At 44.9% G+C, this 922,746-nt stretch carries 784 protein-coding genes, 25 tRNA genes, 15 rRNA genes, 2 other RNA genes, 66 pseudogenes and 4 riboswitches (1 of these 896 cut by a window edge); of the genes and pseudogenes, 566 read left to right on the top strand and 326 right to left on the bottom strand.

All coding sequences use genetic code 11. The annotated features are described in order from the left end of the window. The 11 genes from Vt282_RS00270 to pdxY form a co-directional block, all read left to right on the top strand. Positions 1-1,021: ribosomal RNA gene (locus tag Vt282_RS00270) — 16S ribosomal RNA — on the top strand; it begins 516 nt to the left of the window's first position. A gap of 151 nt (positions 1,022-1,172) precedes the next feature. Then, a tRNA-Lys gene (locus Vt282_RS00275) sits at positions 1,173-1,245 on the top strand. Positions 1,246-1,354: 109 nt separating this feature from the next. Then, positions 1,355-4,162, top strand: a 23S ribosomal RNA gene (locus Vt282_RS00280). Between the two features lie 88 nt (positions 4,163-4,250). Continuing rightward, positions 4,251-4,366, top strand: a 5S ribosomal RNA gene (rrf, locus tag Vt282_RS00285). 310 nt (positions 4,367-4,676) lie between these two features. After that, positions 4,677-6,215, top strand: a 16S ribosomal RNA gene (locus Vt282_RS00290). A gap of 145 nt (positions 6,216-6,360) precedes the next feature. After that, positions 6,361-6,428, top strand: a tRNA-OTHER gene (locus Vt282_RS00295). A gap of 22 nt (positions 6,429-6,450) precedes the next feature. Next, positions 6,451-6,524 (top strand) — tRNA-Val (locus Vt282_RS00300). 291 nt (positions 6,525-6,815) lie between these two features. Further along, positions 6,816-9,618: ribosomal RNA gene (locus Vt282_RS00305) — 23S ribosomal RNA — on the top strand. Between the two features lie 85 nt (positions 9,619-9,703). Further along, positions 9,704-9,812 (top strand): 5S ribosomal RNA (gene rrf / locus Vt282_RS00310). The 16S, 23S and 5S rRNA genes sit together here with 4 tRNA genes alongside, the layout of an rRNA operon. Before the next feature lie 85 nt (positions 9,813-9,897). Next, a tRNA-Ser gene (locus tag Vt282_RS00315) sits at positions 9,898-9,988 on the top strand. A gap of 251 nt (positions 9,989-10,239) precedes the next feature. Beyond that, entirely contained in the window at positions 10,240-11,094 is an 855-nt protein-coding gene (gene pdxY / locus Vt282_RS00320) for a pyridoxal kinase PdxY (protein WP_162047457.1), read from the top strand. A 93-nt stretch (positions 11,095-11,187) separates the two neighbouring features. Here the strand turns inward: pdxY and add are convergent, their stop codons facing one another. The 5 genes from add to glnA all read right to left on the bottom strand — a co-directional run bounded on the left by add (position 11,188) and on the right by glnA (position 17,032). Beyond that, positions 11,188-12,189 (bottom strand): adenosine deaminase, encoded by a 1,002-nt coding sequence (gene add, locus Vt282_RS00325; protein WP_162062270.1) that lies wholly within the window; start codon positions 12,187-12,189, stop codon positions 11,188-11,190. A gap of 150 nt (positions 12,190-12,339) precedes the next feature. Further along, a complete protein-coding gene (gene glnG / locus Vt282_RS00330; protein WP_162062271.1) occupies positions 12,340-13,743 on the bottom strand; it encodes a nitrogen regulation protein NR(I) in 1,404 nt (467 codons plus the stop codon). Between the two features lie 27 nt (positions 13,744-13,770). Then, on the bottom strand, positions 13,771-14,820 hold the full coding sequence (glnL, locus tag Vt282_RS00335; protein WP_162047454.1) for a nitrogen regulation protein NR(II): 1,050 nt from the start codon (positions 14,818-14,820) through the stop codon (positions 13,771-13,773). A 122-nt stretch (positions 14,821-14,942) separates the two neighbouring features. Then, positions 14,943-15,518, bottom strand: coding sequence for a DUF4124 domain-containing protein (locus Vt282_RS00340; protein WP_162062272.1), 576 nt, complete (start codon positions 15,516-15,518; stop codon positions 14,943-14,945). A 104-nt stretch (positions 15,519-15,622) separates the two neighbouring features. Continuing rightward, a complete protein-coding gene (glnA, locus tag Vt282_RS00345) occupies positions 15,623-17,032 on the bottom strand; it encodes a glutamate--ammonia ligase (RefSeq protein ID WP_162047452.1) in 1,410 nt (469 codons plus the stop codon). A 575-nt stretch (positions 17,033-17,607) separates the two neighbouring features. Here glnA and typA point away from each other — a divergent pair. Together typA and Vt282_RS00355 are read left to right on the top strand one after the other, a co-directional pair. Then, positions 17,608-19,440, top strand: a complete 1,833-nt coding sequence (typA, locus tag Vt282_RS00350) for a translational GTPase TypA (RefSeq protein WP_162047451.1) — start codon at positions 17,608-17,610, stop codon at positions 19,438-19,440. 88 nt (positions 19,441-19,528) lie between these two features. Next, positions 19,529-20,065 (top strand): AAA family ATPase, encoded by a 537-nt coding sequence (locus tag Vt282_RS00355; RefSeq protein ID WP_162062273.1) that lies wholly within the window; start codon positions 19,529-19,531, stop codon positions 20,063-20,065. On the opposite strand, the gene Vt282_RS00360 is transcribed toward Vt282_RS00355, so the two are convergent. Beyond that, positions 20,066-20,707 (bottom strand): DUF2959 domain-containing protein, encoded by a 642-nt coding sequence (locus tag Vt282_RS00360; RefSeq protein ID WP_162062274.1) that lies wholly within the window; start codon positions 20,705-20,707, stop codon positions 20,066-20,068. A 38-nt stretch (positions 20,708-20,745) separates the two neighbouring features. Between Vt282_RS00360 and Vt282_RS00365 the strand changes: the two genes are divergently transcribed. From Vt282_RS00365 to Vt282_RS00375, 3 genes and pseudogenes are all read left to right on the top strand, one after another. Continuing rightward, positions 20,746-21,690, top strand: a complete 945-nt coding sequence (locus tag Vt282_RS00365) for a virulence factor BrkB family protein (RefSeq protein ID WP_162047448.1) — start codon at positions 20,746-20,748, stop codon at positions 21,688-21,690. Continuing rightward, positions 21,662-22,096, top strand: coding sequence for a D-aminoacyl-tRNA deacylase (gene dtd / locus Vt282_RS00370; protein WP_162047447.1), 435 nt, complete (start codon positions 21,662-21,664; stop codon positions 22,094-22,096). Before Vt282_RS00365 ends, dtd begins: the two co-directional genes overlap by 29 nt. 91 nt (positions 22,097-22,187) lie before the next feature. Beyond that, positions 22,188-23,116: pseudogene (locus Vt282_RS00375) on the top strand (bifunctional GNAT family N-acetyltransferase/hotdog fold thioesterase). Here the strand turns inward: Vt282_RS00375 and Vt282_RS00380 are convergent. The 4 genes from Vt282_RS00380 to hslR all read right to left on the bottom strand — a co-directional run bounded on the left by Vt282_RS00380 (position 23,086) and on the right by hslR (position 28,433). Next, positions 23,086-25,056 carry an AsmA family protein gene (locus Vt282_RS00380; protein ID WP_162062275.1) on the bottom strand — a complete coding sequence of 657 codons (1,971 nt, stop codon included), beginning with the start codon at positions 25,054-25,056 and terminating at the stop codon, positions 23,086-23,088. The pseudogene Vt282_RS00375 and the gene Vt282_RS00380 overlap by 31 nt on opposite strands. 111 nt (positions 25,057-25,167) lie before the next feature. Beyond that, entirely contained in the window at positions 25,168-26,796 is a 1,629-nt protein-coding gene (gene pckA / locus Vt282_RS00385; protein WP_162047444.1) for a phosphoenolpyruvate carboxykinase (ATP), read from the bottom strand. A gap of 344 nt (positions 26,797-27,140) precedes the next feature. Then, positions 27,141-28,016: an Hsp33 family molecular chaperone HslO gene (hslO, locus tag Vt282_RS00390; RefSeq protein WP_162063648.1), complete on the bottom strand. Its 876-nt coding sequence runs from the start codon at positions 28,014-28,016 to the stop codon at positions 27,141-27,143. A gap of 30 nt (positions 28,017-28,046) precedes the next feature. After that, complete coding sequence (gene hslR / locus Vt282_RS00395; protein WP_162047443.1) at positions 28,047-28,433, bottom strand: ribosome-associated heat shock protein Hsp15; 387 nt, start codon at positions 28,431-28,433, stop codon at positions 28,047-28,049. A gap of 231 nt (positions 28,434-28,664) precedes the next feature. On the opposite strand from hslR, the gene gspC reads away from it, so the two are divergent. From gspC to Vt282_RS00455, 12 genes are read left to right on the top strand one after another with little or no spacing between them, the layout of a single operon-like run. After that, a complete protein-coding gene (gspC, locus tag Vt282_RS00400; RefSeq protein ID WP_232055072.1) occupies positions 28,665-29,528 on the top strand; it encodes a type II secretion system protein GspC in 864 nt (287 codons plus the stop codon). 37 nt (positions 29,529-29,565) lie between these two features. Then, positions 29,566-31,584 (top strand): type II secretion system secretin GspD, encoded by a 2,019-nt coding sequence (gspD, locus tag Vt282_RS00405; RefSeq protein ID WP_162062276.1) that lies wholly within the window; start codon positions 29,566-29,568, stop codon positions 31,582-31,584. Positions 31,585-31,586: 2 nt separating this feature from the next. Beyond that, positions 31,587-33,071: a type II secretion system ATPase GspE gene (gspE, locus tag Vt282_RS00410; RefSeq protein ID WP_162062277.1), complete on the top strand. Its 1,485-nt coding sequence runs from the start codon at positions 31,587-31,589 to the stop codon at positions 33,069-33,071. Beyond that, positions 33,071-34,294, top strand: a complete 1,224-nt coding sequence (gene gspF / locus Vt282_RS00415; RefSeq protein WP_162062278.1) for a type II secretion system inner membrane protein GspF — start codon at positions 33,071-33,073, stop codon at positions 34,292-34,294. Before gspE ends, gspF begins: the two co-directional genes overlap by 1 nt. A gap of 35 nt (positions 34,295-34,329) precedes the next feature. Beyond that, the gene (gspG, locus tag Vt282_RS00420) at positions 34,330-34,776 is read left to right on the top strand and encodes a type II secretion system major pseudopilin GspG (RefSeq protein ID WP_162062279.1); all 447 of its coding nucleotides are present in this window, start codon (positions 34,330-34,332) and stop codon (positions 34,774-34,776) included. Between the two features lie 57 nt (positions 34,777-34,833). Beyond that, positions 34,834-35,418, top strand: coding sequence for a type II secretion system minor pseudopilin GspH (gene gspH / locus Vt282_RS00425; protein ID WP_162062280.1), 585 nt, complete (start codon positions 34,834-34,836; stop codon positions 35,416-35,418). Further along, positions 35,405-35,761 carry a type II secretion system minor pseudopilin GspI gene (gene gspI, locus Vt282_RS00430; RefSeq protein WP_162062281.1) on the top strand — a complete coding sequence of 119 codons (357 nt, stop codon included), beginning with the start codon at positions 35,405-35,407 and terminating at the stop codon, positions 35,759-35,761. Before gspH ends, gspI begins: the two co-directional genes overlap by 14 nt. Beyond that, complete coding sequence (gene gspJ, locus Vt282_RS00435) at positions 35,748-36,416, top strand: type II secretion system minor pseudopilin GspJ (protein WP_232055073.1); 669 nt, start codon at positions 35,748-35,750, stop codon at positions 36,414-36,416. The genes gspI and gspJ overlap by 14 nt, the downstream gene beginning before the upstream one ends. Continuing rightward, positions 36,406-37,416 carry a type II secretion system minor pseudopilin GspK gene (gene gspK, locus Vt282_RS00440; RefSeq protein ID WP_162062282.1) on the top strand — a complete coding sequence of 337 codons (1,011 nt, stop codon included), beginning with the start codon at positions 36,406-36,408 and terminating at the stop codon, positions 37,414-37,416. The genes gspJ and gspK overlap by 11 nt, the downstream gene beginning before the upstream one ends. Then, positions 37,385-38,593, top strand: coding sequence for a type II secretion system protein GspL (gene gspL / locus Vt282_RS00445; protein ID WP_162062283.1), 1,209 nt, complete (start codon positions 37,385-37,387; stop codon positions 38,591-38,593). Before gspK ends, gspL begins: the two co-directional genes overlap by 32 nt. Positions 38,594-38,603: 10 nt before the next feature. Further along, on the top strand, positions 38,604-39,095 hold the full coding sequence (locus Vt282_RS00450) for a type II secretion system protein M (protein WP_162062284.1): 492 nt from the start codon (positions 38,604-38,606) through the stop codon (positions 39,093-39,095). A 6-nt stretch (positions 39,096-39,101) separates the two neighbouring features. Beyond that, positions 39,102-39,860 (top strand): type II secretion system protein N, encoded by a 759-nt coding sequence (locus Vt282_RS00455; protein WP_162062285.1) that lies wholly within the window; start codon positions 39,102-39,104, stop codon positions 39,858-39,860. A 69-nt stretch (positions 39,861-39,929) separates the two neighbouring features. Here Vt282_RS00455 and envZ read toward each other — a convergent pair whose 3' ends face one another. Further along, entirely contained in the window at positions 39,930-41,252 is a 1,323-nt protein-coding gene (gene envZ / locus Vt282_RS00460; protein ID WP_162062286.1) for a two-component system sensor histidine kinase EnvZ, read from the bottom strand. A gap of 92 nt (positions 41,253-41,344) precedes the next feature. Continuing rightward, positions 41,345-42,064, bottom strand: a complete 720-nt coding sequence (gene ompR, locus Vt282_RS00465) for an osmolarity response regulator transcription factor OmpR (protein ID WP_162047431.1) — start codon at positions 42,062-42,064, stop codon at positions 41,345-41,347. A 320-nt stretch (positions 42,065-42,384) separates the two neighbouring features. On the opposite strand from ompR, the gene greB reads away from it, so the two are divergent. After that, the gene (greB, locus tag Vt282_RS00470; protein WP_162047430.1) at positions 42,385-42,861 is read left to right on the top strand and encodes a transcription elongation factor GreB; all 477 of its coding nucleotides are present in this window, start codon (positions 42,385-42,387) and stop codon (positions 42,859-42,861) included. A gap of 81 nt (positions 42,862-42,942) precedes the next feature. Then, positions 42,943-45,264 carry a Tex family protein gene (locus Vt282_RS00475; protein ID WP_162062287.1) on the top strand — a complete coding sequence of 774 codons (2,322 nt, stop codon included), beginning with the start codon at positions 42,943-42,945 and terminating at the stop codon, positions 45,262-45,264. A gap of 76 nt (positions 45,265-45,340) precedes the next feature. Here the strand turns inward: Vt282_RS00475 and Vt282_RS00480 are convergent, their stop codons facing one another. Together Vt282_RS00480 and bioH are read right to left on the bottom strand one after the other, a co-directional pair. Beyond that, positions 45,341-45,811: an ATP-dependent Lon protease gene (locus Vt282_RS00480; protein WP_162062288.1), complete on the bottom strand. Its 471-nt coding sequence runs from the start codon at positions 45,809-45,811 to the stop codon at positions 45,341-45,343. 131 nt (positions 45,812-45,942) lie between these two features. Further along, entirely contained in the window at positions 45,943-46,737 is a 795-nt protein-coding gene (bioH, locus tag Vt282_RS00485) for a pimeloyl-ACP methyl ester esterase BioH (protein ID WP_162062289.1), read from the bottom strand. Positions 46,738-46,803: 66 nt separating this feature from the next. On the opposite strand from bioH, the gene Vt282_RS00490 reads away from it, so the two are divergent. From Vt282_RS00490 to Vt282_RS00510, 5 genes are all read left to right on the top strand, one after another. After that, positions 46,804-47,520, top strand: a complete 717-nt coding sequence (locus Vt282_RS00490) for a ComF family protein (RefSeq protein WP_167515594.1) — start codon at positions 46,804-46,806, stop codon at positions 47,518-47,520. Positions 47,521-47,611: 91 nt separating this feature from the next. Beyond that, the gene (gene nfuA / locus Vt282_RS00495; protein WP_075652064.1) at positions 47,612-48,199 is read left to right on the top strand and encodes a Fe-S biogenesis protein NfuA; all 588 of its coding nucleotides are present in this window, start codon (positions 47,612-47,614) and stop codon (positions 48,197-48,199) included. A gap of 142 nt (positions 48,200-48,341) precedes the next feature. Beyond that, positions 48,342-48,893 (top strand): ADP compounds hydrolase NudE, encoded by a 552-nt coding sequence (gene nudE, locus Vt282_RS00500; RefSeq protein ID WP_162047425.1) that lies wholly within the window; start codon positions 48,342-48,344, stop codon positions 48,891-48,893. 20 nt (positions 48,894-48,913) lie between these two features. Then, positions 48,914-49,741: a 3'(2'),5'-bisphosphate nucleotidase CysQ gene (gene cysQ / locus Vt282_RS00505; RefSeq protein WP_162062290.1), complete on the top strand. Its 828-nt coding sequence runs from the start codon at positions 48,914-48,916 to the stop codon at positions 49,739-49,741. 504 nt (positions 49,742-50,245) lie between these two features. Beyond that, positions 50,246-52,891: a beta-N-acetylhexosaminidase gene (locus tag Vt282_RS00510; RefSeq protein WP_162062291.1), complete on the top strand. Its 2,646-nt coding sequence runs from the start codon at positions 50,246-50,248 to the stop codon at positions 52,889-52,891. Between the two features lie 85 nt (positions 52,892-52,976). Here the strand turns inward: Vt282_RS00510 and recG are convergent. From recG to gmk, 5 genes and pseudogenes are all read right to left on the bottom strand, one after another. Beyond that, positions 52,977-55,054 (bottom strand): annotated as a pseudogene (gene recG, locus Vt282_RS00515) (ATP-dependent DNA helicase RecG). A 71-nt stretch (positions 55,055-55,125) separates the two neighbouring features. Further along, entirely contained in the window at positions 55,126-55,809 is a 684-nt protein-coding gene (gene trmH, locus Vt282_RS00520; RefSeq protein ID WP_162062292.1) for a tRNA (guanosine(18)-2'-O)-methyltransferase TrmH, read from the bottom strand. 61 nt (positions 55,810-55,870) lie between these two features. After that, positions 55,871-57,991 (bottom strand): bifunctional GTP diphosphokinase/guanosine-3',5'-bis pyrophosphate 3'-pyrophosphohydrolase, encoded by a 2,121-nt coding sequence (gene spoT / locus Vt282_RS00525; protein WP_162062293.1) that lies wholly within the window; start codon positions 57,989-57,991, stop codon positions 55,871-55,873. A 37-nt stretch (positions 57,992-58,028) separates the two neighbouring features. After that, positions 58,029-58,301, bottom strand: a complete 273-nt coding sequence (gene rpoZ / locus Vt282_RS00530; RefSeq protein WP_075652078.1) for a DNA-directed RNA polymerase subunit omega — start codon at positions 58,299-58,301, stop codon at positions 58,029-58,031. Positions 58,302-58,413: 112 nt separating this feature from the next. After that, a complete protein-coding gene (gmk, locus tag Vt282_RS00535) occupies positions 58,414-59,037 on the bottom strand; it encodes a guanylate kinase (RefSeq protein ID WP_162062294.1) in 624 nt (207 codons plus the stop codon). Between the two features lie 349 nt (positions 59,038-59,386). Continuing rightward, positions 59,387-59,486: riboswitch (purine riboswitch) on the top strand. A gap of 87 nt (positions 59,487-59,573) precedes the next feature. Here gmk and Vt282_RS00540 point away from each other — a divergent pair. Together Vt282_RS00540 and Vt282_RS00545 are read left to right on the top strand one after the other, a co-directional pair. Continuing rightward, positions 59,574-60,944, top strand: a complete 1,371-nt coding sequence (locus Vt282_RS00540) for an NCS2 family permease (protein WP_162062295.1) — start codon at positions 59,574-59,576, stop codon at positions 60,942-60,944. Positions 60,945-61,046: 102 nt separating this feature from the next. Next, positions 61,047-61,472, top strand: a complete 426-nt coding sequence (locus Vt282_RS00545) for a phosphate-starvation-inducible protein PsiE (RefSeq protein WP_162047417.1) — start codon at positions 61,047-61,049, stop codon at positions 61,470-61,472. 60 nt (positions 61,473-61,532) lie between these two features. Here Vt282_RS00545 and Vt282_RS00550 read toward each other — a convergent pair whose 3' ends face one another. Beyond that, positions 61,533-62,399: a YicC/YloC family endoribonuclease gene (locus Vt282_RS00550; RefSeq protein ID WP_162047416.1), complete on the bottom strand. Its 867-nt coding sequence runs from the start codon at positions 62,397-62,399 to the stop codon at positions 61,533-61,535. A 185-nt stretch (positions 62,400-62,584) separates the two neighbouring features. On the opposite strand from Vt282_RS00550, the gene rph reads away from it, so the two are divergent. Together rph and pyrE are read left to right on the top strand one after the other, a co-directional pair. Next, positions 62,585-63,301 carry a ribonuclease PH gene (gene rph / locus Vt282_RS00555; RefSeq protein ID WP_162047415.1) on the top strand — a complete coding sequence of 239 codons (717 nt, stop codon included), beginning with the start codon at positions 62,585-62,587 and terminating at the stop codon, positions 63,299-63,301. A gap of 227 nt (positions 63,302-63,528) precedes the next feature. After that, entirely contained in the window at positions 63,529-64,170 is a 642-nt protein-coding gene (gene pyrE, locus Vt282_RS00560) for an orotate phosphoribosyltransferase (protein ID WP_162062296.1), read from the top strand. Between the two features lie 66 nt (positions 64,171-64,236). Here the strand turns inward: pyrE and lpxL are convergent, their stop codons facing one another. The 3 genes from lpxL to coaBC form a co-directional block, all read right to left on the bottom strand. Beyond that, positions 64,237-65,187, bottom strand: a complete 951-nt coding sequence (gene lpxL, locus Vt282_RS00565; RefSeq protein WP_162062297.1) for an LpxL/LpxP family Kdo(2)-lipid IV(A) lauroyl/palmitoleoyl acyltransferase — start codon at positions 65,185-65,187, stop codon at positions 64,237-64,239. Positions 65,188-65,222: 35 nt separating this feature from the next. Further along, complete coding sequence (slmA, locus tag Vt282_RS00570; RefSeq protein ID WP_162047412.1) at positions 65,223-65,813, bottom strand: nucleoid occlusion factor SlmA; 591 nt, start codon at positions 65,811-65,813, stop codon at positions 65,223-65,225. Positions 65,814-65,908: 95 nt separating this feature from the next. Further along, on the bottom strand, positions 65,909-67,108 hold the full coding sequence (gene coaBC / locus Vt282_RS00575; protein ID WP_162062298.1) for a bifunctional phosphopantothenoylcysteine decarboxylase/phosphopantothenate--cysteine ligase CoaBC: 1,200 nt from the start codon (positions 67,106-67,108) through the stop codon (positions 65,909-65,911). Between the two features lie 306 nt (positions 67,109-67,414). Here coaBC and radC point away from each other — a divergent pair, with 306 nt between their 5' ends. The 7 genes from radC (at position 67,415) to Vt282_RS00610 (ending at position 72,944) form a co-directional block, all read left to right on the top strand. Next, positions 67,415-68,089 carry a RadC family protein gene (radC, locus tag Vt282_RS00580; protein ID WP_162062299.1) on the top strand — a complete coding sequence of 225 codons (675 nt, stop codon included), beginning with the start codon at positions 67,415-67,417 and terminating at the stop codon, positions 68,087-68,089. Positions 68,090-68,370: 281 nt separating this feature from the next. Continuing rightward, on the top strand, positions 68,371-68,607 hold the full coding sequence (gene rpmB / locus Vt282_RS00585; protein ID WP_162047409.1) for a 50S ribosomal protein L28: 237 nt from the start codon (positions 68,371-68,373) through the stop codon (positions 68,605-68,607). 13 nt (positions 68,608-68,620) lie between these two features. Then, positions 68,621-68,791: a 50S ribosomal protein L33 gene (gene rpmG, locus Vt282_RS00590; RefSeq protein ID WP_075652128.1), complete on the top strand. Its 171-nt coding sequence runs from the start codon at positions 68,621-68,623 to the stop codon at positions 68,789-68,791. A gap of 261 nt (positions 68,792-69,052) precedes the next feature. Continuing rightward, complete coding sequence (locus Vt282_RS00595; protein ID WP_232055074.1) at positions 69,053-70,459, top strand: phosphoethanolamine transferase; 1,407 nt, start codon at positions 69,053-69,055, stop codon at positions 70,457-70,459. 79 nt (positions 70,460-70,538) lie between these two features. After that, a complete protein-coding gene (locus Vt282_RS00600) occupies positions 70,539-71,030 on the top strand; it encodes a hypothetical protein (protein ID WP_162062301.1) in 492 nt (163 codons plus the stop codon). Positions 71,031-71,043: 13 nt separating this feature from the next. After that, on the top strand, positions 71,044-71,850 hold the full coding sequence (gene mutM / locus Vt282_RS00605; RefSeq protein ID WP_162062302.1) for a bifunctional DNA-formamidopyrimidine glycosylase/DNA-(apurinic or apyrimidinic site) lyase: 807 nt from the start codon (positions 71,044-71,046) through the stop codon (positions 71,848-71,850). 89 nt (positions 71,851-71,939) lie between these two features. After that, positions 71,940-72,944, top strand: a complete 1,005-nt coding sequence (locus Vt282_RS00610) for an NAD-dependent epimerase (protein WP_162062303.1) — start codon at positions 71,940-71,942, stop codon at positions 72,942-72,944. A gap of 38 nt (positions 72,945-72,982) precedes the next feature. Here the strand turns inward: Vt282_RS00610 and coaD are convergent, their stop codons facing one another. Together coaD and Vt282_RS00620 are read right to left on the bottom strand one after the other, a co-directional pair. Beyond that, entirely contained in the window at positions 72,983-73,465 is a 483-nt protein-coding gene (coaD, locus tag Vt282_RS00615; RefSeq protein ID WP_162062304.1) for a pantetheine-phosphate adenylyltransferase, read from the bottom strand. A gap of 1 nt (position 73,466) precedes the next feature. Then, positions 73,467-74,513 carry a glycosyltransferase family 9 protein gene (locus tag Vt282_RS00620; RefSeq protein WP_162062305.1) on the bottom strand — a complete coding sequence of 349 codons (1,047 nt, stop codon included), beginning with the start codon at positions 74,511-74,513 and terminating at the stop codon, positions 73,467-73,469. A gap of 98 nt (positions 74,514-74,611) precedes the next feature. Between Vt282_RS00620 and Vt282_RS00625 the strand changes: the two genes are divergently transcribed. Continuing rightward, the gene (locus tag Vt282_RS00625; RefSeq protein ID WP_162062306.1) at positions 74,612-75,325 is read left to right on the top strand and encodes a 3-deoxy-D-manno-octulosonic acid kinase; all 714 of its coding nucleotides are present in this window, start codon (positions 74,612-74,614) and stop codon (positions 75,323-75,325) included. On the opposite strand, the gene waaA is transcribed toward Vt282_RS00625, so the two are convergent. Further along, a complete protein-coding gene (gene waaA / locus Vt282_RS00630; protein WP_162062307.1) occupies positions 75,322-76,584 on the bottom strand; it encodes a lipid IV(A) 3-deoxy-D-manno-octulosonic acid transferase in 1,263 nt (420 codons plus the stop codon). The two genes, Vt282_RS00625 and waaA, sit on opposite strands and share 4 nt — an antisense overlap. Before the next feature lie 107 nt (positions 76,585-76,691). On the opposite strand from waaA, the gene Vt282_RS00635 reads away from it, so the two are divergent. The 3 genes from Vt282_RS00635 (at position 76,692) to Vt282_RS00645 (ending at position 79,294) form a co-directional block, all read left to right on the top strand. After that, complete coding sequence (locus Vt282_RS00635; RefSeq protein ID WP_232055075.1) at positions 76,692-77,765, top strand: CDP-glycerol glycerophosphotransferase family protein; 1,074 nt, start codon at positions 76,692-76,694, stop codon at positions 77,763-77,765. A 16-nt stretch (positions 77,766-77,781) separates the two neighbouring features. Further along, the gene (locus Vt282_RS00640; protein ID WP_162062308.1) at positions 77,782-78,549 is read left to right on the top strand and encodes a glycosyltransferase family 2 protein; all 768 of its coding nucleotides are present in this window, start codon (positions 77,782-77,784) and stop codon (positions 78,547-78,549) included. Positions 78,550-79,099: 550 nt separating this feature from the next. Further along, on the top strand, positions 79,100-79,294 hold the full coding sequence (locus Vt282_RS00645) for a hypothetical protein (protein WP_162062309.1): 195 nt from the start codon (positions 79,100-79,102) through the stop codon (positions 79,292-79,294). Positions 79,295-79,682: 388 nt separating this feature from the next. Here the strand turns inward: Vt282_RS00645 and Vt282_RS20280 are convergent, their stop codons facing one another. The 4 genes and pseudogenes from Vt282_RS20280 to rfaD form a co-directional block, all read right to left on the bottom strand. Next, positions 79,683-80,072, bottom strand: coding sequence for a glycosyltransferase family 4 protein (locus tag Vt282_RS20280; RefSeq protein ID WP_232055076.1), 390 nt, complete (start codon positions 80,070-80,072; stop codon positions 79,683-79,685). A 667-nt stretch (positions 80,073-80,739) separates the two neighbouring features. Then, positions 80,740-81,696, bottom strand: a complete 957-nt coding sequence (lpxM, locus tag Vt282_RS00655; protein WP_162062310.1) for a lauroyl-Kdo(2)-lipid IV(A) myristoyltransferase — start codon at positions 81,694-81,696, stop codon at positions 80,740-80,742. Between the two features lie 90 nt (positions 81,697-81,786). Continuing rightward, positions 81,787-82,951, bottom strand: a pseudogene (locus Vt282_RS00660) (nucleotide sugar dehydrogenase). Positions 82,952-82,984: 33 nt separating this feature from the next. After that, entirely contained in the window at positions 82,985-83,932 is a 948-nt protein-coding gene (rfaD, locus tag Vt282_RS00665; RefSeq protein ID WP_162062311.1) for an ADP-glyceromanno-heptose 6-epimerase, read from the bottom strand. A 240-nt stretch (positions 83,933-84,172) separates the two neighbouring features. Here rfaD and Vt282_RS00670 point away from each other — a divergent pair. The 39 genes and pseudogenes from Vt282_RS00670 to Vt282_RS21605 all read left to right on the top strand — a co-directional run bounded on the left by Vt282_RS00670 (position 84,173) and on the right by Vt282_RS21605 (position 108,885). Beyond that, positions 84,173-85,345: pseudogene (locus Vt282_RS00670) on the top strand (UDP-N-acetylglucosamine 4,6-dehydratase). 330 nt (positions 85,346-85,675) lie between these two features. Next, a pseudogene (locus Vt282_RS20285) lies at positions 85,676-86,142 on the top strand (DegT/DnrJ/EryC1/StrS family aminotransferase). Next, a complete protein-coding gene (locus Vt282_RS20290; RefSeq protein WP_232055077.1) occupies positions 86,130-86,291 on the top strand; it encodes a hypothetical protein in 162 nt (53 codons plus the stop codon). Before Vt282_RS20285 ends, Vt282_RS20290 begins: the two are co-directional and overlap by 13 nt. 201 nt (positions 86,292-86,492) lie before the next feature. After that, positions 86,493-87,635: pseudogene (neuC, locus tag Vt282_RS21155) on the top strand (UDP-N-acetylglucosamine 2-epimerase). 5 nt (positions 87,636-87,640) lie between these two features. After that, positions 87,641-88,008, top strand: a pseudogene (locus Vt282_RS21405) (N-acetylneuraminate synthase family protein). Positions 88,009-88,019: 11 nt separating this feature from the next. Then, positions 88,020-88,369, top strand: a pseudogene (locus tag Vt282_RS21410) (N-acetylneuraminate synthase family protein). A 28-nt stretch (positions 88,370-88,397) separates the two neighbouring features. Continuing rightward, positions 88,398-88,595 carry an N-acetylneuraminate synthase family protein gene (locus Vt282_RS21415; RefSeq protein WP_332057940.1) on the top strand — a complete coding sequence of 66 codons (198 nt, stop codon included), beginning with the start codon at positions 88,398-88,400 and terminating at the stop codon, positions 88,593-88,595. A 101-nt stretch (positions 88,596-88,696) separates the two neighbouring features. Next, positions 88,697-89,047 (top strand): formyl transferase, encoded by a 351-nt coding sequence (locus tag Vt282_RS20075; RefSeq protein WP_197739572.1) that lies wholly within the window; start codon positions 88,697-88,699, stop codon positions 89,045-89,047. Beyond that, entirely contained in the window at positions 88,990-89,301 is a 312-nt protein-coding gene (locus Vt282_RS21550; RefSeq protein ID WP_197740079.1) for a formyltransferase family protein, read from the top strand. The genes Vt282_RS20075 and Vt282_RS21550 overlap by 58 nt, the downstream gene beginning before the upstream one ends. A gap of 316 nt (positions 89,302-89,617) precedes the next feature. Next, positions 89,618-90,672, top strand: a pseudogene (locus Vt282_RS00695) (nucleotidyltransferase family protein). A gap of 275 nt (positions 90,673-90,947) precedes the next feature. Further along, positions 90,948-91,172 carry a Gfo/Idh/MocA family oxidoreductase gene (locus Vt282_RS20305; protein ID WP_232055139.1) on the top strand — a complete coding sequence of 75 codons (225 nt, stop codon included), beginning with the start codon at positions 90,948-90,950 and terminating at the stop codon, positions 91,170-91,172. A 47-nt stretch (positions 91,173-91,219) separates the two neighbouring features. After that, entirely contained in the window at positions 91,220-91,297 is a 78-nt protein-coding gene (locus Vt282_RS20310; RefSeq protein ID WP_232055140.1) for a hypothetical protein, read from the top strand. 450 nt (positions 91,298-91,747) lie between these two features. Continuing rightward, complete coding sequence (locus Vt282_RS21420; RefSeq protein ID WP_332057951.1) at positions 91,748-91,810, top strand: hypothetical protein; 63 nt, start codon at positions 91,748-91,750, stop codon at positions 91,808-91,810. Between the two features lie 362 nt (positions 91,811-92,172). Further along, positions 92,173-92,343, top strand: coding sequence for a hypothetical protein (locus tag Vt282_RS21425; RefSeq protein WP_332057941.1), 171 nt, complete (start codon positions 92,173-92,175; stop codon positions 92,341-92,343). Then, positions 92,340-93,106, top strand: a pseudogene (locus Vt282_RS00710) (oxidoreductase). The gene Vt282_RS21425 and the pseudogene Vt282_RS00710 overlap by 4 nt, the downstream one beginning before the upstream one ends. Before the next feature lie 722 nt (positions 93,107-93,828). Next, positions 93,829-94,086, top strand: coding sequence for a hypothetical protein (locus Vt282_RS00715; RefSeq protein WP_162062312.1), 258 nt, complete (start codon positions 93,829-93,831; stop codon positions 94,084-94,086). A 43-nt stretch (positions 94,087-94,129) separates the two neighbouring features. Next, the gene (locus tag Vt282_RS20085; RefSeq protein WP_197740080.1) at positions 94,130-94,282 is read left to right on the top strand and encodes a Rossmann-fold NAD(P)-binding domain-containing protein; all 153 of its coding nucleotides are present in this window, start codon (positions 94,130-94,132) and stop codon (positions 94,280-94,282) included. 228 nt (positions 94,283-94,510) lie between these two features. Further along, positions 94,511-94,699, top strand: a complete 189-nt coding sequence (locus Vt282_RS20090) for a hypothetical protein (RefSeq protein WP_197740081.1) — start codon at positions 94,511-94,513, stop codon at positions 94,697-94,699. 164 nt (positions 94,700-94,863) lie between these two features. Then, entirely contained in the window at positions 94,864-95,271 is a 408-nt protein-coding gene (locus Vt282_RS20315; RefSeq protein WP_232055078.1) for a hypothetical protein, read from the top strand. Positions 95,272-95,288: 17 nt separating this feature from the next. Further along, positions 95,289-95,660, top strand: coding sequence for an FAD-binding oxidoreductase (locus Vt282_RS20320; protein WP_232055079.1), 372 nt, complete (start codon positions 95,289-95,291; stop codon positions 95,658-95,660). Positions 95,661-96,054: 394 nt separating this feature from the next. Further along, positions 96,055-96,827: pseudogene (gene rfbF / locus Vt282_RS00730) on the top strand (glucose-1-phosphate cytidylyltransferase). Between the two features lie 167 nt (positions 96,828-96,994). Next, positions 96,995-97,318: a GDP-mannose 4,6-dehydratase gene (locus Vt282_RS21555; protein ID WP_415663424.1), complete on the top strand. Its 324-nt coding sequence runs from the start codon at positions 96,995-96,997 to the stop codon at positions 97,316-97,318. Beyond that, a complete protein-coding gene (locus tag Vt282_RS21560; protein WP_415663425.1) occupies positions 97,319-97,678 on the top strand; it encodes a Rossmann-fold NAD(P)-binding domain-containing protein in 360 nt (119 codons plus the stop codon). It begins immediately after the preceding gene. 284 nt (positions 97,679-97,962) lie between these two features. Next, positions 97,963-98,139: a hypothetical protein gene (locus tag Vt282_RS21565; protein ID WP_415663426.1), complete on the top strand. Its 177-nt coding sequence runs from the start codon at positions 97,963-97,965 to the stop codon at positions 98,137-98,139. Beyond that, positions 98,133-98,267 (top strand): hypothetical protein, encoded by a 135-nt coding sequence (locus Vt282_RS21570; RefSeq protein WP_415663427.1) that lies wholly within the window; start codon positions 98,133-98,135, stop codon positions 98,265-98,267. The genes Vt282_RS21565 and Vt282_RS21570 overlap by 7 nt, the downstream gene beginning before the upstream one ends. A gap of 29 nt (positions 98,268-98,296) precedes the next feature. Continuing rightward, positions 98,297-98,673, top strand: a pseudogene (locus Vt282_RS21575) (DegT/DnrJ/EryC1/StrS family aminotransferase). 69 nt (positions 98,674-98,742) lie between these two features. Then, a pseudogene (locus Vt282_RS21580) lies at positions 98,743-99,077 on the top strand (DegT/DnrJ/EryC1/StrS family aminotransferase). 124 nt (positions 99,078-99,201) lie between these two features. After that, a complete protein-coding gene (locus tag Vt282_RS21430; protein WP_162062313.1) occupies positions 99,202-99,435 on the top strand; it encodes a dTDP-4-dehydrorhamnose 3,5-epimerase family protein in 234 nt (77 codons plus the stop codon). Then, the gene (rfbC, locus tag Vt282_RS21435) at positions 99,425-99,772 is read left to right on the top strand and encodes a dTDP-4-dehydrorhamnose 3,5-epimerase (RefSeq protein WP_332057952.1); all 348 of its coding nucleotides are present in this window, start codon (positions 99,425-99,427) and stop codon (positions 99,770-99,772) included. Before Vt282_RS21430 ends, rfbC begins: the two co-directional genes overlap by 11 nt. Next, complete coding sequence (locus tag Vt282_RS00755) at positions 99,765-100,316, top strand: NAD-dependent epimerase/dehydratase family protein (protein WP_162062314.1); 552 nt, start codon at positions 99,765-99,767, stop codon at positions 100,314-100,316. The genes rfbC and Vt282_RS00755 overlap by 8 nt, the downstream gene beginning before the upstream one ends. 322 nt (positions 100,317-100,638) lie before the next feature. Beyond that, entirely contained in the window at positions 100,639-100,761 is a 123-nt protein-coding gene (locus tag Vt282_RS00760; RefSeq protein ID WP_162062315.1) for an NAD(P)-binding protein, read from the top strand. Beyond that, positions 100,751-101,221, top strand: a complete 471-nt coding sequence (locus Vt282_RS00765) for a hypothetical protein (protein ID WP_162062316.1) — start codon at positions 100,751-100,753, stop codon at positions 101,219-101,221. The genes Vt282_RS00760 and Vt282_RS00765 overlap by 11 nt, the downstream gene beginning before the upstream one ends. Positions 101,222-105,811: 4,590 nt before the next feature. Further along, positions 105,812-106,084: an EpsG family protein gene (locus Vt282_RS21590; RefSeq protein ID WP_162062318.1), complete on the top strand. Its 273-nt coding sequence runs from the start codon at positions 105,812-105,814 to the stop codon at positions 106,082-106,084. Between the two features lie 46 nt (positions 106,085-106,130). Then, complete coding sequence (locus tag Vt282_RS00780; protein ID WP_232055080.1) at positions 106,131-106,613, top strand: hypothetical protein; 483 nt, start codon at positions 106,131-106,133, stop codon at positions 106,611-106,613. Beyond that, positions 106,591-106,827 carry a glycosyltransferase gene (locus Vt282_RS21595; RefSeq protein ID WP_415663440.1) on the top strand — a complete coding sequence of 79 codons (237 nt, stop codon included), beginning with the start codon at positions 106,591-106,593 and terminating at the stop codon, positions 106,825-106,827. Before Vt282_RS00780 ends, Vt282_RS21595 begins: the two co-directional genes overlap by 23 nt. Before the next feature lie 507 nt (positions 106,828-107,334). After that, complete coding sequence (locus Vt282_RS21600) at positions 107,335-107,442, top strand: NAD(P)-binding protein (RefSeq protein WP_415663428.1); 108 nt, start codon at positions 107,335-107,337, stop codon at positions 107,440-107,442. Between the two features lie 37 nt (positions 107,443-107,479). After that, a complete protein-coding gene (locus tag Vt282_RS20095) occupies positions 107,480-107,944 on the top strand; it encodes a hypothetical protein (RefSeq protein WP_197740082.1) in 465 nt (154 codons plus the stop codon). Positions 107,945-108,259: 315 nt separating this feature from the next. Further along, complete coding sequence (locus Vt282_RS20100) at positions 108,260-108,586, top strand: hypothetical protein (protein WP_197739566.1); 327 nt, start codon at positions 108,260-108,262, stop codon at positions 108,584-108,586. A gap of 125 nt (positions 108,587-108,711) precedes the next feature. Beyond that, a complete protein-coding gene (locus Vt282_RS21605; RefSeq protein WP_162047379.1) occupies positions 108,712-108,885 on the top strand; it encodes a glycosyltransferase family 2 protein in 174 nt (57 codons plus the stop codon). A gap of 874 nt (positions 108,886-109,759) precedes the next feature. Here Vt282_RS21605 and Vt282_RS21610 read toward each other — a convergent pair. The 3 genes and pseudogenes from Vt282_RS21610 to Vt282_RS00810 all read right to left on the bottom strand — a co-directional run bounded on the left by Vt282_RS21610 (position 109,760) and on the right by Vt282_RS00810 (position 112,892). After that, positions 109,760-110,316 (bottom strand): annotated as a pseudogene (locus tag Vt282_RS21610) (sugar transferase). A 694-nt stretch (positions 110,317-111,010) separates the two neighbouring features. Further along, positions 111,011-112,351 carry a CDP-diacylglycerol--serine O-phosphatidyltransferase gene (gene pssA, locus Vt282_RS00805; RefSeq protein WP_162062321.1) on the bottom strand — a complete coding sequence of 447 codons (1,341 nt, stop codon included), beginning with the start codon at positions 112,349-112,351 and terminating at the stop codon, positions 111,011-111,013. Between the two features lie 106 nt (positions 112,352-112,457). Beyond that, a complete protein-coding gene (locus tag Vt282_RS00810; protein ID WP_162062322.1) occupies positions 112,458-112,892 on the bottom strand; it encodes a GNAT family N-acetyltransferase in 435 nt (144 codons plus the stop codon). 73 nt (positions 112,893-112,965) lie between these two features. On the opposite strand from Vt282_RS00810, the pseudogene murB reads away from it, so the two are divergent. From murB to Vt282_RS00845, 7 genes and pseudogenes are all read left to right on the top strand, one after another. Next, a pseudogene (gene murB, locus Vt282_RS00815) lies at positions 112,966-114,002 on the top strand (UDP-N-acetylmuramate dehydrogenase). Further along, a pseudogene (gene birA / locus Vt282_RS00820) lies at positions 113,999-114,947 on the top strand (bifunctional biotin--[acetyl-CoA-carboxylase] ligase/biotin operon repressor BirA). Before murB ends, birA begins: the two co-directional pseudogenes overlap by 4 nt. An 85-nt stretch (positions 114,948-115,032) precedes the next feature. Further along, complete coding sequence (locus tag Vt282_RS00825; RefSeq protein WP_162062323.1) at positions 115,033-115,359, top strand: DUF3135 domain-containing protein; 327 nt, start codon at positions 115,033-115,035, stop codon at positions 115,357-115,359. 778 nt (positions 115,360-116,137) lie between these two features. Continuing rightward, a pseudogene (locus Vt282_RS00830) lies at positions 116,138-116,257 on the top strand (GNVR domain-containing protein); the annotation flags it as partial. 162 nt (positions 116,258-116,419) lie between these two features. Beyond that, positions 116,420-116,710, top strand: coding sequence for a co-chaperone GroES (locus Vt282_RS00835; protein ID WP_005593631.1), 291 nt, complete (start codon positions 116,420-116,422; stop codon positions 116,708-116,710). A gap of 53 nt (positions 116,711-116,763) precedes the next feature. Next, the gene (gene groL, locus Vt282_RS00840) at positions 116,764-118,407 is read left to right on the top strand and encodes a chaperonin GroEL (RefSeq protein WP_162047373.1); all 1,644 of its coding nucleotides are present in this window, start codon (positions 116,764-116,766) and stop codon (positions 118,405-118,407) included. A gap of 240 nt (positions 118,408-118,647) precedes the next feature. Continuing rightward, entirely contained in the window at positions 118,648-120,126 is a 1,479-nt protein-coding gene (locus Vt282_RS00845) for a sensor domain-containing diguanylate cyclase (RefSeq protein ID WP_232055083.1), read from the top strand. A gap of 43 nt (positions 120,127-120,169) precedes the next feature. Here Vt282_RS00845 and glpX read toward each other — a convergent pair whose 3' ends face one another. After that, the gene (gene glpX, locus Vt282_RS00850; protein WP_162062324.1) at positions 120,170-121,177 is read right to left on the bottom strand and encodes a class II fructose-bisphosphatase; all 1,008 of its coding nucleotides are present in this window, start codon (positions 121,175-121,177) and stop codon (positions 120,170-120,172) included. Between the two features lie 302 nt (positions 121,178-121,479). On the opposite strand from glpX, the gene zapB reads away from it, so the two are divergent. Then, on the top strand, positions 121,480-121,722 hold the full coding sequence (gene zapB / locus Vt282_RS00855; protein WP_162047371.1) for a cell division protein ZapB: 243 nt from the start codon (positions 121,480-121,482) through the stop codon (positions 121,720-121,722). A gap of 138 nt (positions 121,723-121,860) precedes the next feature. On the opposite strand, the gene metF is transcribed toward zapB, so the two are convergent. From metF to Vt282_RS00870, 3 genes are all read right to left on the bottom strand, one after another. Then, positions 121,861-122,751 (bottom strand): methylenetetrahydrofolate reductase, encoded by an 891-nt coding sequence (metF, locus tag Vt282_RS00860; protein ID WP_162062325.1) that lies wholly within the window; start codon positions 122,749-122,751, stop codon positions 121,861-121,863. A gap of 222 nt (positions 122,752-122,973) precedes the next feature. Further along, complete coding sequence (locus Vt282_RS00865; protein ID WP_162062326.1) at positions 122,974-125,385, bottom strand: bifunctional aspartate kinase/homoserine dehydrogenase II; 2,412 nt, start codon at positions 125,383-125,385, stop codon at positions 122,974-122,976. Continuing rightward, complete coding sequence (locus tag Vt282_RS00870) at positions 125,386-126,552, bottom strand: O-succinylhomoserine (thiol)-lyase (protein ID WP_162062327.1); 1,167 nt, start codon at positions 126,550-126,552, stop codon at positions 125,386-125,388. Positions 126,553-126,774: 222 nt separating this feature from the next. Between Vt282_RS00870 and metJ the strand changes: the two genes are divergently transcribed. After that, complete coding sequence (gene metJ, locus Vt282_RS00875) at positions 126,775-127,092, top strand: met regulon transcriptional regulator MetJ (protein WP_162047367.1); 318 nt, start codon at positions 126,775-126,777, stop codon at positions 127,090-127,092. Between the two features lie 109 nt (positions 127,093-127,201). On the opposite strand, the gene Vt282_RS00880 is transcribed toward metJ, so the two are convergent. Beyond that, positions 127,202-128,476, bottom strand: coding sequence for a malic enzyme-like NAD(P)-binding protein (locus Vt282_RS00880; protein WP_162062328.1), 1,275 nt, complete (start codon positions 128,474-128,476; stop codon positions 127,202-127,204). A gap of 225 nt (positions 128,477-128,701) precedes the next feature. Continuing rightward, positions 128,702-128,923: a 50S ribosomal protein L31 gene (rpmE, locus tag Vt282_RS00885; RefSeq protein ID WP_162047365.1), complete on the bottom strand. Its 222-nt coding sequence runs from the start codon at positions 128,921-128,923 to the stop codon at positions 128,702-128,704. Positions 128,924-129,203: 280 nt separating this feature from the next. On the opposite strand from rpmE, the gene priA reads away from it, so the two are divergent. From priA to Vt282_RS00900, 3 genes are all read left to right on the top strand, one after another. Further along, positions 129,204-131,405: a primosomal protein N' gene (gene priA / locus Vt282_RS00890; RefSeq protein ID WP_162062329.1), complete on the top strand. Its 2,202-nt coding sequence runs from the start codon at positions 129,204-129,206 to the stop codon at positions 131,403-131,405. Positions 131,406-131,682: 277 nt separating this feature from the next. Beyond that, positions 131,683-132,690, top strand: coding sequence for a DNA-binding transcriptional regulator CytR (cytR, locus tag Vt282_RS00895; RefSeq protein ID WP_162047363.1), 1,008 nt, complete (start codon positions 131,683-131,685; stop codon positions 132,688-132,690). A 216-nt stretch (positions 132,691-132,906) separates the two neighbouring features. Continuing rightward, positions 132,907-133,443, top strand: a complete 537-nt coding sequence (locus Vt282_RS00900; RefSeq protein WP_162047362.1) for an SPOR domain-containing protein — start codon at positions 132,907-132,909, stop codon at positions 133,441-133,443. Between the two features lie 66 nt (positions 133,444-133,509). Here Vt282_RS00900 and galE read toward each other — a convergent pair whose 3' ends face one another. Then, positions 133,510-134,526 carry a UDP-glucose 4-epimerase GalE gene (gene galE, locus Vt282_RS00905; RefSeq protein WP_162062330.1) on the bottom strand — a complete coding sequence of 339 codons (1,017 nt, stop codon included), beginning with the start codon at positions 134,524-134,526 and terminating at the stop codon, positions 133,510-133,512. A 266-nt stretch (positions 134,527-134,792) separates the two neighbouring features. Here galE and hslV point away from each other — a divergent pair, with 266 nt between their 5' ends. The 3 genes from hslV to Vt282_RS00920 all read left to right on the top strand — a co-directional run bounded on the left by hslV (position 134,793) and on the right by Vt282_RS00920 (position 138,698). Then, a complete protein-coding gene (gene hslV / locus Vt282_RS00910; protein WP_162047360.1) occupies positions 134,793-135,335 on the top strand; it encodes an ATP-dependent protease subunit HslV in 543 nt (180 codons plus the stop codon). 40 nt (positions 135,336-135,375) lie between these two features. After that, positions 135,376-136,710 carry an HslU--HslV peptidase ATPase subunit gene (hslU, locus tag Vt282_RS00915; protein ID WP_162047359.1) on the top strand — a complete coding sequence of 445 codons (1,335 nt, stop codon included), beginning with the start codon at positions 135,376-135,378 and terminating at the stop codon, positions 136,708-136,710. A gap of 386 nt (positions 136,711-137,096) precedes the next feature. After that, positions 137,097-138,698, top strand: coding sequence for a BCCT family transporter (locus Vt282_RS00920; RefSeq protein WP_162062331.1), 1,602 nt, complete (start codon positions 137,097-137,099; stop codon positions 138,696-138,698). A gap of 67 nt (positions 138,699-138,765) precedes the next feature. Here the strand turns inward: Vt282_RS00920 and frdD are convergent, their stop codons facing one another. Genes frdD through frdA form a run of 4 tightly spaced genes read right to left on the bottom strand, consistent with a single transcriptional unit; the run spans position 138,766 to position 142,137 of the window. Further along, the gene (gene frdD / locus Vt282_RS00925) at positions 138,766-139,143 is read right to left on the bottom strand and encodes a fumarate reductase subunit FrdD (protein WP_162062332.1); all 378 of its coding nucleotides are present in this window, start codon (positions 139,141-139,143) and stop codon (positions 138,766-138,768) included. 11 nt (positions 139,144-139,154) lie between these two features. Next, positions 139,155-139,538, bottom strand: coding sequence for a fumarate reductase subunit FrdC (frdC, locus tag Vt282_RS00930; protein WP_162062333.1), 384 nt, complete (start codon positions 139,536-139,538; stop codon positions 139,155-139,157). A gap of 2 nt (positions 139,539-139,540) precedes the next feature. Next, the gene (locus Vt282_RS00935; RefSeq protein ID WP_162047355.1) at positions 139,541-140,305 is read right to left on the bottom strand and encodes a succinate dehydrogenase/fumarate reductase iron-sulfur subunit; all 765 of its coding nucleotides are present in this window, start codon (positions 140,303-140,305) and stop codon (positions 139,541-139,543) included. Further along, complete coding sequence (gene frdA, locus Vt282_RS00940) at positions 140,305-142,137, bottom strand: fumarate reductase (quinol) flavoprotein subunit (RefSeq protein ID WP_162062334.1); 1,833 nt, start codon at positions 142,135-142,137, stop codon at positions 140,305-140,307. The genes Vt282_RS00935 and frdA overlap by 1 nt, the downstream gene beginning before the upstream one ends. A 407-nt stretch (positions 142,138-142,544) precedes the next feature. On the opposite strand from frdA, the gene epmA reads away from it, so the two are divergent. The 5 genes from epmA (at position 142,545) to cysE (ending at position 146,905) form a co-directional block, all read left to right on the top strand. Further along, entirely contained in the window at positions 142,545-143,510 is a 966-nt protein-coding gene (gene epmA, locus Vt282_RS00945; RefSeq protein ID WP_415663429.1) for an elongation factor P--(R)-beta-lysine ligase, read from the top strand. Between the two features lie 157 nt (positions 143,511-143,667). Further along, complete coding sequence (locus Vt282_RS00950) at positions 143,668-144,102, top strand: rhodanese-like domain-containing protein (protein ID WP_162062335.1); 435 nt, start codon at positions 143,668-143,670, stop codon at positions 144,100-144,102. Positions 144,103-144,265: 163 nt separating this feature from the next. Next, on the top strand, positions 144,266-144,736 hold the full coding sequence (gene secB, locus Vt282_RS00955) for a protein-export chaperone SecB (RefSeq protein WP_162047351.1): 471 nt from the start codon (positions 144,266-144,268) through the stop codon (positions 144,734-144,736). Positions 144,737-144,930: 194 nt separating this feature from the next. Beyond that, positions 144,931-145,965: an NAD(P)H-dependent glycerol-3-phosphate dehydrogenase gene (gene gpsA / locus Vt282_RS00960; protein ID WP_162047350.1), complete on the top strand. Its 1,035-nt coding sequence runs from the start codon at positions 144,931-144,933 to the stop codon at positions 145,963-145,965. Between the two features lie 118 nt (positions 145,966-146,083). Beyond that, entirely contained in the window at positions 146,084-146,905 is an 822-nt protein-coding gene (gene cysE / locus Vt282_RS00965) for a serine O-acetyltransferase (RefSeq protein ID WP_162047349.1), read from the top strand. A gap of 62 nt (positions 146,906-146,967) precedes the next feature. On the opposite strand, the gene Vt282_RS00970 is transcribed toward cysE, so the two are convergent. From Vt282_RS00970 to argE, 3 genes are all read right to left on the bottom strand, one after another. Then, the gene (locus tag Vt282_RS00970; RefSeq protein WP_162047348.1) at positions 146,968-147,507 is read right to left on the bottom strand and encodes a PadR family transcriptional regulator; all 540 of its coding nucleotides are present in this window, start codon (positions 147,505-147,507) and stop codon (positions 146,968-146,970) included. Positions 147,508-147,947: 440 nt separating this feature from the next. Then, positions 147,948-150,581, bottom strand: a complete 2,634-nt coding sequence (gene ppc / locus Vt282_RS00975; RefSeq protein ID WP_162063656.1) for a phosphoenolpyruvate carboxylase — start codon at positions 150,579-150,581, stop codon at positions 147,948-147,950. A gap of 295 nt (positions 150,582-150,876) precedes the next feature. After that, complete coding sequence (gene argE, locus Vt282_RS00980; protein ID WP_162062336.1) at positions 150,877-152,022, bottom strand: acetylornithine deacetylase; 1,146 nt, start codon at positions 152,020-152,022, stop codon at positions 150,877-150,879. Positions 152,023-152,171: 149 nt separating this feature from the next. Between argE and argC the strand changes: the two genes are divergently transcribed. The 7 genes and pseudogenes from argC (at position 152,172) to Vt282_RS01015 (ending at position 160,403) form a co-directional block, all read left to right on the top strand. After that, the gene (gene argC, locus Vt282_RS00985) at positions 152,172-153,173 is read left to right on the top strand and encodes an N-acetyl-gamma-glutamyl-phosphate reductase (protein ID WP_162062337.1); all 1,002 of its coding nucleotides are present in this window, start codon (positions 152,172-152,174) and stop codon (positions 153,171-153,173) included. Between the two features lie 22 nt (positions 153,174-153,195). After that, on the top strand, positions 153,196-153,987 hold the full coding sequence (argB, locus tag Vt282_RS00990; RefSeq protein ID WP_162062338.1) for an acetylglutamate kinase: 792 nt from the start codon (positions 153,196-153,198) through the stop codon (positions 153,985-153,987). 86 nt (positions 153,988-154,073) lie between these two features. Beyond that, positions 154,074-155,291 (top strand): argininosuccinate synthase, encoded by a 1,218-nt coding sequence (locus Vt282_RS00995; RefSeq protein WP_162047343.1) that lies wholly within the window; start codon positions 154,074-154,076, stop codon positions 155,289-155,291. Positions 155,292-155,416: 125 nt separating this feature from the next. After that, positions 155,417-156,784: pseudogene (gene argH / locus Vt282_RS01000) on the top strand (argininosuccinate lyase); the annotation flags it as partial. Between the two features lie 458 nt (positions 156,785-157,242). Then, positions 157,243-157,800 (top strand): alkyl hydroperoxide reductase subunit C, encoded by a 558-nt coding sequence (gene ahpC / locus Vt282_RS01005; protein WP_162047341.1) that lies wholly within the window; start codon positions 157,243-157,245, stop codon positions 157,798-157,800. 162 nt (positions 157,801-157,962) lie between these two features. Next, positions 157,963-159,531, top strand: coding sequence for an alkyl hydroperoxide reductase subunit F (ahpF, locus tag Vt282_RS01010; protein ID WP_162062340.1), 1,569 nt, complete (start codon positions 157,963-157,965; stop codon positions 159,529-159,531). Positions 159,532-160,157: 626 nt separating this feature from the next. Beyond that, positions 160,158-160,403, top strand: coding sequence for a DUF3624 domain-containing protein (locus Vt282_RS01015; RefSeq protein ID WP_162062341.1), 246 nt, complete (start codon positions 160,158-160,160; stop codon positions 160,401-160,403). A gap of 56 nt (positions 160,404-160,459) precedes the next feature. On the opposite strand, the gene Vt282_RS01020 is transcribed toward Vt282_RS01015, so the two are convergent. Further along, positions 160,460-161,188: a glutathione peroxidase gene (locus tag Vt282_RS01020; RefSeq protein ID WP_162047338.1), complete on the bottom strand. Its 729-nt coding sequence runs from the start codon at positions 161,186-161,188 to the stop codon at positions 160,460-160,462. Between the two features lie 191 nt (positions 161,189-161,379). Between Vt282_RS01020 and oxyR the strand changes: the two genes are divergently transcribed. Beyond that, on the top strand, positions 161,380-162,267 hold the full coding sequence (oxyR, locus tag Vt282_RS01025) for a DNA-binding transcriptional regulator OxyR (protein WP_162047337.1): 888 nt from the start codon (positions 161,380-161,382) through the stop codon (positions 162,265-162,267). A 59-nt stretch (positions 162,268-162,326) separates the two neighbouring features. Here oxyR and Vt282_RS01030 read toward each other — a convergent pair whose 3' ends face one another. Beyond that, entirely contained in the window at positions 162,327-164,876 is a 2,550-nt protein-coding gene (locus Vt282_RS01030) for a penicillin-binding protein 1A (RefSeq protein ID WP_162062342.1), read from the bottom strand. A 138-nt stretch (positions 164,877-165,014) separates the two neighbouring features. Between Vt282_RS01030 and pilM the strand changes: the two genes are divergently transcribed. The 17 genes and pseudogenes from pilM to Vt282_RS01115 all read left to right on the top strand — a co-directional run bounded on the left by pilM (position 165,015) and on the right by Vt282_RS01115 (position 182,452). Further along, positions 165,015-166,007 (top strand): type IV pilus assembly protein PilM, encoded by a 993-nt coding sequence (gene pilM / locus Vt282_RS01035; RefSeq protein ID WP_162062343.1) that lies wholly within the window; start codon positions 165,015-165,017, stop codon positions 166,005-166,007. Continuing rightward, positions 165,997-166,574 (top strand): annotated as a pseudogene (locus Vt282_RS01040) (PilN domain-containing protein). Before pilM ends, Vt282_RS01040 begins: the two are co-directional and overlap by 11 nt. Beyond that, a complete protein-coding gene (locus Vt282_RS01045) occupies positions 166,567-167,157 on the top strand; it encodes a type IV pilus inner membrane component PilO (protein WP_162047334.1) in 591 nt (196 codons plus the stop codon). Before Vt282_RS01040 ends, Vt282_RS01045 begins: the two are co-directional and overlap by 8 nt. Continuing rightward, entirely contained in the window at positions 167,147-167,662 is a 516-nt protein-coding gene (locus tag Vt282_RS01050) for a pilus assembly protein PilP (protein ID WP_162062344.1), read from the top strand. The genes Vt282_RS01045 and Vt282_RS01050 overlap by 11 nt, the downstream gene beginning before the upstream one ends. Positions 167,663-167,680: 18 nt before the next feature. Then, the gene (locus Vt282_RS01055) at positions 167,681-169,459 is read left to right on the top strand and encodes a type IV pilus secretin PilQ (protein WP_162062345.1); all 1,779 of its coding nucleotides are present in this window, start codon (positions 167,681-167,683) and stop codon (positions 169,457-169,459) included. Between the two features lie 163 nt (positions 169,460-169,622). Next, positions 169,623-170,141, top strand: a complete 519-nt coding sequence (gene aroK / locus Vt282_RS01060; protein WP_162047331.1) for a shikimate kinase AroK — start codon at positions 169,623-169,625, stop codon at positions 170,139-170,141. A gap of 30 nt (positions 170,142-170,171) precedes the next feature. Next, positions 170,172-171,260 carry a 3-dehydroquinate synthase gene (aroB, locus tag Vt282_RS01065; RefSeq protein ID WP_162062346.1) on the top strand — a complete coding sequence of 363 codons (1,089 nt, stop codon included), beginning with the start codon at positions 170,172-170,174 and terminating at the stop codon, positions 171,258-171,260. A gap of 29 nt (positions 171,261-171,289) precedes the next feature. Further along, positions 171,290-172,750: an SPOR domain-containing protein gene (locus tag Vt282_RS01070; protein WP_162062347.1), complete on the top strand. Its 1,461-nt coding sequence runs from the start codon at positions 171,290-171,292 to the stop codon at positions 172,748-172,750. A gap of 133 nt (positions 172,751-172,883) precedes the next feature. Next, positions 172,884-173,702 carry a Dam family site-specific DNA-(adenine-N6)-methyltransferase gene (locus Vt282_RS01075; RefSeq protein ID WP_162062348.1) on the top strand — a complete coding sequence of 273 codons (819 nt, stop codon included), beginning with the start codon at positions 172,884-172,886 and terminating at the stop codon, positions 173,700-173,702. Between the two features lie 207 nt (positions 173,703-173,909). Then, positions 173,910-174,581, top strand: coding sequence for a ribulose-phosphate 3-epimerase (gene rpe / locus Vt282_RS01080; protein ID WP_162062349.1), 672 nt, complete (start codon positions 173,910-173,912; stop codon positions 174,579-174,581). A gap of 36 nt (positions 174,582-174,617) precedes the next feature. Continuing rightward, positions 174,618-175,298 (top strand): phosphoglycolate phosphatase, encoded by a 681-nt coding sequence (locus tag Vt282_RS01085; protein ID WP_162062350.1) that lies wholly within the window; start codon positions 174,618-174,620, stop codon positions 175,296-175,298. Between the two features lie 214 nt (positions 175,299-175,512). Beyond that, the gene (gene trpS / locus Vt282_RS01090; protein ID WP_162047325.1) at positions 175,513-176,529 is read left to right on the top strand and encodes a tryptophan--tRNA ligase; all 1,017 of its coding nucleotides are present in this window, start codon (positions 175,513-175,515) and stop codon (positions 176,527-176,529) included. A gap of 139 nt (positions 176,530-176,668) precedes the next feature. Then, entirely contained in the window at positions 176,669-177,247 is a 579-nt protein-coding gene (locus tag Vt282_RS01095) for an aminodeoxychorismate/anthranilate synthase component II (RefSeq protein ID WP_162062351.1), read from the top strand. Positions 177,248-177,664: 417 nt separating this feature from the next. Continuing rightward, complete coding sequence (locus Vt282_RS01100) at positions 177,665-178,879, top strand: aspartate aminotransferase family protein (protein ID WP_162062352.1); 1,215 nt, start codon at positions 177,665-177,667, stop codon at positions 178,877-178,879. 129 nt (positions 178,880-179,008) lie between these two features. After that, positions 179,009-180,028, top strand: a complete 1,020-nt coding sequence (gene astA / locus Vt282_RS01105) for an arginine N-succinyltransferase (protein ID WP_162062353.1) — start codon at positions 179,009-179,011, stop codon at positions 180,026-180,028. A 34-nt stretch (positions 180,029-180,062) separates the two neighbouring features. Further along, the gene (gene astD / locus Vt282_RS01110) at positions 180,063-181,523 is read left to right on the top strand and encodes a succinylglutamate-semialdehyde dehydrogenase (RefSeq protein ID WP_162062354.1); all 1,461 of its coding nucleotides are present in this window, start codon (positions 180,063-180,065) and stop codon (positions 181,521-181,523) included. Positions 181,524-181,660: 137 nt separating this feature from the next. After that, positions 181,661-182,452, top strand: coding sequence for a DUF1338 domain-containing protein (locus Vt282_RS01115; RefSeq protein ID WP_162063657.1), 792 nt, complete (start codon positions 181,661-181,663; stop codon positions 182,450-182,452). Positions 182,453-182,506: 54 nt separating this feature from the next. Here Vt282_RS01115 and crp read toward each other — a convergent pair whose 3' ends face one another. The 6 genes and pseudogenes from crp to Vt282_RS01145 form a co-directional block, all read right to left on the bottom strand. Next, the gene (gene crp, locus Vt282_RS01120; protein ID WP_005597159.1) at positions 182,507-183,139 is read right to left on the bottom strand and encodes a cAMP-activated global transcriptional regulator CRP; all 633 of its coding nucleotides are present in this window, start codon (positions 183,137-183,139) and stop codon (positions 182,507-182,509) included. 352 nt (positions 183,140-183,491) lie between these two features. Then, positions 183,492-184,361, bottom strand: a complete 870-nt coding sequence (locus tag Vt282_RS01125; protein ID WP_162062355.1) for a phosphoribulokinase — start codon at positions 184,359-184,361, stop codon at positions 183,492-183,494. A gap of 137 nt (positions 184,362-184,498) precedes the next feature. Then, positions 184,499-184,711 (bottom strand): YheU family protein, encoded by a 213-nt coding sequence (locus Vt282_RS01130; protein ID WP_162047321.1) that lies wholly within the window; start codon positions 184,709-184,711, stop codon positions 184,499-184,501. Between the two features lie 66 nt (positions 184,712-184,777). Next, entirely contained in the window at positions 184,778-185,752 is a 975-nt protein-coding gene (locus Vt282_RS01135) for a hydrolase (RefSeq protein ID WP_162062356.1), read from the bottom strand. Further along, positions 185,749-186,237 (bottom strand): TIGR02444 family protein, encoded by a 489-nt coding sequence (locus Vt282_RS01140; RefSeq protein ID WP_162062357.1) that lies wholly within the window; start codon positions 186,235-186,237, stop codon positions 185,749-185,751. The genes Vt282_RS01135 and Vt282_RS01140 overlap by 4 nt, the downstream gene beginning before the upstream one ends. After that, positions 186,234-188,155, bottom strand: a pseudogene (locus Vt282_RS01145) (ABC transporter ATP-binding protein). The gene Vt282_RS01140 and the pseudogene Vt282_RS01145 overlap by 4 nt, the downstream one beginning before the upstream one ends. 134 nt (positions 188,156-188,289) lie before the next feature. On the opposite strand from Vt282_RS01145, the gene kefG reads away from it, so the two are divergent. The 6 genes and pseudogenes from kefG to motX all read left to right on the top strand — a co-directional run bounded on the left by kefG (position 188,290) and on the right by motX (position 193,878). Beyond that, on the top strand, positions 188,290-188,907 hold the full coding sequence (gene kefG, locus Vt282_RS01150) for a glutathione-regulated potassium-efflux system ancillary protein KefG (protein ID WP_162062358.1): 618 nt from the start codon (positions 188,290-188,292) through the stop codon (positions 188,905-188,907). Beyond that, a complete protein-coding gene (gene kefB / locus Vt282_RS01155) occupies positions 188,891-190,687 on the top strand; it encodes a glutathione-regulated potassium-efflux system protein KefB (protein WP_162047316.1) in 1,797 nt (598 codons plus the stop codon). Before kefG ends, kefB begins: the two co-directional genes overlap by 17 nt. A 12-nt stretch (positions 190,688-190,699) precedes the next feature. Continuing rightward, positions 190,700-190,894, top strand: a complete 195-nt coding sequence (locus Vt282_RS01160; protein WP_162047315.1) for a YheV family putative zinc ribbon protein — start codon at positions 190,700-190,702, stop codon at positions 190,892-190,894. An 87-nt stretch (positions 190,895-190,981) separates the two neighbouring features. Further along, positions 190,982-191,557: a peptidylprolyl isomerase gene (gene slyD / locus Vt282_RS01165; protein WP_162047314.1), complete on the top strand. Its 576-nt coding sequence runs from the start codon at positions 190,982-190,984 to the stop codon at positions 191,555-191,557. Between the two features lie 288 nt (positions 191,558-191,845). Then, a pseudogene (locus Vt282_RS01170) lies at positions 191,846-193,011 on the top strand (adenylosuccinate synthetase). A 231-nt stretch (positions 193,012-193,242) separates the two neighbouring features. After that, complete coding sequence (motX, locus tag Vt282_RS01175; protein WP_162062359.1) at positions 193,243-193,878, top strand: flagellar protein MotX; 636 nt, start codon at positions 193,243-193,245, stop codon at positions 193,876-193,878. Positions 193,879-193,958: 80 nt separating this feature from the next. Here the strand turns inward: motX and Vt282_RS01180 are convergent, their stop codons facing one another. Beyond that, positions 193,959-195,368: an amidohydrolase gene (locus Vt282_RS01180; RefSeq protein WP_162047617.1), complete on the bottom strand. Its 1,410-nt coding sequence runs from the start codon at positions 195,366-195,368 to the stop codon at positions 193,959-193,961. Between the two features lie 251 nt (positions 195,369-195,619). On the opposite strand from Vt282_RS01180, the gene rnr reads away from it, so the two are divergent. The 30 genes from rnr to rplQ all read left to right on the top strand — a co-directional run bounded on the left by rnr (position 195,620) and on the right by rplQ (position 213,022). Continuing rightward, on the top strand, positions 195,620-198,088 hold the full coding sequence (gene rnr / locus Vt282_RS01185; RefSeq protein WP_162062360.1) for a ribonuclease R: 2,469 nt from the start codon (positions 195,620-195,622) through the stop codon (positions 198,086-198,088). Positions 198,089-198,100: 12 nt separating this feature from the next. Next, complete coding sequence (gene rlmB, locus Vt282_RS01190) at positions 198,101-198,838, top strand: 23S rRNA (guanosine(2251)-2'-O)-methyltransferase RlmB (RefSeq protein ID WP_162047310.1); 738 nt, start codon at positions 198,101-198,103, stop codon at positions 198,836-198,838. Between the two features lie 521 nt (positions 198,839-199,359). Further along, entirely contained in the window at positions 199,360-199,671 is a 312-nt protein-coding gene (rpsJ, locus tag Vt282_RS01195) for a 30S ribosomal protein S10 (protein WP_001181007.1), read from the top strand. A 14-nt stretch (positions 199,672-199,685) separates the two neighbouring features. Continuing rightward, positions 199,686-200,315, top strand: coding sequence for a 50S ribosomal protein L3 (gene rplC, locus Vt282_RS01200; RefSeq protein WP_162047309.1), 630 nt, complete (start codon positions 199,686-199,688; stop codon positions 200,313-200,315). 17 nt (positions 200,316-200,332) lie between these two features. Further along, positions 200,333-200,935, top strand: a complete 603-nt coding sequence (rplD, locus tag Vt282_RS01205; protein ID WP_075651050.1) for a 50S ribosomal protein L4 — start codon at positions 200,333-200,335, stop codon at positions 200,933-200,935. Continuing rightward, positions 200,932-201,234, top strand: coding sequence for a 50S ribosomal protein L23 (rplW, locus tag Vt282_RS01210; protein WP_004398471.1), 303 nt, complete (start codon positions 200,932-200,934; stop codon positions 201,232-201,234). Before rplD ends, rplW begins: the two co-directional genes overlap by 4 nt. A gap of 16 nt (positions 201,235-201,250) precedes the next feature. Further along, on the top strand, positions 201,251-202,075 hold the full coding sequence (rplB, locus tag Vt282_RS01215; RefSeq protein WP_162047308.1) for a 50S ribosomal protein L2: 825 nt from the start codon (positions 201,251-201,253) through the stop codon (positions 202,073-202,075). Between the two features lie 21 nt (positions 202,076-202,096). Beyond that, complete coding sequence (rpsS, locus tag Vt282_RS01220; RefSeq protein ID WP_011078827.1) at positions 202,097-202,375, top strand: 30S ribosomal protein S19; 279 nt, start codon at positions 202,097-202,099, stop codon at positions 202,373-202,375. A gap of 10 nt (positions 202,376-202,385) precedes the next feature. Then, the gene (rplV, locus tag Vt282_RS01225; RefSeq protein ID WP_162047307.1) at positions 202,386-202,718 is read left to right on the top strand and encodes a 50S ribosomal protein L22; all 333 of its coding nucleotides are present in this window, start codon (positions 202,386-202,388) and stop codon (positions 202,716-202,718) included. A gap of 19 nt (positions 202,719-202,737) precedes the next feature. Next, positions 202,738-203,436 (top strand): 30S ribosomal protein S3, encoded by a 699-nt coding sequence (gene rpsC / locus Vt282_RS01230; protein WP_162047306.1) that lies wholly within the window; start codon positions 202,738-202,740, stop codon positions 203,434-203,436. A gap of 11 nt (positions 203,437-203,447) precedes the next feature. Beyond that, positions 203,448-203,858, top strand: a complete 411-nt coding sequence (rplP, locus tag Vt282_RS01235; RefSeq protein WP_162047305.1) for a 50S ribosomal protein L16 — start codon at positions 203,448-203,450, stop codon at positions 203,856-203,858. Continuing rightward, positions 203,858-204,049: a 50S ribosomal protein L29 gene (gene rpmC / locus Vt282_RS01240; protein WP_004410456.1), complete on the top strand. Its 192-nt coding sequence runs from the start codon at positions 203,858-203,860 to the stop codon at positions 204,047-204,049. Before rplP ends, rpmC begins: the two co-directional genes overlap by 1 nt. Next, positions 204,049-204,303, top strand: a complete 255-nt coding sequence (rpsQ, locus tag Vt282_RS01245; protein ID WP_075651042.1) for a 30S ribosomal protein S17 — start codon at positions 204,049-204,051, stop codon at positions 204,301-204,303. The genes rpmC and rpsQ overlap by 1 nt, the downstream gene beginning before the upstream one ends. 165 nt (positions 204,304-204,468) lie before the next feature. Next, positions 204,469-204,840, top strand: a complete 372-nt coding sequence (gene rplN / locus Vt282_RS01250; protein WP_162047304.1) for a 50S ribosomal protein L14 — start codon at positions 204,469-204,471, stop codon at positions 204,838-204,840. Between the two features lie 13 nt (positions 204,841-204,853). Beyond that, positions 204,854-205,171, top strand: a complete 318-nt coding sequence (rplX, locus tag Vt282_RS01255) for a 50S ribosomal protein L24 (RefSeq protein WP_075711286.1) — start codon at positions 204,854-204,856, stop codon at positions 205,169-205,171. 24 nt (positions 205,172-205,195) lie between these two features. Next, the gene (gene rplE / locus Vt282_RS01260; RefSeq protein WP_162047303.1) at positions 205,196-205,735 is read left to right on the top strand and encodes a 50S ribosomal protein L5; all 540 of its coding nucleotides are present in this window, start codon (positions 205,196-205,198) and stop codon (positions 205,733-205,735) included. A 17-nt stretch (positions 205,736-205,752) separates the two neighbouring features. After that, positions 205,753-206,058 (top strand): 30S ribosomal protein S14, encoded by a 306-nt coding sequence (gene rpsN, locus Vt282_RS01265; RefSeq protein WP_162047302.1) that lies wholly within the window; start codon positions 205,753-205,755, stop codon positions 206,056-206,058. A 29-nt stretch (positions 206,059-206,087) separates the two neighbouring features. Continuing rightward, complete coding sequence (rpsH, locus tag Vt282_RS01270; protein ID WP_162047301.1) at positions 206,088-206,480, top strand: 30S ribosomal protein S8; 393 nt, start codon at positions 206,088-206,090, stop codon at positions 206,478-206,480. Positions 206,481-206,490: 10 nt separating this feature from the next. Continuing rightward, positions 206,491-207,024, top strand: a complete 534-nt coding sequence (gene rplF / locus Vt282_RS01275; protein ID WP_162047300.1) for a 50S ribosomal protein L6 — start codon at positions 206,491-206,493, stop codon at positions 207,022-207,024. Between the two features lie 9 nt (positions 207,025-207,033). After that, the gene (rplR, locus tag Vt282_RS01280; protein ID WP_162047299.1) at positions 207,034-207,387 is read left to right on the top strand and encodes a 50S ribosomal protein L18; all 354 of its coding nucleotides are present in this window, start codon (positions 207,034-207,036) and stop codon (positions 207,385-207,387) included. A gap of 14 nt (positions 207,388-207,401) precedes the next feature. Continuing rightward, positions 207,402-207,905 (top strand): 30S ribosomal protein S5, encoded by a 504-nt coding sequence (gene rpsE, locus Vt282_RS01285; protein WP_075711292.1) that lies wholly within the window; start codon positions 207,402-207,404, stop codon positions 207,903-207,905. 7 nt (positions 207,906-207,912) lie between these two features. Beyond that, a complete protein-coding gene (gene rpmD, locus Vt282_RS01290; protein ID WP_000201159.1) occupies positions 207,913-208,089 on the top strand; it encodes a 50S ribosomal protein L30 in 177 nt (58 codons plus the stop codon). A 5-nt stretch (positions 208,090-208,094) separates the two neighbouring features. After that, the gene (gene rplO / locus Vt282_RS01295; protein ID WP_114767354.1) at positions 208,095-208,529 is read left to right on the top strand and encodes a 50S ribosomal protein L15; all 435 of its coding nucleotides are present in this window, start codon (positions 208,095-208,097) and stop codon (positions 208,527-208,529) included. 20 nt (positions 208,530-208,549) lie between these two features. After that, positions 208,550-209,884: a preprotein translocase subunit SecY gene (gene secY / locus Vt282_RS01300; RefSeq protein ID WP_075651024.1), complete on the top strand. Its 1,335-nt coding sequence runs from the start codon at positions 208,550-208,552 to the stop codon at positions 209,882-209,884. A 39-nt stretch (positions 209,885-209,923) separates the two neighbouring features. Beyond that, complete coding sequence (rpmJ, locus tag Vt282_RS01305; RefSeq protein WP_000868186.1) at positions 209,924-210,037, top strand: 50S ribosomal protein L36; 114 nt, start codon at positions 209,924-209,926, stop codon at positions 210,035-210,037. Positions 210,038-210,185: 148 nt separating this feature from the next. Continuing rightward, positions 210,186-210,542, top strand: a complete 357-nt coding sequence (gene rpsM / locus Vt282_RS01310; RefSeq protein WP_005597097.1) for a 30S ribosomal protein S13 — start codon at positions 210,186-210,188, stop codon at positions 210,540-210,542. An 18-nt stretch (positions 210,543-210,560) separates the two neighbouring features. Beyond that, positions 210,561-210,950 carry a 30S ribosomal protein S11 gene (rpsK, locus tag Vt282_RS01315; protein WP_001118870.1) on the top strand — a complete coding sequence of 130 codons (390 nt, stop codon included), beginning with the start codon at positions 210,561-210,563 and terminating at the stop codon, positions 210,948-210,950. A 27-nt stretch (positions 210,951-210,977) separates the two neighbouring features. Then, positions 210,978-211,598 carry a 30S ribosomal protein S4 gene (gene rpsD / locus Vt282_RS01320; RefSeq protein ID WP_021708922.1) on the top strand — a complete coding sequence of 207 codons (621 nt, stop codon included), beginning with the start codon at positions 210,978-210,980 and terminating at the stop codon, positions 211,596-211,598. Between the two features lie 24 nt (positions 211,599-211,622). Beyond that, positions 211,623-212,615, top strand: a complete 993-nt coding sequence (locus tag Vt282_RS01325; RefSeq protein ID WP_075651020.1) for a DNA-directed RNA polymerase subunit alpha — start codon at positions 211,623-211,625, stop codon at positions 212,613-212,615. A gap of 26 nt (positions 212,616-212,641) precedes the next feature. Next, positions 212,642-213,022, top strand: coding sequence for a 50S ribosomal protein L17 (gene rplQ / locus Vt282_RS01330; protein ID WP_162047298.1), 381 nt, complete (start codon positions 212,642-212,644; stop codon positions 213,020-213,022). 70 nt (positions 213,023-213,092) lie between these two features. On the opposite strand, the gene Vt282_RS01335 is transcribed toward rplQ, so the two are convergent. Both Vt282_RS01335 and Vt282_RS01340 read right to left on the bottom strand, forming a co-directional pair. Further along, a complete protein-coding gene (locus Vt282_RS01335; RefSeq protein WP_232055084.1) occupies positions 213,093-213,497 on the bottom strand; it encodes a DUF2780 domain-containing protein in 405 nt (134 codons plus the stop codon). A gap of 167 nt (positions 213,498-213,664) precedes the next feature. After that, entirely contained in the window at positions 213,665-214,285 is a 621-nt protein-coding gene (locus tag Vt282_RS01340) for an FKBP-type peptidyl-prolyl cis-trans isomerase (protein WP_162047296.1), read from the bottom strand. A 232-nt stretch (positions 214,286-214,517) separates the two neighbouring features. Here Vt282_RS01340 and Vt282_RS01345 point away from each other — a divergent pair, with 232 nt between their 5' ends. Next, positions 214,518-215,078 (top strand): OapA family protein, encoded by a 561-nt coding sequence (locus Vt282_RS01345; RefSeq protein ID WP_162062361.1) that lies wholly within the window; start codon positions 214,518-214,520, stop codon positions 215,076-215,078. Positions 215,079-215,083: 5 nt separating this feature from the next. Here the strand turns inward: Vt282_RS01345 and Vt282_RS01350 are convergent, their stop codons facing one another. The 4 genes from Vt282_RS01350 to cpdB form a co-directional block, all read right to left on the bottom strand. Then, positions 215,084-215,944 carry a DMT family transporter gene (locus Vt282_RS01350; RefSeq protein ID WP_162062362.1) on the bottom strand — a complete coding sequence of 287 codons (861 nt, stop codon included), beginning with the start codon at positions 215,942-215,944 and terminating at the stop codon, positions 215,084-215,086. Continuing rightward, positions 215,944-216,399 (bottom strand): GNAT family N-acetyltransferase, encoded by a 456-nt coding sequence (locus Vt282_RS01355; RefSeq protein WP_162062363.1) that lies wholly within the window; start codon positions 216,397-216,399, stop codon positions 215,944-215,946. The genes Vt282_RS01350 and Vt282_RS01355 overlap by 1 nt, the downstream gene beginning before the upstream one ends. 77 nt (positions 216,400-216,476) lie before the next feature. After that, positions 216,477-217,040 (bottom strand): Crp/Fnr family transcriptional regulator, encoded by a 564-nt coding sequence (locus tag Vt282_RS01360; RefSeq protein WP_162047292.1) that lies wholly within the window; start codon positions 217,038-217,040, stop codon positions 216,477-216,479. 122 nt (positions 217,041-217,162) lie between these two features. Further along, the gene (gene cpdB / locus Vt282_RS01365; RefSeq protein WP_162062364.1) at positions 217,163-219,124 is read right to left on the bottom strand and encodes a 2',3'-cyclic-nucleotide 2'-phosphodiesterase; all 1,962 of its coding nucleotides are present in this window, start codon (positions 219,122-219,124) and stop codon (positions 217,163-217,165) included. A gap of 259 nt (positions 219,125-219,383) precedes the next feature. On the opposite strand from cpdB, the gene cobA reads away from it, so the two are divergent. From cobA to cysC, 5 genes and pseudogenes are all read left to right on the top strand, one after another. Next, complete coding sequence (cobA, locus tag Vt282_RS01370; RefSeq protein WP_162062365.1) at positions 219,384-220,265, top strand: uroporphyrinogen-III C-methyltransferase; 882 nt, start codon at positions 219,384-219,386, stop codon at positions 220,263-220,265. A 39-nt stretch (positions 220,266-220,304) separates the two neighbouring features. Then, positions 220,305-221,225, top strand: a pseudogene (gene cysD / locus Vt282_RS01375) (sulfate adenylyltransferase subunit CysD); the annotation flags it as partial. A gap of 20 nt (positions 221,226-221,245) precedes the next feature. Further along, complete coding sequence (gene cysN / locus Vt282_RS01380) at positions 221,246-222,673, top strand: sulfate adenylyltransferase subunit CysN (protein WP_162062366.1); 1,428 nt, start codon at positions 221,246-221,248, stop codon at positions 222,671-222,673. 67 nt (positions 222,674-222,740) lie between these two features. Further along, the gene (locus Vt282_RS01385; RefSeq protein WP_162062367.1) at positions 222,741-224,465 is read left to right on the top strand and encodes an SLC13 family permease; all 1,725 of its coding nucleotides are present in this window, start codon (positions 222,741-222,743) and stop codon (positions 224,463-224,465) included. 11 nt (positions 224,466-224,476) lie between these two features. Next, positions 224,477-225,094, top strand: coding sequence for an adenylyl-sulfate kinase (gene cysC, locus Vt282_RS01390; RefSeq protein WP_162062368.1), 618 nt, complete (start codon positions 224,477-224,479; stop codon positions 225,092-225,094). Between the two features lie 167 nt (positions 225,095-225,261). Here cysC and Vt282_RS01395 read toward each other — a convergent pair whose 3' ends face one another. The 4 genes from Vt282_RS01395 to Vt282_RS21615 form a co-directional block, all read right to left on the bottom strand. Further along, on the bottom strand, positions 225,262-225,723 hold the full coding sequence (locus Vt282_RS01395; protein ID WP_162047285.1) for a chemotaxis protein CheX: 462 nt from the start codon (positions 225,721-225,723) through the stop codon (positions 225,262-225,264). 17 nt (positions 225,724-225,740) lie between these two features. After that, positions 225,741-226,199 carry a zinc uptake transcriptional repressor Zur gene (gene zur / locus Vt282_RS01400; protein ID WP_174238916.1) on the bottom strand — a complete coding sequence of 153 codons (459 nt, stop codon included), beginning with the start codon at positions 226,197-226,199 and terminating at the stop codon, positions 225,741-225,743. A 364-nt stretch (positions 226,200-226,563) separates the two neighbouring features. Beyond that, positions 226,564-226,923, bottom strand: a complete 360-nt coding sequence (locus Vt282_RS21440) for a S24 family peptidase (RefSeq protein WP_332057942.1) — start codon at positions 226,921-226,923, stop codon at positions 226,564-226,566. Next, on the bottom strand, positions 226,910-227,188 hold the full coding sequence (locus Vt282_RS21615) for a helix-turn-helix domain-containing protein (RefSeq protein WP_415663430.1): 279 nt from the start codon (positions 227,186-227,188) through the stop codon (positions 226,910-226,912). The genes Vt282_RS21440 and Vt282_RS21615 overlap by 14 nt, the downstream gene beginning before the upstream one ends. 119 nt (positions 227,189-227,307) lie before the next feature. Between Vt282_RS21615 and Vt282_RS21445 the strand changes: the two are divergent. The 16 genes and pseudogenes from Vt282_RS21445 (at position 227,308) to Vt282_RS01470 (ending at position 237,132) form a co-directional block, all read left to right on the top strand. Next, a pseudogene (locus Vt282_RS21445) lies at positions 227,308-227,569 on the top strand (pyocin activator PrtN family protein). Continuing rightward, on the top strand, positions 227,566-227,739 hold the full coding sequence (locus Vt282_RS19885) for a hypothetical protein (RefSeq protein WP_167515595.1): 174 nt from the start codon (positions 227,566-227,568) through the stop codon (positions 227,737-227,739). Before Vt282_RS21445 ends, Vt282_RS19885 begins: the two are co-directional and overlap by 4 nt. 517 nt (positions 227,740-228,256) lie before the next feature. Continuing rightward, the gene (locus Vt282_RS19965) at positions 228,257-228,463 is read left to right on the top strand and encodes a hypothetical protein (protein WP_174855800.1); all 207 of its coding nucleotides are present in this window, start codon (positions 228,257-228,259) and stop codon (positions 228,461-228,463) included. After that, on the top strand, positions 228,436-228,723 hold the full coding sequence (locus tag Vt282_RS19970; RefSeq protein ID WP_174855802.1) for a hypothetical protein: 288 nt from the start codon (positions 228,436-228,438) through the stop codon (positions 228,721-228,723). The genes Vt282_RS19965 and Vt282_RS19970 overlap by 28 nt, the downstream gene beginning before the upstream one ends. Before the next feature lie 1,481 nt (positions 228,724-230,204). Then, entirely contained in the window at positions 230,205-230,534 is a 330-nt protein-coding gene (locus Vt282_RS01420) for a hypothetical protein (RefSeq protein WP_162062369.1), read from the top strand. A 106-nt stretch (positions 230,535-230,640) separates the two neighbouring features. Continuing rightward, complete coding sequence (locus tag Vt282_RS01425; protein ID WP_162062370.1) at positions 230,641-231,309, top strand: hypothetical protein; 669 nt, start codon at positions 230,641-230,643, stop codon at positions 231,307-231,309. Between the two features lie 974 nt (positions 231,310-232,283). Further along, positions 232,284-232,652: a major capsid protein P2 gene (locus tag Vt282_RS01430; protein WP_162062371.1), complete on the top strand. Its 369-nt coding sequence runs from the start codon at positions 232,284-232,286 to the stop codon at positions 232,650-232,652. Between the two features lie 16 nt (positions 232,653-232,668). Next, a complete protein-coding gene (locus tag Vt282_RS01435) occupies positions 232,669-232,932 on the top strand; it encodes a hypothetical protein (protein ID WP_462933665.1) in 264 nt (87 codons plus the stop codon). A 646-nt stretch (positions 232,933-233,578) separates the two neighbouring features. Continuing rightward, positions 233,579-233,791 carry a hypothetical protein gene (locus tag Vt282_RS01440; protein WP_162062373.1) on the top strand — a complete coding sequence of 71 codons (213 nt, stop codon included), beginning with the start codon at positions 233,579-233,581 and terminating at the stop codon, positions 233,789-233,791. Between the two features lie 153 nt (positions 233,792-233,944). Beyond that, complete coding sequence (locus tag Vt282_RS21160; protein WP_269472590.1) at positions 233,945-234,067, top strand: hypothetical protein; 123 nt, start codon at positions 233,945-233,947, stop codon at positions 234,065-234,067. 565 nt (positions 234,068-234,632) lie between these two features. Then, complete coding sequence (locus tag Vt282_RS01445; protein ID WP_162062374.1) at positions 234,633-235,088, top strand: hypothetical protein; 456 nt, start codon at positions 234,633-234,635, stop codon at positions 235,086-235,088. Next, positions 235,085-235,438: a hypothetical protein gene (locus Vt282_RS01450; RefSeq protein WP_162062375.1), complete on the top strand. Its 354-nt coding sequence runs from the start codon at positions 235,085-235,087 to the stop codon at positions 235,436-235,438. The genes Vt282_RS01445 and Vt282_RS01450 overlap by 4 nt, the downstream gene beginning before the upstream one ends. 204 nt (positions 235,439-235,642) lie before the next feature. Beyond that, positions 235,643-235,825, top strand: a complete 183-nt coding sequence (locus tag Vt282_RS01455; RefSeq protein ID WP_162062376.1) for a hypothetical protein — start codon at positions 235,643-235,645, stop codon at positions 235,823-235,825. Between the two features lie 430 nt (positions 235,826-236,255). Continuing rightward, positions 236,256-236,408: a hypothetical protein gene (locus tag Vt282_RS20105; RefSeq protein WP_197740083.1), complete on the top strand. Its 153-nt coding sequence runs from the start codon at positions 236,256-236,258 to the stop codon at positions 236,406-236,408. Next, on the top strand, positions 236,405-236,815 hold the full coding sequence (locus Vt282_RS01465; protein ID WP_232055085.1) for a hypothetical protein: 411 nt from the start codon (positions 236,405-236,407) through the stop codon (positions 236,813-236,815). Before Vt282_RS20105 ends, Vt282_RS01465 begins: the two co-directional genes overlap by 4 nt. 131 nt (positions 236,816-236,946) lie before the next feature. After that, a complete protein-coding gene (locus tag Vt282_RS01470) occupies positions 236,947-237,132 on the top strand; it encodes a hypothetical protein (protein WP_162062238.1) in 186 nt (61 codons plus the stop codon). Between the two features lie 1,570 nt (positions 237,133-238,702). Here the strand turns inward: Vt282_RS01470 and Vt282_RS01475 are convergent. Further along, a pseudogene (locus Vt282_RS01475) lies at positions 238,703-239,728 on the bottom strand (site-specific integrase). Positions 239,729-239,889: 161 nt separating this feature from the next. Between Vt282_RS01475 and dusA the strand changes: the two are divergent. The 23 genes from dusA (at position 239,890) to Vt282_RS01590 (ending at position 264,956) form a co-directional block, all read left to right on the top strand. After that, positions 239,890-240,837, top strand: coding sequence for a tRNA dihydrouridine(20/20a) synthase DusA (gene dusA / locus Vt282_RS01480; protein ID WP_162062377.1), 948 nt, complete (start codon positions 239,890-239,892; stop codon positions 240,835-240,837). A gap of 156 nt (positions 240,838-240,993) precedes the next feature. Further along, positions 240,994-241,203 carry an envelope stress response protein PspG gene (pspG, locus tag Vt282_RS01485; protein WP_162047263.1) on the top strand — a complete coding sequence of 70 codons (210 nt, stop codon included), beginning with the start codon at positions 240,994-240,996 and terminating at the stop codon, positions 241,201-241,203. A 348-nt stretch (positions 241,204-241,551) separates the two neighbouring features. After that, the gene (locus Vt282_RS01490) at positions 241,552-241,917 is read left to right on the top strand and encodes a porin family protein (RefSeq protein WP_162062378.1); all 366 of its coding nucleotides are present in this window, start codon (positions 241,552-241,554) and stop codon (positions 241,915-241,917) included. A gap of 118 nt (positions 241,918-242,035) precedes the next feature. Then, positions 242,036-242,287 (top strand): hypothetical protein, encoded by a 252-nt coding sequence (locus Vt282_RS01495; protein WP_162047262.1) that lies wholly within the window; start codon positions 242,036-242,038, stop codon positions 242,285-242,287. A 138-nt stretch (positions 242,288-242,425) separates the two neighbouring features. Next, positions 242,426-244,315, top strand: a complete 1,890-nt coding sequence (locus Vt282_RS01500) for an assimilatory sulfite reductase (NADPH) flavoprotein subunit (RefSeq protein ID WP_415663431.1) — start codon at positions 242,426-242,428, stop codon at positions 244,313-244,315. After that, complete coding sequence (cysI, locus tag Vt282_RS01505) at positions 244,315-246,039, top strand: assimilatory sulfite reductase (NADPH) hemoprotein subunit (RefSeq protein ID WP_162062380.1); 1,725 nt, start codon at positions 244,315-244,317, stop codon at positions 246,037-246,039. The genes Vt282_RS01500 and cysI overlap by 1 nt, the downstream gene beginning before the upstream one ends. After that, on the top strand, positions 246,032-246,808 hold the full coding sequence (locus Vt282_RS01510; RefSeq protein WP_162062381.1) for a phosphoadenylyl-sulfate reductase: 777 nt from the start codon (positions 246,032-246,034) through the stop codon (positions 246,806-246,808). Before cysI ends, Vt282_RS01510 begins: the two co-directional genes overlap by 8 nt. A 542-nt stretch (positions 246,809-247,350) precedes the next feature. Then, positions 247,351-248,891 (top strand): 16S ribosomal RNA (locus Vt282_RS01515). 296 nt (positions 248,892-249,187) lie between these two features. After that, positions 249,188-252,051, top strand: a 23S ribosomal RNA gene (locus Vt282_RS01520). 85 nt (positions 252,052-252,136) lie between these two features. Next, positions 252,137-252,261: ribosomal RNA gene (gene rrf, locus Vt282_RS01525) — 5S ribosomal RNA — on the top strand. Between the two features lie 268 nt (positions 252,262-252,529). After that, a 16S ribosomal RNA gene (locus Vt282_RS01530) occupies positions 252,530-254,079 on the top strand. Between the two features lie 65 nt (positions 254,080-254,144). After that, positions 254,145-254,221: transfer RNA gene (locus Vt282_RS01535), tRNA-Ile, on the top strand. A 35-nt stretch (positions 254,222-254,256) separates the two neighbouring features. Next, positions 254,257-254,330: transfer RNA gene (locus Vt282_RS01540), tRNA-Ala, on the top strand. Between the two features lie 270 nt (positions 254,331-254,600). After that, a 23S ribosomal RNA gene (locus Vt282_RS01545) occupies positions 254,601-257,473 on the top strand. A gap of 86 nt (positions 257,474-257,559) precedes the next feature. Next, positions 257,560-257,673, top strand: a 5S ribosomal RNA gene (gene rrf / locus Vt282_RS01550). Positions 257,674-257,982: 309 nt separating this feature from the next. Continuing rightward, positions 257,983-259,529, top strand: a 16S ribosomal RNA gene (locus tag Vt282_RS01555). A gap of 64 nt (positions 259,530-259,593) precedes the next feature. Then, a tRNA-Ile gene (locus tag Vt282_RS01560) sits at positions 259,594-259,667 on the top strand. Positions 259,668-259,708: 41 nt separating this feature from the next. After that, positions 259,709-259,784 (top strand) — tRNA-Ala (locus Vt282_RS01565). Between the two features lie 273 nt (positions 259,785-260,057). After that, positions 260,058-262,928 (top strand): 23S ribosomal RNA (locus tag Vt282_RS01570). 86 nt (positions 262,929-263,014) lie between these two features. Beyond that, a 5S ribosomal RNA gene (rrf, locus tag Vt282_RS01575) occupies positions 263,015-263,130 on the top strand. Between the two features lie 44 nt (positions 263,131-263,174). After that, positions 263,175-263,251, top strand: a tRNA-Asp gene (locus tag Vt282_RS01580). 580 nt (positions 263,252-263,831) lie between these two features. Further along, positions 263,832-264,227, top strand: coding sequence for a hypothetical protein (locus Vt282_RS01585; protein WP_162062382.1), 396 nt, complete (start codon positions 263,832-263,834; stop codon positions 264,225-264,227). Between the two features lie 30 nt (positions 264,228-264,257). Further along, positions 264,258-264,956 carry a DedA family protein gene (locus Vt282_RS01590; protein WP_162047258.1) on the top strand — a complete coding sequence of 233 codons (699 nt, stop codon included), beginning with the start codon at positions 264,258-264,260 and terminating at the stop codon, positions 264,954-264,956. Positions 264,957-265,065: 109 nt separating this feature from the next. Here the strand turns inward: Vt282_RS01590 and Vt282_RS01595 are convergent. Further along, positions 265,066-266,337, bottom strand: a pseudogene (locus Vt282_RS01595) (cation:proton antiporter). Between the two features lie 168 nt (positions 266,338-266,505). Between Vt282_RS01595 and metH the strand changes: the two are divergent. Continuing rightward, positions 266,506-270,184 (top strand): annotated as a pseudogene (gene metH, locus Vt282_RS01600) (methionine synthase). Between the two features lie 85 nt (positions 270,185-270,269). Here the strand turns inward: metH and mgtE are convergent. The 12 genes from mgtE to Vt282_RS01660 all read right to left on the bottom strand — a co-directional run bounded on the left by mgtE (position 270,270) and on the right by Vt282_RS01660 (position 279,509). Next, entirely contained in the window at positions 270,270-271,625 is a 1,356-nt protein-coding gene (mgtE, locus tag Vt282_RS01605) for a magnesium transporter (protein WP_162062383.1), read from the bottom strand. Between the two features lie 194 nt (positions 271,626-271,819). Next, positions 271,820-272,098 carry an HPr family phosphocarrier protein gene (locus tag Vt282_RS01610; protein ID WP_162047255.1) on the bottom strand — a complete coding sequence of 93 codons (279 nt, stop codon included), beginning with the start codon at positions 272,096-272,098 and terminating at the stop codon, positions 271,820-271,822. A gap of 2 nt (positions 272,099-272,100) precedes the next feature. After that, positions 272,101-272,964 (bottom strand): RNase adapter RapZ, encoded by an 864-nt coding sequence (gene rapZ / locus Vt282_RS01615; RefSeq protein ID WP_162047254.1) that lies wholly within the window; start codon positions 272,962-272,964, stop codon positions 272,101-272,103. A gap of 7 nt (positions 272,965-272,971) precedes the next feature. After that, positions 272,972-273,418 (bottom strand): PTS IIA-like nitrogen regulatory protein PtsN, encoded by a 447-nt coding sequence (gene ptsN, locus Vt282_RS01620; RefSeq protein ID WP_162047253.1) that lies wholly within the window; start codon positions 273,416-273,418, stop codon positions 272,972-272,974. Between the two features lie 2 nt (positions 273,419-273,420). Further along, positions 273,421-273,708 (bottom strand): ribosome hibernation promoting factor, encoded by a 288-nt coding sequence (gene hpf, locus Vt282_RS01625; protein ID WP_162047252.1) that lies wholly within the window; start codon positions 273,706-273,708, stop codon positions 273,421-273,423. A gap of 24 nt (positions 273,709-273,732) precedes the next feature. Then, positions 273,733-275,193: an RNA polymerase factor sigma-54 gene (locus tag Vt282_RS01630; protein WP_162047251.1), complete on the bottom strand. Its 1,461-nt coding sequence runs from the start codon at positions 275,191-275,193 to the stop codon at positions 273,733-273,735. Positions 275,194-275,234: 41 nt separating this feature from the next. After that, positions 275,235-275,960, bottom strand: a complete 726-nt coding sequence (gene lptB / locus Vt282_RS01635) for an LPS export ABC transporter ATP-binding protein (protein WP_162047250.1) — start codon at positions 275,958-275,960, stop codon at positions 275,235-275,237. A 2-nt stretch (positions 275,961-275,962) separates the two neighbouring features. Beyond that, on the bottom strand, positions 275,963-276,460 hold the full coding sequence (lptA, locus tag Vt282_RS01640) for a lipopolysaccharide transport periplasmic protein LptA (protein WP_162062384.1): 498 nt from the start codon (positions 276,458-276,460) through the stop codon (positions 275,963-275,965). Continuing rightward, positions 276,441-277,004, bottom strand: a complete 564-nt coding sequence (lptC, locus tag Vt282_RS01645; protein WP_162062385.1) for an LPS export ABC transporter periplasmic protein LptC — start codon at positions 277,002-277,004, stop codon at positions 276,441-276,443. The genes lptA and lptC overlap by 20 nt, the downstream gene beginning before the upstream one ends. Next, positions 277,001-277,555, bottom strand: coding sequence for a 3-deoxy-manno-octulosonate-8-phosphatase KdsC (kdsC, locus tag Vt282_RS01650; protein WP_162047247.1), 555 nt, complete (start codon positions 277,553-277,555; stop codon positions 277,001-277,003). The genes lptC and kdsC overlap by 4 nt, the downstream gene beginning before the upstream one ends. 2 nt (positions 277,556-277,557) lie before the next feature. Further along, positions 277,558-278,523, bottom strand: a complete 966-nt coding sequence (locus Vt282_RS01655) for a KpsF/GutQ family sugar-phosphate isomerase (RefSeq protein WP_162062386.1) — start codon at positions 278,521-278,523, stop codon at positions 277,558-277,560. 17 nt (positions 278,524-278,540) lie between these two features. Further along, complete coding sequence (locus Vt282_RS01660) at positions 278,541-279,509, bottom strand: calcium/sodium antiporter (protein ID WP_162062387.1); 969 nt, start codon at positions 279,507-279,509, stop codon at positions 278,541-278,543. Between the two features lie 231 nt (positions 279,510-279,740). Between Vt282_RS01660 and mlaF the strand changes: the two genes are divergently transcribed. The 8 genes from mlaF to Vt282_RS01700 all read left to right on the top strand — a co-directional run bounded on the left by mlaF (position 279,741) and on the right by Vt282_RS01700 (position 285,158). After that, positions 279,741-280,538: a phospholipid ABC transporter ATP-binding protein MlaF gene (gene mlaF / locus Vt282_RS01665; protein WP_162047244.1), complete on the top strand. Its 798-nt coding sequence runs from the start codon at positions 279,741-279,743 to the stop codon at positions 280,536-280,538. Then, positions 280,535-281,326 (top strand): lipid asymmetry maintenance ABC transporter permease subunit MlaE, encoded by a 792-nt coding sequence (gene mlaE, locus Vt282_RS01670; RefSeq protein ID WP_162062388.1) that lies wholly within the window; start codon positions 280,535-280,537, stop codon positions 281,324-281,326. The genes mlaF and mlaE overlap by 4 nt, the downstream gene beginning before the upstream one ends. 3 nt (positions 281,327-281,329) lie before the next feature. Continuing rightward, on the top strand, positions 281,330-281,815 hold the full coding sequence (mlaD, locus tag Vt282_RS01675) for an outer membrane lipid asymmetry maintenance protein MlaD (protein WP_162047242.1): 486 nt from the start codon (positions 281,330-281,332) through the stop codon (positions 281,813-281,815). A gap of 3 nt (positions 281,816-281,818) precedes the next feature. Further along, on the top strand, positions 281,819-282,457 hold the full coding sequence (locus Vt282_RS01680) for an MlaC/ttg2D family ABC transporter substrate-binding protein (RefSeq protein WP_162047241.1): 639 nt from the start codon (positions 281,819-281,821) through the stop codon (positions 282,455-282,457). Further along, positions 282,454-282,768, top strand: a complete 315-nt coding sequence (locus tag Vt282_RS01685) for an STAS domain-containing protein (RefSeq protein ID WP_162047240.1) — start codon at positions 282,454-282,456, stop codon at positions 282,766-282,768. The genes Vt282_RS01680 and Vt282_RS01685 overlap by 4 nt, the downstream gene beginning before the upstream one ends. A gap of 9 nt (positions 282,769-282,777) precedes the next feature. Then, on the top strand, positions 282,778-283,032 hold the full coding sequence (gene ibaG, locus Vt282_RS01690) for a BolA family iron metabolism protein IbaG (protein ID WP_075652422.1): 255 nt from the start codon (positions 282,778-282,780) through the stop codon (positions 283,030-283,032). 9 nt (positions 283,033-283,041) lie between these two features. Beyond that, the gene (gene murA, locus Vt282_RS01695) at positions 283,042-284,307 is read left to right on the top strand and encodes a UDP-N-acetylglucosamine 1-carboxyvinyltransferase (protein ID WP_162047239.1); all 1,266 of its coding nucleotides are present in this window, start codon (positions 283,042-283,044) and stop codon (positions 284,305-284,307) included. Positions 284,308-284,429: 122 nt separating this feature from the next. Beyond that, the gene (locus tag Vt282_RS01700; RefSeq protein ID WP_162047238.1) at positions 284,430-285,158 is read left to right on the top strand and encodes a 1-acylglycerol-3-phosphate O-acyltransferase; all 729 of its coding nucleotides are present in this window, start codon (positions 284,430-284,432) and stop codon (positions 285,156-285,158) included. A 347-nt stretch (positions 285,159-285,505) separates the two neighbouring features. Here Vt282_RS01700 and Vt282_RS01705 read toward each other — a convergent pair. The 13 genes from Vt282_RS01705 to mutY form a co-directional block, all read right to left on the bottom strand. Next, a tRNA-Asn gene (locus tag Vt282_RS01705) sits at positions 285,506-285,581 on the bottom strand. A 35-nt stretch (positions 285,582-285,616) separates the two neighbouring features. After that, a tRNA-Thr gene (locus tag Vt282_RS01710) sits at positions 285,617-285,692 on the bottom strand. A 36-nt stretch (positions 285,693-285,728) separates the two neighbouring features. Then, positions 285,729-285,804, bottom strand: a tRNA-Asn gene (locus Vt282_RS01715). Between the two features lie 35 nt (positions 285,805-285,839). Further along, positions 285,840-285,915: transfer RNA gene (locus Vt282_RS01720), tRNA-Thr, on the bottom strand. Between the two features lie 50 nt (positions 285,916-285,965). Continuing rightward, positions 285,966-286,041: transfer RNA gene (locus Vt282_RS01725), tRNA-Phe, on the bottom strand. A gap of 222 nt (positions 286,042-286,263) precedes the next feature. Then, positions 286,264-287,889 (bottom strand): methyl-accepting chemotaxis protein, encoded by a 1,626-nt coding sequence (locus Vt282_RS01730; protein ID WP_162047237.1) that lies wholly within the window; start codon positions 287,887-287,889, stop codon positions 286,264-286,266. 426 nt (positions 287,890-288,315) lie between these two features. Then, positions 288,316-288,391: transfer RNA gene (locus tag Vt282_RS01735), tRNA-Asn, on the bottom strand. A 41-nt stretch (positions 288,392-288,432) separates the two neighbouring features. Then, positions 288,433-288,508, bottom strand: a tRNA-Phe gene (locus Vt282_RS01740). A gap of 7 nt (positions 288,509-288,515) precedes the next feature. Beyond that, a tRNA-Thr gene (locus Vt282_RS01745) sits at positions 288,516-288,591 on the bottom strand. A gap of 54 nt (positions 288,592-288,645) precedes the next feature. Continuing rightward, positions 288,646-288,721 (bottom strand) — tRNA-Phe (locus tag Vt282_RS01750). A 102-nt stretch (positions 288,722-288,823) separates the two neighbouring features. Next, positions 288,824-289,960 (bottom strand): membrane-bound lytic murein transglycosylase MltC, encoded by a 1,137-nt coding sequence (gene mltC, locus Vt282_RS01755; RefSeq protein WP_162047236.1) that lies wholly within the window; start codon positions 289,958-289,960, stop codon positions 288,824-288,826. A gap of 83 nt (positions 289,961-290,043) precedes the next feature. Continuing rightward, positions 290,044-290,316: an oxidative damage protection protein gene (locus tag Vt282_RS01760; RefSeq protein WP_162047235.1), complete on the bottom strand. Its 273-nt coding sequence runs from the start codon at positions 290,314-290,316 to the stop codon at positions 290,044-290,046. A gap of 16 nt (positions 290,317-290,332) precedes the next feature. Further along, positions 290,333-291,385, bottom strand: a complete 1,053-nt coding sequence (mutY, locus tag Vt282_RS01765; protein ID WP_162062389.1) for an A/G-specific adenine glycosylase — start codon at positions 291,383-291,385, stop codon at positions 290,333-290,335. A 175-nt stretch (positions 291,386-291,560) separates the two neighbouring features. On the opposite strand from mutY, the gene trmB reads away from it, so the two are divergent. Together trmB and glsB are read left to right on the top strand one after the other, a co-directional pair. Next, positions 291,561-292,280 carry a tRNA (guanosine(46)-N7)-methyltransferase TrmB gene (trmB, locus tag Vt282_RS01770; RefSeq protein ID WP_162047233.1) on the top strand — a complete coding sequence of 240 codons (720 nt, stop codon included), beginning with the start codon at positions 291,561-291,563 and terminating at the stop codon, positions 292,278-292,280. 231 nt (positions 292,281-292,511) lie between these two features. Next, positions 292,512-293,432: a glutaminase B gene (gene glsB / locus Vt282_RS01775; protein ID WP_162062390.1), complete on the top strand. Its 921-nt coding sequence runs from the start codon at positions 292,512-292,514 to the stop codon at positions 293,430-293,432. Between the two features lie 130 nt (positions 293,433-293,562). On the opposite strand, the gene hemW is transcribed toward glsB, so the two are convergent. From hemW to Vt282_RS01810, 7 genes are read right to left on the bottom strand one after another with little or no spacing between them, the layout of a single operon-like run. Further along, positions 293,563-294,738, bottom strand: coding sequence for a radical SAM family heme chaperone HemW (hemW, locus tag Vt282_RS01780; RefSeq protein ID WP_162062391.1), 1,176 nt, complete (start codon positions 294,736-294,738; stop codon positions 293,563-293,565). A 3-nt stretch (positions 294,739-294,741) separates the two neighbouring features. After that, entirely contained in the window at positions 294,742-295,338 is a 597-nt protein-coding gene (locus Vt282_RS01785; RefSeq protein WP_162062392.1) for an XTP/dITP diphosphatase, read from the bottom strand. A 12-nt stretch (positions 295,339-295,350) separates the two neighbouring features. After that, positions 295,351-295,782 (bottom strand): DUF4426 domain-containing protein, encoded by a 432-nt coding sequence (locus Vt282_RS01790; protein WP_162062393.1) that lies wholly within the window; start codon positions 295,780-295,782, stop codon positions 295,351-295,353. Positions 295,783-295,808: 26 nt separating this feature from the next. Further along, positions 295,809-296,099: a DUF167 family protein YggU gene (yggU, locus tag Vt282_RS01795; RefSeq protein ID WP_162047228.1), complete on the bottom strand. Its 291-nt coding sequence runs from the start codon at positions 296,097-296,099 to the stop codon at positions 295,809-295,811. Beyond that, positions 296,099-296,653, bottom strand: coding sequence for a YggT family protein (locus Vt282_RS01800; protein WP_162062394.1), 555 nt, complete (start codon positions 296,651-296,653; stop codon positions 296,099-296,101). Before Vt282_RS01800 ends, yggU begins: the two co-directional genes overlap by 1 nt. A 43-nt stretch (positions 296,654-296,696) precedes the next feature. Then, the gene (gene proC / locus Vt282_RS01805) at positions 296,697-297,515 is read right to left on the bottom strand and encodes a pyrroline-5-carboxylate reductase (RefSeq protein ID WP_162062395.1); all 819 of its coding nucleotides are present in this window, start codon (positions 297,513-297,515) and stop codon (positions 296,697-296,699) included. Between the two features lie 51 nt (positions 297,516-297,566). Further along, positions 297,567-298,277 (bottom strand): YggS family pyridoxal phosphate-dependent enzyme, encoded by a 711-nt coding sequence (locus Vt282_RS01810; protein ID WP_162062396.1) that lies wholly within the window; start codon positions 298,275-298,277, stop codon positions 297,567-297,569. A 24-nt stretch (positions 298,278-298,301) separates the two neighbouring features. On the opposite strand from Vt282_RS01810, the gene Vt282_RS01815 reads away from it, so the two are divergent. After that, positions 298,302-299,333: a type IV pilus twitching motility protein PilT gene (locus tag Vt282_RS01815; RefSeq protein WP_162047224.1), complete on the top strand. Its 1,032-nt coding sequence runs from the start codon at positions 298,302-298,304 to the stop codon at positions 299,331-299,333. Positions 299,334-299,346: 13 nt separating this feature from the next. Further along, positions 299,347-300,450: a PilT/PilU family type 4a pilus ATPase gene (locus Vt282_RS01820; protein ID WP_408647130.1), complete on the top strand. Its 1,104-nt coding sequence runs from the start codon at positions 299,347-299,349 to the stop codon at positions 300,448-300,450. A 60-nt stretch (positions 300,451-300,510) separates the two neighbouring features. Here Vt282_RS01820 and lysC read toward each other — a convergent pair whose 3' ends face one another. After that, positions 300,511-301,863, bottom strand: a complete 1,353-nt coding sequence (gene lysC, locus Vt282_RS01825; RefSeq protein WP_162062397.1) for a lysine-sensitive aspartokinase 3 — start codon at positions 301,861-301,863, stop codon at positions 300,511-300,513. Between the two features lie 255 nt (positions 301,864-302,118). Further along, positions 302,119-302,297, bottom strand: a riboswitch (Lysine riboswitch). A 186-nt stretch (positions 302,298-302,483) separates the two neighbouring features. Here lysC and Vt282_RS01830 point away from each other — a divergent pair. After that, positions 302,484-303,605 (top strand): pyridoxal-phosphate-dependent aminotransferase family protein, encoded by a 1,122-nt coding sequence (locus Vt282_RS01830; RefSeq protein WP_162062398.1) that lies wholly within the window; start codon positions 302,484-302,486, stop codon positions 303,603-303,605. 31 nt (positions 303,606-303,636) lie between these two features. Here Vt282_RS01830 and Vt282_RS01835 read toward each other — a convergent pair. From Vt282_RS01835 to Vt282_RS01850, 4 genes and pseudogenes are all read right to left on the bottom strand, one after another. Beyond that, positions 303,637-305,405, bottom strand: a pseudogene (locus Vt282_RS01835) (PglL family O-oligosaccharyltransferase). Between the two features lie 63 nt (positions 305,406-305,468). Continuing rightward, a pseudogene (uvrA, locus tag Vt282_RS01840) lies at positions 305,469-308,286 on the bottom strand (excinuclease ABC subunit UvrA). A gap of 117 nt (positions 308,287-308,403) precedes the next feature. Continuing rightward, a complete protein-coding gene (gene galU, locus Vt282_RS01845; protein ID WP_162062399.1) occupies positions 308,404-309,279 on the bottom strand; it encodes a UTP--glucose-1-phosphate uridylyltransferase GalU in 876 nt (291 codons plus the stop codon). 116 nt (positions 309,280-309,395) lie between these two features. Beyond that, positions 309,396-310,043, bottom strand: a complete 648-nt coding sequence (locus Vt282_RS01850) for a LuxR C-terminal-related transcriptional regulator (RefSeq protein ID WP_162062400.1) — start codon at positions 310,041-310,043, stop codon at positions 309,396-309,398. A gap of 296 nt (positions 310,044-310,339) precedes the next feature. Between Vt282_RS01850 and Vt282_RS01855 the strand changes: the two genes are divergently transcribed. From Vt282_RS01855 to tldD, 26 genes and pseudogenes are all read left to right on the top strand, one after another. Next, positions 310,340-310,864: a single-stranded DNA-binding protein gene (locus Vt282_RS01855; RefSeq protein WP_162047218.1), complete on the top strand. Its 525-nt coding sequence runs from the start codon at positions 310,340-310,342 to the stop codon at positions 310,862-310,864. A gap of 259 nt (positions 310,865-311,123) precedes the next feature. Beyond that, positions 311,124-313,126 (top strand): annotated as a pseudogene (gene csrD / locus Vt282_RS01860) (RNase E specificity factor CsrD). A 3-nt stretch (positions 313,127-313,129) separates the two neighbouring features. After that, positions 313,130-314,572 carry an MSHA biogenesis protein MshI gene (locus Vt282_RS01865; RefSeq protein WP_162047216.1) on the top strand — a complete coding sequence of 481 codons (1,443 nt, stop codon included), beginning with the start codon at positions 313,130-313,132 and terminating at the stop codon, positions 314,570-314,572. Further along, positions 314,572-315,222: a type 4a pilus biogenesis protein PilO gene (gene pilO, locus Vt282_RS01870; protein WP_162063658.1), complete on the top strand. Its 651-nt coding sequence runs from the start codon at positions 314,572-314,574 to the stop codon at positions 315,220-315,222. Before Vt282_RS01865 ends, pilO begins: the two co-directional genes overlap by 1 nt. Continuing rightward, positions 315,215-315,538 (top strand): MSHA biogenesis protein MshK, encoded by a 324-nt coding sequence (locus Vt282_RS01875; protein ID WP_232055086.1) that lies wholly within the window; start codon positions 315,215-315,217, stop codon positions 315,536-315,538. The genes pilO and Vt282_RS01875 overlap by 8 nt, the downstream gene beginning before the upstream one ends. 15 nt (positions 315,539-315,553) lie before the next feature. Further along, entirely contained in the window at positions 315,554-317,203 is a 1,650-nt protein-coding gene (gene mshL, locus Vt282_RS01880) for a pilus (MSHA type) biogenesis protein MshL (protein WP_162062401.1), read from the top strand. A gap of 6 nt (positions 317,204-317,209) precedes the next feature. Further along, entirely contained in the window at positions 317,210-318,049 is an 840-nt protein-coding gene (locus tag Vt282_RS01885; protein ID WP_162062402.1) for an ExeA family protein, read from the top strand. A 4-nt stretch (positions 318,050-318,053) separates the two neighbouring features. Then, positions 318,054-319,208, top strand: a complete 1,155-nt coding sequence (locus tag Vt282_RS01890; RefSeq protein ID WP_162062403.1) for a tetratricopeptide repeat protein — start codon at positions 318,054-318,056, stop codon at positions 319,206-319,208. Next, complete coding sequence (locus tag Vt282_RS01895; protein WP_162062404.1) at positions 319,198-320,922, top strand: GspE/PulE family protein; 1,725 nt, start codon at positions 319,198-319,200, stop codon at positions 320,920-320,922. Before Vt282_RS01890 ends, Vt282_RS01895 begins: the two co-directional genes overlap by 11 nt. Positions 320,923-320,930: 8 nt before the next feature. Further along, positions 320,931-322,151: a type II secretion system F family protein gene (locus Vt282_RS01900; RefSeq protein ID WP_162062405.1), complete on the top strand. Its 1,221-nt coding sequence runs from the start codon at positions 320,931-320,933 to the stop codon at positions 322,149-322,151. A gap of 1 nt (position 322,152) precedes the next feature. Beyond that, positions 322,153-322,614, top strand: coding sequence for an MSHA biogenesis protein MshF (locus Vt282_RS01905; RefSeq protein ID WP_162062406.1), 462 nt, complete (start codon positions 322,153-322,155; stop codon positions 322,612-322,614). A gap of 76 nt (positions 322,615-322,690) precedes the next feature. Next, positions 322,691-323,256: pseudogene (locus tag Vt282_RS20340) on the top strand (prepilin-type N-terminal cleavage/methylation domain-containing protein). 35 nt (positions 323,257-323,291) lie between these two features. Next, positions 323,292-323,778: pseudogene (locus Vt282_RS21165) on the top strand (prepilin-type N-terminal cleavage/methylation domain-containing protein). A gap of 96 nt (positions 323,779-323,874) precedes the next feature. Next, positions 323,875-324,339, top strand: coding sequence for a prepilin-type N-terminal cleavage/methylation domain-containing protein (locus Vt282_RS01920; RefSeq protein ID WP_162062407.1), 465 nt, complete (start codon positions 323,875-323,877; stop codon positions 324,337-324,339). After that, the gene (locus Vt282_RS01925; RefSeq protein ID WP_162062408.1) at positions 324,339-324,899 is read left to right on the top strand and encodes a type IV pilus modification PilV family protein; all 561 of its coding nucleotides are present in this window, start codon (positions 324,339-324,341) and stop codon (positions 324,897-324,899) included. Before Vt282_RS01920 ends, Vt282_RS01925 begins: the two co-directional genes overlap by 1 nt. Then, complete coding sequence (locus Vt282_RS01930; protein WP_162062409.1) at positions 324,899-325,642, top strand: PilW family protein; 744 nt, start codon at positions 324,899-324,901, stop codon at positions 325,640-325,642. Before Vt282_RS01925 ends, Vt282_RS01930 begins: the two co-directional genes overlap by 1 nt. Continuing rightward, positions 325,632-326,069 carry an MSHA biogenesis protein MshP gene (locus Vt282_RS01935; RefSeq protein WP_162062410.1) on the top strand — a complete coding sequence of 146 codons (438 nt, stop codon included), beginning with the start codon at positions 325,632-325,634 and terminating at the stop codon, positions 326,067-326,069. The genes Vt282_RS01930 and Vt282_RS01935 overlap by 11 nt, the downstream gene beginning before the upstream one ends. Positions 326,070-326,074: 5 nt before the next feature. Then, positions 326,075-330,442, top strand: coding sequence for a DUF6701 domain-containing protein (locus Vt282_RS01940; RefSeq protein ID WP_162062411.1), 4,368 nt, complete (start codon positions 326,075-326,077; stop codon positions 330,440-330,442). Between the two features lie 151 nt (positions 330,443-330,593). Further along, positions 330,594-331,637, top strand: a complete 1,044-nt coding sequence (locus tag Vt282_RS01945; protein ID WP_162062412.1) for a rod shape-determining protein — start codon at positions 330,594-330,596, stop codon at positions 331,635-331,637. 67 nt (positions 331,638-331,704) lie between these two features. Beyond that, positions 331,705-332,592, top strand: coding sequence for a rod shape-determining protein MreC (mreC, locus tag Vt282_RS01950; protein ID WP_162062413.1), 888 nt, complete (start codon positions 331,705-331,707; stop codon positions 332,590-332,592). After that, positions 332,582-333,070, top strand: a complete 489-nt coding sequence (gene mreD, locus Vt282_RS01955) for a rod shape-determining protein MreD (RefSeq protein WP_162047207.1) — start codon at positions 332,582-332,584, stop codon at positions 333,068-333,070. Before mreC ends, mreD begins: the two co-directional genes overlap by 11 nt. A gap of 14 nt (positions 333,071-333,084) precedes the next feature. After that, positions 333,085-333,657, top strand: a complete 573-nt coding sequence (locus Vt282_RS01960) for a Maf family protein (RefSeq protein ID WP_162062414.1) — start codon at positions 333,085-333,087, stop codon at positions 333,655-333,657. Positions 333,658-333,678: 21 nt separating this feature from the next. After that, positions 333,679-335,148: a ribonuclease G gene (rng, locus tag Vt282_RS01965; RefSeq protein WP_162062415.1), complete on the top strand. Its 1,470-nt coding sequence runs from the start codon at positions 333,679-333,681 to the stop codon at positions 335,146-335,148. A 10-nt stretch (positions 335,149-335,158) separates the two neighbouring features. Next, positions 335,159-339,028 carry a YhdP family protein gene (locus Vt282_RS01970; RefSeq protein WP_269472594.1) on the top strand — a complete coding sequence of 1,290 codons (3,870 nt, stop codon included), beginning with the start codon at positions 335,159-335,161 and terminating at the stop codon, positions 339,026-339,028. A gap of 12 nt (positions 339,029-339,040) precedes the next feature. Next, positions 339,041-339,859 carry a carbon-nitrogen hydrolase family protein gene (locus Vt282_RS01975; RefSeq protein ID WP_162062416.1) on the top strand — a complete coding sequence of 273 codons (819 nt, stop codon included), beginning with the start codon at positions 339,041-339,043 and terminating at the stop codon, positions 339,857-339,859. 9 nt (positions 339,860-339,868) lie between these two features. Then, positions 339,869-341,314 (top strand): metalloprotease TldD, encoded by a 1,446-nt coding sequence (tldD, locus tag Vt282_RS01980; RefSeq protein WP_162047205.1) that lies wholly within the window; start codon positions 339,869-339,871, stop codon positions 341,312-341,314. A gap of 198 nt (positions 341,315-341,512) precedes the next feature. Here tldD and arcA read toward each other — a convergent pair whose 3' ends face one another. Then, positions 341,513-342,733 (bottom strand): arginine deiminase, encoded by a 1,221-nt coding sequence (gene arcA, locus Vt282_RS01985; RefSeq protein ID WP_162062417.1) that lies wholly within the window; start codon positions 342,731-342,733, stop codon positions 341,513-341,515. A gap of 549 nt (positions 342,734-343,282) precedes the next feature. Between arcA and rraB the strand changes: the two genes are divergently transcribed. After that, positions 343,283-343,705 carry a ribonuclease E inhibitor RraB gene (gene rraB / locus Vt282_RS01990; protein ID WP_162047204.1) on the top strand — a complete coding sequence of 141 codons (423 nt, stop codon included), beginning with the start codon at positions 343,283-343,285 and terminating at the stop codon, positions 343,703-343,705. A 127-nt stretch (positions 343,706-343,832) separates the two neighbouring features. Continuing rightward, positions 343,833-344,630 carry a glycosyl hydrolase 2 galactose-binding domain-containing protein gene (locus Vt282_RS01995; RefSeq protein ID WP_162062418.1) on the top strand — a complete coding sequence of 266 codons (798 nt, stop codon included), beginning with the start codon at positions 343,833-343,835 and terminating at the stop codon, positions 344,628-344,630. A 25-nt stretch (positions 344,631-344,655) separates the two neighbouring features. On the opposite strand, the gene Vt282_RS02000 is transcribed toward Vt282_RS01995, so the two are convergent. The 5 genes from Vt282_RS02000 to argR all read right to left on the bottom strand — a co-directional run bounded on the left by Vt282_RS02000 (position 344,656) and on the right by argR (position 350,196). Beyond that, complete coding sequence (locus Vt282_RS02000; protein WP_162062419.1) at positions 344,656-345,045, bottom strand: DUF2061 domain-containing protein; 390 nt, start codon at positions 345,043-345,045, stop codon at positions 344,656-344,658. Positions 345,046-345,179: 134 nt separating this feature from the next. After that, positions 345,180-345,617: a universal stress protein gene (locus tag Vt282_RS02005; protein WP_162062420.1), complete on the bottom strand. Its 438-nt coding sequence runs from the start codon at positions 345,615-345,617 to the stop codon at positions 345,180-345,182. Positions 345,618-345,646: 29 nt separating this feature from the next. Next, positions 345,647-348,226 (bottom strand): TRAP transporter permease, encoded by a 2,580-nt coding sequence (locus Vt282_RS02010; protein ID WP_162062421.1) that lies wholly within the window; start codon positions 348,224-348,226, stop codon positions 345,647-345,649. A gap of 203 nt (positions 348,227-348,429) precedes the next feature. Next, complete coding sequence (locus Vt282_RS02015; RefSeq protein ID WP_162047200.1) at positions 348,430-349,398, bottom strand: TAXI family TRAP transporter solute-binding subunit; 969 nt, start codon at positions 349,396-349,398, stop codon at positions 348,430-348,432. Between the two features lie 327 nt (positions 349,399-349,725). Beyond that, a complete protein-coding gene (gene argR, locus Vt282_RS02020; RefSeq protein WP_162047610.1) occupies positions 349,726-350,196 on the bottom strand; it encodes a transcriptional regulator ArgR in 471 nt (156 codons plus the stop codon). Between the two features lie 333 nt (positions 350,197-350,529). On the opposite strand from argR, the gene mdh reads away from it, so the two are divergent. Both mdh and Vt282_RS02030 read left to right on the top strand, forming a co-directional pair. Beyond that, positions 350,530-351,465: a malate dehydrogenase gene (mdh, locus tag Vt282_RS02025; protein ID WP_162047199.1), complete on the top strand. Its 936-nt coding sequence runs from the start codon at positions 350,530-350,532 to the stop codon at positions 351,463-351,465. A 101-nt stretch (positions 351,466-351,566) separates the two neighbouring features. Continuing rightward, the gene (locus Vt282_RS02030) at positions 351,567-351,758 is read left to right on the top strand and encodes a hypothetical protein (RefSeq protein WP_162062422.1); all 192 of its coding nucleotides are present in this window, start codon (positions 351,567-351,569) and stop codon (positions 351,756-351,758) included. A 70-nt stretch (positions 351,759-351,828) separates the two neighbouring features. Here Vt282_RS02030 and ispB read toward each other — a convergent pair whose 3' ends face one another. Then, positions 351,829-352,800: an octaprenyl diphosphate synthase gene (ispB, locus tag Vt282_RS02035; protein ID WP_162062423.1), complete on the bottom strand. Its 972-nt coding sequence runs from the start codon at positions 352,798-352,800 to the stop codon at positions 351,829-351,831. Between the two features lie 270 nt (positions 352,801-353,070). Between ispB and rplU the strand changes: the two genes are divergently transcribed. The 6 genes from rplU (at position 353,071) to folA (ending at position 356,989) form a co-directional block, all read left to right on the top strand. Next, positions 353,071-353,382 (top strand): 50S ribosomal protein L21, encoded by a 312-nt coding sequence (gene rplU / locus Vt282_RS02040; protein ID WP_000271393.1) that lies wholly within the window; start codon positions 353,071-353,073, stop codon positions 353,380-353,382. A gap of 16 nt (positions 353,383-353,398) precedes the next feature. Then, positions 353,399-353,659: a 50S ribosomal protein L27 gene (gene rpmA, locus Vt282_RS02045; protein ID WP_027251812.1), complete on the top strand. Its 261-nt coding sequence runs from the start codon at positions 353,399-353,401 to the stop codon at positions 353,657-353,659. Positions 353,660-353,921: 262 nt separating this feature from the next. Beyond that, entirely contained in the window at positions 353,922-355,106 is a 1,185-nt protein-coding gene (gene cgtA / locus Vt282_RS02050) for an Obg family GTPase CgtA (protein WP_162047196.1), read from the top strand. Between the two features lie 146 nt (positions 355,107-355,252). Further along, the gene (locus tag Vt282_RS02055; RefSeq protein ID WP_162062424.1) at positions 355,253-356,020 is read left to right on the top strand and encodes a threonine/serine exporter family protein; all 768 of its coding nucleotides are present in this window, start codon (positions 355,253-355,255) and stop codon (positions 356,018-356,020) included. Next, positions 356,017-356,490, top strand: coding sequence for a threonine/serine exporter family protein (locus Vt282_RS02060; RefSeq protein WP_162062425.1), 474 nt, complete (start codon positions 356,017-356,019; stop codon positions 356,488-356,490). The genes Vt282_RS02055 and Vt282_RS02060 overlap by 4 nt, the downstream gene beginning before the upstream one ends. Before the next feature lie 16 nt (positions 356,491-356,506). After that, the gene (gene folA, locus Vt282_RS02065) at positions 356,507-356,989 is read left to right on the top strand and encodes a type 3 dihydrofolate reductase (protein WP_162062426.1); all 483 of its coding nucleotides are present in this window, start codon (positions 356,507-356,509) and stop codon (positions 356,987-356,989) included. A 102-nt stretch (positions 356,990-357,091) separates the two neighbouring features. On the opposite strand, the gene apaH is transcribed toward folA, so the two are convergent. From apaH to lptD, 6 genes and pseudogenes are all read right to left on the bottom strand, one after another. Continuing rightward, positions 357,092-357,901 (bottom strand): bis(5'-nucleosyl)-tetraphosphatase (symmetrical) ApaH, encoded by an 810-nt coding sequence (gene apaH, locus Vt282_RS02070; RefSeq protein ID WP_162062427.1) that lies wholly within the window; start codon positions 357,899-357,901, stop codon positions 357,092-357,094. A 9-nt stretch (positions 357,902-357,910) separates the two neighbouring features. After that, the gene (apaG, locus tag Vt282_RS02075) at positions 357,911-358,291 is read right to left on the bottom strand and encodes a Co2+/Mg2+ efflux protein ApaG (protein WP_162062428.1); all 381 of its coding nucleotides are present in this window, start codon (positions 358,289-358,291) and stop codon (positions 357,911-357,913) included. Between the two features lie 50 nt (positions 358,292-358,341). Then, positions 358,342-359,157, bottom strand: a complete 816-nt coding sequence (gene rsmA, locus Vt282_RS02080) for a 16S rRNA (adenine(1518)-N(6)/adenine(1519)-N(6))-dimethyltransferase RsmA (protein ID WP_114765886.1) — start codon at positions 359,155-359,157, stop codon at positions 358,342-358,344. Continuing rightward, the gene (gene pdxA / locus Vt282_RS02085; RefSeq protein ID WP_162062429.1) at positions 359,154-360,143 is read right to left on the bottom strand and encodes a 4-hydroxythreonine-4-phosphate dehydrogenase PdxA; all 990 of its coding nucleotides are present in this window, start codon (positions 360,141-360,143) and stop codon (positions 359,154-359,156) included. Before pdxA ends, rsmA begins: the two co-directional genes overlap by 4 nt. Beyond that, positions 360,133-361,428 carry a peptidylprolyl isomerase SurA gene (surA, locus tag Vt282_RS02090; RefSeq protein WP_162062430.1) on the bottom strand — a complete coding sequence of 432 codons (1,296 nt, stop codon included), beginning with the start codon at positions 361,426-361,428 and terminating at the stop codon, positions 360,133-360,135. The genes pdxA and surA overlap by 11 nt, the downstream gene beginning before the upstream one ends. 46 nt (positions 361,429-361,474) lie before the next feature. Further along, positions 361,475-363,826, bottom strand: a pseudogene (gene lptD / locus Vt282_RS21170) (LPS assembly protein LptD). Positions 363,827-363,975: 149 nt separating this feature from the next. Between lptD and djlA the strand changes: the two are divergent. After that, a pseudogene (gene djlA, locus Vt282_RS02100) lies at positions 363,976-364,829 on the top strand (co-chaperone DjlA). A 66-nt stretch (positions 364,830-364,895) separates the two neighbouring features. Here djlA and Vt282_RS02105 read toward each other — a convergent pair. From Vt282_RS02105 to Vt282_RS02125, 5 genes are all read right to left on the bottom strand, one after another. After that, positions 364,896-365,285 carry a RidA family protein gene (locus Vt282_RS02105; RefSeq protein WP_162047187.1) on the bottom strand — a complete coding sequence of 130 codons (390 nt, stop codon included), beginning with the start codon at positions 365,283-365,285 and terminating at the stop codon, positions 364,896-364,898. A gap of 127 nt (positions 365,286-365,412) precedes the next feature. Beyond that, entirely contained in the window at positions 365,413-365,874 is a 462-nt protein-coding gene (gene pyrI / locus Vt282_RS02110; RefSeq protein ID WP_162047186.1) for an aspartate carbamoyltransferase regulatory subunit, read from the bottom strand. 15 nt (positions 365,875-365,889) lie between these two features. Beyond that, entirely contained in the window at positions 365,890-366,819 is a 930-nt protein-coding gene (gene pyrB / locus Vt282_RS02115; RefSeq protein ID WP_162047185.1) for an aspartate carbamoyltransferase, read from the bottom strand. Positions 366,820-367,071: 252 nt separating this feature from the next. Then, positions 367,072-368,076 carry an ornithine carbamoyltransferase gene (locus Vt282_RS02120; protein WP_162062431.1) on the bottom strand — a complete coding sequence of 335 codons (1,005 nt, stop codon included), beginning with the start codon at positions 368,074-368,076 and terminating at the stop codon, positions 367,072-367,074. 125 nt (positions 368,077-368,201) lie between these two features. Then, positions 368,202-369,578, bottom strand: coding sequence for a PhoH family protein (locus Vt282_RS02125; RefSeq protein WP_162062432.1), 1,377 nt, complete (start codon positions 369,576-369,578; stop codon positions 368,202-368,204). A gap of 657 nt (positions 369,579-370,235) precedes the next feature. Between Vt282_RS02125 and rapA the strand changes: the two genes are divergently transcribed. Beyond that, positions 370,236-373,142, top strand: a complete 2,907-nt coding sequence (rapA, locus tag Vt282_RS02135; protein WP_162062434.1) for an RNA polymerase-associated protein RapA — start codon at positions 370,236-370,238, stop codon at positions 373,140-373,142. Positions 373,143-373,212: 70 nt separating this feature from the next. Here the strand turns inward: rapA and Vt282_RS02140 are convergent, their stop codons facing one another. Next, positions 373,213-374,490 carry an Nramp family divalent metal transporter gene (locus Vt282_RS02140; protein ID WP_162062435.1) on the bottom strand — a complete coding sequence of 426 codons (1,278 nt, stop codon included), beginning with the start codon at positions 374,488-374,490 and terminating at the stop codon, positions 373,213-373,215. Between the two features lie 270 nt (positions 374,491-374,760). Between Vt282_RS02140 and rluA the strand changes: the two genes are divergently transcribed. Then, the gene (gene rluA / locus Vt282_RS02145; RefSeq protein WP_162062436.1) at positions 374,761-375,498 is read left to right on the top strand and encodes a bifunctional tRNA pseudouridine(32) synthase/23S rRNA pseudouridine(746) synthase RluA; all 738 of its coding nucleotides are present in this window, start codon (positions 374,761-374,763) and stop codon (positions 375,496-375,498) included. A gap of 77 nt (positions 375,499-375,575) precedes the next feature. After that, positions 375,576-376,538 carry a D-2-hydroxyacid dehydrogenase gene (locus tag Vt282_RS02150; RefSeq protein WP_162062437.1) on the top strand — a complete coding sequence of 321 codons (963 nt, stop codon included), beginning with the start codon at positions 375,576-375,578 and terminating at the stop codon, positions 376,536-376,538. 68 nt (positions 376,539-376,606) lie between these two features. On the opposite strand, the gene Vt282_RS02155 is transcribed toward Vt282_RS02150, so the two are convergent. From Vt282_RS02155 to pepA, 3 genes are all read right to left on the bottom strand, one after another. Continuing rightward, the gene (locus tag Vt282_RS02155) at positions 376,607-379,462 is read right to left on the bottom strand and encodes a valine--tRNA ligase (protein WP_162062438.1); all 2,856 of its coding nucleotides are present in this window, start codon (positions 379,460-379,462) and stop codon (positions 376,607-376,609) included. Between the two features lie 279 nt (positions 379,463-379,741). Then, positions 379,742-380,194, bottom strand: coding sequence for a DNA polymerase III subunit chi (locus Vt282_RS02160; protein ID WP_162047177.1), 453 nt, complete (start codon positions 380,192-380,194; stop codon positions 379,742-379,744). 59 nt (positions 380,195-380,253) lie between these two features. Then, a complete protein-coding gene (gene pepA, locus Vt282_RS02165; RefSeq protein ID WP_162047176.1) occupies positions 380,254-381,762 on the bottom strand; it encodes a leucyl aminopeptidase in 1,509 nt (502 codons plus the stop codon). Between the two features lie 190 nt (positions 381,763-381,952). Between pepA and lptF the strand changes: the two are divergent. Both lptF and lptG read left to right on the top strand, forming a co-directional pair. Next, positions 381,953-383,055 (top strand): annotated as a pseudogene (gene lptF / locus Vt282_RS02170) (LPS export ABC transporter permease LptF). Positions 383,056-383,058: 3 nt separating this feature from the next. Then, positions 383,059-384,129: an LPS export ABC transporter permease LptG gene (gene lptG / locus Vt282_RS02175; protein WP_162062439.1), complete on the top strand. Its 1,071-nt coding sequence runs from the start codon at positions 383,059-383,061 to the stop codon at positions 384,127-384,129. A 100-nt stretch (positions 384,130-384,229) separates the two neighbouring features. Here the strand turns inward: lptG and nadC are convergent, their stop codons facing one another. Further along, entirely contained in the window at positions 384,230-385,126 is an 897-nt protein-coding gene (gene nadC, locus Vt282_RS02180; RefSeq protein WP_162062440.1) for a carboxylating nicotinate-nucleotide diphosphorylase, read from the bottom strand. Between the two features lie 141 nt (positions 385,127-385,267). On the opposite strand from nadC, the gene ampD reads away from it, so the two are divergent. Then, on the top strand, positions 385,268-385,810 hold the full coding sequence (gene ampD / locus Vt282_RS02185; RefSeq protein WP_162062441.1) for a 1,6-anhydro-N-acetylmuramyl-L-alanine amidase AmpD: 543 nt from the start codon (positions 385,268-385,270) through the stop codon (positions 385,808-385,810). Positions 385,811-385,936: 126 nt separating this feature from the next. On the opposite strand, the gene fldB is transcribed toward ampD, so the two are convergent. Further along, positions 385,937-386,458 (bottom strand): flavodoxin FldB, encoded by a 522-nt coding sequence (gene fldB / locus Vt282_RS02190; RefSeq protein WP_162063661.1) that lies wholly within the window; start codon positions 386,456-386,458, stop codon positions 385,937-385,939. A gap of 167 nt (positions 386,459-386,625) precedes the next feature. Between fldB and xerD the strand changes: the two genes are divergently transcribed. From xerD to lpdA, 7 genes are all read left to right on the top strand, one after another. Further along, positions 386,626-387,522, top strand: coding sequence for a site-specific tyrosine recombinase XerD (xerD, locus tag Vt282_RS02195; RefSeq protein WP_162047606.1), 897 nt, complete (start codon positions 386,626-386,628; stop codon positions 387,520-387,522). Between the two features lie 36 nt (positions 387,523-387,558). Continuing rightward, the gene (gene dsbC / locus Vt282_RS02200; RefSeq protein ID WP_162062442.1) at positions 387,559-388,299 is read left to right on the top strand and encodes a bifunctional protein-disulfide isomerase/oxidoreductase DsbC; all 741 of its coding nucleotides are present in this window, start codon (positions 387,559-387,561) and stop codon (positions 388,297-388,299) included. A gap of 40 nt (positions 388,300-388,339) precedes the next feature. Then, positions 388,340-390,079: a single-stranded-DNA-specific exonuclease RecJ gene (recJ, locus tag Vt282_RS02205; protein WP_162062443.1), complete on the top strand. Its 1,740-nt coding sequence runs from the start codon at positions 388,340-388,342 to the stop codon at positions 390,077-390,079. 411 nt (positions 390,080-390,490) lie between these two features. Next, a complete protein-coding gene (gene pdhR, locus Vt282_RS02210; RefSeq protein ID WP_162047170.1) occupies positions 390,491-391,258 on the top strand; it encodes a pyruvate dehydrogenase complex transcriptional repressor PdhR in 768 nt (255 codons plus the stop codon). 49 nt (positions 391,259-391,307) lie between these two features. Next, entirely contained in the window at positions 391,308-393,971 is a 2,664-nt protein-coding gene (gene aceE / locus Vt282_RS02215) for a pyruvate dehydrogenase (acetyl-transferring), homodimeric type (RefSeq protein ID WP_162047169.1), read from the top strand. 30 nt (positions 393,972-394,001) lie between these two features. Beyond that, positions 394,002-395,903: a pyruvate dehydrogenase complex dihydrolipoyllysine-residue acetyltransferase gene (gene aceF, locus Vt282_RS02220; RefSeq protein ID WP_162062444.1), complete on the top strand. Its 1,902-nt coding sequence runs from the start codon at positions 394,002-394,004 to the stop codon at positions 395,901-395,903. Between the two features lie 270 nt (positions 395,904-396,173). After that, on the top strand, positions 396,174-397,604 hold the full coding sequence (lpdA, locus tag Vt282_RS02225) for a dihydrolipoyl dehydrogenase (RefSeq protein WP_162047167.1): 1,431 nt from the start codon (positions 396,174-396,176) through the stop codon (positions 397,602-397,604). 89 nt (positions 397,605-397,693) lie between these two features. On the opposite strand, the gene Vt282_RS02230 is transcribed toward lpdA, so the two are convergent. Continuing rightward, a complete protein-coding gene (locus Vt282_RS02230) occupies positions 397,694-398,305 on the bottom strand; it encodes a LuxR/HapR/OpaR family quorum-sensing transcriptional regulator (protein WP_162062445.1) in 612 nt (203 codons plus the stop codon). A 392-nt stretch (positions 398,306-398,697) separates the two neighbouring features. Here Vt282_RS02230 and hpt point away from each other — a divergent pair, with 392 nt between their 5' ends. After that, on the top strand, positions 398,698-399,228 hold the full coding sequence (hpt, locus tag Vt282_RS02235; protein WP_162047165.1) for a hypoxanthine phosphoribosyltransferase: 531 nt from the start codon (positions 398,698-398,700) through the stop codon (positions 399,226-399,228). A 100-nt stretch (positions 399,229-399,328) separates the two neighbouring features. Here hpt and can read toward each other — a convergent pair whose 3' ends face one another. Next, complete coding sequence (can, locus tag Vt282_RS02240) at positions 399,329-399,997, bottom strand: carbonate dehydratase (protein WP_162047164.1); 669 nt, start codon at positions 399,995-399,997, stop codon at positions 399,329-399,331. Positions 399,998-400,240: 243 nt separating this feature from the next. Between can and Vt282_RS02245 the strand changes: the two genes are divergently transcribed. The 3 genes from Vt282_RS02245 to Vt282_RS02255 all read left to right on the top strand — a co-directional run bounded on the left by Vt282_RS02245 (position 400,241) and on the right by Vt282_RS02255 (position 403,867). Then, positions 400,241-401,926 carry a SulP family inorganic anion transporter gene (locus tag Vt282_RS02245; protein WP_162062446.1) on the top strand — a complete coding sequence of 562 codons (1,686 nt, stop codon included), beginning with the start codon at positions 400,241-400,243 and terminating at the stop codon, positions 401,924-401,926. Positions 401,927-402,170: 244 nt separating this feature from the next. Next, entirely contained in the window at positions 402,171-403,097 is a 927-nt protein-coding gene (locus Vt282_RS02250) for an ABC transporter ATP-binding protein (protein ID WP_162062447.1), read from the top strand. Further along, complete coding sequence (locus Vt282_RS02255; RefSeq protein WP_162047162.1) at positions 403,097-403,867, top strand: ABC transporter permease; 771 nt, start codon at positions 403,097-403,099, stop codon at positions 403,865-403,867. The genes Vt282_RS02250 and Vt282_RS02255 overlap by 1 nt, the downstream gene beginning before the upstream one ends. Before the next feature lie 120 nt (positions 403,868-403,987). On the opposite strand, the gene panC is transcribed toward Vt282_RS02255, so the two are convergent. The 7 genes from panC to sfsA form a co-directional block, all read right to left on the bottom strand. Continuing rightward, positions 403,988-404,884 (bottom strand): pantoate--beta-alanine ligase, encoded by an 897-nt coding sequence (panC, locus tag Vt282_RS02260; RefSeq protein WP_162062448.1) that lies wholly within the window; start codon positions 404,882-404,884, stop codon positions 403,988-403,990. A gap of 11 nt (positions 404,885-404,895) precedes the next feature. Further along, positions 404,896-405,690: a 3-methyl-2-oxobutanoate hydroxymethyltransferase gene (gene panB / locus Vt282_RS02265; RefSeq protein WP_162047160.1), complete on the bottom strand. Its 795-nt coding sequence runs from the start codon at positions 405,688-405,690 to the stop codon at positions 404,896-404,898. Between the two features lie 23 nt (positions 405,691-405,713). Continuing rightward, entirely contained in the window at positions 405,714-406,199 is a 486-nt protein-coding gene (gene folK, locus Vt282_RS02270; RefSeq protein ID WP_162062449.1) for a 2-amino-4-hydroxy-6-hydroxymethyldihydropteridine diphosphokinase, read from the bottom strand. Then, a complete protein-coding gene (pcnB, locus tag Vt282_RS02275; protein WP_162047158.1) occupies positions 406,196-407,575 on the bottom strand; it encodes a polynucleotide adenylyltransferase PcnB in 1,380 nt (459 codons plus the stop codon). Before pcnB ends, folK begins: the two co-directional genes overlap by 4 nt. Before the next feature lie 81 nt (positions 407,576-407,656). Next, a complete protein-coding gene (gene gluQRS, locus Vt282_RS02280) occupies positions 407,657-408,544 on the bottom strand; it encodes a tRNA glutamyl-Q(34) synthetase GluQRS (RefSeq protein WP_162062450.1) in 888 nt (295 codons plus the stop codon). An 83-nt stretch (positions 408,545-408,627) separates the two neighbouring features. Continuing rightward, positions 408,628-409,074, bottom strand: a complete 447-nt coding sequence (gene dksA, locus Vt282_RS02285; protein WP_162047156.1) for an RNA polymerase-binding protein DksA — start codon at positions 409,072-409,074, stop codon at positions 408,628-408,630. A gap of 133 nt (positions 409,075-409,207) precedes the next feature. Continuing rightward, positions 409,208-409,927: a DNA/RNA nuclease SfsA gene (sfsA, locus tag Vt282_RS02290; protein ID WP_162062451.1), complete on the bottom strand. Its 720-nt coding sequence runs from the start codon at positions 409,925-409,927 to the stop codon at positions 409,208-409,210. An 81-nt stretch (positions 409,928-410,008) separates the two neighbouring features. Here sfsA and hrpB point away from each other — a divergent pair. The 4 genes and pseudogenes from hrpB to acnB all read left to right on the top strand — a co-directional run bounded on the left by hrpB (position 410,009) and on the right by acnB (position 420,017). Then, positions 410,009-412,440 (top strand): annotated as a pseudogene (hrpB, locus tag Vt282_RS02295) (ATP-dependent helicase HrpB). A 2-nt stretch (positions 412,441-412,442) separates the two neighbouring features. Then, positions 412,443-414,803: pseudogene (mrcB, locus tag Vt282_RS02300) on the top strand (penicillin-binding protein 1B). A gap of 29 nt (positions 414,804-414,832) precedes the next feature. Then, positions 414,833-417,142, top strand: a complete 2,310-nt coding sequence (locus tag Vt282_RS02305; RefSeq protein ID WP_415663432.1) for a patatin-like phospholipase family protein — start codon at positions 414,833-414,835, stop codon at positions 417,140-417,142. Between the two features lie 286 nt (positions 417,143-417,428). Continuing rightward, on the top strand, positions 417,429-420,017 hold the full coding sequence (gene acnB / locus Vt282_RS02310; RefSeq protein ID WP_162047152.1) for a bifunctional aconitate hydratase 2/2-methylisocitrate dehydratase: 2,589 nt from the start codon (positions 417,429-417,431) through the stop codon (positions 420,015-420,017). Between the two features lie 105 nt (positions 420,018-420,122). Here the strand turns inward: acnB and Vt282_RS02315 are convergent, their stop codons facing one another. Both Vt282_RS02315 and Vt282_RS02320 read right to left on the bottom strand, forming a co-directional pair. Then, the gene (locus tag Vt282_RS02315) at positions 420,123-421,256 is read right to left on the bottom strand and encodes a glycerate kinase (protein ID WP_162062453.1); all 1,134 of its coding nucleotides are present in this window, start codon (positions 421,254-421,256) and stop codon (positions 420,123-420,125) included. Between the two features lie 181 nt (positions 421,257-421,437). Next, positions 421,438-422,586 carry a sugar diacid recognition domain-containing protein gene (locus tag Vt282_RS02320; RefSeq protein WP_162062454.1) on the bottom strand — a complete coding sequence of 383 codons (1,149 nt, stop codon included), beginning with the start codon at positions 422,584-422,586 and terminating at the stop codon, positions 421,438-421,440. 182 nt (positions 422,587-422,768) lie between these two features. Here Vt282_RS02320 and Vt282_RS02325 point away from each other — a divergent pair, with 182 nt between their 5' ends. From Vt282_RS02325 to Vt282_RS02350, 6 genes are all read left to right on the top strand, one after another. Then, complete coding sequence (locus tag Vt282_RS02325; protein ID WP_162062455.1) at positions 422,769-423,140, top strand: YacL family protein; 372 nt, start codon at positions 422,769-422,771, stop codon at positions 423,138-423,140. 187 nt (positions 423,141-423,327) lie between these two features. Further along, complete coding sequence (locus Vt282_RS02330; protein ID WP_162047148.1) at positions 423,328-423,666, top strand: P-II family nitrogen regulator; 339 nt, start codon at positions 423,328-423,330, stop codon at positions 423,664-423,666. 27 nt (positions 423,667-423,693) lie between these two features. After that, on the top strand, positions 423,694-424,923 hold the full coding sequence (locus tag Vt282_RS02335) for an ammonium transporter (RefSeq protein WP_162062456.1): 1,230 nt from the start codon (positions 423,694-423,696) through the stop codon (positions 424,921-424,923). A 138-nt stretch (positions 424,924-425,061) separates the two neighbouring features. Continuing rightward, positions 425,062-426,075 carry a Fe(3+) ABC transporter substrate-binding protein gene (locus tag Vt282_RS02340; protein WP_162047146.1) on the top strand — a complete coding sequence of 338 codons (1,014 nt, stop codon included), beginning with the start codon at positions 425,062-425,064 and terminating at the stop codon, positions 426,073-426,075. A 110-nt stretch (positions 426,076-426,185) separates the two neighbouring features. Further along, on the top strand, positions 426,186-427,811 hold the full coding sequence (locus Vt282_RS02345) for an ABC transporter permease (RefSeq protein WP_162062457.1): 1,626 nt from the start codon (positions 426,186-426,188) through the stop codon (positions 427,809-427,811). Beyond that, on the top strand, positions 427,811-428,842 hold the full coding sequence (locus Vt282_RS02350) for an ABC transporter ATP-binding protein (protein WP_162062458.1): 1,032 nt from the start codon (positions 427,811-427,813) through the stop codon (positions 428,840-428,842). The genes Vt282_RS02345 and Vt282_RS02350 overlap by 1 nt, the downstream gene beginning before the upstream one ends. A gap of 85 nt (positions 428,843-428,927) precedes the next feature. Here the strand turns inward: Vt282_RS02350 and Vt282_RS02355 are convergent, their stop codons facing one another. The 13 genes from Vt282_RS02355 to Vt282_RS02415 all read right to left on the bottom strand — a co-directional run bounded on the left by Vt282_RS02355 (position 428,928) and on the right by Vt282_RS02415 (position 449,995). Next, positions 428,928-430,340 (bottom strand): phosphoglucomutase/phosphomannomutase family protein, encoded by a 1,413-nt coding sequence (locus Vt282_RS02355; RefSeq protein WP_162047143.1) that lies wholly within the window; start codon positions 430,338-430,340, stop codon positions 428,928-428,930. A gap of 47 nt (positions 430,341-430,387) precedes the next feature. Continuing rightward, a complete protein-coding gene (locus Vt282_RS02360; protein WP_162062459.1) occupies positions 430,388-432,796 on the bottom strand; it encodes a GH36-type glycosyl hydrolase domain-containing protein in 2,409 nt (802 codons plus the stop codon). Between the two features lie 78 nt (positions 432,797-432,874). Next, the gene (locus Vt282_RS02365) at positions 432,875-434,794 is read right to left on the bottom strand and encodes a beta-N-acetylhexosaminidase (protein WP_162047141.1); all 1,920 of its coding nucleotides are present in this window, start codon (positions 434,792-434,794) and stop codon (positions 432,875-432,877) included. A 13-nt stretch (positions 434,795-434,807) separates the two neighbouring features. Next, complete coding sequence (locus tag Vt282_RS02370; RefSeq protein ID WP_162062460.1) at positions 434,808-435,683, bottom strand: glucosamine kinase nucleotide-binding domain-containing protein; 876 nt, start codon at positions 435,681-435,683, stop codon at positions 434,808-434,810. A gap of 3 nt (positions 435,684-435,686) precedes the next feature. Then, positions 435,687-437,402, bottom strand: coding sequence for a glycoside hydrolase family 9 protein (locus Vt282_RS02375; RefSeq protein WP_162062461.1), 1,716 nt, complete (start codon positions 437,400-437,402; stop codon positions 435,687-435,689). 75 nt (positions 437,403-437,477) lie between these two features. Further along, positions 437,478-438,473 (bottom strand): ABC transporter ATP-binding protein, encoded by a 996-nt coding sequence (locus Vt282_RS02380; protein ID WP_162047138.1) that lies wholly within the window; start codon positions 438,471-438,473, stop codon positions 437,478-437,480. Between the two features lie 39 nt (positions 438,474-438,512). Further along, positions 438,513-439,496, bottom strand: a complete 984-nt coding sequence (locus Vt282_RS02385; protein ID WP_162062462.1) for an ABC transporter ATP-binding protein — start codon at positions 439,494-439,496, stop codon at positions 438,513-438,515. Positions 439,497-439,498: 2 nt separating this feature from the next. Continuing rightward, positions 439,499-440,524 carry an ABC transporter permease gene (locus Vt282_RS02390; RefSeq protein ID WP_162062463.1) on the bottom strand — a complete coding sequence of 342 codons (1,026 nt, stop codon included), beginning with the start codon at positions 440,522-440,524 and terminating at the stop codon, positions 439,499-439,501. Positions 440,525-440,526: 2 nt separating this feature from the next. Further along, entirely contained in the window at positions 440,527-441,513 is a 987-nt protein-coding gene (locus tag Vt282_RS02395) for an ABC transporter permease (protein ID WP_162047135.1), read from the bottom strand. Between the two features lie 175 nt (positions 441,514-441,688). After that, complete coding sequence (locus tag Vt282_RS02400) at positions 441,689-443,371, bottom strand: ABC transporter substrate-binding protein (protein ID WP_162047134.1); 1,683 nt, start codon at positions 443,369-443,371, stop codon at positions 441,689-441,691. Between the two features lie 654 nt (positions 443,372-444,025). Then, on the bottom strand, positions 444,026-447,430 hold the full coding sequence (locus Vt282_RS02405) for a response regulator (protein WP_415663433.1): 3,405 nt from the start codon (positions 447,428-447,430) through the stop codon (positions 444,026-444,028). A gap of 289 nt (positions 447,431-447,719) precedes the next feature. Beyond that, a complete protein-coding gene (rsmC, locus tag Vt282_RS02410; RefSeq protein ID WP_162062464.1) occupies positions 447,720-448,742 on the bottom strand; it encodes a 16S rRNA (guanine(1207)-N(2))-methyltransferase RsmC in 1,023 nt (340 codons plus the stop codon). Positions 448,743-448,909: 167 nt separating this feature from the next. Continuing rightward, positions 448,910-449,995, bottom strand: a complete 1,086-nt coding sequence (locus tag Vt282_RS02415) for an AI-2E family transporter (protein WP_162047132.1) — start codon at positions 449,993-449,995, stop codon at positions 448,910-448,912. Positions 449,996-450,148: 153 nt separating this feature from the next. Here Vt282_RS02415 and Vt282_RS21175 point away from each other — a divergent pair, with 153 nt between their 5' ends. Then, positions 450,149-450,271 (top strand): hypothetical protein, encoded by a 123-nt coding sequence (locus tag Vt282_RS21175; protein ID WP_269472595.1) that lies wholly within the window; start codon positions 450,149-450,151, stop codon positions 450,269-450,271. A 44-nt stretch (positions 450,272-450,315) separates the two neighbouring features. Here the strand turns inward: Vt282_RS21175 and hemL are convergent, their stop codons facing one another. Continuing rightward, positions 450,316-451,608 (bottom strand): glutamate-1-semialdehyde 2,1-aminomutase, encoded by a 1,293-nt coding sequence (hemL, locus tag Vt282_RS02420; RefSeq protein WP_162047131.1) that lies wholly within the window; start codon positions 451,606-451,608, stop codon positions 450,316-450,318. A gap of 264 nt (positions 451,609-451,872) precedes the next feature. On the opposite strand from hemL, the gene erpA reads away from it, so the two are divergent. From erpA to Vt282_RS02435, 3 genes are all read left to right on the top strand, one after another. Beyond that, entirely contained in the window at positions 451,873-452,214 is a 342-nt protein-coding gene (erpA, locus tag Vt282_RS02425; RefSeq protein ID WP_162047130.1) for an iron-sulfur cluster insertion protein ErpA, read from the top strand. A gap of 252 nt (positions 452,215-452,466) precedes the next feature. Then, on the top strand, positions 452,467-453,573 hold the full coding sequence (locus tag Vt282_RS02430) for an efflux RND transporter periplasmic adaptor subunit (protein ID WP_162062465.1): 1,107 nt from the start codon (positions 452,467-452,469) through the stop codon (positions 453,571-453,573). Between the two features lie 8 nt (positions 453,574-453,581). Next, positions 453,582-456,698 (top strand): efflux RND transporter permease subunit, encoded by a 3,117-nt coding sequence (locus Vt282_RS02435; protein ID WP_162062466.1) that lies wholly within the window; start codon positions 453,582-453,584, stop codon positions 456,696-456,698. A gap of 39 nt (positions 456,699-456,737) precedes the next feature. On the opposite strand, the gene Vt282_RS02440 is transcribed toward Vt282_RS02435, so the two are convergent. Beyond that, positions 456,738-458,042, bottom strand: a complete 1,305-nt coding sequence (locus Vt282_RS02440) for a peptidoglycan DD-metalloendopeptidase family protein (protein ID WP_162047127.1) — start codon at positions 458,040-458,042, stop codon at positions 456,738-456,740. Positions 458,043-458,169: 127 nt separating this feature from the next. Between Vt282_RS02440 and tyrS the strand changes: the two genes are divergently transcribed. Both tyrS and Vt282_RS02450 read left to right on the top strand, forming a co-directional pair. After that, positions 458,170-459,357: a tyrosine--tRNA ligase gene (tyrS, locus tag Vt282_RS02445; protein ID WP_162047126.1), complete on the top strand. Its 1,188-nt coding sequence runs from the start codon at positions 458,170-458,172 to the stop codon at positions 459,355-459,357. Between the two features lie 422 nt (positions 459,358-459,779). After that, positions 459,780-460,625, top strand: a complete 846-nt coding sequence (locus Vt282_RS02450; protein ID WP_162062467.1) for a magnesium transporter — start codon at positions 459,780-459,782, stop codon at positions 460,623-460,625. Here the strand turns inward: Vt282_RS02450 and dacB are convergent. Together dacB and Vt282_RS02460 are read right to left on the bottom strand one after the other, a co-directional pair. Continuing rightward, a complete protein-coding gene (gene dacB, locus Vt282_RS02455) occupies positions 460,604-462,031 on the bottom strand; it encodes a serine-type D-Ala-D-Ala carboxypeptidase (RefSeq protein ID WP_162062468.1) in 1,428 nt (475 codons plus the stop codon). The genes Vt282_RS02450 and dacB overlap by 22 nt on opposite strands. A gap of 127 nt (positions 462,032-462,158) precedes the next feature. Then, complete coding sequence (locus Vt282_RS02460) at positions 462,159-463,205, bottom strand: porin (RefSeq protein ID WP_162062469.1); 1,047 nt, start codon at positions 463,203-463,205, stop codon at positions 462,159-462,161. Positions 463,206-463,723: 518 nt separating this feature from the next. Between Vt282_RS02460 and greA the strand changes: the two genes are divergently transcribed. Beyond that, positions 463,724-464,197 (top strand): transcription elongation factor GreA, encoded by a 474-nt coding sequence (gene greA / locus Vt282_RS02465; RefSeq protein ID WP_162047122.1) that lies wholly within the window; start codon positions 463,724-463,726, stop codon positions 464,195-464,197. A 65-nt stretch (positions 464,198-464,262) separates the two neighbouring features. Here the strand turns inward: greA and yhbY are convergent, their stop codons facing one another. Then, positions 464,263-464,559, bottom strand: a complete 297-nt coding sequence (gene yhbY, locus Vt282_RS02470) for a ribosome assembly RNA-binding protein YhbY (protein WP_162062470.1) — start codon at positions 464,557-464,559, stop codon at positions 464,263-464,265. A gap of 139 nt (positions 464,560-464,698) precedes the next feature. On the opposite strand from yhbY, the gene rlmE reads away from it, so the two are divergent. The 12 genes and pseudogenes from rlmE (at position 464,699) to truB (ending at position 476,793) form a co-directional block, all read left to right on the top strand. Continuing rightward, positions 464,699-465,328, top strand: coding sequence for a 23S rRNA (uridine(2552)-2'-O)-methyltransferase RlmE (gene rlmE / locus Vt282_RS02475; protein WP_162047121.1), 630 nt, complete (start codon positions 464,699-464,701; stop codon positions 465,326-465,328). A 107-nt stretch (positions 465,329-465,435) separates the two neighbouring features. Then, positions 465,436-467,415, top strand: a complete 1,980-nt coding sequence (gene ftsH, locus Vt282_RS02480; RefSeq protein WP_162047120.1) for an ATP-dependent zinc metalloprotease FtsH — start codon at positions 465,436-465,438, stop codon at positions 467,413-467,415. A gap of 63 nt (positions 467,416-467,478) precedes the next feature. Then, positions 467,479-468,294: pseudogene (folP, locus tag Vt282_RS02485) on the top strand (dihydropteroate synthase); the annotation flags it as partial. Positions 468,295-468,332: 38 nt separating this feature from the next. Then, positions 468,333-469,663 (top strand): annotated as a pseudogene (gene glmM, locus Vt282_RS02490) (phosphoglucosamine mutase); the annotation flags it as partial. Between the two features lie 245 nt (positions 469,664-469,908). Then, complete coding sequence (gene secG / locus Vt282_RS02495; RefSeq protein WP_162047117.1) at positions 469,909-470,247, top strand: preprotein translocase subunit SecG; 339 nt, start codon at positions 469,909-469,911, stop codon at positions 470,245-470,247. A 13-nt stretch (positions 470,248-470,260) separates the two neighbouring features. Next, a tRNA-Leu gene (locus Vt282_RS02500) sits at positions 470,261-470,344 on the top strand. 56 nt (positions 470,345-470,400) lie between these two features. Further along, positions 470,401-470,477 (top strand) — tRNA-Met (locus Vt282_RS02505). 200 nt (positions 470,478-470,677) lie between these two features. Continuing rightward, positions 470,678-471,133 (top strand): ribosome maturation factor RimP, encoded by a 456-nt coding sequence (gene rimP / locus Vt282_RS02510; protein WP_162062471.1) that lies wholly within the window; start codon positions 470,678-470,680, stop codon positions 471,131-471,133. A gap of 35 nt (positions 471,134-471,168) precedes the next feature. Further along, positions 471,169-472,656: a transcription termination factor NusA gene (nusA, locus tag Vt282_RS02515; protein WP_162047115.1), complete on the top strand. Its 1,488-nt coding sequence runs from the start codon at positions 471,169-471,171 to the stop codon at positions 472,654-472,656. A gap of 24 nt (positions 472,657-472,680) precedes the next feature. After that, on the top strand, positions 472,681-475,356 hold the full coding sequence (gene infB, locus Vt282_RS02520) for a translation initiation factor IF-2 (protein WP_162047114.1): 2,676 nt from the start codon (positions 472,681-472,683) through the stop codon (positions 475,354-475,356). 97 nt (positions 475,357-475,453) lie between these two features. Continuing rightward, positions 475,454-475,849: a 30S ribosome-binding factor RbfA gene (gene rbfA, locus Vt282_RS02525; protein WP_162047113.1), complete on the top strand. Its 396-nt coding sequence runs from the start codon at positions 475,454-475,456 to the stop codon at positions 475,847-475,849. After that, a complete protein-coding gene (truB, locus tag Vt282_RS02530) occupies positions 475,849-476,793 on the top strand; it encodes a tRNA pseudouridine(55) synthase TruB (RefSeq protein ID WP_162047112.1) in 945 nt (314 codons plus the stop codon). Before rbfA ends, truB begins: the two co-directional genes overlap by 1 nt. Positions 476,794-476,861: 68 nt before the next feature. Here truB and tolC read toward each other — a convergent pair whose 3' ends face one another. Beyond that, positions 476,862-478,178: an outer membrane channel protein TolC gene (tolC, locus tag Vt282_RS02535; protein WP_162047111.1), complete on the bottom strand. Its 1,317-nt coding sequence runs from the start codon at positions 478,176-478,178 to the stop codon at positions 476,862-476,864. A 231-nt stretch (positions 478,179-478,409) separates the two neighbouring features. Between tolC and nudF the strand changes: the two genes are divergently transcribed. The 6 genes and pseudogenes from nudF (at position 478,410) to parC (ending at position 485,376) form a co-directional block, all read left to right on the top strand. Continuing rightward, the gene (nudF, locus tag Vt282_RS02540) at positions 478,410-479,039 is read left to right on the top strand and encodes an ADP-ribose diphosphatase (protein ID WP_162062472.1); all 630 of its coding nucleotides are present in this window, start codon (positions 478,410-478,412) and stop codon (positions 479,037-479,039) included. Then, positions 479,027-479,467 (top strand): DUF1249 family protein, encoded by a 441-nt coding sequence (locus tag Vt282_RS02545; RefSeq protein WP_162047109.1) that lies wholly within the window; start codon positions 479,027-479,029, stop codon positions 479,465-479,467. Before nudF ends, Vt282_RS02545 begins: the two co-directional genes overlap by 13 nt. A gap of 8 nt (positions 479,468-479,475) precedes the next feature. Next, a pseudogene (cpdA, locus tag Vt282_RS02550) lies at positions 479,476-480,297 on the top strand (3',5'-cyclic-AMP phosphodiesterase). Positions 480,298-480,364: 67 nt separating this feature from the next. Continuing rightward, positions 480,365-480,934, top strand: a pseudogene (yqiA, locus tag Vt282_RS02555) (esterase YqiA); the annotation flags it as partial. A 272-nt stretch (positions 480,935-481,206) separates the two neighbouring features. Continuing rightward, complete coding sequence (gene parE / locus Vt282_RS02560; protein ID WP_162047106.1) at positions 481,207-483,087, top strand: DNA topoisomerase IV subunit B; 1,881 nt, start codon at positions 481,207-481,209, stop codon at positions 483,085-483,087. Between the two features lie 3 nt (positions 483,088-483,090). Further along, entirely contained in the window at positions 483,091-485,376 is a 2,286-nt protein-coding gene (gene parC, locus Vt282_RS02565) for a DNA topoisomerase IV subunit A (protein WP_162062474.1), read from the top strand. Between the two features lie 60 nt (positions 485,377-485,436). On the opposite strand, the gene degS is transcribed toward parC, so the two are convergent. The 3 genes and pseudogenes from degS to zapG all read right to left on the bottom strand — a co-directional run bounded on the left by degS (position 485,437) and on the right by zapG (position 488,608). Next, positions 485,437-486,501 (bottom strand): outer membrane-stress sensor serine endopeptidase DegS, encoded by a 1,065-nt coding sequence (gene degS / locus Vt282_RS02570; RefSeq protein WP_162062475.1) that lies wholly within the window; start codon positions 486,499-486,501, stop codon positions 485,437-485,439. Between the two features lie 172 nt (positions 486,502-486,673). Then, a pseudogene (locus Vt282_RS02575) lies at positions 486,674-488,040 on the bottom strand (DegQ family serine endoprotease). A gap of 124 nt (positions 488,041-488,164) precedes the next feature. Next, a complete protein-coding gene (zapG, locus tag Vt282_RS02580; protein WP_162047103.1) occupies positions 488,165-488,608 on the bottom strand; it encodes a Z-ring associated protein ZapG in 444 nt (147 codons plus the stop codon). A gap of 240 nt (positions 488,609-488,848) precedes the next feature. Here zapG and zapE point away from each other — a divergent pair, with 240 nt between their 5' ends. The 8 genes and pseudogenes from zapE (at position 488,849) to sspB (ending at position 495,176) form a co-directional block, all read left to right on the top strand. Continuing rightward, positions 488,849-489,952, top strand: coding sequence for a cell division protein ZapE (gene zapE / locus Vt282_RS02585; RefSeq protein ID WP_162062476.1), 1,104 nt, complete (start codon positions 488,849-488,851; stop codon positions 489,950-489,952). Positions 489,953-490,198: 246 nt separating this feature from the next. Further along, complete coding sequence (rplM, locus tag Vt282_RS02590; protein ID WP_075649306.1) at positions 490,199-490,627, top strand: 50S ribosomal protein L13; 429 nt, start codon at positions 490,199-490,201, stop codon at positions 490,625-490,627. 15 nt (positions 490,628-490,642) lie between these two features. Continuing rightward, positions 490,643-491,035, top strand: a complete 393-nt coding sequence (gene rpsI / locus Vt282_RS02595) for a 30S ribosomal protein S9 (protein WP_038866232.1) — start codon at positions 490,643-490,645, stop codon at positions 491,033-491,035. Between the two features lie 318 nt (positions 491,036-491,353). Next, positions 491,354-491,945, top strand: a pseudogene (gene petA, locus Vt282_RS02600) (ubiquinol-cytochrome c reductase iron-sulfur subunit). Then, positions 491,945-493,210 carry a cytochrome b gene (locus Vt282_RS02605; RefSeq protein WP_162062477.1) on the top strand — a complete coding sequence of 422 codons (1,266 nt, stop codon included), beginning with the start codon at positions 491,945-491,947 and terminating at the stop codon, positions 493,208-493,210. The pseudogene petA and the gene Vt282_RS02605 overlap by 1 nt, the downstream one beginning before the upstream one ends. After that, complete coding sequence (locus Vt282_RS02610; RefSeq protein ID WP_162062478.1) at positions 493,207-493,944, top strand: cytochrome c1; 738 nt, start codon at positions 493,207-493,209, stop codon at positions 493,942-493,944. Before Vt282_RS02605 ends, Vt282_RS02610 begins: the two co-directional genes overlap by 4 nt. Before the next feature lie 98 nt (positions 493,945-494,042). Further along, positions 494,043-494,678 carry a stringent starvation protein SspA gene (gene sspA / locus Vt282_RS02615; protein WP_162047098.1) on the top strand — a complete coding sequence of 212 codons (636 nt, stop codon included), beginning with the start codon at positions 494,043-494,045 and terminating at the stop codon, positions 494,676-494,678. A 9-nt stretch (positions 494,679-494,687) separates the two neighbouring features. Next, on the top strand, positions 494,688-495,176 hold the full coding sequence (sspB, locus tag Vt282_RS02620) for a ClpXP protease specificity-enhancing factor (protein ID WP_162047097.1): 489 nt from the start codon (positions 494,688-494,690) through the stop codon (positions 495,174-495,176). 79 nt (positions 495,177-495,255) lie between these two features. Here sspB and Vt282_RS02625 read toward each other — a convergent pair whose 3' ends face one another. The 4 genes from Vt282_RS02625 to Vt282_RS02640 are packed head-to-tail and all read right to left on the bottom strand — an operon-like array spanning position 495,256 to position 498,590. Then, on the bottom strand, positions 495,256-495,825 hold the full coding sequence (locus tag Vt282_RS02625; protein ID WP_162047096.1) for a BON domain-containing protein: 570 nt from the start codon (positions 495,823-495,825) through the stop codon (positions 495,256-495,258). Between the two features lie 4 nt (positions 495,826-495,829). Continuing rightward, positions 495,830-496,420: a phosphoheptose isomerase gene (locus Vt282_RS02630; protein WP_162047095.1), complete on the bottom strand. Its 591-nt coding sequence runs from the start codon at positions 496,418-496,420 to the stop codon at positions 495,830-495,832. 3 nt (positions 496,421-496,423) lie between these two features. After that, complete coding sequence (locus Vt282_RS02635) at positions 496,424-496,792, bottom strand: YraN family protein (RefSeq protein ID WP_162062479.1); 369 nt, start codon at positions 496,790-496,792, stop codon at positions 496,424-496,426. After that, entirely contained in the window at positions 496,767-498,590 is a 1,824-nt protein-coding gene (locus Vt282_RS02640) for a penicillin-binding protein activator (RefSeq protein WP_162062480.1), read from the bottom strand. The genes Vt282_RS02635 and Vt282_RS02640 overlap by 26 nt, the downstream gene beginning before the upstream one ends. Positions 498,591-498,653: 63 nt before the next feature. On the opposite strand from Vt282_RS02640, the gene rsmI reads away from it, so the two are divergent. The 16 genes from rsmI (at position 498,654) to lpxC (ending at position 517,334) form a co-directional block, all read left to right on the top strand. After that, positions 498,654-499,517 carry a 16S rRNA (cytidine(1402)-2'-O)-methyltransferase gene (gene rsmI, locus Vt282_RS02645; protein WP_162047093.1) on the top strand — a complete coding sequence of 288 codons (864 nt, stop codon included), beginning with the start codon at positions 498,654-498,656 and terminating at the stop codon, positions 499,515-499,517. 234 nt (positions 499,518-499,751) lie between these two features. Beyond that, positions 499,752-500,181: RNase P RNA component class A (rnpB, locus tag Vt282_RS02650), an RNA gene on the top strand. Between the two features lie 625 nt (positions 500,182-500,806). After that, positions 500,807-501,757 (top strand): 16S rRNA (cytosine(1402)-N(4))-methyltransferase RsmH, encoded by a 951-nt coding sequence (gene rsmH, locus Vt282_RS02655; RefSeq protein ID WP_162047092.1) that lies wholly within the window; start codon positions 500,807-500,809, stop codon positions 501,755-501,757. Between the two features lie 6 nt (positions 501,758-501,763). Next, positions 501,764-502,081: a cell division protein FtsL gene (gene ftsL, locus Vt282_RS02660; RefSeq protein ID WP_162047091.1), complete on the top strand. Its 318-nt coding sequence runs from the start codon at positions 501,764-501,766 to the stop codon at positions 502,079-502,081. Next, positions 502,078-503,835 carry a penicillin-binding transpeptidase domain-containing protein gene (locus tag Vt282_RS02665; RefSeq protein WP_162062481.1) on the top strand — a complete coding sequence of 586 codons (1,758 nt, stop codon included), beginning with the start codon at positions 502,078-502,080 and terminating at the stop codon, positions 503,833-503,835. The genes ftsL and Vt282_RS02665 overlap by 4 nt, the downstream gene beginning before the upstream one ends. Before the next feature lie 15 nt (positions 503,836-503,850). After that, positions 503,851-505,332, top strand: coding sequence for a UDP-N-acetylmuramoyl-L-alanyl-D-glutamate--2,6-diaminopimelate ligase (murE, locus tag Vt282_RS02670; RefSeq protein ID WP_162062482.1), 1,482 nt, complete (start codon positions 503,851-503,853; stop codon positions 505,330-505,332). Next, positions 505,329-506,687, top strand: a complete 1,359-nt coding sequence (gene murF, locus Vt282_RS02675) for a UDP-N-acetylmuramoyl-tripeptide--D-alanyl-D-alanine ligase (RefSeq protein ID WP_162062483.1) — start codon at positions 505,329-505,331, stop codon at positions 506,685-506,687. Before murE ends, murF begins: the two co-directional genes overlap by 4 nt. Continuing rightward, complete coding sequence (mraY, locus tag Vt282_RS02680) at positions 506,684-507,766, top strand: phospho-N-acetylmuramoyl-pentapeptide-transferase (RefSeq protein WP_162047087.1); 1,083 nt, start codon at positions 506,684-506,686, stop codon at positions 507,764-507,766. Before murF ends, mraY begins: the two co-directional genes overlap by 4 nt. 13 nt (positions 507,767-507,779) lie before the next feature. Next, a complete protein-coding gene (gene murD / locus Vt282_RS02685; RefSeq protein WP_167515598.1) occupies positions 507,780-509,102 on the top strand; it encodes a UDP-N-acetylmuramoyl-L-alanine--D-glutamate ligase in 1,323 nt (440 codons plus the stop codon). A gap of 41 nt (positions 509,103-509,143) precedes the next feature. Then, the gene (gene ftsW, locus Vt282_RS02690) at positions 509,144-510,337 is read left to right on the top strand and encodes a cell division protein FtsW (RefSeq protein WP_162062484.1); all 1,194 of its coding nucleotides are present in this window, start codon (positions 509,144-509,146) and stop codon (positions 510,335-510,337) included. Next, positions 510,324-511,385 (top strand): undecaprenyldiphospho-muramoylpentapeptide beta-N-acetylglucosaminyltransferase, encoded by a 1,062-nt coding sequence (murG, locus tag Vt282_RS02695; RefSeq protein WP_162062485.1) that lies wholly within the window; start codon positions 510,324-510,326, stop codon positions 511,383-511,385. The genes ftsW and murG overlap by 14 nt, the downstream gene beginning before the upstream one ends. A gap of 11 nt (positions 511,386-511,396) precedes the next feature. Continuing rightward, a complete protein-coding gene (gene murC / locus Vt282_RS02700; protein ID WP_162047085.1) occupies positions 511,397-512,854 on the top strand; it encodes a UDP-N-acetylmuramate--L-alanine ligase in 1,458 nt (485 codons plus the stop codon). Between the two features lie 174 nt (positions 512,855-513,028). Beyond that, entirely contained in the window at positions 513,029-513,820 is a 792-nt protein-coding gene (locus Vt282_RS02705; RefSeq protein ID WP_162047084.1) for a cell division protein FtsQ/DivIB, read from the top strand. Further along, positions 513,804-515,066, top strand: a complete 1,263-nt coding sequence (ftsA, locus tag Vt282_RS02710) for a cell division protein FtsA (protein ID WP_162047083.1) — start codon at positions 513,804-513,806, stop codon at positions 515,064-515,066. Before Vt282_RS02705 ends, ftsA begins: the two co-directional genes overlap by 17 nt. A 29-nt stretch (positions 515,067-515,095) precedes the next feature. Next, positions 515,096-516,322 carry a cell division protein FtsZ gene (gene ftsZ, locus Vt282_RS02715; protein ID WP_162047082.1) on the top strand — a complete coding sequence of 409 codons (1,227 nt, stop codon included), beginning with the start codon at positions 515,096-515,098 and terminating at the stop codon, positions 516,320-516,322. Between the two features lie 94 nt (positions 516,323-516,416). Further along, positions 516,417-517,334, top strand: coding sequence for a UDP-3-O-acyl-N-acetylglucosamine deacetylase (lpxC, locus tag Vt282_RS02720; RefSeq protein ID WP_162047081.1), 918 nt, complete (start codon positions 516,417-516,419; stop codon positions 517,332-517,334). A 43-nt stretch (positions 517,335-517,377) separates the two neighbouring features. On the opposite strand, the gene Vt282_RS02725 is transcribed toward lpxC, so the two are convergent. Further along, the gene (locus tag Vt282_RS02725; RefSeq protein WP_162062486.1) at positions 517,378-517,836 is read right to left on the bottom strand and encodes a DUF721 domain-containing protein; all 459 of its coding nucleotides are present in this window, start codon (positions 517,834-517,836) and stop codon (positions 517,378-517,380) included. Between the two features lie 393 nt (positions 517,837-518,229). Here Vt282_RS02725 and secA point away from each other — a divergent pair, with 393 nt between their 5' ends. The 6 genes from secA (at position 518,230) to Vt282_RS02755 (ending at position 528,386) form a co-directional block, all read left to right on the top strand. Next, on the top strand, positions 518,230-520,962 hold the full coding sequence (gene secA / locus Vt282_RS02730; protein ID WP_162062487.1) for a preprotein translocase subunit SecA: 2,733 nt from the start codon (positions 518,230-518,232) through the stop codon (positions 520,960-520,962). A gap of 240 nt (positions 520,963-521,202) precedes the next feature. Then, positions 521,203-521,601: an 8-oxo-dGTP diphosphatase MutT gene (gene mutT / locus Vt282_RS02735; RefSeq protein WP_162062488.1), complete on the top strand. Its 399-nt coding sequence runs from the start codon at positions 521,203-521,205 to the stop codon at positions 521,599-521,601. 115 nt (positions 521,602-521,716) lie between these two features. Then, the gene (gene dapB, locus Vt282_RS02740; protein ID WP_162047078.1) at positions 521,717-522,526 is read left to right on the top strand and encodes a 4-hydroxy-tetrahydrodipicolinate reductase; all 810 of its coding nucleotides are present in this window, start codon (positions 521,717-521,719) and stop codon (positions 522,524-522,526) included. Between the two features lie 521 nt (positions 522,527-523,047). Then, positions 523,048-524,187, top strand: a complete 1,140-nt coding sequence (gene carA / locus Vt282_RS02745; protein WP_162062489.1) for a glutamine-hydrolyzing carbamoyl-phosphate synthase small subunit — start codon at positions 523,048-523,050, stop codon at positions 524,185-524,187. 16 nt (positions 524,188-524,203) lie between these two features. After that, the gene (gene carB / locus Vt282_RS02750) at positions 524,204-527,434 is read left to right on the top strand and encodes a carbamoyl-phosphate synthase large subunit (protein ID WP_162047076.1); all 3,231 of its coding nucleotides are present in this window, start codon (positions 524,204-524,206) and stop codon (positions 527,432-527,434) included. A gap of 172 nt (positions 527,435-527,606) precedes the next feature. Further along, positions 527,607-528,386, top strand: a complete 780-nt coding sequence (locus tag Vt282_RS02755; RefSeq protein WP_162062490.1) for a TSUP family transporter — start codon at positions 527,607-527,609, stop codon at positions 528,384-528,386. Here the strand turns inward: Vt282_RS02755 and Vt282_RS02760 are convergent. The 3 genes from Vt282_RS02760 to grcA all read right to left on the bottom strand — a co-directional run bounded on the left by Vt282_RS02760 (position 528,313) and on the right by grcA (position 531,574). Then, positions 528,313-529,182, bottom strand: a complete 870-nt coding sequence (locus Vt282_RS02760; protein WP_162062491.1) for a LysR family transcriptional regulator — start codon at positions 529,180-529,182, stop codon at positions 528,313-528,315. The genes Vt282_RS02755 and Vt282_RS02760 overlap by 74 nt on opposite strands. Before the next feature lie 117 nt (positions 529,183-529,299). Further along, the gene (gene gbpA, locus Vt282_RS02765) at positions 529,300-530,760 is read right to left on the bottom strand and encodes an N-acetylglucosamine-binding protein GbpA (protein ID WP_162062492.1); all 1,461 of its coding nucleotides are present in this window, start codon (positions 530,758-530,760) and stop codon (positions 529,300-529,302) included. 107 nt (positions 530,761-530,867) lie between these two features. Then, positions 530,868-530,955: riboswitch (cyclic di-GMP riboswitch) on the bottom strand. Between the two features lie 241 nt (positions 530,956-531,196). Further along, positions 531,197-531,574, bottom strand: a complete 378-nt coding sequence (gene grcA / locus Vt282_RS02770; protein WP_162047072.1) for an autonomous glycyl radical cofactor GrcA — start codon at positions 531,572-531,574, stop codon at positions 531,197-531,199. A 335-nt stretch (positions 531,575-531,909) separates the two neighbouring features. Between grcA and nfo the strand changes: the two genes are divergently transcribed. The 3 genes from nfo (at position 531,910) to Vt282_RS02785 (ending at position 534,433) form a co-directional block, all read left to right on the top strand. Next, positions 531,910-532,788 (top strand): deoxyribonuclease IV, encoded by an 879-nt coding sequence (gene nfo / locus Vt282_RS02775; RefSeq protein ID WP_415663434.1) that lies wholly within the window; start codon positions 531,910-531,912, stop codon positions 532,786-532,788. Between the two features lie 300 nt (positions 532,789-533,088). Next, positions 533,089-533,772: a uracil-DNA glycosylase gene (gene ung, locus Vt282_RS02780; RefSeq protein ID WP_162062494.1), complete on the top strand. Its 684-nt coding sequence runs from the start codon at positions 533,089-533,091 to the stop codon at positions 533,770-533,772. A gap of 109 nt (positions 533,773-533,881) precedes the next feature. After that, positions 533,882-534,433 (top strand): hemerythrin domain-containing protein, encoded by a 552-nt coding sequence (locus tag Vt282_RS02785; RefSeq protein WP_162047069.1) that lies wholly within the window; start codon positions 533,882-533,884, stop codon positions 534,431-534,433. Positions 534,434-534,511: 78 nt separating this feature from the next. Here the strand turns inward: Vt282_RS02785 and uxuA are convergent, their stop codons facing one another. The 3 genes from uxuA to Vt282_RS02800 form a co-directional block, all read right to left on the bottom strand. Next, a complete protein-coding gene (gene uxuA, locus Vt282_RS02790; protein WP_114766039.1) occupies positions 534,512-535,699 on the bottom strand; it encodes a mannonate dehydratase in 1,188 nt (395 codons plus the stop codon). Between the two features lie 127 nt (positions 535,700-535,826). Further along, positions 535,827-536,615 carry an FCD domain-containing protein gene (locus tag Vt282_RS02795; protein WP_162047068.1) on the bottom strand — a complete coding sequence of 263 codons (789 nt, stop codon included), beginning with the start codon at positions 536,613-536,615 and terminating at the stop codon, positions 535,827-535,829. A gap of 100 nt (positions 536,616-536,715) precedes the next feature. After that, complete coding sequence (locus Vt282_RS02800) at positions 536,716-537,699, bottom strand: TRAP transporter substrate-binding protein (RefSeq protein ID WP_162047067.1); 984 nt, start codon at positions 537,697-537,699, stop codon at positions 536,716-536,718. Positions 537,700-538,012: 313 nt separating this feature from the next. Here Vt282_RS02800 and Vt282_RS02805 point away from each other — a divergent pair, with 313 nt between their 5' ends. The 8 genes from Vt282_RS02805 (at position 538,013) to Vt282_RS02840 (ending at position 545,754) form a co-directional block, all read left to right on the top strand. Continuing rightward, positions 538,013-538,525, top strand: a complete 513-nt coding sequence (locus Vt282_RS02805; protein ID WP_162047066.1) for a TRAP transporter small permease — start codon at positions 538,013-538,015, stop codon at positions 538,523-538,525. A gap of 19 nt (positions 538,526-538,544) precedes the next feature. Then, complete coding sequence (locus tag Vt282_RS02810) at positions 538,545-539,846, top strand: TRAP transporter large permease (protein ID WP_162047065.1); 1,302 nt, start codon at positions 538,545-538,547, stop codon at positions 539,844-539,846. A gap of 71 nt (positions 539,847-539,917) precedes the next feature. Beyond that, entirely contained in the window at positions 539,918-541,384 is a 1,467-nt protein-coding gene (locus Vt282_RS02815) for a fructuronate reductase (protein WP_162062495.1), read from the top strand. A gap of 82 nt (positions 541,385-541,466) precedes the next feature. Next, positions 541,467-542,888, top strand: a complete 1,422-nt coding sequence (gene uxaC / locus Vt282_RS02820; RefSeq protein ID WP_162062496.1) for a glucuronate isomerase — start codon at positions 541,467-541,469, stop codon at positions 542,886-542,888. Next, entirely contained in the window at positions 542,888-543,823 is a 936-nt protein-coding gene (locus Vt282_RS02825; RefSeq protein ID WP_162062497.1) for a sugar kinase, read from the top strand. Before uxaC ends, Vt282_RS02825 begins: the two co-directional genes overlap by 1 nt. A gap of 34 nt (positions 543,824-543,857) precedes the next feature. Beyond that, complete coding sequence (locus Vt282_RS02830) at positions 543,858-544,484, top strand: bifunctional 4-hydroxy-2-oxoglutarate aldolase/2-dehydro-3-deoxy-phosphogluconate aldolase (protein ID WP_162062498.1); 627 nt, start codon at positions 543,858-543,860, stop codon at positions 544,482-544,484. Positions 544,485-544,572: 88 nt separating this feature from the next. Beyond that, on the top strand, positions 544,573-545,238 hold the full coding sequence (locus Vt282_RS02835; protein WP_162062499.1) for a hypothetical protein: 666 nt from the start codon (positions 544,573-544,575) through the stop codon (positions 545,236-545,238). Further along, positions 545,239-545,754, top strand: coding sequence for a YgjV family protein (locus tag Vt282_RS02840; RefSeq protein ID WP_162062500.1), 516 nt, complete (start codon positions 545,239-545,241; stop codon positions 545,752-545,754). 76 nt (positions 545,755-545,830) lie between these two features. Here the strand turns inward: Vt282_RS02840 and Vt282_RS02845 are convergent, their stop codons facing one another. Both Vt282_RS02845 and Vt282_RS02850 read right to left on the bottom strand, forming a co-directional pair. Further along, entirely contained in the window at positions 545,831-546,196 is a 366-nt protein-coding gene (locus Vt282_RS02845; protein WP_162062501.1) for a hypothetical protein, read from the bottom strand. A 2-nt stretch (positions 546,197-546,198) separates the two neighbouring features. Beyond that, entirely contained in the window at positions 546,199-546,672 is a 474-nt protein-coding gene (locus Vt282_RS02850) for a NanQ anomerase/TabA/YiaL family protein (RefSeq protein WP_162062502.1), read from the bottom strand. A 277-nt stretch (positions 546,673-546,949) separates the two neighbouring features. Here Vt282_RS02850 and Vt282_RS02855 point away from each other — a divergent pair, with 277 nt between their 5' ends. Next, a complete protein-coding gene (locus Vt282_RS02855; RefSeq protein ID WP_162062503.1) occupies positions 546,950-547,633 on the top strand; it encodes an HAD-IA family hydrolase in 684 nt (227 codons plus the stop codon). A 65-nt stretch (positions 547,634-547,698) separates the two neighbouring features. On the opposite strand, the gene Vt282_RS02860 is transcribed toward Vt282_RS02855, so the two are convergent. Beyond that, positions 547,699-547,881, bottom strand: coding sequence for a DUF3545 family protein (locus Vt282_RS02860; protein ID WP_162047055.1), 183 nt, complete (start codon positions 547,879-547,881; stop codon positions 547,699-547,701). 763 nt (positions 547,882-548,644) lie between these two features. Between Vt282_RS02860 and Vt282_RS02865 the strand changes: the two genes are divergently transcribed. From Vt282_RS02865 to deoD, 8 genes are all read left to right on the top strand, one after another. After that, the gene (locus Vt282_RS02865) at positions 548,645-550,087 is read left to right on the top strand and encodes an alanine/glycine:cation symporter family protein (RefSeq protein WP_162047054.1); all 1,443 of its coding nucleotides are present in this window, start codon (positions 548,645-548,647) and stop codon (positions 550,085-550,087) included. A gap of 98 nt (positions 550,088-550,185) precedes the next feature. After that, on the top strand, positions 550,186-550,959 hold the full coding sequence (gene yaaA / locus Vt282_RS02870; RefSeq protein ID WP_162062504.1) for a peroxide stress protein YaaA: 774 nt from the start codon (positions 550,186-550,188) through the stop codon (positions 550,957-550,959). Positions 550,960-551,099: 140 nt separating this feature from the next. Beyond that, on the top strand, positions 551,100-551,873 hold the full coding sequence (locus tag Vt282_RS02875; RefSeq protein WP_162062505.1) for a TatD family hydrolase: 774 nt from the start codon (positions 551,100-551,102) through the stop codon (positions 551,871-551,873). A 199-nt stretch (positions 551,874-552,072) separates the two neighbouring features. Beyond that, the gene (locus Vt282_RS02880) at positions 552,073-553,311 is read left to right on the top strand and encodes a NupC/NupG family nucleoside CNT transporter (RefSeq protein ID WP_162047051.1); all 1,239 of its coding nucleotides are present in this window, start codon (positions 552,073-552,075) and stop codon (positions 553,309-553,311) included. Positions 553,312-553,804: 493 nt separating this feature from the next. After that, complete coding sequence (gene deoC, locus Vt282_RS02885) at positions 553,805-554,584, top strand: deoxyribose-phosphate aldolase (RefSeq protein WP_075651278.1); 780 nt, start codon at positions 553,805-553,807, stop codon at positions 554,582-554,584. Positions 554,585-554,810: 226 nt separating this feature from the next. Then, complete coding sequence (gene deoA, locus Vt282_RS02890; RefSeq protein WP_162062506.1) at positions 554,811-556,139, top strand: thymidine phosphorylase; 1,329 nt, start codon at positions 554,811-554,813, stop codon at positions 556,137-556,139. Positions 556,140-556,195: 56 nt separating this feature from the next. After that, entirely contained in the window at positions 556,196-557,419 is a 1,224-nt protein-coding gene (locus Vt282_RS02895; protein WP_162062507.1) for a phosphopentomutase, read from the top strand. 60 nt (positions 557,420-557,479) lie between these two features. Then, complete coding sequence (deoD, locus tag Vt282_RS02900; RefSeq protein ID WP_162047049.1) at positions 557,480-558,199, top strand: purine-nucleoside phosphorylase; 720 nt, start codon at positions 557,480-557,482, stop codon at positions 558,197-558,199. Between the two features lie 184 nt (positions 558,200-558,383). Here deoD and Vt282_RS02905 read toward each other — a convergent pair whose 3' ends face one another. Further along, complete coding sequence (locus Vt282_RS02905; protein ID WP_162047048.1) at positions 558,384-558,989, bottom strand: YtjB family periplasmic protein; 606 nt, start codon at positions 558,987-558,989, stop codon at positions 558,384-558,386. 152 nt (positions 558,990-559,141) lie between these two features. Between Vt282_RS02905 and serB the strand changes: the two genes are divergently transcribed. Next, positions 559,142-560,122, top strand: coding sequence for a phosphoserine phosphatase (serB, locus tag Vt282_RS02910; protein ID WP_162062508.1), 981 nt, complete (start codon positions 559,142-559,144; stop codon positions 560,120-560,122). A 64-nt stretch (positions 560,123-560,186) separates the two neighbouring features. Here serB and Vt282_RS02915 read toward each other — a convergent pair whose 3' ends face one another. Then, positions 560,187-562,529, bottom strand: coding sequence for a PilZ domain-containing protein (locus Vt282_RS02915; protein ID WP_162062509.1), 2,343 nt, complete (start codon positions 562,527-562,529; stop codon positions 560,187-560,189). A 135-nt stretch (positions 562,530-562,664) separates the two neighbouring features. On the opposite strand from Vt282_RS02915, the pseudogene radA reads away from it, so the two are divergent. Beyond that, positions 562,665-564,043, top strand: a pseudogene (gene radA / locus Vt282_RS02920) (DNA repair protein RadA). A gap of 200 nt (positions 564,044-564,243) precedes the next feature. Then, positions 564,244-566,331, top strand: coding sequence for an elongation factor G (fusA, locus tag Vt282_RS02925; protein ID WP_162062510.1), 2,088 nt, complete (start codon positions 564,244-564,246; stop codon positions 566,329-566,331). A 77-nt stretch (positions 566,332-566,408) separates the two neighbouring features. On the opposite strand, the gene Vt282_RS02930 is transcribed toward fusA, so the two are convergent. The 3 genes and pseudogenes from Vt282_RS02930 to chrA all read right to left on the bottom strand — a co-directional run bounded on the left by Vt282_RS02930 (position 566,409) and on the right by chrA (position 570,647). After that, entirely contained in the window at positions 566,409-567,308 is a 900-nt protein-coding gene (locus Vt282_RS02930) for a LysR substrate-binding domain-containing protein (RefSeq protein ID WP_162062511.1), read from the bottom strand. A 199-nt stretch (positions 567,309-567,507) separates the two neighbouring features. Further along, the gene (locus Vt282_RS02935) at positions 567,508-569,196 is read right to left on the bottom strand and encodes an AMP-binding protein (RefSeq protein WP_162062512.1); all 1,689 of its coding nucleotides are present in this window, start codon (positions 569,194-569,196) and stop codon (positions 567,508-567,510) included. Between the two features lie 309 nt (positions 569,197-569,505). Then, positions 569,506-570,647: pseudogene (gene chrA / locus Vt282_RS02940) on the bottom strand (chromate efflux transporter). Positions 570,648-570,761: 114 nt separating this feature from the next. Here chrA and Vt282_RS02945 point away from each other — a divergent pair. Further along, on the top strand, positions 570,762-571,685 hold the full coding sequence (locus Vt282_RS02945; RefSeq protein ID WP_162062513.1) for a LysR family transcriptional regulator: 924 nt from the start codon (positions 570,762-570,764) through the stop codon (positions 571,683-571,685). A 79-nt stretch (positions 571,686-571,764) separates the two neighbouring features. Here the strand turns inward: Vt282_RS02945 and Vt282_RS02950 are convergent, their stop codons facing one another. The 3 genes from Vt282_RS02950 to Vt282_RS02960 form a co-directional block, all read right to left on the bottom strand. Next, positions 571,765-572,430, bottom strand: coding sequence for a hypothetical protein (locus Vt282_RS02950; RefSeq protein WP_162062514.1), 666 nt, complete (start codon positions 572,428-572,430; stop codon positions 571,765-571,767). Positions 572,431-572,554: 124 nt separating this feature from the next. Next, the gene (locus Vt282_RS02955; RefSeq protein WP_162062515.1) at positions 572,555-573,898 is read right to left on the bottom strand and encodes an MATE family efflux transporter; all 1,344 of its coding nucleotides are present in this window, start codon (positions 573,896-573,898) and stop codon (positions 572,555-572,557) included. Positions 573,899-574,027: 129 nt separating this feature from the next. Continuing rightward, positions 574,028-574,582 carry a gamma-glutamylcyclotransferase family protein gene (locus tag Vt282_RS02960; protein WP_162062516.1) on the bottom strand — a complete coding sequence of 185 codons (555 nt, stop codon included), beginning with the start codon at positions 574,580-574,582 and terminating at the stop codon, positions 574,028-574,030. Positions 574,583-574,828: 246 nt separating this feature from the next. On the opposite strand from Vt282_RS02960, the gene Vt282_RS02965 reads away from it, so the two are divergent. Beyond that, entirely contained in the window at positions 574,829-576,013 is a 1,185-nt protein-coding gene (locus Vt282_RS02965) for an NnrS family protein (RefSeq protein WP_162062517.1), read from the top strand. Positions 576,014-576,079: 66 nt separating this feature from the next. On the opposite strand, the gene mltC (Vt282_RS02970) is transcribed toward Vt282_RS02965, so the two are convergent. From mltC (Vt282_RS02970) to Vt282_RS02990, 5 genes are all read right to left on the bottom strand, one after another. Further along, positions 576,080-577,192: a membrane-bound lytic murein transglycosylase MltC gene (gene mltC / locus Vt282_RS02970; RefSeq protein ID WP_162047036.1), complete on the bottom strand. Its 1,113-nt coding sequence runs from the start codon at positions 577,190-577,192 to the stop codon at positions 576,080-576,082. 143 nt (positions 577,193-577,335) lie between these two features. Next, positions 577,336-578,367 (bottom strand): 2,3,4,5-tetrahydropyridine-2,6-dicarboxylate N-succinyltransferase, encoded by a 1,032-nt coding sequence (dapD, locus tag Vt282_RS02975; RefSeq protein ID WP_162062518.1) that lies wholly within the window; start codon positions 578,365-578,367, stop codon positions 577,336-577,338. 252 nt (positions 578,368-578,619) lie between these two features. Beyond that, positions 578,620-579,603, bottom strand: a complete 984-nt coding sequence (locus tag Vt282_RS02980) for a GGGtGRT protein (protein ID WP_162062519.1) — start codon at positions 579,601-579,603, stop codon at positions 578,620-578,622. Positions 579,604-579,620: 17 nt separating this feature from the next. Then, positions 579,621-580,313: an iron-sulfur cluster assembly scaffold protein gene (locus Vt282_RS02985; RefSeq protein ID WP_162062520.1), complete on the bottom strand. Its 693-nt coding sequence runs from the start codon at positions 580,311-580,313 to the stop codon at positions 579,621-579,623. Positions 580,314-580,497: 184 nt separating this feature from the next. After that, a riboswitch (Fluoride riboswitch) is annotated at positions 580,498-580,572 on the bottom strand. Between the two features lie 244 nt (positions 580,573-580,816). Continuing rightward, on the bottom strand, positions 580,817-581,425 hold the full coding sequence (locus Vt282_RS02990) for a peroxiredoxin C (protein ID WP_162047032.1): 609 nt from the start codon (positions 581,423-581,425) through the stop codon (positions 580,817-580,819). A gap of 198 nt (positions 581,426-581,623) precedes the next feature. On the opposite strand from Vt282_RS02990, the gene Vt282_RS02995 reads away from it, so the two are divergent. The 3 genes from Vt282_RS02995 to aceA all read left to right on the top strand — a co-directional run bounded on the left by Vt282_RS02995 (position 581,624) and on the right by aceA (position 586,159). Further along, on the top strand, positions 581,624-582,529 hold the full coding sequence (locus Vt282_RS02995) for a hydrogen peroxide-inducible genes activator (protein ID WP_162047031.1): 906 nt from the start codon (positions 581,624-581,626) through the stop codon (positions 582,527-582,529). Between the two features lie 580 nt (positions 582,530-583,109). Next, positions 583,110-584,747 carry a malate synthase A gene (gene aceB, locus Vt282_RS03000; protein ID WP_162063666.1) on the top strand — a complete coding sequence of 546 codons (1,638 nt, stop codon included), beginning with the start codon at positions 583,110-583,112 and terminating at the stop codon, positions 584,745-584,747. A gap of 104 nt (positions 584,748-584,851) precedes the next feature. Beyond that, complete coding sequence (gene aceA, locus Vt282_RS03005; RefSeq protein WP_162047030.1) at positions 584,852-586,159, top strand: isocitrate lyase; 1,308 nt, start codon at positions 584,852-584,854, stop codon at positions 586,157-586,159. Between the two features lie 148 nt (positions 586,160-586,307). Here aceA and Vt282_RS03010 read toward each other — a convergent pair whose 3' ends face one another. Then, positions 586,308-586,751, bottom strand: a complete 444-nt coding sequence (locus Vt282_RS03010) for a CBS domain-containing protein (protein WP_162062521.1) — start codon at positions 586,749-586,751, stop codon at positions 586,308-586,310. A gap of 408 nt (positions 586,752-587,159) precedes the next feature. On the opposite strand from Vt282_RS03010, the gene queA reads away from it, so the two are divergent. The 8 genes from queA to Vt282_RS03050 all read left to right on the top strand — a co-directional run bounded on the left by queA (position 587,160) and on the right by Vt282_RS03050 (position 594,854). After that, on the top strand, positions 587,160-588,212 hold the full coding sequence (queA, locus tag Vt282_RS03015; protein WP_162062522.1) for a tRNA preQ1(34) S-adenosylmethionine ribosyltransferase-isomerase QueA: 1,053 nt from the start codon (positions 587,160-587,162) through the stop codon (positions 588,210-588,212). 299 nt (positions 588,213-588,511) lie between these two features. Then, positions 588,512-589,645, top strand: a complete 1,134-nt coding sequence (tgt, locus tag Vt282_RS03020) for a tRNA guanosine(34) transglycosylase Tgt (protein WP_162047027.1) — start codon at positions 588,512-588,514, stop codon at positions 589,643-589,645. Between the two features lie 193 nt (positions 589,646-589,838). Beyond that, positions 589,839-590,165, top strand: a complete 327-nt coding sequence (yajC, locus tag Vt282_RS03025; protein ID WP_162047026.1) for a preprotein translocase subunit YajC — start codon at positions 589,839-589,841, stop codon at positions 590,163-590,165. 20 nt (positions 590,166-590,185) lie between these two features. Then, positions 590,186-592,039 carry a protein translocase subunit SecD gene (gene secD / locus Vt282_RS03030; protein ID WP_269472596.1) on the top strand — a complete coding sequence of 618 codons (1,854 nt, stop codon included), beginning with the start codon at positions 590,186-590,188 and terminating at the stop codon, positions 592,037-592,039. A 14-nt stretch (positions 592,040-592,053) separates the two neighbouring features. Beyond that, a complete protein-coding gene (gene secF, locus Vt282_RS03035; protein WP_162062523.1) occupies positions 592,054-593,001 on the top strand; it encodes a protein translocase subunit SecF in 948 nt (315 codons plus the stop codon). 97 nt (positions 593,002-593,098) lie between these two features. Continuing rightward, on the top strand, positions 593,099-593,431 hold the full coding sequence (locus Vt282_RS03040) for a DUF1904 domain-containing protein (RefSeq protein ID WP_162047024.1): 333 nt from the start codon (positions 593,099-593,101) through the stop codon (positions 593,429-593,431). Between the two features lie 27 nt (positions 593,432-593,458). Next, the gene (mepA, locus tag Vt282_RS03045) at positions 593,459-594,319 is read left to right on the top strand and encodes a penicillin-insensitive murein endopeptidase (RefSeq protein WP_162062524.1); all 861 of its coding nucleotides are present in this window, start codon (positions 593,459-593,461) and stop codon (positions 594,317-594,319) included. A gap of 226 nt (positions 594,320-594,545) precedes the next feature. After that, complete coding sequence (locus Vt282_RS03050; RefSeq protein ID WP_162047022.1) at positions 594,546-594,854, top strand: hypothetical protein; 309 nt, start codon at positions 594,546-594,548, stop codon at positions 594,852-594,854. Between the two features lie 74 nt (positions 594,855-594,928). Here Vt282_RS03050 and Vt282_RS03055 read toward each other — a convergent pair whose 3' ends face one another. The 3 genes and pseudogenes from Vt282_RS03055 to rdgC form a co-directional block, all read right to left on the bottom strand. After that, positions 594,929-595,183, bottom strand: a complete 255-nt coding sequence (locus tag Vt282_RS03055; RefSeq protein WP_162047021.1) for a YfhL family 4Fe-4S dicluster ferredoxin — start codon at positions 595,181-595,183, stop codon at positions 594,929-594,931. Between the two features lie 19 nt (positions 595,184-595,202). Continuing rightward, the gene (gene trhP, locus Vt282_RS03060) at positions 595,203-596,603 is read right to left on the bottom strand and encodes a prephenate-dependent tRNA uridine(34) hydroxylase TrhP (protein ID WP_162047020.1); all 1,401 of its coding nucleotides are present in this window, start codon (positions 596,601-596,603) and stop codon (positions 595,203-595,205) included. 159 nt (positions 596,604-596,762) lie between these two features. Next, positions 596,763-597,676 (bottom strand): annotated as a pseudogene (gene rdgC / locus Vt282_RS03065) (recombination-associated protein RdgC). A gap of 306 nt (positions 597,677-597,982) precedes the next feature. Between rdgC and phoB the strand changes: the two are divergent. Genes phoB through Vt282_RS03080 form a run of 3 tightly spaced genes read left to right on the top strand, consistent with a single transcriptional unit; the run spans position 597,983 to position 600,953 of the window. Next, complete coding sequence (gene phoB, locus Vt282_RS03070; RefSeq protein ID WP_162047019.1) at positions 597,983-598,672, top strand: phosphate regulon transcriptional regulator PhoB; 690 nt, start codon at positions 597,983-597,985, stop codon at positions 598,670-598,672. A gap of 17 nt (positions 598,673-598,689) precedes the next feature. After that, a complete protein-coding gene (gene phoR, locus Vt282_RS03075) occupies positions 598,690-599,991 on the top strand; it encodes a phosphate regulon sensor histidine kinase PhoR (RefSeq protein WP_162047018.1) in 1,302 nt (433 codons plus the stop codon). Further along, positions 599,988-600,953: a PstS family phosphate ABC transporter substrate-binding protein gene (locus Vt282_RS03080; protein ID WP_162062525.1), complete on the top strand. Its 966-nt coding sequence runs from the start codon at positions 599,988-599,990 to the stop codon at positions 600,951-600,953. The genes phoR and Vt282_RS03080 overlap by 4 nt, the downstream gene beginning before the upstream one ends. Before the next feature lie 88 nt (positions 600,954-601,041). Here the strand turns inward: Vt282_RS03080 and ppx are convergent, their stop codons facing one another. Both ppx and ppk1 read right to left on the bottom strand, forming a co-directional pair. Then, on the bottom strand, positions 601,042-602,547 hold the full coding sequence (ppx, locus tag Vt282_RS03085; protein ID WP_162062526.1) for an exopolyphosphatase: 1,506 nt from the start codon (positions 602,545-602,547) through the stop codon (positions 601,042-601,044). Continuing rightward, positions 602,534-604,617, bottom strand: a pseudogene (gene ppk1 / locus Vt282_RS03090) (polyphosphate kinase 1). Before ppk1 ends, ppx begins: the two are co-directional and overlap by 14 nt. A gap of 449 nt (positions 604,618-605,066) precedes the next feature. Here ppk1 and Vt282_RS03095 point away from each other — a divergent pair. From Vt282_RS03095 to phoU, 5 genes and pseudogenes are all read left to right on the top strand, one after another. Continuing rightward, positions 605,067-607,253, top strand: a complete 2,187-nt coding sequence (locus Vt282_RS03095; protein ID WP_162062527.1) for an ABC transporter permease subunit — start codon at positions 605,067-605,069, stop codon at positions 607,251-607,253. A gap of 23 nt (positions 607,254-607,276) precedes the next feature. Continuing rightward, positions 607,277-607,694: pseudogene (locus Vt282_RS21905) on the top strand (phosphate ABC transporter permease PstA); the annotation flags it as partial. Between the two features lie 71 nt (positions 607,695-607,765). Then, a pseudogene (gene pstA / locus Vt282_RS03100) lies at positions 607,766-608,923 on the top strand (phosphate ABC transporter permease PstA); the annotation flags it as partial. 2 nt (positions 608,924-608,925) lie between these two features. Beyond that, complete coding sequence (gene pstB, locus Vt282_RS03105) at positions 608,926-609,744, top strand: phosphate ABC transporter ATP-binding protein PstB (RefSeq protein WP_162047012.1); 819 nt, start codon at positions 608,926-608,928, stop codon at positions 609,742-609,744. Between the two features lie 83 nt (positions 609,745-609,827). Then, positions 609,828-610,526, top strand: coding sequence for a phosphate signaling complex protein PhoU (gene phoU, locus Vt282_RS03110; protein WP_162047011.1), 699 nt, complete (start codon positions 609,828-609,830; stop codon positions 610,524-610,526). Here phoU and Vt282_RS03115 read toward each other — a convergent pair. The 9 genes from Vt282_RS03115 to Vt282_RS03155 form a co-directional block, all read right to left on the bottom strand. Beyond that, positions 610,523-611,023 carry a hypothetical protein gene (locus Vt282_RS03115; protein WP_162062528.1) on the bottom strand — a complete coding sequence of 167 codons (501 nt, stop codon included), beginning with the start codon at positions 611,021-611,023 and terminating at the stop codon, positions 610,523-610,525. The genes phoU and Vt282_RS03115 overlap by 4 nt on opposite strands. A gap of 24 nt (positions 611,024-611,047) precedes the next feature. Next, complete coding sequence (locus Vt282_RS03120) at positions 611,048-611,722, bottom strand: hypothetical protein (RefSeq protein ID WP_162062529.1); 675 nt, start codon at positions 611,720-611,722, stop codon at positions 611,048-611,050. Between the two features lie 47 nt (positions 611,723-611,769). Next, positions 611,770-612,390, bottom strand: coding sequence for a hypothetical protein (locus Vt282_RS03125; RefSeq protein WP_232055089.1), 621 nt, complete (start codon positions 612,388-612,390; stop codon positions 611,770-611,772). Positions 612,391-612,463: 73 nt separating this feature from the next. Continuing rightward, a complete protein-coding gene (locus Vt282_RS03130; RefSeq protein ID WP_162062531.1) occupies positions 612,464-613,411 on the bottom strand; it encodes a LysR family transcriptional regulator in 948 nt (315 codons plus the stop codon). Positions 613,412-613,497: 86 nt separating this feature from the next. Beyond that, the gene (locus Vt282_RS03135; protein WP_162062532.1) at positions 613,498-614,241 is read right to left on the bottom strand and encodes a copper homeostasis protein CutC; all 744 of its coding nucleotides are present in this window, start codon (positions 614,239-614,241) and stop codon (positions 613,498-613,500) included. Between the two features lie 245 nt (positions 614,242-614,486). Continuing rightward, a tRNA-Tyr gene (locus Vt282_RS03140) sits at positions 614,487-614,570 on the bottom strand. Positions 614,571-614,651: 81 nt separating this feature from the next. Continuing rightward, positions 614,652-614,736, bottom strand: a tRNA-Tyr gene (locus Vt282_RS03145). A gap of 79 nt (positions 614,737-614,815) precedes the next feature. Further along, positions 614,816-614,900 (bottom strand) — tRNA-Tyr (locus Vt282_RS03150). Positions 614,901-614,981: 81 nt separating this feature from the next. Continuing rightward, positions 614,982-615,066 (bottom strand) — tRNA-Tyr (locus Vt282_RS03155). 270 nt (positions 615,067-615,336) lie between these two features. Here Vt282_RS03155 and Vt282_RS03160 point away from each other — a divergent pair. Together Vt282_RS03160 and vexH are read left to right on the top strand one after the other, a co-directional pair. Continuing rightward, the gene (locus Vt282_RS03160) at positions 615,337-616,389 is read left to right on the top strand and encodes an efflux RND transporter periplasmic adaptor subunit (RefSeq protein ID WP_162062533.1); all 1,053 of its coding nucleotides are present in this window, start codon (positions 615,337-615,339) and stop codon (positions 616,387-616,389) included. Next, entirely contained in the window at positions 616,389-619,508 is a 3,120-nt protein-coding gene (gene vexH, locus Vt282_RS03165; RefSeq protein WP_162062534.1) for a vibriobactin export RND transporter permease subunit VexH, read from the top strand. Before Vt282_RS03160 ends, vexH begins: the two co-directional genes overlap by 1 nt. Before the next feature lie 84 nt (positions 619,509-619,592). Here the strand turns inward: vexH and Vt282_RS03170 are convergent, their stop codons facing one another. Beyond that, on the bottom strand, positions 619,593-619,907 hold the full coding sequence (locus Vt282_RS03170) for a YebG family protein (protein ID WP_162047003.1): 315 nt from the start codon (positions 619,905-619,907) through the stop codon (positions 619,593-619,595). Between the two features lie 124 nt (positions 619,908-620,031). After that, complete coding sequence (locus Vt282_RS03175; RefSeq protein WP_162047002.1) at positions 620,032-620,922, bottom strand: LysR family transcriptional regulator; 891 nt, start codon at positions 620,920-620,922, stop codon at positions 620,032-620,034. Between the two features lie 122 nt (positions 620,923-621,044). Here Vt282_RS03175 and Vt282_RS03180 point away from each other — a divergent pair, with 122 nt between their 5' ends. The 4 genes from Vt282_RS03180 (at position 621,045) to recD (ending at position 631,753) form a co-directional block, all read left to right on the top strand. After that, positions 621,045-622,025, top strand: a complete 981-nt coding sequence (locus Vt282_RS03180; protein ID WP_162062535.1) for a TDT family transporter — start codon at positions 621,045-621,047, stop codon at positions 622,023-622,025. Between the two features lie 160 nt (positions 622,026-622,185). Further along, the gene (recC, locus tag Vt282_RS03185; protein ID WP_162062536.1) at positions 622,186-625,680 is read left to right on the top strand and encodes an exodeoxyribonuclease V subunit gamma; all 3,495 of its coding nucleotides are present in this window, start codon (positions 622,186-622,188) and stop codon (positions 625,678-625,680) included. Between the two features lie 287 nt (positions 625,681-625,967). After that, positions 625,968-629,582 carry an exodeoxyribonuclease V subunit beta gene (gene recB / locus Vt282_RS03190; protein ID WP_162062537.1) on the top strand — a complete coding sequence of 1,205 codons (3,615 nt, stop codon included), beginning with the start codon at positions 625,968-625,970 and terminating at the stop codon, positions 629,580-629,582. Then, positions 629,579-631,753 carry an exodeoxyribonuclease V subunit alpha gene (gene recD, locus Vt282_RS03195; RefSeq protein ID WP_162062538.1) on the top strand — a complete coding sequence of 725 codons (2,175 nt, stop codon included), beginning with the start codon at positions 629,579-629,581 and terminating at the stop codon, positions 631,751-631,753. Before recB ends, recD begins: the two co-directional genes overlap by 4 nt. A gap of 143 nt (positions 631,754-631,896) precedes the next feature. On the opposite strand, the gene Vt282_RS03200 is transcribed toward recD, so the two are convergent. Both Vt282_RS03200 and argA read right to left on the bottom strand, forming a co-directional pair. Then, entirely contained in the window at positions 631,897-632,076 is a 180-nt protein-coding gene (locus tag Vt282_RS03200) for a hypothetical protein (protein WP_162046997.1), read from the bottom strand. Positions 632,077-632,286: 210 nt separating this feature from the next. Then, positions 632,287-633,624, bottom strand: coding sequence for an amino-acid N-acetyltransferase (gene argA / locus Vt282_RS03205; protein ID WP_162062539.1), 1,338 nt, complete (start codon positions 633,622-633,624; stop codon positions 632,287-632,289). 166 nt (positions 633,625-633,790) lie between these two features. Here argA and Vt282_RS03210 point away from each other — a divergent pair, with 166 nt between their 5' ends. The 13 genes from Vt282_RS03210 (at position 633,791) to Vt282_RS03270 (ending at position 646,987) form a co-directional block, all read left to right on the top strand. Continuing rightward, the gene (locus Vt282_RS03210) at positions 633,791-634,216 is read left to right on the top strand and encodes a DUF2850 domain-containing protein (RefSeq protein ID WP_162062540.1); all 426 of its coding nucleotides are present in this window, start codon (positions 633,791-633,793) and stop codon (positions 634,214-634,216) included. Positions 634,217-634,348: 132 nt separating this feature from the next. Beyond that, positions 634,349-635,449, top strand: a complete 1,101-nt coding sequence (gene mltA / locus Vt282_RS03215) for a murein transglycosylase A (protein WP_408647116.1) — start codon at positions 634,349-634,351, stop codon at positions 635,447-635,449. 112 nt (positions 635,450-635,561) lie between these two features. Further along, positions 635,562-636,371, top strand: coding sequence for a tRNA cyclic N6-threonylcarbamoyladenosine(37) synthase TcdA (tcdA, locus tag Vt282_RS03220; RefSeq protein ID WP_162062541.1), 810 nt, complete (start codon positions 635,562-635,564; stop codon positions 636,369-636,371). An 8-nt stretch (positions 636,372-636,379) separates the two neighbouring features. Then, a complete protein-coding gene (gene csdE / locus Vt282_RS03225; protein ID WP_162046994.1) occupies positions 636,380-636,808 on the top strand; it encodes a cysteine desulfurase sulfur acceptor subunit CsdE in 429 nt (142 codons plus the stop codon). Positions 636,809-637,008: 200 nt separating this feature from the next. Next, entirely contained in the window at positions 637,009-638,133 is a 1,125-nt protein-coding gene (rlmN, locus tag Vt282_RS03230) for a dual-specificity RNA methyltransferase RlmN (protein WP_162046993.1), read from the top strand. Positions 638,134-638,574: 441 nt separating this feature from the next. Continuing rightward, positions 638,575-639,555, top strand: a complete 981-nt coding sequence (gene rodZ / locus Vt282_RS03235; protein WP_162062542.1) for a cytoskeleton protein RodZ — start codon at positions 638,575-638,577, stop codon at positions 639,553-639,555. Between the two features lie 6 nt (positions 639,556-639,561). Continuing rightward, on the top strand, positions 639,562-640,680 hold the full coding sequence (ispG, locus tag Vt282_RS03240) for a flavodoxin-dependent (E)-4-hydroxy-3-methylbut-2-enyl-diphosphate synthase (protein WP_162062543.1): 1,119 nt from the start codon (positions 639,562-639,564) through the stop codon (positions 640,678-640,680). 35 nt (positions 640,681-640,715) lie between these two features. Next, on the top strand, positions 640,716-641,984 hold the full coding sequence (gene hisS, locus Vt282_RS03245; RefSeq protein ID WP_162046990.1) for a histidine--tRNA ligase: 1,269 nt from the start codon (positions 640,716-640,718) through the stop codon (positions 641,982-641,984). 65 nt (positions 641,985-642,049) lie between these two features. Next, positions 642,050-642,664 (top strand): YfgM family protein, encoded by a 615-nt coding sequence (locus tag Vt282_RS03250; RefSeq protein ID WP_162047601.1) that lies wholly within the window; start codon positions 642,050-642,052, stop codon positions 642,662-642,664. 11 nt (positions 642,665-642,675) lie between these two features. Then, positions 642,676-643,836, top strand: coding sequence for an outer membrane protein assembly factor BamB (gene bamB / locus Vt282_RS03255; RefSeq protein WP_162046989.1), 1,161 nt, complete (start codon positions 642,676-642,678; stop codon positions 643,834-643,836). A gap of 175 nt (positions 643,837-644,011) precedes the next feature. Further along, positions 644,012-645,499 (top strand): ribosome biogenesis GTPase Der, encoded by a 1,488-nt coding sequence (der, locus tag Vt282_RS03260; protein ID WP_162046988.1) that lies wholly within the window; start codon positions 644,012-644,014, stop codon positions 645,497-645,499. A 73-nt stretch (positions 645,500-645,572) separates the two neighbouring features. Beyond that, positions 645,573-646,445 carry an alanyl-tRNA editing protein gene (locus Vt282_RS03265; protein WP_162062544.1) on the top strand — a complete coding sequence of 291 codons (873 nt, stop codon included), beginning with the start codon at positions 645,573-645,575 and terminating at the stop codon, positions 646,443-646,445. 317 nt (positions 646,446-646,762) lie between these two features. Next, positions 646,763-646,987, top strand: coding sequence for a zinc ribbon domain-containing protein (locus Vt282_RS03270; protein ID WP_162062545.1), 225 nt, complete (start codon positions 646,763-646,765; stop codon positions 646,985-646,987). A 32-nt stretch (positions 646,988-647,019) separates the two neighbouring features. On the opposite strand, the gene xseA is transcribed toward Vt282_RS03270, so the two are convergent. Next, positions 647,020-648,351 (bottom strand): exodeoxyribonuclease VII large subunit, encoded by a 1,332-nt coding sequence (xseA, locus tag Vt282_RS03275; protein WP_162062546.1) that lies wholly within the window; start codon positions 648,349-648,351, stop codon positions 647,020-647,022. A gap of 230 nt (positions 648,352-648,581) precedes the next feature. On the opposite strand from xseA, the gene guaB reads away from it, so the two are divergent. The 3 genes from guaB (at position 648,582) to Vt282_RS03290 (ending at position 652,736) form a co-directional block, all read left to right on the top strand. Further along, positions 648,582-650,045 (top strand): IMP dehydrogenase, encoded by a 1,464-nt coding sequence (guaB, locus tag Vt282_RS03280; RefSeq protein WP_162062547.1) that lies wholly within the window; start codon positions 648,582-648,584, stop codon positions 650,043-650,045. Positions 650,046-650,268: 223 nt separating this feature from the next. After that, on the top strand, positions 650,269-651,822 hold the full coding sequence (gene guaA, locus Vt282_RS03285) for a glutamine-hydrolyzing GMP synthase (RefSeq protein ID WP_162062548.1): 1,554 nt from the start codon (positions 650,269-650,271) through the stop codon (positions 651,820-651,822). 320 nt (positions 651,823-652,142) lie between these two features. Continuing rightward, a complete protein-coding gene (locus Vt282_RS03290; protein ID WP_162046982.1) occupies positions 652,143-652,736 on the top strand; it encodes an acetate uptake transporter in 594 nt (197 codons plus the stop codon). An 82-nt stretch (positions 652,737-652,818) separates the two neighbouring features. Here Vt282_RS03290 and Vt282_RS03295 read toward each other — a convergent pair whose 3' ends face one another. Then, positions 652,819-654,369, bottom strand: a complete 1,551-nt coding sequence (locus tag Vt282_RS03295) for an alanine/glycine:cation symporter family protein (RefSeq protein ID WP_162062549.1) — start codon at positions 654,367-654,369, stop codon at positions 652,819-652,821. Between the two features lie 430 nt (positions 654,370-654,799). On the opposite strand from Vt282_RS03295, the gene Vt282_RS03300 reads away from it, so the two are divergent. Together Vt282_RS03300 and Vt282_RS03305 are read left to right on the top strand one after the other, a co-directional pair. Next, positions 654,800-656,068, top strand: a complete 1,269-nt coding sequence (locus Vt282_RS03300) for an O-acetylhomoserine aminocarboxypropyltransferase/cysteine synthase family protein (protein ID WP_162062550.1) — start codon at positions 654,800-654,802, stop codon at positions 656,066-656,068. 149 nt (positions 656,069-656,217) lie between these two features. Further along, on the top strand, positions 656,218-657,135 hold the full coding sequence (locus Vt282_RS03305; RefSeq protein ID WP_162062551.1) for a DUF808 domain-containing protein: 918 nt from the start codon (positions 656,218-656,220) through the stop codon (positions 657,133-657,135). Between the two features lie 117 nt (positions 657,136-657,252). Here Vt282_RS03305 and Vt282_RS03310 read toward each other — a convergent pair whose 3' ends face one another. The 3 genes and pseudogenes from Vt282_RS03310 to Vt282_RS03320 all read right to left on the bottom strand — a co-directional run bounded on the left by Vt282_RS03310 (position 657,253) and on the right by Vt282_RS03320 (position 660,776). Beyond that, positions 657,253-658,572 (bottom strand): MBL fold metallo-hydrolase RNA specificity domain-containing protein, encoded by a 1,320-nt coding sequence (locus Vt282_RS03310; protein WP_162062552.1) that lies wholly within the window; start codon positions 658,570-658,572, stop codon positions 657,253-657,255. Between the two features lie 175 nt (positions 658,573-658,747). Next, positions 658,748-660,276 (bottom strand): annotated as a pseudogene (locus tag Vt282_RS03315) (GNAT family N-acetyltransferase). 203 nt (positions 660,277-660,479) lie between these two features. Further along, complete coding sequence (locus Vt282_RS03320; protein WP_162062553.1) at positions 660,480-660,776, bottom strand: hypothetical protein; 297 nt, start codon at positions 660,774-660,776, stop codon at positions 660,480-660,482. Between the two features lie 433 nt (positions 660,777-661,209). Between Vt282_RS03320 and Vt282_RS03325 the strand changes: the two genes are divergently transcribed. From Vt282_RS03325 to Vt282_RS03335, 3 genes are all read left to right on the top strand, one after another. Further along, the gene (locus Vt282_RS03325) at positions 661,210-661,809 is read left to right on the top strand and encodes a DUF2913 family protein (protein ID WP_162046975.1); all 600 of its coding nucleotides are present in this window, start codon (positions 661,210-661,212) and stop codon (positions 661,807-661,809) included. Between the two features lie 275 nt (positions 661,810-662,084). Continuing rightward, positions 662,085-663,086: a site-specific DNA-methyltransferase gene (locus tag Vt282_RS03330; protein WP_162062554.1), complete on the top strand. Its 1,002-nt coding sequence runs from the start codon at positions 662,085-662,087 to the stop codon at positions 663,084-663,086. Beyond that, positions 663,034-663,675 (top strand): DNA methyltransferase, encoded by a 642-nt coding sequence (locus tag Vt282_RS03335; protein WP_162062555.1) that lies wholly within the window; start codon positions 663,034-663,036, stop codon positions 663,673-663,675. Before Vt282_RS03330 ends, Vt282_RS03335 begins: the two co-directional genes overlap by 53 nt. 75 nt (positions 663,676-663,750) lie before the next feature. Here Vt282_RS03335 and Vt282_RS03340 read toward each other — a convergent pair whose 3' ends face one another. From Vt282_RS03340 to Vt282_RS03375, 8 genes are all read right to left on the bottom strand, one after another. After that, positions 663,751-665,118, bottom strand: coding sequence for a Na+/H+ antiporter NhaC family protein (locus tag Vt282_RS03340; RefSeq protein ID WP_162062556.1), 1,368 nt, complete (start codon positions 665,116-665,118; stop codon positions 663,751-663,753). Between the two features lie 174 nt (positions 665,119-665,292). Then, positions 665,293-666,495 (bottom strand): S-methyl-5-thioribose kinase, encoded by a 1,203-nt coding sequence (gene mtnK, locus Vt282_RS03345; RefSeq protein ID WP_162062557.1) that lies wholly within the window; start codon positions 666,493-666,495, stop codon positions 665,293-665,295. Between the two features lie 6 nt (positions 666,496-666,501). Continuing rightward, positions 666,502-667,554 carry a s-methyl-5-thioribose-1-phosphate isomerase gene (locus Vt282_RS03350; RefSeq protein WP_162062558.1) on the bottom strand — a complete coding sequence of 351 codons (1,053 nt, stop codon included), beginning with the start codon at positions 667,552-667,554 and terminating at the stop codon, positions 666,502-666,504. A 9-nt stretch (positions 667,555-667,563) separates the two neighbouring features. Further along, complete coding sequence (locus Vt282_RS03355) at positions 667,564-668,877, bottom strand: Na+/H+ antiporter NhaC family protein (RefSeq protein WP_232055090.1); 1,314 nt, start codon at positions 668,875-668,877, stop codon at positions 667,564-667,566. Positions 668,878-668,884: 7 nt separating this feature from the next. Next, positions 668,885-669,538 carry an L-fuculose-phosphate aldolase gene (locus Vt282_RS03360; protein ID WP_162046969.1) on the bottom strand — a complete coding sequence of 218 codons (654 nt, stop codon included), beginning with the start codon at positions 669,536-669,538 and terminating at the stop codon, positions 668,885-668,887. A 39-nt stretch (positions 669,539-669,577) separates the two neighbouring features. Then, on the bottom strand, positions 669,578-670,741 hold the full coding sequence (locus Vt282_RS03365) for an iron-containing alcohol dehydrogenase (protein ID WP_162062559.1): 1,164 nt from the start codon (positions 670,739-670,741) through the stop codon (positions 669,578-669,580). Positions 670,742-670,749: 8 nt separating this feature from the next. Beyond that, entirely contained in the window at positions 670,750-671,217 is a 468-nt protein-coding gene (locus Vt282_RS03370) for a DeoR/GlpR family DNA-binding transcription regulator (protein ID WP_162063667.1), read from the bottom strand. A gap of 60 nt (positions 671,218-671,277) precedes the next feature. Then, the gene (locus Vt282_RS03375) at positions 671,278-671,499 is read right to left on the bottom strand and encodes a DeoR family transcriptional regulator (RefSeq protein WP_162062560.1); all 222 of its coding nucleotides are present in this window, start codon (positions 671,497-671,499) and stop codon (positions 671,278-671,280) included. Between the two features lie 661 nt (positions 671,500-672,160). Between Vt282_RS03375 and Vt282_RS03380 the strand changes: the two genes are divergently transcribed. Continuing rightward, complete coding sequence (locus tag Vt282_RS03380) at positions 672,161-672,652, top strand: hypothetical protein (RefSeq protein ID WP_162062561.1); 492 nt, start codon at positions 672,161-672,163, stop codon at positions 672,650-672,652. Between the two features lie 65 nt (positions 672,653-672,717). Here the strand turns inward: Vt282_RS03380 and Vt282_RS03385 are convergent, their stop codons facing one another. The 15 genes and pseudogenes from Vt282_RS03385 to Vt282_RS03415 all read right to left on the bottom strand — a co-directional run bounded on the left by Vt282_RS03385 (position 672,718) and on the right by Vt282_RS03415 (position 682,311). Then, complete coding sequence (locus Vt282_RS03385; RefSeq protein WP_162062562.1) at positions 672,718-674,085, bottom strand: Na+/H+ antiporter NhaC family protein; 1,368 nt, start codon at positions 674,083-674,085, stop codon at positions 672,718-672,720. A gap of 674 nt (positions 674,086-674,759) precedes the next feature. Then, a complete protein-coding gene (locus tag Vt282_RS20365; RefSeq protein WP_232055091.1) occupies positions 674,760-675,059 on the bottom strand; it encodes a hypothetical protein in 300 nt (99 codons plus the stop codon). Beyond that, entirely contained in the window at positions 675,050-675,313 is a 264-nt protein-coding gene (locus Vt282_RS20370; RefSeq protein WP_232055092.1) for a hypothetical protein, read from the bottom strand. The genes Vt282_RS20365 and Vt282_RS20370 overlap by 10 nt, the downstream gene beginning before the upstream one ends. Before the next feature lie 4 nt (positions 675,314-675,317). Then, a complete protein-coding gene (locus Vt282_RS21180; RefSeq protein ID WP_269472597.1) occupies positions 675,318-675,452 on the bottom strand; it encodes a hypothetical protein in 135 nt (44 codons plus the stop codon). 55 nt (positions 675,453-675,507) lie between these two features. After that, entirely contained in the window at positions 675,508-675,657 is a 150-nt protein-coding gene (locus tag Vt282_RS20375; protein ID WP_232055093.1) for a hypothetical protein, read from the bottom strand. A gap of 111 nt (positions 675,658-675,768) precedes the next feature. Beyond that, positions 675,769-676,149, bottom strand: a complete 381-nt coding sequence (locus Vt282_RS20380) for a type I restriction enzyme subunit R domain-containing protein (RefSeq protein WP_232055094.1) — start codon at positions 676,147-676,149, stop codon at positions 675,769-675,771. A 100-nt stretch (positions 676,150-676,249) separates the two neighbouring features. After that, positions 676,250-676,570, bottom strand: a complete 321-nt coding sequence (locus Vt282_RS20385) for a hypothetical protein (protein WP_232055095.1) — start codon at positions 676,568-676,570, stop codon at positions 676,250-676,252. Beyond that, positions 676,570-677,019 (bottom strand): DEAD/DEAH box helicase family protein, encoded by a 450-nt coding sequence (locus Vt282_RS20390; RefSeq protein WP_332057953.1) that lies wholly within the window; start codon positions 677,017-677,019, stop codon positions 676,570-676,572. The genes Vt282_RS20385 and Vt282_RS20390 overlap by 1 nt, the downstream gene beginning before the upstream one ends. Positions 677,020-677,055: 36 nt before the next feature. Continuing rightward, a complete protein-coding gene (locus Vt282_RS20395) occupies positions 677,056-677,289 on the bottom strand; it encodes a hypothetical protein (RefSeq protein WP_232055096.1) in 234 nt (77 codons plus the stop codon). Positions 677,290-677,342: 53 nt separating this feature from the next. Then, entirely contained in the window at positions 677,343-677,483 is a 141-nt protein-coding gene (locus tag Vt282_RS20400; protein ID WP_232055097.1) for a type I restriction endonuclease, read from the bottom strand. A gap of 528 nt (positions 677,484-678,011) precedes the next feature. After that, positions 678,012-678,263: a hypothetical protein gene (locus Vt282_RS03395; RefSeq protein ID WP_162062563.1), complete on the bottom strand. Its 252-nt coding sequence runs from the start codon at positions 678,261-678,263 to the stop codon at positions 678,012-678,014. 465 nt (positions 678,264-678,728) lie between these two features. Beyond that, complete coding sequence (locus tag Vt282_RS21625; protein ID WP_174855831.1) at positions 678,729-678,953, bottom strand: restriction endonuclease subunit S; 225 nt, start codon at positions 678,951-678,953, stop codon at positions 678,729-678,731. A gap of 145 nt (positions 678,954-679,098) precedes the next feature. After that, complete coding sequence (locus Vt282_RS20405) at positions 679,099-679,581, bottom strand: restriction endonuclease subunit S (protein WP_232055098.1); 483 nt, start codon at positions 679,579-679,581, stop codon at positions 679,099-679,101. A 231-nt stretch (positions 679,582-679,812) separates the two neighbouring features. Further along, complete coding sequence (locus Vt282_RS03410) at positions 679,813-680,016, bottom strand: hypothetical protein (protein ID WP_162062564.1); 204 nt, start codon at positions 680,014-680,016, stop codon at positions 679,813-679,815. Then, positions 680,016-682,311 (bottom strand): annotated as a pseudogene (locus tag Vt282_RS03415) (type I restriction-modification system subunit M). Before Vt282_RS03415 ends, Vt282_RS03410 begins: the two are co-directional and overlap by 1 nt. 478 nt (positions 682,312-682,789) lie before the next feature. On the opposite strand from Vt282_RS03415, the gene Vt282_RS03420 reads away from it, so the two are divergent. Then, positions 682,790-683,251 (top strand): hypothetical protein, encoded by a 462-nt coding sequence (locus Vt282_RS03420; RefSeq protein ID WP_162062565.1) that lies wholly within the window; start codon positions 682,790-682,792, stop codon positions 683,249-683,251. 246 nt (positions 683,252-683,497) lie between these two features. Here Vt282_RS03420 and Vt282_RS20410 read toward each other — a convergent pair whose 3' ends face one another. The 9 genes and pseudogenes from Vt282_RS20410 to smpB all read right to left on the bottom strand — a co-directional run bounded on the left by Vt282_RS20410 (position 683,498) and on the right by smpB (position 689,601). Further along, the gene (locus Vt282_RS20410) at positions 683,498-683,803 is read right to left on the bottom strand and encodes a hypothetical protein (protein ID WP_232055099.1); all 306 of its coding nucleotides are present in this window, start codon (positions 683,801-683,803) and stop codon (positions 683,498-683,500) included. 649 nt (positions 683,804-684,452) lie between these two features. Continuing rightward, on the bottom strand, positions 684,453-685,100 hold the full coding sequence (locus tag Vt282_RS03430; RefSeq protein ID WP_162062566.1) for a helicase RepA family protein: 648 nt from the start codon (positions 685,098-685,100) through the stop codon (positions 684,453-684,455). Between the two features lie 341 nt (positions 685,101-685,441). Then, a complete protein-coding gene (locus Vt282_RS03435; protein ID WP_162062567.1) occupies positions 685,442-685,801 on the bottom strand; it encodes a hypothetical protein in 360 nt (119 codons plus the stop codon). A 417-nt stretch (positions 685,802-686,218) separates the two neighbouring features. Beyond that, positions 686,219-686,398, bottom strand: a pseudogene (locus tag Vt282_RS21630) (AlpA family phage regulatory protein); the annotation flags it as partial. A gap of 1,208 nt (positions 686,399-687,606) precedes the next feature. After that, on the bottom strand, positions 687,607-687,867 hold the full coding sequence (locus Vt282_RS21450; RefSeq protein ID WP_332057944.1) for a tyrosine-type recombinase/integrase: 261 nt from the start codon (positions 687,865-687,867) through the stop codon (positions 687,607-687,609). A gap of 94 nt (positions 687,868-687,961) precedes the next feature. Then, positions 687,962-688,105 (bottom strand): hypothetical protein, encoded by a 144-nt coding sequence (locus Vt282_RS21635; protein WP_415663435.1) that lies wholly within the window; start codon positions 688,103-688,105, stop codon positions 687,962-687,964. 109 nt (positions 688,106-688,214) lie between these two features. Next, positions 688,215-688,379, bottom strand: coding sequence for an integrase arm-type DNA-binding domain-containing protein (locus tag Vt282_RS20115; RefSeq protein WP_232055145.1), 165 nt, complete (start codon positions 688,377-688,379; stop codon positions 688,215-688,217). Positions 688,380-688,681: 302 nt separating this feature from the next. Further along, positions 688,682-689,049: a transfer-messenger RNA gene (gene ssrA, locus Vt282_RS03450) on the bottom strand. A gap of 66 nt (positions 689,050-689,115) precedes the next feature. Then, positions 689,116-689,601, bottom strand: a complete 486-nt coding sequence (smpB, locus tag Vt282_RS03455; protein WP_162046954.1) for an SsrA-binding protein SmpB — start codon at positions 689,599-689,601, stop codon at positions 689,116-689,118. Between the two features lie 120 nt (positions 689,602-689,721). On the opposite strand from smpB, the gene Vt282_RS03460 reads away from it, so the two are divergent. Further along, on the top strand, positions 689,722-690,165 hold the full coding sequence (locus Vt282_RS03460) for an SRPBCC family protein (protein ID WP_162046953.1): 444 nt from the start codon (positions 689,722-689,724) through the stop codon (positions 690,163-690,165). Then, positions 690,155-690,508 carry an RnfH family protein gene (locus Vt282_RS03465; RefSeq protein ID WP_162046952.1) on the top strand — a complete coding sequence of 118 codons (354 nt, stop codon included), beginning with the start codon at positions 690,155-690,157 and terminating at the stop codon, positions 690,506-690,508. Before Vt282_RS03460 ends, Vt282_RS03465 begins: the two co-directional genes overlap by 11 nt. A 64-nt stretch (positions 690,509-690,572) precedes the next feature. On the opposite strand, the gene bamE is transcribed toward Vt282_RS03465, so the two are convergent. From bamE to Vt282_RS03480, 3 genes are all read right to left on the bottom strand, one after another. Continuing rightward, on the bottom strand, positions 690,573-690,932 hold the full coding sequence (gene bamE, locus Vt282_RS03470) for an outer membrane protein assembly factor BamE (RefSeq protein WP_162046951.1): 360 nt from the start codon (positions 690,930-690,932) through the stop codon (positions 690,573-690,575). A gap of 148 nt (positions 690,933-691,080) precedes the next feature. After that, complete coding sequence (recN, locus tag Vt282_RS03475; RefSeq protein ID WP_162062568.1) at positions 691,081-692,745, bottom strand: DNA repair protein RecN; 1,665 nt, start codon at positions 692,743-692,745, stop codon at positions 691,081-691,083. Between the two features lie 225 nt (positions 692,746-692,970). Continuing rightward, positions 692,971-693,828, bottom strand: coding sequence for a LysR family transcriptional regulator (locus Vt282_RS03480; RefSeq protein WP_162062569.1), 858 nt, complete (start codon positions 693,826-693,828; stop codon positions 692,971-692,973). 107 nt (positions 693,829-693,935) lie between these two features. Between Vt282_RS03480 and Vt282_RS03485 the strand changes: the two genes are divergently transcribed. Next, positions 693,936-694,307, top strand: a complete 372-nt coding sequence (locus tag Vt282_RS03485; RefSeq protein ID WP_162062570.1) for a YybH family protein — start codon at positions 693,936-693,938, stop codon at positions 694,305-694,307. A 116-nt stretch (positions 694,308-694,423) separates the two neighbouring features. On the opposite strand, the gene nadK is transcribed toward Vt282_RS03485, so the two are convergent. Then, on the bottom strand, positions 694,424-695,308 hold the full coding sequence (gene nadK / locus Vt282_RS03490; protein ID WP_162046947.1) for an NAD(+) kinase: 885 nt from the start codon (positions 695,306-695,308) through the stop codon (positions 694,424-694,426). A gap of 144 nt (positions 695,309-695,452) precedes the next feature. Here nadK and grpE point away from each other — a divergent pair, with 144 nt between their 5' ends. From grpE to dnaJ, 3 genes are all read left to right on the top strand, one after another. Beyond that, positions 695,453-696,058, top strand: a complete 606-nt coding sequence (grpE, locus tag Vt282_RS03495; protein ID WP_162046946.1) for a nucleotide exchange factor GrpE — start codon at positions 695,453-695,455, stop codon at positions 696,056-696,058. Positions 696,059-696,325: 267 nt separating this feature from the next. Further along, complete coding sequence (dnaK, locus tag Vt282_RS03500) at positions 696,326-698,239, top strand: molecular chaperone DnaK (RefSeq protein ID WP_162062571.1); 1,914 nt, start codon at positions 696,326-696,328, stop codon at positions 698,237-698,239. Positions 698,240-698,526: 287 nt separating this feature from the next. Next, a complete protein-coding gene (gene dnaJ / locus Vt282_RS03505; protein ID WP_162046944.1) occupies positions 698,527-699,672 on the top strand; it encodes a molecular chaperone DnaJ in 1,146 nt (381 codons plus the stop codon). A 71-nt stretch (positions 699,673-699,743) separates the two neighbouring features. Here the strand turns inward: dnaJ and Vt282_RS03510 are convergent, their stop codons facing one another. After that, entirely contained in the window at positions 699,744-700,169 is a 426-nt protein-coding gene (locus Vt282_RS03510; protein ID WP_162046943.1) for a type IV pilin protein, read from the bottom strand. Positions 700,170-700,256: 87 nt separating this feature from the next. Between Vt282_RS03510 and Vt282_RS03515 the strand changes: the two genes are divergently transcribed. The 8 genes from Vt282_RS03515 to tadA all read left to right on the top strand — a co-directional run bounded on the left by Vt282_RS03515 (position 700,257) and on the right by tadA (position 706,870). Then, positions 700,257-700,781, top strand: a complete 525-nt coding sequence (locus Vt282_RS03515; protein ID WP_232055100.1) for a GspH/FimT family pseudopilin — start codon at positions 700,257-700,259, stop codon at positions 700,779-700,781. Then, positions 700,762-701,361 carry a PilW family protein gene (locus Vt282_RS03520; protein WP_162062572.1) on the top strand — a complete coding sequence of 200 codons (600 nt, stop codon included), beginning with the start codon at positions 700,762-700,764 and terminating at the stop codon, positions 701,359-701,361. Before Vt282_RS03515 ends, Vt282_RS03520 begins: the two co-directional genes overlap by 20 nt. Then, complete coding sequence (locus Vt282_RS20415; RefSeq protein WP_415663436.1) at positions 701,358-701,609, top strand: hypothetical protein; 252 nt, start codon at positions 701,358-701,360, stop codon at positions 701,607-701,609. Before Vt282_RS03520 ends, Vt282_RS20415 begins: the two co-directional genes overlap by 4 nt. Next, positions 701,600-702,661, top strand: a complete 1,062-nt coding sequence (locus tag Vt282_RS03525) for a hypothetical protein (protein ID WP_232055101.1) — start codon at positions 701,600-701,602, stop codon at positions 702,659-702,661. The genes Vt282_RS20415 and Vt282_RS03525 overlap by 10 nt, the downstream gene beginning before the upstream one ends. After that, complete coding sequence (locus Vt282_RS03530; protein ID WP_162062573.1) at positions 702,651-703,067, top strand: type IV pilus modification PilV family protein; 417 nt, start codon at positions 702,651-702,653, stop codon at positions 703,065-703,067. The genes Vt282_RS03525 and Vt282_RS03530 overlap by 11 nt, the downstream gene beginning before the upstream one ends. Before the next feature lie 246 nt (positions 703,068-703,313). Next, complete coding sequence (locus Vt282_RS03535) at positions 703,314-704,873, top strand: AbgT family transporter (RefSeq protein ID WP_162046939.1); 1,560 nt, start codon at positions 703,314-703,316, stop codon at positions 704,871-704,873. A gap of 111 nt (positions 704,874-704,984) precedes the next feature. After that, positions 704,985-706,265 (top strand): hemolysin family protein, encoded by a 1,281-nt coding sequence (locus Vt282_RS03540; RefSeq protein ID WP_162062574.1) that lies wholly within the window; start codon positions 704,985-704,987, stop codon positions 706,263-706,265. A gap of 89 nt (positions 706,266-706,354) precedes the next feature. Next, positions 706,355-706,870 carry a tRNA adenosine(34) deaminase TadA gene (gene tadA / locus Vt282_RS03545; protein WP_269472598.1) on the top strand — a complete coding sequence of 172 codons (516 nt, stop codon included), beginning with the start codon at positions 706,355-706,357 and terminating at the stop codon, positions 706,868-706,870. A 66-nt stretch (positions 706,871-706,936) separates the two neighbouring features. Here tadA and Vt282_RS19895 read toward each other — a convergent pair whose 3' ends face one another. Together Vt282_RS19895 and mltF are read right to left on the bottom strand one after the other, a co-directional pair. Beyond that, positions 706,937-707,077 (bottom strand): hypothetical protein, encoded by a 141-nt coding sequence (locus Vt282_RS19895; RefSeq protein ID WP_167515599.1) that lies wholly within the window; start codon positions 707,075-707,077, stop codon positions 706,937-706,939. Between the two features lie 204 nt (positions 707,078-707,281). Next, positions 707,282-708,856 (bottom strand): membrane-bound lytic murein transglycosylase MltF, encoded by a 1,575-nt coding sequence (mltF, locus tag Vt282_RS03550; protein ID WP_162062575.1) that lies wholly within the window; start codon positions 708,854-708,856, stop codon positions 707,282-707,284. A 370-nt stretch (positions 708,857-709,226) separates the two neighbouring features. On the opposite strand from mltF, the pseudogene purL reads away from it, so the two are divergent. Further along, positions 709,227-713,118, top strand: a pseudogene (purL, locus tag Vt282_RS03555) (phosphoribosylformylglycinamidine synthase). 276 nt (positions 713,119-713,394) lie between these two features. After that, a complete protein-coding gene (locus Vt282_RS03560; RefSeq protein ID WP_162046936.1) occupies positions 713,395-713,724 on the top strand; it encodes a DUF3622 domain-containing protein in 330 nt (109 codons plus the stop codon). A gap of 86 nt (positions 713,725-713,810) precedes the next feature. Here the strand turns inward: Vt282_RS03560 and Vt282_RS03565 are convergent, their stop codons facing one another. The 5 genes from Vt282_RS03565 to purM all read right to left on the bottom strand — a co-directional run bounded on the left by Vt282_RS03565 (position 713,811) and on the right by purM (position 716,886). Next, entirely contained in the window at positions 713,811-714,002 is a 192-nt protein-coding gene (locus Vt282_RS03565; protein ID WP_162062576.1) for a DUF4250 domain-containing protein, read from the bottom strand. Between the two features lie 2 nt (positions 714,003-714,004). Next, positions 714,005-714,208 (bottom strand): YaeP family protein, encoded by a 204-nt coding sequence (locus Vt282_RS03570; RefSeq protein WP_162063668.1) that lies wholly within the window; start codon positions 714,206-714,208, stop codon positions 714,005-714,007. Between the two features lie 146 nt (positions 714,209-714,354). Beyond that, positions 714,355-715,008 carry a tellurite resistance TerB family protein gene (locus tag Vt282_RS03575; protein WP_162062577.1) on the bottom strand — a complete coding sequence of 218 codons (654 nt, stop codon included), beginning with the start codon at positions 715,006-715,008 and terminating at the stop codon, positions 714,355-714,357. A 193-nt stretch (positions 715,009-715,201) separates the two neighbouring features. Then, the gene (gene purN / locus Vt282_RS03580) at positions 715,202-715,843 is read right to left on the bottom strand and encodes a phosphoribosylglycinamide formyltransferase (protein WP_162062578.1); all 642 of its coding nucleotides are present in this window, start codon (positions 715,841-715,843) and stop codon (positions 715,202-715,204) included. Between the two features lie 2 nt (positions 715,844-715,845). After that, entirely contained in the window at positions 715,846-716,886 is a 1,041-nt protein-coding gene (purM, locus tag Vt282_RS03585; RefSeq protein ID WP_162062579.1) for a phosphoribosylformylglycinamidine cyclo-ligase, read from the bottom strand. Between the two features lie 179 nt (positions 716,887-717,065). On the opposite strand from purM, the gene upp reads away from it, so the two are divergent. Further along, complete coding sequence (gene upp / locus Vt282_RS03590; protein WP_162046931.1) at positions 717,066-717,692, top strand: uracil phosphoribosyltransferase; 627 nt, start codon at positions 717,066-717,068, stop codon at positions 717,690-717,692. Between the two features lie 152 nt (positions 717,693-717,844). Here upp and rluF read toward each other — a convergent pair whose 3' ends face one another. The 3 genes from rluF to Vt282_RS03605 all read right to left on the bottom strand — a co-directional run bounded on the left by rluF (position 717,845) and on the right by Vt282_RS03605 (position 719,987). Further along, entirely contained in the window at positions 717,845-719,017 is a 1,173-nt protein-coding gene (gene rluF, locus Vt282_RS03595) for a 23S rRNA pseudouridine(2604) synthase RluF (protein WP_162062580.1), read from the bottom strand. 93 nt (positions 719,018-719,110) lie between these two features. Then, entirely contained in the window at positions 719,111-719,689 is a 579-nt protein-coding gene (gene smrA / locus Vt282_RS03600) for a DNA endonuclease SmrA (RefSeq protein WP_162062581.1), read from the bottom strand. Positions 719,690-719,846: 157 nt separating this feature from the next. Next, positions 719,847-719,987 (bottom strand): DUF3149 domain-containing protein, encoded by a 141-nt coding sequence (locus Vt282_RS03605; protein WP_162046928.1) that lies wholly within the window; start codon positions 719,985-719,987, stop codon positions 719,847-719,849. A 256-nt stretch (positions 719,988-720,243) separates the two neighbouring features. Between Vt282_RS03605 and Vt282_RS03610 the strand changes: the two genes are divergently transcribed. Next, positions 720,244-720,320 (top strand) — tRNA-Pro (locus Vt282_RS03610). 287 nt (positions 720,321-720,607) lie between these two features. On the opposite strand, the gene Vt282_RS03615 is transcribed toward Vt282_RS03610, so the two are convergent. From Vt282_RS03615 to nagA, 6 genes and pseudogenes are all read right to left on the bottom strand, one after another. Further along, a complete protein-coding gene (locus tag Vt282_RS03615) occupies positions 720,608-721,477 on the bottom strand; it encodes a TraB/GumN family protein (RefSeq protein WP_162062582.1) in 870 nt (289 codons plus the stop codon). 325 nt (positions 721,478-721,802) lie between these two features. After that, entirely contained in the window at positions 721,803-723,191 is a 1,389-nt protein-coding gene (locus Vt282_RS03620; RefSeq protein ID WP_162046926.1) for a peptide MFS transporter, read from the bottom strand. Positions 723,192-723,449: 258 nt separating this feature from the next. Beyond that, the gene (gene asnB / locus Vt282_RS03625; protein WP_162062583.1) at positions 723,450-725,111 is read right to left on the bottom strand and encodes an asparagine synthase B; all 1,662 of its coding nucleotides are present in this window, start codon (positions 725,109-725,111) and stop codon (positions 723,450-723,452) included. Positions 725,112-725,306: 195 nt separating this feature from the next. Further along, complete coding sequence (locus Vt282_RS03630; protein ID WP_162062584.1) at positions 725,307-726,890, bottom strand: cation:proton antiporter; 1,584 nt, start codon at positions 726,888-726,890, stop codon at positions 725,307-725,309. Positions 726,891-726,974: 84 nt separating this feature from the next. Then, positions 726,975-728,188: pseudogene (nagC, locus tag Vt282_RS03635) on the bottom strand (DNA-binding transcriptional regulator NagC). A 2-nt stretch (positions 728,189-728,190) separates the two neighbouring features. Further along, a complete protein-coding gene (gene nagA / locus Vt282_RS03640) occupies positions 728,191-729,327 on the bottom strand; it encodes an N-acetylglucosamine-6-phosphate deacetylase (RefSeq protein ID WP_162046923.1) in 1,137 nt (378 codons plus the stop codon). A gap of 476 nt (positions 729,328-729,803) precedes the next feature. Here nagA and nagE point away from each other — a divergent pair, with 476 nt between their 5' ends. Both nagE and glnS read left to right on the top strand, forming a co-directional pair. Continuing rightward, a complete protein-coding gene (nagE, locus tag Vt282_RS03645) occupies positions 729,804-731,297 on the top strand; it encodes an N-acetylglucosamine-specific PTS transporter subunit IIBC (RefSeq protein WP_162046922.1) in 1,494 nt (497 codons plus the stop codon). A gap of 321 nt (positions 731,298-731,618) precedes the next feature. Next, entirely contained in the window at positions 731,619-733,289 is a 1,671-nt protein-coding gene (gene glnS / locus Vt282_RS03650) for a glutamine--tRNA ligase (protein WP_162062585.1), read from the top strand. Between the two features lie 112 nt (positions 733,290-733,401). On the opposite strand, the gene fcrX is transcribed toward glnS, so the two are convergent. Then, positions 733,402-733,848, bottom strand: a complete 447-nt coding sequence (fcrX, locus tag Vt282_RS03655) for a ferric iron uptake transcriptional regulator FcrX (RefSeq protein WP_162062586.1) — start codon at positions 733,846-733,848, stop codon at positions 733,402-733,404. 200 nt (positions 733,849-734,048) lie between these two features. Between fcrX and Vt282_RS03660 the strand changes: the two genes are divergently transcribed. Then, positions 734,049-734,546 carry a DUF4442 domain-containing protein gene (locus tag Vt282_RS03660; RefSeq protein ID WP_162062587.1) on the top strand — a complete coding sequence of 166 codons (498 nt, stop codon included), beginning with the start codon at positions 734,049-734,051 and terminating at the stop codon, positions 734,544-734,546. Positions 734,547-734,575: 29 nt separating this feature from the next. Here Vt282_RS03660 and fldA read toward each other — a convergent pair. The 3 genes and pseudogenes from fldA to Vt282_RS03675 all read right to left on the bottom strand — a co-directional run bounded on the left by fldA (position 734,576) and on the right by Vt282_RS03675 (position 736,225). Then, positions 734,576-735,108: pseudogene (gene fldA, locus Vt282_RS03665) on the bottom strand (flavodoxin FldA). 47 nt (positions 735,109-735,155) lie between these two features. Continuing rightward, complete coding sequence (locus tag Vt282_RS03670; RefSeq protein ID WP_162046918.1) at positions 735,156-735,377, bottom strand: DUF2788 domain-containing protein; 222 nt, start codon at positions 735,375-735,377, stop codon at positions 735,156-735,158. Between the two features lie 84 nt (positions 735,378-735,461). Then, positions 735,462-736,225, bottom strand: a pseudogene (locus Vt282_RS03675) (alpha/beta fold hydrolase). A gap of 93 nt (positions 736,226-736,318) precedes the next feature. On the opposite strand from Vt282_RS03675, the gene seqA reads away from it, so the two are divergent. Continuing rightward, positions 736,319-736,858 carry a replication initiation negative regulator SeqA gene (gene seqA / locus Vt282_RS03680; RefSeq protein WP_162046916.1) on the top strand — a complete coding sequence of 180 codons (540 nt, stop codon included), beginning with the start codon at positions 736,319-736,321 and terminating at the stop codon, positions 736,856-736,858. A 77-nt stretch (positions 736,859-736,935) separates the two neighbouring features. Next, the gene (gene pgm, locus Vt282_RS03685; protein ID WP_162046915.1) at positions 736,936-738,582 is read left to right on the top strand and encodes a phosphoglucomutase (alpha-D-glucose-1,6-bisphosphate-dependent); all 1,647 of its coding nucleotides are present in this window, start codon (positions 736,936-736,938) and stop codon (positions 738,580-738,582) included. A gap of 146 nt (positions 738,583-738,728) precedes the next feature. Here the strand turns inward: pgm and Vt282_RS03690 are convergent, their stop codons facing one another. Continuing rightward, a complete protein-coding gene (locus Vt282_RS03690; RefSeq protein ID WP_162062588.1) occupies positions 738,729-739,481 on the bottom strand; it encodes a DUF1853 family protein in 753 nt (250 codons plus the stop codon). 90 nt (positions 739,482-739,571) lie between these two features. Here Vt282_RS03690 and Vt282_RS03695 point away from each other — a divergent pair. Continuing rightward, a pseudogene (locus tag Vt282_RS03695) lies at positions 739,572-740,329 on the top strand (Nif3-like dinuclear metal center hexameric protein). A gap of 78 nt (positions 740,330-740,407) precedes the next feature. Here Vt282_RS03695 and Vt282_RS03700 read toward each other — a convergent pair. After that, complete coding sequence (locus tag Vt282_RS03700) at positions 740,408-741,697, bottom strand: citrate synthase (protein WP_162046912.1); 1,290 nt, start codon at positions 741,695-741,697, stop codon at positions 740,408-740,410. A gap of 397 nt (positions 741,698-742,094) precedes the next feature. On the opposite strand from Vt282_RS03700, the gene sdhC reads away from it, so the two are divergent. The 8 genes from sdhC to sucD all read left to right on the top strand — a co-directional run bounded on the left by sdhC (position 742,095) and on the right by sucD (position 751,733). Further along, positions 742,095-742,487 carry a succinate dehydrogenase cytochrome b556 subunit gene (gene sdhC, locus Vt282_RS03705; protein ID WP_162046911.1) on the top strand — a complete coding sequence of 131 codons (393 nt, stop codon included), beginning with the start codon at positions 742,095-742,097 and terminating at the stop codon, positions 742,485-742,487. Continuing rightward, positions 742,481-742,825, top strand: coding sequence for a succinate dehydrogenase, hydrophobic membrane anchor protein (gene sdhD, locus Vt282_RS03710; protein ID WP_162046910.1), 345 nt, complete (start codon positions 742,481-742,483; stop codon positions 742,823-742,825). The genes sdhC and sdhD overlap by 7 nt, the downstream gene beginning before the upstream one ends. Further along, on the top strand, positions 742,826-744,592 hold the full coding sequence (sdhA, locus tag Vt282_RS03715) for a succinate dehydrogenase flavoprotein subunit (protein WP_162046909.1): 1,767 nt from the start codon (positions 742,826-742,828) through the stop codon (positions 744,590-744,592). It begins immediately after the preceding gene. Between the two features lie 14 nt (positions 744,593-744,606). Beyond that, positions 744,607-745,317: a succinate dehydrogenase iron-sulfur subunit gene (locus Vt282_RS03720; RefSeq protein ID WP_162046908.1), complete on the top strand. Its 711-nt coding sequence runs from the start codon at positions 744,607-744,609 to the stop codon at positions 745,315-745,317. A 101-nt stretch (positions 745,318-745,418) separates the two neighbouring features. Next, entirely contained in the window at positions 745,419-748,274 is a 2,856-nt protein-coding gene (gene sucA / locus Vt282_RS03725) for a 2-oxoglutarate dehydrogenase E1 component (protein ID WP_162062589.1), read from the top strand. A gap of 11 nt (positions 748,275-748,285) precedes the next feature. After that, a complete protein-coding gene (odhB, locus tag Vt282_RS03730; protein WP_162046906.1) occupies positions 748,286-749,494 on the top strand; it encodes a 2-oxoglutarate dehydrogenase complex dihydrolipoyllysine-residue succinyltransferase in 1,209 nt (402 codons plus the stop codon). A 200-nt stretch (positions 749,495-749,694) separates the two neighbouring features. Beyond that, positions 749,695-750,861, top strand: a complete 1,167-nt coding sequence (sucC, locus tag Vt282_RS03735) for an ADP-forming succinate--CoA ligase subunit beta (RefSeq protein WP_162062590.1) — start codon at positions 749,695-749,697, stop codon at positions 750,859-750,861. Beyond that, positions 750,861-751,733 carry a succinate--CoA ligase subunit alpha gene (gene sucD, locus Vt282_RS03740; protein WP_162062591.1) on the top strand — a complete coding sequence of 291 codons (873 nt, stop codon included), beginning with the start codon at positions 750,861-750,863 and terminating at the stop codon, positions 751,731-751,733. Before sucC ends, sucD begins: the two co-directional genes overlap by 1 nt. Before the next feature lie 92 nt (positions 751,734-751,825). On the opposite strand, the gene Vt282_RS03745 is transcribed toward sucD, so the two are convergent. After that, positions 751,826-752,107, bottom strand: a complete 282-nt coding sequence (locus tag Vt282_RS03745; RefSeq protein WP_162046903.1) for a hypothetical protein — start codon at positions 752,105-752,107, stop codon at positions 751,826-751,828. Positions 752,108-752,621: 514 nt separating this feature from the next. Between Vt282_RS03745 and Vt282_RS03750 the strand changes: the two genes are divergently transcribed. Further along, entirely contained in the window at positions 752,622-753,140 is a 519-nt protein-coding gene (locus tag Vt282_RS03750) for a GNAT family N-acetyltransferase (protein WP_162062592.1), read from the top strand. On the opposite strand, the gene Vt282_RS03755 is transcribed toward Vt282_RS03750, so the two are convergent. Further along, positions 753,088-753,387, bottom strand: a complete 300-nt coding sequence (locus tag Vt282_RS03755; protein ID WP_162062593.1) for a DUF3301 domain-containing protein — start codon at positions 753,385-753,387, stop codon at positions 753,088-753,090. The genes Vt282_RS03750 and Vt282_RS03755 overlap by 53 nt on opposite strands. An 18-nt stretch (positions 753,388-753,405) precedes the next feature. Further along, positions 753,406-754,443: a DUF3549 family protein gene (locus Vt282_RS03760; protein WP_162062594.1), complete on the bottom strand. Its 1,038-nt coding sequence runs from the start codon at positions 754,441-754,443 to the stop codon at positions 753,406-753,408. A 76-nt stretch (positions 754,444-754,519) separates the two neighbouring features. On the opposite strand from Vt282_RS03760, the gene Vt282_RS03765 reads away from it, so the two are divergent. Together Vt282_RS03765 and truC are read left to right on the top strand one after the other, a co-directional pair. Next, positions 754,520-754,834, top strand: a complete 315-nt coding sequence (locus Vt282_RS03765; protein ID WP_162062595.1) for a YqcC family protein — start codon at positions 754,520-754,522, stop codon at positions 754,832-754,834. Then, positions 754,835-755,560, top strand: a complete 726-nt coding sequence (gene truC, locus Vt282_RS03770; protein ID WP_162062596.1) for a tRNA pseudouridine(65) synthase TruC — start codon at positions 754,835-754,837, stop codon at positions 755,558-755,560. 58 nt (positions 755,561-755,618) lie between these two features. Here truC and dxs read toward each other — a convergent pair whose 3' ends face one another. The 3 genes from dxs to xseB are packed head-to-tail and all read right to left on the bottom strand — an operon-like array spanning position 755,619 to position 758,653. Next, the gene (gene dxs / locus Vt282_RS03775) at positions 755,619-757,484 is read right to left on the bottom strand and encodes a 1-deoxy-D-xylulose-5-phosphate synthase (RefSeq protein ID WP_162062597.1); all 1,866 of its coding nucleotides are present in this window, start codon (positions 757,482-757,484) and stop codon (positions 755,619-755,621) included. Between the two features lie 20 nt (positions 757,485-757,504). Further along, entirely contained in the window at positions 757,505-758,389 is an 885-nt protein-coding gene (ispA, locus tag Vt282_RS03780) for a (2E,6E)-farnesyl diphosphate synthase (protein WP_162046896.1), read from the bottom strand. A 21-nt stretch (positions 758,390-758,410) separates the two neighbouring features. Beyond that, the gene (xseB, locus tag Vt282_RS03785; protein ID WP_162046895.1) at positions 758,411-758,653 is read right to left on the bottom strand and encodes an exodeoxyribonuclease VII small subunit; all 243 of its coding nucleotides are present in this window, start codon (positions 758,651-758,653) and stop codon (positions 758,411-758,413) included. A 283-nt stretch (positions 758,654-758,936) separates the two neighbouring features. On the opposite strand from xseB, the gene pomA reads away from it, so the two are divergent. The 7 genes and pseudogenes from pomA to rlmM all read left to right on the top strand — a co-directional run bounded on the left by pomA (position 758,937) and on the right by rlmM (position 765,709). Further along, positions 758,937-759,701 carry a flagellar motor protein PomA gene (gene pomA, locus Vt282_RS03790; RefSeq protein ID WP_162046894.1) on the top strand — a complete coding sequence of 255 codons (765 nt, stop codon included), beginning with the start codon at positions 758,937-758,939 and terminating at the stop codon, positions 759,699-759,701. Positions 759,702-759,710: 9 nt separating this feature from the next. Further along, entirely contained in the window at positions 759,711-760,649 is a 939-nt protein-coding gene (locus Vt282_RS03795; RefSeq protein WP_162062598.1) for a flagellar motor protein MotB, read from the top strand. Positions 760,650-760,811: 162 nt separating this feature from the next. After that, complete coding sequence (gene thiI, locus Vt282_RS03800; RefSeq protein WP_162062599.1) at positions 760,812-762,260, top strand: tRNA uracil 4-sulfurtransferase ThiI; 1,449 nt, start codon at positions 760,812-760,814, stop codon at positions 762,258-762,260. A 420-nt stretch (positions 762,261-762,680) separates the two neighbouring features. Beyond that, positions 762,681-763,595: a transcriptional regulator GcvA gene (locus Vt282_RS03805; protein WP_162046892.1), complete on the top strand. Its 915-nt coding sequence runs from the start codon at positions 762,681-762,683 to the stop codon at positions 763,593-763,595. Next, positions 763,585-764,223: an alpha/beta fold hydrolase gene (locus Vt282_RS03810; protein ID WP_162062600.1), complete on the top strand. Its 639-nt coding sequence runs from the start codon at positions 763,585-763,587 to the stop codon at positions 764,221-764,223. The genes Vt282_RS03805 and Vt282_RS03810 overlap by 11 nt, the downstream gene beginning before the upstream one ends. Beyond that, a complete protein-coding gene (locus Vt282_RS03815) occupies positions 764,223-764,618 on the top strand; it encodes a DUF423 domain-containing protein (RefSeq protein ID WP_162046890.1) in 396 nt (131 codons plus the stop codon). The genes Vt282_RS03810 and Vt282_RS03815 overlap by 1 nt, the downstream gene beginning before the upstream one ends. Further along, a pseudogene (gene rlmM / locus Vt282_RS03820) lies at positions 764,619-765,709 on the top strand (23S rRNA (cytidine(2498)-2'-O)-methyltransferase RlmM). It begins immediately after the preceding gene. Positions 765,710-765,810: 101 nt separating this feature from the next. Here rlmM and Vt282_RS03825 read toward each other — a convergent pair. From Vt282_RS03825 to queF, 6 genes are all read right to left on the bottom strand, one after another. Continuing rightward, positions 765,811-766,587 carry a DUF2076 domain-containing protein gene (locus tag Vt282_RS03825; RefSeq protein ID WP_162046888.1) on the bottom strand — a complete coding sequence of 259 codons (777 nt, stop codon included), beginning with the start codon at positions 766,585-766,587 and terminating at the stop codon, positions 765,811-765,813. A 315-nt stretch (positions 766,588-766,902) separates the two neighbouring features. Beyond that, on the bottom strand, positions 766,903-767,679 hold the full coding sequence (gene xni, locus Vt282_RS03830) for a flap endonuclease Xni (RefSeq protein WP_162062601.1): 777 nt from the start codon (positions 767,677-767,679) through the stop codon (positions 766,903-766,905). Positions 767,680-767,739: 60 nt separating this feature from the next. Continuing rightward, complete coding sequence (gene ppnN, locus Vt282_RS03835; RefSeq protein WP_162046886.1) at positions 767,740-769,107, bottom strand: nucleotide 5'-monophosphate nucleosidase PpnN; 1,368 nt, start codon at positions 769,105-769,107, stop codon at positions 767,740-767,742. A 301-nt stretch (positions 769,108-769,408) separates the two neighbouring features. Next, entirely contained in the window at positions 769,409-770,974 is a 1,566-nt protein-coding gene (locus tag Vt282_RS03840) for a GGDEF domain-containing protein (RefSeq protein WP_162062602.1), read from the bottom strand. A gap of 124 nt (positions 770,975-771,098) precedes the next feature. Then, entirely contained in the window at positions 771,099-773,369 is a 2,271-nt protein-coding gene (locus tag Vt282_RS03845; protein ID WP_162062603.1) for a tetratricopeptide repeat protein, read from the bottom strand. A gap of 14 nt (positions 773,370-773,383) precedes the next feature. Continuing rightward, positions 773,384-774,229 (bottom strand): NADPH-dependent 7-cyano-7-deazaguanine reductase QueF, encoded by an 846-nt coding sequence (gene queF, locus Vt282_RS03850; RefSeq protein WP_162062604.1) that lies wholly within the window; start codon positions 774,227-774,229, stop codon positions 773,384-773,386. Positions 774,230-774,315: 86 nt separating this feature from the next. On the opposite strand from queF, the gene syd reads away from it, so the two are divergent. The 3 genes from syd (at position 774,316) to Vt282_RS03865 (ending at position 776,210) form a co-directional block, all read left to right on the top strand. Beyond that, a complete protein-coding gene (syd, locus tag Vt282_RS03855) occupies positions 774,316-774,861 on the top strand; it encodes a SecY-interacting protein (protein ID WP_162046883.1) in 546 nt (181 codons plus the stop codon). Positions 774,862-774,864: 3 nt separating this feature from the next. Beyond that, a complete protein-coding gene (locus Vt282_RS03860) occupies positions 774,865-775,641 on the top strand; it encodes a Zn-ribbon-containing protein (protein ID WP_162046882.1) in 777 nt (258 codons plus the stop codon). 161 nt (positions 775,642-775,802) lie between these two features. Beyond that, a complete protein-coding gene (locus Vt282_RS03865) occupies positions 775,803-776,210 on the top strand; it encodes a hypothetical protein (protein WP_162062605.1) in 408 nt (135 codons plus the stop codon). Between the two features lie 23 nt (positions 776,211-776,233). Here the strand turns inward: Vt282_RS03865 and Vt282_RS03870 are convergent, their stop codons facing one another. Genes Vt282_RS03870 through Vt282_RS03885 form a run of 4 tightly spaced genes read right to left on the bottom strand, consistent with a single transcriptional unit; the run spans position 776,234 to position 778,608 of the window. After that, positions 776,234-776,431, bottom strand: coding sequence for a DUF2897 family protein (locus tag Vt282_RS03870; RefSeq protein WP_162062606.1), 198 nt, complete (start codon positions 776,429-776,431; stop codon positions 776,234-776,236). Further along, entirely contained in the window at positions 776,431-777,111 is a 681-nt protein-coding gene (locus tag Vt282_RS03875; RefSeq protein WP_162063670.1) for a M15 family metallopeptidase, read from the bottom strand. Before Vt282_RS03875 ends, Vt282_RS03870 begins: the two co-directional genes overlap by 1 nt. A 2-nt stretch (positions 777,112-777,113) precedes the next feature. Beyond that, entirely contained in the window at positions 777,114-778,247 is a 1,134-nt protein-coding gene (dapE, locus tag Vt282_RS03880) for a succinyl-diaminopimelate desuccinylase (RefSeq protein ID WP_162062607.1), read from the bottom strand. Between the two features lie 16 nt (positions 778,248-778,263). Next, a complete protein-coding gene (locus Vt282_RS03885; RefSeq protein ID WP_162062608.1) occupies positions 778,264-778,608 on the bottom strand; it encodes an ArsC family reductase in 345 nt (114 codons plus the stop codon). A 199-nt stretch (positions 778,609-778,807) separates the two neighbouring features. Between Vt282_RS03885 and Vt282_RS03890 the strand changes: the two genes are divergently transcribed. Continuing rightward, entirely contained in the window at positions 778,808-779,095 is a 288-nt protein-coding gene (locus Vt282_RS03890; RefSeq protein WP_162046877.1) for a winged helix-turn-helix domain-containing protein, read from the top strand. Between the two features lie 163 nt (positions 779,096-779,258). Here the strand turns inward: Vt282_RS03890 and Vt282_RS03895 are convergent, their stop codons facing one another. Then, positions 779,259-779,606: a DUF2956 domain-containing protein gene (locus tag Vt282_RS03895; RefSeq protein WP_162062609.1), complete on the bottom strand. Its 348-nt coding sequence runs from the start codon at positions 779,604-779,606 to the stop codon at positions 779,259-779,261. Positions 779,607-779,778: 172 nt separating this feature from the next. Here Vt282_RS03895 and Vt282_RS03900 point away from each other — a divergent pair, with 172 nt between their 5' ends. The 27 genes from Vt282_RS03900 to flhB all read left to right on the top strand — a co-directional run bounded on the left by Vt282_RS03900 (position 779,779) and on the right by flhB (position 805,924). Continuing rightward, on the top strand, positions 779,779-780,240 hold the full coding sequence (locus Vt282_RS03900; RefSeq protein ID WP_162046875.1) for a DUF2919 domain-containing protein: 462 nt from the start codon (positions 779,779-779,781) through the stop codon (positions 780,238-780,240). A 137-nt stretch (positions 780,241-780,377) separates the two neighbouring features. Beyond that, positions 780,378-781,280: a Dyp-type peroxidase gene (locus Vt282_RS03905; protein WP_162046874.1), complete on the top strand. Its 903-nt coding sequence runs from the start codon at positions 780,378-780,380 to the stop codon at positions 781,278-781,280. Between the two features lie 165 nt (positions 781,281-781,445). Continuing rightward, on the top strand, positions 781,446-782,579 hold the full coding sequence (locus tag Vt282_RS03910; RefSeq protein ID WP_162062610.1) for a flagellin: 1,134 nt from the start codon (positions 781,446-781,448) through the stop codon (positions 782,577-782,579). Positions 782,580-782,813: 234 nt separating this feature from the next. Next, positions 782,814-783,968, top strand: coding sequence for a flagellin (locus Vt282_RS03915; protein WP_162062611.1), 1,155 nt, complete (start codon positions 782,814-782,816; stop codon positions 783,966-783,968). A 240-nt stretch (positions 783,969-784,208) separates the two neighbouring features. Then, positions 784,209-785,342 (top strand): flagellin, encoded by a 1,134-nt coding sequence (locus tag Vt282_RS03920; protein ID WP_162046871.1) that lies wholly within the window; start codon positions 784,209-784,211, stop codon positions 785,340-785,342. A gap of 70 nt (positions 785,343-785,412) precedes the next feature. After that, positions 785,413-785,841, top strand: a complete 429-nt coding sequence (gene flaG / locus Vt282_RS03925; protein WP_162046870.1) for a flagellar protein FlaG — start codon at positions 785,413-785,415, stop codon at positions 785,839-785,841. 21 nt (positions 785,842-785,862) lie between these two features. Next, positions 785,863-787,902 carry a flagellar filament capping protein FliD gene (gene fliD, locus Vt282_RS03930; protein ID WP_162062612.1) on the top strand — a complete coding sequence of 680 codons (2,040 nt, stop codon included), beginning with the start codon at positions 785,863-785,865 and terminating at the stop codon, positions 787,900-787,902. Beyond that, on the top strand, positions 787,886-788,209 hold the full coding sequence (locus Vt282_RS03935) for a flagellar protein FliT (protein WP_162062613.1): 324 nt from the start codon (positions 787,886-787,888) through the stop codon (positions 788,207-788,209). The genes fliD and Vt282_RS03935 overlap by 17 nt, the downstream gene beginning before the upstream one ends. Before the next feature lie 11 nt (positions 788,210-788,220). Further along, positions 788,221-788,661, top strand: a complete 441-nt coding sequence (gene fliS / locus Vt282_RS03940) for a flagellar export chaperone FliS (protein ID WP_162062614.1) — start codon at positions 788,221-788,223, stop codon at positions 788,659-788,661. Between the two features lie 217 nt (positions 788,662-788,878). Beyond that, the gene (locus tag Vt282_RS03945) at positions 788,879-790,345 is read left to right on the top strand and encodes a sigma-54 dependent transcriptional regulator (protein ID WP_162062615.1); all 1,467 of its coding nucleotides are present in this window, start codon (positions 788,879-788,881) and stop codon (positions 790,343-790,345) included. A gap of 125 nt (positions 790,346-790,470) precedes the next feature. Then, the gene (locus Vt282_RS03950; RefSeq protein ID WP_162046865.1) at positions 790,471-791,505 is read left to right on the top strand and encodes a sensor histidine kinase; all 1,035 of its coding nucleotides are present in this window, start codon (positions 790,471-790,473) and stop codon (positions 791,503-791,505) included. Position 791,506: 1 nt separating this feature from the next. Continuing rightward, positions 791,507-792,913, top strand: coding sequence for a sigma-54-dependent transcriptional regulator (locus tag Vt282_RS03955; protein WP_162062616.1), 1,407 nt, complete (start codon positions 791,507-791,509; stop codon positions 792,911-792,913). Between the two features lie 98 nt (positions 792,914-793,011). Continuing rightward, entirely contained in the window at positions 793,012-793,323 is a 312-nt protein-coding gene (gene fliE, locus Vt282_RS03960) for a flagellar hook-basal body complex protein FliE (RefSeq protein ID WP_162062617.1), read from the top strand. Between the two features lie 14 nt (positions 793,324-793,337). Then, complete coding sequence (fliF, locus tag Vt282_RS03965) at positions 793,338-795,083, top strand: flagellar basal-body MS-ring/collar protein FliF (RefSeq protein ID WP_162046862.1); 1,746 nt, start codon at positions 793,338-793,340, stop codon at positions 795,081-795,083. Next, positions 795,076-796,131 carry a flagellar motor switch protein FliG gene (gene fliG / locus Vt282_RS03970; RefSeq protein WP_162046861.1) on the top strand — a complete coding sequence of 352 codons (1,056 nt, stop codon included), beginning with the start codon at positions 795,076-795,078 and terminating at the stop codon, positions 796,129-796,131. Before fliF ends, fliG begins: the two co-directional genes overlap by 8 nt. 27 nt (positions 796,132-796,158) lie before the next feature. After that, positions 796,159-796,959 (top strand): flagellar assembly protein FliH, encoded by an 801-nt coding sequence (gene fliH, locus Vt282_RS03975; RefSeq protein ID WP_162046860.1) that lies wholly within the window; start codon positions 796,159-796,161, stop codon positions 796,957-796,959. Further along, positions 796,959-798,281 carry a flagellar protein export ATPase FliI gene (gene fliI, locus Vt282_RS03980; protein ID WP_162062618.1) on the top strand — a complete coding sequence of 441 codons (1,323 nt, stop codon included), beginning with the start codon at positions 796,959-796,961 and terminating at the stop codon, positions 798,279-798,281. Before fliH ends, fliI begins: the two co-directional genes overlap by 1 nt. Before the next feature lie 7 nt (positions 798,282-798,288). Further along, positions 798,289-798,738, top strand: coding sequence for a flagellar export protein FliJ (gene fliJ, locus Vt282_RS03985; RefSeq protein ID WP_162046858.1), 450 nt, complete (start codon positions 798,289-798,291; stop codon positions 798,736-798,738). Between the two features lie 101 nt (positions 798,739-798,839). Then, positions 798,840-800,384 carry a flagellar hook-length control protein FliK gene (locus tag Vt282_RS03990; RefSeq protein ID WP_162062619.1) on the top strand — a complete coding sequence of 515 codons (1,545 nt, stop codon included), beginning with the start codon at positions 798,840-798,842 and terminating at the stop codon, positions 800,382-800,384. Between the two features lie 53 nt (positions 800,385-800,437). Beyond that, entirely contained in the window at positions 800,438-800,941 is a 504-nt protein-coding gene (gene fliL, locus Vt282_RS03995) for a flagellar basal body-associated protein FliL (protein ID WP_162046856.1), read from the top strand. Between the two features lie 8 nt (positions 800,942-800,949). After that, positions 800,950-801,996, top strand: a complete 1,047-nt coding sequence (fliM, locus tag Vt282_RS04000) for a flagellar motor switch protein FliM (RefSeq protein WP_162046855.1) — start codon at positions 800,950-800,952, stop codon at positions 801,994-801,996. 30 nt (positions 801,997-802,026) lie between these two features. Beyond that, positions 802,027-802,437 (top strand): flagellar motor switch protein FliN, encoded by a 411-nt coding sequence (fliN, locus tag Vt282_RS04005; RefSeq protein ID WP_162046854.1) that lies wholly within the window; start codon positions 802,027-802,029, stop codon positions 802,435-802,437. A gap of 3 nt (positions 802,438-802,440) precedes the next feature. Continuing rightward, positions 802,441-802,833: a flagellar biosynthetic protein FliO gene (fliO, locus tag Vt282_RS04010; RefSeq protein ID WP_162062620.1), complete on the top strand. Its 393-nt coding sequence runs from the start codon at positions 802,441-802,443 to the stop codon at positions 802,831-802,833. Between the two features lie 7 nt (positions 802,834-802,840). Then, positions 802,841-803,710 (top strand): flagellar type III secretion system pore protein FliP, encoded by an 870-nt coding sequence (gene fliP / locus Vt282_RS04015; protein ID WP_162047595.1) that lies wholly within the window; start codon positions 802,841-802,843, stop codon positions 803,708-803,710. 12 nt (positions 803,711-803,722) lie between these two features. Beyond that, a complete protein-coding gene (gene fliQ / locus Vt282_RS04020) occupies positions 803,723-803,992 on the top strand; it encodes a flagellar biosynthesis protein FliQ (protein WP_162046852.1) in 270 nt (89 codons plus the stop codon). Between the two features lie 9 nt (positions 803,993-804,001). Further along, positions 804,002-804,784 carry a flagellar biosynthetic protein FliR gene (gene fliR, locus Vt282_RS04025; RefSeq protein ID WP_162046851.1) on the top strand — a complete coding sequence of 261 codons (783 nt, stop codon included), beginning with the start codon at positions 804,002-804,004 and terminating at the stop codon, positions 804,782-804,784. Positions 804,785-804,793: 9 nt separating this feature from the next. Then, entirely contained in the window at positions 804,794-805,924 is a 1,131-nt protein-coding gene (gene flhB, locus Vt282_RS04030; protein ID WP_162046850.1) for a flagellar biosynthesis protein FlhB, read from the top strand. A gap of 173 nt (positions 805,925-806,097) precedes the next feature. Here the strand turns inward: flhB and uvrB are convergent, their stop codons facing one another. Both uvrB and smrB read right to left on the bottom strand, forming a co-directional pair. Beyond that, positions 806,098-808,074 carry an excinuclease ABC subunit UvrB gene (gene uvrB, locus Vt282_RS04035; protein WP_162062621.1) on the bottom strand — a complete coding sequence of 659 codons (1,977 nt, stop codon included), beginning with the start codon at positions 808,072-808,074 and terminating at the stop codon, positions 806,098-806,100. 325 nt (positions 808,075-808,399) lie between these two features. Continuing rightward, positions 808,400-808,930 (bottom strand): endonuclease SmrB, encoded by a 531-nt coding sequence (gene smrB, locus Vt282_RS04040; protein WP_162046848.1) that lies wholly within the window; start codon positions 808,928-808,930, stop codon positions 808,400-808,402. 72 nt (positions 808,931-809,002) lie between these two features. Between smrB and prmB the strand changes: the two genes are divergently transcribed. Together prmB and aroC are read left to right on the top strand one after the other, a co-directional pair. Further along, the gene (prmB, locus tag Vt282_RS04045; protein WP_162046847.1) at positions 809,003-809,935 is read left to right on the top strand and encodes a 50S ribosomal protein L3 N(5)-glutamine methyltransferase; all 933 of its coding nucleotides are present in this window, start codon (positions 809,003-809,005) and stop codon (positions 809,933-809,935) included. A gap of 225 nt (positions 809,936-810,160) precedes the next feature. Beyond that, a complete protein-coding gene (gene aroC / locus Vt282_RS04050; RefSeq protein ID WP_162046846.1) occupies positions 810,161-811,246 on the top strand; it encodes a chorismate synthase in 1,086 nt (361 codons plus the stop codon). Between the two features lie 78 nt (positions 811,247-811,324). Here aroC and Vt282_RS04055 read toward each other — a convergent pair whose 3' ends face one another. Further along, a complete protein-coding gene (locus Vt282_RS04055) occupies positions 811,325-811,948 on the bottom strand; it encodes a trimeric intracellular cation channel family protein (protein ID WP_162062622.1) in 624 nt (207 codons plus the stop codon). 266 nt (positions 811,949-812,214) lie between these two features. Between Vt282_RS04055 and Vt282_RS04060 the strand changes: the two genes are divergently transcribed. Then, entirely contained in the window at positions 812,215-812,745 is a 531-nt protein-coding gene (locus Vt282_RS04060) for an elongation factor P hydroxylase (protein WP_162062623.1), read from the top strand. Positions 812,746-812,802: 57 nt separating this feature from the next. Here Vt282_RS04060 and Vt282_RS04065 read toward each other — a convergent pair whose 3' ends face one another. Together Vt282_RS04065 and Vt282_RS04070 are read right to left on the bottom strand one after the other, a co-directional pair. Then, entirely contained in the window at positions 812,803-813,327 is a 525-nt protein-coding gene (locus Vt282_RS04065; RefSeq protein ID WP_162062624.1) for a hypothetical protein, read from the bottom strand. A 16-nt stretch (positions 813,328-813,343) separates the two neighbouring features. Next, entirely contained in the window at positions 813,344-815,539 is a 2,196-nt protein-coding gene (locus Vt282_RS04070) for an LruC domain-containing protein (protein WP_162062625.1), read from the bottom strand. Positions 815,540-815,693: 154 nt separating this feature from the next. Here Vt282_RS04070 and Vt282_RS04075 point away from each other — a divergent pair, with 154 nt between their 5' ends. Continuing rightward, on the top strand, positions 815,694-815,957 hold the full coding sequence (locus Vt282_RS04075) for a YfcL family protein (RefSeq protein WP_162062626.1): 264 nt from the start codon (positions 815,694-815,696) through the stop codon (positions 815,955-815,957). A 55-nt stretch (positions 815,958-816,012) separates the two neighbouring features. Here the strand turns inward: Vt282_RS04075 and mnmC are convergent, their stop codons facing one another. Beyond that, on the bottom strand, positions 816,013-818,022 hold the full coding sequence (gene mnmC, locus Vt282_RS04080) for a bifunctional tRNA (5-methylaminomethyl-2-thiouridine)(34)-methyltransferase MnmC2/FAD-dependent 5-carboxymethylaminomethyl-2-thiouridine(34) oxidoreductase MnmC1 (protein ID WP_162062627.1): 2,010 nt from the start codon (positions 818,020-818,022) through the stop codon (positions 816,013-816,015). Between the two features lie 128 nt (positions 818,023-818,150). Here mnmC and fabB point away from each other — a divergent pair, with 128 nt between their 5' ends. The 10 genes and pseudogenes from fabB (at position 818,151) to purF (ending at position 832,256) form a co-directional block, all read left to right on the top strand. Continuing rightward, positions 818,151-819,362 carry a beta-ketoacyl-ACP synthase I gene (gene fabB / locus Vt282_RS04085; RefSeq protein ID WP_162062628.1) on the top strand — a complete coding sequence of 404 codons (1,212 nt, stop codon included), beginning with the start codon at positions 818,151-818,153 and terminating at the stop codon, positions 819,360-819,362. Positions 819,363-819,676: 314 nt separating this feature from the next. Continuing rightward, the gene (locus tag Vt282_RS04090; RefSeq protein WP_162062629.1) at positions 819,677-820,810 is read left to right on the top strand and encodes a 4-phosphoerythronate dehydrogenase; all 1,134 of its coding nucleotides are present in this window, start codon (positions 819,677-819,679) and stop codon (positions 820,808-820,810) included. Next, positions 820,807-821,820 (top strand): aspartate-semialdehyde dehydrogenase, encoded by a 1,014-nt coding sequence (locus Vt282_RS04095; protein WP_162046838.1) that lies wholly within the window; start codon positions 820,807-820,809, stop codon positions 821,818-821,820. Before Vt282_RS04090 ends, Vt282_RS04095 begins: the two co-directional genes overlap by 4 nt. Before the next feature lie 196 nt (positions 821,821-822,016). Then, positions 822,017-826,177, top strand: a complete 4,161-nt coding sequence (locus Vt282_RS04100; RefSeq protein WP_162062630.1) for a FimV/HubP family polar landmark protein — start codon at positions 822,017-822,019, stop codon at positions 826,175-826,177. Positions 826,178-826,361: 184 nt separating this feature from the next. Next, positions 826,362-827,155 (top strand): annotated as a pseudogene (gene truA / locus Vt282_RS04105) (tRNA pseudouridine(38-40) synthase TruA). Positions 827,156-827,376: 221 nt separating this feature from the next. After that, complete coding sequence (gene accD, locus Vt282_RS04110; protein ID WP_162046836.1) at positions 827,377-828,303, top strand: acetyl-CoA carboxylase, carboxyltransferase subunit beta; 927 nt, start codon at positions 827,377-827,379, stop codon at positions 828,301-828,303. Between the two features lie 43 nt (positions 828,304-828,346). After that, a complete protein-coding gene (folC, locus tag Vt282_RS04115; RefSeq protein ID WP_162062632.1) occupies positions 828,347-829,612 on the top strand; it encodes a bifunctional tetrahydrofolate synthase/dihydrofolate synthase in 1,266 nt (421 codons plus the stop codon). Then, entirely contained in the window at positions 829,613-830,143 is a 531-nt protein-coding gene (locus Vt282_RS04120) for a cell division protein DedD (RefSeq protein WP_415663437.1), read from the top strand. A 71-nt stretch (positions 830,144-830,214) separates the two neighbouring features. Beyond that, positions 830,215-830,706, top strand: a complete 492-nt coding sequence (locus tag Vt282_RS04125; protein WP_162046833.1) for a CvpA family protein — start codon at positions 830,215-830,217, stop codon at positions 830,704-830,706. Positions 830,707-830,741: 35 nt separating this feature from the next. Then, positions 830,742-832,256, top strand: coding sequence for an amidophosphoribosyltransferase (gene purF, locus Vt282_RS04130; RefSeq protein WP_162062633.1), 1,515 nt, complete (start codon positions 830,742-830,744; stop codon positions 832,254-832,256). A 58-nt stretch (positions 832,257-832,314) separates the two neighbouring features. Here purF and znuB read toward each other — a convergent pair whose 3' ends face one another. Both znuB and znuC read right to left on the bottom strand, forming a co-directional pair. After that, positions 832,315-833,097, bottom strand: coding sequence for a zinc ABC transporter permease subunit ZnuB (gene znuB / locus Vt282_RS04135; RefSeq protein WP_162062634.1), 783 nt, complete (start codon positions 833,095-833,097; stop codon positions 832,315-832,317). Next, positions 833,090-833,875, bottom strand: a complete 786-nt coding sequence (gene znuC, locus Vt282_RS04140; RefSeq protein WP_162046830.1) for a zinc ABC transporter ATP-binding protein ZnuC — start codon at positions 833,873-833,875, stop codon at positions 833,090-833,092. The genes znuB and znuC overlap by 8 nt, the downstream gene beginning before the upstream one ends. 81 nt (positions 833,876-833,956) lie before the next feature. On the opposite strand from znuC, the gene znuA reads away from it, so the two are divergent. From znuA to Vt282_RS04165, 5 genes are all read left to right on the top strand, one after another. Beyond that, positions 833,957-834,853 carry a zinc ABC transporter substrate-binding protein ZnuA gene (gene znuA, locus Vt282_RS04145; protein WP_162062635.1) on the top strand — a complete coding sequence of 299 codons (897 nt, stop codon included), beginning with the start codon at positions 833,957-833,959 and terminating at the stop codon, positions 834,851-834,853. A 115-nt stretch (positions 834,854-834,968) separates the two neighbouring features. Further along, positions 834,969-838,328 (top strand): helix-turn-helix domain-containing protein, encoded by a 3,360-nt coding sequence (locus Vt282_RS04150; RefSeq protein ID WP_232055103.1) that lies wholly within the window; start codon positions 834,969-834,971, stop codon positions 838,326-838,328. 844 nt (positions 838,329-839,172) lie between these two features. Beyond that, on the top strand, positions 839,173-839,400 hold the full coding sequence (locus tag Vt282_RS04155) for a FeoA family protein (RefSeq protein WP_162046828.1): 228 nt from the start codon (positions 839,173-839,175) through the stop codon (positions 839,398-839,400). Then, positions 839,400-841,673: a Fe(2+) transporter permease subunit FeoB gene (gene feoB, locus Vt282_RS04160; RefSeq protein ID WP_162062636.1), complete on the top strand. Its 2,274-nt coding sequence runs from the start codon at positions 839,400-839,402 to the stop codon at positions 841,671-841,673. Before Vt282_RS04155 ends, feoB begins: the two co-directional genes overlap by 1 nt. Then, positions 841,670-841,900, top strand: coding sequence for a FeoC-like transcriptional regulator (locus tag Vt282_RS04165; protein WP_162062637.1), 231 nt, complete (start codon positions 841,670-841,672; stop codon positions 841,898-841,900). The genes feoB and Vt282_RS04165 overlap by 4 nt, the downstream gene beginning before the upstream one ends. 49 nt (positions 841,901-841,949) lie before the next feature. Here the strand turns inward: Vt282_RS04165 and Vt282_RS04170 are convergent, their stop codons facing one another. Together Vt282_RS04170 and argS are read right to left on the bottom strand one after the other, a co-directional pair. Continuing rightward, on the bottom strand, positions 841,950-842,378 hold the full coding sequence (locus Vt282_RS04170) for an HIT family protein (protein ID WP_162062638.1): 429 nt from the start codon (positions 842,376-842,378) through the stop codon (positions 841,950-841,952). 249 nt (positions 842,379-842,627) lie between these two features. After that, the gene (gene argS / locus Vt282_RS04175) at positions 842,628-844,361 is read right to left on the bottom strand and encodes an arginine--tRNA ligase (RefSeq protein WP_162046824.1); all 1,734 of its coding nucleotides are present in this window, start codon (positions 844,359-844,361) and stop codon (positions 842,628-842,630) included. A gap of 236 nt (positions 844,362-844,597) precedes the next feature. On the opposite strand from argS, the gene Vt282_RS04180 reads away from it, so the two are divergent. Next, on the top strand, positions 844,598-845,191 hold the full coding sequence (locus Vt282_RS04180; protein WP_162062639.1) for a VOC family protein: 594 nt from the start codon (positions 844,598-844,600) through the stop codon (positions 845,189-845,191). Here Vt282_RS04180 and Vt282_RS04185 read toward each other — a convergent pair. Then, positions 845,183-847,957, bottom strand: coding sequence for an insulinase family protein (locus Vt282_RS04185; RefSeq protein WP_162062640.1), 2,775 nt, complete (start codon positions 847,955-847,957; stop codon positions 845,183-845,185). The genes Vt282_RS04180 and Vt282_RS04185 overlap by 9 nt on opposite strands. Positions 847,958-848,340: 383 nt before the next feature. Here Vt282_RS04185 and sixA point away from each other — a divergent pair. The 23 genes and pseudogenes from sixA (at position 848,341) to Vt282_RS04300 (ending at position 869,648) form a co-directional block, all read left to right on the top strand. After that, positions 848,341-848,775: pseudogene (gene sixA, locus Vt282_RS04190) on the top strand (phosphohistidine phosphatase SixA). Positions 848,776-848,887: 112 nt separating this feature from the next. Next, positions 848,888-850,984, top strand: coding sequence for a flagellar biosynthesis protein FlhA (gene flhA, locus Vt282_RS04195; RefSeq protein ID WP_162062641.1), 2,097 nt, complete (start codon positions 848,888-848,890; stop codon positions 850,982-850,984). 31 nt (positions 850,985-851,015) lie between these two features. After that, on the top strand, positions 851,016-852,497 hold the full coding sequence (flhF, locus tag Vt282_RS04200) for a flagellar biosynthesis protein FlhF (RefSeq protein WP_162046819.1): 1,482 nt from the start codon (positions 851,016-851,018) through the stop codon (positions 852,495-852,497). Between the two features lie 9 nt (positions 852,498-852,506). Continuing rightward, the gene (locus Vt282_RS04205; RefSeq protein WP_162046818.1) at positions 852,507-853,394 is read left to right on the top strand and encodes a MinD/ParA family protein; all 888 of its coding nucleotides are present in this window, start codon (positions 852,507-852,509) and stop codon (positions 853,392-853,394) included. Then, the gene (locus Vt282_RS04210; protein WP_162046817.1) at positions 853,387-854,121 is read left to right on the top strand and encodes an RNA polymerase sigma factor FliA; all 735 of its coding nucleotides are present in this window, start codon (positions 853,387-853,389) and stop codon (positions 854,119-854,121) included. The genes Vt282_RS04205 and Vt282_RS04210 overlap by 8 nt, the downstream gene beginning before the upstream one ends. A 45-nt stretch (positions 854,122-854,166) precedes the next feature. Beyond that, positions 854,167-854,535 carry a chemotaxis response regulator CheY gene (cheY, locus tag Vt282_RS04215; RefSeq protein WP_075649797.1) on the top strand — a complete coding sequence of 123 codons (369 nt, stop codon included), beginning with the start codon at positions 854,167-854,169 and terminating at the stop codon, positions 854,533-854,535. Positions 854,536-854,577: 42 nt separating this feature from the next. Then, on the top strand, positions 854,578-855,300 hold the full coding sequence (locus Vt282_RS04220) for a protein phosphatase CheZ (RefSeq protein WP_162062642.1): 723 nt from the start codon (positions 854,578-854,580) through the stop codon (positions 855,298-855,300). A 9-nt stretch (positions 855,301-855,309) separates the two neighbouring features. Then, a complete protein-coding gene (locus Vt282_RS04225; RefSeq protein ID WP_162062643.1) occupies positions 855,310-857,490 on the top strand; it encodes a chemotaxis protein CheA in 2,181 nt (726 codons plus the stop codon). Between the two features lie 26 nt (positions 857,491-857,516). Continuing rightward, the gene (locus Vt282_RS04230; protein WP_162062644.1) at positions 857,517-858,653 is read left to right on the top strand and encodes a protein-glutamate methylesterase/protein-glutamine glutaminase; all 1,137 of its coding nucleotides are present in this window, start codon (positions 857,517-857,519) and stop codon (positions 858,651-858,653) included. A gap of 10 nt (positions 858,654-858,663) precedes the next feature. After that, positions 858,664-859,440 carry a ParA family protein gene (locus tag Vt282_RS04235; RefSeq protein ID WP_162062645.1) on the top strand — a complete coding sequence of 259 codons (777 nt, stop codon included), beginning with the start codon at positions 858,664-858,666 and terminating at the stop codon, positions 859,438-859,440. After that, positions 859,433-860,451, top strand: a pseudogene (locus Vt282_RS04240) (chemotaxis protein CheW). Before Vt282_RS04235 ends, Vt282_RS04240 begins: the two are co-directional and overlap by 8 nt. Positions 860,452-860,485: 34 nt before the next feature. Further along, entirely contained in the window at positions 860,486-860,980 is a 495-nt protein-coding gene (locus tag Vt282_RS04245; protein ID WP_162046811.1) for a chemotaxis protein CheW, read from the top strand. Then, the gene (locus tag Vt282_RS04250) at positions 860,980-861,468 is read left to right on the top strand and encodes a DUF2802 domain-containing protein (protein ID WP_162046810.1); all 489 of its coding nucleotides are present in this window, start codon (positions 860,980-860,982) and stop codon (positions 861,466-861,468) included. The genes Vt282_RS04245 and Vt282_RS04250 overlap by 1 nt, the downstream gene beginning before the upstream one ends. A 283-nt stretch (positions 861,469-861,751) precedes the next feature. Beyond that, positions 861,752-862,372 carry a cytochrome c biogenesis heme-transporting ATPase CcmA gene (gene ccmA / locus Vt282_RS04255; protein WP_162046809.1) on the top strand — a complete coding sequence of 207 codons (621 nt, stop codon included), beginning with the start codon at positions 861,752-861,754 and terminating at the stop codon, positions 862,370-862,372. Between the two features lie 2 nt (positions 862,373-862,374). After that, complete coding sequence (gene ccmB, locus Vt282_RS04260) at positions 862,375-863,043, top strand: heme exporter protein CcmB (protein ID WP_162046808.1); 669 nt, start codon at positions 862,375-862,377, stop codon at positions 863,041-863,043. A 106-nt stretch (positions 863,044-863,149) separates the two neighbouring features. After that, positions 863,150-863,902: a heme ABC transporter permease gene (locus tag Vt282_RS04265; RefSeq protein ID WP_162046807.1), complete on the top strand. Its 753-nt coding sequence runs from the start codon at positions 863,150-863,152 to the stop codon at positions 863,900-863,902. Positions 863,903-863,904: 2 nt separating this feature from the next. Beyond that, on the top strand, positions 863,905-864,111 hold the full coding sequence (gene ccmD, locus Vt282_RS04270) for a heme exporter protein CcmD (RefSeq protein WP_162046806.1): 207 nt from the start codon (positions 863,905-863,907) through the stop codon (positions 864,109-864,111). Further along, complete coding sequence (gene ccmE / locus Vt282_RS04275) at positions 864,108-864,593, top strand: cytochrome c maturation protein CcmE (protein WP_162046805.1); 486 nt, start codon at positions 864,108-864,110, stop codon at positions 864,591-864,593. The genes ccmD and ccmE overlap by 4 nt, the downstream gene beginning before the upstream one ends. Beyond that, entirely contained in the window at positions 864,590-866,548 is a 1,959-nt protein-coding gene (locus Vt282_RS04280) for a heme lyase CcmF/NrfE family subunit (RefSeq protein WP_162062646.1), read from the top strand. Before ccmE ends, Vt282_RS04280 begins: the two co-directional genes overlap by 4 nt. Continuing rightward, a pseudogene (locus tag Vt282_RS04285) lies at positions 866,549-867,101 on the top strand (DsbE family thiol:disulfide interchange protein). It begins immediately after the preceding gene. After that, positions 867,098-867,574 carry a cytochrome c-type biogenesis protein gene (locus Vt282_RS04290; protein WP_162062647.1) on the top strand — a complete coding sequence of 159 codons (477 nt, stop codon included), beginning with the start codon at positions 867,098-867,100 and terminating at the stop codon, positions 867,572-867,574. Before Vt282_RS04285 ends, Vt282_RS04290 begins: the two are co-directional and overlap by 4 nt. After that, positions 867,574-868,788 (top strand): c-type cytochrome biogenesis protein CcmI, encoded by a 1,215-nt coding sequence (gene ccmI / locus Vt282_RS04295; RefSeq protein WP_162062648.1) that lies wholly within the window; start codon positions 867,574-867,576, stop codon positions 868,786-868,788. The genes Vt282_RS04290 and ccmI overlap by 1 nt, the downstream gene beginning before the upstream one ends. A gap of 92 nt (positions 868,789-868,880) precedes the next feature. Beyond that, positions 868,881-869,648 carry an MlaA family lipoprotein gene (locus Vt282_RS04300; protein ID WP_162047593.1) on the top strand — a complete coding sequence of 256 codons (768 nt, stop codon included), beginning with the start codon at positions 868,881-868,883 and terminating at the stop codon, positions 869,646-869,648. Positions 869,649-869,752: 104 nt separating this feature from the next. Here Vt282_RS04300 and Vt282_RS04305 read toward each other — a convergent pair whose 3' ends face one another. The 4 genes and pseudogenes from Vt282_RS04305 to Vt282_RS04320 all read right to left on the bottom strand — a co-directional run bounded on the left by Vt282_RS04305 (position 869,753) and on the right by Vt282_RS04320 (position 874,329). Further along, on the bottom strand, positions 869,753-871,066 hold the full coding sequence (locus Vt282_RS04305) for an outer membrane protein transport protein (RefSeq protein ID WP_162062649.1): 1,314 nt from the start codon (positions 871,064-871,066) through the stop codon (positions 869,753-869,755). A 449-nt stretch (positions 871,067-871,515) separates the two neighbouring features. Next, a pseudogene (locus tag Vt282_RS21185) lies at positions 871,516-872,811 on the bottom strand (outer membrane protein transport protein). 239 nt (positions 872,812-873,050) lie between these two features. Next, positions 873,051-873,785, bottom strand: a complete 735-nt coding sequence (locus Vt282_RS04315) for a DUF3379 domain-containing protein (RefSeq protein ID WP_162062650.1) — start codon at positions 873,783-873,785, stop codon at positions 873,051-873,053. Next, positions 873,778-874,329, bottom strand: a complete 552-nt coding sequence (locus Vt282_RS04320) for a sigma-70 family RNA polymerase sigma factor (RefSeq protein ID WP_174238915.1) — start codon at positions 874,327-874,329, stop codon at positions 873,778-873,780. Before Vt282_RS04320 ends, Vt282_RS04315 begins: the two co-directional genes overlap by 8 nt. A 709-nt stretch (positions 874,330-875,038) precedes the next feature. On the opposite strand from Vt282_RS04320, the gene fadI reads away from it, so the two are divergent. From fadI to Vt282_RS04350, 6 genes are all read left to right on the top strand, one after another. Then, positions 875,039-876,346 carry an acetyl-CoA C-acyltransferase FadI gene (fadI, locus tag Vt282_RS04325; protein ID WP_162062651.1) on the top strand — a complete coding sequence of 436 codons (1,308 nt, stop codon included), beginning with the start codon at positions 875,039-875,041 and terminating at the stop codon, positions 876,344-876,346. Further along, the gene (fadJ, locus tag Vt282_RS04330) at positions 876,346-878,460 is read left to right on the top strand and encodes a fatty acid oxidation complex subunit alpha FadJ (protein WP_162062652.1); all 2,115 of its coding nucleotides are present in this window, start codon (positions 876,346-876,348) and stop codon (positions 878,458-878,460) included. The genes fadI and fadJ overlap by 1 nt, the downstream gene beginning before the upstream one ends. A 302-nt stretch (positions 878,461-878,762) precedes the next feature. After that, the gene (locus Vt282_RS04335; RefSeq protein ID WP_162046794.1) at positions 878,763-879,857 is read left to right on the top strand and encodes a NapC/NirT family cytochrome c; all 1,095 of its coding nucleotides are present in this window, start codon (positions 878,763-878,765) and stop codon (positions 879,855-879,857) included. 16 nt (positions 879,858-879,873) lie between these two features. Beyond that, complete coding sequence (locus tag Vt282_RS04340; protein WP_162062653.1) at positions 879,874-882,321, top strand: molybdopterin guanine dinucleotide-containing S/N-oxide reductase; 2,448 nt, start codon at positions 879,874-879,876, stop codon at positions 882,319-882,321. Positions 882,322-882,514: 193 nt separating this feature from the next. Further along, entirely contained in the window at positions 882,515-883,744 is a 1,230-nt protein-coding gene (trpB, locus tag Vt282_RS04345) for a tryptophan synthase subunit beta (protein ID WP_162062654.1), read from the top strand. A gap of 104 nt (positions 883,745-883,848) precedes the next feature. Continuing rightward, positions 883,849-884,397, top strand: coding sequence for an NAD(P)H nitroreductase (locus Vt282_RS04350; RefSeq protein ID WP_162062655.1), 549 nt, complete (start codon positions 883,849-883,851; stop codon positions 884,395-884,397). Between the two features lie 72 nt (positions 884,398-884,469). On the opposite strand, the gene Vt282_RS04355 is transcribed toward Vt282_RS04350, so the two are convergent. Further along, positions 884,470-885,345, bottom strand: coding sequence for a LysR family transcriptional regulator (locus Vt282_RS04355; protein WP_162046790.1), 876 nt, complete (start codon positions 885,343-885,345; stop codon positions 884,470-884,472). 237 nt (positions 885,346-885,582) lie between these two features. Between Vt282_RS04355 and Vt282_RS04360 the strand changes: the two are divergent. The 7 genes and pseudogenes from Vt282_RS04360 to recR all read left to right on the top strand — a co-directional run bounded on the left by Vt282_RS04360 (position 885,583) and on the right by recR (position 891,394). Next, positions 885,583-886,682 (top strand): annotated as a pseudogene (locus tag Vt282_RS04360) (response regulator). 275 nt (positions 886,683-886,957) lie between these two features. Beyond that, a complete protein-coding gene (locus tag Vt282_RS21190) occupies positions 886,958-887,089 on the top strand; it encodes a hypothetical protein (RefSeq protein ID WP_269472599.1) in 132 nt (43 codons plus the stop codon). Positions 887,090-887,107: 18 nt separating this feature from the next. Then, positions 887,108-887,500: a YbaN family protein gene (locus Vt282_RS04365; RefSeq protein WP_162063673.1), complete on the top strand. Its 393-nt coding sequence runs from the start codon at positions 887,108-887,110 to the stop codon at positions 887,498-887,500. A 151-nt stretch (positions 887,501-887,651) separates the two neighbouring features. Next, complete coding sequence (gene apt / locus Vt282_RS04370) at positions 887,652-888,197, top strand: adenine phosphoribosyltransferase (RefSeq protein WP_162046788.1); 546 nt, start codon at positions 887,652-887,654, stop codon at positions 888,195-888,197. Between the two features lie 12 nt (positions 888,198-888,209). Then, positions 888,210-890,351 (top strand): DNA polymerase III subunit gamma/tau, encoded by a 2,142-nt coding sequence (gene dnaX, locus Vt282_RS04375; RefSeq protein ID WP_162062656.1) that lies wholly within the window; start codon positions 888,210-888,212, stop codon positions 890,349-890,351. Between the two features lie 97 nt (positions 890,352-890,448). Next, entirely contained in the window at positions 890,449-890,778 is a 330-nt protein-coding gene (locus Vt282_RS04380) for a YbaB/EbfC family nucleoid-associated protein (RefSeq protein WP_162046786.1), read from the top strand. 16 nt (positions 890,779-890,794) lie between these two features. After that, the gene (gene recR, locus Vt282_RS04385; RefSeq protein ID WP_162046785.1) at positions 890,795-891,394 is read left to right on the top strand and encodes a recombination mediator RecR; all 600 of its coding nucleotides are present in this window, start codon (positions 890,795-890,797) and stop codon (positions 891,392-891,394) included. A gap of 103 nt (positions 891,395-891,497) precedes the next feature. Here the strand turns inward: recR and aqpZ are convergent, their stop codons facing one another. Then, a complete protein-coding gene (gene aqpZ, locus Vt282_RS04390; RefSeq protein WP_162062657.1) occupies positions 891,498-892,190 on the bottom strand; it encodes an aquaporin Z in 693 nt (230 codons plus the stop codon). 283 nt (positions 892,191-892,473) lie between these two features. Here aqpZ and Vt282_RS04395 point away from each other — a divergent pair, with 283 nt between their 5' ends. Continuing rightward, positions 892,474-892,854, top strand: a complete 381-nt coding sequence (locus Vt282_RS04395) for a Rid family detoxifying hydrolase (protein ID WP_162046783.1) — start codon at positions 892,474-892,476, stop codon at positions 892,852-892,854. A gap of 86 nt (positions 892,855-892,940) precedes the next feature. Continuing rightward, complete coding sequence (locus tag Vt282_RS04400; protein WP_162046782.1) at positions 892,941-893,579, top strand: helix-turn-helix transcriptional regulator; 639 nt, start codon at positions 892,941-892,943, stop codon at positions 893,577-893,579. A 68-nt stretch (positions 893,580-893,647) separates the two neighbouring features. Here the strand turns inward: Vt282_RS04400 and Vt282_RS04405 are convergent, their stop codons facing one another. After that, a complete protein-coding gene (locus tag Vt282_RS04405; RefSeq protein WP_162062658.1) occupies positions 893,648-893,947 on the bottom strand; it encodes a YkgJ family cysteine cluster protein in 300 nt (99 codons plus the stop codon). Between the two features lie 184 nt (positions 893,948-894,131). Further along, positions 894,132-894,383 (bottom strand): GlsB/YeaQ/YmgE family stress response membrane protein, encoded by a 252-nt coding sequence (locus Vt282_RS04410; RefSeq protein ID WP_162046780.1) that lies wholly within the window; start codon positions 894,381-894,383, stop codon positions 894,132-894,134. Between the two features lie 143 nt (positions 894,384-894,526). Here Vt282_RS04410 and Vt282_RS04415 point away from each other — a divergent pair, with 143 nt between their 5' ends. Further along, entirely contained in the window at positions 894,527-894,967 is a 441-nt protein-coding gene (locus tag Vt282_RS04415) for a YcgN family cysteine cluster protein (RefSeq protein WP_162046779.1), read from the top strand. A 40-nt stretch (positions 894,968-895,007) separates the two neighbouring features. Here Vt282_RS04415 and Vt282_RS04420 read toward each other — a convergent pair whose 3' ends face one another. Genes Vt282_RS04420 through Vt282_RS04430 form a run of 3 tightly spaced genes read right to left on the bottom strand, consistent with a single transcriptional unit; the run spans position 895,008 to position 897,529 of the window. Then, on the bottom strand, positions 895,008-895,130 hold the full coding sequence (locus Vt282_RS04420) for a DUF2474 family protein (protein ID WP_162062659.1): 123 nt from the start codon (positions 895,128-895,130) through the stop codon (positions 895,008-895,010). Then, positions 895,130-896,128 carry a cytochrome d ubiquinol oxidase subunit II gene (gene cydB / locus Vt282_RS04425; RefSeq protein WP_162062660.1) on the bottom strand — a complete coding sequence of 333 codons (999 nt, stop codon included), beginning with the start codon at positions 896,126-896,128 and terminating at the stop codon, positions 895,130-895,132. Before cydB ends, Vt282_RS04420 begins: the two co-directional genes overlap by 1 nt. Before the next feature lie 12 nt (positions 896,129-896,140). Further along, positions 896,141-897,529, bottom strand: coding sequence for a cytochrome ubiquinol oxidase subunit I (locus Vt282_RS04430; RefSeq protein ID WP_162062661.1), 1,389 nt, complete (start codon positions 897,527-897,529; stop codon positions 896,141-896,143). Positions 897,530-897,662: 133 nt separating this feature from the next. On the opposite strand from Vt282_RS04430, the gene Vt282_RS04435 reads away from it, so the two are divergent. Both Vt282_RS04435 and Vt282_RS04440 read left to right on the top strand, forming a co-directional pair. Next, the gene (locus Vt282_RS04435; RefSeq protein WP_162063674.1) at positions 897,663-898,904 is read left to right on the top strand and encodes an NADH:ubiquinone reductase (Na(+)-transporting) subunit B; all 1,242 of its coding nucleotides are present in this window, start codon (positions 897,663-897,665) and stop codon (positions 898,902-898,904) included. Beyond that, a complete protein-coding gene (locus Vt282_RS04440) occupies positions 898,870-899,052 on the top strand; it encodes a DUF2256 domain-containing protein (protein WP_162062662.1) in 183 nt (60 codons plus the stop codon). Before Vt282_RS04435 ends, Vt282_RS04440 begins: the two co-directional genes overlap by 35 nt. On the opposite strand, the gene Vt282_RS04445 is transcribed toward Vt282_RS04440, so the two are convergent. After that, on the bottom strand, positions 899,039-899,746 hold the full coding sequence (locus Vt282_RS04445; protein ID WP_162062663.1) for an SDR family oxidoreductase: 708 nt from the start codon (positions 899,744-899,746) through the stop codon (positions 899,039-899,041). The two genes, Vt282_RS04440 and Vt282_RS04445, sit on opposite strands and share 14 nt — an antisense overlap. Before the next feature lie 452 nt (positions 899,747-900,198). On the opposite strand from Vt282_RS04445, the gene Vt282_RS04450 reads away from it, so the two are divergent. From Vt282_RS04450 to Vt282_RS04460, 5 genes and pseudogenes are all read left to right on the top strand, one after another. After that, positions 900,199-900,372, top strand: a complete 174-nt coding sequence (locus Vt282_RS04450) for a FeoA domain-containing protein (protein ID WP_269472610.1) — start codon at positions 900,199-900,201, stop codon at positions 900,370-900,372. 111 nt (positions 900,373-900,483) lie between these two features. Beyond that, a pseudogene (locus tag Vt282_RS20430) lies at positions 900,484-901,193 on the top strand (FeoB small GTPase domain-containing protein). After that, positions 901,163-902,203 carry a ferrous iron transporter B gene (locus Vt282_RS20130; RefSeq protein WP_197740086.1) on the top strand — a complete coding sequence of 347 codons (1,041 nt, stop codon included), beginning with the start codon at positions 901,163-901,165 and terminating at the stop codon, positions 902,201-902,203. Before Vt282_RS20430 ends, Vt282_RS20130 begins: the two are co-directional and overlap by 31 nt. A gap of 59 nt (positions 902,204-902,262) precedes the next feature. Beyond that, entirely contained in the window at positions 902,263-902,463 is a 201-nt protein-coding gene (locus Vt282_RS20135) for a hypothetical protein (protein WP_197740087.1), read from the top strand. A gap of 369 nt (positions 902,464-902,832) precedes the next feature. Next, positions 902,833-904,473, top strand: a complete 1,641-nt coding sequence (locus Vt282_RS04460) for a mechanosensitive ion channel family protein (RefSeq protein ID WP_162062665.1) — start codon at positions 902,833-902,835, stop codon at positions 904,471-904,473. A 148-nt stretch (positions 904,474-904,621) separates the two neighbouring features. Here Vt282_RS04460 and Vt282_RS04465 read toward each other — a convergent pair whose 3' ends face one another. The 6 genes from Vt282_RS04465 to gap form a co-directional block, all read right to left on the bottom strand. Further along, positions 904,622-906,502 carry a BCCT family transporter gene (locus tag Vt282_RS04465; protein ID WP_162046769.1) on the bottom strand — a complete coding sequence of 627 codons (1,881 nt, stop codon included), beginning with the start codon at positions 906,500-906,502 and terminating at the stop codon, positions 904,622-904,624. 131 nt (positions 906,503-906,633) lie between these two features. Further along, positions 906,634-906,990 (bottom strand): hypothetical protein, encoded by a 357-nt coding sequence (locus Vt282_RS04470; protein WP_162046768.1) that lies wholly within the window; start codon positions 906,988-906,990, stop codon positions 906,634-906,636. Between the two features lie 139 nt (positions 906,991-907,129). Next, positions 907,130-908,083, bottom strand: coding sequence for a ChaN family lipoprotein (locus tag Vt282_RS04475; protein ID WP_162062666.1), 954 nt, complete (start codon positions 908,081-908,083; stop codon positions 907,130-907,132). A 99-nt stretch (positions 908,084-908,182) separates the two neighbouring features. Next, positions 908,183-909,007 (bottom strand): 23S rRNA (guanine(745)-N(1))-methyltransferase, encoded by an 825-nt coding sequence (gene rlmA, locus Vt282_RS04480; RefSeq protein ID WP_162062667.1) that lies wholly within the window; start codon positions 909,005-909,007, stop codon positions 908,183-908,185. 119 nt (positions 909,008-909,126) lie between these two features. Next, entirely contained in the window at positions 909,127-910,011 is an 885-nt protein-coding gene (locus tag Vt282_RS04485) for a D-hexose-6-phosphate mutarotase (protein WP_162062668.1), read from the bottom strand. A gap of 175 nt (positions 910,012-910,186) precedes the next feature. Further along, positions 910,187-911,182 (bottom strand): type I glyceraldehyde-3-phosphate dehydrogenase, encoded by a 996-nt coding sequence (gene gap, locus Vt282_RS04490; protein WP_162046764.1) that lies wholly within the window; start codon positions 911,180-911,182, stop codon positions 910,187-910,189. A 336-nt stretch (positions 911,183-911,518) separates the two neighbouring features. Between gap and msrB the strand changes: the two genes are divergently transcribed. Next, positions 911,519-911,938, top strand: coding sequence for a peptide-methionine (R)-S-oxide reductase MsrB (gene msrB / locus Vt282_RS04495; RefSeq protein WP_162046763.1), 420 nt, complete (start codon positions 911,519-911,521; stop codon positions 911,936-911,938). A gap of 84 nt (positions 911,939-912,022) precedes the next feature. Here the strand turns inward: msrB and Vt282_RS04500 are convergent, their stop codons facing one another. Beyond that, on the bottom strand, positions 912,023-912,835 hold the full coding sequence (locus tag Vt282_RS04500; protein ID WP_162062669.1) for a DUF2989 domain-containing protein: 813 nt from the start codon (positions 912,833-912,835) through the stop codon (positions 912,023-912,025). A 116-nt stretch (positions 912,836-912,951) separates the two neighbouring features. On the opposite strand from Vt282_RS04500, the gene Vt282_RS04505 reads away from it, so the two are divergent. After that, on the top strand, positions 912,952-913,239 hold the full coding sequence (locus Vt282_RS04505; protein ID WP_162046761.1) for a YeaC family protein: 288 nt from the start codon (positions 912,952-912,954) through the stop codon (positions 913,237-913,239). 67 nt (positions 913,240-913,306) lie between these two features. Here Vt282_RS04505 and Vt282_RS04510 read toward each other — a convergent pair whose 3' ends face one another. The 4 genes and pseudogenes from Vt282_RS04510 to Vt282_RS04525 form a co-directional block, all read right to left on the bottom strand. Beyond that, positions 913,307-913,798, bottom strand: a complete 492-nt coding sequence (locus Vt282_RS04510; RefSeq protein WP_162062670.1) for a YchJ family protein — start codon at positions 913,796-913,798, stop codon at positions 913,307-913,309. 97 nt (positions 913,799-913,895) lie between these two features. Beyond that, positions 913,896-915,107 (bottom strand): annotated as a pseudogene (locus Vt282_RS04515) (EAL and HDOD domain-containing protein). A gap of 84 nt (positions 915,108-915,191) precedes the next feature. Further along, a complete protein-coding gene (gene lpxH, locus Vt282_RS04520; RefSeq protein ID WP_162062671.1) occupies positions 915,192-915,920 on the bottom strand; it encodes a UDP-2,3-diacylglucosamine diphosphatase in 729 nt (242 codons plus the stop codon). Between the two features lie 46 nt (positions 915,921-915,966). Then, positions 915,967-916,461: a peptidylprolyl isomerase gene (locus Vt282_RS04525; RefSeq protein ID WP_162046758.1), complete on the bottom strand. Its 495-nt coding sequence runs from the start codon at positions 916,459-916,461 to the stop codon at positions 915,967-915,969. Between the two features lie 202 nt (positions 916,462-916,663). On the opposite strand from Vt282_RS04525, the gene cysS reads away from it, so the two are divergent. Further along, positions 916,664-918,046, top strand: coding sequence for a cysteine--tRNA ligase (gene cysS / locus Vt282_RS04530; RefSeq protein WP_162062672.1), 1,383 nt, complete (start codon positions 916,664-916,666; stop codon positions 918,044-918,046). A gap of 181 nt (positions 918,047-918,227) precedes the next feature. Beyond that, positions 918,228-918,806, top strand: coding sequence for a thymidine kinase (locus Vt282_RS04535; protein WP_162046756.1), 579 nt, complete (start codon positions 918,228-918,230; stop codon positions 918,804-918,806). A 131-nt stretch (positions 918,807-918,937) separates the two neighbouring features. On the opposite strand, the gene infA is transcribed toward Vt282_RS04535, so the two are convergent. The 3 genes and pseudogenes from infA to aat form a co-directional block, all read right to left on the bottom strand. Continuing rightward, positions 918,938-919,156 (bottom strand): translation initiation factor IF-1, encoded by a 219-nt coding sequence (gene infA / locus Vt282_RS04540; RefSeq protein ID WP_006075347.1) that lies wholly within the window; start codon positions 919,154-919,156, stop codon positions 918,938-918,940. A gap of 81 nt (positions 919,157-919,237) precedes the next feature. Next, positions 919,238-919,937 (bottom strand): annotated as a pseudogene (locus Vt282_RS04545) (arginyltransferase). After that, positions 919,934-920,656 carry a leucyl/phenylalanyl-tRNA--protein transferase gene (aat, locus tag Vt282_RS04550; RefSeq protein WP_162062673.1) on the bottom strand — a complete coding sequence of 241 codons (723 nt, stop codon included), beginning with the start codon at positions 920,654-920,656 and terminating at the stop codon, positions 919,934-919,936. Before aat ends, Vt282_RS04545 begins: the two are co-directional and overlap by 4 nt. Before the next feature lie 35 nt (positions 920,657-920,691). Between aat and Vt282_RS04555 the strand changes: the two genes are divergently transcribed. Both Vt282_RS04555 and aroA read left to right on the top strand, forming a co-directional pair. Then, on the top strand, positions 920,692-921,129 hold the full coding sequence (locus Vt282_RS04555) for an outer membrane lipoprotein (RefSeq protein ID WP_162063675.1): 438 nt from the start codon (positions 920,692-920,694) through the stop codon (positions 921,127-921,129). A 195-nt stretch (positions 921,130-921,324) separates the two neighbouring features. Further along, positions 921,325-922,608: a 3-phosphoshikimate 1-carboxyvinyltransferase gene (gene aroA / locus Vt282_RS04560; protein WP_162062674.1), complete on the top strand. Its 1,284-nt coding sequence runs from the start codon at positions 921,325-921,327 to the stop codon at positions 922,606-922,608. Positions 922,609-922,746: the final 138 nt, after the last annotated feature.

The following is a 922,746-nucleotide window of genomic DNA, read 5'->3' on the forward strand; positions in this document are numbered from 1 at the left end:
CTCCGTGCCAGCAGCCGCGGTAATACGGAGGTGCGAGCGTTAATCGGAATTACTGGGCGTAAAGCGCATGCAGGTGGTTAGTTAAGTCAGATGTGAAAGCCCGGGGCTCAACCTCGGAATTGCATTTGAAACTGGCTGACTAGAGTACTGTAGAGGGGGGTAGAATTTCAGGTGTAGCGGTGAAATGCGTAGAGATCTGAAGGAATACCGGTGGCGAAGGCGGCCCCCTGGACAGATACTGACACTCAGATGCGAAAGCGTGGGGAGCAAACAGGATTAGATACCCTGGTAGTCCACGCCGTAAACGATGTCTACTTGAGGTTGTGGCCTTGAGCCGTGGCTTTCGGAGCTAACGCGTTAAGTAGACCGCCTGGGGAGTACGGTCGCAAGATTAAAACTCAAATGAATTGACGGGGGCCCGCACAAGCGGTGGAGCATGTGGTTTAATTCGATGCAACGCGAAGAACCTTACCTACTCTTGACATCCATAGAACTTAGCAGAGATGCTTTGGTGCCTTCGGGAACTATGAGACAGGTGCTGCATGGCTGTCGTCAGCTCGTGTTGTGAAATGTTGGGTTAAGTCCCGCAACGAGCGCAACCCTTATCCTTGTTTGCCAGCGAGTAATGTCGGGAACCCAGGGAGACTGCCGGTGATAAACCGGAGGAAGGTGGGGACGACGTCAAGTCATCATGGCCCTTACGAGTAGGGCTACACGTGCTACAATGGCGTATACAGAGGGCTGCCAACTCGCGAGTGAGCGAATCCCAAAAGTACGTCGTAGTCCGGATTGAGTCTGCAACTCGACTCCATGAAGTCGGAATCGCTAGTAATCGTGGATCAGAATGCCACGGTGAATACGTTCCTGGCCTTGTACACACCGCCCGTCACACCATGGGAGTGGGCTGCAAAGAAGTGGGTAGTTTAACCTTCGGAGGACGCTCACCACTTTGTGGTTCATGACTGGGGTGAAGTCGTAACAAGGTAGCGCTAGGGGAACCTGGCGCTGGATCACCTCCTTATACGATGATTATCGTGATGAGTGTCCACAGATTGATGGTTTATAAAGTAGAGAAGATTTCCAAAATCTTCAAATCCAGTTCCCGGTTCGTCTAGAGGCAGGACACCGCCCTTTCACGGCGGTAACAGGGTTCAACTCTACAGGATACCATTGGGTCTTAGCTCAGTTGGTAGAGCAGTTGACTTTTAATCAATTGGTCAGGTTCGAATCCTGCACGACCCACCATTCTTCTCACAAGAATTAAAACCATGGGCGATTAGCTCATTGGAGCACCTGCCTTGCAAGGGTCACTGGAGCCTGTATCGCCCACCATTTCTAAGAATTTTTGATAGAATCAAAACCACTGAAATGTACGTGGTTAGATTTTGCCCCAGTCTTTAAAAAGTACTTCCTAGTGAAGAAACTAGCCTTCAATTTGGAAAGCTGACAAAACAATAATTTATTGTTGTTTCAAAGTTCTCAAAGTACATTTATGAATACAACGTAAAAACACATTCAAGGGAACTGAATTTAAGTCCCTGAAACAGAAATCGAACCGAGAAACCGAAAGTTAAGTGAAAGAATGGACATCAACCGAAAGCTTTACAAAGCGTTAGACGAAGGTCTGGAAAGTCCGCGTGGGGTGAAAGTCCCGTAGATACGATGTGACGTTCAGTGAAGTTCAAGTAGGGCAGAAACGTGTTATCCTGTCTGAATATGGGGGACCATCCTCCAAGGCTAAACCTACTGACTGACCGATAGTGAACCAGTACCGTGAGGGAAAGGCGAAAAGAACCCTGTGAGGTGAAATAGAACCTGAAACCGTGTACGTACAAGCAGTAGGAGCAGGCTTTGTCCTGTGACTGCGTACCTTTGTATAATGGGTCAGCGACTTATATTCAGTGGCAAGGTTAACCATCTAGGGAGCCGTAGGGAAACCGAGTCTTAACTGGGCGTTCAGTCTCTGGATATAGACCCGAAACCAGGATCTAGCCATGGGCAGGTTGAAGGTTGAGTAACATCAACTGGAGGACCGAACCGACTAATGTTGAAAAATTAGCGGATGACTTGTGGCTAGGTGAAAGGCCAATCAAACCTGGAGATAGCTGGTTCTCCCGAAAGCTATTTAGGTAGCGCCTCGGACGAATACTACTGGGGTAGAGCACTGTTAAGGCTAGGGTCATCCCGACTTACCAACCCTTTGCAAACCCGAATACCAGTAAGTACTATCCGGGAGACACACGGCGGGTGCTCCGTCGTGGAGGGGAAACAACCCAGACCGCCAGCTAAGGTCCCAAATTATAGCTAAGTGGGAAACGATGTGGGAAGGCTTAGACAGCTAGGATGTTGGCTTAGAAGCAGCCATCATTTAAAGAAAGCGTAATAGCTCACTAGTCGAGTCGGCCTGCGCGGAAGATGTAACGGGCTAAGCTATAAACCGAAGCTGCGGCAATAACTTTTAGTTATTGGGTAGGGAGCGTTCTGTAAGCCGTTGAAGGTGTGTTGTAAAGCATGCTGGAGGTATCAGAAGTGCGAATGCTGACATGAGTAACGATAAAGGGGTGAAAACCTCCTCGCCGGAAGACCAAGGGTTCCTGTCCAACGTTAATCGGGGCAGGTAAGTCGACCCTAAGGCGAGGCCGAAAGGCGTAGTCGATGGGAAACGGGTTAATATTCCCGTACTTCTTACAATTGCGATGGGGACGGAGAAGGCTAGGTGGGCCTGGCGACGGTTGTCCAGGTTCAAGTGCGTAGGCTTAAGAGTTAGGTAAATCCGGCTCTTTTAAGGCTGAGACACGACGTCGAGCTACTACGGTAGTGAAGTCATTGATGCCATGCTTCCAGGAAAAGCCTCTAAGCTTCAGATTGTAAGGAATCACCCCAAACCGACACAGGTGGTCGGGTAGAGAATACCAAGGCGCTTGAGAGAACTCGGGTGAAGGAACTAGGCAAAATGGTACCGTAACTTCGGGAGAAGGTACGCTCTTGACGGTGAAGTCCCTCGCGGATGGAGCTATTGAGAGTCGCAGATACCAGGTGGCTGCAACTGTTTATTAAAAACACAGCACTGTGCAAAATCGTAAGATGACGTATACGGTGTGACGCCTGCCCGGTGCCGGAAGGTTAATTGATGGGGTTAGACTTCGGTCGAAGCTCTTGATCGAAGCCCCGGTAAACGGCGGCCGTAACTATAACGGTCCTAAGGTAGCGAAATTCCTTGTCGGGTAAGTTCCGACCTGCACGAATGGCGTAATGATGGCCACGCTGTCTCCACCCGAGACTCAGTGAAATTGAAATCGCTGTGAAGATGCAGTGTACCCGCGGCTAGACGGAAAGACCCCGTGAACCTTTACTGCAGCTTGGCACTGAACATTGACCCTACATGTGGGATAGGTGGGAGGCTTTGAAGCAAGTACGCCAGTATTTGTGGAGCCGTCCTTGAAATACCACCCTTGTAGTGTTGATGTTCTAACGTCGACCCCTAATCGGGGTTACGGACAGTGCCTGGTGGGTAGTTTGACTGGGGCGGTCTCCCCAAAGAGTAACGGAGGAGCACGAAGGTGGGCTAATCACGGTTGGACATCGTGAGGTTAGTGCAATGGCATAAGCCCGCTTAACTGCGAGAATGACGGTTCGAGCAGGAAAGCAGGTCATAGTGATCCGGTGGTTCTGAATGGAAGGGCCATCGCTCAACGGATAAAGGTACCCGGGGATAACAGGCTGATACCGCCCAAGAGTTCATATCGACGGCGGTGTTTGGCACCTCGATGTCGGCTCATCACATCCTGGGGCTGAAGTCGGTCCCAAGGGTATGGCTGTTCGCCATTTAAAGTGGTACGCGAGCTGGGTTTAGAACGTCGTGAGACAGTTCGGTCCCTATCTGCCGTGGGCGTTGGAGAATTGAAAGGGCTGCTCCTAGTACGAGAGGACCGTGGACGAACCTCTGGTGTTCGGGTTGTGTCGCCAGACGCATTGCCCGGTAGCTAAGTTCGGAATCGATAACCGCTGAAAGCATCTAAGCGGGAAGCGAGCCTTGAGATGAGTTCTCCCTGATACTTTAAGTATCCTAAAGGGTTGTCGGAGACTACGACGTTGATAGGTCAGGTGTGTAAGTGCTGTGAGGCATTGAGCTAACTGATACTAATTGCCCGTGAGGCTTAACCATACAACACCCAAGGGGTTTTGATGGACTCAAACTAGAACATTGAATGTGTAAGAACTGAAAACAGCTTTCCGAATTAAAGAATTCGCTTGGCGACCATAGCGATTTGGACCCACCTGATTCCATGCCGAACTCAGAAGTGAAACGAATTAGCGCCGATGGTAGTGTGGGGCTTCCCCATGTGAGAGTAGGACATCGCCAGGCTTTATTTCGCACTTGCTTATTTAACAAGCAAGTCACCATAAAGTTTTAAGAAAACTTAGAATTTTATGTTGACTTTCAAAGTGGGAAGCGTATTATACGCACCTCGCTGAGATGCTAAGGCATTGAAAGCAAAGCTCTTTAACAATATAAACCTATCAATCTGTGGGCACTCGTTGATGATAATCCAATTAGAAGCTTAGGCTTCAAATTGATTTCAATGAACTGAGTGACCAATTCGATACTAGTATCGGCACAGTCAATTCAACATTACTATGTAATGTAATCAGTATTCATTGAGTCACAAAATCTTAAATTGAAGAGTTTGATCATGGCTCAGATTGAACGCTGGCGGCAGGCCTAACACATGCAAGTCGAGCGGCAGCGACAACATTGAACCTTCGGGGGATTTGTTGGGCGGCGAGCGGCGGACGGGTGAGTAATGCCTAGGAAATTGCCCTGATGTGGGGATAACCATTGGAAACGATGGCTAATACCGCATGATGCCTACGGGCCAAAGGGGGACCTTCGGGCCTCGCGTCAGGATATGCCTAGGTGGGATTAGCTAGTTGGTGAGGTAAGGGCTCACCAAGGCGACGATCCCTAGCTGGTCTGAGAGGATGATCAGCCACACTGGAACTGAGACACGGTCCAGACTCCTACGGGAGGCAGCAGTGGGGAATATTGCACAATGGGCGCAAGCCTGATGCAGCCATGCCGCGTGTATGAAGAAGGCCTTCGGGTTGTAAAGTACTTTCAGTCGTGAGGAAGGTTCATGCGTTAATAGCGTATGGATTTGACGTTAGCGACAGAAGAAGCACCGGCTAACTCCGTGCCAGCAGCCGCGGTAATACGGAGGGTGCGAGCGTTAATCGGAATTACTGGGCGTAAAGCGCATGCAGGTGGTTAGTTAAGTCAGATGTGAAAGCCGGGGCTCAACCTCGGAATTGCATTTGAAACTGGCTGACTAGAGTACTGTAGGGGGTAGAATTTCAGGTGTAGCGGTGAAATGCGTAGAGATCTGAAGGAATACCGGTGGCGAAGGCGGCCCCCTGGACAGATACTGACACTCAGATGCGAAAGCGTGGGGAGCAAACAGGATTAGATACCCTGGTAGTCCACGCCGTAAACGATGTCTACTTGGAGGTTGTGGCCTTGAGCCGTGGCTTTCGGAGCTAACGCGTTAAGTAGACCGCCTGGGGAGTACGGTCGCAAGATTAAAACTCAAATGAATTGACGGGGGCCCGCACAAGCGGTGGAGCATGTGGTTTAATTCGATGCAACGCGAAGAACCTTACCTACTCTTGACATCCATAGAACTTAGCAGAGATGCTTTGGTGCCTTCGGGAACTATGAGACAGGTGCTGCATGGCTGTCGTCAGCTCGTGTTGTGAAATGTTGGGTTAAGTCCCGCAACGAGCGCAACCCTTATCCTTGTTTGCCAGCGAGTAATGTCGGGAACCCAGGGAGACTGCCGGTGATAAACCGGAGGAAGGTGGGGACGACGTCAAGTCATCATGGCCCTTACGAGTAGGGCTACACGTGCTACAATGGCGTATACAGAGGGCTGCCAACTCGCGAGAGTGAGCGAATCCCAAAAAGTACGTCGTAGTCCGGATTGGAGTCTGCAACTCGACTCCATGAAGTCGGAATCGCTAGTAATCGTGGATCAGAATGCCACGGTGAATACGTTCCCGGGCCTTGTACACACCGCCCGTCACACCATGGGAGTGGGCTGCAAAAGAAGTGGGTAGTTTAACCTTCGAGGACGCTCACCACTTTGTGGTTCATGACTGGGGTGAAGTCGTAACAAGGTAGCGCTAGGGGAACCTGGCGCTGGATCACCCTTATACGATGATTATCGTGATGAGTGTCCACACAGATTGATGGTTTATAAAGTAAGAGAATGAAGATTTCCCAAAATCTTCAAATCAGTCCGTTCGTCTAGAGGTTGACAGCCCTTTCAGCGGTAACAGTTCGACCTACGGGATACCATTGGGTCGAGCTCAGTTGGTGAGCAGTTGACTAATCAATTGGTCAGGTTCGAATCCTGCACGACCCACCATTCTTCACAAGATTAAACTATGGGGCTTAGCTCAGTTGGGAGAGCACCTGCCTTACAAGCAGGGGGTCACTGGTTCGAGCCCGGTATCGCCCACCATTCTCTAAGAATTTTTGGATAGGAATTCCAAACCATAGAAATGTACTGGTTAGGTTTTGAAAGTCTTTAAAAATGTTTCGAAGAAACAAGCTCTTTAACAATTTGAAAGCTGACAAAACAACAATTTATTGTTGTTTGTAAAGTTCTCAAAGTATTCATTTATGAATACAACTAAAACACATTCAAGTGTTCTTGGAATTTGAGTCCGGCAAAATCGAGTCTGCATCATGTATAAAATTGCAGACAACTTTGGTGATTTGATTATCAACTCGAAACTCCTTCGGGTTGTATGGTTAAGTGACTAAGCGTACACGGTGGATGCCTTGGCAGTCAGAGGCGATGAAGGACGTATTAACTTGCGATAAGCCCAGATTAGGCAGTAAAGCCACTTGAGTCTGGGATTTCCGAATGGGGAAACCCACATAAGTATCGTTACGTGAATACATAGCGTAACGAGGCGAACCGGGGGAACTGAAACATCTAAGTACCCCGAGGAAAAGAAATCAACCGAGATTCCGAAAGTAGCGGCGAGCGAAATTGGACTAGCCCTTAAGCTTTACACGCGTTAGACGAACGGTCTGGAAAGTCCGACGATACAGGGTGATAGTCCCGTAGTTGACGATGTGTGTTCAGTGAAATCGAGTAGGGCGGGACACGTGTTATCCTGTCTGAATATGGGGGGACCATCCTCCAAGGCTAAATACTACTGACTGACCGATAGTGAACCAGTACCGTGAGGGAAAGGCGAAAAGAACCCCTGTGAGGGGAGTGAAATAGAACCTGAAACCGTGTACGTACAAGCAGTAGGAGCAGGCTTTGTCCTGTGACTGCGTACCTTTTGTATAATGGGTCAGCGACTTATATTCAGTGGCAAGGTTAACCATCTAGGGGAGCCGTAGGGAAACCGAGTCTTAACTGGGCGTTCAGTCTCTGGATATAGACCCGAAACCAGGTGATCTAGCCATGGGCAGGTTGAAGGTTGAGTAACATCAACTGGAGGACCGAACCGACTAATGTTGAAAAGATAGCTCTCCCTGGCCTATTTAGGTAGCGCCTCGGACGAATACTACTGGGGTAGAGCACTGTTAAGGCTAGGGGTCATCCCGACTTACCAACCCTTGCAAACCCGAATACCAGTAAGTACTATCCGGGAGACACACGGGTGCTAACGTCCGTCGGAGAGGGAAACAACCCAGACCGCCAGCTAAGGTCCCAAATTATAGCTAAGTGGGAAACGATGTGGGAAGGCTTAGACAGCTAGGATGTTGGCTTAGAAGCAGCCATCATTTAAAGAAAGCGTAATAGCTCACTAGTCGAGTCGGCCTGCGCGGAAGATGTAACGGGGCTAAGCTATAAACCGAAGCTGCGGCAATAACTTTTAGTTATTGGGTAGGGGAGCGTTCTGTAAGCCGTTGAAGGTGTGTTGTAAAGCATGCTGGAGGTATCAGAAGTGCGAATGCTGACATGAGTAACGATAAAGGGGTGAAAACCTCGCCGGAAGACCAAGGGTTCCTGTCCAACGTTAATCGGGCAGGGTAAGTCGACCCTGGCGAGGCCGAAAGGCGTAGTCGATGGGAAACGGGTTAATATTCCCGTACTTCTTACAATTGCGATGGGGGGACGGAGAAGGCTAGGTGGGCCTGGCGACGGTTGTCCAGGTTCAAGTGCGTAGGCTTAAGAGTTAGGTAAATCCGGCTCTTTTTAAGGCTGAGACACGACGTCGAGCTACTACGGTAGTGAAGTCATTGATGCCATGCTTCCAGGAAAAGCCTCTAAGCTTCAGATTGTAAGGAATCGTACCCCAAACCGACACAGGTGGTCGGGTAGAGAATACCAAGGCGCTTGAGAGAACTCGGGTGAAGGAACTAGGCAAAATGGTACCGTAACTTCGGGAGAAGGTACGCTCTTGACGGTGAAGTCCCTCGCGGATGGAGCTATTGAGAGTCGCAGATACCAGGTGGCTGCAACTGTTTATTAAAACACAGCACTGTGCAAAATCGTAAGATGACGTATACGGTGTGACGCCTGCCCGGTGCCGGAAGGTTAATTGATGGGGTTAGACTTCGGTCGAAGCTCTTGATCGAAGCCCGGTAAACGGCGGCCGTAACTATAACGGTCCTAAGGTAGCGAAATTCCTTGTCGGGTAAGTTCCGACCTGCACGAATGGCGTAATGATGGCCACGCTGTCTCCACCCGAGACTCAGTGAAATTGAAATCGCTGTGAAGATGCAGTGTACCCGCGGCTAGACGGAAAGACCCCGTGAACCTTTACTACAGCTTGGCACTGAACATTGACCCTACATGTGTAGGATAGGTGGAGGCTTTGAAGCAAGTACGCCAGTATTTGTGGAGCCGTCCTTGAAATACCACCCTGTAGTGTTGATGTTCTAACGTCGACCCCTAATCGGGGTTACGGACAGTGCCTGGTGGTAGTTTGACTGGGGCGGTCTCCTCCCAAAGAGTAACGGAGGAGCACGAAGGTGGGCTAATCACGGTTGGACATCGTGAGGTTAGTGCAATGGCATAAGCCCGCTTAACTGCGAGAATGACGGTTCGAGCAGGTGCGAAAGCAGGTCATAGTGATCCGGTGGTTCTGAATGGAAGGGCCATCGCTCAACGGATAAAAGGTACTCCGGGGATAACAGGCTGATACCGCCCAAGAGTTCATATCGACGGCGGTGTTTGGCACCTCGATGTCGGCTCATCACATCCTGGGGCTGAAGTCGGTCCCAAGGGTATGGCTGTTCGCCATTTAAAGTGGTACGCGAGCTGGGTTTAGAACGTCGTGAGACAGTTCGGTCCCTATCTGCCGTGGGCGTTGGAGAATTGAAAGGGGCTGCTCCTAGTACGAGAGGACCGGAGTGGACGAACCTCTGGTGTTCGGGTTGTGTCGCCAGACGCATTGCCCGGTAGCTAAGTTCGGAATCGATAACCGCTGAAAGCATCTAAGCGGGAAGCGAGCCTTGAGATGAGTTCTCCTGATACTTTAAGTATCCTAAAGGGTTGTCGGAGACTACGACGTTGATAGGTCAGGTGTGTAAGTGCTGTGAGGCATTGAGCTAACTGATACTAATTGCCCGTGAGGCTTAACCATACAACACCCAAGGGGTTTTGATGGACTCAAACTAGAACATTGAATGTGTAAGAACTGAAAACAGCTTTCCGAATTAAAGAATTTGCTTGGCGACCATAGCGATTTGGACCCACCTGATTCCATGCCGAACTCAGAAGTGAAACGAATTAGCGCCGATGGTAGTGTGGGCTTCCCAGAGTAGGACATCGCCAGGCTTTAATTAAACTTTTAGATGTAATCTAAGAGTAAAACTAGAATCTAGCATCATTAGTGTAAGACTATATTTTAGTAACAATTTGTGGAGAGATGGCTGAGTGGTTGAAAGCACCGGTCTTGAAAACCGGCATACGTTAATAGCGTATCTAGGGTTCAAATCCCTATCTCTCCGCCACTATTAAAAAAGCCCGCTACTTAGTAGCGGGCTTTTTGCTATATGCCCAATATAAACTTTGAGTTTTGTATCTTTTCTCGATGTATCTAATCATGTGACTATTGAACTCCGTTCTCGTAGAAGCGTTTTGTAGGTGCATTAATGAGTGCGTTAGGATTGCGTAACAAGACATCCGCGTTAAAACTCAAATATATGTATTAAATGGATTGTTAGACTGCTTGTTGGCAGTGTTTTTATATAAGAGGTTGTGTATGCGCGGTGTGATTTCGGTTCAAAGCCACGTAGTGTATGGTCATGCAGGCAACAGTTCTGCTGTTTTTCCAATGCAACGTATGGGATTTGAAGTGTTTCCTATCCATACGGTTCAATTTTCTAATCATACTCAGTATGCAGAAGGCTGGACTGGTCATGCTTTCCCTGCTTCAGATATTGAGCAGTTGACGCAAGGCCTTGCTAACATTGGTGCGCTTGCACAATGTGATGCTGTCGTTTCTGGTTACCAAGGCAGTGTTGAGCAGTGCCACGCAATTGTCGATCTCGTTAAACAGTTAAAACAACACAACCCTGCAGCTCTGTATGTTTGCGACCCAGTAATGGGTGCACCAGATAAAGGCTGTATTGTTAGCGACGGTATTGCAGAGCAACTGCTGAACACCTTAATGCCAATGGCGGACGTGATTGTGCCAAACCAGTTTGAATTGAGCCAATTCGCAGGTATGGAAATTAACTGTATGGAAGACGCAGTTAAAGCATGTAAAAAAGCACTCACCATGGGACCAAAGATTGTCTTGGTTAAGCACCTTTACTCGGTATCAGATAAGTTCACTATGATGCTGGCGTTTGAAGACCAATGCTATATTGCTCAACGCCCACAGCTGGATTTTGCTAAATCGTTGGTGGGTGTTGGTGATTTGATTTCGTCTCTGTTTACTGCCGGCTTAATGAAACAGTGGCCAGTGACTGAGGCTTTCAAACATTGTAATGAAGCGGCCTATGCGGTGGTTAAGAAGACTTTTGAGCTAGGTGAGTGGGAGTTGCAAACTATTGCTGCTCAAGATGAGATTGTGGCGCCACAAGAGCGATTTGACCTACAGCCTGTCGCTTAAACTTTGCAGCTATAAGCTGAACAAAGGAAGCACAATAAAAAAGCCGATACTCAGTATCGGCTTTTGTGTATTGAAGGCTGACTTTATTTGCCATTAACGATTGGCGACTTTGTCTTTTAACGCTTGTTTTTCACCTTCTGAGATGAAAGCTAGGTCCAAACCATTGATCTGCGCCTGGCGAATCTGCGCTGGCGTCAAACCCGCTAGAGGTGCTGCGACTTCGTATTCGTGTGGCAGTTCAATACCTTCTACTGCTGGGTCATCAGTATTGATGCACGCCATTACACCATGCTCTAAGAACTGTTTTAGCGGATGATTGGCTAACGAGTCGACAGTGCTAGTTTGTACATTCGATGTTAAGCATGACTCAATGCCGATCTGGTTTTCAGCAAGGTAATCCATCAGTTTTGGATCGTGAATGGCTTTTACCCCATGGCCGATACGAGTAGCGCCTAGTTGTTGAATCGCCTGCCACATACTTTGTGCACCTGCAGCTTCACCCGCATGCACAGTGACGTTCAGGCCCGCATCCTTTACTTGCGCAAAGTGTTTTACAAATAGTTCGCCTGGTTGGCCTAATTCATCACCTGCTAGGTCTACAGCAACGATGCGGTCTTTCTGGCTCAGAATTGCATCGAGTTCTTTTTGGCAAGCATCAGTGCCAAACGTGCGGCTCATAATTCCGATCAGATTGGCTTTAATACCAAAATCACGCACACCGGCTGTAACGCCATCGACAACTGCTTCTACAACACCAGCGACAGGTAAGTTATGTTTCATTGCCATGTAGTAAGGAGAGAAGCGTAATTCCGCGTAGTCGATTTGTGCGCGAAGCGCATCTTCAACGTTTTCGTAAGCGACACGACGACAAGCATCGAGGTCACCTAGTACAGCGACGCCCCAATCAAGTTTTGACAGGAAGGCGACTAATGACGGCTCGGCTTCAACAATTTGTACGTGAGGGGTTAAGCCTGAAATATCATTGGCAGGTAAAGCGATGCCAAATTTTTGGCCTAATTCTAGAATGGTCTGGGTGCGAATGTTCCCATCTAGGTGGCGGTGTAGATCGGTGAGGGGCAAATTTTTAGTTATCATTATACTTAGCTCAATTTTGTGACTTGAGCTAAGTATATGAAGCAAATCATCGAGTGTCAGCTCAAGATCGGTGCTTATCATCGAGATATTGTTGCTTTAAGCTACATGTTAACCAAAAGTGTTGAGGAATTACTCAGGTCGAATATAAAGCTAATACAACTCTTTCAATTTACGGGTTAACGTATTTCGCCCCCATCCTAATACTTTCGCCGCATCTTGTTTATGGCCGTTCGTGTGCTCTAGCGCCACCTCTAGCAAAATGCGTTCAAACTCAGGCAACGCCTGGTTTAACAGCTCAGTATTGCCGTTATTTAATGCCTGCTTGGCCCAAGTGGTCAACTGCTCTTGCCATGTCGACTCCCCTAACAACTTCTGGTGAGTTTTCGTTTCAAGCAATTCGTGTGGTAGATCATTTGGTAACACTTCGCTACCACTTGCCATAACGGTAAGCCAGCGACAGATATTTTCCAATTGACGAACGTTTCCGGGCCACTCTAACTTTGATAGCGTTTCTATGGTGCTCGGATGCAAGGTTTTAACATCCACCGCTAGCTCTTCTGAGGCTAACTGTAAGAAATGCAGTGCCAGTTTTTCGATGTCTTGTCGTCTTTCTCGCAGCGCTGGAATATGAATACGAATTACATTAAGGCGATGGAATAAATCTTCACGAAAATCACCTTTATGCACTAGTTTCTCGAGATCTTGATGGGTAGCAGCAACGATTCGTACATCAACTCGAATTGGAGAATGTCCTCCGACTCGATAGAACTGGCCATCGGCAAGAACTCGTAATAAACGAGTTTGAATGTCTAAAGGCATGTCGCCAATTTCATCTAGAAACAATGTGCCACCATTGGCTTGTTCAAAGCGACCTTGGCGTACACTGTTGGCTCCGGTGAATGCGCCTTTTTCATGACCGAATAATTCCGATTCGATTAAATCTTTAGGTATCGCTGCCATATTCAGTGCAATAAAGGGATTTTTGGCACGAGGACTGTGGCGATGGAGAGCGTGAGCTACCAGTTCTTTACCGGTACCCGATTCGCCATTGATTAGAACCGAGATGGATGAACGAGACAGCCGCCCTATAGCGCGAAAGACTTCTTGCATCGCCGGTGCTTCACCAATGATTTCTGGCGTAGGCTCTAGGTGGTGTTCGTTTTTCGCCTGCTGTTGACGTTGCTCTTGATTGTGAGCGATGGCTCGCTCGACTAACGTTAATGTCTCATCTACATCAAATGGTTTCGGTAAATATTCAAAGGCACCTTGTTGGTAAGCGTTAACGGCAGCATCGAGATCGGAGTGTGCCGTCATAATAATCACTGGCAGTTCCGGCGCAAGTTGTGTCACTTGAGCGAGCAATTCAATCCCGTTCATACCTGGCATACGAATATCTGAAATTAAGACGTCTGGCGTTTCACGCTCCAGTGCCAATAGCACGCTTTCTGCATCAGTAAAGGTATCGCATTTTATGTTGGCAGAGGAAAGTGTCTTTTCCATTACCCAGCGAATGGAACTATCGTCATCTACGACCCAAACGTTGCCTTTACTCATACATAACTCCTCGTAGCCTTCATTTTTTTATTTTATTGGTAGATAGATGGTGAAGCAGGTATGACCCGGCCAGCTTTCTACATCGATTTTGCCATGGTGTTGATCGATTAAGTTTTGTGAAATCGACAGTCCTAGACCGGTACCACCTTCGCGCCCACTGACCATTGGATAAAACAGTGTATCTTGTAATTCGCTTGGAATACCCGGGCCATTGTCGATAACTTCAATGCGCGCAGCCAGCTTATGTCGTTGTCCATGGATATTGGCTTGATGCACTGTTCTGGTGCGGATGGTGATTTGCCCGTGCTCTTGCTTAGAAAGAATTTGCCCAGCGTTACTAATGATATTGAGCAGTGCTTGTTGTATCTGTTCTGCATCCATCATGATATCGGGCAGACTCGGATCATAATCTCGTTCAATGATGATCTGGTTGCCTACATCGAGTTCAACCAACTGACGGACCTTTTCAAGGATTAAGTGCAAATTCTCGCAGTTCTTAATGCCCGGTTTTTGTGGCCCGAGTAAGCGATCTACTAGCGAACGAAGTCGGTCTGCTTGCTCAATAATGATTTGCGTATATTCGGTCAGGGATTGATCCGGTAGCATGCGCTCGAGGAGCTGCGCTGCTCCGCGCAGACCACCAAGTGGATTTTTAATTTCATGGGCTAGTCCGCGCACCAGTAATTTGGCGGCTTGCTGTTGGGCATGCTGATTGAGCTCTTGTGATAAACGACGTTGTTGGTCAATTTTGCGCATTTCGATCAGCAGCAGTAATTCTTTTTGCCATGTAATTGGACTGACCGTTACTTCGAGCATTAGAGGGCGTCCATCGACAACAAAGGTGACGTCACTATCAGTGATGCTTTGACCGCTTTGTAGAGGCTGAGACAATAGCGCTAAATCGAGCGAAGCGTGTTGAATATGTTGGCTCAGTGGAGAGTCGATTAAGCGCTTGGCACTTTGCGAGAACAACTGTTCTGCGGAGGGATTAGCATAGCGAATCTGCAGCGATTCATTCATGATCAGAATCGCTGTGACTTGATGGTTTAAAATTGCTGTGTTTAGCTCGTTACTCACCCCAGATCTCCATTCCTACTTCGCCAAATAGATGTGGCGCACCATCTTGGTGCATTATGGCGAAGGAATGATGATTTCTCCATTCGAGAAATCAAATTTGGCGCATGAAACGAGCTATTTCACTAGTTGAGTACCGAAGCTCGCTTCAAATGCACGATAATACTGAGGGATGATGCAATTTGCTTGCCGCTTTCAGTTGCTCGAACCTGAATTCGATGGGTGCCTCGGTCTATATTCTTAAGCTCCCATTCAGTGTCAAGTTGAGGTGCATGGTAGGGCTTTTCATTGAGCCATAATTGCATTTGCTCACCGACGGTAAGATCTCGATTGAGATCAACTCGGACGATGAAGTTACCATTGTTGCTGCGAATGACTTCATCGTTTTTTGGCTCAACTAAACGGATTTCCAAAGGCTCTATGGCCTCTGAGAAAAAAGGTTCGTCAGCAATGTCGAGTGCCTCATCTTTCAGTTCAGTTTGCTCTTCGACTGATGGCTCTGGTTGTTGCGGCTCAGCTATCACTTCTGGTGCTGGTGAGGTTGCAACGTCAGGCAGTTCTAATGCCGTTGAGTTGTTATCAATTGGGGTATCGCTAAAATGTACTACACCATGTTTGTCGACCCAAGTGTAGATAGTTTGGGCGCTGCTCGACATGGTGACCAAAAAACACAACATTAGTAGTAGAATTAGTTTACTCATACCACCTCCAGGATAGTTCAGAAACTATTGTTTAATATAAAACTATCTTGGTTTCATGCATAAAAAGGCCACCTGCGAGGTGAGCCTGATTCTGATGTAACTTATTACACTGAGTAGTAAAGTTCAAACTCAAGTGGGTGAACAGCCATGTTCACTCGTTCTACATCTTGAGATTTCAGTGCGATGTATGAATCGATGAAATCATCAGAGAATACGCCGCCTGCAGTTAAGAACTCACGATCTTCGTCTAGTGCTTTTAGAGCCACTTCTAGAGACTCAGCCACTTTTGGAATCTCTGCTGCTTCTTCTGCTGGTAGGTCGTACAAGTCTTTATCCATTGCTTCGCCTGGATGGATCTTGTTCTTAATACCGTCAAGACCAGCCATTAGTAGAGAAGCAAACGCTAGGTATGGGTTTGCTGCTGGATCTGGGAAGCGAGCTTCGATACGACGTGCTTTCGGGCTTGGTACCACTGGGATACGGATAGACGCAGAACGGTTACGCGCTGAGTAAGCTAGCATTACTGGCGCTTCAAACCCTGGAACTAGACGCTTGTAAGAGTTAGTTGATGGGTTTGCAAATGCGTTGATAGCACGAGCGTGCTTGATGATACCGCCAATGTAGTAAAGCGCAGTTTCAGATAGACCGCCGTACTTGTCGCCAGCAAATAGGTTAACACCGTCTTTTGCTAGAGATTGGTGAACGTGCATGCCGCTGCCGTTATCGCCTACAAGTGGTTTAGGCATGAAGGTCGCTGTTTTGCCAAATGCGTGTGCAACGTTGTGTACCACGTATTTGTAGATTTGGATTTCGTCCGCTTTAGTGGTTAGCGTGTTGAAGCGAGTTGCGATTTCGTTTTGACCCGCCGTTGCCACTTCATGGTGGTGCGCTTCTACTACGAGGCCCATTTCTTCCATGATCAAACACATCGCTGAACGGATATCTTGAGATGAGTCAACCGGAGCAACTGGGAAGTAACCACCTTTAACACCTGGGCGGTGACCTTTGTTACCACCTTCAATTTCTGCGCCTGTGTTCCATGCTGCTTCTACGTCGTCAATCTTGAAGAAAGAACCAGACATATCGTTAGAGAACTTCACATCATCAAATAGGAAGAATTCTGGCTCTGGACCAACAAGAACAGTGTCTGCGATACCAGTCGCACGCATGTAGTCTTCTGCACGTTTAGCGATAGAGCGAGGGTCACGGTCGTAACCTTGCATTGTTGCAGGCTCAAGAATGTCACAACGAATATTGAGTGTTGCGTCTTCTGTAAATGGGTCAAGAACAGCTGAAGATGCGTCAGGCATCATCACCATATCTGATTCGTTGATACCTTTCCAGCCAGCCACTGAAGAACCGTCAAACATCTTACCTTCTTCGAAGAAGTCTGCGTCGATTTGGTGCGCAGGGATAGAGATGTGTTGCTCTTTACCTTTTGTATCAGTAAAGCGTAGGTCGACAAACTTAACTTCGTTTTCTTGGATCAGCGATAAAACGTTTTCTACTGACATCTTGGATAACCTCCAGTGTTATTAAAGCGGTTCTTAGCTCTACCTATTTAACGTCAACTTGCGTAATCGAAAAATTGAGCTACTAAAGTGTTGTTCTTCCTAAAGCTAAATCCGTGCCAACAAAAATAAACTTTTATTTTCATTGGTTTGCGTTATTTGCTTTCAAATAGGGTTATACATTTGCACCACATTGATCCTTTGTTGCACAAATTTGGTGCAAATTGGCATTAATGCACAATGTTGGAGCAAAAGTAGACTCCTCATTCAGCCGCTAATTGGCGAATAAGTCAACGATGACGATCGGTAAATAATGAGATCTATGGATTCTTCTTTGCTGAAAAATGCAGCAAATGATTAACAAATTTAGCTATGCTTAATAAAGAAGTGAGTTGTACAACACGAAAAACGCAAGCCAATGTCACCAGAATGGATGAAAAGCTCAGGGATAGATCACATATTTCTAGGTTTTTTGCCAAAATCTGGTACATTATGGCCGTTTTTTTAATCAGAAAATGTCGCTAGGGAGCACCCGTTCCCAATTAGGGGCATTTCATTTAATTAAGTGAATCATATCCATGGCTACTCCACAGATTGATAAATTAAGAAATATCGCGATCATCGCGCACGTTGACCACGGTAAAACCACACTGGTTGATAAGCTACTTCAACAATCAGGTACGCTAGAGTCTCGCGGTGAAGCTGAAGAGCGAGTCATGGACTCGAACGACATCGAGAAAGAGCGTGGCATTACCATCCTTGCTAAAAACACAGCAATCAACTGGAATGACTACCGCATCAACATCGTAGATACTCCGGGACACGCGGACTTCGGTGGTGAAGTAGAACGTATCATGTCGATGGTAGACTCTGTACTACTTATCGTTGACGCAGTTGACGGCCCAATGCCTCAAACTCGTTTCGTTACGCAAAAAGCATTTGCTCACGGTCTAAAACCGATCGTTGTAATCAACAAGATTGACCGTCCTGGCGCTCGTCCTGATTGGGTTATGGACCAAGTGTTCGACCTATTCGACAACCTAGGTGCAACTGACGAACAGCTAGACTTTAAAGTAGTTTACGCATCAGCACTAAACGGTTGGGCTTCGCTAGAAGAAGGCGAAACTGGCGAGAACATGGAACCACTATTCCAAACTATCGTTGACCAAGTTGAAGCGCCTCAAGTTGACCTAGACGGTCCACTACAAATGCAAATCTCTCAGCTAGATTACAGCTCATACGTAGGTGTTATCGGTGTTGCGCGTGTAACTCGCGGTACTGTACGTCCAAACCAACAAGTCACTATCGTAAGTGCTGATGGTAAGAAACGTAACGGTAAAGTAGGTACTGTAATGGGTTACCTAGGTCTTGAGCGTCACGATATCGAACAAGCAAATGCTGGTGATATCATTGCGATCACAGGTCTTGGTGAACTTAAGATCTCTGACACTATCTGTGATGTAAACTGCGTTGAAGCAATGACTCCGCTATCTGTTGATGAACCAACAGTAACGATGACATTCCAAGTAAACACGTCTCCATTTGCAGGTAAAGAAGGTAAGTTCGTAACTTCACGTAACATCCTTGAGCGTCTACAAAAAGAGCTAGTACACAACGTTGCACTACGTGTTGAAGAAACTGATAACCCAGACCGTTTCCGCGTTTCAGGCCGTGGTGAGCTTCACCTATCTATCCTGATCGAAAACATGCGTCGTGAAGGTTTTGAGCTAGCAGTATCTCGTCCAGAAGTAATCATCAAGCGTGATGAAAACGGCAACCTTGAAGAACCGTTTGAAACTGTAACTATCGACGTTATGGAAGAAAACCAAGGCGGTATCATGGAAGCTATCGGTCTGCGTAAAGGCGAACTGACTGACATGTCTCCAGATGGTAAAGGCCGTGTACGTATGGACTTTATGATGCCTTCTCGTGGTCTAATTGGTTTCCAAACTGAGTTCATGACACTGACTTCTGGTTCTGGTCTTCTTTACCATACATTTGATCACTACGGTCCACACAAAGGCGGTACTATCGGTCAACGTAACAACGGTGTTCTAATTTCGAACGCAACTGGTAAAGCACTGACTTACGCACTGTTCAACCTACAAGAGCGCGGTCGTCTATTTACAGAGCACGCTGACGAAGTATACGAAGGTCAAGTAATCGGTATTCACAACCGTTCTAACGACCTAACAGTAAACTGTCTAAAAGGTAAACAGCTAACGAACGTACGTGCATCTGGTACAGATGAAGCGCAAGTACTAACTCCAGCAATCAAATACACGCTAGAGCAAGCACTTGAGTTCATCGACGATGACGAACTAGTAGAAGTAACACCAGCAAGCATCCGTATCCGTAAGAAACACCTTACTGAGAACGATCGTAAGCGCGCTTCTCGCGAAGCAAAATAATTAGTCGCTAGTCGATTATGGAAAGGCTCTGATTCTTATCAGGGCCTTTTTTATATCTGCGTCATCGCGGTATTTGGAAGGAAAATAGATGTTACCGATCATTATTACAGGTGGGCCAGGTGCGGGCAAAACCAGTTTAATTAACCAATTAGCTGGGCAGGAGTATCAGACTTTTGATGAAGTTTCTCGTCGATTGATTGAGCAACAAGCAAGTATAGAAAACGGTATTTTGCCATGGAATGATTTACCGGGTTTTGCTGATTTATGTTTGACCCATATGAGCGAGCAAAAGCAACAAGCATCGCTGCATAATGTGGCGTTTTTAGATCGCGCAATCCCTGATATTTGCGGTTATTTAGCTCAAGCAGAATTGGATATTGATGCGCGGTTTACTGAGGCGAGTTCTGGTTATCACTCTCAGGTCTTTTTCTGTCGCCCTCATCAAGCTATTTATGTGCAAGATGACGTTCGTCCTTATCCATTTGATGGGGCGTTAGCGATTCATGAGGCGTTGGTGGCGATTTACCAGCAGTTGGGTTATCAAGTGGTGGAAGTGCCTTGGGGGACGCTTGAAGAACGGGCTGCGTTTATTGAGAGCGCGATTGCGCCCTCAATAGAAAGGTGATTACTTGGCTTGCAACTGATTGAGGAACTTATCTGACTCGTTAATGGCTTGGTTCATTTGCTTGATCGCCTGTTCAATTTCGTTCTCTAAGCTAACAAACTCACCTTGAAGCGAGCCAATCGCGCTGGCGTTAAGGTTGTGTTTTAAGAACAGAGTATTGTCACGCAGAGCATTAAGCACAGGTGTCATGCGCTGTTCTGCACGCTTCATTGCTTTGATCATGGTGTTGTAAGAAGCACGAGTCTCACGTAACTTTTGCTCACTTGAACGACGTAGCGACGCATTGGTATAGAGATCGAGCTCGTCTTGCCACTCAGCAAATAGCGCTTCAGAGACATCTTCAATCGAGTCAATACGATCACTTACTTCTTGCGCTGCGCTTTCACTCGCTTCATATTTATCATTGATTTGCTCGTACATGGTTTCAAGTTCGCCGCCGTCAAAGTTGGTTAGGGCTGACAGCGCTTCTAGTGCACTGGTAAACTCTTGTTGTGCCTCTTGTTGTGACTCTTTGGCTTCTTCAACTCGGTCAACCATGATTTCACGTTTATGTACGCCGACTTTTTCCATCGCTGCATAGTAAGTGGATTCACAGCCAGTTAAGCTGGTAAGGGCGATCAATATCGCGATGATATAAGGCATTTTTTCAGTCCCAGTGACAATCAATAATAGTAATTAGGATGAATCAGATGGTAGAGAGATACAAGTTGAAAATAGTGACGGTGGTGAAGCCCGTGACTCAATTTGCGCGCTATCTCTTAACGCGTACATCTCATGACAGAATTAACGTCAATGCGGGTTATCTTGCCTACATTACTTTGCTGTCGATAGTGCCAATGCTGACCGTGTTGTTGTCAGTGCTTTCTTCGTTTTCAGTGTTTGCTGATGTTGGCACTGTTATCCAAGACTTCGTGATCACGCATTTTGTGCCAACTGCGGGTGATGCCGTCAAATCTGCACTGCTCGAATTTATTAGTAATACCGGCAAAATGACGGCCGTGGGCGGCGCATTTTTGTTCGTCGCGGCGTTGATGCTGATCTCTAACATCGATAAAAACCTCAACTACATTTGGCGAGTGAAGAAGAAACGCCGCGCGGTGTTTTCTTTTTCAATGTATTGGATGATTTTGACGCTCGGACCGATTTTGGTTGGGGCAAGTATTGCCGTCTCGTCTTATGTTACCTCGTTAAAGGTGATGGATAACCAGGTGCTATCGACGGCTTATGATTTGGTGTTACGTTGGTTACCATTAATTTTGTCGTTTTTGGCTTTTGTCGGCTTGTATATGCTGGTTCCCAACAAAAAAGTGCAACTTAGCCATGCAATGATAGGTGCGATAGTTGCGGCAGTATTGTTTGAGCTGAGTAAAAAAGGCTTTGCTATGTACATTACTCAGTTTCCATCTTACCAGCTGATTTATGGTGCTTTGGCCACGATTCCGATTCTGTTTATCTGGGTCTACTTATGCTGGCTGATTGTGCTGGTGGGTGCTGAAGTAACGGCTGCGTTGGGTGAACAAGAGCAATGGAGCGGACAAGCAGAAGTGGTACACTCGGTAGCAGAATATCGAGTGAGTAATCAAGAAGGAAGTCAAAGTGATAGCTCTGATCCAAAGAGTGAGTGAAGCCGCCGTTCGAGTTGATGGTGAGATTGTGGGTGAAATTGAGCATGGTCTTTTGGTGCTCTTGGGCGTCGAAAAAGACGATGATGAAGCCAAAGCCAAACGTTTAATGGAGCGTGTCACGACATATCGAGTATTCTCTGACCATGAGGGAAAAATGAACCTCAATGTCAAAGAGGTCGAAGGTAAAGTTCTGGTCGTTTCGCAATTCACTCTCCCTGCAGATACCAAAAAGGGCACTCGTGCCGGCTTTTCCCGTGGCGCGCATCCGACAGATGCCGAGCGACTTTACGATTATTTTGCCGACCAATGTCAGCAAGTACTGCCGACAGAGCGTGGCCGTTTTGCCGCCGATATGAAAGTATCGTTAGTCAATGACGGACCGGTGACTTTTTGGTTGCAAGTCTAGTCATGGTGCTGTGAGCCAGGCGATAAAATAGGAACTTGTGCAGTATGGCGCTGCCAAACCCAAAGATGGGTGTAAATAAAAAAGGATTTTTATGTTCAAGCTGATCACGCCGAAACAGAAAACCAGCTCAACAAATATTATCAGTTTCGTTGGCAAATGCTGCGTGAGCCATGGCGAATGCCACTAGGCTCTGAGCGTGATGAGTTTGACAGCATGAGCTTTCATCGCATGATTGTCGATGGTCGAGGACGACCCATGGCGATTGGGCGACTCTATGTGACCCCAGATCACGAAGGCCAAATTCGCTTTATGGCGGTAAAAAGTAATCGCCGTAGCAAAGGCATGGGATCGTTGATTTTAGTGGCTCTAGAGTCATTAGCACGCCAAGAAGGGGTGAAGCGTCTGGTGTGTAACGCCCGTGAAGAAGCAATTGCTTTTTATCAAAAAAATGGGTTTGAACGTCGCGGTGAACTGACCGATCAGCGTGGCCCGACCCGCCACCAACAAATGGTGAAGCCACTCGACCCCCTCGCCAATGTGCTGCGTAAACCCGATTGGTGTACCGAGCTACAACAGCGTTGGGAAGCGCAAATTCCGATTGCCGACAAAATGGGCATCAAAATTAACCAATATACAGGTTATCAGTTTGAGTGCAGTGCGCAGCTCAACCCCAACCTCAATCCTCACAATACTATGTTTGCGGGTTCTGCTTTTACCCTTGCAACGTTAACCGGCTGGGGCATGACTTGGCTGCTGCTTAAAGAACGCGGTTTAGAGGCCGACATTGTATTGGCAGATAGTCGTATTCGTTATCGCCACCCTGTGATGCAAAACCCCGTCGCGCAAAGCTCTCTCGATGGCATTAGTGGTGATCTTGACCGTCTCGCCAATGGCCGTAAAGCCCGTATCGTCATCCATGTCACCATCTATAGTGGCAGCCGCGCAGCTGTCGAGTTTATTGGCACCTATATGTTGTTACCGAACTATAATCAGTTACTAGGCTCGACAGTCGAGTCTTGATTCACCACCACTTCAGGGGCTACCGTCTTCGATTCAGTTTGCTGTGGTTCAGGTGTCGGCGATTTAGGTAATGGCGAGCAGATGTCGCTGAGTTGGTATACTTTTGCACTTAAATCGGTTTGTAACTGCTGACAGTTATGCTGAGTTTGCAGTAACAACGTCGTCAATGCTCTGTTGGCCAAATCGATCTTACCGGCCAGTTGCGTTGGCGCTGAATTCTCCGATGAATCAATGGTAATTCGACCACGGTCAGCATTTAGCGTGACATCATCAATCGAAAATGGTTGTTCGAACGATGGTTTGTGTTGTGTATCTCCTAAGCTGAGGTAGCCTTCCCGCAAGGTCAGTTCAGCTTGGCCGCTCAGAGAATGTGACAACATCGAAAAATCCCCCGCCAAACCCGATAACTGAGCATGTATATCACTCACCCATTTCATTTGCAGTGGTTGAGGTTGGGTGTCTATTTCAGTCTGTAATGGCAAGCCATCAATCGTCACGTCCAGTTTCCATGGTGCACTGAGCGGTTTTTTATCCCATTGTCCTGACGCTTCGATATAACCACTTTCTAGCGGTAAAAACAGTCGATCTAATTGCCACACTTGTTTTTGATTACTCATTTCTATAATCGCCTGAGTAGTCAGATAGTTATTATAGCTGGCGCTGTTGGCAGTGAGTTGAACTTTGCCGTGCCATAAGCCCCAGCGGCCATCGTGTTTTAAGCTCAAATCATTACCTTGGGCGTTGAGTCCAGAAATTTGCCAAAATGGTTTTTGAGCCAGCTGAATCGCTTGTGCGTTATTAATGTCTAGCTGTGCAATATCCACTTGCTGAAGGCTTTGCCCCCAATCTTCCAGCTGTGTGAGTTGTGAAGTACTGATATCGAGCCACTTTATCCCAGATAGAGAGACATTTTTTAGCTCAACTTGATGTGGTGAATAACGCCCTTGCAGTTGAATACGACCTTGTTGCCAGTCACTATCAAGTTCGGCAATGCCGATTTGATTTGGTTTGAAATAGAGCGTCGCGGAAGGCTCGACAAATTTTTGTTGCTGATAATCGATGCTATCAGCATCAAATGAGAGATAGCTATTCGATTGCTGCCATAAGCCTTGAGTGAGTTGCCAGTTTTCTAAAGAGAGGTCGAGATTTTGTAACTCGAGATCTTGATAGTTGATATTGCAGTTGAGTAAATCAAGGCTGTTGATGTCACGAATCCAAGCAGAGGGATTGAGTTCGGTAAGCCAATCGAGTGGCTGGTCAGCGTCTGAGAAATTCAATTGTTTGATGGTGACATTAATTAATGACCATCCTTGGGGGTAGTGCTCTGCCTGACCGGAAATCTGCGCGCCATTCCAGTTAAACGATGCGCCGTAAACGGTACTGTTAGTTGGTTTGTAATCGATATCAAATAGCACGTTGTCGAGTGCTTGGCCGTGTAAGTACACTTGTTCAGAGGAAAACTGAATATCACCAAAAGGTATCGCTTGCTTGGTTTGCCATTGCGGATGAGTAATTTGCAGCTTCACTTGGCGGGCAGAGATTTCTCCCCAACTAAGATCGCTGTAATTGAGAGCGAGTTGTTTTGTTTCCAGTGGTAGCTGACTCAATAGGCTGGTGTCGCTTAAATTGAGATTCGCCTCTTCGATAACCAATGCATCGAGTTGAAGCTTGTTATTGCTAGGTAAGCGAGAGCTCAACCACACATTAACTTTCGGTAGATAGATTTCGGATTCTTGACCAATCGTCACCCCTTGCAGAGATAGCTCTAAAGGAGCGTGATAAGTGGCTTGTTCAACCTTGATTTTTTGTCCTGTAGAGGCCAGTAGTTGATTGACGATAGGCGTTGCGTAATGAGTATGCATCGCGGCAAACAAAGCAACGATTGCCACTAGCGCAATTACCACGATGCTAACCAATAGATAGCCGATTCGTTTAATCAAAGTTGTTACCTCAGAGGATGCAATAGAATTGATTTTGTAAGCAATTTAACTTAGCTGCAATAAAAAAGCCCCTCTTTCGAGGGGCTAATATTCAGAATCAAGCCACTGTCACTAATCTAGTTGAGGACCAGCTGCAATCAGTGATTTGCCTTCGGCGTTATCAGTGTACTTGTCAAAGTTGTTGATAAAGCGCTGCGCTAGGTCTTGCGCTTTGCTTTCCCACTGTAGTGGATCAACATAAGTATCACGAGGATCTAAGATTGAAGCATCAACACCTGGTAGTGAAGTTGGTACTTCTAGGTTAAAGATCGGAATGTGTTTAGTTGGTGCTTTTTCGATAGAACCATCAAGGATTGCATCGATGATACCGCGAGTATCTTGGATAGAGATACGTTTGCCGCTGCCGTTCCAACCCGTGTTCACTAGGTAAGCTTCAGCGCCTGCTGCTTCCATACGTTTCACTAAAACTTCTGCGTACTTAGTAGGGTGTAGCGTTAGGAACGCTGCGCCGAAACATGAAGAGAAGGTTGGTGTTGGCTCTGTAATGCCACGCTCAGTACCCGCTAACTTAGCAGTGAAGCCAGATAGGAAGTGGTACTTAGTTTGCTCTGGAGTCAGTTTCGATACTGGAGGTAGAACACCGAATGCGTCAGCAGATAGGAAGATGACTTTATTCGCATGACCGCCTTTAGAAACTGGCTTAACGATGTTTTCAATGTGATGGATTGGGTAAGAAACACGCGTGTTTTCTGTTTTTGAACCATCATCAAAGTCGATAGAACCATCACGACGTACCGTCACGTTTTCTAACAGTGCATCACGGCGGATTGCATTGAAGATATCAGGCTCAGCTTCTTTTGATAGTTTGATGGTTTTCGCGTAACAACCACCTTCAAAGTTGAATACACCGTCGTCGTCCCAGCCGTGCTCGTCGTCACCGATTAGAGCGCGCTTTGGATCGGTAGATAGCGTTGTTTTACCCGTGCCTGATAGACCGAAGAATACCGCAACATCACCTTCTTGACCCATGTTTGCACTACAGTGCATTGATGCGATGCCTTTAAGAGGAAGGAAGTAGTTCATCATTGCGAACATACCTTTCTTCATCTCACCGCCGTACCAAGTACCGCCAATAAGTTGCGTGCGCTCAGTTAGGTTGAAAACAGTAAAGTTTTCAGAGTTCAGACCATGCTCTTGCCATTTTTCGTTTACGCATTTTGCGCCATTCATTACTACGAAATCTGGTTCAAACGTAGCTAGTTCTTCTTCGCTTGGGCGAATGAACATGTTTTTCACAAAGTGAGCCTGCCATGCAACCTCTGTGATAACACGAATGCTTAGGCGTGTATCAGGGTTAGCACCACAGTAACCGTCAATAACAAATAGGCGTTTGCCTGAAAGCTGAGAAGTCACTAATTGTTTTAGGTCATTCCATACTTCTTGATTGATTGGTTTGTTATCGTTTTTAACCGCGTCAGAAGTCCACCACATGTGTTCTTCAGTAGTCGCGTCTTTCACGATGTATTTATCTTTAGGTGAACGACCCGTAAAGATACCAGTGTCAACAGCAACAGCGCCAAGCTCGGTAACGATACCGCGCTCATAGCCTTCTAGGTCAGCACGAGTTTCTTCTTCGAACAACATTTCGTAGCTAGGGTTGCGAACAACCTCCTTTACGTTGTGAAGTCCGTGTTTTGTTAGATCAATTACTGCAGCCTTTGTATGTTCCATAACGGTCATAGGTGCTCCTTGTGATAAGTTTTGTAGGGATTTTGTAAGAATGTTTTAATTTTTTATCTGCTTCCATGCTAGCAACGGACCTAAGATAAAACAGGGATATAGTTCAAAAAATATCCACGATTTTTCAGGGGTTTTAGGTGATTCGTCACATATTGGTTTGACTATTTTATCGCGGCAGTAAAGTGGTGCGCCAGATCAATATTATTATTAATGCTTAGAAATTAAGTATAGCGTGCGGCCTTGTGGATACAGGGTTTTGTGGGATTTGACTCGAAAAAAAAGCCAGCGAGAGGCTGGCTTCTTTAACAAATTGCCAACTTGCTTGTTGGCGAAAAATAATACAATTAATGCATGGTGTTATTGCTGTTGTTAGCCTGCAGATAAAGCTCAGAGACTTGGGCAGAATCAAATGAATATGTTGTGCCGCAGTAATCACAATGTAAAGAAATCAAGCCTTCTTCGGCTAAGATCTCATTTACCTCTGCTTGGTCGATAGTAATGATTGCAGCCGCGCTACGTTCACGTGAGCAGCCACAATGAAACTCTACTGGTTGTGGGTCAAACAGACGTACTTTTTCTTGGTTGTATAAACGGTAAAGCAGTTCTGACGCTTCTAGGCCGAACAGCTCTTCGTTCTTAACCGTATTGGTCAGTTGCTCTAGGTGCTCAAAGTCATCCGCAGAACCAGTACCATCAGGCATAACCTGAATTAGCATACCTGCTGCATGTGCTTTGCCTTCAAACTCGCCAGTACGAATCCATAGACGCGTTTTTAGCTGTTCCGAGTTGGCAAAGTAGTTCTCAATGATTTGCGTTAGGTTGTCGCCTTCAAGGCCTACAACGCCTTGGTAGCGCTCGCCTTTTTTAGGTTCGATGGTGATCACTAGGTAACCTTTACCCATCATATCGTGCACGCTTGCATCATCAGCGATGTCGCCTTCCCAACGAGCGACACCACGGATTTTTTGGTCATGATCGCCGTTGATTACTGCTAGCGATACTGGGCCATCACCTTGTAGCTGCATGGTAATTGAGCCTTCAAACTTCAGTGTTGCTGTCAGTAGAGAGGTAGAAACCAATAGCTCGCCAAGTAGCTTTTGTAGCGCTACAGGGTATTCTTTGCTGGCAATAATGCGTTGATAGGCTTCATCCAGTTGCACCATTTCGCCACGTACTGATAGTTCTTCAAATAGGTAGCGGTTTAAAACATTGTTCTTGATTACAGTATCAGTCATTTTGGATAGTCCAACTCATTGGTTTTTAAACTTAATTAGATCGCGGCGCTGTTTCTTGTCTGGGCGGCGTTCTGGGCTTGGGTTGTGTGCGTTGAGTTTGCGTTGTAGAGCGTGTTGTTCGCGTTTAACAATGCTTTCTACCGTTTCGCTGTAGAGGGTTTGGGCTTCTGGCGCACCTCGACGTTGATCGGATACTTTCTCAATGGTCACCGTCTTTTCTTCATTACCTTGTCTTAAGGTAATAACAGCACCGAGCTCGACAATTTTGCTTGGTTTGCTTCTTTGACCATTATAATGAACTTTACCGCCATCAACCATATTTCGTGCGATCGATCGCGTTTTGTAGAAACGCGCGGCCCATAGCCATTTATCCAATCTAACTGCTTCTGTTGGGGAACTCATTGCGTTCTCTGCCCTCTAAACTCGCTTGAATATCGCTCTTAAAATGGTGATACGGTGCTCAATTTTCAAGTTTGTGGTTAAAAAATAATTAACTTGAGGTTGTGTGGGAATCTTTTACCTGTAGCACCTATATATACTTTGTTAGAATAGTGGGTTATTGGTCGAGTGTTGGGTAGCATGGTTATCTAGCCTATTCGGCCCAATTGGATTTATAAATTTCAAGGAATTACCGTGAAGTCGCTTCATTCAAGCTCTTTAATCCTTCAAAAGCTGATGACTCACCAAACTCGTTTAAGTGCGCTGGTGACATGTATTCTTTTATTGCTTACGGCTTGGGTTTTGGGGCGATTTATTTGGTTTCCCTATCAAACCTCTGCGGTTGCGCCGTGGCAGCCTAATACCACATCAAATACCGCGAGCGCAGAGCCGCAACTTGATTTGGCCGGGCTATATAACAGCCATCTATTCGGTGAATATAAAGCGCCTGTGACCGTTGTTGAGCAACCAAAATTACAAGACGCACCCAAGAGTCGGTTGAACATCGTGCTGGTGGGGGTGGTCACCAGTTCTGACCCGCAAAAGAGTTTGGCGGTTATTTCTCAAAGTGGCAAACAAGCGACTTATGGGGTTAATGAAACGTTTGAGGGTTCACGAGTCAAACTGGTTCAAGTACAAGCCGATCGCATTATTGTTGATAATGCAGGGCGCAATGAAACCGTCATGCTCGAAGGTCTAAAGTACACCAGTCCCAAACCTAGCCAATCCGTTACCACGCGTGATGTTAGCCCAGCGCAGCTTGAGCAAATTCGTAATGAAATTGCTGCCGAGCCAAGCAAGATTTTCCAATATGTCCAAATGTCTAAGTATGAAGTTGACGGCAAGATCGAAGGTTATCGTCTTCGCCCTGGCAAAAGTCGTGTGTTGTACGACTCGGTGGGTTTAAAAGATGGCGATCTTGCTACGCATCTTAATGGGCAAGATTTACGAGACCCTGCGGCTATGACCCAATTGATGGCAATACTGCAAGATCTGACAGAACTAAATTTAACCGTAGAGCGTGATGGACAACCCTACGATATCTATATCGCATTGTAATACGCACCACGAATTATCCTGTTGAGGAGCAAAAAAATTGAAACATTGGCTTAAAAAAAGCGCATGGATTTTGGCTGCATCGTTAGCCGCATCGCCAATGGCAAACGCCAGCGATTATAGCGCCAGCTTTAAAGGCACGGATATTCAAGAGTTTATTAATATCGTTGGTCGTAACCTTGAAAAAACCATCATTGTTGAGCCTTCAGTGCGCGGCAAAATTGATGTGCGCAGCTACGATACGCTGAATGAAGAGCAGTACTACAGCTTCTTCTTAAATGTGCTGGAAGTGTATGGCTACGCCGTGGTTGAAATGGATAACGGCGTTTTAAAAGTCATTAAAGCCAAAGACGCGAAAACATCGGCGGTTCCGGTTGTGGGTGATGGCCACGTGAAAGGCGATGAAGTTGTCACGCGTGTTGTTGCGGTGCGTAATGTTTCGGTACGTGAATTGGCGCCATTGCTGCGCCAGCTCAACGACAATGCGGGTGCAGGTAACGTCGTTCATTATGACCCAGCCAATATCATTCTGATCACTGGCCGTGCTGCGGTGGTGAACCGTCTTGCTGACATCATTAAGCGTGTTGACCAAGCGGGTGATAAATCCATTGAAGTGGTTGATTTAAAAAATGCTTCTGCAGCAGAAATGGTGCGTATTGTTGATGCGCTGAATAAGAGTAGTGACAATAAAAACACCCCAGAGTTTTTACAACCTAAGCTGGTGGCGGATGATCGTACCAACGCCGTATTAATCTCTGGTGATCCACAAGTTCGTTCGCGTCTGCGCAAGCTGATTCAGCAGTTAGATGTGGAAATGGCAACTCGTGGTAATAACCAAGTGGTCTACCTCAAATACGCCAAAGCGGAAGAATTAGTTGATGTGCTGAAAGGCGTATCAGACAACTTGCAAGCAGAACAAGCCGCAGGTGCAGGCAAGCCGAAATCATCGGGTAATGAGGTCGTGATTGCCGCTCACCCGGCAACGAATGCACTTGTGCTGACCGCGCCACCGTCAATTATGACGGCATTACAAAATGTCATTGCTCAGTTGGATATTCGCCGCGCACAAGTATTGATTGAAGCGTTGATCGTTGAAATGGCCGAGGGTGATGGTATCAATCTTGGTGTGCAGTGGGGCTCTCTAGAGACTGGCGCAACTATTCAATACAGCAATACAGGCGCGCCAATTGGTCAAGTTCTCGTTGGTTTGGAAGAAGCTGAAGATCAAACTACGACAGAATATTACTTTGATAGTAATGGTAATCGAGTTCCTACTACGGTGACTGAATCTGGTGATTACAGCACCCTAGCGTCTGCTCTGTCAGGGGTAAACGGTGCGGCAGTCAGCTTGGTAATGGGTGATTGGACAGCGTTGTTAACGGCAGTGTCTAGCGACTCTAACTCCAATATTTTGTCTTCACCAAGTATCACCGTAATGGATAACGGCGAAGCGTCATTTATTGTGGGTGAAGAAGTGCCCGTTTTGACAGGCTCGACGGCGGGTTCGAACAACGACAATCCATTCCAAACCGTGGATCGTAAAGAAGTGGGTATCAAGCTAAAAGTGGTACCACAAATTAACGAAGGTAACTCAGTACAACTGAACATCGAGCAAGAAGTATCGAACGTGTTGGGTGCCAACGGTGCGGTAGATGTGCGTTTTGCTAAGCGTCAATTGAATACTTCCGTGATTGTTGAAGATGGCCAAATGATCGTGTTGGGTGGTCTGATTGATGAGCGTGCGCTTGAGAGTGAATCGAAAGTGCCAATTTTGGGTGATATTCCAGTATTGGGTCACCTGTTCAAATCAACCAGCACACAAGTTGAGAAGAAAAACCTGATGGTGTTTATCAAGCCTACGATTATTCGTGATGGCGTGACAGCGGATGGTATTACGCAGCGCAAGTACAACTTTATTCGTGCGGAACAGCTGTACAAATCTGAGCAAGGTTTGAAGTTGATGGATGATAGCCATATTCCTGTATTGCCAGAGTTTGGTAAGGATCGCCAACATCCAGCCGAAATTCAGGCGTTTATCGATCAAATGGAAAGCAAATAATCATGGTAGTTGAGCCGATGAGTGCCTATCGACGTTTGCCATTTAGCTTTGCCAATCGTTTTAACTTAGTGTTGGAGCAAGGAGAGGCAGGGCTTGTCCTCAATTATGTGGCGCCTTTGTCACTTGAAGCTCTGCTGGAAGTTCGTCGAGTGTTGGCCGCAAGCTTTGTAACTCAAGCGGTAAGCAAAGACGAGTTCGAACGCAAGCTAACTCAAGTGTACCAACGTGACTCATCGGAAGCGCGTCAATTAATGGAAGACATTGGCGCAGATGAGGACTTTTTCTCCTTGGCAGAAGACTTGCCACACGATGAAGATTTGCTGGAATCGGAAGATGATGCGCCGATCATCAAATTGATTAACGCCATGCTTGGCGAAGCGATCAAAGAAGGTGCATCGGATATCCATATCGAGACGTTTGAGAAAAGTTTGTCGATTCGCTTCCGTGTTGATGGCATTTTGCGTGATGTATTGTCACCAAGTCGTAAACTCGCACCGCTGCTGGTTTCGCGCGTTAAAGTTATGGCGAAGCTCGATATTGCCGAAAAACGAGTACCACAAGATGGCCGTATTTCATTACGTATCGGTGGGCGAGCGGTGGATGTGCGTGTTTCGACGATGCCTTCATCGCATGGCGAGCGAGTGGTGATGCGTCTGCTCGATAAAAACGCGACACGTCTTGATCTGCATAGTTTGGGTATGAAACCTGAGATTCATCAGCAGTTCCGCAAAATGATCGAGCGCCCACATGGCATTATTCTGGTTACTGGCCCAACGGGTTCCGGTAAATCGACCACCCTGTATGCGGGTTTGCAAGAGCTTAATAGCAATGAGCGCAATATCCTGACGGTGGAAGACCCAATTGAGTTTGATATCGACGGCATCGGTCAAACCCAAGTGAACCCGCGTGTTGATATGACTTTTGCGCGCGGTTTACGCGCTATTCTTCGTCAAGATCCAGATGTGGTGATGGTCGGTGAGATCCGCGACTTAGAGACTGCACAAATTGCGGTACAAGCCTCGCTGACGGGCCACTTGGTCATGTCGACATTGCACACCAATACCGCTATTGGTGCGATCACGCGTTTGCGTGATATGGGTATCGAACCATTTCTGATTTCTTCTTCGCTGCTTGGTGTCTTGGCACAACGCTTGGTGCGTACCTTGTGTTCCTGTAAACAAGCTTATTCGGCCGATAACGCGCAAAAAGCTTGGTTTGGTTTGGCGGCGGATCAAGAGCTGACACTGTATAAACCGCATGGTTGTGATAAGTGCGCTGGTAAAGGCTATCGTGGCCGAACAGGTATTCATGAATTGTTGGTGATTGATGAGCAAGTGCAAGAGCTGATCCATCAAGAAGCGGGTGAACAAGCGATTGAACGCGCGATTCGCCATACCATCCCTGCGATTCGTCAAGATGGTTTAGACAAAGTACGTCAGGGCATTACTTCCCTTGAAGAAGTGCTGCGAGTTACGAAGGAAAGCTAATGGCGGCGTTTGAATACAAGGCGCTCAATGCCCAAGGTAAAGCTCAGAAAGGGGTGATGGAAGGTGACAATGCGCGCCAAGTCCGCAGCCGTTTGAAAGAGCAAGGTTTAGTCCCGGTTGATGTGATTCCAACTCGCAGCAAAGCCAACACTAAATCGGAGCCTTCGGTGCTTACCTTTAAGCGTGGTATCAGCACGCCAGACTTAGCGCTGATCACACGTCAATTGTCGACGCTTGTGCAATCAGGCATGCCCTTGGAAGAGTGCTTACGTGCCGTTGCCGAACAATCGGAAAAAGCACGCATTCGTACCATGATGGTGGCGGTGCGTGCGAAGGTGCTTGAAGGTCATACATTAGCTGACGGTTTTGCTGATTACCCGCATATCTTTGATGAACTGTTTCGCTCGATGGTGGCGGCCGGTGAGAAGTCGGGCCATTTAGATACGGTATTAGAACGCTTAGCCGAGTATGTGGAAAATCGCCAAAAGATGCGCAGTAAACTGCAGCAAACCTTGATATATCCGGTGGTCTTGGTGGTGTTTGCGATTGGTATTGTGGCGTTTTTGCTTGCCTCTGTGGTGCCAAAAATTGTTGGTCAGTTTATTCAAATGGGCCAAGAGTTGCCATTTTCGACTCAAGTGTTATTAGCGGCGAGTGACTTTGTTGGGCACTGGTGGCTACATATCTTTATTGCGATTCTTGCATTGGTTTACTTGTCCCGAGTGGCGTTGTCGAAAGCGAGTGTGCGATTGAGTTGGGATCGCAAAGTCATACATATGCCGGTGATTGGCAAAATTGCTCGCGGTCTGAATACGGCGCGCTTTGCTCGCACGCTGTCTATCTGTACTTCAAGCTCGATTCCTATTTTGGAAGGGATGCGGGTTGCGGTCGATGTGATGTCAAATCAGTTCGTAAAACAGCAAGTGTTGCAAGCGGCTGATCGTGTCCGTGAGGGCAGCAGTCTGCGCAAAGCTCTTGACCAAACCAAGCTGTTTCCACCAATGATGCTGCATATGATTGCTTCCGGTGAACAAAGTGGTGAACTAGAAAGTATGTTGACGCGAGCGGCGGATAACCAAGACAGTAACTTTGAATCTTTGGTGAATATTTCACTGGGCATTTTTACCCCGTTGATGATCGCACTAATGGCTGGCCTGGTGTTGTTTATCGTCATGGCAACCATGATGCCGATTTTAGAAATGAATAACTTAATTAGTGGTTAATACACTAAGTGCTGTAGTGCTATTGGAGAAAAATAATGAAACACTCACGCAGTAAAAAACAATCTGGCTTTACTCTATTAGAACTGATGGTGGTCGTTGCCATTCTTGCGATTCTTGCCAGTGTGGTTGCCCCTAACTTACTCGGTAGCAAAGATACTGCGGCGCAGAAGAAAGCAGCAGTAGATATTAAAGCGTTAGAGACGGCGCTCGATACTTATCGTTTAAATCACAATGTTTACCCTACAACAGACCAAGGTTTAGAGGCATTGGTTACTGAGCCTAGCAATCCAACGCCAAAGAACTACCCGCAAGATGGTTACATCAAGCGTCTACCACAAGACCCATGGGGCAACGATTATCAATACCTAAGCCCTGGTGACAAAGGAACGATTGATGTCTTTACCTTTGGTGCCGATGGTCAAGAAGGTGGTGAAGGCGTGAATGCCGATATTGGCAACTGGAACCTACAAGATTTCCAATAACGACTAGCAATATTATCAGTGGCGGCTTTGGCCGCCACTTCTAGCTCAGTGATTACGATGTCAAAAAATGCCGGCTTTACGCTTTTAGAACTACTGCTTGTTATCACCATTATTGCCTTTAGTGCGTCAATGGTGGTGTTTATGCTTCCAACCAATCAAAGCGATGAGGCCAAACAACAAGCGAATGTGCTTTGGCATCGCATGCAACTTTTAAGTGAAGAAGCATTGCTTAGCGGGCGTGATTATGGCTTGCGAGTGGATACAGAAAAAAAACGTTATTACTTGCAGCAGCTCGATTCCCAAGGCTGGCAACCCCTGCAATTAGAACGCATGCCTTACGAAAATGACATCAGCCAAGATTTAACTTTAGAGTTCCAACTTGGCGGATCGGTTTGGCAAGATCAGCAGCGTTTGTTTGAACCCACATCGCTCTTTGATGAGGAGATGTTTGCGGAATTTGAGGATAAAAAAGTTCTTCCTTTGCCACAAGTTTTCTTGATGTCGAGCGGAGAAGTCACACCATTTTCTATTGCCATTTATCCTAAAGGAGAAAAGCCAGAGCAATCAGCTTGGCACCTAGTGGCAAAAGAAAATGGAGAGTTGCTATTACTGGCGCCTGGAGAGACGGATGAACAGCAGTAAGCGTGGGTTTACCTTACTCGAAGTGTTAGCGGCAGTGGCTATTTTTGCCCTTTCCGCGATGGCACTGATTCGCTCCGTGGGGCAGCATGTGAATACGCTGACCTTAATGGAGGAAAAAGCGTTTGCAGCGATGGTGGTGGATAACCAGATGGCCAAAGTGATGTTAGACCCGCAAGGGCTAAAAACTCAAAGTGGTAAAGAGACGTTGGCGGAGCGCGAGTGGTTTTGGCGAGTCAAAACCGTAGCGACGCCTGGTGGGTTAATTCAGGCTTTTGATGTTGAGGTTGCACGCTCGGTCAATGGCAAAGCGATTGCGTCGGTGAGAAGTTATGTACCGAAATAAGCGTAGCCTAGTGATAAAACCGATGTACAAAAAAACGCTGGGCTTCACCTTACTGGAAGTGCTGGTCTCGATGGCTATTTTTGCATTTTTGGCCATTGGTGCGCAGCAGGTATTGAGTCAGATCTATCGTAGTGACCAAGTCTCTTTGCAGCGAGGTGAGCGACTAAAAACGTTGCAGCGTGCCATGGTATACATGGATAACGACTTTCGCCAGATGGCTCTTCGTCAGATGCGTACCAATGGTGAAGAACCCAGTGAGCAATTGTTGCTTTGGGGTGATGGTGTTCTGGATTCTGATCTAAAGGGCGTAATGTTTGCTCGTCGTGGTTGGCTTAATCCGGCGCAGCAGTTTCCTCGAGGAGAGGTAACTAAAGTTGGTTATCGCGTTAAGGACCAAGTGCTGGAGCGCGTGTGGTGGCATTACGCTGATACGCCGGTTGGTCAAGAGGGCATGGTAATGCCACTGATGGACCAAGTGGAACAATTTGATATGCGCTTTTGGGATGGTGAAGCATGGCTTCGTTCTTGGGATAAACCATTGGCCTTGCCTAAAGCGGTGGAAGTGCGTTTGATGCTGACTGACTACGGTGAAATATCGCGAATTTATTTAACTGGTGGCGGCTCTTTAGCCGCAGGAAGTCGTGATGATAGTTAAACAACGCGGTGTCGCATTACTAGTTATTTTGATGTTGTTGGCGATGATGACGGCTGTCGCGGCGACTATGTCTGAGCGCTTGTTCGGGCAATTTAAACGTTCAACGAATCAAATTAATTATCAGCAAGCTTATTGGTATGCAATTGGTGCAGAAGCTCTTGCTATTAAAGGCCTGGAGGAGAGTTATCGTGATAGTGACACGATTAACCTATCCCAACCTTGGGCATTGGAAGAGCAAAGCTACCCGCTTGATTATGGCACCTTGAGTGGCAAACTGATTGATCGCCAAGCGTGTTTTAATCTGAATGGTTTAATTGAGGCTAATGCTGCAAATAATAGCCAAGCGGTGCCCTATTTAGTCACCGCGTTGCAGTCGTTATTGAAAGAAATCGGAGTGGATAGCTATGAGGCAGAGATTGTGGCGCATTCCGCTTGGGAATTTGTTGACCGCAACAATGTCGTGGATTCAGTGACTGGTGTGGAAGATAGCCAGTATGAGTCAATGTCACCAGCTTATATGGCGCCCAATAGCGCCTTAGCCGATGAAAGTGAGTTTCGCGCTATCAATCAAGTATCTGGTGAGGTTATGCAGTTGGCTCAACCTTATTTGTGTGCGCTGCCCACCACGGAGTTCCGTCTCAATGTGAATACTATTTCGGTTGATCATGCGGTGTTGCTATCTGCATTGTTTAGTGAGCAACTGAGCGTCGAAAACGCGAGAAAAATTTTAGAAGACCGCCCTTTTGATGGCTGGAATAGTGTCGATGACTTTTTAGCTGAGCCTCAGCTATCGAGCTTAAATGATGCGATAAAGAATCAAGTAAAAGCCTATCTCACCGTGGATAGCGCATATTTTGAATTGGACGCGCAAATAGTAGTGCAACAATCGCAAGTGCGAATTCGTAGTTTACTGTTTAGCGAAAATAGGAAAACTGCAACGGTGATCAGCCGTCGCTTTGGAGGAATCGGTGAGCGAGAGCTTAATCGTTCGACTGAGTAATAATCGCCAGGCCAGCACACAGTGGTTAGTTTGGTCTGATAGCCTGCAACAAGTTATCGCTAGCGGTGAGTTGAGTGCGGAGCAGAGTTTATCTGAACTTGAGCAATATGCAGAGCAGCGTAAAACGTATGTGTTGCTGAATTGCGCCGATGTACTGCTAAAACAGGTGAGTATTCCAGCTGGTGGTGTGCGTCAGTTTGATTCGATGTTGCCGTATTTAATTGAAGATGACGTCGCACAAGACGTTGAGGCATTACATTTCACCGTACTGGCAAAACAGGGTGACCAAGCGTTTGTTGCTGCCGTTGATAAAGCTTGGCTGAAAAATCAATTAGAACAGCTGACTCTGGCAGGTTGCCAAGTGGTCAAAGTGATGCCAGATGCCCTCGCATTACCTCAAATTGACGGTATTAGTGCGGTTGAAATTGCAGGCTATTGGTTGCTGAAAAAATCAAGTTACCAAGCGCTTGCAGTGGAGTCTGATTGGTTGGCGATGGTTGCGCAGTCTGATTGGGTGAAGCAGGATAGCCAGTGGTTATCACTCGAGGCGTATTCTACTCTACCTGAGCTTGCATTGGCGTCAGAACAGCACTGGCAACAAGTGCAACCGCATCTAGTGATGCAATTGCTTGCCGAAGGTGCCTTGAGCAGCAAAATTAATTTGTTGACGGGTGAGTTTAAGTCGAAATCTTCATTAATTAAGCACCTAAAGGTATGGCGCAATGCGGCTATTGCTGCTGGAGTGTTGCTGGTGGTGCTATTTGCGCAATATTTTGTTCAAGCCCAGCAGGCCGAACAACAAGCCGATGTCTATCGCGCTGAAAGTGAACGTATTTTCCGTAGTGTGATGGCTAAAAGTAAAATCCCCACGACCAGTTACCTCAAACGTGAGATGGACAATGAAGTGAAGCGTCTATCCAATGGCGTTGGTGAAGATTCTGTATTGACGTGGTTGGTGGCGTTGCCTGTTGCCGTGAAAAACGTGGCCAATTTTGAGATCACTGCGCTGACGTTTGATAGTCAACGCAAAGAAATTAAGCTCGAAGCACGCAGTAAAGACTTTCAGGCATTTGAGCAAGCGCGTAGCCAATTAGAGCAACAGTTTGTTGTCGAGCAAGGCCAGCTGAATAAATCGAAGGGCTTTGTGACTGGCAGCTTTGTCTTGAAGCAGCAGTGAGGATGAAATCATGAATAAAGTAATAAATTCACTGCAGATCTGGTGGTCAAAAATTTCGCGACGTGAGCAACACTTAGTGTCAGTCGGTGGTGCCGTACTGTTATTGGGCGTGCTGTACTGGGCGATTTATCAGCCGATGATTGCTCGAGCAGAACAAGCACAATTACGTTTAAACAGTGAAAAGCAGCTATTAACGTGGGTGAAAGACAAAGCTGACCGTATCGTGGCGTTGCGAGGTAGCGGTGCTAAAGCGCTGTCACCATTGCCATTTAACCAAGCTCTTTCATCATCTGCACGCCGTTTTAATGTGGAGCTGGTGCGCATGCAGCCTCGTGGTAATGAGATGCAAGTATGGGTGCAGCCATTACCGTTCAACCAATTGGTGAATTGGATTGAATACATGCAATCTAACCATGGTATTGATGTGTTGTTTATTGATGTCGACAAGAATGCACTGACTGGCGTGGTGGATGTGAAGAGACTGCAGCTAGTGAAAGGGTAATTGAGAATGAAGAAGTTGATACTGGCCGTTTTGCTGGTGGTTACTTTTCTGATTAGTGCGCTGGTGCATTTGCCAGTGCAAGTGGTGTTAAATTATCTGCCGTTGCCACCACAACTCAGTCTGACGGCCGCGAGTGGTACGCTGTGGCAAGGGCAAGTGCAACAACTGAAATGGCAACGTTACAACTTTGGTCAGGTCTCTTGGCAACTTCAACCGAGCAAGTTATTCAGCGGTAAGGTTCAAGCTAGCGTACGTTTAGGTCGTGGTAACCCGTGGCAGTTACGCGCTCGTGGTGTGGTGGGGTATGGCTTTTCAGGCGCTTACGCCCAGACGGTAATCGCCTCGATGCCTGCCAAAGAAGTATTGAAATTTGCGCCACGTTTACCAGTGCCAATTGATATTTCAGGGCAGTTAGAGTTAAGCATTGCATCAGTACAATACGCCGCACCATATTGCCAATCAGGACAGGGTAATTTGGTGTGGAACACGGACAAGATCGGTACCCCATTAGCTGAGCTTGAAGTTGGTCCAGTGGTGGCGGATTTCACGTGTGATAACAGCCAAATTAAAGTGGTGGGTAAGCAGCAAAGCGAGCAAGTACAAAGTGGTTTTAATCTCGATTTGATGTCTAATCGTAGTTACACCACAACGGCTTGGTTTAAGCCGCAGGCTGAGATGCCAAGCGAATTCACGCAGCAGCTCAAGTGGCTCTCACAGCCTGATAATCAAGGTCGCTATCAGTTCACCTATCGAGGTCGAATTTAGGTAATCGGCAATGAAATGAAAAAGCCCCCTGAGCGTAATGCTTCAGGGGGCTTTTATTATTTACGTCAGTTACTTTCGAGAATGGGTCGGTGCGACCGGAAAACTCACTTGAACTTTCAAGCCACCTTCGCTGCGGTTATTAACCACAACTGAACCATGATGTTGGCTCACAATACGTTTGACGATCGCCAAACCGAGTCCGGTGCCTTCACTACCTCGCGCAGTATCACCTCGGGTGAATGGTTCAAACAGTTTTGCGACTTGGTTCTTCTCGATACCCGGGCCATTGTCTTCAATGCAGATCCAACATAACTTGTTGTCAGCGGTCATACCGGTTGAGATTTTTATCCAGCCATTGCCGTAGCGAATGGCATTCACCACCAGGTTACTGATGGCGCGCTTAATGGATATTTGGTTACCAAACGCCGGTTTTAAATCTTGTAAATCGGCGACAATTTCAATGTGTTCCCCGTTGCCTTCCGACAGCGAGATATCTTGAGCAATTTCATTGAGACTGACTTGAGTGAAGGACTGTCTATCGACCGGTTTTAGGTAGTCCATAAACTGACTGATGATTTCATTACACTCTTCCGTGTCACTGATGATGCCTTCGGCTAAATAACTGTCCTCGGGTGACATCATTTCCGTCGCTAAGCGAATTCGGGTTAGCGGGGTGCGTAAATCATGGCTGATGCCTGCCATCAAAAGTGCGCGGTCTTCTTCTAGTGCCTGAATGCCTTTCGACATCTGGTTAAAGGCACGGGTTACCGAGCGAATTTCGGTGGAGCCCTTCTCTGGCAATGGCGGTGGTATTTCACCTCGTCCGACTCCTTTCGCAGCCTTCTCTAGAGCCAGTAGTGGGCGATTTTGCAAGCGCATAAACAGCCAGCCACCGGCGATGATCAAGAGTGCCATCAATAAACTGTTTCTGAACAGCGGGGCGAAATCTTCTTCTTGCAGTTCGGAAAGTGGAATACGGATCAGAGAGTCAGGCATTGCTTTAATATTGAGCCACAAAATATAGCTCTCTTTGCCTAACGCCATGCGCACATCAGTTGGTGTACCGAGTTTGTGCGTCATTTCCTCACTCATTAAATCGATACTGATCGCGTGATTGTATTGTTCAGCCTCAGGACTACTTTTGGCATGAATGGTGACGCCGAGTTGCTCGAGAATCTTTTGTCGCAGAGGCGCATCCATCACCAATTGATTGTTCTCAAGGCTCGAGTTATCCAACATCAAATTGATTTCGTAGCTAAGAATTTTGTTGAACTGTTGCAAACTTGGCAGCAAAGCGTAATTGAATACGGCGTAGTAAGAGTAGGCTTGGCTGGCAATCAGCAAAGTGATAAAGATGAGAATCGATTGAGTAAAGGAGCTGCGAAAACGCATAAGGTTACCCTATTAATCGGTGTGAAGATGGAATTTGACCCATGGAACAAAAAGTGCGAGACATTCGCTCGCACTTTAAGGCATACGGTGAGTTAAGCTTCTTTGCCATCCGGCACAAAGACATAACCCAATCCCCACACGGTTTGAATGTAGCGAGGTTTGCTTGGATCAATTTCAAGCATGCGGCGTAAGCGTGAAATTTGTACGTCGATAGATCGCTCCATCGCAGAGTATTCACGGCCACGCGCCATGTTCATTAGCTTGTCGCGCGATAGTGGTTCACGAGCGTTGGTTACCAAGGCTTTGAGTACTGCAAACTCACCTGAGGTGAGTGGCATCGGTTCATCACCACGGTACATTTCACGTGTGCCAAGGTTGAGGCGAAATTCACCAAATTCAACAATCGACTCTTCCGCACTTGGCGCACCTGGCAGTTCCGTAGTTTGACGGCGCAATACCGCCTTAATACGCGCCAGCAGTTCACGCGGGTTAAACGGCTTAGGTAGATAATCATCAGCGCCAACTTCTAGGCCAACGATGCGATCAATTTCATCGCCTTTGGCGGTGAGCATCAAAATTGGTAGCTCGTTGTTGGCATTACGTAGACGACGACAAATTGAAAGACCATCTTCACCTGGTAGCATCAAATCAAGCACCATCAGGTGGAAGTTTTCACGCGTGAGTAAGCGATCCATTTGTTCGCCATTGGCTACGCTGCGCACTTGAAAGCCTTGCTCTGATAGGTAGCGCTCTAATAGCGCACGCAATCGAGCATCGTCATCTACTACCAGTATTTTATGATTTTCTTGCATTGAAACACCTTATTCAAAAGCAAAGCTAAGATAGCCAAGCGATTTGGTCACTAGAGCGCAGATAATCTGCCAAAGGCCTTTCGCTGGGATAAACACTAAAAATGTATCACCGTTTGTAAAAGCGTGCTTGCTCAAATTGTTACTCTTTTTATCTTAATCGGATAAATGAGGTGTAAAGGGGCGGATTTTCGCAAGGATCGATAGAAGAAAGCTTGGATTTGTAAGTTTTGTATCAACTCAGAGTTCACTTACTTTCACGGGCAGGCTTTTTATGTCAATGTGTCGCCATTGCGAATTGGGTAACTACAATTACATCTGTTATGAAAACCAACCTAATTACACGTGAAGGCTACGATCGCCTTAAAAAAGAACTCGATTTCTTGTGGAGAGAAGAGCGCCCTGAAGTGACTAAGAAAGTGACTTGGGCTGCGAGTCTTGGTGATCGCAGTGAAAACGCGGATTATCAATACAATAAAAAACGTCTGCGCGAGATAGACCGTCGAGTGCGCTATCTGCGCAAGCGCCTTGAACAAGTGACCGTGGTCGATTACTCACCGCAACAAGAAGGCAAAGTCTTTTTTGGTGCGTGGGTGGAAATCGAGAATGAACAAGGTGATATCAAATCATTTCGTATCGTTGGTCCGGATGAAATTTATGGAGATGCCAAAAACTACATCTCGATTGATTCGCCAATGGCACGTGCGCTGCTGAAAAAAGAAGTCGATGATGAATTTTCGGTAAAAACTCCGGAAGGTTATAAAGAGTGGTTTGTGAATCATATCCGCTATCAAGATTAACTTTTTCTTGCGCACATTAAGGGTGGAAATCATCGTTTTCACCCTGACATAAAAACTAATTTCCAAAAAGAGATCGCACGGATGAGCCAAGCTATCTGCAAACTAATCGCTCAGGAACTCAATGTTCGTCCTGAGCAAGTGACTGCTGCTGTAAACCTGATTGATGACGGTAACACAGTGCCATTTATCGCTCGTTACCGTAAAGAGGTAACGGGCGGTCTAGACGATACCCAACTGCGTAATTTAGACAGCCGTTTGGCGTACTTGCGTGAATTGGATGACCGTCGTCAAACCATTCTTAAATCGATTCAAGAGCAAGGCAAGCTAACGGCAGAGCTTGAACAAGAGATCAATCAAGCTGACAGTAAGACGCGCCTAGAAGATTTGTATCTGCCATACAAGCCGAAGCGTCGTACTAAAGGGCAAATTGCAATTGAAGCTGGGCTTGAACCACTCGCAGATATGCTCTGGAATCAGCCACAAACTGAGCCTGAAAGTGAAGCGGCGAAATACCACAATGCAGAGCATGGCATCACGGATAACAAAGCCGCACTCGATGGTGCGCGTGCCATTATCATGGAGCGCATTGCAGAAGATGCTAACTTGCTCGAGAAGATCCGTAATCACCTTAATCGCAATGCTGAGCTTGTGGCTCGGGTGGTGGCAGGACAAGAGCACGCGGGCGAGAAGTTTAAAGATTACTTTGAGCACAATGAAGCGCTAAATAAAGTACCATCACATCGCGCATTAGCGATGCTGCGCGGTCGTAATGAGGGCTTCTTAACGCTTGCAATGAATGCCGATCCTGAGCAAGAAGAAGGCGTGCGTCAGTCTTACTGTGAAACGCTGATTGCGGATCATTACGGTATTTCATTGAGCCAAGCTCCAGCAGATGCGTGGCGTAAACAGGTGATCAGTTGGGCATGGCGCATCAAAGTGTCGATGCACATGGAAACTGAGCTGATGGGTGCGATGAAAGAGCGTGCGGAAATCGAAGCGATTGAAGTATTTGCCACCAACCTAAAAGACCTATTAATGGCCGCGCCAGCAGGCCCACGTGCGACCTTAGGTTTGGACCCTGGTCTGCGTACTGGTTCGAAAATCGCGATTGTGGACGCAACGGGTAAGTTGTTAGCCACTGAAACGATCTACCCACATCCGCCACAAAACCAATATGACAAATCAGCGCAAGTCGTTGAGCAGTTAGTGCGTAAATACAATGTTGACCTGATTGCGATTGGTAATGGTACTGCTTCACGTGAGACCGACAGCTTTGTTGCCGATGTCATTAAACGCGGCAACCTTAAAGCGCAGAAAATCATGGTGAGTGAAGCGGGCGCTTCGGTGTATTCAGCATCAGAATTGGCGGCGAATGAGTTCCCAAATCTTGATGTATCACTGCGTGGTGCGGTTTCTATTGCACGTCGCTTGCAGGACCCGCTGGCTGAGCTGGTGAAAATCGATCCGAAATCGATCGGTGTGGGCCAATATCAGCACGATGTAAGCCAATCTATGCTGGCAAAACGCCTTGATGCGGTGGTGGAAGACTGTGTAAACGCGGTCGGCGTGGATGTGAATACGGCTTCAGCAGCACTGCTTAACCGTGTTGCGGGTTTGTCGACCACATTGGCACAAAACATTGTCGATTACCGTGATGAGAATGGTCGCTTTGAGAGCCGTACGACTTTGAAGAAAGTCGCGCGCCTTGGGCCTAAAGCGTTCGAGCAGTGTGCGGGCTTCCTGCGTATTATGGATGGCAAAAACCCGCTGGATGCATCATCAGTGCACCCTGAAGCTTACCCGGTAGTAAAAGCGATTGCTGAGAAAAGCGGTAAACAAGTCAAAGCATTGATCGGTGACTCAACCTTCCTTAAAGGCTTGCATGCGGTGGATTATACCGATGAAAACTTCGGTCTACCAACGGTGACAGACATCATTAAAGAGTTGGATAAACCGGGTCGTGACCCGCGTCCTGAGTTCAAAACCGCTACATTTGCTGATGGTGTGAATTCGGTGTCTGATCTGGAAGTGGGCATGGTATTGGAAGGTGTTGTGTCTAACGTGGCGAACTTTGGTGCGTTTGTGGATATCGGTGTACACCAAGATGGTCTTGTACACATTTCTGCTCTAACGGATCGCTTTGTCTCTGATCCTCGCGAAGTGGTGAAAGCGGGTGATATCGTTAAAGTCAAAGTAATGGAAGTGGATGTGCAGCGTAAGCGCATCGCGCTGTCTATGCGTTTAAACGATGAGCCAGGCCAAGATAACCGTACTCAGCGTAGTTCTGAGCCTCGCGGTGGTAATCACCAGCGCAATCAAGGACAGCGTCGTCGTGAAGAACCTGCGAGCAACGGTGCAATGGGCGGCGCATTTGCAGCAGCCTTTGCTAAAGCCAAACGCTAAATCTTATTGATTGAAATAAAAAGCCCCACTCATGAGTGGGGCTTTTGTTTTTGGGTATTCACCTTGAATGAGGTGACTACAATACCGCAATGACCTCTGAAGGCGTGTGTGGCGCAACCGCATGGCCGTAACGAAACTTAATCACGACCCGACGCTTTGCCATTCGACCTTCGGTTATCGCTGCATCGATAACGCGCTTGGGTAAACGAAACCGCATCGCGTAGCCTTTACCTTGCTGATCGCTATAACTCGACAGTGCGAGTAATTCAAACAAACGATCCAACGCATTTCGTGGCGGATCATGTTGATAAGCATCAATTACTTGCTCGTCATCGGCGCCATAGGTTGGATGTTCGGCTGGGTCCCACGCAGACTCACGTCGGCGTTTATCTTCCCCGCTGATTTTGCGTTCAGCATTACTTTTGGCTAGTGCAACCGTTGGGACAATGGGCTGACGTATGCGATTATCGCGCGCCGTTTGTTCCGTGTGCACATTAACCGATGGGGCGATAAGTGGCACACTCACATTGGTGGGTGACACGATCATAACCGAGACCTCCTCAGTTTCGCCCACTGACAGGGGATTAACGTCTGTCAGTTGCTATTCATATCGGCGGTAATGGTCAAAAATTTAGCGTTAGGCGCAAAATTTTGTCACCTTTCATCATTTGTCTCGTTTTACACCGAGTGTAAGCGTGCAAACTGCGTCACTTGTTGGCAAAACTCATCAGGCTCAGTCATAAAAGGTGCATGTGATGACTGGCTAAAGACATAGCTTTGGCTGTTTGGCATCAATGCTGCCATATCGCGCTCAACTTGAATTGGCACAAGCCCGTCTAAGCGGCCATATAAACGCAGTGTCGGGGCTTGAATCGTTGTTAGGCATTCCCGATAGTCCAAGTCCGCGAGTAGAGTTAGTCCCGCCAGCAGCGCTTGGGGATTAGGGCTTGGGCGCGAGAGAACGGCTTGTTTGAGCGTTTTGAGATCTTGACGAGCTGAAGGGCTCCCCATCGCTTGCAGTGCGATAAAGCGTTCAATCGTAAGATGGAAATCATCCATTAGTTGCGTGGTAAAAGCGCTTAGCACTTTGGGTTGGATACCACGCCATGGTTTTTGTTCGGCAAAGCAAGGTGAGCTTGCGACCGTAATGAGGCCATTGATTCGTTCGGGTGCGTGTAAGGCGACGTGTGTCGCGACTAGACCACCCAGAGACCATCCCAACCAGATCGCTTGTTGAGGCGCTTCATCGAGCAGTGGCTGCACCAGTTCATCCATCGAACTAAAACCAGCTTGATGGCTAAAGCCAAACCCTGGTAAGTCGACAATATGCACACAAAAGTGATGACTTAACCATTCTGCGGTTTGTTGCCAAACGGCACCATTCATTCCCCAACCATGGAGAAGAATGAGATTTGGCCCGCTGCCGATTTTCTGCCAGTTAAGTTTTGTCTCGCTCGTCTCATTTTGTCGCACTTAAATCATCCTCTATCGCGTGATTCTATTTGCACTATGAAGAAAAATTGCTGGGTAGGTAGGGCTATGTTAACTCAATGGTGGCAGAAAAACAGGCAGCGTTTCATTGCACACTACTGCCAGAGCTGCGGCTTGGCGATTGAGGCGCGGAATGCATCAAATGGGTTGCCGTGGTTACTCTGTTTGCGTTGTGTCACTGCACTGCAGCGCCCACGATGTCTAAGTTGTGGACTTGAATATCAGCAGAGCATCGATTACTGCGGTCGCTGCCTCACACGGCCGCCGAATTGGCGGCGCTTATATTGTGTGGGTGATTATGCTCCACCGCTTTCTAGTTATGTCCAGCAATTCAAGTTTTCTCGTCAATTGCATCAAGCAGAGCTACTTGCAGAGTTGTTACTGCTCAATGTTGAACCCAACGTTGAGGTCATTACTTTCGTCCCCTTGCATTGGTGGCGTCAGTTTAGGCGGGGGTTTAATCAAAGTGAATGGATAGCACGCGCCTTAGCAAAAAGGTTAGGCATTCCGTGTATGGCATTATTTAAACGTGCACGAGCCACTCAACCGCAGCTGGGTATGACGCGCAGCCAACGACATAAAAATCTCAACAACGCCTTTGTTATCAATACGTACATCGATTTTAACTCGGTGGCGATTGTCGATGATGTGGTGACCACAGGTAGTACTGTGAATAGCTTATGCAAATTACTGCTTGATGCAGGGGTTAAAAGCGTTGATATTTATACTATATGCCGTACTCCTGAACCAAATGGTGATCGATAAATGCTCGATTTCCATGCAAAGGACTAGATCTGAAAATTTTCAGGAGTAAAATGGTGATTAAATATCTTACAATTTTACTCGGGTATTCGTCGTGTCAAATCCAATTACTATTAGTCAGAGCGCTCAAGAACACTTTGCTAAGCTGCTTGCTCAGCAGCCTGAAGGTACAAACATTCGCGTGTTTGTTGTAAACCCAGGTACACAAAACGCAGAGTGCGGCGTTTCTTACTGCCCACCAGAGGCGGTTGAAGCTACCGATACAGAGTTAAAATTCGAAGTGCTATCAGCATACGTAGATGAGTTAAGTCTGCCATTCCTAGAAGATGCAGAAATTGACTATGTGACGGATAAGATGGGCTCACAACTTACTTTGAAAGCGCCAAACGCAAAAATGCGTAAGGTTGCTGACGATGCACCTTTAGTTGAGCGTGTTGAGTATGTAATTCAAACTCAAGTAAACCCACAACTTGCCGGTCATGGTGGTCATGTAAGCCTCGTAGAAATCACTGATGAAGGCGTTGCTATCGTTGCGTTTGGTGGCGGTTGTAACGGTTGTTCAATGGTGGATGTCACGCTAAAAGAAGGCATCGAGAAAGAACTTCTACAACAGTTTGAAGGTGAATTGACTGCGGTACGTGATGCAACAGAACACGATCGCGGTGAGCACTCTTACTACTAATTGCTTCGATGAAAAAAGGCGCTGTTTAGCGCCTTTTTTGTATCTATACCCAAGTAACTTGAGGTTGCTGGGTATATAAAACTGGTCTAACTCTTGGCATTTTCTTATATTAAGAATCAAGCACTAGAGAAGGAGAAATCTTGTGAGCAGAAAGACGCTACCAGAAATATTGGCTAAGCAGACTGTCGCTCAATCCCGCTTGTTTGCGATTGAAGCGCTAGATTTACGCTTTAGTAACGGTGAACAGCGTACTTATGAGCGTATGCGCCCAAGTGGTCGTCATGCTGTTATGGTGGTCCCAGTAACTGCACAAGGTGATTTACTCCTGGTGCGTGAATACGCGGCTGGCACTGAGCGTTATGAACTTGGCTTTCCCAAAGGTCTGATTGACCAAGGTGAAAGTGCGTTAGAAGCAGCTAATCGGGAGTTAAAAGAAGAAATTGGTTTTGGTGCTAATCAACTCACTCCACTAAAAGAAGTTGTGCTCGCGCCTTCGTATTTTTCCAGCAAGATGACGTTATTTGTTGCCCAAGACTTATATCCAGAACAGCTCGTTGGGGATGAGCCAGAACCGTTAGAGCTGGTTCGATGGCCATTATCCCAAGCAGAAGAGCTACTGACGCATCTCGACTTTTGTGAGGCACGCAGTATCACTGCATTGATGCTTGCTCTACGACACTTAAAAGTAAAATAGAGGCGAGTGAAGGAAATTTTATGCCTATAGCCCAAGATTTGTCGCACCATTTACCTGCCGTAATTGAAGTGGCGCGATCGGCTGGTCAGCTCATCTTAGATATCTATCAGAAAAAGCAGTACGAAGAATTCGTCAAAGACGATGACACACCGGTAACCAGTGCTGACCTAGCTGCGCACAAGTTTATTGTAGAAAAGCTTTCAGAGTTGACCCCTGATATTCCTGTTCTGTCAGAAGAGGCGGCCGATATCAGTTTAGAGCAACGCTCACAATGGGGCCGTTACTGGCTGGTGGACCCCCTTGATGGTACCCAAGAATTTATTGCTCGTAGCGGTGATTTCGCGACGATTATTGCTTTGATTGAAAACCATCAACCAGTGATGGGTGTAGTGTATGCACCGGTTTCAGGTGTGACTTACTACGCGTATAAAGGCAAAGGCGCGTGGAAAATTCCGGATATGAACGAGAGTGTGCGTATTACCTCTCACCAACATCAAGGTAAGCAGCATCCGATCGCGATCGCGATCAGTCGTCGTCAAGATATCAACCGCATTACCAGCCGAATGTGCAGTGGTTGGAATTATGATTTAGTACCGCTTGGCTCTGCGGCATTAAAAGCATGTTTGGTTGCTGAGGGTGCTGTAGATTGCTATTTACGTTTAGGTCCGACGGGCGAATGGGATACCGCCGCAACACAATGTATCGTTGAAGAAGCTGGTGGACGCATTCTTAGCACTCAACTTGAGCCGTTGTCATACAACGAGCGTGATACGCTCGAAAATCCCAATTTCATCGTGCTCGGCGATGAAAGTTTGCCTTGGCACAAGATATTACTCGTCAAAGATTAAGTATTAGCTTGGTTTAAAAACCCGCATTCAGCGGGTTTTTGTTTGTCTGCAGATGGTTGTCTGTTGAACTTAATTTCTCTCGAGTCAATTCACAGACTTATTCCTAGTCGCGAAAAAATCGTCAAAACATCCATCTCCCCCTCACTTTACTGAACGAAAAATGAGATCAATTCCACAATTGTTACGCATTGTTTTAACGATTAAGCCAATAAGCTGATTAAAAAGTAGCAATATTAGCTGTTAAGTTATTGATTTGTGAATTTTAGTTGTGATCTTGATCGCAGTAAAACCGTCAAAATGTTTAAGCTGATTTTGACGGAAATCACTAAATATATGAAATTTATAGATTTATATTTTTGTGTTTCAGTGCTGATTTGAACTGGATCACTGATTTTGCATGATTAATTTTACGCTAAAAATAACTACTTATATTTGCCGCTATTGGATTTTCTTTTTGGTAAAGTCTGTTTGGGCTGTTAGTTAAGTGTTCTTAAGGTAAGTAAGATGTTGAAACCAACTTTGATCGCGGCTTCAGTGCTAGCAACCTTGGCCGGTTGCTCTTCACTACAAAATTCACAACATGTGGTTGATGCGTTAGCAGACAATTTAGATATTCATTATCAAGTGATGACCAACCATGGCGCAAATGATGGTCTAGCTTGTGAAAGCTTGGGTGCAGAATGGGCGTCATGTAATCAAGTGGTGATGACGCTAGAGAATCATGGCGAAGCAGTTGATACTAAAGACTGGGCGATCTATTTCCACAGCATTCGTTTGATTCTTGATGTAGATAGTGACCAATTCAAAATCACACGTATTACTGGTGACCTACATAAACTAGAGCCAACGGAAAAGTTTGATGGCTTTGCTGCGGGTGAAAAAGTTGAGCTTGGCTTGATTGGTGAATACTGGCAGTTGTTTGCAACTGACTTTATGCCTGGCGCCTTTGTGACAGCACCAGATGCAGAACCAAAACTGATCGCCTCGCTCAATACTGAAGATGTTGCGAGCTTTGTTTCGGGTTTGGAAGGTGACAATCTAAAGCGTACACCTGACGATAATAATATTTTTGCTACCGCAATCTCTCGTTTTGAAAAAAATGCCGATCTTGCCGAGCAAGACGTTTCGACGACACTATTGCCAACCCCGCTGATTGTCGAGCAAGGCCATGGCATCGTTGATATCGCACAAGGTATCCAATTGCCAAGTGAGTTGTTTACCGCAGAGCAGTTTGCTGCGTTGCAATCACGTGCAGCACTGCTAGGTGTGAATCTAGCGGGTGAGTTAGCAGTAGACACGGCAATTGTACCGAGCGAGTTTCCTGATAACCTTGCAAAATCGGGTGCTTACGAGCTAGTGATTAGCCAAGATGGCATCAAGATCATTGGTTTTGACCAAACGGGTCTATTCTACGGCGTACAATCAATCTTTGGTTTAGTCGGCGACAATAGCCAACTTCCTGTGCTGCGCATTATCGATGCGCCACGTTTTGATTACCGTGGTGTGATGGTGGATGTAGCGCGTAACTTCCATAGCAAAGCCGCAATCCTAGCGACGCTTGACCAAATGGCAGCGTACAAAATGAATAAACTGCACCTTCATCTCACGGATGATGAGGGTTGGCGTCTAGAAATTCCAGGCCTACCTGAGTTAACTGATATCGGCGGCCAGCGTTGTTTTGATTTAGATGAACAACAATGTCTGTTACCGCAGTTAGGTTCTGGTCCTTCATCGGACAATTTCGGCTCTGGTTATTTTAGCAAAGCCGATTACATTGAAATCCTAAAATACGCACAAGCACGTAATATCGAAGTGATTCCAGAAATTGATATGCCAGCGCATGCTCGCTCAGCAGTGGTTTCGATGGAAGCACGTTACGATCGCTTAATGGCGGAAGGTAAAGCGGAACAAGCGAATGAATATCGCTTGATGGATCCGCAAGATAGCTCAAACGTGACTACGGTTCAGTTCTACGATAAGCATAGTTTTATCAACCCATGTCTAAACTCTTCAACTCGCTTTGTTGATAAAGTGATCTCTGAAGTGGCAGCAATGCACCAGGAAGCGGGCACGCCATTAACCACTTGGCATTTTGGCGGTGACGAAGCGAAGAACATTAAGCTAGGTGCGGGTTTCCAAGACGTTAACGCTCAAGACAAAGTGAACTGGAAAGGCACGATTGATCTTTCTCAGCAAGATAAGCCATTTGCTAAATCGCCACAATGTCAGGCGCTGATTGAAGATGGCACAGTCAGTGACTTTGCTCACCTACCAAGTTACTTCGCTGAAGAAGTCTCAAAGATTGTTGCCGAGAAGGGCATTCCAAATTTCCAAGCTTGGCAAGATGGTTTGAAATACAGCGAGGGTGGTGAACAAGACTTTGCTACTGAAAATACCCGCGTAAACTTCTGGGATGTATTGTACTGGGGCGGCACGTCATCAGTGTACGAATGGTCGAAGAAAGGTTATGACGTAGTCGTTTCAAACCCAGACTATGTCTACATGGATATGCCATACGAAGTGGACCCGCAAGAACGCGGCTACTACTGGGCAACTCGTGCTACTGATACTCGTAAGATGTTTGGTTTTGCGCCAGAAAACATGCCACAAAACGCTGAAACGTCGGTTGACCGTGACGGTAATGGCTTTACCGGTAAAGGGACGGTAGAAGCGAAACCATTCTACGGTTTGTCGGCTCAGTTGTGGTCGGAGACAGTACGTAATGATGAACAATACGAATACATGGTGTTCCCACGAGTGCTTGCTGCGGCAGAGCGTGCATGGCACAAAGCCGATTGGGAAAACGACTACCAAGTTGGTGTGGAGTACTCACAAAATACTAACTTAGTCGACAAACAAGCTCGCACCGAGGATTACAACCGCTTTGCAAACGTTATTGGCCAACGTGAGCTAGCGAAACTGGAAAAAGCAGGGATTGATTACCGTTTGCCAGTACCGGGTGCAAAAATTGAGAACGGCAAGTTAGCAATGAACAGTGCTTTCCCTGGTGTTGAGTTGCAGTACTCAATCGATGGTGAAAACTGGCTAACGTACACCGACGCACAACGCCCAAGCGCAACTGGTGAAGTTTGGATTCGCTCAGTTTCAGCTAGCGGTGAGAAAGCAAGTCGAGTGACGTCAGTAAAATAACTGCCGAAAAGTACTAAATGGAATTAAGTTGTTGGTAAGCCAAAGCGCCCTGCGAATGCAGGGCCTTTTTTTTGATATTGCTGATCTACGCTTTAGCGTAAATATCTCGCTCACCTAACCATCGGTCAATGATCGCTTGAGCATTCTGAGGGTATTGTTGGTGAATGTGACGAGCTATGCGCTGAACTTCTGGGATCAAGCGCTGATCTCGCACTAAGTCGGCAATCTTAAAGTCCGCCATACCGGTCTGTTTGGTACCAAGTAGTTCACCTGGGCCTCGAATTTCCAAATCACGCTGGGCGATAACAAAACCATCGTTACTTTCACGCAGTACGCCTAAACGCTTTTGTGCGGTTTTCGATAGCGGTGCGTGATAAAGCAGCACACAGTGGCTGGCGACAGAACCTCGGCCAACGCGTCCACGTAACTGGTGTAACTGAGCTAAGCCAAGACGCTCTGGGTTTTCAATGATCATCAAGCTTGAGTTTGGTACATCCACACCAACTTCAATCACTGTGGTTGCCACCAATAAATGCAGATTGTTGTCTTTGAAATCCTTCATCACTGCCTGCTTTTCCGCCGGTTTCATCCGTCCGTGCACCAGGCCAATTTTGACATCTGGCAGCAGACGTTGCAGCTCTTCAGCGGTATCGGCGGCAGCTTGCGCTTCAAGTACTTCCGATTCATCAATCAGAGTACATACCCAGTAAGCTTGTTTGCCCTCATTGAGACAGGCGTGTCGCACTCGCTCAATAATGTCGTTGCGCTTAGTATCCGGAATAGCCACTGTTTGAATTGGCGTACGCCCCGGTGGTAGTTCATCAATGACTGAGGTTTCCAAATCCGCATAAGCGGTCATAGCCAGCGTGCGCGGAATTGGTGTGGCGGTCATAATTAACTGATGTGGGAAGGTGCCTTGTTTTTCACCTTTAGCCCGCAGTTCTAAACGCTGATGAACACCAAATCGATGTTGTTCATCAATAATAACTAACGCTAGATTGTGGAAGTTTACATGCTCTTGAAATAGGGCATGTGTGCCTACCACCATCTGCGCTTCACCACTGGCGATACGGGCTAACTCTGTCTCTTTGGCTTTGCCTTTGAGTTTGCCCGCTAACCAGCCCACTTGAATGCCCATGCTCTCAAACCAATTAGCAAAGTTAATCGCATGCTGCTCAGCCAGTAGCTCGGTTGGTGCCATCAAAGCAACTTGATAACCGTGTTCAATGGCTCGCAGTGCCGCTAATGCGGCGACTAAGGTTTTACCTGAACCAACATCGCCTTGAACCAAACGCATCATTGGGTGCGGTTGTGCTAAGTCTTGCTCAATCTCACCCACTACTCGAGATTGTGCATTGGTGGGTGAGAATGGTAATTGCGCCAGCAATTGCTGCTTTAGTTTGTCGACCGTTGGTAATGGGATGGCGTTATCTTGCTGACCTTTGCTACGCACCGCCAGCATAGAGAGATTCTGTGCCAGTAGCTCTTCTAAAATTAACCGCACTTGCGCCGGATGTTTACCTTCGTCAAATTGTGACAAATCGATATTTGGTGGCGGACGATGAATGGTATGCAGCGCCTCGGCTAAGGTGATTTGGCTAGGGTAAAGCCCATTGGGTAGTAACTCTTGCACCGCCGATTTATCCAACAGTTCTAGCGCTTGGTCAGTAAGGTTGCGCAGGGTAATTTGACGCAGTCCATCTGTGGTTGGGTAAACAGGAGTTAAGCTTGCTTCGGTTTCTGCCGCATGATTTGGCGCATAGAATTTATAGTCAGGATGGACGATTTCTAGACCGTAATTACCCCGTTTGATTTCGCCGTAAGCATGAACGGTTTGCCTTCACTGAAATTGTTTTTCATTCCGGCGGTAAAGTTAAAAAAGCGTAGGGTTAGCGTGCCATTACCATCGCTAATTTTTACCGTCAGCATTTTGCGTTTGCCAAACAGGGTATCCACGGCCATGACTTTGCCTTGCACTGCCGCCCACAAACCTGCATGCAGTTTTACCATTGGGTAAATCCGTGTGCGGTCTTCGTAACGTAGCGGCAAATGAAACAGTAGATCCTGCACGCTGTATAGACCGACTTTATCCAGTTTCTCAGCCACTTTGGCGCCAACACCACTTAGCGATGTTAGAGGAATAGCAGAAAGAAGTTGGGACATAAAACAAGGCTCGCTAATTGGAATAACGATAGTTAATCATTTGGCTGTGTTTTTGTACAGGAATAACTAAGCTACTTCTTCTGCATCTCTGCCCACCATGCTTCGTCAGCTACAATCTGGCCTTCACCATCAAGTGGTGGATAAGGCAGTTTTTTGCGCTGAGCCACTTTCGCTAGTACTGGGTGGCCACGCTCAAACAGAATGCGGTGAATGACATCTTCTGGCAGAGAGCTTTGCTCCTTGTCGTACATACCCGCTTCTTGGCGTTGGCGCTGCGCTTCATAAAGAATAATAGCGCTGGCTACCGACACATTGAGCGACTGCACCATCCCCATCATTGGAATGATGATGTCTTGGTCGGCCAGTTTTTTAGCTTGTGCTGATGCACCGACTTTCTCGCTACCAAGAATGATGGCGGTCGGTTTGGTGTAATCAATCTGGCGAAAATCGACAGCGCTATCAGACAGATTGGTGACCAGAATTTGCATGCCTTGCGCTTTGAATTCAGCTACGGCTTCTTCAATCGAGCGGTGGTTGTCCACTTCTACCCAGTTACGTGCGCCAGCAGACGTATGGGTGAGAGTGCGCATTTTATCTGGCCAGATGGCATGGATTTTATGCAGACCTGTTGCATCGGCAGTGCGGACGACTGCCGAAACATTGTTGGGTTTGTGCACTTCTTCCATACACACGGTGAGATCGGTTTGGCGTGCTTTAAGTACTTGTTGGATTCGTTGGTAGCGTTCTAGATTCATAGCAGTCACGATAAAATAAGGCCCTTGAGAGCGAAGCTTCAAGGGCCAGAAGAGAGATTAATTAGTGTTTGCGGCGACGGACACGCAGGGTATGTGGCATCGCTTTAATACGGCGCATAATACCCGCCAAATGCACACGGTCTTTGGTGGTGAGTAGTACCGTAACGGTATACAAACGACCATCTCGCTCTTTGGTCGAGAGACCATGAATATTCGAGCCAGTTTTTGAAATCACGTTCGTCAGCTCTGCCAATGCACCTTGACGGTTTTGTACGTCAACACGTAGCTCAGCAGTAAATTCTTGATCGTATTCATCTGACCATGCCACTGCCATGTACTTATCGGGTTCACGCTGGTAACCACGTACGTTTGGACAGGTTTCACGGTGCACTACCAGACCACGACCAGGTGATACGTGCGCAATAATGTGATCATCTGGAATTGGATGACAACAGTTAGCAAACGTCAGCAGAATGCCCTCAGCCCCACGGATTGGTAGCTTCTTAGAGCTATCACTTGGAATTGAGCTTGTGGTCGTCAGTTCGTCAGTGTCACCGAGTAGTCGGCGCGCAATAACGATACTCATCAATTCACCCAAACCGATGGCAGCCAACAGATCTTCAATTGAGTCTAAGCGTAGATCCGTCAATACTTCCTGAATGTTTTCAGGATAGATGGAATCAATGCTATGGCGACCCAGCGCATGATTGAGCAGACGGCGACCTAGGGTGATCGATTCTTCTCGACGCATGGTTTTCAACACTTGACGGATCTTAGTGCGAGCTCGTGAAGTCACCACATAGTTTAGCCATGCCGCATTCGGACGAGCGCCAGGAGCGCTGATGATTTCAATAGTTTGACCGTTTTTCAACGATTTGCTTAGCGGGTAAGGGTTGCGATCAACACGCGCACCCACACAGGCATTACCGACGTCGGTATGCACGGCATAAGCAAAATCCACCGCTGTTGCGCCAAGTGGCAATTCAACGATACGACCTTTTGGTGTGAAGACGTAAATCTCATCTGGGAATAGGTCAGATTTTACGTTTTCGATAAATTCAAATGAGTTACCGGCACTTTGCTGAAGCTCAAGTAGGCTTTGCATCCAACGCTGCGCTTTAATTTGCGCCGTGGTGCCAGTGCGTTCGCCATTGCCTTTGTAAGACCAATGCGCCGCAACACCTTTATCCGCCATTTGATCCATATCTTCAGTACGGATCTGCACTTCAACCGGTACGCCATGAGGGCCAACCATCGAAGTGTGAATCGATTGATAGCCGTTGGCTTTTGGTACCGCAATGTAATCTTTAACACGACCAGGACGTGGTTTGTACAGGCTATGTACTTGACCCAGTACGCGGTAGCAAGTGTCTGCGGTATCGACAATGACGCGAAAAGCGTAAATGTCCATAATGGTGTGAAAGCGCTGCTCTTTGGTTTTCATCTTGTTGTAGATGGAGAACAGGTTCTTTTCACGGCCGACAACACGAGCTTTAAGACCGACATCTTCTAAACGACCCTCAAGTTCACCGTGGATGCGTTGAATCATCTCTTTACGGTTGCCACGAGCCGCTTTAACTACTTCTTTTAATACACGATAACGGTTTGGATACAGGGCTTCAAAGCCAAGCTCTTCCAATTCAGTTTTGATATTGTGGATGCCGAGGCGGTGTGCCAGTGGCGAGTAGATTTCTAACGTTTCACGGGCTATACGACGCTTTTTATCGGGGCGCAAAGCACCAAGCGTTCGCATGTTGTGAGTACGGTCGGCAAGTTTGATCAGAATAACGCGAATGTCTTGCACCATGGCAAGCACCATTTTGCGGAAGTTTTCCGCTTGCGCTTCTTTACGGTCACGAAATTTCAGCTTGTCGAGCTTAGATACACCATCCACCAATTCAGCCACAGCATGACCAAATTGTTGCTCCAGATCTTCTTTGCTGACATCGCAATCTTCGATTACGTCATGCAAAAGAGCGGCTTGTAGAGTTTCGAGGTCGAGGCGCATTTCCGCCAAAATACGAGAAACGGCTACAGGATGGATAATATAAGGTTCCCCGCTAGAGCGGGTCTGCCCTTCGTGGGCATTTTTCGCTACCACATAAGATTGACGCAGAGCCTCTATTTGAGGCTCTGTAAGGTACTCTTGGGCAACGTCTTTGAGGCTGTCGAATAGATACAAACTTAACGCCTAGAAGATGGTTGTAGAGAAAGTCTGATTAGCGACCGTGAGCGATGCTGCTAACTGCTGCCAGTTCAGCTGCTTCTTGCTCTTGTTGCTCTTGACGCTCACGTGCATCAAGGATTTCTTTCGTGATCAGACCTTCTTCGATTTCGCGTAGAGCGATAACCGTTGGTTTATCGTTCTCTTCTGGCACTAGTGAATCTTTACCGCCAGTTTGCATTTGACGAGCGCGGCGAGCCGCAATCAGTACTAGGTCGAAACGGTTGCCAACTTTTTCAACAGCGTCTTGAACAGTTACGCGTGCCATGAGGACTCCAAATAGTTAACTAAATTTTTGAATGACGAGAAATTATACAGGCTTCAGCGCTTTTATTCTAGCCAAAGCGTTTTCTCATCGGTGAATGGCTTTTGGGAGATCCTTACTCAGCCAATAGAGCATCAAGCATGCCTTTATATTTAGCAGCTTGTTTATCTTGCTTCAATCTTTCTGCACGAATGATGGCTTTAAAGTCCATCAGTGCATTGTCAAATTCATCATTGACGATTACATAGTCGTATTCGTCATAATGAGAAATCTCTGATTTCGCTTCCGCCATGCGTTTTGCAATCACGGCTTCGCTATCTTGACCACGCGTGTTTAGGCGGCGTTCTAGCTCACCATTTGATGGTGGTAGAATAAAGATGCTTTTTGCTTGTGGCATTTGTTCACGGATTTGACGCGCACCTTGCCAATCGATATCAAGAAATACGTCGATACCTTTGTCTAGATTTTCTTCAATCCATACTCGAGAAGTGCCGTAGTAGTTACCAAATACTTCTGCGTATTCTAGGAACTGGCCTTTTTCGATTAGCTCTTCAAACAGCTCTTTTTGCACAAAGTGGTAGTGCACACCATCTTGCTCACCCGGGCGCATGCCGCGCGTAGTGTGAGACACAGATACTTTCATCGCGTATGTTGGATTGGTTTCCAGCATCGCTGAGATCAAGCTAGATTTACCAGCGCCGCTCGGTGCCGAGACGATATATAGAGTACCTTTGCCCATATGTAACGTTCCACATTTGGTTGGATGGTGTCGAGAAAAGTCGACAGTTTAAAGATAGCACTGACCGAGAACTATCACGCGATTGGTGAAAAATAGGTCAGAAAAATGGAGGCGAAGAGTAGCACGATCACAAGGATCATCACAAGGAAAACAACGCTCACACCATGGGAATTACGATCTTACAATCTTTCCGCGCGCTATCCCGTTAATTTAGTGGAAATATCTTAATGTCGATAAGCAATAAGTTGATTATTGCTAGTTGACTATGCCTCGCGCTTTAGGCAAACGTTTGCTTTTTATCGTCAATATTGTTGAAAAAGGATTGAACTTTTACTCTAGATGCATACAATGCGCGCAAACGTTTACGTGCTGTATATTCTCAGTGAATTGGACTGAGTGTTTCTACCACCGAGCCTATCTTGGTGACTACAGTAAGTTCTTGCTTTCGTGACTAAAATTTTAAGTTCGTAGCGAGAATTTTCTTTATTTCAGCATGTGTGCCTATTCACGAAAATTTAAGTTGTAAAGGTTACATAGTGAGTCTCGAAACAACCCTTAAGCAAAGTAAGACGACCAGCTTGCTGGACTCTACTTTTAAACTCTCTGAGCGCAAAACCACCATTAGCACTGAGCTATATGCCGGTTTTATTACTTTCCTAGCGATGACTTATATTCTGGCGGTCAACCCAGCGATTTTGGGTGGTATTCCGGGAATGGATAAAGGTGCAGTTTTTACCGCTACCGCACTATCTGCAGCGATTGCGACACTGATTATGGGCATTTGGGGTAACTACCCAGTCATGCTTGCGCCAGGCATGAGTATGAATGGCTTCTTTAAAGGTTTGCTATTAAGTGGCTCTGTCGCACTGGTTTGGAATGAAGCGCTATTTGGTATCTTCCTATCGGGCGTGGTGTATTTGATTCTGTCGCTAAGCAATATTCGTAAAACGCTGATTGAATCGATTCCTGAAGATCTTAAATTGGCGATCACCGTTTCGCTCGGGATGTTTATTGCATTCTTAGGCCTAAAAAATGCTGGCATCATCGTTTCCAATCCCATCATTTTGGTCAGCATGGGTGATATTTCTAATCCTCAAGTTCTGATTGCTTACATCAGTATCTTTATCGCGCTAGGTTGTATGATTCGTGATATCAAACTGGCGACGTTTATCTCGTTTATTTCTGCGATCATTCTGACCATTCTTGCTGACATGCTGATGGGTACCAATAATGCCCCAATTCCAGAACAGCTATTCTCGATGCCACCAAGCTTGGAAGGCAGCTTTGGCGCAGTGTTTGAAATATCGAATTTAACCGCAGACAAATGGTTTGATTTGCTATTTATCGTAGTGATTTTCTTGATTGTCGACTTTTTCGATGGTTTAAGCACTATTGTCGGCGTAGGCCGTGATGCGGGTATTATCGATGACGACGGTAAAGTGCCAAACGCACGTTCTGCGTTGGTGGCAGATGCGGGTGGTACAGTGATCGGTGCGGTTCTTGGTTCGACCTCTATTACCGCGTTCTCGGAATCGGGCATTGCCTCTTCGCAAGGGGCTAAGACTGGTCTTGCTGCGGTAATGGTAGCGATTCTATTTGCTCTATCACTATTCTTGTACCCATTGTTCTCAGTTTTCTCTGCGGCGATGGTGGCGCCGGCAATGGTAGTGGTTGGTATCTACATGATTGGTCGCCTAGGTAAAATTAACTGGGAGCATAAAGAATCACGTATTGCCGCGTTCTTTACCATTATGTTCACGGTACTGAGCTTCTCACCAGCGAACGGTATGGCGATGGGCTTTATTAGCTATTGCTTCTCAATGGTAGTGGCAGGACGTGCGAAAGAAGTGCACCCAGTCATTTACGGCCTATCATTGGTGTTCTTAACTTACTTAGTGTTGCTGTAAGTATTCGTTCAATTCAATGCTCCTACTGACGTGGGGGCATTGAATCCACCTATTCCATGGTACTATTATTAAAATCAATAATAAGAAAGTGGAATAGTAACCATGCCTTCTCATTTACCTCCTTCGTTTAGTCGACCTTTTCTCCGCCTTTTCCATCTTCTTGAAGCCGTACTGTTGGTTGCGATCACACTAGCGACCGTGTGGGCGATGGTAGAAGAATTTGTACATATCTATGTGCAAAAGAGAGTAATGCTGGAAGATATTCTCCTGATGTTCATTTATCTTGAAGTGCTCGCCATGGTGGGGCAGTTTGTGATGAACGGTAAGATCCCAGTGCGTTATCCAATCTATATCGCGATGATGGCGATTGCTCGTTACATCACATTGGGGATGAAAGAGCTCGATTCGGTGATGATCGTGTGGCTCTCGTTGGCGGCGTTTATTCTTGCTGCTGCGACTTTGTTGATTCGCGTTGGCCACCATTATTGGCCATATATTGATGGCAAAACATCGGAAAAAGATGAGTAATGAATAACATAAAAAAATCCCCGCAATGCGGGGATTTTTACGTTTATAGAGAGTAAATGCTTACTCGATATTCTGGATCTGTTCGCGCATTTGCTCGATCAGTACTTTTAGTTCAACACCCGATGCGGTGATATCTGTACTGATTGATTTTGATGCAAGCGTATTTGATTCACGGTTAAACTCTTGCATCATGAAATCAAGCTTACGGCCGCATGCGCCACCTTTTTTCATTACGGCCAACGCTTCTTTTACGTGAGAATCTAGGCGGTCGAGTTCTTCAGCAACATCAGATTTTTGCGCTAGAAGAATCAGCTCTTGCTCTACACGTGAAGCATCAAGCTCAATTTTTGCTTCTTCAAATTTATTCAGTAGGCGCTCACGTTGCCAAGTAAGAATTTCTGGCATGCGGGCACGCACTTTTACCACTTCATCCGTAATGGCTGTTAGGCGCTGCTCAATCAATGCCTTCATGTTGTCACCTTCACGGCCACGTGCATCGATGAACTCAGAAAGTGCCTCATCAAAACCTGCTAATAGGTCTTTGTTGATGGCATCCATATCTTGTTCTGGCGTTTCCATCACGCCAGGCCACTGCATGACTTGGAATGGATTAATGCGGCTTAATTCACCCGTCATGTGCATCACTTGCTCAGCCGCTTTGATTACCTGACTAGCAAGAGTTTCATTGATGGTTAGCTCGCCTTTTGCTGAGGGATTCGCCTCAAAGCGTAAGTGACATTCCACTTTACCGCGTGCTAGACGTTGGCGAAAACGCTCGCGCAGTACTGGTTCTAAACCACGGAATTGTTCCGGTAGGCGGAAGTAAGTTTCTAGGTAGCGTTGGTTTACGCTGCGGATTTCCCATACGGCTGTACCCCAAGTGCCTTTAAGCTCTTTGCGCGCATAGGCCGTCATACTGTAGATCATCGAATTTTCCTGTCTATATCTGCTGAAAATTAACCCTGAGATAGTAGCACAGTCGCAGCTATAGTCCCGATATTAGTGCTAAGCAATTGAATTGTTATTGTCGCCATACTCGCCAGCGCAAACCTTTTCGGTTATAATCTTGCCCCAACCAAAACGTCTCCCCCTAAACCTAAAGGTAGATGCCCATGCGTCCAAACGATCGCAAGGCGGATCAAGTTCGCCCAATAAAAATTACACGTAACTACACTGCTTACGCAGAAGGCTCCGTTCTTGTTGAGTTTGGTAACACCAAAGTTCTTTGCAACGCTTCAATTGAAGAAAATGTTCCTCGTTGGTTAAAAGGCCAAGGTAAAGGCTGGGTGACGGCTGAATATGGCATGCTGCCACGTGCAACGCATTCACGTACTCGTCGTGAAGCGACTAATGGCCAGCAAGGTGGTCGTACGATGGAGATTCAACGTCTTATCGCGCGTAGCCTACGCGCAGTGGTGGATCTAAAAGCGATGGGCGAGTTTATGATCACGGTTGACTGTGACGTAATTCAAGCCGATGGTGGTACGCGTACTGCGTCTATCTCAGGTGCAAGTGTGGCGCTAGCGGATGCATTCCAACACCTAATCGATAGCGGTAAGCTAAAGACTAACCCAATGAAAGGCCATGTAGCGGCTGTTTCAGTGGGTCTGCTTGGCGAAGACGTATTGTGTGATTTGGAATACGTAGAAGACTCAGCGGCGGATACCGATATGAACGTGGTGATGACTGAAGATGGTCGCATGATCGAAGTGCAAGGCACTGCAGAAGGCGAACCGTTCACGCATACCCAGTTGTTGGCGCTGTTGGAATCGGCGAGCAAAGGTATTGCGGAAATCGTCGCAGCGCAGAAGACGGCGTTAGCCAATTAGTTTTGAGAATAGCTTCCTTTATCGGAGGCTATTTTTTTATTTTCGTCATAGGAAACTTCAATGCGTTGTTAGCTTCGCTTGCTCCCCCTAATCACATACCTGTGTATGCTCATAGGGATGAGAAAGCTTGCTGCCTAGCCTTGAAGCCACCTATATAGAAAATTGAAGTTGTTAGTTTTATTGAAGCATTGTCTAAACAAAGTAGACATTTTAATTGAGAGTGGAAAATGAAAGCATACCAGCGTGAATTTATTGAGTTTGCATTAGAAAAGGAAGTTTTGAAGTTTGGTGAGTTTACTTTGAAATCAGGCCGTAAGAGCCCTTATTTCTTTAACGCTGGCTTATTCAATACTGGTCGTGATTTGGCACGTCTAGGTCGCTTCTATGCTGCGGCACTGGCGGATTCTGGTATTGAGTTTGATGTACTGTTTGGCCCTGCGTACAAGGGTATTCCAATTGCAACGACCACTGCCGTTGCTCTAGCGGATCACCACGATATCGATACGCCATACTGCTTTAACCGTAAAGAAGCCAAAGATCACGGTGAAGGTGGTAACTTGGTTGGTAGCGCACTTGAAGGTCGTATTATGCTGGTGGATGATGTGATCACTGCTGGTACAGCGATCCGTGAATCGATGGAAATCATTCAAGCTAATGGCGCAGACCTTGCCGGTGTATTAGTGGCGATTGACCGTCAAGAAAAAGGCAAAGGTGAGCTATCAGCAATTCAAGAAGTGGAACGTGATTTTGGTTGTGCAGTGATTTCTATTGTGAGTCTGGGTGACCTTATTACTTTTCTAGAAGAAAAAGGTGATAACGCAGAGCAACTAGAAGCAGTCAAAGCATACCGTGCTGAATACGGCATCTAATCGGTACTTGAAAATAAAATAGAAAAAGGGCTGATAAATGATCAGCCCTTTTTACTTTCGATATCGCTACTTGTAGCGAATGCTCTTTGGCACGCTCTCATCTTGCATGGTCTTGTAGCGTTTGTGCAGCCACATCCATTGCGATGGCGCACGTAGAATCACCATTTCGACAAATTTGTTTGTGTAAGCGGCTGCCGCAACCAAGTCTTCCCTTGGGTAGTTTTCTTCTATCGCGGTATCGGCCATGATCTCGTATTTGTGAGCGTCGTTTCTGAAACCTGAACCCATCACAATCGCACAATGCGAGGTATTGGCAAGAATGCTGGTTCCGGTCGTGGTACAAGCATCTTCAACCGCAAAGAAAGGTACAAACGCAGACTTATTACGGCCGTAATCGTGGTCTGGAAGATAGAATAGACGCTCACCATCACGCAGTACGCGAATCATCTGTTTGAGGTCTTTACGATCAATCAGTTTGTTGCCGTTGTGAGTACGTCCCCAATACTGAATGAAGTTGTAGGCAGGGTTGTTATGTGGGCGAAATGCGCCATAGCCGCCGACGCCCAATACCGCAAAAGCACGCGCTGTGATTTCTAAGTTTAGAGCGTGCACGCAGCATAGCAATACACCTTTGTTTTCCTGCTTGTACTTCCAAAGTAAATCAATGTCTTTCGCGATGATAAGACGTTTAAAACGCCACGTTGGCCAAAACCAAGTAATACCGGTTTCAATCAGAGCTAAGCCAGTATTTTTGAAGTTATCTTCAACAATCGCTTGTCGCTCTTGTTCTGATTTTTCAGGGAAGGCGAGCTCAAGGTTGCGCTGAGTAACATGAACGCGTTTTTTGCCATATTTCATGCCGAGCGAACCAAGTGCTCGGCCAAGGCGGAATAAAACAGCGTATGGGAGAATATTAACGATGATCGCCAACAACCCGAAGCCAATCCATACGCCCCAGTTTTTGGGGTGTAGTAAAGCAAGAGAAAAGGTTGGCTTAGTGTATTTGTTATTATCCATAATGGTGACTTTTGCCAATTAACTGAATTTGAGTATTACTCAATTTGATTTTTTAACAGAGCCCAGTACTCATCAAAGTTTGCTGTAGGCTGATATTTAAAATCAGAGCGTACGAAGCGGTTTAAACTACCTTCAACTTGACCAAGCAGTTGTGCGGCAAGAATGCTTTCATCAACTGGGAAAGATTTACCTTCACGCAGTTTACGTTCGCGTAAAATTTGGCGCAGTGAGGTTTCAATGCGTTCAAACAATTGGTTGATACGATCGCGTAAGCGTTCATTTTCAAACATCAACGCGTGACCAGAGAGAATTCGGGTTAAACCTGGGTTGCGTTCTGCGAATGCCAGAATTAATTGTAGCACTAAGCGAATTCGAGTCAGGGTGTCTTTTTCTTCATCAAGAATGCGATTGATGCGCGACATCAATGATTCTTCGATAAATTCGATCAGCCCTTCAAACATGCGAGCTTTGCTTGGGAAATGGCGGTATAACGCCGCTTCAGAAACACCCACTTGTTTAGCGAGTTTGGCTGTTGTAATACGCGATGCACCTTCGTTGGATTCCAACATTTGTGCTAACGCTTGTAAGATTTCTTCTCGGCGATTGGTTTTTCTTGTCCCAGCCATGAACGCTTCCTTTAATGACCACTTTTAGCAAAAAGTAATTCGCCCTGCCGTCAAAGTGAGGCAGGGAGATTAGCTCATAAATTTAGAACTTTCGATTACATCTTATCGGCGATAAGTTGCAGAATCTGAAGTGCAATCTGTTGTTTTGATGCAAGAGTGAGTGGTTGCTCACCATCTTGCCAGTATACGGTAATCGCATTGTCGTTACTATTGAAGCCTTGGCCTGCAACCGAGACATCATTCGCACAGATCATATCTAGGTTCTTACGTGTCAGTTTGCTTAACGCGTACTGTTTTACGTTCTGGGTTTCTGCGGCAAAGCCAACAGTAAATGGTCGATGTTCATCCATTGCCGCAACCGAAGCGACAATATCTGGGTTTTTAACCATTTTGACGGTCATTGAATCGCTGTCATCGGTCTTTTTCAGTTTGTTGTCAGCAATCGTTTCTGGGCGGTAATCCGCCACTGCAGCGCAGCTAATAAAGACATCGTGATTGATGGCGTTGTTCATTATTGCTTGATGCATATCGAGTGCACTTTCAACATCAATACGTGTGCAACCGTGTGGTGTAGCAAGAGATACAGGGCCGCTGACTAAGGTCACCGTTGCGCCCAACATTTGCGCAGCTTGTGCTAACGCAAAGCCCATCTTGCCAGAGCTGTGGTTGCTGATGTAACGCACCGGATCAATCGCTTCACGGGTTGGTCCAGCACTAATGAGGATGGACTTGCCTTGTAGCAGTTTATCGCCAAAGAACGCTTCGCAGCGCTCGACCAATTGCATTGGCTCTAACATGCGGCCCGGGCCAACATCGCCACACGCTTGTTCACCGGCTGCAGGGCCCCAAATGTGCATACCGCGACGCGCTAAGGTAGCGATGTTTTCCTGAGTCGCTTGGTTACGATACATCTGTTGGTTCATGGCAGGAGAAACCACAATCGGAGCGTCACTCGCCAGCACCAGCGTCGTCAGTAAGTCATTACCCATACCAGCAGCCATTCGGGCAATGAGATCGGCGGTTGCAGGCGCAAGCAGCACTAAATCTGCCCATTTTGCCAACTCAATATGGCCCATGGATGCTTCTGCAGCTGGATCTAGCAAGCTGTCAGAAACTGGTCGTCCTGATACGGCTTGCATGGTTAGAGGAGTAATAAATTCTTTTGCCGCTTTGGTCATCACCACTTGCACTTGAGCACCACGCTCAATTAAGCGACGAGTCAGCTCAGCACATTTGTATGCGGCAATCCCACCGCTAATGCCCAGTAGGATTTTTTTACCTGCGAGTGTTTGCATTGTTGTATCTCCAAAATATTGCAGCAGATAATATCACAACCTTGAAGTAGAGATTAACTTGGCACGAGCGGGAGATAGCCAAAATTGAGATATCACAATTCGCAGTATGCTCAGTCGTAAGCTGAGAGCTAAGATTTTGCTCGAAGTTGGTTTATTGGGGTGAGAGGAGCAGGCTGCCATACTTGAGTTAGTAAATGGTTACATAGAAATGTTGGGCTTAAACAGAAATGAGAAACTCGATTTCGATTTTTTCCGTGGTTCGATTCCAATAACCCAATGGCTTTATATCTATATAAGGATAGGTTATTGAGTATTAAGTCCCTCCCGGCTGGTCTTTTACCAAGAGAAAAACTGTTAGCGTTAGGTGCGAGTTCGCTCAGTGATGTTGAATTGCTAGCGATATTTCTGCGTACGGGCACTCAAGGCATGAATGTATTGCAATTGGCTGAGCAGTTAATTAATGAATTCGGTTCATTGAGAAAGCTATTTGCTGCAACTCCGCAGGAGTTTTGTGCTCATAAAGGGCTGGGTAATGCAAAGTATGTGCAGTTGCAGGCTTGTTTAGAGATGTCGCAACGCTACTTAAGTGAGACTTTACAGCGAGGAGATGCTTTAACAAGCCCGCAATTAACGAAGTTATATTTATCTAGCGTATTGCGTGATCGCCAGCGTGAAGCCTTCTATATATTGTTTCTAGATAACCAACATCGCGTGATTAGCTCTGAAGTGATGTTTGAAGGGACGATAGATTCTGCCTCTGTATATCCACGCGAAGTCGTGAAACGTTCCTTAGAACACAATGCTGCCGCTTTAATCATCGCGCATAACCATCCATCGGGGATTGCAGAGCCAAGCCAAGCTGATCGCCGTATTACTAGGCGTTTAATTGATGCTTTGGCCTTGGTTGAGATAAGAATTCGCGACCATTTTGTGGTCGGAGATGGGGAAGTTATCTCCTTTGCGGAGCGTGGCTGGATATGAATCACAATTTTAAGTTGTTAGTTTGAAGAAATCTGAGTACAATCCTCCGACATTTTTTGAACGTAAATTCAGCTCTGCTCAAAAAAAGATCACGAAAACCTGTAAAAAGGATCTGTTCGGGACTTGAGCAATGCTGGTCAAGTTAGTATAATGCGCGACCTTTGATAGCCTTGTATAGACTTTCTATAGCGGCTCTTAACCTCTAACCTTCTGTTTAGAAATAGAAGAGGTTCGGCCACCAAGGTTGATATCGAGCTGAAACGATTTTGGAGAAGACATTCATGTCACGAGTATGCCAAGTAACTGGTAAGCGTCCAGTAACGGGTAACAACCGTTCACACGCACGAAATGCTACTAAGCGTCGTTTTCTGCCGAACCTACAAACTCATCGTTTCTGGGTAGAGAGCGAAAAACGTTTTGTTAAACTACGTCTATCTGCTAAAGGTATGCGCATTATCGACAAGAAAGGCATCGATGCTGTTCTTGCTGATATCCGTACACGTGGCGAAAACGTTTAAGAGGAAATAGGCAATGGCAAAGAAAGGCGTTCGTGAGAAAATCCGTCTAGTATCTACTGCTGAGACAGGTCACTTCTACACAACTGACAAGAACAAACGTAACATGCCTGGCAAATTCGAGATCAAGAAATTTGATCCTGTAGTTCGCAAGCACGTTGTGTACAAAGAAGCTAAAATCAAGTAATTGATTTTTCTTTGTAGCTTCTTAACAGAAGTCTGTATTAGAAAACCCAACTTTCGAGTTGGGTTTTTCTTTTTGGATCAAATAATAACCGTTAAAATTGCTCTAGCGTTGTTTTGATATTTTAGGTGTTATCAAATGCTATTAGTTAATAGAGTAATAAAGTTCATCGCTTTGTTAGCGCTTGCGTATGTAATGACGTTTGCGTTGGGCTATGAAGTGAAAGTCGATAGTTTGATTATGTTAATGATCACTGTCGCGTTTTTGAAAACCAGCCATTTTGGTAAGCGTGCATTCCTTGTTTGGATTGCCCTCACAACACTCTATATTCCAGTTGCGTGGAACTACGGCGCCCCTAATTTAACTATCATTTCTTCTTTGATTGAAACCAACCCTTCAGAAGCGATGGAATTTACTCAAGATTTAGAATTGGTCACAGTTTTTGCTGCTGTTGGTTTTTTTCTACTGAGCTGTATTCTATTTCGAATCGTTCCTGCTATTCCCTTACAGAAAAGCTCACTGCTCTATCTGGCGGCATTCACTTTTTTGATTTTTGATAAACCCGTTAGAACGATTATTGAACGTGATATAGACCAACACTACAGCCATGCAATGCTGGATCATATGCGCTATACCCCTATTCGCTTTGCCTTCGATTGGTATGACGCCTACGACAAATATTACCGATATCATCAGCAGCTAGCAGAACAACAAAAAATAGCACCAACTTGGAAGGTGTTGTCGCATCGAGATTTACCGACCAATACGATTTTAGTCATTGGCGAGAGTGTGCGAAAAGATTATATGCATGCTTATGGTTTTTCTATGGAAAACACTCAGTTTATGTCGCATGCCAACGGGCAACTTTGGACCAACTTTATCTCTCCGGGACCGAACACGCTAACTTCTGTGATGAGATACATCACTCTTAATCACGGATTAGGCATAGAGGCTCATAATAATATCAATACGTTGGCTGAGGCTGCTGGCATTGAAACATTCTGGATTTCTAATCAAGGCCGAATCGGTGAGTTTGATACCAGTATTAGCTCTGTTGCTGGTTATGCTAATTCAGTGTTTTTTACACGCACTGGTAGTTATGCCGACTCGAAAATTTATGATAGTGAATTATTGCCATCGATAAAGAATGCTCTTTCCAGCAGCAATAAAGCAAAACTGATTGTTGTGCATTTAATGGGTTCGCATTCCGCATTTTGTGACCGTGTGGAAGAGGAGCCTTCGTTCCAATTTAATGGTGATAAGATCTCGTGTTATGTTGAATCCATCGGGCAAACTGATGCTTTTATTGAAAAAATCAATCAATTTGCTCAAGCGCAAGCTTTGCCGTACAACTTGGTTTATGTTGCTGACCATGGACTAGCGCATCGAAATGGTGGGCGCAATCTGCGTCACGATCCATCTAAGAAGCAATCGTATCAAGTACCGCTATTTATTACAGGTACAGCATTTACAGCGCGAGAAGTTATTGATTATCCGCGTAATGGTTTCGCTTTGCTTCGAGCTATGTCAGAGTTGATGGGGATCTCTACTGAACAATTTAAGCAATCTCCGTCATTCTTCTCGCCGTACAAGGATGAGGCAACGGTGAACAATGGTGAGGGACAGCTTGTTCCATTGTCTAGCTTAAAGGATGATCCTATCGTTTCATGACGTGGTCGTTGGTGACGGCTAAGGAGTCGTTACCACTTATTATAGATTCACCGAGAAGCTGTTTAATTAAGGAAGGATTATGCGTAAAACGATTAAGCAACGCCGCCGTTGGAACTACTTACTGATGTTTGTAGTAGTGGTGTTTATGGTTCTGCTTAACCTTCCCACTTTGATAAAACAATATCTTATTCCAGCACCAGATGAGCAAATTATTGCTCATCCATACCTAATAAATCCTGATGCAGAGTTGCGTGCATTGCACTCAAGTCAGTGGTCGCTTACTCACCAAGAAGGTGTATGGGCTTTGAATGTGTCGAGTAAGGTTGAACCGCAACAATTGGCGCAACGTTGGCGCTCGCTAGTAGGAACTGAGCTCTCTCCACAACAGTTTCAATCACTCAAGCCATCATTGAATTCACCAAGCTCAATTGAAGTCTGGTACGTTGGTCAGGATGAGCCACAAAGAATCACTTACTATCAATTGCCGCAGTTTTGGCTGTTGAAAAACTGGCAAGATAAATGGATTGCCGTTACGGTAGAGCCTAGCTATTTGCTGCTTAGCCTGAACTAAGTTGGAGTGATTTATGCCAGAGTTACCTGAAGTTGAAGTGAGCCGCATGGGAATCTCCCCTCATTTAATTGGCCAACAAATTAAATCTCTTACCTTTCGTACTCCGAAATTGCGTTGGCATATCCCAAAAGAACTCAAGCAATTAGAAGGTCACATCGTGCGTGATATTCGCCGTCGGGCGAAGTATCTCATTATAGAAACTGATGTGGGTAGTGCGATTGTGCATTTGGGGATGTCTGGCTCGTTGCGTGTACTTGATGCGGAACTTCCTGCCGGTAAGCACGATCATGTCGATCTTACCTTGGCGAATGGCAAAGTGCTGCGTTATAACGATCCGCGTCGCTTTGGCGCGTGGTTATTTAGTGAAAATGGTGAGCATGACGTCTTAGAGCATATGGGACCAGAGCCACTAACCGAAGAGTTCAGTGCAGAATATATGTGGGAGAAGGCGTGTAATAAACGCGTAGCCGTAAAACAGTTCATCATGGACAATAAAGTGGTGGTTGGCGTTGGGAATATCTACGCTAGCGAGTCACTATTTAGTGCATGCATTCTTCCAACTCGTGCGGCCAATTCAATTAAATTTAAAGAGTGGCGCCTATTAGTACCTGAGATAAAAAAAGTACTTGAGACTTCGATTCAGCAAGGCGGAACAACATTAAAAGATTTTTCTCAAGTAGACGGTAAACCTGGTTACTTTGCTCAAGAATTACGTGTGTATGGCAAAGCAGGGCAACCCTGCCCACGTTGTGGCGAACCAATACATGAACAAAAAATAGGGCAACGTAATACGTTTTTTTGCCCTCATTGTCAGAAATGATAAACATAAGATTGAATATCCACGGTATAGTGTAGTGTTGACGAAAACGCTACAATCAAGTGGTATCATCTATTTTAGAGATTAAGAAAATGAAATATTTAGTGACAGGCGCAGCAGGCTTTATTGGCTCTGCAGTATCGGAAAGACTTTGTGCGATGGGGCATCAAGTGGTCGGTATCGACAATCTAAACGATTATTACGATGTGTCACTAAAGCATGCTCGTCTTGAGCGAGCCGCTCATCCTGAATTCCAGTTTATTGAATTGGATTTAGCCGATCGTGAAGGTATTGCGGCGCTATTTGCTGAGCAAAAATTTGACCGTGTTATTCATCTTGCCGCTCAAGCAGGTGTACGTTACTCGATTGATAACCCAATGGCTTATGCCGATAGTAACTTAGTGGGTCATTTAACCATCTTGGAAGGCTGTCGCCATCATAAGATTCAGCACTTAGTCTATGCATCATCAAGTTCTGTGTATGGATTGAACCAAAAAATGCCATTTGATACTGCAGATTCTGTCGATCATCCGATTTCTTTGTACGCGGCAACCAAAAAGTCGAACGAATTGATGGCGCATACATACTCACATCTCTACGGACTTCCAACTACAGGTCTGCGTTTTTTCACGGTTTATGGCCCGTGGGGACGTCCGGATATGGCGTTGTTTAAGTTCACCAATGCGATTGTTAAAGGTGAAACTATCGATGTCTACAACAATGGCGATATGCGTCGTGACTTCACTTACATCGATGATATTGTCGAAGGAATTATCCGTATTCAAGATGTGATCCCACAGAAAAATGTCGACTGGACGGTAGAACAAGGTTCACCAGCAAGCAGTTCAGCACCATATAAGGTCTATAACATTGGTCATGGCAGTCCAGTTAAGCTGATGGATTACATTGAATCTCTGGAGACATCATTGGGTATGGAAGCGAAGAAAAACTTTATGCCGATGCAGCCGGGTGATGTCTACGCGACTTATGCGGATACTGAAGATTTGTTTAAAGCAACAGGATACGTGCCGCAGGTAAAAGTAAAGGAAGGTGTCCAAGCTTTTGTTGATTGGTATAAGCAGTACTACCAAATTTAATAAAAAAGCGAGCTGAATAGCTCGCTTTTTTGTATCTGTTAAGTGCGTTTTTTCTCTTCAAGAGCCTTGGCGACGATCTCAGGAACAAAATTTGAAACATCACCCCCATGGATGGCAACTTCTCTTACAATCGTCGACGAGAGAAATGCAAACTCTTCAGATGGCGTTAAGAAAATGCTTTCTAATCCGGGCAGCAGTTTGCGATACATACTGGTCAAGCCGAATTCGTACTCAAAGTCCATAGTAGTTCTTAAACCACGAATTAGCACGTTACCGTTTTGTTGCTCGACAAAATCCACGAGTAATCCTGAAAAACCTTGCACAGATACATTAGGAAGATCTGCTACCGCAGCTTTTAACAGTTCGACGCGCTCTTCTAAGCTAAACATGGTGTTTTTGCTTGGACTAGCGGCAACGCCGATAGTGAGGTGGTCAAACATTTTAGCTGCACGGGCAATGATGTCGATATGACCATTGGTAACAGGGTCAAAGGTACCAGGATAAATGACATGGTTAGACATATTATTGTTCCTTACTCCAAAGGTTATTGAGCTGCTCTTTGACCATATCAACGCTAATATCACGCATTAAGTCATCTCCTTTTGCACGAGTACCCCAAGGTAATGCATCAACAGGTTTGTGGTATTGCGCCTCGACATGCTGTTTATAGACACTAACTACGCTATCGAGATTGTTATACGGGCCAGTACGTAGTGGATTGCTGTGGGCATATAGCCCAATCACTAGTGTTGACTGAGTCGTTGCTAAGTGTGCCGGGCCGGTATCTGGAGCTAATACGATGGTGGCATGCTTCAATACCGCCGTTAATTGCTTCAGTGAGGTTTGTCCGACGATATTTTTGAGCGGCGTATGGCTCAACGCTTCGATCTCTTTGGCTAGTTTCACTTCACGCTCTGCAGGAGAGCCACAAAGTACGACTTGCAGACCTTGAGTCGCGGCATAGTCGGCGATTTCTGCATAGCGCTCGGTGAGCCAGTTGCGTGAATCTTTACTCGCAGCTGGTGCAATCACCAATGTTGGTTTGTTATCCATTACCTGCAGAGCGAAGGCTTCATCGGCTTCACTCAATGGAATATTCCAGCTTGGCTTGTCAAACGTCACACCAATATAGCGAGCAAATTCGGCAAAGTTATCCAGCACATGGAATTGTTCTGAATTTGGCAAGTGGCGGTTAGTAAACAGATATTGCCCTTCACGGGTGCGGTTTTTGCTAAAACCAATTTTATATTTCGCTTTAATACCAATCGAAAGTACGCTTGCACGCAAAGCTGCCTGCATGTGGAGTAGGGCATCAAAGCGCTGTGAAGACAGCTGTTTCCATAGGGCTTTCATGCCTTTAAAGCCTTGTTTTTTGTCAAACACAACGACTTCAATGTTTGGTAAATCTTGGATCAACATGGCCTCAATTTTACCCGTAATCCAAGTGATTTTAGTTTCTGGCCATTGCTTTTGAATCGCTTGAACGACCGAAATAGCATGACAAACATCGCCTATCGCAGAGAGGCGCAAGATGCAAAGCGAGCTTGGAGCTGAAGTAAATAGCGGCATAAATATCGTCTTAAAATTAGCAACCTAAGAATTATGCAGATACTCGCATTGGATGTAAAATATTGAGCGAGTATTCGCCGAATAAGAAAGGTTTGTCCATGCAGCAACTTAGTTTTAACGATCAGGTGATTTGGTTTGAGCCTAGTCTACTAACCAATATAGATCATTCGCAGCTTGCGCAGATTTTTGAACCAGAATTTTGGCAACAGCGAGAGGCTATTGTGGGCAGTGCTCGTGGTCGTGGAACCACTTGGTTTGTGCAACTTGAACAGATGCAGGCGGCGCTGCGTCATTACCGCCGTGGTGGTTTGTTTGGTAAATTGGTCAAGGATAGCTATTACTTCACCAACTGGGATCATACTCGTGGTGCGCGAGAAATCGAGGTATTAGAGGCACTGACTCAACACAAAGTGCATGTACCTCGCGCCATTGCTGCTCGCGCGGTGAAACATGGCTTTTTCTATCGAGCCGATATACTTTCTGAGCGTATCCCTAACGCCAAAGACTTGGTCGATATATTGGTTGAAAGCCCACTTGCACATCAAGTGTATTACGACATTGGTGCAGAGATAAAAAAAATGCACCAAGCAGGCGTCAATCATACCGATCTGAATATTCACAATATCTTGCTCGATGAGCAGCAGAAGGTATGGCTAATTGATTTTGATAAATGTGGCGTACAAGCAGGTGATGCTTGGAAAGCGGGCAATTTGGCACGTCTTCAGCGCTCTTTTATTAAAGAACTGAAAAAGTGCCAAATTCATTGGCAAAAGGCCGACTGGCAAGCATTGCTAGATGGTTACAATGCTTAGTGACGAATGAGCGTGAGCGTTTTACTGAGCGCGCCGCGGTTGCTTTCGACGACTTGTAGCGCGGCTTGTCCCATTTGAAGTCTGCGCTCGCAATGATTAAATAGTTCGGTCAGCTTAGCACTAATCTCTGGCGCATTATCACAGACGCTCAGCGCTTGTTTCTCCATTAGCAAATGGGCAATTTCAGCAAAATTATAGAAGCTCGGGCCGGTGAGCGTGGCCATCGATAGCGCTGCTGGTTCAAGGAAATTGTGCCCACCAACTTTATCGCCAATTAAACTGCCGCCCATAAAACAGATATCAGCACTGGCTAAAATGGTCAGCATCTCACCCATGGTATCGGCAATGTAAACGTTAGTATTATTCGTTATGGTTGCGCTGCTCGAGCGCTTTACCGTTTCAAAGCCAAAACTGTTAGCTAAATTAAAAACTTGCTCGAACCGCTCGGGATGGCGCGGGACGATGATAAGCAGTGCATTAGGAAGGCTTTGTTGTAGCTGTGTGTGCGCGGCGAGTACGATTTCATCCTCACCTTGATGTGTACTTGATGCAACCCAAACTGGGCGATGTTTGCCAATTTGAGCGCGCAGTGCTTGGCCTTGCTCTAGTGCTGAAGAGGGGACGCTAATATCAAACTTTACTGAGCCGGTGACATGTACTTGTTGTTGGATTAAGCCCAAAGCAATAAAGCGCTCTGCATCGCTTGAATACTGACACAGCACTTGAGACAGATTTTGAGCCAATTGATTAAAGATAAATTGGAATTTGGCGTAACGTTTCGCTGAGCGTTCAGATAAGCGCGCATTTAGCACTGAAATAGGGATGCCTGCTTTTGCTACACAATGCAGGGTATTTGGCCAAAGTTCGGTTTCTATGATTAATAATTGTGCGGGTTTAACTTGGCGCAGGAAGCCTTTTACACACCAAGCAAAATCGATTGGCATGTAGCGATGTTCAATTAATTCTCCGAGCTTACTCAGTTGAGCGGCACCTGTGCTTGTGGTTGTAGTCACCACAATAGCTTGTTCAGGGCACTGCTGTTTTATACCTTGGATGATCGGAATTGCCGCGATCACTTCGCCTACTGATACCGCATGAATCCAAATCGGTTGATCGGCGTTGGTTTTGGGTGTGAAGCCGAAATGCTCTTTCCAACGCGGGCCAAACGATGGTTTTCCGGCCTTTTTCTTGTATAAAGAATAGAGCAGTACAGGTGATAAAAATGCGAGAAGTAAGCTGTATAGGAGTCGAATGAGCATCTTTGTTGGGCATCTTGTTTGATAGAGAAAGCAACGAACTCTATCTTAAGTTAGAATAGGTTAATTAACTAGTTTATACCGAATTAAGCTCATAAAGGGAGCATGCTGTGGCTACTAAGCATCGTCGCTATTTAATGTATATCGCTCAAAATTACTCTTACGCTATTTTACGTCCACTGCAAAAGGTGATCTTAGAGCAACAAGGTGAAGTGCGTTGGTTTTTAGAAGGTGATGAAGTCGATGGAAAATTTCTAGCGAATGATGAAATTCGCTTGGCGACGATTGATGAAGTGAATGCGTGGCAACCTGATGCGGTATTTGTGCCAGGAAACGTTGTGCCTGATTTTATTCCTGGGGTAAAAATCGGTGTCTTTCATGGTTTCAATTCCGGCAAGTTAAATCGCCGCGGTCGAGAAGACCATTTTGAAATTCGCGGCTGCTTCGATATGTACTGTACGCAAGGTCCGCAAACGACAGCTCCTTTTTTGGAATTAGAGAAACAACATGGTTTCTTTAAGGTCAAAGAAACGGGATGGCCAATGCTTGATCCTTTATTTAATGCGCTCGAAGTTAATCCTTACGTTGATGTTAATGACACTCGCCCGACAGTGCTGATGTGTTCGACGTTTTCGCGTAACTTGACGTGTGCACCACTCTTGTATGAGCAAATTAAGCGCATGTCACAAAGTGGGAAATGGCGCTGGCTGGTACAATTTCATCCGAAAATGTCACCAGAGATCGTTGATATGTACAAGGCTCTGCAAGGGGACCATCTAACATTTGTTGAAACGGACAATGTTATTCCGCTGCTGCAAGCTGCAGATGTAATGTTATGTGACACCTCATCTGTACTGTTGATGTTTTTGCTACAGCGAAAACCTGTGGTGACATTTAGAAATCAAGCGCCAATGCCACATTTAATGGATCTGGATGATAAAGAAAAGGTTGAGGATGCTCTTGAGATTGCGTTATCTCGACCTGAAGCGTTAATGACAGCCATTGAAGAGTATTGCCAATTTATTCATCCGTACCAAGATGGCTATTCCAGTGAGCGCGTGTTAGCGGCGGCGAATGAATTGATCGACCAAGGGTTAGGTGGCTTAAAGCGCAAACCGATGAATCTAGTGCGTAAGTTCAAAATGCGTAAAAAACTAGGCTATTGGAAATTAGGCCGTTTTTAATATTTAGGTACAACAGATGAAAAAACACACACTGTCTGTCATTGTGATTACTAAAAATGAACAGGATCGTATTGAAACCTGCCTCCAATCGGTGGTGGATGTTGCTGATGAAATTATCGTTCTAGATAGTGGCTCAACTGATGAAACAGTAAATATTTGTCGTCGATATACAGACAACGTTGAAATTACAGATTGGCCGGGTTTCGGTGTTCAAAAGCAACGAGCGTTAGCAAAAGTGACGAAGGATTGGGTTTTATCGATCGATGCGGATGAAGCGCTCGATGAGGAGATGAAAGCGGCGTTAATCGTGTTGCTTTCTCAAGATGAGATTTCGCATACCGCATACAAATTGCCTTGGGGTGTCACTCTTTATGGCAAAACACTCAATTACGGGCGCAGTGCGCGTGCAGTGCTACGTTTGTTCCAACGTGAAGGTGCGGTTTATACCGCAGATGAAGTGCATGAAACGGTGATTCCAGCGACTGGTTCTACTGGGGTACTCAAAGGACGTTTGCTGCATTATACCCATCGTGACTATGGACATGGTTTGGATAAAGCAGCGCAATATGCTTGGCTTGGTGCGCAGAAATATCATCGTAAGGGTAAAAAGAGCTCTGGGCTTTTTGTCGCACTACTGCGCTCGATCTGGACGTTCTTCTTAATTTATTTTATCCGCCGCGGCTTTTTAGATGGCAGTGTCGGCTTTATTGTTGCAATGACGTATGCCCAAGTGAATTTTAACAAACACGTTGGTTTGTGGTTGCTAGAAAAAGGAAGGAGTTAATCGGTGGCTTATCGAACAAGGAAGGGTTCAATCGGTGGCTTTTAAATTAGAGTACTGCTTATCAGATACTTACAATGTAGGGGACGACCTGAACCCTTGGTTATGGCCGCAGCTATTAGGTGATTTGGTTGTAGAAGATAGTTCTCGATATTTTTAGGTATCGGAACTATTTTGACGGAAAAACGGTTAAATAAAGAATTACTCGGCGCGAAAGAGATTATTATATTCTCGTCAGGCGCTTGGGAGTGGAATGTCCCTACGTTGGGTGGTAATTGTACTGTATGGAGTACGAGGCCCGAGAACGGCTAAAAGCTAGACCTAAACCCAGAATCAGTGGTTGGTGATGGTGCTTACCTTATTCGTGAAGTGGAATTTCCAAAGGCGGAAATGCAAAAGGGAAGGTGGGATTTATTCCTCACCACCGCAGTGAAGACTATATTGATTGGGATAAGGTCTGCCAAGAAATAGGTTTGACATACATTACCGCGAAACAACCAGTTGAGCAGTTTTATTAGCTCTTCAAGAGTGTGAATATGTTGTCACTGAGGCAATGCACGGTGCCATTATCGCTGACGCACTGCGTATCCCTTGGAAAGGCGTTCGATTCTCTCCAGCATTTGATGACGAAAAGTGGTATGACTTTGCTGAGTCTATGGATGTGAAATTAATGCTACACGATTTACCTTTTATGAGCATGAATAAGATGTCATATGGTAAGTTATTAGAGAATTCATATAAAGAATAATCGCCAAGCTGATCTCTTCGTCGCCAAGAAAATGGTTGTCACTCGTCATGGTGTACAAACTAGCTTCTAATGACGATATGACTCGTTTGAAAGTCAGGCTTAAAACTTTGGCTGATGAAATGAATAGTTATCAGTTGAGCTCTACTGAGCGATTGAGTGCCATCGTCGCTATGCAAAGAGGCGATAAATAGAATTATTCAAGACAACAAATAGAAATTTTGGGCAGGTAAATAGACTTACCTGCCCATCGTCTCTGTTACTGATTGATGATTTTTTCGAAAAGCTAATGTGTTGTTTTACAGTTTCAGATGATGAGAAGTAGCGTTGAAGTCGAATTTTGCTTTATCTCCCATTTGCGCACATTGTTCTTTACTATTCGCCATATTGTTTATAGCTTCGCCGAGTAACTGGGCATTTTCACTGGAACAATAAGGCCGGTTTCGTTTTGTTCGATAAGCTCTGGAGAACCACCGGTTGTTGTAACGATGGATGGTGTACCATTTGCCATTGCTTCAATAATCGTTCGTGGTAAACCTTCTCCGCTGATTGATGGCTGAATTTGAAAATCAGCCATTGCCATAATCGAAGGTACGTCTTTCGGTGGCCAATGAAGTGAATTCTCTCTGACATAGGGCTTTTTGGCCATATCAAAGTAGGGTTCATAACCACTACCAATGAGCAGTAGATGGAAATTTGGGTTATCAACAAAGTGCGTTGCTTCGATTAGAACATCAATTCCTTTACTTGGTCTAACATGAGCAGCACATACCGCGATCACGTTACTTGAACTTAAACCAAATTCTTCAGGCTTATTGGCCTCAACAGTGTACCAATCTAATTCATGGCCTTTGTAGATGGTAACGACGTTATTTTATTACACCAAACTCTCTTTTACGTCATCTGCTACGGCTTTTGATACACAAACAATACCACTCACCTTGGGATGCAGATGAGTAAGGTAGGCAGAAGGGTCATGACGATATAAACCACCAGTTGTGCCACGATATGTAATTAATGTAGTTTTCGTGCCAATACAAGCAAAGGCTGCGTTTGGGATTGTTTTGGAATTAAAGGCATAAAGATGTCATAGGCCTTGCTGTTCAGTTCTGCTCGATAAGCTTTAATGGTTTTTAAACAAATTTTCTTCTCAGGGTAAGCATCAATAACTTTTACGCCACATTCTCTAAAGCGTTGCGTGTATTCTGCATCCTTGCGTCATTACCGTTACTTCATGGCCTTGCTTTACCATTTCAATAAACATTTCTGCTTCTGGGCGTACACTATTTTTAGCGTGATAGTAAGAACTAGCGACAAAATTTTCATTGAGTTACCGATTAAATTGTTAATTTTATGTGCGTGGCATTGAACGTTTAGCTGAAGTCAATCGATTGAGGGTTGTGTATATTATTGATTTATTTGCTAATTTCGTCCTTCTGTGAGAGAGCTCAATTATAAGGATTGGCATTACTATCTGGACGAGTCTTAAGCAGTCTTAATATCCACATATACTGCTCAGGTTTCGCTGTTACGTAACTCTCGATACACTCATTCATCATCCTAGCATCCATATGTTCATCGCCAGTTGGAAATGGCAGAGCAGGATAAAAATCTAACTCATATTGACCAGATTGACTGTTAAACATGGCAAAGAGCGGAACAATTTTCGCTTTACTTAACGAAGATAGTTTACCAAGTCCTGAAATGGTCGCTTTTTGTGTCGCAAAGAAATCGACAAAAACACTATGCTCTCTTCCTAAGTCTTCATCAGGTAAGTAATAGCCGAGATAGTTGTCAGAGCGAATCGATTTGATAAATGGTTTGATGCCAACGCTGCGATCGTAAACTCTGCCACCATATTGAACCCTTTGTCTGTGCATTAACCAGTCAGAAAGCTTGTTTTTCTGTGCTTTCGCCATCGCAGATACAGGTAATCCTCTCGATGCAAGTAACACTGCCGGAATATCGATCGCCCATGTATGTGGAACGAGTAGGATGACTTTTTGACCGTTGTTTGTCAGTTCAGTAAGGTTAGCAAAACCACGAATAACGGTATTTTTTTCAAGCCATTGTCTGCTTTTAAGGCTTAAAGAAGCAAAGCTAAGAAGATAGCTAATTGAGGTTATGTAAGAGTTTCTTAAGATGAGCTCTCTTTCTTCATTAGACTTTTGAGGGAAACACATTTCGAGGTTAACTCGAGCTCTGCGATTTGCTTTGTTATTTATCTTGGTAGCAATCAATGATAGCGCTTTGGCAAAAGTTAAGCGGAATGAATTGGGAAAAAAACAGAGTAGTGAGGCAAACAAAACAGCTAACCAGGTTCCCCAGTATTTAGGAGCAAGAAAAGCGAACTCAAACTTTGGGTCATAAGCTTTTGGGTCAAAATCATTGCGCTCTGCTATCACAACGGTATGGTCTCTATTAAGTATTTAATTAAATGTTCAAAGCGCACTCAGGGGTACGCTTTAATGAGATTGTTTTTTGCTTAGTAGTGGTTAATCACTGCCAAATAGGTCTCGAGTATATACTTTGTCTGCGACATCTGCCAAACACTCTGCCATTCGATTTGATACGATCACATCAGAACGAACTTTAAACTCCTCGAGGTTTTCTATTATTTCGGAATGGAAGAAATGTGATTCTTTCAATACTGGTTCATAAACAACAACTTCAATCCCTTTTGCTTTTAAGCGTTTCATGATGCCTTGAATTGAAGATGCTCTGAAGTTATCCGATCCCGATTTCATGATTAGACGGTAGATACCAACCACCTTTGGTTTGCGCTTTAAGATACTATCTGCAATGAAGTCTTTACGCGTTCTATTGGCATCAACAATGGCACCAATAATGTTGTTGGGTACGTTTTGGTAGTTGGCGAGCAATTGTTTGGTATCTTTTGGTAAGCAGTAGCCACCATAACCAAAAGATGGATTGTTGTAATGGTTACCAATACGCGGGTCAAGGCCAACACCTTCAATGATTTGGCGAGAATCCAATTTATGTGCTTCTGCATATGAATCCAGTTCATTGAAGTAAGCAACACGCATAGCTAGGTAAGTGTTGGAAAAAAGTTTAACGGCTTCCGCTTCCGTTGAGTTGGTGAATAGCACGGGGATATCTAGTTTTTCGGCACCTTGAATCAGCAGTTTTGCAAATGCTTCTGCTCGCTCGCTTTGCTCACCTACGATGATACGTGATGGGTAGAGATTGTCATACAACGCCTTGCCTTCGCGTAAGAATTCTGGTGAGAATATGATATTTTCACAGTTAAACTCGTGCTTGATTCGCTCGGTATAACCCACGGGTACGGTTGATTTGATGATCATTACCGCGGATGGATTGATAGCATTTACATCTTTAATAACCGCTTCCACAGAAGTGGTATTAAAGTAGTTAGTTTGTGGGTCATAATCTGTCGGCGTGGCAATGACGACAAAATCAGCGTTGTTATATGCGGTATGCTTATCGGTTGTAGCAACAAAATTGAGGCTTTTGATGATAGAAGTGCTCAATTTCAGTGTCGACGATCGGTGACTGCTTACGATTCAGCATCGCCACCTTATCTTCGATAATATCTAGTGCGACAACTTGGTTATGTTGAGCTAATAGCATTGCATTAGATAAGCCCACATAACCCGTTCCTGCGACTGCAATTTTCACGGCTAAGTCCTTACTTTAAAAATAAAAGCGATTTTACGCTTTGTGATTCAAAATCGCCATGTATTCAGCCACACCCTCAGCTACCGTCTTAAATGTAAGATCGCAGCCGGTGCTTCTAAAGTTAGTCAAATCAGCTTGAGTAAACTCTTGATACACGCCAATTAGATGTTGTGGGAATGGAATGGTTTCAATCTCACCCTTGCCATGATGTTTGATGACTGCTTTTGCAACCTCTTCAAACGACTCGGCGCGACCAGTACCGACATTGAAAATACCTGACACGCCGTTTTGTAAGAACCATAGATTTACTGCCGCCACATCGCCCACATAGACAAAATCGCGTTTGAATTGTTCGCTACCAGCAAACAATTTAGGATTCTCCCCAGCATTCATTTGATTGTTCAGGTGAAATGCAACGGAAGCCATAGAGGCTTTATGCTGCTCACGTGGACCATAAACATTGAAGTAGCGGAATCCCGTGATTTGTGACAATTTTTCACCGTGTTCTTTAGCATCTTTCCATAGTCTACGGACATAATTATCAAACAGTTGTTTGGAATAACCGTATACGTTTAAAGCACCTTCGTATTGGGGATCTTCTTTGAAAACGTCAGTTTCACCGTATGTGGCAGCAGATGAAGCATACAAGAATGGAATTTCACGCTCTAGGCAGTAATGAAGAAGCTCTTTGGAATATTCATAGTTATTGAGCATCATGTACTTGCCGTCCCACTCGGTAGTGGATGAGCATGCACCTTCATGAAAAATGGCCTCAATAGGGCTAAAGTTTTCTCCGGACATGATTTGCATCAGAAAGTCATCACGATCCATGTAATCTGCAATTTTCAAATCCACAAGGTTTTGAAACTTTCGACCATTTTTAAGGTTATCGACCACAAGAATGTCGCTAATGCCCTGATCGTTAAGAGCTTTGATGATGTTGCTGCCAATCATGCCAGCACCGCCAGTTACGATGATCATAGTGTTACCCAAGATGGTTTATTACCGAACATAAATTGTATCATTCAAATGCTAATGCACAAAGGTTGAGGAATCTCCGATATGATCTATGAATCAGTCGCATAACACAGGCTGTTTTAGTAATATTAGAAAAATATTAGAAGATACACCAAATTGACCATATTACCATGTTACTTAGTTCCATTTTATTTGGGCTCTAGTTTATGGTTTAGCTAAGGTTAGGAACTTTTAAATGAACCCATTCTCCCTCTCATCGGTCGCACCGATGCTCTGTTTACGCAAGACATAGCCCAGCACGAAGCTGAGCTTTCCAACGTCGTTTCTCAGTCTCGCTTTTGGTTCTTGGAGGTGCTGGCTCAATTGGCCAAGCGGTGACTAAAGAGATCTTTAAGCGTCATCCGAAAAGCTTCATGTTGTCGATATCAGCGAGAACAACATGGTGGAATTGGTGCGTGATATTCGCAGCTCGTTTGGTTACATCGACGGTGATTTCCAAACCTTCGCACTCGACATTGGCTCGATTGAGTATGATGCATTCATCAAGGCCGATGGTCAGTACGATTACGTGCTGAACTTGTCGGCACTTAAGCACGTTCGAAGCGAAAAGACTCATTTACCCTGATGCGTATGATTGATGTCAACGTGTTCAACACCGACAAAACCATTCAACAATCGATTGATGCAGGCGTGAAGAAATACTTCTGCGTATCAACCGACAAAGCGGCGAACCCAGTCAATATGATGGGCGCTTCTAAGCGTATCATGGAAATGTTCTTGATGCGCAAGAGCGAGCAAATTGCGATTTCTACTGCGCGTTTCGCCAACGTGGCATTCTCAGATGGCTCTTTGCTGCATGGCTTTAACCAGCGTTTACAAAAGAACCAGCCGATCGTAGCACCCAACGACATTAAGCGTTACTTCGTGACGCCACAAGAATCAGGCGAATTGTGTCTGATGTCGTGCATTTTGGTGAAAATCGAGACATTTTCTTCCCGAAATTGAACGAAGCATTGCACCTCATCACGTTTGCCGACATTGCGGTGAAATACCTCAAGCAGCGCGGCTATGAACCTCATTTGTGTACCAGTGAAGACGAAGCGCGCGAACTGGTGCACACGCTGCCTGCGCAAGGTAAGTGGCCATGCTTGTTCACTGAAAGTGACACTACCGGTGAAAAGACTTCGAAGAATTCTTTACCGACAACGAAACCCTCGACATGGCGCGTTTTGACAACCTAGGCGTGATCAAAACGAACCACTGTATGAGCCTGAAAATTGGCGCTGTTTGAATCGACCATTGCGCAGATGAAAACGGACCGTGCTGGACCAAAGAGCAAATCGTTGATCTGTTTTTGCCATGATCCCAGATTTTGGTCACAAAGAGACCGGCAAATACCTCGACAGCAAGATGTAAGGAATGAGCATGAAACCGTCATCGATTGTCGAGTTTGTTCGCGACACCTACCAAACCAACGATTTCATTCCGCTGCATGCGCCGACCTTTGACGGCAACGAAAAGCGTATGTGATGGAAACCATTGACAGCACCTTCGTCTCGAGCGTGGGTAAGTTTGTTGATGAATTTGAACATAAAATGGAAGTCTTTACTGGCACGGCAAAGCAGTGGCCACCGTCAACGGTACGGCGGCCTTGCATGCGGCGCTTTACATGGCGGGCGTAGAGCGTGGCGATTTTGTGATAACCAAGCGCTGACGTTTGTTGCGACTTGTAACGCGCTATACCACATGGGTGCGGAGCCAATCTTTGTCGATGTATCACCGATGAGTCTCGGCTTGTGCCCCAAAGCGCTTGAGCATTACCTTGAAGAGCATGCTGAAATTACCGAACAAGGCTGTTTCCACAAAGGGCGCAAACAACGCATTAAAGCGGTGGTGCCAATGCACGTTCGGCCACCTGTGGAACTGGATGAGCTGATCGCGGTGTGTCACAAGTGGAAACTTGTCCTGGTAGAAGACGCGGCTGAAAGCTTAGGCTCTTTTACAAAGGCCAGCACACGGGTACACTGGGTGAGTTTGGCGCGGTGAGTTTTAACGGCAACAAGATCATCACCACCGGTGGTGGTGGCATGGTACTGTGTCGCGATCTGGAAGATGGTAAGCGCACCAAGCATGTTACCACCACGGCAAAAGTGCCGCATCCATTTGAGTTTATCACGATCAAGCGGGCTTTAACTACCGCATGCCAAACTTAAATGCAGCTCTAGGGTGCGCGCAGATGGAAGTGATGCGTAGTTACTTGGCGCAAAACGCGTGCTTGCTGCGCACTATGAGCAGTTCTTTGCAGGTAGTGATGTTCGTTTTGTCACTGAACCAAGCTACGCGCAGTCAATTACTGGCTTAATGCCGTGGTTTGTCCAGACAGCGAAATGCGCGATGCGTTGTTGTCAGGTACCAATGAAGCGGGAGTAATGACTCGACCAATATGGAAGCTAATGCATAGATTGCCAATGTTTGAGAATGCAATACGTGGCGATTTAACTCACTCTGAGTTTTGAGGCACATTTAATCAACCTTCCGAGCACGCCAATAGAGATCAAATGATATGAAAAAAGTTGCAGTTTTCACGGGTACTCGCGCAGAATATGGCCTTCTATATTGGTTGCTAAAGATATTCAAGTTGATCCAAACTTAGAGTTACAGTTATTGGTTTCAGGGATGCATTTGTCACCAGAATTTGGAAATACATATCAGCAGATAGAGAGCGATGGTTTTCATATCGATGAGAGAATAGAAATACTACTTTCTTCTGACTCATCTGTGGGAACAGCCAAAAGTATCGGCTTAGGTGTTCTAGGTTTTCAGATGCTTTATACCGTCTCAACCCGGACGTTCTTGTTATCTTAGGTGATCGATTCGAAGCTTTGCTGCTGCTCAAACAGCAATGATACTACAAATCCCAGTGGTTCATTTACATGGCGGAGAAATTACGGAAGGGGCGTATGATGATGCGATTCGCCATGCTATAACGAAGCTTAGTTACCTCCATGGGACCTCGACAGATGAATATAGGGATAGAGTTATTCAATTAGGTGAGTCTCCGGAACGTGTTAAGAATATAGGGCAATTGGTTTAGAATCATTTAAATCGAGGCTCTTTCATGGGGTGGTCGAATTGGGGAGTCCTTAAATTTTGCAATTCGAGACCTTACTTTGTCGTCACGTATCACCCTGTAACCCTAGGCGACGAAGCTCCTGAGCAAGTTTTCAAGCTTTACTTGATGCTTTAGATTGTTACCCTGAATATCAGATTATATTAACTTACCCCAATGCAGATGAAGGTGGGCGACGCATTATTCCTCTGCTTGAAGCTTACGCAACGTCAAACCCAGATAGAGTATTAGCGATCGCATCTCTAGGACAGATCCGTTATCTAAGTGCAATAAAAATGCAACCGCAGTTATTGGAAACTCATCAAGTGGAATTATTGAGGTACCTTCATTTAATGTACCAACAGTTAATATCGGTGTTCGGCAGAAAGGTCGGTTAGCCGCCAAAAGTGTTATTGATGCGGAGCCAACTAAAACAAGTATTTGCTCTGCAATTGATTATGCTATAGCAAGGGAATATATGGTTGACGGAAAAATTGTAATCAACCCTTATGGTCTGGAAATGCTAGTGGGCAAGTAATACAAATGATTAAAGATATGAAGTTTAATCCGTGCAAACAATTTTTCGATATTAAGTAGGTTTTATGACGGTAATAATTGCTGAGGCAGGAGTGAACCATAACGGTTGTCGGAAACTCGCATTTCAGTTGATAGATGCAGCTAAAGCTGCTGGTGCTGATATTGTTAAGTTTCAGACTTTTAAGGCTAAAACTTGGCTTCCAAGCTTGCACATCAAGCTGAATATCAAATTGAAAATACGAAGAAAGAAGAGTCTCAACTGGCAATGTTAGAAAGGTTAGAGCTGCCCTATGAATTACACTATGAGTTGATTGACTACTGTGAAAATATTGGTATCGAGTTCCTTTCAACAGCTTTTGATTCAGAAAGCTTAAATTTCTTAGTAAATGATTTAGGTCTAAAAAACTCAAGCTTCCGTCAGGTGAAATCCTAAATGCTCCTCTTATTTTAGAGCATGCCAGAACTGGTTGCGACATTATTTTGTCTACAGGTATGGCAACGCTTGCAGAGGTTGAAAATGCGTTGGGAGTGATCGCTTTTGGGCTTACTCAAGATAAATTAGCTCAACCTCAATTTTTCATTTAAGAAGCCTACGCTTCTATTGAAGGGCAGAAAGCGTTAAGAGAAAAAGTTACAGTTCTTCATTGTACAACAGAGTATCCAGCTCCTGTGAGTGAAATAAACTTGAAGGCTATGGATACTCTTGCTTCATCTTTGGATTACCGGCTGGGTACTCAGATCATAGTGAAGGTATTACAATTCCGATTGCTGCTGCTGCTAGGGGGCGGTGCTAATTGAAAGCATTTTACATTAGATAAGACTATGGAAGGACCTGATCATAAAGCGTCATTAGAACCACATGAATTAGCTTTGATGGTGAAGGCTATTAGAGATATAGAAACTGCTCTAGGCTCAGGCGTTAAGTTTCCAACAAATTCTGAGGTCAAGAATAAAGCCGTAGCTAGAAAGAGCCTTGTTGCAAAGTTAGATATTACTAAGGGGATCTTTTACTGTAGATAACTTAACGGTAAAAGACCAGGTTCAGGTATCAGTCCATTTCAATATTGGGATTTGCTTGGAAAGCAAGCGTCCAAGTCATATAAACAGGATGAAGAAATTTCATGAAAATTGGTTATTTTGCAGATGGTCCTTGGTCACACAAAGCGATAGAGTTGATTTCTGAAACAAAAGGTTTAGATATCGTATTTATTGTACCTAGATTTGATACCCAAGATCCTGTTTTGAAAGAATGGGCGGACAAACTAGGTATTCCCTATATCCCAGTAAGAGACGTGAATACACAAGATTTTCTATCGATAATGGATGAGTTTGAACCTGAACTTTTAGTATCAATGTCATTTAATCAAATATTAAGGAAAGATATTATTGATTATGCACCTCTAGGTTTTATTAATTGTCACGCTGGAGCTTTACCTTTTATCGAGGGCGTAATCCACTTAACTGGGCTCTAATTAATGGAGAGTCTAAGTTTGGTATAACAGTTCATTATGTGGATGAAGGTATTGATACGGGAGATATTGTTGAACAAAGGTTATATTCAATAACGCAAGAAGATAATTACCAAACGCTCTTAGATAAGGCTATCAATGAGTGTGCTAACGTATTGTTTTCTGCTATATTAAAATTTCACAAGGTGATATTGAAATTATTAAGCAAAAGATATTCACCCTGTTGGAACTTATTTTGGAATAAGAACCATTGGTGATGAAGTCGTTGATTTTAATTGGGGTAGTGAGCGTTTCTTTAATTTCGTAAGAGCGATATCTACGCCAGGACCTTGTGCTCGATTCTATTTTAATGGCAGTGAATTTGCGATAGAAAAGCTGAATTAATAATTGATGCGCCTAATTATATCGCAACAATAGGTGAGGTGGTTGGAAGAAACTCTGATGGTGTTGTTATAAAAGTTGGTGATAATACGATTAAGGTAACTAGTGTTCGGAATGTAATAAATAATAAGTTATCTGAACCCTATACACCTTCTTTTAGAATTGGTACAAGATTAGTTAATAAGGCTTATAATGAATAAATTGTGGGAAAAAGTCATTATAAAGCCTGGGACATCAATAAAAGATGCTCTTCAAGTTATAGATGATAATGCTATACGAATAGCTCTAGTTGCTAATGATGATTATCAACTTCTAGGAATTGTATCTGATGGTGACATTCGAAGAGAATATTAAAGGGATTTCTTTAGATTCACCCGTAAATAATGTAATGAATGAAAATCCATTTACTTGCATGTTTGATACAGATAAAGAACAGCTTGTTCAAGAAATGAATCGGAGAAATATTTTATCTATCCCTCTTATTAAGGATGGGAAAATTGTGGGTTTATCATTGTTGCATGATGAGCTTATTGAGCAACCTGCATACCAAAACCAGTGTTCATTATGGCTGGTGGTTTTGGTACACGTTTACGTCCCCTCACTGATTCATGCCCTAAACCTATGCTTGAAATAGGAAATAAGCCGATTTTAGAAACTGTACTTCGAAGTTTTATTAAAGCTGGCTTTATGAATTTCTATATTTCTACTCATTATATGCCAGAACAAATTGAACAGCACTTTGGTGATGGTTCAGAGTTTGGAGTCAATATTACATATGTCTATGAAGAATCTCCGCTAGGTACAGGTGGCGCATTAGGTTTATTACCAAAAATTTACCTGAAGACTTACCGCTTATAATGATGAACGGTGATGTACTAACTAAGGTTGATTTTCAACGCTTACTAGATTTCCATGTTGATAATCAAGCCGATGCAACCATATGTGTGCGTGAGTATGATTATCAAATTCCTTACGGCGTGATTAGTGGTGAGGAAACAAGATAACTAGTATGGACGAAAACCAGTTCAGCGTTTTTCGTTAACGCCGGAATTTATGTTGTTTCACCTAGAGTTGTTCAATCTGTTCCTGTTAATCATCGTATTGATATGCCAACCCTACTTGAGCAGCACATGCATGAGAGAGAGCGAGTGTTGATGTTCCCGATTCATGAATATTGGCTCGATATTGGCCGAATGGATGATTTTACTCGGGCACAAGCAGACATTCATACTTTAGGACTCGATTGATTATCATGAGCAGTATAATTAATAAAGTTGCAGTTGTGGGCTAGGTAATATAGCAACGAGACATAGACGCAATTTGAAGCAACTTTTCCAATGGCCACCTTATACGCAATGTCCGCTAGTGGACGAGCTCCTAGCGAACTTGTAAGTGATTGCGATCAACTAGTCTCAAGTATCGATGAACTAATTTCTCAACAGGTGGCGTTGGTAATTGTCGCATCCCTGCTCCGTTTCACGCAGAGCACGCAATTCCATTGATTGAAGCTGGCATACCTGTTTTGCTTGAAAAGCCTGTTACTACAACGCTCGAAGATGTAAACAAAATTCAGCGGGCAATGACTAAATATCAGACTCCAGTAGCCATTGGTTACTGCTTACGATACATACCGTCTGCACAAAAGCTCCAAGCCTTGCTAGCTAATCATAAAGTGGGCGTATTATATAATGCACATATTGAAGTTGGGCAGTATCTCCCAGACTGGCGCCCGAGTAAAATTATCTAGATACTGTTTCTGCGAATAAACACTTAGGTGGTGGTGCACTTTATGAGTTGAGTCACGAACTGGACTACGCCCAATGGTTATTTGGCCCGTTAACTTTAGCACGCAATACTACGGTCAACGTCTGAACTAGGTCTAAACGTTGAAGATATTGCTGATATTGTGACTGTAAATTCTTCAAACATGGTAGCTAATATCCATTTGGATTTTTACAACGCAAAGCTAACCGGAAATGTAGTGTTATTGGTAGTGAAGGGCGCATTGATTGGGATCTGATTGGGAACCAATTATTGTTTACAACCAAGGAAGGAACAAGAGTGCTATATCACGAGCCTGAATGGGATAAAACCAAATGTATCTGGCAATGATTAAGGATTTTGTTCATATGATTCAAGGAAAAGCTAACGCTTGTATATCTTTAGATGAAGCGAAAAGTACCATTAATTTGATTAATGAAATCAAATGCCATGCATACTGCTTATAGAAATTGAAATGAAAAATTATGCGTTTATCTTTGCTCGTGGAGGTTCTAAAGGGCTTCCGGGAAAAACATTAAGCCGCTGGCTGGAAAGCCTTTATTGCAATATTCTGTTGATACAGCTCTTGAAACATCAATGATAGAAAAGTTTTGTATCTACTGATGATCATGATATTGCCCAAGTCGCTTTAAATGCAGGCGCTATTGTAATTAACAGACCAAAAGAATTGGCGACAGACAGCAGCCCTGAATGGCTATCTTGGTGTCACGCTATTGAATGGGTGACGGAGCATTATGGTAATTTTGACGGCTTTGTTAGTTTGCCTGCGACTAGCCCTTTAAGGAGCGTTGAAGATATTGAGGCTGCAATTGAGCAGAGAAAACTGATAATGCGGATATTTGTATTTCAGTTACTCCGGCAAATCGCAGTCCTTTCTTTAATATGGTAAAAGAACCAAGGAAGGCCTTGTTGAGTTAGCTATTCAACCAGAGTTTGATGTAACTCGTCGTCAAGATGCACCAGAAATGTTTGATATTACTACGGTTGTTTATGTTACTACACCAGTATTTGTTTTAAATAACTATGGTTTGTTTTCCGGGAAAGTGACCAGCATAGAAGTACCAAAGCAACGAGCAATTGATATTGATGATATTTATGATTTTAGATTAGCTGAAGCCATTCTCGAGGAGAGATAAATGAAGGGTTTATTGGAAAATCAAAAATACTGGTTGTGGGTGCTGGTGGTTTACTTGGAGCTAAAGTCGTTAAGCATATTTTAGAGCAAGGTGCTCAAGTCATAGCTGCAGACATAAACCTAGAGTTGATCAGAAATAAACTTGTTGCACAGAATATAGCTATTGAAAGCGTTGGCATTGAGTTAGTTAAGTTGGATCTTACAAATGACCTAGATGTTAAATCTTTTTATGAATTGTAGTGACATTACCGGTGCCGTTAACTGTGCTTATCCAAGAAACAAAACTTATGGAGCTCACTTTTTGATGTGTCATTAGATAGTTTTAATGAAAATTTATCTTTACACTTAGGTAGTGCATTTTTATTTACTCAACAATGTGCCGCATACTTTATCAAAAACAAGTTCCGTTTTCATTGGTTAATATTTCTTCAATTTATGGCGTGGTAGCACCTAAGTTTGATATTTATAAAATACATCAATGACAACGCCAGTAGAATATGCGGCTATTAAGGCTGCTATTCAACACTTAAATAGATACGTAGCATCTTATGTTAACGATAGTAAATTTAGGATTAACTGTGTTAGCCCTGGTGGTATATTTGACCATCAACCAAGTGCTTTTAGAAGCGTATAAAAACAATACTCATGGTGTGGGTATGTTAGACGTAGAAGATGTTATTGGATCAGTACTATTCTTACTTTCAGAACAGTCTAAGTATGTTACAGGTCAGAACATCATTGTTGATGATGGATTTACGCTCTAATTAGTGACAGATATTTTAAGCTTAGATAGGCAATTAATTAAATGAAAAATAATGTACTTATTATTGGTGCAGGTCAATTAGGAAGCCGACACCTTCAAGCATTAGCTCAGTTAGATGATCAGTTTAGTGTCTACGTTCTGGACCCATCAGAGATCTTTAGAAGTTGCTCAATTGCGCTATCAAGAGGTTGTTCAAGAAATTTCACCCGATGTAACTTATTTATCGGATATAGATAATATCGCAGGGATGAATATCGATGTATGTATTGTTGCTACAAATGCGGACATACGTTTGGGCGTAATTAAGCAACTAGTTGATAAATTAAAGTCAAACATTTAATACTTGAAAAGTACTTTTTCAATCCGTTGAACAACTAGTTGAGGCGGAAGAGATCCTTGATAGATCGGGGATTAATACTTGGGTGAACTGTCCAAGAAGGCAATTTATCGAATATCAAGACCTTGTAAGAACATATCAAGATGCAAAGTCTATCTCTATAGACGTTCGAGGTTTCAATTGGGGTTAGCTTGTAATGCTATTCACTTTATTGATCTTTGGAACTACTTTGCTGATTTCTCAGATTACACGCTGGATTTTGAAACTGATGTCCGAATTATCGATAGTAAACGCGCAGGTTTCAAAGAGATAATGGAGGTCTTTCAGCGCAATCAGGTCGACATAATTTATCCCTACGATGTGATCAAGAAGATAATGGTCAAGTAGTGCTGGATATTTCGCTAATCATTGATGGAGAACGTATCGAATTGTCTGAGCGTGAAGGTGCTATACGTTGGCTTCTTACAGATGGAACAATTATTAAAGAGTTACCATTACAAGTTCTTTTCCAAAGTCAGCTATCAAATAAAGTTGTTCTAGATTTAATTACGAAACAAGACTGTGAATTGACCTCATTAGCGACTTCAATAATGCTGCATACGGAGTTTCTGCGCAAGGCTGCAACATTGTTCGCTCAAGTGTGAGCAGTGAGCTAAAACAATTAGTTCCAATTACATAAGGTGAAAAATGATACTAATGATTGGTGCCGGAGCTATGGCACAAGAGTATGCTAAAGTTCTTAATGGCTTAGAGCGTAACTATGCCGTAGTAGGGCGTAGCGAAGCTTCAGCATCTAAGTTTAAAGATGTAACTGGTATAAGCCCTTTGTTGGTGGGCTGAATAAATTCTGTGAGACAACAGATCTTACTCAATATGAGTTTGCTATTGTCACGACAGGTGTTGAGCAGCTTGCGTCTACGACGATGCAATTGATCGGTCAAGGAATTAAAAATCTTAGTAGAGAAACCAGCAGGACTTGATGTACAAGAAATCGCTGAACTTGCTAACTATGCTGAGAGCTATAATGCACAAGTGTATGTTGCTTACAATAGGAGATTTTTCTCATCTTTGCTTGCTGCTAAAAACATCATCAAACAAGATGGCGGCGTTCAAAGTTTTAATTTCGAACTAACTGAATGGGGCCATGTCATCGCTAACCTAGAGAAAGGTGAAGGCGTAAAGAAAATTGGTTCCTTGCAAACACCACTCACGTTACAGATATGGCTTTCTATCTTGGGGCTTTCCTTTAAAGATTGAGTGTTTTGTTAGCGGTGGTGCGGAATGGCATACACGATCATATAATTTCTCTGGAGCGGGGATATCGGAGACTGGTGCCTTATTTGCCTATCATGGCAACTGGGAGCCCTGGGCGTTGGAGTGTTGAGGTATTGACTTCTGCCCATCGATTGATATTTCGACCAATGGAAAAGTTACAAATACAAAAGCTAGGTAGTGTAGCTGTCGAGTTTGTAGAAATTGATGACTCACTTGATAATGAATACAAGCCGGGTTTATATAAGCAGACAGAGGCGTTCTTAAGTGGTGATGTGAGTAATCTTTGTACTCTCTCGGATCAAAAGCAACATATTGATCTATACAGCCGTATAGCTGGTTATAACGAAAAAGAGCTTGATATGAAGTATAACATCACTATCCAACCTGCCGGTGTTAGCTATACGAGTGACGAAAACCTGCTTGATGATGCTATATCACAGTCTGTTCCCTTGAGCATAGCTGCAAAACAGGTGAATGTGGTGTGTAGTTCGGAGGTGATCTCCGGTTCTGTAGAAAATGAGAACGGTGAGCTTGTAACTCAGGGTGCATTCTGACATGCCAATCAAAGGCAATGTCAGATATTGTCCTAAAAGCCAACTATTATCCAGAACTAACACATATCAAGCAACAAACTATCCCATGCAAAATAGCAAGTTTTGAGTACGTTACTGAAGATATTGTTTCGATTAGGTTGAGGTTTCCACCAACAGTTGCATTTGATTATTTGCCAGGTCAATATGTTGATTTAAGTTTTAAAGGTATAAAGCGCAGTTATTCAATAGCAAATGCGAAATCTGAATCAAAAGAACTAGAACTTCATGTTCGAAAAGTCCCGAATGGACAAATGTCAGAATTGTTGTTTGGTAACTTGAAAGAAAATCAGCTTATGCGTTTAGAAGGGCCCAAAGGTACTTTTTCGTTAAAGAAAACACAAAACCATTAGTATTAATCGCAACCGGGACAGGTATAGCACCAATAAAAGCCATCGTTGAAGAGCTAATCGCAAAGAAGATAAGCGGAAGGTTTATATTTACTGGGGTATGCGATATAAAAAGAACTATATTGTAATGAGCTATTTTCTCTGTCTGAGAAAAATAAAACATTAATTTTTTCCTGTATTATCGAACGAGCTTGAAGGAACGTCAGAATATAAAAAGGCTACGTTCAAAATGCAGTGGTTAAAGATTTTGATTCATTAGAAAAATTTGAAGTGTATGCATGGTTCTCTTCGTATGATAGAAAACGCAAAAAGCTATTTTACAATATCATCTTCCTGGTGATGCGTTTTTCTGATGCGTTTACCCCTGCAAAATTATAAGAATTAGTTGGAGCGACAAATGAAGGCAGTAATTTTAGCTGGTGGCTTAGGAACGCGTTTGAGCGAAGAAACTTCCGTGAAGCCAAAGCCAATGGTAGAAATCGGCGGAAAACCGATTCTTTGGCATATCATGAAGCAGTATTCAGCACATGGCATCAATGATTTTATTATTTGTTGTGGTTACAAAGGCTATGTGATCAAAGAATATTTTGCTAACTATTTTTACACATGTCAGATGTAACGTTTGATATGAAAAACAATGAAATGAAGGTGCACCATAAACGAGCTGAACCATGGTCTGTTACTCTTGTGGACACGGGTGATAATTCTATGACTGGTGGGCGCTTAGGTCGTGTTGCTGATTATGTGAAAGATGAAGAGGCATTTTGCTTTACCTATGGTGATGGTGTTTCTGATATTGATATTACTAGAACTATTGACTTTCATAGGTCACATGGAAAAAAGCTACGCTAACAGCTACCTTTCCCCTGGTCGTTTTGGTGCTTTAGATATTACTAAAGGTCAAGTAAACAGCTTTAAAGAAAAGCCAAAAGGTGATGGGGCAATGATTAATGGTGGCTTCTTTGTTTGTCACCGGAAGTTTTAAAATATATTGATGGTGATAGCTGTACTTGGGAGCAATATCCGCTGAACAAACTGGCTGAAGATGGTGAATTAATGGCTTATGAGCATCATGGTTTCTGGCAGCCAATGGATACCCTACGTGATAAGGTTTACTTAGAAGAATTATGGCAAGCAGGTAATGCGCCTTGGCAAATTTGGGATAAATAATATGAACCCAAGTTTTGGAAAGGTAAAAGAGTATTTGTTACGGGTCACACAGGCTTTAAAGGTAGTTGGTTATCTCTCTGGCTTCAAGAAATGGGAGCGATTGTAAAGGCTACTCTGCCTGCCCGACTACCCCAAGCTTGTTTGAAGAAGCGAAAGTGTGGGAAGGTATGTCTACTGAAGAGGGTGATATCCGTGACTTTACCCACTTGCGTCAAGTGATGAATGATTTCAAACCTGAAATTGTTTTTCATATGGCAGCGCAACCTTTGGTCCGTCTCTCATATGATGACCCCATGGGGACTTATTCTACCAATGTAATGGGCACGGTTTACTTGCTTGAAGCCGTTAAACAGATTGGCGGTGTTAAAGCAGTCGTTAATATAACCTCAGATAAGTGCTATGAAAACCGAGAGTGGGTGTGGGATATCGAGAAGACGAGCCTATGGGAGGATATGATCCATACAGTAACAGTAAAGGCTGTGCTGAGTTAGTTGTATCTTCTTATCGCCAGTCTTTTTAACGCTGGCAAATACACGGAGCATGGATGTGCGATTGCTTCTGTTCGTGCTGGTAACGTGATAGGAGGTGGTGACTGGGCGGCGGACCGCCTGATTCCGGATATTCTTCAAGCGTTTGTAGCTAATCGTAAAGTAGAGATCAGGAGCCCTCACGCTATTCGACCTTGGCAACATGTTTTAGAGCCGTTATCAGGTTATATCACGATAGCGGAGAAGTTATACTCAGAAGGCTCAAGTTTCGCTGAAGGCTGGAACTTTGGCCCTAAAGATGAAGATGCTCAACCGGTTGAGAAAATTGTTAACCACCTAGCCCAATCATGGGAGAGGAGCTGAGTGGTTCTTGAGCCAAGAGGTGCATCCTCATGAAGCTCATTATCTGAAACTGGATTGCTCTAAAGCAAAAATGCGTCTGAATTGGCAGCCAGTTTGGGATCTAAAACTACTTTAGATAAGATCGTAAACTGGCAAAAGCTTGGCTTAATGGCGAAGACATTAAGGCCTACACGATCAATGAAATAAAAGAATACATGACCGCAAGAGCAGGTAATAAATAATGTCGAAAGAGCAACTAAGAGCTCAAATTGCTGACTTAGTAGAGCAATATGCAGAATTAGAATATGCACCAAAAGAATTTGTTGGCGGAGAGCGTGGTTCCTCCATCAGGTAAAGTTCTAGGCGCGAAAGAGCTTCAACTTATGGTTGAAGCTTCTCTAGATGGCTGGTTAACTACTGGTCGCTTCAATGACGCATTCGAAAAACGTCTAGGTGAATACCTTGTGTACCTTATGTGCTAACCACTACATCAGGCTCTTCGGCTAACCTTCTTGCGTTAACTGCACTGACCTCACCAAAATTAGGTGAGCGCCAACTAAAACCGGGTGATGAAGTCATCACTGTTGCAGCCGGCTTCCAACAACGGTAAACCCGACGATTCAAAATGGCCTAGTACCTGTGTTTGTAGATGTTGATATACCAACCTACCAAATCAAGCCAGAAATGATTGAAGCTGCAGTTTCTGAAAAGACAAAGGCGATCATGGTTGCACATACGCTAGGCAACACCTTTGACCTAACTGAGGCCGTGTGATAAACACAATCTGTGGTTGATGCCCTTGGTTCAACGTACAACGGTCAGATGGTCGGTACTTTTGGTGATATCGCCACGGTGAGCTTCTATCACATCATATTACCATGGGCGAAGGCGGTGCGGTATTTACTAAAGATAGAGAGTTACGCAAACTGATTGAATCATTCCGTGATTGGGGCGTGATTGTTACTGTGCACCAGGGTGTGACAACACTTGTGGTAAGCGTTTTGATCAGCAATTAGGATCATTGCCTAATGGCTATGATCACAAATACATATTCCCATTTGGGTTACAACCTAAAAATCACTGATATGCAAGCTGCCTGCGGCCTTGCTCAGATGGATCGCGTTGAAGCTCTCGTTCAAAACGCAAGGATAACTACATTTACCTTCGTGATGGCCTAGTCTCTTGCGAAGAGTTCATCATTCTTCCTGAAGCTACAGAAAACTCTGACCCATCATGGTTTGGTTTCCCAATCACCATTCGTGAAGAGTCTGGCATTGACCGTGTAGACCTGCTGAAGTTTATGGATCAATACAAGATTGGTACTCGCCTTCTGTTTGCAGGTAACCTAACGCGTCAGCCGTACTTTGAGAACGTTAACTACCGTGTTGTTGGGAGCTTACCAACACTGACCTTATTATGAACAACACGTTCTGGATTGGTGTCTACCCAGGCCTTGACAAAGACCACTTAGACTTTGTTATTGAGAAGTTTGAAGAGTTTTTCGGTGTAAGCTTCTAAAACATAATAACCAAAATGGAAAGCCAATGAGAAATCATTGGCTTTATTTAATGAATGTAACTCAACTCGATATTTCTGGATGCTACCTCATCGAACTTCCAAAGTTTGAAGATTATCGCGGAGCATTTATCAAAACTTATCATCCGAATCACTTTGAAGGCACGCCATTTCCGAGTTTAACCTTCAAGAAGAATTTTACTCAGTATCAAAAAGAACGTTCTACGTGGCCTTCACTTTCAGCACCACCTGCTGCACAATAAAATTGTGACTTGCCTAGAAGGTAAAGTGCTCGACTTCTTTGTTGATATCCGCAAATGCTCAAGCACTTACGGTAAAGTTGTGACGGTTGAGTTAAACTCTGAGCACCCACAACTTGTCTACCTGCCTATCGGGATAGCGCATGGTTTTCTAACTCTTTCTGAGCAAGCAACCCTCCTATATAAGACAGATCATATCTATGCCCCGGAACTTGATCAGGGAATTTTATGGTCAAGTATAGGACTTGAACTTAATGATCTCGATTTAGACACTCTCATTATTTCTGAACGAGATAAGGCATTTCCAACATTAGCTGACTACAAGAGCCCATTTGAATGAAAGTACTGATCACTGGTGCGACGGGATATCTCGGAAGATTACAGAACATTATCTTAGATTAAACTGCGAGGTCATCACCATTGGACGCTCGCTTCAAAATGATATCGTTGCTGACTTAGAAGAAGTAAACGTTGAAGAGCTTGTTACGCAGGTCAGAGATGTTGATACAATTGTTCATTGTGCAGCAATTAACGAGGTTTTGATTAATGATTCGATTGATAGGACTTACAATATTAATGTCACATTAACTCGTAAGCTTACCGAATTAGCGAGCCTTGCCGACATTCGCTCATTTATTTACATCAGTACTTTTCATGTATATGGGATATCAAGTGGTTTAGTTACAGATAAGAGTGAAATCAACCCGATAAATGACTATGGGCTCACTCACTACTTGTCTGAGGAAATCATTCGAACTAGAAGCAAGCAAGCAGAGTTTAACTACCTAATCATTAGACCTACAAATATCTATGGTGCACCAAGTTCATTCGATACCTTTGATCGCTGGACGTTAGTGCCATTCCAGTTTTGCGTCATGCGTTAGTTGATAAGAAAATAACGATCAACAGTAGTGGCCAGCAATACAGAAACTTTGTGTCTATCAATGATGTCCTTGATTGCCTGAGTTTAATCGGTAAAGAAAAATCGTTAATGCCTACGGTAGTATGGAGCTCAGTATCTCTGACTTTGCTAAATGTATTGCTGAGACAATGAGTAACTATCTTAACACACATATTGACGTTGAGATAAAGGTGCCTCCGAACCTGGTGATTATAGGATTACAGTGAAGAACGAAGATAGTGAGTTCACTCCTAAATATGGGGAATTGAGAAGTTCATTCGAAAAATGTTAGAAGATAAAGAACAATGGATAAAGTAGTCATTTTAGGAGCGGGTATTGCTGGTATTTCGGCATGTTATCACGCAAAAGCTAAAGGCATGCATGCTGTTTGTTTAGAGAAAAGCTCAACGGTTGGGATTGGTTGGTAACTTTACCGTTCAGGGCTTTCGATTTGATAAAGCAATTCATCTAAGTTTTACATCTAATGATTACGTAAAATCAATTTTTGAAAAAACAGACTATATCAGTCATAAACCGAATGCATATTGTGTAGAAAATAAAAAGTGGTTTAAGCATCCGATCCAAAATAACCTATTTCCACTTCCCGTAGATGAAAAAGTGTCTTTAATTAAGTCATTCACGGAGAGACCAGATCTGATTCCCCGGAATTATGGAGAATGGCTCGATCATCAATACGGTTATGAACTATCAAAGAGATATCCCAAAAATTACACCAAGAAGTATTGGGGCTTAGAAGCTGAGCATCTTTCTACAAGTTGGATCGGAAACAGAGTTAGAAGGGCTGATATACAAGAGCTTTTATTGGGAGCATCTGAAAAAGAGATGATAATCATTATTATGCATCAGAGATGCGTTATCCAAAAGTAGGCGGTTATTTTCAGTTTATTCAGGGCATAGCAGATAGCTGTGATATTAAAATAGATAAAGAAGCGATTAAAATAGATCCTATAAAAAATATGTAATGTTTAGTGATGGAGATATACAAAACTATGCCACTCTAATTAGTACGCTCCCATTGCCGGAAATTATTAAGCTTATCCCTAATGTACCTGAAGATGTAAAACTTAGTGCCAAGAGTTTACTTTGACTACTGTCGATTTGATTTCGATTGGTTTTAATAAACCAAATATCCCACCCTATCTTTGGTATTACATCTATGATGAGGACAATCTAGCAGCAAGGGCTTATTCCCCATCGTGGAAGTCACCAAATAATGCTCCAATTGGTAAATCATCACTTCAGTTTGAGATATATAATTTATCTACAAAGAAAAATTAGATCCAGACATATTAAAAGATAATATTGTTAAAAACTATTGAAAGAAAATCTTTGTGAAGAGAGTGATATTATTTTGTTCACCATAAACATTTGCCTTTTGGTAATGTCGTTTTGATATAGGAATGGAAGAGCATCGTAAAATTGTTCTAGATTATTTGTCATCTATAAATATTAAAACATGTGGACGCTTTGGTGAATGGGATTACCTTTGAGTGACCAAAGTTTTTAAGTGGATATGATTGTGTCAGAGAATTATGAGTAGCTTAGGTAAGTCATCAGCTATATATACTCTGGGTAATATTTTACCTCAAGTCGTAGGTTTTATTTTTCTTCCTATATATAGTTCGGCAATGTCAGTAGAGGATTTTGGTATTGTTTCATCTATGGAAGTTTGTCATCAATTGTCATTATATTTATGACATTATGTCTTGACCGAGCTGCACAACGACTCTACTTTGTAAAAGAGATTGACAAAAATCACTACTTTCTACTTTGTATATAGGAGGGTGTTGTTTTCATTTTCATATTTATTGTTTTGCATTTATCAAGACATTATTTAGAAATGATATATAACAATATTGATTATAGCCCATATATGCTCTTATGCATAATCACTACTTTCTTGAATGTATTTTCGTTAATACCTTCTATATATTATCAACTATCTAATAATCCAAAGTTATTTATACTATTTAAGTTAGGCAAATTTTTCATTCAGATCGGGTTGATAATTTGGTTTGTCGTGTTAAACAAAGAAGGAGCATTGGGTCAGTTAACGTCATTGTTATACACGGCAATTATTTTTATACCGATTTCTCTATTTATTTGTTTCAAAGAATTCGGTTTTAAATTTAAACTTGATCTTTTAAAGAGGCGGTGAGATATTCTTGGCCATTTATTCCCACTTTATTGATAGCGTGCTTAATATGTCAGATCGAGTGTTTATTGAGCGTTACTTAGGTATGCAAGATCTTGGTATATATTCGATGGCATATAAGTTATCGATGGCATTTTGGTGATTACCAGTTCGTTTTCTTTAGCTTTTACACCGTTCTTTCATAAAGTTGCTGAACTGGGAAATGAAAGTAAAATGAGCTGAGTATCAAAATTGATAAGGTAATACGTATATTTATATACGTATTTTTTCAGGATGTCTTTTGTCCAGAGAGGTGGTCTCTACTTTTTATCTAATAATTATGAGTGCTCACTACATTATAAATATATTAATGACTAGTCACTTATTTTCAGCTATTATGGTGTGTCTAGTGTTTTATATATATTACAAAGTAAAAAAGTAAGCTCAATTTTATGTTGCGTCTATTTCAGCAATAGTTAATTTACTCTTAAACTTTTATTTATTCCTGAGTTTGGAATGTATGGAGCAGCAATAGCTACACTTCTGTCGATATTGACACTTAATTTTGTTCAGTATCAAAAATCAAAGTCGTGTTATTTTATTCCATTGCCTTGGGTGAATTATATAACTACTATATTATTATCGTTAATAACTGTAAGTGTTATTAACTGGTTTATTCAAACAGTTGGTTTATTATCATTTTCAGTTAAGATAGCATTAGTTATTTTGTTAGGCTATATTTAACTAAAAGTATCATTGGTTATAGTAAGGTTTTAAATTGTTCAAAATAGAAAATACAACGATAATCATCCCTACTCATGAAAGAAAATGGCATTTATTATGATCAATTAAATTCTTTAAGGATTTTGATGTTAATGTTATATATGTTGATTCTTCAAGAGAAAAACTGAATTTTCAAATCTCCAGCAAGAATTAAATACTACCATTTGCCTGGATTGAAATTTCATCAAAAGGCATTATATGCATTAGACAAAGTCAATAGCAAATTTGTCAGCTTTTGTGCGGATGATGATTTTTAATTCTAGTACAATCAGTAAGGCTGAAAAATTTTAGCTAGAAAATCAGTATCATCAGTAGTTGGTCAGTATCTTTTTGACGACGGAAAAGCTGAATTTTATAAAACCAAATTATCTGAAGGTAATTCAGAAGTATCAAAGTCAGATCGTGAAAATATAAAAAATACATGTCACAATATCACCAGATTTTATGGGCTGTCTACAGAAAAGATTTAATTATACTCGCATATCAGATGATAGATAGACTAAGTTTTAGTAACGATAACTTTATTGAAATATCGATAGCAACGGTCATGTCTGCAAATGGGGAATAAAGGTCATTGACGATGTTATCGGTGTTCGAGAGGTTACATTGTTGGATCATTGGGGAAAAGACATAAACCTATAGCTACAGCATATAGAGATCAAGATGAGGATACTTTACTTGATATTGATAAATTTATTAATGGTTCAGAACCAACGGTTTCTAGTGTATTAGCGAAATTGTCAATTGATACATACATTGAATCATTTCCGAAAAGAAAATTTTACAGATTAAAGAAGTTATTACCTAGAGCACTAATTTCTATTATATTATGGTTTAGATTTAGTTATAAAAAGATATGTAACATTAGACAATGAGTTGATTTCTATTCAAAACGTTTTGAACGATTATTACCCAAGAAAAATAAAAATAGGAATAGTTAGGATTTATTTTAATGCTTCTTGCGTTCAATACTACTCTAGTTAGAAATTATAAGAATAAATTGATGCGTAGTGTAGATAAACGTGATGAATGATTTAAGTAATAATCAAAACCTTATTTGTTCAAGTTGAATAGAGTTGCTTAGATTGATATATTTTAACATGTTAATGACTAATCATTTTCTTATAGAAGCACATAAAATAAATAAACAGTCCAATTGAGTTGAAATAATATAATGAAAATTGCACATCTATGTATAACGTATAATCATCTAATGTTTGCTTTAGCTACATCGAAGATGCTACATAATTACGAGCATACAATTTTATGCCGATTGACTATCAATTTGTCCCTGAATTAGTACGAAAAAATTGAGAGTAATTTTCATAAAGTTAACTTTGTTTTTCATGTGAGTCGAGTTTTATTAAAGAGTTTTCAACGTTCCCATGTTTTTTCCCAACATATTAAAAAGAAATCTTGCTTTTCATGGCTTTCATCTTATAAGCCCATTTGGCTGGAAAAGCTTTCAAATGAATAATAAATTTGATTTATTTTACACCTATCATTCAGGGCCTTTTCTATCTAAGGTGTTATCTGGTTGTAGCAAAAAACTATTTTGAGAGGTGATGGTTTTGCTAATTATAAGCAACAGAAAGTTGGGATTTTAAAAGGATGTATACGATTTATATTTGGTCTTCCTTTTCTAAGCAAGTTTGGGAGAGGAACGATGGATTGACGAAATTGAGGTTGTTGAACCCTCGCTACTTCCAAATAAAATCGTAGTTAATAAATCTTCAAAATTAAATATCGAACATATAGTATCTATTTGTAAGGAAGATGATTTCAAACAAGCTATTGTTAATTGCTTTTCTATTGATTTTTATCAGATAATTACTTCGACTCATCGGTAATTTTTCTTTCACAGCCATTAGATAATGCTGTTGTGCTCGACTAATGAGATGATTAGGATTAATAATCTAATTATTGATTTTTTGATAGAAAAGGATTTAAAGTATATGTTAAGCAACATCCGAGAGAAGCGGATATTAATTACTTAAATGCACGCATGTTGCCAAGAACGGTTCCAATTGAAATATTTAGCCTTTGGGGATAAATTTCCATTATGCGGTATCTTTACATAGCGCTGGAATTCAAGATGAATTTGTTATTGCAAAGATACAAAAAATCTCGTACCTTTGAAGTACTTTGACGCTGACCATTTTCATCTGGGAAGATATAGTGGTAAAGGGTTAGATGAAATGATGGAGTAAATTGTTCATGACGATATTTACTTTTAATAGTTTGATATTATCTTTACTAATAATAGTATCATGCTCTATAAGCATAATTGTAAATTCTGAGAAGTACAAAAACTTTATATTTTCATAGTTCTCGCATGTTGCTACGTTATTTCTATCCGTGATCGAGGATGGGATGTGCAGTTATATAAAGATATATATTATTCCATTAATGATTTTTCATTATTGTTAACTAATTTTACTTGGTTGGAGCCGGGTTTTTACTAATTATATCCATTCTCAGATCTCTTGACGCGTCATTTTTATATTTAGTCTTATTTGGTCCGCTATTACGTTGTTTTTTTGTCGAAATTAATATCTAGGCAAGATAAGTATCATTTGATTATAATGTCACTCTTCATATTTTTGTACTTTTATAGAGGTCCGTTTGGTCAAATAAGACAAGCATTATCTATGGTTATGTTCCTGTATTCGCTAACATACTTAATGAACAAGGAATATGGTAAGTATCTCATAATAAATATTTTGAGTCTTACGATTCATAGTACTGCAATAATGAGTTTTCCATTTCTAATTTTTATATGGCGTTCAGAAAATGCAATAAGTTATATTTAAACATTTTGTGTTAATAGCTCTGTTACTCAGCTTTATTGATTTTCATTTGTTGCTATCTGAAGTTTTGACTGTTTTAGATCTTGGTAGAGTTGGATATAAATTGAATTATTATATATCAAACTCATCTATTAATGGTTATAGTATCAACATAGAAACATTAAGAATGGCTTTTGTTATTTTTATAGTATCATGTATTTACCCTAAACTAGATATGGTCAAATTGCCAATAAGAACTTATATTCTTGCCTATTATTTTGGTGTTATTGTTTATTTTGTATTATCTTTTGATTTAAGAGTTGCATCTAGAACAGCTAGAGGATTCTTGATGGCAGAGATTATAATTCTACCTTTTGCACTGGATTTTATTTATAATAGCAAGAATAAATTTTTCTTTAGGTTAACTTTATTGTTTATATGTTTTGTATATCTGGCCCTAGAGCCATTTATGATGAAAAGTGGGAAATTATCTATGGTTGAAATGAAAAATTCAGATACTTATGGCGACGATGTTCAGAAATCAATTAAATGATATTGATTGGGCATCAAAAGGTGTGGTAAGTGATGTCATTTTGATAAATCAAAGTGATTTTCATGGAGTTGAACAAACAGATCGAATCAAAATGGTCTCCACTGAAGAACGAGGTAGTTCAAGGAGTAGAAACCTAGCACTAAGCCATGCCAATAGCGACATATGCATTATTGCTGACGATGATGTAAGTTACTTAAAGGATATGAAGATATAATTAGAAAGGCTTATGAAGACTATCCAGATGCCGATATAATTACATTTCAAATCCAAACAACAGAAGGGAAACCATTTAAATGTAACTATTTTAATGAAGCACGTAAACATACCCCTTATCAATATTAAAATGTGCATCAATTGAAATTACATTTAGAAATAAATCAATTATAGAAAGTGGGCTAAAATTAGATCTTGAATTTGGTTTGGGAAGTAAGTATCGCGTCCATGATGATTATTTTTCTAAAAGATGCTTTGGATGCAGGTTTGAATTGTTATTACGTTCCTGTACCGATAGTTGTTCACCCACCTGAAAGTTCAGGCACAGATTACAACCAAGATTTGCTTTATTCAAAGGGCTGCTTTTACAGACTTTTAAGATTAAAGCACTAGCTTTTGATCTAGTATTTGCGATCAAAACATCACGAATACAAGAATAAGTTTAGTTTCTTGAGTTGTTTAAAATTAATGGTAAAAGGTACTTTGGAGTATAGGAGAGAACATATTAATGGATAAGGTAAAATATCTTATTGTTGGAGGTGGCGTTTCTGGTCTTGCTTTTGCAAATTTTGTCGAAAGTGAAGATTATTTAATTATTGAAAAGAGGCTGAGTTAGGTGGATACTGTCGCACGATTTATCAAGATGGATTCGTATGGGACTTTGCAGGACACTTTTTCATTTTGCTACTGACAAGTTAAAACATTTTTTCCAAGAACGTATTGATACACAACAGCTTGTTTCAAGGGAAAAGGTCACTAAAATCTATTTTGATGGTGATTATGTAGATTTTCCGTTTCAATCTAATATTCATCAATTACCAAAAGAAAAATTTATCGAATGTTTATATGACCTTTATTTCAGAGAAGATAAAACAAAATATAATTCATTCCTAGATATGCTTTATTCTAAGTTTGGTAAAGCCATCACTGATTATTTCCTTAAACCGTACAACGAAAAATTATATGCTTGTGACCTTGATCGTCTCGATGTAGATGCTATGGGTAGATTTTTCCCTTATGCTAACCTAGATCAAGTTGTATCATCATTTAAGAAACAATCAGTTGAAGTTACAACGCTACATTTTTGTATCCTAAAATGGAGCAAAAGTGTTCGTTGACGCTTTATCTCATAATATCCCTCAAAATAATATTTCACTAAATGAAGAAATATTATCTATAAATTAGAAAATAAAGTAGCCGTCACTAATTGTCGTGAAATTTCGTATGAATATCTAATAAATTCTATGCCTCTTAAATCACTTATGGAAGCAGTGAATAGAGAAGATTATAAAATGCTGCACTTGAATTAACGTACAATAAAGTTCTAGTATTTAATTTAGGATTCGATAAAAATCTTCGTTGCAAGATGTACATTGGTTATACTTCCCTCAAAAGACATTAATTTTTATAGAGTTGGCTTCTACGATAATATATTGCAAACTGATCGTTTAAGTATGTATGTTGAAATCGGTTATGGACCAACGGCTGAGGTGAATATTGAAGAGCAACTGGTTAAAACAATAGAATGTCTAAAAGAAACGGAAATTATTACTGATCATAAGCTTATCTCATACACATCAATTCTTATGGATCCTGCCTATGTTCATGTCAGTGAAAAGTCAAATAGGATTAAAGAATCCACATTAACAGAACTTTCGGATTATCAAGTTTATTCAATTGGTCGTTATGGTGATTGGAAGTATTGTTCAATCGAGGACTCAATGACTGATGCGATAAACTTAGCAATAAAGATTAGCTAAGTTTAATTATATTATATAAATAGCATTAATATTATGCTATTTATAATGTTTTTGATGTGAATCTTCACATTATATTACCAATAATGGTTTGAGGAATGGGATACAAAAGCAAAGTTTCAATAATAATGCCAGCGTACAACTCTAGTGCGCATATTGCAGCCAGTATCAATTCAGTGATAAAGCAGAGCTACCAAGAGTGGGAGCTAATTATCATCAACGATCGTTCAAATGATAATACACTTGACATTGTATCTTCTTATATAGATAGCGATAAAAGGATTTTTAGTCGACAATACTGAGGTTTTGGAGGGCGTATTTCGCCCGAAATTTGGGTCTTCAGAAAGCTACAGGACGATTTATCTGTTTTTAGATAGTGATGATGAATGGCTTCCTAGTAAGTTAGAGCGTCAAGTTAATTTAATGGAAAAAACAATTGCTCTGTTTCTCACACGGGATATTTTAGAGTCACTAATTCTGATGAGATTTTAAATCGTGTTCGAGTTTTAGAGCATGTAACTTATAACCAGCAATTAAAGTCTAATAGGATTCCTAATTTAACAGGGTTATATGATAGAAGCAAGATCGGTATTTTTATCAAAAAATATGGGACATGAAGATTATGAAATGTGGTTAAGAATTTTGGAAAATCAGTATCTTTTGGAATTGATGAACCTTTAGCTTTATATAGGGTGACATCGAATTCATTGTCGTCTAATAAATTTAGATTCATGTTATGGCATTATAACATTTTGAAGTCAACAAAATTGAATATTTTAAAAGAGCATACTATTTTATGTGTTATATTGTTTTGCGCTTATTAAACGTATTTGAAATAAATGTAATGGTAATATCTGGATGATTCTTTAACTCAAAAATTAGTCTTGAATTATGTTTTAGAACGGGTTTTCATTGCTATTTTTAACAATGGATTGCCCATCAAGTTGTTCAATATAATTATTTGTCTAACTATGCGACCACACATTTGCCTTTGTTTTAATAGCCTGAAACATCTCAAGGTTTGCCAGAATATATAATTATATATTTTTATTTTTAAAAGTAATCTTAATATCTAGATTATCGGGTATTTTAATTAAAGAAAATTGCTCTTTTACTTAAGAACCTACGTTTACTACATAATTATAGTTGGTATTGATAATGTATTCGTTGGGGCATTTATTTTGCCCTGAACCCCGTCAACATGGTCTTGATGGTTTTGATTACAATGTTCATATCCAACCAGAAAGAAAGATGCTTTATGTAGTACAAATCATGGGCAAGTTTTTCTCTAGTTGAATCTGTACAATCAGCATAGCCTTGAACAGTTTGAGCCCAACCTGTTATTCCAGGTTTGACCATGTGACGATAGCCGTAAAGGATTTCACTCTCAAATTGCTTTACGAAGCTACCTTGCTCTGGGCGTGGTCCGATTAAAGACATATCACCTTTCAATACATTGAAAACTGTGGTAGTTCATCAATTCGGACTTTGCGAATAAAACGTCCAATTTTAGTGACTCTGGCTTGTTCTTCAGATGCAAACTTGTCTTTAGCTCCTTGTGGTTTGACTGTCATGCTCCGGAATTTATAAATTTTAAAAGCCTTTCCTCCTTGACCTATACGATCTTGAATAAACAGTATAGGTCCTGGATTTTCGATTTTGATCAAAATAGCTGTAATTAACATTATTGGTAAAGTTATAGGCAAACTGAGAATTATAACTACCGATTCCATGTTCTTTTAAATGCTTGATATATAGGATTAGGACTCAGCGTGCCGACACTATTTTCAGATAAATGGCGAGTCTGTACTTTACCTTCGACCATTTCTCTAATGCTCTCAGAGTGAAATACTGGCACATTGTTGATACTACAATCTGCAATAAATTTTTCCGTTTCTGGACTTAGCTCTCCATGTAAGTCTACAACAAGTCCACCTTGAACATTGTGAACATCTAGGTGTTCGATTTTTTATTTCTAAGCGAGCGTGTTTTGAATGGAAGTTGTCATAATCAAAGTTATTAATGGCACTAAGTCTTATTTTATGATATTCACTGCGAAAGGATGCGCTGAGATACATCCATAGTAAATGGAAAGAAAATCCGTAGATTAGTATTTCTCTTGAGTATTCCACTCTAAATAAGAGAATTAGAGCCATCGCTACAGCGTAGACGAACGCGAGCACTGGTAGGATATAATATTTACGATCAACTAAAAGATAGTTAGTGATTTTGGGTATAGTAAGAGATGTACATATATAAGCCGTGCTAATAATCCAAAGGCTATTAATGACTGTTAGTGGTAAATTCTCTCCAACCGGTTATGGAGTGAATTAATATAATGCTGCCGATAATACCTATGCCATGACAAATTACAGGCTGCTGTATAAGTCGTTTCACGTTAACTTCCAAAAGCTTAATAGTTATAGATTAAAGTATTTGTTTCAGCACTCGATCTACTTTAACTCGAGTGATCTTACGCATCAGTTTTTGTACTACATCAGGATAGTCTTCTAACTTCTCTAATTGCTTGTAGGTGCAAATTAATTGAGTGTGCTGAAGAATATTATCCACTTCTTGTTCAAACTTTTCTGTTAGATGATGGAAATCATCTTGTACCAAAATGGCATTTTCTAGGTCTAGTTTCCATGCGCGTGGGTTGAGGTTATTGCCTGTAAGTAGCATGTAGCGCTTATCGACCCAAATACCTTTTAAGTGGAAGCTATTCACTTCGTGCTTCCAAAGATGGATAGACAACTGACGACTGGCAATGTGCGCTTCATTTGCTTTGGCAAATTGGCGTAGATTACGCTCATAAAGGTAAGGCAAACCACCAATGGTTTTAAATTCTTGCTCTGGTGGGATGTAGAAATCGTTCGCAGTCTTATCACCCACAACGATCGTCACTCGAACGCCACGTTTGATTGCTCGGCGAATCTGTTTGGCGATGCCACGCGGGAAGTTGAAGTATGGCGTACAGATAAAGATTTCATCTTGTGCCAATGCCAATAAGTGATTGATGCTTTGATTGAGTTTGTTACGTTTTTTGCCTACACCAACGAGAGGCGTTACCGCGACTTGCTCGGGAGAGGTTGATTGGCTATCAAATTTATAAGCGGCTTTAGCGAGAGAGGCACGCAGTTGGCGGATGCTCGCTTTAATCTCTTTGGTTTCTGGTTTAGCCGGGCAGGCAAGGTTGTTGACTGCTGGATGCGCAATCATCTCGTTTTGCACGAACAGCACCATGCTGTTTGCCAAGTCTGGATTGGTAATGACATGGTAGCGGTCAAAACGGTACCTATCTTGGTAGTTTAGATAGATGTTATTTAAACTTGCGCCGCTATAGATGACCGTATCATCAATGATGAAGCCTTTAAGATGCAATACACCGAAGACTTCTTTACCACGAACCGGCACGCCATAAACCGGTACTTTATGCTCATACTGCTCTGAAAAAGCTCTGTACATGCATGCGTTGGTTTTAGTCGCTTCGGCGCCGATCAAACCACGTTGTGCACGATGCCAATCGACGCACACATTAATATCTAATCCTGGGTTTCTTTGTTTGGCTTGATAAAGTTCAGTTAAGATTTCTCGACCAGCTTCATCATCTTCCAGATACAAGGCAACCAGATAGATACGTTTCGTCGCTCTGCGAATTTCTTGAATTAAACGTGAACGAAAATCCAAAGCAGAATACAAAACTTCAAAATCAGCGGGATCTTGCGCAAGAGTAGGTAGATGTTGCAAAGAATACCTGTTAGCGATCATATGGAATGATTAACCTCAAAAATGGCAACAAAAACGACTGCCAAAACAAAGCAGAAGACGGATATTAGCAAATCTCGGCCACTTATTACCAGAAATCGCGCCCAGATTAGAGTGAATCTGCTTGATAGTGCATTGGAATGAGACATTTCCCACTTGCAGTGTAACGTGTAAATAGCTGATTTAGGCTATTAGGTAATTGATCCGCTAGCAGGCTCACAAATCCGTGTTGTTGATAGAAATGTTCTAAATGTGGGTAGGCGAAGCAATAAGTATTGCTACTACAGATAGACTGTTGGCAATACCGCAGTAAATGATGCCCTAGGCCCTGTCCACGTTGTTCTGGTATGACCAACATGCCAGTGAGTAATTGATATTGCTCTATCGGGCGAAAACGAACTACGCACACGAGTTGGTTATTGCTATAGCCGACAATCGTTTGTTCGTTTTTTTTGGCTTTGCCTGATGGGTAATGCGCTTTATACAAACGCGAGACTAGTGGCAATTTTATTGGCTCGAGCGTTTCGATTCGAAGATCGTCCATTCTCTATCCACTCATATCTATGTAGAATGGCGGCAGTGTAAATGACTTAACTTGCTCGATGCAAACAAATACCATGCAAATACAAACCAATGCTAGCTTGCGTTCCCACCATACTTTTTCTATTGAGCAGTCTTGTGACGTGTTGGTCGAAGCCTCGTCGATTGAAGATATTCAACAGGTTTATTCCAATCCAGATTGGCAAGCCATGCCGAAGCTAATGCTCGGCAAAGGCAGCAATATGCTGTTTATCGAACCATTCCAAGGCGTGGTGATATTGAATAAGTTGAGTGGCACAACTGTAACTGAGTCTGAGCATTGCTGGTATTTACATGTCGCAGGTGGTGAAGATTGGCCAAGTTTTGTTAAATGGTCGGTTGAGCAAGGTTACTTTGGGTTTGAGAACTTAGCGCTAATTCCTGGATGTGTCGGTTCCGCGCCGATTCAAAATATCGGTGCCTATGGCAAAGAGCTGAAGGATGTGTGTGAATACGTTGATGTACTGGAACTTAACTCGTTTGAAGTAAAGCGTTTGAGCGCTGAAGAATGCCAATTTGGTTATCGTGACTCGATTTTCAAACATGCCTTGTATGAAAAAGTGGTGATTGTTGCGGTCGGTTTCAAACTTGAAAAAAAATGGCAACCGCAAATTGAATACGGCCCGTTAAAAGCATTCGATGCCAATACGGTTTCAGCCAAACAGGTATTTGAGCAAGTTTGTCAGGTTCGGATGGAAAAACTACCAGACCCTAGAGTTACAGGTAATGCGGGAAGCTTCTTTAAAAACCCAGTCATTTCTGAACTGCAATATCAACAACTATTGGCACAATACCCCAATTTAGTGGCTTATGCGGTAGAAGGCGGCATGAAACTCGCTGCAGGCTGGTTAATTGATAACTGCCAAAAGGCTCCACGCTGGCGGCCGCGGCACCAAATCAAGCATTAGTTCTTGTTAATCAGGGTCATGCTACTGCGCAAGATGTGGTGGATTTGGCTGATTATGTTCGTCAAACCGTGTGGCAAAAGTATGGCATTGAACTCGAACATGAGGTGCGTTTTATGGGGAAAACGCAGGAGACTAACCTGCTTGAGCTCAGAGGGGCGTTGAAATGAAAGAGCACGCGGTGAAGCTCGCAATACTGGACACTCTTGCTGATGGTTATTTCCACTCCGGCGAGGAGTTAGGCGAACAACTCAATATTTCTCGAGCTGCAGTCAGCAAACACGTTAAAGGTATTCAAGCGTGGGGCGTGGATATCTTTAGCGTGTCAGGTAAAGGCTATAAATTGGCAGGCTCGATGCAACTGCTTAATCAGCAGCGTTTGCAAAGTGAAGTCTCAGTGCCAGTCGAGCTTATTCCGGTGATCGGCTCAACCAACCAGCATTTAATGGATCGAATCGGCTTATTGCAATCAGGCTCGGTTTGTATTGCCGATCACGTGCTGTGGGCGTCGAGGAAGAGAGTGGATTTCGCCATTTGGTTGTAACTTGTATCTTTCGATGTACTGGCGCTTAGAGGCGGGTATGGCTGGCGCTATGGGGCTTAGTTTAGTTGTTGGCGTCGCGATAGTTGAAGCATTGGAGAAGCTTGGGATTGAAGGTATCAAACTCAAATGGCCAAACGATCTATATTACCAAGACAAAAAGCTAGCGGGCATTCTAGTCGAAATGTCTGGTCAAGCAGGAGCGGCGGCCCATCTTGTGATAGGTATGGGTATGAATCTCAAGATGGCCACTAATACACAAGGTATTACTCAACCCTGGTCTTGCTTAGCCGATGCGGTAGAGCATGATATTGACCGAAACCAATTGGCGATTTCGCTGATTAATACGTTAAAAACAGCGCTGTCAGAATATGAGATAACTGGTATGCAAGGTTTTGTTGAACGTTGGAATCGCCTTGACAACTATCTTGGTCGAGAAATTCGATTGATTATGGGCGAGCGAGAAGTCATTGGTATTTCAAGTGGCATTAACGAGCAAGGCGCCGTGTTGATCAATACAGACAATGGGTTAGAAACCTATATTGGTGGTGAAATTTCTTTGAGAGGTGTTTGATCTCAATTTTGAGACTAGGAATTATCACAAACACGATGCTTATGAACTAGGCTCATTATAATGAGTGAGTTGATGTGAGTAAGCTATGTATTCTCCAGCAAAAAATTTGAGCCAACAATTACCATCGTTTGATGAACTGGTGAAACTTGTTCAAGAAGATGAGCAAGCTTTTGAGCAATTAAAACGAGAAAAATGCCAAGAGCTTATAGCTTCTTCTTCTATAGATATGCAAGCTCGTCTACAAGCACAACAAAGCCATATTGACCGGCTTGTTGGGCATTGTAAGAATCCACATCACGTCAATGTTGTATTAAGTCGAGAGTTGCACAAACAGTTCGTTGGTTTCAAACCACGCTGCATGGCCATCAACCAGACGGTGATGCAGACAAGATGGAAACTGAAGAGCAAATAAATGTTATTTCCATTGCAGAACGATTACCTGACTGGAGATAACTGATCCTGCTCTCGCTATTGAATTGGTCGGCGTGTTATTCTTTTCAAAGATTTTATCCAGAGAAAGGAATCATTGTGAGTAACACTTTAACTTCCTCAAAACACGTCATTGCCCAATCCAACGTCGTTTAACTCTTATAATGCAAATGATGAAATAGGATTTGCGAGAGCTTTTCTTTACGCTTTGCAGTCTAAAGTACTAATAGTATGCGTGACGCTACTGTTTGGTGTGTGCGTATTATTCGCATATATTCAGCCTAATGTATCGGGCGACGGCAACACTTGCAGGTAGATGCCGACCCATATAACTTTGTACAGAGTCGCGGTTACAATCCGCGGCAAATTGTCCAAGAAGCAAATATTGCCTTTCCGTATTAAGCAATAGCACTAAGCAAGATATTATCTCGGTTCCGATCTTGAACCAGGTAGTTTGAATGGATTATCTGTCTCCAAAGATCGAGAAGGTAATATAACGGTTGCTAAACAAGCAAATAGTCCAGATGGTGCGTACCAGTCAGTTGCTCTATTCGCCAACCATATTAATGATGCTTATAAACATAATGAACTTAAAAAGTTCAAGCGACACTAAAAGCAACGGAACAACTTTGTTTCTTCTCATCAAGGAAAAGTTCAAGAAGCATTGGCTGAAATTATGCTCAGCTTCTGTTCAAGCAAGCAATTTTGTAAGTCCTGATTCAGTGTTGTTAGATTGAATAGCCAGCCGGAAACCGACCTCACACATCAAACCTAAACGTGCACTAATCGTCGTTCTTGGCACAATGCTTGGTGGCATGCTCGGTGTGGCAATTGTATTGATTCGTTTCGCCTTCCGTCGTGAAGAGGAAACTGAAAAGTAACTTAAAGGCTCTTCGGAGCCTTTTTTGTTGCCTTCCTCACAAAAAATTCCATGCAATCCCCTTGGTATTGTCTTCATTGCCCATATATCGTAATCACAAGGCTTTATTCTGATGATTAAAGCAATTATCAAATCACATCGAAATTTTCAGGAGAGACGACCGATGAACATTCGTCCATTACATGACCGAGTTATCGTAGAGCGCCAAGAAGTTGAATCTAAGTCTGCCGGCGGCATTGTGCTTACTGGTTCTGCTGCGGAAAAATCGACTCGCGGTGTTGTTCTAGCTGTAGGCAAAGGCCGCATCCTAGAAAATGGCACTGTTCTACCTTTGGACGTTAAAGTTGGTGATACGGTTATTTTCGCAGAAGGCTACGGCACGAAAACTGAGAAAATCGACGGTAAAGAAGTTCTTATCATGTCTGAAAATGACATCATGGCAATCGTTGAGTAATTTGGCTCTGATTCAAGAACGATAAACAATACAGAATTGAGAAGGAATAAAAGATGGCTGCTAAAGACGTTAAATTTGGTAATGACGCTCGCGTAAAAATGCTAGAAGGTGTGAACATCCTAGCAGACGCTGTAAAAGTAACTTTAGGCCCTAAAGGTCGTAACGTAGTTCTAGATAAATCTTTCGGTGCACCAGTTATCACTAAAGATGGTGTATCAGTTGCGCGTGAAATTGAACTTGAAGACAAGTTTCAAAACATGGGCGCACAAATGGTGAAGCAAGTGGCTTCACAAGCAAATGATGTTGCGGGTGATGGTACAACAACAGCGACTGTACTAGCACAAGCAATTGTAAACGAAGGTCTTAAAGCGGTTGCTGCGGGCATGAACCCGATGGATCTAAAACGTGGTATTGATAAAGCAGTAGCGGCAGCCGTTGAAGAGCTAAAAGCACTGTCAAAAGATTGCTCTACTAGCACTGAAATTGAGCAAGTAGGTACTATCTCTGCAAACTCTGACTCAACGGTAGGCAAGATCATCGCTGAAGCGATGGATAAAGTAGGCCGTGATGGTGTTATCACTGTTGAAGAAGGTCAAGCGCTACAAGATGAGCTAGATGTTGTAGAAGGTATGCAGTTTGATCGCGGTTACCTATCTCCTTACTTCATCAACAACCAAGAATCAGGTTCAGTTGAGCTAGAAAGTCCATTCATTCTGCTAGTAGACAAGAAAGTAAACAATATTCGCGAGCTACTACCAACGCTTGAAGCGGTAGCAAAAGCATCACGTCCACTACTTATCATCGCTGAAGATGTAGAAGGTGAAGCGCTAGCAACGCTAGTTGTGAACAACATGCGTGGCATCGTGAAAGTGGCTGCGGTTAAAGCGCCTGGTTTTGGTGACCGTCGTAAAGCAATGCTGCAAGACATCGCAGTACTGACTGGTGGCACAGTGATCTCTGAAGAGGTTGGTCTAGAGCTTGAGAAAGTAACACTTGAAGACCTAGGTCAAGCGAAGCGCGTAGCGATCACTAAAGAAAATACCACTATCATTGATGGTGTTGGTGAAGAAGCGATGATCCAAGGCCGCGTAGCGCAAATTCGTCAACAAATCGAAGATGCGACTTCAGACTACGACAAAGAGAAGCTACAAGAGCGTGTTGCGAAACTTGCTGGCGGTGTTGCGGTAATTAAAGTTGGCGCAGCGACTGAAGTTGAGATGAAAGAGAAGAAAGACCGCGTAGAAGATGCACTACATGCAACTCGCGCTGCGGTTGAAGAAGGTATCGTTGCAGGTGGTGGTGTTGCACTAATTCGTGCGGCTTCTAAGATTGTTGACCTAGAAGGTGACAACGAAGAGCAAAACGTGGGTATCCGTGTTGCACTGCGTGCAATGGAAGCGCCTATCCGTCAAATCACTAAGAATGCTGGTGACGAAGAGTCAGTGGTTGCTAACAATGTGAAAGCGGGCGAAGGTAGTTACGGTTACAACGCAGCAACGGGTGAATACGGCGACATGCTAGAGATGGGTATCCTAGATCCAACAAAAGTAACGCGTAGCGCACTCCAGTTCGCAGCATCTGTAGCGGGTCTAATGATCACAACAGAAGCGATGGTAACAGATCTGCCACAAAAAGATTCTGGCATGCCAGATATGGGTGGCATGGGCGGTATGGGTGGCATGGGCGGTATGATGTAATCATCCACTCTCATCCAGTGATAGTTTAATTTATAAAATCGTTGTATGTGGTGAAGAGTAAATTTACACTTCGCCGCCGATGAATAAATTGACTCATCCCGTGTTGATTTAGAAAAGCCGAAGCTATGCTTCGGCTTTTTTAGTGCCTGAAGAGAAGTAAAGCAGGTATACAGCAAAGAGTCGTAACTGCGAGTTCAATGCCTTTTTGTTATAGGCACAGAAAAGTTGAGTGAGATATCAGTGATTGCCCAGATTGGAAAAATATACAAACAGTGGTTTGTGGGTATTACGTCGATTTTTCTCGTCGCCGTCACGTTATTAATGCTTGAATCAGCGAATGATTCAAAGCAAAAATTCGAGCAGCAGAAGTATCGAGTTGAAAAACTGCTAGAGCAGACGAGCCAAGTACTCAATGCACTCGAATACAGCATCACATCACTTTACCCATTGCAAAGTGAACGCTATGTATTGCCTCATACGATTAAACTTAAGGGGAATACATGTCAGTTCTTGGGAATGCCAGATAAGGGTAGGGATTATGACTTTATGTTTTCTGGCCCGAAAGCGATGTGTAATCCTCAATCTGAATTATACCGAGAAGCTTATAAACGCTTATTTGTTTCACCTTCAATGGCATATTTCGTCAAAAGTATCGACAAGATATCTTCGATCTATTTTGTCTCCAAAGACAAGTTTGTAATCTCTGCCCCTAAAGCTTTTGCCGAGTCATTGCATGGTGATGTGTTTGATAGCATCATTGTCACGAGACCATATTGGAAGAAAACTGTCGCGCAAACCTCAAGCGATGCGCATGAGCATGTGATTTATACAGGGGATTATGCAGACTATATGACAGGGAAGCGTGTGGTAACCATTACTCGTGGTATCTATGTTGAAGGTGAGTTCAAAGGCGTGCTGGCGGTTGATAATGTTCTGCATGATCTCATTAATGACAAGCTTATTAGCTACAGTTTAACCGAGCATCAAGGTAGAAATAGCTTTGATCTGTTTAGTTTTACCTATTCTCAACCTTTAATCGTCGCAGGAGAAAATGCGGGTATTTATTTGACGGTTGATGAGCCAATAGGATTGCATTTACAGCACATATTAGATGCCAATCGTGAACAGATAATCGCTCTGATCTCATTTTATCTTCTTGCACTACTTACGCTTTGGTTTCGCGCTACCCAGACGCTCAATACACATCTAAAAGCATTGGCAATGCGCGATCCTATGACTGGCTTACTCAATCGCCGCGGTTTAGAATCCTATCTGCATAGCCTTGAGCAAAGTAGTTATATGGCTATTGCAGTGTTTGATATCGATGATTTTAAAGCGATAAATGACACATACGGTCACCAAGTTGGTGATGAGATAATTTGCCAAGTGGCTAGCTCTCTTGAGAATAGCCTTCGTCAAACCGATTTGATTTCTCGTTTTGGGGGCGAAGAGTTTGTTGTGGCGATTTCAGCGGATTGTCCGCAGCTATTGCGACTGATATTAGATAGAGTTCAGCGCGAGGTGAGTACTCCAAAGTTCGTTCATTCTTTGGGGCGAACCATGTCAGTCACCGTATCGGGGGGCGCATTTGTCTATCGCACGGACTCTCTTTCAGAGAGGCGTGATAGTTGCTCCGATTCTCGCTTGCAACGAGCAGATCAATTGCTTTATCAAGCTAAAGCGCAGGGTAAAAATTGCATCGTTATTGAATCAAACTAAAAAAGGATGGCATTGCCATCCTTTTCAATTCTTAGCGGTACAATTACAGAATAATGTCACGCACTTCAGGATCTTTACGCTCTAAGTAGTGTGTTGATTTGATGCGACGAATCGTACGACAGCGGCCACGAATGAGTAGTGTTTCTGTGGTTGCGATATTACCTTGACGTGTAATGCCTTCCAGCAAGTCGCCTTTAGTGATCCCTGTTGCTGAGAAGATGACGTTATCACTGCGCGCCATGTCTTCCATCTTAAGCACAATACCCGCTTCCACGCCCATTTCTTTGCAGCGCGCAAGCTCTGCCGCACCGTAAATGCGGTTTTCTTCGTTATTGCCCTTCACTTCATGACGAGGAAGAAGCCGACCGTGCATATCACCATCTAGCGCGCGAATTACCGCAGCTGATACCACACCTTCCGGAGCGCCACCGATGCAGTACATTACGTCAACTTCGCTATCTGGCATACAAGTAAGAATAGAAGCCGCTACATCACCATCTGGTACGGCAAAGACACGTACGCCCATCGCTTGCATCTCCGCAATCACTTGGTCATGGCGAGGTTTCGCCAGAGTGATTACCACTAGCGTATCAAGCGTCTTATTTAGTGCTGTTGCGATGTTCTCTAGGTTTTCTTTAAGCGGCTTGTTAAGGTCGATACAACCTTTTGCTCCAGGACCGACGACCAATTTTTCCATGTACATATCAGGTGCTTTAAGGAAACTGCCTTTTTCACCCGCAGCCAACACGGCTAGAGCGTTGGACTGACCCATGGCCGTCATTCGCGTGCCTTCAATTGGGTCTACAGCGATATCAACTTCGTCTCCGCCAAGACCAACAACTTCACCAATGTAGAGCATTGGCGCATCATCAATTTCACCCTCACCAATAACAATCTCGCCGCTGATATCAGTTTTATTGAGTAGGGTACGCATAACTTCAACAGCTGCACCGTCAGCTGCGTTTTTATCGCCACGGCCTAACCATTTATATCCGGCCAGTGCTGCACCTTCAGTGACTCGAGAAAATGCCATTGCCAAATCGCGTTTCATGATGACTCCAAATTGGTTTTTAGGATGGAAGTAATTTTGGCGCGATTCTACCATATCGAAAGGGAAACGTTTGCTTTTTTGCCGTTCGGAGATTGAATTGGATCAAGAAACCTCAGTAAACTGAGTCAGTAACCGCTTGCTGGATGATTAACGTTAGGTGAATGTCAGTAACTGTGCGTTTTTTGTGCGAATAGCGCACAATATCAAATATAGGGCGTGTGTCTCTTGGCTGGGCTAAGTAGAATGAAGGTAACACGTGAAGCGAACTTCACTTTAAGCGAACAGAATAAAGGTAGGCTAAGATGTCTTTTGAAGTACTAGAAAAACTAGAAGCAAAAATTCAAACTGCAGTAGATACAATTTCACTTCTTCAAATGGAAGTGGAAGAGCTAAAAGAAGAAAAAGAGAAGCTTGTTGTTGAAGCTAATGAGCTTCGTGCTAGCCGTGAAGATCTAGAGCAAAAATCTCAACAGATGCAACAAGAGCACGCGGCATGGCAAGAGCGCATCCGCAGCCTACTAGGCAAAATGGATGAAGTAGAATAATCTACTTAGAGTTAAAAAGAGGCTGACCGAAAGGTTGGCCTTTTTGCTATCTGGCCGTTAAAAATAGGTTCAGAGAGCTTTGGGACATGGGTAGTAAAAAGGTCAGCTTGATGCTGACCTTTGACAAATTGCTGAGTGTTATGCCTTAGGGCGAACACCTAATGTATGGCACAAAGCGTAAGTCATTTCAGCGCGGTTGAGCGTATAAAAGTGGAAGTCTTTGACACCCTCGCGGCTCAGTATGCGTACCATATCGATAGCTTGACTAGCACCGACGAGCTGACGTGTGGTTGGATCGTCATCCAGACCTTCAAACTGTTTCGCCATCCAGCCTGGTACTTTGACATGGTTTTGTGCAGCAAAACGCGATGCTTGTTTGAAGTTAGACACCGGCAGAATGCCCGGTACGATTTCCACATCAATACCTGCTGCAACACAGCGATCGCGAAAACGTAGGTAGCTTTCCACATCAAAGAAGAATTGCGTGATTGCGCGGCTGGCACCTGCATCAACCTTGCGTTTCAGGTTGAGCAAATCTGCCTGTGCGCTTTTGGCTTCTGGGTGCACTTCTGGAAAGGCTGCGACAGAGATATCGAAATCATGACGAGATTTTAACAGCTCAACAAGGTCAGAAGCGTACATATCAGGCGCACCACCTCCAGGGGGAATATCGCCACGCAAAGCCACGATACTTTCAATGCCGTTTGACCAATAGTCATCGGCGATGTTGATCAGCTCTTCGCGAGTCGCATCGATACAGGTGAGGTGAGGTGCGGCAACCAAACCGGTTGCGGACTTTATGTCTTTGATAATGGAGTGAGTACGGTCACGCTCGCCAGAGTTAGCGCCATAAGTGACCGAAACGAATTTTGGCTTAAGATGTTTTAAGCGATGCACCGAATTCCACAGTGTATCTTCCATTTTTTCACTGCTTGGTGGAAAGAATTCAAATGAGACATTGATATTGTCTGAAAGCTCAGCAATATTTTGATTCAAAGCGTCAATATGACTGGCGTGTGTGTATCCCATCTTGCTCTCCCTGTGGTAATCCTCTACCACTCGCTTACTAATTTCCTGACGTTTGGACGTCTATATGGCTACAGAATGTAATGAATAAGTTTTAAAGTCAATCATGTGATTATGAATTTTATTCAAGTTGACGTTGAGTAATCTTCACGTAGAACGATTTAATTCAGTTTAGTTTGATGAACAGAAGGCGTGAGCGTTATCGCTGCACGCCTAACGCTTTCACTAAATCAAACTTGAGAGCAGATTCAGGTCCGACTGAATCGCTCCAGCCGTGACCTCTCTGCCTGCACCAGGGCCTCGAATGACTAATGGATTATCTTTGTACCATTTACTCTCAATCGCAAAGATGTTGTCGCATGGCAGCAGGTTCGCAAGGGCGTGCTCACGAGTGAGCGCCTCTACACCTACTGTCGCCTTGCCATTTTTCTCCAATCGCGCAACGTAGCGCAGTACTTTATCTTCGCGCTGTGCTTTGCGTAAGCGCTCGGCGAGTAACTCACTTAGAATATGGCCATTATCAAGAAAGTCATCCAAAGGCAGTTGAGCGAGCTCTTCTGGCACTAGGCTTTCTACTTTGACAGCCTCTGGCTCAATCGTTAAGCCAGATTCACGCGCAAGAATCACCAGTTTTCGCATCACATCTGAGCCATCCAAGTCATGACGAGGATCGGGCTCGGTTAATCCTTGTTGCCAAGCTAAATCGACTAGCTCGGCAAATGGCACACTGCCGTCATATTGTTGAAACAGCCAAGAAAGTGTGCCGGAAAAGATGCCAGAGATAGCAATGACTTCATCGCCGCTCTCACGTAAATCTTTGACCGTGTGATTGATCGGTAAACCTGCACCAACAGTAGCATTGTAAAGCCAATGGCGGTTGATTTTGGCAAAGGCATCCTGCACTTGGTAGTAGAAGGCGCTTGAGGCAGATCCTGCGACTTTATTGGCAGAAATAAGGTGTACGCCTTGGGTTGCAATTTCTTGATATTGAAGTGCTAATTCTTGGCTGGCGGTAACATCAATCACGACAGCTTCATCGTAGCCTTGAATTGAGCCAAGACGTGGTATCCATTCGCCATTTTCATAGCTGATAGCTTCATTATCAAATTGTTGATTCGCATTTGCGGCATTAATGCCATTTGCGTCAAACCAGTAGGTTTGGCTATCGATGATTGCGACTAACTCGAAATTCATGCCACGGCGTTTTTCTAGTTCACTCTTTTGCTCAGCAAATAACGATAACCATGCGCTGCCAATATTGCCTTTTCCGCATAGCGCGATGGCAACACGCTTTTGTGCTTGAAATAGCTGTTTGTGAATGCCTTGCACTAATGGTGTCGTGGCAGAGGTGCGCAAAATGGCAACCAAGCTTAAGCCCGATGTGGACTCGGCGATAAATTCAACCGGAGCATGTTTAAGCTGCTGATAGAAACCGTAAGAGTGAATAGGGTTGCTTGTTACCCCTGCGCCAACAGCAGCTACCATAGAGTAGCCCTCTTTAAGTTTGATTTCGGCTTCAAAGCCTTTGTCTTGCAAATAAGCCAAAGCGCCACCGGCGATTTCTCGGGTGTAGCTTAAGCGCAAGCAATGTTGATCTTCTTGAACCTCGTACGCCAGTGGTTCTAACTGAGCCCTGCTAAGACTCGATAGTGCTTCTTGTCGCAAGCGTGAAAAATCATGACCAGAAGAAACGTACAGTTCTATCAACAGTACTTCATCCAGTGAAGATATAATTTTTGCGCCGCGCCCAGAGGCGAGTACGCGTTCGATACGTGTTGAACCTGCTTCAGGTTCGTAGCTGCAACGCAGATGGCAATCCATCGCACTTTGCGCGACAGGTTGTAGGGTACGGCTATGCAACACGGGAGCAGCTAAGCGTGCCAATTCGCTCGCTTCATCAAGGCGCAGCAATGGCAGAAGGCAAGCATCTTCAACAATACGAGGATCGGCACTATAGACGCCGGCAACGTCGCTCCAAATAGTCACTTTACTCACTTGGGCTAATGCGCCAATCACCGTCGCGGAGTAATCTGAACCATTTCGACCGAGCAGTACGGTATGGCCCTGTTGGTTTTGTGCCATAAAGCCTGTGATCACCACTCGATGTTGAGAATGTTGTGAAAGAATGGCATTTAGCAGTGGATAAGAGGTGCCGCGATCGACTTCAGGTTGAGTTCCAGCTTCTGCACGTAAAAAGTTGCGAGAATCGAGGGCGATAGATGTGAGTTTATTTTGGTTCAGCAGTGTTGATAGTAAACGTGCAGACCAGCTTTCACCATGTCCAAGTACGGCAGCTTGTTCCGCATCAGTCAGCGGAGCTGAAAGTTCTCCGAGTAACTTAAACTCATCGTTGAGTTGGGCGATCAGCGCCGTTTGTTCGTCGCCGCTTAGCAGTTGTTCAATCAGATTTACTTGAAATTTTTTGACGTCTTGTAGCGCTTCGTGAGCGATGCGACCGTCTTTATATAAGCCTTCAATAAATTCAATCAAATGGTTGGTGGTTTTGCCTGCAGCAGAAACAACGATCAAATCCTCCGCTTGAGAGTATTGTTTCAGTATTTGCACCACACGGCGATAGCATTCAGGATCCGCCAAACTGCTACCACCAAATTTATGCAGTTGTCTTTCGATACTCATTTAGTTTTGCTCCAGTGCCAATGCGAATGCTTGTTCCAAATCAGCGATAAGATCGTCTGCATCTTCAAGACCAACTGATAAACGTAATAATTGCTGTGAAACGCCAGCTTCTGCCAGTGCGGCTTCGCCCATCGCGCGGTGTGTCATCGATGCGGGATGACAGATTAAGCTTTCAACACCACCAAGTGATTCTGCGAGGGAGAACAATTGTAGCCCACTCACAAAGGTTTTGAGTTGTTCAAAACTACCTGCAAATTCAAAGCTGAGCATAGAGCCAAAGCCACTTTGTTGTTTGAGTGCAATTTGATGACCTGGATGAGTGGGTAAACTTGGGTGATAAATATTACCGACCAATGCATGTTTTTTGAGAAACTCAAGAATATGCGTTGCGCTCTCTTCGTGGACACGCATACGAGCAGACAATGTGCGTAGACCTCGCAGTGTCATGTAGCTATCAAATGGCGTGCCCGTTGCGCCAATACAATTACCCCACCAAGCGAGTTCTTCCGCCAATTCATGGGTTTTGGTAATGACGACACCGCCAATCACATCGGAGTGGCCGTTAATGAATTTGGTCGTCGAGTGAATGACAATATCCGCGCCGAGTTCAAGAGGCTTTTGGTACACTGGAGTTAGAAAGGTATTGTCGACCGCGACTAAGGCATCAACCGCATGTGCCTGCTGACAAATTTGTTCGATATCCACGACACGCACCAGTGGATTTGATGGTGTTTCAACTAGGACTAATTTAGGCTTTTGAGCTAATGCGTGACTGAGTGCTTGCGGATCAGACTGATCGACAAATAAGACCTTAAAGTCACCTTTTTGAGCGCGAGTGTTAAAAAGACGGTAGCTGCCACCATAGCAGTCATGTGGTGCGATGATGAGGTCATTGGGGCCTAATAAGCTGGTGGCTAACAGATTAAGAGCAGAGGTTCCGCAGTTGGTGATTACCGCGCCTTGGCCTGATTCTAATTGGTAGAGTGTTTTTTCCAGCAAGCCTCGATTAGGGTTGCCTGAACGCGTGTAATCGTATTTTGGCACATCACCAAAAGCAGAGAAACCATAATTGGTTGAAAGATAAATAGGAGGAACGACGGCGTTGTGTTGAGTATCGGACTCTATGCCGGTACGAACCGCGATAGTAGCAGGCTTGCGGGTGCTCATAAGTGTTTCCTTTCGAACAAATTGTGATTTGTCAGTAAGAATGCGTTTTCTCAACGAGCGAGCGTAGATACAATGCATTCACAATCCATTTACGCTACTTTACTTGTCTAAATGTGAGCCGTCAATACATCTGGACGTCTATATGTCTTTGCTTGCAGCCTTAAAAGCCGCTAAAATTAGCACCTAACCAAATTACCGATCAAACTATAACGAAGGTGCGCAATGGCAGACTGGAATGGCGATTACATTAGCCCATATGCTGAACATGGAAAGAAGAGCGAACAAGTAAAAAAGATTACCGTTTCAATTCCATTGAAAGTATTAAAGGTATTGACGGATGAGCGCACGCGCCGCCAAATCAATAACCTACGCCATGCGACTAATAGTGAATTGCTATGTGAAGCGTTTTTGCATGCCTACACCGGACAGCCTTTGCCGACCGATGAAGATTTGCGTAAAGACCGCCCTGATGACATTCCATCAGAAGCGAAAGAATTGATGACGGCGATGGGCATCGAGTTTGAAGCATTTGATGACTAAACGTTGTCGGCTGGTATAAGCACCAACCAGTGATGCACACAAAAACCGCAGTTAAAACTGCGGTTTTTGTGTTTATGATTAACGTTCAAAGAGTCGATAGCAACGACAGCTAAGCCATATAATTTTCAGGCATTTCAATTCGAGCGACACCGGAGTCTACCGCAGCTTGCGCGACGGCTTTGGCGACATTCGCGAGCAGTCTAGGATCCATCGGTTTTGGAATAATGTAATCACGACCAAATTCCAATGAATCCACACCTGCAGCCGCAAGTACTTCTGCTGGTACTGGCAATTTCGCTAGTTGACGAATTGCTTCTACCGCGGCTAATTTCATTTCATCATTTATTTCACTGGCACGCACATCCAGTGCACCGCGGAAAATAAACGGGAAACAAAGTACGTTATTGACTTGGTTTGGATAGTCACTGCGGCCCGTACCCATAATTAAATCATCACGTACTTGATGAGCCAGCTCGGGCTTAATTTCTGGATCTGGGTTTGAACAGGCAAATACGATCGGCTTATCGGCCATTAATTTCAGCGCATCTTGTGGAAGTAGGTTCGGCCCGGACACACCAAGGAAGATATCGGCACCCTCAATCACATCTTCTAGAGTGCGTTTATCGGTATTGTTAGCAAATAACTTTTTGTATTCATTGAGATCGTCACGACGAGTGTGAATTACGCCCTTGCGATCCAACATGTAAATTTTTTCACGCATCGCACCGCATTTGATTAGTAATTCCATACACGCAACGGCGGCTGCACCAGCACCAAGGCAGACAATAGTTGCGTCTTCTAGTTTTTTGCCTTGTAGCTCCATCGCATTAAGCATACCGGCGGCGGTGACTATCGCGGTGCCGTGTTGGTCATCGTGAAAAACCGGCACATCACAACGCTCGATTAGCTGCTTTTCAATTTCAAAGCAATCTGGCGCTTTGATGTCTTCTAAGTTGATGCCACCAAAGGTGTCTGCAATATTGGCAACCGTGTCGACAAACTCTTCAATGGTGCGGTGTTTCACTTCAATATCAATCGAATCTAATCCAGCAAAGCGTTTAAATAGCAGGGCTTTACCTTCCATCACGGGTTTAGACGCCAATGGTCCTAAGTTACCAAGACCTAGAATGGCGGTACCATTTGATATCACGGCGACCATATTGCCTTTGGCGGTGTACCTATAAACATTCTCTGGGTTTTGAGCAATTTCTCGAACGGGCTCAGCCACACCAGGACTATAAGCTAAAGCAAGATCTTTGGCGCTTTCTGCTGGCTTGGTAAGGGCGATTTCAATTTTGCCTGCGATAGGGGATGCGTGGTATTCAAGGGCTTGTTGACGGAAGAGTTCTTCTGCGCTGAGTTCGACTGATTGAGCGTCTGACATAGGATTAATTTCTCGTTATTGTGTAACTGTTAAAAACGTTGTTTTTAAGTTTGATTTGCTATCAAATCTAATCAGTTATTATAGGCTTAACGATAATTAAGAAGGTCTACCAGCTCGCATTTTGGCAAAACAATGGGTTATTGAAAGATAAAGACTGGCGCTGGAAATTGAGGCAATAAAAAAGGACGCTGTGCGTCCTTTTTTAGAATCGGTATAAAGTAGTAATTACTTCTTGCCGCTTGATAGAGCACCGAAACGCTTGTTGAAGCGATCAACACGGCCGCCTGTATCAACGATACGTTGCTTACCAGTGTAGAATGGGTGGCACTTGTCACATACGTCTAGGTGGATAGCTTCTTTACCTAGAGTAGAGTTAAAAACGAAAGAGTTGCCGCAAGAACAAGTTGCGTTTACTGCTTTGTATTCTGGGTGGATACCAGCTTTCATGGGATAACCTCAAGTAGGCCGTGTCGCTATACGATTCGAAGCCGCACACCACACGTAGTTAATAAAAAATTTCGCATACCGCTTGATGAACACATCTTCAAGCCATAATGCTAAGGCGCAGTATAGTAATGAATAGTCCAAATAGGATCAACAGATTTACTGAAAAAATTGCTACTTTTTTCACCATTGCTAGCAATGCTTCAGCTGTGATGGAATAGAATCATCTGAGATTTTGCTTTAGACTGGTTGCTGTCTTTGATTACCGCTGATTCACCACGTTATGCGTCCTACCATTGCTCGTGTTGCTTTACCTGTTCCACTCGATAAGCAATTTGATTACCTCATTCCCAGTCACCTGTTTCCGGTGATTGGTGGGCGTGTATCCGTTCCATTCGGGCCAAAGACCTTGATTGGTATTGTCACTCAGCTAGCCACTCAATCTGACTTTAAACACTCCCAGCTTAAAGAAATTAAACAGGTCTTAGATAGTGAGCCAGTTTGGTCTGAGTCGCTATTTCAATTGCTTAAGTGGTGCAGTCAGTTCTATCAGTATCCATTGGGTGACACATTAGCCAACGCGTTGCCTAGTGCCTTGAGAAAAGGAAAGCCTGCCGATTTTTCGACTTTACTTGAGTGGCAATTAACCGAAGCGGGCAAAAACCAATTTATGGTCGGCTTTGGTCGAGCGGTTCAGCAAGAACGGGCAATGCGTGCCTTAGAGTATGGCGCGGTTAGTCATCAACAACTGTTAGAGCAAGAGATTTCCGGCTCGGTGTTGAAAGCACTGCAAGAAAAGGGCTGGGTACAGTCGATAGAGAAAAAGCCTGAGATCAAAACTTGGAGTTCTGAGGTGGAAGTGGAGGCGGATAAGCCAAAGCTGAATCAAGAGCAGGCAGTCGCGATTGCGACCGTTAATAGCGCGCAGGGATTTGGTTGTTATTTATTAGAAGGGGTAACTGGTTCAGGGAAAACCGAGGTTTACCTCAATCTGATCAAACCGGTGCTTGAAAGAGGACAGCAAGCGTTAGTTTTAGTGCCGGAAATTGGTCTAACGCCCCAAACCATTAACCGTTTCCGTCAACGCTTTAATGTACCGGTCGAAGTGGTGCACTCAGGTCTCAATGAAACAGAACGCCTCAATGCTTGGCTCAGTGCGCGCGATAAAGCCGCAGGTATCGTGATAGGTACTCGTTCAGCACTGCTTACACCATTTGCTGATCTCGGAATTATCATTGTCGATGAAGAACATGATAGCTCTTATAAGCAGCAAGACAGTTTGCGCTATCACGCCCGTGATGTTGCGGTTATGCGAGCCAACAAAGAGCAGATTCCGATTGTTCTCGGCTCGGCGACTCCTGCACTGGAAACATTGCACAATGCGCTTAGCGGTAAATATCATCATCTAGAACTTTCCCAACGGGCTGGTAATGCTAAGCCAACTCGAAATCGAGTTTTGGATGTTAAAGGCTTGTATTTAGAGAGTGGGTTGTCTGCCCCGCTAATTGCAGAAATGCGTAAGCATCTGGGGGCGGGTAATCAGGTGATGCTGTTTCTCAATCGCCGCGGGTTCTCTCCGGCATTAATGTGTCATGAATGTGGCTGGATTGCAGAGTGTAAACGTTGTGATGCTTACTATACCTACCACCAAAACAGCAATGAGATTCGGTGTCATCACTGTGGGTCTCAGCAGCCGGTTATTCATCAATGCCAAGGTTGTGGATCAACGAACTTAGTGACGGTTGGGGTAGGGACGGAGCAGTTAGAGAAGCAGCTTCAGCAGCTCTTTCCTGAATACCGCGCGATTCGTATTGACCGCGACAGCACACGACGTAAAGGAAGCCTTGAAAGCGCTTTAAATGCGATTCAAAAAGGGGAGTATCAAATTTTAATTGGTACTCAAATGTTGGCGAAAGGCCATCATTTTCCCGATGTCACTTTAGTCGCACTGCTTGATGTAGACGGTTCACTGTATAGCAGTGACTTTAGAGCCTCAGAGCGATTGGCTCAGCTCTTTATCCAAGTTGCAGGGCGTGCAGGACGAGCGAGTAAACCCGGTGAAGTGGTTCTGCAAACGCACCATCCTGAGCATTCATTGCTGCAAGCACTGTTAAATCATAGTTATCGACATTTTGCTCAGACCGCCTTACAGGAAAGGCAATGGGCGATGCTACCCCCATATACGTTCCTCACTTTATTTCGTGCCGAAGCGAATAATGGCGAGGTTGTGGAAGAGTTTATGCGCCAAGTTCGTTATACATTGGAAGCACATCCATTGTTTGATGAAACCTGCCAGGTTCTTGGCCCTACACCGGCGCCTTTGGCGAAAAAGGCGGGCAAATATCGCTGGCAGCTGTTATTGCAAACGCAAACGCGCCCATTAATGCAGCGGTTACTAACAAGTGCCAAACCTGCTATTGAGTTGTTGCCACATAGTAAAAAAGTGCGTTGGTCGTTAGATATTGAGCCGCAAGATTTAAGCTAGTAGCCATTTACGATGTTACGTAAGCGGAACTAGTAATTGATTTTGTGAGGCATGTCTCTATGAGGGCTCGGGTTTTGTTAATTATCCCGTAACTTTATGATGTGAAATAAATACACTAGTAGTTCTAGTATTACGCATCTCGGTGTATACCTGTCGCAACGTTATTCGCAAGTACCGCACCGTGCAAAAAATAGAATGAGCTTAAGCTCATCGACCGTTTATTGGGCAGGGTGGCAAACGCTACTGATAAGGGAAAACATAGAAGAGGGTTACATTTATGGCGACAATGAAGGATGTTGCCCAGCTAGCAGGGGTTTCAACAGCGACAGTATCAAGGGCGTTGATGAATCCTGAGAAGGTTTCTTCGGCGACGCGCAAGCGTGTTGAAGATGCAGTTTTAGAAGCTGGTTACTCACCAAACTCACTTGCGCGCAACTTGCGTCGTAATGAGTCGAAAACCATTATCGCAATCGTTCCAGATATCTGTGATCCGTACTACACCGAGATCATTCGTGGTATCGAAGATGCTGCAATGGAACACGGATACATTGTATTACTTGGTGACAGCGCACAACAAAAGAAGCGCGAGAACTCTTTTGTTAATTTAGTTTTTACTAAGCAAGCCGATGGTATGTTGCTGTTGGGTACCGATTTACCTTTCGATGTGAGTAAGCCTGAGCAAAAAAATTTACCGCCGATGGTCATGGCGTGTGAATTTGCTCCGGAGCTTGAATTGCCAACGGTGCATATTGATAACTTAACTTCTGCATTTGAAGTGGTTAACTATTTAACTCAGCTTGGCCACAAGCGTATTGCGCAAATATCGGGCCCACAAGCAGCCGCATTATGTCAGTTCCGTCAACAAGGTTACATGCAAGCTCTGCGTCGTGCAGGCATCACCATGAATCCGGCATACAGTATTTTCGGTAATTTCTCTTTTGAAGATGGCGCCAAAGCTGTACGTCAATTGTTGACCTTACCAGAGCCGCCAACGGCTATTTTCTGTCACAACGATGCGATGGCAATTGGTGCGATTCAAGAAGCAAAACGTTTAGGTTTACGGGTGCCACAAGATCTCTCTGTGGTGGGATTTGATGATATTCAGTTTGCACAGTATTGCGATCCTCCGTTAACCACCATTTCTCAGCCAAGATATGAAATTGGCCGTCAGGCTATGTTAATGATGTTGGAGATATTGCGTGGCCATGATGTAAGCTCGGGCTCGAGATTATTAGAAACCAGCTTAGTCGTGCGTAAGAGTGCAGCTCCTCCACGAGCAATTTAATGCAGAACACGGCGCTTTTTAGCGCCGTTTATTTTAGGTTAAATCTTCGTTTATAGAGACTGTTGCCTCGAGTGTTTTTTAAACAATTAGTCAGGGTTAAATTGGAATTGTGTCAAAATTTGCACGTGGTTCCGTAAGGAGTCGAGTGAGACGCTATTATCCGATCTTGTTCTGCATTAATATGATGTGAAAATTCATTGAGTTGATAGTACAACAGTGGCGAATAGAGATTACGTAAAACGCGGTGCGAGTAAGAAACCGGTAAAAAGAAAGCCGACGCCTAAGCGTAAACCGTGGCGCAGTGGTTTGTTAGCATTAATAGTACTGGGCGGGTTTGGTACTGGTTTGTATATGTTAAGCCAAGATCCTGAGCCAGCAGCTGTTGTGACTGACACTAGTAAAAAAGTGTCACCGAAAACAGAAAAAGTGATTCCACCACCACCGGAAGAGAAATGGGATTACGTGGATAGCTTGCCAAATCGTGAAGTAAAAGTGAAAGCGAAAGAGCAGGTGATCTCCGAGATTCCTTACATTATGCAATGTGGTGCTTACAAAACCTCGGAACAAGCCCAAGCGCGTAAGCTTGAGATTGCGTTTCAAGGCATTAACAGCCAGATCCGTAAGAAAGAGAATAGCTCTTGGTATAAGGTGGTACTTGGTCCTTACAAACTAAAACGTGATGCTGAACGTGATAAGCATAAGTTGCAAAGGGCAAAAATCGAACCTTGTGCGATTTGGAAAGAAACGCAATAGCTTGCAAAGCTAACATGAAAAAAGGCATACAATAAGGTATGCCTTTTTTATTGCGATAACGCAGAATTATTGGTCGCTGTAGCCTTGCGGATTGTTTGATTGCCAGCGCCATGAATCATTAACCATCGCATCAAGAGTATGGGATGCACGCCAACCAAGCTCAGTTTGTGCTTTACTTGGGTCTGCCCAACACTCAGCAATATCACCCGGTCTACGATCGATAAACTTGAATGGGATTGGACGGTGGGCCGCCTTTTCAAATGCTGCGATCATTTCAAGTACGCTATGACCGTTGCCAGTGCCTAAGTTATAAATATGCAATCCGGGTTTTGGTCCTACTTTTTGTAGTGCAGCAATGTGACCATCCGCTAAGTCCATTACATGGATGTAATCTCGCACACCAGTACCGTCTTTGGTTGGATAATCATTACCAAAAACAGAGACAAACTCTCTGCGTCCAACAGCAACTTGAGCAACAAAAGGCATTAAGTTATTTGGAATGCCTTGTGGATCTTCACCTAGCGCACCTGATGGATGTGAGCCAACAGGGTTAAAGTAACGCAGCAAAGTGATGCTCCAATCTGAGTTAGCTTTTTGAAAGTCGGTTAAGCACTCTTCCACCATCAATTTGCTACGTCCGTAGGGGTTAGTCGCGCTGGTTGGGAATTCTTCGGTGATCGGCACGCTAGCCGGATCGCCATAGACTGTCGCTGAAGAGCTAAAGATTAGACGTTTAACTCCGGCTTCTCGCATTGCATCAACCAATACTAATGTGCCGTTGACGTTGTTGTCATAGTATTCAAGAGGTTTTTCTACTGATTCACCTACCGCTTTTAGGCCAGCAAAGTGAATAACGGCTTCGATATTGTGCTCAGACAACGCTGCAACTAGTGCTGCTTTATCGCGAACATCCGCTTGAATGAATGTAGGTGTAGAACCAGATACTTGCTTTATGCGTTTTAGTACCGCTTTTTTGCTATTGCAGAGGTTGTCTACAATGATTGGGTTAAAGCCAGCAGCTAAAAGCTGAATACAAGTGTGACTACCAATATAGCCAGAACCGCCAGTTACGAGAACGTTCATGGTGTGCCTTATTGTTGTTCTGTGTATTTAATCAATTTTATACTTAAGTCGCTGAATTATTCTAGGTTGACCAAGTGAATTAATGAGTATACGTCGCAAGTGATCAAAATCTATAACTAGCTTAAGGTTATCATCAGTTGTGCTTTGTAATCGCAACAAATGACGTTTGGCGTTTAGTGTAAGCTTCAACTTTAGCCCTTGAATTCTTCCCCTGTTATCCGCATATATTCACTAATAGCGAATTTTAAGAACAAGAGGCCCTACTCGTGACTACCATCGTATCTGTACGTCGAAATAACAAAGTTGTCATCGCGGGTGATGGACAAGTATCCCTAGGCAATACCGTGATGAAAGGCAATGCGCGTAAAGTGCGCCGTCTATACAACGGCAAAGTCCTTGCCGGTTTTGCTGGTGGTACAGCCGATGCTTTCACTCTGTTTGAGCGTTTTGAAAGTAAATTGCAAATGCACCAAGGTCATCTGACTAAAGCGGCGGTGGAATTGGCGAAAGATTGGCGCAGCGATCGTGCATTGCGTAAGCTTGAAGCACTACTTGCCGTTGCTGATGAAACTGCTTCTTTAATCATCACTGGTAACGGTGATGTGGTGCAGCCTGAGCATGATCTGATCGCAATTGGCTCTGGTGGCAACTTTGCGCAAGCGGCAGCAACGGCACTGCTTGAAAATACCGAATTGGATGCACGTGAAATCGCTGAAAAAGCATTGACGATTGCGGGTGATATTTGTGTGTTCACCAACCATTACCACACTATCGAAGAACTAGAAATTCCAGCGGAACAAGCGGAATAAAACCAAAGATATTGGTAGAAGAATTTAAGGAATTTGGATTATGTCTGAAATGACTCCTCGTGAAATTGTTCATGAATTAAATCGCCATATCATTGGCCAAGACAAAGCAAAGCGTTCGGTTGCGATCGCACTGCGTAACCGCTGGCGTCGTATGCAGCTTGAAGAAAGTTTGCGTGCTGAAGTGACACCAAAGAACATTCTGATGATTGGTCCAACTGGTGTGGGTAAAACCGAGATCGCGCGTCGCCTAGCGAAACTGGCAAATGCGCCGTTTATCAAAGTGGAAGCAACTAAGTTCACCGAAGTGGGTTATGTTGGTAAGGAAGTAGAAACGATCATTCGCGATCTTACCGACGTAGCAATCAAGATGACTCACCAACAAGCGATGGAAAAAGTAAAATTCCGCGCTGAAGAGCAAGCTGAAGAACGTATTCTTGATGCGTTACTACCGCCAGCACGTGATGCTTGGGGACAAAATCAGCAAGCGGAAGAAACCAGTTCAAATACGCGCCAAATCTTCCGTAAGAAGTTACGTGAAGGTCAACTAGACGACAAAGATATCGAGATTGATGTTGCTGCGCCGCAAATGGGTGTAGAGATCATGGCGCCTCCAGGCATGGAAGAGATGACCAATCAGCTGCAAAGCATGTTCTCGAATTTGGCTGGTGACACCAAGAAGAAGCGTAAGCTGAAAATTAAAGATGCGCTAAAAGCGGTGACTGAAGAAGAAGCGGCTAAGCTTGTCAATCAAGAAGAACTGAAAGAGCAAGCGATCTACAACGTTGAAAACAACGGTATCGTATTTATCGATGAGATCGACAAAATCTGTAAGCGTGGTGAAAGCTCAGGCCCTGACGTATCACGTGAAGGTGTGCAACGTGACCTTCTTCCATTGATTGAAGGCAGTACGGTTTCAACCAAGCACGGCATGGTGAAAACAGACCATATTCTGTTTATCACTTCGGGTGCTTTCCAAGTGGCGAAGCCATCAGATTTGATTCCTGAGCTGCAAGGTCGTCTGCCGATTCGCGTTGAATTAGAGGCGCTTTCAAGCCATGACTTCAAACGTATTTTGACTGAGCCTAAAGCATCGCTGACTGAGCAATACATTGCGCTGATGAAAACCGAAGAAGTGGATGTCGAGTTCACAGAAGATGGTATCGTGCAAATCGCAGAAGCAGCTTGGACCGTTAATGAAACAACAGAGAATATCGGTGCTCGTCGTCTACATACGGTGATGGAGCGCTTGATGGATGAGATTTCATTTGAAGCGACAGATAAACCGGGCAGTAAGTTAGTGATTGATGCAGCTTACGTGAAAGCTCGTTTAGGTGAGTTCGTTGAAGACGAAGATCTTAGTCGTTTTATTCTGTAATCGAATTTACTGACATTCAGCCCTGCCATTTTGGCGGGGCTTTTTTATGCCTAAAATTGGTCATTTTGATTTGTTTACTAAGCGTTAATCTGCCTTATCAAGAGTGCTGCTATACCCACTCTAAGTGGGGATGTGTCGCTAAAAATCACCAGCGATATGATATTTTTATACAATTTTTGAATTAGTAAAATGACCGGATATTAGGGTTAGGTAGTAAATTATAAATAATTTAATAGCTTAGATAGTGCCTTGTGTCGGTTCTTGGTGTGCAATTTGATAAAAGTGTCTGTATGATGCCTTGCCTTTGTGATCATTCTCATGCTCTGGACGAGCTATGAGGGAAATACGCCTAACCCGTCATACGGGCCAAAAAAAGCGAGACTCTAATGTCTAAAGGCACTCTGGCTGCAGAACTATCCTGCACTAGTGAAGGTGAGTATTCATCTTCATCGTTTACTAATAATAGTAAGCCTTCAATTCGCTCCCAACTGGAGCTGTCTAACCCTGTGCTATGGATAAGTGGCACCTTTCTTTCTCTGTTTGTATTGCTTGCTCTGATCGACACTGAGCTGTTGACAGCGTTAGTAAATACCGGTTTTAGCTATGCAACCCAATGGTTTGGTGGCTACTGGCAGATTTTACTCCTCGCCAATTTTGTCATCGGTTTATTTATCGCACTTGGACAAACCGGCTACGTGCGTTTAGGTGGCTTAGCTGCTCCTGAAATTGAGACCGCTAAATGGTTATCGATCGTACTTTGTACTTTGCTCGCTGGTGGCGGCGTATTTTGGGCAGCGGCTGAACCAATTGCTCACTTTGTCTCTGCACCGCCATTTTATGGCTCTGAAAGTAGCGCTCGAGATATGGCAATCAATGCCTTGTCTCAGTCATTTTTGCACTGGGGATTTCTTGCTTGGGCGATTTTAGGTTGCTTGTCTTCAATCGTGTTGATGTATCTGCACTATGAGAAAGGTTTGCCTCTTAAACCTCGCACGCTGCTCTATCCTGTCTTTGGCCAACGTGTGATTGATGGTTGGCTTGGTAATGTGGTAGATGCGCTGAGCATTATTGCGGTTGCTGCCGGTACTATTGGACCGATTGGCTTTTTAGGCCTGCAGATCAGTTATGCGCTCAATACGTTGTTTGGTTTACCTGACAGCTTTGCAACCCAGACCTTAGTCGTCGTGCTTGCGATGGTTTGCTACACCTTGTCTGCGCTTAGTGGTTTGAGCCGAGGTATTCAATTGGTGAGCCGCTACAACATCATTCTCTCCTTGGCATTGGTGGCGTTTATTCTGATCTCGGGGCCAACCAGCTTTATCATTGATGGTTATATTCAAGGGGTAGGGCGCATGGTCGATAACTTTGTACCTATGGCTCTTTACCGAGGTGATACTGGCTGGTTAAGTTGGTGGACTGTGTTCTTTTGGGGCTGGTTTATTGGTTATGCACCGATGATGGCGATATTTATCGCTCGTATTTCACGTGGGCGTACTATTCGTCAATTGATTCTGGCGATCAGCATTGCCGCGCCACTGATCACCTGTTTTTGGTTTAGTATTGTTGGTGGTAGTGGACTTGCGTTTGAGCTGGCTAACCCTGGCAGTATTCAAGCAGGTTTTGAAGGTTTTAATTTGCCTGGCGCGCTCCTTGCCATCACTAAGCAGCTGCCGTTCCCAATGCTGATTTCGATTTTGTTTTTAGTCTTAACCACCACTTTTATTGTCACTACTGGTGATTCGATGACTTACACCATCAGTGTAGTGATGACAGGTAATAGCCAACCCAATGCGTTGATTCGCACCTTTTGGGGACTGGTTATGGGGACAGTGGCGATTGTACTGATTTCGATGGGCGATGGAGGCATCTCTGCCTTGCAATCCTTTATCGTCATTACCGCAGTGCCGACCTCGTTTATTATTCTGCCATCATTGTGGAATGCGCCTAAAATTGCCCAGCAGATGGCTAAGAAACAAGGGCTAATCTAGTTTGCTTGCCAAATAAAAATCCCCCAAAGTTTGGGGGATTTTTTATCTTATGATGTTAGCTTTTCGCTTAGATCATAAATACGAATACCACGGCTAGTGCTGTGATTAGGAAAGCGAATGCGTAGCAAAGCACTTTGCCTACCACACCAGTGTGGAATTTAAGATCGTGCATACCGTGGTGAACACGGTGCATTGCATGCCACATTGGTAGCGCTAATGATGCGATAATAAATAGCGCACCGATGATGCTGGTTGCAAACTCAGCAACACGTTCATAGCTCAGTGCTTCGGCATCAATAATACCTAGTGGAGCAAGAATGCCTAGAACCAAAATGGTGATTGGTGTGATCATTGCAAACCAAGTACCACCGGCACCAAATAGACCCCACCAAATTGGCTCATCAGAGCGACGTGGAGCACGATCAACTTTGTAATTTGGGTTCATAACTCGGCTCCTTAAACGATGAATAGAACAACAAGCGAGATAAACGCTACTGCTGCCCATTGAGCAAGAACGATAACTTTCTTATCAACTGGTTTGCCTTTCAGACGAATTGGCACCACTTGAGGCATCATGCTAAAGAAAGTTTGTGCGTGCAGTAGGCTACCTGCTAGTGCCACGATGTTAATCGCAATCACGATAGGGTTCGCCATAAAGTCCAACCATGCTTGCCACGCTTCCGCGCCTTTTACTAATGCACCTAAACCTACAGTAAGGAATAGAGTGAATAGAATTAGCGGTAATACTGTTGCTTCACGCATCATGTAGAAGCGGTAGAAAGGGCTGCTTTGCCACCAAGTACGTTTCATTTCACGTACATAAGGTTTACGGTTACTCATGTTTACGCCTCCTCAGTACTTGGTACTGGCTTGCCATCAGGCTTTAGCATTGCAATCACAAAGTCCATTGATGATTCTACTTTGCCTTGGTTTACCGCTGATGCAGGGTCTACGTGCTTCGGACATACTTCTGAACAGTAACCGACAAAAGTACAGCCCCAAGCGCCGTTTTTACCATTGATCAGAGCCATACGCTCATGTTTGCCATTGTCACGGCTATCTAGGTTGTAGCGGTGCGCAAGCGTTAGAGCAGCAGGACCAATAAACTCTGGGTTTAGACCAAACTGCGGACACGCTGCGTAACACAAACCACAGTTGATACAGCCAGCAAATTGCTTGTATTTCGCCATTTGCTCTGGTGTTTGTAGGTTCGTGCCGTCTTCAGGTTTACGGTCATTACCAATGATGTAAGGTTTAATCGCTTCAAGGCGCTCAATGAATGGCGTCATATCAACAATCAAGTCTTTCTCGATTGGGAAGTTTGCCAAAGGCTCAATCTTCAAACCATCTGGGTAATCACGTAAGAAGCTCTTACATGCCAGTTTTGGCACGCCATTCACCATGATGCCGCAAGAACCACAAATCGCCATACGGCAAGACCAGCGGTAAGACAGGTCTTTATCTAGATGGTCTTTTACATAGCCAAGTGCGTCTAGCACTGACATGGTTTCATCAAATGGCACTTCAAAGTTTTGAAAATGCGGTTCAGCATCCTGCTCTGGGTCGTAACGTAGGATGTCGACTTTTTGAATACGGTTAGCTGACATTATGCTTGCTCCTCTACGTTCTTCTCTGCTGCTGGCGCTGCGTTTTGTGCTGCCGCTTCTTCTGCTGCTGCTTTCTCAGCCGCTTCACCGTATAGACGTGCTTTTGGCTGTGACTTAGTGATGGTTACATCGCTGTAGTCGATCGTTGGTGCCGCATCTTCTTGGAAGAAAGCAAGAGTATGTTTTAGGAAGTTAACGTCATCACGCTCAGTGCAACCATCATCAAGACGTTGGTGCGCACCACGAGATTCTTTACGTAGAATTGCAGAGTGAACCATCGCTTCCGCTACTTCTAGGCCGTAGCCCACTTCGATTGCATAAAGAAGGTCAGTGTTAAACACTTTGCCTTTGTCTTTGATGCTGATGTTTTTGTAGCGAGCTTTAAGTTCAGTGATCTTATCGATCGTTGCTTGCATCAGATCTTCTTGGCGGTAGATACCACAACCTGCTTCCATGGTGTGACCCATTTCAGTACGGATTTGCGCCCAGTTTTCGTCGCCTTCTTGGTTTAGCAAGGATTCAATACGAGCTTCGACTGCTTTTACTTGCGCTGCAATCGATGCGTCATTCCAGCCTTGGAATTCAGCCGCACGTTTTACAGCATTTTCACCTGCAACACGGCCAAATACCACGAACTCAGCCAATGAGTTAGAACCTAGACGGTTTGCGCCGTGCAGACCAACAGACGCACATTCACCAACGGCGAACAGGCCTTTAATGCGTGTTTCACATTGTTTGTCTGTTTCGATACCACCCATGGTGTAGTGTACAGTTGGGCGAATTGGAATTGGCTCTTTTGCTGGGTCAACGTTTACGTAAGCTTTTGCTAGCTCACAGATAAACGGTAGACGCTCGTGAAGGTATTCTTCACCTAGGTGGCGCAGATCAAGGTGCACGACATCACCTAGCGGGTGCTTGATGGTGTTGCCTTTTTGCTGCTCATGCCAGAATGCTTGTGAAACTTTGTCACGTGGACCTAGTTCCATGTATTTGTTCTTTGGTTGGCCGACTGGTGTTTCAGGGCCCATACCGTAGTCTTGTAGGTAACGGTAACCGTTTTTGTTGACGATGATACCGCCTTCACCACGACAACCTTCAGTCATCAAGATACCAGTACCAGGAAGACCAGTTGGGTGGTATTGAACGAATTCCATGTCACGTAGAGGTACGCCATGGCGGTAAGCCATTGCCATACCGTCACCAGTTACGATACCGCCGTTGGTATTACAGTGGTAAACACGACCTGCGCCACCGGTTGCTAGAACAACAGATTTTGCTTTGATGGTGACTAGTTCACCTTCTGCCATGTGAATTGCTACTAGGCCTTGCACTTCACCTTCATCAACCAATAGATCAACCACGAAGTACTCATCAAAACGCTTGATGTTTGAGTATTTGATTGAAGTTTGGAATAGAGTGTGAAGCATGTGGAAGCCAGTTTTATCGGCTGCGAACCATGTGCGTTCAACTTTCATACCGCCAAAGCGACGAACGTTGACTTCACCATTCTCCTTACGGCTCCATGGACAACCCCATTGCTCCATTTGGATCATTTCACGGGTTGAGTTTGCCACGAAGTATTCAACTACATCCTGTTCACATAGCCAGTCGCCACCACCAACAGTGTCGTTGAAGTGGTTATCTAGGCTATCTTCTTCCTTGATAACTGCTGCTGAGCCACCCTCTGCAGCGACGGTGTGCGATCGCATTGGATAAACTTTAGAGATCAGTGCGACTTCCAAGTCAGGGTTTGCTTCTGCCGCTGCAATAGCAGTACGAAGACCAGCGCCGCCAGCGCCGATGACTGCGATATCTGTGATGATAGTTTGCACAGTTATCCTCCAGTGTGTAAGTGCGGTAAACCGCTCGTTATAGTTAAGAGAGTCTGTGCAGGTAGTTACTTTCTAGCTTGATAAGAACGTGCTACACATGGCTCAAAAGTGTTGATATCAGTGTAAGAGAGCGCGCTGTGCTAAAAATTGATTTGGGCGAGTTTTTGCTTCGGTATTGCATCTGAGAGCATAAAAATGTTGTGATATGTGAGGCTAATCACGGCATTGCTTTCAGCGGCGAATATTTATAGATATCAGTATGTTAATGTCATGTAGCAACTGTGTTCTATTGTGATAAATTTGATTTATCAGTACGTTAGTGACGTGCTTCTAGCTAGCACTTGCGTCTAAGTAAAAAAGTGATAATGTCGCCGTCCTCCGATTGGAAAGATAAAAAGGTAATAAAAATGAGTTGGCAGCCAACCGCGTCAATGGAGTTGCTGCGCAAGCGCGCAATGATTCTTGGTCAAATTCGACAGTTTTTCGCACAGCGCAATGTATTGGAGGTGGATACACCAGCAATGAGCCATGCGACGGTGACGGACTTCCATCTTCATACTTTCCAAACGGACTTTATTGGTCCGGGTTATGCCGACGGTAGTAAATTGTATCTAATGACGAGCCCAGAATTTCATATGAAGCGCTTACTGGCGGCGGGCAGTGGTTGTATCTACCAAATTAACAAAGCCTTTCGTAATGAAGAGAACGGCCGTTACCACAACCCTGAATTCACTATGTTAGAGTGGTATCGCGTTGGTTTTGATCATCATAAATTGATGGATGAAATGGATGATTTACTGCAACTGGTATTAAAAGGTGGGCAAGCCGAGCGCATGACCTACCAGCAGGCTTTTATTAAAGTGCTCAATGTATGTCCGCTAGAAGCGTCGATGCTTGAGCTTAAGAAAGCTGCCGCCAAATTAGGTTTGAGTGATATTGCTGAGCCCGAAGAAGATCGCGACACTTTACTGCAACTGCTCTTTAGTATTGGTGTTGAGGCTAAGATTGGTCAGCTGGTGCCTGCTTTTGTGTATGACTTTCCTGCCAGCCAAGCGGCTCTGGCTAAGATTAATCCGAACGATCCACGTGTTGCCGATCGCTTTGAGGTCTATTTTAAAGGTATCGAATTAGCGAATGGTTTTCACGAGCTGGATAACCCAAGTGAACAATTGGCGCGTTTTGAGCAAGATAATGCTAAGCGTATTGAAATGGGTTTAACGGCTCAGCCAATTGACTACCACTTAATTGAAGCGCTCAAAGCGGGCCTACCTGAGTGCGCGGGCGTGGCTTTGGGGATTGACCGTTTGATCATGTTGGCGCTGGATTGCGATCATATCGATCAAGTCACGGCATTCCCGTTTCCAATTGCTTAATCGCAGGGCGATACTAATCGCGCAAAGCGTGGTGGGGATCTCCGATTCTTGTGGTTCTAGGCTCGCTTAGATCAAACAAGCCCGTTATACTCCCACACTGATTTATTAAAACTGGGGCAGATTATCTTGCCCCCTTATCTATACAAGAGCACAGGATATGCAAGAGTACATCGCGTTTTTCCAAGAGAATATGATCATGTCATTGGTATGGGTCGGTCTAGTGATCGCACTTATCATGAACATCGTTAAAACATCGACTGCGGCTTACAAAGAAATTTCAACGGGTGAAGTCACGCAAAAAATTAACCGTGAAAACGGCGTGGTAATCGACATTCGTTCAAAAGATGAGTTTAAGAAAGGTCATATTACAGAAGCACTTCACATTTTACCTTCAGATATCAAAGCTGGTAACTTCGGTAGTATTGAAAACCGCAAAGCTGACCCAATCATTGTGGTATGCAAAACTGGTCAAACCGCTCAAGAAAGCGCGAACTTGCTGACAAAAGCAGGTTTTGAAAAAGTGTTCGTTCTTAAAAACGGCCTAGTTTCTTGGAGTGAAGCAAACCTACCGCTAGTACGTGGCAAGAAATAACGTCGCGGTAAGAATAGTTAAGACAAGTAACGTTGGATAAATATTCGACGTTATAGAAAGAGAGATGTGAACAGTGACACGAAATCCACGTTTCGACTAGTGCTCTCGCTCTCTCTTGGTTAGTCTCAAGCATATTATCTAATTTGAAATAAAGGATTTAACGATGGCTGAAGCAGCACCGCAACAAGAAGCGCAAAACTTTGTAATTCAACGTATCTTCCTAAAAGATGTGTCTTTTGAAGCGCCTAACTCACCTGAAATGTTCCAAAAAGAGTGGAAACCAGAAGTTAAACTGGATCTAGATACTCAAAGCCGTGAACTAGGCCAAGGTGTTTACGAAGTTGTACTACGTCTAACTACGACAGTGACAAATGCAGAAGAAACGGCGTTCCTATGTGAAGTTCAACAAGGTGGTATTTTCACTGCTGAGAACATGGAACCAGGTCAACTAGCACACTGCCTAGGCGCATTCTGCCCTAACGTTCTTTTCCCTTACGCGCGTGAAACTATTTCAAGCCTTGTAATGAAAGGTACATTCCCACAACTTAACCTTGCGCCAGTGAACTTTGATGCGTTGTTTATGAACTACCTTCAACAGCAAGCACAGCAAGGCGAAAGCCAAGCGGAAGCATAATTAACGCCTTTTCATAGCGTTATATATATTGTAGTAATGCACAAGGCATCGAAGTATCGTATGCGTTGTGCATTTTTGTTTTAAGCTTAACTGAAGTACTCTCAATGCAATTGAGAATAAGTGGTTATACCTCAGCTTCTTCGTAACAATGAGCTGCGGTATAACAACTCGATAAATGTTGAACAGGCGGAATAATGACAAATTCAAACATCAATAATGCCTACGGCAAAGAGATTTCAATGACGGTATTAGGCGCAGGCTCCTATGGCACCTCACTGGCTATCTCTCTGGCGCGTAATGGCGCCAATGTGGTGATTTGGGGGCATGAGCCTGAGCATATGGCGAAGTTGGAAGCTGATCGAGCTAACCAGGAATTTTTGCCTGGTATCGATTTCCCTGAGTCATTGATTGTTGAGACCGATCTGCAAAAAGCAGTGCAAGCGAGCCGTGATCTATTGGTGGTAGTGCCAAGCCATGTATTTGGTATCGTTTTGAATAGTGTAAAACCTTACTTGCTGAACAACTCCCGTATTTGTTGGGCTACCAAAGGGTTAGAGCCTGAAACGGGTCGTTTGCTGAAAGAAGTTGCGCACGACATTATTGGTGAAGATTATTCACTGGCAGTGCTTTCTGGCCCTACGTTTGCGAAAGAGTTAGCGATGGGTATGCCAACCGCAATTTCAGTAGCGTCTCCAGATGCTCAGTTTGTTGCCGATTTACAAGAAAAGATCCATTGCAGCAAAACCTTCCGCGTGTATGCCAACAGTGATTTTATTGGTATGCAATTGGGCGGCGCAGTGAAAAACGTGATTGCAATTGGCGCGGGTATGTCAGACGGTATTGGCTTTGGCGCCAATGCACGTACTGCATTGATTACTCGTGGCTTAGCGGAAATGTGCCGCTTAGGCGCTGCGCTGGGTGCGCAAACAGAAACGTTTATGGGTATGGCCGGCTTAGGTGACCTTGTACTAACCTGTACAGATAACCAATCACGTAACCGTCGTTTTGGTTTGGCTCTAGGTCAAGGTAAAGATGTGGACACGGCACAGCAAGAAATTGGTCAAGTGGTTGAGGGTTACCGCAATACCAAAGAAGTGTGGATGCTGGCACAACGTATGGGTGTAGAAATGCCAATCGTTGACCAAATTTACCAAGTGCTTTATCAAAATAAAGACGCGCGAGAGGCGGCAAAAGACCTACTTGCACGCGATAAGAAAGCGGAAGCGTAGAATAAGGAAGATATCCCGGTTCGGCTTGGTGTACCCAACTCGGCTCATCCATGAGGAGAAAGAGTGGAGTTGTAGCACCAAGCGGTAATGGGAAGTTGTTTAGAAAGGTTCTATCACTATGAAATGTTGCGAGAAAAAACAGATCTGGCAGACGATTGTTCAAGAAGCAAGAGAGCAATCTGAGCAAGAGCCAATGCTTGCCAGTTTTTATCATGCAACCATCATCAAGCATGAAAGCTTGTGTGCAGCATTAAGTTATATTTTAGCTAATAAGCTGAACACGGCCTCGATGCCTGCAATGGCGGTGCGTGAAGTGGTTGAAGAAGCGTTTGCCGCTGATCCAACGATCACTGAGGCGGCAGCTTGTGATATTTGTGCTACGGTGAATCGCGACCCAGCAGTGGCGATGTATTCCATTCCGCTGTTGTACCTTAAAGGTTACCACGCTTTGCAAGGGTATCGCGTTGCTAACTGGTTGTGGAAGCAGGGTAGGGTTGCTCTGGCGACTTATTTGCAAAACCAGATTTCGGTAGCTTGTCAGGTTGATATTCACCCAGCAGCAAAAATTGGTCATGGCATCATGCTTGACCATGCGACGGGCATCGTCATTGGTGAGACGGCAGTCGTCGAAAATGATGTGTCAATTTTGCAGGATGTAACTCTAGGTGGTACCGGTAAAGAGTGTGGTGATCGTCATCCGAAAATTCGTGAAGGCGTAATGATTGGCGCTGGTGCGAAGATTCTTGGCAATATTGAAGTCGGTGAAGGGGCAAAAATTGCGTCTTGTTCAGTGGTATTGCATGAAGTACCACCACACACCACAGTGGCTGGTGTTCCGGCAAAAATTGTGGGCCGCCCACAATCTGACAAACCATCGCTGGATATGGATCAGCAGTTTAATGGTAAGTCGCAGCAAATGATGTATGGCGACGGTATCTAATACTTTTAACCTATCCAATAAGAGAAAGGTTGGCAATTGCCAACCTTTTCTATCTTTACTCTTTAGTCTTGTGCGTCCAGTTCAGCTAGAACTTCTTCTGCCCACTCAACCCAAGTTTTGCGCATCAATAGGTTGCGACGAAGTGTTAAACGCTCTAAACGCTGTTGTTTGTCTAGCGTGGTGACATCTGCGTAGTAAGCGCTTTCGATTTCGTTGTAGTGTTCAACAAGTTTGCGTGACTCTTCAACTAGCTCTGTCAGTTGTGCTTTGAACGGTGCTGCAGATTGTACTGAGCAAGCCATGAGTTTTGCTGAAAATTCATCACGTACAGTTGGATGTACCGTTGGTTGATCAAACCATTCACCAAGTGCAATGCGCCCAGAGTCGGTGATTGAATATACTTTACGATCCGGTTTGCCTTCTTGCGGTTCTAATACACAGGTCACTAGGTTGTGCTGTGCCATTTTGTTTAGTTCGCGATACACCTGTTGATGACTCGCTTTCCAAAAGTAACCGATAGTCGCGGAAAATTCCTTAGTGATGTCGTATCCAGTAGCGTCGCGTGTGCTAAGCACTGTCAAAATTACGTGTGGTAATGACATGTCTTTAATCCAAATGGTCAATAGAACACAAATCAACTGCTAACATCTCTATGTGCTTCTAAAGGCACCCGTGTTATATCAATGAAAGCAGTACCAACAATGTTGGTCATGTCACCTTAAAAAGCCGTTATGCACCTAGTTCGGTTTAGTAAACCGAAACCCGCGAGTTGTATTTTTTTGTCTGTTTCGCAGGGGAGCGACATTATATCTAAATAATAAGCATAAAGTGGAATAGATGAAGTGTTATCGCCAAAAAAACTAACAAAACACTCAATAAATCCACAATGTCGAATTATATGCTAAATCTAGACTCATTATGTCTTATAGATGAAATTTTGTGTTGCAAGCTGTCGTTGCAATGTGATTTAGCTCACTTGAATGCTGCCAAATGGCCAAAAAGAAAGAAGGCCACGAATCGTGGCCTTCTGATTGGAGAGGTATTAACCGGTATTGCGCATGCCAGCTGCAATGCCTGCGATGGTTACCATGAGCGCTTCCTCTAATTCGGGGCGCGGTTCATCAACTTGGCGAGTACGATACAGCAACTCTGCTTGCAGCATATTGAGTGGCTCAACATAGATATTACGCAGACGAATTGACTCTTGGCCCCAAGGGTCGCTTTGCATTAGGTTCTCATTGTTTTCTACGTTCAGAACCGTTTTGATGTCTTTTTGCAATTGTGTTCTTAGTCGATCACCCAATGGCAGCAATGCAGGATCAGCAAGGCGCTCGTCATAGTAACGGGAAATTCCGATATTGCATTTCGAGTACACCATTTCCAGCATGCCAAGACGCGTGGAGAAGAACGGCCATTCACGACACATCTCTTCTAAACGAGCTTGGTGGCCTTGGTCAATCGCATGTTGAATCGCTTCGCCAGCGCCAAGCCAAGCTGGTAGCACCAAGCGGTTTTGGCTCCATGAGAAGATCCACGGAATCGCACGTAAACTTTCTACACCACCATTTGGATTACGTTTCGCTGGGCGTGAGCCTAATGGTAGTTTACCGAGCTCCATTTCAGGTGTTGCTTGACGGAAGTAAGGCACAAAATCAGGCTCGCCACGCACAATACCACGGTAAGCATCGCAGCTGACATCGGAGACCTCATTCATCAGATCACGCCATTCTTGTTTAGGCTCTGGTGGTGGTAGCAAGTTCGCTTCTAAGATTGCACTGGCGTACATATTGAAGCTGTTGACAGCTACATCAGGTAGACCAAGTTTAAAGCGAATCATCTCGCCTTGCTCAGTCACACGTAGCCCGCCTTTTAGGCTCTTTGGCGGCTGTGATAGCAATGCAGCATGTGCTGGTGCACCACCACGACCGATAGTACCGCCGCGGCCGTGGAATAGCGTTAGCTCAATGCCTTCACGATCGGCTACTTTTACCAGCGCATCCATGGCGCGGTACTGTGCCCAACCAGCCGCCATGACGCCAGCATCTTTGGCAGAGTCGGAGTAACCGATCATGACCATTTGTTGGTTTTGAATAAAGCCGCGGTACAGATCAATATCCAGCAGTTGGTTGATCACTGACTCGGCATTATTTAAGTCATCCAATGTTTCGAACAGTGGACAGACATCCATGCGGTATGGACAACCGGCTTCTTGCAGCAGCAAATGCACAGCCAGTACATCAGACGCGGTACGCGCCATTGAAATTACGTAAGCACCAAAGGCATCACGAGGTTGAGCGGCGATAGTGCGGCAAGTATCGATCACTTCTTTTACTGCTGGTGAAGGTTGCCAATCACGAGGTAAAAGCGGACGTTTAGAGCTTAACTCTTGAGTTAAGAAGGTAATTTTATCTTGCTCGCTCCATTGATCGTAGTCACCAATGCCCAAGTAGCGGGTCAATTCAGAGATCGCATCAGAATGGCGAGTGCTCTCTTGGCGAATATCAAGACGAACAAGGTGAACACCAAATGCTTTGACGCGGCGTAGCGTATCAAGGAGTGAGCCATCTGCAATCACACCCATGCCACACTCATGCAGTGAGCGGTAACACGCGTATAGTGGTTGCCATAGTTGATCAGCATTTTGTAGTGGTGCTTTGACTGCCAGTTTTTGACCATGAACCTTGGCATCAAGAATGTCTTTGGTTTCGTTTAGCAATGCACGCAGCGATTTTAGGATCGCGCGGTACGGCTCATGCTCATCTTCACCAGCTAATGCGCGTACTTCATCATTACAACGAGTCATAGATAGTTCACTGACGAGCTCGTTAATGTCGTTGAGGTACAGATCAGCGGCTTTCCAGCGTGAGAGCAACAGTACTTCACGAGTGATGGTGTGGGTAACGAATGGGTTGCCGTCACGGTCACCACCCATCCAAGATGAGAAATGAACCGGCGCAGCATCAATTGGTAAACCTTCACCTAAGTATGAATCTAGGCGTTCGTTCAATTCACGTAGAAACTCAGGTACCGCTTCCCATAGTGAGTTTTCAACCACAGCAAAGCCCCATTTCGCTTCATCAAGCGGTGTTGGGCGTTGCTGACGAATCACATCTGAATGCCAGCTTTGCGCAATCAACTGCTCTAGGCGACGCTCGGTTTTCGCGCGCTCTTTAAGTGAAAGGTCGTTTAACTCTAACTTGGATAGGCACTCATTGATCTTAACTAACTTGTTGATCATGGTGCGACGCGTGATTTCTGTTGGGTGCGCCGTGAGAACGAGTTCGATATTCAGATCGCGAACTGCTTGAGCGATATCGAGTTTGCTTACATCGTTTTGGCTAAGTTTAGAGAATAACGCGTTAATCGCATCAGGTTGGCAAACATGGGCATCACAATGACGGGAAATTGTATGGTATTGCTCTGCCATATTGGTCAGATTGAGGAATTGGTTAAATGCGCGAGCAACGGGAGTGAGCTCTTCATTGGATAGGCTTTTGATTTCTTCTATCAAATGGTCGCGGTCGGTTTGGTTGCCAGATCGAGCTGATTTTGACAGCTTACGAATGGTTTCTACCTTATCAAGAATCGCTTCGCCGTGAGCATCTTTAATGGTATTACCGAGTAGGTGACCTAACATGCTTACGTTACTTCGCAAAGCCGAGTATTTCTCGTTCATCATCATCCTGCCTTGTAAATAAATTACATCCATTGTTATGTGATGTTTGACAATCTATCTAAAACCAACACCTTGAGTCAATTGGTGCCAGTTAAGTTTTCATTAATGGCGTCAATGGCGCTAACTTCGATAATATGAACTAATCTGTTCAAAATACTGTAAAAATTACACAAAAATTCCGAAATGTGAGGTGTGTCACTGTATGATTTATCATCAATTTTAGCAATTGGGCTTTAGTCGAGATGCCAGAGATCTGCATGAAAGAGCCAGCAAAATACTGGCTCTGCCATGTGCGTTATTGTGATGTACAGCAGTGTTGATAAATGGCCTTCGATAGAACATTGATGGTTGGATCAATAAAATCAAAGCTAAGGTACTCATCCGGTTGATGAGCTTGATCTATAGAGCCTGGGCCAAGCACTAGCGTTGGGCATAACTGACTTAAAAACGGCGCTTCAGTACAGTAGTTAACGGTTTCTGAAGAGGTTTGACATAACTGCTCCATACCCGTGACAAACGGATGGTCATGCTGACATTCAAATCCAGGTATAGGCTCATGCAAAGGATGAATCTCAATTCGACCTGGCCACTTCGCTTGTACTTCTCTCAGCGCGCTGCGCAGCATATTGTCCAAACCATCTAAACTGATCCCCGGCAACGGGCGAACGTCATAGTGCAGTTCGCAGCAGCCGCAAATTCGGTTGGCGCTATCACCGCCATGGATATGACCAAGGTTTAGGGTTGGACTTGGAATCGCAAAGCCAGGGTGATGATATTCTTTAATGAGTTTGTCACGCAGTTGCATTAATGCAAACAGCACTTCATGCATAATCTCGATAGCATTGACACCCAGTGCCGGATCCGATGAGTGACCTGATTTTCCTGTCACTCGCACTGCATTGGCTACGTGACCTTTATGGCCGCGAATCGGTACTAAACTGGTGGGCTCACCAATAATGCAGTAGTCAGGCTTGATTGGTGTGTTATCGGTAAAGTGACGAGCTCCAAGCATCGAGGTCTCTTCATCACAGGTTGCTAACACATACAACGGTTTGCTTTGTTGGCTCCAGTCGATGCTTTTTACCGCTTCAATGATAAAGGCGAAAAAGCCTTTCATATCTGCCGTACCTAAGCCATAGAAGCGATTGTTATCTTCAGTAATCGCATGAGGTTCATAGTTCCATCGGCCTTGATCAAACGGCACGGTATCACTGTGGCCTGCCAGCAGCAGTCCACCTTCACCTTGTCCTTTCTTTGCCAGCAAGTTGTATTTGCCCGGCGCAGCCTGAATTACATCTACCTCAAAACCAAGGTCTTGAAACCATGTGGCCAGCTTTTCTATCACTTGCTGGTTGCCTTCATCCCAGCGAGGGTCAGAAGAGCTAATAGAAGACGTTGAAATTAGGCCGCGATAGACCTCAATAAAATTGGGTAGTTGCATATTATCTTCGTTTCCCTGTTGACAGACGCTAACTAAGAAGGTAAAACACATATTAAATCAGTTTAAATGAATAAAAATCATTAAAACCAATTTGAATAGTTTTTAGTCACATTGAGTGACGTTAAATTTAAATGATATGGATGTCTAAAATGCTAAAAACGACCATCATTGGTGCCACAGGCTATACCGGAGCAGAACTTGCACTGATGGTGCACAAACACCCACAGCTTACGCTAACAGGTTTATACGTATCCGCCAATAGTGCAGATGCAGGAACGCCAATTTCAGCCTTGCATGGCAAGTTGGCAGGCTTGGTTGATGATCAAGTCCAACCGTTGCTTGATGTTGAAGCGGTCGCACAAAACAGTGATGTCGTGTTTCTCGCGACCGCACATGAAGTGAGTCATGACCTAGCGCCGACCTTATTAGCACATGGTTGCCAAGTCTTTGATCTGTCTGGTGCATTTCGGGTTAAGAAAAGTGGCTTTTACCCAACGTTTTATGGTTTTGAACATCAACATGAACAATGGCTAGATAACGCGGCTTATGGCCTCGCGGAATGGGCAAGTGAAGACATTAAACAAAGCCAGTTGATTGCGGTTCCGGGTTGTTACCCAACGGCATCACAATTGGCAATAAAACCCCTTCTCGAGGCTGGCTTAATCGATACTAATCAATGGCCGGTTATCAACGCGACCAGTGGCGCTTCGGGTGCCGGTCGCAAAGCAACGCTGACCAATAGCTTATGTGAGGTCAGCTTACATCCTTATGGCGTGTTCTCTCATCGCCATCAACCTGAAATCGCCACACATCTAGGTTGTGATGTGATTTTTACGCCGCATTTAGCAGATTTTAAGCGTGGCATTCTGGCCACTATCACCATGAAGCTAAATACTGGCGTGAGCGCAGAACACGTTGCAGAAGCTTTCCATTCTGCTTATCAAGCTAAGCCGTTGGTGCGCGTAGTGAGTGGTATGCCAAAGCTACAAAACGTTCAGTTTACCCCGTTTTGTGATATCGGCTTTTCGGTACAAGGGCAGCACATCATTGTCTGCTCGGTGATTGATAACTTATTGAAAGGCGCATCCAGCCAAGCGATGCAGTGTTTGAATATCCATTACGGATACCCTGAGCTAACCGCACTGATTTAATCAGTCATATCAAGGAGTAGTTATGACAGATAGTAAGCAAAATCCATTGGTGATCAAACTAGGCGGCGCAGCGCTGTCTTGTTCTAACACATTAAGCCAACTGTTTGGTGCGATTGCGGATTACCAAGCTCAGGCGCAGCGACCGATAGTGATTGTTCATGGCGGCGGTTACTTGGTCGATGACTTAATGAAAAAGCTGCAATTGCCAACGGTGAAAAAGCAGGGCTTACGAGTTACCCCTTATGATCAAATTCCACTGATTGCGGGTGCATTGGCAGGCACGGCGAATAAATTGCTGCAAGGTCAGGCAATTAAAGATGGCTTAAACGCAGTTGGCTTGAGCCTTGCTGACGGTGGTTTGTGCCAGGTTGAAGAGCTTGACCCAGAGCTTGGTGCGGTTGGCAAAGCGATGCCGGGCAATTCAGCGGTGCTGCAAGCCGTGCTCGCAACAGGTGCTCTGCCAATTATCAGTTCAATTGGCATGACGGCAGAAGGCCAGTTGATGAATGTTAATGCAGACCAAGCCGCTGTTGCGGTTGCTGGGGCGTTAGATGCAGAGTTGGTATTGCTCTCAGATGTGAGCGGCGTATTAGACGGCAAAGGTAATTTGATCAAAAGTTTGGACGAGCAAAAGGCCAATCAACTGATCGATGGGCAAGTGATCACCGATGGCATGATCGTAAAAGTTAAAGCAGCGCTTGAAGCGGCCAATGATTTAGGTCGACCAATTGAAGTGGCGACTTGGCGTTATCCAGAAAAACTGGCACTGCTATTTGCAGGCAACAGTATCGGCACACAGTTTTTGCCGCAATAAATCTTCTATTTCAGAAAAGCATTTGTTTAGACAGTAATAACAAGGATTAGTACCTAGGCAGTGATGCTTAGGCTCGGAGAGTGAAAATGAGCAAAGTAAACGTAAACAAAGTAGTAGTGGCATATTCTGGTGGTCTAGATACTTCAGTGATCATTCCATGGCTAAAAGAGAACTATGATTGTGAAGTGGTGGCATTTGTTGCCGATGTTGGCCAAGGTTTCTACGAGCTAGAAGGCATTGAGCAGAAAGCGATCGCTTCTGGCGCATCAGAGTGTTACGTCGTTGACCTCAAAGAAGAGATGGTCGCGGAGTACATTAACCCAACGCTAAAAACAGGCGCATGCTACGAAGGTAAATACCTACTCGGTACATCAATGGCTCGTCCAATCATTGCCAAAGCTCAAGTTGAAATTGCTCGTAAAGTAGGTGCTGACGCACTGTGTCACGGCTGTACCGGTAAAGGTAATGACCAAGTCCGTTTTGAAGGTGCGTTTGCAGCCCTTGCTCCAGACCTAAAAGTGATTGCACCATGGCGTGAGTGGGATCTAGTTAGCCGTGAAGAGTGCTTGGATTACCTTAAAGAGCGTAACATTCCATGTTCAGCGTCTATTACCAAGATCTATTCACGTGATGCCAACGCATGGCACCTATCAACTGAAGGTGGTGTGCTAGAAAATACATGGAACGCACCGAATGAAGATTGCTGGGCGTGGACAGTGGACCCTGAGCAAGCGCCAGATCAAGCAGAATACGTGTCGCTTAAAGTTGAAAAAGGTGAAGTGGTTGCCGTCGATGGCGAAGCGATGACGCCATACAACGCACTGGTTTACCTCAACGATAAAGGTGTAAAACACGGTATTGGTCGTATCGATATCGTTGAAAACCGTCTAGTTGGTATGAAATCTCGTGGCTGTTACGAAACACCTGGGGGCACCATCATCATGGAAGCGCTGCGTGCAGTAGAGCAGTTAGTTTTAGATAAGACTTCGTTCGAATTTCGTGAAGAGTTGGGTGTGAAGGCTGCACAACTTGTATACGATGGTCGTTGGTTTACGCCTCTATGTAAATCAGTATTAGCGGCAGCCGATGAGTTAGCCCAAGACGTCAATGGCGAAGTCGTGATCAAACTTTACAAAGGCCAAGCAACCGTAACGCAAAAACGTTCAGACAACAGCTTGTACAGCGAAGAGTTTGCAACCTTTGGTGCGGACGAAGTGTATGACCAAAGTCATGCTGGTGGCTTTATCCGTCTGTACTCGCTATCAAGCAGAATCAGAGCGCTAAACGCAGCAAACAAAAAATAACATCAATATCTGGTGGCTGAATGTTTGGCCGCCAGTACCATTAAGCTCAGCGGAGTCTGAGTAATGTGACCAAATTATTCAGGGTTCAGCCTCGGCTGGATCCTTTGATTATCAGGAGAGATGCCATGGCACTATGGGGCGGTAGATTTACCCAAGCAGCAGATACACGTTTTAAAGACTTCAATGACTCGCTTCGTTTCGATTATCGCCTAGCTGTGCAAGATATCGTTGGCTCAGTCGCTTGGTCAAAAGCGTTAGTGACAGTGGGTGTTTTGAGCGAGCAAGAGCAGCAACAACTTGAGCAGGCTTTGAGTGAGCTGCAAGCTAGCGTTGAAGAAAATCCGCAGCAGATCTTAGCCTCAGATGCGGAAGATATTCACTCTTGGGTCGAGCAGCAACTGATCGACAAAGTCGGTGATTTGGGTAAAAAACTTCACACTGGCCGTTCTCGTAATGACCAAGTTGCGACAGATTTAAAACTATGGTGTCGTGAACAAGGCGAAGTGCTACTTAAAGCATTGGAAGATCTGCAGTTGCAGTTGGTCAATGTCGCTAAAGCTCATCAAACCACGGTGCTACCAGGGTACACACACTTACAACGCGCTCAACCAGTGACATTTGCCCATTGGTGCTTGGCTTATGTGGAAATGTTTGAGCGTGACCATTCACGTTTGCAAGACGCTGTGGCTCGTCTGAACACTTGTCCATTGGGTTCGGGCGCTCTTGCAGGTACAGCTTATGCGATGGATCGTGAACTGATTGCGCAAAATCTTGGATTTACTCGAGCGACTCGTAACTCACTTGATTCAGTCTCTGATCGTGACCACGTGGTTGAACTGATGTCGGTGGCATCAATCTCAATGCTGCACTTATCTCGCCTTGCCGAAGATATGATTTTCTATAACTCTGGTGAAGCGAACTTTATCGAATTGGCCGATACCGTGACTTCAGGCTCGTCACTGATGCCACAAAAGAAAAACCCAGATGCACTTGAGTTGATTCGTGGCAAAACCGGACGTGTTTATGGCTCATTAGCCGGTATGATGATGACAGTGAAAGCACTGCCGTTGGCGTACAACAAAGATATGCAGGAAGATAAAGAGGGGCTGTTTGACGCTTTGGATACTTGGTTTGATTGTATTGAAATGGCCGTACTCTGTTTTGATGGCATCAAAGTGAACGGTGAACGTACGCTAGAAGCAGCGCAACAAGGCTATGCCAACGCCACTGAACTTGCCGATTACCTAGTAGCCAAAGGGATTCCTTTCCGCGAAGCGCACCATATTGTCGGTGTTGCCGTTGTTGGTGCAATTGAAAAAGGCTGTGCATTGGAAGAGTTATCGTTAGCGGAGCTCAAAGCTTTCTCGCCAGTGATTGAAGAAGATGTGTATGCGATTCTGACGATTGAATCTTGTTTGGCTAAACGCAGTGCGCTGGGCGGCGTGGCACCTGAGCAAGTTGCGTTTGCGGTTGAGCAGGCCGTTTCTCGTTTAGCAAAATAATGGTCGATTAATTTGTGAACAACTCGTTGTTTTCAAAGTAATCGATAAAAAGATCAAAAAAGATCGAGAAAAAATTGAACCATCAGAAAAAGCTTTGGTCTATTACTGTACCACTGCTTTTTCTTAGATGAATCTAAGAGAGCCCTGAAATCAACAATTGATTTCAGGGCTTTTTTCTTTTCCCCTGCCTAATTGGCACTACAGCGTCGTTAAGCTGCATTCGCAAATCGTTCACCATGTAGTAGGTTTCTCTCATTTGTTTGTCTAGATGTGAGCACAATTGTCACCATAATTTCAGGGCGTATACATCGATATGACCTATCAAGTGAAATAGGAAATAACTATCAATAGGATAGTTATAAGCGATTTTTCTTTAACTTAACTTGGTGCGAATATACTTTCCGAAAGCAACAACAGCTCAGCTTAAAACATTCGAAGGAAAGTAAATTATGATTAATACTCAAATCAAACCATTCTCAGCTACAGCATACAAAAACGGTGAATTCGTTGAAGTAACAGAGCAAGATGTTCTAGGTAAATGGGCAGTGTTCTTCTTCTACCCAGCAGACTTTACGTTTGTATGTCCAACTGAACTTGGTGACCTTGCAGACCACTACGAAGAGCTACAAAAACGTGGCGTAGAAGTTTACTCAGTATCGACTGATACACACTTCACTCATAAAGCATGGCACGACAGCTCAGACACAATCGGTAAAATTCAGTACTACATGCTTGGTGACCAAGCAGGTAACATCACAAACAACTTTGGTGTGATGCGTGAAGGTCAAGGTCTTGCAGACCGTGCAACGTTCCTAATCGACCCACAAGGTACTATCCAAGCAATGGAAATCACTGCTGAAGGTATCGGTCGTGACGCAGAAGACCTACTTCGCAAAGTAAAAGCAGCTCAATACGTAGCAGCGCACCCAGGTGAAGTTTGCCCAGCGAAATGGAAAGAAGGCGAAGAGACTCTAGCGCCATCTCTAGACCTAGTTGGCAAAATCTAAGCCACTGAAATTTAGGCTCTAGTCAGTTTTAGTTCTCCTTTTACTGACTAGAACCAAATCAGAGAGCACTTCAGAACAGATACCTTGACGACCTTCTGCCTGATTTGCTCTCTCCCCTCAAGTTTTTATCTACAGTAACCATTTTATCAAGGCAGTAGCACTATGTTAGACCAAGCGATCCAACAACAACTCAAACAATATCTGGCTAATGTAAAACAAGAAGTTCGTTTAGTGGTTAGTCTAGATGAAAGCAAAGCATCGAATGATATCTTGTCGCTAGCGAACCAAATCGCAGAGATGAGCGACCTAATCACAGTTGAACGTGACGATAACGCAAGCGCACGTAAACCAGTGATGGCAGTAACTAACCCAGCAAAAGGCACAACACTGCGCTTTGCAGGTTTACCTATGGGGCACGAATTTACTTCTCTAGTATTGGCGCTGCTTCACTCTGGTGGTCACCCAATCAAACTAGAACCAGAAGTGATTGAGCAAATTGCAGCATTAGACAAAGATCTAGACGTTGAAATCTTTATTTCACTGTCGTGTCAAAACTGTCCGGACGTGGTTCAAGCGTTCAATATGATGGCGGCGATCAATCCGAAAGTAAAAGCAACCATGATCGACGGTGGTTTGTTCCAAGATGAAGTGAAACAACGCGACATCATGGCTGTACCAAGTGTATTTGTGAACGGTGAGCTATTTGGTCAAGGTCGTATGTCTCTAACTGAAATCCTCAACAAAGTGGATGACGGTGCAAGCGAGAAAGTGGCAAAAGCACTGAGCGAAAAAGACCCATACGATGTACTTGTTGTCGGCGGTGGCCCTGGTGGTAGCGCAGCTGCACTATACGCTGCTCGTAAAGGTATTCGCACTGGTGTTGTTGCTAAGCGCTTCGGTGGTCAGGTTATGGACACTATGGCAATCGAGAACTTCATTTCGGTAAAACGCACTGAAGGTCCAAAACTAGCAACTGATCTTGCAGAACACCTCAAAGAATACAACGTAGATGTTGTGACTGAGCAGCAAGCTGAGAAGCTAATGGGTGCGGCACACACAGAAGATGGTTTAATTCACATCCAACTTGAAAGTGGCGCAACGCTGAAGAGTAAAAGTGTCATCCTAAGTACTGGTGCACGCTGGCGTGAAATGAACGTTCCGGGTGAGCAAGAATACCGCAACAAAGGCGTAGCGTACTGCCCACACTGTGACGGTCCATTGTTCAAAGGCAAAAAAACTGCAGTTATCGGTGGTGGTAACTCAGGTATTGAAGCCGCTATTGACCTAGCCGGTATCGTTGAGCACGTAACAGTTCTTGAATTCGCCGATGTACTTCGCGCAGACCAAGTACTTATCGACAAAGCAAACTCATTACCAAACGTCGACATCATCACGATGGCGCAAACCACAGAAGTTGTGGGTGACGGTACTCGCGTAACAAGCTTGAAGTACAAAGACCGCAATACAGATGAAATCAAAGAGATTGAACTGTCAGGTATCTTTGTTCAAATCGGTCTAGTACCAAACACAGAATGGCTAAAAGATTCAGAAGTTGTACTTTCTCAGCGTGGTGAGATTGAAGTTGGTAGCCGTGGTGAAACCAGCCTAGAAGGTGTTTTCGCTGCCGGTGATGCAACGACAGTACCTTACAAACAAATCATCATTGCGATGGGTGAAGGTGCAAAAGCAAGTTTAGGTGCGTTTGATTACCTAATCCGCAAACAAGGTTAAGCGCTAATTGCTAGAACGTCATCTTCTTGATAAGAAGTGAGGTGACAAGAAAAGAACGTTACAGTTAATTACACAGCAAGAAAGAAGCAAAACTAGAAGCCCAATACTTTGCCAGCAGCATCCCACTGCTGGCTTTTTTTTGTTTGCTACTTGCTCATTGCTACCGAGTCGTTTTTGATTCGTGTCAGCGTGTTAGATAAGAACATAAGAAAAAGCCTACTCACATAGACAATTAAGTAAGTAGGCTTTTGGTGGCGCTCAATAAAGACGAGCCATCAGTATTAAACTTCTTCTCCAAATAGGCAGGAGAGGTTAGTGCATAGCGTGCAAGCTAGCTAATACAATCGCACTAAAGCCAAGCACAAACCAGCTCGAACCCATCACTAATGCTGCTTTTAATTCAATACTCACTTTACTTCTCCTCAATATGTCGAGATTCCCCCCTAGTTAACGGGGATTATATTTTGATTATTTTTGAAGCAACAAGGTACACCAATGGCGTGCTACTGTTATCTGGCAAAGCTTACTTTGCATTTTTGATCGAATCCCAATATCACGCTTTGCGATTACCAATGAACAGGGGAAGGGATTACAATGTTGTTCACGCTTTCTTTTAAGTAATCAACATGAGCTGTAACACCTGCCAACAGAATTGGTTTTGGAGCAAGATTGGACGCTGCATGCGTTGCGTGTATCAGTTGATCGGATTATCGCTACTTAGCATTGTGGGCTGGTGGCTGATGTTTCGTGATACACCTAAGAGTATTGAATCAATCGCATTGATTACCGCGATTGTCGGCTTTGTAAGTTTGTTGGTATTGCATCTTTGGATGCGCTGGGTAGTCATTCCACTGCGCTCTAACAAGCAATAAAAAAGGCGATAGCCAGTCAGCTATCGCCTTTTTTATTTAGCTTGTGTCGCTAGGGATTAGCCTAGGTAAACTTCGAGCTCTTCGCTACCACCGATGTGTTTACCACCGATAAATACTTGAGGCACTGTTGTGCGGCCCGTGATTGCGCGTAGGCTCACTGTCGTTGCATCTTTACCTAGTACTAGCTCTTCGTAGTTCAGACCTTTGTCGATTAGGTTCTGTTTTGCTTTCATACAGAATGGGCAACCAGGTTTTGTAAATACCGTGATGGATGCTTGCTCTTTATGCTCTGGCGCAATGTAGTTCAGCATGGTGTCTGCATCAGATACTTTGAACGGGTCGCCAGGTACGTTTTCTTCGACAAACATTTTCGCTACGATGCCGTTCTTCACTAGCATGCTGTAACGCCATGAGCGTTTGCCAAAGCCTAGATCGTTTTTCTCAACCAACATGCCCATACCGTCAGTAAAGTCACCGTTACCATCAGGAATGAAAGTGATATTTTCTGCTTCTTGGTCAGCTTTCCATGCGTTCATTACGAAAGTGTCATTTACAGAAACACATAAGATGTCATCCACGCCGTGTTCTTTGAATACAGAGAACAGCTCGTTGTAGCGAGGTAGGTGGCTTGATGAACAAGTCGGAGTAAATGCACCAGGTAAGCTGAATACGATAACGGTTTTATCTTTGAATAGTTCGTCAGTGGTTACGTTAACCCAAGCATCACCTTGGCGAGTTGGAAAAGTAACTTGTGGTACCGCTTGACCTTCTTTTGATGTAAACATGGTTAAATCCTTATTAACGATATTGTTCGTTGGTAATATATCTGAGAGTCCGGTGGACTCAATCTTTTTATCTGAAGACATTATAAAAATTTTTATTAATAGCTCTAATCGTTTCGCGCTATGGCTTTGATAGTCATAATCGTTTGGTGTTATGATTTTGATAGTTTGATCCTATTAGTAAAGGATGGTTCATGAATATTCGTGATTTCGAATACTTAGTCGCCTTGGCTGAGCACAATCATTTTCGTAAAGCAGCAGAAGCCTGCTTTGTTAGTCAGCCAACATTGAGCGGTCAGATTCGTAAGCTTGAAGATGAGTTAGGTACCGCGCTATTAGAGCGCAGTAGTCGCCGCGTGTTGTTTACCGATGCAGGTCTACAGCTCGTCGAGCAGGCAAGAAAAATATTAAGCGAAGTAAAACTATTTCGAGATATGGCGAGTGATCAAAGCGGTGCTATGACCGGTCCTATGCACATTGGTTTTATTCCAACGGTCGGGCCATACATTCTGCCACGTATCGTACCAAAGCTAAAAGAGCAGTTCCCAGAATTAGAACTCTATCTGCATGAGGCTCAAACTCAGCAACTCGTTCATCAGTTGGAAGATGGCAAGCTAGACTGTTTGGTTCTCGCTTCCGTTGCTGAAACCGCCCAATTTAAAGAAATTGAAGTATTCAAAGAGCCATTGAGCGTTGCAGTTCCATGCGATCACGAGTGGGCTTCACTTGAAGAAGTTGACATGCTTGAGCTTAATGGGCGCACAGTGTTGGCGCTGGGTGATGGTCATTGCTTACGTGATCAGGCATTAGGTTTTTGTTTTGCTGCTGGAGCGAAGGATGATGAGCGCTTTAAAGCAACCAGTTTAGAGACGCTACGCAATATGGTGGCGGCAGGTGCGGGGATTACCTTACTGCCGAAATTGGCAACGCCAAAAGAAAAAACCAAAGATGGCGTTTGCTATGTGCGAGCAGTGAACCCAGAACCTACGCGCAGTATCGTTGTTGCTTACCGTGCTGGCTCACCGTTTAGATCGCGCTTTGAGCAACTTGCCACAACGATTCAGCAGCAGCTAGAAGTTTAATCTGAACAAAAAAAGAGGTTGGCATTACCAACCTCTTTGTATATTGCGCTTCGAGCTAATTAGAACAGCTCTTCACCCTCATCACTGGTATATATGGTATCAGTGAAGTTGTCTGAAACGTATTCCGTAGGCTCATGACCTTCACGGAAATACTCAAACATAGAGCTGTCATCAGATTTGTTGGTTAGTAATCCAGAGTCGCGATCGATACGGATACGGACAATATCATCTGGAATGTGTTTGTCTTGCTCAGAAGTCAGAGACAACGCTGTATGCATAAAGTCAATCCACGCAGGTTCAGCGGTTTTCGCACCAGATTCCGCACCAGTAATTTGGCCTTTACCTAGATTGCTATTGGCCGTGGTACGACCTAGTGTGCGGCTGTGATCGTCAAAACCAACCCAAGCAATGGCAACAACACCTGGTCCGTAACCGTTGTACCACGTATCTTTTGAATCGTTAGTTGTACCGGTTTTACCACCAATGTCACGACGTTTGAGTTGCTGTGCACGCCAGCCAGTACCGTTCCAACCAGTACCCGCACGCCAAACACCGCCACCCCAAATGTTGCTGTACATCATTTCACGCACTAAAAAGGCGGTTTGCTCAGAGATGACTTGCGGAGCATAAGGCGATTCAACCTCAGGTGTTGCGCGAACATTATCGGTTGCGACATCCTGCTCATTAAACTCATCCACCACACTCACAGTTTCAGTGTTTGCGTTAAATTCAGGACAGTTTTGCTGACAAATCGTTTTTGGTTTCGCTTCAAACTCAAGGTCACCATATGGGCCGACGACTTTTTCAATGTAGTAAGGTTCTACGTAGTAGCCGCCATTGGCGAATACGGAGTAGCCTTGTGCCATCTTCATTGGTGTCAAACTACCGGCACCCAATGCGATTGTTTCAGAACGCGGTACATCATCAATCGCAAAGCCAAAGCGAGTTAGGTATTGACGCGTTTGATCCAAACCAACTTCACGCAGTACACGAACTGCCATTACGTTTTTCGATTGTGCTAAACCAATACGCAGGCGAGTAGGGCCAACATACGTTGGTGGTGAGTTTTTCGGGCGCCACGCGGTGCCTTGGCTTTTATCCCATTCATTGATTGGCGCATCGTTAATTAAGGTCGCAAGCGTCAAGCCTTTATCAATGGCTGCTGAGTAGATAAATGGTTTGATACTCGAGCCAACTTGGCGAATAGACATCGTTGCGCGGTTGAATTTGTTATGCACAAAGTTAAAGCCACCGACTAATGATATGACTGCACCATTTTCAGGGTTCATCGCAACAAACGCAGTGTTTGCATTTGGTACTTGGCTTAACTGCCAATGGTAAACCACATCACCATCTTCCGTTTGGCTTTCAATTTGGCGTACCCAAATTTGCTCGCCAGGCTCTAGCACATCTTTCGCTGATTTCGGTGCTGGACCTTGGCGTTCATCGGTACGGAATTGACGAGCCCACTTGATGCCATCCCAATCAAGTTTTGCTTCACCGACATTTTTGATCGTGACTTGCGCTGATTTTGCCGCCACAGCAGTAACGACTGCAGGGGTTAGTTCACCATAAGTCGGTACATTGCGCAGTACTTTATCAATCTGCTCCGCAGACATTGGTGCTGCGTTTGGTTTCCACAACACTTTTTCTGCACCGCGGTAACCGTGACGCTCATCGTACGCTAGCAGATTGTTGATTGAGGCATCATTTGCAGCTTGTTGTAGCTTCGAGTTTACGGTGGTGTAGACATTCATACCCGAGGTGTAAGCATCTTCACCATAGCGTTCAACCATCCATGCACGAGCTAGTTCTGCCACGTAAGGCGCGTTTAGTTCAATTTCAGCCCCGTGGTAACGCGAGATGAGTTTTTCACTACGTGCTTGGTCATACTCTTGTTGAGTGATGTATTTCTCATCCAACATACGTGCTAGCACCACATTGCGGCGATTGGTGGCACGTTCAATTGAGTAAATTGGGTTCATGGTTGACGGTGCTTTTGGCATACCCGCAAGGGTCGCGATTTCACTTAACGTCAGTTGATTAAGGTCTTTACCGAAGTAAACACGAGCCGCTGCGCCGAAGCCATATGAACGATGCCCTAAGAAGATCTTATTGACATAAAGTTCCATGATTTCTTGTTTGCTAAGAAGTTGCTCGATGTGGATAGCAATAAAGATTTCTTTAATCTTCCGCATGATTTTCTTCTCGTTCGATAAGAAGAAGTTACGCGCAAGTTGTTGAGTAATAGTACTCGCACCTTGTTTTGCTGAACCTGACAGCGCGACGACAATTGCCGCACGAGTAATGCCGATCGGGTCAATACCATAGTGGTCGTAGAAACGACTATCTTCAGTGGCAATTAACGCTTCAATCAGATGCTGTGGAATTTCATCGTATGTGACTGGAATACGTCGCTTTTCACCAAATTGAGAGATCAGTTTCCCATCTTGACTAAAAACCTGCATTGGAGTTTGAAGCTTAACGTCTTTTAACGTAGCGACATCAGGTAGCTCTGGTTTGACATAGAGATAGAAACCAAAAATTGTACCCACTCCAAAAATAATGCAAACCAATGTGAATATAAACAATCGCTTTATGAACTTCACCGGATATTCCCTGAATAATAGAGGTCGACTAGGTCGATTGCCTTGTAACCTTAAGCTAATTAGTTAGCTTGCGTTGATTTTGTGCCTTTTTTCGCCCTTTGTTTACGCAACTAGAACCGATACTGGGAGCACTGCTATATGAGCAATTCATTTATCACTGGCGTTGATATTGGCCACCACAGTTTAAAGGCTGTGGTGCTAAAGCCAGTGAAAGGTACTCTTAAGCTCTCTGAATTTCGAGAGCTGGTTATCGAGGATAATATTTTCACCGATAACCACCTGCTAAATTATCAGAAAATTGTAAATAAACTAAAAGAACTAAGAAAGGCTTTGCCTTTATTTAGTCGAAAAGTTGCTTTATCGGTTCCTGATAATTCCGTTATTTCAAAAGTGTTGCAGATTGAGAAAGATCTGTCTGCATTGGAGCAAGAGTATGCCATTTTTGAGGCATTTTCTCACCACTCCCCATTTGATATTGAAGAGCTTTACCTAGATTACTGCTCTTTACCTTTGGCCAATGTCGCTGCTGCGACTCAGCCGGTACAAGTGTATGCGACAAAAAGAGAAGTGGTAGACAATCGAGTAGATGTTTGTCGCAAAGCTGGTTTAAAACCAATGTTGTTTGATGTACACGCTCATGCATTGGTGCGTCTGTGGCAAGAAGTAGCAAGAGAGCAAGAACGCACGCATTGGTTGTTACTTGAGGTTGGCCAAACACGATCGTCATTGGTGATGGACATTGAAGATAAGTCCCCTTGGTGTAAAGAACTACCTGTGGGCACCGACATGATGCAAGCAGCAGACACGCCAGATTCACCAATGCACCATGATGCGACGATGCAGTTCACCTCGACATTAGTTGAGCGTGTTCAACGTCAATTGCAATTGTTAGGGGCTGACGAGAAACAGCAACTACAAGGTATTTGGTTAACAGGTGGTGGTGCTCATACTCCGATGTTAGCGGAAGAGTTAGCCCGCAAACTCAATTTGGAATGCGAGCTATTTGATCCCTTGACTCTGTTTACAGGACGCAAAGCAACCAAACTCGCGAATGGTGGTTATAGCTACGCGACTGCCGCAGGCTTGGCTTTACAAGGTATCGATTGGATGGAGTTAGGCCATGCTTCATAGAGTCAATCTATTTCCATGGCGCGAGCAGCGCCGTCGTGTTCATCAACAGCGATTCTTTGGCATGTTGGTGGGCAGTGTTGTCGTCGCGATTGTCATTCAAATTGCGTTGGGTGCTTTTCTTGAGCATCAAAAGAACATGCAGCATCAACGTTTAGGTTTTTACAAGCGCATATTGCCAATCTTGATTTTCAATTGAAAAAACTTAAGCAGTTAGAGGTCGAGCATGACTCTTTGCTGACGCGTTTAAAAGTGGTGGAAGAGTTGCAAGCACAGCGCAACAAGACCACGGAATTTATGAATGTGATGCCAACGTTAATCCCTGATGGGGTGTACGTCGACAAAATCAAAATGGGTGATCAGCAAGTTGAAATGGTGGGCATTAGTGATACCACTTCGAGGCTTGCGACAATGTTGGATTTATTAGAGAACTCACCGAGGGTTCGCGATGTTTCCATGCACTCAATTGTTCATGATAAACCTCGATTCGGTAAGAAATTTCAAACTTTTAGGGTGTCCTTTACGTTCTTGATTGCCGAAGCTGGTTCGCAGGAGGTGCAGGGTGGCTAAGTATACTGAGCTCGATGTCGAAGACATTGTTCATTGGCCCGTCTTGGCTCAAGTTGCGGTACTTGCAGTATTAGTTGCAGTGCTGCAAGCGGTGGGTTTTTGGTGGTATCTCGATCATAAAATTGAAGATCTCGATCAGCTTAAGCAACAAGAAATTCAGCTTAAGCAGACGGTACAAATCAAAGCCAACAAAGTTGCCGCATTACCTCAACTGCAAGCTCAACTTGATGAGTTATCGCAACGCTACGATTACTTATCTCGCCAGCTTCCTGTGCAAAAAGAGTTAGCGACGATGTTGGCATCTGTAAACGAACAAGGTTTGAAAAATAGCCTGACTTTCACTCGTATCGACTGGGGTGAAAAGCAAAATCAGCAGTTCCTATATCGTTTACCGCTAAATATCGAATTGACTGGTGATTACAATGATATTGGTGAGTTCTCACAAGCTATCGCAGGGCTACCAAGGATCATCAACTTTTTAGACGTGGAATGGCATCGCGTTAGTTTAGAGAGTAGCACGCTGCACTTTAGGGTTCGCGCTTATACCTACCAGTTTAAACCGGAGGTGAAAGATGAAGGCTAAATGGTTGTGCCCAAGTTTACTCGTGATTTTGCTGGTTGGTTGTCGAGCCAACCATGACTCTCTTGATGAGTATATCGTGCAAACAAAGAAAACTGCTCAACATGAAGTAAAGGCATTAACGCCGGTTCTCGAGTTTGTCACGTCGGATTATGACGCTCATGCCAATAGGTCACCGTTTGTTTTACCTCAAGCGGCATTGGTGCTCAATCAACCTCAATTAAGGGCTGATTGCTGGCAACCAAAACGTCGTCAGAAAAATGGTGCATTGGAGCGTTTCCCACTAGAAAAATTAAGTCTTAAAGGCGTAATGAGCCGCAACGGCAGTAACTCGGCGTTAGTCCAAACGCCAAGCGGAGACTTGGTGAAAATCAACGCTGGACAATACATTGGTTTAAATAATGGCAAGGTTGTCAAAGTCACCGAGTCTTACATGCAAATCGATGAAACATTGCCGGATGGTTTGGGTTGCTGGAGCCGTCGCAACGTCAAATTAGCCCTGAATTAAATTGAGCGAGACAGAACAATGAGAAATGGATTGAATTTAACCGTGCAGTGGATAGTCAAGGTTGGCATGTTGCTTAGCTACATGCTCTTTGCTACTCAATGTCTCGCTCAAGAGGCAGGTAATGCATTTACTAGTGTCGATTTTCGTGTAGATAACGAGAAAAATGGCAAGATTGTGCTTGAATTGCGCGATACGCAAATCATGGTTGACCTGAAGAAAACCTCGCAAGGTCTGACAATTGATTTGCTGAATACCACCATCGAAGAAGATCAACTTAAGTTATTTGATGTGCGTGATTTTGCGACCAACGTGCAAACCTTGGAGCTATTTCGCGAGCCAAACAGCGTGAGAATGGTGGCACAAATTGATGGTAAGTTTGATTACCAATACTCGCTGAACCGTAACTTTGTTGAAATTGTGGTGAGTAAGCCACAAATTCAAGCCAAAGAAAAAGAGCAAACCATTTTAGATAAGCCAGCGAAAAAGATGTCGATCAACTTCCAAGACATCCCAGTACGTAACGTATTGCAGCTTATTGCGGACTATAACAATTTCAACCTAGTAGTGTCTGACTCAGTCTCAGGTAACCTGACTTTACGTCTCGATGGTGTGCCTTGGACTCAAGTACTCGACATCATTTTGCAAGTAAAAGGCCTCGATAAGCGTGTTGACGGTAACGTGGTATTGGTTGCTCCGCGTGCAGAACTTGAGCAACGTGAAAAACAACGTTTGGAAAATGCTCGCTTAGAAGATGAATTGGGTGATCTGACATCAGAAATTATTAAAGTGAATTTTGCTAATGCAGCTGAAATTGCAGAGATGATTGGTGGTGAACAGGCGATTAGTATGTTGTCTGACCGTGGTTCTATTACCGTAGATGACCGCACCAACTCACTGTTGATTCGCGATCTCAAGAGTAACATTGACGTCGTGCGCAGCATTATTGAATCGCTCGATATACCAGTGAAACAGGTACAAATCGAAGCCCGTATCGTGACAGTCAACGAAGGTAACCTCGATGATCTTGGTGTTCGTTGGAGTATTAACTCCAGTGACAAAGTGGGTGCGACATTAGAGGGGAATTTTGCTGAGCGCGGTTTGTATCAAAGCTCTAATAACAGCTCTAACTCTGGTTCTAACTCAGGAAGCACGGGCTCAGGTAGCACATCAGGTTCAGGATCTGCGGCGGAAGGCGGTGACGAAATTGATGATTTCCTCAATGTTAACTTAGGAGCGGGTGGTAACGCGGCGTCGATTGCGTTCCAAGTGGCTAAGTTGGGTTCCAATACACTGCTTGATCTTGAGCTTTCGGCATTGCAACGTGAGTCAAAGGCAGAAGTTATTTCTAGCCCAAGATTGATCACGACTAACAAAAAACCAGCATACATTGAGCAAGGTACGGAAATCCCTTATTTAGAATCGTCATCCAGCGGTGCAACCTCTGTGACGTTTAAGAAAGCGGTATTGAGTCTTAAAGTGACACCACAAATCACGCCTGACAACCGTTTGGTGCTGGATTTGAGTGTGACTCAAGATAGACCAGGTGAAGTGGTGAAAGTCGGCACTGGCGAAGCGGTATCGATTAATACGCAACGCATTGGTACTCAAGTCTTGGTGGAAAACGGTGAAACCGTCGTATTGGGTGGTATTTACCAATACAGTATCAGTGATACTGTAGAGAAAGTGCCACTACTTGGAGACATCCCGTTTCTTGGCAATTTGTTCCGTCATACCTACCAAAATATGGGTAAAAGTGAACTGTTAATCTTTGTCACGCCGAAAGTAGTTATGCAGTAATTAGAAAATAAATTTGCATTAGCTCGGGCTTATCTAGATAATTTCGGGTCTTATCACGAATTATCTGTGAGGAATAGGTGTCACAAGCATCTTCTAAGTCGGCTTCGAGCTAGACCTTCTTGTGGCGATGTCATTGAATTAACGTTGTAAATTACTGCTAAACATGGCTGAGAAACGCAATATTTTCCTTGTTGGCCCAATGGGTGCCGGCAAAAGTACAATTGGTAGACATCTAGCTCAACAGCTTCATATGGAGTTTGTTGATTCTGACACTGTCATCGAAGAACGCACAGGCGCGGACATCGCTTGGGTATTCGATGTTGAAGGTGAAGCGGGTTTTCGCGTACGCGAAGAGAAGGTGATTAACGACCTAACTGAAGAGCAAGGTATCGTTCTTGCGACTGGTGGTGGTTCAATCCTAAGCAAAGAGAACCGTAATCGTCTATCTGCTCGCGGTATCGTAGTGTACCTAGAGACAACAATTGAAAAACAACTTGCACGTACTAACCGTGACAAGAAACGCCCTCTACTCCAAACGGATGAACCACGTGAGGTACTAGAGGCTTTGGCTGAAGAACGCAATCCACTATACGCGGAAATTGCGGATTACACTGTACGTACTGATGATCAAAGTGCAAAAGTGGTAGCCAATCAGATCGTAAAAATGCTAGAAGAGAGATAAGAGTTTCTTATTTCGAATTGGAGCATAACCATGGAACGGATTACGGTCAGCTTAGGTGAACGTAGCTATCCAATATCAATTGGTGCCGGATTATTTAATGATCCGGCCCACCTTTCTCTTTTAAAAGCAAAGCAAAAAGTCGTCGTGATAAGTAATGTCACGGTCGCTCCTTTGTATGCTGACAAAGTTCTCTCAATGCTGGCGCAACTCGATTGCCAAGCATCCTTACTTGAATTACCTGATGGCGAGCAATACAAAAGTTTAGAGACGTTTGAACGCGTTATGAGTTATTTGCTTGAGCACAATCATAGTCGTGATGTCGTGGTCATTGCCCTTGGTGGTGGTGTGATTGGCGATCTCGTTGGATTTGCTGCTTCATGCTACCAGCGTGGTGTGGATTTTATTCAGATGCCAACCACGTTACTTTCCCAAGTCGACTCTTCAGTTGGTGGTAAAACGGCCGTTAATCATCCGCTAGGTAAAAATATGATTGGTGCTTTTTACCAACCTAAAGCAGTGATCATTGATACGGATTGCCTATCGACATTGCCAGAGCGAGAGTTCGCCGCGGGTGTTGCCGAGGTGATCAAATACGGCATTATCTACGATGCGGACTTTTTTGATTGGTTAGAGCAAAACCTTGACGCGCTCTACGCCTTAGAACAAAGCGCATTGATCTATGCAATCGCGCGTTGTTGCGAAATTAAAGCAGAAGTGGTCGCACAGGATGAAAAAGAATCCGGTATTCGCGCTTTGCTTAATTTGGGTCATACCTTTGGACATGCAATTGAAGCCGAACTTGGTTACGGTAATTGGCTACATGGCGAAGCGGTATCATCAGGTACGGTGATGGCAGCTAAAACAGCGCAATTATTGGGAGACATCAATCAAGAACAGCTTGAGCGTATTGTGGCACTGTTGAAACGCGCTAAACTACCGATTCATACCCCTGAAAGCATGTCTTTTGAAGACTTTATGCGCCATATGATGCGTGATAAAAAAGTACTCGCTGGCGAACTGCGTTTGGTATTACCAACCAGTATCGGTAGCGCAGAAGTGGTAAAAGGGGTTTCTGCAGAAATCATTCAACAAGCGATTGATTTTGGAAGAGCACTTTAATTAGTCAAATATTAAGCTAGGTTGCGACTATGAGTTTGGCACATCAATCCCGCGCTTTGGAGTTAGATTCGCAAATTGAGTTGTTGGAGCGTCTCCAATTATTAACTCAGTTTACTTCTAACTTTATAACCGTGTTTGGCCCGCTAGGTGCAGGTAAAACATGGATAGCACAGCAATATCTCGAAGCTTGGGCTGTCGACAAAAACCAAGCCTTGTTGATGTGTCACCCCAACCAATCTGATGAGCAGCATCGAACCACGATTTTAACGCAACTATTATCTGAGCCGCTATTTAATCCAGCAGATAGCTTAGTCGATAGTTTTGTGCGAAATATGGAACATCAACCTTGTGATATTGTGGTTGTTGTGGATGATGCTCATTTGCTGAGTGAAACTCTCGTCGCTGAGCTTTGGCAATTAATGCTGGAATCGCAGCAACAAAATCGCTGGACGGTTAATGTCGTGCTGTTTAGCCGAGTGACAAGTTTAGAGAGTTTGTTTAAACGCCTTAGCTATGGTCAAGACATCAAGCCGATCGAACTGGAAATAGAAACACTATCGACAGCAGAATCGGATCGTTTCTTTGAACAATTGGTGATGCGTTTTGTCGAAGATGACAGGGAAAAAAGAGTACGCAATGCTTATCGCACGGTTGCTCGTCGCCCAGGAGAAATCATGGCTTTACTCGATCAGAAAATGGAAAAGAAAGTAGTTGTACGTTCGATAATTGGCTCGCCGATGAAGATTGCGGTAATTGTATTGGTGCTATTAGCGCTAATTGGTGGCGGTTATTGGTGGATGATGAGTCAACCAACGCCGGATGAAGCGGCCAAGCAAATGACTCAACATACAGAGCAAACCGTTATTCCAACACTTGAAGAGCCAGACCTATCTGTGAGTGAGGCCGCGGCAGTAACTCAAGCATCTGAGTCATCAGCGGATGATCAAACGTTGGCTTTAGCCGAAGATGATACCAGTGCCCTTCCACCAGAAGTGACACAACAAACCGCTAGCGTTGGCATTATTGAAGACAACTCTCAACGAGTCGTGATTACATCTGAAGTGGTTGATGCTTTGATTGAAAATGAAGCGGAACGCGCAGATACCTCTGAGATTGAGCAAGTTGTTGATGACTCGCGTGAGGAGGTTGAGGTTAAGTCTGAAGTCAACGCACTGACACCAATCACATTTACCTCTGCGGAAAAGGAACTCAATCAGTTTTCTCCACGCAGTTATACCTTACAGCTCGCTGCTATGATTGGCCAAGTTGAAGTACAAAACTTCCTCAACCGTTACGAATTAAACGACAAAGTGTATGTTTATCCGACGCTACGTGGTGGCGTTGAGTGGTTTATTGTCACGTATGATAATTACCCAACCATTCAATTGGCCCGAGATGCGGTCGCCAACTTACCTGAGCCGTTGCAAAAGCTTGAACCTTGGGCAAAGTCACTGGGCCAAGTTCAGCGTGAAATTGCTCGTAGCAATTAATTGGATAAAGGTTGAGTGAAACCAGTGACTTTCTGTTCGCTTGACCTAAATCAGCGAGTCAATTGCTTTGGGTATGGCGCTAAATATGTTACATTCCGCAGCCTTAATTTGTGGTAGATAGATAGAGCAGTCGATGAAAAAGCAGCGTGCCTTCCTGAAATGGGCTGGTGGTAAATACGGACTAGTTGAAGATATTCAGCGTCATCTGCCTGAAGCACGCAAATTGGTAGAACCATTCGTAGGTGCAGGTTCGGTATTTCTGAATACCGATTATGAGCAGTACCTATTGGCTGATATCAACCCTGACCTGATCAATCTCTACAATCTACTCAAAGAAAGCCCTGAGCTATATATCGCAGAAGCCAAGCGCTGGTTTGTGGCGGAAAATAATCGCAAAGAAGTGTATCTCGATATTCGTGCTGAGTTTAATAAAACCGACGATGTGATGTACCGTTCTTTAGCATTTCTTTATATGAATCGTTTTGGTTTTAATGGCTTGTGCCGTTACAACAAAAAGGGCGGTTTCAACGTCCCATTTGGTTCATATAAAAAACCCTATTTCCCAGAAAATGAACTCGAATTTTTTGCTGAAAAAGCCAAGAAAGCGACCTTTATTTGCGAAGGTTACCAAGAGACTTTCAAGCGTGCTCGCAAAGGCAGTGTGGTGTATTGCGATCCTCCGTATGCGCCGCTTTCGACTACCGCCAATTTTACCTCTTACGCTGGCAATGGTTTTTCATTGGATGATCAAGCAGCGCTAGCGAATGTTGCTGAAACTACGGCGCAACAGCGTGGTATTCCTGTGTTGATTTCTAACCATGACACGACGTTGACCCGTCGTTTGTATCATGGCGCAGAGCTGAACGTGGTGAAGGTAAAACGCACCATTAGTCGCAATGGTTCAGGACGCAATAAAGTCGATGAATTGCTGGCACTATTTAACGCCAAGTAAGTTACGAGCCCTGCCAAATTAAGCCTCATCGCGTTCATGTGATGAGGTGTCGGTATTAATTTTCTAATATTCCATCGCATACGGATACTTGATATTGACGTGTCCCCAGCACACATTTCTTAACCCGCTACTATCATCTGCCTCAGCGCTTAGGTAGAATTGCGCCAAATTTACGCAATGAAGCCAATTTACTTTTTGAGGTCAGGTATGAAAGATTTCCTTATCGCTCCATCGATTCTGTCTGCGGATTTTGCACGTCTTGGTGAAGACGTAGAGAAAGTTCTCGCAGCAGGTGCGGATGTTGTGCACTTTGACGTTATGGACAACCACTATGTGCCAAACCTGACTTTTGGTGCTCCTGTGTGTAAAGCGCTACGTGACTACGGCATTACAGCTCCTATCGACGTACACCTAATGGTAAAACCGGTTGACCGCATCATTCCTGATTTTGCCAAAGCGGGCGCATCAATGATCACCTTCCACATTGAAGCTTCTGAGCATGTAGACCGTACGTTGCAGCTAATCAAAGAACACGGCTGTAAAGCGGGTGTTGTTCTTAACCCAGCCACGCCACTGGTTCACCTAGAATACATCATCGACAAAGTAGATATGATTCTACTGATGTCAGTGAACCCAGGTTTTGGTGGTCAGTCATTTATCCCAAATACGTTAGATAAACTACGTGCAGTGCGCAAAATGATTGATGAATCTGGCCGCGATATCCGTTTGGAAATCGATGGCGGGGTAAAAGTCGACAACATTCGTGAAATCGCTGAAGCCGGTGCGGATATGTTTGTTGCTGGCTCTGCAATCTTTAGTCAGCCAGATTACAAACAAGTAATCGATGAAATGCGTGCCGAACTAGCGAAAGCACAATAATCCTGAGCGCAAAATTCAAGTAAGTAGGATAGAGCATTGAACGAATTAAAACTGATCGCTTTTGATCTCGACGGTACGCTACTCGATAGCGTGCCCGATTTAGCAGTTGCGGCTGATCAAGCGGTACGTGAACTCGGTTTTGCTGGCGTGACTGAAGAGCAAGTGCGTGATTACGTAGGTAACGGTGCTGATATTCTTATTGGTCGTGCCTTAAGCCAAAGTCTGACGATTAACCCAGAATTTAGCCCTGAGTTGTTAGCTCAAGGCCGTGTGCTGTTTGATGATTTTTATCAGCAAAGCGGTCACAAGCTCAGCCATCTATATCCAGCTGTTAAAGAGACCTTAGTTGCACTTAAGCAAGCGGGTTTTACTTTAGCATTGGTCACTAACAAGCCATCTAAGTTTGTGCCAGAAGTATTGGTACAGCATGGTATTGATCACTTCTTTAGTGATGTATTGGGTGGTGACGCGTTTCCAGAACGTAAACCAAACCCAGTGGCACTTAATTGGTTAATGGAAAAACACGCTTGTCAGCCAAGTGAAATGTTGATGGTCGGTGACTCGAAAAATGACATTCTGGCGGCGAAAAACGCGGGTTGTCGTTCATTTGGTCTAACTTATGGTTACAACCATGGTGAGCCGATTGCCACAAGCGATCCAGATTTTGTCGCTGACAACATCGCAGAATTACTCGAAGTGGTCGCTGTTTCTGCCTAAGGCGATGAAAAGATCTTCCAAAATACTCATCAATGAGTACACTGAGAAAACCGCACTCATCGGCTTTCTGAGCTCTTTAGCTGTGTAAGCGGCATTCCATATTATTTATCGGGATGCATGGCTTCACCATCTTGCTAGATGAATCAGAAGTGATGAGTGATTTTTTCGGTATCTCCCCAAATTATTTAGATTAAGAATTCAAAGGAATCCATCCATGAGCAAGCCCATCGTATTGAGTGGCGTTCAACCTTCAGGTGAACTAAGTATCGGTAACTACTTGGGTGCTCTACGTCAATGGCAGCAGATGCAAGATGATTACGATTGCCAATACTGCGTGGTTGACCTTCATGCGATTACAGTACGCCAAGATCCTAAGGCGCTGCATGAAGCAACTCTAGATGCATTAGCAATCTGTCTTGCGGTTGGTGTTGATCCAAAGAAGAGCACGTTATTTGTTCAGTCACACGTACCAGAACATGCTCAACTTGGTTGGCTTCTTAACTGTTATACCCAAATGGGTGAACTGAGCCGCATGACTCAGTTTAAAGATAAATCGGCACGCTATGCGAACGATGTAAACGTGGGTCTATTTGGTTACCCAGTGCTAATGGCAGCTGATATTCTGCTGTACGGTGCGCACCAAGTGCCAGTGGGTAGCGATCAGAAACAACATCTAGAGCTTGCTCGTGATATCGCAACTCGTTTTAACAACATCTACTCACCAGAGCAGCCAATCTTCACCATTCCTGAGCCATACATTCCAACGGTCAATGCTCGTGTAATGAGTCTGCAGGATGCGACGAAGAAGATGTCTAAATCAGATGACAACCGTAAAAACGTGATCACTCTGCTGGAAGACCCTAAGTCGATCATTAAGAAGATCAACAAAGCGCAAACCGATACAGAGACTCCGCCACGTATCGCTAACGATTGGGAAAACAAAGCGGGTATCTCAAACCTAATGGGTCTGTACTCTGCGGCAACGGGTATGAGCTTTGAAGAGATTGAGGCGAAATACCAAGGCGTAGAGATGTACGGTCCATTTAAGAAAGATGTGGGTGAAGCGCTAGTGGCAATGCTTGAACCTATTCAAGCAGAGTACCATCGTATTCGTGCGGATCGTGCATATATGGATCAAGTGATGAAGCAAGGTGCGGAAAAAGCTTCGGCTCGTGCAGCCGTTACACTACAAGAAGTGTATAAAGCGGTAGGCTTTGTTACTCGCCCATAAGCAGTTAAGTTATTAGATAAAGGTCAGCATGATGCTGGCCTTTTTCGTTTCTACGCTGAAAAGTTTTACTTGCCTTTATGGGGCACTATTGCACAATACTCGCCCTGTTTAAGATTGATTATTGAGCTGTTTATCCGTCATGCTACTTATCATTGATAATTACGATTCGTTTACTTATAACCTCTACCAATATTTCTGCGAACTCGGTGCGGAAGTACAGGTAGTGCGTAATGATCAAATTGATATTCAAGGCATTGAAGCGCTTGAGCCTACCCATTTGGTCATCTCGCCAGGACCATGTACGCCCAATGAGGCGGGTATTTCTCTAGAGGCGATTGAACACTTTGCTGGCAAATTGCCAATTTTAGGTGTTTGTCTTGGTCATCAAGCGATTGCTCAAGTATTTGGTGGTGAAGTGGTGCGCGCTCGCCGAGTGATGCATGGTAAAACCTCGCCAATTTGTCATAATGGCAAAAGCGTATTTAAAGGATTGAACAATCCTTTAACCGTGACTCGTTACCACTCGTTAGTGGTGAAAGCGGATACCTTACCACAGTGTTTTGAACTGACTGCTTGGACAGAGTTTGAAGATGGCTCAATGGATGAAATTATGGGCTACCAACACAAAACTCTACCGATTGATGCGGTGCAGTTTCACCCTGAATCAATTAAGACTGAACAAGGTCATCAACTACTGGCCAATTTCCTCACTCGTTAGTGGTTAGCTCACAAGTCATAACTTCAAGGTGCTTGTGAGCAGATTTATCCTTACCTAAATCACATTTCTTCGCTTTATCTATCCGGTGACCATAATGCATGCTTGTGCAATTGTTATTGCTCCAAAATGGTATCGTTCTAAGCATCATACACGCACCACAAAAAGCTTATCTTATAGCCAAGTTAAGTAGAAAATGCTTCATAAAACCTTCTTTTAATGCATAAATAGTCATGGTGGTAATGGTGTGATCGTGCTGGTGGTGGCAAACAGTATAAAACACTATTGAAATGGTTAATTAAATGTAAATAAAATGCTGTGTAACTTGATGTCCGATACAAATATTTGTTTCTATACTTAATAGTAGCAAAGTTAGGATGCAAAGCCTGCACTGGCGTGGCAATCGAGAGGGAATGAGCGATGGCGATGGAAATGAATGTACAGCGAGAGCTGTTTGATGAGGTGATGGTACCTTGTTATAGCCCGATGGAAATGATCCCAGTGAAAGGTGAAGGCTCAAGTTTGTGGGATCAGGAAGGAAATCAATATATTGATTTTGCTGGTGGTATCGCAGTGAGCTGTTTAGGTCATTGTCATCCTGCTATGGTGAATGCGCTCACCGAACAAGGACAAAAGTTGTGGCACCTCAGCAATGTAATGACCAATGAGCCAGCGCTGCGTTTAGCCAAAAAACTGACTGATCTTTGTTTTGCAGACAAAGTATTCTTTGCCAACTCCGGCGCTGAAGCTAATGAGGCGGCGCTCAAACTGGCTCGCCGTTATGCTGCCGATGCTTTTGGGCCTGAAAAGTCACAAATCATTGCTTTTAAACAAGGCTTCCACGGTCGGACTTTCTTTACCGTTACCGTTGGCGGTCAAGCGGCTTATTCAGATGGCTTTGGACCAAAACCAGGTGACATTATTCACCTTGATTACAATGATGTGGATGCATTGCGTGCCCACATCTCCGATCGCACCTGTGCAATTATGATGGAGCCACTGCAAGGTGAGGGCGGGATTATTCCCCCCACTGCTGAGTTTGTACAAACCGTGCGTGAACTCTGTGATAAGCACAATGCACTATTGATTTTTGATGAAGTGCAAACAGGCAACGGTCGCACAGGTGAGTTCTACGCTTATCAAGGTCTAGGCATTACTCCAGATATTCTCAGCACGGCTAAATCACTTGGTGGAGGCTTTCCCATTGGTGCAATGTTAACCACCAATAAGTTGGCTGAGCACTTTAAAGTCGGCACTCACGGCTCCACTTATGGCGGCAATCCACTGGCGTGTGCTGTGGCGGAAGCGGTGATTGATGTTGTTAGCCAGCCACAAACGCTAGCAGGCGTCAAAGAGCGTGAAGCGCTATTCCGTCAAGGTCTGGAAGCTATCAACAATAAATACCACATCTTCAGTGAGATCCGTGGTAAAGGCTTATTGCTTGGCGCTGCACTTAATGAGCAGTGGCAAGGTAAAGCGCGCGATGTGTTAGTAGCGGCGGGTAAGCAGGGATTGATGGTATTAGTTGCAGGGGCGAATGTGGTGCGTTTTACTCCGTCACTAGTGATTACTCCACAAGAGATTGCTGAAGGGCTAGCAAGATTAGATAAAGCGATAGCGACTCTAGTCGAGTAGTTATTTCTAGATGGCCGCTGCTTGCCAATCAGCGGTCATTTCAATACTTATTTTTTGGCAGAGCTGCTGCAGGGAAAAGCGACCTTAAATATCACCATAAGTGTTTATTTAAGTGAGGAGGGAGTATCTATGTTAGTTGTTCGTCCAATCTCCATGTCTGATTACGATGCGCTGCACACCTGTGCGGTGGAATCTGGGCATGGATTCACTTCGTTACCGGTTAATCAAGAGCTACTGACCAACCGTATTACGCATTCCGAATACAGCTTTAGTAAACCCGATGTGACAGAGCCGGGTGATGAAGGCTACTTAATGGTGGGGTTTGATAGCGACACCGGTGAAGTGGCGGGCTGCACTGGAATAGAGGCGGCCATTGGTTGGGATGTGCCTTTTTATTCCTATCATATCAGTACTATTGTGCACTCATCACCAAAGCTTGGGGTAAATAATACCGTCAAACTGCTAACCTTTGGTAACAACTACACCGGTTGCAGCGAAATCTGCACGTTATTTCTGCGTGAAAAATTTCGTGGCGGACTCAATGGTCGATTAATGTCGAAATGCCGTTTTTTGATGATGGCAGAACACCCACATCGTTTTTCCAAAACCGTCTTTGCTGAGATGCGCGGTGTGTCTGATGCTGACGGTAATTCGCCATTCTGGCAGTGGCTGCAAGAGCACTTCTTCAGCATTGAATTTACCATGGCCGATTATCTTACTGGGATCGGAAAGAAAGGCTTTATTGCCGATTTAATGCCTAAGTTGCCGATTTACATAAGCTTATTAAGTAAAGAGGCGCAAGCGGTTATCGGGCAAGTGCATGAAAATACCAAGCCTGCGCTTAGCCTGCTTGAGCGAGAAGGCTTCACTTGTCGAAACTATGTCGACATTTTTGATGGCGGCCCTACTGTAGAATGTGATGTTAAAAATATCGAATCGGTACGTCATTCGTTTCGTGCCAAAGTAGAGATACGCGAGCATAGCAGTGATATCAACTATCTGATCAGCAATACCTCATTTGAACATTTTCGAGCCGTGACGACTAAGGCGGCTTATGACCAAGCGAGCGACTGTGTGATTATTTCGCCTGATGCTGCTAAAGCGCTACAAGTAGAGCAGGGCGATATGGTGCGTATGTTGGCGCTATAAAATACCCATTGCTTGAGTAACAAGGAGAGTCGTTATGACACATTGGATAGCAGGTCAGTGGATTGAAGGTGTTGGTGAGCCTTTTGCTTCGGTGACACCTTATGATGGTGAAATGGTGTGGCAAGGGCATAGTGCTAGTGCTGAACAAGTTGAAATGGCGGTTAGCGCCGCACGCAGTGCATTGCTTGAATGGAAAGCCATGCCCATTTCCGAGCGAGAAGCTGTGGTATTGCGTTTCGCTGAATTGGTGCAAGCCAATAGTGAGCAGATAGCCCAAGTCATCGCCAAAGAAACCGGTAAGCCTTTATGGGAGGCTCGCACTGAAGCATCGGCAATGGCAGGCAAAATTGCCATATCAATTAGGGCTTACCATCAACGCACCGGAGAAACGCAGCGAGAAGTGGCTGGCAACCAAGTGGTGCTGCGTCATCGTCCACTTGGGGTGATGGCGGTATTTGGCCCCTATAACTTCCCTGCTCACTTGCCAAATGGTCATATAGTTCCAGCGTTGTTGGCGGGCAATACTGTGGTATTTAAACCCTCGGAACAAACCCCATTGACCGGTGAGATTGCAGTGAAGTTATGGCAACAAGCAGGCTTACCTATTGGAGTGCTGAATCTTGTTCAAGGCGCTAAACAGACGGGTATTGCGCTTGCGGAAGCTAAGGGTATTGATGGCCTGTTATTTACAGGGAGTGCCAATACCGGTCATCTTTTGCATCGTCAATTTGCTGGGCAGCCGGACAAGATGCTGGCGCTGGAAATGGGCGGCAATAATCCACTAGTCGTTTCTGAATATTACGGCGATATTCAAGCTACGGTCTATACCATTATACAATCGGCATTTTTAAGTGCAGGTCAACGCTGCACGTGTGCGCGTCGTTTGTATGTGCCGCTTGGTGAGGCTGGTGATGCGCTGTTATCTGCATTGGTGACAACCACAACTAACTTGACGATCGATCAACCGTTTGCTGAGCCTGCGCCTTTTATCGGTCCACAAATTTCCACTCATGCAGCCAAGGTTTTACTGGAAGCACAAAAGCAATTGCAGCAACTAGGCGGAGTCAGTCTACTTGAAGCACAAGGTGGAGACGCTGCGTTTGTCAGTCCGGGAATTATTGACGTTACCTTAATCGAGTCGCTACCCGATGAAGAGTACTTTGGCCCGTTATTACAGGTGATTCGCTATCAAGAGTTTGAGCAGGCAATTGTGATGGCAAACGATACTCGCTTTGGTCTTTCTGCAGGGTTGATTTCTACTCAAGATCAAGAGTGGCAATATTTTATCGAGCATATTCGTGCCGGCATCGTGAATCGCAATAGACCACTCACGGGTGCTAGTGGTGATGCGCCCTTTGGCGGACCGGGCGCATCGGGCAATTTACGTCCTAGTGCTTTCTATGCGGCGGATTACTGCGCTTACCCGATGGCTTCAATGGAGGGGGAGTGCACGGTGTTGCCGGAAATATTAAGTCCAGGGATTCGGTTTGATTAAGAGGGGTGGCGAAGTTTAGTGACCCATATCGTGAGTTGGAAATAAATTGATTAGCTTGCTGATTACTCAACTAGACTAATAATCAGTTCCAGCTATTCAGCCCAATTTGACAAGGAGTTGCCATGATGTCGAATTCACTGACGCCTAATGATCTGTTTCAATCATTGTGGCATGACTATACCGAACGCTTATGTCCTTCTGCTGGCAACGTACATCGCTTGCTGGAGGAAAATGAACCCCTCATCAATGACCATATTGCACTGCGCACCTTTAATCTAACATCTGTCAATTTAGAGGTGCTGGCACAACCATTTATCGAGTTAGGTTACCAAGCGTCTGGCGATTATCAATTCGTTGCCAAAAAGCTGGTGGCGAAACACTATCAGCATGCTGATGCAAATTTACCGAAAGTGTTTATTAGTGAGTTAAAGCTGGAAGAGTGTTCAACGCAGTTACAGCGAATCGTCAAGCAATTGGTTGAGCAAATTGAGCCTCAATATATGCAGGGCAGCGAGTTTCTCTATGCTGGGCGACCATGGCAGTTAACCCATCAAGAATATATGCTACTAGCAGATGAGAGCGAATATGCAGCATGGGTAGCAGCACATGGCTATGGTGCCAATCACTTTACCGTAAGTGTTAATCAATTGACTCAGTTTGCTGAGGTGCAACAGGTTAATGATTATCTTAAGTCATCAGGGTTTGTCATCAATCAATCCGGTGGTGAAGTGAAGGGTTCAGCTGACGTTTTACTAGAGCAATCCGCTACCATGGCTGATAAAGTTCAAGTCGAGTTTGAGGATGGTGTGGTGTTATTGCCCGGTGGCTTTTACGAGTTTGCTAAGCGCTATCCAATGCCTAACGGCGAGCTGTATTCCGGTTTTGTCGCCGCCTCAGCGGATAAGATATTTGAGAGTACCAACTCTTAAGAAAAAGCCACCCGAAGGTGGCTTTTTAAATGTTTGCTTACTCACATCCGTGAATTAGCGAGTTCCGTACACAACGATCGTTTTACCGTGAGCAGAAATTAGGTTTTGCTCTTCAAGCATTTTCAGAATGCGACCTACGGTTTCGCGAGAACAGCCAACGATTTGGCCGATTTCTTGGCGAGTGATCTTGATTTGCATACCGTCAGGGTGCGTCATCGCATCAGGTTGTTTCGCTAGGTTTAGTAGCGTTTGTGCAATACGACCAGTTACATCTAGGAATGCTAGGTCACCCACTTTTTGGCTAGTCACTTGTAGACGACGAGCCATTTGCGAAGACAGGCGCATTAGGATGTCTGGATTAACTTGAATCAGCTGACGGAATTTCTTGAATGAAATTTCAGCAACCTCACAAGGAGATTTAGCACGAACCCAAGCGGTACGCTCTTGATCTTCTTCAAATAGACCAAGCTCACCGATGAAATCACCTTGGTTTAGGTAAGAAAGGATCATTTCCTTACCTTCTTCGTCTTTGATAAGTACCGCAACAGAGCCTTTAACGATGTAGTACAACGTTTCAGCTTTTTCGCCCGCGTGAATTAGCGTGCTTTTTGACGGGTACTTATGAATATGACAGTGTGAAAGGAACCACTCTAATGTTGGATCGGTTTGAGGTTTACCTAGAACCATAATATCTCACTTCCTCTGCAGGGTACGCTTGCGCTTTCCATGTTTTACCTATGCCCAATTGGGATAACTAGGATAAGAGCACTTATCTGGTGCTGCAAGCTATCTTGTGTTTCGGCTACAAATAGTATCCTTTTTCCCGAATCATTTCTTGATTTTAATCGGGTAGTCGCTGAAATTTTGTACGCAAAAACGTGCACATGATCACGGTATGAAAAGTAATCGTGTTTATATACAACCAAGTGATACCAAAATACCAATCTTGGAGTGTTGGCGCTTTTAGTCAGCGTACTTTTGCATGCAGAGGAGCGCTAGCAAAAACGCGTATTTTATGGCGGGTTGGCTATACAACTTGTCAGCCAATTTTTCCGGTTTCTATCAGTTGCTGTAGGATTGGCCGAACGATTAATTCCATCGCGAAACTCATTTTTCCCCCCGGCACAACAAGCGTGTTATGACGAGACATAAATGAGCCATCAATCATTGCCAATAGGTAAGGGTAGTCGACATTTTTGAAGCCGCGTAGGCGAATTACAACGAAGCTTTCATCTAGGCTCGGAATACCTTTCGCATCAAGTGGGTTTGAGGTATCGACGGTCGGTACGCGTTGAAAGTTGATGTGAGTACGCGAAAATTGCGGAGTAATATAGTTTAAATAGTCATCCATTGATCGCACAATCGAGTCCATCACCGCTTCACGAGAGTGGCCTCGATCTCGAGTATCGCGCACAAATTTTTGAATCCATTCAAGGTTAACGATCGGCACCATGCCGATTAGAAAGTCGACGTGCTGTGAAACATTCACCTCACCATCGACGACACCACCATGTAAACCCTCATAGAAAAGCACATCACTATTTTCCGGTAGTTCTTGCCATGGCGTAAACGTACCAGGCATTTGGTTGTAGGGGACGGCTTCATCAAAGGTGTGTAAATAGCGGCGTACTTTACCTGTGCCATCAGCACCGTATTGACGGAAAAATTCAGCGAGTGCGGGAAAATCGTTGGCTTGAGGGCCAAAGTAGCTGATGTGTCGACCTTGCTCACGAGCTTTGCGGATCTCAATATCCATCTCTGGGCGTGTAAAACGATGGAAACTATCCCCTTCAACCCATGCAGGTCTAATGTCCATCATATTGAACATTTTACGAAAAGCTTCAGAAGTGGTGGTAGTTCCTGCCCCGGATGAGCCTGTTACGGCGATAATTGGATGCTTAGCTGACATGACAAACCCTGTCTAAATAACGTTATTGTTTGTTGTTATTTTGCGATGATCTCGATTAGAGCATCACCGTTTTCAGCTACTTGGTATAACACACAAAGGTTACATTTTTAAACTTTTATTTAAAAAGCGTAAAGCAGTTAAAACTTCTGCTTGAGTTGAATATCGACCGTCTCGTGTAATTCAGAAAAAACAATCACAGCTTCACCGGTTTGCAATTGAGCTTTCACTTGATCAACTTTATCTTGCAGAGAGATTTCGACTTCGCCGTAATCAGTACCCTCACGGAGAACGAATTCGCGGATAAGATTATCAAGCGTATCGGGTGCAATCTCTTGCCAAGGAATAATCATAAAGACCTCTTAATTCTATGATCGTATTTCTATCAGCGGGTGGGCAGCGTATATCGCTGCCCTACATTATGCGGTTTTCAGTGCTTGATAGTAAGCAGGAAGTGTTTCCTCTAACCAGAAACGAGGCTTGAGCATAGAGCCAGTTACAAAGCCGACATGACCGCCATTGTCCATTAATCGATAATCGATGTTATCTGGCAGAACAAAATGGGGTATTACCGCATCAGTCATGAAAGGATCATCTTTAGCGTGAATGATCTGAGTTGGTAATTTGATTTGCTGTAGGCGGTGGATACCGGAGCAGCGTTGATAATAATCTTCAGCATTTTTAAACCCATGCAGAGGGGCGGTGACAAGATCATCAAAATCAGACAGTTTGGTCACACGTTTGATGCTCTGATAGTTGAGTCCTAACTCGCCTTTGAGCATATGGTGTTTACGCAGCGCATTACGTTTCAGAGATTTAAGTAAATAGGCTTTATACAGTTTCGAAAAGCCTTGCTCGATGCGCAGTGAACAGGCAGCAAGATCGAGTGGCGCTGAGACAATGGTTGCGGCATTCAACAGCGGGTTGTCTGCGTATTCTGCGAGGTAATTGGCCAGCATATTGCCACCCAAAGAGATTCCTATTGCGACTTTGCTCTGCTCGGGAAATTGCTGATGGATGTGCTGAAGGAAAAATCGAGCATCTTCAGTCTCTCCAGAATGATAAGCACGAGCTAAACGATTTGGTTTACCGCTACAGCCGCGAAAGTGCATCATTACAGATAACCAACCTTGTTTAGCAAAAGCGGCCATCAATCCATTGGCATACGGGCTATAGAAACAGCCCTCTAATCCATGAAACAGAATAAACAGCGGTTTATTTTGGGCGGATTTTGAATTGGGATCTTCGCTCCAAGCCAGATCAAGAAAGTCACCATCCGGTGTGTCGAGTGTTTGCCAAACTGGTTCGAATAGTGCCTTTTTACGAATAAAACGCGGGGCAAGAGTTTGAAGGTGAGGATTGCTCATCCCCCGAGCTGCAGTGAATTTTGTCATAGCGAGGCGGCCACATCGTGATCTGGAAACGGAGAAGCAAACGCCTGATGGAGATGCTCAGCATCTAACTTGCGGCAGTAGAACAGAGTCAATGGTTCACCGCTGGCATTGTGTAAGGTTAAACCGTTAATACAATCGACTAAATCGGATTGCTGCTGCTTCTCGAGTTGTAATTCAAATTGGAGAGCTTCTCGATAAAGGCTATCGGGAAGGGTTAATTTCACCTTGCGGCGAAATTCTCGAAAGCTAGTGAGCAGAGATTCGGAGCGGCTCAAGCATAGTTCGACTTGAGCCCAGTCCGATTTGGCGATGGTTGCGCCTTGCTCATCTAGCCACTTGAGCAAGAGGAGCAAGTTGACGTTGCCATGGTAGTGGTTTTGCAGAGTTAAGCACGCCTCTTTCACTTCTCGCACGCTGTAATATTGCAGACTGAACTGCCAGAGTCGCTCTAGGGTAAGTGAAAGATGTACGCGCTCTATAGTCATTGATTATTGAATTCCTGTTCCATCTGCTCTAGCTCTTCTTGAAGAGCCATCCATTCCATTTCTACATCTTCCAATGCCGTTTTACTGGAGGCCTGCTCTGTGAGAACTTGATTAAGTTTAGCCTTATTTTCGGCTTCATAAAGTGAGTTATCTGCCAATTGCTCTTCAGCCATCGCCAGTTTTGCACCTAACTTATCCATTTTTTCTTCAAGCTTTGTCAGATTCTTGCGAATTGGCGCGGTCAGTTTTCGGAATTCAGCTTCGCGACGTTTCTGATCTTTTTCGCTGCCGCACTGTTGGTGTTATTTTTCTCTGGTTGTTCCGCTTGTGCTTCGCGACGTTCTGCTTTTTGTTGATCAGTCAGCCATTTGTAGTAGTCATTTAAGTCGCCATCAAATGGGGCCACTTGACGGTCATGTACCAAATACAAATCATCGGTTGTCGCACGCAGTAGATAACGGTCGTGCGAGACGATGACCATAGCACCTTCAAAGCTTTGCAGTGCCATGGTGAGTGCTTGGCGCATATCTAAATCAAGGTGGTTGGTTGGTTCGTCGAGTAGCAATAAGTTGGGCTTCTGCCACACAATCAGAGCTAACACCAAACGTGCTTTTTCACCACCAGAGAATGGTGCGACCTTTTCTAATGCTTTGTCACCTTGGAAACCAAAACTACCTAGATAATCACGCAGTTGTTGCTCAGTATGTTTTGGCGCAATCTGCATCATATGTTGTAGAGGGGTCTCTTCTGGGTGCAGAGTTTCCAATTGGTGCTGAGCAAAGTACCCAATCTTCACCCCTTGTGAGTATGTCAGATCGCCACTTTGTGGTTTTAACTCGGCAGACAACAATTTGATCAATGTTGATTTACCGGCACCGTTACGACCGAGTAGACCGATGCGGCTTCCGGGAACTAAGTTAAGGCGAATCTTTTCTAGGATCAGATTGTCACCGTAACCCGCCGAAGTATCATCCATCATCATAATTGGATTTGGTAGCGCATCCGGTTCACGAAATTCAAAGCTAAATGGGTTATCAAACTGTGCTGGTAGCACCTTTTCCATACGCTCTAGAGCCTTGATACGACTTTGTGCTTGGCGCGCTTTTGATGCTTTGTAACGGAAGCGGTCGATGTAGCTCTGCATATGCGCGACTTGCTTTTGTTGCTTAGCAAACATCGCTTGTTGCAGGATCAGCTTTTGTGCTCGCTGCTCTTCAAATGATGAGTAGTTGCCAGTGTACTCGTTAAGTTTTTGGTTCTCGACATGAATCACTCGGCCAACAATTGGGTCAAGAAAATCACGGTCATGAGAAATTAGCACTAACGTACCTGGGTAGCTCTGTAACCAACGCTCCAGCCACATCACCGCATCAAGGTCTAAGTGGTTGGTTGGTTCATCGAGAAGCAGTAAATCAGATCGGCATAGCAGCGCTTGGGCTAGGTTAAGACGCATACGCCAACCACCGGAGAACTGAGTTAGGTTCCAACTCATTTGCGCTTGAGTAAAGCCTAAGCCGTCTAGTAGTTCTGCTGCACGAGCGCGAATGCTATAGCCGCCGATGGTTTCGATTTTACCGTGTAGCTCGGCAACTAAAGTGCCACGGTCAGCTTCTTCTGCTGACAGCAGTTGTTGCTCTAGCGAGCGATACTCACGGTCGCCATCAATGACATATTCCAACGCGGTGCGATCAAGCGCAGGGGTTTCCTGTGCAACCCAAGCTAATTCCCAGTGTGCAGGTTTGCTAAAGTTACCCGCATCAATATGGAGCTCGTCTTTGATTAAGGCGAAAAGCGTAGATTTACCACAGCCATTTTTGCCCACTAAGCCGACTTTGTCGCCAGGATGAATGGTCGCTGATGCGTTGTCTAGTAGGGGCTTACCGCCGCGTAGTAGTTGGATGTCAGAGAAGGTAATCATAGAGTTTTGTTTTTTCTTTAATCGATTCGCCACGCATAGTAGGAGGATTGAGCGAAAAAGTCGATCATTGCGTTATGCGCGTCAACCGCGTATAACAAAATGATAACGAAAATAAAAGGAACGCTGTACAAGGAATGGATTTCTCAGTTGCCGCTCAAACCAAAGTTTTGGTTATTTACGCCCATCCCGAATCTCAAGTATCGGTCGCCAATCAAGTGATGATCAACCGCATCAAAGAGCTTGAACATGTTACGGTGCGCGATCTTTATGCCCTTTACCCTGATTTTTTTATTGATGTCGGTACTGAACAGCGAGCACTGCTTGAACACGACGTCATCGTATTTCACCACCCACTCTATCTTTATTCTTGTCCAGCCTTACTGAAAGAGTGGCTCGATCGTGTATTGGGGCAAAAAGGGTTTGCCTACGGCGAGGGCAACGCATTACGCGGTAAATATTGGCGCAGCGTGATCACGGTAGGTGGCAAACAAGAGGCGTTTGGTGAGTTCGGCTACAACAAGTATCCGTTAGAACAAATTTTACAGCCTTTTGAACTGACCGCAGCGCTTTGTCGCATGAATTGGATAGAACCATTAGTGCTTTACTGGGCGCGTAATGTTAGTGATTTAGAGCGTGTTCAGCATGCCGAACAATATCGCCAGTGGCTCACTTCTCCATTAGAGAATGTCGATATCGTTTGTGGTGATGAGAGCACACCAAATATAGGAGGTCACGATGGCGTTAGAGGGTGACTTTCTTCAAAGCAGTGCCATATTTCTGACCGCGGCCGTGGTGGCAGTGCCAATTGCACAGCGCTTAGGGCTAGGAAGTGTATTGGGCTATCTATTAGCTGGGGTCGCGATCGGTCCTTGGGGGCTTGGTCTCATTCGCGATGTGGATGCGATTTTACATTTCGCCGAGTTTGGTGTGGTACTGCTGCTATTTTTGATCGGGCTTGAACTGAATCCTAAAAAACTCTGGCAATTGCGTGGTCCAATACTTGGTCTTGGTGGGGCTCAGGTACTTTTAACGACTACATTTCTAGCCAGCGTTGCTAATGTTATGGGGCTCAGTTGGCAGGTGAGTTTAACTATTGGTATGGGCCTCGCGCTGTCTTCAACAGCAATTGCTTTACGAGTGATTGAAGAGCAAGGCTTAGCGGGCAGTGAAACCGGTCAATCGGGTTTTGCCGTGCTGCTATTTCAAGATATTGCCGTGATTCCTATGTTGGCCTTATTACCGCTATTAGCGGGTAACACGTCAGGTAACTGGCAAGATGGACTGTATATGCTCGGCGGAGTAATTGGCTTATTAGTCGGCGGCCACTTTTTGCTACGCCCATTGTTTCGTTATGTCGTCGCCAGTGGCGTTCGAGAGCTATTTACTGTTGCCGCTTTGCTATTGGTGATTGGTATTGCGCTCATTATGAAGCAGCTTGGCTTATCGATGGCACTCGGTGCCTTCTTAGCTGGCGTGCTCTTGGCAGAAAGTGAATATCGCCATGAGCTGGAAATCGCCATCGAGCCATTCAAAGGATTGTTGCTGGGGTTGTTTTTTATCGCGGTCGGCATGGCCGTCAACTTGCGTTTATTGGCGTTACAGCCATGGACTATTCTCCTGAGTGTGTTGGCGTTAATCACGATTAAAGGCCTGTTACTGTACGCACTCGCACGAGCGGCTGGCATTCGAGCCAAATCTCGCAGCCGAATGGCGGCGATATTGAGTCAAGGTGGCGAATTTGCTTTCGTTATTTTTACGGCTGCTCAAAGCCAACATCTCCTCACTACAGAACAGACCGCATTTTTGCTGGTGGTGGTCAGTTTATCTATGGTGACCACGCCGCTTTTGCTAATGGGGCAGGAGAAGTGGTATGCGCTCAAACTCAATGTAGAAGATGAAGGGCAGCTAGCCTCGGATGTTATCGATAATCAACCAAGGGTGATCATTGCGGGATTTGGCCGCTTTGGGCAAATTGTTGGCCGTTTGCTGTATGCCAACAAAATCAAACTGACCATTTTGGAAAGCGATGCAAGCCAAATCAAATTGCTGAGAAAGTACGGCTATAAAGTGTTTTATGGTGATGCAACGCAAGTAGATTTGCTACGCGCTGCGGGCGCAAACAAAGCAGAAGCGATCATTCTCTGTACCGATTCGCCGGATGAAATTATGCAGATTGTTGATTTGTGCAAGCAGCACTTTCCACACTTGAAAATCCTTGCTCGTGCTCGCAGCCGAGTGGAAGCGTATCAATTGCTGAGTCACGGCGTGGATAAGTATTCTCGTGAGACGTTTCTTGGTGCGCTTGACCTAGGCAAGTTGGCGCTGGTGGAGTTGGGTATGCATCCTTATCAAGCACAGCGCGCAGAAGCGCATTTTAGAAAGCTCGACAATGCAATGTTGAAAGAACTTTTGCCACAGCACAATGAAGATAAACAATTGGCCCAACGAGCCAAGGAAGCCCGTAAAGAACTAGAAGAGATATTTGGTCGTGAAATGGAGAACGATCAGCAGAGCAAAAACTTCTGGGACTAGGAGACAAATAGAATGAAAAAGAGATTTATTGCGGGCGCCAGTTGCCCTAAATGCCAACAACAAGACAGTTTGCGCTGGTGGATCGAAAATAATATCGAGTTAGTTGAGTGTGTTGATTGTGATTACCACGATCAACGTAAACCTCAGTCAATGGAAAATACCGCTCGCGCTGATGAAAATATGATCGGTATTTTTCGTCCGAGTTGATTGTGTTTCTCAAATTGATCCCCATAATACGCAAGATAGTGTTTTTTCCCATTTCGTATGGGTAGCCAATAATGCCTCGGAGCAATTATGAAAATCGAAAAGAACGTAGTCGTAAGCCTAGCGTACCAATTGCAACTTGAAGATGGTGCTATCGTTGATCAATCAACTGTAGATGCGCCTCTAGATTACTTGCACGGTAACAACAACCTTATCACTGGTCTAGAAAACGCTCTAGAAGGTAAAGTTGTAGGTGACAAATTTGAAGTAACTGTTGCTCCTGAAGATGCTTACGGTGAGCACAGCGATGACCTAGTTCAACGTGTTCCTGCTGAAGTATTCCAAGGTGTTGACCAAATCGAAGTTGGTATGCGTTTCCTAGCGGATACTGACCAAGGTCCAATCCCAGTAGAAGTAACTGAAGTAGATGGCGACGAAGTTGTGGTTGACGGTAACCACATGCTAGCGGGTCAAACTCTAACTTTCAGTGTTGAAGTTGTAGCAATTCGCGAAGCAACTGAAGAAGAGATCGCTCACGGTCATATCCACCAAGGTGGCGGCTGCTGTGGTGGTCATGATCACGACCACGAAGGCGGTTGCTGTGGTGGCGAAGACAAAGGTGATGATCACGAGTGCTGCGGTGGCGGCGGTTGTGGCTCTCACTAATCACTAGTGCCAAGCCTGTTTTATTATTGGGCTGAGCTCGAAAAAAGCGAAGGAGATGAATATCGACTTCGCTTTTTTATTGTTAGTAGTAAACCCATGCTAAGCGAAGGAAATCTCTTTCTCCAGAGACCAATACTAATAAAATCGACAATCCAGCAGAGTGAACTTTGCCTTTTCTTTCGCGCTTGCCAATCGCATGTTCATTACAAATCGATGATTAAAAAATGACTGCAAGAAGAGTGATTCGGTGCTAGAATCCTTTTTTAACTAGCAATCAGACTTGGAAAGATGGGAAATAACGTAGTCGTTCTAGGCACCCAATGGGGTGACGAAGGTAAAGGTAAAATCGTAGACCTTTTAACTGAAGATGCAAAATACGTGGTGCGCTACCAAGGCGGTCACAACGCAGGTCACACACTTGTAATTGATGGTGAGAAAACTGTTCTTCACCTAATTCCATCAGGTATCCTTCGCGATAACGTAAAATGCGTTATCGGTAACGGTGTTGTTCTATCACCTGGCCTAAGCTCTTAAAAAATGAAATCCTCCAAAAGAAAGCGCGTATCGCCGCGGAAGCTATCGGTCGAGCGTTCGGCCCTTTCAACATGGGTCTGCGCGTTACCTAAAATTTGGAATACCATAACTTCGCACTAGTTAACTACTACAAAGCTGACGCTGTAAGCTATGAAGAAGTACTTGAGCAAGCGAAAGGCTACGCTGAACTACTAACTTCAATGGTTATGGACGTAACTGACGAACTAGATGCTGCACGTAAGCGCGGCGACAAAATCATGTTCGAAGGTGCCCAAGGTACACTTCTTGACATCGACCACGGTACTTACCCATATGTAACTTCTTCTAACACGACTGCTGGTGGTGTTGCTGCAGGTTCTGGTTTTGGTCCTCGTCACCTAGGTTACATCCTTGGTATCGCGAAAGCTTACTGTACTCGCGTTGGTGCAGGTCCATTCCCAACTGAACTTTACGACGGTCTAGATAAGCAAGATCCTGTAGGTAAACACCTAGGTACTGTTGGCCACGAGTTCGGTGCAACAACGGGTCGTCTACGTCGTACTGGTTGGTTCGATGCAGTAGCAATGCGCCGTGCAATCCAAATCAACTCAGTAACTGGTTTCTGTCTAACTAAACTAGACGTGCTAGATGGTCTTGAAGAGCTAAAAATCTGTACTGGTTACAAGATGGAAGACGGCTCTGTACTAGAAGTTTCGCCAATGGCTGCTGACGAGTACGAAAAAGTAACACCAATCTACGAAACTATGCCAGGCTGGTCTGAAAACACATTTGGTGCTAAATCACTAGACGCACTTCCACAAGCGGCACTTGATTACATCAAACGTATCGAAGAGCTAACTGGCGTACCTGTAGACATCATCTCTACAGGCCCAGATCGTAACGAAACTATTATCAAGGTTCACCCATTCGAATCTAAGTAATTAGCAACTTCGTTTAGAGAAAGCCGACCTTTGGGTCGGCTTTTTTATTGCGCGCTTTGTTGACCTTGGTTGGTGAAAGTTTCAACAGCTTATGGCAAGCTATTGCCAACTTGCGGCAAATTTTGTCTAAAGACTTTTCTGACATTGCCGATAAAGTTATCGAGACTAATTCTGCCTATTATTTAGGTAGGTAGGCATCGAATTCAACAATAGTGCAGGTATAGTGCAGGTATGAAGCTACGAACAGTAGCAGCTTCGTTGATGATGTCACTGTATGCGACCTTTAGTTACGCTAACGTAGCGGATGTGGGGGCGCCAGTGCCGATATATTCCGAAGCTGAACTAATTAAACTGATCGAACAGAATAAACATTTGGAGCGCGTCAAAGCCGACAACTGCCAATTGGTGGAAGATATTGTTGCGCGTGCGACTCGCATCAACTTACCGTCATATGAATTTTTATATGGCGATATGTTGGCGTGGGGGGTATGTGTCGATCAGGATGTTGAGCTTGGCCTGTACTACATGGAAAATGCTGCGCATCAGGGCCTGCCAACCGCGCTTGAGCAACTTGGCCGCTATTACTCACGTGGAACGTTTGTTCAACAAGATAAAGAACGCGCGATCCCTTATTTACGAGAAGCGGCTGCAATGGGCAACCTCAATGCCCGTATCCATTTAGCAGAATTATTGCTGCGTGATTATGGTAGTCCGCTTGATTACGAAGATGCTTATCGCTGGCTGTATAACTCCGTGACTGCCGACCAGCGTCAATACAAGCGAATTTCGCGACTGCGCCAAGGTTTAGAGCAACGGATGCCGGAAAATATTATCGCTCGCGCGAAACGTCGCGATACGTTCTGGTAACTCAGTCTTAAAACATAGAAACCTGTACATACAAAAATGCCCAGCAATTGCTGGGCATTTTACTGTTTGGAATTTGCGGGTTATTGAACCACTTCACCTGATGCGATAACCGTATCGCGAACCACTTGAGTAAACTCAAGTGCTTCTTTACGGATTTCATCTTCGTCTACGGTTAGGATCTCGCGATCTTTCATTAGTAGTTTACCGTCTACGATAGAGTGGCGAACGTTAGCTGAGTTTGCCGAGTACACGAGCGCAGAGTATGGGTTGTAAACTGGAACCATGTTTGGTGCTTTAGTATCGATAACGATAATGTCAGCTAGCTTACCGACTTCTAGAGAACCGATCTTGTCTTCCATATGCAGTGCTTTCGCCGCACCCATAGTTGCCATATCGATAACTTTTAGTGGTGGCATGGCTGCTCGGTCTTTGTTTACCAGCTTATGAACTTTAGCCACTTGGTTAAATTCATCAATCGTGCTTAGTGTGTTACCAGACATTGGGCCGTCAGTACCTAGACCGATACGCACGTTTTCATCGTACATTTGTAGTGCAGGTGATACGCCTTTCGCTGATTTGATGTTGGCACTCATGTTGTGTGCAACACCCATATCTGATTTTTTCACTAGCTCGATATCTTTATCGTCGATAAGAATCATGTGTGCGCCAACCAAGTTTTTGTTTAGCGCACCAATGCTGTCCATGTATTGCACTGGTGACAGACCGTTAGAGCGTTCTGCGATTACTTGCTGCTCACGGTCCGATTCCGCAAGGTGAATCATCACTGGTACATCTTTCTCAAGTGACAGTTTTGCTACTTTTTGTAGAATCTCAGTGGTGTTGGTGTATGGACCATGTGGTGCGAATGCTGGCGTGATACGTGGGTGATCTTTGTATTCTTCAATGAAGTTTAGTGTGTAGTCGATACCCGCTTCTGCGTTTTTCGCTGATGCAACAGGGAACTTGATGATGGTTTCACCAAGAATGGCACGCATACCAATCTTATCAACGGTTTTTGCTACTTCGTCTTCAAAGTAGTACATATCTGCGTAAGTGGTTACGCCACCTTTTAGCATCTCAACGTTACCTAGGTTGGCACCGATACGAACCATGTCACGAGAAACCAGTTTTGCTTCGAGTGGGAAGATGTAGCGGTGTAGGCGATCGGGCACGTCGTCCGCTAGTGAGCGGAATACGGTCATTGAAACGTGAGTATGCGTGTTAATCAGACCCGGCATCACGATGTCACCATCAACATCGAGCACTTTATCAGCTTTGTATTGCTTCTCTAGTGATTCGTCGCCAACTGCGATGATTTTGTTATCTTTCACTACGACAGTACCGTTTTCATAAACGGTTTTGTCTTGGTTCATGGTTAGAACCATCGCGTCGGTGATCATCAGATCAACTTTTTCTGCAGCAGTGGTAGCGGCTGAGAATAGACCAAAGCTTGCGATTGCTGTTGCTAATAAAGTGCGTTTCATTGTTATCACTAAACCTATAAAGGGGGAGATAGGAAATTTGCGCAGAATATGGCAACAAGCCCGTTTATTTGCAAACGTTTGCTCTTTTGTTTTCAACTAAACGTGATCTAGATCTCTCAATGTTAAAGATGATGAATAAGTCTGCTAAGTTATGAAAATTGCGCAGCTATTTGACCTTTTTGTAACGACTTCGCTGTAGGTTATGCAGTTACTCAGATATAATGACCACATACCTTCCTTGCTAATTGGGCTTGCTTATGTCAGACCAAATCCATAACGATCCATTCGCTGATCGTGAATCAGAAAACTATGAAAATCCGATTCCAAGCCGTGAGTTTATTCTAGAGTTTCTAGAACAGGCTGGAGTACCACTTAACCGCAATGATTTGTTTGAAGCGCTACAACTTGAAGGCGAAGAACAATATGAAGGTTTGCGCCGTCGACTGCGTGCGATGGAACGTGATGGTCAGTTAGTTTTCACCCGTCGCCAATGTTATGCCTTGCCGGCAAAACTCGAGATGGTGAAGGGTTATGTGATTGGTCATAAAGACGGTCATGGCTGGGTACGTCCAGAAGGAAGTACGGGCAAGGACAATGATATCGTTTTGCCACATCATCAGATGAAAAATATCATTCATGGTGATTTTGTGTTGGTACAACCAACAGACAACTCTAAGCGAGGCCGAAAAGAAGGTCGTTTAGTGCGAGTGTTGGAAGAGCGCAACACACAAATCGTTGGTCGTTTCTTCTTGGAATACGGCTACTCATACGTGGTTGCTGATGATTCTCGCATCAGCCATGACATTCTGATCCCAAATGACCAAAAAGCCGGTGCTCGCATGGGTAATGTGGTGGTTATCGAGATCACTGATCGTGGTTCACGCTCACGTGGCATGATGGGTAAGGTAGTGGAAGTCCTAGGTGAAAACATGGCGCCAGGTATGGAAACGCAAATTGCGATTCGCACTCACCAAATTCCGCATGAATGGCCAGAAGCGGTGGATAAGCAAATTGCCAACTTGGGCGAGGAAGTGCCTGAAGAAGCAAAAGTTGGCCGTGTGGATTTGCGTCAATTACCACTTGTCACCATTGATGGTGAAGACGCGCGTGACTTTGATGATGCGGTTTTCTGTGAAGCCAAAAAAGGCGGTGGCTGGCGTTTGTGGGTAGCGATTGCTGACGTAAGTTACTACGTTCGCCCAGAGACAGCGTTAGATAAAGAAGCGATTAACCGTGGTAACTCGGTTTACTTCCCATCGCAAGTTGTACCGATGCTGCCAGAAGTTCTGTCGAACGGCTTATGTTCGCTTAACCCGCAAGTTGACCGTCTATGTATGGTGTGTGAGATGACTATCTCGGCTAGCGGCAAGCTATCAAGCTACAAGCACTATGAAGCGGTGATGAACTCCCATGCACGTTTGACCTACAACAAAGTAGGTGCCATTTTAGATGGCGATGAAGAATTGCGTGAACGCTACCAACCATTGGTTGGCCATCTTGAAGAATTGCACAAGATGTACAAAGTGCTTAAAGAAGCACGTGATATGCGTGGTGCGATTGAGTTTGAAACGGTTGAAACCAAGTTCATCTTTAATGCTGAGCGTAAGATTGACCGCATTGAACCTGTGATCCGTAACGACGCACACAAGATCATCGAAGAATGTATGATTTTGGCTAACATCGCTTCGGCATCCTTGGTTGAGAAAGCGAAAGAGCCAGCGCTATTCCGTATTCATGAAACTCCGGGTGAACTACGTCTACAAGGTTTCCGTGATTTTCTAGGTGAACTAGGTCTGAATCTTGGTGGTGGTTTAGAACCGTCGCCGACTGACTATGCGGAGTTGGTGCGCCAAATCGCAGAGCGCCAAGATAAAGAACTGATTCAAACCATGCTGCTACGCTCAATGAAGCAAGCGGTGTACAACGCAGATAACTGCGGTCACTTTGGTTTGGCGCTAAAACGTTATGCCCATTTTACTTCGCCAATTCGTCGCTACCCAGACTTATTGCTGCACCGTGCAATCAAATACCTGATTGCCAAAGAAGAGGGGCGTAACCAAGACCGTTGGACACCAACCGGTGGCTATCATTACTCATTTGATGATATGGACTTTTACGGTGAGCAATGTTCGATGACTGAACGTCGAGCGGATGATGCAACCCGTGAAGTAGCTGATTGGCTCAAATGTGAATACATGCAAGACCATGTTGGTGAAGAGTTGGATGGTGTGATTGCCAACGTGACCAGTTTTGGCTTCTTTGTGCGCTTAACTGAACTGCATATCGATGGTTTAGTGCACATTTCATCACTGGCAAATGATTACTATCAATTTGACCCGATTGGTCAAAGACTTATCGGCGAGAGCTTTGGTGCTATCTACCGTCTTGGTGATGCGGTAAAAGTAAAAGTGCTATCGGTCAACTTGAACGATAAGCAAATTGACTTTGAATTAGTCGAAACAAGTCGTAAAGTACGCGGCAAAGGAAAAACGACTAAGAAGCGTGCGGCAGAAGCGCAAAAGAAAGCCAAAGAAAAAAAACGTACCGCGACAGGAAGCCGCGCAGGGCGTAAAGCGACACCAGACATCGAGCCAACTAAGCGTCCAGAACGTAAAGAGCGCAAAAAAGATGTTAAGGCTGAAGAGAAAAAGCCAAAGGTGAAAAAGGCGCGTAAGAAAAAGCCGCATAGCAAACCAAAGAAAACTAAGCGCGCAACGAGCGAATAACAGGTTTAGATAATGAGTAACGAATTTCTTTACGGTATCCACGCAGTGAAAGCTGTGTTGGACCGTGAACCAGAGCGTTTTATTGAAGCGTATGTACTAAAAGGTCGTCAAGATGACCGTCTGCTACCAATTTTGAACGAGCTGCAACGTTGTGGCGTGTCGATTCAACAAATGGTGCGTAAGACGCTGGATGACAAAGCGCAAGGTGCAAACCACCAAGGTATCATCGCACGTGTTAAGCCTGCTAAGCAGCTTAACGAGAACGACCTTGATGACATTCTAGCGAAGCACGAGCAACCATTATTGTTAGTGTTGGATGGCGTGACTGACCCACATAACTTAGGCGCTTGCCTACGTAACGCTGATGCCGCTGGTGTGGCGGCGGTTATTGTACCAAAAGACCGCTCTGCACCAATGACAGCAACAGTAAGTAAAGTGGCGTGTGGCGCCGCTGAAATTGTGCCGCTAATTCGCGTGACTAACCTAGCTCGTACTATGCGTTCTTTGCAAGAGCAGGGCGTTTGGTTTGTGGGTACCGCGGGTGAAGCAACGCACGATATCTATCAAGCTAAACTGACGGGTAAATTAGCGATCGTAATGGGTGCTGAAGGTGATGGTATGCGTCGTCTAACGCGTGAAACCTGTGATGACTTAATCAAGATCCCGATGGCTGGTACGGTTTCAAGCCTAAATGTATCAGTTGCATCAGGTATTTGTTTGTTCGAAGCCGTACGTCAGCGTAGTCTGTAAATCTTCGAGATACGAACAATGAGAAAGAAAAACTCACATTGAGTTTTGCTTAATGAAGGGAGGTGTTGCTTAGATGGCGCATCTCCCTTTTTATATGGGCTGTGTTTATAGTGAAGGCTATATCATTCGCGTTTTCAAAGCGAAACAAAGCATACATTCCCATTCGTTCAAGCTTTCAAGATTATTTTCCAACCAACCCTTGCACATAAAATTGTGATCTGTATAATGCGTCGCACTGGTTAAGCCAGTTGTGAACCAATGAGCAGCGAGGAGCTGACTTTAAGTCAGGTAATGTAGACTCAGCTTATGTTCGCGGTTAATACAATTAGCTATCTTTTCTTCGGAAAAACTATCCCCAGAGGTGACTCTGGCATGTAGGGATAGTTAATCGAAAATTAACTGACAATGCGTCCTAATCTTGGATGCTACGGTTTCACATAAATCAATCGGCATTCTCTCGTCTTGACGAGTTTGAGTGGCGATATTGTTTGTGTAATTTTTACTAATTGGAGCTCTGTCTCATGCAGAACCAACGTATCCGTATCCGCCTAAAAGCATTCGATTACAAACTAATCGACGCTTCTACTGCGGAAATCGTTGAAACGGCTAAGCGCACTGGCGCACAGGTTCGTGGTCCAATCCCACTACCTACTCGTAAAGAGCGTTTCACAGTTCTTATCTCTCCACACGTTAACAAAGATGCTCGTGATCAGTACGAAATCCGTACTCACAAACGTCTAATCGACATCGTTGAACCAACAGACAAAACTGTTGATGCACTGATGCGTCTAGACCTAGCTGCTGGCGTTGACGTTCAAATTAGCCTAGGTTAAGGGAGATTAGAAGAATGATTGGTCTAATCGGTCGTAAAGTGGGCATGACCCGCGTATTTACTGAAGAAGGCGTTTCTATTCCTGTAACTGTTGTTGAGGTTGAAGCGAACCGTGTAACTCAAGTTAAATCTCTTGAGACTGACGGTTACAACGCAATCCAAGTTACTGCAGGTTCTAAGAAAGCTAACCGCGTTTCTAAACCAGAAGCTGGTCACTTTGCTAAAGCAGGTGTTGAAGCTGGTCGTGGTCTTTGGGAATTCCGTTTGGAAAACGGTGAATCGTTCGAAGTTGGTGCTGAACTAACTGTTGAACTATTCAACGAAACTAAGAAAGTAGACGTTACTGGTACATCTAAGGGTAAAGGCTTCCAAGGCGCTATCAAGCGTTGGAACTTCCGCTCTCAAGATATGACTCACGGTAACTCATTGTCTCACCGTGCTCCGGGTTCAATTGGCCAATGTCAAACTCCAGGTCGCGTGTTCAAAGGCAAGAAAATGGCAGGTCACATGGGTGCTGAGCGTGTAACGACTCAAAACCTAGAGATCGTACGTGTTGACGCTGAGCGCAATCTGCTTCTTATTAAAGGTGCAGTCCCAGGCGCAACTGGCGGTAACGTGATCGTTAAACCAGCTATTAAAGCATAACGTCTCAGGAGTAAGTAATGGAACTTATGGTTAAAGGTGCTGATGCACTGACTGTTTCTGAAACTACTTTCGGACGTGAGTTTAACGAAGCTCTTGTACACCAAGTAGTTGTTGCGTTTGCAGCAGGTGCTCGTCAAGGTACACGTGCTCAAAAAACACGTTCAGAAGTTTCTGGCGGTGGCGCTAAGCCATGGCGTCAAAAAGGTACTGGCCGTGCACGTGCTGGTACAATCCGTAGCCCAATCTGGCGTACAGGTGGTGTTACTTTTGCTGCGAAGCCACAAGATCACAGCCAAAAAGTAAACAAAAAAATGTACCGTGGTGCTATGAAGAGCATTCTTTCTGAGCTAGTTCGTCAAGAGCGTCTAATCGTTGTTGATAACTTCTCTGTAGAAGCGCCAAAAACTAAAGAGCTAGTTGCTAAGCTGAAAGAGCTTGAGCTAAACGATGTACTAATCGTAACTGGCGAAGTAGACGAGAACCTATTCTTAGCTGCTCGTAACCTATACAAAGTTGATGCACGTGATGCAGCTGGTATCGATCCAGTTTCTCTAATCGCATTCGACAAGGTTCTAATGACTGCTGACGCAGTTAAGCAAGTTGAGGAGATGCTAGCATGATCACTGAAGAGCGTATCCTAAAAGTTCTACGTGCACCGCACATCTCTGAAAAAGCAACTATGGCTGCAGAGAAAGCGAACACTATCGTTTTCAAAGTAGCTAAAGATGCAACTAAGAAAGAGATCAAAGCAGCTGTAGAAAAGCTATTTGAAGTTGAAGTTAAGTCTGTAAATACTCTTATCACTAAGGGTAAGACCAAACGTCAAGGTCTACGCCAAGGCCGTCGTTCAGACGTGAAGAAAGCGTACGTTACTTTGAAAGAAGGTCAAGATCTTGACTTCGTTGGCGGCGCGGAATAACAGGAGTAGTTGAGAAATGGCTATTGTTAAATGTAAGCCGACTTCGGCTGGTCGTCGTCACGTAGTTAAAGTTGTTAACGCTGACCTACACAAGGGTAAGCCTTACGCACCTCTTCTAGAGAAAAACTCTAAGAACGGTGGTCGTAACAACAACGGTCGTATCACAGTACGTCACATCGGCGGTGGTCATAAACACCACTACCGTCTAGTTGACTTTAAACGTACTAAAGACGGTATCCCAGCGAAAGTTGAGCGTCTAGAATACGATCCAAACCGTAGCGCGAATATCGCTCTAGTTCTGTACGCAGACGGTGAGCGTCGTTACATCCTAGCACCTAAAGGTCTAAAAGCTGGTGATGCAATCCAGTCTGGTGTTGATGCACCAATCAAAGCTGGTAACGCACTTCCAATGCGTAACATCCCAGTAGGTTCAACTGTACACAACGTTGAACTTAAACCTGGTAAAGGTGGTCAGCTAGCTCGTTCGGCTGGTGCATATGCTCAAATCGTTGCTCGCGACGGTTCATATGTAACTATCCGTCTACGTTCTGGCGAAATGCGCAAAGTATTGTCTGAAGGCCGTGCAACAATCGGTGAAGTAGGCAACTCTGAGCACATGCTACGTGAATTAGGCAAAGCTGGTGCTAAGCGCTGGCGTGGTGTTCGCCCTACCGTTCGCGGTGTGGTAATGAACCCGGTTGACCACCCACACGGTGGTGGTGAAGGTCGTACATCAGGCGGTCGTCACCCAGTATCACCATGGGGTATGCCAACTAAAGGCTTCAAGACTCGTAAGAACAAACGCACTGACAAGTACATCGTACGTCGTCGTAACAAGTAATCTATATAAAGAGGAATCGCCATGCCACGTTCTCTCAAGAAAGGTCCATTTATTGACCTACACTTGCTGAAGAAGGTAGAGAAAGCGGTGGAAAGCGGAGACAAAAAGCCACTTAAGACTTGGTCCCGTCGCTCAATGATCATCCCTACGATGATCGGTTTGACCATCGCTGTCCATAATGGTCGTCAGCACGTACCAGTTTTCGTAACCGAAGAAATGATCGGTCACAAACTGGGTGAATTCGCACCAACTCGTACTTACCGCGGTCACGCTGCGGATAAGAAAGCTAAGAAGCGTTAAGGAGTAAATGATGGAAGCATTAGCTAAACATAACTTTGCTCGCATTTCGCCTCAGAAAGCTCGCTTAGTTGCAGATCAAATTCGTGGTAAATCAGTTGATCAAGCTCTAGAAATCTTGACTTTCAGCAACAAAAAAGCTGCTGAACTAATCAAGAAAGTTCTTGAATCAGCTATCGCGAACGCGGAGCACAACGAAGGTGCAGATATCGACGATCTAAATGTCGCTAAAATCTTCGTAGATGAAGGCCCAGTAATGAAGCGTATTATGCCTCGTGCTAAAGGTCGTGCGGATCGTATCTTGAAGCGTTCAAGCCACATCACTGTTGTTGTAGCAGATCGCTAAGAGACTAGGAGAGTAAGCAATGGGTCAAAAAGTACATCCAAATGGTATTCGTCTTGGCATCGTTAAGCCTTGGAATGCTACATGGTTTGCTAATACCAAAGATTTCGCTGACAACCTAGACGGCGACTTCAAGGTACGTCAGTTCCTAACTAAGGAACTAGCAAAAGCGTCACTATCACGCATCGTTATCGAGCGTCCTGCTAAGAGCATCCGTGTGACTATTCACACTGCTCGTCCAGGCGTAGTAATCGGTAAGAAAGGTGAAGACGTTGAGAAACTACGTGCAGCTGTAGCTAAAATTGCAGGTGTACCAGCTCAAATTAACATCGCTGAAGTACGCAAGCCTGAGCTTGATGCACAGCTTGTTGGTGACAGCATCGCGTCTCAGCTAGAGCGTCGTGTTATGTTCCGTCGTGCTATGAAGCGCGCGGTACAAAACGCTATGCGTCTAGGCGCTAAAGGCATCAAAGTGGAAGTAAGTGGCCGTCTAGGCGGCGCTGAAATCGCACGTTCTGAGTGGTACCGTGAAGGTCGTGTGCCTCTACACACTCTACGTGCTGACATTGATTACGCAACTTCTTCGGCTCACACTCAATACGGTGTGATCGGCATTAAAGTTTGGATCTTCAAAGGTGAGATTCTAGGCGGTATGCCAGCAGCTAACGCTGTAGAGCCTAAGGCTGATAAGCCTAAGAAGCAGCGCAAAGGCCGTAAGTAAGGAGTCGACAGATGCTACAACCTAAACGTACTAAGTTCCGTAAGGTTCACACAGGTCGTAACCGTGGTCTAGCTAAAGGTACTGATGTAAGCTTCGGCGAATTCGGTCTTAAAGCTGTTGGCCGTGGTCGTCTAACTGCTCGTCAAATTGAAGCGGCACGTCGTGCAATGACACGTCACGTTAAGCGTCAAGGTAAAATCTGGATCCGTGTGTTCCCAGACAAACCAATCACAGAAAAACCACTTGAAGTTCGTCAAGGTAAGGGTAAAGGTAACGTTGAGTACTGGGTAGCCCAAATCCAACCTGGTAAGGTTATGTACGAAATGGGTGGTGTACCTGAAGAATTGGCGCGTGAAGCGTTCCGCCTAGCGGCACGTAAACTGCCATTCAAGACTACATTTGTAATTAAGCAGGTGATGTGATGAAAGCACAAGATCTACGCGAAAAGAGCGTTGAAGAGCTTAACGCTGAGCTATTGAATTTGCTACGTGAACAGTTCAACTTGCGCATGCAAGCTGCAACTGGTCAACTACAGCAAACTCATACTCTGAAAGCTGTACGCCGTGATATCGCACGTGTGAAAACTGTTTTGACTGAGAAGGCAGGCGCATAATGAGCGAAGTAAAACGTACTCAACAAGGCCGTGTTGTTAGCGACAAGATGGACAAGTCTATCGTTGTTGCAATCGAACGTTTCGTAAAACACCCAATTTACGGTAAGTTCGTTAAACGCACGACTAAAGTACACGCACATGACGAGAACAACGAGTGTGGCCTAGGCGACACAGTTGAAATCGCTGAGTGTCGTCCACTGTCTAAGACTAAGTCTTGGACTTTGGTAAAAGTTCTAGAAAAAGCTAAAGGTTAATTTTTAGCCAATTCGAAGAAACAAAACGGCCCCAAAAAATTTTTTGGGGCCGTTTATTTTTTGACTACCCAATCACAAAAAAGGGTGGTACAATTCGCGTCCCTTTTAAAGAGGCAGCCCGACCCGTGATGGGTCTAGTTATTAATATTTAGCGGAGCACTAACAATGATCCAAATGCAAAGTACACTTGACGCAGCTGATAACTCAGGCGCGCGCAAGGTAATGTGTATTAAGGTCCTGGGTGGCTCACACCGCCGTTATGCAAATATCGGTGACGTCATCAAAGTTACTGTGAAGGAAGCAATTCCTCGCGGTAAAGTTAAAAAAGGTGATGTTCTGAAGGCGGTAGTTGTGCGCACCCGTAAAGGCGTTCGTCGCCCTGACGGTTCTGTCATTCGCTTCGACCGTAATGCTTGCGTATTGTTGAACGACAACACTGAGCAACCAATCGGTACACGTATCTTTGGCCCTGTGACACGTGAGCTTCGTGGCGATAAGTTCATGAAGATCGTTTCACTGGCTCCAGAAGTTCTGTAAGGAGCGCTAAGAGATGGCAGCTAAAATCCGTCGTAACGACGAAGTAATCGTTCTTGCTGGTAAAGACCAAGGCAAGAAAGGTAAAGTAACTAAGGTTCTGGCAACTGGTAAAGTTATCGTAGAAGGTATCAATCTAGTTAAGAAACACCAAAAACCTGTTCCTGCACTAGGTATCCAAGGCGGTATCGTAGAGCAAGAAGCAGCTATTGATGTATCTAACGTTGCAATCTTCAACGCAGCTACTGGTAAAGCAGACCGTATCGGTTTCCGCATCGAAGACGGTAAGAAAGTTCGTTTCTTCAAGTCTAACGGCGAAACTGTTTCTAACTAATAGAAAGTAATTTGGAGTTCTACTATGGCGAAACTGCATGATTACTACAAGTCGTCTGTAGTTGCTGAACTGACCAAAGAGTTCAGCTACTCAAGCGTCATGCAAGTCCCTAGAATCGAAAAGATCACCCTAAACATGGGTGTAGGTGAAGCAATCAACGATAAGAAACTGCTAGAAAACGCAGCTGCTGATATGGCAACGATCTCTGGTCAAAAGCCACTTATCACTAAAGCTCGTAAATCTGTTGCAGGTTTCAAAATCCGTGAAGGCTACCCTATCGGTTGTAAAGTAACCTTGCGTGGCGAACGTATGTGGGATTTTCTTGAGCGTCTAATTTCGATCGCTCTTCCACGTGTACGTGACTTCCGTGGTGTTAGCGCTAAGTCTTTTGACGGACGCGGTAACTACAGCATGGGCGTTCGCGAGCAAATCATCTTCCCGGAAATCGACTTTGATAAAGTTGATCGAGTGCGCGGTCTTGATATCACTATCACGACGTCTGCTGGCACTGATGAGGAAGGCCGTGCTCTGCTGGCTGCCTTTAACTTCCCATTCCGTAAGTAAGGTGAAGGGTTACTGTTATGGCTAAAAATTCGATGAAAGCACGTGAAGCAAAACGTGCGAAGCTAGTAGCTAAGTTCGCTGAAAAGCGTGCTGCGCTTAAAGCTATCATTAGCGATGTAAACGCATCTGAAGAAGATCGTTGGAACGCAGTTCTTAAACTGCAAGCTCTTCCACGTGATTCAAGTGCATGTCGTCAGCGCAACCGTTGCAACCAAACTGGTCGCCCACACGGTTTCCTACGTAAGTTCGGTCTAAGCCGTATTAAAGTTCGCGAAGCTTGCATGAAAGGCGAGATTCCTGGACTTCGTAAGGCTAGCTGGTAATTGCCACTTAATCATTTGGAGTAAATCATATGAGCATGCAAGATCCGATTTCGGATATGCTGACCCGCGTTCGTAACGGTCAGGCAGCAAACAAAGTTGCTGTTAAAATGCCTTCTTCAAAGCTTAAAGTTGCAATCGCTGCACTACTTAAAGCTGAAGGTTACATCGTTGACTTCGCTGTTGAAGGCGGAGCAAAACCTGAGCTAGAAGTTACTCTTAAGTACTTCCAAGCTAAACCAGTAATCGAGCAACTAAAGCGTGTTTCTCGTCCAGGTCTACGTGTTTACAAGAAGAAAGATCAACTTCCTTCTGTAATGGGTGGCCTAGGTGTTGCTATCGTTTCTACTTCCAAGGGTCTAATGTCAGACCGCGCTGCTCGTAAAGCAGGTCTTGGTGGTGAAATCATCTGTTACGTTGCGTAAGGAGTAGACTATGTCTCGTGTTGCTAAAGCACCTGTCGCTATTCCAGCTGGCGTAGAGGTGAAACTAAACGGCCAAGAGATCACTATCAAAGGCGCTAAGGGCGAGCTATCTCGCGTACTTAACGACGCAGTAGTGATCGCTCAGGAAGAAAACAACCTTACTTTCGGTCCTAAAGAAGGTGTTGTAAACGCATGGGCACAAGCAGGTACTGCTCGTGCACTAGTTAACAACATGGTTATCGGTGTGACTGAAGGCTTTACGAAGAAGCTAACTCTTAAAGGTGTTGGTTACCGTGCTGCTATTAAAGGCAACGCTGTAGGTCTAACACTAGGCTTCTCTCACCCAGTTGAGCACGAGTTGCCAGCGGGTGTAACAGCTGAGTGTCCAAGCCAAACTGAAATCGTACTAACTGGTTGCGACAAGCAAGTAGTTGGTCAAGTTGCGGCTGACATTCGTTCTTACCGTCAACCTGAGCCTTACAAAGGTAAAGGTGTTCGTTACGCAGATGAAAATGTGCGTACTAAAGAAGCTAAGAAGAAGTAAGGTAACACTATGGATAAGAAAGCATCTCGCATCCGTCGTGCTACACGTGCACGTCGTAAGATTGCAGAACTGGGTGCAACTCGCCTAGTAGTACACCGTACTCCTCGTCACGTGTACGCACAGGTGATTGCGGCTAACGGCTCTGAAGTTATCGCTGCAGCATCTACTGTAGAAAAAGCGATCCGTGAGCAAGTGAAATACACTGGTAACATCGAAGCAGCTCAAGCAGTAGGTAAAGCTGTTGCTGAACGCGCTCTTGAAAAAGGCGTAACAGCTGTTGCATTCGATCGTTCTGGTTTCCAATACCACGGTCGAGTAGCGGCGCTAGCAGAATCTGCTCGCGAAGCTGGTCTGAAATTCTAAGGTAGGGTTGGAAGATGGCTAAAGAACAACAAGTTCAAGCGAATGATTTGCAAGAAAAGCTAATCGCAGTTAACCGCGTTTCTAAAACGGTTAAAGGTGGTCGAATCATGAGCTTTACTGCACTAACTGTAGTTGGTGACGGTAACGGTCGTGTAGGTTTCGGTTACGGCAAAGCTCGTGAAGTACCTGCAGCGATCCAAAAAGCAATGGAAAAAGCGCGTCGTAACATGATTACTGTTGCGCTAAACGAAGGCACTCTTCACCACCCAGTGAAAGGTCGCCACTCGGGCTCTAAAGTTTACATGCAGCCTGCTGCAGAAGGTACTGGTGTTATCGCAGGTGGTGCGATGCGTGCAGTACTAGAAGTTGCTGGCGTACATAACGTACTATCTAAAGCATACGGTTCAACGAACCCTATCAACATCGTTCGTGCAACGATCGATGCACTAGGTAGCGTTAAGTCACCAGAAATGGTTGCTGCTAAACGTGGTCTAACTGTTGAATCTATTTCGGAGTAAGAACACCATGGCAACTATTAAAGTAACTCAAACTAAAAGCTCAATTGGCCGCCTACCAAAGCACAAAGCTACTTTGCGTGGTCTAGGTCTTCGTAAAATCAACCACACAGTAGAACTTGAAGATACTCCGTGCGTTCGCGGTATGATCAACAAGGTTTACTACATGGTTAAAGTTGAGGAGTAATCAGAATGCGTTTGAATACTCTTGCACCAGCTGCTGGTTCTAAACACGCTCCTAAGCGTGTAGGCCGTGGTATTGGTTCTGGCCTAGGTAAAACTGGTGGCCGTGGCCATAAAGGTCAAAAGTCACGCTCTGGCGGTAAAGTACGTCCAGGTTTTGAAGGCGGTCAAATGCCTCTAAAACAACGTCTACCTAAATTCGGCTTCACTTCTCGTAAGAGCCTAGTGTCTGCTGAAGTTCGTCTAGCTGAGCTAGCGAAAGTTGAAGGTGACGTAGTTGATCTAAACAGCCTGAAAGCTGCTAACATCATCACTAAGAACATCGAATTCGTTAAAGTTGTTCTTTCTGGTGAAATCAGCAAGTCAGTGACTGTTAAAGGTCTACGTGTGACTAAAGGCGCTAAAGCTGCTATCGAAGCTGCAGGCGGTAAAGTAGAAGAATAATCTTCGAAGGAAAGGTACAGATGGCTAAAAAACCAGGACAAGATTTTAGTAGTGCGAAGAATGGATTGGCGGAGTTAAAATCGCGCCTATTATTTGTATTAGGTGCACTTTTGGTATTCCGTGCAGGTTCTTTCGTGCCAATCCCTGGTATTGACGCAGCTGTACTTGCCGATTTGTTCGAACAGCAAAAAGGTACCATCGTTGAAATGTTTAACATGTTCTCCGGTGGTGCTCTTGAGCGTGCATCTATTTTAGCATTGGGCATCATGCCGTATATTTCGGCGTCAATTGTTGTCCAACTGCTAACCGTAGTTCATCCAGCGTTAGCTGAACTCAAGAAAGAGGGTGAAGCAGGCCGTCGTAAGATCAGCCAATATACGCGCTACGGCACGCTTGTACTTGCAACATTCCAAGCTATTGGTATTGCAACTGGCCTACCAAACATGGTCGATAATCTGGTTGTTATCAACCAAACCATGTTTACGCTAATTGCTACCGTAAGTTTAGTAACCGGCACCATGTTCCTAATGTGGTTAGGTGAACAAATTACAGAGCGAGGAATCGGTAATGGTATCTCATTGCTGATTTTTGCAGGTATTGTTGCTGGATTGCCTTCGGCAATCGGTCAAACAATCGAGCAAGCGCGTCAAGGTGAACTGCATGTACTTCTTCTGCTGTTGATTGGTGTACTAGCTTTTGCGGTAATTTACTTTGTTGTTTTCATGGAGCGTGGTCAACGTCGTATCGTTGTAAACTACGCGAAGCGTCAACAAGGTCGTAAAGTATTTGCTGCGCAAAGCACTCACTTGCCACTTAAAATTAATATGGCAGGTGTTATTCCAGCAATCTTCGCATCAAGCATTATCCTGTTCCCAGGAACACTGGCTCAGTGGTTTGGTCAGAACGGTGAGAGCAGCGCGTTCGGTTGGTTAACTGACGTGTCTTTGGCTCTTAGCCCAGGTCAACCTCTGTATGTAATGCTTTATGCAGCAGCGATTATCTTCTTCTGTTTCTTCTACACGGCGTTGGTATTCAACCCGCGTGAAACAGCAGATAACTTGAAGAAGTCTGGTGCATTCGTACCCGGCATCCGCCCAGGCGAGCAGACAGCCAAATACATTGATAAAGTAATGACCCGTTTAACCCTTGCTGGTGCGATGTACATTACCTTTATCTGTCTGATCCCAGAGTTCATGATGGTCGCGTGGAACGTACGTTTCTACTTCGGCGGTACATCACTACTAATCGTAGTTGTTGTTATCATGGATTTTATGGCACAGGTACAGACTCATCTGATGTCTCAACAGTATGATTCTGTGTTGAAGAAAGCAAATCTGAAAGGCTATGGCCGTTAATTCGGCGGTAGACTCAGATTTCATTTACGGAGTTTAGCAATGAAAGTTCGTGCTTCCGTTAAAAAAATCTGCCGTAACTGTAAAGTAATCAAGCGTAACGGTGTTGTTCGCGTGATTTGCAGTGAGCCAAAGCACAAGCAGCGCCAAGGCTAATCAGCAGAAATTTTTACTTGAAATGTAAGGTAGTGTCGAGTATATTCCTCGGCCTACCTTTTGCGTGCAAAAGAAGTAGTACTCCGCAGCGTATCCGAAACGGGCTTTGCTGCGGCTAATTCTTTTAAGAAACACTATGGAGTGAATAATGGCCCGTATAGCAGGCATTAACATTCCTGATCAAAAACACGCTGTGATTGCACTAACGTCAATCTACGGCATCGGTAAGACTCGCTCAAAAGCTATCCTAGCTGAAGTGGGTATTGCTGAAGATGTTAAGATCAGTGAACTATCTGATGAACAGATCGATCAACTGCGTGATGGTGTAGCTAAGTACACTGTAGAAGGTGATCTACGTCGTGAAGTATCTATGAACATCAAGCGTCTTATGGACCTTGGCTGTTACCGTGGTCTTCGTCATCGTCGCAGTCTACCACTACGTGGACAGCGTACTAAAACCAACGCTCGCACCCGTAAGGGTCCGCGTAAGCCGATCAAGAAATAATCGGGAAGGTAGAGTACAATGGCTAAACAACCAACTCGCGCGCGTAAACGCGTTCGCAAACAAGTTGCAGACGGTGTTGCGCACATCCATGCTTCTTTCAACAACACAATCGTAACCATCACTGACCGTCAAGGTAATGCTCTAGCTTGGGCTACTGCAGGTGGTTCAGGCTTCCGTGGTTCTCGTAAGTCTACTCCGTTCGCTGCACAGGTTGCTGCAGAACGTTGTGCTGAAATGGCTAAAGAGTACGGTCTTAAGAACTTGGAAGTTATGGTTAAGGGTCCTGGTCCAGGTCGTGAATCTACTGTTCGCGCACTGAACGCAGCTGGTTTCCGCATCACAAACATCGTTGATGCTACACCAATCCCTCATAACGGTTGTCGTCCACCTAAGAAACGTCGCGTTTAACGTTTTTTAGATTATTGGAGAAAGATCATGGCAAGATATTTGGGTCCTAAGCTGAAGCTTAGCCGTCGTGAAGGCACTGACTTATTCCTTAAGTCTGGTGTTCGCGCGATCGATACCAAGTGTAAAATTGATAACGCACCAGGTGTACACGGCGCTCGTCGCGGTCGTCTATCTGAGTATGGCGTTCAGCTTCGTGAGAAGCAAAAAGTTCGTCGTATGTACGGCGTTCTAGAAAAACAATTCCGTAACTACTACAAAGAAGCTGCTCGCCTAAAAGGCAACACTGGTGAAAACCTACTGCAACTTCTTGAAGGTCGTCTTGATAACGTAGTTTACCGTATGGGCTTTGGTGCAACTCGCGCTGAATCTCGTCAGCTAGTTAGCCACAAAGCTATCCTAGTAAACGGTAAAGTTGTAAACGTTCCTTCTTTCAAAGTAGCGGCTAACGACGTTGTATCTATTCGTGAGAAAGCTAAACAGCAGTCTCGCATTAAAGCGGCTCTAGAAGTTGCTGAACAACGCGAAAAACCAACTTGGATTGAAGTAGATGGCGGTAAGATGGAAGGTACATTCAAGCGTATGCCTGAACGTTCTGATCTATCAGCTGACATCAACGAACAATTGATCGTCGAGCTTTACTCTAAGTAAGGTTTAAACTAAAGAGAGGACACAATGCAGGGTTCTGTAACAGAATTTCTTAAGCCACGTCTTGTTGACATCGAACAAATCAGCACGACTCACGCAAAAGTAACTCTTGAGCCGTTAGAGCGTGGTTTCGGCCATACTCTTGGTAATGCACTTCGCCGTATTCTTCTATCTTCTATGCCAGGTTGTGCTGTAACAGAAGTTGAGATTGAAGGCGTTCTACACGAATACAGCACGAAAGAAGGCGTTCAAGAAGATATTCTTGAAATCCTACTTAACCTTAAAGGTCTTGCTGTACGCGTTGCCGAAGGCAAAGATGAAGTGTTTATTACGCTGAACAAATCAGGCTCGGGCCCTGTGGTTGCAGGTGACATCACCCATGATGGTGATGTAGAGATCGTTAACCCAGAACACGTTATTTGTCACCTAACAGATGACAATGCTGAAATCGCTATGCGTATTAAAGTAGAACGTGGTCGCGGTTATGTTCCTGCTTCTGCTCGTATCCATACTGAAGAAGATGAGCGCCCTATTGGTCGCCTACTGGTTGATGCTACATACAGCCCAGTAGACAAGATTGCTTACTCTGTTGACGCGGCTCGTGTAGAGCAACGTACTGACCTAGACAAGCTTGTAATCGACATGGAAACGAACGGTACTCTTGATCCTGAGGAAGCAATCCGTCGCGCAGCTACTATCCTAGCTGAGCAACTAGATGCGTTCGTAGATCTACGTGATGTACGTGTACCTGAGGAGAAGGAAGAGAAGCCAGAATTCGATCCGATCCTACTGCGTCCTGTAGACGATCTTGAACTAACAGTTCGCTCTGCTAACTGTCTGAAAGCAGAAGCGATTCACTACATCGGTGATCTTGTACAGCGTACTGAGGTTGAGCTACTTAAAACGCCTAACCTTGGTAAAAAATCTCTTACTGAGATTAAAGACGTACTTGCATCACGTGGTCTATCTCTGGGCATGCGTCTAGAAAACTGGCCACCAGCGTCTATCGCTGAAGATTAATCGATACTAGTTAGAAGGATTAGGTCATGCGCCATCGTAAGAGTGGTCGTCAACTCAACCGCAACAGCTCACATCGTAAAGCGATGTTCAGCAATATGGCTAGCTCTTTAGTACGTCATGAAGTTATCAAGACTACATTGCCTAAAGCAAAAGAGCTACGTCGCGTAGTTGAGCCTTTGATTACACTAGCTAAGACTGACAGTGTTGCTAACCGTCGTCTTGCATTTGCACGCACTCGTGATAACGAAGTAGTTGCAAAACTGTTTAACGAACTAGGTCCACGTTTTGCTGCTCGTCAGGGCGGTTACACTCGTATCCTAAAAGCTGGCTTCCGTGCTGGTGACAAAGCTCCAATGGCTTACATTGAGCTTGTAGATCGCCCAGCTGCTGAAACTGCTGCTGAGTAATCAGGTTCGAAAGAACGAAAAAGCCGAGCATTAGCTCGGCTTTTTTGTATCTATTAAAGCTTGCGAATCACTAGCTTTTCCAAATCTCACCTAGCGTGCCTAGTAGGCCTTCACTCGCTCCGCTTTGTTTTAAGTAATCTAGGATTACAGGAACAAATTTGTTCACCATTTGCGGATCAAGTCCCATGCTTTCAAATGCGGTTTTTACTGTTTGCATGTTCTCTATGTTGCCAAGCACGCCTTGAACATTAGGCAAGTTTGATGACCAAGGGATCAAAGACTCAAGCTCGGATAAGTCGGCCGATGAAAGTTGTTGTTGTGCTAGTCCAAACAGAGCGCCAGTGCCACTAACCGCTTGTTCAGTTGATACTCCAAGTTGATTGGTCAGCAAGTCAGTGACTGGCAGACTATGGTTAGCGATGAGCCCAGTGTCAGTGGCTACGTTGCTAATCGCACTCTGGTCATCTTTACTCATAACCGAATCAAGCCAAGATCCTGCATAACAGTTTGAAGTAAGCGCTAAAAGCATCAGAGTAGCAATTGTAGTTTTTCATTGTAATTTCCTTTGAGAACGCTGATGCTTAATTTTAGTAAAAAGCGACGCTGGTGCGTCGCTTTTTCGATAACTAAGTTTTAACTCGATTATAGGATGTCTAGCAGTTCTACTTCGAACACTAGTGCTGCGAATGGAGGAATCGCTGCACCTGCACCGCGCTCACCGTATGCTAGGTCCTGAGGGATATATAGTTTCCACTTCGAGCCAACAGGCATTAGTTGTAGTGCTTCAACCCAACCTTTGATTACACCAGTTACAGGGAATTCAGCTGGTTGACCGCGAGACACTGAGCTGTCAAATACTGTGCCGTCAGTTAGTTCACCGTGGTAGTGTACACGTACTGATTTGTCAGAAGTTGGGATTTCACCGGTACCTTCAGTAATGATTTCGTACTGTAGGCCAGATTCAAGAACGTTTACTTCTGGGCGTAGTGCGTTGTCTTTTAGAAACGCTTCGCCGTCAGCAGCAGCAGCTTTTGCTGCTTCTTGACGTGCGTTTTCTGCGCGCATGTGTAGCTCTTGTAGAGCTTCGTTGATCTCGTTGATTTCGATTGCTGGCATATCACCAGTTAGCGCAGTTGCGATACCGGCAGCGATAGCGTCAACGTTTAGACCTTCAATACCAGAACCAGCTAGTTGCTGACCCATTTGTAGACCAATACCGTAGCTTGCTTTTTGCTCTACAGTTTCAAATTTTACTTCAGACATGGTGTCTCTCTCGTATGGGTGTATTAAGCGCTAAAGGATACCAGTATTAGAGTTAGGATGAAACGTCGACTCAACCAGTTTGCATTTGCACAAGCAGAGTGAGAAGTAAGTCTTACTTTTTCGCTCAAAGTGTGAGATTTGACAGGGGCATAACTTTCAAAGAAGGAATTATCTATACTCGTTGGCACAAGGTTTTTATACTAATCGCTGGGTAGTTTGGAGATGGGTTGCAATGAATCGCCGCAAGAAAAAGCCACAGAAAGTCGATTACATTCAATTAGCCAAGGATAAGCTTGAAGCTGTCGATTGGCAAAGTGCAAAACAAGCTTTGTTGAGTCGTTGGGGGCAATTGCCCAAGATTCACCAGCGTGCTTTGATGGTATTAGTTCCTATAGTACTGGTATTGATATTGATACCATTTCCTGAGGGAACACCAGAGCAAGCTGAAATAGTGTCACAGCGTGTCCCGGTAGCCGTCAATACGCAAAGCTTAAGTGAGCAAGGTGAAGTGGTTGCGCCAACGGTTAAAACTGAACAATGGCAAGAATATACCGTGAAATCTGGAGATACGCTTGCTCAGGTGTTTCGAACCAACAATCTACCTATGTCCGATCTTAACGCATTAGTTAGAGTAGAAAGCAGTGACAAACCGCTTAGCCATATCAAAGCGGGTCAATTGGTGCGTTTTAAAGTCACCCCTGAGGGAGCACTTGATGTGCTGCAGTTAGAGAAAGCGTCGAAGTCGGTGATGTTTTTCCGTCTTTCAAACGGTGGTTTTGCACAAAGCAAATAATGAGCTCAGTTGGTTTTTCTTTGCCGCTGCAACAGTTCCTTGTATGGGAGCAGTGGCAATATGATCATAGCGATACCTAGTGCAGTTAAATGGTCTGGGATTTCATCAAATCCCCAAATTCCGATTACCACTACAAATACCAATCCCGAATACTCAGCTAATGCTATCTGTCCTGCTGGCACTTTGCGATAAGCAAGTACAGCTAAGCCATTGTAGGTAAGAATCAGGCTAGCACTGATCGCAACTAGTAGTAACTGCTCACTATTTACTGGTTGCCAATACATTGCTGCCAATATTCCTGATAGGGGCAGTGTCATCAGTGAGGTCCAAAACAGGGTACTCACCACGCTTTGCTCAGATGGTAGTTTGCGCGCCAGAATATTAAATATTGCCAGTGTCATTGCGGTACCTAATGCAAACCAAGCGGCCCAATGAAATTGAGAGGGGCGCAATACCATCAATACTCCAATAAAACCAATCATCGTCGCCACCACTTTGGCAATAGGTGGGATTTCTTTGAGAATCCAGACTGATAGCGGTAGCATAATTAGAGGCGCAGCGTAAAAAACGGCGTTAGCAGTCGCAAGTGGTAAGTGAGTAATTGCTACCATCATGCAACCACTGCCAATCATGATTAATAGAGCTCGTATCGCAATTAAACCAGGAGCGGTTAGACTGCGTTTGGCTTTAGTTTGTTTTAGCCACAATGGCATGATCAGTACGACCGATAGCAACTGGCGCAAAAATACATACTGAAATGAATTGATGCCTCCTTCAAGTAGCTTTACCGCTACATCAGAGAGTGAAGCGGCCAAATTTCCAGCGACGAGCAAGATGATAGCGAATGTCACTGGTGACCAATTCATTAGTCAACCTCTCGCAGCATATCGACATGAGGAATACCATCTTCTAAGTACATTTCTGAAGTTTGTGTAAAGCCATGCTGCTGATAAAAATTAGTGAGGTGCTGTTGGGCGCCAATCTCAATGCTCTCATTGGGCCAAAGTTTTTGGCATTCAATAACGGCTTGTTTGAGCAGAGCATGTCCAAGGCCGTTGCCGCGCGCACTTTGCAATGTTGCTACTCGTCCAATACTGACAGAAGGATAGCTAGTGCCTTTTGGTAACAGGCGTGAACAAGCGACGAGCTGGTCATCTTGATAACCGAGTAAGTGAAATACACCTTCAAGCGTATCTTTACAATCCAGCTCAGGATAAGGACACGTTTGTTCAACGACAAACACATCAACTCGCAGTCTAAGTAGTTGGTAAAGCTCGATATTAGTCAATTGAGAAAAAGGGATTAACTTCCAAGTTATCATGTGGATATATCAAATTATGCGCAAAATAAATTAACGGTTAAGTTAGCAAGTTTCTTAACGGTGAGCATTAACATTTGTTATTCCATTGAGCGATTTTTTATTCGACTTAAACTGACTGGCGTAATCCCCAGATAGGCAGCAATTTGGTAGTCACTCAATCTTTGTTCAAGATCGGGAAAGTTTTCACAAAATAGTTGGTAGCGTTGCTCAGGGCTATAAAGCAACATAAAGCGTTCTTTGTTTTCTTTGAACATCAACTGGGTTTCGACCAACTTGAGATAAATTGGATGATGGGAATCTCGCCATTGTTTTAAGGTTTCAATCGGCAGGCACATTAGCTCGCAAGGGGTTAATGTTTCGAGCAGAAATGCTGAAGGTTGTTGTTTTATAAGACTTTCAAAGCCAATGATCCAATCGAATTCCCAGTAAAACTCTTTGCTGAATTCTCTTCCTTGTTCAGTAAGGTAGCTAGCATGGCAAAGACCATCCAGTACAAAGTAAAAACTGTCTGTGATTGCTCCTTGCTCCATTAAAATATGCCGAGTCGGCAACTCTAGAGGTTTCGCCAGTGAAGTGAGCGTCGTTACTTCATGCTCGACAAAGCCCTGTTCGAGTAGATAGTGACGAAATCGAGTTTGCATATTTCTTTCCTCAATAAAAAAGCCGCTAAAACGATAGCGGCTTGATATTAACATCTATACCTTGGTAACTAGAAGTTGGCTAAGTGACTCCTTATTTCCTCGGTATCGATCAGGGCAAGAGGTTACTTTTGTAGGTCAATTTGGTAAACCGCAAAGCCAACATCATCAGTCGCCACTTGTTTCATTGGGTACTGACCTTTGTCTTTAATGAACTGAGTGGCTTTGTCGCTTGGTGACGTTTCAAAGCGAATATCCAAGGTTTTGTCAGCTTTGATTGGTGCAAACGTCCAGTTGTTGTCGGCACTTGGAGTTACTTCGCCTTTCTCTTTACTTACACGAGAAATGTAAGAAGCAACCACTGAACGGTTTTCATCTGGCGAATCAAACGCAACGTGATCGCTACCCGTGCCTGGGAACTTGTTGCTGTACGCACGGTAGTTGTTGGTTGCGACGATGAACTCTTGTTTCAAATCGATTGGCTTACCTTGGTAAGTCAGATTTTGGATACGCGTTGACTCTGGGTTAATTAGCTTACATTCACCGTCGTATTTTGCCGGTTGAGTGATATCCACTTGGTAGTTAACGCCATCGATAACATCGAAGTTGTAAGTACGGAAACCATCCCAGTTAATCAGTGATTGTGGTGCGGTGCTATTTACGTCGATTTGGTTAAATTGACCAACTGCACACTCAAGCCACTCTTTTACCTCGTTGCCAGTCATTTTCAGTGCAACAAGTGTGTTTGGGTATAGATATAGGTCGGCTGCGTTACGGAAGGTTAGCTGACCAGATTCTACTTCGGTAAAGCCTGATGGGTCATCTTTACGACCGCCCGCTTTAAATGGTGCTGCAGCGGATAGTACTGGAATGTCAGCAAGATCTGGGTCGCCTTGAATAAAGCGTTCAACGTAGTCTTTTTGTGCTAGGTTGACGATTTGTACTGTTGGATCGTCCTGTACCAGTGCTAGGAAGCTGTACATCACATCGTTTGATTGACCAATAGGTTGGTTTACAAACTCACGCGTGCCTTTATGGTCTGCTTCAAGCGCTTTTACGATGCCCTTGTCTGCTTCAACGAGTGCTTTTTTGTTTGCATTATCGTAGATAGGGCGAGCTTCGGTTTTACCTGAAGTTACTTCCCATTTGCCTTCTTTTTGCTCAAGTACTAGATCGATAACACCAACGTGATCGCCCCATCGGCCAGGCATTACTGCCGCTACACCGTTGATTGTACCGTTTTGGTTATCAACACCTGGTAAGTTATCGAAGCCTTTACCAGGGAATACAGAGTGTGAGTGACCAAATGCAATTGCATCGATACCTTCTACTTCTGATAGGTAGTAAGTTGAGTTTTCAGCGCCCAACTTGTGTGGATCCATTGATACACCTGAGTGTGGGATAGCGACGATCACATCAGCACCTTCCGCCTTCATTTGCGGAACAAGTTCTTGTGCTGTTTCTTTGATGTCTTTAGCGAATACTTTGCCTTCTAGGTTCTTTTTGTCCCATACCATGATTTGTGGTGGAACAAAGCCGATGTAACCCACTTTGATTTGCTGCTCAGCGCCGTCTGCATCTTTAAAGGTGTGTGTTTTGATAATGTATGGCTTGAAGTAGTGTTTACCCGTTTTTGCGTCGTAAACGTTAGCACTGATGTATGGGAATTCTGCGTCGTTTAGTGTTTCAGCAAGGAATTCTAGGCCGTAGTTAAACTCGTGGTTACCAATGTTACCGACATCGTAATCAAGCTGGTTCATCGCTTTGTAAACTGGGTGAACCTCACCAACTTCAATACCTTTATCCGCCATGTAATCACCCATTGGACTACCTTGGATTAAGTCACCGTTATCGACTAGAACGCTGTTTTCAACTTCAGCACGAGCTTGTTTAACCAAAGTAGCAGTGCGAGACAGACCAATTTTTTGTGATGGACTGTCTTTGTAGTAGTCGTAATCCATCACGTTAGTGTGAATGTCAGTGGTTTCGATGATACGTAGTTTAATGGTATCTGCCATTGCTGGGCCTGCCATGGTTAGCATGCCGCCGAGTACAGCGAGAGTTAATGGTTTCACTGCTACTTTCATTTGTTTAGCTCCGATAGCGTTAGGTTAACTCGAGTAATGTAACAAAAATGCGTGTAACAATAATTTCATCGCATCCCAAATTGTGACTGGTACCACTAACGATGTGAGTTTGATACATCAAGTTTTCATTGCCGGCGCATTGTTGTACAGCATTTGCTTGTTTTCTTATCAGTTATTGATATAAAAATGAAATTTTAGAATTTCAGGTAATATGTATACAAGGCCATAATGCTCTCATTCACACGGAAGGAATGATCATATGGCGAGCAAGGATAAAGTGTCTCAGTTTCCCCTGAGTTACTTACGTACGATACAAAACAAAACACATCGCCCCAGTTTCAAGACAACAAGTCAACTGCGAGCTGGCGAAGTCGCGCTGGTTGGCGCGGGGCCTGGCGATGCAGAGCTGCTCACCGTAAAAGCTCTAAATTTTATTCAGCAAGCCGATGTGGTGCTGTATGACTATCTTGTTTCAGATGACATTATCGCCTTAATCCCTGATAGCACCATTTTAGTTTGTGTTGGCAAGCGCGCCGGTCATCACAGCGTTCCTCAAGAAAAAACTAATCAATTACTGGTCGAGTTTGCCAAGCAAGGTCACAAGGTTGTGCGCATTAAAGGCGGCGATCCATTTGTGTTTGGTCGTGGTGGCGAAGAGCTGGAAGTACTCGCTGAAGCAGGAGTGCGTTTTCAAGTCATTCCCGGTATTACCGCTGCCGCAGGCGCCACCGCTTATGCCGGTATTCCACTAACTCACCGTGACTATGCGCAAACCGCAATGTTTATTACCGGGCACCTTAAAGCTGAAAGTGACGATATGGACTGGTCGACATTGGCTCGGGGGAATCAAACCCTGGTGATTTATATGGGGCTAATGAAATCAGAATACATTCAGCAGCAATTGGTTAGCCATGGGCGAAAAGCTTCAACACCTATCGCCATCATCGAGCGCGGTACACAAAGCTGCCAAAAAGTATTTAAAGGCGAGCTCTCAGAGCTGGCAACGTTAGCGCAAGACGCTGAGTCACCATCGCTTATCGTGGTTGGTGAGGTGGTCGCGCTGGCTGAGAAATTACAGTGGTTCAATCAAGAAGAGAAAGCCGCTTTAAACAGTAAAGTAACGCAACGTCATTACGCATAAAGATTAAAGACTAGCCGAAACGCTCGTAAGAGCTGCAAAGGAAGCACCAACATGGACCAAGAACGTTTAACTCACCTTAAACAGTTAGAAGCCGAGAGCATTCACATTATTCGTGAAGTTGCGGCAGAGTTTGATAACCCGGTAATGATGTACTCCATCGGGAAAGACTCATCGGTAATGTTGCACTTAGCAAGGAAAGCATTTTACCCAGGCAAAATACCTTTCCCGCTACTGCATGTGGATACCGATTGGAAATTTAAACAGATGATCGAATTCCGCGATAAAACGGCGGAAAAGTATGGATTTGAGCTTTTGGTACATAAGAACCCAGAAGGTCTCGCGATGGGTTGTAGTCCATTCGTTCATGGTTCATCAAAGCACACCGATATCATGAAAACTCAGGGATTAAAGCAAGCGCTGAACAAATATGGCTTTGATGCGGCCTTTGGTGGTGCGCGTCGTGACGAAGAAAAATCACGTGCGAAAGAACGTGTCTATTCATTCCGCGATAAGAACCACACTTGGGATCCGAAGAATCAGCGCCCTGAGCTGTGGAAAACCTACAACGGTCAGATCAACAAAGGCGAAAGCATTCGTGTGTTCCCATTATCTAACTGGACGGAATTGGATATCTGGCAATACATCTATCTCGAAAATATCGAGATTGTACCTTTATATCTAGCCGCTAAACGCCCAGTGGTTGAGCGTGATGGCATGCTGATCATGGTTGATGATGATCGTATGGAATTACAACCAGGCGAAGTGATTGAAGAGAAAAGTGTTCGCTTCCGTACTCTGGGTTGCTACCCATTGACCGGTGCGATTGAGTCAGAAGCTAATACGTTAACCGGCATTATTGAAGAGATGTTGGTGGCGACATCCAGTGAGCGGCAAGGACGAGCGATCGACCACGATCAATCAGGATCGATGGAGCTGAAGAAACGCCAAGGATATTTCTAATTAGGATCTAAGGAAAGAACATGAACAGTGCAGTCGAAGCTCAATTAGCGGAGCTAGGGATCGAAGGATACCTAAAACAACATCAATATAAGTCACTTCTTAGATTCCTAACGTGTGGCTCAGTCGATGATGGTAAGAGTACATTGATCGGTCGTTTGCTCCATGACTCAAAACAGATTTATGAAGATCAGTTAGCTGCGGTCCACTCTGACAGCCAGCGCGTCGGTACTACTGGTGAGCGCCCAGATTTAGCGCTACTAGTCGATGGTTTGCAGGCGGAGCGAGAGCAGGGTATTACCATTGATGTGGCCTACCGTTATTTCTCTACCCAAAAGCGTAAATTCATCATTGCTGATACACCAGGGCACGAGCAATACACGCGTAATATGGCAACAGGCGCCTCAACGTGTGATCTGGCTGTGATCTTGATTGATGCCCGCAAAGGCGTATTGGATCAGACTAGACGCCACTCTTTTATAGCTAATCTACTTGGACTTAAGCACTTTGTCGTTGCGGTAAACAAAATGGATCTGGTGGATTATTCGCAAGATCGTTTTGAGCAAATTCGCGATGAATATGTAGAGTTTTCGAAAAAGCTGCATGGTGAAACGGATATTCAGATCATTCCACTATCAGCTCTGGAAGGCGATAACGTTGTCGAAGCCAGTCCGAAAATGAGCTGGTTTAAAGGCAAACCGCTGCTCGATATTCTTGAAAACATCGATGTGGACCAAGAGAAAGAAGTCGGTGAATTCCGCTTTCCGATCCAATACGTGAATCGTCCGAACCTCGATTTCCGCGGTTTTGCTGGCACGATTGCTTCTGGTAGCGTGAGTGTGGGTGATCAAGTGACGGCTTTGCCATCGGGCAAGAGCTCGAAAGTTGCGCGTATTGTTACTTTTGATGGTGATCTAGAGGTCGCGCACTCAGGTCAAGCAGTTACTCTGACATTGGAAGATGAGATTGATATCAGCCGTGGTGATTTGTTGGTACTTAATCAAGCTGAAGTAACTTCAAGCAACCACTTGCTTGCTGATGTGGTGTGGATGACGGAACAACCATTGCAACCAGGGCGCGAATACGACATCAAGATTGCAGGCAAAAAAACGGTAGGTCGTGTTGAGGCGATTCGCCATCAATATGACATCAACAACCTCGCAACTCATAATGCAGCAGAGTTGCCCCTCAATGGTATTGGTCTATGTGAGTGGAGCTTAAATGAGTCTGTTGCTCTGGACAGCTATACCGAGTGCCAAGATACCGGTGGCTTTGTCGTGATCGACCGTCTTACTAACGTTACGGTAGGGGCTGGTTTGGTACGTGAGAGTTTGAGCCAAATTGAGCAAAAGGTTGGAGACGTTTCTGCCTTTGAAGTTGAGCTCAACGCGCTAGTGCGTAAGCATTTCCCGCATTGGGGTGCGAAAGATCTTTCACAATTGTTGAAGTAATTTAAGCAGCAACAAATAAGTGGCGTATGAAGTACGCCACTGTAGTTGAATGGAATAAGGACGTGGTATGTGGCAACAAGGATTTGTGCTGGCACTATTACTTGGCATTGTGATATGCCTGGTTGCCACCCGTATAAAGCCGAGTTTTATTTTTGCCGGTGCCGCGTTGTTCGCGTTTCTCGCTGGAATGATCGATCTAAATGAAGTGGCAACGAATTTCACCAATTCTTCATTGCTAACTTTAGTGTTACTTATCCTTGCTTCTGCTGCATTAGAGAAGACATTGCTGATCAGTTGGGTGAGTCGTAGCCTATCGACTGGCCGTTTAGGTTCTGTGGTTGCGAAAATGGGCGTTTCTACAGCGTTGTTATCCTCTTTTACTAACAATACTGCCGTTGTGGTATCGCTGATAGGAGCAATCAAACGTAATCAGCAGCACGCACCTTCAAAGTTATTGATTCCGCTTTCGTATGCGGCAATTCTTGGTGGCACGTTAACACTTATTGGTACCTCAACCAATTTGATCATTAATAGCTTTGTGGAAGACGCAGGGCTGCCTAGTTTGGGCTTTTTTACTCCAACAATGATCGGCTTGTCGGTGCTGCTTGGTGGCTTGTTGATCTTAATTCCGCTCAGTTATCTTTTGCCCAACTACGATGATCAATCTCAGGACGATTTACCTTATTTTCTTGAGGCAAAGGTAGAGCCGGGATCGCCATTGGTTGGTCGTAGTATTACTGAGAACAAACTCAGGGCGTTACGTAAACTGTTCTTAGCTGAAGTGATCCGCAATGGTAAAACCATGCCTTCGGTTGATCCTGAATTTATTCTTAATGCCGACGATAGATTGCTGTTCTGTGGTGATATCGAAAGTGTCGCAACACTACAAGAGATTCAAGGCTTAACCTTATTTGGCCAGCATCATTTAAATGGACAAAGCTTTGTTGAGGTGGTGGTGAGCTCATCCGCTAGCTTCTGTAATAAAACGCTAAAGACCAGTCATTTTCGTGACCGTTTTGACGCAGTGGTGGTCGCTATTCGCCGTGGTCACGAGCGTTTAGAAGGGGGACTTGGTAATATCACTCTTAATGCGGGCGATACACTTGTACTTGTTCCAGGTAAACGTTTTGAAGCTGAACGTCGTGCTCATCGCAAAGAGTTTGTATTAGTCAACGATCTTGATTCTAGTGCTCGTCTCGATTTTCAAAAATCGACGACGGTATTGGTCGGTTTTAGCACCGTCATTGTTCTCGCCTTGCTTGAATGGGTGCCGTTAATCAAAGGCTTGGCGGTTTTTCTTCTTGCGACACTGTTTCTCGGTATTGTTCAGTTAAGTGAACTGCGCCGCCGTTTCCCTGTCGATATTGTGGTGATTGTCGGCTCGGCGTTGTCTATCGCCCAGTTAATGCTCTCGTCTGGATTATCAGTCAAGCTTGGTCAGGTATTTATCGAAACCTTTAATGGTTGGGGAGTATTTGGCGCGTTGGTGGCTACGTACCTATTAACTCTCATTTTGACTGAACTCGTCACCAATAATGCAGCCGCAGCATTGGCTTTTCCGATTGGCTACAGTATGGCGATAGGCTATGGCGTTGACCCCATGCCATTTGTCATGGCGGTATTGTTTGGTGCCAGTGCGAGTTTTATTTCTCCCTATGGCTATCAAACTAATTTATTGGTTTACAGCGTAGGAAATTACAAATTAAAGGATTATGTGAGGGTGGGAATACCGATTTCGATCGTTTATTCAGTGCTGGTATTGGCATTAATTCCACTTTTTTTCCCGTATTAAAGGATGACACCATGACAACACCTACTCGTGTTAAAGATGAAAATATCGTTTGGCACCAGCACACGGTTGATAAAGCATTTCGTGCCAACCTAAAACAGCAGAAACCAGCCGTATTATGGTTCACAGGCTTATCAGGTGCTGGTAAATCTACGATTGCAGGTGCGCTAGAAAATCAGTTGGCCGAGCTTGGTTATCATACCTATCTGCTTGATGGTGATAACGTTCGTCATGGCTTGTGCAGTGATTTAGGCTTTTCAGAGCAAGATCGCCGTGAAAATATTCGTCGTATTGGTGAGCTCGCTAAGCTGATGGCTGATGCTGGGTTAATTGTGTTATCAGCATTTATTTCACCTCATCGTGCAGAACGCCAGTTAGTGCGTGATCTATTACCACAGGGTGAGTTTCTCGAAGTTTTTGTTAATACATCTCTTGATGTGTGTGAGCAGCGTGACCCAAAAGGGTTATACAAAAAAGCGCGTGCGGGTGAAATTCCTAACTTCACAGGAATCGATTCTGAATATGAGGCGCCATTGGCTCCAGAAATTGACTTACCAGCTGGAGAATTATCGATAGAGGCACTGGTTGAGCAGTGCTTAGGGGCGTTACGGGTAAAAGGGGTCATCCAATAGAGGATAACTCTTGTGTGCAGCTTAAGTCGCTTTGGGTTACCAATGATCTAAAAGCTTTATAAGTAGACTTTATAGCTTTGGAGTTACGGTAGACCCAAAGCTATATTTGCACTAAAAACGCAAAAGCTTCCGTTAAGGAAGCTTTTAGAACACGGGTGGTCGTCTGCTTATTCGAAACAAATTTCGATAAAAGCATTACCCCATTGAGAGCTAAATGGCATGATGATGATCGCACCTTCGCATTTATGACGAATGGTGTGCCCTTTGCCTGAGACAACAATTGGTGTCGCCATATCAAAGTCAAAGCCACTCTCGGCTAAAATACGTTTAGCGCCGCCAGTAACCATGTTGGTGATTTCACCGACCATATCGGTCACTTCATCATTTAAACCGTTTGGACGTTCACCTAGCATATTTTGCATGATTTCTAGCGCTAGGCTTTCATCAAAGGTGATTGACATAGAGCCGCGAGTTTGCGGACCAACCATCCCTATTAGGCCTGATACATCACCACGTGCGATTTCATCTTTCTTCACACGAGGCTTTTGTGGCTTCAGTTCCAGCGAAGCCATCGTTTTTAGAACGTTCATCAATGAAGCTAAAAACGGGTTTACAAATTCAGCGCGCATAATTTTCTTCTATATCTTTATCGTTCAATATCTGATGAGCATGACTGACAAATTCCATGTGATTCAAGTACATGGTTAGTTATAGTGAAGCCATGTTTTTCTGCATTGCTTGCTAGCAAGGCTACCAAACTATCATCTTGCAGTTCAATAACGTTACTACATTTGTCGCAAATTAGCAGATGTGAGTAATGTTTATGTGCGTTACACGAGCAACATTGAATAAAACTGTTGGTCGATTCGACTCTATGAATAAAACCCTGCTCTAACAAAAAATCGAGCGCACGATATACCGTCGGCGGCTTGGCCTGCGGCTCGGTAACTTTGAGTTGCTCTAGCAATTCATAAGCACTAGATGCTTTAGGGCTTGCACAGATTAATTGAAAAACCTGTTTACGTTGTGAGGTTAGTCGCACACCTCGGGTTGCACATATCTGTTCAATTTGCGTTATTAGCTCTTGGTCCAAATTTTCCACCATCATGATTGGACTTTTTCAACAATATACCATTCAAACTCTAACCTTGGGGACTATTCGTTGCATTATGTGCAAAGGGTTGCCTCTTGTGCGGTAAATAAACAGTAGAGATCGAGGTATTGTGGTTAGCTAAGTTATCAAAACTATTCATAAAACGATACGTATGAAGATAAATTGGCACCTATCTTGGGAAGCGATTACAATATTCGACCGAAATTTTTGCTTAAACCTACTGCATTAGACTGGAATTCAGACCTATGACTCATTCGTGCAAGTTCTCAATCGCTCCCATGTTGGATTGGACAGACAAGTGAGTGATACCAAGCTGTCCCGTTAATATACGTACCAAAATCCGTACTGGACGTATTTACATTCTCTGTCCTGACCAAACTACCTCACCGATAATTTGGAAATCATTACTAGCAATTTCATCTTTTGTTAGTTCCCAAGGCTTATAAGCGTCATTGTCACTCACAACGTTTAATCCATATTTGGAAAACTGAAGACGTTTAACCATTAGCTGTCCGTCGAATCTAAATACAAAGATTCCGTCACCAGTAAGCTGTTCTATTCTGTTGACCATCACCAAACTTCCGTTCTTCAGTGTTGGACACATACTGTCGCCTTTCACAGGCATTAAAAACATTGTTTGGGTTACACCAATCGAATTACTGATGAATGCTTTGCTAAAAACGATGTCACTGGACTTTTCTTCACAAATTACCAATGCGCCGTGTCCCGCTCACTTCGACCTCATACAAGTCTAAGCTGACGTAGCCGACAGGAGGTATAACGCCGCCATTTTGTGAAATCTGCTTTGCCTTCGTAAAAATTTTTTCAGGTACATTTCCTCGGCGTCGCCATGTCTGAATCGTATTCTTTGTAGTGCCTAAGACCTCAGCTAGTTCAACGTTAGTTGATGTGTTGGTTAGTTCTTTTAGCTGGTCTATTTGAGTGTCTGCGTCATTCCTATGTTGTTCATTGTTGTTCATTGTTGTTGAATCTCTCTAAAGCGTGTATAGTCGCTCTTGTGTTGTTCGTTGTTGTTCAATGTGTTTCGAATGATGATGAATTACGATAGATTTAAATGAGTGTACTACATGGTGACTATATGAACACACAATTTGCACTACTTGCCCGATATGGAAATACTCTTGTTGAGTTGAAAGAAGTCAGTAAAGAGTTTTTGGTATAACAGCTAGAACTGCGGAGCAAAGAGCCAAAGTTTGTGATTTTCCTATCCCTACCTTCAAACTGCGTGATTCAGAACGCAGCCCTTCTTTGTAAGAATCGAAGATTTAGCAAATTACATCGACCAACGTTATGAGGAAGCAAAACTTGAATGGTCATCTGTAAATGGCGGTGTGCTATGACAGACCAAGGTTTAGCAATTCTCGAAAGCATCAAAGCTAAATACTTTCCAAATGGGTATCGTCCACACAAAGAAGGTTGTGAGGATTATCGTTACAGCCGCCGTGGTCAAATTGAGATTAAACGAGCGCTTCAAGCTCGTGCTTTGCGAATGACAGCCAGCCTGAAATAAATCTCTATGAACGTTAATGACTTAATCTATGTGGGCGGCGCAGTTCGCCCAGTCAATCAGATCCTATCTAGTAATGCCTGCTTCGAAGCGGGTTTTAGCATCAAAATGCCCCAATCTATTCAAAACGCGAGCAAGCATTACTAGATTCTGGAGTTGTGAAAGATATTCCGGTTTACGATTTTGTTTCTAACCGCCAAAGTCGTCATGACCGTGAGCTCGCTATTTCAACAGCGAATTTCAAAAGCTAAATTCACGTGACCAACTCATCCCCGAAGGGCGCAGCTTGCTGCGGACAGTATAGGCTTGTCCAAGGGCGCAAAGTCCGACACGGACTTTCGCCAGCAAAACTCAACAAGATTTCACGCCATGTGCTCACCCTACGTGCGCCTATCGGCATCAAACGAGAACGCCCTCAAGAGGGTGCGTTTGACGACTATTTCGCTACCTATGATCTGTTAGCGAACAATACGCCTCGAGTCCTTGCGCCAAAAATGCTCATGCTCACCAATTTGAGAAAATGTCGCCCCATCAAAACTGCACATTCAGCGTCGAGTGGTCAGGTCAATACCGTGCGATGGTGGTAAAGAACACTCCGCCAAGTGATGCGCCGGATGCCAATGTCGGTGAGCGTTTCACTGAACGATTGACTAAACGCTGCGTCAGCAAAGTGTTTGAGTCAGCGGCTTACGTGGCGCAGTGCAAAGACGGTTTTCTACTTTTCTGACCTTGACCTTTACCCGTAAACAGCGCCTTGGCTTGTTTGGTGGTATGGATGAAACCGAAGACGGTTTGATTTACACACCGATTAAATTCATTCGTGACAAAGGCGAATTAGTGTATGGCAAAGATGGTGTGTATACCCTGTTGCCGCAAAACCGTTTCGCATTGTTAAGACAGCCGAAACCACTATCGGTAAAGAAATCAGTCGCTTTTTCGATGCCCTCAAAAAATGTATCAACGGGGTTGGGTGACCTCGACAGGTGAAAGATTGAACCGAAATACAAAGCGGTGCCTAGCGATTTCGGTCCTGCTCGTGATGTGGCGGATTGGATTACATCTGGGTGGCAGAATGCCGATGAATGATGATGGTGAGCCAAACCCTCATGCACATGTGCTGATTAATTGGAGTGTTGACCGTTCTCTTTGATGATTGGGCTGAGCGAATCGAACGCCTTTGGGGTAAAGGTATGGCAAACCTTCAGCCCATCCATAATTCAAAGGCGCAGGCTCTTACATCATCAAAGCGATTGGCTATGCTGCGAAAGGTGAAAATGCGGGACAAGGTTTGATTCGTGGTAATCGCTACAACATCGCACGCTGTTCTCGAGCGCCAGCTTGGAAACGCTGGCCACGTTCGACACCGATAACATGACCGCCATTATCAAAGAGCTTGGCTATAAATTAGAGCAATGGAAAAGCCCATTGAACGCTCACTTCGACGCCTAAGCGCTCAGAAATCTCAAGCCGTGAAAGCCTCGGCTTTGCCAACCAATCAAGACGAAGAAAACAAAAGAAACTACAACAACTCATTATTCGCAAAGAACGTGCGATGAAAAACTATGTGTCGAAATGAAGTCACGTGAAATGCACGCCTCTAGCCGTCAATCGTTCTCTGTAACCTTTGACGGTGATAACGCCAAAGATCGCATGGACAAATTTTAGAGTGGGCGGCGGGTGCTCGTGGTTGGTCGATGAATCTTACAGGTATGAACATGGAAGAAACGTTACCTAGTGGCGAGACCATCACCCGCTTTGGTCACGTTGACCCGTTTTACATGGCGTAAGCGACCTTAAACGCAAGGCCGATGCCATGTATCAAGACCAGTATCAGCGCTTTTAAATAAACGTGCTTACTGGCGCAGTGTGCTCTCAGAGCCTTGTCATTTGATGAGCCTGATGAGTTCGACGTCAACCAAATGCTGAGTGCCATACACGATGATTTGGGGACGCAATACAAAGTGATTCAACGTCGTGAGACAGCGATAACTCACTAATATCAGTCAACGTCGGAGACAGGGACTTTCTACATTTACTAGCTAACGTCGTGAGACAGGGCTTTTCTTTTCAACCAACGCCGTGAGGCAGAGAAACAACATGAACTTACTCGATTTAACTACTCGTCATAAGAACTAGAAGCTCGCCTTCACACGGCCTTTGATGCACTAAAAAGGCGGCGGCATTAATCCAATGTCATTGATGAAAGTGCTTGGTGGTGGCTTTGATTTATCGGCCTTGGGTTTGCCTAGCGATTTGTTTGAAGTGCTCGCAGAGTACCAACAAGTGAGCGCTCAGCTTCACAATGTCGTTGAGAAAGTGGCAGAAAAATGGAGGCACAACATGCTTAAAGTCAGCAGTAATAAAGCAATTGCAGGCTTTGCGCCTTGCCCTCAATGCCAAACGCCATCAACGGTGCATTTTCCTTGTGGTGGTAAACGTGCAAACACGCCGTATCTTTCGTGCGGCCAGTGCAACGCCACTATCCAATCCAGCGACACGAAAACTACATCAAAGAACATTACGTTCCCACGCTAAAAGATTATGCCATTCGCTATGAGGCCGATGTAAGCGATGAGCAAGAGCAGATTACTGCAAACAAGTGGACCGAGAACCCTGCTCAATACGATGCCAAGATGAATGGGATTCGAGAGATTGAATCGCTAGCGTGTGCCGGTGATGTGATCATCGAAGACAGCGAACCGAAAGCAAGCCTTGCCGCAAGTGAGCCAAGTGTCACGATTGACAACGCCACGCAGGAAGTTATCGAGGACAAGAGCAAAAGAACATGGCAAACCTAAAGCCTCTCGTGTAAGCGGCGGCATTTGGGTTTTGCTGGTTGTGTTGGTGATTGGGGTTGGTGGTTTGTGGCGTTCAAGCGCTTTGCTCGTCAAGGGGAGAAAGGCAATGAGTGAGTTTAGTTTAGAAGGGTTGGACTTTAACGACGACTTGCTCAGTGATTTGGACGCTATCGAGCCAGCGCCTCAACAGGAAAGCGAAACAGAGTCGGAGCCTCAAGATAACAGCGCTAAAGGTGAAATGACCGCAGAGTTTGTGGTGGGCATGATTGAAGCGGGCTTTAAAAGCTTTATCCATGACGGCTATGAGTTAGAGCCACAAAAGAAACTGATGATAGTGCAGAATTTCACGCCCGTTCTGAATAAGTACGATGGTGGACTGATTGGCCTATTAGGGGATTACAAGGAAGAAGGACAAGCCTTGTTTGCAATGGCGATTTTAGGTTTTCGATGTGGCTATCAATTGAAATGCGCAAAGCCAAAGCGACGCCAAAGGAGAGCGCAGAGCATGGCAAAGAATAGCAACGAGGCACTAAAGCCTCGCCACACGCTATTTGTTGCGACCACGGGCGGCGGTAAGACGACCGCCCTCCGTCAATGCGGCCAGTTAGCCAAGGCAAAACGAATCGCCTTGTTTGACCCGTATTGCGCCCACGACAAGATAGCCCGCAAGACCATCATTAAAACCTACTCACTCAAAGAATTTGCTTACACCTTGGCGAAAGCCATGAACCAGAAAAACCCTTTGCCGTGTCGCTGTGCGGTGTGTATGGCGTAGCGCAACTGGATATGTTTGCTCGCATCCTTGGCAATTAGCCGACGGTCATAAGGAGCTGCATGTGGCGATTGAAGAACTCGCCGCCTCGGTCAAAGCCCGAACAGTATCAGCCCACAACTTGCGGAGCTATGGAACGGCGGTCGCCAGTTCGGGCTTGTGATGTATTCGATTTTCCAACGGGCGCAGGAAGTGCCGAAAGTCATTGTCCGAAAATCTCGGTTTAAGTGGATTGGTATGCAGGATTCAAAAGCTGACTGCAAATACTGGAGTGTGGAAATCGACATTCCGACCGAAGATATTTTTAGCCTGGTCGAACTTGAATACTTTTGAAAGAGACAGGAAAGAGCGCCATTCGTGAAAACTGCGAAATTCGTTTAAAAAGTTATGTGACCTAAATCACAATTTAAACGCTACTTAAACCTATAGGTTCCAAGCTATAGGTTTTTATCTCTTTTTCGCCCTCTTGCCTGCCTATGGTGAAAACCCAAACCAATAACGGCGGGGTTTATGACAAAAATACTATTCGATTTATTAATCACAAAGGGTTTGAAAATATGTTCGGTGTAACAAAAACAATGGATGCTCGTCGCAGTGACAGTGGTTGTCATGCTTGGCGTGATGTATGCGCTTGCGAACGTTGATGCGCTTAGTCCGGTAGGCGAAAAGGTCGGTTTGAATAACTAACGCCTTGGCGTTTTGTTTCCGTTTATTTAAACACGAAGAAGGTAAAACAATGGCAGTTTCAACAGCGCAACAAGCCGCAATCATTGCTCAAACTAAAGGCCCATTTAATGTGCGCCCTATGAACTAGACCCGTTCCGCTCGGGTTCGCCTTACGGTAAGCACGCAATTTTGGATATTAAAGACCTATTCGCCTTTGCATCCATTGAAGTGCAAACAGATCACCGATTGAACCGCTTAGGTCGTGTGTCGTTTGAGCGTAATAACAAGGAAATCATTGGTATTGATGCCGCATGGTTCCACAAAAACGACACGAAAAAGGGTTGCCAGTGGTGGCAAAAGGTGTGGCGAACGCCACTAAAACACGCTTAGTCATTCCGTTTGCAGACGAGACGCTGCGCACCTTGTCAGGTATTCGCCGTGGTGAATTGGTTCACCTAGACGGTGAGCTATTAACGCTAAAAGTGGCGGTAAAAGCAAAGTCGAAGGCGACCCTGATTTTCCAGAATTTAGCGCTAAAGCACGAGTGGTGGACTACCAAGCGGAGCGTTATTTCCAACAGCGCTACACACAAACGTCTATCACCCAAACCCAAACAGGTGAGCAAGCGCATGAGTTTCCACTGGTGGGTGCGAATGTGCGTTTGCGTTCTATCTTGCTGAGACCGAAAACAACGACATTACCCATCTAGCGATTCGCCGTGATAACGAAATCATTTGGGAATCGAACGTGGAAGATCTCAACTTTGAGATGAACCGATTTGGTGACATGCAAGCGCCAGCTCACGGGGTTTGGCTACCGTTTGTCGGTACTGGCTTTGCAAACGAACAAGCGTTTATTCCGGTTGCCCGAACCAGTTTGAAACTGGTCATTACTAAACGCACGGCGGGTGAAATCGACGTTTATAACGATTTTATCGAAATTGAACATTTGCCAGCGTAACAAGGGGCTTTATGGCAGAAGCGCAAAAGGTTATTGGGACGGTTTTTGACAACCTAGTAGAAAAGCTCTGACCTCGGCAAAGCCTATTTATCCAGTGAAGAAGCACAAGCGAACTCGAAGCGAGCCGCTAATGAGAACGCTACCGCATCGCAGCAAGCACGCATTGATGAAGTGAATCGCCAAGAGCGAGACGAACGAAAAAGAAGACCGCAAGCGTATGGAGCTTTACGCAATGGGTGGTGCTGCGGTGTTGGTGACGTTGATTATTTTAGTCGTCTTATTCAAGTAGGGGGTGATGCCTTTAATGCTTATTCCCTTTCTCGTAGGGGCGGTTTGGCGCTTGGTGGACTAAGAAGTCGTGGACTCTGCAACGGGTGGCGAGGCAGGTCGCCCACCTTATTTCATGGCGATGATTGTCTTGGCAGCTTTGTTTGTCGCATGGCGTAAGGGGTGGTTGAAATGATCCCAAGCATTGGTGGTGGTGTTCCACTGGCGGCGGCATTACGGGTGGCACCTCGAGTGCCAAAACGGTGATTCCGTGGCAGCCGAACCAGTGGGAGCGTGACGTTTAACAACAATCAAGGCTCAAGCGGCAGTAACTACGCCGTGTATGCGGTGCTCGCTGTGCTGCTTATTTTGGGGTGTTATGGCTGAAAGTAACGCCGCAAAGCTGGCGTGGACGTCTGACTTGGTTGCCATGTTTCAAAGGCAGGGTTTGCCTGCCATTATCAAACTCACAATGCTTGGTGACGTATGGCGCTTTGGTTCGCTTTACATCGTGATTCGTGGTGAAGGGAAAGAACTGGTTTGGATGGCAACGCTTGGCACGGGCATCAAAAGTACGTGGAAACGATTTTGAAAATGGCCAAGAACGCAGGCGCTCAAACCGTTCGCTTTCATGTGGCAGAGGATGAGCGTGGTGTGCTTCGTTTTGGCGTCGATTCCATCCGGTTGAAATTCTCGGTGAGGGTTTTGAGTCGGGCGCTTACCGGATTGATTTGGGGGCTGTGGTATGAGCCGTTCACGAAGTTCGCAAGCAAGTACCGTCACCAATACCAATATCAACAATGTGTTGGATGGTGGTGCGATTAAGTCCAGCTTTGATTTTGCGGACGGTTTAGCAAGAGGCATTTGACAGCGTAGACAACGCCGTTGATGTCACCAAAAGCGCCACACAAACTGCCCTGAAAGAAAATAGCCATGTGACAGGAAGCGCTGGATACCAACAAACAAGTCATTCAATCGGCGTTAGAGCGATTCAAGAGCAAAACAATCGGTCATTGGATGCCCTTGCGGACCGGCACTCAAACCAGTAATAACTATAAATTGCTCGATGGTATTCAAAAGACGATTCGAAACGATAACTCAGGCGGGCAACGGAGATTTTGGAAAGTCAGAAAACACTGTATCTCGTCATGGGTGGTTTGCTCTTGGTGGTGTTTATCGTGTTTGCGTTTAAGCAGGGAAATGATGTTAGTAGATATTCGTTTACGTAACGGCCAGCAAGCACAAATCAAAGCGACAGGTCGTTACCTAATGCTCAAGAGGGCAAACTGGTTACTGCGGTTGTGTCGGGTAAACCGTTGATGATGCCCCGTGGCTATGTGTTCGATTTAGGTGAGGAGTTTACTCAGTTCACCGTGACGAACGCCGCCGATGTGAACAATTGAGTTTTGGCTTCCTATTCCTTTGATGCGGGGATGGACGGTTCAAAGATTGGTATCAATGCCGACTTGCAAATCAAAGACGGTCTAGCGGTGAAATTTGATAGTCGCCAACCTGTTTCTTTACCGGATACGCAAAAGGTACAGGCGGAGCTAACGAACTTGCCGCCAGTGTTAGCCGTGGAAGTGCAAAACCCAACGCAAGTGCCAGATATTCAAAAGGTGCATGTGGTGGAACGCTCTGAGCCAAATCTACGTTTTGTCGCTCATGACACCATGACCGCAACGGGCACGATAACCGGAAACGTCAAACGCAAAGAACTCATTCTAAAAGCGGGTGCCGGCAATCAAAGTTCGATTTGGTTGGGTGGCTTTGCTGAGAAGGGGTTTGAACTGGCACCGGATGGCGGCTTTATTCTCTCAAATGGTGCGGAGCTTGAAGTGCTTATTCCAGCGAACTGTAAGCTGTATGTCAGTGAGGTGACCGCATGAGTCAAATTATTCCGCCACCTCTCAAGATTAAGTTTCCTGAAAAGCTGGCGCTCAGTGATCGCATTGATGGTGTGCGTCACGAGGTAGCCGCCAGTGAGGACGCCGTTGGTACGCTCAATAGCAAAGTGGAAGCGCTCATAAAACAAATGGATGAATTCGACGGATATAAATCCGGTGACATCAAAATTCACCACGGAACACTCAATGATATTCCGACGGGTTGGGTGCTGTGTGATGGTCGAAACGGCACGCCGCCAATGGTGGATTGTGCCCTAGTCGGTGCGGGTAAAGTTACCAACCGAATGAACTATTTGGTGCCAATACTCGGACAACCGCAAACCACACATTAAGTGCTGCACAGATGCCTAGCCACAATCACTCGGTGGCATACAGATTAAGACCCCTACGCGTCAACGCACTACTCTGGTAGTGGTCCATCATCCTTGGGTGAAAGCGGAAACACCACCACGTAGTACAGGGAGCAGCGCACCACACAACCACGGCAATATTGATGTGCGCCAACAATCAATTGCCCTTATTTGGATTATGAAATTATGAAGATTGCAGCAATCACACAAGACCAGCTCATCATCAAAGATGGTGTACCCGCACCAATTGCCCTTATTGGCGGTTTCCGCATGGAGCGTGGTGAGTGGGCGGTGCATTTCGATACTGACTTAGGTATTGGTCAAATTGAGTACCTGATAGTCGCAGTAATCAGATGCCACCATCACTGACTATGAAGCACACTATGCGTGGCTCGTAGCGAAACACGCTGAGTTTATCGAATGGCAAAACAACAAGAGCTTGAACAAGCAGCGCAACAAGAACAGGCACAACAATGAAAAGTAAATGGGTAGTCATTACCGTGATTGCCTTCTTACTGGCAGGGGTATACATGAAAGAACAATAAAACCTCGAGGCTTTCGCAATAACAACCCACTGAATATTGATTACAACCAAGCGAATGATTGGGACGGTCAAACGGGGATTGAAACAGGGTAAGTCACCCACGCTTTGCGCGGTTTTCATCAATGGAATACGGCGTAAGAGCTGGCGCTAAGCTAGTCCAAAACTATATGCGTCATTACGGAATTCGAACCGTCTACGGCATTATCAATCGCTGGGCTCCAAAGTGAAAACGACACTTACGCCTATGCAGAACATGTGGCGCATGAGCTAGACGTAAGCCCTTATGAGCCCATTATTGAAGCGGATATACCAGAGCTGCTCTATCACATGATTAAGCATGAAAACGGTCAATATCTGGATATGGCGACGGTTCGCCGTGGCTCACAAATGGCGGGAGTGATTGCGTGATTGATTTGCTACTAGAAGGCGTTCGCATGGCTGGTCGTTTCTTCACAAAGCGGCAAGAACTCAAAGCCAAACGCAGAGAACGCCAAGACCGAATAGAGGAAGCGGTCACCAATGCGCAAACCGCTCGAATTGCACAAGGTGATATGAGTGCAGCAGAACTCGACAAAATCAGTATCACACAGCGTGGCTGGAAAGATGATTACCTATTGGTTCTGACTACACCCCAATCATCTTGGCATTTGTTCCAACGCTTGCGCCTTTGTTGGTGCTGGATTCAAAGCTCGCTAATAACGTTCCTGAGTATTACTGGTACGCTCGGCATGGTTTACATCGATACGTTCGGTTTTAGACGAATGCTAAGAGTAGCGATTGAGAACTGGCTAGAGAAAAGGGCAAAGGCCGTTTGATGGAATTAGTCGATTTTTTAGATCATTAAATGGTATGGGGTTATCCCCATCGGTATTAGCGTTAATCATCCTGCTATGGAAACAAGATAAACGTCTCACAATTATAGAAACAATGTTAAAGGGGAATGAGCATGGCTAAAGAAGGCTTGAAAGCAAATGGTAAATTAAAGAAAGGCTACCGATTTGCAAAAGGTGGTCGCATCGTCAAAGCCAAGTACGTTAAGACCAAACCGAAAAGTCGTAAGAAAATAGAAAACCGCATTATCAAATGCGGTTTTGGTTTTACGAATTCTAGTCTTTGGATTTTGCCTGATTGATTACGATATAGGTTATCAGTACTACATGTATTAAATTAAGAATCACGAGTAACAGGATTGACTTTAACCAAATGACAGAAATTCCTGAAAGTAGAGCCAGTAAACAACAGACTGAATGTGGCTAGCAAAAAAATTATCGCAGCCCATATAAATTGAAGAATACAGATAAGTACCCGTTATTTCTCCATTCGTTAAATGTTGGATTCTTTGACACTGATAGTAGGTACGCACCAATGGCTGCAATAAAACCCGTCATTGTAACGCTAAATGAGGTTACGATTCCTAATAAGGTCGTAATATTAGCTGGAAGTATTGCTGGGAAAAGCGTTATTTTAAAAAGTATGTAACAAGTTCATAGATAATGAGGATCACAGGGACAAAAAGAACGGACAGACTCAGATTGCTATCTTCCATTTTTTTCATCATTATCGCTTAGCATTTCCATTAAGTTGTACTCTGGTATGAATTAGAAGACGTTAGTTTAGTCCAATTGGGACATGGCGCAGTGCTTTTCAGTTTAGAGGCGTACTTATTAAATTCTGTCTGTGCCAATGAGTCTACACGGGCATTGCCATATCGTTTTTCTTCAATTTGCTCTTCGATACATTTGCCTGATGCAGGATAAATCATATCAAAATAATCATAGTTTGGTCTAGCAAGATATCTTGAATTATTTCTTGAGCAGAATGTGCTTTCCTTTAAGAAAACTTCTGCGAAGTTGTCATTATTTTTGTCATGTTGAATTAGGTCTAGCAGAGGCGAAATTTGTTTTTGATATCGATGTTACTACGTGCTTTGCGTTTGACCTTAATCTCTATTTCTAGATTGTCATGCTGGCTTGATGGATCCAACAGGATGCCAAATTTTTGAATTGGCTAGAATCGCTTCTCATCAGTACGCGAGCTTCTGAAACAAGTTTTATTTTCTTTATTTCTTTCTTTTTATACCTGAGTGGAGTGGCTTTATCTCTAACTTATATTCAGGCGTAGCATTAAAGCCATTGAGGATGTTGTTCAAATAGAACTCAACATCTTCATCGGAGGCTCCACCATGTGAGCTTACAATACCGATGATAGGCTGTTTCTCATCAAGGTGAATAAGTTACCTTTTCTAAACTACCTTTGCCGATTAGCTTCTTTAAATCCTCAACAGTACCCTGAGTTCTGTCTAGTTTTCTGTACTGGTTTAGTTGCGTAGGAGCCATCAAATAGTAGACGGAACTAAATTTTCCAGCTTTTGCAAAGTAAAGCTTCCTAGATGTAGTAGAGTTTGTCTTCTCTAGCACCGATTGCTTTTTTGATATGCACAATACAAGTCGATGATGTCTTTGATGCAAATGTTACAGGTGACACCTGATGATTTGAAAAGGACAGTATAAGTGTAGTAGTTAAGCTTCATATATCCATGTGTGTATAGCAGTTGTTTGCGTAAGTATATAAGCAGTAATAAATCAAAAGAATTATTATTTTTACTTGAATTTGGATTTGAGAAGTACATAAAGCTTAAGACTAACATTAGGCACTAATGTATTGAATAAACAGGCCCATTATATGGGCCTGTTAACTGTTTACTAAAACTTATCATGCAGAGGAAAGAGCTGGGTATAGACCTGCCATAAAATATTAAGGTTTCTATGTCCAGTAACCTGTGCCACTTCCTCAATAGAATATCCTTTTTCAAACAGTCGACTTGCACCTTCTCGCCTCAAGTCGTGATAACGTAAATCTTGAATGCCGAGCTTGTTTCGTACTCGTTGAAAGCCTGCGGTTACGCTTCTTGAGTTATAAGGAAAAATCAAAGCGTCTGTCTTTGGTTGTCGCATGACAATGTCAAAAGAGCAACAGAGGGACGATGTGGACTTTTTTTCTTGGGTCTTTCCTGTCTCTGACCAAGATTGTTTTGTGCTCGGTGTTTAAGTCGTTCCATTGTAGTTTGCAAACTTGCCAATTCTCATACAGGTCAGAATGCTAAAATCAGAATGTCGATAAATGGTATTCGTACCGTTCCATTGCATCTGTAGCTTTGACGAACAAGCAATTCTTGTTTTAGTTTTTCAATCTCATCGGAAGTAGGGCGACGAGTTCTTTTTGACTTTTGCCAATCAAGTTCATATCGATGAGGATAGGAACGCTTCTTCAAATACCTCTACATTAGCGCCGATGTTAAATACAGGCCTGCTTTCTTCATGACAGAGCGCAGATATGCCACATCATGATAAATGGTCACTGGTTTGGTACCTGTCGCTCTGCGGTTTTGCAATGCTGAATAATGTCACTGGTTTTAGCTTATTGCTTTCAATGAGTGCAATGTCGCAATCTCTGAGCATGCGAATGACATATTGTTTTGTACGTCCGTTTTGTCCCATAAGTCCCTATCTGTCATATACATATCCATCAGCACGTATAACGGTACGGTTTTTTACAGGATTGATTTTCTAATTCAATGACACGTTTACGTCCATAGGTGCGTGCGAGCTCTTTTTCTAAAAGTCTTGGATTCTCTGTGTATAATCCTGCCATTCTTTTACGATAATATCGACAGTAAAGCGATTTTCACCATTGGTGAGCTTTCTTGTTTTGATGCTAAACGATGCCATTTTCCTACTCTTTTATGCGTACTAAATGCGTACTGATAAGAGAAATTGAGCGCGATACTAGCAAATTCCTGTATATCTATACAGTACATAGAATTGGTATAAACCCTTATGAAATCTGATACACCTAATACTACGAGTCTTGCCGTTTTTCTATCGCACCCATGTTGGATTGGACTGATCGTCACTGTCGATACTTTCATCGCTTACTTTCTAGCGAGACTCAGCTGTACACTGAAATGGTGACTACTGGCGCTATTATCCATGGTAAGGGTGATTTCCTTGCGTACAACGAACAAGAGCACCCACTCGTTCTGCAATTAGGTGGTTCAAACCCTGTTGATTTGGCAACGTGCGCTAAGCTGGCGGCTGAACGTGGTTATGATGAAATTAACTTAAACGTAGGTTGTCCTTCAGACCGAGTGCAAAATGGTCGTTTTGGTGCTTGCTTAATGGCAGAACCACAGCTGGTGGCCGATTGCGTTGCTGCAATGAAAGACGTGGTTGATATTCCTGTTACGGTAAAGACTCGTATCGGCATTGATGATCAAGATTCTTATGAGTTTCTTACCAACTTTGTTTCTATCGTTTCAGAAAAAGGTGGTTGCGAGCAGTTTACTATTCACGCTCGTAAAGCGTGGTTGTCTGGTTTAAGTCCGAAGGAAAACCGTGAAATTCCGCCGCTAGACTACCCACGCGCTTACCAATTGAAGAAAGATTTCTCACATTTGGTGATTGCAGTGAATGGTGGGGTTAAAACGCTGGAAGAAACGAAAGAGCATCTTAAGCATCTTGATGGTGTAATGGTCGGTCGTGAAGCGTACCAAAATCCATATATTTTGGCAGAAGTTGATCAACAAATTTTTGGTTTAGATAAACCAGTGAAAAAGCGAACCCAAGTTGTACAAGAGATGTTCCCATACATTGAGGAGCAGCTTTCAAAAGGGGTATATCTAGGACACATTACTCGTCATATGCTGGGTATTTTCCAAAATATGCCGGGAGCACGCCAATGGCGTCGTCATATCAGTGAAAACGCACACAAACCTGGTTCAGGAGTTGAAGTGGTGGAAGCTGCATTAGCGAAAATTCCAAAAGAGTTAGATGTGTAAAATTTACCACTTGGGTTGGTAAATAATACCAGCACTGTATTTTAAAGCGCTTTTATTATAGAGCGCTTTTTATTGTTTTATTAAAATCAAAAGATAAGTATGTTTTAAAACTTGGCACGCTTCCTGCGATATCAGTGATAAAAAAGGAGATACGCGATGTTTGAGTTAATCTTTGTTCTGGTATTTATTGCGACGCTATTGGTAACGGGCGTCACGATGTTAACGGTCTTTGCTGCTGCTGGTTTTGCTCTTGCGATAATGGTATTACTTGGTATGGTTGGGGCGGTACTGAAAATTTTGCCATGGTTGATTGTAATTGCGATAGGTATTTGGTTTTTCAAGAATCACGTTTCTAGTCCAAGATAGCGAAGTCGTCAAAATGTGATAGGCTCAAATAAGCAAATACCAATTTGAAGAGCCTATTATGATGAACCGAACCATCCACATCTCATTTGTGGCGGTGGCGATGTTGCTGCCACGAATTGCTTTGGCAAACATCACGACGAGTGTTGAAGCGGATGTATGGTTTGGTGATACTAAGGTTGATGATCGTCGTCGAGATAACGCTACTGGTGGTAACTTCTCTTTCGCTCTCGAACACTCACATCCTTTCCTTCCAAATGCTAGTTTTCGCTACACCAATATTGATGCAGATTATGTTGGTTTAGATAAATACGACTTTTCTTTTATTATCGAGTACTCGAACGAGAGCACATGTTGTTTGATGCGGGTATCTCTCTTACTCAATACAGCAATACTCATTACCGCACCAGTTCACAGCCGCAATCTGAATACAATTTTGATGAATTTACTTTCAATTGGTACGCATATGCCGAGTTGTCAGTGCCGAATACTGACATCGACATTATTGGTCAGTTTGATTTTGGAGACCGTAATTGGATGAAGCGAGCGGATGTACTGGCGGGAATAAAGTATCAAGCCAATGAAGATATCGCGATACGAGCAGGGTATCGTGTGATTGATCTCGAAATCGATAACCTAGCGACATCAGAGCCAGAGATTTCGGAATCTCTTATTTTCATAAATGGTTTCTTTGTTGGTGCCGAATATCGCTTCTGAGTCTTCTTAAAACGCTAGACGTTATACTCATTGGCGATAATTTGTCAGTTTCTACTAGCAGTTTCATCATAATGCACCATGCTTATAACAACACGGATAGTTACGTTGAGATGCCATTATGATGATTAATGAACTGCGCGCTTTGTACCGAGATAATCAGTTAGTGGAAGCGATAATTGAACCCTCTGCGGAAGAAGGCTTGTGGATAGTTGAGTTTCGTCACGCGGAAGGGGGGTTTGTTCTGTTAACCGATGTGCATGGTGAAGAATGTCACTATGGCAGCCTCGATGTGGCATCTAAGTCAGCAATGGCGGTAGGTTTTAGTCAAGTGCGCATCGAAGATCAACGTCCTTCAGACCTACTTTACTAGAAGCTTTGTTCTGTATATTTAACTCAACATCTAGCCATTTCCCTCTGTTTCGTACGTATCGTTAATTCCAAAAGTTATAAAACATTCACTTCTATTCTTTCTTGTTATTAAAAAGAGTGGTTAATCTATCATCACGCAATGAATAGGGATGTCGAGACCATGTCTTTAAATAAGAAAGAGTCCTCAAGCAATGTAGAGCTCTCGCAAGGAAATGCAGCGGAACTACCTGCCATCGCAAGTCCGCTTAATGATCAACAACTCGGTCAGTTGCAGCAAACGGTATCAAGTTTGTCTTCGCAGCAACTGGCGTGGGTAAGTGGTTACTTCTGGGGATTAGCCCAAAACCAGCCTGCATCCGCCGCAGGCCCAATTAATCAAGCCGTTGCCGCCGTGGTAGCAAAACCTGCGGGTAAGCTAACAATTATCTTCGCCTCACAAACTGGCAATGCCAAAGGAGTGGCTGAAGAATTAGAACAAGAAGCTAAAGCACGAGGCATTACCGTCGAATTGTTTGATGCCGGCGACTACAAAGGTAAGAACTTAGCTAAAGAAACGCATGTGATTATTGTTGCATCAACAAATGGTGAAGGTGAAGCGCCAGACAATGCGATTGAGTTACATGAATTTCTCCAATCGAAGAAGGCGCCCAAATTACCTAATTTGAAGTACGGTGTGATTGGTTTAGGTGATTCTAGCTACGAATTCTTCTGCCAAACAGGTAAAGATTTCGATACTTACTTATCAAAGTTAGGTGCAACTGCGTTTATTGAGCGTGTTGATTGCGATGTGGATTATGAAGCTTCAGCGAAAGAATGGCGCATCAACGCTCTGGATATTGTTAAGGAAGATTTATCTTCTGGCGTTGAGGCTGAAGTGGTGCAATTGCCAGTAGGCCAAGCTGCTCCTGAACACTTACCGTATAACAAACAGAACCCTTATACAGCGGCCTTGTTAACGAGCCAGAAAATTACTGGCCGTGATTCTGGTAAGGATGTTCGCCATATCGAAATCGATCTCGATGGTTCCGGAATCAGTTATCAGCCGGGTGATGCACTTGGTGTTTGGTATGAAAATAGCGCAGAACTCGTCAATGCTTTGCTGGCCAAAGTTGGTTTATCAGGCATAGAGAGCGTTGATGTCGATGGTGAAAGTCTTTCGATATACAGCGCTTTACTTTCTAAGTATGAAATTACAACGTCTAATCCACAGCTCGTGACTAAGTATGCTGAGCTTTCGGGCAGTAAGAAACTACAAAAGCTGGTGGAAGACAAAGATAAACTGCGCGAGTACGCAGGCAATACGCAAGTTATCGACGTACTAGCAGAAAAGAAAACCAAATTAAGTGCAGAGCAGTTGATTGGGTTACTTCGTCGCTTGACCCCTCGTCTTTATTCTATCGCTTCGGCGCAATCGGAAGTAGAAGATGAAGTGCATCTAACTGTCGGAGTGGTTGAATACCAGCAAGGTGAAGAGTCTCGTTTTGGTGGTGCATCCAGTTATTTGTCTCACCGTCTTGAAGAAGGTGGGGAAATAAAAGTGTTTATCGAAAACAACAATCACTTCAAACTGCCTCAAGATGATAATGCTCCGGTTATCATGATTGGTCCAGGAACGGGTATCGCCCCGTTTCGTAGCTTTATTCAAGAGCGTGATAACCGTGATGCCGAAGGTAAGAATTGGCTGTTCTTTGGTGATCGTACCTTTACTCAAGATTTCCTCTACCAAGTGGAATGGCAAAAGTACCTCAAGTCAGGTTTGCTAACTCATCTTGATGTAGCCTTTAGCCGTGACCAGCATGAGAAAGTGTATGTCCAGCATCGCATTTTAGAAAAAGGTGAGCAGGTGTGGCATTGGATCGAGCGAGGTGCCTACCTCTACGTATGTGGTGATGCCACACGGATGGCGAAAGATGTGCATCAAGCATTGATTCAAGTCGCTAAACAATACGGCAAGCTAACCAAGGAACAAGCAGAAGAGTTTATTAACAATCTGCGTAAGGAAAAACGTTACCAAAGGGATGTGTACTAATGAGCAAAGAGCAGCAACAAGTACTTGGTGAAGTCTTAGGTCCGTTATCGGATAACGAGCGCCTGAAAGGACAAAGCAATTTCCTACGTGGCACCATAGAACAAGATTTACAAGATCGTATTACCGGTGGATTCACTGCCGATAACTTCCAGCTAATCCGCTTTCACGGCATGTATCAACAAGATGATCGTGATATTCGTAATGAGCGTGCCAAGCAAAAGCTTGAGCCTCTACATAATGTCATGCTGCGTGCTCGTATGCCTGGAGGGATTATTACCCCAAAACAGTGGCTAGCCATCGACAAGTTTGCCAGTGAACATTCGCTGTACGGCAGTATTCGCTTAACCACGCGCCAGACCTTTCAGTTCCATGGGGTTCTAAAGCCAAACATTAAGCTTATGCATCAAACACTCAATAGCATCGGTATTGATTCCATTGCGACGGCGGGGGATGTTAACCGCAACGTGTTATGTACCACTAATCCGGTTGAATCTGAATTGCACCAAGAAGCTTATGAGTGGGCAAAGAAGATCAGTGAGCATCTACTACCTAAAACTAAAGCTTATGCAGAGATATGGCTCGATGGTGAGAAAGTAGAAACCACTGAAGACGATGAGCCAATTCTTGGTAAAAACTATTTACCGCGTAAATTCAAAACGACCGTGGTGATCCCGCCGCAAAATGATGTAGATGTGCATGCCAATGATTTGAACTTTGTGGCGATTGCGGACAACGGTAAATTGATTGGCTTTAACGTGCTGGTGGGCGGTGGTCTGGCGATGACTCATGGTGATACTTCAACCTATGCGCGTCGAGCTGATGATTTTGGTTTTGTTCCTCTAGAAAAGACGCTAGAAGTCGCAGCAGCAGTGGTGACGACTCAACGTGATTGGGGGAATCGTTCTAACCGTAAAAATGCCAAAACCAAATACACCCTAGATCGTGTAGGCATCGATGTATTTAAAGCTGAAGTTGAAAAGCGTGCGGATGTTAAGTTTGCGACCAGCCGACCTTATGAGTTTACCGAACGTGGCGATCGCATTGGTTGGGTCGAAGGGATTGATGGTAAATATCACCTTGCGCTCTTTATTGAGAATGGTCGTTTACTCGACTTCCCGGGTAAGCCACTTAAAACCGGCATGGCAGAGATAGCGAAGATCCATAAAGGCGATTTTCGTATGACGGCAAATCAAAATTTGATCGTGGCGGGTGTCTCGAAGAGTAATAAAGCTAAGATTGAGAAAATTGCCCGAGCTCATGGTCTAATGGATGATAAAGTCAGTGAGCAGCGCAAAAACTCAATGGCGTGTGTGGCCTTTCCAACTTGTCCTTTAGCGATGGCGGAGGCGGAACGTTTCCTCCCCCAATTTGTTACCGACGTTGAAGGTATTCTCGAAAAACATGGTTTGCCGAAAGAAGACAACATTATCTTACGCGTTACAGGCTGCCCAAATGGCTGTGGTCGAGCGATGTTGGCGGAGATTGGCTTAGTGGGTAAAGCGCCGGGTCGTTATAACTTGCATCTTGGTGGTAATCGAGCGGGGACCCGTATTCCGAAGATGTATAAAGAGAACATCACTGATAAACAGATCTTAGAAGAAATTGATCTGCTGGTGGGGCGCTGGGCAAAAGAGCGTAATAAAGAAGAAGGCTTTGGTGATTTCGCTATCCGTGCTGGAATCATCGAAGAGGTTTTCGTATCAAAGAGGGATTTGCATGCTTGATTCAACGACCAGTCCACTTGAGCTAAAAAAACTACTCACCCTGACGAAAACAGAGCAGGTACTTCAGCTCGGAGTGATTAACGCCGAACTTGAGCAAATGACAGCAGAGCAGCGAGTAGCATGGGCGCTAGACAATCTCTCAGGAGAGTTCGCAGTTTCATCAAGCTTTGGTGTGCAGGGAGCAGTCATGCTGCATCTTGTTACACAGCTAAAACCGAACATTCCTGTGATATTAACGGACACTGGTTACCTCTTTCCTGAGACTTACCAATTTATCGATCAATTAACCAAGCGGCTTAACCTCAATCTCAAAGTGTACCGAGCGAAACAAAGTCCAGTTTGGCAAGAGGCTGTGTTTGGTAAACTGTGGGAACAAGGTGTCGAAGGGATTGAGAAATATAATAAGCTTAATAAAGTGGAACCGATGCGGCGTGCACTCGATGAGCTGCAAGTAGAAACATGGTTCTCGGGTTTGCGTCGTGAGCAATCTCAGTCTCGCGCTCATTTACCGATTCTTTCGATTCAAAATGGTGTATTCAAGTTTCTTCCAGTCATCGATTGGAGTAATAAAGATGTTCACTATTATTTAGAACAACACGGTTTACCTTATCACCCGCTAAGAGATGAGGGGTATCTTTCTGTTGGCGATACCCACACCACGAGAAAATGGGAGCCGGGAATGAAAGAAGAGGAAACTCGATTCTTCGGTTTAAAACGTGAATGTGGCCTTCATGAAGATGATGGAGAACAGCACGGATCGGGAATTTAGTTCGACGTATAAGGAAAAGGCTGCTTAATGCAGTCTTTTTTTTGCCTAAATAATCATGCAATGTGGATAACTTTGTGGATGAGTTGTTGGCTTTCTTGGGGTAAAGTTGAATAAATAAGGCTTTGGGTGAAAGTTGGGCATGTAAGCGTTATTTTTGCAATTTTTGCAAAATAACACTTGCCAATGTGACGGCGATCTCTATAATGAATCCCTGTCGACGAGGCAAGGCTCCATAAGGGTTTAGCGCTGAATCGACAAGGTCAGAAAGAATGACGAAATAAATTAAGAAAGTGTTTGACACCGGAAATTATCTCGTTAGAATGGCCGCCTCTTCCAAGTGATATTGGTCACAAAGAAGATTAGCTCTTTAACAATAAGAACCTATCAATCTGTGTGGGCACTCGTTGATGATAATCCAATTAGAAGCTTAGGCTTCAAATTGATTTCAATGAACTGAGTGACCAATTCGATACTTAGTATCGGCACAGTCAATTCAACATTACTTTGTAATGTAATCAGTATTCATTGAGTCACAAAATCTTAAATTGAAGAGTTTGATCATGGCTCAGATTGAACGCTGGCGGCAGGCCTAACACATGCAAGTCGAGCGGCAGCGACAACATTGAACCTTCGGGGGATTTGTTGGGCGGCGAGCGGCGGACGGGTGAGTAATGCCTAGGAAATTGCCCTGATGTGGGGGATAACCATTGGAAACGATGGCTAATACCGCATGATGCCTACGGGCCAAAGAGGGGGACCTTCGGGCCTCTCGCGTCAGGATATGCCTAGGTGGGATTAGCTAGTTGGTGAGGTAAGGGCTCACCAAGGCGACGATCCCTAGCTGGTCTGAGAGGATGATCAGCCACACTGGAACTGAGACACGGTCCAGACTCCTACGGGAGGCAGCAGTGGGGAATATTGCACAATGGGCGCAAGCCTGATGCAGCCATGCCGCGTGTATGAAGAAGGCCTTCGGGTTGTAAAGTACTTTCAGTCGTGAGGAAGGTTCGTGCGTTAATAGCGTACGGATTTGACGTTAGCGACAGAAGAAGCACCGGCTAACTCCGTGCCAGCAGCCGCGGTAATACGGAGGGTGCGAGCGTTAATCGGAATTACTGGGCGTAAAGCGCATGCAGGTGGTTAGTTAAGTCAGATGTGAAAGCCCGGGGCTCAACCTCGGAATTGCATTTGAAACTGGCTGACTAGAGTACTGTAGAGGGGGGTAGAATTTCAGGTGTAGCGGTGAAATGCGTAGAGATCTGAAGGAATACCGGTGGCGAAGGCGGCCCCCTGGACAGATACTGACACTCAGATGCGAAAGCGTGGGGAGCAAACAGGATTAGATACCCTGGTAGTCCACGCCGTAAACGATGTCTACTTGGAGGTTGTGGCCTTGAGCCGTGGCTTTCGGAGCTAACGCGTTAAGTAGACCGCCTGGGAGTACGGTCGCAAGATTAAAACTCAAATGAATTGACGGGGCCCGCACAAGCGGTGGAGCATGTGGTTTAATTCGATGCAACGCGAAGAACCTTACCTACTCTTGACATCCATAGAACTTAGCAGAGATGCTTTGGTGCCTTCGGGAACTATGAGACAGGTGCTGCATGGCTGTCGTCAGCTCGTGTTGTGAAATGTTGGGTTAAGTCCCGCAACGAGCGCAACCCTTATCCTTGTTTGCCAGCGAGTAATGTCGGGAACTCCAGGGAGACTGCCGGTGATAAACCGGAGGAAGGTGGGGACGACGTCAAGTCATCATGGCCCTTACGAGTAGGGCTACACAATGGCGTATACAGAGGGCTGCCAACTCGCGAGAGTGAGCGAATCCCAAAAAGTACGTCGTAGTCCGGATTGGAGTCTGCAACTCGACTCCATGAAGTCGGAATCGCTAGTAATCGTGGATCAGAATGCCACGGTGAATACGTTCCCGGGCCTTGTACACACCGCCCGTCACACCATGGGAGTGGGCTGCAAAAGAAGTGGGTAGTTTAACCTTCGGAGGACGCTCACCACTTTGTGGTTCATGACTGGGGTGAAGTCGTAACAAGGTAGCGCTAGGGGAACCTGGCGCTGGATCACCTCCTTATACGATGATTATCGTGATGAGTACCCACACAGATTGATGGTTTTGAAGCGAATGCTTCGAGCTATTATTGCTCTTTAACAATTTGGAAAGCTGACAAAACAACAATTTATTGTTGTTTGTAAGTTCTCACCGAAAGGTAAACGACTAAAACACATTCAAGTGTTCTTGGCTTTTGTCTTACTTTTAAAGTAAGGAGAAGAAAATTGAGTCCGGCAAAATCGAGTCTGCATCATGTATAAAAATTGCAGACAACTTTGGTGATTTGAACATCAACTCGAAACTCCTTCGGGTTGTATGGTTAAGTGACTAAGCGTACACGGTGGATGCCTTGGCAGTCAGAGGCGATGAAGGACGTATTAACTTGCGATAAGCCCAGATTAGGCAGTAAAAGCCACTTGAGTCTGGGATTTCCGAATGGGGAAACCCACTTACATAAGTAAGTATCGTTACGTGAATACATAGCGTAACGAGGCGAACCGGGGGAACTGAAACATCTAAGTACCCCGAGGAAAAGAAATCAACCGAGATTCAGAAAGTAGCGGCGAGCGAAATTGGACTAGCCCTAAGCTTTACACGTTAGACGAACGGTCTGGAAAGTCCGACGATACAGGGTGATAGTCCCGTAGTTGACGATGTGTGTTCAGTGAAATCGAGTAGGGCGGGACACGTGTTATCCTGTCTGAATATGGGGACCATCCTCCAAGGCTAAATACTACTGACTGACCGATAGTGAACCAGTACCGTGAGGGAAAGGCGAAAAGAACCCCTGTGAGGGGAGTGAAATAGAACCTGAAACCGTGTACGTACAAGCAGTAGGAGCAGGCTTTGTCCTGTGACTGCGTACCTTTGTATAATGGGTCAGCGACTTATATTCAGTGGCAAGGTTAACCATCTAGGGAGCCGTAGGGAAACCGAGTCTTAACTGGGCGTTCAGTCTCTGGATATAGACCCGAAACCAGGTGATTCAGCCATGGGCAGGTTGAAGGTTGAGTAACATCAACTGGAGGACCGAACCGACTAATGTTGAAAAATTAGCGGATGACTTGTGGCTAGGGTGAAAGGCCAATCAAACCTGGAGATAGCTGGTTCTCCCGAAAGCTATTTAGGTAGCGCCTCGGACGAATACTACTGGGGTAGAGCACTGTTAAGGCTAGGGGTCATCCCGACTTACCAACCCTTTGCAAACCCGAATACCAGTAAGTACTATCCGGGAGACACACGGCGGGTGCTAACGTCCGTCGTGAGAGGGAAACAACCCAGACCGCCAGCTAAGGTCCCAAATTATAGCTAAGTGGGAAACGATGTGGGAAGGCTTAGACAGCTAGGATGTTGGCTTAGAAGCAGCCATCATTTAAAGAAAGCGTAATAGCTCACTAGTCGAGTCGGCCTGCGCGGAAGATGTAACGGGCTAAGCTATAAACCGAAGCTGCGGCAATAACTTTAGTTATTGGGTAGGGAGCGTTCTGTAAGCCGTTGAAGGTGTGTTGTAAAGCATGCTGGAGGTATCAGAAGTGCGAATGCTGACATGAGTAACGATAAAGGGGTGAAAACCTCCTCGCCGGAAGACCAAGGGTTCCTGTCCAACGTTAATCGGGCAGGGTAAGTCGACCCTAAGGCGAGGCCGAAAGGCGTAGTCGATGGGAAACGGGTTAATATTCCCGTACTTCTTACAATTGCGATGGGGGGACGGAGAAGGCTAGGTGGGCCTGGCGACGGTTGTCCAGGTTCAAGTGCGTAGGCTTAAGAGTTAGGTAAATCCGGCTCTTTTTAAGGCTGAGACACGACGTCGAGCTACTACGGTAGTGAAGTCATTGATGCCATGCTTCCAGGAAAAGCCTCTAAGCTTCAGATTGTAAGGAATCGTACCCCAAACCGACACAGGTGGTCGGGTAGAGAATACCAAGGCGCTTGAGAGAACTCGGGTGAAGGAACTAGGCAAAATGGTACCGTAACTTCGGGAGAAGGTACGCTCTTGACGGTGAAGTCCCTCGCGGATGGAGCTATTGAGAGTCGCAGATACCAGGTGGCTGCAACTGTTTATATTAAAACACAGCACTGTGCAAAATCGTAAGATGACGTATACGGTGTGACGCCTGCCCGGTGCCGGAAGGTTAATTGATGGGGTTAGACTTCGGTCGAAGCTCTTGATCGAAGCCCCGGTAAACGGCGGCCGTAACTATAACGGTCCTAAGGTAGCGAAATTCCTTGTCGGGTAAGTTCCGACCTGCACGAATGGCGTAATGATGGCCACGCTGTCTCCACCCGAGACTCAGTGAAATTGAAATCGCTGTGAAGATGCAGTGTACCCGCGGCTAGACGGAAAGACCCCGTGAACCTTTACTACAGCTTGGCACTGAACATTGACCCTACATGTAGGATAGGTGGGAGGCTTTGAAGCAAGTACGCCAGTATTTGTGGAGCCGTCCTTGAAATACCACCCTTGTAGTGTTGATGTTCTAACGTCGACCCTAATCGGGGTTACGGACAGTGCCTGGTGGGTAGTTTGACTGGGGCGGTCTCCTCCCAAAGAGTAACGGAGGAGCACGAAGGTGGGCTAATCACGGTTGGACATCGTGAGGTTAGTGCAATGGCATAAGCCCGCTTAACTGCGAGAATGACGGTTCGAGCAGGTGCAGCAGGTCATAGTGATCCGGTGGTTCTGAATGGAAGGGCCATCGCTCAACGGATAAAAGGTACCCGGGGATAACAGGCTGATACCGCCCAAGAGTTCATATCGACGGCGGTGTTTGGCACCTCGATGTCGGCTCATCACATCCTGGGGCTGAAGTCGGTCCCAAGGGTATGGCTGTTCGCCATTTAAAGTGGTACGCGAGCTGGGTTTAGAACGTCGTGAGACAGTTCGGTCCCTATCTGCCGTGGGCGTTGGAGAATTGAAAGGGGCTGCTCCTAGTACGAGAGGACCGGAGTGGACGAACCTCTGGTGTTCGGGTTGTGTCGCCAGACGCATTGCCCGGTAGCTAAGTTCGGAATCGATAACCGCTGAAAGCATCTAAGCGGGAAGCGAGCCTTGAGATGAGTTCTCCCTGATACTTTAAGTATCCTAAAGGGTTGTCGGAGACTACGACGTTGATAGGTCAGGTGTGTAAGTGCTGTGAGGCATTGAGCTAACTGATACTAATTGCCCGTGAGGCTTAACCATACAACACCCAAGGGGTTTTGATTGGACTCAAATAGAACATTGAATGTGTAAGAACTGAAAACAGCTTTCCGAATTAAAGAATTTGCTTGGCGACCATAGCGATTTGGACCCACCTGATTCCATGCCGAACTCAGAAGTGAAACGAATTAGCGCCGATGGTAGTGTAGGCTTTATTTCGCACTTTATTTAATAAGCAAGTCACCATAAAGTTTTAAGAAAACTTAGAATTTTATGTTGACTTTCAAAGTGGAAGCGTATTATACGCACCTCGCTGAGATGCTAAGGCATTGAAAGCAAAGCTCTTTAACAATATAAACCTATCAATCTGTGTGGGCACTCGTTGATGATAATCCAATTAGAAGCTTAGGCTTCAAATTGATTTCAATGAACTGAGTGACCAATTCGATACTTAGTATCGGCACAGTCAATTCAACATTACTATGTAATGTAATCAGTATTCATTGAGTCACAAAATCTTAAATTGAAGAGTTTGATCATGGCTCAGATTGAACGCTGGCGGCAGGCCTAACACATGCAAGTCGAGCGGCAGCGACAACATTGAACCTTCGGGGGATTTGTTGGGCGGCGAGCGGCGGACGGGTGAGTAATGCCTAGGAAATTGCCCTGATGTGGGGGATAACCATTGGAAACGATGGCTAATACCGCATGATGCCTACGGGCCAAAGAGGGGGACCTTCGGGCCTCTCGCGTCAGGATATGCCTAGGTGGGATTAGCTAGTTGGTGAGGTAAGGGCTCACCAAGGCGACGATCCTAGCTGGTCTGAGAGGATGATCAGCCACACTGGAACTGAGACACGGTCCAGACTCCTACGGGAGGCAGCAGTGGGAATATTGCACAATGGGCGCAAGCCTGATGCAGCCATGCCGCGTGTATGAAGAAGGCCTTCGGGTTGTAAAGTACTTTCAGTCGTGAGGAAGGTTCATGCGTTAATAGCGTATGGATTTGACGTTAGCGACAGAAGAAGCACCGGCTAACTCCGTGCCAGCAGCCGCGGTAATACGGAGGTGCGAGCGTTAATCGGAATTACTGGGCGTAAAGCGCATGCAGGTGGTTAGTTAAGTCAGATGTGAAAGCCCGGGGCTCAACCTCGGAATTGCATTTGAAACTGGCTGACTAGAGTACTGTAGAGGGGGGTAGAATTTCAGGTGTAGCGGTGAAATGCGTAGAGATCTGAAGGAATACCGGTGGCGAAGGCGGCCCCCTGGACAGATACTGACACTCAGATGCGAAAGCGTGGGGAGCAAACAGGATTAGATACCCTGGTAGTCCACGCCGTAAACGATGTCTACTTGGAGGTTGTGGCCTTGAGCCGTGGCTTTCGGAGCTAACGCGTTAAGTAGACCGCCTGGGGAGTACGGTCGCAAGATTAAAACTCAAATGAATTGACGGGGGCCCGCACAAGCGGTGGAGCATGTGGTTTAATTCGATGCAACGCGAAGAACCTTACCTACTCTTGACATCCATAGAACTTAGCAGAGATGCTTTGGTGCCTTCGGGAACTATGAGACAGGTGCTGCATGGCTGTCGTCAGCTCGTGTTGTGAAATGTTGGGTTAAGTCCCGCAACGAGCGCAACCCTTATCCTTGTTTGCCAGCGAGTAATGTCGGGAACTCCAGGGAGACTGCCGGTGATAAACCGGAGGAAGGTGGGGACGACGTCAAGTCATCATGGCCCTTACGAGTAGGGCTACACACGTGCTACAATGGCGTATACAGAGGGCTGCCAACTCGCGAGAGTGAGCGAATCCCAAAAAGTACGTCGTAGTCCGGATTGGAGTCTGCAACTCGACTCCATGAAGTCGGAATCGCTAGTAATCGTGGATCAGAATGCCACGGTGAATACGTTCCCGGGCCTTGTACACACCGCCCGTCACACCATGGGAGTGGGCTGCAAAAGAAGTGGGTAGTTTAACCTTCGGGAGGACGCTCACCACTTTGTGGTTCATGACTGGGGTGAAGTCGTAACAAGGTAGCGCTAGGGGAACCTGGCGCTGGATCACCTCCTTATACGATGATTATTGCGATGAGTGTTCACACAGATTGATGGTTTATAAAGTCAAAGAGACGATACTGGGTCTGTAGCTCAGGTGGTTAGAGCGTTCGCCTGATAAGCGAGAGGTCGGTGGTTCGAGTCCACTCAGACCCACCAATTCCCAAGGAATTGGCCAACAGTATCAACAAGATGGGGCTATAGCTCACTGGGAGAGCGCCTGCCTTGCACGCAGGAGGTCTGCGGTTCGATCCCCATAGCTCCACCATCTTTAAGCGCATTTACTTTTGAATAGAAAGTTGAGTGTTTTTAAAATGGTTTCGAAAGAAATCAAGCTCTTTAACAATTTGGAAAGCTGACAAAACAACAATTTATTGTTGTTTGTAAAGTTCTCAAAGTATTCATTTATTGAATACAACTAAAACACATTCAAGTGTTCTTGGAATTTGAGTCCGGCAAAATCGAGTCTGCATCATGTATAAAATTGCAGACAACTTTGGTGATTTGAACATCAACTCGAAACTCCTTCGGGTTGTATGGTTAAGTGACTAAGCGTACACGGTGGATGCCTTGGCAGTCAGAGGCGATGAAGGACGTATTAACTTGCGATAAGCCCAGATTAGGCAGTAAAAGCCACTTGAGTCTGGGATTTCCGAATGGGGAAACCCACTTATAAGTAAGTATCGTTACGTGAATACATAGCGTAACGAGGCGAACCGGGGGAACTGAAACATCTAAGTACCCCGAGGAAAAGAAATCAACCGAGATTCCGAAAGTAGCGGCGAGCGAAATTGGACTAGCCCTTAAGCTTTACACGCGTTAGACGAACGGTCTGGAAAGTCCGACGATACAGGGTGATAGTCCCGTAGTTGACGATGTGTGTTCAGTGAAATCGAGTAGGGCGGGACACGTGTTATCCTGTCTGAATATGGGGGGACCATCCTCCAAGGCTAAATACTACTGACTGACCGATAGTGAACCAGTACCGTGAGGGAAAGGCGAAAAGAACCCCTGTGAGGGGAGTGAAATAGAACCTGAAACCGTGTACGTACAAGCAGTAGGAGCAGGCTTTGTCCTGTGACTGCGTACCTTTTGTATAATGGGTCAGCGACTTATATTCAGTGGCAAGGTTAACCATCTAGGGGAGCCGTAGGGAAACCGAGTCTTAACTGGGCGTTCAGTCTCTGGATATAGACCCGAAACCAGGTGATTCAGCCATGGGCAGGTTGAAGGTTGAGTAACATCAACTGGAGGACCGAACCGACTAATGTTGAAAAATTAGCGGATGACTTGTGGCTAGGGGTGAAAGGCCAATCAAACCTGGAGATAGCTGGTTCTCCCCGAAAGCTATTTAGGTAGCGCCTCGGACGAATACTACTGGGGGTAGAGCACTGTTAAGGCTAGGGGGTCATCCCGACTTACCAACCCTTTGCAAACTCCGAATACCAGTAAGTACTATCCGGGAGACACACGGCGGGTGCTAACGTCCGTCGTGGAGAGGGAAACAACCCAGACCGCCAGCTAAGGTCCCAAATTATAGCTAAGTGGGAAACGATGTGGGAAGGCTTAGACAGCTAGGATGTTGGCTTAGAAGCAGCCATCATTTAAAGAAAGCGTAATAGCTCACTAGTCGAGTCGGCCTGCGCGGAAGATGTAACGGGCTAAGCTATAAACCGAAGCTGCGGCAATAACTTTTAGTTATTGGGTAGGGGAGCGTTCTGTAAGCCGTTGAAGGTGTGTTGTAAAGCATGCTGGAGGTATCAGAAGTGCGAATGCTGACATGAGTAACGATAAAGGGGTGAAAACCTCTCGCCGGAAGACCAAGGGTTCCTGTCCAACGTTAATCGGGCAGGGTAAGTCGACCCTAAGGCGAGGCCGAAAGGCGTAGTCGATGGGAAACGGGTTAATATTCCCGTACTTCTTACAATTGCGATGGGGACGGAGAAGGCTAGGTGGGCCTGGCGACGGTTGTCCAGGTTCAAGTGCGTAGGCTTAAGAGTTAGGTAAATCCGGCTCTTTTTAAGGCTGAGACACGACGTCGAGCTACTACGGTAGTGAAGTCATTGATGCCATGCTTCCAGGAAAAGCCTCTAAGCTTCAGATTGTAAGGAATCGTACCCCAAACCGACACAGGTGGTCGGGTAGAGAATACCAAGGCGCTTGAGAGAACTCGGGTGAAGGAACTAGGCAAAATGGTACCGTAACTTCGGGAGAAGGTACGCTCTTGACGGTGAAGTCCCTTGCGGATGGAGCTATTGAGAGTCGCAGATACCAGGTGGCTGCAACTGTTTATTAAAAACACAGCACTGTGCAAAATCGTAAGATGACGTATACGGTGTGACGCCTGCCCGGTGCCGGAAGGTTAATTGATGGGGTTAGACTTCGGTCGAAGCTCTTGATCGAAGCCCCGGTAAACGGCGGCCGTAACTATAACGGTCCTAAGGTAGCGAAATTCCTTGTCGGGTAAGTTCCGACCTGCACGAATGGCGTAATGATGGCCACGCTGTCTCCACCCGAGACTCAGTGAAATTGAAATCGCTGTGAAGATGCAGTGTACCCGCGGCTAGACGGAAAGACCCCGTGAACCTTTACTACAGCTTGGCACTGAACATTGACCCTACATGTGTAGGATAGGTGGAGGCTTTGAAGCAAGTACGCCAGTATTTGTGGAGCCGTCCTTGAAATACCACCCTTGTAGTGTTGATGTTCTAACGTCGACCCCTAATCGGGGTTACGGACAGTGCCTGGTGGGTAGTTTGACTGGGGCGGTCTCCTCCCAAAGAGTAACGGAGGAGCACGAAGGTGGGCTAATCACGGTTGGACATCGTGAGGTTAGTGCAATGGCATAAGCCCGCTTAACTGCGAGAATGACGGTTCGAGCAGGTGCAGCAGGTCATAGTGATCCGGTGGTTCTGAATGGAAGGGCCATCGCTCAACGGATAAAGGTACCCGGGGATAACAGGCTGATACCGCCCAAGAGTTCATATCGACGGCGGTGTTTGGCACCTCGATGTCGGCTCATCACATCCTGGGGCTGAAGTCGGTCCCAAGGGTATGGCTGTTCGCCATTTAAAGTGGTACGCGAGCTGGGTTTAGAACGTCGTGAGACAGTTCGGTCCCTATCTGCCGTGGGCGTTGGAGAATTGAAAGGGGCTGCTCCTAGTACGAGAGGACCGAGTGGACGAACCTCTGGTGTTCGGGTTGTGTCGCCAGACGCATTGCCCGGTAGCTAAGTTCGGAATCGATAACCGCTGAAAGCATCTAAGCGGGAAGCGAGCCTTGAGATGAGTTCTCCCTGATACTTTAAGTATCCTAAAGGGTTGTCGGAGACTACGACGTTGATAGGTCAGGTGTGTAAGTGCTGTGAGGCATTGAGCTAACTGATACTAATTGCCCGTGAGGCTTAACCATACAACACCCAAGGGGTTTTGATTGGACTCAAACTAGAACATTGAATGTGTAAGAACTGAAAACAGCTTTCCAGATTAAAGAATTTGCTTGGCGACCATAGCGATTTGGACCCACCTGATTCCATGCCGAACTCAGAAGTGAAACGAATTAGCGCCGATGGTAGTGTGGGCTTCCCATGTGAGAGTAGGACATCGCCAGGCTTTATTTCGCACTTGCTTATTTAATAAGCAAGTCACCATAAAGTTTTAAGAAAACTTAGAATTTTATGTTGACTTTCAAAGTGGGAAGCGTATTATACGCACCTCGCTGAGATGCTAAGGCATTGAAAGCAAAGCTCTTTAACAATATAAACCTATCAATCTGTGTGGGCACTCGTTGATGATCCAATTAGAAGCTTAGGCTTCAAATTGATTTCAATGAACTGAGTGACCAATTCGATACTAGTATCGGCACAGTCAATTCAACATTACTATGTAATGTAATCAGTATTCATTGAGTCACAAAATCTTAAATTGAAGAGTTTGATCATGGCTCAGATTGAACGCTGGCGGCAGGCCTAACACATGCAAGTCGAGCGGCAGCGACAACATTGAACCTTCGGGGGATTTGTTGGGCGGCGAGCGGCGGACGGGTGAGTAATGCCTAGGAAATTGCCCTGATGTGGGGGATAACCATTGGAAACGATGGCTAATACCGCATGATGCCTACGGGCCAAAGAGGGGGACCTTCGGGCCTCTCGCGTCAGGATATGCCTAGGTGGGATTAGCTAGTTGGTGAGGTAAGGGCTCACCAAGGCGACGATCCTAGCTGGTCTGAGAGGATGATCAGCCACACTGGAACTGAGACACGGTCCAGACTCCTACGGGAGGCAGCAGTGGGGAATATTGCACAATGGGCGCAAGCCTGATGCAGCCATGCCGCGTGTATGAAGAAGGCCTTCGGGTTGTAAAGTACTTTCAGTCGTGAGGAAGGTTCATGCGTTAATAGCGTATGGATTTGACGTTAGCGACAGAAGAAGCACCGGCTAACCGTGCCAGCAGCCGCGGTAATACGGAGGGTGCGAGCGTTAATCGGAATTACTGGGCGTAAAGCGCATGCAGGTGGTTAGTTAAGTCAGATGTGAAAGCCCGGGGCTCAACCTCGGAATTGCATTTGAAACTGGCTGACTAGAGTACTGTAGAGGGGGGTAGAATTTCAGGTGTAGCGGTGAAATGCGTAGAGATCTGAAGGAATACCGGTGGCGAAGGCGGCCCCCTGGACAGATACTGACACTCAGATGCGAAAGCGTGGGGAGCAAACAGGATTAGATACCCTGGTAGTCCACGCCGTAAACGATGTCTACTTGGAGGTTGTGGCCTTGAGCCGTGGCTTTCGGAGCTAACGCGTTAAGTAGACCGCCTGGGGAGTACGGTCGCAAGATTAAAACTCAAATGAATTGACGGGGGCCCGCACAAGCGGTGGAGCATGTGGTTTAATTCGATGCAACGCGAAGAACCTTACCTACTCTTGACATCCATAGAACTTAGCAGAGATGCTTTGGTGCCTTCGGGAACTATGAGACAGGTGCTGCATGGCTGTCGTCAGCTCGTGTTGTGAAATGTTGGGTTAAGTCCCGCAACGAGCGCAACCCTTATCCTTGTTTGCCAGCGAGTAATGTCGGGAACTCCAGGGAGACTGCCGGTGATAAACCGGAGGAAGGTGGGGACGACGTCAAGTCATCATGGCCCTTACGAGTAGGGCTACACGTGCTACAATGGCGTATACAGAGGGCTGCCAACTCGCGAGAGTGAGCGAATCCCAAAAAGTACGTCGTAGTCCGGATTGGAGTCTGCAACTCGACTCCATGAAGTCGGAATCGCTAGTAATCGTGGATCAGAATGCCACGGTGAATACGTTCCCGGGCCTTGTACACACCGCCCGTCACACCATGGGAGTGGGCTGCAAAAGAAGTGGGTAGTTTAACCTTCGGGAGGACGCTCACCACTTTGTGGTTCATGACTGGGGTGAAGTCGTAACAAGGTAGCGCTAGGGAACCTGGCGCTGGATCACTCCTTATACGATGATTATTGCGATGAGTGTTCACACAGATTGATGGTTTATAAAGTCAAAGAGACGATACTGGGTCTGTAGCTCAGGTGGTTAGAGCGTTCGCCTGATAAGCGAGAGGTCGGTGGTTCGAGTCCACTCAGACCCACAACCCCTTCCCAAGGAATTGGCCAACAGTATCAACAAGATGGGGCTATAGCTCAGCTGGGAGAGCGCCTGCCTTGCACGCAGGAGGTCTGCGGTTCGATCCCGCATAGCTCCACCATCTTTAAGCGCATTTACTTTTGAATAGAAAGTTGAGTGTTTTTAAAAATGGTTTCGAAAGAAATCAAGCTCTTTAACAATTTGGAAAGCTGACAAAACAACAATTTATTGTTGTTTGTAAAGTTCTCAAAGTATTCATTTATTGAATACAACTAAAAACACATTCAAGTGTTCTTGGAATTTGAGTCCGGCAAAATCGAGTCTGCATCATGTATAAAAATTGCAGACAACTTTGGTGATTTGAACATCAACTCGAAACTCCTTCGGGTTGTATGGTTAAGTGACTAAGCGTACACGGTGGATGCCTTGGCAGTCAGAGGCGATGAAGGACGTATTAACTTGCGATAAGCCCAGATTAGGCAGTAAAGCCACTTGAGTCTGGGATTTCCGAATGGAAACCCACTTACATAAGTAAGTATCGTTACGTGAATACATAGCGTAACGAGGCGAACCGGGGGAACTGAAACATCTAAGTACCCCGAGGAAAAGAAATCAACCGAGATTCCGAAAGTAGCGGCGAGCGAAATTGGACTAGCCCTTAAGCTTTACACGCGTTAGACGAACGGTCTGGAAAGTCCGACGATACAGGGTGATAGTCCCGTAGTTGACGATGTGTGTTCAGTGAAATCGAGTAGGGCGGGACACGTGTTATCCTGTCTGAATATGGGGGGACCATCCTCCAAGGCTAAATACTACTGACTGACCGATAGTGAACCAGTACCGTGAGGGAAAGGCGAAAAGAACCCTGTGAGGGAGTGAAATAGAACCTGAAACCGTGTACGTACAAGCAGTAGGAGCAGGCTTTGTCCTGTGACTGCGTACCTTTGTATAATGGGTCAGCGACTTATATTCAGTGGCAAGGTTAACCATCTAGGGAGCCGTAGGGAAACCGAGTCTTAACTGGGCGTTCAGTCTCTGGATATAGACCCGAAACCAGGTGATCTAGCCATGGGCAGGTTGAAGGTTGAGTAACATCAACTGGAGGACCGAACCGACTAATGTTGAAAAATTAGCGGATGACTTGTGGCTAGGGTGAAAGGCCAATCAAACCTGGAGATAGCTGGTTCTCCCCGAAAGCTATTTAGGTAGCGCCTCGGACGAATACTACTGGGGGTAGAGCACTGTTAAGGCTAGGGGGTCATCCCGACTTACCAACCCTTTGCAAACTCCGAATACCAGTAAGTACTATCCGGGAGACACACGGCGGGTGCTAACGTCCGTCGTGGAGAGGGAAACAACCCAGACCGCCAGCTAAGGTCCCAAATTATAGCTAAGTGGGAAACGATGTGGGAAGGCTTAGACAGCTAGGATGTTGGCTTAGAAGCAGCCATCATTTAAAGAAAGCGTAATAGCTCACTAGTCGAGTCGGCCTGCGCGGAAGATGTAACGGGGCTAAGCTATAAACCGAAGCTGCGGCAATAACTTTTAGTTATTGGGTAGGGGAGCGTTCTGTAAGCCGTTGAAGGTGTGTTGTAAAGCATGCTGGAGGTATCAGAAGTGCGAATGCTGACATGAGTAACGATAAAGGGGGTGAAAAACCTCCTCGCCGGAAGACCAAGGGTTCCTGTCCAACGTTAATCGGGGCAGGGTAAGTCGACCCCTAAGGCGAGGCCGAAAGGCGTAGTCGATGGGAAACGGGTTAATATTCCCGTACTTCTTACAATTGCGATGGGGACGGAGAAGGCTAGGTGGGCCTGGCGACGGTTGTCCAGGTTCAAGTGCGTAGGCTTAAGAGTTAGGTAAATCCGGCTCTTTTAAGGCTGAGACACGACGTCGAGCTACTACGGTAGTGAAGTCATTGATGCCATGCTTCCAGGAAAGCCTCTAAGCTTCAGATTGTAAGGAATCGTACCCCAAACCGACACAGGTGGTCGGGTAGAGAATACCAAGGCGCTTGAGAGAACTCGGGTGAAGGAACTAGGCAAAATGGTACCGTAACTTCGGGAGAAGGTACGCTCTTGACGGTGAAGTCCCTCGCGGATGGAGCTATTGAGAGTCGCAGATACCAGGTGGCTGCAACTGTTTATTAAAACACAGCACTGTGCAAAATCGTAAGATGACGTATACGGTGTGACGCCTGCCCGGTGCCGGAAGGTTAATTGATGGGGTTAGACTTCGGTCGAAGCTCTTGATCGAAGCCCGGTAAACGGCGGCCGTAACTATAACGGTCCTAAGGTAGCGAAATTCCTTGTCGGGTAAGTTCCGACCTGCACGAATGGCGTAATGATGGCCACGCTGTCTCCACCCGAGACTCAGTGAAATTGAAATCGCTGTGAAGATGCAGTGTACCCGCGGCTAGACGGAAAGACCCCGTGAACCTTTACTACAGCTTGGCACTGAACATTGACCCTACATGTGTAGGATAGGTGGGAGGCTTTGAAGCAAGTACGCCAGTATTTGTGGAGCCGTCCTTGAAATACCACCCTTGTAGTGTTGATGTTCTAACGTCGACCCCTAATCGGGGTTACGGACAGTGCCTGGTGGGTAGTTTGACTGGGGCGGTCTCCTCCCAAAGAGTAACGGAGGAGCACGAAGGTGGGCTAATCACGGTTGGACATCGTGAGGTTAGTGCAATGGCATAAGCCCGCTTAACTGCGAGAATGACGGTTCGAGCAGGTGAAAGCAGGTCATAGTGATCCGGTGGTTCTGAATGGAAGGGCCATCGCTCAACGGATAAAAGGTACCCGGGGATAACAGGCTGATACCGCCCAAGAGTTCATATCGACGGCGGTGTTTGGCACCTCGATGTCGGCTCATCACATCCTGGGGCTGAAGTCGGTCCCAAGGGTATGGCTGTTCGCCATTTAAAGTGGTACGCGAGCTGGGTTTAGAACGTCGTGAGACAGTTCGGTCCCTATCTGCCGTGGGCGTTGGAGAATTGAAAGGGGCTGCTCCTAGTACGAGAGGACCGGAGTGGACGAACCTCTGGTGTTCGGGTTGTGTCGCCAGACGCATTGCCCGGTAGCTAAGTTCGGAATCGATAACCGCTGAAAGCATCTAAGCGGAAGCGAGCCTTGAGATGAGTTCTCCTGATACTTTAAGTATCCTAAAGGGTTGTCGGAGACTACGACGTTGATAGGTCAGGTGTGTAAGTGCTGTGAGGCATTGAGCTAACTGATACTAATTGCCCGTGAGGCTTAACCATACAACACCCAAGGGGTTTTGATTGGACTCAAACTAGAACATTGAATGTGTAAGAACTGAAAACAGCTTTCCAGATTAAAGAATTTGCTTGGCGACCATAGCGATTTGGACCCACCTGATTCCATGCCGAACTCAGAAGTGAAACGAATTAGCGCCGATGGTAGTGTGGGGCTTCCCCATGTGAGAGTAGGACATCGCCAGGCTTTAAATTATGAACACTTGTCAGCGACGACAAGTAGTCCACTGCGGAGTGGTAGTTCAGTTGGTTAGAATACCGGCCTGTCACGCCGGGGGTCGCGGGTTCGAGTCCCGTCCACTCCGCCACTTATTTAACCCGATGCGAAAGCGTCGGGTTTTTTAATATCTGAAGAAAAGTTCCTTTTGCAAAGGAATCGACTCTCATCGGATTGCAAGTCCAGCCGCTCTGCCACTTATTGTAAAGCCCTCACTAGGCATGCCCGCAAGAAATAGCAGGGATTTTTCATATTCAACGAAAATGAACTTAGGACTCTATATCGTAAGTATCTGTTCAGCTTCAAAATTTGATAGTCGGAAACGTTCAGTGTTTTTGATGCTTCACTTTGAGAAGATACTGCTGAGTTAGTGGTTCTCAAATCGATTTTCTCTTTTATATACCCGCATCCGTAGTTAAGTGATCTGAATTCCAAGCGTTACTATTTATCATGATATTTTATGTAAGTAGGCATGTATAAAGCGTTTAATAATTTAAATGTGATCTTTTATCTCTATGATTATTAAGAGTAAATTTAATGGCATTTCTATTATTATAGTTATTTTGTCGTTTCGATAATTGATGCCTATTGAACTAATTTACTAGCGGCGCTAAAACCCAACTAGTATTGCTAATGTAGTACTTCGAAGTTTAATTGGGTGGAGAAAGGCTTTGCGTTTGATAGGTATGCTATCCGCGGTTTGTTTGACTCTGTTGCTAACTACGGCAGCGGACGACGAGCTATTGCCTAAACAATCTGACAATTATACGGCAGTTCATCAATTACAATCTTTCAAAGCTAGTTCTATTTATAGTATTGAGGCAAAGCGACACGCCAACCCTTTACATACGCTGATCAGCCGAAATATTCAAAAGCCAACTGAACGCCAGGGGCATGGTGCCTCATTCCTTCCGGTTAGTGATTCGATTTATGCGCAAACCAACTCAATCAATGGGCATTATTATCGACAGTATGATGTTGATGTGGCATTAAGAGTTAAACAGCATTATGAATCAAACCTAATCTATCGATTTATTCATAGCCGACATACACCACAGCTTGTTTGAATGTATTTACTTGGTTTATGAGGTTATAAAATGTTGGATTCAATTATTGATGTTTTGATGGCGCTTTGGCATCAGGACTTTACTACGCTAATGACACCAGGCAGCGCTGCTATGGTTTACTTTGTTGTTGGTGCTCTGATCTTTTTAGAAAGTGGCTTTATTCCTGCCGCACCATTCCCTTGCGATAGCGTTGTGGTGTTATCTGGTACGTTGGCAGCTGTTGGGGTGTTAGACCCTATACTTATTCTCATCTTGATTGCGACATGCGCTGCTCTTGGTAGCTGGTCCGCTTATGTTCAAGGACGCTGGTTAAACCGCTTACCTAAGGTTCAAGGCTGGGTTAATGCGGTTCCGCAAAAGCGCTTGCAGCAAGTCGATGTGTTGTTGGGCAAGCACGGTTTAGTGGCACTATTTTGTGCTCGCTTTATTCCTGTGGTGCGTTCTTTGCTACCGTTGATGATGGGTATGCGTGCGAATAAAGTGAATAAGTTCCATTATTTCGCTTGGTTGAGTGCGATTCTATGGACGTTGCTACTGTGTTCTTTCGGTATGTTATTACCGTTACTACCAGAAAATATAAGTAAGCTTGTAACGATGGGCCTTATGGCTGCGCCTGTGATTACATTAGCTACCGCTATTCTTGGTTTTGTTACCGTGAAAGTACGTAAAGCATGGCAAGAACAAAACGCCGCTAAAGTGAAAGCGACGACTGAGAACGTAAAGCATTGAGCTACTCTTAGGCTTTAGGTCTATGATGATCTAAAAGCTCATAAACCGATACGAACGAAAAAGGCAGCCTATTTGGCTGCCTTTATTGTATTTCTATCTAAGAGATTAGTCACAACTCTTTTTCTGCTTGTTTCGCTCGTTCAATCATAGGTGTAATGGTTGAACCTTGAATTAGAATCGAGAATACAACAACCGAATAAGTCATTACGAGAATGATCTCTTTTACGTCGATTAGCTTGTCTGGAATAACCCATATCCCTGCTGGGATTGAAAGGGCCATTGCTAGAGCTAAACCGCCCCGTAAGCCACCCCAAGTCAAAATGCGAGTCGACCATGGGTTGTAGCTTCTATAGCGCTTAAAGCCGATATAAGAGAAGTAGACACTTAAGTAACGACCAGTCAGAACTAATGGAATCGCAAATGCCATCAAGATGAAGTCTTCTTTGTGGAATTCAAACAGCAGCATCGACATACCGATAAGAAGAAATAGTACCCCATTGAGAAATTCATCAACCAACTCCCAGAAGTGATCGAGATGGTCTTCACTCTCTTTGGAAAATCCGATATGGCGAGTCCAGTTACCAATCATTATCCCCGATACAACCATCGCTAGGGGGCCTGATACATGCAATACTTCTGCAAAAGCATAACCAGCTGTTGGAATCCCAATAGTGAGGAGCAACTCCATTGAATGATCGTTGGTTGCACTGATTAGATAGTGGAAGATTAAGCCAAGTACAAATCCATAGACAATGCCGCCGATGGCCTCTTGCAGGAATAGCATACTCACACTACTAAACGTTGGTGCTTCGTTACCAAATGCTACTGTATAGATGGTAACGAAGATGACTAAGCCAAAGCCATCGTTAAATAGGGATTCACCTTCAATCTGAGTTGAAATGCGTTTTGGTGCATTAAGCTTTTTAACGATAGCCAGTACAGCGATTGGATCGGTCGGTGAAATGAGAGCTCCGAACAATAGACAGTAAACTAGGTCAAAATGGATACCGATTAACTGACAAAAACCGTATAGGGCAAAACCGATAAAAAATGTCGAAAAGAGAGTGGCACCTAAAGCGAGAACGGTAATTTCCATTTCTGATCTTTAAGGTTTGAAAGTTTGATTCCTAAACCGCCAAAAGTAGAAAGCCAAAATACCTTTGAGAAGAAAATCTTCAAAATTTATTTTGGCCATGGTGTGAGAGGCGATTTCGGAGAGCTGGAACCAATCATTTTGACCCGCAATTAGAATCAATAATGACAACATCATAGAACCAGCAGTGATAGCGATGGTGGTTTGCATTTTGCCTATTTTGCTATTTATAAAGGCAATCAGCATTGCAGCGGCGGACAAAAAACAGAGTGTGTAATAGACCGACATAACAGGCCTCTTGTAAGACTAATTATGACTAAGAATATTGTGCTTATCTGCAACAAATGGCAAACACTATTTTATCAACCTTATATCAGTGAATTTGATTTTAGACGTCTATACTTCTGTTCTTTCTGTGTTAGGATGTAAGTCTAATCAAAGGAATGAGGCTGTATTGTGGGAAGTAATATTAGGCAACAGATAGAAGCACGGCTTAAACAACAAATTTTGCTGATTGATGGTGGTATGGGCACCATGATTCAAGGTTATAAGTTGGAAGAGCAAGACTATCGCGGAGAACGCTTTGCTGATTGGCATAGTGACCTAAAAGGTAACAATGATCTATTGGTTCTCACTCAGCCACAGCTTATTAAAGATATTCATCATCAGTATTTGGAAGCCGGGGCGGATATCCTTGAAACCAATACTTTTAACGCGACAACCATCGCGATGGCTGATTATGATATGCAAAGCCTTAGCGAGGAGATTAACTTCGCTGCAGCTCTGTTAGCCCGTGAAGCCGCTGATGAATGGACGGCAAAAACACCAGAGAAGCCACGTTATGTTGCAGGTGTACTTGGGCCAACAAACCGTACCTGTTCCATTTCACCGGACGTTAACGATCCCGGTTATCGTAACGTGTCATTTGATCAATTAGTTGAAGCTTATTCTGAGTCGACCCGTGCTTTGATCAAAGGCGGGTCAGATCTTATCCTAATTGAAACCATTTTCGATACCTTAAATGCCAAAGCTTGTGCTTTTGCGGTTGATTGTGTGTTTGAGGAACTAGGTATTGCATTACCTGTGATGATCTCTGGCACCATCACTGATGCTTCTGGGCGTACCCTATCCGGCCAAACTACCGAAGCTTTCTACAACTCATTACGTCACGTTAAACCTATTTCTTTTGGCCTGAACTGTGCGCTTGGCCCTGACGAGCTACGTCCTTATGTTGAAGAACTCTCACGTATTTCTGAAACCTTTATCTCAGCGCACCCTAATGCGGGCTTACCTAATGCTTTTGGTGAGTATGATCTTTCCCCTGAGGATATGGCAGAGCATGTACAAGAATGGGCGCAGAGTGGCTTTTTAAATCTGATTGGCGGCTGTTGTGGTACCACGCCTGAGCATATTCGCCATATGGCGATGGCTGTGGATGGTGTCTCTCCTCGCGTATTACCTGAGATTCAAGTCGCTTGTCGTCTATCAGGACTAGAGCCACTAACGATAGAAAAAGACACCCTGTTTGTGAATGTTGGTGAGCGAACTAACGTTACAGGTTCTGCTCGCTTTAAACGACTGATCAAAGAAGAGTTGTATGATGAAGCACTGGAAGTAGCTCGTCAGCAAGTGGAAAACGGCGCTCAGATCATCGATATCAACATGGATGAAGGCATGTTGGATGCCGAGGCGAGTATGGTGCGCTTTCTCAATCTCTGTGCTTCTGAGCCAGAGATCTCTAAAGTGCCAATCATGGTCGATTCTTCAAAATGGGAAGTAATTGAAGCGGGTCTGAAATGTATTCAAGGTAAGGGTATTGTTAACTCGATTTCTTTAAAAGAAGGAAAAGAAGTTTATTCAGCAAGCCAAGTTAATTCGTCGCTATGGCGCGGCTGTCATCGTGATGGCATTTGATGAAGTGGGTCAGGCGGACACTCGTCAACGTAAATTAGAAATCTGTACCAATGCCTATCGTATTTTAGTCGATGAAGTGGGATTCCCTCCAGAAGATATCATCTTTGACCCAAATATCTTTGCCGTGGCAACGGGTATTGAAGAGCACAATAACTACGCGGTGGATTTCATCGATGCGGTAGCCGATATAAAACGTGATTTACCCCATGCGATGATTTCTGGTGGTGTCTCGAATGTTTCATTCTCTTTTCGAGGTAATAACTATGTGCGTGAAGCGATTCATGCCGTATTTCTTTACCACTGTTTCAAAAACGGAATGGACATGGGGATCGTTAATGCCGGTCAGCTTGAAATTTATGACAATGTTCCGGAAAAATTGCGTGAAGCGGTTGAAGATGTGGTGCTTAACCGTCGTGATGATGGTACTGAGCGTCTACTTGAAATCGCGGAAGAGTATCGTGAAAACGCAGTGGGTAAACAAGATGATGCTTCTGCTTTAGAGTGGCGTACTTGGCCTGTCGAAAAGCGCCTTGAGCATGCATTGGTTAAAGGTATTACTGAGTTTATCGTTGCCGATACGGAAGAGGCTCGTCTCAATGCTGCGAAACCATTAGAAGTGATTGAGGGGCCATTGATGGATGGCATGAATGTGGTAGGCGATCTCTTTGGTGAAGGTAAGATGTTCTTACCTCAAGTGGTGAAGTCTGCGCGTGTTATGAAGCAAGCGGTCGCTCACTTAGAGCCATTTATCAATGCTTCGAAGCAAGCTGGAAGTTCAAACGGTAAGATTCTATTGGCAACCGTTAAAGGTGATGTGCACGATATAGGCAAGAATATCGTTGGGGTAGTTTTACAGTGCAATAACTATGAAATTATTGACCTTGGCGTGATGGTGCCATGTGAGCAAATACTTAAAGTCGCCAAGGAAGAGAATGTCGATATTATTGGTCTCTCAGGCTTGATCACCCCGTCATTGGACGAAATGGTACATGTCGCCAAAGAGATGGAACGTTTAGATTTTGATTTACCACTGTTGATTGGTGGTGCGACAACTTCTAAAGCGCATACGGCGGTTAAGATCGAACAGAACTACAAACACCCTGTGGTGTACGTAAACAACGCGTCACGTGCGGTAGGGGTGTGTACGTCGCTACTCTCGAATGAGCTTCGACCTAACTTTATTGAAAAGCTCGATGCTGATTATGAAAGAGTGCGCGATCAACATCATCGTAAGAAGCCACGCACGAAACCGGTGACGTTAGAACAGGCTAGAGCGAATAAAGTTACGATTGATTGGCAAAACTATACACCGCCAGCCCCAGTTAAACCGGGTGTGCATGTGTTTGATGATTTTGATGTTGCGACGCTACGCAATTATATCGACTGGACACCATTTTTTATGACTTGGTCTTTGGTGGGGAAATATCCAACGATTTTCCAACATGAAGAGGTGGGTGAAGAAGCACAGCGTCTGTTTAAAGATGCCAATGATTGGTTGGATCGCATTGAGCGAGAAGGTTTACTTAAAGCTCGCGGTATGTGTGCATTATTTCCAGCAGCCAGTGTTGGCGATGATATTGAAGTGTATACCGATGAGTCTCGAACTCAAGTGGCGAAAATACTGCATAACCTGCGTCAGCAAACGGAAAAGCCTAAGGGGTTTAACTATTGCCTTTCTGATTACGTCGCGCCCAAAGAGTCAGGAAAACTGGATTGGATCGGTGGTTTTGCAGTAACCGGTGGTGTGGGTGAGCGAGAACTCGCGGATGAATTTAAAGCTCAAGGTGATGATTACAATGCGATTATGATCCAAGCGGTTGCCGATCGTTTGGCAGAAGCGTTTGCAGAATACTTGCATGAGCGGGTGCGCAAGGAAATTTGGGGTTATTCACCATTAGAAGATTTATCAAATGATGAACTGATTCGTGAAAAATACCAAAGGATCCGTCCTGCTCCTGGCTATCCGGCTTGTCCTGAGCATACCGAAAAAGGGGCTCTTTGGGAGTTGTTGAAAGTGGAAGAGACTATTGGCATGTCACTGACGAGTAGTTATGCGATGTGGCCAGGTGCTTCTGTTTCTGGTTGGTATTTCTCGCATCCTGACTCACGTTACTTTGCCATTGCTCAAATCCAAGAAGATCAGGTGCAAAGCTATGCCGACCGAAAAGGTTGGGGTATGTTGGAAGCAGAAAAATGGTTGGGTCCTAACCTAAATGGATAAGTTTATCTAGTACGGGCCTTAGAAACAAAAAAAGCGCTGAATAACAGCGCTTTCTTATGTCATTTGATTGAGTTAGATGTCTCAGCTAGATGAGTAGCGTAGCTAGGCCTAAGAATACCGACAAACCGACAACATCGGTTACAGTGGTTAATGCCATACCACCGGCGAGCGCGGGATCGATATTCATTTTTTTCAAAATGATTGGAATGGTTACACCCGCGATACCTGCCACCAAAAGGTTGGTCATCATGGCTGCAGAGATAATACCACCAAGCATCCAGTTACCTTTCCATGCGACAACGATGCCACCAATGATGAGCGCCCACATGACGCCATTAAGAAAACCGATCGCAGCTTCTTTCATTAGTAGTTCACGTTTGTTGGCATCACCGATATGACCAAGAGCCAGGCCGCGAATAACTAGCGCGACAGTTTGGTTACCAGCAACCCCACCCATCGATGGCACAATGGTCATTAATACTGCTATCGCTGCCATTTGGTCTAAAGTGGCTTCAAACATGTTGGAGACCGAAGCAGCTGCTAATGCAGCAAGCACGTTTGCACCTAGCCAGATACTGCGTTTGCGCGCTGATTTAACGACAGGGGCGAAGGTATCTTCGTCATCATCTAGACCGGCCATACTCATCATTGAGTGTTCAGCGTCTTCACGAATAACATCAACCACGTCATCGATGGTGATACGACCAACAAGATGCTGGTTTTCATCAATGACCGGTGCTGACACCCAGTTACGACGTTCAAATAGGCTGGCGACATCAGAGTCACTCATTGTGACTTCAATGGCATCATCAGCATCTTCCATAACATCGGCAACACGCACATCGGGTTGTGTCGTTAGCACTGTCATCAAAGATAACTCACCAATCAGGCGCTGTTCTTCATCGATAACATACAGTGCATCGGTTGCTTCAGGAAGTTCACCACGCATACGCAAGTAGCGCAAAACGACATCGATATCGACGTCACCACGAATGGTGATTACGTCGGTGTTCATTAGACCACCGGCGGTGTCTTCTGCGTAGGATAGCGCCGTTTCAACACGCAGACGCTCTTCCTCATCCATTTGAGAAAGAACTTCACGAGATACGTCGTCAGGTAGGCTTCGCAAAACATAGGCCACATCATCGGTGTCCATGCCTTCGGTCGCTTCAGCCAGCATTTCAGGTGCCATACGTGACACCAGATCATCTTTTACATCCTCGCTTAACTCGTCGAGGATTTCACCGTAATCTTCTGGATCCGTAAGTTGCCAAAGCACTTCACGGCTTTTACGTGGTGATGCCTCTAGTAGATGGGCGATATCTTCTGGTTCCATATCCTGCAGTTGGCGGCGGACATGGACGAAACGGCCATTTTCTAAAGCTTCGGTCACTTCTTGCAGGGCTTGGTGAGCTTGGTCGAATTCTATTTGCTCTGCCATTTATTCCCCCTGACTCTATAGGCTTACAATGATTTGAATAGTAACTTAATTTTACTACTTGTTTAATAAGTTCGTGTGAAGAAAACCGACCGTTGTTGATTATTTGGTCAAGTTAGAGTGAATATTTTGAGGGTTTTAGATAGAAGTGTGACGATGGATTAATATAAGGTGATTAATCCATCAGACAATATGAGTTATTCATCCTCATCAAATTTGTGTTCAATAAGCTGACAAACCGCATCTAACGCGCTGGTGGCATCATTACCTTCAGCGAGAATAGTCACATGTTCTCCTTGAGCTGACTCCAGCATCAACAAACCCATGACACTATCGGCAGTCGCCATTTTTCCCTCATAATTTTGAATCGTGAGAATCGCCTCAAACGATTGGGCTAACTCGACCAATTTACATGCGGCACGAGCATGTAGCCCCAAACGGTTTTGAATCAGAACAGTTTTGCTCTCAAGAGACATGATTAATCCTTTAAATTTTTCTCAAGCGAGGTGTGACGTATTTGCACTTGCTGACCGAGATCGGCAAAATACTGGCCAATTTGCTGAGTGAGGTACACTGAGCGATGTTTACCGCCAGTGCAGCCGATCGCCACGGTCAAATAACTACGATTATTTTTTTCTAATAGCGGCAACCAATGTTCGATGAACTTTTGTATTTGCAGCTTCAGTTCGACCACTTCTTTGTGGCTTTCAAGGAAAGCGCGAATCGGTGCATCGAGTCCGGTCAGTGGGCGTAAATCTGGCTCCCAATGTGGATTAGGTAAAAAACGCACATCAAAGACATAGTCGGCATCACTAGGAAGACCATATTTAAAGCCAAAGGATTGAAATACCATCACGAGTTGCTTGCGCTCTCGTCCTTCAACGCGTAAGCGAACACTCTCACTGAGTTCATGCAAGGATTGGTTACTACTATCAATAATCAGATCGGCATTTTCTTTAAGCGGAGAAAGAATCACTTTTTCTTTCTCGATCGCTTGTTCTAGAGAAGTGTTTTCAAGACTGAGTGACAGTGGATGAATCCGTCTGGTTTCACTATAGCGTTTGAGCAAGGTGTCCTTGTTGGCATCTAAAAATAGTACGCTGACATCACGTTCTTGTTTTAGTTTGCTCAGAACATCAGAAACCAGCGATGGCTCTTGAGGTAAGTTGCGAATATCGATGCTAACCGCGACGTTTTGTTTGCTGTCTTGAATTGATCGAATAAACACATCCAGTAGATTTACAGGAAGGTTATCAACGCAGTAGTAACCTAGGTCTTCAAGTACGCGTAGGGCAACACTTTTACCAGCCCCAGACTGACCACTGACGACGATTAATCGCATTTTCTTACTACCTATTGACCATAATGTCGTAGAGCTCTTGGTCTGATTCTGCTTTACGTAATTGTTTAAGAATTTGTTTGTCGTTAAGACGCTCTGCCATGCAAGAGAGTGTTTTTAGGTGCTCTTTACACTGTGCATCTGGCACCAGTAGAGCGAACAGGAGATCGACAGGACGGTTATCGATGGCATCAAATTCAATTGGGCTTTCACATTGCATCAAAACCGCGATGGCTTTGTCGCTAGACTGCATACGAGCATGGGGAATGGCAATCCCATTTCCAATGCCAGTACTGCCCATTTTTTCTCGGCTAAGCATACATTCAAATAGCTCAGTAGAGTTTTGACCAGTGTGCTCGGCAACGATTTCACTAATCATTTCCAGAGCTCGTTTTTTACTAGTACATTGGACTGCACTTTTGGTGCAGTCCAATGTAAGGATTTCGCTAAGTTGCATAGTTAATGACTGTTAAGTTTTTCTTTGTGCTTATTCAGCTGTCTAACCAGTTTGTCGGTTAGAGAGTCGATAGCGGCATACATGTTTTCATCGTCTGATGAAGCATGTATTTCTGCTTGGTTGACGTGAAGGGTAGCTTCTGCGATCTGACGAAGTTTTTCAACTTTTAGTACGACATTAATGCTATTTATATGGTCAAAGAAACGCTCCAATTTTTGGAATTTTTCGTTAACGTAGTCTTGCATTGAATCGGTTAGATCAACGTGATGGCCATTAATATTGATTTGCATAGACTTTCCTTCTCGGTTGCTGCCTTAAAGTAGGCGTTTACGCTGACTCGAAGGGGCAATGCCCAAAGATTCACGGTATTTAGCGATCGTTCGTCTAGCGACCTGAATCCCTTGGTCAGCGAGTAGAGCTGCAATCTTGCTGTCACTCAGTGGTTTTGCAGTATTTTCTGCAGCCACGAGCTTTTTAATTAAGGCGCGAATTGCAGTCGATGAACATTCTCCTCCATTGTCAGTGCTTACATGACTAGAGAAGAAGTACTTCAATTCAAAGATACCTCTTGGTGTGTGCATATACTTTTGTGTGGTCACGCGTGAAATGGTCGATTCATGCATATCCACATCGAGCGCAACATCATTGAGTACCATCGGCTTCATTGCCTCTTCACCATACTCAAAGAAATCTCGTTGATGTTCAACAATACATTTGGCTACTTTGAGCAGTGTCTCGTTTCTACTCTCTAAGCTTTTGATCAGCCATTTGGCTTCTTGCAAATTAGTGCGAATGTATTGGCTATCTGCACTGTTGCCTTTGCCCAGTGCCGCGTAGTGTTGATTAACCTTTAAACGCGGTATCGAATCAGGGTTGATGGTCACCATCCATTTACCGTGATCTTTAAATACAGACACATCCGGAACCACATATTCCGCATGCTCGGTCGATATGCGACTGCCTGGGCGAGGGTCTAATTGTTGAATCAGCTTTAACACTTCACGCAGGTCTGTTTCTTTAAGCTTAGTGTCTTTAATGATTAGTTTGTAATCACGATTGCCTAATTGATCAATATGATCGGTCAGGATTAACTTAGCTTCGTTGAGCCATGGCGTGTCTTCAGGATAGGTTGCAAGTTGTAACAGTAAGCAGTCTTGTAAGTTAATCGAAGCAACACCAAGCGGGTCAAATTGCTGAATACGTTTGCGTACCGCCTCGATTTCATCCAGCTCAATCTCTTCGTTGTCAAAGCTTTCAAGAATCTCGGTGAGTGAAAGTGTGAGGTAACCGTAGTCATCCATAGCATCGATAATTGCCATCGCAATGGTACGGTCAGTTTCACTGAAAGGTGTCAGATCAAGCTGCCAAGTTAGATAGTCATGCAGTGATTCAGTGGTTTCACCCTGATATACCGGCATATCATCATCAAGTGCGATACCAGTGCTACCAGTATTGGCACTGTAGACATCATCCCAAGTTGTGTCGATTTCAAGCTCAGAGCTGATTTCTGACTTTTCAATCAGATCTGAGCTGTCAGGCAATTCAATTTCTGCGTTATCGAGTTGTGTCTCTTTGTCCTCATTATTAATTCGCTCTTCGCTGGTGGACGGTTCTTCGTGGCCTTCTTCAACTTCGAGCAGTGGGTTTGAATCCAATGCGTCTTGAATTTCTTGTTGAAGATCCAACGTTGACAGTTGCAACAAACGAATGGCTTGCTGCAATTGTGGCGTCATCGCCAACTGTTGTCCTAGCTTGAGTTGTAATGAGGGTTTCATGCAGTAATTTTGCCTTATAAAGTTCTAAAGACTTTTATTAATCATAGACGGAATTGTTCGCCGAGATAAACTTGCTTAACTTGCTCGTTGTTTAGCACGTCTTCTGGAGAGCCTTCTGCGATCAAATGTCCTTGGCTTACGATGTAGGCTTTTTCACAAACGTCCAATGTTTCTCGAACGTTATGGTCAGTAATCAAAACCCCAAGACCACGATCACGCAAGTGCTCGATGATCTTCTTGATGTCGATAACCGAAATTGGGTCAACACCTGCAAATGGTTCATCAAGTAGGATGAACTGTGGGTTTGCTGCCAAAGCGCGTGCAATCTCAACACGGCGACGTTCACCACCCGATAGTGCCATACCTGCACTTTCGCGAATGTGCTGAATGTGGAATTCCTCTAACAAATCTTCCAATTTGTCCTGGCGTTCTTCACGTGTCAGTTCTTCACGAGTTTCTAGTACCGCCATGATGTTGTCTTGAACGGACAACTTACGGAAGATCGAGGCTTCTTGAGGTAAGTAACCTATACCCATGCGCGAGCGGCTGTGCATTGGCAAGATACTGATATCTTGACCATCGATGCTAATGGTACCTTCGTCACGAGCGACCAGGCCAACAATCATGTAAAACGAGGTGGTTTTACCTGCGCCATTAGGACCTAGCAGCCCCACGATTTGGCCTGACTCAACGGTTAAACTAACGTCTGAAACGACTTTTCTATTTTTATAGCTTTTAGCTAGATGTTCTGCTTTTAAAATCGCCATAATTATTCTTGTACTGCTTGTGGCTGAAGTACTGTCGACACGCGATCGCCTTTCTGTTTGCCATCAGCAATCAGTTTTTGTGAAGAGATATGATAGCGAATGTGATTACCTCGAATTTCACTATCATCCTGCGCCAATATTGCTTTGTCGATCATGGTTAACTGATCTTTATTGACGTCGTAGTATAGTTCTTTTGCTTCACCGTGAAGGGTTTTGCCATCATCGGTAAGTTGAGAGAAGGTGGCGACATCTCCAAAACCTTCAATCTGCTTGATCGAACCATCATTTGGGTCGCGTGTTACTACGATCTTGTCAGCATTAATGTTGATACTGCCTTGTTTGAGTTTCACGTCACCTAAAAAAGTAACTTTATTGCTCTGCATATCAAGCTGTTGGCTGTCAGAATCAATGTACACTGGCTGTTCGCGGTCTGTAGACAGCGCTAATGCTTGCGCAGAGGCAAACAAACAGACTATTAAACTAAGGTGTGAAAGTTTCATATCGACCTTGTACATGTTTGTATAGTGTGGCGGTATTCTCAGCAAAATTACCTTTCATTGCTGCACCGACGGTTTCAAACTGAGGACCCACCAAAGTAACTTGGTTATCTGCCCAAAAATCTCGATTATCTAACTGAATACTAAGAGTGTCAGTTGATAATGTATCAAATCCAGAGTCAGGTAATAAATTTTTACCCAATACATCAGTTTCTAACACCAAAACATGATCTTTGGTAAGTACGCCACGTTTTGACGTGATTTCCCATTCTTGAATTTTTCCGTCTTGATACACTTTTAGAACCGGACTTTCAAAAATGGTTTCACCGTTGCTTGCGTAATTATCAAGACGTACGGAAGTAATCACATAGCTGCGAACACCTTGTTCGTTGTATGAGGTGTTGACTAATTGACTACCAGAAAACATCGGTAGTTCAACATTGGGTTCAAGTTGAATGTCATAGCTTTTCTGATCGCGCATTAAGTAATAGCTGGATACAGCAATCACCACAATCAGAATCGAATAACCGATTCGAGCGAGGCTCATATACTTAGACCTTTGTGCACATCAAGTTCATCTCGGGCTTGAAGTATTAAATCACAGACTTCACGAACAGCCCCATGACCGCCACGAATTGTGGTGACATAGTTTGCTCGTTGTGCCAATAACGGATGCCCATCAGCGACACAGACTTTAAGGGCAACTTTTTCCATGACTGGCCAATCAATTAGATCATCACCAATATAACCGGTGTGCTCAGCGGCAATATCAAGTTTTTGGCATATATCATGGTAGGCTTTAACTTTATCATCTTGGCCTTGATAAATCAGAGATATGCCCAACGCACGCATTCTGTTTTCAACAATTTGCGAACGGCGACCGGTGATAATAGCGATTTCAACACCCGCGTTCATGAGTGATTTTACACCATAACCATCACGAGTATGGAATGTCTTAAGTTCTTCACCGTTGTTGCCCATGTAGATTAACCCATCAGAAAACACGCCATCAACGTCACAAATCAATAGTTTGATTTGTTTTGCGATGTTAATAATCTGAGGATCTACCGGACCATAAAGTGTCGTAACTTGACTCATACTTACATCACTCCCGCTTTAAGCAGATCGTGCATATTCAACGCGCCGACTACTTGGTTGTCTTGGCAAAGCAGTAGTCCATTAATGCTTTTCTCTTGCATTAAGTTTACTCCCTCTGCTGCTAGCATGTTAGGGTCAGCAACCGTTGGATTTTTTGTCATCACATCACCAATGACTGTGGTGTGAATATCGATACGTTTATCAAGAATTCGGCGTAGGTCACCGTCGGTAAAAATACCTTGGAGCTGTTGGTCTTTATCAACCACAGCCGTCATTCCCAAACCTTTTTCGCTAATCACTAGAAGCGCGTCACGAATCAATGTTTCAGGAGATACTAGCGGCAGTTTATCACCCGTGTGCATTATATCTTCGAGTTTAAGCAGGAGTTTACGTCCTAGTGCGCCACCTGGGTGTGAAAGTGCGAAGTCTTCCGCGGTAAAACCACGCGCTTGCATTAGCGTCATTGCGAGCGCATCGCCCATAACGAGCGTTGCTGTCGTGCTTGACGTTGGTGCCAGTTGAATTGGGCATGCTTCTTTCGGCACGGTAATTTGTAGATGAACGTCAGCAAGTTTTGCCATATTCGATAATGGCTTACCCGTCATACTAATGATGGTAATTTTCAGACGTTTCAATACTGGGAATAGGGCTAAAATTTCGTGAGCTTCACCTGAGTTTGAAATCGCAAGCACAATATCACCCTGCTCAATCATACCAAGATCACCGTGCGCCGCTTCACCGGGGTGAACAAAAAACGCCGAGGTGCCGGTACTGGCGAGAGTTGCTGCGATTTTGTTGCCAATATGGCCTGATTTACCCATACCCATAACGACAACCTTGCCATTTTTGTTGGCTAAGATCGTTTCACAAGCTTTTGCAAAGTTGTCATCGAAATATTGGTCTAGTTGCTGCAATGCCTCAATTTCAGTGTTAAGAACGTCTAGTGCAGCTTTACGGTAGTCAAACATACAATTCCTTGCCTTTATTAAGCGGCCATATTAGCGATTAAATAAGCTTGGTAGGCGATAAAGACGATACACAAAAATCCACCTTCAAAGCGATTGATGCGGCGAGATTTACCAAGTGCCATTACAACCAGTAATAGCGATACACCTAACATGACCCAAAAATCACGACCCATCGCTAACTCACTTAGCATCGAAGGGTTTAGAATGCCTGGAAGGCCCATGACCGCCAGAATATTAAATACGTTTGAGCCGATGATATTGCCTACAGCCATATCATCTTCGCCTTTCATTACCCCCGCAACCGATGCCGCCAGTTCAGGTAAGCTGGTACCTACAGCAATGATAGTCAGACCGATAACTAAATCGCTCATGCCAAAGTATTGAGCGATGATAACGGAATTGTTGACTAACATGTCAGCAGAAAGAGGCAATACAATCAGGCCAACTACGACCCAGAAAGCGGCCTTATAGTTACTTACGCCCTCAGGAACTTCAGCTTCCTGCTCATCAATAAGAACGTCACCGTTTTGTTTTTCTTTGCGGCTGATGCGGAGCATCGCCAAGATAAAAATAGCGAAAAGGCCCAGTAACAATAGACCTTCAATAAAGCCTAGGTAGTTATCCCATAAAATAATGCCGGAGATAACGGTTACCGCTATCATTAAAGGTAATTCACGACGGATAACCGCAGAACTAATAGATAGTGGTTTGATTAATGCGGTAATGCCCAAAATCAAGGCGATATTGGCAATGTTAGAACCGAGAACGTTACCCACCGCAGTATCAGTTTTTCCCTCTAGCGCAGCGGTCGCAGATACCATCATTTCTGGTGCTGATGAACCCATCGCGAGGATAGTCATACCGATAACAAGTGGAGAGATACCAAAGTTTCTGGCCAGAGCAGCTGAACCATAAACTAATCGGTCCGCACTCCAAACTAAAAACACCAGACCGACAACAAGAAGTGCAACGGCATTGAGTAACATTATTCCCCACTTATCTACAAACTGAACAATTTAACCGCCAATTTTGACTTGTTGAGGTATAAAAGGGAAGCTGAAGATTAAATTATTTGTGGTGAATGATTTATTTCAATTTAAAGCGAGGATTGGATCATTACAACAAGGTGCTTCACATTTAATTGAACAGTGCTTTTAATTCGAGGGCGATCTGCTTATGATTGCCTATTCAACAAGGATTCTGACGACGAGTACCGCATGTCATCAAGTGATTTGGTTACAGTATCGAATATGACTTTTTCCCGTGGGAAGCGAGTGATATTTGATGATGTAAACCTCCATGTACCCAAAGGTAAAATAACCGCCATTATGGGGCCTTCAGGAATTGGTAAAACAACGTTATTGCGCCTTATTGGAGGTCAATTGGCCCCAGACAGTGGTGAAGTGTTGTTTGATGGTCTCAATATTCCCGCATTAAGTCGACGTAAGCTCTATCAAGTAAGAAAAAAGATGAGCATGTTGTTTCAATCTGGTGCGCTTTTTACCGATCTTACCGTGTTCGACAATGTTGCCTTTCCTTTACGTGAACACACCCAATTGGACGAAGAACTGATCCGCACCTTGGTTTTACTGAAACTGGAGGCGGTTGGTTTGCGTGGCGCAGCTCAATTGATGCCAAATGAGCTTTCTGGTGGTATGGCTCGACGTGCTGCTTTGGCTCGTGCTATTGCGCTTGACCCTGAGCTTATCATGTACGACGAACCTTTCGTCGGTCAGGACCCTATTACCATGGGCGTGCTGGTGGAGCTTATTCGTAATCTTAATCAAGCCTTAGGGGTGACATCAGTAGTCGTTTCTCACGATGTACCAGAAGTGATGAGCATTGCCGACTGGGTATATATCCTAGCGAATGGCAAAATTATCGCCAGTGGTACACCACAAGAACTGTATGCGAATGATGATCCACAAGTGCAGCAATTCCTCAAAGGAGATGCTGATGGCCCAGTGCCGTTCCGTTTCCCTGCCAAACCTATCGCCGAGGATCTGTTTGAATGATTTCCGTAATCACTGATTTTATCGCATTGGTTGGCCGCCGCTTTATGCGCATATGCGAGGTTTTTGGTCGCGCCAGTTTAATGTTGTTTGGCGCTTTAGCTTCTCGTCCGCAACCTATTAAAAACGCGCCGTTGTTGATTAAGCAACTCTACAGTGTTGGTGTGCAGTCACTGTTGATCATTGTCCTTTCTGGCCTGTTTATCGGTATGGTATTGAGCCTACAAGGGTATGTCATATTGGTTGATTTCGGTGCAGAAGGGGCATTAGGCCAAATGGTCGCTCTGTCACTCTTGCGTGAATTAGGACCGGTTGTCACGGCGTTGCTGTTTGCGGGTCGCGCAGGCTCCGCATTAACGGCTGAAATTGGTTTGATGAAAGCGACTGAGCAACTCTCCTCGATGGAGATGATGGCTGTTGACCCGCTTAAACGTGTCATTGCCCCGCGTTTTTGGGCTGGTGTGCTATCAATGCCAATGTTGGCGATGATTTTTATGGCCGTTGGTATTTGGGGTGGTCAATTGGTTGGTGTTGACTGGAAGGGAATTGACCATGGCAGTTTCTGGTCAACCATGCAGGCTTCTGTCGACCTAGGCCAAGATATCGGCAACAGTTTTATTAAAAGTTTGGTTTTCGCGATCACTGTAACTTGGATTGCGCTCTTTAATGGATACGATGCGATTCCTACTTCGGAAGGCATCAGCCGTGCAACGACTCGCACGGTAGTACACTCTTCTTTGGCAGTACTTGGGCTAGACTTCGTACTGACCGCATTGATGTTTGGGAACTAAAAAATGCAACAGACACGTAAAACCGAATTATGGGTGGGAAGTTTCGTCCTAGCTGGAATTTGCGCAGTTTTGATTATGATTTTTCAAGTCGCTGACGTAAAAGGGATCGGATCGAACGATACTTATACAGTTAATGCGGAGTTTGACAATATTGGCTCGTTAAAAGTGCGTTCACCGGTAAAAGTGGGGGGCGTCGTTGTTGGACGTGTAACGTCAATTACTTTGAATCCTGAATCTCTATTGCCAGTGGTTAAAATGGCGATAAACAGTCAATACAACCAGTTTCCAGAAACATCAAGCGTACAAATTCTGACTTCAGGTCTGATCGGCGAGCAATATGTCGGTTTGGTTCCAGGATTTGTATTTGAAGATGAACAGATGTTGGTGGATGGAGATTACATCGAAGATACCAAGTCAGCATTGGTGCTTGAAGACCTGATTGGTCAAGTGCTTTACAGTGTTGGCGGTGGTTCAGAGTCTGGAGAATAAAAGATGTTAAAGAAGTTTTTTACGTTAATTTGTGCATTGTGGCTGCCATTTGCAGCAAGTGCAGCAGAGATTGATAAGACTCAGCCTTATCAAATGATGACGGGGGTGGCGGAAGTTGCCTTTAATCGTCTCAAAGCGGAACAAGGCGCAATTAAAAAAGATCCTAACCAGCTAAAAGTGATCGTTGAAGAAGAGTTGATGCCTTACGTCAATTACAAGTACGCAGCGCTGAAAGTGTTAGGTCCAAATGCCAGAGGGGCAAAGAAAGCGGATGTATTGCAATTCATGCAGTCATTTCGCGCTTACTTGATTGCTTCGTATGCTCAGGTATTAACTCAATACACTGATCAAGAGTTGGCGTTTGAGCCAGAAAAAGCCGTTGATGCAAGTAAATCAATTACTAGCGTTAAGGTTGATATCGTTGATGCACCACGACCAAATATCAAGCTGGAATTTAAATTGCGTAAAGATAAGCGCACTGGCGAATGGCAGGTATTTGATATGGTTGCAGAAGGCATCAGTTTATTGTCTAGCAAGCAATCTGAATGGAGTGGCAAACTGCGTCAAGAAGGTATTTTGTCTGTAGCAAAAGACCTTGATGCACTAGCAGCACAACCTATTCGCTTTGAGGGTAAGCAATGATCGCTCATCATCAGTGGCAACAAATTGATGAACAACATTGCTCTCTAACTGGTGAGCTTAACCGAGACACAGTGCCCGAGCTATGGGCACTGTTAAAACAGTGGCAACCTCAGCAAAGTCAGCTAGAAATTAGTTTGGCCAGTATAGAGCGAGTTGATTCTGCTGGGATGGTCATGTTGATTCATCTTTTAGAGCATGCAAAAAAACGAAACTGTCATATAATGCTCAGCTTCGTGCCGACGCAACTGAAGACTTTGTTGGCATTGAGCAATGTCGAGAAAAGCATTGCTGAGCACATAAAGATTAATTAGAGGTAAATTGTGGATAGCGCAAAAGTACAACAGATATTAAACGAAGCACTAAACCTAGAAGAACTACACGTGAAAGGCGAGGGTAGCCATTACGAAGTGATCGCTGTTGATGCTTGTTTCGATGGAATGAGTCGCGTTAAGAAGCAACAAACTATTTATGCGCCGCTTATGGAGTATATCCAAAGAAATGACATCCACGCGCTTTCAATCAAAGCATACACTCCTGAGGAGTGGGCTCGTGATAAGAAGCTGATGTCACTATAAGGTTTTGTAATGGAAAAATTTCGTGTAATTGGTTCTTCGCAGCCATTAGTGGGTGAAGTCACTATTTCGGGTGCTAAGAATGCCGCCCTGCCAATCCTTTTTGCCTCAATTTTGGCGGAAGAACCGGTTGAAGTCACTAACGTACCTCACCTACGTGATATTGATACTACCATGGAGCTACTTAAGCGCCTTGGTGCTAAAGTTGAGCGCAATGGTTCAGTGCATGTTGATCCAAGCAGCATCAATGAATTCTGTGCGCCTTACGACCTAGTAAAGACTATGCGTGCTTCTATTTGGGCGCTTGGCCCGCTGGTGGCTCGCTTTGGTCAAGGTCAGGTTTCACTACCAGGCGGTTGCGCTATCGGTGCTCGTCCAGTGGATCTGCATATTCATGGTTTAGAGCAGCTTGGCGCGACTATCACGCTAGAAGATGGTTATGTAAAAGCGAATGTTGATGGTCGTTTGAAAGGCGCGCATATCGTGATGGATAAAGTGAGCGTAGGTGCCACGATTACTATCATGTGTGCGGCAACGTTGGCAGAAGGTACGACAGTGCTAGATAACGCTGCGCGCGAACCTGAAATCGTTGATACCGCAGACTTCCTAAACAAGCTTGGTGCTAAAATCTCTGGCGCTGGTACAGATACCATTACGATTGAAGGTGTTGAGCGTTTAGGTGGCGGTAAACACGCTGTCGTAGCTGACCGCATCGAAACGGGTACATTCCTAGTCGCAGCTGCGGTATCAGGTGGTAAAGTGGTATGTCATAACACACATGCACATCTACTTGAGGCAGTACTTGCCAAGCTTGAAGAAGCGGGTGCTAAAGTTGAAACGGGTGATGATTGGATTTCAGTGGATATGACTGATCGCGAGCTTAAAGCTGTGTCAGTGCGTACCGCTCCACATCCTGGTTTCCCTACTGATATGCAAGCGCAATTCACACTGCTAAATATGATGGCAAAAGGTGGTGGTGTTATTACAGAAACCATCTTTGAAAATCGCTTTATGCATGTGCCTGAACTTATGCGTATGGGTGCTAAAGCAGAGATTGAAGGCAACACTGTTATTTGTGGTGATGTCGACTCTCTAAGCGGTGCACAAGTAATGGCTACAGACCTTCGAGCGTCAGCAAGCTTGGTTATCGCTGGCTGTATTGCTCAAGGTGAGACCATCGTAGACCGTATTTATCATATCGATCGTGGTTACGACAAAATCGAGGATAAGCTGTCTGCACTAGGTGCGAATATTGAACGTTTTCGCGAAGCCAATTAATCACCTTAGTGATTTTTAGCTAACAAATGTAAGCCGAAACTTAGGTTTCGGCTTTTTTATGGCCACAAGATCCGTTAAATTATGGCCACGATTTATTTTCATCCATTTTGTGGAGAGCATTAATGATTGCACTGTTACGTGTTTTCGCCGTTGCGATATTCGCGATAGTTATGTTTGTCTTTGGCTGTGGCTACTGTCTATTGAGCCCACGCAACCCAAAACACGTATTCACGTTTGGCCGCCTTTTCGGCAAGATGTCACGTGTGTTTGGTATTAAGCTTGAGTTGCGTATCCCTGAAGACGCTTACACTCGTGGTCAGCATATCTATATAGCCAACCACCAGAATAACTGGGATTTATTTACCGTATCTTCAGCAGTGACACCAAAAGTGGTGACTGTTGGTAAAAAGAGCCTAGTTTGGCTGCCATTATTCGGCCAACTTTATTGGTTAACGGGTAACATCCTGATTGATCGAGCGAATCGTAGCAAGGCTGTGGGTACTATCGATCAGGTAGTAGATAACATGAAGAGCAGTGACGTATCAGTGTGGATGTTTCCTGAAGGTACTCGTTCGCGCGGTCGTGGCTTATTGCCTTTTAAAACTGGTGCATTCCATGCTGCAATTGGTGCGCAGGTGGGTGTGGTGCCTATCGTTTGTAGTTCAACGGATGGTATTAAGCTAAACCGTTGGAACAATGGCCATGTGATTGTTGAGATGTTACCACCAGTCAGCACTGAGGGTTACCGTAAAGAACAAGTGCGTGAACTGTCTAATCTTTGTCGAGCACAAATGGAAGCTAAGTTGGCGGAACTCGATGAAGAAGTAAAGCAACTGAATCAAACGGCATAGTCCTGACAACGAGATGATTGTTTAAGTTGATTAGCTTAAAAGCGTGTATTTCGATACACGCTTTTTTTATGTCAGTGATTGAGTGTAGATCAGCAGGGGCGATGTAGCGTTGCTTACTGCCTATTTGGCATCGTAGGCGCTTATGAGTGTATTTTTAGTGAATGATAATAACTATGGTGTCTTTGCTTAAAAAGACATATTGAGAGGCTTAGAGAGCGATTTAGCAATGTATGAGAGTTAATAGATTCAAGGAGAGCGCAGGGGAGTGTTGAAAATTTATTTAGCGACAATTTTATCTGGAGGCAATAGTAAAAAAGCCTTATCAACTGATAAGGCTTTTTTGAAAGTGGCTCCTCCTGCTGGGCTCGAACCAGCGACCTGCGGATTAACAGTCCGTCGCTCTACCAACTGAGCTAAGGAGGAACTATTCTGTTCGTGTTATGAAAACACTAAATAAGTGGTGCCGACTACCGGAATCGAACTGGTGACCTACTGATTACAAGTCAGTTGCTCTACCTACTGAGCTAAGTCGGCACGTAATCAACAAGACAGTGTCTTATCGATTGAAAGTGGCTCCTCCTGCTGGGCTCGAACCAGCGACCTGCGGATTAACAGTCCGTCGCTCTACCAACTGAGCTAAGGAGGAACTATTCTGTTTGTGTTATGAAAACACTAAATAAGTGGTGCCGACTACCGGAATCGAACTGGTGACCTACTGATTACAAGTCAGTTGCTCTACCTACTGAGCTAAGTCGGCGCACTGTATTTTGTATTGTCGTTCGTGCGAAGCACCAACAACTAAAATTGTGGTGCCCGGAGGCGGAATCGAACCACCGACACGAGGATTTTCAATCCTCTGCTCTACCGACTGAGCTATCCGGGCGACGAGGTGTATTAAACGGCTTTTCGCTTTTCGGGTCAACATTAAATTGCAAAAAAAATATCGTTTGTTGTTTTTATGTACTTAATGGGCTGTTTTTGCTCATTTATGCTTGTTATAGCCAGTTGCGGACACAAATTTTTAACCTAAAAGCATAGGAATAGTTTAGTAGTGAGTCGAAAAAAAGCACGCAAATATGCGTGCTTTTGTCGTCTTAATGAATTTTTACTGCTTAACAGTGAACTTACTCATCCATTTTTCGAGTTCATTTGCTAGTTGAGTGAGGCTTTGAGTGCTGGTATGGCTCTCCGATACAACGTTACTGAGTTGGCTACCGCTCTCTTCGATCATGTTAATGCGCATCGAAATATCATCGCTCACTTCTGTCTGTTGTGCAGCGGCCGCAGCAATTTGATGACTCATTTGTGAGATCGATTCAAGAGCAACCACAATTTGCTGTAATGCCTGTGATGCGTTTTGCGATTCTTCTACGGTACTTTCACTGGTTGCAGCACACACATCCATAGTGCGAATGGCATTGCGTGAACCTTCTTGAAGATTTGAGATCATTTGCTGGATCTCTTTGGTGCTGGTTTGAGTTCGGCCAGCTAGGTTACGAACTTCATCGGCCACTACCGCGAATCCACGCCCTTGTTCACCAGCTCGTGCTGCTTCAATCGCTGCGTTGAGTGCGAGTAAATTGGTTTGCTCTGCAATATCTCCAATTACGTCTAAGACTTTGGCGATATTATTTACGTCGTTATCGAGATCGGCGACAGCTTGGCTGGCGGTGCCAAGTTGCATTGCTAAACCTTGAATGTTGTCGACCGTATTGTGGATCAACTGTTGAGTCAATTGGCTTTCTTTATCCGCATCATCTGTATTTCGTGCCGTATCGCTGGCAGATTCTGCAACATGGTTTGCAGAGGAGGCCATTTCTGTCATTGCGGTGGCGATCATTGCGGTTGACTGCTGCTGAGTATCAGTTAGTTCAGCAATGGTTGAAGCACGATCTTCGACATTGGCCAGCTCTTGACGCAGTGCGATCATCGATGAATCCAAGTTCTTCACTAATTGTGCCAAAGATAAACTCATGTTTTGCACAGCTTCATAGATACTGCCTTTTGGTGCGCGGTTATCAAATGCTGCTTGGATGTCACCACGAGCTACCGCTTGAACCGCATCATGGACTTCTTGAGGCTCACCACCGAGCAGAGCTAACATTTTGCGAATAGAAACCAGTAATACACCAAAGATACATGCTGCGATCGCCACACATAGCAGTAGCTGCCATTGAGCGGTTGACCAGAAGCGAGCGTTGACTTCATTTGAACCGATACCAGTGCCAACGACCCAGCCCCAATGAGGTGTTTTTTCTGCAATAGAGTGTTTCTCTTCTATGGTTCCGTCCGGTAATTTTTGTGTCCAGGTATATTCGACCATCTGGCCATTGGAGCGGCTAAGCTCATTGAGGATCAACTGACCAACACTGTCGCCATTACCATCTCTAAAATCATGGAAACTGGTGCCGTGTAGTTGCGGATCGAGTGGCGCAGCAATGAACATCATGTTTTCATCTGCTACATAAACATATTCATTGTCTTTGTAGATATTGTTGCGCAGTAGTCGAGTAGCCAGTGCTTTCGCTTCTTGCTCCGTCATGTCGCCTTCTACAGCCATTTTTTCAACTTCAGTTAAAATGCTATAGGCGCTGTTGAATAGTTCTGTTACTCGCGCTTTGTTGTCGAGGCTGCTCGCGACACGGAGCGTCCATAGACCGGTGACAGTAAGTGCCAACAGGGCAACTAAAATAATGGCTGAAAGAATATAGGCTTGTGTTTTGAGTTTCATATTTCCCCACTGGCTTAAGGCTCGAAAAAACTTGGCCTTCACTAAATCGTTGTTTGTGTAACGAATAGCGAATGAATTAACCGTGACGAAAATATTACATTAAGCTTGATGAGAGCTTAGCGAGTTAAAAGCAAAAATATGACGCGGATTAAATTTGTGGCGCAAATTAATCACAATTAACTACAATGCATTGAAATTACACGCTTCCTTGCACGTTTGGCCATAGCTGGAATTTGGCCAAGTCACTAGAAGGTGTGCATTTTGTCAGCAAAAAGGTGTCATTTCAACCGGTTTCATAATGCTGATTTATGTTCGTTGTTTTGTTGTGGAAATTTTCTTTGTGCGCGTTTTAAGAAGGGAAGGTAGGGATAATGTATTTTGGACCAATAAGAAAAAAGCCACGTCTTTCGACATGGCTTCTTAAAGTGGCTCCTCCTGCTGGGCTCGAACCAGCGACCTGCGGATTAACAGTCCGTCGCTCTACCAACTGAGCTAAGGAGGAACTATTCTGTTTGTGTCTTGCTTAAGCAAGCGCACCAAATATGGTGCCTCGAGGCGGAATCGAACCACCGACACGAGGATTTTCAATCCTCTGCTCTACCGACTGAGCTATCGAGGCAAAAGAATGGTGCCGACTACCGGAATCGAACTGGTGACCTACTGATTACAAGTCAGTTGCTCTACCTACTGAGCTAAGTCGGCACACTATATTCTTTTACTGTCTGCTGGTACTAAGCACCAACAATCAAGAAATTGTGGTGCCCGGAGGCGGAATCGAACCACCGACACGAGGATTTTCAATCCTCTGCTCTACCGACTGAGCTATCCGGGCGACGGAGCGTATTAAACGGATTTTCAGTCCCTACGTCAACGTGTTTTTTGATTTTTTTTCAAAATAACGATCGTTTGCTTGGTTTTTGTCCAAAAAGGGGCTTTAAATACCTCCAGAGTTAAAATCGCTCTTGAATTTGGTCACTTTTTCTAGGTAACGGCGTGCTTCTGCTTTGGGGTGTTTGTTGGTTAAAGCCCAATAAACTTGATTCGGTTGCAGCGAATTTATGTCACGCATTGCTCGTTTTCGGTCATTTCGATTGAAAGTGTTCAAAACGCCACCAGTCCCGCCGTTATATGCGGAAATCATGGTGTACTCCAACGTCAGTGGGTGAGTGACATCTTTCAAATAGCGATTTTTCAGAATGTAAAAGTAGGCTGTACCGGTATCAATGTTATTTTCTGGGTTAAACAAATACTCCGGTGTTGGTTCGCCTGAGCGATTTTTTACTAATTTGAACACATCGCGACCCGCGGTCTTTGGTACCACCTGCATCAAACCATAAGCATTAGCCCAACTCACCGCATAAGGGTTAAAGCTACTTTCGGTTTTAATTATGGCGTAGATAAGATCCTCAGGAATACCATACTTATTAGACGCTCGGCGCACGATATCGGCATATTGATAACTGCGAATTTCTACTTGGTTTTCGACTAATGGAATTTCTACGTAATAGGCTTTTTTGAAATCGACGTCTTTGACCTTTAACTTATTGGCTATCAGGTAATCGGCAAAGCGCTGTGCACGCCAAGACCATTGAATCGGTTGATTATCTTGGTCAACAACCTGCTGATAAAGGAAAGGACGACCTTCTAACTTGATATCTTGAGATGAGAATAGGTCAACGTTGCCAGGGTCATCGGGTGTCAGCAAGGTGGTGATGATCGCGTTCTTTAGGTGTTGCTTCGGATCGATAGGCGAGACGGTTTCAATGACGATTGAGCCATTTTGAAAGTCGACTTCTGCGCGACTTAGATAGTTATCGATGTATTTTACATAGTTGCTTTTGCCGGCAACTTTGATTTCTCGACTACCCCAACGTTTTTCGATGTTACCGGAAAAGCTATTAATGAGCGCATCCAGTGCGGCGGTATCTTTTTGAAATTGTCCAGGCAACTGAGCGAGATTTTTGGCGAAACGGTTGGTTGGCTCGTAGTCGATATCATACATGCTCTCGATAAATTCACGGCTGCAACCGGTTAATATCAATGCTGTCAGAAAATACGCGAGTTTTTTCATTGCTGTCTTAGTTCTCTGAATTTTCGGCAAAAAAAATGACACCGTAGAAAACTGCGATGTCATCATTTTGCTTATAAAGGCAATTATTCACTTGGTGGCGTGTAGCCTTCGATGTGAACGTCTTTACCTTCAAATAAGAAGTTAACCATCTCAGTTTCCAGCAACTTGCGGTGCTCTGGATCCATCATGTTGAGTTTCTTCTCATTGATTAACATGGTTTGCTTGTGTTGCCACTCAGCCCATGCTTGTTTTGAGATATTGTCGTAGATTCTTTTACCTAGTTCACCTGGGTAAAATTGAAAATCTAGACCTTCAGCGTCTTGTTGTAGACGAGCACAAAATACAGTGCGGCTCATAACAGATTCCTTTTAACTATCGAAGTTCATGTGGCAGGCTTTCCAGCAACTGTTTGACTGGAGCGGCTAAGCCCACTTCTTCTGGTTGAGATAAGTTATACCAAAGACCTTTGTCTGCTTCCATTACCACGTCGGGCTGTTTTGATAGATCCAGCAAAATCGGCGTGATATCGAGGTGGTAATGACTAAAAGTATGACGAAAAGCGATCAACTGCTGTTGTGACTTAATGTCATTAAGGTTGATATGGCGACGTTCTAGCTGCGAATGGATATCAGCATCATGGTTTTCTGGAAAGCAAAATAAACCGCCCCAAATACCTGCTTGAGGTCGCTGCTCAAGCCATACTTGGCCGTTGTGGTGCAGCATGACAAACCAAGTTTCTTTCACGGGTTTGTCTTTTTTCGGTTTTTTGCCGGGATAATCAAGCGGGTTGCCTTGCTTTTTTGCCGCGCAAAGCTGCTCAACCGGGCAAAGGGTGCACTTAGGTTTACTGCGCGTGCAGACCATGGCACCCATGTCCATCATCGCTTGGTTGTATTTGTCCGTATCTTGGGTTGGAGTGTGTTGCTCTGCATAGTGCCAAAGTTGATTTTCAACTTTCTTTTGTCCCGGCCAACCGTCAACGGCGAAACAGCGAGCGAGGGTGCGTTTGACGTTACCATCAAGAATGGCATGAGGCTGTTTATATACTGAAGAGAGAATGGCGGCTGCAGTCGAGCGGCCAATACCGGGTAAGGCATTGAGCTGTTCAATATCGATTGGAAACTCACCTTGATATTCACTTGCCACCAGTTTCGCTGCTTTATGCAGGTTGCGCGCACGAGCGTAATAACCAAGCCCTGTCCAAAGGTGTAGCACTTCGTCTTGCTCCGCATTAGCAAGGTCGATAACGGTAGGGAAACGCTCAATAAATCGCAGATAATAAGGGATCACAGTAGCAACTTGGGTTTGTTGCAGCATGATCTCTGACAACCAAACGCTGTAAGCAGTTTTATTTTGTTGCCAAGGTAGATTCTTTCTACCGTAGGCGTCATACCAGGTGATTATGGCTTGGGCAAAAGGCGTCACGACTTGCTCGATTATAATTAGTAAGATTAATGGTCTAAAATTGCATCACAGATCGAAGCTAAAATACAACCTATAAAGTCTAAGGGTTTTGCATAATTAACACTTGCACCAATGGCAATTCTTTGGATAATCACAATCCCTTTTAGTCGAGACCAATTTTTAAACAGGCGAAATCATGAGTGAAGTGACCACTAACGAATACAATGAAGACGGTACATTAATCCGTAAAATCCGCAGTTTTGTACGTCGTGAAGGCCGTCTTACTAAAGGTCAAGAAAATGCGATGAAAGAGTGTTGGCCAACAATGGGCATCGACTACCAACCGCAACTTCTTGATTGGAAAGAAGTGTTTGGCAATGATAACCCAGTAGTGCTAGAGATTGGTTTCGGCATGGGTGCATCGCTAGTTGAGATGGCGAAAAATGCGCCAGAGAAGAACTTTATTGGTATTGAAGTTCATAGCCCAGGCGTTGGTGCATGTCTGTCTGACGCACGTGAAGCGGGTATTACTAACCTGCGCGTAATGTGCCATGATGCCGTTGAAGTGTTCGAGCACATGATTCCAGATTCAAGCCTAACGACACTACAACTGTTCTTCCCAGACCCGTGGCACAAAAAGCGCCACCACAAACGTCGTATCGTGCAGCTAGAGTTTGCTGAAATGGTGCGTCAAAAGCTGAAGTTGGAAGAGGGTATTTTCCACATGGCAACTGACTGGGAAAATTACGCAGAGCACATGATTGAAATCATGAACCAAGCACCTGGTTTTGCCAACATTGCAACCGATGGTGACTACATTCCACGTCCAGATGAGCGTCCACTAACTAAGTTTGAAGCGCGCGGCCATCGTCTAGGTCATGGCGTGTGGGACATTAAGTACAAACGTACTGCATAATTTAGCTCTAAGCTAACGGTGGCTTCCATCGTTTGGTATAGAATGAATAGTGAGAGCCAACATTACGATGTTGGCTTTTTTGACTGTACATACCGTTCTACTCGAAGTTGCAGTGTTTTTCGTCACCCTTAATGGGTCAAGCTGTATCTCCAAGTGGATTGGATTATTAGCTAGGGTTCTAGCTAAACAGACTCGTTTTAGCGAGTTGTTACAACCATAAGCAGGTCATAGATGAAACCGACACGCGAGATTTTAGCGGACATCTTGGAAGAAGTTCGTCCTTTAATTGGGCAAGGAAAAGTTGCTGATTACATTCCAGCATTGGCTAAAGTGCCAAATACCAAATTGGGTATTGCGGTTTTTACTAATGAAGGTGAAGTGATCAAAGCCGGTGATGCTGATGAAGGTTTTTCGATCCAATCGATCTCTAAAGCATTGAGCTTAACTCTGGCGATGTCTCTGTATAAACCAGAAGAGATCTGGAAAAAAGTCGGCAAAGAACCGTCTGGTCAGGCGTTTAACTCTATGATTCAGTTAGAAATGGAGCAAGGCATTCCGCGTAATCCCTTTATCAACGCAGGCGCAATTATTGTCGCTGATTTGCTGCATAGCCGTCTTTCGGCGCCGCGCCATCGCTTGTTGGAATTTGTGCGTCAATTGTCGGGTGAAGATCATATTGTTTATGACAAAGTGGTGGCGGCTTCAGAAATGATGCACAGTGATCGTAATGCAGCGATCGCTTATCTGATGCGCTCTTTTGGTAATTTTGAAAATGAAGTGATTCCGGTATTAGCGAATTACTTCCATGCCTGCGCACTGAAAATGAGCTGTGTCGATTTAGCCAAGACGTTTAGTTATCTAGCCAATAAAGGCGTATCGGTGCAAACCGGTAAGCAGATTATTACGCAGATGCAAACTAAGCAGCTTAATGCGCTGTTGGCGACCTGTGGTCTTTATGATGGTGCGGGCGAGTTTGCTTATCGTGTGGGTATGCCGGGTAAATCAGGCGTGGGCGGCGGTATTATCGCTATCGTTCCAGGTGAAATGAGCATCGCAGTATGGTCACCTGAGCTTGATGCGTCGGGTAACTCTCTGGCAGGGACTTATGCGCTAGAACTGCTCGCAGAGCGTATCGGTCGCTCGATTTTTTAGGAACTAATAATCGAGAAGAAGCATCACTCACTACAATAAATAAACAAGGGTCAGCATCTGCTGACCCTTGTTATTTTAGTCTTGTATCTTCCGCCCGATTTATAGCGGAATCATCAATTGATGAATCTTGTTATTCTTCGTCTGCCATAAAGGCTTCAAGCAGATCGTTTAAGAACAACTTCCCTTTTTCGGTGATTTGCCAATGGGTGTCAGTTTCACTTAAATATTGCTGTTCCAACGCCCAATCAATGGTGTCTTTAATCGCACTGAGCGGCAAACCGGTCGTATCGATAAAGTCTTGTTTAGGACAGGGTTCGATAAGGCGAAAACGATTCATAAAGAATTCAAATGGACGGTCTGGGTTCGCCACTTCAAATTCATCGCTCAAATACGGCTTAACCATATTTTGATAGGCAGCGAGATAGCCGCGTGGGTGCTTGGTTTTAGTGGTGCGGATAATGCGCCCATCGTTAAAGCTTAGTTTGCCATGTGAGCCACAGCCGATACCGAGATAGTCACCAAAGCGCCAATAATTCAGATTATGCTGACATTGATAATCCGGTTTGCTGTAACCCGAGATTTCATATTGCACATAACCCGCATCAGTCAGCTTTTGGTGGCCTTGTTCAAAAATATCCCACAAATCGTCGTCATCAGGCAATGTCGGTGGTTTGTAGTAGAACATGGTATTAGGCTCGATCGTAAGCTGGTACCAAGAGAGATGTGGAGGATTTAGGGCTATTGCTTGCTCCAAATCTGCCAATGCTTGTTCGATGCTTTGATCCGGCAAGCCATGCATCAGATCCAAGTTAAAGCTTTTCAAACCAACTTGATGCGCCAATTGGGCGGCATTGATCGCTTCTTGTTTGCCATGAATACGGCCAAGTTTTTCGAGCTTATCTTGGGCAAAACTTTGCACGCCAATTGAAATTCGAGTGACACCAGCAGCTTGATAGCCAAAGAAACGTTCGGTTTCAACCGTGCCCGGATTCGCTTCCATGGTGATTTCGATATTTGGTTTAAATGGGATGCGCAGCTCAATGCCGTCGAGTAGGCGTTTAATGCCTTCGGCGGAAATTAAGCTTGGCGTACCACCACCAATAAAGATTGAATGCAGTGGTCGGGGAGCTTGGTTTAACTGGTACTTTTCAATATCACGATCCAAATCCTCTAAAAGTGCGTTGATGTATTGCTCTTCTGGGATCTCTGCTTTGAGTGCATGAGAGTTAAAATCGCAATATGGGCACTTTTGTACACACCATGGAATATGAACATACAAACTAAGTGCTGGTGGTACTAATTGCATGACTTAAGCTTGCTCCGCAAGAGTGGAAAATAGTGCTTTTAGAGCCTTACCACGATGAGAGAGTTGTTTTTTACGTGCAGGTTCTAGCTGCGCTGATGAGCAGTTATCTTCAGGTACAAAGAAGATAGGATCATAACCAAAACCATTTTCACCTTGTGCTTCAGTCAGAATACGACCTTCCCACTTGCCGTGACAAACGATCGGTGTTGGATCGTCAGCGTGACGCATCAATACTAATACACAATGAAAGCGCGCAGTGCGTTGCTCTTCAGGCACGCCTTGCATTGCCGCTAGTAGTTTGCTGATGTTGTCTGCATCGCTGGCGTCAACACCGGCATAGCGAGCAGAATAGATACCAGGAGCGCCGTTTAGGTAGTCAACTTCTAGACCCGAATCATCAGCAATCGCAGGCAAGCCTGTTTCTTTCGCTGCATGACGTGCTTTGATGATTGCATTTTCAATAAAGGTTGTACCGGTTTCTTCTGCTTCGACAATATTAAAATCGCTTTGTGCCAGTACTTCAAAACCGAAATCAGCCAGTAGATCCGCCATTTCGTGCACCTTACCTTGGTTGCCTGTTGCTAATACAATCTTGCTCATGCGTGGTCCTGTTTATTCTTCAACATAAAATTTCTGCGTGAACTTTAAAGTGCCTTTGCCTTTATTGCCAGCGTCGATATCGATATTGAAGCTAATATTTTCTTCTTCACTGATCGAGAACTCGGCGAGATAGTAAATCGCATCCCCTTCTTGGATCTCTCTAAAGTTTAGCTGGCGAGATTGACCTATCAGGTTTTTCGCTATGCCGGAAATTTTGCCAGCAGTTGCGGGTTTTCCTGCTTGAGACATATCGAGCAAACTTATATTGAGAATGGCGAGATGGCTACTGCGTTTGAGTTTATAGCTACGGGCGATTTCTGGGGTTAGAAAAGTGGAGTTGAAGGCGGAATAGTGAACTTCTATATCTTTAATGGTTTTGAATTGCCCAGCCCATGAAGGGACGGAAAAAAAACAGATGAGTAGAGCGGTGAACCAGGTTTTCATACGTTATGTCCTTATAAAAAAAGCCATCATAGGATGGCTTCGATTTCTGGCGGGATCTGACTTGGAGAGATAATACGGACTTGTTTGTGCCGTCCTAACTCGCCCTTTTCGATATTGATCAATCCCTTAGCCACTTTAAATTGTTTCGACAAATACTTGCTCAGATGCGCATTGGCTTTGCCATCAACCGGTGGGGCTGTGATGGCAATTTTTACTTCTTCACCATGCAAGCCGACGATTTTGTCGCGGCTTGCTTTGGGTTGGATATAAAGGCGAAGCACAATATCTTCACCTTCACGCCATACTGCTTGTGACATTACAAGCCGAACCAAATTGGACCAATTAAGTCGCCCATGAGGAAATTCGCGAACTGTAGGCCAATAAATAGTACTAGCACACTTAGGTCGAAGCCACCCATCGCAGGAATAATGCGACGAATTGGTGCCAGCATTGGCTCAGTCAGTTGGTGGAATACGTATTCGATTGGGCTGCGGCCTTGGCTAACCCAGCTCAAAATTGCGCGAATTAGTAGTACCCAGAATAATAAACCACCAGCGGCTTTAACCAGTGAAAGCAATCCGATAAATAGTAAATATGGATCGAGAGAGATCGCACCCGATTTAATAAATACGACGGTAAAGAATTTTAGTACACACAATACATAGGCAAACAGCAGTGTTGCCATATCAATATTGCCTACAGACGGAATCACTCGACGCAGCGGTGCAACGACAGGCTGAGTCGCTTTTACCACAAACTGAGAGAATGGGTTGTAGAAATCTGCACGTGTAGCTTGTAGCCAAATGCGTAGTAACACCACCATGATGTATAAATCAAAAATGGTGGTGACGAGGAAACTCATTGAATTCATAGGTGACCCTTGTTATTAAACAGACCGATGGCGGTACTGATTATTAAAATAGTTTTTCCATTTCTTCGGCGCGAATTACCGCAGCTTGCATCGCTTTCGCTACGATATCAGTCAACTGGAGTTCGTTAAAGGTGCGAATCGCTTCTGCCGTGGTGCCGCCTTTTGACGTCACTTGCTCACGCAGTGTGGATAATTCGGTTTCAGGATTAGCAACCACAAGTTCTGCCGCACCAAGCGCAGATTGCTGTACCAATAAACGTGCGGTATCAGAGTCAAAACCTTGTTTGATTGCTTCCGCTTGCATTGCTTCCATAAATAGGAAGAAGTAGGCCGGTGCACTGCCCGCAGCTGCGATAACATTATTGATGCCAGATTCTTGATTCACCCAGCACACTTTACCCACGGCTTCCATTAAATCGGCCGCAAAGTTTTTGTCTTGCTCACTGACAGTATTTGGTGCGTAAAGACCGCTCATGCCTTGTCCGACTAGCGCAGGTGTATTTGGCATCACGCGTACTAGATTCAGTTTCGCGGCGAACATTTCATCCAAACGCTGCGCACTAATCCCTGCTGCGATAGAGATCACCAGCTTATTTTGATAGTTGATGGTTTGCATGTCTTGTGCAACCACTGACATCAATTGTGGTTTTACTGCCAAAACAATGACATCAGCACCTTCTGCCGCTGCAACGTTGTCTGAATGAGTATTGATGCCATAACGGTCTGCGAGAAAATCACGTTGTGGCTGGTTAGGGTCAGTAGCAGTGATCAAGCTTGCTGGGTAGCCACTAGCAAGCAGGCCGGCAATAATTGAACGGGCCATGTTTCCAGCGCCAATGAATGTGATGTTCTTGTGTTCCATGATAGCTTCCTGTTGGTCTATCGAATTATCCGTTAACAAGATAATTCTTTGTTATTTGTTGTAATCTCGAGCGCCAAAAATTGCTGTGCCAATGCGTACCATGGTACTTCCTGCTTCAATTGCTGCGTCCATATCACCACTCATGCCCATTGATAAGGTATCAAGGTTAAGTTGAGGAAAGCGTTCGCTCAGGCGATGTTTCAATTCAGACAATTGCTTGAAGGCACGTAACTGAGATGGATAGTCAGGTACATTGGCTGGAATTGACATCAACCCTCTTAAAGTGAGGTTTGGTAGCGATGAAATCAACTCTGCTAATTCAAAAACTTGCTCTTCTTCAATTCCTGATTTGCTTTCTTCACCGCTGGTATTAACTTGAATTAATACTTGCAGCGGTGGTAAACAGGTTGGGCGTTGATCGTTTAAGCGTTGGGCGATCTTAGCGCGATCAATGGTGTGTACCCAAGCGAAGTTTTCCGCAACTGGGCGAGTTTTGTTTGATTGAATTGGACCGATAAAGTGCCACACAAGCTCCAATTCAGGATGAGATTGAGCAAAATATGCTATTTTGTCGACCCCTTCTTGCACATAATTTTCGCCAAACGCAGTTTGTCCCGCGAGAGCTGCATCTAAAATCGCTTGTGTCGGTTTAGTTTTACTTACCGCGAGAAGTTGCACAGAGTCTCGAGCACGTCCACATTTTTGCAGCGCACTTGAAATCTGTGAGGTGATCTGTTCAATATTTTGTTGAATACTACTCATATCTAACTTTACTAAGGAATTTAAATGGATATCGCTGAGTTACTGGACTTTAGTGTAAAACATAATGCGTCAGATCTACATCTTTCTGCAGGTGTTTCTCCAATGGTGCGCATTGACGGTGAAGTACGCAAGTTGAGTGTTCCTGCTTTTACTCATGCAGAAGTACATCGTTTAGTGTTTGAAATCATGAATGATGCGCAGCGCAGTGAGTTTGAAGAACATCTTGAAGTCGACTTTTCATTTGAATTACCTGAAGTTGGTCGCTTCCGTGTTAACGCTTTCAACCAATCTCGAGGATGTGCGGCGGTATTCCGTACCATTCCAACCAGTATTCCGACGTTGCAAGATCTCGATGCGCCGGAAATTTTTGAGAAAATCGCGAACTTTGAAAAAGGCTTAGTGCTGGTTACAGGGCCGACTGGCTCAGGTAAATCGACGACGCTTGCCGCGATGGTTGATTTTATTAACCGTAATCAGAATAAGCATATTTTGACCATCGAAGACCCGATTGAATTTGTCCATCAGAACCAAAAATGTTTGATCAACCAACGTGAAGTGCATCGTGATACACATAGCTTTAAAAAGGCATTGCGCAGCGCACTTCGTGAAGACCCTGATGTGATTTTGGTGGGGGAGTTGCGTGACCAAGAAACAATCAGTTTGGCATTAACAGCGGCAGAAACGGGTCACTTGGTATTTGGTACTTTGCATACCAGTTCAGCCGCAAAAACGATTGACCGTATTATCGACGTATTTCCAGGTAGTGATAAAGATATGGTTCGCTCGATGCTTTCAGAATCCTTACGCGCGGTTATTGCGCAGAAGCTACTGAAACGCATTGGTGGTGGACGTGTTGCATGTCATGAGATCATGATGGCAACGCCAGCTATTCGTAACTTGATACGTGAAGATAAAGTCGCGCAAATGTATTCAGTGATTCAAACGGGTGCAGCGCAAGGCATGCAAACCATTGAGCAAAATGCGAGACAACTGATTGTTCGAGGCTTGGTTGAGCCGGAAGAAGTTGAACAAAAAATTGGCTCGCTCACTTATTAAGGAATAGCGGATTATGATTGATGCATTTCTGCAGGAGATGAATGCCCAAAAAGCGTCCGATTTGTATATCACCGTGGGTGCACCAGTGTTGTATCGCGTTGATGGTGAATTGCGTGCGCACGGCGAGGTCTTAAGCGAACAGAATGTTATGGATTTACTCAATGCCATCATGGACGAACCACGCCGAGCAGATTATAACGCCACGCGTGAAGCCAATTTTGCGGTAGTGAGGAATTTTGGACGTTTTCGTGTCTCAGCATTTTTTCAACGCGAGCTTCCCGGTGCAGTCATCCGGCGTATCGAAACACAAATTCCAACGTTTGAATCTTTGCGTTTACCGGATGTATTGCAAAATTTATGTATTGCTAAGCGCGGCCTAGTTTTGGTGGTTGGAGCGACAGGCTCTGGTAAATCGACCACAATGGCTGCGATGACGGGGTATCGAAATCGCCACCGAGCGGGACATATTATAACGGTTGAAGATCCGATCGAATTTGTTCATGAGCACCACAAGTGTATCGTGACTCAACGTGAAGTCGGATTGGACACGGAAAGCTACGATGTCGCGCTCAAAAACTCATTGCGCCAAGCGCCAGATATGATTTTGATTGGTGAGATACGGACGCGTGAAACCATGGAGTTTGCGATGGCGTTTGCTGAAACCGGTCATTTATGTATGGCAACCCTGCACGCAAACAATGCTAACCAAGCTCTAGAGCGGATATTGCATTTGGTGCCGAAAGAGAAGAAAGAGCAGTTTTTGTTTGATCTCTCAAATAACCTACGGGGAGTTATCGGTCAGCAATTGCTTAGGGATAAATATGGTAGTGGTCGACATGGTGTGTTTGAGATCTTGCTGAATAGCCCAAGGGTTTCGGACTTGATTCGTCGTGGAGAGTTACACGAATTGAAATCGACCATGGCTAAATCACAGCAGATTGGTATGCAAACCTTTGACCAAGCGCTGTACCAGCTTATTGTTGACGATAAAATCAGTGTCGAAGATGCGATGCACAGTGCGGACTCCGCTAACGATTTACGCATTATGCTTAAAACTCAACATGGCGATAGCTTTAATACTAAAACACAATCTTCTATTAGCATTGATATGAATTAGTGTTTGAAGCATAAAAAAACCGAGCATTGCTCGGTTTTTTTGACTGCCTCAGAATGGTCTTTAACCTTCAAACAATTCTTTATGTAGTTTTTGGATCGCTTGGCGCGATACTGATTCATGCACCAAGAAACACAAGTTGTGAGGGCTTGCACCAAAGCAAATCATACGTAAGTTGAGATCTTCTAAAGTACTAAACACTTGTTTAGCATAGCCTTTGCTATCGCTCATATTATTGCCAATCAGCGCAACAAGACATAGGTTTTGCTCGATTTCTACCGTACACAACTCTTCCAATTCAGCACGAGCCGCCGCTGGTAGTTGTGGCGCTCCGCCACTAGTATCTGTTTGGTCTAAAGTTAGCGATACACTGATTTCAGAGGTGGTGATCAAATCAACCGACACTTTATGCTTGGCTAAGATCTCAAATACTTTGGCTAAGAAGCCATAAGCATGGAACATTTTAGCGCTACGCAGAGTAACCATAGTTTGGTTGCAACGCAGTGCGAGCGCGCGAAATAGTGGTGAGCTTTGCACTTGATGACGAATCCATGTGCCGCCTTTTTCTGGCTCTTTTGAAGAGCCGACGAAGACAGGAATATCGTGGCGTAGTGCAGGCACAAGCGTTGATGGGTGAAGGATTTTAGCGCCAAAGTTTGCCATTTCAGACGCTTCGCTAAAGCTGATTTCAGAAATTGGAGCGGCTTTTTCTGCGATGCGAGGGTCCGTTGTGTAAATTCCAGGTACATCGGTCCAAATTTCCAGTCCTTCGGCTTTGACTGCTTCAGCGATTAACGCTGCACTATAGTCACTTCCGCCTCGACCTAGCGTGGTGGTATTGCCTTCATCATCCGCGCCAATAAAGCCTTGAGTGATGACGATGGAGTCTTCGCAAAGTGGTGCAAGCAATTCTTTCGCGAGGATGCCAGTTTGTTCGACATTTGGTTCAGCTTTGCCAAACGTATCATCGGTTCGCAGTACTTGGCGAATGTCAAAACGTACCGCCGGCATGCCACGCTCACGCATCAACTGAGCAAGAATGTGGGTCGACATTAGCTCGCCACAAGCGACCAAGTGATCAGTAAGTTTAGTGCTGGATTGAATTGAAGCAGCTTCAGCAAGACTGGTCACAGTATCAAGAATTTGATACACCTCAGACGCAGTCTCTGTTGCATGATTAAGTTGAACAATAATAGCTTCATGTATATCAGCTAATTGCTGAATTACTTGGCGTCGTTGTTGTTCATCGGTTACACCGTTAGCAAGTTCAACTAATAGGTTAGTGACACCTGAGCAGGCAGAGCTAACCACCAATCGGGTACTTGGATTGTTTTCTATTATGGCCGCACAGCGGCTCATGGCTTCAAAGTTTGCAACACTGGTTCCGCCAAACTTGGCGACATTAAAAGAGCTCACAGCGATTCTCCCACGACATCCTAAATATTGTTGTTGGTAATCCAACGTCCTTTGTTTTTGTGTTTGACTATCTAGCTGGTGGAAATGAGTTACGCAGACAACTGATTTCAGTTAGTGCACGTCAAATGCTTTGTAGCACCGTTTGTGTTCCGCAATTCACAGCTTGGCGATTCACCAATCCAATTGACTAAGATATGTTCAAACGAGAAGAGAGTATTGAGCGATTGTTCGAGGTAAGTTATTTGGCTTAATCTTCACCTCAGAAGCGCTTCATCAGACAGTGCTGATGACAGTTGATGAGATTCAACTCAGGTCAACCGACGTCACCAAACCGACAACTTGGTGGCATCTCGGCATTGCTCTCCCTCAATGAATCGTATCGGAGTTGTGGCTCCACGATGCATCTACCTAGGCAATGCTCCTCTTCTGTGATTAATTATTGAACGGCTTTGTGTGATCAAAGTCAACCGATAATTTTACTTCAGCACAACAATGATTAACAAAATGGGAGGTGGCCAGCTAAATAGGACTGTTTGAGTATAGACTTATGACCAATTGTCTGATGAAGAATATTGGTCTAAGGTGAGTGCAATAAAACATCAGCCACAAGGAGAGCGAACATGACAATCCAAAGCTTTATTCCACCTCGTCGAATTCTGATGGGGCCTGGTCCATCTGATATTTCTCCTCAAGTATTGCAAGCATTGAGTCGTCCAACGGTTGGTCATTTAGACCCGCTATTTGTTGGCATGATGGATGAACTGAAACAGTTACTTAAGTATGCATTCCAAACCGAAAATGAGTTCACCATAGCCGTTTCGGCCCCAGGAAGCGCAGGTATGGAAGCTTGCTTCGTAAACTTAGTTGAGCCGGGTGATAAAGTGATTGTTTGTCGCAATGGGGTGTTTGGCGAACGTATGCGTGAAAATGTTGTGAGGGCAGGCGGTGACGCGATTGTGATTGATGATGAATGGGGGGCGCCGGTTTCAATTGATAAAGTTGAAAGGGCACTCAAGGAACATTCTGATGTCAAAATCGTAGCGTTTGTTCATGCTGAAACCTCAACCGGTGCTTTGTCTGATGCGCAGGCATTAGGCGCTTTAGCAAAACAGCATAATGCCTTAACCATTGTTGATGCGGTGACGTCACTTGGTGGTGTGCCTTTAAAAGTTGATGAATGGCAGCTTGATGCTGTTTATTCAGGTAGTCAAAAATGCCTTTCTTGTGTGCCAGGATTATCACCCTTAACGTTTTCTTCAAAGGCAATTGCCAAGATTCAAAGTCGCAGCACACCAGTGCAAAGCTGGTTTCTGGATCAGAGCCTAGTACTTGGTTACTGGAGTGGTGAAGGTAAGCGTAGTTATCATCATACTGCGCCAGTCAACAGCCTTTATGCATTGCACGAGGCATTATTGATGCTGAAAAATGAAGGTTTAGACAATGCTTGGCAGCGCCATCGCACCATGCATGACAAATTGAAATTAGGTCTAGAAAAGTTGGGCTTTAAGTTCGTGGTTGAAGCGGCCGATCGTTTACCTCAACTCAATGCGATCTATGTGCCTGAAGGTATTGATGAAGCTGCTGTGCGTAACCACCTACTTGAGACTTACAATCTGGAGATTGGAGCTGGTTTAGGCGCATTGGCGGGCAAAGCTTGGCGTATTGGACTAATGGGCTACGGAGCAAGGCAAGAGAATGTCGCCCTTTGCTTGCAAGCATTGGAAGAGTCGTTGACTCAATAAAACAAAAAAGCGGCGCAATGCGCCGCTTTGTCTATTTTGCTGCAGAGGCTTTAAGTGCATCGATATCTGGAGCAATGTACTGGACTTTATCAAAATCCAACTCTGGAAATAGGAACTTGGCCTCACTACGAATTTGTTCAGCTTTAGCATCTTCGCCTAAACCCGATATGCCAATATCAAATTATTATAGAAAGCTGGGCGAGGGCTATTTTTTATGATCGCCAAAGACCAATCGATATACGGTTGAATATATTGTTTGTCTTGAGTAATGAGGCCAACTTGTAAGTAGGTGCTGTACACATCCCAGTCATAGCGATCTTTCCAAACAACAGGGTTCGTCACCTGTTGCAAAATAGTCGGATCTTTTGGCTTAGTCAGTTCAAACTTAGTGAGGACATAATTGGTGTGTAATGAACTTAGCATGTAAATCGAGATGACGACGGGAATGACAAGACTTAACGCTCTTAGTATGACCTGTGAAATACGACTAAACCCAGTTACTCGATATTTATTGGCTCGTTGATCGACCCAGTAAAGCAGAACAATAAATGTAATCCAGTGAACAAAAGAGTGATAGAACGGGTACTCTAATTGGCTATGCAAAACAATGGGTACGAACAAGCCGAACATGGCAAGGCGCGTCCCTTTTTTGGTTTGGTACATGCGCAGCAACATAAATGCCGCGGCGAGAGTAATACCTAATAACGGTAATAGTCCGCCTTCAACACCCCAATACAACATTTCATTATGTGGATGTGTCAGCGCGGGTAAGCCTACATGGTAATCAGGATTTAGCTGATGTTGGCGAGCCGTGTAAAGAATATAGTCTGATTCGAATCGACCGTAACCATAACCCGTAAATGGTTTCTCAATAATCATATCGAGCGCTTGTGGGTATGTGTAGCTACGTGGACTTTCGAAATTAACCTTATCTTTGACTAAATCAGCATTTCCGTGAGAGCTGATCATAGGCAGTAATAATCCCAGCACAATCCCCACTAACGCCGACAAACACCAACCAATAATGCGTTTGTGAGTAGCGAAGCGGTATAAATAGGGTAACACCAAGATTGTAGATAATATTGCGGCCAGCCACCCCGTACGTGAAGCGATAACAACAATAAGTGGGATGGTAAGTAGTGGCATCAAATAGAGCAGAGTTACATCACTTAACTTATGTTGGTATTTAATTGGTTGGCGTGAGAGCAAATAAGCAGAAATCGCTAGGCCAGTCGCTAAAAAGCTCGCCATGACATTCACTTGTTGGAAAATACCATAAGGCCGGTTATGAATTGTGTTGTAGCCAAACATATTGCCCGGCTCGAGCAGTAAATACTGTACCCAGCCATATACTGCTTGGATGGCGACAGCGATAACGATAAACCAAAGTAAGCGTTGTTTCTGACGGTTGCTGAAGCGGAATTGCTGCAAAATAACGAACAGTAAAAAACCCATCCACAATCCAGTCAATCGGCTCACCGAAAGTAGCAGTGAGCTATTTGGATAGAGAACTGGAGCGGTCATCATCAAGCATGAGATGAACAGTACAATCGTCATTTTGTTGTAGCGTAAGACACCTTGAGTTCCAATTTGGTACAAGCCAATACCAATGCTGATGGAGAAGGCTAACCAAGTAGTGGCGTTAAACGACAGTGCGAGGCCTGAACCACCAGGATTTGGCATAAAAAAATGCATTGCGACGATGTAGAGCGCACCTAATGACACCAAAAATGGTCGAATTAAAGGTAGCCTTGGGGCTTGTGGTTCGAGTTGCGTACCAGTGAGGTGTATGGTTGCCATAGGGATAGGTCACTTCTACATAAACAAAACCAGCGTATGATACGCTGGTTTCTAGGTAATGATCTATTTTAACATGGGTTTTAGGAAGCGTGCGGTATGTGAACCTTCGACCAATGCCACATCTTCCGGAGTTCCTTCGGCAATAATTTCACCGCCACCTTGTCCACCTTCAGGGCCTAAATCGACGATCCAGTCAGCGGTTTTGATCACATCAAGGTTATGTTCAATCACGACCACCGTATTACCATGATCGCGTAAGCGGTGTAGAACCGTAAGTAACTGTTGAATATCATGGAAATGCAAGCCTGTGGTTGGCTCATCCAGAATATATAGCGTCTTACCGGTGTCGCGTTTTGATAGCTCACGCGCTAATTTTACTCGTTGCGCTTCGCCCCCAGAGAGTGTGGTAGCCGCTTGTCCTAGGCGAATGTACGACAGTCCAACATCCATTAGGGTTTGCAGTTTACGTGCAATAACCGGGACAGGATCGAAGAATTGGCGCGCATCTTCCACTGTCATTTCGAGTACTTCATCAATGGTTTTGCCTTTGTAGCGTACCTCTAAAGTTTCACGGTTATAACGTTTACCTTTACAGATGTCACATGGCACATACACATCAGGCAAGAAGTGCATTTCTACTTTAATTACGCCATCACCTTGGCAGGCTTCGCAGCGGCCACCTCGAACGTTAAAGCTAAATCGACCGGGTTTGTAGCCACGAGAGCGCGCTTCTTGTGTGCCTGAAAATAGCTCGCGAATTGGAGTGAAAATACCCGTATACGTTGCTGGGTTAGAGCGAGGGGTACGGCCAATCGGACTTTGATCTATATCGATCACTTTATCAAAATGTTCTAGCCCTTTGATTTTTTGGTAAGGGGCGGGTACATCTACGGTGGCACCGTTTAATTGAATATGTGCAATCTTAAAGTATCATTAATCAAGGTGGATTGCCCGAACCAGATACACCAGTAATACAGCTAAAGAGTCCTACCGGGATGGTTAAGTTAACTGATTTTAGGTTGTTACCATTGGCGCCAATCAACTCAACGACTTTCTTTTTATCAAATGGTGTGCGTTTTTCAGGGATTGCGATTTGTTTCTCTCCTGACAGATATTGGCCAGTTAATGACTCTGGATTGGCGAGAATATCTTCCATCGTACCTTGAGCGATCACTTGGCCGCCATGCACTCCAGCTCCAGGGCCAATATCAATCACATGATCGGCTCTGCGAATCGCATCTTCATCGTGCTCAACGACGAGCACCGTATTACCGAGATCGCGTAGATGAGTTAGCGTTTTTAGTAAACGTTCATTGTCACGTTGATGAAGACCGATAGATGGTTCATCCAGCACATACATCACGCCAACCAAACCCGCGCCAATTTGACTGGCTAGGCGAATACGCTGCGCTTCACCACCAGATAGGGTTTCAGCACTACGAGAGAGGTTCAAATAGTTTAAGCCAACATTGACTAGAAACTCCAAGCGGTCGTTGATCTCTTTCATCACCTTCTCGGCAATTTGTGCTCGTTGACCCTCAAGGTGCAATTGAGCAAAGAAATTCAACGCATCGGCAATACTAAGCTCAACAATTTCTGGCAAGGTTGTATCGGCGATAAATACGTTGCGAGCTTCTAGACGTAGGCGACTACCGTTACAGCTAGCGCAACATTTAGTCGATATATATTTAGCAAGATCTTCGCGTACTGAATTGGATTCAGTATCGCGGTAACGACGCTCAAGCGTATTTAAAATGCCTTCAAATGGGTGACGTTTGACTCGAATATCACCACGATCATTGATGTAATTGAACTCAACTTCAGTACGTCCAGAGCCTTTAAGGATGACATCTTGAATTTTTTTCGGTAGTTGGTTAAATGGCTGATGAAGATCAAAATCATAATGCTTAGCTAATGAGCTTAGCATTTGAAAGTAATAGTAGTTCTTTTGATCCCAACCTCGAATGGCTCCCTGAGCAAGGCTCAAGGATTCGTCTTGAATCACGCGGTCAGGGTCGAAATATTGTTGAACGCCCAAACCATCACAAGTGCCACAGGCTCCCGCTGGGTTATTGAATGAAAACAGGCGCGGCTCTAATTCTTGCATGCTGTAGCCACAGTGTGGACAGGCAAAGTTTGCGGAAAAAACGATCTCTTCGCCGTCTGCATCCATTGGAGCGACAACTGCAATACCACCCGATAATTCAAGTGTCGTTTCAAACGATTCCGCTAAACGCTGTTGCAAGTCGGGACGAACTTTAAAGCGATCAACGACCACTTCAATAGTATGTTTTTTATGAAGCTCAAGCGTTGGTGGATCGGAAAGATCGCAGGTCTCTCCATCGATACGAGCTCGAATAAAGCCTTGTGCGGCTAAATTTTCTAAGGTTTTAACATGCTCGCCTTTTCGTTCTTTCACGATAGGAGCGAGTAGCATCAATTTAGAGCCTTCAGGCATTTCGAGCACTTTATCAACCATCTGTGACACAGTTTGTGCAGCGAGAGCGACCTTATGGGTAGGGCAACGTGGCTCGCCAACGCGAGCATAAAGTAGGCGAAGATAATCATACACTTCAGTGATAGTCCCAACGGTAGAACGCGGGTTATGTGAAGTGGATTTTTGCTCAATAGAGATTGCTGGCGATAAGCCCTCGATATGGTCGACGTCTGGCTTTTCCATCAAAGAAAGAAATTGACGAGCATAGGCAGATAAAGATTCGACATAGCGTCGCTGACCTTCGGCATACAGAGTGTCAAAAGCCAAAGATGATTTACCGGAGCCCGATAAACCAGTGATAACAATTAATTTATCGCGAGGAATGGTGAGATTGATATTTTTCAGGTTATGGGTGCGGGCGCCGCGTACTTCTATCTTATCCATGGTTATCGCTCTGTATGGGAAGAACTTCTAGTATTACACAGGGCGAGAAATGTTCAAAGAGAATACTGGACATAAAAACAGTAAGGGCAATCGAATGATTGCCCTTAGATTATTTTGTTAGTCGTTTTGCTTGGCTGTTGAGTGCTTACCTAATTCAGTTTTCTTACTGTCTTTTAGGTATAGATGCTCAAAGCAGTAGTTGGTCGCTTCAATGTATCCTTCGACACTGCCGCAATCAAAACGCTGGCCTTTAAATTTGTACGCTAACACGCACCCTGCTTTTGCTTGTTTAAGCAGAGCGTCAGTAATTTGGATTTCTCCGCCTTTACCTGGTTCAGTTTGTTCGATTAATTCAAAGATATCTGGAGTCAGGATGTAGCGACCAATGATAGCAAGGTTACTTGGTGCTGTGCCCGGTTCAGGTTTTTCAACCATGTCGTCTACACGGAAGATGTCATCTTTGATCATTTCACCAGAGATTACGCCGTATTTATGGGTTTCATCTGCAGGTACTTCTTGTACCGCTACGATAGAACAACGGAACTGTTTAAACAGTGCCACCATCTGTGCCAAAACACCTTCTTGTTCATTAACGCAGAGGTCGTCAGCCAGTACAACAGCAAACGGTTCGTCACCCACAAGTTCACGACCCGTTAGGATCGCGTGGCCAAGGCCTTTCATTTCACGTTGGCGAATGTAGGTAAAGTTTGCGCTTTCAATGATTTCGCGAATATCAACCAACAGTTCTTCTTTATTGGTACCGTTAATCTGATGCTCAAGTTCGTAGTTTTTATCGAAGTGATCCATGATCGAGTGTTTACCACGTCCGGTAACAATACACATACCGTTCATGCCGGCTTGAATCGCTTCTTCAACACCATATTCGATCAGCGGTTTGTTGACGACTGGCATCATCTCCTTTGGCATAGATTTCGTTGCCGGTAGAAAACGTGTACCGTAACCTGCTGCTGGAAATAAGCACTTCTTAATCATGATAAAACCTTTTATCTTTTAGACAGACTCAAAACTGCCGACAAGATAGCATGGTTTGATTAATAGATAATGAATACCCTAGTGCAAAAGTTGATTTTTTGCTCCATGCTTTAAATTTAAGACGCCAAATGTTGCTTTGCCCATGAAATGGCTTGAACTCGATTCTTTACAGACAGCTTCTTGAAGATTTGGTAAAGGTGGGATTTTACCGTGAACTCACTAATAAAGAGATCTTCGGCGATTCGATTGTTCGAGGCCCCTGTTTGTAGACTACGTAGTATTTGAATTTCACGCGTGGTCAAATCGACAGTTGCGGGGGAGGTTTGGCTATCGAAAACATGACGGTAGTAATGTAGAAGTTGTGCGGTGACTTTTCGAGGTAACCAGTTTTGGCTGTTGATAACTTCACCACAACCATATGCGATATCGACGATGCTGTCAGTCTTGTAAAACAGCGCTTTTAGGTTACCGAAACTGAGTAACTCCTCAGTGGTTAGCCGCTTTTCCACATTAAATATTACCGTCTCAAAGATTTTATTCGACAGAGGCAAGTCTCGAATGACGCTATTGAGTTGTTGGTATTCATGATAATCGATGAGCAAAATTTTATGCTTATGCTGCTGCATCGCCAGCATCGTATCTTGCGGTTCCATGCGAGGGATGGGAATGCAGAGGTTTTCTTCAATTAGGTCTACAATTGGATAGTGGGAGTCTTTATTTTCACAGAGAAAATACAGTGTTCTCGCATAAATGTTCTTTGCCATAGTTTGCTCTTATTCCGAGTTAATATTTTTCTTCTTTCTCCTGCTTCTATCCTGTCTTATTTGACGATAAAGAGCGATTCATCGACGGAATGAATCTGGTTTGTTTCATTTTGATAGTGAATTTTATTTATCTCATTGAAATTTCGAACATGAAAATGGAATTAAGTATTGGAAACTGAGAGCAGTCGCAACAAAGTTGTCGGAGAGTATGGATGGAACAGTTGTTTGATTTGCAACTGGAGTGTTATCCTAATGCGCTATCAAATTATCACAAGTGAATCTAAACGGAGCAAAACATGGCTAGCCGTGGAATAAACAAAGTTATTTTAGTGGGTAACTTAGGCCAAGACCCAGAAGTACGTTACATGTCTAACGGCGGCGCTGTTGCAAACATCACGGTTGCAACCTCAGAAACATGGCGTGACAAAGCGACTGGTGAGCCACGTGAAAGAACTGAGTGGCATCGTGTAGCTCTGTACGGAAAATTAGCTGAAGTTGCAGGTGAATATTTACGTAAAGGCTCTCAAGTATACATTGAAGGTCAACTGCAAACGCGTAAATGGCAAAACCAGCAGGGCCAAGATCAATACACCACAGAAGTGGTTGTTCAGGGTTACAACGGTGTAATGCAGATGCTAGGTGGTCGCCAAGGCGGACAAGGTGCCCCTATGGGTGGTCAGCAACAGCAGCAACAACAAAGCTGGGGTCAACCGCAGCAACCAGCAATGCGCCAACAAGCACCACAACAGAATCAAGCGCCTCAGCAACAGCCTCAATACAATGAACCACCAATGGATTTTGATGACGACATCCCGTTTTAATCTATTGAAAATCAAAAAGCCGCGATTATCGCGGCTTTTATATAGTAATTTCTGTGTTCAATTTAGACGTCTTTTGATGAAAGTAATCGTTAATGAGGTTCTTGGGCTCATTAAGTCTTGATCGAATGCATAGCAAGGAAGAAAAAGTGTGATCAAGCGAAGTGACTTGAATGTTATAGATGTTGAAGTCTTAGTAATAAAGTATTATTCGCTCATCATGCAAGATCGCTAGATTTATTAGAAAGGGAACTCCAATTTTATGAGGTATACACCTACCTTAAAATTGAGCACACGCCTAGTCGCTTTTGTGACCATGATAGTCATTAGTGCGATGTTTATTCTGTTTTTAGGTGGCACGCTTTCATTTCGCAGCTTAGGTCAAGAGTATTTAGACCAATCTTTAAATGGCATTGTTTCTGTCGTCGATAAAGAGATGGAAGATCCTGATGCGGCATACTCCATGCAGCGCTGGATGCCTAAGATGTTGCAAGCTTCTCGAATTGTCGAAATGGAATTGTCTTCTCCATCTGGGGTGATCTATCGCTATCGTGATACCTCATCTAAGATTGACGCCTCCTTACTGCATCATGCCCAATATCAACTTGAACGCAACAGCGATTATACCCTCAGCTTTGCAGCTATTCCGCCGTATGTTGGTTATGGCTATTCGGTTCAAGGTTTATGGTCGATTACTCTATCGGTAGGGTTGATCATTTTTTGCTTATATCAAGGGCTCAAGTGGCTTCGAGCGCAATTGTATGGTTCTGAGCTATTAGAAGAGCGTGGTCGCATGATTTTAGCTGGACGGGTTGAACAGTTCGCCAAGGGTGATGAACGCGAATGGCCTTATACCGCAAGCGAAGCTCTCGACCGTTTGATTGAAGAGTTGCAAGATGCACGTCAAGAACGGAGTCGCTTTGATACCTTTATTCGCACCCAAACGTTCCTCGACCAATTAACGGGCACGGCCAATCGAGTGCTTTTTGATAGCAAACTTGAGGCGGCGTTGTCCGAAAATGGCTCACATGGTGGTGTGTTGTTGATCCGAGTCGAAGATTGGGAGCAGATCAATGAAGAAGCTGATAAGCAAGTCGTCAATCAGTTTATAGTGAACATTGGTGAAGCGATTAACCAAGTTATTTTGCGTTATCCAGATGTCATTCTTTCTCGTTATTACCAATCTGATTTTGCTATTTTTGCTCCGCATCTTGGTTATAAAGAAGTTTCAAGTATCGCTATTAATTGCCTGAAGCAATTTGATAAATTGTATCCGATTGGTTCGCTGGATAAAGATAACTGGTGTCATATCGGCATTAGCATGTTCCAAGAAGGTGAACGTCAAGGCAAGATAATGGATGAAGCTGAAACAGCGTTACGCAGTGCAAGATTGCAAGGGGTGAATACATGGAGCCGTTTCGATAAGCAGTGGATGCAAGAAGAAAGAGGCAGTGTGCGTTGGCGCACCTTGTTTGATCAAGTTCTCTCGCCTGATGGGGTAATTTTATTTGCTCAGCCTTGTTATCAGTTAAAAGAGTTAACGCCCGAGCTGATTCATCATGAATTGTTTGTGAGAATTCAAGACCCGCAACATGGGTTAATTAAAGCATCTCGCTTCAATACCGCCATCGAATCTATTGGCTACGAGAGCCATTTAGATCGAGCAGTTTTTTTGGCGACTGTCAGGTTTTTGAAAGCGTCAAAAAATAGTTTATGTTATCTCTAAACCTTCATGTAACCCCTTTTTCTGGAAAGAGATACTTTCGTTGGTTTCGGGATGAATTGCTTCAACTTCCGATTGATATAAGACATCGTTTGTCATTTGATTTTTCAGAAGCTCGCTTAGTGAAGCATTTGGACTACATGAGACCTGTGATTCAAATGTTACATGGCTTAGGTTGTAAGGTCGTTGTTGGGCAAGCTGGGCGCTCAATTGTCAGTACCCATTACTTGAAGGACTTGCCGATTGATTATTTGAAGCTGCATCGCAGTTTAATTAAGCAAATAGATCACAGACATGAAAATCAGCTATTTATTCGCAGCCTCTTAGGGGCGTGTGAAGGCCTAAGAACTCAAGTTATTGCGGTCGGGGTCGATCAAGAGCGTGAGTATCAAACATTATTAGCTCTTGGGGTTCATGGTGTACAAGGGCGTTATTTTGAAGATGAACGTCAATTAATACCTGAACAACAAGTAGAACAATCAAGTAAGTCCAAATCAAATGTTCAAATTGGACGACGTAATCGTTGGCGAAGAAGTACGTAGAAAATGAATATTCAGTCTTTATTTGGAAAGTTTGGATCGGCTGCGAGTTCAGCAACCCGCTTGCGTGTTGTGGTTCAACCGAGAGCTTTGCATTTTCCTGATGGGTATAGCGATAAACTAGCGAAGCAGGTTGCCATTGATAGTGGCGATTGGCAAAAAACACTGCTTACTACTTTAAAACAAGCACATATCAGCAATGTGACGCTTGATGTTGTATTAAATTCTAATCTGTATCAAACCTACCAGATTGATAAACCTAATGTTCCTCAAGAGGAACTCAGTCTTACGTTGCCTTTTCTGCTTAAAGAGCTGATCAGTGAAAAAGTAACCGATATCGTCGCCGACGCAATGCCATTGCCTACGAGCAATAAATTACAGGCATATGTTGTGACGAAAAAACTGGTGCTCGGTTTGGTGCAACAACTCAGCGAATTGGATATTACACTCGGGCGAGTGTTGGTTGAAGATGATCTCTGGGGGCGAATTTCTCAAGAGGGCGAACGCTTTATTTTGTTGCAACGCAGCCAAGGTTGTAGCTACAAAATCAGTGCATATGTTGATAATCGATGTGTGTTTCAGCGAACCATTCGCGGTGTTGCCTCTCCGCTTGTAGGCGTCGCAACCAGTGGCTTGCAACTTGATGGTATCGCATTAGAGCTTCAGCGCTCAATCGACTATCTTTCATCGCAACTTCGTGGCGCTAATTTGCACCGCATGCAAGTGTGTTGTGATGAGGAAAATAACCTTGAATTAGCCAAAGAACTCGATGAGCGTCTAAGCGTTAAAGTTTCACCATTTGCAACATCGTTGGTTGATTCAGGTGCGATTCTTACTCAAGCATTGACGGATGACTTCTCTCCGGCAATTAACTTATACCCAGTACACCTAAAACCCAAAGTTGATCGATTTACTCTCAATAATGTTGCGTTGGTTTGTTTGGTGTTAGGGGGGCTGCTAACAGCTTGGTTTGGCTACGTTGAATTCAAAAATAGCCAATTGGAACAGCAGTTAAAGGTCGCACAGTCACAAGAAAAAGAATTTAATCAACAGCTCACCAGTTTGAATCAAAGATTGGCAAAGCACCGACCTTCACCAGAGAAGGTGCAGGCAGTCGCTCGCCTTAAAGAAGATATTGCTTCTAAGCAAGATTCACTGGAAGCGGTAGGAAAATACGATGGGCAGCAGCAGGTGGGTTACTCAGGAGTCATGCAATCGCTGGCTAAACTGGGCCGCAGCGATATCGCACTCAATTCGATTCAAATGGATGCCAACAATTTAGATATCCGCGGGATGGCACGAGACCCACAAGCCATTCCAAACTGGGTTAATCAATTTAAAAGTGAGATTAATCTTGTTGGCCGTTCATTTGAAAAGCTGAAAATTGCTCGTAATGAACAGAATGTTTTAACTTTTGAATTGCGAACTAAGCAAGAGGAACCTAAGTGATGAAAGCCCAGTGGCAAAAGATGGGGGAGAAATTCGCCAATTTAAGTCCGCGTGAAAAATGGCTAATCACGCTTTGTTGTTTCGTCGTTATTTTGATTGGTATTTCCGTCTTACTTCTTGAACCGGCACTTAAAAATGGCCAAGCACTAAAGCAACAATTGGTGACTACTGAGCAGAATAATCAACGCTTAGAAGGGGAAATATTAGTCATCACCGCGAAACTGACTAAGGATCCGGATCAATCGATCAATATCGAGTACAAAAGGCTATTACAGGAAAGCCAACACCTATCTGAAAAGTTAGCCAAAGTAATTGAGAATCTTATTTCTCCTAGTCAAATGGCCAAGCTTTTGGAGGATGTGCTTAAAGGGAGTAAAGGGTTGACCTTGGTTTCATTAGAATCCTTGAAGGCTGAACCGATTATTAAAAACCAATCATCAGAAAATTATGCTGGTTACTATTTACACCCTGTTCGTCTTGAGTTGACGGGTAACTACTTTGCGATTTTGAATTACTTAGAGACTTTGGAAACTCTACCTGTCAATTATTATTGGCGCAGTTTTAACTACCAAGTTGAAAAGTATCCTCAAGCTCGATTGATCTTGGAAGTATATACCTTAGGTACAAGGGAGGAGTTTATCGGTGGCTAATAAGTTAATTTTGATGTTGCTTGCATTTACCCCGTTAGTTTGGGCATCGCAAGATCCGACAGCCCCTTTAAATTGGCAAAAGGCTCCCGTTACTACGACAACGAAAAAAGTAGTATCAGCTCGAGTTCCAAATCTACAAAGTATTGTCTGCGGTGAGAATAAGTCGTGTTCTGCGACTTTAAATGGCCGAAATATGAGTATTGGTGAAAGCATTGATGGTTTTAGCGTTAAGCAGATCAATGCAGACTACGTTATGGTGACCCGGGGCAGTAAACAGTGGAAGCTGGAGCTGTTCCCCCTAGAAATAAAACAATAAGGTTGTTGGTATTGTATGCGTAAACTTGTTTTAGCTATCTCTTTAGTGTCTATGGCAGGATGTTCTATGGGGCACCGCGATCCTGTTGAGGCAAAAGATGCATTGAATGAAGCGATAAATCAATCGAATAGTCTCGCGTTACAGCAGTTACCGCCTTCGGTAGCCGCGGATCTTATGCCAGATTTAGATGGTGCAGATCCTGAGCAACATGAGATGGTCAAGCGTTTTCGAGTCAAAGCGAATGGTGTTGATGCACGCGCATTTTTTGCAAGCCTAGTTAATGGAACTGAGTTCAGTGTCGCGATTCATCCTGATGTGACAGGTAAGATCACGGTAAACCTTTCAGATGTGACGCTGGATGAGGTGCTCTCTGTTGTCAGTGATATGTACGGCTACGACATACAGATGGTGGGTAAAGTCATTCAAGTTTTTCCGGCGGGACTGCGCACCGTGACGATCCCGGTTGACTACCTGCAATTTAAGCGCTCAGGCCGTTCTTTAACATCAATTACCACCGGTACCATTACGAGCAGTGATGACGATTCCTCTAGTAATTCAGACTCTTTTTCAGGTTCATCTAACTCGTCGAATTCTTCTAACTCAACAGCAAGTGGCGGGACTGAAATTGAAACCTTAAGCGAGAGCGATTTTTGGCCACAACTGCAACAGGCTGTAGGGCAGTTAATTGGTAGCGGCAAAGGTCAATCGGTGGTTGTAACACCACAGGCGAGTGTGATTACCGTACGCGCTTATCCGGATGAAATTCGCCAAGTGCGTGAGTTTTTAGGGGTGTCTCAACAGCGTATGCATCGCCAAGTGATCCTTGAAGCGAAAATCTTGGAAGTAACGTTGAGTGATGGTTACCAACAAGGGATTAACTGGAGCAAGGCGTTCAGTTCAAATGGTACCGATTTTACTATTGGCCAAGGCACAATTAACCGTGATAGTAACGGCAACCCAGTCTCATCAGTATTGCCAGGGCTTGATACAATTGGCACTTTACTCGGAGGTCAAACGAATGTGGTGATCTCGAGTGGTAGCTTTGATGCTGTGATCAACTTTATGGCGACTCAAGGCGATCTCAATGTGCTATCTAGCCCCCGCGTAACGGCTTCAAATAACCAAAAAGCCGTGATTAAAGTGGGTACAGATGAGTATTTTGTGACGGACTTTTCTAGCGTGGTCGGTACTGGTGATAATTCAGAGCCATCACCGGAAGTTGAATTGACGCCGTTCTTCTCTGGCATTTCACTTGATGTGACGCCACAAATCGACGATCAAGGTAATGTGTTACTGCATGTTCACCCTGCGGTTATCGATGTTAAAGAGCAAGTGAAAGAGATTGGCTTTGGAGCCAATACGATCACGTTACCACTGGCAAGCAGCTCAATTCGCGAGTCAGATTCAGTTATTCGTGCGCGTGATGGTGATGTCGTCGTGATCGGTGGTTTGATGAAATCAAACACAATTGATCAAGTGTCGAAAGTACCATTTTTAGGGGACGTACCTGGACTTGGTCATCTATTCAGAAATACATCCAAACTGCAGCAAAAAACAGAGTTGGTGATTTTGCTTAAACCGACAGTCGTTGGTGTGAATACATGGCAGAAAGAGCTTGAACGCTCACGAGATTTGCTTCAAGAGTGGTTCCCTGAGCAGAAATAAGCCGATATGTATTTAGAGCATTTTGGTTTTACTCAATTACCTTTTCATTTAACCCCAAATACTGAATTGTTTTTGGGGTTAGCGCCTCACTATGAAGCAATTCAGATGGTGAATTCTGCATTGTCGATGGGCGAAGGGGTAATCAAAGTAACTGGCGAAGTTGGAACGGGAAAAACCATGGTGTGTCGAATGTTGGTTAACCATTTTTCCGAGCATATCCAATTGGTCTATTTACCTAATCCGGCTTTATCAGGAAGTGAGTTAAGGCAAGCGGTAGCGAGTGAGTTGGCGGTTGTTAACAACGATAGCACACGCATTGTTGACGATATTCAGCTGCGTCTAATTGAATTAACGCAATCCGGTAAACAAGTGGTGGTTCTGGTGGATGAAGCGCAAGCCTTAAGTGACGAGGCGCTTGAAGTTCTGCGTTTATTTGGCAACTTAGAAACGGAGCACAAGAAACTACTACAAATAGTTTTGTTTGGTCAGCCAGAATTAGATCAACGTTTAGAACAATATCATTTGCGTCAATTTCGCCAGCGAATCACCTTTAATGCCAAGTTACGCTCTTTGACATTGGATGAAACAGTAGCCTATATCAGTAACCGAATTGCAAAAGTTGGTGGGGCTGAGGATGTATTGTCACTCACTCAGAAAAAAGCGGTTTGGCGTGCTAGCCAGGGTGTGCCGCGCCTCATCAATCAAATTTGCCACAAAAGTTTAGTTTTGGCCTGCAGTCAAGGTCGAGCCATTGTGGCTAATATCGACCTCTACGCCGCAATGCATGACACATTTGATGCGTGTAAGCCTAAATATAGAATCCCGCGATTATGGGGTTGGAGTTAAAACCATGAGTGCGATCAATAACGCGCTATCACAATTATCTCAGTCGCAAACCGTGGCGCAATCGAGTATCGAGAAAGCTCAGATTCCTACAATTAAGCGCTTTAGTGCACTGCCATGGTTGATTGGCGGTTTCAGTTTGAGTCTGGCTGTTGGCGGATGGGCAATCTCGCAACAATCATTGCCTGAAACAGTGATAACCACAGAGGTGATGACACAAATTCCAAGTCAGCCAAGTCGTTCTGAAATATCGCTGTCATCGCCTACGAGTAAGCTGGCTCACGCAAGCGATATCATTTATGCCGCACCCGTAGTGGAGTCAAACGTTGAGCAGCCAAAAACTCAAATATTAGAAGTGGCATCAATTGCGACCCCAAAAGCGATAGATAAACCCATTGATGAAAGTGAAGTGATTGATGCTCGTTCAACTAAGCCAACTACATTAGTCAGTCAGACGACAGACAATCAGATTAGTCAGAGTCTTGAACTTGCTCAAGTTCAGCCCAAGACAGAAACTCAACCGGCAGTTCAAACCGTGGGCGAAGTCGTAGTTGAGCAAGTTGAGCTAACGCCGAGTCAGTTGGCGCAAAAAGCGATCGCGAGAGCTGAAAAGGCGCTGGATGCCAATAATCTAGATAAAGCCATTAGTGGTTTTGATGAAGCATTGCGCTATACCCCTCGTGACAGTAACACACGCCAAACTCTTGCTGCGCTTTATTACGGTAAGGGCGATATTCGCAAGGCAGCAGAGCTGCTGCAAAGAGGTATTTCGTTAGCTCAAGATGATCTATCGTTACGTATTGCGCTCGCTAAACTTTTGATTAAAGAGAAGCAAGATGCAGCCGCACTGACACCGTTGGTTTATTTGCCTGCACAGCCAAGTATTGAATATTTATCGCTACGAGCGGCACTAGCACAAAAAAATGCACAAGACGACTTGGCGCTGGGCAGTTACCAACAGTTGGTGCAGTTAGATGCTGATAACGGTCGCTGGTGGCTCGGTTTAGGTATTCAACTTGAGCGCGCACTTCAGCTTCAACCTGCTGAGCAAGCGTATCAGCAAGCATTAACTAAAGTCGGTTTGTCTAGTCAGTCTCACCAATTTATTCGTGACCGTATTGCTTTACTTAGCCGTTTAGAGGAGCAGTCCCATGCAAATTAAACTAAGAAAACGCCTCGGGGACTTGCTCGTTGAAGAAGGCATTATTACCGAACAACAAGTAGAACAAGCTCTGATTGAGCAAAAAGCAACGGGGCGAAAACTGGGAGCAACACTGATCGATCTCGGCTTCCTTAGTGAAAAGGAAATGCTGACATTTTTGTCGCAGCAGTTGGATGTTCCTCTCGTTGACCTTAGTCGCATGAACATTGATGTGGAGGCGGTGCAGCTATTGCCGGAAGTTCATGCACGCCGTTTACGCGCATTAGTGATTGGCCGTAATCAGGATACGCTTCGAGTTGCGATGAGTGATCCTGCCGATCTCTTTGCGCAAGAAGCATTGATGAGTCAATTACCTAATTATGGCATTGATTTTGTCATTGCTCCTGAGAAGCAATTGGTTGATGGCTTTGATCGTTATTACCGTCGAACCAAAGAAATTGCCTCCTTCGCTGAGCAGTTGCACGCTGAGCATCAGGTCAACGAAGCGTTTGATTTTAATATCGAAGATGCCGATAGCGATGAAGTAACAGTAGTAAAACTGATTAATTCATTGTTTGAAGATGCGATTCAAGTTGGTGCGTCTGATATTCATATCGAGCCAGACGCGCATGTGTTGCGTCTACGTCAACGTGTTGATGGGGTGTTACATGAGACGCTACTTAACGAAGTGAATATTGCTTCTGCTCTCGTGCTGCGCCTTAAGCTAATGGCAAACTTAGATATTTCTGAAAAACGTCTACCTCAAGATGGTCGATTTAATATCAAAGCGAAAGGCCAATCAGTAGATATTCGTATGTCGACAATGCCGGTGCAATATGGCGAGTCGGTAGTAATGCGTTTGCTTAACCAATCATCAGGGGTGAGAAAGCTGGAAGATTCTGGTTTACCAGCGGATCTATTGGCACGTTTGCGTAGTCAGTTGCGCCGACCTCACGGCATGATTTTGGTTACAGGGCCGACAGGTTCCGGTAAAACTACCACACTTTATGGCGCATTAAGTGAATTAAACGAGCCAAGTAAAAAGATTATCACCGCAGAAGATCCGGTTGAATATCGTTTACCGCGAGTGAACCAGGTACAAGTAAATCCGAAAATAAATCTCGATTTCTCGACTATTCTACGTACGTTCTTGCGCCAAGACCCGGACATTATTTTGGTCGGTGAGATGCGTGACCAAGAAACCGTTGAAATTGGTCTGCGAGCGGCTCTAACCGGTCACTTAGTATTGAGTACACTGCATACCAATGATGCGGTTGATAGTGCGCTACGCATGATGGATATGGGAGCGCCGGGTTATCTTGTCGCGAGCGCTGTGCGAGCCGTTGTCGCTCAGCGTTTGGTGCGTAAAGTTTGCCCAGATTGCAAAACTGAGCATCATTTAGATGATGCTCAACGTCAATGGTTGATGCAGCGCTTCCCAAACCAAGTTGACGCCCCTTTTGTACGTGGGCGAGGTTGCCAAAACTGTAATTTAACCGGTTATCGTGGTCGAATTGGTGTGTTTGAAATGTTAGAGCTTGACCATGCAATGATGGATGCATTACGTGCCAACGACGCCGTGGCGTTTGCGCAAGTCGCGCGCCAAGCAGAGAACTATAAACCGCTGTTGGCTTCAGCAATGGAGCTTGCACTGCAAGGCGTGGTGAGTTTTGCTGAGGTGATGAACCTCGGTGAAGGTGATACGTCAGGCAATGTTCAAGCTATCTACTTGTAGGGAATCGCATGGCAGTTTTTCACTATCAAGGGCGAAATTTAGACGGCAGTAAAGTCTCAGGACAAGTTGAAGCCGCTACGGTAGAACTGGCTTCTGATGCTCTAATGGCAAAAGGCGTGATACCGACAGAAATTAAGCTAGGCAAGAAAGATTCTGCATTTGAATTTGATCTTTCTAAATTTCTGACTCCAGCAATTCCATTGGAAGTCTTGGTGATTTTTTGTCGTCAAATGTACAGTCTAACCAAAGCGGGTGTGCCACTGCTGCGTTCAATGCGCGGTTTGACTCAAAATTGCTCCAATAAACAGCTCAAAGAAGCCCTGGAAGAGGTGACGAATGAGCTAACTAATGGGCGCAGTTTATCTTCTGCAATGCAAATGCACCCAAAAGTGTTTAGTCCTTTATTTGTCTCTATGCTTAGCGTGGGGGAAAATACGGGTCGTTTAGATGTGGCACTTCTACAGCTGGCAAATTACTACGAGCAAGAAGTCGAAACCCGCAAGCGGATCAAAACCGCGATGCGCTACCCGACCTTTGTTATCGCGTTTATCGTGTTGGCGCTATTCATCCTTAACGTCAAAGTGATACCTCAATTTTCATCAATGTTTGCTCGCTTTGGTGTTGACCTGCCATTGCCAACACGAATTTTGATCGCTACGTCGGAGTTTTTCGTCAACTACTGGGCATTTATGTTGGCAGCGATTTTTGCCACGTTGTTTGCGTTTCGTAGTTGGATTCAGACCAGTAATGGGCGAGAAAAGTGGGATAAATTTCGCTTGCGCATGCCTATTATTGGTTCGGTCGTGAATCGTGCTCAATTAGCTCGCTTTTCCCGCACGTTTTCTTTGATGCTTAAAGCGGGTGTACCACTAAACCAATCTTTAGCTCTATCGGCAGAAGCGTTGGACAATCGGTTTTTAGAAAATCGATTGTTGGAGATGAAATCTTCAATTGAAGCGGGTAGTTCAATTTCTAGTACGGCAATCAATAGTAGAATATTCACACCTTTGGTTATTCAAATGATAGCGGTCGGCGAAGAAACAGGTCGCATAGATGAGTTGCTCGTGGAAGTGGCCGATTTTTATGATCGGGAAGTGGATTACGACTTAAAAACGTTAACTGCACGTATTGAGCCATTTTTGTTAGTCGTCGTGGCTGGCATGGTGCTGGTTTTAGCCTTGGGTATTTTCTTACCGATGTGGGGCATGCTCGACGCAATCAAAGGTTAGTATGTTAAAGCAGGAAAGACGCATCCAACGTGCGATTTGGTTAATCGTTTTGTTGGTGTTGATATTGGCCTTTCTGCACGCTTGGCAACGGGTAGAGCGAGAAGCGAGCCAAACGGCGATGGCACTGGCGAGTAACAACATATATGAGCGTAGTAACTACTACAAACAACAATGGTTATTAGCTGGGCAGCCAACGCGGTTGGAAATAGACCAAAAGTTTATTAATTATTCAGCCCGAGGTTGGGTTACACCGTTTAATCAACGGTCACAAGTTGATTGTCAATATTGGTTTGAATTGCTGTATCCAGAGCAACGAGTGCTTGAGGCCATGCCATTAAGAATACAGAATAAATCGATTGCTGATGACTTTGAGTGTCACGTTTTTTATCCGCATAATCAGCGGTTGGATATTCAATTAGTGGATGATCAGTTTAAGGTGAGTGTCGGTTTTACGGCGGAATAGTTTTTTTGACGCATTAGGTAGTATTATTGTTTGATGGGCGTATAATACATCATACAAAAGAGTGAGATACATAACTATGAACAAAAAACAGACAGGTTTTTCATTGGTTGAACTTGTAGTTGTCATTGTGGTTGTTGGTTTATTGGCGGTTGCCGCATTACCTCGCTTTTTGGATGTAGCTGATGAGGCGAAAAAGCCAGCATTGAAGGGGTCGCTGGTGGTTTTGCTACGAGTGTGCTTTCTGCTCGCGCTCAGTGGGAGGCGGAAGGTCGCCCGACACAAGGTGACGGTAAACAGTATGTCGTCAATTATGATGGCGTTGAATTTTTGCTTTCACGCGCTCAATCAGAAGATGGAACTGAAACCGGCTACCGTGATGGCTATCCAGTCGATTTATATTCTGAAAATCCAAACTTTACGAGCCAAGTAACAGAACAATCTTGTATTCGCTTGATGGAGAACTTGCTTCAAAATCCTCCAAAAGTTGATACTGTAGCGAATGCGCAAAACAATCGTAATGTTAAGTATTCCGCTCAAGTTGATGGTGGTGATTCATGCATTTATACCCAGCAAGAAGGCAACACAAAACATCAGTTTGAGTATGAAGTTAAAACTGGTCGAGTGACCGTAAGCTTGCAGTAAACCTGCACAGAAACTTAAAAATAGAGAGATTTACTATGAAAAGACAAGGCGGTTTCACCCTGATCGAACTAGTGGTGGTAATTGTTATTCTAGGTATTTTGGCTGTAACAGCGGCACCACGTTTCCTAAATCTTCAAGATGATGCGCGCAACGCATCACTAGAAGGTCTAAAAGGTGCAATGGCTGGCGCTACTGGTATTGTTTACGGTCGTGCAGCGATTGATGGCGTTGAAGCAGATCCTACTGGTTCTGTTTCAGATGCGTCAGGAACAGTTCAAACTGTTTACGGCTATCCAAAAGCTTCAACAAGATGGTATCGGCCAAGCGGTTGTTGGCTTAAATGACGCAAATGGTGATTGGAAAGAAGTTTCAGGTGCTGAAGCTAACTCAATTCGTTACGCGTTCAAGTCAGAAAAAGAAGCAACACCAACCAAATGTTATGTTCAATACCAAATGGCAAATACATCTGGTGCAACACCATCAATTACAGTTGAAGAATGTAAATTAAAAAGGCCAGCTTAGCTGGCCTTTTTTAAACCCTCTTTTCACATAGATTCAACGATCTATTTGCAAATTTTCGATATACTACAAAGTTCATTTATTACTGGCGAAGGTAGAATGAGAGCTCACAAGCTATCGGGCTTTACGTTGGTTGAGCTGATCATCGTGATCATTTTGCTCGCAATTCTCTCGGTCTATGCTGCAAGCCGCTACATCGGCCTCGGCAGCTTTTCTGCACTTGCAATTCAAGACTCTGTTATCTCGATCGCGCGTCAAGTTCAGCTTGATGGGATGCAATCGAGTGTTACTGTTCCCAACGATAGTTTTACTCTACAGATTTCTAAAAACTGTTTTGGCTCTAAAAGTGCATGCGCTGATCGCGAAGGGCGTAGCGATTGGGTTGCGCATAAAGACGTGACATTTTCGGCATCACCGAATGTCAGCGAAATTCATTTTGATTTATTGGGTAGTCCAGAAGGTGCTGCTAGCGCTGGCGTTGCGATTACTATACATGGCTCCAACAGCAATGCGATTGTCAGTATTTGCGCCAATGGTTTGATATCAAAAACGGGGTGCTACTGATGAATCGAGTTCGAGGCTTTACCTTAATCGAAAGCATCATTGTCATGGTCGTCATGGCGATTGCGATGGTAACGTTTATTCAATTTTTGGTTCCCCAAATCGCCAATTCCGGCGACCCACATTATCAATCACGTGCAGCAGCGCTTGGGCAGAGTGTGATGACGAAAGTCTTGGCACGTAAGTTTGATCAAAATAGTGACAACTTGGGAGGGGCGATTCGATGTTCATCGGTTGATGCTGACTCAGTCCCATGTACCGGTTTAAGCGGGACTGCGAAGCTAGGACGAGATACCGTAGATGGTGTCGAAGAAGTCGAAGCGGTATTTAATGACGTCGATGACTATATCGGTTGTTGGACAGCAAATAGTTCAGGTGGCTGCCAAGACTTGTATCAGCTTATTTCTGATGGTGAAGACAGCGCCTACCATAATTTTCGTGTTGATATTGATGCCGCATACGAAACCAATACAGCGCAGCAAATGGTGAAAAAAGTGACCTTTACCATTACGGCAGGCAAACATTCGCCAATCAAATATGTGGCTTATCGAGGAAATTTCTAATGCGTATGCGTGGATTTACCTTGATAGAAATGGTTGTCACCATGGTCGTGGGGGCGATTCTCGTATTGGGGATTGCCGGGTTTGTTCAGTTAGGTACTCAAGGTTATGCCGATAGCGTTGACAGGCAAAGGCTACAAACCCAAGCCAAATTTGTTATCGCTAAAATGACTCGAGAAGTTCGCCATGCCGTACCTAATATTTTTGCAGAAGATTTGGCGAATAATTGCGTTAAGTTTTATCCAATTATTGATTACGGTTTTTACGCGGTTGCCGGTGATGACTTACTTTTTATTATCGGCGATACCTCGGCATCACTTAGTTCGATTAAAAATAAGCGTTTATTGATCAATCCAACGCAAACCCTTTTGCCATCTGAAGACTTGAGTAATGTCGCTAACAGTTTTGATCTTGCGAGTGCCGTTCAAGTTTCACCGGGTGTTTTTGCTTTACCGAATCAAGCGACAAAGCTCGTTGGTGGTTCGGTGGTGCACAGGCATTACATTACCGATGAAGATAGACGAGTGACTTATTGTGTTAGCGGTAATCGAGTGACTCGACAAGTGGGCCCTAACGGTGAGGCTTTACCATTGACTGATCGCGATGCCGTCTCTGTTGCCGGGGATTTCCGTTATCAACCCGCAAGCGTGCAGCACAATGGCATAGTGCATATGGATTTAGGCTTTACCCAAGCAGGTGAAACCACGCGTTATAGACAAGATGTGCAGGTGTTAAATGTTCCGTAGAAGAAACCAAACAGGCAGTCTGTATGTCGTGGTAATTTTTATTCTCGTGGTCATGGCTTTTTTAGCCGAGACCTTAACGCGAATTCAATGGTCAAATTCCAATTCGCATATGCGCGATGTTTTAGGCTCACAGGCGTGGGTGCTCGCTCGTTCAGTCAATGAAGATACACTTACGCAGCTTTATCCGTTAGACGTTGTAAGCTCGGCGGTTGAAGCCAATTGCAAAGACCCTATGCCACTACCAAGCTTTGTTGATACGGATAGAAATTTTAAAGAAACGACGATGAACTGCCGTTTAGAAACATCATACTGCCGACAAATGGGTGAGTTAGATAATACGCGTTATTACAAGTTATTTGCTTTGGTTCGTTGTGGCTCAGGTAAGAGTGAAGTTGAGCGAACAGAAGAAGTCTGGGTTAGGGAGTAGTTCTCATGAAGATATCTAATCGTGTTTGTCTACTGCTATTGCTGCTTGCGTTTGGTTATGCACCACTGGCTTTGGCATCGCAATGCGCTCTACCTGGTGCGAGTATCAATACAAAGCAAGGATTTTGCGTCAGTTTTACTCTGGATTCCAATGGCACTAACCGTCTGCGCTTAGAGCACGATGGCAGATATTACCCCCTCTGGACGGATGATTATGATTACTGGTGGTATTCCCCGGCTATCTTTGAGCGAGATTACGTTGGTCAAGGGAAGGAACGCGCCTTTCAAATCAAATTCACACCAACCTCAAATATAAATGCAAGATGGATTATTGGTACTCTGCAATATTATGTCGATGGGGTACTCAAGTGGACCGATCCTAATTTTGATCTTTCAGCGGTAACAGATGCCGATAAGTTTAATCCATATGTCGTATTCAATTTAATTGGAAGTGCTGGCACGCCAGATGATTTTTGTGTCACTGCGGGGGATTGTGTAGAAAAACCAGATTATTCGACCAATGCTACCTATGAGTTCGGCGTGGCGCACTGCGACAGCATGCCATGTACAATCCCTTTTCATAAAGATTACAAGTTTACTCCCTTGGTATTTGTCATGCCCACTATCGATGATGAGGAACAAGATGAGGATGCGCCATCAAGGCTTTATGTTGCTTCCGAGCTTACCCCTAATTCAACCAGTGTAACGATAGATCAAGACAGTCTTCCGAACTTAAGTAACAGCTTTAAAACAGTTCCTATGCGTTCGATCAGTTACCTGATCATCGAGCCAGGTACTGCGTCGATCGGTAACCATCAAGTTGTCGCAGGCTATGTTAATACCAACAAGTTTCGCTCAAAAAATGGTTCAACCGGAGATCAGAGCGTGTCCTATTCCTCTTTTGGTGGAGGATACTATGGTGACAACCCTGTCGTTTTACATCAAATTCAAACCCGTAATAATGCGGGGTATTGGATGACATCCGGACGTTACTGGGACAACAGTAGCAACCTTCGAGGCAGCCAAGCGCGACTATTTCTAGAGCTTTCAGCATCGAGAGATCGTTGGCATACTTATAGAAGTGAAAGAATCGCCTTTTTAGCGACTAAGCCTTCTAATGTGCTTGAAACCGATGATTATTATTTGCAGTTTAAAAATGACTTTGAAACGGTTCAACAGTCTAGTGATGAGCCGATGGAAGATGGCTGTGAGGAGCGCTTTGCGCAAACCGATTTAAGACATGTAGATGGTGTTATTGCGAAGAAGCAAGAGCGAGCTGGTGGGCATGGTGGTTGGTTGCGTACGTGTGAAAAACAAGGCCATCAGTTCAGTGTTGTGGTTGATGAAGATTACCGCGTTCGTTCGCATATCCCTGAACGTGTCGGTTATATAGCTTTCGAACGTAAAATTAATAACTTAGATTACTGTACTTATTTTCCTCAACCAGCACAGAGTTGGAAGAATGACAGCGAACTAGTATTTAAGTCATACAAAAGCACGACGAGTAAATATCCGTATTTTATTGGGGGCTGGAGCGATTCTTTTGTAGAACAATACTTAAAGACGGTCGACGGAAAAGATGTGTTACCAATAGGTTTTGGCTCCGTAGATCATAATGGCCAAGCAACCGATAATCGCAACGATGGCAGTTGTGATAATGGGCGCTGTGCTGCGAATAATATACGTGTACCAGCGCCGAGGTTGCTAAATCCATCATACCCTGAAACGGGTGATTTGGCGTTGGGGCCGTGGAATTTCGACTCAGAGTGTCCTGCAGATGACTCCGGTCAGTATTGTCGCTCATCATTGGATCAGGATGGAAATATAGTTGTGACGATAAAGTCCAATTTAAAGTCGCTGAGTGTACAGGGTAGTAATAATAAAAAAATGGTCGTGCGTTTTACTTCAGAATCATCCCTATATGGCCGTGTGATCGGGAATTATGAGGTGAATGCGAACGTTCATTCCATTTTTGATAATGCGGGTACATACACATTTGATCATCTAATTTTCCATACTAGAACGGATTTGACCATAGGTCAGAACATTGTTTGGAACATTGGTAGCAGCCTTGATTTTTCTAATTCAGTCAATTTAAACAATACAGCAACGACGGATGATTTTGTGATTTATGGTCCGGAGGCAAGTATTAAGTTCAGCACAATTACTGGCGATTTTTATGCGCTACTGCTGTCAGACAAGCTTTATCTACAAAATAATTTGACGCTGTTTGGAGCCGTTACAACGAATGAGTTGAATATTCATACTAATAACGCGACCATCGTAGGACAAAGCCAGTGTATCAATCCACCAATTGAAGAAGTGGCACGAATTGAAATCAAACCTTTTAATTACCACCTGACTTGTGAGCTTTCACCACAAAATATCGTTGAAGTGCATGTTTTTGATAAAGATGGCAAGCCTGTAGCGGGTAAACAACCAACACTGCGAGAAGCAAGTGGTAATAACCTCAGCATCACTGCTTTATCTCAGTCGGATAGCGATGGTGTTGCCACATATAGGGTTGTCAAAAAGAATCAAAGTCAGCTAGGGAGCTATACGTTAACCGCATCTTTACCAACTGGCGCAAATGATACGGTCACGGATACGGCGCAAATACATTATGTGCCATACAAATTTGAAGTGGCTGACATCAAGACTGTGGCAGGTAAAAAGACGAAATTTGATATCGCGGTTAAAGCCTGTAACGCCAACAATCAGTTAATTGATTTAGGTTATAAAGGTACACCAAGTGCAACTTTCTCGTATGTCCGTCCTATCACCACACCTATCGCGAGTGACCTTATTGTTCAAGCTGATTTAGATGATGGTAAACGAGATGCAGAGCTTACTTTTATGGAATCGGGCTCGATTACTGTCGCGCTGGAAGATAAGCAGTTTGTATGTGATGACGAACGTTGCCCTATTGCTGGAGGCTCTCTAAAGGGCGAATTTAGTGTCGATGCACGTCCATACAAAATAGCAATTTGCGATGTTAAGCAATTTGCTCAGCCTCAAAAACTGAACCCCGCAACCACAACGGGGATGCCTGGTTTTATTAGCTCTGGGAGTGCATTTTCGGTTACCTATGTGCCTATAGTGCACCCTGATTCAAAAGGAAATATTGCGACAAATAACGAGTGCGCCTACCCAATAACAGGTAACTATGCTTTAGACAAAGGCGAATTGAAACTGACACACGATGTAGTTTATCCAACCGTGCATTCGACTCTTGGGATCTTAACTCCAGAATCGATACCCGGCTTTAATTCAAGCAAGAGCACGTTGACGTTAACGCACTCGTGGGATGATGTCGGTACGATAGCATTGAAAACTGGGGCGAATTATCTTGGTATGGATTTGGATACCGATGTACAAAATGTAGGCCGCTTCTTCCCAAGCAGTTTTGTCATTGACCAAAGCGACTGGAATGCACCGCAGGAGCAAGGAGATGTGACTTATTTGAGTCAACCATTTGATAAGGTGGAAATTGGCGTAGCAGCGCTAAACATCAACGGAGACAAGGTCAAAAACTACCATCATTTTGCATCCGATTTACTCGCGAAGTTTGCTATCAAGCAAGACAGCAAAGTCGACAATAAACTGAGAATTGAAGAAACGGGGCATTGGCAAGCGAACACTGATGGTACGTCGGCCTGGAAGTTAATTGACGATAATGCGACAGTCATGCGTCATGAAGTAAAAAATACTGGCGCAGTGATCACGACCAAAGAAAACGGCCCGTTTAATATCGGTGGTGAAACAACCGATTATGGATTAACCATCTCTGGTGTCGATCCGGTTTCGTTTGATGCAGATAGTCAACAAACGGAAGAAGATTTTGCTTCTCAACCCAAGGTTCAATATGGGCGCATGGTCATGGGCAGTTTAGGTGGCGTGTCGGGTAGTAAGTTTACTATTCCATTGAGAATCGAGTACTGGGATGGTAATCGTTTTGCGCTTAATACTCTCGACGATAGAACCTTACTGACCGATGATGCGCAGTATCTGTGTAAGCAAACAATCTGGCCAACCACGGGATCAGATTCCGATTCAAAATTGGTCTTAGATGACGGAGTCAATAAGGTCGTCGACGGTGTGTCGACCGGTTTGGAGGCTTGGGCTGCGGATAATGTGCGAAGAGAGCAAGTACGTTTTTGGATGCAGCTTGATGATATGACAGATTCGAGCCATTCATCACCACATTTATCACGCGTGACGGGATGCGGAACGAAAGGGTTAGATGAACCTTGGTTGCAATATAACTGGCAAGGAGAGGGCGATGAAGATCCTTCAACGGTCGTTACGTTTGGTATTTATCGAGGTAGCGATAAGATCATTTTCCGAGGTGAAGCCGGCTTGACTGGGCAATAAATGGTGATGAATAACAGGCTTGCGTAAGGAAACTGTTAGAAATTGCGTGTTTCACTCCATCTTTCTAAGACAATGCCTTGCTGTAATGGTGAGGCATTGGTACATTTAGACCAATTTTTATCTTCTAATTCTTTCAGGACGAACGAAGAATATGTTCAAAAAACTTCGTGGCATCTTTTCGAATGACCTATCAATCGATTTAGGTACAGCCAACACCCTTATTTATGTCAAAGGTCAAGGCATTGTCCTTGATGAACCTTCAGTAGTCGCAATTCGACAAGATCGTAACCGCCCAGGTAAAAGCGTGGCGGCTGTCGGTCATGCAGCGAAGCAAATGCTAGGTCGTACGCCAGGTAATATTTCTGCGATTCGTCCTATGAAAGATGGCGTTATCGCTGATTTCTACGTAACAGAAAAAATGTTGCAGCATTTCATTAAGCAAGTGCATGACAACAGCGTACTGAAGCCAAGCCCTCGCGTACTGGTTTGTGTTCCTTGTGGTTCAACACAAGTAGAACGTCGCGCAATTCGTGAATCTGCACTGGGCGCTGGTGCTCGTGAAGTTTACTTGATCGATGAGCCAATGGCAGCAGCGATCGGTGCTGGTCTACGCGTTTCTGAGCCTACTGGTTCAATGGTGGTCGATATCGGTGGTGGTACGACAGAAGTGGCAGTAATCTCGCTTAATGGCGTGGTTTATTCATCATCAGTACGTATCGGTGGCGACCGTTTTGATGAGTCAATCATTAACTACGTGCGTCGTAACTACGGCAGCTTGATCGGTGAAGCGACCGCCGAGAAGATCAAACACGAAATCGGTTCAGCTTACCCTGGCGATGAAGTTCAAGAAATCGAAGTTCGCGGTCGTAACCTTGCTGAAGGTGTGCCACGTAGCTTTAGCCTGAACTCAAACGAGATTTTAGAAGCGCTGCAAGAGCCTCTAACAGGTATCGTGTCGGCAGTGATGGTTGCGCTAGAACAATGTCCGCCAGAGCTTGCTTCAGATATTTCTGAAAACGGTATGGTGCTGACAGGTGGTGGTGCACTACTAAAAGACCTGGATCGTCTGTTGACTGAAGAAACAGGTATTCCAGTTGTGATCGCAGAAGACCCATTAACATGTGTTGCACGTGGTGGTGGTAAAGCTCTAGAAATGATCGACATGCACGGTGGCGATCTATTTAGCGAAGAATAATCGCTGAGAATGCCCAACGCTGAATCTACGACGTTGGGCAAATAAGAATAAAAGGAACTCATAATCAATGAAGCCGATTTTTGGCCGAGGACCTTCACTTCAATTACGCCTATTTTTCGCCGTGATTTTATCAGCCAGCCTTATGCTGGCTGATAGTCGTTTAGGTGCTTTTGCACAGGTGCGCTACTTATTGAATAGTATTGTCGCGCCGATTCAATATTTGGCTGATGTTCCTCGAGAAATGTTTGATGGCGTTTACGAGCGTTTCAATACCAGCCAAAGCACGATGGAAAGCAATCGAGCCCTAAAACGTGAGGTGCTGCGTCTAAAAAATGATTTATTGCTGCTCGATCAATATCAAGAAGAAAACCAACGATTACGTAAACTGTTAGGCTCTTCATTCGTCCGTGATGAGCGTAAGATGGTTGCGGAAGTGATGGCGGTGGATACTTCCCCATATCGTCACCAAGTAGTGATCGATAAAGGCCATATTGATGGTGTGTATGTGGGACAACCTGTCGCCAATGAAAAGGGCATTGTTGGACAAGTTACCTTTGTTTCTGCGCACAATAGCCGAGTCTTGCTATTAACGGATTCGAACAGCGCAATACCTGTGCAGGTGATTCGTAATGATATTCGAGTGATCGCATCAGGTAACAGTAAGGTGGATAAAATCCATCTTGATCATATTCCAATTAGTACAGATATTCAGATGGGTGACTTGCTGGTTACGTCTGGCCTAGGCGGGGTGTACCCTGAGGGGTATCCAGTGGCATATATTGACAAAGTTGAGCGTGATAGCCACCGAGAATTTGCCATTATTGAAGCGGATCCTGTGGTCGATTTTGAGCGCCTACGTTACTTATTATTAATATGGCCAAGCGATTCACGCCAAGAAAAAGTTCAGTTAGCAGAGCCAGGCAATTTGGCAGAGGTAGAAAGCAATGGCAAATAGTGTAATGCGAGGCAAAATGGTGATTTTGGCTTCATTCATCATTGCTTTGACGCTGCAAACTATTCCTTGGCCCGGTGTACTTGATGTCTTGCGACCATCTTGGCTGTTTTTGGTGACATGTTATTGGGTGTTGGCTTTGCCTCACCGTGTCAATGTCGGTACCGCGCTGATTTTAGGTCTATTATGGGACTTACTGTTAGGTTCCACGCTCGGTATTCGTGGCATGATGATGTCGATACTGATTTACTTAGTTGCGATGAACTTCTTAGTGCTACGTAACATGGCTCTTTGGCAGCAAGCGATGGTCATCGGATTGCTCTCTATTGCTTTAGAGGTCATGATATTTATTGGTGAGTATTTGATTCAAGATATCACCTTTAATCCAATGGCGCTTTGGGCAGGATTGATTAACTGTATTCTGTGGCCATGGATGTTCTTATTAATGCGTCGAATTCGTCGTCGTTGGCATGTAAGGTAATGGTGTAATCAGCTATGCAATCAGGAACGCAGCCTAAAATATTATTGGCATCCGGCTCACCTCGTCGCAAAGAGTTGCTTGAGCAGCTCGGGTATCAGTTTTCCATTATTCGAACCGATGTCGAAGAACAGCGTCAACGTGATGAAAGCCCATTGGAGTATGTTACTCGCTTGTCGCAAGATAAGGCATTGGCTGGTTTACATATTGAAAATAACGCGATCGTCATTGGTTCAGATACGATCGTTGTTTGCGATCAAACGGTTTTGGAAAAACCACAAGATTACGAACACTCAAAACAGATGTTAATGCAGTTATCAGGGCGCTCACACCAAGTGATGACCGCAGTAACCGTAGTAAGCAAAGAACAACAAGAGACGGTAGTTGTGACTACCGATGTATGGTTTAAGCCACTGTCAGAACAAGAAATAAAACTATATTGGCAATCTGGTGAACCATGTGACAAAGCTGGCAGTTACGCAATTCAAGGTATCGGTGGCCGCTTTGTGACACGCATTGAAGGTAGTTATCATGCGGTAGTAGGATTACCGCTGTTTGAAACCGACTGTCTCTTAAACAAATTTATATAATTTTATTTTTAAGGGGCGCTCATGAGTGCAGAGTTGTTGATCAACGTAACTCCAAGCGAGACTCGCGTAGCGATGATCGAAGAAGGGGTTTTGCAAGAGATCCATGTTGAACGCGAGGCCAAACGAGGCATCGTTGGTAATATCTACAAAGGTAAAGTGAGTCGCGTACTGCCTGGCATGCAGGCGGCTTTTGTTGATATCGGCTTGGATAAAGCCGCTTTTCTTCATGCCTCTGATATTGTGCCTCACACTGAGTGTGTAGCAGAAAACGAAAAGCAACAATTCCAAGTTCGTGACATTTCTGAATTGGTTCGTCAGGGCCAAGATATTGTGGTGCAGGTGGTAAAAGACCCACTTGGTACCAAAGGTGCTCGTCTAACGACGGACATTACTCTGCCTTCTCGCTATTTAGTGTTTATGCCTGGCGCAAGCCATGTTGGTGTCTCACAACGTATTGAAAGTGAGTCTGAGCGCGATCGTTTGAAAAAAGTGGTTGCTCACTATTGTGATGAAGACGGTGGCTTTATTATCCGCACTGCTGCAGAAGGTGCAGATGAGCAGGAGCTATCGCAAGATGCCGCATTTTTGAAGCGTTTGTGGACCAAAGTAAAAGAGCGTCGAGTGAAATACAAAACTCGCGCCACTCTATATGGGGAGCTTGGCCTTTCACAACGTATCCTGCGTGATTTTGTTGGTACTGAGCTGAAGAAAATCTTGGTCGACTCACGGTTAGAATTTGAGAACCTCAAAGAGTTTACGTCGGAATATGTTCCTGAACTGACAGAGAAACTTGAGTTGTATGAAGGCGATAAGCCGATCTTTGATATGTACGACACTGAAAATGAAATTCAGCGTTCGTTAGATCGAAAAGTAGAGCTTAAATCTGGCGGTTATCTGATCATCGATCAAACCGAAGCTATGACCACCATTGATATCAATACTGGTGCTTTTGTTGGTCGTCGTAATTTAGAAGAGACGATTTTCAACACCAACGTAGAAGCGACCCAAGCGATTGCTCGTCAATTACGTTTGCGTAATCTCGGTGGCATTATCATTATTGACTTTATTGATATGGTTTCGGAAGAACATCGTCGTCGCGTTGTAGTATCGCTCGATAACGCACTGAGCAAAGATCGTGTGAAAACCAATATTAATGGTTTTACAAGCCTTGGTTTAGTGGAGATGACACGTAAGCGCACTCGTGAGAGCATCGAACATGTATTATGTTCAACCTGTCCGACTTGTGAAGGTCGTGGCCGAGTGAAAACAGTCGAAACGGTTTGCTATGAAATTCTGCGTGAAATTACGCGCGTTAACCGTGCTTATGATGCCGACAATTTTGTGGTTTACGCATCACCTGCAGTGGCAGATGCGTTGCATGGTGATGAATCTCATGCACTTGCTGAACTGGAAGTATTTATTGGTAAACAGGTCAAAATCCAATCAGAGCCGCTCTATATTCAAGAGCATTTTGACGTGGTAATGATGTAGTAGGCAAGGCGTGAGTTTATTTAATCGTATTGCTAAAGGCTGTTTATGGCTAGTTCTAACGGTAATGGTGTTGCTCGCCATTACCGTAACTGCACTACGCATTACGCTGCCGCAACTCAATCATTTTCAAAAAGAAATCCAAGCTTGGGTAAATCAAGGAACCGGGCTGGATTTTGAAATTGGCCAAATCAGTGGTTTTTGGCGCAATACCCACCCCTCTCTTTCGCTGGTGGACATTCGTGCCAAAACGCCGAAAGAGAGTGGCATTGGTTTTTCTGCTAAAACGGTTGAAATTGAGTTTGACTTGATTCAGTCGTTGCTTCAGTTAGAGCCGGTTGTAGCGGATCTCAACGTTTATGCATTAAATGTTGATATGCGAGCAGTTAAGTGGAGTCAAACTGATGACTCTCCACAACTTTCTCCTCAAGATGATCAGAAAAGCGTGATTGAACAGTTAGATAAACTACTGTTACGCCAGCTCGATCATTTCTCATTAAAAGATTCAACGGTTTACCTTACTTCAGTCAGTGGTGAAGAGCGCAGATTGGACATCGCGCAATTAAAATGGAGTAACCAAGGCCGTCACCATGCTGCTGAAGGTGAAATCACTATTCCTGAAGCAAAGTTCAACTCTCTGGATGTTAAAGCCCAGTTTGTTGACCATGGATCTCTACTTGATGTGTCTGGCGAGTTTTATCTCTCGGCTGAAAATATTCTTTTAACACCATGGCTGACTGAGTACTTACAACAAGAGACTGGCATTGAAAAAGGTCAGGTGAGTTTTAATGCATGGCTGACGTTAGAGCGAAACAAACCAGTAAGTGCTTACTTAGAGCTTTTACCCTCAGATCTAGTTTGGCAGGAAGATGGCCAACATGAGCTACTGTTTGAGTCGGGTGTGTTTGTACTTGAGCCCCAAGCTCAAGGTTGGCAAGTAAATGCCCACTCACTCAATGTTAGAACTGATGACAAACCATGGCCTAAACTCGACTTTGTACTGAATTGGCAGCCAGAGAGTTGGAAAATCAATCTTTCCGAGCTCGATCTCGGGGCTATTTCGCCATTAGCCAAATTGGCACCCCACTCAGAGTCGATCACGCAAGTGCTTGACCAGTTAGCGCTTTCGGGGCGCGTGGAAGATATTCGTCTGCAGATGGGGCAGAACATCGAATCCTTACAATACTCAGCGAATTTAACCCGTGGTGAGATGAAGCAATGGTCATTGTTACCAGGGGTTCATCATCTCCAAGCGAAAGTGAGTGGTGACTATCACCAGGCGCTCATAAAAGCGCGTTTGGTGGATGATGTCTTACCTTATGGCGACGTATTTCAATCACCGCTCAGAATCAAGCAAGGTGAAGTGGATTTAGTTTGGCAAAATCTAGGCGAGCAAGGTTCACGCATTTGGGCTGACAAAGTGACGGTGGCGACACCTGATTTACAAGCGTTGGGGGCATTTAGGCTCGATTTCCCGCGTGACAAAAGTCCATTCCTTTCATTTTACGCAGAAGCTGATCTATTTAACGCTGGTGAAACGTGGCGCTATTTACCAACGCCAGCATTGGGACAAGAGCTCACGGATTATTTATCAACGGCAATTCAAGGTGGTCAAGCAAAGACTGCCAAATTACTTTGGTATGGTGACTTAGATCAGTTCCCGTATCAAAAGCATGACGGTGTGTTTCAAGCTTGGGTAGCACTTAAAAATGGTGCCTATAGTTTTGAAACCACATGGCCAACGATTACGGATTTGCAATTAGATTTACTGTTCGAAAATGATGCGATGTATCTAGATTCGCGTAGCGCTAATTTAAGTGGTTTGCGTGCAAATCGTATTACAGGGCGAATTCCAGAGTTAGCTGAAGGTGGCCATATTGAAATAGAAGCTTCAGTTTCAGGGCAAGGCGATAAAGTTCGTGATTACATGATGGCTTCGCCGTTAGTTGATTCGGTTGGTGCTGCGCTAACCGCAGTGCAAGTTGATGGCAAAGTCAGTTCCAAGTTCCAACTTAACGTACCGTTTGAGGATTACGATACTCGCGCATGGGGGTATGCAGAACTCAAGAATAATCAGGTGGCAATCAATGCTCCACCAATGATGCTCGACAACGTTTCTGGTCGAATTGAGTTTGATAACGATGTGGTGAGTGCTGCGGGTCTCTCGGCGAAGTTGCTCGAACAACCGGTTTCAATCGACTTTAATGGGGAAAGTGCGGATAAGGGATACAACGTCTCTGTCGATGTGTTGGGAGATTGGACGACCAAACCGCTGGAACACTATGTCGGTGAGAAGTGGTTAAAACCTGTGTCAGGCTCGCTACCGTGGCAAACCAATGTTGATATTCAGCTTAACGATGTCGGTTTTACCTATCAGATTGATGCGAGTGCCGATCTGCAAATGTTAGCAAGTACTTACCCATACCCGTTGAATCATTCTATGGGTCAGGCAGGTAAAGCGAAATTACAGGCATCAGGTAACCAAGAAACGGTCTCTGCACGCTTACAGTTGGATGACTTTAAGTACCAAACAGAAATCGATTTGCGTCCAGATGTTCCAGTGCTTGATGCTACCAACATTGTGGTAGGCAAAGGCAGCTTCAAAATCAGTCCTATCGTGGGTCATGATTTGCAAGTTAGAACCGATAAGTTTGACATGGATGCTTGGATTGAGATGTTCACGGCGTCTGAGCAACAAACGAGTTCGGTGTTGTCTGAGCTAAATACACCTAAGATTCCAATGCCCCAGCGTGTGGATATTAATAGCGATGAATTGAAACTGGCAGGAATGGAATGGAACGACGTTAATTTTGATGCGAAACGAAAAAATTTAGGTTGGTATATCAACCTAACCAGTCAGCAAGCGCAGGGTGAAGCAAGTTATATTGAGCCTTATGACTTGTCGGTGAAGCTTGATCATTTACATCTGTTTTTCCCTGAGTTAGAAAATGAAAACGTTAAACGACGTAGTTTGCTTGAAGCCGAAGACCCAACAGAGCCTTTGGTGAATGATTTTGAGCGATCACTACATCAAAAATTACCTAACATCACATTGGCGATCGATGACTTGTGGGTACAAGGTTACAAGTTAGGAAAGGCTCATTTGGACATGCAGCGTCAAGGTGATCGTCTCGAATGGCGTGAATTGTCATTGAAAAGCGGCAGCAGCCAAGTCAGTTCATCGGGCAGTTGGCTACTGGCTGGAGATAAAAATCAAACATCAATGCAACTTTCACTGTCAGGTAAAAATAACAGTGAAGTGATGGAAAGATTTGGCATTTCATCTGGAATTCAGAAAGCACCTTTTGATATTCGTGCCAAACTTAAATGGGACGGCGCGCCTTGGTCAATGCGAGTCAGCAGTTTGAGTGGTGATGTAGACAGTAAACTTGGTAAGGGCTTTATCTCTGATGTGAGCGGCGCGGCAAGGTTACTGGGAGTGTTCAGTTTAGATTCGATCATTCGTAAAATGCAGCTCGATTTTAGCGATGTCTTTGATAAAGGGATGGCATTTAACTCTATCACGGGCAGTGGTGAGATTAAGAATGGTGTTTTCTTAACGAACGACATTAAGATGGACGCAATCGCCGGTGATATGACCATTAAAGGTCTAGCGAATTTAAATAATCGAACGGTTGATGCAGAAGTTAACTTTGTGCCAGATATTACCTCAGGCATTCCGGTGTTAAGTGCATTTGCAGTTACGCCGCAAACCGCACTGTATGTGCTGGCAGTCACGACTGTGTTGTCGCCCGTTGTTGAGGTATTTACGCAGGTTGATTATGAAGTTAAAGGCCCGCTTGAATCTCCGGTAGTTAGAGAAATTTCACGTAGCAAAGGTGAGTTTAAACTCCCTAAGAAATTACTTGAGGCAGCAAAATAAGGAGGTTAACTCATGGATAGAGTTGGCTTAGTACAAATGAACTCAGGGGCAAATCCTGAAGAGAATTTAGCTTATATCGAGCAGCAAGTTGGAGCATTGGCAGAACAAGGTGCGACTTGGATTGTCCTTCCTGAAAATGCATTAGTGTTTGGCTCGCGCGGTGATTATCACACGCATGCTGAAAGGCAAGCCATAGGTTCGATACAATTACAGCTATCGACAATGGCTAAAAGGCACCGTGTTTGGCTGGTCGTCGGAAGTTTCCCCATTCAAAGGGAAAATGGCGTGACGACGACATTATTGGTTTTTGATAATGACGGGCAATTGGTCGCCAGTTACGACAAGTTACACATGTTTGATGTGGATGTCGCAGATAGTCATCAACGTTATCGCGAGTCCGAGACGTTTTTGCCAGGCAAAGAAATCGTGACGGTTGAGACGCCTTTTGCTCATTTAGGGTTGAGTATTTGCTATGATGTGCGATTCCCTCAGCTCTATACAGAACTGGCAAAGCGTGGGGCGAATGTGATCGTCGTACCGGCTGCATTTACAGCCGTGACGGGGCGAATTCATTGGCAACCATTACTTACCGCACGAGCGATTGAAACTCAATCATGGATTGTTGCGGTTAATCAGACTGGATTTCATCAAGGGGGACGCCAAACATGGGGTCACTCAATGGTGATTTCTCCTTGGGGAGAAGTCGTTGCTAGTCTTGGGACAGAGCCAAGTAATTTGTTAGTGGATATAGACTTAACAACAGTTTCAGAGATCAGGACGACTATGCCAGTTATGCAGCACAATCGTTTTGATAATCGAATTAAACAATAAGAGCGAAATATGACCATTAATCACGTAGAAGAAGCCCTTCTAAAACCTGCAGGTCTCACCGAGCAGGATATCGCAGCGACTCTAGAGAGTATTGCGACGCGTCAGATTGACTACGCTGATATCTATTTTCAATCCAGCTGGCATGAGTCGTTGGTACTCGAAGATAGTATTATTAAAGATGGTTCATTTAATATTGATTGCGGCTTGGGTGTACGTGCGGTTACCGGTGAAAAAACAGGTTTTGCCTACTCAGACCAAATTCAGCTTGATGGTTTAAAGCAAAGCGCAATTGCGGCGCGCGGTATTGCTCAGCAAGGTCAAAATGGCAAAGTTCAGGCGTTTAAACGTACGGATAATCAAGCTTACTATGCGGCTGTTAACCCTCTTCAGTGTTGGGAGAAACAGCAAAAAACCGCTCTCCTGAAAGAACTCGATGCTTATATCCGTACCAAAGAGCCGTTAATTCAAGAAGTTTCTATCAGTTTAAGTGGTGTGCATGAGCAGATGTTGGTTGCCGCAACTGATGGCACTTATGCTGGTGATATTCGTCCATTAGTTCGTCTATCGATTACAGTACTTGCACAACGTGGTGACCGTCGTGAACGTGGTAGTGCTGGTGGCGGTGGTCGTTTTAGCTATGATTACTTCCTGACTTCAGAACAAGGCCAACAGATTGCTTATCAATATGCGGATGAAGCGATTCGCATGGCGTTAGTGAATTTAGACGCGGATGCAGCGCCTGCAGGTGCAATGCCAGTTGTGTTAGGTTCTGGTTGGCCTGGTGTATTGCTCCATGAAGCAGTCGGCCATGGCTTAGAAGGCGACTTTAACCGTAAAGAATCTTCAGTATTTAGTGGCCGTGTTGGTGAGCAAGTGACATCTAAGCATTGTACGATTGTGGATGATGGCACGTTGAAAGATCTTCGTGGTTCACTCAACGTGGATGATGAGGGCGTGGCTGGTCAATACAATATGCTGATCGAAAATGGCGTACTGAAAGGCTACATGCAAGATAAGTTAAATGCACGCCTTATGGGCGTTGCGCCAACAGGTAATGGTCGTCGTGAATCTTATGCGCATCTTCCTATGCCACGTATGACGAATACTTATATGTTGCCGGGTGAGCATACGCCAGAAGAGATCATCTCAACAGTGAAGAAAGGCTTGTACGCACCAAACTTTGGTGGTGGTCAGGTAGATATCACTTCTGGTAAGTTTGTGTTCTCGACTTCAGAAGCTTACTTAATTGAAGACGGCAAGATCACTCGCCCAGTCAAAGGCGCGACGTTAATTGGCTCTGGTATTGAAGCGATGCAGCAGGTATCGATGGTCGGTAATGACTTGAGTATCGACCGTGGCGTTGGTGTGTGCGGTAAAGCAGGTCAAAGTGTGCCGGTTGGTGTTGGTCAGCCAACACTTAAACTTGATTCCATCACCGTAGGTGGTACCGAGTAGTTAACGCTTTGATTTTCTGGGCGAGAGCACTTCGTTTCGAGTACAGAAAACGACTTTCTTTAACGCTCTATTTTATTAATAAGGCTGACGAAATGACGTCAGCCTTATTATTTTTAGCAGCTCTACAGCTTCATTCTTAGTTCTAGATTATCGTCTCTCAACTCTTGTACTCGTTTCTTCAAGCGCTGCACCTTAAACTTAAATGTCATCCCTTTCTATTGGGCAACTCATACAACGCGCACCACCGCGCCCTCGACCGAGTTCATTACCTGGAATAGGTAATACAGTGATGCCTGCCTTGTCATATTTTTCATTGGTATAAACGTTACGTTCATAGCCGATTACCACACCGGGTTTGACGGTTAAGACATTATTGGCGTCGTTCCATTGTTCTCGTTCGGCTTCATAACTGTCACCACCAGTGGTGATAATTTTTAGCGCATCCAATCCCAACGCTTTCTCAATCGAGCCCATAAGATCATTGGTTTGCTCAATATGCATTTGTTGATCGTTCTTCGGCGTTAAGCACCATGTGTTAATGTCTTTGTGGACGATTTCAGGGTAGAGCGAGAATGTATCTACATCCATGTGAGTCATGACGGTATCAAGATGCATGCAGGCTCGGTTTTTTGGTAGCTCAGTTACAATGACTTGCGACGCTTGGCCATGTTTAAACAGTTGCGCAGCTAGATTCTCGACGCCTTGCGGGGTGGAGCGCTCAGAAATCGCCATTAATACAGCCCCTTTACCAATGACTAACACATCGCCACCTTCAATCGTGGCATTGTCGTAATGTAGATCTTCGTTACCAAAATATTTGATGAAATCTTGTCCTGCAAAAGTCGGGTGCCAATGGTAGATTGCACGAAGATGATTAGTCTCTCGCTGGCGCGCAGGCATCATCATTGGGTTGAGGGAAACGCCGCCATAAACCCAGCATGAAGTATCACGCGTAAACAGATGGTTAGGTAGTGGCTCAATGGCAAAATCAAGTGCGCGGTTTAACTTGGGAAGTATGGACGCTGATTTAAATGGCAGCTCTGAATAAGCCAAGCCACCGAGTAAAACACAAGCTAAATGCTCGTTGTCCATTTCTGATAGGTAATGGCGAAAATCACGAGCAAACATCGGCCCATAACGGAAATCGGAAATTTGAGTGTTGAGCAGCCACTCTCGCGCGTCTGGAATTGCCAAGGTTTCTACAAGGAGGTCATGTAGTAGTAAGACTTCAACATCTTGCCCCCTTAAAGTATTGGCAAAAATATCGTGTTCTTCACCAGCCGCTTCCACTGCCAATACGTCATCAAATAGCAAATCGTGGCAGTTAGATGGGGTGAGATGGGTTAGGGCGCGCTCAGGTCGATGTAGCAGCACTCGTTTTAACTGTCCAACTTCAGAGCCTATATACAACTTACTCATTTCGTATCCTTACGTTAAGTCTTAAACTATTTATGACAATGTTAACAAAAAGATGCAAGTGTGTTTTTATAAGTGAATAGTAATGAAATGGCGAATATGTAGTGATTCATGCTAAAAATAAGCCTTATCTAAAGAGTGTTATCACTAAGCTTTGTGGGGATTGGCAGTCAAACTATCGGGTACTTATTCGTATCGATGTTGTTGAATCGAAGTTGAAATGACAGACATAACCCAGCCTTTGTTTGTGATGCTGAGATCTTCAGTTTTTGATGGTATTGATGACGAACGCCTAGTTATGCAAAGTACATTTATAACCACTCAGGGAGTAGGAAGAGCGAGTTTCTACTGAGGCAATAGATTGTTCTAAATTGGCGTGTGGTGAATAAAAGCGTTTTATCTTTGATTTTACCGTGAGAGCCCATGGTCAAATGCTAAGATGGTAAGAAAGATCATATCAAGCGGCGATTCTAGGTAGTATTTTTTGTTGAACCGTGCGATATTTCGTCGCGAGAAATCGTCATTATTGTTATTACACTCTGGAGCACAACTATGTCTCACGAAGATGAATATCTATCAGTAGAAGAATTAATTGAGATTCAAAAGGAAGAGACTCGCGATATTATCCAAGCATTGCTAGAAGATGGCAGTGATCCAGATGCGTTATACGAGATTGAGCATCACCTTTTCGCTGAAGATTTCGATACGCTAGAAAAAGCCGTCGTTGAAGCGTTCAAAATGGGCTTTGAAGTCCTAGAAGCGGAAGAGACAGAAGATGAAGACGGCAACAAACTTCTTTGTTGTGATGCAACGATGGAATCAGTACTAAATGCTGAAGCTATCGATGCACAAGTAGAGAAACTTGTTCACCTAGCAGAGAAGTACGACATCATCTATGACGGGTGGGGCACTTACTACGAAGGTGAAGATGCGCTGTTCTCTGACGAAGATGAAGAAGACGACGAAGATTACTAATTTTTTGTCGAATCAGTTTTAGAAAATACCAGCCAAGCGCTGGTATTTTTGTTTATTGTGTAGATTGCATATTCAAAACGATTGATTATACTCATGCCAATATTGATCTAGCGCAAGTTTGTATAACATGGAACTCTCTCTCGCAGGTCTTTGGCAGTTATCGCCACTGACTGACTTATCTATTCCTCAGGATGATGTGACTTTTCCTGCGCCTCTAAGCCGAATTCTACCGACTTCCCTTTCTGAACAAGATATCGCCGCCCAAGAGTGGCACTTAATGCACGATATCGATGTAGATCAATCTATGTTGGGATTTGCTGCCGTCGATCTTGTTATTGGTGGAGTGGATTATCATGCGGAAGTGCGTGTTAACGGTGTAGCAGTATTTGACTGCGATGGTAGCCAAAGCGTGTATAAAAAAGATATCCTCCCATACTTGCAACTCGGCCGTAACCGCTTCGAAATTCTATTCTTACATCCTGATGATGATTGGTTGTTGGACGAAGCAGAGCATGATCAGGTTTGCGCACTCGGGGAAGTGCAACTTCATGATCAACGAATGGGGATTTGGCGAGTACCTTATTTGCAGTTTATTCGTCATGTGCGTTTAGATTATATCGCTACGGAGCAGATCTGGCATCATGGTGGCGGTTGTGAGTTTAAAGTGGATCTCTATTACACCACCTACTCACCAGGGTTGGTGTCCGCGATGGTGAAGTTCAATGGCATGGCTTATCAATTGCCGATTGACGTGCGAGACAATCACTCCAGTGCATTATTTCAGGTTGAAGCCCCTATTTACTACGATCTCAATGCGCCAAATTCAGATCACCTATATCAATTGGAAGTGAGTCTGGATGGGCAAAAACAGAACTATCAAGTCGCGCTGTGTGAACAATTCTGCGTGAAGCACTATCCTGTCTAAAATTCTTGGTGACTGAGAAAGATTATCAGTGTGCACAAGCTAGGTTCATTGAGCGTTGTTGCTTTGATATCCATCGTTTTTCATGGAAGTAGTAGGCACAAGTATTAATGGTTGGCTCGATGGCTGCCATGATGCCCCCGACAAACGCATCACCGGTCAATAGATAAACGACACCAAAGGCCACGCTAAAATGAACGATCGCAAAGCTGGTGGTTTTTATTTTCGGGTTTTGCGCAATGTTCTGTAATGCGGAAACTCGACTCCAAACCAGTTCATGAAAATAGAAGGCCACGGTATTCACACTTGGTTCAAGCATTGCAATCATGCTACCAATAATAATGTCACCAGTAAGCAGATAAGCGACAGTAAAGGCGATAGTAAAGTGAATGCTGGCGAATGTAAGTGTCTTCTTCATAATCAAATTTCATTAGTCTGTAATTATGATTTGATTATTCCCCATAAGTTAATAAAGATAATGGCTTGAAATTATCATTTTGATAGGTTGTAACTATTAAACAGGCGCTGTATTACAGCGCCTTTTAAGTTTGATTAGCCTTGTGGTTTCACCACCAGTACATTGATGGGTGAAGACTCAACCACTTTGCTGGCCACTGAACCAAGTAAGGTTTTGTTTAGCTTTGAACGTTTATGGCTTGGCATGATGATTAAATCTGCCTTAAGCGACTCGGCATACTTAATAATGGTCTTATAGGCTTTTCCTTCAGCAACATGAGTGTGATAGGCGACTTGTTGGTTTATATGTGTTTGAGCAAATTGACTTAACTGCGTTTTGACATCGCGTTTCATCTGTAATGTCGCATCTTTAGGAAAATAACTCGCTACCATCGAAGAGTGGATGCCTGGCAATACTGTCAGTAAATGTAGTTCAGCTCCAGATTGCGTTGCATGCCAAATAGCGAGCTCCAGCGCTCGGTCTGCAAAACCATTTTCATTTAAATCGACAGGCACAAGAATTTGTTGATACATCGGATTTCTCTATTTGTGATGAGTTAACGTTAAGCAACTGGCAAAGTATTACGCGCGCGTCTTCTCTGATTCGCACCGAGCGCAATCACTAACAATAAGCAGGGTAGGAATACCCACTCTTTCATTGGTCGATTCGCATCTTGTACGATCGATTGGATTTGCCAGTCAAAATCAATGCCAGCCGCCTCTGCTGGGCTGCCAAATTCGACCATATCGACAATCATGCGACCTTGATCTTCGATTAACATCAATCCGGTTGAGCTAATGCGTTCTTCTGCTGTGGTTGCATCATCGGCAAAAGGTAGGCGCACGGTTTTTTCTACCATGTCGCCTTCCAGATTTTCTCCCGCGACGCGCAGTTCTATCGCCTGTCCGACATTCAATGTTTCAATCACTTGTGCAATCTCGGTTCCTGGCGATAGTTCTTTGGCTGGGTAAATCATGTCCCACCAAAAACCAGGACGGAAGAATGAGAATGTGAGCACTAACAGCAATATTGTTTCCCACCATTTATTGCGAGTTAACCACCACCCTTGAGTTGCTGCAGAGAACAACAACATTGCGATGATGGATGAGATTACGGTAAGAGTAAGATGCCACCAAGAATCAATGCCTATCATCAGTAACTGAGTATTGAAAATAAACATAAATGGCAAAATGGCAGTACGTATATCGTAGGTAAAACCCTGAATACCGGTGCGAATAGGATCGGATTTTGCAATAGCAGCCGCAGCAAAGGCCGCTAAACCGACGGGAGGTGTATCATCGGCTAATATACCGAAATAGAACACGAATAGATGGACGGCAATTAATGGAATGATCAATCCATGTTGCGCACCAAGTGTTACGATTACCGGTGCCATCAGCGTTGAGACGACAATGTAGTTTGCAGTAGTGGGCAACCCCATACCAAGGATAAGGCTGATCACGGCAGTAAAGATCAACATCAGCATCACGTTACCGCCTGAAATGAACTCCACAAATTCCGTCATCACCAAGCCGATACCGGTTAACGTAACGACACCTACCACGGTACCAGCCGCCGCAGTCGCTACCCCAATGCCAATCATATTGCGTGCACCGTTGACCAAGCTTTCAGCTAAGTCAATAAAACCAATTTTGGTTTGTTCAATAACGTCGCCAGATTTAGCCATCAAAGCGAGTAGTGGACGTTGAGTGATCAAAATAAAGATCATAAATACGGTAGCCCAAAATGCGGATAAGCCGGGAGAAAAGCGCTCCACAGTAAGACACCATACCAGAACAATGATCGGCAATAAGTAGTGCAGGCCGGATTTCACCGTTGGACCTGGGTCTGGAACTTCAGTTAACTCGGCATCGATGGTGATGTCACCTTCATGCATGTAATTGGCGGAGATCTTCAATAGCACGAGATAAGCGATTAATACTGCAACGGTAACAATTGGGGTTGCAGCAGCACCAAATACATCTTTGGTCCAGCCGATACCGTAATAAACCACGGCACTTGTGATAGTAAGACCAAGAATAGTGCCAGTAAATGACAGCAAATTTTGCAATAGGGTTGGGTTATGGCGGCGAGGTAGCCCTGTCATTCCCGCCTTGCATGCTTCTAAGTGAACAATATAGATGAGCGCGATATAGGAAATAAGAGCAGGTAATAGTGCGGCTTTAATCACTTCAACATAAGAAATACCAACGTATTCGACCATTAAAAAGGCAGCTGCACCCATAATCGGTGGTGTTAATTGCCCATTTGTAGAAGCGGCGACCTCTACGGCGCCTGCTTTGGTACCCGGGAAGCCAACTCGTTTCATCAGTGGAATAGTGAAAGTGCCTGTGGTCACCACATTGGCGATTGAAGAACCAGAGACTAAGCCTGAGAGACCTGAAGCAACAACAGCCGCCTTGGCTGGTCCACCTTTCATATGACCGAGTAATGAAAAGGCGACTTTGATAAAGTATGCCCCAGCGCCAGCGCGTTCTAGCATGGCACCAAATAGTACAAATAAGAAAACGAACGAGGTCGATACACCAAGTGCAACGCCAAATACCCCTTCTGTGGTTAGCCAAAGATGAGACATCGCCTTGTTCAAACTAGCTCCTTTGTGGGCAATAACATCCGGCATATGCGGGCCAGCAAAGGTATAGAGCAAAAATACGGCAGCAACTACCATCAATGGTGGACCTAAGGCACGGCGGGTCGCTTCAAGCAGTAACAGCATCCCCGTTACTGAAATAATGATATCGACTTGCGTTGGAGCGCCAGAACGTTCGGCAAGTTCGGTATAGAAAATGTAGATGTAAGCAGCCGAAAAACTCGCAGCTAAGGCTAATAGCCAATCAACAAGAGGAATGCGATCTCGTGGTGAGTTTTTCAGGGCTGGGTAGGCGGTAAATGCTAAGAAAGTAGCAAATGTTAGATGAATTGCACGCGCCTCGGTGTCATTAAGAACACCAAAATTAAAAATAAATGGCAGTGGCGATGCGTACCAAAGTTGGAATAATGACCAACAAAGTGGAACAAACCATAAAATGCGTCCCGAAATCCCCTTCGGTGAACGTGCACCCGTATCGGCTTGGGCTACCATATCCTGTACATCTTGTGATGGTGTAGTCGTCTGCGTCATGGAGGTTATCCTTGTTATATTGGGTCGTTTTTGGTCTCTCGAATTAGTTGCTATCACCAGTGTAGACGCTGGGTGATAAAGCTTAAGAATATTCAGATAAAAATAGGCTTAGGTTTCAATATTGAAACCAGATAAATAAGTCGGAGGTAAAAAATGAAAGATGGTAAGGAGAAGATTCCTTACCATCTAAGCAGAATGGTCTGTTACTTGATTAGACCAACTTCTCTGTAGTATTTCTCTGCACCAGGGTGGAGAGGAATGGAAAGACCGGCTTGAACCATGTCTTCTTTTTTGAGGTTAGCAAAGGCAGGATGCAAACGTTTGAAGGTGTCAAAGTTTTCAAACACCGCTTTTGCTACGTTGTATGCGATTTCGTCAGAGACGTTTGTTGTAGTGACCATGGTGGCCGCGACACCAAAGCTGTTTACGTCTTGCTCTGTGCCACGGTACATGCCAGCAGGTACCGTGCTAAAGGCGTAATAAGGATTGTCTGCAACGATCTTTTCGATTGCTTCGCCAGTTGCTGGGATCAGTTTGGCATCACAAGAAGTCGTGGCTTCTTTGATTGAACCGTTTGGATGACCGACAACGTAAACAAACGCATCAATTTTGTTGTCACATAATGCTTGTGAACGTTCAGAGCCCTTCAGCTCAGAAGCGAGTTTAAAGCTATCGTTAGTCCACCCCATCGCGTCCATCACGACACCCATTGTCGCACGGTCACCTGAGCCTGGGTTACCAATGTTAACTCGTTTGCCGGCTAAATCAGCCACGTTTTCGATACCGGAGTCAGAGCGAGCAATAATATTGAAAGGCTCGGTATGTAAAGAGAAAACGGCGCGCAAGTCTTTGTAAGGACCTTGTGCTTCAAATTTACTGGTGCCGTTATAGCCGTGGTATTGCCAGTCTGATTGAACAATACCAAAGTCAAGCTCACCCGCACGGATGGTATTAACGTTGTATATTGAACCGCCGGTTGATTCTACTGAACAGCGAATGTTGTGTTCTTTACGACCTTTATTGACCAGCTTACAGATAGCACCACCAGTAGGATAGTAAACACCAGTCACTGAACCTGTACCAATGGTAATAAACTCTTGAGCGTTAACAGCCCCTGCACCCATAACAGCGGCGGCAATTGCGCCAACGTGAATCAGTTTTTTAAATGCCATTAGATCCCTTCCTTAATCGTTTTTATCCCTTAGCAAGTTTAGACGCTAAAGGAGTCTCCTATGTTGGAAACGGCATCTTTTTCATCAAGTTGATTGAAAAAGTGACGATATCATACCAAAAACCATAGATAATTACATAATTGTTAAAATTATTGGTAAATACAACTATTTGTTATTGGTGTGTATCGAGGAGAGTTTTTTAGAAATCCTATTCTATTCAATAAATTATATAAAATTGAGTGAATGGAAAGGTTTTAGTTAAGTTGTTGAAATAAATCACACCTAAAATAAGGTGTGATTGGTCTAAATTCTGCGTTTTAGGTGGGGTTAACCTGCGTACTCAAACAGCTCACAAACAGAATCAAACAATTGTTTTGTTGTGATATTTAAAGTAGGAGTAATAAAGATGGTGTCGTCACCAGCAACGACGCCAAGAATACCTTCAGATTTGCCTAGTGAATCAAGTAGACGGGCGATCAACTGAGCGGCGCCGGGGCCTGTATGAATCACAACTAATGCATTGTTGTAATCAATATCTAATACTAGTTCACGTAGGGAGCTAGAAACTGTCGGAACACCAAGCTCAGCGGGTAGGCAGTAAACCATTTCCATTTTCGCATTGCGTGTTCTTACCGCCCCAAATTTGGTCAGCATACGAGAAACTTTTGATTGGTTTATGTTTTCAAAACCTTCATTTTTAAGTGCTTCGACGATATCGCCTTGTGAACCAAAACGTTCTTCTTTTAGTAACGCTTTAAAAGCGCGCACGAGATTATCTTGTTTTTCTGTATGACGCATAGTGATTTGTATCGCTCGTAACATGATATAAGTGCATATTTTCGCATAAACATGCATTTTTTTCCAGTTACCAAGTTCAAATAGTTCAGATAAGAGTGGGCAAAATAGCGTAATTATGTGGTGCCTCTATTGCTCTTAATCACTGTAGAAATAAAGGGTTATCGTGGTAGTATTGCTTAATCATGTAGCACGTAAAATGCGATATGCGCAGTCTCGCAAGAATGAAGTTAAATAATTGTAATTCGACTTTAATTGCTATAGCTTGGGTGGTAATCCAATTTCATATTACCCTACCAAAATATAATAGAGAGAACATCTCAAGGAGAACAAACGATGAAAGTAGCTGTAATTGGTGCCGCTGGTGGCATCGGACAAGCATTGGCCCTACTACTTAAAAATCGCCTTCCAGCAGGTTCAGACCTTGCACTTTACGATATCGCTCCAGTCACCCCAGGCGTTGCAGCGGATCTAAGTCATATACCGACACCAGTAACGATCAAAGGTTTTGCAGGTGAGGATCCAACCCCAGCGCTAGAGGGTGCAGATGTTGTTTTGATTTCTGCAGGTGTTGCTCGTAAACCGGGTATGGATCGTGCGGATCTTTTCAATGTTAATGCTGGCATCGTTAAATCGTTGGCTGAAAAAATTGCAGTAGTTTGTCCAAAAGCATGTGTGGGTATTATCACTAACCCAGTAAATACAACAGTGCCAATTGCGGCTGAAGTATTGAAAAAAGCAGGTGTATATGACAAACGTAAGCTATTCGGCGTCACCACGCTAGACGTAATTCGTTCAGAGACATTTGTCGCCGAACTAAAGGATAAAGATCCAGGTGCTGTTCGTGTACCTGTGATTGGTGGTCACTCAGGTGTAACGATTCTGCCGCTACTGTCTCAGGTTGAAGGTGTAGAGTTCACTGATGAAGAAGTGGCTGCACTTACCAAGCGTATTCAAAACGCAGGAACTGAAGTTGTAGAAGCAAAAGCGGGTGGCGGTTCTGCAACACTTTCAATGGGCCAAGCAGCTTGCCGCTTTGGTTTAGCATTGGTGCGCGCTCTTCAAGGTGAAGAAGGTGTTATTGAGTGTGCTTACGTAGAAGGTGAGGGCGAACATGCTCCATACTTCGCACAGCCTGTGAAACTTGGTAAAGATGGCGTTGAAGCCGTTCTACCTTATGGTGCACTGAGTGATTTCGAGAAAGCAGCGCTAGACGGTATGCTAGAAACACTTAACGGTGACATTCAAGTTGGTGTTGATTTCGTTAAGTAAGACCGAATCATCATTGATGACTGAAAGCCGACCCTTGTGTCGGCTTTTTTGATCCTTCACTACACTTATCCGTAATCACTGTGGTGATTAGGAGGTGAGTTATGCAGCTATCAGAGGTTAAGCGAGGCATGATGCTAGAGAGTGCCCAAGGCAGCGGCAAGGTGTTAGTGATTGATGAAATGACTCAATCTATTTTGATTGAAAACCAAAACAGTCATGAGCAGTTTGCAGTGGGAATTGAAGAGATTATTGATGATCCCCAGTTGCATTTGGGCTGCGATAAGTATTACTAGCGATAATAGATAGGTAATAGAGATAGAAAAAAGGGTAAGCATAAGCTTACCCTTTTCAGTATCGTTAAAACTATTTGCTACGATGAACGGCAAGATGAGCCAAGGTAATTAACGCTTGCTTGTAATCGGACTCCGGTAGAACAGCAAGCTCAGCGATGGCTTTGTCTGCTTCTTCTATTGCTTTATTACGGGTGTAATCTAAAGATCCTGTTTGATCCATGCAACTCAAGATCTCTTCTAAACGATCCATGCCATTGGCTTTTTCGATCGCTTCGCGGATCATTGCTGCTTGTTCGGCGTTGCCATGCTGCATCGCATGTAGAAGCGGTAGCGTTGGTTTGCCTTCTGCAAGGTCATCACCGACATTTTTACCCATTTCTTCACCATCAGCAGTGTAATCCATCACGTCATCGATCAGTTGGAATGCGGTACCAAGGTATTTACCGTAGTTTTGCATTGCCAACTCTACATCGACTGAAGAGTCAGTCAGGATGGCACCGATCTGTGTGGCTGCTTCAAAGAGACGTGCGGTTTTTGAGTAAATCACCTGCATATAGCTTGCTTCAGTGGTATTTGGGTCATTGCAGTTCATCAATTGCAATACTTCACCTTCGGCGATTACGTTTACCGCATCACTCATTAGTTTCAAAATTTTCATCGAACCGAGTTCGGTCATCATTTGAAAAGAGCGAGTGTAGATAAAGTCACCAACTAATACGCTAGCTGCATTACCAAATGCGGCATTTGCTGTCGCTTTACCACGACGCATATCAGATTCATCCACAACATCGTCGTGTAACAGAGTAGCGGTGTGAATAAATTCAATAAATGCGGCTGCAGTTGTATGGTGCTCACCTTGATAGCCAAGCGCACGCGCTGAAAGTACCGCTAGAAGTGGACGTATGCGCTTGCCACCACCACTGACGATATAGAAGCCTAATTGGTTAATTAGCGACACATCAGAGTTTAGCTGTGCTTGGATTGTTTCGTTCACTTTTGCCATGTCATTGGCAGTAAGCGTTTGGATAGCTTTAAAATCCATGGTAATTCCGGCTGAGGTTAGGACCTATCAGGTCTTTTTATCTGCTTTAATAACGCAATAATACACTAAAAAACGTTGATAAAAACATGCTTTAAGGGCATGATCTGGGCACTTTTAATTGGCGACTAGCTTTTCGCCAATTTTTTCAAAATATGGCTTGTCATAGTGGCATCTCTTCTGTAGAATCTGCGCCCTATTGATGATTAGTTTAGCGCACACCCTATTGCTCAAATAAAATGCAACGGCTGTGCGGAAAAAGCGGAGTAAAATATGTACGCTGTTTTCCAATCTGGTGGTAAACAACACCGTGTAAGCGAAGGTCAAACTCTTCGTTTAGAAAAATTAGACGTTGAAACTGGTGCAACTGTTGAATTTGATAAAGTTCTTCTTGTTGCTAACGGTGAAGACATTAAAGTTGGTGCTCCTCTAGTAGAGGGTGGCAAAGTTGTAGCTGAAGTTGTACAACACGGTCGTGGCGATAAAGTTAAAATCGTTAAGTTCCGTCGTCGTAAGCACTCTCGCAAACAACAAGGTCACCGTCAGTGGTTCACAGAAGTGAAAATCACTGGTATCAACGCTTAATTAGGAGAGTTTAACAATGGCACATAAAAAAGCTGGTGGTTCTACTCGTAACGGCCGCGATTCAGAAAGCAAACGTCTAGGTGTTAAGCGTTTCGGTGGTGAATCTGTTCTTGCAGGTAACATCATTGTTCGTCAACGTGGTACTAAATTCCACGCTGGTAACAACGTAGGCCTTGGTAAAGACCACACTCTTTTCGCTCTAACTGACGGTAAAGTTAAGTTTGAAGTGAAAGGTCCTAAAAACCGTAAATTCGTAAGCATCGAATCTGCTGAATAATCAGATTCTTAGCTTTAGAAATTAGGTTTCTAGCTGAATTTAAAAGCCCTGCCGATTCGGTGGGGTTTTTTATTTTGAGCGAGGGCAAATAACCAGAGGCTTTTAGCACAAGAGAAAACCTCTCGTTATTTGGTCCAAAGTAGGCGACCCAAGATCTCAGGTGATCGATCTGTATATGGGATCTGCTAGAATTTATATCATTGGTGATAAGGCTAATGTGCCCAACTAGTGGTATTGCAACGCAAGATATGCGGAGTAACAAATGAAATTCGTTGATGAAGCGGTAGTTAAAGTTCAAGCCGGTGATGGCGGTAGTGGTGTAGTAAGTTTCTGGCGTGAGAAATTTATTACTAAAGGTGGTCCTGATGGTGGTGACGGTGGCGACGGCGGTGATGTATACATCCAAGCTGATGAAAACCTAAATACTCTGATCGATTACCGTTTCCAGCGCTTCTATGAAGCTGAACGTGGCGAAAATGGCCGTGGCGGTAACTGTACTGGTAAACGTGGTAAAGACATCGTTTTGCGTGTACCAGTGGGTACTCGCGCAGTCGATATTCACACTAATGAAGTGGTTGCAGAAGTTGCTGAACACGGCAAAAAGCTAATGGTTGCAAAAGGTGGCTGGCACGGCCTAGGCAACACGCGCTTTAAATCTTCAGTAAACCGCGCTCCACGCCAAAAAACACTGGGTACTAAAGGTGAGCTTCGTGAACTACGTCTTGAGCTATTGTTGCTTGCTGACGTGGGTATGCTAGGTCTGCCTAATGCTGGTAAATCTACTTTTATTCGCGCAGTGTCTGCTGCTAAGCCAAAAGTAGCGGATTATCCGTTTACGACATTGATTCCAAGCTTGGGCGTGGTGAGTGTCGTTCCTGAGAAGAGCTTTGTCGTCGCTGATATCCCAGGCCTAATTGAAGGTGCAGCGGAAGGTGCAGGCCTAGGTATTCGCTTCTTGAAACACCTAGAGCGTTGTCGCGTTCTTCTTCATATGATCGATATCATGCCGATTGATCAATCTGATCCGATCCAAAACGCATTGACGATCATCGATGAACTTGAGCAATACAGCGAAAAACTCGCTGATAAACCGCGCTGGTTAGTATTCAACAAAGTGGATCTCATGCCAGAAGATGAAGCCGATGAGATTATTCAAGGCATCATTGACGCTCTTGGTTGGGAAGAAGAATACTTCAAGATTTCTGCAGTGAATAAGCAAGGCACGAAAGAGCTTTGCTACAAATTAGCAGATTTCATGGAAACACTTCCTCGCGCTGAAGAAGAGATCACTGAAGAAGATAAAGTCAACTTCATGTGGGATGATTACCATAAAGACGCAATGTCTGGTAAAGACGTGATCAATGAAGATTACGATGACAGTGATGATGACTGGGATGATTGGGACGATGAAGAAGATGACGGTCACGTTATCTACGTTCGCGATTAATCCAAGATGAGAAAAGCCGCTATTCTTAGCGGCTTTTTTTATCATTGCTAAAAATAAATTAGGCTTTAAATCAAAGTTATTCGCTGTAATTTTGGTCACAATGATTGTCCTCAAAATGGATGTTGTGACGGAGAGATTGATTGAGTATGGATACTAAGCAAAGGGCGGCATCGCGCCTCATTGCTCAAGCAGGGCAGATGTTGTTAGCCCATGGTGCAGAGAGTGCGCTGGTTGGTAATATTATGGAGCGCATAGGATTAGCGTGTGGTTTGGATGAGGTTGAAGTCTCTTTGTCCGCAAGTTCATTAGTCGTTACTACGGTCTATCAAGGCCATTGTATTACCACCGCTCGACGTTGTGCCGATCGCGGAATCAATATGCGAGTTGTCACCCAAGTACAGCGCGTGTGCATCATGTTGGAACGCGGAATTATTGATGATTACTTGGCGCAACATAAACTCAATCAAATCAGCCCAGAGCGCTACAATCGGTGGTTAGTGGTCTTAATGATCGGTTTATCATGTGCTGCCTTTGCTCGCTTAGCGGGAGGGGATTGGGCGGTATTTGCTATGACCTTTATTGCTTCCGCTGTCGGTATGGTCGTTCGTCAAGAAATTGGACATCGCCACTTTAATCCGTTGGTCAATTTTGCTGCCACTGCTTTTGTCACAACCGCTATTTCAGTTCAAGCCTATATCTATGACATCGGCAACATGCCGACGCTTGTCATGGCATCGTCGGTTTTAATGCTGGTACCAGGGGTTCCGCTAATAAACTGTGTCGCCGATATGCTCAAAGGCTACGTCAATATGGGTATTGCTCGTTTTGCCATGGCGAGTTTATTAACTCTTGCAACGTGTTTAGGTATCGTTGCCGCGATGAGTCTATTCGATGTTTGGGGGTGGCTCGTATGATCTCTTCATCACTATTGTTTGGCTTGATCAACGATATGTTTTTTGCCGCTATCCCGGCTGTCGGATTTGCATTGGTGTTTAATGTGCCAAGCAAAGCACTGAAGTATTGTGCTCTCGGCGGTGCGATTGGTCATGGCTCACGCTATTTAATGATGCACTTTGGTATTCCTATTGAATGGGCAACATTTTTTGCCGCCACCTTGGTGGGTATGATTGGCGTGCATTGGTCACATAAGTTATTGGCGCACCCTAAGGTCTTTACCGTGGCCTCTTTGATACCCATGGTACCAGGGGTATATGCCTTTAAAGCGATGATTGCCTTGGTTGAATTAAACCATCGCGGCTTTGAGCCCCAATTACTTGAAATGCTGGCGAACAACTTTTTAAAAGCCATGTTTATTATCGCTGGTCTTGCAGTTGGCTTAGCTATGCCGGGCTTGTTATTCTATCGCCGTCGTCCAATCGTATAGACATTAGGAATACTTGATGATTATTAGCATGATCGCTGCAATGGCAAATGAACGCATTATCGGCAAAGATAATCAAATGCCATGGCATTTACCTGCCGACTTTGCTTGGTTTAAACGCTGCACTTTGGGGAAACCAGTGATCATGGGTCGTAAAACCTATGAATCTATTGGTCGCCCGCTACCTGGTCGTCAAAATATCGTGATTAGTCGCGATAGTAATCTGGGGATTGATGGGGTAGAGACGGTCACATCGATTGATCAAGCGTTATCTGTTGCTGGCGATGTTGATGAAGTGATGATCATTGGTGGTGGTTCAATTTATGCGAGTTGCTTACCTATCGCCAATCGTTTGTATGTGACTCATATTGATGCAAATCTTGATGGTGATACTCAGTTCCCTGCTTGGGATGAGAGTTTTGTAGAGAGCTATTCGGAGAGCTATCAAGCGGATGATAAAAACGCTTACGATATGCGTTTTGTGGTTTTAGATAGAGCGTAAGTGAGTACTTCGTTTAATAATCGAGATATGAGAGAGTGCTGAGCGCACCACCTCGTATCTCGGTTCTTTTAATAAAGCTTTGCTTTGCTGTCTCAATAAGAGTCAACGCTCTATCGCCTGCTGGACAAAATATTGTTTATCTTCCCAGCGCAGCATCGTCAATGACCCGCCCCAAACACAACCTGTGTCAAGACCGATAACTTCGTTACCGTCATATCCTTCCAAAGCAGCCCAATGCCCAAACAGTACAGTTTTCTCTAGTTTGATGCGGTTAGGGAGTTCAAACCATGGTACTAGCTCTTCGCTTTTGACCATTTTTGGCGGTAACTTGCATTCCATATCAAGTCTACCGTCTGCAAAGCAGAAACGCATGCGAGTATAGGCGTTGATGATGTAACGATAGCGATCAATACCTTGTAGTTCGCTCTCCCAAAAGTCAGGCTGGTTGGCGTACATATGCTCAATTAGCCATGGCCAATCTTCATTTTGTAGAAGTTGCTCTATCTCATTGGCACATTGGCGTGCTGTGGCTAAATCCCACTGCGGAGAAATCCCAGCATGACACATCACAAACTCAGGGTGTTCTGCGAGCAATGGTTGGTGTCTTAACCATTCAAGTAGTTCATCGCAGTCTTTGGCTGCGAAAATAGCTGCCGTTTTATCTTTGTCTTTAACACGATGAATTCCACGAGAAACTGCCAGTAAATGCAGATCATGGTTGCCAAGTACGACTTGAGCACTATCACCAAGTTGTTTGATAAAACGAAGGGTTTCTAAAGATTGAGGACCTCTCGCAACCAGATCGCCTGCGAGCCAGAGTTTGTCTTGTGATGGGTTAAATTGAACCGTATTCAGAAGATGTTTCAGCTCATCCAAACAGCCTTGAATGTCGCCGACAATGTATGTTGCCACTAAATTTCCCTAGTTTAAAACATTTGGAACTGCGAGACGAAAGGGCTCTATTTCCGCTGTGAATTGTTTCCCTTTCGCATCGAGCATAATGTATTGACCTTGCATAACCCCAACTGGTGTATCCAATGCGGTACCGTTAGTGTAGGTATATTCGTCATTACCTTCGATGAAGGGCTGCTGGCCAACCACTCCGTCACCTTCCACAGTCGCCTGCTTGCCGTTAGCATCGGTGATTAACCAGCGACGACTGATCAGTTGCACGGTTTCAGTACTGAGGTTTTTTATCGTAATCAGATAAGCAAAGATATAGCGTTTTGTTGCAGGATCAGATTGTTCAGCCATATAGCGGCTTTGAACTTGGACTTTAATACAAGGTTGTGAGATATCCATATAAACTCCTCGTATAGCCAAACAAAAGGGCGCAGTAGCGCCCTTAGAGATTATGCTTGGTGATTGCTGTTCGCATCTAACCAGTTTGCCATCGCAACGAATTGCTCTAACGTCAGGTTTTCTGGACGCATTGCTGGATTTACGCCTAGCTCTTCCAGTGTTTCAGCACTCATCAACGCTTTGTAACAGTTACGAACGGTTTTACGGCGTTGGTTAAAGCCTTCGCGACATACGCGTTCTAGCCATTTTAGACTTGTCGCTGGGTGTGGCAGTGTCTCGTAAGGCACTAGGCGCACAACCGCTGAATCCACTTTTGGCGGCGGAACAAATGCCGTTGGCGGAACTTCTAGCACAGGTACTACTTTACAGTAGTATTGAGCCATTACGGTTAGACGACCATAAGCTTTGCTGCCAGGACCTGCCGCTAGACGGTTTACCACCTCTTTTTGCAACATAAAGTGCATGTCTTGAATATCCGCATGGAATTCAAATAGGTGGAACATCAGCGGTGTCGAAATATTGTATGGCAAGTTACCAAAAATACGCAGTTTATTATTTGGTTTTACCAATTGCGTGAAGTCAAAACGCATTGCATCGCCTTCGTGAATTGTCAGTTTATCTGCCAATTCTGGGTGATTGCGAAGGCGTTCAGCCAAGTCACGGTCAAGTTCGATAACGGTAAACTTGTCTACTTCACGGCCGACAGGTTCGGTAATTGCGCCAAGGCCAGGACCGATCTCAACCAGGTTTTGACCTGGTCTTGGATTGATGGCTGAAACAATACCATCAATGATATAAGGATCGTTTAGGAAGTTTTGACCAAAACGTTTACGCGCTTTGTGCCCTAGATGGACATCATTTCTCATTGTTTCTTCTCTACTAAATCTATTGCGTGCGCCAATGCTGTTCGGAAGCTCCCTGTATCTGCTGAACCTGTACCAGCAAGATCAAGAGCTGTACCGTGGTCCACCGATGTCCGAATAAATGGTAGGCCAAGAGTGATATTCACTGAACGGCCAAATCCTTTGTATTTTAGCACGGGAAGTACTTGATCGTGGTACATGCCCAATACGGCATCTGCATTTTGTAAGTACTTTTCATTAAAGATAGTGTCTGCAGGAAGGGGACCCATTAAGTTAAAGCCTTTTTCACGTTTGATACGTTCTAAAGTCGGCGTAATGGTCTCAATTTCTTCTCTGCCTAAACAACCATCTTCCCCAGCGTGAGGATTAAGCCCGCAAACATAGATGTTTGGCTGCGGAATAGCAAATTTTTCTACCAAATCGGTATGCAAAATATCGATAATTTTTTCTAGTCGTTCTGCGGTTACTGCTTTCGATACATACGCAAGAGGGATATGCGTAGTGACGACCGCGACACGCAAGCCTTCGGTCGCTAACATCATAACAACCAGCGGGGTATTCGACTTTTCAGCAAAAAACTCGGTATGGCCGCTGAAGGCAACACCTGAACGGTTGATTACCCCTTTGTGCACCGGACCTGTTACAACCGCATCAAACTCACCTTGCATACAACCATTAGCTGCACGCTCTAGTGTGTTTAATACATAGTGACCATTGGTTTCGTTGAGTTTGCCGGCAATCACTGGCTCAGTTACTGGTAGATGCTCCACGATTAGCGAGCCCGCTTGCTGCTTGGTTGCTGGTAGACTTGGGTCATAATCGATAAGTTCAACATCAATATTCAACTGAGCCGAACGCTGAGCCAACATCGTTTTGTCTGCGCAGACTACGATTTGATGCTCCCAACCTTGCTTTGATAGCGCTAGAACTAAGTCGGGGCCGATGCCTGCAGGCTCACCTGCAGTCACGACAATACGCTTAATTGTCATTTTGCTGATCCTTTAGCACTTCAACATATGCGCCAGCACGAATTTCTTGTAGCCATGCGCTGACTTCTTCGTTGAACTTGCGGTTAAACAAAATTCGGTAAGCGCGATTCTTCATCGCAGCATCTGTACGGTCGACTTCACGACGATCAAGTACCTCGACTATATGCCAGCCATGAACGGTTTCAAACGGTTCGCTAATTTGGCCGATTGGAAGGGTATCAACTTGGTGTTTGAACTCTGGAACGTAAAGATCAGAGGTTTGATAGCCTAGTTCACCATTTTGTGCTGCTGAACCAGGATCTTGGCTGTATTGTCGAGCTAATTCACCAAAGGTTGCTTCGCCTGATTTGATTTGGCGAATGATCTCATTGAGTTGTTTTTTAACGCCATCAGCACTCAAGATAACGGTTGGCTTGATTAGAATGTGACGCGCGTTAATTTCAGTTACCGCGACCGTTTCTAAGCCTTTGACATCTTCAATTTTTAGGATGTGTACACCAGCACCACTGGTAAATGGACCAATGATAGTGCCTTTGTTTTGCAGTTTGATTTGATCAGCAAAGATGGTTGGCATTTCTTCTTTACGCATCCAACCCCAATCACCGCCTTGTAATGCTTTAGGACCTTTTGAGTAGGCGTAAGCTAGCTTGGCGAAGTCCTCACCATTTTTCAGTTTTTTAACCAGCTCATTGGCTTCTGCTAGCACTGCATTTTTGTCTTCGCCATCGGCAATGCGCAATTGGATATGGCCAATTTTGTATTGAACGGTGGCACTGGTTTCGTTTGCCAAGATTTCCGCTAAATTATCGACTTCTGCTGGCAGAATATTGATACGACGACGTACCAAAGCATTTCGCGCTTCACTTGCTGCAAGCTCTTTGCGAATTTGTTGACGGAATTCTGGGTAGGTAATGCCAGATTGGCTAAGTGTCGCGATAAATTGGTCGACACTTTGGTTATTTTTTTTAGCGATTTCGGCAATCGCACTGTTCAAGCGATTGTCATCGATACGAACCCCCAGTTTTTCTGCTTCTTGCTGCTGGATGGTATCTAAAATTAGCTGTTCTTTAACTTGGGCGATCAGTGTGTTTTGGTCGGGTAGGGTTTGACCATTTTGCTTAGCATTGATCTCTAACGTTTTGAGTGCAGTGTCAATATCGCTTTGCAGCACGACACCTTCATTAACGATGATAGCAACTTTATCCATTTCCACTGCATTGGCATTAGCCGCACCGATATGGCATGCCGCTACAAGGGTAAGCAGTGTCTTGTTCCAAATATTCATTTATAACCCTTTGAAGTATGCCAGCTATTGCTAGCTGGCGGAAAAATTAGTTGTTCAAGAAGAATGGGCGTCCGTAACCCAGAGAGTTGCCAGCATCATCGGCAGCTAAGCCAGAGCCTGCACCGATATTGGTACCAAAACCGACAATACCGAAGTTAATACTAAAGTTATTCTCGTAAACGGGCTCAGCATTAGGGTAGTCGGTAAAGCCTGGAGTCCAGCCTCGTAATTGATTGCTATAGGTAAAGCCGATATACCAACAGTCATCGATATAATTTAGACGCGCTAACCATTCAATAGATTGATCTGTGGTGAGGTCGTAAAATATTGTGCGCTGGCATTCCAGTTCGGTGAGAAGGTATAGCCAGTTAATACCCTGCTTGTGAAATACCTTCACGAGTAATGCCATCAATGCCATCAGTGCCAGCGATACTGTCTAAATCTACCGTTTGTTCAATATACTCTTTGGTAACATAGCGATAGTTTCCTTGGATGTAGCCATTGTTAGTGCGGTACTCAAGAGTACTGTTGGCCACTTGCATTTCGCTAGAGTCAATATCGTATTGCACCCTCCGTGGTAAAAGATAGTCATTAAAGTTGAAATCCATTTCTACCGCCCAAGCAGAATAGTTACTCTCTGGATCTTCACCAGATGCGCCTGCGAGATTGCCGTTGTTTTTGGTTGACTTATCCAAATAGAATATTTGACCAAAAGAGATATTCAATCGCTCTTTGTACATGTCGTCAAAGAAACGAGTCGAGGCACCATAACTAAATTGATTGGCTGGTGCAATTTGATCGACACCGCTAAATTTACGGCTACGGAATAGACCGTAGTAGTCAGTTTGCAGCAATGTAGTATCGTAAAGAGCAATATCGGATTGGTCTTCTTTCGGTACATATAAATATTGAATTTGTGGTTCAAGTGTTTGAGTGTAGCCTCCAAGTACATAGCTATCACGTTCAAGAACCAAACCCATATGTGTACGGAATTCAGGAATCACTCGCGTTACGTTTTCTTTGTATGGAGTATTTGCAGGTAGCCCATCTAAATCTTGTTGGTAATGCGTTCCAAGAATTCGGGCTTCTGTTGTCCATGACCCCCATGTTGTATGGATGGGAATGGTTATACCAGGCTCAACATGGACGCGAAGTGCAGATGGTTTACTATTATCATCCGTCTCAAAATTCGATATATGACTAATCACGTCAAAATCCACGTATGGAGCTAATTGAGGCGAATAATAATTAAAGCCTATCTGCGGTAAAATACGGTAGGGCTGGTTACCTTGACTGTTAGTACTTGGAAGTCTCGAGCTAAAGGGTGGCGTCCCAGTTATTAGTACGATATTGGAATTTTCCTTCTTGAACTAATTGACCATCTTCACGTTTACCGATACCAGAATCGATGTCGCTAAAGTAATCAATATCGCTCACTTTAGTAGTCGATATGGAACTTCAATTCTCTTTGTAAAGTCCATCGTGGGTGTACTGCATTGCCCAACGATCGCCTTTTCAGAGTACTTCTTGTCATCTGGCAAGTACTCAGACTCGATTTTACCTTGGCCAAAATCGGTCAAGTAACGGAAGACACTATTCAGTTGGGTGCCACGTTTTCCATGTACTTTAATGTGGTTTCAAGATCATATTGAGGTGCTAAGTTCCAGTAAACTGGCACTTCAAACTCGACACCGTCACTTGAACCGTATGAAACAGTTGGGTAAAGGAAGCCTGTTTTACGCGTATCACCGATTGGCACGGTTAAATATGGCAAGTAGAACACTGGTACGCTTTGAATTTCAAAACGTGGGTTGAAGAAGGTCGCTTCCTCTTCATTTTGATCAATTTCAATACTTGAGGCCGTCATGCGCCATGAATTATCACCTTCTGGACATGAGGTGATAGAGCCATCTTCAATCTCATACATGGCCTTGCCGGTTTTCGAAACGAAAACAGCATCGCCGCGACCAGGTTCGCATAGAAATTGGTATTTAGTGTTGTCTAGTTCAACATAATCGGTATTAAGGTTATTCACCGCTTTATCGGAAATAGTCTTAACTTGGCCGTCGCTGAATGTGACGTTGCCTTCTGCCACAACGACATTATCTTGTTGATGCAGGGTGACGCTATCTGCCTGCATACGTTTTTTGCCTTGTACAACGACCACATTGCCGCTATAAGTGGCTTTGTCTCCATTGACGCCTTCAAGGCGGTCGGCTTCAACATTGATCGGCAATTGATTAGGATTTTCTGCCTCAGGTTGATTAACCAAGCATTGATCTACAGCAGGTAATTCTTGCAAACTACCGTCGGTAGTTTCTTGCTGTGCTTGAATCTGAGGTGCAAAAAGTGCTGCACTGATCGAAGCGGCCAGTAACGTACGTGGAAAACGTGGCATTGAGTTTTACTATCCTGTTGAACTTGATAAATTCGGTGACCTAGACAACCGAACAAAAAATAAAACGGTCTTTATCATAAAGTAATTTACATCATCCGGCACTATCAGACCGCGTAACGAAGTAAAAATTCATAGATTGAGAGCACATAATGCATATTTTTGGCAAAATTCTCGGTACTTTTTTTGGCTTTCTATTTGGAGGGCCTTTTGGTGCACTTTTTGGTCTGTTCTTAGGCCATCAATTTGATAAAGCGCGTCGCTTAAGTCAGGCGGGCTTCCAATCGTCACCATTTGGCAGTGGACCAAGTCAGGCGCAAAAACAAGAAGAGTTCTTTAAAGCGGCATTTGCCGTGATGGGGCACGTGGCAAAAGCAAAAGGTCAAGTAACTCGCCAAGAGATTCAATTGGCATCGACCATGATGGATCGCATGAACCTGCATGGTGAACAGCGTTTGGCTGCGCAAGAGGCATTCCGTCTCGGGAAATCGAGTGATTTTCCATTGGATGAAGTCTTAAAACGAGTCAAGATTTCATCAGGTGGTCGATTTGATTTATTGCAATTCTTTTAGAACTGCAGATTTCGGCCGCGTTTGCAGATGGTGATATTCACCCAAGTGAACGTGAAGTGTTGCACCGAGTGGCGGAAGGATTGGGCTTTTCCATTCAGCAGCTTGAACAACGTCTTCGTATGCAAGAAGCGGCCTTTCGTTTTCAACAAGGCGATTTTGGCGGTGCGCATGCAGGCGGTAGTCACCAGTCAGGCAATTGGCAGCAAGCCTCTGCGGCAAGTCAATTGAGTACTGCCTATAACGTTTTGGGTGTCGATGAGAATGCCGATGCAAAAACGGTTAAGCGTGCGCATCGTAAGCTCATGAATGAACACCATCCAGATAAGCTAATGGCGAAAGGTTTACCGCCAGAAATGATGAATGTGGCAAAAGAAAAATCACAAGAAATTCAAAACGCTTACGATCTGATTAAAAAAGTGAAAGGTTTTAAATAGTATTTCACTACAGCAGAAAAGAAAGGCGAGCATAAGCTCGCCTTTTTTGCATTTGGTTATCAGTGATTATTTACGAACTGCAATCGCTTCGATTTCAATACCGACATCTTTTGGTAGGCGAGCTACTTCTACACATGAGCGTGCAGGGTAGTTAGCAACGTTATGCTCATCAAAGAATGCACCGTACACTTCATTTACAGCAGCAAAGTCATTCAGGTCTTTTACAAATACCGTCATTTTTACGATATCTGCAACACCAAGGCCTGAAGCTTCAACCACTGCTTTTACGTTTTCAAGAGATTGACGTGCTTGTACAGTGATTTCTGCGGAGACTTCACCGGTCACAGGGTTCACAGGAATTTGACCTGAAGTCATTACCATGTTGCCTAGGTCAACGCCTTGAACATAAGGACCGATCGCTGCTGGAGCTAATTCCGTGTGAAGTACTTTAGTCATGTGAAATTTCCAATCGAATAGATGAATGAGGACTTCAGTGTGCCTGTTAAAAATTAGTAGGTAAAGCGTAAAATACCCCGCATTCGCGAGGTATTATTTCGATTAACTGAGAATTGTTGCGTGAGTTTTAGCGCTCAGTAACGATCTCTCTAGAGAATACCTTTTCACAGTATTTGCACTTCAAACGGACATCATGTGCTTTTGCAAATACGCGGAAGCTGCTTTCTACTGGTTCGCCATGAGTGATGCAGTTTGAGTTTGGGCAAGCAAAAACGTTATTTACCTGTTCAGGAAGCGTTAACGCTAGCTTCTTAACGACTTGGTAGTTTTCAATTTGATTTACGGTTGCGTGCGGAGCATACAGTGCTAATTTGCTTGCTTGCTCTTCATTGATAAATACATTTTCAATTTTAAGTAAGTCTTTGTGACCTAATGCTGAAGAAGGCAAGTTTAAGCCAATCGTTACGCGTTGATTGCTTTTGTGCATGCTAAATAGCTTGAGCACCTTAATGCCTACTTGTGCTGGGATATGGTCGATCACTGTACCGTTTTTAATCGCTTCGACTTGTAATTGAGTTTCTTTAACCATGATATTTTCTCCCGATTACAGTGATTGATTAAGAACAAGAGCAAGCAGTGCTTGACGAGCGTACACGCCATTTTCTGCTTGTTGGAAGTAGTAAGCGTGCGGTGTCTTATCGACATCGGTAGTAATTTCATCCACACGAGGTAGTGGGTGTAGCACTTTCAGATTCTCACGCGCATTTTCCAGCATCGCGGCGGTTAGGATATAAGCAGACTTGATGTGGACATATTCTGACTCATCAAAACGCTCTTTTTGCACGCGCGTCATGTAGAGAATATCCAGTTCAGGAATCACACTTTCCATGTCCGTGTGCAGGCTGTATTGAATTCCCGCTTCATCAAGCTCTTCGCAGATGTAATCTGGCATCGCTAACGCTTCTGGTGCGACAAAGAAGAAACGAACATTATTAAATTTCGCCAGTGCTTGAGTGAGTGAATGCACGGTGCGGCCGTATTTTAAGTCACCAACAAACGCGATATTGATGTTATCAAGGCGACCTTGAGTTTCAGATATGGTGTAAAGATCAAGCAGTGTTTGAGTTGGGTGCTGGTTTGCGCCGTCACCAGCATTAATCACTGGTACACCATTAGAGAATTCAGAAGCGAGGCGGGCTGCGCCTTCACGTGGATGACGCATCACAAAGGCATCTACGTAAGTTGAAATGACTTGAATTGAGTCAGCCAGTGTTTCGCCTTTATTGGCCAGTGACGTGTTGCCTGCGTTATCAAAGCCGATGACATCACCACCAATGCGTTGAATCGCAGTTTCAAAAGAGAGGCGAGTACGGGTTGAAGGCTCAAAGAAGCAACTCGCGACAACCTTATTTTTGATCAGATTCGGATTTGGATCGGCCTTTAATTGGCCTGCGGTTTGAACTATTAACTCGAGCTCATCGCGGGATAGCTCCGGAATCGAAATGATGTGCTTGTTGTAAAGCGTATTGGTCATAATCGTCATCCCTATCTGACTAGATACTAAAATTTAGGCAATAAAAAGCCTCCCAATAGGGAGGCTTTAAAATCAATAGAAACTGTAAAAAATAAGCCAGTAAGCAAGCAAACTTACCTTGAGTAAAGCGCATTGTAGAACACGAATTACGTGGCATTTATTTACAACCTCCAGACAAATTGTCGTGCATTATACGCAGAAGATTGCTTTGCGCAAGCGATTACACAACTAATTGGTTTGTTTTATGCAAATTTAGTTACCTAAAGTCGCCACCATAACCGCTTTGATTGTATGCATACGGTTTTCAGCTTCATCAAATACAATCGAATAATCTGACTCAAAGACTTCTTCGGTGACTTCCAGTCCTTGCATGCCATATTTTTCGGCAATCTCTTTGCCAATCGTTGTTTCGTCATTGTGGAAGGCCGGTAGACAGTGCATAAACTTGACCAGTGGATTGCCGGTTTGTTTTATCACATCCATATTGATTTGGTATGGTGCCATTAGAGCAACACGTTCATCCCAAGCTTTCGCAGCTTCGCCCATGGATACCCACACATCGGTGTAGAGGAAATCACAACCTACGACGCCTTCAGCGACATTTTCGGTGAGGGTAATTTTCGCCCCAGTATGTTGGGCGATCGCTTGGCAAGTGGTAACTAATTCTTGCTCTGGCCAGAACTGTTTGGGCGCCACTAAGCGAATATCCATCCCCATTTTGGCCGCGCCAACCATGAGTGAGTTACCCATGTTATTGCGTGCATCACCAAGGTAGGCAAACTTCATTTCTGATAATTGTTTACCTTGGCCATGTTCTAGCATGGTTAGAAAGTCCGCAAGGATTTGCGTTGGATGGAATTCATCGGTGAGACCATTCCATACAGGCACGCCGGCATGTGCAGCGAGCTCTTCCACGATTGCCTGACCAAAACCGCGATATTCGATGCCGTCATACATTCGACCCAGTACTCGAGCTGTATCTTTCATCGATTCTTTATGGCCAATTTGTGAGCCGGAAGGGCCGATATAAGAGACTTGCGCACCTTGGTCAAAAGCGGCGACTTCAAACGCACAGCGAGTGCGAGTCGACGCTTTTTCAAAGATCAGTGCGATGTTTTTACCTTGCAATTTTTTCTGCTCGGTCCCCGCATACTTAGCCTTTTTTAAATCCGCAGAGAGGTCGAGCAAAAATTGAATCTCTTTGGGAGAAAAGTCTAAAAGTTTAACGAAATGACGGTTACGAAGATTAAAAGCCATATTCTGATCCTTGAATACAAATGGAATATGCGTCCAGTTAAACATAAAGACGCATTAAATGTGAATAATTATTTTACATTGATGACGAATTAGAATAGTAATTCGTCATCATGCTATGAGGACACTTATAAGTTTTCTTCTGCGAACTCAGCAAGGCGGCTGCGTACCACACCGTTGAGGTGAATATTGGCGCTACCCTCGAAATTCTTAAATCGTTCGACCATGTAGGTCAAGCCTGAGGTCACCGGAGTGAGATAATGAGAGTCAATTTGTGCCAAATTACCAGAGCAGACGATTTTCGTGCCTTCACCACAGCGAGTAATGATGGTTTTTATCTGTGAGGCAGTGAGGTTTTGGCACTCATCAAGTAAAACAAACGCATTTTGAATTGAGCGGCCGCGCATAAAGTTGATCGACTTAAACTGAATATTGGCTTTATCACAAATGTATTTCAGCGAGCCTTCAGTGCAATGATCGTTTTTGTGTAGCGCTTCGAGAGTGTCGGTAACAGCAGCAAGCCATGGCAACATTTTTTCTTCTTCGCTGCCGGGTAAAAAGCCGATCGACTCACCAATATCTGGTGTATTACGAGTGACGATGATCTTATCAAACATCTTTTTCTCAATGTTTTGTTCCAGTGCCGCCGCTAATGCCAGTAGGGTTTTACCACTACCTGCCGCACCCGTTAAAATCACCAAATCGATGTCTGGGTCGAGTAGGGCATCGAGCGCCATCGCTTGGTAAATGTTTTTCGGCGTAATATCCCAAGCTCGTCGATTCATCAATCGCTCACGGCTGAGATCTCGCAGCATGATGGTATCGTCTGTGATGTCAGCAACGCGACCGACAAAGTCGCTGGTTTTATCAATCACATATTGATTCAAATAAGTCGGCTCAAACGGTTCACGAGCTAGCGTGTGGAAAGTTCTACCGCCAAGATTCTTACTTTCAACTTGATCGACATTGGCCCAGAAATCCCCTTCAATTTGTTGAAAACCCTTGGTGAGGTATTGCACATCATCGATCAATTGATCGCTGCGATAGTCTTCGACGAAGCGTACTCCAGCCCCTTTTGCACGCAGGCGCATGTTGATATCTTTGGTAACAAGAATGACTTCGCGCGGTGCACGTTTATTTTGCAGGTAAATGGTAGCGTTCAAAATGCGGTTATCGCCTGCTTTGTCAGCAAACGCTTTGATGGTTTCTTGCAACTCAAAATCAGCCAAAATCGCAATATGGCCAGTGCCTTCATTGTCACGATTAATCGGAATCCCTTCGGAAATTTCATCCGGAGTGGCATCTTTAAATAGCGCTTCCAACGCGCGAATAGCTACCCGAGCATCACGGGCGACGTCGCGCTTGCTATCTTTAATGCGGTCGAGTTCTTCGAGTACGGTCATCGGAATGACCACATCATGTTCTTGAAAGGAATAAATAGCGAGAGGTTCGTGAAGTAGAATGTTGGTATCGAGAACGAAGAGTTTTCTGTCCATATCGCCCATAAGCATCTCCTGTCGCAAAACGGGTGTAAGCCAACAACAGTTGGCAGACTGGTTTGCTAGCAAAAACTCTCATCTAACGACTTATCGATGTCTGAGAAGCTCCGCGCTCAGAGGCTGATCGAGCGGGAAGCTGGCTAGCAAACCCGTGAAGATCGTCTTTTATACGTATGAGTGAGGCAAATGGTGAGCAGTTGGTCTCACTCATGTGCTTTATAAAAGTATATACATGAATTTATTGATATTGCAGTGCGAATTGAGGATTCGTTGTCTCAATCACAACTTGAGATTGGTAAATGACGCTCAATATTCAGACTCAATAAATTTGTATATGCAATCTGTATTACTAGTAGTGCCACGCTATTTTTACACTCATATGTCAAGCGTATTTGAATGGAAAATTTGCGAGTAAATCCATGCTAGGCGCGTGACCAATCTCACGTCATCGAGTAAGATGAGCCCCTTTTTCCCACGCCATCACTGACTTAGAAATTCCCCCGTCAGTCGCCTTTGAAATGGCGTGAGAGCAGCTAGAATATATCCAAGTAACTAGAGAATGTTGATTCGTTGCATAGCATCAGCCTTGCTGGAGAGTGTGATTGATTCTTGCGCTTAGTTATTTAGATAGAACTTAAAATTGTTAAATGAGGTAGTCGATTCATGACATTTGCTTTGGGCCAACGTTGGATTAGCGATACAGAGAGTGATTTAGGTTTAGGTACCGTTGTTGCCTTGGATGCCCGCACCGTATCACTAATGTTTGCAGCATCTGAAGAAAACCGTGTGTATGCGCGCACTGATGCTCCGGTAACGCGAGTTACTTTCAATGTTGGTGATGTGATCGAAAGTCAGCAAGGCTGGTCACTGAAAGTTGAGCAAGTGATCGAAGAGCAAGGTCTACTCTCATATGTTGGTGTACGTGAAGATAACGGCGAAGAAGTGGTGCTGCGTGAAATTATGCTCAGCAACCAAATCCGTTTCAACAAACCTCAAGATAAGTTGTTCGCTGGTCAAATTGACCGTATGGACAACTTTGTGTTGCGCTACCGTGCACTAAAAAACCAATACGAGCAACATAAGAGCCCAATGCGTGGTCTATGCGGTATGCGTGCTGGTCTCATTCCTCATCAGCTTTACATTGCTCATGAAGTCGGTCGTCGCCATGCACCGCGTGTCCTATTGGCCGACGAAGTAGGCTTGGGTAAAACCATCGAAGCGGGCATGATCATTCACCAGCAAGTGCTGGCAGGTCGTGCTGAGCGTATTTTGATCGTGGTGCCTGAAACACTGCAACACCAATGGCTGGTTGAGATGATGCGTCGTTTCAATTTGCACTTCTCTATCTTTGATGAAGAGCGTTGTATCGAAGCTTTCGCAGAATCAGATAACCCATTTGATACTCAACAATATGTTCTGTGTTCGCTTGATTTCCTACGTAAAAGCCGTAAGCGCTATGAGCAAGCTTTGGAAGGTGAGTGGGATCTATTGGTTGTCGATGAGGCACACCACCTTGAGTGGAGTCAAGATAAACCTAGCCGTGAATACCAAGTGATTGAAGGTTTGGCGGAGCGTACTTCAGGCGTGCTACTACTCACCGCAACGCCAGAGCAATTGGGTCGTGAGAGTCACTTTGCGCGTCTACGTCTGCTGGATTCAGACCGCTTCTATGATTATGAAGCGTTCGTCAGAGAAGAAGAGCAATACGCACCTGTAGCTGATTCTGTGAGCATGCTATTTTCTGGCCAGTCACTGCCGGATGAAGCGAAGAACCAAATTACTGAGTTGCTGTCTGAGCAAGATGTTGAGCCACTGTTCCGTATTATCGAAAGCGACAGTGATGAATCTGACAAAGCGGCAGCGCGCCAAGAGCTGATTGATAACCTTATGGATCGCCATGGTACAGGTCGTGTGTTGTTCCGTAACACTCGTGCAGCGATTAAAGGCTTCCCTACACGTAATGTACATCTACTGCCTATGGCGATTCCGCAGCAATACACCACCTCAATGCGTGTTGCTGGAATGATTGGCGGCAAGATGAGTCCTGAAGCGCGAGCACTGAAAAACCTTTATCCAGAAGAGATCTTCCAAGAATTTGAAGGTGAAGATTCAAGCTGGTGGCAGTTTGACTCTCGTGTGAACTGGCTACTAGAAAAAATCAAAGACAAGCGCAGTGAGAAGATTTTGGTCATCGCATCGCGTGCTAGCACTGCGCTGCAGTTAGAGCAGGCATTGCGTGAGCGTGAAGGCATTCGTGCGACTGTATTCCACGAAGGGATGTCGATCCTTGAGCGTGATAAAGCGGCGGCTTACTTTGCGCAAGAAGAGGGCGGTGCTCAGGTTCTTATCTGTAGTGAAATTGGCTCAGAAGGTCGTAACTTCCAGTTTGCGAACCAACTGGTGATGTTCGATTTGCCGTTTAACCCAGATTTGCTGGAGCAGCGTATCGGTCGTTTAGACCGTATCGGTCAAAACCGTGATATCGATATTCATGTGCCATACCTAGAAGGTACCTCACAAGCTATTCTCGCTCGTTGGTTTGATGAAGGCTTGAATGCGTTTGCTGAAACTTGCCCAACGGGCCGTTCGGTTTACGATCGTTTCTCTGAGCGCTTAATTGAGATTCTGGCTTCAGGTACTAGCGAAGGTTTGGATGAGGTGATTGAAGAATCTGCTCAAATGAACAAAGAGCTAAAAGCGCAACTGGAACAAGGCCGTGACCGCTTGCTTGAAATGCACTCAAATGGTGGTGACCGCGCACAAGAAATCGTTGAGAAAATTTCAGCGACTGACGGTGACACTAATCTGGTGACATTTGCCCTAAGTCTGTTTGATACCATTGGTCTTGATCAAGACGACAAAGGTGAGAATGCATTAGTCGTGACCCCTTCTGATCACATGATGGTACCAAGCTACCCTGGTTTACCATATGAAGGGGCAACCATCACTTTTGATCGTGATACGGCACTATCTCGTGAAGATATGCACTTTATCAGTTGGGAGCACCCAATGATTCAAGGTGGTATCGATCTACTGATGAGTGAAGGCGTAGGTACTGCTGCAGTTTCGCTCCTGAAAAACAAAGCGCTACCAGTGGGTACTATGTTACTTGAACTGGTTTACCGAGTAGATGCACAAGCGCCGAAGCGCAGTGGTATTAGTCGTTTCCTACCACAAACACCTATTCGTATGATGCTTGATGGCAAAGGCAACGATCTGTCTGAGCAGGTTGAGTTTGAGAGCTTTAACCGTCAACTAAGTCCAGTAGGTCGTCATATTGCGGCGAAACTGGTGACTTCAGTGCAAGCACAGGTGCATCAGTTAATTGGTGCCGGTGACAAACTGGTTGAAAGTAAGGTAGAAGCCATTCGTGCTCAAGCTCAGCAAGAGATGCAAGTCAGCCTAAACGGTGAGTTAGAGCGTCTACAAGCACTGAAGGCGGTTAACCCAAATATTCGTGACGAAGAAATCGAAGCGATTGATGCGCAAATCAAAGAGCTAACGGGTTACATCAGTAAAGCTCAGTACCAATTAGATTCTCTGCGTATGATTGTGGTGTCTCACCAATAATCGTTAAGACTAAAAAAGTAAAGGCCTTCATTATGAAGGCCTTTTTTGTCGCTGCAGTTTGGTTAATGGTTTACATCAACCATTTCCACCACACAAACAGTGCGAGGAAACCAAATAAATAAATGAGACCACTAATAGATAGCCAATTTTGGCTGCGGCTCAAAGCCAGTTCTGCAGGCAGTTGCGTGCGAGAGACCAAAATATAGTTCAACAGAGCAAAGAACGGAGTAGTAATAAACGCCATGATCATTGCAAAGTCGAGCATTGGGATCAGAGCGCCGGCCCAAAAAACAATGATGCCTAATGCCAGCGCAGAAATTGCGATCATCCAGTTTTGGGTGATTTTCGGATTAAGCTCAGCTTGTTGACGCAGCAAACGTTGTGATTCAGCGATAACACGGGCATAACCATCAATCACGGTAATGGTACTTCCGAAAATACAGAAGAAAGCGATCACTGCAATTAGATAGCGAGACCATTCACCAATAGTTGTTGCGTAAAGACCAATCAATTGATGCGAGAAGCCTGCTCCCGATTTAGACAACTCAACGCCGCTGCCGTGCAATACCAAAGCGCCGAGTGCAAGAAAGACAACCGCTAATAGGGCAGTGCCAATGTAGCCAACATTGAAATCAAACAACGCAGACTTCGAGGTTACATTTTGGTAGCGACGTTGGCTCTTGAGCCACATTGACGTTAAGCTGGAAATCTCTATCGGTGCGGGCATCCAACCCATAGTCACCACAATAAAACCAATCGCCGCCAACGACCAAGGTGACGGTGACACAAAATCCGCTGCGGGTTGCACAGGTTTACCGGCAGCAATGATCACTGCAATCACGGTTGCCACGGTAAGCACCGCCATGATCGCTTTAGATAAACCATCAAGTGCTTTGTAGTGCCCAGCAAATAAAATGGCTAAGCAGGTAATTAAAACAATACAGCAAAGCGTGATAGCTGAGAGCTCAAATGGGATAAAGTAGCCGAGTAAACTGGCACTAAAGAGAAGTAGAGCGGCAGTATTGATGATCGCCGAAAACACGCATAGTAAAACAAATAGCCACAAATAGGATTTCCCCATTTTGGCATAACCTTCAACTAAACTTTCCCCAGTGCCCATGGTGTATTGAATACCCGCACGGAAGAATGGGTACTTGAATAAATTTACCAGCAGAATTAATAGTGCAAGTTGATAACCATAGATAGCGCCAGCCTGTGTTGACGCAACTAAGTGAGAACCACCAACGGCCGCAGCCGCCATCATAATGCCAGGACCCATCGAGCGAATCAGTTGCATGATTGACGATGATGATTGTTGGGCCGGGATCTCCTCAGAGGTATTTTCCATTTTCTTTCCTTGTAATGGTTGGGAATGCATCGTTCAAATATTCATCATCGAGCTTTACAGCGTCAATTTTGTTTTACAATCAAGTCGATAAGAAATTTATCGTAAAGAGCAATGTTTGTTGTTTAGCGATGTGATTGAATAATAATCTGTGAATTAATTAAATAATTGGTTTTATATCCTAAAATTTACAAACTAAAGTGGTCAGTCAAGAAGATAATTTGGTTTGGTTATGGGTATAATCGCTGCGAAAAATTATTTTAGAGAAATATTATGGCAATGCTGGAGTACAACCCACCGTGCGATCCTTGGGTTGAGATTGTTTTTGAAGATGAGCAAATCTTAGCGATTAACAAACCATCTGGGTTGTTGTCGGTGCCTGGGCGTTTACCTGAGCATCACGATAGTGCTTGGAGTCGTGTGCAAGAAACTCATCCTGAAGCACAAATCGTCCATCGTCTTGATATGGATACTTCAGGCTTAATGGTGCTGGCTAAGAACAAACGTGCTGAAAGTGCTTTGAAAAAGCAGTTTCAATATCGCTTAACTCATAAGGTTTACTACGCTCGAGTGTGGGGGCATGTAGAGCAAAGTGAAGGTGTGTTAGAGTTTCCGCTGATTTGTGACTGGGAAAATCGCCCACGTCAAAAGGTGTGTTTTGAGACAGGTAAACCATCGAAGACATTGTTCCAAGTCGCGAAATATGAAGAAAAGACCACCATTGTGCGCCTACTACCAGTGACTGGCCGTTCGCACCAATTGCGCGTTCACATGCAAGCATTAGGGCACCCGATTGTCGGTGATGAGTTTTATTCAGAAGGTGAAGCCTTTAGTTGTTCAGATCGCCTTGCATTGCACGCTGCTGAGCTAAGCTTTTATCATCCACGTAGTCATTGGCTACGTAGTATTTTTGTTCCATGTGATTTTTATCCGGAAGCAGAAGAGATGATCTTTAACTATTTCGATCCTGTGCGAAAATTACCGGATTATAAAACGCTGCCAAGACCTTAGTGATTTAAACCACTCAATCTACTCGCGGTTTTAACGTTCGTAGATTAAGAATATAAGGCAGCACAAAGGAGATACTTATGTCGCTGCCTACTGTTGTTTTTCTTGATCGTGCTACGATTCCATCTCATATCGAGTTTCCTCATCTACCTTTTGACCACCAATGGGTCGAATACGACACCACCTCTCCTGAGCAAATTGTTGAGCGCTTAAGTCAAGCGCAAATCGTGATCACCAATAAAGTGGTGCTCGACCGCAGCACCTTGGCGCATCTCCCTAACTTAGAGTTAATTGCTGTCTCGGCGACAGGCTATAACATTATTGATGTTGATTATTGTCGTGAAGCGGGCATAGCGGTGACCAATATTCGCGGTTATGCCACTCAATCGGTACCTGAGCATGTCATTGCGATGATGTTTGCATTGAGGCGTAATTTACGTGGTTATCACAATGATATTTTGGCTGGAGAGTGGCAGCGAGATAAGCAGTTTTGTTTCTTCACCCATCCGATTGGTGAGATTGCGGGCTCAACGCTTGGTGTGATTGGTAGTGGTGAATTAGGGCAGGCGACAGCGGCGCTCGCCAAAGCTTTGGGTATGAATGTGATTTTTGCTGAGCGCAAAGGGCAAAGTCATTGCCGTGATGGTTACCTACCTTTTGAACGAGTATTGATGTTATCTGATGTGGTGAGCTTACATTGCCCACTCAATGATGAAACGCGTAACCTAATTGGTAGCAAAGAGCTAAGCCTGATGAAATCCAATGCGATTTTAATCAATACCGGGCGGGGTGGTTTGGTCGACGAGCAGGCTTTGGTCGAGGCGCTTAAGCAGCAACGAATTGGTGGTGCTGGTGTGGATGTGTTTACTCAAGAGCCTGCCGATGAAAGCAATCCATTATTGGCTAACGGTGAGTTACCGAATTTATTGTTAACCCCGCACGTTGCATGGGGCAGCGATTCGGCGATTCAGAAGCTGACGCATATTTTGATTGATAATATTCGTGCTTATATGAATGGCGAGCAGCAAAACCGAGTGGTTTGATTCAGTGCTTTAAAGACAAAAAAAGACCGGTCATTTGACCGGTCTTTTCTATTTGCGATAACGAGAGATTAAAGCGCTGCGATAGTCGCTTTTTGCTCTTCTAGTTTCGCTAGTGTTTCTTGGTAACCCACTAGTTTCTCACGCTCTTGTGCTACAACCGCTTCAGGTGCTTTAGCAACGAAACCTTCGTTACCTAGTTTACCTTCTAGACGTTTGATCTCACCATGCGTCTTCTTGATTTCGCCATCTAGACGAGCAAGTTCTGCATCTTTGTCGATCAGACCTGCCATTGGGATCATCAGCTCAGATTTAGCCACTAGTGCGGTTGCACATGCTGGCGTTTCTTCACCTGCTGCAAGTACACGTACCGATTCTAGTTTCGCTAGAGACATCAGTACTTGCTTGTTCGCTTCAAGGCGCGCTGCATCTTTCTCGTCAGCTTTTAACATTACTTCCAGAGGTTTACCTGGGTTGATGTCGTACTCTGCACGTAGGTTACGAATGCTAGTGATGAACGCTTTCACCCACTCGATATCGTCTAGCGCTTCTTGGTTGAAGTTCGCTTCGTCGTATTGAGGTAGTGCTTGTAGCATGATGGTCTCGCCTTCAACACCTTCCACTAGTGGCTTGATGCTTTGCCAGATAGTTTCTGTGATGTAAGGGATCACTGGGTGAGCTAGACGTAGCGTCTTCTCAAGTACCGTGATTAGCGTGCGACGAGTACCACGTTGTTGCGCTTCAGTGCCTTTCCATAGAACCGGTTTAGTTAGCTCTAGGTACCAGTCACAGAATTGGTTCCAGATGAACTCGTATAGCGTGTTTGCAGCCATATCTAGACGGAAGTTGTCGATATGGTTGTTGAACGATTTCGCTGCCAGTTCAAACTGAGACTCGATCCATTTGTCTGCTAGTGAGTATTCAATCTCACCACCGTTGAAGCCACAATCTTGCTCTTCTGTGTTCATCATTACGTAACGGCTCGCGTTCCATAGTTTGTTACAGAAGTTACGGTAACCCTCAAGACGTTTCATATCCCAGTTGATATCACGACCTGTTGATGCCATTGCTGCAAGCGTGAAACGTAGTGCGTCAGTACCGTATGCTTCGATACCGTTTTCAAACGTTTTACGTGTATTCTTCTCGATCTTCGCCGCAAGTTGAGGCTGCATCATGTTGCCACAGCGTTTCTCAACTAGAGACTCTAGGTCGATACCATCGATCATATCGATAGGGTCAAGTACGTTACCTTTCGACTTAGACATCTTGTCGCCGTTTTCGTCACGGATTAGACCCGTTACGTAAACTGTCTTAAATGGTACTTGTGGCTTGCCGTTTTCGTCTTTCACGAAGTGCATGGTCATCATGATCATGCGCGCAACCCAGAAGAAGATGATGTCAAAGCCAGTTACTAGCACGTCTGAAGGGTGGAATACTTTCAGATCGTCAGTTTGTTCTGGCCAGCCTTGAGTACCAAACGTCCAAAGTGCAGAAGAGAACCATGTATCGAGTACGTCTTCATCTTGGCGAAGTTCGATAACTGACTCTAGGTTGTTATTTTTACGAACTTCGTCTTCGTCACGACCTACGTAAACATTACCTTGGTTGTCGTACCATGCAGGGATGCGGTGACCCCACCATAGCTGACGAGAGATACACCAATCTTGAACGTCACGCATCCAAGAGAAGTACATGTTTTCGTATTGCTTAGGTACAAATTGAATGTCGCCGTTTTCTACTGCTTCAACGGCTGTTTTCGCTAGAGGCGCAGTACGCACGTACCATTGGTCAGTTAGCATTGGTTCGATAACCACGCCACCACGGTCGCCGTAAGGCACTTGTAGGTCGTGATCTTTGATCTCTTCCAGTAGGCCTAGCTCTTTGAATTCTTCCACGATTGCTTTACGTGCAGCAAAACGCTCCATACCGTGGTATTTTGCAGGTAACTCAGTCGCGTAAACATCAGACGCTTCGCCGTTAGTATTGAATACTTCAGCCGCATCACGGATGTTTGCATCGAAAGTCAGAATGTTGATCATTGGTAGCTGGTGGCGCTTACCTACTTCATAGTCATTGAAGTCGTGCGCAGGTGTGATTTTCACACAGCCAGTACCTTTTTCCATATCCGCGTGCTCGTCACCTACGATTAGAATGCGACGATCAACGATAGGAAGAATAATTTCTTTACCGATTAGATCTTTGTAACGTGGATCTTCTGGGTTAACTGCAACACCAGTATCGCCTAACATGGTCTCTGGACGAGTCGTTGCAACAACGATGTAGTCTTTACCATCGGCTGTTTTCACGCCATCTGCTAGCGGGTAGCGGAAGTGCCACATGTGGCCTTTAGTATCTTTGTTCTCTACTTCGAGATCAGAGATCGCTGTGTGCAGTTTAGGGTCCCAGTTAACGAGACGCTTACCACGGTAAATTAGGTCATCTTCGTATAGACGAACGAAAACTTCTTGTACTGCATTTGATAGACCTTCATCCATCGTGAAACGTTCACGATCCCAGTCTACCGATGCGCCAAGACGACGAAGCTGCTTAGTGATGGTGCCACCAGATTCGCCTTTCCATTCCCAGATTTTGTCGATGAAAGCGTCACGACCGTAATCGTGCTTAGTTTTGCCTTCTTCAGCCGCAATCTTGCGCTCAACAACCATTTGAGTTGCGATACCAGCGTGGTCAGTACCCACTTGCCAAAGGGTGTTTTTACCCTTCATTCGTTCGCAACGAATCAGAGTATCCATGATCGTATCTTGGAACGCATGGCCCATGTGTAGGCTACCAGTGACGTTCGGTGGTGGGATCATGATGCTGTATGATTCTTTAGTGGTGTCACCGTGTGGCTTAAAGTAGCCTTGCTCTTCCCAAGTCTGATACAGAGCTTGTTCGATTGAAGTTGGGTTGTATGTTTTTTCCATAGCGCTCTTTTTTCACCGTCATAATCGACGTTGTATCGTTGTTGTCTGCGTTCGTTCGTCTCATCACATACCTAAGTATGCCCAGAGAGCTCACTTACTTGCCGCCTAGATACATTCCCCGATTATTTTGGGGAAATTCGTTCTGGTTAATCATAGTCAATCTGGATAAGTGAACTCAGTAAATGAGTTCAATACCAATTTGAACAAATATCTGGATGACTCCAAGTTATCCTTGGTCCTTATATCTATTCAAATTGGTATAAAAATCAGCATTGACCGTTAAGGGTATTCGATCTCGATCGTTTGCAACTGGTAGCCAGCTTGACGGTAGATTTTATACCTTTCTCGTGCGAGCTGTTTAGCTTTTTCTTCGCAGGGAACGAAGTCTACCACTTGAGCAAACTTGTTCGCAAAGGTTGTCTCATTTTCAGCCAAATTAATTACCAATTGTCGGTTCCAAGAGGGTTTTACGCCCTGGTGACCGATTTCGATATTGGTGCCATATCTTGGCCCTTCGCCTACAAGGTTGTGTGCAATAAACTTATCAACATCGACTTGCCAAAATAACTCAGCAATCGACTCTGCATGCGTTTTATCATGACAGTTTAAATACACTTTAGCGCCTTGCTTGGCAAAATGCTGAGTAAGGAATAGTACGTACTCAGCAAAACCGGTTTGGGTCGCTTGTGGGCTGTCCGATTTAACTATGTAGAAAGTCGCCGTTTGTTGCATCACATTCTCTATAAATTAGCGAAAAAAGGGCCTTACGGCCCTTTTTATTGTTACAGAAATTATTCTTCTGTTTCTTGGCCACTGCGGTTCAATAGGAATTGGACCAGCATTGAGACCGGACGACCTGTCGAACCTTTTGCAGCACCCGATTTCCACGCAGTACCTGCGATATCGATGTGCGCCCAGTTATACTTCTTAGCAAATTTAGATAGGAAGCAACCTGCCGTGATAGTACCAGCTGGACGACCGCCAATGTTCGCCATATCTGCAAATGGGCTCTTTAGCTGCTCATGGTATTCGTCAGCCATTGGTAGACGCCATGCACGGTCACTTGCTTGCTCAGAAGCGTTAACTAGCTCGTGAGACAGCGGGTTATGGTTTGATAATACGCCACTGATGTGGTGGCCTAGTGCAATCACGCATGCGCCAGTTAGTGTTGCAACGTCAACTACGCAGTCTGGTTCAAAACGCTCAACGTAAGTTAGCGCATCACACAGTACCAAGCGGCCTTCAGCGTCGGTGTTTAGCACTTCAACCGTTTGACCTGACATTGTCGTTAGGATGTCACCTGGGCGGTATGCATTGCTGCCTGGCATGTTTTCACAACCAGCTAAAACGCCAATCACGTTAATTGGTAGGTTTAGCTTCGCCAGTGCTTTCATTGTACCGAAAACAGATGCTGCACCACACATGTCGTACTTCATCTCGTCCATGCCTTCGCTTGGCTTGATTGAGATGCCGCCTGAATCGAAAGTTAGGCCTTTACCAACAAGTACGATTGGTTTTGCGTCTGCATCTGGGTTGCCCTTGTACTCAATGACCGACATCATCGATTCATTTTTCGAGCCACGACCCACTGCAAGGTATGATGTCATACCCAGTTTTTCCATCTCTTGCTCACCAATGATCTTAGTGGTGATAGACTCGTAATCATCAGCTAGACGACGAGCTTGAGAAGCTAAGTAAGCTGGGTTTGCGATGTTTGGTGGCATGTTGCCAAGGTCTTTACACGCTTTCACGCCTGAAGCAATCGCTAGGCCGTGAGAAATTGCGCGCTCGCCAAGGTTTAACTCACGACGTGTTGGCACGTTAAATACCAATTTGCGTAGTGGGCGGCGAGTTTCTGGTTTCACACTCTTGAATTGATCGAAAGTGTAAAGGCCATCTTTAGTCGCTTCTACCGCCTGGCGTACTTTCCAGTAAGTGTCGCGGCCTTTAACGTGCAGTTCAGTTAGGAAACATACCGCTTCCATTGAACCAGTTTCGTTTAGCGTGTTGATGGTTTTTTGGATGATTTCTTTGTATTGACGTTCGCCTAGCTCACGTTCTTTACCGCAGCCAACCAGAAGCACACGCTCAGAGAGCACGCCTGGTACTTGATGCAATAACAGCATTTGACCTGGTTTACCTTCTAGATCACCGCGGCGAAGCAGTGAACTGATATAGCCATCGCTAATTTTATCTAGCTGTTCGGCAACTGGAGAGAGGCGACGTGGTTCAAAGACGCCCACGACGATACAAGCGCTGCGTTGTTTCTCAGGGCTACCACTTTTTACACTGAACTCCATGCGTACTCCTACATCCTGAAGACAAATAGAACTAAATGTTAGATAATGCCTGCTTACTTGTTGATTCCACAATCGGAACTACCTTTAAATTAAGCAAGCTAACAGTCAGTTAGAAATTTTAAAAATAAAGGGTTCAACGGGAAATTATAGTGATTCAATTAAAAACAAGTTTTGTATAGGTAATTTCAGCGTGATTATTGTTAGATATTTGATCCGCGAGACACTCAAAAGCCAATTTGCGATATTTTTATCCTGTTTTTGGTCTTTTTGAGCCAAAAGTTGATCAGCGTTTTGGCCGAGGCCTCTGATGGTGAAATCCCTGCACGTTTAGTTATGCACTACGTGGGACTAAGCATGCCTTCGATGGGCTTGCTAATGCTGCCATTAAGTTTGTTCTTGGGGATTCTTCTGACCTTTGGTCGCCTGTATGCGGAAAGTGAAATTACCGTAATGAATGCAACGGGAATCGGTAATAAGTTTCTGATTCGCGCAGCTTTGTATCTGGCAGTGATCACCGGTTTGGCGGCAGGCTTTAACGCCTTTGTGCTGTCACCATACAGCCAAGAAAAAATCATTCAGCTTGAAGAAAAAATGCAGGCTGAAAACAGTGTTGACCTGCTTAAAAAAGGTCACTTCCAAGGCACGCCTGACGGTTCATCTGTGGTGTTTATTGATGATATTCAAGATGGCCAAATGACCAATGTGTTCGTTGCTCAGATGCGTCCGCGTGATTCGATTTTACCGAGCGTCGCTTTTTCGCAATCTGGTGAAGTTAAAGAGCTGAGCGATGGTCGCCAAGTGATTCGTATGTATGACGGTACTCGTTACGAAGGTGTACCGACACGTATCGATTATATGGTGACGCAGTTTGATCAATACCAAGGCGTGATCGGACAACGTGAAGTCAAACCAAAGGGTCGCGATTGGGAAGCGATTCCAACGCTGGAGTTGATGAAGAATCCGGATTCTGCCGCGCAAGCTGAATTGCAATGGCGTATTTCGTTAGTGGTGTGTATTCCACTATTGACCATGTTGGTGGTGCCTTTGTCTGCGGTAAACCCTCGTCAAGGTCGCTTTGCCAAAATGGGCCCTGCGATATTGATTTACTTGGCTTACTTCTTGGCAATTAGTGCGACTAAGTCTGCTTTGGAAGACGGGGCAATACCTTCCGTAATCGGTATGTGGCCAATAAACTTTGCATTGCTAGTGACCGCTATTGCGATCAACTTAATGGATAGCATTCCAGTGCGACGTTTTAAAGACAAACTTAGACAAAAAAAGAAGGCAGCGTAGTTCGTGTTTAAGATTTTAGATCTCTACATTGGTCGAACCATTATTACTACCACATCTTTGGTGTTGGCGACCTTCGTTGGTCTCTCTGCCATCATTAAATATGTTGAGCAGTTGCGTAAGGTTGGTCGTGGTACCTACGACATGATCGATGCGCTGCTGTTTGTTGGTTTGAGTATTCCTCGTGATATCGAAATGTTCTTCCCAATGGCGGCGCTACTTGGTGCTTTGATTGGTTTGGGTATGTTGGCGTCAAGCTCTGAGCTAGTGGTGATGCAAGCGGCAGGTTTTTCTAAACTTGATATCGGTTTGTCGGTACTCAAAACCGCCGTGCCACTGATGATCATTGTGACACTGCTTGGTCAGTGGGGCGCACCACAAGCACAGAAAATGGCGCGTGATTTACGTGCGTTTGCTACCACCAACGGTGCCATTATGTCAGTGCGAACTGGGGTATGGGCGCGTGATGCCAATGACTTCATTTTTATTGGTAAAATCGAAGACGACAAACTTTATGGTTTGAACATGTGGCGCTTTGATGATCAGAAGCATCTGCAACAAGTTTATTTTGCTAAAGAAGTGGAATATTCAAGCGATCACGTTTGGATAATGAAAAACGTGCAAGTGACCAACATGGCTAATGATATTCAATTGTCAAAAACTGAATTGCCAGAATATCGCTGGCAGACATCGTTAGAGCCAGACAAACTAGCTGTGGTCACGGTTAAGCCGGAAGAGCTATCGCTAGGTGGATTGTATGACTATGTTAATTATCTAAAAGCCTCTGAACAAGACGCGTCGCGTTATGAGCTGGCATTTTGGCGTAAAGTGACGCAGCCTATTTCAATTGCCGTCATGATGTTGATGGCATTGTCGTTTATCTTTGGTCCACTGCGAAGTGTGACCATGGGGGCGCGCATTCTGTCAGGTGTAGTGGCTGGTTTTAGCTTCTATATCTCGAGTGAATTCTTTGGTCCGCTGAGCTTGGTATACAACATTCCACCGGTGATTGGTGCAGTTATGCCAAGCATTGCCTTTTTGACTATTGCGCTGATGCTGTTAAGACGCAAACTGTAATATTCGAATGGTTCAAAACAAAAAAACGCCCCCATATTTGAGGGCGTTTTTATATCTGATACTTTTTACTTGAGGCGATGAAATGCCGCTAACATTGAGCTTAAAAAGCCTCTTTAAAGCGCATTGATAAATCCATCGCTTTAAGGTGCTTGGTTAGCGCGCCAACAGAGATATAGTCAACACCGGTATCTGCGTATTCACGAATCGTTTCTAGCGTAACGTTACCTGAGTTTTCTAGCGCAGCGCGACCAGCGTTAATCGCTACCGCTTCACGCATCATCTCGGTAGTGAAGTTATCGAGCATGATAATATCGGCACCTGCTTCAATTGCTTGTTGCAGCTCTGCAAGGTTTTCTGTTTCTACTTCTACCGGTTTGCCTGGATTTAGCTTTTTAGCAGTTTTAATAGCTTGCTCGATACCGCCGCAGGCAATGATGTGGTTTTCTTTGATGAGGTAAGCATCAAACACGCCAATACGGTGGTTGTAACCGCCGCCACACGCGACAGCATATTTCAGTGCGCTGCGCAGACCCGGAATGGTTTTGCGCGTATCCAATAGACGACAGTCTGTACCTTCCAGCTTTTCGGCATACTTAGCGGTCACTGTGGCACAGCCAGAAAGGGTTTGGATAAAGTTCATTGCATTACGCTCACCCGTAAGCAATGCACGAGATGGGCCTGATAGAGTACAGAGCACTTGGTTTGGCTCAACTTTATCGCCATCTTGAACATGCCATTCGATGGTTACTTTACCGCCTAACTGTTTGAATACTTCATCTGCCCATGCTTGGCCGCAGAATACGCCGTGTTCACGAGTAATAATTGTCGCTACATTGTGTGTGTCCGCAGGAATTAGACTTGCAGTAATATCGTTGGCTGGATCGAGTGTGCCACCCAAATCTTCTCTTAACGTTTCACTGACCGCACGAGTGATTTCTAGAGGCAATTGTTGCTTTAAAAATTCAAGACGTTCTTGGCTGTTGTGTGTGTTTTTCATTGCAAATCTAATACGCAGTTGAACAGAGAAGAGAATCATACGCTGACTGCGTGCGAAATTCAGCCATTAATCTCGCATTTCACAATCAAATGAATAAAAATACACAGCGATATTGAAGTTATGGAACAGAAGAAAAAGCCAATGATTGATTCACACGGATGGTATCAAAATGCACGTCATGTACCGTCACCATTTTTTGACCAACGCGCTGATCAGCAAGATATCTCGCTTTTGGTGATCCATAACATCAGCTTACCTCCTGGTCAGTTTGGCGGCCCGTATATTGAGCAGTTTTTTCTTGGGCACTTAAACCCAGATGAGCACTCATTCTTTAAGGTGATTCATAACATGGGGGTCTCTGCCCATTGCTTGATTCGCCGTGATGGTGAAGTGGTGCAGTTTGTCTCTTTCCTCGATAGGGCGTGGCATGCAGGCGCTTCCAGTTTTGCAGGAAGAGCGCGTTGTAATGATTATTCGATTGGCATTGAGATGGAAGGCAGTGACTTTGTAGCGTATACCGATGCGCAGTATCGGGCGCTGGCAATGTTGACACAAGAGTTGATGACGACCTATCCGCTGATCACTATTCCACGCATTACCGGCCATCAGTATATTGCGCCGCAACGTAAGACGGATCCGGGATTGGTATTTGATTGGCGAAGATATAGAGATGCGCTGCGCTAAGAATGAGAGAGAACGCGTTTAGATGTGAAAAGTTGTGGATTTATGTCGCGAGTTTCCTCGCGACTATTGAAGCTTGCGTTAAAAACGCAAGCGTTCCTGATTCTCGTAACGAAGCGTTGTCAAATCTTACAAAGATTCATGATATTCCGTTAGCACTTGCTCAATCCAAGTAGCGATGCGCTCATCGCTGAGATCGTATTGTGAATCTTCATCTAGCGCTAAGCCGACAAACATGTTGCCGTCTTGGGTAAGAGCTTTAGAGGCTTCAAAATGGTATTGCTCGTCGTTAGGCCAGTAGCCAATTACGTTCGCACCAGCGAGTTTAATTTGATCGTGCAGCAGACCCATTGCATCAAGGTACCATTCACCATAGCCTTCTTGATCACCAAGACCAAACAGCGCTACGGTTTTACCTTGTAGCGATACGCCACTGATGGTGTCCCAAATCGCCTGCCAATCTTCTTGAATCTCACCAAAATCCCAAGTGGAAATGCCGAGTAGTAGCAGATCATAGTCTGCCATTTTTTCTAGAGGCGTTTGTTTTACATTGTGAATGTCGACCAACTCTTCACCAATGATAGCGCGCATCTTTTCTGCTGCCATTTCGGTGTAGCAAGTGGTGGAACCATAAAATAGACCGATTTTCATCATTGTGTATCTTTATTGTTGAGCGGTTAGCGAATTCTAACCATAAAACGGCGAGCTTTGCAGCGAATATCCGTTGCTAAACGGAATTTTTATGGCTTTATGTGCTGTATACATTTACAGTAAATAAAAATAATAATCACAAAATGAGAGTTGCAGTGTCGGAAGTAATGTCACCTGATCATGCTATTGTTGAACAGTTTCTCGATTCCATGTGGATGGAGCGAGGTTTGTCTGAAAATACGCTGAGCTCATATCGTACTGATTTATTGAAGCTATTGGCATGGATGCAAGTGCACAATTATCGTCTTGATTTTATTAGTTTGTCTGGTTTGCAGGAATATCAAACTTGGCTGGTGGATCAAGATTATAAACAGACTTCTCGCGCCCGTATGTTGTCAGCGATTCGCCGTCTGTTTCAGTATTTACACCGTGAAAAAGTGCGTAGCGACGATCCTAGTGCACTATTAGTGAGCCCTAAACTGCCTAAACGCTTGCCGAAAGATTTGACCGAAGCCCAAGTGGATGCGTTGCTGAATGCACCAGATACTAATGATGCGATGGAATTGCGCGACAAAGCGATGCTTGAGCTGCTCTATGCGACGGGCTTACGTGTGACAGAACTGGTTAGTTTGACGATGGAAAACATCAGTTTGCGTCAAGGGGTAGTGCGAGTGACTGGTAAGGGTGGGAAAGAGCGTTTAGTTCCAATGGGTGAAAATGCCATTGAATGGATTGAAACTTTTATCCAGCAAGGGCGGTCTCAGTTACTGGGTGAACATACCTCTGATGTGGTTTTTCCGAGTAAACGCGCTAGACAGATGACCCGTCAGACTTTCTGGCACCGTATTAAATATTATGCTGTGTTGGCAGGTATCGACACTGAGCTGTTGTCACCACACGTACTGCGTCATGCTTTTGCAACGCACTTGTTAAACTATGGCGCAGATCTCCGTGTTGTACAGATGTTGCTCGGACATAGTGACTTGTCGACCACACAAATCTATACTCACGTCGCAACTGAGCGATTGAAACAGCTTCATAGTGAGCATCATCCAAGGGCATAAGCTCTTGCTTTGAAAACTATTTAAGGTGAAAAAACAATGAGCGTATTACGCCGAATGACATTACTTGCGCTGCCATTATTAGCCGTGTCTTCCTTTGCAAGCGCACAAGTAGAAATTGATAAAGCAAAACTCGCAGATCGCTTTTCAAAGCTAGGTCTACAAATTACGGATGTTGTCCCTGCTGATATTGATGGCTTGGTTGAAGTACAAACTAATGGTGGCGTGTTGTTTGCTTCGCCAGATGGTGAGTACTTCCTTGCTGGCTCACTATATAAACTGGGTGACAATGGTGAATACCATGACGTACTTGCTAAACGTCAGGCACCAATCAACGCTGCTAAAATTGAAGCGATGAAAGACTCTAGTATTGAGTTCAAAGCTAAAGATGAAAAATACGTGGTGACGGTGTTTACCGATATTACTTGTGGCTATTGCGTAAAACTGCACAATGAAATGCAAGATTACAACGACCTAGGTATTACCGTACGTTACCTTGCGTTCCCACGCCAAGGCCCAGTGGGCGGTGTGGCTGACCAAATGGCGTCAATTTGGTGTGCTGAAGATCCAAAAGCGGCCATGCATAACGGTAAAGTGAATCGCGAATTCCCAGCGAAAGGCGAAAACTTTAAGCAGTGCCAAGAAACGATTCAGAATCAATATATGTTAGGTCGTGAATTGGGCATTAGTGGCACGCCAGCGATCTTCTTGCCAAATGGTGAAATGGTGGGTGGCTACCTACCAGCAGATCAACTGCTGAAACGACTAGAACAGAAATAACCTAAGGAAATAGGCTCGATAGAGCCTATTTTATTTTGATATGATAGAAATTCAACGCCGTCCTGAGCAAGATACATCATTGCTACCTGACACCATCCCCCCTTTGCTAAAACGCATCTACTTGGCGCGCGGGATTACTTCTGTTGCGCAGCTCGAAACGGGTGCTCGCGGGCTACACTCATACCAAAAACTGCATGGCATTGAGCTTGCGGTAGAGCTTTTATTTAATGCGATCAAAACTAACCAACGCATTATTGTGGTTGGAGATTTTGATGCCGATGGCGCAACCAGTTCGGCTTTATCGGTATTAGCTCTGCGTATGCTTGGCAGCAATAATGTCGATTATTTGGTGCCAAACCGCTTTGAGGATGGCTATGGACTTAGCCCTGAAGTGGTCGATCAAGCGATTGAAATTGGCGCGCAAGTGATCATGACGGTAGATAACGGTGTATCTTCGATTGAAGGGGTGCGTTACGCCAAAGAGCAAGGTCTACAAATCTTAGTGACCGATCATCACTTGCCGGGTTCAGAATTGCCGAATGCCGATGCGATGGTGAACCCTAACTTGCAAGAGTGTGCGTTTCCCTCTAAATCGTTGGCCGGTGTTGGCGTCGCTTTCTACTTGATGATGGCGCTTTGCGTACACATGCGAAACAGTGGTTGGTTTGCTCAGCAAGGTCTCGCTGAACCAAAATTGATGGAGCTGATTGATCTTGTAGCACTTGGCACGGTCGCTGACGTGGTCGCTCTGGATGAAAACAACCGCATTTTAGTGCATCAAGGTTTGCAACGTATTCGAGCAGGCCTTGCTCGTCCTGGTATTCAAGCGCTCATTGAAGTGGCGAAAAAAGATGCCAGTCGTTTGGTTGCCTCGGACTTTGGTTTTGCACTTGGTCCTCGTATCAACGCTGCTGGCCGCTTAGATGACATGTCATTTGGGGTTGAATTACTGCTGAGTAACAATATTCATGCAGCCCGTCGTATGGCGAGTGAGCTCGATGGTCTCAATCAAACTCGTAAAGAGATCGAAGAGGGCATGAAGCAAGAGGCGATGGCATTCTGTGAGCGTTTGCAGTTTGGTGAAAATGTACAGTTGCCATTTGGCTTAGTACTGTTCCAACGAGATTGGCATCAAGGGGTGATCGGTATTCTTGCTTCAAGAATCAAAGAAAAGTACCACCGCCCAGTGATTGCTTTTGCTGATGGCGGAGAAGGGGTCATCAAAGGTTCATGCCGTTCGATACCGGGTTTACATATGCGTGATGTACTGGATCGAATTGATACGCAGAATCCTGGTTTGATCCTTAAATTTGGTGGCCATGCGATGGCGGCGGGCTTATCGGTTGAAGAGAAGAACTTTGAGCGTTTTGCCAAGCTTTTTGATCAAGCGGTGAAATCAGAATTAGATGAAGCGGCGTTACGTGGCGTGGTGCTATCGGATGGTGAGCTGAAGCCTGAAGAGTTCTCGATGCATGTCGCACAGATGCTTCGCGCTGGAGGACCATGGGGGCAAGCTTTTCCTGAACCGGTTTTCGATGGTGAGTTTAAAGTATTGCATCAAAAACTGGTCGGCGAAAAACATCTTAAACTGATGCTTGAGCCATTATTTAAAGGCCATCCGACCAACATTATGATTGATGGCATTGCCTTTAACGTCGATTTGCGTCGTTGGCCTGATGCTTCAGTCAAAACCGTCCACTTAGCTTACAAACTCGATGTGAATGAGTTTCGTGGCAACCAGTCATTGCAACTGTTGATTGACCATATCGAAGCTAAATAGTCACAACAAACCTATGATCACAAAGTCTGCTGCTTTATTTTTGTACCAAAAGCGGTGGCTTTGTTCTCATATTTATCACTTCCCATACACTATCTTCCTTTACGCGCATTGCGCGATTCTCTCTTACTCCCAAATAACTATACATTTTTCAATATTTATTCATCAAATTTTAAAACTTACCAATTTTAATTTGAGTAAGCTGGAAAAACATTCATTCCTGTTTATATTTTGTAATTGGTAATACCATCATAATTGCTGAATACCTTAATTAAATGTTAATGATTTGTATGTAATAGCCTGCTTTTATGATTTGGGTCAATTTTTGGCTGGAATTTGGTTTTGGGTTATGTTAATTTCTATGGCAACAAAAATTGGTATGACCAATTAACAATAAGAGAAAACAATATAAGTATGGCTTATCAAAGGATTCGTCAGCCCAAGCTTTCTGATGTGATTGAACAAGAACTCGAAAGGCTGATTGTAGAAGGAACATTATCGCCGGGGCAGCAACTGCCACCAGAGCGTGAACTGGCAAAGCAGTTCGATGTTTCTCGTCCTTCAGTCCGTGAAGCCATTCAGCGCCTTGAAGCCAAAAAATTATTAACTCGACGCCAAGGTGGCGGTACGTTTGTTAGCGAAACGATTTGGAAAAATTTTTCTGATCCGCTGCTAAATTTATTAGCGAGCCACTCTGAAACTCAGTTGGATTTACTCGAAACACGCCATGCGATGGAAGGCATCTCCGCCTACTTCGCAGCACTGCGTGGTACAGATGAAGATTTTGCGCGAATTCAAGACGCCCTAGAACAAATTAGTTCTGAACAAGCAAAACAAAACGTGGATGCGGAAGCCGCTGCGGTAATGCAGTTTCTGATTGCTCTAACAGAAGCTGCACACAATGTTGTGTTGTTACACATTGTTCGAAGCCTCGCGCCACTCTTGGAACAGAACGTTTTACAGAATTTAAAATTACTACACCGCCGCGAAGAAGTGGTGGAAAAAGTCAGTAAACATCGAGCCAATATAGTGGATGCGATTGTTTCAGGTCAGCCGGAAAAGGCACGTGAAATGTCACATTCACATTTGGCTTATATTGAAGAAACATTGTTGGATTTGACTCGTGAAGAGTCTCGACGAGAGCGCTCTCTGCGTCGAATTCAGCAAGGTAACAACTCATAAGAGTTGTTGCTTAAATCAGTAGATCCAACCAACAGAAGGATAGATCGCCATGTCTGATATGAAGCATGACGTTGATGCACTGGAAACTCAAGATTGGCTAGAAGCACTTGAGTCAGTTGTACGTGAAGAAGGTATTGAGCGCGCTCAATTTCTACTAGAAACCGTTCTAGAAAAAGCACGTCTTGATGGCGTTGATATGCCAACTGGTATCAATACGAACTACATCAATACGATTCCAGCTGCGCAAGAGCCGGCTTACCCGGGTGACACCACACTTGAGCGTCGTATTCGTTCAATCATCCGTTGGAACGCGATTATGATCGTTCTACGTGCTTCTAAGAAAGACCTAGACCTTGGTGGTCACATGGCTTCTTACCAGTCTGCAGCCGCGTTTTACGAAGTGTGCTTCAACCACTTCTTCCGCGCAGCGAACGACGTAGACGGTGGCGACTTGGTTTACTACCAAGGTCATATCTCTCCAGGGATCTACGCACGTGCTTTCGTTGAAGGCCGTCTAACTGCAGAACAACTAGACAACTTCCGTCAAGAAGTTGATGGTAAAGGTATCCCTTCATACCCACACCCTAAATTGCTTCCTGAATTCTGGCAGTTCCCTACGGTATCTATGGGTCTGGGTCCTATCTCTGCGATCTACCAAGCTCGTTTCCTAAAATACCTAGAAGGTCGTGGTCTTAAAGACACTTCTGCTCAACGTGTATACGCTTTCCTTGGCGACGGTGAGATGGATGAGCCAGAGTCACGTGGTGCATTGTCATTTGCTGCGCGTGAAAAGCTAGACAACCTATGTTTCCTAATCAACTGTAACCTACAGCGTCTAGACGGCCCAGTAATGGGTAACGGTAAGATCATTCAAGAGCTTGAAGGTCTATTCAAAGGTGCAGGTTGGAACGTAGTGAAAGTAATCTGGGGTAACAACTGGGATTCTCTACTAGCTAAAGATACCTCTGGTAAGCTACTACAGCTTATGAACGAGACTATCGATGGCGACTACCAAACATTCAAATCTAAAGATGGTGCTTACGTACGTGAACACTTCTTTGGCAAGTACCCAGAAACAGCGGCACTTGTAGCAGATATGACAGATGACGAGATCTTCGCACTTAAACGTGGTGGTCACGATTCATCTAAACTATTCGCAGCATTCAACAATGCGAAAGAGACTCAAGGCAAACCAACTGTAATCCTAGCGAAAACCATCAAAGGTTACGGCATGGGTGACGCAGCAGAAGGTAAGAACATTGCACACGGTGTGAAGAAAATGGACATGACTCATGTTCAACACCTACGTGATCGCCTAGGTCTACAAGATCTAATTTCAGACGAAGAAATGAAAAAACTTCCATACCTAACATTGGAAGAAGGTTCGCCTGAATACAACTACCTACACGGTCGTCGTCAAGCACTACTAGGTTACACACCTAAGCGTCTGCCAAACTTCACGGGCGAATTCCAAGTTCCTGAATTGGAAGAGTTTGCGCCATTGCTTGAAGAGCAAAAGCGTGAAATTTCAACTACGATGGCATACGTACGTACGCTAAACATCCTGCTTAAGAACAAGCAAATTGGTAAGAACATTGTTCCTATCATCTGTGACGAAGCACGTACATTTGGTATGGAAGGTCTGTTCCGTCAAATTGGTATCTACAACCCACACGGTCAAGAATACACTCCAGAAGACCGTGGCGTAGTGTCTTACTACAAAGAAGCGACTTCTGGTCAAGTTCTACAAGAAGGTATCAACGAGCTAGGCTCAATGGCATCTTGGGTAGCGGCTGCAACATCTTACAGCACCAACAACCTGCCAATGATCCCATTCTACATCTACTACTCAATGTTTGGTTTCCAACGTGTAGGTGATATGGCGTGGATGGCTGGTGACCAACAAGCTCGTGGTTTCCTACTAGGTGCTACGGCTGGTCGTACAACGCTAAACGGTGAAGGTCTACAGCACGAAGATGGTCATTCGCACATCATGGCGAACACCGTTCCTAACTGTATCTCTTACGATCCAACATTCGCATACGAACTAGCAGTTATCATGCAAGACGGTATCCGTCGCATGTACGGTGAGAACCCAGAAAACGTGTTCTACTACCTAACGCTAATGAACGAAAACTACGCAATGCCAGCAATGCCTGAAGGCGCTGAAGAAGGCATCCGTAAAGGTATTTACAAGCTAGAAACTTACGCAGGTTCAAATGCGAAAGTTCAGCTAATGAGCTCAGGTACTATCATGAATGAAGTACGTAAAGCAGCTCAAATCCTAAGCGAAGATTACGGCGTAGCGTCTGATGTGTACTCAGTAACATCATTCAACGAACTAACTCGTGACGGTCAAGATGCAGAGCGCTTCAACATGCTTCACCCAGAAGCGGAAGCGAAAGTACCTTACATCACAACAGTACTTGGCAGCGAGCCAGCTATCGCAGCGACTGACTACATGAAGAACTACGCAGAGCAAGTTCGTGCGTTCGTTCCTGCTGAGTCTTACAAAGTACTGGGTACTGATGGTTTTGGTCGCTCAGACAGCCGCGCTAACCTACGTCGTCACTTCGAAGTGAATGCAGGTTACGTAGTAGTTGCAGCCCTAACTGAACTAATGAAACGTGGTGAAGTTGAGAAATCAGTTGTTGTTGAAGCGATTAAGAAATTCGACATCGATACTGAAAAAACTAACCCGCTATACGCATAAGACAACGCTTAAGTAAAAGGTAGATAAGCAATGGCAATCGAAATTAATGTACCAGACATCGGTGCGGATGAGGTTGAAGTTACTGAGATTCTTGTAAGCGTTGGCGACAAGGTTGAAGAAGAGCAGTCTCTAATCACTGTAGAAGGCGATAAAGCTTCTATGGAAGTTCCAGCTTCTCAAGCTGGTATCGTGAAAGAAATCAAAGTTGCTGAAGGCGACAAGGTTTCTACCGGTTCTTTAATCATGATTTTCGAAGCTGAGGGTGCTGCAGCTGCAGCACCTGCTCCAGCAGCAGAGGCAGCTCCAGTAGCTGCACCTGCAGCGGCAGCAGCGGCTGAGTTAAAAGAAGTTCATGTTCCAGATATCGGCGGTGATGAAGTTGAAGTTACTGAAATCATGGTAGCAGTTGGCGACAACATCGAAGAAGAACAATCTCTAATTACTGTAGAAGGCGATAAAGCTTCTATGGAAGTTCCAGCACCATTCGCTGGCGTACTAAAAGAGATCAAAGTAGCCGCAGGCGATAAAGTATCAACTGGCTCACTAATCATGGTATTTGAAGTTGCAGGTTCAGGCGCAGTAGCGGCACCTGTAGCGGCAGCACCAGTAGCAGCGGCTCCAGCAGCATCTGCAGTTAAAGAAGTGAACGTTCCAGATATCGGTGGCGACGAAGTTGAAGTAACTGAAATCATGGTAGCAGTTGGCGATACAGTAGAAGAAGAGCAATCTCTAATTACTGTTGAAGGCGACAAAGCTTCAATGGAAGTACCAGCACCATTTGCCGGTACTGTTAAAGAGATCAAGATTGCAGCTGGCGACAAAGTGTCAACTGGCTCACTCATCATGGTATTTGAAGTGGCCGGCACTCCGGTTGCAGGTGCAGCACCAGTTGCGGCGCCAGTAGCAGCAGCTCCAGTAGCACAAGCCGCAGCACCAGCAGCCGCGCCAAAAGCTGAAGCTCCTGCAGCAGCACCAACAGCAAACGACTTCCAAGAGAACAACGAGTACGCTCACGCTTCTCCAGTGGTTCGTCGTCTAGCACGTGAATTTGGTGTTAATCTTTCTAAGGTTAAAGGTTCTGGTCGTAAGAGCCGCATTCTGAAAGAAGACGTACAAAACTACGTGAAAGAAGCGCTTAAGCGTCTTGAATCTGGTGCGGCAGCATCTGGTAAAGGCGACGGTGCAGCTCTTGGTCTACTACCATGGCCAAAAGTTGACTTCAGCAAGTTTGGTGAAACTGAAGTTCAGCCACTATCTCGCATTAAGAAGATCTCAGGTGCAAACCTACACCGTAACTGGGTGATGATTCCGCACGTTACTCAATGGGATAATGCAGACATCACTGAGCTAGAAGCGTTCCGTAAAGAGCAAAATGCGATTGAAGCGAAGAACGACACTGGCATGAAGATCACGCCACTTGTGTTCATCATGAAAGCGGCAGCGAAAGCGCTAGAAGCATTCCCAGCGTTCAACTCTTCTCTATCAGAAGACGGTGAAAGCCTAATTCTGAAGAAATACGTGAACATCGGTATCGCAGTAGACACACCAAACGGTCTAGTTGTTCCTGTATTTAAAGACGTGAACAAGAAAGGCATCTACGAGCTATCTCGCGAACTTGCTGAAGTATCGAAGAAAGCACGTGCAGGTAAACTGACTGCGGCTGATATGCAAGGTGGCTGTTTCACTATCTCTAGCCTAGGCGGTATCGGCGGTACGGCATTTACGCCAATCGTAAATGCACCAGAAGTTGGTATCCTTGGTGTATCTAAGTCTGAAATGAAACCTGTTTGGAACGGTAAAGAGTTTGAAGCTCGCCTACAACTTCCACTATCTCTATCATACGACCACCGTGTGATCGATGGTGCGGAAGGTGCGCGTTTCATCACTTTCCTAAATGGTGCGCTATCAGACATCCGTCGTCTTGTTCTTTAATTTAGAATAGACGAACGAGAGGCGGCATTATTGCCGCCTCATTTAACACTAATACCTGACAATTTGATTAATCATGTACTTAAAATGAGAGCATGAAGGGTCGAATTGCTGTCTAGCTCACAGGCTAAATTGATTTACTTTTCACATCGTTAACATCTCTGTAAAATATTAACGGTCTGAAAAAGCGGTTTTGAACATAAAAATAACGTTTGAACGCATCACATCAATACCCATTCAGCCTGTTAGGGATAATGACTACAAGAGGTCAAAATGAGCAAAGAAATTAAAGCCCAAGTTGTTGTACTTGGTTCTGGTCCTGCTGGTTACTCTGCTGCCTTCCGTTGTGCAGACCTAGGTCTTGAAACAGTACTGGTTGAGCGTTACAGCACGCTTGGCGGTGTATGTCTAAACGTAGGTTGTATCCCATCAAAAGCACTACTGCACGTATCTAAAGTTATCGAAGAAGCAAAAGCGATGGCTGAGCACGGTGTTGTATTTGGTGAACCACAAACTGACATCAGCAAAATCCGTATCTGGAAAGAAAAAGTTGTTAATCAGCTGACTGGTGGTCTAGCTGGTATGGCGAAAATGCGTAACGTAACAGTGGTTAACGGTTACGGTAAGTTCACTGGCCCTAACTCAATCCTAGTTGAGGGTGAAGGTGAGTCTACAGTCGTTAGCTTCGATAACGCTATCGTTGCAGCGGGCTCTCGTCCAATCAAACTGCCATTCATTCCTCATGAAGACCCACGCATCTGGGACTCAACTGACGCACTTGAGCTGAAAGAAGTACCAGAAAAACTGCTTATCATGGGTGGTGGTATCATCGGTCTAGAGATGGGTACGGTTTACCACTCACTAGGTTCGAAAGTGGATGTGGTAGAGATGTTCGACCAAGTTATCCCTGCTGCGGATAAAGACATCGTTAAAGTATTCACTAAACGCATCGAGAAGAAATTCAACCTGATGCTAGAAACAAAAGTGACTGCAGTTGAAGCGAAAGAAGATGGTATCTACGTTTCAATGGAAGGCAAAAAAGCGCCTGCAGAAGCTGAGCGTTACGACGCAGTTCTAGTGGCTATCGGTCGTGTACCAAATGGTCTACTCATCGATGGTGAAAAAGCAGGTCTTGAAATCGACGAGCGTGGCTTCATCAACGTTGATAAGCAAATGCGTACTAACGTACCGCATATCTTTGCAATCGGCGATATCGTTGGCCAACCAATGCTTGCGCACAAAGGTGTGCATGAAGGTCACGTAGCGGCTGAAGTTATTTCTGGTAAGAAACACTACTTCGACCCTAAAGTGATTCCTTCAATTGCTTACACTGAGCCAGAAGTGGCATGGGTTGGTAAGACTGAGAAAGAAGCGAAAGCTGAAGGCATTAACTACGAAGTGGCGACATTCCCATGGGCAGCATCAGGTCGTGCAATCGCATCTGATTGTGCAGACGGTATGACTAAGCTAATCTTCGATAAAGAAACTCACCGCGTTATCGGTGGTGCTATCGTTGGTACTAACGGTGGTGAACTACTCGGTGAAATCGGTCTAGCGATCGAGATGGGTTGTGATGCGGAAGATATCGCACTCACTATCCACGCTCACCCAACGCTACATGAGTCTGTTGGTCTAGCTGCGGAAGTGTTTGAAGGTTCTATCACTGACTTACCAAACAAAAAAGCAGTGAAGAAGAAAAAATAATTCTTCTCAAAGCTTACAATGAAAAACCGCTGCAATGCAGCGGTTTTTTTGTGTCAAAAATGGAGTAATTACTGAGTAATGTTCAGTGATCAATCTTTCTTGTAGATGCATAGCATGTTTAAGTAGGTGTCAGCCAACTTAACTAAATCATTATGCTCGGTAGTACGGTTTGCTTGTACAAACAGCGAGTAGCAAATACCGTGGAATAAGTTGGCGAGATCTTCTGGATCATATTCATCACACACTTCACCACGTTCTTGGCCTTTCACGAACATGTTTTTGACCAGTAGCTGGTTGGTTCGGTTAGTGGTTACAAACAATGGCCACACTTCTTCACGAGTCGATGCGCTCCATTCAAACCAGACTTTTAGCCAGTGACAATCTTCAGCCACTAACGTCATCATCGAGTTAGTGATGTTGCCGAGGTTTTCTTTAGCGTGCAGATCAAGATCGATATTGTCTGATAAGAAGTTGGAGAACTGGCGGACAACGTAGGTCAGTACATCATCGACCAAATCTTCACGAGTTGGGAAATAGTTAAATACCGTTGCCACTGAAACCTGTGCGATTTCAGCAATATCGGCATGTCCGCCACGACCAATACCTCGACGAGCAAATACCTCAAGAGAGATATCCATTAATTGTTGCTTGCGCTTTGTGGGTGAAAGACGGGTTCTTGGTCTTTTCGCAATTGAATCCATAGTTTTATCCTTGCCAATAGAGTTGATACCTTCCGTGTGTCCGATACCTTTTGTACATCGCTGTTTTCTTCACGGCGAATCGATAAACAGCATCAAAAGATGAGACAGTGTGAGGTACAGAATGGGCTTTGCCCTATTAATTATTCTATTAATTGTATAACGCGTTCATGAGTGTAATGGTGCATATGAAAGTGGTCAATATGTACAGTACAATTAGTAATCACTTTTATTCGCAACGTGCGAGATGTCATATTGTTTATTAGGTTGAATGAAAACTTGTCGCTTAAAGTTTTTCCTGATTAGCCTGCAGTGCTAAACTACGTGCTCAAAAATTTCTATCTCAGTGTCTAAACTACAATTACTTGGATGCTGAAATAACAAACGAGAATGGTATGAAACACACAGTAGAAGTAATGATTTCTGAGCAGGAAGTTCAGGAGCGTGTACGCGAACTAGGTAAACAGATCACTGAACACTACCAAGGTAGTGAAGATCTAGTGATGGTAGGACTGCTACGTGGCTCTTTTGTATTTATGGCGGATCTGGCTCGCAGCATTACTCTGACACACCAAGTTGATTTTATGACCGCATCGAGCTACGGCAACACGATGGAAAGCTCACGTGATGTACGTATCTTGAAAGACCTAGATGATGACATCAAAGGCAAAGACGTACTGCTAGTGGAAGATATTATCGACACGGGTAACACCTTGGCGAAAGTAAAAGAGATTCTGGCACTACGTGAACCAAAATCTATTGAGATCTGTACGCTACTAGACAAACCTTCTCGTCGTGAAGTTAATGTACCTGTTAAATGGGTAGGCTTTGAAATTCCTGATGAATTTGTGGTTGGTGTAGGTATCGACTACGCGCAGAAATACCGTCATTTACCATTTATCGGTAAAGTTGTACCACAAGAGTAAGCGCTTGCTCTTGTCTCGAATGATACGAAAAACCCATCGCATGCGATGGGTTTTTGCTATTTAAGCTTCAATTTCTCAAGCTTTAGTGTCCCGCAGAAGTTTAGCGACAAAGTAGTTTATGTTCTGGGTTAAGTATTTTCTCTAAAGCAGTTTGGTAAGACGCTTCAACCGTTTCGATTGAGTGAGAGCGAATGCCCAAGTATTCCAAACGGCCATCTTCGATACCGTAAACGACACCGTGGATCTCCACTTCCTGACCACGTTCCCACGCATTCTGCATAATGGTTGAATTACCAAGGTTATATACTTGCTCGGCAACGTTGAGCTCAGCAAGCTTATCACCACGCTCATCTTCCGCCATATTTTCGATATAGTTGCGATGTTTGAAATGAATGTCACGAATGTGCAGTAGCCAGTTGTTGATAAGGCCCAAGTTTGGATTTTTGATTGCCGCATTAACGCCACCACAGTCGTAGTGTCCACAAATTATAATGTGTTTTACCTTCAGTACATCGACGGCGTACTGAACGACAGAAAGGCAATTTAGGTCGGTGTGAATTACCAAGTTGGCTACATTGCGATGAACAAATAACTCACCTGAAAAAAGCCCGGTGAGGCGTTCAGCTGGAACTCGGCTATCAGAGCAGCCAATCCACAAAAAGTCTGGCTTTTGCCCTTGGGCTAGTTTGGTGAAATATTCCGGACGCTCGGACTTGATCTCTTCAGACCATTTCGAGTTGTTATCAAATAGCTGTTTAATCTTTGGCATAGACGTGACTTATATCCCTAAAGTTTCTTGGCGACAATATACACAATGTTACAAACGCAAGCTCGATAAAATTCGAGCAAAAGTCACTCATCTGACGTGTTATTGCGGGAAAACTCAGCAACTTTGCTCCTAAATATGCAACGAGATGTGTCAAACATTTAGCGAGGGTTAGTTTGCCCTTTAAAGTGATGCAAAAACTTTGTTACAGTACAGCGACACTTTTCACATATTTCAGGGAGTAATATGTTGTTTGGAAAGCGCTTTAAAGACATCAACCTGAAAGGGGATATTTTTGGTGGTGTCACCACTGCGATCATCTCACTGCCACTGGCTCTTGCATTTGGTGTTGCCTCGGGGGCTGGCGCTGAAGCTGGCTTGTGGGGCGCAATTATGGTCGGCCTATTTGCGGCGTTATTTGGTGGATCTTCCACGCTGATTTCCGAGCCAACAGGCCCAATGACGGTGATCATGACCGCAGTATTAACTAGCATGATGGCCAAATACCCTGAAACGGCTATGGCAATGACCTTTACCGTTGTAATGATGGCCGGTGCTTTTCAGATATTACTCGGCACATTAAAGTTAGGAAAATACGTTACTTTAATGCCATACAGCGTGATTTCCGGCTTTATGTCGGGAATTGGCGTGATATTAATTATTTTACAAATCTCCCCGTTACTAGGGCATGCTGCTCCTTCTGGTGGTGTGATTGGCACCTTAAAGGCGCTGCCGGAGCTTATCGCTAATATAAAGTTCGGTGAGTTATTCTTAGGCGCCCTAACGTTAGGTATTTTGTTTTTCTTTCCTGAGAAATATCGAAAATACGTCCCTGCACAATTAGTCGCTCTGGTCGCCGTTACCTTACTGTCTACCATTTTGTTTGATAGTGATTCGATTCGTCGTATCGGTGACATCCCTGCAGGCTTACCGAGCCTTGTGATACCGCATATCAATCCTGAAATGTTTACCACCATGGTGATCGATGCTTTAGTGCTCGGTACGCTAGGTTGTATTGATACGTTACTTACTGCGGTTATTGGTGACTCGCTGACACGTAAAGAGCACGATTCAGACAAAGAGCTGCGAGGGCAAGGCTTGGCCAATATGTTCGCTGGTCTATTTGGCGCGCTACCCGGTGCAGGGGCAACCATGGGGACGGTGACCAATATTCAAGTTGGTGCGCGTTCGCCGCTTTCTGGCGTTGTTCGTGCTTTAATGCTCGCTTTGGTCGTGCTGGTGGCAGGTGGTCTGACAGAGCCTATTCCAATGGCCGTTTTGGCGGGTATTGCCGTCTATGTTGGTTTTAATATTCTCGACTGGAGTTTTATTCAACGTGCGCACAAAGTGAGTGTGCAGGGGATGGCGATCATGTATGGGGTGATGATGTTGACGGTGTTTGTTGACTTGATTGCAGCCGTAGGTCTAGGGGTTTTTATCTCCAATATTATAATCATTGAGCGTTTAAGCCGAGTGCAGTCACGCCATGTGAAAGCGATCAGTGATGCCGATGAGGATGATGTGCCATTAACGGAAAGTGAGCGTGGATTGCTCGATCAAGCCAATGGTAAAGTGCTGTTCTTTTATCTCTCTGGCCCGATGATTTTTAGTGTTTCTAAGGCGATTTCTCGTCAGCATTCAAGTATTTCCGACTATGAAGCGATGATCCTCGATTTGACGGATGTGCCAATGATTGATGTCACTGTTGGTTTGGCGCTAGAAAACGCGATTAATGATGCGCTCGATGCCAACTGTGCGGTTTATTTGCTTTGTCCAAATAAACAGATTTGGCAGCAATTAGAGAAGTTCCACATTTTAGATTTGGTGCCCATTGAGAATACGTACGCTTTTCGCTATGAAGCATTACGTGCTGCGATTAAACAAGTCGATAAGTCGGCTGAGGTTGATGAGTTACACGCGTATTCCATCTAGAGGGTAATCACTCGCTAAGTGCTCACTATGCTTTGATTAAACTGGCTGTGACAAAAATGCCGCGACGATTGTTTGCGGCTTTTTTGTTTGTATTGCTAGCCTCCAATCAAAACCATAACAAGCTATATTTCGAAAAAAACCGAAAGGTTTAATTGTAATCATCGTCACTCGACGATAAACTTATTTTCAACAGAGTAAACCAGTCGCTATCGAATCAGTGTTGCGACCAATAGAATGAGAAATTATGTACGCATTAGAAATAGACCAATTGCGTAAAACCTACGCAGGCGGTTTTGAGGCGTTAAAAGGAATTAGCCTCAATGTGAAGAAAGGGGATTTCTACGCATTGCTTGGTCCAAACGGGGCGGGTAAATCGACCACCATTGGGGTGATCTCATCTTTAGTCAACAAAACTTCGGGCATGGTTAAAGTCTTTGGTTTTGATATTGATACTCAGCTTGAACTGGCGAAGCAAAATCTAGGTTTGGTACCTCAAGAGTTTAATTTCAACCAGTTTGAAACGGTTGAACAGATTGTGATGCAGCAAGCGGGTTACTATGGTGTATCTAAAGCTCTGGCGAAAGAACGGGCTGAAAAGTACCTAACTAAGCTCGATTTGTGGGAAAAACGCAAAGAACGTGCACGAAATCTATCTGGTGGTATGAAGCGTCGTTTAATGATTGCACGTGCATTAATGCATGAACCTCAGCTTTTGATCCTCGATGAGCCAACTGCTGGGGTTGATATCGAACTGCGCCGCTCAATGTGGGAGTTCCTAAAAGAAATCAACCAAGAGCAGGGCATTACCATCATTTTGACCACTCACTATTTAGAAGAGGCTGAGATGCTGTGTCGTAATATCGGCATCATTAATCGCGGTGAGTTGATTGAGAACACCTCGATGAAATCGCTGCTGTCTAAATTGCACGTTGAGACGTTTATTCTCGATATTGAGGGCGAAGGGGAAGTCCCACAGCTTGATCGAGTGGTCTCTCAGCGTCTAGTTAATGGTTCATTAGAGATTGAAGTCGAGAAAACTCAGGGTTTGAATCCGGTGTTTAGCCAGTTAACACAAAGCGGTATTCAAGTGATGTCGATGCGCAATAAAGCCAATCGCTTGGAAGAGCTCTTTGTTAGTATCGTGAAGCAACAAACGCGAGGAGAAGGCTAATGTACCAACTCTATTGGACTGCATTTTGTAGTTTGTTGACCAAAGAAATTAACCGTTTTACTCGTATCTGGGTGCAAACCTTAGTGCCGCCAGCGATCACCATGACGCTGTATTTTATTATCTTCGGTAGCCTGATTGGCTCTCGTATTGGTGATATGAACGGCTTTAGCTACATGGAATATATTGTGCCGGGCTTGATCATGATGTCGGTGATCACGAACTCATATTCTAACGTGGCTTCATCATTTTTTAGCTCTAAGTTCCAGCGCAATATTGAAGAACTATTAGTAGCTCCAGTGCCAAACTATGTGATTATTCTTGGCTTTGTGATGGGCGGGGTAGTGCGTGGTCTTTTGGTTGGATCTATCGTTACCTGTGTTTCGTTGCTGTTTGTTGATCTGCAAGTGGATCACTGGGGGATTATTATCGCCACGGTATTTTTGACCTCGGTAGTGTTCTCACTCGGTGGTTTAATCAATGCGGTTTATGCGAAGACTTTTGATGATATCTCGATTATCCCGACGTTTGTTCTAACGCCGCTGACCTATCTTGGTGGGGTATTTTACTCAATCAGTCTTTTACCTGAGTTCTGGCAAGGCGTGTCGAAAATCAATCCGATCGTCTACATGGTTAATGCTTTTCGTTATGGCTTTTTAGGTGTATCTGATGTGGGCATTGGCACTTCATTCGCTGTGCTGATTGCATTTGTTATTGCACTCTATGCCGTTGCGCATTATTTGGTGACCAAAGGGATTGGCTTGCGTTCGTAATATCAGGTAACGCTTTGCACGAAAATGAGCTGAGCATCATTTAAGGTTATGCATATGAAAAAGGTTGGCCATTGCCAACCTTTTTTGTTCTTGAAGCGAAGCGAGTTAAGATTTTGCGTCTCAACCCTCTTGTGAGTTTTCTTCGGCCGTTTCTTCTTTGGTTTCAGTGACCATATCAACCGTTTGGTTGTCGATAAGGCGGGCTTTACCTAAGAATGCTGACATTAGGATCACCGCTTGAGTGGTATCAGCACTCACTGGCAGCAGCGTGCGAGCATCGCGAATAAAGATCTCATCCGGTTGAAGACCCGCTGCGCGTAGCTGGTCGCTGGCGTCTTCAATGATTGATGGGTAATCATCGCGGCCGCCACGAATTGCGCTACTGATCCAACGCATGGTACGAGCTAGAACAGGTGCACGCTGACGCTCATCCAAAGTCAAAAGACCGTTGCGAGAACTCATTGCTAGGCCATCCATCTCACGTACAGTTGGTACGCCAACGATTTCGATATCCATCGCCATGTCTTCCACCATTTTGCGAATGATCGCAAGCTGTTGGAAATCTTTCTCGCCGAAACATGCCACTTCAGGCTGTACGATGTTGAATAGCTTAGTCACGATGGTCGATACGCCACGGAAATGACCAGGACGAGAGGCACCTTCAAGCATGCTTGATAGACCAGGGACTTCAACAAAAGTTTGTTTGTCTAAGCCTTCAGGGTAGATGATCTCAGGTGTTGGTGTGAATACGAGTTCGACACCTTCACCATTAAGTTTGTTGAGATCGTCTTCAAGCGTGCGTGGGTAGTTGTTAAGGTCGTCCGCTCGCTCAAATTGCATTGGGTTAACAAAAATGCTCACCACGACAATATCGGCAAGTTCATGCGCCTTACGCACGAGAGTTAGGTGACCGTCGTGTAGGTTACCCATAGTTGGAACAAACGCAATCTTGCGACCTTCACGTTTGAACTGTTTAATTTGATCGCGAAGAGCGGTTATTTCAGTAAATGTCTGCATGCGTAGCTCCTTTATGCGATCGTGTGTGCTTCATCAGGGAACGCACCTGTTGCTACGTCTTCGATGTATTTAGTTACCGCAGCACGCATGTCACCTGTTTCAGCCAAGAAGTTCTTTGAGAATTTTGGCATATAGTTCGCTGAAATACCGAACATATCGTGCATAACTAGAATTTGACCATCCGTCACGTTACCCGTACCGATACCGATCACAGGAACATCCAGAACTTCAGTGATGCGAGCAGCAAGCTCTTGAGGTACACACTCAAGTAACACGATTTGTGCACCAGCTTCTTGTAGCGCTAGAGCATCGCGAACCATGCGATCTGCTTTATCTTGTTCACGGCCTTGAACTTTAAAGCCACCAAAGATATTAACGGATTGTGGTGTTAGACCTAGGTGTGCACAAACTGGCACCGCGCGTTCAGTCAACATCTTAACGGTATCAACTAACCAATCGCCGCCTTCAATTTTAACCATGTTAGCACCAGCGCGCATAAGCTTACCTGCGTTCTCACACGCTTGCTCTGGCGTTGCGTAGCTCATAAATGGCATATCAGCCATCAATAGGCTGTTTGGGCTTCCTGCGCGCACACAGCGCGTGTGGTAAGCAATGTCATCAACAGTAACGGGTAGCGTGCTTGATTCACCTTGTAACACCATGCCAAGTGAATCGCCAACAAGTAGAACCGGCATCTCTTGTTGTTCAAACAGTTGTGCAAAGCTAGCATCATAAGCAGTCGATGATGCAAATTTACGACCTTCTTGTTTCCACTTCATTAGGTCGTTGATGGTAATTTTTTTCATTTTTTTTCCTTACAAGGATCTGGCTATGATTGCCACACGCTGAGCCCATTACGATCGACTTTGGTCAGTAGAGTCGTAAGCTCAGTCCCATCAGGGAGAGTTAAATTTGGTGCGATTTCCGCCAGCGGGTAAAGAACGAATTCTCTTTCATGCATTCCGTAATGTGGAACCACGAGACGCTCGGAATCGATCACTTCATTGCCGTAAAGGACGATATCGAGATCTAGGGTTCTTGGTCCCCAGCGTTCGTCTTTACGGACACGCCCTTGATCTAATTCAATTGCTTGGGTGCAATCGAGCAGTTCCAGAGGCGTTAATTCGGTTTTAATGGCGACTACGGCATTAATATAATCAGGCTGATTTTGCGGCCCCATTGGTGTACTACTGTACAACTTTGAGGCCAGTATAAACTCTGATTTCGGTAGCAACTTTAATGCATTGATTGCGGCATTTGCCTGAGCAACCGGGTCGGCAAGGTTACTGCCTACGGCAATGTAAGCAGTAATCATGATTCACTTTTACTCTTACGGAAGCTGCGTTTTTTATTACTTGGCTTGCGACGACGAGAACTTGGTCGGCTTGGTGTTGCGCTATCGAGATCATTCACCATCGCTTGACGCATATTGCGGCCTGCGTTTTGGAAAGTGTGCCACCATTTAGCCAGTTGTTCTGTTTCGCCACCTTCGATCTCGCCACGCATCTCTAGGAAGTCAAAGCCCGCACGGAACTTATTGAGCTCCATAAGACGGAAAGCACGCTTGCCATTACGGCGAGGTAGACGCATTTGTAGCTGCCAAATCTCACGAATGGTTGCCGTATGGCGACGCGGAATCGCAATCGTACGTACTTGATCATCAAGAATATCGTTACTTGCTTCCATGACCGCATCGTAGTGACATAAGTTGCGTGATTCCATTAGCTCATCGGCTCTAGCTTGCAGTGGGTACCACAGCATAGCGGCGAACATAAACGCAGGGTTAATGCGTTTGCCTTCGTCAATGCGTTGGTCAGTTGAGTCCAACACAAGATCGAGCATTTGCTCAGCTTTAGAGTCGTAGCTGTCGGTGAAGAATTCCGATAGTGCAGGGAACAGTTGTTGGAATAGATTGTACTCACGCATTAGGTGGTAGGTTTCCAAACCGTAGCCTGTTTGCAGCATTTTTAGCGATTCTTCATATAATCGCGCTGACGGAATTTCTTTTAGTAGGTGCGACAAATCTTCAATTGGCGCAGCTGTATCTTCTTCGATATCAAAATCGAGTTTTACCGCAAAGCGAACCGCACGCAGCATACGTACTGGATCTTCACGGTAACGAGTTTCCGGATCGCCAATTAAGCGGATTAGCTTGTCTTCGAGGTCTTCAATACCACCTGCGTAATCATGGATCGCATAGTTAGCGATGTTGTAGTACATCGCGTTAATGGTGAAGTCTCGGCGCTCAGCGTCTTCATCTATAGTGCCATACACGTTGTCACGTAATAGCATGCCTTCTTTTGACTGCATTGACACATTTTTGCTTGGCTCTTGGTGGTGACCACGGAAAGTCGCAACTTCGACGATATCACGGCCAAACATAATGTGAGCCAAACGGAAGCGGCGTCCGATCAGGCGGCAGTTTTTAAATAGCTGACGTATTTGCTCAGGAGTTGCGTTAGTCGCAATATCAAAATCTTTTGGGTTTTGGCCTAACAATAGATCGCGTACACCGCCCCCTACCAGATAGGCATCAAAGCCCGCACCGTGCAGACGGTATAGCACTTTCAGTGCATTATCGCTGATCTGCTTGCGCGAAATATTGTGCTCTTGGCGAGTTAGAATGTTAAGAGCGAGCTCGGGACAACTAATTGGCTCGCTTGGTGTATAGTCATTTCTATTCATGTGCATCTAGCGAAATGCGGCGCTTAAACCGACTTCGCTTCCATTTAAATTTTGAGGCCTTAGGGCAAATTTGCGGCTAATAATAGCTTACCGAGGGCGTTTTGAGAATCTTGGTGTGATCTCTGTTGTGTTTGGCAGTTGATCTAGATGCCAATTCTGCTCTCCCCAAGCGATGATTTCGGCTAAAGAAGCATCACAAATTGCCTTATCCATTTCAAAGCCTAAAAAGTGCATAGCTTCGATTAAAGCTGGTTTAGGATTCTCGATATCAATCGCAGGTGCATGATTTTGCTTAGAGAGTTTTAAACCGTTATCACCTAAAGCCAAGGGTAAATGTAAATACGTTACCGGTGTTTGTTCGAGCATTTGGTACAGACTGATTTGGCGACCGGTTGGCTCAATTAAATCTGCGCCACGAACGACTTCTGTCACCCCTTGGTCAATATCATCTAAGACTACGGCAAGGTTATAGGCAAATAAACCATCACGACGTTTGATAATAAAATCTTCATCAGCGAGCGCTTTGGGAATAGTGAGTAGGCCGTGTTTTTGGTCAACGAACTCATACACTGGGTGAGTCATACGTAAACGAGTTGCGCATGGATTGTCGCCACTTAGATGTTTGTCGCGACAGGTGCCGAGATAAAACCCACCACTTTGTTTGATCTCTTTACGGCTGCATTGGCAGTAGTAGGCTTGGCCTGACGTTAGCCATGACTCTATTTGGTCTTGATAGAGTTGATGGCGTTGGCTTTGATACACCACTTCGCCGTCCCATTCTAATTGGTAGGCTTCTAACGTACGCAGAATGAGCGCTGATGCACCTGGCATTTCTCTTGGTGGGTCAATATCTTCAATTCGCACCAACCACTGACCGTGATTGGCTTTGGCTTGAAAATAACTGCCTAAGGCTGCGACTAATGAACCAAAATGCAGCGGTCCAGAGGGAGACGGTGCAAAACGACCAATATACATAAAGCGACCAAGTAAAAAATTAAAACGAAGGAAACCAAAAAGGGAGCATATACGCTCCCTTTTCGTTAGTCATCTGCAAACAATTAGCCTTGCATCTGTCTTTCTTTGATTTCTGCAAGTGTTTTACAGTCAATGCATAGATCTGCCGTTGGACGCGCCTCAAGACGGCGGATACCAATTTCAACACCACATGACTCACAGAAGCCGAAATCATCATCCTCTAGTTTGTTTAGAGTTTTTTCGATCTTCTTGATCAGACGGCGCTCACGGTCACGGTTACGCAGTTCTAGGCTGAATTCTTCTTCTTGAGAAGCACGGTCAACTGGATCAGGAAAGTTTGCCGCTTCATCTTGCATGTGGTGCACAGTACGCTCTACTTCTTCGCGTAGCTGGTTGCGCCAAGCTGATAAAATCTTTCTAAAGTGATCCATTTGCTCAGGTGACATGTATTCTTCACCTGGCTTCTCTTGGTATGGTTCAACACCTGCAATGGCTAGGATGCCTAGCGCTTTTTTCTTCGATTCTGGCATGCAGTATCTCCTACTAACACCTAGTCAACTGCTTGAGCAGCTAAATTTAAGGCGGGTATCTATAGCAAAAAGAACTTTAGGAGGCAAATACTGTTGAGTAAAGTTGGCGCCTATGTGAAGACCGCATCATTTTTTAGCCGAGAAAACTGAAATCTACAGCGTTTGCGAGCCTAATCTCACCGTGGGATATGTCGGCTTTGTAGCACAACACTTCCACCCCTTGTTCTATTGCTTTTTCCAGTAAATGTGAATAATCCGCGTCTATATGGTGTGCAGGAGAAACTTTTTCAATACCTGAATGCAAAACAATAAATAAAAGTATTGAACGATTCCCACTTTTTACCATTTCAGCGAGTTCACGCAGATGTTTTTGACCTCTCGTGGTCACTGCATCTGGAAAATATCCCTGACCCTGTTTGTCTTGATCTAAAAGCGTGACGCTTTTGACCTCTATATAGCATGGGGGACGGTTTGAATCGTTGAGCAAGATATCAATCCGACTATTTTCGCTGCCATATTTCACTTCAGTACGCAGTTGCTCGTAACCAAGCAGTTCTGTAATCACTCCGTGTTCAATGCCTTCAACCGCAAGTTGATTGGCACGCGCGGTATTAATGCATATACGATCACCAGTACGGGTTTCGCTCAATTCCCAACTGTTTGGATACTTTCGTTTTGGGTTGTCTGAGGTGGAAAACCAAACTCGGTTACCAGGATCTGCACAACCAGTCATGGCACCAGTATTGGCACAATGAATCGTGCGTTCGCTACCGTCGTCTAGCTGAATGTCGGCGAGAAAGCGTTTGTAGCGTTTAATTAAAGTAGCTGATTGTAGGCAAGGTTCAAACTTCATTTAGGACTGGTTTTATGTACAATGTTTGCAACATTACACCATAAGGCTTTTCTCTTGTCACAATTGCCGATTGAAGGCGTGATGCCCGCATTACTTGCTGGCGTACGCGACCACACTCAACTGATCCTTAAAGCGGCCCCGGGTGCTGGTAAATCCACTTATTTCCCACTCCAGCTTTTGAAGCAGAGCATGGTGTCGGGCAAAATTATAATGCTTGAGCCTCGTCGCTTAGCGGCGCGCAATATTGCTCGTTATCTCGCGCAGCAATTAGGTGAAGAAGTGGGGCAACGCGTTGGTTATCGTGTGCGAGGTGAAACCAAAGTTAGTGCGCAGACGCAATTAGAAATTGTGACCGAAGGGATCATGACCCGCATGATTCAATCTGACCCAGAATTGTCTGGCGTGGATCTGATCATCTTTGATGAATTCCATGAGCGCAGTATCCATGCCGATATGGGATTAGCTTTGTGTTTGGAAATTCAAGAAGCGTTGCGTGACGATCTTAAACTGGTGGTGATGTCTGCAACCTTAGAGCAAGACGCGTTGGCGGTATTAATGCCGGACGCACTCTATGTTGAGTCGCAAGGGCGCAGTTTCCCGGTGGAATTTCGCTATCAAGCTCTCAAACCGAATGAGCGCTTAGTTGAAACCATGGTTAAGCAAATCGAGTGGTTGATGAGCAATGAACAGGGTTCACTACTGGCGTTTTTACCGGGTGTCGCCAGTATTTTGCAGGTGCAAGAAAGACTGCATGGGTTGAATGGCGATATCGAAGTGTGTCCTTTATATGGGCAACTTAATTTTAACCAGCAACAAGCCGCCATTCAGCCACCACAGTCGGGTAAGCGTAAAGTAGTATTAGCGACCAATATTGCGGAAACCTCACTGACTATTGAAGGGATTCGCCTTGTGGTGGACAGTGGTTTGGAGCGCATCGCTAAGTTTGACCTGAAAACTGGTATCACCAAATTAGAGCAGGTGCGTATTGCCCAATCCTCGGCTGAGCAGCGCGCCGGACGAGCCGGGCGTATTGAAGCGGGCGTTTGCGTGCGCTTATACAGTGAAAGCCAAGTAAAACAGCAGCCTTATGTGCCAAGTGCCGAGATTTTGCATTCCGATCTATCTTCACTAGCGATGGAATTAGCGCAATGGGGTTGCAGTGATGTCGGTGAGCTTAAGTGGCTCGATGTGCCGACTGCGAGCGCTATGGCACAAGCGCGACAATTGCTGATTTCATTGGGTTTGCTGGATAATAAGTTTCAACTCACTCCATCAGGGCAACGCGCGCAGCAATTGGGGCTGGAGCCACGTATTGGTGCGATGCTGGTGGAAGCTTTAACACATACAAATTGGCAATCAACAGCTCTCGCCATTGCCGCATTGCTTGAAGAGCCAGAACGCAATGTGGTCGATTTCTCCCATAGTGTGCAGCGCTTAGTTCTGGGTAAACATAGTAAGCAAAAAGTGGTGTTAGCTCGTGCACAGAGTCTAGCCAACAAGCTCAAACTGCGCTTTGAACTCAATAAAGTGGATGAAGGTGTTGCGCCATTGCTGTTGGCACTCGCTTACCCGGATCGCCTTGCGCAGCGCCGGGCAAGAAATTCAAGTTTCGTCTTAGCAAATGGCCATGGCGCAGAGTTTCGTCTTGATGAGCCGATGGCCGATTGCGATTATGTGGTTGCGCTTGATTTGATGCGTAGCCATGGTGACGCAGCATTTATTCATTTAGCGTGCGAGGTTGATATCTACCAATTACGCGATATCTTGCCGGCTAAATTTGTCACACGAGAGGTAGCTGATTGGGATGATAAGCGTGGCAAGTTAATCGCTCAGCAGAGAGTCTATTGGCAAGGATTGGTTGTTGAAGCCCAAGATATGGCTGCGCCCTCTGCAGATAAAATTACCGAAGCATTGCTTAACTATATACGTCGCCAAGGTTTAGAGGCACTTAATTGGAATCAGGAAGCGCTTGAGCTATTGGCGCGCGTTCGCTGCGCAATAGAATGGCTTCCGGAACAAGATTGGCCTGCATTTGATGAAGCCGCGTTATTAGCAAACTTGGAGCAATGGTTAGAGCCGTATTTAGTGGGTGTTCATTCCGCTAAAGCGTTAAAGCAAGTCAACATTGCTCAAGCCTTATCAGCGTATTTAGGCTGGCCACTGAATCAAGAGATTGATGCTTGGCTGCCAACGCATTTTCAACTACCAACGGGCAACTCAAAGAAAATCATTTATCAAGTTGGACATGAGCCGTTGCTGTCGGTGCGAATGCAAGAAGTGTTTGGCGAGCAGGGCTCCCCAACGGTGGCACTGGTCGAAAAATCGTGTTATTAGAATTGTTATCTCCTGCACAACGCCCACTTCAAAGAACCAGTAATCTTGCAAGTTTTTGGTCAGGAGCGTACCAAGAAGTTAAAAAAGAGATGAAAGGTCGTTATCCTAAGCACGTTTGGCCGGACGATCCTGCCAATCACGTAGCCACAACCAAAACTAAAAGACAACTCAATCAGTAACCATGACAGATAAAACAACCAAAACTCCGCGTAAACCGGCGGCAAAAAAAGCGCCCGCAAAACGCGGCAAACCAAGTCCAAGAAAGAAAAAGCCAGCTAATGGTAAAAAGTCATGGTTAAAAACTCTGTGGGATTTGCTGGAAACTCGCACTTGTCGGGTTGGCAATATTGATTTTGTTGGCGTTTATCTTGATAGCTTGGTTAAGCAGAAATTTGAGGGCCAGCTATTTGAACTGCCAACGGTAGTGTATGCCCGTATTCTCAATTTGGCTCCGGGCGATGAAATTAGTATTCAAGAAGTGCGCAACGAACTGGATGTATTGCACTATCGAAAAGTGACTCAGCCTAAGTTTGCCGGAGAATACTCGTCATCATCGAGTAAAATTGAGTTGATTCGTCGTCCGTTCGAATTTGCCGATGGTCCAGAACCTGAGCGTCGAGTGATGTTGCACTTTGATTCTAATGGCTTAAACCGTATTCAGTCGTTAGAACAAGGACGTGATTTGGGCTACCTGCGTATTGAGCCAAAGATGCTGGGTATGCTGGAAAAAAATCGTGATGAACAGCGTTTGTTCTTACGTCGTGAGCAATTCCCTGAGGTAATGGTTGATGCGTTGCTCGTTACGGAAGATCGTGATTTCTATCAGCATGATGGTGTATCACCATTGGCGATTGCTCGAGCAATGGTGGTGAACATCAAAGCAGGGCGCACGGTTCAAGGCGGCAGTACCTTAACTCAACAGTTGGCAAAGAACCTATTTTTGACCAGCGATCGTACGCTGTGGCGTAAGATTCGAGAGGCGTATATTGCGATTATTTTGGATTACCGCTACTCCAAAGATCGTATTCTCGAAGCGTATCTAAATGAAGTCTATCTTGGTCAAAGTGGTGGTGAAGCGGTGCATGGCTTTGCTCTGGCTTCACGTCTTTACTTTGGTCAGCCAATTCAAGAGTTGCGGATTGATCAATTGGCATTGCTTGTGGGGATGGTGAAAGGCCCTTCTTACTATAATCCAGTTCGTTATCCAGAGCGCGCCAAAACGCGTCGTGATTTGGTGTTGCGTTTGATGATGCAACAAGGGTATCTAACGGCAAGTGAATTTGATCAAGCCGCAAGCCGCCCGCTGGATATTCAAGATAATCCGCGTATTGCCAGTCGTCAGCCTGCATATTTTCAGCAGCTCAATATCGAATTAAAAGAGAAAGTGGGTTCAGAGTATGAAGCTGATAAAGGTTTGCGTGTGTTTACTTCACTTGATCCGGTTTCTCAGCATCAGTTGGAAAAAGCGATCCAAACCAAGATTCCACAATTGGCAAAAACCGCTGGTAAGGACTTAGAAGGTGCGGCAATTGCTGTCGACCGCCATAGCGGTGAAATCCGTGCCATGGTGGGCGGTAAACGCACCGGTTACGATGGTTTTAACCGTGCACTGAATGCCAGCCGTCAGATTGGTTCATTAGCTAAACCCGCGGTTTACTTAACGGCGCTGCAGCAACCTGATCGATATAATCTCGCGACAACACTAAATGATAAGCCTCTGAGCCTAAAAGGTTCGAAGGGGAATGTGTGGACGCCACGTAACTACGACCGTAAATATCGCGGTGATGTGCCTTTGTATATCGCATTGGCAAAATCACTCAATGTGCCAACCGTGCAATTAGGTATGCAGCTTGGTATTGATAACGTGATCAAAACGTTTGAAAAACTTGGGGTGGATAAACAAGAAATTCGCCCAGTGCCATCCATGTTCTTGGGCTCGTTTACGTTGACACCTTTCCAAGTGGCACAGATGTTCCAAACCGTGACTAACTCAGGTAAGCAAGCAAAACTGTCTGCGCTGCGTTCAGTGGTGGATATGGAAGGCAATGTATTGTACCAATCGATTCCTGTAGCTAAACAGACCGTTGACCAGCAAGCAGCTTGGCTGACGACTTATGCAATGAAGCGTGGTGTTGCAGAAGGCACAGGACGTTATCTAAATAGTCGGTTTTCTGCTTACGCGTTAGCGGGTAAAACCGGTACCAGTAATGATACCAAAGACAGTTGGTTTGTTGGTGTCGATGGACGTGAAGTGACCACCATTTGGCTCGGCCGAGATGACAACAAGAGCACCAAACTGACGGGTTCGAGTGGGGCATTGCGTGTTTACGCAGAATACTTGCAGCATCGCATCCCGAGTAAACTGATATTGCCGTGGCCAAAAAATATTTCTACTTTTGGTTTTGCTCCAGCAGCAAATGGTGGTTTAGTGCTTGATTGTGATAATCAATTTAAGCTGCCAGTTTGGGATCCTGAGGGTAAAATGAAGCAAGAATGCAGCAACCAACCTGCGGATTGGTTAAAGAAAATTTTTACTTGGTAGTCACTGACTGAATAGAGGGAAGATCATCGGTGAAAAAGCTTAGCGTATGGCTGACATTATTTGCATTATTGGGTGCCAATGCGGGTGCTGAAGAGCTTACGCCAAAGGCTAAGCTTGTTTCTTCGACTGCGAATGATAGGCCTAAAGTTGCTCTAGTACTTGCAGGTGGTGGTGCGAAAGGTGCAGCACATATTGGAGTGCTTAAAGCGTTAGAAAAAATGCATGTACCGGTTGATTATATTGCCGGTACTAGCATGGGCGCTTTTGTAGGTGGGTTATACGCGACGGGCATGAGCGCCGATGAAATCGAAGCTTTTATTGTCAGTATCGATTGGAACAGTGGTTACCGCGATCGCGTCGATCGCAGTGAGCGCCGTGTTCGTGATAAAGAGTACGAAGACCGTTATCAGCTCACGACGGATTTAGGTATCGATTGGAATGGCATCAAAGGGACGCGAGGCGTTGTGCAAGGGCAGGGGATGCTGCGTATCTTGCGCGAGACTACCGGGAATTTGCCATCGTTTCAGTCTTTTAATGATCTTGCCATCCCTTATCGTTCTGTCGCTACCGACATCATTGCCTTAGATACGGTAGTCATCGACCATGGTCAATTGGTTGATGCAATGATGGCAAGTATGTCAGTGCCAGGCGCATTACCTCCGTATCGTATTGGCGATCAACTATTGGTTGATGGTGGCGTGACGAACAACATGCCGGTTGATGTTGCTCGAGCAATGGGTGCGGATGTGGTTATCGCAGTCGACATCAGTACCGACTACAAACAAGAAGAAGATTTTACTGACTTATTTACCGTTGCTGACCAGCTTTCTAACTACTTGGTTCGCCGTAGCACGCAACAACAAGCCGAAACTCTGACGGACAAAGATCTGTTGTTGCAACCTCAAGTCGGGGATATGGAAACCACCGAATTTGATCGCATGCCAGAAGCCTATCAAGAAGGGTTACGTATTGCGCTTGAGCAAAGTGACTATCTCAAGTCATTGGCGCTTAGTAACGCGGATTACCAAAAATACCTCGATGATAAACAGGCGGCACGTAAAACCTTACGTTATGGCGACCAAACCATCGTGAAAGACGTCGTGATTAACAATCATACCCACTACAGTGATGAGTTGATTGCAACGCGTTTAAATCTACAACCTAACCAAAAGCTTTCCACCAAAGAGATCGAGCAGAGTGTGCAAGACTTGTATGCGCTCGACCGTTTTGAGTTGATCAAATACAAATACGATGGTGCTCCTGATGAAGAGGTACTCACCGTTGATGTAAACGAAAAATCATGGGGGCCTAACTACATGAATTTTCGTTTCTTTGTTGAAGATGACTTTAATACCGATAGCCAATATTCGATTGGTGTGTCGACGAATTTTACCGATTTGAATTCGCACGGTGCTGAGCTGCGCACTAACCTAGAAGTGGGAACAGATAAGCTGGTGGAAGCTGAAATATACAGTCCGTTTCTATCGAGTCAGAAATTGTTCACAACCTTTGGGGTTCAATATAACCAACAAAAACGTAATGCACCGTTAGGTGGTTTTGAAGATACCAGTTTAGAAGCGACCAAGAATTTCCTTCCTGTTCGTTATGATGAATGGGTGCTTGAATGGGCTTTGGGTTACCAGCAAACCTTATGGCGCGAATTCAAAATCGGATTGCGTTATACCAATGGTGATGGTCTGTTTTCGACCCTGCAATCGCTAGGGGATGTTAATTTTGAGCGCCAAGGTGCGTTTGCTAATTATCGTATTGATACCCTTGATAATTACAGTTTGCCGACTCGAGGTATCTATCTTGATTTGAGCTATTTGATCTCAAAAGACCAAACTAAAGGTGAGCCGAATACGATTTTTGCCGGCTCTGAAAGTGATGTTTCCAATGAATTTGGCGCCGTTTTTACTGCGGCAACCAGCTTTTCACGCCATACTTTGGTCGCAAATTTAGAAGCCGGATTTGTTGAAAGCCAAAATTCATCAGTGCCAATTGATCCAGAGGATATTGGCGGCTTCCTGCAACTTTCTGGTATTCCCCGTAATAGCCTAATTGGTAAAAACAAAGTGTTCGGTAGTTTGGTCTACCGTTACCGTTGGTTTGACAATGATTTTGGTTTGTTCACCTCACCATTTTATGTGGGGGCATCACTGGAATACGGTGGGGTGTGGTCTGATCCAGATATTGGCTTGAACGATGCGCCGTTATATACAGCAGGCTCTATTTTTGCAGGGATTGACTCGCCAATTGGACCTGTCATGTTTGCCTACGGGCGAACTGAAGATAACTTTGATTCGGTTTATTTAATTGTTGGAACCTCATTTAAATAACCGTTGAATATTGTTTGTCGAGCAGTGAATGCGGGTGTGCTCGACAAAATTGACCTTTATTGCGTAGAACTTTAGTCGGAACTTGCTATGTTGGTCAAAGTGGTGAGATTTTAATTTAAGGTTAAATTTGCTATTATCCCGCCCAGTTTGGCCTCTCTGATGCTGTTAATCAGTCAATATAGAGAATGAGCATATGGCAATGGAGAGCCAAGTTTCCAAGGATGTTTACTCCTCATGTTTACAACAAACATAAAATGAGGAGAGACCGCAATGAGAGGAAAAAGTCGTGCTTGAAGCCTACCGTAAACACGTCGAAGAGCGTGCTGCTGAAGGAGTTGTTCCAAAACCTTTGGATGCAGAACAAGTTGCTGGACTTGTTGAGCTATTAAAGACCCCACCACAAGGTGAAGAAGCGTTTATTCTTGACCTCCTAGAGAATCGAATTCCACCAGGCGTCGATGAAGCAGCTTATGTTAAAGCGGGCTTTCTGACCGCAGTGGCAAAAGGAGAAGTCTCTTCTCCATTAGTGAGTCGCGAAAAAGCGGCGCAACTGCTTGGCACAATGCAAGGTGGTTATAACATCGCACCATTGGTTGAGCTACTTGATGATAGTGCTCTAGCACCGATCGCTGTAACGGCATTGTCTCACACCCTATTGATGTTTGATGCATTCTACGATGTGGAAGAGAAAGCGAAAGCTGGTAACCAATTCGCGCAACAAGTGCTGCAATCTTGGGCCGATGCTGAGTGGTTTACATCGAAAGAAAAAGTGGCTGAAAAAATCACTGTAAAAGTATTTAAGGTCACTGGTGAAACCAACACCGATGATCTTTCTCCTGCACCAGATGCGTGGTCACGTCCTGATATCCCAGTACATGCTAAAGCGATGCTGAAGATGGAGCGTGAAGGCATCAATCCTGACGAGCCAGGCTCAGTTGGCCCGATTGCGCAAATTGAAGAACTGCAAAAAGATGGTATCCCACTGGCTTATGTTGGTGATGTGGTTGGTACGGGTTCATCGCGTAAATCAGCGACTAACTCAGTGCTTTGGTTTATGGGTGAAGACATTCCATTTGTTCCAAACAAGCGCACTGGCGGTATTTGTCTTGGTGGCAAGATTGCTCCAATCTTCTACAACACGATGGAAGACTCAGGCGCGCTGCCAATTGAATTAAATGTTCAGAACATGAATATGGGTGATGTGATTGAGATTTACCCATACGAAGGTGTTGTACGCAAGAACAACGAAGAGATCTCAAGCTTTAAACTAAGCAAAGTGCTGCTTGATGAAGTGCGTGCTGGTGGTCGTATTCCACTGATTATCGGGCGTGGTTTAACGAGCCGAGCTCGTGCTGCACTTGGCCTAGAAGAAACAGACCTATTTGCTAAGCCAGTTGACCCATCTGAGTCCACCAAAGGCTACACGTTGGCTCAAAAAATGGTGGGTAAAGCTTGTGGTGTTGAAGGTGTACGCGCAGGTCAATACTGCGAACCGAAGATGACCACCGTTGGTTCACAAGATACTACCGGCCCAATGACGCGTGATGAGCTGAAAGACCTTGCGTGCCTAGGCTTCTCTGCTGACCTTGTGATGCAGTCATTCTGTCATACCTCTGCGTATCCAAAACCTGTCGATGTAAACACACACCATACGCTTCCGGATTTCATCATGAACCGTGGTGGTGTGTCACTGCGCCCTGGTGATGGTGTTATCCACTCGTGGCTAAACCGTATGCTACTGCCTGATACTGTTGGTACCGGTGGTGACTCGCATACTCGTTTCCCATTGGGTATTTCATTCCCCGCAGGTTCTGGCTTGGTCGCGTTTGCTGCGGCAACCGGTGTGATGCCATTGGATATGCCAGAGTCAATTTTGGTACGTTTCAAAGGCGAGATGCAGCCAGGAATCACGCTGCGTGATTTAGTGCATGCCATTCCTTATTTTGCCATTCAACAAGGTCTACTGACGGTTGAGAAAGCGGGTAAGATCAACGAATTCTCAGGTCGTGTACTGGAAATTGAAGGGGTTGAGCATTTAACTGTTGAGCAGGCATTTGAACTGTCTGATGCATCGGCAGAGCGTTCAGCAGCAGGTTGTACCGTTAAGCTTTCGCAAGCATCAGTGGAAGAATACCTAAACTCTAACATTACGATGCTTAAGTGGATGATCTCAGAAGGTTACGGTGACCGACGTACTATCGAGCGCCGCATCACCGCGATGCAAGAGTGGTTGGCTAACCCTGAATTGATGGAAGCGGATGCAGATGCAGAATACGCACACGTGATTGAAATTGATCTTGCTGATATCAGCGAGCCAATTCTATGTGCGCCAAATGATCCAGATGATGCGCGTCTGTTGTCAGAAGTACAAGGCACTCAAATCGATGAAGTATTTATTGGTTCTTGTATGACGAACATTGGCCATTTCCGCGCAGCAGGTAAGTTGCTAGAGCAATATGGTGGTCAGTTAGATACTCGTCTATGGGTAGCACCACCAACGAAGATGGATAAAGATCAGCTAACCGAAGAAGGTTACTACGGCATTTACGGTCGTGCTGGGGTACGTATCGAAACTCCAGGGTGTTCGTTATGTATGGGTAACCAAGCGCGCGTTGCGGATAAAGCGACTGTTATGTCGACATCAACTCGTAACTTCCCGAACCGTTTAGGTACTGGTGCAAATGTGTATCTGTCATCAGCCGAGCTTGCAGCTGTGGGGGCAATTCTAGGTCGCATTCCAACTAAGGAAGAGTATCTAGAGTATGCGAAGCAGATTGATGCGACAGCGGCAGATACCTACCGTTACTTGAACTTCCATAAAATGGAGCAGTACACCAAGAAAGCGGATGAAGTGATCTTCCAAGAGCCCGCGTAAGCACGGGCATTGAGCTAAAAGTAAAAAACCGCTGATAATTCAGCGGTTTTTTTATTCATTTTTGAAGTCGCGTCGTCCTCGATTGAGGAGTCTTTGGACTAAGAGCTACAGCTTCATGTGCAGCGTCGCAGCTACGTTACGCGCGGTTAATTCAATATTTTGAGCGGCTTGTGCTAACGCTGTTGGGAGGTCGACCGCACCATTAACGACAGAAAATACCGCATCGATACCATGCTCGTGCACAACACCACAATCATGGGTCAAGCTGCCGGCAATACCGATCACGGGCACATGGTGTTTCTTGGCGGTACGTGCGACACCAATCGGTGTTTTGCCATGAATCGTTTGGCTATCGATACGACCTTCACCGGTAATTACTAAATCGGCATCGGCCACGATATCTAATAGATTCACTGCATCCATGACGATTTCAATGCCTGGGCGCAGTTCTGCATTGAATAATCCCATCAGGGCCGCTCCCAAACCACCCGCAGCACCTGCACCCGGACGGTTTAGTACATCATGACCCAATTGCTGTTTAATCACTTCAGCGTAATGCGCAAGGTTGCTATCTAATTGTGCCACCATCTGTGGTGTCGCGCCTTTTTGTGGACCAAATACTTGCGATGCGCCTTTTTCTCCACATAGTGGGTTATTTACGTCACATGCTACTTCGAGACGAATCTTAGCCAAACGAGGATCGATTGCTTGCATGTCGATGGTATGCAGTTTTGCAAGCTCACCCCCACCAAACCCAAGTGATTCACCTGTTTCATCAAGAAGTCGAATACCAAGTGCTTGGGCCATTCCGAGACCACCATCGTTAGTCGCACTGCCTCCGATACCGACAATGATATGTTCAACGCCCTTATCAAGTGCCGCTAGAATTAGTTCACCTGTGCCAAAGGTGGTGGTGATCATTGGATTACGTTTTTCTGGCTCAACAAGGTGCAAACCCGATGCAGCGGCCATTTCGATGATGGCGGTTTTGCCGTCGCCCAACAAGCCGTAAAAACCCGTCACAGTTTGACCTAGCGGACCAGTGACGACGTGTTCGATAATATCACCACCAGTAGCATCAACCAGTGATTGCACGGTACCTTCACCACCGTCAGCCATTGGCAGTTTGACGTATTCAGCATTTGGCAGGATTTGTTTGAATCCTTGCTCAATCGCAATCGCGACATCCATCGCGCTAAGACTTTCTTTATAAGAATCAGGAGCAATAACAATTTTCATAGTGATACCTAAATGCTTTTAACCAACAAAGATGAACAGCGACAACCCAAGTGCTAAAGAAAAATGCCGTAAGAGAGCTGACTGTTAATCACTATAATTTGTCACTAATGCTAAGTCTTTAGTGATATAGGCAACTATGCCACTAGAAAATCATTATATTTTGTGCAATTGCACAATTTAATTAAGAGTGGATCTGCATCGCAAGATAAAGATGTACGAGATGCTCAATATTATTCACGCTGAGTTGAGAGATCTCTTCGATTTTTTCTAAACGGTAACGCAGTGTATTACGGTGAATGTTTAAATACTGGCAGGTGTTATGAACATCGCAATGATGAGCAAAGTAGGCTTGTAGTGTATTGAATAACACCCCCTTACTGTCTTGTGCTTTAAGGTTATCCAATGGTTGTCGTATTTGCCGCGTTTTCCAAGAACCATCGTTTAAATCGCTGATCAATACGGGAAGACGATAGTCGTGATAGAAAAACACTTTATCTTGCCTTCCTTGCGCAATGTTCAACGTTAATTTTGCTGTTTGGTACGATTTGCTGAGCCCATCACTTTCCGCAAAGTAATCACCCAAAGCGATGCGAATTTGGCAAGGGATAAGTTGCTCTATTTGTTTGACTAATGCATTTATGCGCGGATGCTCTTTTTCTACCATCCATCCTGATTTCGAGAGTTTAATTGGCTGTAGAACCACAATTTCGTTTTGCGATACAGATAATACACCGACTAGATTTCCTGCTGAGAATTGTTCAAGAATATTGACCAATTGCTGAAGATGATTAAGCGATATCGGCGTTTGATTGTTTCGCGGGTCAATTTTTACCACAAAGGCGATCCGTGGTTGAGACAGGTCTACACCGAGCCGTAATGCCAGAGAGGAGATTTGATTACTATCGGCATTTGCTCCTTGAATTAATTGCACCACCAACTCTTCTTTATGACGTTTTTGCCATTCAGTTTGGGACATTAAAGCGGCTTGCTCGATGATCAATTCTGCAGTCATTCTAACCAGTTCACCGTATGGTTGAACTGTTTTTGGGTCGCCAGATATGCCAATCGCCCCAATGGTTTTATCTTGGTGAATAATCGGTAAGTTGATGCCTGGTTTTACCCCTTTTAGGTGCTCGGCTGTGCTGGCATCAATCGCGACAATACGATTTTCTGTGATAGCGAGTATTGCACCTTCGTGGCGCTGCAACAGGCGAGATGGTTCACCTGAGCCAATAATATGGCCGAATTCGTCCATAACATTGACTGAGTATGGAATAATTTTCATCGTACGCTCAACGATTTGTCGAGCGATAGAGTCACTAATTTGCATAACAACTATCTTGAGTGGTGGAGTAGGCAAGATAGCAGTCGCTAAATCTAGTGACAATCTCGGTGACCTAAAACTCGCTAAGGAGGTGACTAATTTTGACCAATTTAACACCTTTGAACGCTTGCGTTTGGCTTTGGTGTGAGTAAACTCCGCTTCTTTGTTTGGTCTTGGTAAGTAAAGCGATGGAATTTGAATTTATTCGTAACACTCTAATGGGTGAATACTACGTTAAGTGCAGCATGGGGCATGAAATTGTCGGTCGCTGGCTGCAGGATGAAGTCGGTAAAGATTGGCAGAAAATTGCGCAAGTAGAGCAACTGATTGAAAATGCTTTAGCAAATCCTCAAAGTGAACACCTATTGGAAGGCACTGAAATCACCGTATCCATTGTTGAAGATGAAGTGGTGGTACAAGAGAACGTATTGTCGCATGGTGAAGAGATGGATGCTGACAGTGAGTTCGATTTCTATGATTGCGAAAGCACCGCGAGTTGCGGTCTTGAAGATTTTTCGATCATGCTTGAGCAATGGAAAAGCTTTCTAACTACTCGTTAATGCACCACGTTGGTGAAATCACCAACCCTTGCTTTAAATTCGTGAAAAGGCGCACCAAGTTGGTGCGCCTTTTTTGTATCTAGCAGAGGATAATTAACCAATTAATAACAAAATCATGAGTTTATATAGTTGGCACGCCACTTGGATTGTAGAAAGCAAAAGGACATTAGATCTAGGAGAGAGCGTAATGAAACTGATCAACGCAATAATCAAACCGTTCAAATTGGACGACGTGAGAGAAGCCTTAGCAGATGTTGGCATTGAGGGAATGACCGTATCAGAAGTGAAAGGTTTTGGGCGTCAAAAGGGGCACACGGAGCTTTATCGTGGCGCAGAATATCAAGTGGACTTCTTACCAAAAGTAAAACTAGAAATCGCCACCCAAGCTGAGAATGTTGACCGGGTTATCGAAGCGGTGACTAAGGCCGCGCACACGGGAAAAATTGGTGACGGTAAAATATTTGTTTATGACCTCAGCCAAGCGGTGCGTATTCGTACTGGCGAAATGGACTCAGAAGCCCTGTAACAGGTAAGAAGAATAGGAGATTAACTCATGGAATTATCATTAACTGTTAGTGAATTACGCTACGCACTCGATACCTTTTTCTTTCTAATTTCAGGTGCATTAGTCATGTGGATGGCGGCGGGTTTTGCAATGCTTGAAGCTGGATTAGTTCGTTCAAAAAACACGACCGAAATTTTGACCAAAAACATTTGTTTGTATGCAATCGCTTGTACTACGTATCTGGTTGTCGGTTACAACATTATGTATGTCGATAATGGCGAGGGCGGCTGGTTACCTTCGTTTGGTACATTAATTGGTACTCAAGCAGAAGGTGCCGATCACTCATTAGAATCAGACTTCTTCTTCCAAGTTGTGTTTGTTGCAACAGCAATGTCGGTTGTCTCAGGTGCCGTTGCTGAACGTATGAAATTGTGGTCGTTCCTAATCTTCTCTGTGGTATTAACGGCGTTTATTTACCCGGTAGAAGGGTACTGGACATGGGGCGGTGGTTTCCTTTCTGAGGCTGGTTTTAGTGATTTCGCAGGCTCGGGTATCGTACATATGGCGGGTGCGGCTGCAGCATTAGCAGGAGTGTTATTACTTGGTGCTCGCCGTGGTAAGTACGGTAAGAACGGTGAAGTTTATCCAATACCAGGTTCTAACATGCCATTGGCGACATTAGGTACCTTTATCCTTTGGTTTGGTTGGTTCGGCTTTAACGGTGGTTCTCAATTGATGGTCTCTGACTTTGAAAACGCAACGGCAGTAGGTCAAATCTTCCTAAATACCAACGCAGCAGCAGCAGCAGGCGCGATTGCAGCGCTACTTGTGTGCAAAACGACGTGGGGTAAAGCGGATTTAACCATGATTTTGAACGGTGCGTTAGCTGGCCTTGTCGCTATTACTGCCGATCCTCTATCACCTTCACCACTGTACGCGGTATCAATTGGTGCAGTATCGGGTGCGCTAGTCGTGTTCAGCATCGTAGCGCTAGATAAACTAAAAATTGATGATCCAGTGGGTGCGATTTCAGTGCACGGTGTGTGTGGTTTCTTTGGTCTAATGGTTGTGCCTTTGAGTAATGGCGATGCCACCTTTGGTGCTCAGCTTCTAGGTGCTGCGGTTATCTTTGCTTGGGTATTTGGTGCAAGTCTGGTGGTTTGGGGCGTATTAAAAGCAACACTTGGTATTCGAGTTTCGGAAGACGAAGAACTGGAAGGAATGGATATGCACGATTGTGGTGTTGGTGCTTACCCAGAGTTTGTCTCAGTGAAATAAAACGTTACAAATGTATGAATACAAAGCCTGCTCTTGTGAGCAGGTTTTTTTTATTTCGGATTGAAATCTAAACAAACATGCATATAATAACGCAACTGATAAACATTATCATTACAATATAAGCGAAGGATTTCGACAATGAAAAAGCTGTTAACTCTTTCTGCACTAGCTTGTGCATCTCTTGCCCCTGCAGCGATGGCTGCTGAAGAAGTGAACGTATACTCTTACCGTCAACCTTTCCTAGTTGAACCAATGTTCAATGAGTTCACTAAAGAAACAGGCATTAAAGTAAACGTTAAGTTTGCTAAGAAAGGTTTGGCTGAGAAGCTAGCTCAAGAAGGTGAATACAGTCCTGCAGACGTAATCCTGACAACAGACATTAGTCGCCTAGCTGAATTAACAGACAAAGGTCTAGTTCAATCAGTAGACAGTAAAGTGCTAGAAGAAAATATTCCAGCGCAATACCAAGATAATGAAAACGAATGGTTTGCTCTAACTACGCGTACTCGTAGCGTTTACTCATCTCGCGATCGTATTGGCAAACTAGGTAATGATTTTACCTATGCAGACCTTGCTAAGCCTGAGTTTAAAGGCAAGATTTGTACTCGTAGCGGTAAACACCCTTACAATGTATCACTAGTATCAGCAATGATTGCTGAAAAGGGTGAAGCAGCAACGAAAGAGTGGTTGGAAGGTGTAAAAGCCAACCTAGCACGTAAGCCTCAAGGTAATGACCGTGGTCAAGTGAAAGCGATCAAAGAAGGTCTATGTGATGTATCGCTAGGTAACAGCTACTACCTAGGTAAAATGGTTAATGATAAAGAGCAAAAAGCATGGGCTGACGCGGTTTACATTAACTTTCCGAACCAAGAGACAACAGGTACCCACGTAAACATCTCTGGTATGGCGATGGCGAAATACGCACCAAATAAAGATAATGCTCTAAAATTGATGGAGTTCCTATCTGGTGATAAAGCGCAAAGCATGTATGCAGAAGTGAACTACGAGTACCCAGTGAAACCGGGTGTTAAACCATCTGAGCTAGTGGCATCTTGGGGTGAATTTAAAGCGGATACGATCTCTCTAGATGAAATTGCGGCGCATCACCAAGCGGCAATTAAACTGCTAGACGAAGTGCAATTTGACCTTTAATCACTAACAAGGGTATAAAACTACTCGGAATTAATAATTGAATATCAGAGCAAAAAGATAGGTAACATCCCCTTCTTTTTGTTCTTGTTTCAGCCTGTAGTGATTAGGCGATGAAAGAAAAAAACTCTTTATGGCGAACCAGTAGCGGAGCTTTAGCTCTGCTACTGGTTTTGCCTATTTTTGCGATTTTTTATACAGCGATCGGTGAAACCGATGAGCTGTTTTCGCATTTAATGTCGACAGTGCTGCCGACTTATACCTTCAACACGATCGCCTTGGCATTGGGCGTGATGCTGCTTTCTCTGGTGTTGGGGATCCCTTCCGCTTGGATCATGGCGATGTGTCGCCTTCCTACCGAACGCATTTTACAGTGGGCACTGGTGCTGCCACTGGCGATGCCTGCCTATATTGTTGGTTATATCTTTACCGATTGGTTCGACTTTGCCGGCCCGATTCAAATCGCGCTGCGCAATTTGATGGGGTGGCAAGCTGGCGATTATTGGTTCCCTGATATTCGAACGCTGGGTGGTGCCATTGTGGTACTGGCTTTAGTTTTGTATCCGTATGTCTATTTGCTGTGCCGTGCGGCATTTCTAGAGCAAAACGTTTCTTTGCTGCAATCCGCACGCTTACTCAAATGCTCTGCGTGGGAAAGCTTTTATCGCATCTCGCTACCTTTAGTGCGTCCGGCAATCGCTGTTGGTTTGTCTTTAGTCGCAATGGAAACCATTGGTGACTTTGGTACGGTAAGCTATTTCGCCGTCAACACTCTGACAACGGCGGTATACGATACTTGGCTTGGTTATTCGAGTCTGACAGCCGCGGCTAAGATTTCAGCGATTATGTTGGTGTTTGTGATTCTGTTACTGTCTTCAGAACGCTATAGCCGTCGCAAGCAAAAGCTCTTTCAAAACCATTTTAGTAGTGGCGAAGATTTTCGTTATGAGTTGACTGGGTGGAAGAAGTGGGCGGCGCTAATCTGGTGTTGGGGACTAGTCGCGGTTGCGTTTATTTTCCCGCTAGGTCAATTGCTTATTTACGTTTATAAATACTTTGCTCAAAGCTGGACGGCTGAGTTTCAACAGTATGCAATTAACAGTTTGTATGTGTCGTTGAGTGCCTCACTGATTGCCGTTGCGATTGCCGTTGTGGTGAATTTCTACCAGCGCTTGTCGGCCAAACGCAGTGCGGTAGCCTTTATGCGTTTATCTTCGATGGGGTATGCCGTGCCGGGTACGGTACTCGCGATTGGGGTGATGGTTCCGGTGATCTTTATGGATCACTTGGTCAATGATATTGCAAAAGCAATGGAATGGGGCAGACCTGGTCTGATTTTCTCGGGTTCAATGTTTGCGATTATTTTCGCTTTAGTCGTGCGTTTCTCGGCGGTGGCGATCGGCAGTATTGAAAGCAGTTTAGGTAAAGTGTCTCCTTCATTGGATATGGCGTCTCGCACAATGGGCTGCAACGCAAATCAGATGCTACGTCGAGTTCATTTGCCATTGATTCGTCGTGGTGCATTGATCGCAGGCCTATTGGTGTTTATTGAATCGATGAAAGAGCTCAATGCTTCATTATTGTTGCGTCCATTTAACTTTGAGACACTAGCCACTTACGTTTATAACTTCGCGTCTGACGAGCATCTTGAACTCGCGGCGATGCCAGCAGTGCTGCTGGTGCTGGTGGGATTGATCCCACTAGTTTTAGTCAACCGTTCTTTAGAGCAGGTACATTGATGAGCTGTGCACTTTCTATAAAAAATCTTACCTGTAAATACGACGATCAAACTACGATTCTGCAAGAACTTTCTCTGCAGGTTGAGCAGGGTGAAATCATCTGTTTGCTTGGCGCTAGTGGTTGCGGTAAAACCACGTTACTAAAAGCGGTTGCAGGTTTATTACCACTCAGTTCTGGCTCGATGACACTTAATGATGTCACTATCGATGATGGTGCGAATTGGTTGCCACCAGAGCAGCGCAATATTGGTATGATTTTCCAAGATTATGCGCTGTTTCCACATCTCACTGTGGAGCAAAATGTGGCGTTTGGTCTACGTAATATCAGCCAAGAAGAGCAGCAAGCGAAAGTTACTGAGATGCTGGAATTGGTGCATCTTGAGCAATATCGTGAGCGCTATCCACATCAACTTTCCGGTGGTCAGCAACAACGTGTGGCGATTGCCCGTTCTCTTGCTTACAAGCCGGATTTGCTGTTACTCGATGAGCCGTTTTCAAATATTGACACTCAAGTGCGCCATGAATTGATTAGTGAGATCCGTAAAATCTTTAAGCAACAAGGCGTAACCGCAATTTTTGTCACTCATAGCCGAGAAGAAGCCTTTGCGTTTGCCGACAAGATGGCAGTGATGAATCACGGTGTGATTGAACAATATGGTACCGCTAGCGAGCTTTATTACCAGCCGTCGAGTAAGTTTGTGGCCGATTTTCTTGGCGGTGGCAGCTACCTCAGCGCCAAACGTATTTCAGAGTCGGAATTTGATACCGATTTGGGTCTAATTGAAGCGATCGCACAACAACCAATCGAACTCGAGGCTGCTTGTGAACTGTTGCTGCGTCCGCAACATGTCCAGATCAGTGCTGATGATGAAAGTGGCGTAAGAGTGATGGAACAGCAATTTATGGGCGATCACTGTCGTTATGTAATTGATGCCAATGGCCATAAACTTTATGCCAGCTCTTCTGAGCCTTTGTCTATCGGTCAAGCAGTAGCGGTAAAAGTCGAAACCCAAGGGGTATTGGCGTTCTAGTTGCTAATTGCGAGCACAAAAAAGCCCAGCAAATTTGCTGGGCAAAAGCTCTTCACCTGTAGGGTGCTCGAGGAGCTTGGTAAAGTTATAGCTTGAGGAAGTCTTTCATCTGCTGAACGACACGCTCTGCAGTTGGTTTGTCTTCCATTTCAGCGAAGATACGCAGTAAAGGTTCTGTACCCGAGAAGCGAGCAATCACCCAACCGCCATTGGCAAAGTACACTTTTGCCCCATCTTCGTAGCTAACTTTTTCAATCTCGTACTCAAATTCAGGTAGTTGTTTTTCAACGTAGATTTTGTCGTATAGAGATTGTTTTGCTGATGCTTTGAACTTGCAATCGCCTTCAGCGGTGTAGGCATAACCGTACTTGCCGTAGATTTCGTCAAGCAATTCAGACAATTTCTTGCCTGTTACCGAGATCATTTCTACCAATAGGCTTGAAGCGAATACACCATCTTTACCTTTGATATGACCACGAATAGTCAAGCCGCCTGAGCTTTCACCACCAATCAATGAGTCATCCGCTTCCATTTGTGAGCTGATGTGCTTAAAGCCTACAGGAACCTCAAAGCATTTCTCACCGTGATCGGCAGCAATCTTATCGAGTAGGTGAGTGGTTGCGATGTTACGCACCACAGAGCCGCTCCAGCCTTTGTACTCAAGTAGGTAGTAGTAAAGTAGGATCAGCACTTCATTTGGATGAATAAAGTTACCTTTTTCATCAATGATACCAAGACGGTCAGCATCGCCATCAGTACCAATACCAATGTCGTAACCTTCGTGCGCCACAAGGTGCATCAAACGGTATAGTGTTGCCGCACTTGGTGATGGCATTAGGCCACCAAAGTCTGGGTTTTTGCCATCATGAATCACGTCCACTTCACAGCGGCCGTTGATCAGTACGGTTTGAAGTGCGTTTTTCGCTACACCGAACATTGGGTCAATCAGAACGCGTAAATTCGCTTTCTTGATCGCTTCGATGTCGATGAAGTTAATGATTGAGTCGACAAACTCATTCATTGGATTGATGATTTCAATCAGTTTGTCATCGACCGCTTGTTCAAAATCGACACTGTTGACTTGATCGTAAGTCAGCGTGTCAATTTGCTGTTCGATTTTTTGCGTGATGATTTCATCGGCATCACGGCCGCCTTCGATAAATACCTTAATGCCGTTGTAGTCAGCCGGGTTGTGCGATGCTGTGATACATGCAGAGTATGCACAGTTCATCTCTTTGGCTTTAAACATTACGATTGGTGTAGGGACAAATTTATCGATGAAGCTCACTTTTACGCCGTTGGCAGCCATTACTTCAGCAAACCATTGACCTGCTTTATCAGAAAGAAAACGACGGTCGTAACCGATAATAAAGCCACGGTCGGCAACGTTTTCATCATTGATGATGTTAGCCAGAGCTTGGGCAACTAGACGGACATTATCCTTGGTAAACTCTTCACCAATAAAGGCGCGCCAGCCACCAGTACCAAATTGGATCATGGTATATTCCTTAGAAAATAGGGCAGCCTAATGGCTGCCCGATGTTTTTAGCCTAGAGTAACGATAACTTCGTTTACGCTGCCTTCAGCTTGCACTGGTACTGCGCTGCCGTTAACCAATTCACCGTTTACAGTGATTGATTTCACGCCTTTGCTTACTGAGTCTGGGTTGACAACTTTAATGTTGTAAGTTGCGCCAAGCCATTGACGAGTTACTTCAAAACCAGGCCAGTTAGTTGGGATACATGGATCGATAGTTAGACCATCAAAACCAGTACGCACACCTAGAATGAAGTTAGTCACGGCAAAGTAAGCCCAACCAGATGTACCTGTTAGCCATGGGTGGTTTGCACGGCCATGGTCTTGGTGGTCACGGCCCATGATGAACTGAACGTATGAGTATGGTTCTGCCACACGTTTTTCGATCATGTCGTTTTGGTTGTATGGGTTTAGTGCGTCGTAGAACTTCATTGCACGGTCACCACGGCCAAGTTTCGCTTCTGCAACCCAAGCCCAAGGGTTTGGATGCGAGAAGATAGCGCCGTTTTCTTTAACGCCTTGGTATACGCGAGTGACGAAGCCGATGTCATCATTTGGCGTAGCAAATGATGGTGAGTTTAGGTGTAGGCCGTATTCAGAGAATAGGTTCTCATCTACTGCATCCATCGCTTTCTCACCGCGCTCTTGAGAAACCGCACCAGACAATACCGCTAGTGTGTTTGACTCAAGGTGTACACGACCTTCTTTTTGCTGCGCAGTACCGATCTTGTCACCGTTCTTAGTTAGACCACGGATGTACCAACCGCCTTCGTCATCCCAAAGGTGTGTTTCACATGCTTCACGCACGTTCGCCGCCATTACAGTGTATTTCTCAACGTCTTCTGCTTTACCCAAGAATTTCGCCAGATCGATAAACTCTTGTAGAGCCCAGAAGTGTAGGAAAGACACCATTGATGACTCACCGCCACCTAGGTTTAGACAGTCGTTCCAGTCTGCACGTAGGCCTTTACAGATACCGGTTTGACCCACGTATTCAGCAGAGAAGTCCAGTGCGGCTTTCATGTGATCGTAAACAGTTGCAACGCCACCATCTGCGTAAGGGATCATTTCGTTAAAGAAGCTGTGCTCACCAGTTTCCATTACGTACTTACAGATGGTTGGAACTAGCCATAGATGGTCATCAGAACACGTATCTTCGATACCGTGGATCTTATCTTCATCTGAAGGTGTTGGTACCACTGTTGGTGATTTCGATGGTTTCACGTCCGCTTTTTCTGGATCGAACCAATCTGGATCAAATAGGTGTAGACCGTAACCCGCTTTCACTTGACCACGAAGTAGGTCAACAATACGTTTGCGCGTCATCGCTGGGTTTGCGTGTGGTACCGAGATTGCGTCTTGCGCAGTATCGCGGTAACCCAAACCAGTACGACCACCGACTTCGATAAATGATGCAAAGCGAGACCAAACCACACACGTTTCTGCTTGGTATAGCGTCCACGCGTTGATCATGGTGTCTAAACCTTCGTTTGGCGATTTCACTTGGAACTTGCCACAACGCTCATCCCAGTGTGCTTTGATGCCAGCGAATGCATTGTCAACTTCAGCAAGGTTTTGGTACTTCGCACGTAGACGCTCACCGTTACCTTTACCGATACCTAGAATGTATGCGAAACGCACTTCTTGGCCTGGTTGAATCACGAATTGCTTGTGTAGCGAACCACAGTGGTTGTAACAAGTTTGTGCGGTGTTAAAACACTTACCTTGTTCAACTGCAAGTGGGTTTGATTCGTCGCGGTATAGACCTAGGAAGCTGTCACGTTGGCCGTCGTATGAATCAGGATCAAACGTTGAAGCTAGGTAGTAGAAACCTTCGAAATCATTGGTGTTGTAGTATAGGTCGTATTCAATCACGCCATCTTTGTATGCTGTACCCGCTGAGTACAGAGACATTTGGTGGTTTTGGTTGTCTGATTGAATATGGCTAAATGAGAACTCAACAAAAGAGAATGCACTAATGGTACGAGGTTGATCAGAGGTGTTCTTGATCACTACGTCCCAGATTTCCGCATCTTCTCCTTTTGGTACGAATAGCGTTTTAGTTGCGGTGATACCGTTGTATTCACACTTAAATTTCGAGTAAGACAAGCCGTGACGAACTTCGTAGTTTGCTTCATCAAGGCTTTTCGCAACTGGTTGCCATGAGATTGACCAGTAGTCGCCAGTTTGATCGTCGCGTAGGTATACATAGTGTCCTGGACGGTCAAATGTCGCGTTCGGGCGGAATTTGGTTACACGGTTGTACTCAGGAGAGTTGTAGAACGAGTAACCGCCTGCGTTGTGAGAAATTACAGTACAGAATTTTTCTGTACCAAGGTAGTTCGTCCATGGTGCAGGCACGTCTGGGCGGGTGATGACGTATTCACGATTGTCATTATCGAAATAGCCGTATTTCATCTTAGTTTCCTTTTTACCAAGCCACTCTTAGGTGGTTAAACTTAAAGCTAGAAAAACTACTAACAATTATTGTTAGGGTTATTTTTGTTTCCACGGTTGACGGTATTGCACACCCTGTTTATCTAGGAGTGGTAAATGCCCCTTCAATCGTGATAAATAATCTTTCCAATCACGGTGCTGTTTGTTGGTCCAGCAGGCTTCAGCAAGTGCGGTTAGACGTGGGAATATCATGTAATCCATGCGTTGTTGGTGAGTAATAATCTCGCACCACAATGCGCATTGAATTCCTAGAATGCGTTTGCGAATCGGATCGCTCTCTGGCACATTTTTCAGCGGTTCATAGCCATAAGCGATTTCCAATGGAATCGTTGCAGCCCAGTCCACACCTGGTTCTTCAGGTGCGTAATCCTGAGTCATATCGAGATAGGTGTATTGAGCTGGCTGCATGATGACGTCAAAGCCTTGGCTGGCACAATTGAGTGCCGCTTCTTCGCTTAACCATGAGTAAATGACAGTATCTTTGCTTACTTTGTTGCCGTGCTGAGCTTCTTCCCAGCCCACCATGCGTTTGCCCATTTTTTTCAGGCTCTTTTCTGCATAACGCAGAAGGTGGCCTTGCAGCTCTTTATGGCATTGGTAGCCAAGCTCCTCCATCAGCGCTTTGCAGCTTGGACTATCAATCCAAACCCCATTGGGTACTTCATCGGCACCAATGTGAACCCAAGGTGATGGGAACAGTTCAACCACTTCAGCCAATACGGTATCTAAAAATTCATAGGTACCTGCGAGTGCGGGAGATAGCACGTTGTCGTTATAGTGTTGAATGCTGCGAAATTGCGATTTGTCTTCACTATCCGCCAATAGATGAGGTAGTGATTTGATGGCTGCGCGGCAGTGTCCTGGAATATCAATTTCAGGGATCACGGTGATGCCACGTTCTGCTGCGTAGGCAATGACGTCGCGAATTTCATCTTGGCTGTAATAGCCTTGATAGACTTCTTTGAGCGTACTGAATTGTGGCTCAAGCGCAGTGCCTGGGCCGCGTTTAGAACCAATGTCGGTGAGTTCAGGGTACGCTTTGATCTCAATGCGCCAGCCTTCATCATCGGTTAAATGCCAATGGAATTGGTTGAATTTGTAGTGTGCTAGCTGATTGATCAGGCGCTTTACACGCTCTACTGGATGGAAGTGACGCGCACAGTCCAGCATCATGCCGCGATAGCGAAAACGAGGTGAATCAGAAATTTTCACATGACGAACACGCAAGGTATTGCGAGTGTCTGTTGCTTCGACTAACTGTAGTAGCGTCGCACACGCATGGATAAAACCTGCTGCTGAGCCAGATTCAATACGAATACCTTCTTTTCCTACTGTTAATGAGTACTCGCCCTCATCTAAGATCGGATTGTCGCGAAATAGAATATCGCTATGGCCAATCGAGTGCGTTTTAAACTCATACAATCTTTCTAATTCAACTTGCAGCCAGTTTGCTGCACCTTCGGCGCGCGTTGAATTCAGTGTGATCTGACTGTTTGGTGATAGCAGGTAGTAGCCATCTAACAAATTGATCTGATTTGGTTTAGGGATCAGAGCGAGTTTAGAGGCTTCCACTTCAGGAATATGTGAACGCTCACGATAAGGTGAGGCCAAAGCGATTGGTGTGACCACGACAGGGTGGCTCACTTCTCCGTTATGCTCTACGACTAACGCATCTTTAAAGCCATCGGTGTAGTAGCGTAGTGGTGCAGTATTGATGCTCAGTTCGCAATAGTAATGCTGATTCGCTTTGAGAATTTGAACATCAGGTGTAATGGTGCAAAAGCTACCAATCTGTTTGATTTCACCATGGTTAACGCTTTCAGGAAGCACATAGCGATCGATAATAAATTGCAACTTCCAATCAATGAGGTCTTGATCAGACAAGTTATGTAATGTGACACCAAATCGACAGAATTGTTTCTGTTCAGATAAAACGGTGAGATCAATGCGATAGCTCATATCTACAAAATCCTTAGTACAGATTATGCTCTGCTTTTCCTGCCATCATGATCGCGCCTTCAATTGCATCGAATTGAGGTTGTACGATCCATTGTTGTACAGGTGGAGAGAGCCAATCTTGAATGCGTTCTGCAATGCTGCCCATTAAACAAATACGAGTAGCGCCCTTGTTATTTAATGCGATAAGGAACATCTCGATATCTGCTGCTGTTTGTTTCAGCATTGAGATAGCGAGAGCGTCCCCTTCAAAGGCGTACTGGAAAATAGCCGGAGAAAATTGACCGTAATCTTTAGGAATAGCCCCTTTTGACCATTCAACAATGGCATCGACATCATGATTGAAATGATTGAGCACATGCGTAACGAGTGGCGTGGTTGCTACGATACCGTCGTAAGCGAGCAATACTTGTTGAATCAAGCGCAAACCCATTACAGCACCGCCACCTTGGTCTGAGATCGGGAACTCGCGACCACCGACCACATGCTGTTGACCATCTTTTAACAAGATACCGCAAGAACCCGTGCCACCAATCATAATGGCGCCATCATCACCATTGTGAGCACCTAAGCATGCGCCGTAGGCGTCGGTATTTAGCACTATTGATGCGAATGGATGAAGTTGCGCCATAAACGCCTGCCAAGAATTTTTATGCTCGGCACCGGCTAACGCTAAACCTACGTGCATGTTAGAAAAGTCATCTTGAGTCAGGTTTGCTTGCTGCGCAGCGCTAGCAATGGCCTCGATGATTGAAACCATTGCAATATCGGCACCCAACATGATGTTTGCACTGCCACTTTTGGCTTCACCTAACAAATTATGCTGCTCATCGCGAATACGCGCGCGGCAAGAGGTACCGCCGCCGTCGATGCCAACGTAAAACTGTTTCATTCTTTAACCCTTCATACTGTCAAAGTGGTTAAATTGGGTCATGATCGCCAGTAAGTACCATGCACCATGTGGAATCCATTGCTCACCCCAGCGCCAGTTCTGCAACATGTCATCTTTTTGCGCTTCCGGTTTGAAGGCGATATCTTCTTCGTCATCAAAACCGCCAGTAATACCGTTACATACGCCGCCTTTGGCATTAAAGAAACCAAGCTCAGGTAGGTAATCAGGGTTGTTGTGGCCGAAACCATCCAACATGCACATGTTGTATGGGTTATGACCCACAATCCAGTTCAGAGCATTTTGCGCGTATTGCAGCAGTGCTCGTTGAGTCTCTTGTTCGACAAATGGAATCGCCATCAGCGCCATCGTTGCGAGTGATCCTAAGCGAGCATTTTCACCTTGCCACCAGTAGCCTGTTTCGTTGTCATGCGCGACAAAGAATGCGCTGCGTTTTTCGCCATTAACTGGTTTTACATATTGGCGTGGGTAGCCAAATGGGTTGGCAACCTCTGTGCTGATAGTCAGCTCGAATTCAACAGCTTGAGTGACGACTTGTTTGATCACTTGCTGCTGATCTGCATCCATTTCAATTGCAAGATATTCACATAGCGCAATAACGGGCAGGCCAGCCTCGGCTGCGTGGAAATATGGGCGAGAGCCGTCACTGTTTGCTGACCAGTAATGTTGCATGTTTTGGTCAGAGGTTTGGCGTGCTGCTAATCGGTTTGCCCAAATGCGGCTTTCTGTGAGGTATTCTTCATTATTCGTTGCGCGGAAAAGCTCAACTGTCGCCAATAGGGCGCAGTATTCATCGATGATATTTTCTTCACCATCGTTAAGGTATTCGAGGTTCATCTCTTTGAGATGCGCATAGCCTTTTTCTGCCGCTTGTAAATAGTCAGCGGAAGAGTATTCACCTTCAAATTTTGTACTCGCTGCTTTTGCAAGCGCCGCAATTGAAATGCCGCCACCTTGTCTAAAGCCCGCTTGGTAATCTTCAGACTTATGACCCTGTTGCGTGGCATAAGCGCAGATATCACGTTGATTGATATCTTTTGACCATTTATCAAAAACGGTCATGTAGAAATAGCCGGTTGAATGTTGCATGCGCACTAAGAAGTCTGCACCAAACAAGGCTTCTTCAAGTAAACGCACTGCAGAAAATTTGGCAAATTTCTCATTGTTGCCCAAAAGCTCAAAGCCTTTGAGCATGTTCCACACCACCATTGGGATTTGCTGTGGATTGAAATAGTTCGCGTAGGATAAATGGCTTAGATACTTGCTGACATCGCCGGATGCATCGTACCAACCACCATGGACATCCACGGTTTCATCGCTACCGAGAGGTTTTGCGTGACGATCTTTCTTGTCAAAAACACCGCTACAACGTTGTGACTTGAAGTAGTGAATTACATCGGAAAATGTACGTTGCATTAGCACGCCGGTGCCAATTTCAAATACTTCAGAACGAATATTATCAAAGCGTAAGTAATAACGGCCTGCTTGCTTAAATTCAGAGAAATCAATGCGAAAAAAATTCCCTTGGTGCCAATGGGCGACTTTTCCGCCTTTATTGACTTCCATTGACGCAACAGTCTGATGACTATCAGCACACACCAGTAAGGCAGTGGTAGTAGACAGGCGAGGCTTTCTCGTCATCAAAACAGCCTGTTTAGGCCCAAGGGATTCATAACCAATATGGTTAGTAACTAGCAGCATTGCTGTCTCCGCAAAAAAGTAATGGCATTGGTTAGGGAGTAGAGCCAAGAGTTTTCACTCTTGGCTCATTAGTGCTTAGTCTTCGAAGAGGTAACAACGAACAAAGTGGTTTTCTGACAGTTGAGTGACGCCAGGTAATTTTTCACGACACTTGTCAGTTACATGCATGCATCGGCCTGCAAATGGGCAACCTACTGATGTAGGAGTCCAAAGAGGAATTTCGCCTTTGTTACCTTTCAGTTTTTCGTGAATAGATTTACTTGGATCTGGCACCGCAGATACCAACAGTTGAGTATAAGGGTGTTGAGGATCGTGAATGATCTCTTCAGTATCACCCCATTCAACCATGTGACCAACGTACATAACCGCTAGATCTTCTGCGATGTAACGCGCTGTTGCGATATCGTGAGTGATGTAAAGGAGAGACATTTGTTTCTCAAACTTCATCTCTTCCATTAGGTTAAGAACACCAGCACGGATCGATACGTCAAGCATGGATGTTGGTTCGTCAGCGAGTACCACTTCAGCGCCTACTGCGATGTTACGAGCCAAGTTAACACGTTGACGTTGACCACCAGAAAGTTGGTGAGGGTATTTCTCTGATGTCGCTTTTGGCGGAATTAGGCCAACTTGCTCCAACAGGTCATATACACGCTCTTCTAGTTCCTTCTTATTGCCTGGGCTTACTTTTTTGTGAATTAAAAGTGGGCGCGCAATGTGGTGGAAAATAGTGTGCGTTGGGTTTAGAGAACCAAACGGGTCTTGCCATACCATTTGCACACCTTCGCGGTAGTGCATTAGGTCTGCACCAGAATGAATATCAAGAATGTCACGACCTTTGTAGGTAATTGTACCTGACGTCGGTGCATACATTTTTGCAATCATCTTTGCAGTTGTTGATTTACCTGAACCAGATTCACCAACCACAGCCAAACCACGGCTCTTGTACATCTTGAATGACACGTCATTGATAGCACGCATCATTGGTTGTTTTAGGGCATTACTGCTGATAGGAAAATCTTTAATCAGGTTTTTACCTTCTATCAGTAGTTCGCCGAAATCTTTGCTCATAATTGTCTCCAGAAATTATTCGTTTTGCTTATCAGATTGCTAGATTTTGGTCTGGGCAATTGGCTCACCGTAAAGGTGGCAGTTTGAGAAGCGATTTGGCTCGATCTGTCTTAATACGGTTTGTACTTGAGTACATTTTTCATGTACGCGGTCACAACGAGCTTGGAAACGACAACCTTGCGGTACTTCAAGTAGGTTCAATGGGTTACCTGGAATACCGGTTAACTTAGTTTTTGGACCAGTCAGTGGAGGGAATGAACTTCCCAGACCCTTGGTGTAAGGGTGGAATGGACTGGTCAAAATTTCTTTTGACGGAGCAACTTCGATCAATTCACCTGAGTACATGATGCCGATACGGTCTGAGAACTCGACCATTAGAGAAAGGTCGTGAGTAATAAACAGAATCGAGAATCCGAACTCTTCTTTTAGCGCATAAATCTTTTGTAGGATTTCACGTTGAACTACTACGTCTAGTGCTGTAGTCGGTTCATCCATGATGATCATCTTTGGATTTAGAGCTAGTGCAATTGCAATAACCAGGCGTTGACGCATGCCACCAGAGAACTGGTGAGGATAGTCCGTCAAACGACTTGGGTGAATATCCACGATTTCCAACAGACCTTCAGCACGGCGACGCGCTTGGTCGCGAGTCATGTTCGTATGACGCATGATTACGTCACAGAACTGCTCTTCCATCGTTAATACAGGGTTCAAAGCGTTCATCGCGCTTTGGAACACCATCGACATTTCGCTCCAACGGAATGCCTGCATGCGTTCATCACTGTACTCTAGAATGTTTTCACCGTTGAAAATTACCTCACCACCGGTAATGAACGCTGGCGGCTTATGTAGGCGCATTAGCGAGAACGCAACGGTTGATTTACCACAACCAGACTCACCAGCAAGGCCAAATACTTCACCAGGAGCGATATCAAAGCTTACGTCGTTACATGCGCGTACATCACCTGCTGCTGTAATGTAGTCTACGCAAAGGTTGCGGATAGAAATTAGTGGTGCTGTCATAATTATTTATCTCCGCTCAAAATTGCATTTTGAGGCGCTAGCTCAAGCTCACGCTCTTTCTTCTCTTGTTCTGCTAGTTTCTTCCAGCGCTTCATGCCTTTGTGTGAACGTAGCTGCGGGTTAGCAATTTCGTCTACTGCAAAGTTAAGTAGTGCAAGACCAGTCATTAGAATAATCAGTGCAGAACAAGGAGCTAATAGTTCCCACCATGCGCCGATTAGCATTGATGAAGACGTTTGTACGTTGTAAAGCATGATGCCCCAGCTCACAGTGTTTGGATCGCCCAGACCCAAGAATGAAATGGTGGCTTCCATCATGATTGCGTACATAACAGAACCGATAAAGCTTGCACCAACGATTGGAATTAGGTTCGGCAGAATCTCAATGAAGATGATACGCCATGAAGATTCACCCAATACTTCCGCTGCTTTAACAAACTCTTTTTCGCGCAGAGCCATGGTTTGCGAACGTACAACACGCGCACCCCAGGCCCAGGAGGTAAAGCCGATAATCAAGGCGATGGTGAGAGGGCCTGCTTCACCGATAAATGCCGCCAATACGAACAACAGTGGATATTGCGGTATAACCAACATGATGTTCATCGCTGCGGTTAAGAAGTCATCGACACGACCACCGAAGTAACCTGCCGAGATACCGATTACCGTTGCTAAGAAACATACTGCGATACCAGCACCGAAACCGACAGATAGAGACACGCGCGCACCGTGTACGAATTGTGACCAAATGTCACGACCCATACGGCTAGTACCCATTACGTGATCCGCTTTCTTAGACATTGCAAGTGTACGGCGGTCATCTGCTAGGTTAGTTGCTACCCAGCCATCTGGGTTTGCTTTTGCTGCTTTCACAACGAAAGCAGGGTATTCATGTGGGTTACCTGTACGTTTATCTGGCGCATGTTTTGCCAATACTGGTGCAAATAGGGCAATAAATAGGAATGCCATTAAGATGATGCTACCCACTAGGGCCATCGGGTTACCGATTACGAGTTTAACGAAGCCTTTCATAATTATTTGCCTCCCTTGCGTAGGCGAGGGTCTAGTACAACGTAAAGCATGTCAGCCAGTAGGTTAAAGAACAGCATGAATAGCGTCATGATAAGTAGCTGACCTTGAAGAACTTGGTAGTCACGCGCTTTGATTGCGTTAAACAGAACTGAACCTAGACCTGGGTAGTTGAAGATGATCTCGATAATAAGCTGACCACCGATCGCCATACCTAGTGCCATAGAAAGTGCTGTTACACTTGGAAGCATCGCGTTACGTGCTGCGTAGTTGAATACCACGCGTTTTTCACTTAGACCCTTACCTTTAGCCATCGTGATGTAGTCTTCTGCAAGTAGGTTAATCATGTTGTTACGCATGTTTACCAAGAAGCCACCGATTTGAACGATAGATGCACAGACAAGAGGGAGCACTGCGTGGTAAGCCGCATCTTTATAGAATGCCCAGCTTGTCCAATCTGGTGTTGTACCCGCTGTGTAAGCGTAGCCAGTTGGGAACCACTTTAAGCCGATAGCAAAGGTAAACAGTGCAATCATCGCAATAACAACTTGAGGTACTGCTTGAATAACTAGCATGCCCGGAGTGATGAACGCGTCATACTTGCTGCCGCGGTGCCAAGCTGCGTAGATACCAAGAATCGAACCCAAAGAGAACGAAAGTACTACTGCTGTACCAGCTAGGAATAGTGACCAGCCAAATGCGCCACCTAGTAGCTCATTTACTGATAGAGGGTAAAGTTGAATTGAAGTACCCAACTCCCAGCTTAGAATGTTTTTCATGTAGGCCAAGTATTGCATCCAAAGTGGACCATCTACGAAGCCAAGTAGTTTTTTCATCGCTTCGATACGCTCAGGCGTAACGTTAGCGGCTGCGTTAGCAAACATCATGGTAACTGGGTCACCAGGCATTGCTCGTGGAATAATGAAGTTTAAAGTCGCGGCAACTAGGAGCGCGATAAAATAAAATGACAAACGTCTTAAAAAATAACCCATAACTTACACCTTACTCACCCAGATATTTCCTGTCCCTGGTGTCAGGTCGCTCTTAGCGAAACCACAAATTTGAGCGTAAAAATCCCCTGACGCTTTGCGCCATTCCTTAAACGACCGATAGGATTAGGGGGGGATGTGCGGCGCACGGAATGTGCGCCGCTAGATTGAATATCTATTACTTAACTGGTTTTAGGTCCAGTACGTGTAGTAGACGTTCAGGGATACCAGCCCATACGTTTGGACGGCCCTTAGGATTTTCTTCGTTCCACCAACCAGTGAAGCGAGTTGTATTGTATTGGTACATGTATGCACCAGACATTACAGGGATCGTTACTTGGTCAGCTGCGATGATCGCTTGGATACCGTGAGCGATTTCCAATTGTTCCGCTTTATCTGCAGTCTTGTAGAAGCTGTTTAGTAGCTGGTCTAGCTTAGCATTCTTGTAGAAGTGCATTGCGAAACGAGGCATACCGTCGCCAGATTGCAGTTCAGAGTTGTATGCACTGTTCCAGTACATGTGTGGATCTGCACCGTGGAAGTAGTTAGTGTATGCAACGTCGTATGTACCTTCTAGCATCTCTTGGTTGTACACAGAGAAGTCTGGTGTACGAGCTTTCGCTTTGATGCCAACTTCAGCTAGTTGCTCAACAGCAAGTTGAACAGTGTTGTTGAAGTCAGTCCAACCGTTTGGAGATTGGATTAGAAGTTCGAAAGATTTACCAGATGGCGTGTCAACGAAACCGTCTTTGTTCACATCTTTAAAGCCAGCTTTCGCTAGAAGCTCTTTAGCGCCTTCAACGTTGTATGTGTTGAAGCCTTGGTATTTCTTATGAGTTTCTTCATCAGACCAAGTCTTAAATGCGTAACCTAGACCAGAAGCGAAGTCGTTCACTGTACCGCCACCGTAGAATGCGATGTCGATAATAGTTTGACGGTCAAGAGCCATAGAGAACGCGCGACGGAAGTCAACGTTAGTTAGTGCTTCGTTCTTAGCTGCGTCTGGGTTTTTGAAGTTAACTACGAATGCTTGAGTACCTGATGGCGGGTACCAGTATTGGTGGTTAGGACTTGCTGCTGCGTATGTACGATCGATATCTGGAATGAATGAAGAAGACCAGTCGATTTCGCTGTTTACAACTTTACCAAGGAATTGGTCGTTGTTTGCGATTTGAGGAACGCGTAGACAGTCAACATCTAGGTTGTCTGCATCCCAGTATTTAGGGTTAGCACACTGGATGTATAGCTGACCAGTAAATGTATCGATCTCAGTAAATGGACCAGTACCTACTGGGTTTTCGTTCGTGAAGGTAGCTGCATCTTTAACTTTGCTCCAGACGTGCTCTGGAACTACAGGTACTTTAACGATTTCGTAAGCTGCGTTTGAGTTAGCTTCTTTGATGTTGAACTTAACTTGGTAGTCGTTCAATTTTTCAACGCTAGAAACCCAGTTGTTGATACCGCTTTGGTCTAGTTCAGGTTTAGCTTTAACTAGTTCAAATGAGTAAACAACGTCATCAGCATCGAATTTTTCGCCATCAGACCAAGTCACACCCTTACGAATGTCAAAAACAACGCTTAGTAGATCGTCAGCAATTGTGTAGTTCTCTGCTAGACGGAATACTGGAGTGTTACCTTGCATTTCGTTAAATACAACTAGAGGCTCGTAAATAAAGTCAGTTGTTGTATGTAGGTTAGTAGCACCTAAGAATGGGTTGAAGTTACGAACGAAAGTTGTAAATTCTTTAGGGTAGATTGTTAGTTCACTGCGTTCTGCAGCAGTTGCTACTGATGCAAAACCAGTAGTTGCTGTTGCGATGATCGCTGTTGCTAGTGCAGTTTTTTTAATGTTGGCAAGCATAGCTGTTCCTTACTATTTGCTTTCATTTCACTAATGGATACGAATGTTATCAATTGATGAACACTCACTAAGGCCTACCTCAAATAAGGATGGATAACGTCGGAGGTTGTCATTCATCCTGAGTGGCCTGTAGACCTCAGGCAGGGTTAAGAAAACACCTTATTCGTCGGTTTAGCAATTGCGTTTCCCGTCAAAAACGTTAAAAACACCTCCGTTCACGTCAATAACGTAAATATTCAATCTCAATTGCACCAAATTGGTGAAAATCCCCTGTTGATATAGCTCGCAAAAATCCGCCGGTTGATACACTTATGTAAGTGGTTACTATCGCTATGAGTTATCTATTTTAAAGGTTTGCGTTCTTGTTTTTGGATGTGAGATCTTAGTCACTGCTAATGTAAAAGGTTAATTTCACACGCTAATTTAATTCTGCCGAATTATTGTGATAACTCTCTCAAATACGTTCTAATATTGGTCAGATTGTGCTTTTTTACTGCAATTGAGTCTGTCATTAGCAAAAAAATACGCAATTTTGACGGTGATATTTGGGTTGTTTTTCGCCGTGTAAAAACTGTTTTTACGGGTAAGATTGAGGCAAAAAAAAGCCCACTTTGAAAGTGGGCTTAGCATTTATATCGTACTTATTTTATCGCGCTAAGTGGTGAGCAAATACTGCAGCTTATCCCGCAGCTCTTCAATCTTAGTTCGCTCTTTGGTCATATCTTTGCAGTTATCTAAAATGTACTCTAGTGAATTCAACACCGTGCGCCAGCGTGGCGTCTTCGGTAGAGTTTCGATACGCAAATATTTATCCAGAGTTCGAGTTTGTAGCGTACTACGGTCCAAATAAACTCGCCATAGACCACTTTGCTCAGCAAAAGTAAATTTGCTGTGACCTGATGAGCTTTCCCAATAATCCAGAGCTGTGGTCATTGCGTCCACCAGTACTTCACGCATCAAATCTTGCTTAGATTTTTGGTCACTGCTAACGCGATCTGCCAAGCGTGTAAATTCGCCGCCGAGCTCTTTCAGTTGCTGTAGCTTGCCTTTATCACCATCAAAAGCGTAGCTGCTTAGCGCTTCAATTGCAGTTTCTAAGTTATTGATGCGTTGAGCGTTTACACCACCACCGTTATCAAAGATATACATTGATTTTAGGCCAGAAGCCTCAGGTAGGCGCAAAATGTCTGCATCGATATGTTGACGCATATCTTCCACATAAATATCAACCTTCCCGCAGTAGTGTTCTTGGCTGATATCGAGGAATCGAGGGGCAAGAATCTCTTCTGAGCTTGAACGCTTGAGTTGTTCTACGGAGCGCTTAAATAGTCGTGCTGCAGCCTCATTCGCGAAGCGAATTCGATTGTCATTACGTGTACACACGATGGCTTCTGGTGCTGATTCTAATTGCTCTAAAAGCCTGCCTTGAGTTTCAATCAAGCTGGCTTCAACGGCCGCGCGGTGGCGCAATTCGTCTTGCAACACTTGGTTTTCGATACGACGTTTTTCCGCCTGGCTTGCCGATAGGTGCACTAAAATACGCGCGGCGAGTTCCTGCTTATTAAACGGTTTAGATAAATAGTCATTCGCACCAGAGTTAAAACCACGAATTCGGTCGTCCGCTTGATTGAGCGCGGTAAGCATAATTACTGGAAGCTCGATATTATCGTAGCTTTCACGTATCGACTCACACACTTGATAACCACTCAGGCCAGGCATCATAACATCCAGCAGCACAAGTTCTGGTTTCTCTTCTTCGATTGACTGCAGAGCTTCATAGCCATCTTTTGCTGTGCGTACTCGGTAGCCGGCGAGACGAAGGAAACTATCTAAAACGCGTAAGTTGACGGGTTCGTCATCAACGACGAGTAACAATTCACCATCAGGATTTTCCGGTAGACTCGCCTCTACCGTCTCTTCCATGGCGTAACTTTCAGGAGCTTGGAAATGTAAGCTGTCACTATGGCGAGCTTGTGCAACCTGATCTTCGGTGGCTAGTGGTAACGTAAAGCTAAATGTCGTGCCGACCATAGGCTGGCTACTGACGTACAAAGAACCGCCCATTAGTTCAACTAATTGACGACTAATAGAGAGGCCTAATCCTGCACCTTGACGGTAACGACTGGCATCATCGCCAGCTTGAATCAGAGGTTCAAAAATATGCTCCAGCTGATCGGCGGGAATGCCTTGGCCGGTATCGACCACTTGAACGCGCATTTTTGCGTCGACAATATTGGCAGAGATAACGATCTTGCCTTCACGCGTGTATTTGATGGCATTACCAACTAAGTTATATAGCACTTGCTCAAGTCGTTGCGGATCTGCGCACACCCAAACTGGCTCAACGGGCACTTGGTTGATAATTCGAATCTGTTTATTGCCTAATAAATGGGAAGAAAGCTCAAGTACTAAGCGTGTGGCACTGGATAGGTCTACCGCACAGGTATCGATATCCATATTGCCATAACGCATTTTGTGATAGTCGAGCAAGTCGTCCACTAATGTGGTTAGACGCTGTCCACTGCTAATGATGATGCCTAGTTGATACTTATGCTCGGAACGAATAGGGCCGTTCGCACCAGAAATTAATGCTTCAGCAATTCCGACCATACCGTGTAAGGGCGTTCTTAGCTCATGTGAGGTTGTTGCTAAGAACTCATCTTTAAGTTTATTGGCCAGTTGCAACTCTTCATTCTTTTTACGAATTAACTTTAGGTTGTTCTCTAGCTCTTCATTTTGCTCTCGAATCAGCTGCATTTTTTCACGAATAGAACGTTGCATTCGTTCAAATGCGGTTGCTAAGCGGCCAATTTCATCGGTCCGTTCAGTATTGATCTCCGCACTGAGATCGCCAGCGGAGGCTTTTTCGGCTGACCAAGTGAGTTTCAGCAATGGTGCGGTAATGAAATTGGATAAATAGTGAGAAGAGACAATCACCACCAAAATAGCAACCAGCATCGCGATGACAAACAAGGTTTCGAGTTGTTTGATGCGAGAGAATGCCTCTTTTTCTGATACTTCGACCACTAATGCCCAGTCCAATCCTTTAGCTTGAATGTGACTATGAGCGGCGATAATTTCTTCACCTAAACTATTGGTAAAAGTGCCAACTGAGGTAGGTTGAGTAAACGCTTGATTGATAATCGATTGGCTGTTATCAACATCTTCTTGGCTATAAGAAAGTGTGCGTAATTGATTGTTCTTGTTAACCAATAATGTCTTGATCGACCAGACGTTATTATTGTCAGCGATTAACTTGGTTAAGCTATTATTCGGCAAGCGGAACATTGCGTAGCTGTGTAGGTAACCTTGCTGAATAATTGGAGCACCAATCCAGGCGTAACTTTTTCCTTCATGTTCAGCAAAGTCAGAAAAAACCACGGGTGTATAGTCGAGGCTTTGTTTTCTTTTCTGTGCGACTTCGTCCTGCAGCGCTTTAAATGCCTTTCCTAAGTTGTCGTTGTGGTACTTTCCGTCAAGTAAGTTGGTGCCAAAATAGTCGTGCTTATAAATCGAATACGTCACGTTGCCGTTAATATCGACCAGCAAAATGTCGTCAAAATCAGAGCGTTTGAGTAACTCCAAAAACGAACCGTGATAACGCTTGTGCAGTAGGCGGTAGCGTTCCGTCGCATTAAATACCTCAGACTCCGGCAAAATTGACGTTTTTATTTGATCACCTGATCCGATGATATAGCGCTGCTGTGCCAATTGTCTTGCATCCTCAATGTTGAGGCCAAGGTTTTGAAAGGCGTTGACTAAACCATAGAAGCGGCCACCGCTGGCATAAGCGAGTTCCGAGCGCACGACGCCCATAACCTCTGATTCCCTTGCGTTAAGATAATCGACAATTTGCTGTTGCTTACTATCTCGAACAGAAATTAAGTGAGAGGTGCTTTGTTCTTGTAAGTCTTGGCTATGTGAATGCAGAAAAAACAGCGCAATAACAGTCAACGGTGTAATGCTAAGTGCAAGAAACGCTAGCATCAGCGTATGTTGCAGGCGCTTAAATCTCTGTTTGCGGTACAACTTAAACATAATGAGATGATTACTTTCCATGAAAGCTGGTTCAAATTAACCAGGGGTTAAAACATGTCACTTCGGTTGTTTCGCGGGCGGCATCGCACATGAGAAGGGCTCGTCAAAAACGAAGAAGTGTGAATTTTCCTAAAATGACAAAATTAACGAGTTTTTTTGCTTTGACAAGTAAGTCCAACACAAAGCGTGGTAGGCAGCGCATAAGGTACTAAGTGTATCCGTCACTGTTGAGGGCGGAGTTTCTCGGATAGAAATTTGGCAGGTAATGCGGAAAATAATGCCCAACCAAAGGTTTTGGCTGGGCATAGGATTATTTTTGCGCGTGGTAAATCGTAAATTTATTGGTTTTATTGAGCGTCTCACAATGACCAAAAGATTGTTCGATAATTGGTGGATACTTCAAAAAGCTATTAGCCACAATAATCAATTCACCCGCCGATTTTAACTGTTTTGGCGCGTCTTTTAACAATGTTTCCGTTGCTCCATAGCTTGTGTTTAAGCCCGAATGGAATGGTGGATTGCTAATAATAAATTGATAATCATCGGCGCAGTCTGAATATACGTTAGACGCGAATACTTTACCTTGCAGATTGTTCGCTCTCAGTGTTGCCTTTGATGATTCAATCGCTAATGCGCTGATATCACACATTTCTAGCTCAATGGTAGAGTTTAAGGTAGCCATTACCGAACCGATTACTCCAGCCCCACAGCCAAAATCGAGCACTTTACCTGACAGGTTAGGTAAAGTGTCTAGCAGTAGTTTACTACCGATATCAAATTCACCATGGCTGAATACACCCGGTAAACTCTTAATCGTCAATTGATGCTGTTGGTAATTGACGTGGTAGGTCTTAAACCATTGCTGCATATCAAATGGTGCCACGTCTTGAGTACATTGCCCCCAATAGAAAGAGCAACGACGAGCAGAATCGTATTTAGTGATAACACCGTATGGTTTAAACATTTTTTCAATGCTTTTGATCCCAGAGCGGTTTTCACCTACGACGACGATTTCCGTATCTTTGCCCAACTTTGCCATCAGCATTGCCAGCAAATATTCTGCTTCTGCTTTTGCTTTCGGCCAATAAAGCAACACTAAGTCCGCTTGGGTTGGTTGATCAAATTCTGCGCCAAATACACAAGTAATGTTGTTGCTGGTTTTAAGTTGATCGTAGTAGCCGTAATGAGTGGTAAATACCGTGACGGATTCACAGTACTTTTGCAGCTCGATCGGAAATAAGTCTTCAGCTTCGCCGGCTACCAGGACGTGTTTGCCTTCAAAATAGGCAAGTTGGCGCTCAGCAATTTGGCTTGGGGCAGTATAAGCAGACATGGATTGGCTCAGTGATATAAAACAGTGGGGGATTTTCTCACAAAGCTTTGCTTGGTGCTAACTTATCTGTCACCAATAAAGCGGTGAGATGGGCAACATATTGAGAATGAAACAAAAAGCCTTGGAACAGAGGCCAAGGCTTTGATGATTACGATAAGGTATCAAGTTTACGTTCGATCTTGCTGGTCGAGAAAATCAGAAAACTCTTCTTCGTAGATATAGAACAGCACCATAGTGACGGCGAAAATGATTGGACCGTAGATTAAACCAATCAAGCCAAAGAGATGCAGGCCACCAAGTAGAGAGAAGAAGATCATCAGCGTGTTCATTCCCGCGCTGCCTTGCATTAATAATGGTCGTAGAAGGTTATCAATTGAACCTACGATTGCCACACTCCAAATTAACAAGAAGATGGCCCAAGTCGTATCACCAGTTAGGAAGAGGTAGATAGTCGCTGGAACCCAAATGAGTGCCGTGCCGACGACTGGGATAAATGACGCAAAACCCATCATTGTGCCCCAGAAAAGCCCAGGGAATCCGGCAAGCCACATCGCAAAACCGCCCGCAAGACCTTGCGCGATCGCGGTTAAGAACGATCCCATCACAGCGGATTTTGCCACCTTCTCAACCTCGTTGAGTAGTTTGTCTTCTTGGCTGCGAGATAGTGGCAGAATATGACGCATTGCTGAGATGATTTTGTCGTGATCGCGCAATAAGAAAAACAGCACAAACAACATCAAGAAAAAGGACATCAAAAAGCTGGTCGCGTCCCCCAAAATCTTGGCGCTAAAGCCAACAATATTGCTACCAAAGGTCGTAGCGAATTGACCGATACGAGCGGCAATTTCTTGTGGTTTGATTTCCTCAAATGGTAGGTAAGTGTTGACTAACTTAAGAACTTTAACCACCCAAGGGTGCGCAAAGGCTTCTTGAATGCCACCATGAGTAACCCAAGAGTAAACGTTTTGTGAGAAGACAGTACCTTGCTGAACAATCGCTGCAAAGACAAACAGGAGTGGAATAACGATGATAAAAGTTAATACCACACAGGACAGTAGCGAAACAACATTCGGGTGTTTAGGCAGTTTTTTCTCAATCCATTGATGAATAGGGAACATCAGTAGCGAGAGAATAAATGCCATCACAATTGAGTTGATATAAGGCTCGACTAACAAGAAACAAGCAAAGCCTGCAGCAAGCAATGCTGCGATCAGAACCCAATGTCCTGAGGTGATTTTTAGTTTTTCTGTCACGATAGTGCCCAATTAAGAATCAAGTTATAAGGTTATACCCAAGTAACCTCGAGCTGCATATTTTCGCGAGGATGACTAGGTTAGGCGTCACTTGGTTATATTATGAGTATATAATGGCTGGAATTCTAAGTGTTATCAATCAGGAGTTAAGTGATGGGGTGTTGTAATAACGATAAATGCAGCGAAAGCCAAACTCGTAAAACCGCTAAGCGAATTCCTTGGTTTGCCATTGTGCTTATTTGCTTAGCGCTATTGGTCGTCATCAATTGGCAATAAAAAAGGCTGCATTGGCAGCCTTTTACCGAGTATTTCGTTACAAATTAAGCTTCTTGAGCCAGAATCGCAAAACAGCGATCAGCAGCGCCTAATGTTGCTTCAATTTCTTTGTTACCGTGAGCAAGCGAAGTAAAGCTCGCTTCAAATGCAGAAGGTGCAAGGTAAACACCGTGATCTAGCATTAGATGGAAGAAACGCTTAAAGCGCTCAACATCACACTTGGTCACTTCTTCATAGCATGTCACTTTGTCTTGGTCAGTGAAGAAGAAGCCAAACATGCCGCCCACTTGGTTTACTACGAGTGGAATACCGTGCTTATCAGCCAATTGTTTAAAGCCTTCAGCAAGACGTTTAGTAATATTGCCAAGACGTTCTTCGTTGCCTTCTGCGCGCAGCACATTCAAACATGCGTTACCCGCTGCCATCGCTACTGGGTTACCAGAAAGTGTACCTGCTTGATAAACAGGACCGGTTGGCGCGATGTATTGCATCACGTCACGACGACCACCGAAAGCACCGACTGGCATACCACCACCAATCACTTTACCCAGTGTGGTTAGGTCTGGCTTGATGTTGTAGTAAGCCTGTGCGCCACCAAGAGCAACACGGAAACCAGTCATTACTTCATCAAAAATCAGTAGTGCGCCTTCTTGGTCACAGATCTCACGTAGCCCTTCATGGAAGCCTTCTACTGGTGGAATACAGTTCATGTTGCCTGCAACAGGCTCAACGATGATACATGCAATTTCGCCTTTGTTCGCCGCGAACAGTTCACGCACTGAATCTAGATCGTTGAAAGTAGCAGTTAGTGTGTGTTTTGCGAAATCTGCAGGTACGCCTGGTGAGCTAGGTTGACCTAACGTTAGTGCGCCTGAACCAGCTTTTACCAAAAGACTGTCGGCATGACCGTGGTAGCAACCTTCAAATTTCATGATTTTGTCACGACCAGTGAAACCACGTGCAAGACGAATTGCACTCATTGTTGCTTCAGTGCCTGAGCTAACCATACGCACTTGTTCCATTGATGGAACGAGCTCAGTAACTAATTCAGCCATACCAATTTCAAGTTCTGTTGGCGCACCAAAGCTTAGGCCACGTTGTGCTGCATCAATTACCGCTTCACGAATCAGTGCGTGGTTGTGACCCAGAATCATTGGACCCCAAGAACCCACATAGTCGATATAGGCTTTGCCATCGGCATCAAAAATAAATGCGCCATCCGCACGTTCAACAAAGATTGGAGCGCCACCAACGCCGTTGAAAGCACGTACTGGAGAGTTAACGCCACCAGGGATGGTTTTTTGTGCTTTTTGATACAGGTCTTCCGATTTGGTCATTGGTATATCCTCTGTGATTACTCGGACTAACTTAGGGGGGCATTGTAACTCCCAATTACGGCTTGAAAAACGTTTTCTGACATAATCGGGTTAAAACGCATACAAATGGGTGTAAATACAATTAGAAAAAGAGTAATCAGTGGTGAATACTTGAACGCTGCACTCAGGTATTAGATAATCACTCTATTAATACCAAACGAATACTGCAAAGAATAAGCCTAATTAAGGTAACAAAAGCAGTAAAAACAAGTGAGAGAGGTCGGTGTGAGCGAAGCCAATATCCCCCTAACGTTTTCAGATGCGGCGGCGAAGCGCGTTAACACTCTGATTGCAGAAGAAGAAAACCCAAACCTGAAATTACGAGTTTACATCACTGGTGGTGGCTGTAGTGGTTTCCAGTATGGTTTCACGTTTGATGAGAACATCAATGACGGTGACACGACGATCGTAAACAGTGGTGTAACACTAGTGGTTGACCCGATGAGTCTGCAATACCTTATTGGTGGTGAAGTTGATTATACCGAAGGTCTTGAGGGTTCGCGCTTCTTCGTAAACAACCCAAATGCGACCACAACTTGTGGTTGTGGTGCATCATTTAGCGTATAAGTTGCACATCTGAATTCGAAAAGCTGCCTAGTGCAGCTTTTTTTATGCCTAGCAAACAGACAATGTTGAATTAATGATCGCGATCATAATTGTTGAGGTTAAAAAATTTGTTTCATTTTGTTGTCTTGTGATCTCGTTTAGCCTTGTTATGCTAACCACGAGTTAGAAATACATCTTTTTGATTTCAAGCGACAAATGGTGCGTAGAAAAAGGAATTCCAAGCACAAGAACTTTTTACCGCTAAGGATAGTTATGGCTAAGTCGTCTATTTTCCGTTTTCTTTCAGTAAGACCTTATCTTATTTCTCTAGCTCTGGTGCTGGTACTCGGGGTTTGGCTGGCGATGGGAGTAAGTAATTCACAAGAGATTCCATCGCAAAAATCGTCACAAACCAGTGAAATCCCATTGGCAAAAGTAGCATTTACTTCATTCTCAGCAGAATCGGTACATAAGAGTATTGATCTCTATGGGCGCACTGCGCCGGATAGGCAGGCTCAGTTAGGGGCGGAAATTGCCGGTAAGATTGTTGCCTTACAAGTCAAAAAGGGTGACAGCGTTAAGCGTAATCAAGTGATTGCAAGCATTGATAAAGGCGATTTAGCGATTCAATTGCAACGCGCTTTGGCCATGCTCAAAGTGAGGGAAAAAGAGTTTAATGCCGCTCAATCACTGAAAAGTAAGGGCTTACAGGGTGAAGTTGCTTTTGCTAATGCTCAAGCGATGTTGGTTGAGGCGAAAGCGATGGTGAGTAATGCTCGATTAGCATTGCGCAATACGGATGTGAAAGCCCCGTTTTCGGGAGTGGTCGATCATTTGTTTATTGAACTCGGCGATTTTGTTGGCGTGGGCGATCCTGTCGCGACCTTGATTGATTTACAACAAATCGTGATAGAAGCGGACGTCAGTGAACGTCATATTCAAGATCTCAAACTCAATCAACCTGCGACGGTGCGCTTTATTAACGGTCAAGAGACGCAAGGGAAAGTGCGATACATCGCGCGAGTGTCCTCAACCGCCACCAATACCTTTCCCATTGAAGTTGAGGTTGCTAACCCACAGCAATTGATTCCAGCCGGTGTCAGTACCGAAGTGGAGCTCAACCTTAAAGATCAACTTGCAGTCAAAGTCACGCCAGCAATGTTGGCGTTAGATGAATCAGGTAACTTGGGAGTAAAGACTTTAGTTGAGCAAGACAAAGTGCGATTTGTGCCGATTCAGTTAGTGAAAGCAGAACAAGATGGCGTTTGGTTGACGGGACTCGGCGAGCAAGTCGATATCATTACCACCGGGCAAGGCTTTGTTCGTGATGGTGACCGTGTGAAGGCAGTTATGGCTGATGAACAGCCAGCGAATCAATAGGCGGTCGTATGTTTACTCTTATTGATGCGGCGTTATCTCGTACTCGTACCATGCTGGTGCTATTGGTATTTATTCTTATCTCAGGAGTGATCACTTACGTAACCATTCCGAAAGAGTCGAGTCCAGACATTACCATTCCGATCATTTACGTTTCAGTAGGGCATCAAGGAATCTCTCCCGTTGATGCTGAGCGCTTGTTAGTCAGGCCAATAGAACAAGAGCTGCGTTCTATTGAAGGGGTAAAAGAGATGACCTCAACCGCAGGAGAAGGACACGCCTCGGTGATGCTTGAATTCTCGGTTGGGATTGATCTTGATAAAGCGATGGCAGATGTGCGAGATGCCGTTGATCTTGCTAAGCCTAAGTTACCTGAAGACAGCGATGAGCCAACGGTTAATGAGGTCACCTTTGCCTCTGAAGAACCTGTTTTATCGTTAGTGCTTTATGGCACCGTACCAGAGCGCAGCATCATACAGATCGCGCGTCGTTTACAAGATAAACTCGAAAGTTACCGCCAAGTGCTTGAGGTTGAAATCGCCGGTGATCGCGAAGATATCGTCGAGATCATTGTCGACCCGTTATTGATGGAAAGTTATGGCTTAGATCAGGCCGATATCTACAATTTGATCGCGCTTAATAACAAAGTGGTCGCAGCAGGCTTTGTTGATACCGGCTATGGGCGTTTCTCCGTTAAAGTACCATCAGTATTTGATTCGCTTAAAGATGTGTTAGAACTGCCGATCAAAGTCGAGGGTAAGCAAGTGATCACCTTTGCTGATGTCGCGACTGTACGTCGCGCATTTCGCGATCCTGAAAGCTATGCTCGCCTTGATGGTGAATCGGCGGTGGTGCTCGATGTGAGCAAGCGTGCCGGTGAAAATATTATCGAGACGGTGGAACTTGTCAAAGCGGTGCTGAATGAAGCGCAAAAAAGCCCGCAATGGCCAGATAATCTATTAGTTAAGTACACTTGGGATCAGTCCGACGATGTACGGATGATGCTTAACGATCTGCAAAACAACATTTTGTCCGCCATCATATTGGTGGTGATAGTGATCATCGCAATCTTAGGTATGCGTACAGCGATGCTGGTGGGGATTTCGATTCCCGGCTCATTCCTAGCTGGTTTACTAGTATTAGCGGTGTTTGGTGTCACGATTAATATCGTGGTGTTGTTCTCGTTCATTATGGCAGTTGGCATGCTGGTGGACGGTGCGATTGTAGTGACCGAGTTTGCTGATCGGCGTATGCAGGAAGGCACGCCGAGAAAACAAGCTTATCGAGATGCAGCTAAACGTATGGCATGGCCAATTACCGCTTCGACGGCAACCACACTTGCCGCATTTGCACCATTGCTCTTCTGGCCCGATATTACGGGTGAGTTTATGAAGTTTTTGCCATTGACCTTGATCGCAACCTTAAGCGCCTCTTTAGTGATGGCGATGCTCTTTGTCCCTGTGCTTGGTGGATTATTCGGTAAGCCGCAAATCGTTACTGCAGAAAGTCGCCAGCGAATGGTGGCGCTGCATGATGGTGATTTTACGCAGGCGACGGGTATTACTAAGCTCTACTATCACACGCTCAATGTCGCTCTTAACCACCCGCTTAAAATTTTATTGTTGGCGGTGGCGATGGCTTTTGGCGTGGGCACGGCTTACAACAAAGCAGGGTTGGGGGCTGAATTTTTCCCTGAAGTCGATCCCGCCTTTTTTACTGTCAAAGTGCGCTCTTATGGCGATCTGTCGATTAATGAAAAAGATCAGATTATGCGTGATATTGAGCAAATGATGCTGGGTCATGATGAATTTGAGAGTGTTTATACCCGCACTGGTGGCGACGATGAAATCGGTCAAATCCAAATTACACCAGTAGATTGGCAATATCGCCGTAAGGTTAAAACCATTATTGAGGATCTAAAACAGACGACGGACCAATACGCTGGTGTCGAGATAGAATATAAGTTTCCTGATGCTGGCCCTCCGGTTGAACACGATCTGGTGATCGAAATGTCCGCACAAGATTTGGACCAACTCGATTTCGCCGCCAAACAAGTGCGTGAATGGGCAGATAACTATCCGGCATTGACCAATATTAGTGACAATTCGAGCAAAGAGGGCATTGATTGGCAGATTGATATTCGCCGCGATGATGCTTCTCGTTTTGGTGCCAATGCAACCTTGGTGGGAAATACGGTGCAGTTTGTGACGAACGGCTTGAGACTGGGTGACTATTTACCGGACGATGCCAATGAAGAAGTGGATATTTTAGTTCGTTATCCTGAAGACAAACGAGACATTGGCAAATTTGATCAACTTCGAGTGAAAACCGCGATGGGGTTAGTACCAATCACTAACTTTGCTAGCATTGTTCCGGATCATAAACAAGATACGATTCATCGCGTTGATGGTCATCGTATCATCAGTATTAAAGCCGATATTGCCGAAGGCTATAACCTCGCGTTACAGCTGCCTAAAATTGAGCAGGCACTGAGGAAAATCGACTTTGCCCCAGGCGTTGAGTTTAAATTGCGTGGGCAAAATGAAGAGCAGCAAAACTCCTCGGCGTTTTTACAAAATGCATTCTTAGTTGCATTGGTCGTGATGGCATTAATCCTAATCACTCAGTTCAACAGTTTCTATCAAGCGTTTTTGATTTTAAGTGCGGTGCTGTTCTCTACCGTCGGTGTCTTTGCAGGGTTATTGATTTTCCAACGCCCATTCGGTGTTGTGATGTCCGGGATTGGTGTGATTGCATTGGCGGGGATTGTGGTTAACAACAATATCGTCTTGATTGATACCTACAATCAATTACGTCAGCGTGGAATTGAAAAACGTGAGGCAATTCTTCGCACTGGTGTACAGCGTTTACGCCCGGTATTGCTAACTACAGTGACCACCATTCTTGGTTTACTGCCGATGGTGCTGGAAATGAATATCGACCTAATCAATCAAAAAATTGAGTTTGGTGCACCAAGCACGCAGTGGTGGTCACAACTAGCGACGGCCGTATCGGGGGGGCTGGCTTTTGCTACCGTACTTACCTTGGTATTAACGCCATGCTTATTGATGTTGGGGCGCAACCAATTACCTCAGAATCAAGACAAGCCCATTGTGGTGGAAGATTAGAACCAATAAAAAAGCGCTGAATAATCAGCGCTTTTTTCGTTACTCTTGAGCAGCGGCTTGGTTATACGCGAGCAGTTCTCGATAGCGTTCAAGCTTTTTCAAACGAATCTCAGCATTGGCCATAAAGGTTTGTTTGGCTTGGCCCGTGAGTGATTTTGATTGTGGCAATTTTACCGTGCGTGCATTTTTGTGTACGCCATTAACCAAGAACTCATAATGTAAATGAGGCCCAGTTACGCGCCCTGTGCCGCCGAGTGTACCGATCGTTTGGCCTTGTTTGACTCGTTGTCCTGTTTTCACCAAACGGCGCTGTAAATGCAAATACTTGGTGATGTAGGTGTTGCTGTGTTTGATAAACACATAGTTACCGTTGAACTGGTTATAGCTCGATTTCGTGACAATACCATCACCTGCAGCCCAAATCGGGGTGCCAACGGGTGCCGCATAGTCTGTACCGCGGTGAGCACGAACCTTACCCGTAACAGGATGGCGACGTGTTGGATTAAAGTTTGACGTTACACGACGGAAATCAAGCGGTGAGCGCAAAAATGCTTTTTTCATCGCTCGGCCATTTTCGTCGTAGTAGTTGCCCGTTTTATCATCCAAGATCGCTTTAAAGGTATCGCCTTGGTTAGTAAAAATAGCCGCGATAATTTGACCACGATCGACGACTTCACCTTCAACCAACTTTTCTTGGTATAAGATTTTAAAACTGTCCCCAGCGCGAATATCGAGGGCAAAGTCGATATCCCAGCCAAAGATTCCAGCAAGTTCCATAATTTGGTTTGCGGTTAAGCCTGCATTAATCGCTGCGTTCCAAAAATTCGAAGTGATTGACGCTTCTGCGTAGTTGTACTGGTAGTTAACTTCTTTGCTTTCAAGCTTACCTTTGTAACTATTGCCATCTTTGGTAATGACGTAAGCTTCATAAGCGTTGATAGGTCGCTTGATCTGAATAAGTTCATTATCACCATCAAAGCCAAATTGCAGTTCATCACCAGGGCGTAATTTGGTGAGTTGCTGTTCAATTTCTTTGCTGGCACTCGTGAGGTTGTAGAGTAAACGTGAAGAGAGATTCGCTCGTTGGAAAACAATGGCGGCGCTTTCTCCCGAACCAACGGTATATGTTTGCCAATTAAGCTGAGAAAGTGGTGTCGCGCTTTTGTTGACCACTAAGTTAGCCGGTTCGATGGCTAAATCGTATGGTTGACCAATGACATAGAAGCTTTTCTCGTCGCGTAATGATTTAGGATCTGGCAACAACATGACGATGCCGATCAGCACGACCACGAGGATAATGAGAGCTCGATGAAGCCGAGGCAATCGAGAAAAAAGCGAAAACATGGTATGTCCGTATAAAAATTTCGACAAAAAAGCTAGCTCTATAGTCTAACTGGTTTCAAAAAGCATCGCTATTCAAGTAAGATGTCAAATTATCAAATTTTTGCCAAATCTGTGGGAGTGAACAAGAATGGCGAGTATTGAAGCAGCACTGGCCGAAATTAAGCGCGGTGTAGAAGAACTGATCCCTGAAGATGAACTGATTGCGAAACTAAAAGAGGGACGTCCTCTGCGCATCAAACTAGGTGCCGATCCAACAGCACCGGATATCCATCTTGGTCATACCGTGATCTTTAACAAACTGCGCGCTTTCCAAGAGCTTGGACATGAAGTGACTTTCCTAATCGGTGATTTCACCGCAATGGTTGGTGACCCATCTGGTAAAAATACCACGCGTCCGCCGCTAAGCCGCGAGCAAGTTCTGCAAAACGCAGAAACTTACAAAGAGCAGGTGTTTAAGATCCTTGATCCTGCAAAAACAAAAATTTCATTTAACTCTGAGTGGCTATCTGAGCTAGGCGCTGAGGGTATGATTCGTCTTGCTTCGCACCAAACTGTGGCGCGTATGCTAGAGCGTGACGATTTCAAAAAACGCTATGCTGGTGGTCAGCCAATTGCAATTCATGAGTTTATGTATCCGCTGCTTCAAGGTTATGACTCAGTTGCCATGGAAACCGACGTTGAGCTGGGTGGTACGGACCAGAAGTTCAACTTGCTAATGGGTCGTGAGCTACAAAAAGCGAACGGTCAAAAACCACAAGTAGTGCTAATGATGCCTCTACTGGTTGGCCTAGACGGTGAGAAGAAAATGTCTAAGTCAGCAGGTAACTACATTGGTATCAGCGAATCGCCAAGCGAAATGTTTGGTAAGATCATGTCTATCTCTGATGATCTAATGTGGAGCTACTACGAGCTACTATCATTCCGCCCACTAGGTGAAATCGAACAGTTCAAAGCTGACGTAGCGCAAGGTAAAAACCCGCGTGATATTAAGATTCTGCTAGCAAAAGAAATCATCGCTCGCTTCCACACTGAAGCAGATGCAGATGCGGCAGAGCAAGAGTTCTTTAACCGTTTTGCTAAAAATCTAATTCCAGATGAAATGCCTGAGTTTGAATTTGATGCAGAAACGCCAGTTGCCAACCTGCTAAAAGAAGCGGGTCTATGTGCTTCGACATCGGATGCGATGCGCATGGTTAAGCAAGGCGGAGCAAAAATGGATGGCGAGAAAGTGGCTGATGCGAAATTTGCACCAGAAGCAGGCACTTACGTATTCCAAGTCGGTAAACGTAAATTTGCTCGTATCACTATCAAATAACGGTAGTTGAAAAGAAGTTAATAAGCGCCTTTCAAGGCGCTTTTTTTGTGGCTAATTGTCGAGAAATTGACTGGAATTTCAGTTGATGTTTGTTATCATGCGCTCGTTGCGAATAACGCAACGATTTCGGAGACTTTTATGAACAATACCGACCATCCCCCTAGTATGAGGGGAGAAAAATAACCCGCTTCGGTATTGGCGTTCTCCGTCTCTGCCCATCGGGTAGAGCTTCTTATTTATCTCTCTTTGATTTTTCTCCTCTCTTTTCTAGATTCCGTATAGCCTGACTTTTGTTAGCGGTTTAGTTGTGTCTTGTGCTCACTGCCCTAACTTGGCGGTTTGTTTTTTATTGCTTATCGCAATAAGAATAAGCGTGGCTGTATTTGATGGTCGTTACCTTAAGCTAATCGGGAGATTCGCCCATGACGGTAATGAATAACATCTATATGGAAAACAGCGTTAATTTCTCAAAAGAAGAAATCGGCGCGGCAAGGAATGCCTTTTTAAAATACGATCAAACCCAGCAGGTCAATCTATTGGGTGTGATGCCAATAGAAGAAGCGGTCGCTATCTTAAGACATTGCTCATTGGGCTATGTTCAACAATTGCTTTCTCAATTGGAATTACATGGCAAGGATAAACTCGCTCGTCATTATGCTCACCAACTGGGGTTGATCTACTCGGAAGTTGCACCGAGTCAAAGCTATTTGGCAACATCGGTTTGGCAACATGTGAAGCAGCGCATTGGTTGGATTGTTGGTTTAGCCTTGATGGGTATTTTGTCGGGGCTGATCATTGCACAGTATGAAGATACTTTGAGTCAACTAGTGCTGCTGGCGGTATACATGCCAGTCATTGCGGCGGCAGGGGGAAACACTGGAAGCCAAGCGGCAACCTTAGTTATTCGAGCGTTAGCCACGGGAGAGTTGCGTAAGCGCCAATGGCTTTCCGTGGTATGGAAAGAAAGCCGAGTTGCGATTTGTTTGGCGTTAGCGGTTGCCGCAGTGATGGTGGTGCGGGTGCTGTTTTTCAGTGATGTTAGCCATATTGGCGGTTTTGATCTCAATAGAATTGCACTTGCCGTCGCCGTTGCACTATTTGTGCAAGTGACGCTTTCGACCACCCTTGGTGGGGTTTTGCCAATTTTAGCGAGAGTGTGCAAACTGGACCCAGCGGTATTAGTGAGTCCAGTATTGGCATCGATCGTTGATATCAGCGGAATGTGGATCTATTTCAGTGTGGTGAATTACTTCTTAGGCATAAACTGACTGAATTTCAGCACATCTTGATAAAACAACTGTTCAAATTGACTAATCGGGGCGATGGTAGGCTTATCATCGCCCTTTTGGTTTGGCAGGTAATCGGCCACAAACTGGATGAACAGAGTAGTTGGCTTACCTGACTTATCTAAGCCAAACCCTGCCATATTATAACTGCCATAAACAGAACCACTTTTCGCAATCAAGTGACCTTTAATTGGTGCGTTACGCATACTAGAGCGATATTTTAGGGTGCCATTCTCTCCTGCAGTAGGCATCAACGCAATTAAGCCAAGTTTACCTTCATTTTGTGCAATATAGCGCAAGATCGACGCCATATCTTCACTGGTAAATCGATTGTTGCGCGACAACCCTGATCCGTCAGCCATTACATCGCGTGATAAGTCGATTCCTGTCTTCTCAAAAATGACCTGTTTAATTGCTTCGGTACCATTGTTGTATGAGCCGGCGGTAGAGAACGTTTTGGCGCCTATCGTTTTGGCTAAGTTGTCAGCAATAAGGTTGTCAGAGTCTCTAAGCATCACTTCCAGTAGATTTGGTAATTTCGTTGAATAATGGGTAGCGATAGAAGAAAAATTGCTTTGTTGTGGCTTACCAATGCGTACATTGCCTTGCAGGTTAATTTTGAGTTGGGCAAGCAAGCTAAGTACAGTTCGTTGGGTATAAATGGCTGGATCTTGTACCGCAAACTTAAGTGGTAATGGCTTACTTCGCTCGACGAGACACCCTTGCAATTGGTAATGGTTGTCGGGTGAAACTTGCAATTCTAGATCGCACTGTGTCGCCTCTTGCTCTTGTTTTGATACGGTTCTAGCTTGAGTGCTGACGTAGATTGGAAAATGTTCTGGCGCGTAAACTCGAGTTGAGCCATTGCTATTGGCATAAATAGAAGCGTGGACACAGTTTTCGTCTAAGCTGATCGCAGACGATGGTGCGCTATAGCACACACCAACAATATCCCATGGCCAACCAATTGCTTTTTCATATCCAGTAAAAGCGCTGTTGTCGAGCCATATATCCCCTTTAATGTCGGTTATTCCTTGCTGCTTCGCGAGCGTGAGCAATTGTTTTAAATCGTCACGTGACAGAGTAGGGTCACCGCTAAAGCGAATAACGATATCGCGCTGGTTAGTTTGTAGCTCGGTTTTAAATTGGAACTCATCGCCTAGAGCCAGTTTTGCAGCCAGAGCGGTGACAATTTTCAGTGTACTTGCTGGTGGAAAAAGTTGGTCGCGATTCGACGTCGTCAAATATGCACTGCCTTCCGCGAGAGGTTCGATAGCGATGGAGACGCGACTGCCAGCGGGAAGATGGTCAAGCGGAGCATAAGCAAAGCCACTAATAGAGAAAAAACCTAACGTACAGACTAAAAAAGAGCGAAGAGAAGCAAACATGAGTAGATATAGGCCAATATGACGAGTGATTATTTGAGTATATAAAAAAAACGCCTGCAAGCGAGCAGGCGTTTAATCTTTGTGACTTATCGTCAGCTATTCCCACGCTGACAAATGGTAACTCAGCTTAGAAGTCGTAACGTAGACCTAGAGCTAGTTCGTCTTCAGCTTGAGCAGCAGTTGCAGTTACGTTTGAGTAACCAGCAGTACCGAACTTGTCACCTTCTTGAATTAGGTTGAAGTTGTATGATACGTAACCGCGGAAGTTAGGTTTGAAGTAGTATGATGCATCGATTGCAATGTTATCAGCAGAAGTTTCGTTGTTAGTCTCTGCGTTGTTGTAAGTCGATGTAAATACTGTTTGACCTAGAGTGTACGCTGCAGCAAATTCGTAACCGCGGTAGTCGCCGTCTTTCTCTTGCACTTGGCCATCAGTGAAAGTTGTTGCGAAGTATAGGTCATTGATAGCGTAAGACGCTGCTAGCATGTATTCGTTTTGCTCTGCTTCACCAGAGTATTGGCTTGCGTAACCAGCACCCACTTTAACACCAGTGTCACCTAGAGCGTAGATAGTTGATAGAGAGTAGCCGTCAGCGTTGTTGTTGCCGTAGGTATTAACAACTTCTTTTTTAGTCACTGGATCAGTGATCATGTTTTCAGTACGGTCAGCAAAACGGTAGCTTGCTTTCACGCTTAGGTCAGCAAATTGGCCTTTGTACGTTAGCATGTTGTCTGCACGGTCAGCGACGTTGATTTTCATTGCCGCAGAGTTGCCGTGGTATGCCATGATATCGGTAAAGTCAGTGATAACGCCTAGAGCACCATCGTTTTTACCGTAAGTTACTTCACCGTAAGTACCGCCGATACCAGCGTATGCGTAACGGTTAGTGATGTCGTTGCTGTGGCTGTCAGTTGCGTCGCCATCATCAGCAGTAGTGAATTCACCTTCGTAGAAACCCACACCGTATAGACCATCAGTGATTTGAGTTTTACCTAGGAAGTTTAGACGTACACGAGAGTTGTCTTTAGCTTCGCCATCTTTTAGTGATAGACGCGCTTCTGCACGACCACCCATATCTAGAGAAGTACCGTCTTGGTTGTAGAGTTCAGCAGCTTGAGCACCAGAAGCCATTGCAGCAGCAGATACTGCTAGGGCAATCAAAGTTTTGTTCATGTTATAAATCCTAAAGTCTTGTCCATCAATTGGTTGTCTGAAATGAAGCTGCATTGTCCGTTTAGCTTCAATTTCATTACTCAGTGAGACGCACACGTTTTGCATTTTGTAAATCAATGCTTTGACGTCGTGGCATTTCGTGAGTCAAGTTGTACCCGCAAGGTTCCCTAATCAGTTAGTAAAACGATATAAAATCGCATTATGAACAGTGTTTTATTTTGCATTATTTTAATTTAATTCTTTGTTTTAAAAGACAAAAATAAAGTTCAAAAATAGTGGTCTGAAAGTGAATGTTTTGGTTTTTATCTTTATTGAGTTTGTTGTGGCGTAATGTTGCACAATTAGTGATGGAAAATGTGACCAAAAGTAAGAACATCAAAGCCACAAATGGAATTAAGATGATTTAGCAGCTAAGTTTGTTTAAACTAGCTGAAATTAATGAGTGTATAAGCTACCTAGCTCTTATGAGCTGGGTAGTTTTATTTTGTCCAAAGCTTGCTTTGGTCTAGAGGTATATGATGGAAAAAGTTCCAATGACAGTATCTGGCGAGCAGAAGCTACGCGTAGAACTGGAAAGACTACTAAAGCTTCGTCCAAAAATTTCTGAAGCAATCGCTGAAGCTCGTGAGTTGGGCGATCTAAAAGAGAACGCAGAATACCATGCAGCTCGTGAAGAGCAGGGCATCTGTGAAGCTCAAATTCGTGATATCGAATACAAGCTATCTGTTGCTCAAGTGATTGACGTAACTAAGATGGAAAATACAGGTAAAATTATCTTTGGTTCAACAGTGACATTGATTGACTGTGATACTGAAGATGAAAAAACTTACCAAATCGTTGGTGAAGATGAAGCGGACATTAAGAGTGGCCGTATTTCAGTAAGTTCACCAATCGCTCGTGGTCTAATCGGTAAGATGGAAGGTGATGAAGTCGTTATTTCAACACCAGGCGGTGAGCGTGATTTCGAAATCGATCGCGTGGAATACATCTAATTCCGAGCAGATTTAGAATGCAAAAAAGGTCGCCGAGGCGACCTTTTTTCGTAATTATCGACAGATTACTTGCGAGGTAATTCGATTTTACGATCTTGAGTTTGACGGAAAAGAATCAGTGTCTTGCCGATCACTTGAACTTTTTCTGCGCCTGTTTCACGAACGATTGCGTCTACAATCAAAGACTTAGTTTCGCGATCTTCTGATGCGATTTTTACTTTGATTAGCTCGTGGTGATCCAGTGCGATTTCAATTTCCGCTAGAACAGCTTCCGTTAGTCCGTTTGCGCCCAATAGCACAACAGGTTTTAAGCTGTGCGCTAGGCCTTTTAGGTGCTGCTTTTGTTTGGTGCTTAGGTTCATTACGCGGCCAATTTTCTATAGAATAAGGGTTGAAAAAAGCTATTTTAACGCCATCTATTGTCAAAGACTATAATTTATTGAGCAATAGGATTGGCCTATTACAACAATAGCTCCAAATTAGTGCCTTATTGAGATTAAAATGAGTAAACAAAAACATTCGGCTAGTTCTGGTCGTTGGTTAAAGGAACACTTTGATGATAAGTATGCTAACGAAGCGCGTAAAAAAGGCTTCCGTTCTCGTGCTTACTTCAAGATTGAAGAGATTCAAACCAAAGATAAATTGTTGCGATCTGGGATGACTGTCGTCGATTTAGGTGCAGCTCCGGGTGGTTGGTCTCAATATGCTGCTAAAATAGTAGGAGAGGAAGGTCAAATTATTGCATGTGACCTGCTTCCGATGGATCCCATTGCTGGTGTAAGCTTTCTTCAAGGCGATTTTCGTGACGAAGCGGTACTCGAAGCTTTGTTAGAAAGAATCCAACCTTCAATGGTCGACGTAGTAATGTCTGACATGGCACCCAATATTGCGGGTAACAACTCGGTAGACCAACCAAGAGCGATGTACTTAGTTGAACTTGCTCTGGATATGTGTCGACAAGTTCTAGCCACCAATGGTAGCTTTGTCGTCAAAGTCTTTCAGGGAGAAGGATTTGATCAATTCGTGAAAGATGTTCGTGAAATGTTTACCACCGTTAAAGTGCGTAAACCTGACTCTTCGAGAGCTCGCTCCCGAGAAGTTTTTATCGTAGCCACTGGTTACAAAGGTTAACTATTTGCTTCTCGAAGCGGTCGTTAACACTATAGCTACAGTCCAAGAACTGTAGTACCCTACCTTTAATTACAATTAGTTATCGCGAGGCTGACACCTTGAGTGACATGGCAAAAAATTTAATTCTGTGGCTTGTGATCGCCGTAGTGTTGATGTCGGTTTTCCAGAGCTTTGGGCCAAGTGAAAACAACGGCAGAGCGGTTGATTACACTACATTCGTACAGGAAGTTGGCCAAGGCCAGATTCAGGAAGCAACTTTTAAAGACGGCGAGATTTCTTTCGTTCGTCGTGGCGGCGGTGCTAAATATGTAACCTACATGCCAGTTTACGACCAGAAACTTCTTGATGACTTAATTAATCAAAATGTGAAAGTACAGGGCACACCTCCGGAAGAGCAAAGCCTACTAGGTACAATTTTCATCTCTTGGTTCCCAATGATCTTACTGATTGGTGTATGGATTTTCTTCATGCGTCAAATGCAAGGCGGCGGCGGTAAAGGCGCAATGTCTTTCGGTAAGAGCAAAGCTCGCATGATGAGTGAGGAACAAATCAAGACGACTTTTGCTGACGTTGCAGGTTGTGATGAAGCAAAAGAAGACGTGAAAGAGTTGGTGGACTACCTGCGCGATCCGAGCCGTTTCCAAAAACTGGGCGGTAAGATTCCAACGGGTGTGTTGATGGTTGGCCCTCCAGGTACAGGTAAAACTTTGTTAGCGAAAGCGATCGCTGGTGAAGCAAAAGTACCGTTCTTTACTATCTCAGGTTCTGACTTCGTAGAAATGTTCGTTGGTGTGGGTGCATCTCGTGTGCGTGACATGTTCGAACAAGCGAAAAAAGCAGCACCATGTATCATCTTTATTGACGAGATTGATGCGGTAGGTCGTCAACGTGGCGCGGGTGTTGGTGGTGGTCATGATGAACGTGAACAAACGCTAAACCAAATGCTAGTTGAGATGGATGGTTTTGAAGGTAACGAAGGTATCATCGTTATCGCTGCAACGAACCGTCCTGACGTTCTTGACCCGGCGCTACTGCGTCCTGGCCGTTTCGACCGCCAAGTTGTGGTAGGTCTGCCAGATGTTCGTGGTCGTGAGCAGATTCTTAAAGTGCACATGCGTAAAGTTCCACTAGCGGGTGATGTTGAGCCATCGCTAATCGCACGTGGTACTCCTGGCTTCTCGGGCGCTGACTTGGCTAACCTAGTAAACGAAGCAGCACTGTTTGCTGCTCGTGGCAACAAACGCAACGTTTCTATGGTTGAGTTTGAACTAGCGAAAGACAAGATCATGATGGGTGCAGAACGTCGTTCAATGGTTCTTTCTGAAGAAACGAAAGAATCGACGGCTTACCACGAAGCGGGTCACGCTATCGTTGGTCGTCTAGTGCCTGAACATGATCCAGTGTACAAAGTCTCTATCATTCCACGTGGTCGCGCGTTGGGTGTAACTATGTACCTGCCAGAGCAAGACCGTGTAAGCATGTCTCGTCAGCATCTAGAATCGATGATTTCGAGCTTGTACGGTGGTCGTCTAGCTGAAGAACTGATTTACGGTAAAGATAAAGTATCAACGGGTGCATCAAACGATATTGAGCGCGCAACGGATATCGCACGTAAGATGGTGACTCAGTGGGGCTTCTCTGAAAAACTAGGTCCACTGCTTTATGCAGAAGACGAAGGCGAAGTGTTCCTAGGTCGCAGCGTGACACAAACTAAGCATGTATCCGATGATACGGCGAAGTTAATCGATGATGAAGTTCGTAAGATTATCGACCGCAACTATGACCGTGCTAAGCAAATCCTAGAAGACAACATGGATATCATGCACGCGATGAAAGACGCGCTAGTGAAATACGAAACTATCGATGCAGGTCAGATCGACGACTTGATGGAGCGTAAAGCAGATGTGCGTGAGCCTGCTGGTTGGGCTGACAGTCTAAGCAACAAGTCTGACGATAAACCTCAAGCTAAGCCTGAGGTAAAAGAAGAAGTTCAAGAGAAACCACAGCCAACTGAAGAACCGGTTGAGCAACCAACTTCTCAAGAGAGCACTTCAGCAGAAGCGACAGAGAAAAAAGACTCTGAGTAAGTCGTGACTTTTAAACAAACCCCGAGGCAACTCGGGGTTTTTGTATTTATACCCAAGTAAACAATGAAAATCACAGCCAAAAATAAATCTCTCGATCTCTCTACGCCGCAAGTGATGGCGATTTTGAATGTCACCCCAGATTCATTTTCTGACGGTGGCAAATTTAATACCCTTGAGAATGCGCTGCTACAAGCAGAAAAAATGATTGCAGCAGGTGTTTCGATTATTGATATAGGTGGTGAGTCGACTCGTCCTGGCGCACCCGATGTCAGTCTGGAAGAGGAATTAGCACGCGTCATTCCGGTGATCAAAGCGATTCGAGCTAAGCATGACGTTTGGATTTCTATCGATACCAGCAAGGCGGAAGTGATGCGCCAAGCGATAGAAGCTGGAGCGGATTTAATTAATGATGTGCGTGCATTGCAAGAGCCAGGAGCATTAGAAGCCGCAGCGCAAGCGGGCCTACCAATTTGTTTAATGCACATGCAAGGTCAGCCAAGAACCATGCAGACCAATCCTCATTATGATGATTTAATGCAAGAAGTGGGTGAGTTCCTTGAGCAACGTATTGCCGCGTGTGAAGCCGTAGGCATTAAGCGTGAACAACTGATTCTTGATCCCGGTTTTGGCTTTGGTAAAACCTTAGATCATAATTACCATATGCTGGCCAATTTTGAACAGTTCCACCAATTTGGTTTGCCAGTATTGGCAGGGATGTCGCGTAAGTCTATGTTGTTCAAGCTTTTAGATAAATCACCAGCAGAATGTGTTGCTGCCAGTGTTAGTTGCGCTACCATAGCGGCGATGAAAGGTGCACAAATTATTCGTGTGCATGACTTTGAACAAACGCTTGATGCAGTAAAAGTGGCGGTTGCCACGTTAAAAATCAATAAAATAAAAGGAAACCTTATGTCTGACAAAGACGTTATTTTGGTACCGATGGAGTTCGTGGCAAGGTTGGACAGTACCTATTACTCCAGATTTCGTACTAAAGCTTGGCTGGGCTGCTGGTCGCGTGCTTGCGAAGCAAGGCACAAAAAAAGTGATTATTGGTAAAGATACTCGTATTTCTGGCTACATGCTTGAATCAGCATTGGAAGCGGGTCTTGCCGCTGCAGGTCTTAAAGCGACGCTTACTGGCCCAATGCCTACGCCAGCTGTGGCTTATTTAACACAAACTTTCCGTGCAGAAGCGGGGATTGTGATTTCAGCATCACACAACCCATATTACGACAATGGGATTAAATTCTTCTCTTCTGAAGGTACCAAACTGCCAGACGAAGTGGAATTAGCGATTGAAGCTGAGCTGGATAAAGAGATTGAGTGCGTTGAATCTGCGTTGCTAGGTAAGGCGGCTCGTCTGCATGATGCGGCTGGTCGTTATATCGAATTTTGTAAAAGTACTTTCCCTTCAGCTTTGAGCCTTGCTGGTCTTAAGATTGTGGTTGATTGTGCTCATGGTGCGACTTACCACATTGCTCCAAACGTATTTAAAGAGCTTGGCGCAGAAGTGATCGCAATGGGTGTAGAGCCAAACGGCACCAACATCAACGATGAAGTAGGTGCAACCGATGTGCGTGCACTACAAAAACGAGTTGTGGCAGAAGAAGCGAACCTAGGTCTTGCGTTTGATGGTGACGGTGACCGCATCATTATGGTTGACCACCTCGGCAACAAAGTAGATGGTGATCAAATCGCTTATATTATCGCTCGTGACGCGCTGCGTCGTGGTGAGCTAAAAGGCGGTGTAGTTGGCACATTAATGACCAACCTAGGTATGGAAAATGGCCTTAAGCAGTTAGGTATTCCATTTGTTCGCGCAGCAGTCGGTGACCGCTACGTGATGGAAAAATTGCTTGAGAAAGGTTGGACTATCGGTGCCGAGAACTCTGGTCATGTAATTCTATTGGATAAAGTGACTACTGGTGATGCAATTGTTGCTGCGTTGCAAGTGCTTGCTTCTGTGGTGGGTAGCGAACTGTCTCTCAATGAACTGTCTCAAGGTATGACACTGTACCCGCAAGTACTTGAAAACGTGCGCTTTAGCGGTGATTCAAATCCACTCGAAGCGGAAGCGGTAAAAGAAGCTGTGGTTCAGGTTGAAGCTGTTCTGGGTGAAAAAGGTCGTGTACTACTGCGTAAGTCAGGCACAGAGCCGTTGATTCGTGTGATGGTAGAAGGCGAAGACGCTGATTTGGTGCAAAGTTCTGCGCTGAAAATTGCAGATGCAGTGAAGGCCAGTTTCTAACCATATAAAAGATAAGTCATCATAAGGGAGGCTTCGGTCTCCCTTAAATTTACCTACGAATGAATGAAATTGCCCTTTTTTTGAGCGTTTAATTCTCAAGTTACGCTTTTTTGTCAATTTTCTCTTGTCAGCTTTATTTGGTTTCGCTAGTATTGCTCCGCCTTCACTAAGGAGGTCGCTAGCCTTGTTCTGGAATGAAATTTCGAGCGGCGCTGGCCTAACAATTTGGAACATAGGTGGACATAATGCAAACAGTTCTACTTGTGATTTACCTGTTGGCAGCGGTTGGTGTAATCGGCCTCGTCTTGATTCAACAAGGTAAAGGCGCAGATATGGGAGCCTCATTCGGTGCAGGCGCATCAAACACAGTGTTTGGCGCAAGCGGCTCAGGTAATTTCTTAACCCGAATGACTGCAATTTTTGCAACAGTATTTTTCGTTATCAGCTTGGTGCTTGGCAATATGTCAACGCATAAAGGCGAATCTCAATGGGTTGACCCATCACAAGGTCAAGTGATTGAGAAAACAGCTGATGATGTAGCGAGTGATGTTCCGGCTCCTGCGAGTCAAGAAATCCCGCAATAAGCGAATATTCGCTGCCGAGATGGTGAAATTGGTAGACACGCTAGCATGAGGTGCTAGTGCCTTAGGTGTGAGGGTTCGAGTCCCTCTCTCGGCACCATTGATTTACAAACTTGTAAAACCTTGAGTTGAGCGTATAATGCTCATCAAGTCGGACGCGGGGTGGAGCAGCTTGGTAGCTCGTCGGGCTCATAACCCGAAGGTCGTCGGTTCAAATCCGGCCCCCGCAACCAATCCTTTGGATTAGTGCAAGTTTGCGCAGAACGCTTTGCTTTCGTTTTGCGAGTTAAACAGCTAATGTTTAACACATCAGGGTCAGTAATAAAAACCCCGACTTATCGGGGTTTTTATTATCTAAATTTTTAAAGATTTAGATCTTGCTTGGAATTTAAATTGGGCTCTATGCCCTTTTTTTGTTTCTGGAGTGGTTCAAATGACTGGTTTAGAAAGACAACTAACTGAAATGCTTGAAGCGCCTGTAGAGGCGATCGGCTACGAGTTGGTTGGATTAGAATTTATTCGTGCTGGTGAGCACTCAACTCTGCGTATCTACATTGACCATGAAAATGGTATCAACGTTGACGCATGTGCAGAAGTAAGCCATCAAGTAAGCGCTGTACTCGATGTAGAAGATCCTATCTCAGTGGCTTATAACCTTGAGGTTTCTTCACCGGGTCTAGAAAGACCACTATTTAAAGCTGCGCACTATGAACAATTTATTGGTCATGAAGTGAGCATCGTTTTGAAGATGGCTGTAGGTAACCGTCGTAAGTGGAAAGGTGTTATCCAATCTATTGATGGTGAAACCGTCTCTGTTACTGTTGAAGGTAACGAAGAGCAGTTTGCGTTAAGCAACATTTCCAAAGCTAACCTGATCCCTAAATTTTAGGTCCCTAAAAAGTAAAAGCTTAGAGGCTATATAAAATGAGTAAAGAAATTTTAGCGGTAGCAGAGGCAGTATCGAACGAGAAAGCGGTACCTCGCGAGCGTATTTTCGAAGCACTAGAAATCGCTCTAGCTACTTCTACTAAGAAAAAGCGTGATATCGAAATCGACGTGCGTGTTGCTATCGACCGTAAAACTGGCGAATTCGAAACTTTCCGTCGTTGGTTGGTTGTTGAAGAAGTTGAACACCCAACGAAAGAGATCTCTCTAGAAGCGGCTCAATACGATGATGAAACTGTTCAACTTGGTGATTACGTTGAAGACCAAATTGAATCAGTGACTTTCGACCGCATCACGACGCAAACTGCGAAGCAAGTTATCGTACAAAAAGTACGTGAAGCTGAGCGTGCACAAATCGTTGAACAGTTCATCGACAACGAAGGTGAGCTAGTAACAGGCGTAGTTAAGAAAGTTAACCGCGAAACTATCGTACTAGACCTAGGCAACAACGCTGAAGCAGTTATCCTACGTGATGACCAACTTCCACGTGAAAATTTCCGCCCAGGTGACCGTGTACGTGGTCTACTATACAAAGTTGCTCCAGAAGCACGTGGTTTCCAACTATTCGTTACACGTTCTAAGCCAGAAATGCTACAAGAACTGTTCCGTGTAGAAGTACCAGAGATCGCTGAAGAGATCATCGAACTGAAAGGTGCTGCTCGCGATCCAGGTTCTCGTGCGAAGATCGCAGTGAAAACTAACGACAAACGTATCGACCCAGTTGGCGCGTGTGTTGGTATGCGTGGTGCGCGTGTTCAAGCGGTATCAGGCGAACTTGGCGGTGAGCGTATCGATATCGTGCTTTGGGATGATAACCCAGCGCAATTCGTTATCAACGCAATGGCTCCAGCTGACGTTGCTTCAATCATCGTTGATGAAGATGCACACTCAATGGACATCGCGGTTGAAGCTGATAACCTAGCACAAGCGATTGGCCGTAACGGTCAAAACGTACGTCTAGCATCTCAACTAACTGGTTGGGAACTAAATGTAATGACAGTTGCTGATCTTCAGAAGAAACACGCTGAAGAATCTCAAGCATCTATCGAAAACTTCATGAAGTACCTAGATATCGAAGAAGACTTCGCTCAACTACTAGTTGAAGAAGGTTTCTCAACACTAGAAGAAGTAGCATACGTACCAGTAGCTGAACTACTAGAAGTTGACGGTCTAAATGAAGAGTTAATCGAAGAGCTACGTAACCGTGCAAAAGAAGCACTAACTACGCTTGCTCTAGCGCAAGAAGAGTCTTTTGAAGGCCTAGAACCTGCAGAAGATCTACTAGGCCTTGAAGGTCTAGAGCGTGAAATGGCATTCAAACTGGCTGCTAAAGGTGTTGCAACACTAGAAGACCTAGCGGACCAGGGTATCGATGATCTAGAAGGAATCGAAGGATTAACAGAAGAACGTGCAGGTGAGTTAATCATGGCAGCACGTAACATTTGTTGGTTCGGAGACGAAGAATAATAATTCAGCAGGGAGGGAAGCGGAATGACACAACTAACAGTAAAAACTCTGAGTGAAGAGATTGGTACGCCAGTTGACCGCTTAATTGAACAACTTGCTGACGCTGGTATTTCGAAGTCTAGCAGCGATGCGATTTCAGAGGGCGAGAAGCAGCAGCTTCTCAGCCATCTAAAAAAAGAACACGGCGATACGTCGGGTGACTCAGCGCCTACACGCCTTACATTACAACGTAAGACTCGTAGCACACTGAGTGTCAACGCTGGTGGCGGCAAGAGTAAAGATGTTCAAGTTGAAGTGCGCAAGAAACGTACCTACGTGAAGCGCAGTGCAATTGAAGATCAAGCGAATCGCGAGGCTGAAGAAGCAGCTAAGCGTGAAGCAGAAGAAGCAGCGAAACGTGCCGCTGAAGAAGAAGCAAAACGTCAAGCTGAAGAAAAAGCGAAACGTGATGCCGAAGAAGCAGCAAAACGTGAAGCAGAGGCAAAGCGCAAAGCAGAAGCAGAGAAAGCGAATGCAGAGCGCAATGCTGAAGACAAAGTTAAGCAAGAAGCAGCACGAAAAGAGGCCGACGAGCTTAAGCGTCGTCAGGAAGAAGAAGCCAAGCGTAAGGCTGAAGAGGAAAGTCAGCGCAAGCTTGAAGAAGCTCGCGAAATGGCGGAAAAGAACAAAGAGCGTTGGTCTGCTGCAGAAGAGAAAAAGGGTGATATGGAAAATACAGATTACCATGTAACGACTTCGCGTTACGCACGTGAAGCCGAAGATGAAGCAGATCGTAAAGTAGAAGGCGCTAGCCGTCGTCGTAAACAGAAGAAAATGTCTTCTAAGTCTGACGACCAAGAGCGCGGTGCTCGCAACCCTCGTGGTGGTAAAGCGGGTCGCCAAAAAGGCAAATTGTCTAAGCCAAGCTCAATGCAGCAAGCGTTTGATAAAACTGCTGCTGTAGCGAAATCGGATGTAGTGATCGGTGAGACGATCGTTCTGTCTGAGCTTGCGAATAAGATGTCTGTTAAAGCAACAGAAGTTATCAAAGTGATGATGAAGATGGGCGCTATGGCGACTATCAACCAAGTGATTGACCAAGAAACTGCACAACTTGTTGCAGAAGAAATGGGTCACAAGGTAATTCTTCGCAAAGAAAACGAACTAGAAGAAGCGGTACTAAGCGATCGTGATAGCAACGCAGAAGCTGTGCCACGTGCACCAGTTGTTACTATCATGGGTCACGTTGACCACGGTAAAACTTCGACTCTTGACTACATCCGTCGCACACACGTTGCGTCAGGTGAAGCGGGCGGTATCACACAGCACATCGGTGCATACCACGTTGAAACTGACAACGGTATGATCACGTTCCTTGATACTCCTGGACACGCAGCGTTTACTGCAATGCGTGCTCGTGGTGCTCAAGCGACAGATATCGTTGTACTAGTAGTAGCAGCAGACGATGGCGTAATGCCACAAACTGTGGAAGCAATCCAACACGCGAAAGCGGCGGGTGTTCCACTAATCGTTGCTGTGAACAAGATCGATAAAGAAGACGCGAACCCAGATAACGTTAAGAACGAGCTAGCTCAATACGACGTTATTCCTGAGGAGTGGGGCGGTGAGAACATGTTCGTTCACATCTCTGCGAAACAGGGTACAAACATCGATGGTCTTCTTGAAGCAATCCTTCTTCAATCAGAAGTTCTAGAACTTACTGCAGTTGCTGAAGGCATGGCGTCTGGTGTGGTTGTTGAATCTCGTCTAGATAAAGGTCGCGGTCCAGTTGCTACAGTACTTGTTCAATCAGGTACTCTGCACAAAGGTGACATCGTACTATGTGGTCAAGAATACGGCCGCGTACGTGCAATGCGTGATGAACTAGGTCACGAGATCACTGAAGCTGGTCCGTCTATCCCTGTAGAGATCCTAGGTCTTTCAGGTGTTCCTTCATCAGGTGACGAAGCAACAGTTGTTCGTGATGAGCGTAAAGCGCGCGAAGTTGCAAACTACCGTGCTGGTAAGTTCCGTGAAGTGAAACTTGCTCGTCAGCAAAAATCTAAACTAGAAAACATGTTTGCGAACATGGCTGCTGGTGAAGTTGCTGAACTGAACGTAGTACTGAAAGCTGACGTACAAGGTTCTGTAGAAGCAATCGCTGACTCACTACTGAAACTATCAACTGACGAAGTTAAAGTTAACATCGTAGGTTCTGGTGTTGGTGGTATCACTGAAACTGATGCAGTACTTGCAGAAGCTTCTAACGCAATCATCCTTGGCTTTAACGTACGTGCTGACGCATCTGCGCGCCGTGCAATTGAAGCAGCAAGCGTTGATCTACGTTACTACTCAATTATTTACCAATTGATTGACGAAGTGAAACAAGCGATGAGCGGTATGCTTGCTCCAGAATTCAAGCAAGAGATCATTGGTCTTGCTGAAGTACGTGACGTGTTTAAGTCACCGAAACTGGGCGCAATCGCTGGCTGTATGGTAACTGAAGGTGTGATTAAGCGTAATGCTCCTATCCGTGTTCTACGTGATAACGTAGTAATCTATGAAGGTGAGCTTGAGTCACTACGTCGCTTTAAAGACGACGTTTCTGAAGTTAAGAATGGCTACGAATGTGGTATCGGCGTTAAGAACTACAATGACGTTCGCGCTGGCGACCAAATCGAAGTATTCGAAACAGTGGAAATCAAACGTACACTGGATTAATTGACTAAAATTGCCTTAAGGCAATGATTGGTTGTTGAATACGCCATGGGGGGCTGGGTTAACCATCCCCCCATTCTTTCTATATAAGAGAAGAATTATGTCAAAAGAATTTAGCCGCACGCAGCGCGTGGCACAGCAGCTGCAAAAAGAACTTGCGATGATCCTTCAGCGCGAAGTTCGTGATTCACGTTTAGGTATGGTAACCATCTCAGACGTTGAAGTATCTCGTGACCTTGCTTACGCGAAAGTTTTCGTTACTTTCCTATGCGTGGGTGAGCAAACACCAGAATCATGTCTTGCTGCACTGCGTGAGCATGAAGTACACATTCGCATGATGCTAGGTAAGCGTATTCGTCTACGTCTTACGCCTGAAATCCGCTTCCACTACGACAACACTCTAGTAGAAGGTATGCGTATGTCTAACTTGGTTACTGAAGTAGTAAGCCAAGACAAGCAGAAGCAAAAAGATGCTGGTCGTGAGGACGAAGAGTAATGGCTCGTCGTCGCAAAGGTCGTCCTATTGATGGCGTGATCCTATTGGATAAGCCAACCGGTATTTCATCAAATGATGCACTACAAAAAGTTAAGCGTATCTATTTTGCTGAAAAAGCGGGTCATACTGGCGCTCTAGACCCATTGGCAACTGGCATGCTGCCTATCTGCCTTGGTGAAGCGACCAAGTTTTCTCAGTTCCTTTTGGACTCAGATAAACGCTACCGCGTGATCGCAAAACTGGGTGAGCGTACGGATACCTCTGATTCAGATGGTGAAGTGGTTGAAACCCGTCCAGTCGACGTGGATCTGACTAAGCTAGAAGCGTGCATCGATAAATTCCGTGGTGAATCTGATCAAGTGCCATCAATGTTCTCTGCGCTTAAGTACCAAGGTAAGCCTTTGTATGAATACGCGCGTAAGGGCATCGAAGTACCGCGTGAATCACGCAAGATCACTGTTTACGAAATCGTTCTGCATCGTTTTGAAGGCGATGAAGTGGAGATGGAAGTGCATTGCTCAAAAGGCACTTACATTCGCACAATCGTTGATGACTTAGGCGAAATGCTTGGCTGTGGTGCGCATGTCACGATGCTACGCCGCACAGCAGTTGCAAAATACCCATACGAACGTATGGTGACGCTAGAACAGCTTAATGAGCTTCTAGAGCAAGCACATCGTGAAGAGCGCGCACCAAAAGAGTTACTTGATCCACTGTTGATGCCAATGGACACGGCCGTTGAAGATCTACCGGAAGTAAACCTGATCCCTGAGCTTGCGGATATGGTGCAACATGGTCAGCCAGTACAAGTCTTTGGCGCTCCAACTGAAGGCACTGTTCGCCTAACGATGGGTGATGAGAAGCTGTTTATCGGTGTGGGTGAGATGAATAATGATGGCAAAATTGCACCGAAGCGCCTAGTGGTGTTTCGTGAGCAAGAATAATCATTGTTGATTGCTTAGCTGAAATAAAAAAAACCTGCTCATGAGCAGGTTTTTTTGTATTTATCGTATTACTTTGCTGGTTTTAGACCTGCGTTGATATCTAGGATGTCTTGTTCATTTAGCGTGCCGACTGCTTGGCGTAGTTGTAGTACGCTAATGATGTAATCATAGCGAGCATCCGATAGGCTCTTGTTTGCATCGTATAGACGACGAGTTGCATCTAGTACGTCAACGATGGTACGAGTACCCACATCAAAACCTGCTTCTGTCGCTTCAAGTGCAGACTCAGCAGAAATCACTGTCTGTTCAAATGCGCGTAACGCACCAATTGATGCACTGATATTGTTATTAAATGCACGTACATCTTTTACTACACCACGATATGTAGCTTCAAGTTGCTGACTTGCTGCCACATATCCAAACTCTGCTTGTTTAGTTTGTGAAGTAATATTTCCACCAGTGTAAAGTGGAACAGATAGATTTAAACCAATGTTGAAGTTGCCATCATCACCATCTGAATTTCGACCTGTGAGAGGGTTTGTATCGGTATTGCTTATATCTCTATAGTTGTAGCCACCATCTAAGGTTAGAGATGGTAAATGACCAGAACTTGCAAGAGAAATTCTCTCTTTAGCAATATCCTGTGCGATACGGCTTGATAGAAGACTTAAGTTTTTTTGCTGGGCTTCAGACAGTAGGGTATCGATTGATTCTGCGGTTTTGCTGGCAGAGAAACGCTTAGTATCCAGAACATCGAGGTTTGAATGCTCTTGGCCGGTAATTTCACGTAGACCTTCATAGCTATTCACAAGATCGTTTTGTGCCAGTACTTCATCGGCCAATACTGAGTCGTACTGCGCTTGTGCATCATGCACGTCAGTAATTGCTGAAAGACCCACTTCAAAACGTTGTTTAGTTTGCTCTAGTTGACGACCAACAGCGGCTTTCTCCGCACGAACAAACACTAAATTGTCTTGTGCACGCAGTACGTCAAAGTATGCTTGTGATACACGAAGAATTAACGCTTGTTGCGTTGCTGCATAAGCAGCATCCGCTTGGCGAGCTGCCATTTCTGCGGTATCTAAGTTAATCCAGCTTGAACGTTTAAAAATTTCTTGAGAGAAATTAACGCCCGCACTTAGAGCATCACTGTCACTATCACCACGAGTAAGATCGTAGCCTGCAGTTAAATTGATTTGCGGTAATAGTGTACTGCGATTTTCTTCTATTGCTTCGAATTGAGCGTCGCGTTCAGCTGCAGATTGTAATAGCTGAGGATCGTTTTCTTTTGCTTGGTTGTAGATATCTGCCAATGTATCAGCCCACGCCGTCGTGCTAAGGCTGCCTAGCGTCGCGCTGATAATTAGTGGAAGCAGTTTTTTCATGGGTTCGATTCCTGCCAAATAAAATTATGGGTCCTGTTGTTCAAGAGTTTAACCTAAATTGCTGCTAATTCATTCTAAACTTTGCAATCTTTTACAAATAATTGTCCGAGTGTACAATAAAATTTTGAGAACTTAAAAATCATATAAGTTTTGTACAAAAAGTTGAGCTTGGTCGTTGGAACAATAACTATTCTCTGAGTAAACTATATGGTTCACTGACCGAGGTGCCCTATGCAACGTTCGAACGATAATTCACCGTTATTCACTTCCGAAGACATTGAAGTGCTCTCAAAAGAAACGCTTTTCCAAGGTTTTTTCAAAATGGTGAAGTACCGCTTTAAGCATAGATTGTTTGCTGGAGGTTGGAGTAACGAGATCGAACGTGAAATGTTTGAGCGTGGGCATGCAGTAGCGTTGTTACCGTATGATCCTATATCGGACCGTGTGGTATTGGTTGAGCAAATACGTGTTGGTGCACTTGAGCACGCTCAACCATGGCAACTTGAAATTGTTGCTGGCATTATCGATAAAAATGAATCGCCAGAAGATGTCGCTCGTAGAGAAGCGGTAGAAGAAGCCGGTATTGACGTTGCTAACTTACAAAAGGTGACGTCATACTACCCATCATCAGGTGGTTGTTCTGAGCGATTAGATGTTTATGTTGGCCGTGTTGATGCGAGCACCGCGCACGGTATTCATGGTTTAGACTGTGAAGGTGAAGATATACGCGTGCATGTTGTTAGCCGTGAGCAGGCATATGAATGGGTTGAGAGCGGTCGCTTTGAAAATGGTGCTTCAATTATTGCATTGCAATGGTTAGAGCTAAATCACCAACGTATACGAGCAGAATGGCAAGATTAAGTAATAATAAACCTTATCACGTGGACTTGGCGGAGTTGATGCGGGTTTACGAAACCAATTACGCCAAGCTCAACGCTTTGTTGCCGACGCAACCGAGTGTGGGAGATGTGCGTTGCTATCAAGCCGCCAGTATGTCGTACCAAATACAAGTGGACGAAGTCACAAAGTACACAACTTTGGTCGATATTTGTCAAAGCGATGACGTTCCAATATTTCCATTGCCGAAAATGTCTGTCAGGCTTTATCACGATGCTCGAGTCGCTGAAGTATGCAGCAGTGAATATTTAAGTCGAGTGAAAGCTCGATACGATTACCCAAATGAAAAAATGGTTCAAAAAGATGAGAAAGCACAATTGAACCGTTTTCTGGGCGACTGGCTAACGTTTTGTTTGAAGCATGGAATTAGCCGAGCACCTTTGAATATTTAGGTTTTATTTTGAAAGTGACGTCAAACACTACAGTGAAAGAGACAATTAAATTACTGCAAATCACCGATACTCATCTGTTTGACGCGGAAGACGGAAGTCTGCTCGGCGTTTGTACTAAAGAGAGTTTTAATGCGGTAGTTGCAGCAGCAAAGCAAGAAGGCTTTGCTTTTGATGCCATTTTAGCGACGGGTGACATTTCGCAAGATCACACCGAAGCCTCCTATCAGCGTTTTGCTGAGGGAATAACATGCCTAGAGCAGCCTTGTTATTGGCTGCCGGGTAATCACGACTTTAAGCCGAGTATGCACTCGGTGTTACCATCAACCCAAATCAAACAAGTTGAACACGCATTGCTTGGTGAGCATTGGCAAATGATTTTGCTCGACTCTCAGGTTGTTGGCGTACCTCATGGTCGCTTAAGCCAAGAGCAGTTGTAACTGTTGGATAGTAAATTGGCTCAGCATCCAGAGCGTCACAGTTTAGTTTTACTACATCATCATCCCATTTTGGTCGGTAGTGCGTGGCTCGATCAGCATACCTTGAAAGATGCACACGAATTTTGGCAGGTGGTTGAACGTCACAGCAATGTTCGTGTTGTGCTGTGTGGTCATGTGCATCAAGATATGCAAAAGCAACATGCTGATACGACAGTCATTTCGACGCCTTCAACATGTGTTCAGTTCAAGCCTAATAGTGATGATTTTGCTTTAGATACCTGTGCGCCTGGTTGGCGAGAATTAGAACTGCATGCCGATGGTCGTTTTACTACTCAAGTAAAACGCTTGGACGAGGGAATGTTCTCTCCTATGTTTGATTCAAACGGTTACTAGCGCTGGTATTGTGACTCAGCAATTATTTATACTGGGATACCAATAAAGATAATCTGAGTACAACCGCATGAAACCTTCACTGTTACTCTACATTCATGGTTTTAATAGCTCGCCTTTGTCACATAAAGCGAATGTGATGAAGGCCTATTGCCAGCAATATCGTCCTGATATCAAAGTGGTTGTGCCGCAACTACCTTGCTTTCCGCAACAAGCTGCCGAATGCTTATTAGCTCTGGTGAAGCAATATCAGTCTGACTATCAAATTGGTTTGGTTGGCAGTTCGCTTGGTGGTTACATGTCCACTTGGCTCAATAGTCAATTTGGCTTTAAAGCTGTGTTGGTCAATCCGGCAGTAAAACCTTACGAGCTGTTGGTGGACTATCTTGGTGAGCAGGAAAATCCTTATACGCATGAGCGTTATACTCTCGAAGCTTGTCATATTGATGAACTTAAAGCGCTGGATGTAGTGGCGTTAACTAATCCCAACGACTTTTGGTTACTGCAACAAACCGAAGATGAAGTCTTAGATTACCGTCAAGCGGTAGAAAAATTTGCTCTAGCCAAGCAAACTGTCGAGCAGGGCGGCGATCATAGCTTTGTCGACTTTGAAAGATACCCAAAACAAATTATTGAGTTTTATCTTTATAATTCGATGCAAGAAACATCAGCGTCTCTCATAGTTGCTCAAAATATTGTCGCTCATTGAGGGAAGAGTCATAAATTTACTCGTTACTTACGTCTCTCTCTTGACATAAACGGGTCTCTTCCAGACTATGATGAGCCTATACTATTGCAGCTGTTAGACACGGTGGAGATGAGTGGCCGTGTCTCATGTTATTCAAGAAATAGCACTCTAAATTTGTGCTCTGCAAAGTAACCAATTCAATTTCCATAACGAATTTCCGTATTATGACTGAACAATATAATGCTGGGGCCATTGAGGTTCTTAATGGCCTTGAGCCAGTACGTCGCCGACCAGGGATGTATACGGATACAGCGCGTCCAAACCACTTGGGCCAAGAAGTTATCGACAACAGTGTCGATGAAGCGCTAGCCGGACATGCCTCTAAGGTACAAGTGATTCTGCACCCAGACCAATCGTTAGAAGTGATCGATGACGGTCGTGGTATGCCGGTCGATATTCACCCAGAAGAAAAAGTGTCAGGTGTCGAGCTTATTCTTTGTAAGCTTCACGCTGGTGGTAAGTTCTCAAATAAGAACTATCAATTCTCAGGCGGTTTACACGGGGTAGGTATCTCGGTAGTAAACGCATTATCAAAGCGTGTTGAAGTCACGGTAAGACGTGATGGTCAAGTGTATGAAATCGCGTTTGAACACGGTGAAAAAGTTTCAGATCTAACCGTGGTTGGCACTTGTGGCCGCCGTAACCGTGGTACCAGTGTTCATTTCTGGCCTGATGCAAAATACTTTGATTCAGCGAATTTCTCTGTTACCCGCCTGGTGAACAACCTGCGCGCGAAAGCGGTACTATGCCCTGGTCTTGAGATCACTTTCTCTGACAAAGTAAATGGTAAAGATTACCAATGGTTGTACGAAGATGGCTTAAAAGATTACCTAGCTGAAGGCGTAAAAGGTTATCCGGTATTGCCTGAAGAACCATTTACAGGCGAGTTCTCTGCGGAAACGGAAGCAGCAAGCTGGGCGGTAATTTGGCAGCCAGAAGGCGGCGAGATGATCACCGAGAGTTACGTGAACCTGATCCCGACTGCGTTAGGTGGTACTCACGTTAACGGTTTGCGCCAAGGTTTGCTCGATGCGATGCGAGAGTTTTGTGAATTCCGCAACTTATTACCACGTGGCGTTAAGCTGACTGGTGATGACGTTTTTGACCGTTGTTCGTATGTCCTATCGGTGAAAATTCAAGATCCGCAATTTGCCGGTCAAACCAAAGAACGTCTTTCTTCACGTCAAACGGCTGCGTTTGTATCAGGTGTGGTGAAAGATGTATTTAGCTTATGGCTGAACGAAAAACCACAACTTGCAGAACAGTTGGCAGAAGTGTGTATTGCCAATGCGCACCGCCGTATGCGTGCAAGCAAAAAAGTGGTACGTAAAAAGATTGCCTCTGGTCCTGCACTGCCGGGTAAGCTAACGGACTGTTCAGTTCAAGATTTAAGCCGCACCGAAATCTTTTTCGTGGAAGGGGACTCGGCGGGTGGTTCTGCTAAACAAGCGCGTGATCGTGAATTCCAAGCGGTGATGCCACTGCGTGGTAAGATCCTTAATACGTGGGAAGTTTCGGCGGACCAAGTACTGGCCTCTCAAGAAGTGCACGATATTTCTGTCGCGCTCGGCATTGATCCTGATAGTGACGATCTGAGCGGATTGCGTTACGGTAAAATCTGTATCCTTGCCGATGCGGACTCGGATGGTCTACACATTGCCACGCTATTGTGCGCTCTGTTTACTCGCCATTTCCGAGCATTAACGGAAGCGGGTCATATCTATGTGGCGATGCCGCCGCTATACCGTATCGACTGTGGCAAAGAAGTCTTCTATGCGCTAGACGATGCGGAGAAAGATGGCATTTTAGAGCGTCTATCGAAGAAGAAAGCCAAAATTAACGTGCAGCGATTCAAAGGTCTGGGTGAGATGAACCCACTGCAATTGCGTGAGACCACCATGGATCCAAATACTCGTCGTCTGGTTCAGTTAACCATTGATGACAGTGAAGCGACGATGGAAATGATGGACATGCTGCTAGGCAAAAAGCGCGCCGATGACCGCCGCTCTTGGCTACAAAATAACGGCGATATGGCAGAGGTTTAACGAATGTCGACAGAAATTACTTATGATGGCGTTGAACAGTTGCCAATGCGCAAGTTCACCGAAGACGCTTATCTAAATTATTCCATGTACGTAATTATGGACCGTGCGTTGCCATACATTGGTGACGGTTTAAAACCGGTTCAACGTCGTATTATTTACGCAATGTCGGAGCTTGGTCTTTCGGCATCAGCAAAATACAAAAAATCTGCACGTACCGTTGGTGACGTGTTGGGTAAATACCACCCGCATGGTGACTCTGCGTGTTACGAAGCGATGGTATTGATGGCGCAGCCATTCTCTTACCGTTACCCATTGGTTGATGGTCAAGGTAACTGGGGTGCACCAGACGATCCGAAATCATTCGCTGCGATGCGTTATACCGAGGCAAAACTGTCTAAGTTTGCGGAAGTACTGCTGGGCGAGCTAGGCCAAGGTACGGTGGAATGGCAACCCAACTTTGATGGCACAATGAAAGAGCCACAAATGTTGCCTGCACGTTTGCCGCATATTCTGCTTAATGGTGTAACCGGTATCGCTGTTGGTATGGCGACTGATATCCCACCGCACAACGTGCGTGAAGTGGCTGAAGCAACCATCCATTTGATTGACAATCCAAAAGCAGAATTGTCGGATGTGATGCAGTTTGTGCAAGGTCCGGATTATCCAACTGAGGCGGAAATTACCTCACCACGTGCAGAAATCGAGAAGATTTATCGCAGTGGTCGTGGCAGCATCAAGATGCGTGCGGTTTGGCATAAAGAAAATGGTGATATCGTTATTACGGCGTTACCACACCAAGTTTCGGGTGCGAAATTGCTTGAGCAGATCGCGAACCAAATGCGTGCGAAGAAACTGCCAATGGTGGAAGACTTACGTGATGAGTCGGATCATGAAAACCCAACTCGTATCGTGATCGTACCGCGCTCTAACCGTGTTGATTGCGATCAGTTGATGAATCACCTGTTTGCTTCGACGGATCTCGAAAAGAGCTTCCGTGTTAACTTGAACATGATTGGTCTCGACAATCGTCCGCAAGTAAAAGGCTTGGTGCAAATCCTTTCTGAGTGGATTGAGTTCCGTCGCAGCACGGTAACGCGTCGTCTACAACATCGTTTGGATAAAGTATTAGCGCGCTTACACATCTTAGAAGGTTTGTTGGTTGCCTACCTGAACCTTGACGAAGTGATTGAAATCATTCGTACGGAAGATGATCCAAAAGCGGTGCTAATGGCGCGCTTTGGTATTACGGATATTCAAGCCGATGCGATTCTAGACACCAAACTTCGTCATCTTGCCAAACTGGAAGAGATGAAGATTCGTGGTGAGCAAGACGAGCTTGAAAAAGAACGTGAGAAGCTAGAACAGTTATTAGGTTCTGAGCGTCGTCTAAATACGCTACTGAAAAAAGAAATCAAAGCCGATGCTGAGAAGTATGGCGATGACCGCCGTTCTCCATTAGTTGAACGTGCAGAAGCGAAAGCACTGACTGAACGTGATTTGGTGCCTAGCGAGCCGATCACAGTTGTTCTGTCTGAAAAAGGCTGGATTCGTCATGCTAAAGGTCATGAAGTGGATTGTGAGGGTCTAAGCTACAAGTCTGGTGACCAATACCTTGCCCATGCGCGTGGTAAGAGTAATCAGCAAGCGGTCTTCCTTGGTAGTGATGGCCGTAGCTACTCGTTGGAGTCGCATTCATTGCCATCAGCACGTAGTCAAGGTGAGCCAATTACTGGTCGCTTAAATGTGGCGGCTGGCACGTCGATTCGTCAAGTGATTATGGGCGAAGAGAATCAGCTATGGTTGATTGGCTCAGACGCAGGCTATGGTTTCGTATGTAAAGGTAGTGAGCTTTTATCGAAGAACCGCAGTGGTAAAGCGTTGGTTTCTCTGCCGCAAAATTCAGAAGTGATGACGCCGCAAATGATTGCCGATCTTGATAGTGATGAGATTTTAGCGATCACCAACCAAGGCCGTATGTTGATTTTCCCAATGAAGGAATTGCCGCAGCTTGGTAAAGGCAAGGGCAATAAGATCATCAACATTCCTGCTGCGAAAGCCAAGGAGCGTGAAGAAATCGTATCGCAATTGATTTCGATTCCAAAAGACTGTTCGATCGTGCTTTATGCTGGCAAGCGTAAGCTTGGTCTAAAACCAAGTGATTTGGATAACTTCCGTGGTGAGCGTGGTCGTCGTGGTTCACTACTACCACGAGGCTTGCAGCGTGTGACCCGTATTGAAATTGAATCGAGCCAAAGTACAGATGAAGTTGACGTGACTGAAGCGGAATAAGCAAAAATAAAAATCCCAGCCAAGTGGCTGGGATTTTTTTATCTCTATTTTTTGTTTCGCTTATTCGCGAGTATCTTCAGCAATGGTTACGGGTACCGTCAGTTCTTTTCCATCGCGCAGTAGTAAAACATCGACCACTGTTCCTGGGCGCAGTTCGGTGACAATTTCCATCACGCTTTGGCGGCCATTAATTTTCTGCCCATCAATTTTTAGAATGATATCTTGTGGCTTAAAGCCTGCTTTCGCTGCAGGGCCGTTAGGATCAACGCCAAGTACCACAATACCACCCAAGTGTTCATTACCTAATAAGCGCGCAGTTACCGAGGTGATATCTTGCCCATCGACACCAATGTAACCACGAATCACACGACCATCAGCAATGATTTTGTTCATGATTAAATCGGCTAGCGAATAAGGAATCGCAAATGAAATGCCATAAGTCTCTAAATCGGTCGCTTGCTGGAAAGAAGCGGTGTTGATGCCGACTAACTCACCGCGTGTGTTCACTAAAGCCCCACCTGAGTTACCTTCATTGATTGCCGCATCCGTTTGAATAAAAGCTTGGCGTCCATCGGCACTAATAGAGGAGCGTCCGGTTGCCGAAATAATACCAAAGGTGGTTGTTTGCCCGAGGTTGTACGGGTTGCCAATTGCGAGCACAATGTCACCGACTTTAGCTTTGTAGTCAGGATTGAGTGGGATTACGGGAAGGTTGGAGCCTTCAACACGCAGTATCGCAATGTCAGTACGGCGGTCTTTACCGACCAATTGGGCCGCCGCGACTCGACCATCTTGCAGCGCGACGATAATTTGGTCTGCTTGAGCGACCACATGATAGTTGGTAATGATGTAGCCTTTTTCGCTGACGATGACGCCAGAACCAAGTCCTTGAGTCAGTAATTTTGAACGGTCGTCTTCGGTGTATTTACGACTATAGATGTTGACGACGGCTGGCGCGGCTTTGCGTACCGCATCATTGAATGAGACTTGCAGAGAGGTCATATCACTAATTGGATTCGTGATATTTTCGGTGATCACGCTGGTACGTAGCGATGGAACCGCAATTAATAGCAGTGCCGCAGTCGCAAGACCGAGTCCTATCGAGCGCAAAAGAAAACCGAGCATACCTTCCCCAATTGATATATTGCTAAAGCAAAATCAGAAGGATAGCACTATCGACAAATTACGTGAAGTAACACGATCCTGTGAGCGGGGGAAACTCACGATTAAAGAGGCTTTACCTTAGTAACACGAACAGCGAATAAACGCTGTCCGTGATGTTATCGTCTATTGAATGTTAACGCACGACGAGGTAAATAGTGCGATCACCACGTTGAATGTTCAGAGCCAAAATACCATTGGTTTTTTCGACCACTGATTTAAATTCAGCGAGATTTTTCACACGTTTACGGTTAACACCAATAATGATGTCTTCTGGCAATAGCTGGTAGCTTTCTGCTGGAGAGCCTTTTTCTACCGCTGAGACTTTCACCCCTTGGATTTTATCGCTGGCATTGGTGTTGGTTAGCTCCGCACCTGCGAGACCTTGATGAAGCTTATCTGCCGTTGTTTTTACGCTGGTCAATTCATCTAACACTACGTTAAAGGTTTTCTCTTTGCCGTCACGAATCACACCGAGTTTCACTTTTTTGCCTGCGCCAAGTGTGCCGATTTTCGCACGTAATTCGTGGAATGAACCAATCGCTTTATCATTGACGGAGATAATCACATCACCGGCTTGTAAGCCGGCTTTCTCAGCCGCACTATCAGGAACGACTTGGCTAACAAAAGCGCCTTTATTTGATTCATACCCCATAGCTTCAGCAAGCTCTGAGGTGAATTCACTACTTTGAATACCTAGCAGGCCACGTTTTACTTCACCAAATTCCAGGATTTGCTCGGTGAGGTTTTTCATCATGTTCGCTGGAATGGCAAATCCGATCCCTACGTTGCCGCCGTTAGGCCCAACAATCGCGGTGTTAATACCAATTAACTCACCATTGAGGTTCACCAGCGCGCCGCCAGAGTTACCGCTGTTAATGGCCGCATCAGTTTGAATAAAGTTTTCAAAGTTTTGTAGGTTTAAACCACTGCGCCCCAGTGCTGACACAATGCCGAAGTCACGGTTTGACCAAGGCCAAATGGGTTACCAATGGCAACGGTAAAGTCACCCACGCGTAGTTGATCTGAATCCGCAATCGCAATTTGGGTAAGATTCTTGGCTTCTTCAAGTTTTAGTAGCGCAATGTCGGACATTTCATCGCCACCGATTAACTCTGCATCGTATTCTCGGCCATCATCAAGTTTGACACGAATTTTCTCTGCGCCTTTGATGACGTGAAAGTTGGTCACGACTAAGCCTTGCTTGGCATCAATGATAACGCCTGAGCCTAATCCTCTAAATGGTCGCTCTTGCAACTGCTCTGTCGGGAAGTCTGGGCCAAAAAAGAAACGGAATTGATCAGGAATACGCTGTTGTGCAACGTGAGTGCCTTCAACGTCAATGCTCACTACTGATGGTGTGACTCTTTCTAGCATTGGGGCGAGACTTGGTAGCTGTTCGCCATCAATAGAGACAGGTAATGCCGCATAGGCATGTAGAGGGGTGATGATCGAACTTAAGCTTAGAGATAATACGGTTAAGGCAAGCAAAGGCTTTTTCATCGAATAGCTCCTATAAAGTGAAGACCAAGCAAGAGCCAACCTATGCGGGTTGGCTCAATCATTACTTATGGGAGATATGACTCGAAAAAAGAACTGAAGTTCAGTTTTAAATGAATTTAATTGCTTAAGAAGCTTTTTTTTCAGACGCTTCGTTAGGTGATTTCAAGTACTCTTTTTTCTCTTCACGCAGAAGGCCAGTAGCACCATTTGCGTAATCTTTTGGTGCATCTTCTAGTGATTCATCTGCATTTGAGGCAGCATTCTGCTCTGCTACTTTTTGTGCAAATGGGTTGTCTTGTTCCGGCATATTTGGAAGAAGATCAGCAGATGTCTTCGCCATATGTTGATATAGCTTGGTGTACTCTTTGCCCAATGAGTCCAGCATTTCCGCTGATTGAGCAAAGTGATCAGTGAGTTCTTGTTTTTGTTGTTCAAGCTGAAACTTAGCGGTTTCCAAATCTTTGTGAAGATTTTTTTGTTGTTTGTAATTTGGGGCTGTCAGGCGAGAGATAATGAATCCAATCACTGCGCCAGCAACTAGACCAACAATTGCATAAATCCAAGGCATAAATGCTCCTTATTATTTGTTTTACATGTTGTTTACCAAATGGTTACACATGTTCAAGTCACATGGTACTATGAGTAATAAAACCAATAAAGAAAAATGCGTGTGACCAAACCCAGCGAAACTAAGCAAAAACTAGTATAGAAGAGAGTATACCCAAGTCACTTCGATGTGCGAGTTTCAACGACAATGATTGGGTGTCGCCGGATATTCAGACGCAATAACAAAGTAAAGGTTTAGCCCATGACCCCAATAGAAAAATATCAAGCGGATATAAAGCGGCATAATTTCCAGCCGGATGAAGCTCAACATAAAGCGGTTGACGCTTTGGATAATCTTTATCATCAGTTGATTGAGTATCAACATACGCCGGTTGAGGTGTTGCCAAAGTGGAAACGTCTATTGGGAATGCAGCCGCAATTACCCGAGGCACCCAAGGGACTCTATTTTTGGGGAGGCGTTGGTCGGGGGAAAACCTATTTGATGGACACCTTTTTTGAGTCTTTGCCAACAGCCAAAAAAATGCGGGTGCATTTTCACCGCTTTATGTTACGGGTGCATGATGAACTTAATGGGATGAAAGCGGAAGCCAATCCGCTTGATGTTGTGGCGGATAAATTTAAAGCCGAAGCAGACATCATTTGTTTTGATGAATTTTTTGTGTCTGATATCACCGATGCGATGATTCTTGGGACGCTCTTCCAAGCTCTGTTTGAGCGCCAAGTAATTCTCGTCGCCACTTCTAATATTCCACCTAAGGAGCTCTATCGTAACGGATTGCAACGTGCGCGATTTCTGCCTGCAATAGCGTTGATTGAGAAACACTGTTTGGTGATGAATGTCGATAGTGGCATCGATTATCGACTGCGTGCTTTAGAACAAGCGGAGATTTACCACTATCCGCTTGATAATGTCGCCGATGCCAATATGCAGCGTTATTATCAACAGTTGGTGGGGGAAGGGAAGTTGACCGTAAAGCGGATTGAGATTAACCATCGCCAATTGGAAGTGGAACAAGCTGCCGATGGCGTGTTGCATGCTACTTTTGCTCAACTTTGCCAAACGCCACGTAGCCAAAATGATTACATCGAATTATCGCGCATCTACCATACCGTGTTGCTCGCCAACGTGATACAGATGAATCGCAACAATGATGATGCGGCAAGGCGTTTTATTGCGCTGGTGGATGAGTTTTATGAACGCCATGTAAAGCTGATTATTTCCGCTGAAGTGGAACTTAGTGCTTTATATATGGATGGGCAATTGGAGTTTGAATTTAAGCGTTGTGTATCGCGTTTAACTGAGATGCAAAGCCATGACTATCTAGCACTAGAGCATTTGGCCTAAGTAAACAGAAATTTCTTTGTTGATGCAAAAAGTGGGATCTTTATTAAAAAAAAGAGATGATTTTTTCAGCTCACTTCTCTATAATCCTGCGACCCACCGTTACTGCAGACCAAATATCGAAGTTATTCGAAATTGGGTCGAGAGTGCCAACCGCTCGAAGGGGTGATGACTGGGCTCTTAGACAGTGTGGGAGTACGCGGGTACTCCTGTAAAAGTTTAAATTTAAATTAACGGGTTATTATTAGCATGAAAACTTTCGTTGCTAAACCAGAAACTGTAAAACGCGACTGGTACGTTGTAGACGCTGAAGGTAAAACTCTTGGCCGTCTAGCAAGTGAAATTGCATCTCGCCTACGTGGCAAACACAAAGCTGAATACACTCCACACTGTGACGCTGGTGACTACATCATCGTTATCAATGCGGAAAAAGTTGCTGTAACTGGTAACAAAGCTAAGAACAAAGTGTACTACCGTCACTCTGAGTTCCCTGGTGGTCTAAAATCTATCACTTTTGAAAAGCTGATCGATCGTAAACCAGAAATGGTTCTTGAACTAGCGGTTAAAGGTATGCTTCCACGTGGTCCTCTAGGCCGTGCTATGTACCGTAAGCTAAAAGTTTACGCTGGCGCTGAGCACAACCATGCTGCTCAACAACCACAAGTACTAGACATCTAATCGGGGATTTCGAAAATGGCAGAGAATCAATACTACGGCACTGGCCGTCGCAAAAGCTCAGCTGCACGTGTTTTCATTAAACCAGGCAGCGGCAACATCGTAATCAACAAGCGTAGCCTTGATGAGTACTTTGGTCGTCCAACTTCTCGCATGGTTGTTAAACAACCTCTTGAGCTAGTTGAACTAACTGAGAAACTAGACCTATACGTTACTGTTAAAGGTGGCGGTATTTCTGGTCAAGCTGGTGCGATCCGTCACGGTATCACACGTGCTCTAATGGAATACGATGAGTCTTTCCGTCCTGCTCTACGTGCAGCTGGTTACGTTACTCGTGACGCTCGTTGCGTTGAACGTAAGAAAGTTGGTCTACGTAAAGCACGTCGTCGTCCACAGTTCTCTAAGCGTTAATCTTTTTACAAAGATTCGCTTCCAGTTTTACTGGGATGTGGCTTCAAAAGCCTGGCTTATGCCAGGCTTTTTGTTTTTCTGCGTTCTAAAACTCATTTCACCTTCTTCCCCACAAAAATCCTTCAAATTCTCAATGTTCTACTTTTGTGACGACTTTAGCGTTTGTATTCATAAATGTTGCAAAAGTAGCTTTACCTTGTTAAAAGTAGGGTTTATTTATCATTTGACCTCAAATAAATACAACAATAGTCAATTTGTTAGCCATGCTCTTGGTAGGGAATACAGCAATCCATAAGGAGCGAATGGGAGAATGTTTGGATGAGCAATGCGCCTTTAAATAACGGTCGTAGACGCTTCTTAACCGCAACAACAGCAGTTGTCGGTGGTTTAGGAGCTGCAGCGGTTGCCGTGCCTTTTATTAAATCTTGGAACCCAAGTGAAAAAGCGAAAGCAGCAGGTGCCCCAGTTGAAGTTGATATTAGTAAACTGGAAGGGGCAAATGGTGCGTGTCGAGTGGCGAGGAAAGCCAGTGTGGGTCGTTCGTCGAGCTCAAACGGTTGTCGACACATTAAATGAACTTGACGGTCAACTTCGTGATCCTTCCTCCGGAGAAGCACAACAACCTGCCTATGCGCAAAATGCTTTCCGTTCTATCAAACCAGAATACTTTGTTGCCGTTGGCATTTGTACCCACCTTGGTTGCTCTCCTACTTATTTGCCAGACAGTTTTAGTGAGCAGGTTCAAGGTGTGAAATCTGGCTTCTTCTGCCCTTGTCACGGTTCAAAATTCGATATGGCTGGACGCGTATTTTCTGGCGTTCCGGCACCATTAAACTTGGTTGTTCCAAAGCATATGTACTTGAGTGACGCCAAGATCATTATCGGTGTTGACGAAGAAGGGGAGGCATAATGCAAGCTCTACTTGATTGGGTAGAAAAACGCTTACCCGCAATGAATGCGTATAAAAAGCACCTATCTGAATATCCAATGCCAAAGAACTTCAACTTTTGGTATCTGTTTGGTTCGTTGGCAATGCTGGTGCTGGTTAACCAAATCCTAACGGGCATTTGGTTAACCATGAACTATGTCCCTTCTGGAGACGGGGCTTTTGCTTCAATTGAATATATCATGCGTGATGTGGAGTATGGGTGGTTGTTGCGTTATATGCACTCAACCGGCGCATCGGCATTCTTCGTTGTTATTTATCTGCATATGTTTCGCGGTCTGATTTACGGCTCATACCAGAAACCACGTGAGCTACTGTGGGTATTTGGCATGCTTATCTTCTTGGTGTTGATGGCCGAAGCATTTATGGGTTACCTACTTCCATGGGGGCAAATGTCTTACTGGGGGGCACAGGTAATCATCTCGCTATTTGGTGCCATTCCGGTGATTGGCGATGACCTAACCCTTTGGATTCGTGGTGACTACGTTATTTCAGGCGCAACGCTAAACCGTTTCTTTGCTCTTCACGTGATTGCGCTGCCTATCGTGTTATTGCTGCTTATCGTATTGCACGTTTTGGCACTGCACGAAGTGGGATCAAACAACCCGGATGGGATCGAGACCAAGCTACCTAAAGGCTCGATGGGCGAAGATTATCAAACACAATTCAAGTTCCACGACTACTATTCGAAGAAATACGACATTATCGATTCTATCCCGTTCCATCCATATGGCACGGTGAAAGATTTAGTCGGTGTTGCTGGCTTCTTGTTCTTGTTCTGTTACGTGCTGTTCTTTAACCCAGAGATGGGGGGCTATTTCTTAGAACCACCTAACTTTGAAGCGGCAAACCCACTTAAGACGCCAGAACACATTGCACCAGTTTGGTACTTCACGCCGTTCTATGCAATCTTACGTGCTGTTCCAGACAAGCTACTGGGTGTTATTGCCATGGGCGCGTCAATTGCAGTGCTATTTGTTCTGCCTTGGCTAGACCGTTGTAAAGTTCGCTCTTACCGTTACCGCAGCAAGTTCCACTTGTTCAACATTATTCAATTCACCATCAGCTTTATTGCGTTGGGTATTTTGGGTGCGCTACCTGCAACCCCGTTATACACACTATTGGCGCAGATTTTTAGCTTAGGTTACTTCATGTTCTTTGTACTGCTGTATTTCTATAGTAAGAACGAGGCGACGAAACCATTACCAGAGAGGGTGACATTCAAATGAAAAAGTGGATTTTAGTTTTGTTTGCAATGTTGCCATCGTTAGCACTGGCAGCGGGAGCAAATGTACCGTTAGATAAGGCGAATAACGATCTGTCCGATCAAGCGTCATTGCAAAATGGTGCCAAGCTATTTATGAACTATTGTTTTGGTTGTCATTCTGCGCAATACCAGCGTTATGAACGTGTTGCGCGTGATATCGGTATTCCGATTGATCTAATGAAAGAGAACCTCATCTTTGACCCGACGGCTAAGGTAGGGGATTTGATGGAAAACGCGATGCCAGAGAAGCAAGCTGCTAAATGGTTTGGTGGCCCAGCTCCGGATTTAACTTTGGTTGCACGTGTACGTGGTACAGATTGGCTCTACACGTATTTACGCTCTTTCTATGAAGATCCTGCTCGCCCATTTGGTGTTAACAACGTTGTGTTTCCTAGCGTCGGTATGCCACATGTACTCGAAGAGTTACAAGGTATTCCAATGCCAGTGATGGGCACGAAAGTGGTTGACGGTGAAGAAGTGGAAGTTGTTGTTGGTATCGAGACAGATGGCTCAGGTGAGCTAAACTCAGAAGAGTATGATCAAGCCGTACGAGATTTGGTTAACTTCCTTGAGTACTCGGGGGATCCTGTGAAACTTGAACGCCACACGTTAGGTTGGTGGGTAATGGGTTTCCTTGTGATCTTTACCATTGTGGTGGTGCTACTCAAGAAAGAGTATTGGCGTGATGTGCATTAATTGTGCTATCATGGCGTGCTAATTACCATATTTGACTGTTTACAATGGAGGCTTAGCCTCCATTGTTTTTTATTTCTGTAAGTGTGCTGGAGGGCTCCATGGCTGTAGCTGCCAATAAACGTTCTGTGATGACTCTATTTTCAAGTGCATCTGATATGTATAGCCATCAGGTTCGAATCGTGCTCGCTGAAAAGGGCGTAAGCGTTGAGGTTGAGCTAGTTGATGAAGCAAACTTGCCTGCGGAATTGATTGAGTTAAACCCATACAAAACTGTTCCAACTCTAGTTGATCGCGAGCTTGCTCTATATGACTCAAAAATCATCATGGAGTACCTAGATGAGCGTTTCCCTCATCCACCTCTAATGCCTGTTTACCCAGTTGCTCGTGGTAACAGTCGTCTAATGATCTACCGTATCGAAAAGAACTGGTACTCACTAGCAGAGAAAGTGGTAAATGGTACTGCTGAAGAGTCAGATGCTGCGCGCAACAAGCTACGCAACGACCTATTAACTCTGGGTCCTGTTTTTGCTGAGTTTGAATACTTCATGAGCGAAGAGTTCAGCCTAATTGACTGTTACCTAGCTCCGCTTCTATGGCGTTTACCTCAACTAGGTATCGATCTAGTAGGCCCTGGCTCTAAAGAGCTAAAAGTGTACATGAACCGCGTATTTGAACGTGATTCATTCTTAGCTTCGCTAACTGAAGCTGAACGTGAAATGCGTCTAGTTCGTTAATTTTTGAGCATGGACATTTCTAGTATGACCCCACGCCGCCCATATTTGCTGCGCGCATTTTATGAGTGGCTGGTGGACAATGATTTAACGCCGCATTTGGTTGTGGCGGCGACGTTGCCTGGTGTTCGTGTACCTCAGGAATTTGTTCAAGATGGACAAATTATCCTTAACGTAGCACCGCGCGCAGTAGGTAACTTGCAGCTGGGCGATGATGAAATCACGTTCAATGCTCGTTTTAGTGGTCGTCCACATATTGTGGTGGTGCCTCTATACGCAGTGCAAGCTATCTACGCTCGTGAGAACGGTGCTGGCACTATGTTCGATCCTGAAGAGGCGTACATGGATGTGTTTGATGATTCTGAAGACGAATGGTTGGAAGAGTCTGATGAAGCACCAGGTTTAGCATTGGCAGAAGAAGCGCTTCAAGAAGAGTCTTCATTCCCTGATGATGAGCCACCAAGACCAAAAGGTCGTCCAAGTTTGCGCGTCGTGAAATAATCACGAGCAAGACACCAATAAAAAGCAGCGTCGAAACGCTGCTTTTTTGTTGTCGGTAAGTTAGCCTTCAATAATCTGATTAATCACCATATTGAAAAGCTTTGATCACTTGCTTCACACCCGAGATGTTGCGAGCGATTTCGGCGGCTTTGTGGCCATGTTCACGTGATACGTAACCGAGTAAAAAGACTTCACGATCTTCAGTGATCACTGAAATTTTTACGCCGGCTAAGTCATCATCTGTCACCAGTGCAGATTTTACTTTGGTGGTTATCCAGCTATCGTGGCTGATTTCACCGAGAGATAGTGGTTGTTTGATTCGTACTTGATTATGAATCGTTTGTACACCAGGTACTTTGCGAGCTTGTTGCTCAAATTGATTGAGTAATTGCTCATTGTTAGACTGCCCCATTAAAACCACTATACCTCGATAGGAACTGGCGTTGACGCGCATGTTGCCTTGGTAAGGTGCTTTGTTGGTTAAGCCTGCGACTTCAAATTCGATATTGTTGTCGTTCCAAATTTCTTTGGTTGTTCGAGTATCGGTAACGATATTGACCGTAGTCGCGGCACCGGCAACAAACAACCCAACGCATCCTGTGTTGGCGAGTAGAATCAAGCAAACAAATAGAGCTTTAACAAGTTTCATCTGACTATTCTTCGTGAGCTGGGAATAACACTTGGTCTATCAAATCACATAAGCAGTGTAAGGTCACCATATGAACCTCATGTATTCTCGCAGTTCTGTGAGACGGAATACGAATTTCGACATCGTGCTCGCCTAATAGTCCTGCCATTTCACCGCCATCTTTCCCTGTCAGTGCGATGATTGTCATATCACGAGTTACAGCTGCTTCCATTGCTTTGATGATGTTCTTGCTGTTACCACTGGTTGAAATGGCTAACAGAATATCACCAGGTTGGCCAAATGCTCGAACCTGTTTTGAGAAGATCTGCTCGTAGTGGTAGTCGTTTGCTACCGCCGTTAATGTCGTGTTGTCCGCAGTCAATGCCATTGCAGGAAGGCTAGGGCGCTCGGTTTCAAAACGGTTAAGTAAGCAAGAGACAAATTGCTGGGCATTGGATGAAGAACCACCATTACCACAGCAAAGAATCTTATTGCCGTTTAGCAGGCTGGAAACCATTGCTTGTGCTGCGTGAGTAATCGCATCCGGCAACGCTTCAGCTGCCGCGATTTGGATTTGAATGCTTTCTGTGAAGCTCTCTTTAATGCTATCGAGCATCAGTTATCCTTGCGTAATTGCATTTTTTATCCATTCTACTTGTTCGCCGTTTCGATGAATAGCGATTAGGTCAAAACGAATATCCGTTGAATAAATCGACATGCCCTGTTTTAACAGCCAAACATTGGCCGCCTTAACAATACGTTGTTGCTTGACATAAGTGACAGTTTCAGCTGCATGTCCATAGGTTTGATTGTTGCGATAGCGCACTTCAACAAACACGATAGTTTGCTTGTCGCGCATGATGAGGTCTATCTCACCAACTTTGGTGCGAAAATTTTTTTCGATGGGCTGTAAATCAAAAGCGGAGAGGTATTTCTCCGCTTCTGATTCAAAGAATAAGCCCTTAGTTAGCTTGCTTAGCAGCGCCATGCTCTGCCCAACTAATTTCGCGCTGTACGACGCAATTATCGTCGAGACTTAACACTCCCGTGTTACCTTGAACTGTCGCTCCTGACACCACTTTCATTTGTGGTAATTGTTCGATCAGTAGGTAAGCATCCATACCAAGTGCTTGTAGTCTTTTCTCTGCATTTGAGCCTTTTGGCCAAAGTTGATCCATCTGTCCTTCAATGGTTTCACTTGGTTGTATCAGCAACGGAATATCGCTGTAAGTCACACCAGTCAAATCTTCATATTGTTGACGACTGCTGTTACTACGTGAATTTGAAAACAGTTTTGGTGGTGTAGTATCTGGATTGATTGCTACTTCAATAAATGGCTTGATCAGAGTGAGTTCACCACTGGTTGCTACGATGTAAACAGCATCGATATCTCGACGGCTGCGTGGCTGACTTTCTAGTTGGATACCTAGCAGTGATTCCATTTGAGCGATATGCTGCTGGCTTTTCTGTAAACCAAGTGCTTCGTTGATATTGCGTTGCAATTGACGCTTATCTGCAAACAGATTAACCGCAACTTTATTGTCGCTGTATTTATCCCACTCTTGGTTAAATGCCTCGACGACACGTTGGCCAAAACTGCCTTTTGGTGCCAGCACTAGTGGATAACGGTAACCTTGGTTATAGAGGTGTTTAGCTGCTTGTGCCACTTCTTGCTCTGGCGATAGTGCCAAATAGCAAATACCGGTCCCTGGCTGAATCTCATCAGGGATATTGAGCGCCAGCATAGGAATTGGGTTGCCATGATCATTTAACGCATTACTGATACGTTCAATGTTGTCTTTGATCAGTGGACCTACGACAAAATCGATGTTTTTGTCGATAAAGGTTTGTTTCATAGCTGCAGGATCCGTGATGTTGGTGTCAATCACGGTTAGTGTTGCATTTGGATCGCGCTGAGTATCATTCATCATTTGCAGAATGAAGCCGTCGCGAATTAACTGCGCTTGTTTAGCAAACTTACCAGAAAGAGGTAGAAGCAGTGCGGTATTGGTTGGTTTGACGATTTGCAGCGCTAATACATCTTGAATCGATTTTGGTGTATACAGTGCAGCAGGGTGAGTTGGATTCTCAGCTAACCATTGCTCAAGCGTATTTTTTAATTGCGGAATATTATTCGCCAAATTTGCTTGATAGATCGCCAGTTGAACCCATCCATCAAATACTTCTTCGTTTGGTGCGACGGTGAAACGAGTGATTTCATCCGCTGAGTATTGGGTTAAGTTTTCCCAAATGTACTGAGACAGTTCAGCTTGTTCACTCTGGTCTGAATAATTTGATAGCAAAGACAATTCACGTGCCGCTGAGAAGTACATTCGTTGCTGAGCAAAAATATCCGCTCGCAATTGATAGTAGTCTCGCCACTGCTCATTGGCGAGACGCCAAGTTGGGCGGAAATTGAGTTCTTTGATCGCTTCTTCATATTGTTTGTTGTTAAACAACAATTGAGCGCGAGCGAGCTGCCATTCAGCTTGCTGCATACCAGTCAGTGGTTGGCGCGATAGGCGGGTAATCAGCAACTCTGCTTGATAAGTATCGTTGGTTTCAACCGCGGCTTTGAGCGCCATGATGAGCCAATCACTTTGTAAGCTGCCTTCACTGCTGTCTGCGCGTACCAAATAATTCGTCACCGATTGAGTCGGTTCTTGCGTAATATCAACCGATGTTGGTGTCGATGAAGTCGTCGAACACGCACTTAACACCACTGCAAGGGCTACAGGAGTCAGTAAGCGTGGTACACTTAATCGCTTGTGGTTATTCATGGCCATGAGTTCTTCGTAAATTCCGTATATGATTGTGTCTATATTAATCGTTGAAGTGATGCTAAACAAATGACAGATAACAAAACCTTACCTGCACCGATCCCAACTCTCTTTATTGTACCGACTCCAATTGGCAATTTAGGTGATATTACCCAACGTGCCATCGAAGTGCTAAACAGTGTGGATCTAATTGCGGCAGAAGATACACGTCATACTGGTAAGCTATTAGCTCACTTTAATATTTCGACCAAAACCTTTCCACTGCATGATCATAATGAGCAACAAAAAGCACAAGTTTTGGTCGAAAAATTACTCTCGGGTCAATCTATCGCATTAGTGTCAGATGCTGGCACACCACTTATCAGTGATCCAGGGTACCATCTTGTCTCACAATGTCGTCAGGCGGGAGTAAAAGTTGTTCCACTTCCTGGTGCTTGTGCCGTTATTACCGCACTGAGTGCATCAGGTCTGCCATCAGATCGCTTTAGCTTCGAAGGTTTTTTACCACCAAAGAGCAAAGCAAGAAAAGATAAGTTGCTGGAAATTTCAAAAGTAGAACGCACTTGTATCTTTTATGAGTCACCTCATCGTATTTTAGACTCATTAGATGACATGCTGGAAATTCTTGGTCCAGATCGTGAAGTGGTCCTAGCGCGAGAATTAACTAAAACGTTTGAAACCTTCCAAGGTTTGCCATTGGGCGAATTAGTGGAGTGGGTTAAAGCGGATGACAACCAACAACGCGGTGAAATGGTGCTACTCGTGCATGGTCATCGTGAAGTCGCCGACGACTCTTTACCGGATGAAGCGTTGCGTTCACTCGCCATTTTGACCAAAGAGTTACCTCTGAAAAAAGCGGCAGCGTTGGCAGCAGAAATCTACAATCTGAAAAAGAATGCACTGTATAAGTGGGGTTTAGAGAATCTTAACTAAGCCACGCTTAGTATAAGATCTTAAAAAGTAGGGGAATCGAGATCGAAAGCCGCTCGCTTCTCCTTTTTTATGTCCGCGAATAGTATCGACAAAATTGTATTCCTCAAAAAAACACCCTTTAAGGTCTCAATTCTATTAGGGTGTCGTCCATTTTCTAGTCAAATAAACTGCGCATGGCCCCATATTTGTGATCTTGCTAGACAGGGAGGGGCTAACTCTATACAATCCGCCCTCGGAGTTGACTGGGTAGTCGCTGCTTTGTTGATGTCCTTCGGGAGACTGACGTTGAAGTCCTTTGGGAGACTGACGTTGACGTCCTTCGGGAGACTGACAAAGGGGAGGAAAGTCCGGGCTCCATAGAGCAGGGTGCCAGGTAACGCCTGGGGGGCGCAAGCCTACGACAAGTGCAGCAGAGAGAAGACCGCCGATGGCCCGCAAGGGATCAGGTAAGGGTGAAAGGGTGCGGTAAGAGCGCACCGGACGACTGGCAACAGTTCGTTGCAGGGTAAACTCCACCCGGAGCAAGACCAAATAGGCCTCCACATTGCGTTGCTCGCGTAAGGAGGCGGGTAGGTTGCTCGAGCCAGTGAGCGATTGCTGGCCTAGACGAATGGCTACCGCCGCGCAAGCGGAACAGAACCCGGCTTATATGTCGGCTCCAATCCAATAGGATTCACAAGGCCTCGCAGTAATGCGGGGCTTTTGTGATCTTGGGAGTTTGAAAAAGTAAAACCGCGATTCAAACCGTGTGCTTTTGTGTTGGCTATTGATTTTAATAGGAAATCAAACGCCATAAAGTGAGCGTGAAATATTTTCTGACTGAATGTCTCATTTATTGATTCATTAACTAAAGTTTAGCTCCAGATTAAGTAATCGGTACTACACTAAACAGGTGTATATAGCGAAGAGCGTGTGCACTGCCCCCAGTCTCGCGCTCAAATGCAGTGAGTCATGTGGTATGAATTCTCCTGCACCTTTGCCGCCGGAACGCTAGGCGGCTTTTTCTTGTTCAATTTCCCAATGCGAACATTTCCCGATTTATGGTGAGTATGGTAACCTCCTCGCCGCTCGAAATGCACGGTTTTACTTCGGTAACGAAATGCGCTTCGAATTCCCTATTTATATGCCCACGCGAAGTGGTTTTTTGCTTTTTATTGACGAAAATTATTCCGTAAGCAATAAACTTAGCGCAATATCACGTGATGTCTGCCTGTGAAGGTGGCGATACGTGATGAAATCAGTACACTGAGAGTGAGCGTGTATGCATACGCTAGCTAGATGAGATAACTATGACAGAAGCATTTAAACACATATCTGTATTACTAAATGAATCAATCGATGGATTGGCCATCAAACCTGATGGTACATACATTGATGGTACATTTGGTCGTGGTGGCCATAGCCGCACAATCTTATCGAAACTAGGTGAAAACGGTCGTCTATTTAGTATCGATCGTGATCCGCAAGCAATCGAAGAAGCGAAGAAGATTGATGATCCTCGTTTTACTATCGTGCATGGCCCATTTTCAGGTATCGCAACGTACGCAGAGCGCTACGATTTAGTGGGCAAAGTAGACGGTGTGCTATTCGATTTGGGCGTGTCATCACCTCAATTGGACGATGCAGAGCGCGGCTTTAGCTTTATGAAAGATGGCCCGTTGGATATGCGTATGGACCCAACTTCAGGTATTCCAGTTTCACAATGGCTAATGGAAGCTGACCTTGACGATATTACATGGGTTATTCGCGAGTTCGGTGAAGATAAGCATGCGCGTCGTATTGCGAAAGCGATTGTGGCCTACCGTGAAAATGAAGAGAACGAACCACTGACTCGCACGGGTCAATTGGCGAAATTGATTTCGGATGCGGCACCAAAGAGTTTTAAAGAGAAAAAACACCCTGCAACACGTGCATTCCAAGCTTTCCGTATTTACATCAACAGTGAACTTGAAGAGATTGATACCGCATTGAAAGGTGCTGCAAGTATTCTTGCTCCAGAAGGTCGTTTATCTGTGATCAGCTTCCATTCACTAGAAGATCGCATGGTAAAACGCTTTATTCGTAAAGAGAGCAAAGGCCCTGAAGTGCCGCACGGTATTCCTCTGACTCAAGAGCAAATTGCAGCACTGGGTAGTGCCAATCTAAAAGCTGTGGGTAAAGCGATTAAGCCAAGCAAAGAAGAGATCGAGTATAACGCTCGTTCACGCAGTTCGGTTCTACGTATCGCAGAAAAGCTGTAAGTTATTATGAATAAAACCACCCCGAACCTTGCCAAAATTATAGGCTTAGATTTAATCACCGTGGGACGCGGTTCTTTAATTCTACTTGTGCTAATTTTTGCCAGTGCAATGGCGGTGGTTTTTACTACCCATCAGACTCGCTCCGCTATTACCGAAAAAGATCACGCGCTAACGGAGCGTGAGCGTCTTGATGATGAATGGCGAAATTTATTGCTTGAAGAAACCGCTCTGGCAGAACATAGCCGTGTTCAGTCAATCGCTAAGCAAGAGTTGGATATGAAGCGTCCAGATTCAGATAAAGAAGTGGTGATTGATTTACCATGAAACTGAGTAAAAAAAGTAAATCAGCTCCGAAACCTACCTCAAAACCTGCCAAAGAAGCCGTGGCTGTTGAACCGCCACAGCTGATTCGTTGGCGATTCTATTTAGTCCTTCTGTTTGTATTTGCCATATTTGCAGCACTCGTTGCGCGTATTGGTTATCTGCAAATCATCGAACCAGATAATTTAATCAAGCAAGGTGACATGCGCTCGATTCGCGCACAAACGCTTTATTCTGCGCGCGGAATTATCTCAGATCGCAATGGTGAACCTCTAGCCGTTAGTGTACCGGTAGAAGCGGTATGGGCCGATCCTGCAACCATCTTTAAACAAGATGAGGGGCTGGGGGATATTGACCGTTGGCATGCGCTGGCCGATGTACTTGGCCTTGATCGTCAAGAGATGATTGCGAAAATCAAAAAGAATAAATCTCGTCGTTTTATCTATCTACAACGCCAAGTAAGCCCGGCTATGGCGAACTATATTCGCGAACTTAAGCTTGCTGGTATCGGTTTGAAACAAGAATCTCGACGTTACTATCCAGCAGGTGAAGTGAGTGCCCATTTAGTTGGGGTGACAGGGATTGATGGCAACGGTCTAGAAGGTGTTGAGCGCACATTTAATAGTGAGCTAGCTGGGGAATCAGGTAAGCGCGTGATTCGTAAAGACCGTTATGGACGCGTGGTTGAAAATATCTCGCTGCAAGAGCGTGAGGAAGGCAAAGCGTTAGTATTGACGGTTGACCAACGTTTACAAGCCATTGCCTATCGAGCAATTAAGCAAGCTGTGGCTGACTATCGTGCGACTTCTGGTTCTGCTGTTGTGTTGGATGTAAAAACTGGCGCCGTATTAGCGATGGTGAATGCACCGTCCTATAACCCAAATAACCGTGCTGATTTGCAATCGGCAAAAATGCGCAACCGTGTGATCACCGATGCTTTTGAGCCCGGCTCAACGGTGAAACCATTTGTCGTTCTGGCAGCGCTTCAAGACGGCGTAGCGAATAAAGATACGGTGATTGATACCGGTAACGGCATCATGCAAATCGGCGGCAGTCGCGTTCGTGATACGTCTAAAGTGGGCAAGGCTGACTTAACCACCATTTTGAAAAAATCCAGTAATATCGGTGTCGCCAAACTTGCGCTGAAGATGCCACTTGATGATTTGCTTAGCATGTATAGCGCGGTGGGTTTTGGCCAAACTTCCGGTATGAGTTTGATTGGTGAGACTGAGGGTATTTTCCCGAACCGTCGTCGTTGGTCGCAATTTGAAATTGCCACTCTCGCTTTTGGCTATGGTTTGACCATTACGCCTTTGCAGTTGGCGCATGCCTACGCCACGCTTGGTAATTACGGTAAATATCAACCGGTACATTTGATCGAAAGTAATCAGCAAGATCTGTCTCGCCAAGTGTTTGATGAAAAATACGCACGTATGGTGCTCGCGATGCTGGAAACCGTGACGCAAAAAGGCGGTACGGCGACGAAAGCCGCGGTACCTGGTTACCGAGTAGCAGCAAAAACGGGTACTTCACGTAAAGCCATTGCTGGTGGTTATGGCGACGAATATTTTGCCTATACAGCCGGTGTCGCGCCTGCCAGTGATCCCCGCGTTGCTTTAGTCGTTGTAGTCAATGAACCGCAAGGTGATAACTACTACGGTGGTTCGGTTGCCGGGCCCGTATTTGCAGAGATCATGAAAGGGACGCTTCAGATTCTGAATATTGCCCCTGATGAAAACAAATTTAAGCAGGAATAGAGTGAGACCTTATTAATGTCGTCAAGCCTCACAGTGAAACAACTTCTTGCGCCATGGCTCAATTTGGAATCGCCATATGCGCAAACCTCCATTACTCAACTTGAGTTAGACAGTCGCCGTGTAGCGACTGGTGTGACTTTTGTCGCGATTAACGGCCACGCGGTCGATGGACGCAAGTTTATCTCATCGGCAATCGCTCAAGGGGCCAATCTGGTTATTGCAGAAGCTTGTGAGCAAAAAGTTCACGGCAGTTTAGAAATGGATAGTGGTGTTGCGATTATCTATCTCGATGATCTTGCAAACATTCTTTCATCCTTGGCGGGCAGACTGTATGCACACCACAATAACCAGTTGATCGGCGTAACAGGCACTAATGGTAAAACCACCATCACCCAACTAATCGCGCAATGGCTAGAGTTGATCGGCCAGCGAGCGGCAGTCATGGGCACGACAGGCAACGGTTTTCTTACTGATCTGCAGCCAGCAGCGAATACCACAGGTAATGCGATAGAAGTTCAGCACACTATTGCTGATCTCGCAGCACAAGGTGCGCAATACACGGCGCTTGAGGTTTCTTCTCATGGTCTAGTGCAAGGGCGAGTTAAGGCTCTGCCTTTTGTTGCCGGCGTATTTACCAACCTCAGTCGTGATCATTTGGATTATCACGGTACGATGGAAGAGTACGCACGTGCTAAATTCTCGCTATTCGAGCAACACAACTGCCAACGAGCGATCATCAATGTGGATGATCAAGTCGGCGCTGAATGGATTGAGCGTTTAGAGTCGGCAATCGCGGTTTCTTTAAAACCACAAACTCGCACCAATGGTGTGTGGGCAAACAAGGTTGAATACTCCGAACAGGGCATCGATATCGCATTTGATGGCATGTTTGGTGCTGGTCAATTGCAGGTGTCGTTAATCGGTGAGTTTAATGCTTCCAACGTTATGTTGGCGTTGACCACGCTATTAAGCCTGGGTTTTGACAAACAATTACTACTCGAAGTCGCACCACAATTAGTTCCAGTGTTGGGACGCATGGAGCTATTTGCTGCTAAAGGCAAAGCCAAAGTTGTGGTCGATTATGCACACACGCCAGATGCGTTAGAAAAAGCATTGCAAGCGCTACGCGTGCATTGTAATGGCAAACTATGGGCAATTTTTGGTTGCGGCGGTGATCGTGACAAAGGCAAGCGCCCAATGATGGCAGAGATAGGCGCACGCTTGGCGGATCATGTGATCATTTCAGATGACAATCCACGCAGCGAAAACCCTGCGCAAATTGTACAAGACATGCTGGCGGGGATGACTTCTGCTGATAATGCGATTGTTCAGCACGATCGCTTTAGTGCCCTAGAATACGCGTTAAATCACGCCACCGAGCAAGACATTATTTTGATGGCGGGTAAAGGTCACGAAGATTACCAAGTGCTCGCTACACAAACTATTCATTATTCTGATCGCGAGTCCGCGCAGCAACTATTGGGGTTGTCACTATGATTGAATTGACTCTTAGTCAACTGACAGACGTATTGGACGCTGAGCTAGTGGGCTCTGATTGCGCGATTACACAAGTTTCGACCGATACTCGTAACATTGAATCGGGTTCATTATTCGTTGCACTCGTTGGTGAGCGTTTTGATGCTCATGATTTCGCTGAGCAAGCGGTTGAGGCTGGTGCGTCAGCACTTTTGGTTGCTCGTCCATTAGCGGTTGCAATTCCACAATTGGTGGTTGCCGATACTAAAGTGGCGTTAGGCCAACTCGGCGCGTTTGTACACCAAATGTGCCAAACACCAACGGTTGCTATCACTGGCAGCTGTGGCAAAACTACAGTAAAAGAGATGGTTGCCAGCATTATGATGCAAAAAGGGCAAGTGCTCTTTACGGCAGGCAACTTCAATAATGACATCGGTGTGCCATTAACGTTGCTCCGTTCAACGCTTGATGATGATTACGCCGTGATTGAGCTAGGCGCTAACCATATTGGTGAAATTGCTTATACCTCTGCATTGGTTGAACCTGATGTTGCGTTGGTGAATAACGTGGCGGCGGCCCACCTAGAGGGTTTTGGCTCAATTGATGGGGTAAAACAAGCGAAAGGTGAAATCTACCAAGGTTTAAAAACCGGTGGTGTAGCGATTGTTAATCTCGAAAGCCACGGCGGTGAGTTTTGGCAGTCGGCGTTGGCAGATAAGCAAGTAAAAACCTTCTCCACTCAAGACACCAGTGCAGATTATTACGCCGACAATGTGAGTTTAAATACCGCTGGTGAAGCGCAGTTTACGCTTCATACTCCGCTCGGTAGCCAAAATATTCAGCTCGGAATTATTGGTAAACACAATGTGGCCAATGCGTTGGCGGCAACGGCGCTTGCGGTAGAGTTAGGCGCTGATTTAGGCATGATTGCCTCGGGTTTAGCACATTTAGCCAAAGTGAAAGGGCGGGTAGAAGTGATTGAACTCACTGAAAACCTAAAACTTATCGACGATAGTTACAACGCAAGTGTGCCTGCGATGAAGGCGGCTGCGGATCTTTTAGCTGGATTTAGCGGCACCCGCTGGCTAATTTTGGGGAATATGGCTGAGTTAGGCAACGAAAGCCTTGAACTTCACCGTCAAGTCGGGGAACATGCAGCCCCATTTAATTTTGAATACGTTCTGACTTATGGCGCTGATGCAAAAGCGATCAGTGAGATTTGTCAGGGCCAACATTTTGATTCACACGACCGCATGATCGAATTTATTGTCCAGCAGTTGCCGACTCATACAGGTCCTCAGATTTTACTGGTTAAAGGTGCCAATAGCGCTGGTATGAGTAAGATCGCAACTGCCTTAAAGGAGAAGTTCTTATGATGATTTGGCTTGCCGAGCTGCTACAGCCATATTTTTCATTTTTCCGTTTATTTGAATACCTATCGTTTCGTGCCATTGTCAGTGTATTAACGGCGTTAGGTCTTTCATTGTGGATGGGACCTCGTTTAATTCGTCGTTTGCAGATGCTGCAAATTGGTCAGGTGGTGCGTAACGAAGGCCCTGAATCGCATTTTAGTAAGCGTGGTACACCAACGATGGGTGGTGTGATGATTCTTGCGGCGATCATTGTAACGGTACTGCTGTGGTCTGATTTGACTAACCCATATGTTTGGGCCGTTATTTTTGTACTAGGTGGTTATGGTGCGGTTGGTTTCGTTGACGATTACCGTAAAGTAGTACGCAAGAACACAGATGGTCTTATTGCTCGTTGGAAATACTTCTGGCAATCGGTGATCGCGTTGATCGTCGCATTCGCATTGTATGCACACGGTCACGATACCAGTGCGACGCAACTAGTGGTGCCTTTCTTTAAAGAAGTCATGCCGCAGCTTGGTTTGATGTACATCGTATTGACCTATTTTGTTATCGTTGGTACCAGTAATGCCGTTAACCTAACGGATGGTCTCGATGGTCTTGCCATTATGCCAACGGTATTGGTTGCAAGTGGTTTTGCCGCGATAGCGTGGGCCACCAGTAATATTCAATTTGCCAATTACCTCCACATTCCTTACGTACCATACGCATCTGAATTAGTTGTCGTGTGTACCGCCATTGTTGGTGCTGGTCTTGGCTTCCTATGGTTCAACACCTACCCAGCACAAGTATTTATGGGTGATGTTGGCTCGTTAGCGTTAGGTGGTGCACTAGGCACTATTGCCGTACTCGTGCGTCAAGAATTTGTATTGGTGATCATGGGCGGTGTATTCGTCATGGAAACCCTGTCGGTGATTCTTCAAGTGGGCTCATACAAATTGCGCGGCCAGCGCATCTTCCGTATGGCGCCGATACACCATCACTATGAATTAAAAGGCTGGCCAGAACCTCGCGTTATTGTACGCTTCTGGATTATTTCGATCGTTTTGGTACTTGTGGGTCTTGCGACACTGAAAGTACGTTAAGGGAATAAACACCATGACCATGCAACGTTGGCAAGGTATTGAAAAAGTTGTGGTAGTAGGGCTTGGCATTACCGGGCTCTCTGTTGTTAAGCATCTCAAGCGATTACCGCTGACATTGCAGGTCAAAGTGATCGACACTCGCGCGAATCCGCCGGGCGCTGAAGATTTACCTGAAGATGTTGCGTTGCACACGGGAAGTTGGCGCACCGATTGGCTATTAGAGGCTGATTTGGTGGTGACGAACCCGGGCATTGCGTTAGCAACACCTGAAATTCAACAAGTTTTGGCGGCGAATATTCCAGTCGTTGGTGATATTGAGCTGTTTGCTTGGCAAGTGACTAAGCCTGTGATTGCGATTACCGGCTCAAACGGTAAGAGCACGGTAACGGATTTAACCGGCGTGGTGGCAAAGGCAACGGGTCTTAAGGTTGGCGTAGGTGGCAATATTGGCGTTCCTGCCTTGGACCTGCTTGAGCTGGATGCTGATTTGTATGTGTTAGAGCTCTCGAGCTTCCAATTAGAAACGACCTCCAGTTTAGAATTGATTGCAGCCGCATTCCTAAACCTATCTGAAGACCATATGGATCGTTATCAAGGCATGGCGGACTATCGTCAGGCTAAGCTGCGTATTTTCGACCACGCACAAGCGTGTATCGTTAATGCAGACGATCAAGAAACATACCCCGAAACGACGGGTGAGTTGGTCGAGTTTTCTACCATGAAAACGGCCACTGCATGTGTGAGTGAATTCGAAGGGGTTGAGTACCTGACTTATCAAGGTGAGCGTATTTTACCTATTGAGCAGTTAAGTATTGTCGGCCGTCATAATGTTGCTAATGCTTTGGTAGTGATTGCATTGCTGTATCAATCAGGTGTTAATGTACAAGCTGGCCTAGAGGCGATGAAATCTTACCGTGGCTTGACACATCGTTGCCAAGTTGTTGCGGATAATCATGGCGTTAAATGGGTTAATGACTCAAAAGCGACCAATGTCGCGAGCACTTTGGCTGCATTATCTGGATTAAATCTAGAAGGTAAGCTTTATCTTCTTGTTGGTGGCGATGGCAAAGGTGCTGATTTTAATGATTTAGTGCCTGCACTTGCTCGTCTCAATGTACAGTTATGCTGCTTTGGTGCTGATGGTGATAAATTCATGCCTTTGCATCCAGCCGCTAAACGTTTTGACACCATGCAAGAAATCATTGAATGGGCCAAGCCACAACTGTCACAAGGTGATATGGTATTGCTCTCTCCCGCTTGCGCCAGTTTTGACCAGTTCAGCAATTTTATGGCGCGAGGTGATGCGTTTGCATCATTGGCTCAGCAATTTGCTTAGCGGATCTTTATTCAGTAATTTTTTAGAGAACAGACATAACGATGCCATTGCGAGACACTTTCGCGAATCTTAAACAGTGGTTTACCCATCCAGCACCACAAGCACTCTTTGATCGCCAATTAGTGTGGATTTCGCTTGGATTGATGTTAACTGGCTTAGTGATGGTGACATCGGCATCGTTTCCAATCAGCTATCGCCTGACGGATCAGCCATTTCATTTTATGTTTCGTCATGCGATTTTTCTTGGCGTGGCATTAATCGCAGCGATCGTCGTGTTACAAGTACCGATGAAACTGTGGATGAAGTACAGCTCGCTGTTGCTAGGCATCGCTATTTTTATGCTTATCGTCGTGTTAATTGGCGGTAAGTCAGTAAACGGTGCATCACGTTGGATTCCGCTAGGTCCATTTAACTTGCAGCCTGCGGAGGTCGCTAAGTTATCGCTATTTATCTTCATGTCGAGCTATTTGGTTCGTAAGCAAGACGAAGTGCGTACGACCTTCTTTGGTGGTTTTGCGAAACCGATCATGGTGTTCATCACCTTTGCGGGTTTGCTGTTGTTGCAGCCTGACCTTGGTACCATGATTGTAATGCTGGTGACGCTGTTTGCGATGCTGTTTATTGCTGGGGCGAATCTCACTCACTTTCTGGCCTTAGTTGTGGCAGGGATCGGGGTGGTCATCACCTTGATTATTGCAGAGCCGTATCGTGTTAAACGTGTGACATCGTTCCTCGACCCATGGGAGAACCCTTTTGGTGATGGTTATCAGCTGACACAATCGTTGATGGCATTTGGTCGTGGTGATTGGTTTGGACAAGGTTTAGGTAATTCGATTCAAAAACTGGCGTATCTTCCAGAAGCTCACACCGACTTTGTTTTTGCCGTGTTAGCAGAAGAGTTGGGTTTTGTCGGGGTTGTACTTGTTTTGATGCTGATATTTAGCTTGGTATTGAAAGCGATTTTTATCGGTAGAAAAGCCTTTGAACATGATGAGTTTTTTGGCGGTTATCTCGCTTTTGGTATCGGCATTTGGTTTGCATTTCAAACTCTCGTTAATGTGGGTGCCGCAGCGGGCATGGTGCCAACTAAAGGTCTAACGTTACCGCTGATCAGTTATGGTGGTTCGAGTCTGGTTATAATGTCGGTGGCTGTAGCGATTTTGCTGCGTATTGACCACGAATGTCGTCTCAAAGCAGAGCAACAAGAAAAGAATGCAGAGAATGAGCAAGAATAAACGTTTAATGGTGATGGCTGGTGGTACTGGCGGTCACGTATTCCCGGGTTTGGCTGTAGCGAAAAAACTGCAACAGCAAGGATGGGAAATTCGCTGGTTAGGCACGGCTGACCGTATGGAAGCCGATCTGGTACCAAAACATGGTATCGAGATTGATTTTATCAAAGTGAAAGGACTGCGCGGTCAGGGCATTGCTCGTCTGATTGGTGCGCCGTTTCAAATTATCAATGCTATTTTGCAAGCTCGTGCACATATGAAAGCATGGCAACCTGATGCCGTATTGGGTATGGGTGGTTACGTTAGTGGTCCCGGTGGTATTGCTGCTTGGTTACTGGGCATTCCTGTTGTACTGCATGAACAGAATGCGGTCGCGGGGTTGACCAACCAATGGTTGTCTAAAATTGCTAAAAAAGTGTTTCAAGCTTTTCCGGGTGCATTTCCCAATGCAGAAGTGGTGGGTAATCCAGTACGAGAAGACGTGGTAGCGATACCTGCGCCTCAAGAGCGCCTCGCTGAGCGTCAAGGCCCAGTTCGTATTTTGGTTATGGGTGGTAGCCAAGGTGCGCGCATTCTTAATCAAACCATGCCTGAAGTCATGGCCAAGTTGGGCGACGGCTACCAAATTCGTCACCAAGCAGGTAAAAATAGCCAGCAAGAAGTAGCGCAGGCTTATCAAGCGCTGCAAGTTTCTCAGGCAGAGACGACCGAATTTATTGATGATGTTGCCGAGGCCTACGCTTGGGCGGATCTACTTGTTTGCCGATCAGGCGCACTGACGGTTTCTGAAGTGTCGGCAGCAGGTGTGGGAGCGATTTTTATCCCTTTCATGCATAAAGACAGACAACAGGCTCTAAACGCTGACCATTTGGTTGAGTGTGGAGCTGCAAAAATGATTGAGCAGCCACAGCTTACGGTTGATAAATTGGTTGAAGCTATCCAGTCGCTGGATCGTTCACAATTACAACAAATGGCGATTAACGCACGCAGTGCTGCTAAGTTAGAAGCGGATCGTGTCGTCGCAGAAGCGATTGTCGCACTAACCAAATAACGAGATACACAATGACCATTAAACACACACAAGATTTGGCTCAAATTCGAGCTATGGTGCCAGAAATGCGCCGCGTTAAGTCGATTCATTTTATTGGCATTGGCGGTGCTGGCATGAGCGGTATCGCTGAAGTATTGCTTAATGAAGGTTATCAAATTACTGGTTCTGATATCGCGGAAAATCCAGTCACTGAGCGCCTCAAAGCAAAAGGTGCCAAAGTGTATATTGGTCATCAAGCTGAAAACGTTGCGGAAGCGAGCGTGGTGGTTGTCTCTACAGCGATTAATGAAGAGAACCCAGAAATTAAAGCAGCACGAGAAGCACGCATTCCAGTGGTTCGCCGTGCAGAGATGTTGGCTGAATTAATGCGTTTTCGTCATGGCATTGCGGTTGCGGGTACGCACGGCAAAACCACGACCACTGCGTTGGTGACGCAAATTTATTCTGAAGCGGGTTTAGATCCAACGTTTGTTAACGGTGGTTTAGTCAAAAGTGCCGGCACGAATGCTCGCTTAGGGTCGAGCCGTATTCTGATTGCTGAAGCGGATGAGAGTGATGCGTCATTTTTGCACCTACAGCCGATGGTTAGCATTGTGACCAATATCGAAGCGGATCATATGGACACCTACGGTGGTGATTTTGAGACGCTAAAACAGACCTTTGTCGATTTTCTGCATAACTTACCATTCTATGGTCAAGCGATTCTTTGTATCGACGATCCTGTCGTTCGTGAGTTGATTCCTCGCGTGAGCCGTCAAGTGATCACATATGGTTTCTCGGAAGATGCGGATGTGCGTATTGAGAACTATCGCCAAGAAGGTCAACAAGGTAAGTTTACCGTGGTGCGTGAAGGTCGAGCGAACCTTGATATTACGCTGAACATTCCTGGGCGCCACAACGCGTTAAATGCATCGGCTGCGATTGCTGTTGCTACAGAAGATGACATCAGTGACGAGGCGATTCTAAAGGCAATGCTAGGTACTCAAGGTACAGGGCGTCGTTTTGATCATCTCGGTGAATTTGAAACCGGTAATGGCGTTGCCATGCTGGTGGATGATTATGGTCACCACCCAACAGAGGTAGGCGTAACCATTCAAGCGGCACGCAGTGGTTGGGCTGAGAAACGCTTAGTAATGATCTTCCAACCGCACCGTTATAGCCGCACACGCGATTTGTACGATGATTTTGCTAACGTACTAGAGCAAGTTGATGTGCTGATCATGTTGGACGTGTACGCCGCGGGTGAAAAACCAATTGCTGGTGCTGACGGCCGCTCACTATGCCGCACCATCCGTAGTCGCGGTAAGATTGACCCGATTTTTGTTGCCGATAGTGCCACTTTGCCGTCAATTCTAGCCAATGTATTACAAGATGGTGACTTGGTATTAACCCAAGGCGCGGGTGATGTGGGTAAAGTAGCGAAGCAACTTGCTGCGCTAGAGCTCAATATTGCTAAAATGCTGGCTTAATAGTGAGATTTTTGAAGGTTTAGCGCATTTCTTGTGTTAAATAAAGGAATTCTCACTCGGAAGGTTTGATAACTTCAATGACCCCAGTATAATCCGAGGGTTATAGTGAGTGCTTTAGCCTATACAGTGAGATAGAAAATTAGATTTGCGAGCGTATAACAAGGACAACGGATTTTGCTTAGTACAGTTTTTAACCAAAATCGTCGTCTACGAGAGTTTCCGGCATTAAAGAAACACCTAGTTGGTGGTGCTTTTTTTCTCGCTGTTGTTATCTCAATCGGCTCTCTGATTTCTTCGACTGTTTCTTGGATGTGGGATGATCAACGCCTCCCATTATCCAAACTGGTTCTGCAAGGTGAGCTTGAATATGTGAGCGCTTTAGATGTTCAGCGCGCATTTGCTACGCTAGACCATGTTGGAACGTTTATGTCGCAAGATGTAGATGTTTTACAACAAGCGATCGAACAAATTCCTTGGGTATCGCATGTATCGATACGCAAGCAATGGCCCGACACGATAAAAGTGTTTCTGACCGAACACCATGCACAAGCAATTTGGAATGGTGATGCATTACTCGACGAGGCCGGTCAGATATTTAACGGCGACATCAGCAAGTTGCATGGTGATCGAGTTAAGCTTTACGGCCCGGAAGGCAGCAGCAATGAAGTGCTTCAAACTTGGCAGAGAATCAGTAAGCAGTTTGAGCCGTTAGGTTTGACGATCACTTCGCTAGTACTAAACGAGCGACGAGCATGGCAGATTATTCTCGATAATGGCATTCGTTTAGAGCTAGGTAAAGAATCACTAGATGAACGAATTAATCGTTTTATCTCGTTATATCATAGCCTTGGTAGCGATGCGCAGCGCGTTAGCTACATAGACCTTAGATACGACACGGGAGCCGCAGTAGGTTGGTTCCCTGAACAAGAGTCACAACAAGAGAGTACAGATGACGAAGACCGCTGATGACAACATTATTGTTGGTCTTGATATAGGCACTGCAACCGTATCAGCATTGGTAGGGGAGCTCCTACCTGACGGTCAAATCAACATCATTGGCGCTGGTACTAGTCCATCTCGTGGTATGGATAAAGGCGGCGTAAACGATCTTGAGTCCGTGGTTAAATCGGTGCAGCGTGCTGTCGATCAAGCGGAACTGATGGCGGAATGTAAAATTCGCAATGTATTCATCTCTATTTCCGGCCGTCACATTGCGAGCCGAATTGAAAAAGGGATGGGAACTATTTCGGATGAAGAGGTCTCTCAAGAAGATATGGATCGTGCGATCCATACTGCCAAATCGATTAAAATTGGTGATGAGCAGCGCATTCTGCACGTAATTCCACAAGAATTTACTATTGATTACCAAGAAGGGATTAAAAATCCGCTAGGGTTATCAGGAGTGCGCATGGAAGTGAGTGTGCACTTAATCTCTTGTCACAACGATATGGCAAGAAACATTATTAAAGCGGTTGAGCGTTGTGGCTTAAACGTAGAACATTTAGTTTACTCGGGCTTAGCGGCAAGTAATGCCGTTATCACTGAAGATGAACGTGAGCTGGGTGTTTGTGTGGTCGATATCGGCGCAGGCACAATGGATGTTTCAATTTGGACAGGTGGTGCGTTAAGACATACAGAAGTATTTACTTACGCAGGCAATGCCGTTACCAGTGACATCGCGTTTGCCTTCGGTACACCAGTGAGTGATGCTGAAGAAATTAAAGTCAAATATGGCTGTGCTCTTAGTGAGCTAGTCAGTAAAGATGACACGGTTAACGTTCCCAGTGTTGGTGGGCGTCCTTCACGCAGTTTACAACGACAAACTTTGTCGGAAGTGATTGAACCACGATATACTGAACTAATGGGATTGGTTAACCACACTATCGATACTGTTCAAGAGAAGTTGCGTGAAGATGGTATTAAACACCATTTAGCCGCTGGTGTTGTTTTGACCGGCGGTGCTGCGCGTATTGAAGGATTGGTAGAATGTGCGGAACGTGTTTTCCGCAATCAAGTCCGCGTCGGCAAACCTCTAGAGGTGAGCGGTCTAACGGATTACGTTAAAGAGCCGTATCACTCTACGGCAGTTGGTTTACTTCATTACGCAAGAGACAGTCAGATTAATGATGAGACTGAGTATAACGAGCCAAAGCGTCAGCCGGTAAGTTCGTTATTTGATCGCTTACGTAATTGGATACAAAAAGAATTTTAACCTGAGCAGCAGGAAAACGGAGAAAACACATGTTTGAACCGATGATGGAAATGTCTGACGATGCGGTAATCAAAGTCGTTGGCGTTGGTGGCGGTGGCGGTAATGCCGTTGAGCACATGGTACGTGAGTCCATTGAAGGTGTTGAATTCATTAGTATTAATACTGATGCTCAAGCACTACGCAAAACAAGCGTAAATAGCGTCATCCAAATTGGTGGCGATATGACTAAAGGTTTGGGTGCAGGCGCAAACCCTCAAGTAGGACGTGACGCAGCTCTCGAAGATCGTGATCGTATTAAAGAATCTATCTTTGGTGCCGATATGGTATTTATCGCAGCGGGTATGGGCGGCGGTACCGGTACAGGTGCTGCGCCAGTGATTGCTGAGGTTGCTAAAGAGTTAGGTATTCTGACAGTTGCAGTAGTAACCAAACCATTCAGCTTCGAAGGTAAGAAGCGTATGGCGTTTGCAGAACAAGGTATCGAAGAGTTGTCTAAACATGTGGACTCTCTTATTACGATTCCTAACGAAAAACTACTAAAAGTATTGGGTCGTGGTATTACACTGCTTGAAGCTTTTGCTAGCGCAAACGACGTACTTAAGAATGCGGTTCAGGGTATTGCTGAGCTGATTACTCGTCCAGGCATGATCAACGTCGACTTTGCTGACGTTCGTACAGTAATGTCTGAGATGGGCCATGCAATGATGGGTAGCGGTGTCGCTAAAGGCGAAGACCGTGCTGAAGAAGCGGCAGAGATGGCTATCTCAAGCCCACTTCTAGAAGATATCGATCTTGCTGGCGCACGTGGTGTTCTAGTTAACATCACAGCAGGCCTTGACATGCGTCTAGACGAGTTTGAAACTGTAGGTAATACAGTAAAAGCGTTCGCTTCAGACAACGCAACTGTGGTTATCGGTACTTCACTTGACCCAGATATGGCAGATGAAATCCGAGTAACGGTAGTAGCAACTGGTATCGGTAACGAGAAAAAGCCAGACATCACGCTAGTTGCGGGTGGTAAGGCAAAAGTTGCACCAGTGGCACAACCACAGTCACAAGTAGCAACACAACAACCAGCAGCGGTAAAAGTAGAAGAGAAACCGGCGCAAACATTGCAAGAGAAACCACAAGTCGCTTCTCAACCGGCAACTCAATCTACATCAGCAAGCAATGGTTTAGGCCAGAGCACGGCACCCAAAGTAGAAAAAGATGGTTATTTAGACATTCCAGCTTTCCTACGTCGTCAAGCTGATTAAGCGTCAAAAATTGACATGGTTCTAAAATGTGTTACGATGCGCGACCGATGATTATATCGCCAGCGATTTGTAGCACTATTACTGAGGCAAGTAGATGATCAGACAAAGAACTCTGAAAGAATTAGTGAAAACGACCGGTGTAGGCTTACACTCAGGGCGTAAAGTAACTTTGACTCTGCGCCCAGCTGCTGCAAACACAGGCGTGATTTACCGTCGTACAGACGTTAATCCTCCTGTAGATTTTCCAGCGGACCCTGAATCAGTTCGCGATACCATGCTTTGTACAGCATTGGTAAACGACCAAGGTATTCGTATCTCTACGGTTGAACATTTGAATGCAGCTCTTGCTGGTATGGGTATCGACAACGTAATTATCGAAGTTGATGCACCAGAAATTCCAATTATGGATGGCAGTGCGAGCCCGTTTGTTTTCTTACTGCAGCAAGCAGGTATTGAAGAGCAAAACGCAGCAAAACGTTTTATCCGTATTAAGAAACCAGTTCGCTTTGAAGATGGCGACAAATGGGCAGAGTTTGTTCCATTTAATGGTTTCCGTATGGATTTCGAAATTGAATTTAACCATCCAGCTATTGAGTCGGATGAGCAACGTTTAGTTTTTGATTTCTCATCAAAAGGTTTCGTGAAAGAAATTTCACGTGCACGTACTTTTGGTTTCATGCGTGATATCGAATATCTGCAATCGCAAAACCTAGTCTTAGGTGGTAGCTTTGACAACGCAATCGTGTTGGATGACTACCGTATCCTGAATGAAGAAGGTCTGCGCTTTGAGAATGAATTTGTCACTCACAAAGTATTGGATGCGATTGGTGACCTATACATGTGTGGCCACCCAATTATTGGTGAGTTCCGTGCATACAAATCTGGTCATGGTTTGAATAACCAATTGTTGCGATCTGTTCTTGCAAATCAAGAAGCTTGGGAATGGGTAACCTTCGAACAAGAAGAAGTGTCGCCGGTTGCGTTTGCAGAGCCAAATATGGTACTCGCATAAGCAAAACCAAAGTTAGAAAAAACCAGGCAGTTGCCTGGTTTTTTTATGCCTTTTTTTCCGCCAATTTAGCCAGGCTTTCTAAACGCGCTTTGACTTTTGGTGATGCGCCTTGGGCTATCATGGTCAGGTATTCCGCGGCCGTATTAGAAATTGGCTCACGTTTCTTGCTTATCGGCTCTTCTTTGATCATCTGTTGGCGGTAGAGATCTGGGTTAACTTGCACTTCGATCGCAATCAAACGAGCGAAACCCTGAGATCTTAGTTGGTTCAGGATCGTTAGTCGATCGTAGTTGATCTTCATCATGATCGCGCCACTAGAAACTTCAAGCACTAGGTGGTTATCACGTAGGTTTGCCACTCGGCAATGATTGGCCGTGTTTTTTGGCAACACTGATTTAAGTACTTGGTTAATCGCCATGATTTCTTTGGCATGTTCTTGAATATTCGAGAAACGAGAATCAGAGATAATATCGTTACTTAACGTAGGGCGATGGTCGCGCATATCTATGCCTTAAATACTAGCTTAGTTATGATTTTAGCTAAGCTTGAGCCTCAGTAATAGCTATTTACCGAATAAACTTGCGCCATTCATGGGTAAAAAATAACAAGTGCTTCAAACAATTCAATAAGAGATTGGTCGTCAGGGGCAAAAATCCTTACACTACACGCCTATACCCAAGCGACTTCAGGGTGAGGGCGGTGTTATATTCGCCATTACTCGCATTTCGAGGTTCTTTGGGCATATTAATAAACCCTAATGTCTTGAAAATCTAAGTTCTCACCACAATATCTGTGATTAATGATTTAGCACAGTGTTCTTAGTTTAAAACTGAAAGAGACTAAAGGCATTAAGTAGAGATCGGGCCCGATCGACTGATAGAGAGATTCACACAAGATGATAACTAAGCTACTGACAAAGGTAATTGGCAGTCGTAACGACAGAACATTGCGTCGCCTTAAGAAGATTGTAAAAGAAATCAATAATTACGAGCCAACGTTTGAAGCTCTATCTGATGAAGAATTAAAAGCAAAAACTGTCGAGTTTCGTACTCGTTTAGAGCAAGGCGAAGATCTTGATAAACTGATCCCAGAAGCGTTTGCAACAGTTCGAGAAGCGTCTAAACGTGTATACGGTATGCGTCACTTCGACGTACAGCTTATCGGTGGTATGGTGTTAAACGCTGGCCAAATCGCGGAAATGCGTACTGGTGAAGGTAAAACTCTAACGGCAACTCTTCCTGCTTACCTAAACGCACTACCAGGCAAAGGCGTTCACATTGTAACAGTGAACGACTATCTCGCTAAGCGTGATGCTGAGACCAACCGTCCACTATTTGAATTCCTAGGTATGACTGTTGGCGTTAACGTGCCAAACATGCCACCTCAAGAGAAAAAAGAAGCGTATCAAGCGGATATTCTTTACGGAACCAACAACGAATTTGGTTTTGACTACCTACGTGACAATATGGCATTCCGTCCAGAAGATCGCGTGCAACGTGCTCGCTTCTTTGCGGTTGTCGATGAGGTGGACTCGATTCTTATCGATGAAGCGCGTACGCCACTTATTATCTCTGGTCCTGCAGAGGATAGCTCTGAGCTTTACACTCGCATCAATACACTAATTCCACAGCTACAAAAGCAAGACCAAGAAGACTCAGAAGAGTACCGCGGTGATGGCCACTACACGGTAGATGAAAAATCTAAGCAAGTGTATCTAACCGAAACTGGTCAAGAGTTCGTTGAAGAACTGATGGTCAAAAATGGTTTGATGGAAGAAGGCGACACACTTTACTCACCTGCTAACATCAGTCTGCTTCACCACGTAAACGCTGCGCTACGTGCACACGTATTGTTCGAAATTAATGTTGACTACATTGTTAACGAACAAGGTGAAGTGGTGATTGTTGATGAACATACTGGTCGTACAATGCCGGGTCGTCGTTGGTCAGAAGGTTTGCATCAAGCGGTTGAAGCAAAAGAAGGCGTTAAGATTCAAAACGAAAACCAAACGCTGGCTTCGATTACGTTCCAGAACTACTTCCGTCTATACGAAAAACTGTCAGGTATGACAGGTACAGCTGATACTGAAGCATTCGAATTCCAATCGATTTACGGCTTAGAAACGGTAGTTATTCCAACCAACAAGCCAATGATTCGTAATGACATGCCAGATGTGGTTTACCGTACTGAGCAAGAAAAGTTTGCGGCAATCATAGAGGATATCAAAGAGCGCGTGGCAAAAGGTCAGCCATCGCTAGTTGGTACGGTTTCAATTGAGAAGTCAGAATTACTGTCAAGTGCCCTACAAAAAGCGAAGATCAAGCACAACGTTCTAAACGCGAAATTCCACGAGAAAGAAGCAGAAATCGTTGCTGAAGCGGGTACACCAGGTGCAGTAACCATCGCAACTAACATGGCAGGTCGTGGTACCGATATCGTGTTAGGTGGTAGTTGGCAAGCGAAGGTTGAGCAATTAAACAACCCAACTCCTGAGCAGATTGCACAAATCAAAGCGGATTGGAAAGTGGTGCACGACCAAGTACTTAAGGCCGGTGGTCTACATATTATCGGTACTGAGCGCCATGAATCACGTCGTATCGATAACCAGTTACGTGGTCGTTCAGGTCGTCAGGGTGATGCGGGTTCTTCACGTTTCTACCTATCAATGGAAGATGCGCTACTACGTATCTTTACTTCTGACCGCATGGCAAGCCTAATTCAAAGCGGTATGGAAGAAGGTGAAGCTATCGAGTCGAAGATGCTTTCACGCTCAATTGAAAAAGCACAACGCAAAGTTGAAGGCCGCAACTTCGATATTCGTAAACAGCTACTTGAATACGATGACGTAGCAAACGATCAACGTAAAGTCGTGTACGAGCTACGTGATGAGCTGATGAGCATCGATGATATCGGTGACATGATTGCGCAAAACCGTGATGATGTACTGAACTCAATTATCGACGAATACATTCCACCACAATCTCTAGAAGAGATGTGGGATGTAGATGGTCTGCAAGAGCGTCTGAAGAATGATTTCGATCTAGATGCACCAATCAAAGAGTGGCTAGAAGCAGACGACAAACTGTATGAAGAAGCGCTACGTGAGCGCATCATCACTCAAGCGGTTGAAGTATACAAAGAGAAAGAAGAAGTGGTCGGTGTTGAAGTACTACGTAACTTCGAGAAATCGGTAATGCTACAAACACTAGATACACTTTGGAAAGAGCACCTAGCTGCGATGGATCACCTACGTCAAGGTATTCACTTGCGTGGTTACGCACAGAAGAACCCAAAACAAGAGTACAAGCGCGAGTCGTTTGAACTGTTTGAAGGTTTGCTTGAGTCGCTAAAAACTGACGTGATCACAGTACTATCTCGCGTTCGTGTTCAACGCCAAGAAGAAGTTGAACGCATGGAAGAGCAGCGCCGTGCACATGCAGAAGCAGCAGCACGCCAAGCTCATGCAGAGCATGCAAGTGCAGAAAACCAACTTTCAGATGGTGAAGAGAGTGCAGAAAATGCACCTCAGCAACCAGTGGTGCGTGACGAGCGTAAAGTGGGTCGTAATGAGCCATGTCCATGTGGTAGTGGCAAAAAATATAAGCAGTGTCACGGTCAAATTAACTAAGTTTATTGAATCGTTGCTGTAGCGATTGATTGCGGTGTCGATGGTACTCACTTACCTTGGTAAGCTCCGTGCCATCTCCTAGCACTCAATGAGCGACAGCTTAGCTTCAAAAAACTTTGGTATTATGTAGAGAGTCGCTTAGGCGGCTCTTTTTTTTGAGTAAAATTTGGGTTTGGTCTTTATCATGGGGAAGTGAATGATATGCGGGTAGTGAGCAAACCATTTGAGGGAAGAGAAAGTATGAAAAGAATCCATATTGTGGCAGCGGTGATCTTTAATCAGGATCAATCGCAGATTTTTATCACTAAGCGTCCGGATGATAAACATAAGGGCGGTTTCTGGGAGTTTCCCGGTGGTAAGGTTGAAGCGGGTGAGAGCATTGAACAGGCGATGGTGCGCGAGCTTCAAGAAGAGATTGGTATTACGGTTACCGAGCAAGTGCTGTTTGAGCATCTTGAATATGATTACCCAGAAAAATCACTCAAATTTGATTTTATCACTGTGACTAATTTTAGTGGTCAGCCTTATGGGCGTGAAGGCCAGCAAGGTGAATGGGTGTCAATTGCCGACTTGGCTAATTACCAATTTCCAGAGGCAAACGTGCCGATCCTTGAGCGAGTGATCAGAGATTTTTCATGATCTATGTCTCAAAAAGCTAGCCAGAATAACCATTTATTGGTAGTTTAAGCAGCAAGATCTTTTTACAAGGTGAGGAGATCCTCACCATGTCACTTAGGAATGGAGTAATCTCGCAATGGTTAGAATTGCAGTCGCAGGAGCAGCCGGTCGCATGGGCCGTAACTTAGTTAAAGCAACTCAGTTAAATCCAAAATCGCAATTAGGGGCTGGCTCAGAGCGTCCTGAATCATCATTAGTCGGTGTCGATGTTGGTGAATTATGCGGTGAAGGAAAGTTAGAAATAGCGCTGACAGATAACCTTGCCAAAGTCGTCGAAGATTATGATGTAATCATCGATTTCACTACTCCTTCTAGTACTCTCGCCAATCTTGAACTTTGTAAAAGTCACGGTAAGAGCATCGTAATCGGTACTACTGGTTTTACCGATGCTGAGCGTGAACAAATTCAACAAGCTGCCAAAGAAATCCCTGTCGTTTTAGCTCCAAACTACTCAGTAGGCGTAAACCTCGTATTCAAACTGCTTGAAAAAGCCGCCAAGGTAATGGGTGATTACTGCGATATCGAAATCGTTGAAGCACACCACCGCCACAAAGTGGATGCGCCATCTGGTACTGCTATTGGTATGGGTGAAGCGATTGCTGGTGCGATGGGCAATAAATTAAGTGATGTTGCGGTCTATGCCCGTGAAGGAATTACTGGTGAGCGCACGAAAGATGAAATTGGCTTTGCTACTATTCGCGCAGGCGATATCGTTGGTGAGCATACTGCGATGTTCGCTGACATTGGCGAACGAGTTGAAATTACCCACAAAGCGACCGATCGCATGACATTTGCCAATGGCGCAGTCAAAGCTGCAGTGTGGTTAAGTAATAAGCAAGCAGGATTCTATACTATGACGGATGTGCTTGGTTTAGACGATCTTTAATGTATTAAATGAACATAGTAAGTAAAGCGCTCAGTAAAAACCTAAATTAGATAATTATGCGTCAGCCTAGGCTGGCGCTTTCTTTATCTGTCCAATTTCCTCGCATAATTAAACCAGCCTAAAAGACCCTGTAAAAATACAGTTAACTTATGTTTATTGGTGTTTGGGTTAAAAATTTAATCCAAATCATTATAATCAGTCTTAATGTGCCATGAGTAACGTTTGCGCATGTTTGTTAATTTTTCTAGTCACTATTTGAGAGCGATTTTAGAGGTATTTTCGAAATGTCGCCCTAATCACACCTCTTATGAGGATTAAAGTTGTTGTTTTAGGGTTTTGGCATTTTTCTTGCGAATCTTTCAAAAATACATTTTATTTTAATATGAATGTTGACACTGGTCACAAGCGTCTTTAGAATTACGCCAATTTGTCTGTAACACCCAAAACGCGTTTTTATTGCGAAATGGAAGGCAAAGTTGCAAATTAATTTATTTTTATGCATTTTTATTCTGGAGGTTGTCTTGAGTAAATTAGCACTGTTAGTCCTGGAAGATGGGACAGTGTTCCGCGGAGTGTCCATCGGCGCTGATGGTATTTCCGTTGGTGAAGTCGTTTTTAATACCTCGATGACGGGGTACCAAGAAATCCTCACTGATCCTTCCTATTCCCAGCAAATTGTTACTCTTACTTATCCTCACATTGGCAATACCGGAACCAATTCCGAAGACGAAGAATCTTCTTCAATTCATGCTCAAGGCCTTGTGATTCGCGATCTTCCTCTTATCGCTTCCAATTTCCGTAACGAACAGTCCCTTTCTGATTACCTCAAGTCGCAAAACATTGTCGGCATCGCTGATATTGATACTCGTAAGCTCACTCGTATTCTGCGTGAAAAAGGCGCTCAAAATGGTTGTATCGTAGCTGGTAACAATCTAGACGAAGCATTGGCGCTAGCAAAAGCGAAAGAATTCCCTGGCTTGAAAGGTATGGACCTTGCGAAAGAAGTTACAACAAAAGAAGCGTATCAATGGAAACAAGGTTCGTGGACGCTCGAGGGTGGTCTTCCAGAAGCGCAAGATGACAGCGAACTGCCATACCACGTTGTTGCTTATGACTTCGGAGCCAAGCGAAACATCCTACGAATGTTGGTTGACCGCGGCTGCCGCCTAACTGTAGTGCCAGCTGAAACGTCAGCAGAAGAAGTGTTAGCACTGAATCCAGATGGCGTGTTCCTATCAAATGGCCCTGGTGATCCAGCACCATGTACTTATGCAATCGAAGCGACCAAAGTCTTCCTTGAAAAAGGTCTGCCAATTTTTGGTATCTGTCTTGGCCACCAAATTCTGGCGCTAGCGTCAGGTGCTCAAACAGTGAAAATGAAGTTTGGTCACCACGGTGCGAACCACCCAGTAAAAGATTTGGACCGTAATGTAGTGATGATCACTTCGCAAAACCACGGCTTTGCGGCAGATGAGAAAACACTACCAGACAATCTACGTGCTACTCACGTATCGCTATTTGATGGCTCACTGCAAGGTATTCACCGCACTGATAAGCCAGCATTTAGCTTCCAAGGTCACCCAGAAGCGAGCCCAGGTCCACACGATGCGGCTCCGCTATTTGACCACTTTATCGAACTGATCAAAAAACACAGCGCTTAATTCGGAGTAGTAGATAATGCCAAAACGTACTGACATACAAAGTATTCTTATTCTAGGTGCTGGTCCGATTGTTATCGGTCAGGCATGTGAGTTTGACTACTCTGGCGCACAAGCGTGTAAAGCACTGCGTGAAGAAGGTTACCGAGTAATCCTAGTGAACTCGAACCCTGCAACCATCATGACTGACCCAGAGATGGCTGATGCAACTTACATCGAGCCAATTCAATGGGAAGTGGTACGCAAGATCATTGAAAAAGAGCGTCCAGATGCGGTACTACCAACCATGGGTGGTCAAACCGCTCTAAACTGTGCACTTGAACTAGAACGTCAAGGCGTACTCGCAGAATTTGGCGTAGAAATGATTGGTGCTACGGCGGATGCAATCGACAAAGCAGAAGACCGTTCTCGCTTTGATAAAGCAATGAAGTCTATCGGTCTTGAATGTCCGCGCGCTGATACGGCGAAAACAATGGAAGAAGCATACCAAGTGCTTGATATGGTTGGCTTCCCTTGTATCATTCGTCCTTCATTTACTATGGGTGGTACCGGTGGTGGTATCGCATACAACAAAGAAGAATTTGAAGAAATCTGTCGCCGTGGTTTGGACTTGTCGCCAACCAATGAGCTACTGATTGATGAATCTTTGATCGGTTGGAAAGAGTACGAAATGGAAGTGGTTCGTGACAAAGCGGACAACTGTATCATCGTATGTTCAATCGAAAACTTTGACCCAATGGGTATTCACACGGGTGACTCAATCACTGTTGCGCCAGCACAAACTCTAACCGATAAAGAGTACCAGCTAATGCGTAACGCATCGCTAGCAGTACTGCGTGAGATCGGTGTAGAGACAGGTGGTTCAAACGTACAGTTTGGTATCAACCCGAAAGATGGCCGCATGGTTATCATTGAGATGAACCCTCGTGTATCACGTTCATCTGCGCTGGCATCAAAAGCAACGGGTTTCCCAATTGCAAAAATTGCGGCGAAACTAGCAGTAGGCTTTACGCTTGATGAGCTACAAAATGACATCACCGGTGGTACAACACCTGCGTCATTTGAACCAACCATCGACTACGTTGTGACTAAGATTCCTCGTTTTAACTTCGAGAAATTTGCCGGTGCTAACTCTCGTCTAACGACTCAGATGAAGTCGGTAGGTGAAGTGATGGCGATTGGTCGTAACCAACAAGAATCACTACAAAAAGCACTACGTGGCTTAGAAGTAGGTGCTAATGGTTTCGACGAGATGGTTGATCTAGATTCACCAGATGCACTAACCAAAATCCGTCATGAGCTGAAAGAAGCAGGTGCGGAACGTATTTGGTACATTGCTGATGCATTCCGTGCAGGCATGTCAGTGGATGGTGTGTTTAACCTGACTAACATCGACCGTTGGTTCCTAGTTCAAATTGAAGAGCTAGTGAGACTGGAAGAGCAAGTGAAAGCGGGCGGTTTTGCTGGTCTGACTGAAGATGTGCTACGTCAGATGAAACGTAAAGGTTTTGCTGATGCGCGCCTATCGAAGCTGCTAGGTGTGGCAGAAAGCGAAATTCGTCGTCTGCGTGACCAATACAATATTCACCCAGTATACAAACGCGTCGATACCTGTGCGGCTGAGTTCTCTTCAGATACGGCTTACATGTACTCATCTTACGATGAAGAGTGTGAAGCGAATCCAACAGACAAAGACAAGATCATGGTATTGGGCGGTGGTCCAAACCGTATCGGTCAAGGTATCGAATTTGATTACTGCTGTGTACACGCATCACTTGCACTGCGTGAAGATGGTTACGAAACCATTATGGTGAACTGTAACCCAGAGACAGTATCAACGGATTACGACACATCTGATCGTCTGTATTTTGAACCAGTAACGCTTGAAGATGTACTTTCAATCGTACGTGTTGAGAAGCCTAAAGGTGTGATCGTTCAATACGGTGGTCAAACACCTCTGAAACTGGCGCGTGCACTTGAAGCGGCGGGTGTGCCAATCATCGGTACTAGCCCTGATGCTATCGACCGTGCAGAAGACCGTGAGCGTTTCCAAGCGGCAGTAGAGCGTCTAGGTCTACTACAGCCAGAAAACGCAACAGTAACGACGATGGAACAAGCCGTTGAGAAATCAAAAGAAATTGGTTTCCCACTGGTAGTACGTCCTTCATACGTATTGGGCGGTCGTGCGATGGAAATCGTCTACGACGAACAAGATCTGCGCCGTTACTTCAATGAAGCGGTAAGCGTATCGAATGAATCACCAGTACTGTTAGATCGCTTCTTAGATAACGCAACAGAAGTTGATATCGACGCTATCTGTGACGGTGAACGTGTAGTGATTGGTGGTATCATGGAGCACATTGAACAAGCGGGTGTTCACTCAGGTGACTCAGCATGTTCACTTCCTGCTTACACGCTAAGCCAAGAAATCCAAGACAAGATGCGTGAACAAGTTGAGAAACTTGCATTTGAATTGGGTGTACGTGGCCTGATGAACACGCAGTTCGCAGTGAAAGATAACGAAGTTTACCTGATCGAAGTAAACCCTCGTGCGGCGCGTACGGTACCATTCGTATCAAAAGCAACCGGTGCACCACTAGCGAAAATCGCAGCGCGTGTAATGGCGGGTCAATCTCTTGAATCTCAAGGCTTTACTAAAGAGATCATTCCACCTTACTACTCAGTAAAAGAAGTGGTACTACCGTTCAACAAGTTCCCTGGCGTTGACCCACTATTGGGCCCTGAAATGCGCTCAACGGGTGAAGTCATGGGTGTGGGTGCTACATTTGCTGAAGCTTATGCAAAAGCAGAACTTGGTTGTGGCAGCGTTTATCCTGAAGGTGGTCGAGCACTGCTGTCAGTTCGTGAAGAAGACAAGCAACGCGTCGTTGATCTAGCATCTAAGCTAGTAAAACTGGGTTACCAACTTGATGCAACACACGGTACAGCGGTTATTCTAGGTGAAGCGGGCATTAACCCTCGTCTAGTTAACAAAGTACATGAAGGTCGTCCTCATATTCTTGACCGCATCAAGAACAATGAGTACACCTACATCGTAAACACGGCGGCGGGTCGTCAAGCAATTGAAGATTCGAAAGTACTACGCCGTGGCGCTCTAGCGGAGAAGGTGAACTACACCACAACGCTAAACGCAGCGTTTGCAACTTGTATGGCGCATACTGCGGATGCGAAGAGCTCAGTGACTTCAGTTCAAGAGCTACACGCAAAAGTAAAAGCAAGCCTAGCGTAAGCGAGAATTGATAAATACCAGCCCACTCTTATGAGTGGGCTTTTTTTCGTCTCAATATAGGACTTGCGAACTAATTGTTGAAAATTAGGAATAGGTAGCAGGCGAATCTTTCGCTAACAGGATAGAGAAAGAGATGATAACGTTAGCTTCTCACTGACTCATTGAATAATAAATGGAAATTACATTCGAAATACTGGCACTCCTAACTTTGGTCGCCACGGCGGCAGGTTTTATTGATGCCATGGCTGGCGGTGGCGGTTTGCTTACCTTACCCGCACTGCTTGCTGCTGGTGTGCCGCCCACTCAGGCTCTGGCGACCAATAAATTGCAAAGCTCATTTGGCAGCTTTTCTGCCAGTTGGTATTTTGTGCGTAATGGCATTGTGAGCTTAAAAGAGATGCGTTTAGCGATCGCTTGCACTTTTGTCGGTTCGGCAATTGGTGCTGAGGCGGTACAGTTTATCGATGCCGGAGTGCTGACCAGTCTTATTCCTGTTCTGCTGATATCCATTTCACTCTATTTCTTACTCGCTCCCACCACCAAAGCCGAGCAGGGCGCAAGCAAGCTTTCAGAAGCCGCTTTCGCACTTTGTGTCGGTGGTGGTGTCGGTTTCTATGATGGCTTTTTTGGCCCAGGTACGGGTTCTATTTTTACCGTCTGTTTTGTTGCGATTGCTCAATACTCATTGGTAGATGCGACCGCACGAACTAAGGTGCTCAATTTCACTTCAAATATCGCCGCACTGCTGTTTTTTATCTTTGCTGGATTGCCGATTTGGGAGTTGGGCTTAGTGATGGCGATTGGCGGCTTTACCGGAGCACAACTTGGTGCTCGAGTGGTGGTGACGAAAGGTCAACGCTGGATTCGCCCGCTAGTCATCACCATGTCGATGTTGATGGCAGCGAAGCTGCTTTGGGAACAGCATCAGCAATGGTTGCTATCAATGTTTTGATTCGCTCATTGCGATAAGACGATGGGCGCAAACAGATATTGATTGGCCGTGATAGTGATTGCAGCTCGGCGAAGTGATGGCAGTGCTGAGCTGTTATCTGCAAAGTTTTGATTACAGACAGCGGTACTAAGGCTGGTGCTATACCTGATAGCGCTAATTGCGCTGCGGCTGCATACGAGTCCATTTGCATCACAGGCGTCATCGCCAGTTGGTTGAGTATCGCATACTGATAGGTATTGGCGGGGTTGCTGAGATCATTGGTGATGATCGTTTCTGGCAGTGCAGATAAATGATGCTTAAATACGATATAAAATGGCTCATCAAACAGTGGGAATACCAGTAATTGATGTTGGCTAGGTAAATAGCCCGCGCAGACGCCAATATGGGCTTTGCCTGACTGAACATGCTCGACAATTCTTGGAGTATGGTTAGTGGTCAGATTAATAAACGGGTCTCGCTGAATATAGTCACTCAATATTGGCGCTAAATAACCTGCCACCAGTGTCTCTGAGCAGTCGAGTTTGATCATACTGCTCTCAACCATGCTTTGTTGCTCGTGTATCAGCCCACGAAGCTCATTAAATGTCGGTTCAATATTGGCGATCAGATTGAGCGCTTCATTGGTGAGCTGAACATTTCTGCCATCAGGCACGATCAGTTTTTTACCCAATTTGTTTTCTAAATTTGAGATGCGTTTACTCACAGCCGATTGGCTAATGTAGAGCAAACTGCCAGCTCGGCTCATGGTTTTGGCTTTACTTAGGGTAATCAGTGTTTCGATGCCTTCAAGTAGCATAGTGATTAATGACTAAATGGAATCATTGCGTCAATGTAACCGAACTTGAGTCTGTATGCACAAAAAAACGGCACTACTGTGAGTGCCGTTATAATCAAACAAAATTTAAGTGATAAATCAGTTCACTTTATCCCATGCCATTGTCCAGTGAGAACCCGTCGCTGGCGTGTAATGTGTTGCGTTTTCTGTCCACTGTGAGCAGTAACCTGAGTATGGGAATGGCTTACATTGGTAGATTTGACCATCGCTCGCCAAGACTTTAGTACCTGCGGTGTAGCTTTTCACACTCTCTGGGAAGACAAAATCATAGTCGCCCGCTGGTGGCGGAGTTTGCGCTTCAATAAGGTGGAAGTCGTAGTTAATTTGATCAATTAGATTGCCAGCTTGATCTTTAATGCGACTAACTAGCACATGGTGGCCTTGCTCTGATTTAGATAGCGTCAACGTCAGCGGTAGGTCTTGACCATCAGTAAGCTTACCCGTCCAACTTGCCAGCGCTTCACGGCCGTGATTGTAAACGGTAAGTTCAGTTTCAATATCACCTTCTGCTGTTAGGGCTAGGTTTAGTTCGGTTGCTTGTCCGTCGATGATGTACTCAGACTCAAGACCTTCAACGGTTAACGAGTATTCTGGTAGGGTAGTTTCGATATCGTAACCAATTTCAACGCGTTGCAGACCGCTTCCAGTTTGTAGGTAAACTGGGTTAGCGCCGTAGACTGGCGTAAATTTATCTGCGCTGTATTGGCCAGCTTTAATTGCAGATTGCTCTTGGTTGATCTTAGCGGCTAACGCATGTGACCAATTGTTTGCTTGGGTGAGGCTTTGCTCTGTGATGGTTAGCTCAGTGCGGTAAGCGATGTTTTCACCGGCATTATCAAATACGCGGGTGAAGACTTTATCACCAATGTTGAGATCCATGGTTGGATTGATTTGACCAGCTTGGTTCCACTCAGGGAGCACTGGGCCTTGACCATCAAATTTAACGTCGATGACGTTGTAGAATGCGGCTGCAGTATCACCGACATCCCAAACCGCTAGGATTACATGGTAGCCTTCGCGCTCTGGAACGTTACATTCATGCGTGACTTGTTTTGGTGGCTGCACCATGTTGCCTTCGATCACGCAGAATGGGTTTAGATCAAATGAATCGCGTGATAGAACTTGGTTTGCATTCCAATTTGGTTTAGTGATGTAGTATTTCCAATCACGAGTGACGTGGTTAGCGGTAAAGGTCCACTCAAAATTTTGCATGCCTGATGTGATAGGACGTTTCACCCAACGATCGGCAGTTTGCTCATCAAGTGCAGTCGCAAGCGCTGATTGCGCACTGGCAATTTTACCATCAACAGGGCCAGCTTGAGGAAAACCTTCAGGGCCTTCAACACTTTGTGGTTCATATTGAATCGCGCCACAATCGCGGTTTTTTTCGTTGGTATCAGGCGTTGGGTACTTACAAAGTGCAGCGCGACTACCTGCAATACCATCGTTAAATTCAGAGACGTAGCCGTGAGCAGCTACATTACCGCTCAGCGCTGTTAGAGCAAGCGCAAGCAGAGTTTTATTTGGCAGTGATTTCATCACATGTTCCTTTTGGTTGACTTAAAATAGTCACACTTTGGCGCATGCAAATAGGGTTCTACCAACGCAAGGTTGATGTTACCTAAGACACTTAATAATGGCTATCAAGTGGCGGCCCCGCTATCTTTGATTGTTATCATCTTTAGACCGGAAGCTTTGCGTCCCACTCTTTCGAATGGTTTGCCGAAGTATGAATTGAGCGATTTGGAATGTAACGCAGAGGTGAGTATCACAACTACAAACTTAACTGAGTTGTGGAATTAAAATCCCACTCGATATGCTTGGTGTTGATATTCTCTGCAGTTGTTCACTGGTTTGGCTTAGTTAAGCCTATTTTTTGGCACGAAGAATTTTTATATAGATGCCAAAAAGAAAAGCAGGCTTGCACCTGCTTTTCAAAAACTTGGGTCTTAATTTTTGCCGTTCGGCGAAAAAATTATAGAGACTCAGTAAAAGTACGAGCGATAACGTCGCGTTGTTGCTCTGGAGTTAGAGAGTTGAAACGCACAGCGTAGCCAGATACACGGATAGTTAGCTGTGGGTAGTTCTCTGGGTGAGCAACTGCGTCTTCTAGAGTTTCACGACGTAGTACGTTTACGTTTAGGTGTTGACCACCTTCGATTTTTGGCGCAGCTTCGATTGCTACTTCACGGCTTTCGTACTCACCTAGGTCGCTGATAGCGATAACTTGGTCAGCTTCGTAGCCAGATGCTGCAGCAACACAACGTGCTTCATTCTTCTCGCTATCTAGTAGCCAGATTGAGTTTAGTAGGTCGTCGTTAGCGGCTTTAGTAATTTGAATACCTTGAATCATTACGTTCTCCTAGTCCACATAAATGTGGTTCTTATTGGTGTTAATTTTCAAATTTTTTGTCGAGCTACGTATTATATAGCGAATATCCATTATAATAATATTGATTTAAGTCAAATTACAACCAAAAACATTGAATTTCTTGTGGGAATTTTATTGAGTTAAATCAATAAAGTGTTTAAAACGAGTAATTACAAAATATTTTAATATTTAAAATTTAGTTAAATGAGTCATTTTGTTGTAAATTTACTACAAAATGACAATTTGAAAGGTCACAATTTACGCTAACTAACTGTTATTAGGTAGCGAAACTGAAAGAGTAAAGTGGTTAAATGACAATGAGATCTGTATCACAAAATAAATATATCGGTGCTCATGTTTCTGCCGCTGGTGGTGTTGATCAAGCACCGCTGCGTGCACGTGAGATCGGTGCTAATGCTTTTGCATTGTTTACTAAAAATCAACGCCAATGGGTAGCAAAGCCACTGGAAGCAAAAACCATCAGCGCATTTAAAGCAAATTGCAAAATGTTGGGCTTTTCCGCTGAGCATATTTTGCCCCATGACTCCTATTTGATTAATTTGGGTGCGCCGGAGGCTGACAAACTAGAAAAGTCTCGCGCGGCTTTTATCGATGAGATGGAGCGTTGCCAGCAGTTAGGTTTAACGCTGTTAAACTTTCACCCAGGCAGCCACCTCAACAAAATCTCAGAACAAGAGTGTTTAGCAACGATTGCTGAATCGATCAATCTTGCGCACCAAGCTGTGCCAGATGTGATTGCGGTCATCGAGAACACGGCAGGGCAAGGTTCAAACCTTGGTTGGCGCTTTGAGCATTTGGCTGAGATTATCGAACAAGTTGACGATAAGTCTCGAGTTGGGGTGTGTTTAGATACCTGTCATACCTTTGCTGCGGGGTACGATTTGTCGTCACTCGAGGCGTGTGAAGTCACTTTTGCTGAGTTTGACCGTGTGGTAGGTATGCACTATCTACGTGCAATGCACATTAATGATTCAAAGTCGAAGTTGGGCAGTAAGGTCGATAGACACCATGCATTAGGTAAAGGTGAAATTGGTTGGAGCTGTTTTGAATATATCGCTAAAGATGCTCGCTTTGATGGTATCCCTCTAATTTTAGAGACAATTGAACCTGAACTTTGGGCGAATGAAATTAAGCAACTACGTACGTTTCATCAACAAAGTTTAGTGACCGAATAAGTTTTAGTTAAATACTTGACCAAACTGGCATCTTTCTTTCATAACTTAAATAACAATACTTGTGCAACGTGGTTATGTTAAGAAAGGTGCTGCTATGAATGTATCCAATTCTGTCCCTGCTCATCGTCCTCATCGAATGCCCACACCTAATCGCCATGTTAATGGCCAAGGTCACTACCGCACTCCTCAGCGTCCACCTCATTAAATACTCGGTTAGTGGGTTATATCACTTTGTTCATGATAGGCTTTTTGCGACAATAGCAACTTGAAACGATCTTCAATCTATTCAAGGAAGCCCGCATGAGCTCAACTTTAACTTGGCATGACGTTATCGGCTGCGAAAAGCAGCAAGACTATTTTCAACAAACCATTCGTTATGTTGAGCAGCAACGTGCGAGCGGAAAAACTATTTTTCCGCCAGAAGCGGATGTGTTCAATGCTTTTAAGGCGACAGAATTCAATCGAGTGAAAGTCGTTATCTTAGGTCAAGATCCCTATCACGGACCGAATCAAGCACATGGCTTGTGTTTTTCTGTGTTGCCTGGAATCAAAACACCACCCTCTTTGGTCAACATGTATAAAGAATTGGCGCAAGATATAGAAGGGTTTGAGATCCCTCAGCATGGCTATTTGCAAAGTTGGGCAGAGCAGGGCGTACTATTGCTTAATACCGTATTAACTGTGGAACAAGGCCAAGCGCATTCGCATGCAAAGACCACTGGTTGGGAAACGTTTACTGATCGTGTCATTGAAGCGATTAACCAACACAACTCAGGCGTGGTGTTTTTGCTTTGGGGCTCCCATGCGCAAAAGAAAGGTCGTTTTATCGACCGCAATAAACATCATGTACTCGCCGCTCCTCATCCATCGCCACTCTCAGCGCACCGTGGTTTCTTAGGTTGTAAGCACTTCTCGCAGGCGAATATATTGCTCGAGCAACAAGGTTTGCAAGGCATCGATTGGCGATTACCACTAACGGTCTGATTTATTTCAATCTTGTTGAATATTTGTTTGTTTTCTTGAGGGGAGTCGAAGCGTTTCTCTATATTGTCGAATACACTTATAAAGATTGTGTGTTTATGGAGAGACCGCGATGATGATCGAAAAAATCCGGCGCGAGCATGGTTATATGCTGAGATTATTGGCGATATTGGCCGATAAGAAGGAGCGTTTGCAGCAAGAGCAGCCGGTAAATTACAGTTTGATTAAAGAAATAGTCGACTATTTATCGGAACATGCTGAGTATGCGCATCACCCGAAAGAAGACATCTTGTATCACTATTATCAGGAACATTATGGTGATAAAGATGAGATGGAAAATCTGGAGTTTGAGCATAAGCTACTTGAACAGAAGACCAGCTGCTTTGCCAACACGGTCGATATGATTTTGCATGATGCGGTAGTGCCGCATCAAATGTTCATCGGACAATTAGAAGATTTCGTGCACTCTCAAAGACAGCATTTAGAGCTGGAAGAGAAGCATATATTGCCAATGATTTGTGATCGTTTTTCGGTGCAAGATTGGCAGCAAGTCGAACAAAAATTTTCTCATAATGATGATGATCCCGTCTTTGGCGATACGATTGCGGAGAAATACGTTCAACTTGCACAACGTGTGCGTGAGAATGATATGGAGTTGACTTAAGTAAACGCTTTTGTTCAAGTTTTTCTGATAATAAAAAGCCCCACGGTTAAAGTGGGGCTTTTTCATTACGAGATAAGATTACTTAGTGAAGAACGCACGTTTTAGTGCAAGCTCAAGACCGCGAACCTCAGCCAGACCTTTCAAGCGACCAATCGCTGAGTAACCTGGGTTGGTTTTCTTCTTCAGGTCATCCAGCATTTGGTGACCATGGTCAGGACGCATTGGGATCTTACGTAGATCGCCACTCTCTTCACGGCGTTGTTCTTCTTCAAGAATCGCCATTACTACACCGTACATGTCCACATCACCTTCTAGGTGCGCTGCTTCGTGGAAAGTCATAGGGTTATGCTCTTCACGCTTGGTTGAACGTAGGTGAGTGAAGTAAACGCGATCACCGTGCTTTTTGATCATGTTCACTAGGTCGTTGTCGCCGCGTACGCCGTAAGAACCAGTACACATAGTGATACCGTTGTTCTGGCTAGGTACTTGCTCGGTCAACCAATCGATATCTTCAATAGTTGAAACGATACGTGGCAAGCCTAGGATAGGGCGCGGTGGATCGTCCGGGTGAACGGCCATCTTAATATTTTCTTCGTCACACACTGGCATAAGCTCAGCTAGGAAGTGACGCATATGTTCACGCAACTTGTCTTTGTTGATGCCCGCGTAGCGGTCAAGTTGAGCTTGGAATGCTTCTAGTGTGTAGCCTTCTTCTGCACCAGGTAGACCTGCGATGATGTTAGCGGTTAGCTGCTTAACTTGCTCTTCAGACATGTTGTTGAAGTATTCAAGCGCTTGTGCTTGTTCCGCTTCTGTGTAATCCGCATTTGCACCAGGGCGTTTTAAAATGTGAAGTTCAAAAGCAGCAAACGCAATCTGGTCAAAACGTAGCGCTTTAGAGCCATCTGCCATTTCGTATTCAAGATCAGTACGAGTCCAATCTAGAACTGGCATAAAGTTATAGCAAACTGTGTCGATGCCACATTGTGCAAGGTTACGCAGAGTTTGCTTGTAGTTTTCGATCCACTGCTGGTAATTACCAGTTTGTGTTTTGATCTCTTCGTGTACAGGTACACTTTCTACTACCGACCAAGTTAGGCCTTTCGCTTCGATGATCGCTTTGCGCGCTAGGATCTCTTCTTTGGTCCATACTTCACCATTTGGGATGTGGTGTAGTGCGTTAACGATACCAGTTGCGCCTGCTTGGCGAATATCATCTAGTGATACAGGGTCATTAGGACCGTACCAACGCCACGTTTGTTCCATGACAAATTACCTTTCAATGGGCAGACTTGACCCGCTCAGCATTGTGAGTGGCTAAGTTGCGAATAATAAATATAACGACTGTTGTTGGTATTATTAGGTTGCTAACGAAGCTTCCTATAGGCGCGAACTATTGTCCGCTACCTAGTAAGACGACGGGGTTAGAGCTAAATAAGTAGCCATCAAAATCCGGGTCATCTATATCGGATAGTTCGAGAAGTCGTTGTTTTACGTTTTCAAGGTGTTGCCACATGGCGTTCTTCGCGGCGATCGGATCTTTACGCTGCATCGCAGCCAAGATTTTCGCATGATCTTCCATCCACTCTTGACGGTAGTCATGACCGCTTATGCGGGCGTGTAGCTTCTGCCACATAGGGCTTTGCTCGCGACGTTCCCATGATTGCTTTAGCATATCAACCAACACAGAGTTGTGTGTTGCTTCGGCAATACTCATATGGAATCGTTCATCTCCCACACATTGTTCGCTTTGTGCTGCTAACTCTTGACGCTCTAATTTGAGCGCTGAGCGCATTTTGGCGATGTCCCCAGGCGTAACTTGGATTGCAGCAAATTCTGCAATGTTACTCTCGAGTAACTGTCGCGCCTGTAACATTTCGAAAGGTCCCGCATCATCACTGATGATGCGTTCACGATGAGGTGACTGATCTGGAATATTGGTAACATAAACACCAGAGCCTTTCTTTACTTCGACAAGGTTTTCCAACTCAAGCATGATGATTGCTTCGCGCACAACGGTGCGGCTGACGTCAAGTCGTTCAGCAATATCGCGCTCAGGTGGTAGACGGTCACCAACTCGGTAGTGTCCTTCTATCAACTCTTTTCGTAAAACCAAACCCAATTCTTGGTAAGGACGCTTGGGTTCAAAAGGCATCATGATGATGTTATCGCTTATTTCCATTTCTACTCACGCCATCATAACCAATCAGAGCTATTGGTCAACCTATCTCAATAGTTATGTGGCAATACCTTTACTTCTCTAACAAAATTACTTTAGTTAATTACTTAACTGCTTGAATACGCTCGATTAGAGCAGATAACTCAGGGTTAGTTTTCTTCACGTCGTCGTACATTGGTTGTACTGCTTGTACAAATGAAGCTTTGTCTACATTAACAAAGGTTACACCCATCTCTTCTGCTTTCTTACGTTCTTCAGCTTCAGACTCTGCCCACAATGTTTTCATTAGTTGCATAGAGTTAAGAGCTGCAGTCTTCACTGCTTGTTGATGCTCAGGAGAAAGTCCATCGAAAGCATCAGTAGAAATTACTAGTACGTCAGGAACCATTGTGTGCTCATCAAGCGAGAAGTACTTTGATACTTCGCTGTGGCGGCTCATGCCGTATGAAGGAATGTTGTTTTCTGCTGCATCCACAACGCCTTGTTGTAGTGCTGTGTATAGCTCACCGTATGCAAGTGGTGTTGGGTTACCGCCTAGTGCTTTAACCATTGCGATAGCTGATGGGCTTGGCTGTACGCGAACTTTCAAACCTTTTAGGTCTTCTGGCGTGTTAATTGGTTTGTTGGTGTAGAAGCTACGTGCACCTGCATCGTAGTAAGTCAGACCAATGAAACCACTGTCACGAGATGACGCTAAGATTTCCTCACCGATTTGACCTTCTTGAGTGGCGTAAAAGTGTGCTTGGTCACGGAATAGGTAAGGCATGTTGAATGCTGAATATGCTGGTGCAAACGCTTCTAGTTCAGCAGCGTTGGTTTTTACCATTTGTAGCGCACCGTTTTGCATTAGTTCCATCGATTCACGCTGAGAACCCAGCTGAGCATCAGGGTAGATACGAATACGTACTTCACCATCAGTGGTTTTACGCACTTCTTTTGCCATTGCATCCATTGCTTTATGCACGGCGTGATCACGAGTGTGGTTGTGGCTCAGTTTTAGAGTAGTTGCAGCAAACGCTTGTGCACTTACGCCGAATGTTAGCGCCGCACCAATCACAGCTGTTAGGACACTTTTACGTGTTTTCATTATGGTTTCTCCGTGAGATGGATTCCGTGAAAATTTTGTAGGGTTATCGTTTCGGAGCCAATCTTGCGACCAATTTACGCGACCGTCAAAGCAAAATGTGTAATTGGTTGAGCAATATCACAGATAATACCATTAAATTGGTCAACCAATCCAATTGTGAGCATGGTCACGGTTGCAGATGTAATACTGCATATAATGCCCGCAGAAAAAGAAATGTTATCGGTTAGATAATATGAGCTTAGGTTTATATTGGTTAACCAATGGCGAGACGCGATTCGTTATCTAAGATGGCGACGTTGTTAAGGAAACAATAATGAAAAAATTGGTTGATTACATTAATAAGGGCTTGGCGACATTTACCGTCTCGCTTTCTTCTTTCCTCGTACTTTGCGTAGTTTGGCAGGTACTTTCACGTTACATAATTGGTAAACCAAGTACGGTTACTGATGAATTAGCACGCTATTTGTTTATGTGGGTGGCACTGATTGGTGCGGCTTACACGACAGGTCTTAAGCGCCACCTTGCGATCGATTTAATGACGATGAAGCTAAAAGGTAAGCGCAAAATTTTTAACGAACTCATTATTCAAATTGCTATTGCCGTGTTTGCTTTTGTTGTGCTGGTTTACGGCGGTTCAAACCTAGCGATTAAAACGCTAGCAACGGGTCAGCTAACACCTGCACTAGGCTGGGAAATGGGTTACATCTATTTCTGTCTACCAATTAGTGGCGCATTGATGATTTTCTACTCTGTGATTTACGGCATTGAAAAGATTCAACAATTGATTTCTGGCGACGTGGCTATTAGCGACGTACAACAAAACTAATTTTTAGAGGAATTCCACGATGGAATGGCAATTAATTCTTACTCTATTTGGTACTTTTGCAGTCTTGTTGACGCTAGGTATTCCTGTTTCATTCGCGATTGGTTTGTCGTCTCTTGCGACAATCATGATGAGTCTTCCACTTGAACCAGCAATCGCAGTAGTGGCTCAGCGTATGGCGGCAGGTCTAGATAACTTTGCTCTGCTAGCGATCCCGTTCTTTATTCTTGCGGGTAACATCATGAACCAAGGTGGTATCGCACTACGTCTAATTAACTTTGCTAAAGTGCTTGGTGGTCGTCTGCCTGGCTCGCTTGCTCACGTTAACGTACTTGCGAACATGATGTTCGGTTCTATCTCTGGTTCAGCAGTAGCTTCTGCTGCGGCAGTAGGTGGTACTATGTCACCACTACAAAAGAAAGATGGTTATGATGAAGCATACAGCGCAGCAGTAAACATCACTTCTTGTCCTACTGGTCTTTTGATTCCGCCAAGTAACACTCTTATCGTATTCTCTCTAGTTTCTGGCGGTACTTCGATTGCAGCACTGTTCCTAGCAGGTTACCTACCAGGTATTTTGATGGGGCTGAGCTTGATGGTGGTTGCAGGTATCATTGCAAAGCGTCGCGGCTACCCAGTTGCACCACGTCCAACTCTTGCAGCAGTTTGGGATACTTTCATTAAAGCGGCACCATCACTACTACTTATTGTAGTCATCATGGGCGGTATCATCGGCGGTATCTTCACGGCAACTGAAGCTTCAGCTATCGCAGTGGTTTATACACTAGTACTTGCAGTAGGTGTTTACCGCGAAGTAAAAGTGAGTGAGCTTCCAAAGATCGTACTTGAGTCTGCAGTAACAACGTCTATCGTACTGCTACTTGTTGGCGCATCAATGGGTATGTCATGGGCAATGGCGAACGCTGATATCCCTTACATGATCGCAGATGCACTACTCGCAGTATCTGAAAACCCACTGATTATTCTACTGATCATCAACATCATTCTTCTGATTGTTGGTATCTTCATGGATATGACGCCAGCGGTACTTATCTTTACACCAATCTTCCTACCAATCGTGTTGGACCTAGGTGTTGACCCAGTACACTTCGGTATCATGATGACGTTCAACCTTGCAATCGGTTTGTGTACTCCACCAGTAGGTAGCGCACTATTCGTAGGTTGTTCAGTTGCTAACATCAGTATCGATAAAGTAATTAAACCTTTGTTGCCTTTCTACGCAGCACTGTTCCTAGCACTACTAGCAGTAACGTTCATTCCACAAATCAGTCTACTGCTACCACAACTGTTCCTAGGTTACTAATCTCCCAAATTTCGGATTTGCCTCCCAACAAAATACCTTACCGCTTCGGCGGTAAGGTTTAGGAAAAAACAATGAAAACAATCGCAAATACCACTCTGAATGCTCAAGTTGTTCGACCAAATTACGATCGCTCTGCTCTAAAAAGCCGTATTGTGCACCTAGGTTTTGGTGCTTTCCACCGCGCACACCAAGCGCTATTCACTAACGAAATGTTAGAAAAAACAGGCAGTGACTGGGGCATCTGCGAAGTTAACTTGTTCGGCGGTGAAGATCTGATTGAACAATTGCGCGCGCAAGACCACCTATACACAGTGGCGGAAAAAGGCGCGCAAGCGACGGAAGTCAAACTGATCGGTTCGGTAACTGAATCACTACACCCAACGCTAGATGGCAAAGCGGCTGTACTAGCAAAAATGACCGAAGAACAAGTCGCGATTGTTTCTATGACAATCACGGAAAAAGGTTACTGCGCAGACCCAGCAACAGGTCGTCTAGACAAAACGAATGCACTGATTGTCAACGATCTAGCTAACCCTCAAGACCCAAGCTCAGCGATTGGTTACATTGTTGAAGCATTGCGTCAGCGCCGTGAAAAAGGCATTGCGCCGTTTACGGTAATGTCTTGCGATAACGTACAAGAAAACGGTCACGTTGCTCGCGCTGCGGTACTCGATTTCGCTAACTTGGTGGATGCAGAACTGGCGGCTTGGATTGAAGCGAACGTGACGTTCCCATGCACTATGGTTGACCGCATCGTACCTGCTGCGACAGAAGAAACATTGAATGAAATCGCAGAACTTGTTGGTGTCGATGACGCTTGTGGCATCGCTTGTGAGCCGTTCCGTCAATGGGTTATCGAAGATAACTTCGTTGCAGGCCGTCCTGATTGGAACGTAGCTGGCGCTGAGTTTGTTGCTGACGTAGTGCCATTTGAAGAAATGAAACTGCGCATGCTAAACGGCAGTCACTCTTTCCTTGCGTACCTAGGTTTCCTTGGTGGTTACGCGCACATTTCAGACACCATGACTAATGAAGATTACCGTCAAGCGGCATTCGACATGATGATGAAAGCGCAAGCACCAACGCTAAACATGCCAGAAGGCACAGATCTAGAAGCGTACGCGAAGCTACTGATTGAGCGCTTTACTAACCCAAGTCTTAAGCACCAAACTTGGCAAATCGCGATGGATGGCAGCCAGAAGATCCCTCAACGCATGGGTGGTTCACTGCGTCATCACCTAGCACAAGGTAGTGATTTCAAATGGCTAGCAATGGGTATCGCTGGTTGGATGCGTTACGTTTCGGCGCAAGATGAGCGCGGTGAAGCGATTGATGTTCGTGACCCGATGGTTGAACAGTTCCAAGCGATTTACGCTGAGCACGGCTTGAACGTGAGCGTAGTCAAAGCGCTACTCTCAATTGAAGCTATCTTTGGTACTGATTTAATCCAAAACGAAACCTTCGTGACCGCAGTGACAGATGCATATCAGCGTCTACTTAACGATGGCGCACGCGGCGCTGTAGCTTCTCTTATCTAATTTAATATGCCCTCCAAGTGAGGGCATTTCTGCTTCTACCCGATCTTCGGCGTGGGCGATGCCGGCGCCAATGGAGTTAACGATGAAAAACTTTTTGTGTGAAGACTTCTTACTCGCTAATGATACTGCTCGCGAGCTATACCATGATTACGCGAAAGCAATGCCAATTTATGACTACCACTGTCATCTAAACCCAAAAGAAGTAGCGGAAAACCGTCAGTTCGATAACTTGGGTCAAATTTGGTTGGAAGGTGATCACTACAAATGGCGCGGTATGCGCTCAGCTGGCGTACCAGAATCACTGATCACCGGTAAAGAAACTTCGGATTATGAGAAGTTTCAAGCATGGGCGAAAACCGTTCCGCAAACTTTGGGTAACCCACTTTACCACTGGACTCACCTTGAACTGCGCCGTCCATTTGGCGTAACAGGTAAGCTATTTGGTCCTGAAACTGCCGATGAAATTTGGCACGAGTGTAATGAGCTATTGGCGACGCCAGAGTTTTCTGCACGCGGCATCATGAAGCAGATGAATGTGGTGATGGCGGGTACCACTGATGACCCTATTCACACGCTTGAATACCACAAAGCGATTGCTGAAGATGAAAGTTTTGATGTGGAAGTGGCACCAAGCTGGCGTCCTGATCGCGCGTTCAAAATTGAGCTTGAAGGCTTCGCTGAATACATGACGCTACTGGGTGAAGCGGCAGACGTAGAAATTACTCGTTTTGCTGATTTGCTTACTGCGTTAGAGCGCCGCTTGGAGCACTTTAGTGCACACGGTTGTCGCGCAGCTGACCACGGTATTGAAATTGTTCGTTATGCTGCAGTGCCAGCAGAAAGCACATTAGACAGTATTCTTGCTCGCCGTATGTCAGGCGAAACACTGTCTGAGCTTGAGATTGATCAGTTCTTTACGGCAGTACAAGTATGGCTAGGTAAGCAATACGCAAAACGCGGTTGGGTAATGCAACTACACATCGGTGCGCAGCGTAACAACAACACGCGTATGTTCCGCCAGTTAGGTGTGGATTGTGGTTTTGACTCGATTGGCGATCGTCCATTTGCGCTGCAATTGGCTTGTCTAATGGATGCGATGGATGTGACTAATGAATTGCCAAAAACGATTCTTTACTGCCTAAACCCACGTGATAACGAAATGATGGCAACCATGATTGGTAACTTCCAAGGCGGTGGCATCGCAGGCAAGATCCAATTTGGCTCAGGCTGGTGGTTTAACGACCAAAAAGACGGCATGGAACGTCAAATGCAGCAGCTTTCTCAATTGGGACTATTGAGTCAATTTGTAGGAATGCTAACAGATTCTCGTAGTTTTCTTTCATATACTCGCCATGAATATTTCCGTCGTATTCTTTGTAACATGATGGGACAGTGGGCAGAGAACGGTGAAGTGCCACGCGATATGCCTATGCTAGGTAAGATGGTGCAAGATATTTGTTATCACAACGCGAAAACGTACTTCACTCTACCAGGAGAGAAATAATGAAACGTATCGCCTTACTAGGTGAATGCATGATTGAACTTAATGGCGCCCCTTTTGGTGCCATGGTTCAAGCTTATGGCGGTGATTCATTGAATACCGCTGTGTATCTTGCGCGATGTACAAAAGGCCAAGTAGGCGTGGAGTACGTTTCTGCGCTGGGTACGGATGCGATCAGCGATGGCATGATTTCGCGTTGGCAAGAAGAAGGCGTGAGCACCGAGTTGGTGCTTCGTGATAGCACGCGTCAACCGGGTCTATATTTGATCCAGCTGGATGAAAAAGGTGAGCGCACTTTCCTTTACTGGCGCAACCAATCAGCCGCGCGTTACATGATGCAGCATGCTGATTTTGCTAAGGTGGAAGCGGCGCTTGCCAATGTTGATATGGTTTACCTAAGTGGTATTAGTCTTGCAATTCTTCCTGCTGAAGACCGCGTTCGCTTAGTAGAGATGTTGGCTAATCTGAGCCAGCAAGGCGTTGAGATTGCTTTTGACTCTAACTACCGTCCAGCGCTATGGCAAAATGCCGATGAAGCGCGTGAATGTTACCGTCAAATTTTAGCCCTGACCGATCTTGCTCTTGTGACCAACGATGACGAGCAAAACCTGTGGGGTGACAGCGATGAAGAGCAAACGCTAGTACGCCTGCAAGCGGCGGGTGTGAAGAAAGCTGTAGTGAAGATGGGCGCGCAAGGCAACCACTACAACGATTTTGTTGCTGGTACGCGTCAAACTATCCCAACAACACCAGTTGAGACAGTGGTTGATACGACGTCAGCAGGTGACTCATTTAACGCTGGTTTCCTAGCGGGTTACCTACAAGGTAAAGACGCGGAGCAGTGTTCATTACAAGGTCATCAGCTCGCGGGCATCGTGATTCAGCACAAAGGCGCAATCATCCCTAAACAAGCCACTGACGCGATTGAATTCGTGTAATTAAACAACCAAATTGAAATTTAGGTACGAAAAAATGACTACAATTGCACAGCAGCTTGCAGCGATTAAAGTAATTCCAGTAATCGCAATTGATTGCGCAGAAGACATTATTCCTCTTGGTAAAGCGTTAGCAGAAAACGGTTTGCCAGCGGCAGAAATCACTTTCCGTTCTGACGCTGCGGTTGAAGCGATTCGCTTACTACGTGAAGCGCAACCAGACATGCTTATTGGTGCGGGTACGGTATTAAATCGCGAACAAGCACAAGCAGCGAAAGACGCAGGCGCTACATTCGTTGTTTCCCCTGGTTTTAACCCAAATACAGTGAATGCGTGTCGTGAAATCGGCATCGATATCGTACCGGGGGTGAACAACCCAAGTGCAGTAGAAGCAGCGATTGAAATGGGTCTAACTACGCTCAAGTTTTTCCCAGCAGAAGCGTCAGGCGGCATCAACATGGTGAAATCTCTGCTTGGTCCTTACACGCAGATTCAATTTATGCCAACGGGTGGTATTAGCCCAAGCAACGTTAAAGATTATTTGGCGATTGATCGCGTTATCGCTTGCGGCGGTACTTGGATGGTTGATAAAGCAATGATCAATGAAGGTCGTTGGGATGAGATTGGCCGTCTAGCGCGTGAAGCAGCAGATTTAGTGAAATAAGCGACACTTTGCCAAATATTTTGGCTCGGGAACAAAGTGAGTAGAGTAAGGCTTCCGTATGGAGGCCTTTTTTAAAGGAATGCCCAGAATGAAAGTTGCGCTATTACATACTTTACAAGCCAATCAAGCGCTGTTTGATGCTTGCCTTGTTCAAACTCGACTCGGTGAGTTTGTGGATATAGTCCATTACTGTGCGCCAGAGTTATTGCAGTATGCCAGTGAGGTCGGTATCGATGACACGTTAACTGCGTTAGTAGCGCAGCAAGTTTTAGACATAGAGGCGCAAGGCGCTGATTGGGTTGTGTGTACTTGCTCGAGTATTGGCCGGTTAGCAGAACAAGCCATCACTCAAAGAGCAAAAGTCATTCGCGTCGATCGACCGATGGCAATAGCGGCAAGTCAGGTTGAATCGTTGACGGTACTTGCAGCACTTGAGACGACAATAAAGCCTACGATGGCGTTATTGGCAGAATACGCAACGGATATTGAACAGACTGCCAAGATCGCAGTAATTGAAGGGGCTTGGCCGCATTACCTTGATGGTGATCTGCAAGCGTATCAGCAGACGATTGCTGACTACATTCAACAGTATTGCGCTGAGGATTCAGCGATAATGTTAGCGCAAGCTTCAATGGCTCCGGCGGTTTCGCTTCTCCCTCATTGTCTGCAATCCAAAGTGCTCACTAGCCCAACGCTGTGCGTTGAGTATTTACTCACGCAGGTTGCGAGACGAACAGATCCGGAGGTGAAGTAAATGGTCTCGTTGCCAGAATGGAATCTCGCTCAAGCAATCGGCATGGTCGCATTTGCCATTGGTGCGACGGCGTTTTTACACAGTGATGGGCGCAGATTTCGTCTACATTTGACCTTGTTCCAAGTGGTGTTGTGTAGTCACTTCATCATGATGGGGGCGCTGGTGGCTGCCTTTGGCTGCGGTATCAGTGCTATCCGCAGTTATGCTTCGACCAAAACTCAGTCTACGGGTGTGATGCTGTTTTTTATTGCCTTGCTTTGGGTCATGGGGTTACCACAACTTGAATACAGTTATGAGCTGTTGACTATTTTCGGCTCATCGGTGGCCACTTGGGCATTGTTTAAAGCGCAAGGTATTCAAATGCGTTTGTTAGTGATGTTTAATTCTTTTTGCTGGCTAACAAACAATCTACTGTTAGGTTCCATTGGTGGCACGTTAATGGAACTCACTTTTATTGTCGTCAATGCGGTTACGATTTTCAGAATGTATCGAGCAGAGCAACACACTCCCGCCTAAGTGGTGATTGTGATAAAAGAAAACCGAGCCTCAAGCTCGGTTTTCATTATTTAGCCTAAGCGCTAAGAGTAAGTGCTTAGATCGCAACCAATTTGCCATTAACGCCATTCATTGCTGGTACCCATGCAAGACGGTCGGTCGACATTTTGTTACCACAAGGCATCTTGATATGGTTTACCAGCCAGATTACGCAGCCGTTATCTAAGTTGAAAAGCACGCGAACTTGCGAGTAGAGATCGCCATCATCATGGGCTTCAGATACCGGCATTGCTGCGCCTTGCCATGCTTGCATCAGTGTCTCTACTGGCCAATCAACACTTAAACCAATCACTTCTGGCTCAATATCTTTGACTATTCGCATCTCAATATGTGCGTGTTGACCTTCGTTTTCCAAAGTAATTTGGTGTGGAATATTGCTATCGTTCCAATTCAGAGTCTGCATGATTATGCCTCCAACCAGTCGTTGGCAACTTTGATTATCGCTTTACGGACAGGCATTGGTTGATTGACAGCAACCAGAGGGCGGTGTGGTTGGGTAACCTTGAAGATAATGAAGTCATATTCATTAAGATCAGTAAATTGCTCATCGACAACATCTTCGCTAAATGCAATGTCTTTGCTATCGAGCAAGTCTTCAGCAAGCGAACTGAAAGGCTGCAAGCTGTAACCGTAGCGTTCTTCACCGGTCAATAGAATTTGCACATCTAGGTATTTTCGATGGCACTCTGAGCGGCGGTCGCTAAGTAGTTGAGTGTTATCATCAACCACAAAGAAAAACACCTCATCACCTTCGAGTGGGTATCGTCCATTTTCAACGGAATCATCAATGCGTTGTTTTACCTGCTCAATAATGCGAAGCAGTTTACTCGGAATTTGTTGCTGGTAGCTGTCTAGCTCAGATAGGTTGCCTTTAAACACTTTATACCTCGTGGAACATATTGGCGAGCCTCAAGAATGGTGAATTATAACGGTTGAATTCTAATTGGTTGACCAATTTTGCTAAGGAAGGAGAGGCTGATCAACAATTCGTTCTTGGTCTTGTGTGACGGCGCTTTTTTATCGCTAATTTTCCAATATTTTAGCCAGATCAGAGTTTGGTGCGCTTTTGCTGCTTATTGTTTTGTGTATTCACTGGAAAACATTAGTATGCGCTCAATTCAAATCCACTTGCCACACATATACTCTAAGGTGAATTATGTCTAGCTCGGTAGTGAGCACTCCACAACCCGTCCGCTGTGTTATTTTCGACTGTGATGGGACATTGATCGACAGTGAAAAACTGTGCATTCAAGCGATCCACGATGTATTTGCCAGTCATGATGTGATCATTGCGTTATCTGAAATCAAGAACCAATTTCAAGGCGTCAAAATCCATCTCATCATGGATGCGTATATTCGCCAGTACTCTCAGCTGGAGCATTTAACCGTTGATGACTTGATTGATCAGTATCGTCGCCGCAGTTTTGAGCTATTTGAAACTGAACTGCAGCCAATTGACGGTGTGTATGACGTGCTTGAGAACCTAACGAAACGCGGCATTGATGTGTGTATCGCTTCAAATGCCCCAATCGAAAAAATGCAAGTAACACTACCTCAAACCAAACTCGAACATTACTTCGAAGGTGCTGTTTATAGTGCTTATCAAGCCAATTCTTGGAAGCCAGAAGCGGGATTGATTGAATATGTAATGAAGCAGCGCAATGTGACCGCGGAAGAGTGTTTATTTATTGATGACTCGGTAGTGGGCGTGCAAGCCGGTGTGGCTGCTAATGTGCGTACGCTCTATTTTGTTCATGATGAGCAGCAGAGTGGGGGGGATATGGACCATTCTTTGGTGACGCGGATTCAAACGCTCAAAGAGTGTCTTCTATACTGCTAATGACAAAAAAGCGGTCAAAAGACCGCTTTTCAATCATCAATGGGGTTACGTCAGTAATGATTGGGTTAAAGATCTAAGTGATCTAAGCTGTCGAGCGCTATATCCATATCTCTTAACTCTTTTTCAAGACGGCGACGGTCATTAATTGCTTCAATTTCACGCCATTTGCGTTTGACGGGTTTTGCTCGAGATGAGCGTCCTTTGGAGAAATCAAACTCCATCATATCATCGTAATTTAAGCCATCCATAAGCCACCTCTACTTGACGTTGTTATACCCAAATGACCTCGAGAAAAAGTATGGCGCATTCGCGGTGAGCGAAGGCATATAAAGTCACTTGGGTATACAGGTTGTTTAATACCACCGTCTCTAAAGCCTATCTATGATTGATTTCTCATTTGTTGCGATTCGATGAAATTTTTATATTTTTTGTGCGCAAGGTGACTTTTTGTTCACAAAAAGCGATTAAAAATTGAACGGTTGATAATGTTAAATCGTGCCCGATTGAGCCTTAGTGATGTTAACTGGCTGTTTTAATTTACTAACATCCATTTTTTGTTGTCATGAAATTCACCACGATCAGTACGATTAAGTGAAAGATAACGAAAGATAGAGTCTCAAACTGCTAACTACTAGATTCAGCAAGGGATTATCGCTCTCGTTGGTCAAAACTTATAAAACTAAGCAGTGAATGGATGTTTGTTACGGCAAGTTAATCATGATGCGATCGAATGGTTAACAAATCGATTCTCATTATGTTGTGCTAATGTAAAAAGTAGGTAAAAAACTGACCTTAAATGCGTGTTTTTGCATATTGATTTTTGCAATGCTTCACTGCATTATCCGCCCGTCAAAAAATACGTCGATACGTAAAAGGGAAGCATGAAGCGAGATTTACATGTCTCAGCTGTAAAAAAATAAATCATAAATACTAAGACGAAATTGACACTTAGTACGCAGCTAGATGGAAGGCAGGGATGTAGGGATTGACGAAACTCACTTTGAGGATGTTATGACAGACTTAATCAATTTAATGAATGACCTGCTTTGGGGTTCTATTCTTGTTTATCTTTTGGTCGGGGTGGGCGTCTACTTTACTATTCGCCTAGGTTTTATCCAGTTCCGCCACTTTGGGCACATGTTCTCTGTTCTTAAGAACAGCCGTAAAGCAGACAACGCTGGTATATCTTCTTTCCAAGCACTTTGTACTAGTCTTGCTGCGCGCGTAGGTACCGGTAATATGGCCGGTGTGGCTGTTGCACTCACTGCGGGTGGCCCTGGGGCAATCTTTTGGATGTGGTTAATTGCTATGTTAGGCATGGCAACTGCTTTTGCAGAAAGCACACTAGCACAGCTTTACAAAACCAAAGATGATGATGGCAACTACCGCGGTGGTCCTGCTTATTATATGGAAAAAGGTCTGGGCATGCGCTGGATGGGCGTGCTGTTCTCTATTTTCCTTATCATTGCGTTTGGTTTAGTATTCAACGCCGTACAAGCAAACTCAATTGCCAATGCCATGCACACGGCATTTGGTTGGGAAGACAAGTACGTTGGTATCGGTGTTGTCGTTTTATCTGCGATTATCATTTTTGGCGGTATTAAACGTATTGCACGTGTGGCTGAGCTTATTGTGCCGGTAATGGCATTAGCGTACTTGGCGCTCGCGCTGTTTGTGATGTTCTCAAACATTGAAAAACTACCTGCCATTCTTACCTTGATTGTTAAGAGTGCCTTTGGCTTCCAAGAAGCAGCGGCTGGTGGTGTTGGCTATGCTATCGCGCAAGCGATGATTAACGGCATCAAGCGTGGTCTGTTCTCGAACGAGGCGGGTATGGGTTCTGCGCCAAATGCGGCAGCTTCAGCAACACCTTATCCACCACACCCTGCATCACAAGGTTATGTGCAAATGCTTGGTGTGTTTATGGATACGATTGTTATCTGTTCAGCAACCGTTGCGATCATCCTTATGTCAGGTGAGTTTGTACCAGGCGGTGCGGTAACGGGTATCGAGTTGACTCAAGCAGCGCTAAGTTCACAAGTGGGTGACTGGGGCGGCATCTTTGTTGCCGTGGCAATTTTCTTCTTTGCCTTTACTTCAATCATTGCTAACTACTCATACGCAGAAACAAATTTACTGTTCCTTGAGCACAACCACAAAGCCGGTCTAGGTATCTTCCGTATCGTCGTACTTGGTATGGTTATGTTTGGTGCGTTAGCATCGCTACCAGTTGTATGGTCACTCGCGGACGTATCTATGGGTATGATGGCCATCGTAAACTTAGTGGCGATTATTTTGCTGTCAGGCACGGTGATTAAGCTGGCGAAAGACTACAACCGTCAGCTTCAAGAAGGCAAACTGCCTACGTTTGATGCCAACCAATACCCTGAGCTGAAATCACAGCTTGAAGAGGGTATTTGGGATAATCCGCCGACAGAAGAGTCAAAACGTTAATAGTTTTGAACGATTAAACTAATCAAAAAAGCCATGCAGACAATGCGTGGCTTTTTTTGTACTCTAAGTAAAGAGAAGAATAAGGATAGAGTAAAGTCATGCTGATAGTTGTTTCCCCTGCGAAAACCCTAGATTACGAGTCGCCACTTGCGACTGAAAAGTTCACGCAACCAGAGTTGATTGCGTACTCAAAGCAGTTAATTGATGTGTGCCGTCAGCTAACGCCAGCCGATGTGGCGAGCTTGATGAAAGTCAGTGATAAAATTGCCGATTTGAACGTGGGACGTTTTCAAGAGTGGAGTGAAACATTTACCACTGAGAACGCTCGCCAAGCCATTTTAGCCTTTAAAGGTGATGTCTATACCGGCCTTGAAGCTGAAACACTGTCAGACGATGACTTTGATTATGCACAACAGCATCTGCGCATGTTGTCAGGGCTTTATGGTTTGCTTAAGCCTCTTGATTTGATGCAACCATACCGTCTTGAAATGGGCACGAAGCTTGTCAATGACAAAGGCAGTAACCTTTACCAGTTCTGGGGCAATGTGATCACTGAAAAGCTTAATCAAGCGATTGCTGAGCAAGGCGATAATGTGCTGATCAATCTCGCGTCGAATGAGTACTTTAAAGCCGTCAAACCAAAAGCCTTGGATGCACAAGTGATCACGCCAATCTTTAAAGATTGCAAGAATGGTCAGTATAAGGTGATCAGTTTCTATGCGAAGAAAGCTCGCGGCATGATGGCTCGTTATATTATTGAAAATCGCATCAGTAGCGTTGCTGACTTAACCAATTTTAACGTGGCGGGTTACTACTTTGTTGAGCAGGAATCGACGCCAACCGAGTTAGTATTTAAACGCGAAGAGCAGTAAACGAATGAATAAAAAAGGGAGTGACATGTAACTCCCTTTTTTTCGCCATGATTGAGCTCGTTATAATTAAGCTATTGGTTAATGGAATAGCGATATACTTGATAAGTTAAGAACGATGCAATTGGGATAAGGGTGACTGAGTGTTTGATACACATTGCCATTTAGATCTATTGAGCGCCCGAGGTATCGGGGTCGAAGCGGCGGTTAAACAGGCTGAAAATTGTGGTGTGCAACATATTATTGTGCCTGGTATTGACGCTAGCAATTGGCCAACGATAGCGAATTACGCCCAAAAATACTCATCTGTGGAATGGGCCATCGGCATTCATCCAATGTTTGTAACGCAAGAGAGTCTAGCTGAGTTCGATTTGATGCAAGCCAAGCTGGAATCGGGTGCAGATTGTATCGCCATTGGTGAGTGCGGCTTAGATTTCTTCCACGGACGTGATAACCAAGCTCTACAAACCGAAGTTTTGATCGCACAGTTAAAATTGGCTCAACGGTTTGAATTACCAGTGCTATTACATGTGCGTAAAGCGCATCAAGAGTTAATTCAGCTCTTAAAGCAATACCCTTTATCTCGTGGTGGAATCGTGCACGGCTTTAGCGGTAGTTATGAGCAAGGAATGGATTTTGTGCGCTTAGGCTTTAGTTTGGGAATTGGTGGTACGATTACTTATCAACGCGCGAATAAAACTCGCAACGCTGTTGCATGTTTACCTCTAGAGGCTCTCGTTTTAGAAACGGATGCACCTGATATGCCGCTTTTTGGCTATCAAGGTCAGCCCAATCAGCCTAAAATGGTTCGGGATGTTCTGGCTTGTTGCGTAACCCTAAGGCAAGAGTCAGAGCAAACGATTACGCAAAAAATGACAGAAAACGCTACCAAACTGTTTAATTTGATAGGTCGCTGAGTGTGCTTTTTGTAAATTCAGCCAAGTTAAACGGTTGCGTTTTGTGATTCATGTCTCAATTGTTAATGTATAGTTCGTGCTGTGTGGTAAAAAGTGCGATATGGATACTACTTTTAATCCTTGCGATCAGTATAATCCACCGCGCTTTTGAGCTCCATTTTGTAACACGCCAACAAATAACATAAGGAAGTCATAAACTATGAGCCTGTTTATGAGTCTAGTCGGTATGGTAGTGCTTCTTGCAATTGCATATGCATTCTCATCAAACCGCAAAGCTATTAACTTTAGAACCGTGGGTGGCGCATTTGCTATCCAATTTATCCTTGGTGCATTTGTACTTTATGTTCCTTGGGGTCGCGACCTACTAAACAGTTTCTCTCAAGGTGTATCAAACGTTATCAACTATGGTAACGATGGTATCGAGTTCCTATTTGGTAACCTAGTTAACTTCTCTGTAGAAGGCATTGGTTTTATCTTTGCGTTCAAAGTACTTCCAACACTGATTTTCTTCTCAGCGCTGATTTCAGTTCTGTACTACCTAGGCATTATGCAATGGGTTATTAAAATCCTTGGTGGTGGTCTACAAAAAGCTCTGGGCACTTCTCGTGCGGAATCTATGTCTGCTGCAGCAAACATTTTCGTAGGTCAAACAGAAGCACCTCTAGTGGTTCGTCCGTTTGTTCCTAAGATGACTCAGTCAGAACTATTCGCAGTAATGTGTGGTGGTCTAGCATCTGTAGCGGGTGGTGTACTAGCTGGTTACGCGTCAATGGGCGTGCCTCTAGAGTACCTAGTAGCAGCATCATTCATGGCAGCACCTGGTGGTCTTCTATTTGCTAAGATCCTAATGCCAGAAACAGATACGCCAGAAGAAGACATTCAAGCGGCGATGGACGGTGGTGACGACAAACCAACTAACGTTATCGACGCAGCAGCAGGCGGCGCAGCAGCAGGTCTACAACTAGCACTAAACGTTGGTGCAATGCTAATCGCGTTCGTAGGTCTAATCGCGCTAATCAACGGTATGCTTGGTGGTATCGGTGAGTGGTTCGGTATGCCGGATCTGACTCTACAACTTATCCTAGGTTACGTGTTCTCTCCACTAGCATTCCTAATCGGTGTGCCAATGGATGAAGCGATCACTGCTGGTTCATTTATCGGTCAAAAACTGGTAATCAACGAATTCGTAGCGTACCTAAACTTCACGCCTGTAATGGCTGAGCTATCACCTAAGACTGTAGCGATTATCTCATTCGCTCTATGTGGTTTCGCGAACCTTTCATCTATCGCGATTCTACTAGGTGGTCTAGGTAGCCTAGCGCCAAACCGTCGTAGCGATATCGCTCGTATGGGTATGAAAGCGGTTCTTGCTGGTACATTATCTAACCTAATGGCAGCAACAATTGCAGGCTTCTGTCTAAGCCTAACTGGCATGTAATTCGAGCCCGTTTATATAGACGCAATTGTTATGATTAAATTATGCCCTGTAGCTTGATGCTACGGGGCATTTTTTGTATTTACTCGGTGAATTCACCAGTAAAAATTTTGAGATACAAACCGTTTGCGCTCTATTTGTTACTACAGTTTTATGAGGTTTCTTTATAAGGTAGCGAACGTTGATTAACCTGAAGCTATTTATTGCTGTTCAAGTTAACAATAAAGGTTTACCTTTGAGTAAATGAGTTACTCAAATCCGCATAGAGAATAAGCCTTGCTTAGTTTTCTGTGCGTTTAAAGACACCGCAATCGAAGATTGTTGTGCCATAGGCCAAATTGGTACTGTGCGGTGACAAGGAAAGCAATTGGGGCAAATTCGCTATTTGCCACCGAGTCTTCAAGGAACCAAGTCCGTTCATCAATCACTGTTTCTCTGCCTATACTCACAGAGCATAAGAAACAGTCATATTTTTGAATATTGATCGGAGATAGAAATGAGCGATTTAAAAGCAGCAGCGTTACGTGCACTTCAACTTATGGACCTAACGACGCTTAATGACGACGACACAGATGCGAAAGTAATTTCACTTTGTCATGATGCGAAAACAGCAGTAGGCAACACAGCTGCGATCTGTATTTACCCTCGCTTTATTCCTATTGCTAAGAAGACACTACGTGAACAAGGTACGCCAGAAGTACGTATTGCGACGGTAACTAACTTCCCTCACGGTAACGATGATATCGAAATCGCAGTAGCGGAAACGAAAGCTGCAGTCGCATACGGTGCAGACGAAGTAGACGTGGTATTCCCATACCGTGCACTGATTGCTGGTAACGAAGAAGTAGGTTTTGAACTAGTTAAGCAATGTAAAGCGGCTTGTGGCGATAGCGTACTGCTAAAAGTTATCATCGAAACTGGTGAGCTAAAAGAAGAAGCACTGATCAAGAAAGCATCGCAAATCTGTATCGAAGCAGGTGCTGACTTTATCAAAACTTCAACTGGTAAAGTGCCAGTAAACGCAACACCAGAATACGCACGTATGATGCTAGAAGTGATTCGCGATATGAACGTTGCTGAAACGGTTGGTTTCAAACCAGCAGGTGGCGTGCGTACTGCAGAAGATGCACAAGCATACCTAGCAATGGCTGATGAAATTCTTGGTGATAACTGGGTTGATGCTCGTCACTACCGTTTCGGTGCGTCAAGCCTGTTAACTAACCTGCTTAATACATTAGAAGTGACAGACGAAAAAGCGGATCCAGCTGCTTACTAATATCTTCGTCATATTAGAAGCTGCAACGTCGTTTGCTGCATAAATTATCTCTAATCACATAGTTATCTATGCTCATAGAGCTAATTTACTGGCAGCCTAGTTGCAGCTCCAACTATTTAGAAGATAGCGTAGAAATTTAGTCTGTTTGATGAAGTGGTGCTAGTCACCGCTTCAATCTCTACCTCTTTACCTTACAACCTTACTCACTGGAGTTTGGGAGGCACTAATGTATTTACCTCAAGAGATCATTCGTAAAAAGCGTGACGGCGAAGTACTGACCGCTGACGAAATCAACTTCTTTATTCAAGGTGTTGCCAACGACACTGTATCTGAAGGTCAAATCGCAGCATTCGCGATGACGATTTTCTTCAACGAGATGACCATGGATGAGCGAATTGCCCTAACGTGTGCGATGCGCGATTCTGGCATGGTGATCGATTGGAGCCATATGAATTTCGGTGGCCCGATTGTTGATAAACATTCAACTGGTGGTGTAGGTGACGTTACTTCACTGATGCTTGGCCCAATGGTGGCGGCATGTGGTGGCTTTGTACCAATGATTTCTGGCCGTGGTTTAGGCCACACTGGCGGTACACTCGATAAACTGGAAGCGATTCCAGGTTACAATATAACCCCAACCAATGATGTGTTTGGTCAAGTGACCAAAGAGGCGGGCGTCGCAATCATCGGTCAAACTGGCGACTTAGCGCCAGCTGATAAACGTGTATACGCGACTCGTGATATCACAGCTACCGTAGACAACATCTCGTTGATCACCGCATCAATTCTATCTAAAAAACTGGCAGCTGGTCTTGAATCGCTCGTGATGGATGTAAAAGTAGGCTCTGGCGCATTTATGCCGACTTACGAAGCATCTGAAGAGCTTGCGAAATCTATTGTAGCGGTAGCGAATGGTGCTGGTACGAAGACGACAGCCATCCTTACTGATATGAACCAAGTGTTAGCATCTTCAGCGGGTAACGCAGTAGAAGTGCGCGAAGCGGTACGCTTTCTAACGGGCGAATACCGTAACCCTCGCTTACTTGAAGTCACCCTAGCCTCATGTGCTGAGATGCTAGTATTGGGCAAACTTGCTCAAGATACTGAAGAAGCGAACGCGAAGTTGATGGAAGTGCTAGACAACGGTAAAGCGGCACAATGTTTCGGTAAAATGGTTGCTGGCCTTGGTGGCCCTGCTGATTTCGTTGAGAACTACGACAATTACCTAGAAAAAGCGGAAATCATCAAGCCAGTCTTTGCCGAAGAAAGTGGCGTGGTATCAGCAATGGATACTCGTGCAATTGGTATGGCTGTCGTGGCAATGGGCGGTGGTCGTCGCGTCGCAACTGACGTTATCGATTATGCGGTAGGTTTTGATGGTTTTATTCGCCTTGGTGAAGTTGCCGATGAAACCAAACCATTAGCCGTGATTCATGCGCGCAATGAACAACAATGGCAAGACGCTGCAACAGCGCTGCGTAAAGCGATGACTATTGGTGGTGAGTACACACCTACACCTAATGTGTACTGCCAAATTCGCGCTGAAGACATTTAATTTTAACAAGGCCTGCTTACAGTGATAATCAACCAAGTGGGCCTGAGGAATAAGTAATGAAAAGAGCATTTATTTTAGTCCTAGATTCATTTGGTATTGGTGCAACAGCAGATGCTGATAAGTTTGGCGATGTCGGTTCAGATACGCTAGGCCACATCGCGGATCAGTGTGAGCAAGGTTTAGCGAATAACGATAAGCGTAGCGGTAAGCTATCACTACCAAATCTGTCTAAACTCGGTTTGGCGATGGCGCATAAAGAGTCAACTGGTCGCACAGCGCCGGGTCTTGACCTTGATGCGGAAATCATCGGTGCTTACGGCCATGCAGCAGAGCTATCTTCAGGTAAAGATACCCCATCTGGTCACTGGGAAATTGCAGGTGTGCCGGTATTGTTTGAATGGGGCTACTTCACTGATAAAGCCAATAGCTTCCCGAAAGAGCTGACCGATCGCATTTTAGCGCGCGCAGGTCTGGACGGTTTCCTTGGTAACTGTCACGCATCAGGTACACAAGTGCTGGATGATCTTGGTGAAGAGCACATGAAAACGGGCTTGCCGATTTTCTATACTTCAGCGGACTCAGTATTCCAAATTGCCTGTCATGAAGAGACGTTTGGTTTAGATCGACTATTAGAACTTTGCCAAATCGCCCGTGAAGAGCTTGAAGATTACAACATTGGCCGTGTCATTGCGCGTCCATTTATCGGCCCTGGTAAAGGTCAATTTGAGCGTACTGGTAACCGCCGCGATCTTTCAGTAGAGCCGCCTGCAGCGACAGTACTGCAAAAACTTGCTGATGAAAAACAAGGTGAAGTGGTATCAATCGGTAAGATTGCTGATATCTACGCCAACTGCGGTATTACTAAGAAAGTAAAAGCGACGGGTATTCCTGCGCTATTTGAAGCTACGCTTGAGCAGATCAAAGCGGCAGGTGACAACACTATCGTTTTCACTAACTTTGTTGATTTTGACTCAGCTTACGGTCACCGTCGCGATGTTGCTGGTTATGCAGCTGCGCTTGAGTACTTCGATGGTCGTATCAACGAAGTGATCGAACTAATGCAAGAAGATGATATTTTGATTCTGACTGCTGACCACGGTTGTGATCCAACATGGCAAGGTACTGACCACACGCGTGAACACATTCCTGTTTTGGTTTACGGTCAAAAAGTACCGGCGGGTTCACTTGGTCGTCGCGAGACTTTCGCTGATATTGGTCAAACACTTGCAGAGTACTTTGGCACATCGCCAATGGAATACGGCAAGAACTTTTATAAATAATTAACTGGCGTCAATGCCGTTCAATTGACGCCTTTCTTCTATATAGAAAAGGAAAACACGATGGCAACTCCACATATTAATGCTGAAATGGGTGCGTTTGCAGACGTAGTACTAATGCCGGGTGACCCGCTACGTGCTAAATACATTGCTGAAACCTTCCTAGAAGACGTAGTTCAAGTATGTGATGTCCGTAACATGTTTGGTTACACAGGTACGTACAAAGGTCGTAAGATCTCTGTAATGGGCCACGGTATGGGCATTCCTTCTTGCTCTATCTACGTAACTGAACTGATCAAAGACTTCGGCGTGAAGAAAGTGATTCGCGTAGGCAGCTGTGGTGCTGTTAACGAAGACATCAAAGTTCGCGACGTTGTGATCGGTATGGGTGCGTGTACAGACTCGAAAGTAAACCGTATTCGTTTCAAAGGTCATGACTTTGCTGCTATCGCAGACTACAAAATGGTTCGTGCAGCAGAAGAAGCAGCAAAAGCTCGTGGCATCGATGTGAAAGTCGGCAACCTATTCTCAGCTGAGCTTTTCTACACGCCAGATCCAGAAATGTTCGACGTAATGGACAAATACGGCATCGTTGGTGTTGAGATGGAAGCAGCAGGTATCTACGGCGTTGCAGCAGAGTACGGTGCTAAAGCTCTAACTATCTGTACTGTTTCTGACCACATCAAGACTGGTGAACAAACCACTTCAGAAGAGCGTCAAAACACGTTCAACGATATGATGCTAATCGCACTAGATTCAGTTCTACTAGGTGATGAAGAGTAATCATTGATTAAAGCGCAGTGCTTAAAGAGGTGAGAGGCGAGAGCGCTTCGCTTTGAGAGTTCATAGCGCTTGAATTGGTATTTGAAAGGGTTGGCTTAATCGCCAGCCCTTTTTTATATCTATCATACTAATCTCGAATTTCAGTTCTCAACGCATAAAAAAACCGGCTTGCGCCGGCTCTTTATCAATTCATTTCTTTTAGTAATAGGTTTTCGCCTTTGGTTTTTGGCTTACGGCGAATAATAAACGCCAGTAGAAAACCAGAAATAAAAGCGACGGCAATCATTGCGTACATGTAGCGATCACTTTTACGGTAGTAGTGATCAGAAAATGCAGTAAGTTTACCGGTCTCAAACGTCATACGAATAAAACCGACAATAGTATTGTCATGCAAAATTGGCTCAACCAACTGCTGGCGACCAATTCGGGCGGTTTCTAGTGGTGTATCTAAACCAAGGATCTCACGCACAGACTTCGCTTTATCACTCGACGCAAGGCGAATGCCTTCCGCATCGTAAATGGTGGCATCAAACACCAAGTTGTCTTTTGACAATTGGTTGGTTAGGTTAAGCAAACGCTCTTGATCTGCATCTGCAATCATCGAGCCTGCTGATAATGATGCTTGAGAAATCAGAACCTTGGTTAATGTTTCCAGCTGGTTGGCTTGGATTTGTTCATTACCCTTGGTAATTTTGACACTGTTGATTGCAATCGTGATCCCGCTAGCGAGTAAGAACAGGATTGCCAGTGCGCGCATTGCCATGCGAAATGAAAACAAAGAAGAGTCCATGTATTACCTTCCAAACCCACTACTATTGTTTTTTTATAGTAGAGAAAAATGGGCAAAATTCTAAAATTATCGCGTACATTGCGCATATTGAGACTTGCGCTAACAAATTGCAATAGGGTAACTTGGTAGCGCATAGAATAGGATTATTTTACATGGAAAAGGTAAATACATTAGCGATAAAGCGTCACACTACGCTATTAAATCGCCTCCCAGAAACCCAAACCTCAACCAACTTTGATCGTAAAAAAGCGGGTTGGATTGTGTTTGGTGAGTTTTTAAGCCCCTCTCAATTTGAAGATATCGATTTTTTTACCGGTGAGTTCAACCCAATTGTCGATGTGTGGAAAGTAGGCCGTTACGAAGTTGCCCTGATGGCCGGTCATCTCACCAGTGAATTAGAAGAAATTTTACAAGCCTTAGAGTTAGATTATGCACCGCTGCGTGAATTTCCTGAGCTAACTAAACCAGGATTGATTGTATTTGATATGGACTCGACGGCGATTCAAATTGAGTGCATTGATGAAATTGCTAAACTTGCGGGTGTTGGTGATGAAGTTTCAGAAGTGACCGAGCGTGCGATGCAAGGTGAACTTGATTTTGAGCAGAGCTTGCGTCAGCGTGTTGGTAAGTTGGCGGGCGCTCCTGAGTCAATTCTTGAGCAAGTTCGTCAATCGCTGCCATTAATGCCCGATTTACCTGAATTGATTGCAACGCTACAACAGTTCGGTTGGAAGACTGCGATTGCCTCAGGTGGATTTACTTACTTCTCTGATCATCTAAAGCAGATGCTGAATCTTGACCATGCCCAGTCGAACCAATTGGAAATTATCGACGGTAAACTTACCGGTAACGTCTTGGGTGAGGTTGTGAGCGCACAAACCAAAGCTGACATACTGCTGCAACTGGCCGAGCAATATGATGTTGAGCCACATAACACCGTGGCGGTGGGTGATGGTGCCAATGATTTAGTGATGATGGGGGTTGCAGGGCTAGGTATTGCTTATCATGCTAAGCCAAAGGTAGAACAACTTGCCCAAACTTCAGTTCGCTATGTGGGGTTAGGTGGCGTGTTATGTATTTTGTCTGCTCAGCTCTTAAAGCAGCAAAAAGTCAGTTTCAAACCATTGCCATAGATAATCCTAAATTGAAAAAGCGAGCCAAGGCTCGCTTTTTCGTGGGTTAGGTTCGTTATGGGATCTATTGAGTGAGTTCTAAACGGATCAATACTTCTTCGGTGATATCAATAATTTCACTAAAGCCAACCACGGTACAAATTTCTTTTTCTAAGCTACGCGCTTGATGCATACTGATGTTACTGAGCTCCTCAAGGTCTTTGCGTAGGAGTGAAGTAATCGGGTCGAAAATTGGGGTTGAGCAGATCCGCAGCGCATGGAATTCCCCCATGTTTTGCCCGCGCTTGATAAACTCCATCCGTTCTTTGGTTGACTCAAATTCTGAACATAGTTTGACTTCAAGCGTTTGCAGGCGAGTGCCAAACTTGATCGCTGTAATGTAAATCTCTTTGGCTTTCGATTTAATCCCTTCGATACGTTTCATCGGCGCAGCCAGCAAGGTCGTGGTTCTACCTTTGTAGATAGTGTCTAAACATAACCGATTGTTTTGTCCAAGCTTGGCAAACAATGCAAGATAAGGCGGTAAGGGATAATTCACTCCGATGACCTTAGGTTTGAGTCCGGTGCCTTTTTTCTCCACAAATAGTGGTGTGCTGACCATCTTGTCTAGCAAAATGTTGTGTAAATTCTCCAACATCTCTTGGCTTGGCAGAGTCTCTTGAGTCGCTTCTAACTTGCTTTGGTTGTGTTCAATCAAGCGACCAAAAAACGCCATGATCTTGAGGGTTTGTACTGAGTCATCAATGACCAATTGGACTCGTTTTCCCCCAGGGCTGACACGAATTACCTTGTAAGGCACTTTGTTGAGTGGCAATGACCGATCGTATAACTGCAGTTCACTGAGGTTAACCGTGCAGAGGTCACCCGCTTTGAGCTCAATTGGCGAGCTTAAAGCGACATACAAACCATGCTTTGAAATATCTAGAGTAACTCCTGCTGCTTGCTGTTCTTCGAAGTTTAAAAACAGTGGTGAGCGAAAATGATAACGTGGCTCTTTACGACGATTTTGTGCATCAAAATACAAACTAACTGGGGTGTGGGAGCAATGGCGTTTATGGCAAAAGCGATTAATTTCCGACGGTTTAATCCGCGGCTTTTCACTCAATAGGTAATCTTTACCTGCCGTGACATCGGAAATCTCTTGCAACATCGCAAAGTGCGTTAAGTCTTTTGTCAGTTCACTCGATTCTGCGGGTAAATCATCAAGCATTTCTCGCTCTTCTTGAGTTAACTCAAATACCGAGATACGAAATACCTTCCATGACTCTTTTCGCGCACCAACGTGCCAAAACAGCTGGCGCATCTCACGGTTAGCTTCAGAGATCATCATTGAAAAGAAGAGATCTTTGCTTTTGTGCTGATGCTTAAAAGAGTAGAGGACGCTATTGCTGCCGCGCATGCCGGGTTTGGTGAACATCGCCAAACGTTCAGGAGTAAACAGATTCGACAACGTAAGTTGATTGCGCTCATCGTTCCAATATTGCCAAATATGCTGGTTGTTTTCAGTCATCAAAACCAGTTTGAGCTCATCGCCACTAAAAAAGATCGGCAGATTGCAGGTGTGTTTGAGGTAGTTATGCTCATAACCGCGTGAGCGAGCTCGAATCACTTTATCTTGATTATCATGGCGCGTTCGCTGGGCATCATTGTGTAAGCAGTGTGCCATGATCTCATCGATAAGCACGACATCATCAATCTTAATTACGCGCAGGTAGTTGACTGCATCATTCTCAAAAGACTCATCAATACCAACGATGCGGTAGCTAATGATTTGCTCGATGCCGGGGATTTTGCTATTGCGTGCCAGTTCGGAGAAATGAACCGAGATCACTTCACCTAATTTGTAGCCAAATGCAGAAGGCACTTTAAAGCGTCCGCCCGATGGGGAAATATCAACGGTTACCCCATGAACCATTTGATCATTAGATAGATGAATGACAATTTGAGTAGAGAGTTTGAGGCGGTTTTCTTTACGTTTTAAATCGTAACCTAACACGATCGGTTCGGCATTGAAGTTAACACTGGTGTTACTCAGGTCTTCACCTTGCGGTTTGCCTTTGCGATTCATGACTTTAAAACTGTTATGGGTATTGTTTAATGCTTCAAATACCCCTTCGGTATAGCCATGAAATTTGCGCACGTTTTTGTGGTAGGTGTTAAATGCAACATCATCAAGCCAATGCACGATGCCATCGAGCTCATATTCTCGGCACTCGCCTTTCACTCGTCCGCGCAAATCGATAGATCGATAGCAGGGCGCCATTAAGCGCTTAAGTTCCATTTTTACGAGAATTTTGAGCGATGGTGATTCACCGTCGGTCAATTTGGACAGAAGGTAATCAAAATCTGCAGTTTTATAGACCGGCAGCAGGCGTTCGGCGATGGAAAAAATTTCTGTTTGTTGCATGCTCTTTTGGCGTGTCGTTCCTTGTCAAAAATATATCGACCTTGCTTATTAGATCTTTAGTGATATGTTACCTTGAATCAAGCCAATATCGGGGCTTATAAAGCCGCCAACATCACATATTTTAACTGAGGTTACATGGCAAAAGTAAAACGTGCATACGTCTGTAATGATTGCGGAGCAGATTTCCCTCGTTGGCAGGGACAATGTAATGCCTGCGGTGCATGGAACACCATTAGTGAAGTTCGATTAGCGGCGTCTCCCGCTGTTGCAAGAAATGAGCGTCTAACGGGTTACGCAGGAGCAGTGACAGAGAGTAAAGTTCAGTCTTTAGCTGAGATTGACTTACAAGAAGTGCCACGCTTTACCAGTGGTTTTAAAGAGCTCGATCGCGTGTTGGGCGGTGGTGTAGTGCCTGGGGCGGCAATTTTGATTGGTGGTAGCCCGGGCGCAGGTAAGTCGACCTTACTATTGCAAACCATGTGTTACCTCTCTTCACAGATGCCAACGCTGTATGTGACTGGCGAGGAATCGTTGCAGCAGGTCGCGATGCGTGCTTCGCGTTTAGGCTTACCAAAAGATCATCTCAAAATGCTGTCTGAAACCAACGTCGACCGTATTTGCCAAATCGCTGAACAAGAGCAACCAAAAATTATGGTGATTGATTCGATTCAGGTGATGCATGTTTCCGATGTGCAGTCGTCTCCGGGCAGCGTGGCGCAAGTGCGTGAGTCGGCGACAGCTCTAACTCGTTATGCGAAACAAAATAATGTCGCAGTGTTCATTGTTGGCCACGTAACCAAAGATGGTACTTTGGCAGGACCGAAAGTACTTGAGCACATAATTGACTGTTCAGTATTGCTTGATGGTGGCACCGATAGCCGCTTTAGAACACTACGCAGCCATAAGAACCGCTTTGGTGCAGTCAATGAACTTGGTGTGTTTGCGATGACGGGGCAGGGGTTGCGCGAAGTCAGTAACCCGTCGGCAATTTTTCTTTCTCGTGGTGATGAAGATACCTCGGGTAGCTCGGTCATGGTGGTGTGGGAAGGGACTCGCCCGCTATTAGTTGAAATCCAAGCGCTGGTGGATTATTCCCAATTAGCCAATCCACGTCGCGTGGCTGTCGGTTTAGAGCAAAACCGTCTCTCTCTATTGCTCGCGGTATTGCATAAGCATGGTGGTTTACAAATGTCAGACCAAGATGTATTCGTTAATGTGGTTGGTGGTGTAAAGGTTACTGAAACCAGTGCTGACCTCGCATTAGTGATGGCGCTTCTCTCTAGCTTTAGAGATCGACCACTACCGAAAGATGTGGTGGTGTTTGGTGAAGTAGGCTTGGCTGGCGAAATTCGCCCAGTACCAAGTGGCCAAGAGCGCCTTAATGAAGCATTTAAGCATGGCTTTAAGAAAGCAATTGTCCCCGCTGCGAATATGCCTAAAGGGGTATTGAAGGGATGCAAATTCACGGTGTGAAAAAGCTATCAGAAGCAATTGCAGCGTTTGATGAGCTGTAAGCTGCCTTGAAGTTAGGCGCTTATTATTAATCAAAGGTGAAAACTGGGATTTTCCATCGCAAAATACTACACTTGGCTATTATTTTGGGGTAGATTCGCCCGCTAAATATTTTTAAACATAGCCGCACGCAAGGGTATCAGTCTTGACAGAATGTGATATACTCTGCGCGCACTTTATACCTTATTAACAGAGTAAGACAATGACTGATTTATCAAAATACAGAAACATTGGTATTTTTGCTCACGTAGACGCGGGTAAAACTACCTCTACAGAGCGTATCCTTAAGCTAACTGGTAAAATCCACAAGATCGGTGATACACACGACGGTTCAACTACTACTGACTTCATGGAGCAGGAAGCTGAACGTGGTATCACAATCCAGTCTGCAGCTACTACTTGTTTCTGGAACGATCACCGTCTAAACATCATCGATACTCCTGGACACGTTGACTTCACAATCGAAGTTTACCGTTCTCTAAAAGTACTTGACGGTGGTATCGGTGTATTCTGTGGTTCAGGCGGTGTTGAGCCTCAGTCTGAAACTAACTGGCGTTACGCGGACGAGTCTCACGTATCTCGTCTAATCTTCGTTAACAAACTAGACCGTATGGGTGCTGACTTCTTCAAAGTTGTTGACCAAGTACAAAACGTTCTAGGTGCTACTCCACTAGTTATGACTCTACCAATCGGTATCGAAGATGACTTCTGTGGTGTTGTTGACGTACTAAGCCAAAAAGCTTACATCTGGGATGACTCAGGTCTTCCAGAGAACTACACAGTTCAAGATATTCCAGCTGATCTAGTAGACCAAGCTGCTGAATACCGTGAAATGCTAATCGAAACTGCTGTTGAGCAAGACGATGACCTAATGATGGCTTACATGGATGGCGAAGAGCCTTCTCTAGAAGACATCAAACGTTGTATCCGTAAAGGTACACGTGACCTAGCATTCTTCCCAACTTACTGTGGTTCAGCGTACAAGAACAAAGGTATCCAACTTATTCTTGACGCAGTAGTTGACTACCTACCTTCTCCGACAGAAGTAGATCCTCAACCACTAACTAACCCAGAAACTGGTGAGCCAACTGGTGAAGTTGCAACTGTATCTGCAGATGAGCCACTAAAAGCGCTAGCATTCAAGATCATGGATGACCGCTTTGGTGCACTAACGTTCATCCGTATCTACGCTGGTCGCATGAAGAAGGGTGACACTATCCTTAACTCTGCAACTGGTAAAACTGAGCGTATCGGCCGTATGGTTGAGATGCACGCGAACGAGCGTAACGAGATCGATTCAGCACAAGCTGGTGACATCATCGCAGTTGTTGGTATGAAGAACGTGAAGACTGGTCACACTCTATGTGATCCTAAGCACGAAGTTACTCTTGAGCCAATGATCTTCCCAGAACCAGTAATCTCTATCGCTGTTAAGCCTAAAGATAAGAACGGTTCTGAGAAAATGGGTATCGCTATCGGTAAGATGGTTTCTGAAGATCCATCATTCCAAGTTGAAACTGACGAAGATTCAGGCGAAACCATCCTTAAAGGTATGGGCGAACTTCACCTAGACATCAAAGTGGACATCCTAAAACGTACTTACGGCGTTGAGCTAGAAGTAGGTGCTCCACAGGTAGCTTACCGTGAAACTATCACTCAAGCAGTTGAAGATAGCTACACGCATAAGAAACAGTCAGGTGGTTCAGGTCAGTTCGGTAAGATCGACTACCGCATCCGCCCAGGGGAGCAAGGTTCAGGCTTCACGTTCAAGTCAACAGTTGTTGGTGGTAACGTTCCTAAAGAATTCTGGCCTGCAGTTGAGAAAGGTTTTGCTAGCATGATGGACCACGGTGTTCTAGCTGGCTTCCCAACTCTAGACGTAGAAGTTGAACTATTCGACGGTGGTTTCCACGCAGTTGACTCTTCAGCTATCGCTTACGAAATCGCTGCTAAAGGCGCATTCCGTCAGTCTATGCCTAAAGCTGGCGCGCAACTTCTTGAGCCAATCATGAAAGTTGACGTGTTCACTCCAGAAGACCACGTTGGTGACGTAATCGGTGACCTTAACCGTCGTCGCGGTATGATCAAAGATCAACAAGCTGGTACTACTGGCGTACGTATCAAGGGTGATGTACCTCTATCAGAAATGTTTGGTTACATCGGTACTCTACGTACTATGACTTCTGGCCGTGGTCAGTTCTCTATGGAATTCTCTCACTACAACCCATGTCCAAACAACGTGGCGGAGCAAGTGATTGCAGAAGTTAAAGAGCGTAACGCTAAGAAGTAATTCTTAAGTTAATAGCTTGAATAGAAAGCCTCGCATAGCGAGGCTTTTTTTATGTCTGGCGTTTTTAATTGAGTGGCCTAGATTCTCGTATTAATTTCGTCATTGAGCCATTCGGTAAAGAGTTGAATACGCTCTCTTCTTGGGGACTCTTTGGCTGTAAAGAGATGAAACTTAATCCCTGGCGTTAGCCCAACATTAAATGGTTTTACTAATAGGCCTCGTTCAACAAAATCAGCAGCAATGCAGTCACTGGCTAAACAAGCACCGTGGCCTGCAATGACGGCGTTGATAGCCATATCAAAAGTGCCCACTTCCATCCAGTGCACGTTATCTTTATCCATTTCAATGCCTGTTTGAGCAAACCAGTTTTGCCACTGAATACTAGAATTTTCGTAATGAACTAACCAGCAATCGAGGAGCTGGGTGGGGTCAGTAAACTCTCTGTTTTTCGCCAATTCAGCGGAGCAAAATGGGTAAATAGTCTCTTCTAGCAGCAGTTGCTTATCGAGTTCTTCTGGGGTATCTACTGATTCGCCTTGCCAAATGGCGACATCAACTTGTCCATGTTGAACATCCAGTGATTCGCAGGTCGTGATGATACGAATAGAGATCCCTGGGTATTGCGTGGAGAATTTCCATAATCGAGGTAATAGCCACCTTGAAGCAAAAGAAGGGGGCGTGCTGACAATTAAAAGCCCTTCAATCGGTTCATTTTGAATTTTATTTAATCCAGTGATTATCTGTTCAAAACCAAGCGAAACGTGTTTGAGTAGTGACTCTCCCTTGGAGGTAAGCATCATATGATGCCCTTTACGCAGAAAGAGCTTACAGCCAAGATCGTCTTCTAAACGGCGAATGGTTTGGCTCACGGCAGCTTGGCTGACGCATAACTCGTCTGCTGCTTTACTGTAACTTTGAAAGCGGGCAGCAACTTCGAAATATCTCAAACCTGCAAGATAACGTAGTCGTTTGTCCATAATTTCTGCCTCTCCATTTACCATCAATAGGCTTCGTGTTCACTATCTTAGGCAACAATCGCTACGCACTTGAAGCTAAATGGTGGGGATACTCGGCAACAGTCACAGTTTGCTCAGTATTAAAGGGGGGCGACAAAATTGGTAAGCGTAATTTAGAGGGCAAAAAGGGGCTAAACGCCCCTTTTGATTTGCTGGTGGGTTACTCTTCCCATACTACCAGCTGTCCTTTTGGCCAATTGGCGCCAACATCATGGTATTTCTTCTCTAATACGTGACGTTTAATCTTAAGTGTTGGTGTCAAAATGCCGTTCTCAATGCTCCAAGGGTCTTTGATCATCAGCACTCCTTTTATTTGTTCATGAGATTCCAGCTCTTGGTTCATGCGTTTTATGACGCGTTCACTGGTTCGAGCATAACGTTCACGATCAAAGTGAGGGAAGTCATGGGGCACCACAAGCAGAATTGGAGCAGGTAGGCCGGAACCAATTAAACACATCATTTCTACTCGGCTATATTCAAACAATTTCTTCTCAATCGGTACAGGGGCGACAAATTTACCTTTGGCGGTCTTAAAGGTGTCTTTTTTACGCCCTTGTATAGTGAGATAGCCATCGGCATCAAGGTAGCCAATATCGCCGGTATGTAACCAACCTTCGCTATCGAATGTCTCTTGAGTCGCTTCATCATTTTTGTAGTAACCAGAGAATAGCCCTTTACTGCGCACCATGATCTCTTCATCAGCAGCAATTTTTAGCTCAATTCCCGGTCCTGCATTACCTACGCTACCAATCTTATCTGCACGGAACGGGTAGTTTAGTGTGCTGTAGGCAAACGACTCAGTCATTCCCCAAGCTTCGGTAATGTTGAGTCCAACACTGTGGTACCAGTCGAGGAGTGCCGGTGACACGGGAGCAGAACCACAACCTAAAACGCGTGCTTGATCCAGACCGAGTCCGTCAGCCAGCTTCTTCTTAATTAGCGAATTTACAAACGGGATTTTGAGTAGGAAGTTAAGTTTTTTCTGCGGCAGTTTGTCCTGAATACGTTGTTGGAACAGCGTCCATAAACGTGGTACGGAGATAAACAGCGTTGGGCGATGCATTTTAACGTCTTCAATAAAGGTATCGAGTGATTCAGGGAAAGCCGTTTGGATACCCCCTGATATCGATGAACCAAAGATATAAACACGCTCTGTGATATGTGCCAACGGTAAATAAGAGAACAAGCGATCGCCAGGCTCAATGCCAATGTGATTGATCAATTGCTGAGCTGACCATGAGAATGCACCATAAGTTAGCATCGCTCCTTTAGGGAGGCCTGAGGTACCTGATGTGTACACGATCGACATCAGCTTGTCGTCATAGTGAATAGGGCGTTCTTCACTTGGAGTCGCGTTGTCGACCAATTGATTGAACGAGTGTTGGCAGTTGGTTGGTGCGCTGGGGTAGGCAAGGCTAATGGTGATCAAGTCACTCATTTGATTGATGATTTGTTCTGTCGCGGCGGCATCATCAAGTTTACCGGCGATAAGAACTTTACTGCCACTGTGGGTAATACAGTGCTCGATCGTGTCTGAACCAGCGGTTGGGAAAACGGGTACACTGACATAATCACCAAGCATCATGGCTAAATCGCAAATAAACCATTCTGCGCAATTTTTAGAGATAAGAGCAACTTTATCTCCCGGTTGAACACCAAGTTCGCGCAGTGCGGTGACGAGACGTAATGCTTTATCTGCCACATCAGCAAAAGTGTATTCGACAAATTGTCTATCGATGATCTGTTTTAAATAGATCTCGTTCGGGCGTTCTGCTGCCCATTTTAAGATCATTTCATTTGGTGGCGGTAAGGTACATCCTTTTATTTTCAACTCGTTTGGCTGATTCATGACGGTTAACTCCCTGTTATATGTATTACCTCTTTTAAATGGGATAGACATGCATAGCGGAGAGCAAACGATACATACAACGCTGCCATTTAAAGAGAATATTATGTTAACACCTTGTTAACTCTAGCACGCATTGCGTACGGTTGGAAAGCACTAGCGTGAGAAGAATCTCTTTATCTCAATGATTAAATACCAGAAAAGTGAGATCGGTTTATTTAGGATAAAAATAGAAAAGCCGCACGATAGAAGTGGCCTCACAAAAGAGACATTTCTGTCGAAGCGGCTTTTCGTCAATGAAAGAGGGAGAACTTACATCATACCTATTGCTAATCCAGCCAGAATAAAGCTCAGAACCATCCAAATGATTGGCAGCTTAAGTTGTTTCATTAGGTAGAAACCAACCAGCACCACTGCAACATCAATTGGATTCAATACGGCACTGGTAAAGACGGGTTGATACAGGGCTGAAACCAGTAAGCCAACTACTGCGGCATTCACACCGCTGACGGCACCGGCCACTTGTGGTTTTTGCGCCAGTGATTGCCAGTTTTTTAGTACCCCGAGTAACAATAAAAAGCCTGGTAAGAATACTGCGATGGTCGCTACCAGTGCACCTACGATAGGCGCGTTTGGTTGCAGCTCGTAACCAATGTACGTAGCAAAGGTAAACATCGGCCCCGGTACAGCTTGAGCGGCTGCGTAACCTGTTAGAAATGCGTCTTGACTTAATTGGTCACCAACGATGTTTTGCAGTAGCGGCAGTACCACGTGGCCTCCGCCAAACACCAAGCTCCCCGCTTGGAAGAAATCATTAAATAGCCCAAGGGTAGGGGCTAGATGCGCGATGAAAGGTAGGCCAAGCAGAATAATGGCAAACAGCGCTAAAGGAGCAATACTAGGTTTAAATGGCTGTGGCTCTGTTGGCGTTTCCCCTTTTAGGTATTTAGCGCCGATCAATGCAGCTATTACCAATACAATCATTTGGGTCGCAATGCTTGGCACGGTTAAAGTGCAATCGCCGTTATTAGGCACAAGCTAACCGATAGGGTATTTTTACAAAAATTTTTATACATTCCCCAAGTGGCATCCGCGACCACGACCACTGCAAGCAGCTTTAAACCATGGACAATGCTTTGAAACGCAGTTGTTTCAGTTAATTGACTCGAGACCACAGCCAGCAGCACCATGATGAGTACCGACGGTAGAGTAAAGCCAATAAAGGCGGCACATGCACCCGCTAATCCGCCACGCTTATACCCTAAAGCAAAGCCAACTTGGCTTGAGCCAGGGCCGGGTAGAAACTGACTTAATGCGACGATTTGTGCGTACTCGCTGTCACTGAGCCAGTTAAGTTTTTCGACGAAAGTTTGGCGAAAGTAGCCAATATGGGCAGCAGGACCACCAAAGCTGATCCAGCCAAGCCAGAAAAAAGTTTTAAAAATAGAGAGCATCTACATGCCTTCCTTAGAGTGAATAACGACTTACTGCACCCAGCATAAAAAAGTAGTATGATGATTCAAATTGATAGTTTTAATTTCATCTATGAATGAAATAGGATTGGATGCGTGCCAAATTCATCAGATATAGAGTGGCGTAATATCGACCTTAATCTATTGGTCACTTTTTCTTATTTATATCGCTATCGCAGTGTTAGTGTTGCGGCGGATAAAAGCCATGTCAGTCAGTCTGCGATGAGCCATAGTTTGGCGAGATTACGTCAATTGCTCGATGATCTTCTGTTTGTGCGTAAAGGGCACAAGATGGAACCAACGGATTATGCGCACCATATTGCGCCAATGGTCAGCCAGTTGTTAGATACCATTGCCCATAACCTTTTAACTAAAGAGCACTTTACTGCAGAAAATTACACTGGAGTGTGCCGAATAGGTTTGACTGATTATGCGGAGTTTATTTTCGCTCCGGCAATTTATGATCAAATTCGCCAGCAAGCGCCGCAAGCACAAGTGAGCTTTATTAACGTTAACCGCAGCAACTATGTGACGCTTACAGAGCAAGAGAAGCTCGATGTGATTATTGGCAGTATGCCAGCGTTGGATGATGAATTTGAAAGTCAGTATTTATACACCGAAAAACATGTGTGCTTGGCTGATGCGCATGCGATTGGGCTTGATGGTGAACTGACGAAAGAAATATTCGCTGGGATTGAGCAGGCATTAGTAAGCGCTGATGGCAGTTTATCGACCCAAGTAGATAAAAAACTCGCAGAGCACGGTTTATCACGCCGAGTGACGGTAGCATCGAGAAACTTTCTTACCGTGCGCAGTCTGCTTAAACAGCGTAGATTAATTGCCATTGTGCCAGAGAAGATGGCGCAAGCTGAAGGTTTTGACGATAAGTTATCGACCTTTGTGCCACCCGTTCCCGTAGCAGATTTTGATATTGCAATGCTGTGGCATTCCAGTCGAAGCAACGAAGAGAAAAATATTTGGTTGCGGGAATTACTAGAAACCGTGATTAATCATAGATAGCGGGCCGGGCAATATTGTGTAGAGATGGGGTTCGCGCGAAAGATTAAGTTTAAATCGATTGGCGCGAACCTTTAAGTTGTTAGCGTTTTACTCGAAAAGTACGGGCGACTTTAAACGATGCAAAAGCGATAATAGAGTAGGCAAGCAGTTCAGTGCCTTCTTCAGCAATGTCTTTAACAAGTCGCACATAGTCTTGTCCCATCACCTCTTTCCAGAAACCGCCCATGCCAAATAGGCGTGAGTAGACTAAAAGCAGAGCCATACCAACAATCAACAGATTCATATGTTTGCTTTCAACGATCAATGCCAATTGATCAAGGGTATTTTTGCCATTTTTCGTGGCGTAGAAAAGAGCAGCGATAGTGGTGGCAAGTGCTGGGTAAACCCAAAAGCCGTGGTTAATGTGATCGAAAAATGCATCATTCTCACGAATGATCATCACCAGAAAAAATGAGCCGATGAGCACCGCGGCATGTCTCAGTTTAGGTTGAGCATTCGCCAAATAGAAGAAGCATCCAGCAGCAATAACCAACATAAACTGCTCTGTAAATTCCGTCACAGAGATTTCGCCAATAGAGTTGCCAAGTAAGACAAAATCTATGCGTAAGGCTAAGTTAGCGATGACACAAATTACGACAGCAATCAAAAAGTTTAGGCTCGCTTTAAGCAGTGCATTCGTAGTTGTAGTGTGAAGCGTCAAGTCTGATTTAACTTTTGCTTCGTTTGAATAAGTTTCAGTTTTCACAGTAGCAATCGATAAAATAAAACAATAGGCCAGTCTATTGTCTATAAAATTATCAATTGTCAGCGCAATGTCAGTAAATGAACACTGTTCATAATCAATAATGCGAATGGTTCTAGGTTGTATTTTAGGTCAACTGATAACGCGTCCAAACTTTACTACGCCAGCGTTTGGCCATGATGAGCCCGCGAAACCATTCATCCATCGCGATTGCAATCCAAGCACCAAGAACGCCATAACCCAAGTGAACGCCAAGTAGGTAGCTAAACACGACGCCAATGCCCCACATGCTAAAAATGCCCATTTTGACAGGAAACTGAATATCTCCAGCGGCTTTCAACGAAGCGATAAAAATCAGGTTAAACACACGTCCAGCTTCAAGCAAGATAGAGCCTGCGATCAAACTTGCAGTGAGTGCCGCAATCTCGGGTTGATCAGTAAAGAGTGGAATAATTTGGTCTTTGAGTAGATAAGTACCGATGGTCACGACATTTGTCACTATAAAACCGACGACAAAGTATTTTTGTACCTTGCCTAAAATGGCATCAATCCAGCCGCGTCCAATAAAGTAACCGGCTTGAATTTGACTACCTTGTCCAATCGCCAGTGCGAAGGCAAAAGAAACACGCGCAATATTTTGCGCATAGGTATACGCCGCCAAAGAAGCCGTCCCCATCTGGACCACAAAGTAGATAATGGTTAACTGCGCGAGGTTATACGCGAGAGTTTCACTCGCATTCATAATACCAATACGAACGATGCGCTGATAGATTGAGCGAGGGATGGTGCGCCACTGGGAAAAAGGGAGTTGAATATCAGTTTTACGCAGTTTGAAATACAACAAAATGGTACTTAGCACTTGGCTTACTACCGTCGCGACAGCTACCCCTTGCACGCCGTACACTGGTAATCCAAATGGTTGATAAAGCGCGATATAGTTACCAATGATATTGACCACACCAGCGATTAAGTTGATCACCATTGGTGAACGAGAATAGCCATGGCTGCGCAAAATAGTAGTGAGCACAATACCCATGCTAACGTTGAACGTCATTGAGCCGCTGATGAGCAGATACTCTTGAGCGTAGAGTAATACCTGTGTCTCCAATCCGTAGTAGGGTAGAAGGTGGTGCGCTCCAATGACGGAAAAAACACTCAAAAATGCCCCAACAATGGCCGCCATAATGATGCTTGCAATCGCGACTTGAGCTGATTCGGTATGACGATCTGAGCCGTTATATTGTGCGATCAATATGCCAGTACCACTGCTGACCATAGTGCAGATAATGATCAAGAAAAAGGCGATTTGCGCGATCACACCAACCGCGGATACCGCTTGGTCAGAATAGCCACTGAGCATGAATACATCACTGGTATTGAGCGCTGTACGCAACATAATTTCGATAAATAGCGGCCAAGTAAGCGCGACGATGCTCATACGTTTATCGATCGCATTCGGTAGTGATGACATTAATTTTTGCTCAGTAATAGTTAGCGAGAATTGCTAAGGAATAGAGAGATAGCGCGATATTATAATCGAGCAAATTTTAGCCGTGTCGAGGGTTTCTTGCTTAATGAGAAATGGACGTTTGACGATGAATTACATCTCGGAGAGTAGTATATCGATTTTAATGCGATGTTGATTGGTGACCCCAGCAACTCGGCTGTATTTGGGCTGAGAGCGATCATTTTCAAGCGGGTGGTGCCAGCCGATCGTGTGCTCAATAAACTGTTTGGCAAATTGCTCAGAAATCTCCAAACAGCCCGTGAGCACGGTATCGACATAGCTTTGTACAATTGGGCTCATTGCACAAGGTGGAATCGCTTGTTCCGTCACGTAAATCCATACTTTATCAGTATCACCCAAGCTTAATTGGCATTCCAGATCACGGGCTGAAATGGCTATGCGTTGATAGCCACGCTCACGCAGATCAAATTCGCTAAGTTGAGTATTATCGACTTGCAACAATACCCCGTTGATCATGCCTTTTCCTTTGGTGACCACCAAAGGAGCCAAAATATAGCTTTCGTCGACTTTACCCCAGTAACGGCATAACCCCCTCGCAATGGCAGGGATAGCGTCAGCAGTTTGGCCGGTTAGCTGTCTTGAAGCGGAGTTAATTAAACTGCCGTAACCAAAGATATATTGTTTCATGGTGCTACTTTTGAATGATACGTTAAACAACTATAAACAAAATTTTCCACCGACTATAGTGGATTCATTTGGAATTTAGTTCATTTAGTTATAAGTCAAATGTAAACTTTGGAGTCATATTGACTTATTTTTGTTGATCAAAATGACATTTTAATGGTTGTATTTTAATTCAAGTTTATGAATTTAAATAAGTAAATAATTGGCAAGGTGCAATGTTACTTCAGATAGAATTTAAGGAGTGACATTGTGCTCAATATTACCGATAAGCGGGTGGAAGAAAAAATTCCCGCTATTTTACGTCTTGGCTTTCGCCCATTTTTTCTACTTGGTGCCGTTTATGCGCTCGTCGCGATTCCTTTGTGGGTTTGGATGTTTCGCTCTGGCCAGCCTCAAGCGTTACAAGTGCCTGCGTTATGGTGGCATGTACATGAAATGCTGTTTGGTTTTTCAATGGCGATTGTGGTTGGTTTTGTATTGACCGCTGTGCAAAACTGGACTGGTATTCACGGAACCAAAAGTTATACGCTTTTAGCCATCGTGGTGCTGTGGTTGACACCACGCTTGCTGCTCTGGACGCCGGCGCCACTTTGGCTAATTTCAATTATTGATGCCCTGTTTCTTGTCGTTGTCGCTTATGAAGTTGCTTGGCGAGTGATTCGCGCTAAAGGTTATCGCAATCTATTTTTTGTGCCGCTGTTTGTGTTGGCGGTAGTGGCGAACTTTGCCAGCTACGCTTGTGTTAAAGGAATGCCGCCATTCTCGGCCTCTGCAGTCTGGCAAGCCATGTTGTGGTGGTTTACTCTGCTGTTATCGGTGATGGCTGGTCGAGTGATTCCATTTTTCACCGCAAGACGTTTTAATTTTGATAAGCCACAGCCTTTAGTTTGGCTAGATTGGGCGGCGAATTTACCTTTAGTTGGCTTATTTATACTGAGTTTCTTCCCGTTGGTGATGGCACAAATCGGTTCGTGGCTGATGGTCATTGCTGGTGCCGCTCAGTTAGTTCGAATGATGCGCTGGCAACCATGGAAAACGTTAAAAGAGCCATTGGTTTGGTCACTCCATGCTGCTTATTTATGTATTCCGCTCAGCTTGCTGGCTCGAGGATTATGGCAAAATGCGTTTGCCGCGCATAACATGATTCATCTGTTTGCGATCGGAGGTTTAGCTGGGTTGATTCTTGCTATGATTGCTCGTGTCACGATGGGGCATACAGGCAGAGCGATTTACCAAGGGCCGAAAATGGCATTCGCTTTTGCAGCACTGATCGCTGCGGCACTAGTTCGTAGCTTTGGGGTTGCCATGTTCCCTGCGCAAATGATGCTGATGATTGATATTAGTGCGGGGCTTTGGACATTGAGTTTTGCTCTCTTTATCGCAAAATTCGGCTATATGTTAATGACGCCACGAGTGGATGGACATCCGGGTTAATTGAAGAAGAAATAAAAAGGCTTGGTTTAACACCAAGCCTTTTCGCAATCTAACACTTACCCAAAACTAAAGTTTGCCTAAGTTAAAGTCTTTCTGGAAATAGAGTACTTTTTGTAAGTAGCGGCGTGCTTCCGCTTTCGGGTGATCTGTGGTCAGAGTGTCATACACTTGGCGCGGTGTCGCATTATTGAGTTTGACCATTGCCCGTTTACGGTCGCTATCAAATGCAGATAATACGCCGCCAGTACCACCGTTATAGGCCGAAATCATACTAAAGTGCATTGAAGTTGGATCTTTCACTTCACGTAGATACCGGTTTTTCAAAATGTAGAAGTAAGCTGCGCCAGTATCGATATTGTTGGCCGGATCAAATAGGTATTCTTTGGTCGGAATACCAGGTTTATTTTTGACTAACTTAAATACGTCAGCACCTGCGGTTTTAGGAATCACTTGCATTAAACCGTAAGCGCCAGCATGGCTTACCGCATAAGGGTTAAAGCTACTCTCGGTTTTGATGATCGAGTACAACAAATCTTCTGGAATATCGTAGCGTCTTGCGGCATCACGAATTAGCCCTGCATACTGATATTCACGTTGCTCTAGGTGATCATTCACCATAGTAATCACCACATAATGCGCTTTACCACGTTTGATGCTCTTGGTGCGTAGTGAATTTTCAACCAGATAGTCAGCGTAGCGATTGGCGCGCCACTCCCACTCAATCGGTTTACCCTCATGGTCTAACACTTGTCCTAATAGGAAGGGTTTTCCACGTAAAACCGCTTCTTTGTCACTAAACAATTCAGCATGAGCAGGGTCTGCAGGCATGAGTAATGTTTGGACGATCGCCTTTTGTAGTTTTTGTTCTGGTTGATGTTGGGAAATCGTCGAAACGTAAATCTTGCCTTCATCAAAGTCGATGTGAGCACGAGTACTGTAGCCATCAAGATACTTAACATAGCGGTGTTTGCCTGCTTCAACAAACTCATCTTCACCCCAGCGATCTTTAGCAAGTTTAGCAACAAAGGCCAGCAGTTGATTGATGCTTTCTTGGTTGTTGGCTGGTGGAGTGACTACCGGTGGCGGTGTTGATGGGCAGTAACAAGTATCGGTTTCGCGTTCAGGAGCAAGCGAGCACCCGCCCAGTAACAAAAGCATTAAGTAAGTCAGTTTTTTCATTATCAATTTAGTTTTCGGCTAACGTCAGCGCCTTTGATCATAAGTAGCGAGGAGAGGTTGAGATAATTAATTGTTTTATTGAAACAATAAAAATCCCCACACCAAGGTGCAGGGATTTTAGTCTAATTAGTAAATTGAACGAATTAGTTGTTCTTGTGTAGCTCAGCGTTGAGTTCGATTGCGCTCTTGTTTGCTAAACACTCGATTTGTCCCGTTACAGAGTTACGACGGAACAGTAGGTCTGAAACGTTAGCAAGATCGCGTGCTTTAACCATTTCAACCTCTTGGCCTTGTGAGTCAAGCATGCGCACTTTAGAGCCAGCCGTTACATACAGACCAGATTCGATAGTACAACGGTCACCCATTGGGAAGCCAAGACCTGCGTTTGCGCCAAGTAGTGAGTTTTCACCGATAGAAACCACCACTTTACCACCGCCAGAAAGCGTACCCATGATAGATGCGCCGCCACCGATATCAGAACCATTTCCAACAACCACACCTGCAGAGATGCGGCCTTCAACCATGCTTACGCCAGTCGTACCTGCGTTGAAGTTGATGAAACCTTCGTGCATTACTGTAGTGCCTTCGCCCACGTGTGCACCAAGACGAACACGTGAAGTGTCTGCAATGCGCACACCTGTTGGTACCACGTAGTCAACCATTTTAGGGAATTTGTCAACGCAATCTACGCTTAGTGCACGGCCTGCAAGGCGTGCTTCAATTTGGCGCTCAGCAAGTTCAGGGAGATCGATAGGGCCTTCGTTAGTCCATGCGATGTTGTGTAGCAGACCAAAGATACCATCTAGTACCGTGCCGTGAGGTTTCACTAGGCGGTGAGAGATAAGTTGTAGCTTAAGGAAGCCTTCTGCAACAGATTGAGGTTGCTCGTCAGTCGCGAGAATCACTAACACCAATGGTTGTGCTGATTCTGCTGCTTTGGTTGCAAATGCTGCATTCGCCGCATCACCATTTTCTGCAAACACGGTAACCAGCTCTGCACTTTGCGCTGCTGAGATTTCAATTGCTTGGTTGCCTTGCTCGTAGCCCGCTACTGCTGCAAGTGCGTTAACTAGTTGATCGGCTGGGTTAAGCACTGGGTGTGGGAAAAATGCTTCAATGATTTTGCCATCACGGTTTTTTGTTGCAGTACCAAATGCTAGGGAAAAGAAAGCCATAGTCATCTCCATCTGTTGAGTCTTTTTGCTCTCGCCGCTTCATGGCAAGAACTTGGAATTAATTGCATGCCATCATAAAGACACAAGCGGTGGGTGAAAAGAGATATAAATAAGAAAGTCTTTAGATGGATACCCTTTGTCCGATTAGCGATGGTTATGTCTGAACGAAAAAGTCGAATAGGGTGGGGTGCTGAGAATCTAGAGGAAAAGAGGTGAGAAGGAAGAGCAGCACATGGCTGCTCTCAAACTTCATTATGCCGCTTGTTGATTGGCTTCGGCGACCGCCACTGCTAGGGCCACCGTGGCCCCAACCATCGGGTTGTTACCCATACCAATAAAGCCCATCATGGCGACGTGCGCTGGAACAGACGAACTTCCCGCAAATTGCGCATCGGCGTGCATGCGACCTAATGTATCAGTCATACCGTAAGAAGCAGGGCCAGCAGCCACGTTATCTGGGTGAAGAGTACGACCAGTACCACCGCCAGATGCGACAGAGAAATATGGCAAGCCTTGACGAGTACGCTCAGCTTTGTAGATACCAGCAACGGGGTGTTGGAAGCGAGTCGGGTTAGTCGAGTTACCAGTGATGCTCACGTCGACTTGCTCTTTATGCATGATGGCTACACCTTCACGCACATCGTCGGCACCATAGCAAAGGATTTCCCCACGCGGACCTTGTGAGAAACGGCGACGCTCAACTTCGTGCAATTCTCCGCTTTGGTAGTCAAATTGCGTACGTACATAGGTAAAGCCGTTGATGCGAGAAATTAGATAGGCAGCATCTTTACCTAAACCATTTAGAATCACTTTCAGCGGTGTTTGGCGAGATTTGTTGACATTTAGCGCAATTTTAATCGCACCTTCAGCAGCGGCAAAAGATTCGTGACCAGCAAGAAAAGCAAAACATTGGCTTTGTTCATTCAAAAGACGAGCCGCCAGTGCGCCATGACCTAAGCCCACTTGGCGTTGGTGCGCAACACTGCCTGGTTTTGTCACCGCTTGTAGACCTTCACCAATGATTAGTGCCGCTTGTTCGGCATTGGCCGCTTGACGATAGATCGCTAGCGCCGCACCAAGCGCATAGGCTTCACAAGCGCTTTCAAAGGCTATTGGCTGAGTGTCCATCACTAGTGCTTTGGCATCGATGCCATGTGATAAACAGTATTGTTGCGCTTCTGCGAGAGAAGTGAGTTGCATTTCATTTAGTAGTTGCGTTACAGCTGAATTGTTCATGTGACTTCTCCTCAAATTTAAGCTTGGCGTGGGTTGATGGTAGTGACGGCTTCATCAAAGCGGCCATAGGTTCCTGTCGCTGCAAGTGCAGCTTGGTCTGCAGGCATACCTTCATTGATTGCTTTCATCATTTTGCCAAGGTTGAGGTATTGGTAACCAATCACTTCACGGTTTTCATCAAGTGCAAGTTGAGTGACATAGCCTTCAGCGAGTTCCATATAGCGCACGCCTTTGGCTTTTGTCGCGTAGCTGGTACCGATTTGACTGCGTTGAGTTTGGCCAAGATCTTCTAATGCGGCGCCAATTTCTAGACCACCTTCGGAAAATGCAGATTGGCTGCGACCGTAAACAAATTGCAAAAAGATTTCACGCATCGCAACGTTGATGGCATCACACACTAAATCAGTATTGAGCGCTTCAAGGATGGTTTTACCGGTAAGAATTTCAGCTGCCATTGCTGCTGATTGCGTCATACCTGAGCAGCCAATGGTCTCGATCAAAGCTTCTTCAATGATGCCGTGTTTTACATTGAGGGTTAGTTTCGCAGCACCTTGCTGTGGTGCGCAGGCGCCAACGCCGTGGCTTAAGCCCGAAATAGCGATCACATCTTTCGGGTTAATCATCGCTCCTTCAATTGGAATCGGTGCAGACGCATGCAGGTCGCCACGTTGGATCGGGCACATGGATTGGATTTCGTGTGAATATTGCATAGTGTTTTCCCAGTGTTCGATATCCGGCGGCGACTTCATTGGGACGAAGTACATTTATGATGAATATCGTTTGTCATTATTATGAGAAAACAGGTGGGGTTGGAGGAGGTTCAGTTTGCTCACTACAGAACGCATCAGCCAAATACCGGTAAGTATTCGCTTTCCAACAGGCAGACCTGTTTTCGTTTCTGTAGGAGTCATCAGCTTAAAAGCGGTTTGAATGATTAGATTCCGGTGGCACCCCATCACCGTGTAATTAGCATAGCGCTGATGAACTGTGATCGGCAATACTCTTTTTAGACTGTATTGCACTAAAAATAATTGTCGCTATATCTGAGTGGTTATATAGCGGAGAGTGGAATATTGAACCAATAAAAAAGCCCAATGCAGTGCATTGGGCTTTTTATATGAGACTTTACTTAACTGATTGGCGTTGCGCTTTTGCGCTTATGCTTTATATCGTCCAACCATAATGTCCATTGAGCTTGGACACTGAGTGCTAATTACTTAGCTAGGTCTGCTGAGTGCTCAGATAGGAACGCTGCTACACCTTTTGGAGATGCGTCCATACCTGCTTTACCTTCTTCCCATTGTGCTGGGCACACTTCACCGTGTTTTTGGTGGAAGTTTAGAGCGTCAACCATGCGTAGCATTTCGTCGATGTTACGGCCTAGAGGTAGGTCGTTAACTACTTGGTGACGTACTAGACCGTCTTCGTCAATTAGGAATGAACCACGGAATGCAACGCCTGCTTCTGGATGCTCAACATCGTAAGCTTTACAGATTTCGTGCTTAACGTCAGCGATTAGTGGGTATTTAACTTGACCGATACCGCCGTTTTCAACAGCAGTGTTACGCCATGCGTTGTGAGAGAATTGTGAATCGATTGAAACACCAATTACTTCTACGCCTTTCGCTTGGAAATCTTCGAAACGGTTGTCGAATGCGATCAGCTCAGATGGGCAAACGAACGTGAAATCTAGTGGGTAGAAGAATACTACTGCTTTCTTACCTTTAGTGAATTCTGCAAAGTTGAAGTTATCAACGATTTCGCCGTTACCTAGAACAGCTGCTGCAGTAAAGTCAGGGGCTTGACGACCTACTAGTACCATTATTTTGCTCCTAAATATTTGGTGAGTTCCAAACCACTAATTTCTCTTAGGTTTGGTCCGTGTTTGTGCGAGACAAACTATAGTACAGGTAGTAGTATTGAAAAAAGCGAATTAATTAGATTAAGTTAATCGAAAAAAGCGATAACTCCCGGTTCTGCTATTTCGGTCACTGTCCAAGCAAGAAGTATCGACAAAACTATGAATAAATGGCCTAGTCTCAAGCAATTACATTATTTAGTTACTCTGCATGAAACTCGACACTTTAGTGATGCAGCGGAAAAATGCTATGTGAGCCAGTCAACGCTAAGTAAAGGTATTCAAAACTTAGAAGAGCTGATTGGCTGTCCTTTGTATGAGAAAAAAGACAAAAAGAGCCCACTGGTTTTTACCCATGCGGGTGAACTGGTTGTTCAGCAAGGTCGTGATTTATTAGCGAAAGGGCAAGACTTGGTTGAACTCGGTCGACTTTGCCAGGGCGGCGATATGGAAGGCCAACTAAAAGTAGGTTGTATCCCTACGATTGCTCCTTTTTTATTGTGTGATTTGGTTCAAGAAGTAAACCAGCGATTTCCAAGCCTCAATTTATTGCTACGTGAAGACACGACAACGAATCTGTTGGCGGCACTGCGCAATGGAGAATTGGATGTGCTGATTTTGGCACTTCCTGTTGAAATTGATGGAATGGACAGTCGCATCGTTGGCAATGACCCATTTAGAATGATCATCAGTCGTAATCAAGCCGAAGCGATTAAAGTGCCGATTCATTATGACGAACTGCCCGATGAGTTCGTTTTTTTGCTTGAGAAAGAACACTGTTTAACTGAACACGCGGTTTCAGCATGTCAGTTAACTAAGAAAGAGAAAATCAACCCGTTTTCGGCGACCAGTTTGCACACGCTAGTGCAAATGGTGGCCAACGGTTTGGGAACTACGTTTATTCCGCAAATGGCGATTGATCATGGTTTGATTGATAACCAAAACTTAGTTGTTGTTGATCCGCCTGGTCAACAAGCACACCGCCACATCGGTTTAGTATGGCGCCCAAGTTCCTCGCGAGTGAACACGTTTAATCAATTGGCTGATGTGGTCTCTGAACTGCTTTAGCTATAAGTATGAGCTAACATTTCTCGAATCCAACCAATAAGCACACTGTAAAAGGTGTGTTTTTTGGTTTTTTATTCTGTTCGTGAACTTTAACTTGTAAAATTTTACAGGGAAATATTTTTGAAGATTTCATGAAATAGTGAAATTACACACTGTAAATTTTACATATCTCATTTTAATGCCGTTTGAATTTTACCTTTATAAGTCAGTTAACTTTCTGAATATTAAAGTGGAATCTATTTATTTCTATATTTAAACGTCTGTTTAAAATGATTTTACATCCATAATTTCACTGAAATTAAATTACGTAATGGATTACAGTTTTGTGGGTGTAATAGGCAATTTATCCCTGCCGAATAAAACTTCAAAGTTGTCTTTCCCCCTTTTTCTCTTGAATGCTCTGATGTAAGTTAAATAAGGCCTCATTAAGACTTATGTCTAGATTGAATTCCGCTTAAATTTAATAGATTGTGGTGTTGAAGCGCGTGAATTTAGCCACTAAGTTAAGCCGGATAAATAAATGCAAATGTCGTTTTATAGTTACAAATGAAAAGCGATGTCAGATTTTAAGGAAGAGATCATGCTTGCTCAAACGCCCGATAAAACAACCTTGACGAAGGAAGCCCAAGAAACTTTGTCTCTGCTCAAGACGCTGGGGGATGTGTCATCAGAGCATCACGCCATTTACCCTCAAGAGGCGCAGACTTTTCTCGCATTGCTTTGCCAACAGTTCGCACCAAAAGTTGAAGGGTTGCTAACCGCGCGTGAACAAAAGCAGGCGAGTATCGATGCTGGTACGCTACCGGACTTTTTGCCAGAGACTCAAGATATTCGCGAGGGCAGTTGGAAGATCCAGGGTATTCCTAGCGATCTACAAGACCGCAGGGTTGAGATTACTGGCCCGACTGACAGAAAAATGGTGATAAACGCACTCAACGCGAACGTAAAAGTGTTTATGGCCGATTTTGAAGACTCAATGTCACCTGCATGGGAAAAAGTCTTGGATGGGCAGATGAACCTGCGCGATGCGATTCGCGGCACAATCAGCTATACCAACCCGGGCAACGGAAAGCATTACGAATTAGCGCAAGACCCTGCAGTATTGATTTGTCGAGTTCGTGGCTTACACCTCAAAGAAAAACACGTCACCTTCAATAATCAAATCATCCCAGGGGCATTGTTTGATTTTGCACTTTATTTCTACAACAACTATCAAGCGTTGTTAAAAAAAGGCAGCGGTCCTTATTTCTATATTCCTAAATTGCAATCGCACCATGAAGCAAAATGGTGGAGTGAAGTCTTTCATTTCACGGAAGATTACTTCGGGCTGGATACGGGAACGATTAAAGCGACGGTGCTGATCGAAACGTTGCCGGCGGTATTTGAGATGGATGAAATTCTATTCTCATTAAAAGAGCATATTGTTGGCCTTAACTGTGGACGCTGGGACTACATCTTTAGTTACATCAAAACATTGAAGAAACACCCAGATCGCGTGCTGCCGGATCGTCAGGTAGTCACGATGGAAAAACCATTCCTCAACGCCTATTCAAGATTGCTAGTACGAACTTGTCACAAACGTGGTGCGTTTGCGATGGGGGGAATGGCGGCATTTATTCCAGCCAAAGATCCGGCTGAGAATCAAAAGGTACTGAATAAGATTTATAACGATAAGTCGTTAGAAGCTAACAATGGTCATGATGGTACTTGGGTTGCGCATCCAGGCCTTGCAGATACTGCAATGGAAGTATTCAGCAGCGTGCTTGGTGAGCGAACGAACCAACTGGATGTGAGTCGCGCTGATGATGCTCCGATCACCGCTACAGATCTGCTTGAACCATGCACGGGTGAACGTACAGAGCAGGGGATGCGTCATAACATTCGCGTTGCTTTGCAATATATCGAAGCATGGATCTCGGGGAATGGATGCGTGCCAATCTACGGGTTAATGGAAGATGCGGCGACGGCGGAAATATCGCGAGCTTCTATTTGGCAATGGATCCAGCATGGTAAAGACCTCGATAACGGACAAGTCGTGACCAAGCAATTGTTTGAACAGTACCTTGCCGAAGAAATAGAAGTCGTGAAGCAAGAGATCGGTGAAGCACGCTATCAAGCGGGTCGCTTTGAGGAAGCGGCAGCATTGATGGCTGATCTTACCACCAGTGATGAATTAACTAATTTCTTAACCATTCCAGGTTATGACTACTTGGATTAGTAACAGCAGATATAAACCAATAACGTGAAGGAATACTGGTGGATAAGGATGTACCGCCGGTCAAGATTACAAGCGCAACGCGCACCAATATGAGGGATAGACCGATGACATTAACTCGAAGCCAACAAATTGAAGCTCTAAAGCAAGACTGGGAAACCAATCCTCGTTGGAAAAACGTAAAACGTCCTTATACCGCAGAAGAAGTGGTTGAACTGCGTGGCTCGATGGTTCCTGCTAATACCATTGCTCAGCGAGGAGCTGATAAGCTTTGGTCACTGGTCAACGGCAGTGCGAAAAAGGGTTATGTTAACTGCCTAGGTGCCTTGACTGGTGGTCAAGCAGTACAACAAGCGAAAGCAGGTATCGAAGCCATCTATCTATCAGGTTGGCAGGTAGCAGCCGACAATAATACTGCATCAACCATGTACCCAGATCAATCACTCTATCCGGTAGACTCTGTACCTTCAGTAGTTAAACGCATTAACAACTCATTCCGCCGAGCTGACCAAATTCAATGGGCTGGTGGCAAATCGCCAGAAGACGGTGGCATTGATTACTTCCTACCTATTGTTGCCGATGCAGAAGCAGGCTTTGGTGGCGTGCTCAACGCTTATGAGCTAATGAAGTCAATGATTGATGCAGGTGCGGCAGGTGTGCACTTTGAAGATCAACTTGCTTCAGTGAAAAAATGTGGTCACATGGGCGGTAAAGTACTGGTTCCAACTCAAGAAGCGGTACAGAAACTAGTCGCGGCTCGTTTGGCGGCTGACGTTGCAGGAACGACCACGTTGGTGATTGCTCGAACTGATGCGAATGCGGCGGATCTGCTAACTTCAGATTGTGACCCATACGACAAAGACTTTATCGAAGGTGAGCGCACACAAGAAGGTTTCTACCGAGTGCGCGCGGGCATTGACCAAGCGATTTCACGTGGTCTTGCTTACGCACCGTATGCGGACCTTATCTGGTGTGAAACGGCAACACCGTGTTTAGAAGAAGCACGTAAGTTTGCTGAAGCTATCCACGCCGAGTACCCAGATCAATTGCTAGCCTACAACTGCTCACCTTCTTTTAACTGGGAGAAGAATCTAGACGCAGAGACGATTGCCAAATTCCAACAAGAACTAGCAAACATGGGTTACAAATACCAGTTCATCACACTCGCTGGTATTCACAACATGTGGTTCAACATGTTTGAGTTGGCTCATGCTTACGCACAAGGTGAAGGTATGCGCCATTACGTTGAAAAAGTTCAACGCCCTGAATTTGAAGCGGCTGAGAAAGGTTACACTTTCGTGGCTCACCAACAAGAGGTGGGTACTGGCTACTTTGATAAGATGACGAACACCATTCAAGGTGGTAACTCATCAGTCACGGCTCTAACTGGTTCAACAGAAGAAGATCAGTTTTAGTTGAGCTAGGTTGAGATGAGATAGTGACTTTAGTCATCATACCCATTCTTGAATGGGTATGACTCAACCGCAAGCAATTCTGTTCCTAGAGATAACACCCTATTTAGGCATATTTTGATGTTCTTTGAGCGGCGCGGGCCGCTCTTTTTTATACATCAAATTCTTCAGGTTCTGCTTCTTCTTGCAACTCCAGCAAATTAATTGCAATAGCAACAAAATCACTGTTAGTCATGATTCCCACCAAGCGTCCTTTATCAACGACAGGAAGACAACCGACTTTATGTTTTTGCATATAAATCGCTGTCTCTTTCAAACCAGCTTTTGGGCTGACACTCATCACGTTGACGCGCATCACTTCGTGTAAAGGCGTGCTTAGGGTGAATGATTGCTCTTCCGGAACATCTTGTAAGCTAGAATCTTGCGCGGCGAGTACATCCCGTTGGGTAATAATGCCCAGTAGATGTCGATCCGCATCGACGATAGGAATGTGTCGAATACCAAGCGCTTCCATAGTGTGTTTGGCATCTGAAAGTAGATGAGAGCGTAACAAGGTGTGCGGGTTACGAGTCATCATATCTTCGACTTTAATCATGGTAACCTCCTTTAGAGTTTGCGCAGATTGTTACCGCAAAGGTAAAGGTAGTCCCTGAGGCATTTACGTTACTGTTCGTACGGTAAATAGGCAAAGGGACATCTGTTATTACTATAGAAATAAACCGCAGAATTTTTTGAGAGCTAGCCGAGTTTTCTCAGTAAATCCCCCAACCAATAGTAAGGAAATTTATCAACGCAATTGCTGCAGCGTTGGTTCAAGTTTACCGGTAATCTAATTGAGCTCGGATTGAGTTTAGGTTGTAACGAGTGTGAAGGGTTTTGTTTGGCGGCTGATACAAGAATGATTACAATATCTTCCCTTGCTATTGCGGCTTTGCGACATATACTAGTCGGCTGCGAAAAGCTCCGTGACTACTGTTGTTAACCCAAATTAAGACCCAAACACATGCAAGTATCTGATTTCCATTTCGACCTTCCTGATGAATTGATCGCACGTTACCCACAACCGCAACGTACAGCGAGTCGTCTTCTGCAACTAGATGGCAATACTGGCGAGCTGGTGGACGGTACATTTACCGATGTACTGGGACACATTCAGGCAGGTGACTTAGTCGTATTTAACAATACACGAGTGATCCCTGCGCGTATGTTTGGTCGCAAAGAATCGGGTGGTAAATTGGAAGTGCTGGTCGAGCGTATGCTGGATGAAAAGAGCATTCTTGCTCATGTGCGCTGTTCGAAATCACCAAAACCGGGTTCAATTATCTTTGTTGGTGAGAATGATGAATTCTCTGCTGAGATGGTGGCACGTCACGATGCGCTGTTTGAACTGAAATTTAATGCTGAGCAAACCGTTCTAGAAATTCTTGAGCAGATTGGTCACATGCCACTGCCGCCATATATTGACCGTCCTGATGAAGACGCGGATAAAGAGCGTTACCAAACGGTTTACAACCAAAAGCCGGGCGCGGTAGCGGCGCCAACAGCCGGTTTGCACTTTGATGAAGCCTTGTTAGAAAGCATCAAAGCAAAAGGGGCAGAGCTAGCGTATGTCACATTGCACGTAGGTGCGGGTACGTTCCAACCAGTGAAAGTGGATAACATTCACGATCACCACATGCACGCTGAATACGTAGAAGTGACTGAAGAAGTGGTAGAGGCGATCAAAGCGACGAAAGCGCGTGGCGGTCGTGTCATTGCAGTAGGCACTACCTCTGTACGCTCACTGGAAAGTGCAGCGCAAGATGCATTGAAAAAAGGTACTGAATTGGCGCCATTTTTTGGTGATACCGAGATCTTTATCTTCCCAGGTTATGAATACCAGTTGGTGGATTGTTTGATCACCAACTTCCACTTGCCAGAGTCAACGCTAATTATGTTAGTGAGCGCATTTGCTGGTTATGAAAACACCATGAATGCTTACAAGCACGCGGTGGAGAATCACTACCGATTCTTCTCTTATGGTGATTCAATGTTCATTCAAAAGAAAACTAACTAAAGATTGGTAAGTAATCGTTAGTTAATATCGATGCAAAATGTTGGAAAAGTGCCCACTTAGTCAAAGAAAGTGTGCACTTTTTCTTTGTCCTTGAATGGCAATCTTTTGTCGTCATACTTTTGCTGTATGATGCAGGTTTTGGCTCAAAGCCAAAACACTAAATAAGTTTACGAGTGCTAGCAGTAGGCTAGGGGTGAAAAGGCAACTTTTCATATCTCGCAAGGAATATGCGACCGCTCCTTTATGGGTGTTAACGCCCGAGATCAAAGTCAGACTGTTTCTCTGACATTGGAGGCTTCGTGAAGTTAAAATTTGATTTGAAAAAGACCAACGGCAATGCACGTCGTGGTCAGCTAACGTTTGAACGCGGTACGGTTCAAACTCCAGCATTCATGCCAGTAGGTACTTACGGTACGGTTAAAGGTATGACGCCGGAAGAAGTGAAAGAGACTGGCGCAGAAATCCTGCTAGGTAACACTTTCCACCTATGGCTACGTCCTGGTCAAGAAGTGATGAAAATGCACGGTGACCTGCACGATTTTATGAACTGGCAAGGTCCTATCCTGACTGACTCAGGCGGCTTCCAAGTATTCAGCCTTGGTGATATCCGTAAAATCACTGAAGAAGGTGTACATTTCCGTAACCCGGTGAACGGTGACAAGATTTTCATGGACGCAGAAAAGTCGATGGAAATCCAAAAAGACCTAGGTTCTGACATCGTGATGATCTTTGACGAGTGTACGCCATACCCAGCGACGCACGACGAAGCGAAAAAATCGATGGAAATGTCGCTACGTTGGGCACAACGCTCTCGTGACCATTTCGACAAGCTAGAAAACCAGAACAACCTATTTGGTATCGTTCAAGGTGGCGTGTACGAAGACCTACGTGACGTATCGGTTAAAGGTTTGACTGAAATCGGTTTTGACGGTTATGCAGTGGGTGGTCTAGCAGTAGGCGAACCTAAAGAAGACATGCACCGTATTCTTGAGCACACTTGTCCACAACTTCCGACTGACAAACCTCGTTACTTAATGGGTGTTGGCAAACCAGAAGATTTAGTAGAAGGTGTACGCCGTGGTATCGACATGTTCGACTGTGTAATGCCAACGCGTAACGCACGTAATGGTCACCTATTTGTGACTGGTGGTGTGATCAAGATCCGCAATGCGACACATAAAACTGATACAACACCACTAGATCCGCACTGTGACTGTTACACTTGTAAAAACTACTCTAAGTCGTACCTACACCACTTAGATCGTTGTAACGAAATCCTAGGTGCGCGCCTAAACACTATCCATAACCTGCGTTACTACCAACGCTTGATGGAAAGCATTCGTAAGGCGATCGATGAAGACCGCTTCGACCAGTTTGTTGAAGAGTTCTACGCACGTCGCAATCGCGAAGTGCCGCCACTAGGCAATCAATAATCATATTTAAGCCTTAGGTTTTATGCCTGAGGCTTTTATTAATGGCTGCTCTTAAAACAGAAGAACAGCCTAACAAATGAGCGAACGCTCGATATTTTTGAGAGTGCGGTCTCTAATCAGAGTGCGCGCGCTTGAATATAACTGGCCAAAGCCCAATTTGTTGGATAATCAAAATATAATAGAGGATATTTTCATGTTTATTTCTCAAGCTCACGCAGCAGCTGAAGCACCTGCAGGTGGCGGTTTCCAAATGATCATCATGCTAGTGATGTTCGCTGTGATCTTCTACTTCATGATCTACCGTCCACAAGCTAAGCGCGTTAAGGAACACAAAAACCTTATGTCTTCGATGGGCAAAGGTGATGAAGTGCTAACTAACGGTGGTCTAGTGGGTAAAATCACTAAAATCGCTGAAGATAATGACTACATCACTATCGAACTAAACGCGAACAATGAAGTTGTTATCAAGAAAGACTTCATTACTGCAGTGCTACCAAAAGGTACGCTGAAGTCTCTATAAACAGCTAAAGGATCCTCGCTGTGAACCGTTATCCATTATGGAAGTACTTGATGGTATTTTTTGCCATCGCAGTAGCAGCGTTATACGCGCTTCCAAATATATACGGTGAAGATCCGGCAATTCAAGTTACAGGGGCGCGTGGCGCCTCTGTAGATATGGCTACGCTGGATTCTGTCACTGATGCTCTGAAAGAACAGAGCCTCCCTTATAAGTCCATTGCTCTTGAGAATGGATCAATTCTTGTTCGTTTTAACGACACTGATACCCAAATCAGTGCGCGAGACGTAATTAGTGAAGCCCTCGGTAAAGATACTATCGTTGCGCTTAACCTTGCTCCGGCAACGCCTTCGTGGCTTGAAGCGATTGGCGCTTCCCCAATGAAACTAGGTCTAGACCTGCGTGGTGGTGTGCACTTCTTGATGGAAGTGGATATGGACGCAGCGATGGAGAAGTTAGTTGGTCAGCAAGAAGAAGCGTTCCGCAGTGAACTGCGTGAAGATAAGATTCGTTATCGTGCAATTCGTCCATCAGGTAAAGATGCAGTAGAAGTACTGCTGCGTAACGAAGAACAGTTGGCACAAGCGAAAGCACTACTAGAAAAGAACCACCCAGATATGGTGTTTACCGATTCTGCGGAAAATGGTCGTTTTTCTTTGGTGGCGACTTTCTCTGAGCAACGTTTAACTGAGATTCGCAACTACGCTGTTGAACAGAACATTACCATTCTTCGTAACCGTGTGAATGAGCTAGGTGTTGCAGAACCTTTGGTTCAACGTCAAGGCGCAAGCCGTATTGTGGTTGAACTTCCAGGTGTGCAAGACACAGCTCGTGCGAAAGAGATTTTAGGTGCAACTGCAACGCTTGAGTTCCGTGAAGTCGACTCAAAAGCAGACCTTGCAGCAGCAGCCAACGGCCGTGCGCCAGCGGGTTCTGAAATCAAATTCGATACAGACGGTCGTCCCGTTGTTCTGAAAAAACGCGTAATTCTTGGTGGTTCTAGCATTACTGATGCGGGTTCTGGTGTCGATGAATATGGTCGCCCACAAGTTAACATCACGCTAGACAGCGAAGGTGGTAACAAAATGTCTGCGTTCTCTAAGAAAAACATTGGTCAGCTAATGGCAACCGTGTTTGCTGAGTACAAAGACAGCGGTCGTAAGACGCCTGATGGCAAAGTGATTCTATCGAAGCATGAAGAGGTTATTAACCAAGCAACGATTCAATCGGCTCTTGGTCGCAACTTCCGTATTACGGGTATTGACTCGGCGGCAGAAGCGCAAAACCTAGCGCTACTCCTTCGTGCTGGTGCGCTGATTGCGCCAATCTCAATTGTTGAAGAACGTACCATTGGTCCATCTATGGGTCAGCAAAACATCGACATGGGTATTCAAGCGTGTATCTGGGGTATGGTGGCAGTAATGCTATTTACCGTACTTTACTACCGTAAGTTCGGCATGATTGCCAACCTAGCGTTGATGGCGAACCTTGTGCTTATCATCGGTATTATGTCGATGATTCCGGGCGCAACGATGACGCTGCCAGGTATTGCCGGTATCGTATTGACCGTGGGTATGGCGGTTGACGCCAACGTACTGATATTTGAGCGTATTCGTGAAGAATTACGTGAAGGTCGTTCGCCACAACAAGCGATTCATCAAGGCTATGCTAATGCGTTTAGTACCATCGCCGATGCTAACATCACCACACTGATTACTGCGATCATTTTGTTTGCAGTGGGTACCGGTGCAGTAAAAGGCTTCGCGGTAACACTATCGATTGGTATTTTGACCTCAATGTTTACAGCTATCGTAGGTACCCGTTGTGTGGTTAACCTACTGTATGGTGGTAAGCGCATTGATAAGCTATCTATTTAAGGCTAGGAATTAATATGTTTCAGATTCTAAAAGCAGAAAATACGATCAGCTTTCTACGTTGGTCAAAGGTGGCTTTTGCCTTCTCGCTAGTGATGATTGGTGCGTCGATTTTCTCTCTTTCAACGAAATGGTTGAACTGGGGCCTCGATTTTACTGGTGGTACTTTGATTGAAGTGGGCTTTGAACAGCCTGCACAATTACCAGAGATTCGTGCGGCGCTGGAAGCAAAAGGCTTTGGCGATGCGATCGTACAAAACTTTGGTAGTGCGCGTGATGTTATGGTGCGTCTGAGCCCACGTGAAGATGTGTCAGGTGAGACTCTAGGCAACCAAATTATCTCTGCAATCAAAGAAGGCACGGGTAAAGAAGTTGAAATGCGTCGTATCGAGTTCGTTGGCCCTAACGTGGGTGACGAGCTGACAGAAGCGGGCGGTTTAGCGATTCTAGTATCGTTAATCTGTATCTTGATCTACGTTTCAGTGCGTTTTGAATGGCGTCTTGCAGCAGGTGCGGTTATGTCACTTGCTCACGATATCATTATTACCCTGGGTGTGTTCTCGGTGATGCAAATTGAAGTTGACCTGACTATCGTAGCAGCACTGCTGACGGTTGTGGGTTACTCGCTCAACGATACCATCGTAGTATTTGACCGTATTCGTGAAAACTTCCGCCGCATGCGTAAAGGTGACGCGACTGAGGTGATTAACAGTGCGATTACACAAACACTTAGCCGTACATTGATTACTTCTGGTACCACATTGTTCGTAGTTATTGCTCTGTTTGTTCAGGGCGGTGCGATGATCCACGGCTTTGCGACTGCGTTGTTGCTAGGTATCACGGTTGGTACATACTCATCTATCTACGTGGCGTCAGCGCTTGCGTGGAAACTGGGTATCACTAAAGAACACTTAATGCCACCTCAAGTTGAAAAAGAGGGTGCAGAGTTCGACCAAATGCCTTAATGCATTAATTGAAAAAGCCGCTGCTCTCAGCGGCTTTTTTCTTACTAAAATTGGTACATACTTAAGCGGTACTGAAAACAATAAATAGGACATAAAAATGCCACATTTTCGCTTTAGAGCTGTAGAGCCACAAACGGTACAAACCCTATCTAAACCATTGATTGATGAACTCGAGGAAATCATGGGCTCACCTCGTGAAGATTTCACTTTTGAGTATGTTTACACTACGTTTTACCATGAAGGTGACGTGAGTCCTGCATACCCATTTGTCGAAGTACTTTGGTTCGATCGTGGTCAAGAGAAGCAAGATGCCGTTGCGAAAATTATCACCGAGCAAGTTCGTGGTGTGATTGGGCAAGATGTGATGGTTGCGGTTATTTTTACCGCCCTAAATCCAAGCGCATACTACGACAACGCTCAACACTACTAAGCAATACCCGCTATGTAAGGAGAGGCAATGAAAACAACGGCTTTTTTGATGGTATTTTCACTTCTGTCGTTGCCTCTTCATGCTTCTCCTTGGGAGTCATTGTCTAAACCCAATCAACTCCCACCTCAAGCCATTGGGAGTTACGCCAATGGCTGTCTTTATGGTGCAGAGGCACTCCCACTTCAAGGTTTAGGCTATCAGGTTCTACGTAGCCAAAATCACCGTTACTACGGTCACCCCAATACCATTGCTTTTATTGAGCGATTGTCTGCACACGCACGTAAAGATTTGCACACACACCTATTGATTGGTGATATGTCTCTGCCGCAAGGTGGTCGCTTCTCATCAGGGCATACCAGCCATCAAACGGGGCTCGACGTGGATATTTGGCTGCGTCTTGCTGATACCAAACTCTCTCAAGCCGCGTTAAAAGTGCCTAAACCTAAAAGTTTGGTCAATATGTCGAGTTATGAATTTATCGATGCCAACTGGGATAATCGTCACTACCGCTTAATAAAATCAGCGGCGCAGGATGCAGAAGTGGCAAGAATCTTTGTTCATCCACTGATCAAAGAAAAGTTGTGTAGCGTGAGTGGTAAAGACCGTGAATGGTTGCGTAAAGTTCGTCCTTGGTGGGGGCACAATTATCACATGCATGTACGCTTACGCTGCCCAGAGGGTGACAGCAGTTGTATTAATCAGGCACCGCCTCCGAAAGGAAGTGGCTGTGGCGTGGAAGTGGCAAGTTGGCATCCAAAACATCAAGTGAAGACCTATCGGCCTAAGACCAAAAGTGTCAAAAAATCCACGAGTGATAAAAAAACAGCATCTAAGCCAAAAAAAATTTCACCGCAACAATGTTTGCAGCTTATTGATCATACTCGTTAATTTTGAGTGTTTTATCAATTAAGCATCTAAATGCACCACCATTTACTGCATTTGTGCTGGAGAATAGCGGTATCCTCTCCTAGATTTAAGTTGATATGTACCTAGATGCGTTAGTGATAGCGAATAATCACAACGTAAACATAACTACAAAGTTGGTGACTTGACGATTGTTAATTAAATAGGATGCTCGGCTTACTTCCTATAATTTGAAAGCAAGGACACTCCCATGACTATGGTATGCGCAAAAGAATTTGCCGAGTGGCTAAAGCTGAGATTTGGCAGTGCTACAGAGTCAGTCGTAATGACCCGTGATGATGTCAACCATCTCACCGGCCGGCAAAGATTAGACCCTGGATTTATCCATGACGTCCATTATGAACTGATGGTTCACGGCTTCGCATTTGTAACCAATACTTCGCGTGAGACGTTTTATTTGATTCCAATAGGAAAAGCGATAAATTGGCGCGAGCACTTGGAAGGTCAGTTTGAGAAAGAACTCTACTGCAACATTTTTCCAATCATCAAATCAGGCTGAGGCAAGACACTCAAGTAGTTCGAGTTCAATTCTCTGCAACGAAAAAGGCTCATCGAGTGATGAGCCTTTTGCTTTTATGCTAAACCTTGAATGATAACGAACTTTTCTAACAGTTCTTCTTCGGTTTCTACATGTTCTGGGTCAGTGATAATACACTTGGTAATAGGGCACACTGACTGACAAGTTGGCTTGTCATAGTGACCTTTACACTCAGTACACAGATTAGGATCAATCTCGAAAATGCTGTCGCCCATCGAGATTGCTCCGTTCGGGCACTCAGGGTCACACATATCACAGTTGATGCACTTATCAGTAATTAGTAATGCCATCGTAGTTACCTAATACCGATTATTTACCGGTTGGGTTACGAGTATCCTGACCATCATTTAGGTTACGCATCAATAGTGCGTATTCTAGATCTAGGTCTTGTGGTACTGGGATAAATACAAAGTGACCGTTGCCTTTCGCATCGTCAATCACTTCAGATTTACGGTTTTCCATTGCTTCAAGCGTGAAGTTGATATTACCTTTTGGTGTCATTAGCTCCAGATTGTCGCCAACCACGAACTTGTTCTTAACTTCCACTTCAGCTAAGTCACCACGACGTTTACCAGTAAACTCACCAACAAATTGCTGCGCATCAGAAACTGAGTAGCCGTAATCGTAGTTCTGGTATGCATCGTGCGTATGACGACGTAGGAAACCTTCGGTGTAGCCACGGTGCGCTAGGCTTTCTAGCGTGCCCATTAGTGATTCATCGAATGGACGACCAGCAACCGCATCATCAATCGCTTTACGGTAAACTTGCGCAGTACGTGCACAGTAGTAGAACGATTTTGTACGACCTTCGATTTTTAGCGAGTGAACGCCCATCTTAGTCAAACGCTCTACGTGTTGGATAGCACGTAGGTCTTTTGAGTTCATGATGTAAGTGCCGTGTTCGTCTTCAAACGCCGCCATTTTTTCTTCTGGGCGGTGGCTTTCCGATAGCAGTACTACTTCATCAGTAGGCTTACCACGACCGATGGTGGTTTCAGGGCGCTCGTCTTGAACTTCAATCGCTTGCGCTTCGCTTGGATCAAACGCTTCCACAATTTGACCAGCGTCGTTCTCTTTGCCTTCTTCTACTTTGTATTCCCAACGGCATGCGTTAGTGCAAGTACCTTGGTTAGGGTCACGTTTATTGATGTAACCAGACAGTAGGCAGCGGCCAGAGTAAGCCATGCAAAGAGCGCCGTGAACGAATACTTCGATTTCAGTTTCAGGGCACTGTTCGCGAATTTCTTCGATTTCTTCTAGAGAAAGCTCACGCGATACGATTACGCGCTCAACGCCTTGAGTTGACCAGAATTTTACGGTTGCCCAGTTTACTGCGTTCGCTTGAACAGACAGGTGAATAGGCATTTCTGGGAACGCTTCGCGAACCATCATGATTAGACCTGGATCAGACATGATCAGTGCGTCTGGGCCCATTTCTACTACTGGTTTAAGGTCGCGGATAAAGGTTTTTAGCTTCGAGTTGTGCGGTTGGATGTTACATACCACGTAAAGCTTTTTGCCAAGAGCATGTGCTTCATCGATACCAATTTTTAGGTTCTCGTGGTTAAACTCGTTGTTACGTACACGAAGGCTGTAGCGAGGTTGACCTGCGTATACGGCATCTGCGCCGTAAGCGAATGCGTAACGCATGTTTTTAAGGCTACCTGCTGGTGATAGTAGCTCAGGTACGAATACTTTATCTGTTGTCATTGCTCAATTCTCTAGTTATCTGATCTCAAGTCAGGCCAATTCCACCTGATGGAATTGGGGCGCAAATTTTACGCCAAAATGTGACCAATGACTAGGAAAACTGGGGTTAAGTGCAGATAAATGGCAATAAAAAGCCCTCTTACGAGGGCTTTTGGACAATTAAGCGTTAGGATGCGGCAAGCCGCCAAGTGCTTCGTATAGATTAGGTAGGAAGGCACTCATCTCACCACACATCAACGAGAAGTCCGCATCAAAGCGCGCGGCTTGGTCTTCACGTGGAATGTCATCGTTTTGGTCTTTGAGCTCATCAGAGAACTTCAAACGCTTGATAGTGCTGTCGTCTGCCAATACAAACTCAATACGTTCTTGCCAGTTCAGTGCCAGTTTCGTTACCAGCTTGTCTGCTTCGATATGGCTGCGAATTTCATCCGCTGTTAATTCTTGTTTCTTACAACGAATCACACCGCCATCTTCCAATACCGATTTCAGCTCTGCTTCATCGAGCATGGTAAAGCCCGCTGGTGTATTGCCGCTTTTCACCCACTCAGTGAGCGTCAGTTCAATCGCATTTTCTGGAATAGCCGGTACAACCGGTAGACTACCCATGGTTTTACGTAGCAGAGCTAATACATCTTCCGCTTTTTTGAAGCTGCTAGCGTCAACCAGAATGAAGCCCAGTTTTGGCATGATAAGCACGTAAGTAAGATTGCTGCGGCTAAATGCGCGTGGCAGTAAATCCATCACGATGTCATCTTTAAGGTTGTCTTTCTCTTTCTTTTTAAGAGGGCGACCTTCTTCCGCTTCCATTGCATCAATTTTTGCGTTCAGTGACTCTTTAATCACTGATGCAGGTAGCATTTTTTCTTCTTTCTTAGCACAGATAAGAATGTGGTTTTCTGATACGTGAGTCATCATATCGCCATGACGACCCATCGCAGATACCCAACCAAATTTTTGCTTATCTTGGCTGCCACACGGGTGAAACGGAATTCTGCTAGCTGCTGTTCTAGCTGGTCGGCATTGAAGTCGATTTCACGATTGACGCGATAGACCAGACAGTTTTTAAACCACATATTCTTTCTCTAATTGGACATTGAAGCTGACCATCTTAGGCAAATTTTTCCCGCTTGTCTGTTGGGAAATAAAAAATATCAGTAGCGGCTAAAACAAACGAGTGTTGGCTAGCGTTTTTTGATGGAAATTCAACCATTCAACGACGAATTTTGTATGAAAATTTGTTTGCAAAGGTCACAAAAGTGTCATAATTGCTGGTAATAATGCTTATGCATCGAAGGAAACAAACTCCCTCATTACTATCAAGTTTTGGGGAAGAATGGCTCCTAATTTCAGAGAACTGATTAAAGTAAGGTTATTTTATTATGTCTAGAAGGATTCTAGTTGTTGAAGACGAAGCACCGATCCGCGAAATGTTGTGCTTTGTGCTTGAACAGAAAGGTTACCAAGCAGTTGAAGCCGAAGACTACGACACTGCGGTAACTAAACTAGCTGAACCCTTCCCAGATCTAGTATTACTGGATTGGATGCTACCTGGTGGCAGCGGGATCAACTTCATTAAGCATATGAAGCGTGAAGAGCTGACGCGTAATATTCCAGTAGTGATGCTGACAGCTCGCGGTGAAGAAGAAGATAAAGTTCGTGGCTTGGAAGTGGGTGCGGATGATTACATCACTAAGCCATTCTCACCAAAAGAGTTAGTGGCGCGCCTAAAAGCTGTGATTCGCCGCGTGACACCAACCGCTCTTGAAGACGTGATTGATGTGCAAGGTCTGAAGTTAGACCCAGTATCACACCGTGTTACGGCAAATGAGCAAGCTCTGGATATGGGGCCAACAGAATTTAAACTGCTGCACTTCTTTATGACCCACCAAGAGCGCGTTTATAGCCGTGAACAGTTGCTGAATAATGTGTGGGGCACTAACGTCTATGTTGAAGACCGCACGGTGGATGTGCATATTCGCCGCCTACGTAAAGCATTAGAAGCAGAAGGTCACGATCGACTGATTCAAACGGTACGTGGTGCCGGCTACCGTTTCTCAACCAAAGCTTAAACCATACGGAGAAGTAAGTGGTTGCAAGGTTAACTTGGAAAAGGCTGGCTTGGGAGCTGGCTTTTTTTTACACCCCTTGGGTGATTGTTGGATTAATTTTCGGATATATGCCGTGGTTGCTGCTCGCTGCCACGGCTTTGCAGCTTGTATGGCATCTACATAACCAAATGCGTCTATCCACTTGGTTGTGGGATGAAAAGCGTTTAACGCCGCCGTCAGGTACCGGAAACTGGGAAGATTTGTTTAACGGTATCTACCGTTTGCAGCAGCGCCAACGCCGCAAACGTAAAGAGCTGACTAATTTGATTCGTCGTTTCCGTAACGGTGCAGAATCCTTGCCCGATGCAGTCGTGGTATTTCGTAGCGAAGGCAATATTGTTTGGTGCAACAAACTCGCGCAGCATTTACTTGGTTTCCGTTGGCCAGATGACTCTGGTCAGCCGATTTCCAACCTTATTCGTACCCCAGATTTTATCAAGTATTTGCAAAAGCAAGACTACTCGGAACCACTAGAAATGCGCTCGCCATTGAATGTTGAACGTATGCTTGAATTGCGTATCGTGCCATATACTGAAGGTGAGCACCTGATGGTAGTGCGTGATGTGACTCAGCTTAAGCAGCTAGAAGGTATGCGTCGTAACTTCTTTGCCAACGTTTCTCACGAGCTACGTACGCCAATGACGGTGCTGCAAGGTTACTTGGAGATGACGGAAGATCCAGACATGCTAGTTGGCCCGATGTGGTCTCGTGCCCATGGGGTGATGACTGAGCAGCTTAATCGTATGAATAGTTTGGTTAATCAGTTATTAACCCTATCAAAAATTGAAGCGGCGCCAATGCATGAATTGGAAGAAGTGGTGAATGTCCCTGCCATGCTGGAAGTGTTGGAGAAAGAAGCGACCAGTTTAAGTGGCGATTTAGGGCATAAACTGCATTTTGATGTCGACTCGTCATTACTTGTACTGGGTGATGATGATCAACTGCGTAGTGCCATTTCTAACTTAGTGTACAACGCAGTGAAATACACACCGGCAGGGGCCGAAGTGAATGTTCGTTGGTATCGCACGCCTCAAGGCGCTTGTTTAGAAGTACAAGATAGCGGCGAGGGCATTGAACCGCAGCACATTCACCGACTGACCGAGCGTTTCTACCGCGTCGATAAAGCGCGTTCACGTGACACCGGTGGTAGTGGTTTAGGTTTGGCTATTGTAAAACATGCGCTGACTCACCATGATTCTCATCTAGATATTGAGAGTAAGGTCGGGGTTGGCAGTAAATTCTCATTTATTCTGCCTGCGCGTTTGGTGGTTAAAAAATGAAAACACACTTCGGTACGATTATCGCTTTGTTGATTAGCTGCACTTCTCTGGGCGTTGCGGCACAAGAGCAGTTTCGTCCGTATAAAAAGGTGCCGGGGATCAGCGGTGAGTTGACCAGTGTCGGCTCCGATACGCTTGCGGGTATGACAACGTTATGGGTGGAAGAGTTTAAGCAGCTCTACCCAGGGGTAAATGGTCAGGTTCAAGCATCAGGCTCATCAACGGCGCCGCCAGCTCTGACAGAACAAACGGCTCAGTTTGGCCCAATGAGCCGTCCGATGCGTAACCGTGAGATTGAAGCATTTGAGCGTGCTCATGGTTATAAGCCGACGGCGCTGCGGGTGGCGATTGATGCGATTGGGATTTTTGTTCATCAAGACAACCCGATTAAAGGGCTGAACTTCACCCAAATCGACAGTATTTTCTCTGCGACACTGCGATGTGGGGCGACAGAATACTCGCGGACATGGGCAAACTTAGGTTTAGACTATCCATGGGCACATCGCTCCATTCAGCTGTTTGGTCGTAACTCGGTATCGGGCACTTACGGTTATTTTAAGAAAAAAGCTTTGTGTGGCGGCGATTTTCGTAACGATGTGAATGAACAACCGGGCTCAGCTTCGGTGGTGCAGTCGGTGGCTTCGTCAATCAATACCATCGGTTATTCTGGGGTTGGGTATCAAGTTTCTGGTGTAAAACGTATTCCAATTGCACTTGAAGGGGATGAATACGTTGAACCAACAAGAGAGAATATTCTCTCAGGTGAGTATCCACTTTCACGTTATCTCTATGTGTATATCAATAAGAGCCCAACTAAAGCTTTGTCGCCGTTAGAACGTGAATTTATTCGTTTTATTTACTCTCATCAGGGGCAAACGTTGGTTGAACGTGATGGCTATGTGGCGATCTCTCCAGAGCTGGCTGAACAAGAGTTGGCGAAAGTCGGAATTGAATTTAACTAAGCATACTAGCTGTTAGAGTGATAAAAAAGGCGCGAAATGCGCCTTTTTTATGCGTGGGTGTCTTGTTCGCGACACTCGGAAGCCGCGACTAACTGAAGCTCAGTTGCCACTCTGCCTCTTGCCAGTAATTTTGCTCGGTTTGCAGATCGGCATATAACAGTTTGTTATTTTCGAGCCAATTGGATTTTGTGCAGGTAAGTACCCACTTATCTTCATCACTCACTTTGAGTTTCAGTTCAGGCAACGGATCTTCACTACGCTGGCCGTTGAGCAAAATTGCCAGTCGTAAAATACGAATTAAACCCAACACATGTTTCTTTTTATAGAGGGTAAACTCTTCCATTTCACTCAGTTTGAGCGCTTTGCGCTGAAAGCGGGTCAATGTGGCTAATACTCGTTGCTGTTCCAGGTTAAACCCCGGCATGTTGGTGTGACGAAGAATATAACCCGAGTGACGATGGAAAGCTTTTAGGCTGATGCTTAAGCCCACTTCATGCAATAGTGCACTCCAATCGAGCAGATCAAACAATTCAGACTTGGCTTTAATGCCTAGTTCTTTATGCACCTGCTGTAAAAACTCTTGCGCTTGGCCTTTAACGCGAGCGGCGTGTTCAAGGTCAACCAGATGTTTTATCGCCAGATTCTCTGTGGTGCGCATGCGAATATCATCATGCTTAAAACGCTCTTCCATTTCATACAGTAATCCTTCGCGCAACGCGCCTTCTGAGAAGTGCATTTCACTAATGCGCAAGTCGATAAAAATCGCATACATGATTGCTACGCCAGCGGCAAATACCGGTTTGCGCTCCGGCGTAAGCCCCGCTAATTCAATCTGATCGACACTGTTCCACTCACACAATTTATCGATTAAGGCATGTAAGCGTTTTTGGGTGATGATGCCATCTTCGTGTCCGAGACCAATCAGCACTTCGCGAATGGCTTTGGTGGTACCTGATGAGCCATAGGCGATGGACCAGCCCTTTTTGCGATAACGATGAGCGATGGATTCAAGTTTTTGTTCTGCGGCTAGAATGGCGTTAGTAAAATTTTTGTTCGACAGCTTACCGTTGGTAAAAAAATGCTTAGTAAAGCTGACGCACCCCATTTGTTTGCTGTTGACCAAGTCCGCATTAAAGCCTGTTCCACAAATCATCTCGGTACTGCCACCACCGATATCGACGATCAGTTTTGAGTCTGATTGTGGCTGGGTATGTGACACGCCTTGGTATATCAGGCGCGCCTCTTCGTCACCAGAAATGATCTCGACGTTAAATGGCAGCACTTGGCGTGCGCGTTGAATAAAAATATGGGCGTTGTTGGCTTGGCGCAGAGTGTGTGTAGCGGCAATGCGTACATTGTTTGGCTTAAAGTCTTGGAGGCGCTCAGCGAACATCGCAAGGCATTCTAAGCCCCGCTCCATTGCGGCGTGATCGAGATTGTTTTGCTCATCGAGGCCATCGGCAAGTCTTACACGCTGTTTATGGCGGCTGATCAATTGCAAATCTTGCCCAATCACTTTGGCGACCACCATATGGAAGCTATTTGAGCCAAGGTCAATCGCGGCGATATCTCTTACTTCATTAGTTTGCTTCATTCTTTTTCTTAGCTTGTTTTTCTACATTTTTAAGATAGTCGTAAATAGCTAATTGTGAACGAACTTTTTTGCGGTTCCCGCGAGCGACGTAGCGATTACTCATTTCTTTATCGATGGCGCGAGCTTTTACCGTATCGATAAAGTGAATATCGAGGATATCGATAATCCGTTGTTTGAGGCGAGGATCACGCACTGGAGCACCGACTTCAATTCGATGATCAATGTTACGCGTCATCCAGTCGGCAGAGGAAATATACACTTGTGGATCGCCATCATTGTGAGTGATCAGTACTCGTGGATGTTCTAAAAAGCGGTCGACAATGCTGATGATCTTAATGTTATCGCTAATGCCCTCAACGCCCGGCACCAACGCGCACATACCACGAATAACCATACGAATATCGACCCCAAAGGTGCTGGCACCATAGAGCTTATTAATAAGCCCTTTGTCGACCAGGTTATTGACCTTAAGAGTGATGTTCGCCTTTTTACCCAGCTTGGCATTAGCAATTTCATTGTCGATTAAACGATATAGCTGACTGCGAGAATTACGTGGTGAGACGATCAAATGATTAAATTTCACTGGGCGATAAGGGTTTTCGATATAACCAAATACACTGCGCACTTCATTTGCAATTTCAGGGTCGGCGGTAAGAAGTGAAAATCAGTATAGACGCGAGCGGTTTTTTCATGGAAGTTGCCAGTGCCAATGTGGGCATAGCGGACAATTTCTTCACCTTCACGGCGGTTAATCAAGAGCAATTTTGAGTGAATTTTTAACCCAGGAGTGCCGAAGATGACTTGAACGCCAGCTTCAGTCAGTACGCGTGCCCATTCTATATTCGCCTCTTCGTCAAAGCGGGCTTGCAACTCAACCACTACCGTGACTTTTTTACCATTGTGTACGGCATCAATTAGTGAGTTCATTAAGCGCGAGTCTTTCGCGACGCGATAGATATTGATTTTGATACTCAGTACTTTTGGGTCAAAGGACGCTTGACGCACCAATTCGGTAATGTGCTCAAAGGTGTGGTACGGATAGTAGAGCAAAATATCTTGATTTTTGATGGCCTCAAAACTGTTGGCAAAGCCATCGAAATCCGCGCTACGCATTGGTGGCAGAGATTTGTTCTCTAAGTAGTCACGGCCGACATTAGGAAAGGCGATAAAATCTTTAAAATTGTGATAACGCGAGCCAGGGATCAAACTATCGTAGTTAGAGATACCGAGTTTATTGCACAGAAAATGCAGCATTTCTTCTGGCATATCTCGCTCATATACAAAGCGTACCGGCATCGCCGTTAAACGTTGACTAACACCTTCAGACATTTGCTCTAAGAGACTGTATTCCACCTCGCGGCTAAGATCGTACTCGGCATCACGTGTCATCTTCATTGCGTAGCCATTGATTTGGTCATACTCAAAAAAGCCATGAAACAGGTCATCGAGACAGTAGCGAATAATATTATCGAGTAAAATAATCGTTTTACGTCGTTTGCCTTTTTGCTCAGGCACCATCACAAAGCGTGGCAAATGATTGGTGGGTATTTCTAACAATACGTATTGTGGCTTTTGCTCTTCCTGAATCAGTTCGACCGCGATATAGGCGTATTCGTCTTTGAGAAAGTGCAGTAAATCCATGTCTTCCGTTAGCAGTAACGGAGCCATATGTGGCAGAACTTGGCGCTTGAAGTATTTTTGAATCCAGCTTTTTTGCGCATCACTCAATTGGTGTTCATTGACGAGGAAAATGCTGCGACGCGCCATTTCGCGGATGAGTTCTTGGTAGAGATCATCAAAGCGCTCATTGAGTTTTAGCGCTTTGGATTGCATCTTGCTTAGCAAATGTTTGGAGTTGTCGTTGCCACCTCGTTCTTGATTGATCAGGATACGACGTTTGACGTCAGCAAAGCGGACTTTGTAGAACTCATCAAGATTATTGGAAAAAATACCCAGAAAGCGGACGCGCTCAATCAGAGGCACAGACTTATCGGCTGCCTCTTGCAACACGCGTTCGTTGAACGATAGCCAACTGAGTTCTTTCTCAATGTATAGTTTTTCTGAGCTCATCCTTGTGTCCTTTCCCTTGCACTCCAAAAGTATAGGTTAGCTAAAGGAAAATAAGGCATTTTGGTTACGATTTTATTTCAATTGATATGCGCTTATTTTATAATAATAAATGTGCAGAGAAATTTCATCTAATATAAATGATTAGATTCAGTTGTTTATCAAAATCTGTAATATAATTGTCATTAAAGTGAAATAGGATACTCTTGGCAGAGTTAAAATCTTCAGTGATTGAAGCTTGAATTCACTCCTATGGGCAGTTTTTCGATCTCTTCTTTTGTGACAAATGTAATCGATTTTGTCTTAACGCTTTTTTCCTCTAAGAAAAGTGGTTTTCTTGCCCAAATTCAAGTCTTACATCGATAAATTGCTTGGAAAAGCGATAGTATATATCTAAGCACCTTAAGGTGATTTAGGTATAGATAAACACATCAATTCAGAGAATAGGGTAGATGGCTGCAGCCGATTTTTCATTAAAGGAAAAAGACAGAAAACGACTAGTCAAAGACCGCATTGTTAAATGGGCGGTGACCGCTGGTGGTGTCGGTGTGCTTGCGGCGTTAATTTTGATCTTCGTCTACCTTGCGACCATGGTATTGCCGCTATTCTCGGATGCCAAATTAACCCCAAATATTGCTCAGCAAACAATTACTACCCCTGAACCGATTGCCGCTGGTATTGATGACTACGGCGAACATGCCTATGTGATCTCCAAGCAGGGTCAAGTGGATTTCTGGTCACTTGATACACCAAAAAATGAACCTAAGTTAAGCATCGATTTCGATCAGCGTTTTAGTTTGTTTGCCGCCATGCCAAGTGCCGATGATTGGTACGCTTTTGCAACACGCAAAGGGCAGATTACGTTATTTCAGCCGGACATGACCAGTGTGGTGGAAAATGGTCGACGAGTGCTTACCCCTGATATTAATCGAGTTAACACTGATATTGATCTGTCCTTTAGTGGTGTTCAGGTCGATATGTTTGCGTTCGCACTCAGTAACCAAACAGTATTCGCTGGCTATTACGATGATCAACGCGTACGTGTGCGTTGGCAAGATAGCCAACATAATGAGCACAGTTTCGTTTTTGAACAAACGATGCCACGTCCGAATCAATTGCTGCTTACGCCTGATGGAAAAACTATCTACATTCGCCATGGTTCCGAGTTAGTTGTCGCTGTTCAACAAGCCGAGCGTTTTATCGTGCGTGAGGTGGTTGACTTGAGTAAAGGCGAGCCACATGCAGCCGTGAAAAATATTGATTTATTATCCGGTGCTTCGTCGCTTCTGATTACTCACAATGATGGCTTAGTGACGCAGTGGTTTGATGTGCTTAAAAACGGCAAACGTAGTCTGACATTTATTCGCGATTTTAACCTTGCTCCGGAACTGCAATACCTACTGCCAGATTCTTATCGCAAAGGTTTTTATAGTTTCTACGTCAATGGCATGGTGCAGAGTCACTACACCACCAGTGAAAAACTAGTGATATTCGAGCGTGCTTACAGCAAAGTGCCTCAACTGGTGGCGATGTCAGATAATGAACAATATCTAATTGCACTCTCTGGGGAGCGTTTGAGCGTGGCGCATCTTGATAACCCATATCCAGAAGTGTCATTGTCTTCGTTATGGCAAAAGGTATGGTACGAAAGTTACCCAGAGCCTGTTTATGTCTGGCAAAGTACCTCAGCGAGTGATGAGTTTGAGCCTAAATTTAGCTTAGTACCAATAGCGTTTGGTACGCTCAAAGCCGCTGCGTTTGCAATGTTGTTTGCGGTGCCTATTGCGGTGTTTGGTGCCATCTATACCGCGTATTTTATGTCGCCTAAGATGCGCCGTTTTGTTAAGCCGTCGATTGAATTGATGGAAGCGCTGCCGACCGTGATCATTGGCTTTTTAGCAGGGTTGTGGTTTGCGCCAATTGTTGAAACACATTTGACCGCAGTGGTGGTGCTAATGTTGTTTTTGCCACTGGCGATCGTGTTAGTGGCGATCGGGTGGCATAGCTTGCCAATTCGCTGGACTCGCAAGCTGCCGAATGGTTGGCATGCATTAATATTAATGCCATGTTTGGCGTTAATGGCGGTGTTTATTTTAAGTCAGAGCAATGCGATTGAAGCATGGCTATTTGCTGGCGATGTACGAATTTATCTAGCGAATGTTGGGATTGATTTTGACCAACGCAACGCTTTAGTGGTGGGTTTTGCCATGGGGTTTGCGGTGATCCCGACCATCTTTACTATTGCCGAAGATGCAATTTTTTCGGTGCCGAAACACCTTTCAGATGGCTCATTGGCACTTGGAGCGACGCCTTGGCAGACACTGATTCATGTCGTGTTGCTTACTGCAAGTCCAGGTATTTTTTCCGCGATAATGATGGGGCTTGGTCGAGCAGTGGGTGAGACCATGATTGTGTTAATGGCGACCGGTAATACCCCGATTCTCGATTGGAATATTCTCGAAGGGATGCGCACTTTATCAGCGACGATTGCGGTGGAAATGCCGGAATCTGAAGTAGGCAGCTCTCATTATCGAATTTTGTTCTTAGCCGCCCTCATTTTGTTGGTGTTTACCTTTGCGGTGAACTCAGTGGCTGAATGGGTTCGTCAGCGTTTACGCGAAAAATATCGCGCTTTGTAATTTGATCAATAGGATACACATCAGTGTTTAAGTGGCTAAAGTCAGGAGCACCTTGGATATGGTTAACCGGTGGAGCGGTCAGCATTAGTTTGCTGTCGGTGCTTGGTTTGCTGCTGCTTATTGGTTGGAAAGGGTTATCTTATTTTTGGCCCGCACCGCTCTACCAGTGGACTAAAAATGATGGCGATATTCTGATAGGTCAGTTGTATGGCGAACAATCAGTATCGGTTGACTATCTGCATCAGTTAGAAATTAAATTGCCGCCTTCGGCTCAGGACAAAACTCAGATTGAGCGTCTCAATATCAAAGTGGCCAATCGTGAACTTTATCCTGCCGATTTCATCTCAATTTTAGACGTTGATATTGAGAGTCGTACTGAACCTAAAGATTGGGCAGTGATTGAACGTACTCGCAGTGGTGACTTTTATGGTAAGCCCATTGCCTATCGTGATCCTGAAGGAAGAGAGCATAGCGACTTTGCACCACGTCTTAGTGAGGCCATGATTGTTAGTGACGTTGTGCGTGAAGAAATTCAACGAGTGATTGCTCAAGAAGTGAAAGCCATTACTTCGCACGCGAGTCAATTACGCTTAGAAAAGCGCAAGCGTGAGCTCAACAACCAACTCGATGAAGATTATGTGGGGCGCTATAACGCTCAATCGCAACAGTTTAGTCAGCAATTGTCATTGGCAGAGGCCAAGCTTGATGATCTGCGAGGTGAACTGACCGATCAGGGCTTAGTGGTTGAGGATATGACCGGTCAACGCGTGTTTTTACCGCTGAGTCATATCCTTGATATCTGGTTCCCTAATCAAATGAGCTTGACGGATAAAGGCTTACATTGGTTCAAACAAGCGTGGAAGTTCTTGTCGGAGAATCCTCGAGAATCCAACTCGGAAGGCGGAGTGTTCCCAGCGATGTTTGGCACCGTACTTTTGGTGTTGATCATGTCGGTGATCGTGATGCCTCTTGGGGTGATTGCGGCAATCTATATTCATGAATATGCCAAGAACAACCTCTTTACGCGTATTATTCGCGTCGCCGTAATTAACCTTGCGGGTGTACCTTCGATTGTGTACGGGGTGTTTGGTCTAGGCTTTTTTGTTTATACCCTTGGCGCATCTATCGATAATATTTTTTACGCCGATCAACTGCCAACGCCAACCTTCGGTACACCGGGTTTATTGTGGTCAGCACTGACGCTTGCGGTATTGACCTTGCCGGTGGTTATTGTGGCGACAGAAGAAGGTTTGTCACGCATTCCTGTATCTGTTCGTCATGGTTCACTCGCGTTAGGAGCAACGCAATTTGAGACCATGTGGCGTATCGTTCTACCGATGGCGAGCCCAGCAATTATTACTGGTCTTATCCTTGCGGTTGCTCGAGCGGCGGGAGAGGTGGCCCCCCTAATGTTAGTTGGGGCAGTAAAATTGGCATCTAGCTTACCAGTCGATGGCCAGTTCCCTTACTTGCATCTTGAGCGTAAATTTATGCATTTGGGTTTCCATATCTATGATGTTGGTTTTCAAACCACTAATATCGAAAGTGCTCGACCTTTGGTCTACGCTACCTCATTCTTATTGGTAACCGTGATAGTTGGACTTAACTTAACCGCGATCAGTATTCGTAATAATCTGCGCGAGAAATACCGAACCTTAGGACAAGATTAAGCATGTTTTCAGTCAATCAAACATTGGGCTATCAGGCTCCGTTAGATGTAAACAACCTCAGTGATGAGCAAACCGCGATCACGATTGAGGGGCTCAATCTGTTTTACCAAAATAGCCAAGCGCTCACCGATATTTCAATGCGGATTCCCAAAGGGCAAGTGACGGCATTTATCGGCCCGTCAGGGTGTGGTAAATCGACGTTATTGCGCTGTATTAACCGTATGAATGACCTCGTTGAAGGATGTCGAGTCACGGGTGAAGTGAAGCTGCATGGTCGAAATGTCTATAACCCTGATGTTGATGTCGCGACTTTGCGTCGCCGAGTCGGTATGGTATTCCAACGTCCTAATCCATTCCCTAAATCGATTTATGAAAATGTGGTTTATGGTTTGCGCTTGCAAGGGGTTAAAAATAGCCGTCAGCTTGATGATGCGGTAGAAGAGTCTTTGCGCGCGGCTGCGCTTTGGGATGAAGTGAAGCATCGATTACACGAAAATGCGTTTGGTTTGTCTGGCGGCCAGCAGCAACGTTTAGTGATAGCAAGGGCGATTGCGATTGAGCCAGAAGTTCTGTTGCTGGATGAGCCGACCTCAGCACTCGACCCAATTTCCACTCTAACGATTGAAGAGTTGATTAACGATCTTAAAACCAAATATACCGTGGTGATCGTGACTCACAACATGCAGCAAGCGGCGCGTGTTAGTGATCATACGGCGTTTATTCATATGGGGAAATTGATCGAGTACTCAGATACAGACTCTATTTTTACTTCCCCATTGAAAACTAAAACGGAAGACTATATTACTGGACGATACGGCTAGAGCCCTTTCCATAGCAGTAATTGCTGCTATATTGAGGTATAGCTCATTTTTATCTCTATCCTTAAGGGAGTGACACCTTTTCCATGAACTTTGGACGCCACATTTCCGGCCAATTTAATGTCGAACTAGAGTCGATTCGTACCCACGTACTTACCATGGGCGGTTTGGTTGAGCAGCAGCTCTCTTTTGCTATGCAAGCACTGCATAAAGAGGATGCTGAGTTGGCGCAAAAGGTGGTACGTGATGACCACAAAGTTAACGCGATGGAAGTCTCGATTGATGAGGCGTGTACTCGCATCATTGCCAAGCGTCAGCCAACAGCGAAAGATTTACGCTTAATTATGGCCATCATCAAAACTATTACCGATCTAGAGCGTATCGGTGATGTCGCGACGCGTATTGCGCATGTCGCGATTGAAAATCCAGCCGATAAAAGTAAGCAATTTAATGTTTCGCTTGAACCCTTGTGTCGTCAAGCCGTCAGTATGCTGCATCAAGTATTGGATGCCTTTGCACGTATGGATGTGGATGCTGCCGCTGCCGTTTATAAGATGGATGATCGCCTCGATGCCGAATATGAAGCGGTGATTCGTCAACTGATGACTTACATGATGGAAGACCCCAAAAATATTCCGCAAATTTTGCAAGTGATGTGGTCTGCGCGCGCGATCGAGCGAGTTGGTGATCGTTGCCAAAACATCTGCGAATACATCATTTACTTTGTGAAAGGGAAAGATGTGAGACATTTAGGTGAACAAAGCATTGATGATGCACTGCGTTAAAAACGCAGCACGATACCAGTATTGAAAGTCGTCGAAACAGGGCTGCTTAGGTAGGCCTTATTTTTACTGATAAAGTTCAAGTCCATTCCTGCTCTAAAACCCAAGTTGTCATTGATATCGAGTACCCAAGCAAAAGCAGTGCTAACTCCTTTTGCTTGGCGATACTGAGTATCAAAAATAGTCCTTGAGCCTTCATAATCGACCATACCTATTTCGAGTTGAACACCAAGCATTGGCGTTGACGGCAAATTATATTGCCCACCAATTCGATAGGTTTTTAATCTGTCATGATCAGTTAAAAATTCAGCGGATAAATGACTGTAGCTTAAGTAAAGCGCATCTAAACCGAAAGTATCGGTGACCCCAAACTGTATACCACCTCCAGAAATACCTGAGCCCCAATATGGTCCTAACCGCGCCTCCGGTGAGAGGTGAATGCCATTAGCAAAGGCATGGGAACTGGCTGAAACGAGTAAAAACAGTATTATTTTTCGCATTATGTCTCCCAAATGAATCGTTGATTAAAATGAGATGGCAGCTCCAACGCTCCAGCTAAGATCTGAATCTTGCATGTCGTAATAGCGGCCATTTGGGCTAAAAAGACTCACTTTGACATATGGGTACAAGCACCAAATGGGCTTCATAGTGCCGATCGACAGTTCCCACTCATTGGCATGTCCTTGGTTAAAATCGATCATGTCTGATTCATCGGTTGCGTAGTGGTGTTCGTAGCGACCTGCGAGATAAATATGGCGATAGTATTTGGCGGCGCCCAGATAAACCGAGTACTGATTCGCGTCATCAACGGTTAGCCAAGTGAAGCCATTGCGAATACGCTCTGCGGTCACGCCTGCTTTAAGTGAAAAATCACTAAAATAGCGGGTCATAGAGAGATCAATTAGATGGCTTTTGGTTTTTACACCATCAATCTCGGCAATTTCGCTCATTAGCCAATCGTCATAGAGTCCATACTCGTAGTAGGCATTAATACTGAGATTGGGTGTTAAGAAGGTGCTGTATCCCACGCCAACCCCGAGCCAGTCATCGGTATCCGCTCCAATAGACAGATAGATCTCATCCGTGACAGAGGCCGAGATATTGATTTCAGAGACATCCTTTTCAATTGAAAGATTGATACCTGCCGTAGCAGTAGAGCAGGTCATCATGACGCTACAAACAATTGAAATGTTTTTCATCGAGTTACCTTAAATAGGCTCCCATAAAATGAGAGCCTTTTTATGGGTTATTTATTTAGGTGTTGGCGAATGTTGTTGCGAATCGCATCACGGTCGATGTGGGTTTGTGGTTTTTCCATAAAGGTGTTGATCCCGCCTTGCACGGTGTCACCACCAATATAGAATCCACCTTCTTTTGAGAATACAAAGTAACCACCTTCGTACTCACCAGATTTAATGCGACGTACGGTATATTCGTTGCCATCGCTGTCTTGGACGGTAAATTCGTTATCACGCCATTCTTGTTTGGTAATGGTGTATTGATTGCCATCTATGTCGATGATGCTATCACCATTGATGGTGTAGCTCGTTTCAGGGCCGCCCCAAGTGGGTTGATCTTCCGGTGCATGCCAAGTTGGCGGTAAACGATCGGGTGTATTGCCATCATCGGTTGGGCCACTCCACATAGGAGGATTACGATCTGGAGTATTAACCGTATCTTCCGGTCCGCCCCAAATTGGCGGTAAACGTTCAGGCGTGTTCACGGCATCTTCAGGTTCATGCCATGTGGGTGGTAAGCGATCAGGGGTAGCCTCAGTGTCTGCGGGATGTCGATCGTTATTCGATGATGAACAACCCATCAAAACCAGTGAACTGAGCAGAGTCGTGGTAAAAAGTGCTTTTTTCATAATCAAACCTAAAGTCATTGAAAACCTGCGACTATGGTATTGATAAGAGATAGTTGACACTAATGGCTATTGATTATGACGCTGATAAGCTCTGGTTATTATCTATTTGTGCACGTAGTACGGATTGGATTTGCTCATTGAGCCAAATGATTAGTGGGTTATTGCGATACTTATTGTGATAGTAAGTAAAGACGGAGTATTGCAACTCTTCGCCATTAACCAACGCTAACATCGAGCGTAAGTGAGGGTAGTGTTGAATTGGGAACAAATTTGAGTGTGGCATAAATAAATCAGTGTGAGTGATCACTTCGACTGCGGCCATGGTGAACTCAGTGCGAAATTTCACATTGGCCTCAATGCCTTCACGTCGCATTACCTCTGCGGCTAGGATAAAGTCATCGTTCCAGCCGGGGGTTATGATGGAGGCGATATCAAACCCTTTCATATCATGAGCAGTGACATGGGGTTTGTTCACTGGGTGGTCGTGTCTCACAATCACTCTCGACGTGAGGTCGACTAAGTGTTTGCGGTAAATTTGTTTCGGAAACTCATTATCGTAGTTCACTCCAAGCAATATTTCGTCGTTTTGAATCTCATCAAAGGTGTTTTTATTCCACGCGACCAATTCGATCGTCACGTTTGGCGCTTGTTGTTGCAGCTGATGAAATAGGGCTCCTGAAAGACAGGCTAAGACGATGGGAGAGACGGCTATTTTGATATTTAGTGTCAAGCTCAGTGGGTTGAATTCTTCAGCTTGATTGAGACTCGCGGCCAGCCCGTCTAAGTGCGGGGTGATGGCGTTTGCCAGTTCAATTGCAAAGGGGGTTGCTTCAAGACCTCCATGTACTTTAACAAACAATTCATCATCAAAATGATGACGCAGTTTTTGTAATGCTTGGCTAATTGCTGGCTGGGAAACAAATAATCGTTTGGAGGCTTTGCGCATATTGCGTTCTTGGTTTAATACCAAAAAAGTGCGCAGAAGATTGAGATCGAGGCTAAAAAATAAATTCTTGTTCATACTGCTCCTAGCGTAGCTATCCAATCACTTCCTTGCGATGTTAATTAGCATAACATCGCAAGGAGCTTGGGCGCTAGATCAGACAGTTAGCCTAAAGCATTCACCACTTTGGCAATAGTGTCACTTGACGTGATCGGAACGATGAAATCATCGAGATCTTGATTACCCATTTTAGCTTGCTCAGCAACGAGCTCCATGTGACTTGGACGAGTGGTTTTGCCGGACAAATGCAGTTGTTTAACGCCTGTCGCGTGCGCAATACGCGCTGCGTTTTCAGGGTTAACGCCGGCACCGGCCATAATTGCCAAACGACCATCTGCCACTTTGACCATTTGTGTCAGTACTTCGATACCAAGTTCGGCATTGGCGGCTAAGCCTGAAGTCAGAATGCGTTCACAACCAAGATCAGCGAGTGCTTCAATTGCTGCCGCATAATCGGCACATTGATCAATCGCACGGTGGAAAGTGATACCAAGATTGTGGCTTTTAGCTCGTTCAGCCAAACGGTGAGCTTGCACTATATCAATATCACCGGTTGCTGTTAGCGTGCCAAATACCACCCCTTGCAGGCCAGCTTGAGCAGCGGCATCAATATCAAGCAGCATTGACTCAATGTCTTCTTCACTATAGAGGAAGTCACCTTGGCGTGGGCGAATCATGGCATATACCGGAACGCTGGAGAGTATGGCTGCTTGGCGCATAAAGCCAAAGCTTGGGGTTAGGCCGCCCAAAGCAAGTGACGAACAAAGTTCAATGCGATTTGCACCACCTTCAATGGCGTAATGGAGGGATTCTAAATTATCAATGCATACTTCTACTTGGTATGTCATAACAAGATTCTCGTAGGGAAAACAGACAATTGCATTGTAGCGAACTAGGCGCAGTAGAACAGGGTAAAAAACGGCAGATTGATTTCCACAATAATTTTCATTAGCAATATTTATCTTATTGAGCCATTACAGATGGAGAGGAGTAAAAAAACAAAGATGTGTAAAAGTGGGTGAGTGAGAGAGGCGAAGCGAAATGCAAATGACAGATATGAAAAAAGCCAGCTCGATGAGCTGGCTTTAGAAGATGGTGGAGGGGGACGGATTCGAACCATCGAAGGCGGAGCCGGCAGATTTACAGTCTGCTCCCTTTGGCCACTCGGGAACCCTCCAGGGTATTTTTATACCTAGCTGATGTTTTCCCAACACGAACAACCAAGTTGTTTCTCATGACAATATCATAAGAAGAAATATGGTGGAGGGGGACGGATTCGAACCATCGAAGGCGGAGCCGGCAGATTTACAGTCTGCTCCCTTTGGCCACTCGGGAACCCCTCCAGGGTTTTTTATACTTAGCTGATGTTTTCCCAACACGAACAACCAAGTTGTTTCTCATGACAATGTCACAAGAGAAATATGGTGGAGGGGGACGGATTCGAACCATCGAAGGCGGAGCCGGCAGATTTACAGTCTGCTCCCTTTGGCCACTCGGGAACCCCTCCAGGGGATTTTTATACTTAGTTGATGTTTTCCCAACACGAACAACCAAGTTATTTCTCATGACAATATCACAAGAAGAAATATGGTGGAGGGGGACGGATTCGAACCATCGAAGGCGGAGCCGGCAGATTTACAGTCTGCTCCCTTTGGCCACTCGGGAACCCCTCCAGGGTATTTTTATACTTAAGAGACGTTTTCCCAACGCATCCCTCAAGTTCGGAGCGCATCATAGCAAACTCATAAACACTGTAAAGCGTTTTTCTTAGGTTTTTGAGTTGAATGATGCCTTTTTGGACAAAGAAGCGTAGAAATGAACATTTCGCTGGCGAAATAAGCGAATAAATTTGCGAATAGTGTAGGAGGATTTACATTCCTTGACGTTACTCCCTCGCTTTACGCTTACAATACTCGGTAGAATTTTCTGGATGAATACAAACAATGAAAAATAAACTGATTTTGAGCTTATTGACGGTTTCAATGTTGAGTGCTTCACCGGCACTGCTGGCGAAAGGACCTCGAGGGCCGATGGCTATAACCGTTGTTTCTGAGCAAGTTCAAACCCACCAAGTTTCACAATCACTTTCTCTCGTGGGTAAATTGGAAGCAGAGCAATCGGTCATGGTGTCACCTGAAACTTCGGGTAAGGTTGAAAACATCGCGGTTGAAGCCAATCAGCAGGTCAAAAAGGGTCAGTTACTTATCCAATTGAACGATGATAAGGCGCGCGCTTCAGTAAAAGAAGCCAGCGCCTATCTAAAAGATGAAAAGCGAAAACTGGCGGAGTTTGAACGCCTCGTGAAGCGCAATGCCATCACTCAAACGGAAATTGATGCACAAAAAACCAGCGTTGAAATTGCACAGGCACGTTTAGATGCAGCGAATGCAAATCTGAAAGATCTGCATATCAGCGCTCCGTTTGCCGGTACGGTTGGTTTTATTGACTTTAGCCGCGGTAAAATGGTCTCTCCAGGAATGGAATTGTTGTCATTAGATGATCTTTCCGTCATGGAACTGGATCTGCAAATTCCAGAGCGCTACCTCTCTAAAATCAACGAAGGCATGAAAGTTACGGCCACAACAAGTGCATGGGGCGAACGCGTCTTTAACGGTGAAGTTGTGGGTATCGACTCACGTATTAATCCTGAAACTTTGAACCTTCGTGTACGCATTCATTTTGCTAACCAAGATCAGCAGCTAAAACCAGGCATGCTGGTGGCAGCTCACATGGACTTTGCGCCAATTAACGCTCCAATCATTCCAGTGCAAGCGCTTGAGTACTCTGGCACTAAACGCTACGTGTATGTGATTGGAGAAGATAATAAAGCGACACGTACTGAAGTGATTTTAGGCGCACGTGTTGAAAACCAAGTGGTGATCAACAAAGGTCTCGAGATTGGTGAGCGCATTGTGGTGCAGGGCATCGTTAATATGCGTGATGGCGCGACCGTTATCGAACAAGGCAGCGCACCGAAGAAAAAGGGTGATCAATAATGTGGTTATCTGATGTTTCGGTAAAAAGGCCAGTCTCGGCACTGGTACTGAGCATGCTGTTGTGCGTGTTTGGTATTGTTTCCTTCTCTAAACTGGCGGTGCGCGAAATGCCAGATATCGAAAACCCAGTGGTTTCGGTGTCGACTCGTTATCAAGGCGCTTCAGCCACCATCATGGAAAGTCAGATTACCTCAGTGCTTGAAGAGCAGCTCTCGGGGATCAGTGGCATTGATGAAATTACTTCCCGTACCTTCAATGGTATGTCACGCATTACTATCACCTTTGAGCTCGGCTACGACCTTAACACCGGGGTTAGTGATGTGCGTGATGCGGTAGCCCGTGCGCAAAGGGCTCTGCCAGAGGAAGCGGACGATCCGATTGTATATAAGAACAACGGATCGGGTGAGGCTTCACTCTATATTAACCTCAGCTCATCTGAAATGGACCGCACCCAACTTACTGACTACGTTGAGCGTGTGTTGATGGACCGCTTTAGCCTGATTTCTGGCGTTAGCTCGGTTGATATTTCAGGTGGTTTGTACAAGGTTATGTACGTCAAACTCAAGCCGGCATTGATGGCGGGTCGCGGCGTGACGACGGCAGATATTACTCAGGCGCTACGCAGCGAAAACTTGGAAAGCCCGGGTGGTCAGGTTCGTAATGATCAAACTGTCATGGCTGTACGTACGGCACGTACTTACCAAGATGTGGAAGATTTTGAGTACTTAGTGGTACGTCGTGCTAGCGACAACACACCAATCTACCTAAAAGATGTTGCTGATGTGTACATTGGTGCTGAAAACGAAAACTCGACCTTCAAAAGCGACGGTGTGGTTAACGTCAGTTTAGGTATTGTGCCGCAGTCTGATGCGAACCCACTCGAAGTGGCGCAACGCGTACATTCAGAAGTAGAGGCGGTACAGAAGTTCTTACCTCAAGGCACGCGTCTTGCTGTTGACTATGATTCAACGGTATTTATCGAGCGCTCAATATCTGAAGTGTACAGCACCCTCTTTGTTACCGGTGCTTTAGTGGTATTAGTGCTGTATGTATTTATCGGTCAAGCGCGAGCGACATTGATCCCTGCGGTGACCGTACCGGTATCTCTGATTTCTTCGTTTATTGCCGCTTACTATTTTGGCTTTTCAATCAACCTTATCACCCTAATGGCGCTGATTCTGTCGATTGGTCTGGTGGTGGATGATGCGATCGTAGTGGTAGAGAATATTTTCCACCATATTGAACGTGGTGAAAGACCACTACTTGCTGCTTACAAAGGCACTCGTGAAGTAGGCTTTGCGGTAATCGCAACCACTTTGGTTTTGGTGATGGTGTTCCTGCCAATCTCGTTTATGGACGGCATGGTTGGTTTGCTCTTTACCGAGTTCTCAGTGTTGCTGGCAATGTCAGTGATTTTCTCATCGCTGATTGCACTGACTCTAACCCCAATGCTGGGCAGTAAGATCCTCAAAGCGAATGTGAAACCGGGCCGTTTCACTCAATTTGTCGATCGTCAATTTGGTCGTTTGGAAGCGGGTTACCGTAAGCTGTTAGGTTATGCACTTAAAGCAAAATGGGCGGCGCCTCTGGTTATCCTTGCCTGTATCGGTGGTAGTTACGGTTTAATGCAACAAGTGCCAGCAGAGCTGACCCCAAGTGAAGACCGCGGCGTTATCTTTGCCTTTGTGCGTGGTGCAGATGCAACCAGTTACAACCGCATGGCGGCGAACATGGATGACGTAGAAAATCGTTTGATGCCATTGTTAGGTCAGGGTTACTTGAAGTCGTTTTCTCTGCAATCGCCAGCATTTGGCGGTATGGCGGGTGACCAAACGGGCTTTGTGATCATGATTCTAGAAGACTGGAATGATCGCACGGTAACCGCGCAAGAGGCATTAGGTGAAATTCGTAAAGCTCTGCATGGTATTGCCGATGTACGTGTGTTCCCATTTATGCCGGGCTTTAGAGGCGGTTCAAGTGAGCCGGTGCAGTTTGTATTGGGTGGCTCTGACTATCAAGAGTTACAAAAATACGCAGAGCAGCTGCAAGTTCTGGCTGAAGAATCACCATTTATGGAAGGCGCAGAGATTGATTACTCAGAGAAAACGCCAGAACTATTGGTCACGGTAGATAAGCAGCGTGCTGCAGAGCTTGGCATTAGTGTGGCTGATATTTCTGATACGCTAGAGATTATGCTTGGCGGTAAACGTGAAACGACCTTTATCGAACGCGGTGAAGAGTATGACGTGTATTTGCGCGGTGATGAAAACAGCTTTAACAACGCGGCTGACTTAACTCAAATCTATATGCGAACTGCATCGGGTGAGTTAGTGACACTCGACTCAGTGACCAAGATTGAGGAAGTCGCTTCAGCGGTGCGTTTGTCGCACTACAACAAGCAAAAGTCAGTGACATTAAAAGCGAACTTATCGGATGGTTACACCTTGGGTGATGCGCTCGATTATCTCGATCAACAAGCGATTGATAAGCTTCCAAGTGACATCAGCATTAGTTACTCCGGTGAGTCAAAAGACTACAAAGAGAACCAATCCAGCATCGTGGTGGTGTTTGCGTTAGCGTTATTGGTTGCTTACTTGGTGTTGGCAGCTCAGTTTGAAAGCTTTATCAACCCACTAGTAGTAATGTTTACTGTTCCGATGGGGGTATTCGGTGGTTTCCTTGGTCTCTTTATCATGGGACAAGGTCTTAATATCTACAGCCAGATCGGTATGATCATGCTTATCGGTATGGTAACCAAAAATGGTATTTTGATTGTTGAATTTGCCAACCAGCTTCGTGATCGTGGATTAGAGTTTGAGAAGGCGGTGATTGATGCCTCTGCGCGTCGTTTGCGTCCGATTCTGATGACTGCATTTACTACGCTAGCTGGTGCGATTCCGCTGATCGTTTCGACTGGCGCGGGTTATGAAAGCCGTGTGGCCGTTGGTACCGTAATCTTCTTTGGTATGGGCTTTGCGACGCTGGTAACACTGTTTGTTATTCCTGCGATGTATCGCTTAATCTCAGCTTCGACGAAATCGCCAGGTCACGTAGAAGCAGAGCTTAATCGTGAACTTGACCATGATACCAAAGGTCGTGTTTCGCACGGTGATATTTAGTCTCTAAGATTGACCGACAGCGAATAAACAAAAACCGAGGCAAGTGCCTCGGTTTTTTTGTCTTTAGAAGAATAGAAACGGCGATTACGCAGCGTCTTCTTGTGGTTCTTCTTCAGTTTCTGCATCAGCAACTGCTGCTACTTTTTTCGCTTTTTTTGGTGCAGGACGACGTTTCGCACCAAGAGCGTAAAGCACTTCTTCTTTGTTCTGTGCTAAGAACATGGCTAAGTCTTCTTGCTTAGCTTCATCTTCTTCTAGTAGCTCGCTTTTACCTAATAGTGCGAAAAGCTCATCTGCCATATCCAGCATTTTGTCATATGCGTCAGCGTCCGCTTTAGAGGTAAAAGTCATTTTCTCTTCTCCGTTGCGTTCTACCACGTACTTAACGATTACAGCCATGGTTGTTCCTCTAGCTCTAATGAATGTTTGATTACTGGCTGTTTATACAGTTTTTAACCAGCGAAGTCTAGCCTTGCGCCTTGAAGTTGCTGCACTCTTAACAGGCTGTCGATAAATACGAGTGTTAGCGCGCCCATTGATAACAAAAGTCGATAAAGGCTTTTAATAATGGGTTTTGGTATTTCTCTTTGTGTACTAGTAGCCAAAATCTGCGCTGCATATCAAGAGGTAGTTCAATGGTCACCACTCGACCATCTTTGATCGCTGCTGCTGCTGCGAGACGGGATAAACACCCCAAACCTAAACCAGCTGAGACACTATTGATCAGCGCTTCGGTGGTATTTAATTCAAACGCTTCATGCCAGTGTTCGATTCGTGGCGCGATAGCTCGTAAGAAAAACTCTCGTGAACCCGAGCCCGCTTCACGCAATACCCATTCGCTGTTTTCCAAATCTCCCACGCTTGGTGAGTCAAGTTTGGCCAGTGGTGAGTTAGGGCTGCAAATGATGCACATTTCATCTTGGCTAAATTGGGTTGAATTGAGCTCAGGATGCAGTGTTTTGCCTTCGATTAAGGCTAAATCTAATTCATAGTCGACCAGTTTTTGGCAAATGAGCGCTGAGTTAGAGATAAACAGGCTTTGTGCTTGGTGCCCCGTTTTTTGACGAAAATCGCTCAGCAGATAAGGGGCTACTTGGTTACCAATGGTATCACTGGCGCCTATGCGCAGCTGGCCGGTTAGCGTTGAATCGTCATCGAGGAGTAACTCAATATCTTGCACACGGTGTAGAAGTTCATCGACCAGTGGCAGTAGCTTTTGTCCTTCTTGATTGAGCACCAAGCGTTTGTTGACTCGGTCAAACAGAGAATGTCCCAGTTGTTTTTCGAGTTCCGACAGTGCCATACTCACCGCCGCTTTGGAAAGATACAACGCTTCCGCAGCCTCAGTTAGGGTGTCGTATTGATTAATAGTGGCAAAAACTTTGAGCTGTTTCAGTGAGATATTAACGGCCATTGTGCTAGTAATTGTCTTTGTTTAGAAAAGTTGAACTTACGTTTTAAATAATTAGATATAACTTAACAAAAGGCAAGCGTAGAATCCGTCGTAAAGATAAGAGAAAGTAAAGAGTGTGAACCATGATCAACGCAACGAAAGCAAAAGTATTTGGCGCGCCAACCCCAATGGCTGGCTTGGCTTTGGGCATCGCGAGTCTCGGATGGTGCTGGGAGAATGCCGTTGCGCTTAATGGTTACGGACAACTTGTTGGTGCCGCGATTGCATCACTACTGCTTGTTATTCTAGCGGTAAAATTTTTGTTTCACCGTCATCTATTGGCGCAAGACCTTGCGCATCCAGTGGTGGGTAGTGTAGTACCAACTTTTGCTATGGCAACCATGGTGGTCTCAAACGCCATCGGTAAATTTGCCCCTGTGGCGGGTGATGCAGTTTGGCTGGCAGCAGTGGCGCTGCATATTAGCTTTTTAGCCAGCTTTGCTTACCACCGTGCGAAAAACTTTGAGCTGTCTCATATGGTGCCAAGTTGGTTCGTGCCGCCAGTGGGTATAGTGGTTGCTGATGTGTCATTTTCAGGTAACCCACATTTGGCTTGGGTTGCACAAGCGACGCTGATTTTTGGTTTGGTTGCTTATGCAGTAATGCTACCTGCAATGATCTACCGACTCATTTTTGCTGGTGAAATTCCAGATGCAGCGAAACCAACCTTAGCTATTATGGCAGCGCCAGCGAGTCTATCGCTTGCGGGTTACTTTACGGTTACTGCGAATCCATCACCAGTGATCATTGCCGTACTGTTTGGTATCGCGGTACTGATGACAGTGGTTATTTACTTAGCGTTTATTAAATTGCTTCGTCTACCATTTAGTCCTGGTTATGCCGCGTTTACCTTCCCAATGGTGATTGGTGCTACCGCGCTATTCAAATTGACTCATTGGATGGTGCAAATGAATATTGCTGAGCACTATGTTAACCAAGTTCATGTACTCGCCGTGGGTGAGCTTTGGGTTGCAACAGCAGTTGTCACTTACGTTGCAGCACGTTACTTCCACTTCTACCAACCACATCGTGTGATTGTGCGTAGCGAGTCAACGGTTGCATAGTGTTCAAGGTGTTCAAGCCACGAAAAAGCCAGATCGAGAGGTGATCTGGCTTTTTGTATAAAGAAACTGCAACCTAGCGCAAACTCTCGTTTTTCCCTCAGTAAACCGCTTTTAGCTATGCTAATCTCAGCCCATTGAGCCAATCATTTGAGCATGCATTTTGTTTACTGTTTACCACTCCAACCAAGTTGATGTTTTAAAGTCTCTCCTCGTGGAACTGGTCAGAATTGATCCATTAGAAAACCCATTCGAGCAAGAACAAATTCTGGTGCAAAGCCCTGGCATGTCTCAATGGTTGAAGATGGCGCTGGCTAAAGAGTTTGGCGTTGCAGCGAATATTGAATTTCCACTGCCAGCGACCTTTATCTGGAACATGTTTACTCAAGTGTTGCCCGATGTACCAAAGCGCAGTGCATTTAACAAAGAATCGATGAGTTGGAAGTTGATGCAAATTCTTCCTGGGCTACTTAATCAGCCAGAATTTGCGCCGCTTGAACGCTATCTTGTCGATGACCATGATAGCTCCAAGCTTTACCAGTTAGCTGAAAAAATTGCCGATATTTTTGATGGTTACTTAGTATATCGCCCTGAGTGGATTGCCAGTTGGGAGGCCGGCCAAGCCGTCGCTGAGATTGGTGATGAGCACCCTTGGCAGCCAATATTATGGCAGGCGCTGTACGATCATACAGTTGCGCTTGGTCAGTCACCTTATCATCGTGCCAATTTGTACGAGCATTTCATTGATAGCCTAGCGAGTTTTCAAGGTCAGCTTGAAGGGCTGCCAAAACGTCTGTTTGTGTTTGGTATTTCGTCACTGCCACCTCGCTATATGGATGCGCTTAAAGCGCTCGGTGAGCATATTGATGTTCATCTAATGTTTACCAACCCTTGTCGTTACTACTGGGGTGAGGTGCGTGATCGTAAATTTCTCGCCAAACTGGCCGCTAAGCAGCGCAAACATTTGGTGTGGCGTGATGAGCAGTCTCATCACGAAGGTGAAAGTGAACAGCTAAAAGGCTCGCTGGAAGACAATCTGCTGTTTGATGCCAATGGCAATGAACTTGCTGGTGATGAATTGCATACGGATGTGGTTGGCAACAGCTTACTGGCTTCGATGGGGAAACTGGGACGTGACAACATGTATCTATTGTCGCAGCTTGAATCCCATGAAATTGAAGCCTTTGTTGAAATTGAGCGAGACTCACTACTGCATCAACTGCAAGCGGATATTCTTAATCTTGAAGAGCATCAAGATGATCACCAACTGATTTCCAGTCATCACAAACAAGCGGTGCAACTTGGGGATCACTCGTTGACACTCCATGCTTGTCATAGCCCGATGCGTGAAGTGGAAGTGCTGCACGATCAGTTGCTGGCAATGTTTGATGCCAACCCAAATCTCAAACCACGTGACATTATTGTTATGGTGGCGGACATCAATGCCTACAGCCCAGCCATTCAAGCGGTATTTGGTAATGCGCCAGGCGAGCGTTACATCCCATATTCGATCTCTGACCGCACTGCCGATCAAGAAAGCCCGATCTTAGCGGCGTTTATGCAGTTGGTGAATTTAGCCAACACTCGCTGCCTTGCCTCTGAACTACTTGAGTTATTGGAAACCCCAAGCATTTTAAGCCGCTTTGGTTTGGCGGAAGAGGAATTTCTCCAAGCCAAGTTATGGGTAGAAGAGTCGGGCATTCGTTGGGGTTTAAATCCCGCAACGGGTAGTGAATTTGATCTGCCTGAGACTGCCCAGAACACTTGGCAATTTGGTATTGAACGAATGTTACTTGGCTATTCGATGCCGGAGTCAGCGGGTTTGTTTACTGATGGTGAACAAACGTTAGCGCCATACAACGAAGTGCAAGGCATGGGAGCGGAGCTGGCCGGCAAATTGGCGCACTTTATTGAAACTGTGAGCTACTATCGCCAAGCTTTGGCACAAACGCAAAATATTGACAGTTGGCGCCAGTTATTGACCAGCATGCTCGATGATTTCTTTAATGTTGAGCTAGAAGGTGAGGTGGCGTTGAAATCGATTCGCGACACCTTAACAGCGCTGAAAGAACAGCTTGAAGATGCCGCTTTTGGTCAAGATCTTGCTCCAAGCATAATGGCGCAATACCTCAACAACAAACTTTCTGGTACTCGTGTCAGTCAGCGTTTTCTTGCTGGTCAAGTTAACTTCTGTACCTTGATGCCAATGCGCTCAATCCCATTTAAAACCGTGTGTTTACTAGGGATGAATGATGGCGTTTACCCCCGTTCTATGCCCCCCGAAGGTTTTGATTTGATGAATGGCCGCACTCGTGCTGGTGACCGTTCTCGTCGTGATGATGACCGTTATCTGTTCCTTGAAGCGATTCTTTCTGCGCAGCAAACGCTGTATATCAGTTACGTTGGTCGTTCGATTCAAGACAACACTGAGCGTGTGCCATCGGTGCTGGTCTCTGAACTGATGGAGTACTGCCACCAAAATTATTGTCTAGCGGGTGATGAAGCGGGCAGTGTGGATGAGAGTGGCGATAAGCTGATTGCCCATCTTCATCAGCACCATACTATGGTGCCATTTAGCTCGGCTGCATTTAGCCACACTGAGAGCAATTTAGTTGGGGCAAGTTACGCCAAAGAGTGGCTGCCAGCGGCGAACCGTTTAGGTCAGCGCAGTGGTGAGTTTAATCGCCAATTGAGCGAGTATTTACTCGATGCCACCTACCCACTAGAGCTTGATTTGGTTGAGCTGCAACGGTTTTGGCGTTTACCGGTACAGTATTTCTTTAATCGTCGCCTGAAAGTGGTGTTTGAACCGCCGCTACCTATCATGCCGGATGATGAGCCATTTGTACTTAATGGCTTAGAAAGCTATCAAATGCGTGATGAGTTGCTGCATAACTTGCTTAAAAACCAAGCCGCACCAGAGCTAGTGGTCGAAGCATTCGTCGCTCAGCAGCGTGCTCAAGGTAAGCTGCCGGTTGCCGCTTTTGGTGAGATTGAGTTTGAAACCAACCGCGTGCAAGCTGAGCAGATGTTGGAAAAATTGAGTTTTGTTTCCAATGCGCCAAGTGATGACATCGAAATCAACCTCAGCCTGAATGTGCTTGGCGATGATAAGTTGATTTATTTGCAAGGTTGGCTGACGCAAAATTATCAATCCGGTTTGGTGCGTTATCGCAGCGGTAAAATTCGTTCTCAAGACTATTTAAGTGCTTGGATCGATCATTTAGCGATGTCGGCGATGGGGACGGCTAAGCGCACGCATATGCTTGGCTATGATCGTAAAGAAGGTGTTGTGCATCTGATTTACCCACCGATTGATGATCCTCAACATGCGAAAAGCTTGTTGTCAGAATTGGTTCGCCTGTTTTATAAGGGCATGACAAAGCCATTGGCGTATTTCCCGAAAACATCATTAGCAGCGATCGAAGCAGGCTTTAGCCGCAGTGGTGAGTGGGTCGATGATGAAGACAAATCACTGAAGAAAATGGCGGATGCGTTTAATGACAGTTTTATCGCTCAAGGTGAAGGTAAAGACACGTATATTTCACGAATTTGGCCACAATGGAACGATGAGTTAGCGCAACAAGTTCGCAGCTTGGCCGCACTGGTGATACAGGCGCCAAGATTACACATGCGTGATGCGCAAGATAATGAGTAAGGGAAGTAAAGGAAATAAGTGGCCGCCAGTAAATCATTATTTTGTGTAGGGCGTTCGCTGTACGGCCACAGGTCAGAGGGACCATGATTCGGTTGGTTAGATGATCCGTTTCGATCACTTAACGCGTGGCACGGATATTATGTATTTAGTCACTAGGGTTCTGTGAGTAGGGTCTCATTGCGGGGAATGCACGCCCAAAAGCAGCATTATTATTCTATTTTTGTGCTCAGCTCACAGTTAGTTGTTGGATTTGCTGAGATTTAAGGTTAAATAAAGGTTTGATTTATATGACATCTTCGTCAGTTGTCACACCATTGGAAACCATGACGTTTCCACTGCATGGTGCCAGATTAATAGAAGCATCTGCCGGTACAGGTAAAACTTTTACCATTGCTGGCCTATATTTACGTCTGTTACTTGGCCATGGCAGTGAAAGTTCTCGTCATCAAGTGCTACTTACTGTCGATCAAATTCTGGTGGTGACTTTTACTGAAGCGGCGACCGCGGAGCTGCGTGATCGTATTCGAGCTCGTATTCACGATGCACGCATCGCTTTTGCTCGTGGTGAAAGCAACGATCCGGTGATCCAACCTTTACTTACAGAAATTCGTGACCATCAACAGGCGGCTTCGATTCTGCTGCAAGCAGAACGTCAAATGGACGAAGCGGCGGTCTATACCATTCATGGTTTTTGTCAGCGCATGCTGACGCAAAATGCGTTTGAATCGGGCAGCCGCTTTGACAATGAATTTGTCACCGATGAAAGTCATCTTAAAGCACAAATTGTGGCCGATTATTGGCGTCGTAATTTTTACCCATTACCGCTAAAACTGGCCGGTGAAGTGCGTTCTATTTGGGGTTCACCGGCGGCACTGCTTGGTGACATCTCAGGCTATTTGATCGGCGCACCGTTAAAGCTTTCTGTGAATGCTATGCAAGGTGATCTTGCTGCTCTGCATCAAACCAATCTTGAGCAAATAGACCAACTAAAAAAACAGTGGCTAGCAGGGCAAAAAGACTACCATGATCTTATTGCTAACTCCGGCATCAATAAACGTAGCTACAGCGCCAAATCATTGCCTGCTTGGCTTGCGGCAGTGGACGAATGGGCGAGCAGTGAAACCACAAGTTATGGCTACCCTGAGCAATTGGAAAAGTTTGCGCAGAATGTGTTAATTGAGAAAACGGCTAAAGGTGAAGCGCCTCAGCATGCGGTATTTGCGGCGATTGAAGCTTTTCTCGCTGAGCCGGTGAGTTTGAAAGCACCATTACTGGCACATGCAATTGAGCATTGCCGTACGATGCTTGCTAAAGCTAAGCAACAAAAGCAGTGGCTATCGTTTGACGATCTACTGACCAATTTATCGGCTGCGATCGATAACGATGAGGCAGGGCTGCTCGCCGAGCGGATTCGCACGCTGTATCCGGTGGCAATGATCGATGAATTCCAAGATACCGACCCACTGCAATACAGTATTTTTAGCCGTATTTATTTGCCGCATCCACAATGTGGTTTGTTTATGATCGGTGACCCGAAACAGGCGATTTACGGTTTCCGCGGGGCAGACATCTTTACCTACATCAAAGCACGTAATCAGGTTTCGTCGCACTTTACCCTTGGCACCAACTGGCGCTCAAGTGCAGATATGGTTGCCGCAGTGAACCAAGTGTTTGAGCTACCAGACAGTGCCTTTATTTATGATCAAGACATTCCTTTTATCCCCGTTGCCCCAAGCCCTAATGCCGAGCAGCGCAGTTGGCAATTGAATGGCATTAAACAACCTGCGCTGACTTACTGGCTGCAAGAAGCCCAAGACAAACCGTTGGCAAAAGGTGAATACCTTGAGGCGATGGCAAAGGCGACCGCCGATCAGATTCAAACCATTTTAACGGCGGCGCAGCAAGGTCAGGCGTGTTTTACTAGCGGTAAAGGTAGCGATGCCATTAAAGCTGGCGACATTGCGGTGTTGGTGCGCACCGGTAGTGAAGGCCGAATGATCAAACAAGCGCTGTCAAAGCAGGGCATTGCCAGTGTCTATCTCTCTAGCCGTGATAGCGTGTTTAGCGCCGCGATTGCCCAAGATGTGCAACGCTTATTGCAAGCCGTGCTGACGCCGGAAAATGATCGTGCCTTGCGCGCCAGTTTAGCCTCTGAGTTGTTTGCTCTCGATGCCGGCAGTTTGGATGCGCTGAATAACGATGAAAGCGTGTGGGAAAATGCGGTTAACGAGTTTAAAGAGTACCGTAAACTTTGGTTGCAACGAGGTGTGCTGCCAATGCTGCGAGCGGTGATGAGTAAGCGCCATATTGCTGAGCGATTACTGGAAGAAGAAAATGGCGAGCGCCATCTGACCGATTTGATGCATCTAGGTGAGCTATTGCAACAAGCCAGTGGTGAATTAGATAGTGACCATGGTTTATTGCGCTGGTTAGCGCAAGCGATCAGTGATGCACAACATGGTTTAGGTGGTAGTGACGATCAAATCCAGCGTCTCGAGTCAGAACGCAATTTGGTGCAGATTGTTACGATTCACAAATCCAAAGGTCTGGAATACGAGTTGGTATTTTTGCCGTTTGTGCTTAGCTATCGAGAAGCGAGTGAAGCGAAATACTACGATGCTCAAAATGATCAAACTATTTTAGATATCACCAAAAATGATGCGGCATTGGCACAAGCAGACAAAGAACGTCTGGCGGAAGACTTACGCTTAATCTATGTTGCCTTAACTCGTGCGGTGTATGGTTGTTTTATTGGTGCCGCGCCGCTGCGCAATGGACGCTCAACCAAAGAACCAACGGGTGTGCATCACAGTGCGATTGGTTATCTGCTGCAAAATGGTCAAGAGGGCAGCATTAGCGATCTTACCAATGCGATTACTCGACAAGCCAATGGCTTGGAGTGTGTGGTACTTAGTGATCTTCCGCCCTCTTATGATGAGCCATTTGTTGCTAATGAGGTGCAAGCCAATACGCTTTATGCACGAGAGCTTGAGCAAGAGATAGATCGCAGTTGGCGTATCACCAGTTATTCCGGTTTAGTTAAGCAAGGCTCTCATCATTCGGCTGATGATGATTTACTGCGTCTGGATGTCGACTCATCCCAAGAGCAAGATGAGCAAGAGCTCGTTGAGCCAGAGCGCTCTATCTTTACCTTCCCACGCGGCGCACGCCCGGGTACGTTTTTGCATAGCTTATTTGAAGAAGTGGAGTTCACTGAACCTGCCAATAGCGAAGCTAACCAACAGGTGATTTTAAGCTTGATGGAAAGCGAGCAACTTGAGCTCGAGTGGCTACCAATCTTGCAGCAGTTAGTTGATACTGTTTTAGCAACGCCGCTTGATGGTAAAGAACTCAGACTCAATCAAAAAACGGCAGCTCAGCGCTTGGTGGAAATGGAGTTTTTACTGCCAATTGAAGTGCTTGCTGCTGCTGAGCTTAATCGAGTGATCCAGCGCAACGACACACTTTCGGCTAAAGCGGGCGATCTTGGTTTTCACACTGTGCAGGGCATGCTCAAAGGTTTTATCGACTTGGTGTTTGAGCATCAGGGAAAATACTATGTGCTGGACTGGAAATCGAATCATCTTGGTGATGAGATTCATGATTATCATGGTGATGCGCTGCGCCAAGCAATGGCTGACCATCGTTATGATCTGCAATATCAAATCTATGCTTTAGCACTGCACCGTTTTCTGCGTAGTCGTGTGGCTAATTACGATTACCAACAGCACTTTGGTGGGGTTTATTACTTGTTCTTGCGTGGCATGGATGGGGAAGGACAACACGGCATTTTCTCCGCCAAACCAAGTTTGCAATTTTTAACCGAATTAGACCTATTGATTGATGGCGAGCCGATTGAAGTTCGCGGTAATTCAGCAGGACAGATGGCACTAGATCTATGAATCATGTAACCAACCCTTTGTTATCACCAGCCCAACAGGCTAATGCACCATTATTGGCTACTTTACAGCGTTTGGCGCAAAAAGGATCGCTACGTCAGTTAGATTACCAGCTGGCTCGGTTTATGTTCAGTAAATCGCACAGCGATGAAATTGCTTTTATCGCTGGCGTGGTGAGTAGCGAACTGGGCAAAGGGCATATTTGTTTGCCACTGTTTGATGCACAGATGCAACCGACGGACATAGCCGCCAAACTGGGTTTGTACGGCGAAGCTGCTCTGGATCTGAATCAGCGCTTGCTGGCGATTAATTGGTCACAAATATTGCTTGAGTCAGCTTGGGTCGCTAAACCAAGTAGTGAGCCACTATTGGCCATGCCATTAGTGTTTGATGGTGCTCGTATCTATTTGCATCGTTACTGGCACTACGAAGTGACGCTTGCGGAGCGTTTAGCGAGCTTTGGGACACCGATGATCCTAAAGCCTAATGATGTACAAAAGCTTGCCCAATTGCTCGATCACTTATTTGCTCGCAGCTATCAATATTTGTTTGCTGCACTTGCCACTGCTGCCGAGCAAACGGGTTTTAATCAGGTGCTGCGCCAACAATTGGTGTGCGACCATTTAGATGTGGTGGATGACAGTCAACTTGATTGGCCTGCGATTGACCAACTGCTTTTACAAGCAAAGCGTGCTGATCAGCTTGCTCCTCTTGAGCAGTTAGTGCCACAAGCCGTGTGTGTAAACTGGCAAAAAGTGGCGGCAGCGATTGCGCTAACTAAGCGTTTTGCGGTGATTTCTGGCGGCCCAGGTACCGGTAAAACCACCACGGTAACCAAATTGCTGGCGGCCCTGATTGAGCAAGCGCAAAGCATCGAAGGTGATAATGGCCGAGTGCCTACCATTAAGTTGGTGGCACCAACGGGTAAAGCAGCGGCACGTCTAACCGAGTCAATTGGTAAAGCGGTGGCAGAGTTGCCAGTAAGCCCTGAGCTTAAAGCGGCGATTCCAACTGAATCGAGTACCTTGCATCGCCTACTTGGTGCTATTCCTAATAGCGTTGAGTTTCGTCATAGTCGCACCAATCCGCTGCATTTGGATATTCTGGTGGTCGATGAAGCGTCGATGGTCGATCTCTCAATGATGTATAAGCTGGTGGATGCACTACCTAAACATGCACGTCTAATCCTGCTTGGCGATAAAGATCAGTTAGCCTCGGTAGAGGCTGGGGCGGTGCTGGGAGACATCTGCTCATTCCATCAATATGGTTATAGCCAAACCCAAGGCGAGCTTATTGCGCAGTTATCGGGTTATCGCACGTTGGCGCAAAGCGAGCAAAAAGGCAGCCAAGTAGGTGACAGCTTATGTATGCTGCAAAAGAGTTATCGCTTTGATGCGCGTTCAGGTATCGGTCAGCTCGCGAAAGCGGTCAATGCAGGTTCGAGCTTTAACTATGATGCCGTTTGGCAGCGTAATTTTGCTGATATTGAGCAATATCCATTGGATATGCAGCACTACAATCAACTGATTCAAACTATGGTAGTGGAGTATAGCGGTTATCTAAAACGTATTCGCCAGCGTCAGTTAGATTCGGCAACTGAACAATTAGAATCGGTGACGCAACTTGCCAAGGCAGGTTTGGATGCATTTGCTCGCTGTCGTTTGTTGTGTGCGATCCGTGAGGGTGATTTTGGTGTGGCGGGCTTAAACCTGCGCATTGAGCGGGCTTTAGTCGCGCGTAAGTTAGTGCAAACTCAGGATGAGCTTTGGTACCACGGTAGGCCAGTAATGATCACGCGTAACGATCATGCGTTGGGTTTATATAATGGTGATATCGGCATCTGTATTTGGGATGATTCACTGCAAGAGCCACGCTTAAAAGTGTTTTTTGAACTGCCAGATGGTAGCGTGAAATCAGTGCTACCAAGCCGTGTGCCAGAACATGAAACCGCCTATGCGATGACAATACATAAATCTCAGGGGAGTGAGTTTGAGTTTACACTGATGATTTTGCCAAAAGAGTACAGTCCGATTTTAACCCGCGAGCTGATTTACACGGGTATTACTCGTGCCAAAAAGCGTTTGGCCATGTATGTACAACCGGATGTGGTCAAGCGTGGCATTAAGGTTATGACAGAACGTGCCAGTGGTTTAGTTGAGCGTATGAAAGCATGAAAAAAAGGGGGGAAGACCTTCCCTGGTTTATCTGTCTAGCTTGAAATCGCTGCGTTTATTTGGATAAACGTCAATACAAGTAATTTCAAGTTATGTCGGTAGTCTTAGCCTTCCTTGGGCTTCGCCAGCAAGCAAAGGCGAAATTAGTTAAATACAGTGGTAAACGAAATATTGCGAATTTTGTATTCTACTTGGTAACTCAGCATGATGTTCTTAAGGCTATCGTTGACCGGAAACACACAGTGAACATTGAGATCGGTCAGTAGTTCGTTTTCTGCCATATCCCAGAAGCTTTGCAGCGAGTTACAAATGATGGTTCTCATGACGTTTGTTTGCTCATAGTTGATGTTGTTATCGACCTAAAGCAATCCATGCGTCTAGCGGAGCTAGAATATGTGAATCCTGTTTCACAATTTTGAAATCGAGTGAATAATATACAACTTATGTTATGAAATAAAGCGCATTTTTGATTCTGTGTAAAAAACTCCCGAACGATGGATTCATGATTCGGGAGTTTTGCTTTTCAGCTGGGTTTAGCAAGCAATCGCAAGGACTTTAGAGTTACGTTGGTAGTTGTAGAGATTCTTTTTCTGGGTTGGTAATGAATCAACCCCAACTTCACTGAACCCTTGCTCGCGGAACCAATGCAAACTGTGAGTGGTCAAGACAAAAAGCTGCTCAATACCCTGCTGACGACATTGTTGACGCATATGATTGAGCAAGACTAGGCCACGATTGCCATCACGATATTCTTGATGAATCGCCACGCACGCCATTTCTGCCATGCTTTCGTCCAAGTATGGATACAGAGCCGCGCAGCCGATAATCAAACCATCTTTTTCGATAATAGTGAATTGATGAACCTCACGTTCAAGCTGTTCACGAGAGCGACGCACGAGTATGCCTTGCTCTTCAAGTGGACGAATCAAATCCAAAATACCACCAATATCGTCAATCTTGGCCAGACGTACACGCTCTGAACTGGCGTAAACCACTTGTGTACCGATACCATCGACCGAGAACAGCTCTTGGATTAAAGCGCCATCGACTTTGTAGCTGACTAAGTGACTACGTGGTACACCAGCGCGGCAAGCGGTAATTGCTGCGCGCAGAAAACGCAGCGAGCCAGAAGAGTTGTCACTTGATTGATCTACGTCTTGCTCAAGCTTCTGTAAAATCGCTTCGGCTTCACGAGGAACCAGTTCAGCGATAACGCCGCCACGCTCATCCAAAATGCCTTGCTCAGAACAAAAGCCAATCAGTTTGTCGGCATTGAGACGAATGGCTAGTTGCGTTGCGACTTCTTCTGAAAGTAGGTTAAAACTCTCGCCAGTCACTGAGCTCGCGATAGGGCCCAGTAGCACAATTGAACCTTGATCCAGCATGCGGTTGATGCCTTCAATATTGATCCGGCGAATTTTACCGCTATGACAATAATCGACTCCGTCATCGACACCAAGCGGTTGAGCAATAACGAAATTACCGCTAACTACATTGAGTTGTGTACCCGCCATCGGCGTATTGTTGAGGCTCATTGAAAGTTGGGCTGTAATCGCTAATTGCAGTTGTCCTGCCGCTTGCATAACTAGTGGTAATGATGCTGCGTCGGTAACCCTTACCCCTTTGTGATAGGCGTTGGTTACATTGTTCTTTGAGAGGATGTCGTTGATCTGTGGTCGAGCACCGTGCACCAATACAACCTTGACGCCCAGGCTATGTAACATGGCTAAATCACTGATAATATTTTTGAAATTATCATCAGCTACTGCTTCGCCACCCAGCATGATCACCACCGTTTTCCCTCGGTGTGCGTTCACATAAGGCGTTGACTGACGAAATCCTTTTACGAGTGCTGTACTACGAATTTTCACAACGAATCCATTTGGTGAATTAATATGTAATTATAATGCAAATTTATTCTTTAATGAGCAAGCGATTTTTGGAATAAGTGTCGAAGAAACTATCGCTTAGTTTGTCGGCAAATTGAGTGCGTGTTATACAGCCTGAGTAGTCTACAGTTCGGTGGAGCTAAGGTGTATGAGCCTTACAGTGAAAGGAAAAATGTCACAATCCCAACCTTATTCAAAAAAAAGGAAAGGTTTAGAAGCGCTTGCTTGGTTGGGAGCGATAGTGACCACCTACTTTATTTTTCAGGGCTGTGTTTTATTGCATGAAAAGTATCAACGCTTTACGCATCCTAACTCATTGATCTACGGAGTGTGGATTGAACATGATGTCGCTTCCTATCAAGCTGAGCGTATTGTGATTAATGAACATGGTGTGATCGTTAATGGCGGCGTAGTCGACACCGATTTTGAATTTGATGGCGATTACCTTGTCTATCAACATGGAACCCAAGAGCGTCGATTCAAATTCCAATATGAGAATTGGGACCAGATGACTCTGCAAACGCAATTTGGTTATAAACCTGTATTTATTAAGTCGAGTGTGGGTGGTTTGTAGATAAAATGCTCAGCTCAGATTAGTGAAGCTTGGTCTTACGCGTTATTTTGCCAACAATTCACTTTGATCAGATTGACTCTAGCATCTAGAGTTTGTCATGCTCGCAACATCTACCTAAGTGACTTCAATATAATGAAAAAAATGCTTCCATTAGCCGTGGCTTCTTTACTTTTTGGTTGTGCACAACCAACGGATCGTGCGCAACAGTATTTTGACCAAGAGTTTACGGCGACTCTCAATCAAACCCAAAAGATTCACTCTGTAGCACCACGAGATTTTACTGAGTTTGCTAAGCAAGCTGAGCAAGTGGTGGACAACTCGCCTTCGATGGCAAAAGTGTACCAACCACTCTATGAGCAACTTAATCAGTGGGTGCTAGAGAGTGGCGATCCGAGTCAACTCGCCAAATTTGGCGTTCAAACCGCCCAATTAGGTGGTGGTGACAAGCAAGGTAATGTGTTGTTTACCGGTTACTTCTCACCAGTGATGGAGTTGCGTCATCAAGCTAACGAAACCTATAAATACCCCGTTTATGCCAAACCAGATTGTGATAAAAACTGCCCAACTCGCGCTGAAATCTATGCCGGGGCTCTGAATGGTCAAGGCTTAGAGCTTGGTTATGCAGCCAACATGATTGACCCATTTTTGATGGAAGTGCAGGGCAGTGGCTTTGTTCATTTTGAAGATGATGACACGCTTGAGTATTTTGCTTACGGCGGTAAGAACAACAAAGCATACGTTAGCATTGGTAAAGTATTGATTGAACGCGGTGAAGTACCTCGTGAAAAGATGTCGATGAAAGCGATCAAGGATTGGGTACTGGCAAATGACGAAGCCACAGTGCGTGAAGTGCTTGAGCAAAACCCCTCGTTTGTCTTTTTCCAACCACGCGCGGATGCACCGGTAACGGGCTCTGCGGGGATTCCACTTCTACCGATGGCATCGGTAGCGGGCGATCGTTCTATTCTTCCTATGGGTACGCCAATTCTGGCTGAAGTACCATTGCTAAACTCAGATGGTAGTTGGAGTGGGGCGCATCAATTGCGTTTATTGATTGTGTTAGATACCGGTGGCGCAGTAAAACAAAATCATCTGGACCTTTACCATGGTATGGGGGAACGAGCGGGCCTAGAGGCTGGTCACTATAAACACTTTGGCCGCGTGTGGAAGCTGGGTTTAGAAAATTCAGCGACTCAAGCGCCTTGGGCGATGCCACCAGAGAAACAAAACTAATTGTTTTACGCTCAAGCCGTTTGTCGTAGCAAAGAGCGAGTATAGACATTTCCATAAAGAGTGCGTATAAATCGCACTCTTCTTTTTTCCAAACGATTTACGGACTCGATTTATGCGTGAATTAGACACCCCGGCTTCAGATAATTACAACCAACGCTTTGGTGGTACCCGTCGTCTTTACGGCAATAGTGAAGTGGAAATTCTCCGTGCTGCACACGTGTGTGTGATCGGTATTGGTGGTGTAGGCTCTTGGGCGGTGGAAGCGTTAGCGCGCACTGGTATTGGTGAACTGACATTGATCGATATGGACGATGTGTGTGTGACTAATATTAACCGTCAGATTCACGCGATGAGTGGTACGGTTGGTCAAAGCAAAATTGAAGTGATGGCTGAGCGCGTTAAGCTAATCAACCCAGAGTGTAAGGTTAACTTGATTGATGACTTTATTACTCCAGATAACCAGCATGAGTACCTGACGAAAGAATATGACTACGTGTTGGATGCGATTGATAGTGTGAAAGCGAAAGCGTCACTATTGGCGTACTGCCGCAGTAACAAAATTAAAGTGATTACTACAGGTGGAGCAGGTGGTCAGGTTGACCCGACACAAATTCAAGTCGCTGATTTAACGAAGACAATTCAAGACCCTCTGGCAAAGAAAATTAAAGATACCTTACGTCGTCATCATAATTTTCCAAAGAACCCACAACGTAAATTTGGCATTGACTGCGTATTCTCGACTGAGCAGCTAAAATACCCACAAGCTGATGGTAGTGTGTGTGGCGTTAAAGCGACTGCAGAAGGACCTAAACGTATGGACTGTGCCAGTGGTTTTGGTGCCGCAACAGTGGTGACTGCAACGTTTGGTTTTGTAGCGGTATCACGCATTGTTGAAAAACTGATTCAAAAGTACAAAAAGTAGGAGCCAGCATGTCAACGTTCCCTCAAAACCCGTTTGGCTCAGAAATCAACGCAGATGATGTTATTGCGACTATGCAACAAATGCGTGGTTGGGAAGATCGTTATCGCCAGGTGATTCAATGGGGTAAAAAGCTCCCTGTGATGCCAGAGGCGTTCAAATCTGAGCAAGTCACAGTATCTGGTTGTGAAAGCCAGGTGTGGTTAGTCAGCGAACAGGTCGATAATACTTGGTTTTTCTGCGCGGATTCTGATGCGCGCATCGTTCGTGGTTTGATTGCATTGGTGATGGCTGCGTTTAATGGTAAAAGCAGCGAACAGATTCAACAGTTTGATGTTGATGGTTATTTTGAGCAATTGGGTTTAATTGCGCACCTTAGCCCATCGCGTGGCAACGGCCTCAAGGCGATTGTTGAGCAAATTAAGCAACTCGCTGCTTAATAAGCCTCTGTTGCATAAAAAGTTCAGTTTTAGTCCCGCTAAATTGGCGGGATTTTTGTATTTATTTTCCCTTGTGATTAAAATTTAACCGTTGGGTTTTTAATGTCTTAGCAAAAACAGGGCTTTGTCGTACTTGTTGTCATTAGCTAAAGACTGTAAAATTCGCGCCCTTATTTATTGTTCCGTTGTTGAGAGGCTTCATGACTACTGAAAAAATCAACTTGCTTGATTTTGACCGCCAAGGATTGCGTAAATTCTTTGCAGAAGAATTAAACGAAAAAGCATTCCGCGCTGAGCAGGTGATGAAGTGGATCTACCATTTCGGTGTTGATGATTTCGACAACATGAACAACATCAACAAGCAACTGCGTGAAAAATTAAAGCAACGCTGTGAGATTAAAGCTCCAGTGGTATCTGCTGCACAGCACTCATCTGATGGCACTATCAAATGGGCAATGCGTGTTGGTGACCAAGATGTAGAAACGGTTTACATCCCAGAAGATGATCGTGCAACGCTATGTGTGTCTTCACAAGTGGGTTGTGCGTTGGAATGTAAATTCTGTTCAACGGCGCAACAAGGCTTCAACCGCAACCTGAAAGTATCTGAAATTATCGGTCAGGTTTGGCGCGCTGCGCGTGAAGTTGGCCTTGAGAAAGAGACCGGTCGTCGTCCAATTACCAACGTGGTAATGATGGGCATGGGTGAGCCACTGTTGAACATGAAAAACCTAATTCCAGCTTTAGAAATCATGCTGGATGATTTAGGTTTTGGTCTGTCAAAACGCCGTGTAACGGTATCGACCTCTGGTGTGGTATCGGGCCTTGATCAAATGACGGGTAAAATTGACGTAGCACTAGCGATTTCTCTTCACGCACCAAATGACAAATTGCGTAGTGAAATCATGCCAATTAACGACCGTTGGGATATTCAAGAGTTCCTAGCGTCTGTGCGTCGTTACCTTGCCTCGTCCAATGCGAACCGCGGTAAAGTAACAGTGGAATACGTGCTACTAGACCATGTGAATGATGATATGGACCATGCGCGTGAACTTGCCGAGCTAATGAAAGATACGCCTTGCAAGATCAACCTGATTCCGTTTAACCCGTACCCAGGTTCACCTTACAAGAAGCCGAGTAACTCACGTATCGACCGCTTCCAGAAAACATTGATGCAATACGAGCACACGGTAACGATCCGTAAAACTCGTGGTGATGATATCGATGCGGCATGTGGTCAATTAGTCGGTGATGTGATTGACCGTACAAAACGTACTGCGATGGCAAAAGCCGCTAAAGGCGAAGCAATCGACATTAAAGCGCTATAAATCGTTATTTCGTTTCAAAAGCCAGAGCAATGCTCTGGCTTTTTTGTTGCAGGATATTGCTAATAAACAGAAAGATTTATCGCAGTTTGTAGGCTTTATCTAAGTTTTAAATGTCAGTTTTTCGAAAAACCTTGAGCTTGCTGTAATTTATCTAACCATATGGTGTTGTTTCACACACTTTATCTATTAGAATTAATAGTTATACCCACTCGTGTTGGGGATATGCCTTAAAATTGCTGCGACAGATGAATGTCGTGTGCAGTGGAGAGAAAGAACATACACTTATTTGTTGTAACGGTGACATAAATCTTGTCCGCAAGATGCTTTGAGACTGATAAATATAAACAAGTAAATAATTAAATGATGATCTTGGTTGAGCCAACTACTAACCAAAAATAATTAAGACTGGCTGACTCAGAGTAAAGCGAGAGACACAACGATATGAATACAGAACAACCAATCCCTGTTACTGACGATAATGCAGAACCAGTACGTGTCGCTCCAGGCACAATTTTGAAATTAAAGCGTGAAGAATTAGGGCTGACGCAAAAGCAAGTTGCTGACCGTTTACGTCTGCGAGTCGCGCTTATTAAGCAAATTGAAGAAAATCAGTTTGAAGCTGATCAAGTGGCAACCTTTACTCGTGGTTATTTGCGTTCTTACGCTAAAGTGGTTGGTGTTAACGAGTCTGAAATTTTGTCTTCGCTTGATGAGGCAATGGGCTCTCAGCCACCTCAAGTTCAAAATATGAAGAGTTTTTCTCGTAAAACCAATCGTGAAAAACACGATAATCGCATCATGATGCTTACTTGGGGGATTGTGGCGGTTATCGTGGCGATTTCCTCAGTGTGGTGGTACCAAAATCAGCAAAAAAATGTGATTGATCTGACGGCGGATGAGAGTGTTACCACGACGGAAAGCACGCCATCGGTTCCGGACCTAGATGCATTTGAAACATTAAATGCTCCGGCAGAAGAGAGTACGACGACCAATACAGATCGTCCATTGACCGACGACGCGGTTGCATCTGCTGATGCGCCGATTGAAACCCCAGTACTTGATACTGCAGTAACGGAAGCGGTTAGTGATGACTCGACGGTAGCGCCAACCGATGCCGAAGTGAAAACGGCAGAAGTGGCAGAGCCCAAAATGGTTGAGATCACTAAACCTGCGGAAGATATCAGTAACCGTTTGGTGATGAAGTTCAGCGATGAGTGTTGGGTGCAAGTCAAAGATGCGACGGGTAAAACATTAGTTAGCGGCATTAAAGGTGCGGGAGAGACCGCTACTTTTGATGGTAAAAAGCCTTACAACATCATTTTAGGTGCACCAGAAAACGTTTCAATCACATTAGCGAGTGAACCTGTCGACCTTTCTGGGTATACTGCAGGCAAAGCAGCAAGATTCACACTACCTAGATAAACGATTATGCAACACGAATCTCCTATCAAACGTCGCCCATCGACTCGAATCTATGTGGGCGATGTGCCTATTGGTGATGGCGCACCGATTGCGGTGCAATCCATGACTAACACCAGAACAACAGACGTGGAAGCGACTGTTGCGCAAATTCGAGCGTTGGAAAACGTCGGTGCAGATATCGTTCGTGTATCAGTACCAACGATGGATGCCGCAGAGGCGTTCAAACTTATCAAACAGCAAGTGAATGTGCCATTAGTGGCCGACATTCATTTTGACTACCGTATTGCGCTTAAAGTGGCGGAGTATGGTGTTGACTGTTTACGTATCAACCCAGGTAACATCGGTAACGAAGAGCGTATTCGCTCAGTGGTTGATTGTGCGCGTGATAAGAACATTCCAATTCGTATTGGTGTTAACGGCGGATCGTTAGAAAAAGACATTCAGATGAAGTACGGCGAACCAACGCCAGAAGCGTTGGTGGAATCAGCAATGCGTCATGTGGATATTCTTGATCGCCTTAACTTCGATCAATTCAAAGTCAGCGTAAAAGCGTCAGATGTCTTCCTTGCGGTTGACTCATACCGTTTACTGGCGAAGAAAATTGATCAACCACTGCACCTTGGTATTACTGAGGCTGGTGGTGCGCGTGCTGGTGCAGTGAAATCGTCAGTGGGTCTTGGCATGCTACTCGCAGAAGGTATCGGCGATACACTGCGAATTTCACTAGCGGCGAACCCAGTCGAAGAGATCAAAGTTGGCTTTGATATTCTTAAATCACTGCGTATTCGCTCACGCGGTATTAACTTTATTGCTTGCCCTAGCTGTTCACGTCAAGAGTTTGATGTGATTGGTACGGTCAATGCGCTAGAACAACGTCTTGAAGACATCATCACACCAATGGACGTATCGATCATTGGTTGCGTGGTGAATGGTCCTGGTGAAGCAGAAGTGTCACACCTAGGTCTTGCAGGTAGCAACAAGAAAAGCGCATTTTACGAAGATGGCAAACGCCAAAAAGAGCGTTTTGACAACGATGACCTAGTTAATCAACTAGAAGCAAAAATTCGTGCGAAAGCCGCCCAATTGGACGAAAGCAATCGCATCGAAATTAAAGTGCAAAACTAAATCTCAACGAAGTAATTAAAATTACGGTAAATATTGTGGCAAAAACAATTCAAGCAATTCGAGGCATGAACGATTGTCTCCCAACTCAATCACCACTGTGGCAAAAGCTAGAAAATACAGTGAAGAACGTAGTTAGCGCATACGGTTATAACGAAATGCGCATGCCAATCGTTGAGATGACGCATCTATTTAGTCGTGCAATCGGTGAAGTGACTGACGTTGTTGAAAAAGAGATGTACACCTTTGAAGATCGCAATGGTGACAGTCTTTCTCTACGTCCAGAAGGCACTGCAGGTTGTGTACGTGCAGGGATCGAAAATGGTCTGCTGTACAACCAAGAACAACGTGTATGGTACATGGGTCCAATGTTCCGTCACGAGCGTCCACAAAAAGGTCGTTACCGTCAATTCCACCAATGTGGTGTGGAAGTGTTTGGTCTAAACGGGCCTGATGTGGATGCGGAACTTATCATGATGACAGCACGTCTATGGCGTGAGCTTGGCATCGACAAACATGTGCGTCTAGAGCTGAACTCAATCGGTTCACTAGAAGCGCGTGCAACTTACCGTAAAGCGCTGATTGCATTCCTTGAGCAACACATTGATGTGCTTGATGAAGATTGTAAACGCCGTATGCACACCAACCCGCTACGTGTACTGGATACTAAAAACCCAGACGTACAAGCAATTTTGGGTGATGCTCCGCGTCTGTCTGAATACCTTGACGAAGAATCTAAGCAACATTTTGCTGGTCTGTGTGAACTTCTGGACGCAGCGGGCATCGAATACTCTATTAATGAACGTCTAGTTCGTGGTTTGGATTACTACAACCGCACAGTATTTGAGTGGATCACTGAAAGTCTAGGTGCTCAAGGCACAGTATGTGGTGGTGGCCGTTATGATGGTCTAGTTGAACAACTTGGCGGTAAACCAACACCTGCAGTAGGTTTTGCTATGGGTCTTGAGCGTCTTGTTTTGATGCTTGAAACGCTAGAGCTGACTGATGTACGTCGCAGCGTTGATGTTTACATGGTGACGGCTGGTGAAGGTACTATGATGGCGGGCATGAAGCTGGCTGAACAGCTACGCGAACAAGTACCGGGTCTACGTGTGATGAACCACTTTGGTGGCGGTAACTTTAAGAAGCAATTCAAACGTGCTGATAAAGTTGGTGCTGTAGTGGCGCTAGTGCTTGGTGAAAACGAAGTTGCTGACAACACCGTAGTATTGAAAGACCTAGTGGGTGGTACTCAAGAGACTTACCCTCAAGCTGACGTGATTGCGAAGCTAGCTGAGCTAATCTAACCAAATTTAAGTTTAAGAAAGTGGCGATGAGAGTCGCCACTTTTGTGATGTTAAGAGGACAGGAAGTGGAACTCTACGATACCGAAGAACAACAAGTTGAAGCGATAAAAGATTGGTGGAAAGAGAACGGTAAAGCCGTAATCTTTGGTGCCGTGCTTGGTTTAGGTGGTCTATTTGGCTGGCGTTACTATCAAGACACCATCATTGCAACACAAGAGGCAGCATCTGAGCGTTACATGCAAGTGATGGATAGCCTAGCGGCATCGGGTGTAAAAGCAGAAGATCAAGTCGCTAGCTTTATCACCGCAAACACAGACAGTGAGTACGCAGTGCTTGCTGCGCTTCAGTTGGCAAAAGTTCAAGTTGACGCAAATCAACTTGATGCGGCAATCGCACAGCTTCAAGAAGCAACTAACGCAACTCAAGATCCTGCACTATTGGCTTTAATTAACTTCCGTTTGGCTCGTCTGTTGTCTGAACAAGGTCAATTTGAGCAAGCGCTGACGACACTTGGCAAAATCACTGATACTGGTTGGGCTGGCCGCGTGGGTGAACTGAAAGGTGACATTCTACTGCGTAAAGGTGACACAGAAGGTGCATACAATGCATACACCGAAGCACAACAAGCGGGTGATGCAAGTGAAATTCTGCAGATGAAACTGGATGATCTAGCCAAGTAAGGGCACGTTGCATGAAGAAATTGCTGAAAAGAGCATTGACGGCAGTAGCAGTAATCGGCGTATTGGCAGGCTGTGCGGGTGAAGAAGACACCATCATCATGGCGCCAGTACCAGAGGTAAAAAGTCAGTTCGAACCAAGCAAAGTTTGGAGTAGCTCGATTGGCAATGGCGTTGAGCAATACTTCTCTAAGCTCTCTCCTCAATTCGCCTATGACAAGGTATTTATCGCTAGCCGTGACGGTGAAGTTCAAGCGTTGAACCCAGCTAACGGTGAAGAGATTTGGGCAACAGACCTAGAAGGTGACGTATCAGCTCGTCTTTCAGGTGGTATTGCGGCGGCTTACGATAAGCTATTTATCGGTAGTGAAAATGGTGAAGTGATTGCACTTAATCAAGAAACGGGTGAGCTTATTTGGCGTCAACCGATTCAAGGTGAAGTGCTATCGATGCCAGCCACCGATGAGAACTTAGTGTTAGTGCATACCAGTGAAGGTATGTTGATTGCTCTCGATCAGCAAACCGGCACACAAAAGTGGACAATTAGTACTGAAGTTCCAACTTTAACTTTACGTGGTACTAGTGCACCAGCAACAGTTTCTGGCGGTGTATTTTGGGGCACTGCGAGTGGTCGTTTAGCGGCAGCTATTGTTAGTCGCGGACAACTGATTTGGCAATTGCCAATCGGTACACCAAAAGGCGCAACCGAAATTGACCGTATTGTTGACGTCGATGCTTCACCAATGGTGATGGGCAGCACTTTGATTGCGCTTGGTTACAATGGCCAGTTAACGGCAATTGATTTACGCTCTGGACAAGCGGCTTGGAAGCGCACTTACTCTTCAGCAAGCGATATGGCTAATGATGGCAGTCGAATCTTCTTGGTGACGGATAAAGATCACTTGGTAGCAGTTGATGCTCGTAGTGGTACCGAGTTATGGACAAATAAACAGCTTGAGCACCGTTTAGTGACGGCTCCGGTTATCATTGATGATTACGTTGTTGTTGGTGATAGTGAAGGTTATTTGTACTGGCTTGATCGTAGCAGCGGTGATTTTGTTGCTATGCAGGAAGAGAACAGTAGTGGTTTTGCTGTCGCTCCGATTGCGCTTGAGGATGGTTATCTAATTACCACCCGCAACGGCGATGTAAAGAAACTAACGCTCAGCGAATAATTTCGTGATATAATTCACATTCGGCTCCTGGCTGGTAACAGCTAGGAGTCGTTTTGTTTATAAGAAACAAGCATTTAATAGTAGATGGTGTTGCTATAGGTAACAATTCGGCAAGAGGAAATTTTGTCAGTCGTTACCTATAACTACATAAGAATAGAATATTGTAGAGGTTGTTATGGTTCCTGTTGTTGCTCTAGTAGGGCGTCCGAACGTAGGTAAATCTACGTTGTTTAACCGCTTAACTCGTACACGTGATGCGCTAGTGGCGGACTTCCCTGGCTTAACTCGTGACCGTAAATATGGCCAAGCGAAGCTTGGTGAGCATGAATTTATCGTGATCGATACCGGCGGTATCGATGGCACGGAAGAAGGCGTAGAAACAAAAATGGCTCAGCAGTCGCTAGCGGCGATTGATGAAGCTGATGTTGTGTTATTTATGGTAGACGGCCGTGCTGGTCTAACCGCTGCCGATGAAGCGATTGCGCAACACCTACGCAAACTTGAAAAACCAGCGATGCTGGTCGTGAACAAGATCGATGGCGTTGATGCAGATGCAGCAAGCGCTGAATTCTGGCAGCTTGGTATGGAAGAAATGTACCAAATCGCTGCGGCTCATGGCCGTGGTGTTGCTGCACTTATCGATCTTGCGCTTAATCCATTTGCTGAAAAATTGATTGAACAAACTCAAGGCGAAATCTCTGATTTGACTGATTTTGAAGATCAAGAAGAAGAAAAACTGGATTACACCGAAGAAGAAGCGGAAGAAGAATTTAAACGCCTGCAAGATCAACCAATCAAGCTAGCGATTATCGGTCGTCCAAACGTAGGTAAATCAACGCTAACTAACCGTATTTTAGGTGAAGAGCGTGTGGTTGTTTACGATATGCCAGGAACGACTCGTGACTCTATCTATATTCCAATGGAACGTGATGGTCGTGAGTATGTACTGATCGATACCGCGGGTGTGCGTCGCCGTACTCGTATCAATGAAACTGTTGAGAAGTTCTCAGTAGTAAAAACATTGAAAGCGGTTGAAGATGCAAACGTAGTTATGCTGGTTATCGATGCGCGCGAAAACATCTCAGATCAAGATCTAAGCTTGCTTGGTTTTGCGTTAAACGCAGGTCGTTCAATCGTAATCGCCGTGAACAAATGGGATGGTTTGGATAACGACGTAAAAGAGTCAGTGAAGAAAGAGTTAGACCGTCGTCTAGGCTTCGTTGATTTTGCGCGTATTCACTTTATCTCTGCACTACACGGCACGGGTGTTGGTCACTTGTTTGAATCAGTACAAGAGGCGTACAAGTCAGCGACAACACGTGTAGGTACGTCAGTGCTCACACGCATCATGAAGATGGCGACGGATGATCACCAACCACCGATGGTTCGTGGCCGCCGTGTGAAACTGAAATATGCGCACGCAGGTGGCTACAACCCACCGATTATCGTAATCCACGGTAACCAGGTGAATGAACTGCCAGATTCATACAAACGCTACCTAATGAACTACTACCGTAAGTCGCTAGAAATCATGGGTACGCCAATTCGTATTCAGTTCCAAAACAGTGCGAACCCATTTGAGGGTAAAACCACTAAGATGACTCTGTCTCAGGAACGAAATCGTAAACGTATGATGAGCATGGTTAAAAACCGTAAAAAATAAGCAATAGTTTGCAAAAAGCGCCTACAATATGGGCGCTTTTTTTATGTCTACAGAAAACTGAATCGAAAATACAATGAATGTAACTCCGACCATTACTCAATTTTGCCACCAAACTTGGCAACTAAATGCTCAAGTCCAACTTACTCAAGTTGCTGATGACAAGTGCTATATCGTGACCGATAAAACCCCTTTTCATCCAGTGAGCCATATTTGGCCTGATCACCCTGCTGATAAAGGCAGCATTACAATTAATGGTTGCAGTCACGATGTTATCGACTGTTTGGTTGGTGCAGTGGAACTAACTAGCAATACTCTGTACGTCGATGAAGCAATCCCTGTAAAACGCGATCAGGAAGGTTGGGTGTTTGTCGTCGTGCATGTGGTTGAAGCGGAAAAAGCAGTCGTTTGTGCTGGCGATAGCGTGGAATTAACGGTGAATAAAGCTTATCAACAAGCATTGAGCCGTGGCCATAGTGCCGGGCACCTGGCTTTGTTAGCATTAAATAAGATCTTAACCGTACATGGATACTGGCGCAAAGATGCTGAGCGTAAAGATCCGCTTGGTCACTATGATTTTAATAATTATGCGCAAGAAACCAGCACTGTCAGTGAAAATCACTGCTTGGATACTTACCGATTGGGTAAAACATTACGCAAACGTGGTTTAAACAGCGCTGATGTTATTACTGACTTAGATAAGATTGAAAATCTTATTAATCAACAGGTTAATGAATGGTTGGCGAATGGTAGTGCGGTGATAATGCAGTGTGATGGTGAGTGTTTGACTGATTCGCGTTACTGGCGTTGTGATTTAAGCCGTGATGAATCAGTGGTGATCCCTTGTGGTGGTACTCATGTCGATAGTCTGACTGAGATCACAAAAATCATAATAACGCTGCGAGAGGTTGAAGCAAATTACATTGAAATGCAGACCGATGTAAATTGAAATACACCAATATTCGATTGTATTTATAATTAACTGAAAATGCAATATGTTAGTATTTTTGGATTTAAATTCTGTATAAAATCCAAAAACAGGATATGTAACTTATGCTTTCGGTATGTGGTGATATAAATGTTCTAATCGATGCGGATCGCTGATCAAAATGGCTTTCGCCGATGATCCTATAAAGATCATTATGTTCAATTGATGGCATTGTAGTCAATTAAACGTTTGCGTCGAATTGTGCTGATTGAGATCAACATCAACCGTAAAATAGATCGCCACAATAAGATCAATATCGTTTCAGTAGGGATAGTTAAATGAATCAAGATCCGTGTCCTAAGTGCCAGCATCCGTTGGTATGGCAAGGCCAGTATCATTGCGAGCATTGTGTGCAGGACTATATCAAAGTCGGTTTCTGTCCGGATTGTGAGGCGCAGTTAGAGAAGTTGCAAGCATGTGGTGCAGCCAATTACTTTTGCAATAGTTGTAATGAACTGAAATCCAAATCGCGGGTGCGCTTTGAGTATCGCGCAACTGAGTAGTGGGTTGATGTAAGCTTGGAGTGTGTGAACCGTTAGTTGACGGTTGAGCGAACTTCACCATCAACAAGACGGGTGACCAGTGTGTCGCCCGTTTTTAATTGGCTGGTTGAGTGAATCACATCACCGTGGTCGTTTTGGGTGATCGAATAGCCACGTTTAAGTGTCGCTAATGGACTAACGGTATCGAGTTTTTCAGCGGCCAGTGCGAGTTGATGACGTGCTTTAAGCAGTTTTCTGTCCATCGCATCCAGCAGTTTTTGCTCGACACGCGCCAAAGCCGCTTGCTGCGAACTGAGGCGTTTTGCTGGTGAGTTGAGTTGAATGCGATGTAGTTGACGCTCAATCTTGTGTTGGTATTGAGTGATGTAGCGCTGCATTGCCCGTTGCAAACGAGCATCTAATTCATCCAACTGCTGACTTTGACGCTGCAGTTGTTGATTAGGGTGCTGTCTCTCAAGGCGGTGCTCAAGCTGGCGCATTTGCTGCTTTTGTTCTGCAAAGTAATAGCGCATAGCGGCAAATAATTTTTGCTCACGAGTGGCAAGGCCTTGTGCTTTATGGCTGTTATCACGACTAACTAATTCAGCGGCAGCAGATGGCGTAGGCGCACGCATATCGGCAACAAAGTCGGCGATAGTCACATCGACTTCATGGCCAACCGCACTGATGATCGGGATCTGACTAGCCGCAATCGTTCTGGCTAAGATCTCGTTGTTAAAACACCATAGATCTTCCAGTGAACCGCCACCACGACCAACGATTAATACGTCACACTCATTACGGCTATTCGCACAACCAATCGCTTGGGCGATCTGAATGGCCGCGTCTTCACCTTGCACCATCGTTGGATAAATCACTACTGGCAGTGTTGGATCGCGACGTTTTAGCACATCGAGAATGTCGTAAAGTGCTGCGCCGGTTTTTGAGGTCACAATACCCACGCATTTGGGATGTTCTGGCAAAGGTTGCTTATTGGTTTGAGCAAGTAAGCCCTCTGCTGCCAGCTTCATTTTGAGTTGTTCAAATTGTTGCTGTAGGCGGCCATCACCTTCGGCCTGCATACTTTCGATGATCAGTTGATAGTCACCACGCGGCTCATAAAGAGACAAACGGGCTTTAACCAGCACTTGATTACCGTTAGCAGGTTTAAATGAAGTATGTCGATTGTTGCCACGGAACATGGCGCATTTGACTTGGGCACGAGCGTCTTTCAGTGTGAAATACCAGTGACCAGAGACAGGAGCAGAGAAGTTTGAAATCTCACCAACTAGCCAAACAATCCCCATTTCGTTCTCAAGCAAAAGGCGTACTTCTGCGTTAAGTCTCGATACAGTAAAGATATTTTGGTTGGTCAGAGATGACAAGGCTAATCTCGTAGGCGTGAGTATGGAAATTAGCGGCAATATAATACATAGCAAGGGGTAATTGCAAGAAAAAAATTTAAAAAATTTGTAGTCAAGCGATTATCTTCACCGTATAATCCCACCGCAATATCTAATCCAAATGCAACTTTGTTATCCCAACAGGTTGTACTCATTATGCGAAACGATGAGATTGGATTATCCCTTTACCTATCTATTGTGAGATATTGCAAATGCTAAGAATTGCCAAAGAAGCGCTGACATTCGACGACGTACTACTCGTGCCAGCTCACTCCACCGTTCTCCCAAACACAGCTGATCTTCGCACTCAGCTTACTAAGAACATCACTCTAAACATTCCAATGATTTCGGCGTCTATGGACACCGTAACAGAAGCTCGTCTAGCAATCGCGCTAGCGCAAGAGGGTGGCATTGGCTTTATCCACAAAAACATGTCTATTGAGCAGCAAGCTGCCGAAGTTCGTGCGGTTAAAAAGTACGAATCTGGTGTAGTTACTGATCCTGTAACAGTAAGCCCTGAAGCGACGATCGCTGAAGTGGTTGCTCTTACCGATAAGCACGGTTTTGCTGGTTTCCCAGTGGTAACAGAAAGTAATGAGCTAGTGGGTATCATTACTGGTCGTGACGTACGTTTTGTGACTGATCTTTCTAAGAAAGTATCAGTAGTGATGACGCCTAAAGAGCGTCTAGCAGCGGTAAAAGAAGGTGCAACACGTGAAGAAGTGCAAGAAAAAATGCACGAAGCACGCGTTGAGAAAGTACTGGTTGTTAATGATGACTTCCAACTAACCGGTATGATTACGGCAAAAGACTTCCATAAAGCAGAAACTAAACCAAACGCATGTAAAGATGCGCAAGGTCGTCTACGCGTAGGTGCTGCAGTAGGCGCAGGCGCAGGTAACGAAGAGCGTGTTAAAGCGCTAGTTGAAGCAGGCGTTGACGTTCTACTTATCGACTCTTCACACGGTCACTCAGAAGGTGTGCTAAACCGTATCCGCGAAACTCGCGCTGCATACCCAGAGCTTGACATCATCGGCGGTAACGTAGCGACTGGCGCTGGCGCTAAAGCACTTATCGAAGCGGGTGTTAGTGCAGTGAAAGTCGGTATCGGCCCTGGTTCTATCTGTACAACTCGTATCGTCACAGGCGTTGGTGTTCCACAAATCACAGCAATTGCAGATGCTGCAGAAGTAGCGAATGAATTCGGTATCCCAGTTATCGCTGACGGTGGTATCCGTTTCTCTGGCGATATCTGTAAAGCAATCGTTGCTGGCGCATCATGTGTGATGGTTGGTTCTATGTTCGCAGGTACTGAAGAAGCACCAGGTGAAGTGATTCTTTACAACGGTCGTTCATACAAAGCATACCGCGGCATGGGTTCACTAGGTGCAATGTCACAAGGTTCTTCTGACCGTTACTTCCAATCTGATAATGCTGCAGACAAGCTAGTACCAGAAGGTATTGAAGGTCGTATCGCATACAAAGGTCTACTAAAAGAGATCGTTCACCAGCAAATGGGTGGTCTTCGTTCAAGCATGGGTCTGACTGGCTCAGCAACGATCGAAGCGATGCGTACTAAAGCTGAATTCGTTCGCATCTCTGGTGCGGGCATGGCTGAGTCGCACGTACACGACGTTCAAATTACTAAGGAAGCACCAAACTACCGTCGCGGTTAATTTTTATAGGTGGTTTCACTTAATAGCGCTATCGAAAGTGCGTATTTATTGCAATAAACGACGCGCTTTCTTTATTAATTATTGAATGCCTGTTGAGTGAAATACCGTCGTAAAAATAAAACTATACATTCGACGTAAACGTTTGCTTTTTTCCTTGATGCATTGATAAGAGGCGGGTAAACTCGCCTCCGTTTTCATAACCTAGCTTATAAGACTGCTCAAAATGACTAAAAATATCCATGACCAACGTATTCTGATCCTGGACTTCGGTTCTCAATACACTCAGCTTGTTGCGCGCCGCGTTCGTGAAATCGGTGTTTACTGTGAACTATGGAGCTGGGATGTAGAAGAAGCGGATATTCGTGAATTCAATCCAGACGGTATCATTCTATCTGGTGGTCCAGAAAGCGTAACGGAAGAAAACTCTCCACGCGCTCCACAATACGTATTTGACTCTGGCGTGCCAGTACTAGGTGTATGTTACGGCATGCAAACTATGGCAGAGCAGCTAGGCGGTAAAGTAGCAGGTTCAACTGAGCGTGAATTTGGCTACGCACAAGTTAAAGTTTCTGGCGAATCTGCAATCTTTAAAGATCTTGAGCTAACTCAAGATGTGTGGATGAGCCACGGTGACAAAGTAGTAGAAATTCCAGCAGACTTCGTGAAAGTTGGCGAAACGGACACTTGTCCTTACGCTGCAATGGCGAACGAAGAGAAGAAATACTACGGTGTACAATTCCACCCAGAAGTAACGCACACCAAAGGCGGCATGCAAATGCTTGAGAACTTTGTTCTTGGCGTATGTGGTTGTGAGCGTCTTTGGACTTCTGAATCTATCATCGAAGATGCAGTTGCACGTATCAAAGAGCAAGTAGGTGAGGACGAAGTTATCCTTGGCCTTTCTGGTGGTGTGGACTCTTCAGTAGTTGCTATGCTGGTTCACCGTGCCATTGGCGACAAGCTAACATGTGTATTCGTTGATAACGGTCTACTTCGTCTAAACGAAGGTCAGCAAGTAATGGATATGTTTGGCGACAAGTTCGGTCTAAACATCATCAAAGTTGACGCAGAAGAGCGTTTCCTAGAAGCACTTAAAGGTAAGTCAGATCCTGAAGAGAAGCGTAAGACTATCGGTCACGTATTCGTAGACGTATTCGATGAAGAGTCTAAGAAGCTTAAGAATGCGAAATGGTTGGCACAAGGTACTATTTACCCTGACGTAATCGAATCAGCGGCTTCTAAAACGGGTAAAGCGCACGTGATCAAATCACACCACAACGTGGGCGGTCTACCAGAAGAGATGGCGATGGGTCTGGTTGAGCCACTACGTGAACTATTTAAAGATGAAGTGCGTAAGATTGGTCTAGAGCTAGGTCTTCCGTACAACATGCTTTACCGTCACCCATTCCCAGGTCCTGGTCTAGGTGTTCGTGTTCTTGGCGAGATCAAGAAAGAGTACTGTGACTTGCTACGTCGCGCTGACGCTATCTTTATTGAAGAGCTTCATGCAGCAGACCTATACGATAAAGTATCGCAAGCATTTACCGTATTCCTACCAGTACGTTCAGTAGGCGTAATGGGCGATGGCCGTAAATACGATTGGGTTGTTTCACTGCGCGCAGTAGAAACGATCGACTTTATGACCGCACATTGGGCACACCTACCATACGACTTCCTAGGTAAGGTTTCTAACCGTATCATCAACGAAGTGAATGGTATCTCTCGTGTTGTTTACGATATCTCTGGTAAACCACCAGCGACAATCGAATGGGAATAATTTCTCGTATTTCGCGTAGAAACTAAAATTTTAAAGCCAGCCTTCGGGCTGGTTTTTGTTGCCAAAATGGGGATAAAAACATGAAATTGGTTAATTTATAAACTCAATTGTAAGGATTGAATTGGCTGATATATATTAAAAATTGCTAAATATTAAAGATGTTGATGAATTTTAGGCGAAGATATTTGCTAAGTTCCTTATATTGCATTGGTTGCACATTTACGCAATATAAGTTTTCAGTTAGTGCTGTTGTGTTTACTATTTAGCCCACTAAAATCTGCGCGTAATTTTTATCACATTTTTTGAAAAGGTACGCTTCGATGTCAACAAAACTGGCTAACCCAGCCCCACTAGGTCTAATGGGTTTCGGTATGACTACAATCCTGCTAAATATCCATAACGCAGGCTTTTTCCCAATCGACTCAATGATTCTAGCAATGGGCATCTTCTACGGTGGTCTTGGCCAAGTGCTTGTGGGCATGATGTGTTTCAAACGTGGTGACACGTTTGGTACGACTGCGTTCACTTCTTACGGTCTTTTCTGGCTAACTCTTGTTGGTTTAATCGTTATGCCTGAAATGGGTCTACAAGCTAGCCCACATAGCTTCATGGGTTGGTACCTAGCGCTTTGGGGTATCTTCACTGGTTTCATGTTTATCGGTTCACTATGCTACCCAACAGCAAAACAAGTGGTGTTCGGTTCACTAACCATCCTATTCTTCCTACTTGCAGCGCGTGATTTCACTGGCAGTACACTAATTGGTACTATCGCTGGTATCGAAGGTATCTTCTGTGGTGCAAGCGCAATCTACTTTGCAATGGCGCAAGTGCTAAACAACGAATTTGGTCGCGTTGTACTACCAATCGGTGAAAAGCGCATCAAGCCAATCGTTGCTGAACAAGCGACTGCTTAAGCCACAGCTTAAGAGCAATAAAAGAAAGGGGATAGCCATTGGCTATCCCCTTTTTGTTTTGGTTGTTAATTGATGTTAGTCGCTACGACGATGCATCGTTCACCATTTCTACTGGGCCATCTTTACTATCACTGGCTTCTTTTTCTTCACTAAGTTTACGGTAGCGCTTTTCCCAGTAATCAGCACCTTTAATCCCAAGTTTGATTGGGTTAAAGGTAAAATCGGTCACGCCTTGTGCTTGCTGCTCCTCATAATCTTTTAGCGCAATAATGGCTGGTTTGGCTAAGAAGAAGATGATCAAAATCCCGATGATGTTCAGCCATGCCATTAAGCCAACCCCAATATCACCCATTGCCCATGCAAGCCCAGCGGTTTTAACCGTGCCATAAAACACCGATGAAATAAGAATCAACTTAAGGACGAACATCAGCCCACTGACTTTAAAGGTGCGTCGAATATAAGCGATGTTGGTTTCAGCGATGTAGTAGTAAGCCAAAATCGTGGTAAAAGCGAAGAAGAACAGTGCGACTGCAATAAATGGTTTACCGACGCCAGGCAGGGCACTTTCAACTGCCATTTGCGTAAATACCGGGCCATTAGCGCTAATGTCTGCCGCGATATTTTGTACCAAGAATGCTTCTCCCGCACCGTGCACGTTATATGCGCCGGTGATCAGAATCATAAACGCTGTCGCTGAACACACCAGTAGAGTATCAATATAGATAGAGAAGGATTGCACTAGCCCCTGCTGTGCAGGGTGATCAACGTTTGCCGCTGCTGCGGCATGTGGGCCAGTACCTTGACCGGCTTCATTAGAGTAAATACCACGTTTCACCCCCCAACCAATCGCCGCACCAAAGCCAGCCATAGGAGAGAACGCATCACCAACAATCATTGCAATAACTGCAGGTACTTGACTGATGTTAAGGAGAATGATGACAAACGCTGTGATCACGTAGGCTAGGGCCATAAATGGCACCACGATTTGCGTGAAATGAGCGATACGTTTAACCCCACCAAAGATGATGAACGCTAGTATGATAGAGATAACTGTGCCGGTAAAAATTTTGGCGAAACTAAAAGTGCCGACAGCGGTTTCGATTAAAGGGCCAGAGCCGAATGCCGCTTCAACCGCATTACCGATGCTGTTGGATTGGACTCCGGGAAGCAATACACCACACGCAAAGATGGTGGCGATAGCAAAAAGCCACGCATACCACTTTTGCCCCATGGCTTTCTCAATATAGTACGCCGGACCACCGCGAAACTCACCATCGTCCTCTTCTTTGTAGATCTGGGCTAGAGTCGATTCGGCATAAGCAGTCGCAGCGCCAAAAAATGCCACCATCCACATCCAAAATACTGCTCCAGGACCACCAAAGCCGATAGCGGCGGCGACGCCTGCAATGTTACCTGTACCTACGCGACCTGAAAGTGAAACCGCCAGTGCTTGGAAAGATGAGATACCCTTCTTCGAGCTTTTTCCCGAAAAGAGTAGTCGCCACATTTCAAAGAAATGACGGATCTGTACAAAACGAGTGATGATTGAGTAAAACAAGCCAGCACCAAGGCACAAATAGACCAGTGCTGGGCTCCATATAATTCCATTCAGAAAATTAACTAAATCCTGCATAAGCATTTTCCCTGTTAGTAAGCAATATCCGTTTAATGTTGTGTTTGTTATTAGTGTTGAATGTCAGAATGTTAACCTTTTCATAACACGATCGCTAAATGGAAATAACTATATTTGTGAACTTAGTGATACTTGGCACAAAATGCTAAGTTTTCTTAGAAAGATGGTGCTGTGATTGGTAAATAATTTTCCAGGTCAAAAATGAACTAAAAATTGATTGAATATGCAGAGTAATGAATGGAGGGTTATGGTGAAATTTGACAGAATTGTGCTCTAAATTGCGGTTAGGTTAATAGTGAATCGTTTTATTGGTGATAAATGAGGGGAATACATTTAAAACGATAAAGCTCAAAACTCTATTTTTTGCTGCTTTATTCGTCGTTGAGAAAAGCGCATGATGACGCTTTATTGCACAAATCATGGATGAGTTATGAAAGACGAAACGTTAGCGATTCATTTCGGTTATGAAACCGATCCCACCACCAAAGCGGTGACAACACCTATTTACCAAACGGTGGCATACGAGTTTGATAGCGCCCAGCATGGCGCCGACCTCTTTAACCTCGAAGTTCCCGGGAATATCTATACCCGTATTATGAACCCGACCAATGACGTGCTGGAAAAACGCATGGCAGCGTTGGAAGGTGGGATAGCCGGTTTAGTAGTGAGTGCAGGTAGTGCGGCGATTAACTACGCCATTTTAACGCTTGCTGAAGTTGGCGATAACATTGTTTCTACGCCTCAACTATACGGTGGCACATACACGTTATTTGCACACATGCTGCCAAAGCAAGGCATTGAAGTGCGCTTTGCTAAAGATGATAAGCCAGAGAGTTTAGCGGAACTGATTGATGATAAAACCAAGGCGGTTTACTGCGAAAGTATTGGTAACCCTGCGGGTAATATTATTGATTTAGAGCGAGTGGCTGAGCTTGCACATGCGCAGGGTGTGCCAGTGATTGTTGATAATACCGTGGCAACCCCATCGCTATGTAAACCGATCGATTTTGGTGCTGATATCGTTGTGCATTCACTGACTAAGTATGTCGGTGGTCATGGAACCACGCTGGGTGGCATTATTATCGATTCAGGTAAATTCCCATGGGCGGAGCATAAAAATCGCTTCCCAGTATTTAATCAACCAGAGCCTTCTTATCACGGAGTTGTGTACACCGAGGCCTTTGGTCCTGCAGCATTTATTGGCCGTGCACGTACTGTACCTTTGCGTAATACCGGTTCTGCAATGTCACCAATGAATGCATTTATGTTGATGCAAGGTTTAGAGACGCTGCCGCTGCGTATGGAGCGCCATACTGAGAATGCGCTAAAAGTGGCGCAGTTCTTACAGCAACACGACAAAGTGAGTTGGGTCAGTTATGCCGGCTTACCTGAGTCACCATTCTTTCCTTTAGCAGAGAAATACATGCAAGGTAAGCCGTCTGCGATCCTCTCTTTTGGTTTGAAAGACGGTTATGAGGCAGGGGTGCGTTTTTATGATGCTCTGCAAATTTTTAAACGCTTGGTGAATATTGGTGATGCTAAATCACTGGCTTGTCACCCAGCCTCAACAACCCACCGTCAGCTAAGTGAAGCGGAGCAACGACAAGCAGGAGTTGCACCAGAAATGATTCGTCTGTCGGTCGGCATCGAGCATATCGATGATATTCTCGCTGACTTAGATCAGGCTCTGAAAGCATAACCGAATCTGCAAACTTAGTTTTAACTGAGCTAAATTGCTTATAAAGGCGCCTGTAGGGGCGCCTTTGTTCTATTCGCCAACTACCAAATTGAGGTTTTTGGCTTATGATGATCTTTAAGCATGACAACCAGAAATAATAAGGGCAAATAATGGCTGGACTGAGTCTACTCACGCTTTTAGATGATATCGCCACCGTGCTGGATGACGTGGCACTGATGTCAAAAATGGCAGCAAAGAAAACCGCGGGCGTGTTAGGAGATGATCTTGCACTCAATGCGCAGCAAGTGTCTGGTGTGCGAGCGGAACGCGAAATTCCCGTGGTATGGGGAGTTGCCAAAGGCTCATTTAAAAATAAGCTGATTTTGGTGCCTGCCGCATTACTGATTAGTTCAGTTGCCCCTTGGTTAATTACTCCTTTGCTATTGATTGGTGGTTTGTTTCTCTGTTTTGAAGGGGCAGAAAAAATTCATGAGAAGTTTTTCCATCACCATGAGGCTGCTTCTAGTGATGAAGAGGTGACTTCACCGGATCAGAGTGAAGAAGATCTCGCGGATTACGAGCAACGCAAAATCAAAGGTGCTATTCGTACTGACTTTATTCTCTCTGCAGAGATCATTGTGATTGCTTTAGGTACGGTGCAGGGGCATCCATTTATTACTCAGTTGTTGGTGATGAGTTTGATTGCCATTTTGATGACAGCTGGTGTGTATGGTTTAGTTGCTGGCATTGTTAAAATGGATGACCTTGGTTTTTATCTGCAACGTAAAAGTGAAGGCAAAGGCTTACAAGGTTCAATTGGCGATGGTCTGGTTGCATTAGCGCCAAAAATGATGAAGTTTTTAACCGTGATTGGCACGGTTGCGATGTTTTTAGTCGGTGGTGGTATTGTGGTGCACAGTTTGCCATTTGTGCATCACGGCTTAGAAAACATCTTAGCTTTACTGCCTCATGTTCCTTACTTATCTGCAACTTACGGCACCTTAGGTAATGGTGTGGTCGGCCTTATCAGTGGTTACATTATTTTGGCGTTAGTGAGCCTGTTCCATATGCTCAAAGCCGACAAATAGAGCATTTGAGCTATGGTGATCCAATTGCTTTTCCACCTTACTTTTGTTGTTCCAATCGCTGGGTGGAATAGAGTATTTGGATCACCATGATCCTAAAGCTCATTCAGTTAAGAATCATTAATCAATCACCTCGTAGCCCAGCGCTCGCAGTCGCTCACCAAACTCGGCTCTGCTCTGTTCTTCACCATGAATCAAATGTACCTGTTTTGGCTTCGGTTCAATCGCTTGCACAAATTGCAGTAAATCTGCTTGGTCAGCGTGTGCAGAATAGCCTGACATGGTATGAACCTGAGCATTGACCTCTATCTCTTCCATATCGATTTCAAGTTGCATTTCGCCATTTTCAATCGCGCGGCCTAAGGTGCCCTGCGCTTGATAGCCCGCAAGTAGAATGTCGGTGCGTTCGTCAGGAAGCAAAGCTTTAAGGTAATCCATGATTCGCCCACCTTGGCACATACCTGATGCTGCTACCACAATCGCGGCTTCTCCTGTGGATTTTAAGCGATTAACGATTTTCAGATGTGAGCGATGGTCATCCACCACAATGCACTGCTCAAATGCCAGTGGGTGGCGTTGGTTAGCCAAGCGCTCTTTGGCTTCTTTGCCCCATAAAGTTTTAAAATTTCGATAAGACTCGGTGACTTTTTGTGCCATTGGCGAATCGAGAATAATCGGTAGATTGGCATCAATTTGGTGTTGATGAATTAACTGCTCAATATCAAATAACAGCTCTTGAGTTCGCCCAACACTAAAGGCGGGAATCAAAATTGCGCCACCATCAGCGAGTGAGCGCTGAATAATCGCGAGTAAACGCTCACTGCGACTTTCAATCTCGTCATGGCGTTTATTTCCATAGGTGGTTTCAATCAGCAAATAATCGGCTCGCTTTGGTGAGGTTGGATCAGGTAGCAGCGGTGTATTACTTGGTCCAAGATCACCAGAAAACACCACGACTTCACCATTAGGAAGCTCGATTTCAATGTAAGCGGAGCCAAGTATATGCCCGGCGGGTTGAAAGCGGACTTTGAGCGGCGTGCTCTCATCGGCCTCTAAGGTAAACCATTGATTGTAAGGTTGAGGGCGCAACAAACAATCAATGTTATTGAGTACATATTGGATTTCACGATTGGTCAGTCCTAGTTGTAGTTTCAGGCCATCTTCAAGCATTAATGGCACCAATTCAGCGGTGGCTTCCGTGCAATAGATCGGCTGGTGAAAATCTTCTCCTACTAACCATGGAACACGACCTATATGGTCGATATGCGCATGAGTCAAAAGTAGTGCTGTTAGGTGTTCGATAGCAAAATCAATGTCAAGTGGGCGTTCGTCTGCACCTTGAAATAAGCCACAATCAATCAGAATCGCATGGTTTTCGACCCTGATTTCATGACATGAACCGGTGACTGTGTGTTTACCGCCATGATGAATCAGTTCCATATGCACACCTCTGGTTTGGGGTATAGCTCTACCATAACCAAGGGGGAAAAAAGAGTCTGTGAAGCGATGGTCATTCTGGAGTGGAAGCCACGCATACTTACTGTAATGAAAAACCGCACGTTGGATAACGTGCGGCTGAGTCTGCGGTTTTTTAATAAATTGCCAATCGGACCATTTATTCTTTCGGTTGAGTAAAACCACCGTAGAGATCTAAACGGCGATGACGCAAGTTGGTCACCGACCCTTCAGTATTGAGCTGTTTTAACTTAGTTAAATCCACATCCGCAAAGATGATCATTTCGGTATTAGCATTGGCTTCGGTCAGTGTGGCGTCATGTGGGAAGTAGATATCCGATGGAGAGAACACCGCTGATTGGGCATACTGAATATCGACATTATCGACTCGAGGTAAGTTGCCGACACTACCGCCAATGGCGACGTAACATTCGTTTTCTACCGCGCGTGCCTGTGAACAAATACGTACTCGTTGATAACCGTTTTTGGTGTCGGTCCAGAATGGCACAAAAATGATTTGTACTCCTTCTTCGGCCATCATGCGCCCAAGCTCTGGAAACTCACTGTCGTAGCAAATCAGAATACCGACTTTGCCCGCATCTGTTTCAAACACATTAACCTGACTACCGCCGTCGATTACCCAATCTTTCTCTTCATGTGGCGTAATGTGTACTTTGTATTGTGCATTGATTTCACCGTCACGCTGCAGAAGGTAGGCAACGTTATACAGTTTGTCATCTTTCAGTTCAGGCATGCTGCCCGCAATGATGTTGATGTTATAAGTGACTGCCATTTGTGAAAAGCGGTTCTTAATTTCTTCGGTGAAGGTAGCAAGAAAACGAATCGCTTCAACCGAGTTCTGCTCTTTTTGTAGTCCCATTAATGGTGCATTGAAAAACTCGGGGAAGAGGGCGAAATCGGCTTTGTAATTAGAGAGGAAATAAAGAACTCGGCTTGATCGAGTAAATCTTCAAGATCATTCATTGCTCTCATTTGCCACTGCACGACGCCAATTCGGACTAATGTTTTTTCGACATCGTGAATCGAGTCAATATCCTCTTCATAGAAAAAGTTATCCCATTCGAGCAGAGTCGCGTAGCCGCGTGAGGCGTCATCTTCAGGCAGGTAACCGCGCATGATGCGTTTGACGTCAAAGCCGTTGGCGAGTTGAAACGACAAAATAGGGTCATGCAATTCACGGCGTTTTACTTTATCGATGTATTCGGCCACCGTCAGTTCATCAGCATGCTGGTGGTAATGGGGAATACGGCCGCCCGCTAATATCGCTTTAAAGTTTTTACTCCGGCATAGCTCTTTGCGCGCATCATACAAGCGACGACCTAAGCGCAAACCACGATAATCAGGATGAACAAAGACATCCAACCCATACATGGCATCACCAGTGACTTGGTTTTGAATCACGTTGTTTTCATTAATGATGTCAGTATAAAGATGAGGTAGGGAGAAGCGGTTGTAATTAACTTTAATTGTGAGCGCAGCGCCGACAATCTTACCGTTATCCTCGATACAGATTTGGCCATCAGGAAATTGGTGAATCAAATCCATAATCGTCATGCGTGGCCAAGAGCCACCGACATCATGAAATACCAGATCCATTAAGGTGGCGAGCTCAGGGTAGTCGCTCGCTTCAATCGTGCGCAGTGACAGGCGTGGAGAGTTGACATCCATAGTGTGATTATCCTTGTTCTACTATGCTGTAAATATTCTCTTAAGTAAGGTCTTAAGTATTGTCGTTAGTATGGTGAGAATGCCAGAACTTGGATGTTTTAAATATACCAATTGCTCACAATTTCTTATCAAATTAGTCACTTATGTTTTTTACGACGATGTGTGAAAAACGCCAGTAGGGGATTTGCATTGCTCATCCCGATCTAATACATCAAATCACGCATTAGGGCCTCGTATTCTTCGTTCGCCTCTTCCACGAGGCTTGATAGTTCGAGCGCATCTTTGACTTGCAGTTCACATCGCCAAGCGGTGCTCTGGTCTTTACCACACACACGAACACTCGTGCCTGTTGATTCGAAACTGAGATCTTCAAATTCGGTGCTGTGTTTCTCGTTTAGCTCGACAATTTCAACCTCGAGTCGTCCCGTAGGATTCACTTCGAAATGAGCATGCATATTTGGACGTTCTGGGAGAGAGTAGTGTCGGTGAACGGTAATCATATGGCCTCCTTGCTTTAGCTTTTTAGTTTAGTCAGTGTTTTGATGAAACAATCATGAAGCTTGAACGTAACCAAAAGCGTAGCAAATAAAACGCAGTGGTGTGGTTGAAAGGCAGCAATTGCCGATGTCTGGCATTAAGTTTTAAACACGGGAGTTAAGATATTGGTTGCATTTGCAATGCTAAAACTATGTTTGTGATTGATATTATGAATTAAGGGAATTGTTACCGTTATCTTACTGTACAAGTATTTTAGATTTGGTTATTCTTCTTCGTTACGGAGCAAACCCGCTCTGAATCGCTGCTCTGACAAGCAAGCAACTATAATAAGTGATTCGCTAGCTTATATTAGTTTGGTGTTGTTTCATTTATTTCTAGGTAAGTTGTTATGCAGACAGTGAATTGCACTCTCAATACCGTAGTTTATTAGTAGTTTTGAAACCTCTTTTATCACCTCAAGAACGCACCCACCTTTTACTTAAAGAACTGGCTTTAAGCGCTTTGCTTCACCTTGAATTTCATCAATTGGATAAAGGTAGAAAGCTGACATTGGCTGACAAAAACACGTTGTTTCGCTTGTGGTTAAAAAAACAATCGTCATCGGCGCGTTACAAACTACTGAAGAAAAAAATCAAGGTATTGGTGGCACACTCACAAGGTAATAACTACAACCTTGAGAAATTGTTCCTTGAGTTGATTAACTTTGATGAGGGCAGTGAATTGACTGCCCTCGAAGAATACCTATTGCTAGTCCGCTCAATTGAGAAAGACTTAGGCTTGACGGTATTACTCTCTTCTCCGCAAAAAGTGGAGTTAGACTTTGCTGAAGGGAAGAACTTTGTTTGTGTGTTAGCAACTGATCTCAATGCGCATTTCTCTGCCAATGGTCAAATGGTTGCCCCGATCACTTTCTTAGTTCGCGCTGGCGTGACCGAGCGTTCGTCGGTGTTGAGCAACGTCTATAAGTTTGGTCAGTTTAGTCATAGCGTGTTGTACGAAGATAGCGATTTTCTGCGCTTTGAGCTGATCGGCTAATTACTCATTCCTCATCTGTCAATAATTGTTGAGCTAGCCATTGAGTGGCGAGCTGGCATGCACATATCTCTTAAACACTACAATTTCACTCGCATCTCATGGCTGAACCTGCCTATTTATCCATCAAATGCTTTATTCTGACCATCGAAATACCGTAACAAAAACGCGTAAGTACATGAACTAATGGGTTATTAGGTACACATCGTATTGATGTACGGAAAGTGTCGCGTAACAAGAGTGCAAAATGATTTGCTCTAACTCTCAGCAAGGTAACTATGGATAGCATTACCGAAGGCTCACAATCGCCAGTAATTTCTGCGCCTGATCAAAATCTCGAACAACAACTGCTGTCTCTCGCTGAGCGCAGTGGTGTTGATGGCCACCAACTCGTTAGCCAATTACGTTCTTATTTTCGTTCGGATGTAGAACAGTACGCGCTTCAATGGATGGGAAAAAAGGCAGCTAAGCAGTGTGCACTGTCATCTACGAGGGCAAAGCTTGAGGCTGATCATCAAGCCAGTATCAATTGGCTAACCACGCAAAATGTATTTGTCGAAGGTGATAATTTAGAAGCACTCAAGCTGCTGAAAAAGAGTTATCACCAAGCGGTAAAGATGATCTATATCGACCCGCCTTACAACACAGGGCAGGAGTTTACTTACCAAGACAAATTCTCAGAAAATTTGCGTGATTACCTCGCGCATACCAACCAAGTCTTGACGCAAGGTGAGTGGCTTACTAACGAGATTGAGGCCAGTGGCCGTTATCACTCCAATTGGCTATCGATGATCTATCCGCGCCTTGAAGTTGCTAAACATTTGCTGCGCTTAGATGGTGTGATTTTGGTGCATATCGATGAGAATGAAAGCCATCATCTGCGTTTAGTTATGAACGAAATTTATGGCGAAGAGAACTTTCTTGGGGAGATTTGTTGGGATAAGGGCAACCCGAAAGGGGATGCCATCGCCATTGCCTATCAGCACGAAAGTATTTTGGTTTACGCTCGTGATATCAGCATATTCAAACAGCAATGTCGCTTAGTGAAGCCAAAAGACAACGCCGAGAAGATGCTGAATAAGGCGCGTCAGTTATGTGGAAAAATAGGTAAGCAAATTATTCCGCCGGATCTTAAGCAAGCCAATAGCAAATACGCCCTAGATCTTAATTTAGAAGACTATCGTCAAACATATGAATTAGGACACGCGTGCCGATTTCAGGCAATGGGTGCGTGCACAAAGCTACCTGTCTGGCGGAGAAGCGGCATACAACAAACTTGATAAAGAGGGTGAGGTTTATCGCACGGTTTCAATGGCGTGGCCAAGCAAAAAGCAGGCGCCAGATAACTATTTTATTCCGCTTATCCACCCTAAAACCAATAAACCATGCCCAGTGCCTGAGAGAGGTTGGCGCAATCCGCCAGAAACCATGGCGAAACTGTTGGCACAAGGAAAGATAGTTTTTGGTGAAGATGAAAGCCGTCAACCAGAACGAAAATATCTGCTTAAAGATAACATGTATGAAAATGTGCCTTCTATTCTCAAATACGCAGGCAGTGATGACCGATTACTAAAAAGCCTAGGTATCCAATTTGACAACCCGAAACCGGTTGAATTGGTACATAAGTTGATTTCGTATTTCACCCAGCCTAATGACATGGTGTTGGACTTTTTTGCGGGCTCAGGCACAACTGGGCATGCGGTATTAAAATTTGACGCACTACAAGCTCGGCACTTTATTTTGGTACAAAGAGCAGAGACCACTGCTAATGAAGAAGTAATTTCCAACATCACCAAGCAGCGTCTATACAAAAGTGAGAATATTCAGCAGCAAGGGGTTAAAGTGTTTAAGCTGGTGGAGGAGAACTAGCCACTTCAGAGAGTCATGATTAGTTCTTTAATCTAGGGTAAATAAGGCCCCGATTGGAGCCTTTTTAAACTCAGTTTAGCTTTCAGTCTGAGCGCTAAGCTGGCGTGCTGGATGTTTGATAAATACCGCAAGTACGGCGGTAATCACTAACGCGAAGCAGTAGTAAGAATTCGCAACCACGTCTAACGGTGAGAGATTGAAGACGGAACCTAGCAATAGAACTTGTGCGCCATAGGGTAATACGCCTTGAATCACGCAAGCGAAGATATCAAGCAAGCTGGCTGAGCGACGCGGTGTGACATTGTGTTCTTCCGCGAGTTGGCGAGCTACGCTACCAGAGACAATGATGGCGACGGTATTGTTCGCAGTACAGACATTCACCATCGATACTAGCCCTGCAATCCCCAGTTCACTTGCGCGCCCGTTGGCTTCGATCGAGTGATTAGAATCAAAGCGGCGAATAACACAACTCACTAGATTGGTTAGGAATGCAAGACCACCTTGACGGCGCATCAATTCACTCAAACCACCGATGAGCAATGATAGCAAGAAGATCTCTTGCATATTGCCAAAGCCTGCGTAGATATCTTGAGCAAATGTGGTGAGGTTATAGTTGTCGATTGAGGATAAACTGACGCTACCCGCGAGAACGATGCCGATGGTTAGCACGACAAATACGTTCATGCCCAATATGGCGAGCACGAGAATCGTTACATATGGCAGAACTTTCAGCCACTCAATGGCACCGGCTTCAGGAACCTGTGTCGCTGCACTATGGAAGGTAAAGATTACTAGCGCAATAAATGCGGCGGGTAGCGCAATGCGAATGTTCTCTCTGAACTTATCCTTCATCTCGCATCCTTGGGAGCGAGTTGCGGCAATTGTTGTGTCAGAGATGATAGAAAGGTTATCACCAAACATTGCGCCACTAAGCACTACGCCAGCGGTTAATGGAAGGCTCATACCGGCAGACTGAGCAATCCCTAGAGCAACCGGAGCAACTGCTGCGATGGTGCCCATTGATGTGCCCATTGCAGTGGCGATAAATGCCGAAATGAGAAAAATACCTGGCAAAATCATGCTGGTAGGAATAGCCGAAAGCCCAAGGTTAACGGTAGCATCGACGCCACCTGACGCTTTGGCAACCGCGGCAAAGGCGCCCGCGAGTAGATAGATTAAACACATAGCAATGATGTCAGGATGACCAACACCACGCATAAAATGTTCGATAGAATGATTGAGTTTATCTTTGCTTAGTATAAGCGCAAGGACCACCGCAGGTAATATAGCGATAGGGGCTGGCAGTTGATAGAACGCGAAATCCACGCCTTGAAAAGACAAGTATGTACCCACGCCAATGAAAAGAGTGAGAAAGATTACTAAAGGTAAAAGTGCGACCGCTGATGGTGCGATGGCTGCGTTAGCGTTTTTTGAACCAGACATATGAACCACAACATTATCAACAAATAGGGTGAGCGCACTAATCAGACAGAAAACGAAACCTTAAGTGATATATGAGTGGCTTTGTCTCTGTTTTGATTAGTTTGGTTTTTACGCGGCGATAAAAAGAACCGCAAAAGCGGTTCTTGTATTAGGGGGGATGATTTTTAACGGGTGTTAACCATTAAGTGCACTTAGGAGCGAGTGCATATCCTGACCATTCACTTCGCGGTTAATGATCAAGCTTGATGCCAACTCAATTAGCTTGCGTTCAACAGCAATGCGCTGCTCGCTATCTTGGATGGTTTCAAGTTCTTTCACTTTGGTATCACCAATCACGCGACGGATAATTTCTAGGCCAGCATAGCCTTTTGCATCCGCAACGATTTGGCGTGTGTACCATTCAACAAACATTTCATTCTTAGCGACGTCTTCTTGTACAGTCGCTAGATAAGCTTTTTTGAACTCACGTTCAAAACCGTACAAAATTGCAGGCACTGTTGACGCTACCCAGTTGATGAAGTTGTCTTTGGTTTCTGACTCTTCATCCGTTACTTGGCACACCATTGCTGGCATCACTAAGTGCGCAATCACGTTACCAATGTCGTAACCGATAGGGCCGTAGAATGCGAACTCAGGGTCAAGCACCTTAATGCCATTGTGGTTGATGAAGATCGAACCAGAATGGAGGTCACCGTGAATCAATGCTTGTGCGTTGTTCATGAAGTTGTAACGCAACTTCATCGCCTCAGAGACTAATTGATGGTTCGAATAGATATGCTCGTTCACATACTCTTCATTACCTTGAGTGATGATGTTGCGACCTTTGTAATCATTGAAAGGTTCAGTGAATACTAGGTCTTCTGAAATATCACATAGTTCAACGTTAGTGAATTTCGCTACGTTGGCTTTCTTCTCTGCGCGGTTTAGGATCAGATCGGTAGTGCCTAGTGCCGTTTTAGAGAAGTAGCTGATAATTTGTTTATGGAATGATGGGAAAACCTGACGCTCCATCATCTCGTAACGGAAGTTTTTGAATTCCGATACGTCTTCCATAAAGGTTACCGACATGACTGGGTCATATAGGTAAACCTCAGGGATCATCTCTGGTGCCAACTTATGCTGAATTTGCAGCATGGTTGCTTCAATTTCACTGCGTTTTACATCGAGTGGACGACCGCTTGAGCGCAGTACCACGTCCGCTTGTTTCAGAATCAATGAACGATTGTTTTCTTGGTCAGTGATTTTGTAAACGTAGTTAATGTTACCGTCACTGAGTTCTTTAATTTCCAGACCTTCTGTTTTGCCAAAGAAATGCAATTTTTCTTCGATGTAGTTAGGAATATCTTCGAAACCTAATTTAAAGTGAGTAGAGTACATGGCTATTTAGCTCCAGAATTTATTATTATTTTCAGCGTAAGATTTCAGATCAAATGGGCTGTAGATACCAATATCCGTTACTACACCATTGACCAGTTTTGGACCGGTAATATCAAATGATGGGTAAATCGATTCCACACCTTCTTCAGTGATGCGTTGGCCCATTAATGTCATTGTTTCTAGAGGATCGCGTTGCTCAATCACAACTTGATCGATAGTGGCTAAATCCACATCTGGAATACCTGTTACGTAGTAAGGAATACCAAAGTGTTGAGCCAGAATTGCGATTTGCTGAGTACCAACCTTGTTAACCACATGACCGTCAAGCGTGATGCTGTCTGCGGCTGAAGTGAATAGGTTGATGCCTAGATGCTGCATCGCGTAGGCAATCATATTGTCAGCGAGTACCGTGACTTTAATGCCCTGATTTTGTGCCACAGTGGCGGTAAAACGCGCACCTTGGAAGAATGGTCGAGTTTCTGCACAGAAAAACTCAATGTTCTTACCTTGACGTTTCGCTTCACGAATCATGGTGCCGATGATGGTTTCACCAAAGCACTGAGTCAGGATCTTGCCGTTGTCAGGGATGAGCTTAACCAGGTGTTTTGCAACTTCACCAATGGCGCTGTAGCGTTTGTTGAGCGAGTGAATAGCATGCTCGAAAATCGCTTGTGACAGCACTTGACCCGATTGCATCGCATTGCGAGCGACTTCCAAGCAACCGTTCACCACGATAGTCATGCGGTTTACGGTTGTTGGGCGAGCGTGAGATAGGGCATAAGCCGCTTTCTCTAGAAATGCCATTTGCTCTTCAGCCGTCAACGTTTTGCATTGGTCAGCTGCTAGCGCCATACCCATTGCCGCCGCCGTGTAAGGGCCTGCACTTTGCGTCACCATATCGGTGATGGCTTGTGCGACTTCTTGGTAGTGAGTGCAACGAACGAATTCTTTTTTGTATGGGTAGACGCGGCGGTCTAAAATGCGCACCACACCATCTTCATACCATGCAACATTTTCATATTGCATCATAAACGCGAGTTCGTAATCTTGACGTTCCATGAGTGTTTCCTATGCCGCCTTCGTTGCTGCGATTGGTGCAGCCTTCTTAGAGAAGTAAACCATTGAGATTAGAGCCATCACTAGCATTAGCATTGGGTAGAATGCGTAAGGCATAACGGATACTGGTGAAATTTGAGCTAGACCTGCAACCATTAGGAACTGACCAGCGTATGGCATCAAACCATTCATTGAACAACCACAGATGTCTAGTAGAGACGCCGTTTGTACTTTGTCGATACCGTATTTTTCAGAGATATCTTTGGCGATAGTACCTGCAGTTAGGATACCGATGGTGTTGTTCGTTGTTGCTAGCGTGATCAAGCTTACTAGGCTTGCGATACCAACTTGGCCGCCAAATGCACCGTTAGAGCGTGCTGTGATTTTCTCTAGTAGGAAGTCGATACCACCGTAGTGCTTCATTAGACCAACCAGACCAGACACCACGATGGCGATCATGCCTAGGTTTTGCATCCAACCCATACCACGCTGTACTGACTCAAGTGCAGATAGGTAGTCTAAGCTGCCGTTCATGAAGCCAATCACGATACCCGCAACCACACCTAGTGCTAGTACGCCCATAACATGTAGACCAGCAAGAGCAGCAACGATGATAAGTACGTAAGGAGTGATATTGATTAGTGAGTATTCACCAACCGCTGTTTCTGCACCGTTACCGAAAGGAATGATCGCAAGTAGAATGATCGTACCGATGATTGCTGGTAGAACAGTGATGAAGTTGTATTTGAACTTCTCTTTTAGTGTTACGCCTTGAGTACGACAAGCCGCGATTGTTGTATCTGATACGAATGAACAGTTATCACCGAACATTGCGCCACCAACCACTGTTGCCATGATTAGCGCAGGGTTACCACCTACTTGCTCAGCCACGCCCACACCGATAGGTGCTAGAGCTGTGATGGCACCCATAGAAGTACCCATTGCAAAAGACAGAATGCAACCGATGACAAAAATACCCACTAGAACCATGTTAGAAGGAATGATCGATAGGCCGAAGTTAACAATCGAGTTAACCGCACCCATTTGGTCCGTTACTGAGTAGAATGCACCAGCAAGTAGGAAGATCAGCACCATCATGATGATGTCGCTATCACCTGCCGCTTTAGTGAAGATGTTCATCTTCTCTTCAAACGTATCTTTCTTGCCTTTTGGTTGAATCATTAATGCAACAACCACAGAAAGAGTGAACGCCACTAGCAATGGCATGCTTGAAAAGTTGTCAGCGTAAACGCCAGTTAGTACATAAATAACAATGAAGAAAATGAGAGGCAATAAGCCAACAAAATTACTTTGCTTAGTCATCATTAAAGTCCTATTTAGTAGTCACTTGACTATATTTTTTAAACGCAACTAACATCTCTTGAACTCCTTCATCACTGATAATGTTTGGAGTGCCAAGCAATTTAGCCTTGTAATAAATCTCAGCAGACAACTCTATTTCTTCAGCCTTGTTAAACGCGTTTGCGATATCTTTAGCACCAGCGACTAAACCGTGGTTTGCCATTAATACGACATAACGATCTTCCATTGCTTCAAATACGTTATTTGCTAATTCTTCCGTTCCATTTAAAGCATATTTAGCGCAGCGTACATTTGGGCCACCACAAACTGCGTTTAAATAATATGCTGATGGAATTTCCATCCCTAGAGTTGCCAACGTTGAAGAATAAATAGGGTGAGCATGAACAACGGAATTAATGTCATCACGATTCTTATAAAAAACTGTGTGTAAACCATATTCCGAAGATGGTCTATTACTACCTTCTACTACATTGCCATCCAAATCGATAACGACAACATCTTCTGCTGTCATAGTTTCATAATCTATTCCGCTTGGAGAGATAATTACTAATTTATCTTCACGAGAATAAATACTGATGTTGCCACCAGTGCCACGTGTTAAACCTGTGCTGATCATTTTATTGCAATATTTAACGATCAGCTCTCTCTGCTTTTCAAACATCATAGCGAAAGCCTATATATATAAATTAAATTTTAGAAAATATTAAGCTGCGATTTCTAGAACGCGAATAATATCTTTATGTGCTAATTGAATATAACGACCAAGTGTTTCGTTGCCGTTTAAAGCCTGAATTGCCACTTTGTCGAATTCATTGGTTGGAATATTTGATTCAGTCAATGAAGTTGATAGGTTCATTGCTTTGAATGCCTGAACAAATCCATTGATGGCGGCTTGCGCTTTCTCTTCTGGGTTACCTTCTTGAACGCCAAATACGTTTTCTGCTAGACGAACTAAACGCTCAAGCTTGTTGTTCTCAATTAAGAACTGCATCCAGGCTGGGAAAATAATTGCCATGCCAGCACCGTGAGTGATGTTGTAAAGACCACTGATTTCATGCTCTATGCGGTGTGATGCCCAATCAGAACTGCGGCCAGTATCAAACAAGCCATTGTGACAAATTGTGGCTGCCCACATGTATTCCGCCATTAAGTCGTAGTTTGTGTGGTCTTCCATCAATGCCGGTGAGATGTCGAGTAACATCTTAAGCAAACCTTCCATCATGTAGTCGTTCAATAGTGAACATTCTGTAGTGGTAAAGTAACGCTCGAGAGTGTGTGACATTGCATCGGCAATACCTGATGCTAGCAATGGTTTTGGCAAGCTATAGGTTAGCTCTGGGTTCAAAATTGCAAAACGAGGGAAAAGCTGAGAATTGTCTACGCCTTTCTTAAGTTTAAGTTCATCGTGCGTGATGATGGCACTTTCAGACATCTCTGAACCAGAGCCACAAATAGTCAGAATGACGCCGACAGGTAGTACTTGGCTTGGTGTTTCGCTACCGGTAAAGAAATCCCACACATCACCTTGATGCGGAACACCCATAGCGATAGTTTTTGCCGAGTCGATAACACTGCCGCCGCCAATTGCCAGAATGAAATCAACACCGATTTCACGGCACATTTGCACGCCTTCTTTTACCCCAGATAGAAGCGGGTTAGGCACAACGTTATTTAGGGTGACGTACTCAATGCCATTTGTTTTTAATGAGTGAGTGACAGCATCAAGTAAACCATTGGTTTCAATGCGATTACCATCATAATGAATCAACACTTTCTTGCCGAAAGGTTTGATGTAATCGCCCACTTTAAGGTGTTCATCCTCACCGAAATGAACTTCGGTTTTGCATGTGAACTTAAAATTATCCATATTACGACCTAAAGGATAGTGATATTAGAAGTAGAGCAGATGCGTTGTTCGTCATCTGTCAGTTTTTTATCGGTTATTAGTATATCAACACAGTCAACATCAGATATTTTCATTAAGCTGAATGAGTCAAATTTAGTGTGGTCCACGACCAGAATTACTTGTTTGCTGTTTTTCATCATTAAATGACGAATCATTGCTTCATCTTCACTATTATCGTAAAGCCCTTTTTCTAGGTTGAAGCTTGGGCAACTAATAAATGCTCTATTTGCAGAAAATTTGCTTAAAAGGTCGATAGCAATAGAACCAGTGTATGAATCATTATCATCACAATATATACCACCAATCATAATTAACTTTAGGCTACTGCCTTTAACATAGTCATTTACAATCGATGAGTTTGAAATAATAGTTACTTTCTTTTCTGATTTTATTAATTCCTGAACAATGCAAAGTGAAGTAGTGCTGCAATCAAAAATACAATGTCACCATTTTTAATTAAAGAAACTGATTTTTTGCTAGTTCTAATTTTTCTTCAACTAATAAATTTTACGAACTGTACTTGGCACGCCATTATCACTTACATAACAAACGCCACCGTGAATTTTAACGATGTTGGTGCATTCTTCTTGTAGCTTATCGATATCTCTGCGAATGGTTTCTTGCGACACATTAAATTCTTCACTTAGGTCACTTACTTTGAGTGAGCCTTTTTCTTTCACCATGGCTTCAATAATCGATTTTCTTTGTTGTGCTAGCATTTTTGTTTTTCCTTATTTTCTGCTGAGTATTAGACAATAAAGCTCAAAAATAACTAAGAGAGAAATCACGAAAACCACAAATACACAGATAAAATCACAACAAAAGTCACATAAAACAACAAAAAACAATGTGGGTTATGTGGCTTTAGGTGGGAATGGGAGCTCAAAGGATCGATCTTAGCTATCGGTTAATGTAAAAAGATCGTCGGTAATATTGACTACATAACAGAGCGTTAAGCGTTGATTGCCAAGATTTGTAGAGGAAGTGGTTAATTGTGTTTGGAAATTGGAGAGCTAAAACGTCGGCCTTATCATCACTATGTGGGAAGTGTAGGGTGATAGGCTTGATAAATGTTAGATTTCACACAATGCCACATACTTACAGCAAGGCGAAGTTATAACGGAAGTGGTTAAGTGGGATTGCTTGAGCTGCTGTAATGCGATTCAAATTCAGCAAATGAGTTGTTTATCCGTTCTGACATTTTCGCTGGTTTATGAGAGGATGGTGTAGAACCACCATAATCTTCTTACCGCGGATGGTAAATTGTTCCCTCATGTGAATATCTCGACAGGAGTTGAGTTTTAACGATATGAGTATATGTGGCTTATTGTGGGATTGAACAAGCGCTAACATCAACATCAAACGAAAGGGAGTGACGTGATGTTTGAGTATAAACAAGTCAATGTGGTTTTTAAGCAGGAAACGGCAGAAAGTTATCAAGGAATTGAGCTGCTGGGTTTCAACCTTGGGTCAGACGAGCACCAAGTCCAAACTCAATTTAGTTTTGGTGATGGTTACGCCGAGCAAAGAGCCGAGACGCAATTAGTCACTGAGCTGACTTTACCTAATATCATTAAAGTATCATTGCTTCTGCAAAATCAAACACCACAATTTGCGATAGAAATATTGGGCAGCGGTGAAGAGGCTCTACTGACGGATGCCTTCTATTGGTTAGACGATAGTTTGATTTTCCAAAATGGTCACAATGATGACTTCACACCCAAATGGACCAATCTGGTTTGTCAGGGCGGATCGTTTGATGAATTTGCTCAAGCGATGTTGAAAGCTATCAACACCATAAACACTCAAATTGAGCAACAAATGCAACGAGTCGTCGGTGAGCGACCTACGCCTAACCGTGCATTTCATTGATGATAGAAGCAAAGCCGTTTTGCCACGCATTAAAAAAGCTCCTATCGGAGCTTTTTAATATCGTTTTAGTATTCAGCTTGTGAGGTTGGCTGACGAGTTTGATGCTTGATAAATACCGCTACAATCGCCGTGATTGCAAGAGCAAAACAGTAGTATGAGTTTGCTACGATCTCCAATGGAGAAAGACTAAATACCGAGCCTAGTAGCAACACTTGCGCGCCGTATGGCAATACACCTTGAACAACGCACGAGAAGATATCCAATAGGCTAGCTGAGCGGCGAGGAGAGACGTTATTCTCTTCTGCTAGTTGGCGCGCCACGCTACCAGAGACAATGATTGCAACGGTGTTGTTTGCGGTACAGGTATTCACCATAGATACAAGGGCTGCGATACCCAATTCACTTGCGCGGCCATTCGCTTGTTTAGAGTGGCTTGAACCAAAGGTGCGAATGATGCCACTGACGAAATTGGTCAGGAACGCTAAACCACCTTGGCGGCGCATCAGTTCACTCAAACCACCAATTAGCATGGATAGCAGGAAGATCTCTTGCATATTACCAAAGCCAGAATAGATATCTTGCCCAAAGTTAGTTAGGCCATAGCCATCAATCGATGACAGACTTACTCCGCCAGCCAGAAGAATGCCGATGGTGAGAACAACAAATACGTTAATGCCTGACACTGCAAGCACTAAAATCGTTACGTAAGGTAGAACTTTTAGCCATTCAATAGGACCAGTCTCAGGAACTTGAGTTGCAGTGTTATTGAAGGCAAAAATTACCAACGCGACAAAGGCTGCTGGAAGCGCAATACGAATATTTTCTTTGAATTTATCTTTCATATCACACCCTTGCGAACGGGTGGCTGCAATAGTGGTGTCAGAGATAATGGAAAGGTTATCACCAAACATCGCGCCGCTAAGTACTACGCCTGCCGTTAATGGGAGGCTCATACCGGCAGATTGAGCAATACCGAGTGCTACGGGAGCAACCGCCGCAATGGTACCCATTGATGTGCCCATCGCCGTGGCAATAAAGGCAGAAATCAAAAAGATGCCTGGCAAAATCATGCTAGTAGGAATCGCCGATAAACCGAGGTTTACCGTGGCATCGACACCACCAGAGGCTTTTGCAACAGCAGCGAAAGCACCAGCAAGCAAGTAGATCAAACACATCGCGATGATGTCTTGATGACCGACACCACGCATAAAATGTTCAATAGCATGATTGAGCTTATCTTTGCTTAGTAACAGTGCAAGGATCACCGCAGGCAACGCCGCAATCGGGGCTGGCAGTTGATAAAAAGCGAAATCTACACCCTGTAAAGATAAATAAGTACCCACACCAATGAACAGTGCGAGGAACACAATCAAAGGCAGCAGTGCAAGCGCCGATGGTGCGATAGTTTTATTAGTATTTTTAGAATTAGACATGTGAACGACAACATTATCAATAAATAAGCCAAGCAGACTAATCGGACACTTGAGCTCTGTCAACTAATAGACGTCTATATGGCTAATTGTTTTTTTAAGCGCGTGTTACTAAATGTGTTACCAATGAGTTAGGTAAGGGAGGGGAACGGGCGTGAAATTGGAAGTTGAGGGGATCTCGTTTGAAGCTATTTATCTGAATATAAAAAGGGCCAACTCTTTCGAGTTGGCCCTTCCAAACGTTTGGTGGAGCTGGCGGAGTTGATAACTAATCTACCAGTGTCCATCTATGTATCGCTAAGCCTTTTAAGCCTAGCGTGTTACGGATGTGTTACCACTTTGGTTGTTTTATAATCAGATGCGAGTCAAATACTTAGCCGATAATTGTCGTTTAGCATCAGCAGGGATGACTAGATCGACTACTCAAAAGTCCAGTCATTCTACTTTCTCATTTTCCATTTGATCCCAGAAATCTGAGTCTAATTCTTTTATTTCCCGTTACTCGATTCATATTCAATGAGTAATGCCTCTTCAGACACGTCCATTGATTTAGCTAGCCATGTTTCAGAATTACGTCACTTCTGTGCGCCATGCTCGGCAAAGAATGAAAGAGCAAACGGCATAATTTCGTGGTATTTAGGTAAAGTTATAACCCATTCCATATCTAGTAACTCAAACTACCTAGCCATCAACATATCAAATATGACTCTGGCGAACTGTTTCGTTTTACTTGGATCAGATAGAAGCTGCATCATCTGCTCTTGGTGTGCAGCACTGCTATTTAGAATCGCATCATCAATCGCACGCGGGAAGTCGCCCAGCATGGCTTGTTCGCGGGTGTTATTGGCAATTTGGCTCATGACCGTTTCGTTCTCAGTGAGCTTGTCACGCACCGTAAAGGCATAGTTGATCATGTCTTTGTCAGTCAGGTTGTCAGTAACAAACACCTCGTTGAGCTGCTCAATAATCAAAGACAAAACTCTTCTTTCTTGTCTTTGGCTTTCGCGGTACCAACGTCATTACCGGGCTGAAGTTTGTATTCTGGCGTATTCTCTTGAAGCTGAATGTCTTGCTGACGGATCTTTGATAAGCGGTAGTGGCTCATCACCACGTTGCCAAGATCAAGCTCGTCTTCTTCGATGACTTTCTCGCGCAGCATTGGGCGTAGATGGCGCGCGCACAAGCTCAGCTTTTCTAGCTCTTTATCGTCGTAATCGACAATCTGCGACATGAACTCATAGAAGCGAACAAAGCTGCCCAAGTCTTTCTTGAAGATCTAAGCGGTCTTTCTCCTGCTTGCACTCTTTAAAGCTGTTTTCTGCATTGGCAATCAACACCGCATCGCCTGTCTTCTTGGTGCGCTCAAACATGCTCTGGCACGAATATATTCCTCTACCGCAGAGCTGTAACGCTTGCGCCAACGGTCTACCGCAGGCTTACAGATGTTGCTGATCGCTGCATTGATTTGTTCTTGGTAAAGAAAGCATCAACGAACTGCTCAACCTCTGTCCATAAGAAGATGCCGCTTGCACGCAGCTTTTCTGATAGGTCAAAGATCTTGTCAGGGTCAGACATCCTCAAGCTCAGCCACTTGGTAAGGCTGGAAAGCGTCAAGAATGTCTTGCGGATCGTTGTAGAAGTCGAGCACAAAGGTGCCGCACTCTGCTTTACCCTGATAAGTACGATTCAGGCGAGAGCGTCTGCACACTCAACGCCAGCGAGCTTCTTATCAACATACATGGCGCAGAGCTTCGGCTGGTCAAAGCCCGTCTGGAACTTGTTGGCGACTAGCATTACCTGATAATCATCAGTGTTGAAGGCTTTGCGCATCTCACGACCTTTAAGATCAGGGTTCATGTTGTGCTCAGTGAACTTCTGATCCATAAACGCAGTGCTGTCTGGGTCGGCGGCGTTAAATTCCACTTCACCAGAGAATGCCACCATGGCGCGAATGCCCGCATAACCATGTTCAGACACGTACTTATCAAACGCCAGTTTATACCGCACTGCCTCTTTACGTGAGCTGGTAACCACCATTGCTTTGGCTTGACCACCCAATAAGCCCATCACGTTCTTTTGAAGTGCTCGACAATCACTTTTACTTTTGCGAGATGTTATGGTCGTGCAGGCGCACCCAGTTATTAAGCTTCACCTGGCTTTGCCTGAATCACCTCTTTGTCATCAGCTTCGAGCTTTGCTTGAGCTGATAGATCACCTTGTAGTTGGTGTAGTTCTTCAGCACATCAAGAATGAAACCCTCTTCAATCGCCTGACGCATAGAGTAGATATGGTAAGCCACTGGCAAGTTGCGTTTAGACGCAGGTTGCTCGGGATCGGGTCTGCGACCAAACAGCTCCAGAGTTTTAGGCTTTGGCGTTGCGGTAAAGGCGTAATAGCTCAGGTTGGCACTGCCTCGACGCGCAGCAATGGTGGCATCGAGAATATCTTCAGATGAAAGCTCGGTGTCATCATCGGTTTCATCCGTCATCAACACTTCTTTAGCTGACGAGCGGTTGAACCTGTTTGTGATGAGTGCGCTTCGTCGGCAATGATGGCGTAACGACGCTCTTTCAGTGACGTTGAGTTCTCAATCGCCTTTAACACATGCGGGAACGTTTGAATGGTCACGATGATGATTGGCTGAGACGTTTCCAGTGCCGTTGCCAGCTTCTCTGATTTAGAGCCATCGCCTTCTTTGCGGTTGATGCGACCCACCACGCCATCGGCATGTTCAAACTGATAGATGGTGTCTTGTAACTGGTCATCCAGTACGGTGCGGTCAGTCACCACAATCACCGAATCAAACTTGTTGCCGTTAGCATCATGCAGGGTCGAGAGTTGGTGTGCTGTCCATGCAATCGAGTTAGATTTACCCGAACCCGCACTGTGTTGGATCAGGTATTTATTGCCAGTGCCCTCAATCGCGGCGTTAACCAGTTGTTACTACATCCCACTGGTGGTAACGCGGGAAGATCAGAGTTTCTTTCTTGGTTTACGCCCTTCCCAGTCTTCCTTTTCTTCAATTTGAAGATGGATAAAGCGCCCGATGATATTGAGCAGGTTGTCTGGCGTTAATACTTCATTCCACAGGTAATCAGTCGCGTAGCGGTTTTCATCTTCAGGGATGTCATTGCCCTTGCCACCATCATGCGTACCTTTGTTAAATGGCAAGAAAAACGTTTGGTCACCCGCTAGCTTGGTTGCCATGTGAACTTCATACTGGCTTACAGCGAAATGCACTAAGGCACCGCGTTTAAAGCTCAAAAGCGGTTCTGGCTTTTAGTGGCTGGGTCTTTCGGTAAACGGGTCAGTTTGTACTGCGCAATGGCGTTTTCGACCGCTTGTTTGAACTCAGATTTCAGCTCAAGGGTAGAAACTGGCAAACCATTAACGAATAGCACAAGTCAATGCGCCAGCGCTTTGCGCTGTTTTATTCAAAACAGGTTGTTCGCTCAAGGCTGTCGCTTTTTACCCGTTGCTTCAAATTCAGCTTGCGTGGCCTGCTCTTTTGAAATGTGGGACTGTAAACCAGCTCAGGCACAATACGGAAAATGTTGTGCTGGTAACGTGCTAAAGTTTCAGGGTTGAGGTTATGCTCTGGCTTAAATTGACACAATTCAAAACGGGCATTGCGGATTTTCAAACCATGACGCAACAAAGTACCAAAGGTGCGTGACGCACGATCAGTGGCGTTCTCATCGGCTTTTAAGCTGTAACCAAGGCATCAAGAAAGTGGCGTTCTGAGTCAGTCGGGAAGACTTTGCAGAACTTCTCCACTCTTTCGGCTGCGTCTGTTTGATAAAGGTCAGCACATCCGCCTCGAAAGAGCCGATTCGCGATTGTAGCCCTCACCAGTGCCTTGCACCCAGCCATTAGCCACCATCTGGCTGATGATGTCGTCCTGAAATACCCTTTCGACAGTTGAATCTCTAGACATCATGGCTCTCCTGTCTCACGTTCAGATTGTAAACAGGAGTAACGTGACAGTAGACCATATCTTCCGTCCAGTCCTTTAGTTTAATTGATGGGTCTATTGCTTGGACAATTGCCTTTAACAAAGCTTTCTGTGCGTCATCAGCCTTTTCACCAAAAATAATCTCCTTCACTTGTACTGGAATAAAATTACCCGTTTGAGCGAAGACCTTATCTCCTCCTCGTAGTGCCAATAACTGGCTTTGCAAGAAAGCACATTTTAGCCCTTTCGAGCGTCGTAGGTACAGAAGCGATTAGATTTGATTGAGATTCGTAATTTACTTCTCTTAAATCTGCCGATTCGTCAAGCTCAACCCCAATTGCTATGCCTCGGTTACCATCGGCATAATGCGCCACATCAAAGGTTATTGCTGTACTTTGCTAATGAACAAAACCTTAGAGAACTTTTATGGCTTTCTAGTGCAGCTAAAGCCTCAGAAGGAATATCACTTCCATAAGTATAAAACCCTCCATAGGATCATTCATAGACTCAAAGGTAGCAGCGTATAAGCGTTTGTTTACGATGATGTCCAATATGAATTCGAAGCGATCCAGCGTTCTAAACTTATACAGCGTCACAGCATTCATCCTCGCTCGTTGATTCATTCTCTGCCAATTACGGACGTCGATCTTGCCAGTGACGACTGCCGAAATGAGCGAAGTTCGCCTTTCTTTCAAAGAACGATTGATTTTTCAGCTTGCTCGATACAACGTAAATGTTTATCGCTAAGCTCATCAAGCATATCAGCGATTGAAATTTGCTCATCTAAAGGCGGTACGGGGATACGTTGCTCCCCTAACATTGTCCGGCTAATTCTTAAGCGGAAACCACCACCTACTCTACATAAATCTTGAATCCATCTTAGCCAAGGAGTGGAGTTAGTCAGGTAGACATAAATCTTGCATCAAAGTCTCGATGTTTTAGAATTGCGTTATCCACAGAAGTTATGACTTTGACTCCTAAATCTGGAGCCAAGCAAGAGCGGCCCACTGGACCATCTAAACGGCAAATAAGGACATCATTAGGCTTCACTTCGGTGCAATTCAATTTTTAAAAGATGATTCAGAAATGTATCTAAAACCTTTTTCTTTAAATTCACCTATGCCAACATTTCCAGTTTGAAGTAACCGTACACCAGAATCGGTTATGTAAGGACTTTCAATCCAATCACCATCGGTGAATGTTTTATATCCATCCGCCGCACTGAATTTCAACTCCATAATTTTCCAGTGCAGAGGCACGGCATCAAACCACTCCACACCAGAATCTTTCATTGGTGCTTGCGGGTTCAATCCTTTGGTCACCGCATGGCTGATAACCGCTTGACGCTTTTCTTTAAGCAGCTTAATCAGTTGCTGCTGCTTTTCGATCAAGGTGTCGATTTTGGCGGTTTCGTGTTCGAGAAAAGAAAGGATTGCGCTTTGCTCTTCAATATCCGGCAAAGGTAAGAACAAGCTTTTAACAATGCTTGAATTCAAACCATGCATGATGGAGCCTTTACCTTGCTGCCTAATTTGAAAAGCCACTTGGAGATTCATCGATTAACAATTTGAAGAAATCAGACTTTACCATGTCTCTCTCTCAATCGAAGTAGATGAGAGTCAATAATCCCCAACGCTGCCGTTTCTGGTACGATCTCGCATTTACCACTCGTTCCCATCATGGTAATTAGTATGTCACCGGGAGTCGCTTTGTAGACCTCCATTTCCTTGAACTTAGAGTCACTTATTCTTCTCTTCCAAGAGAAAGTTTTTTGATTACATTTTCTTGTCCAAAAACAAAATGCCATCTTCTACCATGTCTTCAAGTTTTAATGCGCTTCCAAATGGCCCAATTTTAATTCCCTCTGCACCATCTTTTAAAAGGTATCGAACTTGTTTTGTGTTCCAGTGCGACGGAAGCGTGTCTAAGCTGCTGATGCCTGAAGCCTGATATTCCGGATATGCCTGATACTTACCCATTATGAATGCACCTCTTGCAGTAGCTTCATAATGTCTGCACTCACGACATCCAAATCGGCATCATGGCTTCCAGCACACGTGGTGGCTGGTAAACATAGAAATGGCGGTTGAATGGGATTTCGTAACCCACCACACCAATTTCATTGTCTTTGTCATCGCGCTTGTCTGCGTTAATCCACGCATCGACAACGTGTGGCTGCACTTCGCGCTTGAAGTAGCTTTCGATTAGGTTGATGTGGTCACTGTTGGATCTAGCGGCACGTTCTCGTTATCACGCAGGTCGCCATCCTGTTGGAACTCAACCACTTTTCCTTTGTAGTCGAAAGCCCCGTACAACGGCTGCGCATCTTCTTTCAGCACTTTCTTGATCACAGGCTCAGCGTCTTGGTTCTTCCAAGTAATCGCATCGGTAAACTGTTTCTTCTGCTTGGCGTCGAACTTGATGCCAGTAGCCTTGAATGCGCCTTTGAGGGCCAGCTCAAACTGGTTGAAGTCGTCAGATTGCTGCGCCTTTCCGCCAAGCTTGTCGCCCACGGCAACTTGCAGAGCTTTTGCTGCATCCATTAGGGCTTTCTGGCTAAGCCAAAGTTTGCTGTCCAATACGTCTTTGATTTGCTTTTCTTTCAGCTCAGGGAAGTCGGCTTTGATCAGCGCACGCACTTCGGTTTCTACGTCAATCAGTGAGCCATAAGTCTCTTCATTCCACTCGGAGCCGAACTGCTCAAAGACAGCCTGCATTACCGCGTTAAATGGTTTAGGTGCAAAGCGCAGTGATTCCACCGCTGCATCAGTGATTTGCGCAGAAAGACGCAGTGGGCGCTCGATGGTCAGGCGGCGGTAGCCAAACTCATGCGTATCAAAAATCTTAGCGGTTAGTGGTTTGCCACTTTCTGTCAGGGTATCCACCTCAACAAACTCACCAAAGTTCTTGGTGATGGCGCGGATTTCATCATCGGTCAGGAAGTGACGCTTAGAACCCAGCGACTTACGCATTTTGCTGCTTAAGTTGGCACCATTGATAAGCTGCACTTTGCCTTTACGCTCTGGTCTTTCTTGTTGGTCAGCACCCAAACGTAGGTCGCAATGCCTGTGTTGTAGAACATATCGGTTGGTAGCGCGACAATGGCTTCAAGTAGGTCAGCCTCTAAGATGTAAGCGACGAATTTCACTTTCACCACTACCCGCACCGCCTGTAAACAGCGGCGAACCGTTAAGGATAATGCCAATACGACCACCATCAGTAACAAGGTTATCGACGTTCTTCTTATCACGCATCTTGCTGATAAGGTGCATCAAGAACAGAAGCGAGCCATCAGAAACACGCGGCAAGCCTGCGCCAAAGCGTCCATCAAAGCCTTTTGTTCGTGCTCGTCTTTGATTTCACCCTCAATCTTTTTCCAATCGACACCGAACGGCGGGTTAGACAGCATGTAGTCAAACTTGTCGGCTGGCAGTTGGTCATTCGACAGGTGTTGCCTAGTTTGATGCGGCTAACATCTTGCCCTTTGATCAGCATATCTGCCTTACAGATAGCGTAAGACTCAGGGTTTAGCTCCTGACCAAATGCACGCATCACTGCTTTCGGGTTAAGTTCGTGCACGTATTCCATGCCTGACGAGAGGAAGCCACCTGTACCCGCTGTTGGGTCATAGATGGTGCGGATGATGCCGTCTTTGGTTGGGCTTCATCGTCTTCCATAAATACCAATGAGGTAGTCAGGCGCACGATGTCACGCGGGTAAAGTGTTCACCCGCCGTTTCATTCGAGCTTTCCGCAAAGCGGCGGATCAATTCTTCAAACACCAAACCCATCTCGTAGTTAGAGATATTACTTGGGCTAAGGTCGGTGGTGGCAAACTTCTTCACCACTTTGTAAAGCAGGTTGGCATCTTCCAGCAAACCAACAAATTCATCGAACTTGAAGTGCTCGAAAATCTCACGCGCATCTTTGGAGAATGACTGCACGTATTCTCAAGGTTCGCCTTGATGTTGCTTTGCCCCATCTTGCCAAGGTTCATTGGCGAGGTGTTGAAGAACGACAAACCATCAGGCTGCGCTGGTGATTGTGTTGCACGTAGTAAGAACTTTTCCTGCGCTTCTTCTGGCAGGTTCATCGCCTTAATGCGTTCATGCTCGGCAACCACGGCATCTTTGCTTGGCTCAAGCACACTCAAGGCGACGAAGCAGGGTAAACGGCAGGATCACGACCGTACTGAGATTGTTTGAAGTCACCGCGAAGCAGGTCAGCCACTGACCAGATAAAGGCAGCGGTTTGAGAGAAGTTGTTGTTAGTCATGATACGTACAGAGACAATAAAATTGCTCCGATTATATATGAATGCTGATTATCTTTGTGATGTATTAATGCGGGTAATTGGAAAATGAGATAAATTTTACGCCGATTCATGGATATGGGGAGGGTGTTGGCTGATCTCGCCCCCTATGAACCCATAAAGCTGGAGCCTGTCTTTGATCTCCATTCACTAACTGCCACTAATTCAAACTAAAATTCTGATTATCATGTGAAATTTATTGAGAAGCTGTCGCCAAAAACAGGCTCTTTATCAAAATAGTTCAGTATGCCTGCATAGTCGTCCTTGATTCAAATAGGAGAGATATCTATGAAAGCTGAATACTTGAAAGACATTGAATTAACTTTTGAGAGGATGGTTTAGTGGTAGAGCTAGATATATGTGATGCCCTACAAGGATGACGGTTGATGTTAAAGTGAGTGAAAGGCTAACGGATGGTCGGCTTGATCATAAAGCATGGGTTATGACGGAGTTTGATGATCTTTATAACAAGATAAGGTTTGTTGACCTTTACAGCTACCAGAAGCAAGTAGGGTACAGTTCACTTGCTGTCTCAATTTTAGTCGAGCTCTATAAAAGCATTATGGAACCAACATTACTTAGTGCAACCAAATGTTATGGCAACCTTAGCTCAATCGGCGATGAGAACCCAGAGATCCAGCATTTAAAACGAGTTAAGTTTTGGTCAGACTTGGGTTTCTCGGTTAGCCAAGGAGGGCACGAGGATAATCCTAGGATGGTGTGTTTGTTGCAAAACTTAAGTATTAGTCCTAACGCAAAGGATGTATCTCAAGAGTTCTACAAATTTCGAACTACGTATGACAATTATTGGAACGTAGTAACGGTGATGTTTGAGGCACTTTGTGGTTTGTTTAGTGCCTCGTACCGTGGATTATGCAGTTTTATGCAATTCTTATTCAATTAATACTGCCGAAATCGCTTCAAAGAGGTCATATTAACGAGTTTTTAGGCTCTAGTGCACATTACGTACATTATGTTAAATGTTGTTTTGGGAATTTGGCGGCAGGGAGATGCGTTCTCTGCGTCACTTGCGATGTCAGCCATAATGAATGATAAAGGGTTTTCTTGGTTCCCTGATAGCTCCAGTACCTGCTTAGCATTCCAGTTCTCACGGCTACGGCATCGTAACCAGAACTCCATCGCTCGTACGTCAGGTGGCAATTCTTCTGTATTGAACAATCTCACCCGAACTCAAAACCTTCTCCTTCACTGTAACGCCAGTAGCGCGTTTGAATAGCTGATAAGCAACTTCTGCATCGGCTTGTAACTTGCCACGTTTACGAGCCTCAGCGAACTTGGGATATAAGCTGACCCAATGAAATATCGTATCACGATGAACGTCAAAGAAATGCGCTAAGTCTTGGTCTCTAGCTCCCAATAAGCAGAGCTTGTAGGCTTGCTTTGCGTATTCGATTTGGTACTTGTTGTTATTACAGTTACCTAAAGGTCCAGGCATACACTTCCTTTATTAGATGGTTCTAATATTAATTTTAATGTAATGTAGGAGTTAATTCTTTAATCAGTCAAAATACACATACTCACTAAGCAACATCTCATTGTTACAATATCCCCCTATAGGGGTAATGTAACTGTAATGAGATATATTTGCTTAATGCTCTGGTTGTGCCAAAGCGTTACAGTTACAAGGTGATGCATGTAACTATAATTGTAATGGTAATACGAACAGTAGAATTTAGCTTTGATTAACCAATGAAATCTGCTTTAGTTCTTTATCTACTGAAATCTGCCCGTTTTTTCTAGTTGTTGGATTGCGTGTTAATTGAGTTCGTGAGTTACCATCGCTAACGTCTTTAACTTGCTGTTCTTTAAATGATTTATTTAAATTCTCTCGACTACAGCTTCCCCGGAAGACGTTAAGATAGATAGTTTGACGGTGGTGTTTTTGAGGATTGGGAGATTTTCGATTCCTTTTTCATACCTTCTTTTGTGTTGGACTGGTCGTGCGACATAGTGAAGTACTGCCTTGTGGTCTGACAGGCTTACACGGGATAGACAAATTACTTGCGGAATCATAGGTTCTGAATCTTTTGTTTGGTACAGGTAGTAGGTAGCTTGAAGCGTTATGTTTACGTTCAATCCGAAATTCAGTATCTAATGCAGCTTTGAGTGATGAGTTGCCACGAGCCCCTTGTTGCATCCTTACCTGTATGGTGAACAAGCAAGATAGCTGCTTGGGTGTGCTGTTTCAGGCGGTCACATGCGGCGATAAATGCTCCCATATCTTTGGCACTATTCTCGTCACCATTACCAAAGCATCGTGCTAGAGTATCAATAACTATCATTTTGATATCGCCATGCTTTCGACAAGTAAAATCAATCACTTTAAGTAATTGTTCGAAGTCATTACTTTGCGTGAGTGCTAGCGGTTGCCCAATTCGGAATAGGTTGTGTGTTTCTTGGCCATTGATTAGCTCCCAAGCTTTGATCCGTTTGCTTAGTCCAACATCCCCTTCTGCAGCAATGTATATTACGTTTCCCTGAGTCACACCGCTTGTTCCCCATGGAGTGCCAGTGACTACACACGCAGCTAAATCCGTAGCATGAAAAGATTTGAAAGAGCCGGAAGGCCCATAAACCATGTTCAATGAATTAGCTTGAAATTGATTTTCAACAATCCATTGCACTTCTTCATCCCATCCTTGAGAGCCCGATTTAACAACGAAAGAGTCAAGTTGTTCGCGTTTTGGTTCAAATAAGCCAACCAAAGAACGATTATATTCTGTAACAGTCATTCCGGTTCCATGAACCGCAAGTGTATTAGCAAGACTAAATACGCTCGACTGAAAGATACTGATTCCGATTATTAGCAACTTCGAATTTGCACTGGCCTGAGGTAAGGATGGGTTCCCCGTTGCAATCTAGGTGGTACAGCATATTGTCGTAGATGCGCACAGATGGTTTTAATTCCTCTACATCAGGCAGGCACCAATCAGAGTCATTGACACGATAAAAACCTAGGTAAGTTAGAAGTTTGTCCCAATCGAAAAACTTATTGAAATGATCAAGAGGGTCAATCGTTTTTTGCGCTCGGAGGGGCTAGTGCCATTGTTTTGAATAAGTGATTCGATAACCATCAAAGCAGGAAAAGAAAAGCCAAGTTCTCACTGATAGTGTGGTGTAATCGGCCATTTCCTTCAGTTGGGCATGGTGATAAACAATGCGCACTCCATTTGTTTTGAATCGCTAACTCATCGCAAAGCCAGTCGGTTAATTTACGCCAATGTGTGTATGAGATGCAGTTATCCAGTGGGATGAGTAATACCCATTCTTCAGCATCAGGCTTTAGGTACAGTGCAAATTGGCCGATGTATGGAATACTAAAGAGTTTCGAAACAAATTGATAATAATCGCCATGAGGCATTGAGAATTCAATATTGAGAGTGTTGTATAGGCACTTATGCGGTGTTTCCACCCCATCAAGTTCTTGAAGCATACGGCACGATACACGGTACATCTTTGTAGTCTTGCTTACTAGAAGCCCAAAAGGGCCGCTTGAGCATATCATATAGTAGTCCGATAGGCCCATTAAAGGAGTAAGCTCAGTCAGCATGCACCCTTCACTTGAATCACACACCAGTTTGTGTTCACAGAGATTGCATTTTGTTCATTAACATCAACGCTGTGATCGTAACAGTTTTCACATGGGCAATAACGGTTAGAAAGAACGTTGATATATCCTGATTCATAAGATTTACCTTGCTGTAGCCTAGTGAATGGGTCTTTTCATTTTAATTTCAGTAATGACAAAACCATTGGCATCTAGAGTTATGTGATTTGAATTAAACTTCATTTTACTCGATATGGTGAACAGCCTCCTTAAGTGTCGAGGCTGTTTTAAGTGGTGATGTATCTAGGCTGCTAGTAAATTTGATAGGTTGCTGTCTAGTTGGCGTTTACGCTCATCAGTTAGACGTGTTACTAATTTTGCAATTTTGTCGTCTGAGTAACCGTTGAATCGGGCAAGCATGATGCAATCTACTTCAGCTTTAACCCAGCCTACAGAGCGAGTACCGAGAGATACTTGAGAGGGAACAGGCCTTTAGCCATTTGTTTATAAATAAAGCACGGGAGACACCATATGTCTCAAGAATACTAGGTAAGCGCACAATGCGTTGTTCGACAATCATGTTTTCTCCTGACGTCTATAGAAACGGTGTGCTATATTATTATGGGAAGTATCTTCAAATCGGACAGCAACTCCGTAGATGGTGTCTTTTATTGACAGTATTACTTCTTTCATTGCAAGGTCGAAAGACTCGCTAATTAACTTAAGTATTTTTTTGCGAGATCAGTGCTGTCAATGAGTTTAATTAGGTGTTTTTACTCTTGAGTTGCCAATATGTGATGCGGAAAATTGTTCGAGCATGGTTGAAAGCTGTGAGTACATTTTTGAGTGTCTTTGCTGTATACATCACTTACAAGCAGCACAAAATCATGCATGAAGTTGTTGAATTCTTTGCGATATCGTTGTATTTGACGATTTGGGTACTTGTTAATGTTTAACTCAAGCAGATGGCTAATTGCCTTGTTTGCTGTTTTTCGGTCTGATGCATAATGGTCAATAAGTGCAACTAGAAAGCCGTTTGAAAGTAAGGTTTTTGATCTTTCTTGTACCCTGATGTAGTTAAAATAACCAGACCCCATGACATTGATATGCTTATCGAATGTTTCAATATCAATTGATTTAATGCCTTGATTTAAAAGAATTTCTTGAATGTCATCGAATTCTTTTGAGAACGATTCGAGGGTTAGTTTTACCAGAACTATTATTGCCTTTATTACTGTAACGGTGGTGTGTAAAACCTGCTAAGGTTATTGATTCAAAATTATTTATTTTTAACATATCTAACATTTTGTTTGTCTGATTGTTTAATAGTAATAAACAAAATGTATGGAAGACGCTTCCATACATTGTTTCATTTCTAGTTATTAGTGAGACAGCGAGATAGACTTTGATCTATATGCTTACCCACCAACACATCATTTCAGTGCGTCTCTCGATGTATTTTGCTCTGTTATATGCGCGTCGAACTGAATTCTTATCGACATGCGCTAGTGCAGCTTCAATGATGTCTGGGTGCCATCCTCTTCGTTCAATGTAGTACTGGCGAGAGCTCTTAGTCCATGAGCGACGAGCTTTCCTTCATATCCCATACGCTTTAAAGCCATATTGGCTGTTTGTGGGTTTACAGGTTCATTGCGTTTTCGGTCGGCAGGAAAATATATGGAGACCCATCACTACACTTTTCGCTTGTTCAGTATCCGCAAAGCTTGCGGAGTCAATGGAACGATGTGTTCTAAACCTTTTTCATGCGATTGGTGGAACAATCCAAAGCATCTCTCCCAGTTAATTTCATTCCACTTAGCACCAGCAGCCTCAGATGGACGAACCATAGTATGAAGTTGCCACTCTATGAGCAGTCTTGTTATACGCCTGATATTGGCGTTCATAAGGTCTACCATTAGTTGACCAAGCTGTTCTGGCTTGAGTGTGGGCATGTGAGTTGCTTTGGTGAACGAAATGCATGTCGAACACCTGCTAAAAGGTTGAATTCGATAAGCCCAACATTTACAGCAAATGTCATTACTTCATTTAATCGTTGGCAGACTCGCTTAACAGTTTCCAAACTTCCTTTTCTGCTAGTGGTCTTAGCGAGTTGATAACTATCATTGGCGTTATTTGGTCAATTGGTGTGTTACCAATCTTAGGTAATACATGGAGTTCTAGAGAACGCAAAATATCGATTCCATGCTCATTACTAACATTGTGTTTTTAATTTCAAACCATTGAGCAATGACGTTTTCCAATAAAAGAGATTGCTTATTGGCTTCTTGATTGATGTGGTCTAATGGGTCGATCCCTTCGCAAGTAGCGATAGGTATTCATCGCGTTTGTTTCTAGCATCTTTAAGAGCAACGATAGGGTATCGGCCAATCGATAGGTTTGTTCTTTTATGGGTTGATGGACGTTTGTAGTTGAATAGCCAGACCTTTGTACCAGTCGGTTTTATTCTGCATTGAAGCCCATAGCCATCACTTAGATTGTATTCTTTATCCTTGGTTTTGCGTTTTTCAACGTTAGGTCAGTAAGAGGTTTCACGAGCCAGACATTTGTTAGTTCCTTAACTACGTTCCTCGCCGCCCCGTTGGTAACACGTTTTATCGCAAAAATCAGTCGTGTTAATATCCGTGTTACCAGGCTTAATAGATGTTGGTAGATGTCTGGAGACAATTTTAGATGCCTAAAATGCAAAACCCCGCTAGAGCTCTTGCGAGGGTTTTAAACGTTCTAGAACGTCTTCGTATACGAATTTGGTGGAGCTGGCGGGAGTTGAACCCGCGTCCGAAAACCTTTCATCATCGGTACTACATGCTTAGTCGATCTTTAATTTCACCACCGACCTGCGAACCGACACGCTAGCTGATGGCTATCCTGAATTATAATTCGCCGTTCATCTCTCAGGCGGGAGAATCCGGGCTAGCGCGTTTGGGTTTGATCCCTCGTTGGTCCCCGTCTTACGTGCGGAAGCTAGGGCGAGAGAGCTCTGAGCAGGTTATTAAGCTGCTAGTGCGTAGTTTTCGTCGTTTGCGACTATTTTTTTGCGGTTTATTAACGAGGCCTACCGCACCTCGGCATGCACCTCAGACTTCTGAATTCCCGTCGAATCCTAAATCAGCCCCAAGTGTTGAGTGCATAGTACCAGAAAAGCCTTGCCTGTCTAGTACTCTGCGTTTAAGTGGTCAAGATTAACGCAATGAGCTCTTCATTACGCGCGCTTTTTCACGTGCCCAATCTTTTTCTTTAAGATCAGTACGTTTATCGTGCAGTTTCTTACCTTTTGCCACACCAATCTTGATTTTTACCCAAGAGCGAGACCAGTAGAGTGATAGGGCTGTTAACGTCATACCTTCGCGGTTAATTCGACCGAACAGGTTGTCGAGTTCGCGGCGGCTCATAAGTAGTTTACGCACGCGAGTTGGGTTCGCGACAACGTGAGTCGATGCTTGATTAAGAGGAGTGATGGTCATCCCGCTGACAAAGGCTTCTCCGTCACGCATAAACACATAGCTTTCTGCGATATTGGCTTTGCCTTGGCGTAGGGCTTTCACTTCCCAGCCTTGTAGCTCCAAGCCAGCTTCTATTTCATCGTCAATGAAGTATTCGTGGCGAGCTTTTTTATTAAGCGCGATAGTGTTGCTACCCGCTTTCGGTTTTGAATTTTTCTTTGCCATAATGGCGACATTATACGACCCACAGAGGGGTTAGCAAATCCCTTTATTTGCGCTCAAGGCAAATAAAAGTAAAATTGGATGGAGCTTAACGCTCTTGTTGTTCGTGAAGTAGGAGAATATATGAAGCAAGTCACTCGTTCTGCGTTGGTGTCGTTTAGTGCTGAGCAGATGTTTGATCTAGTCAATGATGTTGCTAGTTATCCTGAATTTTTACCTGGATGTTCCGGTTCGCGTATTCTAGAGGCGAGCACGTCTGGCATGGTTGCTTCAGTCGACGTTTCAAAAGCGGGGATCAGCAAAACCTTTACTACCTCGAATGAGTTGGTAGCAGGGCAAGCGATTTTAATGAATCTCGTCGATGGGCCTTTTAAAACATTGAAAGGCGGTTGGTTTTTTACTGCACTTGATGAACAGGCTTGTAAAGTTGAATTAAAGCTGGAATTTGAGTTTTCTAGCAAGATGATTGAAATGGCTTTCGGCAAAATCTTTAATGAATTGACCAGTAACATGGTGAATGCTTTTACCAAACGCGCGAAACAGGTGTACGAGTGTTATGAGTATTGAGTCAGATATGATTCATGTAGAGGTAGTGTATGCACTTCCTCATGAACAACGAGTGTTTACCTTAGTGGTGAACAAGGCAATGACGGTTGAAGAGATCATCGCTCAATCAGGCGTGTTAGAACTTTATCCTGAGATTGATCTTAAAGAGAACAAAGTCGGCGTATACAGCCGTAATGTTCGCTTAGATGCGACGGTGCGCGATGGTGATCGTATTGAGATTTATCGTCCGCTATTAGCGGATCCAAAAGAGATTCGCCGTAAACGTGCAGAACAAGCAAAAGCTGCTGGCTCGGCTGATCCGGTTACAGGTGGTAAGCCAAATTCACTACGCAAGACAGACTAGTTTTTCTTAGTGCTTATCAACGAAAAAGGCTCGCTAAATGCGAGCCTTTTTGATGTCTATTTGTTTAGTTAATACTTTCAAAGAAAGCATCACTTACAGGGTAATCACCAGTCACTTCAACCAATCGACCTTGCGGGTCAAAATTTGCAATTAGATTGCGTTGAATCGGTTTATTGTGACCATGTGTGTGGTAGTAGATGTAATACCACACATTTGGGTATCCGTTTTCTACTAGCATTGGTGAGCCCAATACGAAACGCACCTGCTCCTTGCTCATACCAAACTTTAATTGATCGACTGATTGTTGTTCGACATAGTTACCTTGGTTGATGTCAATGCGATACACCAACTTCTCTAATACCGAACAACCTGTCAGCATCGTCATCGCGAGTGGTAGTGCGATAAGCCACTTTTTCAATTGCATACTCAAATTCTTGTAACTATCCATTTGTTAATCTGGGCTGATAATAAACAAGCTTGCTCCTAATGTAAAAAGCTCATCTTGTTTTGAATTAGTTCAGACCCTGATTTTTGAATTAGGTTGCAAACTCGGGACTCGATTCGAGAAAAAATTATGCAGCAATCAACAATTCTCGCGCGTTTGCCAGAGTTGATTCGGTAATTTGGCTACCACCGAGTAGGCGAGCTAGCTCTGCGACACGTTGATCTTCACACAATTTGCTCATTTGTGTTTCTGTTTTACCGCCTTTGGTTTGTTTCGCAACGAACAATTGTTGATGGCCACAACCTGCAACTTGTGGAAGGTGGGTAACACACAATACTTGTGTTGATTCACCCAGTTTACGTAGCATTTTGCCAACTACCGCCGCGGTTGGGCCACTGATACCGACATCCACTTCATCGAAGATCAGGCTTGGAGTATCGACTTTCTGCGCGGTGATGACTTGAATAGCTAGTGAGATACGTGAAAGTTCACCACCTGAAGCCACTTTAGCAATCGGCTGCATTGGCTGGCCTGGGTTGGTCGAAACCAAGAAGCAGACATTATCTAAACCCAATGGTGTTGGGTGAGCGCCTTGGTTGCTGACTTCAATGCAGAACTGCGCTTTTTCCATACTGAGTTCATGCATGCTCTTGGTGATCAATTTATTCAGCTCTTTGGCATAACGGCTACGTGATTGATGTAGTTTGTCTGCATGAGCAAGAAATTCTTGGTATTTTATTTCTACTTCTTGAGCTAACTCTTCAAGTTTTTCATCAGAGCAATCAAGCAGCTCGATTTGCGCCAATAGATCTTGATGGTGTTGGTAGAGCGCTTCTGGCAGTACGTGATGCTTGCGTGAAATCGACATGACTTTTGAAAAGCGCTCTTCCACAAATGCCATGCGAGCAGGGTCTACATCAATATTGTCGAGGTAGTTACGCAGCTCACTATTTGCTTCCTCAACTTGAATAATTGCCTCAGCCAGCATATTCGGCAATTCAGCTAATTTTTCGTCCAATTCTGCAAGTTGAATTAGGGACTGACTGGCTGATTGCAAAATACCAAGCGCATTAACTTCTTCACCTTCGTAAATAAGTTCGATCGCTTGTTGGCATGTAGAGGCAAGTTCTCCGCTATTGGAGAGGCGCTTATGCTCTTGTTCGAGTTCATCATATTCTTCCTCACCCAATGCTAGCTCGTTGAGCTCTTTAATTTGGTATTCAAGCAGTTGTTTTTGCGCTTGGTTTTGTGCGCTATTTTCACGTAGTTGCTTGAGGTTGTTATCCGCTTGACGCCAGTTTTGGTAGGCGTTGCGGGTGTTTTTCAGCAAGTTAAGGTGTCCAGCATACTGATCAAGCATTGCCAGTTGATATTCGCTTTTCATCAATTGATGGTGCGCGTGTTGGCCGTGAATGTTGATTAACAATTGCCCTAAAGATTTAAGTTGCGAAAGGGGAACAGGGCTACCGTTGATAAAGGCACGTGAACGACCATCGTTGGTAATCGTACGACGTAAAATACAGTCATTGCCATCTAACAGCTCATTGTCTTCTAACCAGCGAGTCGCATGAAGGTTATTCTCCAGAGAAAATGCTGCACTGACTTCGGTTTTTTCTTCACCTTGACGCACCATCGAGGCTTCGGCACGGCCGCCTAAGCACAAACCCAGTGCATCAATCGCAATCGACTTACCTGCACCAGTTTCACCGGTAATGGTGGTCATGCCTTTAGAAAGTTCTAGCTGCAAAGATTTAACAATAGCGAAATTATTAACACTTAAATGAGCCAGCATTTTGAGTTACCTGTTTAAATGAACAACACTGTATATAGATTCAGTATATACTGTTTCTATATACAGTAAATATAACAAGGTAAAATTTGTGATGAAAATTGAGTTTCTTTTGAGCAGTTTGCATCGTTTGCTTTGTTAATCGCCAAATTAGCTAATAAGTAAGCAGTGGTTTAATCATTAAGTTATTGCTTCATAGGGTAAAAAATGAAAACGAGCATTGTTCGTTTAGTTACGCAATTGGTGCTCAAGTCGCTCAATGCACGTTAAAACGGCCACGGGTGGATGCGAGTTGAATGCAGTGAGCGCATAAACACTGTTTTCAGGTAACATCAGCTTTGGTGTGAGGTTTACGAGTTCATTTTTCAGCGATGGTAAATAAAAATCGGGTATTAATCCAATGCCTGCGCCTTCGCGAATTAATGCCAAGGCACTGTGAAAGGAGTTGGTAATGCAAATGGCGTCACTGATGAATGTGTGTTGCTCTCCACTTTGGGTTTGTAATAAATGCCGATAGTGGCGTCCCTGCCACTGATTGGCGATATATGGCAAGTTTGCTAGTGGCTGACTTTGCATTTCTGCTCGTCCGCACAGTACATCACGAAATTTCCCAATGCGTTTTTGCTTGAGGTTACTATCCGGCGAGGTGCCAACCCGAATCGCTAAGTCGATGTCATGCTGCATGAAATCTAAATATTGATCATCATTAATAAGTTCAGGGCGTAATTTTGGATAATCTTTGAGAAGTGTTGCAATGACAGGTGCGACCAAGCTGTCCATTAGAGCGTGTGAAGCGGTAATACGAATGCGACCACTCGGCTCGTTAATTTGTTGGTGCACCTTATTCCAGGCTTGGTGAGTGATGTCGTTAATGTTTTTACAACTGAGATAAAACTCTTCACCAATACCTGTTAGCGTTTGTCGTCGCGTTGTGCGTTTTAATAGCGTTACACCGAGTTCTTGCTCGAGCGCCTTGAGGTGCTGGCTTACTACCGATTTAGACAGTTCGAGTTTATCTGCTGCCGCAGATACGGAACCTTGTTCAACGATATGGGCGAAGATGGCCATCTGTCTTAAGCGGTTCATGATTGTTCTCTTTAGTTAAATAGTGTTTTCCATTGTCTTTGTATTTCATTGTAATCAATTGATCTACGCTTGTGGTATCAAACGATTGAACAACATGGATATAAGAAATGAACAATTCAGTACTAGAAGCGTGCAAACAAGGCATCGCAGCATGGCAGGTGGCGTTTAACAGTCAAGATGCGAAAGGATGTGCCGCGCAGTATCAAGAAAACTGCGTCATGCATGCGCGTCCATTTGGCGAGTTTGTTGGTCGTGAAGCTATTCAAGCTTTCTGGCAAGACATCATGGATAAAGGATTTAAAGATGTCGACTACACAGATGTTGAATGGCAACCTCATGGTGACAATGCATTTATCTTGTCGGCGAAATGGACCATGAACCAAGCCTTCGGTGTGGTGCATAAAGAAGTATGGCAAATAGATACTGACGGAAAAGCGCGTTTAGTCAGCGACGATTTTGAAGTGTTGGGTGAACGTTAATGAAAAAGGCTTGCTTTTAGAGGGCAAGCCTTTGCTATTTTAGCGAGCGTTTTGCTGTTCGTATTTAGTTAATTAAAGCGAGTCGTGATTTATGTGCTCGCTTGCCAACCACATCTCTAGAATAGCTTACTCGCCCAACCCAATTTATTACGTAGTACGTGATAGTAGCTGTAATCCTTTGGATGGATCAGTTTAAGTACGTTAGGGCTTTGGTAGATATGAATCTCATCACCAGGTGATACTGGTAGAGAGACTTGTCCGTCACAACTAATCTCTTGTGTGCCACGGTTTTCAGGTGATACCACCAGTTTAATTCGGCGCTTACTGTCTACCACTAATGGCCGGCTGGAGAGTGTGTGCGGAAACATCGGCACCAATGAAATCGCATTGAGGCTAGGTGACAAAATAGGGCCGCCACCAGAAAGCGAATAAGCCGTTGAGCCGGTTGGGGTAGAGATAATCAAACCATCTGAACGCTGAGAAAACGCAAAGCTATCGTCGATATAGACCTCAAATTCAATCATATGCGCAACTTGACCAGGGTGAAGCACGGCTTCATTTAATGCGGCATTATGGCTTTTTATTTGTTTGTGACGATGAATCTCGGCTTCGAGAAGAAAACGTTCTTCTTCGATAAATTCGCCATCAAGCACAGCTTTGAGGGAGGTCGTGAAATCGTCGGGATCCAAGTCAGTAAGGAAACCAAGATTGCCACGGTTAACCCCAATGACGGAAATATCAAAACGTGAGAGCACGCGTGCCGCACCAAGCATGTTACCGTCACCACCAACTACGATCGCTAAATCAGCGGCTTTACCTAATTGAATCAGGCTCGCAAAATGTTCGTTTGGAATATCCGTTAAAATGTCGCTCAAACGGTCATCAATATAAACGCTGTAACCTTCGTCAATTAGCCAGTCATAGAGCTCTTTATGAGTCTGAATAGCTTGCTGATCTCGAGGCTTACCAATGATGGCGATCACTTCAAAAGGTTTTTTCATGGCTTTTCCGGCACAAATAGGCTTGATTCGATAATCTTCATCCCCATAATAATGGCAAGTTAGCTAAATATGCGAATTTTTGTGTATTAATCGAGTGCATTCCTCGCACTCAAGTAACACAAATACGAGAATTCTGGAGATATCATGAGCAACGAAGAGAAAAAGATCCAAGAAGAAGAGCTTCAACAGCAACAAAATGCGGTTGAGCCTGAAGTAGAAGCCGTTGGCACAGACGCTGATATTGAATGGAATGAAGAGACTGAACTAGATGAGCAAGAAGCGAAAATTGCACAACTAGAAGCCGCTCTACTTTCAAGCGAGGCAAAGCTTAAGGAGCAGCAAGACAGCGTTCTACGTGCAAAAGCAGAAGTAGAAAACATGCGCCGTCGTACAGAGCAAGAGATCGACAAAGCTCGTAAATACGCACTAAACAAGTTTGCAGAAGAACTACTGCCAGTAATCGACAACCTAGAACGCGCGATTGCAGCAGCAGATGCTGAAAATGAAGTTGTGAAGCCACTGCTTGAAGGTGTAGAGCTGACGCACAAAACGTTTGCTGGCGCTGTAGCTAAGTTTGGCTTGAAAGAGATCAATCCTGAAGGTGAAGCATTCAACCCAGAATTCCACCAAGCGATGTCAATTCAAGAAAGCCCAGACCATGAGTCAAACACGGTGATGTTCGTAATGCAAAAAGGTTACGAGCTAAATGGCCGCGTGATTCGCCCAGCAATGGTAATGGTCGCGAAATAATCGTGCTTTAGCTTTCACGCTAAAATTGAAATTAACGCCTCGTCTTCGGATGGGGCGTTTTTTTAAGTTCGATATTCTCAACGCTCATTTTTTTTCATTTTTTTTTTGCTTGTTCCCTTGAAATGCCGTTTGACGCCCTTATCTATGGTGCATACGAGAAGCAAACATTAAAATTTTTGTTTGCAGGCAAGGGTTGAAACCCGATTCTCTATCCCCCACATAGGGGATAGAGCAAAACGAAAATAGAATTTATTCGGAGATAGCCTGATGGGTAAAATCATTGGTATTGACTTAGGTACTACTAACTCTTGTGTTGCTGTTCTAGACGGTGACAAGCCACGCGTAATCGAGAACGCAGAAGGCGAGCGTACAACAGCATCAGTTATTGCATACACAGATGGTGAGACGCTGGTAGGTCAACCTGCTAAACGTCAAGCAGTAACCAACCCAACTAACACGCTATTTGCAATTAAGCGTCTAATCGGTCGTCGTTTTGAAGACGAAGAAGTTCAGCGCGATATCGCAATTATGCCTTACAAAATCGTTAAGGCTGACAACGGCGATGCATGGGTAGAAGCGAAAGGCCAAAAAATGGCGGCTCCTCAAGTATCTGCTGAAGTACTGAAAAAAATGAAGAAAACTGCTGAAGACTTCCTAGGTGAGGAAGTAACTGGCGCAGTTATCACAGTTCCTGCTTACTTTAACGATGCTCAACGTCAAGCAACTAAAGACGCTGGCCGTATCGCAGGTCTAGAAGTTAAACGTATCATCAACGAACCAACTGCAGCAGCGCTAGCATACGGTCTTGATAAGAAAGGTGGCGACCGCACTATCGCAGTTTATGACCTTGGTGGTGGTACATTCGATATCTCTATCATCGAAATCGATGAAGTTGAAGGCGAGAAAACTTTCGAAGTTCTAGCAACTAACGGTGACACTCACCTTGGTGGTGAAGACTTTGACAACCGTCTAATCAACTACCTAGTAGATGAGTTCCAAAAAGAGCAAGGTATCAACCTTAAGAACGATCCACTAGCAATGCAACGTGTTAAAGAAGCAGCAGAAAAAGCGAAGATCGAGCTTTCTTCTACTTCTCAAACTGACGTAAACCTACCATACGTGACAGCTGACGCAACTGGTCCTAAGCACATGAACGTTAAAGTGACTCGTGCGAAACTAGAATCTCTAGTTGAAGACCTAGTACAACGTTCTCTTGAGCCACTAAAAGTTGCTCTAGCTGACGCAGACCTATCTGTAGGCGACATCACTGATGTTATCCTAGTTGGTGGTCAAACTCGTATGCCAATGGTTCAAGCGAAAGTAACTGAATTCTTTGGTAAAGAGCCACGCCGTGACGTGAACCCAGATGAAGCAGTAGCAATGGGTGCAGCAGTTCAAGGTGGTGTACTAGCGGGTGAAGTTAAAGACGTTCTACTACTAGACGTTACTCCTCTGTCTCTAGGTATCGAGACTATGGGCGGCGTAATGACTAAGCTAGTTGAGAAGAACACAACTATCCCAACTAAAGCGAACCAAGTTTTCTCAACAGCAGAAGACAACCAAAGTGCGGTAACTATCCACGTACTTCAAGGTGAGCGTAAGCAAGCGTCTTACAACAAGTCTCTAGGTCAATTCAACCTAGAAGGCATCCAAGCTGCACCACGTGGTATGCCACAAATCGAAGTGACTTTCGACCTAGATGCGGACGGTATCCTACACGTATCAGCGAAAGACAAGCAGACTGGTAAAGAGCAGAAGATCACTATCCAAGCTTCAGGCGGTCTAAGCGATGAAGACATCGAGAAAATGGTTCAAGAAGCAGAAGCTAACAAAGAAGCGGACAAAAAGTTCGAAGAGCTAGCAACTGCACGTAACCAAGCAGACCAAATGATTCACGGTACTCGTAAGCAAATGGAAGAAGCGGGTGAAGCACTTCCAGCAGACGAGAAAGAGAAGATTGAAGCTGCAATCACAGAACTTGAAACAGCGCGCCGTGGCGACGACAAAGACGCGATCGACGCGAAAGTTCAAGCTCTAGCAGCAGCTGCACAAAAACTGATGGAAATCGCTCAACAACAAGCTCAAGCGCAACAAGCACAAGGTGCTGACGCAGGTGCTCAGTCTAAAGATGACGACGTTGTAGACGCTGAATTCGAAGAAGTTAAAGACGACAAAAAATAATTCTCGTCATTAGTAGAGTCCAATCTCGTTGTCGAAGATGCTCATTTACAAGTGTAAACTGCGCATCTTCTCCCAGAGCTTGAACCCTCTAATTTAGAGAATGAACTTTTTGTTCGAATACTCTTATGCGGGCGTCAGAGGTAACTCTTACGCCCGTATGTTTGTAAATGAAGGTTGTCTTTCTAGCTAAGCTCTTTGAGCGAAAAGCTTTTAGCTAGAACGATATAAAAAACACCAAGCGGCGCAGGAATAGAGCCCGTTTGCAGTACTAAATTGGTGACTAAAGCATGTCAAAACGTGATTTTTACGAAGTATTAGGCGTAAGCCGTGATGCATCTGAGCGCGATATTAAAAAAGCGTACAAACGCTTAGCGATGAAATACCACCCGGACCGTAACCAGGGTGATGAAACTGCATCTGACAAGTTTAAAGAAGTAAAAGAAGCGTACGAAATCCTGACGGATCCGCAAAAGAAAGCAGCTTACGATCAATACGGTCATGCAGCATTTGAACAAGGCGGCGGTGGCTTCGGCGGCGGCTTTGGTGGCGGTGGCGCTGATTTTGGTGACATCTTTGGTGATGTATTTGGCGACATCTTTGGTGGTGGTCGTCGTGGTGGTGGTCAAGCGCGTGCACAACGCGGTGCTGACCTACGCTACAACATGGAACTGACGCTTGAAGAAGCGGTTCGTGGCGTATCTAAAGAGATTGAAGTACCAACACTGGTTCACTGTGATAGCTGTAATGGCAGCGGTGCGAAGAAAGGTACATCTGCAGACACTTGTGGCACCTGTCACGGTCATGGCCAAGTTCAGATGCGTCAAGGCTTCTTTGCTGTGCAACAAACCTGTCCTACCTGTCATGGTAAAGGCAAGATCATTAAAGAGCCATGTAACGAATGTCATGGTCAAGGTCGCAAACAGAAAACCAAAACCCTTAACGTTAAGATCCCAGCGGGCGTGGATACCGGTGATCGCATTCGTCTATCTGGCGAAGGCGAAGCGGGAGAAATGGGTGCACCAGCAGGCGACTTGTATGTTCAAGTTCATGTGAAAGAGCATCATATCTTTGAACGTGATGGCAACAACCTGTACTGCGAAGTACCAGTAAGCTTTGCAATGGCAGCACTAGGTGGTGAAGTTGAAGTGCCAACCCTAGATGGTCGTGTAAATCTTAAAGTACCAACTGAAACGCAAACTGGCCGTATGTTCCGTATGCGTGGCAAAGGCGTGAAAGGCGTACGCGGTGGTGGTATTGGTGATTTGATTGTGAAACTTGTGGTTGAAACACCAGTAAACCTAAGCTCACGTCAAAAAGAACTACTAAAAGAGTTTGAAGAGTCATGTGGCGGCGCGGCGGCGACTAAGCACAAGCCAAAATCTGAAGGCTTCTTCAACGGTGTGAAAAAGTTCTTTGATGATCTCACCAGTTAATTATTGCTGAATTCGTTTTCATACAAAAAAGCCTGCAGTCGCAGGCTTTTTTGCTTTTGTTTATCTGCTTATTATTCCCAACAGGCACTCGGAGAGGCGTTGTTGGTTGAATCAATAGTGATGGTTTGGTTCTGATCTAAGCAAGTGTCTTTCGTCTGCCCTGATTTTGCTTTGGCAGTAATGATATAGCTCTTGCTGGCACTGCTGGTGATGCTAAACGTGTAGCGTTGAGCTTCGCTCTCACAGATTGCACAAGTCCCTCCTGTAATAAGGCCAGTCCAGTCATAACCCGCATCATAGTTGTGCTCTAGTTGAAGCTGAAGTTTTAGTAGGTCCGCCTTTGCTACCTGACGATGCGCTTTCAACACGTAGTTCTGATAAGTAGGAAACGCGATCATTGCCAGTATCGCGACTACCGCTAACACCACTAACAATTCGATCAAAGTCATACCTAATGACTTGTTGTTATTACGGTTACATAAATATTTTCGATTCATTACGAGTAACTCTCACATGCTACATGAGACATTCTTTATAGGTGTTAGCATTCATGCAAGTTGATTTAGTAGCCAAATGTGAATTTCATGAGAAAATGGGAAATACCTCGCGGGTTTACTTTGCTTGAGCTGATCATCACTGTCTCTATACTCTCAGTTCTCGTTATGATCGCAATTCCAAGCTTCCAATCAGTCAAAGAAAGATCTCAAACAGAACGACTAGCGACAGAGATGACGGGCTTTTTTCTATTAGCCCGATCTGAAGCCGTATTGCAAAACAAAACCTTATACGGACATATCGATTTTCCCGCCAATGGTGACCACGTAAGTTCGAATTGGTCGATTCAATTGACGGATTCTAGTATTCCGTTGACGGGGAATGTTATTCAAGAATTCAGCGGTGCCGCGTTTAGAGGCTTAACCGTGCATCACAATTATTCTTCTGATCAGATCGCATTTGAAGGCATAAGAGGCCGAGCTAAGTCCGGTACATTCAAATTTTTTCCAAGCAACGACAGTGGTAAACAGCTAGAAATTAGAACTTCAAACCCTCCTGGCAGGGTAAAGGTTTGTGCCACAAGTGAAGGATTGTATGGTTATAAAAAATGCTAAATCACTCATAAAACAGCGCGGTGCTTTGCTGGTGGAAATGCTTGTCAGTCTTGTTTTGGGTGTTATGGCCGTTGGCTTGGTGACGAGTATTTTGGTCACTGGCTATCGAGTTGCATCCAATAACACACTAGACCTTTTGGTGCTGCAAAACTTGACCATTACCAGCCAAATGATGCGTGCCGATCTACAACGAGCCGGTTATGCCGATGCTGGCAGCAGTACAGTGATGCTTGCCGGTGCCTCTGATGTGGTTGAAGTCAGCGGTGCGAGTGTTGGCTTCGTGTATTACGATCCTACCGCAGGTGAGTATCAACACATTAAATACAAAGTAGAAAATCAAAAGCTCTACTCATGTGAGAAAAAATCGGTAGCGGTCTTGAGCCTTGCTGCTTTGACCGATTGCTACAACATGTTTGATCAAGACATTCTCGCGGTGAAATCTTTTGCTCTGTCGAGTATTCCTCTGCAAACCAGTGGGGCAAAAACGACCATGAGCGACCTTTATATCGAAGCTGAGTTAACTGATGGCCGATTTAATCACGCTGTTACTACTCAGATAAAACAGAGAAATTGGCTATGAAGAAACAAAATCAAGGCTTCATCACTCTCTCTATTACGTCAATATTATTGATTGTGGCTTTGGCTTATTCCCTAAGCTCTTACCGAGGTGTTTTTTACCAAATTAAAGTGGCGAAAAATGAAGTGGAGGCGCGTCAAGCGCATTGGAAAGCTGAGGGGGGATTAGAGTGCGGTTACAGCCACATGATTGCCAATGATGACAAAGGGATCCTACCACACTCAATTCAGATTGTAGCTGGATGGGCTTAAGTAGTCTTCAGGCGAGTGCCTCAGACGCGAGTGTATTGGTCGCTCAATCAGGTTCGACCAAAGTAAGCAAAGCTCTAAAATTCAGTGCGGCTGCGATTAATGGGGCAATCAAATCTACTTCTAACTTAGTGGTGTTTGGTTCAACACTGGTATCACCACCGGATCCCGGCAAGCTCAACAAAGACAGTGAATACGAGTGTGTTACGGCGGTGGTCAGCAATTATATGATTGCCACTGGTATCACCAATAATGGGGTGGGCACACATATTTCTAAGCCGAGTGCAGACTTTGACAACAGTTACGATTGCGCAGCGAGTCATAAAACAAATGCAGTAAGTAATAGTGGTATTTGGCAAGATAGTGAAGATAAATTTGTGAAAACCAATGTATTAGAGGATTTTCAACGAATTAAAGAGCTGAACCCATTTAAAGATCGCTTTGGCTACGAGCGAAATGAGTGGCAGGAAGTCCGCGATCACAAGCACTATGGCTTTTTACAATATTCGATGACAGGCAGTGATGTGGACTGCGTTAACAAGTTTCTGCCCGATCTCAAAAAGGGTGTCCCTAATGCGGTATGGGTTACTGGAAGCTGTCAAATGAATGAAACGTCCTTAAAAGCTTTGAAAGATCTGCAGGCGAAGAACAAGGGAACTTATCTCTTTTTGATGATGCACAATGGTGTGGTCGCAATAGAAGGCGCAGGCACGATTGAAGGTGTGATGTTCCAGTTTAATGATGGATTTACACCAGATGTGAAACACTGGGATAGTTTTGACCCGACCATTAAAGCAATTGTTTATAACCACGGTGGTCCTACTAACTTCGACCCGCTTTTGAAGACCATTTATGGCGTGGATACCGATGCACGTTTGGCGACGTATTTGCAATCTGGCTCATTTAAATTTACAGGTGGTATGGCGTTTGATACTCAAGGTCAAATAGCTCTGTTTAATAACGCGCTGAATTTGCAATACAACAGTGATATCGATAATGCATTTGATTTTTCATTCCCACCGACATGGAAGAAAGGAACCTGGAATGATTTCTAAAATACGTGGATTTAGTTTGGTTGAAGTGATGGTCACTTTTTTACTTATCGGTGTCGCCGCATCTGCATTAATTAAGCTTCAAGCCTATGTTGAAGTGAAATCCGATTATGCGAAAACCAGTTTGCAAGCGATGCTGCTCGCTGAATCTAAACTGGAAAAGTTTCGTCAGCGAGGTATGGATTACGTGACGCACGTTTACACGCTGACGGACGTGCATGATGAATGTAATGCGATGAGTAAAGTGACTGCGACGACAACGATACAACTGAGTTGCGAATCGACGTTGAGCGTGTCAGACACACTTAGCGCAATTGAGATCACAGCGTATTGGTTGGATAGACAAAAACAGGAACAAAGCGTCGTTTTGAAGACAATGCTCTCGTCGCATAGTGAGTTTGATTCATAGCAAGTGTGGGCACCGGGTAATATTGGCGTTGTTTAAATAAATGTTAATACTTGTTTTTCGTGCTACAGGTAATTTGTTGGTTTTATGTTGCAAATAAGCTTGGTTTTTGCAAAATAAGTCTCTAATTTTAGTTTTTATAGTTCAATGTGCTTTTAGCTAATGGATTTACTAGAATGCTAAATTGAGAATTGACCGCTATAACTATTTCAATAGGTCATAGGCAACAACATCACAAATGGAATTACCATGAGTAACCAAGCTGTAAATAAAGCACCATCACCGAAGCCGAGTGGTATGGATCGCTTTCTAAACGCGATTGAGCGCGTCGGCAACAAAATTCCAGATCCAGCGATTCTGTTCTTCTGGGCTCTAATTATTACATGGGTAACATCAGCTCTTTTGTCGAACGTAACGTTCGATCTAATCAACCCTCGCACTGGTGATGCTCTAACAGTAAGTAACCTTCTAACAGGTGAAGCATTAGCAAGTTTCCTTGCTAACATGGTGACAACTTTCACAAGCTTTGCACCACTAGGTATCGTACTAGTAGCAATGCTAGGTGTAGGTGTTGCTGATTCTTCAGGCTTTATTACAACTGGCCTTAAGAAGATGCTGAACTTCACGCCAGCAAAACTGCTAACGCCAATGCTAATTTTGGTAGCAATCGTATCGCACACAGCGGCAGATGCGGGCTACGTTCTGGTTATTCCTCTAGGTGGTATTATCTTCCACGCAGCAGGTCGTCACCCTCTAGCGGGTATCGCAGCAGCGTTTGCGGGTGTATCAGGCGGTTTCTCTGCTAACTTCATCCCATCAGGTATTGACCCTCTACTCGCTGGCTTTACACAAACAGCGGCACAGATCCTAGATCCTGAGTACGTAGTTAACCCTCTAGCAAACATCTTCTTTACTGGTCTATCATCAATCGTAATCATCGGTATTGGTTGGTATGTTACTGAGAAGATCATCGAGCCACGTCTAAAGAATATCCCTGTAGATGAAGACGCTGAAAAAGCACCAGATCTAGGTTCTTTCACTGAACTTGAATCAAAAGCATTCCGCGCAGCGGGTTGGTCAATGGTTGCAGGTATCGCACTACTGATTGCAGCTCTGATCCCTGAAACATCAGCACTTCGTTCTCCTGAAGGTGAAATCACAGCGTTTAACGCGCCAGTGATGAAATCTATCGTACCGCTAATCTTTATCCTGTTTATCATTCCAGGTTACGTTTACGGCCGTGTATCAGGCACGTTTAAGACTAGCAATGACATCATTAAAGCAATGGCGACAACCATGTCTGGTATGGGCGCATACATTGTAATGTCATTCTTCTGTGCTCAGTTCCTAGCGGCATTTGCTCACTCAAATATCGGTACTATGCTAGCGCTTTACGGTGCTGAAGGTCTGAAAGCGATGAACCTACCAGGTGAAGCAACGATTGTAGGTATGATCCTACTGACGGCTTCTGTAAACCTGCTTATTGGTTCTGCATCAGCGAAATGGGCTCTTATTGGTCCAATCCTAGTACCTATGCTAATGGCAGTTGGTATTTCTCCTGAGCTATCTCAAGCGGCATACCGTGTGGGTGACTCAGTATCGAACATCATTTCTCCTCTGATGGTATTCTTCCCACTAGTAGTGGTTTACTGTCAACGTTACGTGAAATCGACAGGTATCGGTACGCTAGCGTCTCTAATGATGCCATTCTCTATCGCTATGCTAATTGGTTGGTCAATCTTCCTAATCGCATACTGGATGATCGGTATTCCTCTAGGCGTACAAGCACCATACACTTACACCATGTAAGCGACATAAATGGTTACAAGCCTACCCATACGGGTAGGCTTTTTTTTATCTGCAACTCGCTATACACTGCAAGCGGCGGCATGAGCCGTTACTTCTGGAAAAATAAAATTTATGAAAATTCTGCTTTTAGTAGGGTTAATTGTTTTAAATGGTCTTTTCGCGATGTCTGAAATCGCGTTAGTTGCGGCAAAAACCAGTCGCTTAAAGCGACTCGCTGAAAAACATAAAGCCGCTCAAATAGCGCTCAATCTAAAAGAAAATCCCACCCGCTTTTTATCGACGATTCAAATTGGTATTACGGTCATTGGTCTGTTAAGCGGTATTGTTGGTGAAGCGACATTATCTGCACCGCTCGCTCAACAGATGGAGCTTTGGGGAATCGAACCTGCGCAAGCCAATGTATTATCAACCGCAATTGTGGTGGTCGGTATTACTTACTTTGCGATTGTCGTTGGTGAGCTAGTGCCTAAACGTTTTGCACAATCTCAGGCCGAGACGATCGCCGTGCTGGTGGCATTGCCCATTCATTGGATTTCGATCATCACCACGCCATTTGTATTGGCACTTTCATGGTCAACGGAAATGCTGTTGAAATTGCTTGGTCAGAAGAACCAAGAAGACAGTGTGACGGAAGATGATATTCATGCTCTGGTACGCGAAGGCTCTGAATCTGGTGCGATTGAACAAGGCGAGCAGGAGATGATTCGCAATATTCTACAGCTTGATGACCGAACGGTTAGCTCTTTAATGACGCCGCGTCGAGAGATTGATTTTCTCGATATCGATCAGTCATTAGATACGATTCTTAAACGTATTCGTTCAACTAAGCACACGGTATTCCCGGTATGTAGAGGGCATCTTGAGCAGATGGTGGGTACAGTGTCCGCAAAGGCTTTGCTTAACCATGCCAACAAGCTAAGTATTCAGACCATGGTTAACCTGTGTAAAGCGCCTGTGTATGTACCAGAGTCAATGAAAGGATTGCGTTTGCTGGCTTACTTTAAAGAGTCTGGTTGTGAAATGGCATTTATTGTCGATGAATACGGCGATATTCAAGGTGTTGTTACACACTATGATGTTCTCGAAGCTATTGCGGGTGAACTGTCAAATAACCCTAATGACCTGTGGGCTGAAGCTCAAGACGATGGTTGGCTACTCGATGCATTGATTCCTATTAGTGAATTGAAAAACCGTCTTGAACTCTCCGAATTAGAGGGAGAGAGCGAGGGTTATCAAACACTGAATGGTCTGTTGACTTGGATGGTAGGACGATTACCTGAGCAAGGTGAAGTGATTCGTTGCCAAAACTGGCAGTTTGAGGTTTTGGTGGTTGAGCACAATCGTATTATGACGGTCAAAGCTCTACCAATTGAGCAAGTAGTCAGCGAGTAACACGACAGTTATTGAGCTTTTAGTGATATCCTAGGTATGCTTTCGAGCATACCTTTTTTATTTCACATTTTTATACATTGGAGCTTAGTTTGTCTCAGCCATTTACCGCCACTGACGAGCAATTTATGCGTCGTGCCATAGAACTTGCCGCACAAGCCGAGAAAGAGGGCGAAGTGCCTGTCGGTGCGGTGTTGGTTAAAGATGGCGAAATCATTGCCGAAGGTTGGAATCAGTCAATTGGTGCTCATGATGCGACAGCACATGCTGAGGTGCAAACCTTGCGTAAGGCAGGTCAGGCGATGGGTAACTATCGCCTATTGGATACTACGCTATATGTGACGCTAGAGCCTTGCCCAATGTGTGCGGGAGCGCTGCTACATAGCCGAGTAAAAAGAATTGTATTTGGTGCGCCCGATTTAAAAGCTGGTGCGGCAGGTACAGTGTTGAATTTATTTGAGCATCAAGCGGCTTATCATTACGCAACCATTGAGCGCGGATTGCTAGAAGATGAATGTCGCCAGCAATTACAGGCGTTTTTTAAGCGTCGTCGCAGTGAAATAAAGGCGTTAAAACAAGCCAATCAGAACGCTCAGGATGAGCAGTAGAAGAGTTTTTAGTTAGCAAACATAGTCTCTATGTCTGCTAACTTACCAGTCAAGCTAACTCACCAATTAAGCTAGGTTGCCAGACAATTGCATAAATGCACGATGGCGAGCAATCACCTTTTTCTTGTTATTTGCTAGTTTGCGTTTACGGCGGTTAGCAGAAACAGTCTTTTTAAGGCGTTTTGATTGCATGCTACGTTTTCGCATAAAACAACCTCCACGGTTAAAACGAAAAAATCCCCACCCGATTCCAAGTGAAATCAGCTGTTATTTAATTAGATTTGAACATCAGATGTTGAAAGCATGAATATGCTTTAACGCTGAGGGGGCAGAGAGTATGTATGGTTTGCTAGATAGAATTCAAGGGAAATCTGCATAAATCGAGATTTCCCTTGATTTAGAGTAGGTAAATCAGTGCTCAGAAAGCGAGTTAGTGTCTTCTGATGCGCTGACGCTATTCGCAGGTGTTGCAGTTGATACGCCTACCGCTGATGAGATTGAGTTTCTCGCACCGGAAATAATGGATGGGTCCAGCTCAATAACGGTTAAGTCATTAATATCGATCTCACCTTCGTCCGGCGTTTGTTGTTCAATATGACCGATAATACTTTGATAGTAACGGCGAATATTCTCAACGTAGTTTCTCGCTTCATCACCACGAGCATAGCCATAGCGAGTTTGGCGATGGTATTTCGCCTGACGAAGCAATGGTAAGCGTTCTTTTACGTCCGCCCATTGATCGGGGTTGCCACCTTGTTTTTTAGTCAATCTACGCGCATCCATCACATGGCCGTAACCAACGTTATAAGATGCAAGTGCAAACCAGATTTTCTCATGTTGATCGATAGAATCAGGAATACGCGCCACCATACGACGTAGATATTCCACCCCACCTTTCACTGACTGTTCAGGATCGAGGCGGTTGGTCACCCCAACACTTTTCGCTGTCGGTAGGGTTAGCATCATCATACCCCGTACACCGGTTGGTGAGCGTGCAATTGGGTTCCAGTGTGATTCTTGGTAAGCCAATGCTGCAATTAGGCGCCAATCAAACTCTTCTGAGTACTCTTTAAAGAGAGGTGCCCACTTAGGTAGCTTATTATCCAACGCACGAATAAACGCACGGGTGTCCACGTAATCAAAAGTGCCGACATGGCCGATGTATTTTTCTTCAAGCTGTGCCAAATCACCTGATTGCTGCAGGGTGCCAAAGAATTCAATCACCATCGCATAGAGGCTTTCATCATCAGAGCGACGTAAAAACCAAGAAGTCGGTTGGTCTTCAGTTAGGTCAAAAGCGGTCGCCACATCTGGGTAAATACGTTGTGAAAGAGAGACTTCAATTGAATCGGCCACAGTGAAGAGAATGTCACCTTCAGAGACTTGTTTCAGTAGATCACTGACATCTGCAGTGTCGTCGATCTCAAAGGTAAACTCAGGATGCTGTGCTTGAATTTTACTCAGAGTTTGTTTTAGGTGTGAATCACTGACGATGGTCACGACAGACTGACCATCATTTGCTTTGATTAACTCTTCTTGCTTGCTGAGCAACTGTTCCAAGTTACGTGGGCGCCACTGACCTTTTTCATAAATCAGTTGCTGACTGACATAGTAGTAAGCTGGGCCTGGGCGAAAACGCTTTATGCGATCAGGGGATTGAGTTAAGCCCGCTGCAATAATATCGATTTCACCGTTCTCTAACGCAGGATAGAGATTTGATATCAGGTAGGCTGGTTTCATTTCTAAGCGCACGCCAAGCTCTTCGGCAAATTTTCGAGCAATTTCGTAATCCAACCCGGCAGGGCCGTCGGGACCGATATAGTATGAAAGTTGGTTATTGAGCGTGCCGACACGCAGCACTCCACGTTCGCGAATTTGGTCTAAATCGCTTTTCGGTGCTGATTCAATTTGACAGCCAGCTAGCATTACTGCGCTTAAGGCAAGCAGGAGATATGTTCGTATTGTAATTAGAATTTTGCTACTCATGCATGGTTTCTCGTACTTCTCGTACGGTCTTTATATCAGAGTAGGGCGCTAAGACAAAATAAAGCTGAGATAAATCAGACTGCTTCCATGTACCCACTGTATGGAGAATGAAAAATGGCGATAACGAACGGCGAGGCGTTGCTAGAGCAAGGGTTGTGAACATTGAACAAGTTTACTGCAATGAGTCGTAATTCAAATTTGACAAAAAAATAAAGCAAACGTTTGCTTTTGATGTTACATCACAAAAATAAATCGATTATAATGCGCCCGCACCCTGAGGTGAAATTGGTATAGGTTATCGATGTTTCTTCGTTAACTATCTGAATTTATTCCAATATTACCTTAACCAATTGCAGAGAGACCTAAGCACATGAGAATTTTGCGTGGCTCCCCAGCTCTTTCCGAGTTTCGTATTAACAAACTACTCGAACTGTGTCGTGAACAGCAGTTACCTGTGACTGATATTTACGCAGAGTTTATGCACTTTGCCAACCTAACGGCAGAGCTTGATGCTGCTGAGCTAACTAAGCTTGAACAGCTTCTTACTTACGGACCAACCATCGAAGAGCATGAGCCACAAGGTCTGCTACTTTTGGTTACCCCACGTCCTGGCACGATTTCCCCATGGTCATCTAAATCGACGGATATCGCTCGCAACTGTGGCTTAGATAAAGTCAAACGTCTTGAGCGTGGTACGGCGTATTACATCGAGTCTTCAATCGCACTGAACGATGAGCAAGTGGCAGCGCTTAAAGCGCTCATTCACGACCGCATGATGGAAGCGGTATTCTCTGAGCTTGAAGCGGCCGATGCTCTATTTAAAGTATCAGAACCTGCACCAGTGGCGCATGTTGATATCCTTGCTGGTGGTCGTCTTGCGCTTGAAAACGCAAACGTTTCCCTTGGCTTGGCGCTAGCGGATGACGAGATTGATTACTTGGTTGAGAGCTTTACTAAGCTGGGTCGCAATCCAAACGACATCGAGCTGATGATGTTTGCTCAAGCAAACTCTGAGCACTGTCGTCATAAGATTTTTAACGCCGATTGGACTATCGATGGTGTTGATCAACCTAAATCTCTATTTAAGATGATCAAAAACACCTTTGAAACCACGCCAGATCATGTGTTGTCTGCATACAAAGATAACGCAGCAGTAATGGAGGGATCTAAAGTCGGCCGTTTCTTCCCGGATCCACAAACACGTCAGTACAACTACCATCATGAAGATGCGCATATTTTGATGAAGGTGGAAACCCATAACCACCCAACGGCAATCTCTCCTTGGCCGGGCGCTTCAACCGGTAGTGGCGGTGAAATTCGTGATGAAGGCGCAACGGGTATTGGTGGCAAACCAAAAGCGGGTCTTGTAGGTTTTACGACGTCTAACCTACGCATCCCAGGCTTTGAGCAGCCGTGGGAAACGGATTTTGGTAAGCCAGGCCGCATTGTAAACGCACTCGATATTATGCTCGAAGGCCCACTGGGCGGCGCTGCATTTAACAACGAATTCGGTCGTCCAAACCTACTTGGTTACTTCCGCACCTACGAAGAGAAAGTAACTTCTCATGCGGGTGAGGAAGTGCGTGGTTACCACAAGCCAATCATGATTGCTGGCGGTATGGGTAATATTCGTGATGAGCATGTGCAGAAAAAAGAAATTCCTGTCGGTGCCAGCCTAATCGTTCTTGGTGGCCCAGCGATGAACATCGGTCTTGGCGGTGGTGCAGCGTCTTCAATGGCGTCAGGCCAGTCAGCTGAAGATCTTGACTTTGCTTCAGTGCAACGTGAAAACCCAGAGATGGAACGTCGTTGTCAGGAAGTGATTGACCGCTGTTGGCAGCTAGGTGAGCACAACCCGATCGCTTTCATCCACGATGTGGGCGCGGGTGGCATTTCGAACGCACTACCTGAGCTGGTCGATGATGGTGAGCGTGGTGGTAAGTTCCAGCTACGTAATGTACCAAATGATGAGCCTGGTATGAGCCCACTAGAGATTTGGTGTAACGAATCTCAAGAGCGCTACGTTTTGGCGGTTGCACCAGAAAATATGCCAGCATTTGAAGCGATTTGTCAGCGTGAGCGAGCGCCGTATGCAGTCGTAGGCGTAGCAACGGAAGAGCGTCACCTAAGCCTAGAAGACTCGCATTTTGATAACACGCCAATCGATATGCCAATGGACATTTTGCTGGGTAAGCCACCAAAAATGCATCGTGAAGCGACGACGTTAAAAGTGGAAAGTCCTGCTATCGTGCGTGATGGTATCGAAATCAACCAAGCGATTGACCGTGTATTGCGTCTACCAACGGTGGCAGAAAAAACCTTCTTGATCACCATTGGTGACCGTTCGGTAACCGGTTTGGTTGCTCGTGACCAAATGGTGGGGCCTTGGCAGGTGCCAGTGGCAAACTGCGCAGTGACAGCAGCAAGTTACGATACTTACCATGGCGAAGCGATGTCGATGGGTGAGCGCACTCCGGTGGCTCTACTTGATTTTGGCGCATCAGCCCGCCTTGCTGTTGGTGAGTCATTAACCAATATTGCCGCAACTGCTATTGGCGATATCAAACGTATTAAACTCTCAGCTAACTGGATGTCTCCAGCTGGCCACCCAGGTGAAGATGCCGGTCTTTATGAAGCGGTAAAAGCGGTGGGTGAAGAGCTTTGTCCAGCACTTGGTTTGACTATCCCTGTGGGTAAAGATTCCATGTCAATGAAGACCAAGTGGGAAGATAACGGCGAGCACAAAGAAGTGACCTCTCCGCTATCACTGATTATCACTGCCTTTGGTCGTGTAGAAGATGTACGTAAGACAGTGACGCCTCAACTTCGCAATGATCAAGGTGACACTTCACTCGTGTTAGTCGATTTGGGTAACGGTAAAAACCGCCTTGGTGCAACAGCACTGGCGCAGGTTTACAAACAGTTAGGTGATAAGCCTGCTGACGTTGATAGTGCAGAGCAGCTAAAAGGCTTCTTTGATGCGATGCAAGCACTAGTGCGTGATGACAAATTAGTGGCATACCACGATAAGGGCGATGGTGGTCTGTTTGTGACTCTAGCGGAAATGGCTTTTGCAGGTCACTGCGGCGTGAAAGCGAACATTGAAGCACTTGGTCAAGATACGTTAGCTGCGCTATTTAACGAAGAATTAGGCGCCGTTGTTCAAGTGAAAAATGATGACCTTGATGCGGTTCTTTCAACGCTTGCAGCGCATGGTCTTGATGCGTGTAGCCACGTCATCGGCTCAGTTGACGCCTCAGATTCGATGGTGATTACCTGTGGCGAACAAGTGATTGTAGAGCGTTCTCGTACCGAGCTACGCACGATCTGGGCAGAAACGACACATAAGATGCAAGCACTGCGTGATAACCCAGCCTGTGCGGACCAAGAGTTTGCTGCAAAAGGCGACAATACTGACCCTGGTCTAAACGTTGCTCTGAGCTTTGACGTTAATGAAGATATCGCTGCGCCGTATATCGCAACGGGCAAAAAGCCAAGAATGGCCATTTTGCGCGAGCAAGGCGTCAACTCTCACGTTGAAATGGCGGCAGCCTTTGACCGTGCAGGCTTTGAAGCGGTTGATATTCACATGAGTGATATCTTAACCGGTCAAGCGGTATTGGATGAATATCAAGGTCTGGTTGCTTGTGGTGGTTTCTCTTACGGTGACGTACTGGGTGCTGGTGAAGGTTGGGCGAAGTCGATTCTATTTAACCCAGCCGCTCGTGAACAGTTTGAGACCTTCTTTAACCGTCAAGATACTTTCTCATTAGGTGTCTGTAACGGTTGTCAGATGCTTTCTAACCTAAAAGAGCTGATCCCAGGTGCAGAGCTATGGCCACGTTTTATGCGCAATGAGTCTGAGCGTTTTGAAGCGCGCTTTAGTTTAGTGGAAGTACAAAATGTGACTCGGTATTCTTTGATGGTATGGCGGGATCCGTATGCCGATTGCGGTTTCGCACGGTGAAGGTCGTGTCGAAGTTCGTGATGCGCAGCACTTAGCAGCACTTGAAGCATCGGGCACGGTAGCGGTACGTTACGTGGATAACTTCGGTAATCCAACTCAGCAATATCCAAATAACCCGAATGGTTCGCCAAATGCGATTACCGGTCTTACCACGCAAGACGGTCGTGTGACTATTATGATGCCACACCCTGAGCGTGTATTCCGCACCGTTGCCAATTCATGGCATCCAGAAAACTGGGGTGAGAATGGTGCTTGGATGCGTATGTTCCAAAATGCACGTAAGAACCTGAGTTAAATTCGATTCTTAACTCTCGACTCTCTGTCGGGTTTTGAGAGCGGTTCACGATTCATTATTGATAGTCACCGCTAGCAACCTAGCCGCCAAAGCGTTTGCCTTGGCGGCTTTTCTTTTTGGTTTGCACAAAAAATAAGCACAAAAAGCGGTAAGCCCCTAGATTGAAAGCGTGGTTTATGCTCTAATACGCCGCCCCAAAGGAGGGGAATGATAGACTTAGCTGAGCGGGAATGCAGCAGGCGAAGTCATTGTTAATAATTGATTAGAGCAAAGACTATGACCACAAGTAAAAAGTTTGCAATTCGCGTTTCTGAAAAGCGTAACGGTTGGTGTGCGGAGATCACTCGCCAAGTTACTTCTCGCAAGCAAGTAGTATCAAAGCGTGAACAAGGTTTCGAAACTGAAGCGCTAGCGCAAGAGTGGGCTGAAAAAGAGCTAGCTCAATTTATCGAAAACCAAGTTAAGCGTAACGAGCGTAAAGCTGAGCACCGTGCTGAGCGTAACGAGCGTCAAGAACGTGAAATTGCAGAGCGTAAAGCTGCAGCCCTACGTAAGCGCGCTGAAGCAGCTCTAGCGGCTGAAGACGAAGATGAAGACGATTTCTAAGCACTAGAAGTTAGTGAATCTAAAAAAACCGCCTAATGGCGGTTTTTTGCTATCTAGTTTTTACTCTCTATGGGTATAGAGCATGACTAGCGAAATTGTCCCACTTCAGGTAGGAATTCAAACCCAGCAGTTGCCAGTTTTGCTTCTAGATCTTGACGATTGATATCGAAAAATTTCACCAACTCATCCAGATCCCCAGAAAAATCATCACGTAGCTTAAGATTGACGATACTCATCAGCATGATTGGATCCATGCTGGCAAATTTTGCTAAATCCATGTTTAGTCCTCAAAGTCTGAGATCAATAAATTCGCCGCAGCAAAAGCGGCTTTTTCACGCACCTGCATATCAAGCTCGGTATTTGCGGCGATTTCATTTAGGGTACGTACTGCGCAGGTGATCGCTTGTGGAATGTAGCCTTGGTCGCCACTGCCAATTTGTGCGTACAGTTCACGTACCAAATCACAACAATCGTAAACTTTCATCATGTTACTTCCAATATAAATGAGAACTTGTCTCAATATACACAGTGTAAATAGTAAATACAAAGCCTGCGTTAGACAGGAGATTGAGCGATCGCAAGCCTTGCATAGAATCGATGAATTATTACTCAGTGCACCAAATTAAACTGCTAGTTGTTGAGTTGAAGTTCCAGTTGTTGCGTCACTTCGGGTGCCAACTTGAGCTGTTTGGCTAACTCTTGTAGATACGCTTTTTCCATAAAGTTCTGTTCATCCACCACAATCAACGAAGCCAGATAGATCTCTGAAGCTTGTTGTGGTGTTTGCGCTAATTGTGCAATTTGTATCGGGTCAAGGGGCTTGTTCAGCTCATTATGTACAAGCGATCTTAGTTGCTCATCTGCGCCAGCTTGTGCAATGGCAGACTCTATCTGAGCCATTTCTTGCGCATCGACATGACCATCCGCTTTCGCTGCTGCAATCATCGCTTTAAGGATCAGTTGTTCGTGAATTGCATTGTTGGCATCAAACGGCTCAGTTGTAGGTTGTGATGCCGTTTGTTTACCTTGCCAGTCGTTATATACCTTATAGGCTAGTGCGCCAAGAGCAGCTGCTCCGCCAATTTTTAGGGCATTTTTACCCACTTTAGCGCCGATTTTCTTGGTCTTTTTCGACCCCATTAGCAGGCTCACTAAGCCGCCGCCCACGGCACCAGAACCCAGCGATTTCAGTGAGTTTGACGTTGAAGCGTTTTGTAACTGCTCTTTGCCTTTATTGACGATATCTGAATTGAGCGCCTGATTTAGAAGAGATTTTATGTCCATCGTGAGCTCCAATATGAGTGATAGCAAACCTAAGCACTCAGACTAACAGAACAAAATGAACAGGGGATTAATAGCAACGTGTTGAGAAATGAGAGTTTAGAATTGAAAATTGGTGGGAGAAAAATGAAAGAGCCGAAAAGTTATCCCTCTCGGCTCTAATATTTCAATCTTAGCGTTCTATATTCTAGAATAGTTATTCCGCAGCGTAACCATACATGCCAAGTAGCTCGCCATCGAGGTAAGCACTTTTGCCATCACGCATTTCTAAGCGACCTTCAACAAACCACTTGGCGACCATCGGATAGATACGGTGCTCTTGGTTTTGTACTCGCTCAGTGAGGGTTTCTACCGTGTCTTCATCAAAGATCGGCACTTTAGCTTGCAAAATTACCGGGCCGCCATCGAGTTGTTCGGTGACAAAGTGGACGCTGGTGCCGTGTTCTTCATCTCCCGCATGAATGGCGCGCTGGTAGGTGTTTAGCCCCGGGTATTTAGGTAGCAGAGAAGGGTGAATATTGATCATGCGGCCCATATAGTGGCGAACAAATTCACCACTGAGAATACGCATAAAGCCAGCAAGAATGATCAAGTCTGGCTTAAATTCATCCATTTGACGCATCAATTCATGATCATAAGCATCACGAGTATCGAATGCTTTAGTATCAAGGAAGATGCCCGCCGCACCTGCGTTTTTGGCGCGCTCTAGCGCATAGGCTTCCGCTTTATTTGAAAATACAGCGGTTACCTTGCCATCTTTGATGGTGGTTGTGCACGCATCAATAATGGCTTGCAGGTTGGTGCCATTTCCGGAAACTAAAACAACAATACTCTTCATACTTAGTTAATCTCTACTTGCTCTTCACCAGCTTGTGCGGGTGCGATAGTACCGATAACCCATGCTTTCTCGCCTTCTTGCTCGAGCAGTTTTACCGCAGCTTCTGCTTGGTCTGCAGGAAGAGCGACGATTAAACCCACACCGCAGTTAAAGGTGCGGTACATTTCGTGGGTAGTGACGTTACCTTGCTGCTGCAACCATTTGAAGATCACTGGCCATTCCCAACTCGTACCATCGATCACCGCTTTTGTACCTTCAGGTAGCACGCGGGGAATGTTTTCCCAGAAGCCGCCGCCAGTGATGTGTGAAATCGCATGAATGTCGTGTTGCTCAATCATTTTAAGTGCAGACTTAATGTAGATCTTGGTTGGCTCCAGTAAATGTTCACCAATCGTACGACCTTCAAGTTCTTGGTTTTTATCGGCACCAGAGACTTCAAGGATTTTGCGTACTAGCGAGTAACCATTTGAGTGAGGGCCACTTGAACCTACCGCAATCAGTGCATCACCTGCTGCTACTTTAGTGCCATCGATGATGTCGGCTTTTTCTACTACGCCAACACAGAAGCCTGCAACATCATAGTCTTCACCTTCGTACATACCCGGCATTTCAGCCGTTTCACCACCAATCAGCGCACAACCGGCTTGAACACAACCATCAGCAATACCAGAGACGACATCTGCCGCAGTATCAACATCGAGTTTGCCTGTTGCATAGTAGTCAAGGAAGAATAGGGGTTCTGCACCTTGTACGATCAAATCGTTCACACACATTGCCACTAAATCGATACCGATGGTGTCATGTTTGTTCATATCCAACGCTAGACGGAGTTTGGTACCTACGCCGTCAGTGCCAGAAACTAACACAGGTTGCTTGTACTTGGTTGGCAGTTCACAAAGTGCACCAAAGCCACCAATACCGCCCATTACTTCAGGGCGACGAGTACGTTTTACGGCACCTTTAATACGATCAACAAGCGCATTACCTGCATCAATATCAACGCCAGCGTCTTTGTAGCTTAAAGAAGTGTTATTACCACTCACGGGAAGTCCTCGGTCTAGTCAGTCGGATATGAGAAATCGGCGCTATTCTAACAGTGGATAAAGTGCAATAGCAAACGTTTGCGCAAGTTTTTTATCTGACATTAGATCAAGAAATGCGGTACGAAATCGTTTATAATCTGAAGGTTTATTTGAAATTTACCCTATAGCCGGAGATGGACATGAAAGTTGTTGAAGTTAAACACCCTCTTGTTAAACATAAAATTGGTCTAATGAGAGAAGGTGACATCAGCACAAAACGCTTCCGTGAGTTAGCGACTGAAGTTGGTAGCCTACTGACTTATGAAGCGACTGCGGATTTTGAAACCGAGAAAGTAACCATTGATGGCTGGAACGGCCCAGTAGAAGTTGATCAAATCAAAGGTAAAAAAGTAACAGTAGTGCCAATCCTACGTGCTGGCCTTGGTATGATGGACGGCGTACTTGAGCACATGCCTAGTGCACGTATCAGCGTGGTAGGTATTTACCGTGATGAAGAAACGCTAGAGCCAGTTCCTTACTTCAACAAGCTGGCTTCAAACATCGACGAGCGTATCGCACTAGTGGTTGACCCAATGCTAGCGACGGGTGGTTCGATGATCGCAACTATCGATCTACTAAAAGAGAAAGGCTGTCAGGCAATTAAAGTACTTGTACTTGTTGCTGCGCCAGAAGGTATTGAAGCACTTGAACGTGCACACCCAGATGTTGAGCTTTACACTGCAGCTATCGACGAGAAGCTAAACGATAAAGGCTACATCGTACCTGGTCTAGGTGATGCAGGCGATAAGATCTTCGGTACTAAATAAGCCGAATTAATGAAAAGAGGAGCTTAAGCTCCTCTTTTTTGTGTTTAATTTCGCACGCTGCGTTTTGAGCGTCGAGCTGCTCTCAACTCTTATTGTCGCTTTTCTATTTTTTCAGACTCAAGGTTCCGCCAACACGTGAGGCAGAGCTTGGTTTATGCTCGCTTGGTTTGCGGTTCGTTGGTTTGGCATAATTTGGCTTTGAAGTGCTTGGCTTTCCGTGACCTTTTGTCGTAACTTGGCTTGCTATTGCTAGGTTTGCCATCACGGCCTTTAGCAAATTCACCATCACGTTTAGTTTGACCATAGCCTCTGCTGTCGTTGTCACGAGCTTTGTAGTTTGGCTTATCATTACGGCGCTCATCACGACGTGAGTCAAAACGCTCGTTACCACGTTCATTCGCTCGTTCATTATTGCGTCCGCTGTTGCGACCTTTGTTTGAGTTTGGCGCATGGCGGTATTCATCAGCATTGCGGCCTTTAAAGGTACGGGCAGTTTGATTACGACGAGCTGTCGAGCCTTGGTTTTCTTCACGGCTATCATAGAGCTTCGCATCAGTCGCTTTACGAATGCGTTGGCCTTTGGCATCAGTTTGTGAGGCTTCTTGAGTACCACTTGAGCCTTCACACATTGCGAGTAGCTGGTTGATTTCATCATCGCTAAGGTAGCGCCAACTGCCGTTAGGAATACCATCAAGGCTGATGTTCATAATACGCACACGGCGAAGTTTGAATACTTCGTAGCCCAATGCTTCACACATGCGGCGAATCTGACGGTTAAGACCTTGAGTTAGTACGATGCGGAAAGAGAATTTAGTCTCTTTCGTCACTTTACATGGCAAGGTGACGGTATCGAGGATGTTGACACCTGAGCCCATCTTTTGCAGAAACTCATTGGTGATCGGTTTGTCGACACGCACGACGTATTCTTTCTCGTGGTTGTTACCCGCACGCAGAATCTTGTTAACGATATCACCGTCATTGGTCAGGAAGATTAAGCCATCAGAAGGTTTATCAAGGCGGCCTATTGGGAAGATACGCGATTTATGACCGATGAAGTCGACGATGTTGCCAGGAATATCACGCTCAGTAGTACAGGTAATACCGGTTGGTTTGTTTAGCGCAATATAGATTGGCTTTTCTTTCGCTTTAAGTGGTTTGCCATCGATGCACACGTCATCGCCGAGTTGAACCTTAGTCCCCATTTCTGGCAGATTACCATTGATGGTTACTCGACCTTGATCGATAAGTTTATCGGCCTCACGGCGTGAGCAATAGCCTGTTTCACTGATGTATTTGTTTAAGCGTTTAGCGTTATCTTGTGTCATAAATCGTTCTCTTAACGTTTCCCAACGGCAAATTGTAAAGTGCCACATAGCTCCGTTATATGGCGGGGCGAGATTGTAGCAGCGCGAGTCAAATTAGCCCATTCGTTTTTGATGGCGTTCGCGATTCTCTAATTTTTTTTCATTGCTTTTACGCAGCAGAATGTAGACGGCACCAGTGCCACCATGAAAGCGCTGAGCACTATGTACACATTGAACATCGTTAATCTGCGTCAACCATTGTGCGACATAGCTTTTCATTAACGCTGGTGGATTTGAGCGTTCGCCACGTCCGTGTACGATCACCACGGTACGAATATCCATGGACATACATTGCTTTAAGAAATGCACCACTTCATCGCGTGCCTCTTTGAGGGTTTTACGGTGCAAGTCGAGTCTGGCTTGAATAGGATATTTGCCGAGGCGCAATTTGCGATAAACACCATCTTGTACGCCATCACGTTTAAACTCAATCACGTCATCTGGTTTAATCATCGGGGCATGATCAATCGAAAGATGCTCAGGGTTATCACCGCTAAGCCAAATGGCGGCTTCGCGTTTAGCAAGTTGCGCTTGGCTTACTTGGTGACTCTTTTTTAATTCAGCGGTGTCGTTATGTAGAGGCTTTACGTCGCCCATCATTTGTTGAAATAGTTCGAAGTCGTCTTGAGACATGACTGCATCTCAGGCTGATAACTCAATAGCGTAATTATACGGGGAATAACGGATAGATGACCATTTTTTGCGATGCAAAGGCAGAAAAAAACCGAAGCAGAAAAGTTATCTACTTCGGTGCAAAGTGATTGCTAACAGCTAACTTGAGCTAAGCGATCTAGTGAGGAGATTTGTCAGTCATTACCTTGTAAACGAAGAAACTGCCATAAAACAGCATAAGACCAAAAGCAGCGAATATAACGATCATTGAAGAAAGTCCAACGGCATTACCAAAAAGGAGTTCGAGCCAAAAGTCCATGTTTCCTCCAAAGTTCCGAAGACAGTACTAGGGTAACCAGTGAAATATAATTGTTAATGATCTGGATCAATTGTGTTTTAATGGTTGCTACTGTGTTGTTCTTAGTGTGTTTGTGATCACGCAATAAGAATTTGTGCTGGAGTTTTGAGCGAACGAACCGTTTAACGACATAAAGTTAAGAAAACCACTTGCGTTGCGCGAGAGAATCAGTAATATACGCATCCGTTGACGGGCAAAGCGCTCGAATAAAACATCTCGGTGAATAGCGCAGCTTGGTAGCGCATCTGGTTTGGGACCAGAGGGTCGGGGGTTCGAATCCCTCTTCACCGACCATATTAAAAAAGGCTCTGCAATGTGGAGCCTATCTTGAACATCGAGTTAAGAAATCACACTGTCGGGGTCAGGAAGCCCTGCCGCGTCGAATTCCTTTCAGCGATCATCTTTGAAGAAGCCGTAGTGGAAACACTACGGCTTTTTTGCATTTGCGCATCAGCAACGTATGAGGTCGGGCGCGGAATGCCGCCCAGCGGGTGCGCCAGCCCGAATGAACCTTTTCACCGGAAGCCGCAGTGAGAATGCGAGGGGCTTAGCATGCTTCAATGCTTTGTCGGTAGTAAAGACTAATACTTAAATTCACAAGTAGCCGTTTCACTCTTTGAACGCTGTGTAACGTTAAATCCTCGCTGTTTAAGGAGTAAGGGTAGATTGTCGCGACCAACTAAATGTAACGTGCCCACGACAACCAAGTAGTTACCGCGGCGCTCCGGAAATATCGTAGCTTTGGATAACTTATCTGCCCAATCGTGATTGCGTTGGTAGATAAAATCATTTTCCATTTTGGGCGACATATCTGCGAGTTTGGCAAACTCTTGGAGTTTAACGCTATCACCGCGTTTCCAGCTTTCAATTAAACAGTGGGTTGCGCCTTCATTGTGATCAAACTGTTCGACAGCGCTCGTGAGTAATTCCTCGCCATCATTGTCTAAGTTTGCTAACAGGTCTATCTGAAACTGCAGTGACTCTAAGCTGTAAACGGGTTTATTCTGCGATGCTGCCATCGACATGAGTTGAACATCGACACCATCTTGAGGTTTGTAACCTAAATATTCCATTTGCTTGATTTGCACTGTTAGTGCTGACGCCCATGGTGGCGATAGAAGCAAGGCTTGCGGATCGAGGCCCAATAAATGAGCGATTCCTGTCAGCTCTTGTTCTCCTTGCTGATCGAGAACTTGGGCCGTCGTTTTCTGAGCGATTGGGTAACGGACATTGCCCGTATGACGAATATCGGCTTCGAGCACAATGCCGTCAGAATGTTGTAAGAAGGTGGTGACGTTTACTGGCAGGGGATACATGGAATCATCACCCACATGGACCGATCCAACAATGAGGTAGTTCAGATTTCCTTTACTCGCTTGCCAGTAGAGAGGCTCTGCCGATACAGACGATGCCACCATTAATAACAGAGCTAACCAGCGAAAGTTCTTCATGATTGTCCTTAATGTTCAAGTTATTTGGTAAGCATGAATCGAACGAGGCTCCGGCGCAATAAATAATGTTTATCAGATCAAGCGGGTCTAAAAGATGAGCTTTGCTGTTGCAAAAAAATAGCGGTAGGTGATTCACGTCTAGCCCGAATGGTCAGCATATATTAAGTGTGTGTTTGTAAAGTGACCGTTGGTTTTTAAGATGAAATAAGCGTGATAAAAACAAAACTAAATTTTCTTCGTGAATTAACTCGCGAATATCAATGGAATTTTTATTGCACATACAAAAAAGCCCAGCATGTGCTGGGCTTTGGTGTTTGATATTGAATTACGCGATTTGTGTTTGCTGCTCTTCAATTTGTTGTTCGTTGCTAATTGGTGATTCAGCACCGTGCATCCAGCGAACCAACGTGTTTGAGAACAACAGTAGAATTACACCACTGATTGTCGCTGTAACTGCAATGCCGCTAAAGATTGATAGCGCACCAAGTTCACCAACGTGTGAACCAACGTAGCCTGCTACGTAGTTGGCAATCGCGTTACAACCAAACCATGCGCCCATCATCAATGATGCAAGACGTAGCGGAGCCAGTTTAGTTACAAGAGATAAGCCGATTGGTGATAGGCATAGTTCACCCAGTGTATGGAAGAAGAATGCGCCCACTAGCCAAAGCATAGAGGTTTTCACCGTGGTGTCGCCACCTTGTTCCATTACTGCACCAACCATACATAGGAAACCTAGTGCGAGGAAGAACATTGCTAGGGCAAACTTAACTGGTGAGTTTGGTTCACGTTTTCCTAGCTTCACCCACAGTACAGCAAGCAACGGCGCAAGCGTAATGATGAAGAACGGGTTTAGTGATTGGAACCAAGCTGCAGGCACTTCAAAACCGCCAATCATACGATCAGTGTATTGTTGAGTGTAAATATTCATTAGACCACCGGCTTGCTCAAAGCCAGCCCAGAATACGATGGTAAATACACTCATCACCAGAATCACTTTAATGCGATCGAATTCTTCTTTTGTTAGTGGTTCTTTTTTGTTTGAGTTTTTAAGTTCAAGATCGCGTTTTGCCGCTGGTTCTCTACCAATATCACCAAGCCATGATTGTGCAAGGGTCATTTGCATTACTAGGCTCATAAGCATACCGACACCCGCAGCGACAAAGCCCGCTTTCCAACCAAACTCGTTAGTTACAGAGCCTGAGATTACGCCAGCAAGAAGTGCACCGATGTTGATACCCATATAGAAGATAGTGAATGCGCCGTCACGACGGTTATCACCTTCTTTGTATAGGTCACCTACCATAGTAGAAATGTTTGGCTTAAATAGGCCGTTACCCGCGATAAGTAGCGCAAGACCTAGGTAGAAACTGTGCAGCACGCTCAAACCTAGCACATCAGCAGGAATTGCTAGTGTGAACTGACCAATAGCCATTAGCGCACCACCGATTAGGATCGAACGACGCTGACCTAGGTAGTTATCTGCCAACCAGCCACCGATTAGTGGTGTGATGTAGACGAGTCCAGTATAGATGCCGTAGAGATCTAGAGCATCTTTAGTCGACCAGCCTAGACCGCCGTTTAACGTAGTGTCTGTTAGGTACAATACTAGGATTGCACGCATAGCGTAGTAGGAGAATCGCTCCCACAACTCAGTACCGAAGAGTAAGAACAGCCCACGTGGGTGTCCAAGAATTTGATGATGTTGTGACATAAATTTTACTAATGCTTATTGTTAAAGAATTTTATGTGGGCATCATCTATACATTAGAAAATAAATCATTGCAAATTATTAAATTGTTGGAATTTGCATGACTAATGTGACAAGTGTAGGTTTTTGGTGGTTTGCGGTCACTTGTGGCGAAATTTCACAAGTTAAAACTTAGCTTGCAAAAATTCCGTTTGACGTAAAATTGAGTTTGAAAGGAATAAAAGGGCGCGGAGCGCCCTTTATCGTTCAAAAAATAATGGATTAGTAAGCGTCATTATGGACGGCTTTGACTGCTCGACCGGATGGATCCGCGTTGTTTTTAAACGATTCATCCCATTCAATTGCTTTGGCTGATGAACAAGCTACCGAAGGTCCTCCAGGGACACATTCTGCTGCCGAAGGTAGCGGGAATAGCTCTTCAAAGATCTCGCGATATACGTAACCTTCTTTGGTTGTAGGTGTGTTGTATGGGAAACGATAAGCTGCGGTTTCCAGTTGCTGATCAGTCACTTTTTCATCGGCAACGGCACGTAAAGTATCAATCCAGCTGTAACCTACACCGTCAGAGAACTGCTCTTTTTGACGCCACGCGATTGATTCAGGTAGGTAGTGTTCAAAACATTCACGCAGAATGTGTTTCTCCATCTTGCCGTTACCACACATTTTGTCTGCAGGGTTGAGACGCATTGCGACATCAATAAACTCTTTATCTAGGAAAGGTACTCGTCCTTCAACGCCCCAAGCGGCTAATGATTTATTGGCGCGCGCACAGTCGAACATGTTAAGTGCTAGCAGCTTACGCACAGTCTCTTCATGGAACTCTTTCGCATTTGGTGCTTTATGGAAGTACAAATAGCCGCCAAAGATTTCGTCAGCACCTTCGCCAGATAACACCATCTTGATGCCCATCGCTTTGATTTTGCGACCCATTAAATACATTGGCGTTGAAGCTCGGATGGTGGTCACATCATAGGTTTCAATGTGGTAGATCACATCACGAATCGCATCTAAGCCTTCTTGAATGGTGTAGGTCATTTCATGGTGTACAGTACCGATTTGGTCTGCCACTTCACGCGCTGCTTTCAAATCAGGCGCGCCTTCTAAGCCAATCGCAAAAGAGTGCAGTTGTGGCCACCATGCTTCAGATTTTTCATCATCTTCGATGCGCATCGCAGCAAAGCGTTTTGCTACTGCCGAGGTAATCGAAGAATCAAGGCCACCGGAGAGTAATACACCATAAGGTACATCTGTCATTAGTTGGCGTTTTACCGCGGCCTCAAGCGCTGCTGTCAGTTCTTCTTTGCTTGAATGGTTGTTTTCAACCGCTGCGAACTCATTCCAATCACGCACATAGTAACGTTGTGGTTCGCTATCCGCGCTGCCGTAGTAACTGCCTGGAGGGAACTCACTGATGGTTTTACACACTGGAACTAGAGCTTTCATTTCAGAGGCAACATAGTAGTTACCGTGCTCGTCATAGCCTTGGTAGAGCGGAATGATGCCGATGTGGTCACGACCGATTAGATATTGATCTTTCTCTTCATCGTAAAGTGCAAAAGCGAAGATGCCGTTTAGTTCTTCGAGTAGCGCTTCGCCCATTTCTTGATATAGAGCAAGGATAACTTCACAGTCTGAGTCCGTTTGGAAGTCGTATTTATCTTGGTAACGCGCACGAATCTCTTTGTGGTTGTAGATTTCACCGTTAACAGCCAATACCTGCTTACCACTCGGGCTATAAATAGGCTGCGCGCCACTATTTAGACCGACGATTGCCAAACGCTCGTGCGCAAGAATCGCGTTGTCAGACGCGTAAATTCCTGACCAATCTGGACCACGGTGACGTAATTTTTTAGACATTTCCAATGCGATTGGACGAAGCTGCGTGGTATCTGTTTTTATATCTAAAATCCCAAAATTGAACACATAGCACTTCCCTCAGTTAAATTTTGTTTATCTCTTTGACTATAAAATTGCCATTCAGATTAATAAATGCAACCTTAAGCGATAAAAAAGATGACAAAATACCCATTCAATTAGATAGCATTTAATATATTTCCTTTTGTTAAAAAAATCCACCATCTGGTGGATTTTAACGCAAATTAGCATATTTTTGTGTGGTTATTGTCGATGAAATTCAGGATGTAACTGATCACACACATTATTGGCAAAACCGGCACCTGCTTCACTGTAAATATTGAATGCGGCATCAACACCTTGCTCAAGTAAACTGTCCATTTGATCTTGGTATTCTGCAATCGCGGCTATTTGTCCTTTAAATTTACGTGCTTGCAGTTGCTCTAAAGCAATTTGGTTACCTTGGTGATTTGGCATGGCTAGCAACACCAATTTCACGTTCGCGGTGTAAAGGATGCGTTCCCAAAAATCAGGGTCGGTGGCATCGCCCTGAATAACATTACGTCCTTCTTCTCGGTGTCGTTTCGCCGCGTCATCACGAATTTCTATTCCTAGACTAATTTTGCCGTAGTTGCTGACCAGTTCATCGTAGGCCCCGGTTCCGATACGGCCCATACCTAAGATCAGTACTTGAGCGCTACCAGGATTGATGAACTGATCGCGAATATTGATTTTTTCAGCGGCGGTTTCTTTTAGCCAGCGACTGGAGCGTTGGTATAACTCATGCCCATGACGGTTGATAGGCGCTGCGAGAACAAACGATATCGAAACTGCCAGTGCTAGCGCGACGAGGATATCTGAATTCATCCAGCCCATTTTAAATGCTAAGCCGCCAACAATAAGGCCGAATTCACTGAAGTTAAAGAGACTCAGTGAAGTGAGTAATGAGGTGCGAACACGGAACTTAAATGCGTTGAGAATAAAGAAATAGAGCATGCCTTTCAGTGGCAAAATCAACAAGAAGAGCAACGCAAGCGCCAAACCCGTTAATGTTGGTTGCGCAGACAAACCGATATTTAAGAAGAAACAAACTAAAAAGAGTTCCTTGAGGTTAAATAGTGACTTTGAAAGCTCAGAGGCTTTTTTATGACCGGCGAGTAGCATGCCTAGGATAAGTGCGCCTAAATCCGCTTTCATACCGACCAGTTCAAACAGGCCTGCACCGACGACTAGGGCGAAAAAGACACCAAATAGTACGAGCATCTCTCCGTGACCAACCCAGTCTAGCAATTTGTAGAACGCAGGGCGCAGAAGTGGTAGGGCAAACAGAACGATCGCGTACCATTCGGGAATTTTTCCTGTTGATGCAGTGAGGAAAATCACCGCAAAGATATCCTGCATAACCAGAATACCAATGGCAAGTGTGCCATAGTTAGCATTCATCACCTTTTCTTGCAGTGATTTAACCGCAAATACGGTACTTGAAAAAGAGAGAGCAAAACCGAGAAGAACAATCTGTTCTATGCTCATCGCCGCGATAGCACTAACGCCGAGGATTTTGAGCAGTAGTAACGCCACACTGAATAAAGCCGTGGATAGGATATTGTGAATAGTTGCCCCCGCCCAAATTTCTTTAGACAGTAGGGTTTTGATATCGAGCTTTAGACCAATAGTGAAAAGAAGCAGTGTCACGCCTAGATCGGCGAGAGTGATAATAGTGTCATTGCTACTAAAGCCAAACGCATTCAAGCCAAACCCTGCGAGCAAGAAGCCAACAAGAGGTGGAAGATTACATTTAAGAGCGATAAAGCCAGCGGCAAACGCGGCAGAAATCAGTATTAAATCCATACAATAATTATTTTATATCCGCAAAAACAAAGGCTACGTCATTGACGTAGCCTACATATTTTAACCGAGAGGTCACTTAATCTATCAATCTTCGAGCAATTTTTGTAACAAAACGCCGTTTAACATGGCACGTTTGATCATCGCAAATGCGCTCAATGTTTGTTGCTTGTCGATGTGTGAAGCAACGATTGGCAGCTCGGCGTGGAAGGTTTAAGTGACTGGTTTTCTACGTTGCGTTGAATCGCAGGGAATAAGATGTCGGCACTAGAAGTGATGTCACCTGCAATAATAACTTTCTGTGGGTTAAATAGGTTAATCGTAATCGCGACCGCTTTACCGATTTGGTTACCTACTCGTACCAACGCTTGCTGTGCAAGTTCATCGCCGCGATTAGCGTGTTCACATACTTCTTTAATGGTAATGCTATCAACTTGAGTCAGGCTAGATTCATAGCCTTGTGCAATCAGCTTTTTCACTCGATCAACAATTGCTGGGTTCGCAGCAACGGTTTCTAAGCAGCCAAAGTTGCCGCACTGGCACTGTTCACCCAGAGGGTCGATTTGAATATGGCCAATTTCACCGACGTTACGGTTGTAACCCAAGAAAACTTGACCGTTAACGATGATACCAGCGCCTGTACCGCGATGGACACTGACCAAAATAGAGTCTTGGCAATCTTTACTTGCGCCGAAATAGTGCTCTGCTAATGCCATACCACGTACGTCGTTACCAACAAAACATGGCACGTGGAAGGTATTCAGGATCAAATCGCCCAAAGGTAAATTGTCGACGTTGATATTTGGCATGTATTCAACCACACCAGATTCTGGGTTTACCAGACCAGGTAGGGCGATACCCACCGCAATCAGCTGATTGATGCTTGCTTGATTGTGTTGAATAAAGTTCTTCAAGAACAAAAGCAGGCCATCAACTAATTCACCTTGGGTGGTATAGAAGAATTCTTGGTGATCACTGACAAGTTCTTTGCCGCCGAGATCAAACAAGCTAAATTGAATGTAATCTCGACCTAAGCGAACCGCAACGGAATGGAAAGGTTCCACTTCTGTTGTTAAAGAGATGGCACGACGGCCACCTGTAGAAGCTTGTTGGGCGACCTCTTTAACAAGGCCGCGCTCAAGAAGTTGGCGGGTTATTTTTGTCACGCTCGCTGGCGCTAATTGGCTAACATCAGCCACCTGAATCCGAGATATCGGACCTTGCTGATCGATTAACCGATAGACTGCTGCACTATTTAGTTGTTTAACTAAATCTACGTTACCTATTTGTCCGCCATTCATGTTTATACTTGCTCGTATTGTCCGTTTACAATATTCGCTTGGATAGTAAAGTCACGATCAAAAACAGTTAGGTTTGCAACCATTCCTGGTTTAATGCGGCCTAGTTTATGATCTACACCGATAGCTTTTGCAGGATACAAAGTGGCCATGCGGAGTGCTTCATCCAAAGCGATGCCGACGTGCTCAACTGTATTTTGCACTGCTTCAATCATTGTCAGTGCTGAGCCGCCTAGTGTGCCATTTTCATCAACACACTTACCATCTCGGTAATATACTTTCTTACCTACAAAAATAAAGTAATCCATGTTAGCACCGGCAGGAGCTGTGGCATCGGTCACTAATACTAATTTTTCGCCCTTAATTTTGTGAGCGATTCGAATATTTGCGTAATCGACATGGAAGCCGTCTGCGATGATACCAGCATAAACGTCTGCTGTATCGTAAATCGCACCAACAACACCAGGTTCACGACCAACCATTGGGGTCATTGCATTAAATAGGTGAGTGGCAAAAGTAATACCGTGTTCGAAGCTTTGACGCGCTTCTGCGTAAGTGGCATTGGTGTGGCCAATTGACACAACAATACCGGCATCACGAAGACGTTCGATGTGTTCAGGGTTGTTGTGTTCAGGCGCAAGCGTTACTTTCGCAATCACATCTGCGTTTTCACACATGAAATCAATCATGCTGTTATCTGAAGGACGGATGTAATCAACGCTGTGAATCCCTTTTTTTGCAACGTTAAGGTAAGGGCCTTCAAGGTGCAAACCTAGAGATTGGTTTTGGTATTGCGCGTGGTAGTCACGTGCAGCTGCAACTGCTTGGCGCATGTTTTCATCTGATGATGTAATCAGCGTAGGTAAGAAGCTTGTACAACCTGATTTTAGGTTGGCTTGATGCATAATTTGAATGGTGTCAGCGGTGATTTCATCATTGAACATCACGCCGCCACAGCCGTTTAGCTGCAAATCAATAAAACCTGGGCTAAGGTTGGCACCTTGTAGATCACGAGTTTCGATATCCGCTGCAAGTTCTGAAACTGGAGAAACAGAAACGATTACACCGTTATTAATGACTACTGCATGGTCACGAAGAACGTCGCTGCCTGTATAGATTTTACAGTTAGTTAGCGCATACATGATTGACTAATCCTTATATATTGAAATCTAGTGTTAAGGCCATTCAAATTGAAGGGGAATTCCTCACTCGTTTACTTAATTCGTAAGCTTCAATTAGGCCGCAAAATATCTTTTATTGAGAGATAAAGCCCTCAATATTCTCAACTTGTGTGCTTTTCATCGCGAAATGTTTGGTACTAATTTATAATTTTATTATAACGCTTGAAGCCTTATTCAATCTACATCTAACGCAGATATGAACGTGTATTGATAGTGCGAATGATATCTTCAAATCGCCATTTTTTTGAATTGTAAAATAAGTTTTATGATCTCGCTAGCAAAAACCTTCGGCTAGACCCTTTTCTGGTGATTACGATCACAAATGGTAAGGTTTTAATTTGCGGAGCAAAATTAATATCATAAACTGGCCTTGACTAAATTGAGCCACTGAAAAAAGTCGCTCGACCAAAATACAAATCCTATAGGGGGAACTTAAGGTGAATATTCTTGGATACTTCCAGCAGGTAGGTAAGGCACTTATGGTGCCGGTCGCTACACTTCCTGCAGCAGCAATACTTATGGGTATTGGTTACTGGATCGACCCAACGGGTTGGGGTGGTAACAGTGCGTTAGCCGCGTTTCTAATCAAAGCGGGTGCGGCTATTATTGATAACATGTCTGTACTGTTCGCAGTGGGTGTTGCGTACGGTATGTCAAAAGATAAAGATGGTGCAGCAGCACTTTCTGGTTTCGTTGGTTTCCTAGTTGTAACAACACTTCTATCTCCGGGTGCAGTAGCACAAATTCAAGGTATTGATCCAAGCGCAGTTCCTGCAGCATTTGGTAAAATCAACAACCAATTCGTTGGTATCCTAGTTGGTATCGTATCTGCTGAACTATACAACCGTTTCTCAAGTGTTGAATTGCACAAAGCTCTTGCATTCTTCTCTGGTAAGCGTCTAGTTCCAATCCTAACTTCATTTGCTGGTATCGTTATTGCGTTCATCCTAATGTACGTGTGGCCAACAGTATACGGTGGTTTGGTAAGCTTTGGTGAGAGCATTCAAGGTATGGGTGAGATTGGTGCAGGTGTTTACGCATTCTTCAACCGTCTATTGATCCCTGTCGGTCTACACCACGCACTAAACTCAGTATTCTGGTTCGACGTTGCTGGTATCAACGATATCCCTAACTTCCTAGGTGGCGCGAAATCTCTTGCTGAGGGTACTGCAACAGTTGGTGTGACTGGTATGTACCAAGCTGGTTTCTTCCCAATCATGATGTTCGGTCTTCCTGGTGCAGCACTAGCTATGTACCACTGTGCGAAGCCTAAGAATAAAGAGAAAGTAGCATCAATCATGATCGCTGCAGCATTCGCTTCATTCTTCACTGGTGTAACAGAGCCACTAGAATTCGCATTCATGTTCCTAGCACCTGGTCTATACGTACTTCACGCAGCCCTAACTGGTCTGTCTGTTTACATCGCAGCATCAATGCAGTGGATTGCAGGTTTCGGTTTCTCAGCAGGTCTAGTTGATATGGTTCTATCAACTCGTAACCCACTTGCGAAAGACTGGTACATGCTGATTGTTCAAGGTCTAGGTTTCTTTGCTGTTTACTACTTCGTATTCCGCACTGCAATCGTTAAGTTTGGTCTAAAAACTCCAGGTCGTGAAGACGACGAGCAAGAAACATCATCAGTTTCTGGTTCAAGCCAATCTTCTGAGCTAGCTCGCCAATACCTAAAAGCACTAGGTGGTCACGACAACCTAAGCTCAATCGATGCATGTATCACTCGTCTACGCCTAACAGTGAAAGACATGAGCATCGTTAACGAGAAAACGCTGAAAGATTTGGGCGCAATGGGTGTGGTTAAACTAGGTACAAACAACCTACAAGTTATCCTTGGCCCTCTAGCTGAAATCGTTGCTGGTGAGATGAAAAAAGTCTCTAAAGACGAAGATCTAAGCGGCGTTGAATTACCAGCGTAACTCTTTGCAGAGCATGCGCAGAGTAATTTGAACCTCTGACTACTACTTAAATTGAGATCCCCACCAAATGGTGGGGATTTTTTTATCGTCTGTTTATTGGTTGCAAGTCACAGGGCGTAAAGAAGGGGGGGCAATCGAAGCGTCTTTAATCCTGATATTTCGCCTCTTTTCCGCGTTATAGAGAAATTGTCCTTTTTTCTGTACAGATCTAGTTGTCTATTTGCGTGTAATGATGGATCATTAGAAGTTATCCGCCCTGAGAGCTAGGCTCTTAGGCGCAACCAATTTTCTGACAATACTAAAATATCTGAGGTGTTATAGATGAGTGAAGCTGAAGCTCGTCCATCGAATTTTATTCGCCAAATCATTGATAAAGATTTAGCCGATGGAACACATACAAGCGTGCATACTCGTTTTCCGCCAGAGCCAAATGGCTACTTGCATATCGGTCACGCTAAGTCAATTTGCCTAAACTTTGGTATTGCTCAGGACTATCAGGGTAAGTGTAACTTACGTTTCGACGACACAAACCCAGAAAAAGAAGACGTAGAATACGTTGAGTCAATTAAGAATGATGTGTCTTGGTTAGGCTTTGAGTGGGATGGTGAGATTTGTTACTCATCAAACTACTTCGATAAGCTATACGAATACGCAGTGGAATTAATTATCAAAGGCTTAGCGTATGTCGAAGAGCTAAGTCCTGAGCAGATCCGCGAATACCGTGGCACACTGACTCAACCAGGTAAGCCAAGCCCGTACCGTGATCGTAGCGTGGAAGAAAACTTAGCGCTATTTGAAAAAATGCGTGACGGTGGTTTTGAGGAAGGTAAGGCGTGTCTACGTGCGAAGATCGACATGGCATCATCATTTATCGTGATGCGCGATCCAGTACTTTACCGTGTACGTTTTGCATCTCACCACCAAACGGGTGACAAGTGGTGCATCTACCCAATGTACGACTTTACTCACTGTATTTCGGATGCGTTAGAGGGCATTACGCACTCTATCTGTACACTTGAATTCCAAGACAACCGTCGTCTATACGATTGGGTTCTAGACAACATTACTATCGACTGCCAACCACGTCAGTACGAGTTTAGCCGTCTAAACCTAGAATACACTGTGATGTCTAAGCGTAAGCTTAACCAACTTGTGACTGAGAAATTGGTTAACGGTTGGGACGATCCACGTATGCCTACTATCTCTGGCCTACGTCGTCGTGGTTTTACGTCGGCATCTATTCGTGAGTTCTGTAAACGTATCGGTGTAACTAAGCAAGACAACATGATCGAAATGAGCTCACTGGAGTCTTGTATTCGTGATGACCTAAACGAAAACGCGCCACGTGCGATGGCAGTACTGGATCCAGTGAAGATTGTGATCGAGAACTTCGAAGAAGGTAAAGTTGAAACGTTGACTGTTGCTAACCATCCAAACAAACCTGAGATGGGTGAGCGTGAAGTGCCATTCACTCGTGAAATTTGGATTGAACGTGAAGACTTCCGTGAAGAAGGTAACAAGAAGTACAAGCGTTTGGTATTAGGTAAAGAAGTACGTCTACGTGGTGCTTACGTGATCAAAGCTGAGCGTATCGAGAAAGATGCGGAAGGTAATATCACTACGATCTTCTGTTCTTACGATGCCGAGACGCTAGGCAAGAATCCAGCTGACGGTCGCAAAGTGAAAGGCGTTATCCACTGGGTATCAGCAGACAAAGGTCTACCGGCTGAAATCCGTCTATACGATCGCTTGTTTACGGTACCAAACCCAGCAGCAGCAGATAACTTCGCTGAAACTATTAACCCAGATTCTCTAGTGGTATTGAATGGTTTTGTAGAGCCAAGCCTAGTTTCTGCAGAAGCAGAAAAAGGTTACCAATTTGAGCGTATGGGCTACTTCTGTGCAGATGCAAAAGATTCTTCTGCTGAGAAGTTGGTATTTAACCGTACTGTTGGTCTTCGTGATACTTGGGCTAAAATTGAAGCTCAATAATCATTAAGTCATAAAAAATGCCAGTCGATTGACTGGCATTTTTGTATCCACGAATGTTGAGCAATTTTTGTTTGGATATTCAGGATAAAGAAAGCGCCATTCGGCGCTTTCTTTATTTTTCTTTGTGAGCGTCTGGATTGTTTTTACACGTACCATCACCACATTTACCGTATAGGTAAAGGCTGTGGTTCGTTAGCGTCACGTTGTATTTCGCGGCAATTTCGCGCTGGCGCTGTTCAATGACAGGATCTGAAAACTCGATAACTTCGCCACAGTCAAGACACACTAGGTGGTCATGGTGGTGTTGCGTAGAGAGTTCAAATACCGACTTACCACCTTCAAAGTGGTGACGTGTAACAATACCAGCATCATCAAATTGGTTTAAAACGCGGTAAACTGTCGCAAGGCCAATTTCTTCACCTAGATCGATCAGTTTCTTGTACAAATCTTCAGCACTGATGTGTTGACAGTCAGGTTGCTGTAGTACTTCTAAAATCTTTAGTCTCGGTAGAGTTACCTTAAGACCAGCATCCTTAAGTGCTTGGTTATTGTCTGACATATACTTTCCTGTTGATGATCTGCGGTATTTAACAGAATTCAATATTCCCACCATTATAGGGCAGGTTAGCTGAACAATAAACCACGAAGTTCAGGCGGTTACTCGAATTTCTTGTAAAGTTGTGCAGTGTCACGGATAAAGCTGGTCTGTCCTGTTACAATTATTTAACTTATGGTCGAGTGTCATGGATGAGATGAGAAATGAGTTCTTTTTTTTCAAAAGCTTACACTCCAAGATTGGTAAGAATAGCTTTAAATAGCTGGCCACCATTTTGGGGAAGTGGGATTAAAATTGTTTCAATTAGTGATGATTTTCGTCAGGTAAGAGTAAAGCTAAAGTTGCGCTGGTGGAATAAAAACGCCAATCGTACTCAGTATGGCGGCAGCATTTTCTCACTTACTGACCCAATTTACGCACTGATGTTGATGGGTATTTTGGGCGAACAATATTACGTGTGGGATAAGGAAGCGAGCATCAATTTTATTCAACCTGGAACGGGTGATCTCTACGCCGATTTTGAATTGAGCTCAGCAGAACTTGAGCATATTTACCGTGAAACAGCCAGTGGTGAAAAACACTTACCGGATTTTATTGTCCATGTGAAAGATGAGAAGGGTAATATCGTGGCGGAAGTGGAGCGTAAGCTTTATGTGCGCAAAAAGCCAAAATATCGAGAAAGTGTTGCTTCTCAGGTATAAAAAAACCTCCAAGCGGAGGTTTTTTCGACTTAGCCTTCTAACTCGGCTAGGCACATTTCTTCGTGAATTTGTTTACACCAGTTTTCACGCGCTCTTCTGTTAGCTCAGGCTGGCGGTCTTCATCGATACATAAACCAACGAATAGGCTGTCATCGCCTTCAACGAGTGCTTTAGACGCTTCGAATTCGTAACTTTCTGTCGATGTGTTACCCAGAATAGTACCACCCTTAGATTCAACGATATCGCGTACAGTGCCCATCGCATCACAGAAGTACTCAGCGTAATCTTCTTGGTCACCACAACCAAAGATAGCAACAAGCTTGGTAGAGAAGTCGATTTGCTCAAGCTCTGGGAAGAAGTCATCCCAGTCACATTGTGCTTCACCGTAGTACCAAGTAGGGATACCTAGTAGCAGAAGATCGAAATTATCGATGTCTTCTTTGCTGCTTTTTGCGATGTCTTGAACGTGAACTAGTTGTTTACCTAGTTCTTTTTGAATCATCTTTGCAATCGCTTCAGTGTTACCTGTGTCGCTACCAAAGAAGATACCTACACTTGCCATAGATTCGTTACCTTTAATAATGTCTATTTTTTAGCATCAAAATAGGATTAGCCTAAACCTGAGCCTTCCCAACTTAACTGAATCAGTCCTTTAGCAACAAATCCAGCGCAACCTAGGAACAGCACCAACCATACTATTCTACGACCAAATGGAGGAACATTACCGGCATGAAGTACATCTTTTATCGCCATGCCGATCAGGAAAAAGATCGAGGCGAACAGTAGATCAAGCCCAATGGATTCCAACTTGTTCATGTAGTCGTATAGCATGATATCCCTTTATGCCAATTTACATGCGCGCCACTATACCACTGTTAACTCCCAAAGTTAATGTGGAAGATAGTCACTTTATGTTTACGCAATAAATTTACGAATAGTTCGTAATACTTCTTCTGGTTTTTCCGCATGTAGCCAGTGTCCAGTGTTGGCGATGATGTGCGCTTTGCTTGGCTAAATTGTGCTTGAATTTGGCTTTGATGTTCCGCTTGTAAATAATCGGAATTAGCCCCTTTAACGAAAAGAGTTGGTGTTGCTATGGTTGAAATGGGTTGCCATCCCATAATGTTACGATAGTTGCTCCACAGATTTTCTACGTTAAAGCGCCAAGCGAGGTGATCGTCTTGTTTATAGAGTGACTTACCGAGAAATTGACGAACGCCCTCGATTTCGATGTGTTCGGCGAGTACTTCAAGTGCTTGCTTACGCGTGCTTGGTTTTGCCTCATTTACAGCTTTGAGTCCATTGAATACGTTGTCGTGACGCTGTACTTGGTAATCGACAGGGGCGATGTCGAGCACAACCAATTGTCTCACCTTATTTTTCATTAACTCAGCGACTTTCATCGCCACTTTCCCACCCATTGAGTGACCAATCAGGCTGAAGTCACTAATGTTTAAATGCTCAAGCAGGCGGCAGACATCTTCTGCTTGGCTTTGGTAGGTGTGCGTTTTAGATTGAAAGGATTGACCATGGTTGCGTAGATCGATACTAAGCACCTGATGATCAAGCTTTAAATTTCGCGCTAGCAATCCAAGATTGTCTAAATTTCCAAATAAGCCGTGGATCAAAACGATGGTGTGACCCTCACCTTCAAGTTTGTAGTTGAGCAGTTGTGACATTTTATCTTATTCGTGACTGGTTTATCGTAGAGTCTGGGAGAAGATCTCGCTATAATCGCCACAGAGTTTAAACATAGAGATTGTGAAAAGCGAATGAAAACAATTGAGGTTGATGAGGATCTATACCGTTACATCGCAAGTCAAACACGCCACATTGGTGAGAGCGCTTCGGATATTTTGCGCCGTTTGTTGAATGTGGATGGAGACACTTCGGTTGCCGCGCCACAAGCGACACAAGCTCCGCAAGGTATTGTTGTGAGCAAAGATGCAGTAAAAGATGTACAGGTGGATTGCGTAAAAGAAATGCGCTCACTGTTGATCTCTGATGAATTTGCGGGTCTTAAAAAAGCGATCGATCGCTTTATGATGGTTCTATCAACGCTTCATCGCCTTGATCCTGAGGGCTTCTCTGAAGCAACACAGGTGAAAGGTCGTAAGCGCGTTTATTTTGCTGATAATGAGCAAACATTGCTTGCAAGTGGTAACACTACCAAGCCAAAAGCAATTCCATCGTCACCGTTTTGGGTTATCACCAACAACAACACTAGCCGCAAGAGACAAATGGTTGAGCAACTAATGTCTCGTATGAGTTTACCTGCTGACTTAGCAGAGAAAGTGGCAAACTCAATTTAAGCCAAGAAATTACAAGCCTCATAATAAATAGTTGTTATGAGGCTTTTCTATATTTTGTTTTTACAAAGGACGTCAAAATGGCTATGCACCCAAGAGCCGGACAAAAGGCTCAGCAGCAGGATCTGCACAATATTCCAGCATTAGTATCTAATTATTTTCTCTTGCAACCGGACCCGTCGAATCCCGCTCATAAAGTGGAATTTGGTACTTCTGGTCACCGCGGTACAGCGGATAAATCAAGTTTTAACGAAAATCATATTTTAGCGATTGCTCAGGCGATTGCTGAAGTGCGTGCTGAGCAAGGCACGACTGGCCCGCTGTTTGTGGGTAAAGATACCCACGCCTTATCAGAGCCAGCGTTTGCTAGTGTTATTGAAGTACTGGTGGCGAATGGCATTGAGGTGATTGTTCAGCAAGACAATGGTTACACTCCGACTCCAGGTGTGTCTCATGCTATTTTGACTTACAACCTCGTTCATGAGAGCAAAGCGGATGGTATTGTTATTACGCCATCACATAACCCTCCTCAAGATGGCGGAATTAAGTACAACCCAACACATGGCGGTCCTGCGGAAGATGCATTGACAAAAGCGATCGAAGGTCGTGCAAACGTCTTGATCGCAGAAGGTCTACAAGGTGTAAAACGCATGCCGTTGGCGCAAGCGAAAGCGTCACCTCTGTTTAAGCAAATGGATTTGGTGAAGCCATATGTTGACGATCTAGTTAACGTTATCGATATGGCAGCGATTCAAAACGCTGGGCTAAAAATCGGTGTTGATCCATTGGGTGGCAGCGGTATTGACTACTGGCGTCAAATTGCTCAGGCATACAATCTCGATCTTACTTTGGTCAGCGAAGCGGTTGATCCAAGTTTCCAATTTATGTCATTAGATAAAGATGGCGTGGTTCGTATGGACTGCTCATCACCTTACGCAATGGCAGGCCTATTGGCACTAAAAGACGAGTATGATTTAGCGTTTGGTAACGATCCTGATTATGATCGCCATGGTATCGTGACGCCAAAAGGCTTGATGAATCCAAACCACTTCTTAGCCGTTTGTATTGATTATCTATACCGTCACCGTGAAGGTTGGGGTCAAGACGTTGCCGTCGGTAAAACACTGGTTTCAAGTGCATTGATTGACCGTGTCGTTGCTGACCTTGGTCGTGAACTTTGTGAAGTACCAGTGGGCTTCAAATGGTTTGTAGATGGTCTTTACACCGGCAAATTTGGTTTTGGTGGTGAAGAGAGTGCTGGTGCATCTTTCCTACGTAAAGATGGCACGCCATGGTCAACGGATAAAGATGGCATCTTGCTATGTTTATTAGCCGCAGAGATTACGGCTGTTACAGGTAAGAACCCTCAAGACTACTATGAAGAGCTTGCAGCGAAGCATGGTGAGTCTCAATACAACCGTATTCAAGCGGTCGCAAACGGCCCACAGAAAGATGTATTGAAAAAGCTCAGTCCAGAGATGGTGGCGGCAGAAACATTGGCTGGTGATGCAATTACTGCGCGTCTAACCCATGCTCCTGGTAATGGCGCAGCGATTGGCGGTTTGAAAGTGACGACGGCTAACGGTTGGTTTGCTGCTCGCCCATCAGGTACTGAAGATATCTACAAGATTTACTGCGAAAGCTTTAAAGGTGCTGAGCACCTAAAACAGATTGAAGCTGAAGCGCAAGAGATCGTAAACCAAGTGTTTAAAGACGCGGGTTTATAATTCTGAGCGCTATATTGATTGAGAAGAGCTGACGAAAGTCGGCTCTTTTTTTGTTTTGAGAGTAGAAAATGTTCGGCAAAACCTCTTTTCGTAACTCTGTCGGTATGTCATTTCTACATAAACTCTCTTACATCTCATTTCTTGTATCAATGTTTTGGCCACGCATCTGGCACTACAAACCAAAACTGTCCGCTTTCGGTTTGGGCGTGGATAAATCGTTCAGGATTGGGCTCTATAGTCGGCGCATTGGGTTCTTTTCCTGTTGCCCAACGGATTTTCGGCAGCTCATACAAGGTTTCTTGTATTTGATGTGCTTGAGAGTAATAGCACCAGCGCCCACTAATTTGAGAAGCATTTAGTGGATAGTTTAAGCAGTGAGTTGGGGTAGGCTCGAAATTGAATGGGTTAACATAGAGTCTACCTTGCATGAGTAAACGGTGAGTGGCTACTTTTAGTTCAGGGTGCTGTTGATGAAATTGCGAAGTAGTAGACATCGCTAGTTGGTGATTAAGCATGCGGGGCAGCTTGGTCTCTAATTGGTCATGAGCATTAGGGCCAAACCAGTTACCACCGTGCAATAGATAGAACTTTACCGCGACTTCCCAATGTTCATTTCTTTGCTCGAGTTCATTTCGCACGATGAGGTCTATTGCCCCTAATGTTCGCCCTTGTTCAGAGAGTTGGATCTCTTCTGCAAGTACTTGGTAGTTCGCACTGTTAATAAAAGCTTGAGTACATAAATGCTGATAGATAAATCCCAAGCGTTGGTTGCCGCTGTACATCGCATTGCTGGCGAGCGGGTGTGGGTTTAAGGTCTTTAAATCGCAGAATACATCATGATGCTCGATAAGGTTTGGGCTGGTGGTGATCCATTGATAAAACTCGTCCAGTGCACTCATATCTGCTCACTATTTGCTTTAGGGTTTGTTTCGACAATTGAGAGTGAAGTTGTTATAACTTTCGCTAAAGTCAGGATACTGGAAAGTCGAATGAATAATCTACAACTTGAAAGATACTTAACGAAAAACTCTCACCGCAATTGATTAAAGATTACAGCCCGAATGGCCTGCAGGTTGAGGGTAGTGCGCAAATTAGTAAAGTGGTGACGGGTGTCACCGCTTCACAAGCTTTAATTGATAAGGCCGTAGAGCTAGGTGCTGATGCGCTACTCGTACATCATGGGTATTTTTGGAAAGGCGAGCCAGAACCTATTCGTGGTATGAAAGGTAAACGTATTCGCACTTTAATTAAAAGCGACGTTAACCTGTATGGCTATCATTTACCGTTAGATATTCATCCTGAACTCGGTAATAACGCTGAATTAGCTCGTTTATTAGAGATCGAAGTGGAAGGTGGTTTGGAAGGGCATCCTCAATCGGTTGCTATGTATGGTCGCTTTAAACAGCCTCTAAGCGGCGCTGAGCTTGCTAAACGTATTGATGCAGTGTTGGATAGAACACCTCTGCATATCGCCCCAGAGAACGCGGACAAGCTGATTTCAACTATAGGTTGGTGTACTGGAGGCGGCCAAGACTATATTGAGTTGGCGGCACAATTTGGCTTGGATGCATTTATTTCGGGTGAGATTTCAGAACGCACCACATACACTGCGCGTGAATTGGATATTCATTACTTCTCGGCAGGCCATCATGCGACAGAACGTTACGGTATTAAGGCTTTGGGCGAGTGGCTTGCTACTGAGCATGGCTTAGATGTGACCTTTATCGATATTGATAATCCGGTTTAAAGAATTTAGAACGTTTCTTGCTTTAAAAATGAAAGGGCTGACACGAAAGTGTCAGCCCTTTGCTTATCGCCTTATTGCTTATTCGCGCTCATGCAGTGGGCGGAACTCACGTTGGACTTCACCAGTGTATAGCTGACGAGGACGACCAATGCGGTTTGAAGGATCACTGTGCATTTCATTCCAGTGTGCAATCCAGCCGATGGTACGAGACATCGCGAAGATTACAGTAAACATCGATACAGGAATACCAATCGCTTTTAGAATGATACCTGAATAGAAGTCTACGTTCGGGTAAAGTTTTTTCTCAACAAAGTATTCATCAGATAGAGCAATACGCTCTAGTTCCATTGCAACGTCAAGCAATGGATCTGAAATGTTCAGTTCGGTCAGTACTTCGTGACACGCTTCGCGCATTACTGTCGCACGTGGGTCGTAGTTTTTGTAAACGCGGTGACCAAAGCCCATGAGACGGAATGGGTCATCTTTGTCTTTCGCACGTTCAACAAACTCTGGGATGTTATCCACGCTGCCGATCTCTTCAAGCATTTTCAGACAGGCTTCGTTAGCACCACCATGAGCAGGGCCCCAAAGAGATGCGATACCGGCCGCGATACAAGCAAATGGGTTCGCACCAGAAGAACCAGCAAGACGAACAGTTGATGTAGATGCGTTCTGTTCGTGGTCTGCGTGTAGGGTAAAGATTTTATCCATCGCACGAGCAACGACTGGGTTCACTTCATACTCTTCACATGGGTTCGCAAACATCATGTGGAGGAAGTTTTCTGCGTAGTTTAGGTCATTGCGAGGATAGATAAATGGCTGGCCAATCGTGTATTTGTAACACATTGAGGCCAGGGTAGGCATTTTCGATAGTAGACGATATGCCGCGATTTCACGGTGTACATCGTTGTTGATATCGAGTGAATCGTGATAGAAGGCTGCGAGAGCACCAACTACACCACACATGACCGCCATCGGGTGGGCGTCACGACGGAAACCATGGAAGAAGCTAGCGATTTGCTCATGCACCATAGTATGACGAGTAACCGTCGTTTTAAATTTCTCGTATTGCTCACGGGTTGGGGCTTCACCGTAAAGAAGGATATAACAGACTTCTAAGTAATCAGCGTTGTTTGCCAATTGATCGATTGGGAAGCCGCGATGTAACAACACGCCTTTACCACCATCGATATAGGTGATTTGAGATTCACAAGATGCAGTGGCAAGAAAACCTGGGTCAAATGTAAAGTAGCCATTGGCTCCAAGTTTGCGAACGTCAATTACTTGAGGACCAATAGTCCCGTCCATAATTGGCAGTTCGACCGGCGCAATACCTTCAATGTGAAGGGTCGCTTTCTTATCCGCCATAACAATCTCCTTTGTTTATTTTTTAATCCATCCAGGATGTTTGTGTGCCATTTTTGTACGTCTGTTCGTTAATAAAGTCAATTTTTCTCCTCTGATGTGTGCTCTTGTTATGATTTTTTGCACGTAATAAGTTAAAAATCTGTTCTGTGTAGCAAAAATTGTTACAGCAATTGTATTAGAATGTTACCAGCCGTATATTGGTGTCGTGAAATTTGGGAGAAACCTAATAAATTCAAGGATAGAAAGAATAATGAATTAGGTTCTTTAAAATCCTTGTTAACAAATATTTTACAAATAACTCGATTGCTTACAGGGTTGATTGTTGTGAAATTGTTATCATTTTGCAGTGTTTGGCTTCCAAGTTTCTTAAATAACTATAAATGCTCTAGTGAGCTGAGTGAGCAAGCCCGTGAAAGAAAGAAAGTCAAGACCTGTAAACCTAGACTTGCAGACCATTAGCTTTCCGATCACTGCAATCGCATCTATTCTCCATCGAGTGACAGGTGTGATCACATTCGTAGCAGTCGGAATCCTATTGTGGTTGCTGTCTTTGTCATTATCTTCCCCCCTCGGATTTAAAGAAGCCGCAGACATCGTTGATGGCTGGTTTTTTACGTTTATCCTTTGGGGAATCCTTACCGCATTAGCCTACCACATCGTGGGTGGCATCCGTCACTTGCTGATGGACCTTGGCTATTTTGAAGAACTGGACACTGGTGCGAAGAGCGCGAAAGTTTCTTTTGCTATCACAGCTGCCTTGTCTTTACTTGCGGGGATTCTGGTATGGTAAACCACGTTTCATCATTTGGTCGCAATGGTGTCCACGATTTCCTATTGATTCGTGCCACCGCCATTATCATGACCTTATACACCATTTATTTAGTCGGCTTTTGTGCCTTTACAGACCTCAACTATGTGTCTTGGAGCCAGTTTTTTGCTGGTAACTTCAATAAGGCATTTACGATGGTTGCACTGACATGCGTGTTAATTCATGCATGGATCGGTTTGTGGCAAGTACTCACAGACTACATCAAATGCGCAAAATTGCGAGGTGGTCTGCAAGTTGGTGTGGTAGCGCTACTACTTGGCTACTTCTTCTCTGGTCTGTTTATTCTGTGGGGTGCCTAAGTGTCTATTCCAGTTCGTGAATTCGATGCCGTTGTTATCGGCGCGGGCGGCGCAGGTATGCGTGCTGCACTACAAATTTCTGAGCAAGGCTTAAGCTGTGCTCTACTTTCTAAAGTTTTCCCAACGCGTTCGCACACTGTCTCTGCTCAAGGCGGTATTACGGTTGCTCTGGGGAATTCGCACCAAGACGATTGGCAGTGGCACATGTACGATACCGTGAAAGGTTCGGATTATATTGGTGACCAAAATGCTATCGAATACATGTGTAAAAATGGTCCTGAGTCAGTGATTGAACTTGAGAAAATGGGTTTACCGTTTTCTCGTTTTGATAATGGCACTATTTACCAGCGTCCTTTTGGCGGTCAATCAAAAGAATTTGGTGGCGAGCAAGCGGCCCGCACAGCCGCTGCGGCTGACCGTACTGGTCACGCGTTATTGCATACGCTTTACCAGCAAAATGTTAAACACAAAACCATGATCTTCTCAGAGTGGTATGCGCTGGATTTGGTTAAGAACCAAGACGGTGCCGTGGTAGGTTGTACGGCTATCTGCATGGAAACCGGTGAGATTGTTTACTTCAAATCGAAAGCGACCATTCTTGCTACCGGTGGTGCAGGACGTATTTATGCATCAACGACTAACGCTCATATCAACACAGGGGATGGCGTTGGTATGGCACTGCGAGCTGGTGTGCCAATGCAAGATATGGAAATGTGGCAGTTCCACCCAACAGGCATCGCAGGCGCAGGCGTTCTGGTCACGGAAGGTTGTCGTGGTGAAGGCGGTTACCTGCTGAATAAAGATGGTGAACGTTTCATGGAGCGTTACGCACCAAACGCGAAAGACCTTGCAGGTCGAGACGTGGTCGCGCGCTCTATGATGATTGAGATCCGCGAAGGTCGCGGCTGTGATGGTCCATGGGGTCCACATATTAAATTGAAATTGGATCACCTTGGTAAAGAGGTGCTTGAATCGCGACTACCGGGTATCTGCGAGTTGTCTCGTACCTTTGCGCACGTAGATCCGGTTAAAGAACCAATCCCTGTTATTCCAACTTGTCACTACATGATGGGTGGCGTACCAACGCAAGTTTCTGGTCAAGCGATTAAGCAGACATCTGACGGTAGCGATGTAGAAGTTCAAGGCTTGTTTGCTTGTGGTGAGATTGCATCCGTATCGGTACATGGCGCAAACCGTTTGGGTGGTAATTCACTGCTTGATTTGGTGGTGTTTGGTCGTGCGACAGGTCTACACCTTGGTGAGACATTGGCGGCGCAATCAGAAGCGCGTCCAGCATCTGAGTCAGATATTGAAGCATCTCTGGCTCGTACTATGCGCTGGGAGAACAGCGCGAGTGGCGAAGACCCATTCCAAATTCGAAAAGATCTCCAACAATGTATGCAAAACAGCTTCTCGGTATTCCGTGAAGGCGATGCAATGGCTACAGGTCTAGAAGAGCTAAAAGTGATTCGCGACCGTCTGAAAGAGGCGCACTTATCTGATAAGTCAAAAGAGTTCAATACCCAGCGTATCGAGTGTCTTGAGTTGGATAACTTGATGGAAACCGCATTCTCTACTGCAGTTGCCGCAAACTACCGTACCGAAAGCCGCGGTGCGCATGCTCGCTTTGATTATCCAGAGCGTGATGATGAGAACTGGTTATGCCATTCAATTTACAATCCGGAAACTGAACAGATGTCTAAGCGTGACGTTAACATGACGCCTGTGCATCGTGATGCGTTTCCGCCGAAAGTTCGTACGTACTAAGGGAGGAAAATAAAATGAAAGTTAACTTCTCTTTGTACCGTTATAACCCTGATGTAGACAATAAACCTTACATGAAGGACTACACACTTGAGGTAGAAGAAGGCTCAGATATGATGGTGCTCGATGCGCTCATCATGCTGAAAGAACAAGATCCAACCATCTCGTTCCGCCGTTCTTGCCGCGAGGGTGTATGTGGCTCTGATGGTTTGAACATGAATGGCAAAAATGGTCTGGCGTGTATCACTCCGCTGTCTGCTTTAACTGGTGGCACTGTTGTGATTCGCCCATTACCAGGCTTACCGGTAGTGCGTGATTTAATTGTCGATATGACTCAGTTCTACGACAACTATGCCAAGGTGAAGCCGTTCTTGATTGCTGATGGTGCGATGCCACCATCTCGCGAAAATCTTCAATCGCCGGATGAGCGTGCTCACCTCGATGGATTGTATGAATGTATCATGTGTGCGTGTTGTACCACTTCTTGTCCTTCTTTCTGGTGGAACCCTGACAAGTTTGTGGGACCTGCAGGCCTTTTAGCTGCTTATCGTTGGCTAATCGATAGCCGAGATACTGCAACTGATGAACGTTTGTCCGATCTCGATGATGCATTTAGTGTTTTTCGTTGCCATGGCATCATGAATTGTGTAAGTGTTTGTCCTAAGGGACTAAATCCGACTAAAGCAATTGGACACATCAAGTCGATGTTGGTCAATCGCTCGGTTTAGTGACGTAATAAGATTGCCGCTGCTCTGAGGAGTAGCGGCCTATTCCATAGAAGCGCGGCATAGACCGCGGCAAACGTGAAAACTACTGGTTAAGGGAAAATATGCACAACGGTGTGATGAAGGCATGGCTCGAGTCTTCACACTTGGCAGGCGCTAATGCGGCCTACGTAGAGGATCTCTACGAACTGTATCTCAGTGATCCCGATCTGGTAAGTGAGGAGTGGATTCGTGTATTTGATGGTTTACCTAAGCCATCGTCAGATGTGGTGGAACAACCACACTCACGCGTCCGTGATTACTTCCGTCGACTCGCTCAAGAAACAAAGCATTACAATGTCCAAGTTAGTGACCCTGATGTCGATGCTAAACAAGTTAAAGTTCTTCAACTGATCAACGCTTATCGCTTCCGCGGTCATGAGGCGGCTGATCTTGATCCTCTCGGTCTATGGAACCGCCCCCCGGTGGCTGAACTAGATCCCGCGTTCCACAACCTTACTCAAGATGACTTAGAAGAAACATTCAATGTAGGTTCATTTGCGATTGGTCAAGAGACCATGAAGCTAAAAGATATCTATGCATCTTTGAAGAAGATCTACTGTGGTTCAATTGGTGCTGAGTACATGCACATGACGGACACTGAGCAAAAACGTTGGATTCAACAACGCTTAGAGCCAGTGGTTGGACAGCCAACGTTTAGTGCAGAAGAAAAACGAGACTTTCTCGAGGAGTTAACTGCTGCGGAAGGTCTTGAGCGTTATTTGGGTGCAAAATTCCCAGGTGCAAAGCGCTTCTCTCTTGAAGGTGGTGATGCCTTAATCCCAATGACTAAAGAACTGATTCGTCATGCTGGTAAAAATGGCATGCGAGAAGTCGTGATTGGTATGGCACACCGTGGCCGCTTGAACATGTTGGTTAACGTGTTGGGTAAGAAACCACAAGACTTGTTTGATGAGTTTGCTGGTAAGCATGGTGATTCTTGGGGGACCGGTGATGTGAAATATCACCAAGGTTTCTCTGCCGATTTCGCTACCCCGGGCGGTGATGTTCACCTGGCTTTGGCGTTTAACCCATCGCACTTAGAGATTGTAAATCCAGTTGTTATTGGTTCTGTGCGCGCGCGTCAGGACCGTTTGGGTGATAAAAACGGTAGCACGGTACTACCTATTACTATTCATGGCGATTCGGCAATTGCTGGTCAAGGTGTGGTAGCTGAGACATTTAATATGTCGCAATCTCGTGGTTATCGCGTTGGGGGCACGGTTCGTATTGTGGTGAACAACCAAGTTGGTTTCACAACGTCGAATCCAAATGACACCCGTTCAACCATGTACTGTACTGATATTGCTAAGATGGTGCAGGCACCGATTTTCCACGTGAATGCAGATGATCCAGAGGCCGTGGCGTTTGTTACGCGCATTGCGTTGGATTACCGTAATGAATTTAAACGTGATGTCGTGATTGATCTCGTTTGTTATCGTCGCCATGGTCACAATGAAGCGGATGAGCCAAATGCGACTCAACCTTTGATGTACCAAAAGATCAAAAAACATCCAACACCACGCAAATTGTACGCAGATGTGCTTATTGAGCGCGGTGACGACACGATTGAAAGTGCGACTCAAATGGTCAACGAATATCGGGACGCCTTGGATCGTGGTGAGGTAGTGGTTAAAGAGTGGCGCCCTATGGCTCTTCACTCTGTAGACTGGTCACCATTTATTGGTCATGACTGGGATACGCCATGGAACAGTCAGTATGACAAAGCGCGTTTGGTTGAGTTAGGTAACAAACTTTGCCAGTACCCAGATAGTCATAAACTGCAAAGCCGCGTGAACAAGCTATACAACGATCGTTTAGCCATGATGAGCGGTGAAAAAGCGATTGACTGGGGCATGGCTGAAACATTGGCTTATGCCACATTGTTGGATGATGGCAAGCGTATTCGTATCTCAGGCCAAGATTCAGGACGTGGTACTTTCTTCCACCGCCATTCTGTTTTGCACAACCAATCAGATGCGAGCACATACATCCCGTTAGCCAATATTCACGATAAACAAGGGCCATTCCAAGTTATCGATTCAGTATTATCAGAAGAGGCGGTATTGGCGTTTGAATATGGTTATGCGACTGCAGAGCCAGGCGGTTTGACGATTTGGGAAGCACAGTTTGGTGATTTTGCTAACGGTGCACAAGTTGTTATTGACCAGTTTATTTCGTCTGGTGAGCAAAAGTGGGCACGTTTATGTGGTCTGACGATGCTGCTTCCTCACGGTTATGAAGGCCAAGGCCCAGAGCACTCGTCTGCACGTCTCGAGCGCTACTTGCAATTGTGTGCTGAACAAAATATGCAGGTTGTTGTGCCATCAACACCAGCACAGGTTTACCACATGATTCGCCGTCAAGTGGTGCGTCCGATGCGTCGTCCTTTGGTGGTGATGTCACCGAAATCACTGTTGCGTCATCCACTATGTATTTCGAGTTTAGAAGATTTAGCTGAAGGAACTTTCCTTCCTGCGATTGGCGAGATTGACGAGCTAGATGCAAGCAAAGTGAAACGCGTGGTGTTCTGTTCCGGCAAGGTGTATTTCGATCTTCTTGAACAGCGTCGTAAAAACGAGCAAGACGATGTGGCCATCGTACGTATTGAGCAGCTTTACCCATTCCCATTGGAAGAGGTTAAAGAAGCCATCGCTCAATACACCAATGTTGAAGATTTTGTCTGGTGCCAAGAAGAGCCGCAAAACCAAGGCGCTTGGTACTGTAGCCAGCACAATTTCCGCGCAGCGATACCAACTAGCGCAGAACTAAAGTATGCGGGTCGTCCTGCTTCAGCATCTCCGGCAGTAGGTTACATGTCGGTTCACTTGAAACAACAAAAAGCGTTAATCGAAGATGCTTTGACCACTGGTTCTAATACATCAGACTCTAAAACCTCAGATAAAGAACTAGAAGTATAAGGAAGATAGAAATGACAATTGAAATTCTGGTTCCAGATTTACCTGAATCTGTTGCTGACGCAACTGTAGCAACTTGGCACAAACAACCTGGCGACAAGGTTGAGCGTGATGAAGTGTTGGTTGATATTGAGACCGATAAGGTGGTTCTTGAAGTGCCAGCACCAGATGCCGGTATTTTGGAAGCAATCATCGAGATTGAAGGTGCGACCGTACTATCTAAGCAGCTACTGGCCAAGCTAAAACTTGGAGCGGTGGCAGGTGAGCCAACGACGGATACGACAGAAGAAACTCAAGCGTCACCTGACAAGCGTCATAAAGCGTCACTAACGGAAGAAAGTAATGATGCTCTTAGCCCTGCAGTTCGTCGTTTGATGTCTGAACATGGCCTTGAAGCGTCGCAAGTGAAAGGCTCAGGTGTTGGTGGTCGTATTACTCGTGAAGATGTGGAAGCTTACTTAGCCAATGCGAAATCTGAGCCTGTGACTGCGAAACAACCTGAGGTTCAGGCACCAGCCGCAGCGCGCAGTGAGAAGCGTGTTCCAATGACGCGTCTACGTAAGACCGTAGCGAATCGACTATTGGAAGCGAAAAACAGCACAGCAATGCTCACCACGTTTAACGAAGTGAACATGAAGCCAATTATGGACTTACGTGCTCAGTACAAAGACCAATTCGAGAAACGTCACGGTATTCGCCTTGGTTTTATGTCGTTCTACGTAAAAGCGGTAACCGAAGCATTAAAACGTTACCCAGAAGTGAACGCTTCTATTGATGGCGACGATATTGTTTATCACAACTTTTTTGATATCAGCATGGCAGTATCAACGCCACGTGGTTTAGTGACTCCAGTTCTAAAAGACTGTGACACACTAGGTTTTGCTGATATTGAAAAAGGCATCAAAGATCTCGCGATTAAAGGCCGTGACGGCAAACTCACAGTCGATGAGTTGATGGGCGGTAATTTTACCATCACTAACGGCGGTGTGTTCGGTTCATTGATGTCGACACCAATCATCAACCCACCTCAGTCAGCGATTTTGGGTATGCACAAAATCCAAGACCGTCCAATGGCTGTGGATGGAAAGGTAGAAATCCTACCAATGATGTATTTGGCTCTTTCTTACGATCACCGCTTAATCGATGGTCGTGAGTCAGTTGGTTTCTTAGTAACCATTAAGGAACTACTGGAAGATCCAGCACGTCTGTTATTAGACGTTTAATATCGCTAAAACGTCGAGTTGTCTTCGATGACTCGACGTTGCAAGCGCAATGGGGCTAGACTGGCTCAACTGTTTAGCCTTCATTTGAATCGCATTGCGGTTTATTTGAGAAGACCCTACAGACGTGTATAACGCAGAGTTCAACTGCGACGTTATGGAAATAATAAATCCCTCTAGGGAATAACAAACGGAATATCAAAATGAATTTGCATGAATACCAAGCCAAACAGCTGTTTGCAGAATTCGGTTTGCCTGTACCGGAAGGCTATGCTTGTGATACCCCGCAAGAAGCGTTCGAAGCAGCAGGTCGCATTAGCACTGAAAAGAAAGTGGTCAAGTGTCAGGTTCACGCTGGTGGTCGCGGCAAAGCGGGTGGCGTAGAACTACACGATACCAAAGAAGGCGTGAAAGAGTTTGCGCAAAAGTGGCTAGGCAAAAATCTAGTGACATACCAGACAGATGCCAATGGTCAGCCAGTGTCTAAGATATTGGTTGAAGAAGCTTCTGACATTGCTAATGAGCTTTACTTGGGTGCGGTAGTTGATCGCTCAACACGTCGCATTGTATTCATGGCATCAACCGAAGGTGGTGTGGAAATCGAGAAAGTGGCGGAAGAAACGCCAGAGCTCATTCACAAAGCCGCCATCGATCCGCTAGTGGGTCCACAGGCTTATCAAGGCCGTGAACTGGCATTCAAACTTGGTCTTAAAGGTGACCAAATCAAACAATTTGTGAAGATCTTTGTTGGTCTGGGCGAAATGTTTGCTCAATACGATCTGGCACTGCTAGAAATTAACCCTCTGGTTATCACTGGTGCGGGTGATCTTCTGTGTCTAGATGGCAAGATTAATATCGACTCTAACGCGCTTTACCGTCAGCCAAAGTTGCGTGAGATGCACGATCCTTCACAAGAAGATGAGCGCGAAGCACATGCGGCGCAATGGGAACTGAACTATGTAGCACTTGATGGCAACATCGGCTGTATGGTTAACGGTGCTGGTCTTGCTATGGGTACGATGGACATCGTTAACCTTCATGGTGGCCAACCAGCAAACTTTCTTGACGTTGGCGGCGGTGCGACCAAAGAGCGCGTAACTGAAGCATTTAAGATCATCCTATCTGACAGCAATGTCAAAGCAGTACTGGTGAATATATTTGGTGGCATTGTTCGTTGTGACCTTATTGCGGAAGGTATTATCGGCGCTGTCGAAGAAGTCGGGGTTGAAGTACCGGTTGTTGTTCGTCTAGAAGGTAACAATGCCCCCCTAGGCTCGCAAAAATTGGCTGAAAGTGGTCTAAATATTATCGCTGCAAACTCTCTAACTGAAGCAGCAGAAAAAGTCGTTGCGGCAGCGGAGGGCAACTAATGTCAGTACTAATTAATAAAGAGACTAAAGTTATCTGTCAGGGTTTCACGGGTGGTCAAGGTACTTTTCACTCAGAGCAAGCCATCGCTTACGGCACGCAAATGGTAGGTGGTGTATCGCCTGGTAAAGGTGGCCAGATGCATTTGGGCCTTCCAGTGTTCAATACTGTACGTGAAGCTGTTGAAGTGACCGGGGCGACAGCTTCAGTTATCTACGTACCTGCGCCTTTCTGTAAAGATGCTATTCTGGAAGCGATTGATGCAGGTATCAAATTGATCGTAACGATCACTGAAGGCATTCCAACTCTTGATTTACTGGATGTGAAAGTTCGCTTGGACGAAGCTGGCGTTGTAATGATTGGTCCTAACTGTCCGGGTGTTATCACTCCAGGTGAGTGTAAGATTGGTATTATGCCAGGCCATATTCATAAGAAGGGCAAAGTGGGTATTGTCTCTCGTTCAGGTACTTTGACTTATGAAGCGGTTAAGCAGACAACTGACGAAGGTTTCGGCCAGTCAACGTGTGTCGGTATTGGTGGTGACCCAATCCCTGGTTCAAACTTTATTGATATTCTAAAGCTGTTCCAACAAGACCCAGAAACTGAAGCAATCGTAATGATCGGTGAAATCGGTGGGACTGCGGAAGAAGAAGCTGCGGCATTTATCAAAGATAATGTGACTAAGCCAGTCGTATCGTACATCGCGGGTGTAACCGCGCCCCCAGGGAAGCGCATGGGCCATGCGGGCGCGATTATCTCGGGTGGTAAAGGTACTGCGGAAGATAAATTCGCAGCCCTTGAAGAAGCCGGCGTTAAAACCGTGAAATCACTCGCCGATATTGGTAAAGCATTGCGCGAAGTGACGGGATGGTAAGATAACCCCAACAAAACCCAAAGGCTCAGCTTATGCTGGGCCTTCTTTTTTAGTCATTCCCAATCACAAGAGATCGATTGCGATTGCTTAGGCTATTGCAACTTCGCTTCTATTGCCGCTAAGCGTTGGGTTAATTCTTTAACTTGTGCTTCGAGTTCGTTAATACGATCAATTTGCGATGGCTCTTTCACCGCGACTTCAACCTTGGGGACTCGTTGTGAGTTTTTCCAACTCTTGATTGTGCTGATAAGTGCTGGCATCGGGACGGATGATGTGAGTCTTGCTTTCACTAAAGCGACGGTTGGCTCTTTGCCTTCTTTGCTCAGTTGTGTGATGACTTGCTCAAGCTCTCGGCTTACGTCTTGGGTAATCATGGTCTTTCCTTGTAGCTTTGAAGGCCTAAAGCCTAATTACGGCTAGTCTACCGTTAAATTGACGACAGTGGGAACGTAAATTGTTGTCCTTTTTGTAAGAGATTGGATATTGGTCTTGTAAGAGAATGACTAGTGATGGCGCGACGAAGGTATCTCTAAGTTATTGATAAAATGAAAAATTAAATTAAATTAGACACCTGTCTTTACGTTTTTATGTGGCGTAGTTCATTGTTTTAAGTCGCATTTCAGTTACATTGTGCAACCAAAATTGTCGACTGTTACTCAGTTTTGTCTAGTGCTGAAATCTCTAACAATTACTCATATTTCAGTGACCGGATGACAAGCCTATACCGTGCCTTGGTCTGTCAGTTGCCAAATGCAGTGGAAAACCAGTGATTAAAATGAAACATCAAATACGCTTATTCGAATGAGTTAGCGTTTAGTGTGCTTTTGATTATTTAAATAATGGAATTTATTGCAGCTAAATGGGAACTGCCATTAGCAAGGACTAGCCGTGACTATCGCTACTCGACGAGTAATATTAGTACCTTATAACGAATCTCTATTATCCGATTATATCGTGCTAAATTGCTGCGTTAAAAACCGCTTTTATCTCAATGGACCTTACACGGTTTCTAAAGCCAAACAAGAATTTAATCAGTTACTGAACGACAACCAAATATACGCTCGCGCGGTACTTGATAGTTTTACGCATGAGTACATAGGTCATATCGCGCTGAGTGATTTATCGCTTCAACCGACGTTGGTGTTTGTTTTCGATAAGAGCTATTGGGGACAAGGTATTGCTGCTGAAGCGTTAGGTGCTTTTCTTAAAAAAGCTCGCCGAGATCTTTCTCTAACTCACGTATGTGCTGTTAACTCAGTGGAGCATATGGCTGCTATTCGAGTGTTGCAAAAGCTGGGATTTGAAAATAAAGGCCCTAGCTCGGATGGCGAGGACCAATATGTTGAACATCAATTTACATTCGATGTGGTGGCAGGTGAAAATGCACGACTCGAAAGCCAATCATGATCAGTTCACCTTGATAGCAATCATCGCCTAGCGCGGAAAACTCGAATTGATAGACTGAATGCCAACGCCAGACTCCGTCTGGCGTTTTTAGTTTATGTGCTTTAAGAGCGGTACTGATCAACTGCAAATCGAGTTGATCGCACTTACGCTGTATCGCGACTTTGGCTAACTCTGATTGACGTCGTTGCTGCCAAAAAAGCATGCACACGATACATAGCAACAAGATAGCGAACAAATCCGTGATCATTATATCTTCTCGTAGTGACTAGGCTTTCGCACTTTGCTGTAGGTTGAGTAATGCCTGCGCCAATTCCGGAGAAGGGGTTGAATGCAGCAGCGGCAACAGTACTAAGCGTAATTCTGGTAACATCACAAGATCGGCAAATAGTTGATTGAATAGCGACTGATTTCCAGTTTGTGCCAAGCGAACTAAGAAACGTTCAGCAACGCTTACATCAGTAAGTAAATGCCAGCTTCGGCCTGCAGTACCAATTAGTACTTCTTGATGGCTAAGACGAGGGCTGTTCAGCACTTGCTCCAGGATTGGCGCCGAAATATGACGTTCCGCCCCGGATAGAGCACGCATCAGCGCGGAAAGTAGAAATAAGTCCGGCTCTGGGCTATCGATTTCTGCTTGTGCCAACTCAGCGATGCGCATCGCAAGTTTTTCGGGTAAATCGTTATGCTCGAGTGCGCCAAGTAAAGCATATAGCGGCTCCGACGGAAGATGTGGCAGGGCTTTACGCACTTCAACACCATTTTGGTCAATTCCGAGACGGGCGCAGATATCGGTGATCCCTTGCAAACCGACGGTCTGCCAATTTTGCCAACCAAGGCCTGCTTTAAAGTAATGCTGAGCATGCTCATAGTATTGGCTGCATGGTAGATCTAAATCTGCGCGAATTTGGCTGTGAAATACCGCCATTTTGTCTTCAGCAGGTTTAAAGGTGTATGGATTGTTGGCCAGCTTTTGTTGCTGATCTTCACTCATTTCTTGGCTAAGACGAGTCCCCATCGCTTCAACCACAAACTTAATGAAGTTACCGATATCGGCTTGTTTAAGTAAACCGCGCTCATCCAGTTCAAACTTGAGAAACCAAATCCATGGTTGTTTGGCTTGATTCCAATAAGCGATAGCGATGTGCGCTTTACGTTGCAGCGGAAACGGGTAAGGTTGATAACCTTTTTCAATTTGTTCAAAGGTTTGGTTATCGATGACTTTGATTCGGCGACCCAAATCAAAAATTTTAAACTGGCAATCACTGTTACGTAGCAGCTCGCTGAGAGTATGAATGGTTTCCATGCAAGACTTTTCCTAACTGACTTTCCCTTATAAATGGTACTCTATAGGCTAATTTCAAGGTCAGCGACAAAGATAAATGAAACAAGATACTCCGCTCACGGATTTACTTAGTGAGCTAGAGCTGCAGCTTCGTGCCGCCGAGCTTTGGCAAGACAGCATGCCTAGTGAGCAAGCGCTAGCCAGCCAGCAACCCTTTGCTCTCGATACCCTAGAGCCTCACCAATGGCTGCAATGGATATTTTTGCCACGTATGTACGCTTTGATTGAGGCAGAGCAAGCGTTACCAAGAGGGTTTGCTTTAGCACCGTATTTTGAAGAGTGCTGGAAGCTGCAAAGCGAGTATTTAAGTATTATTGCGGTGATTCGCCAAATAGATTCAGAGGCAGCTTAGGTGTTAGACATCATTTATCAAGATGCGTATTTCGTCGCAGTGAATAAACCAGCTGGTATGTTGGTTCATCGTAGTTGGTTGGATAAGCATGAAACGCAGTTTGTCATGCAAACTTTGCGTGATCAAATCGGCCAACATGTGTTTCCACTTCATCGTTTAGACAGACCGACGTCTGGCGTGTTGATTTTCGCACTTTCCAGTGAAATAGCCGCGCAAGTGATGCCAATGTTTGCCAACCATGAGATGAAGAAAACCTATCATGCGATTGTGCGTGGTTGGATCGAAGAGGGCGGTACTCTCGATTATCCACTTAAAGTGGAGCTGGATAAAATCGCCGACAAATTTGCTAGCCAAGAGAAAGAAGCACAAGAGGCAGTCACCGACTATCAGCCGTTAGCCAAAGTGGAAGTGCCACATTCAACCGGCCGTTTTCCGACGACGCGTTACTGTTTGATGGAGCTGAATCCGCATACAGGGCGTAAACATCAACTTCGTCGTCATATGGCACACCTTCGTCATCCTATGGTGGGAGATACCACTCACGGTGATGGCAAGCACAATAAGTTGTTTCGTGATGTCTATGATTCACACCGTCTGCTTTTGCATGCGACCAGTTTGGAGTTTGTTCATCCATTTAGTGGCGAGACATTGGTGATCAAAGCTGGTTTTGATAGCACATGGCATCGATTATTTGATTTGTTTGAGTGGCATGCCCCGCAGGTGTAATCGAGCAGTAATAAAAAAGCCCTCAATTGAGGGCTTTCGTTTACTTATCTGTTGGGCGTTATTTTGCTAGGTAAGCACGAATTGACTGCTCAATTCCTTTGGCATCTAAACCTAGGTCAGCGTGCAATTCTTCTTGTGTTCCTTGAGCGACAAATTCGTCAGGCAGGCCAAGATTGAGTACTGGCTTAATCAATTTCTCTTGCATCATAAACTCAACCACACCCGCACCCGCACCACCGGCAATCGCATTTTCTTCGATGGTGACCAGAACATCATGGTCAGCAACCAATTGTTTGATTAAGTCATGATCCAAAGGCTTAGCAAAGCGCATATCGGCAACCGTTGCGTTAAGAGCTTCCGCCGCTTCAAGTGCGTTTGGCATAAAGGTGCCAAAGTTTAGAATCGCAACTTTCTCGCCTTGGCGAACCATGCGACCTTTACCGATTTCTAACGCGGTAAACTCTTGGTCAATGGCTGTGCCCATGCCGCTGCCTCGAGGGTAACGAACTGCACTAGGCCCTTGATGTTTATGACCGGTGTAGAGCATTTGACGACATTCGTTCTCGTCGCTCGGGGTCATGATCACCATATTCGGGATACAGCGCATAAAGCTAATATCAAATGCGCCTTGGTGAGTTTGACCGTCTGCGCCAACGAGACCGGCACGGTCGATAGCAAACATCACGGGTAAATTCATAATCGCGACATCGTGGATTAGCTGATCGTAACCACGCTGTAGGAACGTAGAGTAGATAGCGACAATCGGGTTGTAGTCCGCAATCGCCATACCCGTAGCTAACGTTACGGCGTGTTGTTCAGCAATCGCTACGTCGAAATATTGCTCTGGGTACTCTTTTGAGAAGCGAACCATGCCTGAACCTTCGCGCATCGCTGGCGTAATCGCCATCAGCTTAGGATCTTGCGCGGCCATATCACATAGGAAATCGCCGAAAATCTTCGAGAAAGTTGGTTTGCCGCTGCTACTTTTTGGCAAGCTAGAGTGGCTTGGGTCGAATTTAGGTACGCCATGATAACCAATCGGATCTTTCTCAGCTGGTTCATAACCCTTACCCTTTTTGGTCATAATGTGTAGGAACTGCGGGCCTTTCAGTTCACGCATGTTCTTCAACGTTTTGACCAACTCGATCACATCGTGGCCGTCAACAGGGCCGATGTAATTAAAGCCAAGTTCTTCAAACAGGGTGCCCGGAATGACCATCCCTTTGAGATGCTCTTCAGTGCGACGAACAAGCTCTTTAATTGGTGGTACACCGGAAAGTACGCGCTTTCCACCTTCGCGAATCGAGGTGTAAAAATTACCCGAGAGTAGCTGTGCAAGGTGATTGTTTAGGGCGCCCACGTTTTCGGAAATCGACATTTCATTGTCGTTGAGAATCACCAGCATATCTGGGTGAATATCACCAGCATGGTTCATCGCTTCAAATGCCATGCCCGCAGTAATCGCACCATCACCAATCACACTGACGACTTTACGGTTTTGATTTTCTTTTTGCGCACAGATGGCCATGCCAAGCGCTGCACTGATCGATGTTGATGAGTGACCCACCGACAAAGTGTCGAACTCGCTTTCTTCACGCCAAGGAAACGGGTGTAAACCGTCTTTTTGACGGATGGTTGGCATCTGCTCACGACGACCAGTTAGAATTTTGTGCGGGTATGCTTGATGGCCTACGTCCCAAATAAGTTGGTCAAATGGAGTGTTATAGACGTAGTGAAGCGCCACGGTTAGTTCAACCGTGCCCAATCCTGAAGCCAAGTGCCCACTTGACTGGCTTACAGAGTTTAATAAGTACGTGCGTAACTCATCACATAGCTTAGGTAGACTTTCTTTCGGAAGACTACGTAGCTCAATTGGCGTGTCAGCCAGTGCGAGAGTCGGATACTTTGAAATATCAAGAGTCATAATTATGCGCGCTTGTAATGTTAGTTTTTGCGCTCGATGACATATCGGGCGAACTCTTCCAATAACTCAGTATTGTATGGTATTGCGTCCAGCGCTTGAAGTGCATCCTGTAATAGATTATTCGCTTTATCTATTGCACCTTGTAACCCAAGTAGTGCTGGATAAGTACTTTTGTTCAATTCTTGATCTGAACCTTGTGGTTTACCCAGAGTTTCAGTGTCACTAATGATGTCAAGAATATCGTCTTGAACTTGAAACGCGAGACCAATGGCATCGGCGTATTTGTCCAGTAATGGTAGCACGGCAATGCCTTTGTCACCTGCAGCGAGTGCGCCAAGACGAATCGCGCACTTCATTAGCGCACCGGTTTTATTGCGGTGAATTTCTTCCAGTTCACTCAGTGCAACTTTTTGATTTTCAGCAAGTAAATCGAGAGATTGCCCTAAGCACATACCAGCAGCACCGGATGCTTCAGCGAGCGCTTTCACCATTTTAATACGTGCAGATTCAGCATTTGGGTTCAATTGACCGTCAGCCAAAATAGTAAAGGCGAGGGTTTGCAATGCATCGCCGGTCAGGATCGCTGTCGCTTCATCAAACTTGATATGGCAAGTTGGTTGTCCTCGGCGCAGTTCATCATCATCCATGGCAGGTAAATCATCATGAATTAACGAATAAGCATGAATACATTCTACGGCAGATGCTGGTGTATCGAGGTCTTCGACTTCACAGCCAAGCATTTGGCCTGTGATGTAAACCAAAAATGGACGAGCACGTTTGCCGCCAAGCAGCAGCCCGTAGCGCATCGCATCGACCAAACGATGGTTTTGGTGTGGCAGTTGGTTTAACCACCATTCTAATTGTTGATTATTTCGTTGCTGAAATGAGAGTAAAGCCTCTTGCATGGCGCGATCTTCTAACAAAAATTATTCAGGCTGCTGAACAAATTCAGACAGTGGGGCGTTGTCATCATTTTGCAGTAAAATGCTAACACGTTGTTCTGCATCACTAAGTTTGGCTTGGCCTGCGCGAGCGAGAGAAATGCCACGTTCGAATTTTTTCAATGCCTCATCCAATGGTAGTTCACCATTTTCAAGATCTTCTACGATCGAATCCAACTCTTCAATAGTTGACTCAAAGGTCATATTTTCAGGTTTCTTGCTCGCCATAATTTTTCTAGTTTTGTAAAGATGAACGAAAGTTACCTTAGCGATTAATGATGGTCAAATTTAACCTTGTATATTTAGGCGAAAAATTCATTTTGCCCTTAGGAATCGAATTATATCATCACCATTCTGTTCGTTGTGATGAATTCACCTGCAGGCAAAGCAACGAAAATGGAAATAGATTTGGGCATATTGTGAGTGTGATACCAATAAAAAGCTAAAGATTCATCAAGCCTGCCGATATAATTCCAGAGATAGAGTAATAAGTTAGCATGAGGAGTGCTGTGTGGATTTAGCTACCCTTCTGGGTCTGATTGGCGGCTTCGCTTTCGTAATCATGGCCATGGTCCTAGGCGGAAGTATTGGCATGTACATCGACACGACATCAATTTTGATCGTTGTTGGTGGTTCTACTTTCGTTGTGCTGATGAAATTTACCGTCGGGCAGTTTTTGGGCGCAGCCAAGATTGCGGGTAAGGCATTCGCGTTTAAGACCGATGAGCCAGAAGACCTAATCGCTAAAATCGTCGAAATGGCAGACGCTGCTCGTAAAGGTGGCTTTTTGGCATTGGAAGAGATGGAAATCTCGAACAGCTTTATGCAAAAAGGTATCGACTTGCTCGTTGATGGTCACGATGCGGATGTGGTGCGATCGGCATTGCAAAAAGATATCGCGTTGACCGATGAACGTCATGAAAAAGGGACGGGTGTGTTTCGTGCCTATGGTGACGTTGCGCCAGCGATGGGGATGATCGGCACTCTGGTTGGTCTGGTAGCGATGCTTTCTAACATGGACGATCCAAAAGCAATCGGTCCAGCGATGGCGGTCGCTTTGTTGACAACCTTGTATGGTGCGGTGCTTGCCAACATGTTGTTCTTCCCAATTGCGGATAAACTTGCATTACGTCGTGAACAAGAAAAGCTCAATCGCCGATTGATTATGGATGGTGTGCTTGCGATTCAAGATGGTCAAAACCCTCGTGTGATTGATAGTTATCTGAAGAACTACCTCAATGAAGGTAAGCGTTCACTTGATATCGACAATAGTTAAGGTGTCGCTATGAATGATGATAACGAATGCAAATGTCCACCACCCGGTGCCCCGATGTGGATGACGACGTTTTCTGATTTGATGTCGTTATTAATGTGTTTTTTCGTACTGCTCCTTTCCTTCTCGGAAATGGACGTATTGAAATTTAAACAAATCGCCGGTTCGATGAAGTTTGCATTCGGCGTACAGAATCGCCTAGAAGTTAAAGACATCCCTAAAGGTACTAGCATTATTGCGCAAGAGTTTCGCCCAGGCCGTCCTGAGCCAACACCCATTGATGTCATTATGCAGCAGACCATTGATATCACTCAGCAAACGTTGGAGTTTCATGAGGGGGAGTCTGATCGCGCGGGTGGTACACAACGTGACGCTGGCAAGCTGACGGGTGGTCAATCACCGGAAACTTCGACTAAGAAAAATCAAAATACTGAAGCTGATAAGCAGCGCCAGCAATCCGCTCAAGAAATGGAAACGCTGTCTGAAGCTCTGCAAAAAGCGTTAGAGCGTGAAATTGAAGAAGGCGCGATTGAAGTAGAAAATCTTGGCCAACAGTTGGTGATTCGTATTCGTGAGCAAGGAGCATTCCCTGCAGGTTCTGCTTTCTTGCAACCTAAGTTCCGCCCATTGGTGCGCCAAGTGGCTGAGTTAGTGAAAGATGTTCCGGGTATCGTGCGAGTATCTGGGCACACCGATAATCAACGTTTAGATTCCGAGTTGTATCGCTCTAACTGGGATCTGTCTGCTCAGCGTGCAGTATCGGTTGCCCAAGAGATGGAAAAGGTACCTGGCTTCTCTCATCAACGCTTGCGCGTTCGAGGTATGGCAGATACTGAACCACTAGGACCGAATGATACAGAGCTGCAACGCTCACGCAATCGACGAGTGGAAATCAGTATTATGCAGGGCGAGCCGCTATTTAGTGATCCCGTACCAGCAATACAAAATTAGCCGCATAGGGTATAGACTAACAAGACGAGCATCACGCTCGTCTTTTTTATGGGCATTTCATCATGTATAATCTTGCGCCCTTAAGGTCATAGATACGAACTTAGCCAAGTTAGGCCGCGTATTAATGATGATTGCGAAAACTGTTAACCAGTGAAGTGAAGTATGAAATTTATTGTAAAGCCCCATCCAGAAATTTTCGTAAAAAGTGAGTCGGTGCGTAAGCGCTTCACAAAGATTCTTGAGTGTAACATTCGCAACATTATCAAGCTTCGTACCGAGTCAGTGGCGGTATTTAACCGTCGTGACCATATCGAAGTGACGTCAGAAAGTGACCAATACCATGCAGAGGTGTTAGAGATCCTAACTCATACGCCAGGTATTCATCACGTATTGGAAGTAAAACAATCTGACTTTACTGACCTACACAATATTTACGAACAAGTACTAGAGCTAAGCGCGCCACTGATCGAAAACAAAACGTTCGTAGTACGCGCAAAACGTCGTGGTAAGCATGAGTTTAACTCGCTTGAGCTTGAGCGTTATGTTGGTGGTGGTTTGAACCAAGCGGTTGAAAGTGCGAGCGTGAAACTGCGTAACCCTGATGTGACGATCAATGTTGAAGTGTCTGGCGATAAGCTGAACCAAGTACTTGCTCGCCACAAAGGCCTAGGTGGTTTCCCTCTAGGTACGCAAGAAGACGTACTAAGTTTGATTTCTGGCGGTTTCGACTCTGGTGTTTCAAGCTACCTACACATTAAACGTGGTTCAAAAGTACATTACTGCTTCTTTAACCTAGGCGGTCCTGCGCATGAAATCGGCGTAAAACAAGTGTCTCACTACTTGTGGAACAAATACGGTTCATCAGCAAAAGTGCGTTTTATCTCTGTAGATTTCGAACCAGTTGTGGCTGAAATTCTTGAGAAAGTCGATGACGGCCAAATGGGCGTGATCCTAAAACGTATGTTTATGCGTGCAGCGGGCATGATTGCTGAGAAATTCGGTATTCAAGCGCTTGTTACTGGTGAAGCTCTGGGTCAGGTTTCAAGCCAAACGCTGACTAACTTGCGTCACATCGATGGTGTAACCGATACGCTAATTCTTCGTCCACTGATCAACTGGGATAAAGAAGACATCATCAACCTAGCACGCGAAATTGGTACTGAAGACTTTGCTAAGACAATGCCTGAATACTGTGGCGTTATCTCTAAAAAGCCAACAGTAAAAGCTGTGAAAGGCCGTCTGGAAGCAGAAGAAGAGAAGTTTGATTTTTCTATTCTAGAAAAAGTGGTCTTCGAAGCACGCCAAATGGACATTCGCGATATCGCTAAAGAAACAGAACAAGCGGCACCAGAAGTAGAGCAAGTTCAAGCGGTAGAAGATAATGCGATTGTTTTGGATATTCGTAGCCCAGATGAAGAAGATGATAGCCCACTAGAGATCGATGGTGTAGAAGTGAAACACCTACCGTTCTACAAGCTATCGACTCAGTTTGGTGATCTTGACCAAAGCAAGACTTACCTGCTGTACTGTGAACGTGGCGTAATGAGCCGTCTACAAGCACTTTACTTGCAAGAACAAGGCTTTGCCAACGTGAAAGTTTACCGTCCGTAATGTGACGGCTTAAACAGCTAAGAAAAGATTGAAGGCGCAAATCGTTAACTCGGTTTGCGCTTTTTTTTACAGCGTCGAGAATTGAGCACGCAGAGTGGCAAGCGTTATTAATCTCAGAGCATAAAAAAACACCGCCATATAGGCGGTGCTAAAAAATTTGACAGACAGGTCAAAATAAATACAGGAAGTATACGTTTTGTTTCTGGGATTGGATGAAACAAAACCTTGGTAGAATTCTACCGAACTCGAAATACGAGTTTGCAAACACAACATCGCAACAACAAAGCCAATTGGTTAAAAAAACCAAGCCGTTCAGGCTTGAGTTGCAGGTGCAATATAGAATTTCTCTGGTCGTCAGGCAACGGACATTTTATAATGTTTCAGATAAAAAAAACTAATCCCATATATTGAGGGCTACCTATGTCCAGAAGACTACCACCGCTCAACTCTCTGAAGGTATTTGAGGCGGCAGCACGTCACCTGAGTTTTACCCGTGCTGCAGAAGAATTATTTGTGACACAAGCCGCAGTTAGCCATCAAATCAAAGCCTTAGAAGAGTTTTTGGGCTTAAAGCTGTTTCGTCGCCGTAACCGTTCGTTATTGCTGACAGAAGAGGGACAAAGCTATTTTCTCGATATTAAAGATATCTTTACATCCTTAGCTGAAGCGACCGATAAGGTACTAGAGCGCAGTGAAAAAGGGGCCTTGACGATTAGTTTATCACCAAGCTTTGCTATCCAATGGTTGGTGCCACGCTTGGCTGACTTCAATCAGCAAGAACCTGATATTGATGTGCGCATTAAAGCCGTTGATATCGAAGAAGGCTCACTGACAGATGATGTTGACGTTGCCATTTACTATGGTCGAGGTAACTGGCCTGGTTTGCGTGCTGACAAGTTGTACCAAGAATTTCTAATCCCACTGTGCTCTCCGTCACTGTTATTGGGCCCTAAGCCATTAGCAGAATTGGCCGATCTAAAAAACCACACTTTACTGCATGACACTTCACGCAAAGATTGGAAACATTTTGTCAAATTCCATGGCGTTGAAGGGGTCAATGTTAACCATGGCCCTATCTTTAGTCATTCGACGATGGTGCTGCAAGCTGCGGCTCATGGTCAGGGTGTGGCTTTGGGCAATAACGTGTTGGCTCAGCCTGAGCTGGACTCTGGCCGTTTGATTGCGCCTTTTGATGAAATGTTGGTGTCGAAAAACGCTTTCTATGTCGTGTGCCATGAGAAACAAGCAGATATGGGTCGTATCGCTACTTTCCGCGACTGGATGTTAGCTAAAGCGCGCAGTGAGCAAGAGGAACTGCTAGAAGATGACCAATAATGTGTTGATTGATGGCGAACTTGGTTCGCCATTATTTATTTTTGCCCATGGCGCAGGGGCGAATATCGAGCATGACTTCATGCGTGATGTGGCGCTTGGGTTGGCGGAAAAAGGTATTCGAGTTGTGCGTTTCAACTTTCCTTATATGGTAAAACGCAACGAAGACGGTAAACGCCGTCCACCGGATCGAGCGCCTAAGCTACTTGAAGCTTTTGAGCAGATCATTGAGCAATACGCCGATAAGCCAGTGGTGATTGGTGGTAAATCGATGGGCGGTCGCATGGCAAGTTTGTTGAGTGAAAACAGTCAGGTTGCGGGCATAGCATGCTTAGGCTTTCCTTTTCACCCACCGGGTAAACCGGAGAAGTTCAAAGGTGAACATTTAGAGAACCTAAATAAACCAACCTTAATTCTCCAAGGTGAGCGTGATACGTTTGGTAAGCGTGAAGAGTTTGCGCATTTTGAACTGTCAAAAAATGTACAGGTTGAATTTATTGCCGATGGTGATCATAGTTTTAAACCGCGTAAGAGCTCTGGGCATACTGAAGCAGGCAATATCGCTGCTGCGGTAGATGCATTGAGTCACTTTATCTTTTCTGTTTATACAAACAACACTCAGGAGGCATGATGCGAGCGAATAATTTGATTGCTTTTGGCGGAGCTCTGGCAGGCGTTGGGGTTGCATTAGGCGCTTTTGCTTCTCATGGATTAAAGAAAATTCTCTCTCCTTACTTGCTTGAAGTATTCAGCATTGGCGTGCAGTACCAGTTCATTCACGCTACGGCAATTATCCTGTGTGGCGGCTTGTTGTTACTTAATCTTGGTGAGAAAGCACAAAAGTATTTTTTCATCGCCGCAATTTGCTTTATCATCGGCATCTTTTGTTTTAGCGGCAGTCTCTATGCGCTAGCGTTAACTGGGGTGAAGTGGTTTGGACCAATCACGCCATTAGGTGGTTTCACCTTTATGCTAGGTTGGGGACTGTTCGTTTTTGCAGCACTACAGATCAAAAGAGGTGAGTAAGTGAAACAACTGATGCTTTATTGCCGTTCGGGCTTTGAAAAGAGTGTGCAGGTGAAATTCAAGACCGTGCTACGGCGTTGGAAGTGTTTGGTTTTCCACGTTTACAAAAGAACTCGGGTTACGTGCTGTTTGAGTGTTACCAAGCTGGCGACGCACAAAAGCTAGTTAAAATGCTTGATTTCAATTCGTTGATTTTTGCCCGCCAAATGTTTGCGGTAGCCGCAGAGATCACCGATCTGCCACGTGAAGATCGTATTTCGCCAATTCTTCAGCAATTGAGCGATGTCGACGCGATGCCACTTTGCGGTGATATTCGTATTGAAACACCAGATACCAATGAAGCGAAAGAACTATTGAAGTTCTGTCGTAAATTTACCGTACCAATGCGTCAGGCATTGCGTGGTAAAGGTGTTCTGATGAATAAAGAACATGCGAAAAAGCCAGTACTGCATATTTGCTTTGTTGAACCTGGTCACTGTTACGTTGGTTACTCATTACCAGGTAATAACTCGCAGTTCTTTATGGGTATTCCACGTTTGAAATTCCCAGCAGACGCACCAAGCCGTTCAACCTTGAAATTGGAAGAAGCGTTCCACGTGTTTATTCCGCGTAATGAGTGGGATGAGCGTTTAGCGTCAGGCATGTGGGGTGTAGATTTAGGTGCTTGTCCGGGCGGTTGGACTTACCAATTGGTGAAGCGTTCAATGTTTGTTCATTCAGTTGATAACGGCATGATGGCGCAAAGCCTAATGGATACCGGTCAGGTACGACACCACCAAGAAGATGGCTTTAAGTTTGAGCCTGCACGTAAGAACGTCACTTGGTTGGTGTGTGACATGATTGAAAAACCATCACGTGTTGCGCAGTTGATGGGTGAGTGGATCATTAGCGGTTGGGCAAAAGAAGCGATTTTTAACCTTAAGCTGCCAATGAAAGGTCGTTACGACGAAGTGCTACAAGATATCGAAAACTTGAAGGTCTTCCTGATTGAAAATGGTGTGAAGTTTAAACTACAAGCTAAGCATCTATATCATGACCGTGAAGAGATCACGGTACACGTGCAGTGTTTATCTAACATCTCTCCGCACTAATTTGATGTTGATTAGTCATAAAAAACCCGCTTGATTGCGGGTTTTTCTATATTTAATGCAACCATATTTTTCTGATTAGCAATAACGAGTTATATGGTGAACTACCAAGAAGAATCGTCATCGCCCCAGTCACTTGAGTCATCACCAAAACCATCACTACCAAAATCACTACTTGAGTCATCATTGCCCCCCCAGCGGCTTGAATCATCATCAAAGCCATTGTTGCTAGGATCGTCAAAGCTAAGATCGTCAGGATTGCCAAAACCAGTGTCGGTATTCCAACCGCCGCCGGTGTAGCTTTGGGTATAGTCATCAGTGCCGGCTAAAAATGAACTTGCACTATCATCGGGTTGCGAAGCATCAGCTGCCGTGTTGTCGCTTGGCTGTGAATCATCGGCTTGCGCATTGTTTGTATCATCTGGTTGTTGGTAATAGTTATTCGTCACATCTTGCACGATAGGTTGTTCTGCTGCGTGAGAATCAGAGAAAAATAGATGACTCAGCGCATTACCAGCCACCATACCTGCAGCGACACCTGCTGCAGTTTGCATAAAACCACCAAAAGCACTTGGTTGATAGCTTGAGGCTGGTGGCGCAGGCGGCTGACGGTTTTCACCAAACATACGGCTCATGGTGCCACGTTGAGATTCTTGCTTGTAGAAATCAGCATTGTTTTGTAAGTAGTCGTTGCGCTTTTTCAATTCGGTCAGCGCGACTTCTTGGGCCAGAGCCAGTTGGCTCAGACGGTAAATGATGTCACGTTGTGAAGCTATCTTACTACTGATTAACTCAGCTGCCGCTGGATCTTGAGTAATGTCTTGTTTAGCCGCGAGTTTATCAGCCAGCTTTTCAATCATTTCTTGTTCTTGTGGGGTCATGATTTCCAAGTCCTCAGTTATTCTGGCACTGCCAGTCTTATTTCTTTTTGTGACGTAGCTGATTGCTTTGTCGGCTTGTCTAAAGGCTGTTGAGCAAAGCCTCTAGAGAGGTTGATAGGTTCATTCTATGCGAGTTTTGACGCGCATTGAGAGTGAAAACAATAATTACTAAAAGCGTAGGTTATGCATATATAAATCAGCGGGTGCTTGAAGGAAGATGGTGTGTTGTTTGTGAATGGCGAGATAAGGATCAAGAGGCGTCAATCATGCGAGAAGCACAACGACGCCCAAGAGAAGACCGCGTTTAATTAGAGGTTATTGGTTAGGGCCGCTGAAACGCAGATCTTGCAGGTTAAAGCCAAGCTCAATATCGATTTTGAGCGCGGCAACCTGCTTACATTTGCGCGCCATCTCCATGTCCTTATCCAGTTTTTTGCGATATTTGGCCGGAAGCTCTTCACTGACAAAAGCTTGTTCGATATTGTCAAATTGGGTCAGGATTTCCTTGGCCGCCTTTGGTCCAATACCAGCAACACCTGGAACTTGGCTAGAGCTAACGCCGGTTAGCCCCCAATAGTCTGCCAATTGACTTGGTTTGACGCCAAATTCTTTCTCAATAAATGGAGCATCGAGCCAGCGATGTTGAAAATAATCGCGAATTTGCAACGTCGGCGATAACAGTTGGCAGTAACCCTTATCGGTGGAAATAATGGTCACTTTCTCATTATGGCTCGCGACTTTAACCGCCAATGTCGCTACCAAGTCATCAGCTTCATCGCCTTCCGACAGTAATGAATCAATGCCAAGTTTCCACCACGCGTCTTGAATGGCGTCTAATCCATTGAGCAAAGGCTCTGGCATTGGTTTACGGTTTTGTTTGTACTCTGGCAGAATGTCACCACGCCAGCCACGATCTTGTAGATGGTGATCAAACACCGCGATGATATGAGTCGGCTCGGCTTCATTAATGATGCGGGTGAGGGTACGGCAAGTTGTGTCTATCGTTCTCGCGATATCATTTGGATCGGGCTGCACCGAGTGAACGCGGCGAATGAGGTTTAAAGCATCAATAATGACAAGATGGATAGACATAAGCGTATAAAAAATAAGGGCCGTTAGGCCCTTAGTGTAAAGCAATTGCTGACGAATGTCTTATTTGCTCTCGGTTGCTATCTTGTAGCAAGGCACATAAGCGGTGCCACCGGGTAGTTTCATGCGGTCTTGTTCGACGAAATCTTTTAGTAGCTTATCCATTTTTTTCATTAAGGCAGCATCGCCATCAAGAATGAATGGACCTTTACGTTCTATTTCACGGATACCTTCGGCTTTGACGTTACCCGCCACAATCCCTGAAAAGGCCTGACGTAGCGCGGCAGCAAGGTTCTCTGGGCGTTGATTCAGGTGTAAATCCAAACTCGCCATCGCGTCATGCGTTGGTTCAAAGGGTAATTGGAATTCAGGCTCGATTTTTAGCGACCAGTTAAAGCTGTAGGCATCACCTGTCTCTTTACGATGTTGGCGAACATCATCCATGCTCTGTTTCATGATGCGCGCAACTTGCGCCGGATCATCAATCACGATTTGGTAGTGTTTTTGTGCCGCTTCACCCAATGTTGAGCCGATAAACTGATCAATAGAGCGGAAGTAGGCTTCGCTCTCTTTTGGCCCAGTGAGTACGATGGGTAGAGGTTGCTCGGCATTTTCCGGATGCATCATGATGCCCAGAATGTAGAGCAGTTCTTCTGCCGTACCCGGGCCGCCAGGGAAGATCACAATGCCGTGTGCCATGCGAACAAACGCTTCGAGACGTTTTTCAATGTCCGGCATGATGACCAGTTCGTTGACAATCGGGTTTGGTGGCTCAGCAGCGATAATTGATGGCTCCGTTAAGCCCAAGTAACGTTGCTCACTATAACGCTGTTTGGCATGTCCAATGGCTGCGCCTTTCATTGGCCCTTCCATTGCGCCAGGACCACAACCCGTACAGATATTAAGTTCACGCAGACCTAGTTCGTTCCCAACAAGGCGGGTGTATTGGTATTCGTTTTCTTTAATTGAGTGTCCACCCCAACATACGATGAGGTTAGGTTCGATACCCGGAGTGAGTGCACGCGCATTGCGCAAAATACCAAACACGAGGTTAGTAATATGGGTCGCTTTGGTCAGATTTAATCGTTGGTTATCTGCGAGATGCATATTGACGTAGACGATGTCACGCAACACGGCAAACAAATGCTCTTGGATACCTTTAATGATTTGCCCATCAACAAACGCGTGTTCAGGCGGGTTAGTCAGTTCAAGTTTGATGCCGCGTTCACGGCGCATCACGGTCACATCAAATGACTTATATTTATCCAACAGCTCTTTTGAGTTATCGGTATGGCTACCAGAGTTGAGTACGGCGAGCGTACAGTTACGATACAGTTGGTATAGCTCACTAGATGCAGTCTTTTTAAGGCGCTCAACTTCGAGTTGAGACAATAAATCCATACTGCCGGCTGGGCTAATGTGAGTGATCATTAAGACCTCCTTGGCGATAACGAAAATTGTGAGTACGCGGTATTACTTTGAGTTATACGTTGTTACGTGCGCATTCACTTCTCTCTTGTGCTCTTCTAATCCGATGCTTTTGTGGAAAAATTACTCTGTACAATACAGAGCAGTTAAATCACTAATTTAGCAGACAAAAGCATAACGTTTCCTTTACTTAAACCTACCACAATTCGGTAAAATAAAAAAGCCACTTAACAAATATGCTAAGTGGCTTCTCGGTTATATTGTTTTCAGTTTTAGCCTAAAGAAGAGATTTTTTCTGGTCCGCTTATTTCCAGATAAGCTGCTCAGCCCCCAATTTCTTGGCTTCTTTGAGATGAATACGCAGTCTTTCCAGAACTTCTTCAGGCGTATCAGAGTCCCTAAACTTAGTACTTACCGCACTGGCGGTAATGGTAATTTGCTGTTCACGGAACTTGAACGGTAGGTGTGAGATTTGGTCTTGAATTGCTTTGACCAACTCATAGCTTTCAGGATCGGCTCTATCAGGAAGGAGTGCAATAAACTCTTCACCAGAAAAGCGCGCTAAAATATCGGATTCGCTCAATTCCGCTTTGATATTGCGCGCAATAATTTTCAGCGCTTTGTCGCCGGCAGCGTAACCAAAACTGTCATTTAAGGCGCGGAAATTATCGATATCGAACATCACCACGCGCAGGCTGTGTTGATTGCGAATCCAGCGACGGAATTCAAGCTCAAGGTGTTCATTAAATGCCGAACGATTGAAAACGCGCGTGAGCGGGTCTTGTTGTAAGCGCTCCGCTTGATCGTCCAAACGACGGCGGTATTCACGCGCAGACTCTTGCAATGCTTCAAGTTGGCAATGATTGTACTTCATGCGTTCAAGCAAGGCGGCTTCGCGTTCTTCCGTGTGTTTTAAGCGATCGTTTAATGACGCAATTTCTTCAAATAACGGCATTAAGTTATCTTGAAGATCTTCCAACGATTGAGACTGCATCACGATGGTTTTGCCGTCGGTGACCAGTGACGTTAATTCTTGTCCATACTCGACACGTTGCTCGTGATAGCTTTCACTTTGATCGGCTAGTTGGGCTGAACTCTTAATTGAACTACTCAAAGACTCGTTAACTTGAACTAAAAACTGCTGTGAGGTTTTACGTTCAAAGTGCGTACCTTGAATCACGAGTTTTAATACATGCAAGGTTTCTTCAAGTAGGGTTTGAGTATTAACACCAATGAGAAGTTTAGCGCGAATATCATTGAGTAAATCACCAGACTCTCCGGTGAAATCGAGTTCAGTAATAAGATTTTGCAGTTCGATATTGAGTTGCTGCAGAAGATCTTTGTCTGTATCTGAAGTGATAACGCCTGTTGTGGAGTCTGGATTCGAGATCAGAATTTTGACTGAGCGTTCATAAATCGCCAGTAATTTGATGGCTTGTTCTGCGTGGCTAATATTATTGGTTGCACAAAAGCTCAGTAAATCGCGAAGATCGCGTTTTAGCTTAGAAGGAATGCCGGACACGCGAAGAAGAGTTTCTCCAGCATGTTTGACCTGAGTGTTGAGATCTAGCCTTTGTACATCCATATCGACCGCATGTTGCTTAATTAATCGCTCTAAAACCAATAAATTTGGAATTAAAGCACTGATATCTTTTTGTTTCTCAATTGCCAATCGAAGCTCTGATAGAGCAGATTGCAATTTCGGGTTATCACTAACGTACGCACTACTTAATGAAGTTACAACGCGTTGTAATACCTGTAATTCTCGTTTGAATTTGAAAGAAGTATTTCTTTGCGTCAATCGAGCTTGTTCCAATTGAGATTTCAGTTGATGTAACTGAGACTGAAGATCTGGTTCGAGCACGCTCATGTAACTGTTTATTCTTTATAAATCTGCCTAAAAGGCGTTGGTCATACGACCCTATTAACCAATTTGTTGATAATATCAAAATCCAGCGTCCCGTCACGAGTTCAACGCACGGAACGCTACAAAATTAGTCATCTTTTAATAGTTTTTTGAGCCTCTCCTCATTCTTGAAAGAAGAGTGTACTTTTATTAGGCCTTGATTTATCGAGTGTTTGCACGCTTTTCGTACATTTTCAGTCGCTAGGCTTGCGGCTGGCGCATTTTCAATCGCTTTGAGGTATACCCAGTGACTTTGGTGGTCTTCTAGGCTGAGTGAGCGCGCTGCACCCGTTGCCATGAGTAGAATGTCCATTAACTCTTTGTCATTAATGGCAGTATACGCACGCGGTAAGAATGGATAGTCGACCATGCCAATACGAACAATGCGATTGAGTTTACGTTGTGGTTTGAAATCGGTAATCCATTGTTGAATTTTCTCCACCATCTCTTCCGGAGAGGTGTCACGGTTACTATTGGGTTCGATATAGAGCAAGTTTGCATCAGAAAAATGGTAGACCCGAGCCGGCGCTGATACTTTAGTTTGTAAGTACTCACCAAACTCTTTTTCTAACTCTAAACCCTTAGTGTACCCATGCTGCATGTGTAAGTTACGTAAAAAAGGCACATCAACCATAACGAAACGTAGGCGATCATTGAGCGGTTCATGAATCAATTCCCCAACGTGCCATTTCTCAAATTGATCGCTACTTGCTTCAAGTGACGCTGACAATTTGGCGTTGAGCATACGCAAATTACGCATTCCAGAACGAGAATGGGTGTATAAATTGTTATTCAGTTCGCCCAGCTCTTCCTTTTGTATGCGAATAATATGACCGCGTCTCAACAGTAGCAGGAAGAGTACAGAACCAATCAAGAACAGCGCGAAGGCAATCTTTTGGAACTTGCGATACTCTTCTTGAGCATGCGCGAGGTCTTGTTGTCGCGCGGTTAGGTGGATATTTCGTTCGACAAAATCTTTCTGCTGACGGAATGCATCTTCACTTATTAAGTCAAGTTGTTGCTGTTCAATGGTGGCAAGCGCGCTAAAGTGCTTAAAGTATTCCAGCGCGGTTTTGTAGTCTTGATTCAACTCATAACCACGATTAATAAGACGGTAGGCACTTTTTTGTAAGCTGATGTCATCGATGTTCTTAGCGATCTCTAGTGCTTTCTGCGCGTTTACAATCGTTTCGGTACCGGAATGTTGTTCTGCTGCCAGTCCGGCACGCAGCAAACAAGCATGCGCTTCTAATTTAGGTGCTTTAGTTAGCGGTAATAATTGTTCTGCTCTTTCTAAATATTGTTCTGCCAATGGGTAGTTGATGAGGTGTAAGTACGTAGCTGACAAAGCAATACGCACATCAATTTCATTGTATAGATTGTTTACGGTACGCTCGTGGTCCATCGCGTTGAAGTACTGCACTAATGCGAGGTTGTATTTGCCTTGCAAGTAATAGCTATCACCCATTAGCTTCAAAACGGATGGCAGTACTGGCGAATGCTCGTAGTTGTCATAGAAATCAGCAGCTTGTGATAGATGGTTATTTGCCTTGTCGAGCACCTTGCGATCAAAAAACAGCTGACCTAGAAGAAAATTGACTTTGCCGAGTTGCGCGCGAGAGTCATCTTCGATCGATTGCCAATAGGCGATAAGAAATTCAGACAGTGCTTTGTTGTACTGTTTATGGGCAAGCAAGTGTTGACCAACTTGAATATGGTAATCAATGACGACACGTTTGGTTTTTAGCGTTTCAATATAGCCACGAACTTGAGCAAAAAGTTGGTTGGCGAGATCAAGCTCACCTTCCTTTGACGCAATTTGTGCTTTCAGCATGGTGATGCGGTATTTCAACGCTTTCGCCAACTGTTCAGGGTTTTTGATTGATTGATACAGTAATTCAACTTGGTGAAGTTGTTCTCGAGCAACAATTCCGTTGCCGCTATATAGCCAGTGCAAACGAACTTGCAGCATCATTATGTCGAGCTTTTTGTATGGCAGTTCGTAAACTTCAGACAGATTGATTGCTTCTTTTAAATGACGAAAGGCCTCATCAACGTTGCCAATGTTATAGGCAGATTCGGCCAAAATCATCAAAGCGTCGATAGTCGCACCCGGCGTACGAGTGCGATTGTCAGCGTCGTCTCGAGTGATCGATGAAGGGCTGTTATCTGATTGATTTGAAAGTTTACGCTGAGAGATATAGTCATAAGCTAATTGGTGTGCTTGTTTTGGCACTATCTCTACTAAGTTGTTGGCTTCATTTAGTGTTGGTGAAGTGAACACTGATTCTGCCATCGAAGAGGCTGACAGCAGTAATACAAATAAGCAGAGCCAACGCTCCCAGCGCAGTTTCAGCATCCTTAGCGATTTCCTTATTGACGAGCCATGCGTTGATTGTGGTGTGGTTGTTCTTGTTCCGTTGAGCGATACGGGTTGATATCTAAACCGCCGCGACGAGTGTAGCGCGCATAGACAGTGAGCTTATTAGGTTGGCAGTACTTCATAATATCTGTGAAGATACGTTCAACACACTGCTCGTGGAATTCGTTGTGTTCGCGGAACGAGACGATATAGCGTAACAGAGCTTCGCGATCGATTTTTTGACCCTGATACTGAATCTCAACACTGCCCCAATCTGGTTGGTTGGTAATTAAGCAGTTAGATTTCAATAAGTGGCTATGCAGTGCTTCGTCGACTTCTTCGTCCCCAGCTGCATCTTTGAGCAGCGTGGCATCAAAGTCATAACTGGTGATTTCAATATCTTGTTCATCGATACATTCGCCATGCATAGTGACGATGACGCTGTCAGTGTAATCAGTCACGTTGCGTAGCGTGACAGAAACCGCTTCCCCTGCGCAGGCAGAAAGGTCGTTGGTGAGCGTTTTTTCTACGTCGTCCCAAGAGCTAAAGCGGGTTTGATTCAAGCTGTTTAGATACAACTTAAATGACTTTGATTCGATTAAATTCGCGCTGGTGGCAGGAATGCTCACATCACCAACCGCGACTTGCGGTAAGCCTTTTTCATTCAACCATGATAATTCGTATAGAGTCCAAATATCACAACCATGAAATGGCAAATTATCACCAAGTTCTAGGTCATCACGATTAAGGCTACGTGGTACTGGTTGCAGCAATGAAGGATCGTATTGGCTTGCGTACTCGGTTTTTTGACCCAGCGTTAGGCCTGCAAGCTCTTTGGCGTTGGAATATTTGCTCATACTTTGATTGGAATTCGATTAGAATGACGGGAATTTTACGCAATCTCGCACTCTGTGTCATTAACACAACTACTCTGGAGACTCGAATGGCTGATAATGCCTTGCAAGCCTTACGCGCATTTAGTGATAAATACCGCGCTCATCATCAAGACAAACACGGTAAGTTACCGTTCAGTGAGGATTTAGCTGAACTTGTTTCGCCATGTGTCGAGCAAAAACGTGCTGATGGTGTTGAGTGGCAAGCTTACCCGCGTGAGCAGTTTGCGGATTTTACCAATGTAGAAAATGGCATTGAGCTAACGTTGCACGAAGACATCAAAACGTTCTACGGTGCGCAATACAGTGCCGATATGCAAGCAACATGGAACGGCAATGAGTTAGTGTTGTTGCAAGTGTGGAATGATGAAGATTTTGAACGTTTACAAGAGAACATTCTTGGTCATTTGGTTACGCAACGTCGCCTTAAACTCAAACCGACGGTATTTATTGCAGCAACCGATGCTGAGCTTGATGTGATTTCCATCTGTAATATTACGGGTAATGTGGTGTTAGAGCGTCTGGGTACTGATAAGCGTGATGTCTTAGCGGAAAGCTTAGAAGAATTCCTAAGCAAAATTGAGCCAGTGGTATAAACGATGTACGTAGTTGAATTGCAATTTGAGTGTTTTGATAACACGACGATCAGCGCGGTTGATAAAGGCATTAATGGCCTAATGGATGCATTGCGTTACAACGGCCAAGTGTTAGGGCGCGAATTTCCTATCGTAATGGGTGAAGGGGAATTTTATGTGCGCGCGGTATGTCCTGAAAAAGAGAGTTTGCATCCGAAATACCATTCAGACTTTGTCAAAGTGTGTATTAATCGTTTGGCTGATGCTTGCTTGTTAGCGCCCAAAGTGCGCCTGTTAGGTCGCGATTTAAATTCAGAGCAAGCAGCAGAAGAAGAAACACCAAGCTGGCAAGTTCTTTATACCACCTATGTGCACACATGCTCGCCTCTGCGTAGCGGTGAAACGCTGCTGCCGATTCCTTTATATCGCAATCCACCGACGCTGAATGGTGACCATAAAGCGGTGGTGAAATGGCAAACAGAATGGCAAGCGTGTGATGAACTACAAATGGCGGGCGGTTGCCGAGCAGAACATGCAGCGCTTCATGAGATTTGTGATAGCGACAGTGTATTGTTTCGTCGCGGTTGGGACTTACGTGGACGCATTGAATACATCACTAAGATCCCAACTTACTACTACCAATACCGAGTTGGTGGTGCCAGTTTAGCCGATGAGCAAGCTCGCAAGTGCCCGAAGTGCGGTGGCGAATGGCTACTGGACGAGCCATTGCATGATGTATTTTATTTCAAATGCGATGATTGCCGAATTGTGTCCAACATTTCTTGGGACCACATTAAGTAACTTACCGTATCAATACTTTAGTAAAAAGCAGAGCGTAGGCTCTGCTTTTTTGTATCAGTGGGTTTGATTCGATCTAAAATTCAACGAAATCTGCCATTGAGATCGTCGTAATCACATTCAAGTTGGATTAGTCTGATGAAAACTCACCAAACTGGATCGCAATGCGAGTATTGATATTGGTTTTAAGTGCTTTTCTGGTGGGATGCAGTGCAGCCATAGAGAGCGTGGCTGATAAGGCGGTTTTTTCATCGCTCGTAGGTCGGGAACTGCATCTAAAACAACTGAGCATATTGTTAGTTAGAAAAGAGCGATTGTATCAACCTGAGATTGGTTATTTTCTCTACCCATTTACACAAGCTGACAAAATACAATCTGGGTCGATAACTTTGCCTGTAGGCACTCAAATAATCGTCACAGAGGTGAATCAATATACAACGGATGCTCGTGGGCGCTGGATAGGTGTCGTTGGTAGCGCTGTTATCAATAACGAAGAGGTTGAGTTCATCTACCAGTGGTCAAAGTACACACCAGAAGAGTTAATGGTTGCACCTTGGGAGCCTATCAATTAATCAGGCCATGAGAGAAGCGGAAATTATTTGTGTGGGTCTTGTGGCCCTGACTCTTGTTGTTCTTGTTTGGCTTCTTGGTCGCTTATTTGCTCGTTTCTAGATGGCTTTTTCTTCATCTGATCAAACTTCATATTCGCGGTGTATTTGAGAGCGCTAATGTTGCCAATAATCACGGCTAAAACGATAGCGATAATGACCCAAGGGTTAGTGAGCAAATCCATTAGTCACCTCGACAGATGTTGGTGATAAATTGAGTGTAGATGGTATCGAGCTGTTGTAACACTGCATTTTTACCCAATAGATCACTTGCTTGAAGTTGCTTCGTCAGTTGATCTTGAGTTAGTTGAGTTAGGCACTCGGTCGCTGTCACTTTATGGCTGATGTGCCATGGCTCTGCAGCTACGCCACCTAAGTCTTTTTGATAGGGAAAGAAAAAGCCAAATTGCTTAAGATGAACAGATAGCCATTGATAGAATTTCGCTTGATGCCCAGCCAAATATTCCCACGGTTCTAACTGCAGCATGGTGTCTTTTGGTAAAGAATTGCGGTCAAATACATCAAATTCAGTGCCCCAATGATGGCGGCTTGCTCCCGGTAGCGCTGACCAACGCAAAATTGCCAACACTTTTTGTTCATCTGAGAGCTGTGCTGGGTCAAGTGGGAGGCTGTCACTATCTAAGATGATGCTAATACCGCTCATCTTATTGTTCCAGATGGTTTTTTGTCGCTCAAAGTCGCGAAAACCACTGGCAATGTTGAGGTTAAATCCCGCCTGAGCAGCGGCATCCCTTAATGCAAGCAAATCTTGCTCTACTTGCGGATGAATAAGAAAGAGTTTTTGCCCAAATAAAACTTCCGTTAAATGGGTCGCATCCTGTCCGCATAGTTGCTCAGGCGTCATTTTCACGCGAGTACGTTCTCCAAAATGTTTTGATACATATCGGTGAGTTTTTCTAAATCAGCGACACTGACACACTCATTCACTTTATGAATGGTCGCGTTGACTGGGCCAAGTTCAACCACTTGTGCGCCCATTTGTGCGATGAAGCGACCGTCAGAAGTTCCACCTGTAGTTAGGAGTTCTGGCGCTTTATGATTAACAGCAGATACACCTTTAACCACCGCATCTAATAGTGCACCAGTATCGGTTAAGAACGGTTGACCGCTTAGGGTCCATTTTAGGTCGTACTCTAAACCGTGTGCATCTAAGGTTGAATGAACACGACGTTTGATTTCTTGGTCTGTTAGTTCAGTACTAAAACGGAAGTTAAACTGCACATCAAACTCACCAGGAATCACGTTTGAAGCACCGGTGCCAGCGGCCAAATTTGGGATTTGGAAGCTAGTTGGTGGAAAAAAGTCGTTACCGTTATCCCATTTGGTGGCCGCTAATTCTGCGAGTGCGGGCAGTGCTTGGTGGACTGGGTTGTTTGCTAAGTGAGGGTAGGCCACGTGGCCCTGAATACCTTTCACTCGCAAATCGCCAGTAATCGAACCTCTGCGACCATTTTTGACAACATCACCAACGGATAACGTGCTTGATGGCTCACCAACGATACACATATCGATGTTTTCGTTACGTGCCATTAGAGTATCAACAACACGTGTGGTGCCATTAATAAACGGGCCTTCCTCATCAGAGGTGATAAGAAACGCGAGCGAGCCTTGATGATTTGGGTGATCAGCGATAAAGCGCTCAACGGCAACGATCATACACGCTAATGAGCCTTTCATGTCGGCCGCACCACGACCATGTAAATAGCCGTCAATAATCGTTGGTTCAAATGGTGGTGTATGCCATTGCTCGAGTGAACCCGCGGGCACCACATCGGTGTGACCGGCGAACGCAAATAACGGAGCTTGATTGCCGCGTCGCGCCCAGAAGTTGGTGGTATCTTCAAACACCATCACTTCAATTTCAAATCCCAGCGCTTGTAAGCGCTCGATCATAACTTGTTGGCAACCCGCATCTTCAGGTGTCACTGATTGACGACTGATAAGATCTTTTGCCAACGCCAATACAGGGCTATCGCTCATCCTTGAAATCCTTTTCTTATGCAAATATTGCAGCGTATTGATCCGCTTTAAATCCGATATGGTAACTGTCATTGACCAACAAAATCGGGCGCTTAATCATCGCTGGTTGTTCAACCATTAATGCCACTGCATTGTCTTGGTTTAGGTTATCTTTTTGTTCTTGGTTCAATTGACGAAAAGTGGTGCCACGTTTGTTAAGAACATTTTCCCAACCAAGAGCGTTGCAAAAAGTTGTAACCATTTGTAAATCAACGCCTTGTTTGCGGTAGTCATGAAATTCATAAGCAAGGTTTTCTGCATCTAGCCATTTTTGGCTTTTTATCGTGTCGCAGTTAGGAATACCGTACATCGTGATTGTCATGTTGAACCTTTTGAAGTGACTTTTTTTATATTTTTTAATCGTATCAGGAACTTTGAGCGGAAACAAAAATGTGACGCATATATTTTGATGAGTAAAAAATACTCGATGCAATCACAAATGAGAGCAAATTCTTGATCAAACGCAAAATGTTGTTTGCACAAACAGAAATAATACCCAAGAAGTTTACTAGGAGGTATCAATGGAACTGAGTCCTGTGTTTGCAAGGCGTTTGTATTTGGCTCTTCTCGTTGAAAGTTTAGAGCGCCCTAATGTGCCAAAATTGATTGAGCAGACAGGTTGGCCACGCCGTACTATCCAAGATGTGATTAAAGCACTTCCTGGAATCGGCATCGAGCTTGCTTTCGTGCAAGATGGTAGACGCCATAATGATGGATATTACCAACTGTCAGATTGGGGGCCGTTTGATAGCCAGTGGGTTACTGAACGCGAATCAGATATTGCAGCCAGCTTGGGTTTTAAGGCATAGCATTTCGCACCAGTCTTGAAGTTTAAGCACAATCGCTATGTATTGACCCACATTTTTTGCATTCATTGTCACCCGTTTTCAAGTGGCATTATTGTGGTTTTCTCAGAACAATGTAAACGCGCCGATAGATTCGGCGCGTTTATTTTCAACCTATCTGCGGGCTTTACGCGAATTGGAATAGGTAAATAGCAAACCCAATCCAGCTGATAGCCAACAGCGTCCACGGCAATGCCGAGTTTGAACGCGGCTTACTCACGTCTTGAGCTAAATCTTCGATTTCCATGTCTTGTTCACGTAATTCAGCTTGCTTGTTTTTCTGCACTTTTTTACGGGCTTTATCGGCTTGACGGGCTTTCTCTTTCTGCTGTTTTTTATACAGTGCGATGCCTTTTTCAATCCCTTGAGCAATCAATTTAGTCTGCTCTTTAGTTTGACCAGGTTTTTGCGTCGCTTTAGCGATTTTCATCGCATCATCTTGAGTTTGCGGCGAAGGAACGACTTTGTTTTTCATTGATAACTCTATGATGGTAACACTTATCGCTATGCTAACACGCGATTGCACGTTATTGAGCAACCGTCGCTGAGATTTTTGTTGAACAGTGAGATCAACGAATTTTTTATAGCATGTTGAGTGAATTGGAGTAGAGTGTGGGGCAAAGCAGTTTTGATTAATTTAGTTTGTTATGCGTTACGCAATTGAAGCTTACGATAAGCATGGTTTTTTGCATGCACCGAAATGGTTATGGCTTGGGTGGTTATTGCTGGCGAAAGCTTGGGTAGTTTTTGTCGTCGCGGGTGTTAGCCGCGATAGTGGTAGTACCATTTTGGCCTACGTTTATCCCGATCACGATATGTTATATCTTGGGCTCGCAATGGGCCTGCCAAGTATTGCGCTGATGTGGTTGATCAGCTTACGAACCCCAGAGCGGCATTGGGTTAATCGCATTGTCTCATGGGGCAAGCCGATAACTTTGGTCATGGCCGTCAGTCAGTTACTACAAAGTATCTATCATGTGTATTTGCAAGCAGGGTTATTTAGTTGGACCAATGGAGTGATTATGGTCGCTCTATTGTGGTTTTCTATTTATGTCTATCAAAGCAAAACAGTGAAGGATTGTTTGAGATCGGATGCGGTTGGTAGCTGATCAGAATCAAGACTCTTTTTAAAATTAAGATTACACTGGGCAGATAAATACGTATCTGAGAGAATTTTTGCCTGATTTTCATCGATAATGTTGAAAATTACGTATGAAATTCGCTTGGTTATAAAAGGAGTAAAGAAATGTCACAACCTCAAACGGCGATTCTTCCAGAAGCAGAACCGTTCGCTCATTACACGCTACTAAAAATTCGTCAAAATCCGAAGCATGTATTGAGTCAACTTCAATCATTACCTGCGCTAGTTGAAGAGTTGAACCAACAACAGCCTCAAGCCAAACTCACTTTGTCGTTGTCATTTACGCATGGTTTTTGGGCGCAATTAAACCAAGCAATGCCAGCTGAGCTAATTGAATTTCCTGTGCTTGGTGAAGGTGAGATTGTTGCGCCAAGCAGTGATGTTGATGTGTTAGTTCACTTACATTCAGCGCGCCCAGATCTGCATTTTTATGTGATGCGTAAATTGATGGCAGAAGTGGCTGATGACGTGACTGTGGTCGATGAGACAGCCGGTTTCCGTTACCTCGATGCTCGCGATATGACGATGTTTGTCGACGGTACTGAAAACCCGAAAGAAGGTGCACGCCAAGAAGTCGCGATTATTCCTGAGGGTGAATTTGTTGGCGGTAGCTACGTAATGCTACAACGCTTTATTCATAACCTTCCTGCATGGAATCGTTTAAATGTAGCCGCGCAAGAGAAGGTGATTGGCCGTACTAAGCCTGATTCAATTGAATTGGATGATGTGCCGGCCGCGTCTCACGTTGGTCGCGTGGATATTAAAGAAGAAGGAAAAGGTCTTAAAATTGTACGCCACAGCTTGCCTTATGGCACAGTGAGTGGTGATCATGGCCTACTCTTTATCGCTTACTGCCATACACTACATAACTTTAAAGTGATGCTTGAAAGCATGTATGGTGTAACGGATGGTAAAACGGATCAATTATTGCGTTTTACCCACGCAGTGACAGGCGCATATTTCTTTGCCCCTAGCACTGAGATGCTGCAAAATTTAGCTGTGAAGTAATCACTCACTTTCTAAAAGACCGAGCCTGAGCGCTCGGTCTTTTTCGTTTTGGCCGCTGCATAAATGGCAGGAGAGCGTATCTCGGCGGGAATTTTTTCACTCAATACCGTTAAAGTTTTATTTCCTGGGCCGATAAAGGGCTATCAGTGACCATCAAATCGATTTATGAGCCTAACTGTTAATACCAATGTTGCCGCAATGACCGCGCAGCGCCATTTGGCGAATGCCACGCATATGCTCAATCAATCTTTGGAGAGACTCTCTTCAGGGAGTCGTATTAATAGTGCGAAAGATGACGCCGCAGGTTTACAGATTTCCAATCGCTTAGAGACTCAGATGAGTGGTCTTGACGTCGCGATGCGCAATGCTAATGACGGTATTTCAATCATGCAAACAGCAGAAGGGGCGATGAGTGAGTCGACCACTATTTTGCAACGGATGCGTGACCTATCTTTGCAATCGGCCAATGGCGCTAACAGTCACTCTGAGCGCGTTGCACTTCAAGAAGAAATGACCGCATTAAACGATGAATTAAATCGTATCGCGGAAACGACCTCTTTCGGTGGACGAAAACTGCTTAATGGCGGTTTTCAAAGTGCGGCTTTTCAAATTGGTGCAGGGTCGGGCGAAGCGGTGCAAGTTAGCCTAAAGAATATGCGTACTGACACGATCGATATGGGTGGTTTTAGTTATCTTGCAGCGGCGAAAGCGCAACCTGATTGGCAAGTGGTGAGCGGTCAACAGCAGATCAATATGCAGTACACCAATGCACGTGGTGAACAAGAGAATATCAAGATTACGGCTAAGGTTGGCGATGATATTGAGCAGTTAGCCACGTATATCAATGGTCAAACCGATAAAGTGTCGGCTTCTGTCAACGACCAGGGGCAACTACAAATTTATATGGCCGGCAAAGAAACGGCAGGAACGATCAGTTTTTCAGGCAGTCTAGCCAATCAGCTCAATATGGGCATGAAAGGGTATGAAGCAGTCGATGATATCGATATTACCGATGTCGGTGGTGCGCAGCGCGCTGTGTCGGTACTCGATACCGCACTGCAATATGTCGATAGTCACCGCGCAGAGCTCGGTGCTATGCAAAATCGCTTTGGTCATGCAATCAACAATCTCGGCAATATCAATGAGAACTTAGCTGCATCGAATAGTCGGATTAAAGATACTGACTACGCAAAAGAAACCACGCAAATGTTGAAGCAGCAAATTTTGCAGCAAGTGAGTACTTCAGTTTTAGCTCAGGCGAAACAGCAGCCCAATATCGTGTTGGCTTTGCTGGGATAAAATAAAAGCAGAGCTTATCGGCGGTAACCATTCGAACTTTAGTTCTTTTTGAGAATTTTTGATTTTTATCCATTCGCTCACACAAATCGTCCCAATTCACAAGAATTGCTAAAAGTTCATTTTTTCTAAAGATTTTATCAATCGCGTCGTTAATAAAGTAACTTTGAGAGAACTACTTGGTTTTCCGAGACGTCGGAAACCGGAAATATCGGAAAATCAATTGGAGAAATTACCATGGCAGTGAATGTAAATACTAACGTTTCAGCAATGACAGCTCAGCGTTACCTTAACCAAGCAACTAGCGCACAACAAAACTCGATGGAGCGTCTATCTTCTGGTTACAAAATTAACAGTGCAAAAGATGACGCAGCAGGTCTGCAAATTTCTAACCGCTTGAATGTACAAAGCCGTGGTCTAGATGTTGCAGTACGCAACGCGAACGATGGTATCTCTATCGCTCAAACTGCTGAAGGCGCGATGAACGAAACTACCAACATTCTTCAACGTATGCGTGACCTATCGCTACAATCAGCGAACGGTTCAAACTCAAAATCTGAGCGCGTAGCGATTCAAGAAGAAATTGGTGCACTAAACGACGAATTAAACCGTATTGCAGAAACCACATCTTTTGGTGGTAACAAACTACTTAACGGTACGTTCACGACCAAATCAATGCAGATCGGTGCGGACAACGGTGAAGCAGTAATGCTAACGCTAAACACAATGCGCAGCGATAACGCAGGCATGGGTGGTATTGGTTACAAAGCGGCAGCTGCGGAAGAAGGTAAATCTTGGAAAGATTTCTCAGTTGCAGCTGATGCGAACGATTTGACGCTTTCTTTTAAAGAGAAAGGCGCTACTGAAGCAACTGAAATTACAATCAATGCGAAAGCTGGTGATGACATCGAAGAGCTTGCAACTTACATCAATGGTCAAACTGATAAAGTAAAAGCGTCTGTTGATGAAGATGGTCGTCTACAAATCTTCTCTGGTAATAACAAAATTGATGGTGCAGTTACATTTGGTGGCGGTCTAGGTAGCGCGCTAGACATGTCTACAACTGACGCAGGTGCGGTAACTGTTGACAGTATCGATGTAACAACAGTGGGCGGTGCTCAACAATCGGTAGCGGTTATCGATACAGCACTAAACTATGTTGACAGCCACCGTGCAGAACTTGGTGCATTCCAAAACCGTTTCGACCACGCAATCAGCAACTTAGACAACATTAACGAAAACGTGAACGCGTCTAAGAGCCGTATCAAAGATACAGATTTTGCGAAAGAAACAACTGCACTAACTAAATCGCAAATTTTGGCTCAAGCTTCAAGCTCAATTCTAGCTCAAGCAAAACAAGCGCCAAACTCAGCACTAAGCCTACTTGGCTAATCAAATCTAGATAGAAAAATCCAGCTTCGGCTGGATTTTTTGCGTAAATCAGTGACTGTGAATCAAAGAGTTTAGACTTGCTTCACACTTTGTTTCTGAAGTTTAAGGTTTTGAGGAAAAAGCCAAAATTTCTCTAAAGGTTAGATTTTATTAGCCGTTAAAGGGCTGAGAGAAATGATATGCATCAAAGTGAGGTGAGAGACACGGAGATGCATAGCCCTATGCCTAAGGAGATCAATTATGGCGATCAACGTAAATTCGAATGTGCCGGCGATGACGGCTCAACGTTACGTCAACAATGCAACCGACGGGATGCAAAAGTCGATGGAGCGTTTGTCATCTGGTTACAAAATCAATAGTGCAAAAGATGATGCTGCAGGCCTGCAAATATCGAACCGCTTAACATCTCAAAGCCGCGGTTTAGATATGGCAGTCAAAAATGCTAACGATGGTATTTCCATCGCGCAAACTGCAGAAGGTGCGATGAATGAGACCACCAATATTTTGCAACGGATGCGTGATCTTGCATTGCAATCATCAAACGGTTCCAACTCGCGCTCTGAGCGTGTGGCCATTCAAGAAGAAGTTTCTGCACTTAACGAGGAATTAAATCGTATCGCAGAAACAACCTCTTTTGGTGGTAACAAATTGCTCAATGGCCAGTTTGGTAACAAGTCTTTCCAAATCGGTTCAGGTTCTGGCGAAGCGGTTCAACTTACCATGACTAACATGCGTTCAGATACGGATGAGATGGGTGGCCAAGTTTATGCTGTTGAAACAGGCAAAGCTCCGGATTGGAAAGTCAGTGCAGATGCTGCCGATATTACCTTTGAGTACACCGATACTAACGGTCAAGATAAATCGCTAACAATCACTGCGAAAGCTGGTGATAATGTTGAACAATTAGCCACTTACATCAATGGTCAAAGTGAAGACATCAAGGCTTCCGTTGGTGAAGAAGGTAAAATGCAACTGTTCGCTGCGAACAACCAAGTTGATGGCGAGATTACGATCTCTGGCGACTTAGGAACAGAACTTGGCTTTGGTGAAGCGCAAAAAGTGGCGGTAGCGGATGTGGATGTGACCACAGTTGCCGGTTCACAGGTTGCGGTGTCTGTTATTGATGGTGCATTGAAATCTGTTGATAGCCAACGAGCCTCTTTGGGGGCATTCCAAAATCGCTTTGATCATGCGATTGCGAACTTAGACAATATCAATGAAAACGTTAACGCCTCGCGCGGTCGTATTCGTGATACTGACTATGCAAAAGAAACGACCCAAATGACAAAATCACAGATCCTGCAACAAGCGAGTACTTCGGTACTGGCGCAGGCTAAGCAGTCTCCGACGGCTGCATTGAGTCTTTTGGGTTAGGGCAATAATGCCGAGCCGATTAGTGAAGTTAACGGCGTTGGTTTCACTATGAGGTGGAAGGGAGATTGTTATGGAGATTCCATCCTACACTTCGAACATCCAGTCTTATGGCTCAAAAAGTGGCACTAAAATTGCTTCAGGGTATGATAACCCGCAAGGTGTTTCCTCACCTGATAAAAGGGTAGTAGCGTCAGAACTGGACCAGTTGACCTCGCGAGGGGTTGAACAAGCGATGGAAGTTCTCCAAGAGAGGAAAAAGCTTTCAGAGCAAGAAAGGGAAAAAGTTGTCGAGCAGATGAATGAATTTATCTCATCGATGAATACTGGTCTTTCGTTTCGGGTTGATGAACAAACCGGACGCGATGTCGTTACTATATATGAGGAAAGTACTGGTGATATTATTCGTCAGATTCCTGATGAGGAAATACTAGAGGTCTTGCGACGTCTTAGAGAGCAAACCGCCCGTTATTCATCTGGGCTTTTGATCGATAAGGTGTAATCGTATTTTTGAGGTGATTGAATGAGTTTAGGCCCAATCGGCATGAATAATGGCATGGATATCAATGCCATGGTAAGCAAAATTGTTGAAGCGGAGCGTGCCCCAAAGCAGCAACGTATCAACAACGAGCTTAACCAGATTGATTCCACCATTAGTGCTTACGGTCGGCTCAGAGAGTCGCTGGATACGATGAAAAACTTAATGGCGAGTTTTCGCCAGGAGAAGGCGTTTGCTGCAAGAAAGGTAGAGTCTACGGATGATGCCATCGTGTCAGCAACCGCCACTACTGAAGCGATTGCAGGTCGTTATGCCGTCGATGTGTTGCAACTTGCTCAGAGTCATAAAATTGCATCTGATGTTTTGCCTGAAGATGCGAAGTTTGATGCGGGCAAGTTGCGTATCGCGATGGGCAACAAGTCATTCACTGTTGATGTTAAACAGAATGCGAAGTTAGCTGATATCGTGCGAACGATAAACGGCGAAAAAAGTAACCCCGGTGTACGGGCGTCGGTCATTAACGATGTCAATGGGCCGCGTCTCATTGTCGCCTCTGAACTCTCAGGTAAAGATAACGCAGTCAGCGTTGCTGTTGAGAGTGCCAATCCGAATAATTTGCTTAATCGATTAGCCTACAAAACACTTGAGCAGCGGGTAGCCGATCTCGAAAAAGCCCGTGCAGATGCGCAATCGCTTTTAAATCCGCTTAACGATGAAGAGCAAAAAGTCGCCGATCGTATTGCCCAGCGCAATATTGAAGCGGCAAAAGTTGTCGACCAAGAAATTGCCGATGCCAGTAAGCAAGCGGCAAGCGTTGTCGACCCTAATGCAGCCAAAGACGTTACGCCAACCAACCCTATTTCAGAAAAAGCGTTAGCTGCGGCAGCCAGTGCTGGCCAAACTGCTAATCGTTACCTTAAACCAGAAGAACGAATTCCAGGTTGGACGCCAACCGCTTCAGGAACTTTGCTCGATTCGTATTGGGAGCCCGAGCCGCAACTCGATGCCAAAGCGATAGAAAAGTCGGATGATATTCCAGGTTGGACTAATACGGCCTCGGGCACGTTAACAGATTCTTACGTTACTCCAAAAGAAGCCAAAGCAGCGCTTGATAAAAAACTGGCATTAGAGCAAGCGGCAATCGCCGCGGCGAATAAGTCTGAAATGGACAAAATCGATCAAGCATTAGCCTCAGGCGAGCTTGATGATGCGGCAGCAAAGCAAGCCAAGTTGGCTCTGTTACCAACAGAACAGCGTGATTATATTCAACGTATGGAGCGTGCGCAGCAAGCGTTGCAAAGTGCACAGTCATCTTTTGATACCTATAACGGCATGAGCCAAGTTCAGGCCGCACAAGACTCTGAAGTGTTGTTAGATGGCGTGGCTAAATTATCGAGCAAAAACAACATTATTGAAGACGCTATCGATGGCGTGAATTTAACCCTTAAAGGTCGCTCTGATCCAAGCCAAGGCGCTTCTGAAATCGATATTGATTACAATCGCGAGTCGGTACGTGGTGATATCGAACAGTTCGTTACCGCTTACAATCAGTTTTACAGCTTATCAAAAGAGCTCGCAATGGCTGATCCTGCGACTGGGCAACGCGGTCCATTAGCTGGTGATAGTGTGGTTCGTGGCGCTGATTCACGCTTAAAAATGGTGTTTTCTTCTAGAATTGACCCTGCGCCAGCTGAACTGAAAACATTGTCTGAATTTGGGGTGACGACGACGCGCCAAGGTACGCTTGAAATCAATTATTCGATGCTTGATCGACAGCTGAACAATAACTTCAATAAACTGGGCGATTTTTTTGGCGGCTCACAAGGTTTCGCTAAAAAGGTGGAAGATGCCATTCACGGCATCACCGGTGTGCAAGGCGCATTGCGTACGAGAGAGCAAAGCCTTGTTGAGCGTAATTATCGAATTCAAGATGACCAAGCAAGTTTGGATAGACGCATGGATTCGTTAGAAAAACGCACTCACGCCAAATTTTCGGCGATGCAAGACACTACGGGCAAAATGCAGCAGCAACTAGCGGGTATGATGAATGCATTTGGCCGATGAATTTCAATCACTACTGACTGAATTAAGTGATCTTGATCACGATATTATCAATGCATTGTCGGTAGATGAGATAAATACTGAAGAAATTGCCGCTTTGGTCGATAAAAGGGAACAATTATTGCTGAGTGTTCAGAGCCTGCTAGACGAGACGCCTCAGTTTACGCAGACTGAACAATGGCGTTCGGCAATTCACCTGACTCAGCGTGTCGTGACGATGCTGGAAGAGAAAACCAAAGCAATTGGTCTGTCTCTACAAAAGTTAAGGCATGGTAATCGGTCAGTTCAGCAGTACAAAAAGTTTTTATAAAGAGGAATGTTATGCGTGGTTCATTACAGGCTTACAAGAAGGTATCGGTAGATAGCCAACTCAGTGCGGCCTCCCCGCATAAAATTGTGCAGATGCTAATGGCAGGTGCAATTGAGCGTCTAATTCAAGGCAAAGCAGCCATGCAGCAAGGCAATATCCCAGTTAAGGGTGAGCGCTTGGGTAAGGCATTAGACATCATCATTAGTCTGCGAAGCTGTCTCTCGATGGAAGATGGTGGCGATATTGCGCAAAACCTTGATCAACTCTACGAATTTATGATTACGCAAATTACGGCGGCTAACCATAAAAATGATCCACAGCCGATTGACGATGTGATCGAAATTATTCGTGAAATAAAATCAGCGTGGGATCAAATTCCAGCTGAATTCCACAATCTTACTGCAAGGATGTCGGTATTTAAAAATTACATTAAAACATTGTTAATTTTATAAGTACATAACACCAGCAGCTTTGGGTAGATGTCACACCCTATAATTGCTTGGTTGCCTTATTTTTTTATTAAATAGAATAGAAGCCACTACAACCCTAGTGGCTAATTTTGTTGCGTTAAAGATATTTTTTAAAACGATTAACATTTATCCGAATGAATGATGCGTTTTAGATGTTTTAAGCAACTCCAGATAAGAACGAAGGCAATCATTCTCAATTATGCAAGGCTTAGCAAAATTACTTGTCATTGAAGACAACGCTCAAGCGCAAACAAATCTAGCGTCAATTTTAGATTTTGTTGGAGAGCAGTGTGAAGTCGTCTGTGCTGCACAAATTGACTCGTTAGATCTTTCCAGTATCTGGTCTGGCTGCATTATCGGTTCAATAGACAAAACTGAAGAGGTATTGGAGCTTCGTCAGCGTCTCTCCCAAGCGAACCACATCCCATTATTGATTACTAATTCGCAATTTCCTGCTGCTGAAGATTTAACTAACTACGTTGGTGATTTGGCATACCCGCTAAATTATCCGCAATTGAGTGAAGCGCTGCGCCATTGTAAAGATTTCCTAGGTCGCAAAGGGGTTAATGTTGTTTCCTCTGCGCGCAAGAACACCCTGTTTCGTAGCTTGGTTGGCCAAAGCCATGGCATTAAGGAAGTTCGCCATCTGATTGAGCAAGTTTCGTCTACTGAGGCGAACGTACTTATCCTTGGTGAATCTGGTACCGGCAAAGAAGTCGTAGCGCGTAATATCCATTACCATTCAGCACGTCGTAGTGGCCCATTTGTACCAATCAACTGCGGTGCTATCCCTGCGGATCTTCTAGAAAGTGAATTGTTTGGCCACGAAAAAGGTGCCTTTACTGGTGCGATTACCGCGCGAAAAGGACGCTTTGAGCTAGCAGAGGGCGGCACACTATTTTTAGATGAAATTGGCGATATGCCAATGCCAATGCAAGTTAAGCTGCTGCGTGTATTACAAGAGCGCTGTTTTGAGCGAGTGGGTGGCAACAATACCATTCGTGCTAATGTGCGTGTAATCGCGGCGACACATCGCAATCTCGATTCAATGATTGGTGATGGTTCGTTTAGAGAAGATCTTTTCTACCGCTTAAACGTGTTTCCAATTGAAATGCCAGCATTACGTGAGCGTCAAGAAGACATTCCGCTGTTGCTGCAAGAACTCATGACGCGCATGGAAGCGGAAGGCGCACAGCCAATTTGCTTTACGCCTCGTGCGATCAACTCATTAATGGAACATGATTGGCCAGGTAACGTGCGCGAACTCGCGAATTTGGTTGAGCGTATGATCATTCTCTATCCAAATAGTTTGGTCGACGTAAACCATTTGCCAACCAAATATCGTTATAGTGATATTCCTGAATTTCAACCTGAGTTCCATTCACAGATCTCGGTAGAAGAGCAAGAGCGTGAAGTTCTGCAAAACATTTTTTCTGAAGACTTTAGCCTTGATCAGATGGATATTTTTGCTGCGAGTGAGCATGCTCCTCAAGCTCTGCCTCCAGAAGGTGTGAACTTGAAAGAGATGTTAGCGGATCTCGAAGTCACTATGATCAACCAAGCTCTGGATGCTCAAGCGGGTATCGTAGCGCGAGCAGCGGATATGCTGGGTATGCGTCGTACCACGCTGGTGGAAAAAATGCGTAAATATAACCTTCAACGTTAGTATCTATACGCTGTCAAAATACTGACATAAGTTTAACTCATTGTTTTGTATTGATTAATGGCTTGGCTTGCTTTTTGCATTTCAAGCCATTGTAGTATTTAAGGCAAATTAACGACGAGTGCGTGATGGATAACCATTTAGGCTCATTAGAAGAGCAAGTAGAACGTTACAAGCAAGTTCTTGATGTCATGCCTGCGGGCGTTATTCTACTTGATACCCAAGGGGTAGTTAGAGAAGCTAACCCAGAAGCGGAGCGTCTGTTAGAAGTGCCACTGGTTGGCTATAAATGGTTTGAGGTCATTCAGTGGGCGTTTGCTCCGCGTGACGATGATGGTCACGAAATATCATTGCGCAATGGGCGTAAAGTACGTTTGGCTATCTCTGCTTCAACGACAGGTCAGCTGATTCTGATCACCGACCTAACCGAAACACGTCTACTGCAATCACGAATCAGTGATTTACAACGTTTATCTTCCCTAGGCCGCATGGTGGCATCACTCGCGCATCAAGTTCGTACCCCGTTATCAAGTGCGATGTTATATGCAGCAAATTTAAGCGTGCCTAATTTACCGCATGCAACTAAAGAGCGATTTCAAACAAAGTTGCTTGATCGATTGCAAGACCTTGAAAAACAAGTTAATGATATGCTGTTGTTTGCCAAGGGGGGCGATAACAAGGTCGTTAAACCATTCACGGTAGCTGAACTGGTCGCTGAGTTTTCACCCATGGTTGAGACGGCGCTTAAGAACAATGCTATTGACTATTGCTTAGAAGTGGAAGAAGAGCAGACCCAGTTAATGGGCAATGCTAATGCCATCGCCTCAGCATTGAGCAACCTAGTTATGAATGCCATCCAAATAGCAGGGAAAGAAGCGCAAATCGATGTGTTTTTCCGCCCAGTTAAGGATGAGCTAAGAATATCCGTGCAGGATAATGGCCCTGGTGTGCCAAAAGAGCTACAGAACAAAATTATGGAACCTTTTTTTACCACTCGATCTCAAGGCACTGGTCTCGGGCTTGCGGTTGTGCAGATGGTCTGTCGCGCACATGATGGAAGGTTAGAACTGATGTCTGAAGAAGGAGATGGCGCGTGCTTTACGGTGTGTGTACCACTAGAACGAACGCGATCTTCTGAACAATCTGAAACGACTGGAGAATAACATGGCTCAAAGCAAGGTACTTATCGTAGAGGATGATGAAGGTCTACGCGAAGCACTTGTCGATACTCTAGCACTGGCGGGGTACGAATGGCTCGAAGCAGATAGCGCTGAAGATGCATTGGTGAAATTGAAAGCCAACACGGTTGATATTGTCGTTTCTGATGTTCAGATGGCGGGTATGGGCGGTTTGGCACTTTTGCGCAGTATTAAACAGCACTGGCCAAATCTTCCAGTTTTATTAATGACTGCTTATGCCAATATCGAAGATGCGGTATCTGCGATGAAAGATGGTGCCATTGACTACATGGCAAAGCCGTTTGCACCAGAAGTGCTGCTGAATATGGTGAGCCGTTATGCGCCAGTTAAATCGGATGACAACGGTGATGCAGTTGTGGCGGATGAAAAGAGCCTAAAGTTGCTTGCGCTTGCGGAAAAAGTGGCGAAAACAGATGCTAACGTGATGGTACTTGGCCCGAGCGGTTCAGGTAAAGAAGTGATGTCGCGTTATATTCATAATGCATCAAGCCGTAAGGATGGTCCTTTTGTTGCCATCAACTGCGCCGCCATTCCAGACAATATGTTGGAAGCGACACTATTCGGTTATGAAAAAGGTGCGTTTACCGGTGCAGTTCAAGCATGTCCGGGCAAGTTTGAGCAAGCACAAGGCGGTACGATTTTGCTGGATGAGATCAGTGAAATGGATCTTGGGTTGCAGGCCAAGCTATTGCGTGTTTTGCAAGAGCGTGAAGTCGAGCGTTTGGGCAGTCGTAAGAGCATCAAGCTTGATGTGCGTGTTTTGGCAACCAGTAACCGTGATTTGAAGCAGTACGTACAGGCTGGCAATTTCCGCGAGGATTTGTACTACCGTCTGAATGTTTTCCCAATTTCATGGCCTGCATTGACTGAGCGTCGAGGGGATATTGAGCCGTTGGCGAGACACTTAGTAGAGCGTCATTGTCAAAAACAAGGTATACCAGTACCAAGCTTCTCTGCCGATGCGATTAATAAGTTATTGGCGTATCCATGGCCAGGTAACGTACGTGAACTGGATAACGTGATTCAACGCGCACTCATCCTGAGTGAAAACGGACATATTTCGGCCGACCATATCCTTCTGGAAGGACTCGATTGGCAAGATGCCTCAAGCCTTCAGCAAGTGGTTGAAAACGGTAGCGTGATCGTGCCGACAATTAAGCCCGTTGCGGAAGTTGAAAGCTTGATTAGCCTGCCAAATTCGTCAGGTTTGGGCAATGAACTTAGGGATCAAGAGTATGCTATCATCCTTGATACTTTAGTTGAGTGCGGTGGTCGCCGCAAAGAAATGGCAGATAAGCTGGGTATCAGCCCTCGCACTTTGCGCTACAAGCTCGCAAAAATGCGTGATGCAGGGATTGATATTCCAAACTAACGTGCTATTTTCGTAAATTAATAACTTGATGGCATAGCCTTTGCAGTGTCAGTAATACAACGGATTTGGCAGTCAAAGATTTGACTTCTGAGGTGGCAATGAGAATAGATGGCTTAAATAGTGAAATGCAGGTGATGATGTTGGAAGCTACCAACAGTAAACCTGTTGCGACAGGACACACTGTCGGTGCTGATTTTAAAGATCTATTGAGCAACGCTATCAATAACGTCAATGGTCTCGCCAAAACCTCTAGCGATCTGCAAACTCGTTTTGATCGTGGTGATGAAAATGTTTCGTTATCTGACGTGATGATCGCCCGAAACAAATCGAGTGTGGCGTTTGAGGCAACAATTCAAGTACGTAACAAGTTGGTTGAATCGTACAAAGAATTGATGAATATGCCGGTCTAACTTAGGTATCGTCAGTGTCTGAACATAATCAATCCACCGATTTAGCCTTGTCTGGCTCCTCTTCTGAAGGGGCACTGGTTGCACAAAATGATCTTGTGCATGAAGGTCAAAATCCTGATTTAGATGAGAAGAGTAGCTCCAAGTTTGACTTGGCGGTTGGCGATCTCGATCTAATGCGTCAGATCGTGTTGGTGCTGGCGATTTCAATCTGCGTAGCACTGATTGTGATGCTGTTTTTCTGGGTTAAAGAGCCCGAAATGCGACCGCTTGGTGCCTACGATACCGAAGAACTTATCTCCGTCCTCGATCACCTCGATTCTCAGCAATTCGAATATCAACTCGAGGGAAACACCATTCTGGTACCTGCTAGCGAGTACAACAGTTTAAAACTCAATTTGGCGCGCGCAGGTTTAAATCAAGAAACTCAAGCAGGGGATGATATTCTGCTGCAAGACATGGGTTTCGGTGTATCACAACGTCTTGAACTAGAGCGTCTTAAACTCAGTCGTGAACGTCAGTTATCTGTTGCCATCGAAGAGATGAAGCAGGTACGTAAAGCGCGAGTGTTGTTGGCCTTACCAAAACAAAGTGTCTTTGTACGTCATAACCAAGAAGCATCGGCTTCTGTCTTTTTGACGCTGAAATCTGGCAATGGTTTAAAACAAGAAGAAGTGGATTCGATCGTCGATATGGTGGCCAGTGCCGTTCCAGGTATGAAACCATCACGAGTGACGGTTACTGATCAACATGGTCGTTTGTTAAGTTCAGGCTCGCAAGACGAAGCGTCGATGGCGCGCCGCAAAGAACACGAACTTGAACGCCAACAAGAAAACGCATTGCGTGAAAAAATTGATTCCGTTTTGATTCCGATTCTTGGTTTTGGCAACTATACCGCTCAAGTTGATATTGAACTTGATTTCAGTGCAGTCGAACAGACGCGTAAAAGTTTCGACCCAAATACACCGGCTACGCGCAGTGAATACACTCTGGAAGATTACAACAACGGTAATGTTGTCGCAGGTGTTCCGGGGGCGCTAAGTAATCAGCCGCCAGCGGACTCCTCAATCCCTCAAGACGTCGCGCAAATGAAAGATGGTTCGGTGCTAGGTCAAGGTTCGGTGCACAAAGAAGCGACGCGTAACTTTGAGCTCGACACCACCATTAGTCACGAACGTCGCCAAACTGGGGTCGTAAATCGTCAAACAGTGGCGGTTGCAATCAAAAATCGTCCTATCGTCAATCCAGAGACGGGCGAAAAAACATATCAACCTATGTCGGAAGCGGATCTTAACGCTATTCGTCAGGTGCTCATCGGTGCGGTTGGCTTTAGCCAACAACGTGGTGACTTATTGAATGTTCTCAGCATGCAGTTTGCTGAGCCAGAAGTCGAAAGTGTCGCTGATGTGCCGATTTGGGAACATCCAAACTTTAACGATTGGGTTCGTTGGTTAGCGAGCGCACTTGTCATCATCATTGTTATTTTGGTTCTGGTTCGTCCAGCAATGAAAAAACTGCTTAACCCAGCAGCAGAGAATGATGATCAAGCATACGGCCCAGATGGCTTACCAATCGGCATTGATGGTGAAACTAGCCTTATCGGTGGCGATTTAGATGGCGGAGAATTGTTTGAATTTGGTTCAAGCATTGATTTGCCAAATCTACATAAAGACGAAGATGTATTGAAAGCCGTACGAGCCTTGGTTGCCAATGAACCAGAGCTTGCTGCGCAAGTAGTGAAGAACTGGATGAAGAATGCCTAACGAAATTGTACCTCAAGCGCAAGGCGGTGACGTTGTAGAGTCTGGCGTCGATATTTCAACCATCCCCGGTGAAGAGCGCGCAGCGATTTTGCTGCTGAGCTTAAACGAGGAAGATGCAGCTGGCATTATTCGCCACCTAGAGCCAAAGCAGGTTCAGCGCGTTGGTAGTGCGATGGCTCGCGCTGCTGACCTTAGCCAAGATAAAGTGGGCGCGGTGCATCGAGCATTTCTCGAAGATATTCAGAAATACACCAATATTGGTATGGGCAGTGAAGACTTCATGCGTAATACCTTGGTAGCGGCGCTGGGTGAAGATAAAGCGAACAACTTGGTTGATCAGATTCTACTTGGTACCGGTTCGAAAGGCTTAGACTCACTGAAATGGATGGATCCTCGCCAAGTGGCGAGCATTATTCTCAATGAACACCCTCAGATTCAAACTATCGTTCTTTCATATTTAGAGCCAGACCAGTCTGCAGAAATCTTGTCTCAGTTCTCTGAACGCGACCGTTTAGATTTAATGATGCGTATTGCTAACCTTGAAGAAGTTCAACCATCAGCATTGGCTGAGTTGAATGAAATCATGGAGAAACAGTTTGCTGGTCAAGCCGGTGCGCAAGCAGCCAAAATTGGCGGCCTGAAAGCAGCAGCTGAAATCATGAACTACATGGACAACAACATTGAAGGCGTGTTGATGGAGCAAATCCGAGATCAAGACGAAGATATGGCGACGCAAATTCAAGATCTTATGTTTGTATTTGAAAACCTTATCGAAGTCGACGATCAAGGCATTCAACGCTTGCTGCGTGATGTTCCACAAGATGTCCTACAGCGTGCACTGAAAGGCGCTGATGACGCGCTGAGAGATAAGATCTTCAAGAACATGTCTAAGCGTGCTGCTGAGATGATGCGTGAAGACTTGGAGGCAATGCCACCGATTAAAGTGTCTGATGTTGAAGCTTCGCAAAAAGAAGTCCTGGCGATTGCCCGTCGTATGGCCGATGCAGGCGACCTTATGTTGTCTGGTGGTGCTGACGAATTCTTATAATCTTTTGCTTTAACAAGGTGAATATCGATGTCAGGAGAGAGAAAGCGCGGATTTTTGCGTCTCGATGACGAGCAACTAATTGAAAAGCCTCAGCGATGGGGCTTGCCTGACTACACACCTGAAACCCATTCTAAAGCGCGTGAAACCGCACTCAACTATGACCCTAGCTGGATTCCAAGCTTTAATGAGCCGGAAGAAGAAGCGCCAAAAGAGCTGACCCATGAAGAAATCGAGCTGATTAAGCAACAAGCCTATCAAGAAGGTTTACATCAAGGCCAAGAAGCGGGCTTTAAGCAAGGTTACGATAAGGGTAAAGAGCAGGGGTTGGAGCAAGGTCATCAAGAAGGCCTAGAAGCGGGTAAGATCGAAGGTGTCGCGGCAGGCCAAGAGTTTATTCAGCAACAAGTACAAACCTTCGTGACGCTTGCCAATCAGTTCGCGCAACCCTTAGAACTGATGAACGCTCAAGTTGAGAAACAACTAGTCGACATGGTATTGACACTGGTGAAAGAAGTCGTGCATGTTGAAGTGCAGACCAATCCACAAGTGATTCTTGATACGATTAAACAGTCGGTCGAAGCGCTGCCTATTTCCGGTCATGCGATCACTTTAAAACTGCATCCAGACGATGTTGAAATTATTCGTTCGTCTTATGGTCAGGAGTCCCTTGAATTTCGCAATTGGACGCTTTTGGATGAGCCGGCACTTAATCGTGGCGATGTTCAAATCGAAGCGGGTGAATCAAGTGTGAACTACCGTATGGAAGAGCGTATTCGTAACGTACTCAAAAGTTTTTGCGGCGTAAATCGTCACCAAGGTGGTGAATAGTGTTGGCGCTGGCTGAACGCTTATCGCAATACAAAACTCAAGGTTTGACTTGCCGCCCAGTTGCGTCAGGAAAGCTCGTACGTGTGGTTGGTTTAACTTTAGAGGCAACTGGTTGTCGAGCGCCCATCGGCAGTTTATGCCGTGTAGAAACCATGCATGGCGAGATGGAAGCCGAAGTAGTGGGCTTTTCGGGTGATAATCTATTTTTGATGCCGAGTGAGCAAATCACCGGTGTTCTTCCTGGGGCGAAAGTCACGCCTCTAACCAGCGAAACAGGCTTGCCTGTTGGCATGGAACTGCTCGGTCGCGTAATTGATGGTGTGGGCAATCCACTCGATGGCCTTGGCCCTATCTATACCGAAAAGCGCGCCTCATTTAACTCCGAACCTATTAACCCATTATCTCGTAAGCCAATTACCGAACCGCTTGATGTCGGCTTAAAAGCAATTAATGGCTTATTAACCGTCGGTAAAGGGCAACGTATTGGTCTTTTTGCTGGCTCAGGTGTGGGTAAATCGGTCACGCTTGGCATGATGACTCGTGGTACTACCGCTCAAGTGGTTGTAGTCGGTCTTATCGGTGAACGTGGACGCGAAGTTAAAGAATTTATTGAAGAGATACTCGGTGTCGATGGTCGCCAACGAGCTGTGGTGGTAGCTGCGCCTGCGGACGCCTCGCCACTGATGCGTCTTAAAGGTTGTCAAACCGCTCTGACCATCGCCGAATATTTCCGTGACCAAGGGCTTGATGTACTGCTGTTGATGGATTCATTAACGCGTTTCGCGCAAGCACAACGTGAAATCGCCTTGTCAGTAGGTGAACCGCCAGCGACGAAAGGTTATCCACCATCAGTATTTGCTAAATTGCCGGCGCTGGTTGAACGTGCAGGTAACGGCAGTCCAGAACAAGGCTCGATCACGGCATTTTTTACCGTGCTTACCGAAGGGGATGATCTCCAAGATCCAATCGCCGATGCTTCGCGAGCTATCCTTGATGGTCACGTTGTGCTATCCCGAGAGATGGCTGATGCTGGTCATTATCCGGCGATTGATGTTGAGAAATCAGTCAGCCGTGTGATGCCGCAAATTACCACGGATGAGCATGTTCTGATGTCAAAAGCGGTGCGTCAGATTCTATCGATTTGCCGTAAAAACCAAGATTTGGTCTCTATTGGTGCCTATAAGCCAGGCACAGATCCGGCCATTGATGCTGCATTTACGATCAAGCCAAAGTTAGACATGTTCCTACAGCAAGGTATGAAAGAAAGCGTACCTTACGATATGTGTGTCAACATGCTTGGTCGCTTGTTGCAAGGGGAGTAGTTAAACGATGGACAACGCCCTCGAATTTTTGTTGGAACAAGCCAAAGAGCGAGAAAATCAAGCCGTTTTGGCGCTGAATAAAGCGCGTACCGAGTTGGATGGCTATTATCAGCAGTTACAACAAATTGAAAAGTATCGCTTAGATTACTGCCAGCAATTGATTGACCGTGGCAAGCAAGGATTAAGCGCCAGTCAATACACGCATTTAAACCGTTTTTTAACCACGTTAGATAATACATTGTCTAAACAAAAGCAGGCTGAAAACCACTTTAAAGATCAGGTGAGTAACTGCGAAAACCACTGGTTGGAGTGTCGTAAGCAGCGACGTTCCTACGAATGGTTACGTGATAAGAAACAAACGGAAAAAAACAAATTGGAAGAGCGACGAGAGCAAAAGCAAATGGACGAATTTTCGACGTTGCAATACTCGCGAATGCTGTCAAACCGAGTAAATTAAGCATCTATTGGCTCGTTTTTTGCTTAATTTTGCTGAGTAAAACGAGGGCGAGTGCCCACGCACTAGATTGTTAAGTCGTCAGTAAAAGCGAGTCATTGAGTATGAATGTGAATACCACTTCCGTAACAGAATCAACTAAGGCTATCAAAGGAAGTATTGATAAATCTTCCTCTGAAGAAGCGGGCTCTGAATCGGTTGGTTTTTTCGCGCAACTAGCAGCAATGATGAAAGGTGGTTCTAAGTCGGAAGTCACTGATTCAGAAGCAAGTAAATCCGATGGAGTCACAGATACCGAGACGACAGCCGCTCAACTTTCTGAGACTAGCGCTGAGGTAAGCTCAGATTTGATGGATGTCGATGGTTTAGCTGACGGTGAATTGAACTCAGAGTTAGAGACGTCTGCAGAAAACAGTGATGTAAAGACATCAAACAAAGCTGACGGCAGTGAGGTTGAAGTTGAAAAAACCGTTGCCGAAAGCGAAGCGCTACTAGGTCGTCTTGACCAAGCGAATAAAGCGTTGCAGTCGAAAGACGGCAACGGCTTGCCACTCAATGAATCCGCGGCTCGCGCGAGCGTCGAGCCAGCGCAAGCCACTGATGAAACCACTCTTGAAGCGGTTAGATCGTCGGCTATTTCACAACATGGTTTACCAACAGCGAAATCCACCGAGGGTGAAGCTTCCGCTATCAATGAGCAAGTTCTGTCAGACGAGTTAGGTCAAACTTCAGCTCATTCAGCAAACGAAGCGGGTAGCCCGTCCACAGAGATTGCTTGGCAAGCTCACACAGCCAGCAGCCAGCCAACAGATGCCACTAAAGCAATAGCCGAAGATGGTTCAATCAAATCGAGTGCGAAAGCGGTCATCGCACATGGTGCGACACCAAGCCATGTGCAAGCGGCGCAACTTGCCTCTCAACAACCGGTAAGTACTGGACAACAGGCTCAACCGATGAGTGCAGGATTAGGACAGGTTGATGCCTCATTGCCAGCGATGCCAATTGACACCGCCAGTACTCAAAAGTTAGAGCCTGCTCAATTACAAGCGGCACTCGCCGCGGGCAATTCCAACTTATTGGGCAAATTAGGCAAAAGTAGTGACAACAACACAGGCATTGAGTCGAGTTTTGCACAGCAGTTAAGCCAAGCAGCAGGACAGAATGGTCTGCAGGGGCAATTAAGAACTGAGCAGAGTGCACAAGCTCAGCCGCATTTGCAATTAAGTCGTGATATGGCGGGTGAGCAGTTGGCTGAACGGGTACAAATGATGATGTCGAAGAACCTGAAAAATATCGATATTCGTCTCGATCCACCAGAGCTTGGTCGAATGCAAATTCGGATGAATATGAATGGTGATAACGCTAGCGTGCATTTCACCGTCGCCAACCAACAAGCACGCGACATCGTGGAGCAGGCGATGCCAAGACTGCGTGAAATGCTGGCTCAGCAGGGCATGCAGTTGAGTGATTCTTCGGTGCATCAGCAAGCTTCAGGGCAACAACAAAGTCGTTATGCGAGTGCTGAACATGGTGGAACTGGTCACGGTAGCAGCAATCAGCACTTTGCTGGAGATGAAAACCTTGAAGCTGATGTCAAACTTGATTTGAATGTGACATCAAAGCGTGATGGAATCAGTTATTACGCTTAGACTAGATGCAGATATATAGATAACTCTTTTAAATCGCTGGAGAATCTCAGATTATGGCAGCAGAAGAAAGCGCAAATAATACGCCGAAAGGCAATGGTAAACTTAAGCTGATTATTATCATTGCAGTAGCGGTACTCACTGTCATTGGTGGTGGGGCGGGGGCGCTATTTTTTATGGGTTCAGGTGACGATGCTGCAAACGCAGAGATGGCAAATGTGTCAGCCACTCCCGCAGAAACTCCTGTGTCATACGTCAATATTGCTCAGCCGTTTCTCTTTAATGTCACCGGTGATGAAAAAGATCGCTTAGTGCAAATCAATGTGCAGCTTATGGTGCGTGGCTTGGAAAATGAAAACCTTGCCCGCTATCACTCTCCATTGGTTGAAAGTTCGTTATTAGGTACCTTTGCATCTGCAACAGTTGAGCAATTGCGCAGTGCGAACGGTCGAATCGAGTTGCGAGATAAAGCAACCGAAGATGTTAAAGCGAGTTTGACTCGCGCAGTAGGCCAGCCCGTGATTGAACGTGTGCTGTTTACTGATTTTGTTATTCAGTAGGAATTAGTGTGACCGATTTATTAAGCCAAGACGAAATTGATGCGCTTCTGCATGGTGTAGACGACGTTGATGACGTTGATGATGAGGTCGTCAGTGATAGTGATGCGGTAGATTTCGACTTCTCATCTCAAGACCGAATTGTTCGTGGTCGAATGCCAACGCTCGAGTTAATCAACGAGCGTTTTGCGCGTCATATGCGTATCAGCCTATTTAATATGCTGCGTAAAACCGCAGAAGTATCGATTAACGGCGTACAGATGATGAAGTTTGGTGAATACCAAAACACATTGTATGTGCCAACCAGTCTTAACATGGTGCGTTTCAGACCATTAAAAGGGACGGCGTTGATCACCATGGAAGCACGCCTAGTGTTTATTCTGGTAGAAAACTTCTTTGGTGGTGACGGGCGTTTCCATGCGCGTATAGAAGGGCGTGAGTTCACCCCAACCGAACGTCGCATTATTCAGCTGCTGCTGAAAATCGTATTTGAAGATTACAAAGAATCTTGGTCTCCAGTGATGGGGGTTGAGTTCGAATATCTCGATTCAGAAGTTAACCCAAGTATGGCCAACATTGTGAGCCCAACGGAAGTGATTGTCGTGAGCTCCTTCCACATCGAAGTGGATGGCGGTGGTGGTGACTTCCATATGGTGATGCCGTACTCGATGGTGGAGCCGATCCGAGAATTGCTCGATGCGGGTGTCCAGTCTGACAAAATGGAGACCGATGTTCGTTGGAGTTCTGCACTGCGTGAAGAGATCATGGATGTGCCTGTTAACTTTCGAGTGAACTTGTTAGAGAAAGATATTTCCCTGCGCGATTTGATGGAGCTGCAACCGGGTGATGTGATCCCAATTGATATGCCAGAACATGCGATTATGTTTGTCGAAGATTTACCGACTTATCGTGTGAAAATGGGCCGTTCGGGTGAAAAACTTGCGGTACAAGTTTCGGAAAAAATTCGTCGTCCTGATGTGGTGAAAACCGATATTGCCTTTTTGGGCAAAGACGTCATTTCTGAGCTTGAAAGCGATGATGGCGACATCGAAGACTAAATTAGAGAAAAATGAAATAGGTAATTAGGTATGGAACCAAGTGACGATCAAAGACTAGCCGACGAATGGGCGGCCGCGTTAGGAGAAGATCCCAATGCACCGGATATTGACGTTGATGAGGTGATGGCGGCGCAACTGGACGAGTTGCAAGATACCTCTGCGCCAATCTCAGATGACGAGCGTCGTAAACTGGATACCATTTTGGATATTCCAGTGACCATTTCAATGGAAGTGGGACGTTCACAAATCAGTATTCGTAACCTTTTGCAGTTAAACCAAGGTTCGGTTGTTGAGTTGGAACGCTTGGCTGGTGAGTCATTGGATGTTTTGGTCAATGGAACGCTTATCGCGCATGGTGAAGTGGTTGTCGTTAACGACAAGTTTGGTATTCGCCTAACTGACGTTATCAGCCAAACAGAGCGAATCAAGAAACTAAGGTAATTTATGAAGCCGAAATTACTCTGGCTAGTTATGTTATCTCCAGTGGCACATGCGGCGCCGACTGCGCCGCAAAGTCAACTAGATTGGGCGACCACCTTTGGGTCGCTCTTCTTCGTTATAGCCCTAATTCTGGCATTGGCGTGGCTGCTTAAGCGTATGCGTGTACCAACGATCAGCAACCAGAAAGGCTTGAGTGTGGTGCGTCAGTTAGCGGTAGGGACACGCGAGCGTATTGCGATTGTGCAAGCGGGGGAAGAGCAGTTCTTAGTGGGTATTACACCTCAATCGATTCAACTTATCTCAAAGTTAGAGAAACCTTTGTCTCAGGAGGAGCTAGCAGGTAGTCCATTTGCCAGCCAATTGACTCAGCTACTGAAAAAGAATGATAAAAATTAATCTCAATATGGCTCATTCTATCAAGACTCTTCTCGTCACGTTGATATTGATGACGCTGTCCGCATTCGCTTTTGCAAGTGAAGAACTAGAGACGCCAATCAATGGTTCGGTTGCTTCTAACTCAGTAACCGCATCAGCGATGGAACGTGAAGGCGGCGGTGCGAAGACAATTTCAACCAGTACCATAACCGGTTCTGGCGCGGGTGGTATTCCTGCTTTTACCGTGACTACCAATAGCAGCGGCGGCGAAGACTACTCAATAAATCTACAGATATTGGCGTTAATGACCATGCTGGGCTTTTTGCCTGCCATGGTTATTTTAATGACCTCATTTACACGTATTGTGGTGGTGATGTCGATTCTGCGTCAGGCGATGGGTCTACAGCAAACACCATCCAATCAGGTGATCATCGGTATTGCGATCTTTTTGACCTTTTTTATTATGTCTCCGGTGCTCACTAAGATTAATGATACGGCTGTTCAGCCCTACATCAACGAGCAAATCAGCGCTCGCCAAGCATTCGATTTGGCGCAAATTCCGATGAAGGATTTCATGCTCAAACAGACCCGAGTTAAAGACCTTGAAACCTTTGTCAATATCTCGGGTTCGACCGCACAAAATCCTGAAGAGGTCTCAATGGCGGTATTGATTCCGGCATTTATTACCTCAGAGCTGAAAACTGCGTTCCAAATTGGCTTTATGTTGTTTTTGCCATTTTTGATCATCGACTTAGTGGTGGCATCGGTATTGATGGCGATGGGTATGATGATGCTGTCGCCAATGATCGTATCGCTACCGTTTAAATTAATGCTGTTTGTGTTGGTGGATGGATGGAATTTGATTCTTTCTACGCTGGCCGGCAGTTTTGCCTTGTAGCGGGAGGAAACCATGACTCCTGAAATGTTTGTTGAGCTGTTTCGCGATGCGTTATGGATGGTATTGATAATGGTGTGTGCCATTGTCGTGCCGAGCTTGCTGATTGGTTTAGTGGTCGCGATATTCCAAGCCGCGACCTCAATTAACGAACAAACGCTGAGCTTTTTGCCACGACTGGTGGTGACCTTACTGGCTCTTATGCTGTTTGGTCACATGATGACCCAGATGATGACTGAGTATTTTTACTCGATTATCGAGCGTTTACCGCAAGTGCTTTACTAGGTTCGCCAAATGGAATATCCAGCAACGGTCGTTCTTGACTGGCTCGCCAACTACTTTTGGCCTTACACACGCATTGCTGCGATGTTAATGGTGATGTCAGTGACGGGGGCACGTTTTGTGCCGAATCGTGTTCGACTGTTTCTTGGTTTGGCGATTACTTTTGCAGTAATGCCTGCATTGCCTAAAGTGCCGGAGTCAATTCAACTGCTCTCTTTTGAAGGCTTTGTGGTTACGTTTGAGCAGATTGTGATTGGCGTGGCGATGGGGACGGTCACTCAATTTATGATTCAAATTTTTGTTATTTTGGGTCAGATATTGGGTATGCAATCAAGCCTAGGTTTCGCGTCGATGGTTGACCCAGCAAACGGACAAAATACGCCCTTGCTCGGTCAGCTATTTATGTTTTTAGCCACCATGTTTTTCTTGGCCACTGACGGGCATTTACATATGTTACTGCTGGTGGTGATGAGTTTTAAATCACTGCCAATTGGTATTGGGTCATTAAACGCGGTTGATTTTCGAGAGTTGGCTTTGTGGCTTGGCAAGATGTTCCAACTGGCGCTGAGTATGTCTTTATCTGGCATTATCGCCCTTTTGACGATTAACTTGTCATTTGGCGTGATGACTCGTGCCGCCCCGCAGCTAAACATCTTCTCACTCGGTTTTGCCTTTGCTCTTATCGTTGGTTTGTTGCTGTGTTGGTACATTCTCGGCGGTCTATTTACCCATTATGAGATGATTTGGTTGCAAGGAGAGCAGCAGATCTGTCGTTTTATTCGTTTGGATTGCTAGGAGAGATAATTGGCAGAATCTGACGGTCAAGAACGTACCGAAGACGCCACGCCCAAGCGCTTGCAACAGGCCAAAGAGAAAGGGCAAGTTGCAAGGTCAAAAGAGTTGGCATCGGTATCGGTTTTAATTGCAGGCTCTATCGCCCTCATGTGGTTTGGCGAGGGTTTGGCGCGCGCGCTGTATCGCATCATGGGGCGGCTGTTTGATTTATCACGAGAAGAAATTTTCGACCAAGCTAAGCTCTTTGATATCGCGCTAGGCTCGTTGAGTGCATTGCTTTTACCGCTGTTACTGATTCTGGTTATGTTGTTTATTGCGGCAGTAATTGGTGCGGCTGGAGTAGGAGGGATTAACTTTTCTGCAGAAGCGGCGATGCCTAAATGGTCAAAGATGAACCCACTTAGCGGCCTTAAGCGCATGATTGGCATGCAAAGTTGGGTTGAACTGATCAAGTCAATTCTCAAAGTGACGCTCGTTTCGGGAATGGCGTTCTACCTCATCAACGCTGCGAAAGAAGACCTATTTCAATTAAGTTTGGACGTGTTTCCGCAAAACATTTTCCATGCACTCGATATCTTAATTAACTTTATTTTGCTGATCAGCTGTTCACTGCTGATTGTGGTTGGTATTGATATACCTTTTCAGATTTGGCAACACGCCAATCAACTGAAAATGACTAAGCAAGAAGTTAAAGATGAATACAAAGAAACAGAAGGTAAGCCGGAAGTAAAAGGCCGTATTCGTATGCTGCAACGGGAGGCCGCTCAGCGTCGAATGATGGCCGAAGTGCCGCAGGCTGATGTTATCGTGACCAACCCAGAGCACTTCTCGGTTGCTTTGCGCTATGACCAAAAGAAAGACCGAGCGCCTATCGTGGTTGCCAAAGGTATTGATCATATGGCAATGAAAATTCGGGAAGTGGCGCGCGAACACGATATTTATATCATTCCAGCTCCGCCACTTGCTCGTGCACTGTACCATTCAACCGAGCTTGAGCAGCAAATCCCAGATGGCTTATTTACCGCAGTCGCACAGGTGTTGGCTTATGTTTTCCAGCTTAAGCAATACCGTAAACGCGGTGGTGAACGGCCAAAACTTAAAGCATCAGAGCTACCGATACCACCAGATTTGAGGAAGTAACCATAAAAGGTTAAAGAGGTTAGGGTACTATGCATTGGTCGATGTGAGTTGACGTAATATCGATTCTGCCATTCTATCTTGATCGGAAGTACGAGTTGGGAATCTGCTTTTAGTGTTTAAACAAGATCCCCAACTCGGTCGTTTCATATACTTCTAATAGGTTTGCGCTTCAGCTACATAAAAATGTATTGTCGATAGAGGCTATCAAGTTCTGCTCGAATTCCATCCGCTTCAGCTTGATTGTGCGCGTTGACCGCATCGATCAATTGTTTTTCCCGTTGAGTAATGCGTTGGCATAACCCCTCGATATTTTGGCAAAACTCAGCGTTATGTGTCGCCTGCTGATGAGCGATATCTACGCTAGAGTCGATTTTTCTTTTTGATGTGGAAGGTGTGATGCCGTGTTCATGATTGAACGCGATTTGTCTTTCTCGGCGTTGCTGGGATTCATCCATTGCTTGCTGCATTGCCGTTGTGATCTTATCGGCATAAAGAATCGCTTTGCCATTGGCATTGCGCGCTGCTCTGCCAATGATTTGAATGAGAGCCTCTACAGAGCGCAGAAAGCCTGTATGATCCGCATCTAAAATCGCAACAAGCGAAGCCTCTGGGATATCTAACCCCTCTCTAAGTAAATTAATCCCGATCAGAACATCGAAATCGCCCGCTCTGAGACCGTTGATTATCGCAACTCGGTCAGATGTTTTGATATCAGAATGAAGATAGCGAACTCGAATTCCCATTTGTTCCATTGTTTGGTGAAGTTCTTCAGCACTGCGTTTAGTTAATGTCGTCACCAAAGTTCGTTCTTGCTGTTTGGTGCGCTGTTGAATTTCGCTGATGAGATCATCGAGACAGTGGCTTGATGGTCGTACTTCTACTTCGGGGTCGAGTAATCCTGTCGGCCGAATTATTTGTTCGATGAAGACATTGCCTGAGCGTTGAATTTCGTATTTGCTTGGTGTCGCTGATACAAAGATGGTTTGGGGTTTGGCTTTCTCAAATTCACTAAATGTTAGTGGGCGATTATTTAACGCAGACGGTAATCTAAATCCATAATCAATCAACGTTTCTTTGCGACTACGATCTGATTTTGACATTGCGGATATTTGCGGAACCATCACATGAGATTCATCGATAAATACCAGTCCGTCTTTTGGAAGATAGTCCATTAATGTCGTTGGAGGGAGAGAAGGGTCTCGGTCATTCAAATAGCAAGCATAGTTTTCAATACCACCACAATAGCCGAGCTGTTGCATCATCTCTACGTCGTGCATACACCTTTCGTAAAGTCGAGCGGCTTCAGTAAGTCGGTTTTCTGCGTTGAGTTCTGCGACCCGAATTTCCATTTCTGCGAGGATACGTTTACTGGCTTGATGAACGCGATCCATTGATGAAGCATAGAGAGTTTTAGGTGAGACTTTATAGTGCTCGCAAGCTCTCAATATGTTACCCGTTATGGGGTCAATCCAATTGAGTTCGGTGATTTTTTGATGCTTTATGTCAATTCGAATCCCATCTTGTGCAGAATCGGCTGGGAATATTTCGACACTATTATTCCTGATGCGAAATTCAGCACGTCGCATCGGAGAGTTGGTGGCTGAATATTGAAGTTTTTCGAGTGCTTTGACCAAGCTATTGATGTCTATATCATCACCGACATTTAACGGGATTTGTAAATCTCGATATGTTTGAGGGTCTCCAAGTCCATAAACAGATGACACCGAAGCGACAACGATGACATCTCGCCGTTCAATTAAAGATTTTGTGGTTGATAAACGTAAGCGCTCGAGTTGTTCGTTAATGGCCGAGTCTTTTCGTATGAACCTATCGCTTCCGGGAATATAGACCTCTGGTTGGAAATAGTCATAGTAAGAGACAAAGTACTCCACCGCATTCTCTGGGAAAAAACGTTGCATTTCACTGTAGAGTTGAGAAGCGAGAGTTTTATTGTGAGCGAGGATTAAGGTCGGTCTTTGTAATCGATGAATAATGTTTGCCATGGTAAAGGTTTTACCAGACCCCGTGACCCCTTTGAGAGTCTGATGCGTTTTCCTTTCATCAATACCAGCGATTAGACGCGCGATGGCTTCGGGCTGATCGCCTGAAGGTGGATAAGCAGAATGTAAGATAAACAGTTCTTTAGACATAGGTTTGGTACCTTGTAGCTGTGTACAAAGAAAGTAGACAAGCCTAATACGTGATTTACCTAGTAAACGGACACTAAAAGTTGGTGATACAGCATAATGGGATGTCTAGTTATTATGTTTAGACCACACCAATGGGACCCATAATGTGGCTGATATAACAACAAGATTAGTACACAATGACGGTAGGTGTTGTCGGTACTGCATTGAGTGAGGAAGGGTAGACGCTTTGCTGGACGTCATGAGTGTAAATGGAGTGTTCGTAGGCCATTTCACACGATAGCACGGTAAGAGGGACACCGTACTATCGTGAGATAGTGAAGGTGTTTTACTTCTCCGGAATTGAAAGTAACACCAATAGTGCACCATCACCGCCAAATTCGAGAGGTGCTTGGTGGAAAGCCATCACATCTGGATGTTGAGCCAGCCAGAGCGGCGCTTTCTGTTTAAGAATGTGTTTGCCAATACCGTGCTGAACGCATGCACAATGCACTTCATTTTTTATGCAGTAGGCGATCATTGCGCCTAGTTCACGTTTGGCTTCTTGTTGAGTCATACCGTGCATATCTAAAAATACGTCAGGCACATAAACGCCACGACGTAATCTTTTTACTTCATAAGTAGATACATCATCTCGAGCATAGCGGGTTGGCCCCTCTTCGCTGAGCCTTGGCACGAACTCATCCGAGAAATAAAACTCTGCATCGCTGCTTTCGCGTGCAGTTCGCTTAATTTCTTTTTGCTTAGTATTTTTTTTTGGTTGCTGGACTATGGTATCCTGTGGCAACTTTTTTACGCCTTGCACTGCATCCCGAAAAAGGGCGAAATCGTCGTCGGCGTCGATGTCTTTTTTGCTCATGGGTATAAAATAGATGTTGTTTAGCATCGCCAATTTAAGTTTGCAGTATTGTAGCGCTTTTCGGAGACAATTTTGGATAAGATTTTTGTAGAAGAAGCAGTATCAGAATTACATACGCTTCAAGATATGATTCGTTGGACAGTAAGTCGTTTTAACGCTGCTAACCTTTTCTACGGTCACGGTACAGATAACGCATGGGATGAAGCGGTTCAGCTTATCCTGCCAACGCTATATCTACCAATCGATGTGCCTCCGCATGTGCTGAATTCGCGCCTAACAACTAGCGAACGTATGCGTATTGTTGAGCGTGTAGTAAAACGTATTAATGAGCGTACACCAACCGCTTACCTAACTAACAAAGCTTGGTTCTGTGGTCTTGAATTCTTTGTGGATGAGCGCGTATTAGTGCCACGTTCACCAATTGGTGAGCTTATCCAAGCTGAATTCCAACCTTGGTTAATCGAAGAGCCAACTCGCATCATGGATCTGTGTACTGGTAGTGGTTGTATCGCAATTGCATGCGCTCACGCTTTCCCAGATGCTGAAGTCGATGCGATTGATATCTCTACCGATGCTCTACAAGTGGCTGAGCAAAACATTCAAGATCACGGCATGGAACAACAAGTTTTCCCTATCCGTTCTGATCTGTTCCGCGATTTAGCCAAAGAGCAGTACAACATTATAGTGACTAACCCGCCATACGTTGATGCGGAAGACATGAACAGTCTGCCAGAAGAGTTCACTCACGAGCCAGAACTTGGTCTAGCTGCGGGTACTGACGGTCTAAAATTGGTACGTCGTATTTTAGCCAATGCACCAGACTACCTAACGGAGCAAGGTATTTTGATCTGTGAAGTAGGTAACTCAATGGTACATATGATGGAGCAATACCCTCATATTCCATTTACTTGGTTAGAGTTTGAAAACGGCGGTCACGGCGTATTCCTACTTACACGCGACCAATTGGTTGAATGTGCTGAAGATTTTAAATTGTACAAAGACTAATTTGTTGCAATTTATGTAAACGAAACGCCATGCAAATGCATGGCGTTTTTGTATCTATAACTTGTCATCTGCGATCTGTGGATGCGTAAAAACATAAAGCCAGAAAGTTAAATTTGTTGTGGTTTAGGGGTTTACTTCAATTCGTAATAAAGCGACTATGAAACCACGAATAACAGGAAGGTAGGCTGCAAACAGGGTTTTTGCAGCGATAATATTGGGGATGTAATGGCAGGAAATAGTATCGGACAACACTTTCGAGTGACGACATTCGGAGAAAGTCACGGTATCGCACTAGGATGTATCGTCGACGGTTGCCCTCCGGGGTTGGAAATTTCAGAAGAAATGATTCAGGTGGATCTTGATCGTCGCCGTCCGGGCACATCACGTTATACCACTGCACGTCGCGAACCAGACCAAGTGAAAATTCTGTCGGGTGTGTTTGAAGGCAAAACCACCGGTACGTCGATCGGATTGCTGATTGAAAATACCGATCAACGCTCTAAAGACTATTCTGATATCAAAGATAAATTCCGCCCGGGTCATGCGGATTACACTTACCACCAAAAATATGGCATTCGTGATTATCGTGGTGGCGGCCGTTCGTCAGCACGAGAAACGGCGATGCGTGTCGCAGCTGGCGCGATTGCTAAGCAATACCTTAAACAAGAATTTGGTGTTGAAGTACGCGCATACTTATCACAAATGGGTGATGTCGCGATCGATAAAGTGGATTGGAACGAAATCGAAAACAACCCGTTTTTTAGCCCAGATGCCGATAAAGTTGACGCTTTCGATCAGTTAATTCGGGATTTGAAAAAGCAGGGTGATTCTATCGGGGCCAAGATTCAAGTGGTGGCGACGAATGTACCTGTCGGTTTAGGTGAGCCAGTATTTGACCGTTTAGATGCAGACATTGCGCATGCGCTAATGAGCATCAATGCGGTGAAAGGGGTGGAGATTGGTGATGGTTTCGATGTGGTGCAGCAAAAAGGCAGCGAACATCGCGATACACTTTCACCACAAGGTTTTGGTAGTAACCACGCTGGTGGCATTTTAGGTGGTATTTCAACCGGGCAAGATATTGTGGCCAATATTGCGCTTAAACCAACCTCAAGTATTACCGTGCCGGGTGAAACCATCGACCGCCAAGGTCAACCGACTGAGCTGATTACTAAAGGCCGTCACGACCCATGTGTGGGTATTCGCGCGGTGCCAATTGCTGAAGCAATGCTGGCGATTGTGGTAATGGATCATCTACTGCGCCATCGCGGACAAAACCATGGTGTAGCGACGGAAACGCCCCATATCTAGAGTTAGCCTCTAAATAGATAAATAAAAAGCCAATCAAGAGATTGGCTTTTTTGATCGTTTGGTCATGGATGTTGGTAATTAATGCAGTGGCTCATCCGCTTCTAGATTGAAAGACGGTAAGCGCCACTTAAAGCGCACTGCCGCCATACGCATCAGATAACCGACGATCAAAGTGACGATCGTTGCGGTAACATCATCAACGGCATACTCAAGTAGTACTAGATATAAACCGGAAGCCACCAGTGAAACCGAAGCATAGAGTTCTTGATGTAGCACTAGCGGGGTTTGACGACAAATTAGGTCACGTAGCAATCCACCGAAAACGCCAGTCACAAGCGCTGCCACCATACAAATCCCTGGGTGTAGGCTCATACCTAACGCCACTTTAGTACCGATAATACTAAAGACAATTAGACCAAGCGCATCTAGGCGGATAAATAGGCCTTTGAACTTAATGACCCATTTAGCCAAGCCAGTTGTCAGTACCCCAGCAATACAGGTGATTGCAAGGTATTCAGGGTGTTTTACCCAACCTAATGGATAGTGCCCAAGTAGAATATCGCGCACGGTACCACCGCCGATAGCGGTCGCACTCGCAACGAGCATAACGCCAAACCAATCCATTTTACGGCGACCTGCGCTGAGCGCACCTGTCATCGCTTCTGCAGTAATACCAATAATGTACAACACACTTAGCAGCATAACGATTACTCTACTTAACTTGAAACGGGAGAGAAGAATCAGATGTGGCGATTAGAGTTGCCCCATCTTATAAAATAAGGCGTGAGTGTAGTGGTTTTAGATTGGAAAAACGAATGAGATTTGTTGGTGACGAAAACGATGTATGAATAAATTTTACTAATGACAAAGGTGAAATAGTCGATATGAATAATCCAAACAAGGATTTTGCAATCCTCACTAAAAGTGCGAGAATGCGCGCGCTGTAACAGTTTTTATATCAAGCGACCATGACACACAATTACCAAGATCTCATCAATATCTTTAATGATACTTTTTACTCTAGCTTTAATACTAAGTTAGAGCTTGGCGGCGACGAGCCGATTTATCTACCGGCAGATGCCGAGATTGATTATCACCGTATTATTTTTGCACGTGGCTTTTATGCCTCGGCTTTGCATGAAATTGCACATTGGTGTGTGGCAGGTCCTGAGCGTCGCTTACTTGAAGATTTTGGTTACTGGTATGAGCCGGACGGTCGTACCGCTGAGGTACAAGCAGAGTTTGAAAAAGTTGAGATTCGTCCTCAGGCTTACGAATGGATTTTAGCCCTCAGTGCTGGTTTTCCTTTTAACGTCAGTTGTGACAATTTAAATGGTGATTTTGAGCCTGACCGCATTGCGTTTATGACTAAGGTTCACGCGGAAGTGATGTCGATTCTTGAGCAAGGTATTCCGCTTAGGGTGCAGATGTTATCTGATGCGATGCGTGCTTTTTACCGTGTTGCCCCACTGTCACCAGAACTCTTTGTCGTAAAATAGTCTGGATTATTCAAATAAAAAGGCCCCAACAAAGGGGCCTTTTGTCGTTACGCGCTTTTAAGGGATAATCCAAGTGCTTTGGGCTTGATTATCATATTGCCACGTAAAAGTGAGTGGATTGCTGCCTGCCTCCATTGGCGTCACTTCAGCGATGAGTGACTGCTGGTGGTTAGGCAGCAGCAATTCGAATTTTCCTATCCCGTCCCTAAGACTCGCTTTAACAAAGCATTGGTTGTAGTCAATGCTCCCTCCAGTATCCTCACAAATTACGATGAACGCATCTTTACCCGATAACTGTGGCAGTGCGACATCCACGGTTAGCTCGTAAGTGGAAGACAAATTGTTGCTCTGTGCAGTTGGCGCTGCAGCCGGTGCCGCATTTGCGGGAGCAGGAGCAGGAGGTGTTGGCACTGGTGTTGTCGCCACTGGCGCAGGGCTGGGAGTGGACGCGCTACTTGTCGTACTGGATGATGCGGGTGAACTCGCACTGGTATTGCTTGAACTATCATCTCCACCACCGCCACCACCACAGGCGGTGAGGATGAATGCTAGGCTAAGTGTTGCGATAATTTTGTTATACATGGTGTGCTCCTTAGCTCTAATCAAAGTAGATGTGGTTTTCATCAATATTGTCATTGGTGGTATCACTGTCTACGCGATTGTCTTTTTCTTCTTCCGTCGCGATATACCAAGTTGGTGCAGTTTGCCCGGTTGGGTCAGCAGAAAAATCAGCAAAGTAGCGATACGCTTTTTCAATATTGACCTGCTCTAAAGGGTGCTTCCAAGTTAGCGGAATCTCGATTGCCCAAGGCTTACCGTCAGCGGTTTGGAAATGCGTTTCGTCGCCATCGCCCGCATCTACACCCGCAGAGCGGTAGCGTGTATCGAACTTACTTGTTGGCGCTTTATTTTTAAGGTGAACTTCAAGACCTCGCTCTGGATAACCCCCACTAATTTGGTAACCAATATCGCCATAGTAGTGGCCTGGTGCTGCGAAGATGAATGGGTCGTAAGGGAATTGTGGCATTTGATCGTTCGCAATCGCATTACGCATAGTGACAGTCAGTTGCCAAGATGGACGATAGCTGGTGCCGCAGTTAGTTTGGGTGCGGAAGAAGGTGCAGCCTTCTGCTTCGCCAGGAACCGCAAGATCCCATAGATCGTCTTGGATGATAAATACTGCATCGGTGGTGCCTGATTCCAAAACGGTTCGCTCCACGACCTCGCCGTTTATTTTGAGTTCGATTAACTCGTCTTTAATATCCGTTGGCGCTACTCCCGGTAGGCGAATAGCAAAGCCCGAGTGGTAGTCACCGCCTAATGCCGCAACTTGTCCCTCGAATTTAAGGCGAATTACCGAGCCATCCAGTTGATATTCGGTGAATTTTACGTTCATGAGTACGTCGTTCATGTCGTAATCGCCGGCGATTGGGTATTGGTCTTCATAAGCAAAAGTCGTGAAATCGGCGCCGCTAGGGTAATTTTCGATCACCACGCCATCTTCAGTAATATCGACAAGATAGTCTTCTACCTCACCACTCGGAACACCGCCAGATGGACCAAGGTCTTGAATTTCACTTAATCGAAAGCGTGCCCATGTTTGACCAACTTGAGCCCATGGTGGAACACTAAAAAATATCGCTTGCTTGCCATCGGATACCGATACGTTGGTAATGATTTTCTCATCCGCTTCAAAGCTACCATCGCCATCAAAATCAATCCAACCCGCTAACACGCTTGATGCGGTTGCACCGTTGACAGTTGCATCAATCTTAGAGGCTCGACCAACTTGAATCGGTAGTGGAAACTCGATGCCATCTTCATCGTTAATCGCGGATGAAGCGTCGTCACTGTTGGGATACAGATAGGCTTCGGTTTCACCATCGATGTTGCTACCGAGTATTAGAGAGGTAATGCCATGACGAGCACCAGAGTTGTCGTAAGAGGTGTTGTAGCTGTCAGGTGCATCGCCAAAGTCTGTATTTTCGCTTGCTTCGACCGGAGCGAGTGCACAGCGTGCACCATCATTGGAACTACTGGATGGTCCGTAAGCAAATAAGGATGCAGAAGACTGGTTGCCGTTGATTGCTACCTTGAAAATAAAGCCATTACCGTTGTTACTGGCATAAAAGTTACCATCAACGTCGAAGTAAACAGCACCGAACGTCAAGCTGTAGCCAAGCTCGCTTTTATCGAGCAATTGATTGAGGCGAGTACTGGTGCCGGCATTGACATCAATTTGCCAAAGGTAGCCGGATGAATCGATGCTATAGGCGTAGCTATCATTGGGGTGAAAGGCGATGTCAAAGATGCTTGGCGAACCGAATTGGGCTTTGGTCGCCACTTGGGTCATTTCTAAACTGTCGAGATCTATTTTATACAAGCCATTCGCAGGACGATAACCGTACCAAGCATTTTCATCTAGAGCGACATCACCGACGTAGATTGAAGTTGGTGCTCCCGCAGGTTTGGTCACTGAAAGTGCGTATTTAACAAAATCACTGTCGATTCGAGTTAATGAAGATGTGCCATAGTCCCAACCGTAAATAAAATTGTCGTGTTGACTGAATCCGACCGCATTGATCTTGGCGTTGCCCAAAGTTGAATTCAGAGCTTGATAACTACCCAAGTCGATATTGACGCCGTAGGCAATCGGAGCGCTTGAAGGGCTTTGAATAAGAAATGCTTCAGTTGGACAATCAGTAAATGGTTGTTGAGCATAGCTATTTGGCACAAAAACGCAGGCCGAAAATGCAGCTACAGTCGCACCTAATCTTAATTGGGTAGCAGACATAGAAAACTCTCTGTTTTAATAGACGTAAACGGGTGGTTGCATAGTGTGTGCCAGATGTTAAAGCCCCGTGAAACATAGGGTTTGCGTTCAATTTCGCAATGTGAGAAGCTTCAGCTTCCTTTTTGAGAATCAAACTGAATTGATTGAGTACGACATGATTATTGAATTTGAAGAAAAGCTACTCGAGCTGATTGATGCGCGCATTGCCACCGCATCGGATGATGAATTATTCGCGGGTGGTTACTTGCGTGGTCACATTTCACTTTCGGCAGCATCATGTGAAGAAGAAGGCATCAATGATGTAGAAGAGCTGAAACAGCGCATTGTTGCTAGCCTCGATAAAGCTCGTACTGAGCTGGCACCAGCCGATCGCATGATTGTTAATGATCTATGGAATGAATTAGTGAACAACGCTTAATTATTGAGTTTGAATAGATTTGAAAGACCTCCCAATGGAGGTCTTTTTGGAGAAATTATAATTCAGTGATGGCTTTGCCCTTGCGCAGCTTACGAATCCACATTCGGCTTGGGTCGATCTGTTCAAGTAAATCAACAGGCAGAGGTAGAGGATCGCCACAAATCTGCGAAGCTAAAACTTCGGCCATTAACGGCGCAGAGCTTAAACCACGAGAACCCAAACCAAGGAAGCAGAATAGGTTAGGGTGGTGTGGCGTAGTCGGCGCTTGTTCAACATTGTTCGCAAGACCGGCATACGTTGTTTTAATTTGCTCAAAATCTCCAACGTTGCCGACAAAAGGTAAATGATCACGACTCACGCAACGGATCCCTTGGCGAGCTTGATTGCTTGAGGTATCCACATCGATTGGCCAAGTTTGGTTTGGCACACAATGGCGCAGTTTGTCACCATTATCTTGCTGGGCAATTGGGTCAAACACATAGTTTAGGTTGCTACGATCGTAACTCGCGCCAATACAGTGATGACCATTGTTTGGATTGACTGGCGTCATATAGCCATCATAACAAAGTACGGTTTTTAGTTGGGTGAGTGACGCTGTGGTTGGAATATGACTCACTTGACCTTTTACTTGACCAAGTGGAATAAATTGGCTTTGGCTAAAGCTCGCAAATTCATTGCCGTTGGCAATGATGACACAGTCGTGTTCGAACTGTTGGTCATTGCATTGCAGTTGCCAGATGGTTTCACTAAGTTCTAGTGCTTCTACTTTGTGTTCGAACTTGACTTCAAATAGAGAGTTTTTGCTTAGTTCCGCAATCAAACCTTGAGTGAGTTCAGCTGGGCATAGCCAGCCACCTAATGGGTAGTGCACGCTTGCCATATCAATCGGTAATCCAATGGTGTCACTGGTTTGATTGGCATCTAAAGCGTGGATCAATTGTGAGTCAAAATTGCCTTCAAGCATTTTATCGAGCTTAGCGCCCGATTTTTCATCCCATTTTAATTGAGTAACGCCACACCAATCATGGTCAAAGCTAAATTGCTCAGCGGCTTGGTCAACAAACTGACGAGCAAACAAGAACGCAGGTGCAAATACACGAGAGACGCCTTGATGTTCGCCATTAAGAAGGGGATATACCGCACCTTGGCGATTACCAGAGGCTCGCAAGGCTGCTTGTTCATCTTGACAATACAGGGTCACTTTTTGACCACGTTTCACTAACGTCTTTGCTAATGCAGCGCTGGCAATGCCACCACCGATAATGGCAATATTTTGGTGCTGAGTGCTGGCGGTACGGTTAAACCATGGTTTGATGTTGGTATCGGTTTGACGCTCGGTTAAACGGCCGGCAATCATTTCACGTTTGGTGCCAAAGCCTTTGACTTTTTTCATTTCAAAGCCTGCTTCGATCAGCCCACGGCGCACAAATCCCGCCGCAGTAAAGGTCGCGCAGCTGCAATCTTGCTTGGCAAGCTTTGCCATGCCATTGAAGAGGTTTTGATTCCACATCTCTGGGTTTTTGCTCGGGGCAAAACCATCAAGGAACCACGCGTCCACCAAACCTTGTGCCGGAACAGGCACTTGAGGCATGCAATCTTTGATATCACCAAACCATAAATCAAGAGTGATGCTACCATCTGCCAGTACAATGCGATGGCACTCAGGCACGGCAATTGGATAATGGCGTTGCAACTGCTCGGCGTATTTAGCAAGCTCAGGCCAAGCTTGATGGGCTTTAACCAAATCGGCAGGGCTTAATGGGTACTTTTCAAAGCTGATAAAATGCAATTCTTTGAGCGAAGCATCTGGATTTTGCTCGCGAAACACTTCAAACCATTGCCATACAGCGAGGAAGTTAAGCCCGGTACCAAAGCCTGTTTCAGCAATCACAAAGCGGCGCTGGTCATAATCTTGCCATCTTTGTGGTAGATGATTCTGACTCAAGAAGACGTAACGCGTCTCTTCTAAGCCATTTACGTTAGAAAAGTACACGTCATCGAATTGGTCTGAAACTGGCGTTCCCGCTTCGTTCCAGCCAAGTTGGGCATTGGTTATCGCAGTCATAGTGTCTAATATATGTGATTATCGCCTATAAAGTTGGTCTGATTGTACGGTTTTACAGGAAAGCTGACCACTTCCATGGGTTAACTTAGTTATTATCTAGCGGTATTTTGATTTATAGGAATGTCATAATGAAACGTGTCGTAATCACCGGTATGGGTATTGTTTCTAGTATCGGTAACAACGTTGAAGAAGTTCTAGCATCTCTTAAAGCGGGCAAATCTGGCATCTCTGCTTCTGAGCAGTTCAAAGAGAACGGCCTGCGTTCGCAGGTTTGGGGTGATCTAAAAATCAACCCAGCAGAGCATATTGATCGCAAACAGATGCGTTTTATGGGTGATGCGGCTGCTTATGCATACCTATCAATGCAGCAAGCAATTGCAGATTCAGGTCTAACTGAAGACCAAGTATCAAATGAAAGAACAGGTATTGTAGCGGGTTCTGGTGGTGCATCATCACTAAATCAAGCTGCAGCAGTCGATATTCTGCGTGAGAAAGGCGTTAAGCGTGTTGGTCCATACATGGTACCACGTACAATGTCTTCAACAGTGTCTGCGTGTCTAGCAACACCGTTTAAAATTCGCGGCGTAAACTACTCGATGAGTTCAGCGTGTGCGACTTCGGCACACTGTATTGGCCACGCAGCAGAGCTTATCCAACTGGGTAAACAAGACGTTGTTTTTGCTGGTGGTGGTGAAGAGCTAGATTGGACATTGACTATGATGTTCGATGCTATGGGCGCACTGTCAACGAAATACAATGAAACACCAGAAAAAGCATCACGTACTTACGATGCAGACCGTGACGGTTTTGTTATCTCTGGTGGCGGCGGCATGATGGTGATTGAAGAGCTTGAACATGCTTTGGCTCGTGGCGCAAAAATCTACGGTGAAATCGTTGGTTACGGCGCAACATCAGATGGTTACGACATGGTTGCTCCATCAGGTGAAGGCGCAGTGCGTTGTATGAAGATGGCAATGCAAGAAGTTGACGTGATTGACTACGTAAATACGCACGGCACATCAACACCCGTTGGTGATGTGAAAGAACTTGGCGCGATTCAAGAAGTGTTCGGCGGTAACAGCCCTGCAATTTCTGCGACTAAAGCAATGACTGGCCACGCATTGGGTGCGGCAGGTGTACATGAAGCGATTTACTCAACGCTAATGCTACACCACAACTTTATTGCGCCAAGCATCAACGTTGAAAACCTAGACGAAGCGGCTCACGGTTTAGATATCGTGACTGAAACTCGTGAAGCAGAGCTAAACACTGTCATGTCAAACAGCTTTGGTTTTGGTGGTACTAACGCAACGCTAGTGATCAAGAAGTATCAAGGTTAACTGATTTCGTTGGTGAGTTTGCTCGCTGACAACCCAGTTTCCAGAGCTTGACCTGAGCCAACTGGCAATGGTCGTACAGACGCAATATTTAGCCCAGGAGAGCGGACTAAATACTTTTGTTCTGGACCTTACCGGCCTCATATTGAGGCCGGTTTTTTATTTTCTAGACTATCAAAAGTTATTTGATGGTGAATCCCGATGCAGATTTTGATGGTTTCACTCTGTTTGCGCTTGAAATAGGAGATGTGCAACGCTCGACAGCGAAAGATGAATTTTGCACAATGCCATCAAACACCAACAAGATACGATGTGAAATGAAAATTCTGATAGATGAAAACATGCCTTATGCAGAGCAGCTTTTTGCTCAGTTGGGTGAAGTGATACTTAAGCCTGGTCGAACGCTTACGGCAGATGATTTGGTTGATGTTGATGCGCTAATGATTCGCTCAGTGACCAAAGTGAATGCTGCGCTGATTGCCAAGGCGAACAAACTCAAATTTGTCGGTACTGCGACAGCTGGGATGGATCACGTCGATCAGAACCTTTTGCAAGAGCGTGGCATCTTTTTCACTGCCGCACCAGGCTGTAACAAAGTGGGCGTAGCGGAGTATGTATTTAGCATCATGATGGTATTGGCGCAGCAGCAAGGTTTTTCTGTGTTTGATAAAACAGTGGGAATTGTTGGTGCTGGTCAAGTGGGTAGCTACTTACAGCAATGTCTTGAAGGCATTGGCATTAAGGTACTGATTAACGACCCAATTAAACAAACGGAGGGCGATACGCGAACATTTACTGAGCTTAACACTTTGCTTGAGCAAGCCGATATTATTTCACTGCATACGCCAATCACTCGTGATGGCGAATTCCCAACCCATCATATGATTGACCAAACGGTACTCAGCGGCTTACGCGGCGATCAAATTCTGATTAATGCTGCACGCGGCCCAGTGGTAGATAACCAAGCGCTCAAAGTACGTTTACAACAGCAAGATGGCTTTACAGCTGCATTGGATGTATTTGAGTTTGAGCCAGAAGTTGATATGGAGCTTCTTCCTCTGTTAGCATTCGCGACCCCGCATGTCGCAGGCTATGGCTTAGAAGGTAAAGCTCGCGGCACTACGATGATTTTTAATAGCTACTGTGAGTTTTTGGGCGAATCAAAAGCCGCATCAGCCGCAGAGTTACTGCCAGTGGCGCCAGTCCCGAGAGCGTTCGTTCAACATGCTTGGGATGAAGCAACGCTGCACAATTTAACTCAGATCATCTATGATGTGCGTAAAGATGATGCGTTGTTCCGCCGTGAAATCGCAAAACCTGGTGCGTTTGATAAAATGCGCAAGGATTATTGGGATCGCCGCGAATATGGCGCAGTAACGCTGGTGGGTGGCAAAGAGAGTAACTTGACGCCACTAGCGAAATTAGGTTTTCAAATTGAGGTAAGTGAATGAGCCAACAATATAATGTGGCCGTACTAGGTGCGACGGGTGCAGTCGGTGAAACAATTCTTGAAGTGTTGCAAGAGCGTAAGTTCCCAGTAGGCGAGTTATTCCTGCTAGCGAGTGAACGTAGTGAAGGCAAAACTTACCGTTTTAATGGCAAAACTATTCGCGTACAAAACGTAGACGAATTTGATTGGTCACAAGCGCACATTGCTCTTTTCTCTGCTGGCGGTGAACTGTCTGCTAAGTGGGCACCAATTGCGGCTGAAGAAGGCGTCATTGTTATCGATAACACCTCGCATTTCCGTTACGACTACGATGTTCCGTTGGTTGTGCCTGAAGTAAACCCTGAAGCGATTGCAGAGTTTCGTAACCGCAATATCATCGCTAACCCAAACTGCTCTACGATCCAAATGTTAGTAGCACTAAAACCAATTCACGATGCAGTAGGTATTGAGCGTATTAACGTATCAACCTACCAATCGGTTTCTGGTGCTGGTAAAGGCGGTATTGATGAACTTGCGGGCCAAACTGCGAAACTACTTAATGGTATCCCAGCAGAAAGCGAGCAGTTCTCTCAACAAATCGCGTTCAACTGTATTCCACAAATTGATCAGATGATGGAAAACGGTTACACCAAAGAAGAAATGAAGATGGTGTGGGAAACACAAAAAATCTTCAATGACCCTTCAATCACAGTGAACCCAACTTGTGTGCGCGTGCCAGTATTCTACGGCCACGCTGAAGCTGTCCATGTTGAAACGCGTGCGCCGATTGATGCACAAGAGGTGATTCAACTGCTCGAAAATACCGAAGGTGTAGAAGTTTTCCACGGTGAAGATTTCCCAACTCAAGTTCGTGATGCGGGTGGTAAAGACCATGTGATGGTTGGTCGTATTCGCAACGATATCAGCCACCACAGCGGTATTAACTTGTGGGTAGTAGCAGACAACGTGCGTAAAGGTGCAGCAACCAACGCCGTGCAAATTGCAGAAGTTCTGATTCGCGATTACTACTAATCCTGACTTAACGTCATTTATGAGCCCCGCATAATGCGGGGCTTTTTTTGTCAAAGTCGAAAAAAATGTGTGAGATTAATGCGAATATTAAGCTAGGCACACATTTTTCGGCTTCATAACTATAGTTTTGCCTGCATGATCCGATATATTTGCAGATCACCGAAACTAATTTTAAGAGCACCGAGCTGAGCCTTCTATGCGTCGACTTCTTCAACGTCTATTAATGCCACTAGCATTGGTAGCCGTGACTCAGACTAATATTGCTAGTGCAGAGAGTATTCGCCTTACCGGGCCGAATGGTCAGATTCAATCATCACCACAATTCTCTGAACAAATACCACGCCAAATCTCCGGGGCAAATGAGCCCTCGCGTTTTTATGGCCCAACCTCAGCGAGTGAGACTTTATGGGCGGTGGCCTCAAGGCTGCGACCATCGAATCAAGTCACCGTACAGCAAACGCTGTTAGCCATCTTTGAGCTCAACCCACAGGCGTTTGAAAACCAAAATATCCATACGCTGATCCCGGGCAGTACCCTTCGTATTCCTTCTTTAGCTCAGGCGCGTAGTGTCTCAACGGCTGAAGCCGTGCGAATCATGGATTTACACCAGGCTCGCTTGGATGGCACGGTAGCCACGCCAAAACCATCTCAGCAGGCAGAGCCGAAGCCAACCAAATCAGCACCGGTCAATGTTGCGCAAGAGAAAGCGCCAACGCCAGCGAACAGCGGGGCTCTTCCAGAGTCCAATAAACCAGCCATAAAACCACTTGTTGAAGCAAAACCTGAACGAGTTGTAAAACTAGAGAAAGAGCTGCAAACATCAGAGTCCGAATTATCGGCTTTGGAAGAAAAAAACCATCGCCTGCGTCTAATGTTGGCGGACGTACAAACGGAAGTGGATGGGTTAAAGCAGGAGTTGGGTGATGAGAGTCGAATTCGTGCTGAAGTTGAGAAATTATTAGAAGCCGAGCGCCAGCGTGTAGCGGAAGAGCAGCGCAATGCGCCAAGTTCATTAGACAAGCTGTTGTCGAATGGTTGGGCTGTGGGCGGATTAGCGGTGATTCCCGCGCTCTTGCTTGGTCTTGGTATCATGGCCTTTACACGCCGTAAGAAACCAGAACCTCAATCAGCACCAGAGCTTAATCAGACCGAAAACACCATGGTACCGCCTGTTGTACCGCCAATGTTTGATACATCGGATGAAGAAGTTGAAGATGAATTGGACCTTGATGATGACTTGTTTGGTGAGTCTGGCGATGACGACTTACTGTTTGCTGACGAAATTGAAGCAGACGCTAAGGAGAAAGAGGATACAGACCTATTTGCCGATCTCAGCAATGTCGATATTGAATTTGATCTTGATAGCGAAGAAGACGACCCATTTGCCGCAATTGATGATGATGGCGACCTCAATGAATCATTTAGCTCTCCAGGCGTAAGTGCTAACGGCATCAGTGTGGGTGCTGATGAAAAAGCGCTCGGCCTCGAAGAGATGGAGCGAGTATTAGATGATGTCGTGATTGAAGATCAATCTGATGACAATGACGATTTTGACCTATCGGATAGTTCTGTAAGCCAAGATGAGCTCGATGACTTATTTAAGTCAGCGTTGCAAGAAAATGATCCTGATGATGCGATCAATCAATCCATGCTTGATGAATTGCTCAACGATAGTGATGAAGACGAAAATTCGAGTTTTGATTTTGATAATTTGCTTGAAGATACCACCAGTGATTTTGAACTTGGTGAGGAATCGCTATCTGCTGCGACGCGTGTAATTACTTCTGAAAGTGAGATTGATGATTTACTCGCACAAGCCGACGCTCAAGCCGATTTTGAACAAAACACAGAGACTGCCTTAGACCGATTGGAAGAAGACAGTGATGCATTATTTGACGAACTATTTGAACCGTCTAAATCTGTTGCTGAATCGAATGTCGCGCAGCCTCAGCAACTAGACCAACTATTGGATGTTGATGAGGATGAGTTTGACCTCAGCACTGGCTCAGAAAACGTCGACTTGTTGGATGAGTGGCTTGATGACAGTGATGACGATACGTTTGCGGGTTTAAGCGAAGATTCGACAGCAATCTTAGATGAGCTTTTAGATGGTGAAGATGAACTCGATAAAAAGACACCGTTACTGGATGACTTAGTTGAAGATACGGATTTTGAAGATCAGAATGATGATGACGATCTGATTGATTTTGACCCTGATTCTATTGCGATGCTCGATGAGTTGCTTGATGAACAGGAGCAATCAGATAACGAAAACAGTCGTGCTTTTGATGCTGATAGTACCGACTTACTTGATGAATTACTGACAGAGGATAGTGAAGAATCATCAATTGGTGATGATGGTACTGATCTATTTGAAGAACTGTTAGAAATTGAAAAATCGACGCCACAATCTGAGTTCGAGCAGGCTTCTGCTATCGATGAAGATGTCATTACATCATCTGAGTTGATTGAAGAGACGCCTCAGAGTGAGGATGTTGCGCACAGCGAAGATACGTTAGCCACATTAGAACAACAAACAGAGCCCGAGTCGAAGGGAGAGTTTTCAAGTGAAGACTTTATCGATGACATGCTCGATGTTGCACCAGAAGAAGATCCATTGTTAGGTGAATTTTCTTTTGAAGAATCACTCGACGAGGTTGAGGAAGAAAGTGTTGACCTTCCGTCTGAGTCAGTGGAACAAATGCTGCCAGAGCCAGAGCCAGAGCCAGAGCCAGAGCCAGAGCCAGAGCCAGAGCCAGAGCCAGAGCCAGAGCCAGAGCCAGAGCCTGCACCGAAAGCAGCGTTGCCGGCGATCGACAATGAATTTGGAATGCCAAGTGATGAAGATTGGCTCATTGATGGCGATGACGAAGCATTAAATGCGTTGGCGGAATTGCGTGGTGAAGAGCAAGCGCAAGCGGATATGTCTGTTGAGCCGCAAACTGAGTTAGAAACTCAAGTTGATGCTGCTCAAGAGCCTGAGCAAGAACACGAAGCGGAACAAGCGGATGAGCTAGCAGAATTCGATCTTCTGGATGACGATTTACCAGAATATGGTGAAGAACAAGCGCTAGCTGATATGCAGGAAGAGCCTCAAACCGAGGCCGAAGCTCAATCTGATGTTGAGCAAGAAAGCGAATTGGTACAAGCGGATGAGCTAGCAGAGTTCGACTTGCTGGATGACGATTTACCGGAATATGGTGAAGAGCAAGCGCTGGCAGATATGCAGGCAGAGCCTCAAATTGAGGCCGAAGCTCAATCTGATGTTGAGCAAGAAAGCGAAGCGGCACAAGCGGATGAGCCAGCAGAGTTCGTTCTTCTGGATGACGAATTGCCAGAATACGGTGAAGAGCAAGCGCTCGCAGATATGCCGGTAGAGCCTCAAACCGAGGCCGAGGCTCAATCAGATGCTGAGCAAGAAAGCGACGTTGCACAAGTGGATGAGCCAGCAGAGTTCGATCTTCTGGATGACGATTTACCGGAATATGGTGAAGAACAAGCGTTAGCAGACATGCCTGTTGAGCCGCAAGTTGAGGAAGAAGCTCAAGTTGATGCTGCCGAAGAGCCTGAGCCAGAGTTCGAAACGTCGCTAGTGGAAGCTGAACAAGAAACAGCGCCTACAGCGGATGATTCTGAGCAAACACTGGATCGCTCATTAGATGAGCACGACGTTTTATCTCAGCTATTTAATAGCGAAGCAGAGCCAACGTCTTATGCAAGTCCGGAACACTCTTCAGATGACTTTGCGCAACATACACTTGATGAACTGTTAGCAGAAGACGCACAAGAGTATGAACCAGTAAGTAAACCCGTCGATCGTGAAGCAAGTGACTCTGCAGGTATGGATCTGCAAGCCATGCTAGATATGGGTGGAGAAGACTGGAATGGATTTAGCCTATCAGCTGAACAACAAGCTAACATTTCTGATGATATTCCTGCTGATGAAATGCAAGTTTGGGATCAAGACAATCTACCAGCGGTAGCTGAAGTTCAGAATGAGGATTGGGAAAATCAAGATGATTTACCGGAGTTTAATCCTCGCGATCATCAATATCGCACTATTGACGAGTTGATGGCTGAAGTTGAAAAACAAGAAGCTGGAATTGGCTTTGATGAAGAAGCGCTGCAATTAGATGTTGGCTTAGCCGATTTTCCTGATGTGATTGGTGATATGGCGAATGTTGACGTTGATGCCAACGCAGAAGCGGCAGGTAAGCTCGATTTGGCTAAAATCTACATTGAGATGAACGATCCTTCGGGGGCCGTACGCTTGCTTGAAGAGGCGATTGTTGATGGCAGTGATGATATTCGTCAAGAAGCGAAAAAATTGATCGACAGTATTAATAGCCGAGCGTGATGTTTTTGCGCTATATGGTTTGATAATGATTAAAGGGGCGTAAGCCCCTTTATTTTTCTATGATTTACTCAATCAACAAGTTTGGCGGAAAATGCCTTGGTTTGAAGCCACTTGAATAGACAAAGCTAGATTGGGTATAGGAGTTTCGCTATACTTCTGACCCCATTTTCTAAGAGAGACCAAGATGAGAATCGCTTTAGGTATTGAGTATGATGGCACTCACTACTTTGGCTGGCAACGTCAAAGAGAAGTTCAAAGCGTGCAAGAAAAGCTTGAACAAGCATTAAGTATTGTCGCCAATCATCCGGTAGAAGTGCAATGTGCGGGTCGTACCGATGCAGGTGTGCATGGTACAGGCCAAGTTGTGCATTTCGATACGACGGCAAACCGTAAAATGGTGGCTTGGATGATGGGTGTGAATGCAAATTTACCCAAAGACATTGCGGTTCGATGGGCCAAAGAGGTGCCGGATGAGTTTCATGCTCGTTTTTCGGCAACCGCACGCCGCTACCGCTATATCATTTTTAATAGTGCGTTGCGTCCGGGGATTCTTAATTCTGGTGTGAGTCACTATCACGGCGAGTTAGATGAAGTAAAAATGCAGCAAGCAGGCCAGTATTTGTTGGGTGAGAATGACTTTACTTCGTTTCGAGCAGTGCATTGCCAGTCGCACAGCCCATGGCGCAATCTTATGCATTTAAACGTTACTCGTCATGGCCAGTATGTGGTGATTGATATTAAAGCTAATGCTTTTGTTCATCATATGGTGCGAAATATTACAGGCAGCTTGTTGTGTGTTGGGCGTGGTGAGCAAGAGCCAGAATGGATCCAATGGTTACTGGAAGCTAAAGATCGAAAATTAGCCGGTGCCACTGCAAAAGCGGAAGGATTATATTTGGTTGATGTTGATTATCCTCAAGAATTTGATCTCCCTCGCGCTCCGATTGGCCCGTTGTTTTGCCAGATAATTTGAACTAATTTATAGTAAATCGTTCAGAAATAGTAACATTAAGCGTTGATGCGAGATTTAGAGGCATCTTGCTGATATGGCTATCTTAGTGTTGGGACGGGGTTGCAAAAAATAGGTACAACCAGTTTTTTGTCTACACTTGGCATTTTATATGCTTTAATCCTCCCGCATATATTCAGATTTTATGTCTTTCGCATGATGCGGAAGATGAAATAGAGAAAGGTCTTCCATGAGTTGGCTTGAAAAGATTTTAGAAAAAAGCAATATCGTAAGTTCACGCAAAGCTTCTATCCCGGAAGGTGTTTGGACAAAATGTACTTCATGTGAGCAAGTGCTTTACCACGCTGAACTAGAGCGTAACCTAGAAGTATGTCCGAAATGTGACCATCACATGCGCATGAAAGCACGCCGTCGTTTGGAAACATTTTTAGACGACACAAACCGTGTTGAACTGGCGAATGATCTTGAACCACAAGATAAGCTGAAGTTTAAAGATTCTAAGCGTTATAAAGATCGTATTTCTGCTGCGCAAAAGAGTAGCGGTGAGAAAGACGCACTTGTTGTAATGCAGGGTGAAGTGATTGGTATTCCTGTCGTTGCTTGTGCATTTGAGTTCTCTTTTATGGGCGGCTCAATGGGCTCTGTTGTAGGTGCTCGCTTTGTTAAAGCGGTCGAAGCAGCAATGGAAAACAACTGTGGTTTGGTTTGTTTCTCTGCAAGTGGCGGTGCACGTATGCAAGAGGCATTGATGTCTCTAATGCAAATGGCAAAAACCAGTGCCGCTCTTGAGCGTCTATCACAAAAAGGCCTGCCATTCATTTCTGTGATGACTGACCCTACCATGGGTGGTGTATCTGCAAGTTTGGCAATGCTAGGTGATATCAATATCGGTGAGCCAAAAGCGCTAATCGGTTTTGCTGGTCGTCGCGTTATTGAGCAAACTGTGCGTGAAGATCTTCCTGAAGGTTTCCAGCGCAGTGAGTTCCTACTTGAGCACGGTGCAATCGATATGATTGTTGACCGTCGTGAAATGCGTCAACGTGTGAGCAGTCTGTTGGCAAAAATGACCAATTCAGCATCACCGCTGGTTGTTTCTGTGAACGATTCTCCGCAAGAACCTGAGTATTCTGTACCAGAAGCGCACGAAAAAGGTTAAAGTATCACTAACAAACAACCACGGAATTTTTGGTTAAAGTTAGATGAGTCAAAGTCTTATTCCTCAAGCCACATCTCCACTCGCGATGTGGCTTGATTATTTAGCAAATATACATACCTCAGCAATCGACCTCGGCTTAGATCGTGTTCAAGCGGTTGCTAGCAAAGCCAATCTTACCAAACCTGCCCAAACAGTGATTACCGTCGCTGGCACCAACGGCAAAGGCTCAACGTGTGCCCTGATGGAAGCCATTCTGCTTGATGCTGGCTATTCAGTAGGTGTCTACAGTTCACCACACCTGATTCGCTATAACGAACGAGTCCGTATTAACGGGCAAGATTTAAGCGATGAAAAACATGCTCAAGCATTTGACTTCATTGAGAAGCAACGCGGCGAAATTAGCCTAAGTTTATTTGAATTTGGCACCTTAGCGGCATTGCGTTTGTTCCAAACGGAGAACGTTGATGTTGTTTTGCTTGAAGTAGGGCTAGGCGGTCGACTCGATGCGACTAACGTGGTTGATCATGATGTTTCAGTGATAACCAGTCTGGCGATTGATCATGTGGATTGGCTTGGTGATGACATCAATGTCATCGGTTTTGAAAAAGCCGGTATCTTCCGCACTGGTAAACCAGCGATTTGCGGTCAACCTAAAGCACCATCAACGGTAGCGGCTCATGCCGATGATATTGATGCAGAGCTTTACCAAGTTGGTATTCAATACAACTATGCACTAACCGAAAACAACACTTGGTGTTGGACTCACGGTAGCTACGAGCTTGAGGCATTACCAGTGCCGAGTTTGCCGTTGCCAAACGCAGCAACGGCTTTGATGGCACTGGCAACGGCACATCTCGACATCAGTGATGTTAACATCGTTAACGGCCTCAAAAACGCAACCTTGCCAGGTCGTATGCAGCTGATTTGTCGTCAGCCGACCGTGTTATTAGATGTGGCGCATAATCCACATTCTGCGCAATATCTCGTTGATCGTATCCACGAGCAATATGTGGGTAAAACTATTCGTATCGTCGTTGCGATGTTGCATGACAAAGATATTAAATCAACACTTGAGATCTTGTCTCCGCTAGCAAGTGAGTGGTATCCAGCTTCATTAACAGGTCCTCGCGCAGCAAGTGCTGATGAGTTATGTCAGTACCTGCCACAAGGACAAGCGAAATACCACACGCCCGTTGATGCATTTAATGCAGCAATGACACAAGCGCAAGCGGACGATGTCATTATTGTTGTCGGTTCATTCCATACTGTTGGTGAAGTACTTGAGCACTGGCAGGAAAAAGGAGAGTAAATGGCAAGTAAATTTCAAAATCGTCTCGTTGGCACCATTATTCTAGTTTCAATCGGTGTGATTGTGCTGCCTGATGTACTCGATGGGCAGAAAACACACTACAAAGAAGATATTGCAAGCATTCCTATCAAACCAGAGCTTGATAGTGATGTGGAAACGTTTGAAGTGTTAGCTCCGGAAGATGACTCAGCTTCTCTTCCCCCTTCACCTGTAGAAGTCGTCGTTGATGCAGCAACAGCGCCAACGAATGAAGATAAGGTGGAAGTTGTCGAAAAACCGGTGCCAGAGCGAAATCAATATCAAGAGAGTGCGTGGATCATTCAATTGATGGCACTAAAGAATGCCGATAATGCTGCCAATGTAGTGAAAGATCTGCAAAAGCGGGTTATCAAGCGCATACCAAACTCGAAAATGGATTTACTCGAGTCATTATTGGTCCGGATGTGTCCAAAACGAAACTTGAGCGTCAAGTTGGCGAACTGGAAAAAATTACTGGTTCAAAAGGTCGATTGCTTAAATTTAAACCATTAAATCCTTAAGAAAACGTTTGCGTCGTCATTTTTTCTGCTAAAATGCGCGCCAACGAAAGATTGTGAATACACATGAATTGGTTAGATATTGTTATTTTAGGTGTGATTGGCCTGTCGGCTTTGATCAGTCTAATACGTGGCTTCGCTAAAGAAGCATTGTCTTTGGTTATCTGGTGTGGTGCATTTTTCATCGCCAGTCAGTATTACCGACGTCTATCGGTCTACTTCACGGGGATCGATGACGAAATGTTTCGTAATGGCGCTGCCATCGCTGCCCTTTTTGTTGCCACGCTAATTGTAGGTGCGTTGGTCAACTATGTAATTGGACAGTTGATTCAGAAAACGGGTTTGTCAGGTACAGATCGCGTGTTAGGTATTGTTTTTGGTGGGTTGCGTGGCGTGTTAATTGTTGCAGCAGTTCTGTTCTTTGTTGATACCTTCACCACAATGAATCAAAGTGAATGGTGGACGACTTCTGAGTTGGTGCCACACTTCAAATTGATCATTGAACCGTTTTTCAAACACCTACAAACATCATCGAGTTTCTTATCTGGCGCGATTTAACGCGCCAGCCATTGTCGCAAATCGAGGGTTAGGACATGTGTGGTATTGTTGGAATCGTGGGCACGACGCCTGTTAATCAGTCTATTTATGACGCTTTGACTGTATTGCAGCACCGTGGCCAAGATGCCGCTGGTATTTGTACCATAGAAAGCAATCGTTTTCGTCTGCGTAAGGCGAACGGATTGGTAAAGGATGTATTTGAAGCGAGACACATGCAAAGACTGCAAGGAGAGGTGGGAATAGGCCATGTACGTTACCCTACCGCAGGCAGCTCCAGTGCCTCAGAAGCTCAACCTTTCTATGTAAACTCTCCTTTTGGTATCACTCTCGCCCACAACGGCAACCTCACTAATGCGAATGAAGTTCGCGAAAAACTCTTCGATAAAGACCGTCGTCACATCAACACCACTTCAGACTCAGAAGTCCTGCTTAACGTACTCGCTCATGAGATCGATACTGTTCGTGGCAATGTGACTAGTGAAGATGTATTTCGTGCAGTAATGAATGTGCACCGCACTATTCGTGGCGCGTATGCAGTTGTCGCGATGATTATCGGCCATGGCATGATTGCATTTCGTGATCCGAAAGGCATTCGCCCACTATGCTTGGGCAAGCGTGAAGTTAAAGGTCAAACTGAATATATGGTAGCGTCAGAATCTGTGGCATTGGATGCGGTAGGTTTTGATTTTATTCGTGACGTATTACCGGGTGAAGCGGTCTACGTCACCTTTGATGGTGAACTCTTTACACATCAATGCGCGGATAACCCAACGCTTAATCCATGTATGTTTGAGTACGTGTACTTTGCTCGCCCTGATTCATTTATCGATAAAATTTCGGTTTACGCGGCGCGCGTAGAAATGGGTAAAAAACTGGGTGAACGCATTCGCGATGAGTACGCGCATTTAGATATTGATGTTGTCATTCCTATTCCTGAAACTTCATGTGATATTGCACTACAGATTGCGCAAGCCATTGATATTCCATACCGTCAAGGTTTTGTGAAAAACCGCTATGTTGGTCGTACTTTTATTATGCCGGGTCAACAACAGCGTAAAAAATCCGTGCGTCGCAAACTCAATGCGATTCGCTCTGAGTTTAAAGATAAGAATGTTCTGTTGGTGGATGATTCCATTGTACGTGGCACGACATCTGAACAGATTATCGAGATGGCAAGAGATTCTGGTGCGAATAAGGTCTACATGGTTTCTGCCGCACCGGAAATTCGTTTCCCGAATGTATACGGTATCGATATGCCGAGCGCCAATGAATTGATTGCGCATGGTCGTGACAATGAGCAAATCTGTAAGTACATTGGTGCTGACGAATTGATTTTCCAAACCTTGGATGACCTTGTTGAAGCGGTCAGATTAGGCAACCCAGAAATCACTAAGTTTGAAACCTCAGTGTTTAGTGGTGAATATGTAACAGGTGACATCAACCAGCAGTATCTCGAGTATCTAGAGTCTTTGCGTGGTGATGATGCTAAGACTCAGTTGGAAATTCAGCAAGATTTAGCCAGCCTAGAGTTATATAACGAAGGCGCGTAGAGCGAAAGTTAACGAGTAATAAAAACGGCTTCCATTCGGAAGCCGTTTTTTTATGCCATTAAGCGATGCGTTTTAGCTGGCTTAACAAGAATAGACCAGCAGCACTTATTACCACGGAAGGGCCGGCTGGTGTATCAAAGTGCCATGATAAACTTAGGCCGATCAATACAGCAATTGCACCAAGCAAAGAGGCGATAATTGCCATCTGCTCTGGAGAGCGAGCAAAACGTCTTGCGGTAGCGCCGGGAATGATCAGTAATGAAGTAATGATCAATGCGCCAACAAACTTCATTCCAACGGCAATGACAAGACCGATAAGTAACATTAAAACCAAACGCATCAGATCAACATTGTGACCTTCGACAGACGCCAACTCTTCATTGATAGTTGTTGCTAGCAATGGACGCCAAAATACCGCCAAAATAATGCCGACCACGACCACACCAGAGTAAATGAAGATCAGGTCTTGTGGTGTTACCGCCAGCAGATCGCCAAATAAGTAACTCATTAAGTCGATTCGCACATTATCAAGAAAGCTTACCGCTACTAAACCAATGGACAATGCACTATGAGCAAGTATGCCAAGTAGCGTATCTGCAGCGATCAATTGCTGTCTTTGCAGCGTGACCAAAGCTACGGCGAGTAGCAAACAACAAATAACTAGGGCTAGGTATAAATTGATATCGAATAAGAAGCCAAACGCTAACCCCATCAGCGATGCGTGGGCGAGGGTATCCCCAAAGTACGCCATTTTGCGCCAAACGACGAATGATCCTAGTGGCCCTGCAATTAGGGCAATACCAAGACCTGCAAAAATCGAGGGAAGTAGAAACTCAATCATGATGATGACCGTGACAATGAGAAGAACAAGATGAGACATCGCCACCAACGGGTTGACCCGACAGGTCGTGATGATGGTGGTTATGCTGATGATGGTAAAACGCGAGTGTTTCCTGACGCGTTTGACCAAACAACGCAATATATTTTGGATGCTGCGTGATGGTAGCGGGCTCACCTGAACAGCAAATATGATGGTGCAAGCAGATAACGTGGTCTGTTTTTGCCATCACTAAGTGTAGGTCATGAGAAACCATAAAAACCGCGCAACCAAAGCGGTGACGGATGGTATCAATTAGATCATAAAGGTCAATTTGCCCTTGAACATCGACGCCTTGCGCCGGTTCATCCAACACTAATAAGTCCGGGCGCTGCAACAATGCACGAGCCAATAGTACGCGCTGTGTTTCACCACCAGAAAGTGCATGCATATCACTATTCAGTAGATGTTGTGCACCAGTTAATGCGAGAGCATCTTGAATTTCTTGCTGGCTAAAGTGACCGGCTAGGTGAAGAAAACGCGAGACATCAAGCGGCAGTGTTTCATTCAATTTTAGTTTCTGTGGAACATAGCCAATTTTTAGTTGTTTAGGCTTTGTGATTTTACCACTGAACTTTTTTTGTAGTCCCAATAACACTTTTACCAAGGTGGATTTACCGGCGCCATTTGGACCGACTAAGGTAATAATTTCACCTTTATTAATTTTCAGGCTGACATTATCGAGGACTTGTCGGCCGTCAAATTGAACATTGATATTGGATAGCTCGATGACTGTGCTCATGAATGGAACTCATTTGCAATTAACTAATGTTATAATGTAACATTTATTCCCATCCAATTCTATATAGCAGTACGTCATACAATGAAAACTAAATTCGCTTTATCGATCGCTGCGCTAATGGGCCTTGTAAGTAATGGCGCAATGGCACAAGAGCTTCATGTGTTAACCAGTATTAAACCGATTCAAATGATCACTGAAGAGATCATGCTAGGTGCAGGGAGTCCGGATGTATTACTCCAATCGAATGCTTCTCCTCATGATTACGCGCTCAAACCTTCAGATGTTAAGAAAATCAATCAAGCCGATTTAGTTATTTGGTTTGGTGAAGGACTTGAGCCATTTTTAGGCGGTGTGCTGGAAGAGAAAGAGTCGGCATTTGAGCTTGCCGATGTGCCGAATGTGTCATTACGTGAATACAGTCATGAGGGGCATGATCATGACCACGATGGTCACAATCATGGTCTTTATGATCCGCATTTCTGGCTTGGTTACCAACCAACGCTGCAAATGGCGAAGGCAATTTCAGATAAATTGATTTCACTTGATGCTGCGCACGCGGATGTGTATCAGGCTAACTACCAAAAATTTGCACAAACATACGCTGATAAACATAAGCAATTGAAGGCGTTGCTAGAGCCAGTGAAGCAAAATGGTTACTTTGTTTTCCATGACGCTTATGGGTATTTTGAGCAAGATTACCAATTAAATAACCTGGGTCATTTCACGGTATCACCAGAGCGCAAACCGGGCGCAAAAACCCTGATCAAAATTCGTAATCAGCTAAGAAGCAATGATGCAAAATGTGTGTTTTCAGAACCTCAGTATACGCCAGCAGTAATCGAGACCGTAATGCGTGGCAGTGAAGCTAAGAAAGGCGTTCTTGACCCAGTCGCATCAACAATCGATGTGAAACCGGGTAGCTATTTTGAATTTATTGATCAAATTGCAAATAGTTTCGTGGTTTGTTTGAGTGAATGACACAACACTTTGAGTATTTATTCTAAGTAAAATCCCTGTTTTGGTATTCAACTCGGTGGTTATCAAATAGAATGGCTGGTTAGAGCAGTTTGGCACAAGGAGACCAAGCTGCATAATGAGCCATTTAGGGATTACACCAGTGAAACATGCCTGTTGGGCTGCGTTACTCTATTTTGTTTCGCATATTACGTTAGCACTCGATTCTTCACCGTCGGTCTTTTATCCATTACCGACAGAGAGTCAAGGGCGCGTGTTTGCTGCAAATCAGCTGTTTTCTGCGACCAATGGCGGTTTGTGGATACACGATGTAAAAGGGAAACTCCTTTTCTTCGATGGGCAAACAGTGTCACCGAAATGGGGTTCTGCTCTTCCTTACTCCTCAGAACATTTGGTTGTGGTCGACGACCATTTTTGGACTTATCAAGATAATAAAGTTTATCGCTCTGCAGCTAACCAACAAAGGGTGGTGGCGTTTGAGCTTCCTCCCGGAACAGAAGTGACAAAACTTGGCGCGTCGAATGGTTACATTTGGCTTACCGATGAAGCTCACTTTCATACTTACCGTATTGCTGATGGCGTTCTAGCGACCTACTCGATTAAAGAGCTATACCATTTTAGCAGTTTAAATACTTTGGCAATTAATGATGCGCTGCTGATCAGAAAGCGTTGGGTATTAGCGACCAACGTCGGCGTGTTTGTCTCTGAAGGCGAAAAATTTCATCATGTAGCCCGTTCAAAAGACAGCCCGATAGATAAGCTCTATTTTTCCACTAGTCGTCGAGAGTTGGTTATGGGGGCAGCCAAAGGGACCATCGTTTACGATCTTTATGATACCAGCAAAGCCAAATACATCATTCCGACTCCTAACGTTACGACTATTAATGAAACGACGCAGTCCTATTGGATTGGTACGCAAAACGGCTTATATGTCTATTCATTCATCACCGGAAAAATTGAAAAATTTACCGGCGAACAAGATGCAGGCTTCGCTTTAGCTGGAAAAAAAATCAACGCATTAGTCAACGATAACAGCAGTGGTATGTGGGTAGCGACCAATAAAGATATCCACTATTTCTCTCTTTTTGGTGACAAATTCGAACGTTATTCCAGCCAAATGCTTGGGTTGCAAAATCACCATGCCAATGTCAGTAACCTTATCGCTATGGAAAGCAAACGAGGTTATTGGATGCTGAGAAATGATGGCGTATACAGTCTAATAAGAGAGAGGCCGACACCTAAACTGCGTGTATTCGCCGGGCGAGTGAACAACCTAGCCGAGTCTAAAGGTGTTTTGTGGCTGGCAACCAATCAAGGATTGATTGGAATTAATGCAAAATCGGGTGAACGACAGAAGCATATTCAGATACCTGAGGCATTAAAAAACACCCCGATTACGCAACTTGCTTTTGATTCTAAGGGCATACTGTGGATTGCCAGTGACGCATTTGTATGGAGTTTTGATGTTGAGAGCGGAGAGTTAAGAACCATTGCTGAGCAATGGATGTCTTCAAACTATGCGGAAGGTAGTTTGAAGAACATGATGATCTCAAGGGCTGATAAAGTGCTACTTGGCACTGACCATGGCGTGTATTTACTCAAAGATAAACAGCTGAAATTCATCGCGACAACCGCAAAGTTCGGTGCAGTGCGAAATATGATCGAAGGAAGAGATCATCATATTTGGGTGGCGAGCAATTATGGGGTCAATATTTTTGATACCAACACGGAGGCGTTGTTAGCACTGCCATTAGTGGATGAGCACGTTGCTCCACAATGTATCGTGAACAATGCCACCGGGTCTTGGCTAACGTCTTCAGCAGGCTTAAGTCATTACACATTAGATGGGCAGTTGGTTGGGCATTATGGGCAACCTTTTGGGCTCATTAATAATGAATTTCAAAATGGTTTTTGTTTAACCAGCGCCACTGATGAAAATACGCTCTTGCTGGGGTCTTGGCATAGTCTAATCAGTCTAAATAGCCGTGATTTAGCGGTCAGTTCATTGCCAGAAGCCAATGTCTTATTCTCTCAAGTGAAAATTAACCAAAAGCTGATTGGTTTTGGATCGGTAGACGAATCAAAGTTGAATGCGCCTTACGGAGAGACAATAACGGTTCAAATGGGCATTATGCCGAGCCTGAGTGGTTCATCACTAGAGTTTAAACTTGATAATGACAAGGTATGGACACCTTTAGAGGGCTATCAAATTGTCATGGAGGGTTTAATGCCTGGCACGTACACCCTATCAGTACGGCCTGTTGTTAACGGGATTGAAAAGGGTGGGATAAAAACGCTCACATTTACCGTTACCGAACCTTGGTATCTTACGGCATTGGCATTTGCTACCTATGCGACGGTTGGTTTACTGCTTTTATTTGGCTTAGTTTATTGGCGTTCACGAATGATGAGCAATGCCAACAGAAAATTAAAAGCTCAGGTGGCGCTGAAAACAAACCAGTTGCGTCATCAAAGCCGCGTGTTACTGAGCAATAACCATCAATTACGCAAGCAAATGCAAGTGAGACGACTGATTTTTAGTCAAGCGATTCAATGTTTTAGAGAGCGGTTAACCGTTGCAGAACAGACGTTGGCGCAAGCTGGAGAGATAGGTAAAAATCAAGTTATTGATCAAATTGCTTCAGAGCTTGAGCTGCTACTTAACATGCGTGAAGCCCAAGGTAATGCCTCGCCTGTTTATAATATGTCGATGATTTTGAATTCAACACTGGATGGTTGGAAAGAAGAGTTTGCGAGAGCGGGTTTGGCCGTTGAGCAGCGAAATAAAGAGAGTAAGGATATTTATGCTTTGCTGAATTACTTTAATCTCGATGTATTACTCAATTTGGTCTTTGACAGTTTAGTTAAGCGCTGTGAACGCAATCAAACGGCTTATATTGAGCTTTACAGTGTGGACGAAAAAGTGGTTGTTCAAATATCGGATCTGGGTTCGCCCATTGATCTGGATGGTGAGGGAAGCTGGCAAGAAATAGCGAAATTGATTGAAATTAGTGGTGGCATACTCACAGTGAATATGAGCACTGAACAAAATACCGTGGTCATGAGTTGGAATGAAAGCCAAGCATTTGATGAACACTCAGTGATCGAATTTGATCGAATATCGCTAAAATCGACCAGCATGGATATTGCCGATCCATTCGTAGACCGATTGGAGGAGCTAGTATTAGAGCATTATACCGACCCTGATTTTAGTACATCAACAGCAGCTAAAATGCTGTATGTTTCAGAGCGTAGCTTACAACGTCGATTTAAAGCTGCCACACAAAGAACATTTTCTGACTATTTAGCTGAGGTAAGGTTGGATAACGCCTGCCGCCAGCTGCTTGCGGGCGGTAAAGTCGCGGATATTGCTTTTAGCTGTGGTTTTAACGACGCCTCATATTTTAGCCAAAGATTTAAGCATCGTTTTGGTGTATCCCCAACCCAGTTTATCGAACAGAGTGTAGAAGCGATATAAAGCGCGCTGGACGCTTCGTTTAGCCAGTACCATCCCGGTTTCCATCCCTCCCATTAAGTACGTAGTTAGCTCTCGTCGTCGTGTATTCGTAGTGAATCAATCTTATTTAGCAACTAAAACTTAGTTAAATAATTGATATTTAATGAATTTAATATTCTGTGTGTTGTTGGTTTTCTGCTGCAATAGAGAGGATCGTATTTGAATCAATACCAGTGATAACTTCTTGATGAGCAATGTGTAGATGTTATTCGCTAATCAGTTGAAAGCTGTATCGTGATTTATTGGGATTTATGCCTTGCTATGGGATACAAAGTGTTTGTTTAAGCTATTGAAGTGTAAAGGTTTGGTGTGATTTTGGCATGAAAGGGTAAGAAAAAAATATCGTGGTATAGCCGGGGGGACTATACCACGGGTGTCAATGACACCTTCGCTTGCTGCCGGAGTGGTGCGTTGCACCACCTCTGGAATTCTTTGTCATAAGGTTGTTTAACCCGACGGAAACCACTATAAACCACTCTACTTATTTTACTTATAAAATTAACGCCAACATGATATAAGAATTGCGACATTTAATTAAGTCATTGTTTTGTATTGCTTTTAATATAAAAACTTATCACGTCATGTGTTTATAAGTATTTATGTAAATAATAGGGCGGCAATTTATTGACGTATTTGACGTGTTGCAATTGACAAAAATGACGTGTTTTGGCGACTATTATTTGTTGCCAACAAAAACGTAAAGTTTGATTTCAGGCAAGATAGTTATTGTCTTCTTCAGTTACTATTTGGAACATAAATAAAATAACTCTCATTACCAACTTGCCAGAAAAATTAGGTATTCGCTATGCAATTGTCAAAATTAAGCCAAGGACAAAAGGCCACTATTGTCGGCTTTTCTGAGCTTTCTAATGACGTACGAAAAAAACTGATGATTATGGGTCTACTACCAAATACAGAAGTAAAGCTCATCCGTTTTGCGCCAATGGGTGATCCGTTACAAGTAGAAGTCCGAGGTGTATCAGTTGCACTGCGAACCAATATTGCCGATGCAATTTTAGTGGAGGCGAAATAATGCAATACCAAATTCTTACTGTTGGTAATCCAAACAGCGGCAAAACAACACTGTTCAACGGATTAACAGGCGCCAAACAACAAGTAGGTAACTGGGTTGGTGTGACGGTCGAAAAGAAAACCGGTAATTATGCACATTCAGGTGATGATTTCTTGTTGACCGATCTACCTGGCATTTATGCATTAGACAGCGGTAACGATACTAATAGTATCGACGAGTCTATTGCTTCTCGCGCAGTACTTACTCATCCTGCAGATTTGATTATTAACGTTGTTGATGCGACATGTCTGGAGCGCAGCCTCTATATGACGTTGCAACTGCGTGAGTTAGGCCGCCCAATGGTGGTGGTTCTGAACAAAATGGACGCACTAAAACGCGAGCGTCAAGTTATTGATACCAAGCGTTTAGAGAAATGGTTAGGTTGTCCGGTTTTAGCTATTTCGGCGAACAATAAAGCTGCAATCTCTGAATTTAAAGAACGTTTACATAAACTTGTGGTGCAAGGCGTAACGCTCGACGCGATGCAGTTACAATACTGCTCGGAGTTTGAAAGTGCATTAGACAACCTAGAGAACATCTTTGTTGGTCAGCAATCCGCATCTCGTGCCCTAGCTATTCGCGCATTAGAACAAGATGTGCTGGTGTTAAATTCGTTAAAATCGGAACAGCGTGATGTGGTATATAAGCAACTTGCTGATCTTGATATGGATATTGACCTGCATGTTGCCGATACTAAGTACACGTTATTGCATGAACAATGTAAAAAAGTGCGCCGTAGTGAAGGCAAACTGAGTCACAGCTTTACTGAAAAGTTAGACCGAGTGATCCTCAATAAATGGATTGGCGTGCCATTCTTCTTTGTTGTGATGTACTTGATGTTTATGTTCTCGATTAATATCGGTGGTGCCTTTATCGATTTCTTTGATATTGGTGTTGGTGCGTTGCTGGTTGATGGCGGGCACTACCTACTGGATGCACATTTACCTGTTTGGCTCGTCACTTTATTGGCTGATGGTATTGGTGGTGGTATTCAGACTGTTGCTACTTTTATCCCAGTGATTGCTTGCTTGTATTTGTTCCTTGCTGTGCTGGAGAGCTCGGGCTATATGTCTCGTGCGGCTTTTGTTCTCGATAAAGTGATGCAAAAAATAGGTTTGCCAGGTAAAGCTTTTGTTCCATTGGTGCTGGGCTTTGGTTGTAACGTACCTTCTATTATGGCAACACGTACGCTTGACCAAGAGCGTGAGCGTAAACTTGCCGCATCAATGGCTCCATTTATGTCATGTGGTGCACGTCTCCCTGTCTACGCGTTATTCGCTGCAGCCTTCTTCCCAGAGAGCGGGCAAAACGTTGTGTTTGCTTTGTACCTATTGGGTATTGTGGCGGCGGTATTTACGGGGCTGGTGCTGAAAAAGACGTTGTATCCAGGTTCAAGCGATAGCCTGATCATGGAAATGCCGGATTACGAACTGCCAACGATGCAAAACGTATTAATCAAAACGTGGCAAAAGCTAAAACGTTTCGTGTTGGGTGCGGGCAAAACCATCGTGATGGTTGTGACGATTCTCAGCTTCTTGAATTCAATGGGTACTGATGGCTCTTTTGGTAATCAGGATTCAGAGAACTCTGTGCTGTCTAAAGCCTCTCAATTGGTCACCCCAGTGTTTGCCCCTATCGGCGTTAACAGCGATAACTGGCAAGCAACTGTGGGTATTATTACCGGTATTTTTGCCAAAGAAGCAGTCGTAGGTACACTAAATAGCCTTTACTCACCAGCTGAAGAGGGTGATGCGCAATACGATTTAGCGGCAAGTCTAAAAGAGGCCGTGTTAACCATCCCGGATAACCTTGCAGGCTTAAACTACACGGATCCACTAGGGGTCGAAGTCGGTGATTTGACTGATAAATCAGCGGTTGCGGAAGAGCAAGCGGTTGATGCGACTATTTTTGGTAACCTCAAGTCGCACTTTGTAACTGGCAATGCCGCGTTTGCTTATTTGATCTTTATTTTGCTCTATACACCATGTGTTGCCGCGATGGGAGCGTATGTTCGAGAGTTTGGCCAAAAGTATGCTCGCTTTATTGCGGTTTGGACCATGGGCCTCGCATACGGCAGTGCGACGTTATACTATCAAGCGACTCACTTTGTTGACCATCCAGTGATGAGTGCGACTTGGATCATTGGTATCGTTATCGCTGCGCTTGCTGTTTATCGTTCATTGAAAATTGCCGGTAAAAAGCAGAAAAAAGCACTGGAGGTACAAATCGCATGATTTTGATCGAACTCAAAGCGTATATAGAAGCTCAGGGCAGTGCCTCTCGGACGGAACTGGCAAAGAAATTTGCTTTAAGTGAAGATGGGGTTGATGCCATGCTCGCAGTTTGGATCAAAAAGGGAGTGTTATCTCGTATGATTGATACCAATAAAGCGGATAAAATTACTCGAGTTCGCTACTCCGTCAATCAAGCCGATAGTTTGTCGCTGACGGTGACGATGTAGCGAGCAATAGTTAAAAAAAGCCACTTCAAACGAAGTGGCTTTTTTGTATTTAAGATTTAGTAAACAGACTACTTAAGCCCAATACATTTCTAATTCGAGTTGCGACCGCTTGCTGATCTTCTTCACTACGATATTCACCCTTGGTATTACCCCATAGCGGACCAGGCCATGCGAGATCGGTAGTGAAACGCGCGATGTGATGAATATGCAGTTGTGGCACCATATTACCAAGAGCGCCGAAATTGAGTTTGTCTGGCTGGAATGTCGCTTCTAATGCCTGGCTCACCGCTTGCGATTCCAACAAAAATTGCTGTTGTTCTTGCATTGGCAAATGATGCAATTCTTTTAGATTTTCGCGTTTAGGTACCAAAATAACCCAAGGCACAGAATCATCTTTGTGCAGTAACGCTACGCAAAGCGGGAAATGACCAAGTACCGTAGTGTCCTTAGCCAGTTGAGGGTGCAGTTCAAAGCTCATTGTTATTCTCGTTGGTTTGAAGTTTTGATGATTATAACGTAGAAGGGGAGAGATGTGAGCGGAGAACAAGAAGTGGGAGGCGAGATATGAGAACGCTATGCTCGAGATACACTCAATTCTTTACGCCCAATTCTATATTCTTCAACGACAAAAAAACCGACGTTTTCACGTCGGTTTTTTCTAGTCAGCAATGACTTCCAATTCTCGAAGCGCTGCGTTTTGAAGCGTGACGCTCTCAAATCTTGCAGTTTACATACGCTCTAGCGTTTCGATACCGAGTAGCGATAGACCTTGCTTAATCGTCTTCGCGGTTAGCGCTGCCAGTTTTAGACGGCTTTGTTTCACAGTTTCGTCTTCTGCCACAAGGATAGGGCATGCTTCGTAGAAGCTAGAGAATTGACCTGCTAGTTCGAATAGGTAGCTACACATGATGTGCGGTTGACCTTCGCGAGCAACAGATTGAACGGCTTCTTCAAACTGCATGAGTTTTGCGATCAGTGCTTTCTCTTTCTCGTCAGTGATTTTGATTTCACCTTGTAGCTCATCCATTGATACGCCAGCTTTAGCGAAAATAGAAGCTACACGAGTGTATGCGTATTGCATGTAAGGAGCTGTGTTACCTTCGAATGCTAGCATGTTGTCCCAATCAAACACGTAGTCAGTGGTACGGTGCTTAGATAGGTCTGCGTATTTCACCGCTGCCATTGCAACCGTATTAGAGATCGCTTTCTTCTCGTCTTCTGCTAGGTCAGGGTTCTTAGATTCGATCAGCTGTGCTGCACGAACTTCTGCTTCATCAAGAAGATCAGCAAGACGAACAGTACCGCCTGCACGAGTCTTAAACGGTTTGCCGTCTTTACCCAGCATCATGCCGAATGCGTGGTGCTCAAGAGACACAGACTCAGGAACATAACCTGCTTTACGCACGATAGTCCAAGCTTGCATCAGGTGTTGGTGCTGACGAGAGTCGATGAAGTAAAGTACGCGATCGGCACCTAGTTCTTCGTAACGGTATTTCGCACATGCGATGTCCGTTGTTGTGTATAGGAAGCCGCCGTCACGTTTCTGAACGATAACGCCCATTGCTTCGCCATCTTTGTTCTTGAACTCTTCAAGGAACACAACTTGCGCGCCGTCATCTTCAACCGCAAGGCCTTGTGCTTTTAGATCAGCAACGATTTTTGGCAGCATGTCGTTGTACATACTTTCACCCATCACATCATCACGCGTTAGTGATACGTTTAGGCGATCGTAGTTACGTTGGTTTTGAATCATGGTAACGTCAACAAGCTTCTTCCACATTTCTGCGCAGAATTCGTCACCGCTTTGCAGTTTCACTACGTAACCACGTGCTTTTACTGCAAACTCTTCGTCTTCATCGTAAAGCTTTTTAGATTCGCGGTAGAAGCCTTCAAGGTCAGCCAGTTCCATTGAAACTTCACCAGACTCTTGCTGTACACGTTCAAGGTTTGCAATCAGCATACCGAACTGCGTGCCCCAGTCACCAATGTGGTTAGCACGGATTACTTTATGACCTAGGAATTCTAGAGTACGTACTACTGCGTCACCGATAATGGTTGAACGTAGGTGACCTACGTGCATTTCTTTTGCAACGTTAGGTGCAGAGTAGTCTGCAACGATAGTTTGTGGTGCTTCAGCGGCTACGCCAAGACGAGCGTCAGCTAGAGCAAGATCTGCTTGTTTTGCAAGAAACTCTTCGCTTAGGAAGATATTGATAAAACCAGGGCCTGCGATTTCAGTTTTGCTCGCAATACCATCGAGGTCTAGAACATCCAACACTTTCTGCGCAAACTCGCGAGGGTTCGTACCTAGTTGTTTTGCAACGCCCATTACGCCGTTAGCTTGGTAGTCACCGAACTGTGGTTTTGCTGATTGACGAACGGCTGCAGGGCTGCCTGCAGGTGCGCCAGCGGCTTCAAGAGCCTGAGAAACTTTTTCATTAATAAGTGCTTGGATATTCACACGCGCTTCCTTCAATTCTAGGAATTATAGTGGTCTGCATTGGACCGAACTAAGGGCTATACCCTGTAAGTATCGGGAGTCATACTCATCAATGCAAACCGAATCGAGTTCACAAATTGGCGCACATGATACCAATTTTATTAGGCAGCATATAGGGCGTAATTTGAGTATTTTCTACTTTCTTGATGATCTTGTTACTATTAAGAAAAAGTAACCTTTACTTAAGGAAAAACCACATGTCGTTAGCTACTGCTGAGTTACTACCCGAGCAACTAAAACAAAAGCTGCCAGACTTTATGTATAAAATTCAGAAGTTAAGCGATAAGCTGCAGATTGACTTAACGCAGTTTCAAGCCGATCACATCGCTTTGCGTATCAACGAGCCTGAATTAGCTCAACTTGCTCATCAAGCGTGGCTTGCTGAAGGTAAAGAAATTTCGAATGCCATGATTAATGGCAGACCAATTATCGTTATGACGTTTAATCAGCCATTAAAAGTACTAAGTTGGGAGATTGAGTGCTTAGAACTGCCATACCCTGCTGAAGGTAAGATTTACCCAGAGCAAACTTGGGAGCATGTGGAGTTTGTGATTCCATCGAATGCACAAACCGCAGATGAGTTCGCGGCAGAGCTAACGCAGCGTTTTCCACAACTTGCTGAACAATGGGACACATTGGCGCAACAGGGCATTAAGGTAAAACTCTCAAGCCCTAAAGGCGAGGGTGAGCGTCTTAATAATCCGACCGTGGCATTTAAACACCAAGGCGTGTGCATCAAGCTACACCCTCATTCATTAAAAGCGATTGTTGAGTCGGAGCAATCAGCCTAACTCGATGTCTTTCGGGCGTAGTTGGAACTCTTCAATTACGCCAATTTCCTGCCCTAAACTTAGCGGTGCAGCACCCTGATGGGCGTTGCCTTGAGTGTGCATAATTAAACGATTTGCTGTGCGTGGTTTGAGCTCATTGACAACAAAGCGAATCATATCACTGCGAGTCAATTTTTTGAGTTCAGCAAGGACGCGTTGTCGTTGGTCGAAGTGTTCATCTTTGTTCCCGATTGCCACCCACAAGCGTTGAGCCCGCCCGCGAAGCGTGGTATCTGGGGTGGAAATTTGATTCCACAATCCGCGTTTACTGCTATGCCATTGATACTCATTGAGTTCTAACAACACCATATAAAATGCGTTGAGAAATTCATCAATTGAACTGATCAACTCACTCGGCGCCGCGTTTGGTGATTGCACATATAGCACCATGCCCGGGTGTTTGTTCAGTGGCATATTGCCTGTGCCTACCATGTAGCCGAGTTGTTGTTTGGTGCGTATCTCATGGAAAAATGTGGCCGACATTAAATGGTTTGCTAGCGAGTACAGGGCAATATTTTGCGGTGAGGTATCTTCGCATTGGTAATACACCACCACCGCGGAGTCTTCTTGGTTGCAAGCAACGCTGCGTTGGAAGGTGCCATTTTTTCCGAGCATGATTAGGGGGCGCAACGCTTCCTCGTATTGCTGACCTTTTACGCGCAATGCATCTTTGAGCGTTTCACCCAACGCAGCCGCGTCATCACGCGTCCAATCACCATAAACAAACATCTCAACGTGCAACTCGGCCAAAATTGCCTGCACAAAGCTAGATAGGGAATCGACTTGAATCTCTTCAAGTGCTTCCACTAATGTGGCGTAAGGAGGATTGTTTGGCTGTAAAATGCCAGTCATTGCATTGAAAAGCTGAGAAATTGGGCGATCTTGCGCTGCATTGCGCCAGTTACGCAATAACTGAGTCTTAATGGTGTTAAACCGTTTTTCACTGAACTCACGCTTGGCGAAGCGCTGCAAAATCATCTTCATCAATTCCGGCTGTTTCTCGGTAAAGCCTGAGATAGTGAGCGTTACGCCCCCTTGATGTGCGTATAGGTTATACCCCATACCTGCAATTTCAGCTTGGTAGGTTTCTTTGGCTAAAGAATCGAGAAACATTTCCACGCAGAGACGTGTTTTGACAATGTTGATCGGGTTGGCCACAGCGTGAGGGCTATCTATTGCAACATAAACCACGCCTTTGGGCACACGAAACTCATCATCTTGTAAATGCCACAGCTTAAAGCCCGGTAAATCGCTAATTAGCGCAGGTACATCCGCATGCTCTTGCACTTCTTTCGGCGTTAGGTTGTAACAAATAAATGGGTTTTGTTTAGGTAGCGCGGCTTTGATCGCAGACGGTGCCGTGTAATGTTCTCGCTGGGCATGACTTAATAGGCGTACAGAGTAAGGTGTATGGTACCACTTTGCCTCTTCCTCGTAGGTCAAGCCTTTAGCAATAAGGGTAACGCGTAGGTTATCAACGGTAAAATAGCTCGCTAAATACCGCAGTAATTCCGGTTGATACTCGGCCATCTTAAAATCACCGTAGATGATATCGTCGCTCTCGTAGTGTTGCATATTTACGACGAGGTGACTGGCAAGATCCATAGGACGAGCGGGCTCTTGAAAACGAAAAGCCGATTCTAAGACTGCTTGTTTCTCGAGATAGCGCCATTCATCGTAGCCTTGCGCTTTTATCAGCGCGATATAGTTGAAAATGGCTTGGATGATGTCATCAGTGTGCGCTAGACCTTCTTGAGTCAGCGTACAGCTAATGGTGAATTCTCGGTAATTACTGCCGCTAGCACCACCACCTGCAGATAGCGAAGTTATCCAACCCGCCTCTTTCAGTTCTAACATCAAGCTGTTCTCGCCTTCGTAACCAAGAAGATGAGCAAAATAAGAGAGTGGTTTGGTGTGGTAGTACAGATCGCTGTTTTCCATCGGGAAGGTCAGAATCAGTTTCTTAAAATCTTTGACCGGTTCAACATTAACCCAGATGCCAATAGAACGTTCATCGGTGTAGCTCTCTTCGATGAATTTACCAGCCAAATGACGATTGGTAATGTGACTAAACTTATCTCGAGTCCATGCTTCAAGTTGTTCAAGTGGCTGTTCACCAATAAGTACAAGCGTCATTAAATCGGAGGAGTATTGTTGACCATGAAAAGCGATGATCTCATCGCGAATTGAACTGCCTTCGCGATCACCCAGCGTCTCCAAGTTGCCAACGGAAAACTTCGCAAATGGGTGTCTTGGGTTGATGACTTCTTTATGTACTTGATATAAACGTCGCGAATCGTCGTTGAGCTTGAGTTTATACTCTGAGTCGACAGCTTGGCGCTCTTTATCGAGCGCTTCAGCGTTAAACAGTGGTGCGGTAAAAAATTGGCTGAAGCGATCTAGGCCATTTTCAAACGCATTATTATCGACATCGAAGAAAAAGCAGGTGTGTTCGGTGCCAGTCCATGCGTTATTAATGCCACCATGCTGACTAATATAGCTTTGAAACTCACCAACTTGAGGGTACTTCTCAGTGCCAAGAAATAGCATATGTTCGAGGTAGTGAGCCATCCCTTGACGTTCAAGGGGATCGTCAAAGTGACCGACATTGACCGCAAGTGCCGCGGCTGACTTTTGTGCATGTGGCGAATGGATAAGTAACACTCGCAGATCGTTTTCGAGCGTTAAATAACGATATTGGTTGGTATCATTAGGGCTTACATGCACAGTGTTTCTCCAACATTGAGAATATGTCTAAGTATGAACGCGTTTGTAAGTGCTGCAAATTTTTGTTCACAAACAACGTGTTTCGCAAAATGGCCCTTTTGAGGTAGACATCAACTAGACTTGTTATGCATTGTCTCACATATATTGACGTCAATTATGTTAACGATATGCAGTTTCGAACAAAATAAGTCCGTTTGATTGCTGGTCTAACGAGTCCGTATGACGAATTGCAGTCAGTGGCACGTATAGATAAAAAGGTAATGTTTGCTTTTAAGATTGTTAAGAAAGTCTGAGTCTTTGGCAAGTTACTTGATATAATTAATTTTAATTTTAGCCCAAAAAAACGGTGAGCTCACACGAAGGTTGCCGACACAGGAAAGACTATGAAAATCGTGATTATGCGTCATGGAGAGGCTGAAGCCTTTGCTCAAAGTGACGCTGAACGAGCGCTAACGCCATCGGGCCGTGCGGTATCGAAATCTGCAGCCGAGCAATGCGTTGCGAAGGGAATGAAACAGTTTGATAAAGTTCTGGTTAGTCCGTATTTAAGAGCGCAGCAAACATGCAGAACGTATTCGATGCGAGAGACGTGACGATATACGTACTCAGCAGTCGTAGCCGATTATTTGCAAGCGCTTATTGAGATTGAAAAATTAGATTCAGTCTTGCTGGTTTCTCACTTGCCGCTCGTCGGTTATCTCACGGCGGATTTAGTGACGGATATCGTACCGCCAATGTTCCCGACGTCTGGTATTGTTTGTATCGAATACGACGTTGCGCAGCAGCGCGGTGAGTTGCTATGGGATATTCGCCCCTAGAAATTTGCGATCAATAATCGACATATAATTGACATTTCAGTGGACTAAAACTTGCATAAGTGGCTAACTATCTGGGTTAACAAACAATTTAGTTGTATCAGCCACTGATTATATGAAGTTCACTCTGCCATTTGCGGACAAATTACCGCCGCTACCTCAACGAGCAATGCCAGCCATCGGTGCACCGGTTATGGTTCTGGCCACGTTGGCTATGGTTGTTTTACCAATGCCAGCCTTTTTGCTCGACCTGTTTTTCACCTTTAACATCGCACTTTCTATGGTGGTGTTATTGGTGACAGTCTATACCCGACGCCCACTCGATTTTGCTGCTTTTCCAACAGTACTTCTGATTGCAACGTTATTGCGCCTTGCGCTGAACGTAGCATCGACGCGTGTGGTATTACTTTATGGTCATGAAGGACCTGGAGCGGCAGGTAACGTTATCGAGGCATTTGGTAACGTCGTTATCGGTGGTAACTACGCAGTCGGTTTAGTTGTCTTCATCATCCTGATGATCATCAACTTTATGGTTGTGACCAAAGGTGCGGGTCGTATTTCTGAGGTGAGTGCTCGCTTTACGTTAGATGCATTACCAGGTAAGCAAATGGCCATCGATGCCGACTTAAACGCCGGTTTGATTGACCAAGACCAAGCGCGCACGCGTCGCCAAGAAGTGACCAAAGAAGCGGACTTTTACGGCTCAATGGATGGTGCGTCAAAGTTTGTGAAAGGGGACGCAATCGCCGGTATTTTGATTCTGTTTATCAACATTATTGGCGGTTTGTCGATTGGTATGGCTCAATACGGTTTGGGCTTTAAAGAGGCAATGCAAATCTACACGCTACTTACGATCGGTGACGGTCTAGTAGCTCAAATCCCATCGCTGTTGTTGTCAATCGGTGCCGCGATCATGGTGACGCGCCAAAATACCGATGAAGACATGGGACAACAGGTTGTCTTCCAGTTATTTGATAACCCCAAAGCATTGATGATTACGGCTGGTATCCTCTTTGTTATGGGTATTGTTCCGGGTATGCCACACTTTGCGTTCCTATTATTGGCTGCCATGGCTGGTGCGGGCGCATACTGGATGACGCGCAAGAAGAAAAAACAAAACGAAGAACAAACCAATCTTCCTGCGACGACAAATGCTGAGCCAAGCACACCGAAAGAGCTTTCATGGGATGATGTTCAACCTGTTGATATTATTGGTTTGGAAGTTGGTTACCGTTTGATTCCATTGGTAGATAGAGATCAAGGCGGTGAATTGCTTGAGCGAGTGAAAGGTGTACGCAAAAAATTATCGCAAGACTTTGGCTTCCTTATCCCAGCAGTACACATTCGTGACAATCTCGAATTAACGCCTAACAGCTATCGAATCACCTTAATGGGGGTTGCGGTCGGTGAAGCTGAAATTCGTCCAGACCAAGAATTGGCGATTAACCCGGGTCAGGTATACGGCATGATTGATGGTGAACCCACCATTGACCCTGCTTTTGGACTTGAAGCGACGTGGATTCGTGAAGAGCAACGCGAGCACGCACAGGCTCTGGGTTATACCGTAGTTGACTCTTCAACAGTTCTGGCGACACATCTGAGCCAACTGTTGACCAACAACGCCTCGCAACTGATCGGCCACGAAGAAGTTCAGAATTTACTTGAAATGCTGGGCCGCAGCGCGCCGAGATTGGTGGAGAACTTTGTACCAGACCAATTGCAACTGGGTGTTGTGGTTAAAGTATTGCAAAACCTTCTCAACGAAGCGGTACCGATTCGAGATATTCGAACCATTGTTCAAACCTTGGCCGAATACTCATCAAAGAGTCAAGAACCTGACATTTTGACCGCAGCAGTACGCATCTCATTGAAACGCCTAATTGTTCAAGAAATCAATGGTATAGAGCCAGAGTTGCCGGTAATTACCCTTATTCCCGAGCTGGAACAAATCTTGCATCAAACCATGCAAGCTTCGGGAGGGGAATCTGCTGGTATCGAACCTGGCTTAGCCGAGCGATTGCAGATGTCTTTAAGCAATGCCACACAAGAGCAAGAGCTTAAAGGGGAACCTGCAGTGTTGTTAACGTCTGGTGTGCTGCGTTCAACGCTTGCGAAATTTGTAAAGAACACCATCCCATCGCTACGAGTGCTCTCTTATCAAGAGATCCCGGATGAAAAGCAAATCCGTATCGTGCAAGCCGTGGGCAACTAATTCTGTTACTGATCACTAACGGATATCAATTTTGAAAATTAAACGATTTTTTGCCAAGGATATGCGCACAGCTCTACTTCAGGTTAAAGAGGAGTTGGGGTCTGACGCGGTTATCATGTCGAACAAAAAAGTCGCTGGTGGCGTAGAAATTGTAGCAGCAATGGATGGCGATGCTTCAGCGGCACGATCCACGGCTAGTTATAGTTCCCGTCCTCGAACAGCACCGTCACAAGTATCAGCTAGCTTATCTGCTCGCACTGAAGCGCGTCAGTTAGATGACGATCGTGTTAGCCTCAATAGCGGTCAAGACAATGGTCGCTCGATGACTAACCGCTTTGCCAGTATGCTCAAACAGTACAGCAATCCACGCTCAGAGTATGAAAGTGCAGAGCCAAGCGGCAATGAAGATTCTCTGACGGCGCTATTGAAGCGTCAGTCGAATCATCGCTCACAAGGTGCTGACGTTAAACTTAAAGAAGATTCACCTTTGGCACGTTTAATTGCAGAAGACCGTCGTATTGAGCGTCCAAAACCGCAGCTTGATCCCACACGATATGAGCGCAACTCGAACTCCAGAGAATCGGCAGTTTCCAATGAAGATTGGACGGATATGCGTGAAGAAATGATGTCGATTCGGCGTTTGCTTGAGCATCAAGTCTCGGGGCTGATGTGGCAGGAAGTGGAGCGTCGAGAACCTCTGCGAGCGATGTTGATTAAACGTCTCGAACGTATGGGTGTTTCTCAAGAGTTAGCCGACCAGCTAGCGTGTTACATTCCTGAAGACACGGCGCCAAACAAAGCGTGGAAAGCACTACTCGGTTTGGTTGCGGATCAGATTCCTATTTCTAAACAAGACATTTTAAAACGTGGCGGCATCGTAGCGCTATTGGGGCCAACGGGTGTCGGTAAAACCACCACGGTTGCGAAACTTGCGGCGCGAGCAGCGATGGAGTTTGGTTCCGATAATGTTGCGTTAGTGACAACCGACACTTACCGAATTGGTGCTCATGAGCAGTTAGCGATTTATGGTCGCATTATGGGCTGTCCGGTTAAGGTTGCTAAAGATTCCAAAGAATTAGCCGATGTAATATACCAGTTGCGTCATCGACGTTTAGTGTTGGTCGATACCGCTGGTATGGGACAACGCGATGTAAGACTTTCTGAGCAGCTAGACACATTGATGCAAGAAAGCGGTGAGATGATACACAGTTACTTAGTTTTGCCAGCGACAGCGCAGCGCAAAGTATTGCAAGAAACGATTGACCATTTTAAACGAATCCCTCTTTCAGGCTGTATTCTGACCAAGCTTGATGAATCACTGAGTTTAGGGGAATTTGTAAGTGTTGTAGTGCAAAACGCATTACCAGTCGCTTATATCGCGAACGGACAACGCGTACCAGAAGACATTGTTATCGCCCAACCAAAATATATGGTAGCGAAAGCGAATGATTTACTTGAGAAGTCGGCGGACGATGAACCGCACTATTGGAATAGTGAAGCAGAGAGGTTCTAGGCGGCGATGATGACAGAGAATATGATACAAGACCAAGCTAGCGGATTACGCCGCTTAACTCAGCCATCACTAACCAAAGTAATTTCCGTAACTGGGGGCAAAGGTGGTGTGGGTAAATCTAATGTCACTTTAGGGCTGGCAATTTGTATGGCTCGACAAGGCAAGAAAGTCATGGTGCTGGATGCTGACCTCGGTTTGGCGAACGTTGATGTGATGCTCGGTATTCGACCGAAGCGTAACCTTGGCCATGTGCTTGCTGGTGAATGTGATCTAGTTGATGCGATTGTGGAAGGTCCACACGGCATTAAAATCATTCCTGCGACGTCCGGCACTCAATCGATGACAGAATTGACCCATGCTCAGCATGTCGGATTGATTCGCGCTTTTGGCAGCCTTGAAGATGAAATGGACATTTTGCTGATCGATACTGCTGCGGGCATTTCCGACATGGTGATCAGTTTCTCACGTGCCGCTCAAGACGTTGTTGTCGTGGTATGTGATGAGCCAACGTCGATTACTGATGCCTATGCCTTGATCAAATTGCTGAGCAAAGAGCATCAAGTTCAACGTTTTAAAATTGTGGCTAATATGGTGAGAAGTTACCGTGAAGGTCGAGAATTGTTTGCAAAATTGACCTTAGTCACAGAGAGATTCTTAAATGTGAGCCTTGAGCTCGTCGCATGTATACCTTTAGATGATAAAGTGCGACAAGCGGTGAAAAAACAAAAGATTGTCGTGGATGCATTTCCGCGCTCGCCAGCTGCATTAGCATTGGGCTCACTGGCAAACAAAGCGCTAACTTGGCCAATTCCAAAAACACCAAGCGGACATTTGGAGTTTTTTGTTGAGCGTTTGCTAAATCGACCAGAACCATTAGAGGAACCATTTGGTGAATAAGGCGCTGACCTACGACCAATACGGAAATCATAACAGCCAACGAGTATTTTTAGAGAAGTACTCGGTGCTAGTTAAGCGTATTGCTCACCACTTGCTTGGCCGATTGCCACCAAGTGTACAGGTTGAAGATCTTATCCAAGCGGGAATGATTGGCCTTCTTGAAGCGCAAAAAAATTACGATGGCAGCAAAGGCGCTAGTTTTGAGACCTATGCTGGAATACGCATTCGTGGCGCTATGCTCGATGATATTCGTCGAGGAGACTGGGTACCACGTTCTGTGCATAAACACAGCCGTGAAATCAATCAAGCGATCGCGACGCTCGAAGGTCAATTAAATCGAGATCCTACGGATTCAGAAGTAGCTAGATTCATAGGAATGTCGCTTGATCAGTATCATACGGTGCTGAGCGACATCAACTGTTCTCGTTTGATAGGTATTGAAGACCTAGGGGTTTCGGAAGATGTCATTACTTCTGAAGACTCAGATGAAGAAAACACACCATTTCAAGGTGTTGCGGACGAATCCTTTAGAAAAGCTCTGGTAGATTCGATAAAATCCCTACCCGAGCGTGAAGCGTTGGTTCTTTCTCTTTATTACGATGAAGAACTCAACCTTAAAGAAATCGGTGAAGTTATTGGGGTTAGCGAATCACGCGTTAGCCAGATACTTAGCCAATCAATGCAACGTTTACGCACTAAGTTGAGTGCGTGGACAAACCATGACTAGAAATCACTGACATCATAATCAGTGGAGGCAATTTTGAATAAAAACATGAAAATCCTAATTGTTGATGACTTTTCAACAATGCGCCGTATCGTTAAAAACCTACTTCGTGATTTGGGTTTTAATAACACCCAAGAAGCGGACGATGGTTTAACTGCATTGCCTATGCTCAAGAAGGGCGATTTCGATTTCGTTGTTACCGATTGGAACATGCCTGGCATGCAAGGTATCGACCTACTTAAACATATTCGCGCAGACCAAGAGCTGAAGCACCTACCAGTGCTTATGATCACAGCGGAAGCGAAACGCGAGCAAATCATTGAGGCTGCACAAGCTGGCGTAAATGGCTACATCGTTAAACCATTTACCGCGGCAACGCTAAAAGAGAAATTGGACAAAATCTTTGAGCGTTTATAGTCAATTTATTGACTATTTGATTGAGTGCAAAAGGCCGTAGGAATGATCTCATTAGAACAGGCAAAACAACTCGTAGAGCTTTTAGAAAGTGGTAAGCAGCAAGACGCAGACGAACTCATAAAAGGTATTTATGACATTTCGCGTGAGCCAGTTTTACAAGAAATTGGCGCGTTGACGCGTGACTTACGTGAATCATTGAAACAATTTCATTTAGATGAACGCATTGCAGTTTTAGCCAATGACGAAATCCCAGACGCACGGGATCGCCTCCAATACGTAATTGAAAAAACGGAAGTTGCAGCGAATACAACCATGGACGCCGTTGATCGCTGTATGCCGATTGCTGATAGCCTTCACGAAGGGTTACTTCAAGTTAGACCTCAATGGAATGAACTGATGCATGGCAAAATCGATTTGACAGAGTTTAAAGCGCTCTGTCATCGAATAGATGCGCTGCTGGGTCAGGTTGAAGGGAATAGCAGTGAATTACGCAGTTTGTTAACCGATATTTTGATGGCTCAAGGTTTTCAAGATTTAACCGGTCAAATCATTGGTCGAGTTATTGAGCTAGTTAACGAAGTTGAAATGCGACTCATTGATATTCTTACTGTTTTTGGTGAAAATCACCTAAACGAAGATATATCCGATAACAAGAAAAAAGCGTCAACTGAAGCTGAGGGGCCAATCATCAACCCTCGCGAAAGAGATGACGCGGTTTCATCACAAGACGAAGTCGACGACTTACTCTCCAGTCTTGGGTTATAGAGGTTACATATGAGCTATGAATTAGACGAAGATATTCTCCAGGACTTCTTAGTTGAGGCGGGTGAAATTCTCGAGTTGCTTTCTGAGCAGCTGGTTGAACTCGAAAACAATCCCAATGATAGGGACTTACTCAACGCTATCTTCCGCGGTTTCCACACTGTAAAAGGTGGCGCAGGTTTCTTAAGCTTGGGCGAGCTTGTTGATACCTGTCATGGTGCTGAAAACGTGTTTGATATTTTGCGCAATGGTCAGCGTGAAGTGACAGCAAGTTTAATGGATACCATGCTCAAAGCACTGGATACCGTTAATTCACAGTTCCAAGCGGTACAAGACCGTGAACCTTTAGAGCCAGCGAACCAATCGTTATTGGATGAATTACATCGCTTAAGCAAGCCAGGCGCAGATGAAGAAGTTGTTGTAGCTTCGATTGAACCAGCGGTGGTTGTCTCTGAACCAGCCGTTGACATTGAGCCTGCGCCTGTCGCTTCTAGTACCCATGTTGATGTGGGCTCTATTGATGAAATTACGCAAGATGAATTCGAAAAATTGCTGGATGAGTTGCATGGGGTTGGTGCTGCGCCAAGTAGTGCAAAACCTGCGCCTGTAGCTCCAGCTGCGCCAGCTTTTGAAGAAAGCGGTGATATTACAGACGACGAATTTGAGAAGTTACTTGATGAGTTGCACGGCATTGGTAAAGCGCCTGGTAAAGATGTACCGGCAGCCCCTGTAGAACCAACGCCACAAGCTAACTTAATGAGTGCTTCTGATGAAGATTTGATGACTGATGACGAGTTTGAAAAATTACTCGATCAATTGCATGGTCAAGGTAAAGGCCCAAGTGCAGAAGAGCTGGAATTAGCGACCAAGCCTGCGGCGATGAATATCGAAACCATTGCTACGCCGCCACCAATTTCAGCGCCGACACCAGCACCAATGGCTGCACCAAAAGAAACATCGACCGTTCCAGCAAAGAAAGAAGCAAGTGCACCGGTACCGGCTAAAAAGCCGCAAGCAGAAGCGACAGTACGCGTAGATACTTCAACACTCGATGTCATCATGAATATGGTGGGTGAGCTAGTGTTGGTACGTAACCGCCTACTTAGCTTAGGTTTAAACAGCAACGACGAAGAAATGTCAAAAGCTGTGGCTAACTTAGATGTGGTGACGGCAGATCTGCAAGGCGCTGTGATGAAAACGCGCATGCAGCCAATCAAAAAAGTGTTTGGCCGTTTCCCACGAGTAGTACGTGACCTTGCGCGCAGCTTGAACAAAGACATCACGCTGGAAATGCGTGGTGAAGAGACCGATCTTGATAAAAACTTGGTTGAAGCACTGGCGGATCCATTGATCCACTTAGTGCGTAACTCAGTTGACCACGGTATTGAGATGCCGGAAGAGCGTGTAAAAGCGGGCAAATCTCGTACTGGTAAAGTGATTTTATCAGCATCACAAGAAGGTGATCATATCGAACTCGCTATCGTTGATGACGGTGCAGGTATGAACCCGGATGTGTTGCGTGGTATTGCGGTAAAACGTGGCATGATGGATGAAGATGCTGCCTCACGCTTAACCGATAAAGAGTGCTTTAATCTGATCTTTATGCCTGGCTTCTCGAGCAAAGAGAAGATTTCAGATATCTCTGGTCGCGGTGTGGGTATGGATGTGGTGAAGACTGCAATTAATACCCTAAACGGCTCGATTGATATCGATTCACAAATGGGTAAAGGCACCCAAATCACGATTAAAGTACCACTGACATTGGCGATTCTACCAACGCTAATGGTCGGCATCGGCGGGCATCCTTTCGCCTTGCCACTCGCGAGTGTTAATGAAATTTTCCATTTGGATTTGAGTCGTACCAACGTGGTTGATGGCCAGTTGACCATCATTGTGCGTGATAAATCTATCCCACTATTCTACTTGCAGAATTGGTTGTCGCCTCGTGGCACGAAAGTTGAGCAACGCAAAGGCCACGGCCATGTTGTTATTGTTCAGTTGGGCAGTCAGCGCGTTGGTTTTGTGGTTGATACCTTAATTGGCCAAGAAGAAGTGGTGATTAAGCCGCTGGATAATCTGCTGCAAGGTACACCGGGTATGGCGGGTGCAACGATCACAAGTGATGGTCATATTGCTTTGATTTTGGATGTGCCTGATCTACTAAAACGTTACGCAGCAGCATCTCGAATCTAAATCGTTGAATATTAAAAAGGGAAAACATGGCAATACGAGTTTTAGTCGTTGACGATTCGAGTTTTTTCCGTCGCCGAGTGAGTGAAATCATTAACTCGGACGCACGTTTAGAGGTCGTAGATGTTGCGGTAAATGGTAAAGAGGCGGTTGAGAAAGCGCTTAAGATCAAACCCGATGTGATCACCATGGATATTGAGATGCCGGTCATGGACGGCATCACTGCAGTGCGCGAGATTATGGCGTCGAATCCAATCCCGATTCTAATGTTTTCGTCACTTACTCACGATGGTGCAAAAGCTACATTAGATGCACTTGATGCTGGCGCATTAGATTTTCTACCGAAGAAGTTCGAGGATATCGCGCGCAATCGTGATGAGGCGGTCAGCCTGCTGCAGCAACGAGTGATTCAAATCGCTTCGCGCCGCAGTTTTATGCGTCGTCCACTGATTGCTCGTACTACGACTTCGTCGGTTGAGCGAACCACGACTCGCACACCGGCTACCACATTGCAGCGTCAAACAAGTGTGCGCTCTGCGACAGCGGCGCCAGCCGTGACACCAAATGTGCGTTTTAAGCCGACAGGTAAAAAATATCAACTGACTGCTATTGGCACTTCAACAGGCGGCCCTGTTGCGCTACAGAAAATTTTGACCAATTTGCCAGTCAATTACCCGCATCCTATTTTGTTGATCCAACATATGCCAGCCACCTTTACGGCGGCTTTTGCTAGCCGTTTAGACTCGCTATGCAAAATTGAGGTCAAAGAAGCGACCGATGGCGATATCTTAAAAGCCGGTGTGGCTTATTTGGCGCCGGGCGGTAAACAAATGATGATCGAAGGGCGTCCTGGTAGTGCTAAGTTGCGCATCATCGATGGTGGTGAACGCATGAACTACAAGCCATGTGTTGATGTGACATTTGGCAGCGCAGCAAAAATTTATTCCGATAAAGTATTATCGATGGTGCTGACGGGTATGGGCGCCGATGGCCGAGAAGGTGCACGTATGCTGAAAAATGCCGGTGCGACGATCTGGGCGCAAGATGAAGAAAGCTGTGTGGTATATGGTATGCCTCAAGCAGTGGCGAAAGAGGGAATTTCTTCTGAAGATCTACCTCTAGAGCGCATTGCTGAACGTATGCTGGTAGAAGTAGGCCTAGCGTAGGGGTAAGGCTATGATCGTTTGGAGTATCGCGAATCAAAAGGGTGGCGTAGGCAAGACGACAACGACCATTACACTGGCAGGTTTGCTGAGTAAACAAGGCAAAAAAGTACTGTTAGTCGATACCGACCCTCATGGCTCTTTGACAACCTACTTGGGCTACGATTCAGACAATGTACCATCAAGCTTGTTTGATCTGTTCCAGATTAAAGAGTTCAGTGAGCATACTGTTTTACCGCTGATCATGAACAGTGAGATTCCAGGGATTGATATTATTCCGGCTCACATGTCTTTAGCGACGTTAGACCGAGTTATGGGTAATCGCAGTGGCATGGGATTGATCTTAAAGCGCGCTTTGATGGCGATTAAAAACCATTACGATTACGTATTGATCGATTGTCCACCCATTCTTGGCGTGATGATGGTCAATGCGCTGGCGGCCAGTCATCGCATCCTGATCCCTGTGCAAACAGAGTTTCTGGCGATGAAAGGCTTAGAACGTATGGTTCGTACGCTGGCGATCATGCAAAAGTCGCGCAATAAGGCGTTTAAAGTGACGATCGTACCGACCATGTATGACAAACGCACACGAGCATCTTTAGAAACACTGCAACAGTTAAAAAGAGATTATCCAAATCAAGTTTGGTCATCTGCCGTGCCGATTGACACCAAATTTAGAGATGCCAGTTTAAAACGCTTGCCAGTTTCACACTTTGCTTCCGGCAGTCGTGGCGTATTCGCCTATAAACAGCTTCTGTTACACCTTGAGAGGCTCGCATTTGATGAATGATGAAACGCTACTATCGAGTGAGCAAGCGTTAGACGATTACTTCACAGCGTTGTTGGGTGAAGATGAAGAGTTACAAGCGTTTGTTAATGCAGATGTAGATGAAATAATCACTGCAGAGCCAGAGCCAGAGCCAGAGCCAGAGCCAGAGCCAGAGCCAGAGCCAGAGCCAGAGCCAGAGCCAGAGCCAGAATATCAGCCGCAAACGATGATGCAGTACAGCAGGTAACCGATGTTTACCATTCGCCAATCGCAGAAGTCGAAGTGCCGAATTTAGAAGATATTCAGCGTCTTTTAGAACAGCTTGAGAAGTCAAATCCCGTTGAGGAATTGCAGCTTTCAAGCATTATGGATCAAAACACGATTGAGCTCTCTACCTCAACTCAGGTAGAAGAAATTCAAGAGTGGGATGTCGAACCTTATGTTGACCCGCAGCCTGTTGTGGTAGAGGTGACAACTGAGGTTGAAGTTAACGTTGAGCATGAGCCAGAAATTGCATCAGTCAGTGAACTCGCCACGCAAGCGGGTGGGGCGCTTGACTACACTTGGTCTAGCACCAAGCGAGAGCAAGACTTCCAAGTGCTCTATTTTGACGTGAACAACATTACTTTTGCCGTGCCTTTAGATGAGCTTGGTGGTATTCATCGCCTTGGAGAATTGAATCATCTTATTGGCCGCCCTGAATGGTATCTGGGTTTGCAATCTAGCCGCGAGTCTCAGCTAGATGTCGTGGATACCGCAAAGTGGGTAATGGCTGAAAAATTGACTGACGACGAATACAAACAGAACTACCAATACATTGTCATGCTGGGCACGAGTATGTGGGGATTAGCTGCGACTCAATTAATGGGTACTGAGCTACTCAACAGCGAAAAAGTGCGTTGGCGAGAAATGGCAGGTAAACGACCATGGCTAGCAGGCATGGTAAAAGAAAAAATGTGCGCTTTGATTCACGTTGAAGCATTGATCGCTATGCTAAACGCTGGACTTGATGTAAAAGCATTAGACAAATAGATATGTGCCCGTAAAGGCTTAGAGAGGAAAAGGTATGTCTCAAATTAGCGAAGTCGAAGTGAGAAAAGACCAGTTAAATGACGAGGTACTTCAGTGGGTAACATTCCAACTGGAAGACGAAACATACGGCATTAACGTAATGCAAGTGCGTGAAGTGCTGCGTTATACCGAAATTGCACCAGTACCAGGCGCGCCTGATTATGTTCTAGGCATTATCAACTTACGTGGCAATGTGGTTACCGTGATCGACACGCGCTCGCGTTTTGGTTTGGTAGAAGGCGAGATCTCTGATAACACGCGTATTATCGTAATTGAATCAGAGCACCAAGTGATTGGTATTTTGGTGGATAGCGTAGCTGAGGTGGTTTACCTACGTTCGTCTGAAATCGACACCACACCAAGCGTGGGTACTGACGAAAGTGCGAAATTCATCCAAGGCGTGAGCAACCGCGAAGGTAAACTATTGATTCTGGTTGACCTAAATAAGCTTCTCTCTGATGAAGAATGGGATGAAATGGCTCATCTATAATGGATACCAGTTTGATTCTTAGTACCCCTGTTTTAGCTGGTGTGACTGCTTTTTTACTGCTGGTGTTCTTGATTGGCATGATGCGCTTAAAAAGAGCACAACGACTAGCAGCGGAGCAGGTTCGCCAGCAACATCGTCTTTTAGATAGAGAGTTGCAAAAGTCTAATAAGCAATTGTTAGAAGTGCGCTCGGTCGTTGTTGGGCTTGGGCAAAAAGTGAATGAACAAGAAGACATTATTCGTCATTTGTTAGAAAGAATTAAAGATCTTGAACAAGCGGATGGTGATGGCCGATTGTATTCACGTGCCACCAAAATGGTACAGCTGGGAGCTGATATTAACGAACTGATTCAAGAGTGCGAATTGCCGAAGGCAGAAGCCGAGCTGATGATGTCGTTGCAAAACAAATTATCAGGCAGGGAAAAGATCCCACCGTTGGAAGGCTCTCCTGATCAAACCTTTAGACGTCAACGTTCTAAATCGTCTTAAAACTCTTTGTCTTCAAAAGGATGCGTTATGCATCCTTTTTCAATTTTGGGTGCCACTACCCGATACTTTACCTCTTGCATATTCATCTGTTGACTTAATTCAATCTTATTTTCGATAATCCATTGAGTTATTAATGATTATGGATGTAAAGTGCTAATTTATTTAATTGTTGTTAATTGTTAACAGTTTCTTACGTACTTTCGTGATTCGTAAAGCTCATTCACTATGTTGTAGAAATTAGGCTGTGTTAATATATCCGCCTGAATCTTTATTTTGGTTGCTGATGCTAGAAGTAAAACAATTAACTGCCATTCGTGATGAAAGAATTCTCTTTGAGGCCCTGTCTTTTGCGATAGACAGTGGTGAATTAGTTCAAATTGAAGGACGTAATGGCACTGGCAAGACGACCTTGCTGCGAATCATTGCCGGATTGGGCGATCGTGATGAAGGTGAGATTTTTTGGAACAACGAAAACGTTGCCTCTAATCGCGATGCGTTTCATCAAGACTTGCTATTTCTTGGTCACCAAACTGGTGTGAAGCGTGAATTAACCGCTTATGAGAATCTCCGTTTTTATGTTTCGATTCACGCTCAGCAATCGGTAGATAAAGAAACGATTTATCAAGCGCTACTTAAAGTTGGGTTAGCTGGTCGAGAAGATGTTCCGGTTGCGCAGTTATCGGCAGGCCAACAGCGCCGTGTTGCGTTGGCTCGCTTGTGGTTAAGTAAGCATAAACTTTGGATTCTCGATGAACCGTTGACTGCAATTGATAAGCAGGGCGTTAAAGTGCTTGAGTCACTGTTTCAGCAACATGCAGAACAAGGTGGAATTGTGGTTTTAACCACGCACCAAGACATGTTTGCAGACAATCCAAAACTACGAAAAATTAAGCTAGGTGGTTAACAATGTTGGCAATTATGAACAATATTATTCGCCGAGAATTGTTGATCGCTTACCGACGCCAAGCGGACGTACTTAACCCACTGTGGTTTTTTATCATCGTGATCACGTTGTTTCCGTTGAGTATTGGTCCTGAGCCAAACCTTCTTGCGCGCATTGCGGCAGGGATTGTTTGGGTTGCTGCGCTGCTATCTGCCTTGTTGTCTTTAGAACGACTATTTCGTGATGACTACCAAGATGGCGCACTAGAGCAAATGATGCTGATGCCAATACCATTGCCGCTAGTGGTGATGTCAAAAGTGATCGCACATTGGTTATTAACTGGTTTGCCATTGATCGTTATCAGCCCACTGTTAGCGATTTTGTTGTCACTGGACTTCAATACTTGGTTGGCGGTGGTGCTAACCTTGTTGGTAGGTACGCCAACATTAAGTTTTATCGGTGCAATTGGCGTTGCGTTGACCGTTGGTTTGCAAAAGGGTGGGGTGCTGTTGAGTTTACTTATTCTGCCGCTTTATATACCAATTTTGATCTTTGCCACATCCGCGATTGATGCTGCCTCACTAGGTATGGCGTATAACGGACAACTGGCAATTTTAGGCGCAATGTTAATGGGGGCATTAACCTTAACCCCGTTTGCAATTAGTGCTGCATTGCGCGTAAGTGTTAATTGATTGTTTTCGATCAAGCACGAAATTTTCCCAGAATATAAATTACAACACGAAAAAATACCAAGAGCGCTGCGACTTGGTTACTAATGAAGTAAGAGTGAGACCGACAATGTGGAAATGGCTCCATCCATATGCCAAGCCTGAATCAGCCTATCGTCTATGCGGTAAGCTATTGCCTTGGTTTTCAATTTTAGCCTTTGCCTGCCTATCTATTGGCACTGTTTGGGGCTTGGCTTTTGCACCTTCTGATTATCAGCAGGGTGACAGTTTCCGTATTATTTACATTCATGTCCCATCGGCGATTTGGTCTATGGGTGTTTACATGTCAATGGCGATAGCAGCGTTTATCGGCTTGGTATGGCAAATCCGTATCTCAGATATGGCAGCATTGGCGATGGCACCCATTGGTGCAGTATTCACCTTCATTGCTCTGCTAACGGGTGCAATTTGGGGTAAGCCGATGTGGGGCGCTTGGTGGGTGTGGGATGCACGCCTTACCTCAGAATTGATCCTGCTTTTCCTATACTTGGGTGTGATTGCGCTATACCACGCATTTGATGACCAAAAAACGGCCGCGAAAGCCGCGGGTATTTTGGCGATTGTCGGTGTAATTAACCTACCGATTATTCACTTCTCAGTAGAGTGGTGGAACACCCTTCACCAAGGTGCGACGATCACTAAATTCGCTAAGCCATCGATCTCAAATGACATGTTATGGCCATTGCTGCTGAACATCTTTGGTTTTGCTTTCTTCTTTGGTGCACTGACCTTGGTTCGTTTACGTAATGAAATTATTAGCAAAGAAAGTCATCGCCCATGGGTGATCGAGTTGTCTTCACGTTTGGCTCAAAGAGGTAACTAACGATGCATTTTGAATCTTTGGGTGAGCTATTTGCGATGGGCGGTTATGCGGGCTACGTATGGAGCGCCTTTGGTATTACCTTTTTCGTGATGATTGCATTGCTTGTCAGCAGTGTGCGTCGTCATAAATCACTATTGAATGAAGTTCAGAATAAAGTGGCACGTCAAGCTCGTATTGAAGCTGCTAAAAATATGGAGAACACGTTATGAACCCAAGACGTAAAAAGAGGCTGGCTATCATCGTCGCCATTTTTTTGGGTATTGGCTCAACCATTGGGTTGATGATCTACGCGCTCGGTCAGAATATGGACTTGTTCTACACTCCAACGGAATTGGTACAGGGTAAACCGGATGGCACAAAACCAGAAGTTGGCCAACGCTTGCGTATTGGCGGTATGGTGACAGTTGGCTCGGTTAAGCGTGACCCAGAATCTTTGCGTGTATCGTTCCAACTGCACGATGTTGGCCCGCAAGTGACCGTCGTTTATGACGGTATTTTGCCAGACCTGTTCCGTGAAGGTCAGGGTATTGTGGCGCAGGGTGTATTAGTTGATCCGACAACGGTTGAAGCGTTCGAAGTATTAGCTAAGCACGATGAAGAATATATGCCACCGGAAATTGCTGAAGCGATGGAGAAATCGCACACACCTCTTGAATACACTGAACAACAAAAACAAGGAAGCAGTCAATGATTGCTGAAATCGGCCATTTTGCTCTAATAGTATCGCTTGCTATGGCGGTACTTCTGAGTGTTTTGCCTTTGGTGGGTGCCGCCAAAGAAAACACTCAGCTAATGAACAGCGCCCGTCCATTATCATGGGCCATGTTCCTACTTTTATCGCTGTCGTTCGCTATTTTACTTTGGGCGTTCTACACCAACGACTTTACGCTCAATTACGTTGCGAGTAACTCGAATACACAACTACCATGGTACTACCGTCTGACTGCAGTATGGGGTGCGCATGAAGGTTCGTTGCTACTTTGGGTACTCATTCAAGCGGGTTGGACTGTCGCGGTTGCGACGTTCAGTCGTGGTATGCCTCAAGAATCAGTGGCGCGCGTACTCGCAGTAATGGGTATGATCAGTGTAGGTTTCCTACTGTTCATTATCCTAACTTCAAACCCATTCTTACGTACTTTACCGTTTTTCCCTGTTGATGGTCGTGACCTAAACCCACTGCTGCAAGACCCGGGTTTGATTATTCACCCACCAATGCTTTACATGGGTTATGTAGGCTTCTCGGTTGCTTTTGCTTTCGCTATTGCCTCTCTGATGACCGGTCGTCTTGATACAGCGTGGGCTCGTTGGTCTCGTCCTTGGACAACGGCTGCGTGGCTATTTTTGACGCTAGGTATCGCACTAGGTTCTTGGTGGGCTTATTACGAGCTTGGCTGGGGCGGCTGGTGGTTCTGGGATCCAGTAGAAAACGCGTCATTTATGCCATGGCTTGCGGGTACCGCTTTAATGCACTCGTTAGCGGTTACTGAAAAACGCGGCACATTCAAAGCATGGACAGTGCTACTTGCTATCTCTGCGTTTTCATTAAGCTTGCTAGGTACCTTCTTAGTTCGTTCGGGTATTTTGGTTTCAGTACACGCATTTGCTTCTGATCCATCACGCGGTATGTTCATCCTAGGTTTCCTAGTGTTCGTTATCGGTGGTTCATTGCTGCTATTCGCCGTTAAAGGTGCAACTGTTCGCGCTCGCGGTGAATTTGATTTGGTCTCGCGTGAAAATGCACTACTTGCTAACAACGTGTTGTTAATTGCAGCGCTGGTGGTGGTACTGGTAGGTACATTGTTGCCACTTGTGCACAAACAACTTGGCCTCGGTTCAGTTTCTATCGGTGCGCCGTTCTTTGACATGCTATTTGCATGGCTAATGATCCCGTTCTCATTTGTATTGGGTATCGGTCCTCTGATCCGTTGGAAACGTGACAACCTCTCTAGCCTTGTGAAGCCGATGCTAGTGTCTGGTGTGATTGCGATTGGTCTCGCTGCACTGCTGAACTGGTTCTTCTCTGATTATTTCGTCTTCATGACCTACCTAGGTTGGTTGATGGCAATGTGGATTGTGGTTCTGCATTGTTACGAGTTGTATGAGCGTGCGACGCATCGCCACAGTTTCTTTAGCGGAATTTTCAAACTACAACGTAGTCACTGGGCGATGATGCTGGGTCATATTGGTCTAGCCGTTTCAATCATCGGTATTGCTATGGTGCAAACTCATAGTATTGAACGTGATGTACGCTTGGCTCCGGGCGATAGCTTCCAGTTAGAAGGCTACAACTTCTACTTCTCGCAAGTGCGTGATCATGATGGTCCGAACTACGATGGTTACATTGCAGACTTTGAAATCACAGCCGATGGCAAATACGTCAATACGCTACATGCGGAAAAACGTTTTTACCGTACCGCTCGTTCTATGATGACAGAAGCCGCGATCGACCGCAGCCTAACTCGTGACTTATACGTAGCGATGGGTGACCGTCTTGATGACAATAAATCATGGGCAGTGCGAATCTACTACAAACCATTTGTAAACTGGATTTGGGCGGGCTCGATCATCATGTCTTTGGGTGGTGCGCTAGCGATCAGCGATAAGCGTTACCGTTTCCGCAAGAAAGCCAAAAAACAGGAGGCATAAATGAACAAAAAATTCTTTTATTCCACTGATTGTCTTCCTTGGCTTAGTGGCAGTATTTACAACTCAGCTGGTGCGTAACGCCGAAGGTGATGATCCAACCAAATTGGAATCCGTGCTGGTCGGTAGACAAGTGCCACAATTTCGTTTGGAAGACTTAGCCGAGCCGGGTAAGTTGTACGACCAATCGATTTTTAAAGGTGAGCCATTACTGCTTAACGTCTGGGCGACTTGGTGTCCTACGTGTTTTGCGGAACATAAATACCTCAATGAACTGGCGTCAGACGGCGTAAAAATCATTGGTCTTAACTACAAAGATCAGCGCGATAAAGCGGTCGGTTGGTTAAACGATCTAGGTAACCCTTACCTAATCAGCTTGTTTGATGGTAACGGTATGCTTGGGCTTGATTTAGGCGTGTATGGCGCGCCAGAAACGTTCTTAATTGATGCAAACGGTGTGATTCGTTACCGCCATGTGGGGGATGTAAACCCTCGTAACTGGAAAGAAACACTAGAACCGATGTATCAACAAATGCTGGCGGAGGCGAAACAATGAAAAAGTGGGTATTAGCGTTTATCGCTGCTATGACTTTCTCAATCGCTGCCCACGCTGCGATTGAAGTGTACGAGTTCGATACGCTGCAGCAAGAAGAGCAGTTTAAAGAGCTCGGCCACACGCTACGTTGCCCGAAATGTCAAAACAATACGATTGCAGACTCGAACGCTGAATTGGCGCAAGACTTACGCCACAAAGTGTATGAAATGACAAAAGACGGTAAGTCGAAGAACGAAATCGTTGAATATATGATTGACCGTTACGGTAACTTCGTGACTTACAACCCTCCATTTACCTTGGCGACATCAATCCTTTGGTTGGGTCCGCTCGCGGTTGTTGTATTGGGTTTTGGCCTGATTGTGGTGCGTAGCCGCAAAAACAAACAACTTGCGACAGAAGAGAAATGGGATCCAGAAAAAGAGCAGCGTTTGAAAGCGCTTCTAGATGAAAAGAACGACGGAGATAAGCAGTAATGACGTTATTTTGGATTGCTTCAATCGTTCTTATCATTGTGAGTGGTGTGTTTATCGCGCTACCGTTTATCAGACGCAAAGAAAACAACGATGCCGCGCTGCGTGATGAACTCAACAAAGCGTTCTACAAAGATCGCCTATCTGAGCTTGAGGAAGAAACAGAAGAGGGTTTGGTTGCCGATCAACAAGAACTGATCGACGACTTAAAACAATCGCTTTTGGATGATATTCCTCAGCAACAAGCGCATGTTGAACAAAAACCACTCAACGCTTGGATGGTCATTGTTCCATCGCTATTGGTGACGATTGCCATCAGTTACGGTTTGTACGCTAAATTTGGTGCAGCGGATGAAGTGGCAGAATGGCAACAAGTGAATTCTAACTTGCCAGCATTGTCGAAAAAACTGATGTCGCCAGAGGGCGCTTCGCTCAGTGATGACGAGATGAAAGATCTGACGTTGGCACTGCGTACTCGCCTGCACAAATCACCAAACGATGCGACAGGTTGGTTACTATTGGGTCGTATTGGCCTAGCGAACCGTGATATTGATACCGCGATTGGTGCAATGAACAAGGCTTACAAACTGAATCCAACTGATCCAGATATCATGTTGGGTTATGCTCAAGCCTTGATGATGTCGCAAGATGCGGTTGACCAAGACACAGCGCGTTCAACACTGGGTAAACTGGTACAGCGCAACATTATGGATGTTCGCGTATTTTCACTGTTAGCCTTTGATGCTTACGAGCGTAAAGACTATGCAGCCGCAGTGCGTTACTGGACCATAATGCAACAGATGGTAGGCCCTGAAGATGAGCGTTACGAGATGCTGGCTCGCAGCATTGAAAACGCGCAAAAACAGATGGGTAAAGCGGCTTCGGGTAAAACTGTATCAGTAACGATTAATCTTGCTCCTGAGGTGCAGGCTAAGCCTGACGCAGCGCTGATTGTCTCTGTGCACAACGCAGATGGCTCTCCAGTGCCAGTAGCGGCAGCTCGTTACCCACTAGGCGTTTTCCCGCGTACAGTAGTGTTAGATGACGGTAACAGCATGATGCAAGGTCGTCAGCTATCGCAACTTGAAAACTACATGGTACGAGTGCGTGTTGATAACGACGGTAACGTAGCGACCAAAGAAGGCGACTGGTACGGTGAGAGTCCAGCCGCTAAAATGGGAGATGCGGTCGAGGTTATGGTGAATAGCCAGTATTAATATGCACTGAATCACAGTACACTAAGGCCGGAGATTATCCCGGCCTTTTTTATGGAATATTTTTGATGAAGAGCCTTAAGCCTAAGCACCTTATGCAAAAGAGCTTTAAGCCAAAATTGTGGACATCACTGCTTTCAGTGGCACTGTTAGCGGGGTGTTCAAGCGCGCCAGACGATGAAGCAGAAACCAGTGTGTCGAATGTGAACGACCCATTTGAAAGCTTTAACCGTGAAATGTGGGCAATTAACTATGACTATCTTGACCCTTACATCGTTCGTCCGGTTTCTCTTGCGTATGTCGATTACACGCCAGATCCTGTGCGTATCGGTATTGCGAACTTCCTTAGTAACCTTGATGAGCCATCAAGTATGGTCAATAACCTGATTATGGGTAACGGCGGTAAGGCGCTTGATCATCTAGGTCGCTTTGTGGTTAACACCACCTTTGGTTTGCTTGGTTTTATCGACATTGCATCGGATGCAGGCCTTACTGATCACAATGAAAAGACATTGGGCGATGCGATTGGTCACTACGGCGTAGGCAATGGCCCTTACGTGATGGTACCTGGCTATGGCCCTTGGACGGTTCGAGAAACCGCTGATTTTGCTGACAACATGTATGTACCTTTATCGCTACTCAACTTTTGGGCAGGTTTAGGCAAATGGGCACTGGAAGGGATGGAAACGCGTGCTTCTCTCGTTTCACAAGAAGTGATGTTAGAAAACTCGCCAGATCCATACGCACTGACGCGAGATGTGTACTTGCAGCATCGAGACTTTGAAGCTGAAATCGAAAGTAAGCAGCAAGAAATCGATCATGATGAAGAAGCGTATCTTGATGAGTATTTAGAAGACTTCTAATCTTGGTTCGCAAATTTTGAACCAGCGATTGAATATAAAAAAGGCTTGGAAATCCAAGCCTTTTTTTGTGTTTCTAATTTGCGTGTGACGCGCAGCGTTCCTAATTAGAACTTGTAGTTCGCTTGTACACCGATTAGCCAGATGCTACCGCTTACTTCGCCTTGGAAGTCACCACCAAAGAGGTTCGCATCAGCATCATTTTCATGCATGCTTGCGTCTTTTGCGATGATGTAAGTAAAGCCAGCATCTAACGATAGTTGCTCAGAGTATTGGTAGCCTGCACCAAGGCTTAGCCATAGACGATCGGTCTCTGGAATCGTCGCTGTGCGGTGTTCAGTATCAACTGCCGCCATATCGTAAGCGATACCGGTACGAAGTTGCAGTTTGTTGCTGTATTGGTACGTTGAACCAATTGCGAAGCGGTAGTTGTCTTTCCAGTTCTCTTCTTTGATATCAACAGCGCTCTTATTACCAAATTCAGGGATATCAGCTACTAGTTCTTTAAAGCTGCTCCAGTCAGTCCAGTTGATGCTGGTGTGAATCGCTACTTTGTTAGTAATTTGGTGGAACGTTGCTAACTCGGCCGTTGCTGGTAATGCAAGGGCCATCGAACCCGCGTATTTTTGTTTCACGTTTGGTAACGCAATCTTATGGAAACCGAGTCCTTCTGCATGACCTTCAAGAGTCAAATCTACTTCTGACTTATAAGCAAAACCGATACGGTTGTTTTCATTGATTTGCCAAGTTGTACCTACTTGCCAACCAAACGCTGTATCATCGCCTTCCATATACTTTAGCGTAGAACCCGGGCCTACAATACCGGGAATCGTTGGAGAATTAACACTTGCTACTGCACCAAAGTGACCTTCTGCTTGCACAAAACGCACACCACCACCGATCGCTACCGCATCAGTCAATTGGTAAGCTGCATTTAGGTTTGCTTCCATTGAAATAATACGTGCTTCGTTACCATGGTTTGCGCCACCAAAAGCGGTACCTAGGTCTGTTTCCATGCCGTAGTTAGTGCCAAGCGCAAAGCCAAGAGCAAACTTGTCGTTGTAGTTGTGTGACACATAGAAGTTAGGAACGACTGCGCTGTGAGCAAAATCAGAAGAGCTAGCTGGCTTGCTGTATGAGCCCAGTGGAGACTTACTAGAAGATGTACCTTCAATATCGATATTAGGATCAACATAGATCGCGCCAACAGAAACTTGAGTACCTTCTAGCTGCATCAGTAGTGCAGGGTTACGCCATTGTGAGCCCGCGTTGTCTGCCATTGCTGCTTCACCAGCGTATGCGCGGCCAAGACCTGTTGCTGAGTACTCAGCTAGCTGGAAACCCGCTGCATTAACACTTGCTGACGTCGAAATTAAACCACATGCCACGGCAAGTGATAGAAGAGACTTATTTGTTTTCATTGTTCTGTTCGCTGAATTTGGTTTTATGAAGTGCGAGAATGTTAAATTTAGAGCAATTGCTTTAAAAATAAAAAACATACCAAACGGTATATTTAGAGTTATATCTGGCTATTTAATTAAATTTCAGCACGAACAACCACAAAAGTGGTCGTACCACTTCTTTTCTCAGCGTACGCGTGTACGGTAAATTTACTCAATTTTTTTACAACTGTACTCTCAATTAGAAAGTGCATGTGTACGCTGAAAGTTTATAGATGCTGAGAGTGCAGAGTTGAGAGTACTAAACTGGGAAAATAGAGAGTGAAAGAGAATAGAAGGGAATGGTTCAGAACGCTTGAATTATAGAACGAATAAGATGAGGGAACAGTTTGCTACGGGATAAGTAATTTAGGACAAGGCAATAAAAAGGGCTGGAAAACCAGCCCTTGGAAGTTGTATCGCGTTCGCTATTAGAAAGTGCGGCTGTATTGCAGACCCATAAGGTTGCGTTAGCTTTGGTTGTAGCGGTAACAGACGTTGCGCCACCTAGAAGTTCTTCGTTAACTGCCACATCATCACCCATTAGGTAAAGTGAAGCCGAAGTCGATGTTAGATGAACTATCAAGATGGTAAGTAAAGCCAGCAGAGAACCATTGACGATCAGAGTCAGGAACAGAGATTGACGTTAGGTTATCTTGCGCGCTGGTGTCGTACATATAACCGGCACGTAGTGTCCAATCGTTGTTTAAGTAGTAAGTACCACCGATTGCATAATGCCAGCCATCTTGCCACTTGTAATCTTTGTCATAACTTGAACCAAGTGGAGAGTCTTTTAAGTTTCTAAACTTAATTTGATCAAATGCTGACCAACCAATGTATTGAATCGAGTAGTGTACAGCGAATTTTGTATCTTCAATTTTGTGGTAACCAGAGAACTCTGCCATATCAGGTAGTGGTAGAGTAATTTTCTGACCGCGATCGTCTTTCGCTTCAAACTCTGGCTGTAACGGTATGAAAGGCCAAACGATTGTTTCGTCCAACTCAAATACCGTACCAACATTAAAGCCAAATGCGAAGCCATCTGCTGTCGACATCCACTAGAGCAGTACCTGCTGAAGGCACTGCAGGTATATTCATAGCAGGAACGCCAGGGAAACCTGTTCCGAATGAAGAGCTAGTTTCACGTTTCATAGTACCTTGACCATAAATTAGGTCGAGACCAGCACCAAAACTCCATTGTTCATTTACACGGTATGAACCAGCAAGACCAAAGTTAAAGCTCTTAACATCAGTTAAGCCACCGTATTCAGCCGCAATATAGTCGTCAGAAAACTCAGTTTTTGTACCAAAGTTAGAGTATGCATTCACACCTACCGCAAATTTTTCATTTAGAGGGACGATTAGGTGGATATTTGGCGCGATTGAGGTTGAACCTACATCATCAGTATCAGGAACGTCTTTAACTGTGGTACCACCACCAAATGCTGGTGCAAATTGGTTTGTATAAGTTGCATCTTTACTTCAATCATTGAAGTGATGCTTTCAAAACCGATTGAAAATTCAGTTTTGTCAAATAGCGCCATTGCTGCTGGGTTACGAGCCATTACCGATGCGTTATCAGCAATTACTGCGTCACCGGCGAATGCACGGCCAATACCTGTAGCAGATTGTGCGTTAAGCTGGAAACCAGCTGCGAGAGCTTGTTGTGATGCAAGTGCAACGGTTGCTGCAACGAGTGTTTTTTTAAACAGACGCGTTTTATTCATTGTGCTTTTTCCTTTTTTAGTCGCCTCTTGTGGGCGCTGTTTTTGAGCTTTTGCTCATTTGGGGCTGATACTAGACGGAAGTATAGAAGATAGAAATCCGACCATTGTCTAATTTGATGATAAAATTATGGAAATGACGGTTATCATGCAGGAATGTGCTGAAAAGCCCTCTTTCTAGAGTTTGTACTCTAAATTTTAGGCAAAAAAAGAGCCCCTAGTGATTACTGGAGCTCATTCAGTTAGATAGCAACTGGTTGGATAAGTTGTTTTATGGAATTGGCAATGCCGGTTACATTTTCATCTTTATCGCCAACAATGATCATACTGGCTCCGCCACCAACGGGTTCCACCACACCCGACATTCCTTGGCCATAGAAATCTTCGACCTTGGTCGAGGGAATGTTGGTCATGAATAGGGTGACTTTGCCTTTTTCACCTTCAAAAACCATGTGTAGTGCGTTGCTTTCACCAAAGCCGCAATGATTTAAGTAGTAAACATGGTAAGGAAAAGCTTTATCCAACTCGTGAGTAAAAGGCACCATTTTGGCATTAATCTGCGCCGTGCTGACTTTTTCATCTAAATCACGAATAAACGGCTTTTCTGCAATCACATGTTCCATCGCGATATCAGCTAAACTCGCTTGGGCTGGTGCGACCACAATATTGCCCCAATTGATTTGTCCAACCAATATCCCAACCACAAACGCAACGGAAGCGGCCATAGCCATGCTGCGTCTAACAAAGTTTGGGCGAATCACTTTTGCCTGATGCTGAGAGCTCTGGTTAAACAGAATGCGATCGGCAAGGTCATCGGGTACTTCGACGTTCATCGCTTTAGCGATGCGACTATCGAGATCGGCAATATCTTCAGCGAACTTTGCGTTGTTTTCATTGGTACGCATCGCATCGAGAATGTCGCTGTCCCTCTGTTTAGGGTCGGACATAATACGACGACGGAATTCTAACTCATCCATTGTGCGCTCCTCTGTGTTTGTTCTCTTCGTGTTCTAGCATCTCTTTAAGTTGGTTTCTGGCTCTAAATAGCCGAGTCATCACCGTATTTTTATTCAGTTCGAGTATTTCGCCGATTTCATCACCGCTAAAGCCTCCCACGACTTGCAGGAATAAAGGCTCTCTGTATTCCACTTCAAGTCGCATGATCTGCGTATGAATCCATTCACTTTGGTGATGGGCATCATCGCTGACTTTGGCTTCGTTGCTGTGATCGTCAATATCAACCAAATCAAATTGTTTACGTTCAAAGCGACGTGCATTTTCTCGGCGTAAAATAGTGATCAGCCAAGATTTTGCCGCTTTCTCATCTTGTAAGCTATCGAGCGATTTCCACGCTCTGAGGCAGGTTTCCTGCACTAAGTCTTCGGCGATAGTCGGATCTTTACACAACCAGTAGGCATAACGATAAAGGTCACGATGGTACGCTCTGACTAAAGCTTCATATTTTCTTTGTCTGTCCATATCTGATTCGACCGGACGTTGCGACTTTTTCTTTCCAAAAATATTTAAGATGGCCACGCATAGCCTCCCTAATTGATTCTTTTTATACCTACATAATGCGATTTAGCAGGCTCTAACTAATCCAGTTGCATAATAAAGTAATGCACTCAGACTGGGTGTGGTTGCCGTTCGTTTGCGGTTTGATGTTGTTGAGCTAAAGCCGCAAACTAACGGCAAAATGCACGAAATCCGCGACGAACTTGGGCTTTTGAGGCGATAAAAGCGAATACTCGGTCAATCTGGTTAGAAATCGAAAGAAAAATTGATCTACTTCAAAAACCGTCACAATTGAGCGGTTATAGTACATCTTGTCATCTAGTTAGTGTTCGCACTAACAGTTGAGCAAGATGACACTTCCTTTTGAAGGCTGACTTTACTTTCTCCTAATCAGGAAACTGATTAATTTCAATTGGCGTAAGTTAATTGCTTTACATATTCCGACCACACAGTTTTGTGTGGTTTTTTTTTGCCTCAATTTCTCTCAATTACCCTCATTTGTCATTTTATTCATACTTCAACGCTATCTTTACAGCTTTGCTACTTAGTTAACAGTGCAATCACCATTACCAACTATAGTTAAAACCAGCTTATCCTTCATCGTCTTAACAGCTTTTACGTATGTTAAATCACGTTTATTTAAACAGATGTTTGAATGGTTTAACAAACTAGTTACAATAATTCTGGTCAGACCTCTTAAAATAAAGGAGAAACAATGAGCAAGCAGGATGTGATGACTCGCTCTGGTGAGCGGGTTGCTATTGTTGCCGGGTTACGTACACCGTTTGCACGTCAATCGACCGAGTTTGGGCAAGTGCCTGCTGTTGATTTGGGCAAAATGGTGGTGAGTGAAATGATGACTCGCAGTGACCTTGACCCAAAAATCATTGATCAAGTGGTGTTTGGCCAAGTGGTACAAATGCCAGAGGCTCCCAATATTGCCCGTGAGATTGTGCTCGGTACGGGGATGAACATCCATACTGATGCCTACAGTGTGACGCGTGCTTGCGCGACCAGTTTTCAAGCCGCTGTGAATGTGGCGGAGAGTATTATGGCTGGTACTATTGATGTGGGGATTGCCGGCGGTGCGGATTCATCGTCAGTATTGCCTATTGGTGTCTCGAAAAAGATGGCGGCCAATTTACTCGCGCTAAGTAAAACCAAAACCATGGCGCAAAAGCTCAAAATCTTGAAAGGTTTCTCGCTTAAAGATTTGATGCCTGTCCCTCCTGCGGTTGCAGAATACTCTACCGGTCTGTCAATGGGGCAGACAGCGGAACAGATGGCGAAAAGTCATGGCATTACGCGCTTAGAGCAAGATGCTCTTGCTCATCGCTCACATACGTTGGCTTCGCAAGCTTGGAAAGAGGGGAAAATCTCCGGCGAAGTGATGACGGCGTTCCCAGAACCTTACAAAACGTGGTTAGCGGAAGATAACAATATTCGTCATGACTCATCATTAGAAAGCTACGCTAAGCTACGTCCGGCGTTTGATCGCCAATACGGTAGCGTAACAGCTGCCAATAGTACGCCATTAACCGATGGTGCGGCCGCAGTGATGTTGATGCGAGAAGGCCGAGCTAAAGAACTGGGTCTGGAGATCATGGGATACATTCGGTCTTATGCTTTTTCTGCCATTGGTGTGCACGAAGATATGTTGATGGGGCCGTCTTACGCAACGCCATTAGCACTCGATAGAGCAGGGATCACGCTTAATGATTTAACTCTAATTGATATGCATGAGGCTTTTGCTGCTCAAGCATTGTCGAATGTAAAAATGTTCGCTAGCGATAAGTTTGCGCAAGAAAAACTTGGGCGAAGCAAAGCGATTGGCGAAATTGATATGGATAAATTTAACGTGTTGGGTGGCTCTATCGCATACGGCCATCCATTTGCCGCAACCGGCGCGCGTATGATGACGCAAACATTACGTGAATTAAAACGCCGTGGTGGTGGCTTGGCACTGAACACCGCTTGTGCTGCTGGTGGTTTAGGTGCGGCAATGATTTTGGAGGTTGAATAATGAAGGATCAAAAAGCGTTCAATCTAAGTGTCGATGAGCAAAACATTGCTTGGCTTTGTGTCGACGTACCCAATGAAAAAATGAATACGCTGCAAGCAGCATTTGCTGAAGATATGGAGCAAGTGTTCGCTGAAATTAGTCAGCAAAAAGATCAAATTAAAGGTCTAATTCTTCACTCGGGTAAGCCCGATAATTTTGTCGCTGGGGCTGATGTGCGTATGTTAGATGCATGTCAATCAGAGCAAGAAGCTCAAGCTCTGGCCGCAAAAGGCCAAGAGATGTTCCAACAGTTGGCGGATCTGCCGTTTCCGGTTGTTGCGGCCATTCATGGCCCATGCTTGGGTGGCGGTTTAGAGCTCGCTTTGGCGTGTGATTATCGCGTATGTACTGATGATGATAAAACGCGCATTGGTTTGCCTGAAGTTCAGTTGGGCTTGTTACCGGGATCTGGTGGCACGCAGCGCTTACCACGCTTGATAGGTTTGTTACCCTCGTTGGATCTTATTTTGACCGGTAAGCAGCTTCGCGCGAAAAAAGCGAAAAAACTGGGGGTTGTTGATGCTTGTGTGCCTCATACCATCTTACTGGACGTTGCGAAGGAATTTGCCAATAAGAGCACAAAAGCGAAACATTCGTCGTCAACGAAAGAGAAATTGTTAGCGCAAACCGGTTTGGGACGTAAGGTGATCTTTGAACAAGCGGCGAAAAAGACCGAACAAAAAGCGCGTGGCAACTATCCGGCGACGAAAGCGATATTGGATGTGATTCGTTTTGGCTTGGAAAAAGGGCTGAAGAAAGGGCTTGAATACGAAGCACAACGCTTTGGTGAGTTGGTGATGACACCAGAGTCGAAAGCGTTGCGTTCAATCTTTTTTGCCACGACGGAAATGAAAAAAGAACACGGTGGTGATGCTGAACCACTGACGGTTAAGCGTGTGGGTGTACTCGGTGGTGGCTTAATGGGCGCAGGTATCGCTCATGTGTCAGTCGCTAAAGCCAAATTGCCAGTACGTGTCAAAGATGTGAGTAATGATGGAGTATTAAACGCACTTAAGTACAACTACAAGTTGTTTGATAAGCAGCGCAAACGCCGGATTTTGAGTAAAGCGCAGCTGCAAGCCAAGATGAACCAAATCTCGGGTGGTGTGGATTTCACGACGTTTAATCAACTTGATGTGGTGATTGAAGCAGTATTTGAAGATCTCTCACTTAAGCAGCAAATGGTGGCGGATATTGAGCAAAATGCCAAACTGGAAACCATCTTTGCAACCAATACCTCCTCTTTGCCAATCTCACAGATTGCAGAAAAAGCACAGCGTCCTGAAAATGTGGTTGGCTTACATTACTTCAGCCCAGTAGAGAAAATGCCGCTTGTTGAGGTGATTCCTCATGATGGAACGTCGGAGCAAACGGTATCTACCGTGGTAGAGCTGGCGCGTAAGCAAGGTAAAACCCCAATTGTTGTGAAAGATCAGGCTGGTTTTTACGTTAATCGCATTCTTGCGCCATATATGAATGAGGCAGCGAATGTGTTGCTCACTGGTGAGCCAATAGAGCAATTGGATAACGCCCTATTGAATGCGGGTTTCCCTGTTGGTCCAATCACACTGCTCGATGAAGTGGGTGTCGATATCGGCGCGAAGATCATGCCAATCTTAGTGAAAGAGTTGGGGGATCGCTTCCAAGGGCCGGATGTGTTTGACACCTTGCTCAATGATGGGCGCAAAGGTCGTAAGAGCGGTAAAGGGTTTTACACTTACAAAGGCAAAGATAAGCAAGTCGATAAGAGTGTTTATTCATTGTTGAATCTGAAGCCAGAAGCAAAACTCGCTGAAGCGGAAATTGCGATGCGCTGTATTTTGCCAATGCTTAACGAGGCCGTTCGTTGTTTAGATGAAGGCATTATTCGCTCGCCACGCGACGGTGACATCGGGGCGATCTTTGGCATTGGCTTCCCGCCATTCCTAGGTGGTCCATTCCGCTATATGGATCAGATTGGGATTCCAAAGCTTGTCGAGATGATGAATCAGCATGCGTCTAAGTATGGTGAACGCTTTGCACCCTGTGATGGTTTACTGACACGAGCAAGTGTGGGGGAGTCATTTTATCGTTAAGCTATCGATAAATATCGATATTTAATCTAATCAAAGGCGGGTTTCCCGCCTTTTTTGTTTCGTTATGCAGGAAATTATTGGAATTTCGCTGTGGGCAAATGTCATAAAAAGTTCAAATCGTAATCAAAACAATATGCGGTCAAGCGTTTTATTGTTACACAGAATAAAAGGATGCCAGACTTCTCACTATTGAGAATACGTTCAGATCTAGCTCATAAAAAGTGAGTTTTCTCGATTTTTTCTACTACCAAAGGAGTAGATTGCGACAAAGCATTACATTTTGTAAGGGTATATTTGAACTTATGTCATTAAAGAAGCGTTATGTCGCCCTCCTAGTCACAGCTGGTGTGTTTATCGGTTGGTTAACACTGGGTGGTTCTGCGGCAGTTATGCATTACACATCAAGCACTGAATTTTGTTTATCTTGTCACTCTATGCAGTTGCCTTATGAGGAATACCAAGGCTCTGTCCACTTTTCCAACTCACGTGGCATTCGCGCAGAATGTGCCGACTGTCATATCCCTTCTGATCCGGTTGATTATTTGGTCACGAAAGTCCGTGCGACGAAAGATATCTACCACGAGTTTTTCACGGGCAAAATCGATGATGAAGAGAAGTATGAGCAGCATCGTTTAGCAATGGCTGAAACCGTTTGGGCTCAAATGAGAGAAAACGATTCTGCGACTTGTCGTTCATGTCACTCTTATGACGCGATGGATACCTACGCTCAAAATGAAGAGTCAGTGAAGATGCACCAATATGGCATCGAAAACAATCAAACCTGTATCGACTGTCATAAAGGCATGGCGCACTTTGCTCCTGAGCCTGAAATGGACAGTGAAGCGTTTGATAACTTGATGGCGCAAACTGCGACAACGGATGCTGCGGCGAAAGTTGTTTACCCAATTCAAAATATCGAAATGGGTGACCTAGGTACGATCAACCCTACCGTTGCACTTGACGTGCTAGCTACAGAAGGGACTAAGCGCCAAGTGAAATTGGCTGGTTACCAGATGAAAGGTGCCGAGCAGGTGATGTACATGGGCGAGGGTCAGCGTGCGATTATCGCCAGCTTAACTGAGCAAGGTCAAGCCGCAGTCGAACACGGTGAATACCAAGCCGACGAATACGGTAACGAGTGGCGCACGGCGTCATTGATAGCCGAAATTGATAGTCCAGTTCTTGCTTCACAAGAGCCAATTTGGACCTATGCCGAAGAGCTAGACAATGTTTACTGCGCAACCTGTCATGCCAAGATCCCTGCGAATCACTTTACCGTGAATGCATGGGGACCAGTGGCAAAAGGTATGGGTGACCGCACGGACATCTCTTCAAGTGATTTAGAAATACTGACTAAATTCTTCCAGAACCACGCAAAAGATGTGGCTGGTCACTAATAACAAGGACAATCCTATGACTGAAATTACACGTCGCAGTTTTTTAAAAGGAACGGGTGCTACCGCTGGTGCGATGGCCATTACTTCAATTGCCCCAATGTCTGCTATCGCTTCTGATAAGCGTGGCTCTGGTGTGCTAACAGCGGGTCGTATGGGCCCAATGTTATGTGAAGTAAAAGATGGCAAATTAGTGGAAACTAAAAATGCCCTAGCGCAAACCGTACACAACAGTCTTCAAACTACAGGCCCTGACCAAGTTTATACTAAGGCCCGTGTTAAATACCCTATGGTACGTAAAGGTTACCTAGCAAATCCTGCCCAGCCACAAGGCGAACGCGGCAGTGATGAGTTTGTGCGTGTTTCTTGGGATGAGGCGTACAAGCTGATTGATGCACAACATAAACGCATTCGTGAAACCTACGGCGCAGAATCGATTTTTGCTGGTTCATACGGCTGGCGTTCAAGTGGTGTGTTACACAAAGCGCAAACGCTACTTCAACGTTACATGAGTATGGCGGGTGGTTATTCAGGCCATTTAGGTGATTACTCAACGGGTGCTGCGCAAGTTATCATGCCGCACGTAATGGGCTCAATCGAGGTTTACGAGCAGCAAACCACATACCCTGTTGTACTAGAGAACAGCGAAGTCGTGGTACTTTGGGGCCTAAACCCAATGAACACGCTGAAAATCGCATGGAGTTCTTCTGACTGTGCGGGCCTTGAATTCTTCCACCAACTGAAAAAATCAGGCAAAACCGTTATTGCTATCGACCCAATGCGTTCAGAAACGATTGAGTTCTTTGGTGACAATGTTCAGTGGATTGCTCCGCACCCAATGACGGACGTTGCTTTGATGCTCGGTATTGCTCATACCCTAGTTAAACAAGGCAAACACGATAAAGAATTCCTAGCGAAATACACCACAGGCTACGATGTGTTTGAATCTTACCTAATGGGTAAAGAAGATGGCGTAGAGAAATCGGCAGAATGGGCAGCGCCAATCACTGGCGTACCTGCGAAACAGATTGAACTATTGGCTGATATCTTTAGCAAAAACCGCACTATGCTCATGGCAGGTTGGGGTATTCAGCGTCAACAATATGGTGAACAACGCCACTGGATGCTAGTAACGCTTGCTTCTATGCTAGGTCAAATCGGTTTGCCTGGCGGCGGTTTTGGTTTGTCTTACCACTATTCAAATGGCGGTAACCCTTCTCGTGATGCGGCTGTACTTCCTGCAATCTCAGCTTCTATCGGTGGTGGTTCGTCAGCAGGTAATGACTGGGCAGTCTCTGGCTCGGTAAATGCCTTCCCAGTTGCACGTATCGTTGAAGCGCTCGAAAATCCTGGTAAACAGTTCCATCATAATGGTCATACATTGACCTTCCCTGACATTAAGATGATCTGGTGGGCGGGCGGTGCGAACTTTACTCACCACCAAGACACTAACCGCTTGATCAAAGCGTGGCAAAAACCAGAGCTGATTGTTATTTCAGAACCATACTGGACAGCAGCGGCGAAACATGCGGATATCGTACTACCGATCACCACATCGTTTGAGCGTAACGACTTAACTATGACGGGTGACTACAGTAACCAGCACTTAGTGCCGATGAAGAAAGTGGTTGAGCCTCAAGGTGAAGCGCGTAATGACTTTGATGTCTTTGCCGATATGTCAGAGCTGCTAAAACCAGGTGGTAAAGCAGTCTTTACTGAAGATAAAGATGAAATGGGTTGGCTAAAAGGCTTCTATGACGACGCACAAAAAGCGGGTCGTTCAGCGCGTATTCGCATGCCTAACTTCGGTAAATTCTGGGATGATAACCAGTTAATTGAAATGAAGTTCAACAAGAAAGCAGCCCAGTTTGTTCGTCATGCTGAGTTCCGTAAAGATCCCGTGATGAACCCGCTCGGTACGCCAAGTGGCAAGATCGAAATCTTCTCTAAGACCATTGAAGGTTACAAGCTAGAAGATTGTCCTCCGCACCCAACTTGGATGGAGCCAGTGGAGTACAACGGTAATGCGAAAGAGGGCGAGCTTCAGCTGATGACAGCTCACTCTGCAGACCGTCTGCATAGCCAATTTAACTACGCAAAACTGCGTGAAAACTACGCTATCGCAAACCGTGAGCCGATTTCGATTAATACTGAAGATGCAAAAGCACGAGGTATTCAAACGGGTGATTTAGTTCGTGCGTTTAACGATCGTGGTCAAGTGCTGGTGGGTGCATTAGTTACGGATGGCATCAAACAAGGTTCGGTATGTATCCACGAAGGTGGTTGGCCGGATCTCGATAAGGAAACTGGCATGTGTAAGAACGGTGGTTGTAACGTTCTTACATTGGATATTCCAACGTCACGTTTGGCGAACGGCTGTGCCGCTAACTCGTCACTGGTACGTATTGAGAAATACACTGGTGTTGCTCCAGAACTTACGGCGTTTATGCCACCACAAAATGGTTAATTAAGTTCTTATATCGATTAAGCCAGCAGCAATGCTGGCTTTTTTTTCGCTTGTGCCGACCGTATTCAAGGCCGTTTAGTCATGGTGAGCAAAATTTGTGAGTCAGTTATCTAATCTTGATCGTGTCAATTGTGAGACGAAAAACGAATCAATATGATGTTCTAGCGTACTAGTTTGATAGGATAGAATTCTGATGAAAAATACGTTTGACCATGCGTTACCTAACGCAGAAGGCTATTTTGGCGAATATGGCGGCAGTTTTATTCCACAAGAGCTGCAAAAAGTTATGGATGATATTACTGCTGCGTACAATGAATGCCGACAAGATCCTGAGTTTCAGGCCGAGCTTGCACGGTTGTATAAGCATTTTGTTGGTCGCCCAAGTCCGATTTTTCATGCTCAAAACCTGTCTAAAAAATATGGCGCTGATATTTATCTTAAGCGCGAAGATCTTAACCATACTGGTGCACACAAAATTAACCACTGCTTGGGTGAAGCGCTACTGGGTAAGCGTATGGGTAAGAAAAAACTCATTGCTGAAACGGGAGCAGGGCAGCATGGTGTTGCTTTAGCGACGGCCGCCGCTTTAGTTGGTCTAGAGTGTGACATCTATATGGGTGAGGTCGATATCGCTAAAGAGCATCCAAACGTTGTACGTATGCGTATTTTGGGAGCCAATGTAATTCCAGCTACTCATGGGCGTAAAACCCTCAAGGAAGCCGTAGATGCCGCATTTGAAGCCTATCTTAAAGACCCGATCAATCAACTCTATGCGATTGGTTCTGTAGTTGGTCCTCATCCATTCCCAATGATGGTTCGTGATTTTCAATCAATCATCGGCAATGAAGCGCGCGTTCAATTCCAAGAAATGACGGGTAAGTTGCCCGATAATCTCGTCGCATGTGTGGGTGGTGGCTCAAATGCGATGGGCTTGTTTAGCGCATTTTTGGATGATAAAGACGTTGCGATACATGGTGTTGAGCCTGCGGGTCGTTCTCTCACTGAAGTCGGCGAACACGCGGCGACTTTATCGCTAGGTGAGCCAGGTATCATGCATGGCTTTAAATCGTACATGCTGAAAGATGAGGCTGGCGAGCCACAAGAGGTTTATTCGGTTGCGAGTGGCTTGGATTATCCGGCAGTGGGCCCACAACACAGTTATCTTAAAGATCTTGGCCGCGTTCACTATGGTACAGCCAACGATAATGAATCGATCGATGCCTTTTTCGAATTGTCACGATTGGAGGGGATTATTCCAGCGATTGAATCCTCCCATGCGGTCGCTTATGCGCTTAAACTTGCCAAGCAGGGTGTGAAAGGATCAATGTTGATTAACCTCTCTGGACGCGGTGATAAAGACATCGATTTTGTTGTTCAGCATTACGGTAAAGACTACGGTATCGAATCTTTGGTTCAAGCGTAGTGGTTTATTGAGATAAACGAAAGCTGACACCAAGTCAGCTTTTTTACCTAAAGCATCGGTATTCGTTATGTTTTAGATAGAAAACAGCGAATAAAGGATACGAGATGGATGCATTAGAACTATTACTTAACCGTCGTTCCATTGCACGGCTCAGTGCTCCCGCCCCTGAAGGGTTGGCGTTAGAAAACATCATTCGAGCGGGACTGCGAGCGCCCGATCACGGTGGGTTAACCCCTTGGCGTTTTGTCATTGCTCAAGGGCAAGGCTTGCAGAAGTTGGCGGATATTTTGATTAAAGCGGCGCAAGCGAGTGATAGTGAACAAGCGGTTGTTGACAAGGTTAGCCAAGCGCCATTTCGAGCTCCGATGGTGATTACGGTGATCGCCAAGGTGACACCTCATGACAAGGTTCCGCCCCTTGAGCAATATTTATCTGCCGGTTGTGCCGCTCAATCGATGCAAATGGCGGCTGTCGCGCAGGGTTTTCAAGGTTTTTGGCGTTCAGGAAAATGGATGTTCGATGACAACGTTCGTCAAGCGTTTGGCTTGCAAGGCGATGATCAAATCGTCGGATTTCTCTATTTAGGTACGCCGGGCTGCACACCAATGAAAGTCCCAGAGCGAGATTTGACGAAGTTTGTTGAGTTTCTGTAGTAAGGGAACGTTAACGCGTAGACAAGAAAAAAGCTTGGGTTAGCCCAAGCTTTTTGTATTTAGAGATATCGATTAGTGAATGTTGTAGGCAATCACAAAGTCGATAAATAAGCGTACTTTTTCCGGCAAATGGTCTTTGTGGTTGTACAGCATGTAGATGTCACGCGGGTTTGCGCTCCAGTCTCGCAGTACTTGCACCAAGCTTCCATCGTCAATAAATTCGCGGATCATCACGTCAGGCATTAGAGTAATACCTAGACCTTCTGAACAAGCGCTGCGTACGACATTTAATGCACTGGCTTGAAAACGTCCTTTATCGTTGTTAATCACAACTTCGCCGCTTTCATTGATTAACTGCCACTTCAACAGTGGGTGGCCTTTAAGCAATGAATGCGAATGTAGCTCTTCAGCATGTGAAGGTGCTGAGCATTTCGCTAAGTATTCGGGACTTGCGACTAAAATATCTTTAACGGCGCTGATTTTACGCGCGATAAGGCTTGAGTCACGTTGTGGGCCGACGCGAAAAATTACATCCCACTCAGTTGGGTCGAGTTGATCTGCATGATTGCTGGTGGTCAGTTCAATGCTAATGTCCGGGTAACGGCGCATAAAGTCATTAAACATCGGCATCATCATACGTTTTGTCAGATTTGAAGGCGAAGAGATGCGAATTTTACCTGAAGCTCCGCGACATTCATCGGAGATTTCTTCGGTAACATTCGACAATCTTTGCAGTAGAGGTGAACATTCATTGAAGAATCTTTCCCCTGCTTCGGTCAGTGACAGTTTTCTCGCATGACGATTTAACAATCGTAGATTTAATGAATCCTCTAAAGCTTGGATACGTCGCGTAATCGTTGCAACAGGAATCATGGTTTTTCGTGATGTTGCAGTGTAGCTCCCATTTTCGACAACCAATCGAAACAGGTTTAGGTCATCTAATTTCATCTTCAGGACACATTTTTTAACGAATTGCACTAATTTATATTGTTCACACTTGTCAAAGATTGAGACACATCAACAAGTAATGAGATCTTATGTTATTTTGGAATTGCAAAATATGCAATTATCCTGCGAATTTACCTGGTTTGTATAAAAGCATGTTCGCGACTAAGGTAAGAGAAGCGATTTATAAATATAACAATAGTAAAATTTTTTCACCTAGTGGGCATGAGAGGCGATTCAATGCAAAACATTTCAGACTCGCAAACTTCCCCGTCATGTTCGGTGGCTTCGCAAAGTAAATGCGTTTTGCTAGTAGATGATGACCCAGTCTTTCGCAGTATCACCAGTGCGTGTTTGGCCGCCCAAGGTTACGAGGTAATAGAAGCAGAAGATGGCTTGGAAGGTTTGAAAGTCCTTCGTGATAACGAACCAGATATCATAATTTGTGATTTAGCGATGCCAGTACTTAATGGTGTCGAATTTGTTGAAGAGGTAAGCACTGCTTATCCTTCACTGCCGATGATCGTGGTATCCGCGACCGAAAGCATTTCTGATGTAGCCCGTGTTGTAAAATGCGGAATTAAAGATTTTTAACCAAACCTATTTCTAATCCCATCAATCTTTTCGAATCGATAGAGAACATATTAGAAGACGCTGACAATCATCTTAGCGACAACAGAGACTTTTCGAGTCAATGGTTTAGAGTTGATGACAATGAGCTTCCTGAAGAGCAAGAGCTTCATTGGCACCTTGATTACTTGGAGCAAAATCCAAACGCGGCCAAAGATTTTCTGTTAGCGTTACTACCGGAGAAAGATACATCACAAGGCAGTTGGAAATGCAGCTATCGGTTGTTTCAATCGACAGACGTTATGCCAGTCGTGTTTGATTATGCTTGGTTAATGACAGGACAATTTGCGTTCTACTTAATTGATTCTGGCTCTTCAGAGAAAGGCGCATCTACAACCTTGCTTGTTAGGGCTCTGTTCCATGACTACATTCGTGGACTAAAATCACAAACGGCTAACGTGAGAGATTTAGTTAGAATCATCGAGAAGGGTATGAATTGTATTGAGTGCGCAGAACCCATTGACGCACTTTTTGGCATCGCGAATGTATCTGACGGTACAATCACCGTGTTACCCGCAGGGCTCGAGATGAGAGTGAGCAACACTAGTGCCGGTTCATTACAGTTACAAGCCGGCAGACGTTTAGGCGAACAATGCTCGAGAAATAAAATGGTCTCAGACGTAAGTTTTGATAGCAAATGTAATCTAAACATGAGTTTGTTAGGCACCAGCAGTTTTGCGTTAGGCATAGTAAATAACTCCCAGAATTAATTAACCTCCCATACTCTTTACAGCAGCGCTATGCGCTGCTTTTTTGATCGCTGGCGCATTTGTTTCAGTATTATCAAAGTTCCTTAATCTCCAAATACGGCTGCATAGAATCCCAATATAGACGTTAGTTGGGTTGAATAACCTCACTGTTCATCAGTGTTTACTGCTCGTTAATTACGCTATAGTGCAATTGTGAAACAATAAATGTGCAAATATTTAACATTGCACCATTTCAGCCCCGATAACTTCAGCACACAATGTTTAGAGAGAAAGCAATGGCAGACAAAGATTTTAAAGAGCCCTATAATATTTTCTATTTTCTTGGTTTTATCGCAGCACTTTTGATTCCGACACTTCCAGCAACACTGACTTGGATTCGCGTTTTCAATGAGTATGCTCGATTTTAACTAATCTGGAGCTGAGCCATCGTAGTGCAACGTTTGTTTCTGAATTTTATTGGTGGCCTCAGCTTATGTTTAGGATTCCTGGGCATTTTTTTGCCAGTCCTTCCTACGACACCTTTCGTATTGCTTGCTAGTGCGTGCTTTATGCGCAGCAGTCCAAGCTTTCACCGCTGGTTGAATCAGCATCCTACCTTTGGTCCGATTATCTCTAATTGGCATCAACATCGAGCAGTTACAAGAAAAGTAAAGTTACGTGGCGTGCTTGCGATGGTGCTCAGTTTTTCGTTTTCTATTTACATTGTTCCCCACAATTGGCTAAAGATTATGCTAATCGTGATGTTGGTTATCTTGCTTAGCTGGTTTATTCGTTTGCCTGTGATAGAGCACCTTGCTGACCAAGAAGAAAATCACTAAGATTGGCGAGAAGTATGCCCACATATTGACGTGGGCGTTTGTTTTTTCACCATGGGCTTTTTATGCTTGGATAAGGTGAAAACGAATAATTGCCGTTAAGCGCTCAGCATCTTGCTTTAACGTTTATGCAGCCAATTTGTAAGAATGAATTATGACAACTGAAACAATTTCTCTGATCAAAGCCAGCATCAAATCTATTCCTGATTACCCTAAAGCAGGCATCCTATTCCGCGATGTAACTAGCTTGCTAGAAGACGCAAAAGCGTACCAAGCAACCATTCAACTACTTGTAGAAAAATACAAAGACATGGGCTTTACCAAAGTTGTGGGTACAGAAGCTCGTGGTTTCTTGTTTGGTGCACCTCTAGCACTAGAACTAGGTGTAGGTTTTGTTCCAGTGCGTAAGCCAGGTAAGTTACCTCGTAAAACTATCGCACAAACATACGACTTAGAGTACGGTACAGATACTCTAGAAATTCATGTTGATGCTATCAATGAAAATGACAAAGTACTGGTTGTTGATGATTTATTAGCGACGGGTGGCACTATTGAAGCAACAACGAAACTGATCCGCCAACTAGGTGGTGAAGTAGAACACGCAGCGTTCATTATCAACCTACCTGAAATCGGTGGTGATAAGCGCCTAGAAAACCTAGGTCTGAATGTATACAGCATCTGCGAGTTCGAAGGTCACTAATCGGAAGAGTTCATGAGTTATCTTGCCTTAGCGCGTAAATGGCGACCTAGCAAATTTAATCAAGTGGTGGGTCAAGCCCATGTTTTAACGGCGCTGGAGAATGCTTTAGCGCAAAATCGTCTGCACCATGCTTACCTGTTTAGTGGTACGCGAGGGGTAGGTAAAACCACTATCGGGCGACTGTTTGCCAAAGGGTTGAACTGTGAGACAGGCATCACCGCTACACCATGTGGTGAGTGTGATACCTGTCGTGAGATTGACCAAGGTCGCTTTGTTGATTTATTAGAGATCGATGCGGCGTCTCGCACCAAGGTGGAAGATACTCGTGAGCTTCTTGATAACGTTCAGTACAAACCTGCACGTGGTCGCTTTAAAGTTTACTTGATAGACGAAGTTCACATGCTGTCGCGCCATAGTTTCAACGCGCTGTTGAAAACTTTGGAAGAGCCACCAGAGTATGTGAAGTTTTTGCTTGCGACGACTGATCCGCAAAAACTGCCAGTGACGATTCTTTCGCGCTGTTTACAGTTCCATCTAAAACCAATCAGTGTCGATAATATTCGTGACCAACTTGAGCATGTTTTGAATCATGAACAAGTAGGTTTTGAGCCGCGAGCTTTAGGTATGATCGCACATGCTGCCGACGGCAGTATGCGTGATGCGCTGAGCTTGACGGATCAAGCCATTGCCTTAGGTAATGGTCAAGTTGCGACTGAGCTTGTGAGCCACATGCTGGGCACGCTCGATACCGACCAAGCACTGCATCTTCTTGATGCCATTGCTTCCAAGCAACCTCAAGTAGCAATGGATTCGATTGAGCGTTTAGCGCAAAACGGCGTTGAGTGGGATGGTTTACTTAACCAACTCGCTGCTCAATTGCACCGTATCGCCATGTACCAAGCGCTACCCGCGACGTTGGACAAAGGGCAACCGGATGCAGAAAAAGTTGAGTTACTTGCTAATGCACTGTCACCACAAGATATTCAGCTTTATTACCAGATTGCACTAAAAGGCCGTCAGGACCTGACGTTTGCACCTTCTGAGCGTGTTGGCTTGGAAATGGTTGTGTTGCGTATGATGGCATTCCGTCCTGCGCCAATCAGCAGTAATGTGATTTCTACTGATACGGCATCAGCAACGACAGTTCAAACTGCGAACAATGCGCAAGCTTTGCCAACTTCGACTAATGCCCCAGTCCAATCTGCTGCGCCGTCACGTATGTCTGCGCCGACCGCTCAGACAAGCGCTCAAACGCCAGCGAATTCGATTCCAATGAGTTCAGCGCCTGTCGCAGACTCTCGCCCGACACCACCACCGATGCCGACAGATTACGATTTGCCGCCAGCGCCTGATGGTTATGACGATAATTACTACGATGCACCAATGCCATCAACGGCGCCCCAATCGATGCCAGCTCCTGAGCCTCAAGCTCAGCCACAGGCTGCGCGTCCATCAATTGGTGGTTTGCGTCATCAACTGCGTTCACAGCGTAGTGGGCAGACAACAAATGGTGGTCCATCACTAAAAAAGGCTGAATCGGCATCTGCAAAGAAAGAGTCAGTGCTTGATCGCGTCGCTCAAAAGCACGCGGGAGGCAGGCAGGTGCCGGCATACAAATCTGCTCCAGTAGAAGAGGAGCAGAAAGAAGAAGCCTATCGCTGGAAACCTATGTCGCCTCAGGCTGAAAAGGTCAAAAATGAGTTAACGCCGACGCAAATCAAGCAGGCGCTAGAGCATGAAAAGACACCTGAAATGGCTAAAAAGCTGGTTGATGAATCCTTAGCGCAAAGTGCTTGGGCTGCATTGATCGCAGAGCTAAACACGGCTAAGTTAGTCGAACAGTTAGCGCTAAACTCGTTTTATGAGAAAGATGGCTCAAGCATTTTGCTGACGTTGAGACCTCAACAAGCGCACTTGAACACTGATCGCGCGCAAGCAGAGTTGCTCGCCGCACTGAATGATCATTTAGGTGAAACTTGCCATTTAAGTGTGGAAGTGGGTGATAAAGGGCAAACGCCATTAGAGCTGCGAGAAACACTTTATCAAGGCAAGCTTCAGCAAGCTTTTGACAGTTTAGAACACGATCCTCATGTTCAATTTTTCGAACGCCGCTTTGCTGCGGAGTTAGATAACGAGAGTGTGAGACCAATTTAGGGTTGAAAATAACGCGTTTTAACCCCATTAATGATTAAAACCACAAGTCATCAGCAATACCTATTCGGCGTTGCTGAGCATAACCAGAGAGATAAACATGTTTGGTAAAGGCGGTATGGGCAACCTGATGAAGCAAGCCCAGCAAATGCAAGAACGCATGCAAAAGCTTCAAGAAGAAATCGCAAATATGGAAGTAACAGGTGAGTCAGGTGCTGGCCTAGTTAAAATTACTATCACTGGTAGCCATAGCGTACGTCGTGTTGACATTGACGAGAGTCTAATGGAAGACGACAAAGAGATGCTTGAAGATCTAATCGCAGCGGCATTCAACGACGCAGCGCGTCGCGTAGAAGAAACGCAAAAAGAAAAAATGGCTCAAGTGACTGGCGGTATGCAACTACCACCAGGCATGAAAATGCCATTCTAATCGGCAAGGTTAGTACATGCGCACCAGTCATATGCTGGAGCAATTGATGGAGGCCTTACGTTGCTTACCTGGGGTTGGCCCCAAGTCAGCGCAGCGTATGGCCTTTCATTTGTTACAGCGAGACAGAAAAGGCGGGCTGCAACTGGCTGACGCCTTAGCCAAAGCGATGACTGAAATCGGTCACTGCAATGAATGTCGTACCTTTACTGAAGAAGATGTTTGCCATATTTGTACCAATCCTAAACGTCAGGAAAATGGACAAATGTGTGTGGTGGAAAGCCCTGCAGATATCGCTGCTGTTGAAGCTACCGGTCAGTTTTCTGGTCGTTACTTCGTACTGATGGGGCACCTATCGCCTCTCGATGGTATTGGTCCTAGTGACATCGGTTTAGATGTTCTGGATTATCGTCTACGTCGTGGGGATGTGAGTGAGGTTATTCTTGCTACCAACCCAACCGTAGAAGGTGAAGCGACTGCTCAATACATCGCTGAGCTATGCCGTGAGCATCAAGTTGACGCAAGCCGAATCGCCCATGGCGTTCCTGTTGGTGGTGAGCTTGAGTTAGTTGATGGTACGACACTATCGCACTCATTACTTGGCCGTCATAAGCTTTGAAAATAAACCGCCGTTGATGGCGGTTTATTTTTATGTGCGATGATCAATCATCTGTATCGATCTAAGCATCGTCATTCCACACTTCACGTTAGCGTTTCTGATGTTATGCTTCTTTACCTGCAATCGCCTTATAAACGATAGCCCCTAAGATACCGCCAATGATCGGTGCAACCCAGAATAGCCATAGTTGGCTGACAGCCCAATCCCCAACGTAGATAGCGACGCCGGTACTACGAGCAGGATTAACAGAGGTATTGGTGACTGGAATCGAAATAAGGTGAATAAGAGTTAGGCATAAACCAATCGCCAAGGGTGCAAAGCCTTGGGGCGCTCTAGCATCGGTTGACCCCATCACGACGATTAAGAACATCATGGTTAACACGATTTCGCTTACTAAGGCTGCGATGAGGGAGTATTGACCTGGAGAGTGTTCGCCATAGCCATTTGCGGCAAATCCAGAGCCTACCACGTCAAATCCTGCTTGCCCGGTAGCGATAACGTACAAAACCCCACCGGCAATAATACCGCCAATGACTTGAGCGATAATGTAGGGAAGCACGTCCTTGGCATCAAACCTGCCGCCAGCCCACAAACCGATGGTGATCGCTGGGTTTAAATGACAACCAGAGATATGCCCAATAGCGTACGCCATCGTGACCACTGTTAAACCAAAAGCAAGCGAAACACCTAATAATCCAATTCCAATATCAGGAAACCCAGCGGCTAATACTGCACTGCCACACCCACCTAAAACTAACCAGAAGGTACCAAATAATTCTGCTATGTATTTATTCATTTTGACTGTGTCCTCTTTCAGAGTTCTAGCTGAACATAGTCAAAGATCACACAAGTTGCGTAATGTGAAAGGGAATTTGTGCGAAACAAGTGAAGGCAGTATGCGAGATCAGTTTTGATTACTGTGTGGATTATTTATCTCAAAAATAATTGAAAAATTGATCTGCATAGCACTGTTGTTGATCGATTTAGCTTTATTTTTTTCGTTAAAATGAGAGATTATCGCGACGTTGAAATAAAACTCAGCAAAGTTGAGTAAAAATAAAATGTATATGAGGAATACCATGAAACAAATCATCAATGCTGAACAAGCACCTGCAGCGATTGGCCCATACTCACACGGCACTACTTCTGGGCAATTTATTTTCACGTCAGGCCAGCTACCAGTTGATGGTTCAACAGGCAAAGTAGTTGAAGGTGGTATCACTGAGCAAAGCGTACAAGCACTAGCAAACCTAAAATACGTACTAGAAGCGGGCGGCGGTAGCATCGACACAGTTCTAAAAACAACTTGTTACCTAGCAAATATCTCAGACTTTGCTGAGTTCAACAAAGTGTATGCAGACGTATTTAAAACAGATTGCCCAGCACGTAGCTGCTTTGCAGTTAAAGACCTACCACTAGGTGTGTTGGTTGAAGTTGAAGCGATTGCAGAAAAGCTTTAATGACTAAATTGTTGTAAAAAGAGGGGGATCAGCTAGCTTATCCCCTAATTTCAATACTTACTGTGAAAATAGTAAAGGTGATAGCGTTGGAACTAAAACGGCTGACTCAAAGTGATCTCGATATTCTGAATTCAATGAAGAGTGTCGTGGATGGTATTGCACGCATGTATGGTGAGCATACTGAAGTTGCATTGCATAGTTTAGATGTCGACTCCCCAGCCATTATTAAGATCGCCAATGGTCATATTACTGCCCGCGATGAAGGTGCCCCGATCACCAATTTAGCGTTGATTAAGCTAAAAGAAGGCAAAGATGTTTCGGATTCGTATTTAAGTAAAACCACATCAGGAAAAACATTACACTCTATTACTACGATTATTCGTAATCCTAACCATGAACCGATTGGTTTACTGTGTATCAATGTGGATATGGATGCGCCGCTGCAGTCATTTATTAAAACCTTGTTGCCGCCAACGACAGAAACTCAATCGCCTGAGACTTTCGCAAAAAATATTGATGAAACGATCGAGAGTACAATTGAGAGCGTGAAATCTGAAGTGTGGCTCAGCAGTGAGATTACTCCTGCGAAGCGCAATCGCGAGGTCGTGACGCGTTTGCACGACTTAGGTGTGTTCAAAATGAAAGATGCCGTCATGATGGTTGCCAATCAGCTTGGCATTTCCAAAGATACGATTTACTTATATTTGCGTGGTTTAGGGGGCTAACTGCCCCGGAATATTCACTCAGCTATGTGTTAAAGTCGCTGACTCGCGACTTTAAACTCTTCAAGCGATTAGTCTGTCGCCGATTCTAAGTCGAGCAAAATAGCCAAAGCGTTGTCTGGACCGCCAGCACAAATCGCCTCATCACTATCAAATGCAGAGCAAACCTTTGGTCGGTCTGGTTGGCCGAAAATACTGCATAGATTGCGTTCATTCAATTGAATGCATCGAACACCTGCAGGCTTACCATTTGGCATCCCTGGTATAGGTGAGCTAATAGATGGGGCAATACAACACGCTCCACACCCACGGTTGAGCTTGGTGGAGATGCATGGCGACCAATCAGAAACTTCAATCGCAATAGCAGTCATGGCAGTACCTCAAACTCAAAAATAGGGGGAAATTGTGAGGGGACGGATTCTAGTTGATTGTGCAGGGTGTGGCTAGCACTGAACACAAATAAAACCCCTGCATTAATAATACAGGGGTTTGCGAGTAAGACATTTGTCACCAAACGCTCAATATAGTTAGAGGCTGGTGAGGTGTGCGAAGTGATTAGCTTCGTATAAACCTGTTATATAAGAATAGCAGAATAAAGGCGCCGAGTGTGGCAGTCACGATGCTGCCGATATTGACGCCATCTGCACCGCCAAAACCAAGGAAACCACCTAAAAATCCACCAACAAATGCCCCCGCGATGCCGAGCACCATAGTCGCGATCCAGCCACCGCCATCATCACCTGGCATCAACCATTTAGCGAGCGCACCAGCAATTAAGCCAAGAATGATCCATGAAATAATACCCATGAGGACTCCTTATCATCCAGATTTTTGAAGACGTTTTAAGCATAGAACATGCAGAGAAAATGGGTTATTTCCGCCCTAGACTTGAACTTATTAGTTCAGAAGAGTATAAATCCCACCCTGTTTTAGCATTGAAGTAAGAGTCTATGAGCGAACAATTTTGGCAAACAAAAACCTTAGAGCAGATGAGCGACCAAGAGTGGGAAGCGCTGTGTGATGGTTGCGGCAAGTGCTGCTTGCACAAACTCATGGATGAAGATACTGATGAAATCTACTACACCAACGTTGCGTGTAGTTGGTTGAACACTAAAACATGTGCATGTAAAGATTACGAGAACCGTTTCACCTCAGATGAAGATTGCACCAAGTTAACGCGTGAAGACATCGAAGATTTTGAGTGGTTACCACATACTTGCGCATATCGCCTTTTAGCGCGCAATGAACCGCTGCCAGAGTGGCACCCGCTAATCACTGGCTCTAAATCTGCAATGCACAAAGCGGGTGAGAGTGTTCGCAACAAAGTGGTGTATGAAATTGAAGTGGTGAATTGGGAAGACCACATCATGAACCACCCAAATCGCCGCTAAGCTTTGTGTTTTATTGATTTGCTGCTCTTTGACGCTGCTGTTAACCAAGCAGCAACCAGCGAATCAGTAAGCTAAAAAGGGCTAGCCCAAGTACTGAGGCTAGCCAAATCCCCACAAACCAACTGAGTTGAATTTTTCTATTCGCCTCTTTATCGCTAGCCATTAGTGGTATCCCTCTCCATGTTTCAACTTGCCACGAAATACCCAGTAAGAATAAGCACTGTAAGCAATGATCATTGGCAGCAATATCACTGCGCCAACCAATAGAAATTTGAGACTGCTGTCTGGTGCCGCTGCTTGCTGATAAGTGAGTGCGAAAGGCACCAAGTATGGAAACGTTGAAACACCGAAACCGACCGCAGAAAGCACAAAAATTCCCATGCTGTATAAGTACGCAGCGATGGCCCGATGTTGGATTAAACTGCTAAACAAGCGCCATACAAACAGTGCTGCCAGCAGAGGAATAACAAAGTAGAGCAGTGAAGTGGGGAAGCTAAACCAGCGTTCAAAAATGAGCGGGTTTATTAGCGGCAGCCAAATACTCACGGCGACGACACAAGCAACCAATCCCAGCGCCCAGCGCTTCGCTGTTGCATAGTAACGACCACTGAGATCTTGGGGCAATTTGATGATTAGCCAACATGCGCCCAGTAGCGAGTAGGCACAAAGTGTAGCAAGAGCGCAGAACAGGCTAAACGGTGATAACCAATCGAACCAACCGCCTGCGTACGCACGCTCTTCAACCACGATCCCTTGCAGTAATGTTCCGAGCATGATGCCCTGCATCAGTGTGGCGAGTAGTGAGCCCAAGAAAAATGCACCATCCCAAAGAAATTTCCCTCGCTGCGTTCGAAAGCGATACTCAAATGACACGCCCCTTAAAATGAGCCCTAACAGCATGAGTATCAGTGGCGCGTACAAAGCAGGCATTACCACAGCATAGGCAAGAGGAAACACGGCGAATAACCCGCCGCCACCAAGTACCAGCCATGTTTCATTACCATCCCAAACAGGTGCGATACTGTTCATCATCATATCGCGTTCGTTATCTGAGTGAGCGGCAGGAAATAACACGCCAATCCCAAGGTCGAATCCATCTAAAACCACATAAATGAGTACCGCTAGGCCAATCAAGGCGTACCAGATAAGTGCGTAGTCCATAATCATGCTCTCCTAGCTTAAGTGATTAGAATGAGATGCGGGTGGTGCTTGTGTACCGTCGGGCAGTCGGCTTTCTAACGCTTCTTCGTAACGAGTCGGAGATTTTCTCATTAGACGGAGGAGGTAGAAGAAACCAGCGCCAAATACGATGAAGTAAACCACGACGAAAGCAGTCAACGAGACACTCACTGCTGCGGCGTCAATTGGAGAGGCAGACTCTGTCGTTCTTAGTAGTCCATAGACCGTGTATGGTTGGCGGCCAACTTCCGTGGTAATCCAGCCCGCCAATACGGCAACAAAGCCAGCAGGACCGAAAACAACACAGAGGCGATGGAACCACTGGGTATCAAACAGGCGCTTACGTTTGCGTAGCCACAAACTGGTGAGGCCTAAAAACAACATACCAAAGCCAATGCCAACCATCACTCTGAAGCTCCAAAATACGATCGCCACCGGCGGGTGTTCATCGGCGGGGAAAGCATCGAGTCCTTTTACTTCGCCGTCCCAGCTGTGGGTGAGGATCAAACTACCGAGTTTTGGGATTTCCACCTTGTAATCGACGGTTTGCGTTTCGTCATTAGGAAAACCAAACAGTATCAGCGGTGCGCTTTTGTGTGATTGGTAGTGACCTTCCATAGCCGCCACTTTCGCAGGTTGATGTTCAAGAGTGTTCAAACCATGCATGTCACCTGCGATGATTTGGATTGGTGTCACAATGGCCGCCATCCACATGGCCATAGAGAACATGGTGCGAGCCAGTGGGTTGTTGGGTGATTTAAGCAAATGGTAAGCGCCGACTGCTGCGACGACAAACGCGGTAGTGAGGTAAGCAGCAAGCAGCATGTGCACCAGCCGATAAGGAAAGGACGGGTTAAAGACCACTTCCCACCAATCAAGTGGAATGAACTGGCCTGCCTCGTTGTAGCCAAATCCAGCAGGAGTCTGCATCCAACTGTTGACCGATAGAATCCAGAATGCAGAAAGAAAAGTGCCAAACGCAACAATACAAGTTGCAGCAAAATGCAGTTTCTTACCGACTCGGTCCATACCGAAAAGCATCACGCCAAGAAAGCCTGCTTCAAGGAAAAAGGCAGTGAACACTTCGTAACCCATAAGAGGCCCAAGCACCGGCCCTGTTTTATCTGCGAAGACACTCCAGTTGGTACCAAATTGGTAACTCAGAACGATACCACTGACTACACCCATACCAAAGCTGATAGCAAAGATTTTCAGCCAATATTTGTATAGCTGTAGATATTTGTCATTGTGGGTTTTCAGCCAAAGCCCTTCGAGAACAGCAAGAAAACTTGCTAAGCCGATCGTGAAAGCAGGGAAAATAATGTGGAAGGAAACCGTAAACGCAAACTGAAAGCGGGCGAGGTCGATTGCCAGAGTGTCCATAAGCACCTCCTATGGTATGGAAGTTTTCATACGTCGCTCTGGGCTAAATGTTCAAAAATGTTTCAAAGTTTATCTGCGCTTTTCAGCTTCTCTCATCGTATGTACTGATAGTTTTCACACTGAGGAGTTATGCATGAGTTTTAAAGATAAGCTCGAGGCGATAGCGCCCAACTTTGAACCCGGTGGCAAGTACGAGAAGTTCTATCCTGTTTACGAGGCTGCAGCTACCATCTTCTATACACCGGGGACAGTCAACAAGGGACTTACTCACGTAAGGGATAGCGTCGACCTCAAACGCATCATGATCATGGTGTGGCTTGCGACGTTCCCTGCGATGTTTTGGGGTATGTACAACGTTGGTAACCAATCGGTGACCGCGCTTTTGGCTACCTACGGTGGAGCAGAGTTGCAGCAGGTCATCGACGCAAGTTGGCGCGTATCGCTAGTGTTCGGCAGTGAACAAGCTCTCGCTGACAGCACTTGGCTCGGTAAAATTTTGTTGGGTGCGTGCTACTTTGTTCCGATTTACGCCACGGTGTTCATCGTCGGCGGTATATGGGAGGTGCTGTTTGCCGTGGTGCGAAAGCACGAGGTCAACGAGGGCTTCTTCGTCAGTTCCGTGTTGTTTGCTTTGATCCTTCCTCCTACTATCCCACTTTGGCAAGCAGCGCTAGGTATTACGTTCGGCATCGTTGTGGCAAAAGAAGTCTTTGGTGGTACCGGGCGCAATTTTCTTAACCCAGCGCTTGCAGGACGTGCGTTCCTCTATTTTGCTTATCCGGCCAATATGTCGGGTGGCTTAGTATGGACAGCTGCAGACGGTTACTCCGGAGCGACGCCTCTCAGTCAGTGGTACGACGGAGGGAAGGCGAATCTTCTCAATAACAACACCGGCGAGGCGTTACCTTGGAGTGATGCGTTCTTAGGTAATTTACCGGGGTCTGTCGGTGAAGGTTCTACTTTGTTAATTGCCTTTGCCGGTATTGTGCTGATAGCGATGCGAATAGCATCTTGGCGCATAGTCGCGGGGGTGATCGTCGGGCTTGCAGTAACGTCGACATTGCTCAATGTGGTGGGCTCTGCAACCAACCCAATGTTCTCAATGCCGTTCCATTGGCATTTCGTGCTCGGCGGCGTGGCGTTTGGTACCTTCTTTATGGCAACTGATCCAGTCTCCGCTGCGTTCACCAACAAAGGCAAATGGGCGTACGGCATTTTGATTGGTGTAATGACCATCGGTATTCGAGTACTGAATCCGGCTTACCCTGAAGGTATTATGCTCGCCATTTTGTTTGCTAATTTGTTTGCGCCGTTGTTTGACTTTATGGTCAAAGAAGCCAATGCCAAACGAAGGAGAAAACGGATTGCGAGCTAAGCGCGACTTGCCGCAAAAGGTCTGCGTTATTTGCCGCAGACCTTTTACATGGAGAAAGAAGTGGCAACGCTGTTGGGATGACGTCAAATACTGCTCCGACCGATGTCGAGGTAGGCGAGTTAACTCAAACTCAATTACCACGGAATAGGGGTACCATCATAAGCGACGAAACTCCCACTTTGCTCTGGTGAGAACGTTTGTATTAATTCGAAAAGGCATTGGGCAACGTAGGCTGGGGTAAATAGCTTGCCATCCGGCACATTGGCTTGAAAGGGTTCAGAAAGCTGAGTATCTGTCGTGCCAGGATGTAAAGCGATAATGCTGGCTTTGGGCATGGTGCGATGCCACTCAATACTGATGTCTTTTATCAGCATATTAAGCGCGGCTTTTGAGCTTCGATAGCTATACCATCCGCCTAACCGATTATCGCGAATACTTCCGACTCTTGCTGACAACACTGACATGCGCGGCTGGTCACTGCGTTTTAGATTATTACTGAAGTGTTTAGCGATCAGCAACGTTGGTAACGTGTTGATCGACATAGTGTGAAGAAACCACTCTGGTGTAACACTCGCTAAGCTTTTTTCTGGACCATGCTGCTCGTCATGTAAGAGGCCAATGCAGTTAATTATCCAATCAAGCTTTGGATAGTCTTTGCTCAGCGTTTGCAACTCTTCCTCATTTGTCACATTGACGCGCTGCCATGTTAACCGCGAGTGGATAAAACTCGGCGCTGAATGATAGTAAGTGGCGATAACATGGCTATCTCTAACCGTGTTTAGTACATGTTTTGTAAGAGCCAGTCCGATCCCGCCAGAGCCACCAAAGACTAAAACATTCATAGTCCAATCCTCATAGTAATCTTTAAGTAGCTTACGTAAATGCGGGTCACACAAACCATTATCGCTGCTTTATAAAATGACCGCCCATAAAGCCTGATTTGTAAAAAATCACTGATCACCTCAAAGACGCCTACTTTGCTGTGTTTAATAGCATCAAGTTACTTTTATTGATTTATCTCAATTAAAATCTAAGTGATTAAGAAAATAAAACAAATAACAATCGTTATCATTAATAATGCAATTTAGATGATTTTGGCGTGAATGAGAAATGCCATTTTTATTTTTAGAAATAGTAATGATACGCATTAAATAGCAATGTAAATGTCACTGATGTGGCAGTCAGTTTTAGGAGGTTGGTCAATGTTTGGTTTCTTTAAGAAAACAAAGAAAAGCACAGTCAACAAGACCAGCAGAAAACCTTATTTGGTGCCGCATTACACACCGAGCACAAAATTAAACAGATTCGTCAAGAAGACCAAGAGATGGCTTTTCTCAATACACTGGGTTGTTTTGAGGGTGAGCCAGTCACCATCGTTTCCGTGTTATCGGATACCTACGTGATTGCAGTAAAAGATGCTCGATACAGCATTGATTCTGATTTAGCGAAAACAGTGGTGCTTTATTAACTAATAATTCCCATATCAATGATGGCTTGAGACCCCAATCGTAACGCCAATAACCACAGGCGCTCCTTTCATTTTCTCAAGTTAATGGATATATGAAATGGAGAGATCGTTGTGAAAATTTCCTTAGCTGGTAATCCCAATAGCGGTAAAACTACTTTATTCAATGCGTTAACAGGCAAGCAAGAAAAGGTAGGTAACTGGGCCGGCGTAACCATCAGCAAAAGAAGCTCTTTGCGTAAAGAGCTCGCTGGCGAACTCAATTCGGTAAGCGTTGTGGATTTGCCTGGTGCTTACTCAATGTCGCCTTTCACTTTGGAAGAAACGATCACTCGTGATTACGTGAAGAGTGAGAATCTGACGTCATTATTAACGTCGTGGACGCCACCAACCTAAACCGAAGCTTATTCTTTACTACTCAACTTTTAGAGCTCGGTATTCCCGTTGTTGTTGCACTGAATAAGACTGATCTCAATGTAAGTCGCCAAGCGCATGTTGATAGCCAGCAGTTGAGCGAGTTGCTGGGTTGTCCGGTGGTGGAAATTGTCGCCGCTGATAAACGTAATGCAGGTTTAGCTAAGTTGGTGGAACAAGCGGTAGACGTTCAAGAGCAAAAGCAATTAGCGCCGTACACACAAGCAAGTAGTGATGCACAAGATGTTGAAGCGATTAAAGCCCTGGATGCCCAGCGCTATGACTTTGTTAAGCAACTGGTGAGTAAAATTGAGAGTCGCCAAATTAGCAGCTCAAAACAAACGATTCATGACAAAGTAGATACAGTATTAGCGCACAAATGGCTCGGTTTACCTATTTTGCTTTGGTGATGTGGGCCGTGTTTTCTATCTCGCAAACATATGTAGGTCCTTTATTTGCGGATACTTTAGTCGGCTGGATCGATAGTTTCTACGGTATGGTTGAAGGCGCGATGGGCGATGACGTTTCCCCATTCTTAAGTGCACTGTTGCTTGATGGCATCATTGGCGGTGTAGGCGCTGTTGTTGGCTTCCTGCCTTTAATTATGGTGCTTTTCTTCCTATTGGCGCTTTTGGAAGACAGCGGCTACATGGCGCGTGTCGCGATCATCATGGACCGCTTCTTCAAAAAAGTGGGTTTATCAGGTAAGTCAATCATTCCAATGATCATTGGTACAGGTTGTGCGATCCCTGGTGTAATGGCCACACGTACGATTCAAAACGAACGTCAGCGTCGCACGACTGCAATGCTAACACCGTTTATGCCTTGTGGTGCGAAACTGCCGGTTATCGCGCTGTTTGCTGGCGTGTTTTTCCATGACTCAGCTTGGGTTGGCACTAGCATGTACTTTGCTGGTATTGCTTTGATTATTTTGGGTGCGATGCTTATCGTGCGCATCACGGGTGAAAAGAGCACGCGTTCGTTCTTTATCCTTGAACTGCCTGAATATCGTGTGCCAAGCTTGATGTTAGCAACTCGTTCGACACTATCTCGCGCGAAAGCGTTCATTATCAAAGCGGGTACCATTATCTTGCTATGTAACGCAGCCGTGCACATTATGCAGACGTTTAACTGGCAATTTGATGTAGTGGCTGAGGGTGCTGAAAATACGAGTATTCTAGCAACGCTGGCATCGCCATTTGCATTGTTCCTTGTGCCGCTTGGTTTTGGTGTATGGCAATTAGCTGCAGCAGCAATCACAGGTTTTATCGCGAAAGAGAACGTGGTAGGGACCTTGGCAGTGGTTTACGGTATTACCAACTTTATCGATACCGACGAGCTTGCTCTAGTGTCTGGCAGTGCAGATGTAGCGTCAGTCATGGCCTTCATCGGTTGCCGCGTTGGCTTATTTGATGTTTAACCATTTACGCCGCCATGTTGCCGCTATCGGTGCGATGAATGCTGAGATGGAAAATAAAAATGGTTGTTTGCGGTATCGCATTGCAAATGGGTATCGCTTACGTAGTCGCATTTTCGACTTACCAAGTGGGCACACTTGTGACGACCGGTTCTTTGGGCGATGGCTTTGTATTTGGCCTCGTGGTCTGTTTGGCGCTGTTTGCGGTATTAGTGAGTCTGCTGAAGAAAGGCTCAATCAAAGAGAGTCAAAATTGGGTTTAAGCTACTAGTAAGGAGCAATCATGAGCAATTTGATCGTAGCACTTTGCATTGTATCAATACTGGTTTGGCGTTTTATAAAGTCGTCGCCATGAAACGTAAGGGTGGCGGTTGCGCCGGATGCTCGCAAACAAGTGGTTGCCCATCTAAAGCAAAGAAATGTAACTAGAAAATAAAATGTTCTAATTTTCGCGAGCCTTCAAAGCTCGCGCTTTTTACGTGAGTTTCACGGTTACAGAGTTGATTTCGAACTACAATTAGGCTTTTATATCCAGCTTTTAAGCTTTATGGAAATGAGGTGTCTATGTCCCAAAGCTTCGCTCCAATTTGATTAGGCCATTTTCTTTTTTCTGCAACTTATTGTTGCTTCCAATGCTCGCCTTTTGGCTTTCTTTTTCAGCGGTTGCTCAAACTGATACCGCGGCGACGCCTCCTCAGCAGGCTGAGCCTCAACATTCAAAAGCTGAACTTGCGATTGCATCAATCAATCAAGATATTGCGGATTTATCAAAAAGCTTAGCGACCGCAACAGGTGATGAACGTGATGCGATTCAATTACAGTTGTTCCAAAAAAATGAGGATCTACGTAGTCAGTTAGCGATTGCGGTCAATGATAAGAGCTTGAGTGAACCTGTCCTTAAACAACAGATTCAGCAACAAATCAAATACGCGCAAAGCGCGCGTAAGTATCTTGATAATAAAATAAAAGAGCTTAATGAGCAGATTAACGAAGCGAAACCAGAAGATAAGTTAGCTCTGATTAATCAGTATCGAGAGTTACAGCATTATTTAGACACTACGTACCATGCGAGTTGGCAAAACATTACGTGGCTAAAACAGCTCGATAAGCCAGATGCGAAGCTCGAAGCTCAACTTAAAGAAGAAACGAATACTCGTTTGCGCTTATTATCGGCATCGGTGGAATACCTTGATCAGCAGCATGATTTTACCGCTACTCAATTAGCGACCAGCCCAGAGTCGGAAAAGGCAGCCATTCAACTCAACCAATTGATCATCAAACAGCGCTTAGATATTGCCACCAAGAGCATGCGTGATTTGATTTCAATTGGCAGTGATTTGGGGCTTGAGACCGCCGACTACAAACGCTTGGCATTTGAGGTGACTGGCAACATCACTCACGATCTACTCAACGCGAAAGTGATGTGGGCGATCGTCAGCAGTTGGTCGACCAACGCCTTTGATTGGCTAGTAGAGAATGCGCCTCAGCACGTATTCCAGTTGATGGTGTTTGCACTTATCTTGCTGATCACCAAAGGCATTGCGGGAATTGCGCGCAAAATCGTGTCTAAAACGGTATCCACCAAGAATCTGAAAATGTCGCAATTGATGCAGGATTTCTTTGTCTCGATGTCGAGCAAAGCTGTGTGGGTTGTCGGTATTATGGTTGGCCTATCTCAGCTGGGTTTAAATCTCGCGCCAATCCTGACCGGTTTCGGTATTGCCGGTGTGATTATCGGTTTTGCCTTGCAAGACACCTTATCTAATTTCGCTGCAGGTATGATGCTACTTATTTATCGTCCATTTGATGTCGGTGACTTCGTGTATGCGGGTGGGGTAGATGGCAAGGTGAGCCATATGAGCCTGGTGAGCACGACTATTCGCACCTTTGATAACCAAATCATCATGGTGCCAAACAGTAAGATTTGGGGCGATGTAATTAAGAACGTTACGCATGAGCGTATTCGCCGTGTCGACATGGTATTTGGTATCGGTTACAGCGATGATCTATTACTTGCTGAGTCTGTACTAACGGACATCGTTACTTCACATCCAGCTGTTCTGCGTGCGCCTGAGCCAATGATTAAAGTTCATACACTCAATACGTCTTCGATTGATTTTATTGTTCGTCCTTGGGTTAAAACCGATGACTATTGGGATGTGTACTGGGATGTGACTAAAGAAGTGAAGCTACGTTTTGACCGCGAAGGCATTTCGATTCCATTCCCACAACAGGACGTGCATTTGCATATGGTTGACAAAAAAGACGCTTAACCACAGATAACGCTTTAACAAAAAGCCCATCATTATGTAAGTAATGATGGGCTTTCACTTATGTAAGAAGAATAACTTGATGGATAATATTCAACTTAAACATTCAATATCGATCTCAGATGATACCTGACCACCTGAGGTCAATTGCTTAGCTGGGAACGATGTTGTTGAAATCAATTCTAGCTTGTTGCGATAGCTCAGAGGCAGTTTGCTTAAACTCTTGCGCCTTAGCCACGTTATCTTGCGCTTGCTGTAGCGCGTCTTGTAGTTCCTGAGGCAGTTGATGCTCTTCATTGAATGCATCAACGCTATGCTCTAGCGCGTAAGCACGAATCAGTTTACGCACCTTCATCAGTTCAGCCATTGCCAAACGCTCAGCTTCTGCAGCCTCTTGCGCGGCATCACGCGCTTTTTCGAACTTAGCCAAGGCAATACCTTCGGTCGACCAAGGATCGATTTCTGGTAGTTCTTCGATATTGATGGTTGGTTCAACATAATCTTCTTGATGGCGGAGGTCGAGCGTAGTCGCGCGTACTGCCGATACCATCAACATGACTGCAATCCCAAGCAATGGCAAACCACCAACAATAGCTGCGGTTTGTAGCGTGCTCAAGCCGCCCATAAACATCAGCACTGCAGGTAGGAATGATAATGCAAACGCCCAGAACATGCGGTTCCAGCGCATTGGCTCTTCTGTGACATCATTTTGCACCACAGAAGCTAGAATGTAGGAGATTGAGTCAAAGGTCGTCGCGGTAAAGATAATACATAGCACGGTAAAGGCGGCAATCACTACCGTACCCATTGGCAGAGCTTCAAGCATTGAGAATATTGCTTTAGTTGCGCCTTCTGCATTAAGAATGCCGACCACGTCCAATTCACCAGAAAGTTGCAGTGATAGACCGTAGTTGCCAAGCACCATAAAGAACAGGAAGCAGCCGAGCGAGCCAAAGAAGATGGAGCCCGAAACCATTTGTTTAATTGTGCGTCCGCGTGAAATACGCGCCACGAACAAACCCATGCTTGGTGCAAATACCAGCCACCATGCCCAGTAGAAAATGGTCCAATCTTGAGGGAAGTGAGTATCATCGAATGAGCCATAGCCACCAAACGGTTCTGCCCAAGTTGCCATCACGAAGAAGTTAGACAGCATGCGACCGAGTGAATCCAAACCTGTTTCAAGTATGAAAATGGTTGGTCCAACAATCAGCACAAAAGCGAGTAACCCCATTGCGCCCCAGAAGTTAATGTTACTGAGGAACTTAATGCCTTTCTCAAGTCCAGCATAAGAAGAGTAAGCGAAAATCGCGGTACAAAGCAGCAGTACCATTACTTGGCTAAACGTGTTTTTTGGTAAGCCAAATAAGTAGTTCAAGCCCTCACCAATCAAAGGTGCAGCTAAACCTAAGCTGGTGGCCGCGCCACCCAGTAGACCAAAAATGAACAGCACGTCGACGATTTTACCCAACGCACCTTTACTGCGTGTTTCGCCTAATACTGGCATCAGTGCGCTAGACACTTTTAATGCAGGCTGCTTACGCACATAGTAGAAGTAAGCAATGGGTAGGGCAGGTATGAGGTAGATAGCCCATGCAATTGGACCCCAGTGGAAAATACCGTAGGTTGCTGCCCAGCGAACGGCTTCTTCACTACCCGCTTCTAATTGAAACGGCGGTGATTGGTAGTAATAGGCCCATTCAATGCAACCCCAGTAGAGGATGCTGGCACCGATACCGCCGCAGAACAACATTGCCGCCCAAGACACGGTAGAGAACTCTGGTTTTTCATCCGGTTCGCCTAGTTTGATTTGTCCCATATCACTAAAAATGACATAGACCATAAAGAAGAACGCACCTATCCCGAGAGCAAGGTAGAGGAAGCCAAGCTTATCGGTCATAAAGGTTTTGGCCGTGGCAATCCACTCGGCACCTTGTTCAGGGAAAAGAATTAAAGGAATGACGACCGATAGCAACATGCCAATCGCGCCAAAAAAGGTCGGTTTATCGATTAACGAAAATGAGTTTTTCATGGTGTGCTTTATCCTTAAAGACCATCGTTAATCCATTATGTTTTTTGTAAACAACAGGTTACAAATTGATTTTTGTCGTAAAGATAAAACAGGGGAATATAGAAAAGTAACAATTAGCCTGAACAAAACGGTCAGGCTAACATCAGTAAAATACCACCAATGGTTGCCGCAGCGGAAACAAATTGCCCTGCGGTGTATGAATCGTCTTCCTCTTCTTTTACGACATCAGGATGATCCATACCTAGTGCGCCAGCTGCGAAAGATTCTACTTTTTCACCAACGCTTTTTTCGGCCTTAGCCCCCTCGGCACTTTCTTTTTCAATCTCTTGAAGCGCGGCAAGCAGTGCTTTACCTTCTTCAGAAAGCGTAACTTTATTTTGCTCAACCTTGAGTGGCGCAGGGTTTGCGTCCGCTTCTGTTGGTTTTGCTTGAGGCTTGACTTGTTGGCTTGGTGTCAGCTTGGCTGGCGCCATTCCTACTGGGGTCATAACCGTCTCCTTTAGTGAACCTTAGTCACTGTATCGACTAAGGCGGCCAAAACTTGTGGGATATTTCGAACAAAAGTTTAGTTTTTATCGCTAACAAAATAGCAATAAGTGCGCCAACTTTTCATTTCAGTAAGTTAGGTTATTGCTGACACTCTGAGTTTGATGCTGTCGTAGCGCTGTGGTGCATCATTTTGCGGTAAGCCGCCATTCTGTTTTGTTCTTGCTCGTATCTCGGTGGCATTGGCAGTACCTGCAATTGGTAATCCGATTTGGGCTCGATGGGGTCACTGGTGATGGAAATAACAAGCACATTCAAATCTGGATTGCGGCGTAAAATAGACGCTTTAATCCCGAGTCCATCTTCGACATGAAAATTGCCGGCGATATGCATGACGAGATGATCAGGATGATCATTTAGGTAGTTTACGATACTTTCTCCCATGGTTTCATCCCATGTCACTTGCGCGGCGTATTGATTTTCGTTTTGTGCCAAATCACCATGATGCATAGATCCCATAAACTTAGTCTTGTAGGGCGATTGTTCGGTATTGATTTTAGTAGCGATCCAACGTTGTTGTTCACTGGGTAACGATGCCACGTAGTCTGTGCCCTTACGACCAATACAGCGCACTATTTTTCTTGGCGCATTGGCTGCAATGACATCAAGATTGTTCGTTTTGGCGTATTCAATCAGGGGACGATAATCACTGGAGTAGTTTGGCCAAGCATTGGCTTCTTGCTTGAGGGTTTGCTCGCCGATCTCACCATCTACATATTGATTAACGATAGCCTGCTTATCGCGAGAAAATTGTTCCATTGAAAGTGCAAGCTTAGGTTTAGCCACGGTGAGCTTATGCAACAACTGGGCTTCAAAATAATGTGTTGCAGGGTGAGTGTGCCATTCTCCCACCAAAATGACATCGGCATCCTCAGCTGAGCTTACGAGTTGTTTGAGTGTGATGGGTTGAGTGTGCGGTGAGTACAATTGATAGTCGTAAAGCGTATTCAGGGCAGAACTGTTCGTGCTTGAAGGGGCCTGTGCGCAGCCGAACAAGAGGGTGCATAGCATCGTCGATGACAAGATTCTAAACATAAAAAAGCCTTATTTGCGTTTAACTAAAAGCGTAAATAAGGCTTACGAAAATATCTATCAAAGAGTGTAAATTTCTCTTTAAGCGTTGGTGATTAATGATTACGCAGATAGTTTACGGTAAATACGAATCATGAAATCAGCTTCGCAATCGAAGTGCTCTGCTGTCTTAAGCATTTCGCGCAGTTCGTCGCTCGCTTTCCAAGCAAATGGAGTCATTTGCAATAAATCAAAAGCATCGCCTTGAGCGAGGTTCATCATGTAGTTGAGCTTTTGCTCATGCTCGAGAGCGAATCCTTCAAGTGCTTCTGCTTCTTCATTGTGCAAGCGGACATCTTGATAAATGTGTTCACGCAGTTGGAATAGGTGGCGTCCCGCAGGAGTCACGGTTACTACGATCCCATCATTTTTTAGACAGCGAGCAAGCTCTTCGGCTTTACATGGCGCATAGATACGAAGAATCGCATCTAGACTTTCGTCAGCAAAAGGCAAGCGATGACTGGAAGCAACGGTAAACTCAACGTTTGTGTAACGTTTGGCTGCATAGCGAATCATCACTTTAGAGATGTCTAGGCCAAATACGCGAGCATTGCTGTCTTGCTGCTTAAGTTGCGCGGCGACTTCATCGGTGTAATAGCCTTCACCACAACCAATATCTAAAAGTTGGTGTTGGGTGTTTTGCAGGTACTGAGCGCAAAGTTGTGCAACCGTTAGCTTCATTGGTTGGTAGTAATCTTTCTCAAGAAAACGACGACGCGCTTGCATCATCTCTTTGTTATCGCCTGGATCTTTTGAACGCTTGTGCTGAACGGGCATCAGGTTTACATAGCCTTCTTTTGCAAGATCAAAACTATGGTTGTTTTCGCAACGGTAAGTGCGATCCGCGAAAGCAAGAGGGAGATGGCAAAGTGGACATTGATAAGACATAACAAGCTCAACGAATGAATTTAGGTCGCAGAGTCTAGCAAGAAAGGGCGGTTGGCAAAAGTAAAAAGCAAAGAGCCAGCAATGGGGCTGGCTCTATTCGCTGTAGAATCAAGCGATGATTACTTTGCAGAGATCACCGTTGATAGGATATGGCTTTCACCTGGCTGAAGCGTGATGCCATCTTTGATGCTTGGTGCGTGAACGGTGGATTCAACACACATCATGGTTTTGTAACCATCGTTTGGCATGTCTGCCATTTGTGTGGCAATTTCTACCCAAGGGTTCCATAGCACAGCAGCGTTGTGACCTTGGTTAGTGATGCTTAGCGTACGATCAAACCCTTTGTCTGCAACGTTGATCACGGCTTCTGGTTGGGTGTAAACGCGGTCGATACCAGCGGTTAATTCCAGCGTGTCACCACCTTGGCATACAAGGTTACTTTGCAGGCTATCAATGTAGCTGCTGCCCATGCCGGTGATTTGTGTTTGCTCGATATCAGCCACATTTAGGTAGGTATGCAGAGCGCCTGAGAAGGTCCACTCCTCATCATCGATGTTTAGCACTTTTAGACTAACTTTAAGCTCATCACCCACCTCAACCACCAAGCGCACATCAAACATATGTGGCCAAATATCATGCGTCGCTTCATTTGGGAAACAAGCTAGCTCAACGATAACACCTTGTTCGTTCTCACGGTGTTCGACTAACTCCCATTCCGTTGAACGAGCGAAGCCATGCGCAGGAGCGGCAACGCGACCAAACCACGGCCAGCAAACTGGAATGCCACCACGCAGGGCTGTTTTGCCATCAAAAATTGCCGTATCGCTCATCCAAATCAGGTCTTCTTGCCCCGCTGGTTGGTAAGAGATGACGTGACCGCCGAGCAGAGAAATAGCGGCATTGGCTTTTTCATGTTGAATACGTACGATTTTAACTTGGTCTTTCTGTGCGATGGTGACGTTGTCAGACAGTACGGTTACGGTAGGAAGAGAAACTAAATCCATCCTTCAAATCCTTATGTTGTGATACCAGCCAAAGAAGAGAGTCGGTTGGTAAAGTAATTCACGCTAAACCAAGAGCAATATAGTCACTTGGAAATAAATTTTAGGAATTGCAGATACTAAAAAGGCGACTCGAGAGCCGCCTTTTGTCTAACGAAATTCTTCGTTAATCACTACATTATTTAGAAACGTGAGCGATTAGGTCTAGAACTTTGTTTGAGTAACCGATTTCGTTGTCGTACCAAGATACAACTTTAACGAAGTTGTCAGTTAGAGCGATACCAGCTTTAGCATCGAATACTGAAGTTTGAGTTTCGCCGATGAAGTCTTGAGAAACAACTGCGTCTTCAGTGTAACCTAGTACGCCAGCTAGTTCGCCTTCAGAAGCTTCTTTCATTGCTGCACAGATAGCTTCGTAAGATGCACCGTTCTTAAGGTTAACAGTTAGGTCAACTACAGAAACGTTAGCAGTTGGTACGCGGAAAGCCATACCAGTTAGTTTGCCGTTTAGTTCTGGAAGAACAACGCCTACAGCTTTAGCAGCACCAGTTGAAGATGGGATGATGTTTTGAGAAGCACCACGACCACCGCGCCAGTCTTTAGCAGAAGGACCGTCTACAGTTTTTTGAGTAGCTGTAGTTGCGTGAACTGTAGTCATAAGACCAGATTCGATACCGAACTTGTCGTTAAGAACTTTAGCGATAGGCGCTAGACAGTTAGTAGTACAAGAAGCGTTAGAAACGATGTCTTGACCAGCGTAAGAAGTGTGGTTAACACCCATTACGAACATTGGAGTAGCGTCTTTTGAAGGACCAGTCAGAACTACTTTCTTAGCACCAGCTGTGATGTGTTTACGAGCTGTAGCGTCGTCTAGGAATAGACCAGTTGCTTCAGCAACTACGTCAACACCGATTTCATCCCATTTTAGATCTTCTGGGTTACGCTCAGCAGTTACACGTACAGTTTTGCCGTTAACGATTAGGTTACCGCCTTCAACTTCAACAGTACCGTTGAAACGGCCGTGAGTTGAGTCGTACTTCAGCATGTATGCCATGTAATCTACGTCGATAAGGTCGTTAATACCTACAACTTCGATGTCGTTGCGCTCTTGCGCTGCACGGAATACGAAACGACCGATACGGCCGAAACCGTTAATACCTACTTTGATAGTCATTATAGTTGCTCCACAACTTAATTTCTGATTAAAGATAACTGGTAGTAAAATTACAGAATCCACTAACAATCTGCAAGAGATAATCCGACTTAACTTGTTTAAAGTCAAAAAAAAGCGACGCTTTTTTTCACAATTAGTCGCAAATGCTTATGTTTTGCACGGATAATGAAATCTTATTCCCAACTATTATCGTAAAATCGGGAAGAGAGGCGTTTTCAGGTCCACGAAAATCAGCCAATCTGTTATGGTGAGAAAGTATGTGCTACAAAGGGTATTCGACGCAAGTTTTAACGGAAGTTTATACAATTATTACTAGAACGCGCGGGGAGGAAGTTGATGGACAATGAAAAGAAAAGCTTAATAAAGCCTGATGAATACTGGCGTGAGCGCCTGAGTGAAGAGGAGTTTCGCGTTTGTCGTATGCAGGGCACTGAAGCGCCATTTAGTGGTACGCTCTTACATAATCGAGCGACCGGCACCTATAATTGTACCTGTTGTGAAACAGCCTTATTTCATTCTGGAAACAAATTTGATTCGGGTTGCGGCTGGCCGAGTTTTGACGCGCCGATTGATGACCAAGCAATTCGTTATTTGAAAGATCTAAGTCACGGAATGGTGAGAACTGAGATCCGTTGCGCAGTTTGTGATAGCCATCTTGGTCACGTTTTTCCGGATGGCCCTCCGACAACCGGGGAAAGATTCTGCGTTAACTCTGTGTCGTTAATTTTCAACAATCTACAAAAAAGCGGTGATTAAATCACCGCAATTTGTTTTATCCTTTCATTTATATCTGTCGTGCACGTCAAACATTGTTGAACTACGTAACTTGAGGTTGTTCGGTTAGTTGCCGTTGCCAAAGCTTGGAATCATATCGCTGCGATAGTTCCCTTTGTTTAGCGCCGAGTGCACGTCATCGGCAATCTCATCTAACTGGCGATACTTATCGTCATCAAAGCCGTACAAAATGACGTAGTTTTTCTTGTCCGTGGTTTTTACATTGTATTCAGCCGCGACTTGCGCCCATACATAAGCCAATTCACGATGTTTTTGCTGTAAGTTGATACTGGCTAAAGATTTCACAGCCTCGATATTGGTTTGCTTACCGTTATCCAGCTCTAACGAACGATTGAGTAGCTTGAGGGTTTTTTCTGCGTCGCGGTCGGTATAGAAAGTGGCTAGCGCATATTGCATCGCGGCATTTTCAAGTGCTGGCGTTCCCTCCAATTGAAGAAATTGACGCTGAGCTTCCCGATCCCCTTCTTGGCTCCATAAGAAGTAATAGGCTTGTGGACTGGTTGACTGCTTAAGCTCGTCAACGACACGAGTCTGTTCTTCTTGAATGTGCATTAGCGTAGTGAAGCGCTTTGATTTGCGGTCAGACAGTGTGAGTGGCTGAATTTGAGCCGCGAGGGTCAAGCACTTCTCGTATTCCGCTAAGATCTGATATTCCTTGATTTTGTTATCATCAGAAGGGTTTTTCTGGATCTCAAAGCGATGCCAGATCAAATCTGTTCGGGGCAATCGGCATTGACCGTCGTCGATGTTTAGTGCATTACAATTGAGTGCAGGGTTTGATTCACACAATTGCTCCGTGTTTTTTCTGCCCTCGAAACAACCAGTAAGAGCAACGCTAACAGATAGAATAGAGACCAACTTAGTTTATTCATAATTTTGCTGCTTGTGATCAATTACACTTTATATTGATGATGTTCTTGACTCATCGCCCGAGCCAGTTATGTTTTTGACAAATACGATGTTAAGGATAGACCATGGATGTAGAGCAACTCGTTAACTCAATTACCCCGGAAGCTTATGAGCGCTTGCTCTATGCGGTCGAAACGGGAAAGTGGCCTGAAGGGCAGTCTATTTCTCAAGAACAGCGTGACTCTTGTATGCAAGCCGTCATGCTTTACCAGTCAAAACACAATACCCAAGCTCAGCATATGACGATTGCTCAAGGTGGCGAAATGAGCTTTAAGTCCAAAGCAGAGCTAAAAAAACAGTTTGAACCACAGCAGTCTGACATCTTACGTGTCAATCCGAATCAGGACGAATAACGATGCTTCTGAGGTCAGAGGACATAATAAAAAGGTAGATGCGCAAACATCTACCTTTTTTGTTTCATTATCCGCAGCACTTCTTAAATTTTTTGCCGCTGCCACAAATACATGGGTCATTACGACCGACTTTCAGACTGCTCACAGGTTGCGATAGGCGCTCATCTTGTACCTTGGGAAATTCACCATCGATATAATACCAAAGCTCATTTTCGCGCACGAAACGTGAGCGCTCTTCTAGGCAATATTCTTGATTGTCTTGCGTGAAATACGCTTTAAAAGTCACAAAGCCTTCATGTTCGTTTTGCCCGTCGCTTGTCTCCGTCACTTCAAGTTTGATCCAATCGCTTGAAACAGACTCAGCAATAGCATCGCGTTCTAGCTCTGCTTCGCAGCTTGGGTGATAAGTTGCGACCACAAAGTCCACTAAATTTAAAACATGAGCACTGTAACGTGCGCGCATTAACTGTTCTGGTGTCGTTGCATTAGCGTGGTTTTGGTGGATCGGTTGGCAGCATTGCGAATAGTCAGCATTGCTATGACATGGGCATGGATTCATCAACGAGAAATCTTATGGTGAGTAACAAAGCTCTAAGTGTATGTAGCGCTTCGTTGACAGTAAAGCACTACATACATTGGACGGTTGATATGACTATTTAGTCAATGACTTCAGATACCTCAGATGTCCATTGAATAGCGACATCATAGGCTCGGAAGACTTCCTCCTCATCAAGGCGCAATTTGTCACTGATTGATTCAACACGATTCCAGTTGGCCCGTTCGAGCGATTGCGATAGGGCTAATAGACCACCTAAATTACCGCGTTTCTCTAGGAGAGCATGTTGTACGTTGTCATCAATAGGCATGGCTTTGATGAGATCTTCGATGGGTCTATCTAAAAGGCTATCGAGTAGTGAGAACATGCCAGTAAGGAAAGCGTGGCCAGGTTTTGGTTTGGCATTGAGTTTAAGTGATAGGGTTTCGCAAAACTTAGCGCGCTGAATGGATAATGCATAAAGATAATCTGGTTTGTTTTCATCAGTTGCAGCCAATGCTGCCAGAGAAACAAACTTTCTTAATCGGTCTTCACCCAGATAAATCAATGCCTGCCGAAATGATTGGATTTTGGTGCTAATTTGAGATGTCGAATTGACATAACCAAGTAAATTGTGGAAAGCGTCACGTCTTGGCTGATAAGTTTTTCTATTTTATCAAAGTCCATTTCGTCTTTTGATACTTCAACCAGAAGTTGAATAATCGTGAGTAAACAAGGCTCAAGAGATTTTTTTTGCACCAATTCGGGTTTACTAAAAGTAGCCTTGGAAATAGTCAAATCCAGCTTCTTTGGCAGCAATGAACTCTTCATTTGTTTCGACTTTTTCGGCTAAGAAGCGTATTCGGCTATGGGACATTTGTTTGATAAATGCTTTGGCTTGCTCCATTGGCATGGTGCGTATATCGAATTTGATGATGTTGATATATCGTAAAATGGGCAGCCAATCATCGTTAGGCACAAAGTCATCCAGTGCGATGGTGTAACCGCGTTCAGATAGGCTTTTGATGGTGGTAAAGAGCTCGTCGGTTGGCTTGCAGTCTTCGAGGATTTCAACCACCAAATACTGAGCTGGGAACAGGCCGGGCACATCATCGATCAAGCTTTGGTATGGGAAGTTGATAAAACCTAACAGTTCACCAATGGTTTCTTGTCGAGTGGCCAAAAGGTGATCTGACAACAGCTTCATTGTCGCCAGATCCGCATCAACGTCAGGAAAACTATTGTTGGGTCCATCGCGGAATAATAACTCATAGCCAATGGTATTTTTTTCCGCATCCATAATAGGTTGGCGTGCAAAATAGGAATACTTCAAGATACTTATTCAACTCTCATTTCAACTGAGTAAATGATAGGGCGCTGTACGGTATTTACTATGAAGCAGCTCAAACTAACATGGTTATGATTGCAATGGACGTACTTGTAAACTGAAATTTTTCGGCTCAAAGCACAGAATCGAACCTTGTTCGTACCAATCCCCAAGCACGATGCGAGTGAGTTCTTGGCCATTTGTAGTGAAGGTATGAATATTGGGACGGTGAGTATGACCATGAATCATTAAATCAACATGGTGAGCGGCCATCACTTTCTCTACTTCACTTTGTGTGACATCCATGATCGATAAGGCTTTACCTTTTTTGGTATCACGAGCGTCAGATTGCACTTTCTTCACGATAGGCGTTTTGACTGCCATTGGTAAGCGGTTAAACAACCACTGTAGCCATGGCTGGTTTACTTTTGCACGAAACGCTAAGTATTGAGTGTCTTGTGTGCACAAGGTATCACCGTGCAAAATTACCGCGCGACGGCCGTAAAGGTCAATGACGGTTTCATCACCCAGTAGTACGACTCCAGTCTGTTTTGCAAAGCGTTTACCGACTAAAAAATCACGATTTCCTTTGGTAAAAAAACAAGGGACGCCGTTGTCGGTTAGGCGTTTGAATTCTGCGCGGATCTGCTGAGCAAAATCACTGTTGTCGTCATCACCAATCCAAAAGTCGAACAGATCGCCAAGTACATACAATGCATCTGCGTTGACCGCTTCTTCACGCATAAAACGTTGAAAGCAAGAGTTAATGTCAGGGGTGTTTGGTGATAAATGCAGATCAGAAATAAATAGTGTGGTCATAAATACGCTTAAAAAAGAAGGGTGCAAATACACCCTTCGTTATCGATTACTCTTCGATAGTTGTGCCAGTGATTAGCACGTCTTCTAGCGGTACATCTTGGTGCATGCCGTAAGAACCAGTGCTTACACCTTTGATTTTGTTAACGATGTCCATGCCTTCAACGACTTCACCGAATACACAGTAACCCCAACCATCTAGGCTTTCGCTACGGAAATCTAGGAACGTGTTGTTGTTTACGTTGATGAAGAACTGAGAGCTCGCTGAATGTGGTTCCATAGTACGCGCCATAGCAAGCGTGCCTACTTTGTTGCTTAGACCGTTGTTCGCTTCGTTCTTAATTGGTGCACGAGAAGCCTTCTCACGAAGACCAGACTCCATACCACCACCTTGAATCATGAAACCATCGATAACACGGTGAAATAGTGTGTTGTCGTAGAAACCATCACGGCAGTACTGTAGGAAGTTTGCACTTGTTTCTGGTGCTTTTTCTTCGTTTAGCTGAATTTTGATGTCACCAAAATTAGTGTGAAGGGTGATCATGATTATGTCCTTAACCTGTGTTTTTTTGTTGAACCTAAGATTCTATCTTAACTTTTCCTACAATAATACGCGAAAAGCAGACGTTTAGAGCTGAGTATAGGTGCTAATGGTCGTTTTTTGCGCGTTGAAGGGATTACCTAATTAGGTGTGAGTTGGTATACTGAGGAATCATTTTCGTTCATCCAAATTAAGCATAGAGATCATGTTAAAGATATATAACACACTCACAAGACAGAAAGAGGAATTCAAACCAATTACAGCTGGCAAAGTCGGCATGTATGTCTGTGGGGTAACCATATACGATCTCTGTCATATTGGTCACGGTCGTACGTTTGTCTCCTTCGACGTTGTTTCACGTTACTTGCGTTACCTAGGTTACGATTTAACGTTTGTACGTAACATCACCGACATTGATGACAAAATCATCAAGCGTGCGAACGAAAACGGCGAAAGCTGTGACTCTCTAACCGAGCGTCTAATTGGTGAAATGTACGCAGACTTTGATGCGCTGAACATCAAACGCCCGGATGTTGAACCACGTGCAACGCAATATATCGAAGAAATTATCGAGCTAGTAGAAACGTTAATCAAGCGTGGCTTTGCCTACGTGGCAGATAATGGCGACGTTATGTTTGAAGTGAGCAAGTTCGATGAATACGGCAAGCTATCTAAGCAAGACCTTGACCAACTGCAAGCCGGTGCACGCGTTGATGTTGAAAGTGCAAAACGTTGCCCACTAGATTTCGTTCTTTGGAAAATGTCGAAACCAGGTGAGCCGACTTGGGAATCGCCATGGGGCCCTGGCCGTCCGGGTTGGCACATTGAGTGTTCAGCAATGAACTCGTCAATTCTGGGTAACCACTTTGATATTCACGGCGGTGGTTCAGACCTACAATTCCCACACCACGAAAACGAAATCGCTCAATCATGCTGCGCGCACGATACCCAGTACGTAAATACTTGGATGCACAGCGGCATGGTGATGGTAGATAAAGAGAAAATGTCTAAATCACTAGGCAACTTCTTTACTATTCGTGATGTTCTAAATCACTACGATGCTGAAAGTGTACGTTACTTCCTAATGTCTGGCCACTACCGTAGCCAGCTAAACTACAGCGAAGAAAACCTAAACCAAGCTCGTGCTTCACTAGAGCGTCTATACACTTCACTACGTGGATTAGATCTGCAAGCACAAGCGGCTGGTGGCGAAGAATACGTTGCTCGTTTTAACGATGCGATGAATGATGACTTCAATACACCAGAAGCTTATTCAGTGCTGTTTGATATGGCGCGTGAAATTAACCGTCTAAAAGCAGAAAACCTAGAGCAAGCAAGTGCACTCGGTGCACAAATGCGTCAACTAGCGGACGTGATTGGTATTCTTCATCAAGAGCCAGAAGCATTCCTAAAAGGCGATGCAGGCAGCGATGATGAAGTGGCTGAGATTGAAGCGCTAATCAAATTACGTAACGATTCTCGAGCGGCAAAAGATTGGGCGAATGCAGACCTTGCTCGTGACAAGCTAAACGAGATGGGTATTGTGCTGGAAGATGGTGCTGAAGGTACAACTTGGCGTCGTAAATAGTATCTACGTTCTTCTTGGCGTTGTTGACTATAACGCCAATAAGTTAGTGGATGATGCCAATCGGAATAAGTGGTTGGTTTTATCTAGGCTGAAGCGGCAATACGCAGATTTATCAAATTTTTAGGGCTGAGTTGTCAGCCCTTTTTTCTATCCAATTGGTCTTTTTAACGGGAAACTTTTCGTGGCTCAGATGTACTTCTATTACTCGGCGATGAACGCGGGTAAATCCACTACGTTATTACAATCATCTTTTAACTACCAAGAACGTGGCATGAATCCAGTGATCTTCACTGCGGCTCTCGATGACCGTTACGGTGTTGGTAAAGTAAGCTCGCGCATTGGTTTGCAATCTGAAGCGTACCTTTTTAAACCTGAGACAAACCTATTTGAAGAGATTGCGGCATTAAATGCAGCGGATAAGCGTCACTGTATTTTGATTGATGAGTGTCAATTCTTGTCTAAGCAACAAGTGTATCAGCTAACGGAAGTGGTTGATAAACTGCATATTCCGGTGCTTTGCTACGGCTTACGTACAGACTTTTTAGGTGAGCTATTTGAAGGTAGTCGATACTTACTTTCTTGGGCGGATAAATTGGTTGAGCTAAAAACCATCTGTCATTGTGGTCGTAAAGCGAACATGGTGATCCGTACTGATGAGCATGGTAATGCCATCAAAGAAGGTGATCAAGTGGCGATTGGCGGTAACGACCGTTACGTATCAGTGTGTCGTCAGCACTACAAAGAAGCGCTAGGAAAATAGGTTCTGTTTACGCAGCTTTTCTTTGGTTTAGTTTTAAGCTTAGAGAAGGGCGGTATAGCTAACTGACTATTTAGTAAATACAAAAAACGGAGCACAAGGCTCCGTTTTTTGTTGTATTCGGTAATCTGAGATTAACGAGCACGGAAGACGATGCGGCCTTTAGTCAGGTCGTATGGAGTCATCTCTACAGTTACTTTGTCACCAGTAAGAATACGGATGTAGTTCTTACGCATTTTACCAGAGATGTGAGCAGTAACTACGTGGCCGTTTTCAAGCTCAACACGGAACATTGTGTTTGGAAGAGTATCAAGGACAGTGCCTTGCATCTCAATAACGTCTTCTTTAGCCATCTAATCCTCTTTAAATAAATGGGCGTTTTTATCAGGCATTCTAGGCTGATAAAAATGAATTAAGCAAAGTTGGGGCGTATTCTACCCTCGCCACGACTGATTTACTAGCCTTTGATGCGGATGAAAACGGACTTTATAGTTCATCGCTGGGCATTCATCGATTTGGTAGCCTAAATAGAGCCATTGTTTTCCTTTGTTCGCGACAATATTCCAGTTGTATTAAAACACCCAGTGTTCCAAGAGAAATAGGAAAGTCAGGATCGTAGAAGGTGTAAAAAGCGCTAGCACTATTAGATAAAATATCGGTTACCGCTACCGCTACCAATTGTTGGTTGTGATAGATATGCAGGTATTGGGTGTTAAGCCAATTACAGTGTGAAAATTGCTCAAAAGTTTTGCGATTAGGCGGATACATCGAGCCTTCACGGTGGCGTACTTCAATATAACGTCGATATAGAGAAAACCAGTTCTCATCGAGCGTTTCTTTGAGTTGCCAAGTTATGTTTTCGGCTTTATTGACTAATCTTTTTTGGCTACGCGTTGGCTTAAACTGATGCGCCGAAACGCGAATCGGTTCACATGCATTGCATTGTTGGCACAACGGCTTATAGATAGTGTCACCGCTGCGGCGGAAGCCATTTGCGAGTAGCACCTCATAATTCGATGAACTATGTAATGTAGGATCCAGAGCAACGGCGACACGCTCATCTTGCCCAGGTAGATAGCTACATGGGTGATTGTCAGTTAATCCGATTCGAATATGTTGTAAATCAGAGCTCATTGACGCTCCTCAACGGGTAGTGCTAGCCATTGTGGTTGAAAACATTGTGAATTTATTTCTTGTTGTCTTAAGGATAGCAGGCTTTTAATAAACGCTTCACGCTCTAATTCAAAAGCGCCCAAAGATTGAGTGTGGTCATTAAGTACTTGGCAATCAATCAGCTTGCCACCGTGTTGTTTAAAATGAGAGCAAAAATACCAAAGTGCAATTTTTGATGCGTTGGTTTGCAAACTGAACATCGATTCGCCGCAAAATAATTGCCCAACAGAAATACCATATAATCCACCAATCAACAGGTTTTGTTGCCATACTTCTACTGAGTGACAGTAACCTTGCTTGGCAAGTTGTTTGTATGCCGCACGCATATCTTCACTGAGCCAAGTTTCTTCTGCACTGCGAGTGGATGCGCAATAGTCAATAACTTGATCTGTTGCTTGGTTGATACTGATTTGATACTGGTGCTTACGCTGAAATTTTTTGACACTTTTGCTGGCTCTAAATGTCAAAGGATCAAACACAGCGCGCGGTGATGGACTCCACCAAAGTATGGGTTCATCGGGACCGTACCAAGGAAAGATGCCATTATGGTATGCTGTAAGCAGACGTTGTACTGACAGATCACCACCAAAGGCGAGTAAGCCATTTGGGTCCTCCAGAGCTTCAAATGGAGAGGGGAAACTCATGATTTCTGGGTCAAGTTCTGTCAGATATATAGCCATTAAAGGAGTCGTAGTTTGATGAAAAGTGGGTATGGATCTTATTAATTTTTCCGCTATTTGCCAATGCAGCCTATCAGCGAAATGTCGCCCGTCAAGTGAATGATGTGGTGTTCGGTAAGGTAGATTCGGTTCGTTATCTATCGCAGCAAGATATTGTTAAAGCCGAGAGCAATGGTTGGGAAACACTGCTTGGTGCTGTAGTTGGTGGTGTGATTGGCCACCAATTCGGCGGTGGTTCAGGGCAAGATGTCGCGACAGTGGTGGGCGCTGTAGCTGGTGCTGGCGTTGCAAGAAATCGCGCTAATCAAGAATATCGAGTTGAATATAAGTTGGTTGAAATCCTTATTGCCACCGATGATGATCGTTTAATTAATGTTATTCAAGATGTTGATAGCAATATGATCTTCCATCGTGGTGACTGGGTAAGAATTTTGTATTTCGATGACGGAGTGCGCGTAGATAAAGCGTATTAAGGCTGAATTCGTTCAAGTATAGGATTATGGGCTTAAAACCAGATTAGGTCTGGTTTTAAGCCTTTTTTTTGGTTAGTCTGCTTTTACGAAGAATTTATCATCGCCACTACGTCTGATTAACTTATTGGTTAAGGTTTGACCGATTTAAGAAATTTGAATCAGGGAAAGTAGGCGAGCAAGGAATAGTAGTTTTAAATGGAAAGCCTTACGTTACAACCAATCAATAAAGTCGATGGTGAGGTCAACTTACCGGGTTCTAAAAGTGTCTCAAATCGTGCGTTACTGTTAGCAGCACTTGCACAAGGGACAACACGTCTAACCAACCTTTTGGACAGTGACGATATTCGTCATATGCTTAATGCGCTGACCAAGTTGGGTGTGAGCTATTCACTGTCAGAAGACAAAACAGTGTGTGAAGTGAACGGATTAGGCGGGGCATTTCATTCCAATCAAGCGCTTGAGCTATTTCTTGGTAATGCGGGTACCGCCATGCGTCCACTCGCAGCGGCTCTTTGTCTTGGAGCGGGTGAGTTTGTGTTGACCGGCGAGCCTCGCATGAAAGAGCGCCCAATTGGTCATCTTGTTGATGCTTTGCGTCAAGCTGGCGCAAATATTGAATATTTAGAAAATGAACACTATCCACCATTAAAAATTGTCGGTAGCGGCTTAAATGGTGGCACGGTGGAAATTGATGGTTCAATTTCAAGTCAGTTTTTGACTGCGTTCTTAATGTCAGCACCATTAGCTAAGGATGATGTAACAATCAAAATCGTTGGCGAGTTGGTATCGAAACCTTATATCGATATCACTTTGCACATCATGGCGCAATTTGGTGTTGAGGTAGAGAATCGTAATTACCAAGAGTTCGCTATCAAAGCGGGTCAACAGTATGTCGCACCGGGTGATTTCCTTGTTGAAGGCGATGCATCATCAGCCTCTTACTTTTTGGCAGCAGCCGCAATTAAAGGCGGTTCGATCAAAGTCACCGGGATTGGTAAAAACAGCATTCAAGGCGACGTTCAATTTGCAGATGCGTTAGAAAAAATGGGCGCGCAAATCGAGTGGGGTGACGATTATGTGATTTCTCGTGTTGGCAAACTTAAAGCGGTCGACCTCGATTTCAACCACATTCCAGATGCTGCAATGACCATCGCGACGACAGCACTCTTCGCCGAAGGTACCACTGCCATTCGTAATGTGTACAACTGGCGTGTAAAAGAAACCGATCGTTTAGCGGCGATGGCAACAGAACTACGTAAAGTCGGTGCTGAAGTGGAAGAAGGCCATGACTACATTATCATTACCCCTCCGGCCAAGCTAAAGCATGCGGCAATTGATACCTACGATGACCATCGCATGGCGATGTGTTTTTCGCTGGTGGCGTTAAGTGATACCCCGGTGACGATTAACGATCCAAAATGTACCTCAAAGACTTTCCCAGATTATTTTGATAAGTTGAAGTCATTAAGCGTTGCTTAATGAGAGCAAGCCATGCGATGTATGGCAGATGGGTTACGAATAACGGATTCGGAAAAAGAAAAGGCTGACACCACGTCAGCCTTTACTATTTTGTGTGTCGCATAGCGCGAGCGAGCGTAAGTTGGAATTCTGTTTGCG

This window comes from Vibrio taketomensis, assembly GCF_009938165.1.
Classification (GTDB): domain Bacteria; phylum Pseudomonadota; class Gammaproteobacteria; order Enterobacterales; family Vibrionaceae; genus Vibrio; species Vibrio taketomensis.

Bases quoted from the DNA above. Each gene is read 5' to 3' on its own strand.
- Vt282_RS03660 (WP_162062587.1), top strand. From the start codon at position 734,049: ATGAGTTCTTTTTTTTCAAAAGCTTACACTCCAAGATTGGTAAGAATA.
- murC (WP_162047085.1), top strand. From the start codon at position 511,397: ATGACCATTAAACACACACAAGATTTGGCTCAAATTCGAGCTATGGTG.
- deoC (WP_075651278.1), top strand. From the start codon at position 553,805: ATGAGCGATTTAAAAGCAGCAGCGTTACGTGCACTTCAACTTATGGAC.
- Vt282_RS01700 (WP_162047238.1), top strand. From the start codon at position 284,430: ATGATTGCACTGTTACGTGTTTTCGCCGTTGCGATATTCGCGATAGTT.
- Vt282_RS03915 (WP_162062611.1), top strand. From the start codon at position 782,814: ATGGCAGTGAATGTAAATACTAACGTTTCAGCAATGACAGCTCAGCGT.
- zapG (WP_162047103.1), bottom strand. From the start codon at position 488,608: ATGCCTTGGATTTATGCAATTGTTGGTCTAGTTGCTGGCGCAGTGATT.
- xerD (WP_162047606.1), top strand. From the start codon at position 386,626: ATGTCACCTGATCATGCTATTGTTGAACAGTTTCTCGATTCCATGTGG.
- Vt282_RS04510 (WP_162062670.1), bottom strand. From the start codon at position 913,798: ATGAATCCATGCCCATGTCATAGCAATGCTGACTATTCGCAATGCTGC.
- flaG (WP_162046870.1), top strand. From the start codon at position 785,413: ATGGAGATTCCATCCTACACTTCGAACATCCAGTCTTATGGCTCAAAA.
- Vt282_RS20380 (WP_232055094.1), bottom strand. From the start codon at position 676,149: ATGGGCTTATTGGGTGGTCAAGCCAAAGCAATGGTGGTTACCAGCTCA.
- argE (WP_162062336.1), bottom strand. From the start codon at position 152,022: ATGCAACTACCCAATTTTATTGAGGTCTATCGCGGCCTAATTTCAACG.
- ppnN (WP_162046886.1), bottom strand. From the start codon at position 769,107: ATGATCACTCACATTAGCCCAGCCGGCAGTATGGATTTATTGTCTCAA.
- Vt282_RS03180 (WP_162062535.1), top strand. From the start codon at position 621,045: ATGATCAACGCAACGAAAGCAAAAGTATTTGGCGCGCCAACCCCAATG.
- dksA (WP_162047156.1), bottom strand. From the start codon at position 409,074: ATGCCAGAATCGAAGAAAAAAGCGCTAGGCATCCTAGCCATTGCAGGT.
- mlaF (WP_162047244.1), top strand. From the start codon at position 279,741: ATGTCATCAAGTGATTTGGTTACAGTATCGAATATGACTTTTTCCCGT.
- Vt282_RS03540 (WP_162062574.1), top strand. From the start codon at position 704,985: ATGAAAATTCTGCTTTTAGTAGGGTTAATTGTTTTAAATGGTCTTTTC.
- Vt282_RS04220 (WP_162062642.1), top strand. From the start codon at position 854,578: ATGATCTCATTAGAACAGGCAAAACAACTCGTAGAGCTTTTAGAAAGT.
- Vt282_RS04205 (WP_162046818.1), top strand. From the start codon at position 852,507: ATGACAGAGAATATGATACAAGACCAAGCTAGCGGATTACGCCGCTTA.
- Vt282_RS02055 (WP_162062424.1), top strand. From the start codon at position 355,253: ATGGATACTAAGCAAAGGGCGGCATCGCGCCTCATTGCTCAAGCAGGG.
- argB (WP_162062338.1), top strand. From the start codon at position 153,196: ATGACAGATAGTAAGCAAAATCCATTGGTGATCAAACTAGGCGGCGCA.
- Vt282_RS01070 (WP_162062347.1), top strand. From the start codon at position 171,290: ATGAGTTTGGCACATCAATCCCGCGCTTTGGAGTTAGATTCGCAAATT.
- cytR (WP_162047363.1), top strand. From the start codon at position 131,683: ATGGCGACAATGAAGGATGTTGCCCAGCTAGCAGGGGTTTCAACAGCG.
- Vt282_RS01685 (WP_162047240.1), top strand. From the start codon at position 282,454: ATGATCGCTCATCATCAGTGGCAACAAATTGATGAACAACATTGCTCT.
- Vt282_RS02610 (WP_162062478.1), top strand. From the start codon at position 493,207: ATGAAAAAGTGGATTTTAGTTTTGTTTGCAATGTTGCCATCGTTAGCA.
- Vt282_RS21415 (WP_332057940.1), top strand. From the start codon at position 88,398: ATGGAAGGACCTGATCATAAAGCGTCATTAGAACCACATGAATTAGCT.
- Vt282_RS02375 (WP_162062461.1), bottom strand. From the start codon at position 437,402: ATGCTGCTAGTTACTAACCATATTGGTTATGAATCCCTTGGGCCTAAA.
- Vt282_RS01850 (WP_162062400.1), bottom strand. From the start codon at position 310,043: ATGGCAAAGAACATTTATGCGAGAACACTGTATTTTCTCTGTGAAAAT.
- msrB (WP_162046763.1), top strand. From the start codon at position 911,519: ATGGACAATGAAAAGAAAAGCTTAATAAAGCCTGATGAATACTGGCGT.
- Vt282_RS01355 (WP_162062363.1), bottom strand. From the start codon at position 216,399: ATGATAACTTGGAAGTTAATCCCTTTTTCTCAATTGACTAATATCGAG.
- Vt282_RS04305 (WP_162062649.1), bottom strand. From the start codon at position 871,066: ATGAAAACAAATAAGTCTCTTCTATCACTTGCCGTGGCATGTGGTTTA.
- Vt282_RS04420 (WP_162062659.1), bottom strand. From the start codon at position 895,130: ATGGCTAGCGATAAAGAGGCGAATAGAAAAATTCAACTCAGTTGGTTT.
- typA (WP_162047451.1), top strand. From the start codon at position 17,608: ATGGCTACTCCACAGATTGATAAATTAAGAAATATCGCGATCATCGCG.
- Vt282_RS03745 (WP_162046903.1), bottom strand. From the start codon at position 752,107: ATGATTACCCAAGACGTAAGCCGAGAGCTTGAGCAAGTCATCACACAA.
- glnA (WP_162047452.1), bottom strand. From the start codon at position 17,032: ATGTCAGTAGAAAACGTTTTATCGCTGATCCAAGAAAACGAAGTTAAG.
- nadK (WP_162046947.1), bottom strand. From the start codon at position 695,308: ATGAAAAAACCTTTTGAAGTGATCGCCATCATTGGTAAGCCTCGAGAT.
- Vt282_RS01905 (WP_162062406.1), top strand. From the start codon at position 322,153: ATGTTAAAGCAGGAAAGACGCATCCAACGTGCGATTTGGTTAATCGTT.
- Vt282_RS03295 (WP_162062549.1), bottom strand. From the start codon at position 654,369: ATGCAGGATTTAGTTAATTTTCTGAATGGAATTATATGGAGCCCAGCA.
- Vt282_RS01350 (WP_162062362.1), bottom strand. From the start codon at position 215,944: ATGAATTGGTCACCAGTGACATTCGCTATCATCTTGCTCGTCGCTGGA.
- Vt282_RS03510 (WP_162046943.1), bottom strand. From the start codon at position 700,169: ATGAATCGAAAATATTTATGTAACCGTAATAACAACAAGTCATTAGGT.
- Vt282_RS02380 (WP_162047138.1), bottom strand. From the start codon at position 438,473: ATGAGCAAAGATTTCGGCGAACTACTGATAGAAGGTAAAAACCTGATT.
- rpsC (WP_162047306.1), top strand. From the start codon at position 202,738: ATGGGTCAAAAAGTACATCCAAATGGTATTCGTCTTGGCATCGTTAAG.
- Vt282_RS02125 (WP_162062432.1), bottom strand. From the start codon at position 369,578: ATGGGCGATATGGACAGAAAACTCTTCGTTCTCGATACCAACATTCTA.
- Vt282_RS02835 (WP_162062499.1), top strand. From the start codon at position 544,573: ATGAAAGTTGCGCTATTACATACTTTACAAGCCAATCAAGCGCTGTTT.
- Vt282_RS04245 (WP_162046811.1), top strand. From the start codon at position 860,486: ATGTCTCAAATTAGCGAAGTCGAAGTGAGAAAAGACCAGTTAAATGAC.
- rplW (WP_004398471.1), top strand. From the start codon at position 200,932: ATGATCACTGAAGAGCGTATCCTAAAAGTTCTACGTGCACCGCACATC.
- Vt282_RS03845 (WP_162062603.1), bottom strand. From the start codon at position 773,369: ATGCTGAAACTGCGCTGGGAGCGTTGGCTCTGCTTATTTGTATTACTG.
- rpmE (WP_162047365.1), bottom strand. From the start codon at position 128,923: ATGAAAGCTGGTATCCACCCAGAATACAAAGCAGTAAACGCAACTTGT.
- Vt282_RS03095 (WP_162062527.1), top strand. From the start codon at position 605,067: ATGGCTGCAGCCGATTTTTCATTAAAGGAAAAAGACAGAAAACGACTA.
- pcnB (WP_162047158.1), bottom strand. From the start codon at position 407,575: ATGCACATGAATAGAAATGACTATACACCAAGCGAGCCAATTAGTTGT.
- hemL (WP_162047131.1), bottom strand. From the start codon at position 451,608: ATGACCAAATCGGAAGACCTGTATCAAAAAGCACAAAAAACCATCCCT.
- fliR (WP_162046851.1), top strand. From the start codon at position 804,002: ATGGAATATCCAGCAACGGTCGTTCTTGACTGGCTCGCCAACTACTTT.
- uxaC (WP_162062496.1), top strand. From the start codon at position 541,467: ATGAAAAACTTTTTGTGTGAAGACTTCTTACTCGCTAATGATACTGCT.
- pyrI (WP_162047186.1), bottom strand. From the start codon at position 365,874: ATGGTTAAAGAAACTCAATTACAAGTCGAAGCGATTAAAAACGGTACA.
- Vt282_RS02435 (WP_162062466.1), top strand. From the start codon at position 453,582: ATGTTTACTCTTATTGATGCGGCGTTATCTCGTACTCGTACCATGCTG.
- yggU (WP_162047228.1), bottom strand. From the start codon at position 296,099: ATGTCACAAGCAGTATGGCGTGAAGGTGAAGATATTGTGCTTCGCCTT.
- Vt282_RS01430 (WP_162062371.1), top strand. From the start codon at position 232,284: ATGGTTCCACAAAAACGACACGAAAAAGGGTTGCCAGTGGTGGCAAAA.
- Vt282_RS21425 (WP_332057941.1), top strand. From the start codon at position 92,173: ATGTTTGATATTACTACGGTTGTTTATGTTACTACACCAGTATTTGTT.
- Vt282_RS03520 (WP_162062572.1), top strand. From the start codon at position 700,762: ATGGTTATAAAAAATGCTAAATCACTCATAAAACAGCGCGGTGCTTTG.
- Vt282_RS02725 (WP_162062486.1), bottom strand. From the start codon at position 517,836: ATGCGCGACCATCGCCCTACGTTAAGTAACGATATTATCTCTGATTCT.
- phoU (WP_162047011.1), top strand. From the start codon at position 609,828: ATGAACTTTGGACGCCACATTTCCGGCCAATTTAATGTCGAACTAGAG.
- Vt282_RS03365 (WP_162062559.1), bottom strand. From the start codon at position 670,741: ATGGATAATTTTAAGTTCACATGCAAAACCGAAGTTCATTTCGGTGAG.
- phoB (WP_162047019.1), top strand. From the start codon at position 597,983: ATGTCTAGAAGGATTCTAGTTGTTGAAGACGAAGCACCGATCCGCGAA.
- infB (WP_162047114.1), top strand. From the start codon at position 472,681: ATGACACAACTAACAGTAAAAACTCTGAGTGAAGAGATTGGTACGCCA.
- Vt282_RS03815 (WP_162046890.1), top strand. From the start codon at position 764,223: ATGCGAGCGAATAATTTGATTGCTTTTGGCGGAGCTCTGGCAGGCGTT.
- lptC (WP_162062385.1), bottom strand. From the start codon at position 277,004: ATGAGCCTCGCTCGAATCGGTTATTCGATTCTGATTGTGGTGATTGCT.
- Vt282_RS01455 (WP_162062376.1), top strand. From the start codon at position 235,643: ATGAAGATTGCAGCAATCACACAAGACCAGCTCATCATCAAAGATGGT.
- panB (WP_162047160.1), bottom strand. From the start codon at position 405,690: ATGAAAAAAATTACCATCAACGACCTAATGAAGTGGAAACAAGAAGGT.
- Vt282_RS01500 (WP_415663431.1), top strand. From the start codon at position 242,426: ATGAATAGGGATGTCGAGACCATGTCTTTAAATAAGAAAGAGTCCTCA.
- Vt282_RS02915 (WP_162062509.1), bottom strand. From the start codon at position 562,529: ATGCAACAAACAGAAATTTTTTCCATCGCCGAACGCCTGCTGCCGGTC.
- ahpC (WP_162047341.1), top strand. From the start codon at position 157,243: ATGATTAATACTCAAATCAAACCATTCTCAGCTACAGCATACAAAAAC.
- Vt282_RS01960 (WP_162062414.1), top strand. From the start codon at position 333,085: ATGCAATCAGGAACGCAGCCTAAAATATTATTGGCATCCGGCTCACCT.
- Vt282_RS02800 (WP_162047067.1), bottom strand. From the start codon at position 537,699: ATGAAAACACGTAAAAGTGTCCTAACAGCTGTGATTGGTGCGGCGCTA.
- Vt282_RS21180 (WP_269472597.1), bottom strand. From the start codon at position 675,452: ATGTTTGAGCGCACCAAGAAGACAGGCGATGCGGTGTTGATTGCCAAT.
- Vt282_RS21160 (WP_269472590.1), top strand. From the start codon at position 233,945: ATGAGCCGTTCACGAAGTTCGCAAGCAAGTACCGTCACCAATACCAAT.
- ftsA (WP_162047083.1), top strand. From the start codon at position 513,804: ATGACGAAGACCGCTGATGACAACATTATTGTTGGTCTTGATATAGGC.
- Vt282_RS04095 (WP_162046838.1), top strand. From the start codon at position 820,807: ATGAGCCAACAATATAATGTGGCCGTACTAGGTGCGACGGGTGCAGTC.
- Vt282_RS03920 (WP_162046871.1), top strand. From the start codon at position 784,209: ATGGCGATCAACGTAAATTCGAATGTGCCGGCGATGACGGCTCAACGT.
- rsmI (WP_162047093.1), top strand. From the start codon at position 498,654: ATGACAGATAACAAAACCTTACCTGCACCGATCCCAACTCTCTTTATT.
- Vt282_RS02000 (WP_162062419.1), bottom strand. From the start codon at position 345,045: ATGAAGAAGACACTTACATTCGCCAGCATTCACTTTACTATCGCCTTT.
- Vt282_RS01425 (WP_162062370.1), top strand. From the start codon at position 230,641: ATGAGTGAGTTTAGTTTAGAAGGGTTGGACTTTAACGACGACTTGCTC.
- trpS (WP_162047325.1), top strand. From the start codon at position 175,513: ATGAGCAAGCCCATCGTATTGAGTGGCGTTCAACCTTCAGGTGAACTA.
- fliS (WP_162062614.1), top strand. From the start codon at position 788,221: ATGCGTGGTTCATTACAGGCTTACAAGAAGGTATCGGTAGATAGCCAA.
- mltC (WP_162047236.1), bottom strand. From the start codon at position 289,960: ATGAAAAAACTCGCGTATTTTCTGACAGCATTGATATTAACCGGTTGC.
- Vt282_RS02030 (WP_162062422.1), top strand. From the start codon at position 351,567: ATGCAGCTATCAGAGGTTAAGCGAGGCATGATGCTAGAGAGTGCCCAA.
- Vt282_RS03565 (WP_162062576.1), bottom strand. From the start codon at position 714,002: ATGGATTTAGCAAAATTTGCCAGCATGGATCCAATCATGCTGATGAGT.
- Vt282_RS03200 (WP_162046997.1), bottom strand. From the start codon at position 632,076: ATGAGAACCATCATTTGTAACTCGCTGCAAAGCTTCTGGGATATGGCA.
- fliE (WP_162062617.1), top strand. From the start codon at position 793,012: ATGAGAATAGATGGCTTAAATAGTGAAATGCAGGTGATGATGTTGGAA.
- purN (WP_162062578.1), bottom strand. From the start codon at position 715,843: ATGAAGAGTATTGTTGTTTTAGTTTCCGGAAATGGCACCAACCTGCAA.
- Vt282_RS01925 (WP_162062408.1), top strand. From the start codon at position 324,339: ATGAATCGAGTTCGAGGCTTTACCTTAATCGAAAGCATCATTGTCATG.
- rplM (WP_075649306.1), top strand. From the start codon at position 490,199: ATGAAAACTTTCGTTGCTAAACCAGAAACTGTAAAACGCGACTGGTAC.
- epmA (WP_415663429.1), top strand. From the start codon at position 142,545: ATGAGTTGGCAGCCAACCGCGTCAATGGAGTTGCTGCGCAAGCGCGCA.
- bamB (WP_162046989.1), top strand. From the start codon at position 642,676: ATGAAGAAATTGCTGAAAAGAGCATTGACGGCAGTAGCAGTAATCGGC.
- frdD (WP_162062332.1), bottom strand. From the start codon at position 139,143: ATGAACCCAAATTACAAAGTTGATCGTGCTCCACGTCGCTCTGATGAG.
- Vt282_RS20085 (WP_197740080.1), top strand. From the start codon at position 94,130: ATGATACTAATGATTGGTGCCGGAGCTATGGCACAAGAGTATGCTAAA.
- Vt282_RS02250 (WP_162062447.1), top strand. From the start codon at position 402,171: ATGTACGCATTAGAAATAGACCAATTGCGTAAAACCTACGCAGGCGGT.
- argR (WP_162047610.1), bottom strand. From the start codon at position 350,196: ATGCGTCATACAGAAAAACAAGATAATCTCGTGCGCGCTTTTAAAGCG.
- trmH (WP_162062292.1), bottom strand. From the start codon at position 55,809: ATGAATCTAGAACGCTACCAACGAATCCAACAAGTACTTAAAGCACGC.
- Vt282_RS01440 (WP_162062373.1), top strand. From the start codon at position 233,579: ATGGCTGAAAGTAACGCCGCAAAGCTGGCGTGGACGTCTGACTTGGTT.
- fldB (WP_162063661.1), bottom strand. From the start codon at position 386,458: ATGAAAATCGGTCTATTTTATGGTTCCACCACTTGCTACACCGAAATG.
- tldD (WP_162047205.1), top strand. From the start codon at position 339,869: ATGACCATTAATCACGTAGAAGAAGCCCTTCTAAAACCTGCAGGTCTC.
- Vt282_RS01820 (WP_408647130.1), top strand. From the start codon at position 299,347: ATGATTGATGCATTTCTGCAGGAGATGAATGCCCAAAAAGCGTCCGAT.
- coaD (WP_162062304.1), bottom strand. From the start codon at position 73,465: ATGTCTAACCATGTCATTTATCCTGGTACCTTTGACCCTGTTACCAAT.
- Vt282_RS02385 (WP_162062462.1), bottom strand. From the start codon at position 439,496: ATGACAGCACCACTAATTTCTATCCGCAACCTTTGCGTAGACTACATT.
- Vt282_RS01895 (WP_162062404.1), top strand. From the start codon at position 319,198: ATGCAAATTAAACTAAGAAAACGCCTCGGGGACTTGCTCGTTGAAGAA.
- nadC (WP_162062440.1), bottom strand. From the start codon at position 385,126: ATGAAAAACACACACAACAGCCAAGAACGTCTTGAATTTTTAAAGCAA.
- Vt282_RS00835 (WP_005593631.1), top strand. From the start codon at position 116,420: ATGAACATTCGTCCATTACATGACCGAGTTATCGTAGAGCGCCAAGAA.
- carB (WP_162047076.1), top strand. From the start codon at position 524,204: ATGCCAAAACGTACTGACATACAAAGTATTCTTATTCTAGGTGCTGGT.
- dapE (WP_162062607.1), bottom strand. From the start codon at position 778,247: ATGAGCGATAGCCCTGTATTGGCGTTGGCAAAAGATCTTATCAGTCGT.
- Vt282_RS03615 (WP_162062582.1), bottom strand. From the start codon at position 721,477: ATGAAGAACTTTCGCTGGTTAGCTCTGTTATTAATGGTGGCATCGTCT.
- fadI (WP_162062651.1), top strand. From the start codon at position 875,039: ATGAGCAAGCAGGATGTGATGACTCGCTCTGGTGAGCGGGTTGCTATT.
- proC (WP_162062395.1), bottom strand. From the start codon at position 297,515: ATGGAACACAAGAACATCACATTCATTGGCGCTGGAAACATGGCCCGT.
- Vt282_RS01855 (WP_162047218.1), top strand. From the start codon at position 310,340: ATGGCTAGCCGTGGAATAAACAAAGTTATTTTAGTGGGTAACTTAGGC.
- tcdA (WP_162062541.1), top strand. From the start codon at position 635,562: ATGCGTGAATTAGACACCCCGGCTTCAGATAATTACAACCAACGCTTT.
- aroK (WP_162047331.1), top strand. From the start codon at position 169,623: ATGGCTGAGAAACGCAATATTTTCCTTGTTGGCCCAATGGGTGCCGGC.
- Vt282_RS02855 (WP_162062503.1), top strand. From the start codon at position 546,950: ATGTCTAGCTCGGTAGTGAGCACTCCACAACCCGTCCGCTGTGTTATT.
- Vt282_RS02830 (WP_162062498.1), top strand. From the start codon at position 543,858: ATGACTACAATTGCACAGCAGCTTGCAGCGATTAAAGTAATTCCAGTA.
- serB (WP_162062508.1), top strand. From the start codon at position 559,142: ATGGAAAAGGTAAATACATTAGCGATAAAGCGTCACACTACGCTATTA.
- Vt282_RS02060 (WP_162062425.1), top strand. From the start codon at position 356,017: ATGATCTCTTCATCACTATTGTTTGGCTTGATCAACGATATGTTTTTT.
- mshL (WP_162062401.1), top strand. From the start codon at position 315,554: ATGCGTAAACTTGTTTTAGCTATCTCTTTAGTGTCTATGGCAGGATGT.
- Vt282_RS02545 (WP_162047109.1), top strand. From the start codon at position 479,027: ATGGCAAGATTAAGTAATAATAAACCTTATCACGTGGACTTGGCGGAG.
- kefB (WP_162047316.1), top strand. From the start codon at position 188,891: ATGGCGTTAGAGGGTGACTTTCTTCAAAGCAGTGCCATATTTCTGACC.
- Vt282_RS03755 (WP_162062593.1), bottom strand. From the start codon at position 753,387: ATGATCACGGATTTGTTCGCTATCTTGTTGCTATGTATCGTGTGCATG.
- Vt282_RS20135 (WP_197740087.1), top strand. From the start codon at position 902,263: ATGGTTGTTTGCGGTATCGCATTGCAAATGGGTATCGCTTACGTAGTC.
- Vt282_RS20370 (WP_232055092.1), bottom strand. From the start codon at position 675,313: ATGTCGCAGATTGTCGATTACGACGATAAAGAGCTAGAAAAGCTGAGC.
- Vt282_RS04315 (WP_162062650.1), bottom strand. From the start codon at position 873,785: ATGGATGAGTTAGAATTCCGTCGTCGTATTATGTCCGACCCTAAACAG.
- Vt282_RS04465 (WP_162046769.1), bottom strand. From the start codon at position 906,502: ATGAAAAACTCATTTTCGTTAATCGATAAACCGACCTTTTTTGGCGCG.
- Vt282_RS21175 (WP_269472595.1), top strand. From the start codon at position 450,149: ATGGGGTGTTGTAATAACGATAAATGCAGCGAAAGCCAAACTCGTAAA.
- surA (WP_162062430.1), bottom strand. From the start codon at position 361,428: ATGAATATTTGGAACAAGACACTGCTTACCCTTGTAGCGGCATGCCAT.
- grpE (WP_162046946.1), top strand. From the start codon at position 695,453: ATGAGCAACGAAGAGAAAAAGATCCAAGAAGAAGAGCTTCAACAGCAA.
- uxuA (WP_114766039.1), bottom strand. From the start codon at position 535,699: ATGGAACAAACGTGGCGTTGGTACGGTCCTAATGACCCTGTATCACTA.
- folC (WP_162062632.1), top strand. From the start codon at position 828,347: ATGAGTCAAAGTCTTATTCCTCAAGCCACATCTCCACTCGCGATGTGG.
- Vt282_RS04485 (WP_162062668.1), bottom strand. From the start codon at position 910,011: ATGGATTTAGTTTCTCTTCCTACCGTAACCGTACTGTCTGACAACGTC.
- metJ (WP_162047367.1), top strand. From the start codon at position 126,775: ATGGCAGACTGGAATGGCGATTACATTAGCCCATATGCTGAACATGGA.
- secG (WP_162047117.1), top strand. From the start codon at position 469,909: ATGCAAACAGTTCTACTTGTGATTTACCTGTTGGCAGCGGTTGGTGTA.
- recN (WP_162062568.1), bottom strand. From the start codon at position 692,745: ATGCTGGCTCATTTAAGTGTTAATAATTTCGCTATTGTTAAATCTTTG.
- Vt282_RS03690 (WP_162062588.1), bottom strand. From the start codon at position 739,481: ATGAGTGCACTGGACGAGTTTTATCAATGGATCACCACCAGCCCAAAC.
- Vt282_RS04120 (WP_415663437.1), top strand. From the start codon at position 829,613: ATGGCAAGTAAATTTCAAAATCGTCTCGTTGGCACCATTATTCTAGTT.
- hslR (WP_162047443.1), bottom strand. From the start codon at position 28,433: ATGAGTTCCCCAACAGAAGCAGTTAGATTGGATAAATGGCTATGGGCC.
- Vt282_RS00545 (WP_162047417.1), top strand. From the start codon at position 61,047: ATGCCTTCTCATTTACCTCCTTCGTTTAGTCGACCTTTTCTCCGCCTT.
- smrA (WP_162062581.1), bottom strand. From the start codon at position 719,689: ATGTCTCAAGACGACTTCGAACTATTTCAACAAATGATGGGCGACGTA.
- cydB (WP_162062660.1), bottom strand. From the start codon at position 896,128: ATGGACTACGCACTTATCTGGTACGCCTTGATTGGCCTAGCGGTACTC.
- Vt282_RS03270 (WP_162062545.1), top strand. From the start codon at position 646,763: ATGAATCAAGATCCGTGTCCTAAGTGCCAGCATCCGTTGGTATGGCAA.
- recR (WP_162046785.1), top strand. From the start codon at position 890,795: ATGCGCACCAGTCATATGCTGGAGCAATTGATGGAGGCCTTACGTTGC.
- Vt282_RS01610 (WP_162047255.1), bottom strand. From the start codon at position 272,098: ATGTCTCTTGAGAGCAAAACTGTTCTGATTCAAAACCGTTTGGGGCTA.
- rplR (WP_162047299.1), top strand. From the start codon at position 207,034: ATGGATAAGAAAGCATCTCGCATCCGTCGTGCTACACGTGCACGTCGT.
- ptsN (WP_162047253.1), bottom strand. From the start codon at position 273,418: ATGCAACTTAGCGAAATCCTTACATTGGACTGCACCAAAAGTGCAGTC.
- tyrS (WP_162047126.1), top strand. From the start codon at position 458,170: ATGGCGAGTATTGAAGCAGCACTGGCCGAAATTAAGCGCGGTGTAGAA.
- fabB (WP_162062628.1), top strand. From the start codon at position 818,151: ATGAAACGTGTCGTAATCACCGGTATGGGTATTGTTTCTAGTATCGGT.
- slmA (WP_162047412.1), bottom strand. From the start codon at position 65,813: ATGGCTGGGACAAGAAAAACCAATCGCCGAGAAGAAATCTTACAAGCG.
- Vt282_RS00950 (WP_162062335.1), top strand. From the start codon at position 143,668: ATGCAAGAGTACATCGCGTTTTTCCAAGAGAATATGATCATGTCATTG.
- Vt282_RS03910 (WP_162062610.1), top strand. From the start codon at position 781,446: ATGAGCCTAACTGTTAATACCAATGTTGCCGCAATGACCGCGCAGCGC.
- rimP (WP_162062471.1), top strand. From the start codon at position 470,678: ATGACTGGTTTAGAAAGACAACTAACTGAAATGCTTGAAGCGCCTGTA.
- Vt282_RS04350 (WP_162062655.1), top strand. From the start codon at position 883,849: ATGGATGCATTAGAACTATTACTTAACCGTCGTTCCATTGCACGGCTC.
- Vt282_RS04340 (WP_162062653.1), top strand. From the start codon at position 879,874: ATGACTGAAATTACACGTCGCAGTTTTTTAAAAGGAACGGGTGCTACC.
- parE (WP_162047106.1), top strand. From the start codon at position 481,207: ATGACTGAACAATATAATGCTGGGGCCATTGAGGTTCTTAATGGCCTT.
- ftsW (WP_162062484.1), top strand. From the start codon at position 509,144: ATGCCATTGCGAGACACTTTCGCGAATCTTAAACAGTGGTTTACCCAT.
- Vt282_RS01490 (WP_162062378.1), top strand. From the start codon at position 241,552: ATGTTGTTTGATGCGGGTATCTCTCTTACTCAATACAGCAATACTCAT.
- uvrB (WP_162062621.1), bottom strand. From the start codon at position 808,074: ATGTCTAAAGAACTGTTTATCTTACATTCTGCTTATCCACCTTCAGGC.
- mltA (WP_408647116.1), top strand. From the start codon at position 634,349: ATGAAAAAAATGCTTCCATTAGCCGTGGCTTCTTTACTTTTTGGTTGT.
- Vt282_RS20375 (WP_232055093.1), bottom strand. From the start codon at position 675,657: ATGTCTGACCCTGACAAGATCTTTGACCTATCAGAAAAGCTGCGTGCA.
- Vt282_RS02140 (WP_162062435.1), bottom strand. From the start codon at position 374,490: ATGGAAAATACCTCTGAGGAGATCCCGGCCCAACAATCATCATCGTCA.
- gspF (WP_162062278.1), top strand. From the start codon at position 33,071: ATGGCGGCGTTTGAATACAAGGCGCTCAATGCCCAAGGTAAAGCTCAG.
- greA (WP_162047122.1), top strand. From the start codon at position 463,724: ATGGAAAAAGTTCCAATGACAGTATCTGGCGAGCAGAAGCTACGCGTA.
- rplD (WP_075651050.1), top strand. From the start codon at position 200,333: ATGGAACTTATGGTTAAAGGTGCTGATGCACTGACTGTTTCTGAAACT.
- Vt282_RS04180 (WP_162062639.1), top strand. From the start codon at position 844,598: ATGTCGTTAGCTACTGCTGAGTTACTACCCGAGCAACTAAAACAAAAG.
- astD (WP_162062354.1), top strand. From the start codon at position 180,063: ATGACACATTGGATAGCAGGTCAGTGGATTGAAGGTGTTGGTGAGCCT.
- mepA (WP_162062524.1), top strand. From the start codon at position 593,459: ATGAAAACAACGGCTTTTTTGATGGTATTTTCACTTCTGTCGTTGCCT.
- nusA (WP_162047115.1), top strand. From the start codon at position 471,169: ATGAGTAAAGAAATTTTAGCGGTAGCAGAGGCAGTATCGAACGAGAAA.
- Vt282_RS02160 (WP_162047177.1), bottom strand. From the start codon at position 380,194: ATGCAACAAACGGCGACTTTCTACATAGTTAAATCGGACAGCCCACAA.
- Vt282_RS19885 (WP_167515595.1), top strand. From the start codon at position 227,566: ATGACAGACCAAGGTTTAGCAATTCTCGAAAGCATCAAAGCTAAATAC.
- gspK (WP_162062282.1), top strand. From the start codon at position 36,406: ATGATAGTTAAACAACGCGGTGTCGCATTACTAGTTATTTTGATGTTG.
- fliL (WP_162046856.1), top strand. From the start codon at position 800,438: ATGGCAGCAGAAGAAAGCGCAAATAATACGCCGAAAGGCAATGGTAAA.
- Vt282_RS00645 (WP_162062309.1), top strand. From the start codon at position 79,100: ATGCACGGTGCCATTATCGCTGACGCACTGCGTATCCCTTGGAAAGGC.
- rpsD (WP_021708922.1), top strand. From the start codon at position 210,978: ATGGCAAGATATTTGGGTCCTAAGCTGAAGCTTAGCCGTCGTGAAGGC.
- sucD (WP_162062591.1), top strand. From the start codon at position 750,861: ATGTCAGTACTAATTAATAAAGAGACTAAAGTTATCTGTCAGGGTTTC.
- murD (WP_167515598.1), top strand. From the start codon at position 507,780: ATGACCATGCAACGTTGGCAAGGTATTGAAAAAGTTGTGGTAGTAGGG.
- cysQ (WP_162062290.1), top strand. From the start codon at position 48,914: ATGCCTATAGCCCAAGATTTGTCGCACCATTTACCTGCCGTAATTGAA.
- Vt282_RS00810 (WP_162062322.1), bottom strand. From the start codon at position 112,892: ATGGACGATCTTCGAATCGAAACGCTCGAGCCAATAAAATTGCCACTA.
- Vt282_RS01930 (WP_162062409.1), top strand. From the start codon at position 324,899: ATGCGTATGCGTGGATTTACCTTGATAGAAATGGTTGTCACCATGGTC.
- Vt282_RS03950 (WP_162046865.1), top strand. From the start codon at position 790,471: ATGGATAACCATTTAGGCTCATTAGAAGAGCAAGTAGAACGTTACAAG.
- Vt282_RS20290 (WP_232055077.1), top strand. From the start codon at position 86,130: ATGCCAAACTTAAATGCAGCTCTAGGGTGCGCGCAGATGGAAGTGATG.
- gspI (WP_162062281.1), top strand. From the start codon at position 35,405: ATGAACAGCAGTAAGCGTGGGTTTACCTTACTCGAAGTGTTAGCGGCA.
- Vt282_RS04355 (WP_162046790.1), bottom strand. From the start codon at position 885,345: ATGAAATTAGATGACCTAAACCTGTTTCGATTGGTTGTCGAAAATGGG.
- rlmA (WP_162062667.1), bottom strand. From the start codon at position 909,007: ATGTCTTATCAATGTCCACTTTGCCATCTCCCTCTTGCTTTCGCGGAT.
- ccmB (WP_162046808.1), top strand. From the start codon at position 862,375: ATGTTGGCAATTATGAACAATATTATTCGCCGAGAATTGTTGATCGCT.
- Vt282_RS04170 (WP_162062638.1), bottom strand. From the start codon at position 842,378: ATGAGCTTTGAACTGCACCCTCAACTGGCTAAGGACACTACGGTACTT.
- Vt282_RS04415 (WP_162046779.1), top strand. From the start codon at position 894,527: ATGAGCGAACAATTTTGGCAAACAAAAACCTTAGAGCAGATGAGCGAC.
- dusA (WP_162062377.1), top strand. From the start codon at position 239,890: ATGTTGGATTGGACTGATCGTCACTGTCGATACTTTCATCGCTTACTT.
- Vt282_RS02840 (WP_162062500.1), top strand. From the start codon at position 545,239: ATGGTCTCGTTGCCAGAATGGAATCTCGCTCAAGCAATCGGCATGGTC.
- Vt282_RS02460 (WP_162062469.1), bottom strand. From the start codon at position 463,205: ATGAACAAAACTTTGATTGCCCTAGCAGTATCTGCTGCTGCAATGGCT.
- rpsK (WP_001118870.1), top strand. From the start codon at position 210,561: ATGGCTAAACAACCAACTCGCGCGCGTAAACGCGTTCGCAAACAAGTT.
- rpsI (WP_038866232.1), top strand. From the start codon at position 490,643: ATGGCAGAGAATCAATACTACGGCACTGGCCGTCGCAAAAGCTCAGCT.
- gspE (WP_162062277.1), top strand. From the start codon at position 31,587: ATGGTAGTTGAGCCGATGAGTGCCTATCGACGTTTGCCATTTAGCTTT.
- Vt282_RS00865 (WP_162062326.1), bottom strand. From the start codon at position 125,385: ATGAGTATCGAAAGACAACTGCATAAATTTGGTGGTAGCAGTTTGGCG.
- Vt282_RS03210 (WP_162062540.1), top strand. From the start codon at position 633,791: ATGAGCCTTACAGTGAAAGGAAAAATGTCACAATCCCAACCTTATTCA.
- Vt282_RS04090 (WP_162062629.1), top strand. From the start codon at position 819,677: ATGAAAATTCTGATAGATGAAAACATGCCTTATGCAGAGCAGCTTTTT.
- Vt282_RS02430 (WP_162062465.1), top strand. From the start codon at position 452,467: ATGGCTAAGTCGTCTATTTTCCGTTTTCTTTCAGTAAGACCTTATCTT.
- seqA (WP_162046916.1), top strand. From the start codon at position 736,319: ATGAAAACAATTGAGGTTGATGAGGATCTATACCGTTACATCGCAAGT.
- trpB (WP_162062654.1), top strand. From the start codon at position 882,515: ATGAAAAATACGTTTGACCATGCGTTACCTAACGCAGAAGGCTATTTT.
- ccmI (WP_162062648.1), top strand. From the start codon at position 867,574: ATGACGTTATTTTGGATTGCTTCAATCGTTCTTATCATTGTGAGTGGT.
- rplQ (WP_162047298.1), top strand. From the start codon at position 212,642: ATGCGCCATCGTAAGAGTGGTCGTCAACTCAACCGCAACAGCTCACAT.
- rpsQ (WP_075651042.1), top strand. From the start codon at position 204,049: ATGAGCGAAGTAAAACGTACTCAACAAGGCCGTGTTGTTAGCGACAAG.
- sdhD (WP_162046910.1), top strand. From the start codon at position 742,481: ATGGTAAACCACGTTTCATCATTTGGTCGCAATGGTGTCCACGATTTC.
- Vt282_RS03560 (WP_162046936.1), top strand. From the start codon at position 713,395: ATGACCACAAGTAAAAAGTTTGCAATTCGCGTTTCTGAAAAGCGTAAC.
- Vt282_RS03170 (WP_162047003.1), bottom strand. From the start codon at position 619,907: ATGGCTGTAATCGTTAAGTACGTGGTAGAACGCAACGGAGAAGAGAAA.
- Vt282_RS04055 (WP_162062622.1), bottom strand. From the start codon at position 811,948: ATGCTGCTAAGTGTGTTGTACATTATTGGTATTACTGCAGAAGCGATG.
- Vt282_RS01760 (WP_162047235.1), bottom strand. From the start codon at position 290,316: ATGAGCCGCACTGTATTTTGTGCTCGTCTACAACAAGACGCTGAAGGT.
- Vt282_RS03305 (WP_162062551.1), top strand. From the start codon at position 656,218: ATGGCTGGACTGAGTCTACTCACGCTTTTAGATGATATCGCCACCGTG.
- Vt282_RS21450 (WP_332057944.1), bottom strand. From the start codon at position 687,867: ATGCCCACACTCAAGCCAGAACAGCTTGGTCAACTAATGGTAGACCTT.
- rplB (WP_162047308.1), top strand. From the start codon at position 201,251: ATGGCTATTGTTAAATGTAAGCCGACTTCGGCTGGTCGTCGTCACGTA.
- Vt282_RS04335 (WP_162046794.1), top strand. From the start codon at position 878,763: ATGTCATTAAAGAAGCGTTATGTCGCCCTCCTAGTCACAGCTGGTGTG.
- Vt282_RS01900 (WP_162062405.1), top strand. From the start codon at position 320,931: ATGGCAGTTTTTCACTATCAAGGGCGAAATTTAGACGGCAGTAAAGTC.
- Vt282_RS03945 (WP_162062615.1), top strand. From the start codon at position 788,879: ATGCAAGGCTTAGCAAAATTACTTGTCATTGAAGACAACGCTCAAGCG.
- Vt282_RS00625 (WP_162062306.1), top strand. From the start codon at position 74,612: ATGCAGCAACTTAGTTTTAACGATCAGGTGATTTGGTTTGAGCCTAGT.
- gbpA (WP_162062492.1), bottom strand. From the start codon at position 530,760: ATGAAATCACTGCCAAATAAAACTCTGCTTGCGCTTGCTCTAACAGCG.
- dapB (WP_162047078.1), top strand. From the start codon at position 521,717: ATGGTTAGAATTGCAGTCGCAGGAGCAGCCGGTCGCATGGGCCGTAAC.
- Vt282_RS01940 (WP_162062411.1), top strand. From the start codon at position 326,075: ATGAAGATATCTAATCGTGTTTGTCTACTGCTATTGCTGCTTGCGTTT.
- greB (WP_162047430.1), top strand. From the start codon at position 42,385: ATGAAAACCAACCTAATTACACGTGAAGGCTACGATCGCCTTAAAAAA.
- Vt282_RS03620 (WP_162046926.1), bottom strand. From the start codon at position 723,191: ATGTCACAACATCATCAAATTCTTGGACACCCACGTGGGCTGTTCTTA.
- Vt282_RS20130 (WP_197740086.1), top strand. From the start codon at position 901,163: ATGGCTCGGTTTACCTATTTTGCTTTGGTGATGTGGGCCGTGTTTTCT.
- hpf (WP_162047252.1), bottom strand. From the start codon at position 273,708: ATGCAAATCAATATTAATGGCCATCACGTTGATCTAACCGATTCAATG.
- apt (WP_162046788.1), top strand. From the start codon at position 887,652: ATGACAACTGAAACAATTTCTCTGATCAAAGCCAGCATCAAATCTATT.
- Vt282_RS03380 (WP_162062561.1), top strand. From the start codon at position 672,161: ATGTTTGAGTATAAACAAGTCAATGTGGTTTTTAAGCAGGAAACGGCA.
- rpe (WP_162062349.1), top strand. From the start codon at position 173,910: ATGAAAGATTTCCTTATCGCTCCATCGATTCTGTCTGCGGATTTTGCA.
- Vt282_RS04125 (WP_162046833.1), top strand. From the start codon at position 830,215: ATGAATTGGTTAGATATTGTTATTTTAGGTGTGATTGGCCTGTCGGCT.
- Vt282_RS00870 (WP_162062327.1), bottom strand. From the start codon at position 126,552: ATGAGCACCCGCAAGCCTGCTACTATCGCGGTTCGTACCGGCATAGAG.
- Vt282_RS03055 (WP_162047021.1), bottom strand. From the start codon at position 595,183: ATGGCATTACTAATTACTGATAAGTGCATCAACTGTGATATGTGTGAC.
- Vt282_RS03175 (WP_162047002.1), bottom strand. From the start codon at position 620,922: ATGGCCGTTAATATCTCACTGAAACAGCTCAAAGTTTTTGCCACTATT.
- lpxH (WP_162062671.1), bottom strand. From the start codon at position 915,920: ATGACCACACTATTTATTTCTGATCTGCATTTATCACCAAACACCCCT.
- feoB (WP_162062636.1), top strand. From the start codon at position 839,400: ATGCAATACCAAATTCTTACTGTTGGTAATCCAAACAGCGGCAAAACA.
- Vt282_RS02865 (WP_162047054.1), top strand. From the start codon at position 548,645: ATGACAGACTTAATCAATTTAATGAATGACCTGCTTTGGGGTTCTATT.
- Vt282_RS02340 (WP_162047146.1), top strand. From the start codon at position 425,062: ATGAAAAAGCTGTTAACTCTTTCTGCACTAGCTTGTGCATCTCTTGCC.
- smrB (WP_162046848.1), bottom strand. From the start codon at position 808,930: ATGAGCAAAAAAGACATCGACGCCGACGACGATTTCGCCCTTTTTCGG.
- rfaD (WP_162062311.1), bottom strand. From the start codon at position 83,932: ATGATCATCGTAACTGGCGGTGCTGGCATGATTGGCAGCAACATCATC.
- Vt282_RS03300 (WP_162062550.1), top strand. From the start codon at position 654,800: ATGAAAGACGAAACGTTAGCGATTCATTTCGGTTATGAAACCGATCCC.
- rodZ (WP_162062542.1), top strand. From the start codon at position 638,575: ATGAATACAGAACAACCAATCCCTGTTACTGACGATAATGCAGAACCA.
- parC (WP_162062474.1), top strand. From the start codon at position 483,091: ATGTCGACAGAAATTACTTATGATGGCGTTGAACAGTTGCCAATGCGC.
- secY (WP_075651024.1), top strand. From the start codon at position 208,550: ATGGCTAAAAAACCAGGACAAGATTTTAGTAGTGCGAAGAATGGATTG.
- murG (WP_162062485.1), top strand. From the start codon at position 510,324: ATGAGCAAGAATAAACGTTTAATGGTGATGGCTGGTGGTACTGGCGGT.
- argC (WP_162062337.1), top strand. From the start codon at position 152,172: ATGCTAAAAACGACCATCATTGGTGCCACAGGCTATACCGGAGCAGAA.
- Vt282_RS04070 (WP_162062625.1), bottom strand. From the start codon at position 815,539: ATGTCTGCTACCCAATTAAGATTAGGTGCGACTGTAGCTGCATTTTCG.
- pyrB (WP_162047185.1), bottom strand. From the start codon at position 366,819: ATGACCAATACGCTTTACAACAAGCACATCATTTCGATTCCGGAGCTA.
- aceB (WP_162063666.1), top strand. From the start codon at position 583,110: ATGCTTGCTCAAACGCCCGATAAAACAACCTTGACGAAGGAAGCCCAA.
- Vt282_RS01995 (WP_162062418.1), top strand. From the start codon at position 343,833: ATGGAACTCTCTCTCGCAGGTCTTTGGCAGTTATCGCCACTGACTGAC.
- Vt282_RS20320 (WP_232055079.1), top strand. From the start codon at position 95,289: ATGTCAGATATTGTCCTAAAAGCCAACTATTATCCAGAACTAACACAT.
- cobA (WP_162062365.1), top strand. From the start codon at position 219,384: ATGGCGAGCAAGGATAAAGTGTCTCAGTTTCCCCTGAGTTACTTACGT.
- Vt282_RS03525 (WP_232055101.1), top strand. From the start codon at position 701,600: ATGGGCTTAAGTAGTCTTCAGGCGAGTGCCTCAGACGCGAGTGTATTG.
- mreD (WP_162047207.1), top strand. From the start codon at position 332,582: ATGGCAAATAGTGTAATGCGAGGCAAAATGGTGATTTTGGCTTCATTC.
- Vt282_RS02930 (WP_162062511.1), bottom strand. From the start codon at position 567,308: ATGGACAAACGACTACGTTATCTTGCAGGTTTGAGATATTTCGAAGTT.
- Vt282_RS02960 (WP_162062516.1), bottom strand. From the start codon at position 574,582: ATGAAACAATATATCTTTGGTTACGGCAGTTTAATTAACTCCGCTTCA.
- waaA (WP_162062307.1), bottom strand. From the start codon at position 76,584: ATGCTCATTCGACTCCTATACAGCTTACTTCTCGCATTTTTATCACCT.
- groL (WP_162047373.1), top strand. From the start codon at position 116,764: ATGGCTGCTAAAGACGTTAAATTTGGTAATGACGCTCGCGTAAAAATG.
- sfsA (WP_162062451.1), bottom strand. From the start codon at position 409,927: ATGAAGTTTGAACCTTGCCTACAATCAGCTACTTTAATTAAACGCTAC.
- Vt282_RS00480 (WP_162062288.1), bottom strand. From the start codon at position 45,811: ATGATCGTGTCACCCACCAATGTGAGTGTGCCACTTATCGCCCCATCG.
- murA (WP_162047239.1), top strand. From the start codon at position 283,042: ATGGAAAAATTTCGTGTAATTGGTTCTTCGCAGCCATTAGTGGGTGAA.
- bamE (WP_162046951.1), bottom strand. From the start codon at position 690,932: ATGCAATTGAAAAAGTGGCTTATCGCACTACCACTCGCGATGACGATG.
- Vt282_RS19965 (WP_174855800.1), top strand. From the start codon at position 228,257: ATGTCGCCCCATCAAAACTGCACATTCAGCGTCGAGTGGTCAGGTCAA.
- frdC (WP_162062333.1), bottom strand. From the start codon at position 139,538: ATGAGTAACCGTAAACCTTATGTACGTGAAATGAAACGTACTTGGTGG.
- Vt282_RS03050 (WP_162047022.1), top strand. From the start codon at position 594,546: ATGACTATGGTATGCGCAAAAGAATTTGCCGAGTGGCTAAAGCTGAGA.
- murE (WP_162062482.1), top strand. From the start codon at position 503,851: ATGTCGTCAAGCCTCACAGTGAAACAACTTCTTGCGCCATGGCTCAAT.
- Vt282_RS04445 (WP_162062663.1), bottom strand. From the start codon at position 899,746: ATGAATGTTTTAGTCTTTGGTGGCTCTGGCGGGATCGGACTGGCTCTT.
- Vt282_RS04265 (WP_162046807.1), top strand. From the start codon at position 863,150: ATGTGGAAATGGCTCCATCCATATGCCAAGCCTGAATCAGCCTATCGT.
- guaA (WP_162062548.1), top strand. From the start codon at position 650,269: ATGACTAAAAATATCCATGACCAACGTATTCTGATCCTGGACTTCGGT.
- mdh (WP_162047199.1), top strand. From the start codon at position 350,530: ATGAAAGTAGCTGTAATTGGTGCCGCTGGTGGCATCGGACAAGCATTG.
- mtnK (WP_162062557.1), bottom strand. From the start codon at position 666,495: ATGTACTCTACTCACTTTAAATTAGGTTTCGAAGATATTCCTAACTAC.
- Vt282_RS04100 (WP_162062630.1), top strand. From the start codon at position 822,017: ATGCGTCGACTTCTTCAACGTCTATTAATGCCACTAGCATTGGTAGCC.
- Vt282_RS20415 (WP_415663436.1), top strand. From the start codon at position 701,358: ATGAAGAAACAAAATCAAGGCTTCATCACTCTCTCTATTACGTCAATA.
- Vt282_RS03810 (WP_162062600.1), top strand. From the start codon at position 763,585: ATGACCAATAATGTGTTGATTGATGGCGAACTTGGTTCGCCATTATTT.
- Vt282_RS03265 (WP_162062544.1), top strand. From the start codon at position 645,573: ATGAATGTAACTCCGACCATTACTCAATTTTGCCACCAAACTTGGCAA.
- ftsL (WP_162047091.1), top strand. From the start codon at position 501,764: ATGAATAAAACCACCCCGAACCTTGCCAAAATTATAGGCTTAGATTTA.
- Vt282_RS01125 (WP_162062355.1), bottom strand. From the start codon at position 184,361: ATGTCAGCTAAGCATCCAATTATCGCCGTAACAGGCTCATCCGGGGCA.
- Vt282_RS20395 (WP_232055096.1), bottom strand. From the start codon at position 677,289: ATGGCAACCAAGCTAGCGGGTGACCAAACGTTTTTCTTGCCATTTAAC.
- Vt282_RS02755 (WP_162062490.1), top strand. From the start codon at position 527,607: ATGGAAATTACATTCGAAATACTGGCACTCCTAACTTTGGTCGCCACG.
- Vt282_RS00455 (WP_162062285.1), top strand. From the start codon at position 39,102: ATGAAGAAGTTGATACTGGCCGTTTTGCTGGTGGTTACTTTTCTGATT.
- Vt282_RS03895 (WP_162062609.1), bottom strand. From the start codon at position 779,606: ATGAAAAACAAAGTCGTTCCTTCGCCGCAAACTCAAGATGATGCGATG.
- Vt282_RS02450 (WP_162062467.1), top strand. From the start codon at position 459,780: ATGACGGTAATGAATAACATCTATATGGAAAACAGCGTTAATTTCTCA.
- fliQ (WP_162046852.1), top strand. From the start codon at position 803,723: ATGACTCCTGAAATGTTTGTTGAGCTGTTTCGCGATGCGTTATGGATG.
- syd (WP_162046883.1), top strand. From the start codon at position 774,316: ATGGCTGATAATGCCTTGCAAGCCTTACGCGCATTTAGTGATAAATAC.
- Vt282_RS00610 (WP_162062303.1), top strand. From the start codon at position 71,940: ATGAAATATTTAGTGACAGGCGCAGCAGGCTTTATTGGCTCTGCAGTA.
- Vt282_RS00490 (WP_167515594.1), top strand. From the start codon at position 46,804: ATGTTAACTCAATGGTGGCAGAAAAACAGGCAGCGTTTCATTGCACAC.
- Vt282_RS03375 (WP_162062560.1), bottom strand. From the start codon at position 671,499: ATGCTAGCACAACAAAGAAAATCGATTATTGAAGCCATGGTGAAAGAA.
- Vt282_RS03530 (WP_162062573.1), top strand. From the start codon at position 702,651: ATGATTTCTAAAATACGTGGATTTAGTTTGGTTGAAGTGATGGTCACT.
- ftsZ (WP_162047082.1), top strand. From the start codon at position 515,096: ATGTTTGAACCGATGATGGAAATGTCTGACGATGCGGTAATCAAAGTC.
- Vt282_RS01660 (WP_162062387.1), bottom strand. From the start codon at position 279,509: ATGTTACTCAATGCCGTTGCACTTCTTGTTGTCGGTCTGGTGTTTTTA.
- Vt282_RS04230 (WP_162062644.1), top strand. From the start codon at position 857,517: ATGGCAATACGAGTTTTAGTCGTTGACGATTCGAGTTTTTTCCGTCGC.
- Vt282_RS03160 (WP_162062533.1), top strand. From the start codon at position 615,337: ATGAAAAATAAACTGATTTTGAGCTTATTGACGGTTTCAATGTTGAGT.
- cheY (WP_075649797.1), top strand. From the start codon at position 854,167: ATGAAAATCCTAATTGTTGATGACTTTTCAACAATGCGCCGTATCGTT.
- Vt282_RS01920 (WP_162062407.1), top strand. From the start codon at position 323,875: ATGAGAGCTCACAAGCTATCGGGCTTTACGTTGGTTGAGCTGATCATC.
- Vt282_RS01095 (WP_162062351.1), top strand. From the start codon at position 176,669: ATGCTACTTATCATTGATAATTACGATTCGTTTACTTATAACCTCTAC.
- Vt282_RS00360 (WP_162062274.1), bottom strand. From the start codon at position 20,707: ATGCCTTATATCATCGCGATATTGATCGCCCTTACCAGCTTAACTGGC.
- pepA (WP_162047176.1), bottom strand. From the start codon at position 381,762: ATGGAGTTCAGTGTAAAAAGTGGTAGCCCTGAGAAACAACGCAGCGCT.
- dxs (WP_162062597.1), bottom strand. From the start codon at position 757,484: ATGACTCTTGATATTTCAAAGTATCCGACTCTCGCACTGGCTGACACG.
- rph (WP_162047415.1), top strand. From the start codon at position 62,585: ATGCGTCCAAACGATCGCAAGGCGGATCAAGTTCGCCCAATAAAAATT.
- Vt282_RS20075 (WP_197739572.1), top strand. From the start codon at position 88,697: ATGAAAATTGGTTATTTTGCAGATGGTCCTTGGTCACACAAAGCGATA.
- Vt282_RS02330 (WP_162047148.1), top strand. From the start codon at position 423,328: ATGAAACTGATCAACGCAATAATCAAACCGTTCAAATTGGACGACGTG.
- Vt282_RS04235 (WP_162062645.1), top strand. From the start codon at position 858,664: ATGATCGTTTGGAGTATCGCGAATCAAAAGGGTGGCGTAGGCAAGACG.
- Vt282_RS02365 (WP_162047141.1), bottom strand. From the start codon at position 434,794: ATGAGCTATCGCATTGATCTCACCGTTTTATCTGAACAGAAACAATTC.
- odhB (WP_162046906.1), top strand. From the start codon at position 748,286: ATGACAATTGAAATTCTGGTTCCAGATTTACCTGAATCTGTTGCTGAC.
- coaBC (WP_162062298.1), bottom strand. From the start codon at position 67,108: ATGCAAACACTCGCAGGTAAAAAAATCCTACTGGGCATTAGCGGTGGG.
- Vt282_RS01785 (WP_162062392.1), bottom strand. From the start codon at position 295,338: ATGAGCAAGATTGTATTAGCAACAGGCAACCAAGGTAAGGTGCACGAA.
- Vt282_RS01680 (WP_162047241.1), top strand. From the start codon at position 281,819: ATGTTAAAGAAGTTTTTTACGTTAATTTGTGCATTGTGGCTGCCATTT.
- Vt282_RS00340 (WP_162062272.1), bottom strand. From the start codon at position 15,518: ATGAGTAAACTAATTCTACTACTAATGTTGTGTTTTTTGGTCACCATG.
- Vt282_RS02390 (WP_162062463.1), bottom strand. From the start codon at position 440,524: ATGAAAGGCTTCGTTAAACTCGTAATCGGTAACCCGATGGCCCTAGTG.
- Vt282_RS03135 (WP_162062532.1), bottom strand. From the start codon at position 614,241: ATGACATACCAAGTAGAAGTATGCATTGATAATTTAGAATCCCTCCAT.
- Vt282_RS03310 (WP_162062552.1), bottom strand. From the start codon at position 658,572: ATGGAACTGATTCATCATGGCGGTAAACACACAGTCACCGGTTCATGT.
- rplF (WP_162047300.1), top strand. From the start codon at position 206,491: ATGTCTCGTGTTGCTAAAGCACCTGTCGCTATTCCAGCTGGCGTAGAG.
- ispA (WP_162046896.1), bottom strand. From the start codon at position 758,389: ATGCAAGAGGCTTTACTCTCATTTCAGCAACGAAATAATCAACAATTA.
- pckA (WP_162047444.1), bottom strand. From the start codon at position 26,796: ATGACCGTTATGGAACATACAAAGGCTGCAGTAATTGATCTAACAAAA.
- rluA (WP_162062436.1), top strand. From the start codon at position 374,761: ATGGCAATGCTGGAGTACAACCCACCGTGCGATCCTTGGGTTGAGATT.
- Vt282_RS03860 (WP_162046882.1), top strand. From the start codon at position 774,865: ATGTACGTAGTTGAATTGCAATTTGAGTGTTTTGATAACACGACGATC.
- Vt282_RS04300 (WP_162047593.1), top strand. From the start codon at position 868,881: ATGCAAAAGAGCTTTAAGCCAAAATTGTGGACATCACTGCTTTCAGTG.
- infA (WP_006075347.1), bottom strand. From the start codon at position 919,156: ATGGCTAAAGAAGACGTTATTGAGATGCAAGGCACTGTCCTTGATACT.
- rpsJ (WP_001181007.1), top strand. From the start codon at position 199,360: ATGCAGAACCAACGTATCCGTATCCGCCTAAAAGCATTCGATTACAAA.
- mgtE (WP_162062383.1), bottom strand. From the start codon at position 271,625: ATGGCAGAGCAAATAGAATTCGACCAAGCTCACCAAGCCCTGCAAGAA.
- aroC (WP_162046846.1), top strand. From the start codon at position 810,161: ATGGCAGGAAATAGTATCGGACAACACTTTCGAGTGACGACATTCGGA.
- Vt282_RS02315 (WP_162062453.1), bottom strand. From the start codon at position 421,256: ATGAAAATTGTTATTGCTCCTGATTCTTATAAAGAAAGTCTTAGCGCG.
- Vt282_RS00355 (WP_162062273.1), top strand. From the start codon at position 19,529: ATGTTACCGATCATTATTACAGGTGGGCCAGGTGCGGGCAAAACCAGT.
- Vt282_RS00600 (WP_162062301.1), top strand. From the start codon at position 70,539: ATGCGTAAAACGATTAAGCAACGCCGCCGTTGGAACTACTTACTGATG.
- Vt282_RS03290 (WP_162046982.1), top strand. From the start codon at position 652,143: ATGTCAACAAAACTGGCTAACCCAGCCCCACTAGGTCTAATGGGTTTC.
- Vt282_RS03890 (WP_162046877.1), top strand. From the start codon at position 778,808: ATGGAACTGAGTCCTGTGTTTGCAAGGCGTTTGTATTTGGCTCTTCTC.
- Vt282_RS02805 (WP_162047066.1), top strand. From the start codon at position 538,013: ATGAAAAAATTGGTTGATTACATTAATAAGGGCTTGGCGACATTTACC.
- ompR (WP_162047431.1), bottom strand. From the start codon at position 42,064: ATGCAAGAAAATCATAAAATACTGGTAGTAGATGACGATGCTCGATTG.
- Vt282_RS02665 (WP_162062481.1), top strand. From the start codon at position 502,078: ATGAAACTGAGTAAAAAAAGTAAATCAGCTCCGAAACCTACCTCAAAA.
- Vt282_RS01050 (WP_162062344.1), top strand. From the start codon at position 167,147: ATGAAGGCTAAATGGTTGTGCCCAAGTTTACTCGTGATTTTGCTGGTT.
- flhA (WP_162062641.1), top strand. From the start codon at position 848,888: ATGAAGTTCACTCTGCCATTTGCGGACAAATTACCGCCGCTACCTCAA.
- Vt282_RS03360 (WP_162046969.1), bottom strand. From the start codon at position 669,538: ATGATGTTTGAAAAGCAGAGAGAGCTGATCGTTAAATATTGCAATAAA.
- dapD (WP_162062518.1), bottom strand. From the start codon at position 578,367: ATGGCTTTCTTTTCCCTAGCATTTGGTACTGCAACAAAAAACCGTGAT.
- rng (WP_162062415.1), top strand. From the start codon at position 333,679: ATGAGTGCAGAGTTGTTGATCAACGTAACTCCAAGCGAGACTCGCGTA.
- Vt282_RS02345 (WP_162062457.1), top strand. From the start codon at position 426,186: ATGAAAGAAAAAAACTCTTTATGGCGAACCAGTAGCGGAGCTTTAGCT.
- Vt282_RS21555 (WP_415663424.1), top strand. From the start codon at position 96,995: ATGTCTACTGAAGAGGGTGATATCCGTGACTTTACCCACTTGCGTCAA.
- rplV (WP_162047307.1), top strand. From the start codon at position 202,386: ATGGAAGCATTAGCTAAACATAACTTTGCTCGCATTTCGCCTCAGAAA.
- Vt282_RS21605 (WP_162047379.1), top strand. From the start codon at position 108,712: ATGCCAGCGTACAACTCTAGTGCGCATATTGCAGCCAGTATCAATTCA.
- Vt282_RS19895 (WP_167515599.1), bottom strand. From the start codon at position 707,077: ATGCGAAAACGTAGCATGCAATCAAAACGCCTTAAAAAGACTGTTTCT.
- fliP (WP_162047595.1), top strand. From the start codon at position 802,841: ATGGCTCATTCTATCAAGACTCTTCTCGTCACGTTGATATTGATGACG.
- csdE (WP_162046994.1), top strand. From the start codon at position 636,380: ATGTCAACGTTCCCTCAAAACCCGTTTGGCTCAGAAATCAACGCAGAT.
- Vt282_RS00365 (WP_162047448.1), top strand. From the start codon at position 20,746: ATGAATCAGATGGTAGAGAGATACAAGTTGAAAATAGTGACGGTGGTG.
- Vt282_RS03435 (WP_162062567.1), bottom strand. From the start codon at position 685,801: ATGCTTCAAGAACTTGATGGGGTGGAAACACCGCATAAGTGCCTATAC.
- Vt282_RS00760 (WP_162062315.1), top strand. From the start codon at position 100,639: ATGGATAAAGTAGTCATTTTAGGAGCGGGTATTGCTGGTATTTCGGCA.
- rbfA (WP_162047113.1), top strand. From the start codon at position 475,454: ATGTCAAAAGAATTTAGCCGCACGCAGCGCGTGGCACAGCAGCTGCAA.
- Vt282_RS01590 (WP_162047258.1), top strand. From the start codon at position 264,258: ATGTTGGATTCAATTATTGATGTTTTGATGGCGCTTTGGCATCAGGAC.
- Vt282_RS03120 (WP_162062529.1), bottom strand. From the start codon at position 611,722: ATGAAAAACATTTCAATTGTTTGTAGCGTCATGATGACCTGCTCTACT.
- ung (WP_162062494.1), top strand. From the start codon at position 533,089: ATGAGCTCAACTTTAACTTGGCATGACGTTATCGGCTGCGAAAAGCAG.
- gspJ (WP_232055073.1), top strand. From the start codon at position 35,748: ATGTACCGAAATAAGCGTAGCCTAGTGATAAAACCGATGTACAAAAAA.
- nudF (WP_162062472.1), top strand. From the start codon at position 478,410: ATGCAACGTTCGAACGATAATTCACCGTTATTCACTTCCGAAGACATT.
- thiI (WP_162062599.1), top strand. From the start codon at position 760,812: ATGAAATTTATTGTAAAGCCCCATCCAGAAATTTTCGTAAAAAGTGAG.
- Vt282_RS03460 (WP_162046953.1), top strand. From the start codon at position 689,722: ATGAAGCAAGTCACTCGTTCTGCGTTGGTGTCGTTTAGTGCTGAGCAG.
- pilO (WP_162063658.1), top strand. From the start codon at position 314,572: ATGAAAGCCCAGTGGCAAAAGATGGGGGAGAAATTCGCCAATTTAAGT.
- vexH (WP_162062534.1), top strand. From the start codon at position 616,389: ATGTGGTTATCTGATGTTTCGGTAAAAAGGCCAGTCTCGGCACTGGTA.
- Vt282_RS03485 (WP_162062570.1), top strand. From the start codon at position 693,936: ATGAACAATTCAGTACTAGAAGCGTGCAAACAAGGCATCGCAGCATGG.
- secB (WP_162047351.1), top strand. From the start codon at position 144,266: ATGGCTGAAGCAGCACCGCAACAAGAAGCGCAAAACTTTGTAATTCAA.
- Vt282_RS01445 (WP_162062374.1), top strand. From the start codon at position 234,633: ATGGACGGTTCAAAGATTGGTATCAATGCCGACTTGCAAATCAAAGAC.
- Vt282_RS01630 (WP_162047251.1), bottom strand. From the start codon at position 275,193: ATGAAACCCTCATTACAACTCAAGCTAGGACAACAGTTGGCGATGACG.
- pspG (WP_162047263.1), top strand. From the start codon at position 240,994: ATGTTTGAGTTAATCTTTGTTCTGGTATTTATTGCGACGCTATTGGTA.
- ccmD (WP_162046806.1), top strand. From the start codon at position 863,905: ATGCATTTTGAATCTTTGGGTGAGCTATTTGCGATGGGCGGTTATGCG.
- pdhR (WP_162047170.1), top strand. From the start codon at position 390,491: ATGGCTTATCAAAGGATTCGTCAGCCCAAGCTTTCTGATGTGATTGAA.
- ccmE (WP_162046805.1), top strand. From the start codon at position 864,108: ATGAACCCAAGACGTAAAAAGAGGCTGGCTATCATCGTCGCCATTTTT.
- Vt282_RS04470 (WP_162046768.1), bottom strand. From the start codon at position 906,990: ATGACCCCAGTAGGAATGGCGCCAGCCAAGCTGACACCAAGCCAACAA.
- Vt282_RS00620 (WP_162062305.1), bottom strand. From the start codon at position 74,513: ATGCCGCTATTTACTTCAGCTCCAAGCTCGCTTTGCATCTTGCGCCTC.
- sspB (WP_162047097.1), top strand. From the start codon at position 494,688: ATGGACATTTCTAGTATGACCCCACGCCGCCCATATTTGCTGCGCGCA.
- Vt282_RS04435 (WP_162063674.1), top strand. From the start codon at position 897,663: ATGAGTTTTAAAGATAAGCTCGAGGCGATAGCGCCCAACTTTGAACCC.
- rplE (WP_162047303.1), top strand. From the start codon at position 205,196: ATGGCGAAACTGCATGATTACTACAAGTCGTCTGTAGTTGCTGAACTG.
- Vt282_RS03955 (WP_162062616.1), top strand. From the start codon at position 791,507: ATGGCTCAAAGCAAGGTACTTATCGTAGAGGATGATGAAGGTCTACGC.
- mnmC (WP_162062627.1), bottom strand. From the start codon at position 818,022: ATGACTGCGATAACCAATGCCCAACTTGGCTGGAACGAAGCGGGAACG.
- aceE (WP_162047169.1), top strand. From the start codon at position 391,308: ATGTCTGATATGAAGCATGACGTTGATGCACTGGAAACTCAAGATTGG.
- rlmE (WP_162047121.1), top strand. From the start codon at position 464,699: ATGAGTAAACAAAAACATTCGGCTAGTTCTGGTCGTTGGTTAAAGGAA.
- rpsN (WP_162047302.1), top strand. From the start codon at position 205,753: ATGGCTAAAAATTCGATGAAAGCACGTGAAGCAAAACGTGCGAAGCTA.
- panC (WP_162062448.1), bottom strand. From the start codon at position 404,884: ATGCAGACATTTACTGAAATAACCGCTCTTCGCGATCAAATTAAACAG.
- mlaE (WP_162062388.1), top strand. From the start codon at position 280,535: ATGATTTCCGTAATCACTGATTTTATCGCATTGGTTGGCCGCCGCTTT.
- glnS (WP_162062585.1), top strand. From the start codon at position 731,619: ATGAGTGAAGCTGAAGCTCGTCCATCGAATTTTATTCGCCAAATCATT.
- Vt282_RS01730 (WP_162047237.1), bottom strand. From the start codon at position 287,889: ATGAAACTCAAAACACAAGCCTATATTCTTTCAGCCATTATTTTAGTT.
- rplC (WP_162047309.1), top strand. From the start codon at position 199,686: ATGATTGGTCTAATCGGTCGTAAAGTGGGCATGACCCGCGTATTTACT.
- ftsH (WP_162047120.1), top strand. From the start codon at position 465,436: ATGGCAAAAAATTTAATTCTGTGGCTTGTGATCGCCGTAGTGTTGATG.
- Vt282_RS03865 (WP_162062605.1), top strand. From the start codon at position 775,803: ATGCGAGTATTGATATTGGTTTTAAGTGCTTTTCTGGTGGGATGCAGT.
- Vt282_RS03825 (WP_162046888.1), bottom strand. From the start codon at position 766,587: ATGACCCCACAAGAACAAGAAATGATTGAAAAGCTGGCTGATAAACTC.
- dsbC (WP_162062442.1), top strand. From the start codon at position 387,559: ATGAGCGTATTACGCCGAATGACATTACTTGCGCTGCCATTATTAGCC.
- Vt282_RS00475 (WP_162062287.1), top strand. From the start codon at position 42,943: ATGAGCCAAGCTATCTGCAAACTAATCGCTCAGGAACTCAATGTTCGT.
- Vt282_RS03115 (WP_162062528.1), bottom strand. From the start codon at position 611,023: ATGCGAAAAATAATACTGTTTTTACTCGTTTCAGCCAGTTCCCATGCC.
- aceF (WP_162062444.1), top strand. From the start codon at position 394,002: ATGGCAATCGAAATTAATGTACCAGACATCGGTGCGGATGAGGTTGAA.
- rsmH (WP_162047092.1), top strand. From the start codon at position 500,807: ATGACAGAAGCATTTAAACACATATCTGTATTACTAAATGAATCAATC.
- Vt282_RS02120 (WP_162062431.1), bottom strand. From the start codon at position 368,076: ATGGCTTTTAATCTTCGTAACCGTCATTTCGTTAAACTTTTAGACTTT.
- rpsM (WP_005597097.1), top strand. From the start codon at position 210,186: ATGGCCCGTATAGCAGGCATTAACATTCCTGATCAAAAACACGCTGTG.
- aat (WP_162062673.1), bottom strand. From the start codon at position 920,656: ATGGCTATATATCTGACAGAACTTGACCCAGAAATCATGAGTTTCCCC.
- Vt282_RS00825 (WP_162062323.1), top strand. From the start codon at position 115,033: ATGTATTCTCCAGCAAAAAATTTGAGCCAACAATTACCATCGTTTGAT.
- rpmJ (WP_000868186.1), top strand. From the start codon at position 209,924: ATGAAAGTTCGTGCTTCCGTTAAAAAAATCTGCCGTAACTGTAAAGTA.
- aroB (WP_162062346.1), top strand. From the start codon at position 170,172: ATGGAACGGATTACGGTCAGCTTAGGTGAACGTAGCTATCCAATATCA.
- queF (WP_162062604.1), bottom strand. From the start codon at position 774,229: ATGAGCAAATATTCCAACGCCAAAGAGCTTGCAGGCCTAACGCTGGGT.
- Vt282_RS03805 (WP_162046892.1), top strand. From the start codon at position 762,681: ATGTCCAGAAGACTACCACCGCTCAACTCTCTGAAGGTATTTGAGGCG.
- glpX (WP_162062324.1), bottom strand. From the start codon at position 121,177: ATGAAACGCGATTTGGCAATGGCATTTTCTCGAGTCACTGAAGGTGCA.
- Vt282_RS02335 (WP_162062456.1), top strand. From the start codon at position 423,694: ATGGAATTATCATTAACTGTTAGTGAATTACGCTACGCACTCGATACC.
- Vt282_RS03010 (WP_162062521.1), bottom strand. From the start codon at position 586,751: ATGATTAAAGTCGAAGATATGATGACTCGTAACCCGCACACCTTGTTA.
- Vt282_RS03935 (WP_162062613.1), top strand. From the start codon at position 787,886: ATGCATTTGGCCGATGAATTTCAATCACTACTGACTGAATTAAGTGAT.
- rplX (WP_075711286.1), top strand. From the start codon at position 204,854: ATGGCAGCTAAAATCCGTCGTAACGACGAAGTAATCGTTCTTGCTGGT.
- Vt282_RS01655 (WP_162062386.1), bottom strand. From the start codon at position 278,523: ATGTTTGACTACCGTAAAGCTGCACTAGACGTTCTTAACACTGAAATT.
- Vt282_RS03125 (WP_232055089.1), bottom strand. From the start codon at position 612,390: ATGAAAAAAGCACTTTTTACCACGACTCTGCTCAGTTCACTGGTTTTG.
- aceA (WP_162047030.1), top strand. From the start codon at position 584,852: ATGACATTAACTCGAAGCCAACAAATTGAAGCTCTAAAGCAAGACTGG.
- aroA (WP_162062674.1), top strand. From the start codon at position 921,325: ATGGAAAGCCTTACGTTACAACCAATCAATAAAGTCGATGGTGAGGTC.
- Vt282_RS01020 (WP_162047338.1), bottom strand. From the start codon at position 161,188: ATGTTTACATCAAAAGAAGGTCAAGCGGTACCACAAGTTACTTTTCCA.
- Vt282_RS02935 (WP_162062512.1), bottom strand. From the start codon at position 569,196: ATGAATCAGCCAAACGAGTTGAAAATAAAAGGATGTACCTTACCGCCA.
- galE (WP_162062330.1), bottom strand. From the start codon at position 134,526: ATGAACGTTCTCGTAACTGGCGGTTCTGGCTATATTGGTAGTCACACT.
- Vt282_RS03605 (WP_162046928.1), bottom strand. From the start codon at position 719,987: ATGGACTTTTGGCTCGAACTCCTTTTTGGTAATGCCGTTGGACTTTCT.
- znuA (WP_162062635.1), top strand. From the start codon at position 833,957: ATGAAAACTAAATTCGCTTTATCGATCGCTGCGCTAATGGGCCTTGTA.
- ccmA (WP_162046809.1), top strand. From the start codon at position 861,752: ATGCTAGAAGTAAAACAATTAACTGCCATTCGTGATGAAAGAATTCTC.
- dacB (WP_162062468.1), bottom strand. From the start codon at position 462,031: ATGTTTGCTTCTCTTCGCTCTTTTTTAGTCTGTACGTTAGGTTTTTTC.
- Vt282_RS02320 (WP_162062454.1), bottom strand. From the start codon at position 422,586: ATGCAAATTAGTGACTCTATCGCTCGACAAATCGTTGAGCGTACGATG.
- zur (WP_174238916.1), bottom strand. From the start codon at position 226,199: ATGGTGGAAAATTTGGACCAAGAGCTAATAACGCAAATTGAACAGATA.
- xseB (WP_162046895.1), bottom strand. From the start codon at position 758,653: ATGGCGAGCAAGAAACCTGAAAATATGACCTTTGAGTCAACTATTGAA.
- Vt282_RS01325 (WP_075651020.1), top strand. From the start codon at position 211,623: ATGCAGGGTTCTGTAACAGAATTTCTTAAGCCACGTCTTGTTGACATC.
- Vt282_RS02230 (WP_162062445.1), bottom strand. From the start codon at position 398,305: ATGGATTCAATTGCGAAAAGACCAAGAACCCGTCTTTCACCCACAAAG.
- Vt282_RS02155 (WP_162062438.1), bottom strand. From the start codon at position 379,462: ATGGAAAAAACATACAACCCAACTTCAATCGAACAAGCTCTGTATCAG.
- rpmA (WP_027251812.1), top strand. From the start codon at position 353,399: ATGGCACATAAAAAAGCTGGTGGTTCTACTCGTAACGGCCGCGATTCA.
- Vt282_RS03350 (WP_162062558.1), bottom strand. From the start codon at position 667,554: ATGGAACGTCAAGATTACGAACTCGCGTTTATGATGCAATATGAAAAT.
- crp (WP_005597159.1), bottom strand. From the start codon at position 183,139: ATGGTTCTAGGTAAACCTCAAACCGATCCAACATTAGAGTGGTTCCTT.
- sspA (WP_162047098.1), top strand. From the start codon at position 494,043: ATGGCTGTAGCTGCCAATAAACGTTCTGTGATGACTCTATTTTCAAGT.
- ampD (WP_162062441.1), top strand. From the start codon at position 385,268: ATGATTGATTCACACGGATGGTATCAAAATGCACGTCATGTACCGTCA.
- Vt282_RS00640 (WP_162062308.1), top strand. From the start codon at position 77,782: ATGAAAAAACACACACTGTCTGTCATTGTGATTACTAAAAATGAACAG.
- Vt282_RS21600 (WP_415663428.1), top strand. From the start codon at position 107,335: ATGGATAAGGTAAAATATCTTATTGTTGGAGGTGGCGTTTCTGGTCTT.
- gluQRS (WP_162062450.1), bottom strand. From the start codon at position 408,544: ATGTATATTGGTCGTTTTGCACCGTCTCCCTCTGGACCGCTGCATTTT.
- hpt (WP_162047165.1), top strand. From the start codon at position 398,698: ATGAAACACACAGTAGAAGTAATGATTTCTGAGCAGGAAGTTCAGGAG.
- Vt282_RS03080 (WP_162062525.1), top strand. From the start codon at position 599,988: ATGAAAACACACTTCGGTACGATTATCGCTTTGTTGATTAGCTGCACT.
- Vt282_RS03480 (WP_162062569.1), bottom strand. From the start codon at position 693,828: ATGAACCGCTTAAGACAGATGGCCATCTTCGCCCATATCGTTGAACAA.
- metF (WP_162062325.1), bottom strand. From the start codon at position 122,751: ATGGGATACACACACGCCAGTCATATTGACGCTTTGAATCAAAATATT.
- lptB (WP_162047250.1), bottom strand. From the start codon at position 275,960: ATGGCGATTTTAAAAGCAGAACATCTAGCTAAAAGCTATAAAAATAGA.
- recJ (WP_162062443.1), top strand. From the start codon at position 388,340: ATGATAGAAATTCAACGCCGTCCTGAGCAAGATACATCATTGCTACCT.
- Vt282_RS01885 (WP_162062402.1), top strand. From the start codon at position 317,210: ATGTATTTAGAGCATTTTGGTTTTACTCAATTACCTTTTCATTTAACC.
- zapE (WP_162062476.1), top strand. From the start codon at position 488,849: ATGACCCCAATAGAAAAATATCAAGCGGATATAAAGCGGCATAATTTC.
- Vt282_RS00935 (WP_162047355.1), bottom strand. From the start codon at position 140,305: ATGTCAGCTAACCGTATTCAAAAAGTCGACATCCTACGTTACGACCCA.
- mutT (WP_162062488.1), top strand. From the start codon at position 521,203: ATGAAAAGAATCCATATTGTGGCAGCGGTGATCTTTAATCAGGATCAA.
- queA (WP_162062522.1), top strand. From the start codon at position 587,160: ATGCAAGTATCTGATTTCCATTTCGACCTTCCTGATGAATTGATCGCA.
- rpsE (WP_075711292.1), top strand. From the start codon at position 207,402: ATGGCTAAAGAACAACAAGTTCAAGCGAATGATTTGCAAGAAAAGCTA.
- Vt282_RS02370 (WP_162062460.1), bottom strand. From the start codon at position 435,683: ATGAAACAGTTTTACGTTGGCATCGACGGCGGCGGTACCTCTTGCCGC.
- ppx (WP_162062526.1), bottom strand. From the start codon at position 602,547: ATGAAGCAAACTAATGAAGTAAGAGATATCGCCGCGATTGACCTTGGC.
- Vt282_RS02005 (WP_162062420.1), bottom strand. From the start codon at position 345,617: ATGTATCAACAAATTCTTGTGCCTGTCGATTTAAATGAAAATGGTTTT.
- Vt282_RS02350 (WP_162062458.1), top strand. From the start codon at position 427,811: ATGAGCTGTGCACTTTCTATAAAAAATCTTACCTGTAAATACGACGAT.
- Vt282_RS01335 (WP_232055084.1), bottom strand. From the start codon at position 213,497: ATGAGTAAAGATGACCAGAGTGCGATTAGCAACGTAGCCACTGACACT.
- cysC (WP_162062368.1), top strand. From the start codon at position 224,477: ATGACAACACCTACTCGTGTTAAAGATGAAAATATCGTTTGGCACCAG.
- Vt282_RS03875 (WP_162063670.1), bottom strand. From the start codon at position 777,111: ATGACGCCTGAGCAACTATGCGGACAGGATGCGACCCATTTAACGGAA.
- secA (WP_162062487.1), top strand. From the start codon at position 518,230: ATGATAACTAAGCTACTGACAAAGGTAATTGGCAGTCGTAACGACAGA.
- Vt282_RS04380 (WP_162046786.1), top strand. From the start codon at position 890,449: ATGTTTGGTAAAGGCGGTATGGGCAACCTGATGAAGCAAGCCCAGCAA.
- Vt282_RS02605 (WP_162062477.1), top strand. From the start codon at position 491,945: ATGCAAGCTCTACTTGATTGGGTAGAAAAACGCTTACCCGCAATGAAT.
- Vt282_RS03795 (WP_162062598.1), top strand. From the start codon at position 759,711: ATGAATGATGATAACGAATGCAAATGTCCACCACCCGGTGCCCCGATG.
- sucA (WP_162062589.1), top strand. From the start codon at position 745,419: ATGCACAACGGTGTGATGAAGGCATGGCTCGAGTCTTCACACTTGGCA.
- Vt282_RS03330 (WP_162062554.1), top strand. From the start codon at position 662,085: ATGGATAGCATTACCGAAGGCTCACAATCGCCAGTAATTTCTGCGCCT.
- fusA (WP_162062510.1), top strand. From the start codon at position 564,244: ATGACTGATTTATCAAAATACAGAAACATTGGTATTTTTGCTCACGTA.
- sucC (WP_162062590.1), top strand. From the start codon at position 749,695: ATGAATTTGCATGAATACCAAGCCAAACAGCTGTTTGCAGAATTCGGT.
- ispB (WP_162062423.1), bottom strand. From the start codon at position 352,800: ATGGATTTTAAAGCTATCCAAACGCTTACTGCCAATGACATGGCAAAA.
- Vt282_RS01815 (WP_162047224.1), top strand. From the start codon at position 298,302: ATGGATATCGCTGAGTTACTGGACTTTAGTGTAAAACATAATGCGTCA.
- Vt282_RS02795 (WP_162047068.1), bottom strand. From the start codon at position 536,615: ATGGAAATAAGCGATAACATCATCATGATGCCTTTTGAACCCAAGCGT.
- Vt282_RS01130 (WP_162047321.1), bottom strand. From the start codon at position 184,711: ATGATTATTCCTTGGCAAGAGATTGCACCCGATACGCTTGATAATCTT.
- Vt282_RS01075 (WP_162062348.1), top strand. From the start codon at position 172,884: ATGAAAAAGCAGCGTGCCTTCCTGAAATGGGCTGGTGGTAAATACGGA.
- Vt282_RS03410 (WP_162062564.1), bottom strand. From the start codon at position 680,016: ATGGGTAAGTATCAGGCATATCCGGAATATCAGGCTTCAGGCATCAGC.
- mltF (WP_162062575.1), bottom strand. From the start codon at position 708,856: ATGAGTAGCAAAATTCTAATTACAATACGAACATATCTCCTGCTTGCC.
- apaG (WP_162062428.1), bottom strand. From the start codon at position 358,291: ATGGATATCTCACAACCTTGTATTAAAGTCCAAGTTCAAAGCCGCTAT.
- fliG (WP_162046861.1), top strand. From the start codon at position 795,076: ATGCCTAACGAAATTGTACCTCAAGCGCAAGGCGGTGACGTTGTAGAG.
- degS (WP_162062475.1), bottom strand. From the start codon at position 486,501: ATGCTCGGTTTTCTTTTGCGCTCGATAGGACTCGGTCTTGCGACTGCG.
- rpmD (WP_000201159.1), top strand. From the start codon at position 207,913: ATGGCAACTATTAAAGTAACTCAAACTAAAAGCTCAATTGGCCGCCTA.
- Vt282_RS21430 (WP_162062313.1), top strand. From the start codon at position 99,202: ATGAGAAATCATTGGCTTTATTTAATGAATGTAACTCAACTCGATATT.
- Vt282_RS04225 (WP_162062643.1), top strand. From the start codon at position 855,310: ATGAGCTATGAATTAGACGAAGATATTCTCCAGGACTTCTTAGTTGAG.
- fliD (WP_162062612.1), top strand. From the start codon at position 785,863: ATGAGTTTAGGCCCAATCGGCATGAATAATGGCATGGATATCAATGCC.
- murF (WP_162062483.1), top strand. From the start codon at position 505,329: ATGATTGAATTGACTCTTAGTCAACTGACAGACGTATTGGACGCTGAG.
- Vt282_RS03515 (WP_232055100.1), top strand. From the start codon at position 700,257: ATGAGAAAATGGGAAATACCTCGCGGGTTTACTTTGCTTGAGCTGATC.
- fcrX (WP_162062586.1), bottom strand. From the start codon at position 733,848: ATGTCAGACAATAACCAAGCACTTAAGGATGCTGGTCTTAAGGTAACT.
- Vt282_RS04280 (WP_162062646.1), top strand. From the start codon at position 864,590: ATGATTGCTGAAATCGGCCATTTTGCTCTAATAGTATCGCTTGCTATG.
- aqpZ (WP_162062657.1), bottom strand. From the start codon at position 892,190: ATGAATAAATACATAGCAGAATTATTTGGTACCTTCTGGTTAGTTTTA.
- smpB (WP_162046954.1), bottom strand. From the start codon at position 689,601: ATGGCAAAGAAAAATTCAAAACCGAAAGCGGGTAGCAACACTATCGCG.
- Vt282_RS02395 (WP_162047135.1), bottom strand. From the start codon at position 441,513: ATGGGTTATTTTTTAAGACGTTTGTCATTTTATTTTATCGCGCTCCTA.
- Vt282_RS03905 (WP_162046874.1), top strand. From the start codon at position 780,378: ATGTCACAACCTCAAACGGCGATTCTTCCAGAAGCAGAACCGTTCGCT.
- Vt282_RS01945 (WP_162062412.1), top strand. From the start codon at position 330,594: ATGTTCAAAAAACTTCGTGGCATCTTTTCGAATGACCTATCAATCGAT.
- Vt282_RS04395 (WP_162046783.1), top strand. From the start codon at position 892,474: ATGAAACAAATCATCAATGCTGAACAAGCACCTGCAGCGATTGGCCCA.
- Vt282_RS02400 (WP_162047134.1), bottom strand. From the start codon at position 443,371: ATGCTTGCCAACATTAAAAAAACTGCACTAGCAACAGCGATCATCGCA.
- rpmB (WP_162047409.1), top strand. From the start codon at position 68,371: ATGTCACGAGTATGCCAAGTAACTGGTAAGCGTCCAGTAACGGGTAAC.
- der (WP_162046988.1), top strand. From the start codon at position 644,012: ATGGTTCCTGTTGTTGCTCTAGTAGGGCGTCCGAACGTAGGTAAATCT.
- Vt282_RS03765 (WP_162062595.1), top strand. From the start codon at position 754,520: ATGAAACAAGATACTCCGCTCACGGATTTACTTAGTGAGCTAGAGCTG.
- Vt282_RS21565 (WP_415663426.1), top strand. From the start codon at position 97,963: ATGCACCAAAAGAATTTGTTGGCGGAGAGCGTGGTTCCTCCATCAGGT.
- Vt282_RS03630 (WP_162062584.1), bottom strand. From the start codon at position 726,890: ATGGATTTAATACTGATTTCTGCCGCGTTTGCCGCTGGCTTTATCGCT.
- Vt282_RS03130 (WP_162062531.1), bottom strand. From the start codon at position 613,411: ATGAACAAGAATTTATTTTTTAGCCTCGATCTCAATCTTCTGCGCACT.
- Vt282_RS02785 (WP_162047069.1), top strand. From the start codon at position 533,882: ATGATGATCGAAAAAATCCGGCGCGAGCATGGTTATATGCTGAGATTA.
- folA (WP_162062426.1), top strand. From the start codon at position 356,507: ATGATTATTAGCATGATCGCTGCAATGGCAAATGAACGCATTATCGGC.
- Vt282_RS02355 (WP_162047143.1), bottom strand. From the start codon at position 430,340: ATGATCCAATTTGGTACTGGTGGCTGGCGCGCCTTTATTGGTGAAGAG.
- yajC (WP_162047026.1), top strand. From the start codon at position 589,839: ATGTTTATTTCTCAAGCTCACGCAGCAGCTGAAGCACCTGCAGGTGGC.
- glsB (WP_162062390.1), top strand. From the start codon at position 292,512: ATGAAACCGACACGCGAGATTTTAGCGGACATCTTGGAAGAAGTTCGT.
- rsmA (WP_114765886.1), bottom strand. From the start codon at position 359,157: ATGAGAAATGATGTCCATCTAGGGCACAAAGCGCGTAAACGTTTTGGT.
- Vt282_RS03385 (WP_162062562.1), bottom strand. From the start codon at position 674,085: ATGTCTAATTCTAAAAATACTAATAAAACTATCGCACCATCGGCGCTT.
- Vt282_RS21190 (WP_269472599.1), top strand. From the start codon at position 886,958: ATGGCAGACAAAGATTTTAAAGAGCCCTATAATATTTTCTATTTTCTT.
- fliN (WP_162046854.1), top strand. From the start codon at position 802,027: ATGGAACCAAGTGACGATCAAAGACTAGCCGACGAATGGGCGGCCGCG.
- rraB (WP_162047204.1), top strand. From the start codon at position 343,283: ATGTCTCACGAAGATGAATATCTATCAGTAGAAGAATTAATTGAGATT.
- Vt282_RS00450 (WP_162062284.1), top strand. From the start codon at position 38,604: ATGAATAAAGTAATAAATTCACTGCAGATCTGGTGGTCAAAAATTTCG.
- yhbY (WP_162062470.1), bottom strand. From the start codon at position 464,559: ATGAACCTAAGCACCAAACAAAAGCAGCACCTAAAAGGCCTAGCGCAC.
- Vt282_RS03885 (WP_162062608.1), bottom strand. From the start codon at position 778,608: ATGACAATCACGATGTACGGTATTCCTAACTGCGACACGATAAAAAGC.
- cysN (WP_162062366.1), top strand. From the start codon at position 221,246: ATGAACAGTGCAGTCGAAGCTCAATTAGCGGAGCTAGGGATCGAAGGA.
- Vt282_RS04155 (WP_162046828.1), top strand. From the start codon at position 839,173: ATGCAATTGTCAAAATTAAGCCAAGGACAAAAGGCCACTATTGTCGGC.
- Vt282_RS03320 (WP_162062553.1), bottom strand. From the start codon at position 660,776: ATGATTACCGTTCACCGACACTACTCTCTCCCAGAACGTCCAAATATG.
- Vt282_RS04440 (WP_162062662.1), top strand. From the start codon at position 898,870: ATGCCAAACGAAGGAGAAAACGGATTGCGAGCTAAGCGCGACTTGCCG.
- Vt282_RS02905 (WP_162047048.1), bottom strand. From the start codon at position 558,989: ATGGACTCTTCTTTGTTTTCATTTCGCATGGCAATGCGCGCACTGGCA.
- tolC (WP_162047111.1), bottom strand. From the start codon at position 478,178: ATGAAAAAACTGCTTCCACTAATTATCAGCGCGACGCTAGGCAGCCTT.
- Vt282_RS02635 (WP_162062479.1), bottom strand. From the start codon at position 496,792: ATGGCGCTGCTAAGCAAGCTAACTAAGGGCTTATTCTTTGAATCAGAA.
- Vt282_RS04150 (WP_232055103.1), top strand. From the start codon at position 834,969: ATGAGCCATTTAGGGATTACACCAGTGAAACATGCCTGTTGGGCTGCG.
- trhP (WP_162047020.1), bottom strand. From the start codon at position 596,603: ATGACAACAGATAAAGTATTCGTACCTGAGCTACTATCACCAGCAGGT.
- fliO (WP_162062620.1), top strand. From the start codon at position 802,441: ATGAAGCCGAAATTACTCTGGCTAGTTATGTTATCTCCAGTGGCACAT.
- envZ (WP_162062286.1), bottom strand. From the start codon at position 41,252: ATGCGTTTTCGCAGCTCCTTTACTCAATCGATTCTCATCTTTATCACT.
- pyrE (WP_162062296.1), top strand. From the start codon at position 63,529: ATGAAAGCATACCAGCGTGAATTTATTGAGTTTGCATTAGAAAAGGAA.
- Vt282_RS00920 (WP_162062331.1), top strand. From the start codon at position 137,097: ATGTCTAAAGGCACTCTGGCTGCAGAACTATCCTGCACTAGTGAAGGT.
- Vt282_RS04250 (WP_162046810.1), top strand. From the start codon at position 860,980: ATGGATACCAGTTTGATTCTTAGTACCCCTGTTTTAGCTGGTGTGACT.
- Vt282_RS03575 (WP_162062577.1), bottom strand. From the start codon at position 715,008: ATGGACATAAAATCTCTTCTAAATCAGGCGCTCAATTCAGATATCGTC.
- Vt282_RS02995 (WP_162047031.1), top strand. From the start codon at position 581,624: ATGAATAAATGGCCTAGTCTCAAGCAATTACATTATTTAGTTACTCTG.
- hslU (WP_162047359.1), top strand. From the start codon at position 135,376: ATGTCTGAAATGACTCCTCGTGAAATTGTTCATGAATTAAATCGCCAT.
- lpxC (WP_162047081.1), top strand. From the start codon at position 516,417: ATGATCAGACAAAGAACTCTGAAAGAATTAGTGAAAACGACCGGTGTA.
- gap (WP_162046764.1), bottom strand. From the start codon at position 911,182: ATGACTATCAAAGTAGGTATTAACGGTTTCGGCCGTATCGGTCGTTTC.
- rpsH (WP_162047301.1), top strand. From the start codon at position 206,088: ATGAGCATGCAAGATCCGATTTCGGATATGCTGACCCGCGTTCGTAAC.
- Vt282_RS01385 (WP_162062367.1), top strand. From the start codon at position 222,741: ATGTGGCAACAAGGATTTGTGCTGGCACTATTACTTGGCATTGTGATA.
- glnG (WP_162062271.1), bottom strand. From the start codon at position 13,743: ATGAGTAAAGGCAACGTTTGGGTCGTAGATGACGATAGTTCCATTCGC.
- rlmB (WP_162047310.1), top strand. From the start codon at position 198,101: ATGAGTAACGAATTTCTTTACGGTATCCACGCAGTGAAAGCTGTGTTG.
- Vt282_RS04460 (WP_162062665.1), top strand. From the start codon at position 902,833: ATGCTCGCCTTTTGGCTTTCTTTTTCAGCGGTTGCTCAAACTGATACC.
- Vt282_RS01015 (WP_162062341.1), top strand. From the start codon at position 160,158: ATGAGCTGTAACACCTGCCAACAGAATTGGTTTTGGAGCAAGATTGGA.
- recB (WP_162062537.1), top strand. From the start codon at position 625,968: ATGACATCTTCGTCAGTTGTCACACCATTGGAAACCATGACGTTTCCA.
- astA (WP_162062353.1), top strand. From the start codon at position 179,009: ATGTTAGTTGTTCGTCCAATCTCCATGTCTGATTACGATGCGCTGCAC.
- rsmC (WP_162062464.1), bottom strand. From the start codon at position 448,742: ATGTCTGCTTATACTGCCCCAAGCCAAATTGCTGAGCGCCAACTTGCC.
- Vt282_RS02640 (WP_162062480.1), bottom strand. From the start codon at position 498,590: ATGGCCATGAATAACCACAAGCGATTAAGTGTACCACGCTTACTGACT.
- Vt282_RS20315 (WP_232055078.1), top strand. From the start codon at position 94,864: ATGGAAAAGTTACAAATACAAAAGCTAGGTAGTGTAGCTGTCGAGTTT.
- Vt282_RS03535 (WP_162046939.1), top strand. From the start codon at position 703,314: ATGAGTAACCAAGCTGTAAATAAAGCACCATCACCGAAGCCGAGTGGT.
- recD (WP_162062538.1), top strand. From the start codon at position 629,579: ATGAATCATGTAACCAACCCTTTGTTATCACCAGCCCAACAGGCTAAT.
- Vt282_RS21595 (WP_415663440.1), top strand. From the start codon at position 106,591: ATGTTCAGAAATCAATTAAATGATATTGATTGGGCATCAAAAGGTGTG.
- Vt282_RS01975 (WP_162062416.1), top strand. From the start codon at position 339,041: ATGGATAGAGTTGGCTTAGTACAAATGAACTCAGGGGCAAATCCTGAA.
- mlaD (WP_162047242.1), top strand. From the start codon at position 281,330: ATGCAACAGACACGTAAAACCGAATTATGGGTGGGAAGTTTCGTCCTA.
- gmk (WP_162062294.1), bottom strand. From the start codon at position 59,037: ATGGGCAAAGGTACTCTATATATCGTCTCGGCACCGAGCGGCGCTGGT.
- Vt282_RS03840 (WP_162062602.1), bottom strand. From the start codon at position 770,974: ATGAGCGTGCTCGAACCAGATCTTCAGTCTCAGTTACATCAACTGAAA.
- kdsC (WP_162047247.1), bottom strand. From the start codon at position 277,555: ATGAGTCAAGTTACGACACTTTATGGTCCGGTAGATCCTCAGATTATT.
- Vt282_RS01140 (WP_162062357.1), bottom strand. From the start codon at position 186,237: ATGACTATAGAGCGCGTACATCTTTCACTTACCCTAGAGCGACTCTGG.
- rpsS (WP_011078827.1), top strand. From the start codon at position 202,097: ATGCCACGTTCTCTCAAGAAAGGTCCATTTATTGACCTACACTTGCTG.
- cysI (WP_162062380.1), top strand. From the start codon at position 244,315: ATGAGCAAAGAGCAGCAACAAGTACTTGGTGAAGTCTTAGGTCCGTTA.
- folK (WP_162062449.1), bottom strand. From the start codon at position 406,199: ATGATTACTGCTTACATTGCCGTAGGCAGTAACCTTGCCGACCCGGTT.
- Vt282_RS02985 (WP_162062520.1), bottom strand. From the start codon at position 580,313: ATGCAATATTCACACGAAATCCAATCCATGTGCCCGATCCAACGTGGC.
- Vt282_RS00510 (WP_162062291.1), top strand. From the start codon at position 50,246: ATGTTGAAACCAACTTTGATCGCGGCTTCAGTGCTAGCAACCTTGGCC.
- Vt282_RS04430 (WP_162062661.1), bottom strand. From the start codon at position 897,529: ATGGACACTCTGGCAATCGACCTCGCCCGCTTTCAGTTTGCGTTTACG.
- Vt282_RS03720 (WP_162046908.1), top strand. From the start codon at position 744,607: ATGAAAGTTAACTTCTCTTTGTACCGTTATAACCCTGATGTAGACAAT.
- cpdB (WP_162062364.1), bottom strand. From the start codon at position 219,124: ATGAAAGTAGCAGTGAAACCATTAACTCTCGCTGTACTCGGCGGCATG.
- purF (WP_162062633.1), top strand. From the start codon at position 830,742: ATGTGTGGTATTGTTGGAATCGTGGGCACGACGCCTGTTAATCAGTCT.
- znuC (WP_162046830.1), bottom strand. From the start codon at position 833,875: ATGAGCACAGTCATCGAGCTATCCAATATCAATGTTCAATTTGACGGC.
- pdxA (WP_162062429.1), bottom strand. From the start codon at position 360,143: ATGACAATTAAGCGTATTGTCGTGACTGCAGGTGAGCCTGCAGGCATC.
- mraY (WP_162047087.1), top strand. From the start codon at position 506,684: ATGATGATTTGGCTTGCCGAGCTGCTACAGCCATATTTTTCATTTTTC.
- Vt282_RS03420 (WP_162062565.1), top strand. From the start codon at position 682,790: ATGACGGAGTTTGATGATCTTTATAACAAGATAAGGTTTGTTGACCTT.
- fadJ (WP_162062652.1), top strand. From the start codon at position 876,346: ATGAAGGATCAAAAAGCGTTCAATCTAAGTGTCGATGAGCAAAACATT.
- znuB (WP_162062634.1), bottom strand. From the start codon at position 833,097: ATGATTGAGTTTCTACTTCCCTCGATTTTTGCAGGTCTTGGTATTGCC.
- Vt282_RS01810 (WP_162062396.1), bottom strand. From the start codon at position 298,277: ATGAGTAGTATTCAACAAAATATTGAACAGATCACCTCACAGATTTCA.
- cysS (WP_162062672.1), top strand. From the start codon at position 916,664: ATGTTAAAGATATATAACACACTCACAAGACAGAAAGAGGAATTCAAA.
- pdxY (WP_162047457.1), top strand. From the start codon at position 10,240: ATGCGCGGTGTGATTTCGGTTCAAAGCCACGTAGTGTATGGTCATGCA.
- Vt282_RS02630 (WP_162047095.1), bottom strand. From the start codon at position 496,420: ATGCTCGATAGCATTAAAGAGAGCTTCACAGAAAGCATTCAAATCCAA.
- ispG (WP_162062543.1), top strand. From the start codon at position 639,562: ATGCAACACGAATCTCCTATCAAACGTCGCCCATCGACTCGAATCTAT.
- Vt282_RS04065 (WP_162062624.1), bottom strand. From the start codon at position 813,327: ATGTATAACAAAATTATCGCAACACTTAGCCTAGCATTCATCCTCACC.
- mutM (WP_162062302.1), top strand. From the start codon at position 71,044: ATGCCAGAGTTACCTGAAGTTGAAGTGAGCCGCATGGGAATCTCCCCT.
- Vt282_RS01340 (WP_162047296.1), bottom strand. From the start codon at position 214,285: ATGTCTGAAGTAAAATTTGAAACTGTAGAGCAAAAAGCAAGCTACGGT.
- Vt282_RS02440 (WP_162047127.1), bottom strand. From the start codon at position 458,042: ATGTTTTCGCTTTTTTCTCGATTGCCTCGGCTTCATCGAGCTCTCATT.
- Vt282_RS04075 (WP_162062626.1), top strand. From the start codon at position 815,694: ATGATTATTGAATTTGAAGAAAAGCTACTCGAGCTGATTGATGCGCGC.
- ppc (WP_162063656.1), bottom strand. From the start codon at position 150,581: ATGAACGAGAAATACTCGGCTTTGCGAAGTAACGTAAGCATGTTAGGT.
- Vt282_RS02010 (WP_162062421.1), bottom strand. From the start codon at position 348,226: ATGACGCAGACGACTACACCATCACAAGATGTACAGGATATGGTAGCC.
- Vt282_RS01470 (WP_162062238.1), top strand. From the start codon at position 236,947: ATGGCTAAAGAAGGCTTGAAAGCAAATGGTAAATTAAAGAAAGGCTAC.
- Vt282_RS04165 (WP_162062637.1), top strand. From the start codon at position 841,670: ATGATTTTGATCGAACTCAAAGCGTATATAGAAGCTCAGGGCAGTGCC.
- pssA (WP_162062321.1), bottom strand. From the start codon at position 112,351: ATGATCGCTAACAGGTATTCTTTGCAACATCTACCTACTCTTGCGCAA.
- fliJ (WP_162046858.1), top strand. From the start codon at position 798,289: ATGGACAACGCCCTCGAATTTTTGTTGGAACAAGCCAAAGAGCGAGAA.
- Vt282_RS03355 (WP_232055090.1), bottom strand. From the start codon at position 668,877: ATGATGACTAAGCAAAGTAATTTTGTTGGCTTATTGCCTCTCATTTTC.
- Vt282_RS04505 (WP_162046761.1), top strand. From the start codon at position 912,952: ATGGATGTAGAGCAACTCGTTAACTCAATTACCCCGGAAGCTTATGAG.
- nagA (WP_162046923.1), bottom strand. From the start codon at position 729,327: ATGTATGCGCTAACTAACTGTAAAATCTATACAGGCAGCGACGTTCTT.
- Vt282_RS00970 (WP_162047348.1), bottom strand. From the start codon at position 147,507: ATGTCATTACCACACGTAATTTTGACAGTGCTTAGCACACGCGACGCT.
- Vt282_RS01830 (WP_162062398.1), top strand. From the start codon at position 302,484: ATGACAATCCAAAGCTTTATTCCACCTCGTCGAATTCTGATGGGGCCT.
- Vt282_RS02880 (WP_162047051.1), top strand. From the start codon at position 552,073: ATGAGCCTGTTTATGAGTCTAGTCGGTATGGTAGTGCTTCTTGCAATT.
- upp (WP_162046931.1), top strand. From the start codon at position 717,066: ATGAAAGTTGTTGAAGTTAAACACCCTCTTGTTAAACATAAAATTGGT.
- secF (WP_162062523.1), top strand. From the start codon at position 592,054: ATGTTTCAGATTCTAAAAGCAGAAAATACGATCAGCTTTCTACGTTGG.
- Vt282_RS03760 (WP_162062594.1), bottom strand. From the start codon at position 754,443: ATGGAAACCATTCATACTCTCAGCGAGCTGCTACGTAACAGTGATTGC.
- Vt282_RS03990 (WP_162062619.1), top strand. From the start codon at position 798,840: ATGAATGTGAATACCACTTCCGTAACAGAATCAACTAAGGCTATCAAA.
- ahpF (WP_162062340.1), top strand. From the start codon at position 157,963: ATGTTAGACCAAGCGATCCAACAACAACTCAAACAATATCTGGCTAAT.
- lpdA (WP_162047167.1), top strand. From the start codon at position 396,174: ATGAGCAAAGAAATTAAAGCCCAAGTTGTTGTACTTGGTTCTGGTCCT.
- rplN (WP_162047304.1), top strand. From the start codon at position 204,469: ATGATCCAAATGCAAAGTACACTTGACGCAGCTGATAACTCAGGCGCG.
- Vt282_RS02895 (WP_162062507.1), top strand. From the start codon at position 556,196: ATGAAAAGAGCATTTATTTTAGTCCTAGATTCATTTGGTATTGGTGCA.
- Vt282_RS02810 (WP_162047065.1), top strand. From the start codon at position 538,545: ATGGAATGGCAATTAATTCTTACTCTATTTGGTACTTTTGCAGTCTTG.
- slyD (WP_162047314.1), top strand. From the start codon at position 190,982: ATGAAAATCGAAAAGAACGTAGTCGTAAGCCTAGCGTACCAATTGCAA.
- deoD (WP_162047049.1), top strand. From the start codon at position 557,480: ATGGCAACTCCACATATTAATGCTGAAATGGGTGCGTTTGCAGACGTA.
- Vt282_RS02405 (WP_415663433.1), bottom strand. From the start codon at position 447,430: ATGGAAAGTAATCATCTCATTATGTTTAAGTTGTACCGCAAACAGAGA.
- accD (WP_162046836.1), top strand. From the start codon at position 827,377: ATGAGTTGGCTTGAAAAGATTTTAGAAAAAAGCAATATCGTAAGTTCA.
- rapA (WP_162062434.1), top strand. From the start codon at position 370,236: ATGACATTTGCTTTGGGCCAACGTTGGATTAGCGATACAGAGAGTGAT.
- Vt282_RS00880 (WP_162062328.1), bottom strand. From the start codon at position 128,476: ATGTCAGACGCTCAATCAGTCGAACTCAGCGCAGAAGAACTCTTCCGT.
- xni (WP_162062601.1), bottom strand. From the start codon at position 767,679: ATGTCTATCCATCTTGTCATTATTGATGCTTTAAACCTCATTCGCCGC.
- can (WP_162047164.1), bottom strand. From the start codon at position 399,997: ATGCCAAAGATTAAACAGCTATTTGATAACAACTCGAAATGGTCTGAA.
- priA (WP_162062329.1), top strand. From the start codon at position 129,204: ATGCGTCCTACCATTGCTCGTGTTGCTTTACCTGTTCCACTCGATAAG.
- hemW (WP_162062391.1), bottom strand. From the start codon at position 294,738: ATGCAATTAGTACCACCAGCACTTAGTTTGTATGTTCATATTCCATGG.
- kefG (WP_162062358.1), top strand. From the start codon at position 188,290: ATGGATTTCTCAGTTGCCGCTCAAACCAAAGTTTTGGTTATTTACGCC.
- mltC (WP_162047036.1), bottom strand. From the start codon at position 577,192: ATGAAAAAACTGACTTACTTAATGCTTTTGTTACTGGGCGGGTGCTCG.
- arcA (WP_162062417.1), bottom strand. From the start codon at position 342,733: ATGAGTAAGTTGTATATAGGCTCTGAAGTTGGACAGTTAAAACGAGTG.
- dnaX (WP_162062656.1), top strand. From the start codon at position 888,210: ATGAGTTATCTTGCCTTAGCGCGTAAATGGCGACCTAGCAAATTTAAT.
- grcA (WP_162047072.1), bottom strand. From the start codon at position 531,574: ATGATTCAAGGTATTCAAATTACTAAAGCCGCTAACGACGACCTACTA.
- cysE (WP_162047349.1), top strand. From the start codon at position 146,084: ATGAAATGTTGCGAGAAAAAACAGATCTGGCAGACGATTGTTCAAGAA.
- rnr (WP_162062360.1), top strand. From the start codon at position 195,620: ATGTCAGACCAAATCCATAACGATCCATTCGCTGATCGTGAATCAGAA.
- Vt282_RS04060 (WP_162062623.1), top strand. From the start codon at position 812,215: ATGACACACAATTACCAAGATCTCATCAATATCTTTAATGATACTTTT.
- Vt282_RS01865 (WP_162047216.1), top strand. From the start codon at position 313,130: ATGAATATTCAGTCTTTATTTGGAAAGTTTGGATCGGCTGCGAGTTCA.
- pilM (WP_162062343.1), top strand. From the start codon at position 165,015: ATGAGCAATTCATTTATCACTGGCGTTGATATTGGCCACCACAGTTTA.
- rpoZ (WP_075652078.1), bottom strand. From the start codon at position 58,301: ATGGCACGCGTAACTGTTCAAGACGCTGTTGAAAAAGTTGGCAACCGT.
- cgtA (WP_162047196.1), top strand. From the start codon at position 353,922: ATGAAATTCGTTGATGAAGCGGTAGTTAAAGTTCAAGCCGGTGATGGC.
- Vt282_RS20410 (WP_232055099.1), bottom strand. From the start codon at position 683,803: ATGCCTGGACCTTTAGGTAACTGTAATAACAACAAGTACCAAATCGAA.
- Vt282_RS01160 (WP_162047315.1), top strand. From the start codon at position 190,700: ATGAAAAAGAGATTTATTGCGGGCGCCAGTTGCCCTAAATGCCAACAA.
- Vt282_RS01800 (WP_162062394.1), bottom strand. From the start codon at position 296,653: ATGAATTCAATGAGTTTCCTCGTCACCACCATTTTTGATTTATACATC.
- truB (WP_162047112.1), top strand. From the start codon at position 475,849: ATGGCTCGTCGTCGCAAAGGTCGTCCTATTGATGGCGTGATCCTATTG.
- dnaJ (WP_162046944.1), top strand. From the start codon at position 698,527: ATGTCAAAACGTGATTTTTACGAAGTATTAGGCGTAAGCCGTGATGCA.
- galU (WP_162062399.1), bottom strand. From the start codon at position 309,279: ATGATTAAGAAGTGCTTATTTCCAGCAGCAGGTTACGGTACACGTTTT.
- Vt282_RS02015 (WP_162047200.1), bottom strand. From the start codon at position 349,398: ATGGCATTTAAAAAACTGATTCACGTTGGCGCAATTGCCGCCGCTGTT.
- Vt282_RS20385 (WP_232055095.1), bottom strand. From the start codon at position 676,570: ATGACGGATGAAACCGATGATGACACCGAGCTTTCATCTGAAGATATT.
- Vt282_RS03870 (WP_162062606.1), bottom strand. From the start codon at position 776,431: ATGGATTTGCTCACTAACCCTTGGGTCATTATCGCTATCGTTTTAGCC.
- Vt282_RS02360 (WP_162062459.1), bottom strand. From the start codon at position 432,796: ATGAAATACGGCTATTTCGATAATGACAATCGTGAATACGTCATCACC.
- Vt282_RS01100 (WP_162062352.1), top strand. From the start codon at position 177,665: ATGGCGATGGAAATGAATGTACAGCGAGAGCTGTTTGATGAGGTGATG.
- Vt282_RS04410 (WP_162046780.1), bottom strand. From the start codon at position 894,383: ATGGGTATTATTTCATGGATCATTCTTGGCTTAATTGCTGGTGCGCTC.
- Vt282_RS01450 (WP_162062375.1), top strand. From the start codon at position 235,085: ATGAGTCAAATTATTCCGCCACCTCTCAAGATTAAGTTTCCTGAAAAG.
- Vt282_RS02625 (WP_162047096.1), bottom strand. From the start codon at position 495,825: ATGAAACTTGTTAAAGCTCTATTTGTTTGCTTGATTCTACTCGCCAAC.
- Vt282_RS01890 (WP_162062403.1), top strand. From the start codon at position 318,054: ATGAGTGCGATCAATAACGCGCTATCACAATTATCTCAGTCGCAAACC.
- Vt282_RS02990 (WP_162047032.1), bottom strand. From the start codon at position 581,425: ATGGTACTAGTAGGTCGTCAAGCCCCTGACTTTACTGCAGCAGCTGTT.
- Vt282_RS01790 (WP_162062393.1), bottom strand. From the start codon at position 295,782: ATGAAAACCTGGTTCACCGCTCTACTCATCTGTTTTTTTTCCGTCCCT.
- Vt282_RS02760 (WP_162062491.1), bottom strand. From the start codon at position 529,182: ATGCTACTTGAAGGCATCGAAACACTGATTACCCTAAGTAAAGCCAAA.
- Vt282_RS02245 (WP_162062446.1), top strand. From the start codon at position 400,241: ATGTTGTTTGGAAAGCGCTTTAAAGACATCAACCTGAAAGGGGATATT.
- Vt282_RS03700 (WP_162046912.1), bottom strand. From the start codon at position 741,697: ATGGCGGATAAGAAAGCGACCCTTCACATTGAAGGTATTGCGCCGGTC.
- Vt282_RS02845 (WP_162062501.1), bottom strand. From the start codon at position 546,196: ATGCAGACTCTGAATTGGAACGATAGCAATATTCCACACCAAATTACT.
- rplP (WP_162047305.1), top strand. From the start codon at position 203,448: ATGCTACAACCTAAACGTACTAAGTTCCGTAAGGTTCACACAGGTCGT.
- Vt282_RS20095 (WP_197740082.1), top strand. From the start codon at position 107,480: ATGGGACTTTGCAGGACACTTTTTCATTTTGCTACTGACAAGTTAAAA.
- Vt282_RS01135 (WP_162062356.1), bottom strand. From the start codon at position 185,752: ATGACAAAATTCACTGCAGCTCGGGGGATGAGCAATCCTCACCTTCAA.
- rapZ (WP_162047254.1), bottom strand. From the start codon at position 272,964: ATGCGATTAATCGTCGTCAGTGGTCAGTCTGGGGCTGGTAAAAGTGTT.
- Vt282_RS01510 (WP_162062381.1), top strand. From the start codon at position 246,032: ATGCTTGATTCAACGACCAGTCCACTTGAGCTAAAAAAACTACTCACC.
- Vt282_RS01055 (WP_162062345.1), top strand. From the start codon at position 167,681: ATGAGAAATGGATTGAATTTAACCGTGCAGTGGATAGTCAAGGTTGGC.
- Vt282_RS00550 (WP_162047416.1), bottom strand. From the start codon at position 62,399: ATGATCTACAGTATGACGGCCTATGCGCGCAAAGAGCTTAAAGGCACT.
- gpsA (WP_162047350.1), top strand. From the start codon at position 144,931: ATGACAAATTCAAACATCAATAATGCCTACGGCAAAGAGATTTCAATG.
- rlmN (WP_162046993.1), top strand. From the start codon at position 637,009: ATGACTACTGAAAAAATCAACTTGCTTGATTTTGACCGCCAAGGATTG.
- lptA (WP_162062384.1), bottom strand. From the start codon at position 276,460: ATGAAACTTTCACACCTTAGTTTAATAGTCTGTTTGTTTGCCTCTGCG.
- pgm (WP_162046915.1), top strand. From the start codon at position 736,936: ATGGCTATGCACCCAAGAGCCGGACAAAAGGCTCAGCAGCAGGATCTG.
- Vt282_RS04475 (WP_162062666.1), bottom strand. From the start codon at position 908,083: ATGTTTAGAATCTTGTCATCGACGATGCTATGCACCCTCTTGTTCGGC.
- Vt282_RS04290 (WP_162062647.1), top strand. From the start codon at position 867,098: ATGAAAAAGTGGGTATTAGCGTTTATCGCTGCTATGACTTTCTCAATC.
- dnaK (WP_162062571.1), top strand. From the start codon at position 696,326: ATGGGTAAAATCATTGGTATTGACTTAGGTACTACTAACTCTTGTGTT.
- lpxL (WP_162062297.1), bottom strand. From the start codon at position 65,187: ATGGATAATAACAAATACACTAAGCCAACCTTTTCTCTTGCTTTACTA.
- motX (WP_162062359.1), top strand. From the start codon at position 193,243: ATGAAGCTACGAACAGTAGCAGCTTCGTTGATGATGTCACTGTATGCG.
- Vt282_RS01935 (WP_162062410.1), top strand. From the start codon at position 325,632: ATGTTCCGTAGAAGAAACCAAACAGGCAGTCTGTATGTCGTGGTAATT.
- zapB (WP_162047371.1), top strand. From the start codon at position 121,480: ATGTCTTTTGAAGTACTAGAAAAACTAGAAGCAAAAATTCAAACTGCA.
- Vt282_RS03340 (WP_162062556.1), bottom strand. From the start codon at position 665,118: ATGTCTGGTTCAAAAAACGCTAACGCAGCCATCGCACCATCAGCGGTC.
- add (WP_162062270.1), bottom strand. From the start codon at position 12,189: ATGATAACTAAAAATTTGCCCCTCACCGATCTACACCGCCACCTAGAT.
- Vt282_RS21615 (WP_415663430.1), bottom strand. From the start codon at position 227,188: ATGAACAACAATGAACAACATAGGAATGACGCAGACACTCAAATAGAC.
- trmB (WP_162047233.1), top strand. From the start codon at position 291,561: ATGAGTGAAGTGACCACTAACGAATACAATGAAGACGGTACATTAATC.
- Vt282_RS02815 (WP_162062495.1), top strand. From the start codon at position 539,918: ATGAAAACAATCGCAAATACCACTCTGAATGCTCAAGTTGTTCGACCA.
- Vt282_RS03670 (WP_162046918.1), bottom strand. From the start codon at position 735,377: ATGCTATACGACTACATGAACAAGTTGGAATCCATTGGGCTTGATCTA.
- gspG (WP_162062279.1), top strand. From the start codon at position 34,330: ATGAAACACTCACGCAGTAAAAAACAATCTGGCTTTACTCTATTAGAA.
- deoA (WP_162062506.1), top strand. From the start codon at position 554,811: ATGTATTTACCTCAAGAGATCATTCGTAAAAAGCGTGACGGCGAAGTA.
- Vt282_RS03900 (WP_162046875.1), top strand. From the start codon at position 779,779: ATGCGTTACGCAATTGAAGCTTACGATAAGCATGGTTTTTTGCATGCA.
- Vt282_RS02825 (WP_162062497.1), top strand. From the start codon at position 542,888: ATGAAACGTATCGCCTTACTAGGTGAATGCATGATTGAACTTAATGGC.
- Vt282_RS01345 (WP_162062361.1), top strand. From the start codon at position 214,518: ATGAATCGCCGCAAGAAAAAGCCACAGAAAGTCGATTACATTCAATTA.
- rluF (WP_162062580.1), bottom strand. From the start codon at position 719,017: ATGACACAAGATAACGCTAAACGCTTAAACAAATACATCAGTGAAACA.
- Vt282_RS03465 (WP_162046952.1), top strand. From the start codon at position 690,155: ATGAGTATTGAGTCAGATATGATTCATGTAGAGGTAGTGTATGCACTT.
- oxyR (WP_162047337.1), top strand. From the start codon at position 161,380: ATGAATATTCGTGATTTCGAATACTTAGTCGCCTTGGCTGAGCACAAT.
- Vt282_RS02150 (WP_162062437.1), top strand. From the start codon at position 375,576: ATGTCGCTGCCTACTGTTGTTTTTCTTGATCGTGCTACGATTCCATCT.
- Vt282_RS01495 (WP_162047262.1), top strand. From the start codon at position 242,036: ATGATGATTAATGAACTGCGCGCTTTGTACCGAGATAATCAGTTAGTG.
- rpmG (WP_075652128.1), top strand. From the start codon at position 68,621: ATGGCAAAGAAAGGCGTTCGTGAGAAAATCCGTCTAGTATCTACTGCT.
- Vt282_RS01360 (WP_162047292.1), bottom strand. From the start codon at position 217,040: ATGCAAACTCGATTTCGTCACTATCTACTCGAACAGGGCTTTGTCGAG.
- rplO (WP_114767354.1), top strand. From the start codon at position 208,095: ATGCGTTTGAATACTCTTGCACCAGCTGCTGGTTCTAAACACGCTCCT.
- Vt282_RS02955 (WP_162062515.1), bottom strand. From the start codon at position 573,898: ATGTCATCACTACCGAATGCGATCGATAAACGTATGAGCATCGTCGCG.
- gspH (WP_162062280.1), top strand. From the start codon at position 34,834: ATGTCAAAAAATGCCGGCTTTACGCTTTTAGAACTACTGCTTGTTATC.
- pstB (WP_162047012.1), top strand. From the start codon at position 608,926: ATGTTTTCAGTCAATCAAACATTGGGCTATCAGGCTCCGTTAGATGTA.
- guaB (WP_162062547.1), top strand. From the start codon at position 648,582: ATGCTAAGAATTGCCAAAGAAGCGCTGACATTCGACGACGTACTACTC.
- fliH (WP_162046860.1), top strand. From the start codon at position 796,159: ATGTCAGGAGAGAGAAAGCGCGGATTTTTGCGTCTCGATGACGAGCAA.
- Vt282_RS03570 (WP_162063668.1), bottom strand. From the start codon at position 714,208: ATGAAAGTTTACGATTGTTGTGATTTGGTACGTGAACTGTACGCACAA.
- Vt282_RS02105 (WP_162047187.1), bottom strand. From the start codon at position 365,285: ATGACTAAAGTACTTCACACGGAATTAGCTCCAGCAGCGATCGGTCCT.
- Vt282_RS01395 (WP_162047285.1), bottom strand. From the start codon at position 225,723: ATGCGCGCTGAATTTGTAAACCCGTTTTTAGCTTCATTGATGAACGTT.
- Vt282_RS02980 (WP_162062519.1), bottom strand. From the start codon at position 579,603: ATGAACAATTCAGCTGTAACGCAACTACTAAATGAAATGCAACTCACT.
- yaaA (WP_162062504.1), top strand. From the start codon at position 550,186: ATGCTGATAGTTGTTTCCCCTGCGAAAACCCTAGATTACGAGTCGCCA.
- Vt282_RS04405 (WP_162062658.1), bottom strand. From the start codon at position 893,947: ATGACTGCTATTGCGATTGAAGTTTCTGATTGGTCGCCATGCATCTCC.
- rplU (WP_000271393.1), top strand. From the start codon at position 353,071: ATGTACGCTGTTTTCCAATCTGGTGGTAAACAACACCGTGTAAGCGAA.
- Vt282_RS04525 (WP_162046758.1), bottom strand. From the start codon at position 916,461: ATGATCACCCTTCACACTAATTTTGGTGACATCAAAATTCAGCTAAAC.
- rpmC (WP_004410456.1), top strand. From the start codon at position 203,858: ATGAAAGCACAAGATCTACGCGAAAAGAGCGTTGAAGAGCTTAACGCT.
- Vt282_RS02860 (WP_162047055.1), bottom strand. From the start codon at position 547,881: ATGGATGGCTTAAATTACGATGATATGATGGAGTTTGATTTCTCCAAA.
- mreC (WP_162062413.1), top strand. From the start codon at position 331,705: ATGAAGCCGATTTTTGGCCGAGGACCTTCACTTCAATTACGCCTATTT.
- Vt282_RS03430 (WP_162062566.1), bottom strand. From the start codon at position 685,100: ATGACTGTTACAGAATATAATCGTTCTTTGGTTGGCTTATTTGAACCA.
- Vt282_RS02325 (WP_162062455.1), top strand. From the start codon at position 422,769: ATGGAATTTGAATTTATTCGTAACACTCTAATGGGTGAATACTACGTT.
- Vt282_RS00995 (WP_162047343.1), top strand. From the start codon at position 154,074: ATGAGCAAAGTAAACGTAAACAAAGTAGTAGTGGCATATTCTGGTGGT.
- Vt282_RS03040 (WP_162047024.1), top strand. From the start codon at position 593,099: ATGCCACATTTTCGCTTTAGAGCTGTAGAGCCACAAACGGTACAAACC.
- nfo (WP_415663434.1), top strand. From the start codon at position 531,910: ATGAGATCTGTATCACAAAATAAATATATCGGTGCTCATGTTTCTGCC.
- Vt282_RS02255 (WP_162047162.1), top strand. From the start codon at position 403,097: ATGTACCAACTCTATTGGACTGCATTTTGTAGTTTGTTGACCAAAGAA.